Below are 902468 nucleotides of genomic sequence, written 5' to 3' on the forward strand. Positions count from 1 at the left end.
CGGTGACATTTGCGTCGTCCGGTAGGGGCGACACGCCGGGCCGGGTACGTCTCCGCTCCCCCACCCGGGCGACACCGGGTGACCGGAACCCCGAGGACGCACCCGTATGCCGCCTGGCAACCCTGGCCGTCTCGTCCGGAGTCTGGCCGCCCTGGTCCTGGTGTCCACCGCCGTACTCCCGGCCGCGCTGGAGCTGGCCGGCCCGTCGCCGTTCGGGGTGATCGGGCCGGGCGCCCCCGCGGACCGGGCCGCGCCGCCGCACCAGGCGCTGCGCGCCGACCTGCGGGCCCCGGCCGCCGCCCCCACCTTCGACATACGCCGCACCGGTGACCCGGCCAACCGGATCACCCTGGTCCTGCTCGGCGACGGCTACACCGCCGCCGACCAGGAGCTGTTCCGCCAGCAGGCCGACAAGGCCTGGCACGCCCTGATGGACATCGAGCCGTTCCGCACCTACCAGGGCTTCTTCAACATACGGCGGGTCGAAGTGGTCTCCGAGGCCTCCGGGATAGCCGAGACCGAGACCCGCGGGCGCAACCCGTCGACCCCGCTCGGCATGCACTTCTGGTGCGAGGGCACCGCCCGGCTGCTGTGCGCCGACGAGGGCGCCACCGCCCGCTACGCCGGGAACAGCGCCGGGCCGCAGTACCTGATCGCGCTCGCCAACTCCGCCGAGTACGGCGGCGCCGGCGGCACCGGGGTGACCACCCTGGCCGGCGGCAGCCCGGACGCCGGGCGGATCATCCAGCACGAGATCGGGCACACCGTGGGGGACCTGGGGGACGAGTACGACAGCGCCCCCGACGACGCCGACTACCCGAACCTCTCCACCCTCAACGCCGACGACATGCGCAAGAAGCAGACCAAGTGGTGGCGCTGGCTGGGCGCCGAGTCCCCGGACGGCGGCGGGACGATCGGGGCGTACCGCAGCGCCAACGGCCTCTACCGGCCCACCCAGGACTCGGTGATGCGCACCCTGGGCAGCGCCTACAACCTGCCCTCGCGCGAGGCGATCATCGAGGAGCTGTACCGCAAGGTCCGGCCGACCGATCCGCCGGCGCCCGCCCCCGGCGAGGTGGCCGGGCGGCCCCGGCTGGACGTCCGGCCGCTGCCGCTGACCGGCGCGCGGCAGCTCAGGGTGGAGTGGAAGCTGGACGGCGCGCCGGTGCCGCCGCAGGCCGTGGACGGCGGCCGGCTGGACACCGCGCTGCTGGACCTGGAACCGGGCCGGACGGCCACCGTGACCGCGACGGTGCGGGACACCACCGACTGGGTCCGGGACGAGGCCTTCCGGGACAAGTACATGACCCGTTCGGTCTCCTGGACGCTGACCGGTTGACGCCGGTCCGGCGGATCCCGGGCGCCCCCTCGCTGGGCGTCCCATCATGGGATGACTAGTCTGGACGGACTATGACCGTGGAGCCAGCCCGTTCAGTCCCGTCCCTGTCCGTCCCCGCTCCCCGATCCACCGCCGAGCCCCCGGCCGTCCCGGCGGCGCCCCCCGGTGGGCGCGCCGCCTGGCTGGCCTGGTCCATCGGCGTCAGCGTCTACGTCCTCGCCGTCATCCACCGCACCAGCCTCGGCGTGGCCGGCCTGGACGCCGCCGACCGCTTCGGCATCGGCGCCTCGGCGCTCTCCACCTTCTCCATCCTCCAGGTGCTGGTCTACGCGGCCATGCAGATACCGGTCGGCCTGCTCGTCGACCGGTACGGGCCCCGCAAGGTGCTGCTGCTCGGCGTCCTGCTGCTCAGCACCGGGCAGCTGGCCTTCGCCTTCAGCTCCTCCTTCGGCCCCGCGCTCGCCTCCCGGGCCGTGCTCGGCTGCGGCGACGCCATGACCTTCATCAGCGTGCTGCGGATCGCCGCCCGGTGGTTCCCGGCGGCGAAGAACCCCTTCGTCGCGCAGCTCACCGGCCTGGTCGGCATGGGCGGCAACCTGATCACCACCGTGGTCCTCGCCCAGGCCCTGCACAGCGAGGGCTGGACGCCCACCTTCACCGCCATCGCGCTGCTCGGCGTCGCGGTCTTCGCGCTGGTCGCGCTCTTCCTGCGGGAGGTGCCGGCGAGGGCGCCGTCAGTCGGGCGGACCGTCGAGGCGCCCGTCGAACGACCGAGGATCGGCCATCAGGTCCGCGCCTGCTGGCGGGAACCGGGCACCCGGCTGGGCCTGTGGATCCACTTCACCACCCAGTTCCCCGGCAACACCTTCGGCCTGCTCTGGGGCATGCCCTACCTGATCCAGGCCCAGGGCCTCTCCCGGGCCGAGGCCGGCGGGCTGCTCACCCTGCTCGTCCTCGCCAACATGACCTCCGGCTTCGTCTTCGGCCGCGTCCTCTCCCGCACCGCCCGCGCCCGGATGCCGATCGTGCTCACCGTCATCGGCGCCACCGCGCTCGGCTGGGCCCTGGCCCTGGCCTGGCCCGGCGGCCACCCGCCGATGTGGCTGCTGGTCGCGATCGTCGTGGTGATGGGCAGCAACGGCCCCGCCTCGCTCGTCGGCCTCGACTACGCCCGCGCCCGCAACCCGGTCGAACGCCTCGGCACCGCCTCCGGCATCGTCAACATGGGCGGGTTCATCGGCACGGTGATCACCCTGCTCGGCGTCGGTGTCCTGCTGGACGCCCTCACGCCGGAAGGCACCGCCGGGTATCCGGCCGATGCCTTCCGATGGGCGTTCTGCTGGCAGTACGTCCCGATGGTGGTGGGGACGCTGATGATCCTCCGGCTGCGCCGGAGGGTTATGGACTCGAAGCCGTAGGCATTCTGACCTGCGGAAACGCGATTAGCCTTCCTTTGAGGAAGGGTATTCCGCTAACCCTCCATCGAGTGGATGGTCAGCGCCTGTACTCCCTGATGAACTCGGCCATCTGCATGGCTGTTCCATAGACGCGGCTGATCTGGCCGACCTTCACTTCCGCGTACATGAGCCCGTGGCTCGGCATGGGCTCGGGGACGGGCGCGGGCCGGGCCTCGCGCCGCATGCGGATCAGGTCCACCAGCTTCAGCTTCGGGCAGCCCGGGACGATCCGGCTGCCCCGGATGCCGACCCGCTCCCCGCCCGGGCAGGCGAAGTACGCGCCGAAGGGCGGCCCGCTGTCCTCCTCCCGGGTCGGCAGGTGGAGGATCATCTCCCCGTGCCGGCAGTGGACCGTCCCGTCCGAGTGGACGGTCAGGCCGGGCCAGTCCTCGTGGTCGATCTCCGCGACGATCTGCACCTGCTGGCCGATCGCCTCGGCCAGGGTCTCCGCCATCCGCCGCTGCTGGGTGGGGATGTCGGTGTCCCCTCGGCGAACGGAGGGGAGCAGGTCGCGGGCGACCCACTCCTGGAACGGCTTGGCGTTGGACTTCTTCGACCTCATGACGAGGAGGTAGAGCCCCGCCTCGTTGATGAGGTTGAGGAATGGGTTTCCGCGTACGGGGCCATTCCCACCTGCGGAAACGCCGTATGCCTCACTTGAAGTGAGGCATACCGAGCGCATGTCGATGGTGCGCGTGTCCTTGGGATCCACGATCTTGCTGGCCCAGCTCGGGTTGCTCCGGGCCAGGATCGTGCAGACATCCATGGTCGCGAACCACGGCTCCCCGTCGATCATCACGACCCTGATCGGCTGCCCCGTGACCGGGAAGCTCGACCGGACCAACACCATCTCTGCCTGTTCGTCGTCCATGGGGACGTTCCTCCTTCTTCCGAGCGATGGCTGGACTGCCCGGAACAACGAGGTCGAACGGGTGATGTACCCGGTGCCTGGTTGACGTATGGATGCACGGGTCGTACCGACCCGGCGTGCGGTCGTGCGTGTACGCCGGGTGGTGCGCGCCCCGGCTCAGATGGTGACGGCGAAGTTGGCCAGGATGCGGTCGGCGAGCTCCTTGTCGCCGTCGACGGTGACCGGGCCGGGGCGGCCGCGGCCGCAGGCGAGGCGGAGGTACGTCTCCCAGTCCATGGTGAGCTGGACGTCCGGGGCCAGGCTGATGGACTCGTCGACGGTGCCGTGCCCGGCGGCGTCGACGCGGACGGTGCGCAGGAACTCGACCGGGCCGGTGACGTCCAGCACCACGGTGGTCCCGGCCGGGGCGCCGGCCTTGTCGGCGACGGCCTTCGGCAGCTGCGGCAGCAGGAAGTCCCGGGTGATCAGGGCGCCGGGGGAGTCGAGGTTGCCCGGGGTGTGGAGGGCGCGGCGCAGGTCCTGCTCGTGCACCCAGACGTCGAAGACCCGGATCCGCAGCAGCTGGTGGTACGGCACGTCTCTGGCGAGCGGGCCGAGCGGCAGCCGGACCAGGTCCTCGGGGCCCTGCTTGGCGTTGCGCAGCGCGCGGGCACGGCGGATGACCGTGTACTCCAGCTCGCTGGTCATCTCCAGCGCGGTGTGGCAGCGGCGCTTGTCCACCGGCAGTTCGACGTAGCGGGCGAAGTCGCTGGTGACGTGGCGCAGGTCGCGGGGCAGCGAGTGGATCGGGCGCGGGTCGCCGAGCAGTTCGGACTCGATGGCGATGATGTGCGCGACGATGTCCCGGACGGACCAGCCGGGGCATTCGGTGGGCCGGTTCCAGGAGCCCTCGGGGAGTGGGGCGACCAGCTCCGATATGGACTCGATGCTGTGCGTCCACGCCTCGATGTAAGCCTGCACGGTCTGGTTGTCCGTCACGGGAATTCTCCGGCCCTCCGTCAGCTTCCTCGCCACCTGCGCCCGGTCCGTACCCCGTCCGTGGGGTCGGCCGGGGATTGGTCCGGCTTCCGGGCGCACGCGCTAACCGCACGTTACGCTGCCGGGAGACAGCAAGGCAGCGCTTTCGGGTGACGATCGTAGGTCTCTTGTCGTGGACGGTGGTACTGTGCGCGCTTCATTGATCCAACTCGCGGTCTCCGCCGCCGAGCCGCCGGCCGAGCGGAGGGCCCGGGCGGCCACCCTGGTCCGGGCCCAGCAGGGCGCCGACCTGGTGGTCCTGCCGGAGCTGTGGCCGCTCGGCGGCTTCGCGTACGACCTCTGGTCGGAGGGGGCCGAGACGCTGGACGGGCCGACCTCGGACGCGATGGCGGCGGCGGCGCGGGCGGCCGGGGTGTGGCTGCACGCGGGTTCGATCGTCGAGCGCGATCCGGACGGGCCGATCTACAACACCTCGCTGGTGTTCGCCCCGGACGGCGAGCTGGTGCACACCTACCGCAAGATCCACCGCTTCGGGTTCGACAGCGGCGAGGCGGTGGTGATGGGCGCCGGGCAGGAGATCGTCACCGCGCCCACCGAGTTCGGCACGCTGGGCCTGGCCACCTGCTACGACCTGCGCTTCCCGGAGCTGTTCCGGGCGCTGCTGGACGCGGGCGCGCAGCTGCTGGTCGTCCCGGCGGCCTGGCCGGCCCGGCGGCGCGAGCACTGGACGCTGCTGGCCCGGGCCCGGGCGGTGGAGGAGCAGTGCTTCGTGCTGGCCTGCAACACGGCCGGGACGCACGGCGGGGTGGAGCAGGCCGGGCACAGCATCGTGGTGGACCCGTGGGGCCGGGTGCTGGCGGAGGCGGGGGCGGGGGAGCAGGTGCTGACCGTCGAGTTCGACCCGGCGGAGGTGGGCAAGGCGCGCGAGGAGTTCCCGGTGCTGCGGGACCGCCTGCTGGGGATCCCGGCGCCGGTCCAGCGGTAGGCGCGGGCCTGCCGGGGCTCGCCGGGGCTCGCCGGGGCCGGACCGGGGGCCGGACCGGGGGCCGGTTCGGGGGGTTGGTTCGTACCTGCCCGCTCCGGGTTTGAGAAGATGAGCATTCGTCGTGTTCTCCGCCGCTCCACGGCCGGTCCGCCGAGGGTCGGCCCGGTCGGCCCACCCGCGAGGAGGTCGCGCGCATGTCCGTCCACGGCGCAGGCGACACCCGCCCCGTCATCCACCGCAACAGCCTGCGCGAGCAGATCGCCGGCGCCCTGCGCGAGGAGATGATGGCCGGCCGACTGGCGGCCGGCCGCAACTTCACGGTCAAGGAGGTCGCCGAGATGTACGGGGTCTCGGCGACCCCGGCCCGGGAGGCGCTGGTCGACCTCGGCGCCCAGGGCCTGCTGCGGACCGAGCACCACCGCGGGTTCACCGTCCCCGAGCTGTGCTGGGACGACTTCCTGGAGATCTTCGAGTCCCGGGTGCTGATCACCGACAGCTTCCACCGGCAGTTCGCCACCGGCCGGGCGCTGCCCGACCTGTCCCGGCTGGAGCCGCTGCGCCGCCGGGCGGACGCGGCGGTGCGGGCCTCCCGGGCCGGGAACCTGGACGTGATGGTGGGCTGCGACCGCCGGTTCTGGCAGGAGGTCGCCGCCCTGCTCGGCAACCGCCGGATCGGCGAGTACCTGGACTGGCTGCGGGTGCAGTCCTGGATGTTCGCCGCGCGCTACCTGCGGGAGCTGCCGAGCCTGGCCGGGGTCTGCTGGGACGGCCACCCGGACCTGGTCGACGCGATCGAGGCCGGCGACCTCGTCGGCGCGCACCGGATCATCTGCGCCTACAACCTGGCCACCGTCCGGATGCTGGCCGAGCGGGCCGGGCGGCCGCTGGAGTCGGTGACGGTGCTGGGCCTGCTCGTCGAGCAGGTGGACGGCCCGGAGCAGGCGCCGCCGACCGCCCCGCCGGAGTCCGGGCCCGAGCCGCAAGCACCTCAGCCCGAGTTCCAGTCCGAGTCCCAGCCCGGGTCCCCGCCCGAGCCGGGCCGCTCCGGGCGGCGGTCGAGGGCCGGCGACGAGCTCGGCCGGGAGCTGGGCCGCGAGCTGGGCCTGGGCCTCGGCCTGGTCCCGCAGCCGCGCACGGTGCCGTACGGGCGGTTCGGCAGACGGCTGCCGGAGTCGCCCCCGGAGGCACCGCGGGGACGGCCCGGTCCGCACCGGACGCCGGGCCGGTAGGGTGGGCGGTCGTCGAACCGGGCGCCGCGCGAGGCGGTCGTCCGGGTACCGACCCGTCCCCGTCGTCGCCCCGCCCCGCGGGCGATCCCGCCGCCCGGAGAGGAACTGCCGGCCATGGCCTGCGACCTCTGGCTCGTCCCGCTGGTGGACGTGCTGAGCCACAGCCCCGACAACCCCTTCCGGGACGATCTCGCGCTCTACAACGCGGCGTTGGCCGCGCACGGGCTGCCCGAGGTGCCGGTCTACCAGTACGTCCCAGGGCTCAGCGGCGCGGTCGAGCCGATAGCCGCGTTCGACTACGACTCGCTGCACTTCCTGCGCCGCGCCTACCTGTTGGGTCTGACCGGCCTGGACATCACCCCGGTCGACTCGCTCGGCGGCGACTACGAGCAGCTGCTGGAGATGTTCGAGAGCACCGCCGAACAGTCGCACCTGGTCTGGCACTTCGACCACGCGGGCGCGTACGTGCCGATCGAGTTCGCGGTGCCGCTGGTGGACGACGCGCTGCTGGCCGGTGGCGGCCCGCTCGGCTCCAGCCACGGGCTGCTGCGCGAACTGCAGGCCGTGGCACCGGCCCTGGGCATAGACCCGGCCAGCCCGCCGGACCCGACCCGGCCGCTCGGCCCGACCGGCCTGGAGCAGCCGTTCGGGCCGCCGATCGACGACGTGCACCCCTTCGCCCGGGAGCGGCACGCCTGGTCGGGCCTGTACGCGGCGGCGATCCGCAGCGTCGCCCAGGGCTCGATGATCGTCTTCGCCTGAGCCCCCGAGCTCCGAGCCCCGAGCCCCCAGCCCTGAGCCCTTCCGGCACACCTACCGCAGCGGCCCCTCCGGCGGCCGCTGGCGCGGCATGGTGGGCCTGGTCCCCGGCGGCGGCAGCACCCGCACCTGGGCGCCGCCGCCGGTCTCGCTGCGCCCGCCCCAGGTCCCCGGGGCCTGGGTGGGCAGCTGGGTCATCGAGGCGCGGAACTCCAGCATCCACTCCGAGGTCTCGGTGCGGACCATGTCCGACACGTCCTCGCAGAACCGGCGCAGCACCCCGAGGCAGCGCTCGGCGGCCTCGCCCGCGGTGCCCTCGGTCGGGCCGAGCACCTCGCGCACGCACTCCGACGCCCAGTCGAACTGGAAGGCCTCCAGGCGGCGTTGCAGCGCCTGGGCGGTGGAGACGTCCCGCATCCAGCCGGAGGTCAGGCCGAAGCCCCGGTCGGTGCCGTAGCAGGCGGCGGCGAGCGCGAAGCCGACGTAGCCCCAGCTGGTGCCGTGCGCGAGGGTTCCGGTCAGGTCGATCAGCGGGGCGGTCGCCCCGCCGATCGCGAAGCCGGCCGTGCCGAACCGCAGCAGACGGGCCCAGCGGCGCTTCCACACCCGGTCGCGGCGGTACCAGTCGATCGCCTCGACCGCCCGCTCCTCGGACCAGCGGTACAGCTCCTCCAGCCGCTCGGCGGGCTCGCCCCAGTCCCCGAGCGGGAACTGGCGGGTGCTCAGATCGGTCCGGCGTCGGGTGGAGGCCCGGCGGGCGACGGCGGCGGCAGGCTGGTCCTCCTCGCCGATCTCCTTGGCCCAGGCACTCTCCTCGGGCTGCATTTCCGGCTGGCTCACCTGTGGGGCTCCCTGTGGCGGGCGGACTGCTGGGGGCTGGCGGCGCACCGGCTGACGTGGCGTCTGCCGGTGGTTGTCCAACAGCACTTCTTACCGCCAAATGGCTGACCGTGGGACGCTTCCCCGGTGATCGTTACCGGATTCCGCCACCGGAACCCGAGGTGAGCGGGTTGCGCGAGTCGGCGGGATTTCACCCGTCCGAGGGAGGCCCCGGTGACCCGCCGTCCTGACCCGGACACCCGCAGCTGACCGGGCCGGTCCCGGCTCGGAGGATCCTCCGACGTCGTGGGCGTACGGACCGCTTCCGACTGGAGGATCGGACGGGACCGGAGGACGGCCTGAACCGGCCACCGACTACTCTTGGCGAGCGTGAAGGTCCTCGTCATCGGCGGCGGCGCCCGCGAACACGCCCTGTGCCGCTCTCTGTCCCAAGATCCCGCCGTGACCGAGCTGCACTGTGCCCCGGGCAACGCCGGGATCGCGCAGGTGGCGACGGTCCACCCGGTCGACCAGCTGGACGGCGCGCAGGTCAGCGCGCTGGCCCGGCGGCTCGGCGCCGAACTGGTCGTGGTCGGCCCGGAGGCCCCGCTGGTGGCCGGCGTCGCCGACGCGGTGCGCGCGGCCGGCATCCCGGTGTTCGGCCCGTCCGCCGCGGCCGCCCAGCTGGAGGGCTCGAAGGCCTTCGCCAAGGACGTGATGGCCGGGGCCGGCGTCCCGACCGCCCGCTCCTACGTCTGCACCACCGCGGAGGAGGCCGCCGCCGCGCTGGACGCGTTCGGCGCGCCGTACGTGGTCAAGGACGACGGCCTGGCGGCCGGCAAGGGCGTCGTGGTCACCTCCGACCGCGCGGAGGCGCTGGCGCACGCCGCCTCCTGCGAGCGCGTGGTCATCGAGGAGTACCTGGACGGCCCCGAGGTCTCGCTGTTCGCGATCACCGACGGCACCACCGTGCTCCCGCTGCAGCCCGCGCAGGACTTCAAGCGCGCGCTGGACGGCGACGAGGGCCCCAACACCGGCGGCATGGGCGCCTACTCGCCGCTGCCCTGGGCCCCGGCCGGGCTGGTCCAGGAGGTCCTGGAGAGCGTCCTGCAGCCGACCGTCGACGAGCTGCGCCGCCGTGGCACCGAGTTCTCCGGCCTGCTGTACGCGGGCCTGGCGCTCACCTCGCGCGGCACCCGGGTGATCGAGTTCAACGCCCGCTTCGGGGACCCGGAGACCCAGGTCGTGCTGGCCCGGCTGCGCACCCCGCTGGCCGGCGTCCTGCTGGCCGCGGCCGAGGGCACCCTGGACCAGCTGGAGCCGCTGCGCTGGGACGAGGGCGCGGCCGTCACCGTGGTCGTCGCCTCCGAGGGCTACCCGGCCGCGCCGCGCACCGGCGACCCGATCGAGGGCCTGGCCGAGGCCGAGGCGGACGGCACCGCGTTCGTGCTGCACGCCGGTACCAGGGCGGGCGAGGACGGCCAGGTGCTGAGCGCCGGCGGCCGCGTCCTGTCGGTCACGGCGACCGGCGCGGACCTCGCCGAGGCGCGCGAGCGCGCCTACGCGGCGGTCGGCCGGATCTCCCTGAAGGGCGGGCAGCACCGCACCGACATCGCGCTGAAGGCCGCCACCGCGTAGGCGGCCGCGTCCGTCCGAGGGCGCTGCGTCCGTGGGGTCAACCCCCATGGACGCAGCGCCCTCGGCGTTTCCGGGGCGGGGGCGGCCACGGGCCTGTCTCTTGGACCCTTGCCGGGCGTGCGACGCCGGGGCACGCACCTCGCCGCGTTGTCGTCGGTCGCCAATGCTCCGCAGTGGCTCCCTCCTCCGCCTTGCGATGCACGCACCCCAACGCCGCACGCTGATCCGACAAAATCCAAGAGACAGGCCCACGGCGGGCGGCGCACCGTCCGGCGGCCGGATTCCAGCCCATCGGGTGACAGCGTCCGCATCCGGCTGACGCAACCGGCCGCCCGGCCTTATGGTGCGCCTGATCGCGTTGCGCGGGGTCCGTGCGCTGGGGCGCCGCCGGGTAGCGGCGCGCCCGCGGGGGGATGCTGGACGGCGTCCGGCCGGGTGCTCGCCCGGGTGCTTCGCACCGGACCGGTCGTCGGCTCCCCGGGTGACGGCGGCGGTGTTCGGGCGCCGTCACCGGGACGAGTGGAAACCGGGACCATCCGGAACGCCCGCCCGGGGCGGCGCGTCGAGAATGTCAGTAGCGCCACACAGCTTGTCCTGACGCAGCTCGTACTACCGGGATCGGACTCCTCCGCTCCCGGTCGGAACTGATCGTTTCGAGTCGGCTCGGGCCCCGTCGCCGGGCGCCCGAGGGCTCCGAAGGGGGTGCCGCACCGTATGGCCGCAGTCGACACCGCGCGCGCTCACGCCCAGGTGGTCCTGCGGGTCCGGGGCCTGGCCCTGGCCGCCGCCGCCCTGCCCGCCGCCGTCGCGGCCGTGCTGCTCGCCGGCCGGTTCACCGGCCGGATCGGCGCACCCGGCGCCGCGGACGCCGCCGGGTGGGACGCCGTCCGCTGGGTGGTCTGCGCGGTCGCCGCGCTGGCCCTCCTGGTGGCCGGCCTGACCGCCCGCGCCTACCGCAGGGCCGTCCCGCCGCGCATCCCGGCCGTCCCGCTGGAACGCGTCGAGGCCCCCGAGCTGTACCGGCTGATCGACGAGCTGGCCGACCGGCTGGAGGTGCCCGCCCCCTCCGCCATCGCGCTCACCCCGGACTGCGACAGCTGGCTGGAGGACGTCCCGCCCGCCGGCCGGCAGCACGAGCCGCCCGCGCCGGTGCTGGTGATCGGCTCGCCGTTCCTGTGGTGGATGCGGGCCGGCGAGCTGCGCGCCCTGCTGGCACCGGTGGTGGCCGGCACCGCCGCCTCCGCCGATCCGGAGATCGCCGCCGCCCGCCGCTTCCTGCGCAGCCTGGACGCCAGCCTCGACTCCGGCCGGGGCGGCGCCCCCGGCCTCGGCGGCGCCCCCGCCGTCGAACCCGCCGCTCCCCGGCGCGGCCCCGCCGCCCTCGCCGACCGGCTCACCCGGCCGATCACCCGCCGGCTGCTCGGCGCCTGCCGCGGCCACGCCGCCGAGCTGGAGCGGTCCGTCGCGGCCCGGGCCTCCGAGCAGGCCCGGGCGGTCGACTACGGCCTCCGGATAGCCGCCCAGGAGCAGGTCGGGCTGGCCTACGCCGGCTGGGACCGCCTGCTCACCCGGGTCGCGCTGCCCGCTTGGCGGCTCGGCCGCCACCCCGCGCACCTCAACGCCGGTGTGGCCGCCGCGCTCACCGAGCTGTCCCGCCGCGACCGGCTGGCGGACGGCTACGGCACCCGGCTCGGCGATCGCCCGGCCTGCGACCTGCTGGAGGAGCCCGGCGCCGTCGACCGCGCGGTCTCCCGGCTCGCGGCCGAACTGTTCTTCGGCCGCCCGCCGGCCGGCAGCTGGCACGAGCTGGAGTGGACCGACTACCCGGCCGACGTGGTGGACGCCGGCTGGCGGGCCGGCGCCGCCGCCCTGCAGACCGCCCTGGACCGGCTCGCCCCGCAGTCCCGCCCCGGCGCCCCCACCCTGACCCGGCTGCTGGTCCGGCTCGCCGAGGGCGACGGCGAACGGCTGGCCGCCGCGCTCGCCGCCCAGCTGGCCCGCACCACCGCCCCGGCCCCGCTGCTCGAACCCGACCGCACCGGCCGCGACCTGCTGGTCGACCACGTCACCGCGATGGTCTGCTGCGCCGCCGTGGACACCGCGGGCGGCGCCCCCGGCCTGGACTGGCTGGACGGCCCGGTGCTGCTGCTCGGCGGCGTCCGCCGCACCGACCTGGCCGGCCCGGTCGCCCAGGCCGTCGAACAGGGCCAGGACGGCCCGCTGCGCGCCTGGCTGGACGCCGCCGACGTCCGCCTGGAGAAGCCGGTCCGGCTGTAGTGCCGGCCGGCGGCAGGCACCGGCCCGGGCGGCGCTCGACGGATCCGTACGCGCCCCCGGGCGGTCCGGCGGGCGGGCGTCCGCGCAGGCCGGAGGCCCTGCCCGGGCGGGCCGCGAGATTCCCCGCACCAATTGCGACCGCGGGGTGACGCGGCGCCGACGCGGTGTGGTGTATTAGACCGCACGCACATCCGGGGGGCACGTGCCAACCGGGCCCCGGGAGCCGAAGCGCGCGCCGGTGTCGAACGCGACGTGCGGCGGGCGAGCGCCGGAGCGTGGGGGTGCCTCCCGGCCGCCGGGGCCGGGGGAGGGCGTCGGCACCGGATCAGGAGCGCCCGGGGGGCGAGCGAGGAATCACGGAAGTGCACCTGGGAGGGCGCGTGGGCTCGGAACTCAATCGCCGCTGGGAGTCCGGAACGCACGCCTACAGCGTCTCCGACCCCTTCGGGCAGGGCCCGCTGCCCTGGCTGCGCAGCCCCGAGGAGTACCTGGACGCCGAGGGCAGCGTGCCCTGGTACGTCTCGGTGGACGCCCCCGGCCAGCAGCCGCTGGCAGCCGGTGGCCGCCCCGTGCCGCCGGTCGGCACCCCGCGCAGCTCCAACGACGTGGACCAGCAGATCAAGGGCTTCGCCTCGGCCGGGGTGATCCGCCCCGGCGGCTCGGTGGACTTCCGGGTCACCGTCAACCCGCCCCGCGAGTTCTCCGTCGACGTCTACCGGATCGGCCACTACGGCGGCGACGGAGCACGCCATATGACGACCAGTCCGCTGATCTCCGGTCTGGTCCAGCCCGCCCCGCTGGTCGTCGAGCGGACCGTCTCCTGCCACCACTGGTGGCACTCCTGGCGGTTGCAGATCCCGACCCACTGGCAGCCCGGCGCGTACGTCGCGGTGCTGACCACCGCCGACATGCTGCACCGCAGTCACATCCCGTTCACCGTCCGGGACGTCGCCGAGCAGGAGCACGCCGCCGAACTCCTCCTGGTGCTCCCGGACGTGACCTGGCAGGCGTACAACCTGTTCCCCGAGGACGGCCGCAGCGGCGCCAGCCTCTACCACGCCTGGGACGGCCGGGGCGGGCTGGTCGGCGAGGCGGACGCGGCCGTCACGGTCTCCTTCGACCGCCCGCACGCCACCGCCGGGCTGCCGCTGCACGTCGGCCACGCCTACGACTTCATCCGCTGGGCCGAGCGCTACGGCTACGACCTCTCCTACGCCACCGCCACCGACCTGCACGCCGGCCTGGTCGACCCGGCCCGGCACCGGGCGCTGGTCTTCCCCGGCCACGACGAGTACTGGTCCGAGCCGATGCGCCGGGCCGCCGAGCGGGCCCGGGACGGCGGCACCTCGCTGGTGTTCCTGTCCGCCAACACCATGTACTGGCGGGTCGAGCTGACCCCGGCCGCCTCCGGCGAGCCCAACCGGCTGCTCAACTGCCGCAAACGGCAGAAGGCCGGGCCCGGCAGCCCGGCCGCGGGGGCCTCCGGCGCGGCCAGCGCGCTGTGGCGGGACGCCGGGGAGCCCGAGCAGCACCTGCTCGGCGTGCAGTACTCGGGCCGGGTCGCCGCACCCGTCCCGCTGGTCGCCCGGCACACCGCGCACTGGCTCTGGGACGGCACCGGGCTGCAGGAGGGCGACGAACTGCCCGGCCTGGTCGCGGGCGAGGCCGACCGGTACTACCCGAAGGTGGCGTTGCCCGAGCACACCGAACGGGTGCTGCTGGCGCACTCGCCGTACCAGGACCTCGCCGGCCGCACCCGCTTCCAGGAGACCTCGCTGTACCGGGCGCCCAGCGGCGCCTACGTCTTCGCGGCCGGCACCTTCGCCTGGTCGCCCGCGCTGGACCGCCCGGGACTGACCGACGAGCGGGTCCAGCGGGCCACCGCCAACCTGCTGGACCGGCTCTGCAAGAACTGACCGGCGGCGGGCGTGAAAGACTGCGGGGGCAGTGACCTCCCCTTTCGCGGTGCCCCACGCCCGTGAACGACCCCTGAGGACTGAGAACACCTTGAGCGGTTTTGTCACCAAGCCCGAGCCCGTCCAGGTCCCCGGCCTGGTCCACCTGCACACCGGGAAGGTGCGTGACCTCTACCGCACCGAGTCGGGCGAGCTGGTGATGGTCGCCAGCGACCGGATGTCCGCGCACGACTGGGTGCTGCCGAACGAGATCCCGGACAAGGGCCGCGTCCTCACCCAGCTCTCGCTGTGGTGGTTCGAGCGGATCGCCGACATCGTGCCCAACCACGTGATCTCCACCGAGGTCCCGGTCGGCGCCCCGGCCGACTGGAAGGGCCGCACGCTGATCTGCAAGAGCCTGGACATGATCCCGGTCGAGGCGGTCGCCCGCGGCTACCTGGCCGGCTCCGGCCTGACCGAGTACGAGGAGACCCGTACGGTCTGCGGCATCGCGCTGCCGGAGGGCCTGGTCAACAGCTCCGAGCTGCCCGCCCCGATCTACACCCCGGCGCTCAAGGCCGCGGTCGGCGAGCACGACGAGAACGTCCCCTACGAGGAGACCGCCCGCCGGATCGGCGCCGAGTTGGCCGCCCAGGTGCGCCGCACCACCCTGGACGTCTACGGCCGGGCCCGGGACATCGCCCGCGACCGGGGGATCATCCTGGCCGACACCAAGTTCGAGTACGGCCTGCTGGACGGCGAGCTGATCATCGGCGACGAGGTGCTCACCCCGGACTCCTCCCGCTACTGGCCGGCCGACGAGTACCAGCCGGGCCGCTCGCAGGCCTCCTTCGACAAGCAGCTGATCCGCGACTGGCTGGTCTCCCCGGCCTCCGGCTGGGACCGCTACAGCGAGCAGCCGCCGCCGGAGCTGCCGGTCGAGCTGGTCGAGCGGACCCGGGCCCGGTACATCGAGGTGTACGAGCGGCTGACCGGCACCAGCTGGGTCTGACCCGAACGCCCGCGGGCGCGGCCAGCCCTAGATCCAGCCGTGCTCGCGGGCGATCCGCACCGCCGCGTGGCGGTTCTCGGCGCCCAGCTTCCCCGCCGCCGAGGACAGGTAGTTGCGCACGGTGCCCTGGGAGAGCGAGGCCCGGTCGGCGATCTCCGCGATCGAGGTGCCGTCCGCGGCCAGCTCCAGGACGTCCGTCTCGCGCGGGGTCAGCGGGGTCTCGCCGGCGCTGATCGCGTCCGCCGCCAGCTCCGGGTCGACGTACCGGCCGCCGGAGCGCACGGTGCGGATGATGCCGGCTAGGTCGGCCGCCGAGACGGTCTTCGGCAGGAAGCCGCGCACGCCGACCTCCAGCGCCCGCTTCAGGTAGCCGGGGCGGCCGTGGCCCGTGACGATCATGCAGCGGCAGTCCGGCAGCAGCCGGCGCAGCTCGGCGGCGACCTCGATGCCGTCCAGGCCTGGCATCTGGAGGTCCAGCACCGCGACGTCGGGCCGGTGCGCCTGCGCCATGGCCAGCGCCTCCGGGCCGGAGCCGGCCTGCGCGACCACCTCCAGGTCGTCCTCCAGCGACAGCAGCGCGGCCAGCGCGCCGCGGATCAGGTGCTCGTCGTCGGCGAGCAGGACGCGGACGGGCGCGGGGTTCTCGGTCATCGGCGGGCCTTCCTCGGCGGCGGCAGGGGGCGGTCGGAGCGGGACGGTTCAGAGGAAGGTTCAGAGCGGGACGGTGGCGAGCATCCGGAAGGTGCCCGCCTCGGCGGCCGGGACGGTCAGCTCGCCGTCGTGGGCGGCGAGCCGCTCGCGCAGGCCGCGCAGCCCGGTGCCGGCGCCCTGGGACGGGAGCGGGACGGCGGGCACCCCGTCGTTCTCCAGCTCCAGCACCGCCCGTCCGCCCTCCTGCCGCAGCCGGATCAGGCAGCGGGCGGCCTCGCTGTGCCGCAGCACGTTGGTGGTGGCCTCGCGGATCACCCAGCCGAACACGGACTGCACCGGCGGCGGCAGCCGGTCGGCCTCCGCGCCGAGGTCGATCTCGCAGGCGACGTCGGCGGCGCGGAGCACCGCGCGGGCGCCGATCGCCTCGGCGTGCAGGTCGGCGGTGCGGTAGCCGCGCACGACGTCCCGGACCTCGCGCTGCGACTCCTGGGCGATCTTCTGCACCTCGGCCATCTGCTCGGCGGCCTCGGGGCGCCCGCGCCGGGCGAGCTGGACGGCGAGTTCGCTCTTCAGCGCGATGGTGGTGAGGTTGCGGCCCATCACGTCGTGCAGGTCGCGGGAGAAGCGCAGCCGCTCCTCGGCGACGGCCAGCCGGGACTGCGCCTCGCGGGCGGCGTCCAGTTCCCAGACGACGGCGCACAGCCAGGCGAAGCCGCGGCAGCTGGAGCCGATGAAGGCCGTGAAGAGCCCCTGGCCGACCAGGAACCCGGCGGTGGCGCCGACGCCGACCCCGGCCAGCAGCACGGCGGGGGTGACCGCCAGCAGCATGCCCAGCCCGGTGAGGGCGGCCGGTTTCGGGCGCAGCCCCACGCACACCGGTCCGAAGGTGGAGAGCAGCAGGTCCCCGGCGACGTACAGGGTGAACGGGATGTCACTCGGGTTCGCCGGGTCGGCCTTCGGGCCGAGCAGCAGGACCGTCCAGCAGCCGGCCACCGCGAGGCAGACGGAGACGGCGATCCAGCGGGTGTGGCCGGTGGGGCGGCGCAGGTAGTGGTCGATGGCCACCCGGTAGGTCCGCAGCAGGACCAGGGTGAGCGCGAGGGCGAGGAGCAGCGAGACCCGGACCACGGGCATCAGCGCGGGGTCGCCGTCGGCCCGCTCGAGGGCGAGGCCGGAGCTGGTCAGGACGGCGATCAGCAGGAGCAGCGCCATCAGGTAGAGCGACCAGCGCAGGTAGAGCTCGGTGCGCTGCGGCTTGCTCAGGCTCCGCCAGCTGCGCAGCGGTGACCGCATTCTCACTTCGTCCGCCCCCTGTCCGGCCACGATCATGCAGCTGCCTTCCTATCAGAGGCCGGACCAGGGGTTCACCTTCGGATCGCTGATCCGATCAGCGGCGCGGCTCCCAGCGGAAGTAGCGCACCGCGCCCCAGACCGCCAGGCCGAGCCAGATCCCACCGGTGATCAGGTGCGGGGCGGCGGTGCCCCAGCTGCCGAGGAAGCCGGTGGCGGCGGCCGAGCCGTCGGTGCCGAACCAGCCGACGCGGATCAGCTGGAAGGCGGGGGTGGTCGGCAGCAGGCGGCAGACGTCGGCCAACTGCGCGGGCATGACCTCCAGCGGGACGAACAGGCCGGAGCCGAACTGCATGACCAGCATCACCGGCAGGGTGGTGATGCCGGCGCTCTCCACGGTCCTGGTGAAGGCGCTGGACAGCGCGGCCAGGGCGATCATGGTGGCCAGGGCCAGCACCAGGCCGATCACCATCAGCAGCGGGTTGACCGGCACGGTCAGGTGCAGCCGGACGCTGCCGCCGATCCCGATCAGGGCGGCCATCAGCAGGCCGAGGGTGAGCGAGGGGACGGCCGTGCCGAGCAGGATCTCCAGGTCCCTGGCCTCGCCGGTGCGCATCCGCTTGAGGACCAGCTCGCCGCGCCGCGCGACGTACGCGGCGGTCAGGTTGTAGTAGACGACGAAGGCCAGGATCATCCCGACCGAGCCGTAGACCAGCAGCGAGTCGACGTCCAGCCCGGGGTTGTCCTCGGCCTGCTTCTTGAGCAGGCCGTGCAGGGAGCTGATCAGCACCACGGGCAGCACCAGCGCGGTGAACAGGGCGGTGCGGTTGCGCATCAGCAGGGTGGCCTCGGCCCGGCCGAGGGCGAGCAGGCGGCGGGCGGCCGTGCTCCGGGGGCCGGTGGCGGGGGCGGCAGGGGCGGCGGCGGTGGTCATCGGGCGGTTCCGATCAGGCGGCGGCGGGCGGGACGGGCGGGGGCGGCGGGCCCGGGAGGCGGTGGGGCCTGGTCGGCGGCCTCGGAGGCGATGGCGAGGAAGGCCTCCTCCAGCGAGGCGCTGCGGGCGTCCAGGGCGCCGAGCGCGATCTGGTGGTGCCGGGCCCAGCCGAGCAGGTCGGTGAGGGTGTCCTGGAGGGTCGTGGTGTGCACGGTGACCTTGCGGCCGTCGACGACGGTCTCGGCGCCGGTCAGGGCCGGCAGCGCGACGCCGTCGTACGCGGGCAGTTCGAAGCCGATCCGGGACGGCCGGCCGGCGATCACCTCGGCGACGGTGCCGCTGGTGACGACCCGGCCGCCGTGCATGATGGCCAGCCGGTCGGCCAGCTCCTCGGCCTCCTCCAGGTAGTGCGTGGTGAGCAGCACGGTGGTGCCCTGGGCGCGCAGTTCGCGCACCAGCCGCCAGACGGCGGCGCGCGCCTCCGGGTCGAGGCCGGTGCTGGGCTCGTCCAGGAACAGCACCTCGGGGCGGCCGAGCAGGGCCATCGCGAGGTCGAGCCGGCGCTTCTCGCCGCCGGACAGCTGCTTGACCCGGACGCCCGACCGGTGGCCGAGCCCGACCAGGTCCAGCGCCTCCGCCACCGGGCGGGCGCCGCTGGTCGTCCCGGCCCAGACGCGGCCGGTCTCGGCGCAGGTGAGGTCGCCGGGGAAGCCGCCCTCCTGGAGCATGATGCCGATCCGCGGGCGGACGGCGGCGCGCTCCCGGTGCGGGTCGTGGCCGAGGACCCGGACGCTGCCGCCGGTGGGGGCGGTCAGGCCCTCGATGACCTCCATGGTGGAGGTCTTGCCGGCGCCGTTGGTGCCGAGCAGGGCGAACAGTTCGCCGCGGCCGACGGTGAGGTCGACGCCGCGGACGGCGTGGTACCCGGTGGCGCCGCCGTAGCGGCGGTGCAGGTCGGTGACCTCGATCACGTGGTCGTCGGGGTGGGAGGGGCGGCTCGTTCGCATGACTCCAGCCTTCCGCCGGCCGGGCCGGGCGGGCAGTGCGCGGCGTCATGGAACGGTGGTGGCGATCCACGGGTCGGCGATGACGAATGTCATCGGTCCCCGCTGTCGCCGGCCTCCCGGGGAAACCCGGGGGCGGAATGCGGGACGGCCGGGGAATGCCGAAGGGCCCCCTCGATCGAGGGGGCCCTTCGTACCGGAGCGGACGACGAGATTCGAACTCGCGACCCTCACCTTGGCAAGGTGATGCTCTACCAACTGAGCCACGTCCGCAGGTCAAACTATTCTTTTGTGCTGTGCTCGCGCACTGCGAGCGGACGACGAGATTCGAACTCGCGACCCTCACCTTGGCAAGGTGATGCTCTACCAACTGAGCCACGTCCGCACGGTGCCTGGTGGGGCACCGGCCGCCTCTTCGGATCTCTCCGTTGCGGCGACGAGGAATACTCTACAGCATCTTTCGGGGTGGTCGCCCCACCCTTTCGGTCCAGGGTGCGGGCGGGGCGACCAGGGGTGCTGCCCCGGACGGGTCAGTTCGCGTCGGCGAACTGCTCGTACACGTGCTTGGGGATCCGGCCCCGGGCGGGCAGCTCCATGCCGCGGGAGAGGGCCCAGGCGCGCACGGCGGCCGGGTCCGGGGTGAGCGCGGTGCGGCGGAAGGACTTTCCGGTGCGGCTCTGGCGGCGGCCGGCCGCGACGAACGGGGCGAGGGCCTCCCGCAGCTTTTCGGCGTTGTCCACGGACAGGTCGATCTCGTACGACTTCCCGTCGACGCCGAAGTGGACGGTTTCCGCGGCGGCGCCGCCGTCCAGGTCGTCGGAGAGCGTGACAACTACACGCTGAGCCATGGGTGTCAATCCTCTCGGGCAATTCGGCCGCCGGTCCGCGGGATGCGCACGGAGGCCTGTTGTGCACCACTCGCGCAAGCGCGTACGGGCAGGCCCGATGGCCGGCCGGATACGCAGCACTTGCCGCGACAGGTGGCCCTATTCTGCACCCGAAGGGGGTCGAAATCGAAGAGTCCGGCATTCTTTTCCGGATATTCACGAATCTTCGCCGGGCTGTCGGATACCCCTGTGCGGGGACGGGAGGATCTGTCCCCAAGTGCCGTATTCGGGTGTTCTTCGGGCGTTCTCTCTCCCGACTCCGAATCCGTGGAAACCGGCCGTCCCCGGCGGGGGGTCGCGGAGCCGGATCCCTTGCGGCGTAAGGGTCTCGGGTCTACGCGCGTCGCTATCCCCGGCCAGCAATCCTGCCCGAAACCCCCGGTAGTCTGGAGTTCCCCCGCCTCACCGAAGACACCACCGGGAGTGCCAGTGGCACGCGTCGTAGTCGACGTCATGCTCAAGCCGGAGATCCTCGACCCCCAGGGACAGGCGGTGCAGCGTGCACTGCCCCGTCTCGGATTCACCGGGATCGCCGACGTCCGCCAGGGCAAGCGTTTCGAGCTGGAAGTGGAGGGCCCGGTCGACGACGCCGCGCTCGCCCGTATCCGTGAAGCCGCCGAGACGTTTCTCGCCAACACCGTGATCGAGGACTTCACCGTCCGCGTCGAGGAGGCGGCGAAGTGACCACCCGCGTCGGCGTCGTCACTTTCCCCGGCTCCCTCGACGACCGCGACGCCCAGCGTGCGGTCCGCCTGGCCGGCGCCGAGCCGGTCGCCCTGTGGCACCGTGACAAGGATCTCCACCAGGTCGACGCCGTCGTCCTGCCGGGCGGATTCAGTTACGGCGACTATCTGCGCTGCGGCGCGATCTCCCGCTTCTCGCCGGTGATGGAGACCGTCATCGAGCAGGCCAGGCTGGGAATGCCGGTGCTCGGTATCTGCAACGGCTTCCAGGTGCTCTGCGAATCGCACCTGCTGCCGGGTGCGCTCACCCGCAACGACTCGCTGCACTTCATCTGCCGCGACCAGAAGCTGCGCATCGAGAACGCGGAGACCGCCTGGACCCGGGATTACTCGGCCGGCCAGGAAATCGTCGTCCCGCTGAAGAACGGCGAGGGCCGCTTCGTCGCCGACGAGCGCGTCCTGGACGAACTGGAGGCGGAGGGCCGGGTGGTCGCCCGTTACCTCGCCCGCGGCGACGCCGCTGAGGGGTTCGGTAACCCGAACGGTTCGTACCGCGACATCGCCGGCATCACCAACGCCGCCGGCAATGTCGTCGGCCTGATGCCGCACCCGGAGCACGCGGTGGAGCCGCTCACCGGTCCGACCACCGAGGGCCTGGGCTTCTTCACGTCCGTACTGAAGCAGCTGGTGAACGCCTGATGAGCCTCGACACCGTCAAGAACGCCGAGCAGACCCCGGACGCCGCCCAGCCCTGGGCCGAACTCGGCCTCAAGGAGGACGAGTACGCGCGCATCCGGGAGATTCTCGGCCGCCGCCCGACCGGCGCCGAACTCGCGATGTACTCGGTCATGTGGTCCGAGCACTGTTCGTACAAGAGCAGCAAGGTCCACCTGAAGCAGTTCGGCGAGAAGAAGCCCGATTCGGACGCGATGCTCGTCGGCATCGGCGAGAACGCCGGCGTCGTCGACGTCGGCCAGGGCTACGCCGTCACCTTCAAGGTCGAGTCGCACAACCACCCGTCGTACATCGAGCCCTACCAGGGCGCGGCCACCGGCATCGGCGGCATCGTGCGCGACATCCTGGCGATGGGCGCCCGCCCGGTCGCCGTGATGGACCCGCTGCGCTTCGGCGCGGCCGACCACCCGGACACCCGGCGCGTGCTGCCCGGCATCGTCGCGGGCATCGGCGGCTACGGCAACTGCCTGGGCCTGCCGAACATCGGCGGCGAGGTCGTCTTCGACTCCTGCTACCAGGGCAACCCGCTGGTCAACGCGCTGTGCGTGGGCGTCATGAAGCACGAGGACATCCACCTCGCGCAGGCCTCCGGCGCCGGCAACAAGGTCATCCTGTACGGCGCCCGCACCGGCGGCGACGGCATCGGCGGCGTCTCGGTGCTGGCCTCCGAGACCTTCGACGACACCAAGCCGGCCAAGCGCCCGGCCGTCCAGGTCGGCGACCCGTTCCAGGAGAAGCTCCTCATCGAGTGCACCCTGGAGATCTTCCGCGAGAAGCTCGTCAAGGGCATCCAGGACCTCGGCGGCGCCGGCCTGTCCTGCGCCACCAGCGAGCTGGCCTCGGCCGGCTCCGGCGGCATGCGGATCGACCTCGACACCGTGCACCTGCGCGACCACACGCTCTCGCCGGAGGAGATCCTCATGAGCGAGTCGCAGGAGCGCATGTGCGCGATCGTCGAGCCCGACAAGGTCGACCGCTTCCTGGAGATCTGCGAGAAGTGGGACGTCATCGCCAACGTCATCGGTGAGGTGACCGACGGCGAGCGCCTGGAGATCTTCTGGCAGGGCGAGCTCGTGGTGGACGTGCCGCCGCGCACCGTCGCCCACGAGGGCCCGACCTACCAGCGCCCGTACGCCCGCCCGAGCTGGCAGGACGCGCTGCAGGCCGACGCCCCCACCGCCGAGCGGCTGGCCCGCCCGACCACCGGCGAGGGCCTCAAGGCCGACCTGCTGAAGGTCGCGAGCCACCCGAACCAGGCCTCCAAGTCCTGGATCACCGACCAGTACGACCGCTACGTGCTCGGCAACACCGTGCTCTCGCACGGCGAGGACTCGGGCATGATCCGGATCGACGACGAGACCAACCTCGGCGTCTCGGTCGCCACTGACGGCAACGGCCGCTTCGCCAAGCTGGACCCGTACACCGGCGCCCAGCTGGCCCTGGCCGAGGCGTACCGCAACGTCGCGGCCGGCGGCGCCAAGCCGCTCGCCGTCTCCGACTGCCTCAACTTCGGCTCCCCCGAGGACCCGGACGTCATGTGGCAGTTCGCCGAGGCGACCCGCGGCCTGGCCGACGCCTGCCTGGTGCTCGGCACCCCGGTCACCGGCGGCAACGTCTCGCTGTACAACCAGACCGGCGAGGTCGCCATCCACCCGACCCCCGTGGTCGCGGTGCTCGGCGTCATCGACGACGTCACCCGCCGCACCCCGGCCGCCTTCGCCGAGGAGGGGCAGCTACTCTACCTGCTCGGCGACACGGCGGACGAGCTCGGCGGCTCGGCCTGGTCGCAGGCCGTCCACGACCACCTCGGCGGCCTGCCGCCCAAGGTGGACCTGGAGCGCGAGCGGCTGCTCGGCGAGATCCTGATCGCCGCCTCGCGCGACGGCATGATCGACGCCGCGCACGACCTCTCGGACGGCGGCCTCGGCCAGGCGCTCGTGGAGAGCTGCCTCAAGGGCGGCCACGGCGCGCGGATCATCGTGCCCGAGGGCCAGGACCCGTTCGTGTTCCTGTTCTCCGAGTCGGCCGGCCGCGCCGTCGTGGCGGTGCCGCGCAGCGAGGAGCTCCGGTTCAACGACATGTGCACCGCGCGCGGCCTGCCGGCCACCCGGATCGGTGTCGTGGACGGCGAGAGCCTGGACGTCCAGGGGCAGTTCAGCGTCTCGCTGGCCGAGCTGAAGGACGCTCACACCGGCGTCATCGAGGCCCTGCTGGCCTGACGGCTCCGGCTCTTCGGGGGCGGGCGGTTCGTTTCGAACCGTCCGCCCCTCGGCGTATGTTGGGGGCCATGCCACCCAAGTCCCGTACGTACCAGCCGCCGAAGGTCCGCGCCGCGCTGGCCGCCCAGACCGAGGCGCTGCGCGCCGCCGTGCACGGCCTCACCGAGGAGCAGTTGGAGCTGCCCACCCGGCTCGGGACGTGGCGGGTGCGCGAGTTGGTCGCGCACCTGGGCATGGCCCTGGGCGCACTGCCCCAGCAGCTGGACGTGCCGGTTCCGGCCGGAGCCCCGCTGGGGGCGGCCGAGGCGATCGGCCTCACCCGGACGGTCGCCGACGCGGTCGACGAGGGCGCCCGCGCGCTCGCGGCCGCGGCGTACGCCGGCGGGCCGGAGGCGGTGGCCGAGGAGTTCGACCGGTCGGCGCTGGCGGTGCTCAAGGCCCTGGACGGGCCCGACGTCGCCGATCCCGACCGGCGGATCGCCACCCGGCTCGGCCGGCCGATACCGATGACGGACTACCTGCTGACCAGGCTGCTGGAGGCCGTCGTGCACGCCGACGACCTGGCCGACGCCCTCGGGCCGGACGCCCCCGCCTTCCCGCACGACCGGCAGGCCCTCGCCGCCGTGACCCGGCTGCTGGCCGACGCCTTCGCCGAACGGGCGCCCGGCGGGGCCGTCGAGCTACGGATCCCGCCGTACGCCGTGGTGCAGGCCGTCGAGGGGCCCAAGCACACCCGGGGCACCCCGCCGAACGTGGTCGAGACCGACCCGCTGACCTGGATCCGGCTGGCCACCGGCCGGCTCGACTGGGCGGCGGCGCAGGAGAGCGCCGCCCTCACGGCCTCCGGCGAGCGCAGCGACCTGCGGGAGCACCTGCCCGTGATGGGTTGAGCCGGTCAGCCCAGTTGCTTGACCAGGGCCTCGGCGGCCTTGCGCAGCGGCTCGCCGGCCAGGGCGGGGTTCTGCTCGGGGTCGCCGGAGTCCTGGGAGAGCACCATGATCAGGTCCCCCTCGCCGTTCACCGCGAGCCGGGAGACGGCACCGGTGATCCCGGCGGCGCCGGCGGCCTTCGCCAAGTCGAGGCCGAACGGGCAGGTGTCCGTCCTGTTCCTGACCGCGTCCAGGGCGACGGAGCGGACGCGGTCGTAGCTGAGCGCTCCGCCGCCCTGGGCGAGGTCGTCGGCGGAGGAGCAGGCGGCGGCGCCGAGGACGGTCCCGGCTGCGGCGAACGCGGCGGCGAGCCTCCGGAGTTGGGCAGCGGTCATGCCCGCACGATACGGCCCGGTCGTCCCGGCGGGTTGCCGATCGGGTCTCAACTCCGTCCCGCTACGGCACCGATGGCCCGCTCAGGTAGGTGCCGTCCGCGGTGTACGGCCAGGCGTTGGGCGTGCAGCCCTTGAGCCCGTAGATCTGCTGCATCATCGCGGGCGCGGGCTTGCCCGGGCCGGGGCAGGTCTCGTGGCCGTGGCCGATCCGGTGGCCGACCTCGTGGTTGACGATGAGCGCCCGGTACTCCTCTATCGGCCCGCTGAACTGCGGTGAACCGGTGTTCCAGCGCTTGGAGTTGACGAGCACCTGGTTGCCGACGTTGCAGTTGACCTCGCCGTGGGTGTCCAGGCCGGAGGCGCCGCAGATCTTGTCCACGGTGGCCGGGGAGGCGATCTTCACGGTGAAGTCGTAGGAGCCGCCGGCGACCAGCTGGAAGCCGTTCTTGCGGTCGTTGGTCCAGCCGCGGCGGTCGCCGAGGATGCCGTGGATCTGCGCGGCGGCGGAGGGGGCGTCGATGCCGATGCCGTCCTCGACCTCCACCCGGTAGCGGCGGATGTTGCCGCGGCCGACCGGCTTGGCGTCGGCGGGGGCGGTGGTGAAGGTGCCCGCGCCCTTGGTCGGGCCGGGGTCGGGCGCGGTGGCGGTGGGCTCCGGGGTCGGCGTCGCGGCCGGGGCCGGCGCGGGCGGGGCCGACGGGGTGGCGGCCGGGGTCGCCTCGGTGGGCGGGGCGATCCGGGCCTGGGTGGTGGGCGCGGCGGCGGGCGGGTCCGAGGGGCGGTTCAGCATGAAGGCCGCGGTGCCCAGCACCAGGACGGTCGCGACGATCGCCGCGAGCATGCCAGGCCCGATGCCGCGACGCTGCCGGCGGCGGCGACGGCCGCTCTGGGCGTTCCGGCGGGCCGGGGTGGGCCGGTTGCGCTGGGCGTTCTCCCGATCGCCCTGCGTGGTCCGGGCGTTGGGGGCCTTGCGGCTCGTCGGGGTGGCTCGCCTGCGGGCGGATCTGGCTGCGGGCACGAGCGACACCCTGGCATGCGAACGGGTGAATGTCTACATACCGGGTATGTGGGAGAACGCCGTCCGGCGGCCCGGAGGCCCAAGCGGCGGACCGGGCCGAGGAGTTCGCTCCGTCGCCGTCCCGTGCGCGAGCGGAACGGAACGGGGAGATCGCGAGGAGGGCGGTTGACCCCTGCGGCTCGGGTGGCAGACTTCAGGGCATGGCGATCCACAGGAATCTTCTCGACGGCCCCGACCCGACCCTCCTGCCGGAGGACGAGCAGCCCTACCGCATGCTGGCGGAGGAGTCGGCCTCGCCGACCCAGGTGGCCGCCGACTTCCCGTCCTTCTGCCTGGCCTGGGCCATGCTCGCCGACGACGCGTACGCGGCCGGCCGGTACGTCGAGTCGTACGCCTACGCCCGCACCGGCTACCACCGCGGCCTGGACGCGCTGCGCCGCAGCGGCTGGAAGGGCCACGGTCCGGTGCCGTGGGAGCACCGCGGCAACCGCGGCTTCCTGCGCTGCCTGGCCGCGCTCGCCCGGGCGGCCGGCGCGATCAAGGAGACCGAGGAGGAGGCCCGCTGCTGGCAGTTCCTGAAGGACAGCAGCGCGGAGGCGTACGCGGAGCTCAAGCAGTAGGACCCGTCCGGACGTGCGGGTGCCCCCGGCGGAGGACCGCCGGGGGCACCGTCGTGCCGGGCGCCTACTTCAGGCGCTTGCCGGCCGAGCGCAGCTGCTCGGCGGCCTCGACCACGCGGGCGGCCATGCCGGCCTCGGCCAGCTTGCCCCAGGTGCGCGGGTCGTAGGTGTTCTTCTTGCCGACCTCGCCGTCGACCTTCAGCACGCCGTCGTAGTTGGCGAACATGTGGCCGGCCACCGGGCGGGTGAAGGCGTACTGGGTGTCGGTGTCCAGGTTCATCTTCACGACGCCGTTCTCCAGCGCGGTGGCGATCTCCTCGGCGGTGGAGCCCGAGCCGCCGTGGAAGACGAAGTCGAACGGGTCGCTCTTGCCGTACTGCTTGCCGATCGCGTCCTGCAGCTCGCGCAGCAGCTCCGGCTTCAGCACGACGTTGCCCGGCTTGTACACGCCGTGCACGTTGCCGAACGAGGCGGCCAGCAGGTAGCGGCCCTTCTCGCCCAGGCCCAGCGCCTCGGCGGTGCGCACGGCGTCGTTGACGGTGGTGTACAGCTCGTCGTTGATCTCGTGGGTGACGCCGTCCTCCTCGCCACCGGTCGGGGTGATCTCGACCTCGAGGATGATCCTGGCGGCCGCGGCCTGGGCCAGCAGCTCCTGGGCGATGGCCAGGTTGTCCGACAGGGTCTCGGCCGAGCCGTCCCACATGTGCGACTGGAACAGCGGGTTCTGGCCCTTGGCCACGCGCTCGGCGGAGACCGCCAGCAGCGGGCGGACGTAGCCGTCCAGCTTGTCCTTCGGGCAGTGGTCGGTGTGCAGGGCGACGGTGATGTCGTACTTCGCGGCGACGATGTGCGCGAACTCGGCCAGGGCCACGGCGCCGGTCACCATGTCCTTGTTGTGCTGGCCGCCCAGGAACTCCGCACCACCGGTCGAGATCTGGATGATGCCGTCGCTCTCGGCCTCGGCGAAACCGCGCAGGGCGGCGTGCAGGGTCTGCGAGGAGGTGACGTTGATGGCCGGGTAGGCGAACTTGCCCGCCTTGGCCCGGTCGAGCATCTCGTTGTAGACCTCGGGAGTTGCGATGGGCATGCGATCCGCTCCTGTCGGGTTGCGGCGTACGGACGGGTGCTGTCCGACGCTGGGTACGCCTTCGTGACGACTCCGTGCCGGCCCGCCGACGCGCGGCGCTGCGGTGTGGCTCTCCGGCACCAAGGTTCGAGGCGGCCACCGCGGAACGGCCATGAGGGTGGAGACCGCCGCGGACCGGACGCCGGTGCCATCTTCCCAGACTCGTGCCCCCAGGTCAGCAGGAGCCCGCCTGTCGGGACTCCGGTGCGGTGGTGCGGCGGGGCCACCGGCCGGAGGTCCTCGGCAAGGTACGCCCGCTATCCTGCGCCCGTGGACTACAACCAGCTGGCCGTCAATCTGCTCGACGCCAAATCCCTGATCTCGTCCCTCGGCGCCATCGGGCTGATCGCGATCATCTTCGCGGAGACCGGCCTGCTGGTCGGCTTCTTCTTCCCGGGCGATTCGCTGCTGATCCTCGCGGGCGTCGCCGCCTCGAACGCCGCCTCCTCGGTGCTCGGCGACGGCGCCAAGCTGCCGATCGCCGTCCTGCTGGTCGGCTGCCCGATCGCGGCGGTCGCCGGTGCCCAGCTGGGGCACCTGATCGGGGTCAAGGTCGGGCCGAGGCTCTTCGACAAGCCCGACTCGAAGATCTTCCGCCGTGAGTACGTGGTGAAGGCGGAGGAGTACTTCAACAAGTTCGGCTCGGGCAAGGCCGTGGTGCTGGCCCGCTTCATGCCGATCATCCGGACGTTCCTCAACCCGGTCGCCGGCACCCTGGAGATGCCCGCTCGGACGTTCTTCGTGTGGAACGTGGTCGGCGGCGTGCTCTGGACCGAGTCCATGCTGCTGATCGGCTACTTCTTCGGCGACGCGCTCGCCCCGGTGATCGACAAGTACCTGATCCCGGCGGTGCTGCTGATCGTGCTGCTGTCGATCTCGCCGATCCTGGTCGAGGTCTTCCGGGAGCGCAAGAAGAAGAAGGCCGGCGCGGTCGACGCCGTCGACGGCGAGTCGGTGCAGAGCGGCAGCGGGCGGCACCGTCGCGGCTGAGCCGGCGGCGGGCGCGGGTACGCGAAGGGGCCGGGCGTTGTTCCACGTGGAACAACGCCCGGCCCCTTCCTCGCGTCGTGCGCGGACGTCCCGGGGTCAGAGGCCCAGGTCGGCCGCGGTGTAGGCGGTCACGTACGGCAGGCCCTGCGCCTCGACGGCGGCCTGGCCGCCGCGCTCCACGATCACCGCGACGCCGACCACCTCGGCGCCCGCCTCGCGCAGCGCCTCGACGGCCGTCAGCACCGAACCGCCGGTGGTCGAGGTGTCCTCGACCGCCAGCACCCGGCGGCCCTTGACGTCCGGGCCCTCGATCCGGCGCTGCAGGCCGTGCGCCTTGCCCGCCTTGCGGACCACGAAGGCGTCCAGCTCGCGGCCGCGGGCGGCGGCGGCGTGCAGCATGGCGGTGGCCACCGGGTCGGCGCCCAGGGTCAGGCCGCCGACGGCGTCGTACTCCAGGTGCGAGGTCGCGTCCAGCATCACCCGGCCGACCAGCGGGGCGGCCTGGCCGTCCAGCGTGATCCGGCGCAGGTCGACGTAGTAGTCGGCCTCCTTGCCGGAGGAAAGGGTGACCTTGCCGTGCACGACGGCCTTGTCCTTGATCTGTGCCAGCAGGGCGTCGCGGTCGTTGCTCATGAGCGTTCAGTCTAGGGCCTGCCGCCGTTCCCGGCGCCTGCGGTCAGCGCCGGCGCAGCGCCCTGGCCAGCACCACGGCGCCGCCCAGCAGGGCCACCGAGCCGCCGATCACCCACGGCAGCGGGCTGCGGCCGCCGGTCCCCGGCACCACGATCCCGCCGACCTCGCCGCCCCACCGGGACGCCGCCCGGGCCCGCGCGCTGCGGGCCGGCAGCGCCGGGGCGTAGCGGCCGCGCGGCGGGGCGTGGTCGACCTCCTCGGCCGAACGGCCCACGATGCTGCGGCGCACCGGGCCGCTGAGGACCGGCTCCTCCTCGTACGCGAACAGCGCCTCGGTGGACAGGCCCTCGGTGACCCCGGAGGGCTCGTCGACGTCGTCCGCCTCGGTGTCGTCGGCCTCCTGCGACTCCTCGGTGCCGTCCGTGCCGTCCGCGCCGTCCGTGTCGTCGTCGGTGGAGCCGGTGACCAGGCCGAACCGCTCGGCGTCGGCGTCGGAGAAGGCGATCAGGTCGGAGAGGTCGTCGTCGAGGTCGTCGCCGGGCTGGTCCTGGCGCTCCTCGATGTAGACCACGCCCGCGCCGGCCGTCGTCCCGCCGGCCTCCCCGGCCTCGGTGTCGTCCTCCTCGGCGCCCGCCTCGGTGTCGTCCTCCGCTGCGCCGTCCGGGGCGACCAGGGCGGCGGCGAACCGGTCCAGCAGGCGGTGGCCCGCCGCGTCCAGGGTCTCGTCGTCGAACTCGGCCAGCCGGCCGGTGGCGCTGAGGTCACTGGTGAAGCGGATCACGGCCGTGCCGTCCTCGGCGCCGTCCGTGACGCTCACCCGGACGGTCGCCGTCGCCTCGCCGCTGCCCCGGGCCTCCTCGCCCTCGGCGAGCACGGTCAGCACGCCCTCCCGGCCCTCGATCAGCGACAGCACGCCCTTGTACGTGATCGTGGAGCCGCCGATCCGCAGCTTGAGCCGCCCGCCGATCTCCTCGGCCGGCCCGCTGCCGACCGCGGCCGGCTCGGTGCTCAGCCCCGGCACGCTCCGGGCCAGCCGCGCCGGCTCCTGCAGGGCCTGCCGCACCAACCCGGCGGCCATCGGGACGACAACCTCATGCTCCATGCCACGGAGCCTACCGACCCGAGCCCGCCCGGTCCCCACCCACCACCGCCCGGATTTCCGGTCCGGGCGGCGCGCGCCCGGCAAGGACCCGCGGGACAGCCGTCAGCGCGGCCCGAGGAGGGTGAGCGGGGGCGGGGGGTGGAGCGGGCGGAGGGCGGTGAGGCGGGCGGCGGAGGCGCGCAGGGTGTCCGGGGTGAGGGCGCGCGGGGGCGGGGCGTCGGGGGCGAGGGTGAGGGCGGGCCGGTCGGCGGCGGCGAGCAGGTAGTCCTGCGCGGTGTCCGGCGGCCCGGGGCGGCAGGCGGCGGTGGCGTCGCCCGGCACCGCGTACGGGGCGGTGCGCAGTCCCGCGGCGCGCAGGCCGGACTCGATCTGCCAGAGCCCGCCCTCGTCGCCGCCGGCCCGGACGGCGATCCTCCCGCCGGGGGCGAGCAGCCGGGCGGCGAGGCCGTAGAACTCCTGGGAGTGGAAGGCGACCGGCCCGCCGTCCGCCGGTGCGGGCAGGTCGGCGAGGACCACGTCGTACCCGTCGCCGGGCCCGTCCTCGGGGGCGCCGCGGAGCCAGGCCAGCGGGTCGGCGGCGGTGACGGTGACCCGGGGGTCGTCCAGCGAGTGGTCGCCGAGCGCGGACAGCGCGGGGTCGGTGCGGGCCAGCCGGGGCAGGGCCGGGTCGGTGTCGACCAGCCGGACGGTGCGCACGCCCCGGTGCCGCAGCACCTCCCGCAGGGCGAGGCCGTCCCCGCCGCCGAGCAGCAGCACCCGGGTGTCGGGGCCGGCGGCCATCGCGGGGTGGACCAGCGCCTCGCTGCCCCGGTACTCGTCGGGCCCGCAGGCCGCGAGCCGTCCGCCCAGGTAGAGCCGCAGCGGGCCCTCGGCGGGACCGGTGAGCACGATCTCCTGGTAGCGGCTGCGGGTCGCGTAGCGGACGTCGCCGCCGTAGAGGGCGTGTCGGGCGGCGCGTTCGATGAGGTCCGAGCCGGCGGCGGCGGCCGCGAGCAGGCCGAGCACGAGCGCGCAGCCGGTCCAGAGCAGCCGTCGTATCCGGGGGGCGGGCTCCTCCCGGAACAGCCAGAGGACCACGGCGGCTCCGGCGACGGCGTTGACGGCGCCGGTGAGGAGCGCGCCGTCGCCGGGGCCGAGGGCGGGCAGGATGAGGAACGGGAAGGCGAGGCCGCCGATCAGCGCGCCCACGTAGTCGGCGGCGAAGAGGTCGGCGACGGCGCGCCCGGCGTCCTCGCGCCGGATCCGCTGGATGAGGGTCATCAGCAGGGGGATCTCGGCGCCGATGAGGATGCCGATCAGGCAGGTGAGGACGACCATCGCGGCCTGGTAGCGGCCGATCCAGGCCCAGCAGGAGTACAGGGCGAGGACGGAGAGGCCGCCGGTGAGCGCGAGGGCGCACTCGACCAGGGCGAAGGCGGTGGCGGGCCGCCGGGTGAGGCGCTTGGCCAGCAGGGAGCCGAGGCCCATCGCGAACACCATGACGGAGAGCACGACGGAGGTCTGGGTGACGGTGTCCCCGAGCAGGTAGTCGCCGAGCGCCACGAGTTCGAGCTCGTAGACCAGTCCGCAGGCCGCGCAGACGAACGCGGCCAGCAGGACGGTCAGGCGGGCGAGCCGGGGGTTCGATCGCAGCCGGGATCGACGGCGGGCGGGCAGGGGGACGAGCCCGCGCCCGGGCCGGGGAGGGGTGCCGTCGTCGAGGTCCACTCGTGACCGGGTGGGTGGACCGGCCGGATGGTTGATCACGAACAAACGCTAGGGGACGTGCGGGACGGATAGCTGCGCCCATTCGGCGGACAGTGCGAGCCGCCGGGTTGACGAATCGTTCCTGCGTGCGAGTGGCTGGCTGGTGCGGGGTGACTGGGGGCCGGGCCGGGGGCCGAGTACCGGCGCTCGCCGGTCATGCCGCCGCGATCACGAGCGAGGAGCGGGTGCAGACCAGCTGCCCCTCCTGGGGGTAGGCGTGCCAGGTGCGCCACAGCACCCGGCCCGCGTCACCCTGGGTGACCAGCGCGGTGAAGGCGCTCGGATCCCCCGGGAAGACCCCGGCGAGCCCGCGCGGATGCCCCTCGACCAAGGCCAGCAACTCCTGGGCGCGGGCCGCGAAGTCGTGCGGCGGCAGCGCCTCGATCCGGGCCGCGAACTCGTACTCCCAGCCGCCGATCTGCTTGGCGACCCGGGCCGGCAGCGGGGTGCGGCGGCCGGGCAGGCAGGCGACCGTCTCCAGGCACCGGCCGGGGTCGGCGTCGACGACCACCTGGTGCGAGGCGCCGAGCAGCCGCAGCTGGAGCGTTCCGGGCCGGCCGTCGCCGGCGAGTCTCAGGTCGCGCACCGCGAGAGCGGGCAGCGGTTCGCCGCCGAGGCACCAGGCCAGGTCACCGGCGCGGGTGTCCGTATAGGTGGTCTGCAGTGTGGTGAGCATGCTCGGCTCCGCGTTTCAGCTCCGTGCGCGCCCACCGAGCAGCAGCGAGTTGGCCTAGGCGATGGCGAGGCTGTTCGTGGCTGTTGCGGCCCTGGGCGCGGCCGGCCGTGGAAGGAAGGATTCCGGCTGGAGATTCAGCAGCAGAGAAGCACGAATACGCCGGGTCCGTCGGTGATTTACCCAACTTTGTCAAGCATTCACCGTTTCGAGCACATCCGCTTCCCCGCTCTGATCGACCCGGTGTGCGACTCTGCACAGCGCGCGCCCCTGCGACCCGCTCGTGCGCCGTGTGAGCGGGGTGCGCGCCGTCCATGCGCTTCATGCGCCGCCGCCCTCCACGCACGGGGCGTGAAGGGCGGGCGGATCGGCCGGAGCGGTCGGCGAATATGCCTCCAGGGCATTGAATCGGCAGATTCACCAAGGGAGTTGACTGTAAATCAGAACGCGTGTCGGGCCGCGCTCGTTCCCGTTCGAGGGGGCGCGCGGCACCCTCAGACGCGCTGCAGCCGCGCTACGGCCTCCTGAAGCACCTCGTCCTTTTTGCAGAACGTGAAGCGAACGAGTGTGCGACCGGCGTCCTGGTCGTCGTAGAAGACGGCGTTCGGGATGGCGACCACGCCGCAGCGCTCGGGCAGCGAGCGGCAGAACTCGACGCCGTCCTTCTCGCCGAGCGGGGTGATGTCGGTGGTGATGAAGTACGTGCCCTCGGGGGTGAAGGTGCGGAAGCCGGCGGCGGTGAGGCCGGCCCCGAGCAGGTCGCGCTTGCGGAGCAGGTCGGCGCGCAGGGTGTGGAAGTACGCGTCGGGCAGGCGCAGTGCCTCGGCGACGGCGTACTGGAACGGCCCGGCGCTGACGTAGGTGAGGTACTGCTTCGCGGTGCGGACGGCCGCGACCAGCGGCGGGGCGGCGGTGACCCAGCCGACCTTCCAGCCGGTGAAGGAGAAGGTCTTGCCGGCCGAGGAGATGGTGACGGTGCGTTCGCGCATGCCGGGCAGGGCCGCGAGGGGGTGGTGGACGGGGCCGAAGACGAGGTGTTCGTAGACCTCGTCGGTGACCACCAGGAGGTCGTGCTCGACGGCGAGTTCGGCGATGGCGGCCAGCTCGTCGGCGGTGAGCACGGTGCCGGTGGGGTTGTGCGGGGTGTTGATCAGCAGCAGGCGGGTGCGCGGGGTGATCAGCGCCCGGAGCTCGTCCAGGTCGGGGCGGAAGTCCGGGGCCCGGAGCGTGAGCGGGACGCGGACGGCGCCGGCCATCGCGATGCAGGCGGCGTAGGAGTCGTAGAACGGTTCGAGGGCGATCACCTCGTCGCCGGGTTCGAGCAGGGCGAGCAGCGCGGCGGCGATGGCCTCGGTGGCGCCGGCGGTGACCAGCACCTCGGTGTCCGGGTCGTAGGCCAGGCCGTGGAAGCGCTGCTGGTGCTCGGCGATCGCGGTGCGCAGCTCGGGGATGCCGGGGCCGGGCGGGTACTGGTTGCCGCGGCCCTCGCGCAGCGCCCGGACGGCCGCCTCGCGGATCTCCTCGGGCCCGTCGGTGTCCGGGAAGCCCTGGCCGAGGTTGATCGAGCCGGTGGCGGTGGCCAGGGCGGACATCTCGGCGAAGATCGTCGTTCCCATGCCGGCTAGTCGGCGGTTCAGCAGCGGCCTGGTACCCATCTCGGCTCCTCACGTGTCGTCGGTGGCGCCCATCCTCCGGATGCGCACCGGCAACGACAAGTCCGCCGATCCGGACGATTGCTAAGCGATCCCGTCCGGATCCTCATCGACCCGTCCCGGCCGTTCGACCAGGATCTGACGGGCCGTTGCTGAGAACCGGACGGGGAGGCCCGCCAGGAGCGCAGGCCTGCCCGGCCCACGACGACGAGGGATTCCTCAAGGAGGTCCACGCATGACCGGGAGCATCAACCCGCGCCGGGCGGACGACTCGGGCGACCTGAAGAACTACCTGCTGGACAGCACGGATCTGGAGAAGATACCGGGCCTGGTCCGCAGCGAGTCGGTCAGCCAGGAGGAGTGCTACCGCCTGATGGTGGAGGGCACCAAGGAGACCTACTCGCACGAGGAGGTCTTCGGGCAGTTCTGCTCGCTCGGCGAGTACATCGACGTCCCGTACGACGTCGTGTTCGAGTACGCCGCCAACGTCCACTCGATGGAGGAGTGGACGTTCAGCGTCCGCGACCTGCGCCACGTCGGCGGCGGGCTCTACCGGGGCACCGAGGCCATCCAGCCGAACACCGAGATCTTCATCCGCGCCGACGTGCTGAAGGGCCCCGAGCACGGCATCGTGTTCTACCCGTGCGCCTGGGACCAGGGCAAGGAGCTCTGGATGCGCTACTACTTCACCTTCATCGACGCCTCCAAGACGCTGCGCAAGCCCGGCACCGTCGTGCTGTGGACCAACTGCAAGCACCCGTACTACGACCGGAACGTCACCGACGTCCCGGACTACATCGCCGAGGGCCGGGCCCGCACCGACCGCTACTGGGTCGGCGACATCTGGCCCAACTTCGACGCCATCCACCGCATCGAGACGGCCAACCTGAAGCGCATCCTGGAGGCCCGCTTCGGCAGCGCCTCGGCGAACGGCTGACGCGATGGCCCTGGAACCGAACGGCCGCACCGGCCCGCAGGCGCAGCTGATCGACGTGGTGAGCTTCCTCCCGGAGCGCGTGGTCTCCAACGCGGCCCCGGAGGGCGCCGGCGACGAGCTCGGCGACCACGCGTTCTTCCGCGGCGTCGCCGAGCGCAGGTTCGCCTCGCCGGACCACACCTCGGCCGAACTGGGCGCCGCGGCCTGCGCCAAGCTGCTCGACCGCACCGGCCTGGCCGCCGACGAGGTCGACCTCATCATCTACAACTGCATCTTCAACGACACCTTCTGGCCGGGCATCGGCTCGGCGGTGCAGGAGGCGATCGGGGCCTCCCGCGCCACCATCATGCAGCTGGACACCAGTTGCTGCTCCTGGCTGTCGGGGCTGCGCACGGCGAAGGCGTTCGTGGAGTCCGGCATCCACCGCAACATCATCGTGCTGACGGTGACCAACTTCGTCTCCCGCCTGCCGGAGTTCCAACGCTCCAACCGTTCGCGGGTGTTGGGCGACGGCGCGACCGCCACGCTGGTGGCGCCCGGCCGGCCGAGCATCCTGTCCGCGTACGAGCGCTCGCACGGCGAGAACTACGGCCTGCTGCGCTTCGAACCGGAGCTGGTCGACGGCGCGTTCCGCAACTACTGGGAGCGCGGCTGCGGGCCGATCACGGTGAACTTCACCAAGGAGCGCCTGGAGGCCATCCGGGAGAACTCCATGAACCTGGTGCCCGAGGCGGTCGCCGCCAGCCTCACCGAGGCCGGGCTGACCTCCGACGACGTCTCGCTGCTGATCACGCACCAGCCGAACGAGGACTTCCTCGCCGAGTGGCGCAAGCGGTGCGGCATCGAGGAGGCGCGGACGCACGACACGCTGGCGAAGTACGGCAACCTCTTCGCCGGCTCGATCCCGGTGACCGTCGCCGACGCGCTGGACCACGGCCTGGTCCGGGACGGCGACGTGCTGGCGTTCGGCACCTTCGCCAACGGCGGCGACCTGGTGAGCGCGATGACCGTCCGCTGGCACGCGGGCCGATGACGGGAGGACGAGTGGAACGGGGGACGACGATGGGGACGGCGGCACCGGCCGCGGCCGGCGCGGCCACCCTGACGGTGGCCGACGCGCTGGTCACCGCGCTGCGCGACTGGGGCGTGCGGTACGTGTTCGGCGTGAGCGGCGCGAACATCGAGCACCTGCACGACGCGATCCACCGGCTCGGCCGCGGGCGGCTGGCCTCGGTGCTGGCCCGCCGCGAGGACGGCGCCGGCTTCATGGCGGACGGGCACGCCCGGGTGCACCGCACGCTCGGCGTGTGCTGCTCCACCTCGGGCGGCGCGCTGGTCAACCTGGCGGTCGGCCTGGCCGAGTCCTACGCGGAGTCCGTCCCGGTGCTCGCGCTGGTCGGGCAGCCGCCGCGGCCGCTGGCGGGCGCCGGCTCCTTCCAGGACGGCTCCGGCATCGGCCGGACGGTCGACGCCGAGCGGCTGCTCTCGACCGTCACCAAGCGCACCGTGACGCTGACCGACCCGGCCCGGCTCTGGGAGGAGCTGGCGGAGGCGGCCCGCACCGCGCTGTCCGGGCGGCCCGGACCGGTGGCGCTGCTGGTGCCCCGGGACGTCTTCGAGCTGACCGTGCCCGAGCGCCCGGCCGACTGGCCGGACGCGCTGGCCGGCCTGGTCCCGCCGCCCGAGGTGGACCCGGGCGAGCTGCGCGCGCTGTTCGACGCGCTGCGGGGGGCGCGCCGGCCGGTGGCGCTGCTGGGGCACGGGGTGCGCCGCAGCGCCGACCGCGAGGCGGTGCTGGAGTTCGTCCGCGCGGCGCGGATCCCGGTCGCGACCACGATGTCGGCGCGGGCCGAGTTCCCCAACTCCGACCCGCTGTACCTCGGTGTGGCCGGTGTGGTGGGCCACCCCTCGGTGCACGAGGTGCTGCGCGAGTCCGACCTGGTGGTCGCGTTCGGGGCCGGTCTCAACATGATGACCCGGGGCCCGCTCGGCGACCTGCGGGGCGACCGGGTCGCGGTGGTGAACATCGATCCGGGCGAGGCCGTCCGCGCGGTGGCGCCCGGCCTGGTGGTCCGGGCGGACGCCGGCGCGACCGCCCGCGGCCTGCTCGGCCTGCTGCGCCAGGAGCCGTTCCGGAGCCCGGAGTTGGCCGACTACCGGCGCACCCGGTTCCGGCCCCGGCTGGCGCCCGGGCTCGACCCGGAGCCGGCCGGCGGCGAGCTGCGGCAGAGCGAGGCGATCACCGCGCTGGCCGAGTGGCTGCCGACCGGGGGCCACCTGGTGCTGGACGCGGGCAACTGCGCGTCCGCGGCGATCCACCTGAGCGACGTGCCGGCCGGGGCCAGCTCCACCATCGCGCTCGGCGCGGGCGGCATGGGCTACAGCCTCGGCGCGGCGGTCGGGGCCCAGGTGGGCTCGCCCGAGGGCGCCCGCACCGTGGTGATCTGCGGGGACGGCGCGTTCCTGATGAACGGCCTGGAGGTGCACACCGCCGTCGACCTGCGGCTGCCGATCCTGTACGTGATCTTCAACAACGCCATGCACGGCATGTGCGTGACCAGGCAGCAGACGTTCTTCGACGCCCGGATCGAGTCCGTGCGCTACGCGCCGGTGGACATCGGCACGGTGGCCCGCGGCCTGGGCGGCCCGGACCGGCTCTGGGTGGCGGACGTCGACAGCCGCGAGCAGCTGGACAAGGCCCTCGCCGACTACACCGCCCGGGCCGCCGAGGCCCCGGCCGGGACCGGCCTGCCGGGGGTGCTGGAGCTGCGCCTCTCCCGCGAGGAGGTGCCGCCGTTCACCCCCTTCCTGCCGCTGGACGAGCCGACCGAGGTCGTCCGGGCAGGGGTGCCGGCCGCACGCGCGGAGGCGGTGCTGGGGCGGCGCTGAGCCGCGCGGCCCGGGGCCGGCCGACCGGCCCCGGGCGGCCGGCGGTGGGCCGGCCGGCGGTCGGGTCGGCCGGCCTCAGTCGAACAGGACCGGGGCGACCGCCCTCGGGCCGCCGCGGGAAGGGCTCCCGCGGCGGCCGGGGTGGGCGTCCCGGTACTCGCCCGGCGTCGTCCCGGTCCACTTGCGGAACGCCAGGTGGAACCCGACCGAACTGCGGTAGCCGACCGCCGCCGGGATGAGGGACAGCGCCAGGTCGGTCTCGCTGAGCAGCCTGGCCGCCTCCCGCATCCGGCGGGCGGTCAGGTGGCGGCCGGGGCTCTCGCCGACCAGCTGGCGGAAGACGGTGGTGAAGCCGGTCCGGGACATCAGGGCCTCGCGGGCCAGCAGGTCGACCGTCCACTGCTCGCTGTACCGGGCGTAGACGGCGGTGAGGGCGCGGCTGATGCCGGGGTGGCGCATGGCCCGCAGCGAGGGGTAGTCGTCGGTGAGCCGCTCGGCGGCCTCGCCGCGCAGGGCCAGCCGCAGGGCCAGCACCAGGGCGGTCTCGAAGCCGCGCAGCAGTTCGCCCTCCACCGGGTCGCCGGGGTGTTCGGCGGACAGCGCGGCCAGTGTGTGGTGGAGCAGCGGGTGCCGCCGGACGACCTCCCGGTGCAGCACCAGCATCGGCGGCAGCGCCCGGTACAGCGCGGACTCGCCCACCGAGTTGTAGGACAGGCCGGCGCACAGGATCGTGCTCTCCGGGCCGGGGCCGGGCAGTCGCACCGGCACCGTCGGCTGCCCGGGGGTGCGGTCGGGCAGGACCGCCGCCAGGGGTAAGGCCTCGCGCCCGGGGCGGTCGGCGAGCGTGTGCGGCGCGCCCCAGGGGAAGACCACCAGGTCGCCCGGGCGTAACCGGGCCTGGCGCAGGTGGCGCGCCGTGTCGGGCAGCCGGACCTCGTCGGTCAGCGTCGCCCAGCAGCCCCCTGCGACGACGTAGTGCAGCACCGCGCAGTTCTCGGCCGGTCCCTGGATGGCCCAGGGCGCCCGCACCCGCATGGTGCTCTGGAGAACGCCCCTCACCCGGAGTGCGGCGAGGAGCTCGCCGAGCACGTCATCCATGTGTCATCCCCCCTGGTCAGACTACGCTCCCGGGATTTCGCCCCGGCGTCCTTCCGGGGGAGAAGGGTCGACCGGGGACGAACGAGGTGCAGGTGACGGGTGTGGCGCACCCGGGGCGGGGGCCGGGAGCCCGGGAACGCGAACGGTCCGGCCGCCCGGATGTCGGGCGGCCGGACCGTTCGGCGCGTGCGGTGCGTTCGGCGGCGGGATCAGGCCTCGTCGGTGCCCTCGGGGGCGTCGCCCTCGCCGTCCTCGCCCTCGATCTCGTCCTGCAGGCCGAGGCGCTCGACCATCCACTGCTCGAAGCCGACCGAGGCCTGGGTCCAGTTGGCGGTGGTGGTGACGAAGTAGTCCAGGTTGACGCCGGTGCCGACGATCATCTGGACCTCGCCGATCAGGCGGACCACGCCGTCCTCGTGGGTGTGGGTGTAGACCTTGGGCCACAGGGTCTCGCGGTTCCACTCGTCGATCAGGTCGAGGATCTCGCCCTTCTTCTCCAGCGGGTACGCGCGGTCGTAGAAGGCGCGGACGGCGAAGAGCTCCTTGTTGTCGCCGCGGAACATGTAGTAGACCCGGAAGCCCTCCCAGGGGGCGGTGAGGTCGCCCTCCTCGTCCACGACGTGCTTGAGCTGCATCTGGTCGAGCAGCTGGGCGACCAGGTTCTGGTCCGGGACGACGATCGGCGGCGGGCCGGCCGGCCGCCCGCCCTGTCCACCGGGCTGGCCGCCCTGGGGCAGGCCGAAGGAGGGGATGGACGACGGGTCGATGCTCATGGGGGTCCTCTTCCTCAGTGCACGTGGTGGCCGGCAATGAGAGGCCGCCCTTTCCACCTCCCATCCTGCCTCATTCGGGGCCTGCCTCACAGGGGCACCCGGAGGTGCGTCGATCTTCGCGGAGGCGTGGGAACGGGCGCGTTCCGGGCGGATCCGGTCACCCGGGGTGGCGGCCGGTCGACCCTCGGGGGCGGGGTCCGGCGGTGCTCGGCGGGTGCCCGGCGAGGCGCCCGGGAGGCCCGCGGAGGTGCGTGAGCCACGTCACGTCCTCGGCTCTTCGGGTTCGGGCTGCCGGGCCCGCCGGATGCGGTTAGCGTGCGACGGAACTCGTCGCAAGTAACGCCCGTTTCGCTGGCGCGAGTTGATGGACAGTGAGACTCAAGGGGGAGATGAGATGGACAGTGCCCTGAGTAACGGGCCGATGCACGAAGGGTCATCACTGGGGGTGATGCTGCGCAGCATCCGGTTGGCCCGGGGGATGACGCAGGAACAGCTGGGCGAGGCCTCGGGGTTGAGCGTGCGCTCGATCCGCGACCTGGAGCGGGGAGTGTCCTGCCCGCGGGTCTCCACCCTGCGGCTGCTCGCGCAGACCTGGAACCTGCCGGAGTCACAGGGCGCCGAGCTGCACCGGCTGGCGCGCAGCTGGCGCGACAGCGTGCGGCGGCGCGAGCCGGACGGCCTGGCCAGCTGAACACGGCCGGCTGAACACGCGGGTCGAACACGGCGGGCCGGGCCGCCGCGCACGGGGCGCGGCGGCCCGGCCCGTACCCCTGGCCGTGACCGGTCGGGGCTACTTCTCCGGCTTCCCCCGGCCGCGGACGGTGAGGCGGTCGCCCTCCTCGTCCCGCTCGACCAGCACGGTGTCGCCGTCGTGCACCTGCCCGGAGAGGATCGCCCGGGCCAGCTGGTCGCCGATCGCGGACTGCACCAGCCGGCGCAGCGGCCGGGCGCCGTACGCCGGGTCGTACCCGGTGAGGGCCAGCCAGTCGCGGGCGGCGGCGGAGACCTCCAGGGTGAGCCGGTGCTCGCGCAGCCGCTCGCCGAGGCGGGCCACCTGCAGGTCGACGATCCGGCTCAGCTCGGCGGTGCCCAGCGGGTCGAAGACCACGATGTCGTCCAGCCGGTTGAGGAACTCCGGCTTGAACGCGGCCCGGACGGAGTCCAGCACCAGGGCCTTCTTCTTCTCCTCCGGGGTGGCCGGGTCGACCAGGTACTGGCTGCCCAGGTTGGAGGTGAGGATCAGGATCGCGTTGCGGAAGTCCACCGTGCGGCCCTGGCCGTCGGTGAGCCGGCCGTCGTCGAGCACCTGGAGCAGCACGTCGAAGACCTCCGGGTGGGCCTTCTCGACCTCGTCCAGCAGCACCACGCTGTACGGGCGGCGGCGGACGGCCTCGGTGAGCTGGCCGCCCTCCTCGTAGCCGACGTACCCGGGCGGGGCGCCGACCAGGCGGGAGACGGAGTGCTTCTCGCCGTACTCGCTCATGTCGATCCGGACCATCGCCCGCTCGTCGTCGAACAGGAAGTCGGCCAGCGCCTTGGCGAGTTCGGTCTTGCCGACGCCGGTCGGGCCGAGGAAGAGGAAGGAGCCGGTCGGGCGGTCCGGGTCGGCGATGCCGGAGCGGGTGCGGCGCACCGCGTCCGAGACGGCCCGTACGGCCTCGGCCTGGCCGATCAGGCGCCGGCCGAGCTCCTCCTCCATGCGCAGCAGCTTGGCGCTCTCGCCCTCCAGCAGCCGGCCGGCCGGGATGCCCGTCCAGGAGGCGACCACGTCGGCCACGTCGTCCGGGCCGACCTCCTCCTTGACCATCGAGGTGGAGGTGTCCTCGCCGGCCGCCCGCTCCTGGGCGTCGGCGAGCTCCTTCTCGGCGGCCGGGATCTCGGCGTACATCAGCTTGGACGCCCGCTCGAAGTCCCCGTCGCGCTGCGCCCGTTCGAGCGCGCCGTGCAGGTCGTCGAGCCGGCCCTTCAGCTCGCCGACCCGGTTGAGGCTCTTCTTCTCCTGCTCCCAGCGTGCCGTGAGCGCGCTCAACTGCTCGTTCTTGTCGGCGAGATCGCGGCGCAGCCGGGCCAGCCGGTCGACCGAGGCCGGGTCCGACTCCTTCTCCAGGGCCAGCTCCTCCATCCGCAACCGGTCGACGGCGCGCTGGAGTTCGTCGATCTCGACGGGGGAGGAGTCGATCTCCATCCGCAGCCGGGAGGCCGCCTCGTCGACCAGGTCGATCGCCTTGTCGGGCAGGAAGCGGGCGGTGATGTAGCGGTTGGACAGGGTGGCGGCGGCGACCAGGGCGGCGTCCGCGATCTGCACCTTGTGGTGCGCCTCGTAGCGGCCCTTGAGGCCGCGCAGGATGGCGATCGAGTCCTCGACGCTCGGCTCGCCGACCAGCACCTGCTGGAAGCGGCGCTCCAGGGCCGGGTCCTTCTCGATCCGCTCGCGGTACTCGTCCAGCGTGGTGGCGCCGACCATCCGCAGCTCGCCGCGGGCCAGCATCGGCTTGAGCATGTTGCCCGCGTCCATCGCGGAGTCGCCGCCGGCGCCCGCGCCGACCATGGTGTGCAGCTCGTCGATGAAGGTGACGACCTGGCCGTCCGAGGCCTTGATGTCGTTCAGGACGGCCTTCAGCCGCTCCTCGAACTCGCCGCGGTACTTGGCGCCCGCGACCATCGCGCCGAGGTCCAGCGCGACCAGCCGCTTGCCGCGCAGCGACTCCGGTACGTCGCCGGCCACGATGCGCTGGGCCAGGCCCTCGACCACGGCGGTCTTGCCGACGCCGGGCTCGCCGATCAGCACCGGGTTGTTCTTGGTGCGGCGGGACAGCACCTGGACCACCCGGCGGATCTCGTGGTCGCGGCCGATCACCGGGTCGAGCTTGCCGTCCCGGGCGGCCTGGGTGAGGTCGGTGCCGTACTTCTCCAGCGCCTTGTAGGTGCCCTCAGGGTCCGGCGAGGTGACCCGGCCGCTGCCGCGCACGTCCTTGAAGGCGGCCAGCAGGGCCTTGGGCGTGGCGCCCTGCCGCACCAGCAGCTCGGCGACCGGCCCGCCCTCGGCGGCCAGGCCGACGGTCAGGTGCTCGGTGGAGACGTACTGGTCGTCCAGGTCGTTCGCGCGCCGGCCGGCCTCGGTGAGCACCGCGAGGGTGTCCCGGGCGAGCTGCGGGGCGGCGACGGTGGAGCCCATCGCGCTGGGCAGGGCGGCCAGCTGGCGGCGGGCCTCGGCGTCGACCCCGGCGACGTCCGCCCCGACCGCCTCCAGCAGCGGCCTGGTGACGCCCTCGGGCTGCTCCAACAGGGCGATCAGGATGTGCACCGGCCTGACGTCCGGGTTGCCGTTCGCGCCGGCCTGCCGGATCGCGGCGGACAGGGCGTCCTGCGTCTTGGTGGTGAACTTGCTGGCGTCCACTGCTGGGGGTTCCTCCCTCGTCGTCCTTCACTGCTGCTACGTACAGCATGCACTATGTTGAGTCTATTCCACTCAACTTTCCGCTTCACGTGTTCCGGTCGGCCGTCCGCCGGGTCAGCCCCAGCAGCTCCCGGGCCGGGCCGCCCGGCCGCTGCCCGGCCGGCCACACCGCCCGCAGCGGGCGCCGCAGGTCCAGCTCCCCGGCCAGCGGCACCGCGACCAGCCGGCGGGTCGCCAGCTCCTCCCGCACCGCCAGCTCGCTCAGGCACACCGGCCCCGCCCCGGTCATCGCCGCCGCCTTCAGCGCGGTCGACGAGGCCAGCTCCAGCTGCGGCCGCACCGTGCCGCCGTACGGTTCCAGCGCCGCCTCCAGCACCTCCCGGGTGCCCGAGCCGGGCTCGCGCAGCACCAGCGGGGTGGCGGCCAGCTCCTGCCCGGTGAGCGGGGTGCGGCGGCGCGCCCACGGGTGGCCGGGCGCCACCACGACCACCAGCCGGTCCGCCGCCACCACCGCGCCGGCCAGGCCCGGCGGGGTGGACGGGCCCTCGACGAAGCCGAGGTCGGCGTCGCCGGCCAGCACGTGGCCGGCGACCTCCGCCGAATTCGCCGTCCGCAGCGTCACCGCCGTCCCCGGGCTCACCTCCGCCAGCGCCAGCAGCCAGCCCGGCATCAGGTACTCGGCCACGGTCAGGCTGGCCACCACCCGCAGCTTGGCGTCCCGCCGCTCGCGCAGCGCGTCGATCCCGGCGTCCAGCGCCTGCGCCGCCTCCACCACCTGCCGGGCCCACTCGACCACCAGCCGGCCCGCCTCGGTCGGCTTCGAGCCGCGCGGGGAGCGCTCCAGCAGCGGCACGCCGATCTGCCGCTCCATGCCCTTGATCCGGGCGCTGGCGGTCGGCTGGCTGACGCCGAGCTCGGCCGCCGCCCGCCCGACGCTGCCCAGCCGGGCCACCGCGAGCAGCAGTTCCAGGGCACCCAGTTCGGGGACGCGCGGAGAGAGGGTCATAGGTCCAGGCTATGTCCCCATAGAACGCGCGGCGCTACCGCGGGCGGGGCCCGGCGGCGACCGTGGAGGCATGTCCACCTTGGCCGATGTCCGCCCGCTCGCCCGTACCGCCCCCCGACCCTCGCTGGACCTCGCCCAGCTGAGCCCCAACTGGTACGCGGCGGTGATGGGCACCGCGATCCTGGCCAACGGCGCGGCCGTCCTGCCCGTCCGGCTGCCCGGACTGATCGGCTTCGGCGAGGCGGTGTGGGCGCTCTCGCTGGCCGCCCTGCTGGTGCTCGGCGCCGGCCGGCTGCGCCACCTCACCCGGCACCGCGCCGCCGCCCGCCGCCACCTGCTGGACGAACCCGCCACCGCCGTCTTCTACGGCTGCCCGCCGATGGCGATGCTCGCGGTCGGCCTCGGCACCCTGCTGCTCGGCTCCCGGGTGATCGGCACCGGCCCGGCCGTCGCCCTCGACGCCGTGCTGTGGAGCCTCGGCACGCTGTACGCGCTGGCCGTGGCCGGCGGCATCCCGTACCTGATGATCACCCGGCACCAGGTCTCCGCCCTGACCGCCAACCCGACCTGGCTGCTGCCCGTCGTCGCCCCGCTGGTCGCCTCCGCCTGCGGCCCCGCGCTCGTCCCGCACCTGCCCGCCGGCCTGCCGCAGCAGGCCATGCTGTACGGCTGCTGGGCGCTGTTCGGGATCGGGCTGCTGGCCACCCTGGTGCTGCTGCCGGTGGTGTTCACCGGGCTGCTCCACAGCAAGCTGCCCGCCCTCGTCCTGACCCCCACGCTGTTCCTGGTGCTCGGGCCGCTCGGCCAGTCCGTCACCGCCGTCCACCAGCTCGCCGACGCCGCCCGCCCGGTGCTGCCCGAACTGGCCCCCGCCATGCGGTCGCTGGCCGAGCTGTACGGCGTCGCGGTGATCGGCGTCGCGATGCTCTGGCTGGCGGTCGCGCTCACCGCCAACCTGCGCGCCCGCCGGGCCGGGATGCCGTTCGCGATGACCTGGTGGGCCTTCACCTTCCCGGTCGGCACCTGCGTCACCGGCGCCTCCGCGCTCGCCCGGCACACCGGCTTCGGCGGCTTCACCGCGCTCGCCGCCGGCCTCTACCTGCTGCTGGCCACCGCCTGGCTGCTCGCCGCCGGGGGCACGGCCGCCGGACTGGCCCGCGGCCGGCTGCTCGCCCGCTGAACCCCGGCCGTCGCCGGGCCCGCGCCGCCCCTGCAGGAACCCGCAGGTGCGGGAAGCCCGCAGCCGGGCGGCCGGCGGCACCCGCCCCGGGCGCCCGACACCCCCGCGCCGACCTCGGACTTCACCGGAATCCGACCCGCCGCCCGGCTCCCGCACCCGCCCCGCCGTGCAGGTAGCTGCAATTGCGCGAACATGCACTCGGGCGGCACTTGTTCACCGGGCGTCACGCCTGTGAAGGTGGAGACACGCCAAGTCCTCCGGGCAACCGCAGCCCGATGGTGGCGCTCGCTCTTCGATACTGACCGCCGGCACATCGTCCCGTGCCGGTGGAACGGGGGGGAAGAGCACCGGCCGGGAGCCATGTGTGGTGATGGCCCCCGGGACCGGACCCGTCGAGGCGTTGCTGCTCCGCCTCGACGGGAGCGCCCGCGGCCTGGCGTGGTGAAGGCGGCCCCCGGGGCGCCCGGTGTGCGACGGCACCCGGGCCCGGGGGTCCGCCGATCGCCCGGTACCGTGATCGAACCCGGCGGGACCGGCCCGGACGCGGCTGCGGCCGCCTCCGTGAACACCTCCCGCCGGCGGCATCGCCGCACCGAGGGGGACCGGGGCGGCAACGGGGGGAGAAGCTTGTCCGGCAGGGAGTGTGCGACGTGACGGCGGAACCGGCGGTCGCGCCGCAGCACCGGCCGGCGGCCGCCGGGGGTACGGGCCCGGCCCGGCCCGCGGGGCCCACGGGGACCGTCGGCGACGAACCCGACGAGGCCGCCCAGCGGCTCTACCTCGCCGTCGTCTCGGACGGCGGCCGCCTCGCCTTCGCCGCCGCCGAGGACACCGACCAGGCCGCGCTCCGGCAACTGCTCGACCTCGGCCTGCTCACACCCAACCCGCTGGGCCACTGCTACACCGCCGTCAGCCCGCGCGCGGTCAGCGACCGCCTCGGCGCCGAACTGCGCAGCGAGGCAACCCGGTTGCTCGTCCGCGCGGAGAGCCTGCCGGACGCCCTCGACGGCCTCACCCGCGCCTACGACACCCTGTCCCGGGCGTCCGCCCGCACCGTCGGCGAGGCCGTCTACGTCGAGGGCCACGTCCACATCCGCCGGCGGATCGCCCAACTCGTCACCGACTGCCGCACCGAGGTGCTCACCGCCCAACCCGGCCGCCGACCCGCCGAGAGCCTGCGGATCGCCCTCGCCCAGGACGTCCGGCTGCTCCAGAGCGGCCGCACGCTGCGCACCGTCTACCAACCCGCCGCCCTCGCCGACCCGGCCGCCCTCGCCTACGCCGAGGAGGTCATCCGGCACGGCTCGCAGATCCGGGTGCTCGACGAGCCCTTCCCCCGGTTGATCGTCGTCGACCGTGCCGTCGCCGTCATCCCCGCCGGCGACGACGACAACACCGCCGCCTTCATCACCGACCCGGCCGCGCTCTGCTTCCTGGTCGGCGCCTTCGAACGGGACTGGGCCCGCGCCGACTCCACCGAGGCCGCCGCCGTCCTCGGCCTCGGCCCCGCCCGGACCGTCCCCGAACGCGTCGGCCGACTGCTCGCCCGCGGCCTCACCCAACGGGCGATCGGCACCCGGCTCGGCCTCAGCGAACGCACCGTCGCCGCCCACATCTCCCGACTGCGCGACCGCCACGGCGCCCGGACCCTCTTCCAGCTCGGCTGGCTGATGCGCGGCAGCCGCGATGACCGGTGAACCGAGGAGGGACGCCCCCGATGGCCGATGAACCCGGCCCCGCCGAACGCGACCTCTACCTCACCGCCGTCCGCCTCGGCGGACGCCTGCGCCCCGACGACCTCGCCCCCGAGGACCGGCCCGCCCTGGCCGCCCTCGTCGCCCGCGGCCTGATCACGCCCACCGCCACCGGCTGGGCCGCCGCCAACCCGCGCTCCCTCGGCGACCGGCTCGGCGTCGAACTCCGCAGCCGCGCCGTCCGCCTGCTCCGGCACGCCGAACAGCTCCCCGACCGGCTCGCCCCGCTCGCCCGCGCCTACGACACCGTCCGCAGCCCGGTCGGCCGGCTCGGCCCCGGCCGCCCCGGCGACTCCGACCGCCCGGTCGGCCGGCTCCGCGAAACCGTGTCCTGCGCCGGTGGCGTCGCCGTCCGCCGGCGCATCGCCGAACTCCTCGCCGACTGCCGGGAGGAGTTCCTCAGCGCGCAGACCGGCCCGCGCCCGCTGGACGGGCTCCGGGCGGCCCTCCCCGAGGACCTCGCCGTGCTGCGCCGCGGCTGCGCCGTCCGCGCCCTCTACCAGCCGGTCGCCCTCGCGGATCGCCCGGTGCTGCGGCAGATCGAACTGCGCGTCCGGGGCGGCGCCCGGGCCCGGGTGCTCACCGAACCGTACGAGCGGCTGCTGGTCTTCGACCGGACGACCGCCGTCATCCCGGCCGTCGAGGAACGCGCCGGCGCCGTGTTCCTCGACGACCCGGCCACCGTCCGCTACCTGGTCGCCCGGTTCGAGCGCGACTGGGCCCGGGCCACCCCGCTCGACCGCCACCTCGGCCCCCCGCACCCCACCACCGCCCGGGTCGGCCGGCTGCTCGCCCAGGGCCTCACCCAACGGGCGATCGGCGCCCGCCTGGACCTCAGCGAACGCACCGTCGCCGCCCACATCGCCCGGCTCCGCGAGCGCCACGGCGCCCGGACGCTCTTCCACCTCGGCTGGCGGATGCGGGACGCCGACGATGCCTGAAGCCCCGACCGCCCAGCGCCCCAGCCACCGGGCGGACCACACCGCCCGGGCGCGCGAACAGTACGACGCCGAGCCGCACCCACGACCCGGCCGGCAGATGCGAGGTGAGCAGACATGACCGCCCCCGGCTTCAACCTGCCCGACGCCACCGCCCGGGACCTCTACCGGGAGATCCTGAGCGCCGGCGGCCGGATCCGGATCACGGACATCCGGCCCGAGGACACCGAGACCGTCCAGACGCTGCTCGACCTCGGGCTGCTCAAGCCGTACGTCATGGACGGCTCGCTCAGCGCCGTCAACCCGCGCTCCGTCACCGCCCGGATCGGCGCCGACCTGCGGGCGGCGGGCACCCGCCTGCTCCGCCAGGCCGACGAACTCCCCGACCTGCTCGGCGATCTGGCCGCCGCCTACGACGCCGCGCCCCGGCAGCACGACCGCACCGGCACCATCCGGATCGTCGAGGGCGACGAGAACGTCCGGCACCGGGTCTCCCAGCTGTCCGAGGAACTGCTCCACGAGGCGCTGTCCCTCCACCCGGGCGGCGCCCGCCCGGCCGACGCGGCCGGCGACATCCTCAACCACGCCCGGCGCTTCCTGAGCCTCGGCGGCGCGATCCGCACCGTCTACGAGACCGGCGCCCGCCTGGACGCGCCGACCGTCCGACTCGCCGCCCAGCTGACCGAACTCGGCTGCCACATCAGGGTCGCCCAGTTCGCGCTGCCCAAGATGATGATCTTCGACCGCACGGTGGCCGTCATCCCCGCCGGCGTCGGCGCCGCGGCCTTCGTCGAGGACCTGGCGACGGTCGCCTTCCTCGCCGAGGTCTTCGAGAACTACTGGCGCCTCGCCGAAGGCGTCAACTGGTCAGCCCTGGCCGCCGGTTCAGCCGATCCCGCCCCCCACGAACAGGTCGGCCGGCTGCTCGCCCAGGGCCTCACCCAGCGCGCCATCGCCTCCCGCCTGGGCCTGAGCGAACGCACGGTGGCGGGCCACATCGCCCGGCTGCGGGAGCTGTACGACGCCGAGACTCTCTTCCAACTCGGCTGGCAGATGCGGGGCAACCGCGACGCCTGATGGTGCGGGAGCCGCAGTCCGCCCGGAGAAATGGGGGCGGCGTCGTACGCGGGGGGTCGTACGACGCCGGGACGGTGGGCCGGTCGGGCCGGCGGGTGCGGGGCAGGTGCGGGAGCCCGGACCACGGGGGAGTCCGGGTGAGTGCCGCTCAGCCGGTGGCGGCGCTGGTCGGCCAGTAGCCGGGGTGCTGCCGGGGGACGGAGAACTGCTCACCGGGGGCCGTCCAGAAGCCCTCGCGCAGCGAGAGCGCCATGCCGGCCCAGTCCAGGGCGGTCTCCACGGTGTGGTGGAGGGCCTCCTGGGACCAGGTGTCGTCGAAGACCAGCGGCAGGACGGGGGCGACCTGCTCGATGGTGGCGATCAGCGGGTTGTGGGTGATGGCCTCGTCGACGAGCAGGACGATCGGCTTCCGCAGGGCGGACGCCCACCCCAGCTCCAGGCTCACCCCGGCCGAGAGCGGTGCGCCGACGTAGGCGAACACGAGGTCGGCGGACTGCAGGGCGCGGAAGTCGGACGGGACGCGGGGCTCCGGGGCCTGCCCGGAGACCGTCCAGGCGTCGCTGTGGTGCGCGCTGTACACGGCGGCACCGCTGCGCAGGAGAGTGGTGCGGAGCGTCGTCAGTCGCGTCCGGCTGGCGAGCGTCACCACACTGTCCGCCGGCCCGGTCAGCCGCATCAGCGGCGCGGCCAGGAACACACGTGCACGCCGGCCTTCGGTGGCCTGGCTGTCGCGGTGACGCAGGTAGGGCTCGGTCATGTCGACTCCGGGAGATTGCCGACCAAGGGGGGTGAGCGTCGGCGCAGTGTTGGATATGGGCTGCTCAGGTTGGTGATCCCGGTGGTGAACTGTCGCGTATTTGACGGTACATTGGCAGAGTGTGGCTCTCTGTTGGACCATCGGGAGCGAACTGATCGTCCATCGCGGGGGCGCGCCGCGTCCAGGGTTAGCCTGTGTCATCTGGATGACTGGCAGAGAGATGACGCACGCCCGTGCGGCCGGCGCAGGTGACAGCAACGAATCCGTGCGGCACTATGTGAGCCGAAGTTCTGTGGCGCCTAAGGTGGCGAAATCCCGAGGGAAGGAGTGGGAGCATGTCTTGCATGCGCCGTTTTGTCCGCAAGGTCATGCTTTCGCTGGCTATTGCCGCCGTGCTTGGTACGGGTTACCTCGCGGAGGTTCACGAATCCGACCGGGCGGCGACCACGGCGGCCCGCGCGGCCGTCGCCGATGACTTCAACTGGAACTGATCGGCCGTTGATCGGATGCCGGGCCCCGGGCTACCGGCCCGGTCCGCCGTCGCGGGGTCAGCGGTTCGTCACTCCGGAACTTCCCGGGACTTCCGGCCGAGTACGTAGCCGAGCTGGAACAGTGAGTCGACTCTGTATTCCTCGCGCATTTCGGCGATGTGCCGCGCGAGCGTGCGCTCGCTGATTCCCAGCCGGCGCGCGATGACGCGGTGGTTCGTCCCCTCCAGCATCTGTTCGATGATCGTCTGGCGCAGGCGGGACACCACCTGCTGCGGGATCGTCCGATCGCCTTCGAATTCGAGGGCACGGCTCCAGTACCGCTCGAATATCTCCTCCGCGAGGTAACCGATCACGCCGGGATCGTGGATGAACGCGGCGAGGTTCATTTCCGCGTCGATCGGGATCACGGCCACGCGCCGGTCGATGACGATGAGCCGCGTATAGGGCTCGTCGAGAGTCCGGTACTGGCCGCCCTCGTGGGCGAGGGCCGCGACGTAGTCTCTGGTCGGCTGGTGGTAACGCGTGCTGGCGTGGTAAATCGTCCGCATCTTGGTGCCGCTGCGGAGGGTGTCCAGGTCGCGTTCGAGCGTTCCGGCGAGGACTTCGGCCGGCCGGGGGCCGCCGGGTTGGAGGGCCAGCCCCTCTTCCATGCCGGAGGCTATGCACTGCTGTACTCGCTGGTGAATCAGCGCCTTTCCCCGGACGTATTCGATTGCCCCGCCGGCCTGCTTCGGGGCGTGGAACTCCTGGGCCAGCTCCTGGAGCTCCGAAGGGAGTGAAACGGCGCGCGACAGGAATTCCAGCGCTTGGCGCTGCCAGGAGTGGCTGAGGCTTTCCGAGAGTTGGGCGGGATCCGTCGCGAGGAACGTACCGGGATCTTCCGTGTCGGGAATCAGCAGGCCGATTCTGACCAACTCGTCCAGGGCCGCATCGGGAGGTTCGGGACTGGAACCCAGCGGAAGCTGGCCGTCCCCGCGAACGACGTCCAGATACAGCTTCCGAGCCTCCGCCGAGAGGACGGAAAGGCTGATGAGCTGCTCTCGTTCACTCACCTTCGGCTCCTTGCCGTTACCGTGACGCTTGCGTCCCATCAGCGCCGACGCTGAATCACGTTTCAGCATGCCAGACCGGCTGAGCCCGATGGAAAGGCCCAGTCTGACTGCACTCTCTCACCACACACCAGCCGCCGGCACCCCCCGAACAGGAGGGAACCGGCGGCTGGTGGTGCGGTCCGGGCCCCGGTCAGCGGCGGGGGCGCCAGACGACGAGGGCGCTGGACTGCGGGGTGGGCGGCTGGTACGGGACGAGGTCGCGGCGGTACGAGGCGTGGACGGCGGCCTCGCGCTGCTGGAGGGTGGCGGCGGCGCCCTCCAGGGAGTCGACGAGCTCGGTGACCCGCGCCTGCAGGGCGGCGACCTGGTTCTCCAGCTCGATGATCCGCTTGATGCCGGCCAGGTTGATGCCCTCGTCCTGGGACAGCCGCTGGACCTCGCGCAGCTGCTGGATGTCGCGCGCGGAGTAGCGCCGGCCGCGGCCCGCGGTGCGGTCGGGGCAGACCAGCCCGAGGCGGTCGTACTGGCGCAGCGTCTGCGGGTGCAGGCCGGACAGTTCGGCGGCGACGGAGATGACGTACACCGGGGTTTCCTCGGTGAGCACGTACTGCGGCGGGGCGGCGGCCCGCCGGGTGCGGCGCGGGGCGTCGCCGGGCAGGCCTTCGCCGAGGCCGGGGCCGATCGGGCTGTCGGGGGTCATCGGGGACATCTGGTGGTCACGCTCCCTTCGCCGCCCGGAAGATGGCGGCTCGCGGGTCGTCGGAGGCGGTGGCCTCGCGGTACTGCTCCAGGGCGTCCAGCGCGTCGCCGGTGACGTGCTGCGGCACCACGACCTCCACGGTGACGAGGAGGTCGCCGCGGGTGCCGTCCTTGCGGGTGGCGCCCTTGCCGCGGGCGCGCATGGTGAGGCCGTTGGCGCTGCCCGGGGGCAGCTTGAGCTTCACGGCGGGGCCGCCCAGCGTCGGCACCTCGATGGTGGCGCCGAGGGCCGCCTCGGGGAAGGTGACCGGGACGGTGACGGTCAGGTTGTCGCCCTTGCGCCCGAAGACGGGGTGCGGGTCGACGTGCACCGTGACGTAGAGGTCGCCGGGCTGGCCGCCGCGCTCGCCCTGGGCGCCCTTGCCCTTGAGCCGGATCCGCTGGTCGGCCTGGACGCCGGCCGGGATGCGGACCTGCATGGTGCGGGCGGAGCTGGCCCGGCCGCTGCCGTGGCAGTCGGGGCACGGGTCGTCGACGATCATGCCCCGGCCGCGGCAGTCCTTGCACGGCTCGGAGAGCGCGAAGGCGCCCTGGCCGCGGCTGACGGTGCCGGCGCCGACGCAGGTCGGGCAGACCCGCGGGGTGGTGCCGGACTTGGCGCCGGTGCCGTTGCACAGGCGGCAGGGGGCCTGGCTGGTCATCCGCAGCGGGACGGTCGCGCCGTCGACGGCCTCCTCGAAGGAGAGCGTCACCTCGGTCTCGACGTCGGCGCCGCGGCGGGGCTGGGCCTGCCGGCCGCCGGTGCGGTTGAACAGGCCGCCGAAGACGTCGCCGATGCCGCCGCCACCGCCGCCGCCCTGGCTGCCGCTGAAGAGGTCGCCGAAGTCGAAGCTGTAGCTGCCCGTGCCGGGGCCGCCGCCGGACCGGAAGCCGCCGTTGGCGAAGAGGCTGCGGGCCTCGTCGTACTCCTTGCGGCGCTTCTCGTCGGAGAGGACGTCGTACGCCTCGGAGATGTCCTTGAAGCGCTCTTCGGCCTTGGTGTCGCCCTTGTTGGCGTCGGGGTGGAACTCGCGCGCCAGCTTGCGGTAGGTCTTCTTGATCTCGGTGGCGGTGGCGTCCTTGGGCACGCCGAGGACCTTGTAGTAGTCCTTCTCGACAAAGTCCTTGCCGCTCATGGCTTCCGCCACCTCCCGAGTTCCATCGTCACTGTGCTGTCAACAGCGCTCAGTGGCAAGGCTGTTGACAGCGCGCTGCGGAGCCGGCCGCCAGACTGGCCGGCGTACGACTCCGCAGCGCACTGGTTGTCAGCTGTCACAGGTGGTCAGCTGTCCGAGCCACCGTCGGCCTTGTCCGCGTCGGCGGACTTCGCCTCGGCGTCCGGGCCGGACGCCGTCTGGGTGCCCGGCTGGGGCTCCGCCACGGCGACCATCGCGGGGCGGATGATCCGCTCACCGATCCGGTAGCCGGGCTGGAGGATCTGCACGCAGGTGTCCTCGGTGACGTCCGAGGAGTAGCTGTGCATCAGCGCCTCGTGCATGGTCGGGTCGAAGGGCTCGCCCTCCTTGCCGAACTGCTGCAGGCCCAGCTTGGCGACGACCGTCTCCAGCGACTCGGCGACGGACTTGAAGCCGCCCGTGACCTCGCCGTGCTCGCGGGCGCGGCCGATGTCGTCCAGCACCGGGATCAGGGACTCTAGGATGTTGGAGACCGCGATCTCGCGGACGGTCAGCCGGTCGCGCTCGACCCGCTTGCGGTAGTTCTGGTACTCGGCCTGGAGGCGCTGGAGGTCGGCGGTCCGCTCGGTGGCCTCGCGCTTGGCGGCGGCCAGCTCGTCGGCACCGGCCTCGGAACCGCCCGCGGCGGCTTCCTCGGCGGCCTTGATCACGGCCTCCTCGGCGGCGGAGTCGTCGCCGGGCTTACCACCCTGCGGCTTGTCCGTCATGCCGACGCACCGCCCTTGGGCTTCTCGTCGTCCACGATCTCGGCGTCGACGACGTCGTCCTCCTTGGCCTGGGCGGAGTCGCCGGCCGCGGCGGCACCGGCGGGGGCGTCGGCGTTGGCGTAGAGCGCCTGGCCGAGCTTCTGCGCGGTGGTGGAGACCTTCTCGGAGGCCTCGCGGATCTTCGCGATGTCCTCGCCCTTGAGGGCTTCCTTGAGCTCGCCGATGGCGGTCTCGACCTCGGTCTTGACGTCGGCCGGGAGCTTGTCGGTGTTGTCCGCGATGAACTTCTCGGTCGAGTAGACGAGCTGCTCGGCGGAGTTGCGGGTCTCGACGGCCTCGCGGCGCTTGTGGTCGTCCTCGGCGTACTGCTCGGCCTCGCGGCGCATCCGGTCGACCTCGTCCTTCGGCAGCGAGGAGCCGCCGGTGACGGTCATCTTCTGCTCCTTGCCGGTGCCGAGGTCCTTCGCGCCGACGTGCATGATGCCGTTGGCGTCGATGTCGAAGGTGACCTCGATCTGCGGCAGGCCGCGCGGCGCCGGCGGCAGGCCGGTCAGCTCGAACATGCCGAGCTTCTTGTTGTAGGCCGCGATCTCGCGCTCGCCCTGGTAGACCTGGATCTGCACGGACGGCTGGTTGTCCTCGGCCGTGGTGAAGATCTCGGAGCGCTTGGTCGGGATCGTGGTGTTGCGCTCGATGAGCTTGGTCATGATGCCGCCCTTGGTCTCGATGCCGAGGGACAGCGGGGTGACGTCCAGCAGGAGGACGTCCTTGACCTCGCCCTTCAGGACACCGGCCTGGAGCGCGGCGCCGATGGCGACGACCTCGTCCGGGTTGACGCCCTTGTTGGCGTCCTGGCCGCCGGTCAGCTCCTTGACGAGCTCGGCGACGGCCGGCATGCGGGTCGAGCCACCGACCAGGACGACGTGGTCGATCTCGGAGAGCGAGATGCCGGCGTCCTTGATCACGTTGTGGAACGGGACCTTGCAGCGCTCCAGCAGGTCCGCGGTCAGCTGCTGGAACTGGGCCCGGGTGAGCTTCTCGTCCAGGTGCAGCGGGCCCTCGGCGGAGGCGGTGATGTACGGCAGGTTGATCGAGGTCTCGGAGGACGAGGACAGCTCGATCTTGGCCTTCTCGGCGGCCTCGCGCAGACGCTGCAGGGCCATCTTGTCCTTGGACAGGTCGACGCCGTGGCCGGACTGGAAGACCTTCACCAGGTGGTCGACGACGCGCTGGTCCCAGTCGTCGCCGCCGAGGTGGTTGTCACCGTTGGTGGCCTTCACCTCGACGACCCCGTCGCCGATCTCCAGCAGGGAGACGTCGAAGGTGCCGCCGCCGAGGTCGAAGACCAGGATGGTCTGGTCGTCCTTGTCGAGGCCGTACGCGAGGGCGGCCGCGGTCGGCTCGTTGACGATGCGCAGGACGTTGAGGCCCGCGATCTCACCGGCCTCCTTGGTGGCCTGGCGCTCGGAGTCGTTGAAGTACGCCGGGACGGTGATGACGGCGTCGGTGACGGTCTCGCCCAGGTACGCCTCGGCGTCGCGCTTCAGCTTCTGCAGCACGAAGGCCGAGATCTGCTGGGGGTTGAAGTCCTTGCCGTCGATGTTGATCTTCCAGCCGGTGCCCATGTGGCGCTTGACCGACCGGATGGTGCGGTCGACGTTGGTGACCGCCTGGCGCTTGGCCACCTCGCCGACGAGGACCTCGCCGTTCTTGGCGAAGGCGACGACGGACGGCGTGGTCCGCGCACCCTCGGCGTTCGTGATGACGGTGGGCTCGCCACCCTCCAGAACGCTGACGACCGAGTTCGTCGTACCGAGGTCGATGCCGACCGCGCGTGCCATCGTAGATACCTCCACGGAAGAGTTGAGCTTTACGGACTCAAGGATGCACGAGGAGCACGAACGAGTCAACAGCCATGAGCCGGAGCGGCTCAACTTTGCTGCGGCCGGATGCCGCCCCTTTCGTCGGGTCCGGTTGCCCCGAACGGGCGATGGTGGCCCCACGTGACTGCCGCCATACCTTGAGCATCTTCTGGCTCGGTGCTAAGGGGCGATAGTGTCCGGCCGGTGGGAGATTAAGTTACCCACGAGTACACTTGACCGACCTTTATCCTCACCGCCGCTGGAGTACGGAGAAGCCGGATGCAGCTAGCAGCGATCCTCATCTCACTGGGCACAACCCTGGTCGGCGTGGCGCTGTTCGCTCGTGCCGTCGCGCAGATCTACAAGTTCGTCCGGCTCGGCCAGCCCGTCCCGAAGGGCGCCCGGATCAACAATCCGGTGGCCCGCACGGTGACCCTGATCCGGGAGTTCCTCGGCCACACCCGGATGAACAAGTGGGGCATCGTCGGCGTCGCCCACTGGGCCGTCGCGGTCGGCTTCTACGCGCTCATCCTCACCCTGGTCGGCGCGTTCGGCCAGCTCTTCGATCCGGACTACGAGGTCCCGATCATCGGTGACTGGACGCCGTACCTGCTGTTCCAGGAGCTCCTCGGCCTGGTGACCTTCCTCGGCATCGCGGCGCTGATCGTGATCCGGCAGCTGAGCCTGCCGAACCGGGCGGGCCGCAAGTCCCGCTTCGCCGGCTCCAACATGGGCTTCGCGTACTTCGTCGAGGCCGTCATCTTCATCATCGGCGCGGCCATCCTGACCCTGCGCGGCCTGGAGGGCGCGCAGCTGGGCGCCGACCACTACTCGCTCGACTACGTGGTCTCGTACCCGCTGGTGAAGCTGTTCTCCGGGCTGAGCGCCGGCACCCTGCACAACCTGCTCTGGGTGGTCGCGACGATCAAGATCTCGGTCTCCTTCATCTGGATGATCACGGTCTCGCTGAACACCAACATGGGTGTGGCCTGGCACCGCTTCCTGGGCTTCCCGAACATCTGGTTCAAGCGCAACGCGGACGGCGCCACGGCGCTCGGCGCGCTGCTGCCGATGACCTCCGGCGGCCAGCCGATCGACTTCGAGGACCCGGCCGACGACGCCGTCTTCGGCGTCTCCCAGGTCGAGCAGTTCTCCTGGAAGGGCATCCTCGACTTCTCCACCTGCACCGAGTGCGGCCGCTGCCAGTCGCAGTGCCCGGCCTGGAACACCGGCAAGCCGCTCTCGCCCAAGCTGCTGATCATGAGCCTGCGGGACCACGCCTACAACAAGGCGCCGTACCTGCTGGCCGGTGGCGGCAAGGACATGGAGGGCACCGAGCAGGCCACCGCCGAGCAGCTGCAGGGCGTTCCCGCCGCCGCGCTGGCCGAGGCCGAGCGCCCGCTGATCGGCACCGCCGAGGAGAACGGCGTCATCGACCCGGACGTCCTGTGGTCCTGCACCACCTGCGGCGCCTGCGTCGAGCAGTGCCCGGTGGACATCGAGCACATCGACCACATCGTCGACATGCGCCGCTACCAGGTCATGATCGAGAGCAACTTCCCGACCGAGGCCGGGACGATGCTCAAGAACCTGGAGAACAAGGGCAACCCGTGGGGCATGGCCACCAAGGCCCGCCTCGACTGGGTCAAGGAGCTCAAGAAGGAGACCGGCATCGAGGTGCCGGTGATCGGCGAGGACATCGAGCCCGCCGAGGTCGAGTACCTCTACTGGGTCGGCTGCGCCGGCGCCCTGGAGGACCGCGCCAAGAAGACCACCAAGGCCTTCGCCGAGCTGCTGCACACCGCGGGCGTCAAGTTCGCGATCCTCGGCAAGGAGGAGACCTGCACCGGTGACTCCCCGCGCCGCCTCGGCAACGAGTTCCTGTTCCAGATGCTCGGCGCGCAGAACGTCGAGACCCTGAACGCCGCGCTGGAGGACGCCCCGACCAAGCGGATCGTGGCCACCTGCCCGCACTGCTTCAACACCATCGCCAACGAGTACCCGCAGCTCGGCGGGCACTTCGAGGTGATCCACCACACCCAGCTGCTGCAGCACCTGATCGACGAGGGCAAGCTCGTCCCGGTCAACCCGGTCGAGGGCCTGATCACCTACCACGACCCGTGCTACCTGGGCCGCCACAACAAGGTCTACAGCCCGCCGCGCGAGATCATGGACAAGGTTCCCGGCCTGCGCCAGCAGGAGATGCACCGCCACAAGGAGCGCGGCTTCTGCTGCGGCGCCGGCGGCGCCCGGATGTGGATGGAGGAGCGCATCGGCAAGCGGATCAACACCGAGCGCGTGGACGAGGCGCTGTCGCTCAACCCCGACATCGTCTCCACCGCCTGCCCGTTCTGCCTGGTGATGCTGTCCGACTCGGTCAACGGCAAGAAGAACGAGGGCGCGGCCAAGGAGCACCTGAAGGTGGTCGACGTCGCCCAGCTGCTGCTCGAGTCGGTGAAGGCGACCCCGCCGGCCGAGACCGAGGAGCAGCCCGCGACGGTGGACGCGTAACGGTCCGCTGTTCGACGGTTCTGCAACAACTGCCCGGCCCGGTGGACGCCGCCAACGCGCCCGCCGGGCCGGGCTTTTCGGTGCCCCGGGGCGGCTCCGGGAGGCTCCGGGAGGTACGGCGGGGGTACGGGGAGTGACGTCTATCGCACAGCCGCCGGACGGGCATTCGGTTGGAAGCAAATACAGTAGGCGCCGGACCGGCTGCGAGCCGGTCGCCGCGTTCCGGACGGACGACCGTCCGGGCGCCCACCCGGACCGGGTGCACACCGGCCGGGCGCAAAACACGACGGAGGTACCGGCCCGCCGGGCCGGGCCGCGGAGAGCACAAGGGGAACAGCGCAGACCATGACCGAGGCGATCATGCTGGTCGGTGGTAAGGGCACGCGACTGCGCCCGCTGACCACCCACACCCCCAAGCCCATGCTGCCTGTCGCGGGCGTCCCGTTCATCGCGCACCAGCTGGCCCGCGCGGCCGCCGCCGGGGTCACCCGGGTCGTGCTGGCCACCTCGTACCTGGCCGAGGTGTTCGAGGACCACTTCCAGGACGGCACCCCGTACGGCATCGAGCTGGTCTACCTGACCGAGCGCGAGCCGCTGGGCACCGGCGGGGCGATCCGCAACGCCGCCTCCGGGCTGACCTGCGGCCCGGACGAGCCCGTCCTGGTCTTCAACGGCGACATCCTCTCCGGCGTCGACATCGCCGCCCTGCGCGACGGCCACGTGGCCGCCGGGGCCGACGTCACCCTGCACCTCACCCGGGTCGAGGACCCGCGCGCCTTCGGCCTCGTCCCGACCGACGAGGACGGGCGGGTGCTGGAGTTCCTGGAGAAGCCGGAGACGCCGGAGCAGATCGTCACCGACCAGATCAACGCCGGCTGCTACGTCTTCACCCGGTCCGTCATCGACCGCATCCCGGCCGGCCGCGAGGTGTCCGTCGAGCGCGAGACCTTCCCCGAGCTGCTGGCCACCGGCGCGCTGCTGCGCGGCGTCGTCGACACCTCGTACTGGCTGGACCTCGGCACCCCGGCCGCGTTCGTCCGCGGCTCCGCCGACCTGGTCCTCGGCAAGGTCGACTCCCCGGCCGTCCCCGGCCCGACCGGCGACGCCCTGCTGCTGCCCGGCGCCACCGTCCACCCCGGCGCCGTGCTCAGCGGCGGCACCGTGGTCTCCGCGGACGCGGTGGTCGAGGCCGGCGCGATCGTCGAGGGCAGCGTGATCCTGCCCGGCGCGGTGATCGGCCCGGACACCCTGGTGAAGGACTCCATCGTGGGCGCCTTCGCCGCCGTCGGCGAGCGCTCGGCGCTGGACGGCGCCGTCATCGGCGACGGCGCGATCGTCGAGTCCGACAACGAGCTGCCGAACGGCATCCGGATCGCCTGCGGCACCCTGCTGCCGGTCGGTGCCGTCCGCACCACCGCCGGCCCGGGCGGCTGCCCGGCCGGCACCACCGCGGCCGCGGCCGTGCACGGGCCGTCCGTCACCGCGCAGCGGTAGCCCTCCGGGGGGCCGCACCGCCCGTTCGTCCCAGACTCGCTGCAAACCGGCCCCGGCTCCGTCCGGGGCCCACGCGCACTGGGCCGGACGGGTACCTTCGGACCGTGGCTGGTAATCGATACGACAGCGGTCAGGGCGCCGACCCGAACGGCGGGTGGGCGCCCCCTCCGCCGCCGGCGGGGGGCCCCGGGGGGCAGGGGCGGCCGGAGGGGCCGGAGTACTTCACGGCGCCGCACCCGGGCGCGGGCGGCGGGTACGACCCGTACGGGGCCGACCGGCCCGGCAGCACCCGGGCGTTCCCGGCGGGCGACCCGTACGGCGGGCAGCCGTACCCGGGGGGCTATCCGGGGCAGGCCGGCTACCCGCGGCAGGACGGCTATCCGGGGCAGCCGGAGCCGGGCTACGGCCAGCACGGCCAGTACGGCGAGTACGGCCAGTACGGGCAGGAGCCGGGCCACCACGACGACGGCTACGGGCAGCAGCAGCCGCCGTACGGCCAGGACAACGTCACCGTCTACCGCGCCGGCGGCCAGTCCACCCCGCACGTCACCGGCCCCCGGCCGCGGTGGCGCGAGCTGCTCGTCGGCATCGTCCGCACCCCGAGCGCGATCTTCGACCGCACCCGCGACCACCAGGTCTGGCTGCCCGCCCTCACCGTCTCGCTGCTGTACGGCGCGCTCGCGGTGCTCGGCATCGGCCTGACCCACGACGACATCGTCAACTCGACCTTCAGCGTGGCGCTGACCGGCATCGCCGCCGCCGCGATCGGCTTCACGATCGCCGGCGCCGTCTTCGGCGGCGTCACCTACGCGCTGGCCCGCCAGCTCGGCGGCGACGGCCCGTGGCGCTCGACGGTCGGCCTGGCCGCGCTGATCGGCTGGCTGACCGACGCCCCCCGGCTGCTGCTGGACCTGGTGCTGCCCTCCGGCAGCGCCGTCGTCCAGGTCGTCGGCTGGGCCACCTGGATGTTCTGCGCCTACCTGCTGACCAGCATGGTCCGGCGGGTGCACGACCTGCCCTGGGGCAAGGCGGCGGCCGCCGCGGCCGTCCAGCTGCTCGCACTGCTGGTGCTGATCAAGCTGCCGACCCTGGGCTGAGCACCCCGCGGCCGCTGCGGCCCCCGGGCGGCCTGCGGGCAGAATGGGGGCGGGCCCCGGGCACGAGCCGGGCCCGCCCACCCCTCGCAGGCCGACACCCACCGGAGCCAGCCATGACCCTGCCCACCACCCACGTCAGCTTCCCGGCCGGGGCGGTGACCGGCGAGTCCCCGGTGCTCGCGGTGAGCCCGCTGGCGGACGGCCGGTACGCCGTCGTCACCGCGGCGACCCCGTTCCACCCGCTCGACCACACCTGGCCCGACCAGCCGGCCGACCACGGCACCCTCACCGTGGACGGCACCGAGCTGGCCGTCGTCGACTGCCTCACCGGCGCGGTCGGCCCGGACGGCGGCGAGCTGCTGGTCGGCGCCGACATCCCGGTGCGACGCGGCGACGAGGAGTGGTCCTGGCTGGTCCTGCACGTCCTGGACACCGACCCCGGCGAGATCGTCGGCCGCACCGCCGCCCTGGCCGTCGACGCCGAGCGCCGGGCCGCCCTCAGCGCCTCGCACAGCGGCTGCCACCTGCTCGCCCTCGCCCTCAACGCCGCGCTGGCCCCGCGCTGGCGCAAGGACCCGGGCCGCTCGGACGCCTTCGGCAACCCCGACTTCGACAGCCTGGCCATGGCGAGCTCGGTGATGGACACCGCGGCCAGCACCGACACCTACCGGCTCGGCAAGTCGCTCAAGAAGAAGGGCTTCACCGCGGACGCCACCGAGGACCTCCCCGCCCTCGCCGACGCCCTGCCCGCCCTCACCGAGGCCGTCAACGCGCACCTCGCCGCCTGGGTCGCCGCCGACGCCCCGGTCCGCATCGACGTCCCCGGCCCCGAGCTCACCGCCCGCCGCCAGTGGCACTGCGAGCTGCCCGAGGGCGGCGCGCAGATCTTCTGCGGCGGCACCCACCTGCACCACCTCGGCCAGCTCGCCGAGCTGCGCACCGAGCTGCGGCTCTCCGAGGACGGCACCGAGCTGGTCGCCGTCACCAGCCCGAAGCGGGCCTGAGAACGCCGCGGGCGGTCGCCCCTTCGGTGGAAGGGGCGACCGCCCGCCGTGCGTGCTCCGTGGGTCGTCAGACCTGGCTGCGGTGGAAGTTCAGGTACGAGCGGGACGGCGTCGGGCCGCGCTGGCCCTGGTAGCGCGAGCCGTAGCGCTCCGAGCCGTACGGGTGCTCCGAGGGCGAGGACAGTCGGAACAGGCACAGCTGCCCGATCTTCATCCCCGGGTACAGCTTGATCGGCAGCGTCGCGACGTTCGACAGCTCCAGCGTCACGTGACCGCTGAAGCCCGGGTCGATGAAGCCCGCCGTGGAGTGCGTCAGCAGGCCCAGCCGGCCCAGGCTCGACTTGCCCTCCAGCCGGGAGGCCACGTCCTCGGGCAGCGTGATGACCTCGTATGTCGAGGCCAGCACGAACTCGCCCGGGTGCAGGATGAACGCCTCGTCGCCCTCCGGCTCCACCAGCCGGGTCAGGTCCGGCTGCTCCTCGGAGGGGTCGATGTGCGGGTACTTGTGGTTCTCGAACACGCGGAAGAAGCGGTCGAGGCGCACGTCGATACTCGACGGCTGGATCATCGACGGGTCGAACGGGTCGATGACGACCCGACCCAGGTCGATTTCGGTCCGGATGTCCTTGTCAGAGAGCAGCACGCTTCGAGGTTACGTGCACGGCAGGGCCCCGGACGAATCCGTCCGGGGCCCGTTCCGCTCTCCGTCCGCCCTCAGGCCAGGAACTCCGCGGCCTCCAGCCGCATCGCCCGGGCCAGTTGCGCCCCCGACAGCTCCCGCACGTCGGCCAGCACCGAACTCCGCAGCCGTCCGCACTGCGGGCAGCGGATCAGCCGCCCGGGCCCGAGCCGCCCGGGCCCGAGGTTCTGCATCGGAAACGTGGTGGTGCTGAACAGGTGCCCCTCGGCACAACGAACGACGGCGCGCTGCTCCATCGATCCCCTTCCCATCCCTAACCCAGTACTCACCCGTACTCGTGCGCCCCGGCGACCGGCCCCGGGACAGCGTCACATTAGGGGATGTTCCGGACATTCCACACCGTGGCTCGCCGCCCCGAACCCCACCCGCCGGAGCACTCGCACGCGGCCCACACAGTACGCCCCGCACCCGCTCCCGACCGGCTCCGCCACGTCCCCGAACCACCCGTGCGACCACAGTCGCGGATGGGGTAAGGTGGCACCAGATCGAGGCGTCTCTGACGGCTCGTCAGGCGGGCGTAGTTTAATGGTAGAACATGAGCTTCCCAAGCTTAGAGCGCGAGTTCGATTCTCGTCGCCCGCTCCACTACCGAAAGCCGCAGGTCAGGTGACCTGCGGCTTTCGTGTTGTCCGGGCCCGGGCGGGCCCGGCCGGTCGGCGGTCGGGCGGGCCCGGGGCGGTGCGGGTGGTTATGCCGGTGGGGTGCTCCGGTGGCGGGCGAGGGCCTGGTCGAGGTGGCGGCGGAGGGCGCGGCCGAGGGGCTTCTCGACCACGCGGTGGATCAGCCAGGCCAGCAGGAGCATCGAGACGGTGGTGAGGGCGAGCCGGCCCCAGGGGCCGAGCCAGTGGGCGTGCGCGGTGAGTTCGGTGGCCATGGGCAGGCCGAGGCTCTGGTGGACCAGGTAGAAGGGGTAGGTGAGCGCACCGGCCGTCATGAGCCAGCGCCAGCGGATGCGGGCGAGGGGGCCGATGGTGGCCAGGAGCAGGAGGGCCAGGAAGGCGGTCAGCAGGGCGCCGGCGACGGTCCAGGAGCAGAGCGCCTTGGACCCCCAGTCCCGGTAGTGGCCGGCCAGCCGTCCGGGGAGCACGGCCAGTTCGTAGCACCAGGCGAAGCCGAGGAGGATCCAGAGCATGAGGTTCTGGCCGAAGCGGTACATGAGGTAGACCGCGATGCCGGCGACGAACAGGCCGGCGTACTGGGTGAGGACGAAGTCGTCCAGGAACGTGCTCTTCGTCTCCGAGGTGATGATCCCGGCGGCGAGCCAGATGACGCAGAAGCCCATGACCCGGTGGTAGGTGGTGCCGAAGGCCAGGAGGACGGCCATCAGGAGGTAGAAGTGGGCCTCGACGGCGAGGGTCCAGGCGACGCCGTCCAGGAGGCTCGCGTGCAGGGCGTCCGGGAACATGGTCAGGTTGGCCAGGACGACCCGGGGGTGGATCACCGCGCCGACGTCGTGGGTCTGCAGGGGGATCAGCGCGAACCTGGCCACGATCAGGACGATCGCGCACCAGTAGGCCGGGTAGAGCCGGGATATTCGCGAGACGGCGAACTGTCCTGCCGTGCGTCCCCAACAGCTCATGCAGATGACGAATCCGCTGATGAGGAAGAAGGCCTCGACACCGAGCCAGCCGTACATCGACGCGTGGTGCAGCGGGCCGGCGAACTCCTTGGCGGACGGCCCCCACAGGTCGGGCGGGATCGCGGCCAGGTAGTGGAATCCCGTGACGGCGAGCGCGGCGAGCAGGCGCATGCCGTCGACGACGGCCAGCCGGGGCCCGGCCTCGCTCCGGCCGCGGCCTTCGGCCGGGGCTTTCGCCCGTGCGAGACCGTTCCAGGCCTGTCTGCTGGAGGGCGGGGACGTGGGCGCGTGGAGCACTGGCTGGAGTCCGATCGGGTCGGCACGCCCGCTCTCGCCCGGGACCGCGGACGAAGGTCATAGGCGTGGGGGAACGGTGATGCCTCTCAGCCGTGGCGCGGGGGCGCACCACCCGCAGACTGATCAACCGAGCGATTATCTTATGTGCAGCCCATTCGAGTGAACGCGGGGCGCGAGTTCGATTCCCGTCGCCCGCTCCGCACCGGCAGCCGCAGGTCAGGTGACCTGCGGCTGTCGTGTTCTCCGGGGGCGGGCGGGGGTCAGGGGGTGACGCCGGCGAGGTGGCGGCCGCCGGGGCGGGCGGCCTCGGCGAGGAGGGCGGGGTCGTCGCCGACCGCGACCGGGTGCCCGACCGCGCGCAGGAGCGGGAGGTCGGTGGCGTGGTCGCCGTAGGCGGTGCACCGGGTGGGGTCGAGGCCGTGGGTGTGGGCCCAGCCGCGGGCCGCGACGGCCTTGGCGGGGCCGATCATCGGGTGGGTGACCTCGCCGGTGAGCCGTCCGGCGACGATCAGCTGCGGGGTGCCGAGGGCTTCGTGGGCGCCCAGGTGGCGGGCGATCGGGTCGAGGCAGGGGAAGAACGAGCCGGAGACGAGGACGACCCGGTCGCCGGCCGCGAGGTGGCGCTCCAGGGCGCGCAGGACGGGGCGGTGGAAGAAGCCGCCGCCCGCCAGCTGCTGCCGGAACCACTCCTCGCCCTGTCGGGTCAGGTCGGCCGCCTCGGCGCCCGCGTAGTGGCGGTAGTAGGCGCGGTTGACCTCCTCGCGGGAGAGCCCGTGGTCGGAGAGCAGGCGCAGCCCGGTGCGGGCCCGGTGGTAGACGGCCGGGGGGCGGCCGGTGGCGGCGAAGTGGAACTCCAGGAAGCTGAACATGGTCTTGGCGGTCACCAGCGTCTCGTCGACGTCGAAGAACGCGGCCGCGCCGGGCACCTCGGGCATGGCGGAGGGCTCCTGTCAGGACGAGGGGACGGACGAGGGGACGGACGATGGGACGGGCGAGGGGACGGGCGGGGGGAGGGACGGCGGGAGGAACAGGGCGATGGACTCGGCGACGCAGGCCGGCCGGTCCCGGCCCTCGACCTCGACGGTGACCCGGACCCGGGCCCGGAGGCCCTGCGGGGTGTCGACGGCCTCGACCAGTTCGGCGGTGCCGCGGATCCGGGAGCCGACCGGCACGGCGGCGGGGAAGCGGACCTTGTCCAGGCCGTAGTTCACCCCGGCCGCCGCGCCGTCGATCCGGTAGATCTCGGCGCAGAGCGCCGGGAGCAGCGAGAGCGTGAGGTGGCCGTGGGCGACGGTGGTGCCGAACGGCCCCCCGGCGGCCCGGGCCGGGTCGGTGTGGATCCACTGGCGGTCGTCGGTGGCGTCCGCGAAGGCGTCGACCCGCTGCTGGGTGACGGTCCGCCACCCGCTGCTGCCGAGGACGGACCCGCGGGCGGCGGCGAAGGCCTCCAGGGTGGGAAAGACGCGCATGTCGGTCTCCTCGGACGACTCAGATGGACGTGTAGCCGCCGTCGACCGGGACGGCGGTGCCGGTGACGTACGAGCTGGCGCGGCTCGCCAGGTAGAGCAGGGCGCCGTCCAGCTCGTCGAGGGTGCCCTCGCGGCCCATCGGGGTCCGCTGGGTGATCCACCGCCGGCCGGATTCGGTGTCGAGCATGTCCGCGGTCAGTTCCGAGCGGAACCAGCCGGGGCAGATCGCGTTGACCCGTACGCCGCGACGGGCCCACTGGGCGGCCAGTTCGCGGGTCAGGCTGACCACGCCGCCCTTGCTCGCGGCGTACGCGGCCTGCGGCAGCGTCCCGCTGGCGACCAGCCCGTAGATCGAGGCGATGTTGACGATCGTCCCGGAGCCCTGCGCGAGCATCCGCTCGCCGACCAGCCGGCTCAGCGCGAACACCGAGGTCAGGTTGACGTCGACGAGGCCCGCGAAGGCCTCCGGCCGCTCCTGCTCGGCGGGGACGACGCGGGACGAGCCGGCGTTGTTGACCAGGACGTCGATCCGGCCGAAGTGCTCGGCCACGGTGGCCACCAGCCGTTCCCGGTCCTCCGGCAGGGTGACGTCGCAGGGGACCGCGAGGCTGTCGGGGCAGTGCGCGGCGACCTCCTTCAGCTGCCCCTCCCGGCGGGCCGTCAGCGCGACCCGGGCGCCGGCCGCCGCGAGCACCCGGGCGAAGCGGGCGCCCAGCCCGCTGGACGCGCCGGTGACCAGGGCGACCTGGCCGTCCAGCCGGAAGAGCGCGGCCGGGTCGCCGACCGGCGGCGGCACGGGGGTGCTCACCGGGCCACCTCCACCACGGCGGAGGTCCAGGTGAAGCCGGCGCCGGCGCTGAGCAGGACGACCAGGTCCCCGGGGCCGAGGGTGCCGGCGGCCAGCAGGTCGGTCAGGTTGGCCATCGGGTCGCCGGCGCCCAAGTGGCCGGTGGCGCCGCCGAGTTCGACCACCGGCGCGGCGCAGACCTCGGCGAAGGCGGGCTGGTACGAGCCGGTCAGCACGTGGCCGGCGAGCCGGGGCAGTGCGGCGGCCCGCAGCCGGGGGTCGTCGCCGCGCAGGCCGGCGTCCTCCAGCGAGCGGCTGACCACGGTGGTGACGGCGGAGTGCGCGGTCTCGCCGAAGTCGACGCTCGGCCGCCCGGTCATGAACTCCTTCTTCGCCAGGCGCGGTTGAAGGGTCTTCAGGCCGCTCAGCGGGGCCGGGGTGAACGGGGCGTCGCCGCGGTGCATCGCCTCCAGCTCGGAGGCGGCGACGCTGGCGGTGGCCAGCAGCCGGACGGAGGGCCCCTGCGGCGCCCGGGTGAGCAGCACCGAGGTGGCGCCGTCGCCGTAGGCGATGCCGAGGTCTCCGCCCCAGCGGTCGAAGCCGGGCGGCGGGTAGCAGTCGGCGGTGGTGACCAGGGCGCTGTCGATCTTCGGGTCGACGATCATGTCCCGGGCGGCCTGGTCGATCGCCGACATCCCGCCGTTGCACATCTGCTGGACGCCGACCGGCAGGGCCTTGAAGGCGCCCAGGCGGTCCGCGAGGTAGTGCGCGGGGCACCAGAACTCGTGGCCCTGGTGGAAGGTCCAGGCGTGCAGCACCCGGCCGAGCTGCTCGCCGGCCACGCCGGCCGCCGCCAGCGTCCGCGCGGCCGAGCGCTCGGCGAGCTCCACCGGGGGCAACTCGCTGACGCTCAGGCCGGAGTAGCGGTAGCGCTCGGCGTTGTACTCGCTGATCAGGCCCTCCGCGACGGCTTCGGCGGCGGTCTGCAGGCGCTCGCCGAGGACGGTGGCCGGGGCGCTCAGGTAGAGCGGCAGATCAAAGCGCATCGCCGGCTCCACGGGTGTCCTGCGGCCAGCCGACGGTGAGGCCGAGACGGACCTGGATGCGGGCGACGGTGTGGTTGGACTGCAGGAACGAGACGGCGATCAGCCGGCCGCCGTCCGCCGCGGTGGCTGCCGCGGTGTCCGCCGTGCCGTCCGCCGCGCCGTCGTCCGGGACCAGGCAGGCCTGGACGAGCAGGTCGGAGTCCAGCTCGGCGAAGCGCAGGTAGGTGGCGGTGATCTGCTGCAGGAAGAGCTTCGCGGGGGCCTGCCCCAGCCGCTCGCCCAGCAGGAACACGGCGGCCTGGCGGGCGGCCTCCATCATCACCGGGCCGGGCACGTGGTCCTGCGGGTGGTCGAACATGCTGCGGTGGGCGACCGGCACGTGCAGCCGGGCGACCACGGTGTCCTCGGTGTCGCGGACGTCGCGCAGCACCACGTTCTCGGCGTGCTCGCGGCCCACCAGGTGCGGGCGCACGGGGGCGGCGGGGCCGTCGGCGGGGAGGGTGTCGGAGTACGGCGGCGGCGTGGTGCGGTGGCTCATGCGCAGCTCCTGGTAGACGTCGTCGGGGCGCAGCGCCGTGTCGACGGAGACGGTGCCGACGCTGCGGCCGCCGACCAGGACCTCGACGTCGTGCACGACCCGGGCGGTCACCCCGGCGAACATCTTCTCCAGCGAGACCTTGCCGAGCAGGGTCAGCTCGGGCACCCCGCCGTCGGCGAGCAGCGGGGCCGGGTCGGTGATCTCCATCCGGCACTCGGCGGTGATGGACTTGGTGTCCTGCGAGGCGCCGTGCTGCAGGTGCATCGCGCAGAGCAGCATCTGCCGGACGCTCTCGAACACCGCGAGCGGGTCGTGCAGTTCGGGCCGGCCGGTGTGGTCGCCGTAGTAGGAGTGCGCGGGGGGCAGCTGGGCCGCGGCCTCGAAGGTGGTCGAGTCGATCGTGCGGAAGTCGGTGAGGAAGACCTCGGCGATCGCGGCCCGGTGGACCAGGTGCCGGTCGATGGTGCGGCGGGTGGTGAGGTCGGCGGTCGGATCCGTACGGACGTCGAGCGTGGTCATCACTGCTCCAGGGGGTCGGGGGCGGCCGGCGAGGGCCTCGGTCCGGGGGGTGGGTGGGGCCACCCCGGCGGGGGCGGCCCCGGGACCCGTGAGGGGGTCCCGGGGCCGCGGGGCGGGGCTGGGAGGCCGGCGGCTCAGCTGTCGGCGATGAGCTTGCCGGCGGCGCTCCAGCTCTCCGCCGGGGTCTCCTGGATCCAGACCTGGACGGTCTCGGCCGGCAGCTCGTAGGCCTGCACGAAGGCGTCGGTGATGCGGGCGACCAGGTCGCGCTTCTTCTCGACGTCGCGCGGGCCCTGCAGAACGGTGACGACGGGCATGGCATTCTCCTTGGAAAGGAATTCCGGACGGGTTTTCGCTCGCCCGCCTTTTCGGGGCCGGCGGCGCAAGAACGACGTTATTCGCCCGGCCCGGCCCCGTTCAAGGGAAATGCTTCCTACGGGTGCGGTGATGTCTCTGAAGTGGCAGGGCGGGGTGGGGGAGAAAAGCCCGGCGACCCCGACACCTCAAGGGATGTCGGGGTCGCCGGGCAGTCTTCCGGTGAATCTCCGGATTTCTGTCAATGCCTGTCAATGCCTGTCGATGCCGGTCGTGAATGGCGGACGGGCGCCGGTGCGGGAATTCCTGGACGGTGGGGCGAAAAGCGGTGGAAAGGCGGGTTTCAGGCGGCGTTGCGGGTGCCGTCCGGGTCGAGCGGCGACCACCAGAGCGCGGAGGTGGCCGGGCCGTCGCCCAGGATCACGCCGCGGCCCTCGACGATCCGGCCGTCCCGCCAGCGCAGCACGTGCAGGGCCGTGACGTCGAGCAGGTGGTACGGGGAGGTGCTGTCCTCGGGGGCGCCGGCGCGCAGCGCCCGGTTCTTGTTGACGTCCACGGAGTAGCCGTCCTCGGCGTTGACCAGGACGGTGATGTTCTCCGCGAGGTACGTGCCGCCGGAGAGTTCGCCGACGGTCTTCAGGAACGCGAGGAAGCCGTCCAGCCCCTCGTGCCAGCCCGCGTGGGCGTGGTTGCCGGGGATCTCGAACCGCAGGTCCTCGTCCCAGTACTCGAGCATCTTCTGGCGGTCGCCGGTGCCGAGGGCGGCGAACGCGGCGCGGACCCGGTCGGGCGTCAGCTCTCTCATGGGGTCTCTGTCCTTTGCTGGCAGGGGAGTTGGAGGTGCGTCGCACTCAGACGGTGGCGGGCTCGTGCTCGGCGGCCGGCGCGGTGTCGACGGCCTCGGCCTCGGCGGGGGCCGCGGCGCCGGCCCGGGAGCGGGCGCCGACCACGGCCACCAGGACGGTGGCGGCGGCGCAGAACACGGCGGCGATCCAGAGCGCGGTGTGCAGGCCGCCGGTGTAGGCGGAGGTCGCGGTGTGGTGGAACGCGGCGCGCGCGGCCTCCGGCACCGTGCCCTCCGGGTCGGCCAGTTGACCCTGGTTCAGCGAGTCGGCGAGCGCGCCGGGGTTGTGCCCGTACGGGCCGCTGTAGGCGTCGAGCTGGTCGCCGAGCTCGCTGCGGGTGAAGCTGACCAGCAGCGATCCGACGACGGCGATGCCGATGGCCTCGCCCGCCAGCCGCATGGTGTTGAACATGCCCGCCGCCATGCCGGCCCGGGACGGGTCGACGCTGGAGACGGCGGCGCCGTCCATCACGCCGAAGGAGACGCCGATGCCGATGCCGATGACGGCGTACGGGCCGAGCGCGGCCCAGTTGCCGATGCCGGGGTGCAGCACCGTCAGCCAGCCGACGCCGATCGCGGTGAGGCCGACCGACGCGGTCACCATGTGCCGGATCGGGACCCAGCGCAGCAGGTAGCCGGCGATCAGCGGGAAGAACACGGTGGGCACGGTCAGCATCAGCATGTCGACGCCGGCGTGCAGCGTGGTCTCGCCGTTGACGGCGGTCAGGTAGCTCGGCAGGTACACCAGCAGCGGGGTGAAGGCGAGGACCAGCGCCACGACGCCCACGGACAGCGAGACGAACTGGGGCTGGCGGAACAGGCTCAGGTCGAACATCGGCCGGTCCTGCCGCTGCTCGACCACGATGAAGGCGGCGAGCAGCACCGCGCACGCCAGGTAGGCGGCGAGGTTGAACGGCGAGGTCCAGCCGATCTGCGCGCCCTCGATCAGGGCGGCGATGAGCGCGGCGAGCGCCCCGCTGAAGGTGACGGTGCCGGCCCAGTCCGTCCGGGTCGCCTGCGGGTCGCGGGACTCGGGCAGGACCACGGAGAGCGCGAGCACCACGGCGCCGGTGATCGCCGGCACCAGGAACACCGAGCGCCAGCCGAAGGTCGTGGACAGCGCGCCGGCGACGAACGGCCCGAAGGCCATGCCGGCGCCCACGGCGGTGCCGAAGACGCCGAACGCCTTGGCCCGGGCCTGGCCCTCGAAGGCGTGCGCCAGCATCGCGCTGCCGGAGGTCAGCATGGCCGCCGCGCCCACGCCGGCGACGGCGCGGGCGAGGTCGAGCAGCACGACGCCGTTCGACAGCGCGGACACCAGCGAGCAGATCGAGAACGCCAGGGTGCCGGTGATGAACACCCGGCGCCGGCCGAAGCGGTCGGCGAAGGAGCCGCTGGCCAGCATGAAGCTGGCGAAGGTGAGGTCGTAGCCGTTCACGATCCACTGCCCGGCGGCCAGGCTGTTGTGGAAGTCGGCGGCGACGCCCGGCATCGCGACCGAGGAGCCGGTCAGCGAGATCGGGAGCAGCAGCGACGCGAGCACCACGGTGACGAGCGTCGCCGTCGGATGCCGGGAGGTGGTCTGGGTCGGGTCCTTCGTGGTGGTGGTCATGGCCGTCCTTCTCCTTGGCTCCTTGGCACGGGGTCGGTGGCGGAGGCGAGGTGTTCCGCGGCGGACGAACGGTGCTCATCGGGCCCGGTTCGTCCCGCTCTTCCGGTCGGGGCTGATCCGCAGTCGCTTCCGCATTCCACGCTACGGGTGCACAGGGATTCGCAGAATTCCGCTTCGGGGTCACCCGGGATGTTTCTTTCGAGGCACGGCGGGTGTTTCCGATGGATTCGGGAGGGCCGCCCGAGGTGCGGCAGACCGGGCGGCCACGGGCCCGGCCGCGTGCGCAACATCCTTCGCCCGCAGCCTGGTTGAGATGGGAGTGCGGCGCTGGTCCGGTCGTTCCGGGCGTGCGGCGGACGGAATTCCCGGCCGGTGCGGACGGTGCTCGGAATTCGCCTCTCCGCAGTCTCCGAAACGAATCCGGTGCCCGAAGGTGCGGTTCTCGATTCCCCTTCCGGAGCGCCGTTCGAATCTTTGGGGGAATACGGCTGCCGCCGGCCGCGGCGCGGATCTAGCGTCGGTCCCAACCTTCGGAGAGGACGGAAACCATGGACAGTCCCGTCGTCGTGGTGGGCGCGGGCCCGATCGGCCTGGTACTCGCCTGCGAACTGCTCGGCCAGGGCGTGCCGGTGCGGGTGGTCGACGCGGAGCGCGAGCACTCGGCGCACTCGCGGGCCACCACGATCTGGCCCCGGCCGCTGGAGCTGCTCCGGCGGATCGGCGTGGCCGACCGCATCGTCGAGGAGGGCCACCGGATCCAGGGCGTCACCTACTACTCCGACCACCGCCCGCTGGCGACCGCCTGGTTGAACCGGCTCGGCGCGACGCCCTACCCGTTCGCGGTCGGCCTGCCCCAGGACCGCACCGAGGCGCTGCTGGTGGAGCGGCTGGAGGAGCTGGGCGGCAAGGTCGAGCGGGGCGTGCGGCTGGCCTCGCTGGACGCGGGCGGCCCGCGGGCCAGGCTGCGGCTGGCCCTGCCCGGCGGCGGGACCGAGGAGGTGGAGGCGCCCTGGGTGATCGGTGCGGACGGCGCCCACAGCACCGTGCGCAAGGAGCTCGGCATCGGCTTCGCCGGCGCCCAGCTGAAGATCAACTTCGCCATCACGGACGCCGAGCTCTCCGGTGACATCCCGTCCGACCTGGTCAGCTACTGCTACACCGCGCAGGGCGGCCTCGGCCTCGCGCCGATCTCGCCCACCGTGCACCGGGTGGCCGTCAGCGTCCCGCCCGAGCTGGCCGAGCGCACGCCGGACCGCGAGTTCTTCCAGCGCATCGTCGAGGAACGCGGCCCCGGGCGGGTGCGGCTGGGCGAGCTGCGCTTCAGCACCGTCTTCCGCGTCCACGTGCGCACCGCCGACCGCTTCCGCTCCGGCCGGGCCCTGCTGGTCGGCGACGCCGCCCACCTGATGAGCCCGGCCGGCGGCCAGGGCATGAACACCGGCCTCCAGGACGCCGCCAACCTGGGCTGGAAGCTGGCCGGCGTGCTGCGCGGCACGCTCGACGAGTCGCTGCTGGACAGCTACGACGACGAGCGCCGGCGGGCCGTTCACGCGGTGACCCGCTCCACCTCGATGCAGACCCGCTGGGGCGCCCTCACCAAGCCCTCCCAGCTGGCGCTGCGCGACACGCTCGTCCGCGCGGCGGGGCGCAGCGGCGTCCTGCAGTGGCGCCTCGCGCCCAAGATCGGCCAGCTCGACGCCACCTACCGGGACGGGGGCGCGCCGGCCGTCCGCCCGTGGGGGACCGCCGCCCCCGGCGACCGGCTGCCGGTGCTGCTCGGCGAGGGCGCGGCCCCGGCCGGTCCGTCCTGGGCCGGCATATCCGGCCGGGACCACGCGGTGATCCTGCACGCCGGGCGGACCCGCCCGGCCGACTGGCAGGGCGTCTGCGCGCGGATCCGGGCGGCGGTGGGCGAGCGGGCCGAGGTCCTGGACGCGCCGAGCGGCCCGCACGGCCCGCTGGCCGTCGCGCTGGGCCGCCGGCCCGCCGCCGCCGTGGTCCGCCCGGACGGGCACCTCTTCGAGCTGCTGACCGACCCCGCGCCCGGGGCCGTCCTCGCCGCCCTGGCCCGCGCCCGCGGCGAAGCGCTGCCGCGCTGAGCGTTCCGGCGTCGCCGTACCACCCGTCACCGCCATCCACCCGCCACCACTGAGGAGACGACCATGTCCGTGATCCCCGCCAGCCACCTGGACCTGCTGGAGCGCCCGCTCTTCGGCCACCTCGCCACCCTGCGCCCGGACGGCACCCCGCAGGTCAACCCGGTCTGGTACCGCTGGGACGGTGAACTGCTCTGGTTCACCACCACGACCACCCGGTTCGAGTACCGCAATCTCAAGGGGAACCCGAACGCCGCGCTGTCGGTGAACGACCCGGAGCGGCCCTACCGCTACCTGGAGGTCCGCGGCACGGTCGAGCGGATCGAGGAGGACCACGACGCCGTGGGGTTCGTCGCGCTCGCCCACCGCTACGACCCGGAGTTCCCGCCGCCCGGGGACGCGCCGGACCGCATGGTGGTCGGCATCCGCCCGCACCACACCAGCTGCCAGTAGTGCGACCAGAACTGACGCGGCGTCACGTCCGGTGCCCGTACCGCGCGGCGAGTCCGCCGCGGTACGGGCACCGGTCGCTGGCCGCGAACTCACCGACGGCCGCGCTCGGTGCCCGCGAGCCGCAGCCGGGCCTCGGCCAGCAGCGTCCCGCGCCGGCGGAACTCCACCCGGACGGGCAGGCCGTCCGCGGCCCCGGGCGGCTGCGCGAGGCGGGCCCGCACGGTGGTCTCCTCGTCCAGTTCGACGAACCGCCGGTGGTCAAGCTCGACGGCCAGCAGCACGGTGCGGGCCGGCGAGCGGCCGAACTCCTCGCCGACCAGCAGCAGTCCGGCCTGCCGGGCGGCCTCCAGCAGCACCGCGCCGGGCACGTGGTCCGGCCGCTGGTCGAAGAGGCTGCTGTGCCCCAGCGGAACCCGCAGCCCGGCCGCCAACTCCCCGGCGGCGAAGCGGGGTTCCAGCAGGACGACGTTCTCCGGCCGCTGCCGGCCGAGCAGGTAGGGCGGGACGGCGCCCGGGTGCTCCCGGACGGGCAGCTCGTCCGAGCGGGGCGGCAGGTCGGCGCGTTCGCGCAGCCGGAGCCGGCGGTAGGCCGCGGGCGGGCGCAGCGCGGTGTCGGTGGTGGCCGTGCCGAGCTGCCGGCCGTCGAGGACGAGGTCCACCCGGTGCACCACCCGGGTCAGCGCGCCCTTGCGGCACCAGGTCCGCGACTCGTGACCGCGCAGCTCCAGTTCGTCCAGGTCGGGGCCCGCGGCCAGGGCGTCCGGGGCGGTGATCCGCAGCCGCCGGCCGAGGGTGAACGCGACGGCCTCCGGCGGCGCGTCCGGGTGCGTCCCGGTCGCGCAGCGCACGGCCTGGCGCACGCTCTCCAGGAGCACCAACGGGTCGTGCAGCCGGGGGGCGTGGAGGTGGTCGTTGTAGTACGGGTGGGCGTGCGGCAGCCGGGCGCCCGCCAGGAAGCTGCGGTCGAACCTGGCCCGGAAGTCGGTGAGGAAGACCTCCTGGAGGCCGTCCCGCTGGACGAGCCGGCGGCTGATGGTCCGGTCGAAGCTGAGCCTGTCTCCGGCCGTTGCGAGGTGGGGGTCGGTGGAGCTGTCGAGCATGGTCATGATCCGTCTCCTGGGGTGTTCCGCCGGGTCGGTCAGGCCGGGACGGCGATGGCCTCGGTGTCGATGTGCTCGGTGTCGACGTCCTCGGTGTCGATGTCCTCGGCGCCGATGTCCTCGGTGTCGAGCAGCCGGCCGACTTCGGCGAGGGCCGAGGCGGTGTCGCGGAACGCGATCGTGCGCCAGCCCGCCGCGCGCGCCCGGGCACCCCGGACCTCCGACGCGTCGACCAGCACGCACCGGGCGGCGGACCGCCCCGCCGCGGCCTGCGCCGCGCGCAGCGGCAGCCCGGCGCCCGCGGCCGACGACCGGCGGACCACGGCGTCGAAGAGCAGCGGCGCGAGCAGCCGCAGCCAGCCGGGCTCCCGGCCGTCCGGCAGGTCGGTGAGCAGGCCGACGAAGACGCCCTCGGTCCGCAGCTGGGCCAGCCGGTCGATCCAGGCCCGGTTGGGGCGGCACAGGTCCAGCCAGATCTCCTGCGCCCGGGACAGGTCGCAGACCACGCCGTACTCGTGCTCCAGCACGGCCTCGACGGCCGCCGACCAGGCGGCGCCGGCGTCCGGCGGCAGCGTGCCGCCGCGCTCGCCGGAGACCTGCGCCATCGCCTCGCGCAGCGCGTGTCCGGGCGCGCCGACCCGGTCGGCGAAGGCCCGCAGGAGCTCGGCGGCGGGCTGGGTGAGCACTCCGGTGCAGTCCGTCCAGAGCGCGAACGGGGTGGGGCCGGAGTTCCGGTCGTCGGTCATCGGGTGACGTCCTTCCTGACTGTCTGAGCGGTGAGGGCGGTGAGGGTGTCGGGGCCCGCCGCGGCCTCCGGTGTGCGGACGGCCGCGGCGGGGCGGTGCTGGCTGTACGGCTGCGCAGGGCCGGGCGTCAGAGCTCGAACAGGAGCCCGCCGAAGTACCAGCCGGAGCCGACCGCGGTGGAGAGGATCCGGTCGCCCGGCTTCACCAGGCCCTGCTCCGCGAACTCGGAGAGCGCGATCGGGATGGAGGCGCAGCCGGTGTTGCCGCGCACGTCGAAGTTGGTGCGGAACTTCTCCGGCGGCAGTTCGAGGCCGGCCTTGACGCCCGCGTGGATGGCGTTGTTGCCCGGGTGCGGGATCAGCCAGTCGAGGTCGCCGACGCCGATGCCGGCCCGCCCCAGGAGCGTGTCGGCGACCTTCAGGCTGGAGCCGACGGCCAGCTCGATGAGCTCCGGGCGGGGCCGCAGCCAGCCGTCCCGGGCCGCGACGGCGTCCGCCCGCGCGGCGTCGCAGCTGAGCGTCGAGTACTGCAGCCCGGTGCCGTCCTCGGCACCCTTCTCCAGCACCACCGCGCCGGCCGCGTCGCCGAAGATCAGCTGGCCGCGGGTGCCCGGTCGGGCCCGGCGGGAGAAGCGGTCCGCGGCGACCACCACGGCCCGCTGCCAGCCCGGCTGCGCGGCGAGCATCGAGGCCGCCGTCTGCACGCCGTGCACGAAGCCGGTGCAGGCCCCGCAGACGTCGAAGGCGAGGGCCCGCTCGGCGCCGAGCCGGGCGGCCACCTGCGGGCCGATCTCGGGGATCCACTGCCGGTCGGTCCAGTTGGCGAGCACCACGACGTCCACCTCGTCGGGCTCGTGGCCGGCCCGGGCGAGCGCGGCCCGGGCGGCCTGCTCGGCCATGTACTCGACGGTCTCGTCCTCCGCGGCCTCGTGCCGGCTGCGCACGCCCAACTCCGCGGCCTCCTCGGGGGCGTAGGTCCGGCCGCCGATGGTGATGCCGTGCTCGTTGCTGACCAGCGTGCGGGGGTAGTAGTGGCCGAGACCGGTGAAGCGCAGTCCGGAGCCGGTCCAGGTCATCGTGTTCGGGTTCTCGACGGGCATGGTGGGGCAGGCCTTTCGGGCGTGGGAACGGGGAGTCGGGAGTGAGGTGCGGCGGGCCCGCTCAGCGGTAGCGGCCCTCGGGGTCGAGCGTGCGGAGCAGCCGGAGCTCCTCCGCCGTGACGGGCTTCTCGGCGCTGAGGCCGGCGACCGGTGCCGACCAGGCGGTGTACGCGGCGACGGCCTCGGCCGCCTCGCGTTCCAGCGCGCCCGGCCGGTCGGGCGCGAACTCCCGGACGGCGTCGGCGGGTTCGGCCCGCAGGCCGCCCTCGTCCGGTCCGAGCCAGGTGGCCAGCCGGAAGCCGGGGCCGTCCTCGCGGCGCCGGAACCGGCCGAACTGGCTGACCACCTCGCGCACCCGGTCGCCGCGGCTGGTCCGGTAGGAGACCTCGGGCACGTACCGCCGCCGGGAGGCGGTGGCGATCACCACGCAGTCCGCCGAGGCCGCGATGTCGTTGGCGCCGCCGGAGCCGGTGAGCCAGCGGCCGTCCGCGGTCATGCTGGTGTTGATGGTGCCGCTCTCGTCGATCTCGGCGGCGGCGAGCACACCGAGCGCGCGGGGGTTGGCCGCGACCATCCCGCCGAGGATCTCCGGGATGCCGCTCAGCTGTTCGGCCGTGCCCGCGTGGCGCAGGCTGAACAGGAAGACGTCGCCCTGCTGCGGGGTGAAGCCGTAGAGGCCGAGCTCGGCCACCACCCGGACGGCGTGGCCGCCCCGGCGCAGCTGCTCGGCGGCCAGCCAGGCCGCGAGGTGGGAGGAGCCGATGCCGGCCAGCAGGGTGTCGTAGCCGCCCTCGCGGACCCGCTCGACCACCGCCCGGGCGCCGAGCACGATCAGCCGCTCCATCCGGCTGGGCGGCGTCTCCTCGGCCGTCTCCTCCGCCGTCTCCGTCACCGGGGCAGCGGCGGCGGTGACGGCAGCGGCGGCGGTCGCCCGGCCGGCCTGCCAGGACGGCTCGCCCTCCTGCAGCCGCCGCCGGCGCTCCTCGCCCAGCCGGGCCAGGTACCCGGCGTGCGAGCCGGGTTCGAGCACCCACTCCCGGTACCAGTCGGCGCCCCGCTCCTCGGCGCGGCAGCGGTCGGCGATCTCCTCCAGGAAGGCGTAGTCGTCGAGGTAGCCGGGCACCCCGGCCAGCCCGGCGGTGCGCAGGGCCTGCGGGTGGGCGCCGAGCGGCGCCTCGCAGAGGCCGAGCACCCGTTGCCCCGGGATGACCACCCGGTCGGGGATCGCCCGCAGCTCCTCGGCGGAGACGATCCGCTCGACCGAGGCGAGCACGCCCCGCTTCGCGGCGTACGCGGCCCAGGCGCCCTCGCCGAGCGGCGGGACCATCGCGATGTTGCCGTCCTCGTCCGCGCAGACGCCGTGCACCAGGGTGAGGTCGGGGTGCATCGCCCGGACCAGGGTGAGCTGTTCGCCCGGCCGGTCGGGGTCGGGCACCAGCAGGACGTCGTCGCCCTTGCCGGTGAGCAGGTCGGTGCCGGACAGCGAACCGGTCGACGCGTACGGGGCGCCGGTCGCGGCGGCGATCAGCCGCTGGTTGTAGCTCAGCAGCGACCAGGGCTCGAAGGCGAACGGCACGCCCTCGGCCACCCGCTCGTACAGCGGGTTGGGGCGGGGCGAGGGGTAGGTGTCGCCGAGGAAGCCGGCCACCACCTTGGCGACGCCGCCGGCCAGGGTCAGCGCGTGGGCGCTGGAGTGGTAGCCGGTGGTGCTGACGGTGAACCGCGCGCGGTCGCCGAAGACCCGGCAGAGCGCGTAGCCGAGGGCGTTGGGCCGGGAGTGGGTGGCCGCCAGGTGCAGGTGGTCGTCGGGCCGGACGAACCGGCGGACCAGGTCGTCGACGTCCGCGGCGATCACCGGCCCGCTCACGAGGAGGCTCCGAGCGCGACCACGGCGGTCTGGCTGCCGAAGGCGAAGGAGAGCGACACGGCGAGGTCGAACGCGGTGTCCCGGGCGCCCTCGAAGACGTGGTCGTGGTCGCACTCCGGGTCCCGGCCGGACAGGTTGATGGTGGGGGCCAGGCGCTGGTGGTGGAGCATCAGGCTGGTGGCGGCGACGTTGATGATCCCGGCGATGCCGAAGGTGTGGCCGTAGATCGGCTTGTTGGAGCTGATCGGCGGCAGCTGGCCGAGGGTCCGCTCGGGGTAGAGGGCCTGCAGCGCCCGGCTCTCCGCGAGGTCGTTGTAGCGGGTGGCGGTGCCGTGGGCGCAGAAGTAGCCGACCTCGTCGGCGGTCCGGCCGGCGTCCGCCAGCAGGTCCTGGACGAAGGAGGCGGTGACCTTGCCGGTGAGGTCCATGCTGGTGGCGTGCGCGGCCTCGTTGAAGGTCCGGGCCTCCAGCACCTCGGCGTAGATCCGCGCGCCGCGCGCCCGGGCCACCGACTCGCGCTCCAGGCAGACCACCACCGAGCCCTCGCCGAGCGCGAAGCCCTCGCGGTCCGCGCTGTACGGGCGCACCGCGCGGCGCGGGTCGTCCCGCTCGGTGGACATCACGCCGCTGCCCATCGCCGCGTAGCACTTGGCGACCTCGGGCACGATCGGGAACTCGTGGCCGCCGACCAGCATCGCGTCGGCGGTGCCGGAGCGCAGTTCGCGCAGCGCCAGCCCGATCGCCTGGTGGCCGCCGACACAGGCGTTGCTCACGGTGCTGACCAGGCCCTGGGCGGAGGTGTAGATCGCCGCCAGCGAGGCGGGGCAGCCGGGCAGGCCGCGGAACATCGCGCCCTTGTCGCCGAACGCGCCCGGCTCCTCGTCGGCCAGCACCCGCTGCCACCAGGCGAACGGGCCGCGCGAGGAGGACATCAGCACGCCGATCCGGCGCGGGTCGTGGTAGCCGATCTCCAGGCCGGCGTCCTGCCGGGCCCGCTCGACCGCCGACATCGCGATCAGGATCTCGCGGGTGTACTTGGCGGCGTGGTTGTCGAGGAGTTCGGGCAGGAACGGCCGGTGGTCGAACGAGCTGATCTCGGCGGCCGCGTGGACCGGCAGGCCGTGTTCCGCGCCGTCGAAACGGGTGAGTCTGCCGACCTGGGAATGGCCGCCGGATATGTTTTCCCAGAACTGTTCCACGGTGGTCGTGTTCGGCAGCATGACACCGATGCCGGTGACCACGACCGCTTCCTTCGAACGGGGTTCTTCCCTGTGCATGGAGCGTCCTCCCGAGAGTGGATTTCGCGGATGCGCTTCGCAGCCGGCCATGCCAATCTATCGGCGTAGCAAGGGAGTTCATGAGGACGTGGGGTACTCGTTCGGCGGTGGGGGGAGTACTTCGGGTACCGGGCCGGCGGCATTCCCGGACATGCCGGAATCCCCGGTGGAACGGCGGTTTCCTCCGCCGTTCCACCGGGGATTCCCGGGCCTGCCAGTGCGTGTTTCCGTGTGATTCTCCGGACGCCGGGTCAGTGCGGCGCGCGGTAGGGCTTCAGCTCCCGCCGGACCAGCGAGCGCTTGTGCACCTCGTCCGGGCCGTCCGCGAGCCGCAGGGTCCGCGCGTGCGCCCAGAGCGCGGCCAGCGGGAAGTCCTGCGAGACGCCGCCGCCGCCGTGCGCCTGGATCGCCTTGTCGAGCACCCACTCGGCCAGCGCCGGCGTGACGACCTTGATGGCCTGGATCTCGGTGTGCGCGCCCTTGTTGCCCACGGTGTCCATCAGCCACGCGGTCTTCAGGACCAGCAGCCTGGCCTGCTCGATCCGCATCCGGGCCTCGGCGATCCAGTCCTGCACCACGCCCTGGTCCGCGATCGGGCCGCCGAAGGCGTGCCGGGCCGTCACCCGGGCGCAGAGCAGCTCGAAGGCCCGCTCGGCCATGCCGATCAGCCGCATCGCGTGGTGGATCCGCCCGGGGCCGAGCCGCGCCTGGGCGATCGCGAAGCCGTCCCCGGGCTCGCCGATCAGGTTCGCGGCGGGCACCCGCACCCGGTCGAAGACGATCTCGGCGTGGCCGCCGTGCGGGCCGTGGTCGTAGCCGAACAGCTCCATGCCGCGGACGAGCCGCACGCCCGGGGTGTCCTTGGGGACCAGGACCATGCTCTGCTGCCGGTGCCGGTCGGCGCCCGGATCGGTCTTGCCCATCACCACCAGGACCTTGCAGTGCGGGCTGAGCGCGCCGCTCGCCCACCACTTGCGGCCGGTGATCACGTACTCGTCGCCGTCCCGCTCGATCCGGGTGCAGATGTTCCCGGCGTCGGAGGAGGCCACCTCGGGCTCGGTCATGCAGAACGCCGAGCGGATGGTGCCGTCCAGCAGCGGTTCCAGCCACTCCTTGCGCTGCGCCTCGGTGCCGAACATGTCCAGCACCTCCATGTTCCCGGTGTCCGGCGCCGAGCAGTTGAGCGCCTCGGGGGCCAGGAAGGGGCTGCGGCCGGTGATCTCGGCGAGCGGGGCGTACTGCAGGTTGCTGAGGCCGGCGCCGGCCGCGGAGTGCGGCAGGAAGAGGTTCCACAGGCCCTGGGCGCGGGCCTTCGCCTTCAGCTCGTCGAGCACCGGCGGGCGGTCCCAGCGGCCGGCCGCGGCGGCCGTCTGCTCCTCCGCGACGCGCTCGGCGGGGTAGACGTGCTCGGCCATGAACTCCAGTAGCCGGGACCGCAGTTCCTCGGTCCTGGTGTCGTAAGCGAACTCCATCGCGGTACTCCTTCAGACAGGTCGACAGGGCTAAAGGCGGGGGCTGGGGCGTTTCACGGGCGGGTGAGCGCCCGCAGGCCGCGCCGCACCAGTTCGGGGACGGCCGCGGAGATCCCGTCGAAGCCGTCGCCGAGGGTCAGGCCGCGGGAGTGGCGGTAGTGGACGCCTTCGAGGATCACCGCGATCTTGAAGAAGCCGAACGCGACGTACCAGTCCAGGGTCTCCACCGGGACCCCGCTGGCCCGGGCGTACCGCTCGACCAGCTCGTCCCGGCCCGGCCAGCCCGGCAGGGCTCCGGGCGTCGGCGGGACGGCCTCGCCGAGGCCGGCCAGTCCGTCCCAGTAGACGCAGAAGACGCCCAGGTCGCAGAGCGGGTCGCCGAGCGCGGCCAGTTCCCAGTCCAGGACGGCGGCGATCCGGCCGGGCTCGGCGCGGTCGAAGACCACGTTGTCCAGGCGGTAGTCGCCGTGCACCAGGGCCGGGCGCGGGGACGCCGGGCGGGTCCGCGCGAGGCGCGCCGCCAGCTCCTCCACGCCGGGCAGCTCCCTGGTCCGGGAAGCAGCCAACTGCTTGGTCCAGCGGGCGAGTTGGCGTTCCATGAAGCCCTCGGGGCGGCCGAAGTCCGCCAGCCTGACCGCGGCCGGCGGCACCGAGTGCAGTGCCGCGAGGACGTCGACCAGCGCGTGGCCGAGCTCCCGGCCGGTCGCCGGGTCGAGCTCCGCCAGGTCGGCCGCCCGCCGGTGGATCGCGCCGTCCACCTTCTCCATCAGGTAGAACGGCGCGCCCAGCACCTCGGCGTCCGCGCAGTGCGCGACCGTCCGGGGCACCGGGACGGGCGTCGGCGCCAGGGCGCTCATCACCCGGTACTCGCGGCCCATGTCGTGCGCGGTGGCCAGCAGGTGGCCGAGCGGCGGCCGGCGCAGCACCAACGGCACCTCGCCGCCGTCGAGTTGGTAGGTGAGGTTGGAGCGTCCGCCGGCGATCAGGGTGAGCTCCGGCGCCTCGATCCGCAGCTCGGGCCGGGCCGCCGCGAGCCAGCCGCGCAGGGCCTCGCGGTCCACGCCCGCGACCTCCGCCGTCATCTGATCGGTCATCAGATGCCGCCGCCGGCCAGGATGATGCCGCCGTCCACCGCGATCGTCTGACCGGTGATCCAGGCGGCGTCGTCGGAGGCCAGGAAGGCGACGGCGGCCGCGATGTCCTCCGGGGTGCCGAGCCGGCCCAGCGCGTAGCCGGCGGCCAGTTCCGCCTCCCGGCCCTGGTACAGCTTCGCGGCGAAGCGCGTCCGCACCACGGCGGGCGCCACGGAGTTGACCCTGATCCGCGGGCCGATCTCCTGCGCGAGCTGCTCGGTGAGGTGGATCAGCGCGGCCTTGCTGGCCCCGTACACCCCGATGCCGTGCGCCGGGCGCAGGCCCGCGACCGCGCTGATGTTCACCACGGCGCCGCCGTGCTCGCCCTGCCAGGCCTGCCGGACCTCGCGCAGCCAGCCCAGCGGGGCGTTCACGTTGACGTCGAAGACCTTCCGTACGGCACCGGGCTCCAGGTCGAGCACCGGGCCGAACACCGGGTTGATGCCGGTGTTGTTGACCAGCACGTCGATCCGGCCGAAGGCCGCCATGGTGCGGGCGACGGCCTCGGCCCGGTGCTCGGGGTCGTCGGCGCGGCCGGCCACCGCGATGGCGTGCTCCGGACCGCCGAGCTCCTTGACCGCGAGCTCCAGCGACTCCTCGCCGCGGGCCGTCAGGCAGACCCGGGCGCCCTCCGCGACCAGCCGGGCCGCGCTCGCCAGGCCTATCCCTCGGCTGGCGCCGGTGACGAGCGCGACCCGGCCGTTGAACCTGTTCATCTGCACTCCTTGTCTGGGGGTGGTCCGCTCCGGCTGTGAGGGCGCGGTCGGTGCCGGCGGTACCGGGCGCGGTCGGCGTCCGGATCCGCGGTCGGCTCGTCACCCACGCTAGGAATCCCGGCGGCCGCCCGGTTAGGACGTGCGGTACTCGGCCGCCCCCGCCCCCGGTACCGCCGGTACCGCCGAGGTGTCCTCCGGTCTCGCCGGCGCCGCCGACCTGTCGCGAATTCCCTTGGGGGAAAAGCCTTTCGCGCGCATCCGCTCCGCGGACGAATCTCCCGCTCCCGTGCCGAATCCCCAGATGGAGACATCGGCCGACACCTCCAAAGAGACATTCGGAAGCAGTCCCTGGGGGCATCAAAGCGCTCGGGCCGCTGGGCTAGCCTCGAAGCCACGTCCCTCCCTGGCGGCCCGCTCGACACCCTCCTCCGTACCGCCCGCCGGCGACGGCGCGGTGCCATCCCTCACCGGGTGCCGCGCCTCCAGCAAGAGACCGAGGTCTGTGATGCACTTCAGCTACGACCCGCTGACCAAGGAACTTCGTTGGCGTCTCCTGGTCCTGATGGACCAGCACCTGTTCCCGGCCGAGGCCGAGTTCGCCGGCCGGGGCGGGTCGGGCGCCGAGCCGTGGGCCCGGCCGGACGGTCTCGGCAAGCTCCGGGAGCTGGCCCGCGAGCGCGGGCTGTGGAACCTCTTCCTCCCGCACCCGGCCTTCGGCCCGGGGCTGACCAACCTCCAGTACGCCCCGCTGGCGGAGATCTCCGGCCGCAGCCCCTTCGTGGCGCCCGACGCGATCAACGGCGCCGCCCCGGACACCGGGGTGATGAACGTGCTGGCCGAGTTCGGCACCCGCGCCCAGCAGGACCGCTGGCTGCGCCCCCTGCTCGCCGGCGACCTCCGGTCCGCCGTCTGCCTGCCCGCCCCCGGCGCCGTCGACCCGGGCGACCTGCGGATCGAGCCCCGGGGCAGCGGCTACGTGCTCGACGGCCACGGCGGCCTGTTCATGGCGGCCGCGGTGCCGGAGTGCGCCCTCCTGCTGGTCATGGCGCGCTCGGCCGGACGGTCGGCGGGCGACCGGTCGCCGGGCGCCCAGCGGTCGATCGCCCTGGTGCCGGTCGGCAGCCCGGGCGTCTCCCTCGGCTCCGGCCCCTGGAGCTCCGGCTACGACGACGGCGTGTACGGCGGCCGGACCACCGTCCGCTTCACCGGGGTGCGGCTGCCGGCCCACAGCATCGTCGGCGGCGAGGGCGACGGCGCGGTGATCGCGCACAGCCTGCTCGACCCGAACCGCCTGCACCACTGCATGCGCCTGATCGGGATGGCCGAACGCGGGCTCGACCTGATGTCCGGGGCGGCCGGGACGGCCGAGACCCGCGGGTGGGCCCGCCAGGCCCGGCTGCGGATCGAGCAGGCCCGGCTGCTGGCCCTGCGGACGGCCTGGCTGATGGACACCGAGGGCGGCCCGGCCGCCTGGGGCGGCATCGAGGACGTCAAGGCCGTCGTCCCGGGGATGACCGAGTGGGTGCTCGACCGGGCGATCCGGGCGCGCGGCGACGAGGAGTCGCCGGACGGGTTCCCGCTGGCGCGGCTGCGGGAGCACGCCCGCGTGCTCAAGTCAGCTGGCTGAGCCGGGAGTTCGGGGCCGGTCGCGGGGCGCGGCCGGCCTTCGCGCGTCCCCGTCCCCGGCCGCGCCCGAGGACGGCGCCGGTCAGCCCCGCCCGGCGATGTGGTGCGAGCCGATCAGCGAGGCGGCGACCGCCTTGTTGACGGCGTCGATCCGGGAGACCGCGCCCAGCTTGGTGAAGATGTTCCGCATGTGCCGCTTGACGGTGCCCTCGGTGATGCTCAGCCGGACGGCGATCTGACGGTTGCTCAGCGCGGCGGCCACCTGGGTCAGCACCTCCAACTCGCGGGCCGACAGCAGCTTTCCGTCGTCGCCGGAGGCCGCGAGGCTGTGCGAGGAGACCGAGATGGTCACCGTGCGGCGGTTGGCCTGCCGCAGGTTGCGGATCGCCGAGGCCAGCGACTCCCGGGTCACGCTCTTGTGCAGGTAGCCCCGGATGCCGAGCGCCAGCAACTCCTGGACGAGGTGCGGGTCGTCGTACATGCTGAGCACCACGACGTTGACCGCCGGATCCTGCTGCAGCAGGTCGCGGACGGTGTTCTGCGGGCGGTGGTTCGGCATCTCGATGTCGAGCAGCACCACGTGCGGGTGGTGCGCCGCGGCCAGCCGGACCGCGGACGGGCCGTCCTCGGCCCGGGCCACGACCTCGAAGTCGGGCTCGTTGTCCAGCATTTCGCAGAGCGCGTCGCGCAGGACGAGGTGGTCGTCGGCCACCAGGATGCGGATCCGGTCACTGTCCATGCGTCGTCGCGCCCTCTCGGATGGGTACCCAGCATCTCACCGTCGTGCCCTTCCCGGGCGCGGAGGAGAACGCGACGGTGCCGTCCAGGAGGGCCACCCGCTCCCTGATCCCGGTCAGGCCGTTGATGGTCTTGGGGCCGGGCCGCGCGCTCAGGTCGAAGCCGCGGCCGTTGTCGCCCACGAGTGCGTGGATCTCGTGCGGCGTGATGTCCACGTGGACCACGATCCGGGTGGCCCGCGCATGGGTGAACGAGTTGCGCAGGCACTCGCGGAGCAGCACGTACAGTTCGTCGAGCGTCTCCGAAGGGGCCCAGTTCTCGGAGCCGTTCACGTGGATCTGCGCCGTGGTCTCGGCGATGTCCATGGACTCGACGAAGTTGCGCAGGGCGGTCCTCAGCGGGGCGTCCCGGGCGTTGCGGCGCAGCCCGCTGACCATGTCGCGCGCCATCAGCAGCGAGTCGTGGACGGCCTGCCGGGTGGCCGCCAGGCGGGCGGCGACGCTCTCGTCGACCTCGCCCAACGCCATTTCGAACAGGTCGAGCTGACGCAGGGCCAGGCTCAGGCTGTTGCCCATCTGGTCGTGGATGTCCCGGGCGAGGCCGAGGTAGCCGCGCCGGTTGACCTCGTTGACGGCGTTCAGGAGGAAGGAGTCGTACGCGGCGGAGCCGACCTGGAGCCGCGTCCCGATCTCGCGCTGCACGGTGCCGATGGCCCGTTCCAGCAGGCGCACCGCGCCGGGCTCGTCGGTGAGTTCGCGCACCAGGACGTCCATGATGACCTCGAACAGGACGACCCCGGCCTCGGCCGAGTCGGAGATGCGCCGGCCCTGCTGCACGCGGTCGGCGGCGAGGTCCATCATCGAGGACAGCAGGGGGGCGGGTGACGGCGCGCTGCCCGCGCGCAGGCTTTCCACGCCGGCCGCCAGAATCCGCTGGGCCTGGAGCCGGCAGCCGTCCCAGACGTCCTCGTCGGCCGCGATGGGATTGTGCCGCTGCCGGAGCCCGGCCCGGTACCGGGTGAGGATCTCCTCCTCGCTCGCCGCGATCCGCGCCGCGGCCGCCGCCGCATCTCCCCCCGCCATGGTCACCGAACTCCCCCAAGTAGTGATGGCGCTTCAGGCGCAACCCACGGCGGAGAGTATCAACTACCCCCACGGACAGGAAGACACAAGCTTCGATCGTATCGGGCGGGCAATCCCGGGGGAAATTGCCGGCCCCGGCGAATTCAGGCCGGTATTCGATAGCCGGACGGCCGCGCTGCCGAATGCTAGTCCGTCTCATTTCGACGGGCCGGGCGGACGGGACCGCTCTCCCGGCCGGCGGCCGGTGGCGTGACGGGGGAGCGGAGCGCGCGTCCTCCGCTCGCGCGCTCCGCTCCCGGCCCGGTGGTCGGCTGCTCGGTGGTCAGCGCACCCCGGCGACCACGATGCCGAGCAGCGCCAGGTGGGCGGCGTACTGGGTGACCATGAAGGCCTGGTACGGCAGCCGGCTGCGGCCGCGCCGCTCGTCGGAGCGGGTGGTGAGGGAGAAGTGGGCGACCGCGAGGCCCCCGGCCAGGACGACCACGGCCGGCAGGGTGAGCACCGGCGCCAGGGTGCGGGCCGCCGCCAGGAACCCGACGCCGACCAGGACGGGATTGACCGCGCAGACCGTCCGGGCCAGCCGCTCGCCCCGGACGACCACGAAGGTGCGGCGGCCGGCGGCCTGGTCGCCCCGGACGTCCGACAGGTCCTTGACCAGGGCCCCGACCAGGCCCATCCACAGCGACATCGCGACGGCGAACACCACGACCGGCACCGCGCCGCGGTGCCCGCCGGCGGCCGCGCAGCCCGCCGCGTAGGTGAGCCCGCCGAGCAGCAGGACCGTCGCCACCGTGCTGTGGCTGTGCCGCGTCATGCGGAACGGCGGCGCCGAGTAGGCGAACCCGCAGAACAGGTAGGCCAGCAGCAGGCCGAGCACCGGCGGCGAGTCCAGGCTGAACAGGACGGCCAGGCCCGCGCACAGCCAGGCCGCCCGCAGCGCCGTCCCGGGCGTGAGCGCGCCCCGGGCGACCGGGCGGCCGGAGCCGTTCAAGCGGTCCTCGGCCACGTCCATGGCGCCGTTGAGCACATAGGCGAAAAGCGTTCCGAAGGCCCAGGCGACACCGTCCGAGAGCAGGTGCCCGGTTTTGATCCGGGAATTCCCGGTGGCCAGGAGGAAGGCTGTCGCGAAACGTATCGAGAACATGATCTGCACGGATATCCGGGCCTCTTCGAGACAGAGGGCCGCAGTGCGCAGAACATTCGCCCCGATGACACTTGTGGAAGGTATTTTTCCCGCAGTTGCCGTTGGACTCCCCATGGCGAAGAATGCTAGCCAGCCGGTGCCGGGTGAACATCCCTAGTGGGAGGCAGGTGACTGCCTCTTTGGAAACACCGCGACGTGCCCTCCGAGAGGCATCCCGCCCCGCCCCGCCCCCACCTTCGGCCGTACTGACCTGCACCGATCGGCCGCCCCCGGCTCGGCGGGTCGGCGGCCGAGGTCCGGGCCGCGCGCCGGGACCAGGGAGTGGAGCTCCCGGCGGGAGGACATCTCCAGCTTCTGCAGCACGCTGCTCACGTAGTTCTTGACGGTCTGTCGGGCCAGGCACAGCTCGCCCGCGATCTCGTCGTTGGAGTACCGGCGCAGCAGCAGCCCGAGCACCTCCTGCTCCCGGCCGGTCATGGCCCGCAGCAGCGCGCCGTCCACCGGGTCGGCCCCGGTCGGAGCCGGCCGGTCCTGCTCCCCGACGAACCACACCGGCCGGCCCTCGGCCAGTCCGCGCACGGCGGAGACCAGCTGTTCCGGCTCCGCCGAGCGGTGCACGAAGCCGTCCGCCGCGCCGCCGAGGCACTCCACGACGACCGAGGGGTCGGTGCTCCCCGAGTAGACCAGGACCCGGGGCGGGCTCGCCGACGCCTTGAGCCGGCGGCCGAGGAGCAGGCCCTCGCCGGGGGCCAGCAGGTCCGCGTCGGTGACCACCAGGTCGGGTCCGAGGGCGCGGCACAGCTCCCAGGCCTGCGCGCCGCCGCGGGCCGTCTCGACCGTCCGGGCGGCGCCGGTGTCCAGCAGCAGGGCCGCCACCGCGTCGCGGAGCAGCGGCCACGGGTCGACGACCACGGCGCGCCGGGCTGAACGGATCGCCACGCTCCGGTCGGTACGTTCGTCGGTACGTTCCATGAATTGCCCGATCCTCTCGAATCGCGGGTCGTCCGGCCCGGCTTTCGGGCCGGCGGACAACGAGCGGGAACCGGATTCCGGCGGCCCTTCACCGCAATGACCGGTGGGGCGGCCGACGTTAGTCAGCGGCCCGAGGTTCGGACAAATACCGGACGGGGTGCGGCTATGCGCACCGTCGATGGATGGCGCCCGAACGGGCCCGCGGTCATTCCTCGGAGGCACCCGGCCGGATCCGCCGCCACACGGGAGTGTCTCCTTCGAGGCAGCGGCCGGGACACCTTGGAGGACAGGGGCTTCAGTGCGCACCGGACGCCCGCCTAGGGTCGGCCGGGACGCCGGAACCGGCCGGCGCCGACCGGGACGACGGGCTGGGACCACCACAGGGGAAATCAGGGGGCCATCATGAACGAGTCGGTGTCATCCTCCGGCGCTCGTCCCGACGCGCCGGAGCGGCGGGACGTCGCGATCCGGCACCTGCGGGCCTTCCTCGCGGTCGCCGACACCCTGAACTTCACGCAGGCCGCCGAGTTGACCGGAACCACCCAGCCGAGCCTGACCCGGACCATCCGCCGGCTGGAGGAGGCGCTCGGCACCCGCCTGCTCCACCGGACCACCCGAACCGTCGCGCTCAGCCCGGCCGGTGACCGGCTGCGCGCCGAACTCCTCCACCTGTTGCCCCGGTTGGAGGACGCCCTGGCCGCCCGCCCGGCCGAGACCCGGCTGCGGCTGGGCTTCACCTGGATGCTGCCGGACGGCTGGATGCAGGACGCGCTCTCCTCCTTCGAGGAGCAGACCGGGGCCGGGGTCGAACTCGTGCGCCGGGACGAGCCGTTCGCGGGCGTCGACCGCGGCGTGGTCGACCTCGCGCTGCTGCGCGGCGACGCCCCCGCGAGCGGGATGCACACCGTCCTGCTCTGCACCGAGGCCCAGGTGGCCGCCGCCGCGCGCGGGACGGCGCTGGCCCGGCAGCAGTCGGTGCGCTGGATCGAACTCGCCGACCACCCGCTGGTGCGGAACGTGGTCAGCGGGACGGTCCGCCCCGAGCTCTGGCCCGCCGCCCGCCGCCCGCGCACCGCCGTCGCCTGCGGCAACTTCGACGAATGGCTGGAGGCGGTGGCGGCCGGCCGCGGCGTCGGCATCGTCCCCGAGTCGGCGGCCCGGCGCGGCCTGCACCCGAGCGTGCGCTTCCTGCGGATCCCGGACGCGCCGTCCGTCCCCATGCTGCTGGCCTACCCGACGCAGGGCGCGCACCCGCTGGCCGCCCGCTTCGCGGCCCTGGTCCAGGACTCGTTCGCGGCGACGGTCACCCGTACCGTCACCCGCCCGGTCGCCGGCCCGGCCACCCGTACCGTCGCCGACGCCGCGCGGCTCCACCCCCGGCCCGGCGCCCTGCCGGTCCGCTGAACCGGGACCGCCGCGGGCGCGCAGCCGGGCGCCGGGGACGGGCCTACGATGAGGCGATGGACACCCGCACGCAGCTCGCAGATGCCTCCCATGCGCATCAGCCCGCAGACGGCGAGCGGCTGGACGCCGCCGCCTCGATCCTGGCGCTGCTCGCGGACCGGACCAGGCTGGCCCTGATGGAGCGGCTCGGCCGGGGCGAGGCGGACGTGACCACACTGGTCGAGGCGACCGGCGCGGCCCGGCCCTCGGTCAGCCAGCACCTGGCCAAGCTGCGCCTGGCCGGGCTGGTCGCCACCCGCAAGGACGGCCGCCGGGTCGTGTACTCGCTGCGCCACGGCCACCTGCGCCGCCTCGTCGACGAGGCGCTGAACGTCGCCGACCACCAGGTCGGCTCGCTCCCGCCGCACGACTGACCGCTCCGGCGGGGCCGTCCGAACTGCCGCGGAGCCGTCTCGCAAATATGTGCATCCATGCGCACTCATTGATTACGATGGACGGGCAACGCCACTCCGATCCGGGGAGCGCGCCCATGCTGACCGTGCTGCGCAACCGCACCTACCGCCGCCTCCTCACCGCCCAGGTCGTCGCCCTGGTCGGCACCGGCCTCGCGACGGTGGCCCTGGCCCTGCTCGCGTACGACATCGCCGGAGCGAACGCGAGCGTCGTCCTGGGCACCGCCCTCGCGATCAAGATGGTCGCGTACGTGGCCGTCGCCCCGATCGCGGGCGCGCTCGCCGGGCGGATCTCCCGGCGGGCGCTGCTGGTGGCGACGGACCTCACCCGGGCCGGCGTCGCGCTCGCGCTCCCGTTCGTGGACCAGGTCTGGCAGATCTACCTGATGGTCCTCCTGCTGCAGGCCGCCTCCGCGGCGTTCACCCCGACCTTCCAGGCGACCATCCCGCACGTGCTGCCCGCCGAGCGCGACTACACCAACGCGCTGTCCATGTCCCGGCTCGCCTACGACCTGGAGTCCCTGTTCAGCCCCGCCCTCGCGGCCGTGCTGCTCACGCTGGTCTCCTACAACTGGCTGTTCGCCGGCACGAGCCTCGGCTTCCTCGCCTCCGCCGCCCTGGTGCTCTCCGCCGTCCTGCCCAAGGCCCCGGCCGCCGAACGCGCCGGCGGGGTCTACGCGAAGGCGCTGTCCGGCACCCGGATGTTCTGGGCCACCCCGCGGCTGCGGGCGCTGCTGGCGCTGGACCTCGCGGTCGCCGCCGCCGGGGCGATCGTCTTCGTCAACACCGTCGTGGTGGTCCGCGAGCACTTCCAGCGGCCCGCCGGAGCCGTCTCCCTCGCCCTCGGCGCGTACGGCGCCGGGTCCATGCTGACCGCACTGCTGCTGCCCCGGCTGCTCGCCCGGGTCAGCGACCGGGCCGTGATGCTGCCCGCCGCCCTCGCCCTGCCCGCCGTCCTCGGCGCCACCGCGGTGATCACCGCCGCGCCGCCCGGGACGGCGGCCTGGCTCGCGCTGCTGGCCGCCTGGGCGCTGATCGGCGCCGCGAGCTCCGCCGTCCTCACCCCCGGCGGGCGGGTGGTGCGCCGCTCCGCCGCGGACGCCGAACTGCCCGCCGCGTTCGCCGCCCAGTTCTCCCTCTCGCACGCGTGCTGGCTGCTCACCTACCCCCTGGCCGGCTGGCTCGCCGCGGGTGCCGGCCTGCCCGTCACCGCCCTCGTCCTCGGGGCCGTCGCCCTCACCGCGGCGCTCGGCGCCGTCCGGCTCTGGCCCCGGCGCGACCCCGACGCCCTCGACCACGTCCACACCGACCTGCCGGCCGACCACCCCCATCTCGCCGGGGCCCGCCCCGCCCCGGCCGGCGCCTGGAGCCACGGCCACCGCTATGTGATCGACCGGAACCACCGAAGCCGGCCCCGCCACGCCTGACGCCTGACGGCCCCGCCCACGGGACGGGGCCCCCTACCCGCAGCGTCGCAGCGTTGCGGCCGGGTCAGCGGCGGGCGGCGATGTCCTCGAGGGCGGGGACGAGCTCGGCGGGGGAGGGGAGCGCGGTGTTGGTCGCCCGGACGTCCTCGGCGGCGGCCCGTACGGCCGGGTCGTTGAGGAGCCGGTCGAGGACCGCGGCGTCGACCTCGGCGGAGCTGGAGCGCAGCCCGATGCCGGCCTCGACGAGGGCGTCGGCGACCATGAAGTTGTCGGCGCCCTGGGGGAGGACGAGCTGGGGCAGCCCGGCGTCCAGCGTGGTGAGGGTGGTGCCCGCGCCGCCGTGGTGGACCACGGCGTCGGAGTGCCGCACGAGCGCGGCGAGCGGGATCCACGGCACCGGGCGGACGTTGGCGGGCAGGGCGCCGAGCGCGGTGAGGTCGGCGTCGCCGACCGCGAGCAGGAACTCGGCGTCGACCTGGTCGGCGGCCTCGATCAGCCGGGAGACGCCGCCGACGCCGTTGATGCCGACGACCACCGAGCCGAGGGTGACCAGGACGCGCCGCCGCTCGGCCGGGCGCAGGAACTCGGCGGGGATCGACCCGGTGCCGTTGTACGGGATGTAGCGGGCGCGCAGCCCCTCCGGGTCGCCGCCGAGCGGGCCGAGGTTGAGCACGGTGGACTCGACGGGGCCGGCCACGCCGTGCTGCTCGTAGAGGTCGGCGAGCTTGGGGAGGAAGCGGGCGTTGGTGTCGCGCCCGGACGGGATGCCGTAGTTCTGCATCACCAGCGGGATCTTGAGCTTGGCCGCCACCAGCGGGGCGACGGCCTGGAAGGCGGCGTGCACCAGGAGGTCGGCGCCCCAGTCGGCGGCGGTGGCGAGCAGCCCGTCGAAGGAGGGACGGGCGGCGTGCGCGAAGGCGCCGGCGGCCATGTCCATCCGTTCGTCGTGGGTCATGGCGTCGCTGCCGTAGGTCATCGGCTGCCCGCCGCGGAAGTCGACGAACAGCTCGCGCATGTCCCGGCCGTCGCCGATCTCGACGGTCGGGAAGCCGGAGGTCAGCAGCGGGTCCATCGGGCGCTGCCCGGCGAACAGGACGTCGTGGCCGGCGGCGCGGAGCGCCTGGGCGAAGGGCACCAACGGGAACAGGTGGCCGGGCGAGGCCGGGCCGGTGAAGAGGATGCGCATGGTGGTGTTCTCCCTGCCGCGCCGGGGCGCGGGCTGCGTGGAGTGGTCAGGTCGTCGGATCGTCAGTGATCAGGGCAGTCTCACTTTCGAAAGTGATGCCAGGTCAATTCGATTCCGATCGGGATGGACGTGAATCGGCCATTCTGCGACGGTACTTGTCACCGGCAGTGGGCTCTGCTCCGCGGCCGGAGGTGAGGGGACGGTGTGGGGTGGAACTGCCTGTTCGCCCCCGCCGTCCAAGCAGTGACGGAATCCCTGCCCGGAGCGAACTCCGGGAGGAGACGGAGGGCCCTGTGCAGTCAGGTGGTGCCGAGCTGAACCTCGGGTTCCCGGGCGGTTGTTGCGGAAACGGGGCCGGCGGCGCGCCCGGCGGAGCGCTCGGGGGGGCGACGGGCCGGGCGTCCTGCGGCGCGTCGCCCGGGGCGGTGCCGGCGCCCTCCGGCGAGCCCTCGCCGGTGGCGGTGGTGACGGCCCAACTGGCCGCCGCCGAGCGGTGCGAGGCCTTGCTGGAGGACACCCTGGACGCCATCGAGCCCGCACCGGCCTGGCGGTCGAGCGCGCCCGTGGCGGGCGTGCGGCTGCCGCGGCCCGGGCGCGAGTCGGGGGCGTGCTGGTACGTCGGCCGCGGACGGGACCTGCTCACCGTGGTCTCGCTGCACCGGCGGGCGGAGCTGGTGGGCGTGGTGGAGCGGTACTGGCGGCGGCGCGGCTGGACGGTCACCTGGCGCAGCGCCGACCAGGACGCTCCCGGGGTCGCCGCGGCCACCCGGGACGGCTACCAACTGGCGTTCCGCTTCGGCGAGGTGGGGCAGGCGCGGTTGGCGGCCGGATCGGCGGGCGCGGCCTGCGCGGAGCGCGGCCCCGCGGTGCTGCCGGAGGCGCGCTGCTCGTACTGGAGCTCACTGGGCTGATCGGAGCGCCGGGCCGAACGGGCCCGCGCGGCGGTGAACCGGGGGAGGCGTGGAACGGACCCCCCGGTCCCGTTCCACGCCGCCTCGATGCGCGGCTTCGGCGCTGCCGCTCCCCCCGACCCCCCGGCAGCTGCGCCGATCCCCCCTGGCTTTTCACCCTCCGGCGAGAGTCGTCCGCACAGGCCTCGGCGAGCCCCTACCCCCCAGGGCGTCGTTGGTATCACGCTAACAAACCGCGTGGTTGGTTTGTCAATAGTGATGTCCACGAAACTTCCACAACTGGGAAGCCCCGCCCCGGCCGCCCCACCCGGGCGTCGGAGCAGGTGGGTGCGGGTGTCCCGGGCCCGGCCCGGATCGGCCGCGGCTCCCGCCCCCGTGTCCGCGTCCCGCCCGCGCCGCCACGGAATCCGACACTCCGAGCATCATCGCAGCACGCAGTGACACCGCGCGAGTGCTTAACGCGAGCGACCGCCCCCGGCGGGCGTGACCTTCGGCTCACCGCACCGGCCGGCGCTCCTTGGCCACCGCCACCGCGCCCGCCCGGGTGTCCACGCCCAACTGGTCGTAGATCCGCCCCAGGTGCGTCTTCACCGTGGCCTCGCTGATGAACAGCGCCCGCGCTGGCCCAGGCCCCGAACCTGAAGGACATCCCGGGCACGCTGTTCCTGGCCGGCGGCGCCCCGGTGCAGTCGAAGGGCGCCCCGGTCGCGGGCATCGGCGTCGCGGGCGCGCCGAGCGGCGACCTGGACGAGCAGTTCGCGCAGGCCGGCGTCGCCGCCCTGGCCAAGTGACGTACGGCCGGCCCGCTCCCCGTCCCCGGGGCGGGCCGGCCGGCGCCCGGTGGCGGACCGTCCGGCCCGCGGCCGCCGGACCCACTCGTTCGGGTGAACGCCGGAAGGGTCGCCGCAGAACAGCGGGTGACCCTTCGAAAAGCCGCTCCCGCTGTCAGTGCCGCGTGGCAGGCTTCCCGGTATGACGGCGTGGACCCTCAACGACATCGAACGTGCGATCCGCTCCTCCTGGGGCGTCGACACCTGTGCGCCCGAGGACCTGGCCCACTGGCGTCCCGACAATCCCGCCCGCGGCCAGTGCGGCGTGACGGCCATGGTCGTGCACGACCTGCTCGGCGGCGAGCTGATGATGGGCGAGGTGCACGTCGGTGGGGTCCGGACGGACCTCCACTGGTGGAACCGCTTCGCCACCGGCGTCGAGATCGACCTCACCCGCGAGCAGTTCGGGCCGGACGAGCTGGTCGGCCCCGGCCGTCCGGTCGCCCGCCCGGCCCGCCCCGGCCGGCTCCAGGCCCAGTACGAGCTGCTGCGCCACCGGGTGGTCACCGAGCTGGAGCGCGGCGCCGCCGCCGACCGCTCCTGGGCCCAGGCCCGCGCCTGCGCCTGACCTCACCTCGGGCCCGGTGCCCGCGTCCGACGCCCGGGCCGCCGACCGCACCTGACGTACAGTCGTCCACCAACGGACGGCTGCGGCGACCGTCCGGGCCGCGGGGCCCGGCCGGCCGCGAGGACGGGAGGGTGCGCGGATGACCGGGACGACGATCGGATTCGTGGGGCTGGGCGCGATGGGGCGCGGCATGGCCGGCAGCCTGCTGCGGGCCGGCCACGCCGTCCGGGTGTGGAACCGCTCGCCCGAGCCGGTGGCCGCCCTGGTGGCCGAGGGCGCCGAGCCGGCCGGGTCGCTCGCCGAGGTGTTCGCCGCCGACACGGTCGTCTCCATGCTCGCCGACGACACGGCGGTCGAGCGGCTGCTGCTCGACCCGGCCCTGCTGGCCGGCGCCCGGGCGAGCCTGCACGTCAACATGGCCACCGTCTCGCTCGCCCTCGCCGAGCGCGCCGAGGAGCTGCACGCCGAGCACGGCATCGGCTACGTCGCCGCGCCCGTCCTGGGCCGGCCCCCGGTCGCGGCCGCCGGGCAGCTGAACATCCTGGCCGCCGGCGACGGCGCCCTGCTGGCCCGCGCCGAGCCGCTGTTCGCGGCGATGGGGCAGCGCACCTGGCACTTCGGCGACCGGCCGAGCCAGGCCAACACCACCAAGATCAGCGTCAACTTCCTGCTGGCCTGCGCGATCGAGTCGATGGCCGAGGCGTGCGCCCTGGCGGAGGCCAACGGTGTCCGGCCGACCGACCTGATCGACCTGCTCACCGGCACCCTTTTCCCCGGGCCGGTGTACTCCGGCTACGGCGCGATGGTCGCCGAACGGCGCTACGAGCCGGCCGGGTTCCGGCTGCCGCTCGGCCTCAAGGACGTCGGCCTCGCCCTCGACGCGGGGGCCGCCGCCACCGTCCCGCTGCCGTTCGGCAGCGTGCTGCGCGACGCCTTCCTGGACGCGCTGGCGCACGGCGACGGGGAGAAGGACTGGGCCGCCGTCGCATCCGTCGCCCGCCGCCGGGCCGGGCTGCCCGAGTAACGGCCCCGGACAGCGGCCCCGCGTGGGGCGCAGGCGCGGAATAACCGGCGCGCGGCGGGTGCTCGCACCTCCGTTCGTCTCAGCACACCCGGGGGAAGCACGATGACCGACCAGCCGCACGCCACCGAACCCGCCCGCTCCTTCCTGTTCCTGGAGGCGAGCTCGCGCGGCGAGGGCAACACCGTGCAGCTCGCCCGGCTGGCCGCCGGGGCGAGCCTGCCCGCCGGGGCCGAGCAGCGCTGGCTGCGGCTGGAGGACCACCCGCTGCCGCCCTACCGGGACCTGCGGCACGCGGACGCCGAGCAGCCCGAGCCCGCCGGCCACCTGCGGACGCTGCTGGACGCCACCCTGGCCGCCACCGACCTGGTGTTCGTCGCGCCGCTGTACTGGTACACGCTGCCGACCAGCGCGAAGCTCTACCTCGACCACTGGACGGGCTGGCTGAAGGCCCCCGGGGTGGACTTCCGCGCCCGGATGAACGGGCGCACCCTGTGGGGCGTCACCGTCCTGGCCGACGGGCCGGAGAAGGCCGAGCCGATGATCGGCACCCTCCGGCTGACCGCCGACTACATGGGGATGCGCTGGGGCGGCGTGCTGCTCGGCAACGGCAGCCGCCCGGGGGACGTGCTGCGCGACGAGCGGGCCCTGATCGAGGCCAAGTCGTTCTTCGCGGGCTGAGCGACCGGGCTGAGCGACCGGGCCGCGCGACCGGGTCGATCGGGCGGACCGATCACTTCCGGCCACCGCCGGCCGTGCGGTACCGTCCTCCGGACGTGTACCCGTCACGTCCGGTGACATTCCGGTGAAGGGCAAAAGCCTTACGGAAGGACGGAGTTGGACGTATCGGGCACCCCTGCTCCCGGAGCGTGCCTCCACCGGCCCCCCGGCTTCCGAAGTGGCCGGATCGTTGGGTAATCTCCGTCGCACTTCAAGCTTCGCGGGGGGCGCAGCGCCCGTGGCCACCCTCCCGCGCCCGGGCCTCGCCCGGAATACTCCGTGAGGTCTCCTTGTCCATACGTCGCAGTCTCGCCCTGGCCGGCGCCTCCGTGCTCGCCTCCTCGCTCGTACTGGCCGGCGCCCAGGGCGCCATGGCGGTCGGCGCCACCAGCAGCCCGACCACCGCCGCGCCCCAGCCCGACAAGGCGTCGAACGCGAAGCTGGACCTCTCCGTGGACGGCGTTCCCGGCAGCTTCATCGCCGGTGGCGGCGGCCGCATGTTCACCTACGAGGCGCAGAACAACACCAAGCACGACTTCGTGCTCCTCCCGCTGCTGAAGTTCAAGAGCCGGGCGGGCGAGCTCCTGCCGAAGGACATCAAGGTCCAGTACCAGCTGCCCGACGAGGACTGGCGCACCGCGGTCGTCGCCCCCGACCAGAGCGGGGTGAAGAAGGACTCCGTCCTCATCCTGCTCGGCGCCCTCGGCACCGACGGCAACCCCGTCGCCGACGACCTGCTGGCCGTGAACAGCGGCCGGACCCTGAAGATCGACGTCAAGGTCTCCTTCGGCGACGACGCCCCGCTCGGCAAGGCCGGCGTCGTCCCGGTCGCCTACTCGGCCCAGCTCGCCGACGACACCCACCTGCCCGTCGACACCGGCCACCTGAGCTGCGAGGGCGGCTCGCGGTTCGTGATCAAGGCCGAGGGCGGCGGCAAGCCGACCCCGACCCCCACCCGCACCGGCAAGCCCACCCCGACCCCGACCACGACCGGCACGCCGACCCAGACCCCGACCGCCACCGCGACGCCGACCCCGACCGCGACCGCGACGGCCACGCCGACCCAGACCCCGACCCAGACCCCGACCGCCACCGCGACGCCGACCACCTCGGCCACGCCCACCACCCCGGCGACCACCCCGGCCCCGGTCACCAGCACCAGCGGCGACGCCGGCGGCCCGATCGACTTCCCGGTCGAGACCCCGGTGATCACCCCGCCGAAGCTGCCGGCCGACGCCGTCGCCAAGGCCAAGACCAAGGCCGACAACAGGGACAAGGCCCTGGCCCAGACCGGTGGCGGAGACCACACCACCGCGATCGCCGCGACCGGCGCCGCCGTCCTGGTCGCCGGTGCCGGCACCCTCGTGGTGCTGCGCCGCCGCAAGGCCGGCCAGCAGGCCTGATCCCGGAGCCCCTCGGCAAGCCCGCCGCACCGGCCGTGAACGCACGGTCCGCCCGCCCGCCCGTCCTCCGGGACGGGTGAGGCGGGCGGCACGGACCGTATTCCTCGGTCACATAGGATGTCCGGCCGGAGGGGGGCGGAACCGGCGGGGAGAGGTACAGGTGCGGGGAGCACGCACGCAACGGGCTACCACCGACTACGAGGCGGCGACCGGTCGCATCGCCGGACTGCCGCTCCGCAGACACCACGTGCTGCTGGTCGCGTGGACGGTGCTCTGGTTCTTCCTGGTCGAGCCCAGCGGCGGGTTCTCCTGGCACTACCTGCGCCAGGGCGAGCAGCTGCTCTTCTCCGGCCAGCCGGACGGCGGCCTCGCGCTCTACGCCCACCACCCGGAGCTGCAGATCGGCCCGGTGAGCCTGGCCGCGGCCCGCCTCACCGCCCCGTTCTCGCCGCACACCGGCCAGCTGCTGGCCGAGGCGGCCAGCGCCGCGCTCGGCCTGGTGATGCTGGTGCTGATCGGCCGCACCGCCGCCCTGTACTACCTGGGCACCGGCACCAACCACCGCCGGCTGCAGCAGCGCCTGCTGATAGCGGGGCTGGCGTTCATCCCGATGTGGGTCGAGGTCTCGGTCCGCTTCGCGCACCTGGACGACGTCCTGGCGCTGTTCTTCACCACCCTCGCCGCGCACGCCCTGGCCCGCGGCAAGCCCGTCCAGGTCGCGCTGTTCCTCGCCCTGGCGGTGGACTCCAAGCCCTGGGCGATCGCCTTCGCCCCGCTGATGCTCGCGCTGCCCCGGCGCACCTGGCTGCGCGCCGGGTTCTGGTTCTGCGTGCTGGTGGCGGTGGCCTGGCTGCCGTTCTACCTGGGCGACCTGGACACCATGGCGGCCGCCAAGTTCACCATCCCCAACCAGCCCGCCTCCGCGCTGCGCTGGTTCGGGGTGACCGACCCGGCCACCCCCTGGTGGGACCGCCCGACCCAGTTCGCGCTCGGCATCGGCCTGGGCTGCGTCGCCGTGTGGCGCGGCCGCTGGCCGGCCGTGGTGCTGCTCGGCGCGGACGCCCGCATCCTGCTCGACCCGAGCGTCTACACGTACTACACGGCCTCGATCCTGCTCGGCACGCTGCTCTGGGACGCGGTCGGGCAGAAGCGGCTCGTCCCGTGGTGGAGCTGGATCGCGCTGGCCGCGCTGTACGGTGGCACGCTGTTCCTGCCCTCCGACGCGGCCCGCGGCTTCGTCCGGCTCGCCTTCGTCGTGGTCTCCGCCGGCTACGTGCTGTTCTGGCCCACCCAGCGCACCCGCGGCCCGCGGCGCCCGCGGCGGGCGGACGGCACCGGGACGCGCCGGGGCGCCCGGCGGCGCGAGCGCGAGCTGGTGGGAGTGGGCGCCTGACGGCCTCCGCGGGAAGCGGCTTGACCCTCACGCGACGTGAGAGCGGAGAGTCGTGGTCAGCACCAGGGAGGAGTCGAGGGATGGACGAGGACGGCTACTCGGTCGGCGCCGTGGCGAAGATCGCCAAGGTGACCGTCCGCACCCTGCACCACTACGACGAGATCGGGCTGCTGTCCCCCGCGGGCCGCACCCGGGCCGGCTACCGCCGGTACGTGGACGCCGATCTCGACCGGCTGCAACAGGTCCTCTTCTACCGCGAACTCGGCTTCCCGCTGGAGGAGATCGCGGCGATCCTGGACGACGGATCGGTCAGCCCGACCGAGCACCTGCGCCGGCAGCACGAGCTGCTGACCGGCCGGATCCGGCACCTCCAGGACCTCGCCGCAGCCGTCGAACACGCCATGGAGGCACGCAGGATGGGCATTCAGCTGACCCCGGAGGAGAAGTTCGAGATCTTCGGCGAGGGCTACCGGGAGGAGTGGGAGCAGGAGGCCGAGCAGCGCTGGGGCGACACCGAGGCCTGGGCCGAGTCGCAGCGCCGCACCGGCGGCTACACCAAGGCCGACTGGCAGCGGATCCAGGCCGAGACGACCGCGCTCAACACCCGCCTGGCCGAGGCCCTGGCGGCCGGCGAGCCGGCCGACGGCACGGTCGCCACCGACCTCGCCGAGGAACACCGGCAGCACATCTGCCGGAACTTCTACGACTGCACGTACACCATCCACCGCGGCCTGGCCGGCCTGTACGTCTCGGACCCGCGGTGGACCACGTCCTACGAGGACATCGCCCCCGGCCTGGCGCAGTGGCTGCACGACGCCATGGTCGCCAACGCCGACCGGCGCGAGAAGGCGTGAGCGGCGCTCACGCCACCCCGCGCCCGAAGGAGCGCCGGTAGGCGGTCGGGGAGGTGCGCATCACCCGGCCGAAGTGGTGGCGGAACGTCGCGGCGCTCTCGAAGCCGACCGCCGCGGCGATCTCCTCCACCGTCCCGTCCGGGGCTTCCAGCAGCGGCAGGCTGGCCGCGATGCGCTGGGTGACCACCCAGCGCATCGGGCTGGTGCCGTTGCGGGCGGTGAAGTGCCGCAGGTACGAACGGTCCGACATGCGGGCGGCGCGGGCCAGCTGCGAGATGGTCAGCGGGGACGCCAGGTGGTCCAGCGCCCACTGCATGCTGCGGGCGACCCCGTCGTCCTCCGGCTCGACGGCGGGCACGGCCGCCTCGATGAACTGGGCCTGCCCGCCGTCCCGGTGCGGCGGCACCACGAACCGCCGGGCCACCGTGTTGGCCACCTTGGCGCCGTGGTCCCGCCGCACCAGGTGCAGGCACAGGTCGATCCCGGCGGCGCTGCCCGCGCTGGTCAGCACGTCGCCGTTGTCCACGTACAGCACGTCCGGGTTGACCCGCACCTTCGGGTGGCGCTGCTGGAGCAGGTCGGCGTACCGCCAGTGGGTGGTCGCGTCCTTGCCGTCCAGCAGCCCGGCGGCGGCCAGCGCGAAGGCGCCCGAGCAGATCGAGACGATCCGGGCGCCGCGCTCGTGCGCCGTCCGCAGTGCCGCGACCAGCCCGGGGGAGACCTCGCCGCCGAAGGCGTTGGGCACCCCGGGGACCACCACGGTGTCGGCCGCCGCGAGTTCGTCCAGCCCGTGCCGGGCGGTCAGCGCGAAGCCGCCCACCGCGTCCAGCGCCGTCCCGGGCCGGTCGGCGCACACCTTCAGCCCGTACCAGGGCGCCGCCAGCAGCCCGCTCAGCTCGGGCCGGGCCAGCCCGAACACCTCGACCACCACGCCGAGTTCGAACGGGGCCATGCCGTCGAAGGCGTACACCGCCACGTCGTGCACCGGCTCCGGCCGGCGCCCGATCCGCACGGCCACCGGTCGCGGCCCGGCGGCGCGGCCCCCGTCGACCGCTCCGGCGGTCGGTGCCTCGATCTGCTCGGCCATGCGAACCCCCTGGTCACGGTGCCGGATTGCCGGTGAGTGTAGCCGCCCGGGCCGCCCCGGAACTTCTCCCGAATCCCCCTGCAACCTCCGCGCCCCCCGCACGTCCATTGGTACGGGGGCGGAGGGAGCTCGGCGGAGCGCAGCTGCGAGCATCCCTCCGATCGCGATCTTGATCAGGTGACTGACGGTCCGGCGCCAGCCGTCACCGTCCCGGGGGAAAGCAGAAGCGCACATGTCCATGGCCATGGGGCCGATCGCCGCGCCAACGGGGTGGCGCGGCATCTCCGTCCGCGGAGTCCGCGGAGTTCGCAGCGCCCGCAGCGTCCGCGGCGCGGTCGCCGCGCTGTTCGGCGCGCAGGAGGCCGGCGAGCCGACCGTCGCCGTCGCCGCCGACCACGCCGCCGACCACGCCACCGAGCAGCAGGCGGCGCAGCGCCGCTCCGGCTTCCGGCTGCTGCGCGGCGGGCGCAAGCCCGTGGAGGACCGGCCCACCCTGACCGACCTGTACCACGCCCACCGGCTCGGCCTGGTCCGGATGGCCGTGCTGCTGGTCGACCACCAGGACCTCGCCGAGGACGTCGTGCAGGAGGCCTTCACCCAGCTCTACCAGCGCCACGGCGAGCAGCTGGACGACCTCGACAACGCGCTCGGCTACCTGCGGACCTCGGTGGTCAACGGCGCCCGCTCGATGCTGCGCCGCCGCAAGACCGCCCGCGAGTACGTGCCCCCGCACGAGGCCGACGCTCCCTCCGCCGAGGACCACGCGGTGCTCAACGACGAGCACCGGCGGGTGCTCGTCGCCCTGCAGGAGTTGACCCCCCGCCAGCGCGAGGTGCTGGTGCTGCGCTACTGGTCCGACCTGTCGGAGGCGCAGATGGCCGAGACCCTGGGCCTGTCCCGGGGTGCCGTGAAGTCCACCGCCAGCAGGGCCCTGGACGCCCTGGAGAAGCACCTGGAGAAGGTTCGATGACCGACAAGTCCGCTCCCCGGACGGGCGGTGACGACGGTTCGGCCGAGACCCCGACCGAACGGCTGCTGCGCGAGGCGATGAACGCCAGAACGTCCCTGATCACCGCCCACGACCTGCGCCCGGCCGCACCCCCGAGGAGCCGGATCCGCCGGCTGCGCCCGGTGTACGCCGTCACCGTGCCGCTGCTCGGCCTGGCCGCCGCCGCGGCGATCGGCGTGGTCACCCTGCACGGCAGCCCGGTCGCCGACCGCGAGACCCCGCCGCCCCCGGCCGCCACCCTGACGGCCTCGCCCAGCCCGACCGCCACGCCCACGGCCACCCCGACCCCGACCGCCACCGAAACGCCGACCGCCACCGAGACCCCGGCCGGGGAGCCCGAGACCGACACCCCGTCTGCCGACGTCACCCCGACCTCACCGGCGAAGTCGTACACCTTCCGGGGCGTCAAGCTGCGCGTCCCGGCCGGCTGGCGGGTCGCTCCCGCCGACCCGGCGAGCTTCCACGTCTGCATCCTGAGCCCCGGGGCTCCGCAGGGCGCCACCGCCGCCGACTGCCAGCCGTACGGGGTGGACCTGGCGGTCTTCGACACGGAGTCGCAGACCTGGCCGACGGTGAGCGACCTCGATTCGGACGGCGGCTGGGCCCACCAGGGCTTCTGCCCGGTCTGGGGCGACCCGCACACACCCGTCGCGGGTGAGGTCACCACCGCCGCCCCGACGAAGACCACGCCCACCGTCTCCGGCCGCCCGGCCCGCAAGTCGACGTGGCAGTCGGCCTGCGGCAAGTCGCCCTTCAAGGCACAGATCTGGGCCCTGCCGGAGGACCAGGTGTTCGTCTCGGCGATCGGCCTCAAGGCCGACTACCAGGACGACCTGCAGTCGATCGTCGACAGCCTGGACGTCAGCGGCCACGCCGCGCCGACGATCGTCAACGCCACCGTCTCCGTGTCGGGCATCAAGTCCGGCCAGCAGCTGCTGAACGACGGGTCGTCGACGGCGGAGTTCTCGGTCACCTTCAAGAACAACGGCACCAAGAGGCTGACCGGGTCGAAGGCCGTGGTCCACGGCACCAACTACCCGGGCGCACCGGCGGGGAAGCCGGTGAACGGCGTGCTGGCGTACCACCTCCCGGACAACTTCCTCTGGAGGCCGCTGGACCCCAACCGCATCGACACCCTCTCGGACCCGACGACCGGCGTACCGGTCGATCTGGACCCGGGCCAGAGCGTCACGGTGAGCTACCAGTTGAGGCTGGCGCCGCAGGACGGCCCGGGCCCCATGCCGTTGACCGTGGGCCTGTCCGTGCCCGGCAACCTCCCCGGCCCCGACCTCACCGTCATCAACCTCTCGGTCGTCTCCAAGTAGCACGCACGAAGGCCCGGCCCCCCGTGCGGGGAGCCGGGCCTTCGGCACGCGGAGGGTCAGGCCAGCGAGGCCATCCACGCCTCGACCTCGTCGGAGCGGCGCGGCAGCCCGGCCGAGAGGTTCTCGTTGCCGTCCGCCGTCACCAGGATGTCGTCCTCGATCCGGACGCCGATGCCGCGGTACTCCTTCGGCACGGTCAGGTCGTCCTGCTGGAAGTACAGGCCGGGCTCGACGGTGAGCACCATGCCGGGCACCAGCAGCGCGTCGACGTGCTCCTCGCGGCGCGAGTGGGCGCAGTCGTGGACGTCCAGGCCGAGCATGTGGCCGGTGCCGTGCAGGGTCCAGCGGCGCTGCAGGCCGAGCTCCAGGACCTTCTCGACGTCGTACGCCGAGGCGTCCAGCAGGCCCCAGGCGAGCAGCCGCTCGGCCAGCACGCGCTGCGAGGCCTCGTGGAAGTCGCGGAAGCGGGCGCCCGGCTTCACGGCGGCGATGCCGGCTTCCTGGGCGTCGTACACCGCGTCGTAGATCTTGCGCTGCAGCTCGTTGAAGCGGCCGTCGATCGGCAGGGTGCGGGTGACGTCGGCGGTGTAGAGGGTGTGGGTCTCCACGCCGGCGTCCAGCAGCAGCAGCTCGCCGGGGCGGACGTCGCCGTCGTTGCGGACCCAGTGCAGGGTGGTGGCGTGCGGGCCGGCCGCGGCGATGGTGCCGTAGCCGACGTCGTTGCCCTCGACGCGGGCGCGGCGCCAGAAGGTGCCCTCGATCCAGCGCTCGGAGGTGGCGACGGCCTGGCCGAGCTCGCGCACGACGTCGGTGAAGCCCTTGACGGTGGCGTCGCAGGCGGCGCGCAGCTCGCCGATCTCCCACGCGTCCTTGACCAGGCGCAGGCCGCTCAGGAACTCCTTGAGCTCGGCGTCCTTGTCGGCGTCCAGCACCCCGGCCAGCGCGGCCTCCAGGCCGGCGTCGTAGCCGCGGACGATCCGGGTCGGCACGGCGGAGTCCTGGGCCTTCGCGGCCAGCTCCTCGGCGGCCTTACGGACGTCGCGGGCGGCCAGGCCGAGCAGCTGCTCCTGCTCGGTCAGGCTGTGCCGGCGGCCGACCCACAGCTCGCCGTAGCCGTCGAGCCAGAACTCGCCGTTCTCGCGGTTCGAGCGGGGCAGCAGGTAGAGGGTGAACGCGTGGCCGGCGTCGCCGGTCGGCTCGGCGACGAGCACCGCGTCCTCGGTCTGGTCACCGGTGAGGTGCACGTACTCGCTGGCGGCGCGGAAGCTGTAGTCGGTGTCGTTCGCGCGCACCCGCAGGTTGCCGGCCGGGACGACCAGGCGCTCGCCGGGGTAGGCGGCGGACAGCGCGGCGCGGCGCTCGGCGGCGTACGGGGCCTGCGCGACCGGGGCGAGGCCGTGCAGCTCGGTGTCGGCCCAGCCGGACGCCATCGAGGCGGACAGCGCGTCGGAGATCTCGCCGTAGAGCCCGTTCTTGCGGCCCTTGAACTCCTGCGGCTCCTCGCCGCCCTCGGCCTCGGGGTTCTCGGCCACCGCGGGGGTGCGGTCCTCGGTCACGTGCAACGCCTCCTTGGGGGTGGTACCGCCGCCCTCGGGGGAGGTGTCGGGTCGCGACACGCGCGGGCGGCCGTCCGTCCATGGTACGGACGCCCGGCCGCCCACCGGTTCGGGGCTCGTACTGCTGCTCGGGCCGAGGGGCGGGCCCTACTCGAACCGGGCCGCCAGCAGCAGCAGGTCGTCGGTGGCCGGCGCGGTGTCCGGGCCGGGGCAGACGGCCAGCAGGTGGGCGCAGAGCCGGCCCGGGTCGATCCGCACGTCGCGCGGGGCGTCGGCGGCGGCCCGGCGCAGGTTGGCCTGCCCGGCGTGCAGGGTGGGGCCGCAGCGGCGGGCCAGGCCCTCGGTGTACAGCAGCAGGGTGTCGCCGCGCTCGGCGGTGAACTCGACCCCGGGCGCCTCCCAGCAGGCGAGCATCCCGAGCGGCGCGGAGAGCGAGGTCTCGACGAACTCGGCGCCGTGCCGCCCGACCAGGACCGGCGGGCAGTGCCCGGCGCCGGCCAGGGTGATCCGGCGCTCCTCGGGCTCGACCCAGGCGTAGACGGCGGTGGCGGTGCGGGTCGGCTCGGTGGTCTTGAGCAGCAGTTCCAGGTCGCCGAGGACGGAGACCGGGTCCTCGCCCTCCAGCACCGCGTACGCCCGCAGCGCGGCCCGGACCCGGCCCATCGCGGCGGCCGCGCCGGGGGCGGAGGCGGGGCCCGCGCCGGGGCCGTCGCCGGAGACCGAGCCCACGGTGAGGCCCATGGTGCCGTCCGGCAGCGGGATCGCGTCGTACCAGTCGCTGCCGCTGGAGCGCTCCAGCCCGGCCGGGACGAGCCGGGCGGCCAGCCGCAGGCCGGCGGTCTGCGGGAGGTGGTCGGGCAGCAGGCCGCGGCGCAGCGCCTCGGTGGTGCGCCGGGTGCGGTCGGCCTCCAGCTGCTTGGCGAGCAGCGGGGCGGCGATCTCGCAGTAGTGGCGGGCGAGTTCGCGCCGGCATTCGGTGGGCTCGGCGGGTTCGTCCCAGAACCAGACGACGGCGGCGAGCGGGCCGTCCTCCTCGGTGGCCAGCGGCAGGCCGTAGCAGCCGCCGAGGCCGAAGTGGCCGGCGAGTTCGCGCAGCCGCTCGCCGATGGCCGGGTCCGCGGTGAGGTCGGTGGAGTGCAGCCGGGCGGGCCGGTCCCGGTCGCGCAGCAGCCGGGCGAGCAGGCTCTGCTCGGGCGGCACGGTCTCCAGGGCGCCGAGGCTGGCCCGGTCGAGGCCGAGGCCGACCGGCTGGCCGGTGCCGCCGCCGGGCAGCCGGGTGACCAGGACGCCGCGGCGGGCGCCGAGCAGGGCGGCGCCGGAGGCGAGGACGGCGTCGAGGGTGGCGGCGAGGCCGCGGGCACGGGCGAGCCGTTCGGTGTGCTCGTGCAGGCTGGTGATATCGGACAGGCGTCCGGCCAAACGGTCCTGCAGCGCGGCGGAGTGCGCGGTGCGGTCGTCCGGCGCGCCCTCCGGCGTGTCGGCGGGGCCGGGGAGGCCGGGCGGGTCGAGGACGGTGAGCCCGCCGGCGCAGCCGGGTTCAGCGGGCTCGGAGGGTGTCGTCGACGGGTGGGACTCGGTCATGCCGCCACTCCTGACGCGGTGCTACGTGCCATGCGAAACCCCCAGATACGGCCCGATGTGGAGCGAGCACGGCCTTAGGCGCGTTTCGCCTCGATTCGCTACTACTCGTCATTGATCGACAGCAATGCCACCACTTCTACACAGGCCATTCGGGGCATGTCCAGATCCAGGACGACGCGGTGGCCGTTCCGGATCGGCCGCGGCGTCGTTCGCGCCCAGCTCCGGGGGCGTGCGCGGAACGCGGGCGCGCCGGTCGGGCCGCGGGGCACCGGAGGCATGGAGCGGGCCGGGAGCGGGCAGAACGGGGAGGACGGACCGGGCGGCCGTCCGGATCGTATGTCCGCGCCGCCCGCGCACCGGGTCGGCCGGAACTCTCTCACTCGTACGGTGGAACCAATCGCGCCCGGGCGGCGTCCATCCGGTCGCATACGGGATTCTCGTTCCAAGGGCTGTGCTGGTCCGCGGCCCTTCTCAAGTCGTGCCCCACCCGCGCCCCATCCCGTGCTCCACGTCGTGGCCGAGCCCCTCCGCAGTGCCGCCCGCCCCCGCAGTTCCGCGTCCGGGGCCGTGCCGCCCGCAGGTCCGCGTGGTGAGTTCCGAGGGGCCGTCCCGGTGGGCGAACCGAGCGGTCAGGGAAAGGAACGAGCGCCATGCGTGAGAATCCGAAGGCCCGGTCGGACGAGGACTCCGCCCGGCTGGCCGCGGCCCTGACGGCCGCCGTCGACCACCGCTGGCCCGTGGTGCCGGGCGCCGTGCTGTGCGGCGGCCGCTGCTCCTGCGGGGACCCGGACTGCACCGTCCCCGGCGCGCACCCGCACGACCCGTCCCTGCTGGCCGCCACCACGGACGCCCGGATGGTGCGCTGGTGGTGGGAGCGGCAGAGCCCGGCGGCGCCGGTGCTGGCGGCGACCGGCACCGCGGTCTCGGCGGTCAGCCTGCCGGCGGCGGCCGGCGCCCGGGCGCTGGTCTACCTGGGCGCGCTGCGGCTGCCGCTCGGCCCGGTGCTGGCCATGCCGGGCCGCTACGCGCTGTTGGTGGCCCCCTATTCGCTGGACTCGCTGGGCGAGATGCTCGCTCAACTCCCTTGGGTGCCGGGCTCGTTGCGCTACCACGGGCCGGGCGGCTTCCTGCCGCTGCCGCCCGGCGGCGGGGCCGGCCGGGTGCGCTGGGTGCTGGCGCCCCGCCCGGCGGCGGACGGCGGGGTCCGGCTGCCCCAGGTCGGGCCGCTGCTGGGCGAGTTGGTGGAGGCGACGGTCCGATTGGACAGCGGGCGCTCGGCGTACTGAGGGGTGCGCGGTCGCGCGCGGAGGTCCGGGGGCGTGCGGGGCGGCGTGCGCGAGGGCCCGATCCGGAAAACAAAAAGATCCGACCGCTGGCGACGGGGGATGCACCAGCGGCCGGACGCTTTAGACAGTAACAAGGATCGGCGCCCGCGCCAATTTCCAAGACGCCCTGTACGCCGGGAAATTGCGCTTCCCGGCGACAATGTGACGCGTATCACCCCGATCCTGCGAGGCTTTAGTTCAAGGTGACCTGACGGTTCACCAGGTTCGCGCGGGCGCGCCGCTCCTCGGCGGTGAGCGGGGTTCCGTCGGCGAGGGTGGCGGCGAGTCGCTCGGCGAACTCGGCGGCGGGCTTCTCGCAGTCGGCGGCGGTCATCGCGAGCGGCAGGTCCCACACCGGGACGGTCAGGCCGTGCGCGCGGAACGAGCCGACCAGCCGGGTGTCCGCGCCGAGCGAGGCCTCGCCGGCGGCGTTCAGCCGGGCCAGCGCGTCCAGCAGCTGCTCCTCGGGGACGGTCATCACCCAGCGCAGGTGGTTCTTGTCCGGGGTGCCGCACCAGTAGGCGGCGTCGACGCTGCCCAGCTTCTCGGTCGGGATGGCCGAGGCGTTGGCGCGCTCCAGCGAGGCGGCGACCTCGCCGGTGGCGGTCTCGGCGTCCTCCAGCCAGAACTCGAAGCCGGAGTGCACGGTGGGCGCGAACGCGGCGGAGGCGTCCAGCAGGTCCTGCAGGCGGCGCCCGCCCGGGACGGTCCGGCGCGCGGGGACGGGGCTGCCCGGCTCGGTGGCCAGGGCCAGCTCCAGGGCGTCCGCGAGGTCGCGGCTGAGGTCGCCGGAGGAGGACTGGGTCTGCAGGCCGAGCAGGATCGAGCCGTCCTGGCGGCGCAGCGCCGGCCAGGCCAGCGGCAGCACGGTGGCCAGCGTCACCGACGGGACGTCACCGGTGGCGCCCTCGGCCACCCCGGCGGCCAGCGTCAGCGGCACCGTGGCGGCGGGCACCAGCTCGCGCAGCGCGACCCAGTCGGCCTCGCCCGGCAGGCCCTCGAACGGGCGGTGCACCAGCTCCTGGACGGCGTGCGAGGCCTCCCGGCCGTGGCAGGCCTTGTAGCGGCGGCCCGAGCCGCAGGGGCAGGCCTCGCGGGCCCCCACCACGGGGACCTCGCCCGTGACGGCGGTGGTGGACTGGCGCTGCGGCGCCTTCTTGGCGGCCTTCTTGCCCATGGTGCGGCTCTCCCGGGGACGGTGGTCCTGTTGCTCCGGAGAGCCTACTGACGTTCCCCGGGCGGGCGGGAACGCGCCCGGGCGGGCCCGGCGCGTCCCGCCCCCGGCAAGGAGCCGGGAGCCGGGCCCTCAGGCCGTACGGGCGTCGCCGCCGGTGCGCCGGGCGTGCCGGGCGCGGGCGGGCAGCGCCGCCCAGACCGTCACCTCGCCGGGCGCGTCGCGCACGCCCCAGTCGCTGGCCAGCTGGTCGACGATGCTCAGGCCGCGGCCGCCGCGCGAGGTCAGCGAGGGGCTGGCGGGCAGCGGCCGGGTGGCCGCACCACCGTCGGTGACCTCCAGGGTCAGCACGCCGTCCGCGTGCATCTGCCAGCGGACGAGCACGCCGCCGTCCGGCTCGTCCCGGTCCTCCTCGCGGCCGTCGGGTCTGCTCCCGGCCCGGCCGTCCTCGTGCTCGGCGCCGCCCGGCGCGGGGTGCTTCCCCGAGGGGACGCCGACCAGCACCTGGTCGACCACCTCGGCCCGGGCGCCGCGGCCGAGGGCCGTCAGCGGGCCGAGCGGGCGGGCGTACCGGCAGGCGTTGCTCAACAGTTCGGAAAGGATCAGTACGGCATCATCGATGACCGGTTCGGGTACCTGCCGGTCACCCAGATCTCGACGCAGTCGGCGCCGTGCGACCCCGACACTCGCTGGGCCGTGCGGCACTGCCATGGTCGATGAAGTCGGCACTTCGCGCGCCACCATCAACGCCACCCCCGGACCTCCTTCAGCGTATGCCGAGGGAGAGATGCCCCTTGGTAATGCGTCGGAAACGACCGTCCGCCGATCCCGGCGACCCATTTCCGGCAGCACGACGGACAGTGGACGAGAGGTCATTCACCGCTCACCCTCCGTCGCGCGATCGCAAGAATTCCGGCAATAACGTGCCCGGAAGGTTTGCTTGCCGACCGAAACGTTCAGGCCGACCCGAGGGCGTCGTTCCCGACCCGGCGGATCCGCGCCCGCGCGGCCCGGCTCAGCGGCCGAGCTGCTTCAGCACCTCGGCCGGCTTGTTGGTGATGATCGCGGCCACCCCCAGCTCCAGGCACAGCTCGACGTCGGCCGGCTCGTCCACCGTCCACACGTGCACCTCGTGCCCCAGCTCGCGCAGCCGCGGCACCAGGTCCGGCTTGGCCCGGATCAGGTCGATGCCCGGCCCGGCGATCCGCGCCCCGCCCGGCAGCGGGCCGCCCTCGCGCAGCCGGCCCAGCAGCGGCAGCATCCGCTCGATCAGGAAGACCCGGCGGTAGTCCGGCGCGGCCGCGGCCACCCGGTTCAGCGCGATCGAGGAGAAACTCATGATCCGGGCGGACGGGCGGTCGCCCTCCCGCTCCGGGCCGATCTTGAACCGCTCCAGCATCGCCAGCAGCTCGGCCTCCACCCGGCCGCGGAAGCGCACCGGGTGCTTGGTCTCGATCGCCAGGTCCACCGGGCGGCCGCAGTCCACCACCAGCTCCAGCAGGCGCTCCAGCCGCAGCACGCCGCGCAGCTCCGGGTCGGTGCTGGGGCGGCCGGTCTTCCAGGCGCCGAAGTCGTACGCCTCCAGCTCGGCGAGGGTCATCGCGGAGACGGTGCCGCGGCCGTTGGAGACCCGGCCGATCCGGCGGTCGTGCACGCAGACCAGGTGGCCGTCCGCGGTGACCCGGACGTCGCACTCGACCGCGTCCGCGCCCTCGTCCAGGGCGCGCCGGTAGGCCGCCAGGGTGTGCTCGGGCAGGGCGTGGGAGGAACCGCGGTGGGCGATCACCTGGACGGGCGGCGCGGTGCGCGCCGCCGCCGGGGGCAGGTTGTTGCTGGTCACAGCGCCAACGATAGGCGGCGCAGGTGAAGCGGAGGCGAAGACGGTCCCAACCTGCGGGGCCGTCTTCGCTCCCACCGACTCAGTTCCGTGCGGCGCGGCGGGTGAGCGGGGTGAGCGCCCAGGTGGCCAGCGCGGGCACCAGGAAGGCGAACAGCGAGGCCGAGGTCCACTCCTGCGGAGTGAAGTGCAGCTTCTCCTGGGCCGAGGTCCAGAAGCCCGTCCACCAGTCCGCGACCTCGGTCGGCGCGAGGAACTGGTAGACCGCGAAGCCCAGCGCCCACGGCGGCAGCATCAGCCAGCGGGACGGCGCGTCGGCCGAGAGGTTCCAGCCGGACCGGCCCGCGCCGAAGAAGTAGTCCACCGCCAGCACGGCCAGCAGCGGCACGAAGACCGAGCCGATCAGGCCGAGGAAGTTGCTGTAGGTGTCGGTGAACCGGTCGATCCGCAGCGCCAGCACGGTGGTCAGCACGCCGATCGCGCCGCTGAGCACCCGGCGGTCCACCCGCGGCAGCAGGTTCTGCACCGACATCGCCGTCGAGTACACGTTGGCGAAGGACTGGTCGGTCTCGCGCAGCACCAGCACCAGCAGGAACAGCCAGCCGAACGACACCCCGAGGAAGGAGTCGAAGATCTTGTTCGGGTCGCCGTCCGACTGCAGCAGCGCCACCAGGCCGAGCACGTAGCACCAGACCTGGGCGACCGTGTAGCCGGAGAAGCTGCCCCAGAAGGCCGAACGCCCGGTGCGCGAGTGCCGGGTGTAGTCGGCGGCCAGCGGGACGAAGGAGATCGACACCGCGATCATCGTGTCGGTCGCGTGCAGGAAGCCCGTCCAGTTCCCGGCGCCCGGGTCCGGCACGCCCTGGCGGCCCAGCTGGACGGTGAAGTACACCATCGCCACGGCCACCGCCCCGGCCACGAAGCGGCGCAGCACCGCGATCGAGCCCAGCGGCCAGATGGTCAGCGCGGTGGTCAGCGCCCCCGCGAGCAGCACGAACAGCCAGCGGTAGCCGGTGGTGTGCGCGACGGTCTGCGCGCCGGCCGAGATGGTCAGCAGCTCGAAGACGCCCCAGCCGACGCACTGGACGATGTTCAGCACGGTCGGCAGGTACGACAGCCGGGTGCCGAACAGTCCGCGCAGGTTCGCCATCGCGGGGGCGCCGGTGCGGGCGCCGATCAGCGCGGCCACGGCGAGCATCGCGGTGCCGACCGCCGTCCCGGCCACGATCGCGGTCACCGCGGCGGCCAGCGACAGCTCGCCGCCCTTGTCGCCGAGCACGGTGGCGGCGGTGGAGAAGCCGATCAGGCTGACGCCGAGGTTCATCCAGAGCGCGAAGTGGTCCCGGAAGCGCAGCGTGCGCGGCGGCTCGGTGTCCAGGACGAGCGGCGCCTCGGCGCGCTCGGGGCGGGCCGGCCCGGCGGCCGGACCGGCGAGGTCCTGGGGCGCGGGCGCGCCCGCGGAAGAGGATGGCGAAGCAGGCGGCATGGCCGATACTCCCTACGCCGGCATTACCCGGACAGGTTCCGGCGGTCAGCGCCCCCTCGACGGTTCGCCGTCAGTCCTGTGGCGTACCGTCGACATGCGCACTCTCAGCCTGGTGGGTCCAAGCTCCCGCGTGTCAGTTTGGAGCGACAGGCTAACCGGCACCGGGGGGTGAACACCAAGGCCAGGGGGTGCGCGTTCCGCATCGCGGGACGTTCGGCGGGGTGGGGGAGCAGCCGGTCGTCAGCCGGTCGTCCGATGTCAGCGGGCCCGAACGTCGGTGGCGGCTAAGGATTCTTATGAGTTCTTCAGAGGGGTCCTTACGGCGATCGAATCGGCGGTGCGAAAAACTATGGTTCTTGGTTCTGTCAGCTATGGAGGTCGTCCGTGAGCACCGAGCGCGAGGTTGGGCCCACCGGGCCGCAGGGGGAGCAGCCCACGGGCGCCCAGGGAGCGGACGTTCCCGCTGCCGACGCCCCTGCTCAGGGCGGCGGGCACAAGCCGACCATGGCGTTCAGCCGGGTTCCGGACCCGGCGGCGAAGACCGAGCCGGAGCCGGCGGCCGAGGCGGCCGAGCCGGCCGAGGCCCCTTCGGCCGGGGCCGGGGCGGCTCCCGCTGACGGCGGGCACCAGCCGACCATGGCGTTCAGCCGGGTCCCCGACCCGGCGGCGAAGGCCGAGCCGGAGCCGGCCGAGGGCGGGCACAAGCCGACCGTCGCCTTCACCAAGGTCACCGCGCCGGAGGCCCCGGCGGCGCCCGCCGCCGAGCCCGTCGAGTCGACCGGGCCCGCCGAGCCCGCCGAGCCGACCGCGTCGGCCGAGCCCGCCGTCGACCCCGTCACCGGCTACCTCGACGCGCCGCCGCCGGTCCTGCCGCCCGCGCAGCCCGCCGCCGCGCCGGCCGCCCCCGTCCCGGCCGCGCTGCCGCAGGGCGGCAACCCGTACGCCACCCCGACCCACGGCGTCCCGGCCGCCGGCGGCCACGACCCGTACGGTGCCGCGCCCGCCCCCGCCGCGGACCCGTACGGCGCCGCGCCCGCCCCCGGTGCGCCGATGACCGGCGGTCCCGCCGCGCACGCCCACCACCCCTTCGGCGCCGGCCAGCCGCTCGGCGGCTGGGGCGCCCACGACGCCACCGCCGGCGGCCCCGGCCACCCCAACGGCCCGGCCGGCCCGCTCGGCTACCCGGCCGAGTACCCCGGCGGCCCGCAGGGCCCGTCCGGCCCGCGCAAGAAGCGCGGCGGCCTGGTCGCCCTGATCGCCGCCGTCGCGCTGGTCGCCGGGGTGGCCGGCGGCGCGATCGGCGTGACCGTCGCGAAGGACGGCGACAGCAACAGCTCCGCGAGCGACCACCGCAGCACCACCGTCCAGGCCAGCAACACCCAGAAGACCGAGCCCGCCCCCGGCTCGATCGCCGGCATCGCCCAGAAGGCGCTGCCCAGCGTCGTCACCATCAAGGCGCAGGGCAACGGCGAGTCCGGCACCGGCACCGGCTTCGTCTTCGACACCGAGGGCCACATCCTCACCAACAACCACGTGGTCGCGCCGACCCTCGGCGCCGGCGGCGGCAAGCTCACCGTCAAGTTCGCCGACGGCACCTCCTACAACGCCTCGGTGCTGGGCAACGCGTCCGGCTACGACGTCGCCGTGGTCAAGATCGAGAACCCGCCGAAGGACAAGCTGACGCCGCTCCCGCTGGCCGACTCCGACAAGGTCAACGTCGGCGACACCACCATCGCGATCGGTGCGCCGTACGGCCTGGAGTCCACCGTCACCAGCGGCATCGTCAGCGCCAAGGACCGCCCGGTCGCCTCCGGCGACGAGACCGGCTCGCAGGCCTCGTACATGAACGCCCTGCAGACCGACGCCTCGATCAACCCCGGCAACTCCGGCGGCCCGCTGCTCGACGCCAGCGGCGCGGTGATGGGCATCAACTCGGCGATCCAGTCCAACGCCTCCGCCAACGGCCGGGCCGGCAGCATCGGCCTGGGCTTCGCCATCCCGATCAACCAGGCGAAGTGGGTGGCCGACACCCTGATCAAGACCGGCAAGCCCGTCTACGCCAAGCTCGACGTGCTGCGCAACGACGACTACAAGGGCGACGGCGCGCAGATCCAGACCCGCGACATCCAGGGCCAGCCGCCCGTCACCCCCGGCGGCGCCGCCGACAAGGCCGGCCTCAAGCCGGGCGACGTCATCACCAAGCTCGGCGGCGCGCCGATCGAGAACGGCCCCGCCCTGGTCAGCCGGATCTGGACGCACAAGCCCGGCGAGACCGTCGACGTCGAGTACACCCGCAACGGCCAGTCCTTCTCCACCAAGGTCACCCTCGGCTCGCGCGAGGGCGACCAGTGACCTCGGACCGCCGACCCGACCGCCGGTGAAACCGTGTGCACCGAACCCCCGCGAACCCGTTAGGCTGACCTCCGCCTGGAGAGCTGCCCGAGCGGCCTAAGGGAACAGTCTTGAAAACTGTCGTGGCGTGACCCGTCACCGTGGGTTCGAATCCCACGCTCTCCGCCGGTAGGAGAACAACCTGCTCAGGGCGGGTGCCGAGACCTCTCGGCACCCGCCCTTCGCGTTCGGCCGACAGCTCGGCCGCGGGCGGGAGTTGACCCTGACACCGTGGCAGGCGGTGGAGTGGAGGCACCATGTTGACCATCGGAGACTTCGCCAGCCACGGCCGGGTATCGGTCCGGATGCTGCGCCACTACGACGCGATCGGACTGCTGCGGCCCGCCCGGGTGGACCCGGCCAGCGGCTACCGCTCGTACGAGGCGGCCCAACTCGCCCGGCTGAACCGGGTGATCGCGCTCAAGGAACTCGGCTTCACGCTGCAGCAGGTGAAGGCCGTGCTCGACGAGGAGGTGGGCGCCGCCGAACTGCGCGGGATGCTGCGGATGCGGCGGGCCCAGCTCGCCGAGGCGATCGCGGCGGACGAGCAGCGGCTGACCCGGGTGGAGGCGAGGCTCCGGACGATCGAGAGCGAGGGACAGATGTCCGAGCACGATGTCGTGGTGAAGCCGGTGCCGTCCGTCCGGGTGGCCCAACTGACCGCCGTGGTGCGGAGTTACCAGCCGGAGGACATCGGGCCGGTGATCGGCCCGCTGTTCGCCGAGCTGTGCCGCCGGGTCGCCGAGGCCGGGATCGAGGAGACCGGCCCGGCCGTCGCCTGCTACCAGAACGGGCCGGACTACGACGGCTCGATCCTGGTCCGGGCCGCCGTACCGGTCGCGTCCTCGGTGCGGGCCGGCCGCGGCGACTTCGAGGTCGTCGACCTGCCGCCGATCGAGGCGGCGGCGTCCGTCGTGCACCGCGGCTCGATGGACGACGCGGTGGGCAGCTTCCAGGCGCTCGCCCGCTTCATCGAGGAGAACGGCTACCAGTCGGCCGGCTACGCCCGGGAGCTCTACCTGGAGTGCCCCGAGGACCCGGCGCGGTGGGTGGTCGAGCTGCAGGAGCCGGTGGTCCGCCGGTAGGGGGCACCCGCCGGGCGGGGCTTGCCCTCGACCTGGTCGAGGGCCCTAGCGTCGCCCGGCGTGACCACCGCGACCGCTCCCGCCGGAGCCCCACCGCGCGCCGCGCTGCCCCGGTCGTACCTGCTCTGGCTGGTCGGCACCCAGGCCGGGCTGCTCGGCGACGCCGCGCTGTACTTCGCCCTCGGCTGGGCCGCCTCCGCGCACGGCGGCGGCGCGGCCGGGCTGGTGCTGACGGCGATCACCGTGCCGCGCACCGCGCTCGTCCTGCTGGGCGGTGCGGTCGCGGACCGGTTCGGCGCCCGGCGGGTGATGCTCGCCGGGGGCGCGGTGATGCTGTCCGCGACCGTCGTCCTGGCGGTCGCGGCCGGCGGCCGGGGCGGCGTGCCGCTGGGGCTGCTGGTCGCGGCGGCGGCCGTGACCGGGACGGTCGACGCGTTCCACCTCCCGGCGAGCGGGTCGATGCCGCGCCGGCTGGTGCCCGCCGAGCAGTTGCCCCGGGCGCTCGCGCTGCGGCAGGCCGGCGGGCAGAGCGCCGTGCTGCTCGGGGCGCCGCTGGGTGGCCTGCTGGTCGCGGCCGGCGGGCTGTCCGGCGCGGCGGCCGCGGACGCGGTCGGCTTCGGCGTCCTCCTGCTGGTCCTGCTGCGGATCCGGCCCCCGGCGCGCGCGGCGGGTACGGAACCGTCCGCCGGGCGCACCGGCGGCCTGCTGCGCGAGGCGGCCTCCGCCGTCCGGCTGGCCCGGCGCGACCCGCTGCTGCGGGCCGCGCTGCTGCTCACCGGCGCCGCCGCCGGGGCCGTCCTGCCGGTCCTGTCGCTGCTCGGGCCGCTGCTCGCCCGGTCGCACGGCTGGGCGGCGGGGACGGCCGGCCTGGTGACCGGCGGACAGGCGGCCGGGGTGCTCGCGGTCGCGGGCCTGGTCGCTTGGCGCGGCACGCTGCCCCGCACGGGGGTCGGGGCGGCGGCCGGGCTCTGCGCGGCGTCGGCGGGCATCGCGCTGCTGGCACTGGCCCCCGCCCCGGCCGTCGCGGTGGCGGGCGGCGCGGTGGCCGGCGCGGGCTCCGGGCTGTTCGCGAACCACCTCGGGCCGCTGGTGCTGGGCGGCGCCCCGTCGTCCCATCTCTCGCGCGTGCAGGCGCTGTTGACACTGGTGCAGAGCCTCGCGCTGGTGCTCGCCAACGGCCTGCTCGGCCTGCTCGCCGACCGCGCGGGCGTCACCCTGCCCATCCTCCTGTGCGCCCTCGCCACCGCCACCGCCGGCCTCACCGCCCTCGCCACCCCCACCCTCCGCCGCGCCTGAACCCGCGGGCACGGGCACCCGATATCCCCCGGCCCGCCGCCGGACGAGGCCCACTTGCCCGCCTCCGCCCCTGCGGGCAGAGTGCAGAAGCGGGGCGGCGCACGGTGAGCGGAGGCGGCGATGAGTGACCTGACGGACCGACTGGCGCAGGGGCTCCCGGCGGAGGCCGTGGTGGTGGATCCGGACGTGACCGCCGTGTACCGGCACGACATGGCGGGCTTCTGCGCCGCCGGCACGCCCGCCGTCGTCGTCTTCCCCGAGTCCGTCGAGCAGGTGCAGCACGTGCTGCGCACCGCCACCGACCTGCGCGTCCCGGTGGTGCCGCAGGGCGCCCGGACGGGGCTGTCCGGGGCCGCGAACGCCGTCGACGGCTGCATCGTGCTGTCCACGGTGAAGCTGGACCGGATCCTGGAGCTGGACCCGGTGAACCGGATCGCGGTGGTCGAGCCGGGCGTGGTGAACGCCGAACTGTCGCGCGCGGCCGCCGAGTTCGGCCTGGCCTACCCGCCGGACCCGTCCAGTTGGGAGTCCTGCACGATCGGCGGCAACATCGGCACCGGCGCGGGCGGGCTCTGCTGCGTGAAGTACGGCGTGACCAGCGAGTACGTCCTCGGCCTGGACGTGGTGCTGGCGGACGGGCGGCTGCTGTCCACCGGGCGCCGGACGGCCAAGGGCGTCGCCGGGTACGACCTGACCCGGCTGCTGGTGGGCTCGGAGGGGACGCTGGGCGTGGTGGTCCGGGCGGTGCTGGCGCTGCGTCCCGCGCCGGAGCCGCAGTTGGCGTTGGCCGCGGAGTTCCCGAGCGCGGACGCGGCCGGGGAGGCGGTCTGCGCGGTGATGGCGAGCGGCCTGACGCCGTCGTTGATGGAGCTGATGGACGCGGTCTCGGTGCGGGCCGTCAACGAGCTGGCGCGGATGGGCCTGCCGGAGTCGACGCAGGCGCTGCTGCTGGTGGCCTTCGACGGGCCGGACCGCGTCGCGGAGTCGGCCCGGGTCGCGGAGCTGTGCCGGGCGGCCGGGGCGACGGAGGTGGTGCCGGCCGAGGACCAGGCGGAGTCGGACCTGCTGCTGGAGGCCCGGCGGCTGGCGCTGCCCGCGATGGACCGGCTGGGCACGACGATGATCGACGACGTGGCGGTGCCGCGTTCCCGACTGGCCGAGATGCTGAACGGGGTCGCGGCGATCGCCGAGCGGCACGCGCTGACCATCGGGGTGGTCAGCCACGCCGGGGACGGCAACACCCACCCGATCGTGATCTTCGACGCCTCGGACGAGGACCAGGCGGTACGGGCGCAGCGTTCCTTCGACGAGATCATGGCGCTCGGCCTGGAGCTGGGCGGCACGATCACCGGGGAGCACGGGGTGGGGCTGCTGAAGCGGGAGTGGTTGGCGCGCGAGCTGGGGCCGGTGGCGCTGGGCCTGCAGCGGCAGCTGAAGGCGGTTTTCGACCCGCTGGGAATCCTCAACCCGGGCAAGATGGTCTGATGTTCAACGCCGCTCGACGCCTTTGTCGCACCCCCCTTCCGGTGTGACTTTCTGATCGTACAGAAATGGCCGGAAATATCGACATGGAAGGGTGATCGAACTTTTCGGGGGCGCATGCGCGGGCCGAGCGCGCCGGGGTGGTGCGCTCGGCGGCTCGTGCGACGGCGGCGCGCTGGTCGGCGAGCGTCCCCCACGGTCCACCGTCCGGGCGAAATCCCAGCTCGGTGGTGGTGTGTCGGCGCGCTGTCCGTTCCCGTGGCCGTTATTCACCGCCCCGGTGGATATCACGCGAACGGGCGAAAATCGTTCCGGGAACTCGCGCTTTGTCGATTTGTTGCGGAAGCCTGTCCCTCGGCGTCGCAGCCATGGGCGTTCGTCTGGCCGGCGAACTCCCACGCACCCTGCTCGACCATTGCATGATGAACAGCTTCTTGGAGGCTTTGATGGCTCGCATCCACACCCGCCGGGTGGCCGGATTCCTGCTCGCCGCCCCGCTCGCGGCGGGGCTGCTGCTGGCGGGCGCCGGTGCCGCCGCCGCCGACAACGGCGCGGGCGCCGCGGCCGGCTCCAACGCCGGCGTGGTGTCCAACGTCGGCACCGGCAACGTCTTCGGCGGGGTCGACGGCAACTACGTGTCCACCCAGCAGACCGCGACCGGCTCGGGCGCCTCGAACCAGAACAACACCCTCGCGGTGAAGGACAACGCGGGGAACGTCATGGGCGGCCAGGGCAACAAGAACATCAACGTCATCTTCGCCCCGGTCTTCCCCTGACGACGCCGGGCACCACCGAGGGCGGGGGCGCCCGAGGTGGCCGGCCGCGGGTGAGCTGACATCCGCGGCGGGGCCCGAAGCGGTCGCGCACGCGACGGAGGACGACAGCGGACGACAGCGAACGACGAAGAGACGACAAGCGCATGTCCGGCCGGCGGAAAGGGTCTCCGCGAACCGGTTCCGTGGGCGGTGCCGACACCGGCACCGCCCACACGCGCGTTCCGGTCCGCCCCACCCGCCCCCGCCTGCCCGGACGCGCCCAGCGAGGGCCCGGGCCCGGCGTCGTCGGCCCTCGGCGGTACCGTTGCGCTCCGACAGCGCACCACGCGCCCGGGCCCCCAGGACGGCCCGGCCGGGGTGGCGACCGCGGCGACCGGAGGGAAGGGGCACGCGATGGCTGAGGAGGAGGGCCTGACCGGCCCGCGCGCGGACCGGTCCGCACCGGAGCCGTACGCGCGACCGCTGCAGCCCGAGCGCACGCCCGGCCCGGGTTCCGTCCCCGAGCTGCTGCTCGGCCGCCCGCCGATGGCCCGCCCGCTGCCGAACTTCGACCACGAGGCCGCCCCCGCCGAGCCCGGCCCGCTGTTCGTGGAGTGGCTCGCCACCGCGCTGGACGCCGGGGTGCTCGACCCGCAGGCCTTCACCCTCTCCACCGTCGACGCGGACGGCATGCCCGACGCCCGGGTGCTGGTGCTGCGCGACGTCGACGCGGCCGGCACCGGCTGGAACTTCTCGGCCACCGCGGACAGCCCCAAGGGCCGCCAGCTCGCCGACCACCCGGCCGCCGCGCTGACCGTCTACTGGCCGCAGCTGGGCCGTCAGGTGCGCGTGCGCGGCACCGTCGAGCGGGCCGCCGACCTGGTCGCCGCCGCCGAGTTCGCCACCCGCTCGCCCGCCGCCCGGGCCGCCGCGATGGTCGGGCGGCAGAGCGAGCAGCTGGGCACGCTCGCCGAGTACGACGAGGCGATGGAGGTCGCCCAGCGCCGCCTGGAGGCCGCCCCGGACCTGGTCGCGCCGGGCCACGCGGTCTACACCCTGTGGGCGCACGAGGTGGAGTTCTGGCAGGGCGATGCCCGGCGCCGGCACGTCCGGCTGCGCTACACCCGTACCGGCCCGGTCCGCACCCCGGAGTGGTCCCGCGCCCTGCTCTGGCCGTAGCGCCCGTGACGCCCGTGACGCCCGTGACGCCCGTAACGCCCGTAGCGCCCGGGTGAAGACCGGCTGCTACCGCCGCCCGGTCAGCGTGGCGCCCACGCTGGCCGCGACCACGCAGCCGATCCCGGCCAGCTGCGGCACGCCCAGCAGCTGGCCGAGCACCACCAGCCCGACCAGCGCGCTGACCGCCGGCTCCAGGCTGACCAGCACGCTGAACACCCGCTGCGGCATCCGGCGCAGCGCCGTCATCTCCAGCGTGTAGGGGAGCACCGGCAGCAGCACCGCGACCCCGGCCACCGCGGCGAGCAGCAGCAGCGGCGAGGCGCCCGGGGCGGTCAGCCCGTCCCAGGCCTCGCCGAACCCGAACGGCGCCAGGGCGAGCGCGCCGACCGTCATCGACACCGCGAGCCCCTGGAAGCCCTCGAACACGGCGCCGACCCGGTCGGTGAACAGGATGTACGCCGAGTAGCAGGCGGCCGCCCCGAAGGCGTAGAGCAGGCCGACCGGGTCCAGCGAGCCGCCGTCGCCGCCCTCGCCGAGCAGGGTCAGCAGGACGACCCCGGCCGCCGCGAGCAGCGCCCAGAGCAGGTGGCTGGCCCGCCGCGCGAAGAACAGGGCGACGGCCAGCGGGCCGAGGAACTCGATCGTCGCGGCGGTGCCCATCGGCAGCCGGTCGATCGCCCCGGCGAACAGGTAGGTCATCCCCGCCGAGGCCACGCCGAGCAGCGCGGCCGCCGCGAGGTCGCGCGGCCGCTTGCCGCGCAGCCTGGGCCGGGTGACGGCGAGCAGGATGACGGCGGCGAAGCCGAGCCGCAGGAAGGTCGTGCCGCTGACCCCGAGCGGGCCGAACAGCGGCTTGGACAGCGCGATGCCGGTCTGCACCAGGAACATCGCGGCCAGACACAGCAGCGGCGCCGGGATCCTCTCCGGGCGCCGCAGGATCGTGCCGATCCGGCCGGTCGACCGGCCGGGGGCCACCCCGGGTGGTGCCGCGGAGCCGGGCTCCCCGGCTCGTCGCCAGCTGCCCCGCTCGCCGGCGGGCTCGCCCTTGGGGGCGGGCGGCATGGCCAGGGCCTCGGCGACGGCGGCGGCCGACGTCGGGGCAGCGGTTTCGCTGGGACGGGAGGTGGGCATGCTGACGAGTTTGCCGTAAGGAGTGAGGAGCGAGCAAGCTCGTTACAAAAATCGGGACGGAAGCGGACGGGTGCCCCCGAAAGGGTGGACTCGCGCGGGCCCTGCGGCGTGGTTGCGGCGTTCGTCCGATGGTCCGTCAGTATCAAGGCCGGGTGCGCTATCTCCGCCCCGCGGCCCTGCTCGCCGCCTCCCTCGTGCTCCTGCTGGCCGCCGGCGGGACGGGCGGGAGCGCCGAGGCCACCGCCCCGGCCGCCGCCGCCGTCCCGCGCATCCGGGCCGTCACCCTGCCCGACCGGATCGGCCCGCCCAAGGTCCGCGACACCTGGTCCGGCCCCGCCTTCGACGCCTGCTCCGCCCCCGCGCTCGACACCCTGCGGGCCTGGCGCGGCGCCTCCCCGTACGGGGCGCTCGGCATCTACGTCAGCGGCGGCCAGCGCGGCTGCGCCCAGCCCCGGCTCACCGCCGACTGGGTCCGCCAGGCGCGGGCGATGGGCTGGCGCTTCCTGCCGGTGCACGTCGGCCTGCAGGCGCCCTGCGCCGACCCGACCCACAAGCCCAAGCGGATCGACCCGGCGAACGCCGCCCGCCAGGGCCGGGAGGAGGCGGACGAGGCCGCGCACGCGCTCCGCTCGCTCGGCTTCGGCCGGGGCGCCCCGGTCTACCTGGACATCGAGTCCTACCCGATGCGCGACCCGGCCTGCGGCCAGGCCGTCGTCGAGTTCACCCTCGGCTGGACCGAGGCCCTGCACGCGGCCGGCTACCGCTCAGGCTTCTACTCCAGCCTGGACTCCGGCGTCGCCGACCTGGCCGCCGCCGCCCGGGCCGGCAGCTCCCCGCTGCCCGACGCGCTCTGGTACGCCCGCTGGGACGACCAGGCCGACACCGGCGGCTCCGGCCGGCTCGCCCCCGACCTCTGGGCCCCGCACCAGCGCGTCCACCAGTACCGGGGCAACGTCGAGGAGAGCTACGGCGGCGCCGCCCTCACCGTCGACCGCGACCAGGTGGACGGTCCGACCGCCGACTGACTCCCCGGCCGGTCCGCCCCCCGGATAGGGTTGCTCCCCACTCAGCGCAGACCGAAGGGGGACGGGCATGCCGAACGGCCAGCAGCCGGGCGGAGCCGAGGGGTACGGCGCCGCACCGCGGCACGACCCGTACGGGCAGCCGGTGCCGCCGCAGCCGGTGCCGAACAACCCGTACGCGCAGCCGTACGGCCAACAGCCGTACGTCCCGCCGCAGTTCGCCGCACCGCAGTTCGCCGCACCGCAGTTCGCCGCCCCGCCGGGCGCCGCCCAACCGCGGCCCCCGCACCCCGGCGGCCCGTCCGGCCCGGCCGGCCCGCTGCCACGCCGCAACCGCGCGCTCGTGCTGCTCCAGTTCGTCCTGCAGTGGATCTACGCCCCGCTCTGGATCCTCGGCCTGGTCCTGGTCTTCCTCCTCGTGATCGTCGCGGCCCTCGGCAACGCCAACATCGACGGCCCCAGTTCGGACGGCTGGCTCCGGGTCAACCGGAGCTTCATCCCGCCGCGGCGCCTGCGCGCCGAGCTCAGCGGCCGTCCGGAGGTCTGGGAGCGGTACGTCACGCCGATCCTGGCGCGCCGGATCGCCGCCGCCGAGGCGAAGTACGCGGCCGGCGACGGCACGGTGCTGCCCGACCACGGCCGGGAGGTGCGGATCGAGCTGGCGGCCCGGCTGTACCGGGGCCTCGGCGCAGTCGGCGTGGTCCGGCTCGCCGAGCGGTACGGCTGGCGCGGCGCCGACTCCGGGGCCGACCGGGAGCACGTCCGGCTCGCCCGCGCCTTCCCCGCCCCGGCGGCGGTCCCCGCGCCCTCCCCGCAGGACCCGCCGGCCGCCCCCGGCACCCCGTGGGGCCCGCAGCCGGTCCGCTTCGCGCCGCTGCTGCCGCTGATCGCGGTGGCGCAGCTCGTCTACGTCCCGGTGTTCGGCCTGCTGACCTGCTGGGTGAGCCACCCCGAGCCGGACTGGTGGGACCGCTGGGGCGCCCGCTGGACGGTCGGCCCGCGCGCCTTCCGGGCCGAGTTCACCAACAGCCCGGCCGCCTGGGAGCGCCACGTCCGCCGCATCCTCAAGCGCTACGCCAAGGCGCCGGCCCCGGCCGCCGGCACCGTCCCGAACCCGGGCACCCTGCAGCGGATCCGGCTCAACCGGGCCACCTACCGGGGCATCGGCGCCCAGCAGGCCCTGCGCATCGCCGCCGAACAGGGCTGGGCGGTCGATCCGGCCTACCTCCCCGACCCGGCCCACAGCCTTCGCCTCGCCCGCCCGCTGCCGGGCCAAAACGGGGCGAATCCGTGATGCTCGCAACCAGGCCGGAGGGCTGACAGCGTGCGGCCGGAGCGGCACAATCGGGCACGTCCGCGCGCATTACCGCCCAGTAGGTGCCCGCAGGCGCAGCCGCCAGAGCCGCCCGGTCAAGGAGGACCCGTGTTCAGCACGATGCAGGACGTCCCGCTCACCGTCGCCAGGATCCTGGAGCACGGGTCCACGATCCACGCCCGGTCGACCGTCACCACCTGGGACGGCACCGGCCCGGTCGTCCGGACGTACGCCGAGGTCGGCGCCCGCGCCGCCCAGCTCGCGTACGCGCTGCGCGACGAGCTCGGGGTGAGCGCCGACGACCGGGTCGCCACCCTGATGTGGAACAACGCCGAGCACCTGGAGGCGTACCTGGCCGTCCCCTCGATGGGGGCGGTGCTGCACACCCTCAACCTGCGGCTGCCCGGCCAGCAGCTGTCGTTCATCGTCAACCACGCCGCCGACCACGCGATCATCGTCAACGGCAGCGTCCTGCCGCTGCTCGCCGCCGTCCTGCCGGAGCTGGCGCCGACGCTCAAGCACATCGTGGTCAGCGGCCCCGGCGACCGCTCCCTGCTCGCGGGCTTCGCCGGCACCGTGCACGACTACGAGGAACTGATCGCGGGCCGGCCCACCAGCTACCCGTGGCGCACCGACATCGACGAGCGGCAGGCCGCCGCGCTCTGCTACACCTCCGGCACCACCGGGGACCCGAAGGGCGTGCTGTACAGCCACCGCTCGATCTACCTGCACTGCATGCAGGTCAACACCGGCGACAACTTCGCCTTCACCGCGCAGGACACCGCGCTGCCGGTGGTGCCGATGTTCCACGTGAACGCCTGGGGCATCCCGCACGCCGCCTTCATGTCCGGCGCCAACCTGCTGATGCCGGACCGCTTCCTGCAGCCCAAGCCGATGGCCGAGATGATCGCCGCCGTCCGACCCACCGTCAGCGCCGCCGTCCCCACCATCTGGAGCGGCCTGCTGGACGAGCTGGACGCGGGCGACTACGACACCTCCAGCCTGCGCATGGTGGTCATCGGCGGCAGCGCCTGCCCGCCCTCGCTGATGAAGGCCTTCGACGAGCGCCACGGCATCCGGGTGCTGCACGCCTGGGGCATGACCGAGACCTCCCCGCTGGGCTCCTTCGCCCAGCCGCCCGGCGGCCTCACCCCCGAGCAGGAGTGGCCGTACCGGATCACCCAGGGCCTCTTCCCGGCCTCCGTCGAGGCCCGGCTGATCGGCCCGGGCGGCGAGCGGATGCCGCACGACGGCGTCGCGGCCGGCGAGCTGGAGGTGCGCGGCCCGTGGATCGCGGCGGCGTACTACGGCGGCGCCGGGCAGGACCCGGTCCGCCCGGACGACAAGTTCTCCGAGGACGGCTGGCTGCGCACCGGCGACGTCGGCACCATCACCGCGGACGGCTACCTGACCCTCACCGACCGGGCCAAGGACGTGATCAAGTCGGGCGGGGAGTGGATCTCCTCGGTCGAGCTGGAGAACGCCCTGATGGCCCACCCCGAGGTGGCCGAGGCCGCCGTGGTCGCCGTCCCGGACGAGAAGTGGGGCGAGCGCCCGCTGGCCACCGTGGTGCTGCGCCCGGGCGCGACGGCCGGGCTGAAGGAGCTGCGGGCCTTCCTCGCCGAGCGGATCGCCTCCTGGCAGCTGCCGGAGCGCTGGGCGATCGTCGAGTCGGTGCCGAAGACCTCGGTCGGCAAGTTCGACAAGAAGGTGATCCGGGCCGGCTACGCGGCGGGCGAGCTGGACGTCACGGTCCTCGGCAAGGAGTAGGCGCCGACGGACGGAGGCCGGTTCCACGTGGAACCGGCCTCCTCGCGTTCCCGAGCACCGGGGCTAACCCGCGGCGGCGACGCCCGCCTCGCCCATCGTGCCGATCCGCCCGAGCAGGTCGACGATCCGGGACTGCACGTCCGCGCCGGTCGAGCGCTCGGCGAGGAACAGCACCGTCTCGCCGGTGCGCAGCCGGGGCAGCTCGCGCGGGTCGAGGTCCACCGAGGTGTAGACCACCAGCGGGGTGCGGTGCAGCCGGTCGTTGGCGCGCAGCCAGTCCAGCAGACCGACCCGGCGGCGGCGGATCTGCAGCAGGTCCATCACCACGAGGTTGGGCTGCACGCTGCTGGCCCGGGACACCGCGTCGTTCTCGTCCGCCGCGTGCTCGACGTGCATGCCGCGGCGCTCCAGGCTGCTGATCATGGCGGCGGCGATGTCCGGGTCGCTCTCGACCAGCAGCACCCGCGGGGCGTGGTGCTCGCCGTCGCGCGGGGCGAGGGCGCGCAGCAGCACGGCCGGGTCGGCGCCGTACGCGGCGTCCCGGGTGGCCTGGCCGAGGCCGGCGGTGACCAGCACCGGGATCCGCCGGTTGAGCGCGGCGGTGCGCAGCGACTGCAGCGCGGTGCGGGTGATCGGGCCGGTCAGCGGGTCGACGAAGAGCGCGGCCGGGTCGGCCGCGACCTGGGCGTCCACCTCCTCGCGGGAGCGGACGATCACCGGGTGGTAGCCGCGGGCCTGCAGCGCCTGCTGGGTGGCCGGGTCGGGCTCGGGCCAGACCAGCAGTCGGCGGACGTCGGCCGACTCCCCGGGCGCGGCGGCCGGCGGCCGCCCCTCGGCGGCGCGGTCCTGGGCGGGCGGCAGTTCGGCCATCGGACGCGCGGCGGCACGGGCCTCGGCCGGGACCGGCTGCTGCGCGGGCAGGGCCGGCAGCGCCGCGGGGCCGAGCGGGCGCGGCGGGGCGAGCTCGGCCAGGCCGGTGCCGACCGGGCGCGGGGCGGCCGGGGCCTCGGCGGCCGGCAGCGCGGGCCGGGCGGGCTCCAGCGCGGTGCCGGTGGCGGCGCCCCGGTCGGCCGGCTGCGGCTCCGGGCCGGGGCCGGGCGGGACGGCGAGGCGGCGTCGGCGGCCGGTGGGCGCGGCGGCCGGCTCGGGCAGCGCGGGCGGCGGACCGGCGGGCAGGGCGTGCTCCAGGCCGGGGTAGACCGGTGCGTCGGGCAGCCCGGGCAGGGCGAGGCCGCCGGAGGAGTCCTCGGCGGAGGGCAGGCCGCGGCGCCGGCGGGGCCTGGCCTCGCCGCCGTCGCCGACCGGGGCGCCGGGCTGCTCGGGGGCCGCCTCGGCGGGGGTCGGGCCGGGGCCGAGCGCGAGCGGTTCGCGGCCGCCGGGCCGGGCCTGCTGCGGGCGGCCGCCCTCGACGGGCACGGCGTAGGCGGGGCCGGAGCCCCCGTCGTCCTTGCCCCATGGGTCGTTCGGGGCGCCGTCCGGTCCGGGCAGGCCCTGGCGTCCGTACGCGGGGTCGTTGCCGGTGCCGTGCCACTGCTCGGGGACGTCCCGCTCGATCCGGGCGGGGGCGTTCGGCCACTGGTCGGCGGGCGCGGCGGGGGCCGGGGCCGCGGGGGTCTCGGCGGCGGGTCGGCCGCGCCGGCCGCGCCGCTCGGCGGGGGGCTCCTCGGCGGGTGCCTGCCGCGGCTCGCCCTCGGGGGCGTTCGCGGCCTCCGCGGTGTCCGTGCTGTTCGTGTTGTTCGTGCCGTTCACGGCGGGCTGGGCCGGATCGCCGCTGCTGGGCAGCTGCGGGATGCCGGGCAGCTCGGGCAGGACGGCGCTGTCGCTCTCCTTGGGCCGGTCCGAGCGGCCCTCGGCGGCGGCGCGTTCGGCGGCGGCCTTCGCGGCGACCGGGTCCAGCGGCAGCTCGACGACGTACGTGGTGCCGGCCTTGCCGGGCAGCTCGTGCGGCTGGAGGACGCCGCCGTGGCGCTCGACCACCGCGCGGGCTATCGGCAGGTGGACGGGGCTGCCGCCGCGGCCGGGGCCGCGGATCTCCACCCGGGCGACCTCGCCGCGCTGGGCGGCGGCCAGCACGACGGTCGGCGGGGCGGCGGCGGCCTGCACGGCGACCGGGCCGGGCAGCCCGGGGACGGCCAGACCGGGGGAGACGGGCGCGGGGGCGTCCAGCGCGGGGCCGACGCCGCTGACGTCGGCGACCAGGTGGGCCAGCGCCTGGGCCAGCCGCCGCTCGTCGGCGATCACCTCGACCGCGGCGGCGTGCACCGAGAACCGGACCCGGCCCGGGCCGGTCAGCTCGCCGGCCTCCTCGACGGCCCGCCGAACCACCAGGTCCAGGCCGACCGGGACGCGCTGCTCGGCCGGCTTCCGGCCGCCCTTGCCGTCCTTGTCCCCGCCCTCGGCCGGGCCGGCCTCGCCGGACTCGGCGCGCTGGTGGGCCAGCACGCCGTCGATCAGCTTCCCGTACCGGCGGCACTCGTCGGCGAGCCGGCGCAGCGTCCAGTTGGCCTCCGGCCAGAGCTGCCCGGCCGGGTCGGCGGCGAGCCGTTCCAGCCGCTGGTTCAACGCGGTCAGCGCGCTGCCGAGCTCGTCCTCCAGGACGGCGGTGAGGTGTTCGTTGCGGGCGACCAGAGCGAGCTCGCGGCTGCGGTCGGTGAACGTCATCACCGCGCCGACCAGCTGGTCGCCGTCCCGGACGGGGGCGGTGGTGAGGTCGACGGTGACCGGCCGGCCGTCCTTGCGCCACAGCACGGTGCCGCGCACCCGGTGCTTGCGCCCGGAGGCCAGGGTGTCCAGCAGCGCGGACTCCTCCAGCGCCAGCGGAGTGCCGTCCGGCCGGGAGTGCTGGATCAGCGGGTGCAGCTCGCGCCCGCCCAGCTCGCTCGCCCGGTACTCCAGGATGTGCGCGGCGGCCGGGTTGACCAGCACGCAGCGCCCTTCGAGGTCCACCCCGAGCACGCCCTCGGCGGCGGCCCGCAGGATCATCTCGGTCTGCTTGTGCTGGCGCCGCAGCTCGGCCTCGACGCCGAGCCGGCCGGAGAGGTCGCGGACCAGCAGCAGGAGCAGGTCCGAGGAGGAGGGGGAGCGCGAGCCCTCGCGGTACGGGTCGTACGGGACGAGCGGGGAGAGCGCGTAGCCGCGGCCTTCGCTGCCGTCGTCGGTGAAGTCGTTGCCGGAGACCTCGACCGGGAAGGTGACGCCGTCGGTGCGGTGGGCGGTCATCCGGACCGGGCGCTCGATCGGCTCGCCCTCGCGGGTGGCCGGGCGCATCGAGCCGGGGATGCGGCTCGGGTCGAACTCGGGCAGCAGGCCCAGCACGCCCATGCCGACCAGTGAGGTGCCCGGCGCCTGCAGCGCCTGGACGGCCGCGCTGTTGGCGTCCACGACGGTGCCGTTGCTGTTCACCAGCAGCAACGCGTCGGGCAGGGCGTCGAGTATGGCGGCGAGGCGAGCAGCGCCTCGGATCGGCCTGCTGCTCACGTCGACAGGTCTCCTCGGCTCAGGGCAGCTCCTCCGGAGACGGCAGTATCTCATTCTTCTTTGCGGCGGGGAGGACCCGCCTAGTAACGTGGGCGGTGGTTGGTGCCGAGCCCCCGGGTTGTGGCATCATCACTGACACACGGAACGGGCCCGCTCGCGCGGGTACGGTCCCTGTGGGGAGGCTTCGCCTAGTCCGGTCTATGGCGCCGCACTGCTAATGCGGTTTCGGGGTTATTCCTGATCGAGGGTTCAAATCCCTCAGCCTCCGCCAGCCGAGGAGCCCCGTCGACGATCTTGTCGGCGGGGCTCCTCGCATGTCCGGACCCGGTCGCGGCCCCGGGTCCGCGGGGCGGTCCTCCGGCCCCGGAGCAATCGATTTCGTCCCACGTCGCAGGTCATGTAATGTTGTCCTCGCACCGCCCCGGAGACAACGTTCACCAGGGCGAGCGCTCATAGCTCAACGGATAGAGCACTTGACTACGGATCAAGAGGTTGCAGGTTCGAATCCTGCTGAGCGCACCAAAACTCCGCAAGATCGGGTTCGCCCGTTCCTTGCGCTCATAGCTCAACGGATAGAGCACTTGACTACGGATCAAGAGGTTGCAGGTTCGAATCCTGCTGAGCGCACCAGCAAGAAGCCCCCGGCCATCGGCCGGGGGCTTCTTTCGTTCTCCGTTCCGTCCCGGGCCGTTTCGTTCCCGGGGCGTTCCCGGCCCGTTCCCCTCGGCCGTTCGAGCGGCGGTCGATTGCCGCCTAATGGATGAAATGCGGCTGTTTCGGGTACATCCCGTCCTGCCGCCCGGATCGCCGCCGAACGGGTGGGACCCGGGCAAAAGCGCAGGTGTCGCAGTATGACCGGCTCCGGATCGTGATTCCGTTTTGTCAGATCTTGTGCCCAGACTGCCCGGCACCCCGGCAGCCGACCGCGAAGGAGAGCCGGATGAGCCGACAGTTCCCCCGCACAGCTGCCGCCCTCGCCGTCCTCACGGCCGGGCTGCTGACCGGCTGGAACGCCCCGCTCTCGGTGGCCCAGCAGTCCCCCGACGCCTGGTCGGGGGAGCACCGGGCCGTCCTGCCCTCGGGCCTCGCCGTCCAACTCGACTTCACCGGCACCGCCGGCACCGCCGTCACCGCCTCGGCCGGGGAACTCGCCGACCGGCCCGGCGGGGGGCGCGCGGCCACGGCGTACGCGGACGGCATGCGCGCCGGAGATCCCGCGCAGGTCTTCGCCGTCGCCGCGGACGGCCCGCGGACGGACGGCTCCTGGCAGCAGGTCGGAACGCTCCGGGTGACCTTCTCCCGGCCGGTCCGCAACCCCCGGCTGCACCTCAGCGGGCTCGCCGCGCTCGCCACCGGGAAGTCCGGCACCACCAGCACCGCGGCCCGGCTGACCCTCACCGGCGGCTCGCCCGCCGCCCCCACCCTGATCGGCCGCACCGACTGGCCCGGCTGGAAGGTCGACGCCACCGGCCTCGCCCCCGCCGGGGCGGACGGCAGCGGCGACGCCACGGCCGGCACCGCCGCCGAGGGCACCCTCGAACTCGCCGGGACGGTCCGCACCGCGGAGTTCCGCGTCGAGCAGCGCTCCACCGCCCGGGCCGGCAGCACCACCGCCGCACCCGCGCTGCGCCAGGCCTACACCGTCACCGTCGACGAGGACCTCGGCACCGCCCCGCAGGACTACGGCAACGCCTCGCACGTGCTCACCGACCTGTTCCTCGGCCAGGACGCCGCCGGCTCCGCCCACCGCACCCGGGCCGCCTCCGCCGCCGGCGGGCCCGGGGACGAGCCGCTGGTCCAGCTCGACCACGGCGCCGCGCGGCGCAGCCCCTTCGACCGGCCCGTCGCCAGCCCGCCCCCGCCCCGGCTGCAGCCCGGCCGCGGCGAGTACCAGGGCGCCGACCCGTCCATCAGCTTCCCCGCCGAGGCCGCCATCGGCCGCTACTACCGGCTCACCGTCCCGGTGGCCGTGGGCGACCAGCCCGCGACCCTGGCCGGCTGGATCGACTTCGACCACACCGGCCACTTCGACCCCGCCGAGCGGGTCCAGACCGAGATCCCGGCCGGCGCCGACACCGCGACGTTGGAGTGGACCGTCCCGCCCGGCGCGGTCAGCGGCGAGACCTGGGCCCGGCTGCGGATCGCCCGCGACACCAGCCAACTCGTCCCCTCCGGCGGCTTCGCCGACTCCGGGGAGGTCACCGACCAGCGGGTCAAGCTCACCGTGGGCGCCGCCCGGCCCGAGATCGCCGAGCCCGTCGACGGCAGCACGCTCTCCGACGCCCGCCCGCAGATCCGCGGCGAGGGCGCCATCGCCGGCGCCACCGTCGAAGTCCGGGACGGCGACACGGCGGTGTGCAGGGCCCGGGTCGGGCGCGGCGGCGACTGGTCCTGCCGCCCCGACGCGGCGCTCGGCGCCGGGCCGCACGCCCTCAGCCCGGTCGAGACCACCAGCGGTGGCGTCGTGCTGCGCGGCGAGGCCGTCCGGGTGCGGGTCAAGACGGCGCCGCCGAGCGCGCCCGTGCTCAGCCTCCCCGAGTACACCAACGACCCGGGGCTCTCCCTCACCGGCACCGGCGAGGCCGGCAGCACCGTCTCCGTCGCCGACCAGAACGCCGGCGTCGACCTCTGCACCACCGGCGTGCGGGGGGACGGCCAGTGGTCCTGCCTCCCGGTCGAGAACCTGGCGGACGGGCGCCACCTGCTCACCCCGGTCGCGGTCGACGCCGCCGGGAACCACACCCCCGGGCAGACGGCGTCGCTGGTCGTCGACACCGTCCCGCCGGACAAGCCCGTCCTCACCTCCCCGGCCGCCGGCGAGACCGTCCGGACCAGTCGGCCCAAGCTCGCCGGGAAGGCCGAACCCGGAGCGAACGTGCTGGTCACCGCCCGGGCGGGCGGGTCGGACCCGACGCAGACGACGGTGCTGTGCGGGGCCGCGGCGGCGCTCGACGGCAGCTGGAGCTGCACCGCCAACCGGGATCTGACGGACGGGGAGCAGCGGCTCGTCGTCACGGCCACCGACCGGGCGGGGAACGCGAGCTCGGCGAACCCGGTGGCGATCCGCGTCGCCGCGGAGGGGCCGGGGGCGGCGACGCCTACGGCGTCGGCGTCCGCTTCGGCGTCCGCTTCGGCGTCCGCCGGGCCGGTGGCGCCGAGCCCCACGGCCACCGACACGCCCACTGCGACTGCCAGTGTCACGGCCTCGGCTTCGCCGAGCGCGTCGGCGAGTGCGGTGGCTGAGGTTCCGGTGCCGGGGGTGGTGCCGCCGGTGGCGGTGCCGATCGTGGTGCCGCCGGTGACGGTTCCTCCGGTGCCGGTGCCGACCGGTCCAGTGGCTTCGCCGAGTGCCACGGCCTCGGCGGTGGCGTCCGCGAGCGCGGTGGCCTCGCCGAGCGCGTCGGCGAGTGCGGTGGCCGAGGTTCCGGTGCCGGGGGTGGTGCCGCCGGGGGTGGTGCCGATCGTGGTGCCGCCGGTGACGGTTCCTCCGGTGCCGGTGCCGACCGGTCCAGTGGCTTCGCCGAGTGCCACGGCCTCGGCGGTGCCTTCGCCGAGTGCATCGGTGAGCGCGGTGGCTGAGGTGCCGGTGCCGGGGGTGGTGCCGATCGTGGTGCCGCCGGTGACGGTTCGTCCGGTACTGGTGGCAACGCCGAGCGGCACGGCGTCGGCGGCGATCGGTTCGAGTGCGAGTGCGGCGCGGACGGCGGCGGCCGTCGCGTCCGGGGTGGCGTCCGGGGCCGCGTCGGCGAGCCCGGTGGTCGCTCCGGCGGCGCCGAGCCCGACCGCCTCGACCGCCGCCCCGGCCTCGGCGGCTCGTTCGGGCTCCGGTGTCGCTTCGGCCGCTGCGCCGCAGCCGAGCGGTGGGCCGTCCCCGGCGGTGTCGGCGGCGCCCGTCCTCTCCGCTCCGCCGTCCCCGACTGCCTCGGCCCCGGCCGCCGGGCAGGCGGAGGAGGCGGGGGAGGACGAACCCGCCGGGGGAGCGGCGCGGCCGCAGGCGGCCCCGCCCGCCGATGAGCAGGCGGCCGCCGCGCCGCACCGGGAGTCCGGTTGGCGCGCCGCGCTCGCCGGGGTCCTGCTCGTGCTCGCCGGGATCGGGCAGATCACCCGCCGGGTGTTCGCCCGGGGACCCGGCAGCAGAAGGCGCTGACCAGCGCCGACTCGTCCGAACTGTCCCGACCATCCGTTCATGTGCCTGCGCGTCAGGTCCGGCTTTGGATGATTCGTCAGCAAATGTCGACACACCTCGGCTCAAATGTCGCATTTGATGACGTAGGAACTTAGCCTGACTCTGGCACTGCCCGTCAGATCCGGGCCGCCCGTTGCGCGACACACCGACCCTGAGGACCCGTGCATGGACGTCACCCGCGATTCTTCGCAGCGACCCGACCACCTGCCCAAGACGCTTCCGCCCGTACTGCCGGAACGTTCCGCCTCGGGCGCGAGCCCGCTGGCCAGAGCCGCGACCGCGAAGACCGGCAAGCCGGTCGGCCCGGTCGACGGCGGGCCGGCGACCACCCCGTTGGCGGTCGTGCCGGTCCCGTCCGCGGCGAGCCCGGTGGACCCGCGCGACCCGCTGGAGGCCGCCGCCCCGGAGACCGTCGAGCTGCCCGAGGTCGGTGCGGTCGGCGTGCCCGCCGCCACCTCGCGCCGCCCCCCGCGCGCGGACCAGGCGCTGCGCGAGCACCGCGCCACCGCGCTGCCCGGCTGGGTCGCCCTGCTGGCGGTGCTGCTCGGCGTGGCGGGCGTGCTGTACGTGCTGCTGCGCACCGGCGTGATCCCGTACTGGGACCGGCTGCCCGACCTGCGCACCGGTGCCGTGCGGGCCGCTGGGCGGGCCGAGGTGGACGCCGTGTCGGTCGCCGCGGTGAGCGCGGCCGGCCTGCTCGTGGTGGTCGTGCTCGCCGGCCTGCTGGCCAACGCGGGCGGCGAGACCCGGGTGCTGACCCGCTGGGGCCGCTACCGGGGCACCGTCCGCCGCACCGGCCTGGTCTGGGTCAACCCGCTGCTGCGCCGGCGCCGGGTGGACGTGCGGCTGCGGCACTGGCGCAGCGAGCCCGTGAAGGTGGTCGACCGGACCGGCACGCCGATCGTCGTGCGGCTGCTGGTCGTCTGGCGGGTCAAGGACACCGCGCGGGCGCTGCTGGCGATCGAGGACCACGAGGGCTACCTGCGCGAGCAGGTCCAGGCGGTGCTCACCCGCACCGCGTCCACCCTGCCGTGCGACAGCAACGCGGCCCCCGGGCCGGCGCTGCGCGACGGGCAGTGGTTCGCCGACGAGCTGACCCGGGCGCTGGCCGCCGAGGCGGCCCCGGCCGGGCTGGAGGTGTACTCGGCGCAGCCGCTCGCGCTGGACTACGCGCCCGAGGTCGCCGAGTCGATGCGCCGTCGCCGGCTGGCCGACCTGGACGCCGGGCTGCGGACGGTGCTCGTCGACGACGCGGTCGAGGCGGCCGCGCTGGCCGTGCGCCGGCTGGAGCGGGCCACCGCCCACGAACTGGACGAGGCTGCCCGCAGCGCACTGATGGAGCAGTTGCTGGTCGCCTTCGTCGCCCCGGCCGGAGTGGCCGCCTCGGTACCGCCCCCGGCCGCCCGGGCCGGGCGGAAGGAAGGACGACCCGCATGAGGATAGCCACCGGCGCGTACGCCGAGCCCGACGTCGAGGCCTGGGCCGGTTCCGGCCTGATCGGCTTCGAGGAGAGCTTCGGCAGCGTCCCCGCGATCGCCGGTTGCGGCTGCCCGAACTGCGCGGCCCGGCCGCGCACCGCCCGCCCCGCCGCGTCGGCCGGTGGCAGCCGAATACACCGGGTGGTGCGGGGCACCTGCCTGGCCACCACCGTGCTGGCCGGGGCCGGTGCGCTCGGGCTCACGGCCGGGGCCGGGGCCGCGCACGCCGCGGCCGGCAAGCAGGGCTGGGACGGGTCGAAGTACTGGTTCAAGAACGGTGCGGGGGAGTGGCGGTGGACCAGCCACCGCGACGTCTACCTGAGCCGCACCGGCGACTCCGGCGCCGCGCCGGTGTCCAACGGCTCGGCCTCCTCCTGGGGGCTGCGGCAGGGCTGGGACGGGTCGAAGTACTGGTTCAAGAACGGCTCGGGCGAGTGGCGGTGGACCAGTCACTACGACGTCTACCTGAACCGCACCGGGCAGTCCGGCGGCGGCCCGGCGCCGCAGGCCCCCCGGCCGGCCGAGGACCGCGCGTCCACCGGGAGCAACGAGGCGGCGATCGACTACGCGCTCGCCCAGCTGGGCAAGCCGTACGTCTGGGGCGGCAACGGCCCGTCCGGCTACGACTGTTCCGGGCTGGTCCAGCAGGCCTACCGGCGCAGCGGGATCAGCCTGCCGCGGGTGGCCGACGACCAGTACGCGGCCACCACGCCGATCAGCGCGGGGCAGCTGCGCCGCGGCGACCTGGTGTTCTGGTCGGACAGCGGCCGGGCCTCGGGGATCCACCACGTGGGGATCTACCTGGGCGGCGGCACGTTCGTCGAGGCGCCCCGGCCGGGCAGGACCGTCCGGATATCCACGCTCAACCCGGGCTACTACCCGACCCACTTCGGGCGGCCGTAGCGCGAGGGTGAACGGGTTCGGGCCGCTGGCAGGAACGTTTCTGCCGGCGGCCCGGCCGTCGTTCGGGAGGCCCTACGCGGAGGCGTCGTCCAGCAGGGCGGTCTGCGCCGGGGTGAGCTCCAGCGCGGCGGCGGCCAGCAGCGGGGGCAGCTGGTCGACGGTACGGGCGCTGGCGATCGGGGCGGCCACCGTCGGGCGGGCGGCGAGCCAGGCCAGGGCGACCGTGGCGACCTCGACGCCGTGCTCGGCGGCGACGGTGTCCAGCGCCTCCAGCACCTTGGGGCCGCGCGGCTCGGCCAGGTAGCGGGCGGCGCCCTCGGCGCGGGCGCTCGGGACCTCCGGGCCGCCCGGGCGGTACTTGCCGGTCAGGAAGCCGGAGGCCAGCGCGTAGTACGGGACGGTGGCCAGGCCGTGCTCGGCGACCACCTCGGCCAGCGGGCCCTCGAAGGTGGCGCGCGAGACCAGGTGGTAGTGCGGCTGGACGGCCACGTACGGGGCCAGGCCCTCGCGCTCGGCGAAGGCCAGCGCCTCGGCCAGGCGCTCGGCGCCGATGTTGGAGGCGGCGACGGCCCGGACCTTGCCCTCCCGGACGAGCTCGTCCAGCGCCGTCACGAACTCCTCGACCGGGGTCTCGTCGTCCCGGTGGGTGTAGTAGAGGTCGATGTGGTCGACGCCCAGGCGGCGCAGCGAACCCTCGGCCGAGGCCTTGATGGTGGCCGCGCTCAGGCCGCTCGCCTCGGGGTGCATGCCGACCTTGGTGGCGATCACCACGTCGTCGCGGTTGCCCCGGCTGCGCAGCCAGGCGCCGATGACGGTCTCGGACTCGCCGCCGGTGTTGCCCGGGGCCCAGGCCGAGTAGACGTCGGCGGTGTCGATGAAGTTGCCGCCGGCGGCCGTGTAGGCGTCCAGGACGGCGAAGGACTGCTGTTCGTCGGCCGTCCAGCCGAAGACGTTGCCGCCGAGGGAGAGCGGGAAGACGGACAGGTCGGAGGAGCCGAGGCGCACCCGGCTGGGAGTTCCGGTCATGCCCGCAGTCAACCGGATCACGGGACGGCGCATTCCTGCGGTCGCACGGATTTCACGAGCCCGTCGCACCACCGTCGCACCACCGGGTGGTGCGACGGCGCGGGGTGCGGCCCGGGGTGTGCCTGAGGTGGGCGGATTCGTTAGAGTCCGTGCCATGGCTGACAACGACTACGACCCCGCCGGCAGCACCCAGATGTTCCGGGCGTTCGTCGACGAGACCCCGGCGCCGCAGGCCCCGGGCTCCGTTTCCACCTACGGCCGCAGCAGCGGCAACCGCACCGGCGTGATCGCGCTGGTCGCCGTCCTCGCCGTGGCCGTCCTGGGCGCCGTCATCTGGCTGGCGGTCAAGTGACCTTCACGCCGTGCGGGTGACCCGGAGGAGGGTCACCCGCACGGCGGGAGTGGTCAGCAGGGCTTGCGCCAGGCGTTCAGGTCGAGCTGCTTGCGCATCGAACTGAAGCCGAGCGACTTGGTCTTGGCGCAGAACTGGTCGGTGTCGAGCTTGTACTCGACGTGGAACACGGCCTTGCCCGCCTTGATGAACGGCGAGACGCGGTCGCACTCGTCGAACTGCGAGCACTCCTCGTTGACCGCGAAGTCGAAGTCCGGCAGCAGCGCGGGGATCTGGTCCAGGTCGTTCTTCAGGCCGATGGCCAGGCCGCGCTCGTGCGCGAGTCCGGCGAGCATGCGGTTGTACGCGAGCTGGTCGTCCGGGGTGAGCGGGAAGCCGCTGTTCTGGTTGTAGGCCTCGATGGTGTCCGGCTCGATGGCGTCGAAGCCCTTGCTCTTGCACATGTCGAAGCGGGTGGCCATCAGCGGCTTCAACTGGTCCAACTTGCGGATGTCGAACCACTTTTCACCCTTCCAGCCGGTGTCCGAGCCCTGCAGGGCCTTGGCGAAGGCGTTGGCGTCGGGGCGGAAGTTCTCCCAGGAACCGGCGTTGATGTAGCAGATCACCTTGCGGCCCTTGGCGTGCAGCGCGGCCACCACCGAGGCGTCGTTCTCGAAGCCGTCGATGTCGTAGACCGGCACGTCCACCGACTGGTCGACGGCGCCACCGAGTTGCCACTGCCAGGCCAGGCCGGGGGTGGGCTGCCAGCGGGCGCCGGCCGGGGGCGGGGCGGTGCTGCCGGGCGTCGTGCCGGTGGTCGGCGGGGCGGTCGTGGCGCCCGGCGTGCCGGGGGTGGCGGGCGAGGTGCCGGGGGCGCCGGGAGTGGCCGGCGCGGTGGCCGCGGGCGGCGTGCTCGGCGAGTCGTCCGCCGAGTCGTGGTCGTCGTCCGAACCGGAGCTGCTGCACGAGGTGGCGAGCAGCGCGGTGGCGCAGGCGAGGGCGGTGGCGGCCGGCAGCAGCCGGGTACGGCGGTTCACGGTTGTCGAACTCCGGATCGGGTCAGGTCAGTTCAGCTGCGGTCAGACCGTACGGCAGGGTGCGCCAGGGGTTCTCCCCGGCACCCGGGACGGCGCAGCCGACGCCGGCCCGGCGGGCGGCGATCAGGGCGGCGGCGTCGGCGGCGTGTTCGGGCGGGACGTCGTAGACCAGGTGGCAGAAGCGGGAGGCCGCGTGCCGGCCGGTCCACAGCGGGAGCGTCATCGCGCGGTACGCGTCCCAGTCGCCCTCGAAGGTCACCAGCAGGTCGGCCAGGCCGACTTCGGCGTACCCCGGGTCCGGGTGGTCGCCGTGGCCGAACACCACGGTGCCGCAGCCGGCCGCCCGGGCGGCCGTGGCCAGCCGCCGGTAGTGCGCCAGCGCGCCCGGGTGGCCGGCGACCTGGTCGAGGTAGACGCCGGTGATGCCGTGCCGCTGGCGGTACGTCAGGATGTCGGCGACGACGGCCGCGTGCGGCCGGCGGCCGTAGTCGGTGTCCGCGTAGCCGACCAACGGCATTCCGGCGGCGCGGAGTTCTTCCGCGGCCTCGGCGAAGACGCCGTCCGGTGTCTCGCCCGGGCCGTCCGCGAGGTTGAGCACCACGGCGGCGATCCGGGCCGGGTCGGCGGCCGCGACCGCCTGCCAGGCCGCCCGGTCCACCGCGGGGTGGACGTAGAGCGGCACCAGCAGGCGGCCCTCGGGGGCGAGCCCGGCGGTCATGCGACCACCGGGGCGGGCTCGGCCGTGCTCAGCCACAGGTCGCGCAGGGTGGCGGCGAGTTCGGTCGTCGGCCGCCAGCCGAGCGCCCGGGCGGCGGCCGACACGTCGGCCTGCTGCCAGGAGACGGCGGCCGAACGCTCGGAGCCGGCCCCGCTCTCGTCGATCCGGCCGGTGAAGCCGGCCGCGTCGACCAGGCCGTCCGCGAGCGCCCGGACCTGCTGAGCCCGTCCGGAGGCGAGGTTGAGCACCCGGGGGAGCGGGCCCTCGGCGGCGACGGCCAGGCCGACCGCCTGGGCGACGTCCCGGGCGTCCACGAAGTCGCGGTAGGCGGAGAGGTCCCCGACCGTCACCACGCCTTCGGGCCCCTCGGGTGCGACCCGGCGCAGCTCGGCGGCCAGCCGGCCGGGCAGCGAGCCCGCCGGGGCGCCCGGGCCGACCGGGTTGAACACCCGCAGCACGACGGCGTCCAGCGGCGAGCCGGCCACCGCGAGGGAGCCGGCCAGCTTGGTCGCGCCGTAGACGCCGACCGGGCGGGCGTCGGCGTCCTCGGACAGCGATGCGCCCTCCGCGCAGACGCCGTACTCGCCGGCCGAACCGATGTGCACCAGGCGGGACTTCGGGGCGCCGAGCTGCAGCGCCTCGCAGAGCACCGCCGGGCCGCGGGCGTTCACCTCGGCGAGCTTGACCGCGCTGCCGGCCACCGCGCCGGCGAAGTTGACCACGGCGTCGGGTGCCAGTGCGGCGAGTTCCTCGCCGAGCGGGCCGGCCTGGGCGGTGGCCAGGTCCAGCCGGAGGTCGTGGGTGGGCCGCCGGCCCGCGGTCAGCACGGTGGCACCGGGCAGGGACCGCAGGACGGCGGTGGCGTGACGGCCCAGGAAGCCGTCGCCGCCGAGCAGCAGGATTCTCACGCGGCCCGTCCGTCGCTCTCGACGCCCGCCGTGGCCTCCGCCGCGGCCTGGGCGTCCGGGGCGGTGCGGACGGCCGGGACCGGCAGCTCCGCCACGCCCGGCGTGGCGCCGGCCGACTCGAAGGGCATCAGGATCGGGCGGATGGTGGAGAACTCGGCGTTGGCCCGGTCGTAGTCGTCCGGGCGGCCGATGTCCAGCCAGTAGCCGTCGAAGTCGTAGGAGGACGGCGGGGTCCTGGCGGCGAGCAGGTCGAGCACCAGCTCGTCGAAGCCCAGCGGCAGGCCGGGGGTGTACTTGGCGAGCGCCGAGCGCGAGACGCCGTACACGCCCATCGAGACGCGGTAGTCGATGCTGGGCTTCTCCTGGAAGCCGGTGATGCTGCCGGACTCGGTGGTCAGCACGCCGAAGTCGATCTTGACCTGGCGGGCGTAGGTGGCGATCGTCAGCGGGGCGCCGGACGCCTCGTGGTGCTTGAGCACCCCGGAGAAGTCCAGGTCGGTGAGGATGTCGCCGTTCATCACCAGGAAGTGCTCGGGCAGCCGGTCCTGCATGGTGAGCAGCGGGCCCATGGTGCCGAGCGGGCTGTCCTCGACGGCGTAGCCGACCCGCAGGCCCCACTGGGAGCCGTTGCCGACGTAGGCGCGGATGATGTGGCCGAGGTGGCCGATGGCCAGGGTGACGGTCTTGAAGCCCGCCGCGGCGAGCTGGCGCATCACGATCTCCAGGATCGCGTGCTGGTCGCCGATCGGGACGAGCGGCTTGGGAAGCGCGGTGGTGTAGGGGCGGAGGCGAACGCCCTTACCGCCGGCCAGGATCACTGCGTGCATGTTTCCCCCACGGAAAGGATGTGCAGGACACGAACCTTGGTAAGCAGGACGAGCATGATCGTTACGACGCTCAGACGTTGTAGATGTCGGTCTTGTAGCGCGCCAGGTTGGCCGGGTCGCGGAAGAACTCGATGGTCTGCTCCAGGCCCTGCTCCAGCGTGAACAGCGGCGCCCAGCCGGTGGCCGCGCGCAGCCGGGTGGCGTCCGCGACGAGCCGCATGACCTCGGAGTTGGTCGGACGGATGCGCTGCTCGTCCTCCTTCACCACCAGGTCGACGCCCATCAGCTTGCCGACCAGGGTGACCAGGTCGCCGACGGAGATCTCGCCGCCGGTGCCGGCGTTGAAGGTCCGGCCGACCACCGTCTCGGCGGGCGCGGTGCTCACGGTGCGGAAGGCGTTGGCGGTGTCCTTGACGAACATGAAGTCGCGGGTCGGGCGCAGGTCGCCGAGGGTGATCTCGGTCTGGCCGGCCGCGACCTGGGCGATCACGGTCGGGATGACGGCGCGCATCGACTGGCGCGGGCCGAAGGTGTTGAACGGGCGCAGCGTGACGACCGGGGTCTCGAAGCTGGCGTGGTAGCTGTCCGCCAGCCGGTCCCCGCCCGCCTTGGAGGCGGCGTACGGCGACTGGGTGTTGATCGGGTGGTCCTCGGTGATCGGCACGGTCTGCGCGGTGCCGTAGGTCTCGCTGGTGGAGGTGTGGACCAGACGCGGGATCTCCAGGTGGCGCACCGCCTCCAGCACGTTCAGGGTGCCGGTGACGTTGGTGTCCACGTACGAGTGGGGGGCTCGGTAGGAGTACGGGATCGCGATCAGGGCGGCCAGGTGGTAGACCGCCTCGGTGCCCTTGACCAGGCCGTTGACCGAGCCCGGGTCCCGGACGTCGCCGAGGATGATCTCGACCGAGTCCAGCACCTCCTGCGGCAGGGTCTCCAACCAGCCGAAGGAGGAGAAGGAGTTGTACTGCACCATCGCGCGGACGTGGTGCCCGTCGGCGACCAGGGTCTCGACGAGGTGGGAGCCGATGAAGCCTTCGGCTCCGGTGACCGCGACGCTGCTCATGCGGGATTCGCTTTCTCGATTGCGGGGGACGGCCGGGCCCGTGTGGTCGGCGGCCGCCGGTGATTCGTTCGGTGTGTGTCGGTGGCGGTGGATCAGCGGTGCTGGGTGGTACGGCCGAGCGCGGGCCCGGCGATGGCGGTGAGGACGAGCGCGGCCGCCCCGCAGCCGATCAGCTGCAGGACGATCGGGTCCGCACCGGTCAGCAGCCCGGCGCTCTCGGCGGTCGCGGCGGCCAGACAGATGAGGGCGGTGCTCCAGCTGAACCCGAAGGCGTTCAGCAGCAGCGCCAGCCAGAGCGAGCCGCCGAGGAGCAGCATCGCGCCGAGCTGCGGCACGCCGAGCGCGGGGGCGCCGGGCCACAGCACGGTCGCGGCGGCGTCCAGCGCGGCCACGGTGGTGAGGTAGATGAACAGGCAGCCGAGCAGGATGCCGCCGGTGCGGCGGCCGAACTGCCCGGTGGTGTGGCTGGTGCGCAGCGCGGCCACCGCCATCGCCCGGTAGCGGAAGAGCAGCCACTCGGCGAGGCCCAGGCTGAGCGTCAGCGCGATCATGGCGGGCCCGGTCAGCGCGGCCTTCGCCTCGTGCGCGGCGCCGTGGGCACCGTGGGCGCCGTGCGCGGGGTGTCCCCCGGCGTGGACGGCGGCGGTGTGGACGGCGTGGCCGCCGGCCTGCACGGCCTGGTGGATGGTCTCGCCGAGGCCGGCGATCAGCGTGAGCGCGCCGCAGGCCAGGCCGAACAGCAGGTGCGGCAGCTCCTGGCGCAGCGGCAGCTTCAGCTCGACGGCCTCCGGCTCGACGCCGCGGATGCAGCGCACCAGCTCCCGGCCGGCCAGGCCGACCGCCAGCAGCACCGAGGCGAGCAGCACCACCGTCCGTACCGCCTGCGGGACGTCGACGGCCAGCACCACGCCCGCGCCGACCGAGGCCGGCGCCAGCGCGAGCAGCAGGAACTTCTCCCGCCCGAGCACCAGCAGCACGGTGGCCGCGCCCAGGTAGGCGGACTGCCCGGCGGCGAAGGACAGCGCGCCGAGCGGCCCGCCCACCACGTACGCGGCGGTGGCCGCGACCAGCGCGCCCAGCGGCGCGCCCACGGCCAGGCAGCGCGCGGCGTCCCGGCGGCGCAGCCGGCCCAGCCAGCGGTACGCGCGGTGCGCCAGCGCCTGGTTGAAGCCCCAGCTGACCAGGGTGGCGACGGACAGCGCGAGCATGCCCGAGGGCAGGCCGAAGCGCATCCGGGCGGTCGCGAACAGGTTGGCGCCGAGCAGGTAGCCGAGCCCGGGCAGGGCGAACACCAGGCCGCGCACCACGCAGCGCCAGGGGTCGGCCCGCCACGGGTTGGCGAACTCGGAGCTCGGGCCGGGGTAGCGGCGCTGGACCTTCTCGAACAGCTCCTCGGCGACGGTGAACGCGTCGGGGCGGCCGTACAGCAGCGCGGCCTGCTCGTCCGAGAGGCCGTCCGACTCCAGGATGGCGGCGATCTCGTAGGGGTGGACGGCGTCGGCGCAGATGTCGTTCAGGCGCTCGGCGAGTTCGTCCAAGGGGTCGGCGGAGAGGCCGAGTTGCTCCTCGGGCTCCGGCTCGGGCCGGGCCGGGAGGGCGGGGCGGCGGCGCTTGAGCGGCAGGGTGCGCAGCTGCATCGTCCGCTCGGAGCCACCGTCCTCGGGGACGAGACGCAGCGGACCACTCATGCCCGCACCTCGCTGCGCTCGGTACCGGCGGCCAGCTGCGGCTCCCAGTCGGGGCTGGGCGCCTGGTCGGTGACGGCGACCATGCCGCCGGGCATCCAGCGGGCGGTGCCGAGCAGTTCGGTGTAGATGCCGCGGAAGCCGTCGATGTTCTGGCGGAGCGTGAACTGCTCGATCACCCGCAGCCGGGCCTGCTCGCCGAGGCGGGCGCGCCGTTCGGGGTCGCGCAGCAGCTCGATCGCGGCGGCGGCCATCGGTTCGGGTTCGCGCGGGGGGACGACCAGGCCGGTGTCGCCCACGGCCTCGCGCACGCCGCCGACGTCGGTGGAGACGGTCGCGCGGCCGCAGGACATGGCCTCGATCAGGGTGAACGGGAAGCCCTCGCTGATGCTGGAGAGCATGACCACGTTGCCCGCCGCGTACGCGTCGGTGATGTCGGCGACGCGGCCTTCGAAGGCCACCGAGTCGGCGATGCCGAGCTCGGCGGCCAGGGCTATGCAGCCGTCCCGGTACGCCTCGCCGCCCTTGGGGGTGCCGCCGAAGAGCCGCAGTCGCGCCTCGGGGATCTCGCGGTGGACGATGGCGAAGGCCCGGATCAGCGTCTCCAGGTCCTTGATCGGGTCGACCCGGCCGGCCCAGCTGAGGGTCGGCGTCCCGGGCTCGGGCCCGGCCGGCGGGAAGGCCGCCGGGTCCACCCCGTTGTAGACGGTGCGGATGTGGCTGGACGGCGTGCCGCCGCGCTCCTCCCAGCGCCGGTTGTACCGGTTGCCGGGGGTGACCAGGGCGGCCTGCCGGTAGCTCTCCTCGGCGAGCATCCGGTAGAAGCCGAGCAGCAGCGCCTTGACGGGCCAGCGGTAGGGGCCGGTGCGGTAGCCGAGGTAGCGCTCGCGCAGGTAGATGCCGTGCTCGGTGAGCAGAAACGGTACGCCGTACTGCTGGGCGGCGATCAGCCCCGGCAGGGTGGCGAGGCCACCGCTGGCCGCGTGCGCGACGCCCTCCTTCGGCGGTGCGACCGAGAGCGGCCGCAGGGCGTGCTCCAGCAGGTCGGTGGCGTTCAGCGCGTCGTGCAGGGTGGGCCGGGAGGCGGCGGTGGGCAGGTAGTCGCGGGTCCAGACGTGCTGGAGGGTGCGCAGGGCGCGCTCGCTGCGCAGGGCCGGGCTGAGCAGCCCGGCCCTGGCGAGGTCGGCGAAGCCGTACAGCTCGGTGCCGAAGTGGGTCGTGTAGACCGGGTCGAGGACGGAGTGGAGGAAGCGCTCGTAGGCGTTGAGGAAGCGGCGCATCTCCTTGCCGCGGGGCGGCCGGGCCTCGGAGGCCGGGCCCCACAGCGGCGCGGTGGTGACCGACCGCACGTTGGCGGGCAGCTCCCAGGCCAGGGGTTCGTGGCCGGTTCCGGTGACGGCGATGACGTCGAAGTCGACGTCCGGCATGCCCTGAACGAGCTGGTCGCACCAGACGCTCACGCCGCCGTGCTGGTGCGGGTACGTCCCCTCGGTGAGCAGGGTGACGCGCATTCCTGTCCCCCCTCCTGTTCCTGCGTCGGGTGTCCGGCCTGGATGGCCGGACGGGGGCCGTGGCGGGGCCGGGCCGGTCGAACGGCCCGGCCCCGTCATCGGGTGGTTCTGCCAGTGACTGTCCGGTCAGCGGGCGCCGGGGCGGCCGTTGGTGCCGCGGTGCGCCGGCTCCCCGGAGGGCTTGCCGTGCTGTCCGTCACCGGCGCCGTTGCCGGTGGTGCCGTTCTTGTCCACGGTGTCCTTGCTGGGCACCGGGGTGCCGCTGCCGGGGACGAGGGACGTGGCGGGCTTGCGGGTGGTGTCGCTCGGACCCACCGGGACGGGGGTGGCGACGCCCTGCGGGACGACCTTCTTGTCCGCGGGGGCCGGAGCCGGGACGGACTTGGCCGCGACGCTCGGCGCGACGGCGGCCGGGGCGGCCGGAGCCGCGCCCGAGGGGAGCTGCAGGGTGACGCTGCTCTGCAGGGCGCCCGGGGACACCCAGCCGGAGAGCGTACCGGCGTAGGCGGAACCGAAGGCGGTCGACCCGATGACCAGCTGCTGAGCAGTTCCGGTCGGCATGGTGGCCTGGACCTGAACGCCCGCCGGCGCCTTGACCGTGACGGTGTTCCCGACCCGGTAGGCGGTGACCTGGCCGGCGGCGACGGCGTTGCTCCAGGCCGCGCGCTTCTGGAACTCCTGGCCGATCTCCCGCTCGCTGAGGTTCACGATCGGGGCGTTGTCGGCGTGCAGCGAGCGGTAGGTGCCGAGGATCTTCTCCAGCACCGGGTACGCGATCCGGTCCTCGGAGAGGTTCGACTGGTGGATGAAGTGCGGCCGCGGGTCGTTGCTCAGCACGTGGCCGAGGTCGATCCGGGCCTCCAGCGGCACGATGTACGACTGGTAGCCGGTGGCGGTGTCCAGCGGCTTGGACAGGCAGGTGGAGTTGGGGTTGTTCTCGCAGACGCCGCTGCCGCCGTTGGCCTTGCTGGTGTAGATCCAGTTGTACTCGTCGGTCTCCTCGACGGCCGAGCCGGCGTTGTAGAAGACGTTCATCGGGTACCGCGGCACGGTCAGCGTGGACGAGCCCACGGGCCGCTGGGCGGCCTCGCGGGAGGCGTCGCTGCCGGTGAACCGGATGCCGTTGGCGGCCAGCGCCGGCGCCAGGTTCGGGTTGTCGCTGGTCTCCTGCGGGGCGGTCAGCAGGCCGGAGTGCTCACCGGTGACGAGCACCTGCGGGTCGACGTTCAGGCCGTTCTTGGTGGCCCAGTCGAAGTTGTTCTTGATCTGGCCGTAGATCGTGTTGTAGTCGACCCAGACGGTGTTGCCGGTGGCGTCCTTGGTGCAGCGCCACGGCACCACGGTGACGTCCTGGACGCAGCCCAGGTACGGGTGGCTGTAGGTGTGGTTGACCCAGCGGTAGCTGCTCTGGTCGGCGATCATCTGGCTGGCGGTCGGGTCCACCGTGGTCTGGTGGTCGGCCTTCCAGTCCTCGCTGCCGTTGCCGTTGAACAGCATGTCGAGGGTGAAGTTGTTGGTGGCTTCCCACTGCTTGGCGTACTGTGCGTCGGCCTGGGTCATCCGGATCGGGTTGCCGGTGTCCGGGGTGCCGGGCGGGCAGGTGACGTCGCCGGGGGTGCACTTGAGCGTCGTCGACCAGCGGTCGTCGGCCAGGAACACGTCGTCGATGTGGGTGGCGAAGTAGTTCCGGTCGTAGCCGAGGTGGACGCCCTGGGTGATCCAGTCGACCATGCCGCGGGCCAGCAGCCGGTACTGCTGCTGGTACTGGTTGTAGACGAACGTGACGACCAGTTCCTTGCGGCCGTCGTGGGCGTATTCGCCGACGAGGGAACCGCGGGTGGTCGCGTTGGGTATCGCGGCGTCGACCAGCGGCGTGAACGAGGCTCCGGCCGGGAGGTTGGCGAGCGGGGTCGCCAGGTAACCGTAACTCTCGCTGACGTTGGGGTCGTTGTCCTCGAACGGGACGCTGCCCTTGAGGTACCCGAACGGGCCCGAAGTTCCGGCGGCCGTGGTGGCCGCCTGGAATCCGTCGAGGGTGCCGACGTATCCCGGATTCGACGCGTAGTTCAGCCCGACCGCCGGGTTGGCCCACGTGTAGGCGTCGATCTGGCGGACGTTGAAAGCCGCTTCGTAGCTCGCGATCGCGGCCATCTCGGCGGTGTTGCTGAACGGGTTTTCGTTGGGCATGACGATGCCCTGGAACTTCCCGCGCGGCTGGCCGTTCACCGTGTCGCTCAGGAAAGCGGCGGTGATGGTGGGCCGGCTCGTGTCACTCAGACGCACGACCTGGTACGGGGTGCCCTGGCTCTTCAGCTCGGCGGTGATCGCCGCGACCGACGGCCCGCCGTCGTCGATGACCAGGATGGTGAGGTCGATCCTGGGCGGCGTGGTGTCGCCGAAAGCCAGGGTGGTCTGGAGGCCGCTGGCCAGCAGAACTGCCGCCGCGCAAGCGGCGACTCTTCGGGTCGCTCGACCCATGGTGATCCTCCCCTTGAGGCAGGCGCCGGGTGGTCCTCGCTCGCCTGCCCTGTAGCTGTTCGCGGGCAGCAGGCTGCCCGGCGCCCATCCTGGTCGAGGCGTGGCCGTGCGAGGGACCAATTGGGCGAGAGTGCAGCGAACCTGTTACCAACGTTCATGGCGAAGCCATGAAGGCGCTGATTGTGACCGGAACGGGACCGGTGATGCAAATAATGAATTGAAAATGAAAAACCGGAAGCCGAGTGCTACAGCTGGTTACCGACCGTAGATCGACGTGCCGTTCCCGGGGGTGTCGGAACCGAAGTCGTCGCGCGTCACACTCTCGCACAACTCTCCGCCCCAATGGGCAGGTTCATGCAATATCTGACACCTTGTGTCACGACGCAGTCCGAATATGCAATGCGGGCGCGGGTTCGTCCACCGCCCCGGCCGCGGACGGAATGCGGGCCGTCCGGAATGCGGCGCGCCGGGGCCCGGGAGCCCCGGCGGCTCAGCCCTCGTGGATCAGGCCCTCGCGCAGCTGCGCCAGGGTGCGGGTGAGCAGTCGCGAGACGTGCATCTGGGAGATCCCGATCTCCTCGCCGATCTGCGACTGGGTCAGGTTGCCGAAGAAGCGCAGCATGATGATCCGGCGCTCGCGCGGCGGCAGCTTGGCCAGCAGGGGCTTCAGCGACTCGCGGTACTCGACGCCCTCCAGCGCGAGGTCCTCGTAGCCGAGCCGCTCGGCGAGCGGGCCGTCGCCCTCCTCCTCGCCGGGGCTGGAGTCGAGCGAGCTGGCGGTGTAGGCGTTGCCCACCGCGAGGCCCTCGACCACGTCCTCCTCGCTGACCCCCAGGCAGGCGGCCAGCTCGGCCACGGTGGGGGAGCGGTCCAGCCGCTGGGACAACTCGTCGCCGGCCTTGGTGAGCGCCAGCCGCAGCTCCTGCAGCCGGCGCGGCACCCGCACCGACCAGCTGGTGTCCCGGAAGAAGCGCTTGATCTCGCCGACCACGGTGGGCATCGCGAAGGTGGGGAACTCCACCCCGCGCTCCGGATCGAACCGGTCGATCGCCTTGATCAGCCCGATGGTGCCGACCTGGACGATGTCCTCCATCGGCTCGTTGCGGCTGCGGAAGCGCGCCGAGGCGTACCGGACCAGCGGCAGGTTGAGCTCGATCAGGGTGTCGCGGACGTAGGCGTGCTCGGGGCTGCCGGGCTCCAGCGCGGCCAGCCGCAGGAACAGCGCGCGGGAGAGCGTCCGGGTGTCCAGCCCGGCGCCGGGCGGGGCCTCGTCCGGCGTGGCCCGCTGGTGCGGGACGGCGCCCTCGGCGACGGCCGCGGCCTCGGCCTGACCAGCGTGGATCTCCGCAGTGCCGAGCTCTCCGGACATGCGCCCACCCCCTCGTGACTGACGGTTGAACGGGGGCCGACGCAGGGAGGTTCCCGGCGGGGGCCCAACCCCCTCCATACCGGCACACCGGCCACGGCAAACCCGAACGTCGCGAAAAGTCACACCGGGGTGACGCGCTGCGATGTCACTCTTCCCAGGAGTTGCCGGTCCGAAGCCTCGTCAGGATCCGCGACAGCAGTCGCGAGACGTGCATCTGGGACATCCCCAGCTCGGTGCTGATCTGCGACTGGGTGAGGTTGGCGAAGAACCGCAGCATCACGATCCGTCGCTCCCGCTCGGGGAGCTGGACCAGCAGGTGGCGGACCATGTCGCGGTGCTCGACCTCGGCCAGCGCGGAGTCCTCGTAGCCCAGCCGGTCGAGCAGGGCGAGCCCGCCCTCGTGCTCCTGCGCCGCCTCCAGCGAGGCCGCGTTGTAGGCCCGCCCGGCGTCCAGGCAGGCCCGGACGTCCTCCTCGGGGATCCGCAGGCTGGCGGCGATCTCGGGCACCTTGGGCGCCCGCCCGTGCAGCACCGTCAGCTCCTCCATCGCGCCGCTGACCTGGACCCACAGCTCCTGGAGACGGCGCGGGACGTGCATGGTGCGGACGTTGTCCCGGAAGTAGCGCTTGATCTCGCCGAGGATGGTCGGCAGCGCGTAGGTGGGGAACTGCACGCCGCGGGTGGGGTCGAAGCGGTCGATCGCGTTGATCAGGCCGATGGTGCCGACCTGGACGACGTCCTCCATCGGCTCGCTGCGGCTGCGGAAGCGGGTGGCGGCGTAGCGCACCAGCGGGATGTTCACCTCGATCAGCGCGGCCCGGACCCGCTCCCGCTCGGGGGCGTCCGGGGGCAGCTCGGCGAGCCGCTCGAACAGCACCCGGGTCAGCGTCCGGACGTCCACGGCGGGTCGCCCGCCGGGGCCGCGCAGCCCGTCCGGGCGGAGTTCGCCGGCCGGGCTGATGATCTCTGCCAGCACATCGTCCACGGACACGTCACCCCTCCCAAAGTCGTCTACGGCGGGCCCTGCGGAGCGGGTGTCGCGGCGGGTTCCTCACCTCGCCATGTCCGGCAAAACCGGTCATAGCATCACAAGGTGGGCGTAGTTCGGGCAAGTACCCGGCGGAGGTGTGTTGGTGGGGTGTGCGACCTGCGCCGGGCCCCGCGGCGAGGCGCCGCAAGGATCGTTCCCGGACAGAGCAGGACGCCCCGCCCGGAGGCCGGGCGGGGCGGCGCGGGCCGTCCGGGGGACGGGCCGCGGGGGCGGGGCCCGTCGCCGGGCCCTGTCGCGGTGCCGGGATCAGACCTCGATGTCCGCGATCACCCAGGTGGCGAACTCGCGCCACAGGCCCGCCGCGGCCTGGTGCGCCGGGTGGGTCAGGTACGCCTGCAGGGCCTCGCGGTCCTCGACCAGGCTGTTGATCGCGTAGTCGTACGCGATGTCGCGCTCGGTGGTGTTCCAGGCGCACTCCCACTCGCGCAGCTCGGGGATCAGCGAGCCGAGCTCGGCGAAGGCCTTGGCGCCGGCGAGCGCGCGGTCGTCGTCCTTGGTGACGCCTTCGTTGAGCTTGAACAGGACCAGGTGGCGGATCACGATGCCGCTCCTCGCGGACGGGGACAGGAAGTGCCGCCCACGGTAGCCGGTGCGTCCGCGCCGCTCGCGGGCCGTCCGCCCCCGGGCCCGGCCGGGCCTACTTGATCAGCCCGGTCATGAAGGTGCCGACCGCCTTGGCGGCGTTCGAGATGCCCTCGAAGCCCAGCTGGACGAGCTCGGCGGACCGCGCCGGCGAGGTGATGATCGAGTAGAGGACGAAGACGAGCAGGAGCACGATGCCGATCTTCTTCGCCTGCGCCATCGGTGACCTTCCTCCCTGCTGTGGGCCGCCGTCATCGGCTCCCCGGGCGACCCTCAGGGGCAGCTTATCCACCGGACGGGCTATCAAGTGTGCGACGCGTTCGCCCGGCGGGACGAAGGTCCCCGCGAGTGGGGCCTTTCTCCGGGTGCCCGGCGGCGGCCCGGGCGGCAGGATGGACGACGTACCGAGGATCTGGCAGGAATCCCCGGTGCGTGGACCGGAGTTCCCCGCTGTGGGACCGGGCGCCGCGACTCTCCCCCGACGCGGACCCGGTGGTGGGAACTCCGCAGGGGGAGCGGTCAGTCCCCCCGAGCCGCTCCCCCCTCAGGCTCCGCACGGACCGGGCACCGGTGGTCATCGGCCCGGGGTGCGGAGCCCTTTTTCGCGTGTGAGGGTGCGCGGAAACGCCGAGGGCCCGTCCGGATCGGACGGGCCCTCGGGCTTTCGAGCGGTAGCGGTGGGATTCGAACCCACGGTGGAGTTGCCCCCACACACGCTTTCGAGGTCTGTGCGGCCGCGTCCGGTGGGGTTCACCGGGGTTCCGGCCCCTGGTCGGAGGCGGGTCGTTGGGGTGCAGTGAACCCCAGCGAACGGGGGTGAATGAGACCAGAACTGAGACCAGCGACCCGGTCGCTACCTGGGCGTTTGCGCCTTTGCCTCCGGCGCGTCGATTGTGGGCTCGGCAGTCAACGCATCCATGATCGCTTCCGTGCTCCAGGCGCCGGCCACGCCGGGGCGGGCGCTCAGGTACGCGGCCGTCTCCTCCGCGGACCAGCCGTGTGCCTCGTGCAGCCCGGACGCGAAGTTGCGAAGGTAGGCGGCAGACGGGCGGCTGACCTTGGCGTCCACACGTCGCCATGGGGCGGTGAACGTCAGCACGGGGTAGCCGTCGATCTGCCCGGGACACACCAGCGTCTCGTATCGGCCGGGACCGAGCCGGAAGCGCCCGAACTCCAGGGCCAGCGTGAGGTCGAGGTCTCGTCCGGGTGGCTCGTGCATCTCCTGTGCCGCGATGTCGGAGAACTGCTCGGGGGTGATCAGGTAGGCCCGCGCCGGCATCTCCCCGTCGTCCGTCTGGTCGTAGAAGCCCATGCCGCCCGTCCAGACCTTCGACTCCAGGGAGAAGTAGAGCTGTCCGGGCAGCAGCACGGGCAGCGCTGCACGGGGCGGCCGCCGGTCGCGGCACCCGGGGTAGGCGCGTGCGCCGCCCGGCGGACAGCCGCCTGCGATGTAGTACATCAGCCGGTCGAGGTGCATGTTCGAGCCGTAGGCGGCGTACCAGACCAGCTCTGGACTCGACTCGTGGCCGGTCAGGGGTTCCGGACGTCGTGCAGCGCTCAGAGGTGTCATGTCAGTCCGTCGAGACGTCGTAGCGAATGACGTGCCTGTCGCCGGGGAGCGTCGTGATCATCACCCGGAGGGGCTTCCCGTCCTTGTCGTAGCCGGTTCGCCGGTGGACCGCGACTGGAGTGGCCGCGGGAAGAACAAGCCGCTCGCTCTCCTCCCGGGTGGGCATCCGGACCGTGATCTCATCGCTGTACCGCACCTGGATCAGGCCGGCGCTGGCGAGGACACCGCCGGGGGCCGACACGTCCTCGGGGAGCATCAGTGGCGTGTTCCGGACCAGCTCTTCCGGGAAGTACGAGTCGGCGAGGGCGTACGGTTCGTGATCCACGTAGCGGATTCGCTCGCGGACGACCGTCAGCGCCGTTGCCGGGTCGAGCTGCAGCTGTAGCGCCACCTCCTCCGGGGGGCGCCTGATGGACACCCGGATCTCCTGACGCGGCTCGTGGCCATGGGCAGCTATCTGGCTGGCCCACTGGTCACCGGCGGTGTGATTCGCCTCATGGACCGACCGGGACTCCATGGTCGTCCAGTTCCACACGGCCGGCGCGTAGCGCTCCCGCACGAAGCTGCCGCGCCCCTGCGCGGACACCAGCAGTCCCTCCTCGGTCAGACGGCCGAGCGCGAGTCGCACCGTGTTCCGGCTGACGTTGTAGGCCGTGGTCAGTTCCTCCTCGGACGGAAGTTTCTGGCCGGGCGCCAACTGGCCCTTCTCGATCTGAAGTCGCAGGTCATCGGCGATGGCGTGGTAGCGCGGGATCGGTTTGGCCATGTCGGATCTCCCTGACTTGGATGCCTTATTCCAACAAGGTACCCGGAAGTGCTTGACGAAGCGAGCATCCGTGCCCCAAGCTCATGCCATCAGCTTGTTGGAACAAGGTATCCAACAAGACCAGGTGAGATTGCATGCCTGGTGGGGCCTTCTTTGGGCTGCTCTGAGCTGCACAAACGCACCCGTGAATGGCCGGCGACCGCCGCGCTCAGGGTGAAGGGGCCCGGGATAGATCGGGCCGAGGTACCCGGCGCCTGGGCAGTCCGGAGGGCAAGACCGAAAGGTCCGCCGTCCGCGCCTGAACGGGAGCGCGCTCCCCAAGAGGACGGCATCACGGGCCCTGCTCCGCTCCGGCGGGGTGGGGCCCGAGCTGTGAACGAGTGACTTTGGCCCGGCCCTTCCGCTCGCGGTTGGGCCGTGGCCATGGCTACTCGTGCACCACGAGTGGCTGGGCCCGAAATGAGTCGGGCCGCCGCGCTCCGGCCAAGGAACGCGCGGCGGCCCTCGGGCTCACTCACCAACGATGAAGAGGTGAACCCGTGAGGTTGATTGTTGCAGGTCAACGGGTCGTTTCGGCCCTGGAGTTCGCTGAGCTGGCGCTCGGCATCGACAGCGCGCCGTTCGACGCGCTGTTCGGTGGTGTGGTCGGCGAGAGCGTGACCGAGTACGCCGCCCGCACCGACGTGGCCCGTGAGGTGCTGGCGGAGCTGTGGGAGGCGGACCCGGAGTCGGCGGCGGTCGCGGCCGAGCTGCTGCGGTGCGCCCCCGTCCCGCTGCACCGCCAGCGCGCCGCCGGCCGCCGGCCGCGTTCGGGGGTGGCGGCGTGAACGGGCCCAGCTTCCGCACGGAGCGGCGCACGGACTGGCACTTCGATGCCTGGTCCGGGATGACCACCCGCAACCCCAAGCCGGAGCTGCCGCCGGGGACCTCCGTCACCGGGGCCCTGGACCTGCCGGTGGGCGAGCTGCGGCGGGCCCTGGCGACGCACGAAGCCGGCCACGTCGCGGCCATGCTCTACTTCGGGGCCCCGTTCGAGCGCGTCTACATCCGCGACGACCTCGGCGTGGCGCCCGACCACCCCGGTAGCGGCGGTGCGGTCGTCTTCGGGACCACCTGGTCGGCCCCGCTCCGCGACGGCCTCATCATGCTGGCCGCCGGCGAACGGGCGCAGGACCGGTGGCTGCGCGAGAACGGCCGATGGAACGCCCAGCGCGGATGGGTGACCGAACTCGCCGCCATCGGCGACCGCCGCGACATCTACGAGGCCGTGCAGGACGCCTTCGACGAGGACGTCACCTTCGCTGCCGGGGACGACCCGTGCCGGGACCTGGCCGCGCTGCACGACCACACGGACACCTTGCTCTTCATGCTCTGGGAGCAGGTCGGCCGGATCGCCGACGCGCTCGCCCGGCACGGGGCGCTGACCCGGGCGCAGGCCTCCCACGTGGCCGGCTTCGGTGCGAAGGGCGGCGGCCGGTGAGCGGGCTGAGTGAGTTCCGGGCGGAGCGGCGGGCCGACCAGCAGGCAGCACGGGCGGAGAACCGGGCGGACCTGCGGGAGGAACGCGCGCAGGCCCGCCTCGACGCCGAAGCCGACCGGCAGCGGCGCGAGGCCGACCGCCGGGCGGCCGAAGAGGCCCGAGACCGGCGCCGGGCGGCGCGGTCCGCGCGGCTGGGCAGGGTGTCCGGCTGGGTGACGGCGAATCCGGCGCGGGCGTTCGTGCGCTTCGTGCAGGCCTGCTCGATCGTGCCGGCCGTGGTCTCCCAGGTCGCGGCCCTCGACCACGCGAAGGTGTACCTGCTGCTGGCGGTGTTGCTGGCCGCGATGTTGGAGGGCGGCGCGTGGGCGCTGGTCGCCATGGGCGCGCAGGCCGAGGGCGAGCGCTCCACCCACACCTACCGGCTCGGCGCGTGGGCGGCCGGCCTGGTCGCCGGCGGGATCAACTTCGCGCACGGCTGGCAGCAGTACCCGCAGCACCGGTGGGTGGCGTTCGTGCTGGCTCTGTCCAGCATCGGCGCGGTCTGGCTGACCGACCTGCAGACCCACGGCGGCCGCGGGCCGACCACCGCCGAGAAGAAGCAGGCCAAGGAGCAGGCCGAGCATGCCCGCCGCCGGGCCGAGCACCACCCGGACGTGCGGGCCGTCGCGGACCGGTTGCTGTCCGCGGCCCCGTTCGGCGCGCTCAGCGCCGATGAGGCGTGGCGGATCGCGTGGGAGTACGTCCACGGCGTCACCGTCCCGGGGCTGACCGCCGAGCTGCTGGCCCGCCGGCTCAACGCCCGCGCGCGGGTGGCGGAGCTGAGCGCGCTCCCGGCGCCGGCCGACATGTGGCCGGGAATGCCCGACGACCCGTTCCCCACGCTCACTCTCCCGCTGCCCTCCGGGCCCTCGGACGGCGTCTACCTCGACGCCGTTCCCGAGGGTCTGCGGAACGCTTCCCCGATCACGACGGAAGCGCTCGAAGCCCTTTACGGAACCGGGTCGGACGTGTCCGCACCGAATGCCGAAGAGCCCGTGGACGGGCCCTCGGCGGGCGCGGGCGGGAACGCTTCCGGCGCGGCCGGGGAGCGCTCCCTCGACCCGGCCGATCTCGCCCGGGTGCGCGTGTACGCCGCCGATCTCGCCACCGCCGGCAAGGAGCTGTCGACCCGCGCGGTCCGCTCGCTGCTCGGCTGCCGCAACGACTACGCCGTCCGCCTGCGCGCCGCCGTCCTGGCCGAGCGCGACAACTCCGGCAAGGAGAACCCCCAGTGACCACCACCATTGAGACCGCCACCACGGCCGGCGCCCAGATCAACGCCGCCGGCGCCCTGCTGGCCATCCTCACCACCCACGCCGACCTGCCCAACCCGCAGATCGACCTGCGGGAGGTTCGCGTGTCGGCCGGCGTCTGGCCGATGGGTCTGCGCATCGCCCTGCACAACGACATCAGCGCGTTCGAGCAGTGGCGCACCGCCCTCGACCTGGACCCCGACACCGTCGACCACAAGCACAGCCTCGGCGGCACCCTGGCCTGGCTCATCGTCACCGGCACCACCCACAGCGTCCCGGTCGAGTTGGTCGGCTACTACGACCTGCCCGAACCCGCCACCACCTGGGGCTAGCCGTGTCCCGGCCCCGGTTCTGGGACCCGGAGGGCCGCCGGTTCGGGGGCATCCCCACCTACCCGTGGAGGATGGCCCCGGCCGGTCTGCTCACCCGCAGCCAGCTCCGTGCCCGCGGCCTGCGCCCCGGCGGGCAGGACGTCGCCGCCCAGCTCATGTGGCGCTCCCGCCGCTCCACCTCGGGCGTGCGGGTCGCCTACCTCTACCGCCTCACCCTCGCCAAGCCCGTCCGCCCCATGACCGCGGGGCGACGCCGGGCGCTGGCCGCGGCGAACACGGCCCGCCGCACCTGCCCCGACTGCGGCAGGGACGCCGGCTACGTCTTGCCCGCGCACCTGGGCACCTGTCTGCCCTGCGCGGACGGCCTGTCGATCGCGGCCTAGTCAAACCCAACTCCACTGCTGCACAACCGAGTTCGTTCCTTGGGAGGAACGCCATGTCCCAGCAGAACCGCGAGATCATCACCATCCCCGCCAGCCTGCGCGACTGGTCCGTGTCCTGGCCGGAGTACGCGCCTCAGGACGTGACGCCGGCGGAGCTGCTGCCGCAGGCTCTCGCGTCCGACGTGCCGAGCTGGGCGGAGGGCGCGGCCACCCCGACCGCCGTGACCGACTGGGACCAGCGCCGCGCCAACGCGCTCGTCCCCTACGACCTGGACGGCCGCGGCTGGCCGCTCAACCCCGCCGGCCGCACCGGCGCGTGCGGCCGCAACCTGGGCAAGTGGGGTGAGAACCAGGCGGCCGACCCGATCGTGATCGCGGGCACCGGCCAGGCCCGGCGGATCCTGCTGATCACCCGGGACGACATCCATCGGGAGGCGATCCCCGGCGGCATGGTCGACGCGGGCGAGACGGCCCCGCAGGCGCTCACGCGTGAGCTGCTGGAGGAGACCGGCGTGGACCTGCGCCACCACCAGCCGGTCATCCTGGGCCGGGACCTGGTCGATGACTGGCGCAACTCGGACCACGCCTGGGTGGCGTCCACCTCCGCCTTGTACGTCCTGCCCGCCACCGTCACCGCGACGGCCGCCGACGACGCCCTCGACGCCACCTGGTACCCGGCCTGCTCCATGAACGCCCTGGAGACCGCCGTGGTCGCCGCCGGGCGCACCCTGTACGCCGCCCACCGCCCGCTGATCACCCGGGCCCTCGCCTACCTCGACCAGCAGTAACCCACCGCCAACACCAGACGACCATCAAACAGCTGACGGAGACACCATGAGCGACATCGAGTACATCGCCGAGGTCCACATCCTCACCGCCGCCGGCGAGTGGCTGACCTACTACGGAAACACCGGTACGACCCCCGAGGAAGCGCTCCGGTCCGCCAAGGCCGAAGCCCGGGGCGAGAACCCCAACGGGCGGATCATGGGCCACCGGGTCCGCGGCTGGAAGAAGTAGCGAGCCCCCCGGGACGGCCGTGCTTGCTTGCCGGCGCGTCCGGCCGTCCCGGGGCCCCTTTCGCACCACCAACGGCAGTGAGGAAGGAACCCCAGTGAACCAGGTAAACAGCCCCGGCCCCATGCCCGCGGCGGGGGTGGTGGTGGATCTGGCCAAGGCCCGCGCCGCCCGCACCCCCGCCCCCGTGCCCGCGGATGTCGCCCCGGCGCCGTCCGACCCGATTGAGGGCGTCGTCATCCCCAGCTCGCCCACCGGGCCGGCGGCTCGTGTTCCGGCGTGGGTGCGCCGGGGCCGGTCGGTGCGGGTGGTGCTCACCCACGACCGCACGCGCACCGCCGCCCGGCTGGTCGTGCGCCACGGCGCCTACGTCGTCGCTGGTGCCGGTATCGCGGCCCGGCGGGCGTGGGAGGGGCGCACGCTGTCCCGCTACGAGCGGATGATGCGCACCGCCGAGGCCGCCGGGCAGCACGAAGTGGCCATGGAGTGGGAGGTGCGCGCCGCAGCCTTCCGCGCGGCCCGTCACCAGCGGCGCATGGACCTGCTGAAGGCCCCTCAGCAGCTTGCCAAGTCGGCGGCGTTCGCCCTCGGCACCGCGCAGGGCGCGCTGCTGGTGCTCGGCATCATCCTGGCGATCGCCGAGAAGGACATCTCCCGCATCGTCGCGCCGACGATGACCACGATCGACCTGATCCGCTGGGCGGCGGTGTTCATCGGCATCGTCTGGGGGCCGTTGACCGTGGTCGGCCCGTGGCTGGGCCTGCTGTCCCTGTGGGCGATCGGCCGCCACCGTCAGGCCGCCCCCGCGTGGACCCTGCCGGCCGCCGCGACGGCCACGGTCGGCGCGCCGATCACCCCCTCGGTCGTGGTCACCTCGCTGCGGGACCTGGGCATCGCCCCGCTCCGGGGCGCCATCAAGGAGATGGGCGACGCCGGGGCGGGGATGCTCGGCCCGATCCGCATCGCCGGATGCGGGGTCGAAGTGGATGTCACCCTGCCCTCCGGCGTGTCGACGGAGGAGGTCCAGAAGCGTCGCCGCAAGCTCGCCGAAAACCTCAGCAGGCACGAGCACGAGGTGTTCATCACGATCCCGCAGGCCGCCCGCACGGTGCGGCTGTGGATCGCCGACTCCGGCGCGCTGGACGAGCCGATCGGCCCGTCCCCGCTGGTCACCGACCCCGACACCAGCGCCGACCTCTACAACGGCCGCGCCCCCTGGGGCCAGGACCTGCGCGGTGACGCCGCCGCCCTGTCGCTGCTGCAGCGCCACCTGCTGATCACCGGCCTGTCCAACCAGGGCAAGACCGCCTCGCTGCGGGCGCTCGCCCTGTGGCTGGCCCAGGACACGAGCGTGGAGTTCCGCATCGCCGACCTCAAGGGCGTGGGCGACTGGCGCATGTTCGACGGCCTCGCCACCGTGCTCATCCAGGGGCCGACCGACCAGCACGTCATCGACGCGACCGAGATGCTGGAAGCCGGCGTCGCCGAGATGGAACGGCGTATCGAGCTGCTGGAGCAGTCCGGCGCCACGGACGGCGTCACCCGCGAGATGGCGCGCACCGACCCCCGGTTCCACCCGATCGTGCTGCTGGTCGACGAAGCGCAGGTCGCGTTCATGTGCCCCGCCAAGGGCGACGACGGCCGCCCGTTCGGCGGGACCAAGGCCACCAGCCGCTACTTCATGGCCGCCCGCAAGCTCCACAACCAGGGCCGCGCCGTGAACGTGACGCTGTGGCAGGGCACCCAGGACCCGACCAACGAGAACCTGCCCAAGCTGGTCCGCGAGGGCGCCCACGTTCGCGCCTCGCTGGTCCTCGGCACGGAGGAGCAGGCCCGCATGGCGCTGGGCGACAAGGCCGTCGACGGCGGCGCCGCCCCGCACAAGCTCCGCCAGGGCCTGGACAAGGGCACCGTGGTCGTCGCCGGCGACGGCGTCAAACTCGCCCCCGGCCAGTCGTCCATCACGATCCGCACGCACTTCATCTCCGGCGAGCAGGCCGGCGAGATCGCCGACCGTGCGAAGGCCCGCCGCACCGGGGTCACCACCCGCTCCGCCATCGAACGCGCCGAGGACGTCTACCCGCTCGCCGACATCGCCGCCGTCCTCGGCGACGAGAAGCGGATGCGCACCCAGGAAGTCCTCTCCGCCCTCGCCGCCCTCGACCCGGGCCGGTACCGGGAGTGGACCTTCGGCGACCTCAAGGCCGTGCTGGACGCGGTCGGCGCCGCCCCCTACAAGTCGGACGGGCAGATGGTCGTCTCCCGGGCCAAGGTCGAATCCGCCCTTCAGCTCCGCGCCGAAGACGCCGGAGCGTAACCAGCGGACTAGAGGGAGCCCGCAGGGAGCCAGGGAGTTCTCCCTGACCGCCTCCCTGAGCCTCCGCAACGCCCTGATCAGCCCTGATAGAAGCGCCAGGGAGGCAGGGAGGCGCCCCCCGACACCCCCCAGGAAGGCCCCCGGGCGGCATCCCCGGCCCGGGGGCTCCTCCCTCCCTGCCCACCCGCCATCACTCTCCGCATCCACCCCCCAAGGAAGGAGGGACCCCGCCGTGACCGTCCCCGCCGCGATCCGGCCGCTCGCCGCCGTCCACCTGCGCGAGGCCATGGACGCCGCCGCCGACCACCGGCCCGCCGCCGCCCTCGCCGCGCTCATGCACATCGACCCGCAGTCCTGGACCGCCATCACCCAGCGCGCCGACCTGCTCGGCGCCGACCTGATCGACCTGCTCGCCCACGCCGCCCGCACCGGAGGAACCCCGTGAGCACCACCACCAGCGCGATCACCGCCGCCGTCCTCTTCGGCCCCGGCGCCCTGCTCGGCGCCGCCACCCTCATCACCCAGCGCGGCGCCCGCACCGACTCCGCCGCCGTCCACCAGGTGCTCGCCGAGTCCGCCGCCGAACGCGCCGCCCGCGCCACCACGCCGGACACCGCCCCGCCGGACGGCGGCGAGGGCGCCCCCGCCCCGGCCACCGAGCAGCCCGCCCCGCTCGCCACCGTCCTCGCCTTCCCCGAGGGGCGGGTGCGGCGTGCGGCCTGACCTCTCCGTGCGAAACGACGGCGGGCTGAGGATCGCCTCGCTGTGCTCCGGCTACGGCGGCCTGGAGATGGCCGTCCTCGGCGCCCTCGACGGCCAGGTCGTCGTCGGCGCCGAGGCCGACCCCCACGCCTCCGCCGTCTTCACCCACCACCACCCCGGCGTGCCGAACCTCGGCGACATCACCGCCGCCGACTGGCTGCAGGTCCGTGACCGGCACCGGCCGGACGTCGTGATCGCCGGGTTCCCCTGCAAGGACATCTCCAACGCCGGCCCCAGGGAGGGAATCCGTGGCAAGCGCTCCGGGATCTGGACGAACGTCGCTGAGGCTGTTCGCGTCCTTCGACCGCGTCTCGTCTTCCTGGAGAACGTGGCGGCGCTCTGCTCGCGCGGGCTGGACGTCGTCGCCGCGGACCTGGCCCAGGTCGGGTATGACGCGCGGTGGACATGCGTACGCGCTGGTGACCCCGAAGTCGGCGCCCCGCACCAGCGCGACCGCTGGTTCGCCGTCGCCCATCCCGCTGATGCCCACCCCGACGAGTTCGGACGGAACTGGCGGACCGGGGATCTCACCGAAACGCAGGGGGGGCATGAACCTGCGCACGCTGGTGACCAGGCTCCCGCACCCCGAATCCTGAACCTCCTGCCGACGCCGGCCGCCCGGGATTGGAAGTCCGGTGCCTCCAACTTGTTCGGCCGCAACTCCCGGCCGTTGAACGAGTTCGCCGTCAACGTCCTCGCCCCGCTCGACGGCCGGTGGGTCACCCGCGACGGCATCGACTACGGGCCCGCGATCCGCCGATGGGAGGCCGTCCTCGGCCGCCAGGCCCCGCCCCCCACCATGCTCGGCCCCCGAGGCGGCGTGCGCCTGTCGCCCCGGTTCACCGAGTGGATGCAGGGCCTGCCAGACGGGCACGTCACCGGCCTCGGCCTCGGCCCCAAGCACGAGCTGACGATCCTCGGCAACGGCGTCATCCCCCGTCAGGCCCGATACGCCTACGGCCACCTTCTCGGCGCCCACCACGCCGCCCCCGCCACCACTCCACTCGCCGCCTGACCGAAAGGCAAGCCCATGTACGACGACGACCCCGACTTCGACGACTACGACGACTACGACTACGACGTGTACGGCACCGACAGCCCCGGCGACTGGCAGCCCGGCGAGTGCGACCACTGCACCGGCGGCGAGCCCGTCGAGACCCCGCTCGGGCCCATCTACTGCGCCTGCCAGATCGGCCAGGGCGCCGCCCCCGAACACTGCGCCTGCGGCCCCGACGACGACTGACCGGCCTGTGCCGACCGCCGTGCCGACCGCCCCTCGCCCCACGGCGTGGTGCGGGCGGTGCGGGGGACGGACAGTCCGCCCCACCGAAGCCCTGGAGGGCCACGTGGCCAAGCACACCTACCTCGACCCGCGCCAGATGGGCGCCGACAACCTGACCGACGCCGCCCGCCTCTTCCTGCTCGGCGTGCGCATCGTCCGCGCCGAGAACCGCGGCAAGTCCACCGCGCGCCTGGAGAAGAAGGCCGACCGCATCCAGGACGAGGCCTTCGCCCGCTGGGACGCCAAGTACGGCGCCCCCGAGGAGGACTGATCTCCCCGGAGCGGCCGGTGAATCCCGCCAAGGCTTCCGGCCGCTCCGGTCCCCTGCTCAACCCGAGAAGAGGAGACCACCCAGCATGACCCTTCGCACCACCAACCGCCACCACCGGCCCAAGCCCGCGTGGACGGCCGCCCGCGCGCTCGCGCTCGCCGCCGCCGAGCGCGGTCTGTCCGTCTTCCCCCTGTCCCCGAGCAAGCTCCCGGCCGTCGCCTCCGCCCACCGCGACCAGCCGAACTTGCGCTGCACCGGCCAGTGCGGCGCCCTCGGACACGGCGTCCACGACGCCACCACCAACCCCGCCCGCATCCGCGCCCTGTTCGCCGCCGCCCCCTGGGCCACCGGGTACGGCATCGCCTGCGGCCGCGCCCCGCACCACCTCATCGGCGTCGACCTGGACGTGAAAAACGGCCTGGACGGCATCGCCGCCCTCGCCGCCCTCGCCGAGAACCGCGGCTTCACCGTGCCGGACACGGTCACCGTGGCGACCCCGACCGGCGGCCGGCACCTGTGGTTGACCGCCCCCGCGAGCGCGCGGGTGCCGAACTCGGCGAGCAAGCACGCGCCCGGCGTGGACGTGCGCGGCTCCGGCGGGTACCTGGTCGGCCCCGGCTCCCTCGGCACCCGCGGCTACTACCGCTACGCCGCCGACACCGACCCCTCCCACATCGCCCCCGCCCCCACCGCCCTCCTCGCCGTCCTGACGCCCCCTCCGGCGCCGCCCGCACGCCGAGTGTCCACGCAGAGCCGAACGGGCGCCAACGGGGCCCTGGACGGCCTTGCGCGGTTCGTTTCGGACGCCGGGCCCGGTGAGACGAACAACCGACTGTTCTGGGCGGCCTGCCGGGCGTTCGAGAACCCGCGCATCGACCCGCTGCGGGCCGAACGCGTGCTGCTGGACGCGGCCGTGGCCAAGGGACACCCGGAGCGGGAAGCCGCTGGCACCATCGCCTCCGCCCGCCGCCGGTCGGGGGCCAGCCGGTGAGCGCCAAGGACAAGGATGGCAAGGGGCCCTCGCAGGCATCGCTGCTGGTCGAACTCGCCCGCTCCCGCTACGAGCTGGTCATGTCCGAGGACGGCCGCCCCTACGGCGTGCAGATCGGCGGCCCCGCCGTCGTCATGCCCCTGCGAGGCAAGGCCGGCCTGCGCTCCCGCCTGTCCCTGGAGTTCACCGACGCCAACGCCGGACAGGTACCCTCCCAGTCCGCACTCGCCGACGCGATGACCGTGCTCGAAGGCCTCGCGGGCAAGGTCGACCCGGTGCCCGTGCACCTGCGAGTGGCGGGAGGCCCCGGGCGGATCGTTCTCGACCTCGGTACGGCGGACGGCCGCTGTGTGCTGGTCACCCCGGATGGCTGGACCGTGGAAGCCCGCTCGCCGGTGCTGTTCCGCCGCTCCGGCACCATGGCCCCGATGCCCGAACCGGTGCGCGGTAAGGACGGGTTGGCCGAGCTGCGCGGCCTGCTGAACATGGACGACTCCGGGTTCCACCGGCTGGTCGCGTGGCTGGTCGCCGCGTGGATCCCGCACATCCCCCACCCGGTGCTGACGTTCAAGGGCGAGCAGGGCACCGGCAAGTCCAAGGCCGCACAGACCGTCATCAACCTGGTCGACCCCTCGCCCGCGACCAAGCGGAGTCAGCCGAGGGACGTGAAGGCGTGGGCCACGCAGGCGTTCAACTCCTGGGCCCTGTGCCTCGACAACGTCTCCGCGATCCAGCCATGGCTGTCCGACACGCTGTGCAAGGCCGTCACCGGGGACGGGATCATCGACCGCGCCCTCTACACCGACGACGACGTCGTCGTGCTGAGCTTCCGGCGGGTGCTGGCGATGACCACCATCGACGCCGGCGCGCTCGCCGGAGACCTCGCCGAGCGCATGTTCCTGCTCGACCTGCAGCTCATCAGCGAGGAACAGCGCCGCACTGAGGAGGAGCTGGACGCCACGTTCGGCGAGGCGCGGCCCGCCATCATCGGCTCGCTGCTCGACCTGCTGGTGAAGGTCCTCAAGGTGCTGCCCACGGTCAAGCTGGAACGCAAGCCCCGCATGGCCGACTTCGCCCGCGTACTGGCCGCCGTCGACCAGATCCAGGGCTGGACCACCCTCAAGGACTACACGTCCACCTCGGAGAACACCTACGCCGACGCCCTCGAAGGCGACCCCTTCGGCAGCGCCGTCGCCGAGTTCGCCGACCAGCAGGCATCGTGGTCCGGCACCGCCGGGCGCCTGCTCGAACTGTTGCCCCCGCCGGACGGCTTCCACCCGAAGTGGCCCAAGGACGCCACCCGCGTCTCCGGACAGCTCAAGCGCCTCGCCCCGATCCTGCGCTCGGTCGGCATCTCCTACGACGACAGCAAGCGGTCCAACGACCGCAAGCGCACCCGGCTGATCACCCTGACCAGAGATCCCGGGATTTCAGCGTCCGCACCGTCCGCAGCGTCCGCAACCCGCTTTGAGCAGGGAGAACTTGCGGACGCTGACCCCAACCCCAGCGTCCGCACAGCGTCCGGCCAGCGTCCGCAACCGCCCCGTGCGGACGCTGCGGACGCTCATGCGGACGCTGAGAACACCGCAGCGTCCGCAACCCGCACCCCGGCTGACCAGCGCCGCAACCCCAGTGCGGACGCTACGGACACTGCGGACGCTGTTTTGCAGGCAATCTCCGGCCAGCGCCCCCCGTGCACCACCTGCGGGCACCCCCTCGACCCCGTCCTCACGACCATCGGCGCCACCAAACACCCCACCTGCTGAACCCGGGAGGAGACCGGCGTGACCACGCTCGCAACCACCGCCGTTGAGTTCGACCTCACCTTGGTCGCCCTCACGGTTGAGGAGGCCGCCCGCCGCCTCAGCATCGGCCGCACCACCATGTACGCCCTCATCCGCGACGGCGAGATCGAGACCATCCCGATCGGGCGCGCCCGACGCGTGCCGGCGGAGGCCGTCGCGAACTACGTCCGCGCCCGCATGCAGAAGAACCCCACCCCCATCGCAGCCTGAGGAGGCAGCACCCTTGGCGACCCGTCAGCCGAACGGAGCATCCAGCATCTACCAGGACAAGGAGGGTAAGTGGCACGGCCGCGTGACGGTTGGCGTAAAAGACGACGGCACGCCGGACCGGCGGCACGTCCGCGGGAAGACCCGGGCGGAGGTGACCAAGAAGGTCCGGGAGCTGGAGAAGAAGCGGGACGACGGCAACGTCCCGAAGGCCGGGAAGAAGTGGACCGTGGCGACGTGGCTCACCCATTGGGTGGAGAACATCGCCGCGCTGCACGTCCGGCCGAACACCCTCTCCGGGTACCGGGTGGCGGTGAACGTCCACCTGATCCCCGGGGTGGGTGCCCACCGGCTGGAGAAGCTGGAGCCGGAGCACCTGGAACGGCTCTACAAGAAGATGCAGGACAACGGCAGCAAGCCGGCCACCGCGCACCAGGCGCACCGCACCATCCGGACGGCGCTCAACCAGGCGATCCGACGCGGGCACCTCACCCGCAACGTCGCTTCGCTGGCCGTCGCGCCCAAGGTGGAGGAAGAGGAGGTTGAGCCGTACGAGGTCGAGGAGGTGCAGGCGCTCCTCCTGGAGGCGGGCAAGAACCGGAACAGCGGCCGGTGGGCCATCGCGCTGGCGCTTGGCCTGCGACAGGGCGAAGCGCTCGGACTCCAGTGGCGGGACGTCGACCTGGAGGCGGGCACCCTGCGCGTCCGGCAGGCCCGGCAGCGGCCGAAGTACGCGCACGGCTGCTCGGAGCCGTGCGGGCGAAAGCACGCCGGCCGGTGCCCGGAGAGGGTCCGGACGAACGCGGACGCCGCACTCACGAAGTCCCGGGCGGGTAAGCGGCTGATCGGTCTTCCGGATCAGCTGGTCAAGCTGCTGAAGCTCCACAAGGAGGAGCAGGACCGGGAGCGGCTGGCCGCCCGTCAGGAGTGGGTGGAGGGCGGATGGGTCTTCGCGTCGGAGACCGGACACCCGCTCATCCCCCGAACGGACTGGGACCGGTGGAAGGAACTGCTCGCCGCCGCCGGCATCCGGGACGGGCGCCTGCATGACGCTCGTCACACCGCCGGGACGATCCTGCTCCTGCTCGGCGTGCCGGAGCGGGTCGTGATGCAGATCATGGGGTGGTCCAGCACCGCCATGACGCACCGGTACCAGCACGTGACGGCCCGGATCAGGCGGGACGTGGCGATGCAGATCGGCGGCCTCATCTGGGAGGTGGCCAAGGACTCCGGCGACAGCGAGCAGGGCGGGCCGGACGGCTCGGAGAAGGCGGCCTAACAGGGGAACTGAGACCAAAACTGAGACCGGCACGACGAAGGGCCCCGACCGTTCCCGGTCGGGGCCCTTCGTTTTTCCTGCTCATGGCGGTAGCGGTGGGATTCGAACCCACGGTGGAGTTGCCCCCACACACGCTTTCGAGGCGTGCTCCTTTGGCCGCTCGGACACGCTACCGAGGGGAACTCTACCGGACGGGTGGCGCGGTCACGAAATCCGTATCCGGAGCCGGCCCGCGGCCGGGGTCAGCGGTGGGTGTCGAAGAAGGCGCGCAGCTGCTCGCCGCACTCCTCGGCGAGGACGCCCCAGACCACTTCGGGGCGGTGGTTGAGCCGGCGGTCGCGCATCACGTCGAAGAGCGAGCCGGCCGCGCCGGCCTTCTCGTCGACGGCGCCGTAGACCACCCGGTCGATCCGGGAGAGCACGATGGCGCCGGCGCACATCGTGCACGGCTCCAGCGTGACGACCAGGGTGCAGCCGGAGAGCCGCCATTCCCCGAGCTTCGCCGCGGCCTGCCGGATGGCGACCACCTCGGCGTGCGCGGTCGGGTCGCCGACCGCCTCGCGCTCGTTGTGGCCGCGCCCGACGACCTCGCCGTCCGGGCCCAGGACGAGCGCCCCGACCGGGACGTCACCGGTGGCCGGCGCCAGGGCGGCCTCGGCGATGGCGAGGCGCATCGGCGCCGCCCAGCGGTCACGGACCGGGTCGGGGCGGACGGGAGCGGGCAGGGGGGCGATGCGGAGTGCGGTCTGCGCGGCGGATGCGGGCTGCATGGCATCCAGTGTCGGGCATCCGGCCCGGGTGCCGGTGCGGGGCACCGGCCGTTACCGGACCGCCTCCAGCACCTCGCCGCAGCCCAGGGCCTCGGCGATCTCCTCCAGGGCGTCGCCCGGCACCGCGCCCTCGCCGCTGAGGCCGAGCAGGTCCTCGGAGGCCAGGCCGAACTCGGTGAGCAGGTGGGAGTCGCCGAGCGGGCCGACCGGGACGCTGCCCCGGCCGTCCTCGTCCTCGTCGTCCTGGGCCTGGGTGTCCTCGCTCTCGTCCAGCAGGTGGTCGAGGTCGCCGAACTCGCTCTCGCCGGCCTGGTCGACCAGTTCGTCGGTGAGGACGGAGCCGTAGGAGCTGCGGGCGGCGGCGGCGCCGTCCGACACGAAGATCCGCGGGTCCTCCTCGCCGTCCACCCGGACGATGGCGAACCAGGCGTCCTCCTGTTCGATGAAGATCAGGACGCTGTCGTCGTCCTGGGCACTGTCGCGGGCCAGGTCGGCCAGGTCGGCCAGGGTTTCGACGTCGTCGAGCTCGGCCTCGCTCACATCCCACCCGTCCTCGGTGCGAGCAAGCACTGCAGCGAAGTACGCCACCAGGGACACTCCCAAGATCATCGGTCTCGGCTGTCGGCGCGTACGGGCGACGCGGAATCCTGGCCGCCCCCGCGCCAGAGGCGGTCCGCTTGTTCGGACCGTCCCATCGGAATCGTGACAGAAAGCCCGCCCTTGCGGGGGGTGTTCGGCAGCGCGTCTTCGCAGGTCGTGTCGGAAGGCCCGACCGGCGGGCGACGGCGTGCCACCGGTGCGGTGCGGAGCGTGTCGGAGCGCGCCCGGGCGTCCCGGAGGGCCCGGTCAGATCCGGAACGTTCGCATCCGCATCGCTTCGCGCATCCGCCGCTCCTTGGTCCGCCGGGGCTGGACCCGCTCGCGCAGTTCGCGCGCCTCCGCGAGCTCGCGCAGGAAGACGGCCCGCCGCTTGCGGCGCTCCGCCTCGGTCTCCGGAGGGTCCTGCGACGGGCCGGAGCGCCGGCCCGCCCCGATGACGGGCTCGTCCGCCGAGCCGTCCCCGGGTTTCGGGTTGCTCGTCATGCGTCGAGACATTCCCAGTTCGGCCCGGTTGATACCACGGGATCCGTTTCCGACCGGACATTCGCCGCGTGTCACGGCGTGTCACCGCGAGGTGACCCGTCCCGGTCAGCGGCCCTGGCACGGCGTGTCGTACGCGCGTCCGGGAGCGGGCTAACCTCGATGCATGCGTCTCCACGTCGTCGACCACCCCCTGGTGGCCCACAAGCTCTCCACCCTGCGCGACGAGCGCACCGACTCGCCGACCTTCCGTCGCCTGACCGACGAGCTGGTGACCCTCCTCGCCTACGAGGCCACCCGGGACGTCCGCACCGACGAGGTGGAGATCACCACGCCCGTGGCGGTCACCCTCGGCACCCGGCTCAGCTACCCGCGCCCGCTGGTCGTGCCGATCCTGCGGGCCGGCCTCGGCATGCTGGACGGGATGACCCGGCTGCTGCCCACCGCCGAGGTCGGTTTCCTCGGCATGGTGCGCAACGAGGAGACCCTGGAGGCCTCCACCTACGCCACCCGGATGCCGGACGACCTCTCCGGCCGCCAGGTCTACGTGCTCGACCCGATGCTGGCCACCGGCGGCACGCTGGTCGCCGCGATCAAGATGCTGATCGAGCGCGGCGCCACCGACGTCACCGCCGTGGTGCTGCTGGCCGCGCCGGAGGGCGTCGAGGTGATGCAGCGGGAGCTGGCCGGGCTGCCGGTCACCGTGGTCACCGCCGCGCTGGACGAGCGGCTGAACGAGAACGGCTACATCGTCCCCGGCCTCGGCGACGCGGGCGACCGCCTGTACGGCACCGCGGGCTGACCCCCACCCCGAACGGACGAGAGCCCCCCGACCGGAGTCGGGGGGCTCTCGTCCGTTCGGGGTCCGTCCGCCGGGGGGTCAGCAGCTGCCGGTGGCGGTCGGGGTGGGGGAGGGCTTGACGGCCAGGGCGAGGGCGGCGGCCGCCTGGTTCTCGTCCAGCAGGGCGTTGTAGCTGTCGCCGATCACGAAGTCGACGGTGGCGTCGGTGCGGGCGTCGGCGGTGACGGCGGCCCCGGCGATCTGCGAGCCGACCAGGGTGCCCGCGCCGGCGCCGGCCGGGCCGGCGATCACCTGGGCGGGGCCGGGCACCTTCTTGTCCAGCTCGGCCGGGGCGTTGCCGACCTTGCCGATGGTGAAGCCGCGCTTCTTCAGCTCCTCGGCGGTCCGCCCGGCCAGGCCGGCCTTGGTGGTGGCGTTGTAGACGTTCACCGTGACGGTGGCCGGCTTCGGGATCGCGTGCGGGTCGCCCTGGGCGGCGGCCGGGGTGCCGGCGGCGGGAGCGCCCGGGGCGCCCGGGGTGGCGCCCGGCGTCGGGGCGGCCAGCGCCTTGCCGGACGGGGTCGCGCAGGCCTGCGCCGAGGTGTTCTTGTTCCGGCCGGTGAAGATGTCGTACAGCTGCACGCCGCCGAGGGCGATCAGGGCCAGCGCGAGCAGGCCCGCGAGCGCCGCGATCACCTTGCGGCTCTTCTTCGGGGGCCGGCCCAGCCGCGGGTAGGCGTTGCCGGTGACGCGGTACTGCTTCCCCTTGAGGCCTTGGGGAGTCAACATGCTCACGGTTTGTCTCCCCCTCGTGCCGGGGCGGGGTCGGGATGACGGGTCGGCCGGTGCGGGTGTCCGCCGGGTGCGGCGGAATCCCAGGTCGTAGCCGTAGTCAGCAGCGTAGTGCCGTCCGGCTGCGAAGGTACTAAACGATCATCATCTGGAGTATCCCGGTACCCGAAAGGGGGTACCCGGCCGGGTGTCCGGGTACGCGCGGACCGCCCTCCGCGGGGTGGCGGTCGGGCGGTCCGGGATGCGGGTGAGGCGGCCGGGGACGGCCGTCACTCCATTTCGAGGACGCGGGCGTGCAGCACCTGGCGCTGCTGCAGCGCGGCCCGTACGGCCCGGTGCAGCCCGTCCTCCAGGTAGAGGTCGCCGTGCCACTTCACCACGTGGGCGAAGAGGTCCCCGTAGAAGGTCGAGTCCTCGGCCAGCAGGGTTTCCAGGTCGAGTTGGCCCTTGGTGGTCACCAGCTGGTCGAGCCGCACCGGACGCGGGGCGACGTCAGCCCACTGGCGGGTGCTCGTCCGGCCGTGATCCGGGTACGGCCGCCCATTGCCGATGCGCTTGAAGATCACACGGAAAGCCTACCGTTCGGACGGCGAATGGCGTAGCAGCCGCGGCGCCGCCACGCCCCCGGGTGTGAGCTGCGGGCGGGCGAATGCGGCTGTTTGATGGGAAATGTCGCGAAGTTCGGTCGCGGCCCGCCTTCCTCGCCACCAGCCGCCAGCCGTCCGTCGCTCAGGAGTGTGCGCCGATGTCCTCCGCCCTCACCCCGCCGTCCGTCCGCGAGATCGCCGACGGGTACGCCTTCACCGGGCCCGCGCTCGACCTCGGCGCGGTGCTGCTGGACGGCACCGCGTACCCCGACGCCCAGGTGCGCATCCCGCTCGGCGTGCTCAACCGGCACGGGCTGGTCGCCGGGGCCACCGGCACCGGCAAGACCAAGACCCTCCAGCTGATCGCCGAACAGCTCTCCGCCCAGGGCGTGCCGGTGTTCCTCGCCGACATCAAGGGCGACGTCTCCGGCGTCTGCGCGCCCGGTACGCCGAGCGAGCGCACCGCCGCCCGGGCCGCCGAGGTCGGGCAGCCGTGGACGCCGCAGGGCTGCCCGACCGAGTTCTACGCGCTCGGCGGTCAGGGCGCCGGCATCCCGGTCCGGGCCACCGTCACCAGCTTCGGGCCGCTGCTGCTCGCCAAGGTGCTGGACCTGAACGAGACCCAGGAGTCCTCGCTCAGCCTGGTGTTCCACTACGCCGACCGGAAGGGCCTGGAGCTCTACGACCTCAAGGACCTCACCGCCGTGATCGGCCACCTCACCTCGCCCGAGGGCAAGGAGGAGCTGAAGACCATCGGCGGCCTCTCCGCCGCCACCGCGGGCGTCATCCTGCGCGCGCTCACCGTGCTGGAGAACGAGGGCGCCGGGGCGTTCTTCGGCGAGCCCGAGTACGACACCGCCGAACTGCTGCGGACCGCCCCGGACGGCCGGGGCGTCGTCTCGGTGCTCGAACTGCCCGCCGTGCAGGACCGGCCGCGGCTGTTCTCCACCTTCCTGATGTGGCTGCTCGCCGACCTCTACCAGGAACTGCCCGAGGTCGGGGACCCGGACAAGCCCAAGCTGGTGTTCTTCTTCGACGAGGCGCACCTGCTGTTCAAGGGCGCCTCCAAGGCCTTCCTGGAGGCGATCACCCAGACCGTCCGGCTGATCCGCTCCAAGGGCGTCGGCATCTTCTTCGTCACCCAGACGCCGAAGGACGTGCCGGCCGACGTCCTGGCGCAGTTGGGCAACCGGGTGCAGCACGCGCTGCGCGCCTTCACCCCGGACGACGCCAAGGCGCTCAAGGCCACCGTCTCGACCTTCCCGCGCTCCTCCTACGACCTCAGCGCGGTGCTCACCTCGCTCGGCACCGGCGAGGCCGTGGTCACCGTCCTCTCCGAGAAGGGCGCGCCGACGCCCGTCGCGGCGACCAGGCTGCGCGCGCCGCAGTCGCTGATGGGGCCGGTCGAGGCGGCGGCGCTGCAGGCGGCCGTCGACGCCTCGCCGCTGACGGCGCGCTACCGGGACGCGATCGACCGGGAGTCGGCGTACGAGAAGCTGACGGCGCGGGCCGACGCCGCGCGGCCCGAGCCCGTCGAGCCGGCGCGGGAGCCCGAACGCGAGCCCGCGCCGCGGCGGGAGGGGCGGGAGGAGCGGGAGGAGGCGAAGGGCGCGGGCGGGCTGCTCGGCTCGCTGCTGAGCAACCCGACGGTGAAGTCCTTCGCCCGCTCGGCCGGGCGGCAGCTCGGGCAGGAGATCTCGCGCAGCCTGTTCGGGACGTCCCGGAAGCGGCGGTAGGTCAGCCGGAGAGGGCGGCGCCGATCCGGTCCAGGGAGGACAGCCGCATCAGGCCGTAGTGGTAGAACTCGACCTCGGGCACGCCGAGTTCGCGCAGGACGGCGATCTTGGCGGCGAGGTTCTCCGGGCCGTCGCAGTCGGCGGCCATCGGGCGCAGGATCACCGCCATGTCCTGCGGGCGGACGCCGTGCAGGGCGAAGGCGGCGAGCTTCTCCCGGACGGCCTCCGGGGTCCTCGCGTAGCCGAGCGTCTCGATCTGGTCGACGACCTCGGTGAGGGCGGGCAGGTCGATGCCGGCGAGCCAGCCCCGGCCGGGGCCGCCGCCGTCCATGAAGCTCAGCCGCATGCCGTGCCGGCGGGCCTGCTCGGTGAGGTCGGCGGCGAGCGAGGTGACGGTGGCGGCGGAGGCGTCCACGTACGCGGCGAAGGCGCCGTCCGTGAGGGCGCTCAGGTCGGCGGGCTCGGCGGCGGCCCGCTCGTCGGCCAGCCGGCGGCGCAGTTCCGTCCGGACCGCCGCGGCGACCTCGTCGGCCGGGACGCCCGCGCGGACGGCGGCGGCGCGGCAGTGCGGGCAGAAGCAGACGCCGAGCAGGGCCTCGGCGGTCGGGCCCAGCTCCTCGAAGTAGCGCTCGTGGTGGTAGCCGTGGCGCAGGCCGTGGAAGTGCGGGGACTCGGCGCGGACCGCGTCCACGCCGTACCGGGCGAGCTCGGCGACCAGGGTGAGGGCGTACTCCCGGACCTCCGGGTTGGCCGGGCAGAGCTCGGTGAGGTGGCGGTCGCCGAAGGCGTTGGCCGGGGAGCAGTCGGGGTGGGCGAAGCCGAGCCGGTCGTTGTGGCAGAACACCGTCCAGGCGTGCAGCTTCAGGCCGCGGCGGCCGGCCTGCGCGGCGGCCTCGGCGAAGGGGTCGTGCTCGCCGATCGCGGTGGACGGGACGGGCGCGAGGCGCCGGCCCCGCCAGGCGGCCGGGTCGGGGCGGAAGTACGCGGCGCCGGGCTCCAGGTAGCGGACCACCCGGCGGGGGTTGTGCGGGAAGACGTCGCGGGCCTCGTGGTAGACCGAGGCGAGGGTGACGCCGCCGACCCGGGCGCGGTCGGTGAGGTTGCCGAAGAAGGCGTCGGCGCCCTCGTCGAGCAGGTCGGTGGCGAAGGCGAGGACGGACGACTCCACGGTGCGGCTCCGGAGCGGGGGCGGGCTGGTGTGCCGCCCACGCTAGCCGCCGGGGTGGGAATGGTCTATACCTGACACCCGCTGGAGGATCTCAGAGGCCGAGGTCGTCGAGTTGCTTGAGCAGGTCGGCGTGGGGGCTGTTCGAGGCGGTGGGTGCGGTGGGTGCGGTGGACGCGGTGGACGCGGGGGCGGGCTTCGGCTTCGCCCCGTCGCGGAGCAGGGCGGCGGCGGCCAGTCCGCCGATCAGCCCGCCGAGGTGGCCCTGCCAGCTGACGCCGTGGGCGACCGGCAGCACGCCGATCAGGATCGTCCAGTAGGTGGCGGCGACGCCGAGGCCGACGACCGCGTCCAGCACGTTGCGGTCGAGGATCCCGCGCAGCACCACGTAGCCGAGGTAGCCGTAGACCATGCCGCTCGCCCCGGCCGTCACGGTGTTCGAGCCCGCCAGCAGCCAGACCGTGAGCCCGCCGGACACCGTGATCACCAGGCTGGCCAGCAGGAACTTCCGCATGCCCCGGTAGGCGGCCAGGAAGCCGAGCACGAACAGCGGCCAGGAGTTGGCCACGATGTGGCCCCAACTGAAGTGCAGGAACGGCATGGTGAACATCGCGGGCAGGTCGTCCACCCGCTCCGCGCGCAGGCCGTAGTCCCGGGACAGGTCGTAGTCGTCCAGCCAGTTCACCACCTGCACCGTCCAGATGACGGCCTGGATCCCGAGCATGGTCATCAGCGCGCGGCGGGAATCCGAGAGCAACTGGGCGAGTTTGGAGGCCATGACGTCGACTGTAGGGGCGGCCGAATCGGTCGTGCACCCCATTACAGTGATCCGTGTCGTCCGACCCCGAGAGGTGCACCCCATGAGTGTTCGTCCGCCGCTGCCGTACGAGTTCCTGCCGCAGGTGCCGTCCTTCCCGCTGAGCAGTGAGGACATCACCGAAGGCGCCACGCTGGCGCGGGAGTTCCTCCACGCCGGCGGCAACCTCTCGCCGCAGCTGGCCTGGTCGGGGCTGCCGGAGGGCACCCGGGGCATCGCCGTCACCTGCTACGACCCGGACGCGCCGACCGGCTCCGGCTGGTGGCACTGGCTGGCGCTCAACCTGCCCGCCGACACCACCGAACTGCCGCGCGGCGCCGGCTCCTCGGACGCGAGCCTGCCCGGCGACGCCTCCTTCCACGGCCGCAACGACTTCCCGGGGAACCAGTACGACGGCGCCGCCCCGCCGCCCGGCGCGCCGCACCGGTACGTCTTCGCGGTGCACGCGCTGGACGTGGCGAAGCTGGACGTCACCGCCGACACCCCGCCGGCGCAGGTCGGGTTCCACCTGACCTTCCACACGCTGGGCCGCGCGCTGCTGACCGCCGAGTACGGGGTCTGAGCACCGTGACCCCCGATCGTCCGGTCGAGGTCTGGCGGCTGCCCGAGGAGGAACTGACGGCCGGCCGCCGGGCCCGGGCCTGGACGGTCGGGCCGGACGGCGAGTTGGCCGTGCTGCTGGTGCCGGAGCAGTACACGGCGCCGGCCGGCTCGTGGCCGTCCGTGACGCTGCCGTACGACGGCGAGGTGGTGGTGCTCGGCCGGAAGGGCGAGTGGCGGGTGCCGCTCACCGGGGTCGAGGTCCTGCCGGACCACCTGGCGCTGCTGCCGGGCCGGCGGGTGCTGCTGGCCGACTACCGGGCCGACGAGGAGGACGACGGCTGGCTGCCCAACGGCGTCGTGTTCGGCCCGGACGGGACGCCGGAGGCGGAGCTCTCCCTCGGCGACGACATGCCCGTGCTGGTGACCGACCGGGACGGCCGGATCTGGATGGCCTACGGGGACGAGGGCATCTTCGGCGACCACCCGATGGCCGCCGCGGGGTTGCGGGCCGCCGACACGGCGGGCCGGGCGGTGTGGAGCCCGCGCGGCCTGCCCGGCGAACCGCTGGAGGGTCTGGCCGGTGCGACCGAGGGCGGGTGCGCGTGGCTGGCCTGGTACCCGAGCTCCTCGGGCAGCTACCTCACCCGGGTCGACCCGGTCGGCGGGGCGTCGACCACGACGCGCAGCCCGGTCCGGCTGCCGATCGGGTTCGCCGTCCGTGGCCGTGAGGGCGTCTTCCTCACCAAGGACGGCGAGTTGACCTGGCACCTGCTCGTCGGCAAGGAGTGGAAGCGGACCGCGAAGCGACGGGTGGGGCTGTCCGGCGAACTGGACCGGCAGCGCGCGCACGGCCGGGACGGCGTGCTGTGGTTCCGCGCGGGGAACGGCTGGTATCAGGTCTCGGCCTGACGCCCGGTCCCCGCCGCCCGGTCGGCGCGCTCGGCGAGCCCGCGCAGGTGGGCGCGCAGCTCCGGCGGCTCGTGCACCTCGAAGGCGCAGTCCAGCATCAGCAGCCGCATCGCCGTGTACTCCAGGGAGTCGGCGCGCGAGCGGAGGCGGCAGCTGTGCTCGTCGATCGGCTCGATCTCGGAGTCGTTCGGCTTGAAGCGGGCCCGGACGCTGCGCGCCGGGGCGTGCACGGTGGCGACCACCTCGACGGCGGCCGACGGGCGGCGCAGCTTGCTCGCCACGAACGCGGCGGCGTCCTCGGCGGGCAACGGGCGCGGGGTGAAGCGGGCGCCGGTGGCGAAGGGCTCGCTCAGCCGGTCGACGCGGAACAGCCGCCAGTCGTCGCGGTCGAGGTCGTAGCCGACCAGGTACCAGCGGCGGCCGGCCGAGACCAGCCGCTCGGGTTCGACGAGGCGCCGGGTCTCGGCGCCGTCGTAGGCGCGGTAGGCGAAGCGCAGCCGCTCCCGGTTGGCCACGGCGTTCGCGAGCACCGTCAGGTCCTCCGGGTCGACGGTCGGGCCGTCCCCGGGGAGCGGGAGGGTGGCGGTGTTCAGCGTGCCGACCCGGTGCCGCAGCCGGCTCGGCAGCACCTGGAGCAGCTTGCCGAGCGCCCGGACGGACGCCTCCTCGATGCCGACCACGGCGTGCCCGGCCGCCGCCCGGAGCCCGACCGCGATGGCCACCGCCTCCTCGTCGTCCAGCAGCAGCGGCGGCATCGCGGTGCCCGCGACCAGCCGGTAGCCGCCGACCGCGCCCAGCGTCGCCTGCACCGGGTAGCCGAGGTCGCGCAGCCGGTCGATGTCGCGCCGGATGGTGCGCGGGCTGACGCCGAGGCGTTCGGCGAGTTCGCTGCCGGGCCACTCGCGCGGGGTCTGCAGCAGGGACAGCAGGGTCAGCAGCCGGGCCGGGGTGTCGGTCATGCCTCCCAGCATGCCGGACGAACTGGGACAGGAACTGACCTAGATGCCGCCTACCGTCGTGGACGTGCAGCAGACGAGCGAGGCGGGCGAGGAGTACCGGATGAGTACGGCGGGCGGAGACCGGCGGAGGTGGATCGCGTTGGCGATCGTGATGGTCGCCTCCTTCATGGACCTGGTGGACGTGACCATCGTCAACATCGCGATCCCGAGCATCCAGGCGGACACCGGCGCCTCCTTCGGCGCCGTCCAGTGGGTCACCGGCGGGTACGCGCTGGCCTTCGCGATCGGGCTGATCACCGGCGGCCGGCTGGGCGACGTGCACGGGCGCCGGCGGCTGTTCCTGATCGGGATCGGCGGCTTCACCCTGGCCTCGGCGCTGTGCGGGCTGGCCTCCGGGCCGGAGATGCTGGTCGCGATGCGGGTGTTCCAGGGCGGGACGGCAGCGCTGATGGTGCCGCAGGTGCTGTCGATCATCCACGCCAGCTTCCCGGCGGAGGAGCGCGGCAAGGTGTTCGGCATGTTCGGGGCGGTGGTCGGGCTGGGCGCGGTCTCCGGCCCGATGATCGGCGCGCTGCTCACCGAGGGCGACCTGTTCGGCCTCGCCTGGCGGCCGATCTTCCTGATCAACCTGCCGGTCGGCATCGCCGGCCTGCTGCTCGGCCGCCGCTTCATCGACGAGTCCAAGGCCGACCGGGCCCTCAAGCTGGACCTGGTGGGCGTGCTGCTGGCGAGCCTCGCGCTGCTGATGCTGATCTACCCGCTGACGCACGGGCGGGAGGCCGGCTGGCCGCTGTGGGGGTACCTGTCGATGGCCGGCAGCCTGCCGGTGTTCGCGCTCTTCGTGGCGTACGAGAAGGTCAAGACCCGGCGGGACGGCTCGCCGCTGGTGGAGCTGTCGCTGTTCCGGGTGCGGTCCTTCGTGGCCGGCATCGCCGTGCAGACCGCCTTCAACGTCGCGCTCGGGATCTTCTTCCTGGTCTGGACGCTGTATATGCAGCTCGGCCTGGGCTGGAGCCCGCTCAAGGCCGGCGCCACCGGCATCCCGTTCTCGCTCGCCGTCTCCACCGCCGCCGGCCTGTCCGTGCAGAAGCTGGTGCCGCGGTTCGGCCGGCGGGTCCTGCAGGCCGGCGCGCTGCTGATGCTGGTCGGCGTGCTGCTCTACCTCGCGGCGGCGGACCGGTACGGGACGGCCATCGCGCCCTGGCAGATGGCGCTGCCGCTGATCGTGATGGGCCTCGGGATGGGGCTGGTGGTCGCGCCGATCACCGACGCCGTGCTGGCGCAGGTGCCGCGCGACCAAGCCGGATCGGCGTCCGGGCTGATCAACACCGTGCAGCAGGTGGGGAACGCGCTCGGGCTCGGGCTGGTGTCGGTCGCCTTCTTCGGGGCGATGGACGACCGGGTCGCGCCGGAGGCGGTCGGGACGGCCTTCGGCGGGGCCTTCGTGCACGCGATGTGGTGGGTCGCGGGGGTGCTGGCGGTGGTGTTCCTGCTGATGTTCGCGCTGCCGAAGCGGCGGGCGGGCGCGGCCGGGGTCGTCGCCGGGGGCGGGGTCGAGGGCGGGGTCGAGGGCGCTGCGGACCGGCGCGAGCCCGCCCTGGTCTGACGGAGGTCCCGCCCGCCGAGGGCCCCGGTCGCGATGCGCGGCCGGGGCCCTCGGCGCACACTGGGATGCCATGGACCGTACGGCGGTGGACTCCTCGGTGCTGCGCTCGGTCGGCTACGACCCGTCGGCGCGGCGGCTGGAGCTGGAGTTCGTCGGCGGCCGGGTGTACGCCTACGCGGACGTGCCGGCCCGCGTGCACCGGGAGTTGCTGGCGGCGGAGAGCCACGGGCGGTACTTCGTCCGGCGGGTGCGCGGGCGGTACGCCTACCGGCGGGTGCGGTGACGGTGCCGTGCGCGGGAGCGGGTCGCGCGGTGGTCCGCACGGCCGTCCCCGCCGCCGTCCGCGAGGCCATCCCCGGGGTCAGCGGAGCGCGGTGACGCCGGCGGTCGTGACCCGGGAGGTGGTGCGCGGCTTCGCGGCGGCCTTCGCCTCCTTCGCGGCGCGCTTCGCCTCCTGCTTGAACTCCCGTACCAGGGTGAGGGATTCGGGCCCGGTGATGTCGGCGACCGAGCGGTGCGCGCCCTCCTCGCCGTACGCGCCGGCGGCCTCGCGCCAGCCCTCCGGCCGTACGCCGTACTGCTTGCCGAGCAGGGCCAGGAAGATCTGCGACTTCTGCTTGCCGAAGCCGGGAAGGGCGTTGAGCCGGCTGAGCAGTTCCTTGCCGGTGCGGACGCCCTTCCAGAGGGCGTCGGCCTCGCCGTCGTACTGCGCGACGAGGAACTGGCAGAGCTGCTGCACCCGTTTGGCCATCGCGGCCGGGTAGCGGTGGACGGCGGGCTTGGCGGAGAGGAGCGCGACGAACTCCTCCGGGTTGTAGGTGGCGATCTCGTGCGCGTCCAGGTCGTCCCGGTCGAGACGCTGGGCGATGGTCAGCGGGCCGGTGAACGCCCATTCCATGGGCACCTGTTGGTCCAACAACATGCCGACGAGCACGGCGAGCGCGCTGCGTCCGAGCAGTTCGTCGGCCTCGGGCTGTTGGGCGAGCCGGACGGTGACGTTCATGCGCGTACCCTCCTCGGAGTTGACGTCGGGTCGGCGCCCAGTCTGGTGGACGCGGTGAGATCGGCTGCTGTCAACACGCCCGTATCTGGGGAACTCTTGGTGTTCTGTTCCCTTGCTGGAACTGCATGGTTCGTCGGCGGATTGGTTTTTCGGGGACTTCGGTCCGGGTGCGGAATACATTTTGCCCGGGCCAGCGAGTCATCTCATATGACTGTTTCGGTTGGGTCGTGCGGGGTGGTGGGGGCAGGTCATCCTTGCTGCAAACGACGCGTCCAGAAAGGCCTGCCCGCCGTGACCCAGCCGTTCGAACTGCCGTCCTTCTACGTGCCGCATCCGGCGCGGCTCAACCCGCACCTGGACGAGGCCCGGGCCCACTCCACCGTGTGGGCACGGGAGATGGGGATGCTGGAGGGCTCCGGGATCTGGGAGCAGGCCGATCTGGACGCCCACGACTACGGGCTGCTGTGCGCCTACACGCACCCCGACTGCTCGGCCGAGGCGCTGTCGCTGGTCACCGACTGGTACGTCTGGGTGTTCTTCTTCGACGACCACTTCCTCGACATGTACAAGCGCACCAACGACCGGGCGGCCGGAAAGGCGCACCTGGACCGGCTGCCGCTGTTCATGCCGGCCGACCCGGACGCGGAGCTGCCCGAGCCGGAGAACCCGGTCGAGGCCGGGCTGGCGGACCTGTGGCGGCGCACGGTGCCGGCGATGGGGGCGGACTGGCGGAAGCGGTTCGCCGAGAGCACCCGCAACCTGCTCGACGAGTCGCTGTGGGAGCTCGCCAACATCGACGCCGGCCGGATCGCCAACCCGGTGGAGTACATCGAGATGCGCCGCAAGGTCGGCGGCGCGCCGTGGTCGGCGCAGCTGGTCGAGTACGCGGCGAACGCCGAGGTGCCGCAGGAGGTTTCGGGTTCGCGGCCGCTGCGGGTGCTGATGGACGCCTTCGCGGACGGCGTGCACCTGCGCAACGACATCTTCTCGTACCAGCGCGAGGTCGAGGACGAGGGCGAACTCAGCAACGGCATCCTGGTGTTGGAGACCTTCCTGGAGTGCTCCACGCAGCAGGCCGCCGAGGCGGTCAACGACCTGCTCACCTCGCGGCTCCAGCAGTTCGAGAACACCGTGTTCACCGAACTGCCGGTGCTGTTCGCCGAGTCCGGGCTGGACGCGGCGGGCCGGGCGCGGGTGCTGGCGTACGTCAAGGGCCTGCAGGACTGGCAGGCGGGCGGCCACGAGTGGCACATGCGGTCCAGCCGCTACATGAACGGCGGTGGCACGGCGGCGGGTCCGGAGTCCGAGGTCGCGCCGGGCGCCGGTGGCGGGCTGCCCGGACTGCCGGGTACGGGCGCCGGCGGCGGCAACTGGTGGGACGCGTACGCGATCGGCGGGATCGGCACCTCGGCGCTGGACGTCCTGCGCGGCGGGGCGACGGGGGCCCCGGTGGCGGACGGTTCGCACGGGCGCTCGGGCGGACCGGCCCCGGCGGTGCGGCGGGCCCGCGCGCACAGCTACCTGCCGTACCGGCCGACCGGGCCGTCCCAACTGCCCGAGCTCGCACTGCCGTTCGAGCTGCGGATGAGTCCGCACCTGGACGGCGCGCGGGAACGCCTGGCGGAGTGGGCCGGGCGGATGGGCCTGCTGGGTGAGCAGCCGGGCCTGCCCGGACCGGGCCTCTGGGACGCCGAGTCGCTGGCCGACTACGACCTCCCGCTCTGCGCGGCCGGCATCCACCCGGAGGCCACCGCCGAGCAACTCGACGTCTCCTCCGCCTGGTTGGCCTGGGGCACCTGGGCCGACGACTACTACCCGGCGGTCTTCGGGCGCACCCGCGACCTGCCGGGGGCCAAGCTGGCCAACCAGCGGCTCGCGCTGTTCATGCCGCTGGACGAGACCCCCGTACCCGAGCCCGCCAACGCGCTGGAGCGCGGCCTCGCCGACCTCTGGGAGCGCACCGCCGGCCCGATGGGCGCCGAGGCCCGGGGCCGGCTGCGCGCGTCGGTCGAGTCGATGATCGCCAGCTGGGTCTGGGAGTTGGCCAACCACATCCAGAACCGCGTCCCGGACCCGGTGGACTACCTGGAGATGCGCCGCGCCACCTTCGGCTCCGACCTCACCGCCGCCCTGAGCCGGATCGGCCACGGCGAGGACGTGCCGCCGGAGGTCTACCGGCACGGCGCGATGCGCTCGCTGGAGAACTCCGCGATGGACTACGCGGCCCTGGTGAACGACCTGTTCTCGTACCGGAAGGAGATCGAGTACGAGGGCGAGCTGCACAACGCCGTCCTGGTCGTGCAGAACTTCTTCGACTGCGACCACCCGGCGGCCGTGCGGATCGTCGGCGACCTGATGCGCTCGCGCCTGGACCAGTTCCAGCACGTCGTGCGCAGCGAACTCCCGGTGATGTCCGAGGACTTCGGGCTGGACGCGGCGGCCGGGGCGGTCCTCGACCGGTACGTGCGGGAGCTGGAGGACTGGCTCGCCGGCATCCTGAACTGGCACGAGGGCTGCCGGCGGTACCGCGAGGAGGACCTGCGGCGGCACTTCGGCGAGGAGCGGGTGCTCGCGGCGCGCGGCGCCCAGGCGGCGCCGGCGCCGGCGGCGGCCGTGGGGGCGGTGCCGCTCGGCCCGACCGGCCTGGGCACGTCCTCGCTGCGCCCGCAGCCGGCCGGGGCGGCGCCGGTGAGGTAGCGGCGGGAGTCGGAAAGCACCCGCGCGGGCCCGATCCCGCGCGGGTCCGCCGCGCCGTGGCTAGGCTGGCGAGTCGGGGGCCGCGCACGCCCGCCGGCGTGCGCGCATCGCCGCACACGAGGGCAGGACCATGGCTGCGCTACCTGAGGGCACACCCTGTTGGGCCGACGCGATGTTCACCGACCTGGAGGGCGCGAAGTCCTTCTACGGCGACATCCTGGGCTGGACCTTCGGCGAGAGCTCGTCGGAGTACGGGAACTACACGCAGGCGTACTCGGACGGCAAGGCCGTCGCCGCGATCGTGCCGCCGATGCCCGGCCAGGAGGTGCAGTCCGCCTGGTGCCTGTACCTGGCCTCGCCGGACGCGGCCGCCACCGCCGAGCGGATCCGGGCGGCCGGCGGCGAGGTGGTGATGGGCCCGATGGCGGTCGGCGACTTCGGCACCATGGTGATCGCCAGGGACCCGGGCGGCGTGGTGTTCGGCGTCTGGCAGGGCGGGGTGCACGCGGGCTTCGAGAAGCAGGACGGGCCGGGCTCGTTCTGCTGGGCGGAGGTGATCACCCGCGAGCCGGCGAAGGCGGACGCCTTCTTCCCGGCGGTCTTCCCGTACGGCGAGCTGAAGATGGTCGGCGGTGACTTCGACTACCGGATGTTCAAGGTCGGCGACCGGCCGGTGCTGGGCCGGATGGCGGCGGTGGGCGACTTCCTGCCGCCCGAGGCGCCCTCGTACATCAGCGTCTACTTCGGGGTGAACGACACCGACGCGGCGATCGACCGGCTGACGGCGCGCGGCGGGAAGGTGTACTTCGGGCCGATGGACAGCCCGTTCGGCCGGTTCGCGGCGGTCGGCGACCCGCAGGGCGCGGCGTTCGGGATCATCGACCTCGGCCGCACGGTGGGGGAGCGGCCGGGCACCGAGGACGCCTGACCGCAGGCGTCGGAGCGCGCCGGTCCGCAGGCGTCCGAGCGCGCCGGTCCGGCGGGGGCGGCCGTTCGGCGGACCGCCCCCGCCCGTGGTCGGTCAGCCCTGCTGCTGCCGGGCCTTCAGCGCGGCCTCGACCCCGTCCAGGACCAGCCGGACGCCGGTGAGGAAGCCGCTGTCCCGGCCGTCCGCGACGTCCTGCTGCACGGCCGTGTGGTACAGCCGGTGCAGGCGCGGGTAGTCCTTGGTCGCCTCGATGACGGCGGGCAGCATCTCGTCCATGAACTCCTGCTCGTCGCGGCCGCTGCGCTTGAGCGCGCTGAGCCAGGCGGCCTCCACGCTGGCCGAGCCGATGGTGTAGCCGATGACGGCGCCCATCGCGTCGTTGGCCTCGCGGGGTTCGAAGCCGGCCGTCTCCATCAGGGCGAGCATCGCCTCGGAGACCCGCATCCAGCTGGGGCCGAAGTACACCATCCCGACGTCGCCCATCACGGAGACCATCCACGGGTGACGCAGCATGCACGCGCGCATGTCCTCGGCGCAGCCCTCGACGGCCGCGCGCCAGACCTCCGGCTGCTCGGCGCCCTCGGCCCGCGGCATCGGCAGCTCGCCGAAGACCTGGTCGACGACCAGCGCCAGCAGCTCGTCCTTGTTGGCGACGTGGGTGTACAGCGAGGTGGCGCCGGCGTTGAGGCGGGTGCCGAGCTTGCGCATGCTCAGGGCCTCGACGCCCTCGGCGTCCAGCAGGGCCAGCGCCTCCTGGACGATCTGCTCGCGGCTGAGCACCGGCTGTTCGCGCCGGGGGCGCTGCGGGCGGGCCCACGGGTTGGTGATGCCCGGGCCGGCGTCCTTGCCCTTCCTGGGCGCGGCGCTCCGCCGGGTGTCCGCTTCGTCCTCCGACTTGGCCGTCATCCGGCCCTCCTTCTGGCCTCGTTCCGCCGGCCCGGCTGCTGCGCCGGGCCCGTCGCCGTCCAGCATAGGCCGGATCGCCGAACGCCGTACGGCCGCGCGCACACTGTTCGGCTTCCGTTCGGTGTTCGCCGTTGCGCACACCGTTCGCTGTCCGTACAGTGTTCGGCGTAGCGCACACCGTTCCGATGGGACTGCGGACGGGGTGCTGACGACGGCTACCGCACGGCACGGCCGGTGCGGCGACTTCGAAGGGGGTGCGCGGTGGTACGGCAACCGCAGCGCTGGCTCATCCTGATCGTGCTCTGCCTCAGCAGCCTGGTGCTGGTGATCGACAACATGGTGCTCACGGTGTCCATCCCGCCGATCGCGGCGGACCTCAAGGCCGGGGCGCAGGACATCCAGTGGATCATCGACTCCTACATCCTGGTCTTCGCCGGCCTGCTGCTGACCTCCGGCAGCCTCTCCGACCGCTTCGGGCGCCGAAAGGTGATGATCATCGGACTGGTGCTGTTCGGCGCCGCCTCGCTCGTCGCGGCCGTCGCCTCCAGCCCGGGCCAGCTCATCGCCGGGCGGGTGCTGATGGGCGTCGGAGGCGCCCTGGTCATGCCGAGCACCCTGTCCATCCTGATCACCGTCTTCGACGAGGAGGAGCGCCCCAAGGCGATCGCCGCCTGGAGCGCGGTGGCCATGATCGGCCTGGTCGGCGGGCCGGTGCTGGGCGGTGCGCTGATCGCCCACTTCTGGTGGGGCGCCGTGTTCCTGCTCAACGTGCCGATCGCGGTCGTCGCGATCATCGCCGCCGTCGTCCTGATGCCCGAGTCCAAGGGCCCGTGGCGCAAGCCCGACGTGCCCGGCATGGTGCTCTCGATGGTCGGGATGACCGCCCTCGTCTGGTCCATCATCGTGCTGCCCCGCGACGGCTTCACCAGCGCCGGGACGCTCGCCGCGCTCGTCGTCGCCGTCGCCTCGCTGACCGCCTTCGGCATCCGCCAGGTCCGCACCGACTCGCCGATGGTCCCGATCAAGCTCTTCCGCAACCGGGTCTTCACCGGCGCCAGCTTCTCGCTCGTCCTGCTCACCTTCGCCACCGGCGGCCTGATGCTGGTGCTCACCCAGTACCTGCAGTTCGTGCTGGACTTCACGCCCACCGACACCGGCCTGGCCTTCATCCCGCTGGCCGTCGCCTCGCTCGTGTGCAACGGCCTCGGCGCCGCGCTCGGCAAGAGGGTCTCGCCGCGGGTGCTGACTGCGGTCGGCATGCTGATCATCGCCGGCGGCTTCGGCCTGCTCGCCACCCTGTCGGTCGGCGACGGCTTCACCAAGGTCGCCCTCGCCATGCTGGTGCTCGGCATCGGCTCCGGCCTCGGCATGCCGGCCGCCGCCAACGCCCTGATGGGCGCCATCCCCGGCGAGCACGCCGGCGTCGGCTCCGCGCTCAACGACACCATCCAGCAGTCCGGCGCCGCGCTCGGCGTCGCCATCCTCGGCACCGTGCTCTCCAGCACCTACACCGGCGAGATGCCCGCCGGCGCGCCGGCCCCGGCCCGGCACGCCGTCACCGACGCGCTCGCCCTCGCCGCCGAGCACGGGGACGGCGCGCTGGCCGGCGCCGCCCGGCAGGCCTTCAGCACCGCGACCTCCACCACCTTCACGGTGGGCGGGATCGCCGTCCTGGCGGCCGCGGCGCTCACCCTGGTGCTGATGCGGGGCGGGGCGAAGGGCCAGGCCGAGCAGGCTGAGCAGGCTGAGCAGGCGGAGCAGCAGACGGAGCAGCCGGTGGCCGAGCCGGTCGGGTGACGTTCCGCTGAACCCTGGTGCCGCAGACGGCCCCGGACCCGCCTCGGGCGGCCGGGGCCATCGGCGCGTCCGGCCGTCCGCGTGGCCTTCCGGCATGCCGCGATGCCCGCGATGCCCGCGATGCCCGCGATGCCCGCCGCCGACCACGCCGAGCGCCCGTCCCGGCTGGACACCGTGCCGGACACCTGGCCGGACGCCGGGTCCGGCGCGCCCGCTACCCTCGCTGTCATGCCCGCCGCGCCCGACCTCGACGAACCCGTCCACCTGGCCCCGTACGACCCGGCCTGGGCGGACGCCGGCCGTGCCCTCGTGGACCGGCTCGCGGCGGCGCTGCCGGTGCCGGCCGAGGTCGAGCACATCGGCTCGACCTCCGTCCCCGGGCTGGACGCCAAGCCGGTGCTCGACGTCCAGATCGGCTGCGCGCCGGGCGACACCGACGCGGTGGTCGCGGCCGTCCGCGGGCTCGGCTTCGAGCACCTGGGCGAGTCCGGCGTCCCCGGCCGGCAGTACCTGCGGTGGCGCGGCGAGCGGCCGGCGAACGTCCACGTCGTCGCGCTGGGCGGGCCGTTGTGGGCGGACAACCTGATGTTCCGGGACTACCTGCGGGCCCGCCCGCAGGCCGCCGCCCGGTACGCGGACGCCAAGTGGGAGGCCGTCCGGGCCGCCGGGCGGCTGCTCGCCTACTCCGACCGCAAGGCCGCGACCGTCGCCGAACTCATGGCGGAGGCCCGGGAGTTCGGCGGCTGACGGGAGCCGCGCGCGGGGCCCGGTCGGGCGTGCCGGCGCGCTTCGCCGTGAACGGGCTGACGTGTCAGGCGAGTTGATCGTCTTCAGTGGAACGGGGCCGGTCAGTCCTCGGCCGGCGCCGCGGTGTCCCGCAGCGGGAAGGCCATCAGGCTGAGCCCGAGCGGCGCCGTGCCCGGCGTGTGCGGGGGGCGGGCGGCCTCGTGGAGTTCGACGGCGATGTCGGCGAGCCGCCGGCGGACGTCCTGCCAGGTGCGGTCGTCGACCCACAGTTCGGCGTCGACGGTCACGCCCTCGGCGCCCTCCAGTCGCCGTCCGGCGCGTTCCCGGAGGGTGTGCGCCATGGTCTCGGCGAGCAGCGGCGCGCCCTGCTGCTGGTCGGACAGCGGGGTGCCGCGGACGGCGCGGTAGCGGCGCTCCTTGCCGCCGCGGCGGGTGCGTTCCTCGGCGAGTTCGACCAGGCCGACCGCGTCCAGCCGCCGCAGGTGCTGGCTGGCGAGCGCGTGCGAGACGCCGAGCTCGCGGGCGAGTTCGGCGGCCGACATCGGCCCGGGCCAGACGAGGCTGAGCATGCGCAGCCGCAGGGGGTGGGCGAGGGCGCGCAGGACGGGGTCGGTGTCGGTCACGCAGGCCAGTAAACCGCATCCGGCGGGGGCGGATCCCTACCGCCAATCATATGCTTGGGGGTAGGGTGGCGCCGGCCCGTCCCACCGACGGGCCGGGGTGGCGCACGCATCGAGGGGGACGGGAATGAGCTGGGGCACGGTCAAGGTCCTGCGGGACCGCAACGCGGGTCTCTACCTGGCGGGGGTGGTCGCCTCCGGCTTCGGCGACTCGGCGATGGCGCTCGCCGCCGGGATCTGGGTCAAGACCCTCACCGGCTCCGACGGCCTCGCCGCCCTGGTCGGCTTCTGCCTCTGGCTGCCCACCTTCGCGGGCCCGGTGATCGGCACGCTGGCCGACCGGGTGCGCCGCCGTCCGCTCCTGATCGGCACCAACCTGGCGCTGGCCGCCGTGATGACCGTGCCCGTCGCCGTGCACACGGCGGCGGACGTCTGGCTGCTGTTCGCCGTGCTGACCCTGGTGGGAGCGGGCATGGTGCTCACCGACGCGGCACAGACCGCGCTGGTGGCCGCCGCCGTTCCCGAGGAACTGCGCGGCGACTTCAACGGCCTGGTGTTCACCGCGATGGAGGGCATGAAGCTGCTCGCCCCGCTCGCCGGCGCCGGGCTGTTCACCGCGTGCGGGGGGCCGGCGGTGGCCGTGCTGGACGCGGTCACCTTCGTCCTGGCCGCCGTCGTCTTCCGGTTCGTCCGGGTCCGGGAGGACCGCCCGGCCGTCCGCGCCCGGCGGGACTGGCGGGCCGAGACGGCCGAGGGCGCGCGCCACCTGTGGCGGCACCCGGTGCTGCGGCCCCTGGTGCTCGCCGGCGGGGCGGCGATGGTGCTCTCCAGTCTGAGCAGCACGGCCACCTTCGCGATGCTCGACACCGGCCTGCACCGCTCGCCCGCGTTCGCCGGCGTGCTGACCCCGGTCCAGGGCCTCGGCTCGGTGGTCAGCGGCCTGGCGGCCGGTGCGCTGATGCGTCGGACCTCCGAACGGGCCTTCGCCGCCGCGGGGTTGGCGATCTTCGCGTTGGGCGTGCTGGCCCGGGCGACCCCGTGGCTGCCGGTCGTGCTCGGCGGCAGCCTGGCGATCGGCCTCGGCCTGCCGTGCGCGCTCATCGCGGCGATGACCGCCGTGCAGCGGGAGACCCCGAGCGAACTGCTGGGCCGGGTCGCGGGCACGGCCAACACCCTGATGTTCGCCCCCACCGGGCTCGCCCTGCTGCTCGGCACCGGCCTGGTGGCCGCGCTCGACTACCGGGTCCAGCTGCTTCTCGCCGGCGCCGCGGGCCTGGCCTGGGCGGCCGCCCTCGGCCTCGCCCGCCGCCCGGTCGCGGCCCCGGCCGAGGAGGGCGAACCGGCCGGGGAGGATGAACCGGCCTACCTCGTACGGTAGTTCGGCGGGTCGGCCGGTCAGTGGGTCGGCCGGCTGGCCGCGAGCAGGTCGTGCAACAGCGGTACCAGTTCCTCGGGCCCGGTCTTCGCGAGCTCGCCGAACGCCCCGCTGGAGCGGGCCAGGACGATCCCCGCGAAGGCCGCCGCCGCCAGCTCCGCCCGCAGCTGCGGCCGGTCCACCTGCTCGGTGACGAAGCGCTCGCGCAGCGGCTCGACCAGCCGTTCGTGCAGGTAGGCGCGGGCGGCCTGCTGCACCTCCGTGCTGTCCCCGGGCATGACCGCGGCCTGGAAGGACGGGCCGGGGCCGCGCCGGGACAGCCGTTCGACCAGGGTGCGCAGGCGCTCCTCCTCCAGTAGGTCGGCCGGGGTCGCGGTGCCCTGCTCCTCCCGGACGGTGGCCAGGTAGAGCTGGGTCTTGCCGCCGAAGTACCGGGCGATCAACGCCGGGTCCACACCGGCCCGTTCGCCGATCTCGCGGATGGTGGTGCGGTCGAAGCCGCGCTCCGCGAAGAGTTCCATCGCCGCCCGGATCAGCAGTTCGCGGCTGCGGGCGGCGTCCCGGCGCCGGGGGGCCGGCTCGGCGGGGGCCGCCCCCGTGGCTGCCCGCTCGGCGGCGGCCGGCTCGGTCACCGCTCGGCCCCGGCCCGCAGCACGGGCACGTCGCTCTCGCCGGCCACGCCGTCGGCGATGCTCTCTTCCACCATCAGCTCCTCGTCCACGCGCACGCCCCGCCGGGCGGCGGCCGCGGCGGTGAGCCGCGGCAGGACGATCGTAGCCAGCCCGATCACCACCCACACCGCGCAGCCGATCAGCGCGGCGTCCCGGTAGCCGCTGTCGGCGGGCAGCGCCCGCCCCGGCGCGGTGTGCGCCTGGAGGACGGCGCCGCACAGCGCGCTGCCGGTGGAGTAGCCGACGGTGCGCAGCAGTTGGTTGAAGCCGACCGCGCTGCCGACCTCGCCGGCGGGCACCGCGCCGACGATCAGCCCCGGCATCACGGCGAAGGTGCAGCCGACCCCGAGCCCGGCGATCGCCATGACCACCAGCAGCTCCCACAGGCTGCCGCGCGCGAACAGGAAGAAGAGCACCGAGCCCAGCGAGACCGCGCAGCCCACCGGCAGCACCGCGGCGGGGGAGGTGCGTCGGGCGAGGACCGGCACCACCTTGCTGGTCAGCAGGCTGAACACCGAGAACGGCAGCAGCGCGAGGCCGGCGACCACGACCGAGGCGCCCAGGCCGTAGCCCGTGCTGACCGGGGTCTGGACGTAGCGGATCACCAGCGACATCAGCAGGTACATCCCGACGCCGGCGACCAGCCCGGCCACGTCCGCCGTCAGCACGACGGGGTTGGCCAGGCTGCGCAGGTCCACCAGCGGGTGGGCGGTGCGCAGTTCGTGGCGGATCCAGCCGGCGAGCAGCAGCAGCGAGAGCGCCGACACCGTCCACAGCCGAGTGCTCGCCCAGCCCCAGCTCTCGCCCTCGCTGAGCACCATCAGCAGCCCGACCAGTGCCAGGCCGAGCAGCACCGCGCCCGGCGCGTCCAGCGGGCGGCGCTCGCGGCCCTCGGTCGAGGGCAGCACCAGGGCGGCCAGCACCAGGGCCACGGCGCTGATCGCGGCGCCGAACCAGAAGCCCGCGTGGAAGCCGAAGGACTGGGCGATCAGGCCGGTGATCGGATAGCCGAGGCCGACCCCGGCGACGGTGGTGATCGAGAGCAGTGCGACGGCCGAACGGGACCGCTCGGCGGGCAGGCTGTCCCGCGCGGTGGCGATGGTCAGCGAGGTCAGGCCGACCCCGACGCCCTGCAGGGCGCGTCCGGTGATCAGCCAGCCGAAGCCGAGCGGCAGCGCCGCCAGCACGCTGCCGAGCACCACGACGGCGGCGGCGGTGAGGGTGGCCGTCCGGCGGGACGGGCCGTCGCCCAGCCGCCCGAGGACCGGGGTGGCGACGGCGCCGACCAGCATCGTGACGGTCAGGGACCACTGCGCCTCCGACAGCGACACGTGGTCGACGGCGGCGATGGTCGGGATCATCGGCGCGCCGAGGCTGCTGATCACCGCCACCACGGCGGTGAGGAACACCAGCACGGGCACCAGGGCCCGTTCGCGTCGCGTCGGCCGGCCGGTCCGGGTGTCCATGGGCGCGTTCCCCCTTGTTGCCGTCGACATCGGCCGGGTTGTCATCGGTCGATGTCATCGAATGATGTCATCAGATGATGACATGCTCGGGCGGCCGTACGGAAGCCCGGGCGGGACTGGGGTCCTGCGGGTGGACGCGAGAAGGCCCGGACCGTTGTGCGGTCCGGGCCTTCGTTCGCCGGGGGCCTGTGTTCGCCGGGGGCCTGTGTTCGCCGGCGGCCGTCAGGGCCGGGCGGGTCCGCGGGCGGGCAGGGTCTGGCTGTAGACGATGCTCGTCGTGGTGCTGCCGAAGTCGGCCAGCTCGCCCATGAGCACCTCCAGGTGTGCCATGGAGGTCGCGGCCACCTTCAGCGTGTAGCAGTCGTCGCCGGTGGTGCGCAGGCACTCCAGGATCTCCCGGCGCTCGGCGAGCAGCCGGTGCAGCGGCTGGTGGCGGTTGCCCGGGTACTTCAGCCGGACGACGGCGAGCACGGGGTAGCCGACCCTGGTCAGGTCCACCACGGCGTGGTAGCCGGTGATGACGCCCAGCGACTCCAGGTTCCGCACCCGCTCGGTGGTGGCCGAGGCGCTGAGTCGCACCCGCCGGCCCAGTTCGCTGAGGGAGATCCGGGCCTCCTGCTGCAGCTGTTCGATGATCGCCCAGTCGATGTCGTCGAGATCCACGGCCATGGCGTGATGCTACCGGGAGAATCGCGGCAGAAGGCGCTGATCGCCGGGAGTTCTCCGTTCCGTCCGCCATGATCGCGGGGATAGTCTCGGGCCATGCAACTAGGCGTCAACGTACCGAACTTCGGGCCCGGGACGGACCCCGGCGTGCTGCGCGAATGGGCGCGGACCGTGGAGGGGCTCGGCTTCGACCTCCTCATGGTCTCCGACCACGTGGTGGTGACCCCCGACGTGGCCGAGCGGTACCCGGAGCCGTTCTACGAGCCGTTCACCACGCTGTCCTGGCTGGCCGGGATCACCACCGGCCTGCGGCTGGGCACGACCGTGCTCGTCCTGCCCTACCGGGACCCGCTGCTGGTGGCGCGCATGGCCGACACCCTCGACCGGCTCAACGGCGGCGGGTTCGTCCTCGGGGTCGGTGTCGGCTGGGCCCGTCAGGAGTTCGCCGCGCTCGGCGTGCCGTTCGGCGCGCGCGGCCGGCTCACCGACGAGTACCTGGGCCGGCTGCGGGACGCCCGGCACGCCGAGTGGGAGTCCGGGTCCGGGACCCGGGCGGTGCCCGTCTGGGTCGGCGGCCACAGCGCGGCGGCCATCCGGCGCACCGTCGAGTACGGCGACGCCTGGCACCCGCTGAAGCTCCCGGTGGACCGGATGCGCGCGATCCTGGCCGAGCAGCCGATGCCCGGGTTCGCGCCCCGCATCGCCCTGCGGCCGACCGCGGCCCCGGTCGACGACCCCGACCGCCCGGCCGGCGTGGGCACCGTCGAGCAGATCGTCGACGACCTCCACTGGCTCTGCCGGCTCGGCGCCGAGACCGTGGTGTTCGACCCGTACAACGGGGACCCCGAGGAGACCCGCCGGCCCGAGGCGGCCTGGCGGGCACTCACCGCCGTGACCACCGAGTGGAGAGCCGCAGCATGATCACCCCCGCCGACGAGACCCTCCTGCGCGCCGCCATCGGCATCGCGGCCCGCGCCGTCACCCTGGGCGACGCCCCGTACGGCTCGTTGCTGGCCGGCCCGGACGGCACGGTCCTCGCCGAGGCCCACAACACCGTGCGGCGCGACGACGACATCACCGCCCACCCCGAACTGAAGCTCGCCCGCTGGGCGGCCCGCGAACTCGCCCCGGACGTGGCCGCCCGCAGCACGCTCTACACCAGCTGCCAGCCCTGCGGCATGTGCGGCGGCGCCCTCGTCCGGTCCGGCATCGGCCGGGTCGTCTACGCCCTCTCCACCGAGCAGCTCGTCGAGCTCAACCCGGAATCGGGCGCCTGGCCGGTCCTCGACCAGGACGGCCCGGCCCTGTTCGCCGAGGCGCGCACGCCCATCGAGGAGTACTACCAGGGGAGTTGACCGCCGGCCGGGATGGCGGTCGGGCCGCTGTCGAGCCTGCTGCCGGGCTCCGGGCCGGGCCCGCTGCCGGATCTGCTGCCGGATCTGCTGCCGTCCCCGTCAGGCGAGGGCGACGACCAGCAGGACGAAGGCCGTGACGATGACGGCGACCCGCCCGTAGTGGAGGCGGTCCCAACGGCCGAGCTGCTCGCGCCAGTTCGCCGGGGCGTTCTCCGGAGTCCACCGCGCGGCCCGGGAGTTGATCGGGACCAGCAGGGCGACGGACATCAGCACGCTGAGGGCGAGCAGTCCGGCGGCGGTGGCGACCGGGCCGGCACCGCCGTCGCCCCAGGCCGTCGCGGACCAGGCCGCGCCGAGTGCCATCGAGCCGATGTACCAGAACGGCATCACCCGACCGAGCAGCCGGGCCCCCGCGCTGCGTGCCGCGAGACCGCCGTTGTGCGGCAGCCCGTCGACGATCGGGTTGACGAAGACCGCCACCGCGAACTCCACGCCCACCAGCAGGCCGACGACCACGACCGTGACCACGGCCAGTGCGTTCTGCATGTCCCCTCCCGGAGGATCGGCCGCGGCGACCCCTAGCGCCGCTAGCTTCTGACGCAATGCTAGATGTGTCGATGCTCGGATGTCTAGCGCCGCTAGGATCCGTGTCGGCCCTACCCGAGCGCCGGGCCGTGCCCGGTGGCGCCGCACCCGGCCGCACCCGGCCGCACCCGGCCGCACCCGGCCGCGCCGGGCCGTGGCCGCCTACACCCACCGCGCGGCGCGGTACCTGATCAACATCAACAGCCGCTGGGAGCAAGGCCGTTCGGAACCGCACATCGCCTGGGCCAGACGCTTCTGGGCCGAGCTGCACCCCTTCTCGGCGGGCGGCGTGTACGTCGACTTCCTCGGCCGGGAGGGCCGCGAGCGCGTCCTGGAGGCCTACGGCCCGGCCACGTACGAGCGGCTGACCGCCCTCAAGGGCCGCTACGACCCGGACAACTTCTTCCGCGTCAACCAGAACGTCCCGCCGAGCCCCCGACCGGTCAGGTGAGCGCCGCGAAGCCGGCGCAGAGCAGGTCGACGCTGCGCGTGAACTTCTCGTCCTGGTCGAGGCGGGGGACCGACCCGCCCATGAGCAGCGGGAACCGCTCGCACAGCTCGGCGTACAGCTCGGCGGTGACGGGCGGCGGCGCGGCGGGCTGGTTCTCCTCCTGGAGGACGAAGCCGGTGACGTGGCTGAGCAGGGTGTCGGCGGCGATGCCGCAGTGGTCGGCGGGCAGCCCGGCGTCGAGCAGGGTGCGCAGCAGGCGCTCCATCAGGGACAGGGCGCCGGTGCTGAGCGTGCCGGGGCTCTCGGCGAGGAGCTGGGCGCCGCCGGGGTGCTCCTTGATGCTCAGGCGCAGGGCGGCGGCCTGGGCGTGGACGCGGTCCTGCCAGGTGGCGGCCGGCGGCAGGGAGGCCAGGGCCGCGGTGCCGGCGTCGTACGCCCGGAGGCAGACCCGGTCGGCCATCAGGGCGAGCAGTTCGTCCTTGCCGCGCACGTGGTAGTAGAGGCTGCCCGCGTGGGCGTCGAGGCGGTCGGCGACCTGGCGCATGGACAGGTTCTGGTAGCCGGACTCGGCGAAGACGGCCATGCCCGCGTCGACGATGCGGTCCTTGGTGAGCTTCATGGATCTCACCGTACCGCGTTTTCCAACACCGTTCGAAAACTGTGCTAGCTTTGCGCCATCAGGTTTTCGAACGGTGTTGGAAAACGCCGTAGCCCGGGGGAGGAGCCAGTCATGGGGGCGATCGTCTTCAACGTGACCACGGCCGCGCTGATGGTCATGATGGTCAACTGCGGTCTCGGCGTGGTCGGCCGCGACACCCTGCGCGGGCGGCCGCTCCCGTGGGCGGCCGTCGCCCTGACCGGGCTCGCGGTCGGCGGCGTGCTGCTCCAGCTCGTCTGGTCCGGCGCCATGGACGCGCTCGACGCGGACCCGGCCAAGTCCGGCTGGTGGCGCGAGTTCACCTCGGTGTTCATGCAGAACGGCGGCCTCTTCGGCGGCCTGTGGAACCTCCTCACCCTCGCCGCCGTCGCCGCCCTCGCCCAGTGGTACTGGGGCGGCCCGCTCACCCTCGGCTTCTTCCTCGCCGGCATCCTGCTGCCCGGGCGCCTCGACAGCCTGCTCGGCCTCGGTGACGGCCCCAGCACCGACCCCCGCAACTTCGCGGGCAGCTCCGGAGCCACCTACTTCCTCGGCGCCACCCTCGCCCTCGCCTTCCTGACCCGCACCCGACTCCCCAAGGAACTCGCCCTGGCCGCCGGCGTCCCGGCGCTCGGCCTCGCGATGTGGCTCGCCCAGGAGAACGGCCACGGCCTGGTGTCCGTCTACGGCTTCGCCCTCGCGGCGGCGGCCTGGGCGATCCGCGCCCGCCTCCCCCGCTCGGGTGCCGCCCGGGCCGTCTGACCTGCTTGGCCCGCCCGACCGGGCGGAGTGCGACACGAGGGCCCGACCGGTACGCCGGTCGGGCCCTCGCGCGTGCTCCGGCGGGGGCGGGTCACCGGCCGCCGGGCTCCGCCACCTTGCGGGCGATCCCTTCGAGGGCGGCGAGGTCCTCGGCGGTGAGCCGGTCGACGAAGTGGTGGCGCACGGAGGCGACGTGCGCGGGGGCCGCGGTGGCGAGCGTGTCGAAGCCGTGCTCGGTGAGGACGAGGAGGCAGCCCCGGCCGTCCGCCGGGTCCGGCTCGCGCCGCAGCAGTCCGCGCTCCTCCATCCGGGTGGCGTGCCGGGACAGGCGGCTGCGCGACCAGTCCATCTTCGCGGCCTGTTCGTGGAGGGTGCTGGTGTGCCCGGGGCGCTCCGACAGCGTGCTCAGCACCTCGTAGTCGGGCTCGGAGAGTCCGATCGCGGCCAGGTCCCGCGCCGTGCCGGCCTGGACGGCGACCACCAGGCGGCGGAAGGCGCGCCACGCGCGCTCCTCGTCGGGGCTCAGCCAGCGGGGGGTCATCCGGTCCGGTGGGGTCCGGTCCGGAGGGGGCCCGACCGGTGGGGTCCGGTCCGGCGACGGTTTCGTTGACATGGAATCAATCTACCGGCTAATTTCATTTCCATGTCAACGAAAACCCTGCGCGTCCTCGTCCTCGTCTGCAGCAACCGCCCCGGCGCCCTCGGGCCCGCGGTGGGCGAGTGGCTGGTCGGAACGCTCGCGCCCCGGGCCGCCGAACTCGGCGTCGAGCTCGTCCCCCTCGCCCTCGGGGACCTCGACCTGCCGTTCCTCGACGAGGAGGAACACCCGGCGGCGGGCGCGTACCGGAACGAGCACACCCGGCGGTGGAGCGCGATCGCGGACGCCGCGGACGGGTTCCTCGTGGTGACCCCTGAGTACAACCACGGGATGCCCGCGACGCTGAAGAACGCGCTGGACTACCTCCACCGGGAGTGGGCCTGGAAGCCGATCGGCTTCGTCAGCTACGGCAACACCTCGGCCGGCACCCGGGCCGTCCAGCACGCCAAGCAGGTCGTGACCACGCTGCGCCTGGTCCCGTTGGCCGCCACGGTCGCGATCCGCCTCGGCGACGCGGTGGAGGCCGGGCAGGTCCGCCCCGCCACGGCCCTCGCCGGAGCCGCCCACGGGATGCTGGACGAACTGGTCCGGGTGGCCCACGCCCTGCGCCCCCTGCGCGAACGCGAACGCCCCGGAACCCTGCCCGGTCCGCTGGCCGGCTCGTACGTACGGCCGCTCACCCCCGACGACGCGGCCGAGGTCACCGTTCTGCAGCGCTGCTGCTGGGTGGACGAGGCCCTCGCGAACGACACCCTGGCCGTCCCCGCCCTGCACGAGTCGCCGCAGCAGATCCGCGACTGGCTCGCGACCTGGCACACCACCGGCCTCTGGCGCGACGGCCGCCTCCTGGGCATGGCCCGAGCCCGCCGCACCGGCCCCGACTGGCACCTGGGCCGCCTCTGCGTCGCCCCCGACCAGCGCGGCCGGGGCCTCGGCCGCTGGCTGCTCCGCGCCGCCGAAGCCGCCGCCGACCCGGCCTGCTCCCGGGCCGTCCTGTCCACCGGCGCCCGCAGCACCCGGAACATCGCCCTCTACGAGAGCGAGGGCTACCGGGCGGCCCCGCACCTCGGTAGGGACGGAACCGCGTGCCTCACCAAGCCCCTGTCCTGACTCAGCCGGCTTTCCCGCCGTTGCCGTTGCCGTCGTCACCGCCGTCGCAGTCGTCGCCGTCGTCGTCGTCACCGCCGTCGCAGTCGTCGCCGTCGTCGTCGCCGTCCCGCAGGAGTTCGACGACGATCTCGATGCCGAGCGCGTAGGCCGGCGTGCCCGACGTGATGAGCGCGGTCTCGGCGACTCCGATGAGATCGGCGATGCCGGCGCCCGCGTGGAGCGCTCCCCGGGCGTGGATCCGGGCCGGTTCCGTCCGGCCGAGAGCCAGCAACTGCCCGAAGTGGACCAGCTGTTGCACCCGCCCGCCGAGCGGGTTGTCGGCCAGCACGATGTGGCGCAGGGCCGTGAACGCCTCCTCCGTGGGGAGCCGGCCGTAGGCCTGCGCCACCCGCAGGCGGTCCTCCACGGCGGCCGGGACGCTCCCGACCGTCGTCCGGTAGCGGTCCCGCAGGGCCTCGGAACGCTCGGCGAAGCCGCGGTCGGTCATGCCGACACCCGAGCGATCGAGGCCCGGACGGCGTCCAGCGCGCCCGCGGGGAAGTCCACGGCCCCACCGATCGCCGCGGCGGCGATCTCGGCCTCGGCGCTCTCCTCGATCGCCACCACGAGGTGACCGGCCGCCGCCGCGTCCGGGCCGAACACCAGCAGCCCGTGGTTGGCCAGCAGGACCGCGGCCGTCGTCGGGCGCCGCTCCAGGACGTCGGCGATGCCCCGGACCGACACGTCCGAACCGCGCGGCCCCCACGGCACTACCGGCACCTCCTCGGGCTGCCCGAAGCGGAGCATCGGCTCGGTGCGGCACGGCAGCGGCCGGTGCGCCACCGCGAAGGCCGTCGCGGCCGGCGAGTGGGTGTGGATGATCGCGCCCACGTGCGGGCGGGCGCGGTAGACCACGCTGTGCATGGTGATGATCTCGGCGCTGACGGAGCGCAGTTCTCCCGCCAGGACCTGCCCGTCGACACTGACGGTCGCCAACTGGTCGGGCTCCAGGTCGCGGACGAACCCCGGGGTGAGCAGGAAGCGGTCGGCATCCAGCCGGACGCTCAGGTTGGCGTGCCCGGAGTGCGACATCACCCCCGCCACGAAGAGCTGCCGGGCAGCCTCGACGAGCTGCCGGGCCTCAGGTGCTTCTGTCATCTCTACGTCTCCCAAGTCCCTTTCGACGACGGCCGTTTCGCCGCCGCCGCACGTGTCGGCAACTCTGCGACTTGAACTAAGGTTCAAGTCAAGCGACAGGAGGGGCGGACCATGCGCATGACGATCGGCCAGCTCGCCGAGACCACCGGCGTCCCCGCGTCGGCCATCCGGTTCTGGGAGCGCCACGGCCTCCTCCCCGCTCCCGAACGCCAGAGCGGCCAGCGCCGCTACCCGCCCCAGGCCGCGGAGCGGATCGTGCTGCTGCGCAAGTTCCAGCAGGCCGGACTGACCCTGGCCGAGGTCCGGGAGTTCCAGCAGGACCAGCCGCGCCGCCAGGCGATGATCCGCGCCAAGATCGCAGAGATCGAACAGCGCATGATCGACCTCGACCACGCCCACCAACTCCTGACCCACGCCCTCCAGTGCGGCAAGACCGACATCGTCAGCTGCCCCACCTTCCGCGACCAGATGGCAACCTGGAACCAGCCCGCCTGACGCCGAAGGCGGAGAATGCGAGATTCGAATTCGCGAGGGTTCGTCCCCGCACGCTTTCCCCTTCCCCTCGGTTCATTCCGGCAGAGTTCACTGGTTCTGCCCGTGCCTGTCGAGGTCGTCGCGCAGCCGCACGCGGTACAGCAACCAGCGCGCGGCCGCGCCCACGGTCGCTCCGATGGCCGTGCTCACCACGAGCCCCGGCCGGTCGGAGAGGCCGCGGGAGGCCGCGGCGGACACGACGGACGCGAGCGCCACGGCGATGAGCTGAGCGGAACCGCCCCGCCGCCCCTGTCCCGGGTCGTCCACCGGGTCACCTCCCCTCTGTCCGGTCACGATGCCGCCCGCGGCGGTGGACCGGACGGGCGCAGCTGGTCGCGCGAACGCACGCCGAGCTCGGCTTCGGGCAGATGGCGGCGCGGCGGGAGAAGGTGTCGCGCTGGGAGTCCGGCCGGATCGTCCCGGAGCCGACCGCGCAGCTGGCCATGGCGCACATCCACCAGGTGCCCGAGGGCGCGGTACGGCACCTCGGCTGGCCGTGCTGGCTGCGTCTGGCCACCGGGGACGCGGACCTGCTGACCCAGCCGTGGACCGCGGAGGGCGCGGTCGCCGTTCTCAACGGCATCTCGCCCTCGACCGGGTCGGCCGCCTCAGGCCTCGTCGTCACCGGTCCCGTCCTCTCCGCGCAGATCCAGGACGCCCCCGCCGCCCTGGCGGACGGCCACCGGACGTCCGGCCAGGCCGCGGTCCCGCCCGTTCCGCAGACGCTCGGCTGGATCGGGACCCGGCTCGGCGCGCTGGAGGCCCTGGAAGCGGGAACACCAGTGCTCCCGGCCGCCCTCCAGACGGCCGCCCGCGCCGAGTACGAGCTGGTCGGCGGCCTGCTCGCCACGCACGGCCAGGACCGCGCACTCGGCGCCCGACTGCTCCTGCTCGCCGCCCGCGCCGCCGCGCTGCGCGCCTGGCTCTGCGGCGCCCAGGGCAACGAGAGCCAGGCCGAGCGGTACACCCTGGCCGCGATCCGCGCCGCCGGCGCGGCCGGGGCACCACGGCATGCTGCCGCATACCTCTCCCTGCTGGCGGTCAGACACCTTCGCTCCGGCGACCCCGACGATGCGCTGTCGCTGATAGCTGCCGCCCGGAGCGTCCTGCCCAGGCCGACCCCACGGTTGGCGGCCGCCTTCGCCACCCACGAATCGCGCGCCCTCGCCGACCTCGGCCAGGCCCGCGGGAGCCTGCGCGCACTCGACCGGGCCGCCACAGCCCTGCGGGGCGCCCCGCCGTGGCACGCCGCCGCGGACCCCTCCTGCGCCGCCGTCGACGAGGCGTACCTCGCCGTCTCCCGGGGGAACATCTGGCTGCGCCTCGGCCGTCCCGACCGGGCGATGTCCTCCTACGAGACCGTGCCGGGCGTCGGCCCGGCCACGCCGCACACGCTCTCCCCGCACCTCGGCGAACGGCTCCAGGGCGTCGTGGAGGCGCAACTCGCCCTCGGGGAGGCCGAAGCGGCAGCCGCCACCGTACGGCGAGCGGCCGTTCTCACCGGCCGCCTACCGGCCTGCCTCGCCGAGTGGTTCCAAGGGCGACTCGCCCCCCACTCCCATCACCCCACCGTTGCGGACCTGCTGGACAGCTTGTCCGGCCCGGGCCGCTCAAGGCCCGAGCAGGATCTCGGCTGAAGACGTCGCCCGAGGCCCAGAACCCTCGACTGAGACCACGAGACACGAAGAAGGCCCCGACCGGAAACCCGGTCGGGGCCTTCAACTGCCCTACCGGGCAGAGGCGGAGGATGCGAGATTCGAACTCGAACGAAACCCTCAGCGAGACCGGGCCTGCGCCCTATGGCCGGCGGCCGTCCATACGGTGAGGTCAGTGAGTGTGGCCCTGCGCGGTTGCCAGGGCCGTGCCGTCGCCCTGCCTCTTTGCGGTGAGCCCCAGGTGGTCCGTCGTCGGCGAGGATCCAGGGCAGGCCCCAAGGGAGGCTTGGCGGGCGGGCGTCACCAGCGCCCCGGTCCCGAACGCGATCGGCCCGAGGGCCGGGGGAACAAGTCCTGTCAGGTCGTGGCCTGGGCGACGACCGTCGACTGGACGTAGCCGCGAATCTGTCCGTACCGAGGCGAAGCCGGATCCTCGAGCGCAGCAGCCGTCCTCGAACCGCTGTCCTTGACGCCGCCCGCCAGGGAGAGGGTCGGCAGGCCGGTTCGTGCGTCAGTCGTCGCCTTGCCCACGGTGCCGTCCCAGATCTTGGGGTTGCGTGCCCACTCGACCTCCGACAGCAGCTCGATCAGAGCCTCGGGGCTGCGCCGCGGCTCAGGGCTCCACGGCATCGACCGGTGGGTGACGGCACCGAGTGCGGCGAGCATGGCGGGGGCGGCGATGACCGTCTCCGTCCGGCGCTCGAAGTGCTTGGCGAAGGAGCTGAAGATCAGCTCGGCGGCTGCTCCGATGTACTGCTTGGCGAGCTCGGGGGTGCAACCTTCGGGCAGGTCGGAGATAGGACCGCTGGTCTTGTCGAAGCCCGACCGGCCGAAGATCGCCGTCACCACGAACGCGCGGAACGAGGACAGCGTCATCCACTCGGTGTCCGTGGCCTTCAGCTGGCGAGGGCGAGCCGAGACCACCAGGCTGAGCGAGGTCTCCTTGTCTCCGGTCGAAGCCGGAAGGACGACGTTCTCCAGCAGCGCGAAGGTGATGTCCGTGGCGAGGTTGCTGGAGTCCGAGGCGAGAGCCACGTTCTTGTTGGGGATGACCCCGAGCAGGTTGCGGTCGTGGAAGATCTGGCGGGCACCACGCAGGCTGATCTGGTGGTAGATCTCCACACTGACCAGCCGCTGGGACACCTGACCTTTGGTCAGTCCGTAAGCCGCCGGGTCCTCTTGGAGCAGGATGTGCGCAAGGTGTTGGGTCTCGGCATCTACCAGGACTCCGGTGGCATCGAACGGCATGTAGGCCAGCAGATCGTCACCGAACGGGGTCCTGAAGCGGACGATGTCCATGTCGCCCGGTAGCCAGAGCGCGAACGGGGGCGTGGCCCAGCGCTCGCCGCGGGAGCCGCGCAGGCCCTCGGCGATGTACCGGGCGTAGTCCTTGGCGTTGGCCTTCTTCTTCGTCCCCTGGATCGTTCGCTGGATCTCGTTGCGGAGCTCGGCCTGCTCCCGCTGCGCGGCGGAGAGGTACTGCCTCATCCGGGGCATCTCGGCCTGGCGCGGGTCGGGCACGATGCTGTGCAGCTGACCCCACGGCATGATCGCCAAGTAGCGCTGGTCGGACACCTGTTGGAGCCGAACGGGCCGCCCGCGGGTGAGGTCCACCTGGTCGACGTACTCGGGCTCGCGTGGGTCGGTCATCGGGTGCCTCTCGGATCGGCTCGGATGCTGGGTGTGCGCACCAGATTGGGCCTGGGTGTCCGGAGGGCCTGTGCGCTGTCCCGAACTCTAGGTCGGCCATTTGTGTTCGGGCGGCAAGAACCACAAATCTCGGCCTTTTATATGAATGCTGCGGCTCTCATGCCCCATGAGAGCCGCAGCATCTTCTTAGCCGTTGCCAACACCCTGGTTGCTGTGGTCAGTTGGTCGCACCAACTCGGGGATCTCGCTCAGGGAGGCTTACGTGTGCACGCTTGGGTATCCCGATCGGCTGCAGGGTGGTTGCGGCACGCGCCGCCGGATCGGGGTCGGCAGGTGAGCACAGGCGGCTCCGGCATCCCCCGGCTCCAGGATCTGGCCTACATCGAGGTGGCAGCGCAGGCGGTTGCCGAGGGGCGCACCTTCGACGAGATCCGCTGCGCACTGGTGGGTCAGGCGGCAAAGGTCGCTCGCGAGAGCGACACTGACGGATCGTTCGACGAACGCAAGTGGGACCGGAGGCGGGCGGACGGAAAGCGTCACGTGCACAACACGGTCGACGTACTCAAGGAGCTGATGCGGCTCGGGTGGGTCGAGCGCCACATCCTTCCCTCGACGCCCAACTCGGCCTACGCCCACTCCGACGTGACGTTCAGGCTGACCGAGAACGGCGTCGAGTGGACCGCCCTTGTCAGGAGTGACCGGCTGGCGGCCTACAACGTCCTGATCGGTGTGCTGCTGGACGCACATCCGCAGTTCGAGGGCTTCCTGCGCCTGGTAGGAGCACGGCCGGACCGCCTCTCGACCCACTTCACGATCCCGTTGCTCAAGTTCGACAACCGTACGCACCACTCCCACCAGGACTTCCTCGGCGACTTCGTCGACTACGCGGTGGATGCGGCCACTCAGGGAAGTCTCGGCTGGAGCGCCGCACGTGAGGTGATCGACCACGGGGTGCGCGGGTACGTCGGTCGGGCCGAACAACGCTTGAGCGCCCGGGAGCGGGTCATGAGCCGCAAGCTCTTCATCACGACCTGCGAGGAGGCCATGGTGCGGGTGGCGTTCAGCGCCGCCGGCTGCAACCTCGACTACATCAGCCATGAACTGCTGCGCCGTTGGACCAGGTTCCTCGGGCTGACCAACTTCAGCTACTACGCGCCTGGGCCGCCCGCCCTTCGCTTCTGGGCGACGTCCGAGGTATCGGGTCGTGGCGGGGATGTGACCATCCGTCGATCGGTCGGCCGGGAGGCCCGTCAGGCCGCGTTGGAGGCGCTGCCGCAGATCTGGCTCCGCCAGCGCGGCGACGCTGCGAGCGACATGTACCTCCCGGTCTGGAGACTCCGAGCAGCGGTCTGCTGGCACCAGCGGATCAGCGACGACGAGTTCGACGCGGCCATCCTCGGCGCTCTCCGGGGGGACTATCCCGGCCTCGGTTTCCGGGTTCACCTGGATCAGGCCACCCACGGCGCGACGCCGCCCTCCACCAGGCCACTGGTGATGTCTGCTCAGGGTGGCATGCCTCGTGTCTTCAACATCATCCGCGTCGACCCGACGCATCAGAACGAGGAGGCCCACAACTGATGACCACACCTGCAACGTTGCCCGGTCCGGTATGGATGAAGAAGCGTTGGAGCCTGCGCAACAATCCGTTCCCGATCACCGGAATCGCCCGCCTGGGCGGCTCCGACCTCAGGGAGAACGGCCTGTTGTACGAACCGGACGTCAACGCCGAACAACTCCAGGAATCGATCAACAAGTTCGTCCTCGGTGCGGCGTACTCCGGGCTCAAGTTCGGCTACCTGTGGTCGACAGGCACCGCCCCGGGAGACTCGGACGCGCGAGGCTTCGGCAAGTCTGTGCTGATGCAGCACCTGACCGGGCTGCTCAACAAGGACTTCGGCAGGACCGCGTATCTCTCGACCGGGCTGGACGAGGAGGACGCCGCCGAGATCCCGATCTGCGGCCTGCTGACCAGCTTCGACACTGCGCAGATCCGTTCGCTCGGCGCGGCGTTGTTCACCGCAGTCGAGTACGCCACCGACTTCCGGATCGGCGACGAGCCGACCCTCGCCCAGCGGCTACGGCTGGAGCTGATAGCGCGGGCCGAGAGTGACGATCCCCGGGCGCTGCTCAAGGTGGTGGCCGACGTTCACCGGTCCCTGCGGGGCCGAACACTGGGGCCGCCCGACGACAAGCTGATCGTGGCTCTCTGCGACGAGGACCCGAACATCGCTGCCGAGTACCTCGACCGGATCAAGCCCGCCTCGCGCACGCGCAACGGTGCGGTCTACCTTGCTACCTTCCTTCTGTTCGCGGCAGCTGCGGGGATGAAGCACGTCCTGCTCTGTTGCGACCAACTGGAGGACCTGGCAAGCACCACGATGGCCAGGGCGAAGCGCGATCTGGAGACCGAGCGCTTCCGCGACGTGATTGTGGAGACCCTGCCGATGGCGGACATGCTCAGCGTGGTCGTCACCATGCACCCCAGGGCCGCGCTGACCATCGGGACCGCCTGGGAGCTGGCCGACCTCCCGAGCTTCGACACCACGGCGGCGAACCAGCGCAGCACGGTGACCCTGCCCGGCCTGCGGAACGTCGCGGAGGCGGGCAAGCTGCTGACCAGGTACCTCGACGCGGCTGTGAAGCCCGGCTCGGCGAGGACGCCTGGCGACCTCTATCCGTTGACCAAAGCGGCGGTCTCGGAGCTGTTCGGAAGGTCGAACCGCAAACCGCGTGACGTGCTCCGCAAAGCGCACGTTGTCCTCGAAGCGGCGGCGGCCGAGAACCTCGATGGCATCGACGTGGCCGACGTGCGCCGCTTCCTCGACACCCTCAGCTCCGCCGTATCCGATGACCCTGGGGCGGGATTCCCTGCTGGCCCGGTGGCGCTCGACTGGAGCCGTGGATGATGCGGGCCCCGAGGCGCCGGCGCGACCGCCCAGGAGAAGTGCGTTGAACGCGGCCGGCCCCGGAATGGATGACGAGGATCCCTGCGTCGACTGCGGATCAGCGCTGGGAGTCTGGGAACTCGGCCGCTGTGGCTGCCGTGGACCGATCGGACGGAGCCAGGCGGACATCCTGTATGCGGTGGCCTGCTCCGTTGCCGCACCCGTGCATGTGAGGGACTTGGTGCGTCTGGCCCAGCTCGACCACGGCCGCCGAATCGCGGAGGCGTCCGCGAAGGTGGCTGTGGCCGGTGACCGGCGGTTCTGCTGGGCCGGAGCCGGAGTGTACGGCCTCTACCGGCACGGACCGATGCCCGGCCCGCGGACCCTCGGAGACGCCGGCCGGCTGGTACTGGCCGCGTCCGATCGACCGCTGACCGCCACTGCGCTCGACTATTGCCTTAAAGGATTCAGCTACCGGTACAACGTGGCGTCGCTCCGCAACGCGCTGCGGCAGTCCTCCCGCATCGAGAGCCGGTCGGACGGTCAGTGGTGGACCCCGCGTGGGCCGACCGCCGAACAACTGCTGCTCGCCGAGGTCCCGGCCGTCCCGCGGCGCAGGGACGCGGACTGGGTACGCCTGCGGAACCGGCTGGCCACCCGGATAGCGGCGGCCTTGGCCGACCGGGATGAACGCCTCCGGGCCCTGGCTGGCTCCCGCCCGTACGGCCTGGACTGGGGTGAGCAGCTGGCATTCCAATGAGACCGCAATCGAGACCGGAGTGCCGAGCGCTCCTGCCTTGGGTCGTCGGCTACGAGGGCATCACCCCGTGGATGCGGGAGATGGTGAACACCCGCTCGTCGTTCCGCAGGTGGCACCAGGCGTGGAGATACGGGGCGTCCAGTTCGAGCCGGCTGAGCGTGCGGACGGTCGCGTTGCCCGAGGTGGCCACGTACTCGATCGTGATGGCCTGACCGTTGTCGACGGCGTGGGCCAGCTGGCGGACATCGGTGAAGGCGAGGTTGCGCGCGTGCCCGGCGATGATCTCCTCGGTGTCGCTGGCGTAGGGGCGGCCGTCGTACGGGTCGGGCTCCGGAACGTCCTGCGGGGCGCCCAGCAGGCGGGTGGCGAGGGCCGGGAGGTCGACGGCGGCTCCGACGTCTGCGGTGCGGTCGCCCGTCTGCTGTGGGCGGCGCCGGCTGCCGGGGAGGCGCGGGGGTGGGACGGGGCTTGCCGCGCGGGGCTGTTGGGCTCGCTCGATCCGGACGGACCCGTCTGGTTTCTCGGCGACCGGGGCGTAGCCCGCGTCGCGCAGTGCCGCGAGCGTCTTGTCCGGTGGAGTTCGGCTGATCAGCACTGTTGGTGCCAGCTGCCGCAGGCCGAGCCGGGAGAGCTTGCGGTGCGCGGCGAGTTCGGCCAGGAGGGCGGGCTCTTCACCGTGGATCACGCAGGCGGCGGAGGCGATGCGCACCCGGCCGTGGCCGCGAGCGGTGTCCTGGATCAGGTACGAGAGTGGTTGGGGAAGCGACTCGACGGCGACGGCGGCCAGGTCGGCCGTGAGGGCGTCGGGGGTGAGGCCGGTGTCGAGGGCCCGGCGGACGCTTCTCGGGCTGAACCGCCAGACGGACGCCGCACCGGCGGTCTCCCGGTCCGCGACGGAGTCCAGTAGCGCGAGGAGGGGTGCCGACGGCGTACCGGTCACCACGGCCGTGAGGTCGCTGCCGAAGCGGGCCGTCCCGCTGGCTGCGGGCAGCAGTCGCCGGCAGGCGTCGGTCAGGTCCTCGGCGTCGTCGGCGAGCAGGGCGGCCCCGATCGGGGACACGGCCCCGAGCGCGAGTGCGCCGAGCAGTTCCGCCTCCCGGATCAAGGTGGCGAACGGTGTGGCGTCCTGGGGGAGTTCGTCGGCGAGCGGGCGGAGCCACACGAGCAGCGCCCCCAGCTCCGCCGAGTTCACCGCCCCTTCGCCGACCGGGAGCTGCGCCGCGGCCGCGAGCAGCCCGTGCCGGGCCTGTACGCAGCCTCCGCAGGGCGGCGCCCCGGCGAGCGCTGGCAGAGCCTTGCCATCCTCGTCGCGGCTCCCGCCGGGGGTCAGCGGGAGCGCCCACCATGCCTGGAGCAGCACGGTGAGTTGGTCGGCCGGCTCCTGCTCGGCCCAGGTGTCGTACGCGGCGGTCGCCGCGACCCGGTTGCCGTCCCGGGCCAGCAGCCCGGCCGCGCTCGCCGCCTCCAGCGCCAGGCGCACCACGATCTCGTCGCACTGCGCCGCCTTGCCGATCCGGGACAGTTCGCGGGCGCCGACCCCGCCGGCCTTCAACCGAGCCGGGGGAGCGGCGGCGCACGCCCCCAGGACGGACACGGCATGGGCGGCGAACGCCATCGAGGCGGCTGTGGCTTCCCGTTCGACGTCCGGGGCGGTGACGGGCACCGACCGCACGTCGGGCGGGACGGGAGTGAACGCGGCGTGCCAGTCGGAGCCGCGCAGTGCGAGTGCCACCTCCGCGGGCATCCGGGCCGGCCCGGACCAGCGGCGGTCCCGGATCAGCAACCCCCGCTCCAGCGCCCACTGCTCGGCGGGCCTGGGGCCGGCTTGCGGAGTCCCGAACATGACGAACCCCGGTCGCTCCGGAGTCTCGTGCGCCCGTCGTTCGAGGAGTTTCCTGGTCGCTGCAGGCGCCGTGGCGACAAGCGCCGCGACCCGAGCCGGATCGCTGTGATGCTCGACCAGCGCCGCCAGCCGCGTCTCCTTCCTGTTGGCGGCCGGTTTGACGCCGAGTTTTGCCACCATGCGCGCCACCTCGTCGGAGTTCGAGCCCGCGAGCAGGTGCATGAGCGGTGCATCGAGTCCCAGGGGTGAATTCCATGCACTCCGTAGGGGCGCCGCCATGTGCAGCAGCCCGTTTTCGGTCGGCCACACCAAGGCGCGATCGGCCATCGCCGCCAGGACGGCATCCAACGCGTGGGCGCGGTCACCGTGCGTCGCGCCCAGGATGCCCGCCAGGCCGTCCCGTGACACGACCGTCAGCGCGGCGGCGGCCTCCGCCACCTGCAGACACGGCAGCGCGAGCCGGGGCAGGGCCAGTGCCACGGAGGCCGGCCGCTGGAGCCGGTCCGCCAGTTCACCGACCGACCGCGGCTCCGGAGCCGACACGGCGTCCGGGCGCGCCGCCAGGACCCGCTCCAACTCGGCCGCGTCCAGACCGCGCAGCCAGGTGGCCAGCACCGATCCGCTCTTCTTGCTGATGAGGCACCTCACCACGTAGGAGGACATCCGTGCCCTGCCGCAGTCGGCCGGGAGCACAGGCCGGGAGCACAAGGATGACGTACCAACGGGGGCGGGTACGACGAAGGCCCGGACCGTACGAGACGGTCCGGGCCTTCGTGAAGGCGGAGGATACGAGATTCGAACTCGTGAGGGGTTGCCCCCAACACGCTTTCCAAGCGTGCGCCCTAGGCCTCTAGGCGAATCCTCCGTGGGAGAGCTTAGTACATGTTTCGGGGTGCTCGCGACCAGCTATCCCGCAGGCGGGAGGGTGGGGGTGGCCTGTGGATCGTCGGGGCGGGAATCCGGTAGTGTGGGGGGCAGCCCCTCGTGTGGCGTCATCTCTCTGAACCCCCCCAGGGCCGGAAGGCAGCAAGGGTAGGAGGGCTCTGGCGGGTGCACGAGGGGTCTTTGCGTTTCCGGGGGCGGGTGGGCGGGACGAGGGGCGACGCGTTTGTCGGTCCGTCCCGATATCGTCGGGGGTGTGTCCCTAGCCCTGTACCGCCGCTACCGCCCCGAGACCTTCGCGGAGGTCATCGGGCAGGAGCACGTGACCGCTCCGCTCCAGCAGGCCCTGCGCAACAACAGGGTCAACCACGCGTACCTGTTCAGCGGGCCGCGCGGCTGTGGCAAGACGACGAGCGCGCGCATCCTGGCCCGCTGCCTGAACTGCGAGCAGGGGCCGACGCCCACGCCCTGCGGGGAGTGCCAGTCCTGTCGGGACCTGGCGACGGGCGGGCCCGGCTCGATCGACGTGATCGAGATCGACGCGGCCTCGCACGGTGGTGTGGACGACGCACGTGAGCTGCGCGAGCGGGCGTTCTTCGCGCCGGTGCACAGCCGGTACAAGATCTTCATCCTGGACGAGGCGCACATGGTGACCTCGGCCGGGTTCAACGCGCTGCTCAAGGTGGTGGAGGAGCCGCCGGAGCACCTCAAGTTCATCTTCGCGACCACCGAGCCGGAGAAGGTGATCGGGACGATTCGGTCCCGGACGCACCACTACCCGTTCCGGCTGGTCCCGCCCGGCACCCTGCGCGACTACCTGGCGGAGGTCTGCGGGCGGGAGGGCATCCAGGTCGAGGACCCGGTGTTCCCGCTGGTGGTGCGGGCCGGCGCGGGCTCGGTGCGTGACTCGATGTCGGTCATGGACCAGCTGCTGGCCGGCGCCGGGGACGAGGGCGTCACGTACCAGATGGCGACGGCGCTGCTCGGGTACACCGACTCCGCGCTGTTGGACGAGGTGGTGGACGCCTTCGCCGCGCAGGACGGGGCGACGGTGTTCCAGGTGATCGACCGGGTGGTCGAGGGCGGGCACGACCCGCGCCGCTTCGTCACCGACCTGCTGGAGCGGCTGCGCGACCTGGTGATCCTCGCCACCGTTCCGGAGGCGGGGGAGAAGGGGCTGATCGACGCCCCGGCGGACCGGATCGCCGTGATGCAGGCCCAGGCGGACGGCTTCGGCGCGGCCGAGCTGAGCCGGGCCGCCGACATCGTCAACACCGGGCTGACGGAGATGCGCGGCAACGCGGCGCCCCGGCTGCAGCTGGAGCTGATCTGCGCCCGGGTGATGCTGCCGGGCGCGTACAGCGACGAGCTGTCGCTGCAGGCCCGCCTGGACAAGCTGGAGCGGCGGGCGACGGCGGGTGGCTTCGCCGCGCCCGTGGCGGGGATGCCGGCCGCGGCCGTGCCGATGGCCGCCCCTGCCCCTGCCCCTGCCTTCGCCCCCGCCCCCGCCCCCGCGCCGATGCCCGCGCCGGTGGACATGCCGGCCGCGGCGCCCGCACCCATGCCCGCCCCCGCACCCATGCCCGCGCCGGAGGCCGCACCGCCCGCCGCCCCCGCCGGACCGGCGCCGGGCGCCTGGCCGATCCCGCGCAGCTTCCCGCCCGCCGGCGGCGCCCCGGCCGCGGCCCCCGCCGCGCCCCCGGCGCCCCAGCCGCAGCAGCCCGCCGCCGCCCAGACCCCGCCCCCCGCGCCGGCACCCGCCCCGGCGCCGGTCCCCGCCGCCCCCGGCGGCCAGCCCTCGGCCGCCGCGCAGCAGGGCGCCGCGCAGGTCCGCCAGCTGTGGCCGCAGATCCTGGAGGCGGTGAAGAACCGCCGCCGCTTCACCTGGATCCTGCTCAGCCAGAACGGCCAGGTGGCGGGCTTCGACGGCAGCGTGCTGCAGGTGTCGTTCATCAACGCGGGCGCCCGGGACAGCTTCGTCGGCAGCAACAGTGACGACGTGCTGCGCCAGGCGCTGACGGACGCGCTGGGCGTGGACTGGCGGATCGAGTGCATCGTCGACCCGTCCGGCGGCGCGGGCGCGGCCCCGAGCGCCGCCCCGGCCGGTGGTGGCGGCTGGGGGGCTCCGGCCCGTCCGGCGGCCGCCGCGCCGCCGATGGCCGCCCCGGCGCCGGTGCCCGCGCCGGCGCCCGTCCAGCCGCAGGCTCCCGCGGCCCCGGCGGCCCCGGTCCAGCCGGCGCCCCGGCCGCAGGCCCAGGCGCCCGCCCCGGTGCCGCACACGCCCCCGCCGCCGCCCGTCGCGGCGCCGCCGGCGGTGGCCCCGGAGGACGACATCCCGGAGGAGGACGACCCGGACCTCACCGAGGAGGCGTTCTCCGGCCAGGAGCTGATCATCCGCGAGCTGGGTGCCACCGTCCTGGAGGAGATCCACCACCGGGGCAACTGAGCCACTGGGGGAGCCGAGCCCCCGGGGGAGCCGAGCGGAAGCCGGAGCACCGACCGGGCGGGTCCGTGGGCGCGTACGAGCCCGTAGGCTCGGCGGTGACGACAGATCGACCGCGTGACAGCAAGGAGTGAGCCGTGTTCCCCGGTGGTGGTCAGCCCAACATGCAGCAGTTGATGAAGCAGGCGCAGAAGATGCAGCAGGCCCTCGCCCAGGCGCAGCAGGAGCTGGCCGAGGCGAAGGTGCAGGGTTCGGCGGGCGGCGGCCTGGTCGAGGCCACGGTCACCGGTGCCGGTGAGCTGGTGGCGCTGACCATCGCTCCGGCGGCCGTCGACCCGGAGGACACCGAGACCCTGGCCGACCTGGTCCTGGCGGCCGTTCGGGACGCCAACCAGGCCGCGCAGAAGATGCAGGCGGAGCGGATGGGCCCGCTGACCCAGGGCATGGGCGGCGGCATCCCCGGTCTGCCCTTCTGACCCAGTCTGGCCTTCTGACCCGGTCTGCCCTGCTGGCCCGGTCGGTTCCCGGCCGAGGCCGGGAGAGCGGGCCCAATGGTCTGATGTTCAGACGACGGACCCATGTGATTTATGTGGGAGTCGGGCGTCGGGCGGTGTGTCCGGCGCCCGATTCGTTGGATGATGGCACCGGAGCACACGGACCATCCGAGCACGAGGGAAGGCGCGACGTTGTACGAGGGCGTGGTTCAGGACCTGATCGACGAACTGGGCAGGCTGCCCGGCGTCGGGCCCAAGAGCGCCCAGCGGATCGCCTTCCACGTGCTGCAGGCCGACCCGACCGACGTGCGCCGCCTCGCGCACGCGCTGCTGGAGGTCAAGGACAAGGTCCGCTTCTGCGCGGTCTGCGGCAACGTCGCGGAGGCCGAGCAGTGCCGGGTCTGCCTGGACCCGCGCCGCGACCTCGGTGTCATCTGCGTGGTCGAGGAGCCCAAGGACGTCGTCGCCATCGAGCGCACCCGCGAGTTCCGCGGCCGCTACCACGTGCTGGGCGGCGCGATCAGCCCCATCGAGGGCGTCGGCCCGGACGACCTGCGCATCCGCGAACTGCTCGCGCGCCTCGCGGACGGCACGGTCACCGAGCTGATCCTGGCCACCGACCCCAACCTGGAGGGGGAGGCGACCGCCACCTACCTGGCCCGGCTCTGCAAGCCGATGGGCCTGAAGGTGACCCGTCTGGCGAGCGGTCTGCCCGTCGGCGGGGATCTGGAGTACGCGGACGAGGTCACCCTCGGCCGCGCCTTCGAAGGGAGACGACTGCTCGATGTCTGACCGGACCCCCCACCAGCAGCCCCACGCCCCGCACACCGAAGCGGCCCCGCACACCCACGGCCACGGCTCGGAGCCGGACGACTTCGCCGTCCAGATCGCCGACTCGGTGGAGAGCTTCGTGCTCGCCGTCACCGAGGTCGCCAAGGGCGACGAACCGGGCAGCGCGGTCTCGCTGCTGCTCCTGGAGGTCTCGCAGCTGCTGCTGGCGGGCGGTCGGCTGGGCGCCATCGAGGACGTCGTCCCGGACGACCGCTTCGAGCCCGACGCCGGGCCGGAGCCGGACGGCGAGCAGCTGCGCGAGCACCTGGCCGCGCTGCTGGCGCCGATCGACGTCTACCACGAGGTCTTCGACCCGTACGGCCCGCCGGAGAAGCCGAACGCCTTCCGGATCTCGGACGACCTGGCCGGCGTGGTCGGCGAGCTGCAGCACGGCCTGACGCACTACCGCGAGGGCCGGGTCAGCGAGGCGCTGTGGTGGTGGCAGTTCTCGTACCTGTCGAACTGGGGCACGACCTGCTCGGCGGTGCTGCGGGCGCTGCAGTCGCTGATCGCGCACGTCCGGTTGGACAGCCCGATCGGTGCGGTGCCGGACGGCGCGGACACCGACGACGACGGGCTCACCGACGAGCAGCTGGAGCAGCAGGCCGGCGACCTGATGGCGGCCGAGCTGGGCCTCGGGCGCTGAACGGGCGCTGAACGGGCGCTGAACGGACGCTCAACGGGCGTCCGCACAGAGCACCGAGCGGGCACCGAGCGGGCACCGAGCGGGCACCGAGCGGGTCCGAACGGGCGGACGTGTGACACACGCCTCAGCGCCCCGCCCGGGAGGGAAATCCGGCCGGATCGCCGTCCTCCCCTCCGCCGATTCTTCGGAGCGGCGCCGGATTCCCCGCAGACCTGCCGGTGCGGACCCGCGCACCGCCGCCCACGTGCTGAAACGCCCGTCTCATCATATGGAAAGCCCCGGTCGGGGCAGGACCGCTCGGTAGACTGACGCGGACCGCACACCCCCCTCCACCCGGTGGGGTGCGGGGGCCAGGCGCCCCCGGAAACGACCTAGTCGAGGAGCGCACGTGGGCCTTGTCGTGCAGAAGTACGGCGGCTCATCCGTTGCGGATGCCGAAGGCATCAAGCGCGTGGCCCGTCGAATCGTTGACGCCAAGAAGGCCGGCCATGAGGTCGTCGTCGTGGTGTCCGCGATGGGCGACACGACGGACGAGCTCATCGAACTCGCGGAGCAGGTGTCACCGCTCCCTGCCGGCCGTGAGTTCGACATGCTGCTGACCGCTGGAGAGCGCATCTCCATGGCGCTGCTGGCCATGGCGATCAAATCCCTGGGTCACGAGGCCCAGTCCTTCACGGGCAGCCAGGCCGGCGTCATCACGGACTCCGTCCACAACAAGGCGCGCATCATCGACGTGACGCCGGGCCGCATCCGCACCGCCCTCGACGAGGGCAACATCGCGATCGTGGCCGGCTTCCAGGGCGTGTCCCAGTCCAGCAAGGACATCACCACGCTGGGCCGCGGCGGCTCGGACACCACGGCGGTCGCGCTGGCCGCCGCGCTCAAGGCCGAGGTCTGCGAGATCTACACCGACGTGGACGGCGTGTTCACCGCCGATCCGCGCGTGGTGAAGAAGGCCCGCAAGATCGACTGGATCGCCTACGAGGACATGCTGGAGCTGGCCTCGTCGGGCTCCAAGGTGCTGCTCGATCGGTGTGTGGAGTACGCCCGTCGCTACAACATCCCGATTCACGTACGCTCGTCCTTCTCGGGTCTTCCCGGGACGATCGTCAGCAACGACAACCCGAACAAGCCCGAAGGGGGCGAGATGGAGCAGGCCATCATCTCCGGAGTCGCCCACGACACCTCCGAGGCGAAGGTCACCGTCGTCGGCGTGCCCGACAAGCCCGGTGAGGCGGCGCGCATCTTCCGCGCCATCGCCGACGCCGAGGTCAACATCGACATGGTGGTGCAGAACGTCTCCGCCGCGTCGACCGGTCTGACCGACATCTCCTTCACCCTGCCCAAGACCGAGGGCCAGAAGGCCATCGACGCGCTCGGCCGGGTCAAGGAGGGCATCGGCTACGAGTCGCTGCGCTACGACGACGCGATCGGCAAGATCTCGCTGGTCGGCGCGGGCATGCGCTCCAACCCGGGCGTCACCGCGACCTTCTTCGAGGCGCTGTCCGCCGCGGGCGTCAACATCGAGCTGATCTCCACCTCGGAGATCCGCATCTCGGTGGTCACCCGCGCCGAGGACGTGCCGGAGGCGGTCCGCGCCGTGCACAGCGCCTTCGGGCTGGACAGCGAGAGCGACGAGGCCGTCGTCTACGGCGGCACCGGCCGATGAGCCGCGGGCCGGCCGGGGGCGGCGGGCGATGACCCGGCGGCCGAACCTCGCCGTCGTCGGCGCCACCGGCGCGGTCGGCGAGGTGCTGCTCGACCTGCTCGCGCTCCGTCAGGACGTCTGGGGCGAGATCCGCCTGATCGCCTCTCCGCGCTCGGCCGGCCGTACGGCGGTCGTGCGCGGGGAGGCCGTCGAGGTCGTCCCGCTGGCGGAGGAGGCGTTCGCCGGGATCGACGTCGCCGTGTTCGCCGTGCCCGAACCGGTCTCCGCCCAGTGGGCGCCGATCGCGGCGGCCAAGGGCGTCGTGGTGGTCGACGACTCGGCCGTCTTCCGGACCGCCGAGGACGTGCCGCTGGTCGTCCCCGAGGTCAACGCCGCCGCGCTGCGGATCCGCCCGCGCGGCATCGTCGCCAGCCCGGCGAGCACCACCCTCGCGATGATCGCCGCCCTCTGGGCGCTGCACGCCGAGTACGGGCTGGCGCAGTTGGTCGTCGCCTCCTACCAGGCCGCCACCGGCGAGGGCCGGGCCGGCGAGACGGCGCTGCGCGGGCAGACCGCGCTGGTCACGGGCACGACGGCGGGCCGCAAGACCGGCGACCTGCGCGCGGTGATCGCCGACCACGGGCCGTTCGCGGCCCCGCTCGCGTACAACGCGGTGCCCTGGTCCGGGTCGCTGCGCGAGGGCGGCTGGTCCTCCGAGGAGCTCGGCATCCGGGACGAGTCGCGCAAGATCCTCAGCCTGCCCGCCCTGCGGGTCTCCGCGACCTGCGTGCGCGTGCCGGTCGTCCGCACCCACGCGCTGGCCGTGCACGCGCGGTTCGAACGCGAGGTCACCCAGGAGCACGCGCAGGAGATCCTGCGGGACGCCCCCGGCGTCGTGCTCTACGACGACCCGGCGGCCGGCGAGTTCCCCACTCCGAACGACGTGGTCGGGACGGATCCGGTGTGGGTCGGGCGGGTGCGCCGCGCCCTGGACGAGCCGGAGGCCCTCGACCTCTTCCTCTGCGGCGACAACCTGCGCAAGGGAGCCGCGCTCAACCTGCTCCAGATCGCCGAACTGGTGGCCCGCGAGCTGCAACCTGCCTAGCGTCCGTACGCTCTCCCCCCACAATCTGTCCGGAAACCCTCTCGAATTCCCTGGAGGGCACTTCCGCCGATGCGGAAGAATGTCCCTCGGGCTGGGCAACCATGACAGGGGATCGAGTGTCCAACGGGCGTGGCGAACGTGATGGTGGGGGCAGGGTCGGGCATCTCGGCGACAGCCGCGGTGACGTTCCCGTCGCGCGTCCAGTGGCCTGCGAGTAGGCCGGAAGAAAGTCAGATGACCGCGGTCGCACCCGGTGCGGCGGACTCCGGCGCCGGTACCGACGCGGGTACCAGCGAGGACCTGCTCACCGAGACCTACCAGGCGCACTACAGATCCCTGCTGCGCCTCGCCGCGCTGCTCCTGGACGACCTCTCGACCTGCGAGGACGTCGTGCAGGAGGCGTTCATCCGGGTGCACGCCGCCCGCCGCCGGGTGCGCGAGCCCGAGAAGACCCTGGCCTACCTGCGGCAGACCGTCGTCAACCTGTCCCGCTCCACGCTGCGCCGCCGGATCCTCGGGCTGCGGCTGCTGCCGAAGCCGATGCCTGACATGGCCAGTGCAGAAGAAGGAGCCTACGATGCGCTGGAGCGCGACCAGTTGAAGGCCGCGCTGCGTGGTCTGCAACGCCGTCAGCGGGAGGTTCTGGTGCTGCGTTACTTCGTGGACATGACGGAGGCGCAGGTCGCGGAGACGCTGGGCATCTCGCTCGGATCGGTGAAGGCCTACGGCTCGCGCGGGCTCGCCGCGCTGCGGGCCCAGATGGAGGCCGGCCATGGCTGACGGCGCGGAGCTGCCGGGCGCCGGGCTGCCGGTGGGCGGGCTGCCGGTGGACGAGCTGTCGGTCGGCGAGCTCTCCGGCGGGGGGCTGTCCGCGGAGGAGCGGGCCCTGCGCGCGCTGATGCACCACGCCGTCGCCGACATCCAACCCGGGCCCGGCGGGCTGCCCCGCATCCAGCGGGCCGTACCCCGGCGGCGGGCGGCCCGGTGCGGCGCCTGGACCGGCGCCGCCGCGCTCGCCCTGGCCGTCGCGGTGGCCCTGCCCGCGCTGCACGACGGCGAACACCTCGGGCTCTCCGGCGGCCCCGGGGACGCCGCCAAGGCCTCGGCCTCCGCCGCCACCGGCGCCACCGCCGGCTCCACCGGCGGCTCCACCGCGGAGCACGCGGGCCCGGACGGCCGGGGCTCCTCCGCCGCGGCGTCCGGCACCGCCGTCGCCTCGCCCAGCGCCGACGCCGGGACGGCCCGCCCGGACGGCTCCGCCCCGGCGCCGGCCGGGGCCAGCAACTCCGTCCTCGTCCCGCTGTGCTCCCGCGCCGACCTCGGCCAGGGCGCCGCACAGGTCGGCGCGGCCGACGCCGCGGGCCGGGTGTACGGCTCGTTCACCGTCTTCAACGTCTCCGCGAACGCGTGCCGCCTCGGCGGGCCCGGCGCGGTCTCCGTCACCGCCTTCTCCGGGGCCGACCGCAGCCGCTTCCGGACCGCCGACCACAGCCCCGGCGACCCGGCGGACGGCCTGCCCGCCATGGACGCCGAACCCCCCGTGCTGGCCCCGCAGGCCGGCTACCGGGTGCCGTTCGCCTGGATCCCCGACCAGACCTGCGGCCCCGCCGGGAACGGCGGCGGCTCGGGCACCGGCGGCGGGACCGGCTCCGGCACCGGCACCGGAAGCACCGGCGCCGCCGGGTCGGCCCGACCCAACCAGGCCGCCGGCGCCTCCCAGGACCAGGCACCCGCCGCCTCGGCCGCCCCGGCGGCCGGCGCCTCCGTCGCGCCCACCGCCAACCCGCAGCCGACCGGCACCCCGACCGCCGGCCCCACCGGCGCGCCCAGCCCCACCGCCACCCCGACCGCGGCCCCCACCGGCGGACCGGCCACCGTCACCCTCGCCCACACCCCGGCGCCCGGCAGCCCCGCGGCGGCCACGGCCACCGTCCCGCTCGGCTGTACGGCCGGCACCCTCTACCGGGGCGGCGTCCAGCCGGCGGGCACCGTCGCCCCGGCGCAGCCGGGCTCACCGGCGGCGGGCTGACCGCGGGCAGGCCGACCGGGGGCGGGCCCGGAGGCGGCCCGGCGGGACCCCTGTGGTCGGGGAGGGTGTGAAGAGTGGTTACCGTGGGGGGTGTGTACCGGTTCCTCCTCACTCCCCGCTGGCTGAGCGGCACCGCGCTGGCCGTGGCGGCCGTGGCGGTGTGCGTCTGGCTGGGCTCCTGGCAGCTCGGCCGGTTCGAGGACCGGGCCTCCGCGCACGAGAAGAACCAGCAGGCCGTCACCGCTTCGGGTGAGGCCAGGCCGATCGACGCGCTGCTCGGCCCGGCCACCCCGCAGGTGACCACCGAGACCGTGGGCAAGCCCGTCACGGTGGCCGGCAGCTTCGATGCGGAGCACCAACTCTTCGTCCCCAACCGGGTGTTGGACGGCAAGCAGGGCTACTACGTGCTGACCCCGCTGCGCACCGCGGACGGCCACGCCGTCGCCGTCGTGCGCGGCTGGGCCCCCGGGGAGCCCGCGGCCGGCGCCACCCCCGCCGCCCCGCCGAGCGGCCCGGTGACCGTGACCGGCCGGCTGCAGGCCAACGAGTCGGTCGGCAGCAACGGCGCCGTCGCGGGCGGGCTGCCGCCCGGCCGGCTCGGCATGATCAACCGGGCGTCGCTGCTCAACGTGCTGGAGTACGACGGCTGGTACGACGGCTGGGTCGCCGCCGACGAGGTACCCACCGGGCTGACCGCGGTGCCCACCGTCCAGCCGCAGGGCGGGGACGGGCTCACCCTGCGCGCGTTCCAGAACCTGGGCTACACCTTGGAGTGGTTCGTCTTCGCCGGGTTCGTCGTCTTCATGTGGTTCCGCCTGGTGCGCCGCGAGGCGGAGGCGGAGCAGGACCGGGCCCTCGGGTTGGACCCGGTCCTGAGCTGACCTCCGCCGACCGGCCTGTGCCGAGCCGGCCTGTGCTGAGCCGTGCCGAGCCGGCCTCCGCGCGTCCCTCCGGTCAGCGCGTGGGCCTGGCGGGTGCCGCCGGCACCGTCGCCGGACCACCGGGCGCGCCCGGCGGCGCGGGCCTGGTCGGAGTGGGGGTCAGGGGCGGCGCGGGTGCCGGTGCGGTCGGGCTGGTCGCCCCCGGCGCGGGGGTCGGCGGGACGGTGACCACCGGCTCGCTGTGGCAGTGGCCGCGGCCGCCGCCCTCGTCGTCCGAGTCGTAGTGGTCGATGTGGTGGTGGACCGTCCGCCCGGGCTTCGAGCCCTTCGATCCCTTCGAGCCGGAGCCGTGCGAGCCGGAGGAGCCCGAGGACCCGCCGGACCCCTTCGACCCGCCCTTGGCGAGCAGCGCCGTCCCGGCGGCCGCTTCCGGTTCGCCTTCCTCGTACCCGGCCGGCCGCACGACGCCCGCCCCGGCGGAGCCCGCGTTCGCGGGCGTGGCCGCGGCACCGGACTTCGCCGGCGCGGTTGCGGTCGGTGCGCCCGGTGCGCTCGGCGTGCTCGGCGTGCTCGGCGCGGGGCGGGTCGGAGTCGCGCCCGGCCCGGCCGACCCGACCGGCGCCGGCGGTGCGGTCGGCGGGGGCGGGCAGGCGGCCTCGGCCCCGTGCCGGCCCGCGCAGCCGGTGAGCACCAGGGCCCCGGCCACCGCCGCGCCGGCGAGGATCAGCCCCCGCCTCACACCGTCTCCCCGGTTCCGGCAGCGGTCCGGGCGCCGGCCTCGGGAGCGGTCGCGGCGGCGGTGCCGCCGTCCGCCGTGGCCAGGTGCCGCCGGACGAAGTCGATCTCCAGCCGCAGCTGCTTGATCCGCTCCTCCACCACCAGCGAGCCGTGCCCGGCGTCGTAGCGGTACACCTCGTGCGGCGTGCCGAGCTGCTCCAGCCGCTCGACGTAGTTCTCGATCTGCCGGATCGGGCAGCGCGGGTCGTTGACCCCCGCGCTGATGTACACCGGCACTCGCACCCGCTCGACGTACGTCAGCGGCGAGGAGGCCGAGAAGCGCTCCGGCACCTCCTCCGGCGTGCCGCCGAAGAGCGTGCGGTCCAGCGACTTGAGCGCCTCCATCTCGTCGGCGTAGGCGGTGTGGTAGTCGGCGACGGGCACGGCGGCGAGGCCGAGCGACCAGTTCTCCGGCTGCACGCCGAGGCCGAGCAGGGTCAGGTAGCCGCCCCAGCTGCCGCCGGAGAGCACCAGCCGCCCCGGGTCCGCGAGGCCGCTGTCCACCGCCCACGTGCGGACGGCGTCGATGTCCTCCAGCTCGATCAGGCCGACCCGCTCGCGCAGCGCGTCCGTCCAGGCCTGGCCGTAGCCGGTCGAGCCGCGGTAGTTGACCCGGACGACGGCGAAGCCGTGGTCCAGCCAGGCGGCCGGGCCGGCGGTGAAGGAGTCGCTGTCGTGGTGGGTCGGGCCGCCGTGGATCTCGAACACGGTCGGGTACGGGCCCGGGCCGTTCGCCGGCCGCTGCACCAGGGCGTGCACCCGCCCGCCGGGCCCGTCGACCCAGACGTCCTCGACCGGGACGGAGCCCGGCGGCACCGGGCCGGGCGCCCGCAGCACGACCGTCCCGGCGGTGGAGCGGACGGCGGACGGCTCGGCGGCCGAGGACCACAGGTACTCGACGGTCCCGTCCGGGCGCGGGGTGGCGCCGCCCACGGTGCCGCGCGGGGTGTCCAGGCGGGTCAGCCGGCCGTCCGCGAGCGCGTACGAGAACAGCTCGCTGCGCGCCTCGTACTCGTGCTCGACCAGCAGCTCCGCGGCGCCCGGCCGCCACTGCGCGGAGACGTCGCCGGGCAGTTCGCGGCCCTGCTCGTCGCGCAGCGGCAGCGCGGTCTCGGCGCCGGTGGCGACGTCCCAGATCATCGGCTCCCAGCGGCCGGTGCGCTGGTGCGCGACCAGCATCCGGGTGTCGCCCTCGACCGGGGCGAAGCCGAGGCAGGCGACGCCGCGCGGCTCGTCCCGGCCGGTGACCTCGTCCAGCTCGGCGACGGTCTCGACGCTGTCCGCGGTGAGCCGGTAGACCCGGATCGCGGAGTGCATGGCGTCGCCGTGCTCGGTGTGGTCGAGGGCGAGCAGGGTGCCGTCGTGGCTGAGGTCGGCGACCCCGCCGTACTCCTCGTGCCGGTAGATCTCGACCGGCTCGGTGGCGCCGGCGCGGCGCAGGTGCAGGGTGGTGCCGTCCTCGTCGGTGGAGCGGCCGACGACGACGGTGCCGTCGCGGCCGAGCGCCAGACCGGCCGAGTAGGAGGCGGCGAGGCCGGGCACGGCCTCCTCGTCGGGGCCGCCCGCGAACGGCTGCCGGCGCCACACGCCGAACTCGTCGCCGTCCTGGTCGTCGAACCACCAGATCCACCGGCCGTCCGGGGACAGCTCGGCGTCGGTGGTGCCGTTCGGCCGGTCGGTGACCCGGCGGTGGGCGTCGGTGGCGCGGTCCCAGGCGTAGACCTCGTAGGTGCCGGTCGCGTTGGACACGTACAGCGCCCGGTCGGGGGCGTCCTCCGCCCAGTCCGGCAGTGACACCCGCGCGGCCCTGAACCGCTGCTCCCACGCCGGTACGGCGCTCTTCTCCTCGCTCATCCGACCATCCAACCCGATCCGGGGGACGGAGGGGAACGGGCGGGTGTACTTCGGCGCCCCGCCCGTTCGTTCGTCCGCTGCCGGTCGGTGCTGCCGGTCGGTGCTGCCGGTCGGTGCTGCCGATCGGTGCTGCCGATCGGTGCTGCCGGTCAGTGCCGCCGGGGCGTCCGGTGACGGTGCGGCAGCCGCCACCGCTCCGTCAGAACCACCGCCACCAGCACCAGCTCCAGCGCCGCCAGCGCCAGCACGCTGTGCCCGAAGGCCGCGGTCGGGGCACCGGCGCCGTAGTAGACCAGCCCGATCAGCGCGACCCCGAGCGCCCCGCCAACCTGCTGCACGGTCGACACCACCCCCGCCGCCGAACCGGCCAGCAGCGGCTCGGCGGCCGCCAGCACCGTGGCGGTGACCGGGGCGATCACCAGGCCCATGCCGACGCCGTCCACGAACAGCCCGGGCGCCAGCCACCACACGCTCCCGGCCGGCACCCCGTACGCCGCGAGCGCGAGCAGCGCCAGCCCGGCGGCCATCAGCAGCCCGCCGGCGGCGATCGTCCGGGGGCCGCCGAACCGGGCGGTGACCCGGTGGGTGGCGTTGGAGGTCAGCAGGTAGCCGAGGCCGATCGCGGTGAACACCAGCCCGGCGCCGAGCGCGTCCAGGCCCCGGCCGAGCTGCAGGTGCAGGGCGAGCACCAGGAAGAACGAGCCCTGGCCGAGCACGAAGACGAACTGGGCCAGCAGGCCGGTGCCGAACGCCCGGCTCCGGAACAGCCGGGTGTCGACCAGCGGCGAGCCGCCGGCCCGGGTGGCGCGGTGCTGGTGGGCGGCGAAACCGGCCAGCAGGGCGAGCGAGCCGCCCAGGCAGCACCACGTCCACAGCGGCCAGCCCAGCGCCGGGCCCTGGATCAGCGGCAGCACCAGGCCGGTCAGCGCACCGGTCACCAGCAGCACGCCGACCGGGTCCAGCCCCGGCCGGTGCGGCGCGCGGGACTCCGGCAGGCAGCGGCGGACCAGTCCCAGGGCGGCCAGGCCGACCGGAAGGTTGATCAGGAAGCAGCTGCGCCAGCCCAGGCCGAGGACGTCCGCGCGGATCAGCAGCCCGCCGATCAGCTGGCCGAACACCGCGCCGAGCCCCATCGTCAGCCCGTACCGGGCGAACGCCCGCGCCTGCGCCGCGCCGCTGAACGCCGTCCGCAGCATCGCCAGCACCTGCGGGCCCATCAGCGCCGCCGCGAGGCCCTGCGCCACCCGGGCGCCGACCAGCGCCGCCGCGGTGGGGGCGAGGCCGCAGCCCGCGGAGGCGAGCGTGAACAGGGCCAGGCCGAGCCCGAACACCCGGCGGCGGCCGTACCGGTCGCCCAGGCGGCCGGCGGTGACCAGCCCGGCGGCCAGCGCCAGGCCGAAACCGGCGACCACCCACTGGACGGCAGCCGGGCCGGCGCCCAGGTCCGCCTGGACGGACGGGACGGCGACGTTGACGACGAAGACGTCGAGGGCGGTCATGAAGGTCGCGGTCAGGACCACCGGCAGCAGGCCCCGAGGGGCGGCGGCCGCGTCGTCCGTCCTGCCGCCCCGGGTGCTCCGGGTGCTCCGGGTGCTTCCGTCGAGGACGGTGCTCATCTCGGGCTCTCCTCCAGGGGGTTGTGGGGCCGGCCGGTGCGGGGCGGGCGCGGTGCTCGCGCCCGCCCCGCACCGGTACGGATCGCCGGCTCTCGGGGTCGCCGCTCAGGCGCCCGGGACGCGGTCCAGGAAGCCGTACACCGCGCCGATCCGGCCGTCCGGCGTGGCCGTCAGCACGTCGAAGCCGATCACCAGCGGCTCGGCGTCCGCCGGCGCGTCCGCGGGCCCGAGGTTCCAGGTGAACCGGGCGATGTCGTGGTGCGCGTCCACCGGCCCGAGGGTGAAGCGCATCCCCGGGAACTGCGCCTGGGCCGCGCCGATCAGGCCGTCGATCGCGTCCCGGCCGGCCACGGCGGCCAGCGGGTCGGTGTAGCGGCCGTCCTCGGCCCACACCTCGTCGACCAGCTTGCGGCGGGCGGCCGGGTCGGTCTCGTTCCAGACCGCGAGGTAGCGCTCGGCGAGCTGCTGGAGGGCGGTGGCGGTCAGCTCGGTCATGGTCGACTCCCTTGTCCTGGCGGGTGGTTGTCCGGGTCGCTCCCGGTGCTCACCACGTTAGGGACGGGCCGGTGCGGGCGAATCCGTCACGTATCCGTAGGGGGTGCGTACGTCGGTCCGTACGGGTGCGTAGGTCGGTCGGGGGCCGTCCTGGCACCCCGCCGCCGGGGCGGCCTGGGTAGGGTCGGGGCATGCTGTACGGGAGGGAAGACGAACAGGCCGCCGTGGACGGCCTGTTGGCGGCGGCTCGGGACGGGCGCAGCGGAGTGCTGCTGCTCCGGGGCGAGCCCGGCATCGGCAAGACCGCGCTGCTGGACGGTGCGGTCGCGCGGGCCGGGGACGGGTTCCGGGTGATCCGGGCGGCCGGCGTCGAGTACGAGGCCGAGCTGCCGTTCGCCGGGCTGAGCATGCTGCTCGCACCCGGTCTGGACCGGCTGGCGGCCCTCCCCGGGCCGCAACGGCGGGCGCTGGAGCGGGCGTTCGGACTGGCCGAGGAGTCCTCGTCGCCCGCCGACCGGCTCCTCGTCGGCCTCGCCACCCTCGGGCTGCTCGCCGAACTCGCCGCCGACCGGCCGCTGTTGTGCGTGGTCGACGACCTGCAGTGGGTGGACGGCGCCTCCCTGGACGCCCTGCTGCTCGCGGCCCGCCGCCTCCAGGCCGAGGGCGTCGTGCTGCTGCTGGCCGCCCGCACCACCGGCGGCGCGGCCGACCGGCCGCTCGGGCTGCCCGAACTGCACGTCGCCGCCCTGTCCGAGGCCGACGCCACCCGACTGCTGGCCGACCGGGCCGGCCCCGAGCTGCCCGCCGCCGTCCGGACCGGGCTGCTCGCCCAGGCCGCCGGGAACCCGCTCGCGCTCACCGAACTGCCGGTCACCGCAGAGGCGTTCACGGCCGGCCCGCAGCCGTCCGGCGGGGTCGGCGCGCTGCCGCTCACCAGCCGGCTGCTGATCGCCTTCCACGGCCAGGTCACCGGCCTGCCCGCGGCCACCCAGACCCTGCTGCTGGTCGCCGCCGTCGAGGAGAGCGGCGACCTGGCCGTCATCCTGCCCGCCGCCGCCACCCTCGGCGTCGACGCCGAACACCTCGCCCCCGCCGAGGAGTTCGGCCTCGTCACGGTCACCCCCGAGCGCCGGGCCGCCTTCCGGCACCCGCTGCTGCGCGCCGCCGTCCTCCAACGCGCCCCGCACCACCAGCGGCTGGCCGCGCACCGGGCCGTCGCCGGGGCCCTGCCGGACGGCGACCGCCGGACCTGGCACCTCGCCCTGGCCGCCACCGACCCCGACCCCGACCTGGCCGACGCCCTGGAGCGGGCCGCCGTCCACGCCGAACGCCGCGGCGGCCGCGGCGGCGCCGCCGCCTACGAGCGCGCCGCCCGGCTCACCCCCGACCGCGAGGGCGCCACCCGGCGCCTCGTCCTCGCCGCCGAAGCCGCCACCGAGGAAGGCGAGTTGGCCCGGGCCGAAGCGCTCGCCGACGAAGCCGCCGCCCGCACCGACAACGCGTTCGCGCACGCCCTGCTCGACCAGGTACGGGCCACCGCGCACTTCTGGCGCGGCTCCTACCCGACCGCCCACCGCCTGCTGCTCGACGCCGCCGCCGCGGACATCGACCCGGCGCACGCCGCCCGGATGCTGTTCCAGGCCTTCCACACCGCCTGGTACGCGGGGGAGCAGCCGGTCGCCGCCGTGCTGGACCGGCTCGCCGCCCTCCCGCTGCCCGAGGACGACCCGCTCGCCCCGCTGGCCCGCCACCTGCCCGCGGCCGTCCTCCCCGCCCTCGGACGGCCGGCCGGGCCCCTCCCGGCCGTCCGGGAGACCGCCGAGGCCGCCCGCAGGGCCGGCGCGGAGAGCCCCGTCGACCTCGTCCAGCTCTGCGGCGCCACCCTCGTCCTCGGCCGGGACGAGGAGACCGCCGAACTCGCCGCCGAACTCGTCGCCGAAGCGCGCGCCAAGGGCACCGTCGGCGTCCTGCCCACCCTGCAGTTCTTCCTCGCCGAGGCCGAGCTCTTCCACGGCCGCCACCAGGACGCCGAGGTCACCGCCACCGAGGCCCTCGCCCTCGCCCGCGACACCGGCCAGCACCAGTGGGTCAGCCAACTCACCGCCCTGCTCGCCTACCTGGCCGCCCTGGACGGCCGCACCGAGCCCTCCGCCGCGTCCCTGGCCGCCACCGCGCTGGCCACCACCGGCCCGCAGACCGCCGCCCCCGCCGCCGGCCACCCCTGGGCCCACTGGGCCCTCGCCCTGCACGACCTCGGCCAAGGCCGCGCCGGCGCCGCCGCCGACCGCCTGCACACCCTCACCACCGGGCCGCACCGCCACCACGTCAGCGCCACCCGGGCCGTCCCCGACCTGGTCGAGGCCGCCGTCCGCCTCGGCACCCCCGAACGCGCCGCCGAACCGTACGAACGCTTCGCCCGCTGGACCGCCGCCGCCGACCGCCCCTGGACCGCAGCCCTCCGCCTGCGCTGCCAGGCCCTCCTCGGCCCCGACGAACTCGCCGAAGCCGCCTACCGCGCCGCCCTCGACCTGCACGCCACCACCAACCGCCCCTTCGAGCAGGCCCGCACCGCCCTCCTCTACGGCGAATGGCTGCGCCGCACCCGCCGCCGCACCGACGCCCGCCCCCACCTCACCGCCGCCCTGGAGACCTTCGACCGCCTCGCGGCCCACCCCTGGTCCGCCCGCGCCCGCACCGAACTCGCCGCCACCGGCACCCCCACCACCGCCCCCACGACCACGTCCTCCCTGACCCCCCTCACCCCGCAGGAACGCCAGATCGCCCGCCTCGCCGCCCAGGGCCTCACCAACCGCGACATCGCCGCCCAGCTCTACCTGAGCCCCCGCACCGTCGCCCACCACCTCTACAAGGCCTACCCCAAACTCGGCATCACCTCCCGCACCGACCTCCCCGCCACCCTCTGACCCGCCCGACGCCCTCGCCGGCCGGCGGGGCACGGGCAGTGGGCCCGGTCGGCGGGCACGGGCGATGGGTGGGCTGCTCGGCCGGGGGCCTGAGGCGTAGTCACTCAGGCGGGCGCGCACAACGACAGAGGGCCTGCCGGATTTCTCCGGCAGGCCCTCTGCACTGGGTCGGGGTGGCGGGATTTGAACCCACGGCCTCTTCGTCCCGAACGAAGCGCGCTACCAAGCTGCGCCACACCCCGGTCTTTCTGTTTGTCGCTCCGTCTCCTTCGCGACGAGTAGAACTCTACCGGACGCTTGCCGAGACACGAAATCCGGTTTCGGACCGGCGCCCGGGAGGGGTTCAGCGGGGGGCGGCGGTGAGGGTGAGGAGGGTGGCTTCCGGGGGGCAGGCGAAGCGGATCGGGGTGTAGCGGTTGGTGCCGCAGCCGGCGGAGACGTGGAGGTAGGAGCGGCGGCCGCCGGCGGTGTGGGTGGAGAGGCCCTTGACCCGGTCGGTGTCGAGGTCGCAGTTGGTGACGAGGGCGCCGTAGAAGGGGATGCAGAGCTGGCCGCCGTGGGTGTGGCCGGCGAGGATCAGCGGGTAGCGGTCCGCGGTGAAGGCGTCGAGGACGCGCAGGTAGGGCGCGTGGACGACGGCGAGGGAGAGGTCGGCGTCGGCGGAGGGGCCGCCGGAGACGGCGCTGTAGCGGTCGCGCCGGATGTGCGGATCGTCGAGGCCGGTGAACTCGAGGTCGAGGCCGCCGATGGTGAGCCGGCCGCGGGCGTTGGTGAGGTCGAGCCAGCCGGCGGCGTCGAAGCCGTCGCGGAGCTTCTCCCAGGGGTTGTGGACGGCGCCGGTGACGCCGCGGTTGGCGGTGCCGTCCGGGTTGTTCATGCCGTGGACGCCGCTGCGCATGGCCTTGAGGTAGCGGGCCGGGTTCTTGGGGGCGGGGCCGTAGTAGTCGTTGGACCCGAAGACGTAGACGCCGGGGAAGTCCATCAGGGGCCCGAGGGCGTCGAGGGTGGCGGGGACGCCGAGCGGGTCGGAGAGGTTGTCGCCGGTGTTGACCACGAGGTCGGGGCGCAGTCCGGCGAGGCTCTGCAGCCAGCGCTGCTTCTTGCCCTGCCCGCTCACCATGTGGATGTCGGAGACCTGCAGGATCCGGATCGGCCGGGCGCCGTGCGGGAGGACGGGGACCTCGACCCGGCGGAGTCGGAAGGATCGGACCTCGTACCCGACGGAGTAGGCGAGGCAGGCGGCGCCGGCGGCGGCGACACCGAGGGGAACGGAGTACAGCGGTCGCATCGCTCCATGCTCTCAGACGGTGGATCAGCTGGTGAACGAGGGCGAGCCGGGTGCGGGCGCCGGTTCCGGCTCCCGCCGGGCGCGCAGGGCCCGGACCTTGTGCCGGTTGCCGCAGCGTTCCATGGAGCACCAGCGGCGCCGTCCGGGCCGGGAGGTGTCGACGAAGACCAGTTGGCAGTTGTGCGCCCCGCACTCCCGCACCCGGTCCGCGTACGGGCCGGTGAGCAGGGCGATGGCGTCCCGGGCGAGGGTAGAGGCGAGCTGCGCGCCATCGGCGGGCAGGGGGGCCGCCGGGGTGCCGTCCGGGGCGATCCTGGGGACGAGCGGGGGGTGTTCGGCGGCCCGGTTGAGCACGGCGTAGTCGGCCGGGTCGCCGGGGATGCCGTGGGCCCGGGCGGCGGCGAGCCGCCACAGGGCGTCGCGCAGGGTGCGGGCGGCGGCGAGCTGGTCGGCGGTGATCCGGACGGCGCCGGCGGGCAGTCGGAGGCGGGACCGGGGGAGCCAGGCGGCGAGGTCGGACGGCTGGTGCAGCACCTCGTAGCGGGCGTACTCGCCGGGGCCGCCGGTGGTGAGGAGTTCGAGGCAGAGCGCGCCGGGGTCGAAGTGGAAGCTGGTGCCGGCGGGGGTGGTGAGGAGCAGGCCTGCCGCGTCGGTCATGTAACCACGGTAAGCGGTTACCGGGTGCCCGTGACCAGGGCCTCCGGATCCGCTCCTCGCGATATTGCCGGGCGACCGGTCGCCGCAGGTGGGAGACTCGGGGCCATGACCACGCTCAAGGAGCAGCTGCAGGAGGACCTCACGGCTGCCATCAGGGACCGGGACGAGCTGCGCTCGTCCACCATCCGGCTCACGCTGGCCGCCGTCACGAGCGAGGAGGTGGCGGGCAAGTCGAAGCGCGAGCTGTCCGACGCCGACGTGCTCAAGGTGATCGGTCGCGAGGCGAAGAAGCGCCGGGAGGCGGCCGAGGCCTTCGGCTCCGCGGGCCGGGCCGAGCAGGCCGCCCGGGAGCTCGCGGAGGGCGAGGTGCTGGCGGGCTACCTGCCCAAGCAGCTCTCCGACGAGGAGCTGACCGCGATCGTCGCCGCCGCCGTGGCCGAGAGCGGGGCGACCGGCCCGCAGGGGATGGGCGCCGTGATGAAGCTGGTGAAGCCGAAGGTGGACGGGCTGGCCGAGGGCGGCCGGGTCGCCGCCGCGGTGAAGGCCGCCCTGGCGGGCTGATTCCGGCCCGGACGAGTGCCCGTGAGGGCGTGAACGCGAACGGAAGGGGCGCTTCCCGAGAGTCCACTCGGGAAGCGCCCCTTCACGTGCGCCCAGGGCTCAGGGCCCAGGGCCAGGGCTCAGGGCCCGCGGCCGCCGGCGTCAGCCGTTGCCGTTGCCGCCGCCGTGCTTGCCGCCGTTGCCGTTGCCGCCGCCGACGAGGCCCGGCGGGAGGGTGATCCCGCCGCCGATCATGCCGGGGTCGCCGTTCCCGTTGCCCGGGGCGGCGGGCGGCGGCGGGTTGCCGCCGGCCGGCTGGGCCGGGTCGCTCGGGGCGGTGGTCGGGTTGGGATCGGGCTTGGGCATGTCGGGGATGCTGGCGGTGGGCAGCTGCTGGATCGGGGAGCCCTTCAGGGCCTGGTTCATCGCCAGGCGCCAGATCGGGCCGGGGCCGGTGGCGCCGAAGACCTCGGTGAAGTTGGTCGGGCCGATCTTGATGTTCTTCATCGGCACGCCGCCGGCGGGGCCGCCGAGCCAGACCGAGGTGGCGAGCTGCGGGGTGTAGCCGCTGAACCAGGCGGCGCGCTTCTCGTCGGAGGTACCGGTCTTGCCGGCGATCGGCCGGCCGTCGTCCAGGCCGAGGTCCTTACCGGTGCCCTTCTCGGTCACGCCGCTGAGCACGGTGTTCATCGCGTCGGCGGTGCTCTCGGAGAAGGCCTGGGTGCAGGTCGACTGCGGGACGTTGACGTTCTTGCCGTCGACCGTGGTGATCTTGTTGATCGCGATCGGGCTGCAGTACTTGCCGTGCGCGGCGAAGGTCGCGTAGACGTTCGCCATGGTCAGCGGGGACATCTCCTGCACGCCGAGGCCCATCGACGGGACCTCCTCCAGCGGCTTGCCGCTGGCCTTGGCGGTGATGCCGAGCTTGTTGGCCATCTGCTTCACCGGGCAGAGGCCCATGTCGGCCTCCATCTCGACGAAGTAGGTGTTGACCGACATGGCCATGGCCGTCTTGAGGTCGTACGGGCCCTTCTCGTTCTCGTTCTCGTTGGGGACGGTCCGGGCCTTGCCCTTCTCCGTGTTCTTCCAGGTGCCCTCGCAGGTCTTCATCGTCGGCCACTCGATGCGGTTCTCCGACTTGTACTGCTGGGTGGGCGGGAGCCCGGACTCGAGCGCGGCGGCGGCCACGATCGGCTTGAAGGTCGATCCCGGCTGGAAGCCGTTGCCGCCGCCCATCGAGGCGTCGACGTTGAGGTTGACGACGGTCTGGTTCTTGTTCTGGTCCAGGCCGTACGGGCGGGTCTGGGCCATCGCGAGGATCTTGCCGGTGCCCGGCTCCATCATGGTCGCGGCGGCGGAGACCGGGTCGGTGACGTACACCAGCTTGGTGACGGCGTTCTGCGCGGCGGCCTGCTTGTCCGGGTCGAGCGTGGTGTAGATGTTCAGGCCGCCGGTGTCCCAGAGCTTCTTGCGCTCCTCGGCGCTCTTGCCGAAGGCCGGGTCCTGCTTGACCACGTGGCGCACGTAGTCGCAGAAGAAGCCCATGCCGGCCTGGGCGGTGATGCAGCCGTTCTGCGGGTCCTTGAACTTCAGGCCCAGCGGGGCGGCCTTCGCCTCCTTCGCCTGGTCGGCGGTGATGTGCTTGTTCTCCAGCATCTTGTCGATGACGACGTTGCGACGCTTGACCGTGTTGTCGGGGTAGCGGACCGGGTCGTAGGACGACGGGTTCTGCACTATCCCGGCGAGGGTGGCGGCCTCGGCGACGGTCAGGTCCTTGTTGCTCTTGCTGAAGTACCGCTGGGAGGCGGACTCGACCCCGTAGGCCTGGTGGCCGTAGAAGGTGATGTTGAGGTAGTTGGTGAGGATCTGATCCTTGGTCAGGTCCTCCTCCAGCTTGATCGCGACCTTGAGCTCCTGGATCTTGCGGCCCAGGGTCTTGCGCTGGGCCTCCAGGACGGCCGACTGGTCGTCGCCGGCCTTCTCGACGTTCACGTTCTTCACGTACTGCTGGGTGAGCGTCGAGGCGCCCTGCGAGTTGGTGCCGCTCTCGGCGTTCTTGCTGATCGCGCGCAGGATGCCCTTGAGGTCGACGGCGCCGTGCTCGTAGAAGCGGGCGTCCTCGATGTCGACCTGGGCGTGCCGCATGAACGGCGACATCTGGTCGGCCGTGATGACGGTGCGGTCGCGCTCGTAGACCTTGGCGATCAGGCCGCCCTTGGCGTCGAAGATCTGGGTGGCCTGGGTGAGCGGCGGGGTCTTGAAGTCGTCGGGGATGTTGTCGAAGCTCTCCGCCGTGTCCTTGGCGGTCAGCCCGATGGCGCCGACGGCGGGCAGGGCGAGGCCTGCCAGCAGGACTCCGGAGAGCACGCTGACGCCCAGGAACTTCACTCCGTGTCCGGCGAACTCGAGCGGTGATCCGCTGCGCTTGCCCTCCGGAGCTCCGGTGTTGCCTGGGGGCTGGGATGCCTGTGGGCGCTTCGGTGCCATGAGGAGAACCCTACGTCGCGGAATCCCGCACACGAGGGCAGGTGTTCGCCTAGGCTTGTCACAAGCTTGCGACAGCTTCGGTGCGTCAACATCATTCACTCTTGTGAGTGGGGAGACTTGCCCGAATTGCCCACTTTTCGATGGGTTTCGAGGCAGCTGTGGCCTGCTGTGCCCGTGTGAACCGTAGCGCTCCGTGACGACGCGCGTGGCGAGAGTTCGGGTGTCGAGCCTGGCAAGGCTTGCGACCTGCGATCACTCCAACGAGTGAGATGACCGATACCCATAGTCCGATCGGGTCATTCGAGATTGAGCCCGAAGGGGCTGTTGCGCGCTGTCGTTCTTCCGTAACGTCCTCAACTGGCAACGGTGAATATGCCGTTGCCGCCGTGGGGGAGCCTCGAATATCGGGAGAGGACGGCGCCGGCATGGGCTGGGTTGACGACTGGAGTGCGCAGGCCGCCTGCCGCACGAGTGATCCGGACGAACTGTTCGTCCAGGGGGCGGCGCAGAACCGCGCCAAGGCGGTGTGCAGCGGCTGCCCCGTCCGTACGGAATGCCTCGCGGACGCCCTGGACAACCGGGTCGAGTTCGGGGTGTGGGGCGGGATGACGGAGCGCGAGCGCCGGGCGCTGCTGCGCCGCCGCCCGACCGTCATGTCGTGGCGGCGGCTGCTGGAGACGGCCCGCACCGAGTACGAGGAGTCCCTCGCGACCGGCGTGATACTTACGGACTACGCCCAGGCGGGCTGAGCCCGAGCCTCCCGGCCGCGCCGCGTGGCGCCCGGGCTGCCCGAGCCGGACCGACCCGTCCGACCCCGTCCGACCCGCCCGGTCAGGACGGCGCCGAGCCGCCGAGCCGGTCCCCGATGTCCCGCAGCCCGTCCAGGTCGTGCACGTCGCCCGGCAGCGCGGCCACCTCGACGATCGGCACGTCCGGGTACACCGAGACGAACCGGTCCCGGGTACGGCGCTCCCGCCCCATGATCTGCATCCGCTCGGCGTGCAGCCGCAGCAGCCCGGCCGCGAGCAGCTCCGCCGCCGGCGAGGAGTGCTCCGAACCGTTCTCCTCCAGCGTCTCGGCGGCCGCCAGCGACCGTTCCGCGGTGAGCTGCGGCGCGCCCGTGTCGTGCACCCGGTTGAGCACCAGCCCGGCCAGCGGCATCCGGTCCGCGGCGAGCCGGTCGACGAAGTACGCCGCCTCGCGCAGCGCGTCCCGCTCCGGCACCGCCACCACCAGGAACGCCGTGCCCGGCGCCTTGAGCAGCCGGTACGTGCGGTCGGCGCGCTCCCGGAAGCCGCCGAACATCGAGTCCATCGCGGTGATGAAGGTCTGCACGTCGGTGAGCAGCTGGGCGCCGAAGATCTTGCCCAGCCCGCCGGTGAACAGACCCATCCCGGCGTTCAGGAACTTCAGCGCGCTGCGGCCGCCGACCTTGGCGGGGGCGGCCAGCAGGCGGATCACCCGGCCGTCCAGGAAGGAGCCGAGCCGGTTGGGCGCGTCCAGGAAGTCCAGCGCGGAGCGGGACGGCGGGGTGTCCACGACGATGAGGTCCCACTCGTCGGCGGAGCGCAGCTGGCCGAGCTTCTCCATCGCCATGTACTCCTGCGTGCCCGCGAAGCCGGCCGACAGGGACTGGTAGAACGGGTTCTCCATGATCATCCGGGCCCGTTCGGGCTCGGAGTGGGCGAGCACGACCTCGTCGAAGGTCCGCTTCATGTCGAGCATCATGGCCTGGAGCTCGCCCTCGCCGGTGACGCCCTTGACCACCCGGGGGGTGTTGTCCAGCTCGGTCAGGCCCATCGACTGGGCCAGCCGCCGGGCCGGGTCGATGGTGAGCACGACGGCCTTGCGGCCGCGCTCGGCGGCCCGCAGGCCGATCGCCGCGGCGGTGGTGGTCTTGCCGACGCCGCCGGAGCCGCAGCAGACGATGATCCTGGTCTTCGGGTCGTCGATCAGCGCGTCGACCGCGAGCCGCTTGCCGGTGCCCCGCATGCCGTTGCCGCCGCCGTTCGCCTTCGTGCCGCTGCCGGTCACGCCGCCCCCTGCCGCTTGAGTTCGCCCGCCAGCCGGTACAGCCCGCCGAGGTCCACGCCCTCGCCGAGCAGCGGCAGTTCGTAGGTGGGCAGCCGCAGCCGCTGCAGGTCGGCGCGCTGCGCGCGCTCCAGCTCGACCCGCTCGCTGTGCTCCCTGGCCTGCGCCAGCAGCGGGTCGAGCAACGGCTCCACCGCAGCCCGGACGGTCTCCGGGCTGCGCGAGCGGCCGCCGAGCCCGGCCTCGCCGAGGGCCACCGCGACCTCCTCGCGGTGGTCGCCGTGCACCGCGGCCACCGCCGCGGCGTCCAGCACCGGCGGCCGGACCATGTTGACCAGCACCCCGCCCACCGGGAGCTTCACCTCGCGCAGCTCGGCGAAGCCGTCGACGGTCTCCTGCACCGGCATCTCCTCCAGCAGGGTGACCAGGTGCACGGCCGTCTCCGGCGACTTCAGCACCCCCATCACGGCCTGCGCCTGCGTGTGTATCGGGCCGATCCGGGCCAGGCCGGCGACCTCGGCGTTGACGTTCAGGAACCGGGTGAGCCGCCCGGTCGGCGGGGCGTCCATCACGATCGCGTCGTAGCGCAGACGGCCGTCCGGGCCCTTGCGCCGGGCCGCCTCGCAGGCCTTGCCGGTGAGCAGGACGTCCCGGACGCCGGGCGCGATGGTGGTGGCGAAGTCGATGAAGCCCATCTTCTGCAGCGCCTTGCCGGCGCGGCCGAGCTTGTAGAACATCTCCAGGTACTCGAGCAGCGCCTGCTCGGTGTCGATCGCCAGCGCGAACACCTCGCCGGCGGCGCCGCCCGTACGCCCGCCGCCCGTACGCCCGCTGTCCGTACGCCCGCTGTCCGTACGCCCGCTGTCCGCGCCGTCGCCCGGCTCGGCCGGCAGGCCCAGCTGGGCGCGGGTGACCGAGGCGATCCTGCGCTCCTCGTACGGCAGCGCGGCGATCCCGAACAGTTCGGCGATGCCCTGGCGGCCCTCGACCTCGATCAGCAGCACCCGTCCGCCGTCCGCGGCGAGCGCGAGCGCCAGCGCCGCGGCCAGCGTGGTCTTCCCGGTGCCGCCCTTGCCGCTGACCACGTGCAGCCGGACGCCCTCCCAGTCGGGGTCGCGCCGGGCCGCCTGGCCGGGGGTGCGTGCCACGCTCCGTCTCCGTCCGTTCCGTCCTAGGGGCGCCCTTCCGCCGAGGTCGCCGCCATGTGAGTGCCCTCTCGCGAGGGTAATCCGGGAGCGTGCCGGATGTTCGGAGCTTCCGGGGTGCCGGGCCCAGATCATGCCTGCTTTGTGCCTCACCTCACACGCGGCCGCACCCGCCGCGGCACGCGCCGCCCCGTACGCCGCCTCCCGCGCGGCCCGGCGGCGGCGCCGATCGCCGGGCCCGCTCGTCTAGAGTCTGGCCATGACCAAGTGGGAATACATGACGGCGCCCCTGCTCGTGCACGCCACGAAGCAGATCCTGGACAACTTCGGCGAGGACGGCTGGGAGCTGGTCCAGGTCGTGCCCGGCCCGAACCCGGAGCAGCTGGTGGCCTACTTCAAGCGGGAGAAGAACGCATGAGCAAGGTCGAGTCGAAGCTCGCCGAGCTGGGTCTGAGCCTGCCGCCGGTGGCCGCCCCGGTCGCCGCGTACGTGCCGGCCGTGCGGGCGGGCGAGTTCGTGTTCACCTCCGGCCAGCTGCCGGTCGTCGGCGGCAAGCTGCCGAGCACCGGCAAGGTCGGTGCCGAGGTGTCCCCCGAGGAGGCCAAGGAGCTGGCGCAGACCTGTGCGCTGAACGCCCTGGCCGCCGTCAAGTCGGTGATCGGTGACCTGGACCTGGTCGAGCAGGTCGTGAAGGTGGTCGGCTTCGTCGCCTCCGCGCCCGACTTCACCGGCCAGCCGGCCGTGATCAACGGTGCCAGCGAGCTGCTCGGCAAGGTGCTGGGCGAGGCCGGGGTGCACGCCCGCAGCGCGGTCGGCGTCGCGGTGCTGCCGCTGGACGCCCCGGTCGAGGTCGAGCTCCAGGTGCGCGTCCGCACCGCCTGAGCGCGCGGACCGCTCGAGTGATCACGGAGGCGGGGCCAGGCCTGTCCAACCCCGCCTCCGTGCGCTTAGCATCCGGGCATGGACCATCGAGCGACGACGCTCCCGATGCCGCCCGGTTGGCCTGCCCGCATCCGGGCGGTCGACTCCGGCACGCTGACCCCGCCGGTGCCCCGGCCCGCCGCGACGGTCGTGCTGCTGCGCGACTCGGCGGACGGCCCGCAGGCGTACCTGCTGCGTCGGCGCACCTCGATGGCCTTCGCGGCCGGCATGTACGCCTACCCGGGCGGCGGGGTGGACCCGCGGGACGCCGAGGTCGAGACCGGCTGGGCCGGCCCGACGCCCGAGGAGTGGGCCCGGCGCCTCGGGGTGGACACCCGGACGGCGCGGGCGGTGGTCTGCGCCGCCGTCCGGGAGACCTTCGAGGAAGCCGGCGTGCTGCTCGCCGGCCCGGACGCCGACAGTGTTGCCGCGCCGCGCGACTGGACCGCCGAGCGGACCGCGCTGGAGGCGCACGAGCTGTCCTTCGCCGAGTTCCTCCGCGAGCACGGCCTGGTGCTGCGCAGCGACCTGCTGGGCGGCTGGGCCCGCTGGATCACCCCCGAGTTCGAGGAACGCCGGTACGACACCTGGTTCTTCGTCGCCGCGCTGCCGCCCGGCCAGGACGCGGCCCGCGAGGTCGGCGAGGCCGACCGGGTCGCCTGGCTGACGCCCACCGAGGCGGTGCTCGGCCACCGGGAGGGCCGGTTCGGCATGCTGCCGCCGACCGTGACCGTGCTGCGCGAGCTGTCGCCGGTGCGCACCGTCGCCGAGGCGCTGGCCGCGGCCGCCGACCGTCCGCTGGAGCCGGTGCTGGGGCGGGCCGAGGTGCGCGGGGACCGGATGACGGTGCGCTGGCCGGGGTACGACGAACTGACCATCGACGGGGAGTTCCCCGAGGACTCCTGACCGCCGCGCCCGTGCACCTTCGCCCCTGATGACACTGCTCCCGATGCCACCGCCCGTGATGAGCCCCGGAGAGGACGACGCCCGATGACCCACAACGACGTGGTGCGCCGGACGGCCCATGAGCTGCCCGCCCGCCGTGTGACCCCCCGTACCCCGGCCTGTGACGTGCCGGTCCCGTTCGTCGAGGTGGCGCAGCGCGCCCTCGTCCGGGCCCTGCCGCTGCGGGCCCTGCACCGACAAGGAGAGGGCGGCCGGTGAGCGAGCGAACCATCGAGGGCAGCGAGGCGGGCGCATGAGTGGACTCCTGCCGGGTGACCCCGCCGCGGTGATCGGCGGCGAGGCCACCCCTCGGGCCCTGTGCGTGCTGGCGCCGAACCCGTCGCCGATGACGCTGGACGGCACCAACACCTGGCTGCTCTCCGAGCCCGGCTCGGACCTCGCGGCGGTGATCGACCCGGGCCCGCTGCACGAGGGCCACCTGCGCCGGGTGATCGAGCTCGCCGAGGAGCGGGGCAAGCGGATCGCGCTGACCCTGCTCACCCACGGCCACGCCGACCACTCCGAGGGCGCGGCCCGCTTCGCCGAGCTGACGGGCACCGAGGTGCGCGCGCTGGACCCGGCGCACCGGCTGGGCTCCGAGGGGCTGGTCGGCGGCCAGCGCCTGGACGTCGGCGGCCTCGACCTGCGGGTGGTGGCCACCCCCGGCCACACCTCCGACTCGCTGACCTTCCACCTGCCGGACGACGGCGCGGTCCTCACCGGGGACACCGTGCTCGGCCGCGGCACCACGATGGTCGCTCACCCGGACGGCCGGCTCGGCGACTACCTGGACTCGCTGCGCCACCTGCACACGATGGCCTCCCAGCACGGCGTGCGGACGGTGCTGCCCGGCCACGGGCCGGTGCTGGCGGACGCGCTCGGCGCCGTCGACTACTACCTGGCCCACCGGGCCGCCCGGCTCGCCCAGGTGGAGACCGCCGTCGAGGCGGGCTGCCGGACGGTCGCCGAGGTGGTGGCCCGGGTCTACGCGGACGTGGACCGGACGCTCTGGCCGGCCGCCGAGCTGTCGGTGCGGGCCCAGCTGGACTACCTGCGGGAGCACGGGCTGATCCCGGAGCAGGACTGAACCCGGCCCCGACGCGCGAACGCCGAAGGGCCCGTCCGACGCGGACGGGCCCTTCGCGGTGTTCGGAGCGCCGGCGCTCAGGGCGTCAGCGCGAGCGGCGGGACAGCCGCTCGACGTCGAGCAGGACCACCGCGCGGGCCTCCAGCTTCAGCCAGCCGCGGCCGGCGAAGTCGGCGAGCGCCTTGTTGACCGTCTCGCGGGAGGCGCCGACCAGCTGGGCCAGCTCCTCCTGGGTGAGGTCGTGCGCGACGTGGATGCCCTCCTCGGACTGCACGCCGAAGCGGCGGGAGAGGTCCAGCAGGGCCTTGGCGACGCGGCCGGGCACGTCGGAGAAGACCAGATCGGACATCACGTCGTTGGTCCGGCGCAGGCGGCGGGCGATGGCCCGGAGCAGCGCGATGGAGACCTCGGGGCGGGCGTGCAGCCAGGGCTGCAGGTCGCCGTGGCCCAGGCCCAGCAGCTTGACCTCGGTCAGCGCGCTCGCGGTGGCGGTGCGCGGGCCCGGGTCGAACAGCGACAGCTCGCCGATCATCTCGCTGGGGCCGAGCACGGCGAGCATGTTCTCGCGGCCGTCCGGCGAGGCGCGGTGCAGCTTGACCTTGCCCTCGGCGACGACGTACAGGCGGTCGCCCGGGTCGCCCTCGTGGAACAGCGACTCCCCACGGGCGAGGGTGACCTCGGTCATGGAAGCGCGCAGCTCGCCGGCCTGTTCGTCGTCGAGTGCCGCGAAGAGTGCGGCGCGCCGCAGAACGTCGTCCACGTGCTTCCTCCTTCTCGGCCGTCCGGCGGGTGGGCCGTCCGGCGCAAGTTCCGTTCAGTGTTCTGCATCACCAAGCATGGCGCATGTCGCTCCGATCATATGAGGAGGGGGTGTGTCGAGGTGTGCTGCGCGGGGCCATTCGTACCGGCGGGTCACCGCGCGGGCGTCCGGCGACCTGCCGCGGCTCGCACGCCCGCTCGCTCCCGTCGAACGGCGGATCGTCCGCCGCCGTCCGGATCGTGCGCCCGCCGTCCGGGCAGGTCCGCCGCCGTACGGGCCGGTCGGCCGCCGTACGGGCCGGTCGGCCGCTGCCCGGGCCGGTCGGCCCCGGGGAGGGACGACCGGCCCGCGGGGGTCAGCCGGTGAAGCCCAGCCCGGCGAGCGCCTGGTCGATCTTGGCGCGGTGGGCGGCCTCCCAGTCGTCGAGCGTCTCGGCGGCCTCCTTGGCCAGCTTCGCCCGGGCCGCGGCCAGCGTCTCGGCCCGGCGGGCGGCGGGCACCACCACGACGCCCTCCTCGTCCGCGACCACGATGTCGCCGGCCGCCACCGCCACGCCGCCGCAGTTGGCGACGGCGCCGTGCGTGCCCAGGGCCTGCTTGGCGCCGGGGATCGGGATCACGCCGCGGGCGAAGACCGGGAAGCCCAGCTCGCGGACCTCGCCGAGGTCCCGGATCAGGCCGTCCGCCACGAAGGCGGCCACGCCGCGGCGCTGCGCCACGGCGCAGACGTTGCCGCCGGCCAGCGCGTAGTCGAGGTCCCCGGACTCGACGACGATCACCGAACCGGGCTCGGCCCGGTAGATGGCCGCGTGCAGCATCAGGTTGTCGCCGGGCGGGCACTGCACGGTGAAGGCCGGGCCGGCCAGCCGGGGCCCGCCCGCCCACAGCGGGCGGATGCCGATGTCCATCACCTGCGCGCGGCCCAGGACGTCGGCCAGGGTGGTGGTCGGAATGTCCTTGAAGTCCTCGTCCATGGCGGTGTGTTCCCCCTCTGATCGGATCAGGTCTGATCGCCTGATCGACTGCGAAGAGTAGGACACGTCAGGAGCAGGTCAGGAGCCGGTCCGGCGCATCCGGCCTTCCGGTGCTTCCCATGCTCGCTGCCCTCAGGCGAAGAACTTCAGCAGCTCCGGCGCGATCGCCTCGGCCGCCACTTCGTGGGTCTGGTCGGCGAGCGTCCGGTACTCGGCGCCCGGCACGGCCGCCGCGACCGCCCGGGCCGGCGCCCGCAGCAGCTCCGGGCTGGCCCCGCCGTCCAGCACCAGGGTCGGCACGGCGACCCCGGCCAGGAGCTCCACCGGGACGGCCGCACCGGCCTGCTCGCCCAGCGCCGCCGCGTCGTACGCGAGGGTCGGCGCGACCGCCTCGAAGGCCGGCCACACCGGGGAGTTGCGCATCCCGTCCAGCATCGGCCGGGGCAGTCCGACGAAGGTCATGAAGGCCGCGACGGCGTCCCCGCGCCGGCCTTCGGCGAGCGCCCCCGTCAGCTCGTCGACGTACCCGTCGAATCGCGCGCCCTGCCCGTCCTCGGTGCTGAACGGCGGCTCGTAGACGGCGAGCCGGTCGATCGCGACGCCCGCGGCGGCGGCCCGCAGGGCGAGCGCGGCACCGGACGAGAAGGCGACCACGCGGGCCGAACCGCCGGCCGCGGCGATCACGGCGGCCAGGTCCTCGATCTCGCGCGACACCGCGAACGGCGCGGTGTCGCCGCTGGCGCCGCGGCCGCGCCGGTCGTACGTCCACACGGTGTGGTGGGCCGCGAGCTGCTCGGCGATCGCCGCGCCCGGGCCGAAGTTCCGGTGGCAGAGCGCGCCGTCGACGAGGACGACCGCCGGGCCGGAGCCGGTGACGGTGCAGGCGAGGGTGGTGCCGTCGGCGGAGACCACGGTGTTCATGGGGGCGTTCCTTCTGTCGTGCGAGCCGGTCATGGGGGTAGACCGGGACTCGGCGCGGAACTCATCGGTCCCGCGCGAAATTTTTTCCGCAGACTCCAGGACTCCAGGACTCCAGGACCTCGGGACCTCGGGACTTCGCGGACTTTCGCGGACTACGGACGGCCCGCGGCGCCGGACGACCCCGCCTCCGGCGCCGGCCCGTCCACCGAAGCAGCGCGGCGGGCGGCATGCACGTGCAGGTCGGGCACATCCGTTCGAGGAGCCGTGAAACCGGTCACGTGCGGAGAGTCGATCGGCGTAGCCTTCGTGCATGGCAGAGAGCAAGGTCCGGAAGGCCGCGGCGCCGGGGCCGGCCGTGAAGAAGGCGGCGGTGAAGCCGAGGAAGCCGGAGTCCCACCTGGCGATGGTGCGGCGGGCCCGGCGGATCAACCGCGAGCTGGCCGAGCTGTACCCGTACGCGCACCCCGAGCTGGACTTCGAGAACCCGTTCCAACTGCTGGTGGCCACCGTGCTGTCGGCGCAGACCACCGACCTGCGGGTGAACCAGACCACCCCGGCGCTGTTCGCCAAGTACCCGACGCCGGAGGACATGGCGGCGGCCAACCCGGAGGAGCTGGAGGAGGTCATCCGGCCGACCGGGTTCTTCCGGAACAAGGCGAAGTCGCTGATCGGCCTGTCGATCGCGCTGCGCGACGAGTTCGGCGGCGAAGTCCCGGGCCGGCTGGCCGACTTGGTGACGCTGCCCGGCGTCGGCCGGAAGACCGCCAACGTCGTCCTCGGCAACGCCTTCGGCGTCCCCGGGATCACCGTGGACACCCACTTCGGGCGGCTGGCCCGCCGGTTCGGCTGGACGGCCGAGGACGATCCGGTGAAGGTCGAGGCGGCCGTCGCCGAGATCTTCCCGAAGTCCGAGTGGACGATGCTCTCGCACCGCGTGGTCTTCCACGGCCGCCGGATCTGCCACTCCCAGAAGCCCGCCTGCGGGGCCTGCCCGATCGCCCCGCTCTGCCCGGCCTACGGGGAGGGCGAGACCGATCCGGAGAAGGCCCGCAAGCTGCTCAAGTACGAGATGGGCGGCCAGCCGGGCCAGCGGCTGAAGCCGCCCGCGGACTTCCCCGGCGAGGCCGCCGCCCGGGCCGACGCGGTCGCCCACCGGGGGCGGGTCGCGGACCTGGCGGTGGAGGAGTGAGCGCGGTGGGCGGGAGAACGGTCGGGAGGCGTGCGTGCCGGTCGTCGGCAGCGGGGCGGAGCGAGGTGGGCGGATGACCGTGCGGGGTGTCGAGCGGGACGGCCTGCCGGGCTGGCTGGAGCCGGTCCGGGAGGCGGCGGAGCGGGTGCTGCCGGAGCAGCTGAGCCGCTTCCTGCCGCCGGCCGAGGGCGGCCGGGCGGCCGCGGTGCTGATGCTGTTCGGCGAGGGCCCGCAGGGGCCGGACCTGCTGCTGATCGAGCGGGCCCGTTCGCTGCGCTCGCACGCCGGGCAGCCGTCCTTCCCCGGCGGTGCGCTGGACCCGGAGGACGGCGATCCGGCCGGCCCGGGCCCGGTCGCGGCGGCGCTGCGCGAGGCCTGGGAGGAGACCGGGCTGGATCCGGCGGGGGTGCAGGTGTTCGCCGAGCTGCCCCGGCTGTACATCCCGGTGAGCGGCTTCGTGGTGACCCCGGTGCTGGGCTGGTGGCGCGAGGAGTCGCCGGTGCGGCCGGTGGACCTGGGGGAGACCGGCGCGGTGTTCCGGGTGCCGATCACGGACCTGGCGGACCCGGCGAACCGGGTGCGGCTGCGGCACCCGTCCGGGCACGTCGGGCCGGCCTTCGCGGTCGCCGGGCGGCTGGTGTGGGGCTTCACGGCCGGGGTGATCGACCGGGTGCTGCACCACAGCGGCCTGGAGCTGCCCTGGGACCGCTCCAGGGTCGTCGACCTCTCCGACGAGGCGCTGGCCCTGGTGCAGGGCGACCTCGACCACTCCCGCGCACTGCTGGGCGGCGACTCCGCCGGTTCGTGACCGGTGGGCGGCGCGGCGGGGGCGCCGGGCGTGGGAGGGTGTCGGAGTGAACGTCCTGGATGTGCTGCTGATCGCCGCTGCCGTGGGATTCGCCGTGTCCGGCTACCGGCAGGGCTTCGTCGTCGGGGTCCTGTCGCTGATCGGCTTCCTCGGCGGCGGCCTGCTGGCCGTCCAACTGCTGCCGCTGCTGCTCGACCACCTCAGCCCGGGCACCACCGCCTCGGTGGTGGCCGTCGTGGTGGTGATCGTCTTCGCCGCGGTCGGCCAGGCGATCACCGCGCACTACGGCTGGAAGCTGCGCGGCCACATCGAGCGCCGCCCGGCCCGGGTGCTGGACGCGACCGGCGGCGCCGCGGTGAACGTGCTCTCGATGCTGCTGGTGGCCTGGCTGATCGGGTCCGCCCTGGCCGGGACGTCACTGCCGACGGTCTCCAAGCAGGTCCGCTCCTCGAAGATCCTGGCGGGCGTCCAGGACGCGCTGCCGGGCGACGCCCCGAACTGGTTCTCGGACTTCTCCAAGGTGCTCGCCCGCAACGGCTTCCCGCAGGTCTTCAACCCCTTCGAGCACGAGCCGATCACCCAGGTCGACACCCCGGACCCGGCGCTGGCCGACAGCGCGGCGGTCGCGAAGGCCCGGCTGAGCCTGGTCAAGGTGGTCGGCACCGCGACCTCCTGCGGCAAGACGCTGGAGGGCAGCGGCTTCGTGTTCGCGCCGCACCGGGTGATGACCAACGCCCACGTGGTCGGCGGGGTCGACGAGCCGACCGTGCAGATCGGCGGCGTCGGCCAGCTGTACGACGCCACCGTGGTCCGCTACGACTGGCAGCGCGACATCGCCGTCCTGGACGTGCCCAAGCTGAACGCGCCGGCGCTGACCTTCGCGGGCGAGGCGAAGACCAACGACAGCGCGATCGTCGCGGGCTTCCCGGAGAACGGCGCGTTCAACGTCCAGCCCGCCCGCATCCGCGGCCGCATCCAGGCCAACGGCCCGGACATCTACCACCGGGGCCAGGTGGTGCGCGACGTCTACTCGGTGCGCTCGGTGGTCCGCCAGGGCAACAGCGGCGGCCCGCTGCTCACCCCGGACGGCCAGGTGTACGGCGTGGTGTTCGCCAAGTCGCTGGACAGCGCCGACACCGGGTACGTGCTGACCGCCGCCGAGGTGCGGGACGACGTCGAGAAGGGCGGCGGCGCGACCGCCCGGGTCGACACCCAGGGCTGCGCGCTCTGACCGCCCCTCGCGGCGTTCAGCAGGCGTTTCTGACGGCGCGGGATCCGTCGTGCCGTCAGTCCATCCTGATAGCCTCGGCCGCGCTCACCCGTTCGGCTCAACCGGGCGCCGTCCCGGAGTGAGTCGACGGGGAGGTCGTGGCAGTCCGATGATGGGTCACTCGCACGCGGTGAGCGGGGCGATGCTGTACGCGGCATCCGCGCCGTTCCTGCCCCCGCTGCTGCTGCACACCACGCTGCAGCCGGCGGACATACTGATGGGCACGGTGCTGTGCGCGGGCGCGGCCCTGCTGCCGGACCTCGACCACCACGACGGCTCGATCGCCAACTTCCTGGGCCCGGTCTCCAAGGCGCTCTGCCGCTTCGTGGCCTGGGCCTCCGGCGGGCACCGGCACGCCACCCACTCGCTGCTGTTCGTCGCGCTGATGGGCGGCGGCACCTGGGCCGGTGTCACCTACCTGGGGCGCAACTTCACCCTCGCGCTGACGTTCTTCCTGCTGGCCCTCGCGATCCGGGCGCTGCGGCTCTGCCCGCCGAGCAACGGCCCGGAGGCGTGGATCACCGTCATCGGCCTGTCCGCGCTCGGCACCTTCGGCATGAACACCTGGATGCCCAACTCGCCCGGCTGGCTGCCGTACGCGGTGGCGCTGGGCACGCTGGCGCACCTGCTGGGCGACTGCCTGACCAAGAAGGGCGCGCCGCTGCTGTGGCCGCACAAGGAGCGCTACGAGATCGTGCTGATCAAGCGCAGCGGCAACAACGTCGAGACCAAGGTGCTGGTGCCGATCATGTCGGTGGCGACCTTCGTCCTGCTGTGGTTCACGGCGCTGTCGCCGACGATCGTCAACTGACGGCTCGGCGTTCAGCCGAACGGAGATGCGGCGCGAGGCCTCAGGTCTCGCGCCGCAGTCGTGCGCCCACCCACCGGGCGCGCCGGCCCAGGATGCGCGGGATGCCGAGCTGCCGCCGCTCCGCGCGCTGACGGTGCTCGACGCCGTCGAAGCCGAGGTCCTCCGCCCGGTCGGGGCGGTGCGCGGAGCGCTGGGGACTGTTGTGGCGTCGGCCGCGCGGGGCGCCGCCGCGATCGGGCATCCAGGTCATACCGGAATGGATGCCCCTGGGCCGGTCGGGGTAACCGTGCGGGTGCCGTCGAGATTGGCCTATGCGGTTGTCATATGAGCACGGATTGACGGGAGTTGAGGGCGAAGGGCGCTCACGGGGCACGCCCTTCGCGGGTCACGCCTCGCGCGCGTCATGCCTTGCGCGGGCCGGTCCTCGCGGTGGGCCCGCGCGGTGGGTCCTCGCCGCTCACTCCTTGTGGCGGCCGACCCAGTCCAGCAGCTCGGCGGTGAACTGCTCCGGCACCTCCTCGTGCGGGAAGTGCCCGACCCCCGGCAGCAGCCGCCAGCGGTACGGCGCCGCGACGTACTCGCCGCCGCCGAGCGCGGTGTGCGAGAGCAGCACCGGGTCGGCGGCGCCCTGGACGTGCAGGGTCGGCGCGGTGATCGGCTTCTTCATCCGCCGGGCGAACTGGATGCCGTCCGGCCGCGCCATCGAGCGCATCAGCCAGCGGTAGGGCTCGATCGAGCAGTGCGCGGTGCTGGGGATCTGGATCGCCTGCCGGTACGCGTGCACGGCCGCCTCGTCCAGGCCGTTCGGACCGGTCCACTCCGCCAGGTAGCGGCCGACCAGCGCGGCGTCCTCGGCGACCAGCCGGCGTTCCGGTATCCACGGCCGCTGGAAGCCCAGCACGTGCTCGAAGGCGGCGAACTGGCGGCGGTCGGTCAGGAGCGCCCGGCGCAGGTCCCGGGGGTGCGCGGCGGAGACCACGGTGAGGCTCTGGATGACCGAGGGCCGCATCACCGCCGCCACCCAGGCCAGGGTGCCGCCGGAGGCGTGCCCGACCAGGTGTGCCCGGGGCTCGCCGAGCGAGCGGATCACCCCGGTGATGTCCAGGGCGAGGTTGCCGGGGTCGTACCCGCGCGGGGTGCGGTCGCTGCCGCCGATGCCCCGCAGGTCCAGCGCCACCGCGCGGTAGCCGGCCTCGGCGAGCGCGGTCAGCTGGTGGCGCCAGGCCCACCAGTACTCCGGCCAGCCGTGCACCAGCAGCACCAGGGGGCCGGAACCCAGCTCGGCGATGTGGAAGCGGGCACCGTTGGCGGCGAGGTCGCGGTGCGTCCACGGGCCGGGCTGACGGATGCTCCACGCCTCGGCGGCTCCGCCCTCGACAGAGCCGCCCTCGGCGGCTCCGCCCGCGCCACTGCTTCCGTCCTCGCCGCTGCTTCCGTCCCGGCCGGTTCCGTCTCCGGGGGCCTGGCGGAGCTCTGCGCCGGGCCGTGCGCCGGCCCCGGAGGCGGCCCCGGTCTCGGGGTCGGAGCCGGGGCCGGAATCGGCGGACGGGCGCGCGGGTACGGGCTTCTGGTCGAGCGGCATACCGAGAGCGTGTCACATCCGCGCGTCGCCGACGCGCCCGGCACTCGCTGTCGGCGGGTCCGGGTGCGCCCGCGCTTGACGGGATGCCCGACCGGGAGGCTTTACGGGATGCGGCCCAGGGCCCGGTCGATCTCCTCCTTGGTGGCCGGGCGCGGCCGGGCGGTCTTCAGCACCTCGGCGGTCTTCTGGACGCCCTCCATGGTGCGCTCCGGCTTCTGGATGCGCTTGAAGAAGCGCACGGCGACGATGCCGACCACGAGCGCGAGGATCAGGTGGAGGACACCCGAGAGCGCGAACGCCCCACCGAGCGGCACGCCCAGGAAGTGGATGAGGTAGGCGATCGCGATGCTGAACATCGGCACCGAGGCGAGTGCGATCACCCCGGCGACGGCGATGAAGAGGCCACCGGAGACGCCGCGCTTGACGTCCGCCCGGATCTCGGACTTGGCGAGCGCGATCTCGTCGTGGACCAGTGCGGACAGGTCGGCGGTGGCCGCGGCGAACAGCTGCCCCACCGAACGCTCGCCCTCGTGGGGCGCCCGGCCGTTGCTGGACGGGTCTGCGGTTCCTGCGGGCATCAGCGATTCTCCTCTGCGGCTGTGGGGCTCTGCGGCTGTGGCGTGACGCCGCCGGATGGTGCGGTTCCGGCGGGCCGGTGGGGGCCCCGGAGGCGTCTGTGGACTGTCGACAGCTCAGAATCATGCCTCCACCGGTCTGTCGGACACCACTCCGGGGCCCCGCCGGAGTGGTGCCCTCCGGCCTCCGGGGCCGCTGCGGGGGCGGCTTTCGAGGCCTCAGCCGGGCGTTCCCGGTCCCTCGTCGGCGGGGCGTGCCGCCGGGCCGTCGGCCGGCTGTGCCGCGAGCCGGGAGGCACGGGACCGCCAGGCCGGGTCGTCCGCCTGGTAGACGTCCGGGACGCCGTCGCCGTCCACGTCCCGGTCCTCCTCCTCGCAGAGTGCGCGGTAGTGCCGGTTGCGCAGCTTCAGCAGGGCGGTGGCGACCAGCGCGCAGAGCAGCGAGCCGACCAGCACGGCCGCCTTGGCGCGCTCGGCGAGCGTCGGATCGTTGGGGAAGGCCAGCTCGCTGATCAGCAGTGAGACGGTGAAGCCGATGCCCGCGAGCACCGAGACGGCGAACATGTCGGCCCACTTGAGCTGCGGGTTCAGCTCGGCCCGGGTGAAGCGCGCGGCCAGCCGGGTGCCGCCGAATATGCCGACCGTCTTGCCGACCAGCAGGCCGATCACGATGCCGAGCGGGGCGGCCTGGGTGAACACCTCGCGCAGCGCCGAGCCGGAGATCGTCACCCCGGCCGAGAACAGCGCGAACACCGGGACGGCCAGGCCGGCCGAGAGCGGACGGACCAGGTGCTCGATGTGCTCGCCGGGGGAGTGCTGCTCGTCGCCCTCCCGGTGGCAGCGCAGCATCAGGCCCATCGCGACGCCGGCCACCGTGGCGTGGATGCCGCTCTCGTGCATCAGCGCCCAGACCACGACGGCCAGCGGCACGAACAGGTACCAGCCGTGCACCCCGCGGCGGTGCAGGAACCAGAACAGCACCAGTCCGGCGAAGGCCAGGCCGAGCGCCCAGAACTTGATGCCGGAGCTGTAGAAGACCGCGATGATCAGGATCGCGATCAGGTCGTCCACGACGGCGAGGGTGAGCAGGAACGCGCGCAGCGGGGACGGCAGGTGGCTGCCGACCACGGCCAGCACGCCGAGTGCGAAGGCGATGTCGGTGGCGGTCGGGATCGCCCACCCGCCGGGGTGACCGCCGCTGCCGGAGTTGACCAGGGCGAACAGGATCGCGGGCATCGCGACCCCGCAGACGGCCGCGATCACGGGCAGCAACGCGGCACTCGGGGTGCGCAGCTCGCCCGCCACGAACTCGCGCTTGAGCTCGATCCCGGCGACGAAGAAGAAGATCGTCAGCAGCCCGTCCTTGGCCCAGGTGGCCAGGGAGAGGTCGAGGTGGAGCGGCGCGGACGGGCCGACGGTGTGGTTGAGCAGGCTCTCGTACGCGTGCGGCCAGACGTTGGCCCAGATCAGCGCGATCACGGCGGCGCCCAGCAGGAGCATGCCGCCGACCGTCTCGGTGCGCAGGGCGTCGGTGATGAAGGCGCGCTCGGGCAGGGACAGCCGGCCGAGCAACTGCCGGCGTCGGGGGGTCTGCTGGTGGGAGGGCGACTGGTCGGTCACGCGTGACCTCCTGAGGGGCTGGGAGCGGCAACGGTTGCACGGGTGGTGCAAGTGCCGACCAGACTTCCCGGCGCGCCCTGTGACGCCCGGATTCCTGCACGAGGATCTTGATGCGTCCTTAGCAGTCTACGGGACGTTCGGGTGATGACCGGATCGTCCTACTCAAGGACTTAAGCCCTGCCGGCCCTTTCTGCACTCCCGAGGAGCAGTCGCCCGGCACCCGAACGGACCAGGCCGAGTGCACTCGGGTGAACGCCTCCCTATCGTCGGTCGCAGGCGCCACCCGGTCCGGGCCGGCGCACATCCCCCCTTCGCTGTGCTGGAGGCACGACCATGCCCGGTGGTGGCACCGCCCTGCCCGAACCGCCCCTGTTACCCGGTGAGCCCGCGGAGCCACCCGGCTCGGGTGGTGCGTTCGGCGCGTCCGGTCCGTTCGTGGCCGGTCCGTTTGTGGTCGGTCCGTTCGTGGCGGGTCCCTTCGTGGCCGGTTCGAGTGCTGCGGATCCGGACGTTCCCGCCGACCTCGACCGGTTGCTCCGCCCGCTGTTCCGCGCCGCCGGACCGGACGGCGGCGTCGCCGTCGCGGTGATCCGCGGCGACGAGCGGACGGTCGCCTGTCGGGGGCGCGCCGACCGCTCCGGCGAGCGTCCGGTCCGCGCCGACACCCGGTTCGCGCTCGGCTCCGTCACCAGGACCTTCACCGGGCTGCTGCTCGCCGAGATGGCCGCCCGGGGTGAGGTCCGGTACGACGACCCGATCGACCGCTACCTCCCCGCCGGTGCCGTCCCCGGCTATCCGCACGAGCGGCCGATCACCCTGCTCCACCTGGCCACCCACACCTCCGGGCTGCCCCGGCTGCCGGTCGGCCTGCTGCCGGCGGCGGCCCCGCGCTGGTTCACCCGTCCGTACGCGACGTTCGGCCCCGCACACCTGCTCAGGGCGCTGCCCCGGACCCCGGTGCGGGGAACCCCGGGCACCCAGGTGCGCTACTCCAGCCTCGGCTGCGGACTGCTCGGCCTCCTGCTGGCCAACGCGGCCGGGCAGCGCTACGACGACCTGCTGGCCGCCCGGGTCTGCGGCCCGCTGGGCCTGCTGGACACCTCCTGCGGCCCCGGCCGGGAGGATGCCACCGGGTACCGGCGCGGCCGCTGGGTGCCGTCCTTCCGGCTGCCCGCGCTGCCTGGCGCGGCCGCGCTGCGTTCCACCGCCGACGACCTGCTCCGCTACCTGCAGGCACACCTGTCGCTGGACGCCGTGCCGCTCTCCTCACCGGCCGACGCGGCGGTCCTGCGGACGGCCCTCGGCGAGGTCAGCCACCCCAGGGCCGGGCGGCGCCGGACCGGCGGCACCCGGGTCTGCCTCGGGTGGAACCACCGCTCGCTGTGCGCGACGGAGGCGGAGCCGGCGGCGGTGCGGGAAGTCGCGGCAGGGGTAGCGACGGGGAAGGCGGCGGGGGAGGTCGACGGCCCGGGTGGCGAGCCCGGTCCGTCGGGTGTCGCCGAGGAGGGCGCCGAGCTGGTGTTCCACACCGGCTCCACCCGCGGCTCCGGCGCCTTCGTCGGGTTCAGCCCGCGGGCCCAGGTCGGCCTGGCGGTGCTGGCCGGCGCCCGCTCCCTGCGCAGCCGGGGCCTGGCTCGGAGCGCGTACGAGACGCTGCGCACCCTGGCCGCGGAACGCCTGGCGGAGCCGGCGGACTGACGGTGCGCCGGGTCGGCCGCGCGGTGGCCTGACGGCGGCGCGGGCGGACGCCGGTGCCCCGGGCGGTGGGAACCGCCCGGGGCACCGTCACCGGCCGCGCCGGCGTGTTCGGCAACCGTGCCGGGATGCTCAGCCGTTGCTGCCGGTCGGCGGCAGCTGGGCCTGGATCTGGCTCATCACCGTGCTGTCGGCGAGGGTGGTGGTGTCACCGACCTCGCGGCCCTCGGCGATGTCGCGCAGCAGGCGGCGCATGATCTTGCCCGAGCGGGTCTTCGGCAGCTCGCCGACGACCTTGATCTGCTTCGGCTTGGCGATCGGGCCGAGCGTGCGGCCGACGTGCGCCCGCAGCTCCTCGACCAGCTCCGGGCTCTCGGTCGCGCCGCCGCGCAGGATCACGAAGGCGACGATGGCCTGGCCGGTGGTCGCGTCGGTGGCGCCGACCACGGCGGACTCGGCCACCGAGGGGTGCCCGACCAGGGCCGACTCGACCTCGGTGGTGGAGATGTTGTGGCCCGAGACGAGCATGACGTCGTCGACCCGGCCGAGCAGCCAGATGTCGCCGTCCTCGTCCTTCTTGGCGCCGTCACCGGCGAAGTAGCGGCCCTCGAAGCGCGACCAGTAGGTCTCGATGTAGCGCTGGTCGTCGCCCCAGATGGTGCGCAGCATGGACGGCCACGGCTCGGTGAGCACCAGGTAGCCGCCGGAGCCGTTGGGGACCTCGACGGCGTTGTCGTCGACGACGGTGGCGGCGATGCCCGGCAGGGCGCGCTGGGCGGAGCCCGGCTTGGTCTCGGTGACGCCCGGCAGCGGGCTGATCATGATGGCGCCGGTCTCGGTCTGCCACCAGGTGTCCACGATCGGGGCCTTGCCGGCGCCGATGTGCTCCCGGTACCAGACCCAGGCCTCGGGGTTGATCGGCTCGCCGACGCTGCCCAGCACCCGCAGCGAGGACAGGTCGAACTTCGCGGGGATGTCGTCGCCCCACTTCATGAAGGTGCGGATCGCGGTCGGCGCGGTGTAGAGGATCGTCACGCCGTACTTCTGGACGATCTCCCAGAACCGGCCCTGGTGCGGGGTGTCCGGGGTGCCCTCGTAGATGACCTGGGTGGCACCGTTGGAGAGCGGGCCGTAGACGATGTACGAGTGGCCGGTGACCCAGCCGATGTCGGCGGTGCACCAGTAGACGTCCGACTCCGGCTTGAGGTCGAAGACGGCGTGGTGGGTGTAGCTGGCCTGGGTGAGGTAGCCGCCCGAGGTGTGCAGGATGCCCTTGGGCTTCCCGGTGGTGCCCGAGGTGTAGAGGATGAAGAGCGGGTGCTCGGCGTCGTGCGCCTCGGGGGTGTGCTCGGTCGACTGGCGGGCGGTGATCTCGTGCCACCAGACGTCGCGGCCCTCGGTCCAGGGGATGTCCTGCTCGGTGCGGCGGATCACCAGGACGTGCTCGACGCCGTCGACCTTGGTCAGGGCCTCGTCGATGGCCGGCTTGAGGGCGGAGGGCTTGCCGCGGCGGTAGCCGCCGTCCGCGGTGATGACCAGCTTGGCCTGGGCGTCCTGGATGCGGGAGGCGACGGCGTCGGCGGAGAAGCCGCCGAAGACCACCGAGTGGGTGGCGCCGATCCGGGCGCAGGCGAGCATCGCGACGACCGCCTCGGCGATCATCGGCAGGTAGACCGCGACCCGGTCGCCCTTGCGGACGCCGAGCTCCAGCAGCGCGTTGGCGGCCTGCGAGACCTCGTCCTTGAGCTGGGCGTAGGTGATCGAGCGGCCGTCACCGGGTTCGCCCTCGAAGTGGATCGCGACCCGGTCGCCGAGGCCGTTCTCGACGTGGCGGTCGACGCAGTTGTACGTCACGTTGAGCTTGCCGTCGGCGAACCACTTGGCGAAGGGCGGGTTGGACCAGTCGAGCGTCTCGGTCGGCTCGACGGCCCAGCTGAGGCGGCGGGCCTGCTCGGCCCAGAAGCCCAGACGGTCCTCGGAGGCCTGCCCGTACGCGGCCGCGGTGACGTTGGCGGTTGCGGCGAGCTCTGCCGGCGGGGCGAAGCGCCGCTCCTCCTTGAGCAGGTTGGCCAGGCTCTCGTTGCTCAACGCGCACTCCTCATCGAGTCATGATCGGGGACGATCCCGTGCGTGGGGATTGTCCCGTGTGTCCCAGCGCACAGCTCACCAGGCGAACGTGCCAGTTGACAAGAGGCTCCTGGGAATTGGTGTAGACCTTTGACCGATGGTCGAACGGTCGCCCGTCCTGTTCGCCACAGCGGGACATGCTAGACCGCTGCGGGGTGCACCGGGCTGCGTTCGGGTGCGTGGTAACCGTGTGGGGTGTGTCGGACCGTGATGGGGCGGGCCCGCGCCCGGGCCCGCCCGGCGGGGCGCGGGCCCGGCTCTCAGGCGGCCAGTTGCGGGTCCTCCTCGCTGTCCCGGGTCGGGGCCGGGCCGGACGGCCCCACCTGTTCGACCGAGGCCGTCTGCTGGTCGGGGCCGGCGGTGGCGGGTGCCCCGGTGTGCGCTCCGGCGCGCGGCTCCGGACGAGCTCCCGCGTCCGCCCCCGCGCGGGTCTCCGTACCGGCCTCGGTGCGGAACTCGTCGCGGGCCTCGGTGCGGGCGTCGGTGCGGGCGTCGGTGCGGGCCTCGACCGGGCTGAACGTCCCGGCGGCGCGGTCGAGGACGTACGCCTGCGCCGTAGCGAAGTCGAAGTACATCCCGACCAGCCGCAGGCTGCCCTCCTCGACCCGGCGCTCGACCGCCGGATTCGTCATCAGCTGGTCCAACTGCTGCACGACGTTGGTGATGCAGAGCTGCTCCACGAGGTCCACCACCGGCCGGTCGGAGAACTCGGCGGGGGCTCGGCGGAGCCGGTCCAGCGAGCCCCGGCCGTTGCGCAGCCAGCGGGTCAGCGGGCTGGGCGGCCCGGGGCGCTCGTGCACGCCGTCCAGCAGGGCCTTCATCGCGCCGCAGCCGGAGTGGCCGCAGACCGTGATCGAGCGCACCTCCAGGGATTCGACGGCGTACTGCACCGCCGCCGCGACCGAGTCGTCGGCCGCGCCCGGTTCGAAGGGAGCGGGCACCAGGTTGCCGACGTTGCGGACGGTGAACAGGTCGCCGGGGCCGCTGTTGGTGATCATGCTGGTGACCATCCGGGAGTCCGCACAGGTCAGGAAGAGCTGCGAGGGGGTCTGCCCTTCCCGGGCCAGCCGGGCGAGTTCGGGCCGGACCAGCGGGGCGGTGTGCTGTTGGAACACCCGGACGCCGTCCAGCAGCCGGCCGTGCGGGTCCTCCCGCTGCTCGATGCAGTGGTGACCGACCCAGGGCGTCCAGGCCCGGCAGCGGTGCGGGCCGGGCGAACTGCCCGCCCGTACCGTGCCGTCCGGGTCGAGCACCTCGTCGGCCTGGCGCCGCGTCACCATCGAGACCCGGCCGCCAGCGCCCTGGTGTCCCGTCCGCCAGCTGTGCAGCGTCTCGTACGCGGCGTGGTCCAGGAAGGAGCCGTCGTGGACCACGGTGACCTCGCTGCCGGCCGGGATGCCCGCCAGTGCCCGGCTCAGCCGCGGGACGGCGGCGAAGGTGAGCGGGCCGTGCGTCTGGACGGTGACCGATCCGCCCGGCCCGGTCTCGACGTCCACATGGGCGCGGGTCAGTCGGTACAGGGCGAGCAGGACGGCGGTGCCGGCGCCGAGCGCGACGCCGCCCAGCACGCCGAGGGCCACCACCCCGACCACGGTGATCAGGTACACCGGGAACTCGCGGTGTCGGTGCACGTTGCGGATGTGCGCGAAGCTCACCATCTGCAGCCCGACGACCAGCACCAGCGCGGCCAGCGCGGCCAAGGGGATGCGGCGCAGCCCGCCGGTCAGCGCCAGCGCGGCGGTGAGCACCCAGACGCCGTGCAGCACCGCGGACCACCGGCTCTGCCCGCCGGCCCGCACGTTGGCGGTGCTGCGGACGGCGCCACCGGCGATCGGCAGTCCGCCGACCACTCCGCTGACGATGTTGGCGAGTCCCTGCCCGCGCAGCTCGCGGTCGAGGTCGCTGGTGCGGTGGGACATCCGGTCGACCGCGACGGCGGACAGCAGCGACTCCACGCTGGCCACGGCGGTGACGGTGAGCACGGCGGCGAGCACCCCGGACAGGGGGCCGTGCGGCAGTGCGGGCAGCAGCGCGTGCGGTTCCCAGGCGGGCAGCTGGATGTGGGCGAGCGGCAGGTCGAGCGCCAGGGCGAGCGCGGTCGCGGCGGCGACGGCGGCCAGCGGGCCCGGCACCCAGCCCATTCGGGCGCCCAACTCGCCGGCCCGACCGGGCAGTCGGCCGAGCCGGGGCCAGCCCAGCAGGACGGTCGCGGTCACCGTGCCGACCAGCATCGCGGGCGGGTGCGGACCGGCCAACTGCCCCGGCAGGGCGAGGACGTTGGCGATCGCGGAGCCCTGCGGGGAGCCTCCGAGGACGACGTGCAGTTGCGCGATGGCGATGGTGAACCCGACTCCGGCCAGCATGCCGTGCACGATGGCGGGTGAGACGGCGAGTGCCGTCCGCGCCACCCGTCTGACGCCGAGCAGGAGTTGGAGCAGCCCGGCGGCCAGCGTGACGGCGCAGGTGGCCCGCCAGCCGTACTGGGTGATCAGCCCGGCGGTGATCACGGTCAGCGCGGCGGACGGTCCGCTGACCTGGAGCGGCGTGCCGCCGGCCAGGCCGACCACGATCCCGCCGACCGCCGCCGCGGCCAGGCCGGCGGTGAGCGGGGCGCCGGTGGCGAGGGCGATGCCGAGGGCGAACGGTACGGCGATCAGGGCGACGACCAGGGAGGCGGAGAGGTCCTGCGCCCAGCGGGCCCGGGGGCTGCCGCCCGGAGGCGCGTGGTCGGTGGTGTCGGAGGCGATGGGGGCACTGGAGATGTCGAGGGTCATGGTCTTCCCGTCTGTCCGGTGAACGAACGCAGTCAGGTCCGGTGGTGAGTCCGGAGTCGGGCTCCGGGGCGGATCGGCTGTCGTGGGTCGCGACGGTGTGGCGGGATGGCGTGGGCGCGGCGGGGAGTGCGGGTGTCACCGGCCGGCGTTGACCATCAGGGCCCGCCAGGGGCCTGGGCGAGGTGCGGGATGTCTCGCCGAGGACCGTCGGAACGGACCATCAAGACTCGGTAAACCGAGGGTAATGAAAGCTTTGCACAGCGTCGTTCGAGGAGGGAAGCGGAAAACCTTCGATTCACCCCATTGGGTGGTGGTCGAACGGTCGGGAATCTGCTGGTGGCGGTGGGTGGAGGGGGCGTGGCACGGCGAACGGGCCGCGGCCCGCCCCGGAACGGAGGGGAGGCCGCGGCCCGTTCGAGCGGAGCCGGGGATCGGTGCGGGTCAGGCGGGCGCGCCCGCCGCGGCCGGCTGCCCGTCGCCCGCGAACTCGCCCAGCACGAAGGCCTCGTCGACCTGGGTCGCGAGGTCGATGCCGACCTTGGCGTTGGCCCAGCTCTCGGCGTTGCGGCGGTGGAAGAGCACCGCCTGCGCGGTGTAGCGGTGCGCGTCGCGCAGCGCGTACGCCGCCTCGGCCTCGACCCGCAGCCGCTCCAGCACCGCCCGGTTGCCGGGCTCCAGGCTCTTCAGCGGGGGCTCGGCCCCCTGCTCCAGGCGGCGCACCCAGTCGGACTGGCCGAAGGTGGTGAGCAGGTCGGCGCCGACCTCGCGACGCAGGAACGCCAGGTCGTCCGGGCCCTGCACCTTGTTGCCGATCACCCGCAGCTGCACCCCGAAGTCGCGGGCGTAGTCCTTGTACTGGCGGTAGACGGAGACGCCCTTGCGGGTCGGCTCGGCGACCAGGAAGGTCAGGTCGAAGCGGGTGAACAGGCCGGAGGCGAAGGAGTCGGAGCCCGCGGTCATGTCGGTGACCAGGTACTCGTCCGGGCCGTCGAGCAGGTGGTTGAGCAGCAGTTCCACCGCGCCGACCTTGGAGTGGTAGCAGGCCACCCCGAGGTCCTCCTCGGTGAACGCGCCGGTGGCCAGCAGGCGGACGGAGCCCTCGTCCAGCGCGATCGGCCGGGCGCACGCGGCGTAGACCGGGTTCTCCTCGACGATCCGCAGCAGGCGCGAACCGCGCCCGGGCGGCGTGGTTTTGATCATCTCGTCGGCCGAGCGGATCAGCGGGTTGCTGCCGCGCAGGTACTCCTTGATCTCCGGCAGGTGGCCGCCGAGCGGCGGCAGCTCGGCGGCCTGGGCGTCCGTCAGGCCGAGGGCGGGGCCCAGGTGCTGGTTGATGTCGGCGTCGACGGCGATGACCGGTCGGCCGGTGGCGGCCAGGTGGCGGATGAACAGTGCGGACAGTGTGGTCTTCCCGCTGCCGCCCTTGCCGACGAAGGCGATCTTCATCTGGGACTCCGGCTCTCGCTCTGGGCCCCGCTCGGGGCCGCCTGCCCGGGAGCCGCGCGCGGCGGCGGCACCCCTAACTGGAAATCGTTATCGTCTCCGATAGTGGCCATGCTAGCCGGGGTTTGGGCCTCCTCGGGGGAGGGAAGTGAGGATTGCCTCGAACGGGTGATGCGGGGTTGCTGTTCCGGGAGGGGCGGCCCGTTCATTACTCTCGGGTAGGTGAGCACTGGAACTGATCCCCTCGCCCCGCTGGCCCAGCTCCCCGGAGTTCCCGACGCGGTCGCCGAGGTGCGCAAGGCCGTCGACCGGCTCTACGGCCACCGCGTGATGCGCCGCCGCGCGGCCGAGGTCACGTCCGAATCCGCCCTGCGCGGCGCCCGCGCGTCAGCGGCCCTGGCCGGTGCCGACTGGCCGCTGGAGGAGGTCCGGCGCCGCAGCGACTTCGGCGCCGACGCCGAGGCCCGGACGATCGGCGCCGCCCTGCGGGTCGCCGCCGAGGCCGGTCAGCTGCTCAGCGTCTGGCGGCACTCGCCGCTCCAGGTGCTGGCCCGGCTGCACCTGCTCGCGGTCGGCGACGCCGATCCCGCGGCCGGGCGGCCGCGCCGGGCGGGGGAGGACGCCGAGGAGCTGTTCCCGCTGGACCTCCCGGCGGCGGAGACCGTCGAGTCCGTCGGGGTCGACCCGGCGGCGCCGGTGCCCGTCCTGCCGCCCGCCCCGGGCGCGGACGAGGTCGCCGCGCGGCTCGACCAGCTCTCCCGGCTGCTGGTGGCCCGCGCCGAGGGCCAGGGCGTGGGCACGCCGGCCCTGGTGGTGGCCGCGGTGGTGCACGGCGAACTGCTCGCGCTGCGCCCGTTCGGCAGCCACAACGGGGTGATCGCGCGGGCCGCCCAGCGGATCGTGCTGATCGCCGAGGGGCTCGACCCGAAGTCGATCTGCCCGGCCGAGGTCGGCCTGGCGGAGCTCGGCACCGACGCCTACCGGAGGGCCCTGGCCGGCTACCTGGCCGGCACGCCCGAGGGGATGGCGGCCTGGATCGGCCACTGCGGCAGCGCGCTGCGGCTCGGCGTGCGGGAGAGCACCGCGGTCTGCGAGGCGATGCAGCGCGGGATGGTCTGACCGGCCCCTCTGGGCTGGTCTGTGCCCACGGAAATGCGGCGGCACCTGATCCTTCCGGGTGCCGCCGCTGGTGCAGATACCGGGTGACCAAGCATGCACCGGAAGTGCCGATCAGACGGGGATCTCCTGCCCGTTCGTCTGGTCCGGCGGCCCGACAGCGGGTCGGCTGCATGTGGGTGCTCGGCTATCTGTACACGCGGTCCGTGGGGCCTGAACTGCGTTGTCGGTTCGACCTCTTCGGGTCCTGACCGGGTCTCGCGGGCCGTGCTTCATTTGTATCGCGTTTCGGGCGAAAGGGGAACCCGAAAAGTGAACTGTGCGGTGATTGCCCGTTTTGCCCGCCCTGTCGAGAGGTGGACCTCAGGCGGACGGGCGGCGGCGCCGGGCCAGGTACCAGATCACCCCGGCGGTCGCGACGGCCGTCCCGACCGCCACCGCCGTCAGTACCGAAGGGCTGGGAGCGGAGAACTCCGGGAGCCGCCGCCGCAGTTCCACCGGGCGGTCGAAGACCAGCACCGGCCACTCCCGGGCCTGCGCCTCCTTGCGCAGCGCGCGGTCGGGGTTCACGGCGGACGGGTGGCCGACCGCCTCCAGCAGCGGCAGGTCGGTGGAGGAGTCGCTGTAGGCGTAGGACTCGGTCAGGTCGTAGCCCTCGGACGCGGCCAACTCCCGGATGGCGGCCGCCTTGTTCTCGGCGTACGCGTAGTACTCGATCTCGCCGGTGTAGCAGCCGCCCTCGACCTTGAGCCGGGTGGCGATCACGTGGTCCGCGCCGAGCAGCGCGCCGATCGGCTCGACCACCTCGGAGCCCGAGCTGCTGACGATCACCACGTCCCGGCCGGCCGCGTGGTGCTGCTCGATCAGCGAGGCGGCCTCGTCGTAGATGATCGGATCGATCAGGTTGTGCAGGGTCTCGGCGACGATCTCGCGGACCTGCTGGACGTTCCAGCCCCGGGTGAGCGAGGAGAGGTACTCGCGCATCCGCTCCATCTGGTCGTGGTCCGCGCCGCCGGCCAGGAAGACGAACTGGGCGTACGCGCTGCGCAGCACGGCCCGACGGTTGATCAGGCCGCCCTGGTAGAAGGGGCGGCTGAACGCGAGCGCGCTCGACTTGGCGATGATGGTCTTGTCGAGGTCGAAGAAGGCGGCCGTGCGAGAGCCGCCCGGCTTCGGGCGGACCGGCTGGCGGTGCTCCTCGGGCCCGGTGGTGTCGCCCGGGGACTCGTCGGCGTGATCGTCGGCGTTCTCGGTGGTGTCCACGGGAACCGAGGATAGAGGGAGCCACAAAACAGCCCGCCATTCGGCGTACTCGCGGGCGTGCGGGTTTGTGTTTCTGGCCGCTCGGGTACACCATGGAAGTCACGGATCGTTCGCGACCGTGCTAACCCGGTCCGGCTCCTCCCCCCCGAGTCGGGCCGTGGATAGACGACCCCCGCTCTCCCCCCCGGCGGGGGTCGTCGCACGTCCGGGGCCATTTTCAGGCCTTGAAGGGCACGGTGCCAGGCGGCGCTGCCGCTCGGTCGGCGGTGTACAGGGGGTGTCGGCGGCCCGGTCGGTCGCCCGGATTTCGTCACTCTGCGTTGCCGTTCGCATGGATTGGCCGCATGCCCGCCCGGCTGGTTCCCACCAGCGGTTCACCGCCTCCGCGCGTCTCGTCCGATGGTGCCCGAGGGATGTCCGGGGCCCGCGGGGTCGGGTCGGTATGGGGTGTCGGTTCATCTCCGTGATCCGCAATCGTCAATTCTTTGCCGATTAGCCCCCCGCCCGGGTGAACGCTTAGCCATTCGGCACATGAGTTATCCACAGGGAATCGGAACGCGACAGACGGAATCCGGATCTCCCCCCACCGTGGTCGTCGGCGGCGGTCGCCGGGCATGGCCTCACCCCTTCCTTGGAGGTCTGCCGGGCGGCTGTCCGCCGGAACCGTCCGACGTGCGCCGCCGGCCCCTGGCCCGCGGCGCGGAGGGGAGCCACCATGTCGACGCCGATCGCCGACCACGTCACCGCCGAGGGGCCCGGGAGTACCGGACCGCTCGTCGTCACCGAGGACGAGGCCCTGGCCGAGCACCTGCTGCGGCTGTGCGCCGCCGCGGGGGCCGAGCCCCGGCTGATCCGCGGCGCGCCGCCGACGCGCGAGCACTGGGACGCCGCCTCGCTGGTCCTGGTCGGGGACGACCAGGTCCAACGCTGCGCCGGGCTCGGCCGGCGGGCCGGCGTGCTGCTGCTCGGGCTGGACCTCGACGACCCCGGGGTCTGGGTCCGCGCCGTCCAACTCGGCGCCGAGCACGTGCTGTTCCTGCCCGACGCCGAGGCCTGGCTGCTCGACCGGATCGCCGACGCCGCCGAGGGCGCCGGTTCGCCGGCGGTCACCGTGGCCGTGCTCGGCGGCCGGGGCGGGGCCGGGGCATCCACCCTGGCCTGCGCCCTCGCGGTCACGGCCGCGCGGACCGGGCGGCGCACGATACTCATCGACGGCGATCCGCTGGGCGGCGGCCTCGACATCCTGCTCGGCGGCGAGACGGTCCGGGGGCTGCGCTGGCCCGACCTGGCCGGCTCCCGCGGGCGGGTCAGCGGGGCCGAGCTGGCCCGGGCGCTGCCGGCGCTCAAACGGCTCTCCGCGCTCTCCTGCCTGTCCTGGGACCGCGGCGACACGCTGACCGTGCCGCCGGAGGCCATGCGCAGCGTGCTGGCCGCCTCCCGGCGGCGCGGCGGGCTGGTGGTGGTCGACGTGCCCCGCCATCTCGACGCGGCCGCCGGGCAGGCGCTGGAGCAGTCCGACCTGGCGCTGCTGGTGGTGCCCGCCGAGCTGCGCGCGGTCGCGGCCGCCGACCGGGTGGCGGCGGCCGCCCGGATGCGGCTCGGCGACGTCCGGGCCGTGGTGCGGCGGGTGCGCATCTCCGGGCTCCCGGCGCGCCGGATCGCCCGGAGCCTGCGGCTGGAGCTGGTCGGGGAGTTGGAGCCCGAACCGGGCTTGGCCCAGGACGTCGACAAGGGCGTCCCGCCCGGGAGCCGGGAGACCGGCCCGCTCGCGCGCTTCTGCGCGACCTTCCTGAACGAAGTGCTGCCGCCGGTCCCGGCGGTCGGAGGAGGTGTGTACTGATGGTCCGTCTGCGCAGGACGACCCCGCGGGGCGGGGCAGCGGTCACGGGCGACGGTGCGCGGGAGCACCGGCCGCTCCGGAGCGTGCCGCCCCCCGGGCCCCCGCCCGAGGCCGACCACGGGCCCTGCCCGTACGGGCGCACGGCCCGCGAGGAGCGGACGGCGGAGCTGGTGGACGCCGTGCGGCTGCGACTGGCCGAGTCGGGGGCCGCTCCGACCGCGGGTTCGGTCGCGGCCGTGCTGCGGGCCACCAGGCCGCCGCTCGGCGGGGACGAGGTGCTGGACACCGTGCGCTCGCTGCGCGCCGAACTGGTGGGTGCGGGCCCGCTGGAGCGGCTGCTGGCGGCGCCCGACGTCACGGACGTGCTGGTGAACGGTCCGGACGAGGTGTGGGTCGACCGTGGCGGCGGCCTGCACCGAGCCTCCGGAGTCCGTTTCGCCGACGCCGAGGCGGTGCGGCGGCTGGCCCACCGGCTGGCCACCGCGGCCGGGCGGCGCCTGGACGACGCCCGGCCCTGGGTGGACGCCCGGCTGCCGGACGGCACCAGGCTGCACGCCGTGCTGCCGCCGATCGCGGCCGGCTGCACGCACATCTCCCTGCGGGTGTGCCGGCCCCGGCCGTTCACGCTCGACGAGTTGGTGGCGGGCGGGGCCCTGCCGCCGGAGGGGGCCGACCTGCTGGCCGGCATCCTGCGGGCCCGGCTGTCGTTGCTGGTGTCCGGCGGGACGGGCTCGGGCAAGACCACCCTGCTCGCGGCGCTGCTCGGCCTGGTCGGGCCGCAGGAGCGGCTCGTGGTGGTCGAGGACTCGGCCGAACTGCGCCCGGCCCACCCGCACGTGGTCCGGCTGCAGAGCAGGCCGCCGAACCAGGAGGGGCTGGGCGAACTCACCCTGCGGGACCTCGTCCGGCAGGCGCTGCGGATGCGTCCGGACCGGCTGGTGGTCGGCGAGGTGCGCGGGGCGGAGGTCTCGGACCTGCTGGCCGCGCTCAACACCGGGCACGAAGGCGGCTGCGGGACGGTCCACGCCAACACGGCCGCCGACGTGCCGGTCCGGCTGGAGGCCCTGGGCTCGCTCGCCGGGCTCGACCGGCCGGCCCTGCACAGCCAACTGCGCGCCGCGCTCGACGTGGTGGTGCACCTGGTCCGGGAGCCGGGCTCGGGGCGGCGCCGGGTGGCGGAGATCCACACCCTGGCGGGCGACCGCGGGGGCCTGGCCGTCACCACCGAAGCGGTGGCGTTCCCGGCGGCGGGCGGCATGGTCCCGGGAGCGGGCTGGGAGCGGCTGATCGGGCTGCTCGCGGCGCGCGGGGTGGCGATCGCTGCGGGGCCGACGTGACGGCGGCCGTGGCCGGGCTGGCGGGCCCGCAGGCGCGGGCGGTGGAACTCGCCTTCGCACTGCTGCTGATCGGGTGTGCGGCCGGGGCGGTGGCGCTGCTCGGGGCGTGGGGCCGGAGGGGTCGATGAACACGGAGGTGCATGACATGTCGCAGAGTCAGATCGCTCTCTTCTGGATGACGGCGCTGTGCCTGGCGGCCGTCCTCGGGTGGCGCGCGCTGCAGGAGCAGCTGCCGGGCGGTCGGCGCGCCAGACTCGTGCTGGCGGGCAGCAGCCCGCCGGTGTCGGCCGCGGGCCTGGAGCCGGGGACGGCGCGGGGTACGGGCACCCGTCCTGGCCCTGGTCCGGAGGCGTTCGCTCGGGCCCGGCTGCGGCTCGCGGCCGCCCTGGCGCCCGAACTGCTGCTCCTGCCCGCCGGGTTGGTCGCGTGGCGGGCCACTTCCTCCCCGGTGCCGGTGCTCGTCGCGGCCCTGGCCGTGCTGCCGACGCGGCGGTGGCGGCTGCGGCGGCGTCTGGCGGCGGAGGCCGGGCGGCGGGCCACGGCCGTGGTGGATCTGTGTGCCGCGCTGGCCGGGGAGTTGCGCAGCGGGGCGACACCCGAGCAGGCGCTGCACCTGGTCACCGCGCGCCTCTCCGCCGACCCGCAGGCGCTGCGCCGGCTCGGTGAGGAGCCGGTGGCGAGGCTGGCGGCCGGCCGCTACGGCGGGGACGTGCTCGGCGCGTTCCACCTGCTCGCCGAACTGCCGGGCGGCAGTGGGGCGGCGGCGATCGCAGCCTGTTGGCGGGTGGCCTCGGAGGGCGGGTCGGGGCTCGCCACCGCGCTGGACCGGGTCGCCGAGGCGCTGCGCGGCGAGCGGGCGCTGGCGGAGGAGATCGCCGGGGAACTGGCGGGCCCCCGGGCGACGATCGCCGTCCTGGCCGTGCTGCCGGCCGCCGGACTGCTCCTCGGTGCGGCGCTCGGGGCACGCCCGCTGGACGTCCTGCTGCACACGCCCGCCGGGCTGGTCTGTCTGGCGGCGGGCGCGGCCCTGGAGGGGCTGGGGGTGCTCTGGACGGCCCGCATCGTCCGGGCGGCGGCCCGGGGCGGGCTGGAGGTGCCCCGAAGGCCCGGCGGGCGTGGTGCGGGCCGGGTGTCGGCCCGGGTGAGGTCCTGGGGCGAGGGCTGCGGGATCTCGCGGGTGCGGGCGCGCGGGTGGGAGGTGCGGCCGGGGTGAGTCGGGCCATGGAGTGGGCGGCTCTCGGGAGTTCGGCGGCGCTGGCCGGCTGGGCGCTGGTGCCGCCGGTGCTGAGGCGGCGGGCGAGGCGGCGCCGGGCGCTCGCCCGGGAACGGGATCGGGAGGAGGTCCGGAAGGAGGCCCGGAAGGAGCTCCGGGAACGAGCGGGCCCGGCCGGGCCGGGTGGTGAGCGCGGACGGCGGGTGGCCATGGCGGTCGTGGCGGGGCTCGGTGCCGCGCTGCTGCTCGGCGGCGCTCCCGGGATCGGGGCCGGGGCGCTGCTGGCGGTGGGTGCCTACCGCTGGCTGGCCCGTGCGCGGTCGCCGACGCACCGGCGGGCGGTCCGCGAGGAGGAGTTGCTGACCAGGCAACTTCCCTTGGGAGCAGAGTTGTTGGCGGCCTGCCTGGGGTCGGCGGCCTCGCCCTCGGCGGCCGTGGCGGCGGTCGGGCGGAGCGTGGACGCCCCGCTGGGGCCACGGCTGGTCGCGATCGGGGCCGAACTGGCCCTGGGGGCGCCGCCGGAGCTGTGCTGGGACCGGCTGGGCGAGCAGCACCCGGTGCTGGCTCCGCTGGCCCGCTGCCTGCTCCGGACGACCCTCGGCGGGGCCCCGGCAGCGCTGCCGCTGGTCGAGCTCGCCCAGCGGCAGCGGACGGCGGCGGCCCGGGCGGCCCACGCCCGGGTCCGGCGGGCGGGGGTGTTCGCCACCGCGCCCCTCGGGCTCTGCTTCCTGCCGGCCTTCGTGCTGATCGGCGTGGTGCCGGTGGTCGTCGGGCTCACCAGCAGGTTCGCCCAGGCGATGTGACGGATGGTCGGCCGGCTGTGTGATCGGAAGGGGATTCGGAATCCAAGATCAGGAGGACTACATGACTGCGGTGATCGTGACGGGGCCCGGTTCCGGGCGCGAGCTCGGGCAGTTGCCCGGGCCCTGGCGGCGGAGGAGCCGCCGGGTGGCCTGCGGGGTGCGCCGGATGGCCCGGCGCCGGGGCCGGTCGGATGCCGGGATGACCACGGCTGAGTACGCCGTCGGGACGCTGGGGGCGTGCGCCCTCGCGGCCGGGCTCTACAAGGTGGTGACCAGTGCGTCGGTGACGGGGGCACTGACCGACCTACTGGAGCGGGCACTCCATGCGACCTAGTCGGCGGGCGGTGTGCGGCGGCCGGGCCTGGTCGCTGCGGCCGAGCCGCCGGGGTGACGCGGGCTTCGTCACCGCGGAGACGGCGGTGGCCCTGCCGGCGCTCGTCCTGCTCGCCGTGATGTTGATCTGGGGCGTGCTCGCGGCGTCCGCGCAGATCCGCTGCGTGGACGCCGCCCGGGTCGGCGCCCGGGCGGCCGCCCGCGGCGAGGCGGACGCGGCCGAACTCGCCCGCGCGGCGGGCCCGCCGGGGGTGCGGGTACGGGTGTCGCTCGCGGCCGACACGGTACGGGTCGAGGTGGAGGCGCCGTCCGCGGCGCCGGGCCGGTTGGGCGCGCTGCTCGCGGTGCGGGTCGGTGCGGCCGCCGTGGCCGCACGGGAGGACGTGCTGACCGGGATCGAGGAAGGAGGTGAGGGCCGTTGGCCGGCCTGACCGGGCGGTGCCCGGTGGCGGGGCGGTGGGCGCGCGCCCGTACCGCCCGGGCGGCCGCGACGGGCGGGTACGGGCCGGATGCCGGTTCGGCGACGGTCTGGTTGCTCGCACTGGCGATGCTGGGTACGGCGGTGTTCGCCGCGACGATCACGGTCGCAGCGGCGGTCGCCGCCCGGCACCGGGCCGAGTCGGCCGCCGATCTGGCGGCCCTCGCGGCGGCGGACCGGTTGCTGCTGGACCGGGACGGCGGGTGCGGGCGGGCCGTGGGGATCGCCTCGGCCCAGGGCGCCGCGGTGGTGTCCTGCACGGTGGACCGGTCGGCGGACGCGGTCGAGGTGGTGGCCGAGGTGCGGGTCGGTGGGCTGCCGGTGCGGCTGCCGATCGGCCCGGCCAGGGCGAGGGCCCGGGCCGGACCGGTGCGGGCCGCGGTCACCGCCGCCGAGGACGGCCTCGGCGCGGCCGGGGGCTCATGACTCCTTCGCCTCCCCCTCCACCGGGCCGGGGCTCGGCGGGCCCTCCGGGCGCGGGGCTCCGGCCAGCAGGACGTCCAGCAGCCGGACGGCGGCCGCCTTGTCCAGCGGGTCGTTCCCGTTGCCGCACTTGGGCGACTGGACGCAGGACGGGCAGCCGCGCTCGCACTCGCAGGCCGCGATCGCCTCGCGGGTGGCCGTCAGCCACTGGGCGGCCCGCCGGAAGCCGCGTTCGGCGAAGCCGGCCCCGCCCGGATGGCCGTCGTAGACGAACACGGTCGGCAGCCCGGTGTCGGGGTGCAGCGGGACGGAGACGCCGCCGATGTCCCACCGGTCGCAGGTGGCGAACAGCGGCAGCAGGCCGATCGAGGCGTGCTCGGCGGCGTGGGCCGCACCGGGCAGCTGGTCGAGCGGGATCTCCGCGTCGAGCAGCTGGTCCTCGGTGACGGACCACCAGACCGCGCGGGTGCGCAGGGTGCGGGGCGGTAGGTCGAGCTTGGTCTCGCCCATGATCTCCCCGGTGGAGATCCGCTTCCGGAGGTAGCCGACCACCTGGTTGACCACCTCCACGGAGCCGAAGCAGAGCCGGCCCTCGCCCCAGGGGACGGTGGTGTCGGTGTCGAGGACGGAGATGGAGGTGATGTCACGGGCGGCCGTGCTGTACGGCGGGTTGGCCGGTTCGACCAGGGCGACCGAGTTGTCCAGGTCCAACTCCCGGACCAGGTAGGTGCGGCCCTGGTGGAGGTGGACGGCTCCGGTGTGGACGGTGGTGTGGGAGGCCGCCGCATCGACCGTGCCGAGCAGTCGGCCGGTGTCCGCCTCGACGATCTGCACCGGGCTGCCGCCGCTGCCCCGCAGGTCGACGGCGTCGGCGGCGCGTTCGCGGCGGGTCCAGTACCAGGATCCGTCCCCGCGCCGGCGCAGCAGGCCGCGCCGTTCCAGGACGGGCAGCAGCGGCGCCGTGGAGGGCCCGAACAGCTCCAGGTCGGCGTCGGTCAGCGGGAGTTCGGCGGCGGCCGCGCACAGGTGCGGGGCGAGCACGTGCGGGTTGTCGGGGTCGAGCACGGTGGCCTCGACCGGGGCCGCGAACAGCGCCTCCGGGTGGTGCACCAGGTAGGTGTCCAGCGGGTCGTCCCGGGCGATCAGGACGGCCAGGGCGCCCTGGGCCTCGCGGCCGGCCCGGCCCGCCTGCTGCCAGAGCGAGGCCCGGGTGCCGGGGTAGCCGGCCATCAGGACGGCGTCGAGGCCGGAGACGTCGACGCCGAGTTCGAGGGCGGAGGTGGAGGCGAGGCCGAGCAGTCGGCCGGCGTGCAGTTCGCGCTCCAAGGCGCGTCGTTCGTCGGCGAGGTAGCCGCCGCGGTAGGCGGCCACCCGGTCGGCGAGCGGCCGGCCGAGCTGGTCCTGGGCCTGCAGGGCGACGAGTTCGGCGGCGCGGCGGGAGCGGACGAAGACGACCGTCCGGGTCTGCCGTTCGACCAGGTCGGTCAGCAGGTGCGCGGCCTCGGCGGTGGCGGTGCGGCGCACCGGGGCGCCGTGCTCGCCGACGTTCTCGGTCAGCGGCGGCTCCCAGAGCCCGAAGACCATCGGTCCGCGCGGCGAGGCGTCCTCGGTGACGGCGACGGCGGGCAGGCCGGTGAGGCGCCGGGCGGTGACGGCAGGGTCGGCGGTGGTGGCGGAAGCGAGCAGGAAGGTGGGTGAGGAACCGTAGCGGGCGCAGATGCGGCGCAGCCGACGCAGCACCTGGGCGACGTGCGAGCCGAACACGCCCCGGTAGCTGTGGCATTCGTCGATCACCACGTAGCGCAGCACCTTGAGGAAGGAGGCCCAGCGGGCGTGCGCGGGCAGGATGCCCCGGTGCAGCATGTCCGGATTGGTGAGCACGTAGGACGCGTACTGGCGTACCCACTCGCGTTCCTCGGTCGGGGTGTCGCCGTCGTAGAGGGCGGACCGGACCCTGGGCGGGGCGAGTTCGGCGGCCCGGCGGCGCTGGTCGGCGGCGAGGGCCTTGGTCGGCGCCAGGTAGAGGGCGGTGGCGCCGCGGCCGTTGCGGGCCTCGGTGCCGTCCAGCAGGTCGCTGAGCACCGGCGCCAGGTAGCCCAGCGACTTGCCCGAGGCGGTGCCTGTGGCGATCACCACAGTCTGGCCGGTTTTGGCCAGTTCCATCGCTTCTGCCTGGTGCGCCCAGGGCTGTTCCACGCCCACGGCGTGCGCGGCGGCGATGATCTCCGGTCGGATCGTGTCGGGCCACGGCGAATAACGCGCAGGTCGCGCGGGAAGGTGCTCCGTATGGGTGAGCCGATCGGACCGCCCCCGGCTGGTGGACAGGGTCGTGAGCAGTGCCTCGGGCAGGCTGTGTCGGGGCGGCATGGGGACCCAGTGTGTCACCGGCGTGACGGAGAATCGTCGTAAGCCATCGTGCGGGCATGGTCGCAGGTGGTTGAATGTGGCCGTGACGGCCGTATGGCCGTGGGTCGCAGCGCTGAGGCTTGCCACGCGTTGGCTGGGCGCGCCCGGGCTCGCGACCATGCGGTGGCGGCCGTCCGGCCGAGGATCGCACATGACGTAGCAAGGCAAGGTGCTGGAGGTTCCGTGGACCTGTCCCTGTCGACCCGCGCAGTCGGCGATCGTACGGTCGTCGAGGTTGGCGGCGAGATCGATGTGTACACCGCCCCGAAGCTGCGCGAGCAGCTGGTCGAGCTCGTCAACGACGGCAAGTACCACCTCGTCGTCGACATGGAAGGCGTGGACTTCCTCGACTCGACCGGTCTCGGTGTGCTGGTGGGCGGCCTGAAGCGGGTGCGTGCCCACGAGGGTTCGCTCCGCCTGGTGTGCAACCAGGAGCGCATCCTGAAGATCTTCCGCATCACCGGCCTGACCAAGGTCTTCCCGATCCACACCTCGGTGGACGACGCGGTCCAGGCGACCGACTGACACGGCCGGGCCGGTCCTCGCGGGCCGGCCCGCCCCGTTCCACGCGTCCGGGGTACCGGGGCCAAGCACGGTCCCGGCGTCCCCGGCCGCCCCGGGGCCGGTTCGACCGGCCCGCAGGGGCCGCACGCCCGGCCCCGGTCGGAGCACCCCGAGGGGGAGAGATGGCAACCGTCGAACTTCGATTCAGTGCGCTTCCCGAGCACGTGCGGACGGCCCGCCTGGTCGCCGCGGCCGTCGCCAGACGGGCCGGGGTCGACGAGTCGGTGCTCGACGAGGTACGGCTCGCGGTCGGCGAGGCCTGCTCCCGCGCGGTCGGCCTGCACCAGCGTGGCGGCATCGGCGGCACGGTGAGGGTCGCGCTGACCGATCAGGAGAAGCGTTTCCTCATCGAGGTCGAGGACGAGGCCGGCCCCGCCGCCGTCCCGGCCCCCGGTGCCGCCGGTGGCGGCGACCCGGACGAGGACACCCTGGGCCTCGCCGTGATCACCGGCTTGGTGGAGGACCTTGAGGTCACCAACGGCGCGGGCGGCGGGCTGATCCGGATGAGCTGGCCGGTCTCGGTCGCCTCCGTGGCGGTCTGAACCGGCCCTGAACCGGTTCTTCAGCCAGCCCTCAGCCGGCTCTGAACCGGACGTCGAGCAGGCTTCACGCCCCGGACCCGTTTCTCGTCCGGTCTCCGGGACGGCGTCGATGGTTCGTCGTTCCCCGCGGTTCGCCGCTTCCGGCGCGGCCTGGTCCGGTGACCGGTCACCCCGATCCGGTCGACCTCGCCGATCGCGTGAATCCCGCCGATCGGGCCCCTGCCGCGCAAGAGCCCGTTCCTTCGGATCCGCACCCTGATCCAGCCGCCACGCCGGCGGTCGCTTCGGCACGCCCACCCTGCCCGTGCGCCGTGCGCCGTGCGCCGTGCGCCGACTCGGACGGGCGTCGAGTGACGGCCGGGCGAGCCGACCCGGGCGGAGCCGGCCCGAGCGTCCGCCGGGGGCGGGGAACCGGGAGGGCGACGACGGCCGTGTAGGTTCGACGACCGAAGACGACCGAAGACGACCGATGACGACCGACGACGACCGAACCGAAAGGCCTCTCCCGGTGAACAAGCGACTGCTGGCCGTACCCGCCCTCGGCGTGCTGCTCGCGTTCGGCGCCGTCGCCTGCGGCGACGACAACAGCAAGCAGCTGGAGTCCTGGGCGACGAACGTCTGCGGCGCTGCCAAGGACCCGATCGCCCAGGCGCAGGCCGCGCTCGCCGACACCGGCCAGGTCAAGACCGGTGAGACCCCCGCCGACCTGAAGAAGCGGCTCTCGACGGACATCGGGCGCCTCGCCAAGACCAACCAGGACATCGGGGCCGCGATCGACGCGGCCGGGGCGCCCAAGGTGACGGACGGCGCGAACCTGCAGAAGGACGCCGTGGCCGAGCTGAAGAAGGCCTCGGACGGCTACCTGGACGTCCAGAAGAAGCTGGACGCGCTGGCCACCGACGACCAGTCGAAGTTCTCGGACGGGTTGCGCGGCATCTCCGACCAGCTGCAGCAGCTGGCCTCGCTGTCCACCGAGGCGCAGAGCAAGCTGCAGCGCGGTGACCTCGGTGCGGCCATGGCCAAGCAGGAGGGGTGCAAGCCCGCGCCGGCCGGCTCGTCCGCCACGCCGAGCGCCGGCGCGAGCGGTGGCGCCAGTGGCGCGCCGGCGACCCCGAGCGCCGGTGCGGCCGCCGGAACGCCCGCGCCCAGTGGTACGTCCGCGCCCAGCGGCACCCCCGCGCCCGGCGCGACGGGCAGTGCGGCTCCTGCGGCCGCACCCACCCCGAGCGCGACCGCTCCGGCCACCCCGGCCCCCAGCGCGAGCTGATCCAGGACGGGCCGCACGCCCGGCAGGGCGAGGGCGCGGGGCCGCCGGGGCCGCCGTGGCGAGTGGCCCCTGGCCCCTGGTGGGGGCGGGGCGGGGGACAATGGCGGGGTGACCAGTAGCCCCGTTCTCGACCCGACCCGCCTCGCCAAGCTGCGCGAGGCGCTGCTCGCCGCCTCCTTCACCGCCGATGGCTGCCTGGACCTGCTCGGGCCCACCGGCTACGCGGCGCTGGCCCGCAGCGAGACGGTGCCGGCCCTGCGCGCCACCCGTGGCGGCAGCCCGTTGGAGACCCTGGTGCGGCTGTTCCTGCTGCAGCAGCCGGTGCCGTACCGGGCGGCCGCCGCCGTGCTGCCGGTGGAGGACTGCCTGGCGGACGGCTGGCTGCGCCCGGACGGCGAGCTGGTGCGTGCCACCGTGGACGTCCGGCCGTACGCCAACGAGGTTGCCGGGATGCCCAGTTCGGATGCCTGGGTGGTCTCCGACCTGGGCTGCGCGGTGGGTGGCGCGGGCGGCATCGGCTCCGGCGTGACCGAGCACGGGGTGGCCCGCCAGGACCTGGTGCTCGGTGTCGGCGGCGCCTCGACCACGCTGGCCAACATCACCGTGCGCCGCCCCGTCCGGGCCGCGCTGGACCTCGGTTCGGGCTCCGGCGTGCAGGCGCTGCACGCGGCCCGGCACGCCCAGCAGGTCACCGCCACCGACCTCAACCCGCGCGCCCTGCGGTTCACCGAACTGACCCTGGCGCTCTCCGGCTTCGACCGGACCGAGGTGCTCGCGGGCAGCCTCTTCGAGCCGGTCGGGGAGCGGAAGTTCGACCTGATCGTCTCCAACCCGCCGTTCGTGATCTCGCCGGCCGGCCGGTTCACCTACCGCGACGGCGGCATGGCCGGCGACGACCTGTGCCGCAGCCTGGTGCGTTCGGCCGCCGCGCACCTGGAGCCGGGCGGCTACTGCCAGTTGCTCGCCAACTGGCAGCACGTCAAGGGCGAGGACTGGCACGAGCGGCTGGCCGGCTGGGTGGCGGGCACCGGGCTGGACGCCTGGGTGGTCCAGCGCGAGGTCCAGGACGTCTCCCAGTACGCCGAGTTGTGGCTGCGGGACGGCGGCGACCACCGCGGCCCGGGCGGTGACTACCAGGCCCGGTACGGCGAGTGGCTGGACGCCTTCGAGGCGGCCCGGGTCGAGGGCATCGGCATGGGCTGGATCACCCTGTCGGCGAGCGGTGCCGAGCGCCCGACCGTCCGGGTGGAGGAGTGGCCGCACCCGGTGGAGCAGCCGCTCGGCCCGCACATCGAGGAGTGGTTCGACCGGCAGGAGTTCCTGCGTTCGCACGACGACGCGGGCCTGCTCGCCGCCCGCTACGTGCTCGCGGACGAGGTGGTCCAGGAGCAGGTCGGCGCGCCGGGGGCGGAGGACCCGGAGCACGTGATCCTGCGTCACAACCGCGGCATGCGCCGGGCCACCAAGGTGGACACGGTGGGTGCCGGCTTCGTCGGGGTCTGCGACGGGACGCTGTCGGCGGGCGAGATCGTGGACGCCATCGCGCAGTTGCTCGGCGAGGATCGGGTCGTCCTGCGGGACCGGGTGCCGGAGTCGCTGCGGCTGCTGACCGAGCAGGGCTTCATCGCGCCGGCGCGGTAGGGCCTGTCGGTACGGGCCGGTTCACCTGCCCGTACCTCCTGGTTCGTCCGGCGGTCGCCCTGCGGCCCACCCTCGTTGGCCCCGTGCTGTGAGGCTCTGTCCACAGGCTGTGGACGGGGCTGGGGAGCCGGGGGCAGGGGTGGACACGACGACGGCGACGGTGGGCGGGCTGGTCCTCGCCCTCTTCGGTGGCGCGCTGCTGCTCTGGTGCGCCGCCGAAGCGCGCCTGCGCCACCGGGTGCGCCTGCGCGGGGTGCCGGCGGTGGCGACGGTCGTCGCCGAGGCCGACCCGCACGGCCAGCTCGACAGCGCTCCGCTGCTCTCCTTCGCCGTGCGGCCCCCGGCCGACGGCCCGGGCTCCGGCGGGGCCCTGCTCGCGGAGCTGGTGCTCACCCGCCCGCGCGGCCACACCCCGCTGCGCCGTCCGGACCGCTTCGCCCCCGGCACCTCGGTGCGGATCTGCTACGACCCGCGGCGCCCGTGCCGGGCGGTGCTGGCGGCGGGGGAGGCCGGCCGGGCGGCGGTCACCGACCTGCTGTGGAGCGCGCTCGGGGCGGCCTGCCTGCTGGCGGGATCCGGTCTGCTGGCCGCGGCCCACCGGTGACGTCGGCCCACCGGTGACGGCGGCCCACCCCTGACGGCGGCCCCACCCCGCGCGCCCTCGCACCCCCCGGTACCCCCTCGCACCTCCTCGCACGCCGTCGCCACCGCTCTGGTCGCGGGCCACCGGCGGCGGACGGTCCGTCGGATTTCCGTTGACAGATCTTGAAATTCGTCATTCCATCCTCCCGAACCCGCCGAAGCCCCCCTCCACGGGGCGGGAACCCGCGGCATCGGGTTACCGTTCGAGTGGCGTCGGTGAGCCCGGGAAGTGAAAAAGCGGTATCCGTCCGTTTGACAAGGGTGGCCGGGGTACGGTCACACTCCGCTGGTGGGGTCGTCGTGCAGCGGCTGCCCCGGGACGGTGGCGGGGTCGGGCGGAGCGCAGCCCGTGCTGTCGGCGCCGACCAGCCGTATAAAGGACCGGGAGAGAAGAGCGAAGGTGTCCCCGAGCAGCGAGACCGCGCACGGACAGCGACTCGTCATTGTCGAGTCGCCGGCCAAGGCGAAGACGATCAAGGGCTACCTCGGCCCCGGCTACATCGTCGAGGCGAGCGTCGGGCACATCCGCGACCTCCCCAGCACCGCGGCCGAGGTGCCGGACAAGTACACCGGCGAGGTGCGCCGCCTCGGGGTCGACGTCGACCATGACTTCGCGCCGATCTACGTGGTCAACGCGGACAAGAAGTCGCAGGTCAGCAAGCTTAAGTCGCTGCTCGCGGAGTCCGACGAGCTCTTCCTCGCCACCGATGAGGACCGCGAGGGCGAGGCCATCGCGTGGCACCTCCAGCAGGTGCTCAAGCCCAAGGTGCCGGTGCACCGCATGGTGTTCCACGAGATCACCAAGACGGCGATCCAGGAGGCGGTGGCCAACCCGCGCGAGCTCAACCAGCGCCTGGTCGACGCCCAGGAGACCCGCCGCATCCTCGACCGGCTGTACGGCTTCGAGGTCTCGCCGGTGCTGTGGAAGAAGGTCATGCCGAAGCTGTCGGCGGGCCGCGTGCAGTCCGTCGCGACCCGTCTGGTGGTCGAGCGCGAGCGCGAGCGCATCGCCTTCCGCACCGCCTCGTACTGGGACCTGGTCGGCACCTTCGGCACCGGCCGCACCCCGGCGGACTCCGCCGACCCGGAGACCTTCGGCGCCCGCCTGGCCAGCGTCGACGGCAAGCGGATCGCCACCGGCCGTGACTTCGGCTCGGACGGCCGGCTGAAGGCGGGCAGCACCAACACCCTGCACCTGGACGAGCAGGCCGCCCGGCAGCTGGCCGCCGCCCTGGCGCAGACCGCGTTCGGCGTCCGCAGCGTCGAGTCCAAGCCGTACCGCCGCTCGCCGTACGCGCCGTTCCGCACCACCACGCTCCAGCAGGAGGCCAGCCGCAAGCTGGGCTTCGGCGCCAAGCGGACCATGCAGGTGGCCCAGAAGCTGTACGAGAACGGCTTCATCACCTATATGCGCACCGACTCCACCACCCTGTCGGACACCGCGATCTCCGCGGCCCGCGCGCAGGTCACCCAGCTGTACGGCGCCGACTACCTGCCGGACGCGCCGCGCACCTACGCCAGCAAGGTCAAGAACGCGCAGGAGGCGCACGAGGCCGTCCGCCCCTCCGGCGACCGCTTCCGTACCCCGGCCGAGACCGGCCTGACCGGTGACGACTTCAAGCTGTACGAGCTGATCTGGATGCGCACCGTCGCCTCCCAGATGAAGGACGCGGTCGGCCAGTCCGTCACCGTCCGGGTCGGCGGCGCCGCCGCGGACGGCCGGGACGTCGAGTTCTCCGCCTCCGGCAAGATCATCACCTTCCACGGCTTCCTCAAGGCCTACGTCGAGGGCGCCGACGACCCGAACGCCGAGCTCGACGACCGCGAGCGCCGGCTGCCGCAGGTCGCCCAGGGCGACCCGCTGGCCGCCGAGCGGATCAGCCCGGAGGGCCACGCCACCAAGCCGCCGGCCCGCTACACCGAGGCCTCGCTGGTCAAGGAGCTGGAGGACCGGGAGATCGGCCGCCCCTCCACCTACGCGTCGATCATCGACACGATCATCCAGCGCCGGTACGTCTTCAAGAAGGGCACGGCGCTCGTCCCGTCGTTCCTCTCCTTCGCCGTGGTCAACCTGCTGGAGAAGCACTTCGGCCGGCTGGTCGACTACGACTTCACCGCGAAGATGGAGGACGACCTCGACCGGATCGCCGCCGGCGAGGCGCAGTCCGTGCCGTGGCTGAAGCGCTTCTACTTCGGCGAGGGCGAGGGCGCCGGCGGCGGTGCGGCCGAGGCCGGCAACGGCGACGGCGACCACCTGGGCGGCCTCAAGGAGCTGGTCACCGACCTCGGCGCGATCGACGCCCGGGAGATCAGCTCGTTCAAGGTCAGCGACGCCATCACCCTGCGGGTCGGCCGCTACGGCCCGTACGTCGAGCGCGCCTCCGAGGTCGAGGGCGAGCCCGGCCAGCGCGCCGACATCCCGGACGAGCTGCCGCCGGACGAGCTCACCGTCGAGCTGGCCGAGGAACTGCTGGCCAAGCCCAGCGGCGACTTCGAGCTCGGCCCGGACCCGGTCAGCGGCAACATGCTGGTCGCCAAGGACGGCCGCTACGGCCCGTACGTGACCGAGATCCTGCCCGAGGGCACGCCCAAGACCGGCAAGAACGCGGTCAAGGCGCGCACCGCCTCGCTGTTCAAGACGATGTCGTTGGACACCGTCACCCTGGAGGACGCGCTGCGGCTGCTCTCGCTGCCGCGCGTCGTCGGCACCGACGCCGAGGGCGTGGAGATCACCGCGCAGAACGGCCGCTACGGCCCGTACCTCAAGCGCGGCACCGACTCGCGCTCGCTCACCAGCGAGGACCAGCTCTTCACCGTCACCCTCGAAGAGGCGCTGGCGATCTACGCCCAGCCCAAGCAGCGCGGCCGGGCCGCCGCCGCCCCGCCGCTCAAGGAGCTGGGCACCGACCCGGTCAGCGAGCGCCCGGTGGTGGTCAAGGACGGCCGCTTCGGCCCGTACGTGACCGATGGCGAGACCAACGCCACGCTGCGCAAGGACGACGACGTCGAGACGATCACGCCGGAGCGCGGCTACGAGCTGCTCGCCGAGAAGCGGGCCCGCGGGCCGGTGAAGAAGACGGCGAAGAAGGCCCCGGCGAAGAAGGCGACCGCCACCAAGGCGGCCGCGAAGAAGACGACGGCGAAGAAGACCGCGGCCAAGAAGACGGCGGCCAAGACGACCACCGCGAAGACGACCACCGCGAAGAAGACGGCGGCCAAGAAGACCACCGCCACGGCGGCGGCGAAGAAGACCGCGGCCACCGAAGAGGACTGATCCTCCACCAGTGGCGTCGGGCCCGCGCTCCCGGAGAGGGACGCGGGCCCGAGGTCTGTGCGGGGATCGTCACAAGCCGGTGCTGAGCCGGATCCGGAACCCCGTTCGTCTCATTCCGGCCAACCCCCGCCCGCTACGCTGACCGTATGACGAGCGAGGAGCAGCCCACCCCCAGCGCCGCCCCGGCCGCCAGAGCCGCCGTGCCCGACCTGCCGGAGGTCGCGCCCGCCGGGACCCCGGTCGACCGGGCCCGGGCACTGCTGCGGACCCGCCCCTACCGGCGGCTGTGGACCACCCAGCTGATCGGCAGTGCCGCCGATCGGCTCGCCCTGCTGGTGCTGGCCGCGCTCACCGTGATCGCCGCCGCCCAGGGGGGCTCGTTCGGCGACCTGCCGCGCAGCCTCGCCTTCGCCCTCGCCGCGGTCTTCGCCGTGCGGGTGCTGGCGAACGGGCTGGTCGGCGTCGCGCTGCTCGGGCCGGTGCACCAACTCGTCGCGGGCAAGCTCGACCGGCGCTGGACGCTGTTCGGCGCCGACGCGCTGCGCGCCCTGCTGATCGGCCTCGCGCCCTGGTGGGCCGTCTGGCTGAGCTCCGGGCCGAAGCCCTCCGGCGCCGCCGTCTACGTGCTGCTCGCCACCGTCTTCGTCACCGGTGCCGCCGAGAGCGTCCGGGGGATCGCCCGGGCCGCCGCCGTCCCCGGCCTGCTGCCGCCCGCCGACCCCTACGCGCCGCGCGCCGAGCAGCGGCCCTCCGCCGCCAACCTCGACACCGTCCGGAGCATCGACCGCTTCACCGGCTGGGTCACCGTGCCGCTCGCGGCCCTCGGCCTGGTCGCGTTCACCCTCGTCAACAACATCGGCGCGGCGCTCGGCTCGGACTGGCTGCGCGCCCACCAGCTGACCTTCGCGGCCCTCGGCGCGGCCGGCCTGTCCGCCGCCGCGGCCACCCGGACGTACCTCCAGCAGCTGTCACTCGGCCCGGTCGCCGTCGCCCCGCACTCGCCGCTCACCGGCCTGCGCGCCCCCACCGACGCGACCCCCGGCCCCGCGCTCGGCAAGGGCCGCACCGGCAGCGCCCCGTACTTCACCTTCGCAGTCGCCGCCGCCTTCGCCTCGATGGCCGGCGTCGTCTCGCTCGCGCTGCTGACCGCCGCCGAGCACCGCGCCGGACCGATCGGCTACGGCCTGCTGGTGCTCGCCGCCGCCGGCGCGCCCGCCCTCGGGGCCCGGCTCACCCGGGCCGTGCTGCCCTCGCTCTCCCGCCGCCGGCTGCTCGCGCTCGCCCTGCTCACCGAGGGCGTGGCGCTGATCCTCGCCGGGCTGGTGCTGGACTTCGTGCTCGTCCTGCTGCTCACCGTGCTGGCCGCGCTGGCCGCCGGGATCGTGGTCTCGGCCGGGCGCGCCCTGCTCGCCCAGGAGGTCGAGGAGGCCCGGCTGCCGAAGGTCGCCGAGCACGTGGACGCCGTCCTGCGGGCCGTCGTCGGCGCCGCGCTGGTCGCCGTGCCGCTGATCGCCGCCGGCTACGGGGACGTCGAGTACGGCACCGTCGAACCCGGCTCCTTCACCTTCATCCACGGCGGCGCGGCCCTCGCCGTCGCCACCTCCGGGCTGCTCACGCTGGCGCTCGCCGCCGTCGTGCTGCTGCGCACCGACGACCGGCGCGGCACCGCGCCGTTCGGCCGCGACCTGGTCGACGCGCTGCGCGGCAGCAGCGGCCCGGCGCCGCACCGGGGCGCGGGCACCGGCTTCTTCATCGCCCTCGAAGGCGGCGACGGCGCCGGCAAGTCCACCCAGGCCCAGGCGCTCGCCGAGTGGATCCGCGGCAAGGGCCACGAGGTCGTGCTCACCCGCGAGCCCGGCGGCAGCCCGGTCGGGCAGCGGCTGCGCGGCCTCGTCCTGGACGTCGGCAACACCGGCCTGTCGCACCGCGCCGAGGCGCTGATCTACGCCGCCGACCGGGCCGAGCACGTCGAGAACGTCATCCGGCCGGCCCTCGCCCGCGGCGCCGTCGTCATCACCGACCGGTACATGGACTCCTCCATCGCCTACCAGGGCGCCGGCCGCGACCTGGCCGCCACCGAGGTCGCCCGGATCTCCCGCTGGGCCACCGGCGGGCTGGTGCCCGACCTGACCGTCGTCCTCGACGTCGACCCGACCAAGGCCCGGGAGCGCTTCACCGAGGCGCTCGACCGGCTCGAATCCGAGCCCACCGAATTCCACCAGCGGGTCCGGGCCGGCTTCCTCGCCCTCGCCGCCGCCGACCCCGCGCGCTACCTCGTCGTCGACGGCAGCCAGGCGCCCGGCTTCGTCACCACCGCCATCCGGCACCGGCTCGACCGCGAGCTGCCGCTCTCCGAGCAGGAGAAGGCCGCCCGCGCCGAACGGGAACGGCTGGCCCGGGAGGAGGCCGAGCGGCGCGCCGCCGAGGAGGCGCGGAAGAAGGCCGAGGAGGAGGCCGCAGAGCGCAAGCGGCAGGAAGTGCTCGCCCAGCTGCGTGCCAAGCAGGCCGAGACGGAACGGCTCGCCAAGGAGGAGGCCGAGCGGGCCGCCGCCGAGGCGCGGCGCAAGGCCGAGGAGGAGGCCCGCCGCCGCGCGGAGGAGGACGCACGCCGCCGGGCCGAGGAAGAGGCCGCGCGCCGGGCCGCCGAGGAGGCGCGGCTCGCGGCGGAGGCCGCCGAGCGCAAGCGGATCGCCGACGAGGCGGCCGCCCGGGCCGAGCTGCAGCGGCAGCGGGAGCTCGCCCGCGAGGAGCAGCGGCGTCGGGCGGAGGAGGCGCTGCAGCGGGCCGAGGAGGCCCGGCTGGCGCAGGCCGCGGCGCTCGCGGCAGCCGCTGCGGCTGCCGCGGCCGCGGAGACGGCAGCGAACCGGGCCGCGGAGCGGGCGGTGCCCGGGGAGGCGGTGACCACCGAGCTGCGGGCGGTCGGGGACGCGCCGCGGGGCGGTGCGTCGGACGGTGCGGCGGGTGGCTCGGCGGACGGTGCGTCGCAGGCTGTCGCGGGGGTCGGGGACGAGACGACGCGGGAGCTGTCGCTGCGCGACCGGCAGGCGGCCGCTCAGGCCGCTCCGGGGGTGGACGAGACGGCGGTGCTGCCGCGCGTTCCGGCCGTACCGGCTGTGCCGGCCGTCGACGAGACCGCGGTGCTGCCGAAGGTTCCCGCCGTCGACGAGACCGCGGTGCTGCCGAAGGTGCCGGCCGCCGACGAGACCGCCGTGCTGCCGCGGATCGAGCCGGGCCGTCCCGGCGAGCCGGCGGACAGCACCCGGGAGCTGCCGGTGGTCGACGCCCGGCAGCCGGTCGTCGGGCAGCCCGCCGATCGGCCCGCCGTGGAGCAGCCGACCGCCGAGCGGCCCCGGCCGGAGTGGGCCGAGGAGACCCCGCTGGACGACCTGCCGAGCCTGACCGACACCCTGCTCGGCTCGCGCGACGAGTGGGACCGCTGGGGTGAGCCCGGCCAGGGCGACGGCGCGCAGCAACGCGGCGCGGACGACTCCGGCGCGGTCGGCGGCAAGGGCGACGGCGAGGGCAAGGGCGACGGCAAGGGCAAGGGCCGGCGCTGGGGCCGCCGGGGCTGAGGCCCGGCGCCTTCGTGACGGGAGCGGGCGGCGTCGCCGGGGCAGTGGCCTCCGGCGGCGCCGTCCGTCGTTCGTCGTCCGTACCGGCCCCGACCCGGACCGGGGTGACCCGGACGGAGCAGTGGCTGTCGGAGCGGACACGTATGCTCGACGGCGGGGAAGAGGCGCCGGGAGCGCTGCCGTACGGAGCTTGGGAGCAGCAGTGGCCGTCTGGGACGACCTGGTGGGCCAGGAGCGGGTGGTCGAGCAGCTGACCGCCGCCGCCCGGGCGGCCGGGGCGACGGTCGAGGCCGGCCGCGGTGCCGCCCCCGGCCAGGGCGGGAACGCCTCCCTGATGACGCACGCCTGGCTGTTCACCGGCCCGCCCGGTGCCGGGCAGGTCACGGCCGCGCGCTCCTTCGCCGCCGCCCTCCAGTGCACCAGCCCCGACCTCGCGCTCGGCGGCACGCCCGGCTGCGGGTTCTGCGAGGGCTGCCACACCGTGCTGGCCGGCAGCCACGCCGACGTGAAGTACGTGCGGACCGACGGCCTGTCCATCGGGGTCGGCGACATGCGGGACCTGGTCCTGCGCGCCTCCAGCTACCCGACCGGCGGCCGCTGGTCGGTGATCCTGGTCGACGCCGCCCACCGGCTCACCGAGGCCGCCGCCAACGCGCTGCTCAAGGGCGTGGAGGAGCCCTCCCCGCGCACCGTCTGGCTGCTCTGCGCCCCTTCCGTGCAGGACGTGCTGCCCACCATCCGCTCGCGCTGCCGTCTGCTGGTGCTGCGCACGCCCGCCGCCGAGGCCGTCGCCGACACGCTGGTGCGGCGCGACGGCGTCGACCCGGCGACGGCCCGGCTCGCCGCGCTCGCCGGGCAGGGCGACATCGAGCGCTCGCGCCGCCTCGCCGTCGACGAGCAGGCCCGGACCAGGCGTGCCGAGGTGCTGCGGATCCCGCTGGAGGTCGCCGACCTGGGCGGCTGCCTGGCCGCCGCCCAGCGCCTGGTCGACACCGCCAAGGCCGACGCCGAAGCCCTCGCCGAGACCCAGGACGCCAAGGAGACCGACGACCTCAAGGCCGCCTACGGCGCCGCCGAGGGCGGCAAGGCGCCGCGCGGCATGGCCGGGGCCGTCAAGGAGCTGGAGAAGCGGCAGAAGAGCCGCGCCACCCGCACCCGCCGGGAGACGCTCGGCGTCGCCCTGCTCGACCTGCTCGGCTTCTACCGCGACGTGCTCGCCATCCAGCTCGGCTCCACCGGCGCGCTCGCCAACGAGGACCAGCGCCCGGCGCTGGACCGGGTCGCCCAGGCGGGCCCGGCGGAGGGCACCTTGCGCCGGATCGAGGCGGTGCTGGCCTGCCGCGTGGCGCTGGACCGCAACGTCGACCCGCTGCTCGCCGTCGAGGCGATGACGGTGGCGCTGCGCGCGGGCTGAGGCCCGGCGGGGCCCTCCGGTAGGCCTCCCGGCGCTGGCCCGACGTCCCACCTTCGAGTGAACGAGCCGTACGCGCCGGACGCACCCGCGTGTGACGCTGCGCCCGTTGTGCACGCTGGGGCGGACTGCGCCCCGCCCGGCCCCGCGCTCCCCAGCCCGGAAGGCCCGCCGCCGGGCCGCCGTCACCTCCCGTACGGTGCCGGGTCCGGTCCGGTGCCGGCCCTCCTCCCGAGGTGGTGCGTGCCATGGTTCGTCCGCTCCTCGTCATCCCCCTACTGGCGGCCGCTGTCGGCGGGATCTGGCTGGCGCGCGGCGCGCTCCAGCGCTGGCGCGACCTGCGTGCCGCCGAGACCTACGAACTGGCCGGGGACCGGTGGCCGATGCTGCTGCGGGCGGGCGGGGCGATGGTCTGCGGGGTGTGCGTCACCGCGTTGACGCTGCTCACCGCGCTCGGGGCGTTCGGCGGGCTCGGGCGGGGCGACCGGGAGGAGCCGGTGGGCGACTCGGTGGCGGGAGCGATGGCGGGAGTGGGAGCGGGAGCGGGGGCGGGACGGCAGCAGGCGGCGCCGCCCGCGGTCGCGCCTTCGGCTTCCGCTCCGGCCCCGGCTCCGGCCCCCGCTCCGGCTCCGGTGCCCGCCGTGGCCAGCCGCTTCGACAGCGTCGGGCACCCGGGCGGCGGGGAACTGCTGCAGTCCGCCGTTCTCGGCCCGGACGGGCGCCCGCGCAACGTCCGGGTGTGGCTGCCGCCGCAGTACGCGAAGGAGCCGAACGCGCACTTCCCGGTGGTCGTGATGCACGCCGCCACACCGAGCAGGACCGCCGACGCCGAGGTGCCCGACGTCTTCGAGGGCATCGGCTCGGCCCTGCAGACCGGCAAGGCCCGTCCGTTCATCCTCGTCGCCCCCGAGGCGCCGAACGGCACCGCGCACCCCTGCGAGCTCGTCGCCGCCGCGCCGGCCGCCGTCGCCGACGACGCCACGCTGCGCACCACCATCGCCGCCTCCTTCCGCACCCTGCCGCCCGGCCCGGCCTCCTGGGGCACCCTCGGGGTCGAGGGCGGTGCGCCCTGCGCCGCCGCAGCCGGGCTCGCCCGCCCCGACCTGTACGGCGCGGCCGCCGCGGTCTCCGGCCGGTACGACGCGGCGGCGCTCACCCAGACCGGTGCCGAGGCGCCGGCCGGCAGCTCCGCCAAGCTGCTGCTCGCCGCGGCCAAGGCCGACGCGGCCGGGCTGGACGCGGCCCGCAAGCTGCAGTCCTCGCTCAAGTCCGGCGCCGGCCCCGCCGCCAAGGCCGAGGTGCGGATCTCGGACAACGTGCAGGACTTCAGTGCCGACCGGGAGCGGCTGCGGCTGGTCCGGCAGGCGGCGCAGTACCTGGCCGAGACGCTGACCAAGGCGTCCTGAGCGGGCGTCGGACGGGGGTTACGCTGCCCGGTACCCGGGGTGGGTACCGGGCAGCGGCGCGTTGTGGGGGCGTAGGCGCGCTGGCGTGCGGCTGCGGGTGCGCGCGGGTTCGTCGTGGCAGGGGTCGAGGAGTGGAAGGGAGCCGGATGAGGGGCAACGGGCGGGTGGCGGTGGCGGCCGGGATGCTCGTGGCGGCGCTGCTGGCGGGCGGGTGCAGCTCGGGGCCGTCCGGGTCGGACGGCGCGCGGCCCTCCGGTGGGTCCGCGGCGGCCTCGTCGGACTCGACCGGGGCGGGTGGCGGCAGGGCCGCGTCCGGGGCGACGCCGCTGGAGCCGCTGCCCGCCGCCGTCCCGGCAGCGCTCGCGCCGTACTACGCGCAGCGGCTCGCCTGGCAGCCGTGCGACGGCGGGTTCGAGTGCACCACCTTCCGGGTGCCGCTGGACTACGAACGGCCCGGCGACGGCGACCTCACCCTGGCGGCGGCCCGGGCGGTGTCCGTGGCCTCCGGGGGCTCCGGGGCGGCCGGGGCCTCCGGAGCGTCCGGGGGCTCGGAGGAGGGGAGCGCGGGCGGTGGCGGTGCCCCGGCCCGGCTGGGCTCGCTGCTGCTGAACCCCGGCGGGCCCGGCGGCTCGGCGATCGAGTACCTGGAGACCGCCGCCCGTACCTACGACGGCGGGGTGCGCGCCCGGTACGACCTGGTCGGCCTCGACCCGCGCGGGGTGGGCCGCAGCAACCCGGTCACCTGCCTGAGCGGCGAGCGGATGGACGCCTACACCGCCGTCGACCTGACCCCCGCGGACCAGTCCGGCGTCGACGCGCTGGTGGCCGCCGACAAGGAGTTCGCCGAAGGCTGCCGCCGGCACACCGGGCCGGCCCTCGGCCACCTCAGCACCGTCGAGGCCGCCCGCGACATGGACGTGCTGCGCGCCCTGCTCGGCGACGAGAAGCTGAACTTCGTCGGCAAGTCCTACGGCACCTTCCTCGGCGCCACCTACGCCGGCCTCTACCCCGGCCGGGTCGGGCGGCTGGTGCTGGACGGCGCGATGGACCCGTCCCTCGACTCCGTCACCGGCAACCGCACCCAGGCCGGCGGCTTCGAGACCGCCTGGACGGCCTTCGCCAAGGACTGCGCCACCCGCGACGACTGCCCGCTCGGCCGCGCCGAGCAGCGGATCGGCGAACAGCTCAGCTCCCTGTTCGCCGCCGTCCACGCCCACCCGCTGCCCACCACCGACAACGGCCGCCGGCTCACCGAGGCGCAGGCCACCACCGGCGTCATCCAGGCCCTCTACGCCGACTTCCTCTGGCCCAAGCTGCGCACCGCGCTCTCCGACGCCCGGGCGGGCGACGGCACCGGCCTGCTGAAGCTCTCCGACTCCTACTACGGGCGGGAGAACGACGGCAGCTACCCCAACCTGATGTTCGCCAACACCGCCGTGAACTGCCTCGACCTGCCCGCGCCCTTCGGTGGGCCGGAGGACGTCCAGCGGGCCGTCCCGGACTTCGAACGGGTTTCGCCGCACTTCGGCCGCGACATGGCCTGGATGGCACTGGCCTGCACCTACTGGCCGGTCCGGGCCACCGGCGCGGCCCACACCATCCGCGCCGCCGGCGCCGCCCCGATCGTCGTCGTCGGCACCACCCGCGACCCGGCCACCCCGTACGCGTGGGCCCAGGCCCTGGCCGGCCAGCTGGAGTCCGGCCGCCTCCTCACCTACGACGGCGACGGCCACACCGCCTACGGCCGCCGCAGCGCCTGCGTGGACACCGCCGTCAACCGGTACCTCCTCACCGGCGAGGCCCCCGAGCCGGGCAAGCGCTGCGACCGGTAGCCGGCGGGCCGCCCGGTCCGGCAGGCTCAGGCGGAGGACACGGCCAGCTTGGCGGCGAACCCGGCGAACAGCACCGCGACCCCGCTGGTCAGCGTGGCGGACAGGCGCTTGCGGCGCCGGAACGCGCTCGCGAGGGTGGTGCCGGCGAAGATCAGGAGCGACAGGTAGAGCACGCTGAACGTCTGCAGGATGCCGCCGAGCAGGCCGAACGAGAGCGCGGGCTGCCCGTAGGACGGGTCCACGAACTGCGTGAAGAACGAGAGCAGGAACAAGATCGCCTTCGGGTTCAGCAGGCTGATCACCAGCGCACGGCGGAACGGCCGCTCGCCGGCCTCCGCCACCGGCTCGGCCGCCGGATCGGCCCCGTCCCCGGCCCGGCGCTCGCGCCACAGCTGCCGGGCGGCCCGGAGCATCCCGTACCCGATCCACAGCAGGTACGCGGCCCCGCCGAACTTCACCACCGCGAACACCGCCGGATTGGCCTCCAGCAGCGAGGCGGCCCCCAACGAGGTGAGGCTGATCAGCGTGAAGTCCCCGACGAACACCCCCGCCGCGGCCCGGTACCCCGTGCGGATCCCCTTGCGGGCGGCGACGGACAGCACGTACAGCGAGTTGGGGCCGGGCAGCAGGACGATGACGAGGGCGCCGAGAACATAGGTCGCCAGGTCGTTCACACCGAACACGGTGCACTCCGGGATGGGGGAAGAGCGGCAGGGGGGCGCTCATCGTAACGTCACACCGCAGACCGATTGAAGCGACAACCACCACCCCCTCGCCCACCCCGCCTCCGCCCCGGCTACGGATCACCACCGAACCTGTGTAGACTGGCCCGCGTTGCCGCCACACACGGCAACGGTGCCGCCTTAGCTCAGTTGGCCAGAGCAACGCACTCGTAATGCGTAGGTCGCGGGTTCGAATCCCGCAGGCGGCTCAGAAGCGGAAGGCCCGGTCAGATGTTCTGACCGGGCCTTTTGGCGTTCATCGGGCGCGGCGGTGGGGGTGGCGTGATCGATGATGGGGAGGGGCCGGGGAGCGGTTCCGCGGGTGGCGAGTGAGGGGTGGTGGGGCGGGTGGCTCGGGTGGTGGTGCGGGACGGGGGTGGGCGGGAGTGGGTGCTCGGGGGTGGGGCTCCCGTGGTGGTGGGGGCGGGGCGGGTGTTGGTGGTGGTGCCGTCCGGGGTCGGGGCGGTGCGGCTGGACGGGCGGGTGGAGCGCGTGACCGGGGGTTTGTTGCCGGTGGACCTGACGCGGTCGACCGGGTTCCACCGGCTGGTCGTGGAGGGGCGGGAGTACTGGTTCGGGACGGAGGACGCGAAGCTCGGGCTGGACGGGATCGAGCGGATGCTGAACCACCTGCGGACGGTGTACGCGGGGGCGGGCTGGCGCGGGCAGGTGCTGTTCTCGTCGGGGGAGGTGCTGCGGGACCCGCACGTGGTGTACGGGTGGCTGGACCGGCACGCGGACGTGGTCGTGGCGGTGGCGCGGGAGATCCTGGCGCAGCCGCGGTGGGGGAGCGAGGCCGGGCGGCGGATGAGCCGGGTGGGCGGGCCGGGGGTGGACGCGGCGGCGACGCACCGGCTGCTGCGGTCGGATCCGCGACGGCTGCTGGTGGAGGTCGAGGGCAACGGGTACCTGCCGCTGCGGGTGGTCCGGAAGGACCGGCGGGCGAGCGTGCGGACGGCGGCGAACCTGCGGCTGCTGGCCCTGCTGCGGGTGGTGGCCCGGCTGGCGGGGGAGGTGCGGGCGGCGACGGCCGAGGACGAGGAGGCGGCGGCGCGGTGCCTGCGCTGGCAGGAGGAGGTCGGCGGGCTGCTGCGGCTGGGCGTGCTGCGGGAGTTGGGACGGGACGGGGTGCCGGCGAACGCGCTGCACGCCGCGCGGACGGCCGACGAGCTGGCCGACCGGCGGTACCGGGCGATGTACGGCCAGGCCGATTCGCTGCGGCGCAACTTCGGCTGGCAGGCGACGCGGGAGCCGCTCAGCCGCTTCGCGTACGTGGACTACGCGGACCGGATCTACCAGTCGTTCGTGGCGGTGGCGCTGGCCGACGCGCTCGGTTGCGCGCCGGTGGACCCGGTACTGGGGCGGGCGGCCGGGGCGGCCTTCAGTGGACCGGAGTTCGACGTCCACGTCGACCGGACGCCACCGGAGGGCGTGTTGAGGTCCTGGCGGCTGGCGAGCAGCACGCCCGACCGGCTGCGGCCGGACGTCCTGGTGCACCGCCGGGAGGACGGGGCGGTGCTGCTGCTGGACGCGAAGTACCGGGCGCACGGGAACCGGGCGACGGAGGACTCGCGGAAGGAAGTGCTGGCGTACATGGCGAGTTACGGCCTGGAGACCGCTGTGATCGCGTACCCGCCGAGGAACGCGGCGTACGCGCAGGTGGCGGTCGTGGAGGGGGCCGGGCAGCGGCTGATCGAGCTGCCGGTGGCGCCCCGGGCCGGGTTGCGCGCGGAACTCGCGGCGGAGGTGCCGAAGTTGCTCGCGCACCTGGCTCCGGGGCGGTACTGAGCGCGGCGGCTCAGAGGAGCGGGAGGAGCTCCTCGGGGGCGCCGTCCTTCATCCGGTCCAGCAGGCGGCCGACGTGCTCGGCGCCGGTCAACCCGGCGACGGCGGCGGCCAGTTCGTCGGCGCGGGCGTGCGGGCCGCGCAGCTGCGGGACCAGCTTGTCGGCCACCGCGTCGACCAGGGCGCGGAGTTCGGACTCCTCGTCGCCGCGGTCCTCGTAGGCGATGGCCAGGGCGAGGTCGCGGAGCAGGCCCATGGTGAACCAGGACCGGCCCTCGGGGCTGCCGAGGATGGCGGCGCAGATCGTGGTCAGTGCGGAACGGGTCTGCGGGGAGAGGGAGTCCGAGGTCTCGACGGTGGCGAGCTGGGCGAGGCGGGCCCCGTCGAACATGCTGGCCAGGCCGGAGTCGACGCGCTGCTGGACGCGCCGGTGCTCGGTCCGGATCTGGTCGACGGCGAGGGAGACGATCTCCGCCTCGCGGTCGGACTCGTCCACGGCCTCGAAGCGGTCGGCCAGCACGTTGGGCATGGTGATGACGGTGGCGCGACGCTTGGCCGGGGCGCTGATCCTGGTCCGGGTCTCCGGCTCGTCCAGGTAGGAGTTACAGGTGGCCAGGATGAAGGCGTCGACGGGCAGGGCCCGGTGGGTGCCGTCCGGGAGGCGGATCCGGCGCTTGGGCTCCTGGGTCGCGATCAGGACGGAGGCGAGGTAGCTCTCGATCGTCGCGAGGTTGAACTCCTCCAGGATGACCACGCGGGCGTCCAAGGGGCGTTCGGTGTCGAGGATCTCGGTGGCGAACTCGCGCAGCTGGGGAGTTCCGTCGAGCTGCTGGTAGCCGATGAACTCGGCCTCGTCGAAGTCCGAGCGGATCGGGATCAGGACCGGGGCCGGGAGCTTGAGGTACTTGCTCATGGCCTCCGCCAGGTTGCTCGCGAAGGTCGTCTTGCCGGTACCGGGCTGGCCGATCAGCACGACCATGTCGCCGCGCAGCCAGGCGGTCAGGACGCGGCGGACGAGTCCGGTGGGGGCGGCGAAGCCGGACTTGGCTATCCGGGCGTCGAGTTCGGCGATGATGCCGTCGATCGGGCCGGGCAGCTGACCGGCCTGCTCGGTGCCGCCGAGGGCGGCGGTGAGTTCGGCGTCGGTGACCGGTTGGTCGGTGAGGGGGTAGTCCCAGTAGGCCGTGGGGATGCCGTTGTCGGGCAGGATCGTCCCGGGGAGATCCAGGACGTCGGGACGGAACTCCGCGCGGAACCAGGCTGCCAGCTCGTCGAGGTCGGCGACCTCGACGTTCCGGCCGAACCAGATCGCCAGGTCGATCAGGGGGGTCGGCTCGTAGCCCTGGTCGAGCATGTCCTGGCCGGCCGTCACGGTGAGAGCCCACTCGTCCCTCGGCCGGTTGGCCAGCGGGTTCTTCTTCTGCTGGCGCAGGACCTTGCCGCGTTCGTAGCAGCCCTTTCGGATCCGCTGGATGCTCGTCTCCGCGTAGCGCTCCTTCACCCACGGGCTCTCGCTCTTCCAGATCGCCCGGTACGGGGCGTCGGTGTCGGGCGCGCCGGGGAGGCGGAAATGCGCGTCGAGGAAGGCCTTCTCCTCGCTGCCGCCCCACGGGAGGCCGTCCAGCAGTTTCTTGGCCGCGCCCTCGGCGTCCGCGCTGTCCTTGGCGGCGGTCCGCAGCATGGCGGAGAGGGTGACGACGATCAGCGGGTGGGCCTCGGCCTGGAGCCGTTCGGCGGCCTTGAGGATCAGCGGCAGGGGAAGGTACGGCACGGTCGTACTGTACCGACCCGAGCTTCCGCTACGGGGCCAGGTCGGTGAGCCCGGGGAGGGTGGGGTGGAGGTCGAGCTCGTCCGGCTGCGGGGTGTCCTCGGGGCCGGCGGTCCGGGGGCGGGCGGCGGCGCCGGGCATGTGGCCGATGACGAGGTCGCAGAAGGCCGGGTTGAGCTCGATGCCGACCGAGGAGCGCCCCATCTCCAGGGACACGTCCATGGTGGTGCCGCCGCCGAGGAACGGGTCGAGGGTGACGCCGCCCTCCGGGCAGCCGGCGGCGATGCAGCGCCGGACCAGGTCGCGCGGGTAGGGGGCGTAGTGGGTGCCGCGGCCGAGGGACTTGCGGTCCGGCTCGATGGTCCAGACGTCCTCGGCGCCGTCCAGCCCGTCGCGGTTGAAGAAGTACCGGGGGCCCTTGGAGAACAGGAAGACGTGCTCGTACTGGCGGTGCGGGCGGTCCTTGGCGGTGGGCTCGGGGAGGCTGGTGCGGCGGGTCCAGATGATCGCGCTGCGGAGCGTCCAGCCGTCCTCCTGGAGGGCGAGGGCGACCCGCCAGGGGATGCCGATCAGGGACTTCCGGGGCAGGCCGAGGCCGGGGCCGTCGACGGCGCGCAGGCCGGGGAGGCGGCGGCTGCGGTGCTTGGCGTCGTTGCCGTGCGGCTTGCCCTTGGCGGAGTAGTAGGTGTCGCCCAGGTTGAGCCAGACCGTGCCGTCCTTGGACAGCACGTGGCGCAGGCCCTCGAAGGTCTCGCGCAGGTTGGTGACGAAGCCGTCGATGGTCGCCTCCATGCCGAACTGGCCGTCGACGCCGTAGTCGCGCTGCCAGTAGTACGGCGGGGAGGTGATCACGCAGTCGACGGACTCGGCCGGCAGGTCCTGGAGGATCTTGCGGTTGTCGCCCTCGTGGACGCGCCAGAAGGAGCCGTCCGGGGCGCTGCCCGCGCCGCGTGCCGCGGGGACGTTCTCGTCGGCCCAGATCTCGGCCTTGGGGCGTGGCTCGGCCTTCGACGTCTTCGTGCGCGCAGCCACGTGGTCCCTCATCCGGATTGTCCTGCAATGTACCGACCCATTATGGGCCAGTGAACACCAATGTAAGAGTAGTCCGACGGTGGTGGCAAGCCGCGGATGGATCTAGGCTGGCTGGTCGTGGACGCCAAGTATCTTGCGGGTGCGACCGAGATCGGCGAGGTGCTGGGCGCGGACGGCAACACCGTCAACCAGTGGAAGCGCCGCTACCCCGACTTCCCGGAGCCGGTGCTCGTGCTGTCCGGGCGCCCGCTCTGGGACATCCGGGAGGTCGTCGGCTGGGCCCGGCGCACCGGGCGGCCGGTGGCGAAGCCGGACTACGAGGCGCCGGTGCGGTCGGCGGGCGTGCGGTCGGCGGGGGGTCGGTCGGCGGGCGTCCGATCGACGGCGGCGGAGCGGTCAACGGTGCTGCCGGGCAAGGACGTTCGCGCACCCGAGGGGTGGACGAACGGTGTGGCAGAATCCCGGCTGTGACCCTTCGCCTACTGATCGCGGACGACCAGGAGATGGTCCGGCGCGGCATGCGGCGGATCCTGGAGAAGCAGCCGGACCTGGCGGTGGTCGGTGAGGCGGCGGACGGCGTCGCCGCGGTGGAGGAGGCCCGCCGGCTCCGGCCGGACGTCGCCCTGGTGGACATCCGGATGCCACGGATGGACGGCCTGGAGGTCGTCCGGCTGCTGGCCGGGCCCGGGGTGGCGGAGCCCGTCAAGGTGGTCGTCGTCACCACCTTCGACCTCGACGAGTACGTGTACCCGGCGCTGCGCAACGGCGCCTCCGGGTTCCTGCTCAAGCGCTCGGGGCCGGCGCTGCTGGTCGAGGCGGTCCGGGCGGCGGCGGTGGGGGACAGCCTGATCAGCCCGTCGATCACCGTCCGGCTGCTGCGGCACGTGACCGGCGGCGGGGGGTCGGATAAGGCGGGGGCGAGGGCTGGCGCGGGGGCGTCGAGGGCGGGCGGTGGCGGCCCGGCGCCGGTCGAGCGGCTCACCGGGCGGGAGGCGGAGATCGCCGGGAAGGTCGCGGAGGGCCTGACCAACGCGGACATCGCCGGGGAGCTGTTCATCTCGGCCGGCACGGTGAAGACCCACGTGGCCAGCATCCAGCGGAAGTTGGGCGTTCGGAACCGGGTCGGGATCGCCGTGCGGGCCTTCGAGCTGGGGTACGCGGACGGCCGGACGGTCGGCTGACCGGCCTGCCGCGCCGGGCAGTTGGGCCGTTCGGGGTCGCACCGCCGGGTCGGTGCCGCCTAGGCTCGGCGCATGCAGACCGACCCGGGGCCGCCGGACTCGCGCCGCCGCCGCACCCTCTGCGTCGTGGCCGGGGCGCTGGTCGCGGCGCCGGCGGCGTTCGCCCAGACGGCCAGTGCGTGGATCGTGGCGCTGGCCGCCGCCGCGGCGCTGGCGGTCGCGGTGCTGCGGCGGCCGTTCGGGGCCGGCTCCGCGGTCCGGGCGGCCGGGCTGGTCGCGGCGGTCTCGCTCGCGGTGGACGCCGGCTACCCCGGGCCGCGCGGCGTGGTGCTGCTGTGGCTGCCGTTCGAGTTCGCGGCGCTGCTGGTGCTGATCGCGCGGGTGGTGCGGCTGGCGCCGGCCCGGCAGGCGGCGCTGGTCGGCTCGGCGCTGACGCTCGCGGTGACGGTCCTGCCGCTGCGCTTCGCGCTGCAGCCGCCGGGGCCCGCCCTCGGGCCCGCGGTGGTCGGCGTCGCGACGGCCGTGTTCCCGGCCGCCGGGGCGGTCGGTGTCGGGCTGTACCTGCGGGCGCTGGACGACCGCCGGGCCCGGGCCGTCCGGCGGGCGCGGCGGGAGCAGCGGCTCGAAGTGGCCCGCGATCTGCACGACTTCGTCGCCCACGAGGTGACCGGGATCCTGCTGGAGGTGCAGGCCGCGCAGCTCGGGCCGTACGACGAGCGGGAGGTCGGGGAGCTGCTGGTGCGGCTGGAGGCGGCCGGGCTGCGGGCGCTGGACTCGATGGACCACACCCTGCGGACCTTGCGGGAGCCGGACGGCGGATCGGGTGGGGCGGGGGACGCGCCGGTGGACGTGCAGGTGGACACACAGGTGGACGTGCCGGGGGACGTGCCGGGGGTTGCCGTCGCCGAGCCGCCGCCGACCCGGACGCGCGGCCTCGCCGACCTGCCGGAGCTGCTGGAGCGCTTCCTGGCAGCCGGCCCGGTCGACGGCGGGCTCGACCTGGCGCCCGGGCTGGCCGGGACGGCGTCGCCCGCGATCGAGGACGCGGCCTACCGGATCGTCCTGGAGGCGCTGACCAACGTCCGGCGGCACGCCCCGGACACCGGGTGGTTGGCGGTCGAGGTGGTCCGCGGGGAGGGGCCCGCGCTGCGGGTCACCGTGACGGACGGTGGACGGCGGGCGGGCTCCGGACGGCTCGGTGGGCCGGGCCCGCGCCGTGACGGCGGGGGCGGCACCGGGCTGGCCGCGTTGGGCGAGCGGGTCGAGGCGCTCGGCGGGCGGTTGGAGGCCGGGCCGTACGGCGGGGGGTGGCGGGTGCGCGGCGAGCTGCCGTTGCGGCGGGGGCGGGGGCGGGGGCGGGGGCGGGGGCGGCAGCGGTCCGGGCGGGGCTGAGACGGCGGGGCCCGGCCCGGTCCGGCGGCCTCGCCCGGCCCTGCCTCGTGCCGGCCGGCCGTGCCCGGGGTGAGTGGGAGGGGCGCGTGACGCGGGTGCGCGCCCTGCCGAAAAGCACAGGTCAGGGGGCGAGAAAGTCCCCGGATATCTGCCGAACGGCAGATGGCAGCCGGGCGCGGATCGGGGAGGCTTCCGAGCGTGTCCAACGCCAACCCCCTGGAGTGCCCGGTGTTCACCCGCCGCCGAGTCGTACCCGCCCTGCTCGCCCTCGTCGTGGCCGTCCTCGTTCCGCTGACCGGCTGTGCCAACGCCGCCGGCGCCGAACCCGAGGACAAGACCTTCGAGTTCACCGGCAAGAGCCTGAACGTCAAGTCGCACGGCATCCCGACCGACCTGGTGCCCGCCGACCGCAAGGACGTGAAGGTCACCCGCTGGTTCGACAAGGACGGCCGGATCGGCGACACCCACGAGGTCTGGGAGTTACAGGGCGACGTCCTCGAACTCCGGGCCGGGTGCAACGGGGTGGCCAACTGCGACGCCAGGTTCCGGGTCGAGGTCCCCCAGGGGGTGGCGGTGCTGCGGGACGGCCGCGAGACGGACCTCAAGGGCTGAACCGACCGACTGCTGTTGCTGGGAAAGGAGGAGACGGTGCTCGAACTGATCGACGTCACCAAGGTCTACAAGGGCGGCAAGCGGGCCGTCGACGGCATGACGATGCAGCTCGCGCCGGGGATGCTGGGCCTGCTCGGCCCCAACGGCGCCGGGAAGTCGTCGTTGATGCGCATCGTGTCGACGGTGACCCGGCCCACCAGTGGCCAGGTCCGCTACCGGGGTGCCGACGTGGTCGCCGAACCCGACCGGTTGCGCACGGAACTCGGCTACCTGCCGCAGGACTTCGGGGTCTACCCGCACCTGACCTCGCGGGAGTTCCTGTCCTACCTGGCGGCCGCCAAGGGGCTCGGCGCCCGCTCCGCCCGGGCCCGGATCGACGAACTGCTCCACCTGGTCAACCTGACCGAGGCGGTGAAGCGTCCGCTCGGCACGTACTCGGGCGGCATGCTCCGCAGGGTCGGCATCGCCCAGGCCCTGCTGGCCGACCCCCGGGTCATCGTGGTCGACGAGCCGACCGCCGGGCTGGACCCGGAGGAGCGGGTGCGCTTCCGCAACCTGCTCAGTGAACTCGCGGCCGACCGGGTGGTGATGCTCTCCACCCACATCGTCTCCGACGTCGAGTCGGTCGCCGCCGACATCGCCGTGGTCGCGCGGGGGCGGCTGCTGCGGCGTGGCGCGCCCGAGGACCTGCTCCGGGAGGCGGACGGGCAGGTCTGGGAGGCCGTGGCCGCCCCGGCCGCCGTTCCGGCGGTGCAGGAGCGGTGCGTGGTCAGCCGGATGGTGCGGACGACGGACGGCGTGCGGCTTCGGCTGCTCGCGTCCGACCCGCCGACGCCCGACGCCGTCCCGGTGCCGCCCGACCTGGAGGATGCCTACCTGGGCGTCATCCACGGTGCCGACGCGCTGGGTTCGGGGACGAGGCCCGCGAATCCGGGGGTGGTGCGGCGATGACGGTGCGACTGCTCGCGGGCCTGGCGGCGGGCGACTTCCGGGACCGGGTGCGCCGCCCGGCGTACGCGGTGACCCTGCTGGCGGCGGTCGGCCTCGGCTACCTGGCGGTGCCGGACGCCGGCAGCCGGTGGGTGATCATGGACGTGGGCGGCCACCGGGGGGTCTACAACAGCCCGTACGTCGGCGTGGTCACCGCGCTGGCCGGCGCGCTCTGGCTCACCTTCGGTGGCTTCTACGTGGTGCGCAGCGGCATCGCCCGGGACGAGACCACGGGGGTCGGCCAGATCCTGGCCGCCACCCGGATACGCAGCTCCGGGTACCTGCTGTCCAAGTTCCTGAGCAACCTGCTGGTGCTCGCCTCGATGCTGGGTGTGCTGGCGGTGACCGCGCTGCTGATGCAGTTGGCCCGGGGCGAGGACCGCTCGGTCGACCCGGTGGCCCTGGTCGAGCCCTTCCTGGTGCTCGCGCTGCCGCTGATGGCGGTGACCGCGGCGGTGGCGATCCTGTTCGAGACGGTGCCGCTGCTGCGGGCGGGCCTCGGGAACGTGGTCTGGTTCGGGCTGGCGCTCGTCCTGTCGATCGGCGGGCAGTCCGCGTCCGCGCCGCTGGGCGGGCTGGGCGTGCAGGAGGTGTCGCGGTCGATGGGGGCGGCGCTGGAGGCCCAGCACCTGTCGGCCGGGGACGGCGGCTTCAGCCTGGGCCTGACCGAGGTCGCGGAGCCGTTGGGCACCTTCGGCTGGAACGGCTTCACCCCGTCCGGGGGGTTCCTGCTCGGTCGGGCGGTGCTGGTGCTGCTGGCCGTGACGGTGGCGATGCTGCCGGCGCTCTGGTTCGGTCGGTTCGATCCGGCGCGGGCGGCACGGAGAGCGGTACGGACGGCGGCGCGGACTGTGCGGGGCGCCAGGGCGGGACGGGCGTCCGGGGCGGAGCCGGGGCCGGGGCCGGAGCCGGAACTCGAGCCCGAGCCCGAGCCCGAGCCCGAGCCCGGGCCCGGGCCCCGGCCGAAACCGGCGCAGGCGCCGGGGCCGGAGTCCCCGTTCCTGCCGCGGACGGAGGTGCGTCGGGCCGGGGCGTTCGGCCGGCTGCTCGCGGGCGAGCTGAGGATCCTGGTGCAGGGCGTCTCGCGGTGGTGGTGGCTGGTGGCCGCCGGGCTGGCGGTGGCCGGGTTCGTGCTGCCGCTCGGGACGGTCACCGGGGCGCTGCTGCCCGTGGCGTGGCTGTGGCCGGTGCTGATCTGGTCCCGGCTGGGCAGCCAGCAGGTCGAGAACGGCCTGGAGGTGCTGCTCGGCGCCTACCCCTCGGCGCGACGCCGGCTGCTGGCCGAGTGGGCGTCCGGGGTGGTGCTGACCGCGGTGGTGGGTCTCGCGCCGCTGGCGCGGATGCTGGCGGCGGGGGACGGCGCGGGTGCGGCCTGCTGGTTCGGCGGGGCGGTGTTCATACCCTCGCTGGCCATGTTGCTGGGTGTGCTGAGCCGGACCCACCGGGTGTTCCAGGCGGTCTACCTGCCGATCTGGTACGTCCTGGTCAACCACGTGGCCGCGCTGGACTTCATGGGGGCGGTGCGTAGGAACGGCGGTCCGGCCGGGCCGAGCCCGCTGCTGGTCGCGGGCCTGGCGGCGGCGATGCTCGCGGTGGTGTTCCTGGTCGGCGCCGCCCGGCGGAACGTCAAGGAGTGACGGAACAAGGGGTGAGGAGGTGGGAGCGGTGGGAGGCTGAAGGCCCTGGCGGCCGTCGTCACTGGTCGAGGTAGGCGAGGACGGCGAGGACGCGGCGGTTGTCGGCGTCGGCGGGCAGCAGGCCGAGCTTGGTGAAGATGCTGCTGATGTGCTTGGCGACGGCCTTCTCGGTGATGAACAGCCCCTGGGCGATTCCGGCGTTGGAGCGTCCCTGGGCGACCCATTCGAGGACCTCGCGCTCCCGGGCGGAGAGGCTGCCGACGCTCTCGTCGCGCTCCTTGCGGACCAGCAGCTGCGAGATCACCTCCGGGTCCATCGCGGTGCCGCCCTCGGCGACCCGGCGGATCGAGTCGAGGAACTGCGAGCCGTTGGTGACCCGGTCCTTGAGCATGTAGCCGACTCCGCGCCCGCCGCTGGCCAGCAACTCCCGGGCGTAGAGGGGCTCGACGTACTGGGAGAGCAGCAGGACCGGCAGATCGGGCATGGTGCGGCGGGCGGAGAGGACGGCCCGCAGGCCCTCGTCGGTGAAGTTCGGCGGCAGCCGGACGTCGACGATGGCGACGTCCGGCCGCTCGGCGGTCAGCGCGGCGAGGAGGTCGGAGCCGTTGTCCACGGCGGCCACCACCTCGTGGCCGTAGGCCTGGAGCAGGCGGATCAGGCCGTCCCTCAGGAGGAAGTGGTCTTCGGCGAGGACAATGCGCACGGGAGCTCCATGGTCACCACGGTCGGGCCGTTGGCGGGGCTGTTGACGGCGACGACCCCGTCGAAGGTGGCGAGCCGTCGCTCGATGCCGCGCAGCCCGGTGCCCCGGGAGGCGTCGGCGCCGCCGCGGCCGCTGTCGGTCACGGCGATGCGCAGCACGCCGTGATCGTAGCGAATGTCGATCCGGGCCCGGTCGGCGTGCGAGTGCTTGGCGACGTTGGTCAGGATCTCCGAGACGGCGAAGTAGGCGGCCGACTCGACCGGCATCTCCGGGCGGCCGGGGAGGTCCACCTCGACCTCGGTCGGGACGGGGCAGACCATGGCCAACGCCCGTACCGCGTCGGCCAGTCCGCGGTCGGCGAGGACCGGCGGGTGGATGCCGCGGACCAGGTTGCGGATCTCCTCCAGCGCCTTGGAGGAGGACTGCCGGGCCTCGATCAGCAGCGCGCGGACGGCCTCCGGGTTGCTCTCCAGCAGGTGCTCGGCGGCGTCCAGGGTCATGCCCATCGCGACCAGCCGGGCCTGGGCGCCGTCGTGCAGGTCGCGCTCGATCCGGCGGATCTCGGCCATCTGGGTGTCGACCGCGCTGCTGCGGGTGGTGGTCAGGTGCTCGATCCGGCTGGCCATCAGCTCCTGCTCGCCGGGGGCGAGCATCGAGCGGGTGTACAGCGCGTGCCGGCGCACCGCGCGCGGGGCGACCCACAGCGCCAGCGGCAGCTGCGCCAGGCCGAGGACGCCGGCCAGGACGGCGGTGGCGGTGCCGTTGATCGGGACGAACTCGTACCAGAGGCCGTCCACCTCGGCGGAGAGCGGGACGCCGAAGAAGGCGAGGAAGATCCCCCAGAGGCCGCTGAGCAGCAGCGCGACCGGAACGAAGGCGAGGAAGGCGCCGACGAACGGGTCGGTGAAGACCCAGGCGAACTCCCGTCTGGTCTGCGGGTCGCCCGTGATCCAGCGGTAGCGGGCGATCATCCCGGAGGCGTCGGTCGGCACCGGCGGCAGCGGGGCGGGCGGGCCGGGGATCTGCACGCCGGACCAGCTCGCGGCCCGCTCGCGCTGCCGGTCGGCCAGGGCGCGCACCCGCGCCATGGCACGCGGCACCAGGCCGAGTCGCAGGCCCGGCAGGGAGATCGCGGTGGTGATCACGAGGGTGAGCCCGCAGGCCACGACGGACAGCCGGCACAGCTCCAGGGCCCGGCGCAGCCCGGTGAATCCGGCGGGGACGGAGAACCCCTTGATCTCGACCGCCGAGGGGCTTCCCCCGAGCTGCATCGTGCGGTCCATGGACGCGCTCCTTCCTGGTGCCTCGCGGCCTTGGCGGTGCTCCGGCCTGCGGTGGCCGTGCGTCCATTCTGGTGGTGCCGCGGGGGTGGCCGCGGTGGTAATAACTCCCCTCTTGCGGCCCGATGACGAATCGCCAGGCCGCCCAGGCCGCCCAGGCCGGCCTGGCCCGGCAGCGGGGCCCGGTGGTCACTGCGGGGCGCGCTGCCCACGTCCCGCCGTCACAGCGACGGGTCCTGCACCAGGATCGCCTGGTAGAGGTGGTGGAGGCGGCGGCTCGGCGCGAGCCCCAGCTCCTCGTCGAGCCAGCGGCGCGTCCGGTGGAAGGTGTCGACCGCCTCGGACGGCCGCCCGCACCGGTACAGCGCGATCATCAACTGCTCGCTGAACCGCTCCCGTTCGGGGTGCTGGGCGAGCAGTTGCTTGAGCTCCGGGACGACCGCGCCCGCCTCACCGGCCTGCAGCTGCGCCGCGATCAGGTCCTCGCGGGCGGTCCTGCGCTGCTCGTCCAGCCGCAGGGCGACCGCCCGGCACCAGGGGCCGTCGCTGGTGTCCAGCAGGGCCGGTCCGCGCCACATCGCGAGTGCCTCGCGGAGCGTGTCCATCGCCTCGTACGGCCGGTGCTCGACCAGCCCGGCGCCCCGCTCGGCGGTGCGCAGGAAGCGGTAGGCGTCGACGGCGCCCTCCGGGACGTCGAGCAGGTAGCCGTTGTCGACGGTGCGGACGAGTTCCCGGTCGTGTCTCTCCAGGCCGAGTTCGGCCAGGGACTTCCGCATCCGTTTCACCGTGGCCTGCAGGGCGTTCCGCGCGTTCTTGAGCGGCGCCTCCCCCCACAGCTCGTCGATCAGCTCGTCGAACGCGACCACCCGCCCGGCGTTCAGGGCCAGCATGGTGAGCATGACGCGGTTCTTCTTCGCCCGTAAGCGCACGGTCCGCTGATCGTCGCCGATCAGCAGCGGGCCGAGTATGGAGATGTCCACCGAATTCCCCGTCCCTGGCGGTGAACTCCGGCCGCGCCGTGCCCGGTCGACACGCGACGCGAACGGCGAACGTGTATGCGGCTCCACAACTCCCGTAACAAACCATCACATGGCAGTCGCCGTCAAACCCCTGATCCGCCGTGCGTGCGGGGGAGGGAGGCGCCGGGCAGCGCTGGGTCGGCGCGGCGGGACGGGCGTTCGCGGCGGCCAACTCGCCCGGGGCGCACAGCAGTCCGGGGTCGGCGAGGACATCCTCGCCGACCCCGGACGTCGTGCCGGTGCGGCCCGGCCGGTGGGTGCTAGTCGTCGTCCCCGAAGTCCCCGGCGTCGCTGCCGTCCGGGGTGCCGCTGATGGCGTAGCCCTGGCGGCGGGCCTCGTAGCAGGCCACCGTCGCGGCCGCCGAGACGTTCAGCGAGCCGACCCGGCCCAGCTGCGGCACGAAGACCACCTGGTCGCAGAGCGCCAGCGCCTCGGGGGTGATGCCGCGGTCCTCGTGCCCGAGCACGAAGGCCACCGCCGGGGTCAGCTCGGCGGCGAACATCGGCACCGCCTCGTCCGCGAGCTCCAGGCCGACCACCTTGAAGCCGTCCGCCTTCGCCGCGGCCACCGCCTCGGCGACGGTCGGGAAGTGCTCCACCTTGAGGTACTTGTCGGTGCCCATGGCGGCCTTCTGCGCGCCGGAGGAGCGCACCGAGGGAGTGTCCCCGGCCAGGTACAGCTTCTCGGCGCCCATCGCCGCCCCGGTCCGGACCACCGAGCCGACGTTGAACGGCGACTGCAGGTTCTCCAGGATCATCGCGAGCCGGAACTCGTTGCTGCGCCGCCACGAGCGGTGCAGTCGCTTCAGTTCGGTCCCGCGCAGCTGCTTCACGACGTCGTACCCCTGCCACTCTCGGTGCCCTCGCCCGCCTCCGGACGGGGCCGTGCTTCCAGAATCCGGAACCCGTTGACGGACGTGACCCGGGTCGTCGGGTAGCCCTGGTCGTTCAGCCACTTCTGCAGCGAGTCCGAGCCCAGGTGCTTCTGCACCACCAGGAAGGCCGAGCCGTCCGGGGTCAGTCGGCCGAGCCAGCGGGTCAGCAGCCGGCGCAGTTCCGCCTTGCCGATCCGGATCGGCGGGTTGGAGTAGATGGTGGCGAACCGGACGTCCTCCGGGACGTCGTCGGGCAGCGCGGCCTGGACGTTGCCCAGCCCCAGCGCCTGCGCGTTCAGCCGGACCAGCTCCAGCGCGCGCTCGTTCACGTCCACCGCCCACACCGGCAGTCGCTTGCGCCGGGTCGCCCAGGTCAGCGCGATCGGGCCGTAGCCGCAGCCGACGTCCAGGATCGGGCCGCGCACCCGCGGCGGCGGGGCGTGCTCCAGCAGGATCCGGGTGCCCGGGTCGAGCCGGTTGCGGGAGAACACGCCGGCGTCGGTGGTCAGTTCTAGGGTGACGTCCGGCAGGGAGACCGTGATCGGCCTGCGCTCGCTGGCGACCTCGGGTGCACCGCTGAAGTAGTGCGAGCCGGACATGCGTTCCCCGTCGTTCGTAAGGGCCTCGGGGCCACCGGGTGGGTGTGGGTAAGCCCTTGGTACGGCACCGATCGTACCCCGGTGGCCCCGGACGGCGTCCCGGACGGCGTCCCGGACGGCGTCCCGGCGGGCGGGGCGGACGGGGCGGACGGGGCGGGGTGGACGGGGCGGGCGGCGGCCCGGACGGGGGCCCGCCGCCCGGGCCGGGTCAGTGCGTGCCCGGGGTCTTGCGGGTCGCCACGTTGATCCGGTTCCAGGTGTTGATGGTGAAGCAGACCGAGATCAGCTGCGCCAGCTCCGCCTCGGCGAACTGCTCGGCGGCCCGGGCGTACACCGCGTCCGAGACCCCGCCCTCGATCCGGGCGATCTCCTCGGCCAGCGCCAGCGCGGCCCGCTCCCGCTCGTTGTACACGCCGGCGGGGGCCTCGTGCCAGACCGGCAGCAGGTAGATCCGCTCGTCGGTCTCGCCGGCCTTGCGGGCGTCCTTGGCGTGCATGTCCAGGCAGTACGCGCAGCCGTTCAGCTGCGAGGTGCGCATCTGGACCAGCTCGACCAGCGCCGGGTCCAGCCCCTCGCGGGCGGCGGCGTCCAGGGCGATCACCGCGCGGAAGACCTTCGGGGCGGTGCGGGCGTAGTCGAGGCGGGCGGGGGCGGTGGTGCTGTCCTTCGTCGTGGAGTTCGTCGTCATGGCTACGACCCTAGGCGTGGAATGCACCCGCTCCATGGGTCATTCCGCGGCCGGATTCCCGGGTCAATTTCCGGGGCCGATCCCGGGCCGGTTCCCGGGGCCGATCCCGGGCCGGTTCCGGAGCCGTTTCCCGACCGGTCCGGGCCCCGGTCGGCTCCGGCACGTCGCGCCCGGCGGCCCGGCGGCGGATACTGCCAGTACCGCCCTGTACCGCCCCGTAGCGCGCAGCACCGCCGCCCGGGCCCGTGGGAGCCTCCGAACAGCGAGGACGTACGCCATGCCGCAGAATCACGAGGACTACCTGATCGACGAGGCCGTCGAGACCGTCGAGCCGGACGAGGCGGAGCCCGAGGGCGACGAGTACGACGAGGTCGCCGAGCGCAGGGCCGTCGGCGCGGACCCGGCCACCGACATCGCGGACGCCGCCGAACAGAGCCGGACCGTCCAGCTCGACGAGGACGCGTACCGCGAGTAGCGCCGACCCGGAGCAGCTCCGTCCGCGAACAGCGCCTACCGCGAGCAGCGCCTACCCCGAGTAACGCCCAGCGCGCGCGGCCTCCCGCCGCCGGCGGCCGCCCGTCACAGCGCCTTGCGGCGCTGCAGCCAGGTCATCGCCGCCCAGCCCGGCAGCACCGGAAGGATCAGCGTCAGCAGCCGGAACAGCGCCACCGCCGCCAGCGCGCCGCCCTCCTCCATCGACGCGGTCTGCTCCAGCAGCCCGGTCAGCATCGTGTCCACCGCGCCGGCCCCGCCCGGGGTCGGCGCCATGCTGCCCACCGAGTTCCCGACCAGGAACACCACGGCCACCGAGGCGAACGACGGCTCCCGGCCGATCGCCCGGACACAGCAGTACAGGCAGGCGATCAGGCACAGCGACACCAGCAGCTGCCCGGCCACGCCGACCGCCAGCCGTCGGGGGTTGCGCAGCAGGTCCAGCATCCGCGGCAGCACCTCGGCGGTCAGCGGCCGCAGCCGTGCCGCCAGCCACCGCCGGGCCGCCGGGACCGCCCAGGCGACCGCCAGCAGCGCCGCCGCCACAGCCAGGCCGGTCACCACGATCGGCAGCGGGTCCGACTCGGCGTTGCCCGGCTCGAAGTCCAACAGGTAGGCGAACGCGCCCAGTTGCAGCATGTGCAGGGCCAGCCCGATCAGGTTCCCCACCCCGACGCTGGACAGCGCCTGCGCGGTCGGGATCCCGGCCTTCTGCAGCAGTCGGGTGTTCAGCGCGATCCCGCCGACGCCGCCGGGTGACACCAGCTTCACGAACGACCCGGCCACCTGCGCCAGCACCACGTTGCGGAAGTCCAGCCGCTCCGGCACGAACCCGACGAACCCCATCCCCGCCGCCACGTGGCTCGCCGCCGCCGCGGCCAGCGCCAGCACCAGCCACCACGGTTCGGCGTTCGCCACCGCCGAGATCGGATTGTCCTCCGCCGCGAACAGCTGCGGTATCAGCAGCCACCCGGCCACCACCCCGCCCACCACGGCCAGCAGCGTCCGGGGCCGCAGCCGCTCCAGCTTCACCGGCCGCTCCGGCGTCACCGCCCGCCCCCGCAGCACCTCCGCCCGGATCTCCTCCACCAGCCCGCCGACCGTGGCCGTTCCCCCGGCGGTGCCGCTCTCATGCTCCGGCCGCTGGGCCTGCTGCGACTCCGCCGCCTGCTCCGACTGGTCCGCCTGCTCCGCCTGCTCCGGCACCGGCTTGTGGTGCTTGAGGGCGTGGCGGGTGGTGCGGGCGAGGGCGATGGGCTGGAGGAGGGGGAGGGCGGCGACGACCGGGTCGGGGCCGAGGACGGCGATCGCGGTGGCGACGGCGCGGGCGGCGCCGGCGCGCAGGGCCAGGGTGGTGAGGAGCTGGACGAGGTCGCAGCGGAGGACGAGTTCGCTGGCCGCGATGTCGCCGTCCGCGAAGTCGACCAGGTGGACGGCGCCGGTCCCGTCGATCAGCAGGGAGGTGGGGACGAGCGCCCGGTGGGCGATCTCGCGGCGCTGCAGCAGGGCGAGCTGCCGCCAGGCGTCGGCGAGCAGTTCGTCGGTGATCTCCTCGTCGGCGAGCCGGTCGAGGGTGCGGCCGTCGAGGCGTTCGTAGGCGATGAGCGCGGTGTCCGGGCCGAGGCCGGCGGTGGCGGCGATGTGCCGGGTGCGGACGCCCGCGGCGAGGGCCGCGTAGGTGACCAGGGCCTCGTGTTCCAGGCCGGTGCGGGGCGAGCGCAGGGCGCGCGGGTGCGGCGCGGTGCGCAACCGCAGACGGCGCCAGGCGCGCTGGAGGGCGGCGGCGGTGACGGCCTGCCGGTCGAGGAGCTGGAGGTCGAGGTCGGGCCGGTCGTCGGCCTGCCGGACGTGGTAGCGGTCGGGCCCGGCGGGCTGGGCCTCGACGGGCCGCAGCCCGCTGTCCCGCAGGGTGCGCAGGATCTCGCCGGGGCGGGGCCGCGGGTCCGGGGTGCCGACCGCGTACAGGGTGCCGTGCGCGCCGGTCCAGCCGAGCAGCAGGCCGAGCAGCAGCGCGGTGGGGGTGGCGTAGCCGCCGGCCAGCCCGGCGAGGCCGTTGAGCGCGAGGAGGGCCCAGGGCAGCCGGCGTTCGCGGCTGCCGGAGGCGGTCATGAAGGCGAGGACGGGCGCGAGGTAGCCGTACACGGGCTCGGTGTGGCCGAGCGTGCCGGGTGTCGGCTGGGTGAGCGCGTCGAGCATCGAGGCGGGGGCGCGGGTTTCGCACCACAGGTTGAGGGCGAGGGTGGCGCCGTACGCGAGGACGGCGGCGAGCAGTCCGTCCGAGACCTGGTGGAGGGCGCGGCGCCGGTCGGGGCCGAGCAGGCGGCGGACGGCGAGGCCGACCGGGAGCAGCAGGACGGCGGCGGTGCTGAGGCCGCCGGCGAGCTGGGCCAGCGGGCGGGGGACCAGTGCGGCGACGCCGGCGACGTCGTCGGCGAAGCCGCCGGTGGTGGCCCGGGCGTACTCGGCGAGGAGGAGGGTGAGGGCGATCGCGGTCAGGCCGGTGAGCAGCCGGATGAGGGCGACGGGCTGCCGGACGCGGTCGGTGCCGGGCAGCACCCGGGCGGCCCGGTACCGCCCGGAGGCGGCCTGCCCGCTCCCGGCCGGTCCGTTCCCGGTCTGCCCGTTCTCGCCCTGCCCGCTCCCGGCGGGTCCGTCCCCGCCCTGCCCGGCTCGGCGCTGTTCGGGTATGCCGCCCGCGCCACCCGCCCCGGTGGGTGCGCTGCCGCCCCCGCCGTCGCCGCTCGTTCTCCCCGTCACGATCGTCACGGACGGCATGCTCCCACGCCGTCCGTGGACGAGGTGTCCGGGCGGTGGACGACCGCGCCCGCTCTCGGGGCCGGGCCGGCGCTGAGCGTGTCGCGGGCGGGCCCGACCGGGGCCGTCACTACCCTCGACGACCATGAGCGCCTGCGAAGACCTCGCCGCGGCCCCCCGGGAGATCGCGCCGCTTCCGCCCGTCGACGGCTGCGCCGACTGCCTGGCCGAGGGCCGCCGGGACTGGGTGCACCTGCGGATCTGCCTGGACTGCGGCCACATCGGCTGCTGCGACTTCTCGCCGCGGCGGCACGCCACCGCGCACTTCCACGATTCCTCGCACCCGGTGATCCGCTCGTTCGAGCCGGGGGAGGACTGGCGCTGGTGCTACGTCCACGAGGTCATGGGCTGAGTCACGGGCCGGGTGCCCCGGCCGGCCCGGCTCGGCTCGGCTCCCCGGTGGCACGGGCCCCCAGGCCGGATAAAATCCGGACATAACGCCCGTGCGGGCCCTCCGGCCGACATCCGTCCGGTCGGTGGCCGCCGAAGGGAGGCCGATGATGACCAAGCGATCACCGGGCAGCACCGCCAAGCTCCGCCAGGGCACCCAGGAGCTGCTGGAACGCCGGGGCATGGCGAGCGCGCCCACCCGGCTCGGACCGACGCCGCAGGCCGGATCCGTGTCCTCCGCCACCGCCGGGTACGGCGCCGGCGGCGCCTTCCGCCACGGCGGGCGCGACGCGGCGACGGCGGCGATGCACTCCGCCCCGGCGATGCACGCCGAGCTCAAGGGGCACCGGCACCGCGGCGCGGAGAAGCACTCGGCGCACTGAGCGCCGCGTCGTCCGGGGTTCCCTCTCGGGGCGGGCGCCGGAACCTCCGGGCCCGCCCCTGACGCGTGTTCAGGCGCCCGGGCCGGGCGGCCCCGAGGGACGGTCCGGGCGATTGTCGGAGGTGTCCGCTAGGTTCGTCGCGATCACCGGCACAGGGCCTGTTGATCAGCGCAGGGCACAGGGCACGGCAGGACGTTGGGGGCGCACCATGGCCGATGTGATCGCGGAGGAGCCGGTCGAGGTCCGGATCGAGCGGCACCGCACCGAGTTGACGGGCTACTGCTACCGCATGCTCGGCTCGGTCTTCGAGGCCGAGGACGCGGTGCAGGAGACGATGGTCCGCGCCTGGCGCGGCTACCAGGGCTTCGAGGGTCGGGCCGCGCTGCGCTCCTGGCTGTACCGGATCGCCACCAACGTCTGCCTGGACGCGTTGAACGGCCGCAACAACCGGGCCCGTCCGATGGACCTCGCCGGTCCGGTGACGGTGGCCACGGCGAGCGACACCCAGCTGCCCGAGGTCACCTGGATCGGTCCGGCGCCGGACGGCCGGGTGCTCCCCGAGACGGGGGACCCGGCCGAGGTGGCGGCGCAGCGCGAGTCGGTGAAGCTGGCCTTCGTCGCCGCGCTGCAGCGCCTGGCGCCCCGGCAGCGGGCGGTGCTGATCCTGCGCGAGGTGCTCGGCTGGAAGGCGGCCGAGGCGGCCGAACTGCTCGGCGTCACGGTGGCCTCGGTCAACAGCGCGCTGCAGCGGGCCCGGGCCGTACTGGCCGCCGACGACTCGGCCGCGCGGCCCCCGCAGCCGCTGGACGCCGACCACCGCGCCCTGCTGGACCGCTACGTCACGGCCTTCGAGGCCTACGACATGGACGGCCTGGCGGCGCTGCTGCACGAGGACGTCACGCTCAACATGCCGCCGTTCTCGATGTGGCTGCGCGGCCGGGGCGAGATCCGGGACTGGATGCTGGGCCCGGGCCACGGCTGCCGGGGCTCGCGACTGGTGCCGGTGACGGCCAACGGCGGCCCGGCGTTCGGCCAGTACCGGCCGAGCCCGGCGGGCGGGCACGAGCCGTGGGCGCTGATCGTGCCGGAGGTGTCAGGGGGCCGGATCACCGGGCTCACCAACTTCCTCGACACCGACGTGCTCTTCCCCCTGTTCGGCCTCCCGCCCCGGTTGGACGCGGAGTAGCCGGGTGTCGGGTCGCGGAACGTCGAGCATCCCCGCCAGCGCCGGCGGGTCGGCCGCGCCCGGCAGCAGCGCCGCGAGGCCGCTGAACGCGAGCAGTTCGCGCAGCGGCCCGTCCGCGTTCAGCAGCACCACGCCCACACCGTGCCGCCCGGCGGCCAGCCGCAGCCGGGCGAGCGCGTCGACGACGGCCAGGTCGGGGGCGGTGAGGGCGCCCAGGTCGCAGGTGAGCACGGGGGCGGTCGCGGTGTGGCGGTCGAGGTCCATGCGGTGTGGACCGTCCGCGCGGCCCGGGCTCATCGCTCCCGGCGGAATCGGCCTGATCCGGCCCGGGGGAACCGGTCGGAAAACACCTCGGCGGGCAGCGGAAAAAAATCGGCGCGGAGCGATGAGTTTCGACCGGGCACCCGGTCTACCCCTGTGAAAGCGCGCCACCGAGGGCGCCTCACCCGAGCGAGGACGGACGGACACCACATGACCGAGAACCTGGGCGAGCTGACCATCACCCGCGAGCTGCCGGCCGGCCCGGACGCGGTGTTCCGCGCCTACGTCGAGCCCGAGCAGTTCGTCCGCTTCTGGGGCCCGGTCGGCACCCACGTGGAGCTGGACACGGTGACCATCGAGCCGAAGGTGGGCGGCCGTTACGACAGCACGATGACCATCGACGCGACCGGCGACACCTTCCCGCTGCGCAGCACGATCACCGCGTTCGTCCCCGGCGAGCTGCTCGTGATCCGGGAGGAGGGCGTCGGCATGAGCTCCAGCCTGGCCTTCAAGGACCTCGGCGACGGCCGCACCGAGGTCGTCCTGCACCAGACCGACGTGCCCGAGATGTTCCGCGGGCCGGAGGCCGAGGCGGGCATGAACTCCAGCTTCGACCGCCTGGTCGAGCACCTGTCCGCCCAGCGCTGACCGGGCCGGACGGTGCCCCCGGGTGCGGCCGACCGGCCGTGCCCGGTGGCAGAGTTGGGGCCACCTGTACCCGCCCCGCCCCAGGAGGTCCGCCGTGACGGCCGAGCCCGAGCCCCTGAAGTCCCGTGAGGAATGGCTGGCGTCGCTGCCCCGGATCTACGCGGCGGCCGGCTGCCTGCTGCGGGACGCGTCCGGCCGGATCCTGATCGTGAAGGCCGGCTACCGCGAGCACTGGCAGTTCCCGGGCGGGACGATCGACCTCGGTGAGGGCCCGGTCGAGTGCGCCGTACGGGAGTTGGAGGAGGAGACCGGCATCGTCCAGGAGGCCGGCGAGCTGCTGGCGATCTCCTGGACCCACCCCTCGCCCGAACTGGACCACCCCGCCCAGCACTTCCTGTTCGCGTTCGGCACCGTCCCGGACGGCACCCCCGTGACCGTCCCGGCCGGTGAACTGGACGCGTACCGCTGGGCCGGCGTCGAGGAGGCGCTGGACCTGCTCGGCCCGGCCCGCTCGCTCCGGCTGCGCGCCGCGCTGGAGGCGGAGGCGGACGGCCGGGTGCGGATCTTCTCCACTCCGATCTCCGGCTTCTGAGCGGCGGCTGCGGCTGGCTGGGCGGCGCCCCAGCGGCGTGACCGGCCCCGGGCGGGATCCTTCGCCCGGGGCCGGCCGCCTCCGCTGCTACGACTGGTCGCCGCCCCGGGTGGCGGCGACGAGGGCGGCGACGGCCTCGGCGACGAAGGTCTCGGCCTCGGGCTTGTCGACCTTCAGCCCGGTCAGCACGCCGTCGCCGTTCTCCAGCTCCAGCAGCGCGAGCAGGATGTGCTCGGTGCCGATGTAGTTGTGCCCGAGCCGGAGCGCCTCGCGGAAGGTCAGCTCCAGCGCCTTCTTCCCCCGCGCGTCGTACGGGATGAGCGCCGGCACGGTCTCGACGGCGGCCGGCAGGGCCGCGGCGACGGCCGTCCGGACGGCCTCCGGGGTGACGCCCTGGGCGGCGAGGGCCTTGACGGCGATGCCCTCCGGTTCGGCGAGCAGCCCGACCAGCAGGTGCTCGGCGGTGATCTCGGCGTTGCCGGCGGCCCGGGCCTCCTCCTGGGAGGCCATGACGACGTTGCGGGCCCGGGGGGTGAACCGGCTGAAGCCCTGGCTGGGGTCCAGATCGTTCGGGGTGCCCGGGTCCTTGGGGACGAAGCGCTTCTGGGCGGCCTGCTTGGTGACGCCCATGCTGCGGCCGATGTCGGTCCAGGAGGCGCCGGAGCGCCGGGCCTGGTCGACGAAGTGGCCGATCAGGTGGTCGGCGAGTTCGCCGAGGTGGTCGGCGGCGATGACCGCGTCGGACAGCTGGTCGAGCGCGTCGGCGTGGACCTTCTTGATCGCGGCGATCAGGTCGTCGAGGCGCAGCGGGGTGGCGGAGGGAACGACGGGATTCTCCATGCGTCAACCGTAGGTTGTCGATCCGAGGGTCGTCAACCATCGGTTGACGTTACTGGGGGGTAGTCCCGCCGGACGTCCTGCTTGCCCCCGGCGTCCTACGCGTCCGGCAGCAGTCGCGCCCGGACGGCCGCGAGCTCGGCGGGCGTGTTCCCGGCGGCGAGCAGGTAGCGGGCCGGGTCGAAGCCGTCCAGGGCCGAGCCCAGGGCCGCCCCGGCGGTGGTGCCGGCCTCGGCGAGCGCCGCGTCGATCCGGCGGTACGGGTCCCGCAGGCCGAGCATCGTGTACAGCGGGCGGACGTTCGGCTCGCTCAGCAGGTAGTCCTCGACGATCGCGTCCCGGTCGACCCCGGCCAGGGCGAGCAGCAGTGCGGCGGCCAGGCCGGTGCGGTCGCGGCCGGCGCCGCAGTGCACCACCAGGCCGCCGGGGCGGGCCGCGGCGATCGCGGAGACCAGCGCGGCGGCGGCGTGCGGGCAGTGCTCCAGGTAGGGGCGGAAGACGAGCGGGGTGCCGTCCAGGTGGCCGTGCGCCTGCCACCAGGCGGGGCCGGCCAGCTCGTCCAGCGGGACGCGGATCAGCTCGACGTCCTCGGGGAGCGGCAGCAGCGGCTTGTGCTCGGCGGCGTCCCGCAGGTCGACGACGGTGCGGATGCCGTGGTCCAGCAGGGCCTCCCGGCCCTCGGCGGTGAGGCGGTCCAGGTTGTCCGCCCGGACGATCGCGCCCCGGGCGGTGGGTCGGCCGACGGTGGTGGGCAGTCCGCCCAGGTCCCGGACGTTCAGGCAGCCGTCCCAGACGAGGGTGCGGTCCTCGGTGGTGGTGGGCGTGCTCGTCCGAATCATGGGGTCCCCGTTTCCTCGACCGGGGGTCCCGTTACCCCCTTGTTATGAACGACTCCCGAGAGGGATGGATGGTTCCTGTGGTTCCATCCCGTTCGATCCGGCGGAACCGTCCGTTCACGGAACTCCGGGCCCGTCCGATGACGGGGAGGTCGGCCCGCCCCGCGACGGCGCGCTCGGGCCGTGCGCTCAGCGGGCGGTCGGGGCCTCGACCTCGTCGCGGACCAGCTTCTCGATCGGCTCGACGGCGATCTGGCCGAGCATCGAGCCGGCCACGATCGCGCCGACCAGGAACACGGTGGACAGCCAGGTCATGGTGGCCACCGGCAGGGTGAAGGCGCCGACCACCCGGGCCGCGCACTCGGCCAGCAGCGCGGTCCCCCAGATCCCGGCGAAGACCCGCTCGTGGCGGTGGAAGGCCCGGGAGCCGGCCGCGCGGCCCTCGACCAGCCGCTGCCACGCGGCGGCGCGGTCCCGCCGGCCCTTGGTCACGAAGGGCATCAGCATCGGGGTCATCACCGGGCGCCCGATCAGCGCCGAGACCAGGATCGCCAGCGCCACGGTGCCGCTCAGCAGGCCGTCCTTGGCGATCATCATCCGGGCGTCGCCGCTGACCAGGGTGAGGGCCAGACCGGCCAGGTTGACCGTCAGCATCAGCGACGACCACAGGTTGAGCCGGCGCTCCTGGAGCAGGCCGAGGACCGTCCGCCCGGCCGGGACGACGCTGCTCCAGGCCAGCGCGGCGAACTCGCTCAGGCCGCAGACCGAGTGCAGCAGGTAGTAGCCGGCCAGCGGCGCGGCGATGTCGAGGGCCAGCGGCCGCAGCCCGGCGGCGAGCGGGTTCGGCGCCCCGGCGCCCTGCGCGGGGGCGGTGGCGTGGGCGGCGGGAGCGGCGACGGCTGCGGTGGTGACGGTCTGGCTCACGGTGGGTTCCTCCCCGACTGGCTGCCGCGGGCCGCTGCCCGCGTCGTGCCTCCAGTCTTCTCGGCGACCCCCGGGCCGGAGCAGTGCCGTCCGTTGCCCGTTCCGCGTGACAGGTGTCATGGTGAGACCCGTGACACCGCCGCTGACCTGCGGTTTTCCTGGAGTGCGGGGAGGTGGCCGGGGTGCCCCGGCGCCGGGTGCGGCCCGCTGCCGCCGACCGGCCTCGCGACCGGGGCCGAGCTGTTCGCCCGGATGGCGCATCATGTGGCGGGTGCAGAGTGCAGAACTCCCAGGAGCGGGGGCCGGCGGCCCGCTCGGTCGGTCCGGACCGGTACCCCCCGAAGACCCGCCACCGGGCCGGGCCGCCACCGAAGCCGAGTTGACCGAGGCCGTCCTGGCCGCCCAGGCCGGGGACGAGGAGGCCTTCCGGCTGCTGTTCCGGACCGTCCAGCCGGGCCTGCTGCGCTACCTGCGGGTGCTGGTCGGCGGCCGCCCGGAGGACGCGCAGGACGCGGAGGACATCGCCTCCGAGACCTGGCTGCAGATCGCCCGCGACCTGAGCGGGTTCTCCGGCGACGGCGACGGCTTCCGCGGCTGGGCCGCCACCGTCGCCCGGCACCGCGCCCTGGACCACCTGCGGGCCCGGCGCCGCCGCCCGGTCGCGGACCTGCCCTTCGAGTACCTGTCCGAGCTGGCCGCCGGGGACGACACGGCGGGCAGCGCGCTGGCCTCGGTCGGCACCTCCGACGCACTGGCGCTGATCTCCCGGCTGCCGCAGGACCAGGCCGAGGCCGTCCTGCTGCGGGTGGTGATGGAGCTCGACGCCGAGAGCGCCGCCCGGGTGCTCGGCAAACGGGCGGGCACCGTCCGGATGGCCGCCCACCGGGGCCTGAAGCGGCTGGCCAAGCTGCTCGGCCAGACCGGCGTCGGGATCCCGGCCGCTCGGACGGGTACGGAGGACGCGCCGGATCCGGCCGCGGACCCCGCCCGGGACGGCTCCGGGACCTCCGCGCGGAAACCCGCGAGAAAAAAATCTCCGCAAGGTGTGACGGAACACCGGGCCGCGACGCTGAAGGACATGAGATGAGCACCAACCGACCCCGTCGGATCGACCGTGATACCGCCGAGCAGCTGCTCGGCGGTGCCGTGGGCGGCCCGTCGGCCGGGCAGGGCGCCTCGCTCACCGGACCGGACGGCGGTCCCGGGCAGCTCGCCCGGGTGCTGGCCGCGGCCGCCGCTCCCGCGACGGCCGGTGAACTGGCCGGGGAGGAGGCCGCGCTGGCCGCGTTCCGGGAGGCCCGTCTCGCGCCCCACCCCGTCACGACCACCGCACCCGTCCGGAGACGACCGATGGCGACCGCCACGCTGGCCAGGGCCTTCAGCACGAAGGCCGCTGCCGCCGTGCTCGGGGCCACTGCGCTGTGCGGGGTCGCGGTCGCCGCCGGGACGGGCAACCTGCCCGGGATCGGCGGCGGCACGCCCGAGCCGGCCCGCACCCTCGGGACGGACGGCGCCTCCGCCGCCGGTTCGGCCTCCTCACCCACCGGCGGCTCCGCCCACGGCGCGTCCGCACGTCCGCCCGGCACGTCCCCCTCGGCCGGAGCGCAGGCGCTCGTGCCGACCCCCGGCTCGCCCTCGGCGGACGGGCACGGCGCGGGCCACCCGGCCGCCGGCCCGCTCGCGGACCTCTGCCGGGGGTTCGTGGAGCGGACGGGCAAGGGCGAGCACCCGCTACGGGTGGCCGCCGACCCGCTGTTCGCGCAGCTGGTCACGGAGGCGGGCGGTGCCGACAAGGTGGCCGAGTACTGCGCCAAGGCGCCGGACCGGGCCGGCCAGGACGGCCACCAGGGTGCCACCGGCCAACCGCACGACCCGGGCCGGACCGGCTCGGGCTCCGGCGCCGGAAAGGGCGGCGACGGCCAGGGCGCCCAGAACGGCGGCAACGCGAACGGCGGGAACCAGAACGGCGGCGGCGCGAACGGCGGGAACCAGAACGGCGGCGCCGACAGCAAGCCGGGCGGCCACGGCGGCGCGACCGCACCGGCCCCACCGGGCGGGCCGACCGTCCGCCCGGGCAAATCGGACGATCCGAAGTCCGGAACGTCCTGAGACACCCCCCAGAACTCCGGATGGGCGGCGAGCGAATCCCCCCGGGCTCGCCGCCCATCCGGACCGCACCACCCGCAGTACCCGCACCACCCGCACCACCCGCACCACCCGCAGTACCTGCGCACCGCCCGTGCGCAGGACCACCCGAAGACTCCGGGTGGCCGGTCGGCTCCCCCGTGCCCGCCGTCCACCCGGCCGGCCCCGGCCGGACCGGCAGGCGCTCTCCCCGGACGCGCCGCCGGCCCGGCCGGCCCGGAAACGTGCGGCCCGCCCTCCCGCAGTCAGGGCGGGCCGCACACCCCCGTGCCGGCGGCCGGGGGACCGCTGCCCGGTCCCCCGACCGCCTCCCCTGCTCGCGGGGCGCCTCCCGGCGGGGCCGCTATCGTGCACAGGTGCACGAGGCGGCCCGAACCCCGGGCAGCGCACGTGAGGGGAGCTCCAGGTGATCGGTCGGGCGCTGAACGGGCGTTACGAACTCGTCGAGATACTCGGCGTCGGCGGCATGGCCACCGTCTGGCGCGGTGTCGACCGCGTGCTCGGCCGCCAGGTGGCCGTCAAGGTCCTCAACGGCGGCCTCGCCGACGACCCCCGCTTCGCCGAGCGGTTCAGCCGCGAGGCGCAGCACGCGGCCATGCTGGTGCACCCGAGGATCGTCATGGTCTTCGACTCGGGCGTGGACCAGGGCACCCCGTTCATCGTCATGGAGCTGGTCCACGGCCGTTCGCTGGCCGCGGTGCTGGTCGAGCAGCCGACCCTGCCGGTGGAGCGCGCCGTGGGCATCGCGGCGGCGGTCTGCGAGGCGCTGGCCGTCGCGCACGCGGCCGAGCTGGTGCACCGGGACATCAAGCCCGGCAACATCATGATCACCGACGACGGCGGGGTGAAGGTCGTCGACTTCGGCATCGCCCGGGCCGGCTCCTCCAACAACCTGACCCAGACCGCCAGCGTGCTCGGCACCGCCGCCTACCTCTCGCCCGAGCAGGCCACCGCCTCCGCCCTGGACGGCCGCACCGACCTGTACGCGGTCGGCTGCGTGCTGACCGAGATGCTCACCGGCGAGACCCCGTTCACCGCCGAGACGCCGGTCGCGATCGCCTTCAAGCACGTCAGCGAGCAGCCGGTGCCGCCGTCCTTCCGGCGCCCGGGCCTGCCGCCGGCGCTGGACGCCGCCGTGCTGCGGCTGCTCGCCAAGAACCCCGCCGGGCGCCCGGCCGACGCCACCGCGGCGCGCGCCGAACTCCTCGCCACCGTCCCCGGGTTGATGGTCGGTGACCCGACCGCCGAGCTGCTGTCGACCACCGCCGCGCCGACCCGGGTGCTCCCGCCGGTCGCTCCGCCGCAGTCCCCGTTCGGGCCGAACCCGGACCAGCAGCACACCACCCTGCTGCCGCCCCAGCCGCCGGCCGCCACCTCGGTGATGGCGCCGGTCCCGACCGCGCCGGCGGCCGTGCCCGTCCCGCCCGCGCGGCCCGCCCCGGCCGCGAGCAGCCGGCGCCGCAAGCCGCTGGTCATCGGGGCGCTGGGGGTGGTCGGGCTGGCCGGGGTCACCGCGCTGGCGGTCACCGCCTTCGACGAGCCGGCCGGGCACGCCGCCGCCACCCCGCCGCCCGCGAGCACCGCCGCCCGCACGCCCGGCCCGTCCGCGGCCGCGACCCCGGCCGCCACCGGGCCGTCCGCCACGCCGTCCGCCCCGGCGAGCGCGGCCCCCACCCAGGCCGTCCCGCGCAACCAGCCGGCGGCCCTGCAGCTCCAGTCCTTCCGTCAGGCCGTCGCGCAGACCCAGGTGGCCAAGGAACGGGACCGTCAGCTGGAGCTGCTGAAGGTCCTCGACGACACCGCCGCCGCCCTCAACGAGGGCAATCCGGACGACGCGGCCCAGAAGCTGAAGGGCGCCCAGAAGGTGATCAAGGACCTGGGCAAGAAGCACGCCATCGACGGCCCCACCTACGCCAACTGGAACGCCCGGCTGTCCGCCCTCTACGCGACGCTGCACACCGCTGGCGACTTCCAGGACGACTGACCCCGGCGGGCTCGGGTTGTCCACAGGCCTGTGGACAACCCGAGCCGTCCGGTGGACGGGTCGGGCCGGCCGCTCCGGGGCGTCCAGCGGAAAGGTGCGGCGGGAACGACGGAAGCCCCCGGCAGTGCCGGGGGCTTCCGAGGGGGCGTCGCGCGGACTCAGGCGGTCTCGGTGTGCTTCGCCTCGGTGGCCTTGGTCACGTTGGTCGGCGTGACGGCCGGGCGCTCGGCGGCCGGCTGCTGCGGCGCGGCCGTGCTCTGGGCGGTGCCGGCGTCGGCGGGGGGGTCGTCCTCGCGCATCGCCTTGGTCTCCGCCTTCAGGATGCGCATCGACTTGCCGAGCCCGCGGGCCATCTCCGGCAGCTTCTTCGAACCGAACAGCAGCACTACGACCGCCAGCACCACGAAGATGTGCCAGGGCTCAAGACCGTTCCGCAGCATCCCTGGCCACCGGTCCCTTCTTGTCTAGAGTCACGGGAGGGCTAGCGCCCGTGCTGGCCAGTATGCCTGTCCTTACCGACGAACGGATACACCGGCCGGGAAACGCTGGCTGAAAACCAGGTGCCGGGCGAATCGTCCCGGGGGCCGGGTCGGGCCCGGCCCGGCGGGCTCGTCGGCGCGTCGTCGCCGGTGTGATCAGTAGACGAACGGAACCAGTCGCTTCGACGCCCGCCGGTACTCCTCGTACTCCGCCCCGAAGGCCGCCAGCAGCAGCCGCTCCTCGGCGGCGATCCGCCAGCCGTACGCGGTGAGCAGCACCGCCAGCACCACCAGCGCCGCCGCCCAGCCGGCCGTGCCCAGCGCGTAGCCGGCCCAGACCAGCAGGCTGCCGCTGTAGCCCGGGTGCCGGACCAGCCGGTACGGGCCGGAGCGGACCACCCGCTGGGCGTCCACGGTGCGCAGGGTGCGGGTGTAGTACCGGCCCAGGGTGGTCATGCCCCAGGCCCGCAGCGCCAGCCCGGCGGCGATCAGCGCGACCCCGGACCAGCGCGTCCCCGTGGGCAGTTCGCCGATCGAGGCCCGGGCGCACACCACCACGGCCAGCACCGCCACGCCGTAGCCGGCCAGCAGCAGGCGGGTGGAGCCGCGGTCGCGCCCGTCGGCGCGCCAGCTGCCCGTGGCGGAGTCCTCCCGGTGGCGCAGCAGCAGCTCGTAGCCGGCCCAGCAGAGGACGCCGAGGACGGAGAACAGACTCGGCAGGGACATGGGGGGCTCCTGACGTCTCGGGGGAGCGGGTGCCCACCACGGTCCTCCCGCGCGGGCGCGGACACACGCACCCGGGGGTGGACCGGGAGGGGTCCACCCCGGGGTGGACGGCCGTCAGGCCGGGCGCCGGGCCAGCAGGTAGCCGCGCCGGGTCGGGGCCTCCTGCGGCAGCCCCTCCCGCTCCAGGCGGGCCTCCACGGCGAAGCCCGCGCCGGCGAGGAGGGCGGCCACCGCCCCGGTCTCCAGGTGGTGGAAGGCCACGTCCACCGGGTGGCCCCACCACTCCTCCAGCCGCTTCACCTCGGTGCCCAGGTGGAAGGAGACCAGCAGCACCCCGCCCGGCCGCAGCACCCGGTGCATCTCGGCGAAGGCGGGCGCCAGTTCGCCCGGTTCCAGGTGGATCACCGAGTACAGCGCCACCGCCGCCGCGAACTCCCCGTCCGCGGCGGGCAGCGCCAGCAGGTCGCCGGTGCGGAACCCGGCCTTCGGGTGCTCGCGCCGGGCCAGCTCGACCATCCGCGGCGACAGGTCGATCCCCACCACCTCGGCCCCCAGCCCGCTCAGCCACCCGGCCACGTGCCCCGGCCCGCACCCGAGGTCCGCCACCACCCCGCCGGCCGCCTCCTCCACCACGGCCGCCAACAGCGCCCGGTCCAGCGGCTTGTACGCCAGCTCACCCCCGATCCGCCCCAGGTACTCCTCCGCCACCGCGTCGTAACTCCCGCGCACCCGCCCGTGATTCGCCGTCATGCCCCCACCCTGGCACGCGGGGCGCGGCCCCGGCAGCCCCGGATCCGGCTCTTCCGGCCGTTTCGCAACTCCGCGTGCCCGCCGGTGGTTCGCGGCCGCACGCCCCCGACTCGGCGCGCTGGTCGAGGCCGCGGCGGGCGAGTGGCGATCGCCGCCCCTCGAACGGCCGCGCCCGGATCGCCGCCCCCGAACGGCCGCGCCCGGATCGCCGCCCCCCCGAACGGCACAGAGCCCCCGCCCGGGTGGGCGGGGGCTCTCGATGACTCGCGCGGATCGGTGTCGGTTGTTCGCCGACCGGGTCAGGCGGCGGCGGTCTCCGGCTCGGTCTCGGCGGTCTCGGCGGCCTCGGCGGCCGGGGCGGCGGGGAGGTGGCCGAGCAGGCGGTAGGCCAGCAGGCCGGCGCCGAGGGCGAAGACCAGGCCGACCACGGCGGCCACGTGCAGCCCATCGGTGAAGGCGCCGCGGGCGGTCTCCAGCAGGTCCGTGCCGAGCCGGCCGGGCAGCTGGGCCGCGGTGCTCACCGCGCCGCCGAGGGTGTCCTGGGCGGTGCGGGCGGCCTCGCCGCCGACACCCGCCGGGAGGCCGCCGTCGAGCTGGTGGCGGTAGACCGCCGCGCCGGCCGCGCCGAGCAGGGCGATGCCGAGCGAGCTGCCGAGCTCCACGGCGGTCTCGGAGGTGGCCGAGGCGGCGCCGGTCTGTTCGGCGGGGGCGGCGGAGACGACCATCTCGGCGGTCATCGTCATGGTGCCGACCGTCCCGGCGGCGAGCACGCCGGCCGCGGTGAGGATGAGCGCCAGCGGCGAGTGCGGGCCGACCTGGGTCATCATCGCGAAGCCCGTCGCGCCGATCAGGAAGCCGCAGCCCATCAGCACCGCCGGGCGGACCTTGCCGGCCAGCGCGGAGCTGATGCCGACCGACGCGCCGACGCCGACGCTCGGCACCAGGGACCAGAGCGAGGCGGTGAACGGGCTCATGCCCTTGACCAGCTGCAGGTACTGCGAGGTGAAGAGGGCGAAGCCCATCATCGCGAACATCGCCAGGGTGTTGACGCCGATCGCCCCGCTGAAGGTGCGGATGCGGAACAGGCTCAGGTCGATCAGCGGGTTCGCGGCGGTGCGCTGGCGCAGGTAGAAGGCACCGGCGAGGACCAGCCCGGCCGCGAGGGCGCCCGCGGGCAGCGGGTCCCAGCCGTCCACCGCGAGGGTCTTGATGCCGTAGACGGCCGGCAGGATCGCGGCGAACGAGAGCGCGGCGCCGAGCAGGTCGAAGCGGCCGATGGGGGTCCCCCCGGCCGAAGGCTGGGGGAGGGCGGGGCTGCGGTGCTCGGGGAGCAGGAAGGGCGCGCCGAGCAGCACCAGGGCCATCACGGGGACGGCGAGCAGGAACGCCGAGCCCCACCAGCAGTGGTCGAGCAGCAGGCCGCCGGCGACCGGCCCGAGGGTGGCGCCGCCGGTGAGCATGCCGCCCCAGGCACCGAGCGCGATCTGCCGCTGCTTGGGGTCGTCGAACATGGTGCGGATCAGCGCGAGCGTCGAGGGCATCACGGTGGCCCCGGCGGCGCCGAGCAGGGCCCGGGCGGCGATCAGCTGTTCCGCGCTGCCGGACCAGGCGGCCAGCAGCGAGGCGCCGATGAAGCCGGCGGCGCCGACCATCAGCAGTCGGCGGCGGCCGATCCGGTCGCCGAGGGCGCCCATGGTGATGAGCAGCCCGGCCAGCAGGAACGAGTACATGTCCATGATCCACAGCTGCTGGGTGCCGCTGGGGGCGAGCGTGGTGGAGATGTACGGGACGGCGAAGAACAGCACGCCCATGTCCATGGCGAGGACGAGGGTCGGGAGCAGGAGGACGGCGAGGCCGATCCATTCGCGGCGGCCGGCGCGGCCGGTGGTTGCGGTCATGAGGAAGACGGTACGCACGTGTCAGACGCTTGTCTAGTACGTACGTGTAAATCGATCGTGCAAGACGACCGTGCGAGACATGCGTCCGAGACAAGCGTCCAGGCGGGACGTAGGATCGGAGGCATGGGAAACCGCGAAGACCTGATGGCCGGCGCCAAGCGCTGCCTGTACGAGAAGGGCTACGGGCGCACCACCGCCCGCGACATCGCGACCGCCTCCGGTGTCAGCCTGGCCGCGATCGGCTACCACTTCGGCTCGAAGGACGCGCTGCTGAACGCCGCGATGATCGAGGCGATCGGCGAGATGGGGCAGTCCCTGGCCGCGGTGGTGATCGCCGCCAACCAGGTGTCCGACCGGCCGGACGAGCGGTTCGCCGCCGTCTGGGAGGGCCTCAAGGGCGTCTTCGTCGAACACCGCGGCCTGTGGGCGGCCCAGTTCGAGGCGCTGGCGCAGGCCGAGCACGCGCCGGAGCTGGCCGCCGCGCTGGCGGAGGTGCAGAAGGAGGGCCGGCTCGGCCTGGCAGCGCTGTTCCAGGGCCTGCCCGAGGTGGCGGACACCGAGGAGGAGCTGGCCCGCGGCGCCTTCTACCAGACGCTGCTGGCCGGTTACGTCGCGCAGTGGCTGGCCGCGCCCGAACAGGCGCCCAGCGGGCCGCAGTTCCTGCTCGGGCTGCGGCTGGTCAGCGCGAGTCTGCTGGAGCCGGCCGCGACCTGAGGCCGGTCGGGTGGCGGCGGCCGGGTGACGGCGGCCGGGCGGTGGCGGTCGGGCGGTGACGGCGCTCAGGTGGTGACGGCGGTCAGCAGCACCACCGAGTCGACGTGCGCCAGCAGCCCGTGCCGCTCCTGCGGGACGGGCTCGAGCCGCCCGGCGGGCAGCTCCAGCCGGTGCCCGGCGATGGTCAGCGAGACCCGGCCGCGCAGCACCTGGACGCTGCCCGCGGACGGCGGGTTGTGCTCGTCGAGCGCGGTGCCGGCGGTCAGCGCGATCACGGTCTGCCGCAACACGCCGTCGTGCAGCAGCAGATGGGCGCTGCGCCCGTGCGGGCTCTCGGCCGCGCGGGCGGCGTGCTCCACGGCGAGCTGTTCGAGATCCGGCATCGCGCCGCCTCCTCACCCACTCGGTGTGCCCAGGTTCGCGGACGGGCCGGTGCGGCGCACCTCGGCGACGGGCCCGAGGTGCGGCCCTCGCCGACTGCCCGCATCGTGGAGGCATGGCGACCAACGAGAGTGAATTCAGCGGGTTCCGGGTCAACCGCTCGCTGCTCGCCGGCGGCGCGGTGCTCACCGGCATCGGCTCGCTGCTCGGCGCGGCCGGGGCGACGATGGTGTGCGTGGCGCTGGCGATGGCCGGCCGCGACTGGATGCGCGGCCTGGAGAACCGGCCCACCGCCGTCGCCCAGCGGGCGCTGCACGAGGCGCGGGTGGCCTCCACGGCCGGCTGGGAGGCCTGGCGGGCCGAGCACGGTTCGCCCAACTGAGCGGCCGCACCCGGCACCCGCCGTCCGCGCGCAGGCGCCGTCCGCTTGCGGGCGGCGTCCGGCCCTACAGCCCCAGCGACTTGGCGATGATGCTCCGCATGACCTCGCTGGTGCCGCCGTAGATCCGGAACACCCGGTTGTCGGTGTAGAGCCGGGCGATCGGGTACTCCAGGATGTAGCCGTAACCGCCGTGCAGCTGGAGGCACTTGTCGATCACGGTGGACGCCGACTCGGTGCAGAACAGCTTCGCCGCCGCCGCGTCCGCCACGGTCAGCTCGCCGCGCTGGTACAGCTCCAGGGCGCGGTCCACCATCGACTGCTGCGCCACCACCTGGGCCTCGCAGTCGGCCAGGGTGAACTTGGTGTTCTGGAACTCGGCGACCGCCTTGCCGAACACCCGGCGGTCCTTGACGTACTGCAGCGCGAACCGCACCGCGGCCGCCGACGCCGCGTACGCGCTCACCGCGATCGCCAGCCGCTCCTGCACCAGGTTGTGGGTCAGGTAGGAGAAGGCCCGCCCCTCCTCGCCGAGCAGGTTCTCCACCGGCACCCGGACGTCGGCGAACGCCAGCTCGGCGGTGTCGGAGGTGCGCAGGCCGATCTTCTTCAGCTTGCGGCCGACCGTGTAGCCGGGCGACGTGGTGTCCACGCACAGGATGGACAGCCCGGCCCGGCGGTTCTCCGGGTCGTACGGCGAGGTGCGGCAGACCACCAGCACCAGGTCGGCCAGCACGCCGCCGGTGATGAAGGTCTTGGCGCCGTTCAGGACGTAGTGGGTGCCGTCCTCGGAGAGCCGCGCGGTGGTGGCGATGCCGGCCAGGTCGGAGCCCGTGCCCGGCTCGGTCATCGCGATCGCGGTCATCAGGTCGCCCGAGACGAAGCCCGGCAGCCAGCGCCGCTTCTGCTCCTCGTTCGCGTACTCCAGCAGGTAGGGCAGCACCAGCCCGGTGTGCACGCCGGAGGAACCGAAGGTCACGCCCGCCCGGGCGGTCTCCTCGGCGATCACCGCCTGGTACTTGAACCCGCTCTCGCCCGCGCCGCCGTACTCCTCCGGCACCTCGATGCCGTAGACGCCGAGCGCGCCGAGCTTCCGGTAGAAGTCGCGCGGCGGGTGGCCCTCGGTCTCCCAGCTCTCGTAGACCGGGACGACCTCGTTCGCGATGAAGTCCCGGATGGTCTCCCGGAAGGCCTCGTGGTCCTCGGTGAACACGGTGCGGCGCACGGCGGCGCTCCCTTCGGCGGAGCCGGCCGAGCGGGCCGGCGGGGGCGGAACGGGCCTGGTGATGGCCCCACAAGTTAATCCCGGGTAGCTTCCGCTGTCCAGGGTCGGCGGTCGGCCGTCCAGCCATGGCCGTCCAGCCGGGTGAATCCTTGCTAGCCTGCCGTCGACACCCGGTCGGACGGCAGGAAAGGGGGCTCGCCGTGGTGGTCCGACGCCCGCCCGGGCGACGCGCCGAGATCCTCGCCGTCGCCGCCGACCGCTTCCACCGCAGCGGCTACCACCAGGTCTCGATGAGCGAGGTCGCCGCCGGCGTCGGCATCACCGCGCCCGCGCTCTACCGGCACTTCCGCGGCAAGCCCGAACTCCTCGACCGCTCCCTCCGGGTGGGCCTGGACGCCCTCGCGGACGGGCTGCGCGGGGCCCGCACCACCGCCGACCTCGGCGCCGCGCTGGCCGCCGTCGCGGTCGCGCACCGGCCGCTCGGCACCCTGGTGCAACGCGACGCCCGGCTGCTGCCGCCGGCCCGGCGGGCCGCGCTGCGCCGCGAACTGCGGGGCGACGTCGCCCTGATGGCCGCCGTGCTGCGCGCCGAACGGCCCGAACTGGTCGCGGCGGACGCCGAGCTGCTCTGCTGGTCGGCGCTCTCGGCCTGCGCCGGGCTGTCCTACCAGTCGGCCGCGCCGCAGCCCCGGCGGGCCGAGGCCCTGCTGCGCGACCTGGTCGCGGCCGTCCTCGCGGTCTCCCTGGACGGGACCGCCGCCGAAGCCGTACCGGCGCTCCCCGAGGACGTGCCGCCCGGCCCCCGGCCCCGGGCCCGCCGCGAGGAACTGCTCGCGGCCGCCGTCCGGCTGTTCCACCAGCGCGGCTTCGACAACGTCAGCACCGACCAGCTCGGCGCCGCCGTGGGCATCTCCGGCCCGAGCGTGTACCGGCACTTCGACAGCAAGGCGCAGCTGCTCGCCGCCTCGCTGGTGCGCAGCCGCGAGCGGCTCTGGCACGAGGTGGACGGCGCGATCGCGGCCGCCGCCGGGCCCGAGCGGGCCCTGGCGGCGGGGCTGCGCGGGTACGTCGGCTTCGCGCTGCGCAACGGCGACTACCTGGGCGCGATGCTCAGCGAGACCGAGCGGCTGGCGCCGCCGGACCGCCGCGCCGCCGTCGACTTCCGGCGCGACTTCCTGCGCACCTGGGTCGGACTGCTGCGCGAGGTCCGCCCGGAGGACGACGCGGTGGCCGCCCGCATCCGGGTGCACGCGCTGTTCGCGCTGGTCAACGACGGCGTGCGGAACCGCCCGCACAGCGAACGGCCGGACCTCGGCGACTGCCTGCTGCGCCTGGGCCGCGCCGTGCTCGGACTGGGCTGAACACGCGAGGTCGGGCTGAACACACGAGGTCGGGCCGAACGCGGGAACGGGCCCGGCCGCTCCACCGGCGTGGAGCGGCCGGGCCCGAGGCAGCACCCGGGGGGCGTGGGCGCTGCCCGGCACGGGAGGGCCCGGGGCGGGCGCTAGTACAGGACGTGCGGGTAGTACACCCGGGCGTCGACGTTGCCGTTGCCCTGCAGGGCGCCGATGTTGCCGGAGTTCCCGGCCGCCGCGAGCCCGTTGTTCTGGTTGCTCGCGCCCGAACCGGTGGCGGTCTGCTGGGTGTTGACCAGGTTGCCGTTGACGGTGCCGAGGACGTTGCCGGAGCCGACGTTGCTGACCACGCTGCTGTTGGAGTGGTCGATCGCGCCGGCGCCGTTGTCGGCGTGCGCGGTGGCGGCGCCGACACCGACCAGGAGGAAGGCCCCGAGGGCGGTGACGGCGGCGGCTGCGCGGATACGGGACACGCTGGTCTCCCTGAAGTGGAGTGCGAAGGTGGCGCGATCCGGAGTGGCCGCTCCGTAGCGCCGTGGCCTGACGTCGCTCGTCCAGCATTCACCAGTGCCGTGGACGAACTCCACCGAACGGGTGGCATTTCCCCCGATGGTGGGGGGCCGGTCAATTCCCGATTGACCACGACCCGTCAGGAGCCCGGAACGACGGGAAGGAAAGAAATGGTCGCCGGATAGTCGCACTGGCACACTGAGGACCCATGTCTGAAGGTGCCCCGTCCGAGCCCGCCCGCGCCGACGATCTGCGCACGACCGAGGTCGACCTCGGCGGTCTGGTCAACGTCCTCGCCACCCACCTCTACTCCACCCCGCTGGTCGCCCTGCGCGAACTCGTCCAGAACGCGCACGATTCGCACACCCGCCGGTTCCTGGAGGACCCGGACGGCGCCCTCGCCGACGGGAGCCGCCCGGTGATCTGGGTGCGCGCGGACGGCGCCCGCCGGACGGTCTCCATCGAGGACACCGGCGCCGGCCTCACCGAGCCCGAGATCCACGCCTACCTCGCCACCGTCGGCACCGGCTACACCCGGATGCTGCGCGAACTGACCGGGAACCAGGAGCTGATCGGCGCCTTCGGCCTCGGCTTCCTGTCCGCCTTCTCGGTCGCCGACGAGGTCACTGTCACCACCACCTCGCACCGCGAGCCGCACCTCGGCCACCGGTACCGCAGCCGCGGCGGCGAGCAGTACCGGGTCGAGCCGGTGCCGGCCCGGCCGCGGCCGGGCACCGTCGTCGAGCTCGCCCTCAAGCCCGAGCACGGCCACCTCGCCGACGAGCACGCGCTGCGCGAGGTCCTCGGCCGGTACTGCGTGCTGCTGCCGATCCCGGTGCACGTCGGCGACGACGAGCAGCCCGTCAACGCCGTCCCGGTGCCCTGGCGGCAGTCCGCGCCGGGGGACCCGTACGAGGCCCGGATGGGCTTCGCCACCGCCTTCGGCCGCCGCTTCGAACCGCTCACCGCCTTCCCCGTCCACCCGGTCGAGGGTGCCACCGACGCGGTCGGCCTGCTCTGGGTCCAGGACGGCGGCACCTACGGCAGCAGCGACAACCGTGACCTCGCCGTCTACCTGCGCGGCATGCTGCTCGCCGAGGACGCCCGCGACCTGCTGCCCAGCTGGGCCGGGTTCATCGGCGGCGTGGTCGAGTCCAACCGGCTCACCCCCACCGCCAGCCGCGAGGACCTGCAGCGCGACGACCACTACCGCGCGCTCCAGCGCGCCCTCGCCGACGCCATCGTGGACGGCCTGTACGAGACGGCCCGGCTGCGGCCCGCCGCCTGGCGCCGCATCCTCGCCCGGCACGGCCAGGACCTGCTCGGCGCCGCGCTGTGCGACGAGCGGCTGTTCACCCTGCTCGCCGACGACGTCCCGGTGCCCACCTCGCAGGGCGACCTCACCGCGGGAGCCCTGCGGGCGGCCGGGGGAGGCGCGGTGCACGTCGCGCTCGGCAGCGGCGGTGGCTTCGAGGAGATGCTGTACCGCGCGATGCGGGTGCCGATCGCCCGCGGCGACCGCTACGCCGTCCTGCCGTTCCTGCGCCGCTACGCGCAGCTGCGCGGCTGCCGGCTCGTCGAGCTGGGCAGCGAGCACGGCGACCGCGCGCTGTTCCGCGACCCGGAGCGCCCGCTGCCGGCCGAGGAGGCGGCCTGGCTGGCGGGCGCCCTGGCCGACCGGGGCGAGCAGCTCGTCCCGGCCCGGTTCGACCCGCCCGGCCTGCCGCTGGTGCTGGTGCCGGACCGCGAGGCCGAGCTCAAGGCCCGGATCGAGGACGACCAGGCGGACGCCCGCATCCCGTCCGCCGCGCTGCGGCTGGCCCGCGCCTTCACCGCCCGCACCGACGGCGAGGTCAGGGCCCGGCTGTACCTCAACCTGGACTGCCCGGCGGTGCGCGACCTGCTCGCCGCCTACCGCGCCGGGCACACCGGCAGCGCGACGGCGGCCGGGCTGCTCCGCTCGCTGAAGGTGATCATGGCCGCCGCCGGGTCGGCCGGGTCGGCCGGGTCGGCCGGTTCGAGCGGCGGCGACCTCACCGCCGCGCTGGCCGGTGTCGGCACCGCGGTCTCGGCGCTCACCGCCGCCGTCCCGGCCGGTCTGCCGGACGTCCCGGAAAGCCCGGGCACGCTGCCGGACGGGCCGTGACGGGCGGCGCGGCCGCACCGCCCGGCGGGGCCGGCCCGGACGGATTGTCAGTGGGCCCTGGTAGACCACTCATCAGCACCACGCAGGGGGAGACGACATGACCACCGACATCTGGGCCTGGGTCCACGACACGCACCAGCAGCTCGCCGAGGCCGGCCACCACCGGCTGGCCGAGGCCATCTACGCGCTCCCCGGCCACGCCAACGAGGGCCGCGACGACCAGCTCGACGCGGTCTACCCGGAGGCGGTGGCCGCCGCCCGGGCGCTCGGCCTGCCCTGGGTCGAGGTCTACCTGCGGCACTGGCGGATGCAGAACCTGCTGAACAAGCGCCACCAGGGCGAGCAGGCCCTGCCCGAGGCGGTCGACCTGCTGGAGTTCGCGCACCGCGAGGAGACCGTCGGCTGCCCGCAGTCGGTCTGCGTGGTGCAGGACTTCGCGATCTGCCACGCCCGGGTGGACGGCCCGGGCTACGTGCCGCAGCGGCTGGAGGTGCTGGGCGAGACGCTGGCGCGGATCGAGCCCGGCCGGGCCTGCTTCGACTGCCTGTCCCGCGAGTACTCCGACGCGCTGGAGGACGACGGCCGCCCGGCCGACGCGCTCAGCCACCTCGACACCGCCGCCGCCCGCATCCAGGCCGCCGGCGAGCGGCTCTCGCTGCACTTCCACCACTCCCGGGCCGGCACGCTCCACCTGCTCGGCCGGCACCAGGAGGTGCTGGACCTGCTCGACACCGCCGAGCGGGCCGAGCGCGCCCGCGGCCACGAACCGGACGAGAGCGACGTCCGCTGGGGCGCCCTGCTGCGGGCCCGCGCGCTGGCCTCGCTCGGCCGCACCGAGGAGGCGCTGGCGCTGCTGCCCGAGCGGGCGGAGGCGGAGCGGCACGCCGACCTGCGGCAGGTCTGGACGTCCACGGTCGAGCTGCTGGTCGCGGCCGGCGCGCAGGAGAACGACGCCGAACTGGGCACGGTGCTGGCCGGCTGGGTCGGCTACCTGGACGGCACCGGTTCGCACCGCCCGTGCGTCGACCTGCTGCTGGCGGCCGGCCGGCTGGCCGTCGCCCGCGGGGCCCGCACGGTCGCGCTGACGCTGGCCGCGACCGGCGAGCGCAAGCTCGCCCAGCTGGTCCGCACCGAGGGCGTGGCCGAGGAGGTCGCCGCGCTGCGGGCGGCCGCCGAGGCGCTGCCGGTGCCGGAGCTGCCGGTGCCGGCCGACGAGCTGATGGCGCACCTGGCCGAGGCCGAGGTGCCCTACGAGACCGGCGCCGACCTGCTCTCCGTCGCCCTGGACCGGTACCAGGGCGTGCAGGCCGGCGCCTCCGAACTGGCCGGCGTGCTGGCCGTCGTGCTGGACGGCCTGGGCCACGCCCGGGCCGCCGCCGACGTGCTGTGGCAGCGGCTGGACGCCGACCCCGGCAACGAGCAGCTGACCGGCACGCTCGGCCAGGTCCTGATCGAGGCCGGGGACGCCGAGGGCCTGCGCCGGCTCGCCGACCGGCTGGCCGCGACCAGCCCGGCCGAGGCGCACTGGATACGCGCCCGCTGGGCCGCCGCCGAGGCCCGCTGGGCCGAGGTGCTGGAGCAGTGCGAAGCGATCCTGGCGCTGGACGGCAGCCGGATCAACACCCGCCGGCTGGCCGCCTCGGCCGCCACCGCGCTGGGCGACCACGCCACCGCGCAGCGGCTCTACCAGGAGCTGCTGGAGCACGCCCTGCCCGCCGAGGACGTCGAGGAGGGCGAGCGGCACCGCACCGTCCAGGAGCCCGACCTCTGGCACCTGATCACCGCGGCCACCGCCAACCGGGACTGGGCCGTGGTCCGCTCCACCGGCGCCCGGATCGGCATCGAGTTCGACGAGCCGGAAGGCCCGGTGGACGAGGAGTGGCAGCTGGTCACGGTCCGCGCCACCCGCACCAACGGCGCGACGGCCGACCTCCCGGCCCTGCGCACCGGCCCGGCCACCGCCCGGGTCCTGCCGGTGCTCGGCGACGACCTGACGCTCAACCACGGCGACGTGGTGGTGTTCGCCCCGGCGCTGCTGGAGCCGTACCCGGCCGAGGATGCCCCGGAGGAGGAGCGGGAGGGCTGGCGGCCGGTGTTCGAGGTGCTGACCCTGCTCGACCCGGCCGGCTTCACCACCTACTGGATCGACGGCGGCCGGCCCACCGAGGAGCAGTGGACCACCCTGCGCGAGGAGCTGCGCCGGGCGGGCTACGCGGTTTGGGCGTACAGCGGAGAGCAGTACCGGATCACCGACCCGGCGGACGAGGGCGGGACGCTGCCCGGCCTCTACGCGGCGCTCGGGGTCCCGCCGACCGCCTCGGCCGCCGAGGCCGACGCGCTGCTGCACCGGCTCACCGGCGACTGGCCGCACCCGCTCGCCTGGCTGGACCTGGCCGAGGCGGCCGGCGCGGACACCGCCCGGCACGAGGGGATCGTCGAGCGCTACGGGCTCTGAGCGAAGGTTCCCGGCCCCGGCCTCCGCCCCCACCCGGGGCCGGGAACCTTTCCGGCCACGCACGAGTCTTTGTCAATGCTTTACCTGTGCATTGCCGAGCCTCGACCTCCAGGAGCGTCCGTACCGTGACCAGCCTCGCCCTCGGCCCGTCCTGGCTCGATCCGACCCACCTGATCTCCACCTTCGGCCTGATCGGCATCCTGGTCGTCGTCTTCGCCGAGTCCGGCCTGCTGATCGGCTTCTTCCTGCCGGGGGACTCGCTGCTGTTCACCACCGGCCTGCTGGTGGCCGGCGGCAGCCACCTGCACCAGCCGCTCTGGCTGGTCTGCGCGCTGATCGTGGCCGCCGCCGTCGCCGGGGACCAGGTCGGCTACCTGTTCGGCCGCAAGGTCGGGCCGAGCCTGTTCCGCCGCCCCGACTCCCGGCTGTTCAAGCAGGAGAACGTCGAGAAGGCCGCCGCCTTCTTCGACCGGCACGGCCCGAAGGCGATCGTGCTGGCCCGCTTCGTGCCGATCGTGCGCACCTTCACCCCGATCGTCGCCGGGGTGAGCCGGATGAACTACCGGCTCTTCGTGGTCTACAACCTGGTCGGCGGGCTGCTCTGGGGCGCCGGCGTGACGGTGCTCGGCTACTTCCTCGGGCGGATCGCCTTCGTCCGGGACAACATCGAGGCCATCCTGATCGCCATCGTGCTGCTCTCGGTGGTCCCGGTGGCGGTCGAACTGCTGCGGGCCCGCCGTTCCGGCAGGTCGTCCACGGCCGCCGACGCCCACCACCACGCCGGGTAGGCACCCGCCGGGCCGGCCGCCCGACACCCCGGACATGTGCGTCGAGCAGTTCGATCAGGCAAGGTGTCATCAGCGATCGAACAGTGGCCGGGCGGCCACCAGGGGCGGCGAGGAGCGGAAGTGCCTAAGCGGGGCCGACCGGGTGCGGGCAAGCGGACGAGGGGAGGCCGGGCGGTCCGTCAGGCGCGGCAGGCGCCGCCGAAGCCGGTGACCCCCGCCGAGGCGCCGCCCACCGAGGGTCTGCTGGGCCACCCGGCGCCGGTCGTCGAGCCCACCGTCGTCATCCCGCTCGTCCCGCCCGTGCCCGAGACCAAGGGCCTGCTGGCCCCGGAGCCGGAGCCGGAGCCGGAGCCCGGGCCGCACCCCTCGCTGACCGTCGACCAGGCCGTGGACCGGCCCGCTGACCGGCCCGCCGGCCAGCCCGTCGACCGGCCAGCCGACCGGCCCGTCGACCGGGCCGCGGCGGACGCCGCCGCGGCCGCCGTCGGGGCCCGCCCGGCCCGGCGCCGCTCGGTCGCCGAGGACACCCTCACCCCCGAGGAGTGGCGGGCGGCCGGCTACACCCCGCCCACCGGCATCCCGATCCCGGACCTCACCGCCGGCGCCCCCGGCGAGGCGCCCTGGCCGGACCGGATGCGCACCCTGCTGCGCACCCCGATGTCCGAGCGCCCGTCCTTCGAGCGCACCGCCCGCGAACTGCACCCCTCGGCCGGCGTCACCCGCAACGTCCCCCGCATCCTCGACCTGACGCTGCGCATCGGCGAGCTGCTGCTGGCCAGCGGCGAGGCCGCCGAGGACGTCGAGGCGGCGATGCTCGGCATCGCCCACGCCTACCGGCTGGATCGCTGCGAGCCGCAGGTCACCTTCACCCTGATCGGCATCTCGCACCAGCCCTCGCTGGTCGAGCCGCCGGTCACCGCCGACCGCGTGGTGCGCCGCCGCACCTCCGACTACACCCGGCTGAACGCGGTGTACGAGCTGGTCGCGGACATCACCGCGGAGAAGGTGACGGTCAACGACGCCTACCGCCGGCTCGCCGAGATCCGCCGCAACCGGCACCCGTACCCGGCCTGGCTGCTCGCCCTGACCACCGGTCTGCTGGCCGGCGCCGCCACCTTCCTGGTCGGCGGGAAGGCCGACGACAAGGCCTGGCTGGTCTTCGCGAGCGCCTTCGTCGCGGCCGTGCTCGGCGACCGGCTGGCCTCCGTGCTGGCCCGCCGCCGGCTGCCGGAGTTCTACCAGTTCGTGGCGGCCGCGATGCCCGCCGCCGCCTCCGGGATCGTGCTCTCCTTCAACGACTGGGGCCTGCGCGGCTCGGTGGTGATCACCGGTGGCCTGTTCGCGCTGCTGCCCGGGCGCGCCCTGGTCGCCGCCGTCCAGGACGGCCTGACGGGCTTCTACATCACCGCCGCGGCCCGCCTGCTGGAGGTGATCTACCTGGTCGCGGGCATCGTGATCGGCGTGATGGTGATCCTCTACCTCGGCGTCGGCTTCGAGGCGAAGCTGCGCCCGGACGAGAGCCTGGTGGGGATCAGCTACCCGCCGGTCCAGATGGTCGCGGCGATGCTGCTGACCCTGGCCTTCGCGATGCTGCTGCAGACCGACCGACGCACGCTGCCGCTGGTCACGGTCAACAGCGGCATCGGCTGGGCCAGCTACGGCGCGCTGGTGTACAACGCGGGCGTCAACCCGATCGCCGCCACCGGCGTGGCGGCCGGTCTGGTCGGCCTCTTCGGCCAGCTGATGGCGCGTTCGCGCAACGGTTCGGCGCTGCCGTACGTGACCGCCGCGATCGGCCCGCTGATGCCCGGTTCGGCGCTCTACCTCGGGATGCTCGCCTTCGCCCAGGGGCACTCCGGCGCCGGCCTGGTGTCGGTCTTCCGGGCGGCGGCGATCGCGATGGCGCTGGCGATCGGGGTGAACCTCGGTGGGGAGATCGCCCGACTCTTCCTGAAGCTGCCGGTCGGCGCCGAGCTCCCGTCCCTCTACCCGGTGGTGCCGCGCCGCGCGGCCAAGCGCACCCGGGGGTTCTGACCGCGCGTTGAGCCCGGTGTTGGAGGCCTGTTGGGCTCCGGGCCATGTTCCCGCAGGCAGGACGCAGGACCAGGAACGAAGGTAAGAGGCATGACCACACTGCTGGACGGCTACCGCGAGCACATCGTCGCCGCGCACAAACAGCCGCTGTTCCTGCTGCTGGTCGGCTTCATCACGTCCTTCGTCTTCATCCGGTTCAGCGTGCGGATGATCCGCGCCCAGGTCCGCTGGTGGCCGGGCAACGTGACCCCCGGCGGCCTGCACATCCACCACATGGTGTTCGGCCTGGGCTTCCTGCTGCTCGGCGGCATCGGCGTGTTCGCCACCTACGGCGGGCACCCGTGGATCGACTGGTTCGGGCTGGCGTTCGGCATCGGCTGCGGCCTGGTGCTGGACGAGTTCGCGCTGATCCTGCACCTGGACGACGTGTACTGGAGCGAGCAGGGCCGCAAGTCGGTGGACGCGGTGATCTTCGGCATCCTGTTCACCGCCCTGCTGCTGGTCGGGTACGTGCCGCTCGGCGTGGTGCCCGGCGAGGAGACCAGGTGGGGGCTGGTCACGGTGATCTCGGTGAACGCGCTGGCCTCGGTGGTCACCCTGTTCAAGGGCAAGGTGTGGACGGGCCTGCTCGGCATCATGGTCCCCGGCCTGTCCTGGATCGGGGCGGTCCGGCTGGCCCGCCCGAGCAGCCCGTGGGCCCGCTGGCGGTACGCCGCGCGCCCCCGCCGCCGGGCGCGCGCGCTCCGGCGCGAACGCCTGCTGCACCGGCGCGCGGACCGGGCCCGCACCTGGCTTTTCGACCTGATCGCCGGCGCCCCCGACAAGGTCCCCGCCAACCACCCGGCGGCCCACCGGGTGGCCGAGCGGATGGCCGCCCGGGCCACCGCCCACCTCGACGCGCACGCCGCCCGGGCGCTGGCCCGCCGCCGCGCACGGCTCGCCGACCGCCGCTCGGCGGCCGCCACCGGGGCCGCCACGGGCGCCGCGCCCGCCCGCCCGGCCCCGGCCGAGGGGGCGGCGTACGGGGGTTCCGGCGGCGGTCCGGGCCGGTCCCGCCGGGCGCAGCAGCTCCGCCGGACCGTCCGGGCCGGGCGCAGCCGGACGTACGCCGTGCGTCCGACCGGGCTGGAGCGCCGGCCCGAGCGACACCCCCACCTGCGGACGCGAACCCGCCGGACGCGTCGGTAGTTCGTATACCCTGGGCGCCCGGCCGGAGTTGAGCCCTGGTCGGATCATCCGATGGTCACCCGGCCGGCCGAGCGCGTTCGAGGTGTGAAACGCGTCCGAATTGAGAACATGAGCGTCGTGTGACCGTTCTGTCACGTGATGGGATGATTCGTCGGATCCCCCGCTCCGCCGCTCGCCACCGCCGTTCCCCGCCGCCCCCAGCGGCTCCCGGCCGTTGCCCGCCGCGGTCCGCAGCCGTCCCCGCGCACGTGACCCGTGAGAAGGGATGTCGCGTGGCGCGCAGGCTCCTGCCGACCCTCCTGTTGTCCCTCACCGGGCTGCTCGGGCTGCTGCCCGCCGCCCAGGCCGCCCCGGCGGACCCCGAACCGGCGGCCGGCCCGGCCCGGGGCGAGACCCCGTACCCGAGCACCGACGACATCGACCGCGCCCGTGCCCGGGCCGATGGCAAGGCCGCCTCGGCCACCGCCCTGGAGGCCGCGCTCACCAGTGCCCGGGCCGACCTCGACCGGGCCGGCCGGAGCGCCGAACAGGCCGTCGAGGCCTACAACGGCGCCCAGCTCGCCCTTACCCGGGCCCGCACCGAGGAGACCGCCGCCGCCGGCCGCGCCGCCACCGCCGAAGCCGCCCGCGCGGCGGCCGTCGAGGACGCCGCGCAGCTGGCCGCCGAGACGTACCGCCAGGGCGGCGGCGCCGAACTCTCCGCGATCAACGCCCTGCTCGCCGCCCGCGGCCCGCGCGAGGCGGGCGACCGGGCCGCCGTCATCAGCGTGGTCAGCCGGCGCACCCGGCAGATCCTGGACGCCGCCACCGACACCGCCGCCGAGGCCGCCCGCGCCTCCGCCGCCGCCCGGGCCGCCACCGGGGCCGCCGAACGGGCCGCCACCGAGGTCGGCGCCGCGAAGGCCCGGGCGGAGCAGCGCCTCGCGGCGCAGCGGACCGAGGTCGCCGCGGCCGACCGGCGCCGCGAACAGCTGCTCGCCGAACTCGCCGCCGCCCGCGACACCACCGTGGAGCTCGAACGCCGCCGCCGCGAGGCTCTGGAGGAGATCGCCGCCCGTGAGGCCGCGGCCGCCGCCCGGGCCGCCGCCGAGCAGGCCGCCCGCGAGGCGGAGGCCGCCGCGGCCGCCGCCCGGCCCGCTGCCCAGCCGCCGCCCGCCCGTCCGTGGTCCGCGGAGGGCGCGGCCGCCGCCGTCGCCTTCGCCAAGTCCAAGATCGGCCTGCCCTACGTCTGGGGCGGCGAGGGCCCGGCCGGGTACGACTGCTCGGGCCTGACCATGATGGCCTGGCGCACCGGCGGCAAACAGCTCAACCACTTCGCCGCCGACCAGTACGCCCAGTCCACCCCGGTCACCTACCGCCAGCTCCGCCCCGGCGACCTGGTCTTCTGGACCGAGACCGGCCGCGCCGCCGACATCCACCACGTCGGTCTCTACATCGGCGACGACCAGATGGTCGAGGCCCCGCGCGCCGGCATGCCGATCAAGCAGGCCAGCCTCTGGATCATGGGGACCCCGGACTACTACGCCCGGCCCTGAGGCCCGGCCGGGGCCGGTCCCCGGTGCTACCGCTCGAACAGCGCCTCGAAGGGGGCGAGCGGGACGACGCCGCGGGCGGCGGCGGCGAGCGCGGGGTCGAGGGTGACCAGGGCGTCGGCCTGCAGCCGGGTCAGCGCGAGGTACTCGGCGCCGAGGGTGTCCGGCGCGTCCAGCCGCTCCGCGATCCGCCAGGCGGTGGACTGCAGCACCCGGTCGCCGAGCAGCCGCACGCGCAGCGCCCGCACCCGGTCGAGGGCCCGCTCGGCGTCCCCCGCGGTCAGCTCGCCCCGGCGGACGGCGCCGTAGAGCAGCGCCAGCAGCTGCGAGCGCAGCAGCGTCGGGGCCAGCAGCTGCCGCCCGTCCGGGAGCGGCGTGCCGTCCCGGACGAGCCGCAGGGCCACCTCCGGGGTGATCACGTACTTCGCCACGGGCCTCGGCCTCCTCGGTGCGCGGGACTTCGCGCACCAGTGAACCCCAGGGGGCGGGTCCTACGGCCGCAGCGCGTCCAGGTCCTCCTCCAGCTGCCGGATCCGGCGCACCGCCCGGGCGTACAGCCAGCAGACCGTCACCAGGGCGGTGATCAGGCCGGTCCGGATGACGACGGAGTTCTGCCGGGCGCAGTCGTCGTGGTAGCCGTTCCGGCCGCAGGTGTCGACGAAGGCGAGGTAGCACGTCCAGAGCCAGCCGGCCGAGACGACCAGCCACACGGCGGCGGTGCCGGCCCGGCTCGCCATGGCGCTCCTGCGCCGCGCCCGGGCGTCCTTCTCCGCCAGCAGTTCCGCGACTCCCATGGTTCCCCCGCTGTCCGCCGATCGACGATCATGACCGCCGTAGGCTACTCGCCCGCCGCCGCCTCGACGGCCGCCCGGCGGTCGCGCAGGGTGATCCCGAAGTGGATCCAGGCGCCGGCCAGCGGGAGCGTCAGCACGGTGACGGTCACCGCGTCGCGGGTGCGGCCGGCCACGTCCTGGTCGCAGGCCTCCCGCTGCCAGCGCAGGTCCGGCTTCTCGTACAGGGCCGGGGAGCCGCAGTCGACCTCGTCCCCGAGCGCGGAGGCGTGGGCCGGGACGAACAGCAGCCCGACCGCCCAGAGCCACCCGCCGACCGCCAGCGCGGCCAGGGCCCGTACCAGGTTGCGCCGGTGGTAGTAGGCCTCCAGGTGCTGGGCGTGCTGGTAGTTGTAGATGTCGTCGCCGTCCATGGCTCCCCCCGGAGACCGTTCACCGCCGTTCACCGCTCGACCGGGCCGAGCCTGCCAGACCGGCGCGCGGGCGCGCCAGGGTTTGTCGGTGGCGGCGGCTAGCGTGGTCCGTTCCGATCGATGGCGAGGAGGGCGCGGTGCGACTGCGGAATGTCGAGGCGGGGGACGTGGAGGTGTACGTCCGGATGCGGTGCGACGCGGAGATGATGGCCGAGTTGGGCGGTCCGCTCCCGAGGGAGGCGGTCGAGGCGCGGCTGCGCAAGGACGTCGAGGGCGTCGCGCGGGACACCCTCTGGGCGCGGATGATCGTCGACGACGACGGGCGGACGGCCGGCGGGGTCGTGCTGTGGTCCGCGACGGAGGACGGCGTCACCGTCTCCGAGATCGGCTGGGCGGTGCTGCCCGAGTTCCAGGGGAAGGGCCTGGCCAAGGCGGCCGTGCGGCAGCTGCTCGACGAGGCCGCCCGGGACGGCCGGTGGGGCGAGATCGAGGCCAACCCCGGCGTCACCAACGGTCCGTCCAACGGGATCTGTCGGTCCCTCGGCTTCCGGCTGGTCGGCGAGCGGGACCTGGACTTCGCCGACCGGTGGCTGCGGACCAACCGCTGGGTGGTCGTGGCCGGGGAGCACACCGGGGCGAGCGCCGAGTAGCCGGCCCGGCGCGACGCCCACGAAATAAATCGGGTGCCCCGCCCGTGGAGTCGCCCTACGGTGAGGCTCCATGGGCAACAGCATTGACGGGACGACCGTGGACGTCGTGAACGGGCTCACGGTCCGGGCGGTCGCCGAGGACGAAGTGGCAGCCTGGGAGCGGGCGTTGTTCCTGGGCTTCCACCGTCCGCACGCGCCGAGCGCGACCGAGCTGCGCCGCGCGGACTGGCGGCCGGGCCGCTGGCTGGCCGGCCTGGACGGCGAGCGGATGGTCGCCACCTTCCGCGGCTTCGACACGGAGCTGACCGTGCCGGGCGGCGGCACCGTCACGGCCGACGCGATCACCAACGTGTCCGTCCTCTCCACCCACCGCCGCCGCGGCCTGCTCGGCACCATGATGCGCCGGGAGTTGGCCGCCGCCGCCGAGCGCGGTTCGGCGGTCGCCATCCTGATCGCCGCCGAGTACCGCATCTACGGCCGGTACGGCTTCGGCCCGGCCACCCTCGGCCACGGCTGGAACATCGACCTGCAGCGCGCGCAGGGCCTGCGGGACGACCTGCCGACCGCCCCCGGCGGCCGGGTCGACTTCGTCACCATGGCGGAACTGGCCACGATCGGCCCGGAGTTGCACGACCGCTGGCGGCTCGTCCAGCCCGGTGCGATCACCCGCTCCGAGCAGTGGTGGAAGCGCCGCACCGGCGCGGTGGTGGACCCGGCCGAGGGCTTCTCGGAGCCGTTCGCGGCCGTCCACCGGGACGCCGAGGGCACCGTCACCGGCCTGGTGACCTACCGGGTCACCGACAGCTGGGACGGCAGCTACCCGAACTGCACGCTCAACGTCACCGATTTCCTCGCGCTCGACCTGGCGGCGGCCGCCGCGCTGTGGCGCCTGGTCCTCTCCGTCGACTGGGTGCGCAAGGTCTCGGTGTCCAACCTCGGCCCGGACGACCCGCTGCCGCTGCTGCTCAACGACCCGCGGGGGGCCACCCCGCACGCGGCCAACTCCGACTTCACCTGGGTCCGGGTGCTGGACGTCGAGGCGGCCTTCAACGCCCGGACGTACGGCGCTCCCGGCCGGGTGGTGCTGGCGGTCGAGGACCGGCTCGGCTACGCCGCGGGCCGGTGGGCGATCGAGGTGGGGGAGGGCGGCGTCGGCCGCTGCACCCGCACCACCGATGAGGCCGATCTCGCCCTGGGAGCGAGCGAGTTGGGCTCGTTCCACCTCGGGTCCGAGACGGCCGCGCGGCTGGTCGCGGCCGGTCTGGTGACGGAGCTGCGCCCGGGCGCGGCGGCCGCCGCCGACCTGCTGCTGCGCGCCCCGCTGCGGGCCTGGACGCCGGACATCTTCTGAGCCGGCGCACCCTTCGGGGCCCTTTGGGCCTCCGAGAGCTTCGGGACCTCCGGGACCTTCGAGACCGGATCGCCGGGTGGGCGGTCCGGTCTCCGGCCTGTCCGAGTCGCGTGCGGAGCGGGCTACTTGACGGCCGTCCGGCCGATGGTCGGCAGGATGAAGTCCTGGATGAGCCCCTTGGCGTCGCGCACGATCGGCCGGAACACCCGGTAGCGCGACAGGTTGATCACCCGCGCCGACATCGGCGTGGAGCGCCGGACGAACTCCCTGGTCCGCTCGGTGTCCGGGGTGCGGTCGAAGACCCAGTACAGCACCACGATCATCAGGTAGAGCCAGAGCACGTCGGGCAGCAGCTCGACCAGTTCGGCGTCCAGCTTCGGCGCCAGCTCGGAGCCCACCAGGACCTCGCGGAACAGCTCGACCGCGGTGGCCCGGGCCGGGTGGGACTCGTTCGAGAACGGGCTCAGCGAGCTGGTCGGGTCGGCGGCGGTGCGGAAGAACTGCGCGGAGAACTCGTGGTACGGCGCCGCGGTGTCGAGCCAGGAGGCCAGCGCGATCTCCAGCCGTTCGGTGAAGTCCCGGGTGTGCGCCATCCGGCGCCGGGCCTCGGCGGCGTGGTCGTGGGTCATCCGGTCGTAGAACCCCTGGATCAGGAACTCTTTCGCGGAGAAGTAGTAGTAGGCGTTGCCGACCGAGACGCCCGCCTCGGCGGCGATCGCGCGCATGGTGGTCTTCTCGTAGCCCCGCTCCTGGAACAGCCGCATGGCCGTCTCCAGGATCAGTGCCCTGGTCGCCTCGCTCTTGTCGGTCTTCGGCTGCGCCCGGCCGCCGGGCAGCGCGCCGGTCTCCGTGGCGGGCAGCGGCTCGCGCTCCGCGCGGGGGGCCGCCGGGGTGTCGGCGGGCCCGTGCTCGCCGTCCGTTCGGTTCGTCGCTGCCAGGTCGTCCACGGGGACGAGCCTAACCGGAGCCGGGGCCCTGGTGGTTGTCGGTGCGTGCGGCACCGGATGCCCCCTCCGCATCCGGTGCCGCACCTACCGCCCCCTGGTGTGGAACACGTCCGGAAGTTCGGTGACAGCACTCTAGGGGCATTACTTGAACGCGTTCAACTCCAATCCGTAGGAGTATCGTCACATGATCAGTTCTAAGAGTGGGCCGGCCGGGTCGGTCGTCGTCCGGAGCGGCGGCCCGGCGGACGCGCGCGCCGTCGCCGAACTGCACGCGCTCAGCTGGCGGACCGCCTACCGGGACTTCGTCCCCGCCGCGGCGCTCGGCGACGGGCTGGCCGAGGAGCGCGGCGAGCTGTGGGAGCTGCGGCTGACCGCCGACTACGGCGGCCCGGAGTCGACCCCCGAGCTGTTGATCGCCGAACGCGACGGCGAGCCGGTCGGGTTCGCCTACCTCGTCCCGGAGCCGGACGGCCGGGTGCTGCTCGACAACCTGCACGTACGGCCCGGCCTCACCGGCGGCGGCATCGGCCGCGCCCTGCTCGCCGCGGCCCGCGCGCACCTCGCCGAGCGGCACCCGGCGGCCGAGCTGTACCTGGAGGTGCTGCGCGCCAACACCCGGGCGATCGCCTTCTACGAGCGCGAGGGCGGGGTGCGCGCCGGCGAACAGGACGGCGTCTTCCCCGGCGGCTTCGTGCTGCCGGAGTACGTCTACGCGTGGCCGCCGGTTCAGTCCGCGTCGTAGACCGTCACCGGCACCCCGCGCGCCACCAGCCGGGCCGTCACCAGCGGTTCGACCCGCTCCCAGCGGCCGCCGGCCAGCCCGCAGCCGATCCTCGGCATGTGGACGGAGGCGCCGAGGTCGAGCACGTGGCCGGCCAGCGCCGCCAGCGCGGCGTCGATCGCCTCGTACCGCACCGGCACCCCGGTGGAGCGGCCGGTCCGGATGCCGCGCTGGCCCACCAGATTGGCCACCCAGACGTACTCCGCGACCCGCACCAGCTGCACCGCGCCCAGCCCGAAGTCGTTCCCCGCCCGCTCCCGGTGCCAGCGCCGGTACGCGGCCTCGGGCTCGGGCCAGCGTCTGGACAGGGCGAGGACGAAGCCCTTGCCCCACCCACCCAGGTCGTTGCAGACGTGGGCGATCACCTTCACGCCCTTGCCCCGGGGCGCGGTGGCGTCGCCCCGGACGTAGCTGATCCCCGTGGTGTCCCCCGTCATGCCCGAACGTTAGACCGGGGCGCTGACAGCCGGCGCGGGATTTTCCCGCCGGTCGCCGTCCAGCAGGCGCCGCCGCCCGGCCAGCCCGATCAGCAGGGCGAGGGCGGCCGCGCCGGCGGGCAGGGCGTACCCGGTGCCCGGGGCGGTGTGCTCGGCCACCGCCCCGGCGAGCGCGGCGCCGGCCGAGATGCCGACCACGATGCCGGACACCGCCACCGCCATCCCCTCGTTCAACTGCCGCTGCGGCAGCAGGTCCTGGATCAGCGTCATCCCGGTGACCATGGTCGGCGCGGTGGCCGTGCCGGCCGCGAACAGTGCCGCCCCGAGCGGCACCAGCCCGACCCCGCCCAGCCCGGCGGCGAGCGGCAGCAGCAGCACCCCGGCCATCGCGGCCACCCCGGCGAGGAACCGCACGCCCGGTGCCCGGCGCGGCGTCAGCAGCCCGAACAGCAGCCCCGCCACGCAGGATCCGCCCGCGACCAGCCCCAGCAGCAGCCCGGCGGCGGGCTTGTGGCCGAGCGCGTCGGCGTAGGCGACGGTGGTGATCTCGGTGGAGCCGAAGATCATGCCGGTGGCCAGGAAGGTCAGCGCCAGTACCCGCAGCCCGGGCACCCGCAGCGGTGAACCGGCATGGGGCCCGGTGCCCTCCGGCTCGGCGCCTTCCGGCTCGGCGAGGGGCGGTTCGGTGCGCCGCTGGGCGGCGAACAGCAGGGCGCCGGTGGTGCCCAGGGCCCAGGCGGTGAGCAGCCCGGCCTCGGGGACGAAGGTCGTGCAGAGCAGCATCCCGAGCACCGGCCCGGACATGAAGCAGAGCTCGTCCAGGGACTGTTCGAGCGAGTTGGCCAGGTGCCGGGCGGCCGGGTCGTCCCGGTACAGGTGCGCCCAGCGGGCCCGGGCCATGCCGCCGAGGTTGGGCGCGGCGGCGCCGGCGGCCCAGCAGAGCGGCAGCGTCCAGTTCGGTGCGCCGAGCCGGACGCACAGCAGCAGCGCGGCGAGCGGCACGGAGACGTACAGCGCGGCCGGAACGGCGACGCGCGCCTGCCCGTAGCGGTCCACCAGCCGTCCGAACAGCGGCAGCCCGACCGCGCCGGTGACCAGCCCGGCCGCCGCGACGGTGCCGGCCAGCGCGTACGAGCCGCGCCGCTCGGTGAGCAGCATGACCAGCGAGACGCCGCTCATCGACATCGCGAGCCGGCCGAGCAGACCGGCCAGGGTGAAGGCGACGGTGCCGGGGGCGGCGAACAGGCGGCGGTAGGAGGGGAGGAGGGCGCGCGGGGGCATGGGGCTCCTGGGCGGGGGAGGGGTGGGGATGCCCGTCAGCTTCGCGGGGGCGGCGGCCCGCGGTCCAACACCTGTTCCGCCGCATTCACAACAGGGTGTTGTCGATCGGTTCCGGGACCCGCTTCCGGATCCGCTCCGGGATCCGTTCCCGGATCCGCTCCGGTCGCCCATGATCCCTTCGGGGCGGCCCGGTTGTTAGTCTGCCGCCCATGCCCCGTGACCTGCACCCCCGTCTGCTGCGCGGTTTCGTCGCGACCGCCGAGACCCTGCACTTCGGCCGGGCGGCCGCGGGGCTGCACGTCGCGCAGCAGGCGCTCAGCCGCGACATCCGGGCGCTGGAGGGGCTGCTCGGCGACGCGCTGTTCAGCCGCACCACCCGCAGCGTCGAACTCACCCCGGCCGGGCGGCGGTTGCTGCCCCAGGCGCGTCGGCTGCTGGCGCTGCACGACGAGATCCTGGCCGGGGCGGCGGCCACCGCCCGGCCCCTGCTGCTCGACCTCAACAGCGACGTCGACGGCCCGGACCTGACCGCCGACCGGGTGCTCGAACGGGCCCGCGCCGCCTGGCCGGAGGGCGAGCTGCTGGCCCGCTTCCACGGCGGGCTGGCGGCCGCGGCCGCCGAGCTGCTGGCGCACCGGCTGGACGCCTCGTTCGGCCGCTTCGCCGGGCTGCCCGCCGAGGTGCGCGACCAACTCGCCCAGCTGCCGGTGCGGTTGGAGCGGATGTCGGTGATGATGGCGGCCACCCACCCGCTCGCCGACCGGTCCGCGCTGCGGCTCGCCGACCTCGCGGGGCACCCGGTCGACGTCTGCGCGGGCAACCCGGCCACCACCGAGTGGGCCGACCTCGGCACCCGGCTGCTGCGCGAGCACGGACTGACGGCGGCCGCCCCGTACGTGCCGCCGGTGGGAGTGGACGAGACCGCCCGCTACCTGGCCCGGCACGGCGACCCGATGCTGACCACGGTCGGCGGCCCGCGCATCCCGGGCGCGGTGAACGTGCCGCTGGTGGAGCCGGTGCCGCTGAGCCTGGTCAGCCTGGTGCACCGGCCCGGTGAGCGCCACCCGGGACTGCGGGCGCTGGCCGGCGCGGCCGCCGGGCTCGGGGCGGCCGAGGGCTGGTTGCGGCGCCCACCGGGCAGCTGGCTGCCCGCGCCGGACGCGGCGCTGCTCGGCTGAGCGCGCGGCCCTCGGGGCATGCGCCTGAAGCATGCGCCGGAAGCAAGCGCCTGAAGCAGGCGGCGCCTTCGGGGCGGGCGCCGGAAGCAGGACACCGCCCCTGCCGTCGGGGACCGGCAGGGACGGTGCGATCAGGGGGCGGCCGGGTCAGGCGGCGGCCTTGACGGCGGAGATGTCGAAGCTGAGCTTGACCTTCTCGCCGATCAGCACGCCGCCGGTCTCCAGGGCCGCGTTGTAGGTCAGGCCGAACTCGGTGCGGTCGACGACGGCCTTGCCCTCGAAGCCGACCCGCTCGGCGCCGTACGCGTCGGTGGCGCTGCCGGTGTACTCCAGGTCGAGGACGACCGGGCGGGTGGCGTCCTTGATGGTCAGGTCGCCGTGCATCCGGTAGGTGTCGCCGTTCAGCCGCTCGACGGAGGTGCTGCGGAAGCGGATCTCCGGGTAGCTGTCGGCGGCGAAGAAGTCGCCGGTGCGCAGGTGCTCGTCGCGCTGGGCCTGGTTGGTGTCGATGCTGGCGACCTTGATCACCAGCTCCGCCGAGGAGTTGGCCGGGGCGGCGCCGTCCAGGTGCAGCTTGCCGTCGTACTCGGTGAAGCGGCCCTTGACGTTGGTGACCATCGCGTGGCGGACCGAGAAGCCGACCTCGCTGTGCATGGCGTCGATCGCCCAGTCGCCGCTCAGGTGGGAGAGGTCCGGGCCGGCCGGGGTCTGGACGGCGGTGACGGTGGTGGTGGCGGTCTTGCTGCGGTTGAACAGGCCCATGGCTCCTCCTCGGGTCCGAAGCCATTTGTTTAGGCTTCAACTTGTTGACTCCACTGTAGCCCCGTCTCGTTCAAGTTTCAACCACTACGTCCGGAAGAGTGTCGGACCACCCGGTTAGGCTGCGAAAAGCCCCGCCGTCCGCCCCTGGGAGTCCCGATGTTCGTCCTGCACGCGCTGTGGCGGGCGGACGGCCGGCTGGCGCTCTGGGCCGAGGACGCCCGCGGCTACCCCGGCGCCCTGACCGGCGCCGCCCCCCGGGCCGACCGGCCCGCCCCGCACGCCCACCCGTACGCCTGTCCGGCCGGCGAGCTGGCCACCGTGCTCGGCGGCATCGGCCCCGGCCTCGGCTGGCTCGCCGCGCAGGCCCCCGAACGCTGGGCGGGCCTGCTGCTGCCCACGGTCGGCGCGCTGCCCGCCCCCTCGCCCGACCTGCCGGTCACCCCGCCGCGCGGCGGCGCCGTGCTCACCCCCTGGCGGGTGCCCGCCCTGCTCTTCGAGCCCGGGGCGGCCGCCCAGCTGCTCGGCGAGGTCTTCGACCCGCACTGGGCCGTCACCGACGCCGACCTGCCCGGCACCGGCCGGGTCGAGGTCGTCCACGGCCCCGCGCTGCGCTGGCTCACCGGCGTGCACGACCTCGCCTGGCGGGCGGTCGGGCACGGCCGGGTGCTGCCGCAGGCCGTCCCCGGCGACGGCCCGCAGGCCCGGTGGCGCCCCGACCTCGGCCCGGCCGGGCGCCGCGAGGCCGCCGCGCTGGCGGCGGGCTGCCCGCCCGTCCTGCTGGGGGAGTGGCCCGCCCGCCCCGCCCCCACCGGCGAGGCGCTGCTGGTGGAGGCGCTCGGTGCCCTGGTGGACGCCGAGGCCCGCGCGGCCCTGGCCGGGGCGCCCTTCCCGGCCGGCGCCACCACCCCCGAGCGCTGGCTGCACGCCCTCACCGGCCCCGTCGCCGAGGTCGCCGCCCCGCCCGAGGACGTCGCCGAACTGCGCGACCGGCTCGCCGCCTGGTACGCCGCCGCCGAACCCGCCGAGCCGGCGCTGCGGCTCTGCTTCCGCCTGGTCGAACCGCTCGGCCCCGACGCGGACGACCCCGAGGGTCACCCCTCCGACGACGCCTGGCGGCTGGAGTTCCTGCTCCAGGCCGTCGACGAGCCCTCCCTGCTGGTCCGCGCCGCCGACCTGCACGAGGGCGGCGCCGCCCGGGCCGCGCTCACCCGCGCGGCCGCCCGACCCGGGGGGCAGGACGTCGACCCGGCCGACGTCCTGGTCGCCGAACTCGCCCGCGCCGCCCACCGCTGGCCCGCCCTGGACGCGCTGCGCCACCGCTCCCGCCCGTCCGCCCTGCCGCTCGACCGGGCCGGCGCGCTGGACTTCCTGCGCACCGCCGCCCCCGCCCTCGCCGAGGCCGGCTTCGGCGTGCTGCTGCCCGCCTGGTGGCGCCGCCGCCCCCGGCTCGGCCTGGCCCTGCGCGCCGCCGCCCCGCCCGCGCCGGGCTCGCTCGCCGTCAGCAGTCAGGTCGACCACGACGCCGTGGTCGCCTTCCGCTGGCAGGCCGCGCTGGGCCCGGACGGCGCCCCGCTCACCGAGCGGGAACTGGCCGAACTCGCCGCCGCCAAACAGGAGCTGGTGCGCGTCCGGGGCACCTGGCTGGAGGCCGACCCGGCCCAGATCGCCGCCGCGCTGGCCTTCCTCGCCGAGCAGCGCGACGGTGTGCTGCCCACCGCCGACCTGCTGCGGCTCGCCCTCGACCCGGAGGCGACCGTCGCCGGGCTGCCGGTCACCTCCGTCCGGGTGGACGGCCCGCTCGGCGACCTGCTCGCCGGCCGTGCCGACGTCCCGGCCGGGCCTGAACGCGCCGACCCCCCACCGGACTTCCGGGCCGAGCTGCGACCGTACCAGCGGCGCGGGCTGGCCTGGCTGCGGACCATGTCCGACCTCGGGCTCGGCGCCGTCCTGGCCGACGACATGGGCCTCGGCAAGACCGTCCAGACCCTCGCCCTGCTGGCCGCGGAGAAGGCCGGGGGCGCCACCGGCCCGACCCTGCTGGTCTGTCCGATGTCGCTGGTCGGCAACTGGCAGCGCGAGGCGGAGCGCTTCGCCCCCGGCCTACGCCGGTACGTCCACCACGGCTCGGGCCGCCTCGGCCCCGACCGGCTCGCCGCCGCCGTCGAGGGTGTGGACCTGGTCGTCACCACCTACGGGCTGGTCCAGCGCGATCTCGCCGCGCTGCGCACGATCCGCTGGCGCCGGATCGTCGCCGACGAGGCGCAGCACGTCAAGAACGCCGGTACCGCGCAGGCACGGGCGATCCGCGTGCTGCCCGTCGCCCGGCACCGGATCGCCCTGACCGGCACCCCGGTGGAGAACCGGCTCTCCGAACTGCACGCCGTGCTGGACTTCGCCAACCCCGGCCTGCTCGGCCCGGCCGAGCGCTTCAAGGAGCGCTACGCGATTCCGGTCGAGCTGCACCGCAACCCCGAGCGCACCGCTGAACTCCGGCGCCGCACCGCCCCGTTCGTGCTGCGCAGGCTCAAGTCCGACCCGGCGGTGGCGGCCGAGCTGCCCGCCAAGCAGGAGATGACCGTCTGGTGCAACCTCACCGCCGAACAGGCCGGCCTCTACCAGGCGGTGGTGGCCGACCTGCTGCGGCGGGTCGAGGGCATCCGGGGCGTGGAGCGGCGCGGCACGGTGCTCGCGGCGATCGGCAAGCTCAAGCAGGTCTGCAACCACCCGGCCCAACTCCTGCACGACGGATCGCCGTTGGGCGAGCGTTCGGGCAAGGTCGCCCGGCTCGCCGAACTGCTGGAGGAGGCGCTGGCCGAGGGCGACCGGACGTTGGTCTTCACCCAGTACGCCGAGTTCGGCGCGATGCTCCGCCCGTACCTGGAGCGCCGGCTCGGCGAGGAGGTGCTGTACCTGCACGGCGGTGTCCCGCGCGCCCGCCGCGAGGAACTGGTCGAGCGCTTCCAATCGCCGGACGGGCCACGGGTGTTCCTGCTCTCGCTGCGGGCCGGCGGCACCGGCCTCAACCTGACCGCCGCCAACCAGGTGATCCACCTGGACCGTTGGTGGAACCCGGCGGTCGAGCAGCAGGCCACCGACCGCGCGTTCCGGATCGGCCAGCGCCGGGACGTCCAGGTCCGCCGACTGGTCTGCGTCGGTACCGTCGAGGAGCGGATCGACGAACTCCTGTCCGCCAAGCGCTCGTTGGCCGAAGCCGTGGTGGGGGAGGGGGAGCACCGGCTCACCGAACTGCCGCTCGACGAGCTGCGCGAACTGATCACCCTGACCCGCGAGGACGCCGTCGCCGAGGAGGACGCGTGAGCGAGCGCAGCGAGCCCGATGCCCCCATGGTCAACGTCGCCGCCTACTGGCGCGGCGACTTCACCCTGCGCCCGGAAGGCCGCGCCGAGGACGAGCCGGACGCGGACGCCCCCTCGCTCGCCCGCCTCGGCCGCTCCGGCATCACCGCGCACGGCCGCGACCTGGCCACGCTGCTCGCCCCCGCCTACGACGCGTTCCTCGGCTGAAGGCCGCCTGCCCGCCCGCGCCCGCCCGTGCCCGCCCGCCCGCGCCCGCCCGTGCCCGCCCGCCCGCGCCCGCCCGTGCCCGCCCGCCCGCGCCCGCCCGTGCCCGCCCGTGCCCGCCCGCCCGCGCCCGCCCGTGCCCGCCCGTGCCCGCCCGCCCGCTACCGTGCGGTAGCGTCCCGACCGTGACCGACACCACCGACGCCCGTCTGGCCGACTTCGAGCAGCACCGGCGCACGGTCTTCGGCATCGCCTACCGGATGCTCGGCAGCGTCGCGGACGCGGAGGACCTGGTCCAGGACACCTGGCTGCGCTGGAGCGCCGTGACCGGCCCGGTGGCGAGCCCCGGCGGCTACCTGGCCCGGACGGTCACCAACCTCGCCCTCAACCGGCTGTCCTCCGCCGCCGTCCGCCGCGAGTCCTACGTCGGCCCGTGGTTGCCCGAGCCGCTGGTCACCGAACCGGACGCGACCGAGGGCGTCGAGCGCGCCGAGTCCGTCTCCCTCGCCCTGCTGGTGGTGCTGGAGAGCCTGTCCCCGCTGGAGCGGGCGGTGTTCGTGCTCAAGGAGGCCTTCGGCTTCTCCTACCCGGAGATCGCCGAGGCGCTGGACCGCACCGAGGCCGCCTGCCGCCAGGTCGGCAGCCGGGCCAGGGCGCAGGTGCGGGCCCGCCGGCCGCGCTACGACGCCCCGCCGGAGCTGCGCCGCCGGGCCACCGAGGAGTTCCTGGCGGCCTGCGTCGGCGGCGACCTCAACCGGATGCTCGACCTGCTCGCCCCCGAGGTCACCACCTGGAGCGACGGCGGAGGTGTCGTCCGCGCCGCGCTGCGGCCGGTCACCGGCGCCGGGAACGTCGCCCGCTTCGTCCTCGGCGTGCTCGGACAGCTCGGCGAACGGGCCGCGGTCCGCCCGGTCCTGGTCAACGGCGAGCCCGGCCTGCTGGTCACCGTGGACGGCGCGGTCGACTCCGTCTCCGTGCTCGACTTCGCCGAGGGGCCGGACGGCGGCCCGCTGGTCTCCGCGATCCGCGCCGTCCGCAACCCGCACAAGCTCGCGCACCTTGCCCACCTCGCGCACCGCGCCGACCGGGCTTGACCCTCGACCAGGTCGAGCCCGCAGAGTCACCGCATGGAGAGCGAGCTGCACAGCATCGGCGCCCTGTCCCGCGCGAGCGGCCTGGGCGTCGGCACCCTGCGCTACTACGACAGCGCCCAGGTGCTCGCGCCCGCCTGGGTCGACCCGCAGACCGGCTACCGCTGGTACCGGCCCGACCAGCTCGCCGACGCCCGCCTGCTGGCCCGGCTCCGCCGGGTCGGCCTGCCGCTGGCCGGCATCCGCGCGGTGCTCGGCGCCGCGCCCGGCAGCGGCGCGGGCCACCAGGTGCTCGACGCGCACCTGCGCCGCCTGGAGGACGGCCTCGCCGACGCCCGCCGCGAGCTCTCCCTGATCCGCACGATGATCGACCAGAGGGAGCAACCGATGACCACCACGCCCGCAGGCCTCCGCCTCGCCGTCCCCGCCGGGGAGCTGGCCGCCGCCCTGGAGGCGGTCCGCTTCGCGGTCGGCAGCGACCCCGAGCAGCCCTCCCTCGCCGGGGTGCTGTTCGAGCCGGACGGCCCGGTGCTGCGACTGGTCGCCACCGACCGCTACCGGATGGCCTTCGCCGAGGTCCCGGCCACCGGGGCGCCCGAGCAGCCGACCGCGGGCACGATCGTCCCGACCCCGCTGGTGGACGCGCTGCGCGCGCTGCTCGCCGCCGGTCCGGCCGAGGCGGTGCTCACCCTCGGCGGCGGCCGGGTCCGGGCCGAGGCCGGCGGGCACCGGATCGAGGGCGCCGCCCTGGACTTCGACTACCCCGACCACCGGGCCGTCACCAGGCTCGAACCGCGGCACCGGATCACCCTCCCGGCGGACGAGCTGCGCACCGCCGTCGCCACCGGCGCCACCCGCACCCTCCCCTCCGGCCCGCACGGCGCCGACTGCGAGGTCAGCGTCCTCGTCCCCACCCCGGACGGCCGGCTCGCCGTCGCCGCCGGGCCGGCCGGCGGGCCCGGCATCGCCGTCAACCGCGACTACCTGCTCGACGCCCTCGCCGCCGGGCGCCCCGAGCAGCTGCTGCTCGAACTCGGCGGCCCGATCGCCCCGCTCGCCGTCCGCAGCCCCGGCCGGCCCGGCACCTTCTCCGTCCTGATGCCCGTCCGCCTCCCCGAGGCCTCCTGATCCGTTTGCTGGCGCTAGCGCCCTGCTTGCAAAAGCAAGCGGGGTGTTGCAGGCTGTCGGCATGGCCTCACTGAACGTCGGCTCGCTGGGCGAGTACATCCGGGAGCAGCGCCGGAACGCGCAGTACTCGCTGCGGCAGCTGGCGGAGGTCGCCGGCGTGTCCAACCCGTACCTCAGCCAGATCGAGCGAGGGTTGCGCAAGCCGAGCGCGGAGATCCTGCAGCAGATCGCCAAGGCGCTGCGGATCTCGGCGGAGACGCTGTACGTCCAGGCCGGGATCCTGGAGGAGCGGCGGGGCGAGGGCCACGAGCTGCGGGCCTCGATCCTGGCCGATCCGCTGATCAACGAGCGGCAGAAGCAGGCGCTGCTCGCGGTCTACGACGCCTTCCTGAAGGAGAACGCCGCCCCGGCCGCCTCCGACTCCGCCGCCGGCGCGACGACCGACGGCCCAGCCGCCCAGAACACCCACCGGGAGGACCGGTAACCATGCCGATCACGGACGAGATCAAGAAGACCCTCACCGACCCGACCCCGCTGTACGCCCTCGCCGGCGCCGGGGACCTGGCGTACGAGAAGCTGCGCGAGGTGCCGGGCCGGGTGGAGGCGCTGGCGTCGGACCCGAAGGGCGCCCAGGAGAAGGCGGCCGCCAGGTTCCAGGAGGCGCAGTCGCTGGTGGCCGGGGCGCAGGCCAAGGTCACCGAGGCGGTCACCGCCCTGCCGACCGACCTCAAGGGGCTGCAGGAGCGCGCCCAGGGTTTCGCCCTGCAGCAGGTGGCCCGCGCGGTCGAGCTGGCGGTGAAGGCCCGGGAGGCGTACGACGAGCTGGCCGAGCGCGGCAAGGTCGCGGTGGAGAAGGCCCGTCCGGGCGCCGCGACCGAGGCCGCCGAGGCCACCGAGCCCGCCGTCGAGCCGGTGGAGATCGAGGCCGCGGAGCCCGTCGAGCCCGCCGAGGCCGGGCCGAAGAAGACCGGCCGCGCCCGGAAGGCCGCGGACGACCGCTAGGCGTGGCCGCCGGGCAGGCGTGGAAAGCCGCCGAACGGGGCACATCCGGTGACTGCGGGACGTTGAGAGCAGAGCGGACAGCCACCCGTGCCAGGATGGGCGGCCGGGCGCCGCAGCACGGACGACGGAGGAGACCACGGTGGGTGGAGTGTTCCAGATCTTGGCCCTGGACTACCTGAACCCGTTCTGGTGGGTGGCGGTGGCGATCCTCGGCTTCAAGCTGTTCGTCCTGCTCGACGCGGCCTCCCGCCGCGAGGACGCCTACCGGGCGGCGGACAAGAAGACCAAGCAGTTCTGGCTGGTGATCCTGGGGATCGCGTTCGGCCTGGACCTGCTGTTCGGGGCGATGCCGCTCTCCAGCTTCCTCACCCTCGCCGGGCTGGTCGCGGCGATCGTCTACATGGTGGACGTCCGCCCGGCGATCCGGGCGCTGACCGGCGGGAGCGGCGGCCGGAGCAACTCCGGCCCGTACGGCCCCTGGTGAGCGGCCACTGAACGCGCCGTCCGCTGAACGCGCCGGCCACTGGACGCATCGGCCCGGCCGGGGATCCCCCGACCGGGCCGAGTCGTGTCCGCCGGGCGTCAGCCCAGGATCAGCTGCACCGGGTTGCGCTCCAGCAGCAGCACCGCGACGTCGTCCGTCAGCGCGCCGCCGTTCAGCTCCTCGACCTCGGCGATGGCACTGTCGACCAGCCGCCCCCTGGTCAGCCCGGCGCTCTGGTGGTCGGCGACCAGGTCCGCCAAGCCGTCCTGCCCGAGGCGCCGCGACCCGGCCCCGACCCGGCCCTCGATCAGGCCGTCGGTGTAGAGCAACAGCCGCCAGCCGGGCTGGAGTTCGACGTCGTGGGCGGGCCATGCGGCCTGCCCGTCGTGGCAGGGCAGCAGGCCGAGCGCGGGCCCGGCGAGGTCGGCGGGCAGGGTGACCGGGCGGTGGTCGCGGCCGAGCAGCAGCGGCGCGGGGTGTCCGGCGAGGTAGAGCCGGGCCCGCTCGCAGGCGCCGAGCGAGTCGAGGCCGGTGTCCGTGCGGCCGGGCTCGATCACGAGCATGCAGAGCGTCGCGAAGATCTCGTCGCTGCGCCGCTCGTGCTCCAGCACGTGCTGGAGGGTGGTGAGCAGGGCCTCGCCGGTGAGGCCGGCGAAGACCAGGGTGCGCCACGCTATCCGGAGCGCGACGCCGAGCGCGGCCTCGTCCGGACCGTGGCCGCAGACGTCGCCGATCACCACGTGGACGGTGCCGTCGTCGGTGCGGACGGCGTCGTAGAAGTCGCCGCCGAGCAGGGCGCGGCGCCGGCCGGGGCGGTAGCGGCGGGTGAAGGAGAGCCCGGCGCCGTCGAGCAGCGGGGTGGGCAGCAGGTGGCGCTGCAGGCGGGCGTTCTCCTGGCCGCGCAGCTCGGCCTCGACCAGGCGGCGCTGGGACTCGTCGGCGCGCTTGCGCTCGACGGCGTAGCGCAGCGCGCGGGCCAGCAGCGGGCCGTCCGTCTCGTGCTTGATCAGGAAGTCCTGGGCGCCGGCGGCGACGGCGGCCGCGCCGATCTCCGCCCCGGCGGCGTCGGTGAGCACCACGACGGGGGTGTGCGGGGCGCGGCGGAGCAGTTCGTGCAGCCCCTCCAGCCCGTCCGAGGCGTCGGACGGGTGCGGTAGGTCGGCGGGGGAGGCGAGGTCGAGCAGCACGCAGTCGAACTCGGGGCCGCGGGCGCCGCGCCCGCGCCGGGCGGAGGGGGCGGGCGGGGCCAGCAGTTCGGTGGCCTGGTCCAGCCCGCGGGCCCAGTGCAGGGCGATCGAGGTGCCGCTCTCGGCGGCCGCGGCCTTGATCAGCTGGGCGTCGGAGGCGTCGTCCTCGATGACCAGCAGCCGCAGCGGCGGGGCGCCGTCTGCCGGCGCGTCGCCCGGTGCCGGGCTGTCGCCGAGGTGGGAGGCGCGGGTGCGGGGGTGAGGTATCGGGGGAGCGGTCGCCGGGCCGGTGGTGGTGGGGTGGTTGCGGGCACGGCTGAGCCGGGCGCCGTCATGGGCGTCCGGCTGGTCCGCGGCACCAGGTGCCCGCCCGTCTCCCGTTGCGGGCATCGGTGGTTCCTCCCTTTCCCCGCATGCGTAACGGCCGGCGTCCGTCCGCAGTGCCCGGTCGGCACCGTGCGGCGGGGAACTTCTCGCGACCATCGCGACCATAACGTGATCTCCGGGGATTTCTCCGGCCGACCGGCGCCGTTGTGGCTCGTGCCACGCCGGTGGCAGGGTGGTCAGTGGTCCGGTGAACGGACTCGGATGGCGGACGGGGCCCGCACCCCGGGGGTGCGGGAGCGGGTCGGAACGGGGGCGAGGAATGGTGACGCGGATCACCCTGGTCGAGGGTGACATCACGGAACAGCAGGTGGACGCGGTCGTGAACGCCGCCAACTCGTCGCTGCTGGGCGGCGGCGGGGTGGACGGCGCGATCCACCGCCGGGGCGGGCCGGAGATCCTGGCGGACTGCCGCCGGCTGCGCGCCTCGCACTGGGGCAAGGGGCTGCCCACCGGACGGGCGGTGGCCACCACGGCCGGGCGGCTGCCCGCCCGCTGGGTGGTGCACACGGTCGGGCCGGTGTTCCTGGAGGGGGAGTACGAGGAGCGGGCGGGGCTGCTGGCCTCCTGCTATCGCGAGTCGCTGCGGACGGCGGCGGAGCTGGGCGCCCGCACGGTGGCGTTCCCGGCGGTGTCGGCCGGGATCTTCGGCTGGCCGCCGGCGGACGCGGCCCGGATCGCGCTCTCCACCGTCGCCGAGGTGCTGGCGGGCGGGGACGCGCGGGCGGGCGCGGAGCTGGCGGAGGTGCGGTTCGTGCTGTTCGGGGCGGAGATGTACGGGGTGTTCGAACAGGCCCGGGCGGAGCTGTTCGGGCGGGACGGCTGACGGCTGACGGCTGAGCGTTTGGGCGGCTGAGCGGCTGAGGGCACGGCGACCGCCGAGCGGTCCGCGGTGCCGCCGCTCGGCGGCCTCCATCGTGGCGCGGCGGGGCGTCAACACGCCAGAGATATTCGATAACTCGTTCGAGTGAATGCGGGGTGGCGCCCCGCCAAGGCGCTCCGACAAAGCACGGCGCCTCGGCACGGCGCCACGGCACGGCGCTACGGCGCGGCGCTACGGCGCGAGCGCCGTCCACGGCACCGTGACCTCGCCCTGCCGCCACCGCCCCCGCGCGTCCACCAGCGGCCAGCTGCCCGCCAGCGCCGTGCAGGCCGCCACCCAGCGCTGCCGCGCCCCGAACGCCCCGTACGGCGCGGCCGCCGCCCAGGCCCGGTCGAAGTCGGCCAGGAAGGCGTGCACCGGCCGGCCCGGAACGTTGTGGTGGATCAGCGCCTTCGGCAGCCGCTCGGCCAGGTCGGAGGGCTGCCCGAGGCCGCCCAGCCGGGCCGCGAAGGTCACCGTCCGGGGCCCCTCCGGGCCGAGCGCCACCCACACGTGCCGCCGCCCGATCTCGTCGCAGGTGCCCTCGACCAGCAGCCCGTCCGGCGCGAGCCGGGCGCACAGCCGCTCCCACACCTCGGCCACCGCCGACTCCTCGTACTGCCGCAGCACGTTGGCCGCCCGGATCAGCTGCGCCCGGGCGCCGCCGTCCAGCGGCACCTCGAAGCCGCCGCGCCGGAAGGTCAGCAGCGGCGGCACCGCGTACGGCTGCGCGGCGGCGACCCGCTCCGGCTCGATCTCGATCCCGACCACCCGGACGTCCGGCCGCACCGCGCGCAGCCGCCCGGCCAGCTCGACGGCCGTCCACGGCGCCGCGCCGTAGCCGAGGTCGACCGCCACCGGCGGCCGCTCGGCGGCGCGCAGCGCGCCGCCCAGGGTGTGCGCGATCCAGCGGTCCATCCGGCGCAGCCGGTTGGTGTTGGTGGTGCCCCGGGTGACCGTGCCCACCGGCCGGCCGGTCCGCCCCCGGGAGGGCGCGGCGGAGGCGGGGTCGAAGGTGGCGGCCATGCCGAGAAGGGTAGTCGGCGCCCGCGACCGGGATCGGTCGCACCTGCTCTGACCAGCGCGGCTGCCGCCGCGGCCGAGGAACTGGCCTGTCCCCGTCATCTCGCCGCCCGAACCGGGAATGCCCGGCCTCCGTCGCGTGGTTGGCACACTGGTGGTGATGTGTGCCCGGACGGGGCAGCGCACACCGGACAGCCGGCGGCCCGGACGCGGACCGCCGGGACGGGCCGCACACGAGGAGGCTTCAGCCAGGTGATCCAGCACCCCGTCCGTTCGGTACGCCGTGCCCAGCCCGCCGCGCCCGCGCGCGGCCGGCTCCAGTCGCTCGTCCCGGGCCGCCGCCGCCCGCGCCGGATAGCCATGCTGAGCGTGCACACCTCGCCGCTGCACCAGCCCGGCACCGGGGACGCGGGCGGGATGAACGTCTACATCGTCGAGCTGGCCAAGCGGCTGGCCGCGCTGAACATCGAGGTCGAGGTGTTCACCCGGGCGATCTGCTCGGACGACGCGCCCACCGTCGAGCTGGCCCCCGGCGTGCTGGTCCGGCACGTCACCGCCGGGCCGTACGAGGGCCTGGTCAAGGAGGACCTGCCGGCCCAGCTGTGCGCCTTCACCCACGGCGTGCTGCGCACCGAGGCCGGCCACCGCCCCGGCCACTACGACCTGGTGCACTCGCACTACTGGCTCTCCGGGCAGGTCGGCTGGCTGGCCGCGCAGCGCTGGGGGGTGCCGCTGGTGCACACCATGCACACCATGGCGAAGGTCAAGAACGCCGCGCTGGCCGAGGGCGACACGCCCGAGCCCGCGGCCCGGGTGATCGGCGAGACCCAGGTGGTCGAGGCGGCCGACCGGCTGATCGCCAACACCACGGAGGAGGCCGCCGAGCTGGCGCTGCACTACGCCGCCCGGCCCGACCAGCTGGCCGTCGTCCACCCCGGGGTCAACCTGGACGTCTTCCGCCCCGGCGCCCCCGGGGCCGGCGCGGACGCCCGGGCCCGGCTGGGCCTGCCGCAGGACGCCGCCGTGCTGCTGTTCGCCGGCCGGATCCAGCCCCTGAAGGCGCCGGACGTGCTGCTGCGGGCGGTCGCCGCACTGCTGGAGCGCCGCCCGGAGCTGCGCGAGCGGCTGGTCGTGCCGGTGGTCGGCGGGCCGTCCGGCACCGGGCTGGCCCGCCCGGAGAGCCTGCACAAGCTGGCCGCCCAGCTGGGCATCGGGGACGTGGTGCGCTTCCACCCGCCGGTCGGCCAGGCGCAGCTGGCGGACTGGTACCGGGCGGCGACGGCCCTGGTGATGCCCTCGTACAGCGAGTCCTTCGGGCTGGTCGCGCTGGAGGCGCAGGCCTGCGGCACCCCGGTGGTGGCGGCCGCGGTCGGCGGCCTGCCGGTGGCGGTGCGGGACGGCGAGTCCGGCACCCTGGTGCAGGGGCACGACCCGGTGGCGTGGGCGCACGCGCTGGAGCCGTACGTCACCGACCGGGAGCTGGTGGCCCGGCGCGGCGCGGCGGCGGCCCGGCACGCGGCCGGCTTCGGCTGGGACACCGCGGCGGCGACCACCGCCGAGGTGTACGCCGGCAGCCTGGCCCGCCCGGCCGGGCGGCTGGCCGTGGCCCGGCGCCGCCTGGTCTGAGCCCGTCCGGTCCGGGCCCGTCTGGCAGGGCCGGTCCGGTCCGGGCCCGTCTGGCCGGGCCGTCCCGCGCGCCATGCGGGTACCGACGAGTAACGTCACTCCCATGGCAATCCGCACCAAGGACGAGGCCCTGACCCTCCTGCGCACCGCCCTGGACGACGCCGGGGTGGCCTGGGAGCCGGCCGCCGCCGACCCGTACACCCTGGTGGCGACCCTCCCGGGCACCCGGAAGCTGAACACCGCCTGTGCCCTGCGGGTCGGCGATCACACCCTGTCGGTGAACGCCTTCGTGATCCGCCGCCCGGACGAGAACCACGAGGCCGTCTACCGCTGGCTGCTGGAGCGCAACACCCGGCTGTACGGCGTCGCCTACGCGATCGACGCGCTCGGCGACGTCTACCTGGCCGGCCGGCTCGCGCTGGAGGCGCTCACCCCGGACGCCGTGGACCGGCTGCTCGGGACGGTGCTGGAGAACGCCGACGAACCGTTCAACACCCTGCTGGAGCTGGGCTTCGCCACCGCGATCCGGCGCGAGTGGGAGTGGCGCACCAAGCGCGGGGAGTCCACCCGCAACCTGGCCGCCTTCGCCCATCTGGCCGCCGCCCCGCAGGCCGCAGGAGCCCCGGAGCCCCCGGCGGCCGGCTGACGAACGCCGTCAGGCGCCCGCCGGGGCCTTCTCCGGGGACTTCTCCGGAGCCGGGGCCTTCCCCGCCTCCGCGGCGGGCGCCGCCACCTCCGTCACGGAGTCCGTCCCGACCCGCTCGGCCCCGCCCGTCCGGCGGCCCAGCGCCACGTGCCCGAGCGCCGCGGCCGTGCCGCACAGCCCGCACACCAGCCAGAGCGTCCCCGGCCCGGACCGGTCGAGCAGGAGCCCGCCGGCCGCCGGCCCGAGGAACGAGGCGAGCGACCAGGAGAGCGAGTAGACGCCCTGGTAGCGGCCGCGCCCGTGGGTCGGTGCCAGCTCGGCGACCAGGCCCATCGTGGTCGGCGCGTTCAGGATCTCGCCGACCGTCCAGACCACCACCGAGAGCGCGAACAGCCACGCCGAGGACCCGGCCAGCGCCGCCAGGCCGAAGCCCCAGCCGGCGAACAGGCAGCTGGCGATCAGCAGCCCGGTGCGCGAGCGGCCCTCCATCCACCGGGTGAGCGGGATCTGCAGCACCACGATCAGCAGCCCGTTCAGGCCGATGACCAGCCCGTACTCGGTGGAGGTGATCCCCGAGGCGCCCATGTCGACGGCCAGCGTGGTGCTGCCCTGCTGGAAGACCAGCGCGAGCAGCAGGTTCAGCCCGACCACCGCCATGAACGGCGCGTCCCGGAACACCGTGAGCAGGCCGATCCGCGGCTCGGCGGCGTTCCGGTCCGCGCCGGGCTCGGCCTCCTGCGGCCTGGTCTCCGGGACGCGGATGAAGATCACCACCGCGCAGACCAGCGTGGTCAGCGCGTCCAGCACGAACAGTGTGAGGTAGCCGTGCACGGCGATCAGCCCGGCCACGGCGGCGGAGAGGCCGAAGCCGATGTTGATCGCCCAGTAGTTGAGCGAGTACGCCCGGACCCGGTCCTCGGCCGGGACGAGGTCGGCGATGATCGCCGAGGTGGGCGGCCGGGTGGCGTTGTTGCAGAGGCCGACCAGGAAGGCCACCACGGCGATCGCCACCTGGCCGTCCATGAAGCCGAGCACGGCGGTGGACACCGCGGTCCCCAGCTGGGCGGCGACCAGCGTCGGCCGGCGCCCGATCCGGTCCGCGAGCACGCCCGCGCCGAGCGCCGCGATCGCCGAGCCCAGCCCGAACAGCGAGGCCACCAGCCCCGCGTACGAGGCCGAGTACCCCCGGTCGGTGGTCAGGTAGAGCGCGAGGAAGGTCACCACGAAGGCGCCGAGCTTGTTCACCAGCGTGCTCACCCAGAGCCACCAGAACTCGCGCGGCAGCCCGCCCACCGTCTCCTTCACCAGTCTTCGGATCCGGGGATTGGCGACCAGGGCGACGAGCATGTGGGGGCTCCCGAGGGCAGGCGTGCGGGCGCGAGGACCGGGCGGCGCGGGCAGGCCCGACCGGCCGACGCATGTAAGTGGCAGGTACGCCGTGCACACATTACTCGTCAGCCCGGTGATCGGCCCAGGGGTTTTTCCGCCCTCCACTAAGCTGGGCCGCATGGCTGACACGACGTACCGACTCATCCTGCTCCGCCACGGCGAGAGCCAGTGGAACCAGAAGAACCTGTTCACCGGTTGGGTCGACGTCGACCTCAACGAGAAGGGTGAGAAGGAGGCCGCCCGCGGCGGCGAGCTCTTGGCCGCCGAGGGCCTGCTGCCCGACGTGGTGCACACCTCGCTGCTGCGCCGCGCCATCCGCACCTCGCAGATCGCGCTGGACAAGGCCGACCGCCACTGGATCCCGGTCTCCCGTAGCTGGCGCCTGAACGAGCGCCACTACGGCGCCCTCCAGGGCAAGGACAAGGCCCAGACCCTGGCCGAGTTCGGCGAGGAGCAGTTCCAGCTCTGGCGCCGCTCCTACGACACCCCGCCGCCGGTGCTGGCCGACGACAACGAGTACTCGCAGGCCGGTGACGCCCGCTACGCCGAGATCCCGAGCGAGCTGCGCCCGCGCACCGAGTGCCTCAAGGACGTCGTCGAGCGGATGCTCCCGTACTGGTACGACGCCATCGTCCCGGACCTCGCCGGCGGCCGGACCGTCCTGGTCACCGCCCACGGCAACAGCCTGCGCGCGCTGGTCAAGCACCTCGACGGCATCTCCGACGAGGCCATCGCCGGCCTCAACATCCCGACCGGCATCCCGCTCGTCTACGAGCTGGACGCCGACTTCAAGCCCGTCACCGCGGGCGGCCGCTACCTCGACCCGGACGCCGCCGCGGCCGCCATCGAGGCGGTCAAGAACCAGGGCAAGAAGTAGGGCCAGCATCAGGGCCCGCCATAGGCCCGACGCCTTCGGGGCCCCGCCGTCCGGTTCGCCGGGGGCGGGGCCCTCGTCGTTGTCGCGGTGTCGGCGGGTGGGCCAACCGGCCGGTGCGGTGGGCGAGTTGGGGTGGCCGGGCCGGGGTGCGGCCAAAATGGTTCAGACCATTGACGGCGGTGGGTGGGGCTCCTACCGTGAGGGCACCGGGCTGGCGCAAGCATGCCAAGGGTTCCCCTGCCCCGGGCCGCCGCACCCCCACGCGCGCGCGTCCGCCGCCCGGCGCACACTCCATCCACCCCCACGGAGGAGCACCATGCGCACACGTCATCTCGTCGGGGCGGCCGTCGCCTCGCTGGCCGTCCCGATCGCCCTCGCCTTTCCCGCGCAGGCCCACGGGTACATCACCACGCCGCCGAGCCGTGCCGCGCTCTGCGACGAGCACGTCAACGGCGTCCCCTGGGACTGCGGCGACATCCAGTGGGAGCCGCAGAGCGTCGAGGGCCCCAAGGGCTTCCCGAGCCTCGGGCCCGCGGACGGCACCATCTGCGCCGGCGGCAACGCGCGGTTCGCCGAGCTGGACGACCCGCACGGCGGCGACTGGCCGACCACGGCGGTGACGGCGGGCCAACGGCTCACCTTCACCTGGAACTTCACCGCCCGGCACGCCACCACGGACTTCAAGTACTACCTGACCAAGCAGGGCTACGACGCGAGCCGGCCGGTCACCCGGGCCGACCTGGACCTGACGCCGTTCCTGACCGTCCCGTACGGCGGCCGCCAGGTGCCCGGCACGCTCAGCCACACCGCGACCGTCCCGGGCGGGCGCACCGGCCACCAGGTGGTCGTCGCGGTCTGGACGATCGCCGACACCGGGAACGCCTTCTACTCCTGCAGCGACGTGCGGTTCTAGGGACGGGCGGTTCTAGCGACGTGCGGTTCCAGGGACGGGCGGCTCTGAGGCCCCGGCCCGGAAACGCGGGGTGCCCGGCCGTCTCCCAGGACGGCCGGGCAGCTTCGCGCGTACGCGGTCGGCGGCGGTCAGTGGCCGCCGCAGCAGCCGCCGTCCGCGCCGCCGCACTGGCAGGGCGCGCCGGACTGGCAGCCGCAGCCGCAGCCGGGGCCGCAGCCGCAGCCGGCGGCGAGAACGGGGAGCAGGTTCGGGACGGGCGGCTCGACGGTGTCGTGGGCCGGTGCGGTGCGGGTCGGGTGGGCCTTCATCGAGCTGTTCCCTCCTCATCACGGGCACACGTCGGTGCCTGCGGTTTCGAGTGAAGCCGCCGTTCGGAGGGAGCGTCAATGGGCGCGCAGTGGCGGGGCGTACGGATTTCGTGCGCCCACACCACCCCCGCCGCAGGTTTACTCACCCCTGGGGGTGAGCGGGGTGAGCGCCCCCACCTGCGGAGCGCCCACCCGTGGTCACCCGGCCGTTCATCCGGCCGTTCATCCGGCCGTTCATCCGGCCGTTCACTCGGCCGGTGCGACCTCCGCGGCCTCCGCCGAGGCGATGAACTCGGCCACGTGCTCACCGGTCACCAGGTACACCACGCGCTTGGCCACGGACACCGCGTGGTCCGCGAAGCGCTCGTAGTAGCGGCCGACCAGGGTGAGGTCGACGGCGGTCTCGATGCCGTGGTGCCAGCGGTCGTCGATCAGGTGCGACAGCAGCTCGCGGTGCAGGGCGTCGATCCGGTCGTCGTCCTGCTCCATCTCCAGCGCCTTGTCGACGTCCTTGGTCGCGATGACCAGGCCCGCCTTGGCCACCAGGCGCTGGGCGAGCTGGCCCATCTCCAGGACGGTGGAGTGCAGGTCACCGGGCACCGCCGTCTCGGGGTAGCGCATTCTGGCGACCTTGGCGACGTGCCGGGCGAGGTCGCCGCAGCGCTCCAGGTCGGCGCTCATCCGCAGCGAGGTGACGACGATGCGCAGGTCGGTGGCGACCGGCTGCTGGCGCGCGAGCAGGTCGATCGCGCGGTTCTCCAGCTCGTGGTGCAGGTCGTTGATCTTCTCGTCGGCGGCGATCACGCTCTCCGCCAGAGCCAGGTCCGCGTCGAGGAGTGCGGTGGTGGCCCGGCCCAGCGCCGAGCCGACCAGGCGGGTCATCTCGACCAGGCTGTCGCCGATCGCATCGAGTTCCTCGTGGTACGCGTCGCGCATGCTCTCTCCTCAGTAGCTGTGTCGGTGGCGGTGCCGACCGGTCAGCCCGTCCGACCATCGTTCCGGTGTCCGGGCAACCGCTGCTGGTGTGCGCGAATGGTACGCGCACCCCCGAGACGGTGCCCCCGGTTCGGCGCACCGATCTCACCCACACGGGCTGCATGGCCAACTGTCGGCCGCCCGGGCGAAGGAGCACGGCCGGTACGGTGAATCAGCGGCCACGTGAAGGTGAATTCTCGGCAACGCATGGCCGATGCCTTGATCAGGGTCCTGGGGAGTGCCCTGGCCGTGCGCTTACGCTGGCCACATGGACGTGAACGTGGCCGCCGCCGCTGCCTGCGCCATAGCCGGGCTCGGTGTCGGCCTCACCGCCTCCATCGCCTTCCGCTGGAGCGAGCGCGAACAAGCCCGGGGCAGGAACAGCGGCACCGGCGGCAAGCATTACGGCCGGCACCAGCCGCTGGCCACCGGGGCCGAGCCCCCGCTCCCGCCAGGTGTCGACACGGTGCTCTCCGTGCTCCGCTCCTGCGCGATCGTGCTGGGCGAGGCCGACGAGGTGGTCAAGGCCAGCTCGGCCGCGTACGCGATGGGCCTGGTGCGCGGCGGCGCGGTCGCCGTCGACCAGATGCTCGCGCTGGCCCGCGCCACCCGCCGGGACGGCGAGATCCGCCAGGTCGAGCTGGAGGTGCCCCGCCCCGGCGCGGCCCGCGCGGCCGAGCCGCTCGCGGTCTCCGTCCGGGTCGCCCCGCTGGGCTCGCGGCTGGTGCTGGTGCTGGTCGAGGACCAGACCGACCGCCGCCGGGTGGAGGCCGTCCGCCGGGACTTCGTGGCCAACGTCAGCCACGAGCTGAAGACCCCGGTGGGCGCCCTGTCGCTGCTCTCCGAGGCGGTCGCCGACGCGTCCGACGACCCGGAGGCGGTGCAGCGCTTCGCCGGCCGGATGCAGATCGAGGCGACCCGGCTGGCCAGCCTGGTGCAGGAGATCATCGACCTCTCCCGGGTCCAAGACGACCGGCTGATGGTCGACCCGGAGCCGGTCGCGGTGGACGAGCTGATCGCCGAGGCGATCGACCGCTGCCGCCAGCAGGCCGCCGCCAAGCAGATCCTGATCTCGGCCGGCGGCGTCGCCGGCCTCTACCTGCACGGCAACCGCGGCCAGCTGGCCGCCGCGCTCGGCAACCTGGTGGAGAACGCCGTCAACTACAGCCCCCCGCGCACCCGGGTGGCCATCGCCACCCGCCGGATCTCCAGCGCCGCGGCGCTCGGCGAGGCGGACGGCGAGCTGATCGAGATCTCGGTGACCGACCAGGGCATCGGCATCTCGGAGAAGGACCGCGAGCGGGTCTTCGAGCGCTTCTACCGGGTCGACCCGGCCCGCTCCCGGCAGACCGGCGGCACCGGCCTCGGCCTGTCCATCGTCAAGCACGTCGCCGCCTCGCACGGCGGCACGGTCTCGGTGTGGAGCGTCGAGGGCCAGGGGTCCACCTTCACCATCCGCCTGCCCGCCGGACAGGCGCCGGCAGCCGGCGACGACCTGGACGACGTCGAAGACCTGGACGACCTCGACGACCTCGACGACCTCGCCGACGAGCCCGACCACCTCGCCGTCCCCGCGGCCGGGACGGCCGAGCCGGCCGAGGCCCCCCGAACCCTCACCACGGACCGTTCGCACGGTACGGCCCGTTCGCTCCCCGCCGGGGAGCGGCCCCTGTCAGACACAACCCAGCTTGCCCCGGAGGCCTGATCGTGACCCGAGTACTGGTGGTCGAGGACGAGGAGTCGTTCAGCGACGCCCTCTCGTACATGCTCCGCAAGGAGGGCTTCGAGGTGGCCGTGGCCGCCACCGGCCCCGACGCGCTGGAGCAGTTCGAACGCAACGGTGCCGACCTCGTCCTGCTCGACCTGATGCTGCCGGGCCTGCCCGGCACCGAGGTCTGCCGCCAGCTCCGGGTGCGCTCCAACGTGCCGGTGATCATGGTGACCGCGAAGGACAGCGAGATCGACAAGGTCGTCGGGCTGGAGATAGGTGCGGACGACTACGTCACCAAGCCCTACTCGACCCGCGAGCTGGTCGCCCGCATCCGCGCGGTGCTGCGCCGCCGCGGCGAGGACGGCGGGGCCGGCGACAACGGCGGCGGCCCGGGCGCCCTGGAGGCGGGCCCGGTCCGGATGGACGTCGACCGCCACGTGGTGACGGTGGACGGCGCCAAGGTCGACCTGCCGCTCAAGGAGTTCGACCTGCTGGAGATGCTGCTGCGCAACGCGGGCCGGGTGCTCACCCGGATGCAGCTGATCGACCGGGTCTGGGGCGCGGACTACGTCGGCGACACCAAGACCCTTGACGTCCACGTGAAGCGCCTGCGGGCCAAGATCGAGCCGGACCCGGGCGCGCCGCGCTACCTGGTCACGGTCCGCGGCCTCGGCTACAAGTTCGAGCCGTAAACGGCCCTACGGCCCGTACAGCCCGTACAGCCCGTACAGCCCGTACAGCCCGTACGGCCGGTACCCGGTCATCTGCGAAAGGCCCCCGCCGACAGTCGGCGGGGGCCTTCCCCGTTGACCCCGGCGGGCCCGGAGCGGGCCCGCCGGGGTCGGCGTCAGTGCGCGGTCGGCGTGGTGCCGACCGGGGTGCCCGCGACGGTGGTGGCACCGGTGCCCGGGGTGGCGGTGGTGCCCGGCGCGGCCGGGGTGGTGGCGCCGGCGCCCGGGGTGGCCGGGGCGCTCGCGGACGGCGAGGCGGCCTTGGCGGGGGCCGTGGTGGACGGGGCGACGGTCGGGCCGTAGCCGTTGTAGATGTCCTTGTTCTTGACGTCCGAGTCCGAGCTCACGCCGGCGTCGGCGGTGACGGTCTGCGGGGCGCCGACCGCGTTGTTGTCCTTGTCGACCTCCTGCAGCGTGAAGGTGGTCTTGGCGAAGCCGCCGATCTTGACGGAGGCCGAGGCGAAGGTGGCGGCCGGGTTGCCCTGGCCGCCGATCGCCACCGCGCCGCCCGCGGGGACGGGGACGGAGGCCAGCGGGGCGCCCGCGGCGTCGGTGAAGGCCGCGGTGCCACCGTTGCCGACGGTGACGGACTTCAGCTGGACCGTGTTGCTGCCCGTGTTCGAGATGTTCACGACCACGTTGGCGGGGCCGGTGTAGTCACCCGCGGACTTCACCGGGGTGACGATCACGATGTTGTTCAGTCGGAGGCTCGTGCCGATCGTCGCAGCCGCGTTGTCCGGCTTGATCTGCAGCGTGTCCGGCGTGTTGCCGGCGGCGCAGGACGACAGGGAGGCGATGGCGATGGCGGCGATGGCGGCGATGCTGCCGCGTCGAAGGCTGCGGCTCACGGCGGCGGCTTCTCCTAAAGGTCACGTGTCGACAGGTCAGGTCTCAGATTATCGACCTCACTTATGCGCTCTTCACGGGGAGGTCCCCGTGTCGCACTCCCGGGGTCCGCAGGGGGCCGTCCGGCCGCATCCCGGGCGGGCCGCTCCGGCGTCGGTCCGCATCACGGGCAGGACACGCTTCGATGCAGATCGAATAACGGTGCGGATGCGACCCGAACGGCGACGAAAACTCAAGATCCAATCATGGTTCCGGGGGTGTTGCGCAAGGTTTCGTCGAGCACCGGAACCGCCTCCGACCTGCGGGAAGCCGTTCTCGAACACCGGTCGCAGCACGTCATGGGGGTCCTTGTCAAGCCCCGAGACCCGCCCTGACCTGCGAAAACGCCCTTCGGGCCGGGCCCGGGGCGTGTTATTCTGGAAAGCCACGGAAGGGGTCCTGTCACATGACGTTCAAGGTTGGCGACACGGTGGTCTACCCCCATCACGGGGCCGCGCTGATCGAGGCCATCGAAATTCGCCAGATCAAAGGTGTGGACAAGACCTACCTGGTGCTCAAGGTGCAGCAGGGAGACCTGACGCTCCGCGTGCCCGCCGAGAACGCGGAGTTCGTCGGCGTGCGCGATGTGGTCGGCCAGGAGGGTCTGGACCGGGTCTTCGAGGTGCTTCGCGCACCGTACACCGAAGAGCCGACCAACTGGTCCCGTCGCTACAAGGCGAACCTGGAGAAGCTCGCCTCGGGCGACGTCATCAAGGTCGCCGAGGTCGTGCGCGACCTGTGGCGCCGCGAGCGCGAGCGCGGCCTCTCGGCCGGCGAGAAGCGCATGCTCGCGAAGGCGCGCCAGATCCTCGTCAGCGAGCTCGCGCTGGCGGAGAACACCAACGAGGACAAGGCGGAGACGCTGCTCGACGAGGTGCTCGCCTCGTAGTGCGCGCGTAGCCGCAGTGCAGTCGGGCTGTCGCCCACACCGCTCACAGCGCCCGGTGCCGGCGCGCCGCTCCTCGGACGAACCGTCCGGGAGTGGTGCAGTGGCACTTCGGGCGCTGAGGCGTGTCCGGACGACGCCTCCCGCCCGGGCCGGTGCTGGCCCGCAGGACCGTTTCTGCGGAGCTGTGCGGCGGGCGGTTGGACCGTGGCTCTTCGGAAGGGGTCCGGCGCCCGCCGGGCACGCCAAGGCCATACCCACTTCGCCGAAGGAGTGAAACCTGAACGCCTCAGCAGCAGTCGCAGCAGCAGTGGTGCCGGCCGCGGGACGCGGTGAGCGGCTGGGGCCCGGCGCCCCGAAGGCCCTCCGGGAGCTCGGCGGCGTGCCGCTCCTGGTGCACGCCCTCCGGGCGCTGGCGCGCAGCCGGGCGGTCGGCCTGGTCGTGGTGGCCGCGCCCGCGGACGGGGTGGCCGAGGTGGTCGCCCTGCTGGACAGCCACGGGCTGGACGGCAAGGACATCCGGGTGGTGGCCGGCGGCGCGACCCGCCAGGAGTCCGTCCGGCTGGGCCTGGCCGCGATCCCCGAGGACGTCGAGATCGTCCTGGTGCACGACGCGGCCCGCCCGCTCGTCCCGGTCGAGGTGGTGGACGCCGTCGCGGCCGCCGTCCGGGCCGGGGCCGTCGCGGTGGTGCCGGCGGTGCCGCTGGCCGACACCGTGAAGCGGGTCGAGCCGAACCCGGGCCGCCCCGAGCCGGTGCTCGACACGCCCGAACGCGCCACCCTGCGCGCGGTGCAGACCCCGCAGGGCTTCGACCGGGCCGCCCTGGTCGAGGTGCACGCCAAGGCGCTGGCCGAGGAGGCCGCCGGCGCCGCCGACGCGCCGCCCGTCACGGACGACGCCGGCCTGGTGGAGCGCTACGGCGGCCAGGTCGTCGTGGTGCCCGGCCACGAGGAGGCGTTCAAGGTCACCCGCCCGCTGGACCTCGTGCTCGCCGAGGCCGTACTCGCCCGCCGGAGGGCCGCCGATGCCTACTGATCCGATCGTTCCCCGCGTGGGCATCGGCACCGACGTGCACGCCTTCGAGGCCGGCCGCCCGCTCCGGGTGGCCGGACTGGACTGGCCGGACGCCGAGTTCGGGCTCGCCGGGCACTCGGACGCCGACGTCGCCGCGCACGCCGCCTGCGACGCGCTGTTCTCGGCCGCCGGGATCGGCGACCTGGGCGCCCACTTCGGCACCGACCGGCCCGAGTGGGCCGGCGCCTCCGGGGTGACGCTGCTCGCCGAGGCGGCCCGGCTGGTCCGCGCGGCCGGCTTCGAGATCGGCAACGTCTCGGTCCAGGTGATCGGCGTCCGGCCGAAGATCGGCAAGCGGCGGGCCGAGGCGCAGGCCGCGCTGTCCGCGGCGGCCGGGGCGCCGGTGTCGGTCTCCGGCACCACCACCGACGGCCTGGGGCTGACCGGTCGGGCCGAGGGGCTGGCCGCGATCGCCACCGCCCTGGTGTACGAACGGCGTTGACGGCCGCCGCAGCGGGAGCCGGCGGGGGAACCGCCGGTGCCGGTGCCCGTCCCGCGGGAACAAACCCGCGGCACACGAGTGTTCACCTGAGGTGACGGACCCCGGGTCGGTAGTGTTCGGCCCGGGCCCGCGCGGAGCTCAGCCCGGGCCGTATCGCCGCCGACGAGAAGAGGTTCCCATGAGCGCCCAACTCTCCGACCGTGCCAAGGCGTTGATCGACGGCAAGAGCTTTGCCGTGGTCTCCACGATCCAGCCGGACGGCAGTCCGCAGTCCTCGGTGGTCTGGGTGAAGCGGGACGGCGAGGACATCCTGTTCTCGACCGTCGAGGGCCGCCGCAAGCACCTCAACATGGTGAAGGACCCGCGGATCACGCTGCTGGTCAACCCGGCGGACAGCCCGTACGAGTACCTGGAGGCGCGCGGCACGGTGACGCTGACCAGGGAGGGCGGCCGCGAGCTGATCGACGAGCTGGCCGCCAAGTACCGCGGCGTGGACACCTACACGTGGGACGGCCCGGACGACGTCCGGGTGGTGGTCCGGCTCACCCCGAGCAAGGTGGTCGGCGGCATCTGAGGGCCCGCGCCGATGCGCCGATTCCCCGGGGGCGCGGCCTGCCGTCCCCGGGGAAAGTGGCGGGGCACCCCCCGCCGCCCACTACGCTTGACGCTGTGAGCATTCGTCTGTACGACACCAGCACCCGCCAGGTACGCGACTTCGTCCCGCTTGTACCGGGTTGTGTCTCGATCTACCTGTGCGGCGCTACCGTTCAGTCGGCGCCTCACATCGGGCACATCCGGTCCGGGCTCAACTTCGACATCATGCAGCGGTGGTTCGCCTACCGCGGCTACCAGGTGACCTTCGTCCGGAACGTCACCGACATCGACGACAAGATCATCGCCAAGGAGCGCGAGCTCGGCACGCCGTGGTGGCAGGTCGGCTACGCGAACGAGCGCGCCTTCAACGACGGTTACGACGCGCTGGGCTGCCTGCCGCCGACCGTCGAGCCGCGCGCCACCGGGCACGTCCCCGAGATGATCGAGATGATGCGTGGGCTGATCGAGAAGGGCCACGCCTACGAGGCGGACGGCAACGTCTACTTCGACGTGAAGTCCTACCCCGACTACCTCGCGCTCTCCAACCAGAAGCTGGACGACCTGCGCCAGCCGAGCGGCGAGGGCGAGACCGGCAAGCGCGACCACCGCGACTTCGCGATGTGGAAGACCGCCAAGCCGGGCGAGCCGAGCTGGGAGACCCCGTGGGGCCGCGGCCGCCCGGGCTGGCACCTGGAGTGCTCGGCGATGGCCCACAAGTACCTGGGCAGCGCCTTCGACATCCACGGCGGCGGGCTGGACCTGATCTTCCCGCACCACGAGAACGAGATCGCCCAGTCCAAGGCCTACGGCGACGGCTTCGCCAACTTCTGGGCGCACAACGCCTGGGTCACCATGGCCGGCGAGAAGATGAGCAAGTCGCTGGGCAACTCGGTGCTGGTCTCCGAGATGGTCCGGCGCTGGCGCCCGATCGTGCTCCGCTACTACCTGGGCTCCCCGCACTACCGCTCGATGATCGAGTACAGCGAGGAGTCGCTGCGCGAGGCCGAGGCCGGCTTCGGCCGGATCGAGGGCTTCATCCAGCGCGCCGTCGAGCGCTGCGGCACGGTCGACGCGGCGCCCGAGGTGCCGCCGGCCTTCGCCGAGGCGATGGACGACGACTTCGGCGTCCCGCAGGCGCTGGCCGTCGTGCACACCGCCGTCCGCCAGGGCAACAGCGCCCTGAACGCGGACGACAAGGAGAGCGTGGTGGCGCGTCTGGCCGAGGTCCGTGCGATGCTCGGTGTACTGGGACTCGACCCGCTCGACCCGCACTGGGCCGGGACGGAGCGCGGCGAGGACCTCCACGGCGTGGTCGACTCGCTCGTCCGCCTGGTCCTGGACCAGCGGCAGGCGGCGCGCGAGCGCAAGGACTTCGCCACCGCGGACGCCATCCGCGACCAGCTCGGCCTGGCCGGGCTGGTGATCGAGGACACCCCGTCCGGCCCGCGCTGGACGATCAACAACCAGTAACCCCATCTGACGATCGGGGTGATGGGTGGGCCGTACCGGACCGGTGCGGCCCTCCCGCATGACGTAGCGCATGCCGTCGGCCGCCGCCAGAGAGAGCGGGGGCGGCCGGGCATGCCGAACAGACAGGAAGTACAGCCATGGCCGGCAACAGTGCACGCAGGAACCGCCGCAACCCCGGATCCAAGAAGGGTGCGTCTGTCGGTACCGGCGGGCACAGCCGGAAGGCGCTCCAGGGCAAGGGCCCGACCCCGCCCGGTGAGGAGCGCAAGGGCCACCCCAAGCAGCGCGCCGCCAACGCCGCGCTCAAGCGCGAGCGCGACGCCAAGTCGCGGGCCGGCATGCGCCGGGCCGGGGCCGGCGGCCGGGGCGGCCGCGGCGGCGCGGGCAGCGCCGAGCTGGTCTTCGGCCGCAACTCGGTGGTCGAGGCGCTGCAGGGCGACGTGCCGGCCAACGCGCTGTACGTCCAGCAGTTCATCGACACCGACGACCGGGTCCGCGACGCCTTCCAGGCCGCCAACGACCGCGGCATCCCGCTGATGGAGGCGCCCCGCGCCCAGCTGGACCAGATGACCGGCGGGATGAACCACCAGGGCCTGGTGCTGCAGGTGCCGCCGTACGAGTACGCGCACCCCGAGGACCTGCTGGCCGAGGCCGCCGACGCGGGCCAGGACCCGCTGATCATCGCCCTGGACGGCGTCACCGACTCGCGCAACCTGGGCGCCGTGGTCCGCTCCGCCGCCGCCTTCGGCGCGCACGGCGTGGTCATCCCCGAGCGCCGCGCGGCCGGGATGACCGCGGGCGCCTGGAAGACCTCCTCCGGCGCCGCGGCCCGGCTGCCCGTCGCCCGGGCCACGAACATGACCCGCACCCTGGAGGCCTACCAGAAGGCCGGCCTCATGGTGGTCGGCCTGGCGGCGGACGGCGAGGCCGAGCTGGGCGACCTGGAGCTGCTGACCGGCCCGGTCGTGATCGTCGCGGGCAGCGAGGGCAAGGGCCTGTCCCGGCTGGTGTCGGAGACCTGCGACATGCGGGTGAAGATCCCGATGTCCGGCCTGACCGAGTCGCTGAACGCCGGTGTCGCGGCGGGCATCGTGCTGTACGAGGCCGCGCGGCTGCGCGCCAAGCGTTGAGGCCGTCGAAGGGCGAGCACAGGTAGGTGCTCGCCCGCAGCCGGTCTGCTGAATTGCCCGTATTTCGGGTGAGAAGTGATCGGGCCCGACCGGGTCCGATCACTTTTTTCATGATCACTTCAAGTGTGCGCCGCACATCCACCCGGGAGAGTGTCCTAAGCGGCCGTCACCCGGTTAGACGGGCGTGGACACCAGAACACCTCGGCGCCCCCTGCTCGGCGGTGGCAGCACCGGGATAGACGCGGGCGCGGGCCCCGGCCTCAACACCGTCAAGGTGGACTCGGACCCCGCGCGCCTCAGCAGCACCCAGGCGAGCTTCCGGCTCCGGCTCGGCGCCCCCGTGGCGCCGATCATCGACGCCCCGGCCGGCCTGCTCTCCACCGGCGCCGCCTTCGGCGACCCGTACGCGAACCAGGGCCTGATCCGCCGTCCGCTGGTCACCCCGCAGGTCGTCGTCCCCGCCTCCGCCGTCCCGGCGCTCGCCGGGGCCGGGGTCGGCGGGTCGGGGGTCGGTGGGGCCGGGGTCGGTGGGGCTGGTGGGGCCGGGGTCGGCGGCGCACCGCGCCGCAAGGGCCGGGTCACCGCCGTCACCTGGACCGGTCAGGCGCCCCCCGGGGACCTCGCGGCCACCCAGCTGCTGGACGCCGTCCGGCTCAGCGGCCCCGGCACCCAGGACGAGGCGGACACCCAGGTGCTCCCCTCCCTGGCGGGTGCCCGGACCGTCCCGCGCCAGCCCCGCGCGGGCGCCGGCACCGCCACCGACGCCGGCGTCGGCCCGATCGGCGAACCGCACGGCTGGACCCCCAGCGGCGAACTGCCCGAGGTCTCCGCCGCCGACGCCGAGGGCAAGCAGCCCTGGTACCCCGGCCGCCGGGTCGACCTCGGCCTGGTGCTGCTGCCGCTGCGCGCCGTCCTCGGCTCGCTCTCCGTCTACGCCGGCTTCAGCAAGCTCTGCGACCCGGTGTACTTCGACGGCGGCGAGCGCGGCTCGATGATGCGCTGGCTCTCCTCGCTGCACCCGTGGAAGGTCGCCGAACCGCTGCTGGCCTTCGCCATGGCGCACCCGGTGGGCGCCGGCCTGGTGGTGTCGTTCACCGAGATCGTGGTCGGCGTGCTCACCATCCTCGGCCTCTGGCAGCGGCTCGCGGCCGGGGCGGCGATGCTGCTCTCCGCCGCGCTGCTGTTCACCGTCAGCTGGCGGGCCGTGCCCGTCTACGACACGCCCGACCTGATCTTCCTGGCGGCCTGGAGCCCGCTGCTCATCGCCGGCGCGCCGTTCGCCTCCCTGGACGGGCGGCTCAACCTGGAGGCCTGGCGGCGGTACGGCGCGGACGCGCCGGGCGCCCTGCGCCGCCGGGTGCTGCGCCGCGGCGCGGTGGTCACCACGGTGGTCGTCGGCCTGACCCTGCTGCTCGGCTCGATGCTCGGCGCGGCCGTCCGCACCGGTGCCCGGCCGCACCAGGCGCCGGCCCGGCCCGCCACCGACTTCGGCACCCCGGTGTGGCCGGCCGGCGGCCCCTCCGGCGCCCCCGGCCAGGGCCCGTCCACCTCGCCCTCGCCCGCCGCCCCGCGCCCGACCACCCCGGCGCCCAGCGCGACGGCGCCGTCCACCGCGCCGTCCGCCAAGCCCACCGGTGCCACGCCGAGCGGCAAGCACTCCGGCAAGCCGGACGGCGGCGCCGGCACCGCCCCGGCCCCGGCCGCGCCCGCCGGCGCCCCGGCCGGTTCCGCGCCCGCCCAGCAGCGCAGCACCCCGCCCCCCGGCGGCTCGGGGACGACGCCCAAGCAGAGCCCGAGCTCCGGGCCGGGGCTGCTCGGCGGGGTCCTCGGCAGCGGCCCGCTGGCCGAGCTGGCGGGCGGCGACCGGTCCTCCCACCCGGGGGCGCCGACCGCGACCTGACCCTCCCGTGACGGCGATCGGCCGGGTGCTCCGTGGGGGAGCACCCGGCCGATCGCTGTTCGCTGTTCGTGGGTCAGTGCCCGCTGTTCGCGGGTCAGTGCTCGCGGCTCACTGCGGGGCCCGGCCGGCGCCGGAGGCGAGCTCCTTGGCCGCCTCGGTGAGGTCCTTGGCGGTGTCGATCGCGCGCCAGTACACGCCCTGCGGCAGCTGGTAGCCCGCCAGCCGCTTGCTGCGGGCGAGTTGCGGGAAGGTGGTGCGCTCGTGGTCGCCGACGTCCGGCAGCAGCTCGGCGAACTCCGGGCTGAACACGTACAGGCCCGCGTTGATCAGGAACGGCGAGGGCGGCGCCTCGATGAAGTCCAGCACGTTGCCGAACTGGTCGGTCTCCACGGCGCCCCACGGGATCCGCGGCCGGGCCAGCGCGAGCGTCGCGACGGCGTCCCGCTCGTGGTGGAAGGCGGCCATGTCGCGCAGGCTGAAGCGGGTCCAGATGTCGCCGTTGGTGGCGTACCAGGGCTCGTCCGGGCGGGGCAGCGCCTTCGCCGCGTACTTCAGCCCGCCGCCGCGCCCGAGCGGCTCGGCCTCGATCACCGTGCGCACCCGCAGCGGGAGGTCCGCCTTGTCGAGCCACTCCTCCAGCACGTCGGCGAGGTGCCCGCAGGAGACCACGGCGTCGGTGACGCCCTCGGAGGCCAGCCAGGCCAGCTGGTGGCCCAGGATCGGCGTGCCCGTCCCCGGGATCTCGACCAGCGGCTTCGGGCGGTCGTCCGTGTAGGGCCGCAGCCGGGAGCCCTGGCCGCCGGCCAGGATCACGGCCTGGGTGACGGGCGTCGTGGTCGGCCGGGTCGGGTGCGGCGGCGCGGCCTGCGGGTGCGGCGGGGGCGCGGGAGCGGCGGTGGGGCCGGAGTCAGCGGTCATGGCTGAACGATAAGCCGCGCCGGGCGGGTGCGCGCCTCAACCGGCGCTGGGCGGCGCGGAGTTGCCGCGCTGCCGTGGTGCCGCGCTGCCGGGCCCGTGCCTCAGCCGACGACGCCGGCCGCGAACGCGCCGTCGCAGACCGGGCGCGCGAAGGAGCGGGCCCGCTGCACGTCGCCCTGGTACTTGCGCACCGCCGCCTTGCCCAACTCCGTGGCCAGCGAGGTGCAGTACGGCGTCAGCGCGGGCTGCTCGCGCATCGAGCGCTCCAGCAGGTCCAGCGCGGCGGACGGGTTCTTCGCACGGAGCTCGTCCAGCAGCGCCACCCGCAGCGACTCCTGCGGAGCGAGCCCGTCCGGGGACTTGGCGGTGGCCCCCGCGGAACGGCCGATCCCGGCGCCGTCGCCGCTGGACGCCGCCACGACCTGCTGATCGAGCCCGGTCGGCGGGGCCCACGGGACCCGGGTCACGGCGAGGGTGCCGGTGGTCACCAGGACGACCGGCAGGGTCAGGGCGACGGTCTGGCCGATTCGGCGCACAAGCTGCTTCACGCTCAGGAGCGTAGCGGTGGGTAGGAGCCGGTTCGCCCTCCGTTACACCAACGAGTGACACGGTGTCCGGTTTCGTCCCTGCACCGTGTTGACACGGGGGTGTACGGACGGAGCCCGCCCGACCGGGGAGGGTCGGGCGGGCTCCGTCGGAACCACCGTCGGGTCAGTCGCAGACGCTCAGGCGCTCGCCGGTGCTGGTGGCGAAGACGTGGGTCTCCTGCGCGATCGGCACGACGTGGACGGTCTCGCCACGGGCCGGGATCTGGCGGCCCGGCACGCGGACGACCAGCTCCTTGTCCTCGCCGCCGAGCTGCGTGGTGCCGTACACGAAGCCGTCCGAGCCGAGCTCCTCGACCACGTTCACGGTCACCGCGACGCCCTCGATGCCGCCGGCCGGCACGATCTGGAAGTGCTCCGGGCGGACACCGACGATCACCGTCTTGTCCGAGCCGGCGCCGGCCAGGTTCTCGCGCGAGATGTTGACCACCGAGCCGCCGAACTTCACGCCGCCGTCCACCAGCGGCACCTCGACCAGGTTCATCGCCGGCGAGCCGATGAAGCCGGCCACGAACACGTTGGCGGGCTTGTCGTACATGTTGCGCGGGGTGTCGACCTGCTGCAGCAGACCGTCCTTGAGCACCGCGACCCGGTCGCCCATGGTGAGCGCCTCGGTCTGGTCGTGGGTGACGTACACCGTGGTGATGCCCAGGCGGCGCTGCAGGCCGGCGATCTGGGTACGGGTCGAGACGCGGAGCTTGGCGTCCAGGTTCGACAGCGGCTCGTCCATCAGGAAGACCTGCGGCTCGCGGACGATCGCGCGGCCCATCGCGACGCGCTGGCGCTGACCGCCGGACAGCGCCTTCGGCTTGCGGTCCAGGTACTCGGTCAGGTTGAGGATCTTCGCAGCCTCCTCGACCTTGGTGCGGATGTCCGCCTTGTTCACGCCGGCGATCTTGAGCGCGAAGCCCATGTTCTCGGCGACGGTCATGTGCGGGTACAGCGCGTAGTTCTGGAACACCATCGCGATGTCCCGGTCCTTCGGCGGCAGGTGGGTGACGTCCCGGTCGCCGATGCGGATCGCGCCGCTGTTGACGTCCTCCAGACCGGCCAGCATCCGCAGGCTGGTCGACTTGCCGCAGCCGGACGGGCCGACCAGGACGAGGAACTCACCGTCCGCGATGTCCAGGTCCAGCGAGTCCACCGAGGGCTTGTCCGCCCCGGGGTAGACGCGGGTCGCCTTGTCGTACGTGACAGAAGCCATGGGTCGTTCTCTCCTTCACCGGCAGGAACGTGCCGGACGATCCGAGTAAAGGGGTGTCGTCTTTCGCCGCCGGCCCGCCAGTGGTCTGAACCACTACACGAACCAACTCCCCGCGACGCTACCCGCGCCCCCGCCGCTTGTCAGCCCCCCGCCCGCCCCGATTCCGCATCGGTTCCATCACACCCGCCCCGCCCCCACCCACCCCGCCAACCACCGGATATCCCCCCACCCCGACACCCCGGCCCGGTAGACTGCCCCCGGTGCCGCCGTGATCCATCGCGGACGGCCACCGTGCCTCCTTAGCTCAGCTGGCCAGAGCACCGCTCTTGTAAAGCGGGGGTCGTCGGTTCGAACCCGACAGGGGGCTCAGCTTCCGGCCCAGGTCGGAGGGTCGCAGAACGCAGAACGCCCCGGGCCATGATCGGCCCGGGGCGTTCTGACATCTCTGGATGACATCAGTCGGTCTTGCGGCGCCGCTTCAGCAGGCGGTCCATGTGCCTCATCGCCTCCCGCTGCTTCTCCTGCACCACGTGCGTGTAGACCTCCATCGTGATCGCGATCTGGCTGTGTCCGAGGATGGCCATCAAGTCCCGGGGTGCCACGCCGGCCGCGGACAGGAGCGTCGCGCAGCCGTGCCGGGTGTCGTGCAGCCGGATCAGCGGCAGGGCCTCGGCCTTGGAGACCCGGGTGAACGAGCGGGTGAGGTTCCGCGGCTCGATCGGCAGGCCGGTGGCCGTGGTGAAGACGGAGCCGGACTCCGGCCAGTCCTTCCCGGCCTCCAGCCGCTGGCGGCGCTGCTCGGCCTGGCGGAGTCGCTGCCAGCGAAGGGGAGCGATGCACATCATCGGCAGCGGGATGACCCGCTGGCGACGCGACTTCGGGCTGTCCTCGTACAACTCTCCGTCCCTGCGCTGGAGTTGGCGTCGCACGGTCAGCGTGCGGTTCTCCAGGTCGATGTCGGACCAGTGCAGCCCGAGGATTTCCCCCCGACGCAGGCCGAGCGCCACCGCGAGGACGAACGCGGCGTACAGCGGGTCCCGCCGGGCCCCCTCCAGGAAGATCAGCGTGTCGTCGAGACTCCAGGGCTTGGTCACTCGGTACTCCACTCGGGGGGCTTGAACGAGCTTGGCGACGTTGCGGGTGATCAGCTCCTCCCGCACGGCGGCGGAGAGGGCGGTGCGGAGCACCAGGTGCGACTCCTTGGCGGTCGCGGCCGACACCTTCTTGGTCACGGCGTTGATGAGCCGGCGGACGTCGGCGGTGCCGAGCTTCTCCAGGCTCTTCGAGCCGAGCGCCGGGACGAGGTGGAGCCGGATGTGCATCTCGTACTTGTCGTACGTTGTCCGCTTGCGCTCGGGCTTGATGAAGTGCTCCAGCCAGTACGGCAGCCACTCGGCGAGCTTGGCCGATCGGGTGGGCGTCGGGATGTTCTCCCGGTCGCGCCGGACCAGCTCCTGGCGCTTCTCGTCGCACTCCGTCCAGGTCTTGCCGTAGACGAACTTGCGGGCCCGGGTGCCGTCCGGCTGCGGGACGTAGACGGCGGCCTGGTACCGCCCGTCCTTGCGCTTGGTTACGGTGCCAGCGCCGTTGGGGTTGCGCTTCGCCATCAGGAGTTCTCCTCCTTCTTGTTGAGCAGGTAGTCGTGCAGGGCGGTGACGGGGATGCGACGAAGACGGCCTTCCGTGAAGCTGTCGAGCTTCTTCGAGCGGATGAGGTCGTAGACCTTGCTGCGGCTCATCCGCAGGGCCGTCATGACTTCGGGGACTTCCAGGACGAGGGGCGGGATGGTGGTCACGCGTGCTCCCTGGGCGGTGGGGCGGAGGCGGGGTGGCGCCGCAGAACCCGCAGAACCTGCAAAACCTCCCGATAGGGGCTCTGAGCTGCGGGTTTGTGGCTGATCTTGGTTTCCGCAAAACCTCCGGAAACTCCGCGAAACCTCGGCGGCAGGTCGGGGCGGTCCGGGGCGGGCGGGGTTTTGCTGGGGTTTCCGGAGGTTTTGCGGGATTGGCACGGGTCAGCGTTTTGGCTGGTCAGGTGGGGTGTTGGGAGGTTTTGCAGGTTCTGCGGGTTCTGCGGCGGGGGTGGGCGGGGTCAGGTGGTGAGCTGTCGGGCGGTGGGGTGGGTCTGGTAGCGGGGGGACGGGGGTCGTCCGCCGCGGCTGGTGCGCTTGGGCGGTTCGATCTGGCGGATCCAGCCGTGGTCTTCGAGCAGGGTGAGGGCGGGGTCGAGGTCGGCGACGGTGGGGAAGTCGGCGCGGGGCAGGGCGTTGAACAGCTCGCGGCGGCTGATGGACTCGCGGGGGTTGGCGACGAGCCAGGTGAGGGCGGTGCGGGCCTTGGCGAGGGCGGCGTCGCTGCCCATGGCGTCGAAGACGGCGAGGGCGTGGGCGGTGTAGTAGGCGCCGATGGTGGCGGCGTTGGTCATGGTCTCGCCGGAGATCGGGGTGGTGATGCCGGCGGCGGCGTGGGTGGCGAGGTGGAGCAGGCCGGCGATGCGGCAGACAGTGCCGTCCAGCTTGGGCGCCCACTTGTCGAGGTCCATGCCGGAGAGGGCGGCGCCGGGGCGCTGGGCTTTCTCGGTGCGGTCCTGGTGGGCGAGCAGGACGTCGTTGGCGTCGGGGCTGAGGGTGAGGACGGCCGGGTCTGTCCACTCGGCCATGGCGGTGACCAGGTCTTTCAGGTTCTCCGTGTAGGTGTCGGCGACCTTGTCGGGGATCAGGTCGGGCTTGATCTTGCGGTAGCCGACCATGGACTTGGGCAGGGCGTACAGGAAGCGGGCGAGCAGGCCGCGGTCGCTAAAGCCCTTGGACTTGGCGATGTCGCGGAACACGGACGGCTGCACGGCCAGGCCCATGGTCAGCGCGGGGGCTTCGAGGAACTGCGGGTCCCGACCCTGGCGGTTGACGCGCAGCAGGTCCGCGGCGTGGCCCTTGAGGAAGACTTCGAGGTTGGGGGTGCCGGAGTAGCGGCCGGCGATGATGTCGAAGATGCCGCCCTCGGCGGAGATGACGGCCATGCGCCCGCCCTGCTCGGCGAGCAGGCTGGCCAGGCCCTCGGGGGTGACGTCGTCGGCGATGAGCTGCGGGCGGGCCGGGATCTGCACGTTCTCCGCCGCCTGGGCGAGGTCGATGGCCTCGGCGGTGAGCTTGGCGCGCTCGTCGCCGCTGGCGCCCGCGGCTTTGGCGGCGGCCTTCTCGGCGGCGGTCTTGGCGAGTTTGGCCGTGGTTTCCGCCTCCGCGCGCACCTTGGCGTTGGTCTCGATCAGGGTCTTCTCGACGGCCAGCATGGGGCGGGTCATCTCGGCGACCACGGCGGACTTGCGGTTGCCCGGGGGCAGGGCGATGACGATGTAGAGGTTCACGGGCTCGCGCCAGCGCCCCCGTACGGCGATGACGGCGCGTCCGCCACAGGCGGTGGACAGGGCGGCCAGGCCCATGCCGCCGGCGAGGTCGGCGGGGGTCTGGGTCTCCTCGGCGACGGCGTCGACCATGGCGCCGAGCCAGCCGGGGAGGGCCTTGGTAGGGAAGGGCGGGAGGTTGTGGGCCTGACCGAGGGGGATCGGGCTGTCCCACACGTCGACCGGCTCGGAGGGCGGCTCGGTCTTCTCCCAGCCTTCGGGGAACAGCGGACTGACGTTGTCGTACGGCTCGTTGGGGCTCACACGGGGACTGCTCACGTGCTCTCCTTCGTGTCTTGGGGGTTCAGGCGGGGCCCGTGCGGCGCGGGCGAAGGGGTGGAGGCCGGGCGATACGGGGGCGGAGAAGCGCTTTTCCGCCCCCGCATCGGTACGGGGCCGCAGGTCAGGCAGCCCGCGCGGTGGTGGCTTTGGCGAAGCCGCTGCGGATGGTGCGCTCGCAGGTGCGCTGGTCCAGGCCGGTGGCCAGGCCCGCGTTCAGCAGCACCTCGAAGGCCAACGACTCCGTGACGGTTCCGTCGCCGACGAGACGGCCGATCGCGGCGGCGCTGGCCCACAGCCGGTTCTTGCGGCCTGGCCGGGTCTGGGCGCGGACCTTTGCGTCCTCGCCGTCCAGAACGGCCCGGACGTAGGCGCTCTGGTGGTGAACGCGCTCGCGCAGAGCCTCCGGCTGCGGGGCCGGGGCGACGGCGGCCTTGGCGGTGAGCAGGGCGAGCAGGCCCGAGGGCAGCTCGGCGATGACGTTCGGGTCGGCGCCGGGCGCGAAGGCGTAAAGGCCGGCCTGGGTGCGGGAGTAGGGGCCGACGAGGTAGCCCGCGCTTCCGCGCACGTCGATCCCGGCGGCCAGCATGCTCTGGGAGTTGAGGATCTGCGCCTGGGCCGGGGCAGTGAACCACAGGTGCAGCCCGCCGGAGGGGGTGAGCACGGTGGCGGTCGGCGGGATGTCGAATCCGTGCTCGGCGGCCAGGGCCTTGAAGTTGCCGGGGCCGTCGATGCCGTGCTTGACGTCCAGGTCGATGCCGACCAGGTGGTGAGGGGCCCGGCCACAGGCGATGCCGTAGGCGGTGGCCCAGGGAGCAGCCTTGAACAGATCGCGGGTCCATTCGGGGTCGTTGGCGGCGTCGTGGACGCCGTGCCCGAGCCGGCCGCACTCCCCCCGGCAGTTCCGGGAGGCGAGGTCGGCGTGGGGGCTGGGGATCGCGGGGCGCTTGCTGCGGGCCAGGGGGAAGACGAACAGGCCACGGCGGGCGGCGAACTGCGCGGCATTGAGGGCCTGGTGCCAGTCGCTCACGTTCACAATCTCCTTGAGAGACGCGGATGTTGGCGGGAAAAAGAGGAGTCGGGGCGTGGCGCCTGCGTGCGAGGCCAGCTCCGGTGCGATCTGGGTGGTGTGCTGCTCGGCGCAGACCTTGTGCACGGGCCTGCGCTCGTCGTCCCTGAGCGGGGTGGAGCGACCGCACCAGCGACACGGACGGTCGCCGGTGCGGTCGTAGTGGTGGGCGTTGCGCCAGTCGAGCAGGGCGCCCACGTGGGTCAGTTCCCGGTGGAGCCGGTGCGGTGGGTGCCGGCGAGCAGGTCGGCGAGGGGGCGGGTGGTGCCGTCTGCGTGGCGCCAGATCTCCCCGCCGGACGCGGAGGCGGTGCGGGAGTGGAAGCGCCATCCCTCCAGGACGAGCGGGGTGAGGCGCTTGGCGTGGTCGAGGCGGCTGCCGAGGTAGGCGAGGGCGGGCTCCAGCTCGCCCCGGGTGGACCAAGGGTAGAGGCGCCAAGCCATCCGGCCGAGACGGCCCTTGTCATCGGCCCGACCGGGGCGCTTGATCAGGAGGTAGCTGGCTCCGTCGTACGTGACCTCGTACGTTTCGGGGCCGGTGCGCTTCAAGGTGACCTCGGACATGTGGTCCTCCGGGGCGATCGGCGGGAGCGGGCTGTCCGTCCCCCGCACCGACCGCACCGCGCCGAGGGACGAGGGGCGGTCGGCACGGCGGTCGGCACAGGCCGGTCAGTCGTCGTCGGGGCCGCATGCGCAGTGTTCGGGGGCGGCACCCTGGCCGATCTGGCAGGCGCAGTAGATGGGCCCGAGCGGGGTCTCGACGGGCTCGCCGCCGGTGCAGTGGTCGCAATCGCCGGGCTGCCAGTCGCCGGGGCTGTCGGTGCCGTACTCATCGGAGTCGTAGTCGTCGTAATCGTCGAAGTCGGGGTCGTCGTCGTACACGGCCTTGGCCTTTCGTCAGGAGTCGTGGATGGCGGCGGTGATGAGGTGGTGGGCGAGGCGGGGTGGGACGGCGTTGCCGATCTGCTGGCCGATGTCGCGCCCTCGCCACGGGTGGTCGGCGGGGAAGGACTGCAGGGCGCCGGCTTCGGCCCAGGTGAAGCGGGATTCGGTGCCGTCGTCGGCGAGCACCCGGACGCGGCTGACCTTGCCGGTGACGGTGGCGGACGGTTCGTCGCTGCTGCGGCGCCCGCGGGCCTTGGGGTCGCCGCCGGTGCCGTAGTTGGAGACGACCGTGAACCGGCCGCGCTCGGGCAGGACGTCGCCCATGGCGGTCCAGGGCAGCAGGCCGGGGTCACCGGTGGTGCGGAGCGCGCCCTTGGCGTAGAGCCGGTGGGTGGGCGCGGGCAGGGCGGCCGTTCCGGTGCGGCGGGCGATGAGGACGGCGCGTTTGCGGGTCTGCGGGACGCCATACTGCTCGGCCCGCACGGTCCCGGTGGCGGCGCTGTAGCCCTCGGCCCGCAGGATCGCCGCATAGGTCTGCCAGACGGGCAGGACGGCCGGAACCTGCTCCAGCACGATCGCCTCGAAAGGCCGACCGGCGTCCAGGGCGTCGAGCGCCCAGCGCAGGGGTTCCAGTAGGAGCCTGATCAGGTCGTCCACCGGGGTGTGGCCGTGGCGGGCGACGGCCTGCCGGGCGGCGAGGCGCTGGGCGAGCGTGACGATGTCGCCGAGGGCCCGGCGTCCGGCGCCGTTGCCGGCGGCGCTGAACGGCTGGCAGGGCGGCCCGCCGAGCAGCAGGTCGGCGTCGGGGAAGTCGCCGGGCCCGTGGTGGCGCACGTCGCCCTGGATCGTGTCGAGCCCGGCGGCGCGGCGGGTGGCGCACGCGTCCGGGTTCTTCTCGATCCCGGTGACGTGGATGCCCAACTCGCGGGCGTGGAGGTCGAGTCCGCCGACACCGGCGAACAGGTCGACGGCCCGGTATCGGGTGGGTGGCGTGGTCTGCAAGGGAGAGGGCATGCTGATCCCGTCTCGTCGTTGGGACGCACGGCCCTGCACCGGTCGGCTCTCTGCCAAGATCAGGCGGCCGGTGTGGGGCTTCGTGCTGTTCGGGAGCTGACCGCCGGATGGGTTCAGCGGGTGGGGTTCATGCGGCGTCGGCGGTGTGGACGATGATCGTGCGGGCGGGGTTGTCAGGGTCAGCGCGCATGAGGAACCCCTCTCGGCCGACCCACTCTTCGGCGTTGTTGTGGTTGTTGTTGTTGCTCTGACCTGCGACAACAACGCCACCAGGGGCGCCCTCGGAGGGGGAGGGGAGCGGGGGCACGTCGTCGTGGTGGATGCCGGGCACGCTGACGCCGTCCACGCGCACCCCTCCCCGGACGTCCACGCGGGCCTCCTGAAGGAGCGCACGGACGGCCTTGTTGGACCGCTTCCAGAGGGGGTGTGCGGCGGCCAGGTGGGCGGTCACGGCGGTGAGGGCGACGTGGGTGCCGGCGGCCCCCAGAACAGCCACCGCGAGACGGGCGTCGGCAGGGGTCGGGAGGGTCGGCGCGGGCGGCTGGTTGGGGTCCTCCTCGGGCCCTTCCTCGGGCTCCTCGTCGGGCCCCTCGTCGAGCTGGTCGTCGTCGGCCTGGTCGTCGTCCTCGGTAGTGGGCTGACCGGCGATCAGCGCGGCGATCACCCACAGGGCGAGGCTCCCGCCGACGAGGGGCGGCACCCACTTGCCCATGATCGGCCAGAGGAGGATGAGCGCGCCGATCGTCCCGCCGACCCGCTTCGCCCACGTGACGAACGGGTGCTCGGCGTCCTCGGCCGGGGCCGCGGGCTGCTGCGGCGTGGGGTGGCTGGGGCAGTGCTCGGCGTGGTCGGGGTTCTTCTCGTGGTCCGGGTGCTTGCACGGGTCGGGTTCGGGCTTGGTGGTGCGGGCCTTGATGGCCTTGATGATCCGGCGGTTCCCGGCGGCGAACACGGGGAGGCTGACGCCTTCGAGCAGCTCGCGCATCAGGCACCGGCCCCGTGGAGCAGGGAGGCGAGGACGGTCACCGGGATGGCCAGCAGGCCGCCGGCGGCCGAGAGCGCGCCGGGCAGCGCGACGCCGACGATCAGGTCCTTGGCCATGGCGGGCTTGCTGCCGAAGCCGATCAGCAGCAGCAGTAGGGCGACCGCGCCGGCGCCGATCGGGCCGACGACGCCGGACTGCTGGCTGATCGTCTGGTTGATGGTCGTGGCCACGGTACTCAGCTGGGCCAGGGCCTGGCCGGCCCCGGCGGCGAGCAGGCCGAGGGCGGCGCCCCAGTAGATGACGTGGTGGTCCTTGACGGGCTTGAGCTTGCCGCCGCCCTTCTTGTGGAGGAACAGGGCGACGACGATCAGCAGGATGGCGCCGCCGGACCCGATGGCTCCGAACATGTCAGCAACTCCCTTGGTGTCAGTGGTGGTTGATCAGGCGGCCGGTGGCGGCCAGCAGCGGAGCGAGGTGGCAGGCGGCGGCCAGGGCGGAGGCGACCGGCACGCGGACCAGGACCAGGAGAGGCAGGCGGACGGCGCCGCGGACCTCGGAGACCCGGGTCAGGTGGCCGTGGGCGTCGCGCCGGATCCGCAGGTCGAGGGCCCATCCGGCGGCCAGCACGGCGTACGCGCCGATGCCCTGGGCGTCGGTCCACTGGACCAGGCCGACCGAGTACCCGGTGCCGGCCGACAGGGCGGTGAGGGTGATCCAGCGGCGGAACCGGCGGGCCCGCTCGCCGGAGTCCACTCGGTGCAGCATCGAGGCGCGGCGCTGGCGGGCGCGGTCCTCGGCCCGGTGCCGGGCGGCGCGCTGGCGGGGCGTCTCCCCCGCGGCCGCGTGGCGCTGGTCGTCCTCCTCGCGCAGGCGGCGGCGCCGGTCCTCGGGGGTCTCGGTGATGGTCCGGCTGAGGTGGTCGAGCGCCTTGACGGTGGCGCGGGCGGTGTCCTCGGCCGACGCGATCCGTCCGGGCGTCCACACGGTCGCGGAGGCCTGGTCCCACCAGGTGGTGTTTAGGCCGGCGGTGGGCGCGTAGTTCGGGGGCGGGGGCGGCGTGGTCACCGGTTCTCCTCCCGGCGGAGGAGCCACACGGCGACGCCGGCACCGACCGCGAGGATCGGGTAGATCAGGCTCAGGAGCCAGTCCATGGAGTTCTCCAGGTAGGGGGCCCGGCCGGAAAGACCGGGCCCGGGAGAGGTCAGGAGGAGCGCCACCAGGCGCGCGGCGCACGGACGGTGGGGCGGGCCAGCTCGTACTCGCGGCGGCGTCCGGCGTCCTCCCAGGCCTGGCCCGCGCGGTCGGCCCGGCGGACGTCGGCGGCCCTGCGCTGCTGGCGGGACTGGGGTTGGTCGGGCTGCTTCTTGCCGAGGCCGAACATCAGGCGCCCTCCCCGATCCGGCCGATGAGGACGAACGGCTCGCCGTTCAGTTCACAGATCGCGCGGAACTGGGCGGGGCGCCGGCCGTCGCTGGAGGCGTCGCAGACCTCCAGGCGGTGACACCACGACTGCCGGGCCAGGCCGCCGACCGCGTCGATCGTCAGCGGGTCGGCCAGACGGTAGGCGAGACCGCCGCCGTCGAGGCGGGCGATGCCCAGCCCGGGCACCTGCTTGTGCGTGTTCACCGGGCACCGCCCTTCGCGCCGACGAGACGGGCGAGCAGGCGAGCGGCGCCGCCGGCGGCGTGGGCGCGGTCCCCGCTGGTGATCGGGGGGATGAGGGGCGGAGTTCTGGTCAGGGTCATGTCAGGGGTTTCCTTGCTCGCGTGGCGGGAGAGCAGGCCAAGGGGTGGGTTCAGGCCGCGAGGTCGGTGCTGTCGGCGCAGGTCAGGCAGGTGCCGAGGTGCGCGGGGAGCACGTAGCCGGCGTCCCTGCCGCACAGCGGGCAGGTGCGGCGGGCCTGGTTGGCCTTGGTGAGGGCGGCGGTCTTCGCGGGGGTCATCGGCCGCACGGGCTTGGCCCGGTCGAGCCGGTAGAGGTAGGCGACCCGCACGCCGGTCTTGCTGCGGCGCGAGCGCCACATGATCTGGGCGACCACGTCCTGCCCACCGGGGCGAAGGCCCCGTTCGCGCAGCTGGTGGCGGGTGAAGAGGCCACCCGGCGCCATGCGCCACGGGTAGGTGGGCGTGCCGCCGTGGCGGGAGCCGTCCGGGTCCCAGTGACGGGGGCGGCTCACCGCTCGGCGTCCGAGCGGAGGTCGTAGTAGCCGTACAGCACGACCGGGGCGCCGCTGTGGGTGCCGGTGACGGTCAGCCACGCGGTCGTGCCGTGCTGCAGGTGCTCGACGCCGGCGGGGTCGAGGCCGAGGGCGGCCCGCCACTGCTCGAACTGGTCGAGACGGCTGTGGAGGGCGATGTTCAGCCCCCACGTCCAGTCGTGGGTGCCCGGCACCTTCATCGACGCCAGACGAACGTCGGGCGCGGGCAGGTTCGGGTGGGCGGTGAGGATGGCGAGCAGGGCGCCGGCCGCGTCGACCTGGGCGGTGGCGCTGTCGATGGTGGCGATGGTGGTCACGATGCCTGCTCCTCAAGGGAGTTGGGGATGTCGGTGGCGGTGTCGGCCGGACTGTCAGCGGCCGGGGCCGGGTCGGGCACGGCGTGCAAGGCGGGCCGCTCCGACTCGGCGACACCGGCCCGAGCAGCGCGCTCGGCGGTGAGGGTGTCGCGCAGGACCCGAGCACGCTCAGCGGAGGTGCGGACGGCGGCGCGGATCCGGTCGGCGGTCAGCTCGGCGTCCGGCCAGCTGGCCGTGACCGACCGCGCCTGCGCCAGCAACTCGGCGTCGGTGCGCTTGGGTCGGGTCGTCCGGGCCGACTGCGGGACGGCCCCGGTCGCCCGACGCGGCCGGGCCGCCACCGGGGCAGTCGGCTTCCGCGTCGGCTCGGCGGGCGCCTGCTCGGCCGGGGGCCCGGTCGGCTCGACCGGCGGGGCGGTCGGGTCCGGGGCGGGTCCCTGGTCGGCCGACCCGTACAGCGGCCAGTCCGGCTCCGCCGTCTCGGATTCGGGCAGGTCAGACCCCGACCGATTCATCATGGTCTGGTCTGTTTTGTCGGCCTTGGGCTTGGCGTGCAGCACCTTCGCCACCAGGTCCGACCCGAAGTAGATCGACCCGACCGGCAGCGACGACGCGAGCAGGACCAGGGCCCAGTGCGCAGGTGCCCACTCGGCCAGTCGGGTCCGACCGCCGCCATGCAGAGTCGGTACCAAGCCGTGCACGTAGTTGAGCACCAGCGACGCGGCCGTGTACCCAGCCAGAACCCGCAGGGCGAACTTGCGGTCCTTGTCGGTCAGCGCCAGCGCGACCACCAACGCCAGCGCCATCAGCCCGTCGACCACCAGCGGGTAGACGGTCGCGGCGGTCGGGTCGGCCCCGATCGCCGACGCGACGTCGCGCAGCGCGTTCCACGAGACGCGGAACGCCATCGCGGCCACGGCAAGCAGGCCCCCGATGAGCCACCCCTTCCCGGCGCGGCTCACCGTCCCCACCACCGCTTCGGCTTCTGACCATCGGTGGTGAACCCGGCCGCCTCGGCGGCCTGTGCTTCGGTCAACGCCCCGTGCCGGGTGAGCGCGTCAGCGATCCGGCCGACCTGTCCCCAGAGCGCGTTGAGCAGGGCGTCCGTGTGGTTGTGCAACGCGGCCAGGTCCCGGCAGGGGTCGTCTCCGGTGTTGAAGGTGACGTCCTCGTCGAAGGCGTCCTGCACGGCCTCGTAGATGTCGCGGCGGTCGCCAATGGCGGCGAGCTCCGTGACCCAGCCGCGCTTGGCGTTCCAGCGGCCGTTCTCGCGCAGCCACCGGTCCTGGGCCCGTTCGCCGGCGGCCAGCATGGTCAGGCCGTCGAGGAGCGGGGTCGACCAGGTGGTCCCGAGGACGACCGCGCCGCCGCTTCCAGCGTGGTCGGGCGCCACGCCGAGGTCGTCGCGGATGTAGACGCGCTCGAACGGGGCACCGAAGTGCAGCAGGACCACGGCGTGGCCGGCCTCGTGCGTCGCCAGGGCCCGCCGCAGCTCGTCCACCGGCAAGTCCAGGGCTCCGGTGACGGACACCCCCGGCGGCAGCTCCGGCATGGGGTTGCGAGTCGTCATCCCGGAGCGGACATCGAAGTGCCAGTCCGTGCGCCGTTCCGTGCGGAAGTTCAGCCCGCTCACGCCGCCACCCCCGAACGCGGCCGGCGGCCGGCAGCGCGCTGGCGGCGCAGCGGGACGGGGGCGGTCCGCAGCAGCTCGGCCGCGACCTTCGCCGACTCCGGGTCCGCCTCCCACAGCTCCGCCAGCACCTCACGGGCCACGTCGGTACGGGCGGCGTACTCGGTCGCGCTCTCACCGGCCACGCCACCGAACAACGCGTCGAACGGCGCGCTGTCGATGCCGAGCGCCAGCTCAGCGAACTCCAGGGCCGAACCGGCCCATTGACCTGCAACAATCGACTTCACGGGTTCACCTCTTCATCGTGGGTGAGTGAGCCCGAGGGCCGCCGCGCGTTCCTTGGCCGGGAGCGCGGCGGCCCGTTGCATTCGGGCTCGGCCACTCGTCACATCACGAGCAGCCATGACCCCCGACCCGCCACAGGTGGCGCGGATCGGGGACCAAAGACACTCGTTCTTGATCAGCACTCTGTTGAGTTCTCAAGGACCTGCGATCCACGCGGCTCGTAGGGCGTGCGGCTGGCCGCCTTCCCCCGACATCTGCGGGTCGCATCCGTGCAGGTCACGCCGTTTTGGGCGTGACCCATCACGTGCATCTTGTCCCTGTTGGGCCTCTGGCTCAACTGGTAGGTACAAGCTGCTGAACATGATGCTGCACTCACGGAGCGCGATCGTCAAGCCCATTGGTTCAACATGTAGGAACCAGTTGACTGGATGCGTCATGATTGAGGCATGAGCACCCAGCCGCTGTACCGTCGCGTGGCCGACATCCTCCGGAGCGAGATCAGCTCTGGAGCCTTCGCACCTGGTGCCCGCCTGCCGTCCGAGCGCGAGCTCTGTGACCGCTTCGACGCCTCCCGGAACACTGTCCGCAATGGCCTGAAGGTGCTCGTGTCCGAGGGCCTTGTCGCTCCCAGTCAAGGGCTGGGCTACGAGGTCAGGTCGCACGAGGTTTTCAGCCTGAACGCCTCGCGCTTCGAGAACCTGACCTTCCCCCAGAACGGAGACGCCTACAACACCGACGTCACGCAGGCCGGGCGCCGGCCGCACCAGGAATTTCGCGTCGAGATGCAGCCCGCATCCGCCGAGGTCGCTGAGCGGCTTCAGATCGCGGAGGGTGCGACGACGGTCCTGCGGTTCTGTCACCGCTATGTCGACGGAGTGCCGTGGTCGACCCAGGCCACGAACTACCCGATGTGGCTGGTCGAGAGGGCTCCGCGCTTGGCGGAGCCTGGCGACATCGACGAGGGGACGACTCGGTACCTGGCCGGAATCGAGGTCGAACAGGTGGGCTACTTCGATGCCATCTCGACCCGGATGCCCACGCCCGAGGAGAGCAGGTTGCTCCAGACCGGTGACGGCGTTCCGGTGCTCGTCTGGCGCCGCACCGGCTACTCGGTAGACAAGCCGATCCGCTTCACGGTCACGACGCTCCGTGGAGACCTGAACGAGATGAACTACGAGATCGGCGACCTGACTGCTCTGGGCGGCGAAAAGTGATCATCGAAACCGCCAAGCCTGCCGACCTTGAGTACCTGCTCGCCGCTCGCCGCGAGGCAGCTGCCTGGCTCCAGTCCCTCGGCAGCGACCAGTGGAGTCGCGACTACCCCGCCGACAAGTTGTTGGCCACGATCGACGCGGGCACAGTCTTCATGCTGCGAGACGGCGCGGAGACGGCCGGAACGATAACCGTCACGCCGGAGGCCGAGCCGGGGCTCTGGAACGACGACGAACTCGCCGAACCGTCCCGATTCGTCAACAAGCTGACCGTGTCGCGCGCCTACGCCGGCCGCGATGTCGGCGGACGCCTGTTGAACTGGGCAAGCGAGCGTGCCGCCACCGAGGGGGCCGTGTGGCTCCGGTTGGATGCCTGGACCACGAATGAACGTCTGCAGCAGTACTACCTGGACCACGGATTCACCCACGTACGCACGGTGCGAGAGGGCGGCGCCGTGAACGGCGGCCCGCGGGTGTCGGGCTGGCTGGCCCAGCGCGCCGCGGGCCCGGCGGAGCACGGATTCACCGACCAGACCCTGCGCGTCGCGGCCTGATCGGTGCGGGGGCCCGACAGCTTCGTGCTGCCGGGCCCCGGCCGTGCGGACGCCCAGCAGGGGGCTGCCCCCGGGAGACGCTGACATCACTCCCCGACATCAACACGCCCGGATGCCGACACACCCGCACGCCCCTGTGAACACGCTGATTCGGCGGCACGGATGTGTTCGGGCCGGTCCCCGAAGGCCGCGTTCGATCTTGTAAAGCGGGGGTCGTCGGTTCGAACCCGACAGGGGGCTCGCAGCGCCAAGGGCCAGCTCGCCGGGGTGATCCCGGTCGAACTGGCCCTTCGTCGTTGCTGGGGTCCTACTCGGGCCGTGCCACGGGCGTGCCAGAAGCGGCCGGCGGATCGTCGTCCTCGCTCCGTCGTTTTCGAGGTCACCACCGGGTGGACTTGACCTACTGTGACAGAGCTCCGGACGTGAAGACGGTTCCAGGCGGGGACGTCCTGAGGCGGTCGTCCGACTCCGCCGCCTACCTCTGGCATCAGGTGATGGAAGGGGTGCGGGCGGGTGAGCGTCGCCGGGGTTGCGTGCGTACCCATCGGTGGGGGTGCGTTCGAGAGAAAGGTGGCAGCGATGAGCATGCTGGCCAACCTGGTGCCGGCGATGCGGCATCCGCGGAAGCGGACCAAGACCGGCAAGGAGACCAGGACCTCGAAGACGGCCGACCGGCGTCGTCGCCGCGGCACGCATTCGCGGCACTGACGACGGACGGACCGGTCATGGTCCTTGGCCGGGACGAAGCACGTGTGGTCGCTGCGGCGGCCGACGGCCGTGGACACCGGTGACGGCGACGGCCGGGCGGACCCGGTCGTCGCGCCGGCCCCGGCCGTGCCGCTGCGGCGGACCTTCGGGCGGTTCTGGCCCTACACCCGTGGGGGACGGCGCTGGCTGGCTCTGCTGCTGGGGTTCGTCCTCCTCGGCCCGGTGGTCGACGCGGCCGCGATCTGGCTGTTCAAGGTCGTCGTCGACGAGGTGCTGGTGCCGCACCGGCTGGGGCTGTTCCTGCCGATCGCGCTCGGGTACGCCGGGCTGACGCTGGCCGCGGGAGGCCTGCGCTTCGCCGACGAGACGACCTCGGCCTGGGTCAGCGAACGCTTCCTGCTGGCCCTGCGGTCGGACGTGTTCCGGCACCTGCAGGGCCTCTCCCTGGGCTTCTTCGAGCGGCGGCGGCTCGGCGACGTACTGTCGCGGCTGACCGCGGACGTCGAGGCGGTCGAGACGTTCCTGCTCTCGGGCGTCCTGGACGCGGTCGCGTACGTCGCCGAGCTGGCCGTCTTCCTGGGGGTGCTGTTCTACCTGCGCTGGGACCTCGCCGCGACGGCCCTGCTGGTCGCGCCGCTGTTCTGGCTGACCGCGCGGCGCTTCTCGGCCCGGGTGCGCGCGGCGTCGCGGGAGCGGCGGCGGCGCAGCGGTTCGGTGAGCGCGCTCGCGGAGGAGACGCTGGGCAACATCGCGCTGGTGCAGGCGTACAACCGGCAGGGCTGGGAGCAGGAGAGGTTCGAACGGGAGAGCCTGGCGCGGTTCCGGGCGACGATGGCGGCGACCCGCCTTCGCGCGCTGTTCGCGCCGATCGTGGAGATGCTGGAGCTGGTCGGGGCGCTGGTCGTGCTGGGCCTGGGCGCCTGGGAGCTGGCCCGGGGCCGCCTCACGCTCGGCGAACTGCTGGTCTTCGTCGCCCTGTTGGGGCGCCTGTACGGCCCGATCCGGGGGATCTCGCGGCTCAGCAACGGCTTCTACTCGGCCGCCGCGGCCGCCGAGCGGATCATCGAACTGCTCGACCAGCGGCCGCAGGTGGCGGATCCGCCGGTGCCGCTGCGGCCGCCCCGGGGGCGGGGTGCGGTGGCCTTCGACGGGGTGTGGTTCCGCTACCCCGGCACGACCCGGGTGGCGCTGTACGACGTGTCCTTCCGCGCCGAGCCGGGGGAGACGGTGGCGCTGGTGGGGGAGAGCGGGGCGGGCAAGTCGACGGCCGCGAAGCTGCTGCTGCGCTTCTACGACCCGGAGCGCGGCGCCGTCCGGCTGGACGGCTTCGACCTGCGCGAGCTGGCCCTCACCGACCTGCGGGAGCGGATCGCGGTGCTGCTGCAGGAGACCCTGGTGATCCACGGCACCGTCCGGGAGAACATCGCGTACGGGCGGCCGGGCGCTACCGACGCGCAGATCGTGGCCGCGGCACAGGCGGCCGACGCGGACGAGTTCGTCCGGCGGCTCCCGCAGGGCTACGACACGGTGGTCGGGCAGCACGGGCGGCTGCTGTCCGGCGGGCAGCGCCAGCGGATCGCGATCGCCCGGGCGATGGTCCGGGACGCGCCGGTCCTGCTGCTCGACGAGCCGACCACCGGGCTGGACGCGGAGTCCGGGCGGCGGATCCTGGAGCCGCTGGGGCGGCTGATGAGCGGCCGTACGACGATCATCATCTCGCACAACCTGCTGACCGTACGGAACGCCGACCGGATCGTGCTGCTGCGCGACGGGTGCGTCGCCGCCTGCGGCACCCACGCCGAACTCCTCGCCCGCGACGACGGCTACGCCCGGCTGGTCCGGCTCGCCCAGGCCGATCCCGCGCCGGACGCGCCCCCGCCCGCGCCCCCGCGGCCGGCGCCCCCGCCCGCGCCCCTCCCGCAGTCGCAGGCCTCCCGATGAGCTCCCGGCAGCCCCTGCCCGCCGGAACGGCCGTCGCCCCCGGCTACCAGGTGCTGGCCCACCTGTGCCGCACCGGCTGGCTGGACGTCTACGACGCCTGGAGCGAGGAGCGCGACTGCCGCTGCGTGGTCAAGGTGCTCCGCCCCGACCGCCGCCGCGACCGCAAGCTGCGCGAGCGCCTGCTCCGGGAGGGCCGCTGGCTGACCGAGTTCACCCACCCGCACCTGGTGCGCGGCTACGGCACCGGCGAGCGCCCGCAGCCGTACGCCGTCCTGGAGACCCTCACCGGCGAGACCCTCGCCCACCTCCTGGACCGCCGCACGCGCCGCCCGGCCGCCACCGACCTGGCCCTGCTCGGACTGCACCTCTGCTCGGCGATGCGCTACCTGCACGGGAAGAACCTGCTGCACCTCGACCTCAAGCCCTCCAACATCGTGATCGACTGCCGCCTCGCCAAGGTGCTCGACCTGAGCATCGCCCGCCCGCCGGGCCCGGGCAGCCCGGGTGTCGGCACGGACGGCTACCTCGCGCCGGAGCAGGCGGACGGTGCCGAGCTCACGGCGGCGACGGACGTCTGGGGCATCGGCATCACCCTCTACGAGGCCGCCACCGGCGCGCTCCCCGCCGAGGACCGCCCGCCCGGCCCGATCCCTCCGGTCAGCACCGCCCGCCGCCTCCCGCCGCCGCTCGCCGAGGCGATCGACGGCTGCCTGCGCCTCGATCCCGCCACCCGCCCCGCCCTGCCCCAACTGGCCACCACCCTGGACGACTTGCTCCCGCAGAGCCGCCGCGCCGTCCCGCCGTGGGAGGCCTGAGCGCGGGGCCCGCCCGGCCCCGCCGCCGCCAGGCGGGCGCGCGGCGGCGGGCGGCCGTACGGTGGAGGGGCGGGGGCGTTCGGAGGAGGTCCGCCATGCCCGGTTCGCTCACCATCAGCCATCACGAGTCCGCGGTCGCCATGGAGCACCGGGACGCGGCGCGGCTCGCCACCGTGCTCGCGGAGCTGGCGTACCTGCTGGAGATCCCCGGCCCGAACCGGATCGGGGACGGGCAGCTGGCCGTCCTCTGCGAGGGGCGGGCGCCGGACCGGGCCGAACTGTCGCACTGGGCGCGGGCGGTCTCGGCGGAGCTGAAGGGGCGGCTCTGAGGCCGTCCCGCGGCCCGGCGACCGACCGCCCGACCCGCCGTACGATGGCGCGCGGAGCGGGCACCGCGCGCACGCTCCCCGGGCGTCCGGCCGGTGGCCGGCGGCCGGCCCGGCGGAGGGTGGGGGCCCGAACGTGTCGCAGTCCTGGTCGATGTCCTGGCTGACCGTGGAGACGCCGCTGCCGAGCGGCCCGATGCACATCGCGGTGACGCCGCAGGGCGTGGCGGCGGCCGGCTACGGCGGGCGGGCCGACGAGCTGCCGCCGTGCACCGACGCGTCGAAGGTGTCCCTCGTCACCGAGCGGATCACTGCCTATCTGGCGGGCCGCAGCCGGGAGTTGGGCCTGCCGATCGACTGGAGCCGCAGCTCCGGCCCGCACCGCGCGGTGCTGCAGACGCTCTGGCGCGAGGTGCCGTACGGCCGGACCGTCACGTACGGCGAACTGGCGGCCCGCAGCGGGGTGTTCGAGGACGTCACCGAGCCCGGGCTGGCGGCCCGGACGGTCGGGCAGATGATGGCGGCGAATCCGGTCGCGCTGCTGGTGCCGTGCCACCGGGTGGTGGCGGCGGACGGGATCGGCGGTTTCGGCGGCGGCCGGGTCGGGATCGAGGTGAAGCGCTGGCTGCTCACCCTGGAGGGGGTGCTGGAGCCGACGCTGGACTGGAACGGCCCGCTGTAGCAGGGGGCTTGTCGATCCGTCAGGACGGCGGCCCGATCTGTCAAGGGGAGGCGCGGGCGGGGGCGTCGATGGGGCAGGATGGGCGCTCGGGGGTCGCCCGGCACCCGGGGGATTTCGAATGAGTCATCGAATTCATTTCGATCGGGTGATCGAGTCATACTATTTGTTCGGTTATTCCGAACCACTCGAACGAGTGATTGCGGAGTGCCGCCGAACGGGCCCACCATGAAGCTGCAACATGAATGTGCAGGCGACGTTTCATCGGGTATGCGAAGGGCTCCCCCTATGTCGACCGAAACCAATGCCGGTAATCCTGCGCCCGGTGCGCAGCCGGATGCGCAGTCGGGAATCCGTCAGCAGCAGAGTCTGAGCACGGCGGGCGCGCGCAACCTCGCCACGACGACCAAGTCCGCGCCGCAGATGCAGGGCATCAGCCCGCGCTGGCTGCTCAGGAAGCTGCCCTGGGTGCAGGTGTCCGGCGGTACCTACCGGGTGAACCGCCGCCTGCGGCACTCGGTGGGTCGCGGCCGGGTGAGCTTCGCCAAGACCGGCTCCGAGGTGCGCGTCATCCCGGAGACGCTGGCCGAGGTGCCGGTGCTGCGCGGTTACGAGGACGAGGCGGTGCTCACGGAGCTGGCCGGGCGCTTCGTGCAGCGGCAGTTCAGCGCGGGCGACGTGCTGGTCTCGGCCGGCACGCCGATCAGCGAGGTCTTCCTCATCGCGCACGGCAAGCTGGACCGCCTCGGCACCGGCAAGTACGGCGAGGAGACGGTCGTCGGCACCCTCGCGGACGGCGACCACCTCGGCGACGAGGCGCTCCAGCAGGAGGACGGCTCCTGGCCGTACACCGTCCGGGCCGCGACGTCCGGCACCGTGATGGTGCTCGCCTGGCCGTCCTTCCAGGAACTGCACGACCGCTCCGAGTCGCTGCAGCTGCAGATCATGGAGTACCTGAACGGCTTCCAGCAGGCGCAGAACAAGCACGGCGAGGCGGCGATCGACCTCTCCGCCGGCCACGAGGGCGAGTACGAGCTGCCCGGCGCCTTCGTGGACTACGAGCTGAAGCCGCGCGAGTACGAGCTGAGCGTCGCGCAGACGATCCTCAAGGTGCACACCCGGGTCGCCGACCTCTACAACCAGCCGATGAACCAGACCGAGCACCAGCTCCGGCTGACCATCGAGGCGCTGCGCGAGCGCCAGGAGCACGAGCTGATCAACAACCCGGAGTTCGGCCTGCTGGAGAACGCCGACTACGACCAGCGCATCCAGACCCACTCCGGCCCGCCCACCCCGGACGACATGGACGAGCTGATCAGCCGCCGCCGCAGCACCAAGATGTTCCTCGCGCACCCCAAGGCCATCGCCGCCTTCGGCCGCGAGTGCAACCGGCGCGGCCTCTACCCGGACACGATCGAGGTCGACGGCAAGCACGTCAGCTCCTGGCGCGGGGTGCCGATCTTCCCGTGCAACAAGATTCCGGTGGTCGGCGGGCACACCACCTCGATCATCGCGATGCGGGTCGGCGAGGACAACCAGGGTGTCATCGGCCTGCACCAGGCCGGAATTCCGGACGAATACCAGCCGAGCCTTTCGGTGCGTTTCATGGGCATCGACGACAAGGCCATCATTTCCTACCTGGTCAGCCTGTACTACTCCGCCGCGATCCTCGTTCCGGACGCGGTCGGCGTACTGGAGAACGTGGACATCGCGCAGCGCTGACGGGCGCGCGGAATTCGCCGATACCCCCCCCGCGAGCCGGCCGGACGAGCGCCGCCCCGGTCGGCTCGCGGCCGCCCACGAAACGACAGCCGGCGCCGGGTCCCGACCGACCCGGCGCCGGCGTCCACGGGAGAAACCCATGACGAGTCCCACGCTGGAGCGAGAGCACAAAGAGGGGAGCGAGCACCGCGACGCCGCCGTCGCGGCGGACGTGATCGAACGCGCCCGCGGCCTGGTCGACCCGGTCCTGCGGGCCGCCGTCGACTCGCTGCCCGGCGCGATGCGCAAGGTCGCCGGCTACCACTTCGGCTGGTGGGAGGCGGACGGCTCGCCCGCCAGCGCGCCCTCCGGCAAGGCCATCCGGCCGGCCATGGTCCTCGCCGCCGCCCAGGCGCTCGGCGGCACTCCCGGCGACGCCGTCGCGGCTGCGGCGGCGGTGGAGCTGGTGCACAACTTCACCCTGCTGCACGACGACGTCATCGACCGGGACGACACCCGGCGCCACCGCCCCACCGCCTGGCGGGTGTTCGGCACCACCGAGGCCATCCTGGCCGGGGACGCCATGCACTCGCTGGCCCTGCGCCTGCTCGCCGAGGACGCCCACCCGGCCGCCCGCGGCTCGATCCGGTGGCTCACCGACTGCGTGGTCGAGCTGTGCGAGGGCCAGCAGATCGACTGCGCCTTCGAGCGGCGGGACGACGTCTCGCTGCCCGAGTGCCTGGCGATGGCGGAGGCCAAGACCGGCGCGCTGCTCGGCGCGGCCTGCGCGATGGGCGCCCTGTACGGGGGCGGATCCGAGGAGGCGGCGCAGGCGATGGACGGCTTCGGCCGCCAGATCGGCCTGGCGTTCCAGCTGATCGACGACCTGATCGGCATCTGGGGGGACCCTGCGGTGACCGGCAAGCCGGTCGGCGCGGACCTGGTGGCCCGCAAGAAGTCGCTGCCGGTGGTGGCGGCGCTGGGCTCCGACACCCCGCAGGGGCGGCGGCTCGCCGAGCTGTACGTCCTCGAACGCACGCTGAGCGCCGAGGAGTTGGCGCAGTGCGCGGCGGCCGTCGAAGGGGCCGGCGGGCGCGGCTGGGCGCAGGGCGAGTCCTGCGAGCGGATGGCCGCGGCGATGGCGCAGCTGGCCGTGGCCGTGCCGGAGCCGTCCGCGGCCGACGAACTGCTGGCGCTCGCCGAGCTGGTGACCCGCCGCACGCACTGAGCGCCGCGCTGGTGACCCGCCGCGCGCACTGAACGCCGCACGCACTGAACGCCGCACGCACTGAACGCCGCACGCACTGAGCTGCGTACGCGCCGATCGCACACCCTGAGCGCCGCCGGGGCCGGCCTCCCGCCCCGGCGGCGCGTCACCCGAGGGCGGCCAACAGCCGCTGCTCCTTGGCCGGTTCGATGCCCTGCCGGAACGCCGCGTCCGGCCGCCCCTTGCGGCCCTCCGCGTCCGTGTCGTCCACCGGCCCGCGCGTGCGCAGCCACTCCCAGGTGTCCCGCGCGGTCTCGGCGAACGGGCGGCAGCGCAGCCCGGCGGCCCGGGCGCGGCTGCTGTCGACCTGCCAGACGTGCGCCCAGTCCGGCAGGTCCGGTGCCCAGAAGGGGAGTTCGAGCCAGGGTGCGACCTGGTCCGGCCCCTCGGCGAGCAGCGCGGCGTCGTCCACCCAGGCGAGTTCGGTGTCCGGCGCGCCCGCGACCTGCCGGCAGGTCTCCAGCCACTGTCCGAAGGTGAGCAGTCCCGGCGGCGCCGTGGTGAGGAACCGGCCCGCCGCCCCGGCCGTCAGCCGGTCGAGCCCGAAGGCGGCGAAGTCCCGGACGTCGATCACCTGCATGGTCCGCCCCGGGTCGCCGGGGGCGAGCACCCGTCCGCCGCGTGCCATCCGCTCCAGCCACCAGGGCAGCCGTCCGCCGATCTCGTACGGCCCGACGAGCAGCCCGCTGCTGAGGACCAGCGTCCGCTCGGCGCCGAAGTGCCGCAGCACGGCGCGCTCGCAGCCGGCCTTCAGCTCGCGGCCGAACGGCTGGTCCGGCGGGGTGTCGGCGGGGCAGGGGAGCAGCGGCGAGTCCTCGGTGATCACCTGGACGGCCCAGTCGGCGTGGGCGTGCACGGAGGAGACGACGGTGTAGTGCGCGGCCCGGTCGCGCAGCAGCCGGGCGGAGAGCGCGGCCTGCGCGGGCTGCTGGGCGGAGGTGTCGACGACGGCGTCCCAGCTTCGGCCGTCGACCAGCCGGGCGAGGTCCTCGGCGCTGTCGCGGTCGCCCCGGACGGCGTCGACCCCGGGCAGGTCGCCGCCGCTGCGGCCGCGGTTGAAGGTGGTCACGTGGTGGCCGCGGGCGAGGGCCTCGGCGGCGTAGGCCCGGCCCAGGAAGGACGAGCCACCGAGCAGCAGGATCTTCATGCCGCCAGCCTGCCCCGCCGGACGGCGCCGCGAGCCCGGGTTAGCGCTGAGCAGATCCGGCCGCCGGCGGCGCGGGCGCTCGGCATGCCGCCCCACCCGGCCGCCCTTAGCATCCCACTTGTACCCGTTCGACTACTCGTACGACTGCTGGTGCGGCTACCCGAACGACCACTCGAACGACCGCCCGTACGACCCGGTTCGGGCGCCGTCCCGCCGTCCCGCCGATCCCCGTCCCTCCCGCGCGAAGGACCCCCGATGACCCAGCCCGAGCTGGAGGCCCTGGCCGCCGACGCGTACGTCTACGGCTATCCGCTGGTCGCCGGCCTCACCATGGTCGACCGCTTCACCCGGGGCGGTCTGGGCACCCTCCCGGCAGCGGGGTTCAACCACTTCAGCCACGCCACCCGGCTGGCCGGCCCGGGCGACCACTTCGTCTCGGTGAACAACGACACCATCTACTCGATCGCCCAACTCGACCTCTCCGAGGGTCCGTTGGTGCTGGACGTGGCGGACGCCGCGGGCGCCTACTACGTGCTGCAGTTCATCGACGCCTGGACGGCCAACACCGCCTACCTCGGCCGCCGCGCCACCGGCACCGGCGAGCAGACCTGGCTGATCGTGCCGCCCGACTGGCACGGCACCCCGCCGGACCCGGCCCGGGTGATCGAGCTGCCGACCACGGTCGGCACCATCGTCGGCCGCTTCGCCTGCGCCGGCCCGGAGGACCTGCCCCGGGTCCGGGCCCTCCAGGCGGGCCTCACCCTCCGCCCGCTGGAGCCCGGCGGCCTGGTGGCCGGCCTGCCCGAGCCGGACCCGGACGTCCCCGAGCGGCTGGCCTTCTTCGAACGCCTGCGGGTCTGGATGCGGGCCTTCCCGCCGTCCGCGCCGGACATCGAGTACCAGCGCCGGTTCGCCCCGCTCGGTCTGCTCGACGAGGGTGCCTCGCCGTACCGCGCGGCCGCCGAGCAGTGGACGTTCGCCCTGGTCAAGGGCCTGGCGGCGGGCCGCGAGCGGGTCGAGGACGCCACCCGCCCGGCCGAGGAGCACCCGCTCGGGGAGTGGCGCGGCGCGCTGCACCTCTTCGACTACAACTCCGACCACCTGGGCCCCGGCACCCTGGACGACCCCGAGTGGCGCATCCCGGACCGCCGCGCCGCCTACCTGAGCCGGGCCGCCGCCGCCCGGGCCGGCCTCTGGGGCAACCACGCCTACGAGGCCTCGTACGCGATGACCTACGACGACGCGGACGGCCGCCCGCTCAGCGGCGCGCACCGCTACACCCTCCACTTCGACCAGCCGCCGCCCGCCGAGGCGTTCTGGTCGGTCACCATGTACGCGCTGCCGGACTACTACCTGGTGGAGAACCCGATCGACCGCTACTCGATCGGCGACCGCACCCCCGGCCTGGTGTACGGCGCGGACGGCTCGCTCACCGTGACCCTCCAGCACGAGCAGCCCGAGGACGCGACGGCGGCGGCCAACTGGCTGCCCACCCCGGCGGGCGAGTTCCGCCCGATCATCCGGATCTACCAGCCCGAACCGGCCGTCCTGGACGGCAGCTACCAGGTGCCGCCGATCGTCCGCGTGGACTGACCACCACCGCCCCCCGCCGGGGCTGCCGCCGACGCCCGACGCCGCGCTACCGCCCCGCGGGCGAGGCCGCCGCCGTCCCGCCCGGGTGCGGCGAGGCCGTGGCCGCTCCCGAGGCGGGGGCCGAGGGCGTCGGCGCCCCGGACGGCGAGCCCGACCCGGCGGGCGTCGACGGCGCCCCCGTCGCCGGACCGCCGGACGGCGCGGGCGAGGGCGCGGCCGTGGCGCTCGCGGACGGTCCGGTCGTGGGAGCCCCCGGAGCGGGAGCCCCCGACGTGGGAGCACTCGTCCCCCCGCTGCCGCTCGGCCCGCCGGTCGGGGGCGCCGTCGCCGTGCCGGACGGCTCCGGCGGCGAGGAGGCCGAGCCGCCCCGGTTGTGCGGCCCGCCCTCCAGGGTGACCACCGCCTGCGAGGGCGGCAGCGCGATCCGGGCCGTCCAGTGCGTGTCGGGCGCCAGGTCCTCGTCCACGGTGACGATCACGGTGATCCGCTGGCCGGGGGCGAGCGTCCCGGAGTCGCGGCTGAGCCGGAGCCAGCCCGCGTCCGTCACGGCCCGCCAACGGATCTCCGTGGCACCGGAGTTGGTGAGGGTCAGGACGGTACGGCTGCCGTACTCGCCGGCCTCGACGGTGAGCAGCCCGCCCGCGGCCGGGTCGTCGGCCCCGCCGCCGGGCGCGGAGGCCTGCTGGGCGAGCGGGGCCGGCGCGGCGACCAGGGTGGGGCTGCCGAGCGGGGTGGCGCCCCGGGCGGGCACGGGGACGGCGGGGCCCTGAAAGCTCAGCCGCGGAAAACCGGGCAGCAACGTTTCTGCACCACCCACCCCGCCCCCGCCCGGCCCGGCCCCGGCCAACTCCAGCCCCGGCACCCCGGAGCCAGGCCGCCCCGCCCCGGCACCGCCCGCGTCGGCCGCCCCCGACTGCGGCCGCTGCCCGCCCGGCCGTCCGCCCTCGTCCACCCGCACCGCCGACACCGAGGCCGCCGCCCCCGCCCCGTCGCCGCCCCGGTGCCCGGCCCACAACGCGACCACCGGCGCCGCCAGGACGGCCGCGAGCACCCCGGTGGTCACCACCCGCCGCCGGACCGCCAGCCCCCGGCCGGCGTCCGGCGCCCGGTGCCGGGGGAAGCCGCCCTGGTCGAAGCGCAGCCCCGGCTCGACCCCCCGCGCCCCGGTCGCCGGGCCGCCCGCCACCGGCGGGAACGCGACCTCCGCCGCCGGCGCCGTCAGCAGCGCCAGGCCCGACAGTCCGGCCGGGCCCTCCGCCGCCTCCCCGGCCACCCGCTCCGCCGTCCCCCGGCAGGTCGGGCAGTCCACCACGTGCTGCACCAGCTCCCGCCGCAGCGCCGGCCCGAGCACCCAGTCCCGCCAGGACTCCGCCCCGGCCCCGCCGAGCCGGTCCAGCTCCGGGCAGCTGCCCACGCCGAGCACCAGCAGCGCCGACCTGGTCCGGGCCACCTCCGCCTCGGCGCCCGCGAGCAGCGCCCGGGCCCGCTCGAACGGCAGGCCCAGCACCGCCGCGACCTCCAGCGGGGTCAGCCGGTGCCGCACCGACAGCTCCAGCGCCTCCCGCTGCTCCGGGTCGGTGCCGGCCGCCTCCGGCCAGGCGAGCGAGGCCAGTTCGCGCCGCCGCCGGGCCGCCTCGGCCTCCGGCAGCTCCGGGTCGGGCTCCCGGCCGGCCCCGTCCGCGAGCCGCCGCAGGCAGCAGTACCGGGCCAGCGAGAACAGCCAGGCCCGGAGCAGTCCGGGCTCGGCGAGCCGGGTGCCGTGCCGCCGTGCCAGTGCGCGGACCTCGCGCAGGGCGTCGGCGGCGGCGTCGTGCTCGCACAGCACCGAGAGGCAGTAGGTGAACAGCCCGTCCACCTGCCGGTCGTACGCCGCGAGCACGGCCTCGGCCCGCGTCCCGGCGCCGGTCCGCACTCCGGCGGCGCCCGGCGTCCCTTCGATACGCGTCGTCACCCGTCCGAAGGTAGGTTCACCGGACACCCGGGCCCCGCCATTCGGCGCGTATGTACTTCTTTCGGGTAACAACATCGCCCATCTGTGTGGTTGCCCGGCGCGCCCTCTGGCGCCCGCCACCCTCCCGCGTCACCACCCTCCCGCACCACCGACCACCCCGCCGCTGTCGGACCCAGCCGCTACCGTGGGCCGCATGCCTCCGCGTTCCAAGACCACCGCCAAGCCGCGCCCGGCCTACCGCTGCACCGAGTGCGGCAACCAGCTGCCCAAGTGGGTCGGCCGCTGCCCGGAGTGCAACGCCTGGGGCACGGTCGAGGAGTACGGCGCGGTGCCGATCCGCACCACCGCCGCCGGCCCGGTCAGCGCGCCCGCCCGTCCGATCGCCCAGGTGGACGGCCAGGTCGCGACGGCCCGTTCGACGGGCGTGCCGGAGCTGGACCGGGTGCTCGGCGGCGGGCTGGTCCCCGGCGCGGTGGTGCTGCTGGCCGGCGAGCCCGGCGTCGGCAAGTCCACGCTGCTCCTGGACGTCGCCGCCAAGGCGGCCACCGCGCAGCACCGCACCCTCTACGTCACCGGCGAGGAGTCGGCCGGCCAGGTCCGGCTGCGCGCCGACCGGATCGACGCGCTCTCCGAGCACCTCTACCTCGCCGCCGAGCAGGACCTCGGCGCCGTGCTCGGCCACATCGAGGCGGTCAACCCCGGCCTGCTGATCCTGGACTCGGTGCAGACCATCGCCTCCGCCGAGCTGGACGGCGCCCCCGGCGGCCCGGCCCAGGTCCGCGAGGTGGCGGGCGCGCTGATCCGGGCGTCCAAGGAGCGCGGCATGGCCACCCTGCTGGTCGGCCACGTCACCAAGGACGGCCAGATCGCCGGCCCGCGCCTGCTGGAGCACCTGGTGGACGTGGTGCTGAGCTTCGAGGGCGACCGGCACGCCCGGCTGCGGCTGATCCGCGGGGTCAAGAACCGCTACGGCGCCACCGACGAGGTGGGCTGCTTCGAGCTGCACGACGAGGGCATCGTCGGCCTGGCCGATCCGTCCGGCCTCTTCCTGACCCGGCGTGACAAGCCCGTCCCGGGCACCTGCCTCACCGTCACCCTGGAGGGCAAGCGCCCGCTGGTGGCCGAGGTGCAGGCGCTGATGGTGGATTCGCAGATCCCCTCCCCGCGCCGCACCACCTCGGGCCTGGAGTCGCCCCGGATCGCGATGATCCTGGCCGTGGTCGAGCGGCACGGCGGCGTGAAGCTCGGCAAGCAGGACATCTACACCGCGACGGTCGGCGGGGTGAAGCTCTCCGAGCCGTCCGCCGACCTCGCGGTGGCGCTCGCGGTGGCCAGCTCCTCCACCGACACCCCGCTGCCCAGCAACCTGGTGGCGATCGGCGAGGTCGGCCTGGCGGGCGAGGTGCGGCGGGTGACGGGCGTGCAGCGCCGGCTCGCCGAGGCGCACCGGCTGGGCTTCACCCACGCCCTGGTGCCGCCGGACCCGGGCAAGGTGCCCCCGGGCATGAAGGTGGTGGAGGTGGCCGACATCGGCGAGGCGCTGCGGGCCATCCCGGGCCGCCGCCGCTCGGCCGCCAAGCCGCGCGGGGAAGCACGGGGTGAGGCCTCGTCGGCCCCTCCGGCCCCCCGCGCACCCCGGGTCGCGGCCTACCCCGACGAGCTGATGGACGGCTGGGAGCCGCTCGACTCCGACGAACTGCGCTGACCCAAGCCCTGCCGAAGCCGCACGCAGTTAGACTTTCCCCAGTCTCATTGGCCAGAAGGCAGTACCGAGCGGTACTGAGCGACAGAGCAACAGACCGCGGACCGGCGCACGGCGCGAGGCGCGCGGCACGGGGTCGACCGGAGGAGTCACGTGGCAGCCAGCGACCGGGGGGCGGACAAGGCCTCCCGCGAGGAGGCCCTGCTGCGGGCCTCCCTCACCGCCATCGCGCCCGGCACCGCCCTGCGTGACGGTCTGGAACGGGTCCTGCGGGCCAACACCGGTGGCCTGATCGTGCTGGGCTTCGACAAGACCGTCGAGTCCATCTGCACCGGCGGCTTCGTCCTGGACGTCGAGTTCACCGCGACCCGGCTGCGCGAGCTGTGCAAGCTGGACGGCGCGGTGGTGCTCGACAAGGACATCACCAAGATCGTCCGGGCCGGCGTCCACCTGATGCCGGACTCCACCATCCCCACCGACGAGACCGGCACCCGCCACCGCACCGCCGAGCGGGTCAACCGGCAGACCGGCTACCCGGTCGTCGCGGTCTCGCACTCGATGCGCCTGATCGCCATGTACGTCAACGGCACCCGCCGGGTCCTGGAGGACTCGACCACCGTGCTGTCCCGCGCCAACCAGGCGCTGGCCACCCTGGAGCGCTACAAGCTGCGCCTGGACGAGGTGGCCGGCACGCTCTCCGCGCTGGAGATCGAGGACCTGGTGACGGTCCGGGACGTCACGGCCGTCGCCCAGCGCCTGGAGATGGTCCGGCTGATCGCCACCGAGATCGCCGGCTACGTGCTGGAGCTCGGCATCGACGGCCGCCTCCTCTCGCTCCAGCTGGACGAGCTGATCGCGGGCGTCGAGCCGGAGCGCGAGCTGGTCGCCCGGGACTACTTCCCGGAGCGGGCCGCCAAGAAGGGCCGGACGGTCACCGAGGTGCTGGCCGACCTGGAGGCGCTCACCCACGCCGAGCTGCTGGACCTCCAGACGGTCGCCAAGGCGCTCGGCTACTCGGGCACGCCGGAGTCGCTGGACTCCGCCGTCTCGCCGCGCGGCTACCGGCTGCTGGCGAAGATCCCGCGTCTGCCCAACACGGTCATAGAGCGCCTGGTCGAGCACTTCGGCGGTCTGCAGAAGCTGCTCGCGGCCAGCATCGACGACCTGCAGACGGTCGAGGGCGTCGGCGAGACCCGGGCCCGCTCGGTCCGCGAGGGCCTGTCCCGCCTTGCCGAATCGTCCATCCTGGAGCGCTACGTCTGAGCCGCGCCCGGTCGGTGCCGACCGGACGCCCGGAACGCCGGAGCCCCCGACCGCCTCGCGGTCGGGGGCTCCGTTCGTCGGAGGGGGCGCTCAGCCCTCCAGCTTGATCTGCGCCCGGGCCACGACCTTCTCCCCGGAGATCCCGGTGAGCTCGGCGACCACCTGGTAGTTGCCGGCCGGCACCGGGGCGGCGTCGGGGCTGGCGCACTCGGGCTTGCTGCGGCTGCGGTCCCAGGTGAAGGTCTCGCCCTGGCTGCCGTTCGCCGGCACCTGCACCCACAGGTTGCCCTTCTCGGTCGGGCAGTCGGCGGAGGACCAGATGCGGTCGTTGGAGCTGACCGTGATCGCGGACGCGGTGCGGCCGAGGTCCACCCGGCAGGCGGCGCCGGAGTTCTTGACCGTCAGGACGAGCTGCTGCTTGTCCTTCGGCTGGTTCGGCTGCTGGTGGGGGGTCAGTTCGAGTGCCACCTGCGAGGAGAGGCAGACCGGGAGCTTCATGACGTCGCCCGTGTTCACCGGCGGATTGCCGCCGGTCCCGCCCGCCCCGCCGCCGGTGCCACCGCCGCCGGTGCCGCCGGAGCCCGGGTTGGCCCCCGTTCCCGTGCCGTTGATGCTCACGTCTCCGCCCGAGCCCCCGGAGCCCCCGGAGCTGCCGGAACCGCCCGCGCCGCCCGAGCCGCCGCCGGGCGGGGCCGCCGGGCCGGAGGAGGGGGCGCCGGGCGTGATGGCCTGGGCCGGGGACTGGTTCGGGGACTGGGACGGTACGGCCTGGGCGGCCTTGCTCGGTGAGCCGCCGTCACCGCCTCCCTGATCGGTCATCAGCCAGGCGATCAGGGCGACGACCGCCACCACGGCGGCGAGCACGACGACGCGCCGGCGCCAGTAGATCGAGGCCGGCAGAGGTCCCACGGGTTGACGCAGAGAGGGCACGCCCAAACTCTACGAGACTGTGTGTGCCGGTTGACTCACCAACACCGCACAGTCGCCCCTTCCTTCACATGATCCGCCATTTGAGCCGTTCGAGGGAGCCTCCGTCCCCGGAATTCCGGTGAATTCCCCGCATCATCCGGACTTCACTCCTCCACTTCGGCTCGCCCGCCGGGCATGGGAGGATCGAAGGGCCATGACTGCCATCACCGACGCCACCGCCGCCCCCGGGCTGCCGATGCCCCTCCCACTGCTGCACGAGACCGTCCTCGACTGGTACGAGGCCAGCAAGCGCGACCTGCCCTGGCGGGCCCCGGACGCCACGCCCTGGGGCGTCATGGTGAGCGAGTTCATGCTCCAGCAGACCCCGGTGAAGCGGGTGCTGCCCGCCTGGCAGGCCTGGATGGCCCGCTGGCCCACCCCGGCCGAGCTCGCGGCCGAGCCGGCCGGCGAGGCGGTCCGGGCGTGGGGCCGGCTCGGCTACCCGCGCCGCGCCCTGCGGCTGCACGCCGCCGCCGTGGCGATCACCGAGCACCACCTCGGCGCCGTCCCGGACGACCACGCGACGCTGCTCTCGCTGCCCGGGGTGGGGGAGTACACCGCCGCCGCGGTGGCCTCCTTCGCCTTCCGCCAGCGGCACGTGGTGCTGGACACCAACGTCCGCCGGGTCTTCGCCCGCGCGGTGACCGGCGTCGAGTACCCGGCCCAGGCCACCACCGCCGCGGAGCGCCGGACCGCGACCGCGCTGCTGCCGGCCGACGCCGAGACGGCGGCCACCTGGGCGGTCGGCGTGATGGAGCTGGGCGCGCTGGTCTGCACCGCCCGCGGCCCGGAGTGCGGGGACTGCCCGCTGTTCGCCCACTGCGCCTGGCAGCGGGCCGGCTGCCCGCCGTACGAGGGCCCGGCCCGGCGCGGCCAGACCTACGAGGGGACGGACCGCCAGGTGCGCGGCAAGCTGCTCGCGGTGCTGCGCGAGGCGCACGGCTCGGTCGAACAGGCCCGGCTGGACGCGGTCTGGCCGGACGCCGTGCAGCGCGCCCGGGCCCTGGACGGCCTGGTCGCGGACGGCCTGGTCGAACCGGTCGAACAGGGCGTCTACCGCCTGCCCCAGTGACGCGCCTGCCCCAGTGACGACGACGGCGCCCCGGGAGGAATCGTTCCTCCCGGGGCGCCGTCGTCGTCACGGGCCGGTCAGGCGGCGGCCGCCTCCAGCGAGGGCTCGGCCGGCTTGTCGGCGCCCGGGCCGGCGCCGCGCAGCGGCACCTCGCGGATGAACACCGCGGCGGCGAGCGCGATCACGGCCACGCCCGCACCCCACAGGAAGACGGTGTGCATGCCGTTGGACACCGCGTGGTGGTACGCGTCCTGCAGGAAGTCGGGCTGCTGGCGCAGGTCCGCCGGGCTCATCTGCCCCGGGTCCTTCAGGCCGCCGGGGGGCAGCTGCTTGCCGGCCAGCTGCTCCTTCATGGTGTCGGCGACCCGGTTGTTGAACAGCGCGCCGAACAGCGCGACGCCGAACGAGCCGCCGATGGTGCGGAACAGGGTGGCGGTGGAGCTGGCCACGCCCATGTCCTTGAGCTCCGCGCTGTTCTGCGCGAGCAGCATGGTGATCTGCATCAGGAAGCCCATGCCCGCGCCGAGCACGATCATCCAGCAGGCCGAGACGAAGCTGCTGGTGCCGGTGCCCATGGTGGAGAGCAGGATCATGCCGGCGGTCATCACGACGGTGCCGATGATCGGGAAGATCCGGTACTTGCCGGTCTTGGTGACGACCTGGCCGACCACCAGCGAGACGACCAGCATGCCGAACATCATCGGCATCAGCAGCAGGCCGGAGTTGGTGGCCGAGGCGCCCTGGACGATCTGCTGGTAGAGCGGCAGGAACACGGTCGAGCCGAACATCACGAAACCGACGATGAAGCCGATGATCGAGACCATCGTGAAGTTCCGGTTGCGGAACAGGCTCAGCGGCAGCATCGGCTCGTCGACCCGCTGCTCCACGTAGCAGAAGGCGATCAGCGCGGCGAGCGCGAGCACCGTCAGGCCGATGATGTGCTTGGAGCCCCAGGCGTACTGCTGGCCGCCCCAGGTGGTGATCAGGGTCAGCGAGACGATGCCGGTGGTGAGCAGCAGGGCGCCCAGGTAGTCGATCCGGGCGTTGTTGCGGACCTTCGGCAGCTTCAGGGTGACGGTGACGACGGCGAGCGCGATCACGCCGAGCGGCAGGTTGATGTAGAAGGTCCAGCGCCAGCTCAGGTGGTCGGTGATGAAGCCGCCGATCAGCGGGCCGCCCACGGTGGCCAGGGCCATCACCGCGGCGAACATGCCCTGGTACTTGCCGCGCTCGCGCGGCGGGACGAGCGCGCCCATGATCGACATGACGCCGACCATCAGGCCGCCGGCGCCCAGGCCCTGGAGGGCGCGGAAGCCGATCAGCTCGCTCATGTTCTGCGACAGGCCGGACAGCGCCGAGCCCACCAGGAAGATCACGATCGAGGTCAGGAAGGTGCCCTTGCGGCCGTAGAGGTCGCCGAGCTTGCCCCAGATCGGGGTGGAGGCGGCGGTGGCCAGGATGTACGAGGTGACCACCCAGGACAGGTGCTCGGCGCCGCCGAGCTCGCCGACGATCGTCGGCATCGCGGTGCCGACGATCAGGTTGTCGAGCATGGCCAGCAGCATGGTGACGACCAGGCCGATCATCACGAGGCGGATCTCGCGGGGCGACCGCGGCTGCTCCTCCTCGGTCGTCTTGCCCTCCGGTTCCGGGCCGGCGGTCTTGGACTGTGACATGAGGTGGGGTCTCCCGGAGGTCTCTCGGACGAGCTTCGCGGACGGGCGTCGCGCCGCGCTGCGGCGGCGAGAGGGGCTCACTTACTTGTCGCCCGGCTAGTTTATCGATCGTCGGCACGGTAGGTTGTTTCCTAGCCGGTCGTCAAGCCAGTTTCCCGAGCGGCCTCCCGGGCAGGGAGAATGTGCCCGGGGCGGACGTCCACCCGGGGTCCGCAGCAGTAGTCACCGACGCAGTCATGAGGCAGGCCATGGGCACACCGCACAGCCCCCGCAGCGACACCCGGGCTCGCATCATCGAGGTGTCCCTGGAGCTCTTCTCGGAGCGGGGCTACGAGCAGACCTCGCTGCGCGAGATCGCCGACCACCTGGGTGTCACCAAGGCCGCGCTCTACTACCACTTCAAGACCAAGGACGACATCGTCCTCGGCATCGTCGACCGGATGTCCGCGCCGATCGACGAGACCATCGAGTGGGGCCGGAAGCAGGACTGGAGCCCCGAGCTGCGCGACGAGCTGATCCGCCGCTTCGCGGACGGCATGGGCGCGCGGGCGCCGCTGCTGCGCTTCTTCCACGAGAACCAGCCGGCGATGCGGGAGTCCCCGGCGGGCCTGGCCTTCCGGGAGCGGATCGTCACCATGATGCAGCTGGTGCAAGGGCCGGGCGCGGACTTCCAGGACCGGCTGCGGGCCGCGATGTCGCTGTTCACCATCCACTCGGCGATGTTCCTGCTCCAGCAGGACAGCAAGGACAGCAAGGACAGCAAGGACAGCGAGGACGGCAAGCACGGCGACGCCCTGGACGGCCGCTGCGACCCGATCGAGGACGTGTGGGGCGAGCCGAAGCGGACGGCGACCATCGAGGAGGCCACCGAGGCCGCCCGGGCGGTCGCCCTGGAGATCGCCGGCCGGATCGCCGACCCGACCCGCCCCTGAGCCGCGCGGAAGAGGCGCCCGCCGGTCAGAACGCGGTGACGCCGTGTCCGGCGAGGTACGCGATCGGGTTGACCACCGCGCCGTAGCGGTTGCTGGTGCGGATCTCGAAGTGCAGGTGCGGCCCGGTCGAGTTGCCGGTGCTCCCGGACAGGCCGATCCGCTCGCCCGCCGACACGTGGTCGCCGGCCGCGACGGAGACCGCGGACAGGTGCGCGTACTGCGCGAAGTGCCCGTCCGCCAGCCGCAGGACGACCTCCTTGCCGTACGCGCCGTCCCAACCGGCCGACACCACGGTCGCGTTGCCGACCGCGAGCAGCGGCGTGCCCGGGGCGACCGCGAAGTCCACCCCGGTGTGGTACCCGGCCGCGTACTCGGAGTTGGCGACGCCGTACGGGTTGCTGGTCGGCGCGTCCGGCGCCGGCGCCGACCACTCGGGGGCGGGGGCGGGAGCCGGGTCGGGCGCGGGTTCGGGTTCCGGAGCCGCCGCGGGGGCGGCGGCGGGCGGCTCGGCCGGCAGCAGGTTGGCGGCCACCGCGACGAACTCCTGCGCCGAGTCCCCGTCACCCGGCAGCCGGTACGGGCTGGGCCCGGCCACCTGGACGATCCCGGGGCTGGGCACCGCGGCCTGCGGCGCGGTGAAGGCCGAGGCCCCCGGGGTGGTGGGCCGCACGGTCTGCGCCGCGGCACTGCCGGGCGTGGCCACCAGCAGCGCGCCGGCGAGCAGCACCACGGCCGCTCCGGCGGAGACCACCGCCTGGTCGCGCTCGGCCCGCTGCCGGCTGCCCGGCAGGGTGGTGTGCCGGGGTGCGGCGATCGAGCCCAGCGGCGCGGCGTGGGTGCGGACGGTGCGGAGGGTACGGCCGAGCCGGGGCTGCCAGGCCGCCGCCTGGGCCACCGCGCGGGCGGCGAGTCGGCGCAGGGCCGGCTGCACGGGCGGGACGTCGGACATCGGTTGCCGTACCTCACGGATCGTAGGAGGGCAGCACGAAGGGCCCGTTCCGGGCGTGTGCTGAGCGGGGGACCACTCAGGTGTAACCGTCACCGAGCCGACTCCCAAACGCGGTGACGTACTACGGCGTGTAGTCAGCGTGGCGCCGGAGATTCAAGCTGACGGAGTAATGATCATGAGATCGGATGGTCCTCACCTGGGCCGCCATCGCGGGCCGCCCCGCCGCCCGTGCTACTACCGCCGCTCGTACCGCTCCCGACCGCTGTGACGAGCCCCACCCGGCGCGGTGGTTCGAGCCCGCCGCGAACCCGCCGCGGGCGCCGCGAACGCGAAAGCGTCCGGCCCGCCCCCGCGTGGTGCGGGGACGGGCCGGACGGACGGCGGTCAGGGCCGCCTGGTCGGACTCCGCGGAGCCGGAGCTCCTACGGTTCGCTCGGTCAGATGTTGTCGACCGGGCGGACGCGGATCCAGGTCTCGAGGTAGTTCGAGGACTCGTTCTCGACCTCGATGCTGGTGCCGGTCTTCGGGACGTTCACGCCGCTGTACGGGTCGTCCTTCGACCACCAGTTCTTCAGGTCGTTGAACTCGTCGACGCCCTTGGACTTCGGGATGACCGTCTCGACACCGTTCTTGTGCAGCGTCAGCGAGCCGACGCGGCGCGAGCCGAAGGGCGAGTCGAAGCCCTGCATGCGCGGACGCATCAGGGAGCCGTCCGACCACTTCATCGACGTCGGGTGCGAGTCGATCGGCAGGATCAGGCCCTGGCCCGGGTGGGCGCTGACGTTGTTGTCGGTCTGCGACTCGTCCCAGTACCAGATCAGCAGACCGGGCTGGTAGGAGTAGTGCTCGACCCAGTTCGGCTTGGCGGCACCGAAGCCGAAGTTGTACGGGCCGGTCTTCAGCGTCTGGTCGAACGACACGTACTGCCGGTTCTCCGCGATGTAGTACTGCGCGTAGTCCTTGGTGTACGAGCCGCCGAAGCGGGTGAAGCCGTCCGCGGTCCAGCCGTTGACACCCTTCTCGACGTCGTCGCTGAACACGGTGGCGCCGTCGGCGGTCACCGAGATGTCGTCGACCGCGAGGCCGCGGTAGTGCAGGCCGCCGTCGGTGGTGTTGTGGTAGCGGAACTTGACGGCCTTGCCGGCGTACGCGTCCAGGTTGAACGACAGGTCGCCCCAGGCGGCGGTCAGGCCGCTGAGGGCCGGGCGGCCGTTCTCCTTGGGCAGCGCGGCGCCGTTCCAGGTGCCGTCCACGACGGTCCAGTTCTTGCCGCCGTCGGTGGAGACCTCGCCGAAGGCGTAGTCGAAGTCCGGCTCCAGCTCGTACCAGGCCTTGGCGTTGATGCTGGCCTTGGTCTTGCCGGTCAGGTCGATGTCGCGGGTCAGCGAGACGTTGAGGTTGTCGGCGCTGCCGCTCCACCACTCGGTGCTGCCGCCGAACGGCTTGTTGATGTCGGTGGTGATGCTCTTCTTCGGCAGGTCGACGATCAGCGCCTGCGGCAGCTTGGAGTTGTACTCCGCCGGGCCGATGTGGTGCGTCGACTCGGTGCCCGCCTTGGCGTGGTCGGCGTTCAGCCACCCGAGCTTGAACTTGCTCCAGGCGTCGAAGTCGTCCGGCATGTCGCCGATGCTGTTCTTGCCCTCACCGAGCCAGGAGCCGGAGGACATGATGGACCAGAAGCCGACCGAGTTGTCGATGCCCTTGCCGGCGGTGTCGTAGAGGTCCGGCAGACCGAGGTCGTGGCCGTACTCGTGGGCGAAGACGCCGAGGCCGCCGTTCTCCGGCTGCATCGTGTAGTCGCCGATCCAGAGGCCGGTGTCGCCGACCTGGACGCCGCCGAGCTTGTTGCCCGTGGGGCCCGCCTGGCCGGTCAGGTTGCCGTAGACGTAGCTGCGGTGCGCCCACAGGGCCTTGCTGCCCTGCTTGCCGCCACCGGCCGACTTGTCCTCGCCGGCGTGCACGATCTGGAAGTGGTCGATGTACCCGTCGGGCTGGTTGAAGTTCCCGTCGTGGTGCGAACCGTAGCGGTCCCACTGGTCGTACTGGGCCAGGGTCGCCTTGATCTGCTCCGGGGTCTGACCCTTCGCCACCTGGTCCTTGTACCAGATGTCGACGGCGTCACGGATCAGGTCCTGGGCGCTCTGGCAGACGTTGGAACCGCAGTAGTCCGAGCCGTACCGGGCCTCGTTCCACGGCACCCGCACCCAGTCCGAGACCACGCCGTCGACCGAGTAGCGGCCCGAGGACTGCTTCTCGTAGTAGGTCTTCAGCGAGGGCTTGTCCTTGGAGAAGTACAGGTCCTGGTAGTGCTGCTGGTTGTAGTCGGCCTGCCAGGCGGTCGAGTTGTTGGTGGCGCTGTCCGGCTTCTCGATCTCGTTGTGCTTCGGACCGGCCTCGCCGCCGTACTTGACCTTGCCGTCCGGCGTCTTGGTGGTGTTGTCCACCTGGTCGCCGAAGTCGACGAGGATCGTGAAGATCTTGTCGGTGCGCTCGCGCTTGAGCTCGACGTACTTGTCCTTGCCGAGCTTCACGCTGGTCGAGCCGTTGTGCTCCTCGACCTGGGCGGTGCCGTCGAGCAGCTGCTGGGTGGCGGCCTTCTGCTCGGCCTCCATCTTCGCGGTCAGCGGGCCCGGGATGTTGTGCTCGGTGTTGACGGCCTGGACGGCGTCGGCCGGGTCCCGCGGCAGCGGGGCCGAGTCGGCGGCGACGGCGCTGCCCGGGAACAGCCCGGCGCCGAGCGTGACTATGACCGCCGCGGCGGTGGTGACCGCCGCAGCTCTCCTGGTGGTCTTCAACGTTGTGACGTCCTCCCCGCCGGGGCCGACTCTTGGCCAAGGCCCGGTAAACCAATATGAAAGACAGGTGGACGACATTTGACCGAAGTGAGGTCGGAAAAGATAGACCTTGACCGTGACATGGCCACGGCGCTATGCTCGCCGACCTTCTGTCAGGTGACGAACCGTTCGAAAACCCCAGGCCCCGGGCCCTGCAAGGATGTTCGGTACGCAAAGAGCCCCCGGCGCGAACGCCGGGGGCTCTTTGCTGTGAAGTTGTCTGTTAAATGTTGGTTTACTTCGTCAGATCAGGACCGGACGAAGCGACCTCGGCGGGGGTGTCGGCGACGGCCGACTTCTCCTCGCCGCGGAAGGTGAACTTGGCTTCCTTGCCCTCGCCCTCGACGTCGACGACGACGATGTGGCCGGCCCGCAGCTCACCGAAGAGGATCTTCTCGGAGAGGTGGTCCTCGATCTCGCGCTGGATGGTGCGGCGCAGCGGACGGGCACCCAGGATCGGGTCGTAGCCGCGCTTGGCGAGCAGCTTCTTGGCCTCGACGCTGAGCTCCAGGCCCATGTCCTTGTCCTTGAGCCGCTCGTCCACCTTGGCGATCATCAGGTCGACGATCTGGATGATGTCGTCCTCGGACAGCTGGTGGAACACCACGATGTCGTCGACGCGGTTCAGGAACTCGGGGCGGAAGTGCTGCTTGAGCTCCTCGCCGACCTTCGCCTTCATCCGCTCGTACCCGGTCTGGGTGTCACCCGTGGCCGCGAAGCCCAGGTTGAAGCCCTTGGAGATGTCCCGGGTGCCGAGGTTGGTCGTCATGATGATGACGGTGTTCTTGAAGTCGACCACGCGGCCCTGGGAGTCGGTCAGGCGACCGTCCTCCAGGATCTGCAGCAGCGAGTTGAAGATGTCCGGGTGGGCCTTCTCGACCTCGTCGAAGAGGACGACCGAGAACGGCTTGCGGCGGACCTTCTCGGTCAGCTGGCCGCCCTCCTCGTAGCCCACGTAGCCGGGCGGGGAGCCGAACAGTCGGGAGACGGTGTGCTTCTCGGAGAACTCGGACATGTCGAGCGCGATCAGCGCGTCCTCGTCGCCGAACAGGAACTCCGCCAGCGTCTTGGACAGCTCGGTCTTACCGACGCCGGACGGGCCGGCGAAGATGAACGAACCGCCGGGGCGCTTCGGGTCCTTGAGGCCCGCACGGGTGCGCCGGATGGCCTGCGAGAGCGCCTTGATGGCGTCCTTCTGGCCGATGACGCGCTTGTGCAGCTCGTCCTCCATGCGCAGCAGGCGGGAGGTCTCCTCCTCGGTCAGCTTGAAGACCGGGATGCCGGTGGCGGTGGCCAGGACCTCGGCGATGAGCTCCTCGTTGACCTCCGCGACGACGTCCATGTCGCCGGCCTTCCACTCCTTCTCGCGCTTGGCCTTGGCCTGCAGGAGCTGCTTCTCGTCGTCGCGCAGGGACGCGGCCTTCTCGAAGTCCTGCGCGTCGATCGCGCTCTCCTTCTCGCGGCGCACGTCGGCGATCTTCTCGTCGAACTCGCGCAGGTCCGGCGGCGCGGTCATCCGGCGGATGCGCATCCGGGAGCCGGCCTCGTCGATCAGGTCGATCGCCTTGTCCGGCAGGAAGCGGTCCGAGATGTACCGGTCGGCCAGGGTGGCGGCGGCGACCAGGGCGGCGTCCGTGATGGAGACCCGGTGGTGGGCCTCGTAGCGGTCGCGCAGACCCTTGAGGATCTCGATGGTGTGGGGCAGCGAGGGCTCCGCGACCTGGATCGGCTGGAAGCGGCGCTCCAGCGCGGCGTCCTTCTCCAGGTGCTTGCGGTACTCGTCCAGGGTGGTGGCACCGATGGTCTGCAGCTCGCCGCGGGCCAGCATCGGCTTCAGGATGCTGGCGGCGTCGATGGCGCCCTCGGCGGCGCCCGCGCCGACCAGGGTGTGCAGCTCGTCGATGAACAGGATGATGTCGCCGCGGGTGCGGATCTCCTTGAGCACCTTCTTCAGGCGCTCCTCGAAGTCACCGCGGTAGCGCGAGCCGGCCACCAGCGCGCCCAGGTCCAGCGTGTAGAGCTGCTTGTCCTTGAGCGTCTCCGGGACCTCGCCCTTGACGATCGCCTGGGCCAGGCCCTCGACCACGGCGGTCTTGCCGACGCCGGGCTCACCGATCAGCACCGGGTTGTTCTTGGTGCGGCGGGACAGCACCTGCATGACCCGCTCGATCTCCTTCTCGCGCCCGATGACCGGGTCGAGCTTGGCCTCGCGGGCGGCCTGGGTGAGGTTGCGGCCGAACTGGTCCAGGACCAGCGAGGTCGACGGGGTGCCCTCGGCGGGCCCGCCGGCCGTGGCCGACTCCTTGCCGCCGCCGGCCTGGTAGCCGGAGAGCAGCTGGATGACCTGCTGGCGCACCCGGTTGAGGTCGGCGCCCAGCTTCACCAGGACCTGGGCGGCGACGCCCTCGCCCTCGCGGATCAGGCCGAGCAGGATGTGCTCGGTGCCGATGTAGTTGTGGCCGAGCTGCAGGGCCTCCCGGAGCGACAGCTCCAGGACCTTCTTCGCCCGGGGGGTGAAGGGAATGTGGCCGGACGGGGCCTGCTGGCCCTGGCCGATGATCTCCTCGACCTGCTGGCGAACGGCCTCAAGAGAAATCCCGAGGCTCTCCAGGGCCTTGGCGGCGACGCCCTCGCCCTCGTGGATCAGACCCAGGAGGATGTGCTCGGTGCCGATGTAGTTGTGGTTGAGCATCCGGGCTTCTTCCTGAGCCAGGACGACAACCCGCCGCGCGCGGTCGGTGAACCTCTCGAACATCGTTTATCGCTCCTCAGAGCGGTCGGGCAGTTCGGGGTCCGTCCCCGCCCTGTCCTTCCGCATGCTAGTCCCGCTCAGCGGCGCGGCCCACGGATTCACTCCCCGGTAGAGGAGCGAGATGCTGCGCGACCAGCCGACACCAATCCCAACCTGATGATGGGAAACGGTGTTCCCACAGGTGGGCCGGATGCACCGGAATCCGCTACGCCATCGGCGAACAAGAGCCGCCGGTGCGGAGTCGGACCGGCCGCGCCGGTCGCCCATACTGCCCCTGGACGGGTCGAAGAACCCGTCCACCTGCATTCATACCCGGTATCGGGGCGGTTCTCGCGCAGTTTCCGCGGTGGCGGTGTTCGCCTGGCGAGAAGTCGGGCCGCTGTGACGGCGGTTCAGCGCCGACCCGGCCGGCCGGTGCGCCGTTCCGGTGGTGTCCGCGTTACCGCTACGCCCCTACAGCGTTGCACAGCTCGTGATTGTTCCGCCGCCCGAGCCCGGCACCGGTTCCCCGGCGGGCCCGCGCGGGCGTGCCGCGGGGCGCGGAGGAGGCCCCTCCGCGCCCCGCGCGTGTGTCGTCGTCCCCGTGCGCGACGGCCGGGGCCCCGCACCCGCTCCGGCCTGCCGGCGGTGCCGGGGTCAGGCCACGTTGGCCTTGTCGTAGGCCTCGCGGACCAGGCTCGGCACCCGGCCGCGGTCGTTGACCTCCATGCCCTGCTCCTTGGCCCACGCGCGGATCTTCGCGGTGTCCGGAGCGCTGCCGCCGGCCGGGCGCTGCGCCGCGCCACGACCCGGGCGACGGGCGCCGGCGAGCCGACCGCTCTGCTTGCGACCCTTCTCGACGTAGGGCGCCAGCAGGCCGCGGAGCTTGTCCGCGTTGGCGCTCTTCAGATCGATCTCGTAGGCAACGCCGTCGAGCGCGAACGTCACCGTCTCGTCCGCCGACCCGCCGTCGAGATCGTCTTCAAGAATGACCTGCACCCTCTGTGCCACGGGCTTCCCTTTCCGCTAAACGACCCATTGCCTAAGGAAAGGAAAGCGCCTTTCTGCGGAAAACACAAACCCTTGACCGGCGCGGACCGCCTCAGAGGTGGAGCAGCATGCGCGAGTTGCCCAGAGTGTTGGGCTTCACCCGCTCCAGGTCGAGGAACTCCGCGACACCTTCATCGTACGAGCGGAGAAGTTCTTCATAGACGTCCGTGGCGATCGCCGCCGGGTCCGCCGTGGCGTCATCGGCTTCCTGAAGCTCACCGATCTCGACGAAACCGTGTTTCGCGAAGAACCCCACCTCGAACGTCAAGCAGAAAATCCGACGGACGCCGAGCCAGCGCGCCGTCTGCAACAGCTTCTCCAGCAACTGGTGCCCCACCCCGAAGCCCCGGCAGGACGGATCGACCGCGAGGGTGCGGACCTCGGCGAGGTCCTCCCACATCACGTGCAGTGCGCCGCAGGCCACCACCGTGCCGTTGTCGTCGCGTTCGGCGACCCAGAACTCCTGGACGGATTCGAACAGTGTGACCGTGGGCTTGTCCAGCAGAATGCCGTCGCGCGAGTAGGCGTCGATGAGGCCGCGCACGGCCCGCACGTCGGTGGTCCGCGCACGGCGGATGGTGACCTCCATGGGCGGGACGTTATCGCGTCGCGCCGGGCGCGGTCTCCCCGGTATCCGGTCCGGCCGCCGCGGAATCCGCCGGGGGCGGATCGGGCGGGAACAGCGCGGCGACCCGCAAGGCGTCCCGCAGCGCTTCGCGCTGCTCCGGCGACATCAGTCCGAAGAAGTGCACCAGGGCGGCCGCCGGATTGTCGCTGGTGGCCCACGCGTCGTTCATCAGGGCCGCGGTGTAGGCCTCTCGGGACGAGACCGGTTCATATCGATAGGCCCGGCCGGCCCGCTCCCGGCGCAGCCAGCCCTTTCTGTGCAGCTTGTCCAGGACGGTCATCACCGTGGTGTACGCGATTTCGCGTTCCGACTGCAGATCCAGGAGAACCTCGCGAACCGTGACCGGTCGGTTCCACCGCCACACCCGGGTCATGATGGCGTTCTCTAGTTCGCCGAGTTGCCGGACCATAGTGCGGCCAGGATAGGGAGTGAATGGGGCAAATCTTGTGAAGTGCGCCAAACCGGCGCGCCGCCACTCCCGCTGATCGGGAATGGCGGCGCGCCGGTGCTTCGAGCGGCTGACGGCGTCAGTCGAGGTCTTCCTTGGCCTTCTGGGCCCCGCCCTGGCTGCGGACGATGGCCCGCACCAGGAAGCCGAAGCCGATCGCCATGACCAGCGGCGGCACGATCGCGCTGACGTAGTCCATCAGGTCACTCCTCCTCGGTCTTCTCCGCCGTCGCGGCGGAAGCCTTCGGTTCCGGCTTCACCAGCGGGAAGAGCACGGTCTCCCGGATGTTCTTGCCGGTGAGCAGCATGATCAGGCGGTCCACGCCGAGGCCGAGGCCACCGGTCGGGGGCATCGCGTACTCCAGGGCGCGCAGGAAGTCCTCGTCCACCTGCATCGCCTCGACGTCGCCGCCGGCCGCCAGCAGCGACTGCGCGGTCAGGCGGGCGCGCTGCTCGACCGGGTCGACCAGCTCGGAGTAGGCGGTGCCGATCTCGGTGCCGAAGATCACCAGGTCCCACTTCTCGGCCACGCCCGCGATCGAGCGGTGCTGGCGGGTCAGCGGGGAGACCTCGGTCGGGTAGTCCTTGATGAAGGTCGGCCGGACGGCGTTCTCCTCCAGCAGGCGCTCGACCATCTCCAGCACGATCTGGCCGTGGCCCCACTCCTTCTCGAACGGGATGCCGTGCTCGGCGGCCAGCTTGCGCAGCTCCTCGACGGTGGTCGCCGGGGTGACCTCGACGCCCAGGTGCGCGGAGATGCCCGGGTAGACGCTGACCTCCTCCCACGGCTCGGCCAGGTCGATCTCGTGCTCCACGCCGTGCGCGTCCACGCCCTTGATCACCGTGGTGCCCAGGGCGTCCCGGGCGGCGTTGACGATCGTCTCGCGGATCAGCTCGGCCTGGGTGTCGTAGTCGCCGTAGGCCTCGTACGACTCCAGCGAGGTGAACTCCGGGTTGTGGGTGGAGTCCGCGCCCTCGTTGCGGAAGTTGCGGTTGATCTCGAAGACCTTCTCGGCGCCGCCGACCACCAGCCGCTTGAGGTACAGCTCGGGGGCGATGCGCATGTAGAGGTCGATGTCGTACGCGTTGATGTGCGTCTTGAACGGACGGGCGTTGGCGCCGCCGTGCACCGGCTGCAGCATCGGGGTCTCGACCTCGATGTAGCCGCGGTCCTCGTAGGTGCGGCGGATCGAGCGGACGACCTTGCTGCGCAGGTGCAGGATCTCGCGCGCCTCGGGGTTCACGATCAGGTCGACGTAGCGCTGGCGGACCCGGGCCTCCGGGTCGGTCAGGCCCTTGTGCTTGTCCGGCAGCGGCCGCAGGCACTTGGCGGTCAGCTCCCAGCGGTCCACCATCACCGACAGCTCGCCGCGCTTGGAGGTGATCACCTCGCCCTCGACGCCGACCTGGTCGCCCAGGTCGATGTCGGCCTTCCAGGCCGCCAGCCGCTCGGCGCCCAGCTTGTCCAGGGAGAGCATCACCTGGAGGTCGCCGGTGCCGTCGCGCAGGGTGGCGAAGCAGAGCTTGCCGCCGGTGCGGGACAGGATGACCCGGCCGGTGATGCCGGCCCGCTCGCCGGTGGCGGTGTCGGGCTCCAGGTCGGGGTGCTTGGCGCGGAGGTCCGCGATGGTGCTGGTGCGGGGGAAGCCGACCGGGTACGGGTCGACACCGGCCGCCCGGAGCCGGTCGAGCTTCTCGCGCCGGACGCGCATCTGCTCGGGAAGGTCGTCGGTCGCGGGAACAAGGCTCTGATCGCTCACCCCACAAGGGTAGCCAGCCGCACGCCGTGCTCCGCGACCGGATAACGACTGGGGGAGGGCGCCGCTCGGCGCCCTCCCCTCTTCGTGCCGCCGGCGGGCTCAGCCGGTGCCGGTGGCGAGTTCGACGTCCTCGGGCGCGGAGTCCGCCGGGGGTTCGGGGCGGGCGGGGGGCTTGGGCCGGCGGCCGAAGAGCTCGGCGGGGGTGGGCATCCGGTGCGGGCGGGGCGGGGCCGGCGGGGTGGCGGCGGGCTGCTCCGGGCGGGAGTCGCGGGAGTCGGTGCTGCTCATGGTGATCCGTCCTCCAACAGGGATGGGGAGACTGCTCGGCGGTGCGGCGGGGTTCGGTACGGCCACCAGGTGGCGGTGCTGCCCGGAGGTGAGGGCGAGCCGTTCGCGGACGGCGGCCTCGGCGAGCGCGTGGCAGCGGCCGGCCAGCCGGGAGCGGCGGGCCCGCTCGTGCTGCCCGCAGGGCTGGCGGGTGAGCCCGCGCAGCGCGGTGAGGTCCTCGGGCCCGGGCAGGTACCCGTCCGCCACGGCCTCCTCCAGCCGTTCCAGGTACCCGGTCGCGCCGCCGGGCAGGGCGGAGCGGTAGCGGCCGAGGTCGGCGAGCAGGAAGGCGCGCAGCCGGCCGCCCTCCTGGACGGCCTCGTCGATCGCCTCGGTCAGGTACAGCGCGTCCTGGACGTCCTCGGCCCACAGCTCGGCACCCGGGCCGGTGCAGGCGGTGCGGTCGGGCCCCTGGAGGTGGACGGGGACGGCGGGGTGCAGGGCGTGGGCGAGGGCGCGGCGCAGCACGCGGACTTCGTCGGCGCTGAAGGCCATGCCGCCGCGCGATCCGTGTGGCGTAGGCATGGGTTGACACTACGTGAGGAATATCCGATTTGTCGGTAACGTCGCGCCGAACAACCCACGATCGGCCGGACGGGAGGAACCGCCCGGACCCGATCGGCCCCGCGCCGGGGAGCGTCAGCTCGGCCGGTTGCGTTCGTAGACGAGCCGCAGGCCGATCAGGGTCAGCCAGGGCTCGTGGACGTCGATGGTGGTGGCCTCGCCGAGGACCAGCGTTGCCAGGCCGCCGGTGGCGATCACCTGGACGTCGTCCGGGTCCTTGGCCAGCTCCCGGGCCATCCGCTCGACCAGGCCGTCGACCTGCCCGGCGAAGCCGTACAGGATGCCGGACTGCATGCCCTCGACGGTGTTCTTGCCGATCACGTTGCGCGGGCGGGCCAGCTCGATCTTGCGCAGCTGGGCGCCGCGCATGCCGAGCGCCTCGACGGAGATCTCGATGCCGGGGGCGATCGCGCCGCCGACGTAGTCGCCGCGGGCGTTGACCGCGTCGAAGGTGGTCGCGGTGCCGAAGTCGACCACGATGCACGGCCCGCCGTACAGGTGGTTGGCGGCCAGCGCGTTGACGATCCGGTCGGCGCCGACCTCCTTGGGGTTGTCCATCAGGACGTGCACCCCGGTCTTCACGCCGGGCTCCACGATCACCGCGGGGACGTCGCCGTAGTAGCGGCGGGTCACCTCGCGGAGCTCGTGGAGCACGGCGGGAACGGACGAGCAGATCGCCAGCCCCTCCACCACGGCCTCCCGGACCGCGGCGTGGTTGCCCATCAACCCCTGCAGCAGCACCGCCAGTTCATCGGCCGTGCGGCGCGGATCGGTGGAGATCCGCCAGTGTTCCACCACGTCCTCGCCGTCGAACAGGCCGAGTGTGGTCTGGGTGTTGCCGACGTCGATGGTGAGGAGCACGGGGACGCTTTCTGCGAGTCGGGACGGGTCTGCGGTCGACTCCGGACGGTCAGGCGCGCAGGTCCAGGCCGATGTCCAGGACCGGCGAGGAGTGGGTGAGCGCGCCCACGGCCAGGAAGTCGACACCAGTCTGGGCGACCTCGCGCGCGGTGGCCAGGGTCAGCCCGCCGGAGGCCTCCAGCCTGGCCCGGCCCGCCACCAGCGCGACGGCCTCCTTCAGCTGCTCGACGGAGAAGTTGTCCAGCAGGATGAGGTCGGCCCCGGCGTCCAGCACCGGCGCGATCTGCTCCAGGGTGTCCACCTCGATCTCGACCGGCAGCTCCGGGTAGGCGGCCCGGACGGCCCGGAAGGCCTCGGCCACGCCGCCGGCCGCGACCACGTGGTTGTCCTTCACCAGCGCGGCGTCCGAGAGCGCCATCCGGTGGTTGGCGCCGCCGCCGCAGCGCACCGCGAACTTCTCCAGCGCGCGCAGGCCCGGGGTGGTCTTGCGGGTGTCCCGGACGACGGCGCCGGTGCCCTCCAGGGCGTCCGCCCAGGCCCGGGTCGCGGTGGCGATGCCGGACAGGTGGCAGAGCAGGTTGAGGGCGCTGCGCTCGGCGGTGAGCAGGTCGCGGGTGCGGGAGCGGATCGACAGCAGCACCTGGCCGGCCTCGACCCGGTCGCCGTCCTCGACGTGCCGCTCGACCTCGAACTCCTCCTCGCAGACCAGCGAGACGACGGCCTCGGCGATCCGCAGGCCGGCCACCACGCCGCCCTCGCGGGCGGTGAAGTCGGCGGTGGCGACGGCGTCGGCGGGCACGGTGGCCACCGAGGTGACGTCCTCGCCGCCGGCCAGGTCCTCGGCCAGCGCCAGGGTGGCGATGTCCTCGACCTCGACCGGGTCCAGCCCGGCGTTCTCCAGCAGCTCCGCCAACTGCGGGTCCAGGCCGGTCTCGTAGCCCTCGCCGTCCCCGCAGGCGCAGCCGTCGCCGCAGCCGCCCTGGTCGGCCAGGGGGAGTTCCTCGTGGGAGTGGGTCATGGTTCTACTGCTCCTCAGGGGTGCTGACAAGGTCGCCGGAGGCGGCGAGGGTGGTGATCAGGTGGCGCCGCCAGTGGGCGTCGTCGCGCTCGGGGAAGTCCTCGCGCCAGTGGCAGCCGCGGGTCTCCTCGCGCTGCGCGGCCGCCGCGACCAGGGCGGTGGCGACCGTCAGCAGGTTGGCGGCCTCCCAGGTCTCCACCCGGGGGTCGGCCGGCTTCTCCTCGGCCACGTGCGCGTACGCCTGCTCGGCGATCAGCGCGAGCCCGGCCGCGGCCTCGGCCATCGAGGCGGCCGAGCGCACCACGCCCGCGCCGCGCGACATCAGCCGCTGGATCTCGGCGCGCGCCTCGGAGGCCGGCAGCGGCACCGCGCGGGCGGCCTGCGCGGCGGCGACGTCCACGGTGCGCTCGGGCAGTTCGCCGGCCGCGTGCAGCTCGGCCAGGTCGGCGGCGATCCGCTCGGCGAAGACCAGGCCCTCCAGCAGGGAGTTGGAGGCCAGCCGGTTGGCGCCGTGCACCCCGGTGCAGGCGACCTCGCCGCAGGCGTACAGGCCGGGGACGGAGCTGCGGCCGTGCCGGTCGGTCCGGACGCCGCCGGAGGCGTGGTGCGAGGCCGGGGAGATCGGGATCGGCTCGGTGACCGGGTCGATGCCGTGGGCGCGGCAGGCGGCGAGGATGGTCGGGAAGCGGTGCTCCCACATCTCGGCGCCGAAGTGCCGCCCGTCCAGGTACATGTGGTCGGCGCCCTGCTCCTGCATGCGCCGGGTGATCGCCTTGGCGACGATGTCGCGCGGGGCCAGCTCGGCCAGCTCGTGCTGCCCGACCATGAAGCGCACGCCGTCCGCGTCCACCAGGTGGGCGCCCTCGCCGCGCACGGCCTCGGAGACCAGCGGCTGCTGGCCCTCGGCCTCCGGGCCGAGCCAGAGCACGGTCGGGTGGAACTGGACGAACTCCAGGTCGGTGACGGCGGCGCCGGCCCGCAGCGCCAGGGCCACGCCGTCGCCGGTGGAGACCGGCGGGTTGGTGGTGGCGGAGAAGACCTGGCCCATGCCGCCGGTGGCGAGCACCACCGCGCGGGCCCGGACGGCGCCGACGCCGTCGCGCGCGCCCTCGCCCATCACGTGCAGGGTCAGCCCGGCGGCGTGGCCCTCGGCGTCGGTCAGCAGGTCGAGGACGAGGGCGTGCTCGATCAGTTCGAGGTCCGGGTCCTCGCGGACGGCGGCGACCAGGGCGCGGGAGACCTCCGCGCCGGTGGCGTCCCCGCCCGCGTGCACGATCCGGCGGCGGTGGTGGCCGCCCTCGCGGGTGAGCAGGATCTCGCCGTCCTCGTCGCGGTCGAAGTCGGCGCCGACCGCGATCAGCCGGCGGACGGCGTCCGGGCCCTCGGTGACGAGGGTGCGCACGGCCTCCTCGTCGCAGATCCCGGCGCCGGCCACCAGGGTGTCGTCCAGGTGCTGCTCGGGGCTGTCCCCCTCACCCAGGGCGGCGGCTATGCCGCCCTGGGCCCAGCGGGTCGAGCCTTCGTCCAGCACCGCCTTGGTGACCACCATGGCCCGCAGGCCGGCCTTGCGGACGTTGAGCGCGACGGTGAGTCCGGCGACGCCGGAGCCGACCACGACCACGTCGGTGGTGGCGGTCCAGCCGGGGGCCGGGGCGGTGAGGCGATGCGTAACGGACATGGCTCAGTGGCTCCTTCAGTGCGTGGCCGAGGTGGCCGCGCCGTCCCCGTCACGGTACGCCGCGTCCCCGCGCAGCAGTCCGCTGCCCTCCGGGGCGTCCGCCGGGTCGCCGCCCATGCCGGTGATCCGGTTCCGCTCGTCCACGAAGACGACCTTCGGCTGGTAGCCCTTGGCCTCGGCCGTGTCCATCTGCCCGTAGGCGATGAGGATGACCAGGTCGCCGGGGTGGACCAGGCGGGCGGCCGCGCCGTTGATGCCGATCACGCCGGTGCCGCGCGGGCCGGCGATGGTGTACGTCTCCAGCCGGGCGCCGTTGTTGATGTCGACGATGTGGACCAGCTCGCCGGGGAGCAGGTCGGCGGCGTCGAGCAGGTCCTCGTCCACCGTGACGGAGCCGACGTAGTGCAGGTCGGCCTGGGTCACGGTGGCCCGGTGGATCTTGGACTTGAGCATGGTGCGGAGCATTGCGGGTCACGCCTCCTGTGAGTGCATGCCTGAGAGGGGAAGAGCTCTTCGTGAACTACCGGACGATGATGCGGACGTTGTCGATCAGGCGGGTCGAGCCCACCTTCGCGGCGACGGCCAGCACCGCCTCGCCCTGGAAGTCGTCCGCCGCCTCGGTGAAGTCGTGCGGGTCGATCAGGGCGAGGTAGTCGAGGTCGACACCCTCGGCGGTGTCGAGCGCGGCCGCGGCGGCTTCGCGCACGGCCTTCGGGCCCTGCGCGGCGACGTCCCGGCCGGCGAACAGGGCCTTGGAGAGGGCGAGGGCGCGGGTGCGCTCCTCCTCCGAGAGGTAGCGGTTGCGCGAGGAGCGGGCCAGCCCGTCCTCCTCGCGGACGGTCGGCACGCCGACGATCTCCACGTCGAAGTCCAGGTCGGCCACCATCCGCTGGATGATCGCCAGCTGCTGGGCGTCCTTCTCGCCGAAGAAGGCGTAGTCCGGGTCCGTGATGTGCAGCAGCTTGGCGACGACGGTGAGCACCCCGTCGAAGTGGCCCGGGCGGGTGGCGCCCTCGAAGCGCTCGCCCATCGGGCCGGCCGCCAGCCGCACCTGCGGCTCGCCGTTCGGGTAGACCTCGTCGACGGACGGGGCGAAGACCACGTCGGCGCCGTTCTCCTCGGCCAGCTTCACGTCGGCGTCGAGGGTGCGCGGGTAGCGGTCCAGGTCCTCGCCGGCGCCGAACTGCAGCGGGTTGACGAAGACCGTCACCGCGACCCGGCCCTCCGGGCCGACCTGCTTGCGGGCGGCGCGGACCAGCGCGGCGTGGCCCTCGTGCAGCGCGCCCATGGTCATCACGACGGCGTTGTCCACCGGCCGCTCGTCGGGCCAGAACGCGGCCTCGAAGTCGTCCACGGTGTTCGTGACGATCGCCCGGTGGACCTTGGGCGTCCGCTGGGCCTTGCTCGGCTGCTTACCGCGTGCCATCTAGCGCTTCTCCTCGTTCAGTACGTCCAGCAGCGCCGCCGCCGACGCTTCGTCGATCGTCCCGCCGGCGAGTGCCCGCTGCGCGGTGGCGCGGGCCATCGCCCGGTAGGCCGCCGGGATGTCCGGGGACACCGTACTGAGCTGCGCCAGGTGGCGCCGTACGGTGCCCGCGTCGCCCCGGGCGACCGGGCCGGTGAGGGCCGCGTCGCCGGAGCGCAGGCTGTTGTCCAGGGCCGCGCCGAGCAGCGGGCCGAGCATCCGGCCGGGCTCGGCGACGCCGGCCGTGCGCAGCAGCTCCATGGCCTGCGCGACCAGGGTGACCAGGTGGTTCGCGCCGTGCGCGAGGGCCGTGTGGTAGAGCGGGCGGACGTCCTCGGGCACCCACTCGGGCTCGCCGCCCATCTCCACCACCAGCGCCTCGGCGACCGGCCGCAGCTCCTCGGGGGCGGTCACCCCGAACGGGCAGCCGGCCAGCCGCGCCAGGTCGACGGAGGTGCCGGTGAAGGTCATCGCCGGGTGCAGCGCGAGCGGCAGCGCCCCGGCCCGGGTGGCGGGCTCCAGGACGGCGACGCCGTGCGCGCCGGAGGTGTGCACGAGCAGCTGGCCGGGGCGGACGGCCCCGGTCGCGGCCAGGCCGGCCACCAGGTCGGCCAGCGCGTCGTCCGGGACGGTCAGCAGGACGAGGTCGGCGGCGGCCAGCACCTGCGGCGGGGTGACGATCCGCACGCCCGGCAGCAGCGCCTCGGCGCGCCGGCGGGAGGTGGCGGACACCCCGGACGCGGCGACCACCGTGTGCCCCGCGAGCTGCAGCGCGGCGCCCAGCGCAGGGCCGACCCGCCCGGTGCCCACCACGCCCACGGCGAGGCGGGCCGGTCGGTTGCCGGGGTCGCTCGGATCGCCGAAGCCGTCGTCGAAGGTGTTCACGCGCCACCCTTGTCCTGAATGACCGTTCCGGTCCGCTGCGGGTACCGGACGTACCGCCCCAGTCTACGGGGGCGTCAGTCCGTCCACGGGGGTGTCAGTCCGTCGCCCCGGCCCGGATCAGCCCGGCCTCGTACGCCAGCACCACGGCCTGCACCCGGTCGCGCAGGCCGAGCTTGGCCAGGATGCGGCCGACGTGGGTCTTCACGGTGGCCTCGGAGAGCACCAGCCGGGCCGCGATCTCGCCGTTCGACAGCCCCTGGGCGACCAGCAGGAACACCTCCCGCTCGCGCTCGGTCAGCGGGGCGACGACGTCCGAGCCGGGCGTGCTCTGCGGGGTGGGCAGCACCTCGGCGAAGCGGTCGATCATCCGGCGGGTGGTGGTCGGGGCGACCACCGCGTCCCCGCCGTGCACCGCGCGGATCGCGGCCACCAGCTCGGTCGGCGGGACGTCCTTGAGCAGGAAGCCGCTGGCCCCGGCCTTGAGCGCGGCGAAGGCGTACTCGTCCAGGTCGAAGGTGGTGAGGATGAGCACCCGAGGGGCGCCCGGCAGCGGGCTGCCGTCCTCCGCCAGGCAGATCCGCCGGGTGGCCTGCACGCCGTCCAGGCGCGGCATCCGGACGTCCATCAGGATCACGTCCACCGACGTGTGCCGCAGCTTCTCCAGGGCCTGGACACCGTCGCCCGCCTCGGCGGCGATCTCGATGTCGCCCTGCGACTGCAGGATCATCCGGAAGCCGGTGCGCAGCAGTTCCTGGTCGTCGACGAGCATCACGCGGATGGTCAAGGGGGCTCTCCTCGGAGGGGTCAGTGTGCTGCCTTGAGCGGGAGGACGGCGCGGATCCGGAAGCCGCCGCCGGGGCGCGGGCCGACGTCCAGGCTGCCGCTGACCATGCCGACCCGCTCGCGCATGCCGATCAGGCCGTGGCCGGGGCCGTCGGTGCCGTGGGCGGTGAGCTGCTCGTCGGTGGTGCCGCGCCCGTCGTCCTCGACCAGGACGGCGAGTTCGCGCTCGCCGAAGTCGACGGCGACCCGGGCGTGGGCGTGCGGGCCGCCGTGCTTGCGGACGTTGGTGAGGGCTTCCTGGACGATCCGGTAGACGGTGAGCTCGACGCCGCGCGGGAGTTCGCGCGGCTGGCCCGAGGTGTCGTAGTCGACGTGCAGGCCGGCCGTGCGGACCTGTTCGAGCAGCTCCGGCAGCTCCTCGACGCCCGGCTGCGGCAGGTACTCCTCGGCCGAGGAGTCGGAGGTGCGCAGCACGCCCAGCAGGCGGCGCATCTCGGTGAGCGCCTGCCGGCCGGTGGTGGCGATGGTGCCGAGCGCCTGCTTGGCCTGCTGCGGGGAGTTGTCGAGCACGTACGCGGCGCCGTCCGCCTGGACGATCATCACCGAGACGTTGTGCGCGACCACGTCGTGCAGTTCGCGGGCGATCCGGGCGCGCTCGGCGGCGACGGCGACCTTCGCCTGGGCGTCCCGCTCGCGCTCCAGCCGGGCGGCGCGGTCCTCCAGCTCGGTCAGGTAGGCGCGGCGCACCCGGGTCAGCCGGCCCCACGCCCAGCACAGGATGAACGGCGTGCTCATCAGCAGCGTGATCAGCATCGCCTCGCCGATGCCGTACGGGTGCGTGTGCACCTCGCCGGCCTCCACCGTGGTCTTCATCGGGTTCATCCGCCAGAACACCAGCGGGCCGGCGGCCAGGCCGGCGGCCAGCGCCAGCCGGGAGGTCCACTTCTGGCCGAAGGCGGCGCCGGTGTAGGCGAAGACCAGGTAGGCGATGGAGGACCCGCCCGGTTCGACGTCGGCGACCACCTGGCCGACCGCGATGCCGGTGGCGGCGCCCACGGTGACGTCGGGGAAGCGGCGGCGGAAGACCATCAGCAGCGGCAGCAGCACCGCGACCAGGACCTGGGCGTCGAAGCGCCAGCCGCTGTCGGGGTAGTCGGCGTTCGGCAGCAGGCCGAGGAACAGCACGATCGCCGCCCAGGCGGCGTCGACCACCATGGGGTGACGGCGGAGCCAGGCGTTGAGTCGATGCACCTCTCCAGCGTAGGCAGTCGCGCACGGTGCCCAGGTCAGCCGGTAGGGCGATCCGCTCCTACTCCGTAGGTCGGAGACGTCCCGGTGCCGGTTCCGAGGGGCGGCCCGGAGCCCGGTAGCGTCCCCGTCCATGACGTGGATGCGGTGGGCGCCCGCCATGGAACAGGCGCTGTACGACCCGGCCGGCGGTTTCTACCACCGGCCGGAGGGCCCGGCCGGGCACTTCCGCACCTCGGTGCACGCCTCGCCCAGGTTCGCCCGCGCGGTGGCCCGGCTGCTGGTCGAGGTTGACGCGGCCCTCGGCCGGCCGGCGGAGCTGGCCCTGGTCGACGTCGGGGCCGGGCGCGGCGAACTGCTCACCGGGGTGCTGGCCGAACTGCCCGGCGAGGTGCTGGCGCGGCTGCGCCCGTACGGCGTGGAGATCGCCGGGCGCCCCGCCGCACTGCCGTCCACAGCCCTGTGGACGGACGAGCCGCCGCGCGGTGTCACCGGGCTGCTGTTCGCCAACGAGTGGCTGGACAACGTGCCGCTGGACGCCGGGGAAGTGGACGAGGACGGGGTGCTGCGCTACGTCGAGGTGGACACCGCCACCGGTGAGGAGCGCTCCGGCGAGCCGGTGTCGGCGGCCGACGCGGCCTGGGCCGAGCGCTGGTGGCCGGTCGAACACCCCGGGGACGTCGTGGAGTTCGGCGGCCCCCGGGACGCCGCCTGGGCGCGGGCCGTCGCCGGGCTGGAGCGCGGCCTGGCCGTCGCCGTCGACTACGGGCACACGGCGCGGCGGCGGCCGTTCGCCGGGACGTTCGCCGGCTTCCGGGACGGCCGCGAGGTGGCGCCGGTGCCGGACGGCTCCTGCGACGTGACGGCGCACGTCGCGCTGGACTCGATCGCCGTCCCCGGTCTCCACAGCCTGTGGACGACCCAGCGCGAGGCCCTGCGCGCCCTCGGCGTGAGCGGCGAACGCCCGCCGTTGGCCCTCGCCTCCACCGACCCCGCGGCCTACCTGCGGGCGCTCGGCGGCGCGGGGGAGGGGGCCGAACTCACCGACCCGGCCGGGCTGGGCGGCTTCGGGTGGGTCCTGCAGGCCGTCCGCATGCCGGTACCTCTGGCCCTGGAGGCCCTGCCGGGATGGCAGACTCTGGGGGCATGAGGGAGACCACGGTCGGCATCGGGGCGGGAGCCGAGAACGTCACGGGCGAGGCGGGCACCACCGACATGGTGCTCAACATCGGCCCGCAGCACCCCGCCACGCACGGCGTGCTGCGGCTGCGCCTGCTGCTGGACGGTGAGCGGATCGTCACCGCCGAGCCGGTGATCGGCTACATGCACCGCGGCGCGGAGAAGCTGTTCGAGGCCCGGGACTACCGGCAGATCATCATGCTGGCCAACCGGCACGACTGGCTCTCCGCCTTCTCCAACGAACTCGGCGTCGTGCTCGGCGTCGAGCGGATGCTCGGCATGGAGGTCCCCGAGCGGGCGGTGTGGCTGCGCACCCTGCTCGCCGAGCTGAACCGGGTGCTCAACCACCTGATGTTCCTCGGCTCCTACCCGCTGGAGCTCGGCGGGATCACCCCGATCTTCCACGCCTTCAACGGCCGCGAGGACCTCCAGCACGTGCTGGAGGAGGCCTCCGGCGGGCGGATGCACTACATGTTCAACCGGGTCGGCGGCCTCAAGGAGGACGTCCCGGCGGGCTGGCTCGGCCGGGTCCGCGCCGCCATGACCGCCGTCCGCGCGCAGCTGCCGGCCATCGAGGACCTCGTCCTCGGCAGCGAGATCTTCCGCGCCCGCACCGCCGGCGTCGGCGTCCTCACCCGGGCGCAGGCCGAGGCGTACGGCGTCAGCGGCCCGATCGCCCGGGCCAGCGGCCTCGACTTCGACCTGCGCCGCGACGAGCCCTACCTCGCGTACGGCTCCGAGGAGCTGCGGCAGGTGCTCACCGTGGTCACCCGCGAGGAGGGCGACTGCCTGGCCCGCTTCGAGTGCCTGCTGGAGCAGACCGTCAACTCGCTGGACCTCGCCGACGCCTGCCTCGACAAGCTCGCCACCCTGCCGCCCGGCCCGGTCAACCAGCGGCTGCCCAAGGTGCTCAAAGCGCCCGAGGGCAGCACCTACACCTGGACCGAGAACCCGCTCGGGATCAACGGCTACTACCTGGTCTCGCGCGGCGACAAGACGCCGTGGCGGCTCAAGCTGCGCTCGGCGTCGTTCAACAACGTCCAGGCGCTGACCGAACTGCTGCCGGGCACGCTGGTCGCGGACATGGTGGCGATCCTCGGGTCGATGTTCTTCGTGGTCGGGGACATCGACAAGTAGGCCGGCGCGGGGGCGCTACTTGTTGTTCTTCTTCCGGGCGGGGTCGGCCGGGTGCGGGGCCACCTTGCGGTCGCCCTTGGTGGCGATCCGCTCCTCGCACAGCCGCGCCAGCACGCCGTACGCCGCCTTGCCCATCAGCTCGGTGAGCTCCGGGCGGTAGCTGACGTACACCGGCTCGGCGCCCTGGTGCGCGGCCGGGGCGCCGGTGCACCACCAGTGCAGGTCGTGGCCGCCCGGCCCCCAGCCGCGGCGGTCGTACTCGCCGATCGAGACCTGCAGGTAGCGGGTGTCGTCCGGGCGGTCGATCCAGTCGTAGGTGCGGCGGATCGGCAGCTGCCAGCAGACGTCCGGCTTGAACTCCAGCGGCTCGTGGCCCTCCTTGAGGGCGAGCGCGTGCAGCGCGCAGCCGGCGCCGCCCGCGAAGTCGGGGCTGTTCACGAAGATGCAGGCGCCGTTGACCCGGCGGGTCTGGCGGTCGCCGTCCTCGTCCAGCATGGTGATGCCGCCGTCCGACTTCAGCCGGCCCTTGGCGTCGGTGCCCTCGGCGAAGTTCTCCCACAGCTCGGGCGTCAGCCGGGCCGCGTGCTTCAGGACGCGCTTCTCGTCGTCCTCGTCCGAGTAGTGCGCGCCCAGCGTGCAGCAGCCGTCCGAGGCGCCGCGGCCCTCGCGGATGCCGTGGCAGCCCTGGCCGAACACGCAGGACCAGCGGGAGGTCAGCCAGGTCAGGTCGCAGCGGAAGACCTGCTCCGAGTCGTCCGGGTCGGCGAACTCGACCCAGGCGCGGGGGAAGTCCAGCGGGACCTCGTCGCGCGGGATCTCGCGGCGCAGCGTCGGCATCGCGAGGTCGACGGGGGCCGGGGTGGAAGCGGGGGCGGAGGCGGCCTCGGGCTTCGCCTTGGCCTTCTTCTTGGACGTTTCTGCTGGTGCCACCCGGCAAGGGTAGAGCTTTCCCGGCGTACCGGGCGGAACGGGAGGGTGGCGTCCCGCCCGGCGTCGGGGTGAAGGGGGAGTGAAGAGGCGCCTCGCCGCCACCGGTACGCGGCGCCGGGGTGCCTAGGATGGCGGCCGGTCGAGCGGGAGGTACGGGGATGGCGAGCGGCGACAAGGCTTCCGGCGCACCGGAGTTCGTCCTCAAGCCGTGGGAACTGCACGGCGAGGGGCGGGAGTTCGAGAAGGTCGGGCGCGAGCTGGCGAAGGCCGTGGGCGCCCTGGAGCGGGGGCTCGCCGCTCTCGGTGCCCCCTGGGGAACGGACGGACCGGGCGGTGCCTTCGCCGCCGCCTGGGGCCCGGCGCACGGCGAACTCGCCGGTGGGCTGCGGGGGTTGTCCACCCGGCTCGGGCAGGTCGGGGCCGGGCTGCACGCGATGGCCGGGCGGACGGCGGACGCGGACACCTCGGCGGCGACCGGGTTCGGCGCGGGGGCGGCGGTTCCCCCGCGACCGGCAACCCCCGGGGCGGCGCCGACCGTCCCCACGGACATGTCGGTCTGACGGCACCGGCCCGAACGGGAGGACGCGCGTGTCCCGGAAACTGCCCGAGGAACTCGTCCCGGCCCTGGCGAGGACCGGCCGCCACTGGCCGCAGGCCGACGAGGACGGCCTGCGCAAGGCCGCCGCGCTGTGGCGGGAGTTCGCCGCCGAGGCGGAGGGGGCCGCCCGCCGCTGCGGCGAGTCCGTCCGGCGGGTGACCGCCGACAACTCCGGCCACGCCGTCGAGGCCTTCGCCGCGTACTGGCAGGCGTTCAGCGGCGGAGGCAAGGGCCACCTGGACGACGCGCACACGGCGGTCGGCCTGGTCGCCACCGCCTTCGACACGGCCGCCCGGGCGGTGGACGGCTGCAAGGCCGAGATCACCACGACCCTGCGGCAGCTCGCCGCGGAACTGAAGCAGGCCGAGGAAGCCGCGGCGACGGCCGAGGCCAAGCGCGAGACCGAGGGCGGGGCCAAGGCTGAGGCGGCGCCGGTCGCCACCGCCTCGGCCACCGGCAACGGCGTCGTCGTGGGCGGCGCGGTCGTGGGCGGCGAGAAGGGCCTCGGCGGCTTCGCCGGCCTCGCGGGCAAGGTCAGGACCGCCGCCACCGCGCAGGTCGCCGGGGCGGTGGAGGCCGTCGCCGTCGAGGCCGCCGGACTGAAGATCGACGGCCTGCTCACCGAACTCGGCCGCGCCATGAAGGACGCCATGGCCACCGCCCTCAAGGACCCGGCGGCCGTCCACCTGCTCCGGCTCGGCCCCGACACCGGCCACGGCCACGGCCACGGCACCCGGGTCACCGCCGCCTCGTACCGCGGCGGAGGCGTCGACCCGCTCGGCACCGGGCTCGTCCTGCTCACCGGCGAGGACGGCAGGCAGGTCGTCGGCGTGCCCGGGCTGAGCGTCGAGCTCGACGAGCACGGGCAGCCGGTGCTCGGCGCGGACGGCAGGCCGGTGATCCTGCGGGCGGACGGTACGCCGGTCGCCGACGCCGCCGGGCTGCAGGTCCTCACCGGGCCGGACGGCAAGCCCGTCGTCGGGGCGCAGGCCGTCGATCGCGCGGATGACGAGAGGGGCAGGCCGCCGGGCAGCCCGTTGGCAGTGGCCTCGGCCGTCGTGGCCGAGGCGGCGCCGGCCGCCGCCCGGGACGTCGCCGGGGAGGTCGCCGGGGAGGTCGCCGGGGACGTCGCTGACAGCGCGCCTGCCGCGCCCGCGGCCGTGCGCGGCGGGCACCGGGCCGTGACCGCCGCCGCCGACTGGTCGCCGCCGCCCGCGCGCGACGACGGACCGGCATGGGGCGACGGACACCAGCGGACCCCCGCCGCGCCCGCCGCGCCCGCCCACCCGAGCGGCGGCTCGGCGGGGTGGCCGGACGGGGACTACCCGCTGGCCGCACCGGCGTCCGGCGGGGGCGGCACGCCGGTCACCGTACGGACGGACTCGGTCGCCGCACCGCCCGCCGCACCGCCCGCCCCCGCGCCCGCCGCCGGGCCGTGGGTCGGCCCGGCGCCGGAGGCCCCGGCGGCTGTGCGGCAGGTCGGCATGCCCGCGCCGTTCGGGACGCCGGTGGCCGGCGGCTATCCGGTGCCCGGCGTCGTCCCGCCGGTCGGTCCCGGGCCGCTCGCGGGCGCCGGGCCCGCGCCCGCGGTGCCGCCAGGCGCGGCGCCCTTCGGCAGCGGCATCGGGGCCGGGCCCCCGACCGTCCGCACGCCCGCTGCCGGTGCCGTACCGCCCCAGGTGCTGCCGCCGATCATCGGGACGACTCCGGTGGTCGGGCGGCCAGAACCCCACCACCTCGACGGCCGCCGCCGCGAAGGCACCGGGCCGGCCACCGACCAGAGTCCCCTCTGGGGCGTCGTCCCCGTCACCACCGCGCACGCGACGGCCCTGCGACTCGCCCTGCGCGCCCGGCACGGCGCGGCCCCGGACGAGCTGGCGGCCCGGCCGCGCGCCATCGCCGACAGCCGCCCGTACGGGCTGCCCGGCGGCCTCGCGCCCGTCGACCCCCAGCACCAGGCCGAACTCGAACGCCGCGTGCCCCGGGACGAGAACGGACTGCCCGTCCCCCACCCCGACCCGGCCGCCGCCGGCGACTGGGCCGAGGCCGTCAACGCCGGCGGGTACCGCGAACCGGGGCGCGCCAACAACAGCCTGGAGATCGCACTCTCCGCCGTCGACACCTACGCCGGCCGCCCCACCTGCGCCGCCCCGCGCATCCCCACCGAGGGCGACGCGGGCGAACGCGGCGGCCGCGACCGCGCCGAACGCGAACTCGGCGCCCCCTTCCAGGACCTCGGCGACGGCGACCAGGCCTTCGACCGCCTCACCGGAGAACTGCGCCGCGCCGGCCACGGCTCCCAGGCACTCCTCCTCACCCTGGACGCCTTCGGCCGCCCGCACGCGTGGAACGCCGTCAACCACCAGGACACCGTCACCTACCTCGACCACCAACTCGCCCGCCGCGCCCCCACCCCCCTCCACCCCGCCACCCACGGCCTCTGGGCCATCACCCTCACCCCCGAAGGCCACCCCCTCGCCCTCACCCCGCCCCGCTGACCGAGCGAGCCGGTTGCCGCCGCACGAGAAGTCGACGGGACCGACTTCCGCTGCGGGCCTCGTCCTGCACGGGAAGCCACCCGGCCCGATGTCACGGGTGGGGCTGGCCGCTGCGCCAGAGGTCGGCCGGTTCGACTTCTCGTGCGGGTGAGGTGCCGGGCAGGGAAGGTGCCTCGGCCGGAGATCCCCTGCGGGCCGGTTGCTGCCGCGCCGGAAGTCGGCCCGGCCGACTTTTTGTGCGGGCCTCTGGGCCCGTGGCCCTCAGCTGCGCGGGGAGTGGCCCGGCCCGACGCCTCGCGTGGGGCTCGCCGCTGCGCCAAAAGTCGGCCGGTTCGACTTCTCGTGCGGGTGAGGTGCCGGGCAGGGAAGGTGCCTCGGCCGGAGATCCCCTGCGGGCCGGTTGCTGCCGCGCCGGAAGTCGGCCCGGCCGACTTCTCGTGCGGGCCTCGTCCTGCACGGGAAGCCACCCGGCCCGATGTCACGCGTGGGGCTCGCCGCTGCGCCAGAGGTCGGCCGGTTCGACTTCTCGTGCGGGTGAGCTGCGGGGCGGGGAGGGTGTCTCGGGCTGGGATCCCCTGTGGGCCGGTTGCTGCCGCGCCGGAAGTCGGCCCGGCCGACTTCTCGTGCGGGCCTTTGCGCCCGTGGCCCTCAGCTGCGCGGGGAGTGGCCCGGCCCGATGCCTCGCGTGGGCTCGCCTGCGCCAAAAGTCGGCCGGTTCGACTTCCTGTGCGGGTGAGTGCGGGTGAGTTGCCGTACGGGATACCGCTTGGTCTGGTTGCTTGCGTGGGTGGGTTGCTGCGGCGCGGGCCGGGTGGGCCGAGCTTCGCGCGGCCCCGTGGCCGCCGCGCGAGAAGTCGGTGGGGCCGACTTCTGGTGCAGGCGAGCTGCCGTGGGTGAGGTTGCTGGGCTGGACTTCCGGCGCGGGTTGGTCGCCGCCGCGCAGGAAGTCGGTGGGGTCGACTTTTGGTGCGGGCCTTTGGGCCTGTGGGTCTGTGCTGGGCGCGGAGCTGCCTGGCTGCCGCGCAGGAAGTCGGCCGGGCCGACTTCTCGTGCGGGCCTCGGGCTGGCCGGCGTTTCGGTGCTGGGGGTGTCCTCCGGTTGTGCGGGAAATCGCTGGGGCCGGTGGGGGCGTAGGGTCGCGGCGAGGGGTCGGGGCTGGGGGACGGGGGTGCGTGGGGTGATCTCGTGGGCGCAGGCGGTGGAGGTGGGGAACCGGTGGGTCAACAGGAGTTTGCCGCAGGGGGCCGGGCAGGGGCGTCGGGTCCGTACGTACGAGTTCGAGTGCGGCTGGGTGGTGTGGGCCGAGCCGGTGCCGGTGGTGGTCGATCCGCGGACGGGTGAGCGTCGGGCGCCCGAGGAGGTGGGGGCGGCCTGTGGGGTGGTGGACCGGCTGAGCGGGCGGTTCACGGTGTGGCCGTCCGTGCCGGTGGACGAAGTGGTCGCCCTCTACCGGGACTTCGTGGGCGCGGGCGGCTACGACCCGGCCCTCCCGCCGGTCACCGGCCGGGGCGCCCGGGCCGAGCTGCTCTACCGGGACGCCGCCGGTGAGCCGTGCTCGCTCGCGCTGCGCTCGGCGCCCGGCCGCCCGCATCCGGCGCTGCGCGGCTGGTGGTGGCTGCGCGAGCAGGGCGTGGCGCCCGAGGACGTGCTGGCCGTCCGGACCGACCTGCGGGTGGGCGCCCTGCCCGGCGGCTACTGGGCGTACGCGCTGGCTGCCGAACTCCCGCACGTCCGGCCGGAGTTCACCCTGCCGTACGGTCCGCGCTTCGACCACCGGGCCGCCGCCGTGCGGGCGCTGCCCGCGCCGGAGGACGGCGGCCCGGCCCGCAACCGGGTGCCGTTCCCGCGCGCCCCGATCGGTACGCGGCCCCCGGCGGAGCCGGACGCGGTGCTGGCGGCCCGGCTGGCCGAGCGGTTCGGCCCGGCCGGGGTGCGGCGTTTCGACCCGGCGGACGTGGCCGGCGCGGGGCTGCCCGGTGAGGCGGCCGCCCTGTTGCGGGCGGTGGGCGTGCCGGTCGCCGTCCCGGGCTTCTTCGCGCTGCACCACCCGGGGGTGCCCGCGATCGCGGACGGGTCCCGCCCGCCCGGCGCGTTGCCCGCCCTGGCCGCCCACCTGGCCGAGCTCGGGCGCGGCACCCGGGCGGCCGAGCGCGAGCGGGCGGCGCTCGACGGCCGGGTGGTGCTCGGGACGGACGGCTGGGCGCTGGTGACCCTGGACGCGGCGGACGGCGCCGTCCGCGCCGTGGACCCGGGCGACGCGACGGCCCGCCACTGCAACGCCGACCTGCGCTCCTTCCTCCGCTGCCTGGAGCTGTTCGCCGACCGGCTGCCCGGCCTGCGCGGGCTCGATCCGGCGGCCGCCGGAGTGGCGGTGGACGGGTTGCAGCGTGCTTTGGCGGCGCTGGACGGTACGGTCTTCGACGATCCGGAGAACTGGTGGGCCGTCATCGTCGAGCAATTGTGGGACGGGCTGCTCTGATCGATCCGGATCGCCGGCCCCGCCCGTTGTGCCTCAGGGAGCCGGACCCGGACGGACCGCCGGGGAACCGAACAGTGCCGTCGAGCGGTCAGACCAGTTCGACGAACCCGCCCGAGCAGGAGCTGGAGCCACCGAGCCGTGACCGCCTCGCCCCGCGCCGCCCAGACGGCCGCCCTCGCCGCGCTCGCGTTCCTGGTGGCCGGGTGCGCCGCCGCCCCCGTGGACGGCCCCGTGCTGCGCAACCGCGCGCAGGCCGCCCCGCCGGCCTGCGACAACCCGCTGGTGGTGGGCCACCGCGGCTCCCCGCGCAGCGCTCCCGAGAACACCATGGCCTCCTTCGAGGCGGCCCTCGACCAGGGCGCGGACTGGCTGGAGACGGACGTCCAGACCACCCGGGACGGCGTGCCGGTGCTGATGCACGACCCGACCGTGGACCGCACCACCAACGGCAAGGGCGCGGTCGCCGACCTGACCGCCGCCCAGATCGCCGCGCTGCGGGTGACGGTCGGCCCCGGCTCGCCCGAGCCGGTGCCCACCCTGGAACAGCTGCTCAAGCGCCTGAGCGGCAGCAACGCCACGCTGCTGATGGAGATCAAGTGGCAGCGCACCCCGGAGGACGTCACCCGGATCGCCCGGATCGCGGCCGCCAGCGGCGCCCACGTCATCCTGTACTCCTTCTCCGCCGACCACCTGCGCCGCGCCCACGCCACCGCCCCCAACCTGCCGGTGGTGCTGATCCAGGGCTCCGCGATCGCCGAGAACCCGGGCGACCTGCCGCTGCACGGCCTGGCGCTGGAGACCCCGCTGGCGAGCGCGGCCCGGATCGCCGCCGAGCACCGGGCCGGCCGGGAGGTGTACGTCTGGACGGTCGACGACGAGGAGTCCTGGCAGACCATGGCCGCCCGCGGCGCGGACGGCGTGATCACCGACACCCCCGGCAAGGCCCGCCACTGGTCGGACACGAACTGCCTGCCCGAGCGCCGGGTTTCCGCGCGCGGGCACTGACCGCCCGACGACAACGGGCGCCCGCCGCCACCGAACCGATCGGAACCCGCCCGGAGCCCGATCGGAATCCGCTCGGAACCCGTACCGGAACCGGTCCCGGACCAGCGCGAATACCGCCACAACCGATCTCCCGCCGCCCCCGATCGCGTAACTTGGAGAGTTATGCGACTCGGTGTGCTCGACGTAGGTTCCAACACGGTCCACTTCCTCGTGGTGGACGCCCATCCGGGCGCTGCCCCGCTGCCCGCGTACTCGCACAAGGCCGAGCTGCGCCTGGCCGAACTGCTCGACGAGGACGGCGCGATCAGCGAAACCGGCGTCGAGCGGCTGGTCGGCCACATCGCCTCCTCGCTGCGGGTGGCCGAGGACAAGGGCGTCGTCGACATCCTGCCGTTCGCCACCTCCGCCGTCCGCGAGGCCGCCAACGGCGAGGAGGTGCTGCGCCGGGTGGCCGCCGAGACCGGCATCGAGCTGCGGGTGCTGTCCGGCCAGGACGAGGCCCGGCTCACCTTCCTGGCCGTCCGCCGCTGGTTCGGCTGGTCCTCCGGCCGGCTGCTCAACCTGGACATCGGCGGCGGCTCGCTGGAGATCGCCACCGGCCTGGACGAGCAGCCGGACGTCGCCTGCTCGCTGCCGCTGGGCGCCGGGCGGCTGACCGCCCGCTGGCTGCCGGGGGACGTCGCCGACGCGGACGGGCTGCGCGAGCTGAGACGGCACGTCCGGGCCGAGATCGGCACGGTGGTCGGCGAGATCACCCGGCTGGGGCCGCCGCAGCACGCCGTCGCCACCTCCAAGACCTTCAAGCAGCTCGCCCGGATGACCGGCGCCGCCCCCGCCGACGCCGGCCCGTACGCGGACCGCCGGCTCACCCGGGTCGGGCTGTCCGCGTGGCTGCCCCGGCTGTCCGCGATGACCGTCGCCGAGCGGGCGCAGATCCCGGGCGTCTCGGAGGGCCGGGCCAAGCAGCTGCTGGCCGGCGCGATCGTCGCCGACGCCGCGATGGACCTGTTCGGCCTGGACGAGCTGGACGTCTGCCCGTGGGCGCTGCGCGAGGGCATCATCCTGCGTCGCCTGGACCACATGGACACCCCCGCCGACCGGCAGCCCCCGGCGCTCACCGGCTGAGCCCGAGCGGCGGACGGGCCGCGGGCGACCGGGCGGGCGGACCGCGGCCGCGGCGGCCGGTTCGCGGCCGTCCGCCGGCCACCGGCTCCCCGTTCGCAGCGCGGTCCGCATACGCTGTCTCCCGTGGTGCAACCAGCGGGCGAGGACGGGACGCAGGAGGGCCGCGCTCCCGGGGACGGGCAGCAGCGGCCGGACGGCCCGCGCCGCAAGCTCGGCAAGGCGGTCAAGGGCGCCACGGCGGCGCAGGCCGGGAAGGCCGCGAAGGCCGTCAAGGCGGCCCAGCGCACCGCGAAGAAGGCCGCGCCCAAGAAGGCAGCGGACAAGAAGGCGGCGGCCGCCAAGGCCCCGACCGCCAAAACGTCCGCCAAAACGTCCGCCGAGGACCCCCGCGACCCCCGCGAGACCCGCACCGCCCGGGCCGCCGGCGCCGCCAAGGCCGCCGTCCAGTCGGTGCGCTCGGTCAAGGCCGCCAAGCGCGAGGCCGCCCGCCCGCCGCTGCTGCGCACCACCGACCGCCTCGTCCTGCCGCAGCACCCGGCCCTGCACATCCCCGACACCAAGGTGGTCCTCTCCACCGCCTCGGTGTACCCGGCGAGCACCGCCGTCGCCTTCGAGCTGGCCGCCAAGCTCGGCTACGACGGGGTCGAGGTGATGGTCTGGAACGACCCGGTCAGCCAGGACGTCGACGCCCTGCGCCGGCTCTCCGACGCCCACCAGCTGCCGATCCTGGCCGTGCACGCGCCCTGCCTGCTGATCACCCAGCGGGTCTGGACGACCGACCCGTGGACCAAGCTGGTCCGGGCCCGGGCGGCGGCCGAGAAGCTCGGCGCGAGCGCCGTGGTCGTCCACCCGCCGTTCCGCTGGCAGCGCCAGTACGCCCGGGAGTTCGTGGCGGGCGTGAACCGGATGGCGGGCGAGACCGACGTCCGCTTCGCCGTCGAGAACATGTACCCGTGGCGCTACCGCGACCGCGAGGTGCTGGCCTACGCCCCCGGCTGGGACGTCACCGAGGAGGAGTACCGGCACTTCACCATCGACCTGTCGCACGTCGCCACCTCCCGGATCGACGCCTTCGGCATGGTCGAGCGGATGGGCGACCGGCTGGCGCACGTCCACCTCGCGGACGGCAGCGGCTCGGGCAAGGACGAGCACCTGATCCCCGGCCGCGGCAAGCAGCCCTGCGCCGAACTGCTGGAGCACCTGGCCCGCACCGGCTTCGACGGCCACGTCGTGCTGGAGGTCAACACCCGCCGCGCCGCCTCACCGGCCGAACGCGAGGCCGACCTGGCGGAGGCGCTCGCCTTCACCCGCTTGCACCTCGCCACCCCCTCGCACGTACGCTGACCGGTGGGCCCGGGCCGACGCGAACGGCCGGGCGGAGGGGGAGAGATGACGGACCATCGGGACTACCGCGAAGCCGCGGCGAGCTTCGGCGCGGTCGCCGCCGAGTACGACCGGGGCCGCCCCGGCTACCCCGGCGAGCTGTTCGACGAGGTCGAGCGGCTCTGGGGCCGGGGCCTCAAGGGCGCCAGGGTCCTGGACGTCGGCGCCGGCACCGGCATCGCCACCCGGCTGCTGGCCGCCCGGGGCGCGGAGGTCGTCGCGGTCGAGCCCAGCGGCGGCATGGCCGCCCAGTTCGCGGCCTCCTCGCCGACGCTGCCGCTGGTCCGCGGCACCGGCGACGACCTGCCCTTCCACGACGGCTCCGCCGACCTGATCGCCTACGCCCAGGCCTTCCACTGGACCTACCCCGAGCGCTCCGTCCCCGAGGCGGTCCGGGTCCTGCGGCCCGGCGGCGCCCTCGCCGCCTGGTGGAACGTGCACGACGAGACCGTGCCGTGGGTCCGGGCCCGGGACGAGCGGATGGCCGCCGTCCTGCCGGACCGGTACCGCGGCTACGGCGGGATCGGCGGCCACACCGGCCACTTCGCCCCGGCAGGCCTCCGGGTCGAACGCGTGGTGCTGCACTGGGTGCGGCAGGTCACCGTCGAGCACGTGCTCACCGACCTCACCTCCCGCTCCTACCTGGCCTCGCTCGGCCCCGGGGAGCGCGCCCCGATCCTCGCCGCCGAACGGGAGGCCATGCTCGCCGAGTTCCCGGACGGCGTCGTGGTCGAGCCGTTCGCCCTGGACCTCACCGTGGCCGTCAAACCGGGCTGACGCCGCCTGCCCGCATCGCGGACGGCCCGTCCGCCGGTCGGACGGCGGGCGTAGGCTCGGTACCTACAGCGGCCCCCGCACCCTCCCACCGGCGGGGCGCCGGCGAGAGCCCCGAAGGAGTGGAGCACAGTGCCCGAGCTGAGGTCCCGTACGGTCACCCACGGTCGCAACATGGCGGGCGCCCGCGCGCTCCTTCGGGCCGCCGGCGTAGCCCGCGAGGACTTCGGCAAGCCGATCATCGCGGTCGCCAACTCCTTCACCGAGTTCGTCCCCGGCCACACCCACCTGCAGCCGGTCGGCCGGATCGTCTCCGAGGCGATCAAGCGGGCGGGCGGCATCCCGCGCGAGTTCAACACCATCGCCGTCGACGACGGCATCGCGATGGGCCACGGCGGCATGCTCTACTCGCTGCCCTCGCGCGACCTGATCGCCGACTCCGTCGAGTACATGGTCAACGCGCACTGCGCCGACGCCCTGATCTGCATCTCCAACTGCGACAAGATCACCCCGGGCATGCTGATGGCCGCGCTGCGCCTGAACATCCCGACCGTCTTCGTCTCCGGCGGCCCGATGGAGGCCGGCAAGGCCACCCTGGTCGACGGCACCGTGCGCAAGCTCGACCTGGTCGACGCCATCTCGCAGGCCGTCAACGAGAACGTCTCCGACGAGGACATCGCGATCATCGAGGAGAACGCCTGCCCCACCTGCGGCTCGTGCTCCGGCATGTTCACCGCCAACTCGATGAACTGCCTCACCGAGGCGATCGGCCTCTCGCTGCCCGGCAACGGCTCCGTCCTCGCCACCCACACCGCCCGCAAGGCGCTGTACGAGAACGCCGGGCGGACGGTCGTCGAGATCGCGAACCGCTACTACGGCGGCGACGACGCCTCCGTGCTGCCCCGGGCGATCGCCACCCGGGCCGCCTTCGAGAACGCCATGGCCCTCGACATCGCCATGGGCGGCTCGACCAACACCATCCTGCACCTGCTCGCCGCCGCCCAGGAGGCCGAGCTGGACTTCGACCAGCGGGCCATCGACGCGATCTCCCGCAAGGTGCCCTGCCTGTCCAAGGTCGCGCCCAACGGCTCGTACTACATGGAGGACGTCCACCGGGCCGGCGGCATCCCCGCCATCCTCGGCGAGCTGTACCGCGGCGGGCTGCTCAACGAGGACGTCCACACGGTGCACGCCGACTCGCTCGCCGAGTGGCTCAAGACCTGGGACGTGCGCGGCGGTTCGGCCTCCGCCGAGGCCGTCGAACTGTGGCACGCCGCCCCCGGCTGCGTCCGCTCCGCCGAGGCCTTCTCCCAGTCCGAGCGCTGGGAGTCGCTGGACACCGATGCGGCCAGGGGCTGCATCCGCAGTGTCGAGCACGCCTACTCCGTCGAGGGCGGCCTCGCCGTGCTGTACGGCAACCTCGCCGAGGACGGCTGCATCGTGAAGACCGCCGGTGTCGACGAGTCGATCTGGACCTTCAGCGGCCCGGCCGTCGTGGTCGAGTCCCAGGAGGACGCGGTCGAGGCGATCCTCGCCAAGCGGGTCAAGGAGGGCGACGTCGTCGTCATCCGCTACGAGGGCCCCAAGGGCGGCCCGGGCATGCAGGAGATGCTCTACCCGACGTCCTTCCTCAAGGGCCGCGGCCTCGGCAAGGCCTGCGCGCTGGTCACCGACGGCCGCTTCTCCGGCGGCACCTCCGGCCTGTCCATCGGCCACGCCTCCCCGGAGGCCGCCTCCGGCGGCACCATCGCCCTGGTCGAGGACGGCGACACCATCGCCATCGACATCCCGGGCCGGACGATCTCCCTGGAGGTGCCGGACGACGTCCTCGCCGAGCGCCGCCGCGCGCTGGAGGCGGCGGGCGGCTACCGGCCGAGGAACCGCGACCGCCAGGTCAGCCAGGCGCTGCGCGCGTACGCGGCGATGGCCACCTCGGCCGACAAGGGCGCCGTCCGGGACGTCACCAAGCTCGGCTGAGCGGCCGAGTAGCAGCAGCAGCGGAGGGGCCGTCCGGCCGCCCGGGAAACCGGGTGGTCGGACGGCCCCTCCGGCGTTCCCGGGCACCCGGGTGATAATCGACGGTGTGAGCGAGCAGCCCCCCACCACCGCACCCGAGCCCGCCGGAGCCCCCGCGCCGGAGGCGATCCGCTTCTTCGGCACCACCTGGCTCGACCGGGACAACGGCTACTGGCTGCGCCGCGTCGGCGTGTCGGTCGGCTCGCTGGCCGCCGCGGCCGCCGCCGTGCTGGTGCTGCGCTTCGGCGTCGAGGGCGTCGCCCTCTCCGACAACGGCGGCTTCGTCAACGGGCTGCTGACCGCCGCCATCGTGGTCTGCTCGATGATGTGCGTGCGGCGCACCTGGAAGCTGCTCACCGAGGGCCGGGACCAGCTCACCGGCTGGATGGCCGAGGACAAGTCGCTCGGCGCGGTCTGGCTGATCGGCGGGGCCGGCAGCCTGCTCGCCTACTTCGCCCGCAGCCTGGTCGAGGCGCCCGGCGAGGCCGTCAAGCGCGCCGCCCACGAGCGGGCCGTCGCCCAGCACGTCAAGCGCCAGGCGGGCCGCAGCGGCCGGCCCGACGCCAAGGCGCCGGGCCGGGGCAAGCGGAAGAAGTAGTTCAGTACCGGCTGACGGTGCCGCACTCGCCGTCGCCGTTGCCGTCGCCGGGCTTCAGCTCCCGGCTGCGGTCGTACGGGTCCTCCTTCGGCCCGGTCGGACGGTCGCCGGGGGTGCGGTCGTCGAACTGGTCGAAGTGCGGGTGGTAGAAGCCGTCGTAGACGAAGCACTCCGCGTTGCCGAACTCGGACGTGCTGCCGTCCCCGAACGCCAGCTTCTTCGGGTTGACCTGGTAGCGGGCCGGGTCGTAGAAGCGGAAGTTCTCCACCCGGCGGATCACGGTCCGGGTGGTCCAGGTGTCACCGGAGACGTCGTCCACCGGCGTCACCAGGCCGACGGGCTTCGCCGTCGAGTCGCCGGGGGCGGCGGGCCCGCTCGGCTTGGGCTGGGCGGGTTGGGTGGGCTTGGAGGGCTTCGGCAGCTTGCCCGCCTCCTTGCCCGGGCGCAGCGCGTACACGTAGCTGTAGTCGGCGTGGACCAGGACGCCCTTGTCGCCGTCGCCCTCGAAGCTGATCCGGCCCTGGACCTTCACCACGTCGCCGACCGGGATCGCCTCGCGCGGGTCGAAGCGGCTGAACCAGTTGGTCGGGTCGTTCTCCTTGGACGGGCTGTCCAGCGCCGCCGCCGCGTGGTCGCGCTCCTCGCGGTCCAGCATGGCCAGGGCGGCCTCCGGCCGGCCGCCGGCGAGGGCCTTCGGGTCCAGGTTGGCGGCGATCAGGTAGTCCTTGACCAGCTGGAGCTGCGCGGCGACCTGGTCGGCGGAGAACACGCCGGTGGCCTTGGCCTCGGGCAGGACGAACGCCTCGGCGCCGTTCGGCCAGCCCTCGGCGGGGGAGCCGGCCCACGGGCGCGCCACGGTCGGCCGGTCCTCGGCGACCTTCGGCGGCGCGGTGGTCGGCTTGGCGGTCTCCGGCGCGACGGTCGGCACGGGGGCGGAGGTGTCCGGGGAACCTCCGTGGAACCAGTTGCGCAGCCCGTCCACGTTGAGCGCGGCGAGCAGCACGACGATCGTCAGCGCCACGAACAGCGGGGTCTGCCACCGCTGGGAGCGGACCGGCCTCGGGTTGCCCCACGCGTCGTAGGCCAGGGCCTTCGGCTTGCGGCCGAAGCGGCGCTTGGGCGCCGGGCCGTCGTTGACCGAGCGGCGGCCGCCCGGGTCGACCGGCGGGGTGTGCTTCCACCGGGCGGCGAGCATGCGGGTGCGCCCGGCCTGCTCCTTGACATTGGCGCCCTTGACGAACTCCTCGTCCAGGACGAGGTCTGCGAACGGGTCCTTCCCGCCCGCCTCGCGGCCCTCGTCGGGGCGCGGTTCCGGATCTTCGGCTATCGGCATCGCGCCAGTATGCCGACCGGGTGTGACGAACCGTCGACCGGGGCCGCACCGTGTGGTGAACCCGTGTGCGAGACGGTCGGATTCACCGGCCTTCGTCCGGAAACGCGACGTCAGGACCGGTGCCACACGCTCGGCCCGGGTCGCTCACCCCTTGCCGCGGGCCTGCTTCACCGACCCCACCACGCCGACCACGGCCAGCAGGACGGCGGCCGGCAGGAGCGACTCGAAGAACGCCCAGAGCAGACCCGCGTCGCTGAGGAGCCACTGCGCCAGGGCGTTCAGCACCAGCAGCCCGCCGGCCGCCGGGAGGCCCGCCTGCCACGGGTGCGCGTCCGCCCAGCGGCGCAGCCGCCGGTCGGCGGTGTCGCGGCGCAGCTGCCCGCCGAGCGTCCCGACCAGGAAGAAGAAGAACAGACCCCAGCCGGCCGGGCCGGCCAGGATGCTCAGCGACCAGTGCCCCGAGATCAGGTCGATCCCCAGGACGGTCGCCCCCACCACCGCACCGACTCCCGCGGCCGTCCGCCACGGGCCCACCGTCGCCGAGGCGACGGCGAGTTGCCGGTTCTCTCGTCGGGACATGTCGTCGTGTGCCATACCTCCACGGTGCGCCCGCCCGTTCCCCGGGGCCATAGGGGAAACCCCCGAGTTTCTCCCTAGGTGCACCGCTCGGTGGTTCACGGACCGGACGGTCCGGCGCGGGCCCCGGGCGCGGTGCGAGGATGGCCGCAGTACCGAGGCAAGGAGCGGACCATGGGCAGCAGCGCAGCACACGGGCAGAAGATCGCCTTCCTGGGCACCGGCAAGATCGGCGAGGCCCTGCTCTCCGGTCTGCTGCGGGCCGGCAAGGACCCGGCGGACGTGCTGGTGACCGCCCGCCGCCCGGAGCGGGCGGCCGAACTCGCCGCCCGGTACGGCGTGGTCGCCGTCCCCAACGCCGAGGCCGCCAAGCTCGCCGACACCCTGATCCTCGCGGTCAAGCCGCAGGACATGGGCACCCTGCTGGAGGAGCTGGCCCCGTACGTCAGCCCGGACCGACTGGTGATCTCGGCCGCGGCCGGCGTCCCGACCGCCTGGTTCGAGGCGCGGCTGGCGGCCGGCACCCCGGTGGTGCGGGTCATGCCCAACACGCCCGTCCTGGTGGACGAGGGGATGAGCGTGATCTCCGGCGGCTCGCACGCGACCGAGGAGCACCTGGTGCGGGCCGAGGAGATCTTCAGCTCGGTCGGCAAGGCGCTGCGGCTGCCCGAGTCCCAGCAGGACGCGGCCACCGCGCTGTCCGGCTCCGGCCCGGCCTACTTCTACTTCCTGGTCGAGGCGATGACGGACGCCGGCATCCTGCTCGGCCTGCCCCGGCAGGTGGCGCACGACCTGATCGTGCAGTCCGCGATCGGCGCCTCGGTGATGCTGCGCGACTCCGGCGAGCACCCGGTGAAACTGCGCGAGGCGGTCACCTCCCCGGCCGGCACCACCATCGCGGCCATCCGCGAGCTGGAGAACCACGGGGTGCGGGCCGCGCTGCTGGGCGCCCTGGAGGCGGCCCGGGACCGCTCCCGGGAGCTGGCCTCCGGCGGGAAGTGAGCGCTGCGCGACCCCTCCCGCAAACCCGGCGCACCCCCTACGCTCTCGGCCTACATCGTCGTACCGGCCAGTAGCGAGGTCCCGCATGAGTGCCGCGCCATCCGAGCAGCCCGTCCCCTCCTCGACGGCGCCCGGCCTGCGCGCCGGGCGGGCGGCGCTGGCCGTCGGCTTCGTGCTGCAGGGCACCGTCTTCGCCCTGCTGGTCACCAGCATCCCGGAGATCCAGCGCCGGTACGGGCTGAGCGACGGCCTGCTGCCGGCCTTCCTGGCGGCGGTGCCGATCCTGGCCGGGGCCGGCTCGCTGGCCTCCGAGCAGGTGGTGAAGCGGATCGGCGCCCGCGCGGTGCTGCGGGTGGTGCAGCCCGGCGTCTGCCTGAGCCTCGCGGCCGCCGGGCTCGGTGACGCGCTGTGGCAACTCGCGCTCGCCCTGGGCGCGTTCGGGCTGCTGGTGGGCGCCCTGGACGCCAGCATGAACATGCTCGGGGTGGGCCTGCAGCACCGCTACGGCCGCTCGATCATGATCGGCTTCCACGCCGCGTTCAGCCTGGGCGGCATCCTCGGAGCGGCGATCGCCGGCCTCGGCTCGCACGACGACGTCGGCCTGCCGGTGCTGTTCGGCACCGCCGCCGCGGTGGTCGCCCCGCTCGCGGTGCTGACCGGCAGGTACTTCGCCGGCCCGGCCGAGCTCGGCGACGCCGTCCGGGAGGCCGCCGAGGCCGCCGCCCGGTCCATCCCCTGGCGGCCGCTGCTGCCGCTGTGCCTGGCGATGGCCTTCGCGTACATCGCGGACGCCTCGGTCTCCAACTACAGCGTCAAGTACCTCACCGACGGCCTCGGCAGCCGCGACGACCTCGCCAAACTCTCCTACCTCGGCTACATGGTGGCGATGCTGCTCGGCCGGGCCCTGGGTGACCGCGCGGTGCAGCGCTTCGGCGCCGTGCCGGTGGTCCGGGCCGGCGCCGCGCTGGCCGCGCTCGGCTTCGCGCTGGCCGCCGTCGCGCCCGCGCCCTGGGCCGGCATCGCCGCCTTCACCGTGCTGGGCTTCGGCATCTGCGCGATCATCCCGCAGGTCTTCGCGGCCGGCGGCCGGCTCTTCCCGGCCGACTCGGACGCCGCGGTGGCCCGGCTCAACCTGTTCAACTACGTGGGTTTCCTGGTGGGTTCGCCGCTGGTCGGCGCGGTCGCGGACGCCAGCTCGTACCGCTGGGCGCTGCTCGCCCCGATGCTGCTGGTGCTCGCCGTCCTGCCGCTCGCCGACCGCTTCGCCCCGGCCCCCGCCACCGCGGCACTGGCGGAGGCCGGCTGACCGGCTGACCGGCGCCACCGCCCCCGCCGGCCGCGGCCCTGACAACCTGGCGGCCACCGCCACCCACTACGGTGGAGGCCATGCCCGAAGCCGAGCGTGACCTGCCCTGCGGCCTGCACCTGTTCTGGGACGAGGCCGTCACCGCCTACGACTTCGGCCCCGGCCACCCGATGGACCCGACCCGGCTGGCGCTCACCATGCGCCTGGTCGAGGACCTGGGGCTGACCGCCGGGCCCGGGGTGACGCTGCGCTCCGCGCCCGCCGCCGGGGACTCCACCCTGCGGCTGGTGCACACCCGCGCGTACGTCGAGGCGGTCCGGCACGCCGCCGCCCACCCCGAGGAGTCCGACCCCGCGCACGGGCTCGGCACCGACGACAACTGGTCGTTCCCGGCCGTCCATTCGTCCGCCGCGCTGATCGCCGGCCAGTCCGTGGCCGCGGCCGAGGCGGTCTGGCGCGGCGAGACCCCGCACGCCGTCAACTTCGCCGGCGGGCTGCACCACGCGATGCCCGGCAAGGCCTCCGGCTTCTGCGTCTACAACGACCCGGCCATCGCCATCGCCCGGCTGCTCGAACTCGGCGCCGAGCGCGTCGCCTACGTCGACGTGGACGTCCACCACGGCGACGGCGTCCAGGAGGCGTTCTGGAACGACCCCCGGGTGCTGACGGTCTCGCTGCACGAGCACCCGGCCACGCTGTTCCCGCAGACCGGCTGGCCCACCGAGACCGGCGGCCCGGACGCCCCCGGCTCCGCCGCCAACCTGCCGCTGCCCGCCGGCACCGGCGACGCCGGCTGGCTGCGCGCCTTCCACGCGCTGGTGCCCGAACTGATCGGCGCGTTCCGGCCGCAGGTCCTGGTCACCCAGCACGGCGCCGACACCCACCTGGAGGATCCGCTCGCCCACCTCGCCGTCACCGTGGACGCCCAGCGGCTGATCGCCGAGGAGCTGCACGGCCTCGCCCACGAGCACGCCGGCGGCCGCTGGGTGGCCACCGGCGGGGGCGGATACGCGGTGGTCGACGTCGTCCCGCGCACCTGGACCCACCTGGTCGCCACCGCCGCCGGCCGGCCCGTCGACCCGGCCACCGAGACCCCGGAGGCCTGGCGCGCCGAGGTCCACCGCCGCACCCGCCGCCCCGCCCCGCTGCGGATGACCGACGGCGCGCGCCCGGTCTGGCACGACTTCGAGGCGGGTTACGACCCCGCCGACCGACTCGATCAGGCCATCCTCGCGGCCCGCCGAGCGGTGTTCCCGCACCACGGACTGTTGGCCTGAATCCGGCGTTTCACCCGTCCCGGAGCGCTCCACGCCCCTGCCGCGGGCGGGCCGTGCGTACGCCGACCGGTGCCATCCGCCGAGCGGCTACGTACTGCAACGGTCCTATCTCTCACCGTACGAGGACTGCACCTCCCCTCTTCCCACTGGTACCACCCATAACTACTCTGGGGATACACGTGTGCCGGTGGAGTCACCGGAGGGGAAGCCGGTGCCTTGCACACGGGTAAGGGTCGGGTGATGGTCATGAGTTCCGTCGAGCGCCCCCTGCAGGAAGTCGTCTTCCTGACCGTGGCGGAGGTCGCCGCGGTCATGCGGGTGTCCAAGATGACGGTGTACCGGCTGGTGCACAGCGGAGAGCTGCCGGCCATCCGGGTCGGACGCTCCTTCCGGGTGCCGCAGCAGGCGGTGCACGAGTACCTGAAGGAGTCCTACGTGCGGCTCGAGAGCGCGTAGGGCCCGGGTGGTCGGGCTCGGGTCCACAGCGGTGGTCCCGGGCCCGTTCGCCGCTGATTTCCCACGAGTTTCCCGGTCCGGGGGAGTGCGATTACGGCCCGGGCGTCGTGGACGGTAGGCTAGGCCCTCACGTCAGTCGTATGGACTCCGTCTCTCACGGGCGAGAGTCTCAGTGAGCGAGGGTTGTTCCGTGGGCTCTGTCATCAAGAAGCGTCGCAAGCGTATGGCCAAGAAGAAGCACCGCAAGCTTCTGAAGAGGACCAGGGTCCAGCGTCGCAACAAGAAGTAACGCCTGAGCCTGCGCCTCCCCGCCTCTGCGGGGGTGATCCGCGCACACGCGTACAGCGGCGCAGGAAGAAATAGTGCCCCCGCCCTCGCGGGGTTCAGGCGTTTCACCGCCCGCCCAGGCCTTCGTGGCCTGGGCGGGCGGTGTCGTTTCACGGCCCGCCCCGGTGGCGCGGTACGGTGCACGCGGACCGCTCGGTCGAGTGAAATGGGGTGCAGCACCGTGGGTGTGGTCGTGCTCGTCACCGGTGTGGCACGCCATCTGGGTGCCCGCTTCGTCGCCGAGCTCCGCCGCCGTCCGGGCGTGGACCTGGTCGTCGGCGTGGACGTGCAGCCGCCGAAGCAGTCCGCCGAGGAGCCGGCCGGCCCGCTCGCCCCGTACCGCTTCCACCAGCTCGACCTGCGCCGCCCGGCCGTCGCCCGGGTGATCGCCGAGCACCGGGTCGACACCGTCGTCCACCTCAGCGTCAGCGCCACCGGCCTCGGCTCCACCCACCGCTCCGCGGTGAAGGAGTCCAACGTCATCGGCACCATGCAGCTGCTCGGCGCCTGCCAGAAGGCGCCCGGGGTGCGCCGGCTGGTCGTGAAGTCGACCACCGGGGTGTACGGCTCCGCGCCCCGCGACCCGGCGGTGTTCAGCGAGCGGATGCAGCCCAAGGACCAGCCCGGCAGCGGCTTCGCCAAGGACGCGTCCGAGGTCGAGGGCTACGTGCGCGGCTTCGCCCGGCGCCGTCCGGACGTCGCGGTGACGGTGCTGCGCTTCGCCAACATCGTCGGCCCGCAGGCCGACACCCCGCTCAGTGAGTACTTCGCGCTGCCCGTCCTGCCGACCGTCCTCGGCTACGACCCGCGGCTGCAGTTCGTGCACGAGGACGACGCCGTCGCCGTCCTCTGCCGCGCCGCCGCCGAGCCCGAGCCGGGCACCGCCAACACGGGGACGTTCAACGTGGCCGGCGAGGGCGTACTGCTGCTGTCCCAGTGCGCCCGCCGGCTCGGCCGCCCCACCCTGCCGCTGCTGCTGCCCGCCGTCAGCTGGATCGCCGGCCTGGCCCGGCAGACCCGGCTGGTGGACGTCTCCCCCGAGCAGCTGCGGCTGCTCACCCACGGGCGGGTGGTGGACACCACGCGGCTGCGGGAGACCTTCGGCTACCGCCCGGCGTTCAGCACCCCGGAGGCCTTCGCGGACTTCGCCGCCGCGCAGGGCCCCGGTCTGCTGCCGCCCGAGCGGCTGGCCGCCGCCACCGACCGGCTGGCCGGCCTGCTCGGCCCGGACCGGGCCGCCGTCACCCCCGCCGTACCGAACCGCCCCCGCCGCCCGAGGAGCTGAACCCGCGATGAGTGCCGCCGCCGAGAACGCGCCGGGCGAGGCCAAGGTCATCCCGATCGAGTCCGCGCCGAGCTGGAACGAGCCGGACGGCCCCACGCTGCCCGACCGGCTCGCCGGGGCGGTCGGCGGGGCGCTGTCCGGGCAGCTCGGCCCGGCGGCCACCAAGCTGTTCGGCAAGGGCTGGGAGGGCCGGGCCACCGAGCGGCTGGCGTTCCTGCGCCGCCGGCTCACCGGCGACTACGAGGTCGACGAGTTCGGCTTCGACCGGGAGCTGACCGAGGAGGTGCTGCTCTCGCTGCTGCGCCCGCTGGCCGAGAAGTACTTCCGGATCGACGTCCAGGGCGTCGAGAACATCCCGGCCGAGGGCGGCGCGCTGATCGTCGCCAACCACTCCGGCACGCTCCCGCTGGACGCCCTGATGACCCAGGTGGTCATCCACGACCACCACCCGCACCGCCGGCACCTGCGGATGCTCGCCGCCGACCTGGTCTTCGTGCTGCCGGGGGTCAACGAGCTGGCCCGCAAGGCCGGCCACACCCTGGCGTGCAACGAGGACGCCCAGGCGCTGCTGGAGCGCGGTGAGATCGTCGGGGTCTGGCCGGAGGGCTTCAAGGGCATCGGCAAGCCCTTCGCCGAGCGCTACAAGCTGCAGCGCTTCGGGCGCGGCGGCTTCGTCTCCTCGGCGCTGCGGGCGAAGGTGCCGATCGTGCCCTGCTCGATCGTCGGGGCGGAGGAGACGTACCCGATGATCGGGAACGTGAAGACGCTGGCCCGGCTGCTGGGCCTGCCGTACGTGCCGATCACGCCGACCTTCCCGTGGCTGGGGCCGCTCGGGGTGCTGCCGCTGCCGACCAAGTGGACGATCCGGTTCGGCGAGCCGATCGCCACCGACGGCTACCCGGCGGAGGCGGCGGACGATCCGATGCTGGTCTTCGACCTGGCCGACGAGGTCCGGGAGACCATCCAGCGCACCCTCTACGAGCTGCTGGTGCAGCGGCGTTCGGTGTTCTTCTGATCGGCGCTCTTCTGATCGGTGTTCCTCTGGTCGGGAACCTCGCGGGGCCCCGGCGGAACCAGCTCCGCCGGGGCCCCGCGAGGTGTCGCTCAGCTGCCGCCGAGGATGCGCAGCCCGGGCAGCAGCCCCGGGATCAGCGGCGGCACGTCGACGCCCTGCTGCGGGGCGCCGCCCGCCGCGCTGGGCGTGCCGGGGGCCTGCGGGGCCTGCGGCGGGGCGGCGTCGGCGCTCGGCGAGGGCTTGGCGGCGGTGAGCCCGCCGGTGAGGTCGCCGACCAGGCCGTTGACGGCGTCCGCGCCGTTGCTGGGCACGGCGCTCGGCAGGCCGCCGCCCTTGGCGCCGGTGCCGGGCAGGACGAGGCCGGAGCCGGCCGGGCTGCGGTCGGTGTCGCCGGGGCGGGCCGCCCCGCCCGTGCCGGTGCTGCCGCCCTGGGGCTGGTCGGCGCCGGGCGCGGTGCCGGTGCCGCCCGCCGGGGTGTCGCCGGGGGCACTGTCGGTGGCCTGGCCGGACTGTCCGCCGCCCGCTCCGGTGCCGGCCGGTGCGCCGCTCTTCGCGGCGGGCTGGGCCAGGCGCAGGGGCGCGACGTCCTCGCTTATGTCGTCGAAGAGCTGGTTCACCAGGTGGGCCTGCTGGGTGAGTTGGACGGGCAGCTTGCCCTCCAGCTCGGTCCAGCTGCCGTCCTCGTCCTGGGCGAAGCCGGCCAGCGCGCGCATCGGGTCGAGCGAGCCGTTGCTGCGGTAGACCGAGCGCAGCAGCTCGCGGCCCTTGAGGGCGTCGGCGTGCATGTCGTCCAGGGCGCGGCGGACCCGGTCGACGGTGCCCGGGCTGAGCGCGCCGGCCGGATCGGTGCGGCCGACCAGCGTCCTGGCCTCGCCGAGCCGGGTGGCGGCGTTGTCGAGCAGCAGCTGCCCGCGCTCGGAGTCGGAGTCCGCGAGGTCGAGCCGGAGCCCCTCCAGTCCGCGCTTCATGCCGTAGAGCGTGTCCCCCGGGAGGGCGTTGGAGCTGGCGGCGGCGGCGCCGGCCAGGCTGCCCACGGCGAGTCCGGCGACCAGTCCGCCGATCGCGAACCGGCGGCTCCAACGGCCGCGCGGCGCGGTGCGGATCGCCCGGTGGCGCCGCTGGCGGGGCACCGTGGCGCCCGGTCCACCGGCGAAGGCCTGCTCGAACGCGGCCATCAGCTGGGCGCGTTGGACCGTGCGGACCTCGCGGTCCAGCTCCGGCCCGGGCAGCGCTCCCAGCGCGTCGGCCACTGAGACCAGTTCGGCCACCGCGGTCGAGCCGGCGCCGGTGGCGGCGGTGTCGGCCGAGCCGGTGCCGTCCGCGTGGCGTTGCTCCGTCTGGTGGGCCTCCAGCGCCTCGGCGAAGGCCTTCGCCCGTCGGTGCTCCAGCACGTTTGCCGTCACGGGCCACACCTCCCTTCGTCGTTGTCGACACCCCGGCCTGCCGGACGGTTGCCTCGGCTGGCCAAAGCCACTCCATCGGGTGACAGGTCGCAATTCGGCTTGACCGTACGCCTGGTGGAGACTTGCACGCTGGCCAACGAGCGGTACGGGCGGTCGGTTACGCGTGGCTGATCATCGGATCGACCGTTCACCCGGACGTGTCGATCGGGCACGGATGGTGACGGCCGGCCCGCTCCCCGCGCGGCTATCGCGCCTTCGGGCACCGCGGCCTCACCGCGCGTCGGGCGGCAGCAGGCGGGCCAGGGTGCGCACGGCGCGGTACTGGAGGGTCTTGATGGCACCCTCGTTCTTGCCCATGATCCGCGCCGTCTCGGCCACCGAAAGCCCTTGCAGGAAGCGGAGGGTGACGCACTCCTGCTGCTGCGGGTTGAGCCGGCGCACCGCGTCCAGCAGGGCGGCGTTGGAGAGCGACTCCAGCACCGAGTCCTCGGGGCTGCGCTCGCACTCGTTGGAGTCGAGCATCTCGCCGGTGGTGACCTCCAGCCGGAAGCGGCTGGACTTGAAGTGGTCGGCGACGAGGTTGCGGGCGATGGTGACCAGCCAGGCGCCGAAGTCCCGGCCCTGCCAGGTGAAGGTGCCGATCCGGCGCAGCGCGCGCAGGAAGGTCTCGCTGGTGAGGTCCTCGGCGGTGGCCCGGCTGCCGACCCGGTAGTAGATGTACCGGTAGACGGTGTCCGCGTAGTGGTCGTAGAGCCGGCCGAAGGCCTCGCTCTCGCCGTTCTGGGCGCGCTCGACCAGCTCCATGATCGGGTTGTGCTCGGTCTCGTAGCCGGGGCTGGGCGCCGTGCGGGAGCGGCTGCGGCCGATGCCGGTGGTGCCGGTGCGGCCGCGCGAGCCGGTGCCGGTCGAGCCGGCCGCGGTGGTGCGCAGCAGCGTTCCGGGGCCGTGCTCGGGGCCGTACGGCTGGCCGAACGGCGCCCCGGCGGGCACGAGTTGGGGCGTGGCGGCGGCGAGCTGGCTGCGCAGCAGGTTGCGCAGCAGGTCCAGGCCGGTGGCGATCTGCCGCTCGGCCGGGCGGGCGCGGAGGCCGGTGCGGGGGCGCAGGGGCACGGACGACGGGCGGGAGGGTGCAGGCGCGTCGTTCCGGACGGGTGGGTACACGGGACTCCCAGAGGCAGAACTGTGGACGGATCACCTCCGCCTGCGCGGAGAGCACGCCGCGTGCCGCCCGTTCGAGCGGGGCGGGTGGGTGACGTGCATCCAGGAGAGAATAACGCTTTGTGCAATGACAGCTACACCGTGTGGTCGAAGTGGTCGTTTGAGATCCGTTTGATGTGCATATTCGGCTGACACTGACCGGAGATGTCAGCCTTCATCCGGCTCAACGTGACCGAATGGGCGCCCAGGGTGACCAATTCGAGGGCGTGGCGGGCGGTTTCCCAGCCTCGGCGGTCGGCAATCCCCGACTTTCCCGGCTCGACGAACGATCAGATCCGGTCACCGGCCGTCAGGTTCGCACAGCGCGGCGGGAAATGCCTGGTGGGAGCGGGAGTTCGCCCGTACGAGGGGGCGGATCGAGGCCCCGGTTGACGTCGGAATCACCCGCCAGGGGGAGCGGCGGGGAAGCGTCGGGGGAACGGTGGGTGAACGGCGGCCGGAGCGGGTCGCCGCCCCCGCGGCGGGAGTTCGGGCGTGGCGGGAGCTCAGGCGTGGCGGGGGTTCAGGCGCGGCGGTGCCGGCGCTGCAGCGCGACCGCGGCCGCCGTCGCCCCGGCGAGCACCCCGAGCGCGGCCGCCGCCGGCAGCCCGACCCGGGCCGCCTTGCGCCCGGTGCGGAAGTCCCGCACCCGCCAGCCCTGGGCCCGCGCGTGCCGGCGCAGCGCGCCGTCCGGGTTCACCACGTACGGGTGGCCGACCAGCGAGAGCATCGGGATGTCGTTGGCCGAGTCGCTGTACGCGGCGCAGCGGTCGAGGTCGAGGCGTTCGCGCCGGGCGAGCGCGCCGACCGCGGCCGCCTTGGCCGGGCCGTGCAGCAGGTCGCCGACCAGCCGGCCGGTGTAGTGGCCGTCCCGGGCCTCGGCGACGGTGCCGAGCGCGCCGGTCATGCCGAGGCGGCGGGCGATGATCCGGGCCACCTCCAGCGGGGCCGCGGTGACCAGCCAGACCCGCTGGCCGGCGTCCAGGTGCATCTGGACCAGGGCGCGGGTGCCGGGCCAGATCTTGTCGGCGACGACGTGCTCGAAGACCTCCTCGCAGATCGCCTCCAGGTCGGCGGTGCGCTTTCCGGCGACGATGCCGAGGGCGGTGTTGCGGGCGTCCGAGATGTGGTCCGGGTCCTCGGTGCCGTGCACCCGGAACACCGCCTGCTGCCAGGCGAAGCGGGCGATGTCGCGGCGGGTGAGGAAGCCGTGCCGGTAGAGGCCGACGCCGAGGTAGAAGATCGCGGCGCCGCGCAGGATGGTGTTGTCGCAGTCGAAGAAGGCGGCGGCGTGCGGGTCGTCCCGGTCCGGGGTGTGGTTGCCGGCGGGGGCCTTGGGCGTGCGGCCGGTGCCGGTCTTCCCGGTGGCGGGGGCGGCGGCGGGCTCCGGAGCGGCCCGCAGCGCGGCCTCCGCCGCCTCCGCGGCGGCTTCGCCCGCCAGGGCGCTCCGCTCGCTGCTGGAACGCTTTGCCTGGGTGAGCCTTCGGAGCACGGCCATGTCACCGAGCATAGCCAGCCGGGAGGGCGGAGACCGTGACGAAGGCGTGCCCTCGGGGTGAACGGCTCCCGGGTGGGGGCCGACCGGGCTCCGGGGCGCAGAATGTCCCGGTGAGCCCACTGCTGCGACGCAAGAGTCCGAAGCCCGCGGACCGTACCGTGACGATGCTCGGCAAGCCCGGCTGCCACCTGTGCGACGACGCGCGCGAGGTGCTGCTGCGGGTGACCGGCGAGCTGGGCGCGGCCTTCGAGGAGAAGGACGTCACCCAGGACGAGGAGCTGTTCCGGCGCTACGGCGAGCAGATCCCGGTCACCCTGATCGACGGCCGCCAGCACGACTTCTGGCGGGTCGACGAGGCCCGCCTGCGCAAGGCCCTCGGCGCCTGACGGAAGCCCGTACGGCCGCCGCCGCCCCCGCCGGTCGGCGGGGGCGGTTCGCCGAATCGTTGCCGAAGACACTCCGTTCGGGCTTGGTTCGGGGCGCCACGGTCGGCTTACGATCGAACGCGTTTGCGCCCGTGGGGGGCTGAGCACACGAGGAGTGCCGCCATGCTTCCCCGCCCGACCCCCGCGCCGCCCGAAGCCCCGTCCGCGGGCCGGGGTTTCGCCGTGGTGGACGTGGAGGCGACCGGCCGCAGCCCGTGGCGGCACCGGATGGTCGAGGTCGCGGTGGTGCTGCTGGACGAGCGGCTGTGCCCCGAGGGGGAGTTCGCCACCCTGCTGGACCCGCTCGGCCCGGTCGGCCCGACCCATGTGCACCGGATACGGCAGGCCGACGTCGAGGGCGCCCCGCGCTTCCGCGAGATCGCGCCCCGGCTGCTGGAGCTGCTGGCCGGCCGGGTGCTGGTGGGCCACCACGTGACCTGCGACCACGGCTTCCTGGAGCGCGAGTTCGCCCGGATCGGGGTGCCGCTGCCGCCCGTCCCGCTGCTGTGCACGATGGAGCTGGCCCGCGCCCACCTGCCGCAGGCCCGCAGCCACGGCCTGGCGGCCTGCGTGGAGGCGGCGGGTCTGGGCTGGTACCCGGCGCACACCGCGCTGGGGGACGCCCGGGTGACGGCGGAACTGCTGCGGCACTGCGTCGGCGCCCCGTCCTGCCCGCCGGACGACTGGGCGGGCCCGCTGCGCGAGGCGGCCGGGGTGCCCTGGCCCCGGCTGGGCCGGGCCCGCTCCCGCCCGTCCGGGGCGGCCGTGCCGCTGCTGCGCCGGGAGGCGCCGTACGGGCCGTGGCTGCCGGGTGCCCAGGCCCCGGCGGTGGTGCTGACGCAGTGCGGTGCTATGGGCTCCACGGCGTGATGCGTGTCACTGTGCGGGGACAAATCGGACACCATCTTTGTGCACACGTTCACAAACGCATAGCCTGGCTGCCAAAGCCCAGCTTCACCCACAGGAGCACCGTGGCAATCGGCCGATCACCACAGAGCAGTTCGCAGGCGCCCGACCAGGGTGCCGCGCGCCGACCCTCGCGTGCCCGGGGCATCCCGGAGGCGACCGTCGCGCGCCTGCCCCTCTACCTGCGGGCGCTCACCGCGCTCTCCGAGCGCTCGGTGCCGACCGTCTCCTCCGAGGAGCTGGCCGCCGCGGCCGGCGTGAACTCGGCCAAGCTGCGCAAGGACTTCTCCTACCTCGGCTCCTACGGCACCCGAGGCGTCGGCTACGACGTCGAGTACCTGGTCTACCAGATCTCCCGCGAGCTGGGCCTCACCCAGGACTGGCCGGTCGTCATCGTCGGCATCGGGAACCTCGGCCACGCGCTCGCCAACTACGGCGGCTTCGCCTCCCGCGGCTTCCGGGTCGCCGCCCTGTTGGACGCCGACCCGAACGTGGTCGGTTCCACCGCGGCCGGCCTTCCGGTGCGGCACATGGACGAGCTGGAGTCGATCGTCGAGAGCCAGCATGTCTCCATCGGCGTGATCACCACCCCGCCCGGCGCCGCCCAGCAGGTCTGCGACCGGCTGGTGGAGGCCGGCGTCACCAGCATCCTGAACTTCGCCCCGACCGTGCTGACCGTCCCGGACGGCGTGGACGTGCGCAAGGTGGACCTCTCCATCGAGCTGCAGATCCTCGCCTTCCACGAGCAGCGCAAGGCCGGCGAGGAGCCGGACCGCACCGAGTCGGTGCTGGACCGCGCCCCCGGCCCGGTCCGGGCGGCCGCCGCCAAGCTGCGCCGCGCGGCCGGCGGCAACGGCAAGGGCCGCGGCACCGCCGAGGCGGTGGCCAAGGACCAGGCCGAGCAGGGCAAGGGCAAGCCCGCCAAGGGCGGCGACGGGGACCTCTCCGCGGTGATGCCCGCATGAACACGAACACCTGTGGGGGGCGGGCATGAGTCTTCTCGTCGTCGGACTGAGCCACCGGACGGCACCGGTGGGCGTGCTGGAGCGCGCCGCGCTCACCGGTGAGGTGCCGACCCGGCTGCTGCACGACGCGGCCTCGACCGCGACCGTCGCCGAGGCGGCGCTGCTCAACACCTGCAACCGGATCGAGCTGTACGCGGACGTCGACAAGTTCCACGCCGGCGTCGCCGAGCTGTCGCTGCTGCTGGCCCACCACAGCGGGGTGGACCTGGAGGAGCTGACCTCCCACCTGTACGTGCACTACGAGGACCGCGCCGTCCACCACCTGTTCTCGGTGGCCTGCGGCCTGGACTCGATGGTCGTCGGCGAGGGCCAGATCCTCGGCCAGCTGCGCGACGCCCTGGCCAAGGCCCAGGAGGAGCACACCGCCGGGCGCGGCCTGAACGAGCTGTTCCAGCAGGCGCTGCGGGTCGGCAAGCGGGCGCACAGCGAGACCGGCATCGACAAGGCCGGCCAGTCGCTGGTCACCTTCGGCCTGGAGCAGGTCGCGGCCGGCGCGGGCCCGATCGCGGGCAAGCGTGCGCTCGTGGTCGGCGCCGGCTCGATGAGCTCGCTGGCCGCCGCCACCCTGGTCCGCTCCGGCGTCACCGACCTGCTGATCGCCAACCGGACGGCGGCCCGCGCCGAGCGCCTGGTGGAGATCCTCGGCCCGGACGTGGCCCGCACCCTCGACCTCGCCAAGGTGCCCGAGGCCCTGGCCGACGTCGACCTGGTGATCTCCTGCACCGGCGCGGCCGGCGTGGTGGTCAAGGCCGAGGACGTGGCCGCCGCCGTCGCCCTGCGGACCTCCCCCGAGCCGCTCGCCCTGCTCGACCTCGCCATGCCGCGCGACGTCGACCACGCGGTGCACGAGCTCGACGGCGCCCTGCTCGTCGACCTGGAGAGCCTGTCCCACGCGCACGCCGCCACCCCCGGCGCCGGCGACGTCGACCAGGTCACCCGGATCGTCGCCGACGAGGTGACCGCCTTCGGCGCCGCCCAGCGCGCCGCCCGGATCGCGCCGACCGTGGTCGCGCTGCGGGCGATGGCCTCCGACGTGGTCGCCGCCGAGCTGGGCCGCCTGGAGTCCCGGCTGCCCGACCTGGACGAGCGCTCCCGCGCCGAGATCGGCCAGACCGTGCGCCGCGTCGTCGACAAGCTGCTGCACGCCCCGACCGTCCGGGTGAAGCAGCTGGCCGCCGAGCCCGGCGGCGCCTCCTACGCGGACGCCCTGCGCGAACTGTTCGACCTCGACCCGGCGGCCGTGCACGCCGTGTCGGGCACGCCAGTCGGCGGCCGGCCCCAGCCTTCCGGCGGGGGCACCAGATGAACCGTCAGCCATCCCACGAGTACCACCGGGACGATCACCTCATGAATGGTCAACCGCTCACCGAGCAGGCCCCGGGAGCCCGCGCCCTGCGGCTCGGCACCCGGCGCAGCGCGCTCGCCATGGCCCAGTCGGGCATGGTCGCCCGCGAGGTGACCAGGCTCACCGGCCGCCCCGTCGAGCTGGTCGAGATCACGACCTACGGCGACACCTCCCGGGAGGCGCTGGCACAGATCGGCGGCACCGGGGTCTTCGTCTCCGCGCTGCGCGAGGCGCTGCTGGCGGGTCGGATCGACTTCGCCGTGCACTCCCTCAAGGACCTGCCCACCGCCGCCCCCGAGGGCCTGGTGCTGGCCGCCGTCCCCGAGCGCGAGGACGTCCGGGACGCCCTGGTCGCGGCCGAGGGCCTGACCCTGGACGAGCTGGTGGAGAAGCTGGCGGGCGCCGGCCGCCACGCCCGGATCGGCACCGGCTCCCCGCGCCGGATGGCCCAGCTGAACGCCTGGGCCGCCGCCCGCGGCGACCGCCTGGAGACCGTCGCGATCCGCGGCAACGTGGACACCCGGATCGGCTACGTGGCCTCCGGCGAGCTGGACGCGGTGGTGCTGGCCACGGCCGGCCTGAACCGGCTCGGCCGCAGCGCCGAGATCTCCCAGCACCTCGACCCCGAGCTGATGATCCCGGCCCCAGGCCAGGGTGCGCTCGCCATCGAGTGCACCGCGGCGAACACGGAGCTGGCCGCCGCGCTCGCGGCCCTGGACCACGCCCCCACCCGGGTCGCCGTGGCCGCCGAGCGCGCCCTGCTGGCCGCCCTGGAGGCCGGTTGTTCGGCCCCGGTGGCCGCGCTGGCCGGCTGGGGCCCGGAGAACGAACTGCGGCTGGACGGTGTGGTCGGCAACCCCGACGGATCCGCCCTGCTGAAGATGTCCGCCAACGGTCCGATCGTCCTCGACGAGACCGCCGAGCAGCAGGCGCGGGCCCTCGGTCGCGCGCTGGCTGACCGGCTGCTCGCCGGGGGCGCGGCCACCCTGATGGGGGAGCGAGCCCGATGAGCGAGCGAAGCGAGCGAATCATGAAAATGTGCGCGTTTCGCGAAGAGACCGCCGAGCGCAGCGAGGTGGCCGCATGAGCCCCGCCGCCGCCACCGACGCCCTCTTCCCGGCCGGGCAGCCCGCCACCGGGCGGTGCACCTTCCTGGGCGCGGGCCCCGGGGACCCGGGCCTGCTGACCCTGCGCGCCGTCGAGGTGCTGGCCACCGCCGACGTCCTGGTCGCCGACCCGCTGACCGCCGTCGCCGTGCGCAGCCACTGCCCGTCCGGCGTCCAGGTGCACCACCCGTCCGCCGAGGGCGTCGACTTCGACCTGGCCAAGCTGGTCGCCGAGGCCGTCCGGTCCGGCAAGCACGTGGTCCGCACCGTCGACGGCGACCCCGGCCTGGACGGCTGCGCCGCCGAGGAGATGTTGAACTGCGCGAGCGACGGGATCGCCTTCGAGGTCGTCCCGGGCGTCGCCCAGTCGGTCGGCGTCCCCGCCTACGCGGGCGTGCCGCTGCGCGGCGCGGCCGGTGCCGACGTCCGCTTCGTCGAGGCCGCCGCGCTGCTGGCCGGCGGTCCGGTGGACCTGGGCGCGCCGGAGACCACCCTGGTGGTCCGCACCACCCTGGGCCAGCTGCCCGCCACCGCCAACGCGCTGGTCGCGGGCGGCCGCGCGGCGCACTCGGCGCTGAGCGCCACGCTCTCCGGCACCACGACCCGCCAGCGCACCTTCACCTCCACGCTGGCCGCGATCGCCGCCGACCTGAAGGCCGCCCGGGTGCTGCCCTCGCCGGTCTCGGCCCCGGTCGACCCGGCCACCGCGGTGATAGCCGTGGTGGGCGAGCAGGTCGCCCACCGCGCCTCGCACTCGTGGTTCGAGACCAAGCCGCTGTTCGGCTGGAACGTCCTGGTGCCGCGCACCAAGGAGCAGGCCCACGGCCTGTCCGAGCAGCTGCGCTCGTACGGCGCGGTGCCGCAGGAGGTGCCGACCATCGCGGTCGAGCCGCCGCGCACCCCGCAGCAGATGGAGCGGGCCATCAAGGGCCTGGTCACCGGCCGCTACGAGTGGATCGCCTTCACCTCGGTGAACGCCGTCCGCGCCGTCCGGGAGAAGTTCGAGGAGTACGGGCTGGACGCCCGCGCCTTCGCCGGGATCAAGGTCGCGGCGGTCGGCGAGACCACCGCGCAGGCCCTGGTGGACTTCGGCGTGAAGCCCGACCTGGTGCCCTCCGGCGAGCAGTCCGCGGCCGGCCTGCTGGAGGACTGGCCGCCGTACGACCCGGTCTTCGACCCGATCGACCGGGTGCTGCTGCCGCGCGCCGACATCGCCACCGAGACCCTGGTGGCCGGCCTGGTCGAGCTGGGCTGGGAGGTCGACGACGTGACGGCGTACCGGACGGTGCGCGCCTCGCCGCCGCCGGCCGAGACCCGCGAGGCGATCAAGGGCGGCGGCTTCGACGCGGTCCTGTTCACCTCGTCCTCGACGGTGCGCAACCTCGTCGGCATCGCCGGCAAGCCGCACAACGTCACGGTCATCGCCTGCATCGGCCCGGCCACCGCCAAGACCGCCGAGGAGCACGGCCTGCGGGTCGACGTGATGGCCCCCGCGCCGTCCGCGGCCGCACTCGCCCAGGCCCTGGCGGACTTCGGCGCCAAGCGCCGCGACACCGCGACGGCCGCGGGCGAGCCGGTCTACCGGCCCAGCGAGCGCCGTCCGGGTTCGCGCCGCAAGGCCGCCCGCTGAGACAAGGCCGGGGGCGGCGCCCGCCGCCCCCGGCGCTGCACAACCGTTCGGAGAGAGAAGCCGTGTCCGCTGAATTCCCGTTCGTTCGCCCCCGCCGGCTGCGCCAGAGCCCGGCGATGCGCCGCCTGGTCGCCGAGACCCGGCTGCACCCGGCGGAGCTGATCCTGCCGCTGTTCGTCCGCGAGGGCGTCCGCGAGCCGGTGCCGGTCACCTCGATGCCCGGGGTCGTCCAGCACACCCGGGACACCCTGCGCAAGGCCGTGGTGGAGGCGGCCGAGGCCGGCGTGGGCGGCGTGATGCTGTTCGGCGTCCCGCAGGTGCAGGACGCGACCGGCAGCGAGGGCACCAACCCGGACGGCATCCTGCAGCAGGCGATCCGGGACGTGGTCGCCGAGGTCGGCGACTCCGTGGTGATCATGTCCGACCTCTGCCTGGACGAGTACACCGACCACGGCCACTGCGGCGTGCTGGCCGCGGACGGCAGCGTGGACAACGACGCCACCCTGGAGCGCTACGCCGAGATGGCCCGGGTGCAGGCCGACGCGGGCGTCCACCTGGTCGGCCCGTCCGGCATGATGGACGGCCAGATCGCCGTGATCCGCAAGGCGCTGGACGAGTCCGGGCACCAGGACACCGGCATCCTCGCCTACACCGCCAAGTACGCCTCGGCGTTCTTCGGCCCGTTCCGGGAGGCGGTCGGCTCCTCGCTCAAGGGCGACCGCAAGGCCTACCAGCAGGACCCGGCGAACGCCCGCGAGGCGCTGCGCGAGCTGGAGCAGGACCTGGCCGAGGGCGCGGACATGGTGATGGTCAAGCCGGCCATGGCCTACCTGGACATCGTGCGCCAGGTCGCCGACGCCTCCCCGGTGCCGGTCTCCGCGTACCAGGTGTCCGGCGAGTACGCGATGGTCGAGGCGGCCGCCGCGAACGGCTGGATCGACCGCGAGCGGATGATCATGGAGACGCTCACCTCGATCCGCCGGGCCGGCGCCGAGCAGATCCTGACGTACTGGGCGGTCGAGGCCGCGCGGATGCTCAAGTAGCGGTTGCTCGCCCGCTCGGGCGGGCAAGCGGAAGGCCGGGCCCCTCGCCAGCGCGAGGGGCCCGGCCTTCCGCCGTGCCGGAGGTGCCTGCGGCTACTTCCAGCCGTTGACGTGGGCGAAGCCCTCGCCGCCGCCGACCAGGTGCTCGTCGTCGGCCGCGAAGCCGCCCATGCCGCCGGCGGCGGTGTGGGAGGTGTGGGCGATGCCCCAGCCCTCGGCGGCCGCGAACGGCTCGTCGGCGGCGGCGACGAACTGGCCGCCGCCCGCCAGGCCGACGTGGGCGAACGCCGGAGTGGCGACACCGGCGAGCGCCAGCGCCGCGGTGGCGGTCAGCGCGGCCTTGGCCAGCATGCTCTTCATGGAACTGCCCTCTCTCTCGGAGCGCCCGCACGAGCGCTCTTGACACGTGATCACACCCGGTCGTCCGGCCCCGGCGCCCACGCGCCGGCCGGGCGGCCGGTCACCCGGCCGGACCGCGCCCGTTCGGCGGCCCGGCCGGACGCCTCGTCACAAGCCCGGAGGGCCCGGGGAGACAGGTCTCCCCGGGCCCTCCGTCCGTGCCATGCGCCTTGATCAGCCGATCAGGTGCGAGACACCCGCGTCGCCCGAGGACTGGGTGTTCTGGCCGACGTTGCAGATCTGCTTCGGGGTGCTGTTCAGGACGGGCACCTCGACCGGAACCGCGACGCCGACGACGGCGACGGCGATGTTGTGGACCTCCGGCAGGCAGATGTTCGCGTTGTCCAGGGTGTGGAAGTTCGGGCTGCCGTTGCCGTGGGTGCCGGTCTGGTTGGTGCCGCCGTTGCCCTGGACGGAGGTGGCGGCGCCGTCCGAGTCGATGATGGCGGAAGCCGAGCCGGCGGACATCGCGATGGCGGCGGCGGCCAGGCCGGCGGCGGCGAGGGACTTCTTGATCATTTCCGGTTTTCCTCTCGAGGGGTGAATCGGGGAGCGATTCGAAGGTGGTTCAGAAAGTTCGGTGCGGCTGGGGGAGCGTCAGCCGACCAGGTGGGACACGCCGGCGTCGCCGTGGCTCTGGGTGCCCTGGCCCTGGGTGCAGTACTGCTTGCCGCCGCTGTTGGCGATCGGGACCTCGACCGGGACGGCCACGCCGAGCACACCCACGGCGATGTTGTGGATCTCCGGGAGGCAGACGTTCGCGTTGTCCAGGAAGTGGAAGTTCGGGCTGTTGTTCCCGACCGTGCCGGTGAAGTTGGTACCGCCGTTGCCCTCGATCGAGGCGGCGGCACCGTCCGCGTCACCGATCGCCGAGGCGGGCGCGGCGGCGGCGGCCAGCGCGGCGACGGCCAGGCCGGCGGCGGCGAAGGACTTCTGGATCATGGGGAGATCCCTTTCTGAAATGCTCTCTGGCTTCCGTGCGTACAACGCGTAGAACGCTCAGACCCGGTCTGCAGTCACTGACGTCCAGATCAAAGAATGACGGCACGGAAGGTTACGGGGATTTTTGAAAAGAGTCCGGGAGGCGCGTCCGAGGGTGGTTTCCGATCGGATTATTAGGCCGAACCGGTTAACGCCCGCAATCCGAACTCCTGGTCACTCGTTGAGGCAGTTTGCGTTCCGACTACGTTCCCGCAGCCGGAATGACCGGATCTTCGGTATGAACAGCTCTCCAGTACGGACAGGCAGAACGGTGAAAAGCATGAAGTTCTCCAAGCGGGCCGGCGCGATGCTGCTGGCGGTCGGTGCGGGCATGCTCGCCTCCCAGGGATCGGCCTCCGCCGCCCCGATGAGCCCCGACCAGGTCGGAGCCCTGGAGGACAAGCTGGCCACCCAGCAGGTCCCGGCGGACGTGCCGCTGGCTCCGCTGGGCAGCCACCTCCAGGCGGGCATCCCGACCTCGCTGGTCATGCCGCCGGTGCCCGGCCGCACCACCAGCAACGAGCTGATCCCGGACCACCTGGTGCCGCAGCTGAGCAGCGGCAAGGTCGGCCCGAGCGCCAAGGCCGAGCTGCCGCTCCCGCTGGTCGACAAGAGCGCCGACCTGGGCGAGGTGCTGCTGGAGGCCCCGACCACGCCGCTGCACGCCACCGCCCCCGGCCTGGCGGTCGGCAAGCCGCTCGCCCTCGCCCAGGACGGCACCGGCCAGCTCGCCGACGGCCGGCTCAAGGTGGACGAGCTGGACCCGCGGCTGGTCACCGGCGCCGTGCAGGCCGTGCCGGGGGCCACCGCCAGCCTGGGCAGCGACAACGACCGGATCTCGGTCACCGACAAGGTGAACGACCTGACCGAGACCGCCACCGCGACCACGACCGGCGTGGTCCAGCAGTCCGGGCTGACCGACCTCACCCAGCTCTGAGCCCTGCCCCGGGTGCGCCGAGGGCCCGGCACCCCCGCCGTGCGGACGGGTGCCGGGCCCTCGGGCGTGCCCCGGCCCGGTGCCGGGCCCGCCCGGCCCTCAGCCCGGCAGGGCGCCGGTGAGCCCGCCGACCAGCGGGAGGTCCTTGACGCCGCCGCCCGCGCTCAGCGGACCGGTCAGCGCACCGGTGCCGACCGGGGCCAGGCCCTGGTCCGGCTGGACGGTCGCGCCGTTGTTGAGCACGTCCGCGGTGGAGTTCGCCCAGGGGTCCAGCCGCAGGCTCTTGATCGGCGCGATGCCGTAGCCGAGGCCGGAGGTCGTCCCGTTCAGGGCCTGGCCGACGTCCGTCTTCGCCAGCGCGGCGGGGCCGCCCGCCGGGGCCGGTCCGGTGCCGGCGGCGGCCTGCGCGGTGCCGGCACCGAGCAGCACCACGGCGCCCACGGCGGCGGCCAGGCCGGCCGTGCCCTTCGTCGAGATCTTCGGAACCATGCGGATCACCCTTCGGTGGATCGGGGGTGCGGACGGTTGACCGTCCGGGGACGCCGAACTGCCCCCCGGCCGGTCGGTCGGGGGGCAGTTCGGCCGGAACTCGTGCCGATCGGGGATCAGCAGTTGTCGGCGGGCGGCGGGGGCAGCTCGACGTTGGCGCAGCTGTTGCCGAAGGCCGGGTTCAGCAGGCCGATCACGTTGATGGAGTTGCCGCACAGGTTGATCGGGACGTGGATCGGAACCTGGACCTGGTTGCCGGAGGCGACACCGGGGGAGCCGGCCGCGACGCCCTCGGCGCCCGAGCTGGCGGCGGCGGAGCCGGCCGCGCCCAGGACCAGGCCGGCAGCGGCGGCGGAGAGGACGGCGGCCTTCTTCATGTTCTGCATGGGGGTTGATCTCCTCGATCACATACTGGTGGAGCGTGCGGTGCCCCACAGCGCGGGGCACCGCACGGGCTCGGGGGAATCAGCTGTCGCCGGTGCGGCGACGGCCGGTTCAGCCGATGTTGGCGCAGTGGTTGCCGAACGCCGGGTTCAGGATGCCGATGACGTCGATGGAGTTGCCGCAGACGTTGACCGGGATGTGCACCGGGATCTGGATCTGGTTGCCGGAGAGCACACCGGGGGAGCCCGCGGCCACGCCCTGGGCGCCGGAGCTGGCGAACGCGCCGCCGGCGGCACCGAGGACCAGGCCGGTGGCGGCCAGGGACAGGGCGGCGGCCTTCTTGAAGTTACGCATGTCTTTCCTCCGATTTCTGCCCGACGGATGCGAAGTGTCGGGAGCCGGGCGAGCAGGAATGCCCGCCCGAGGGCTTCATGGATTGCCGTGATGGTCACTCCGGCGGCGTACACCGGCGTGTGTTCCGCCCATGGCTCGGGCGTGACGCAGCCGCCGCGTCGTCCCAGGCGCCGCGTCCGATTCCCGCACGGCCGGGAATGGGGTTCGGGCGACGGCGCGACCGGGAATTCCCGGTCAGGCGTTCAGGCAGTGATTGCCGAACGCCGGGTTCAGGAGGCCCGCGACGTCGACCGAATTGCCGCACAGGTTCACCGGAACGTGCACGGGCACGTCCAGCAGCGTGTTGCCCGACACCACGCCGGCGGAGCCGGCCGCGACACCCTCGGCGGACGCGCCGTGCAGGTGGTGGGCGGACGCGACGCCGGCACCGGCGGCGAGCAGAGCGGCGGTGGCCGCGGTGCCGGCGACGCCGTGGGCGAGCTTGCGCATGGGCGGTTTCTCGATTCGTCCGTAGGGGCCTGATGGATCGTGTTCCGCCAGGGAGAACGAGGGAGCGGGGGAGGGGAAACGGTCCGATCCACCGATCACCCGAATGCCGGTCACCCCGTCGTCGTTGCTCCACACGGGTGACGCTGCGCGCACCGTCGCAACCGGCCCGGACGGGTCTCGTTCTAGATGTCGCACTCCCCGTGCATCTCTGTTGAACAGTCAGGAGGCTCGTATGAGCATCAAGAAGACCGCCGCCGTCGGCGCGGCCGTGGTGGGCATCGTGGCCGCCGGCGCCGGCACCGCGATGGCCAGCTCCGGCGCCGAGGGTGTCGCCGCCGGTTCCCCCGGTGTCATCTCGGGCAACCAGGTTCAGATCCCGGTGCACATCCCGGTCAACCTGTGCGGCAACACCATCGACGTCGTCGGCCTGCTGAACCCGGCGTTCGGCAACCACTGCGCCAACGTGGGCTGACGCAGCACCCGGTTCGGCCGGTGCGAGCCGCCGTTCCGCGCTTCCCTCCTGGGGCGCGGGGCGGCGGCTCCTCGCCGTTCCCGTGCGTCAGCCGGTGCTGTCACAAGCCTTGTTGCACTACTTGTCAGTACCTAATGTGAGACCTGCTCACCTTCTTGCACCTCCTGCTCCGAGCCGCCCGGCGCCCCCCGGCCGGGCGGCTTCCCCACCCCCCGCAAGGAGTCGCGTGTGATCAGGTTCCGATCCCCGGCGGCGCTGCTCGCCGCCGGCGCCCTCGTCGCCGCCCTCGGCCTGGCCGGCGCCCCCGCCGCCCTCGCCGACACCAACCCCGCCCCCGCGCCGGCCCCCGGCGCCCGTCCGGCCGCGATCGTCGCCCTCGGCGACAGCGCCATCTCCGGCGAGGGCGCCGGCACCGACACCGGTGACGGGTACTTCCCGGAGACCGACAGCCCGACCAACTACTGCCACCGCCACCCCAAGTCGGAGATCTTCGTCACCGACATCCCCGGGGTCACCCCGATCGACCTGGCCTGCTCCGGCGCCCAGACCGGCGACCTGGTCAGCGACCCCGAGCTCGCGAAGGTCACCGGGTCCGGCAGCGGCGACTACGGCGAGCCCAAGCAGGACGTCAAGCTCGCGCAGGTGGCGGGCAGTTACGACGTCAAGATGGTCGTCGTGACGATCGGTGCCAACGACGACTTCGACTTCTCCGGCATCATGATGCACTGCCTCGCGCAGTACTTCCCGATCCCCAAGGACCAGGGCTGCCGGGACACCATCGGCAGCGACGAGATCCGCCGGCGGGCCAAGGCCGTCCAGCCCAAGGTGATCGCCGCGCTGCAGAACGTCCGGCAGACCATGCGCAACGCGGGCTACCAGGACTCCTCGTACCAGCTGGTCTACCAGTCGTACTTCAATCCGATCACCCCGGACATCCGGCGCAACGACTACGTCGGCAAGATCGCGGACGGCTGCCCGGCCTTCCCCGAGGACCTCGCCTGGGGTCACAACCTGGTGGTCCAGGCGTTCAGCGACATGCTCCGCGGCGCGGCCGAACAGGTGCCCGGCGTACGGTACCTGGACCAGCGGCGGGTCGCCTTCGGGCACGAGGTCTGCGCCGAGTGGACCAGTTCCCCGTACGAGTACAGCAACGGGGACGTGGTGAACCTCTCCGAGTGGGCCCGCAACGGCTGCGACTCGCAGATCGGCATCCCCGGCCTGTGCATGAACATGGTCCGCCAGTCGTACCACCTGCGGGTGGCCGGCTACCGCGGTGAGGGCGTCTGCCTCGGCCAGTTCTTCGCCAAGCCGGACCTCACCCAGGCCTACTGCACGCTCAACCAGCAGAACACCACGTCGATCCAGCCGCTCAGCCCCGGGAAGCCGTTCGGCGACGGCCCCGAGGACGGCGCCTGGTACCAGCTCACCAACGCGGCCACCGGCAACGCGCTCGACCTCACCGGCGGCGGCACCTACGGCGACTCGACCAACGGCCGGGCCGCCATCAGCTACCCGGTCACCGGCGGGCTCAACCAGTCCTTCGTCCTGGAGGCCAAGGCCGGCGGCAGCTACGAGCTGGACTTCAGCGGCAACCGCGGCATGTGCCTGGACGCCGACGCCGCGGCCACCGCGCCCGGCACCCGCGTCCAGCAGTGGGGCTGCAACGGCGGCGCCAACCAGCACTGGGTGTTCAAGCCGGCGGGCGACGGCACGTACCGGATCGCCGACTCCGCCGACCAGACCAAGGTGCTCGCCGCCACCGCCACCCTCGACGCCAAGGGCAACCCGTACGTCCAACTCGCCACCGACACCGGCGCCCCCAACCAGCTCTGGCAGCTGACCAAGCTCGGCATCGTCTACCTCCACGGCTGACGGCGCCCCCGGCCTACACCCCCGCCGCCGCCCCCACCCGGGCGGCGGCACTCGCCCGCACCGGATACGGCCCCTCCACCGGCACCACCCCCGCATCCCGCCCCGCCCGGACCCGCTCGGCGAGCGCGGTGACGTCCGTGATCCGCCGGATCCACTCGTCCGCGTAGCGCCGCACCGCCTCGCCGCGCAGCCCGATCTGGATCGTCCGCCAGGCCAGCGGCTCCAGGTTGAGGCCGCGCTCCGGGTCCCACTGCACCCGCACCGGGCTCTGCCGCAGCTCCCGCTTCCACGCCGCCCGCGACTCGTGCACCCGGCCGGTGTAGGCGCTCAGCACCGCGCGCTCCAGCGCCCAGTCGAAGCCCTCACGGCTGATCTCCAGGGCGAGCACCCGCTCCTGGCCGGGGCTGCGGCCCCAGTCGCTGCGGTGCATCATCCAGAGGAAGGACGGTTTGATCCAGGTCATCCGGTCCCGGTCGAACGCCTCGGGGAACCGCCCCTCGGCCGCCGCCGGCTCGGCGATCTCGGGCCCGAAGGCCTGGTAGACGGTGACGGTGTCGGCGGTGTGGACGGCCCGGATCTGCTGCTTCGGCGGGGTGCCCGCCGCGGTGTCCGCGGTCTGCGCGGCGGTGGTCTCCATGGCGGCATGGTCGCGGCCGCGGGCCCGGGGCGCCAGGGGATTTCGGGGGCCGGTGGGGGCGGGGGCGGCGGGGGTGTGTCGTAGGCTCTGCGGAACGTCGCTGCGCCGAAGCCGCGCGGACCCATGAGCGGGGCGGGGAGTACCGAGAGCAGATGAGCACGGCATCGAGCACCGAGTCGGCCGGCGCCGAGTCCGACGTGCCCGCGCAGGCGTCGACGGCAGGGCCGGAGGCCGCCGTGCCCGGGCGCTTCGGGGCGCTGGTGGACCGCTTCGCGCCCGCGCTCGGCGCGTACGCGGTGGTCAAGGCGATCGGCCTGACGGTCTTCCTGCTGCTGCTCTCGCACACCGGGGACTACCTGAAGAAGGACCCGGGCCGCGGCGGCGGCGCCCAGCCGTGGGACGTGCTGGGCACCTGGGACGGCGTCTGGTACCAGCGGATCGCCGAGAACGGGTACAACCCGCAGCTGATCCCGCTGCACGGCTTCCCGCTCGCCAGCTACTACGAGAACTCCAGCGCCTTCTTCCCGCTCTACCCGTGGCTGATGCGGCTGGTCGGGGCCGTCACCGGGCTCGGCCCGTACGGCTCCGGGATCGTCGTCTCGGTGCTGGCCTCGCTGGTCGCGGCGGCCGGGATCTTCGCGATCGCCGAGCGGCTCGGCGGCTTCCGGGCGGGCGTGATCGCCGCGGTGGTCTGGGGCCTGTTCCCCGGCTCGGGCGTGGAGTGGGCGGTCTACTCGGACTCGCTGTTCGTGGCGCTGTCCGCCTGGGCCTGCTACTGCGTGATGACCCGCCGCTGGCTGTCCGCCGGCCTGCTGACGCTGGTGGCGGGCCTCAACCGGCCGACCGCCGCCGCGCTGATCGCCGCCGTCTCGATCGCCGCGCTGGTCGCGCTGGTCCGCCGCACGGACGGGGTGGCCCGCCCGCTGACCGCGATGCTGATCACCCCGTGGGGCCTGATCGGCTACGTCGCCTGGGTCGGCTGGCGGATGGGCGACTGGGGCGGCTACTTCAAGCTCCAGCGCGGCGCCTGGAACCGCTACTTCGACTTCGGCGCCTCCACCGTCCGCACGATCATGGACGTGGTCACCGGCCACTGGACGTTCTGGCAGTCCAACCCGGCGCCCGACCTCATCGCGATCGCCCTGCTGATGGCCCTGCCGGGCCTGCTGGTGCTGCTGTGGCAGGCCCGCCCGCCGCTGGTGCTGTGGATCTACACGGCGCTGACCATCGCGACCGCGCTGAGCAGCAACCAGATCTTCGACAACATCTCCCGCTACCTGCTGCCGGCCTTCCCGCTGTTCATCGGCCTGGCGGTGGCCCTGCGCCGGGTGCGCACCTCGACCCTGGTCGGGCTGTTCGCGATGCCGGTGCTGGCGGCGGGCTGGTACGCGGGCTATGCGCTGTTCGAGCTGGGCATCCCGTAACCCCGGCGTTGGTTGGCTACGGGATCATCCGGCAGCGGACGGGCCGTTGCTAATCTCGGACGTATGACGACGACCCCGCCCGTGCGCCAGATCCGCGACATCTCCGGCCTGCTGGACCACGCGAGCCACGTGCTGGCGACCCGGATGGCGGCCGCCTTCACCGAGGTCGGGATCACCCCCCGCGCGTACTGCGTGCTGTTCCACGCGCAGGAGGCCGAGCGCACCCAGATCCAGCTGGCCGAGCTGGCGGACCTGGACAAGACCACCATGGTGGTCACCGTCGACGAGCTGGAGAAGGCGGGCCTGGCCGAGCGCCGCCCGTCCGCCACCGACCGCCGGGCCCGGATCATCTCGGTCACCGAGGCGGGCGGGCGCGCCGTCGCCCGGGGCACGGAGGTCGCCGACCGGGTGCACCGCGAAGTGCTGGAGGCGCTGCCGCAGCACGAGCAGGAGGTCTTCGTCTCCGCCCTGAGCCGCCTGGTCGACGGGCACCTCGCGGAGCCGGTCGAGAGCGAACGGATCGTCCGCCGCGCCCGTCGCCCCCGCTACTGACCGCCAGGAGCCGACGGCCCGTCAACTCGCCCCGGCCGGGCGACCGTCAGGGCCAGACCAGGCAGTACAGCTGGTGCCCGGCGTCGTGCAGCCGGTTCGCGAAGTCCTGCCACTCGTGCAGCATCGTGTAGATGACGAAGGCGTCGCGCGGCCCGCGCCGGTCCGGGACGGTCGACCAGATGAAGGCGGCGGCGCCGAGCTCGGTCTCGTCCGCCTTGCGCAGCGGCTCGACCACGTTGTGCGGGAGCTGGACGACCGCGTAGTCGGGGTGCAGGACGACGAGCTCCAGCGGCGGCACCTGGTGCAGCGGCACGCCCTGGATGCCGGTGAGGACCATGGCGCTCATGGTCTCCGGTTTGATCTTGGTGGACAGGTGGCCGTTGGGGGAGCCACTGGTCTCCATCAGGTCGCCGAGCCGCCCGAGCGAGCCGAGCTCGCCCGCGTCCAGGCCGAGGCCGCCGGGGCCGAGCGCCGTTGGGACCCGCGCGGCGGTGGCGCGGTCCGGTGCGCCGAAGTACTTGTACGTCACCCCCACGCGTCCTTCACCCCGCCTCTCGCCGCCTCGGCGACCACGTCCCGTACCCGCTCCCGTACCCCCGCGTGCGGCTTCGGCCGGCCTGCGGGAGCCCCCCGCGGCCTCGTCGTAGCCGTCCTGCGCCTCGGACACTCGGACCATCCTCACCGGAATTCGCCGGAATCGACAGACCCCCGCACGTCCGGCGTCCCTCCGGACGTGCTCCTTACCCGTCATGCGCCGTCGCGCCCACTCGCGGGCCCTACCCACTCGCGGCGCACAGCAGTCCTCTTCCACACCCCTGCACACAACCGGAGCGCTCGCGCACTCTGTGTACACAGTCTGACTGGTCCGTGCTCCGGAGCAGTCGGCGGCCCCGGCAGTACGGACTGTAAGGGCAACCGTACCGACAACGGTGCCCGGATCATCGTTCCAGATGATCGGGTCCGACATGCAGAGGGCAAGGACACGATTTGAGACCATGTCTTGCGTGAGCTACCCCTACGAAGCCCCCCAGTCCCAGTCGCTGTTCGAGCGCGCCTCCGTGGTGACGCCGGGCGGCGTCAACTCCCCGGTGCGCGCCTTCCGCGCGGTCGGCGGCACGCCGCGCTTCATGGTGTCCGGCACCGGCCCCTACCTCACCGACGCCGACGGCCGCGAGTACGTCGACCTGGTGTGCTCGTGGGGTCCGATGATCCTCGGTCACGCGCACCCCGCGGTGATCGACGCCGTGCAGGCCGCGGTCACCCGCGGCACCTCCTTCGGCACGCCCGGCCAGGGCGAGGTCGAGCTGGCCGAGGAGATCGTCGCCCGGGTCGCCCCGGTCGAGCAGGTCCGGCTGGTCTCCTCCGGCACCGAGGCCACCATGTCCGCGATCCGGCTGGCCCGCGGCTTCACCGGCCGCGCGAAGGTGGTCAAGTTCGCCGGCTGCTACCACGGTCACGTGGACGCGCTGCTGGCCGCCGCCGGTTCCGGCGTCGCCACCTTCGGCCTGCCGGACACCCCGGGCGTCACCGGCGCCCAGGCCGGCGACACCATCGTGCTGCCGTACAACGACCTCGCCGCCGTCGAGCGGGCCTTCGCCGCGCACCCGGGCGAGATCGCCTGCGTGATCACCGAGGCCTCGCCCGGCAACATGGGCGTCGTCCCGCCGCTGCCCGGCTTCAACGCGGGCCTGGCCCGGCTCTGCCGGGACAACGGCGCGCTGTTCGTCTCCGACGAGGTGATGACCGGCTTCCGCGTCTCCAAGGCCGGCTGGTACGGCCTGGAGGCCGCGCACGAGGGCTGGGCGCCGGACCTGCTGACCTTCGGCAAGGTCATGGGCGGCGGCTTCCCGGCGGCGGCCTTCGGCGGCCGCGCCGACGTGATGGCCCACCTCGCCCCGGCCGGCCCGGTCTACCAGGCGGGCACCCTGTCCGGGAACCCGATCGCCACCGCGGCGGGCCTGGCCCAGCTGCGCGGCTGCACCGACGAGGTGTACGCGACGGTCGACAAGGTCTCCGCCGAGATCTCCGGCCTGGTCTCCGCGGCGCTCGCCAAGGAGGGCGTCGCGCACCGCCTGCAGACCGCCGGGAACATGTTCTCGGTGTTCTTCACCGAGGCCGCCGTCACCAACTACGACGAGGCGAAGACCCAGGAGGCGTACCGTTTCACCGCCTTCTTCCACGCGATGCTGGCCGAGGGCGTCTACCTGCCGCCGTCCGCCTTCGAGTCCTGGTTCGTCTCGGCGGCCCACGACGAGCGGGCGATCGAGCGGATCGCCGCCGCCCTCCCGGCGGCCGCCCGCGCCGCTGCCGCCGCCACGGCGTGACCCCCACGAGCCCGAGCCCCAGGAGCAGTCGAGAAGTGAGTGCCAAGGAGATCACCGTCGTCCACGTGATGCGGCACGGTGAGGTGCACAACCCGGAGGGCGTCCTGTACGGGCGGCTGCCCGGCTACCACCTGTCCGAGCTCGGCCGGAAGATGGCCGAGCGGGTCGCCGAGGACCTGGCCGACCGGGACGTCACCCACGTGGTGGCCTCCCCGCTGGAGCGGGCCCAGGAGACCGCCGCCCCGATCGCCGAGGCACACGGCCTGGAGGTCGCCGAGGACGGGCGGCTGATCGAGGCGGAGAACATCTTCGAGGGCAAGACCTTCGGCGTCGGCGACGGCTCGCTGCGCAACCCCTCCTACTGGAAGTACCTGGTCAACCCGCTCAAGCCGTCCTGGGGCGAGCCGTACCTCGACCAGGCGGTGCGGATGATGGGCGCGATCGGCGCCGCCCGGGACGCCGCGCGCGGGCACGAGGCGGTGTGCGTCAGCCACCAGCTGCCGATCTGGATCCTGCGCTCCTTCGTCGAGCGCCGGCGGCTCTGGCACGACCCGCGCCGCCGGCAGTGCTCGCTGGCCTCGCTGACCAGCTTCACCTTCGAGGGCGACCGGATCGTCTCGGTCGGCTACCGCGAGCCGGCCCGCGACCTGCTGCCGGCCCACCTGGTGGGCAAGGGCGGCAAGGGCGACAAGCCGGTGGGCAAGAGCTTCGGCGCCTGACCCCTCCGGCGGGGCCGCGTAAGCGGTGGGTAAGTATGACCTCGGGCCGTCCGGTGAACGCCGGACGGCCCGGTTCCGTCGCAGGTCAGGCCGGGTGCGACGCGCAAGGGAGGACCCCGGCGAACCCGCCCCGGGCTCCATGCGAAACTTTTCACATGTCTGCCATGACGCGCCCCCGTCCCCGTGTCGCCGCCGCAGCCGCCGCCACCGCCGCCGCCGCTGCGCTCGCCCTCACCGGCTGCTCCTCCACGGGCTCCTCGGGCAGCGGCGCGGACCAGGTGGGCTTCGTCACCGTCAAGGGCACCAACGTCTCCAAGGCCGAGCCCGGCCACCGCCAGGACGCCCCCGACATCTCCGGCGAGACGCTGGAGGGCGGCCAGGTGAAGCTCTCCGACTACCGGGGCAAGGTCGTGGTGCTGAACGTCTGGGGCTCCTGGTGCGGCCCGTGCCGGGGCGAGGCGGACGACCTGGAGCGCGTCTGGACCAAGTACAAGGACCAGGGCGTGCAGTTCCTCGGGATCAACACCCGGGACTCGGAGAAGACCAACGCCGTCCGCTTCGAGCAGGAGAAGGGCGTCACCTACCCGAGCATCTTCGACCCGGCCGGCACCCAGCTGCTCAAGTTCCCCAAGGGCAGCCTCAACCCGCAGTCCATCCCGACCACGCTGATCGTCGACCGGGACGGCAAGCTGGCCGCCCGCGCGGTCGGCGGCACGGTGGACGACGCGCTGGAGTCGATCCTGCAGCCGGTGGTCGCGGAGCCGAAGCAGTGAGCGCCGGAGCAGTGAGCGCCGAACCCGCCGCACTGCACCTCGCCGACACCTTCACCACCGTCCAGAGCGGGGCGCTGCTGGCCGCCGCCCCGATCGCGCTCGCGGCCGGGCTGCTGTCCTTCTTCTCGCCCTGCGTGCTGCCGCTGGTGCCCGGCTACCTGTCGTACGTGACCGGCTTCTCCGCCGCCGACCTCGCCGACGCGCGCGGCACCCGGCGCGGCCGGATGCTGCTCGGGGCGCTGCTGTTCGTCCTCGGCTTCACCGCGGTGTTCGTCTCCGGCGGTGCGCTGTTCGGCCAGTTCGGGGACACCCTGCAGGAGCACAAGCGGGTCATCTCGATCGTGCTCGGCGGGGTGACCGTCCTGATGGGCCTGGCCTTCATGGGCCTCGTCCCCGGCCTGAGCATGCGTGAGGTGCGCTCGCACCGCCGCCCGGCGGTCGGGCTGCTCGGCGCCCCGCTGCTGGGCGTGGTGTTCGGCGTCGGCTGGACGCCCTGCATCGGCCCGACCATGTCCGCCGTCCAGAGCCTGGCGCTGAACCAGGCCGATGCGGCGCGCGGCGCCCTGCTGATGACCTTCTACTGCCTGGGCCTCGGCGTACCGTTCATCGTGGCCGCGCTGGCCTTCCGCCGGGCGCTGGGCGCCTTCGGCTGGGTCAAGCGGCACTACCCGCTCGTCATGCGGATCGGCGGCGGCATGCTCGTCGTGGTCGGTCTGCTGCTCGTCACCGGGGAATGGGACGTGCTGGTGAGCGACCTGCAGTCCTGGACCGCCGACTTCCAGATCGGAATCTGACCGTGAGCAAGACCACGACCGGGACCGACCTGCCGCCGGCACCGGACGACGTCGACACCGAGGCCGGCCCCGAGGCCGACGCCGACTCCGCGGCGGAGCGGCTGAGCACCGCGCCGGTCGAGTCCGACGGGCCGACCGGTATCGGCGTGCTCGGCTGGGCGCGCTGGATGTGGCGTCAGCTGACCTCGATGCGGGTCGCCCTGATCCTGCTCTTCCTGCTGTCGCTGGCCGCGATCCCGGGCTCGCTGATCCCGCAGAACGGCCAGGGCAGCCAGAACGCGATGAAGGTCGTGTCCTGGAAGGCGCAGCACACCACGCTCGCGCCGGTCTACGAGAAGCTGCAGCTGTTCGACGTCTACAGCTCGGTCTGGTTCTCCGCGATCTACATCCTGCTGTTCGTCTCGCTGGCCGGCTGCATCGTCCCGCGCACCTGGCAGTTCGTCGGCGTGCTGCGCGCCCGGCCGCCGGCGGCGCCGAGCAACCTGACCCGGATGCCGGTGTACGCGGCCTGGCGCACCGACGCGGACGCCGACGCGGTGAACGCCGCCGCGCACCGGCTGCTGCGCAAGCGCGGCTTCCGGGCGCACCTGTCCGGCGGCTCGGTGGCGGCCGAGAAGGGCTACCTGCGCGAGGTCGGCAACCTGGCCTTCCACCTGTCGCTGTTCGCGCTGCTCGGCGGCTTCGCCTGGGCCAGCCTGGCCTCCGGGACGGCCGGCAAGCTGATGGTCGAGGGCGAGGGCTACTCCAACACGATCACCCAGCTCGACGACTTCAGCGGCACCCGGTTCTACACCACCGACGACCTCGACCCGTTCTACCTGAAGCTGGACAGCTTCACCGCGCGCTTCCAGTCCACCGGTGCGCAGGTCGGCGCGGCCCGGCAGTTCACCGCGAACGTCGAGTACTCCGCCGGCAGCGACCCGACGCAGACCAAGACGGCCAAGATCGAGGTCAACCACCCGCTGGAGATCGGCGGCAGCAAGATCTACCTGATCGGCCACGGCTTCGCGCCGGTGGTCACCGTCCGCAACGGCAAGGGCGAGGTCGTCTACCAGGGCGCCACGCCGTTCCTGCCGCAGGACGCCAACCAGACCTCCACCGGCGTGGTGAAGGTCTCCGACTACGGCATCGGCCCGGACGGCAAGAAGACCCAGCTCGGCTTCAGCGGCAGCTTCCTGCCGACCGCCCCGGACAGCTTCGCGGGCACCGGCCCGATCTCGCTCTTCCCGGACGACGCCGCGCCGATGCTGGTGCTCAACGTGTACGCGGGCGACCTCGGCAACAACTCCGGCCGGCCGCAGAACATCTACCAGCTGGACACCAAGAACATGACCCAGCTGCAGCAGGACGACAAGCCGGCCGCCGCCCGGCTCAAGCCCGGGCAGGTCTGGGAGCTGCCGAGCGGCTACGGCACCCTCACCTTCGACGGCTACAAGCGCTTCGCCAGCTTCAACGTCTCGCACCGCCCGGGCAACGAGATCGCCCTGGCCGGCGGCGTGCTGGCGATCCTCGGTCTGATCGGCTCGCTGTTCCTGCAGCGCCGCCGGATCTGGGTGCGCGCGGTCGCCCTGCCGGGCGGCGGCACCCAGGTGGAGCTGGCCGGCCTGGCCCGCAGCGAGTCGGCGAAGATCGCCGAGGAGCTGGCCGAACTCGCGGTGGACCTCCAGGACGACGCCCCGGCCGCCGACGAGCCCGACGAGTCCGACGCCACCGTAGAGCCCGACGACACCGTAGAGCCCGACGAGACCGATGATCCCGAGGCCCCGTCCGCGCCCTCGGACCCCACCCCCGCCGACCAGAACTCCAAGGAGTAGACGGTGCACCTCGCTTCGGCGGTCGACCCACAGCTGGCCGACCTTTCCAACAAGCTGATCTATTCGGCGATGGTGGTCTACACGCTCGCCATGTTCGCCCACATGATCGAGTGGACCTTCGGCAGCAAGGGCGCCGTCGCCGTCCGCTCGAAGGAGCAGGCGGGCAGCCTGGCCGACACCGTCGCCGCGGCCGGGCCGAAGGGCGTCAAGAAGGTCACCGTCACGGTGGCCGGGGCCGGCGGCGGGACCACCACGCTGACCCGCACCGCCGTGGCCGGCGAGGGCGCGACGGTGGTCACCAGCGGCCGCGGCGCGGACGAGGTGGACGGCCCGGGCGCGGCCGGCACCAGCGAGCGGGCCGACCTGGCCGGCCGGATCGCCGTCTCGCTCACGGTGCTGGGCCTGCTGCTGCACGGCGGCGGCATCGTCTCCCGCGGCCTGTCGGTGTCCCGCTGGCCGTGGGGCAACATGTACGAGTTCTCCTGCGCGTTCGCCTTCTCGATGACGGCCGCCTACCTGGTGCTGCTGGCGGCCCGGAAGAACGTGCGCTGGCTCGGCCTGCCGGTCGTCGTGGCCGTGCTGCTGACCCTGGGCATCGCCACCACCACGCTGTACACCGACTCCGACCAGCTCGTCCCGGCGCTGCACTCGCCGTGGCTGGCGATCCACGTCTCCACCGCGATCTTCTGCGGCGGCGCGTTCTACGCGGCGTTCATCGCGACCCTGCTGTACCTCGGCAAGGACTCCTTCGAGAAGCGGATCGCGGCCGGCCTGACCACCGGCCCGCTGGGCACCTCGGCGTCGATCTGGCGCCGCCTGCCCGCCGCGTCCACCTTCGACAAGCTGTCCTACCGGATCAACGCCCTGGTCTTCCCGCTGTGGACGTTCACCATCATCGCGGGCGCGATCTGGGCCGAGGCGGCCTGGGGCAAGTACTGGGAGTGGGACCCGAAGGAGACCTGGTCGTTCGTCACCTGGGTCGCCTACGCCTGCTACCTGCACGCCCGTGCGACGGCCGGCTGGAAGGGGCGCAAGGCGGCCTACCTGGCGCTGGCGGCCTTCGCCTGCTGGCTCTTCAACTACTACGGCGTGAACATCTTCGTCACCGGCAAGCACTCCTACGCGGGGATCTGACCGGGGCGCACACCCACCGGCCCGGCTCTCCGCACATGGTTGGCCGGGCCGACGTGCGACAGGGGTAGGTCGTGCCGGCCGCCAGGCCGGTACGGGAGGGAACTGAGGAGGAATCGCGCAATGGAGTGCGACGAGGTCATGCTGACCGTCCGAATCACCGCCGGCGAGCACCTGCTGCTCCGCCGGCTCGCCCAGGGGCACCGCAGCGACGTGTCCGAGGTGGTCGCGGACGCCCTGCTGGACATCATCCCCACGCTCAGCGCGCCGGGGGACGCCTACCGGTTGCTCGGCGCCCTCGCGACGCCCGCGCCGTGCGCGCTGACGGTGTGGCTGCCGACCGCGCTGGCCGACCTGCTGGCGCCGGGGGCGGCCCGGATCGCGCAGGTCACCGACGTCCGGGTCGAGTCGGCGAGCGCGGCGCTCGGCGCGGCGCTGCGGCTCTGGCTGGCCCAGGACCCGGTCCGGCTGGCCGCCAACCTCAGCGTGATGCACGCCGGCCGGTCCTCGGCGGCCGCGCTCGCGGCGGCGTGACCGGAAGGAGCGCGGCGGGCCTCAGCTCGCGAGCGGGAGACGGACGGCGGGCACGCCGCGGCCGGGGGCCGCGGCGACCGGCCCGCCGACCGGCTCGGTGAGCAGCCGGCACTCGGCCGCCGTCCGCCCGTCCTGCACCAGCCGGACCACCACCGGCGCCCGGCGCACCCCGCCCGGCGCCGGCTCCCGGACGGCCCGGACGAGGCAGGGCCGGTCCAGCTCGATGTAGTGCTCGAAGGCCGTGACCAGCTCCACCGGCGTCACCGGCTCGGGGTGGCGCAGCCGCTGGGCGGCCTGCCGGGCGGCCTCCAGCACCAGCATCCCGGGCACGTGGTCCAGTGCGGGGTCGGCGAGCACCGGGTGCGCGGGGTCGGTGCGCAGCAGCCAGGTGTCCGGCCGCGGGGTGGGGCTGAGCACCACGTCGGCGGGCTGGGTCCGGCCGACGAGTCCGGGCGGGGCGGGCGCCGGCGGCGGGGCCGGTTCGGCGGGGTGCCGGACGGGGCCGCGCAGCCGGGCGTACCCGGCGGGGGTGGCGGCGCGCAGGCGGACGGAGCCGTGGCCGACCGGGTGGCCGTCCCGGCTGATCTCGGCGCTCACCCGCAGGGAGTCGAGCCGGCCGTGCCGCGTCCGGACGTCCTCGCAGCGGGCGGCGAGCATCAGCGAGGCCGGTCCGGTGGTGACGGCGAGGCCGGTCAGGCCGGGCTCGCCGAGCGTGTAGGAGAGGTCGGTGAGGGCGAGGTGGTGGTCGTGCGGGACGCCGAATCCGGCGTGGCCGATCAGCAGTCCGGCCTGCCGGACGGTCTCGGCCATCAGCACCGGGTCGTGGTAGCGGTCGCCGGGCAGCCGGTAGAAGCCGTGCAGCCGGGGCCACTGGGCGCCGAGCAGGAACTCGTGCGGGCCGGTGGCCTGCCAGCCGGTGAGCAGGACCTCGGAGACGCAGGCGCGGTGGACGAGGTGCCGGGAGACGGTCCGCTCGTGGAAGTCGTACCCGGGGCGGGGGCGGCCGACGTGGGCGGCCGGGCCGGGGGCGGCCGGGAGGAGGGCGTAGGGGTCGAGGGCGTCCGGCCCTACGATCGGCGGCATGACGGGCCCCCCGCTTCAGGGTGTCGGTCGAGCGGCCGCTGCGGACGCCCCGGGCAGAACATACCTACCACCCGGTATGTCCCGGCGGGTCGGGGTGGCTTCCGTCGCCGGCCCCCGCCCCGGAGCTCACCCTAGGGCCTCTGGGCTGCGGAAACACCGGTTCGACGGGTGGTTCCGACCTTGGGCGGGGGTCCGTCCCCGCTGGACGGCGGGGTCGACGGGGGCGATAGATTAGATACCTACCATGCGGTTTCGGCGGTGGCCGTCCGCATGCGGGGCGTCGCTCGCCGCAGGGGAGGCGGGGCGTGCCGACAGCAACCCGGGTGGGGCGGGGGCCGCGCCCGGTCGAGCGGAGGGGGCCGGGGGCAGTGGTCAAGCAGATGCGCGCGGAACGGACCAGGAACGCCGTCCTGCTCGCCGCGGCGGACACCTTCGCCAGCGTCGGATTCGAGGCCGCCAGCCTGGTCGACATCAGCCGCCGGGCCGGCGTCAGCAAGGGCGCCCTCTACTTCCACTACGTGTCCAAGCAGGCCCTCGCGGACGGCGTGCGCGCCGCCGCCGGGCGGCAGATCGGCTCGGCCGCGCTGCGCGCCCTGCGCGCCGGGGGCGGGCCGCTGCAGGGGTTGATCGACCTCACCCACGAGCTGGCCCGGCTGCTGCGCGAGGACGTGGTGGTCCGGGCGGGCGTCCGGCTCGGCCGGCGGGCCGTCCGCCGCGACGGCCCGGACGCCCCACCCGGCACCGACGCCCGGCCCGGCACCGATGCCACCTGGCGCGGTCTGGCCGCCGTGGTCCACCGCCTGCTGGCCCGCGCCGAGGCCGCCGGGGAGCTGTGCCCCGGGCTGGACCGGCGGGCCGCCGCCGACCTGCTCACGGCGCTGGCGGCCGGCCAGGTGCTGCTGTCCGGGGGCACGCCGGACCGGCTCGCGCCGGAGGCCGTCCGCCGGCTGTGGACGGCCGCGCTGCCCGCCCTGGTTCCGGTGGAGCGCCGGGTCGCCTACCAGGTCTGACGGCCTCCGGGAGCGGTCAGGAGGTCCGGTCGGCGATGCTCAGCCGGGCCAGCGCCCGCGGCTCGACGAGCCCGGGCAGCAGCAGCGTCCACAGCTCGCCGATCCGCCGGACCAGGTCCCGCCGGTCGGTGAGCACCTGGGAGCTGAGCTGGATGCCGGTGACGGCCCCGGTGATCACCCCGGCGGCCGCGCCCGGGTCGACCCCGGGGCGCAGTTCGCCGGCCTCCCGGGCCTGCTCCAGCAGGCCGCGCACCAGGTCGATCCAGCCCTGGTAGGCCGCGATCTGCGGCTGGGTGAAGCTGCCGTGCTCGATGGTGAGCCGGATGCTGCCGCGCACCAGCGGGTCGTCCAGGAGGGCGTGCGCGAAGGCGTAGCCGAGGTCGATCAGGATCTGCACCGGGCTGTCCGTGGCGGGCTTCCAGGTGGCGATCCAGGCGCCCTGGCCCTCGATGACGGCGAGCGCGAGCTCTTCCTTGGAGTGGAAGTGGAAGTAGAGGGCGCCCTTGGTGACGCCGGCGCGGTCCAGGATCTCGGCCATGGTGGCGGCGGCGTAGCCGCGCTCGTCGAACACCTCGGCCGCCGCGACGAGCACCGCCTGGCGGGTCGCCAACGCCCGGGCCTGCCTGGCCATCGCAGCCTCCCTGGATAGTTCTGGCGCCCCGGTGGCGGCCTGTTCCACGAGGCCGGCGGGGCGGCGGGCCGCATACCGTCCGGTAGGTATCCTACCGAGCCGCGTCGGGCCCGACCGGTGCGGTCGGCACCCCTGCGGGGTTCCCGCGGGGGGTGTCCCGGGCACGCCGGACGGCCGGCCACCCGCGTGGGGTGACCGGCCGTCGGGAGCTGCGCGGTGCGTCAGGCGGCCTGCTGCCAGCTGACCGGCGAGTAGTACGCCGGGCGGCGCTCCAGGCGCTGCCAGCTGGCGATCGGCTCGATCGGCGCGGCGGCGGCCGCGGCCTGCTGGGCGGCCGTGGCGCGGGCCGCCAGGACGGCGGTCAGGGCGGCCAGCTCCTCGTCGCTGAGCGAGCCGCGGACGATCCGGATGAGGGGTTCGGCGGTAGCGGTCATGTTCTGGTTTCTCCCCCGGTGACTGTGGTGTGTGATGGCCCGGGTGTGCGGCCAGTGGACGCGAAGTACCGTGCTACATCGGCGGGTTGCCGTGCTTGCGGCTGGGCAGGTCGGCGTGCTTGGTGCGGAGCATGGCCAGCGCGGAGGCGATCACCTGGCGGGTCTCCGCCGGGTCGATGACGTCGTCCACGAGGCCGCGCTCGGCCGCGTAGTACGGGTGCATCAGCTCGTCCTTGTATTCCTTGATCTTCTGGGCCCGCATGGCGTCCGGGTCCTCGGCGCCGTTGATCTCGCGCCGGAAGATCACGTTGGCGGCGCCCTCGGCGCCCATCACGGCGATCTCGTTGGTCGGCCACGCGTAGGACAGGTCGGCGCCGATGGAGCGGGAGTCCATCACGATGTAGGCGCCGCCGTAGGCCTTGCGCAGGATCAGCGAGATGCGCGGCACGGTGGCGTTGCAGTACGCGTACAGCAGCTTGGCGCCGTGCCGGATGATGCCGCCGTGCTCCTGGTCGACGCCGGGCAGGAAGCCCGGCACGTCCAGCAGGGTGACGATCGGGATGTTGAAGGCGTCGCACATCTGGACGAAGCGCGCGGCCTTCTCGGAGGCGTTGATGTCGAGCACGCCGGCCAGCGACTGCGGCTGGTTGGCGATGATGCCGGTGACGTGGCCGTCGACCCGGGCCAGTACGCAGAGCACGTTGGTGGCCCAGCGCTCGTGGACCTCCAGGTACTCGCCGTGGTCGACGATCTCCTCGATCACCTTGCGCATGTCGTACGGGCGGTTGCCGTCCGCGGGCACCAGGTCGAGCAGGCTGTCGTTGCGGCGCTCGACCGGGTCCTCGGTGACGACCGAGGGCGGCATCTCGCGGTTGTTCTGCGGCAGCAGCGAGAGGAGGTAGCGGACCTCCTCGATGCAGGACTGCTCGTCGTCGTAGATGAAGTGCGAGACGCCGGAGACGCCGGCGTGCACGTCCGCGCCGCCGAGGCCGTTCTGGCTGATCTTCTCGCCGGTCACGGCCTGGACGACGTCCGGGCCGGTGATGAACATCTGCGAGGTCTCGCGGACCATGAACACGAAGTCGGTCAGCGCGGGGGAGTAGGCGGCGCCGCCGGCGCACGGGCCGAGCATCACCGAGATCTGCGGGATGACGCCGGAGGCCTTGGTGTTGCGCTGGAAGATGCCGCCGTAGCCGGCGAGGGCGGTGACGCCCTCCTGGATGCGGGCGCCGGCGCCGTCGTTGAGCGAGACGAGCGGGGCGCCGGCCGCGATGGCCATGTCCATGATCTTGTGGATCTTCTGCGCGTGGGCCTCGCCCAACGCGCCGCCGAAGATCCGGAAGTCGTGCGCGTAGGTGAAGACGGTGCGCCCGTGCACGGTGCCCCAGCCGACGATGACGCCGTCGGTGTGCGGCTTCTTGGCCTCCAGGCCGAAGCCCTGGGCGCGGTGCCGGCGCAGCGGCTCGACCTCGTGGAAGGAGCCCTCGTCCAGCAGCAGCTCGATGCGCTCGCGGGCGGTCAGCTTGCCCTTCGCGTGCTGGGCCTCGGTGGCCTTGTCGCTGGGGCCGCGGCGCACCTGCTCGCGCAGCGCGTGCAGCTCGGCGACCCGTCCGCGGGCGTCGGTCGGGGTCTCGGAGGCCTCGTCGCCGACCGGCGCCTCATGCACAACCGTCATCTCGAACCACTCCAATGGTGAGGGAACTGTCCGACAGCCAACGTCTGCTGTGCCCCCGGCTGCGAATCACTTTCTTCACTTATGACTGTACGAGGGGCCGTGCGTCGGTTTCGGCGTCGATTCCGTACAAGGTCGGGTTCGTTTAGCTGTCAGGGCTGGACAGAACCGGAGCGGATCAAGCCAGCGCGCTCGGTGTCCGTTCGAATACGGCGGGTCGTCGGGAGGGTGATGACCGGATGATCCGCACATGAAGAAAAGTGCAGGTCAGGGGTGCTGGTGAGGGGTTCTGAGGGGTCGTTCCGGGCCCGGTTCGGAGCCGGCTCGGATCCGTCGCCCGGTCGGCGCCGACCGGCCTCCGGAGGTGCCCAGTCGTAGGGAAGCGCCAAAAACGCCGAAGCCCACCCTGGGCCGTCCGGGTGGGCTGTCCGGGGGAGCCCCGCGGGCTGTCCGGAGCGGAGCGAACCGCTCCCCAGCTCAGCTCTTGCGGCCGTCGTCCGGCTCGTCCTTGCCGCGCAGGTCCTCCTCGCGGCGGCGCAGGTCCGCCTCCCAGCGCTTGAGCATCTCCTCGTGGTCCTTGTCGCTCTTCTTCAAGTCCTTGAGGGAGGCGAGGAACTCCGGGTCGTCGTCCGGCGCCAGCGGACGGCCGCCGCGCGCACCGCCGTACCCGGGCCCGGCGGTGTCGGCGCCCCCGGCCGCGGCGGCCCGGTGGAAGCCCCGCTGCTTGCCCGCGATCAGCCAGGCGATCGGGCCCAGCGGCGGGAAGAGCAGCACGATCAGCACCCACACCACCTTGGGCAGGTGCTTCACCTCGTCCTCGGGCGTGGTGAGGCAGTCGACGAACGCCCACACCCAGAGCGCGAGCGGAAGGATGATGGTCAGAAGAATCCGCGGCATGGCTGCGATCTCCCCCCGGCGACGGCGGTAGCGGCGGGCGCCTTCCCGGGGCCCTTGACCAAGCCAGGCTATCGGGTGGCGGATACTGACAGGCATGGCATACGACGATCTCCGCTCGTTCCTCCGGGCCCTCGACCGCGAAGGCGACCTCAAGCGCATCAAGGCGGAGGTGGACCCGCACCTGGAGATCGGCGAGATCGTCGACCGGGTGCAGAAGGCCAAGGGCCCGGCGCTGCTCTTCGAGAACGTCAAGGGCTCGTCGATGCCGCTGGCGATGAACGTCTTCGGGACGGAGCGCCGCCTCGCCAAGGCCCTCGGCCTCAAGGGCCCGGACGACATCTCCGAGAAGATCGCCGGTCTGCTCAAGCCCGAACTGCCGCAGGGCTTCACCGGCTTCCGCGACGCCTTCGGCAAGCTCGCCTCGATGACCCACGTCCCGCCGCGGCACGTCAAGGACGCGCCCGTGCAGGAGGTCGTGCTCACCGGCGACGACGTCGACCTCGACCGGCTCCCGGCCCTGTTCACCTGGCCGCTCGACGGCGGCTCCTTCTTCAACCTGGGCCTCACCCACACCAAGCACCCCGACACCGGCATCCGCAACCTCGGCCTCTACCGGCTCCAGCGGCACGACCGGCGCACCATCGGGATGCACTGGCAGATCCACAAGGACAGCCGCAACCACTACGCCGTCGCCGCGAAGCGCGGCGAGCGCCTGCCCGTCGCGATCGCCTTCGGCTGCCCGCCGGCCGTCACCTACGCGGCCACCGCGCCGCTGCCCGGCGACATCGACGAGTACCTCTTCGCCGGGTTCATCGCCGGCGAGCGGGTGCGGATGGTCGACTGCAAGACCGTGCCGCTGCAGGTCCCGGCCGACGCCGAGGTGGTGGTCGAGGGCTGGCTGGAGCCCGGCGAGATGCTCCCCGAGGGCCCGTTCGGCGACCACACCGGCTTCTACACCCCGCAGGAGCCGTTCCCCGCGCTGAAGATCGACTGCGTGACGATGCGGCGGCGGCCGATCCTGCAGTCCATCGTGGTCGGCCGCCCGCCGACCGAGGACGGCCCGCTGGGCAAGTTCACCGAGCGGTTCTTCCTGCCGCTGCTGAAGATCATCATCCCGGACATCGTCGACTACGACCTGCCCGAGGCCGGCGGCTTCCACAACTGCGTGATCGTCTCGATCGACAAGAAGTACCCCAAGCACGCCCAGAAGACGATGCACGCGATCTGGGGCGCGCACATGATGTCGCTCACCAAGCTGATCATCGTGGTCGACGCCGACTGCGACGTCCACGACTACCAGGAAGTCGCCTGGCGGGCCTTCGGCAACGTCGACTACAGCCGGGACCTGACCGTCGTCGAGGGCCCCGTCGACCACCTCGACCACGCCTCCTACCAGCAGTTCTGGGGCGGCAAGGCCGGCATCGACGCGACCCGCAAGCTGCCCGAGGAGGGCTACACCCGGGACGGCGGGTGGCCGGAGATGGTGGCCTCCGACCCGGCCACGGCCGCGCTGGTCTCCCGGCGCTGGAAGGAATACGGACTGTGAGCACGGCGGCGTTCGAAACCCCGGGGCGTACCAAGGCCTTCCTGCGCCTGGTGATGATCGAGCACTCGGTCTTCGCCCTGCCCTTCGCGTACATCGCCGCACTGACGGCCATGTTCCTCGCCGACGAACGGGTGCACTGGGGCGAGCTGTTCATCGTCACCGTGTGCATGGTCGGGCTGCGGACCTTCGCGATGGCGGCCAACCGGATCATCGACCGCGAGATCGACGCCCGCAACCCGCGCACCGCGGGGCGCGAACTCGTCACCGGCGCGGTCTCCTTGAAGACCGCGTACGTCGGCTCGGCGGTGGCGCTGGTGGTCTTCCTCGGCGCGGCGGCCATGCTCAACCCGCTCTGCCTGGCGCTCGCGCCGGTCGCCGTCGTGCCGATGGTGGTCTACCCGTACGGCAAGCGCTTCACGGACTTCCCGCAGGCGATCCTCGGCATCGCCCAGGCCATGGGCCCGGTGGGCGCCTGGCTCGCGGTGACCGGCCGGTGGTCCTGGGACGCCGTCGTGCTCGGCGCGGCGGTCGGCATCTGGATCGGCGGCTTCGACCTCATCTACGCCTGCCAGGACGTCGAGTCCGACCGCGAGAACGGCGTGCGCTCCGTCCCGGCCCGCTTCGGCGTCCCCGCCGCGATCCGCGGCGCACGGGCCTGCCACGTCGCGACCACGCTGCTGCTGGGCTGGTTCGCCGTCCTCACCCACGCCGGCGCGGCCTTCTGGATCGGCCTGGCCGTCGTCGCGGGCGCGTTCGTCTACGAGCACACCATCGTCAAGCCGAACGACCTCTCCAAGCTCAACCGGGCCTTCTTCCAGACGAACAGCTTCGTCGGCGTCTCCCTGTTCTTCTTCGCCCTGGCCGACCTCGTCATCCGCGGCCTCGGTATCTGACGATGCCGCTCGGGCCTCGCTCAACTTCGGCGTGTACGCCGCCGAGGGATCCCAGGTCGCGTACGCGCGCGTGGTCACCGACCTCGCTACCTTCGCCTGGCTGTGCGACGTCTACGTGGCCCCCGGCCACCGGGGCCACGGTCTCGGCACCTGGCTGGCCGTCGCGGTGCGCGACCACCTCGCCCCCTACCGGCTCAAGCGCGTGCTGCTCTCCACCCGCGACGCGCACGGCGTGTACGCGAAGGCCGGCTTCGTCCCCTTCCCCGATCCTGACCGCCTGATGATCCTCTGACGCCGCGGGCGGTCACCGCCGCAGGGATTCGGCGAGGGCGGTGCCGGTCAGGGCGGCCGCGAAACCCGCAGGTCACCGGCTGGGTGGGGGCGCTACGATCGCGGTCGGATTTCGTGCGGAGGGGGATGCAGGGTGGAGAGCGAGCAGGTCGACGAGCAGGCCGTCGAGAAGAACGCCGAGCCGGTCAAGGAGCGGGCGGGGATCAAGCTGGCCGCCGTGGTGGCGCTGGCCGGCGGGGTTCTGGCCGGGTTGTGGGGGATGGGGCTGATCGACGGCCGCTCGCAGGCGGCGGACGAGGACGAGGCCAAGCCGGTCGCGTGCCAGACCCCCCGGCCGACCGATTCGCAGGGCTATGCGGCCGTCTGCGCCGCGCTGAACCGGTCCGACCTGCCGGCGCTGCTGGGCACGCCGGACGACCGCATCCTGACCGCGCACCCGATGCCGATGGCGATCGGCACGGACCCGATGGTCGAGGTGCGCCTGCGGGACAGCGCGGTCGCCGTCATCGAGGGCACCACCTCGGTCGACGACATGCTCGGCATGCCGCAGTTCTTCGCCTCGAAGGCCACCGTCCTCGGCCACCCCGCCGCGATCTACTCGAGCAAGGCGGTGGTCTTCGGCCCCGCGGACGGGAAGGACGGGAAGAGCGGGCTCCAGAACGGGCCCGGCACCCGGAACCTCATCGTCGCGGAGGACGCCAAGGCCTCCGGCGGCCGGGCCGTCGAGATCGACGTCTTCCGGCGGGACGGCGGGGCCGTCGACGACGCGACGATGTACCGGCTCGCCGAGAAGCTGCTGCCGACCATGCCGGGCTGGGTCGCGGGGTCGTAGCAACCCTCAGCGTCCGTGGCCGGCGGGCCGGAGGTCGCCGGTGATGGCCGGGCGGACCTTGGTGAGCAGCAGGTCGAGGAACTGGTCCGGGTGGCGGAAGCCCGCGAAGTGGCTGGCGCCGCGGATCAGGGCGAAGTCCTTGACCGGCGCGGTGACGTCGTCGACGAGGCGGCGCGCGGGCTCGGGCGGGGTGAGGACGTCGCCGTCGCCCTGGAAGACGAAGAACGGGATCCGGAACTCCGTCCCCTCGGCCCGTTCGTCGATGGTCGCGGCCTGGGACTGCAGCGCCAGCGAGACGTGCATGGCCTTCATGGACGACCGCAGCCCGCGCAGCGTGTGCAGGGGCGAGAACCAGAGCGAGCGCACCACGACGGTCTTCATGGTGTCGTACGAGAGCGGGTCGGTGGTCAGGACCAGCTTGTTGTACTCGTCGACCTGCTCGGTGGTCCGGGCCCGCCGGTCGACGCCCATCGCCAGGACGGCGGCCAGCTGCTTCCGCTTCCCGGCTGCCCGCAGCCGCCGCACCAGCGCGTCGTACGCCGTGCGCTCCCGGCCGCCGTCGATGACGTTCTGGTCGGTGCCGACGTAGGCGGAGTACAGCTCGGGGTGGTTGCGGGCGAGCCGCAGGCCGAGGACGGTGCCGAAGGAGTTGGCGACGAGCAGCAGCCGGTCGACGCCGAGGCGCTCCCGGGCGTACCGGGTGACCTCCAGGGCGTCGCGCTGGAGCTGGTCGAGCGTCAGCGCGCCCTGGTTCTCAGGGCCGTTGGCGAAGGTGAAGCCCGCGCCGCGCATGTCCCAGCGGACGATCGTGAAGTGCCGCTCCCATCCGCGGGTGCGGGGGAGGAAGGGCAGGTTAGAGGCGCCGGGGCCACCGTGGATCTCCAGGATCACGGGGTTGCCGCGGTCCTCGCCGCGGATGGAGACCCACTGGTCGATCCCGCCGATCCGGACGAAGCCGGACTCGTCGATGCCCGCCGCACCGGTGATGCGCAGCCGTTCGGCGAGCGCGGCGCGCTTCAGCTGCCGGTAGCCGAGGAGACCGGCGACGGGAGCGGCGAGGGCGGCGGTGGAGGCGATGGCGATGGTGGCGAGCATGGTGTATCTCCCAAACTGTTTACTGCTTCAGCAGTTCCGACGTGTTTAAGGTATACACAGTTCCCGGGCGCGTCAACGGGCGCCGCCGGGACGACGAGGAAGACGACGAGGAAGGGGAGCCGGAGATGGCCAAGGAGAAGCCGCGCGACCTGCGCGCGGGCATCGCGCTGCTGTGGGGCGAGCAGGACCGGCCGACCCGCGGCCCCAAGCCGAGCCTGACCCCGCAGCGGATCGCCGCGAGCGCGGTGGCCGTCGCCGACGCCGAGGGGCTGGACGCGGTCTCGATGAGCAAGGTGGCCGCGGAGTTCGGGGTCTCCGCGATGGCGCTCTACCGCTACGTGCCGGGCAAGGCCGAACTGGTCGAGCTGATGGTCGAGTCGGTGCTCGCCGAGGTCCCGGACGTACGGACGGCGGGGGACGGCTGGCGGCCCCGGATCGCCGCGTGGGCCCGCCACTGCGAGCGGGTCAACCTCGCCCACCCCTGGCTGATCGCGGCCACCGCGATGCGCCGCCAGCTGATGGGTCCGCACCAGCTCGGCTGGCTCGACGCGGCGCTCACCGCCCTGGAGCCCACCGGGCTGAGCGCGGCCGAGCAGCACCGCGTCTTCGTCCTCGTCGCCGGCCTGGTGCGGACCCTCGTCCAGCAGCGGCTCGATTTCGACGAGGAGCACAGTCGCGAGTGGGGGCGCCTCACCGGCGAGGTGCTGGAGCGGCACGCCGACCGCTTCCCGGCGCTCACCCGTGCGATCGCCGGCGGCGCCTTCGCCCCGGACCCGGTCGACCCGTTGGAGTTCGGTCTCGCCCGCATCCTCGACGGGGTCCAACTCCTCATCGACAAGCCCTAGTCGAGCTTCGGCGCGTCCGGGTGGTACGCGCGCTGGCGCTCGACGGGCGCGGCCCGGAAGTCTCCGGCGCCGTTGACGACCTCGCCGACGCCGACCCGGATCCCGTGCGCCCGGCCGAAGCCCTTCAGCACCCCGCCCCGCCCGTCCGGGTCGGGGTGGGCGTGCGAGCCGCCGCCGGCCAGCTCGACGGCGCGGGCGGAGATCGGGCCGAGGACCTGGCTGCCGTCGCCGAGGCGGCAACTTCCGCTCAGCTCGGCGCCGTTGGCGATCCTGACGGCGTCGCCGAGTCTCATCCGGTCGGTGCCGGCGGCCTTGATCCGTGCGCCGCCCTCGCCGATCAGCGCGCCGCGCCCGATGGTGACCAGGGCGCCGCCGCTCGCGGTGATCCGGGCGCCGCCGTACAGGACGGTCCCGGGCTGGAGGACGCACCGGCTGCGGGCGTCGCACTCGACCGCCGCGCCGGGGTACAGCACGGTCTCCGGGCCGAGCCGCACCCACGTGGACACCAGCACCGAGAACGGGTCGAGCACCACGACCCCGCGCTCGGTGAGTGCCATCAGCTCGCCGGGCGTGAGCAGGCCGCGTGCCCGCCGGACGCCGTCCAGCCGCTGCCAGAACTCGCTCTCGATCATGATCGTCGGATCATACTCAGGGCCGCCCGCGGTGCGGCAGAATCGGGGTGCGACGAGCGCGAACGCCCCCGAGGAGAACCGTGATCGGCAAGCTGCAGTGCCTGGTGATCGACTGCCCCGAGCCGGCCGTGCTCGCCCGGTTCTACGCCGCCCTGCTCGGCGGCGAGGTCGACCGCCCGGACCGGCGCTGGTCGCTCGGCGAGCGCTGGTCCACCCTGCACCTCGACGACGGCGCGGTGCTCTGCTTCCAGGGCGTCGCCGACCACCGGCCGCCGCGCTGGCCGTCCGCCGAGCACCCCCAGCAGGCGCACCTGGACGTCGACGTCGCGGACCTCGACGGCGCCGAGCGCGAGGTGCTCGCCCGCGGCGCCGTCCGGTTGCACGACGCGGGCGGCTGGCGGGTCTACGCGGACCCGGCCGGCCACCCGTTCTGCCTCGTCCGGGGCTGACGCGGTCAGCCCCGGACGATCTCCATCTCGATCTCGCGGTGGGTGTCGTCGCCCGGGACGGGCCCCGACGCGCCGGTGGGCTTGAAGCCGGCCCGCGCGTACATCGCCGCGGCGCGGGCGTTGTCCTCGTGGACGTACAGCCGCAGCCGCCGCACCACGGGCTCGGTGAGCGACCAGGACCACTGCGCCGCCGCCCGGACGAGGTCGTCCGCCAGGCCGGTGCCGCGCGCCTCGGGCCGGACGAAGACGCCGACGAGGTGCGTCTGCGGGGCCTCGATGACATCGCCGTCCAGGGCACCCTTCCCGCCGGGCAGTTCGACCAGCACGGTCATCGAGCCGAGCCAGCGCCCGTCCTCGGCCACCGCGACGAGCTGGCACACCGAGTCGCCCTCGGCGGCGTTCGCGGTGCGCTCCTGCCAGAACTCGTCGGGCCGGGCGGCGGCCTGTTCGTGCGTCTCCAGGAAGGCGATGGCCGCGACCGGGTCGAGCAGGGCGTCCAGCCGCAGCTGCTTGACCTGCCGCCATTCCTCGCTGCGCACTCGTCTGATGGTGATGTTCATCCGACGATGATTCCATCGCCGCAGGTGGCGGCCGCAAGCGGATTTCCGGAGCGGGCGGCCGGGCCCCGGAGCGGGTCAGTCCAGGACGATCCGGTCGCCGAGCCGCAGCCGGCCCGGCGCGGCGACCTCGGCGAGGGCGTCCAGCCGGCCGTCGTGGGCGTGCACGATCGCCTTCAGGATCTCCGGGGCGTGCGGCAGCCCGGGCTGCGGGGCGCCCGTCATCACGCAGCGCTCGCTGGAGTCGACGAAGGCCAGCCGGGCGCTGCCGGGGGCCTCGCCGCGGGCCTGCCGGCCGAACCACTCGTCCTCGACGAACGGCGGGGTGCCGGGCGGGGTGCGCAGCACGATGTTCGGACGGAACCGGCGCTCGTCCACGACGGTCAGCGGGACGGCCTCGCGGACCCAGTCCAGGGTGGCGGTGGTGACCACGCTGACCGGCAGCCGGTCGACGTGCGAAACGGCGTCCTCGCGGGCGAGTTCGACGTCCTCGCGCAGCAGGTAGGCGCGCAGGAAGGCGGTCGGGTCGGCGACCGGGCGGCCGAGCGGGTCGAACAGCTCGGGGCCGTCGATCCGGCGGCCGAGCCGGGCGGAGAGCCGGAGCAGGCCGTCCATCCGGCGCAGGCGCCGGGTGTTCTTGCCGGAGCCGAGCCGGCCGGCCGCGTCGCGGACGGCGTAGAGGCGGTCGCCGGCCAGGCCGCGCCCGTCCACCTCGACGGAGTCGAGCCGCTCGCCGCCGGTGGATTTCACGGGGTAGCGCCAGAGTCGCTCGATCACTCCGATGATCTCAGCCATGGCCGGAAAGCGTAGCGGCGGCGCCCGGGGATGGTCTAGACCAAGTCCCGGGCGTCGGGCGGGCGGTGGCCCGGGGCGCGTCCTGGTTCAGCCCAGCCGGGCCACCGCCCGCACCGGCGCGCCGTCCGCCGCGACCAGCCGCAGCGGGAACAGCGAGACCTCCACCGGCCGCCCGGCCTCCTGCGCCTCCAGCAGCAGCCGAAGGTCCGTCAGGTTCTCGGCGATCACCCCGCCGCCGCTCGCCCCCAGCAGCACCCGGTGCGCGGCCAGCGTCGGCTCTTCGGCGGCCGCGCCCTGGTCGTGCTCGTCGGTCAGGTCGGCGAGCAGCGCGGCCACCGCCGGGTCGCCCGGGCCGGGGTCCGCGGTCGGGTCGACGCTGAGCGCGTCCACGCCGACCGTCCGCACCCCGGCGGCCACGATCGCCTCGGCGGCGGCCGGGGTCAGGCTGGGGTGGGCGAGGTACGCGTCGGTGCCCCAGTGCCGGGCCCAGCCGGTGGCCAGCAGCAGCACGTGGCCCGCGCCGCAGCGCTCCAGCGCGGGCGCCAGCAGGTCGGGAGTGACGGCCGCCCGGGGCGCCAGCCCGCGCAGGTCGGCCACCACGGCCGGGCCGGTGAACAGCTCCAGCGGCAGCCCGTCCAGGGTCGGCCAGGTGACGTCCACGTGGTAGGGCGCGTCCACGTGCGTCCCGGACTGCGAGCCCAGGTGCAGGGCCAGCACGTTCACCCCGGCGGTGGCGGTGGTGAGCGCGGGCTCCAGCAGGACGGACGGGTCGCCGGGGTAGACCGGCATCGCGGTGGTCACCTGGTGGGTGAGGTCGACGAGGGTCGCTGCCATGGCCCCATCCTCCCAGGGGTGACGGGATCGCGGACCCTCCCGGCGGCGCCCGGGCCGAACCGGCAGGTGGAGCCGGGATACAAATGCCCCATGGGAACTGCGAAGCGTCAACCGTGGGTGGTCGGGGTCTCGGGCGCGTCGGGGACGCCGTACGCCGCCTCCGTGATCCGGGCGCTGCTGGCCGCCGGCGAGGCGGTGGACCTGATCGTCAGCCGCGCCGCCCGGCTGACCATCCTCGACGAGACCGGCATCTCCTTCCGCGACGCCCACTGGCGCGCCGACCTGGCCGCCTGGTTGGACGTCGACGAGGACGCCCTCGCCGACGTCCGCTACTGGTCCGCCGGGGACTTCGCGGCCGGCCCGTCCAGCGGCTCCTACCCGGCCAAGGGCATGCTGGTGGTGCCGGCGACCACCGGCGCGGTGGCCGGGATCGCCCTCGGCCTGAGCAAGGACCTGCTGCAGCGGGTGGCCAGCGTCACCCTCAAGGAGCGCCGCCCGCTCGTCGTGTGCGTGCGCGAGACGCCACTCAACGGGGTGACGTTGAAGCACCTCGTGGAACTCGACGCGCAGGGCGCCGTGGTGCTCCCCGCCTCGCCCGGTTTCTACGCCGGCGGCTCCACCGTGCGCGAACTCGTCGATTTCGTGGCCGGCCGGGTGCTGGACGCCGTCGGCGTGCCGCATTCCCTGTACCTGCGCTGGGAAGGGGAGTTGGGGGCGGCGGCCCGTCAAACGGGCGGCGCGGGCGGCGCACCGGCTGAGGGGGAGTAAGACGACCGGGGGCGGGAGAGTATCTTCTCTGCGATATCCGGGTCGTTCAGCGCACAGCGCCTTCGAATCCGGATAATGATCTGTGGGTCTGGTGAGGTTCGGAAGGACGCGGACGGTATATGGACACGGTGGACAGACAGCTCATCCAGGCGCTCCGGGAGAACGGCCGCGCGTCCTACGCCGAGCTGGGCCGGCTGGTCGGCCTCTCCGGACCGAGCGTGACGGACCGCATCAACCGGCTGGAGCAGGCCGGTGTGATCACCGGCTACCGCGCGACGGTCAACCCGGCCTCGCTCGGCTTCGGCGTGACGGCCCTGATCGGCCTCCAGCTGACCGACGCCGCCGACCACGACGACGTCGGGTTCCGGCTGAAGGACCTCAACGAGGTCGAGGACTGCTGGTTCATCGCCGGCGACGACTCCTACATGCTCAAGGTCCGGGTGGCCGACGTGGCCGGCCTGGAGTCGGTGGTGAAGCGGATCTCCGGCACCAAGGGTGTGGCCCGTACCCGTACCACCGTCGTACTCTCCACCAAGTGGGAGAACCGGGTGAGTGAACTCCCCCCCGTAGGAGAGTGACGCGATGGCACTGGTCGGTCTGGAGGAGCTGCGCGCCGCCCGGCAGCGGATCGCGGGCGTGGTCGTCCGCACTCCGCTGGTCCCCGCCCCCTGGGCGGACGAGGGCGAGCGCCGGCTCTGGCTGAAGCCGGAGAACCTCCAGCCGACCGGCGCCTTCAAGACCCGCGGCGCGTACAACCGGCTGGCCGCGCTGACGGCGGACGAGCGTGCGCGCGGCGTGGTCGCCCAGTCCAGCGGCAACCACGCCCAGGCGGTGGCGTACGCGGCGCGGCTGCTCGGGGTGAAGGCCGTGATCGTGATGCCGGACACCTCGCCGGCCGTCAAGGTCGAGGCCACCCGCTCGTTCGGCGCCGAGGTGGTGCTGGTCGCGCCGGGGGAGCGGGACACCCTGCCCGCCGAGCTGGCCGAGCGGCACGGCTACGTCTGGGTGCCGCCGTACGACGACCCGTTCATCGTCGCGGGCCAGGGCACGGTCGGCCTGGAGATCGCCGAGGACGCCCCGGCCGAGCTGGACACCGTCCTGGTGCCGGTCAGCGGCGGCGGCCTGATCGGCGGCACGGCGGCCGCGCTCAAGCTCACCCGCCCGGGCATCCGGGTGATCGGCGTGGAGCCCGAGCTGGCCGCCGACGCCCGGGCGAGCCTGCGCGCCGGACGCCGGGTGGAGTGGCCGGTGGCCGACACCTACCGGACGATCGCGGACGGGCTGCGCACCCCCTCGGTCGGCGTGCTGCCGTACGAGCACATCACCACCTACGTGGACGACATCGTCACCGTCACCGAGGACGAGATCCGCGCCACCGTCGCCCTGCTGGCCCGGCGCGGCCGGCTGGTCGCCGAGCCCTCCGGCGCGGTCGCCCCGGCGGCCTACTTCCACCGGGCCGCCGAGACCGGCGGACAGGCCGTCGCCGCCGTCGTGAGCGGCGGCAACATCGACCCCGCCCTGCTCACCGAGCTGCTGTCCGTCTAGGCCCGGCTCTCAGCCGCATGCCCTCGCCGGGCCTCCGTGTGCATAGGCGTACGCTCGTCTCCGGCAAGGATTCGAAAGTCGGAGGAGGCGGGTCACCGCATGGACGCAGGGCTCAAGCGCGAGCTGGAGGCGAAGGTCTACGCGGGTGAGCGGCTGACCCGCGAGGACGGGATCGCGCTCTACGAGAGCGACGACCTGGCCTGGCTGGGCGGCCTGGCCCACCACGTGCGGACGCGGAAGAACGGCGACGTCGTCCACTTCAACGTCAACCGCCACCTCAACATGACCAACGTGTGCAGCGCGTCCTGCGCGTACTGCTCGTTCCAGCGCAAGCCGGGCGAGAAGGACGCCTACACGATGCGCATCGAGGAGGCCGTCCGCCTCGCCAAGGCGATGGAGAGCGAGTCCCTCACCGAGCTGCACATCGTCAACGGCCTGCACCCGACCCTGCCCTGGCGCTACTACCCGCGCTCGCTGCGCGAGCTGAAGGCCGCCCTGCCGAACGTCTCGCTGAAGGCCTTCACCGCCACCGAGATCCACTGGTTCGAGAAGATCAGCGGCCTGTCCGCCGACGAGATCCTGGACGAGCTGATCGACGCCGGCCTGGAGTCGCTGACCGGCGGCGGCGCGGAGATCTTCGACTGGGAGGTCCGCCAGCACATCGTCGACCACGACACCCACTGGGAGGACTGGTCGCGGATCCACCGCCTGGCGCACTCCAAGGGCCTCAAGACGCCCTGCACCATGCTGTACGGCCACATCGAGGAGCCCCGCCACCGGGTCGACCACGTGCTGCGGCTGCGCGAGCTGCAGGACGAGACCGGCGGCTTCCAGGTCTTCATCCCGCTGCGCTACCAGCACGACTTCCACGACTCCAAGGACGGCGTCGTGCGCAACAAGCTGATGGCCCGCACCGAGATGGCCACCGGCGCCGAGGCGCTGAAGACCTTCGCCGTCTCCCGGCTGCTGTTCGACAACGTCCCGCACGTCAAGGTCTTCTGGGTGATGCACGGCGTCGCCACCGCCCAGCTGGCGCTCAGCCACGGTGCGGACGACATGGACGGCTCGGTGGTCGAGTACAAGATCACCCACGACGCGGACAACTTCGGCACCCCGAACAAGCTCGGCCGCGACGACCTGCTCGGCCTGATCCGCGACGCCGGCTTCCGCCCGGTCGAGCGCAACACCCGCTACGAGACCATCCGCGAGTACGAGGGCCCGGACCCGCTGCGCCGCGAGTCCCCGCAGGCGATGCGCCTCTGACTCCGCCTCCTCCTCACCCGTCGCCCGGGCCGGCACTCGGCCCGGGCGACGGTGTCTTCACGGCCTCCGCACGCGACCCGGGTTTACCAACGGGTACGGCGTTTGGCAGGATCGAGGACATGTCCGGTTCCCATCGCGCCACCACGTACCCGCCGTACGAGCCGATACCGGAGCCGGTGTACGAGGTGCCGCAGCCGTCGTACGACAGCTACGACGGGTACCAGCAGCAGGGCTGGTACGACGGACAGCAGCAGTACCCGCAGGCCGCTGACGGCTACTACGAGGTGTACGAGCAGCCGTCACAGCAGTTCCAGCAGTTCCAGCCGTACGCCGACCTGGCCGAGCCGGAGTACCAGCCCGAGCCGTACGCCCACGCGTACCAGCCCGAGGCCGAGTACCAGCCCGAGGCCGAGTATCAGACCGAGCCCGAGTATCGGACCGCGCCCGAGTCGTACGCCTACGAGTACCGGCCCGAGCCGGAGCCCGTCGCCGAGCCCCTGCCCGAAGCGGCCGTCGCCGCCCCCGAGGGCTCCCGCTCCGCCGCCCGGGGCCGCCGCCGCAAGGCGAAGCCGAAGCGCCACGGCAAGGCCGTGATGGCCGGCACCGCGCTGCTCGTCGCGGCCGCCGCCGGCTGGTACACCGTCGGCCAGGACGACGCCCGCCCCGCGCTCACCGCCGCGGACGGCCCCGGCCCGGACGCCAGCCGCCCGGACCAGCCGGCCCCCACTGCAGCGCCCGCCGCCGTGCAGGCCGCCGCCGACCGGCAGGCCCAGCCCGCGGCCGCCACCCGGGGCGAGGCCCGGGCGGACGCCTCGGTGGCCGCGATACCCGGCCTCGGCCCGAGCTTCACCGCGAAGATCCCGGCCGAGACCACCCAGGTGCTGGTCGCCTCCGGCCAGGACAAGAACACCGACAAGAACACCGTCGTCCTGTGGACCCGCACCCCCGAGGGGCGCTGGCTGGCCGGGGAGACCTGGCAGGGCCACAACGGCAAGAACGGCTGGACGACCGACCACAACCAGGGCGACCTGCGCAGCCCGGTCGGCGTCTTCTCGCTCACCGACGCGGGCGGCCGCAAGGACAACCCGGGCAGCAAGCTCCCGTACGACAAGGACCCGAGCTTCGTGGTCTCCGGGACGGGCTTCTTCGGCGACCAGCTGGCCGGCTCCTTCGACTACGTGGTCGCGATCAACTACAACCGGGTCGCCGGCAGCTCCCCGCTCGACATGCGCCGCCCGATGGGTGCCGGGAAGGGCGGCGGCATCTGGCTGCACGTCGACCACGACGGCCCCACCCACGGCTGCGTGTCCATACCCGAGGACAAGATGGCCCAGCTCATCCGTACCCTGGACCCGGCCGCGCACCCGGTCGTGGTGATGGGCGACGCGGCCGCGCTGGCCGCCTGACCCGGCCGGACGGGCCGTCCGGGGGCGTCCGGGGGCGTTCGGGGAGGTCGGAAGGCCGTACGGGGCAAGACGCCTTGTCGGTCTCCTACAGATCGGGGCCGATGATCCTGTGCCGGTCACGCCCAGCTGACCAGCGGGTAACCGGGTTCCATGGCGTTATGAGCGGTTCTCGCATTGTGGCACTCGGGCACTACCAGCCCGCCAAGGTCCTCACCAACGACGATCTGGCGGCGCTCGTCGACACCGACGACGAATGGATCCGCACCCGGGTCGGGATCCGGTCCCGGCACATCGCCGAGGAAGAGACCCTGGTCGACCTCGCCACCGAGGCCGCGCAGAAGGCGCTCGCGCGCAGCGGCCGCACCGCCGAGGAGATCGACCTCGTCGTGGTCGCCACCTGCACCGCGATCGAGCGCAGCCCCAACACCGCCGCCGCCGTGGCCGCCCGGCTGGGCGTGCGCTCGCCCGCCGCGTACGACATCAACACCGTCTGCTCCGGCTTCTCCTACGCGCTGGCCACCGCCGACCACGCGATCCGGGCCGGTGCGGCGAGCCGCGCCCTGGTGATCGGTGCCGAGCGGATGTCCGACACGCTCGACTGGACCGACCGCTCCACCTGCGTGATCTTCGGCGACGGCGCCGGCGCCGCGGTGGTCGAGGCCCAGGAGGAGGGCGCCGAGCCCGGCATCGGGCCGGTGGTCTGGGGCTCCGAGCCGGAACGGGGCGACGCCGTGGTGATCACCGGCTGGGACCCGGTGATCAGTCAGCAGGGCCAGTCGGTGTTCCGCTGGGCCACCACCCAGCTCGCCCCGCTCGCCCGGCAGGCCTGCGAGCGGGCCGGGATCGAGCCGTCCGAGCTGAAGGCCTTCGTCCCGCACCAGGCCAACCTGCGGATCATCGACGCGATCGCCGGGAAGCTGGGCCTCGGCGACGGCGCCGTGGTGGCCCGGGACGTGGTCGACTCCGGCAACACCTCGGCGGCCTCCATCCCGCTCGCCTTCTCCAAGCTGGTCGAGCGCGGTGAGCTGGCCCCGGGCGACCCGGTGCTGCTCTTCGGCTTCGGCGGCGGCCTCGCCTACGCCGGCCAGGTCGTCCGCTGCCCGTAGGAAGACCGGTCGTCGCCCGGAACGCGACATGCCGGTGGGCGGGCACCCCGTGTGAAGGGTGCCCGCCCACCGGCATGTCTGGCGCGCGTGCGGTACGTCGGCGGACCTCCCCCGAGGACACGGCCGCCGTCCGTCGTTCCCCGGACAGGAGGCCGGGGCTGCGCGCGGAGCGGATGGTGGATCGAACGGATGGTCCTACTTGGGCGCCTTCTTGCCGGTGACGCCCAGGTACACCAGGGGAGCGAGATTGGGCTTGAGGTCCTTGACCTTGACGCCCCAGGAGGTGAAGGCCTTCTGGTGCTCGGCCGCCGAGGCGAGCAGCGAGACCAGGGCCCCGGCGACGGCGTTCGGGTCGAGCGACTTGTCGGCCTGACCCTTCGCCTGGAGTTCCTTGACGGCCTCCGCGAGCGGCTTGGCGACCGCGTTGAGGACGGTCATGCGGATCTTGAAGAACCGCTTGTCCCCTTCGGCTGCACCCAGCGTGACCACGCGGAGAATGGCGTCGTTCTTGCGCCAGAAGGCGAGGAATCCGTCGACCAGTTCTTCCGAAGTGGTCGGGCCGGACTTCCCTGCCCAGGACTTTCCGGCCACCAGCTCTTTGAGGGTGTCGGCGTCCTTGGCCATTTCCTCGGCGATTTCGAGGACTGCGCCCTCGACATCCGGGAAGTACTGGTAGAAGGTCGCGGGGGAGGTACCCGCCATACGGGCGACGTCGATGACCTTGACGTCCCGATAGGGCGACGTGCTGAGCATCTCGCGGAGGCAGTCGAGCAGCTTCTGCCGCGTCTCCTGTCCGCGTCGCCCGGCGACGCGACCGTCGACGGTGCGAACTTGTCCTGTCATGCCGTCAGCTTACCGTGGCACGATCTTGGCGCGATTCGGTGATGCGACTATTACTCCGCACGGGGGTTGCTATAGCGCCGTGAACCACTTCGGACGGATATTCACCGGACCTCGGCCGTTCTGTTGTAGCCCCCCCGTGTGCTGTTGATTCCATAGCGTGACGGCGAGTCCGCTGAGGGGTGGTCGTGTGACAGAGCGTGACGGAGTTGGCCGGGGTCTGCGGGGGTTTCGTGTGGACCGTCCGGGCCCGCGGGCGCAAGCGACTTACGGAGCGGGCGTCAGAATCCGGCCTTTCCGTCATCCCTGACCGGGGGGCGCCCGGCGGTGGCCGCCGGGCGGGGGAGGTTGGAGATGCGCCGGGCGGCATTGGAGAATCGGGTCCGGCACCACGCGGCGGGTGCGGACAACGGGGAGGTGGCAGCGGAGTGGACCAGCTGACGGCGCACGATCCGAGGCGGATCGGGCCCTTCGAGGTGCTGGGGCGGCTCGGCGCGGGCGGGATGGGGCTGGTCTACCTGGCGCGCTCCGCCGCGGGGCGGCGGGTGGCCATCAAGACCGTCCGGGGGGAACTGGCCGAGGACGAGTTGTTCCGGGTCCGCTTCGCGCGGGAGATCGCGGCGGCCAAGACGGTCGGCGGCTTCTACACCGCAGCCGTCGTGGACGCCGACGCGGACGCCCGGGTGCCCTGGCTGGCCACCGCCTACATCCCGGCGCCCTCACTGGAGGACCTGGTCGAGGAGTGCGGCCCGCTGCCGGCCGGGGCCACCCGCTGGCTGATCGCCGGCATCGCCGAGGCCCTGCAGTCCATCCACGCCGCCGGGCTGGTCCACCGCGACCTCAAGCCCTCCAACGTGCTGGTGGTCGAGGACGGCCCGAAGGTGATCGACTTCGGCATCGCGGCCGGGGTCTCCAGCACCCGGCTCACCATGACCAACGTCGCGGTCGGCACCCCCGCCTACATGTCCCCCGAGCAGGCCAGGGACAGCCGGGCGGTCCGCGGCGCCAGCGACGTCTTCTCGCTCGGCTCGCTGATGGTGTTCTGCGCCACCGGCCACCCGCCGTACCGGGGCTCCAACCCGGTCGAGACGGTGTTCCAGCTGCTGCGCGAGGAGCCGGACCTGTCCGGCATGCCGCCCGAGCTGATGGACCTGGTCCGCGCCTGCATGCGGCAGGCGCCCGAGCACCGGCCCACCCCGGAGCAGATCCAGGCCGAGCTGGCCCCGCACCTGTTCTCCCGGGACGACGCCTCCGGCGAGGCGGGGGACTGGCTGCCCCCGGACGCGCTGGCGCTGATCGAGCGCAAGCGCCGTCCGATCCGCCCGGCGGCGGGCCAGTCCGCCCCGACCGGCGGCCAGTCCGGCCTCTCCGTGCCGCCCCCGCCGCCCCAGCGGCCGCCGGTCTCCCAGGCCGGCGCCCCGCAGGCCGGGGTCTCGCAGGCGCCGGTCCGGCCGCCGCACGCCGGCCCGGAGGACCCGCGCACCCACGCGGGCGTGCGGCACGAGGCCCCGCCGGCCGGTCCGGTGCACACCGCGGCGCCGCCGGTCCGGGCCCCGGACCACGAGGCCGCGACCGCGAAGATCCCGTCCAAGAACAAGCACCGGGCGCCGACCGGCGCGGTGCCCGTCGAGGTGCGGCTGTCCGGCGCCTCCGTGCGGATAGGCCCGGGGCCGCGCGCCGAGCACGAGCAGGCCGCCCCGAGCACCGCGCCGGCCGAGACCGACTGGGTCCGCCGGACGCCGACCGCGCCTCCCGTCCCGCCGCAGCAGCCCGCCCCGGCCGTCCGCTGGCGCCCCTGGCGGTTCCGGATGTCCAACGACGTCTGGGGCACCCCGGTGGTCGCGGACGGCACGCTCTTCGTCTCCAGCTTCGAGGTGCACGCGCTGGACATCGCCTCCGGCGAGCGCCGCTACAAGACCCGGGACGTCGCCTGGGCGCTCGCGGTGGACGCCGGCCGGCTGCACGCCGCGGACGGCCCGCACCTGTACACCGTCGACGTTGCGGACGGTGCCGAGCGCTGGCGCACCTCGCTGGACGGGTGGGTCTACTCGCTCTCCGCCGCGGACGGCGTGCTGTGCTGCGGCGTGCGCGGGGGCGGCGTCCAGCTGCGCTCGGCCGCCAACGGCGCCGAGCTGTGGCGCGCCGACGACGCCCAGCAGGACTACGAGAGCCCGCAGTCCGGGCCCGTCCTGGTGGCCGGTGCCGCCTACTACCACGGGGGCGGACGGCTGCGCTGCGTCGACCCGCGCGGCGCCGGCCTGCGCTGGTCCTTCCCGGTCGGCGAGGACGTGCCCTCGCACCCGGTCGAGCGCGGCGGCGTGCTCTACGTGACCGCCGGCACCCGGGTGTACGCGCTGGACGCGGCCACCGGCGCCGAGCGCTGGCGCTTCGAGGCCCCGGTGGTGCTCTTCACCCCGCCGACGCTGGACGCGGACGCGCTCTACGTCGCCGACTACCTGGGCACCGTCTACGCGCTGGACGCGGCCACGGGCCTGGACCGCTGGCGCGGGGTCACCGGCAGCCGGCAGGGTGCCGAACCGGTGGTGGTCGGGGACGGCATGGTGCTGGTCGGCAGCGGCGAGGTGCTGTATGCCTTCGAGGCGGCCACCGGCCGGGAGCGCTGGCGCTACACGGCGCGCGGCGAGATCGTCGGCTCCCCGGCGCTCGCGGACGGCCTGGTGCACCTGGGCAGCCGGGACCACTCGCTGCACACCCTGGACCTGGCGAGCGGTCAGCTGCGCTGGGAGCTGGGCACCAAGGGCGAGCTGACCGGCTCGCCGGTGGCGGTCGGCGGGCGGGTCTTCGTCGGCTCCAAGGACCGCTGCGTGTACGCGCTGGACGCCTTCTACGGCACGGCGGTGCCGGCCCGGTAGGCCGGTCGGGCCCGGACGCCCCGAGCCCGGTGGGTCAGGCCTGCGCGGCCCGCCGGGCCTCCGGGTGGTGGTGGCACCAGGCCTCCCACGCGGAGGCGACCATCTCGGCGACGTCGTACCGGGCCCGCCAGCCCAGCTCGCGGCGGATCAGCTCGGCCGAGGCCACCACCCGGGCCGGGTCGCCGGGGCGGCGCGAGGTGATCTCGGGGGTGGTGTCCAGCCCGGTGACCTCGCCGATCAGGGCCAGCATCTCGCGGACGCTCAGGCCCTCGCCGCAGCCGATGTTGAGCACCAGGGCGGTCTCGCCGGGCCGGTCCTCGGTGAGCCGGCGGGCCGCCGCGACGTGGGCGGACGCCACGTCGGAGACGTGGATGTAGTCGCGCACGCAGGTGCCGTCCGGGGTCGGGTAGTCGTCGCCGAAGACCAGCGGCGCGCGGCCGGTGGTGATCCGCTCGAAGACCATCGGGACGAGGTTGAACACCCCGGGGTCGGCCAGCTCGGGCGTGCTGGCCCCGGCCACGTTGAAGTAGCGCAGCGAGATCGTCGAGATGCCGTGCGCCCGCCCGGCCGCGGCGACCAGCCACTCGCCGGCCAGCTTGGTCTCGCCGTACGGGTTCATCGGCGCGCACGGGGTCGTCTCGGTCACGAGGTCGACGTCCGGCATGCCGTAGACGGCGGCGGAGGAGGAGAACAGGAAGCGCCGCACGCCCTCCTCCGCGGCGGCCTCCAGCACGGTCTGCAGGCCGATCATGTTCTCGCGGTAGTAGAGGAACGGGTGCTCGACCGACTCGCCGACCTGCTTCTTGGCGGCGAAGTGCAGGATGCCGGTCACGCCGTGCTCGCGGATGACGGCGGACACCGCCGCGCGATCCAGGGTGGAGCCCTTGACCAGGGCGACCTCGGCGGGCAGCCGGGCCGGGTCGCCGGTGCTCAGGTCGTCGAGGACGACGATCCGCTCGCCCGCGTCGACCAGCTGGCGGGCCACGTGCCCGCCGATGTAACCCGCACCGCCTGTGATCAGCCACGTCATGCGCCGATCCTAGGCCGTCCGTCCTCCCGTCGACGTTTCGGGCGAGTCGGGCCCACGATTCGGGACAAAACGGTGAAATGCTGACAAAGATTTCTGTGCTCGCAGCGTGGTCACGAATCGGAGGCAGCCAGGTGAGCCGCAAGAAGGAACACAACCGCCCGCTGCCGGCCGGCCCCCGGCCGACCGGGCCCAAGGCCTTCCGGCGGCGGCTGCTCGCCCCGGTCGCGGTATCGGTGGCGGTCGCGCTGGCCCTGGCCGGGTGCAGCAGTTCCTCCTCGTCGTCCTCGTCCTCGCCGTCCTCCGCCCCACCCTCCGCCCAGTCCGCCGGGACCGGCAGCGGCAGCGGCACCGGGCAGGCCTCCTCGGCCCCGACCGCCCAGCCCGGCGGCCCCAACCAGCTGCAGGACGCGTACCAGCGGGTGATCGCCAACGTGCTGCCCTCGGTGGTGCAGATCACCACCGGCGAGAGCCTCGGCTCCGGGATCGTCTACGACGACAAGGGCGACATCGTCACCAACGCGCACGTGGTCGGCACCGCGACCACCTTCACCGTCACCCTGGCCAACAGCAGTACGCCGCTGGACGCCTCGCTGGTCGCCAGCTACCCCGACTCCGACCTCGCGGTGATCAGGCTCGGCAGCCCGCCGGGCGGCCTCAAGCCCGCCGTCTTCGGCGACTCGGGCAAGGTCCAGCTCGGCCAGATCACCCTCGCCATGGGCAGCCCGCTCGGGCTCTCCAGCTCCGTCACCCAGGGCATCGTCTCGGCGACCGGCCGGACGGTCTCCGAGCCCCAGGGCGGTGGCTCGCCCGGCGCCACCATCGGCAACATGGTCCAGACCTCGGCCGCGATCAACCCGGGCAACAGCGGCGGTGCGCTGGTCAACCTGGACAGCCAGGTGATCGGCATCAACACCCTCGCCGCGACCGAGCCGCAGAGCAACGGCGCGGCCGCCCCCGGCATCGGCTTCGCCATCCCGGCGTCCACCATCACCAGCATCGCCGACCAGCTGATCAAGCAGGGCAAGGTCACCAACTCCGGGCGGGCCGCGCTCGGCGTCGTCGCCCGCAGCAGCTTCAACCAGCAGTTCCAGCCGGCCGGCGCGGTCGTCGTCTCGGTCACCCCGGGCGGCGCGGCCGCCGCGGCGGGGCTGCAGGCCGGCGACGTCATCACCAAGCTCGGCGACACCCCGATCGACTCGCTGAACGCGCTCACCACCGCGCTGGCCTCGCTCACCCCGGGCAGCAAGGTGACCGTCACCTACACCCGGGACGGCAACAGCCGGACCGCCGACGTCACCCTCGGCACGCTCGCCACGCCGTAGCACGGGGCCGCAGCTCCGGTTCGACGCGCCGCCCGGCCCACCGTGCAAGGGTTCCGCCGGGCGGGCGCCGGACCGGAAGGGGCGCCGGGAGTTCCGTCACCGCTGCGACGGGCTCCCGGCGCCCCGTCGCGTCCGGGGGCGTCCGGGGGCCTCTCAGCGGTGCGCGGCGCGGGTGCGCCAGGGGAGCTCGACGGTGACCGTGGTCGGGCCGCCCGCCGGGCTCTCCACCAGGAACACGCCGTCCACCGCGCGGACCCGCTCGGCCAGGCCGGCCAGGCCGCTGCCCGGGTAGGGGGCCGCGCCGCCCCGGCCGTCGTCCCCGACCAGCAGCATCAGCTGGTCCTCGGAGCGCCAGACCTCCACCGAGGCGGTGCGGGCGCCGGCGTGCTTGGACACGTTGGTCAGCAGCTCGCTGACGGTGAAGTACGCGATGCCCTCGACGGCCGAGTCCGGGCGCTCCGGCCGGCCGTCCGGACCGGCCAGGTCGACGTTCACCCGGACCCCGCCGGGGACGGTGCAGCGGGCCGCGACCGCGGACAGCGCCGCGTCCAGGCCGCGGTCGGTGAGCACCGCCGGGTGGATGCCGCGGGCCAGGTCGCGCAGCTCCTGCAGGGCCAGCTTCACCTCGCCGTGGGCGTTCTCCACCATCTTCGTGGCGGCCGCGACGTCGTCCGGGGTCTCCACCTCGCGCATCCGCTCCTTGGCCATGCCGAGGTCCATGGCCAGCGCCACCAGCCGGGCCTGGGCGCCGTCGTGCAGGTCCCGCTCGATCCGGCGCAGGTCGGCGGCGGCGGTGTCGACCACGCTGCCGCGGTCGTCCTCCAGCTCGCGCACCCGCTCGGCCAGCGCGCCCGGGAAGAGCAGCGACTCGATCAGGATCCGGTCCACCGCGACCAGGGCGCGGACCACCCACGGCAGCAGCGGGAACAGCGCGAGGGTCGAGACCAGCGTGAGGGTGAAGCACAGGATGCCCCAGGGCAGCATCAGCACGTGGTAGAGCGCCGATCGCCAGCTCAGCAGGTCGGTGAGGTGAGCGGTGGTGAAGCCGGCCGCCCCCGGACGGCGCGGCCGCACCGGCTGCGGCTCCCCGATCGTGGAGCCGTACGCCGCCCGGGCCCGGTGGCGGCCGGTCCGGCCCAGGGCGCGGCAGCGGGAGAGGCCGAAGGCCAGCAGCGGCAGGCCGACCACGGTGACCGCCAGGCCGGTGCCGACCGACAGCGTGGTGATCGCGAGGACGAAGCCGGCGATGCCCAGCGGCAGGTTCAGCAGCAGCGTCCCGGCCTGCTTCCACATCCGCGCGCCGTACAGCGGGGGACGCTCCATCCGGGCGTCCTGCTCCCTGATCGCGTCCATGGCACGGCGGTGCGGAGGCTTCATCTGGGTCTACCGTCCCCTCACGGTCGGGCTGCTGGTCGGCCGCCGGTGCCGACCGCCGGACCCAAGCTTCCCGAACGACGGGTGCCGGATGCCATGGGGGTGATACATCTGTGCGAGCGGGGGTTATCCCTACCCCCTCCCGCCTCGCGCGTCACGCCCCGGTGTCCACCGGACGTCTTGCAGGGCGAGCAGGGTTCGGGCGGAGCTCAGGCGTCCCTCTAGACTCACGCATTGGTTGGGACCGTGTAAGCGATCGTCGCGGAACCGCCCCGAGGGGGCGGGCCGCGGCCGAGGTGGAGGGCGAAGGCATGGAGGGGCAGCACGCGGCTGCCGTCGCGGCCGACCCGGCGGTCGGCAGCGGCTACTTCGACGCGTACGCCGCGACGGGCCTGCTGGCCGTCGTCGGGGTGCTCTTCGTCGCCGTGGCGTTCACCGCCAACCGACTGCTGCGACCGGTCGTGTACTCGCCGGAGAAACTCCTCACCTACGAGTGCGGCGTGGACCCGGTGGGGGAGGACTGGGCGCACACCCAGATTCGTTACTACGTATATGCCTTCCTGTACGTGATCTTCGCGGTGGACGCGATCTACCTGTTCCCCTGGGCGACCGTGTTCGCGGCCGCCGGGTACGGCGCCGGAACGCTGATCGAGATGTTCCTCTTCATCGGCTTCCTCGCGGTCGGCCTGCTCTACGCCTGGAAGAAGGGCGTTCTGGAATGGACGTGACGCACAACCACTCGCACGGAGCCCAGGGCGGCCCCGTCCCGCTCGGCCTGCCGGACCCCTCGCACCCCGGCCCCGGCGCCGTCGAGCGGCGCCGGATCGGCCCGCTCGCCCGGCTCGCGCCCGACCCGGTCAAGGTCGTCCTGAACTGGGGCCGCCGCTACAGCCTCTGGTGCTTCAACTTCGGCCTGGCCTGCTGCGCGATCGAGTTCATCGCGTCGTCCATGGCCAAGCACGACTTCATCCGGATGGGTGTCATCCCGTTCGCGCCCGGCCCCCGGCAGGCCGACCTGATGATCGTCTCGGGGACCGTCACCGACAAGATGGCGCCCGCCGTCAAGCGCCTCTACGAGCAGATGCCCGAGCCGAAGTACGTCATCTCCTTCGGCGCCTGCTCCAACTCCGGCGGCCCGTACTGGGACTCGTACTCGGTCACCAAGGGCGTCGACCAGATCATCCCGGTCGACGTCTACGTGCCCGGCTGCCCGCCCCGGCCGGAGGCGCTGCTCCAGGGCATCCTCAAGCTGCAGGAGAAGATCGCCGCCGAGTCCCTGCCCGGCCGCTACACCGCTCCCGCGGCGGCGCTGCGCCGCCCGCCGGTGACCGGGCCCGCGTCGACCGAGGGAGTGGTCTCGTGACGTCCGCCGAGCAGTACGCGGCGTCGGTCGGGGAGTGGGCGACCGGCGCCGAGGCGTACGGGCTGATCACCGTCGACGTGCCGGCCGAGCGCTGGACCGAGGCGCTGACCAACGCCCGCGACGTGCTGGGCCTGGCCTTCTTCGACTGGCTGAGCGCCGTCGACGAGCTCGCCGAGGGCTTCGCCGTCGTCGCCCACCTGGCCGCCGCCGAGGCGCCCGGCGTGCGGCACCTCGCGCTGCGCACCCGGGTGCCGCGCGACGCGGCCGCGCTGCCGACCGCCGTCCCCGTCTACCCGGGCGCGGCCTGGCACGAGCGCGAGACGCACGAGATGTTCGGCATCGACTTCCCCGGGCACCCCTACCTGGCCACCCTGCTGCTGCCGGACGGCTTCGAGGGGCACCCGCTGCGCAAGGAGTTCGTGCTCGCGGCCCGGGTCGCCAAGGACTGGCCGGGCGCCAAGGAGCCCGGCGAGTCGGACCACGGCGGCGGGCCGGCCCGGCGCAAGATGCAGCCGGCCGGTGTGCCGGACCCGAACGAGTGGGGGCCCCTCAAGGGCACCCTGCCGCCGGTCGCCGAGCGGCCCGCGCGCGGTGCGCGGGCGGCGGGCGCGGCCGGGCGGACGCCCCGGGCGGGCGCGGCGGGTGCCGCCGGTGCTGCCAGGGCCGCCGGTGCAGCCGGGGCCGCCGAGGGCGGGCCCGCGGTGCGGGCCGACCGGCCGCGGCGCACGCGGTCGGTGTCGGAGGGGTCGGCGAGCCAGACGGCCGAGACCCCGGCCGCCGCCGAGGCCCCGGTGGTCGCGGAGACGCCGGCCGCCGCCGAGGGGACGCCCGCCGAGGGTGCGCCCGCGGTGCGGGCGGACCGGCCGCGGCGTACGCGGTCGGTGTCGGAGGGGTCGGTCAGCCAGGCCTCCGCCGCGGCCGAGCGGCCCGAGCGGCCGGCGCCCGCGCGGACCCGGTCCTCCGACGCGCCCTGGCACAACCCGGTGCCGGCGCACGACGAGGAGTCGGCGGGCGGCGAGGCGGCGGAGCAGAAGCCGGCCGTGGAGGAGCAGTCGGGTGACACCCCGGCCGCCCCGGCCGACCAGGACGGAGACGGCGCGTGAACCTGCTCGACACGGTGCTGCGCTGCGTCGCCACCCTCGTCGTCTTCCTGGTCCTCCCGCTGGTCATCGGCCAGACCGAGCACAAGGTGATGGCGCACATGCAGGGCCGGCTCGGCCCGATGTACGCGGGCGGCTTCCACGGCTGGGCGCAGCTCGTCGCGGACGGCGTGAAGTTCGCCCAGAAGGAGGACATCGTCCCGGCCGGGGCGGACCGCCGGGTCTTCCAGCTGGCGCCCGCCGTCTCGCTGCTGCCGTACCTGTTCGTGCTGCTGGCGATCCCGGTCGGCCCGGACGGCTTCGTCGGGCAGGCGATCGACGCCGGGCTGTTCTTCGTGCTGGCCGTGATGGGCGTGGCCGTGATCGGCAAGCTGATGGCCGGCTGGGCCTCGGCGAACAAGTTCTCGCTGCTCGGCGGCCTGCGGACGGCCGCGCAGCTGATGTCGTACGAACTGCCGATGGTGCTCGCGGCGGCCTCGGTCGCGATGGCCGCCGGCACGCTCTCGCTGCCGGGGATCCTGGACGCCTGGCAGTGGTACTGGCTGCCCTGGCAGATCATCGGCGGGTTCGTGTTCTTCACGGCCGGCCTGGCCGAGCTGCAGCGCCCGCCGTTCGACATGCCGATCGCCGACTCGGAGATCATCTTCGGCGCGTACACCGAGTACACCGGGCTGCGCTTCGCGTTCTTCCTGCTGTCCGAGTACGCCGGCATCCTCGTGGTGTCGGCGCTGACCGCCGTGCTCTTCCTCGGCGGCTGGCACGGGCCGATGGCGGACCAGCTCGGCTGGCTGTGGATGCTCCTCAAGACCTTCGCGCTGGCCTTCGTGGTGATCTGGCTGCGAGTGACCTACCCCCGGCTGCGCGAGGACCAGCTGATGCGCTTCGCGTGGGTCGCGCTCGTCCCGCTCGCCCTCGGCCAGCTGGCCCTGACCGGCATCATCAAGGTGGCGATCGCATGAGTTTTCCCGGTGTCGGCCTGGCGAAGGGCCTGGCCGTGACGCTGCGGACGATGACGAAGAAGAGCGTCACCGCGCAGTACCCCGACGCGCAGCCGGTGCTGCCGCCGCGCTCGCGCGGCGTCATCGCGCTGCTGGAGGAGAACTGCACGGTCTGCATGCTGTGCGCGCGCGAGTGCCCGGACTGGTGCATCTACATCGACTCCCACAAGGAGACGCTGCCCGCCGCCGAGCCGAACGCCCGGGCCCGCACCCGCAACGTGCTGGACCGCTTCGCCATCGACTTCTCGCTCTGCATGTACTGCGGGATCTGCATCGAGGTGTGCCCGTTCGACGCGCTGTTCTGGTCGCCCGAGTTCGAGTACGCGGAGACCGACATCCTCGAACTGACCCACGAGCGGGACAAGCTCCGCGAGTGGATGTGGACGGTGCCGGCGCCGCCGGCGCTGGACCCGGCGGCCGAGGAGCCCAAGGAGATCGCCACCGCGCGCAAGGCGGCGGACAAGCTGGCGGCCGCTGCCGCTGCCGCCGCGGAACCGCAGGAGAAGACCGTTTCGCATGAGGAGGGGGGCGACGCATGACCGCAGCTGCCACGCTTCTCGCGGCGACCGGCTCGCTGGAGCCGGCCGCCCGTTCGTTCCTCTCCCCGACCGGGCAGGAGATCGTCTTCCTGTTGGTCGGCGTCGCCGTGCTCGGCTCGGCCGTGGTCGCCGTCACCACCAGGCAGCTGGTGCACGCCGCGCTGTGGCTGGTCGTCGCGCTCGGCGGGCTGGCGGTGGAGTTCCTGCTGCTGACGGCCGAGTTCATCGCCTGGGTGCAGGTGTTGATCTACCTCGGCTCGGTGGTCGTGCTGGTGCTGTTCGGGCTGATGCTCACCAAGGCGCCGATCGGGCGCTCACCGGACGCCGACTCCAAGAACCGCTGGGTGGCCCTGGTGGTCGCGCTGGCCTCGGCCGGGACGCTGGTGACGCTGGTCGTCGACGCCTTCCGGACGGCCTGGATCGACCTCGGCGCCGGCGGCGGCTCGGCCTCCGTCACCGGGGCCAGCCTGTTCCGGCACTGGGTGCTGCCCTTCGAGGCGCTGTCCGTGCTGCTGCTGGCCGCGCTGGTCGGCGCGATCGTGCTGTCGCGCGGGGCCGCGCGGCGGGTGCCGCCGCCCCGGGCGGGCAAGCTGCGCGCCGGACGGCCGGTCGGCTCCAACGGGACCGTCGCCGCGACCACGCCGAAGCCGACCGCACCCGCTGCTCCCGGCTCGGAGGAGAGCTGATGCACCTCGCCTACCCCGCCGTCCTCGCCGCGCTGCTGTTCAGCGTCGGCGTGTACGGCGTGCTCGCCCGGCGCAACGCCGTCCTGGTGCTGATGTCCGTCGAGCTGATGCTCAACGCCGTCAACCTCAACCTGGTCGCCTTCGACGCCTGGCTGCGCGACTCGCTGCACGCCGGGCAGGCGCTCACCCTGTTCACCATCACCGTCGCCGCCGCCGAGATCGGGCTGGGCCTCGCCATCGTCCTGCTGCTGTTCCGGGCCCGGGGCACCGCGGACATCGACCGGGCCACCGCGCTCGGCGACCCGGCCGAGACGCTCGCGCCCGAGGAGGCGCCGGCCGGCGCCGAGGCGCTGAAGGGCGGGGCCGCCGCATGAACCTCGCCCTGCCCGCCCTCGTCCCCGCGCTGCCCGTGCTCGGCGCCGCCGCGACCCTGGCCGCCGGCAAGAAGGCGCCCGGGCTGGCCCGGCCGCTGGCCATCGTGCCGGTCGCCGCGTCGGCCGTGCTCGCCCTGGTCGTCGCCCTCCAGCTCGGCACCGGCCAGGCGCTCGACGCCGCCACCCGGCTCACCCCGACCGGCGGCCCGGACATCTCGCTCGCCGTCCACCTGGACGGCTTCAGCTCGCTGATCTCGGTGCTGGTCGGCGTGGTCGCTACCTGCGTCCAGGTCTACTCGACCGCGTACCTGGCGAAGGACCCGCGCTACCCCTCGTACGCGGCGCTGGTCTCACTGTTCACCGCGGCGATGTTCCTGGTCGTCTACTCGGGCGACCTGATCGTGCTGCTGGTCGGCTGGGAGGTCATGGGCGTCTGCTCGTACTTCCTGATCGGCCACCACTGGGAGACCGAGGACGCCCGCTCCGCCTCGCTGAAGGCCTTCCTGGTCACCAAGCTCGGCGACGTGCCGTTCCTGTTCGGGATCTTCCTGCTCGGCGCGGACGCCGGCAGCTTCCGGATCACCGAGGTGCTGGCCGCCGCGAGCGAGGGGCGGCTCGGCCACCCGACGCTCACCGCGCTGCTGCTGCTCGCCGGCGTGGCCGGCAAGAGCGCGCAGTTCCCGCTGCACACCTGGCTCCCGGACGCGATGGCCGGCCCGACGCCGGTCTCCGCGCTGATCCACGCCGCCACCATGGTCGCGGCCGGCATCTACCTCGTCGCCCGGCTGCTGCCGGTGTTCCTGCAGTCGGGCGCGGCGCTGGTCGTGCTCGCCGTGATGGCCGCCGTGACGATGATCGGCTCGGCGCTGTGCGCGCTCGCCCAGGACGACCTCAAGCGGGTGCTCGCCTACTCGACCGTCGGCCAGCTCGGCTACATGGCCGGCGCGCTGGCCAGCGGCGACCGCGAGGCCTCCGTCTTCCACCTGGTCAGCCACGGCGCGTTCAAGGCGCTGCTGTTCCTGGCCGCCGGTGTGGTCATCCACGCCGCGCACACCAACTCGCTCTCCGCGATGTCCCGCATCCCCGGGCTGCGCAAGCGGGTGCCGCACGCCTACCTGGCGATGGGCATCGGCCTGGTCGCCCTGGCCGGGCTGCCGCTGCCGGCGCCGTTCTCCGGCTTCTTCAGCAAGGAGGCGGTGCTGACCGCCGCCGAGCACGCCGCCAAGGGCGAGGCGCTGACCAACGGGGTCGGCCCGGCCTCGGCGGTGCCGCAGGCCGCCGGGTGGATCGTGCTGATCGCGGCGGCGCTCACCGCGCTGCTCACCGCCGCGTACGCGACCAGGCTGTTCCTGGTCGCGTTCCACAGCCCGGCCGGTGCCGCGGCCGTGGCGCCGGCGGTGCTGCCCGCCACCGACCCGGCCACCGTGGCGGCCGACCACGAGGCCGACGCGCCGTACTCGCCGGAGCTGGACGAGGCCGACCCGGCCACCGCCGAGCCGCGCGCGATGCGCTGGCCGCTCTGGGTGCTGGCCGTGCCGACCATGGGCCTCGGCGTCGCCGGACTGTTCCAGGACGGGCTGCCCGCGCTGCTGGACGGCGGCTCGCTGCGCCCGACCGGGGTCACCGCGGTGACCGGCTCGGGCCTCGCCGTGGTCGGCGTGCTCGCGGCGTACGGCGCCTGGCGCTCGGCCACCGCGCGGCTGGCCACCGGCGCTGCGAGCCGGGCCGCCGGGCTGCCGGCCGCCGCGGGCCGGGTGCCCGAGCAGGCCGGGGCGCCGGCCGCCGAGGTGCTCGTCGCCGACCCCGGGCGCACCCTGCTGGGCCCGCTGTTCGGCCCGGCCCGGCACGGCTTCGGCGTCGACCGGCTGTACCACGCGGTGTTCGTCCGCCCGGTCGTCGCGGCCGCCCGACTCGTCCGCTTCCTCGACCGCGAGGTCGTCGAGGGCTACGTGCAGGGCAGCGGGATCGGCGCCAACCTGCTCGGCCGGGCCGTCCGGCTGGCGCAGACCGGCAACGCGCAGACCTACCTGAGCGCCCTGCTCGCCGGCGTCGTCCTGCTGGCCGTCCTGGTGGCGGTGTAGCCGATGCCGTACCCCCTTCCGCCGGGCCCGAGCCCGACCCCGATCGCCGTCGTACCTAGGAGCCCCCGATGAACGCGGTCCTCATCGCCCTCCTGGGGGTGCCGCTGCTCGGCGCCGCGCTCACCCTGGCGCCGGTGTTCGGGCCGGACCGGGCCGCCGCCGACCGGCGGGCGCTGCGGCTGAACACCGTCGTCACCGGCGCGGTGCTCCTGCTCGCCGTCGCCCTCGCGGCCGGCTTCGACCACGACGCGCCCGCCCGGATGCAGGCCACCACCGACGTGTCCTGGATCCCGGCCCTGCACGTGCGCCTCCACCTCGGCGTGGACGGCGTCTCGCTGCCGCTGATCGTGCTGACCGCACTGCTCACCTTCCTCTGCGCGCTGTACTCGGAGAAGCGGCTGCCGGCCGGGGACGACGTGCCCTCGGCCCAGGCCTTCGTCGGGTTGTTCCTCCTCCTCGAGGTCGGCATGCTGGCCACCTTCGCGGTGCTGGACCTCCTGCTCTTCTTCCTGTCCTTCGAGATCGTGCTGATCCCGATGTACTTCCTGATCGCCCGCTGGGGGAGTGGCGCGAAGGCGCCCGCCGCCAACCGCTTCATCCTGTACACGCTGCTCGGCTCGGCCGTGATGCTGCTCGGCTTCCTGCTGATCGGCAGCAAGGCCGGCACCTTCGACATGCAGGCCCTGGCCGCCGCGCACGGCAGCGGCCTGAGCCACACCACCCAGGTGATCGCCGCGCTGGCGATCCTGGTCGGGCTCGCCGTCAAGGCCCCCGCCTGGCCGCTGCACAGCTGGCTCCCCGACGCGCACACCGCCGCCCCGACCGTGGGCTCGGTGCTGCTCGCTGGCGTGCTGCTGAAGATGGGCACCTACGGCCTGGTCCGCGTCCTCCTCCCGATCGTGCCGGACGGCACCGCCACCTTCGCCCCCTACCTGGGGGCCTTCGCGGCGGTCGGCATCGTCTACGGTTCGCTGGCCTGCCTGGCGCTCGCGCGCCCCGGGGCCAAGGGCGACCTCAAGCGCCTGATCGCCTACTCCTCGGTCGGCCACATGGGCTTCGTGCTGCTGGGCATCGCCTCCCTCACTCCGGTGGGCGTCAACGGCGCGCTGTTCGCCAACATCGCCCACGGTCTGATCACCGGTCTGCTGTTCTTCGTCGTCGGCGCGCTCAAGGACCGCTACGGCACGGCCGACCTCGACACGCTGTCCGGCGCCACCGGCGCCGCGCTGTACGGCCGCGCCCCGCGGATCGGCGTGCTGCTCGCCTTCGCCGCCGTGGCCAGCCTCGGCCTGCCCGGCCTGGCCGGCTTCTGGGGCGAGCTGCTCGCCATGCTCGGCGCGTTCGACCCCGCCGCGGGCCTGTCGCGCCCGGCCTTCGTCACCTACATGGCGCTGGCCGGTCTCGGCACCCTCCTCACCGCCGCCTACCTGCTGATCGTGGTCAAGCGCGTCTGCATGGGCGACCCCGAGCAGCCCGCACCGGTGCGCGAACTCGCCGACCTGCGCCCGTACGAGGCCGTCAGCTGGACGCCGCTGGCCGCCCTCACCCTGCTCGCCGGCCTCTGGCCCGCGCTCCTGCTCGGCCTCTCCGACCCCGCCGTCAAGCACCTCCTCGGGGGTGGCTGACCGTGCTCGGAGCCCAGACCGCCGCACTCGGACCTCACTCCACGGGGCAGCACACTGTGACCTCCCTCGCCGTAGCCAACCCGGGCAGCCTGATCCAGTCCGTGGACTGGGTGGCGATCGCGCCCCCGCTGATCGCCGCGGCGGCCGCCGTCGCCGTGCTGGTCACGGACCTGTTCCTGCCCGAGCGGCACAAGAAGTGGCTCGGCCGCCTCACCGCGGCCGGACTCGCCCTCGCCCTCATCGCACTCCTCCCCCTCACCGGAAAGTCACCCCGAGCGACCTTCTGCGTGCAGAACGTAGCAGGGGGCACTGACAACGGCGGCTGCTCCTACGTCGCCGACCACTTCGCCCTGGTGTTCCAGCTGCTCGCCCTCGGCGGCGCGCTGATCGCGGCCCTGCTGTCGACGCACACCGTGGACAACGAGAAGCTGCCGCGCGGCGAGTACTGGTTCCTGCTGCTCTCCAGCGCCACCGGCGCCGCCCTGCTGCCCGCCTCCCGGGACCTCGCCACCATGGTGGTCGCCCTGGAGGTCGCCTCCCTGCCGGCCTTCGCGCTGGTCGCGCTGCGCCGGGACGGCCGGGGCGCGGAGGCCGCGCTGAAGTTCTTCGTCTCCTCCGTCACCGCCACCGCGGTGATGCTGCTCGGCATCGGCTTCGTCTACGCGGCGAGCGGCAGCCTGCACCTCGGTGCCGTCGCCCAGGGCCTGGAGCACGCCCCCGCCCAGCTCAAGCCGCTGGCCGAGGCGGGCGCCGTGCTGACCCTGGTCGGCTTCGCCTTCAAGGTGGCCGCCGTCCCGTTCCACTTCTGGGTGCCCGACACCTACACCGGCGCCCCGCTGCCGGTGGCCGGCTACCTGTCGGTGGTCGGAAAGGCGGCCGGCCTGTCCGGGCTGGCGCTGGCCACCACGATCGCCTTCCGCCCGTACGCGCACACCTGGGGCCTGGTGCTCGCCGTGCTGGCCGCCGTCACCATGACGGTCGGCAACGCGGGCGCGCTGCGCCAGCGCTTCGACACCCGGTACAGCGCGGTGCGGCTGCTCGCCTGGTCCTCGGTGGGCCAGGCCGGCTACCTGCTGGTGCCGCTGGCCGCGGCCGGCTACGCGCCCACCGGCGCGGACCCGCTCGGCGCGACCGCCGCCTACGCGCTGATCTACGGCGTGGTGAACCTCGGCGCCTTCGGGGTGGTCGCCGCGGTCGGCCGCCGGGCCGGGGCCAGCGTGGACGACTTCCGCGGCCTGTTCGCCCGCCGCCGCTGGACGGCGCTGGCGCTGGCCTTCTTCCTGCTCTGCCTGGCCGGCCTGCCGCCGGGCGTGATCGGCCTGTTCGGCAAGGTCGTGGTGTTCCGCGCGGCCGTGGACGCCGGGCTGGGCTGGCTGGCCGTGGTGATGGCCGCCAACGTGGTCGTCGCGCTGTACTACTACCTGCTCTGGACGGCCCGGCTGTTCGCTCCGGTGGCGGAGGGCGCCGCGAGCGGCGAGGCTGTCGGGGACGCGGGCGGCGAGCGCCGGCTGCCGGTCGGCCTGACCGCCACGCTGGGGCTCACCGCCTCGGCCGCCGTCGTCCTCTCGGTCGCGCCCCAGCTGGTCCTCCAGGTGACCTCCGGCTCGCTGTTCTGAGCCCCCGTCCGGGCCCGCCCCGGGCCGTGGCGCCGGGTGCGGGCCGGGTGTCGGCCCGGTGCCGCGGCGGCGCCGGGGAGCTGTCGCGTCGGTCACAAGGGAACAAGGCCACCGATCCCGCCCGTTGACCGGTCAAGAGGGACGAGGCGACAAGGGCTTCCCCACCGGCACCACTGGAGGGCCTGACGTGCACCGGCAGCACAACGGACTGAGGACCGCCGTCCTGCTCGGTGGTCTCTCGGCGCTGATCCTGGTGATCGGCGGCTTCTTCGGCCGCACCGGCTTCGTGATCGCCCTGCTGATCGCGCTCGGGACCAACGCCTACGCGTACTGGAACAGCGACAAGCTGGCGCTGCGCGCGATGCGGGCCCGGCCGGTCAGCGAGTTCGAGGCGCCGGGGCTGTACCGGATCGTGCGCGAGCTCTCCACCTCGGCCCGCCAGCCGATGCCCCGCCTCTATATCTCCCCGACCACCGCGCCGAACGCCTTCGCCACCGGCCGCAACCCGCGCAACGCGGCGGTCTGCTGCACCGAGGGGATCCTGCGGATCCTCGACGAGCGCGAGCTGCGGGGCGTCCTCGGGCACGAGCTCAGCCACGTCTACAACCGGGACATCCTGATCTCCTCGGTCGCCGGGGCGCTCGCCTCGGTGGTGATGTTCCTGGTCAACTTCGCGTGGCTGATCCCGTTCGGCCGGGACGAGGACGACGACGGGCCGGGGCTGTTCGGGATGCTCGCGATCATGATCCTCGGTCCGATCGCGGCCGGGCTGATCCAGATGGCGGTCAGCCGCTCCCGCGAGTACCAGGCCGACGCGGACGGCGCCCGGATCACCGGGGACCCGCTCGCCCTCGCCAGCGCGCTGCGCAAGCTCGACGCCGGCACCCGGCAGCTGCCGCTGCCGCCGGAGCCGCAGCTGCAGACGGCCAGCCACATGATGATCGCCAGCCCGTTCCGCCCGGGCGAGGCCGGGGCGCGGCTGTTCTCCACCCACCCGCCGATGGCGGAGCGGATCGCCCGGCTGGAGCGGATGGCCGGCTACCGGGGCTGACCGGCCCGCCGGCCGGTCGGCTCGTCAGCCGGCCGGTCGGCCCCGCCGGCTCGTCGGCCGGCGGGCGCGAAGCCCGTCACCCCGTCACCCCGTCACCCCGTCAGCTCGCCGACCGCCAGCCCCAGCCGGTGGACGCCCTCCGCCACCTGCGCCGCGCTCTCGGCGGCCGCGTAGCTGAGCCGCAGGTGCGGGCCCGGCGGCTCGGCGGCGTGGTACGGCCGCCCGGGGCTGACCTGGACGCCGGCCCGCAGCGCGGCGGCGGCCAGGGCGTCGTCGTCGGTGCCGTCCGGCAGCCGCAGCCACAGGTGGTAGCCGCCGGGGCGGTGCTCGCCGAGCGCGCCGGGCAGTTCGCGGTGCAGGGCCGCGACGGCGGCGGTGCGGCGGTCCCGCAGTTCGGCGCCGAGCGCGCGCAGGTGGCGGGCCCAGCCCGGGTCGGCGACCAGCTCCAGCGTCGCCTCCTGGAGCGGCCGGGGCACGAAGAAGCTGTCCACCACCTGGGTGGCCCGCAGCCGGGCGAGGGCCGGCCCGCGCGCGGTCAGGGCGCCGACCCGCAGGTTGGGCGAGGCGGCCTTGGTGAGCGAGCGCACGTGCACCACCACGCCGTCCGGGTCGTCGGCGGCGAGCGGCCGGGGCAGCGCCGGGGCGTCGGCGTGGACGAGCAGCCGGGCGAAGTCGTCCTCGACCACGAAGGCCCCGGCGGCCCGGGCGATCCGCAGCACCTCCGCCCGCCGGGCGGGCGGGAGCACCGCGCCGGTCGGGTTCTGGAACAGCGGCTGGCAGACGAAGACCCGCGCCCGGGTGGCCTCGAAGGCCTCGGCCAGCAGCTCGGTGCGCACCCCGTCCGCGTCGACCGGGACGGGCACCGGCCGCAGTCCGGCGGCCCGGACGACCGCCAGGATGCCCGCGTACGTCGGCGACTCGACCAGGACGGCGGCGCCGGGCGCGGCCAGCGAGCGCAGCGCGACGCTGAGGCCGGTCTGCCCGCCGGAGGTGATCAGGACGTCCCCGGTGCCGATCGGCCCGCCGGTGCCGCCGATGTCGCGGGCGAACCAGCCGCGCAGCTCGGTCAGGCCGTCGGTGGGCGGGCGGTCCCAGGCGCCGGGGCGGCGGCCGGCCCGGGCGAGGGCGCCGGCGAGCAGCCGCTCGGGCAGCAGCGAGGCGTGCGGGTAGCCGCTGTTGAGGTCGATGACGTCCGGAGGCGGGATCCGGAGGGTGGCGAACACCGGGGCGGCCAGCAGGTCGCGCGGGCCGGCGCCGGCGCTCAGCGCGACCTCCTGCCAGGAGAGGTCGCCGGGACGGGCGGCGGGCGCGGCGGTCCGGGCGGGGCCGGCCGCGAAGGCGGCCGCCCGGAACACCCCGGCGCCCGGGCGGGAGACCACCAGCCCCTCGGCGACGAGCACGGCGATCGCCCGGGAGACCGTCACCGGACTGACCTGGTGGCGTTCGACCAGGGCCCGGCTGGAGGGCAGCTTGCGCCCCTCCGGATAGCGCTCGACCTCCCGCCGCAGGCTTTCGGCGAGTTCGGCCACGCTGCTACGCTCGTTCATGACGGCACAAGATAGCGCTACCCTCCCCGCGGCGATAGCGCCGCACCACTCGGTTCACCGTTTCGGGCCCGCCGCCTCCGGCACCGCCCTCGCCGGCCTCGGGGTGGCCCTCTTCTCGCTCAGCTTCCCCGCGACGGCCTGGTCCCTGACCGGCTTCGGCCCGTGGACCTCGACCGGACTGCGCGGCGTGCTGGCCGCCCTGCTCGCCGGGCTCTACCTGGCGGCCGTCCGCGCCCCGCTGCCGCGGCGGCGCCACCGGGCGGGGCTGCTGGTGGTCTCCGGTGGCTGCGTGCTGGGCTTCCCGCTGCTGACCACGCTGGCCCTGCGGACCTCCTCGACCGCCCACTCGGCGGTGGTCATCGGCGTGCTGCCGCTGGCCACGGCGGTGGTCGCGGCGCTGCGCACCGGCCGCCGGCCGTCCCGGGCGTTCTGGGCGGCCGCGCTGGCCGGGGCGGCGGCCGTGCTCGCCTTCACGCTGCTGCAGAGCCACGGCCGGCCGACCGTCGCGGACCTCTACCTGTTCGTCGGCCTGGTGGTGTGCGCGGCCGGGTACGCGGAGGGCGGGCGGCTCGCCCGGGACCTGCCGGGCGCGCAGGTGATCGCCTGGGCGGTGGTCGCCGCGCTGCCCGCGATGCTGCTGACCGCCGGGCTCGGGCTGGCCGCCGAGCCGGTGCACCTCGGGGCGAAGGCGCTGGCCGGGCTGGCGTACATCGCGGCGGTGTCGCAGTTCGGCGGGTTCGTGCTCTGGTACCGGGGGATGGCCCGGATCGGGGTGCCGAGGGCGAGCCAACTCCAGCTCGCCCAACCGCTGTTGACGCTGGTGTGGGCGGTGCTGCTGCTGGGCGAGGAGCTGCCGGCGGCCGCGCCGGTCACGGCGGCGGTGGTGCTGCTCTGCATCGCGGCCACCCAGCGGGCCCGGAGCTGACGCGCCGACATGCCCGGCCGTGGGCCTGCCGTCCGGGTGACGTGCCGCGCGCGCCCCGGGCGGCGGCCGCGGGCCACTGGTAGTGGTGGACGGTCATCGACCGGGCCGGTGCGGCCCCGAGGCCGGAAGGGGCGCGCCGCGTGACTCTGCTGCCGAACGACGAGGTGGACCAGTCCCTGCGGCCACCGCGCGCCCCCCGGCTGTACGGCCTGCTGCGCGCCGCGAGGCGCCGCCGGGGCCGGGCACTGGTCGGCTGGCTGACCACCACCGACCACAAGCGGATCGGCACCCTCTACCTGGTCACCTCCTTCCTGTTCTTCCTCGCCGGCGGCCTGATGGCGCTCCTGATGCGGGCCGAACTCGCCCGCCCGGGGCTTCAGTTGATGGACAACGAGCGGTTCAACCAGCTGTTCACCATGCACGGCACGATCATGCTGCTGATGTTCGCGACCCCGCTGTTCGCCGGTTTCGCGAACTGGATCATGCCGCTGCAGATCGGCGCCCCGGACGTCGCCTTCCCCCGGCTGAACGCGCTCGCCTACTGGCTCTACCTGTTCGGCTCGCTGATCGCGGTGTTCGGCTTCCTGACCCCGGAGGGCGCCGCCGACTTCGGCTGGTTCGCCTACGCGCCGCTGAACGGCGCCGTGCACAGCCCCGGCCTCGGCGCCGACCTGTGGATCATGGGCCTCGCGCTCTCCGGCTTCGGCACCATCCTGGGCTCGGTCAACTTCATCACCACGATCGTCTGCCTCCGGGCGCCCGGCATGACGCTGTTCCGGATGCCGATCTTCGTCTGGAACATCCTGCTGACGGCCGTCCTGGTGCTGTTCGCCTTCCCGGTGCTGGCCGCCGCGCTGCTCTGCCTGGAGTCGGACCGCAGGTTCGGCTCGCACGTCTTCGACGCCGCGAACGGCGGGGCGATGCTCTGGCAGCACCTGTTCTGGTTCTTCGGGCACCCGGAGGTGTACATCATCGCGCTGCCGTTCTTCGGCATCGTGACCGAGGTCATCCCGGTGTTCAGCCGCAAACCGGTCTTCGGCTACTCCGGCCTGATCGCCGCGACCATCGCCATCACCGGCCTGTCGGTCACGGTCTGGGCGCACCACATGTTCGTCACCGGGCAGGTGCTGCTGCCGTTCTTCTCGATCATGACGATGCTGATCGCGGTGCCCACCGGGGTGAAGTTCTTCAACTGGATCGGCACCATGTGGCGCGGCTCGCTCAGCTTCGAGACGCCGATGCTGTGGACGGTCGGCTTCCTGGTCACCTTCCTGTTCGGCGGCCTGACGGGCGTGCTGCTCGCCGCGCCGCCGGTGGACTTCCACGTCTCCGACTCGTACTTCGTCGTCGCGCACTTCCACTACGTGGTGTTCGGGACGGTGGTGTTCGCGATGTTCGCCGGGTTCCACTTCTGGTGGCCCAAGTTCACCGGCCGGATGCTGGACGAGCGGCTCGGGCGGATCCACTTCTGGACGCTGTTCACCGGCTTCCACAGCACCTTCCTGGTCCAGCACTGGCTCGGCGCCGAGGGCATGCCCCGCCGGTACGCCGACTACCTGGCCTCGGACGGCTTCACCGCGCTGAACACCGTCAGCAGCATCGGCGCGCTGCTGCTCGGCGCCTCGACGCTGCCGTTCCTCCACAACGTCTGGAGGACCGCCCGGTACGGCACGAAGGTCGCGACGGACGACCCGTGGGGCTACGGGCGCTCGCTGGAGTGGGCCACCTCCTGCCCGCCGCCCCGGCACAACTTCGCGGCGCTGCCCCGGATCCGCTCGGAGTACCCGGCCTTCGACCTGCACCACCCGGACATCGCCGAGCTGGACCGGAGGCAGAACGCCCGGGAACCGCTGGGCTGACCGCGCGCGGGAAGTGTCGTACGCCCGCGAACTCCCGCCCGGGGCCGGTCCCGGGCGGGAGTTCGCTCGTTAGGATGGGCGGGCGCCCGGTCGGTCCGGGCCGCCGCATCCGGAGGGAGTGGGCCGTCATGGCAGACGAGAGGCACGCCCCGGCGGCCGGGGACGCGCCCGCGCGCCGACGCGGCCAGGGCGAGCTGGAGGCGCAGGTGCTGGCGGTGCTCCAGCAGGCGCCCGGCCCGGCCACCGCCGGCTGGGTCCAGGAACGCCTGGAGGGCGACCTGGCGTACACCACGGTGATGACCATCCTCTCCCGCCTGCACGCCAAGGACGCCGTCTCCCGCAGCCGCTCCGGCCGCTCCTACCTCTGGCAGGCCTCCTCCGACGCCGCCGGGCTGGCCGCGCTGCGGATGCGCCGGATGCTCGACGGCGAGGCGGACCGGGACGCCGTCCTGGCCAGCTTCGTCACCGCGCTGCTCCCGCACGACGAGGAGCTGCTGCGCGCGCTGCTGGACGCCGCGTCCGCCGACCCGGCAGCGGCCGACCGCGAGAGCTGACCCGTGGGCTTCTTCGTCTTCCTCCCGCTCATCCTGCCGCTGACGGCGGTGCCGATCGCCCGGCTGACCGAGCAGCACCTGCACCCGCGCGGCGCGGCCAGGCTGCTGACGGTGATCAGCGCGGTGATGGCGGTCTGCAGCGTGCTCTGCCTCGGGCTGATCGGCGTGGTCGGCACCGCGCAGATCCCCGGCAACCCGCTGCCGGACAGCTGGTCCGACCCGGAGGTGCGGCACGCGCTGCCGTACCACGAGACGGTCGGCACGGCCGCGATGTGGCTGCTGGTGCTGGTCGGCTCCGCCTGCACCCGGACGGTCGTGCGGCACCTGAGGGTCCGCTCCCGGGCCCGGCGGGCACTGGCCGGCCTGCCGGTCGGACCGGAGGCGGCCGGGGACCTCGCGGTGCTGCCGGACCGCAGCCCGTACGCGTACGCGCTGCCCGGCTCGCCGGGCCGGGTGGTGGTGTCCACCGGGATGCTCGCCGGGCTGCCCGAGGACGAGCGCGAGGCGCTGCTCGCGCACGAGCGGGCCCACCTGCGCCACCGCCACCACCGGTACCTGCTGACCACCCAGCTGGCCGCCTGCGTCAACCCGTTCCTGCGGCCGCTGCAGTACGCGGTGGCGTACAGCGCCGAGCGGTGGGCGGACGAGGAGTCGGCCCAGGCGGTCGGCGACCGCCGGGTCACCGCGCGGGCGGTGGCCCGGGCGGCCCTGGTCTCGCACGCGGCCCCGGCGCCCGGCTTCGCGGCCTTCGCCGCGCCCACCGCGGCGCCCGGCCCGGTGCCGCGCCGGGTCGCCGCGCTGCTCGGCCCGGTGCCGACCTCCCGCAACTGGCCGCCGGCCAAGACCCCGGCGGGGCTGGCCGCGATGGTCGCGGCGGCCGGCACGGCGGCGTCGGCGCTGTGCGCGCTCAACGCCGCCGTGGCGCTGCTGGTGGTGCTGAAGGCGGTCACGCCGCTGTAGCGGGTGCAGCCGCTACAGCGTGGCGGCCAGCGCGTCCAGGGTGGCCTCGGCGTGGGCCAGGGACTCGACGGCGAGCGGCCGCAGGGCGTGCAGCGCCGGGACGTCCTCGGCCCGGGTGAGCTCGGCCGTCACCACGTGCAGGTGCTCCGGCGCGATGCCGAGCCCCTCGAAGTAGGCCCGCAGGTACGGGACCTGGAAGTCGCAGTGCTCGCGCGGGGTGCCCGGCCCGTAGCCGCCGCCGCGCACCGCGACCAGCACCACCCGGGTGCCCCGCAGCAGCGCCTCACCGGTGGCCGCGTCCCGGTAGACGCCGGGGAAGGTGACCCGGTCGATCCACGCCTTGAGGCCGGTCGAGACGGTGAAGTTGTACATCGGGGCGCCGAGCAGCAGGACATCGGCGGCCAGCAGCTGTTCGATCAGCGGACGGGCCAGCGCCCACTCGTGCTCCTCCTCGGGGGTCCGCGCCAGGAGGGCGATGTCGTCCAGCGGGAGCACCCCCTTGCGCTCGGTCCGGCGGCCGAGCGCGTCGAAGGCGGCGCGCACCGCGGGCACCGGGTCGCCGGCCAGGTCGAGGTGCCGGTGCCGGGCGGCGGCGCCGTGCCGGGCGCGCCAGACGGAGGCGAAACGGGCGGTCAGGGCGCGGCTCACCGAGCCGTCCGGGCTGATGCTGGAGTCGAGGTGGAGCAGCGTGGTGGAGGTCATGGTGGTCTCCTGTCACCTGGGGAGCGGGCGGATCGTCATACCGGTGACGGGCCCGGCCGAGGAAAGGTGACCGATGAGCGGGGACGGATTTCCGGACGGCTCCGGGGTGGAGCCGGCGGCGCGCTTCGAGGCCGAGCGCGGGCGGCTGCGGGCGATCGCCCAGCGGATGCTCGGCTCGACCGGCGAGGCCGAGGACGCCGTCCAGGAGGCCTGGCTGCGGCTCGTCCGGACGGACGCGGCGGAGATCGACAACCTGCCCGGCTGGCTGACCACGGTGGTCTCCCGGATCTGCCTGGACCTGCTGCGGGCGCGCGCGGCGCGCCGGGAGGAGCCGGCCGGCGAGGCGCTGCCGGAGGCGGTCAGCGAGGGCACGGACCCCGAGCGGGAGGCGGTGCTGGTCGACTCGGTGGGGCGCGCGCTGCTGGTGGTGCTGGACCGGCTGGGCCCGGCCGAGCGGGTCGCCTTCGTGCTGCACGACGGCTTCGCGGTGCCCTTCGAGCAGATCGCGCCGATCGTCGGCCGGACGCCGGTGGCCGCCAAGAAGCTGGCCAGCCGTGCCCGGCAGCGGGTGCGGGGCACGGCCGCGCTGCCGCCGGAGCCGCTGGCCGGGCACCGGCGGGTGGTGGAGGCCTTCCTGGCCGCGGCCCGGGGCGGCGACCTGGCCGAGCTGCTGGCCGTCCTCGCACCGGACGTGGTGCGCCGGGCCGACCCGGCGGCGCTGCCGCCCGGCCGCGCCCTGGTGGCCCGCGGAGCCCGGACCGTCGCCGGGGAGACCACGGTCTTCGGCCGCCGGGCCCGCTACGGCGCGGTGGCGCTGGTGGACGGGCTGCCCGGCATCCTGATCGCCCCGGACGGGCGGCTGCGGCTGGTGCTGCGGATGGCCGTGGCGGACGGCCGGGTGGCCGGCTACGAGGTGGTCGCCGACCCGGGCCGGCTGGCCGCGCTCGAGTTGGCGGTGCTGGAGCCGGCGGTGCTGGAGCCGGCGGGGCTGGGGTCGGGGGTGCTGGGGTCGGCGGTGCTGGGGTCGGGGGTGCTGGGTTCGGGGGTGCTGCCGCGGTGATCGTCGAGGCTCTCGCGCAGGGTGCGGAACTCCGCGGCCAGCGCGTCCAGCGTGTAGTGCGCGTTGAGTCCGCTCGGGTTGGGCAGCACCCAGACCTCGGTGTCGCCGATGCCCTCCGGCTGGCGCCCGATGGCGGCCCGCCGCTTGCCGAAGGCCGTCCGGTAGGCGCCGATGCCGAGCACGGCGAGGACGCGCGGGCGCAGCCGCAGCACCCGTTCGGTGAGGGCGGCGCCGCCCGCGCGCAGCTCCTCGGCGGTGAGTTCGTCGGCCTTGGCGGTGGCGCGCGGGGCGACGTTGGTGATGCCGAGGCCGAGCGCGGGCAACTCGCCCTGCTCGTCCGGGCGGAACTGGCGCGGGGTGAAACCGGAGCGGTGCAGGGCGGGCCAGAAGCGGTTGCCGGGGCGGGCGAAGTGGTGGCCGGTGGCGCCGGACCACAGGCCCGGGTTGATGCCGCAGAACAGCACCTTCAGCCCGGGGCCGGTGACGTCGGGGATGGTGGTGTCCTTGGCGGCCTGCAACTGCTCGGGAGTCGGCTTCACCCGGTCAAGTCTGCCGACCGGGGCCGAAGCGCGGCGCGGTGGGTGGTGCGGTGGGTGCCGCGACGGGCGGCGCGGCGGGTGCGCAGCCACCGCAGGCCGAACACCACGACGGCCGCGTACGCCCAGCCGGCGAACACGTCCACGATGAAGTGCTCGGCGCCGTACACCAGGGTGAAGGCCATCGCGAGCGGATAGGTGACCAGCAGGGCCCGCAGGCGGGGGCCGGCGGTCGGCCAGAAGAAGAACAGCAGCATCGCCGGGTAGGCGGAGTGCAGCGAGGGCATCGCGGCGACGTCGTTGGCGAACTGGCTGCCGTTCTCCAGCAGCGAGTCGGCCTGCGGCAGCCCGCTCACCGAGATCGTCTCCCAGACCACCCGGGTCAGCTGCGGCAGGTGGCCCTGCTGGGCGACCAGCCACGGCGGGTCGGCCGGGAAGAGCAGGTAGGTGGCGAAGCCGGCGAAGGTCAACGTCAGGTAGCAGGCGAGCAGTTGGCGGAAGCGGTGGTGGGCGCGCCGCCAGAGCACGGCGAGCAGGACGAAGACCACGAAGAAGTGCGACAGGTAGACGCCGACGGCGGCGTAGTCGTACCAGTGCGGCGAGCCGGGGGTGTAGAGCGCGTGCTGGAGCCGGACGGTCCAGGTGTCGCCGAGGCCGAGCACTTCGTCGGCCCGCAGCTGGGGCAGCCAGTGCGGGGCCCACGGGGTGTGCGCGCCGTAGCCGCGCAGCAGCGAGTAGGCCCACACCACGGCCATCACCGGCACCCAGTCGCGCAGGACGAGCAGGAAGCCCCGCGGGCCGTGTCCGCTGTGCACGGCGGCGGTGAGCAGCGCGCCGATCAGCCACAGGAACACCACGTCGTTGGCGAAGGCCAGGCCCTGGGTGCCGAGGAACCAGCCGAAGGCGGCCAGGTAGAGCGGCCAGGCCAGCCACCGCAGTCTCGACCAGCCGGTTGCTCGGCCAGCTGCCCGGGGGCGCTGGCGGAGCTGGGGCACCGGACGCGGGAGCCCGGCCCGCACCGGGGGCGGGGTGGCCGGGCTGAGCAGCTTGGTCATGCCCACCGAAACTAGCGGCGCAAGCTTGGAGGACTCTGGGGGAACCATGACCGGATCGTAAGAAAAGGACGGTCGGGGGGTCAGGACGCGACGGCCGGCTCGTACGGCGTGTTGGGGAAGCGGCGCCCGCCGCCCGCCGCCCGCCGCCCGCCGGCGGCCGTGACGGTGGCGACGTCCGCGATCCGCCGGGCGCCAGCGGGTGGTCTCCGGCTCCGGATCCGGCGCGATCCGGACCGGCCGCTCCTGCTGTGCAGCCAACTGGCCGATATCGTCGGCGAATTGGCCGAAGACGCGGTGGATGTGACCGCCCTCACCCTGCTCTACGGTCTCCGGTCGGGCACGGAATAGGGAAACCCCGGCCGAATGTCGGTGCCGTGGGCGACGATGTCCGGCATGTCCTATGAACTCCAGGCGCTGATAGGAACATTGGAGCTGCTGACGGTGGCAGCGGCGGAGGTCCCGGTGGCCCGGGTGGTGCCGCTCGCACAGGGGCTGGCGATGCTGCCGGTCACCTCCGCCGTCCTCGCCGCGCTCCAGGGGGACGGCGCCGCCGCCCGTACGTCCGTTGCCCGTACGTCCGTTGCTCATCCGCCCGCCGCCCACCCGTCCGCCGCCGGGTCCGGCTTCGGCCGGCACGCGGACGGCTTCGAACTGCGGCTCGCCGCCTGGTCCAAGGCCGGCCCGATCGCCTGCGTCGAGGCCGAGAGCTTCGGCGACGGCGGCATCCGGCGCGCGGCCGTCTGGTCGGACGGGCGGATCGTCCTCGGCCCGCTGGCCGAGGGGGAGTCGGTCGAGGGGGAGTCGACCGAAGGGGAGCCGGTCGCGGGGGAGTCGGTCGAGGGAGGAGGGGGCGATCCGATCTCCCGGGCCCTGCGGCTGCTCGGCGTCCGGGTCACGGCGGGCCGCGTCGACGAGTGCGACGCGGTCGGCCTGTCGGCCCACCGCAGCACCACCGGCTGGGCGGCGGCGGTCGGTTGAGCCGGCCGCACCGTTCGGCGTACCTGCGGTGGCTGTGTCCGGAGTGCTGCCCCACGGTGTGAAGCAGGCGATCTCGCCTGGTTCACAGTGAGAGGAAGCAGTACTCATGCGTGCCACCCGGATGGCCGCCGTGCTGACCGTGACCGCAGCGCTCGCGCTGACCCCGGTCACCACGGCGACCGCCACCGCCGTAGGCAACGAGGCCGCGGCTGCCCGTACCACCGTCTCCGACACCTCCGCCCGGGCCGTCCCGGTAGTCCCGGCCTTGCCTGGCTTGCCGGGCGCCGTCCCGGCGCTCCCGGCCGTCCCGACCCTGCCGGGCGCCCTCCCGGCCAACGCTCCGGCGCCCCCGGCGTCGCTCCCGGTGGCGGTCCCGGACCCGAGCGCCGCCCTCGGGGCGGTCGGCGACGTCGTCACCCTGGTCACCGGCCTGCTCTCGACGGTCACCTCCGCCGCCACCCCCGACCTCAGCGCCGTCCAGCAGCTCCTTGCCACCCTGCAGAGCACTCTGCAAGCACTGCTCGGCCAACTCCCGATCCCGCCGGTGACCCTCCCGTCCCCGCCGACGCTCCCCACCGGCGCCGGTGCTGCGGGTGCCGATGCCGGTGCCGGCCGGACGTCCCTGCCCGACCGGCTCGCCGCCCTGCGGGCCCAGGCCGAGGCCCTCACCGCCGCGACCCGCCACCACCCCGCCACCGGCTGACCCCGCCCGCCGGCAGCGCGGCGGCACGGCAGCACGGCAGCACGGCGGCCCCGCCCCCGGACCGGGGAGCGGGGCCACCGCCGTTCCCGGTCCCGGCCCCGGCCGGGGGCGGGTCAGCCGAGGGCGGCAGCGAGCCCCGGCTTCGTCGCGAGCCGCTGGTAGAGGACGGTGCGGGACCGGCGGGTGCGCCGCACGAGCCCGGCGCGGTGGAGGATCTGCAGGTGGTAGGAGACCGTCGCCGGGCTCAGGCTCAGCCGGGCGGCGAGCTCGCCGGTCGTGTGCGGCTGGGAGAGCTCGGCCAGCAGCTTCGCCCGGGTCGCGCCGAGCAGTTCGTCACCGCCCGAGCCCGGGAGACAGTCGTTCGGCGCGGCCGGGTAGACGATCAGCGGCGTGCGGGGGGCGGGCACGTCCGGGGGCTCGGCGGCGCAGACGACCGCCCGGCCCGAGAAGACGCTGGGGACGAGGATCACGGAGTCGGCGTCCAGGATCGGCTGGACCGCGTGCGAGGCGAGGAGGCGGATCCCGACGACGCCGTCCTCGTCCAGGCTCAGGTTGGGGGCCAGCTGGTTGACGGTGTGCGTGATCCCGTGCAGAACGATCGCGGAGGCGCGGGCGGCGATCTCGGCCTCCATGTGGGCCCGGATGCCGGGCCACCGGGGCGCGAGGGCGGCGTGCCAGAACTGCTCCAGCTCCGCCGCGACCCGCTGCGCCAGGTACTCCTCGCCCCGCTCCATCGCCGCCAGCAGCAGCCGGGGCGGCCGGTGGGCCCCGGTCCGGTCCCAGGCGTGGCCGTCGAGCGCCGACGACAGCTCGTACCGGACCCGCTCGGCGGGCGTGGTGGCGATCTGGTGCAGCGTGCTGTCCAACGACGCCTGGAACCCGGTGGGTTCGGGCCGCAGGAAGTCGGGGGAGTAGCCGAGCGGCCCGCCGCCGCCGACCACGGCCAGCAGTCCCAGGTTCCGTTCCGACAGGGCCTGGACGGCCTTCGCCCGCCACCGCGCGCCGAGCAGGTGCGGGTAGCGGCCGAGCGCGAAGAGCAGGTCGTTGGCGACGCCCACCTGCGACATGGCGAACCTGACCCGCCCCAGCCCCTGCGCCCCCAGGTCGAACCGGATCATGGGCAGCTCCCCCCAGCGCGCGATCGCCGTCGAGGGCATCGAATCACCGGACGGCCGACCCGGCACCCGGTTCCCCGGATCCCGCGCCCGACACAGCGGCTCCCCGGGCCGGGAGGCAGGTCCTCCCGGCCCGGGGAGCCGCTGTTCCCGCTGGACTAGCGGTAGTTCACGAACTGGATGGCGAAGTCCAGGTCCTTGCCCTTGAGCAGGGCCTGCACGGCCTGGAGGTCGTCGCGGCTCTTGGAGCTGACGCGCAGTTCGTCGCCCTGGACCTGGGCCTTGACGCCCTTCGGGCCCTCGTCACGGATGATCTTCGCGACCTTCTTGGCATCCTCCGTGGTGATGCCCTCCTTGATGTTCGCGAAGATCTTGTACTCCTTGCCGGACAGCTGCGGCTCGGCGGCGTCCAGGGCCTTGAGCGACAGGCCGCGCTTCACGAACTTGGTCTGCAGCACGTCGAGGATGGCCCGGACGCGCTCCTCGCCGTTGGCCTTCATCTCGATCTTCTCGCCGGACCGGCTGATCTCGCCGCCCACGCCCTTGAAGTCGAAGCGGGTGGCGATCTCGCGGGAGGTCTGGTTGATCGCGTTGTCGACCTCCTGCCACTCGACCTTCGAGACGATGTCGAAACTGGAGTCGGCCATGGGTGTCAATCTCCTCGATGCTGTGGCGTCACTGGCACGGCCCGCCCCACCGGGCGTCCGCCGCCACAGCCTATCCAGCGCCACCCCGCCGCCGCCTGCGACGACCACGCGCCGTCCCTTGATCGTCGCGTCCCCAATCGAGTGGCGAAGCACCCCCCCGGATCAGGTATGGTTTACCAAGTCGAACGGGGCGAACACCCCCGAACGGCGAACATCCTGGCTGGTTGCCCGAGCGGCCAAAGGGAGCAGACTGTAAATCTGTCGCGCAAGCTACGCAGGTTCGAACCCTGCACCAGCCACAGGATAGAGAAACGGCCCCCGATCTGCGGAAACGCGGATCGGGGGCTTTTTCGTGCGTTCGGGCGGGGTGCGGGTGTTATTGCGTATGGCTTGCAATTGCGTGCTGGGGGCAGCAGAGTGGGGGCCGGGGGTGGGAGTCCTTCGACCGAGCTGATCGTCTTCCCAACCGGCGCCCGCCGGGACAGCGGCTCATCCCACCCCCGCCAGACGGCGGAGGCCGGCCGGGAGGGGTGTCAAGGGCGCGTCAAAGGCGCTCGGGGCGGCGTCAGGAACGCGTAGGGGCCGCGGGCGCCGGGGGGCGCGGGCCGCAGGATCGGAGCACGTACCGACTGCGGAGGTTCCGTCCGATGTCCAGCGCCACCACCATCCCGGCCGTGACGGCCGAGCCCGAGCCGCCTGATACCGGGGCCGGCGACGAGCGGCACCGCCTGACGGCGTCGGGCGGGCTGGCGGCGCTGTCGCTGGACGCGATGGCATCGGTGGCGTACGGGCCGGAGTCGATCGTGCTGGTGCTGGCCGCGGCCGGCGGGTACGGGCTGGGCTTCACGCTGCCGGTCACCGCGGCGATCGCCGTCCTGCTCGCGGTGCTGGTGGCCTCCTACCGGCAGGTGATCGCGGCGTTCCCGGACGGCGGCGGCTCGTACGCGGTGGCCAAGGCGCACCTGGGCCGCCGGACGGCGCTGACCGCGGCCGCGTCGCTGGTGATCGACTACATCCTGAACGTCGCGGTCTCGGTGACCGCCGGCGTGGCCGCGCTGACCTCGGCCGTGCCCGGCCTGTACGGCGACCGGGTCTGGCTCTGCCTGGGGGTGCTCGCCCTGGTGACGGCGGTGAACCTGCGCGGGATAGCCGAGTCCGCCCGCTGGTTCATGGCGCCCACGGCCGTCTTCGTCCTCGCCGTCATGGCGATCATCGTGGTCGGCCTGTTCCGGGACGCCCCGGTGAGCACCGAGGCCGCCGCGGGCCACGCCTCCGTGCTGGCCGAGAACGCCACCGCGGTCGGGGCGCTGCTGCTGCTCAAGGCCTTCGCGGCCGGCTGCTCCGCGCTGACCGGCGTGGAGGCGGTGGCCAACGCCGTCCCGTCCTTCCGCACCCCGCGGGTGAAGCGCGCCCAGCACACCGAGGTCGCGCTGGGCGCGCTGCTCGGCGTGATGCTGATCGGCCTGGCCGTGCTGATCGGCCGCTTCCACCTCCAGCCGGTCGACGGCGTCACCGTGCTCGCCCAGCTCGCCGACGCCTCGCTCGGCCACGGCGTCGGCTTCTACGTCGTCCAGTTCGCGACCGTGGTCCTGCTCGGCCTGGCCGCCAACACCTCCTTCGGCGGCCTGCCGGTGCTGCTCGACCTGCTCGCCCGGGACAACCACCTGCCGCACGTGTTCGCGCTGCGCGCCGACCGCCAGGTGTACCGGTACGGCGTGCTGTTCCTCGCCGTGGTCTCGGCGGTGCTGCTGGCCGGCTCCGGCGGGGACGTCAACAGCCTGGTGCCGCTGTTCTCGATCGGCGTCTTCGTCGGCTTCACCATCTGCCAGGTCGGCATGGTCCGGCACTGGTTGCGCGGCCGGCCGGACGGCTGGCGGTGGAAGGCGGCGCTGAACGGCTTCGGCGCGCTCCTGACCGGTGTCGCCGCCCTGGTGGTCACCGGCACCAAGTTCACCGAGGGCGCCTGGGGCATCGTCGTCGCCCTGCCGCTGCTGGTCCTGCTGTTCGAGGCGATCCACCGCAGCTACGAGCGGATCGGGGAGCGGCTGGAGCTGGGCCGGGTGCCCGGCGCGGTGACCCGGCAGCGCAGCCTGGTCGTCGTCCCGGTGACGGCGATCACCCGGCTCACCCGGGACGGCCTGTCGGCGGCGCTCTCGCTCGGTGACGAGGTCCTGGCGGTGACCGTGGTGCACGAGGCCGCCCGGGCCGAAGCGCTGCGCCGGGACTGGGAGTTGTGGCAGCCCGGCGTGCCCCTGGTGGAGCTCGCGGACGACCACCGCCGGCTGGGCCGGCCGATCGCCGAGTTCGTCAACCGGCTCGGCACGGAGCACGTCTACGACCGGCTCACGGTGCTGATCCCCGAGGTGGAGCCGGCCCGCTGGTGGCAGCGGGCGCTGCAGAACCGGCGCGGCGCGGTGATCGACCGCGCGCTGCGGCGGCACACCGACGCGGTGGTGTGCCGGCTGCGGATGCGGATGTGACGGGCGCGGCGTGAGCGGCGAACGGCCTCGGACGGCACCTGTCGTCCGAGGCCGTTCGCCGTCCCCCCAACCGCCCCCCCAACCGCCCCCGCAACCGCCCACCGCCCGCCCGCCACTCGCCCACCGCCCGCACGCGTCAAGGTCGCGTCAACGCCGCGCTATCACCCGTATGGAGGGCGTCAGGGCTCCGGAACGCGCCCCCGGTGGCTGGTTTGCTCGCATCTGCCGGTCGTCCGCCGGCGCCGCGCGAGGCCTCCGGGCCGGTCCGCGGCAGTCTCCCGAACCACGCTGGTGGAGCCCATGTCCGATCTCATCTACGTCGGTGTCACGGTCGCCGTGTTCGCCGTCATCGCCCTGATCGCGCGGGGGGTGGAGAAGCTGTGAGCGCGGAGAACATCGCAGGTCTGGTCGTGGCCGTCGCGCTCGTCGGCTACCTCGTCGTCGCGCTGATCTTCCCGGAGAAGTTCTGACATGGGATCCACTCTCGCGGGCTGGATGCAGGCCCTCGCCCTCGTCGGGGCGCTGGCCCTCTGCTACCGCCCCCTTGGCGACTACATCGCCAAGCTCCTCACCACCTCGAAGCACCTCAGAGTCGAGCGCGGCATCTACAAGGTGATCGGCGTCGACGGTGACGCCGATCAGCGCTGGTCGGTGTACCTGCGCTCGGTGCTGGCCTTCTCGGCCGTCTCCGTGCTCTTCCTGTACGGCCTGATCCGCCTCCAGGGCTACCTGCTGCTGAACCTGGGCGTTCCGCAGATGGAGGGCCACCAGGCCTGGAACACCGCGATCTCCTTCGTCGCGAACACCAACTGGCAGTCCTACGCCGGTGAGTCCGCGATGGGCCACCTGGCGCAGATGGCCGGCCTGGCGGTGCAGAACTTCGTCTCCGCGGCCGTCGGCATCGCCGTCGTGGCCGCGCTGATCCGGGGCTTCACCCGGAACAGGACGGACCGGGTCGGCAACTTCTGGGTGGACCTCGTCCGGATCAACATCCGGCTGCTGCTGCCGCTCTCGATCGTCTTCGCCCTGGTCCTGGCCGCCTCCGGCGTGATCCAGAACTTCCACGGCTTCACCGAGGTGACCACCCTCTCGGGCGAGGTGCAGAAGATCCCCGGCGGCCCGGTGGCCTCGCAGGAGGTCATCAAGCTGCTCGGCACCAACGGCGGCGGCTTCTTCAACGCCAACTCGGCGCACCCGTTCGAGAACCCGACCGGCTTCTCCAACCTGGTCGAGATCTTCCTGATCCTGGTGATCCCGTTCGCGCTGCCGCGGGCCTTCGGCCGGATGGTCGGCGACAACCGCCAGGGCTACGCGATCCTCGCCGTGATGGGCCTGTTCTGGGTCGCCTCGACGGCCCTGCTGACCTGGGCCGAGGCCTCGCACCAGGGCAGCGCCCTGCAGGCCGCGGGGGCCGCGATGGAGGGCAAGGAGCAGCGTTTCGGCATCGCCGCCAGCACGCTGTTCGCCTCCTCGACCACGCTGACCTCGACCGGCGCGGTGAACTCCTTCCACGACTCGTACACGCCGTTCGGCGGCGGGCTGACGGTCTTCAACATGATGCTCGGCGAGATCGCGCCCGGCGGTGTGGGCTCCGGCCTGTACGGCATGCTGGTGCTGGCGATCGTCGCGGTGTTCGTCGCCGGCCTGATGGTCGGCCGGACCCCCGAGTACCTGGGCAAGAAGCTCGGCGGCCGGGAGATGAAGTTCGCCTCGCTGTACATCCTGACCACGCCGACCCTCGTGCTGGTCGGTACGGGTGTGGCGATGGCCCTGCCGGGCGAGCGGGCCGGGATGCTCAACTCGGGCGCCCACGGCTTCTCCGAGGTGCTGTACGCCTTCACCTCCGCCGCCAACAACAACGGCTCGGCCTTCGGCGGCATCACCGTCAACACCGACTGGTACGACACGGCGCTCGGCCTGGCGATGATCTTCGGCCGTCTCCTGCCGATCGTCTTCGTCCTGGCGCTGGCCGGCTCGCTCGCGCAGCAGCAGCCGGTCCCGGCCACTCCGGGCACCCTGCCCACCCACAAGCCGCTGTTCGTGGGCCTGCTGTCGGGCGTGATCCTGATCGTCGTCGGCCTCACCTACTTCCCGGCCCTGGCCCTCGGGCCGCTCGCGGAAGGTCTTTCCTGATGTCCACCCCCACCCTGAACCCCGCACCGGCCGACACGCCCGACCCGGCCGGCCACGCCGTCCCGCACAGAGTGCGGAGCGGTCTCCTCGACCCGAAGCTGATCGTCGCGTCCCTGCCGGACGCGGTGAGGAAGCTCGACCCCCGGGTGATGGTCAAGAACCCGGTGATGTTCGTGGTCGAGGTGGGCTCGGTGGTCACCACCGTCTCCGCGATCGCCAGCCCGTCCGTCTTCGCCTGGTCGATCACCGTCTGGCTCTGGCTCACCACGATCTTCGCCAACCTGGCGGAGGCCGTCGCCGAGGGCCGCGGCAAGGCCCAGGCCGACACCCTGCGCAAGACCAAGACCGAGTCCGTCGCCCGCCGGCTCACCAACTGGCCCGACAGCGACGCCGAGGAGGAGGTGCCCGGCACCGCGCTGCGGCTCGGCGACCACGTGGTGGTCGAGGCCGGGCAGGTCATCCCCGGCGACGGCGACGTCGTCGAGGGTGTGGCGAGCGTCGACGAGTCGGCGATCACCGGCGAGTCCGCGCCGGTCATCCGCGAGTCCGGCGGTGACCGCTCCGCCGTCACCGGCGGCACCAAGGTGCTGTCCGACCGGATCGTGGTGAAGATCGCCTCGGAGCCCGGCAAGTCCTTCATCGACCGGATGATCGCCCTGGTCGAGGGCGCCGCCCGGCAGAAGACGCCGAACGAGATCGCGCTCAACATCCTGCTGGCCTCGCTGACCATCGTCTTCCTGGTCGCGGTCGTCACGCTCCAGCCGATGGCCACCTTCGCGGGCGCCCCGCAGTCGATGATCGTCCTGGTCGCCCTGATCGTGGCGCTCATCCCGACCACCATCGGCGCGCTGCTCTCCGCGATCGGCATCGCCGGCATGGACCGCCTGGTCCAGCGCAACGTGCTGGCGATGTCCGGCCGCGCCGTCGAGGCCGCCGGCGACGTCAACACCCTGCTGCTCGACAAGACCGGCACCATCACCCTGGGCAACCGCCAGGCCGCCGAGTTCCTCTCGGTGACCGGTGTCTCGACGGACGAGCTCGCGAGTGCCGCGCAGCTGTCCTCGCTGGCGGACGAGACGCCCGAGGGCCGTTCGATCGTGGTCCTGGCCAAGAGCGAGTACGGCCTGCGGGCCCGCGCCCAGGGCGAGTTGACGCACGCCACCTGGGTCCCGTTCACCGCCCAGACCCGGATGTCGGGTGTGGACCTGGACGAGCCGGGAGGGGTGCACCAGGTCCGCAAGGGCGCGGCCGCCGCCGTGTCCAACTGGGTCACCGCCAACGGGGGCCGGGTCACCGACGAGGTCTCCACGCTCGTGGACGGGATCTCGGCCGCCGGCGGCACGCCCCTGGTCGTGGCCACGAAGATCGGCGACGCACCGGCCAAGGTCCTGGGTGTCATCCACCTCAAGGACGTGGTCAAGGAGGGCATGCGGGAGCGCTTCGACGAGCTCCGCCGGATGGGCATCAAGACCATCATGATCACGGGCGACAACCCGCTGACCGCCAAGGCGATCGCGGAGGAGGCCGGCGTGGACGACTTCCTCGCCGAGGCCACGCCCGAGGACAAGATGGCCCTGATCAAGAAGGAGCAGGAGGGCGGCAAGCTGGTCGCGATGACCGGCGACGGCACCAATGACGCCCCCGCGCTCGCCCAGGCCGACGTCGGCGTCGCGATGAACACCGGGACCATGGCGGCCAAGGAGGCCGGCAACATGGTCGACCTCGACTCCAACCCGACCAAGCTGATCGAGATCGTCGAGATCGGCAAGCAGCTGCTCATCACCCGCGGCGCCCTGACCACCTTCTCGATCGCCAACGACGTGGCCAAGTACTTCGCGATCATCCCCGCGATGTTCGCCGGGGTCTACCCGGGCCTGAGCCACCTCAACATCATGGGCCTGCACAGCCCCCAGTCCGCGATCACCTCGGCGATCATCTTCAACGCCCTGGTCATCATCGGCCTGATCCCGCTCGCCCTGCGCGGCGTGAAGTACCGTCCGTCCGACGCCAGTTCTTTGCTGCGCCGCAACATCGGGATCTACGGCTTCGGCGGCCTGGTGGTGCCGTTCGTCGGCATCAAGCTGATCGACCTGATCGTCCAGTTCATTCCCGGCCTCAGCTGAGAAAGGAGTCCCACCGCAATGTCCAAGCCCCTGCCCGCCATCGTGCGGACCCACTTCACCGCGCTGCGTGTGCTCCTGGTGCTCACGGTGATCCTCGGGGTCGCCTATCCGCTGCTGGTCACCGGCATCTCCCAGGTCGCGTTCAGCGACAAGGCCAACGGCTCGATCGTGAAGTCCGATGGCAAGGAGGTCGGTTCGAGCCTGTTGGGCCAGAACTACAACCTGCCCAAGAAGAACCCGGACGACAAGGAGGAGGTGGCGCTGCCGGACCCGAAGTGGTTCCAGCCCCGCCCCGCCGCGAACGGCTACGCCGGGGACAACTCCGGCGCCAGCAACCTCGGCCCGAACAGCGAGGACCTGCGGAAGAACGTCGACGACCGCCGCAAGGCCGTCGCCGCCTTCGACGGCGTCGACCCGGCGAGCGTCCCGGCCGACGCGCTGACCGCCTCCGGCTCCGGCCTCGACCCGCACATCTCCGTGGCCTACGCCAAGGAGCAGGTCAAGCGGGTCGCCGAGACGCGCAAGCTGTCGCAGGACACCGTCGCCAAGCTCGTCGAGAAGTACACCGAGGGCCGCTCGCTCGGCTTCCTCGGCCAGGAGGGCGTCAACGTCGTCCTCCTCAACAAGGCCCTGGACGCGCCGAAGTGACGTTACGTCGATGGAATGAATGACCGGGCCGGCCCGGGTGCGGGAGCACGTCTCCCGACCCCGGGCCGGCCGACCCGCGTCCGTCACCGTGCACGACCTCCCGAAGGAAGAGCAGCGCCCATGGCCCGCGACCTCACCCCCGGCACCGGCACCCGCCGTGGCCGGCTGAGGGTGTACCTCGGATCCGCCCCGGGGGTCGGCAAGACCTACCGGATGCTGGACGAGGCCCGGCGCAGACAGGAGCGCGGCGCCGACGTGCTGGTCGGCTACATCGAGTGCCACGGCCGCCGCCACACCGAGGCCATGATCGACGGCCTGGAGGTCCAGCCGCGCGTCCACCGCTCCTACCGCGACGCCGAGTTCGAGGAGATGGACCTGGACGGCGTGCTCGCCCGCCGGCCGTCCGTCGTGCTCGTGGACGAGCTGGCGCACACCAACATCCCCGGCGGCCGGCACGCCAAGCGCTGGCAGGACGTCGAGGAGGTCCTCGCCGCGGGGATCGACGTCATCACCACCGTCAACATCCAGCACCTGGAATCGCTGAACGACGTCGTCCAGAAGATCACCGGCATCCCGCAGCGCGAGACCGTCCCGGACGAGGTGGTCCGCCGGGCCGACCAGATCGAACTCGTCGACATGGCCCCCCAGGCGCTGCGCCGCCGGATGGCCCACGGCAACGTCTACAAGGCGGAGAAGGTGGACGCCGCGCTCTCCAACTACTTCCGGGTCGGCAACCTCACCGCGCTGCGCGAACTCGCCCTGCTCTGGGTCGCCGGCCGGGTCGACGAGGGCCTGCGCGACTACCGCGCCAGCCACAACATCGACCGGGTCTGGGAGACCCGCGAGCGCGTCGTGGTCGCCCTCACCGGCGGGCCCGAGGGCGAGACCCTGATCCGCCGCGCCGCCCGGATCGCCGACCGCACCGCCGGCGGCGACCTGCTGGCCGTCCACGTCTCCCGCAGCGACGGCCTGGCCGGCGCCTCCTCCGGCGCGCTCGCCCAGCAGCGGCTGCTGGTCGAGACCCTCGGCGGCAGCTACCACGTCGTCGTCGGGGACGACATCCCCACCGCACTGCTCGCCTTCGCCCGCGCCCACGACGCCACCCAGCTGGTGCTCGGCACCAGCCGCCGCGGCCGGATCACCCGCTTCCTCACCGGCCCCGGCATCGGCGAGACCACCGTGGACGCCTCCGAGGACATCGACGTCCACATGGTCACCCACGAGTTCACCGGCCGCGGCCGGCTGCCCTCGCTCGGCCGCCGCCACTCCCGCCGCCGCACCGTCGTCGGCTACCTCGCCGGCCTCGCGCTGCCCTGGCTGCTCACCGCCGTGCTCTCCCAGGCGCACGCCACCATCAACCTCACCACCGACGCGCTGATCTTCCAGCTGGGCGTGGTCATCGTCGCCCTGCTCGGCGGCGCGACCTCCGCCCTGCTGGCCGCGTTCATCGCCTCGGTGCTGCTGAACTACTACTTCATCCCGCCGGTCCACAGCCTGACCATCGGCGAGACCAACAACATCGTCGCCCTGGTGGTCTTCGCCGCCATCGCGCTCGCCGTCTCCACCGTCGTCGACCACGCCGGCAAGCTCACCACCCGCGCCGCCCGGGCCACCGCCGAGGCCGAGACCCTCTCCACCCTGGCCGGCAGCGTGCTGCGCGGCGCCGACGCGCTGCCCGCGCTGCTGGAGAAGTCCCGGACGGCCTTCGGCATGCGGACCGTCACCCTGCTCTCCCGTACGGGCGAGGTGCTCGCCCACTCCGAGGCCGACCACCCGGACGACGGTAGCGGGGAGCACGAGACCACCGAAGTCCCGGTCGGCGCCGACGCGTTGCTCGTCCTCACCGGCCGCCGGCTGCCCGCCGCCGACCAGCGGGTGCTCACCGCCTTCGCCGCCCACGTCGCCGCCGCGCTGGAACGCGACCGGCTGGCCGTGGTCGCCGCCGAGGTCGAACCGATCAAGGCCGCCGACCGGATGCGCACCGCCCTGCTCGCCGCCGTCAGCCACGACCTGCGCACCCCGCTGGCCGCGGCCCTCGCCTCGGTCGGCTCGCTGCGCAGCCCCGACGTCGAGTTCTCGCCCGAGGACCAGGCCGAACTCCTCGCCACCGCCGACGAATCGCTGGTCAAACTCACCCGTCTGGTGGACAACCTGCTCGACATGAGCCGCCTCCAGGCCGGCGCGCTCACCCTGCACCTGACCGAGACCCACCTCGACGAGATCCTGCCCCGGGCGCTCGACAGCCTCCCCGACCCGGACGCACCGGTCCAGCCGCTCGACCTCGACACCACCCCGCCGGTGCTCGCCGACCCGCCGCTGCTGGAACGCGTCCTCGCCAACGTGATCACCAACGCGCTGCGCCACAACGCCCCCGGCGCGCCCGTCCTGGTCACCGCCAGCCACCACGCCGACCTGGTCGAGATCCGGGTGATCGACCGCGGCCCCGGCATCGCCCCCGAGGACCGCGACCGGGTCTTCCTGCCCTTCCAGCGCCTCGGCGACACCGACAACACCACCGGCGTCGGCCTCGGCCTCGCCCTCTCCCGCGGCCTCGCCGAGGCGATGGGCGGCAGCCTGGAGGTCGAGGACACCCCCGGCGGCGGCACCACCATGCTGCTCACCCTGCCTGCCGCCACCACGACCGACTTCGGGGAGGAGCCGGCGCACCATGAGTGAACGACATGAGCGAAGTGAGCAACGTGAGCGAAGTGAGCGAAGTGAGCGAACCACCGGACACCGCGAGATCCTGATCGTCGACGACGAACCCGCCCTGCTCCGCACGCTGCGGATCAACCTCAGCGCCCGCCAGTACGCCGTCCGCACCGCCGCCACCGGCGGCGAGGCGCTGGACCGCGCCGCGCACAGCCTCCCGGACGCCGTCCTGCTCGACCTCGGCCTGCCCGACCTCGACGGCATGGACGTGCTGCGCGGCCTGCGCACCCGCAGCGCGATGCCGATCATCGTGCTCTCCGGCCGGGCCGACGCCGCCGACAAGGTGGGCGCCCTGGACGCCGGCGCCGACGACTACCTCACCAAGCCGTTCCTGATGGACGAGCTGCTGGCCCGGCTGCGGGCCGTGCTGCGCCGCCCGACCGGCGGGGCCCCGCCGGGCCGGCCGGTGCTGGGCGACCACACCGTGGACCTCGCGGCCACCACCGTCACCGGCCCGAACGGCGCGGTGCGGCTGACCCCGACCGAGTGGCGGATCCTCGCCCTGCTGCTGGCCAACCCGGGCCGGCTGGTGCCCGGCCGGCAGATCCTGCGCGAGGTGTGGGGCCCGGCCCAGGAGGCTCGCGGCAACTACCTGCGGGTCTACCTGGCCGGGCTGCGGCGGAAGCTGGAGCGCGACCCGGCCCGGCCCCGGCACCTGATCACCGAGCCGGGGATCGGCTACCGGTACGAGCCGTAGGCGCCGTCCGCCGCCGTCCGGCCGCCTCCGGCGTCAACGGGCCGTCAAGAGCCGGCCGGGGGGCGACAGGAGAGCGTCAAGGCCGGTCGGAGCCGGTGTTCCGTGGGCGTAGTGTCGGTCCCGAAGCCGAGCGGGACCTGCTCCAGTGGGGGAGGCCTGGGCCCGCTCCAGCTCGCCGTCGCAAGACGGCCAGCAGGTGGGGGAGGGGCGCGCGACATCCGTTGCGCGCCCCTTGGGCTTCCAAGCCCTCGGCCTCAGCCTTCGGTGCTCCCGGACTGCCGGGGCAGCGCCAGCGCCACGGTGTCGGCGAACTCCCGGACGGCGCTGGTCCGGCTGACCACCCGCCCGCTGTGCACCACCAGCCGGCTGTGCCCGCCGGTGAGCGCCCCGGCCAGGCTGTCCCCGCGCACCGCCAGCAGCTCCGCCGGGAAGCCGGCGTCCACCCGTACCGGCGGCAGCCCGAGCACCGCCCGGGCCTGGTTGGCCACCGCGTCGTACGCCGTCTCCAGGTCCAACTCCCCGCTCGCCGCGAGCAGGTAGGCCGTCCCCAGCGGATCCGCCCGGCCGACCGGGTTCGACGGGTCCCGCAGCGCTCCGCTGCCCGCCGCGAGCGGCACCCGGGCCTCTGCCAACTCCCGCAGCAGGCCCGGCCGCAGGCCGGTGGCCGGGCCCTCCAGCCCGGTGCAGCCGCCGGTCTGCGGCAGACAGACCACCCGCACCCCGCCGCTCGCCAGCGCGGTGGACGCACCCGGCGGCAGCGCCCCGCACGGGCCGAGCGTCACCCGCGGCCGCAGCGGCGCCAACGCGCTCGCCATCCGGGCCAGTTGGGGCGCCTCGGCGGCGGTGGTGTGCAGGTCCACCGGGCAGTCCGCCTCGCGGGCGGCCTCCAGCAGCAGCTGCACGTAGCCGGCCGGGTCCGGGTCCAGCTCCGGGCAGCCGCCGGCCGCGGTGGCGCCCAGCTTGAGCGCCTCGCGCAGCTGCGCCCGCCCGTCCGCGCCGGCCCGGCCGGTGAGCAGCCGGGGCATCGCGACGGCCTGCAGCTCGGCGAGCCCGCGCAGCGCCTGCCGGGCGGTGAGCACCGCCTCCAGCCGGCGCAGCCCGTGCACGTCGCCGATCCGGACGTGGGTGCGCTGGGCGGTGGCGCCGTAGCCGAGCGAGGTGAGCGCGGCCTCGGTGACCCGGCGGGTGAGGTCGGTCGCGGTCTCCGGGGGCGGGGCGGCCAGGGCGGCGGAGAAGGCGGCGTCGTAGTGGGCGTGCGGCTCGGCGGGGGCGGGCAGCAGCAGGTAGCCCCGCAGGTCGATCCGGGCGCCGGTGGTGACGGTGGGGGCGCCGGGCAGGGCCTGCAGCGGGCCGAGGCTGCCGACCGTGCCGACCGCCTGGATGCGGTCGCCGCTGATCCGGACGTCCACCACCCGGCCGTCCATCAGCCGGGCGCCGGTGAGCAGCAGGACCGGGCCGTGCCCGAGGGGGTTGGCCGCCGGGCCGGGCCCGGAGTGCGGCCCGTCCGCGGCTGCGCTGTCCATCCTCGGCTCCTTGTCGCGCCGCCCGGTCGGGTGCCAGGGCCGTTCCGGTCAATGAGCGTCGAGCCTATGGGGCCGGGCGGCGGGCGGCCGGGAGGCGGGCAATAGTCGTATCGGGTCGGGCCGCGGTCGGGCCGTGGTGAGCGCGGTCGGACGGGGCCGGTCGGTGGGGCCGGGCCATCGGGTTGGCGGGCCGCTCGAACTCCCGGCCTTGGATCGTCCGCCCGTCCACCGCGTCGACCTGCGGACTTCGCCGCGGGATACGGATTTCACCTCTGGGCGCGGAACGTGTAATCTCTTCCTCGTTCGCCCCTATAGCTCAGTCGGTAGAGCGTCTCCATGGTAAGGAGAAGGTCTGCGGTTCGATTCCGCATGGGGGCTCTGGTGAGAAGCAGTCAGTTTCGGCTGTGCTGCGGATCACTGTGGCGGTGTAGCTCAGTTGGTAGAGCAAGCGGCTCATAATCGCTGTGTCACCGGTTCAAGTCCGGTCACCGCTACCCCGCGTAGTCGGTCGGGAGATCGCACTCCCGGTCGGCTACTCTTGTTGTGTTCTTATTCGTTGTCCAAGGAAGGCACTCCCGTGGCTGCCACCGACGTCCGCCCGAAGATCACGCTGGCCTGCGTGGAGTGCAAGGAGCGGAACTACATCACCAAGAAGAACCGGCGTAACGACCCGGACCGTCTTGAGATGAAGAAGCACTGCCCCCGCTGCAACTCGCACACCGCGCACCGCGAGACCCGCTGACCCTTTCGCAGGGCTGTCGGGCCTGTGTGAATTCAGGTCTTCGACTCCGGGCCGCATCCCTCACGAGGGATGCGGCCCGGAGTCATTTGCGCATTCCGTTCGACCCTTGTCCATCCGTGTTCCGAGGAGCTGCCATGGCGCTCGACCCCTCCTTCATCGGGCGTAGTTACCCGCCCACCGAGCCGTACGAGGTCGGCCGGGAGAAGATCCGTGAGTTCGCGGTCGCGATCGGGGACGCCAATCCCGCGTACACCGACGCGGAGGCGGCGAAGGCGCTCGGCCACCCGGACGTGATCGCCCCGCCGACCTTCCCGTTCGCGATCACCTACCGCGCGGCCGGCCAGGTCGTCGAGGACCCGGAGCTGGGCCTGGACTACAGCCGGGTGGTGCACCGTGACCAGCAGTTCCGCTACACCCGCCCGGTGGTGGCCGGTGACCGGCTGGCCGTCGAGGTGACCATCGACGCCATCAAGACGCTGGCGGGCAACGACGTGCTCACCGTGCGCGGTGAGGTGACGGACGCCACCGGCGAGCACGTGGTGACGTCGGTCATGACGCTGGTGGCCCGGGCCGCCGACGAGACGGGGGAGTGAGCGGCATGGCGATCAGCTACGACGAGGTCGAGGTCGGCACCGAGCTGCCGGCGCAGTCCTTCCCGGTGACCCGCGCCACGCTGGTGCAGTACGCGGGCGCCTCCGGCGACTTCAACCCGATCCACTGGAACGAGAAGTTCGCGCGGGAGGTCGGCCTGCCGGACGTCATCGCGCACGGCATGTTCACCATGGCCGAGGCGGCCCGCGTGGTCACCGACTGGGTCGGCGACCCGGCCGCGGTGATCGAGTACGGCGTGCGCTTCACCCGGCCGGTGCCGGTGCCGAACGACGGGGTCGGCGCGGTGATCGAGGTCACCGCCAAGGTTGCCAAGAAGCTGGACGACCGCACGGTGCAGGTCGACCTGGTGGCCACCACGGGCGGGCAGAAGGTGCTCGGGATGTCCAAGGCGGTCGTCCGCCTGGCCTGAGGCCGAACGGGCGTGCGCGGCGGGCTCCGGGAAGCGGGTGCCCGCCGCGACGCGCGTCCTTGCCAAGGTAGTGATTGGCCACTAACTTGGGAGCCATGGCGAAGTCGAGCATCCGGATGACCGCGGAGGAGCGGCGCGAGAGCGTCGTCCGGGCCGCGATGATCGAGTTCGCCCGGGGCGGGTACCACGGCACCTCGACCGAGGCGATCGCCCGCCGGGTCGGCGTCTCGCAGCCGTACCTGTTCCGGCTGTTCCCGGGCAAGCAGGCGATCTTCTCGGCCGCCGCCGAACGCTGCATCGAGGAGACCTGGCGGGCCTTCGACGAGGCCTCGGCCGGGCTGTCCGGCGAGGAGGCCGCCGAGGCGATGGGTGGCGCCTACCTGGCGCTGGTCGAGGACCGCGAGCAGCTGATGATGCAGATGCAGCTCTACGTCTCGGTCTTCGCGGCCAGGGCGGCCGGCGAGGACGAGGTCGGGGAGACCGCCAGGCGGCTGTGGGAGAGCCTGTTCGAGCGGGTCAGGGTCCGGCTCGGCGGCGACCTGAAGAGCGCCACGGCGTTCTTCGGCCAGGGGATGCTGATCAACACGCTGGTGGCGCTCGGATTCCCCCAGGACCACCGGATCTGGGGCGGCTTCGACGAGTGCGGGCAGGGCGGCGAGGCCGAGTAGCGCGGCCGCACGGTGATCCGTGCGGCCGTTTTTCGGCCCCGCAAAGTTATTGAGCAATAACTACCTAGAGGAATCCGGGAGAAGTCATGACGGAGAGACCGGCCCTCGGCAGGGCCGCGACCTGGACCCTGGTGGTCGTCAGCGTGGCCGGCTTCATGGCGGCGCTGGACAACCTGGTCGTCACCACCGCACTGCCGTCGATCCGCGAGGAACTCGGCGGCGGCCTGTCCGACCTCGAATGGACGGTCAGCGCCTACACCCTGAGCTTCGCCGTCCTGCTGATGTTCGGCGCCGCGCTCGGCGAGCGCTTCGGCCGCCGCCGCGTCTTCCTGGTCGGCCTGGCGGTCTTCACGGCCGGTTCCGCCGCCGCCGCGCTCTCCCCGGGCATCGGCGAGCTGATCGCCGCCCGCGCCGTCCAGGGCGCCGGGGCCGCGGTGATGATGCCGCTCACCCTCACCCTGCTCACCGTCGCCGTGCCCGAGGCCAAGCGGGGACTGGCCTTCGGCATCTGGTCGGGCGTCAGCGGCCTCGCCGTCGCCGCCGGACCGCTGATCGGCGGCAGCCTGACCGAGCACTTCTCCTGGCAGTGGATCTTCTGGGTGAACGTCCCGGTCGGGCTGGTCCTGCTGCCGCTGGCCTTCCTCCGGCTCGGCGAGAGCCGGGGCGCCGACCGGGCCCTGGACGTGACCGGGACGGCGCTGGTCAGCCTGGGGATGTTCGGGATCGTCCTCGGCCTGATCCGCGGCAACCCGGACGGCTGGAGCAGCCCGCCGGTCCTCGGCTCTCTGATCGCCGGCGGTGTGCTGCTGGCCGCGTTCGTCGGGTACGAACAGTGGTTCGCCGCCCACCCGATGCTCCCGATGCGGCTGTTCCGCGGCCGGGCCTTCTCGGCCGTCAACGCGGCGAGTCTGCTGATGTACCTGGGGATGTTCGGCTCGATCTTCCTGATCAGCCAGTACCTCCAGGGCGTCGGCGGCTTCAGCCCGCAGGAGGCCGGCATCCGGATGCTGCCGTGGACCGCGATGCCGCTGCTGGTCTCGCCGGTCGCGGGCATCGTCTCCGACCGGATCGGCGGCCGGCCGATCGTGGTCACCGGGTTGGTGCTCCAGGCCGCCGGGCTGGCGCTGTTCGGCCTCGTCGCCGACGGCGGCACCGGGTTCGACTACGGGGCGCAGATCCCCGCCATCGTGCTCTGCGGGATCGGCATGTCGCTGTACTTCGGCCCGACCGCCCAGCTGGTGATGGCGAGCGTCCGGCCGCAGGAGCAGGGGATCGCCTCCGGCGCCAACAACTCCCTGCGCGAGGTCGGCGGGGCGCTCGGGATCGCCGTCCTCTCGGCGGTGTTCTCGGCGCAGGGCGGCTACCGGTCGGCGCAGGCCTTCACGGACGGGCTGGTGCCGGCGCTGTACGTCGGCGCGGCGGCGGTCGCGGCGGGGGCGGTCGCCGCCGCGCTCATCCCGCGGCGGCGCGCGGCCGTGGCGGTGGGGGAGCGGTCCGCGGAACCGGCCCGGCCCGCGCGCGTCTGAACCGGAGGCGGGTGGCAGGGGTGCCGGGGGGCACCCCTGCCACCCGTACGCTGGTGGGCGTGCTGGTAGAAAACGACGCCCCCCTCGCTCCGCTGACCACGCTGCGGCTCGGCGGCCCGGCCCGCCGCCTGGTGACCGCCCACACCGACGACGAGGTGATCGACGCCGTCCGCGAGGCCGACACGGCCGGCGAGCCGCTGCTCGTCCTCGGCGGCGGCTCCAACCTGGTGATCGGCGACGCCGGGTTCCGGGGCACCGTGCTGCGGATCGCCACCACCGGCTTCGCGCTGGACGGCACCGTGCTGGAGCTGGCGGCCGGCGAGGTCTGGTCGGAGGCGGTCACCCGCACCGTCCGCGAGCACGGCCTGGCCGGCATCGAGTTCCTGGCCGGCATCCCCGGCTCGGCCGGCGCCACCCCGGTGCAGAACGTCGGCGCGTACGGCCAGGAGGTCGCCCAGACGATCACCGAGGTGGTCGCGTACGACCGCACGGCCGGGGAGACGGTCGTGCTGACGAACGCCGAGTGCGCGTTCTCCTACCGCCACAGCCGCTTCAAGGCCGAGCCCGACCGCTACGTGGTGCTGCGGGTGCGGTTCGCCCTGGCCGACGAGGCCGGGCTGTCCACCCCGGTCAAGTACGCCGAGGTCGCCAAGCACTTCGGTGTCGAGCAGGGCGAGCGGGTGCCGCTGGTCCGGGCGTACGAGGCGGTGCTGGGGCTGCGCGCGGGCAAGGGCATGGTGCTGGACCCGGCGGACCACGACACCTGGTCGGCCGGCTCCTTCTTCACCAACCCGGTGCTCACGGCCGCGCAGTACGAGTCCTTCCGGACCCGCCCGGGCGCCGAGAACGCCCCCGCCTACCCGGCCCCGGAGGGCTGCACCAAGACCTCGGCGGCCTGGCTGATCGACCGCTCGGGCTTCGGCAAGGGCTACGGCAGCGGCCCGGCGACGCTCTCCACCAAGCACACCCTGGCGCTCACCAACCGCGGCTCCGCCACCGCCGAGGACCTGCTGGCGCTGGCCCGGGAGATCCGGGACGGCGTCCGCGAGGCCTTCGGGGTGGAGCTGGTGAACGAGCCGGTGATGATCGGCGTCGAGCTGTAGCGGAAGCCGGCCCTAGACCACCACCGGCACCCCCACCAGCCAGGCGTCGATCTCCGCCAGCAGCTCCTTGCGGACGGCCTCCGGCGCGCACGAGCCGCGCACCGACTGCCGTGCCAGCTCGGCGAGTTCGGTGTCCGAGAAGCCCAGTACGTCACGCGCGAGCTCGTACTGGGCGGCCAGCCGGGTGCCGAACAGCAGTGGGTCGTCCGCGCCGAGCGCCAGCGGCACCCCGGCGTCGAACAGTTTGCGCAGCGGGACGTCCTGCGGCCGCTCGTAGACCCCGAGCGAGACGTTGGAGGACGGGCAGACCTCGCAGGTGACCTGCCGGTCCGCGAGCCGTTCCATCAGCCGCCGGTCCTCGGCGGCCCGCACGCCGTGGCCGATCCGGCCGGCGCCCAGGTCGTCCAGGCAGTCCCGGACGGACTCGGGCCCGGCCAGCTCGCCGCCGTGCGGGGCGGCGAGCAGCCCGCCCTTGCGGGCGATCTCGAAGGCCCGGTCGAAGTCCCGGGCGAGGCCGCGGCGCTCGTCGTTGGAGAGGCCGAAGCCGACCACGCCGTGGTCGGCGTAGCGGACGGCCAGCCGGGCCAGCGTCCGGGCGTCCATCGGGGACTTCATCCGGTTCGCGGCGACCAGCACCCGGATGCCCACCCCGGTGGCCGCGGCGGCGTGCTCGACCGCGTCCAGGATCAGCTCCAGCGCGGGGATCAGTCCGCCCAGCCGGGGCGCGTAGGAGGTCGGGTCGACCTGGATCTCCAGCCAGCGGGAGCCGTCCAGCCGCTCGTCCTCGGCGGTCTCCAGGACCAGCCGGCGGATGTCCTCCTCGTCCCGCAGCACCGAGCGGGCGGTGTCGTACAGGCGTTGGAAGCGGAACCAGCCGCGCTCGTCGGTGGCCCGCAGCTTGGGCGGCTCGCCGGAGCTCAGCGCCTCCGGCAGCCGGACGCCGTGCTTGTCGGCCAGCTCCAGCAGGGTGGCGGGCCGCATCGAGCCGGTGAAGTGCAGGTGCAGGTGGGCCTTCGGGAGGCCCCTGACGTCTCGCGGATTCAACAGGCGTTCCATTGACGAATACTGCCGCATCGGGCCCCCGAACGGGAACCGCCCTCTTTCGATCCCCCGAAGGGGTGAAAGAGGGCGGTGTGCCGAGTGAGTCCCGCGCGCCGCGTTGACGGGGACGTCGGGCGGGGGACGTCAGTCGCGGGCCTCGCCGAGCAGCTTCTGGATCCGGCTGATGCCCTCGACCAGGTCCTCGTCGCCGAGCGCGTAGGAGAACCGCAGGTAGCCGGGGGTGCCGAAGGCCTCGCCCGGGACGGCGGCGACCTCGACCTCGTCCAGGATCAGGCTCGCCAGCTCCGCGGAGGTCTGCGGACGCTGCCCGCGGATCTCCTTGCCCAGCAGGCCCTTGACCGACGGGTAGGCGTAGAAGGCGCCCTCGGGCTCGGGGCAGACGACGCCGTCGATCTCGTTGAGCATCCGCACGATGGTCCGGCGGCGGCGGTCGAAGGCGGTGCGCATCTCGTGCACCGCGGACAGGTCGCCGGCGACGGCGGCGATCGCGGCGCGCTGCGCGACGTTGGAGACGTTCGAGGTGGCGTGCGACTGCAGGTTGGTCGCGGCCTTGATCACGTCCTTGGGGCCGATCACCCAGCCCACCCGCCAGCCGGTCATCGCGTAGGTCTTGGCCACACCGTTGACCACGATGCACTTGTCGGCCAGCTCGGGCAGCAGGGCCGGCAGCGAGGTGAACGTCGCGTCGCCGTAGACCAGGTGCTCGTAGATCTCGTCGGTGAGCACCCACAGGCCGTGCTCCAGCGCCCAGCGGCCGATCGCCTCGGCCTCGGCCTCGGTGTACACCGCGCCGGTCGGGTTGGACGGCGAGACGAACAGCACCACCTTGGTGTTCTCGGTGCGGGCGGCCTCCAGCTGCTCGACCGAGACCTTGTAGCCGGTGGTCTCATCGGCGACGACCTCCACCGGGACGCCGCCGGCCAGCTGGATCGACTCCGGGTAGGTGGTCCAGTACGGCGCCGGGACGATGACCTCGTCGCCCGGGTCGAGGATCGCGGCGAAGGCCTCGTAGATGGCCTGCTTGCCGCCGTTGGTGACCAGCACCTGGGAGGCGTCCACCCGGTAGCCGGAGTCGCGCAGCGTCTTGGCGGCGATCGCGTCCTTCAGCTCGGGCAGCCCGCCCGCCGGGGTGTAGCGGTGGTTCTTCGGGTCGCGGCAGGCGTCGACGGCCGCCTCGACGATGTAGTCCGGGGTCGGGAAGTCGGGCTCGCCGGCGCCGAAGCCGATCACCGGGCGGCCGGCCGCCTTGAGGGCCTTGGCCTTGGCGTCCACGGCGAGGGTCGCGGACTCGGCGATCGCGCCGATCCGGGCGGAGACCCGGCGGTCGGCGGGGCGGAGGGACTGGTTGGGCTGAGGGGTGGAAGCGCTCATGCCTGCATCGTCGCAGAACCGGGACGGACCGGGCATCGCGGTTCCAGTATCCGTACGGCTCCGTCCGGATCGCGGCGTCCGGAGATCCACCGGTGATCGCCGGGGGCGGCCGGACGATCGCCGCCGGAGCGGTGCTCCCGGAAGAAAGGGGTTCGACCAAACGCCCCTCGACCACGTACACTCGCTGCTCGACGGCCCACCGAAAAAGACCGGAGCCTTCACCGCCTGTACAGACAGCGGGGTTGGATGCGGTAGGTTGGTCGCCACGGAGCCGCGAGGCGCCGTAGGGCAATAGCTCAATTGGTAGAGCACCGGTCTCCAAAACCGGCGGTTGGGGGTTCGAGTCCCTCTTGCCCTGCTGCTTGACCTGCATCTCAGCCCGTTCGCTCCACTGGAGTGAGCGGGCTTGATGCGGAGAGGGCACCGATCAGCATCGTTTGGATCAGCACCGCTTACGCCGGCCGCTCGTGCCCCAACCGGGTGCGATGACGTCCGGCAGGACCCGGATTCAGGTGAGGACGAGTGACGGAGACCACGGGCTCCACCGCAACGCCTGAGAGCGGCAACCCCGAGGGGGCCGACGGCGCTGCCGAGACCACGCCTGTCGACGGCGAGGAGAAGGCGCTCTCGCGCCGCGACCGCAAGCGGGCCAACCGCTCCGGCGAGAAGAAGTCCGGCAAGCGGGCCAAGAAGGGCCTGTTCGCGCGCATGGGCCTGTTCTACCGCCAGATCATCGCCGAGCTGCGCAAGGTCGTCTGGCCGACCAAGGGCGACCTCACCAGCTACACCGCCGTCGTGGTGACCTTCGTCGTCGTCGTGATGGCCTTCGTGGCCGGCCTGGACTACGGCTTCTCCAAGCTGAGCCTCTGGATCTTCGGCTGACCCGAACGCACCGCCTTCGAAACGCTTCCCGACCCGGGCCGATCATCGGTCCGGGTCGAGCTGTCTGCGGCGGACGTACGCGCGGCTACCGTTGACTCGGTACTGTTGAAGTCTCCGAGACCTCACCCGGCGCCCGCGCGAGCGGTCGCGCGCCGGTGCGGATTCGGAGCGCGCCACCTTCACCATCTCCAGGAAAGAAGCAGCCACCGTGTCTGAGTCCCCCCTGTACGACGCCGACGAGACCGTCCGCGAGGCGGATGTCGCCGCCGAGCTGGACGCGGCCGAGCTGGCTGACGACACCGAGTCCGCCGAGCAGATCGTGGACGCCGTGGACGGCGACGAGGACGAGGTCGAGGCGTACGACGAGGCCGAGGCCGGCGAGCCCGCCGAGGAGGCCGCTCTGTCCGTGGAGGCCGCCGACGCGGAGGACGCCGCCGAGGAGGACACCGACGCGCAGGACGCCGCCGAGGTCGCCGAGGAGGAGGTCGAGGAGGCCGAGGAGGTCGACCCGGTCGCCAAGTTCCGCGAGGACCTGCGCTTCATGCCCGGCGAGTGGTACGTGATCCACACCTACGCCGGCTACGAGAACCGGGTGAAGCAGAACCTGGAGCAGCGCGCCGTCTCGCTGAACGTCGAGGAGTACATCTTCCAGGCCGAGGTGCCGCAGGAGGAGGTCGTCCAGATCAAGAACGGCGACCGCAAGACCATCCGCCAGAACAAGCTCCCCGGCTACGTCCTGGTGCGCATGGACCTCACCCCCGAGTCCTGGGGCGTCGTGCGCAACACCCCCGGTGTCACCGGCTTCGTCGGCAACGCCTACGACCCGTACCCGCTGACCCTGGACGAGGTCGTCAAGATGCTCGCCCCGGACGTCGAGCGCCAGGCCGCGAAGGAGGCCGGCAAGCCGTCGCCGGTCAAGCCGAGCGAGATCCAGGTGCTGGACTTCGAGGTCGGCGACTCGGTCACCGTCACGGACGGTCCGTTCGCCACCCTGCAGGCGACCATCAACGAGATCAACCCCGACTCGAAGAAGGTCAAGGGCCTGGTCGAGATCTTCGGCCGGGAGACCCCGGTCGAGCTGTCCTTCGACCAGATCCAGAAGAACTAGTCGTACGGTCTTCGGATTCGGGGCGGGGCCGACGGCCCCGCCCCGAATCCGTTTTGGTCCAGCGGCGCATCCGCGTTAGCCTGGTCCGATGTGTGTGCTGGCGGCCGGGTGTCGCCCCGGTCCCGCACGCACCAGCAATCACCTCTCGGAAGGACCCGGAGAGACATGCCTCCCAAGAAGAAGAAGGTCACGGGGCTTATCAAGCTCCAGATCAACGCCGGCGCGGCCAACCCGGCGCCGCCGGTCGGCCCCGCGCTGGGCCAGCACGGCGTCAACATCATGGAGTTCTGCAAGGCCTACAACGCTGCGACCGAGTCGCAGCGCGGCATGATCGTGCCGGTGGAGATCACGGTCTACGAGGACCGTTCCTTCACCTTCATCACGAAGACGCCGCCGGCCGCGCGCCTCATCCTGAAGGCCGCCGGTATCGAGAAGGGCTCCAGCGAGCCGCACAAGACCAAGGTCGCCAAGCTCACCAGCGCCCAGGTCCGCGACATCGCCACCACCAAGATGCCCGACCTGAACGCCAACGACCTGGACGCGGCGGAGAAGATCATCGCCGGCACCGCCCGGTCGATGGGCATCACCGTCGAGGGCTGATCTCCTCTCCCCGAGGGCAGATCCCCTTCTCGTCCCCCGTGGTAGGGCCTGCGCAGGCCCGATGACTACCACAACTCCAATCACCATTCAGGAGCAGCAGTGAAGCGCAGCAAGGCTCTGAAGGCCGCGGACGCTCAGGTCGACCGCGAGCGCCTTTACGCCCCCCTCGAGGCCGTCCGCCTCGCCAAGGCGACCAGCACCACCAAGTTCGACGGCACCGTCGAGGTCGCCATGCGTCTGGGCGTCGACCCGCGCAAGGCCGACCAGATGGTCCGCAGCACCGTGATCCTCCCGCACGGCACCGGTAAGACCGCTCGGGTCCTGGTCTTCGCGACCGGCGACCGTGCCGAGGCCGCGCGTGCTGCCGGCGCCGACATCGTCGGCTCCGACGAGCTCATCGACGAGGTCGCCAAGGGCCGTCTGGACTTCGACGCCGTCGTCGCCACCCCGGACCTCATGGGCAAGGTCGGCCGCCTGGGCCGCGTGCTCGGTCCCCGTGGTCTGATGCCGAACCCGAAGACCGGCACCGTGACCCCGGACGTCGCCAAGGCTGTCAACGACATCAAGGGCGGCAAGATCGAGTTCCGCGTCGACAAGCACTCGAACCTGCACTTCATCATCGGTAAGGCCTCCTTCACCGACGAGCAGCTGGTCGAGAACTACGCCGCCGCGCTGGACGAGGTGCTCCGCGCCAAGCCGTCCGCCGCCAAGGGCCGCTACATCAAGAAGACCGCGTTCTCGACCACCATGGGCCCCGGCATCCAGGTGGACCCGAACCGCACCCGCAACCTCCTCGTCGAGGAGGACCCGGCCGCGGTCTGAGCCCCAGTGCTCTGAAGCAGTCCGCACGGCGGGCCCGTACCCCTTCGGGGGTGCGGGCCCGCCGTCGTTCCCGGGGGCGGGCGGGCGGTCGGGCCGGGCAGTCGGGACCGGGGGTGCGGCGGACATGGTTGCGGAACCGGGACCTGCGGGGATGGGAACGGTCGGTCGAGTCGTCGTACGCTCTGCCGGTCAGATCATGTGGAGAACCCGTGACCGCCGGAGTGAGTCGTGCCGCCCGCCCTTCGCCCCGCCGCCCCCGCCCGGGCGGCGGCCCTGCTGCTGCTCGGCGCCACCACCGGATGCAGCCTGCTGGCCGCCCCCGCCACCGGCACCCCCGGGCAGCCCGCGCCGGTGCCGCCGAAGCAGGTGGTGCTCACCGCCGCCCAGGCGCTGGACGACTCCGGCACCGCCCGGATCGACGTCGTCCAGGAGGGCCCGGCCGGCCGGCGCACCGCGAGCGGCACGCTCACCTGGGGAGCCCGGGACGAGGCCGCGCTGACCGTCACCGATGAACTCGGAGCCGGGCGGCTGACCGTCCGGGACGGCGCGGTCGACCTCGCGTACCAGGACGGCCGGGCCAAGCACGCGGACCGCGCCACGGCCGAGTCGCTCGACCCCGCCGCGGGGGCCGCCGGCGGCTGGGCGGGCGGCTGGACGACGGCGCTGATCACCAACCCGGGCAGCCGCGCGTACGCCGTCGCCCAGGCCGGCACGCTCGGCTCGCTCGGTGGCGAGGACGTCGCCGGGACGACCGCGGCGCACTACCGGGGCTCCACGCCGGTGGCCGAATACTTCGGCGCGGAAGGGGAGTTGGGGCCGGACCGGCTGGCCGCGGTGCTCGACTGGTACCAGCGGCACGGGGTGAAGACGATCGACTGGGACCTCTGGGTCGGGCCCGGCTCCCGGCTGCTGAGACTGCGCGAGACCGTCACCGGCGACACCGGGACCACCGTCACCACGACCGAGGTCTCGGGCGCCGCTTCCGCGGACCCGACCGCTGCCGCGACGGGGTGACGAGCGCCGAATTCCGGTGTCCCGGGCGGCGGTTGATCGCATAGAGTCCGCACAAGGAGCACCACCGGCTCACCGGGGGAGGGGAGTCGGGAATCCTCAGTGGGGGGAATTATGGGAATTCGTAGCAAGTCCGCCGTCGTCGTCGTGCTCGCCGCCCTGGCGCTGACCACGACGGCCTGCGACGACGAGAAGAAGGACGGCGGCAAGGCCGCGGCACCGGTCGCCCCGGCCGCGACGGCCGCGGCGACCGCCGAGGACACGCCGTCCGCACCGCCGGCCAAGGTGACTCCGGCGATCTTCCTGGAGAAGGTCACGGAGAAGACCGGGGCGGCGAAGTCCGCGAAGATCGACGAGTCGATCACGATCGGCGCGACCACCATCAAGGGCAAGGGCGCGGCCTCCTGGGCCCACGGCCTCCAGGCCGACATCACCATGGACGTGTCGGGATCGCCGCTGGCCAAGACGCTCGAACCCGTGACCGGCGGCCCGAGCGTGCACTACCTGTACACCGACATCGGTATGTACATGAAGCTGGGCCCGGACGCGTCCGCCGAGCTCGGCGGACACCGCTGGCTGCGGTACACGAAGGAGGACCTGGCCAAGGCCACCGGCGCGCAGACCACCCAGTTCACCAGCATGGACCCGGTCCAGGGCGTGCGGGCGCTGATCGCCGGCGGCAAGGTGACCGAGGTCGGCCAGGACACGGTGAACGGCAAGGCCGCCACCCACTACACCGGTGAGCTCGACCTGGCTGACATGATCAAGGTGACCGGCTCCAGCGTGACCCAGGAGCAGATCGAGAAGATCAAGCAGGGCCTGACGGCCAACGGCGTCACCCACGAGACGCTCGACGTCTGGGTCGACGCCGACATGCTGGTGGTCAAGCGGGTCGAGCAGGCCGACACCAAGGCCGGGGCGCTCAACGTCACCGTGGGCTACTCCGACTACGGCACCCCGGTCCTCGCGGCCGAGCCGTACGACTACGTCGACATGAGGGAACTGCAGAAGCATTCCGAGGGGGCCACCGCGTCCTGAGGCCGGGGTGGATGGCAAGGTGGCCCGGGTGAGAGAGGAACGGACGATGGTGGGACGGCAGCGGCGGGCGGGAGTGGCCGCCGTCGCGCTGCTGGCGGTCGGGCTCACCGGGTGCGGCGGGGGCGAGGACCGGGCGGCCGTGCCGTCCGGCAGTCCGAGCGCGACCAGTGCCCCGGCCACCGTGGCCACCCCGACCGGGCCGGCCAAGCCCACCGACCGCTCGCCGCACGGCGTCCTGCTCTCCGCCGAGCTGGCCATGCAGACCGCCCGCCGGGCCAAGGTCAGCTACCGGCTGGGCGCGGACGCCGGCGCCGGCCCGCTGTTCTGGGCGCCGAAGACGGCGCTGCAGGTCAAGCGCTCGACCGCGGGCGGCCCGGAGCAGCTGATCGTCGTGGACACCGTCGCCTACCAGGGCGGCGACGCGGCCACCGCGACCCGCCAGGGCGGCCGGCACTGGGAGCGCTTCACCGTCCCGCCGGACCCGGACGGCCGCAAGGAGGTCCCGTACGCCGGGCTGATCGACTCGCTGAACCCGGTGGAGGCGCTGGCCGCCGCCACCGCGGACGGGGTGGTGCCCGCCTTCCTCGGCGAGGAGAAGCTGGAGGACTCGACCGTCGAGCACTACCGGGTCACCACCACCGCGGAGAAGTACGCCGCCGCCCAGGCCCAGCTGACCCAGGCCCGCCGGGACGGCCTGCGGGCCGCCCTGGCCCCCGGCGGCTCGCACTCGCTGACCCTGGACCTCTGGCTCAACGACAAGGACCAGCTGGTCAAGCTGCAGCGCACCGGGAGCGGCGACGGCGGCGGCCGGGCGGACGACCTGGTGCTCTACTCGGACTTCGCCGGGGCGCTGCTCTCGGCCCAGGCCCCGGCCGAGCCGGACACCGTGGACACCGGCGTCCGGACGGTCTCCCCGCTGGCCCGCTGAGCCGCGCCGGGCCTGCCGGGCTGCTCCGTCCGAGGGCGATTTGCGTCGTACGGGTGCGTCCGTCTAATCTGGCGGAAGCCAAAGACCGCTGGTTGTCGCCGTGCCCGTCAGGGAGCAGGCGGCCGAAGGATCTGTGATTCGTCGCAGGCAGCCCGCGCAGGTGTGTCTGGAGCTTTCGATTTCCGGGTGCCGCGTCCGCGCGGAGCCCGTCGAGGTCACTGCGAGCCCCGTGCGCCCTGCGCATCGGGGCTCATTGCTTTTGCAGGAGCTTTCCTTCCGCCCTGGTGGTCCGAGGTGTGAATGGTCGACTTTCGCGGTCGGCCGGACTTCGACATCACGGAAGGAGGCGTAAGCCTATGGCCAGGCCCGACAAGGCTGCTGCCGTCGCTGAGATCACGGACAAGTTCCGTGGTTCCTCCGCGGCGCTGCTGACCGAGTACCGCGGTCTCTCGGTGAAGCAGGTCAAGACCCTGCGTCGCTCGCTCGGCGACAACGCCGAGTACGCCGTGGTGAAGAACACGCTGACCAAGATCGCGGCCAACGAGGTCGGGATCACGGAGCTGGACGACCTGTTCAACGGTCCGACGGCTGTCGCCTTCGTCACCGGTGACCCGGTGGAGTCGGCGAAGGCTCTGCGTGACTTCGCCAAGGAGAACCCCGCTCTCATCATCAAGGGCGGTGTCCTTGACGGTAAGGCGCTGTCCGCCGATGAGATCAAGAAGCTCGCGGACCTCGAGTCCCGCGAGGTGCTGCTCGCCAAGCTGGCGGGTGCCCTGAAGGCCAAGCAGTCCCAGGCTGCCGCGCTCTTCCAGGCCCTGCCGTCGAAGCTCGTCCGCACCGTGGACGCGCTGCGCGACAAGGTCGAGCAGGGCGGTGCCGGTACGCCGGCTCCCGCCGCCGAGGACGCCGCCGCCGAGTAATCGGCAGGCTCACGCCTCGCTGCGGGCCCGTACGCCCGCCAACCCGTACATCCGGCACCACCTGCCGATTTAGTGGAAGGACGCCATCATGGCGAAGCTGACCCAGGACGAGCTGCTCGCGCAGTTCGAGGAGCTCACCCTCATCGAGCTCGCCGCCTTCGTGAAGGCCTTCGAGGAGAAGTTCGACGTCACCGCTGCCGCCCCGGCCGCTGCCGTCGTCGTTGCCGGCGGTGCCGCCGGTGGCGCCGAGGCCGTTGAGGAGCAGGACGAGTTCGACGTCATCCTCGACGCCGCCGGCGACAAGAAGATCCAGGTCATCAAGGAGGTGCGCACCCTGACCTCCCTCGGCCTGAAGGAGGCCAAGGACCTCGTTGACACCGCTGGTGCCAAGGTCCTGGAGAAGGTTGCCAAGGACGTTGCCGAGAAGGCCAAGGCCGCCCTCGAGGGTGCCGGCGCCAAGGTCACCGTCAAGTGACTTCTCGCCCCCTCTGAGGGGGCCTGAGGCCGGGCCGATCACCCTTGCGGGTGGTCGGCCCGGCTTTTTCGCGTTCCGGGGGCAGGGCGCCGGACCCGGGGGACGCCCGCCGCCCGGCCGGTCCGGACCACCGGTGTGGCCGATCGCTCACTCGGCACTGTCGGTCGCGAGGAGTAAGGTGATCACGGTCATCGACGGTGGCCCCCACCACGGCTTCTGTAACGCCGGAGGGGTCACGGGCGATGGAGAGGGCGAGGTCCGCCCCGCCGGCGGGCCCTTGACGAACCCGACGCGGCGCGCGATTCTCAAGGCGCGAGTCCGCCGGGTTGGTCCACTGCTGGATGCATAACCAGTGGCTCCGGCGGGAAATGACTCGACGTGAGTTAGAGCAGTACCCGGTGGGCGTCCGCGCTCGCCGGCTACCGGGAGGAGTCTCCGATTCGGTTTCCGAATCAGAGCTGGACAGCAGTGTGGCCTTTGGCTACACTGTCCCTTTGCGCTGCCTGTTAGCTTCTCCGTGACTCGTCGCCCGGAGTTTGCGTTGCCCTGAAGGGGTCTGGCATCGCCTCCGCAAAGCGGCTCTGACCTCGGGTTTCGACCCCGGCAGAGGCCAGTGGCGAGGGAGGCGGGACCAAGGCTCAAGCAGGCCCGGCTGGTACGCGCGTAGTGAGCTCCGAGCCCTCGGAAGGACCCCCCTCTTGGCCGCGCCGCGCAACGCCTCGAACAATTCCGCCGCATCCACCGCCCCGCTCCGCGTCTCGTTCGCGAAGATCAAGGAGCCCCTCGAGGTCCCGAACCTCCTGGCCCTGCAGACCGAGAGCTTTGACTGGCTGCTCGGCAACGCGGCCTGGAAGGCCCGGGTCGAGGAGGCGCTGGAGTCCGGTCAGGACGTCCCCACCAAGTCCGGTCTGGAGGAGATCTTCGAGGAGATCTCCCCGATCGAGGACTTCAGCGGGTCGATGTCGCTGACCTTCCGCGACCACCGTTTCGAGCCGCCGAAGAACTCCATTGACGAGTGCAAGGACCGCGACTTCACGTACGCGGCCCCGCTCTTCGTCACGGCCGAGTTCACCAACAACGAGACCGGTGAGATCAAGTCTCAGACGGTCTTCATGGGCGACTTCCCGCTCATGACCCACAAGGGCACGTTCGTGATCAACGGCACCGAGCGTGTCGTCGTGTCGCAGCTCGTCCGCTCCCCGGGTGTGTACTTCGACTCCACCCTGGACAAGGTGTCCGACAAGGACATCTACTCCTGCAAGGTCATCCCCTCGCGTGGTGCCTGGCTGGAGATGGAGATCGACAAGCGCGACATGGTCGGCGTCCGCATCGACCGCAAGCGCAAGCAGTCCGTCACCGTGCTGCTGAAGGCTCTCGGCTGGACCAACGAGATGATTCTCGAGGAGTTCGGCGAGTACGAGTCGATGCGCAACACCCTGGAGAAGGACCACACCCAGGGCCAGGACGACGCGCTGCTCGACATCTACCGCAAGCTGCGTCCGGGCGAGCCGCCGACGCGTGAGGCCGCGCAGACGCTGTTGGAGAACCTGTACTTCAACCCGAAGCGCTACGACCTCGCGAAGGTCGGCCGCTACAAGCTCAACCGCAAGCTGGGCAACGCCGAGTCGCTGGACTCCGGCGTGCTCACCGAGCCCGACATCATCGGTGCGATCAAGTACCTGGTGAAGCTGCACGCCGGTGAGACCGAGTGGCGTGACGAGACCGGCCGCGACATCGTGGTCGAGGTCGACGACATCGACCACTTCGGCAACCGCCGCCTGCGCAACGTCGGCGAGCTCATCCAGAACCAGGTCCGTACGGGTCTCGCCCGCATGGAGCGCGTCGTGCGCGAGCGCATGACCACCCAGGACGTCGAGGCGATCACGCCGCAGACCCTGATCAACATCCGGCCGGTCGTCGCCTCCATCAAGGAGTTCTTCGGCACCAGCCAGCTGTCGCAGTTCATGGACCAGACGAACCCGCTGTCGGGCCTGACCCACAAGCGCCGTCTGTCCGCCCTCGGCCCCGGTGGTCTGTCCCGTGAGCGGGCCGGCTTCGAGGTCCGAGACGTGCACCCCTCGCACTACGGCCGCATGTGTCCGATCGAGACCCCGGAAGGCCCGAACATCGGTCTGATCGGGTCGCTGGCCTCGTACGGCCGGGTCAACGCCTTCGGCTTCATCGAGACCCCGTACCGCAAGGTCGTCGACGGTGTCGTCACCGAGCAGGTGGACTACCTCACCGCCGACGAGGAGGACCGCTACGTCATCGCCCAGGCGAACGCCCCGCTGACCGCGGACCTGCACTTCGCCGAGCCGCGCGTCCTGGTCCGCCGCCGTGGCGGCGAGATCGACTACATCCCGGGCTCCGAGATCGACTACATGGACGTCTCGCCGCGCCAGATGGTGTCGGTCGCGACCGCCATGATCCCGTTCCTCGAGCACGACGACGCCAACCGCGCGCTCATGGGCTCGAACATGATGCGCCAGGCGGTGCCGCTGCTGAAGAGCGAGGCTCCGCTGGTCGGTACCGGCATGGAGTACCGCTGCGCCGTCGACGCCGCGGACGTCATCACCGCCGAGAAGTCCGGTGTCGTCCAGGAGGTCTCGGCCGACTACGTCACCGTGGCCAACGACGACGGCACGTACACCACGTACCGCGCCGCCAAGTTCACCCGCTCCAACCAGGGCACCGCCTTCAACCAGAAGGTGCTCGTGGACGAGGGCGCCCGGGTCGAGGTCAACCAGGTGCTGGCCGACGGCCCCTGCACCGACGAGGGCGAGATGGCCCTCGGCAAGAACCTGCTCGTGGCGTTCATGTCGTGGGAGGGTCACAACTACGAGGACGCGATCATCCTGTCGCAGCGCCTCGTGCAGGACGACGTCCTCTCCTCGATCCACATCGAGGAGCACGAGGTCGACGCCCGTGACACCAAGCTCGGCCCCGAGGAGATCACCCGGGACATCCCGAACGTCTCCGAGGAGGTCCTGGCCGACCTCGACGAGCGCGGCATCATCCGGATCGGCGCCGACGTCGTCACCGGTGACATCCTCGTCGGCAAGGTCACCCCGAAGGGTGAGACCGAGCTGACCCCCGAGGAGCGCCTGCTCCGCGCGATCTTCGGCGAGAAGGCCCGTGAGGTCCGCGACACCTCGCTGAAGGTGCCGCACGGTGAGTCCGGCAAGGTCATCGGCGTCCGCGTCTTCGACCGCGAAGAGGGCGACGAGCTGCCCCCGGGCGTCAACCAGCTGGTCCGCGTCTACGTGGCCCAGAAGCGCAAGATCACCAACGGTGACAAGCTCGCCGGCCGCCACGGCAACAAGGGTGTCATCTCCAAGATCCTGCCGGTCGAGGACATGCCCTTCCTGGAGGACGGCACCCCGGTCGACATCATCCTCAACCCGCTGGGTGTCCCGTCCCGAATGAACCCGGGACAGGTCCTGGAGATCCACCTCGGGTGGCTCGCCAAGCAGGGTTGGGACGTCTCCGGCCTCGCCGACGAGTGGGCCCAGCGCCTGCAGGCGATCGGCGCCGACCAGGTCGAGGGTGGCACCAACCTCGCCACCCCGGTCTTCGACGGCGCCCGCGAGGACGAGATCACCGGCCTGCTGGACAACACCACCCTCACCCGTGACGGTGAGCGCCTGGTGAACTCCACCGGCAAGGCCCGGCTGTTCGACGGCCGCTCCGGCGAGCCGTTCCCGATGCCGGTCTCGGTCGGCTACATGTACATCCTCAAGCTGCACCACCTGGTCGACGACAAGCTGCACGCCCGTTCGACCGGTCCGTACTCGATGATCACCCAGCAGCCGCTCGGTGGTAAGGCGCAGTTCGGTGGTCAGCGCTTCGGTGAGATGGAGGTGTGGGCCCTCGAGGCGTACGGCGCTGCGTACGCGCTGCAGGAGCTGCTCACCATCAAGTCCGACGACGTCCTGGGCCGCGTGAAGGTCTACGAGGCGATCGTCAAGGGCGAGAACATCCCCGAGCCCGGCATTCCCGAGTCCTTCAAGGTGCTCATCAAGGAAATGCAGTCGCTCTGCCTCAACGTGGAGGTGCTGTCCTCGGACGGCCAGTCCATCGAGATGCGGGACTCCGACGAGGACGTGTTCCGCGCCGCCGAGGAGCTCGGCATCGACCTGTCCCGGCGCGAGCCGAGCAGCGTCGAAGAGGTCTGACGGAGGCCGGGCCGGCTGCCCCGCGCAGCCGGCCCGTCCCCCAGGCCCCCCTCAGACCACAGACAAACTCTCGAATCACGAAAGAGGGCTTGACGACCAGTGCTTGACGTCAACTTCTTCGACGAGCTCCGCATCGGCCTGGCCACCGCCGACGACATCCGCCAGTGGTCGCACGGCGAGGTCAAGAAGCCGGAGACCATCAACTACCGCACCCTGAAGCCCGAAAAGGACGGACTCTTCTGCGAGAAGATCTTCGGCCCCACCCGGGACTGGGAGTGCTACTGCGGTAAGTACAAGCGCGTCCGCTTCAAGGGCATCATCTGCGAGCGCTGCGGCGTCGAGGTGACCCGCGCCAAGGTGCGTCGCGAGCGGATGGGCCACATCGAGCTGGCCGCCCCGGTCACGCACATCTGGTACTTCAAGGGCGTGCCGTCCCGCCTGGGCTACCTGCTCGACCTGGCGCCGAAGGACCTCGAGAAGGTCATCTACTTCGCCGCCTACATGATCACCTGGGTCGACGACGAGCGCCGCCAGCGCGACCTGCCGTCCCTGGAGGCGCACGTCTCGGTCGAGCGCCAGCAGATCGAGAACCGCCGCGACTCCGACCTCGAGGCCCGCGCCAAGAAGGCCGAGACCGACCTGGCCGAGCTGGAGGCCGAGGGCGCCAAGGCCGACGTGCGCCGCAAGGTGCGCGAGGGTGCCGAGCGCGAGATGAAGCAGCTGCGCGACCGCGCGCAGCGCGAGCTGGACCGCCTCGACGAGGTGTGGGCCCGCTTCAAGAACCTCAAGGTCCAGGACCTCGAGGGCGACGAGCTGCTCTACCGCGAGCTGCGCGACCGCTTCGGCACCTACTTCTCCGGCTCGATGGGCGCCGCGGCCCTCAAGGACCGCCTGGAGACCTTCGACCTGGCGGCCGAGGCCGAGCGCCTGCGCGAGATCATCCGCACCGGCAAGGGCCAGAAGAAGACCCGTGCGCTCAAGCGCCTCAAGGTCGTCTCCGCCTTCCTGCAGACCAGCAACAAGCCCAACGGCATGGTGCTGGACTGCGTCCCGGTCATCCCGCCGGACCTGCGTCCGATGGTGCAGCTGGACGGTGGCCGCTTCGCGACCTCCGACCTGAACGACCTGTACCGCCGCGTCATCAACCGCAACAACCGCCTGAAGCGCCTGCTCGACCTCGGTGCCCCCGAGATCATCGTGAACAACGAGAAGCGCATGCTCCAGGAGGCCGTCGACGCGCTGTTCGACAACGGCCGCCGCGGCCGTCCGGTCACCGGCCCGGGCAACCGCCCGCTGAAGTCCCTCAGCGACATGCTGAAGGGCAAGCAGGGTCGTTTCCGCCAGAACCTGCTCGGCAAGCGAGTCGACTACTCGGCCCGTTCGGTCATCGTCGTCGGTCCGCAGCTCAAGCTGCACCAGTGCGGTCTGCCGAAGGCCATGGCGCTGGAGCTCTTCAAGCCGTTCGTGATGAAGCGCCTGGTCGACCTGAACCACGCGCAGAACATCAAGTCGGCCAAGCGCATGGTCGAGCGCGCCCGCCCGGTCGTGTGGGACGTGCTCGAAGAGGTCATCGCCGAGCACCCGGTCCTGCTGAACCGTGCGCCCACCCTGCACCGCCTCGGCATCCAGGCCTTCGAGCCGCAGCTGGTCGAGGGCAAGGCCATCCAGATCCACCCGCTCGTCTGCACCGCGTTCAACGCGGACTTCGACGGTGACCAGATGGCCGTCCACCTGCCGCTCTCCGCGGAGGCGCAGGCCGAGGCCCGCATCCTGATGCTGTCCTCGAACAACATCCTGAAGCCGGCAGACGGTCGCCCCGTCACCATGCCGACCCAGGACATGGTGCTCGGTCTGTTCTTCCTGACCTCGGACCGCGAGAACGTGAAGGGCGCCGGCCGCACCTTCTCGTCGACCGCCGAGGCGATCATGGCCTTCGACGCCCGCGAGCTGGACGTCCAGGCCCCGATCGAGCTGCGCCTCGGCGCCGGCACCGTCCCGCCGCGCGGCTGGACCGCCCCGGTGGACGAGGACGGCCAGCCGACCTGGTTCGACGGCGAGCCCTTCCGCCTGAGCACCACCCTGGGCCGCGCGCTCTTCAACGAGCTGCTGCCCGAGGACTACCCGTTCGTCGACTACGAGGTGGGCAAGAAGCAGCTCTCCGCGATCGTCAACGACCTGGCGGAGCGCTACCCCAAGGTCGTCGTCGCGGCGACCCTGGACAACCTGAAGGCGGCCGGCTTCCACTGGTCGACCCGTTCCGGTGTCACCGTCTCGATCTCGGACGTCATCGTCCCGCCGAGCAAGCCCCAGATCCTGGAGGGCTTCGAGGCGAAGGCGGAGAAGGTCCAGAAGCAGTACGAGCGCGGTCTGATCACCAACGACGAGCGCAAGCAGGAGCTCGTCGGCATCTGGACCCAGGCGACCAACGAGGTCGCGGACGCCATGGCGGCGAACTTCCCGAAGACCAACCCGATCTTCATGATGGTCGACTCGGGCGCCCGAGGGAACATGATGCAGATGCGCCAGATCGCCGGTATGCGTGGTCTGGTGTCGAACGCCAAGAACGAGACCATCCCGCGACCCATCAAGGCGTCGTTCCGTGAGGGTCTCACCGTGCTGGAGTACTTCATCTCCACCCACGGTGCCCGTAAGGGTCTGGCCGACACCGCCCTCCGTACCGCCGACTCCGGCTACCTCACCCGTCGTCTGGTCGACGTCTCCCAGGACGTCATCATTCGCGAGGAGGACTGCGGCACCGAGCGCGGCCTGAAGCTGTCGATCGGCTCCGTGGGCGCCGACGGCGTGCTGCGCAAGGCCGACGACGTCGAGACCAGCGTGTACGCCCGCATGCTCGCCGAGGACATCACCGTCGACGGCAAGCTGCTGGCCACCGCCAACACGGACCTCGGCGACGTCCTGATGGACGAGCTGATCCGCCACGGCGTGTCCGAGGTCAAGGTCCGCTCGATCCTGACCTGTGAGTCCGCGGTCGGCACCTGCGCCATGTGCTACGGCCGTTCGCTGGCCACCGGCAAGCTGGTCGACATCGGTGAGGCGGTCGGCATCATCGCCGCCCAGTCCATCGGTGAGCCCGGCACCCAGCTGACCATGCGTACCTTCCACACCGGTGGTGTGGCCGGTGACGACATCACCCAGGGTCTGCCGCGTGTCGTCGAGCTCTTCGAGGCCCGTACCCCCAAGGGTGTGGCCCCGATCTCCGAGGCCACCGGCCGCGCGCGGATCGAGGACACCGAGAAGACCCGCAAGATCGTCATCACGCCGGACGACGGCAGCGACGAGATCGCCTACCCGGTCTCGAAGCGCGTGAAGCTGCTCGTCAGCGAGGGCGAGGCGGTCGAGGTCGGCCAGAAGCTGACCATGGGTGCCACCAACCCGCACGACGTCCTGCGCATCATGGGCCAGCGTGCCGTCCAGATCCACCTGGTCGCCGAGGTCCAGAAGGTCTACAACTCGCAGGGTGTGTCGATCCACGACAAGCACATCGAGATCATCATCCGGCAGATGCTCCGCCGCGTGACGATCATCGAGTCGGGCGACGCCGAGCTGCTCCCGGGCGAGCTCGTCGAGCGCGGCCGCTTCGAGCAGGAGAACCGTCGCGTGGTCTCCGAGGGCGGTCACCCCGCCTCCGGCCGTCCGCAGCTGATGGGTATCACCAAGGCCTCGCTGGCCACCGAGTCCTGGCTGTCGGCCGCCTCCTTCCAGGAGACGACCCGGGTCCTCACCGACGCGGCGATCCACGCCAAGTCGGACCCGCTGCTGGGCCTCAAGGAGAACGTCATCCTCGGTAAGCTCATCCCGGCCGGTACGGGCCTGCCCCGCTACCGCAACATCCGGGTCGAGCCGACCGAGGAGGCCAAGGCCGCCATGTACTCGGCCGTCGGCTACGACGACTACGACCTGTCGCCCTTCGGCGCCGGCTCCGGCCAGGCCGTCCCGCTGGACGACTACGACTACGGCCCGTACACCGGCTGAGTCGCGCGTCACTGATCGCTCGCAGGGCGGTCACCCCTCACGGGGTGGCCGCCCTGCGGCGTTTCCGGGCCCTCCTCCGTCGTGCGGGGGAGGGGGTGGAACCGCTCGGCGGAGGGAGGTGGGGGAGGGGGCCGGTGCGGGAGGCTTCTCGGTGTCGGGACGACGGGGCTGGCGAAGGGGGCCGGGGATGAAGCGGGTGCTGGGCGTGGTGGCGATCACCGCGGGGATCGTGCTGGGGATGCAGGGGTGCCTGCCGTTCGGGGACGACAAGGAGCACCGGACGGTGGACTACGGGGTGTCGGAGCCGGTGAAGGAGCTGGTGGTCGAGGGGCACACCGGCGGGGTCGTGGTGACCGGTGGCGGCGACACGGTGCACGTCACGGAGAAGCAGGACTACGAGGACGCGCCGCCGAACACCACGCACGAGGTGAAGGACGGCGTGCTGCGGCTGACGTACGACTGCGGCGGCTGCGGCGTCGGGTACACCGTGCGGGTGCCGGCCGGGACGAAGGTGCGGATCAAGGAGGAGACCGGCGGGGTGCGGCTGAGCGGGCTGGCCGCCGAGGTGGAGGCCGAGGTGGACACCGGCGGGGTCGAGGCCACCGGGCTGACCTCGCAGCAGGTGCGGCTGAGCGCCCGGACCGGCGGGGTGCGGGCCGAGTTCGCGGCCGCGCCGGTGAAGGTGGAGGCGAAGACCGAAACCGGCGGGGTCCGGGTGAAGGTGCCGGCCGACGAGGCGTACGCGGTGGACGCGAACGCCGGGACGGGCGGCGTGGACGTCGGCATCCCCTCGCAGGCGGGGGCGGCGCGCCGGATCACCGCGCGGACGGACACCGGCGGGGTGACGGTCAGCGGTGTCTGACCGGGCCGTTCCGGAGGTACTGCCGGTAGGGCATGATCTCCTCCGCGGGGGCGGCGTCCCCGGCTACGGGGGAGGTACGGCGGTGGAGCGCGTGATGCGCTGGCGGACCTGGACGGGCGGGCTCAGCCCGTACGTCCTGGACACCTTCCTTGCGGTCTGCTCGGCGGTGGTGTCGCTCTGGGCGGTCTACAACGACGACGTCGACTGGCCGTGGTGGGTCTACCTGCTGGCGGCGTCCACCGCGCTGTACCTGCCCTGGCGGCGGGTCGCCCCGCTGCCGGTGCTGCTGGCCCTGAGCGTGCCGGTCTCGCTGCTGCTGTCGGCGGTCGCGCACTCGGCCGACCCGCAGGTGCCGTTGTACGCCGTGATCGGGATGTACACGGTGGCGGAGCGCTTCCCGGACCGGCAGCGCTGGCCGATGCTGGTGGTGGCGGTGGCCGCCAACGTGCTGGGTACCCACTCGCCGAACGGCGCGCTGTTCAGCGTGCTCACCTCGGTCGGCGGCTTCGTCTTCGGCTCGCTGGTCCGCTCCCAGCGGCGGCTGGCCCACCTGGAGGCCGAGCGGGCCCGCGAGGCCGGGGAACGGGCGGCCAGCGAGGCGGCCCGTGCGGTGGCGCAGGAGCGGGCCAGGATCGCGCGGGAGATGCACGACATCCTGGCGCACGCCGTCTCCCTGATGGTGATCCAGGCCGAGGCCGGGCCGCTGGTGGTGCACGGCGACCCGGACCGGGCGGTCCGGGTCTTCGACACCATCGCCGACTCCGGCCGTGACGCGATGGTCCAACTCCGGCGTGTCCTGGGAGTGTTGAAGGAGGAGGGCGCCGGCCCGGAGCTCGCGCCGCAGCCCCGGCTGGCCGAACTCGCCGAGGTGGCCGAGCGGGTGCGTGGCGCGGGGCTGTCGATGGACCTCGAACTGCCGGACGGGACGGGTTCGTTGCCCGCGGACGTGCAGGCCTCGGCGTACCGGATCGTGCAGGAGGCGCTGACCAACACCGTCAAGCACTCCGGCGCCACGCGCGCCTCGGTGCGGGTGGTCCGCACCGGCGACGTGCTGGAGGTGGTGGTCGCCGACAACGGGCGCGGGGTGGCGGCGGCGGCCGACCGCGCGGTGGCGGGCTGGTCCGGCGGCCGCGGACTGGTCGGCATCCGGGAGCGGGCGGCGGCCTGCGGCGGGCGGGCCGAGGCCGGCCCCGGCCCGGAGGGCAAGGGTTTCCTGGTGACCGCCCGGCTTCCGCTGGGGGCGGCGGGGGTGAGGGAGGGAGTGGGCGGATGACGCCGATTCGGGTGGTCGTCGCGGACGACCAGGAGCTGGTGCGGGCCGGGTTCGGGATGATCCTGGACGCGCAGCCGGACATCGAGGTGGTGGCCGAGGCCCGCGACGGCGCCGAGGCCGTCGAGGCGGTGCGGGAGCACGGTCCGGACGTGCTGCTGCTGGACGTCCGGATGCCGGTGATGGACGGACTGGAGGCGGCCCGCCGGGTGTGCGCCGAGTTCCCCTCCACCAAGGTGATCATGCTGACCACCTTCGACGTCGACGACTACGTCTTCGACGCGCTGTACGCGGGCGCCAGCGGCTTCCTGCTCAAGGACGTCCGGCGGGACGACCTGGCGCACGGGGTGCGGATGGTGGCCTCCGGCGAGGCGCTGCTCGCCCCCTCGGTGACCAGGCGGCTGATCGGCGAGTTCGCCGCCCGCCGCCCGGGCGCGCCGGACCGGGCGGTGCGCCCGCCGTCCCGGCTGCTGGAGCAGCTGACGCTGCGCGAGCACGAGACGCTGAAGCTGATCGCCCGCGGGCTGTCCAACGCGGAGATCGCGGCCGAACTGGTGGTCAGCGAGCACACCGTGAAGACGCACGTCAGCAACGTGCTCGGCAAGCTCGGGCTGCGCGACCGGGTGCACGCGGTGGTGTTCGCGTACGAGGCCGGCGCGGTGGTGGCGGGGGAGAGCTGAGGCGCGGCTTCGGGGGAGAGCCGAGGCGCGTCTGCGGGGGAGGGCCGCCGGGACGCGGTTTTTCGGTGGCCCCGGCCGGCTCCGGGGCCGTACCGTCCCGGGTATGAACGCGAAGCGTCCGCTGATCGCCGTGCTGACCGGCGCGGGTGTCTCGACCGACTCCGGCATCCCCGACTACCGCGGCCCGCAGGGGCTTTGGCGCAAGGACCCGAGCGCCGAGGAACTGGTCACCATCGGGCCGTACCGGGACGACCCCCGGGTGCGCGCGCGGGCCTGGCGGATGCGGCTGGAGACCGGCGCGCTGGCCGCCGGGCCGAACGCCGGGCACCGGGCGCTGGTGGACCTGGAGCGCTCCGGGCTGCCGGTGCGGGTGCTCACCCAGAACATCGACGGGCTGCACCAGGAGGCCGGGCTGCCCGCCCGCAAGGTGCTCGAACTGCACGGCAACACGCGGGAGACCCAGTGCCTGCGCTGCCGGGTGGTCGGGTCGATGGCCGAGGCGCTGGCGCGGGTCGAGGCGGGCAAGCCGGACCCGGACTGCCGGGCCTGCGGCGGCATCCTGAAGCCGCGGATCGTGATGTTCGGCGAGAACCTGGACCCGGAGGTGCTCGGGCAGGCCGACGCGATCGCCCGCGCCTGCGACCTGTTCATCGCGATCGGCACCAGCCTGCAGGTGTTCCCGGTGGCCGGGCTGCCGTACACCGCGGTGAAGAGCGGCGCGAAGCTGATCATCGTGAACGCCGAGGAGACGCCGTACGACGTGGCCGCGTCCGAGGTGATCCGGGAGCCGATCTCCACCTCACTGCCGAAGCTGGTCCGGCGGCTGGTCGTGGAACGGGCGTGAGGACCCTTTACGGACGTACCGCATGCATACGATGATCTTCCCGGCTTCCCCCCACGGCCTGGAGTGATCGAGCGATGACGACGACGGCGAAGTTCGACCCCTGGTCGGCCGCGTTCGTGGCCCACCCGTACGACGCGTACGCCGAACTGCGCGCGCAGGCGCCGGTGACGTACTTCGAGCCGACGAACCAGTGGCTCGTCCCGCGCCACGAGGACGTCAGCGCGCTGCTGCGCGACCGGCGGCTCGGCCGCACCTACACCCACCGGTTCACCCACCAGGAGTTCGGCCGCCCCGAGCCCGACCCGGCGCACGAGCCCTTCCACACCCTCAACGACCACGGGCTGCTCGACCTGGAGGCGCCCGACCACACCCGGATCCGCCGGCTCGTCTCCAAGGCCTTCACCCCGCGCATGGTCGAGGGCCTGCGCCCGACCGTCCGGCGCCTCGCCGGCGAACTGGTCGACGGGCTGCTCGCGGACGGCGGCGGCGACCTCATCGCCGCCGTCGCCGAGCCGCTGCCCGTCGCCGTGATCGCCGAGATGCTCGGCGTCCCGGAGGGCGACCGGCACCTGCTGCGGCCCTGGTCCGCCGACATCACCGGCATGTTCGAGCTCAACCCGAGCGAGGAGACCGCCCGCCGGGCCGTCACCGCCAGCACCGAGTTCTCCGACTACCTGCGCGCCCTGATCCGCGACCGCCGGGCGAACCCGGGCACCGACCTGGTCAGCGCGCTGATCCAGGCCCAGGAGGGCTCCGACGCGCTCAGCGAGCAGGAGATGGTCTCCACCTGCGTGCTGCTGCTCAACGCCGGGCACGAGGCCACCGTCAACACCACCGGCAACGGCTGGTGGGCGCTGTTCCGCCACCCCGAGGAGCTGGCCCGGCTGCGCGGCGCCGTCGACGAGCTGCTGCCCACCGCGATCGAGGAACTGATGCGCTGGGACACCCCGCTGCAGATGTTCGAACGGTGGGTCCTGGAGGACGTCGAGATCGGCGGCGTCACCGTCCCGCGCGGCGCCGAGATCGCCCTGCTCTTCGGCTCCGCCAACCGCGACCCGGCCCGCTTCGCCGACCCGGACCGGCTCGACCTCGGCCGCACCGACAACCCGCACGTCACCTTCGGCGCCGGAATCCACTTCTGCCTGGGCGCCCCGCTTGCCAGACTGGAGCTCACCGAGTCCTACGGCACCCTGCTGCGCCGGGCCCCGGGCCTGCGGCTGGTCCGCGAGCCCGAGTGGAACCCCGGCTACGTGATCCGCGGGCTCAAGGAACTGCTGGTCGAGGCGTAGGACGGGAAGAGGGGGGGCGGCCGTGGGCAAGGCGACGGGGGCACTGCTGGGGCTGGCGATCGGGGACGCGCTCGGCCGGGAGACCGAGTTCCAGGCCGTCGAGGAGATCACCGCCCGCCACCCGGACTGGCGGCGGCTCCCGCTGCCGAAGAAGGCCCTGGTCACCGACGACACCCAGATGACGCTCGCCCTCGCCCGCGGCCTGCGCACCGCCCTGGCGCGCGGGCCGCTGACGCCGCTGCGGCTGGAGCGGCCGGTCCGCGAGGAGTTCGTCGACTGGTGGCGCTCCCCGCAGAACAACCGCGCCCCCGGAATGACCTGCCTGCGCTCCTGCCAGCGGCTCAGCCGCCCCGAGTACCGCTGGCAGCAGGCCAGCGACGTCGGCTCCAAGGGCTGCGGCGCCAACATGCGGGTCGCCCCGGTCGGGCTGATCCGCGAGCTGGACGCCCGCGGGCTCTCCGGCGCCGCCCAGCTGCAGTCCGCGCTCACCCACGGCCACCCGACCGCGCTCGCCGCCAGCGACCTCACCGCGTACGCCGTCCGCCGGCTCGCCGAGGGCATCGCGCCGGCCGCGCTGCCCGCCGCGCTGCGCTCCTACGCGCTGGCCGGCCGCCACCGGTACGACGGGTTCTGGCTCGGCGACCTCGCCGACCGGTGGTACGGCCCCTCGCCGCAGGACGTCATCGCCCGCGGCTGGGACGACTGCCTCGAGGTGCTCGACCGGCTGGAGGCCGCGCTCGCCTCGCCGGACGTCGAGGCCGACCCCTGCCTGGCCACCGGCGGGGGCTGGGTCGCCGAGGAGGCCTTCGGCACCGGCCTGCTCTGCTTCCTGCTGCTGCCCGACGACCCGGCGGCCGCCGTCCGCCGGGCCGCCGTCTCCAGCGGCGACTCCGACTCCCTGGCCTGCCTGACCGGCGCCTTCGCGGGCGCCCACCACGGGGAGTCGGCCTGGCCGGCCGACTGGGTCGAGCGGATCGAGCACCGGGACGAACTGCTGGAGTTCGGGGCGCTCTGGGACTGAGCCGGAACCCGGAGGCGGGGTGCCGCGTCGAAGGGCCATGACGAACAGCAGCACCGGAACCCGTCGCCGCACCGTCCGCGCCGCCCGCCGCCCGGCGACGGTGCTCCTCGCCGCCGCGCTCGCCGCGCCCCTGGTCGCCGGCTGCGGCAGCACCGGGGCCGCGACCGGCACCGAGGTGAAGGCCTCCGCGCCGGCCACCCGCCCCGCCGTCGACCCGGCCCGGCTGGCCGCCACCGCGAAGGCCACCGACGCCTTCGGGCTGGACCTCCTGCACGCCCTCACCGCGACGCCGGACGGCGCCGGGCGCAACACCGTGGTCTCGCCCGCCGGGCTGGCCACCGCGCTCGCGATGCTGCTGCCCGGGGCGCGCGGTGCGACCGCCCAGGAGCTGGCCAAGGCCCTGCACACCGACCTCGACCCGAAGCAGTACGCCCTCGCCGTCGGCGCCCTCGACCAGCGGGCGGACGGCGGGGACAAGGCCACCCTGCGCCAGAGCGACGAGGTCTGGACGCAGCAGGGCCTCCCGGTGGAGCCCGACTACCTGGCCACCCTCGCCGCGGCCTTCGACGCCGGAGTGCACACCACCGACTTCAAGAAGGACCCGGAAGGCAGCCGCAAGGCCGTCAACGCGGCCGTGGAGAAGGCCACCGAAGGGCGGATCAAGGACCTCTTCGCCCCGAACACGATCGACCCGAACACCCGGCTGGTCCTCACCGACGCGCTCTACCTCAAGGCGAAGTGGGCCTCCGAGTTCAAGCCCGGACACACCGCCGACCGCCCCTTCCACAAGCTCGACGGCTCCACCCCGAACGTCTCCACGATGAGCCGGACCGACGACCTCAAGTACGCGGACGGCTCCGGCGGGATCGCCGGCGAGCCCTGGCAGGCCGTCGAACTCCCCTATGCGGACGGCACGTTGGCGATGGACCTGATCGTCCCCGCGCAGGGCGGCTTCGCCGCCTTCACCAAGGGGCTGGACCAGCCCGAGCTGGACCGGATCCTCGGCGCCCTCAGCGCGCAGCCCGTCGACCTGCAGCTGCCGCGCTTCCACTTCGACACGTCCAACGAGCTCACCCCCGCGCTGCGCTCGCTCGGCGTCCACTCGGCCTTCGACGACGCCGACCTCACCGGCATCGCCGAGCAGCCGCCGCTCGCCGTCAGCACGGTGGTGCAGAAGGCCACCGTCCAGGTCGACGAGGAGGGCACCGTCGCGGCGGCCGGCAGCGGCGTCGGGGTCGGCGTCGCGGCCGCGCCCGCCCCGCAGCGGGCCGCCCAGCTGCACATCGACCGGCCGTTCCTGTTCCTGATCCGGGACACCTCGAACGGGCGGCCGCTGTTCCTCGGCCAGGTCACCGACCCGCAGGCGAAGTAGCCGCCGGGCGGGGGCGGGGGCTACCAGGCCGGGTAGCGCCCGCCGAGCGCCGGGTGGCGCGGGTCGCGGCTGCCGAACAGCACCAGCAGGTCGTCCGCGACCGTCAGCAGCTCGGCCCGGCCCTCGACCGCCCCGGCCCAGTCGGCGGGCAGCGCCGAGGCGCCGTACGCGGCCCCGACCAGGTTGCCGCAGACCGCGCCGGTGGAGTCGCTGTCCCCGGAGTGGTTCACCGACAGCAGCAGCGCGGTGCGCACCGGGTCGGGGTCGAGGGTGGCCGCCAGCAGCGAGTACACCGCGATCGCCAGGCACTCCTCGGCGATCCAGCCGAGCCCGACCCGCTCCACCGCCTCCGCCGCGGGCTCGGACTCCTGGGCGATCCGCACCGCCCGGGCCAGCGCCTGGACGGTCTCCTTCGAACTCGGCAGCTCCCGGATCTGGTCCACCGTCTCGCCGACCGCCGCCCACGGCTCGGTGCCCTGGGCCAGCCGCTCGACCAGCGCCGCGAAGGCGCCCGCCGCGAGGTAGCCGGTCGGGTGACCGTGGGTCAACTGGGCGCACTGCACCGCCAGCCCGAAGGACTGCTCGGCCCCGAGCCGGGCCAGCCCGAACGGCGCCGAGCGCATCACCGTGCCGCAGCCCTTGGACCCGGGGTTGACCGGCCCCGGCCACCCGATCGCGGACGGCGCCTGGAACTCCGGGTGCTCCGACACCCCGCTCAGGCACGCGTTGCCCGGCGCCCGCCGCGCGTACAGGAACGGCTGGCGCAGCAGCCAGCCGTCGTACGGGCGCGGCTGCGGCTCGGCGTCCGGCCGCGGCTGGTACTGCGTCTGCAGCCAGCGCCGGTAGGCGCCGTGGACGGCCTCCGGCACCGAGCCGCCACCGCCCGTCCAGCCGCGGACGAAGCCGCGGATCAGGCCCTCGGCGGTGAACAGCGTCATCTGGGTGTCGTCGGTGACCTCCACCGGACCGGGCCCGGCGGGCAGCGCCGTCACCCCGTCCGGCCCGAACCGGTCCTGGATCTGGTGCAGTTGCAGGAACTCCACCGGCCAGCCCAGCGCGTCGCCGATCGCCCCGCCGAGGAGCGCCCCGCGCACCCGGTCCCGGTACCCCGACTCCGCCGTCGGCTCCGTCACGTCGAATCCCCCTTCGTTCGTGGCGGTGTACGTTCTACCAGGTTCGGAGACGGGCCCTAATCCCGGATCTCCCCGGCGCGCCCGTGCAGCGCGGCGCGGTCCGCGGCCGCCCGCCCGGCCGCCCAGCCCTCGCCGTCACTGACCCGCACCCGCTGCGAGACCAGCTTCGGGAACAGCCGGCCGACCTCGTCGTCCACCGCCGCCGAGCGGGCCGCGAGCGCGGGCAGCAGCCGTGCGTCCGGCAGCAGCTGCTCCTCGGTGCCGTCCTCGCGCAGGTGCCGCCCGGCCGCCGCGTCGCTGGTGGCCCGCTCGGTGGCGGCGGTCAGCCGCTCGCGGATCCGCGCCGCGTAGGCGACCAGGAACGACTGCCGGAACGCCTTGCTGCGCGAGTCCTTCCCGGAGCCCGCCTTGTTGAGCGCGTGGGTGGCCTGCACCAGCAGCGAGGTGTAGAGCAGCTCGACGCCGTCCAGGTCGCCGTCGAAGCCGATCACGGTGCAGAAGCCGAACTCCTTCGCCCACACCACCCGGCAGCGGTTCGCCGCCGCCACCGCGTCCAGCAGCATCGTCTTCGGGCCCTCGTACGGGTTGTCCACGCCGATCCGCACCGCCGCCGGGGTGTCCCGGTCGGCGCCGGCCGCCGCCAGCAGCGCCTCGTCGATGCTGTGCTGGGCCATCAGCTGCTGCGCCTTGGCGGTCAGCGCCTCGGCCTCCTCCGGGTACTCGGTGGACTCGGCCTTCGCCAGCAGCGCCCGGATCCGGGCCAGCATCCGCGGCTCGCCGGTCGCCGGGCCGGCCGGGTGCTCGGCCCGTACGGACCGGCCGGCGGCCCGGCCGCTGTGGCCCGGCGCCGGGCCGACCGGGGCGATCGGGGGCAGCCGGCCCCAGCTGCGCAGCAGCTCCAGGGCGGCGGTGGCGAGGGCGAAGCGGTCCAGCCGGTGCCGGTGGGCGAAGGCGCCGAGGAACTGCTCGTCGTCCGGCCACCACGCCTCGGCGTCCAGCTCGCGCAGCTGCTCCCGCCAGCGCCGGTCCGGGCCCGTCGCCGGGTGCCGGCGGTTCTCGGCGGCGATCAGGTCCACGGCGAGCGCCAGGTGGACGGGCTTCAGTTCGCGCCGTACCACCCGCACCAGGTCCGCCGGGCGCCACCCGGCGGACCAGCAGCGGCCCACGGCGGTGTCCGCGTACCCGAGCAGCGCGCGGCTGACCGCCGGCCACTGCCCGGCCGAGGCGGCCAGCAGCGAGGCGCCGGTGTCCAGTGCCAGGTCCAGCGTGTCGTCCGGCGCCGTGAGCACCGACCGCACCGCCTGCTCCAGCAGCGCCCCGGCGTCCCCGCCCTGCTGCGCGCGCTTGCCCACGGTGTGTCCCTGCTCTCCTCGACGGTTCCGGCCCTCCCGCCCATGATGCCGGAGGCGCGCAGGGCGCCCCGGCGGCCGGGGGAACGGGGGAGCGGGGGAACGGGGGAGCGGGGGAGCGGGGTGGCTCAGCGCTCGATGGCCTTGGCCAGGATCTCCGGCAGGCGCTCCAGCAGCCGGTCGGCCGCCAGCCGGATGCCGAGCGCGGCGATCAGCGCGCCGTACGCCGGCCCGGGTGGCAGACGGCCCCCGGCTGTGGTAGAGCGGGTGAAGGGTGGCCCGACACCGGCAGGTCGTGCGCGGGACACCCCCGCGACATCCGGCCGGGGGTCACGACCTGCGGCGTTGCATTTGTTTTGACCGCGCCCCATGCGCTAGGTACGCTCTGACCTTGTGCCTGGGGTGTCCCCGGGTCCTTGTGCGTGCATGCACACCGGTCGCCGCGCCGAGCCGGAGCGCCTTCCAGCGCCCCGCGCGTTGAGCGCCGTCGCTGTACATCAGCTCACGGGATTCCGTGCCGGAAAAAACCCAACACACCCGACCGCGTGGGTCGACCACGGGGCCGAGTGCGAGGGATCACCACAGGTTAGTTCCACCAAGCCTTGGCACACAGAAAACGGAGAAACGGTGCCTACGATCCAGCAGCTGGTCCGAAAGGGCCGGCAGGACAAGGTCGAGAAGAACAAGACTCCCGCGCTGAAGGGCTCCCCGCAGCGCCGTGGGGTCTGCACGCGTGTGTACACGACCACCCCGAAGAAGCCGAACTCGGCTCTCCGCAAGGTCGCCCGTGTGCGCCTCACCAGCGGGATCGAGGTCACCGCTTACATCCCGGGCGAGGGCCACAACCTGCAGGAGCACTCCATCGTGCTGGTTCGCGGTGGTCGTGTGAAGGACCTTCCTGGTGTCCGCTACAAGATCATCCGCGGTTCGCTCGACACCCAGGGTGTCAAGAACCGCAAGCAGGCTCGCAGCCGCTACGGCGCCAAGAAGGAGAAGTAAGAATGCCTCGTAAGGGCCCCGCCCCGAAGCGCCCGGTCATCATCGACCCGGTCTACGGCTCCCCGGTCGTCACCCAGCTGGTCAACAAGATCCTGCTGCACGGCAAGCGCTCCACCGCCGAGCGGATCGTCTACGGCGCCCTCGAGGGCGTCCGTGAGAAGACCGGCTCGGACCCGGTCGTCACGCTGAAGCGTGCGCTGGAGAACGTCAAGCCGGCCCTCGAGGTCAAGTCCCGCCGTGTCGGTGGCGCGACCTACCAGGTTCCGGTCGAGGTCCGTCCGGGCCGCGCCAGCACCCTGGCGCTGCGCTGGATGGTCGGTTACTCCCGCGCCCGTCGCGAGAAGACCATGACCGAGCGTCTGATGAACGAGATCCTCGACGCCAGCAACGGCCTGGGCGCTTCCGTGAAGCGTCGCGAGGACACCCACAAGATGGCCGAGTCCAACAAGGCCTTCGCGCACTACCGCTGGTAGTCCGTACCCCGTCACTAGACAGAGAGAGAACGAGCCACCATGGCTGCAACCTCCCTTGACCTCGCCAAGGTCCGCAACATCGGGATCATGGCGCACATCGACGCGGGCAAGACGACCACCACCGAGCGGATCCTGTTCTACACCGGTGTGTCGTACAAGATCGGTGAGGTCCACGATGGCGCTGCCACCATGGACTGGATGGAGCAGGAGCAGGAGCGCGGCATCACGATCACGTCGGCCGCGACGACCTGTCACTGGACGGTCGACGATGCCGACCACACCATCAACATCATCGACACCCCGGGTCACGTCGACTTCACCGTCGAGGTGGAGCGTTCGCTGCGCGTCCTCGACGGTGCCGTGACGGTGTTCGACGGTGTCGCCGGTGTCGAGCCCCAGTCCGAGACCGTGTGGCGGCAGGCTGACCGCTACGGCGTCCCGCGCATCTGCTTCATCAACAAGCTGGACCGCACGGGCGCGAACTTCTTCTTCTGCGTCGACACCATCGTGGAGCGCCTCGGCGCCACCCCGCTGGTGATGCAGCTCCCGATCGGTGCCGAGGCGGACTTCAAGGGCGTTGTCGACCTTGTCCGCATGAAGGCCCTCGTGTGGTCGGCCGAGGCCGCCAAGGGCGAGATGTACGACGTCGTCGACATCCCGGCCGAGCTGCAGGAGCAGGCGGACGAGTACCGCGAGCAGCTGATCGACACCGTCTCGACCATCAGCGACGAGATCGCCGAGCTCTTCCTCGAGGGCGAGGAGATCCCGGTCGAGCTGCTGCAGGACGTCATCCGCAAGGGCACCCTGAACTCGGACTTCACCCCGATCTTCTGCGGTACCGCCTTCAAGAACAAGGGCGTTCAGCCCCTGCTCGACGCGGTCGTCAAGTACCTGCCGTCGCCGCTGGACATCGAGTCCATCGAGGGCACCAAGCCGAACGACCCGGAGACCAAGATCTCCCGTAAGGCTTCGGACGACGAGCCGCTGGCTGCGCTGGCGTTCAAGATCATGTCCGACCCGCACCTGGGCAAGCTCACCTTCGTCCGGATCTACTCCGGCCGCCTGGAGTCCGGCACCTCGGTGCTGAACGCCGTCAAGGGCAAGAAGGAGCGCATCGGCAAGATCTACCGCATGCACGCGAACAAGCGTGAGGAGATCGAGTCGGTGGGCGCCGGCGACATCGTCGCCGTCATGGGCCTGAAGCAGACCACCACCGGTGAGACGCTGGCCGACGAGAAGAACCCGGTCATCCTGGAGTCCATGGACTTCCCGGCCCCGGTCATCCGCGTCGCCATCGAGCCCAAGTCCAAGGGTGACCAGGAGAAGCTGGGTGTCGCCATCCAGCGTCTCGCCGAGGAGGACCCGTCCTTCCAGGTCAACACGGACGAGGAGACCGGCCAGACCATCATCGCGGGTATGGGCGAGCTGCACCTCGAGGTGCTGGTCGACCGTATGAAGCGTGAGTTCAAGGTCGAGGCCAACGTCGGCAAGCCGCAGGTCGCGTACCGCGAGACGATCCGTCAGGCCGTCGAGCGCATCGACTACACCCACAAGAAGCAGACCGGTGGTTCCGGTCAGTTCGCCAAGGTGCAGATCGCGATCGAGCCGCTCGAGCAGGCCGAGGGCTACGAGTTCGTCAACCTGGTCACCGGTGGCCGCGTTCCGCGCGAGTACATCCCGTCGGTCGACGCCGGTTGCCAGGAGGCCATGGAGTTCGGTGTCCTCGCCGGCTACCCGCTCCAGGGCGTCCGCGTGAAGCTCCTCGACGGTCAGTCGCACGACGTCGACTCCTCCGAGCTCGCGTTCAAGATCGCCGGTTCGATGGCCTTCAAGGAAGGCGCCAGGAAGGCCAAGCCGGTCCTTCTTGAGCCGATGATGGCCGTCGAGGTCACCACGCCCGAGGACTACATGGGCGACGTGATCGGTGACATCAACTCTCGTCGTGGCCAGATCCGGTCCATGGACGAGCGCCACGGTGCCCGCGTCGTCACGGCGCTGGTGCCCCTCTCCGAGATGTTCGGCTACGTCGGTGACCTGCGCAGCAAGACCTCTGGTCGCGCGAGCTACTCGATGCAGTTCGACTCGTACGCCGAGGTCCCCAAGGCCGTGGCTGAGGAGATCATCGCCAAGTCCAAGGGTGAGTGACGTCCCGACTTCCGGGATGATTCCGACCCTTTAGGCTATTAGGAGGCGACCTGGGAGGATCCGGACGGATTCTCCCAGGGCCTCCGGCCCCCACCCATGGGACGGTACGAGGTGCTTCCGGCACCCGGACCAAGCCCGATCAAAGACCAACTGACGTCAGCACGGCGTACAGGAACTGTCCTCAGGAGGACTCAGTGGCCAAGGCGAAGTTCGAGCGGACGAAGCCCCACGTCAACATCGGCACCATCGGTCACATCGACCACGGCAAGACCACGCTGACCGCGGCCATCACCAAGGTGCTGCACGACGCGTACCCGGACCTGAACCCCTTCACGCCGTTCGACCAGATCGACAAGGCCCCGGAGGAGCGTCAGCGCGGTATCACCATCTCGATCGCGCACGTCGAGTACCAGACCGAGGCGCGTCACTACGCCCACGTCGACTGCCCGGGTCACGCTGACTACATCAAGAACATGATCACCGGTGCCGCCCAGATGGACGGCGCCATCCTGGTGGTCGCCGCCACCGACGGCCCGATGCCGCAGACCAAGGAGCACGTCCTCCTGGCCCGCCAGGTCGGCGTTCCGTACATCGTCGTCGCCCTGAACAAGGCCGACATGGTGGACGACGAGGAGATCCTGGAGCTCGTCGAGCTCGAGGTCCGCGAGCTGCTCTCCGAGTACGAGTTCCCGGGCGACGACCTGCCGGTCGTCCGCGTCTCCGCGCTGAAGGCCCTCGAGGGCGACAAGGAGTGGGGCGAGAAGCTCGTCGGCCTGATGCACGCCGTCGACGAGAACATCCCCACCCCGGCCCGCGCCGTGGACCAGCCGTTCCTGATGCCGATCGAGGACGTCTTCACGATCACCGGTCGTGGCACCGTCGTCACCGGCCGCATCGAGCGCGGCATCCTCAAGGTCAACGAGACCGTCGACATCATCGGCATCAAGGAAGCCAAGACCACCACCACGGTCACCGGCATCGAGATGTTCCGCAAGCTGCTCGACGAGGGCCAGGCCGGTGAGAACGTCGGTCTGCTGCTCCGTGGCATCAAGCGCGAGGACGTCGAGCGCGGCCAGGTCATCATCAAGCCGGGTTCGGTCACCCCGCACACCGACTTCGAGGCCCAGGCCTACATCCTGTCGAAGGACGAGGGTGGCCGCCACACCCCGTTCTTCAACAACTACCGCCCGCAGTTCTACTTCCGTACCACGGACGTGACCGGCGTCGTGACCCTCCCCGAGGGCACCGAGATGGTCATGCCGGGCGACAACACCGCCATGACGGTCGCGCTGATCCAGCCGATCGCCATGGAGGAGGGCCTGAAGTTCGCCATCCGTGAGGGTGGCCGCACCGTGGGCGCCGGCCAGGTCACCAAGATCCTCAAGTAATCGAGGCTCTGACCTGCCCGCCTCGTAGAGGCTGAGCCGAAGGGCCCCGCACACCTCCGGGTGTGCGGGGCCCTTCGGTGTGTCAGCTGTGGTGCTCCCGTCTGCTTCTGGTAACGGCCTGTTGAAGGTTTGTCCAGAACCGACTGCTATCCTGGCGGCTCATTGGGCTCTCCCGCGTTGTCGTCCGCAGCTTCCAGGGCGTTGGGAGAGGCTCCGGTCGGTGTCGTCTCCCGGCGGAGCACCTTCTCGATCGCACTCGATACATGGGGACGGGCAAGCACGATGTTCAACGAAGCATCCGGGAACGGCCCGGCCGGGGGGCCCGCGCCGCTGTTGTCGGTCGTCATGCCGATCTACAACGAGCAGGAGGCGCTGCCTCTGACCGTCCAGCGGCTGCGTCCGATCCTCGACGGCCTCGGCATCAGCTACGAGGTCGTCGGCATCGACGACGGCAGCACGGACGCGACTCCCGCGCTCATGCAGAAGATCCACCAGGACTGGCCGGAGTTCCGGATCGTCCGCTTCGCCCGCAACTCCGGGCACCAGGCCGCGCTGACCGCCGGCATCCACCGGGCCTTCGGCGACTACGTCGTGTCGATCGACGCCGACCTGCAGGACCCGCCGGAGAAGATCCCCGAGATGCTCGCGCTGGCCCGCGAGCAGAACCTCGACATCGTCTACGGCGTGCGCGGCGACCGCGGCACCGACACCGTCTTCAAGCGGCGCACGGCCGGCGCCTACTACTGGCTGATGCGCAAGCTCGTCGGCAAGAAGATGCCCAACCAGGCCGGTGACTTCCGCCTGCTCAGCCGGGCCGCCGTCGAGGCGCTGAAGGCGCTGCCCGAGCACCAGCCGGTCTACCGCCTGCTGGTGCCGTGGCTGGGCTTCCCCAGCGGCGAGGTCGTCTACGTGCGCGAGGAGCGCGTGGCCGGCAGCACCCACTACCCGCTGTCGAAGATGCTCCGGCTGGCCGTCGACAGCATCACCAACTTCTCCGCCGCCCCGCTGCGGCTGGCGACCTGGCTGGGCGTGCTGAGCTTCGTGCTCTGCTTCGCGCTGGGGATCTACACCACCGTCGAGTACGCGCTCGGCAAGACCGTGCCCGGCTGGTCCTCGCTGTTCATCGGCATGCTCTTCCTCGGTGCCGTCCAGCTGATCTGCATCGGCCTGCTCGGCGAGTACGTCGGCCGGATCTACTCGGCGTCCCAGGCCCGCCCGGCGTACTTCGTCGGCTACGACTCGGCCGAGGACAACGACCGCACGACCCGCCGGACCGTCACCTACGCCGGCTGAGCAACGCCGCCGTCCGCGGCCGGGGCCGAGCGCCCCGGCCGCGGACGGCGGCCGTCCCACGGCGCCGCCGGCGCGAGGGGCCAGACCAACGGAATGGACAGCATGGGGAGCACCGACAGCACCGGGACCTCGTCGGGGCCGGGCGACGTGCGCCTGCGGGACGCGCCGTCCCGCGCCACGGCGGTGACGGCCGGCGGGCCCCGGGAAACGGTGCTCCGCCGGCTGCTGCGTTTCGCCCCCGCCGCTGCCGCCTACCTGCTGCTGGTCGCCCTGCTGCTGGCCGCGGACACCCGGCCCGGCGACATCGCCCGCTACACCTTTTATGCGGCCTGGGCCGTGCTGCTGCCCGGCACCCTGGTGTTCCGGTCGCTGCGGCGCCGCCCGTACACGTTGGTCGAGGACCTGGCGCTCGGCGCCGCCACCGGCCTGGTGCTGGAGCTGGCGGCCTGGGCGGTGCTGATGCCGCTCGGGCTGCAGAAGGCGGCGATCGCCTGGCCGCTGCTGGTGGTCGTGCCGTTCCTGGCGGTGCCCGGGCTGCGCCGGCACTGGCGGCCGCGCGGCTACCGGCGGCAGTCGGCGGGCTGGTCCTGGTCGGTGGCCGGGGTCGTCGCGCTGACCTCGGTGTACTACTACGAGGTCTTCCTCTCCCGCTTCCCGATCCTGCCGGACAGCGACACCACCCGGCAGTACGGCGACCTGCCGTACCTGCTGTCGCTCGCGGGCAACGCCAAGCACGACTTCCCGCCCACCCTGCCGCAGGCGGCGGGGGAGCCGCTGCACTACCACTGGTTCACCTTCGTCCACATGGCGATGGGCGACCTGGTCGGGCACATCGACCTGACCGTGATCGAGATGCGGCTGATGGTCCCGGCGCTGGCCGCGCTGGGCATCTTGGTGACGGCGGTGGTCGCCCAGCGGCTGAGCGGCCGGGCCTGGGCCGCCCCGGTGGCGGCGGTGCTGGTCTTCGCGGTGGGCGAGTTCACCGCGGCCTACCCGAACAACGTCAGCAGCTGGACCTTCGGCGCGCCCGAGGTCCGGCTGATGTCCTTCGTCAGCCTGTCGCTCACCTACAGCCAGCCGCTGCTGATCGCGCTGATCGGCGTGGTCGGCGACGTGCTGCGGCGCGGCCGGGCGGACGGCGGGCCCCTGGACGACGACGGGCGGGCGGACGACGGGCGGGCGCCGGCGCTGGGCCGCGGCGCCTTCGTGCTCACCGCCCTCTTCGCGCTCGCCTCCAGCGCCGCCAAGGCGAGCTCGCTGCCGGTGACCCTGGCCGGCCTGGCCTTCGCCGGGCTGATGGTGCTGATCGGCACCCGGCGCATCCCCTGGCCGATCGTCGGCCTCGGCGCGGTGATCGGCGCCGCGCAGCTGTTCGCGACGGCCGTCATCTTCGACTTCGAGAGCTACGGCCTGGAGGTCATCCCGTTCGGCAACGTCCAGCAGTACTGGGCCGATCCGCAGCACAGCCGGACGGCGGCGGTGCAGGCCGTGGTGGTCGCCGCGACCCTGGGCGCCTTCCTGCTGAACCACCAGCTGAAGGTGGTCGGCGCGCTGCCGCTGATGTGGCGCCGGCGGTTCCGGCTGGAGCCGGTGCAGTGGTTCCTGCTCGGCGGCGCGATCGCCGGGCCGGCCGCCTACCTGGCCGTGAACGGCTTCAACTCCAGCTACTTCACCATCGCCGGCCTGCCGTTCGGCGCGCTGCTGTCGGCCTGGGGCTACTGCGAGGCCGTCGAGCGGGCCGCGCTGCCGCGCCGGGCCGTGGCGGCGCTCCTGGCCGGCGCGCTCGCGCTCGCGGGCGGCCTGACGTACCTGATGTACCGGTACTCCGCGGACTGGGCGACGTGGGCGGTCGGGCTGTTCGGCCACGAGAAGGCCTGGCACTCGTACGACCCGCTGCTGCCCGCGCTGGTCGCCGCCGGCGTGCTGGCCGCGATCGCCGCCGTCTGCGGGCTGCTGTGGTGGGCGGCGGCCCGGGCGGTGCCGGCCCTGCGGCGGCGCGGCGGCGTGGTACTGCTGACGGCCACCCTGGCGATCGGCCTGCCCGGCCTCGGGCTGGACGTCCTGCAGGCCCGGCACGTGGTCTGGGAGGGCTCCTGGATCCTGCCGAAGACGCAGATCGACGGTGCCCGCTGGGTGCGCGCGCACAGCGACCCGAAGGACGTCCTGGCGACCAACGGCCACTGCTGGGAGTTCGAGGACTACAAGAACGGCCCGACCTGCACCAACTACCGTTCGCACTGGCTGGGGGCGTACTCGGAGCGGTCCGTCCTGATCGAGGGCTGGGCGTACGCGCCGCGGCTGATGGCGACCTCCGGCGGCGCCGCGGCGACCACCGCGCCGTTCTGGGACGCGGCGCTGCTCAAGCTCAACGAGGACGCCTTCTACCACCCGACCGCCGACATCCTGCGCCGGCTGCACGACGACCACCGCGTCCGCTACCTGGTCGTCCAGCGCAAGGCGGGCCAGGAGTCGCCGCTGCTGGCGAGGCTCGCCCCGAAGGTGTTCGACAACGGCCGGGTGGCCGTGTACGAGCTGTCCTGACCACCGACCCGACCCGACGACGAAGCATGGGCACAGACATGGTCTCCACCGACAAGCGGGCCGTAGGAGCCTCGACCGACGAGCCGGGGGCCGCGGAGCGGTCCGGCTCCACGGCCAAGCGACAGCTCCCGTCCTTCGCGATCATCGGGGTGCTGAGCACGCTCTTCTACCTCGGCCTCTACGTGGCGGCGCGGCAGGTGGTCGACCCGCAGGCCGCCAACCTGATCGCGCTCGCGGTCAGTGCCGTCGCCAACACCGCGGCCAACCGCCGCTTCACCTTCGGCATCACCGGCTCGGAGGGGGCGCTCAAGCACCAGCTGCAGGGCGCGGTGGCCTTCGTGATCGGGCTGGCCCTGAGCGCCGGCGTGCTGGCGCTGCTGCACTACGCGGCGCCGCACGCCTCCAAGGTGGTCGAGGTCGGCGGCCTGATCGTGGCCAACGGCCTGGCCACCGTGGTCCGCTTCCTGCTGATGAAGGTCTGGGTCTTCAAGGACTGAGCCCCGCGGGACACGGCAGAACACCGGAACGGCGGAGCGCCCGGTGCCTCGGGCACCGGGCGCTCCGCCGTTCGTCGTGCGGTCGTCGCTACGCGGAGACGGTGGGCGGCCGGACGGCCTCCGCCTCGCGGCGCTCGGTCGGTGCCCCAGCGGTGTCCTGCGCGGTGTCCTGGGCGGCCGCCGGGGCGGCCTTGCGGGCCTTGAGCCGGCGGATCGGCCCGGGCGTCCAGTCCTTCAGCTTCATCACCGGCGACTCGATCAGGTGCCACGACAGCGCGGCCAGCACGACCGTCCCGGCCAGCGCGCAGGCGAGGAAGCCGAGCTTGCCGTACTTGGCGTAGCCGAGCATCGCCAGCGCCTGCTCGACGGTGAAGCCGTAGATGTAGATGCCGTACGAGTAGTCCCGCTTGCGCCCGATCCGCTGGAACGGGCCGGGCAGCCGGATCGCCAGCCACAGCAGCAGGTAGGCGAAGGCCGGGTAGCCGATCACGAAGACGCCGCCCCAGCGCAGCGTGGCCAGGAAGGCCACCGCGGACGCCAGTGCCAGGGCGTCGTTGATCGGGATGCGCTCGCGGTAGAGCTGGAAGGTCGCGCCGATCAGGAAGACGAAGCCCAGGTGGACGATGAAGTGGATGCTCAGTGAGCCCAGGCCCGGGAGGTTGATGCCGGAGCCCATGTCGCCGGGGATGCCGCGCCAGCCGGGCGCCTCGATCCAGTCGTTGAGGATCAGCACCCACAGCGCGACCGCGGCCAGCGGGACGAAGCGGCGGGCCCGCAGCAGCACCCCGCCGGCGGCCAGCAGGCCGACGACGATGTAGCAGAGGATCTCGTACTTGAGCGACCAGAGCGCGCCGTTGACGCTGCCGTCGAAGTTGGTGCCGCGCCGGATGCCCTCGTGGATCACGCCGGAGACGTCCCAGCCGCCGGTCAGCGAGGTGTTCCAGGTGCCGAGCAGGTAGGTCTTCGGGCCGTTCGGGTCGTTCCAGAAGCCGTTCAGGGTGTGGTGCTGCCAGCGGTACAGCAGCGGCATGATCACCAGGGTGGAGATCACCAGCGAGCCCCAGAGACCGGGGAGGATGCGCAGCGCCCGGTGCCAGGAGTAGCGGCCGATGGTGCTGCGCCGGCCGCTGCCCGTGATCATGAACCCGGAGAGCACGAAGAAGCCGATCACGGCCATCTTCCCGATGTCGGTCTGCTGGCCGCTCTTCTCCCACAGCGGGTCCAGGTGGCCCCAGGCGAGCGGGTAGACGTGCGAGACCACCACGGAGGAGGCCAGCAGCAGGCGCAGCAGGCCGAAGCTGTTGGCACGGCCGGAGAACAACTCGGCCAGGGTGCCCCGGGATCGGAGCAGACTGCGCGGTCTCATGGGGGTTCCTCAGGGGCTGGTGGGTGCTGCCGCGATGGCGGAGGCGCCGGACGGGTGGGTGCGTCCGGCGCCGGTGCTGCTCTGTCGGGCGCGGCCCTACGCGGCCGGGTCGGCGGTCTGGGCGAGCCAGAGCTCGCGGACGGCCTCGCGCAGGGTGCGGCGGGGGGTCCAGCCGAGGCTCTCCCGGGCGACGGTGACGTCGAGCTGCTGCCACTCGGTCTCGGGGCCGGTGCCGTCCGGCGCCGGGACCTCGGTGATCTCGGTCGGCACGCCGCTCTCCTCGATCAGCAGCTCGACCAGCTGCCGGGCGGTGGAGGCGGAGCCGGTGCCGACGTTGACGACGGCCGGTGCCGAGCGGTCGGCGGCGGCCAGCAGGACGGCGTCGAGGGTGTCGGTGAGGTCGACGAAGTCGCGCAGGGCGGTGAGCGGCTGGAGCGACAGCTGGGCGGTCTCGCCGGCCCGGCGGGCGGCGTCGAGCTTGCCGGCCATCACGCCGAGCAGGCTGTGGCCGGGCTGGCCGGCGCCGACGACGTTGCCGAGGCGCAGCACGACGCCGCTGATCCGGCCGGCCTCGACGGCGCGCACGACGGCCTCGGTGGCGGCCAGCTTGAGCTTGCCGTACTCCATCACCGGGGCGGCCGGGTCGCTCTCGCGCTGGCTGGTGCCGACCGGGGCCATGCCGTACTCGTGCACGGTGCCGAGGTGGACGAGCCGGGCCGGGGCGGCCATCGCGGCGACGGCCTCGACCAGCCGCTCGGTGAGGACGACGTTGGCCTGGTACATCTGCTCGTCATTCAGGCCCCACATGCCGCCGGCCGCGTTGACGACGGTGTCGATCTCCTCGCGCTCCAGCAGCGCGGTGAGCTCGGCCGGGTCGCCGGTGGAGAGGTCGAAGGCGAGGAAGCGGCCGGGGGCCGGCTCGGCCGGGGCCTTGCGGGCGAGGCTGACCACCTCGGCGCCGCGCTCCAGCAGGCGGGCGCCGAGCACCCGGCCGATGAAGCCGGTGCCGCCGAGGACGGCCACCCGGGCCGGTGCCGTGTGCGGTGCGCTCATTGCGGAGGACTCCAAGGGGAGGACGAAGGGTCAGCGGGGCCGGCGGGCCGTGCTGGTGGCGTTGCGCAGCAGGGTCTTCGCGCCCTGCCACTGGCCGGCGCGCATCGCGCCCGGGACGAGGGTGAGGGCGTGGATGCGGGCGGACAGGTGGAGCCGGGAGGCGCGCGCCGCCCGCGGCCAGCCCTGGGCGTCGAGGCGGTCGGCGGCGTCCAGGAAGTAGCGCCTGGCCTCGGTGAAGCGGGTGCCGCTGAACGCGGACGAGGAGGAGATGCTGACGGCGTGCCGGCGGTACTGGAAGACCCGCTCGTCGTCGACGACCATCTGCTCGCCGGCCTGCAGCAGGTCGATGACCAGGGCGAGGTCCTGGATGATCTCCAGGTTGTCGCGGAAGCCGGTGGTCTTCACGGCCTCGGTGCGCCAGCAGATCGAGGGGAAGTACAGCCAGTTGCCCTTGAGCAGGCTGACCGCGAGGTCCTCGCCGCCCATCAGCACCCGGCCGCGCTGCTTGGGCGCGTAGATGCGGCGCTTGGACTCGTCGGCGAGCGAGGTGCTGGGCCGGCCGTCGCTGCCGATGACCTGGACGCCGGGCTGGATCATCGCGACGCCGGGGTACTGGGTGAGGATCGAGCGGACGGTGGCGACGTAGCCGGGCAGCATGACGTCGTCGGTGCCCATGAACACCAGGTGCTCGTACTCGGCCAGGCCGAGGCACTTGCGGTAGTTGCCGGTGACGCCGAGGTTCTGCTCGTTGCGGAAGTACCGCACCCGGGAGTCGCCCAGCTCGGCGAACCACTCGGGGACCCCGGGCTCCTTCCCGTCGTCCACGACGGTGAGCCGCCAGTCCGGGTCGGTCTGGGCCAGCACGCTGCGGACGGCTTCCTGCATCAGTGCGACGTCGCCGTAGTACGGCAGCAGGATTTCCAGGGTGGTCATGGTGGAGGCACATCCGGAGGTCGGTTCGGGCCGGCGGGCGGGGCGGGGCCCCGCGGCGGGCCCATCATACTGAGCCGCGAGCGGGCCCCCACCGACGGTGATGCCCGGACCACCGGCCCTGCGGGCGGCGGTCCGGGCATCGGTCGGGCTCAGGCCGTGCGCAGGCTCTCGGTGTAGGCGCGGCACTTCTCGTAGTCCGGCAGCAGGCCGCTCGCGATCGCCTCGGCGAGCGAGGGCGCGGCGGCGTCGCGGGCGGACAGCTGCGGGGCGTCGGTGGGCCACTCGATGCCGAGGTCCGGGTCGAGCGGGTGCACCGCGTGCTCGCCGGTCGGGTTGTAGGTCTCGGAGCAGACGTACGACAGGGTGGCGTCGTCGGTCAGGGCGCAGAACCCGTGGCCGAGGCCCTCGGCGATGTAGACCGCCTTGCGCTCGACGTCGTCGAGCCGGACGAACTCCCACGTCCCGAAGGTGGGGGAGCCCACCCGCAGGTCGACGATCACGTCCAGGACGGCGCCGCGCACGCAGCTGACGTACTTGGCCTGGCCGGGCGGGACGTCGGCGAAGTGGATGCCGCGCACCACGTCCTTGGCGGACACCGACAGGTTGCCCTGGGCCAGCCGCAGCGGGTGGCCGACGACCTCCTGGAGGTGGTCGAAGCGGTACCACTCCATGAACAGGCCGCGGGGGTCGCCGTGCAGCTGCGGGGTGACCTCGACGGCGCCCTCGATGGACAGCTCGCGGAACTTCACTTGGCCGCCTCCTCGTCGAGCAGCGCGATCAGGTACTGGCCGTAGCCGCTCTTGCACAGCGGCTCGGCCAGCTCGCGCAGCTGCGCGTCGTCGATCAGGCCGGCCCGCCAGGCGGCCTCCTCGATGCAGCCGATCTTGAAGCCCTGGCGCTCCTCGATGACCCGGACGAACTCCGAGGCCTGGACCATCGAGACGAAGGTGCCGGTGTCCAGCCAGGCGGTGCCGCGGTCGAGCACGGTGACGTGCAGCTCGCCGAGCTTGAGGTACTCCTCGTTGACGGCGGTGATCTCCAGCTCGCCGCGGGCGCTCGGCGTCAGGTCGCGGGCGATCTCCACCACGCGGTTGTCGTAGAAGTACAGGCCGGGCACCGCGTAGCGGGACTTGGGCGCGGTCGGCTTCTCCTCGATGGAGATGACCTGGCCGGCCTCGTCGAACTCGACGACGCCGTAGGCGGTCGGGTCGGCGACGGGGTAGGCGAACACCATGCCGCCCTGCGGGGAGGTGCGCTCGGCGAGCCGGGTGCCCAGGCCGCTGCCGTGGAAGATGTTGTCGCCGAGGATCAGTGCGACGGGCTCGTCGCCGATGAAGTCGGCGCCGAGGACGAAGGCCTGGGCGATGCCCTCGGGCTTCTCCTGGACGGCGTACTCCAGCTTCAGCCCGAACTGGGAGCCGTCGCCGAGCAGGCGCTGGAACTGGTCCTGGTCCTGGGGGGTCGTGATGATGAGGATCTCGCTGATCCCGGCCATCACCAGGGTCGACAGCGGGTAGTAGATCATCGGCTTGTCGAAGACCGGGAGGAGCTGCTTCGAGACAGCCCGGGTCAGCGGCCAGAGTCGGGAGCCGGTGCCGCCGGCCAAGAGGATTCCACGCATGCCCCGCAGCTTATGTGAGGTCCGCGGGCCCCTGCCGGGGCGGGGCGGAGGGTTCTCCGCGCCCCGGTAGACTTCCCGCACTATGCGCATCCTCGTCACCGGCGGCGCCGGCTTCATCGGTTCAGAGTTCGTCCGCCAGCTGCTCGGCGCCGGCGCCACGGACCGGATCACCGTCTTCGACAAGCTCACCTACTCCGGTGTCGAGGCCAACCTGGCCCCGGTCGCCGACCACAGCGGCTACACCTTCGTCCGCGGCGACATCTGCGACGCCGAGGCCGTCGACCAGGTGATGCCCGGGCACGACGTGGTCGTGCACTTCGCGGCCGAGTCGCACGTCGACCGCTCGATCGAGGGCGCCGGCCCGTTCGTGGTGACCAACGTCCTCGGCACCCAGGTGCTGCTGGACGCGGCCCGCAAGCACGGCGTCGGCCGCTTCGTCCACGTCTCCACCGACGAGGTGTACGGCTCGATCTCCGAGGGCTCCTGGACGGAGGAGTGGCCGCTCGTGCCGAACTCCCCGTACTCCGCCTCCAAGGCCGGCTCCGACCTGCTGGCGCTGGCCTACCACCGCACCCACGGCATGGACGTCGTGGTGACCCGCTGCTCCAACAACTACGGGCACTACCAGTTCCCGGAGAAGGTCATCCCGCTGTTCACCACGAACCTGCTGGACGGCAAGAAGGTGCCGCTGTACGGCACCGGCGGCAACATCCGCGACTGGCTGCACGTCTCCGACCACTGCCGCGGCATCGACCTCGCGATGCGCAAGGGCCGGGCCGGCGAGGTCTACAACATCGGCGGCGGCACCGAGCTGACCAACAAGGAGCTGACCGAGCTGCTGCTGCAGGCCGCCGGCGCCGACTGGTCGATGGTCGAGCCGGTCGCCGACCGCAAGGGCCACGACCTGCGCTACTCGCTCGACATCACCAAGATCGGCGAGGAGCTGGGCTACGCCCCGCAGGTGCGCTTCGAGGACGGCCTCGCGGCCACCATCGCCTGGTACCGCGAGAACCGCGCCTGGTGGGAGCCGCTGAAGGCCAAGGCCGCCCTGCGATGACGAACCCGGTGGCCAAGCTGCTGGGGGCGCTGCCCCCCGGTGTGCGGCTCGTCGCGGGGGGCACCGTCGTGCTCGGTGCCTCCTCGTACATCTTCCTGGCGCTCGCCGGGCACGGCTTGGACACCACGCAGGTGGCCGGGGTCTCGATGCTGTGGACCCTGGTCATGTCGGTCGGGTACGGCCTGTTCTCGCCGGTCGAGCTGGAGCTGAACCGGCTGGTGGCCGCCCGTGACGTGGCCGGCCAGGGCCCCGGGCCGGCCATCCGGCGGGTGCTGCTGGCCACCGTCGTGGTGCTCACCGTGGTGCTGGCCGGCGTCGCGGCCGCGGCCCGTCCGATCGCCGACCGGTTCTTCTCCGGCGACCTCGGCCTGGTGGTCGGCATGGGCGGCGCCCTGGTCGGCCTGGCGGTCAGCTCGGTGGCCCGCGGCGCGCTGGCCGGCCTCGGCCGGTTCGGCTCGTACGGCCTGCAGCTGGGCGTCGACGGCGGTCTGCGGATCGGTCTGGCCGCGCTGATCCCGCTGTTCGGCGTGCACTCGGCGTTCGCGTTCAGCCTGATCCTGGTGATCTCGCCGCTCGCCGCCTCGGCGATCGGGATGCGCTCGGTGCTCGCCGACCGGCGCGGCGGCCCGGCGCCGGCCTGGCGCGACGTCGTCACCGGCCTCGGCCTGCTGACCGGCTCGACGCTGCTGGCGCAGCTGATGGTCAACGCTGCGGTGGTGAGCGTCGGCGTGCTCTCGCCGTCCTCCAAGGCGCTGATCGCGGCGCTGCTCAACGCGGTGGTGCTGGCCCGCGTGCCGCTCTTCGCGTACGCCGCCATCCAGGCCTCGCTGGTCTCCTCGCTGTCCGGCGCCGCAGCGGCCGGCAACCACGGGGAGTTCCGCAAGGTGCTGCTGCGCACCGGCGGCATCGTGGTGCTGATGTGCACCGCCGCCGGGCTGCCGACCGTGCTGCTCGGCCCGTGGGCCATCCGCGTGTTCTTCAAGGCGCAGGACGTGCTCGGCCCGGCCGACTTCCTGTGGCTCTCGCTCGGCACGCTCTGCTACATGCTCGCGACGGTCTTCGGCCAGGCGCTGCTCTCGCTCGGCCGCCACCAGCGGCAGTTGGCCTCCTGGCTCGCCGGCACCGTGGTCCTGGTCACGGTCACCCTGGTGCCCGGTGCGATCGCCACCCGGGTCGAACTCGCCTACCTGGCTGGTGCCGCCGTCAGCGCGGCTGCCATGCTATGGGCGCTGAACCGCTCCCTGGCCGCTCCGGCCGGGTCCGTGACGGATCAGCGGGCAACCGCGGCGGCCTCCCGGTCGTCCCAGGTCTGAGACCCCGGTCGACCCGGGGTTACCACAACCGGCGGCGGCAGGCACGTCACGCCACGCCTTTTACACTGTGATCTCTTGGCCACGCCACTGTCGCTGAAAGGCGCTCTCAGTCGTGCATCTCACCGTCATCACCTCGATCACCGGCGTGCTGGTGCTCGTCTACATCCTGGAACTGCTGCGTCGCCAGCAGCTCCGGGAGAAGTACGCGGCGATCTGGCTCGCGATCGGCGTCGTCGTCGCGCCGCTCGGCTTCTTCCCGACGATCCTGGACTCGACCGCCCGGAAGCTCGGCATCGCCTCCGGCGTCAGCCTGGTCCTGTTCGCGGGCTTCGTCCTGCTGCTGCTGGTCTCGCTGCACCTGAGCTGGGAGGCCTCCCGGCTGGAGGCCGAGACCCGCACGCTGGCCGAGGACGTCGCGATGATGCGCGCGTACCTGGCCGAGCACCACGACTACCCGATCGCGCGCAGCAACAACGACGCCGCCAAGGCGACCGACCCCGGGGTGACGGCATGATCGACGGCAAGCGGGTACTGATCATCCTCCCGGCCTGGAACGAGGCCGAGGGACTGCCCAAGATCCTCCGCGAGATCCAGCAGAAGCTGCCGGGCGTGGACACCCTGGTCGTCGACGACGGCTCGGTGGACGACACCGCGGCCGTCGCCGCGGCGCACGGCTCCAAGGTCGCGCAGCTGCCGTACAACCTGGGCGTCGGCGGCGCCATGCGCTTCGGCTACCGCTACGCGCACCTGCACGACTACGACATCGCGCTGCAGTGCGACGCGGACGGCCAGCACGACCCCTCGTACGTGCCGTCGCTGATCGCCAAGCTCGACGAGGCCGACCTGGTCATCGGCGCCCGCTTCGCCGGCGAGGGCGAGTACCGGGTGCGCGGCCCGCGCTCCTGGGCGATGAAGCTGCTCTCGGTGGTGCTCTCCCGGATCGCCCGCACCCGGCTGACCGACACCACCTCGGGCTTCAAGGCCTGCAACAAGCCGATGATCGAGTTCTTCTCGCAGTGGTACCCGGTCGAGTACCTGGGCGACACGATCGAGAGCATGGTCGGCGCGGCCCGCTGCGGCTTCGTCATCCGCCAGGTCCCGGTCGCGATGCGCGAGCGGACCACCGGCACGCCCAGTGCCTCCCCGATCAAGGCGACCATCTACCTCGCCCGGGCCGGCCTGGTCCTGCTGCTCGCGATGATCCGCAGGATGCCCAAGCACATCAAGGCGATCCAGCCCGCCACCAAGAAGGCGGCGGCTCCCGCTCGGCAGTTCGCCGGGCGGAGCTGAACCGGGCCGGGTACCCGGGGCGTCAGGAGGATGGGGGAGGTTGGACAGCCCGCGTTCGTGCACGGGTTCTGTGCAACTTGTTAGCGTGAGCTCCACGAACGGCCGTCTCCGTCGGCGCCTCCGGGCGGCCGCGCGGCCGCGATCGGGGCCGAACGGCCTGCCGGGTTTCTCGTAGACCGGACCATCCAGGGGAAGAGTCGGACTTCAGTGCAGACAACAGCAGACACCGTCGGCGAGCGCCGCGGCGCCCAGGAGAGCAGACGACCCGAGCCGGGGGACGGGCGGACGGACCGCCTGGTGCGGCGGTTCGACGAGATCCGGACCTGCCGGTGGTTCTGGCCGGTGGCGCTGGTCGTCGGCTACGCGTTGGAGGTCGCCTTCCGCCTCGTGCTCGTGCGGGGCCTGGACTTCCCCTCGGTCCACCCGGACGAGGACACCTACCTCGTGCTGTCCCGGGTCCTGGCCGGCCGCTCGGCCACCGAGGTCCCGGTCGGCGTGGTCATCCCGGGCGGCTACCCGCTGCTGATCTCCCCGGCGATGCGGCTCTCCTCCGACCCGACCACGGTCTACCACCTGATCCTCGGCATCAACGCGCTGCTCAACGCGCTGGTGTTCCCGCTGGCCTACCTGGCGCTGCGCCGCCTGGGCGTGCGCCGGCTGCTCGCCTACGTGTTCGGCGGCGTCACCGCGCTGCTGCCGCCGGTGATCTTCTACTCGCAGTTCGCGATGGCGGACACCGTCCTGCCGGTGCTGATCCTGGCCTGGCTGCTGTGCATGCACGGCTGGCTGACCGAGGGCACGGTCAAGCGGCGCGCCTGGTACGCGGTCGGCATGGGCCTCGCGGCCGGCTACTCGATGGCCACCCACGACCGCGGCGGCGTCGTGGTCGCGGTGACCGGCGTGGTCCTGGTCGGCGTGCTCGTGCTGCGCTGGGCGCCCTGGCGCACCACGCTGGCCGGGCTCGGCGCGCTCGGCGTCGGCGCGGGCGCCGCGAAGGCGCTCGCCTGGTGGCTGGAGCGGCAGTTCACGGTGCCGCCGAGCCAGGTCGGCACCTTCCTGATGGACGGCCTGAAGGACTTCAGCATCCTCCGGCGCACCCTGACCCGTACGGTCGGCCAGGTCTGGTACTTCATCGTCTCCACCTGGGGCATCGGCGGGCTGGCCATCGTGGTCTGCGTCGTCGCGGTGTTCAGCAGCCGCTTCCGGCGGCCGGACCGGATCGTCGGCGGCGTCATGGTGGCGCTGCTCTTCGGCACCGCGCTGGCCTCCGCCGCGGCGCTGCCGGACGACGCCCGGATCGACGACTGGGTGTACGCCCGGTACACCTCGTACCTGATCCCGGCCGCCTTCGTGGCGGGCACCGCGCTCCTCGCCCGGCTCCCGCGCCGGCGCCTGGGGTACGCGGCGGTCGCCACCGCCGCCTTCACGCTGCTGCTGGCGCAGGGCGTCATCTGGTCGGCCGGCTCGAAGCTGCGCACCCAGGTGTTCGTGCTGTGGGGCATGCCGGACGTGGCGTTCCTGAGCGCGGACTGGACGAAGCTCAACATGATGCGGGCGACGGCCGCCGCGTTCGTGGTCCTGGCGGGCGTCGTGCTGCTGCTGCTCGCGGGCGGCCGCAAGGTGATGTGGGCGATCGGCATCACGCTGGCGTTCTTCGCCTGCTTCTCGATCTCGACGATCACCGAGCACGTCTCCAAGCCGTTCTCGCATTGGCGCAAGTCCGCCGCCACCGGGTTCACCAAGACCGCCGGGATCAAGCCCAAGGACAACCTGGTGATCGCCTGGGACGTGGACTGGGGCCTGCGGGCCACCCAGACCTACGAGGTCTACCCGGGCCGGGTCTGGTACCGGGACCCGCGCTGGCAGCCCGTCCCGGAGGGCGCGACGGCCGTCCTGACGCCGCTGCCGTCCGACCCGAAGGCCGCGCCCGAGTCCTACTGGCCGACCCACCCGGCGAACTGGTACGTGGACCGGACGGACAAGCAGGGCGGCTGGGTCATCTGGCGCCAGCGCTGACCGCCTGAACGGCGCGAGGGCCACCCGATCGGGGCCGGTGAGGAGCACCTCACCGGCCCCGATTGGCATCCGGGCTGCTCCATGTGGCAGTATGTCCAAGTTGCTCGGTTGAGTGCCGATGCTGCGCGCCTCCCGCCGGGAGGACCGGAAGCGAGTCCCATGTACTCGTCGTTCCCGTGATGGCCGTCAAGCGTGAGTTCTACGCCACGGCAGCTGCGGGGCGGACGTACGGGAATCTTCCGGGAAGCGTGTGCGGGGCCTCGGCCCGGCGCCCCCCTCCCCGAAAGTTCGAAACCGACGAAGTGCTTCGCCGGTTTTTTGCAAGCGCGAAGGCGACACGCCCGAGCGCGGGGGTCGGAGGGGGAGTCGTGAAGTGACTAAGGACAAAGGACTACTGAGTAGCCATGGCGGGACAGAAGATCCGCATCCGGCTCAAGGCCTACGACCACGAGGTCATCGACTCCTCGGCGAAGAAGATCGTCGAGACGGTGATCCGTACTGGTGCGCAGGTCGCGGGCCCGGTGCCGCTGCCCACTGAGAAGAACGTGTACTGCGTCATCCGCTCGCCGCACAAGTACAAGGACTCGCGCGAGCACTTCGAGATGCGTACTCACAAGCGTCTGATCGACATCCTCGACCCCACGCCGAAGACGGTTGACTCGCTCATGCGTCTCGACCTGCCGGCGGGCGTCGACATCGAGATCAAGCTCTGAGAGGCGCACCGAAGATGGCTAAGCAGATTAAGGGCATCCTGGGCGAGAAGCTCGGCATGACCCAGGTCTGGGACGAGAACAACCGGGTCGTTCCGGTGACCGTCGTCAAGGCTGGGCCGAATGTCGTGACCCAGGTCCACACCGCCGACAGCCCGGCCGGCTACGACGCCGTCCAGATCGGCTTCGGCGAGATCGACCCCCGCAAGGTGAACAAGCCCCTCGCGGGCCACTTCGCCAAGGCCGGTGTCACCCCGCGCCGCCACCTGGTCGAGCTCCGTACCTCGGACGCCTCCGAGTACACCCTGGGCCAGGAGATCACCGCCGAGCTGTTCGAGGCGGGTGTCAAGGTCGACGTGACCGGCACCTCCAAGGGCAAGGGCTTCGCCGGTGTCATGAAGCGTCACAACTTCAAGGGTCTCGGCGCCGGTCACGGCACCCAGCGCAAGCACCGCTCGCCCGGTTCCATCGGTGGCTGCGCCACCCCGGGCCGCGTGTTCAAGGGCCTGCGCATGGCCGGTCGGATGGGCCACGAGCGTGTGACCACCCAGAACCTGACCGTGCACGCGGTCGACGCGGAGAAGGGTCTGCTGCTCATCAAGGGCGCCGTCCCGGGCCCGAACGGCGGCCTCGTCCTCGTCCGCACCGCGGCGAAGGGGCTGTGAAGGATATGAGCACCATTGACATCCTGTCGCCGGCTGGCGACAAGACCGGCAGCATCGAGCTGCCGGCCGAGATCTTCGACGCGAAGGTCAGCGTTCCGCTGATGCACCAGGTCGTCGTGGCGCAGCTCGCTGCGGCCCGTCAGGGCACCCACAAGACCAAGACTCGTGGCGAGGTCCGCGGTGGCGGCAAGAAGCCGTACCGCCAGAAGGGCACCGGCCGCGCCCGTCAGGGCTCGACCCGTGCACCGCAGTTCGCCGGCGGTGGCGTCGTGCACGGTCCCGTGCCGCGTGACTACTCGCAGCGGACCCCGAAGAAGATGATCGCCGCCGCCCTGCGCGGTGCGCTCACCGACCGGGCCCGCCACAACCGCATTCACGTCATCACCGACGTGACCGCGACCGAGGCGCCGTCGACCAAGGCCGCCAAGAGCCTGTTCGGCAAGATCACCGAGCGCAAGAACGTCCTCCTGGTCGTCGAGCGCGAGGACGAGCTGGGCCTGAAGTCCGCTCGCAACCTGCCGAACGTGCACATCCTGGACGCCGGTCAGCTGAACACCTACGACGTGCTCGTCTCCGACGATGTGGTCTTCACCCAGGCCGCCTTCGAGCGTTTCGTGGCCGGTCCGGCCGCGTCCGCCAAGGCCGTTGCCGCTGAGGGCGAGCTCGAAGGGAGCGCCGCCTGATGAGCGACGTTACGAGCAAGACGTTCACGGACCCCCGTGACGTCCTGGTGAAGCCGGTCATCTCCGAGAAGAGCTACAGCCTTCTCGACGAGAACAAGTACACGTTCATCGTGTCGCCGGGCGCCAACAAGACCCAGATCAAGCAGGCCGTCGAGGCGGTCTTCTCGGTCAAGGTCGAGGCTGTCAACACGATCAACCGTCAGGGCAAGCGCAAGCGCTCCAAGACGGGCTTTGGCAAGCGCAAGGACACCAAGCGCGCCATCGTGACGCTGGCCGAGGGCAACCGCATCGACATCTTCGGTGGTCCGGTCTCCTGAATCAGGGGATCGTGATCGTCGATTAGGACGAGGACGAGAGAGCCAAATGGGCATCCGCAAGTACAAGCCGACTACGCCGGGCCGTCGCGGCTCCAGCGTGGCCGACTTCGTAGAAATCACGCGGTCCACTCCGGAGAAGTCGCTGGTTCGCCCGCTGCACAGCAAGGGCGGCCGTAACAACGCCGGTCGTGTCACCGCTCGCCACCAGGGTGGCGGTCACAAGCGCGCCTACCGCGTGATCGACTTCCGTCGTCACGACAAGGACGGCGTGCCGGCCAAGGTCGCGCACATCGAGTACGACCCGAACCGCACCGCGCGCATCGCGCTCCTGCACTACGCGGACGGCGAGAAGCGCTACATCATCGCGCCGCGCGGCATCGCGCAGGGTGACCGGATCGAGAACGGCGCTGGCGCCGACATCAAGCCGGGCAACAACCTGCCGCTGCGCAACATCCCGGTCGGTACCACCATCCACGCGGTGGAGCTGCGTCCCGGCGGCGGTGCCAAGCTGGCCCGCTCGGCCGGCTCCGGCATCCAGCTGCTGGCGCGTGAGGGCAAGATGGCGCACCTGCGCATGCCCTCCGGTGAGATCCGCCTGGTCGACGCCCGCTGCCGCGCCACCGTCGGCGAGGTCGGCAACGCCGAGCAGTCGAACATCAACTGGGGCAAGGCCGGCCGCATGCGCTGGAAGGGCGTCCGCCCGACCGTGCGTGGTGTCGCCATGAACCCGATCGACCACCCGCACGGTGGTGGTGAGGGTAAGACCTCCGGTGGTCGCCACCCGGTCTCGCCGTGGGGTAAGCCCGAGGGCCGTACCCGTCGCCCGAACAAGGCGTCGGACAAGCTCATCGTGCGCCGCCGCAAGACCAACAAGAAGCGCTAGGAGCAGGTCAGATGCCGCGCAGTCTCAAGAAGGGCCCCTTCATCGACGGCCACCTCATCAAGAAGGTGGACGCTCAGAACGAGGCGGGTACTCAGAACGTCATCAAGACCTGGTCCCGTCGTTCCGTGATCTCGCCGAGCATGCTCGGTCACACGATCGCGGTCCACGATGGCCGCAAGCACGTCCCGGTGTTCGTCACCGAGTCGATGGTCGGCCACAAGCTCGGCGAGTTCGCTCCGACCCGCACCTTCCGTGGCCACGTGAAGGAAGACCGGAAGTCGAAGCGTCGCTAGGTGTCCCTTCTGCGGCTCCGCCGCAGAGGCACTGAGCTTTAGCGCCAGAACGACTCAATGACTTACTCCATTAAGGGGACAACCATGGAAGCCAGGGCACAGGCGCGGTACATCCGCGTGACGCCCATGAAGGCCCGCCGCGTGGTGGACCTCATCCGTGGCATGAATGCCACGGAGGCCCAGGCCGTCCTGCGTTTCGCTCCGCAGGCCGCCACCGTGCCGGTCGGCAAGGTGCTCGACAGCGCCATTGCCAACGCCGCGCACAACTACAACCACTCCAACGTGGACGACCTCTACATCTCCGAGGCGTACGTTGACGAGGGCCCGACCCTGAAGCGGTTCCGTCCGCGTGCCCAGGGCCGCGCCTACCGGATCCGCAAGCGGACCAGCCACATCACCGTGGTCGTCAGCAGCAAGGAAGGGACCCGGTAATGGGCCAGAAGGTTAACCCGCACGGGTTCCGCCTCGGCATCAGCACGGACTTCAAGTCCCGCTGGTACGCCGACAAGCTGTACAAGGACTACGTCAAGGAAGACGTCGCGATCCGTCGTCTCATGACGAAGGGCATGGAGCGCGCCGGCATCTCGAAGGTTGAGATCGAGCGCACCCGTGACCGCGTCCGCGTGGACATCCACACCGCCCGTCCGGGCATCGTGATCGGCCGCCGCGGCGCGGAGGCCGACAAGATCCGGGGCAACCTGGAGAAGCTGACCGGCAAGCAGGTCCAGCTGAACATCCTCGAGGTCAAGAACCCCGAGCTGGACGCCCAGCTCGTGGCTCAGGGCGTCGCGGAGCAGCTGTCCTCGCGCGTCTCCTTCCGTCGTGCCATGCGCAAGTCGATGCAGGGCACCATGAAGTCCGGCGCCAAGGGCATCAAGGTCCAGTGCTCCGGTCGTCTCGGCGGCGCCGAGATGAGCCGTTCGGAGTTCTACCGCGAGGGCCGTGTGCCGCTGCACACCCTGCGCGCGAACGTCGACTACGGCTTCTTCGAGGCCAAGACCACCTTCGGCCGCATCGGCGTGAAGGTCTGGATCTACAAGGGCGACGTCAAGAACATCGCCGAGGTCCGCGCTGAGAACGCCGCTGCCCGCTCGGGCAACCGCCCGGCCCGTCCCGAGGGTGGTCGTCCCGCCCGCGGTGGCGAGCGCCGTGGTGGCGAGCGCGGTGGCCGCGGCCGTCGTCCCGCCGCTGCCGAGGCTCAGGCCCCGGCTGCCGTCGAGGCTCCGGCTGCCGAGAACACCGGAACGGAGGCCTGACCCCAATGCTGATCCCCCGTAGGGTCAAGCACCGCAAGCAGCACCACCCGAAGCGCCGCGGCGCTTCGAAGGGTGGCACCGAGCTGGCGTTCGGCCAGTACGGCATCCAGGCCGTGACCCCGGCCTACGTGACGAACCGTCAGATCGAGTCCGCTCGTATCGCGATCACCCGTCACATCCGTCGTGGCGGCAAGGTCTGGATCAACATCTACCCGGACCGCCCGCTCACCAAGAAGCCGGCCGAGACCCGCATGGGTTCCGGTAAGGGTTCGCCGGAGTGGTGGATCGCGAACGTGCACCCGGGTCGGGTCATGTTCGAGCTGTCGTACCCGAACGAGAAGACTGCGCGCGAGGCGCTCACCCGTGCCGCGCACAAGCTTCCGATGAAGTGCCGGATCGTCCGGCGCGAGGACGGTGAAAGCTGATGTCGGCCGCTACCAAGGCTGCTGAGCTTCGTCAGCTGGACAACGAGGCCCTCGTTGCCAAGCTCCGCGAGGCCAAGGAGGAGCTGTTCAACCTCCGCTTCCAGGCGGCGACCGGGCAGCTCGACAACCACGGCCGGCTCAAGCTGGTCCGTAAGGACATCGCGCGGATCTACACCCTGATGCGCGAGCGCGAGCTGGGCATCGAGACGGTGGAGAACGCCTGATGACTGAGAACACCAACGAGACGCGCGGTTTCCGCAAGACCCGTGAGGGTCTCGTCGTCAGCGACAAGATGGACAAGACCGTCGTCGTCGCCGTCGAGGACCGCGTCAAGCACGCGCTGTACGGCAAGGTCATTCGCCGTACCAACAAGCTGAAGGCGCACGACGAGCAGAACGCGTGCGGTGTCGGCGACCGTGTCCTCCTGATGGAGACCCGGCCGCTGTCCGCGACGAAGCGCTGGCGCGTCGTCGAGATCCTCGAGAAGGCCAAGTAACGAAGCCGATGTGGTACGGCCGTATGTGCAGCGGGTCCCCCCGGGACGCCGGTGTGAGCAGCGGCCGGCCCGTCGACTCTCGTTGACGATCAGGAGAAAGCTGTGATCCAGCAGGAGTCGCGACTGCGTGTTGCCGACAACACTGGTGCCAAGGAGATCCTTTGCATCCGTGTTCTCGGTGGCTCCGGTCGCCGCTACGCCGGAATCGGGGACGTCATCGTCGCGACCGTCAAGGACGCGATCCCCGGTGGTTCGGTCAAGAAGGGTGACGTCGTCAAGTGCGTCGTCGTCCGCACCGTCAAGGAGCGTCGTCGTCCGGATGGCTCGTACATCCGCTTCGACGAGAACGCCGCTGTCGTGCTGAAGAACACCGAGGGTGACCCCCGTGGTACCCGCATCTTCGGCCCGGTGGGCCGCGAGCTGCGCGACAAGAAGTTCATGAAGATCATCTCGCTGGCGCCGGAGGTGCTCTAACCCATGGCGAACAGCATGAAGATCAAGAAGGGTGACCTGGTCCAGGTCATCACCGGCAAGGACAAGGGCAAGCAGGGCAAGGTCATCCAGGCCATGCCGGCTGAGAACAAGGTCCTGGTCGAGGGTGTCAACCGGGTCAAGAAGCACACCAAGCCGGGTCCGGGTACCCAGGGTGGCATCGTGACCGTCGAGGCCCCGGTGCACGTCTCCAACGTCCAGCTGGTCGTGGAGAAGGACGGCAAGAAGGTCGTCACCCGCGTCGGCTACCGCTTCGACGACCAGGGCAACAAGATCCGCGTTGCCAAGCGGACCGGTGAGGACATCTGATGTCTGAGACGACTGTTGAGAAGGTGGCCCCCCGCCTCAAGGAGCGTTACAACTCCGAGATCAAGGGCCAGCTGCAGGAGCAGTTCTCGTACGAGAACGTCATGCTGATCCCCGGCCTGGTCAAGGTCGTGGTCAACATGGGTGTCGGCGAGGCCGCCCGTGACAGCAAGCTGATCGAGGGCGCGATCCGCGACCTGACCGCGATCACCGGTCAGAAGCCGGCCGTGACCAAGGCTCGCAAGTCCATCGCGCAGTTCAAGCTGCGCGAGGGCCAGCCGATCGGCACCCACGTCACCCTCCGTGGTGACCGCATGTGGGAGTTCCTGGACCGTCTGGTGTCGCTGGCTCTGCCGCGTATCCGCGACTTCCGTGGCCTCTCCCCGAAGCAGTTCGACGGCCGTGGCAACTACACCTTCGGTCTGACCGAGCAGGTTATGTTCCACGAGATCGACCAGGACAAGGTCGACCGTCAGCGCGGTATGGACATCACCGTCGTGACCACCGCTCAGACCGACGACGAGGGCCGGGCGCTCCTGCGCGCTCTGGGCTTCCCGTTCAAGGAGGCGTGAGCCAATGGCGAAGAAGTCCCTCATCGCGAAGTCCGAGCGCAAGCCGAAGTTCGGCGTCCGGGCCTACACCCGGTGCCAGCGCTGCGGCCGTCCGCACTCGGTGTACCGCAAGTTCGGCCTGTGCCGTGTCTGCCTCCGTGAGATGGCGCACCGCGGCGAGCTGCCGGGCGTGACCAAGAGCTCCTGGTAATCAACCCAGCGCTCTAGGCACAGCCAGCGAAGCAGAGGTGCCCGATCCCACATCGGCCCGTTTTGGGCCTGCCGTACGGATTCCCGTAAGGTAGTGGGGTCGGGCCCCCTGCCACGGCTTCCCCATGGATGTCCGTGGCCCTCTTGGGGAGGGCTCGCACCCAGTCTTACTACGTCGTAGGTCCCCTGCGCTTGTGCCCTTTCCGCACTCTCCGGAGTGCGGCGAGGGGACCTGGTGCGGAGAAACCACGGCGAGAGAGGCCTGAGGCCATCATGACCATGACCGACCCCATCGCAGACATGCTCACGCGTCTGCGTAACGCCAACTCGGCGTACCACGACTCCGTGGCGATGCCGTCGAGCAAGATCAAGGCGCACGTCGCCGAGATCCTGCAGCAGGAGGGTTACATCTCCTCCTACAAGGTTGAGGACCTGGAGGAGGTGGTCGGCAAGACGCTGACCATCGAGCTCAAGTTCGGCCCCAACCGTGAGCGCTCCATCGCCGGCATCAAGCGCATCAGCAAGCCGGGTCTGCGTGTTTACGCAAAGTCCACCAACCTGCCGAAGGTTCTCGGCGGCCTGGGCGTGGCGATCATCTCCACGTCCTCCGGCCTCCTGACCGACAAGCAGGCCGCCAAGAAGGGCGTAGGCGGAGAAGTTCTCGCCTACGTCTGGTAATTCGGGAAACGGAGGTACAGCAATGTCGCGCATTGGACGGCTGCCCATCCAGGTCCCCGCTGGCGTGGACGTCACCATCGATGGCCAGACGGTCTCGGTGAAGGGCCCCAAGGGCTCGCTCACCCACGTCGTCGCTGAGCCGATCGAGATCGGCAAGGGCGAGGACGGCACCGTGCTCGTCACCCGCCCGAACGACGAGCGTCGCTCGAAGGCCCTGCACGGCCTGACCCGCACGCTGGTGGCGAACATGATCACCGGTGTGACCGCGGGCTACCGCAAGTCGCTGGAGATCAGCGGTGTCGGCTACCGCGTCAACGCGAAGGGCTCCGACATGGAGTTCGCGCTTGGCTACAGCCACCCGATCCTGGTCACCGCGCCCGAGGGCATCTCCTTCGTCGTCGAGTCCCCCACCAAGTTCCACGTGGACGGCATCGACAAGCAGAAGGTCGGCGAGGTCGCCGCGAACATCCGCAAGCTGCGCAAGCCCGACCCGTACAAGGCCAAGGGCGTCAAGTACGCGGGCGAGGTCATCCGCCGCAAGGTCGGAAAGAGTGGTAAGTAAGCGATGAGTGTCTCTGTCAAGATCGGCAAGGGCAACGCCTACAAGAGCGCCGCTCGCAAGCGCCGCGCGATCCGCGTTCGCAAGCGCGTCGTCGGCACCGAGGTGCGTCCGCGTCTCGTCGTGACGCGCTCGAACCGTCACATGGTCGCCCAGGTCATCGACGACGCGAAGGGTCACACCCTGGCGTCGGCGTCCACCCTCGACGTGTCCATCAAGGGCGCCGAGGGCGACAAGACCGAGCTGGCCAAGAAGGTCGGGAGCCTGGTCGCCGAGCGCGCCAAGGCCGCCGGCATCGAGTCGGTCGTCTTCGACCGCGCGGGCAACCGGTACGCCGGCCGCATCGCCGCCCTGGCGGACGCGGCTCGCGAGGCCGGGCTCGACTTCTAAGCCGCTCGTCGACTCTGTCGACGGACGTAAACGAGAGAGGTAATTCCAATGGCTGGACCCCAGCGCCGCGAAGGCGGCGCCGGTCGCGGCACGGGTGGCGAGCGGCGCGACCGTAAGCGTGACGGTCAGGGCAACGCCCAGGCCGTCGAGAAGACCGCTTACGTCGAGCGCGTCGTCGCGATCAACCGTGTCGCCAAGGTTGTCAAGGGTGGCCGTCGCTTCAGCTTCACCGCGCTCGTCGTGGTGGGCGATGGCGAGGGCACCGTGGGTGTCGGTTACGGCAAGGCGAAGGAGGTTCCGGCCGCCATCGCGAAGGGTGTCGAGGAGGCCAAGAAGAACTTCTTCAAGGTCCCCCGTATCCAGGGCACCATCCCGCACCCCATCCAGGGTGAGAAGGCCGCCGGCGTCGTGCTGCTGAAGCCCGCCGCCCCCGGTACCGGTGTTATCGCCGGTGGTCCGGTGCGCGCCGTCCTGGAGTGCGCCGGCATCCACGACATCCTGTCGAAGTCGCTCGGCTCGGACAACGCGATCAACATCGTGCACGCCACCGTGGTGGCTCTGAAGGGCCTCGTCCGCCCCGAGGAGATCGCCGCCCGTCGTGGCCTGCCGCTGGAGGACGTGGCTCCCGCCGCCCTGCTGCGGGCTCGTGCTGCTGGGGTGAGCGCCTGATGGCTCGCCTGAAGATCACGCAGACCAAGTCGTACATCGGCAGCAAGCAGAACCACCGTGACACCCTGCGTTCGCTTGGTCTCAAGCGCATGCACGACGTCGTGGTGAAGGAGGACCGTCCCGAGATCCGCGGGATGGCCCACACGGTCCGTCACCTGGTGACGGTTGAGGAGGTGGACTGATCATGGGCGACAACCCGATCAAGATCCACAACCTGCGTCCCGCCCCGGGTGCCAAGACCGACAAGATCCGCGTGGGTCGTGGTGAGGGTTCCAAGGGTAAGACCGCTGGTCGTGGTACCAAGGGCACCAAGGCCCGCTACCAGGTTCCGCAGCGCTTCGAGGGTGGCCAGATGCCGCTCCACATGCGCCTGCCGAAGCTGAAGGGCTTCAAGAACCCGTTCAAGATCACGTTCCAGGTCGTGAACCTGGACAAGCTGGCCGAGCTCTACCCGCAGGGTGGCGAGGTCACGGTCGAGGACCTGGTCGCCAAGGGCGCGGTTCGCAAGAACTCCCTCGTCAAGGTGCTCGGCACCGGCGAGGTCTCGGTCGCGCTGCAGGTGACGGTGGACGCCGTCTCCGGCTCCGCCGCCGAGAAGATCAAGGCCGCCGGCGGTACGGTCACCGAGCTCGTCTGAGCTCCCTGACCCCGCCGACCACCGGCTTCGAGCCCCGCACCTCCTCCGGGAGGTGCGGGGCTCGTGCTTTTACCCGGGCTTTCACCGCGGGGCCGAAATCAGCCGGTGCCGACCCTCGTTCTTTTGTGTGGCAAACCCGGGCATCCCGTACCCCGTGAGTGGGGGAGTCGCGGCTCACGCTTCTTCGGAGTGGCCGCGCACTGTTAGAGTCCGTGGAGTTCCCTTGTAGGCTGCGCGTAGGCTCGCCTGTGCCGTCTGTACGGGAGCCCGAACCGCAAACTCCCCCAATCAGGACCGACCCTCCCGCCGACGACGCGCGGGAGGCGCAGGAGGCACCGTGCTCAGTGCGTTCGCGCGGGCGTTCCAGACGCCCGACCTGCGCAAGAAGCTGCTGTTCACGCTGGGCATCATGGTGCTGTTCCGGCTGGGCTCGCACATCCCGATCCCGGGAGTCAACTTCCAGGCGGTCAACGTCTGTGTGAGCGACAGCAAGAGGAACGGCCTGTTCGGGCTGGTCAACCTCTTCAGCGGTGGCGCGCTGCTGCAGCTGACGATCTTCGCGCTCGGCATCATGCCGTACATCACGGCGAGCATCATCCTCCAGCTCCTCACGGTCGTGATCCCGCGACTGGAGATGCTGAAGAAGGAGGGTCAGGCCGGCCAGGCGAAGATCACCCAGTACACCCGCTACCTGACCATCGCGCTCGCCGTGCTCCAGGGCACCGGCATCGTCGCGACGGCCTCCAGCGGCGCGCTGTTCTCGGGCTGCCCGGTGGCCAACGAGATCGTTCCGGACACCGGCGTGTTCCGGATCGCCGTCATGGTCATCACCATGACCGCCGGCACCACCGTGATCATGTGGCTCGGTGAGCTGATCACCGACCGCGGCATCGGCAACGGCATGTCGCTGCTGATCTTCACCTCGATCGCCGCGCAGTTCCCGTCGCAGCTGTGGAACATCAAGCAGTCGGGCACCATCGGCGGCGGCTGGGTCGAGTTCCTGTCCGTGATCGCGGTCGGCATCATCGTTGTGATGCTGGTCATCTTCGTCGAGCAGGCCCAGCGCCGGATCCCGGTGCAGTACGCGAAGCGCATGATCGGCCGCCGGTCCTTCGGCGGGACCTCGACGTACATCCCGCTCAAGGTGAACCAGGCCGGTGTCATCCCGGTCATCTTCGCCTCGTCGCTGCTGTACATCCCGGCCCTGGTGGTCCAGCTGACCAACAGCCAGGCGGGTTGGGCGGTGTGGATCAACCGGCACTTCGTCAAGGGTGACCACCCGATCTACATGGCCACCTACTTCCTGCTGATCGTCTTCTTCGCCTTCTTCTACGTCGCCATCTCCTTCAACCCCGAAGAAGTTGCCGACAATATGAAGAAGTATGGTGGGTTCATCCCGGGCATCCGGGCCGGCCGCCCGACGGCCGAGTACCTGAACTACGTGCTGACCCGAATCACGTGGCCGGGTTCCCTCTACCTGGGCCTGATCGCGTTGATTCCGATGATCGCCCTGGTCGCCTTCGGACAGCAGTCCAGCTTCCCGTTCGGCGGTACCAGCGTGCTCATCATCGTCGGCGTCGGACTCGAAACTGTGAAGCAGATCGAGAGCCAGCTCCAGCAGCGCAATTACGAAGGGTTCCTCCGCTGATGCGTATCGTCCTCGTTGGTCCTCCCGGGGCCGGGAAGGGTACTCAGGCGCACCTGCTCGCCAAGACCCTGTCCATTCCCCACATCTCGACCGGAGACCTGTTCCGCGCCAACATCGGTCAGGGCACCCCGCTGGGGCTCGAGGCCAAGAGCTACATGGACGCGGGTCGCCTGGTTCCGGACGAGGTCACCATCGGGATGGCCAAGGACCGCATGCTCCAGCCGGACGCCGCCAACGGCTTCCTGCTCGACGGCTTCCCCCGCAACCTGGGCCAGGCCAAGGCGCTGGACGAGTTCCTCGCCGAGCAGGGCATCAAGCTCGACGGCGTGCTGGACCTGGAGGTCCCCGAGGACGAGGTCGTCCGCCGGATCGCCGGCCGCCGGCTGTGCCGCAACGACGGCGGCCACGTCTTCCACGTGGACTACAACCCGCCGAAGGTCGAGGGCGTCTGCGACGAGTGCGGCGGCGAGCTGTACCAGCGCTCGGACGACACCGAGGACAAGGTGCGCACCCGGCTGGAGGTCTACCACACGGAGACCGAGCCGATCATCGACTACTACGTCCAGCAGGACCTGGTGGCGACGATCTCCGCCCTCGGCAAGGTGGACGAGGTCACCCAGCGCGCGATCGAGGCGCTGAAGCAGAACGGCTGAGGTTCCTCAGCGAGTACGCACGTACGGCCGGGTCGCCCGTGGAGCGGGCGGCCCGGCCGTTTTCGGCGTCGTACGGTGGTAGGCAGTGGTAATCCGGACTTGGAAGGCGTGACCTGATGGTGGAGATCAAGACCCCCGAGCAGATCGCCAAGATGCGAGCGGCCGGCCTGGTCGTCGCCGAGGCGCTGAAGGCCTGCCGCGAGGCGGTCGCTCCCGGGGTGACCACCCAGGAGCTCAACGACATCGCGGACAAGGTGATCACCGACCACGGCGCCACCTCGAACTTCCGCGCCCACCACGGCGGCCTGTGGTTCCCGGGCGTGATCTGCGCCTCGGTGAACAACGAGGTCGTGCACGGCATCCCGGGCGACCGGGTGCTGCAGGAGGGCGACCTGATCTCGATCGACTGCGGCGCCATCCTGGACGGCTGGCACGGCGACTCGGCGATCACCGTGGCGGTCGGCGAGGTCCGTCCCGAGGTCGAGATGCTGAGCCGGGTCACCGAGGGCTCGATGTGGGCCGGCATCGCCCAGATGAAGAAGAACAACCGCCTGGTCGACGTCTCGAAGGCGATCGAGGGCTTCATCCGCCGCCAGCCGCTGCCGCCCAAGGGCAAGTGGGGCATCACCGAGGGCTACGGCGGCCACGGCATCGGCACCGCGATGCACATGGAGCCGCACGTGCTGAACTACGTCGAGCGCGGCCGCGGCAAGGGCCCGAAGCTGGTCCCCGGCACGGTGCTGGCGATCGAGCCGATGGTCTCGCTGGGCACCCCGCACACCACCGTGCTGGAGGACGACTGGACGGTCGTCACCAACGACGGCACCTGGGCCTCGCACTGGGAGCACTCGGTGGCCGTCACCGAGCAGGGCCCGCTGGTGCTGACCGCCTTCGACGGCGGCAAGGCCGAGCTGGCCAAGCTGGGGATCACCGCCGCTCCGGACCCGCTCGCGTAGTGGCGGAGGCGGCCAACTGCCGCGCCTGACAAGGGATCAGAGCCCTGGAGGTTTGGACCTCCAGGGCTTTTGTCCTATTTTTAACGGCTGGCAGAGGCAGTTCGAGCTTCCGAGCGTTCAGGAGAGAGCACGTGCTCAAGGGATTCCGCGACTTCATGATGCGCGGCAACGTCGTCGACATGGCGGTCGGTGTCGTCATCGGTGCCGCGTTCACCGCGGTGGTGACCGGCTTCGTGTCCGCCTTCCTCACCCCGCTGGTCGGTGTGGTGGTCGGCGCGGCCGGCGACTTCAGCTCGTACACGGCGACGATCGCCGGGGTGAAGTTCCCGTACGGCCAGTTCCTGAACGTGCTGATCGCGTTCGTGATGACCGCGGCGGTGCTGTACTTCTGCATCGTGCTGCCGATCGGCAAGGCCACCGCGCGCTACCTGCCGAAGAAGCCCAAGACCCCGATGCGCCCCTGCCCCGAGTGCCTGACCGAGATCCCCGAGGCCGCCCGCCGCTGCTCGGCCTGCACCGCCCACGTCGAGCCCCTGGTCGCCCCCACCGCGTACTGACCGTCCGGGTGTGACGGTGGTCGCCTTCCGGGGCCCCGGTTTTGGTCCACCCGAATCGCTGACGTAGGATGGACCGTCGGCTCACTCGTAGCGTGCTTCGGCACGCCCTCTTCCCTTCGGGGCTGGGGTGAATCCAGGTTCGCACGAGCGTTCCGCATACGGTAGCCGGTCCCGGAAGGTGGATCTCGCAGTTCATGGCTAAGAAGCAAGGCGCCATTGAGATCGAGGGCACCGTGATCGAGTCTCTTCCGAACGCGATGTTCAAGGTCGAGCTGCAGAACGGTCACAAGGTCCTCGCGCACATCAGCGGCAAGATGCGCATGCACTACATCCGCATCCTGCCGGACGACCGGGTCGTCGTGGAGCTCAGCCCCTACGACCTCACGCGCGGCCGGATCGTCTACCGCTACAAGTAAAGTCACATCATCGCCTCGCGGCGGTGGCGTCAGATCTAGACCCGGAGAACCTGAACATGAAGGTCAAGCCGAGCGTCAAGAAGATCTGCGACAAGTGCAAGGTGATCCGCCGCCACGGCCGGGTCATGGTGATCTGCGACAACCTGCGCCACAAGCAGCGCCAGGGCTGATCTCTCCCCAGCATTTCTCGTAGTACTTCGCGCGACGCGAAAACGTCATACGCGGGCTGCCCGATCCGTCCCCACGGGGCCGGACTGCCACCCCCGGTCAGAGGCCGGGGCTCCCTCATCGAGAGATGACGGAGTAGGCGGCACGCCAGACCTCTGAAGAACCACAGGAGCCATGAATGGCACGCCTCGCCGGCGTTGATCTCCCCCGTGAGAAGCGGATCGAGATCGCCCTCACCTACGTGTACGGCATCGGCCGTACCCGCGCCCAGCAGACCCTCGCCGAGACCGGCGTCAACCCGGATGTCCGCGTTCGCGACATCACCGAGGAAGACCTGGTCAAGCTGAGCCAGTACATCGACGCCAACTACACGGTCGAGGGTGACCTCCGCCGTGAGGTGGCCGCCGACATCCGCCGCAAGGTCGAGATCGGCTGCTACGAGGGTCTGCGTCACCGCCGTGGCCTGCCGGTCCGCGGCCAGCGCACCCACACCAACGCGCGTACCCGCAAGGGCCCGCGTCGCGCGATCGCCGGCAAGAAGAAGCCGGGCAAGAAGTAGTCCGTCCCGTAACCGGACATCCCTCCGGCCCGCGGGTCAGCGGACCGACCACCTCAGTAGGAGAACAGACTTATGCCCCCCAAGGGTCGTCAGGCTGCCGGCGCGAAGAAGATCCGCCGCAAGGAAAAGAAGAACGTCGCTCACGGCCACGCGCACATCAAGAGCACGTTCAACAACACCATCGTTTCGATCACCGACCCCGCGGGCAACGTGATCTCCTGGGCCTCTGCCGGCCACGTCGGCTTCAAGGGCTCGCGCAAGTCCACCCCGTTCGCCGCGCAGATGGCCGCCGAGGCCGCTGCCCGTCGCGCGCAGGAGCACGGCATGCGCAAGGTTGACGTCTTCGTGAAGGGTCCGGGCTCCGGCCGCGAGACCGCGATCCGTTCGCTCCAGGCCACCGGCCTGGAGGTCGGCTCGATCCAGGACGTCACCCCCACCCCGCACAACGGCTGCCGTCCGCCGAAGCGCCGCCGCGTCTGACCCGATCGTCCCTTCGGGGACGACCCGGGCACGCTGGGTTCTGCTGTAAACCTCGTACGGGCTCCCGTTTCTTGCGGGAGCCCGTACGCTTGGTCCTGTCGGCATCAAATAGTGGGTGCCGAAGACAACTGGAGGATTCACCCCCATGCTTATCGCTCAGCGTCCGTCGCTGACCGAAGAGGTCGTCGACGAGTTCCGCTCGCGGTTCGTGATCGAGCCGCTGGAGCCGGGCTTCGGCTACACCCTCGGCAACTCCCTGCGCCGCACGCTCCTGTCGTCGATCCCGGGTGCCGCTGTCACCAGCATCCGCATCGACGGCGTCCTGCACGAGTTCACCACCGTGCCGGGCGTCAAGGAGGACGTGACCGACCTCATCCTCAACATCAAGCAGCTGGTCGTCTCCTCGGAGCACGACGAGCCGGTCGTGATGTACCTGCGCAAGCAGGGCCCGGGCGTCGTGACCGCCGCCGACATCGCCCCGCCGGCGGGTGTCGAGGTGCACAACCCGGAGCTGGTCCTCGCCACGCTGAACGGCAAGGGCAAGCTGGAGATGGAGCTGACCGTCGAGCGCGGTCGCGGCTACGTCTCCGCCGTCCAGAACAAGGCCTCCGGCCAGGAGATCGGCCGCATCCCGGTCGACTCGATCTACAGCCCCGTGCTGAAGGTCACCTACAAGGTCGAGGCCACCCGTGTCGAGCAGCGGACCGACTTCGACAAGCTGATCGTCGACGTCGAGACCAAGCCCGCCATGCGTCCGCGCGACGCCATGGCCTCGGCCGGCAAGACCCTGGTGGAGCTGTTCGGCCTCGCCCGCGAGCTGAACATCGACGCCGAGGGCATCGACATGGGCCCGTCCCCGACGGACGCCGCCCTGGCCGCCGACCTGGCGCTGCCGATCGAGGAGCTGGAGCTCACCGTCCGCTCCTACAACTGCCTCAAGCGCGAGGGCATCCACACCGTGGGTGAGCTCGTCGCCCGCTCCGAGGCCGACCTGCTCGACATCCGCAACTTCGGTGCGAAGTCGATCGACGAGGTCAAGGCGAAGCTGGCCGGCATGGGCCTGGCCCTCAAGGACAGCCCGCCCGGGTTCGACCCGACCGCCGCCGCCGACGCCTTCGGCGCCGACGACCTGGACGACGCGGGTTACGCGGAGACCGAGCAGTACTGAGAGACTTGACCGCGGGGGCGGTTCTGGAAGGAACCGCCTCCGCTGTCGTGAAAGTCGTGCGGGCACAGTGCCCGTACGCCCGTTGCGGTACCTGGTACGGCCGCAGTCGGAGATTCGAGGAGTAATTCCATGCCGCGTCCCACCAAGGGTGCCCGCCTCGGCGGCGGCCCGCACCACGAGCCGCTGCTGCTCGCCGGTCTGTGCCGGGAGCTGTTCCAGCACGGCCGCATCACCACGACCGAGGCCAAGGCCCGTCGGATGCGCCCGCTGGCGGAGAAGCTGATCACCAAGGCCAAGAAGGGCGACCTGCACAACCGTCGCCTGGTGCGCAAGACCATCACCGACGTGTCGGTCCTGCACACCCTCTTCACCGAGATCGCGCCGCGCTACGAGAACCGCCCGGGTGGTTACACCCGTATCACCAAGATCGGTCCCCGTCGTGGCGACAACGCCCCGATGGCCGTGATCGAGCTGGTCGAGGCGCTCACCGTCGCGCAGACCGCCGTCGGCGAGGCCGAGGCCGCCACCAAGCGTGCCGTCAAGGAGGCCGACGCCAAGGTCGAGGCCACCGAGACCGCCGAGGTCGAGGCTGCCGAGCAGGCCTGACACCGCTAGGTGTTCGCGGGCCCGCTTCCCCAGTGATGGGGGAGCGGGCCCGTTCCGCATCCATGGAGATTGGGAAGCAGTGCTCAACGATTGCGCCGAGCAGCCGCCGGTGAAGGACGGCCCCGCGCAGGGGTACGTCCGGGTCCGGCTCGACCTCGCCTACCACGGCGCCGAGTTCTCCGGCTGGGCCCGCCAGAAGGGCGGCCGCCGCACCGTGCAGGAGGAGATCGAGAGCGCGCTGCAGGTGGTCACCCGCAGCGCGGAGCTGTTCCCGCTGACCGTGGCCGGCCGCACCGACGCCGGGGTGCACGCGCGCGGCCAGGTCGCGCACGTCGACCTGCCGGCCGAGCTGTGGGAGGCGCACCGGGAGAAGCTGCTGCGCCGGCTGGCCGGGCGGCTGCCCGGGGACGTCCGGATCTACCGGGTCGGCGAGGCGCCCGCCGGGTTCGACGCCCGCTTCTCGGCGATCTGGCGCCGGTACGCCTACCGGGTCGCCGACCACCCCGGCGGCGTCGACCCGCTGCTGCGCGGGCACGTGCTCTGGCACGACCGGCCGCTGGACGTCGAGAAGATGAACGCCGCCGCGAAGCTGCTGCTCGGTGAGCACGACTTCGCCGCGTACTGCAAGAAGCGCGAGGGCGCCACCACCATCCGCACCCTGCTGGAGCTGCACTGGGACCGCGTCCCGGTGGACACCTACGCGGCGCAGGAGGGCACCCTCGCGGTCGCCACCGTCCGGGCCGACGCCTTCTGCCACAACATGGTCCGGGCGCTGGTCGGCGCGATGCTGCTGGTCGGCGACGGGCACCGGCCGGTGGAGTTCCCCGGCGAGGTGCTGGCGGGCGGCGTGCGCAACTCGGCCGTCAACGTGATCCGGCCGTACGGGCTCACGCTGGAGGAGGTCGGCTACCCGCCGGACGACCAGCTGGCCGAGCGCAACCGCCAGGCCCGGCGGCTGCGCACCCTGCCGGGGCAGCCCGCCGTGGTTGGTTAATCGGTTTTGGCTCGGCGTGTCCGCTTGGGACAATCGTCCGCATGGGACACGTCGAGATTTCGCACCTTGAGTACTACCTGCCGGACGGGCGGGTGCTGTTCGACGACGCGTCCTTCCGGGTCGGCGAGGGCGCCGCGGTCGCCCTGGTCGGCGCCAACGGGGCCGGCAAGACCACCCTGCTGCGCATGATCGCGGGCGACCTCCAGCCGCACGGCGGCTCGGTGACGATCAGCGGAGGGCTCGGCGTGATGCGCCAGTTCGTCGGCACCACCGGCCGCGAGGACCAGCAGAACACCCCGGGCGCGCTGCCCGCCGACGCCTCGGTGCGCGACCTGCTGGTGTCGGTCGCCCCCGAGCGGATCGCCGTCGCCGCCCGCGCGGTGGACGCGGCCGAGCTGGCCATGATCGCCCAGGACGACGAGAAGACGCAGATGGCGTACGCCCAGGCGCTCTCCGACTGGGCCGACGTGGGCGGCTACGACTACGAGACCGACTGGGACGTCTGCACCACGGCGGCCCTCGGCATGCCCTTCGACAAGGCCCAGTGGCGCGGCCTGAGCACCCTCTCCGGCGGCGAGCAGAAGCGGCTCGTGCTGGAGGCGCTGCTGCGCGGCCCGGAGGAGGTGCTCCTCCTCGACGAGCCCGACAACTACCTGGACGTCCCGGCCAAGCGCTGGCTGGAGGAGGCCATCAAGGCCACCTCGAAGACCGTCCTGTTCATCTCGCACGACCGCGAGCTGCTGTCGAAGACCGCCGACAAGATCATCTCGGTCGAGTCCGGCGCGGCGGGCAGCAGCGTCTGGGTGCACGGCGGCGGCTTCGACTCCTTCCACGAGGCCCGCAAGGACCGCTTCGCGCGCTTCGAGGAGCTCGGCCGGCGCTGGGACGAGGAGCACGCCAAGCTCAAGAAGCTGGTCGTCACCCTGCGCCAGGCCGCGGCCGTCAGCCACGCCCTGGCCACCCGCTACGCGGCCGCCCAGACCCGGCTGAAGAAGTTCGAGGAGGCCGGCCGGCCGGAGGAGCCGCCGCGCGAGCAGAACATCACCATGCGGCTCAAGGGCGGGCGCACCGGCGTGCGCGCCTTCACCATGGAGCGGCTGGAGCTCACCGGCCTGATGCAGCCCTTCGACCTGGAGGTCTTCTACGGCGAGCGGGTCGCCGTGCTCGGCGCCAACGGCGCCGGCAAGTCGCACCTGCTGCGGCTGCTGGCCGGCGACGGGACGGTCGCCCACAGCGGCGACTGGAAGCTCGGCGCCCGGGTCGTCCCCGGCCACTTCCGGCAGACCCACGCCCACCCGGAGCTGTTCGGCCGGACCGTCCGCTCGATCATCGAGGAGGAGCACGCGCTCAGCCGCGGCGCCGCGATGGGCGCGCTGCGCCGCTACGAGCTGGACCGCCAGGAGGAGCAGAAGTTCGAGTCGCTGTCCGGCGGACAGCAGGCCCGGCTGATGATCCTCAAGCTCGAACTCGACGGCGTGACGGCCCTGTTGCTGGACGAGCCGACCGACAACCTGGACCTGGAGAGCGCCGAGGCGCTGCAGGCGGGGCTGGAGGCCTTCGAGGGCACCGTGCTGTGCGTCACGCACGACCGCTGGTTCGCCCGGACCTTCGACCGCTTCCTGGTGTTCGGCGCGGACGGTCGGGTCTTCGAGTCGCCCGAGCCGGTCTGGGACGTCACCCGGGTCGAGCGCGAACGCTGAGTGACGGGATGCGGGCCGGGAGGGGATTTTTGACCCCTCCCGGCCCGCCCGGTAACCTGGACGCTTGATGTGCGTATTGGCTCGCTCTATCTCACGTGAGAGGTCGGTACGCCGGAGACATCAGGTCGACGACCAGCGGTCCCCCTTGAATTGCGTCCAAGGGTGGCCAGGCTGCTCTTCCGTCCGGGTGCTCCTGTCAGGACTCACTCACTGAAAAGCGAAGGCTACGACCGTGCGTACGTACAGCCCCAAGCCCGGCGACGTCCAGCGTCAGTGGCACGTCATCGACGCGACCGACGTCGTGCTGGGCCGCCTGGCCTCCCAGGCCGCCAACCTCCTCCGGGGCAAGCACAAGGCGATCTACGCGCCGCACGTTGACACTGGTGACTTCGTCATCATCATCAACGCCGACAAGGTGCACCTGTCCGGTAACAAGAAGACCCAGAAGCTGGCCTACCGCCACTCGGGCTTCCCGGGCGGTCTGCGCTCGGTGCGCTACGACGACCTGCTGGCGAACAACCCCGAGAAGGCCGTCGAGAAGGCCATCAAGGGCATGATCCCCAAGAACAGCCTGGGCCGTCAGATGCTCTCGAAGCTGAAGGTCTACTCGGGCCCGGTGCACCCGCACACGGCCCAGCAGCCGGTTCCGTTCGAGATCACCCAGGTCGCCCAGTAATTCCGGCCACCAAGCCCCCCATCACTGAAAAGAGCTGAGGAACACCGTGGCCGAGACCACTGAAACCCTTGAGGTCGACTTCGACGAGACCGTCGTCGAGGGCGAGTACACCTCCGAGGAGAGCTACACCTCCGAGTCCCTGGCCGGCCGCTTCGGCGAGGCCGTCCCCGGCGCCGGCCTGGGCCGCCGCAAGGAGGCGATCGCCCGCGTGCGCATCGTCCCCGGCACCGGCCAGTGGAAGATCAACGGTCGCACCCTCGAGGGCTACTTCCCCAACAAGGTGCACCAGCAGACCGTGAACGAGCCCTTCAAGCTCCTGGAGCTGGACGGCCGTTACGACGTCATCGCCCGCATCAGCGGCGGCGGCGTGTCCGGCCAGGCCTACGCGCTGCGCCTCGGCGTGGCCCGTGCCCTGAACGAGGCCGACGTGGACAACAACCGCGGCGCGCTGAAGAAGGCCGGCTTCCTGACCCGTGACGCCCGCGCCGTCGAGCGCAAGAAGGCCGGTCTGAAGAAGGCCCGCAAGGCGCCGCAGTACAGCAAGCGCTAATCGCGTCCCCGGGGGGTGCGGACCGCCCTGGCGGCGTCGCCCCCCTGGTCGCGCGAAACCGTCGCCCCGGAGTACCCCGTGTACTCCGGGGCGACGTGTTCCCCGGCTATCGTGCGGCGGCCGGGTCATCGGTGGGGTTCCGAGCATGGTGATGGAGGACGGGACAGTGGGACGACTCTTCGGTACGGACGGCGTTCGCGGCGTGGCCAACGAGGGCCTGACGGCCGAGCTGGCGCTCGGGCTGTCGGTCGCGGCCGCGCACGTGCTCGGCGAGGCCGGCGCCTTCGACGGCCACCGGCCGGTCGCGGTGGTCGGCCGGGACCCGCGCGCCTCGGGCGAGTTCCTGGAGGCCGCGGTCATCGCCGGCCTGGCCAGCGCCGGCGTCGACGTCCTGCGGGTCGGCGTGCTGCCCACCCCGGCCGTCGCGTACCTCACCGGCGCGCTCGGCGCCGACTTCGGCGTGATGCTGTCCGCCAGCCACAACGCCATGCCGGACAACGGCATCAAGTTCCTCGCCCGCGGCGGCCACAAGCTGGACGACCGGATCGAGGACGCGATCGAGGCCCACTACCGCACCCACACGCTCGGCGACGAGGACTGGAAGCGCCCGACCGGCGCGGCGGTCGGCCGGGTGCGCGAGTACACCGAGGGCTTCGACAAGTACGTCGCCCACCTGATCGGCGTGCTGCCCAACCGCCTGGACGGCATCAAGGTCGTCATCGACGGCGCCCACGGCGCGGCCGCCTACGTCGCCCCCGAGGCCTTCGCCCGGGCCGGCGCCGAGGTCGTCCACACCCTGGGGGCCGAGCCCACCGGCCTCAACATCAACGACGGCGTCGGCTCCACCCACCTGGACCGGCTGCGCGCCGCGATGAAGGAGTACAAGGCCGACCTCGGCATCGCCCTGGACGGCGACGCCGACCGCTGCCTGGCCGCCGACGCGGACGGCAACGAGGTCGACGGCGACCAGATCATCGCGATCCTCGCCGTCGCCATGAAGGAGGCCGGCACGCTGCGCCGCAACACCGCGGTGGCCACCGTGATGTCCAACCTCGGCTTCAAGCTGGCGATGCGCCGCGAGGGCATCGAGCTGGTGGAGACGGCGGTCGGCGACCGGTACGTGCTGGAGGCGATGAAGGAGCACGGCTTCGCGCTGGGCGGCGAGCAGTCCGGCCACGTCATCCTGCTCGACCACGCGACCACCGGCGACGGCACCCTGACCGGCCTGATGCTGGGCGCCCGGCTGGCCGCCACCAAGCAGCCGCTGGCCGACCTGGCCGCCGTGATGACCCGGCTGCCGCAGGTGCTGATCAACGTCAAGGGCGTCGACAAGGCGCGGGTGCGGACCAGCGAGGAGCTGGCCGCCGCCGTCGCCGCCGCCGAGGCCGAACTGGGCGACACCGGCCGGGTGCTGCTGCGCCCGTCCGGCACCGAGCCGCTGGTGCGGGTCATGGTCGAGGCCGCGGACGCGGCGCAGTCCGAGGCCGTCGCGCAGCGGCTCGCCGAGGCCGTCCGCACCCACCTGGGCTGACCCCCGCCGCTCTACGCACGAGAAGGGCCCCGCTCGGTGCGGGGCCCTTCTCGTGCGCTGCGCTCAGAGCTTGCGCAGCAGCGCCCGGCGGACCTTGTGGTCCTGGCCCTTCTGCAGGACCAGGGTGGCCCGGCCGCGGGTGGGCAGCACGTTCTCCAGCAGGTTCGGCTTGTTGATGGTGCGCCAGACCTGCCGGCCGTACTCCATCGCCTCCTCCTCCGGCACCTCGGTGAAGCGGCGGAAGTAGGAGTTCGGGTCCTGGAAGGCGGTCTGCCGCAGCTTGCGGAAGCGGTCCAGGTACCAGTGCTCGATGTCGTCGGTGCGGGCGTCGACGTAGATCGAGAAGTCGAAGTAGTCGGCCACCGCGAGCCGGGTGCGGCCGTCGTTGCCGGGCAGCGCCGGCTGCAGCACGTTCAGGCCCTCGACGATCAGGATGTCGGGGCGCTCCACCGTCAGCACCTCGTCCGGCACGATGTCGTACACCAGGTGCGAGTACACCGGCGCGGTGACCCGCTCCCTGCCCGCCTTCACGTCCGCGACGAAGCGCATCAGCGCCCGGCGGTCGTACGACTCGGGGAAGCCCTTGCGGGCCATCAGGCCGCGGCGGCGCAGCTCGGCGTTGGGCAGCAGGAAGCCGTCCGTGGTGACCAGCTCGACCCGGGGGTGCTCGGGCCAGCGGGCGAGCAGGGCCTGCAGCAGGCGCGCGGTGGTCGACTTGCCGACCGCCACCGAGCCGGCCACGCCGATGATGAACGGCGTCCGGGTGCGCTCGGTGTCCGGGGTGTCCAGGAAGGTGCCCAGCGCGCCGCGCAGCTCGTGCGTGGCGTGGATGTACAGGTTCAGCAGCCGGGACAGCGGCAGGTAGACGTCGCGGACCTCGTCCAGGTCGAGGGCGGTGCCGAGGCCGCGCAGTCGCTCGACCTCCTCGGCGGTCAACGGCAGCGGCGTTCGCTCGCGCAGCGCGCTCCACTCGGCCCTGCTGAGGTCCACGTAGGGGGACGGCGAGGGGCCGGGCGCGGGGGCGCCCCGCGTACAGAGTTCGGTCAGCACATGCTCCATTGTGAGCCGTCGCCCCGTTCACGGTGGTTGTGGTGTCGGTCACCCAACGTTCCGGAGAGCCGGGAAAAGCGGCGCGAAACCGCCCTTATGCTGGCACGCATGTGCGGAATTGTTGGATATGTGGGCGCTCAGTCCGCCCTCGACGTCGTCATCGCTGGCTTGCAGCGACTGGAGTACCGGGGCTACGACTCGGCCGGAGTAGCGGTACAGACGCAGGACCCCGATGGGCAGTGGGTCCTGGTCACCGACAAGCGGGCGGGCAAGCTCGCCAACCTGGAGAAGTCGCTCGCCGAGACCCCTCTTCCCGGCGGCACCACGGGCATCGGCCACACCCGTTGGGCCACCCACGGCGGCCCGACGGACGCCAACGCCCACCCCCACCTCGACGACCACCTCAAGGTCGCCGTGGTGCACAACGGCATCATCGAGAACTTCGCGCAGCTGCGCGCCGAGATCGCCGAGCGCGGCCACACCCTGCGCTCCGAGACCGACACCGAGGTCGTCGCCCACCTGCTCGGCGAGGCCTACCAGGGCGACCTCGCCGAGGCCATGCGGGTCGTCTGCCGCCGGCTGGACGGCGCCTTCACCCTCGTGGCCGTCCACGCCGACGCGCCCGACGTGGTGGTCGGCGCCCGCCGCAACTCGCCGCTGGTCGTCGGGCGCGGCGAGGGCGAGAACTTCCTCGCCTCGGACGTCGCCGCGTTCATCGCGCACACCCGCGAGGCGATCGAGCTGGGCCAGGACCAGGTCGTCGAGCTGCGCCGCGACGCCGTCACGGTGACCAACTTCGACGGCACCCCGGCCGACGTGCGCGAGTACCACGTCGACTGGGACGCCTCCGCCGCCGAGAAGGGCGGCTACGACTACTTCATGCTCAAGGAGATCGCCGAGCAGCCGAAGGCCGTCGCCGACACCCTCCTCGGCCGGATCGGCACCGACGGCCGGCTCACCCTCGACGAGCTGCGGATCTCGGACGCCGAGCTGCGCTCCGTCGACAAGGTCGTCATCGTCGCCTGCGGCACCGCGTTCCACGCCGGCATGATCGCCAAGTACGCGATCGAGCACTGGACCCGCATCCCCTGCGAGGTCGAGGTCGCCTCGGAGTTCCGCTACCGCGACCCGATCATGGGCCCCGGCACGCTGGTCATCGCCATCTCGCAGTCCGGCGAGACCATGGACACCCTGATGGCGCTGCGGCACGCGCGCGAGCAGGGCGCCAAGGTGCTGGCGATCTGCAACACCAACGGCTCGACCATCCCGCGCGAGTCGGACGCGGTGCTGTACACCCACGCCGGGCCGGAGGTCGCGGTCGCGTCCACCAAGGCGTTCCTCACCCAGCTGGTGGCCTGCTACCTGGTCGCCCTGTACCTGGGCCAGGTGCGCGGCACCAAGTGGGGCGACGAGATCTTCGCCGTCATCCGCGAGCTCGGCGACGCGCCCAAGCAGGTCGAGCAGGTGCTGGAGACCATGGAGCCGGTGCGCGAGCTGGCCCGCTCCCTGGCCGACGCCCGCTCGGTGCTGTTCCTCGGCCGCCACGTCGGCTTCCCGGTGGCCCTGGAGGGCGCGCTCAAGCTCAAGGAGCTGGCGTACATGCACGCCGAGGGCTTCGCGGCGGGCGAGCTCAAGCACGGCCCGATCGCGCTGATCGAGGAGGGGCTGCCGGTCGTGGTGGTCGTGCCCTCGCCGCGCGGGCGGTCGATCCTGCACGACAAGATCGTCTCCAACATCCAGGAGATCCGGGCCCGCGGCGCCCGCACGATCGTGATCGCCGAGGAGGGCGACGAGGCCGTCGTCCCGTACGCGGACCACCTGATCCGCATCCCGGTCACCCCGACCCTGCTGCAGCCGCTGGTCTCCACCGTCCCGCTCCAGGTCTTCGCCTGCGAGCTGGCCACGGCCAAGGGCCACGAGGTCGACCAGCCGCGCAACCTGGCGAAGTCGGTCACGGTCGAGTAGTGACGGCGCCGGCGCCCCTGCGGTGGCTGTGCCCTACCGCAGGGGCGCCGTGTCGAGCGTTGACTTCCAGAACGAGCGCGATGCCGGCCGGCAGTGACCACGGCTCCTGCCCCCGGAAGGTGCGGTCACGATGATCTCCTCCCAGGGTCGGAAGAGTTCGATCGTGAATCCCTGGGGCACGTGCAGCCTCAGGAACGCCTGAAGGAGATCCACGAGTGCCAACGTAGGCGTACCGTCCGGTGCCGACAGGGGATCGGTGGAGAGGCCACTCGAAGGGGTGCCGCGATCCGGCGTCGGCCGACTGCTGAAGGAGCTCCCGCATGCGTCATGCACACCCTGTGGAAACCGTTCGGTCCGCCGAGGCCGAGCTGATGGCGCGGCTGCCGGAGGGCGCGCTGATGCAGCGGGCGGCCGCCGGGCTGGCCGCCACGTGTGCCCGTTTGCTGGGCCGGGTGTACGGCAGCCGGGTGACGGTGCTCGTGGGCAGCGGGGACAACGGAGGTGACGCCCTGTACGCCGGGGCGGCGCTGGCCCGGCGCGGGGCGCGGGTGACGGCGGTGCTGCTGGCGCCCGGGAAGGCGCATGCGGGCGGGCTGGCCGCGCTGCGGGCGGCGCGCGGGCGGGTGACGGCGGAGCAGGAAGTCGGCCTGGCCGACTTCTCGTGCGCGGACCTCGTCCTGGACGGCATCGTCGGCATCGGCGGCCGGGGCGGGCTGCGCCCCGGGGCCGTCCCGTACGCCGAGGCCCGGCGGCGCGGGGTGGTGGTGGCGGTGGACCTGCCCAGCGGGGTGGACGCGGACACCGGCGAGGTGCCGGGCGCGGCGCTGCGGGCGGACGTCACGGTCTGCTTCGGCACGTACAAGCCCGGGCTGCTGATCGACCCCGGGGCCTCGTACGCGGGTGCCGTGCAGCTGGTGGACATCGGGCTGACGCTGCCGCAGCCGGAGCTGACGGCCCTGCAGCACGCGGACGTGGCTGCGCTGTTGCCGCTGCCCGGCGCGGAGAGCGACAAGTACCGGCGCGGCGTGGTCGGGGTGGCGGCCGGCTCGGCGACCTACCCGGGCGCGGCGCTGCTGGCCGTGGCCGGGGCGCTGCGGGGCGGCGCGGGCGCCGTCCGGTACGTCGGAGCGGCGGCGGAGGAAGTGGTGCGGCGCTTTCCCGAGACGCTGGTGACCGAGGGCGGGCCCGCCGGGGCCGGGCGGGTGCAGGCCTGGGTGGTCGGGCCCGGCGGCGGTGAGGGGGCCCGGCAGGCGCTGGCCGAGGCTCTCGCGAGCGACGTCCCGGTGCTCGTCGACGCGGACGGGCTCACCGAGCTCGGCCGGATCGGCCCGTCCGCCCTGGCCGGCCGGACCGCACCCACCCTGCTCACCCCGCACACCGGCGAGGCCGCCCGGCTGCTCGCCGGCGCGGACGGCGGCGCGCCCGCGGCCGCCGACGACCTGGCCGCGCGCCGCCTCGCCACCGCCCGTCGGCTCGCCGCCGCCTACCGGGCGACCGTGCTGCTCAAGGGCTCCACCACGGTGATCGCCGACCCGGGCGGCGCCGTCCGGGTCAACCCCACCGGCACCTCCTGGCTCGCCACCGCGGGCAGCGGCGACGTCCTGGCCGGCCTGGCCGGCTCCCTGCTGGCCGCGGGCCTGCCCCCACTGGACGCGGCCTCGGTCGCGGCCTACCTGCACGGCCTGGCGGGCCGCGAGGCGGCGGGCGCCCCGGGCGCGCCGGTGACGGCCCTGGCCGTGGCGGAGGCCCTCCCGGCGGTCTGGCGCGCCGTCCGGCAGGCCTGACCGGCGGGGGCCGGGCATGCGGCTGCGGGGACCGCCGGGAGCCGGTGGTGGTGCCCGGCAGCCGCGCCCGGCTCCGCTGATCGGTGGGCCGCCGCTGCGGCTCGGTGGGCGGGTCGGGTGGTGTGGCGCGGGGGTTCGGGCCGGTCGTGCGGCTGCGTCCGGGGCCCGCGATGGTGGTGGCGGTGCCCGTGAGGTGGTGGCGGTACCAGGCAGCCGCTTCCGGCTCCGCCGACTGTTGGCCCGCCGGTGCGTCTCGGCGGGTGGGCCGGTCGTGCGGCTGTGGTCTGCGTGCGGGTTCGGCGCCGCGGGGTTGGCCGGTGGCGCTTCGGTTCTCTGGTGCCGGTGGGCCCGCGCTGGCGGCTGGGGCTTCGGGGATGGCTGCGAGGTGCAGGCGGTGCCCGGCGGCCGTGCCTGGCTCCGCGGACCGGTGGCCCGCCCCGGGGCGCCGCCACGATGCAGTCCGGTCGGGCAGCCTGGCCCAGTCGGCTTGGTCTTCCCGGGCCGGGCCCGCCGGTGCGGCTCGGCGGGTGAGCCGGGCGGTGTGGCCCCGCCGGTCCGGCAGGCCTCACCGCCGGGGCGGGCCTTCGGCTGTGGTCGTGGGGGGCGGCCGGGAGGTGGTGGTGCCCGGCAGCCGCGCCCGGCTCCGCTGATCGGTGGCCCGCCGCCATGGCGTGGGCTGCGGTCCGCGTGAGGGTTCGGCTCGGCAGGTCGGCCGGGTCGGCCGAGGCTGCCCATCGGGTCGTAACCGGCTCCCGCCGGAGTGGCGGGGCGGAACCGGAGCGTCCGGGCGTGGCGTCCTCAGCTGGGCGGACGGGCGGTTCGCCGCAGGTCGGCGCGGTGCCGGCCGGTCGTCGTCGGCCGCCGCGCCGATGGGCCGTTCGGCGAGGACTCCGGGACGTCTGGGAGACTGACCCTGATGACAACAGCGAACACGACCGGCACAGTCCCCCTCACCGACGGCGTACGGGCCGAGGCGACCATCGACCTGGGCGCCCTGCGCGGCAACCTCGCCGCCCTGCGGGAGCGCGTCGGGAACACGGCGGTGATGCTCGCGGTCAAGGCGGACGCCTATGGCCACGGGGCGGTCGCGTGTGCCCGGGAGGCGGTGGCGAACGGGGTCGGCTGGCTCGGTTGCGCGATGCCGGAGGAGGCGCTGGCGCTGCGGGCGGCGGGGATCCGCCCGGAGCAGGCCCGGGTGCTGTGCTGGCTGTGGACGCCGGGCGGCCCGTGGCGGGAGGCGCTGCGCGCTGACCTGGACATCTCGGTGAGCGGCCGGTGGGCGCTGGACGAGCTGCTGCCCGCCGTCCGGGAGACCGGCATCCCGGCCCGGGTGCACCTGAAGGCCGACACCGGCCTGGGCCGCAACGGCTGCCAGCCGCACGACTGGCCGGAGCTGGTGGCCGCGGCCCGCCGCGCCGAGGCGGAGGGGCTGCTGAGGGTCGTCGGCATCTGGTCGCACTTCGCGGCGGCCGACGAGCCTGGTCACCCGTCGATCCGGGCCCAGCTGGACTCGTACCGCACCGCGCTGGACGTGGCCGAGGCGGCCGGGCTGCGCCCGGAGGTGCGGCACCTGGCGAACTCGCCGGCCACGCTGCTGCTGCCCGAGTCGCACTTCGACCTGGTCCGCACCGGCCTGGCCGCGTACGGGCTCTCGCCGGTGCCCGAGGTGGGCTCGCCGGCCGACTTCGGGCTGCGCCCGGTGATGGCGCTGAGTGCCCGGCTGGCGCTGGTCAAGCACGTTCCCGGCGGTCACGGCGTGAGCTACGGCCACCACTACACGACGCCCGGGCCGACCACCCTCGGCCTCGTCCCGGTCGGCTACGGCGACGGCATCCCGCGGCACGCGAGCGGCTCCGGCCCGGTGCAGGTCGCCGGCAAGTGGCGTGCGGTGGCGGGCCGGGTGGCGATGGACCAGTTCGTGGTGGACCTGGGCGGCGACACCCCCGCGATCGGCGAGGAGGTGCTGCTGTTCGGCAACGGCGAGCGCGGCGAGCCGACCGCCGAGGACTGGGCCCGGGCCGCCGGCACCATCTCGTACGAGATCGTCACCCGGATCGGCGGCCGGGTGCCGCGCCGCTACGTGGGCGGCAGCGGCGCCGAGGGCCTGTCGGCATGACGGACGCACCGGCCGAGGGCGGCGCGGCCGCGGCGGTGGCGAAGGCCGCCGAGGCGGTCGACGCGGTCAGGGCGGCGGCCGGTGCGGCTTCCGGCGCCTCCGGGACGCCCGGGGTGTCCCGGGCCGGTGTGATCGGGATCTCGGTCGGTGTGCTGGCGGCCGGTGCGGCCGCCGGGGTGGCGATAGAACGGCTGACGGTCGGCCGGGCGATGCGCCGCCGGGTCCGGGACGAGCTGGACGCCAGCGCCCCGTACGGCTCGCTGCGCGGCCGCCCGCTGACGGTTCCGGCGCCGGACGGCACCGAGCTGTACGTGGAGCTGGACGGCACCGGCTGGGCCGAGCCGGACGGCGACGGTGCCGGCGGCGACGGCCCCGAGCCGCTGACCGTGGTGTTCTGCCACGGCTACTGCCTCAACCAGGACAGCTGGCACTTCCAGCGGGCCGCGCTGCGCGAGGGCGTGCGGATGGTCTTCTGGGACCAGCGCAGCCACGGCCGCTCCGAGCGCTCCCGCTCGTACCTGACGGGCGAGCCGGCCGGCATCGACCAGCTGGGCGGGGACCTCAAGGCGGTGCTCGACGCCGTCGCGCCGACCGGGCCGCTGGTGCTGGTGGGGCACTCGATGGGTGGCATGACGGTGATGGCGCTGGCCGACCAGCACCCGGAGCTGTTCCGGGAGCGGGTGGCCGGGGTGGCGCTGATCGGCACCCTGGCGGGGGACTGGAACGAGGTGAGCCTGGGCCTGCCCAAGGCCGGCGCGAAGCTGTTCAAGAAGGTCGCGCCGGGCGTGGTGAAGCTGCTGGGCCGCCAGGTCGAGCTGGTGGAGGCGACCAGGCGGCTGGGCTCGGACGTGACGGGCGTCTTCTACCGGCGGTTCTCGTTCGGCGGCAAGGACGTCGACCCGGGCGTGGTGCGCTTCGCCGAGCAGTTGCTGGACGCGACGCCGATCGACGTGGTCGCGGAGTTCTACCCGGTGTTCGGCGCGCACGACAAGTACGAGGCGCTGGCCGGGCTGCGCGGCCTGCCGACGCTGGTGCTGGCCGGGACGAAGGACCTGCTGACGCCCTCGGCGCACAGCGAGACGATGGCCGAGCGGCTGCCGGGCGCGGAGCTGGTGCTGGTGGAGGGCGCCGGGCACCTGGTGATGCTGGAGCGCCCGGAGCTGGTCGACCGCGAGCTGGCCGCGCTGCTCAGGCGCGCCGCGGAGTTCCGCGGGGCGGCCGAGCCGCCGGGCCCCGCGCTCGACCCCGCGTGAACGCCGGGGCCCGGCACCCCGGGTGAGGGGTGCCGGGCCGGGGCGTCCGGATCAGGCGCTCGCGCCGGCCTTGCGGCGACGCAGGAACACCAGGGTGCCGGCGCCGACGGCGAGCACGGCGCCACCGGTCAGGGCGATCGCGGTGGTGTTGCTGCCGCCACCGGTCTCGGCCAGGTTGGCGCCACCGCGGCTGGCGGCCTTCGACTTGGCCTTGGCGACCGTGTCGGCGGACGGCTTGGCCTTGCCCGCCTCGCCCTGCTTCCGGGCGTTGGCGTCCGGCAGGGTGACCGGGGTGCTGCCGCCGCCCGCGCCGGTGCCGTTGGCGGCGGCGATGGTGAAGCTGGAGACCGGGCTCACCGGGAAGCCCGGGCCCTCGTTGTGGTCGCGCGTCAGGTCGAAGTAGAGCCCGGCCAGCTCGACGGCGGCGTAGTCCGCCTCGGTGTCGGCGGTGAAGGCCAGCTTGAGCTGGATCGTCAGCTTCTCGTCCTTGGCCAGGTAGAACGGCTCGTCGCCGAGGTCCTGGATCTGGGCCAGCAGACCGTTGTTGTCCGGCGTGCCGTTCTTCCAGGCCTTGGTGTTGGGGTCCTGGTACTGGAGCTTGACCTGGGCGGCGGTCAGCTTGTTGTGGGCCGTCCCGATGACCAGGTACGGCCAGAACAGCGACTCGTGGCCGGAGGTGTTGGCGATCTCGGCGCTGAACTCGACGGCCGGGGCGCCCGCGACGACGTTGGTCGGGAAGCCCTTGGTCGTGATCTTGGGGAGGACCATCAGGCCGGTGGGGTCCTGGCTGCTGGTCGCGGTGGGCGTGGGAGTCGCGGTCGCGGTGGGCGCCGCGGTCGGCGTGCCGGTGGCCGTGGCCGTGGGCGCGGCGGTGGCCGGGGCGGTCGCGGTCGCGGTGGGCGTCGCGGTGCCGGTGGCGGTGGGCGCGGCAGTCGGCGTCGCGGTGGGCGTCGGCACCGGCGTGGCGGCGGCGAGCGGCGCGGCGGCGAGCACGGCGGCCGAGGCGAGGACGGCGGCGGTCGGAATCGCGAAACCGCGGCGGAGCTTCATGGATCGGACCTCTGGGAAGCCGGCCGGGACCGTTGGGGCCCCGGGGCGAACGGGACCGGACGGGCGGGAGCCGGGCTCGCACACACGTCCGGAAGGACAGGTTGGGAGGACCGTAGAATCGGATGAGAGCGGGGGGCCGTTCGTCTGCGTCGCGCATCCGGCAAAGTCGATCACAACCGGGCGAAACGACGCCCGGAGCACGTTCGGGCGGGGATGTGGCACGGTAGCGGTGGCGTTCGGTGGGCGGGCGCCGGTACGGACCGAAGGGCAAGACACGCGCATGGGCTCGCACGCCACTCTCACCGTCGCCACCCCGGAGCGGATGGGCCGGCTCGGCCGTGAGCTCGCCGCGCTGCTGCGCCCGGGGGACCTGGTGCTGCTCTCCGGCGAGCTGGGGGCCGGGAAGACTACGCTGACCCGCGGCCTGGGGGAGGGGCTGGGGGTGCGCGGCGCGGTGACCTCGCCGACCTTCGTGATCGCCCGGGTGCACCCCTCGCTGGTCGGCGGCCCGGCGCTGGTGCACGTGGACGCGTACCGGCTCGGCGGGGACCTGGACGAGATGGAGGACCTCGACCTGGACGTCTCGCTGCCGGAGTCGGTGGTCGTGGTCGAGTGGGGCGAGGGCAAGGTCGAGCGGCTCTCCGAGGACCGGCTGGAGGTGCGGATCGAGCGGGCGATCGGTGACGACGCCGGGGAGGACCACGATCCGCGCCGGGTGGTGCTGACCGGGATCGGCCGGCGCTGGGACGACGTCCAGCTGGGGGCGCTCGCCTGAGCCGTGCGCCGTGCGTCGCCCGCCGGGGGCGCTCGCGCCGGCGCGTACGCCGTTTTGCCGACAGGCTGTCGGCAAGGTGTTGCGGGCGGGGTGCCGGGCGTGGTGGGATGGGTGCTGCGGTTAGGTCTGCCTAACTAGGGAGGCGCCATGTCGAGCCCCACCCCCGCCCCCGAGCGGGCCGTGCGCCCCGCCGGGGCCGGAGAGCCCGCCCGCCGCGCTCCGGGCGAGCCGATGCGGGCCCTGTTGGCCGCCTGCGCGGCCGCCGAGGCGGTGTCCACCCCGCCCGAGCCCGAGCCCCGGCACGCCGAGGAGCCCGAGGCGAGGACGCCCCGGGCTGCCTGAGGCCGCTCTCAGGCGACCACGACCACCTTGGTGCCGTTCGGCGCGAAGTCCCAGAGCAGCTGGCCGTTCGGACGGCTGCTGCGGATGCCGCCGGTCTTGCTCTTCGGATCGGCGCTCGCGGTGGAGCCGTCCACGGTCGCGCTGAAACCGAACACCACGCCGCTCTGCTGCGCGAAGCGCACCACGTGCTCGATCTGCTTCTGGTCCGTCCCGGTGCCGCTCGGGGTCCGGCTGTACACCGAGTAGCTGCCCGGGTTCGGCTCGACGGAGCCGGGCGTGACCGGGAAGGCGGCCGTGACCTGCGGGTTCTTCTTCGGGTCGATCAGCCAGACGTAGTGGCCGCTCACCGAGTAGACGACCCGGGTGCCGCTGCCCGAGGAGGCCGGCAGCGCCGGGGCGGTCGGGGTGGCCGACGCGCTCGGCGCCGCCGAGGTCGGCCCGCCGGTGGAGGAGGAGGTGCTGGCGACGGGCTTGGCGCCGCCGGCCCGGTCCTGCGCGCCGTTGGCCTGGAAGGCCAGCAGGCTGACCGCCGCCAGGGCCCCCAGGGTCAGCCCGGTGACCACCACTCCCGGACCCATCTTCGCCACGTGCCGCTCCCGCCGCCGTCCTCTGTACGTAACGCCCCTTATCGTGCCAGGTCCGTCCGGCCGGTTCGCAGCGCCCGGCACGTGTGTTCCGGATGGGTACACCAGCTCGATCGGCCGGTCGGACCAACGTCGGTCTAACCTTGACCCCGTGCTGCTGCTCGCGTTCGACACCGCCACCCCCGCCGTCACCGCCGCCGTCCACGACGGCACGGCCGTCCTCGCCGAGACCCACCAGGTCGACGCCAGACGGCACGGCGAACTGCTGCTGCCCGCCATCGACCAGGTGCTGCGGGCCGCCGGCGTGGACAAACACGGACTGACCGGCATCGCGGTGGGCGTCGGTCCCGGCCCGTACACCGGCCTGCGGGTCGGCCTGGTGACCGCCGCCGCGCTCGGCCACGCGCTGGACCTGCCGGTGCACGGCGTCTGCACCCTGGACGCGATCGCCTTCCAGGCCCGCGCCGAGGGCCTGGCCGGGCAGCCGTTCACGGTGGCGACCGACGCGCGCCGCAAGGAGGTCTACTGGGCCTCGTACGACGCCGAGGGCCGCCGCACCGAGGGCCCCGGCGTGGACCGCCCGGCCGAGCTGACGCCCGCGGCCCGCTCGGTCGGCGCCGGCGCGCTGCTCTACCCCGACGCCTTCCCGGGCGCGCACGGCCCCGAGCACGTCTCGGCCGGCGCGCTGGCCGGCTTCGCCGCCGCCGAACTGGCCGCCGGGCGCGAGCTGCTGCCGAACGTCCCGCTGTACCTGCGCCGTCCGGACGCCCAGGTGCCGGCCGGCTACAAGGCGGTGCTCCCGGCGTGAGGCACCGCACCACCCTGCGCCCGATGCGCTGGTGGGACATCGAGCCGGTGATGGAGCTGGAGCTGAAGCTCTTCCCCGAGGACGCCTGGTCCCACGGGATGTACTGGTCCGAGCTCGCCGAGACCCACCCCGGCGGCTCCCGCCACTACACCGTCGCCACCACCGAGGACGGCACCATCGTCGGCTACGCGGGCCTGATGGCGATCTCCGGCGAGGGCGACGTCCAGACCATCGCCGTCGACGGGGCCCACCAGGGCGCCGGCCTCGGCGCGGCCCTGCTCACCGACCTGATCCGGGAGGCCGCCCACCGCGGCTGCGCCGAGCTGCTGCTGGAGGTCCGGGTGGACAACCCGCGCGCCCAGCGGCTGTACGAGCGCTACGGCTTCCAGCCGGTGGGCATCCGGCGCGGCTACTACCAGCCCGCCAACGTCGACGCGCTGGTGATGCGCCTCGACCACCCGAGCACCGAACCGAAGGACATTGAGGACACCCACCATGGCTGACGAACCGCTCGTCCTCGGCATCGAGACCTCCTGCGACGAGACCGGCGTCGGCATCGTGCGCGGCACCACGCTGCTGGCCGACGCGGTCGCCTCCAGCGTCAACGACCACGCCCGCTTCGGCGGCGTCGTCCCGGAGATCGCCAGCCGCGCCCACCTGGAGGCGATGGTCCCGACCATCCAGCGCGCCCTGGACACCGCCGGGATCAAGGCGAGCGACCTGGACGGCATCGCCGTCACCGCCGGGCCCGGCCTGGCCGGCGCGCTGCTGGTCGGCGTCAGCGCGGCGAAGGCGTACGCCTGGGCGCTGGACAAGCCGCTGTACGGGGTCAACCACCTCGCCTCGCACATCTGCGTCGACCAGCTGGAGCACGGCCGGCTGCCCTCGCCGACGATGGCCCTACTGGTCTCCGGCGGGCACTCCTCGCTGCTGCTCAGCGAGGACATCACCAGCGACGTCCGCCCGCTCGGCGCGACCATCGACGACGCCGCCGGCGAGGCCTTCGACAAGGTCGCCCGGGTGCTCGGCCTGGGCTTCCCCGGCGGCCCGGTCGTCGACCGGACGGCCCGCGAGGGCGACCGCAAGGCGATCCACTTCCCGCGCGGCCTGACCGGCAAGAACGACCCCGAGTACGACTTCTCCTTCTCCGGCCTGAAGACCGCCGTCGCCCGCTGGGTGGAGGCCAAGCGCCGGGCCGGCGAGGAGGTGCCGATCGCCGACGTCGCGGCCTCCTTCCAGGAGGCGGTCACCGACGTGCTCACCCGCAAGGCCGTCAAGGCGTGCAAGGACAACGGCGTCGACCACCTGATGATCGGCGGCGGCGTGGCGGCCAACTCCCGGCTGCGCGAGATGGCCCAGCAGCGCTGCGACCGGGCCGGCATCCGACTGCGGGTGCCCCGGCCGGGCCTGTGCACCGACAACGGCGCGATGGTGGCGGCGCTGGGCGCCGAGATGGTGTGGCGCGACCGCGCGCCGTCCGCCTTCGACCTGTCGGCGGACTCCTCGCTGCCCGTCACCGAGGTGCACGTGCCGCACACCCACTTCCACGACCAGGCCTACGACGCCCTCGGCGGCGGCGCCGCGTGACCGTCGCCGAGATGTGGGAGGCCCGGGCGGCGGCCGGGCGCGGGCCCGAACTCGCCGCCTGGGTGCGGGAGTTCGCGCTGCCCGCGGTGCGCGGCGCGGCCGGGCTGGAGCGCCTGGAGCTGCTCTCCGCCACCGGTGAGCGGGTCCTGCTGATCACCTGGTGGACCGGCGAGCCGGTGCCCGTCGCCGAGCCGCCGGCCGACCTGCTCGGCCGCCCGGTGCACCGCTGGTCCTTCACCAGCGAGCACGTCGAGTAACGGCGTTCCGGGAACCGCCGCCGCGGCCGCTACCGTGCTAGCTGGGAAAGAGCTGGACGGAAGCCGGGAGCGCGCTGCGGTGAACAGGGACGGGCTGAGCAGGACCAGGACGTACGCGGCGGGGGCGCTGGCCCTGCTGGCCTTCGCCACCGCGTGCGGCGACAACGGGGACGGCGGCGCCAAGCCGGCCGCGACCACGGCCGCGTCGGCCGCGCCCCAGCCCGCGGGCGCCGCCGCCGCGCCGACCGCCGCGGCCACCGCGCCCGGCGCGGCCCCGGCCGGTGCCGATGCGGCGGCCTGGGCGAAGTGGAAGCTGACGCCGCTCGCCCCGGCCCCGGCGCCGCCCGCGGACAAGCCGATCAAGCTGGCGAAGACCGGCACCGTCCCGGTGTTCAGCGACGTGAAGACGAGCGACAAGGTCGTCTTCATCACCATCGACGACGGCGCCGAGAAGGACCCGAAGTTCGTCGAGATGCTGACCGACCTCAAGGTGCCGATCTCGATGTTCCTGACCAAGGACATCGTCAAGAACGACTACGGCTACTTCAAGCCGCTCCAGGCGCTCGGCAACCACATCCAGAACCACACCGTCACCCACCCGGTGATGAGCAAGCTCTCGGCCGACAAGCAGAAGTCCGAGATCTGCGACGACCAGTCCGCGCTCACCCAGCAGTACGGCACCGCCCCGCTGCTGTTCCGGCCGCCGTTCGGCGACGGCGCCAACACCGCGATGCTCAACACCTCGGTGCAGGAGTGCGGCCCGCGCGCGATCGTGCTGTGGCGCGAGTCGATGCAGATCCACGACATGCAGTACCAGGCGGCGGACAAGAAGCTGAAGCCCGGCGACATCATCCTGGCGCACTTCCGCGGCCCCAAGGAGCTCAAGGGCGCCACCATGACCGAGATGTTCGGCGACCTGCTGGCCCGGATCCAGGAGCAGGGCTTCTCGGTGGCCCGGCTGGAGGACTACGTCCAGGCGCCCGCCGGCTAGGCCCCTTAAGCCCGGACCGGCTGACCCAGCATCATCAGCGGCCCGTGGTCGGTGCGGCTGAGGACCACCGTGACGGTGTTCGGCCCGGAGGGCTTGAGCTGGCGCCGCAGCTCCTCCGGGGTGATCGCCATCCCGCGCTTCTTGATCACCACCGTGCCGACCCCGCGCTCGCGCAGCAGCGCCTTCAGCTTCTTGATGTGGAACGGCATGACGTCGGTGAGCTCGAAGGCGTGCGCGTACGGGGTGGCGACCAGGTCGTCCGAGGTCAGGTAGGCGATCTTGGGGTCGATCAGGCGCCCGCGCACCTGCTCGGCGACCTCGGCCACCAGGTGGGCCCGGATCACCGCGCCGTCCGGCTCGTACAGGTACCGCCCGACCGGGCCGGCCGGCGGGTCGGGCAGGTCGCCGCCGGCGAGGCTGGCGCCCTGCGGCAGCAGGGTGGCGCGGTGCGGGCGGGCGGCCCCGGTGCCGAACCAGAGCACGGCCTCCTTGACGTCCCCGTGGTCGGAGACCCACTCGGCCTCGGCGTCCGCCGGTACGGCCTCGTGCGGGATGCCCGGGGCCACCTTCAGCGCGCCGATCGGGGTCCGCCGGCCGGCCTCGATCGCCCAGGAGAGCGGCGGGGCGTACGCCTCCGGATCGAACACCCGGCCGCGCGCGGTGCGCCGGGCCGGGTCGGTGAACACCGCGTCGTAGCCGGTGACGTCCACGTCGGCGACGTCCGCGCAGCGCACCTCGACCAGCTCGGCCAGGCCCAGCGCGGCGGCGTTCGCGGCGGTCGCGGCGCAGGCCGCCGGGTCCTTGTCGACGGCCAGCACCTCGATGCCGGCCCGGGCCAGCGCCAGCACGTCCCCGCCGATGCCGCAGCACAGGTCCGCGAGGCGCCGGACGCCCAGCTCGGCGAACCGCCGGGCCCGCCACTCGGCCACGCTGCGCCGGGTGGACTGCTCGACGCCGTTGGGCGTGAAGTACATCAGGTCGGCGTCCGCGCCGAACTTCGCCCGCGCCCGCTGCCGCAGCCGGGCCTGCCCGAACGCCGCCGAGACCAGCTCCGCCGGGTGCTCCCGCCGCAGCCGGGTGGCCAGCGCCAGCTCCTCCTCGGGCGCGAACTCGCGCAGCTCGGCGAGCAGGGCCTGGCCCTGGGGGGTCAGCAGCGGCTGGAGGTTCTCGGTGTCCACGGGGCCATTCTCGCCGGTCAGTGGTGACGGCTCAGGACGAACCAGAGCGGCAGGACGAACGGCGCCAGCCCGGCGACGACCGGGAGGACCCGGTAGCCCTTGCGCCAGGTGCGGAAGGCCACCGCGCCGGGCACCCCGAGGACGAGCGCCGTGTCGACGAACAGGGCGACCGTCAGGACCAGTTCCTGGGCGTGGCCGGGCACGTTCATGACGAGCGCGATCGTGAGCGAGAGGGCGACGAGCGGGAGGACCGCCAGCAGGGGCAGGAGCAGCAGGGCCGGAACCAGGTCGTCCGACAGCGCCGGGTCCACGCGCGTGGGCTTCTGGGGCATGGCCCGAGTGTCGGCCGCCGGGCCGCTGTCGCACATGAGTACGGCTACTCAATCGTCGCGCCGGGCTCCGGGGCGCGTCGTTGGCACTCTGGTTGACTGAGTGCTAACACCGGCCTATGGTCGTCCTTGGCACTCCCCACTGGGGGAGTGCTAACGCGAAGGCGCGTGTCTGACCCCCGCGACGGCAGGCCCGCAGGTTTCGCCCCTACCCGTTAGAAAACCCCGTAATCTCCGAAGGGGAGCTCGGACGTGACCACCAGCAGCAAGGTTGCCATCAAGCCGCTCGAGGACCGCATCGTGGTCCAGCCGCTCGACGCCGAGACCACCACGGCCTCCGGCCTGGTTATCCCGGACACCGCCAAGGAGAAGCCCCAGGAGGGCGTCGTCCTGGCTGTCGGCCCGGGCCGCTTCGAGGACGGCCAGCGTCTGCCGCTCGACGTCGCCGTGGGTGACATCGTCCTGTACTCGAAGTACGGCGGCACCGAGGTGAAGTACCAGGGCGAGGAGTACCTGGTCCTCTCGGCCCGCGACGTTCTCGCGATCATCGAGAAGTAAGTCGTTCCGACCCGCCCCGGATCCGTGTCCCAAGTGACAGGGGCCCGGGGCGTGGTTGTTGGTTCACGTAGTTCGGCGGCCGGTGGGCCGGCCGCAGCCCCGAGGGAATAGGGAACATGGCGAAGATCCTGCAGTTCGACGAGGACGCCCGCCGCTCGCTGGAGCGCGGTGTCAACAAGCTGGCCGACACCGTCAAGGTGACCATCGGCCCCAAGGGCCGCAACGTCGTCATCGACAAGAAGTTCGGCGCCCCGACCATCACCAACGACGGTGTCACCATCGCCCGTGAGGTCGAGCTGGACGACCCGTACGAGAACCTTGGCGCGCAGCTCGTCAAGGAGGTCGCCACCAAGACCAACGACGTCGCGGGCGACGGCACCACCACCGCCACCGTGCTGGCCCAGGCCCTGGTCAACGAGGGTCTGCGCAACGTCGCCGCCGGCGCCGGCCCGGCCGCCCTGAAGAAGGGCATCGACAAGGCCGTCGCCGCCGTCTCCGAGCACCTGCTGTCCGTGGCCCGCGAGATCGAGGGCAAGGACGACGTCGCCGCCGTCGCGTCCCTCTCCGCCCAGGACGCCCAGGTCGGCGAGCTGATCGCCGAGGCGATCGACAAGGTCGGCAAGGACGGTGTCATCACCGTCGAGGAGTCGAACACCTTCGGCGTGGAGCTGGACTTCACCGAGGGCATGCAGTTCGACAAGGGCTACCTGTCGCCGTACTTCGTCACCGACGCGGAGCGCCAGGAAGCGGTCCTGGAGGACCCGTACATCCTGATCAACCAGGGCAAGATCTCCTCCATCCAGGAGCTGCTGCCGCTGCTGGAGAAGATCCTGCAGAGCGGTGCCTCGAAGCCGCTGCTGATCATCGCCGAGGACGTCGACGGCGAGGCGCTGTCGACCCTGGTCGTGAACAAGATCCGCGGCACCTTCAACGCCGTCGCCGTCAAGGCCCCGGGCTTCGGCGACCGCCGCAAGGCGATCCTCGGCGACCTGGCCGTCCTGACCGGCGGCACGGTCATCTCCGAGGAGGTCGGCCTCAAGCTCGACCAGGCCGGTCTGGACGTGCTGGGCACCGCCCGCCGCGTGACCATCACCAAGGACGAGACCACCATCGTCGACGGCGCCGGTGACACCGAGGCCGTGGCCGGCCGCGTCGCCCAGATCAAGGGTGAGATCGCCGCCACCGACTCCGACTGGGACCGCGAGAAGCTGCAGGAGCGCCTGGCCAAGCTGGCCGGCGGCGTCTGCGTCATCAAGGTCGGCGCCGCCACCGAGGTGGAGCTGAAGGAGCGCAAGCACCGCCTGGAGGACGCCATCTCGGCGACCCGCGCCGCGGTCGAGGAGGGCATCGTCGCCGGTGGTGGCGCCTCCCTGGTCCACGCCGCCAAGGTGCTGAACGACGGCCTGGGCCTGTCGGGCGACGAGGCCACCGGTGTCGCCGTGGTCCGCAAGGCGCTGCACGAGCCGCTGCGCTGGATCGCCCAGAACGCCGGCCTGGAGGGCTACGTCATCACCTCCAAGGTCGCCGACCTGGAGATCGGCCAGGGCTACAACGCGGCCACCGGCGAGTACGGCGACCTGGTGAAGGCCGGCGTCATCGACCCGGTCAAGGTCACCCGCTCCGCCCTGGAGAACGCCGCCTCGATCGCCTCCCTGCTGCTCACCACCGAGACCCTCGTGGTGGAGAAGAAGGAGGAGGAGGCCGACGCCGGTCACTCGCACGGCGGTCACGGCCACTCCCACTGAGGCCCGCGCCTGACGGCCTGAACGGCTGACCGGAGGCCCGGTCCGCGCCCCTCGGGGCGGCGGGCCGGGCCTCCGGCGTCGGCGGCGGCAGCCGCCCTCCGAGCGGCGGCTCCGGTACGATCCGCTTGAAGACTCAACTATCAGAAGAATTTTGCTCCTGGCAAAGATTGCCTTATAACTGAGGCATGATCGAGGCCCGCCATCTGCGCGTCCTGCGTGCCGTCGCCCGCACCGGCTCCTTCTCCGCGGCCGCCCGCGAGCTGGGCTGTACGCAGCCCGCCATCAGCCAGCAGATGAAGGCCCTGGAGAAGTCCGTGGACACCCCGCTGGTGGTCCGCTCGGGCCGGGGCATGCAGCTCAGCGAGGCCGGGAAGGTCCTGCTCAAGCACGCCACCGGGATCCTGGCCGGGCTGTCCGCCGCCGAGGAGGAGGTGGCCGCGATCGCCGGGCTGCGGGCCGGGCGGGTGCGGCTGGTGTCCTTCCCGACCGCCAGCTCCACCCTGGTGCCGCCGGCCGTCGCCCGGCTGCGGGACGGCCATCCGGGGGTGCGCGTGTCGCTGGTCGAGGCGGAGCCGCCGGAGTCGCTGGCGATGCTGCGCGGCGGCGAGTGCGAGATCGCGCTGGCCTTCCGCTACCCGCAGTCGGGCGGCGGTGCGCCGGCGGCGCCCGCGCACGGGACGGCGCGCGAGGCGCGCGCCGAGGCCAACCTGGAGGCGCAGCAGCTGAGCGCCGGCGCCGACTGGTCCGACCTGGTGGCCACCCCGCTGCTGGACGACCCGCTGGTGGGCCTGCTGCCCGCCGCGCACCCGCTGGCCGGGCGCGGCGGGCCGGTGGAGCTGGCTCAGCTGGCGGGGGAGCAGTGGATCGCCGGCTGCCCCCAGTGCCGGGGCCACCTGGTGGAGCTGTGCGCGGCGGCGGGCTTCGAGCCCCGGATCGACTTCGCGACCGACGACTACCCGGCGGTGGTCGGCCTGGTGGCGGCCGGGCTGGGGGTGGCGGTGCTGCCCCGGCTGGCGCTGCAGTCGGTGCGTCCTGACGGCGTGTCGACGGTGCCGGTGCGGACGGCCGCCGGGGCGCCGGCGGTGCGTCAGGTGGTGGCGCTCACCCTGCCGGACCTCGCCGAGGTGCCGGCGGTGGCGCTGATGCTGGAGCGGCTGGCGGGGGCGGCTGCCGACCGCTGACGGCCGGTGGGCCCGGTCCGCGAGGCCCGGTCCGCCGGATCGGGGGTGCCGGGTCGGTGGCGCCGGGTCGGTGGCGCCGCGAAGAAACGTTTCTCCACGGCGCGTCGTGGCGGCCGGGGCTAACGCTGCGCGATCGCCGGCGGGGTCAGCGGGACCTCCACCAGCCGGTGCCGCGAGCGGCCCAGCATCTCCTCGCGCTCGTCCTCGGTCATCCCGCCCCAGACGCCGTACGGCTCCCGGACCGCCAGCGCGTGCGCCGCGCACTCGGCGATCACCGGGCAGCGCATGCACACCTCCTTGGCGCTGGTCTCGCGCGAGCTGCGTGCCGCGCCGCGTTCGCCCTCGGGGTGGAAGAAGAGCGAGCTGTCCACGCCACGGCAGGCCGCGGAGAGCTGCCAGTCCCAGAGGTCCGCGTTGGGGCCCGGGAGGCGGGAGAAATCTGCCATGGCTCATTCCCTTCAGAGGCTCGTCTGCCGTGGGCCGGACGCTCGGCGGGCTGCTGCCGGGCGTTGCGGCGGGGCGTCGATGCACCGGTGTGGACACCTGGAAATATGACTTAAGGCAACTCCATGGACAAGTCACCCACAGACTGGCACAACAGTCAATGACCATACGAAAGCTATAAAAACGGGCAAAGGGGGCAAGGGATTTGGGCGGGCGCGGACGTGGCAATCGGGTGTCCGGCGGGCGCGCGACGCTCCGCACCGGTGTGCGGGTCGCGCGCCCACCGCGCGCGAGCTGCGGAAAAGTGCGGCGTGTGCACCGCGATGCGGCTGATCGGTAACGGGTTGGCCACGTACAGTGGTGGAGATGGCCCTGAAGGCCGTAACTCATTCGAGTGACGGTCGTTGGAAGTGCGGAGGCGGTTAGCGGGCGCCGGACGTCGGGAACGATCGCGGACGAGTTGGGGCGATCAGCACGGAGTCTGTCGCCGATCGGCCGTGTCGGAGAGGTTCGTACCAGCCAGGAGGCTCAACGTGACGCGGATCAGCTGCGGAGGACGACGGTCATGACTTCCGTTCTCGTTTGCGACGATTCCCCGCTCGCCCGCGAGGCGCTTCGCCGCGCGGTCGCGACCGTACCCGGTGTGGACCGGGTCACCACCGCGACGAACGGGGAGGAGGTCCTGCGCCGCTGGGTGGCCGACCGCTCCGATCTCGTCCTGATGGACGTCCGGATGCCCGGCCTCGGCGGGGTGGAGACGGTCCGGCGGCTGCTGTCCGCCGACCCGGGCGCGCGGATCATCATGCTCACCGTCGCCGAGGACCTCGACGGTGTCGCGCTCGCGGTGGCCGCCGGCGCCCGCGGGTACCTGCACAAGGACGCCTCGCGCGCCGAGCTGCGGGCCACCGTCACCCAGGCCCTCGCCGACCCGACCTGGCGGCTCGCCCCGCGCCGGCTGCGCAGCCCGGACATGGGCGCGGCGCCGACCCTGACGGCGCGTGAGATCCAGGTGCTCGAAGGCATGAGCCACGGCCGCAGCAACGCCGAGATCGGCCGTGAGCTGTTCCTCTCCGAGGACACCGTCAAGACCCACGCCCGACGGCTGTTCAAGAAGCTCGGGGCCTCCGACCGTGCGCACGCGGTGGCGCTGGGCTTCCGCTGGGGCCTGGTCCGCTGACCGCCGGCGGCGCCGTCGGCTGCGGCGCGCCGCCGTCGAATCCGGAGGCGGACACCGCACGGGCGTGTGACGTCGCGGCCCCGAGGTTGCACCATGGAGGAGTGGAGCACCTCGGGGACCAGCGGACAGGCACTGCGGCGAACCACGCAGCCGCAGGACACTCGGCACACTCGGCGGACGGCGCGACGGACGGGACCGCCGACCACGGCGGGGCGGGAGGCGGCACGGTGCAGGAGGGGCCGGTGGTGCCCGGCGGCACGCCGTACGGTGTCGCAGCGCATAACGTTCCGGTGCACAACTCCGGACGCGGTGCCGCGTTTTCCCGGTCGACCAGGCACCATGGACCGATGCGTGACGACGTCGCCGGTGCGGCCGGCCAGGCGGACCCGGTGGAGGCCGAGCCCTCCGCGCCGGGTCTCGATCCGTCGTACACCGACTCCGGCGCCGCCGGCGAACCCGGCGGGCCGATGAGGCCCAGCCGTCCGCCGGTGCTCGGCACGGGCGGTTCGCCGCTGGTCGGCGAGCTGGTCGGGGACGCCGTCCGGGGCGAGGGGCCGGCCATCGAAGCGCTGCTCGCCTACGTCCACCCGCTCGCGCTGCGGTACTGCCGGGCCAAGCTGGCCCGACTGCCCGGCGGCGCCCGGCACCACGTGGACGACGTCGCGCAGGAGGTCTGCGTCGCGGTGCTGTGCGCGCTGCCCCGGTACAAGGACCAGGGGCGGCCGTTCGAGGCCTTCGTCTACGGGATCGCCGCGCACAAGATCGCCGATCTGCAGCGGGCCGCGATGCGCGGGCCCGGCTCGACCGTGGTGCCGCAGGACGACCTGCCGGAGGTGCCGGACGAGGCGCTCGGCCCGGAGGAGCAGGCGCTGCTGAGCAGCGACGCGGCCTGGGCCAAGGAACTGCTCTCCAACCTGCCGGCCCGCCAGCGCGAGCTGGTGCTGCTGCGGGTGGCCGCCGGGCTGTCGGCGGAGGAGACCGGCGAGGTGCTGGGGATGTCGCCGGGCGCCGTCCGGGTCGCGCAGCACCGGGCGCTCAGCCGGCTGCGGGCGCTCGCGGAGGAGTCGTCCTGAACCCGGGGCCGGAATGGCCCACGGGGGGTGGTTGTTGTCAAGGGCACACGAGGACACATTCGCGGTGCCAGTACCATGGGGTATCGGCGCCTGGGCGGGTCGCCAAAGTTTCGCGGGTGAACGCGGGGTTCCTTTGGAGGTTCCTCCATAGCCACCCGGCTTTCGGCGGTCCGGACGAGTGAGCGATGTATGCGCCCCCACCCTCAGGGCGCGAGCGGATCAAGCCGGCCACGGAAGGTACCCCCGAAATGTCTTACAACGCCGCAGGCGTACCCGAGAAGTTCGCGATGCTCGGGCTCACGTTCGACGACGTCCTGCTGCTGCCCGGGGCTTCCGCGGTGCTGCCGAACCAGGTGGACACCTCCTCCCGGGTCTCGCGCAACGTCCGCGTCAACATCCCGCTGCTGTCCGCGGCGATGGACAAGGTCACCGAGGCGCGGATGGCCATCGCGATGGCCCGCCAGGGCGGCGTCGGCGTCCTGCACCGCAACCTGTCGGTCGAGGACCAGGCCAACCAGGTCGACCTGGTGAAGCGCTCCGAGTCCGGCATGGTCACCGACCCGATCACGGTCGGCCCGGACACCACGCTGGCCGAGGCGGACGCGCTGTGCGCCAAGTTCCGCATCTCCGGCGTGCCGATCGCGGACGCGGCCGGCAAGCTGCTCGGCATCGTCACCAACCGCGACATGGCCTTCGAGTCGGACCGCAGCCGCCAGGTCCGCGAGATCATGACCCCGATGCCGCTGATCACCGGCAAGGTCGGCATCTCCGGCGAGGACGCGATGGCGCTGCTGCGCCGCCACAAGATCGAGAAGCTGCCGCTGGTCGACGACGAGGGCCGGATCAAGGGCCTCATCACCGTCAAGGACTTCGTCAAGGCCGAGCAGTACCCGAACGCCGCCAAGGACGCCGAGGGCCGGCTGCTGGTCGGTGCCGCGGTGGGCGCCAGCGCCGAGGCCTTCGACCGGGCCCAGGCCCTGGTCGAGGCGGGCGTGGACTTCCTGGTCGTCGACACCTCGCACGGCCACAGCCACAACGCGCTGGCCTGGATCGAGAAGATCAAGTCGGCCGTCAAGGTCGACGTGGTCGGCGGCAACGTCGCCACCCGGGACGGCGCCCAGGCGCTGATCGACGCCGGCGTGGACGGCGTCAAGGTCGGCGTCGGCCCCGGCTCCATCTGCACCACCCGCGTGGTCGCCGGCATCGGCGTCCCGCAGATCACCGCCATCTACGAGGCCGCCCAGGCCTGCCAGGCGGCCGGCGTGCCGGTCATCGGCGACGGCGGCCTGCAGTACTCGGGCGACATCGGCAAGGCGCTGGCCGCCGGTGCCGACACCGTGATGCTCGGCTCGCTGCTGGCCGGCTGCGAGGAGTCCCCGGGCGAGCTGCTGTTCATCAACGGCAAGCAGTTCAAGTCCTACCGCGGCATGGGCTCGCTGGGCGCCATGCAGTCGCGCGGCCAGGGCCGCTCGTACTCCAAGGACCGCTACTTCCAGGCCGAGGTGGCCTCGGACGACAAGCTCGTCCCCGAGGGCATCGAGGGCCAGGTGCAGTATCGCGGCCCGCTGTCGGCCGTGCTGCACCAGCTGGTCGGCGGCCTGCGCCAGACCATGGGCTACGTGGGCGCCGCCACCATCGCCGAGATGGAGAGCAAGGGCCGCTTCGTCCGGATCACCGCGGCGGGCCTCAAGGAGAGCCACCCGCACGACATCCAGATGACCGTCGAGGCGCCGAACTACTCGGCCCGCTGACGCGCTGACCCGGGAAGGGCCCGCTCCGGCGGGCCCTTCCGCGTGTCCGGGGGCCGGGCCGTCCGGGCGGCGGCCCCTCCCGCGGCCTTCGGCTCGGAGGCGAGCGCGCGAGCCGCGGTACGGGATACTGGAGGGCGGCCGGGGTGACCCGGCGGGCATGAGCAACAAACCAGAAGGGCTCGAAGTGACTGAGATCGAGATCGGGCGAGGCAAGCGCGGCCGCCGGGCGTACTCCTTCGACGACATCGCCGTCGTCCCCAGCCGTCGCACCCGGGACCCGAAGGAGGTCTCGATCGCCTGGCAGATCGACGCCTACCGCTTCGAGCTGCCCTTCCTGGCGGCCCCGATGGACAGCGTGGTCTCGCCGCAGCAGGCCATCGCCATCGGCCGGCTCGGCGGCCTCGGCGTGCTGAACCTCGAAGGCCTCTGGACCCGCTACGAGGACCCGCAGCCGCTGCTCGACGAGATCGCCTCGATCACCGACGAGGCCGCCGCGACCCGCCGCCTGCAGGAGGTCTACGCCGCGCCGATCCGCGCCGAGCTGATCAAGCAGCGCATCCAGGAGGTCCGCGACTCCGGCGTGGTCACCGCCGCCGCGCTCTCGCCGCAGCGCACCGCCGAGTTCTCCAAGGCCGTCGTGGACGCGGGCGTCGACGTCTTCGTCATCCGCGGCACCACCGTCTCGGCCGAGCACGTCTCCAGCGCCGCCGAGCCGCTGAACCTCAAGCAGTTCATCTACGAGCTCGACGTCCCGGTGATCGTCGGCGGCTGCGCCACCTACACCGCCGCGCTGCACCTGATGCGGACCGGCGCGGCCGGTGTGCTGGTCGGCTTCGGCGGCGGCGCCGCCCACACCACCCGGAACGTGCTGGGCATCCAGGTGCCGATGGCCACCGCCGTCGCCGACGTGGCCGCCGCCCGTCGCGACTACATGGACGAGTCCGGCGGCCGCTACGTGCACGTGATCGCGGACGGCGGCGTCGGCTACAGCGGCGACATCCCGAAGGCCGTCGCCTGCGGCGCCGACGCGGTGATGATCGGTGCCGCGCTGGCCCGGGCCACCGATGCGCCCGGCAAGGGCTTCCACTGGGGCATGGAGGCCGTCCACGAGGAGCTGCCGCGCGGCAAGCGGGTCAACCTCGGCACCGTCGGCACCACCGAGGAGATCCTGACCGGTCCCTCGCACACCCCGGACGGCACGATGAACCTGTTCGGCGCGCTGCGGCGGGCGATGGCCACCACCGGCTACACGGAGCTCAAGGAGTTCCAGCGGGTCGAGGTGACGGTCAACCCGGCGCTCAACCACCGCTGAGTCCGCTGACGAAGGCCCTCGCCGGCCCCCGGAGACCGGGGGCGGGCGAGGGCCTAGGTGCGGGTGGCGGCGCGGCGGGTGAGCAGGTAGCCGCCGATCAGCGCGATGGCGTAGAAGGCGAGGTCGAGCGGCCGGAGGTCGGCGCGCCAGCCGGCCAGCGCGTCGTGCGGCAGGCCGTCCGGCCCGGGGCCGTCGGCGCGGACCTGGCGCAGGTGTTGGGTGAGCTGGCCGAGTAACAGGGCGGCCGCCGCGAGCAGGGCGCCGAGGGGCGGGAGCAGGCGGCTCGGGCCGCCGAGCCGGCCGAGCGGGAGTGCGATCAGGCCGGCCTGGGCGATGGCCAGCCAGCCGAGGCTGTCGGCCGCCCGCAGCGGGGCGCAGCCGTACGCCAGGGCGCCGAGCAGCGCGGCGAGCAGGGCGAGGGCGATCGCCGGGGCGGTGCGGCGGCGCGGGGCCGCCCGGTGGGTGGGGGCGACGGGCTCGTACCCCGTGACCGGGGCGCCGGGCATGCCGGGGGCGACGTACCCCTCGGGCGCGGCCGGGAGCGGTGCGACCGTGTAGTGCTGCGCGGTGGGCGGGCGGACCGACTGGCCGTCAGCGTCCGGTGCGGGTGCGGTCATGGGCGTCGAGTCCCCCCGGAAAGACGATGAAGCTGCCGAACGGTAGCAGCGTTTCGGACGGATCTCGGCGAGTTTTCGATCACAGATCGGGCACGGAGCGCCGCGAGCGTTCCGGTTCGTCCGGGCTCGGGGCAGGGGGTGGGTGGTCGTGGGCCCGCGGGACAGGGGATGATGGAGGCTTGGCCGTCCGGGCCCGGCAGGGCCGACGCGCCGTCACCACGACCGCCGGCAGCACATGGGGGAACGTTCCGAATGACCGAGGCGCAGGGCTCCACCGGCCGCCTGCTGGCCGGCCGCTACCGGCTGACCGCGGTGCTCGGGCGCGGCGGCATGGGCACCGTCTGGCGCGCCGAGGACGAGATGCTGGACCGGACCGTCGCGGTCAAGGAACTGCGGATGAACGCCAGCGTCGAGGAGGAGGAGAAGCACCGGCTGATCGTCCGGACGCTGCGCGAGGCCAAGGCGACCGCGCGGATCCGGCACAACTCGGCGGTGACCGTCTTCGACGTGGTCGAGGAGGACGACCGGCCGTGGATCGTCATGGAGCTGGTCGAGTCCCGCTCGCTGGCCGACGTCGTCCGCGAGGACGGGCCGTTGGAGCCCGCCCGGGCGGCCGAGATCGCGCTGGACGTGCTGGGCGTGCTGATGTCCGCGCACGCGCTGGGCATCCTGCACCGTGACGTGAAGCCGTCCAACGTGCTGATCGGCGAGGACGGCCGGGTGGTGCTGACCGACTTCGGCATCGCCAGCGTGGAGGGCGACGCCTCCGTCACCTCCACCGGCATGCTGGTCGGCGCGCCCTCGTACATATCCCCGGAGCGGGCGCGCGGGCAGAAGCCCGGCCCGCCCGCCGACCTGTGGTCGCTCGGCGGCACGCTGTACGCGATGGTGGAGGGCCGGCCGCCGTACGACCGGGGCTCGGCGCTGGCCACGCTGACCGCGGTGATGACCGAGGACCTGACCGTGCCGGCGAACGCCGGGCCGCTGCTGCCGGTGATCGAGGGGCTGCTGGAGAAGGACCCGGCGAAGCGGCTGGACGCCTCGCAGACCCGGTCGATGCTGAAGCGGGTGGTCGCCGAGGCCACCGCGAAGGCGGAGTCGACCACCGAGCACGCGGTGCCGCTGAAGCCCGCCGCCGAGGAGGCGAAGGGCGAGCCGGCGGAGACCGAGCCGGCGCAGGCCGATCCGCTGCAGGCCGAGCCGGCGCGGGCCGAGCCGGAGCGTCGACGGACCGTCGGCGGGCTGCTCGGGACCGTCCGGGTCGGCAGCCGGGCGCGGGACGAGGAGCCGGCGGCCGCCGTGGAGCCGGCGGCCGAGCCGGCCGCTGCCGCCGCGGCCGGGGCCGCCTCCGCGCCGGAGCCCGAGCCGATCCGGCCGGTGACCAGCGAGTGGACCAGGGGCGCCACGCAGGCGGCCGGCGCCGACCCGCGCAAGGGCCGGCGGCGGCTGGCCGTGGTCACCGTGGTGCTGGTGCTGCTGCTGATCGCCGGGGTGGTCGCGGTGGTCCGGGCGGTCGGCGGGGACGACGGCGCGACCGGCGGGACCGCGCACGGCGCCGGCTCCGCCGCGCCCGTCGTGGCGAGCACCGAGGCGACCCCGAGCCAGAGCGCGTCCGCGCCCACCGAGCCCGCCCCCACCACGCCGGCGCCCACCGAGCCGCCGGCCACCGGCGCGAGCTCGGCCGCCGCGCCGCCCCCGCCCGCCGCCACCACGCCCGCGGCGCAGCCCCCGGCGCCCGCCCCGAGCACGACGCAGGCCGCGCCGGGCGCTCCGGTGCCCGCCGGGTTCCACGAGTACAAGGACCCGAGCGGCTTCTCCGTCACCCTGCCGGACTGGCTGCAGCCGGCCGGCTCGGACGGCAACCGGCGGATCTTCAAGAACGCCGCGGACGGCAGCCAGCTGCGGATCGAGTGGACCACCTCGCCGGGCGCGAGCGCCCTCGCCGACTGGCAGGACTCCGAGCCCAACGTGCGCGGGCAGGTGACCAACTACCAGCGGCTGAACCTGGCGGCGATCAGCTACCGGCAGTGGAGCAACGCGGCGGACTGGGAGTGGACCAACGGCACCCCCAAGACCCACTCGCTCAACCGCGGCTTCGTGACCGGCAGTCCGGCCAAGTACGGCTACTCGATCTACTGGATCGTCCCGGACGCGCAGTGGGCCGCGCAGGCCCAGGCCCGGGACGTCGTGTTCGGCAGCTTCCAGCCGGCGCCGTAGCGCCGGCCGGGCGCGGGGCTCAGCCGAGCAGGCGCTGCTTGGCCCGGCCGAACTCCTCGTCGGTGAGCGCCCCGGAGGCGTGCAGGGCGGCCAACCGCTCCAGCTGGCCGAGGAGCCGCTCGCCCGCGTCGAGCTCGGCCGGGGCGGCGTCGGCGGGCGGCAGGGCGGCGGGCGGCGCGGCGACGACGGCCGGTGCGGTGTCGTGGGCCGGTGCGGCGCCGGCGGGCGGGGCGGTGCGGGCGCGCCGGGCGGCCTCCCGGATCTGCTCGGCGAAGACCTCGCCCTTGATCACGTCCTCGAAGCGGTGCGCACCGGTCAGCGCGACGACCGTCAGCACCTCGCCGTTGAACTTGGTCCGGACCACGGAGGCGTCGGTGACGGCGGCGAGCGGAACCGGGACCGGCGGCTTCCCGTCCTTCAGGAAGAGCAGCCGATGGGTGGTCAGCACCAGTGCGCCCCGGCGGAAGTGGTCGGGGTGGCGCCCGGCGGTGGAGGCGACGGGCGACTCGCCCGCGAGCACGGTGGCCTCGACCGTGCGCAGGGCCGCGGCCTGGTTGGCTTGGTTGCTGTTGCCCGCCACCTTGAAGGCGGTGTCGATCAGTTCGGTCCAGTCCATGGGATCGAGCGTATAAGGAGCCGCTCAGTAGGCTGCTCGGTGAGCGAGAGGAACTGGCATGCGAGGCGGCCCCGGGCAGTTGCTGGCAGGGCGGTACCGGCTGACGGACCGTCCCGAACCCTTGCGCGCCCGGGCGGTGGACGAGCAGAACGGCGAATCGGTGCTGCTCCGCGGGCTGGAGCTGCCCGCGCTGCTGACCGCCGGTCAGGGCTTGGACGACCCGCTGCCCGCGCAGGCGGACCGGCTGGTGCGCCGGGTGGCGGCGGCCGGTGCCGCGGCGCCGACCTGGCACCCCCGGCTGCTGCGCGGTGTCGGGGCCTTCGCCGAGGGCGAGCTGCTGTGGACGGTCGAGGAGCGGCCGGCCGGCTGCTCGCTGGCCGAACTGCTCGCCGCGGGGCCGGTGCCGCCGTACCGGGCGGCCGAGTTGGCGGCGGACCTGGCCGGCGCGCTGCGCGCGCTGCACGGCGCCGGGCTCGCGCACGGGAACGTCACGGCCGAGTCGGTGCTGGTCTGCGAGGACGGCGCGGCGATGCTCGGCGGGCTGCTCTCCGGGGTCGCCGAGGAGGCGCTGGCCGAGGACCTCGGCGGGCCGGGCGGGCGCAGACGGTACGACGTCCGGGCCACCCTGGTCGGCCCGGTCGCCGAGCGCTGGCCGCTGGACGGCGGCCCGGCGGGGGACTGCTGGGCGCTCGGCGCGCTGCTGCAGCGGATGGTCACCGGCCGCTCGCCGTTCCCGGAGGGCGGTGTGCCGGAGCTGGTGACGGCCGTCCGGGACGGGCGGCGCGAACCCAGCGTGGTGTGCGGGCCGTTGGCGCCGCTGGCCGAGCGGCTGCTGCAGCCCGACCCGTCGCTGCGGCCGAGCGCCGAGGACGTCCGGCGGGAGCTGGCGGCGCTGCTGGCGGGCGCGCCGGAGCCGGTCGACGAGGAGCGGGCGGCGCGCGAGGCGGTGGCGCGGGAGGTGGCCCTGAAGCCGGCGGCGCCGCTGGTGCCGCAGCGGCCGCGCCGGCGTCCGGCCCGGGCCGCGGGGACGGAGCGGACGGCGGACGACCGGGCGAGGCCGCCCCGGATACCCCCGGCCCTGCTCGGTCCGCTGCTGGTGGGGGGCGTGTTCGTGCTGCTGGCGCTGGCGCTGGCCGCCGTGGTGCTGTTCGCAGGCTGACGGCCCGGCTGCGCGCCGTGCGGGCGACCCGGCCCGTGGACGTGATTACCGGGCCCGGCGGGGTGCGCCTAATCTGTGCGTGGAATCAGTTCGAACAGTGGTCTGGACAGGCCCTCCTCCGTCGCGGTGACGGCAGGCGGATGAGCGGGGGAGCGGTCGCCGATGGGCGGGCAGGACCGGCCGGAGGCGGCCGAGGTGGAGCGGCTGCTGGCCGGGCGGTACGAGCTGGGCGAGCGGCTCGGCCGCGGTGGGATGGGTACGGTCTGGCGGGCCTGGGACCGCATGCTGGACCGCGAGGTCGCGGTCAAGGAGCTGACCGTCAACCACCTCCCCGAGGAGGACCTGCAGATCCTGCACGCCCGGATGAAGCGCGAGGCCAGTGCGGCCGCGCGGATCAAGCACCCCGGCGTGATCACCGTGCACGACGTGCTGGAGCAGGACGGCCGGCCGTGGATCGTGATGGAGCTGGTCGACGGCCGCTCGCTGGCCGACGTGATCAGCCAGGACGGCACCCTGCAGCCGCGCGCCGCCGCCGAGGTCGGCAGCCAGGTGCTGGCGGCGCTGCACCGCGGCCACCAGCTGGGCGTGCTGCACCGGGACGTCAAGCCGGCCAACGTGCTGCTGGAGCGCGGCACCGGGCGGGTGGTGCTGCTGGACTTCGGCATCGCCAAGTACGAGGGCTCGACCGAGCTGACCCGGCCGGGGGACCTGGTCGGCTCGCCGGACTACCTGGCGCCGGAGCGCGCCCAGGGCGAGCGGCCCGGGCCGGCCTCCGACCTGTGGGGCCTCGGCGCGACGCTGTGGGCGGCCGTCGAGGGCCGGTCGCCGTTCCGCCGGGACTCGCCGATCACCACGCTGGCCGCGGTGGTCGACGAGCCGCTGCCGGAGTCCCGCCGGGCCGGGCCGCTCGGGCCGGTGCTGGCCGCGCTGATGGCCAAGGACCCGGCCGACCGGCCGACCGCGGACGAGGCGGCCCGGATGCTGGCCGAGGTGCGGTCCGGGCACACGATGGGCCTGAAGTCCGTGCCCTCGACGCGCACGCCCACCCAGTCCGTCCCGGTGGTGGACCGCAGCGACCACCCGGAGGAGGCGCCGCCGGCCGGGGACGCCCCGGAAGGGTCGGAGGGGCCGACCGAGCCGCGCCAGTCGGCCGTCGCGGTGGACACCGCCGGGGGCGCACTCGCCCAGTCGCACGCGCCCACCACGGCCGTCGCGCCGGTCGCGCACGCCAACGCGCCGGTCGCGGATCCCGGTGCGCGCCCGGTCGCGCACTCCGTCACGCCCGCGCGCGGTCCGGCCCGGCGCCGCAACCTGCTGAAGCTCGCCGCGATCGGGCTGGCCGTGGGCGTGCTGGCCGCCGGGGCGACCTTCTTCGCCACCCGGCACATGGTCGGCCCGTCGACCGCCGACCCCACGACCACCAGCACCCCGGCCGACCCGGACCCGACCAACCCGCCCGGCCCCGGCCCGGCCGCGCCCGCCGGCTACCACTGGGTGGACGACCCGGCCGGTTTCCGCTTCCCCCTGCCCAACGGCACTCCGGCCTGGCAGCGGGTGATCTCCGGGGACGCCAACCAGATCTTCTACACGCCCGACAACAAGACGCACTACCTGCAGTTCGCCGTCACCGTGGGCCAGTCGGTCAAGCCGCTGGACCACATGCGGCAGATGGAGGGCAGCGTCTCCAAGTCGCTGAAGGACTACAAGCAGCACCAGCTGACCGGCGCCGCGGTGAACAGCCACGAGGCGGCCGTCTGGGAGTTCAGCTACCTCGCCAAGGAGGGCGGCCGGCGGCGGGCGATCGAGGCCGAGTTCATCGACGAGGACGGCACCGGGTACGCGATCTACTCCTCCAGCCCGGACCGGGGCACCGAGTGGACCGAGGCCGAGCAGCGGTTCCGAACGGTGCTCAACGCCTTCACCCCGACCCGCTGACGGCGGGGTCCGCCGCGTTCGTCCGACACCGGCAGATTCTTGTTACCCATGGGTACCGGACCGGCCGCCGAGCGCCTAGGCTGCGCCGTATGTCGGACCTCACAGCAGGCGCAGCGGCCCTCGACCACCCCGACGCCGGCCCGGCCGGCGGCAACCCGGCCGCCCCCGGCGGCGGTCGGACGGTCTCCTCGGCCGTCCCGCCGTCCCTGGTCGGCCGGCTCGCGGCGGGCGTCACCGCCACCGGTGAGCCCAGCCTGGTGGAGACCGTCGCCCCGCTGACCGGCGAGCGGCTGGCCGCCCTGCCGCAGTCCACCCCCGCGGACGTCGAGGTCGCGTTCCAGCTGGCCCGCCGCGCCCAGCCCGCCTGGGCCGCGCTGCCGGTGCGCCACCGCGCCGCCGTCCTGCTGCGCTTCCACGACCTGCTGCTGAAGCGGCAGGACGAGGTGCTCGACCTCGTCCAGGCCGAGACCGGCAAGGCCCGGCTGCACGCCTTCGAGGAGGTGCTGGCCGTCGCCATGGCCGCCCGGCACTACGGGCGCGCCGCCCAGGGCTACCTGCGGGACAAGCGGCGCGGCGGCGCGCTGCCGGTGCTCACCCACGCGGTCGAGGCCCGCCGCCCCAAGGGCGTGGTCGGCCACATCTCGCCCTGGAACTACCCGCTGGAGCTGTCCGTCGGGGACGCCCTGCCCGCCTTCGTGGCCGGGAACGCGGTGGTCAACAAGCCCGACACGCAGACCGCGCTGACCGCCCTGTGGGCCCGCGAGCTGCTGATCGAGGCCGGGCTGCCGGCCGACCTGTGGCAGATCGTGATCGGCGACGGGCCGGTGATCGGCCCCGCCGTGGTGGAGCACGCCGACTACGTCTCCTTCACCGGCTCCACCCGCACCGGCCGCGACGTGGCCCAGCGCGCCGCCGCCCGGCTGGTCGGCGCCTCTCTCGAACTCGGCGGCAAGAACGCCATGCTGGTGCTCTCCGACGCCGACCTCGACGCCGCCGCCGCGGGCGCCGTCCGGGCCTGCTTCTCCTCCGCCGGGCAGCTGTGCATCTCGATCGAGCGGCTGCTGGTGCACCGCTCGGTGGCCGACGAGTTCCTGGAGCGCTTCGCCGCCCGCACCCGGGCGCTGCGCCTCGGCGGCGGGCTCGCGTACGGCGCCGACATGGGATCGCTGGTCTCCGTCCGGCAGTTGGAGACCACCACCCGGCACGTCGAGGAGGCCGTCAAGGCGGGCGCCACGGTGGTGGCCGGCGGCCGCGCCCGGCCGGACCTCGGCCCGTACTTCTACGAGCCGACCATCCTCGACGGGGTGACCCCGGAGATGGCGGTCTGCGCCGAGGAGACCTTCGGCCCGGTCGTCTCGGTGTACCGCTTCGACACCGAGGACGAGGCGGTGGCCGCCGCCAACTCCACGCCGTACGGCCTGAACTCCAGCGTCTGGACCAGGGACCACCGGCGCGGACGGGCGGTCGCGGCCCGGCTGCGCACCGGCACCGTCAACGTCAACGAGGCCTACGCGGCCACCTACGGCTCGGTCGCCTCCCCGATGGGCGGCATGGGCGACTCCGGGCTGGGCCGCCGGCACGGCTCCGAGGGCATCCTGCGCTTCACCGAGGCGCAGACCATCGCGACCCAGCGGCTGATGCCGATCGCGCCCGCCTTCGGCCTGGACGACCGGAAGTTCGCCGCCGTGATGACCGGCGGGCTGCGGGTGCTGAAGGCCCTGCGCTTCAAGTAACCCCGAACTGCTTTCCCCCACAACAGGTTCGATCCCCGAAGGAGCGGTGCAGATGGTGGAGTCCGGCGATGCGGCGGAGTTCGACTACGACGTGGTCGTGGTCGGCTCCGGCTTCGGCGGTTCGGTCGCCGCGCTGCGGCTGACCGAGAAGGGCTACCGGGTCGCCGTCCTGGAGGCCGGGCGCCGCTTCGAGCGGGACGAACTGCCCCGCAACTCCTGGGACCTGGCGAACTACCTGTGGGCGCCGCAGCTCGGCCTGTACGGGATCCAGCGCATCCACCTGCTGGCCAACGTGCTGATCCTGGCCGGCGCCGGGGTCGGCGGCGGCTCGCTGAACTACGCCAACACCCTCTACGTGCCGCCGAAGGCCTTCTTCGAGGACCGCCAGTGGCGGCACATCACCGACTGGCAGGAGGAGCTGGCGCCGTTCTACGACCAGGCGCAGCGGATGCTCGGGGTCCGGCTCAACCCGACCGTCACGCCCTCCGACGTCCACCTCAAGGCGGCCGCCGAGCGGATGGGCGTCGGCGACACCTTCCACATGGCGCCGGTCGGGGTGTTCTTCGGCGACGGCAAGGACACCGACGGCACCGCCAAGGCGGCGCCCGGCGAGGAGGTCGCCGACCCGTACTTCGGCGGCGCCGGCCCGGCCCGCAAGGCCTGCGTGGAGTGCGGCGAGTGCATGACCGGCTGCCGGCACGGCGCCAAGAACACGCTCACCGAGAACTACCTGTACCTGGCGGAGCGCGGCGGCGCCGAGATCCACCCGCTCACCACGGTGGCCCGGATCCGGGAGTGCGGTGAAGGATTCGCCGTGGACGTGCGCCGCACCGACTCGCGGTCGAGGACCGACCGGGTCAAGGCCGGCGCGCGGACCATCACCGCCGCGCAGGTGGTGGTGGCGGCCGGCACCTACGGCACCCAGTCGCTGCTGCACCGGATGCGCGACGGCGGGCACCTGCCCCGGATCTCGGCGCGGCTCGGCGAGCTGACCCGCACCAACTCCGAGGCGATCGTCGGCGCGCAGACCACCGACCGGCGCTACGGTGCCAAGGCGGACTTCACCAAGGGCGTCGCGATCACCTCCTCGGTCCACCCCGACGAGAACACCCACATCGAGCCGGTCCGCTACGGCAAGGGCTCCAACGCGATGGGCGCGCTGTCGATCGCCCAGGTCAAGGGCGGCGGGAGGACCCCGCGCTGGCTGCGCTACCTGGGCAACTCGGTGCTGCACCCGGTGACCTTCGCGCGCTCGATGAACCAGCACCGCTGGTCCGAGAAGACGATCATCGGGCTGGTGATGCAGTCCCTGGACAACTCGATCACCGTCTCGCTGAAGAAGGGCCCGCTCGGCAAGCCCCGGCTCACCTCCACCCAGGGCCACGGCGAACCCAACCCGACCTGGATCCCGGCCGCCCAGCAGGGCGCCCAGGCGCTCGCCGAGGAGATCAACGGCTTCGCGGGCAGCACCGTCGGCGAGATCTTCGACATCCCGCTGACCGCCCACTTCCTCGGCGGCTGCCCGATCGGCGACGCCCCCGAGACCGGCGTGGTCGACCCGTACCACCGGCTGTACGGGCACCCCGGGATCAGCGTGGTGGACGGCGCGGCCGTCTCCGCCAACCTCGGGGTCAACCCCTCGCTCACCATCACCGCGCAGGCCGAGCGGGCCCTGTCGATGTGGCCGAACAAGGGCGAGCCCGACCCGCGCCCGGCCCCGGGCGAGGCCTACCGGCCGGTCACCGCGGTGGCGCCGGTGCGGCCGGCGGTGCCGGCCGGGGCCTTCGGCGCGCTGCGGCCGCCGGTGCTGCTGCCCGTCCCGGAAGTGCCCGGCCAGCAGGCCTGACGCCGCCGTTCGGAGGGCGAACCCGCCGGTGCGGTTCCCGGTTGACACCAGTTCGGGTCCGGTGGGATAAACGGGCTCCCTGGGGGGACCAGGAATTCGTCGAGCGGGGGTAAGCGGTCCATGACCAACTGCGCATGGTGCGGCGCGACTTGGACGGGAGGAGCGTCGGTCTGCGCGTCGTGCGGACGGCCGGCCGCTCCGCCGCCGACCGCCGTCGGGACACCTGCGGTGTCGCCGGTCGACGCGGCGCCCGCGATCTCGCCGGTCGACGCCGTGCCCTCGGCCCCGCCGCCGTACGGGCCGCCGCCCGGTGCGCCCGGCTTCCCGCCGCCGCCCGGTATGCCCGGTGCGCCCGGCTTCCCGCCGCCGCCCGGGGCTCCCGGCGCGCCCGGCTTCGTGCCGGGACCGGGCGCCGGGTACCCCGCCCCCGGCGCGCCCTCGCTGGGCAACTGGGGCGCCGGACGGCCGGTCCAGCCGCGCGTCGGACAGCCGCCGCTGCTGCGCTGGCTGACCGGCTCGGACTGGCGCCCGGCGCTCGTCTCGGCGATCGCGCCGACCGTGGTGCTGCTGGTGGCCGCGCTGGCCGTGGCCGCCCCGGCCGACTACCGGCCGGACGGCGTGGGCTCGACGCCGGGCTTCGGCGACGTCTTCGGCGCGACCCTCGGAGCGGCCCTGGGCGCGCTCGGCGCGCCGCTGCGGATCGGCTACCACGGCAACACGGGCTTCGGCACCGGCATGGACTACGAGATCCGCGCCCTGCCGCTGACCGTCACCCTCCTCTGGATCCTCGCGCTCTGGCTCGGCCTGCGGGCCGGACTGCGGCGGAGCAAGGCCAAGGGCGTCCAGCTGACCCGGGGGCAGGCGGCCGGCGAGGCGCTGCGCTCAGCCCTCGTGATGGGGGCGGTGACCCTGCTGCTCGGGCTGGTCGCCGGGACGACCTGGAAGCCCGACCAACGCGGTCGCGGCGGCTTCTCCGGATACGACTACGGCGACTACGGGGACTACGGCTCCGGCCCGGGCTCCGGCGGCAAGCGGGACGCCGGAATGTCCTTCTTCGCGAACACCGGCTGGGCGGAGGCGCTCGGCTGGACGGTGCTGCTCGCCTTCCTGGTGGCCTTCGCGGTCTACGGCACGGACGCGCTGCGCTGGGCCGCCTGGCGCAGCCCGGCGGTGCGCGGCTGGGCGGTGTCCGCGCTGACGGCGGGCCAGGCGCTCGCCCTGACCTGGGGCCTCGCCTCGGTGGCCGGCTTCGTGATCGCCGCGGCGAACAGCGACAACGGCTGGGAGGTCGGCGCCGCGTTCGCCTTCATGCCCAACCTCGGCCTCGCCCTGCTCGGCTTCGGCTCGGGGGCGAGCCTCCAGGGCGACTCCGTCCGGGGCGGCTACGACTCCTCGATGCGGGGCTCGGGCCCCGACAGCACGGACGTGTCCTTCTTCGACCTGCACGAGCTCGGCGGCGAGTGGCGCCTGGCCGGCCTGCTGGCGCTCGTCTCGGCGGCGGTGCTCGCCGGGGTCGCGGTCCGGCGGCGGCTGGGGTCGGCCGACCGGCTGCGGCTGGCGGCCGTGTACGCGGCGGCGCTCGTCCTGCTGTCGACGGTGGGCGGCGCGATCGTCACCATGTCGATCACCATGGCCGGCTGGTCCTCGGCTTCGCGCTCGACCATGTCCCAGGAGATGTCGATCGGCCTGAGCTTCCCGAGCGTGCTGCTGGCGAGCATCGTCTGGGCGGCGGTCGGCGCGCTGGTCGTCCCGGCGCTGCTGACGGGCTTCCGCCGGGGCGGTGCCCAGCCGTACCCGGCCCCGCCGTACTACGCGGGCGCTCCTGGCTACCCGGGCGGGCCCGGCTACCCGGGCGGGCCGGGCTTCGCCGGTGCCCCCGTGCCGCCGCAGCCGCCGTACCCGGGCGGGCCGGACCTCCTGGGCGCGCCGGGCTTCGCGGGCGCGCCGGTGCCGCCGCAGCCGCCGTACCCGGGCGCGCCGGCGTACGGCGCCCCGGTGCCGCCGCCCGCGCAGGCGCCCGCGCCGTACGGGGTGCCGCACCCGGCCGCCGCGCCGGACCCGCACGCGCCCTCGGCGCCGCCGGTCGCCGCGCCGGCCGCGCCCGCGGGCGGGGTGGGCGAGGTACTGGGCTCGCACGAGCCGGCGCCCGCGCCCGCGACTCCGCCGTCCGGTGAGGCGCCGGTCGACCCGAGTGTCTGGCGCGACCACCCGTAGGTCGTCCGTGGTGGGAATCCCCGCCGTCCCGCCCGTCCTTCGGGTGGGCGGCGGGGATTTTCGCGTCCGGGCGCGGCCCGGAGGCGACCCGAGGCGACCCGGGCGAGGCCCGGAACAGGTCCGGACAGGGCAAAGGGCCCCGCGGGGGAACGGGGCCCTTTGTCGCTCAGCACTCGGCGTCAGGGCCGCGCCGGGTGCTGTGGTGACGGCGCCGGGGGAGGAGCGCCGTCGTGTCGGTTGGCATCGGGCCGCCGACGCGGTCCCGGCACGGGCGGCCGGGGCGCGGGGCGGGCGCGTCCGTGTCGCGACGGGGTCGGCGCGCGGGTTCGCGCCTGGCCTTCGCTCACGGAGCGTGAGGTGTTCACCGCTGCCGCTTCCCTGTGCGGCGGCATCGGTCCGGCCTCCCACCGGGCTGTCCGGCTGTCGGGAGAACCGCTTACACGCAGCATCGTGCTGGACGAAGGGCTTGCTATGCAACCGATTCGGCACAGTTCGCTTGAGTCTGTTTCACGACTGACGAGTAATCTCAGGCGCGGCCCGAGCCGGTCCGGCCGGTCGCGGGTCCGTGTCGACCGGCGGCGCGGATGATCACGGTGAGTAGCTGGTCGGTCGATCGGGGCGCACGAGGACGCGCGTAGCGGTACGGGACGGGAACGGGGTGCGCCCGGGCGCACCCGGGGTCGTACCGGATCGTGCGGGGCCGTACCGGGCCGTACCGGGGTGCGACGGCCGGTTCGGGCGTCCCCGAAGGCCGGCCGCCCCACCTCTGGTGACCCAGTCGCGGCCGGGGTCGCTGTCCCCTGCTGGCCGGCCGCGACACCCGCGCACGGTCCCACGGTGCCGCGCTCCCCGGCGGGCCGGGGCGGCGGCGCCACATGCGCCGGTGGACTGGGGTGGAGCTCCACGCGTGGTCCTGCTGCCCGTGCGGCGTGCCCCCGGCCGGGGGCGGAGGCGGCGCGTCTGGCGGACGCGGCGCGGCCGTACGGTCGTAGGAAGCAACGAACCGGAGGCCCGTACGGTCACGGTCGTTCGGACGGGCAGACGAGTGAAACCGGACAGCCCGGTAGAATCGGTGTCCAGACACCCCACACCCGTCCGCCGCCGCCGCCCCCGCCGGGAAGGCGGTCCGGCGAGACACCCTCGATACCGCTGCCGGAAGGCCGTCCGTGTCCTCTGCAATTCCCGTCCAGCCCGTACCGGACAACGACACCGTCCTGGTCGTCGACTTCGGTGCCCAGTACGCCCAGCTCATCGCCCGTCGGGTGCGTGAGGCGCGGGTCTACAGCGAGATCGTGCCGAGCAGCATGCCGGTCGCCGAGATGCTCGCCAAGAACCCGAAGGCGATCATCCTCTCCGGCGGTCCGTCGTCGGTCTACGAAGAGGGCGCGCCGCAGCTCGACCGCGCGATCTTCGAGGCCGGTGTCCCGGTCTTCGGCATGTGCTACGGCTTCCAGCTGATGGCCAAGACCCTCGGCGGCACCGTCGACAACAACGGGGCCCGCGAGTACGGCCGCACCCCGCTGACCGTCTCCCGCACCGGCTCCACCCTGTTCGAGGGCGTCCCGGCGCAGCACTCGGTGTGGATGTCGCACGGCGACGCCTGCTCGGCGGCCCCGGAGGGCTTCACCGTCACGGCCTCCACCGACCTCGTCCCGGTCGCGGCCTTCGAGAACGACGAGGCCCGCCTGTACGGCGTCCAGTACCACCCCGAGGTGCTGCACTCCGACCACGGCCAGCAGATCCTGGAGCACTTCCTCTACCGCGGCGCCGGCATCGCCCCGACCTGGACCACCGGCAGCGTGGTCGAGGAGCAGATCGCCCTGATCCGCGAGCAGGTCGGCGACAAGCGCGCGATCTGCGGCCTGTCCGGCGGCGTGGACTCCGCGGTCGCCGCCGCCCTGGTCAACAAGGCCATCGGCGACCGGCTGACCTGCGTGTACGTCGACCACGGCCTGATGCGCAAGGGCGAGACCGAGCAGGTCGAGAAGGACTTCGTGGCCGCCACCGGCGTGCAGCTGAAGGTCGTCGACGCCTCCGAGCGCTTCCTGGACGCGCTGAAGGGGGTCACCGACCCCGAGGAGAAGCGCAAGATCATCGGCCGCGAGTTCATCCGCGTCTTCGAGCAGGCCCAGGCCGAGATCGTGGCCGAGGCCGGCGAGCACGGCGAGTCGGTGGACTTCCTGGTCCAGGGCACCCTGTACCCGGACGTGGTGGAGTCCGGCGGCGGTACCGGCACCGCCAACATCAAGTCCCACCACAACGTCGGCGGCCTGCCCGAGGACCTGCAGTTCCAGCTGGTCGAGCCGCTGCGCAAGCTGTTCAAGGACGAGGTCCGGATGGTCGGCCAGGAGCTGGGCCTGCCGGAGGAGATCGTCCAGCGCCAGCCGTTCCCGGGCCCGGGCCTGGGCATCCGGATCGTCGGCGAGGTCACCAAGGAGCGGCTGGACCTGCTCCGCGACGCCGACGCGATCGCCCGCGAGGAGCTGACCGCGGCCGGTCTGGACCGCGAGATCTGGCAGTGCCCGGTCGTGCTGCTCGCCGACGTCCGCAGCGTGGGCGTGCAGGGCGACGGCCGCACCTACGGTCACCCGATCGTGCTGCGTCCGGTCTCGTCCGAGGACGCCATGACGGCCGACTGGTCGCGCCTGCCGTACGACGTGCTGGCGAAGATCTCCACCCGGATCACCAACGAGGTCCGCGACGTGAACCGCGTCGTCGTCGACGTCACCAGCAAGCCGCCGGGCACCATCGAGTGGGAGTGAGCACTCCCGCCGGTCGCTGACCCGACCGGAGCCCGAACGGCCGCGCCGTCGTTCCCGTACCCGAGGGAGCGGCGGCGCGGCCGTTCCGCGTCCCGGGGGAGGGGCACCCCACGGGGGGACGTCCCACCGAAAGCGTTCAGGAGCGGGCAGAATGCGGGGCGGACCTGTCAGGCAGTGGCAGGCCGCGAGGGAAGGTGTGAGGGATGTCGGAGGCCAGCAACTCCGTGCCGGTCGACGGGGGAGCGGCCGGCCGGGCCGACCGGGCGGCGCAGCGACGGGCGTTCGCGTCCAGGTACGCGCTGCTGCCCCTGCGGCTCTTCCTCGGTGTCACCCTCGTCTACGCCGCGCTCGACAAGCTCTCCGACGCGCACTTCCTGGCCGGCGCGGGCGACCCGGCCTCGTTCGTCTCGCAGACCCGGGCGGCCAAGGCGGGCGGCAGCCCGATCGCCTTCCTGCTCGGCCCGGCCCTCGACCACTCGACCCTGTTCGCGCTGGCCATCGCCTTCGGCGAGCTGGCGGTCGGCCTCGGCACCCTGCTCGGCCTCTGGGGCCGGATGGCGGCGCTCGGCGGCGTGCTGATCAGCCTCAGCCTCTGGCTGACCGTCAGCTGGAACGTCTCGCCGTACTACCTCGGCAACGACCTCGCCTACCTGATGGCCTGGACGCCGCTGCTGCTGGCCGGCACGCCGTACCTGTCGGTGGACGGCTACCTGGCCCGGCGGGCCGGGCGGGACCGCGCGCGGGGGCTGACCGAGGAGCACGTCAGGCGCCGGGCGGTGATGGACGGCGGGATCGCGGCGGTCGCGCTCGGCGGCGCCGGACTGCTCACCGGCTCGCTGACCCGCACCTTCGGCCGGGACGAGGCGGCCGCGCCCAAGCAGTCCGCGGCCCCGGTCTCCACCGCCCCGGTCTCCACCGCCCCGGGGCCGGCCCCCGCGGTGGCCGCGGCGAGCGTGCCGGTCGGCGGCTCGGCCCAGGTCAAGGACCCGGCCACCGGGGACGCCGTCTACATCGTGCAGCCGAAGGCGGGCCAGTACTGCGGCCTGTCCGCGGTGTGCACCCACTCCGGCTGCGCGGTGGACGCCCCGAAGAACGGCCAGCTGTACTGCCCGTGCCACGGTTCGCGCTTCGACGCCGCCACCGGCGCGGTGGTCAACGGGCCGGCGACCAAGCCGCTGCCGAAGTACACCGTGACGAAGAACGGCGACCAGCTGAAGCTCGGCCCGCTGCAGAGCTGAGCCGGACGGCTACTCGCGCTCGCCGCGGCCGCGCCGGGCCACCGCCACCACCGCGCCGATCAGGCCGCCGGTCCCGAGCACGATGAAGGCGGTCGGGATGACGACCCGTCCGTTGACCGACTGGTCGTTGACCGCCGCGACCAGGTAGACGACGGCGATCACGGTGAACAGCGCGCCCGCGATCAGCGAGAACACGTCGAGCCGGTGCTTCCTCACTGCTGGACCACCTTGATGTCGCCCAGCCCGATCCCGAGCTGGAGGTTGAGAGTGCCCTTCGCGGCCCGGCCGTTCGCCGGGGACAGCTGGTAGGTGTGCCGCCCGGTGCCCTCCTCGTGGCCGTCCGGGAGGGCGATGTTGCCGAGGCCCACCCGGGCCACCACGGTCACGTCGACGTCCGGCGGCAGGACGACGGTCACCTCGCCGACGCCCAGGTCGACCTTGGTGGCGAGGGCGGCGCCGGCCGGGTCGAGCCGGGAGAGGTCGAGCCTGATCTCGCCGGCCCCGAGGTTGTAGCGGTCCCGCAGGTCGCTCGCGGTGGCGACGGTCCAGTCGCGGTCGCCGACGGCGTTCTGCATCGAGTGCGGCGAGCGGCCGACGGCGGCCAGCGCCAGGGTGGCCAGCAGGCCGATCACGGCGAGCTTGCGGGCCTTGCCGAACTTCGCGGCGAGCAGCAGGGTCAGGCCCACCACCAGCAGCCCGCCGGCCAGCGCGACCTGGCTGAGCTTGGTGACGTCGGTGTGCCCGTAGTTCGCCGACCAGATCGCGGCGCCCACGCCGATCGCCAGCACGAAGCCGAAGAAGCCGAGCGGCGAGCGCTCCTTGGGGTGGCGGACCGCGGCCGGCTCGCGGCGGCGCGGCGGGCCGTCCTTGCGCAGCGGGTCGCCCGCCGGCAGGTCGGGCCGCTGCCACCAGGGCCGGGGCGCGCCGACCGGCGGCGTCGGCGGGCTGTACGGCGGGGCGGGCGTCACGCCGGCGCCGTACGGGTTGCGCTCGGGGTGGCGCGGGTCCCACAGGTAGCCGCTCGGGCCCGGGGCCGGGGTGTCGGCCGGGACGGTCCCGGCGGCCTGCTCGGCGGCGTGCCGGGCCCGGGCCGCCTCGTCCTCGGCCGACCGCGGCCAGGCGTCCCCGCCGGCCTCGGGGTACAGCCGGTCGTACGGGCCGCCGCGACGGCGCCCGCGCCGCCGGCCGCGGCGCCGCTCCGGGTCGTAGCGCACCGCGAGGAACACCAGCCCGGCGAGCAGCAGCAGCGGGAACATCTGGTCGCCGTCGCCCATCGAGGAGAAGAAGACGCCGGTGCCGATCACGGTCAGCAGCACCGCGCCGATCGACTGGCCGTCCACCCGGCCGGTGAGCACCCGCTGGAGCTCGGTGCGCCCGCCCCGGCCGGTGGCGTCGGTGCTGCCCTCGGTCGGGACGACCAGCCAGGCCAGGCCGTACAGGAACAGCCCGAGGCCGCCGGAGAGGCAGAGCACCACGGTGACCACCCGGAAGACCACCGGGTCGATGTCCAGGTGCCGTCCGAGGCCGCCGCAGACGCCGGCCACCACGCGGTGGTGTTCGGCCCGGGTCAGCGGGGGGCGGTCCGGCTCCGGCGGGGCGGCGGGCCCGGCCTCCTCGATGCGGTGGTCCTCGGTCATGGGGACCATCCTTCCGGCTGGTCCCGGCCGCGCCCAACCGGGAGCAGCCCTGCCCGTACCCTGACTTGTCCCTGATAACGGGTAGGGAAGCACCCTGATGCGCCCGCGCCCGCCCGCGTGGAACCATCGGTGCCGTGGCAGCACCCGGTACCGATCCCCGCCCCCTCGCCCCCGACAGCAGCTCGGCCGGCGCCGACCCCGGCGCGCCCGGCGACCGCCCGCCGTACCGGCGGCTCTACCGCAGCCCGCACGGGCGGATGATGGGCGGCGTCGCGCACGGCCTGGCGGTGCACCTCGGGCTGCCGGTGCGGTGGGTGCGGCTGGCGTTCGTGCTGCTGTTCTTCGCGCAGGGGATCGGCGCGCTGCTGTACGCCGCGTTCTGGTTCGTGGTGCCGATCGGCATCGGCGAGCCCGCGCGGCGCGGCGCCGCGCAGTGGGTGTACGTCAACGGCGGCTTCGTCCCGGCCGGGGGCGGGCAGCAGGGCGGCCCGCTGACCAAGGGCCGCAGCGGCGGCCGGCTCGGCCGGCTGCGCGAACTGCTGCAGCACACGCTGCAGGGCGAGCCGCTCGCGCCGGTGCCCCCGGGCGCCGCCCCGGCCGGGGAGGAGGCCGCCGCGCCCGCCGGCCGCGGCGGGCAGGGCGGCCTCGGCCAGCTCGCCGCCCTGGTCCTGCTGGTGATCGGCCTGATCGCGCTGCTCAACGTGCTCGGCTGGCAGCCCGCCAAGCCGTACACCTGGCCGCTGCTGGCGATCGGCGTCGGCGTGGCGCTGGTCTGGCGGCAGGCCGACGACTCGCGCTGGCAGCGCTGGTTCGGCCTGGAGGAGGGCGAGAAGCGGCGCGGCGCCTACACCCGGGTCGGCGGCGGCGTGCTGCTCGTGGTCGCCGGCACCATCGCGCTGCTCGCCGTGCAGAGCAGCGGCTCGACCCTCGGCTCGGTGGTCCAGGCCTCGCTCGCGGTGCTCGCCGGCGTGCTGGTGCTGCTCGGCCCGTACGGCCTGCGGCTGTGGCAGGACCTCGGCGCCGAGCGCACCGCCCGCATCCGCGCCCAGGAGCGCGCGGAGATCGCCGCGCACATCCACGACTCGGTGCTGCACACCCTGACCCTGATCCAGCGCCGCGCCGAGGACCCCAAGGAGGTGCAGCGGCTGGCCCGCTCGCAGGAGCGCGAGCTGCGGCTGTGGCTGTACCGCCCGGAGGCCGCCGCCGAGGCCGCGCCGGACACCATGGCGGAGAGCCTGCGGGCGGCCGTCGCCGAGGTCGAGGACCGGCACGGCGTCCCGGTCGAGCTGGTCATCGTCGGCGACTGCCCGATGGACGAGAAGATCGCGGCACAGATGCAGGCCGCGAGGGAGGCGACCGTCAACGCGGCCAAGTACGGTGGCGGGGGACCGGTCCAGGTCTACGCCGAGGTGGAGGGGCGGAAGGTGTCGGTGTTCGTGCGCGACCACGGCCCCGGCTTCGATCCCGACACGGTGCCCGAGGACCGGATGGGCGTACGGGAGTCGATCATCGGCCGGATGAAGCGCCACGGCGGCACCGCCCGGGTGCGGCCGGCGGCGGGCGGCGGTACCGAGGTCGAGCTGGAGATGGAGAGAACGAATGACTGAGGCAGCTCCGGAGCGTGCGGCACGGGTCGTCCTGGTGGACGACCACCGGATGTTCCGGACGGGGGTCAGGGCCGAGATCGGCCGTACCGAGGTGACCGGCATCGACGTGGTCGGCGAGGCCGACGACGTCGACTCCGCGGTCCGCGTCGTCGCCGAGACCAGGCCGGACGTGGTGCTGCTCGACGTCCACCTGCCCGGCGGCGGCGGCGTCGAGGTGCTGCGCCGCTCGGCGGGCCTGATGGGGGAGCAGGGGGGAGTCAAGTTCCTGGCGCTGTCCGTCTCGGACGCCGCCGAGGACGTCATCGGCGTGATCCGCGGCGGCGCCCGCGGCTACGTCACCAAGACCATCACCGGCACCGACCTGGTCGACGCGATCTTCCGGATCGCGGACGGCGACGCGGTGTTCTCGCCCCGGCTGGCGGGCTTCGTGCTGGACGCCTTCGCCGCCACCGACACCCCGCCGGTGGACGAGGACCTCGACCGGCTCACCCAGCGCGAGCGCGAGGTGCTGCGGCTGATCGCCCGCGGCTACGCCTACAAGGAGATCGCCAAGCAGCTGTTCATCTCGGTGAAGACGGTCGAGAGCCACGTCTCCGCCGTCCTGCGCAAGCTCCAGCTCAGCAACCGGCACGAACTGACCCGCTGGGCCACCGCCCGCCGCCTGGTCTGAGTTCCGGCCCGTCGAGCCCGCCCGCCCGGATCCGTCGGGACGGGCGGGCTTGTCGGTGGGTGGCCATAGACTCGGCAGTGCCATGAATAGCCTCTTTGACGACCTCCCGCTCCCCGGTTTCGAGGCTCCTGCCGCCGGGTCGAAGCAGCCCGCCGCGCCGATCGACGCCATCGGCGAGGAGCCCCCGCCGTACGAGGACGACGTCCCGTACGACGCCTTCGAGGAGGCCATCCCGGAGGGGCTGTTCCACACCGACCACGCGGCCGAGGCCGAGCGGGACGCCTGGTACCGCAACGGCGCCGCCCGGACGGTCGTGGACCCGGCGCAGCTGCTGGAGGGCATGAACGACCCGCAGCGCGAGGCCGTGCTGCACGCGGGCTCGCCGCTGCTGATCGTGGCCGGCGCGGGCTCCGGCAAGACCCGGGTGCTGACCCACCGGATCGCCCACCTGCTGGGCGCGCGCGGCGTGCAGCCGGGCGAGATCCTGGCGATCACCTTCACCAACAAGGCCGCGGGCGAGATGCGCGAGCGCGTGGAGGCGCTGGTCGGCCCGCGCGCCCGGGCGATGTGGGTGTCCACCTTCCACAGCGCCTGCGTGCGGATCCTGCGCCGCGAGTCGAAGCAGCTGGGCTTCACCTCCAGCTTCTCGATCTACGACTCGGCCGACTCGCAGCGGCTGATGGCGCTGGTCTGCCGCGACCTCGACCTGGACCCGAAGCAGTTCCCGCCGAAGTCCTTCACGGCGAAGATCAGCAACCTGAAGAACGAGCTGATCGACGAGGAGACCTTCGCCGACCAGGCCGCCAACCCAATGGAGAAGAAGCTCGCCGAGGCGTACGCGCTGTACCAGCGGCGGCTGCGCGAGGCCAACGCGCTGGACTTCGACGACATCATCATGACGACGGTGAACCTGCTGCAGGCCTTCCCCGACGTCGCCGAGCACTACCGGCGCCGGTTCCGGCACATCCTGGTCGACGAGTACCAGGACACCAACCACGCCCAGTACATGCTGGTCCGCGAGCTGAGCGGGGGCTCCGTCGCCGCCGCGCCCAAGCGCACCGCGGACGGGGACTTCGTGAACCCGGCCGCCGCGCAGCTGGCCGAGGTGCCGCCCGCCGAGCTGTGCGTGGTCGGTGACGCGGACCAGTCGATCTACGCCTTCCGCGGCGCGACCATCCGCAACATCCTCCAGTTCGAGGAGGACTACCCGAACGCGACCACGATCCTGCTGGAGCAGAACTACCGCTCCACGCAGACCATCCTGAGCGCCGCCAACGCCGTCATCGAGCGCAACGCCAACCGGCGCGAGAAGAAGCTGTGGACGGCCGGCGACCACGGCGAGAAGGTCATCGGCTACGTCGCGGACGACGAGCACGGCGAGGCCCAGTTCATCGCCGACGAGATCGACCGGCTCACCGACAAGGGCGAGGCCAAGCCCGGCGACGTCGCGATCTTCTACCGGACCAACGCGCAGTCCCGCGTGTTCGAGGAGGTGTTCATCCGGGTCGGCCTGCCGTACAAGGTGGTCGGCGGGGTGCGCTTCTACGAGCGCAAGGAGGTCCGGGACGTCCTGGCGTACCTGCGGGTGCTCTCCAACCCGGAGGACACCGTGCCGCTGCGCCGGATCCTCAACGTGCCCAAGCGCGGCATCGGCGAGCGCGCCGAGGCGATGATCGACGCGCTGGCCGCGCGGGAGCGGATCTCCTTCGCCCAGGCGCTGGTGCGGGTCGACGAGGCGTACGGGATGGCCGCGCGCTCGGCCAACGCGGTGAAGAAGTTCAACGTGCTGATGGCCGGGCTGCGCCAGGTCGTCGAGTCGGGCGCGGGCCCGGCGGCGGTGCTGGAGGCCGTCCTGGAGGAGACCGGCTACCTGGCCGAGCTGCAGTCCTCCACCGACCCGCAGGACGAGACCCGGGTGGAGAACCTGCAGGAGCTCGCCTCGGTCGCGTTGGAGTACGAGCAGGACCCGGGCGAGCGGCCGGACGCCGGCGAGGAGGGCACGCCGCCGGTCGGCTCGCTGGCCGACTTCCTGGAGCGGGTCGCGCTGGTCGCCGACTCCGACCAGATCCCGGACGAGGACGAGGAGGGGCAGGGCGTCATCACGATGATGACCCTGCACACCGCCAAGGGCCTGGAGTTCCCGGTCGTCTTCCTGACCGGCATGGAGGACGGGATCTTCCCGCACATGCGGGCGCTCAACCAGGTCAAGGAGCTGGAGGAGGAGCGCCGGCTCGCGTACGTCGGGCTCACCCGGGCGCGCGAGCGGCTGTACCTGACCCGCTCGGTGCTGCGCAGCGCCTGGGGGCAGCCGGCCTACAACCCGGCCTCGCGGTTCCTGGAGGAGATCCCGGAGACGCTGGTCGAGTGGAAGCGGAAGGGGGCCGCGCAGGCGCCCGTCCAGCGGGGCTTCTCCTCGGGCTCCTCGGGCTCCTCGTGGGGCAAGTCCTCGTCCGGGGGCGGCGGTTCGCGGTCCTCCTCGGCGGCTCCCGCTTCGCCGAAGGCGGGTTGGGGGCAGTCGGCGCGGCGCGGCGGCCAGGTCGTGGAGCGCGACGCGGTCTCGCTCGCGGTCGGCGACCGGGTCACCCACGACAGCTTCGGGCTGGGCACGGTGGTGGCCGTCACCGGCGTCGGCGACCGGGCGCAGGCCACGGTCGACTTCGGCACCGAGGGGCGCAAGCAGCTGCTGCTGCGCTACGCGCCCGTCGAGAAGCTGTGAACCGGGGTCTGTGGCCCTAGCGGGGGTCCAGACCGTTCTGGAGGAACCACGGCAGCGGGTCGACCGGCCCGCTGCCGTCCGCCGGGCGGATCTCGAAGTGCAGGTGCGGCCCGGTGCTGTTGCCGCTGCTGCCGACGAAGGCGATCACGTCGCCCTGCTTCACCGGCCCCTTGCGGACCTTGTACTTCTGCAGGTGGCACATCCAGGCTTCGGTGCCGTCCGGCATCTTGAGTATCGACATGTAGCCGTAGAACGGGTTCCACTGGGTGCGGATCGTGCCGTCGGTGACGGCGTAGACCTCCGAGCCACCGTCCACCGGGAAGTCGATGCCGGTGTGGCGGCGCATCCAGTGGGTGCCGGAGGCGCCGAACAGTTCGCCGAGGCCGTGCTTGGCGACCGGCATGACCACCTTGGGCGCGGCCGGCTGGGCGGCGGCCGCGGCCTGGTCGGCCTGCGCGGTGGCGTCGGTCGCGGGCTGGGCGCCGGCCAGCGGCTGCCTGGCGTCGCCGCGCGAGGCCTGGGCGGGGCCGTCGGCCGCGACGGCCTGCCGGGCGGCCTCGGCGGCGGCGGTGTGGTCCGGGGCGTCGGCGGCCGTGGCCTGCGCCGGCACCCGTCCGTCCTCCTGCTGCACCACCGTGATCGCCGCGGCGCCCGCCACACCGAGCGCGGCCACCGAGGGGACGGCGACGCGGAACAGGGCGGCCCGGGTGGCGGCCTTGGCGGCGCCGCGCCGCTGGGCGCGGGACTGCTCGCGGGCGGCGAGGCGCAGCTCCGCACGGGTCGGGCGGGCGGCTGCGTCGGGAGCCATCGGGGGCTGCCTCCTCGGTGGGCCTCGGGCACGTCGTCGGGCGAGGGGAAAACAGCCGTGACTGTAGCCGCAAGGTCGACACCCCCGAAAACCCTCCGCTTGTCAAGAGGTCGCCCGGGGGGCGGTGTTGGGCCCGGAAACGGAGTTACCCGCTGGTAGCAAGGGTTTGGGCTGTGACTTTGCCCTCCTCTTGGGAGGCGGCTCGGCCAACCGGGCCGGGTGGCGCTACCCTCCCCTCAGGTTGGTTATTGACCGTTAACCGCGCCGATGGCCCACGAGGTCCGGTCGGAATGTGGACGACGAGGTCCAGGAGGCAGTGATGAGTGTGTCGGGGCCGATCCGTGTGGTGGTCGCCAAGCCGGGGCTCGACGGTCACGACCGTGGCGCCAAGGTCATCGCGCGTGCCCTGCGCGACGCCGGTATGGAGGTCATCTACACCGGGCTGCACCAGACCCCCGAGCAGGTCGTCGACACCGCGATCCAGGAGGACGCGGACGGCATCGGGCTGTCGATCCTGTCCGGCGCACACATGACGCTGTGCGCCCGGGTGCTGGAGCTGCTGAAGGAGCGCGACGCGGCCGACATCAAGGTCTTCTGCGGCGGGATCATCCCGGACGAGGACATCGCCGAGCTGAAGGCGATGGGCGTCGCGGACATCTTCACCCCGGGCACGCCCACCCGGGACGTGGTCGCCTGGGTCGAGGCCAACCTGCGCGCGGCGGTCTGACCGCGGGAACGTCGACGGCGGGCCGGCCCCTCACCGTGGGGGCCGGCCCGCCGTTTCGTCGGCCGTCGAGCTCAGCCGCTGAGCTCCGCCGTTGAGCCCAGCTGTCGAGCCAGCTGTCGAGTTCAGCCGTCGAGCTCGGCCGTTCGGTCGTCGAGCTCGGCGAGCATCGCCGCCCGGAAGCGCAGGGTGCCGGCCAGCCGGCCGAAGGTCTCCGACCAGGCCGAGTCCGGTGCCGCCTCGGCCGCCAACTCCTCGACCGCGGCCGCCGTTTCGGGCGCCAGCGCGCGCTCCGTCATCCCGAGTACCCCGCTGTGGCTCCACGGGTACGCGCCGGAGGAGGCGGCCCGGGCCAGCGCCGTCACCACGGCCGTGGACAGCGGCGGCGTCCACGGCGCCGCGCAGGCGCCGAGCAGCTGGAAGGCCTCGCCCAGGCCGTGCACCTCGATGAACGCGGCCGTCCAGGCGGCGCGCTCCTCGGGCGGCAGGACGGCCAGCAGCTTCGCCGGGGCGCCGGTGGCGCGCGGCGCCCGGGCCCGTCCGGCGCCGCGCGCGGGCCTGGCCGGGGCCGGGCCGAGCAGTGCCCGGGCCCAGTCGGCGTCGTGCTGGCGGACGGCGGCGCGCGCCCAGGCCTCCCGCAGGTCGTCGGCCCAGCTGCTGCTGGTCTCGTCGATGCTGTCGCCGACCCGCAGCGCGAGCAGCTGCTCGGGCGTCAGCCCGGTGCTCCGCGGCCAGGTCGACAGCGGCGCGGCGGCCACCACCTCGCCGAACCACCAGGCCCGTTCGCCGCGCCCGGTCGGCGACTTGGGCGTGATGCCGTCCCGCTGCATCGCCGCGTCGCACTCGGCGGGCGGGGTGACCAGCAGGTGGGTGCCGGACGCGGAGAGCCGGACGGCGGCCAGGGCCCGCTCGGACATCCGGTGCGCCAGGGCCGAACCGGGCAGGGTGGAGAGCAGCTCGGCGGCGGTGGCCCGGACGTTCTTGCTGCGGTCGCCGAGCGCGGCCTCCAGGAAGGGCTCGTCGGCGGGGGAGAGGCCGTCCTGCAGGGCGTCCAGGAACAGCAGCCGGTCCTCGGCGCGCTCGGTGGACCAGGTGCTGCGCAGCAGCTCCAGCCCGGCGGCCGGATCGCTGCGGCGCAGCAGCGTCAGGTGGGTGACCCGCTCGGCGAACAGGCCCTCGTGCCACAGCTGGTGGGCGTTCCGGGCGTTCTCGGCGTCCGCGTCGTCCTGGCCGACCGGCCGCGCCGCCGGCCGGTCGGTGGCGGTGCGCAGCACGAACCGCCAGTCCGGGTTCTGCTCGGCCAGCCAGCGGCCCAGCGGGCCGGCCAGCGCAACGGCGTCGGCGCGCAGTTCGCTGCGGGCCCGGGCGGCGTCGAGCAGGCCGGGTATCAGCGCGGCGGGCGCCCGCAGGCCCCGGACGCGGGCGGTCCCGAGCCACTGCGGCAGCAGTTCGGCCAGGTTGGCCAGGCCGGCGCCGCTGACGGCGCCGGAGCGGCCGGCGAGCAGGACGGCCAGCCGGCGGGCGGCCGCCGCGGACAGTTCGGGGCGGGGGTCCTCGGGCGCGGGCGGCCCGGGCGGCTCGGCGGCGGGGACGGGCAGGGCACCGGCCCGGCGGCGGACGGCGGCGAGCGCGGCCAGCTCCAGCAGGGCGGCGGCCGGGTCGGTGCGGTCCACGGCGTCGGCGAGCGGCAGGGCGGCGGCCGGGAGCGGACGGCGGTCGGTGCCGAGCAGGGCGGTGGTGTGCAGGGTCTCCCACGGGTCCTGGGTGATCGTCATGCCGGGTGCTCCTAGTTGTGGGTGAGGCCGACCGGGCGCTGGTCGGCGGACCAGGCCGTGACCGGGGCGAAGCCCTGGTGGCCGTACTCGCCGAAGACGGTCAGCGGGCGGCCGGTGGAGACCGCGGTGAGCCGCCACAGCGCCGCCTCCGGCACGGCCGAGGGACGTACGGGCACGGTGTGGTGGCCGTCCGTCAGGTGCCAGCCGTCCGGGGTGCGGACCGGCACGACGCCGGCCAGGACGGTCGGCCAGCTGTCCAGCCACGGGTCGTCCGCCACCGCCGTGCCGTACCCGGCGACGGCCTCGGCGACGGTGAGCCCGTCCGGCGGGGCCTGCGGGCCGGGCTCGGGCGCGCCGTACCGGGTGCCGAGGACGGCGCGCAGCGGCCGGGCGCCGGGGTGGAAGGCCAGCTCGGCCTCCAGCAGCCGGCCGGTGGGCAGGGCGAGGTCGGGGGCCTGGCCGGGGCGGCCGAAGGCGAGCAGCAGGGCGTACCGGCCGGTCTTGGCGCCGCGCACCCAGACCCGGCGGGTGGTGAGCCGTTCGTCGGAGGTGTCCCTGGAGCCGAGGACCAGCCAGCGGTCCCGGACGGTCGGCCCGGACAGCACCTCGGCCGCGTCCTGGGTGTAGCCGACCCGGCTGCGGACGGTGGCGGCCAGCTCGGGCGGCAGCTCGTCGACCCGGGTGGCGGCGGTGGCCAGCAGGTGCAGCAGCGCGTACTCCTCCAGCAGCCGCTCCTGCGGCAGGGCGTCCAGCTCCCGCACCTTGGTGGCCAGGCCGGGGGCCTGCGCGTCGACCATCCGGGCGGCGACCTCCTCCCAGGGGCCGGCCGTGGACTGGTCGGCCAGGCCGTGCCGGACCCGGTCGGCGAGCCGCAGCCGCAGCTCGGCCGCCCCGGCCGCGACCCGGGCGCCGCGCTTCTCGGCCCGGCGGCGGACGGCCTCCGGATCGGCGGCGGGCTTCTCGGCGCGCTTCTCCGCGGCCTTCTCCGCGGCCTTCTCGGCGCGCGCCTGCCGGGCCTCGATCCAGTCGGCGGCCCAGTCGGCCGGTTCGGCGGCCGGGACGGCCTCGGGGGTGCCGCTCCAGAGCAGGAGGAGTCCGAGCGCGTGCTTGCACGGGAACTTCCGGCTGGGGCAGCTGCACTGGTAGGCGGGCGTGGCGAGTTCGATCACCGTGCGGTACGGCGTGCTGCCGCTGCCCCTGCACTCGCCCCAGAGCGCGGTGCCGTCGGTGCCCGCGCCGGACCACGGCGCGGGTGCGGAGAGCTTGCCCGCCGCCTTCTGCGACGCGGCGTCAGGGGCCAGGGACAGGACGTGTTCGGTGCTCCAGCGTTCCTCCATGCGACCGACCGTAGGCGGCGGCACTGACAACGGCTGACGGCCCGTCGCGTCCGCCCGCCGGCGTTGTCAGTGGCGCGTTGCAGGGTTGGTTCCACAGGCCGGGACGCCGACCTGGCTCCCCCCGATCACCCTGCCGCCGGGCCACCCGTGCGCCCGGCGGCCGACCCGAAGGAGCCCGACATGACCGACGTTCTGCGGCAGCACGCCGAGGACGCCTTCGCCGGTGAACTGGCCGCCCTGGCCGCCCAGGACGACCGCCCGCGCCCCGAGCGCTGGAAGCTGTCGCCGTGGGCCGTCGCGACCTACCTGCTCGGCGGTGAGCTGCCGGACGGCACCGCGATCACCCCCAAGTACATCGGCCCGCGCCGGGTGGTGGAGGTCGCCGTCACCACCCTGGCGACGGACCGCGCGCTGCTGCTGCTCGGCGTGCCCGGCACCGCGAAGACCTGGGTGTCCGAGCACCTGGCCGCCGCGATCAGCGGCGACTCGACGATGCTGGTGCAGGGCACCGCCGGCACCCCCGAGGAGGCCGTCCGGTACGGCTGGAACTACGCCCAGCTGCTCACCAACGGGCCGAGCCGGGACGCCCTGGTGCCCTCGCCGCTGATGCGGGCGATGGCGGAGGGCCGGATCGCCCGGGTCGAGGAGCTGACCCGCATCCCGGCCGACGTGCAGGACAGCCTGATCACCATCCTGTCCGAGAAGACGCTCCCGATCCCGGAGTTGGGCGCCGAGACGCAGGCCGTGCGCGGCTTCAACGTGATCGCCACCGCCAACGACCGCGACCGCGGCGTCAACGAGCTGTCCAGCGCGCTGCGCCGCCGCTTCAACACCGTGGTGCTGCCGCTGCCGGGCTCGCTGGACGAGGAGGTCGACATCGTCACCCGCCGGGTCAACCAGCTCGGCCGCTCCCTCGACCTGCCCGAACTGCCCGGCGGCGCCGAGGAGATCAGGCGCGTGGTGACCGTCTTCCGCGAGCTGCGGGCCGGCCTCACCACGGACGGCCGGACGAAGGTGAAGACCCCGAGCGGCACCCTCTCCACCGCGGAGGCGATCTCCGTCGTCACCAACGGCCTCGCGCTCGCCACCCACTTCGGCGACGGCGTGCTGCGCGCCGGGGACGTCACGGCCGGCATCCTCGGCGCCGTCGTCCGCGACCCGGTGGCCGACCGGGCGGTGTGGCGCGAGTACGTCGAAGGGGTGGTGCGCGAGCGCGACGGCTGGAAGGACTTCTACCGGGCCGCCCGCGAGGTGACCGTATGACCGTGTCCGAGGTCGCCCTGCTCGGCGTCCGGCACCACGGCCCCGGCTCGGCGCGGGCGGTGGCCGCCGCGCTGGCGCGCTGGCGGCCGGACGCGGTGCTGATCGAGGGCCCGCCGGAGGCCGACGCGATCGTCCACCTCGCCGCCGAGAAGGACCTGGTGCCGCCGGTGGCCCTGCTCGCCCACGCGGTGGACGACCCGGCGAAGGCCGCCTTCTGGCCGTACGCCGAGTTCTCCCCGGAGTGGGTGGCGATCCGGTACGGCGTGGACCACGACCTGCCGGTCCGCTTCATCGACCTGCCCGCCGGGTACGGCTTCGCGCCGTTCACCGACGAGGACACCGACGAGTCGCCCGCCGACCCGCTGGCGCTGCTCGCCGAGGCCGCAGGCCACGACGACGCGGAGCGCTGGTGGGAGGACGTGGTCGAGCACCGCGCCCCCGCCTCCGGTTCCGATGCCGATGCCGATGCCGACGTCGAGGCCGCGCTCGCGCCGTTCGCCGCCGTCGCCGAGGCGATGGGCGCGCTGCGCGCCGAGGGCCTCGGCGAGTCCCGCCGCGACCTGCTGCGCGAGGCGCACATGCGCCAGCAGGTCCGTGCCGCCCGCCGCGCCGGGCACCGGCGGATCGCCGTGGTCTGCGGCGCCTTCCACGTCCCCGCGCTGGCGACGATGCCCACCGTCGCCCACGACCGGGCGCTGCTCGCCGAGCTGCCGAGGAAGGTGAAGGCGGACGTCACCTGGATCCCGTGGACGCACCGCCGGCTCTCTCAGGCCACCGGCTACGGCGCGGGGGTCCAGTCGCCCGGCTGGTACCACCACCTGTTCACCACCGAGGGCGATCCGGTGCCGCGCTGGCTCACCCGGGCCGCCGACCTGCTGCGCGCCCAGGACCACCCGGTGTCCTCCGCGCACGTCATCGAGGCGGTCCGGCTCGCCGAGACGCTGGCTGTGCTGCGCGGCCGCCCGCTCGCCGGGCTGACCGAGACCATGGACGCCGTCCGCGCGGTGCTCTGCGAGGGCTCGGACGTCGCCCTGGAGCTCGTCCGGGACGGCCTGGTGGTCGGCGACGCGCTCGGTGAAGTCCCGGGCGCCGCACCGGCGGTGCCGCTGCAGCGCGACCTGGCCCGGCTGCAGCGCTCGCTGCGGCTCAAGCCCGCGGCCGAGGCGAAGGAACTCGACCTCGACCTGCGCAAGGACACCGACGCGGCCCGCTCCCGGCTGCTGCACCGGTTGCGGCTGCTGGGCGTCGAGTGGGGAGTGCCGGCCCGCTCCTCGGTCAACTCGACCGGGACGTTCCGGGAGAGCTGGCGGCTGCACTGGCAGCCCGAGTTCGCCGTGCGGATCGCCGAGGCCGCCCAGTGGGGCACCACGGTCGAGGAGGCGGCCGTCAACAAGGCGGTCGGCACCGCCCGCGCGGCCGGCGAACTCGCCGAGCTGACCGGCCTGGTGGAGACCTGCCTGCTGGCCGGGCTGTCCGGCGCGCTGCCCGCCGTGATGCGGGTGCTCGCCGACTGCGCCGCGCTGGACACCGACGTCGCGCACCTGGCCGGCGCGCTGCCCGCGCTCGTCCGGGCGCTGCGCTACGGCGACGTCCGCGGCACCGACCACGGCGCGCTCGCCGAGGCCGCGGTGGGCCTGGCCGACCGGGTCTGCGTCGGACTGCCGCCCGCCTGCGTCGGATTGGACGCCGACAGTGCCACCGCGATGCGCGCCCGGCTCGACGAGGTGCACGGCGCGATCGGGCTGCTCGGCCCCGACCCGGACCGAGCCGGGGACGGCGACGGCGGCGGCCTCGCCGAGCGCTGGGCCGCCGCCCTGCGGTCGCTCGCCCGCCGCGAACCCACCGCCGGCCCGACCACCGGCGCCCCGGGCCTGCTGCGCGGCCGGGCCGTCCGGCTGCTGCTGGACGACGGCCGGCTCGACTCCGCGGCCGCCGCCCGGCGCCTGCGGCTCGTCCTGTCCGCCGCCAACTCCCCGGCGGACGCGGCGGGTTGGGTGGAGGGCTTCCTCACGGGCGGCGGCGCCCTGCTGCTGCACGACCCCCGGCTGCTCGCCCTGCTCGACGAGTGGCTGACCGGCGTCGGCGCCGAGGTCTTCACCGACGTCCTGCCGCTGCTGCGCCGCACCTTCGCCGGCCTGGAGGCGGGCGTGCGCACCACCATCGGCAGCCGGGTCGCGGCCGGCCCGCTGGGCGGGGCCCCGGCCGCGGACACCCCGGGCGGCGAACTCGACGCCGCCCGCGCCGACGCCGCCGTCCCGGTGCTGGCCCTGCTGCTGGGCGGCCGTCCGAACAACCCCGGGCCGAAGATCCCCGGGCCGAAGATCCCCCGCCAGGCCGCCGGCCGCAACACCTGACACCCACCCGAGGAGGACCCGATGGCGACCACCACCGACGAACGGCTGCGCCGCTGGCGACTGGTGCTCGGCGGCGAGGCGGACGGCACCGGCTGCGCCCTGCGCGGCCGCGACGCCGCGATGGACGGCGCCCTCGCCGCGCTCTACCGGCGCGCCCCCGAGGAGGGGGCCCGCTCGGGGCGCGGCGGCCGGCGCGCCGCCGGGCTCGGCGGTTCGGCCCCGCAGGTCGCCCGCTGGCTGGGCGACATCCGCGAGTACTTCCCGTCGACCGTCGTCCAGCTGATGCAGCAGGACGCGATCACCCGGCTCGGCCTGGACCGCCTGCTGCTGGAGCCGGAGATGCTGGAGGCCGTCGAACCGGACGTCCACCTGGTCGGCACCCTGCTGTCGCTCAAGCACGCGCTGCCGGAGACCACCCGGGAGAGCGCCCGGGCCGTGGTCGGCAAGGTGGTCGCCGACCTGGAGCGCCGGCTCGCCGACCGCACCCGCTCCACGCTGAGCGGCGCGCTCGACCGCAGCGCCCGGCTCAACCGCCCGCGCCACCGCGACATCGACTGGGACCGCACGATCCGGGCCAACCTGAAGAACTACCTGCCCGAGCACGGCACCGTCGTCCCCGAGCGGCTGGTCGGCTACGCCCGCGCCCAGCGCGCGGTGAAGAAGGACGTCATCCTCTGCATCGACCAGTCCGGCTCGATGGCGCCCTCGGTCGTCCACTCGGCGGTGTTCGGCGCGGTGCTCGCCTCGATGCGCACGCTGGACACCCGGCTGGTCGTCTTCGACACCTCGGTGGTCGACCTCACCGAGCAGCTGACCGACCCGGTGGACGTGCTGTTCGCGACCCAGCTCGGCGGCGGCACCGACATCAACCGCGCGCTCGCCTACTGCCAGTCGAAGATCACCCGCCCGTCCGAGACGATCGTGGTGCTGATCAGCGACCTGTACGAGGGCGGGATCCGGGACGGCATGCTCCGGCGGGTCGCCGCGATGAAGGCGGCCGGCGTCCAGTTCATCGCGCTGCTCGCGCTCTCCGACGAGGGCGCCCCGGCCTACGACCACGCGCACGCCGCCGCCCTGGCCTCGCTCGGCGCGCCGGCCTTCGCCTGCACCCCGGACGCCTTCCCGGAGATCATGGCGGCGGCGATCGAGAAGCGCCCGATCCCGCTGCCCGACCAGGGGCGGTGATCGTTCACCCGTACGCGCTAACTCACCCGATCGACGGATCACGCGGCCGCCACGGGCTTCCGGCCAGGCTGTGACGGTTATCACCCACTATGGGCAGGCCCCGGGCGGAACACGCCCGTCCGACGGGGATAACCTGCCAGACGGACGTGACCCGCGTGTTGATTGACGTGTGCGCCCGTGGCTGTGTGGGCCGCAAGGCCGTACCTCTGCGTACCCGCAGCAGCCTCGACGACCCGCAGCGAAGATCCTGCCGTGGCACGCTCGTAGAGACACAATCCGCGACCACGAACAAGGACAAACACGTGGACCTGTTCGAGTACCAGGCGAGGGACCTCTTCGCCAAGCACGGCGTGCCCGTGCTTGACGGCGATGTCATCGAGACCGCCGCAGACGCTGCCGCCATCGCGGAGCGCTTCGGCGGCCGCGCCGTCGTCAAGGCTCAGGTGAAGGTGGGCGGCCGCGGCAAGGCCGGTGGCGTCAAGCTCGCCGCCGACCCGGCCGACGCCGTCGCCAAGGCCGAGGCGATCCTCGGTATGGACATCAAGGGCCACACCGTTCACAAGGTGATGCTGGCCCAGACCGCGGACATCAAGGACGAGTACTACGTCTCGTTCCTGCTGGACCGCACCAACCGCACCTTCCTGGCCATGGCCAGCGTCGAGGGCGGCGTGGAGATCGAGGTCGTCGCCGAGGAGAACCCCGACGCGCTCGCCAAGATCCCGGTCGACGCCAACGAGGGCTGCACCCCGGAGAAGGCCGCCGAGATCGTCGCCGCGGCGAAGTTCCCGGCCGAGGTCGCCGACCAGGTCGCCGAGGTCCTGCAGAAGCTGTGGACCGTCTTCATCAAGGAGGACGCCCTCCTCGTCGAGGTCAACCCGCTGATCAAGTCCGGCGACGGCAAGATCATCGCGCTCGACGGCAAGGTCTCCCTGGACGAGAACGCCGAGTTCCGTCAGCCGGAGCACGAGGCGCTCGAGGACAAGGCCGCGGCCAACCCGCTCGAGGCGGCCGCCAAGGCCAAGGGCCTGAACTACGTCAAGCTCGACGGCCAGGTCGGCATCATCGGCAACGGCGCGGGCCTCGTCATGAGCACCCTCGACGTGGTCGCCTACGCCGGTGAGAAGCACGGCGGCGTCAAGCCCGCCAACTTCCTCGACATCGGCGGCGGCGCGTCCGCCGAGGTCATGGCGAACGGCCTGGAGATCATCCTGGGCGACCCCGACGTCAAGTCGGTCTTCGTCAACGTCTTCGGCGGCATCACCGCGTGCGACGCGGTCGCCAACGGCATCGTGCAGGCCCTGGAGCTCCTCGCCGGCAAGGGCGAGAACGTCTCCAAGCCGCTGGTCGTCCGCCTGGACGGCAACAACGCCGAGCTGGGTCGCAAGATCCTCGACGACGCCAACCACCCGCTGGTCCAGCGCGTGGACACCATGGACGGCGCCGCTGACCGCGCCGCCGAGCTGGCCAACAAGTAAGGAAGGGGACTTAACACCATGGCTATCTTCCTTACCAAGGACAGCAAGGTCATCGTCCAGGGCATGACCGGCGCCGAGGGCATGAAGCACACCCGCCGCATGCTCGCCTCCGGCACCCAGATCGTCGGCGGCGTGAACCCGCGCAAGGCCGGCACCACGGTCGACGTCGACGGCACCGAGATCCCGGTCTTCGGCACCGTCGCCGAGGCGATGGAGAAGACGGGCGCCGACGTCTCCGTCCTCTTCGTCCCGCCGGCCTTCACCAAGGCCGCCGTCGTCGAGGCCGTCGACGCCGAGATCCCGCTGGCGATCGTCATCACCGAGGGCGTCCCGGTGCACGACACCGCCGCCTTCTGGGCCTACGCCGGTTCCAAGGGCAACAAGACCCGGATCATCGGCCCGAACTGCCCCGGCCTGATCAGCCCCGGACAGTCGAACGCCGGCATCATCCCGGCCGACATCACCAAGGCCGGCAAGATCGGCCTGGTCTCGAAGTCCGGCACCCTGACCTACCAGCTCATGTACGAGCTGCGCGACATCGGCTTCTCCTCGGCCGTGGGCATCGGCGGTGACCCGATCATCGGCACCACCCACATCGACGCCCTCAAGGCGTTCCAGGAGGACCCGGACACCGAGATCATCGTGATGATCGGTGAGATCGGCGGCGACGCCGAGGAGCGTGCCGCGGCCTACATCGCCGAGCACGTCACCAAGCCGGTCGTCGGCTACGTCGCGGGCTTCACCGCCCCCGAGGGCAAGACCATGGGCCACGCCGGCGCCATCGTCTCCGGCTCCTCGGGCACCGCCCAGGCGAAGAAGGAGGCCCTCGAGGCCGCCGGTGTCAAGGTCGGCAAGACGCCGTCCGAGACCGCCCGCCTGGCGCGCGAGATCATCGCCGGCTGACCCTTCCCCGGCCGCGCGACGAGCGCCCCCCGCCCTTCCCGGGCGGGGGGCGCTCGCCGTTCTCCGGGCAGCCGGTTCTCCGGGCGCCTACCGGAGGACGGGCCCGCGCGCGCAGGGGTGCGTCGTCAGCGGCGGGCAGGCCACCGGCCCCTGCGGCGGCGGGGCCGCCGCGCCCCGGCCGTCCTGCGGGGTCAGCATCCACCGGGCGGCCGCCTGCGCCTGCGACTCCGGCTCCACCAGTACCGCCTCCAGCCCGGGTGCCGGGCTGCACCACAGGCTGCTGACCACGTTCGGGGAACCGCCGGGCAGCAGCGGCACACCCGGCTCCACCGGCGCGTCCGGGGCCGGCACGCACAGCGCCGGGGCCGGCGGTTCGGGCGGCCGCGTCAGCACCGCCGGGCGCACCCCCGCCAGGGTCGCCAGGGCAGCCCCGCCCACCGCCACCGTCAGCAGCGCCGCCGCGCCCGTGCGGCTCGCCGTCCACAACCGGTAGCGGGCCCGCAGCACCGGCACCGGCGGCCGGTGCGGAGCGGGCGCGCCGCGCACCGCGGCCCGGTGCAGCAGCCGGCTCAGCCCGTCCGCGAAGTCCGGCGCCGCCGGATCCGGCCCGACCAGGTCCGGCACCCACCCGGCCAGCGCCGTCCGGGCCGCCCACACCCGGGCCTCCGCCGCCGTCCGGGACGACTCCACCTCCACCGCGACCGCCGCCGCCGGCAGCCCCAGCCCGTCGTGCAGCACCAGGGCCCGCCGCTGCGGCCGGGACAGCCGCTTCAGCGCCTTCAGCAGCGCCCGGTCCCGGTCGGTCAGCCGGTCGTGGTCCGGCAGCACGGCCTGCGACTCGTCCGCCGGACGCACCTTGATCCGCCGGTGCGGCAGCTGCCACGCGTGCGCCCGCCGCGGGCCGCCCCGGTGCCACGGCGACAGCGCCAGCTCACTCGCCCGCGCCCGCACCCACCCCTCCGGGTCCCCGGTCGCCGCGACCCGCCCCCAGCGGCGCCGCGCGTCCCCGAACGCCAGCCGTACGCAGTGCACCGCCCGGTGCCGGCACGCCGTCAGCAGGAACACCTGCTGCACGAGGCGGGTGTGCGCCGCCTCGTACAGCTCCTCGAAGCTCCCCGCCGCCGGCCGGGCCCGCCCGGCGGCCGGCTCCCCGGCGGCGCGCCCCTTCGGGACGGCCGTGGGCCGCGCGTCGGCGGCGCCGTCCGGCGCGGTGCTCTGCTTCGCCATGGCCTCGGCCCGTTCGTCGGTGTCGGCGGCGGTGGTGCGGTCGCTGCGGGTGGTGCTGTGTGCCGCGTCGGTCTCGGTGTCGCCGGGGGCGTGGGGCTCTGACGCGGCTTCGGTCCGCCCGCTGCGCGCGTCGTCGGCGGTGGTCCGTCCGCTGCGGGTGCCGGCGTCGGCCCTGGTGGCGGCGGGGGCGTGCTGCTCCGTCGCCGGGGCTGCGGCACGCGCCTTGCGGTTCGCCGGTGCGGTCCCGGAATCGGCCGCACGCCGCTCCGCCGCGCCGCCGGGCGTCGCGGCATCGGCGGTTCCGGGCCGCCCGGCCGCGGCCGCCGCGTTCGCCCGGCGCTTGGGCGCGGCCTCCGCCGGTGTGCCGCCTCGGGCCGGGCCGCTGCCGGCGGTTCCGGTTCTCGCGCTGGGCCGAGCAGCCGCCTTTGCCCGCGAGGGCCCGGCGCCGGCGCCGGATGCCCCTGACGCGTCGTCCTCGCCGGCGGGCTTCGTGCCACCGCCGAGGACCGGCGTCCGCCGCGGCCGGTCCGCGACGGCAGGATCCGGCCCGCTCGCGCTGTGAGCAGGGCCGGAGGCCTTGCCGGGTGCCGCCGTCAGGTCGCTCGGTCGGCCAGGCGTCGGGCCGCCGCCGCCGACGACCGCGGGCCGCTGTCGCCCGTCCGTGTCGGGGGCCTTCTGCTCGGTGCCGAGGGCGACGGCCTCGGCCTCGGTGGTGACGCCCAGTTTGCGCATGGCGCGGTGGAGGTGGCCGCGGGCGGTGGCCGGGGTGATGCCGAGGGCGGCGGCGGTGCGGGTGAGGTCGTGGCCGGCGGCGAGGTGGGCGAGGGTCTGGGCCTCACGGGGGGTCAGTTTCCGCAGCAGGCGGGCGGCGTCCTGGGCGGCGGCGTTCGGTGCGGCCGTACGGGGGTGCCGCTCGGGGGTGGGGGAGTCGGCGGTGGGTGGCGTGGTCATCAGACGCTCCGGGCCGGGGCGCCGGCGGCTTGGGGGCAGGGTCTGAAAAAGCGCATAAGCCAATAATCTGGGACACGGCGGCGGTTTGCCGCTTCACCGAGCATGGCGAGTCGCCTTGGCACCATGAGGCGCATGACGCAGCTGATGGGCCGTCCGATCCTGGAAGTGTCGGGCGAACTGGGCGGACGCCCGGTGCTGGCGGACCTGTTGGCCGGGGTGCGGACCGCGCTGGTCGGCCTCGCGGTGATCGTGGTGCCCGTCCTCGGGCTGTGGGTGGTGACGCCGAACGCGGACGACGGCGCGACCGGTGCCACCCGTCTGGCGGCGGCGCTCTGGCTGCTGGGGCACGGCGCGCCGGTGCTGCGCGGTCGGGCGGACGCCCCGCTGTCGGTCACTCCGCTGCTGCTCGGCGCGCTGGCGGTGGTGCGGCTGTACCGGGCGGGCGCGGGCCTGGAACGGCGGCGCGGGCTGCGCTCCCGGTGGGGCGGCCCGGTGGCGCTGTGGTCGGGGTACTGCGCGGTGGCGGTCGCGGTGGCGGTGCACTGCGCGGGGGCCGGGCTGTTCCGCAGCCGGGTGCTGCTGGACGTGCTGGTGGTGGCCGTGGTCGCCGGGCTGGCGACGGCCGCCGGCGTCCGGGCGGTGGGTCCGCCGCTGGTGGACGGCCGCCCGGCCCGCTCGCTGCTCGACCGCCTGCCGTCGCCGTGCCGGCCGTCCGGCGGTGCGGCGGCGGTGCGGGGCGCGGCGCTGGCGGCCGGGGCGGGGCTGGTGGCGGCGGGCGGGGTGCTGGTGGCGGGGGCGGCGGTGTCGGCCGCGGTGGCCGGGGGCGGCCGCGGGGCGGCGGTGCTCGGTGCCGGGCCGGCTGCGGTGGCGGGGCTGCTGCTGCTCGCCGTGGTGCTGCTGCCGAACGCGGTGCTGTGGGGCGCGGCGTACGCGCTGGGGCCGGGGTTCGCGGTGGGCGTGGGGACGGCGGTGTGGCCGGGGGGCGCGGTGCTGGGCCCGCTGCCGGAGTTCCCGCTGTTCGCCCTGCTGCCGGCCGAGGGCGCGGGCGGCTGGCGGTGGGCGGCGCTGCTGCTGCCGGTGCTGGCCGGGGTGGTGCCGGCCGTCCTGCTCGGCCGGGCGGCGGCGGCCGGCGGTGGCACCCCCGCCCCGGCCCCCGTCGATCCCGCCGCCGATCCCGCGACCGACCCAGCGGCCGACCACCCCGGCCCCTGGCCGTCCGCCGCGACGGCGGTGGCGGCCCTTGCGGCGGCGCTGCTGACCGGGGCGGGCGCGGCGGCGCTGGGTTGGCTCTCCGGCGGCGCGCTGGCGGCGGAGCGGATGGCCCGGCTGGGCCCGGTGCCGTGGTGGACGGGCCTGGCGGCGGCCGGCTGGGTCGCGCTGGTGGCCGTCCCGGGCGCGCTGCTGGTCCGGTACCGGGCCCTGACGGCGGCGCCCGGCGGACACTGGCGCTCGGCGCTCACCGGTCGCGCGCGCCGGAGCGTGCTGCTGGTGCGCGCCCGCGCGTACGCCGCCGTGCTGCGCCTGGCCGGCGGCTGAGCGACCCCCTCGGGCGCCCCGCGTCTCCGCTGCCCCGGTGCCGTGCCTACTCGGCGTCGCCGGTGAAGTCCACGTACCACTGCGGCGCGTAGCGGTCGCAGTTCTCGGCGCCGACCGAGGTCAGCGAGTCCTGCACGCAGGTGACGTAGTCGTGGTAGTAGACCCCGAGGCCGATCACCGAGGTCGCGACCAGGACGGTCATCGCGCCGGTGAGGATGCCGGCCAGTGCGGCCGGGGTGAGCGGGTTGGGCACCGGAGCCCCGGGCACCGTCCCGGCGGGTGCCCCGGCGGGTGCCCCGGCGGGTGCCCCGGCGGTGGCCCCGGCACCCGTCGCGGCCGGCTTGGGTGCGCGCAGCGCGCTGACGCCCCACACGATCCCCAGCACCCCGACGAGCAGCGCGACCCAGTGGAAGCCCGCGAACAGGCTGACCAGCGCGATCGGCCCGGCGAGCGCGGCGTTGCGCGCCCGGCGGTGGGCCGGGTCGGTGGGGTCGAGCCGCGGCGGCTGCGGGGCCGGCGGCCGCTGGCCGGTGCGGCCGTCGCCGAGGCCGGCGCCCCACGGCGGCGGGGACGGCGGGCGCTCGCCGTTCCCCTGGCCGCCGCCGTCCGGGCCCTCGCCGGGCCAGGGGCCGCGCGGCTGCCACGGCTGGTCCGGGGCGTCCGGCGGCGGCGGTGCGAAGGGGTTGCGCTCGCCGGTGTCGTCACCGCTGCTCATGGTTCGGCCATTCCTTCTCGGTCGGTGGCTCGGGCGGAGGTCTCGCTCCAGCGCCCCCTATGATCCCGCAGCCGTTCGTCGGCCCACCGGCGGCCTGCCCCGCAGGCCTGCGGGCCACCCGGTGCGGCCGTCCGCAACTCCCGTACGGAGCGCGCGGGGAGGTCGTGGGGAGATCCCGGTCTCAACTACGCGCGTAGCGCCGCCCGGAGGGTTCGGAGGCCGTCCGACCAGCCGTTATCGTGGTGACGGTCAGCAGCTCGGACAGGTTTCCCCGGGGCCCGCGTCGCGGCGGGTTCTCCTGGTGTTCCCCTTCGCTCGACCTGCCGTTCGTAGTGGCCCCACCGCCGGTGGACGTACCAGCGGACGGCGCCCGACCTACGGAGAATCGCGCAGTGGCCGCCGCCCCCGCTCAGCTCTTCCCGCCCCGCACGCCCGGACCGGCCCGACTGGTGGTGCTGGTCTCCGGCTCCGGCACCAACCTGCAGGCGCTGCTCGACGCCGTCGCCGACCCGGCCTACGGCGCCGAGATCCTCGCCGTGGGCGCCGACCGGGACGGCATCGCCGGCCTGGAGCGCGCCGAGAAGGCGGGCCTGCCGACCTTCGTCCACCGGGTGAAGGACTTCCCGGACCGGGCCGACTGGGACGGCGCGCTGACCGCCTCCGTCGCCGCGTACCAGCCGGACCTGGTGGTCACGGCCGGCTTCATGAAGATCCTCGGCCCCGCGTTCGTCGCGGCCTTCGCCGGGCGGATCGTCAACACCCACCCCGCACTGCTGCCCGCCTTCCCCGGCGCCCACGGCGTCACCGACGCGCTCGCGTACGGCGTGAAGGTCACCGGCTGCACCGTCCACCTGGTCGACGCCGGGGTGGACACCGGGCCGATCATCGCGCAGGGCGTCGTCGAGGTCGTCGACGCCGACCACGCCGATGGCGGCGAAGCGCTGCACGAGCGCATCAAGACTGTCGAGCGCAAGCTGCTCGTCGACGTCGTGGGCCGGCTGGCCCGCGAAGGTCACCGCATCGAGGACCGAAAGGTATGGATTCCGGCATGAGCGCCGCCTCCACCACGCCCCCTGTCTCCGAGAACGTCCGGCCGATCCGCCGCGCCCTGATCAGCGTGTACGACAAGACCGGTCTGGAGGAGCTGGCCCAGGGCCTGCACGCCGCCGGGGTCGCCATCGTCTCCACCGGCTCCACCGCCGGCCGGATCGCCGCCGCCGGCGTCCCGGTGACCGAGGTCTCCGAGCTGACCGGCTTCCCGGAGTGCCTGGACGGGCGCGTGAAGACGCTGCACCCCCGCGTGCACGCCGGCGTGCTCGCCGACCTGCGGCTGGAGTCGCACCGCGCGCAGCTGGCCGAGCTGGGCGTCGAGCCCTTCGACCTGGTGGTGGTGAACCTCTACCCGTTCAAGGCCACCGTCGCCTCCGGCGCCACCCCGGACGAGTGCGTCGAGCAGATCGACATCGGCGGCCCGAGCATGGTCCGCGCCGCCGCCAAGAACCACCCCTCGGTGGCCGTGGTGGTCGACCCGGCCCGCTACGAGGACGTGCTGACGGCCGTGCGCGAGGGCGGGTTCGACCTGGCCACCCGCAAGCGCCTGGCCGGTGCCGCGTTCGCCCACACCGCCGCCTACGACGTGGCCGTCGCCTCCTGGTTCGAGGCCGGCTACGCGCCGAGCGACGAGCGATTCCCGGAGTTCCTGGGCTCGACCTGGGAGCGCCAGAACGTGCTGCGCTACGGCGAGAACCCGCACCAGGGCGCCGCGCTGTACAGCGACGGCACAGGCGGCCTGGCCGGCGCGCAGCAGCTGCACGGCAAGGAGATGTCGTACAACAACTACGTCGACACCGACGCCGCCCGCCGCGCCGCCTACGACCACGCCGAGCCGGCCGTCGCGATCATCAAGCACGCCAACCCGTGCGGCATCGGGACCGGCGCCGACGTCGCCGAGGCGCACCGCAAGGCGCACGAGTGCGACCCGGTCTCCGCGTACGGCGGCGTCATCGCGGTGAACCGCCCGGTCACCGTCGAGCTGGCCGAGCAGATCGCCCCGATCTTCACCGAGGTCGTGGTGGCCCCCGGTTACGAGGACGGCGCCCTGGAGGTGCTGACCCGCAAGAAGAACCTGCGCGTGCTGCTCGCCCCCGAGGCCCCGGCCAACCGCCAGGAGGTGCGCCCGATCTCCGGCGGCGTGCTGTTGCAGGACGCCGACCGGGTGCACGCCGAGGGCGACGACCCGGCGAACTGGACCCTGGCCACCGGCGAGGCGCTGTCCGCGGCCGAGCTGGCCGAGCTGGCCTTCGCCTGGCGGGCCTGCCGGGCCGTCAAGTCCAACGCGATCCTGCTGGCCAAGGACGGCGCCTCGGTCGGCGTCGGCATGGGCCAGGTCAACCGGGTCGACTCCTGCAAGCTCGCGGTCGAGCGGGCCGGCGAGCGGGCCAAGGGCTCGTACGCGGCCTCGGACGCCTTCTTCCCGTTCCCGGACGGCCCGGAGATCCTGATCGCCGCCGGCGTGAAGGCGATCGTCCAGCCCGGCGGTTCGATCCGTGACGAGGAGGTCGTCGAGGCGGCCGCCAAGGCCGGCGTGACGATGTACTTCACCGGCGCGCGGCACTTCTTCCACTGATGAAGTGACGGGACGGCAGAGCGGCCCGGCCCCCTCCTCGGAGGGGGCCGGGCCGCTCTGCCGTGCCGCTACGGGCCGTCAGTAGCGCGGCCGGTCGAACCAGGCCACGCCGTCCCGGGTGCTCATCGAGACGATCCAGGTGACGCAGATCGCGATCCACAGCCCGGCGAAGACCTGGAAGAACACGGCGGCCTCGTCGAGCTCGCTGCGCTCGACGATCGAGAAGACCATGATGCCCGCGCCGAGCAGCAGGGCGATCGAGCCGTACACCAGGGTGGTGATCCGGGTGGCCGGGCCGCCGCGGCCGAGCTTCACCCCGAGCGTCATGGAGAGCACCGAGGCGAGCAGGAAGACGATCCCGAGGACGAGCGCGATGCTCGACGCCATGTTGTTGATGATCGCGACGTCGCTGGTCTCGCTGTGCCTGTTGGCGTTGCTCTTGGCGCCCAGGGCGCCGAGCAGGAAGAGCGCCGTCAGGAGGATCTGCGAGCTGCCCACGATGAACAGCAGCACCCGGGTGGTGATCACCATGCCCGGCATGGACATCTTCGGCGCGGCCGGCGGGAAGGCGTAGCCCGGCGCGGCCTGCGGGTAGCCGTACCCCGCCGGCGCCGCCTGCTGCGGGTAGCCGTACCCGGCCGGCTGCGCCTGCGGAGGCTGCTGCGGGTACCCGTAGCCCGGGGCCTCCTGCGGCGGGCCGTACGGGTTGTTCGGGGTGGGCGGGTAACTCATGGATGCCTCCGGGCAGTTGCGGGGACGCGGGGACAGGACGGCGGAGGTCCCGGGTGCGGCCCGGCGGCGGTGACGGGCGGCGGCCGCGGTTCAGTGGTTCAGCGGCGAGGTGAGCGGGTGGCGGGCCCGGTCGTCGGCAGGCGCACGGCGGACGGGCCGGCGCCCCGGCGATCGCGCTGCGCGGTGTGCTGTGGTCGGCTCACTTCTTCCCCCGGGTACGCCCCGCCGCGGAGTCCGGCGGCCCGTCACGGGGCCGGTCGCGGCAGGGAATGCCCGCTTATCGTCATCCGGACGGTACGGCCGTGTCCAGCCGGTTCGCCGGGCCCGGCCGAGACTGTGGCGCAACCGCAACGTGGTCCGGACCGGACAGGTGCCGGGTGGCCTGCGCGATCCGGGAGAATGGGGTCATGACTGCCCAGATTCTCGATGGCAAGGCCACCGCTGCCGCGATCAAGTCCGAACTCGCCGTCCGCGTGGCGGCCCTCAAGGCGAAGGGCGTCACGCCCGGCCTCGGCACCGTCCTGGTCGGCGACGACCCGGGCAGCCGCTGGTACGTCAACGGGAAGCACAAGGACTGCGCGGAGATCGGCCTCGCCTCGATCCAGCGCGAACTGCCCGCCACCGCCACCCAGGAGGACGTCGAGAACGTCGTCCGCGAGCTCAACGCCGACCCGGCCTGCACCGGCTACATCGTCCAGCTGCCGCTGCCCAAGGGCCTGGACCAGAACCCGGTGCTGGAGCTGATGGACCCGGACAAGGACGCGGACGGCCTGCACCCGACCTCGCTCGGCCGGCTCGCCCTGGGCATCGAGGGCCCGCTGCCCTGCACCCCGCTCGGCATCGTCGAGCTGCTGCGCCGCCACGACGTCGAGATCGACGGCGCCGAGGTGGTCGTGGTCGGCCGCGGCATCACCGTCGGCCGCTCGATCGGCCTGCTGCTGACCCGCCGCAGCGAGAACGCCACCGTCACCCTGTGCCACACCGGCACCCGGGACCTCTCCGCCCACCTGCGCAAGGCCGACATCATCGTGGCCGCCGCCGGCGTGCCGCACCTGGTCAAGCCGGAGGACGTCAAGCCGGGCGCGGCGGTGCTCGACGTGGGCGTCAGCCGCAGCGAGGGCAAGATCGTCGGCGACGTCCACCCGGGCGTGGCCGAGGTGGCCGGCTGGATCTCCCCGAACCCGGGCGGCGTGGGCCCGATGACCCGCGCGATGCTGCTCAACAACATCGTCGAGGCGGCCGAGCGCCGCGCCGGCGTCTGACACCACCACGAGGGACGGCGACCATGACGGAACCGCGGCCGGCGCGGACCCGGCGCAGGCCGGTCAAGACCACCGGCACCCTGCCGCCCGAGGGCTCGCGCGCGGCCCTCGGCGGCGAGCACGCCCTGCCGGTGCGGCAGTGGCCGATAACGCTGGTCCTCTCGGTGGTCGGGGCCGGTCTCGCGGTCACCTGGTTCGCCGACTTCAAGGACGGCTTCAAGTACGGGCTGCTGATCCTCGGCTGCGGCGTGCTGCTGGGGGCCGTGCTGCGCCTGGTGCTGCCCGAGGTCGGCATGCTGGCGGTGCGCAGCCGGTTCACCGACGTGATCGTGCTGACCTTCCTGGGCGCCTCGATCGTGCTGCTGACCCTGGTCGCGCAGCCGAACCCGTGGCTGGAGTTCCCGCTGCTCGACAACATCGGCCAGCTCATCGGCAGGCCCAAGCACTGATCCGCAGGCCCGTGACGGCCCCCGCCTAGGAACCACTGGGCGGGGGTCGGCTTTTTTCTGTGACGTATCAGCCACGCCCGGACACCAGGCGTACGCTTCCCTTTGCGATAACCTGACGCCGGTTTCTCGACGTCGAGAGATCATCCTGGCTCCAGCGCCGGTGTGCCTGGGGCGCCTGGCGATTTGCTGGAGAAGGTAGAAATGACTCGCACCCCCGTCAACGTCACCATCACCGGCGCGGCCGGCCAGATCGGCTACGCGCTGCTCTTCCGCATCGCCTCGGGCCACCTGCTCGGTGCCGACGTGCCGGTGAACCTGCGCCTCCTGGAGATCCCGCAGGGCCTCAAGGCCGCCGAGGGCACCGCCATGGAGCTCGTCGACTGCGCATTCCCGCTGCTGCGCGACATCACCATCACCGACAACCCGAACCAGGCCTTCGACGGCGCCAACGTCGCCCTGCTGGTCGGCGCCCGCCCGCGCACCGCCGGCATGGAGCGCGGCGACCTGCTGCAGGCCAACGGCGGCATCTTCGGCCCGCAGGGCAAGGCCATCAACGACAACGCCGCGGACGACATCAAGGTCCTGGTCGTCGGCAACCCGGCCAACACCAACGCCCTGATCGCCCAGCGCAACGCCCCGGACGTCCCGGCCGAGCGCTTCACCGCGATGACCCGCCTGGACCACAACCGCGCGGTCGGCCAGCTCTCCGCCAAGACCGGCGCCCTGGTCTCCGACGTCAAGCGCGTCACCATCTGGGGCAACCACTCCGCGACCCAGTACCCGGACATCTTCCACGCCGAGGTCGCCGGCAAGCCGGCCTTCGAGGCCGTGGGCAGCGACCAGGCCTGGCTGGAGAACGACTTCATCCCGACCGTCGCCAAGCGCGGCGCCGCCATCATCGAGGCCCGCGGCGCCTCCTCGGCCGCCTCGGCCGCCAACGCCGCCCTCGACCACGTCTACACCTGGGTCAACGGCACCGCCGAGGGCGACTGGACCTCGATGGGCGTCGTCTCGGACGGCTCCTACGGCGTCCCGGCCGGCCTGATCTCCTCCTTCCCGGTCACCACCAAGGACGGCAAGTTCGAGATCGTCCAGGGCCTGGAGATCTCCGACTTCTCGCGCGCCCGCATCGACGCCTCGGTCAACGAGCTGGTCGAGGAGCGCGACGCGGTCCAGGAGCTGGGCCTCATCTGAGCCCCCCGCGACCGGACGACGGCCCGCCGCCCCACCGAGGGGCGGCGGGCCGTCGCCGTCGGGCGGCCGCCCCGCACCGGCCGTCCTACACTGGCCCGCTGTGAACGAAACCCTCGGGGACGCCGCGCTCGTCCTCGTCTTCATCCTGCTGGGCGGACTGTTCAACGTCGCCGAGATCTCGCTGATCTCGCTGCGCGAGGGCCAGATCCGGACGCTGGAGGCGCGCGGCACCCGGCGCTCGGCCCGGGCCGCGCACCTGGCCGCCGACCCCAACCGCTTCCTGGCCGCCGTGCAGGTCGGGGTGACCTGCATGGGCTTCCTGTCCGCGGCCTTCGGCGCCGACACCCTGTCCGGCAAGGTCGCGCCGCTGTTCGTCCGGGCCGGGCTCGCCGAGGGCGTCGCGGACGCCCTCGCCCTGGTCGGCCTGACCCTGGTGATCAGCTACGTCTCGCTGGTGCTCGGCGAGCTCACCCCGAAGCGGATCGGCCTGCAGCGCGCCGAGTCCATCGCGGTGGCCGCGGCGCCGGTGGTGGACGTGATGTCGGTGGTGCTGCGCCCGGTGATCTGGCTGCTCGGCCACTCCACCAACCTGATGGTGCGCCTGCTCGGCGGCGACCCGGCCGCCGGCCGCGGCTCGATGAGCTCCGAGGAGCTCCGCGGCCTGGTCGCCGCCAACACCGAACTGGGCAGCGACGAGCGGGCGTTGATCGCGGACGTGTTCTCCGCCGGGGAGCGCCAGCTGCGCGAGGTGATGGTCCCGCGCACCGAGGTGACCTTCCTGGACGCCGAGCGCCCGCTGGCCGCCGTCCGGCAGCAGGCCGAGACCTCGCCGCACTCGCGCTACCCGGTGGTCGAGGGCAGCGCCGACGCGGTGGTCGGCTTCGTCCACGTCCGCGACCTCTACGGCGCGCGCGGCGAGCAGGCCGTCAAGGTCCGCGACCTGGCCCGCCCGGTGAAGCTGCTGCCCGGCACCAAGCTGGTGCTGGAGGCGATGGGCGAGATGCGCCGCGAGGGCCACCACCTGGCCATCGTGGTGGACGAGTACGGCGGCACCGCCGGCATCGTCACGCTGGAGGACCTGGTCGAGGAGGTGATCGGCGAGATCCGGGACGAGTACGACCGCCCGGAGACCGCCACCACCCGCCGGCTGGCCGGCGGCGGCGTGGAGCTGGACGGCCTGCTCAACCTCGCCGACTTCGCCGAGGAGACCGGCGTCAGCCTGCCCGAGGGCCCGTACGAGACGGTGGCCGGCTGCCTGGTCGCCTCGCTCGGCCGGCTGCCCCGGCAGGGCGACCAGGTGCGGATCACCACCGAGGGGGACGCCGGGGTGCTGCTGACGGTCGCGAAGCTGGAGGGGCGTCGGATCGCCCGGGTCGGGGTGAGTGCGGTCACACTGGCCGAGGCGGCGGGGCCGGAGGTTTCCTGACCGCGCGGGAGAACTGGAACAATGGCCCGCATGGTCAACGCAGCGGTCGTCACTGGTCCGGTCAAGGACCGTCCCCGGGTGCTCTCCGGCATCCAGCCCACCTCCGGCTCGTTCCACCTCGGCAACTACCTGGGCGCGGTGCGCCAGTGGGTCGACCTGCAGAAGGACAACGACGCCTTCTACATGGTCGTCGACCTGCACGCCATCACGGTGCCGCAGGACCCGGCGACGCTGCGCGAGAACACCCGGATCTCCGCCGCCCAGCTGCTCGGCGCGGGCCTCGACCCGGAGCACTGCACGCTGTTCGTCCAGTCGCACGTGCCCGAGCACGCGCAGCTCGCCTGGGTGATGAACTGCCTCACCGGCTTCGGCGAGGCCTCCCGGATGACCCAGTTCAAGGACAAGTCCTCCCGGTACGGCGCCGAGAGCACCACGGTCGGCCTGTTCACCTACCCGATCCTGCAGATCGCCGACATCCTGCTGTACCAGGCGGACGCCGTCCCGGTCGGCGAGGACCAGCGCCAGCACGTGGAGATCACCCGCGACATCGCGGAGCGCTTCAACACCCGCTACACCCCGACCTTCACCGTGCCGAAGCCGTACATCCTCAAGGAGACGGCGAAGATCATGGATCTCCAGGACCCGGGGATCAAGATGAGCAAGTCGGCCTCCTCGGCCAAGGGCCTGGTCAGCCTGCTGGACGAGGCGAAGGCCAGCGCCAAGAAGATCAAGAGCGCCGTCACCGACACCGGCACCGTGGTCTCCTACGACGAGGAGCAGAAGCCGGGCGTCTCCAACCTGCTGCGCATCCACTCCGCGCTCAGCGGCCGGTCGGTGGAGCAGCTGGTCGAGCACTTCGAGGGCAAGATGTACGGCGCCCTGAAGACCGAGCTGGCCGAGCTGTTCACCGAGTGGGTCACCCCCTTCCAGGAGCGCACCCGCACCTTCCTGGACGACCCGGCCGAGCTGGACCGGGTGCTGGCGATCGGCGCCGAGAAGGCCCGCGCGGTGGCCTCCGAGACGCTGGCGACGGTCTACGACCGGATCGGCTTCCTCCCGGCCGCCAAGCGGTGACTCCCCTCACACAGCTGCCCGATGGTGAGGGCAGTGACTCGCCCTTCGCCTCCGAGCGCTCGGACCCGGGGCCGACGTTCGTCGCTCCGGCGCTCCCTCCTTCGTCGGTCGCTGGTCGCTCCTCGCTTTCGGCACCGGCGCGCTCTTCGGCTCAGGGCGGGGAGCTCGTCACCATCGGCGTGTCCGTGAGCGTCCCGGACCCGTACGGCGCGCAGATCCAGGACGCCCGGGCCGGGCACGGCGATCCGCAGGCCCGGTCGATACCGACCCACGTCACCCTGCTGCCGCCGACCGAGGTGCCGGCCGAGGCCCTGCCGAAGATCGAGGAGCACCTGGCGCAGGTGGCGGCCGCGCACCGGCCGTTCCGGATGCTGCTGTGCGGCGGCGGCACCTTCCGCCCGGTCTCCCCGGTGGTGTTCGTCCGGGTCGAGGAGGGTGCGCAGGAGTGCCGGCTGCTGGAGGCGGACGTCCGCTCCGGCCCGCTGGCCCGCGAGCTGGCGTTCCCGTACCACCCGCACGTGACGGTCGCGCACGGCCTGCCGGACGACGTGCTGGACCAGGCGTACGAGCAGGCGCGCGGCTACCGGGCGGCCTTCCCGGTGCCCGGCTTCTCGCTGTCCCGGTTCGACGCGGACGAGGTCTGGCGGCCCTGGCGGGACTACCCGTTCGGGTGAGCCCGAGCGGGGGTCCCGCCCGGGCCGCCTCGTGAACTACCGCTCCTGGCGGCCGAGTTCGAGCATCCGGTCGACCACCCGGGCGGAGGCCCCGCCGTCGTCCAGCGCGCAGTGCTCGGCCCGGAAGCGGCGGTAGCGCTCGGCGTACCCCGGTGGCAGCGCCGCGCCGCTGTCGGCGAGTTCGCGCAGCGCGCCGAGCAGTTCGGCCGAGGTCGGCACCAGCGGGCCGGGGGCGTTCGGCTCGAAGTCGAAGGAGAAGCCGCGCAGGGTGTCGCGGTAGTGCTCCAGGTCGTAGGTGAAGAAGTACATCGGGCGGCCGGTGATCGCGAAGTCGAACATGATCGACGAGTAGTCCGTCACCAGGACGTCCGCGACCAGCAGCAGCTCCTGCGGGTCGGGGTAGTCCCCGCAGTCGTACAGGAAGCCGTCGCCGGCCGAGGGCAGCGGGTCGCGCACGTGCGCGTGCGGGCGGATCAGCAGCACGTGGTCCTCGCCGAGCAGGCGCCGGGCGTGCTCCACGTCCAGCTTCAGGTCGAGCCGGAAGCCGTCGCCGTCGCCGCGCTGCTGGTCCTCCCGCCAGGTCGGCGCGTACAGCACGATCCGCTTGCCGTCCGGGATGCCGAGCTTGCGGCGGACGGCCGCGATGGTGGCCCGGTCGGCCCGGGCGAGCACGTCGCCGCGGGGGTAACCGGACTCCAGCACCTCGCCGCCGTAGTGGAAGGCGCGCTGGAGCAGGGGGGTGGCGAAGGGGCTGGGGGAGAGCAGCAGGCTCCAGTGCGGGGTCTCCCGGTCGAGCGCCTCCAGGTAGCCGTGGTCGGCCAGCCAGGGGTTGTCGACGTCGTGGGCGATCCGCTTCAGCAGCGAGCCGTGCCAGGTCTGCACGACGACCTGGCCGGGGCGGCGCTCCAGGAAGTCCGGGAAGTGGGTGTTGCCGACCAGGTACCGGCAGGTGGCCAGCGCGCGGTACCACTCCGGGCTCCATATCCGCACCGGGGTGACCCCGGGCGGCAGCTCGGCCTGGGCGTCGTCGACCACCCACAGGTGCTCCAACGGCTCGCCGCGGCGGGCGAGTTCGGCGTGCACCGCGCGCGGTGAGTCGGCGTAGCCGCGGCCGCCGAACACGTCGTACAGCACCGCCTCGCGGACGGGCTCGCGGCGGGCCGCCGGGTAGTGCTCGGTGCGCTGCCGGTGCTGGTTCCAGGCGCTGCGCTCGGCGGCGTCGAGCACCGGGGTGGAGTCCACCAGCAGGGTGTCGTGCCAGCGGCGCTGCAGCACGATCCGCTTGCCGCCCGCGGTGGTGGCGGCGGGCAGCGCGGACAGCGCGGCGGGGGCGGCGAGCAGCGGCCGGGCGGGGCCGCGGCGGTCGGCCGGTTCCAGCGAGGCGTCCCAGACGCCCTTGCGCAGCGGCAGCGCGACGCCGTCCGCGCCGGTGCGGGTGGCGGGTACCCGGGCCAGGAAGCGGCCGTCGCCGGAGGTCTCGATCGGGGTGCGGACCTCGCCGGCCTGCGAGCCGTGCCGCAGCACGAGCTCCAGCCGGTCGGCGGCCGCGCCCGGGCAGTGGCCGGCGAGTTCGAAGCCGCCGGCCCGGGGGGTGATCCGGTCGACGTAGCCGGCCGCGGGCTGGACGCACACCTGGAGCCGGCCGTCCGCGAGGTGCTTGAGGTAGAGCACGCGGTCGGGGGCGTCGGGCAGCGGGTGCTGGCCGGCCACCGGGCCGCCGCGCTCGTCCAGGCAGAGCTGTTCGGTGCCGCCGTCCGGGCGCGCCAGTTCGACGTCCCAGTGCTCCAGTTCGCCGGTGCCGCGGCCGTCCTCGGTGAACGGCCGGTACGGCAGGTGGACGGCGAAGGTGTTGCCGGTGCGGGTGACCGGGTGCTCGACCACGGCCTCGCTCTGCCGGTGCCGCAGTCGCAGCACGGTGCCGGCCGGGCAGGCCTCGGCGGTGCCGCTCAGGTCGAGGCCGTCGCCGGCCGGGGCGGCGTGGTCGAGCCGGGCGTTCGGGCGCTCCAGCCGCAGGCCCAGCCGGCCGTCCTCGAAGTACGGCTGCAGGCGGACGTCGCGGTCCACCCAGCGGGCCGGCGGGTACTCGCCGGAGCCGCACCAGTGCGGGGCGAGCGCGCCGTACTGGCGGCGCAGCCGGGTGGGGCGGGGGCGGGTGAAGAGGGTGGTCTCGATCCGCCAGTCGCCGAGCAGCCAGTGGCCTTCGTGGCGCAGTCGGGCGGGCTCGATGACGGCGGTGAAGCCGGACCAGTCGTGGTTGAACTCGGGCTGGGCGCTGTCGTCGGTGACCTCGGGCATCCGGCGGGGTCTGGAGCGCAGGTGCACGGGCGGGCGCTCGTCGTCCTCGTGGCGCAGGGTCAGCCAGGTCCAGGCCGAGCCGGGGCGGCCGGTGTCCTGGTGCTGCGGGCGGGCGAAGCCGGTGAGCTCCAGGCCGCGGGCGTGCCAGCGGGCGCGCAGCAGGCCGAAGGCGACGTCCTCGTCGACGGCGGGCCGGTCGGTGCTCACACGGGGGGAGGCGTGCGGGAGGACGAACCGTGTGAGCACAGGCATGTCGGGAAGACCCTTCGAGCAAACAGGATTCCCGGGCGTGGCGGTGAACCGGGAGCGCCGCCGATCCGTTCGTGTCCGGTCCGGGGCCGACTTCACATCCCATACCGGGGCGATGCCCGGGGTCAACCGTACGGATCTGCGAATTTCCTCAGAAATTCGTCCGGCGCGGCCGGTCCGAGCGACGTGTTCGCGCCGCTCCGAGGGAATAGCACACGTAAAGGACGGAAGTCCGTGCGGGAATTCCTCTTCGGGCATTTCGGCACGGGCGCCGGGGGTGTCCGACACGCCCGTGTCGGACACCCCCGGCGACGGCGGCTACTCCTTGCGGAGCATCGCGTCGACCACCCGGGCCGAGGCCTTGCCGTCGTCCAGGTCGCAGTAGGCCTCGCGGAACGCGGCCGCCTTGTCGGCGTACTCGGCCGCGACCTGCTCCACCCGGCCCAGCGCCGAGACCAGTTCCTCGGAGGTGGCCAGCAGCGGGCCGGGCGCCTCGGCCTCGAAGTCCAGGCTGAACCCGCGCAGGTTGTCGCGGTAGTGCTCCAGGTCGTAGGTGAAGAACAGCATCGGCTTGCCGGTCGACGCGAAGTCGAACACGGAGGCCGAGTAGTCGGTCACCAGGACGTCGGCGATCAGCAGCAGCTCGGCCATGTCGGGGTAGCTGCCGACGTCCCACACGTAGCCGTTGCCGGCGTCCGGGATCTGGCCGCACATCAGGGGGTGCCGGCGCACCAGCAGCACCTGGTCGTCGCCGAGCGCGGCCCGGGCCGCCGCGAGGTCGAGCCGCAGGTCGATCTGGTAGCCGCCGTTCGGCCGCCGCCGGTCCTCGCGCCAGGTCGGCGCGTAGAGCACGACCTTCTTGCCCTCGGGCAGGCCGAGCCGCTCGCGGACCTGCTCGGCGGTCTTCTCCCGGTCGGCCGCGAACAGCAGGTCGTTGCGCGGCGAACCGCTCTCCAGGATCTCGCCCTGGTAGTCGAAGGCGCGCCGCAGCACCGGGGCCGACCAGCTGCTGCCCGCCACCAGCAGGTTCCAGTTCGGGACTTCCCGGGCCAGCGTCTTCAGGTAGTTCGAGTCGGTGAACCAGACCTTCTCGAAGTCGAAGCCGACCTGCTTCAGCGGGCTGCCCTGCCAGGTCTGCACGACCACCTGGCCGGGGCGGCGGACGAAGAAGTCGGGCAGGTGGGTGCTGGTCACGACGTACTTGGCGGTGGCCAGCGCCTCGAACCACTCCGGGCTGTACAGCCGGACGGCGCGGGCCGTGCTCGGCAGGTCCGCCTGCATGTCGTCGGAGCCCCACAGGTGCTCCAGCGGCAGGCCGCGGCGGACCAGCTCCTCGTGGATCGCCCGCGGCGAGTCGCCGTACTGGCTGCCGCCGGCCACGTTGTACAGCACGGCGTCGCGCACCGGCTTGCGCCGGGCGGCCGGGTAGTCGACGGACCGCTGCTGGCGCTGGCGGTAGCCGGAGCGCTCCTCGGGCAGCAGCGCCGCGTGCGACTCCAGCGACAGCCCGTCGTAGTGGCGGCGCTCCAGCACGATCCGCTTGCCGCGCGACTCCACCTCCAGCGGCAGCACGCCGAAGCAGTCCGGGCTGATCAGCGCGGCGGAGACCGGCAGGTCCTCGATCGGCGCGCCGACCGGGCGGAAGAAGACGTTCCAGGTGCCGTGGGCGAGCGGCACCTGCCCGGCGAAGGAGGCGGTCGGCACGGTCGGCAGCGCGGTGCGGAACCGGCCGTCCGCGATCTCCACCGGGTAGACGTGCTCCTCCTCGCGCCAGTGGTGGCGGACCACCAGCTCCCAGCGGTGCGCGCCGGGCAGCGGGAACGAGCCGCTGAGCAGGAAGCCGTCCGCGCCGCGGGAGGTGATCTCGTCCACCACCGGCTGCAGCACCTGGTCGGAGAACTGCAGGTAGCCGCCGGGGGAGGGCTTGGCGTAGAGCACCCGGCGCCGGTCGGCCGGGGCGTCCGGGTTCAGCGGCAGGTGCAGCTGCTCGGGCGCGTTGCGCTCGTCCCAGGCCACCGGGACGGTGCTGCCGTCCGCCAGCAGCAGCACGGTGTCCCAGCGGTCGCGGCTGCGCGCGGCGGCCACCGGGTCCAGCTCGGCCCAGGCCTCGCGGACGGCGGTCAGCTCGGCCACCGGGAAGGAGGTGGCGAACGGCTGCAGCGTGCCGACCGGCGCGCCCAGCTCCAGCGGGAAGGACACCGAGCGGTCCGACTCGACGTGGGTCATCCGCAGCCGGGCCCCGGCGAAGCTCGGGCCGGAGCGGGCCGCGCCGGAGACCTCGACCCGGTCGCCGTGGCCGGTCAGGCCGGTCACCCGGGCCTTGACGGTCTCCACCCGGAGGTAGACGAAGTTGTCGCGGACCCACGGCACGATCCGCACGTCCGGCTCGACCCAGGACGACGGGATGTACTGCGCGGTGTCGCTCCAGCCGGCCGAGATCCGGCCCTTGTAGACGCCGCCCTTGCCCGCGCCGGCCACCAGGACGCGCCAGTTGCCGTCCTTCCACTGCCCGCGGTTGCGCAGCTTCCGTGGGTCGACGGAGACGGTGAAGCCCGACCAGTCGCAGCTGTACAGGTCGTGGTTGCAGCTGGCGGTGGCCTCGGGGCTGTACGTGGTCTTCATCGGCACCGCGACGACGCGGCGGCCCTTGGCCTCGCGCAGCACCAGGGTGCGGACCATGTCGTGCTTGCCGGCCGCGCCCAGCTGCTCCGGGAACGCGTGCCCGGCCAGCTGCAGCTTCCCGCCGACCCAGCCGCTGCTGTAGAGCCGGCTGCGCATGACCAGCGAGTTGTCGAGCTTGAGCACCCCGGCCGGCACGCTCTTGCGCCCGCCGCGCAGGAACGGGTAGTCGGCGTACGGGCGCAGCACGCCGCGCGCCTGGACGCCGCCGCCGCTCTCGCCCTCGTACTTGATCTGCTCGACCAGCTCGTCGATCCGGCCCTGCAGGGTCAGGTGGTACTTGAGCCGCAGCGGCGCGCGCAGCTTGCGGACCAGGTCCGGGCCGATCGAGCGGAGCAGCCGGCTGACGTGCTGCTGGTAGGCGGCGCGGTACTCCTGGTCGCCGTCCACGACGGACCAGAAGAACATCGGGATCTCCTCGACGAGGGTGTTCTCGTCGTAGGAGCGCAGGTACTCGGCGAAGCGCGGCTCGGTCTGCTTCTTCAGCCAGCCGCGGACCAGCTCGACCGAGGCGACCCGGTCGACCAGACCCTTCGGGTTGGTGCGCATCTGCGTGATCGACATCTCGCCGACCTCGCGCTCGCGCCAGTGGTAGATCGGCTCGGCGAGCACGTCGACGCTGGCCGCCAGGTAGTGGTGCGGGACGCTGACCGGCGCGTCCTCGTACAGGATGCCCTCGGGGTAGAGCAGGCCGGCCGCGTCGAAGAACGAGCGGCGGTACACCTTGTTCCACGCGGTGCGGTCGGTGACCAGCGCCGGGATCTCGGTGATGTGGGTCTTGAGCCTGGTCTCCTTGAACGGCTTCACGTGCCCGCCGGACTGGTAGTAGCCCACCGCGCGGAACCGCAGCACGTTGCCGGTGCAGAAGTCCGAGCCGGTCTCGTCCAGCGTGTTGATCATCAGCTCGTACGCGCTCGGCGGCATCGAGTCGTCGCTGTCGACGAAGCACAGGAACTCGGAGTCCGGGTCGATGTGCCGGATGCCGGTGTTGCGGGCCGCGCCGAGGCCCTTGTTCACCTGCCGGACCAGCCGGAACCGCGGGTCCTGGACCGCGTACGCCTCGGCGAGGGCCGCGCTGCCGTCCTTCGAACCGTCGTCGACCATGACGCACTCGAAGTCCGTGAAGGTCTGGGCGGCGATCGAGTCGAGGCACTCGACGAGGTACCGCTCGACGTTGTAGATCGGGACGACGATGGAGAGGCGGGGAGCCATCGGCTACGCAGGCCTTTCTCGGGAGGAGCGTGGCCACCCGGGGGGACGGGCCTGGCGCCACTTTGATTCGGTGCGTACGTGCTCCCCGATCCTACCTCCGGGGTTTCGCGCCCTCCGGGCCCACTACTCTGGGGCCCGTGCCCCGCTTCAGCGTGATCGTTCCCGTGTACCAGGTCCAGGACTACCTCGCCGAGTGCCTCGACTCGGTGCTCGGCCAGGGCGGCCCGGACCTCGAACTCATCGCGGTGGACGACCGCTCCCCGGACGGCTGCGGCGCGATGCTGGACGCGGCGGCCGCCGCCGACCCCCGCGTCACCGTGCTGCACCTGCCGGAGAACGTCGGCCTCGGCCGCGCCCGCAACGCCGGCCTGGAGGTCGCCACCGGCGACTACGTGGTCTTCCTCGACAGCGACGACACGCTCACCCCCGGCCTGCTCGAGGCCGTCGACCGGCGGCTCGCCGCCACCGGCGACCCGGACGTCCTGGTCTACGACTACGCCCGCACCTACGCGGACGGCCGGATCACCCGGGCCGCCTCCGCCCACGTCTTCGGCGCCGCCTCCCCGGACGTCTTCGACCTCGCCGCCCGCCCCGACCTGCTCGACCTCCTCCAGGTCGTCTGGAACAAGGCCTACCGCCGCGACTTCGTCACCGGGCAGCGGCTGGTCTTCCCGGCCGGCTACTACGAGGACACCCCCTGGACGTACCCGGCGCTGCTCGCCGCCGAGCGGATCACCCTGCTCGACGAGGTCGGCGTGCACTACCGCCAGCGCCAGGAGGGCGGCAACATCCTGGCCACCGCCAGCCGCAAGCACTTCGACGTCTTCGCCCAGTACGACCTGGTGTTCGCCTTCCTCGACCGCCGCCCCGACCTCGACCGCTGGCGCCCGGTGGTCTACGGCAAGATGCTGCACCACCTCAACACCGTGGTCGCCAAGCCCGGCCGCGTCCCGGCCGGCGACCGCCGCGAGTACTTCCGCCGCGCCGCCGCGCACTGCGCCCGGCTGCGCCCGGCCGGCTACCGCCCGCCCGCCGGCGTGGACGGCATCCGCCTCGAACTGCTCAGCCACGGCCGCTACGGCGCCTACCAGGCCGTCCGCGCCCTCGCCAAGGCCCGTCGCCTGGTGCGTGGCTGACGGCCGTTCGGGGGAGCGACCGGTATAACCGGTCGGGTGGAATTCCTGACCCGACTCCCGGTCCTCGGCCCGCTCGTCGCCCGGGTGCTGCGCAGCCGCCCGTACCGGGTGTACGAGTACTTCACCGCCGCCCGCGGCAACCGGCTGGCCGGGGCCGTCACCTTCTTCGGCTTCCTCGCCCTGTTCCCGCTGCTCACGGTCGGCCTGGCGATCGCCGTCGCGACGCTCAGCGACAGCCGGGTCGCCGACCTGCAGCACCGCATCTCGGACCAGCTGCCGGGCATCTCGGACGCGCTCGACCTGCCCTCGCTGGTGGCCAACGCGGGCGCCGTCGGGCTGGTCGGCGGGGCGCTGCTGCTGCTCTCCGGCCTCGGCTGGGTGGACACCATGCGCAGCTCGATCCGGGACATCTGGCAGCTGCCCGACGAGGACGGCAACCCGATCCTCGCCAAGGCCTGGGACTGCGTGGTGCTGGCCGGCCTCGGCCTGGTCTCGCTGGCGTCGATGGGCGCCTCGACGGTCGGCACCACGCTGGCCGGGCGGGTCGCCGACGAGATCGGCCTGCACAACGGCTACCTGCTCACCGGCATCGGCCTGGTCATAGCGGCCGCCTGCGACACGCTGCTGTTCGCCTACCTGCTGGGGCCCTTCCCCGGGATCACCGGCCAGCACCGCCGGGACCTGCTGCACGGCGCGCTGATCGGCGCGGTCGGCTTCGAGCTGCTGAAGCTGCTGCTGGCCTCCTACCTCGGCTCGGTCGCCGGGCGGAGCCTGTACGGCGCCTTCGCCACGCCGGTGGCGCTGCTGCTGTGGATCAACTTCGTCAGCCGGCTGCTGATGTACTGCGTGGCCTGGACGGCGACCGCCGACCCGGAGGCCGCCCGGGAGCGCACCCGCGCGCACGGCCGGGCCCTGCTGGCGGCGGCCGACGAGTCCGAGGCGGCGGCCCGGGCCCGGGTCTGAGCCCCGGACCCGTCGGCGACCAGGGGCTCAGTCGGTCCGCGCCGCCCGGCGCCGCCGCAGCACCAGCACGCCGTACCCGGCCGCGCCGCCCGCCGCCGCGACGGCCAGCCAGCCGCCGACGCCCGGGCCGTCGCCGCCCCCGCCCGCCGGGGCCGTCGCGGCGGCCGGCCGGGTGCTGGGGGAGGGGTGCGGCGGCGGCGCGGGCACGCCGTCGGCGCCGCCGGCCTGGCCGGTGGGCGCGGCGCCCGGCGGCAGCTCGTCGACCAGCTTGCCGACCGGTCGGACCTTGTCCGCCGCGGCGAAGCCCCAGTCCAGCAGCGCGGCCGTCTCGTCGTACACCTTCTGGTAGCTGGCCGGGTGCATCACCGTCACCAGCAGGGTGCGGCCGCCGCGCTCGGCGGCGCCGACGAAGGTCGAGCCGGCGTTCGTGGTGGTGCCGTTCTTGACCCCGATCAGGCCGGGGTACTTGCCCAGCAGCCGGTCGGTGTTGGCGATCCCGAAGCTGCCGCGCTGGCCGGTGTTCTTGTCGACGGCGCCGGGGAACTGCGCGTCCCGGGTCGCGCAGTACGCCCGGAAGTCGGGGTTGCGCAGGCCGGAGCGGGCGAACAGCGACAGGTCGTACGCCGAGGACAGCTGGCCGTCCATGTCGTAGCCGTCCGGGGAGATCACCTTGGTGTCCCTCGCCTGCAGGGCGTCCGCACGGGCCTGCATCTCGGCGACGGTCTGCGGGACGCCGCCGTTCATGTGCGCCAGGACGTGCACGGCGTCGTTGCCGGAGCTCAGGAACACCCCGCGCCACAGGTCCTCGACCCGGTACTCCAGGTTCTCCTTGATGCCGACCAGGCTGCTGCCGGCGCCGAGCCCGGTGATCTCCTCGTCGGTGACCTTGTGCACGGTGTTGCGGTCGAACTTGGGCAGCACGGTGTCGGCGAAGAGGATCTTCAGGGTGCTGGCCGGGGGCAGCCTGAGATGCGGGTTGTAGGCCGCGAGCACGTCCCCCGTGGTCGCGTCCGAGACTATCCAGGACTGCCCGGTGAGGTCGGCCGGCAGCGCCGGGGCGCCCGCCAGCGGGTCGACCTGGGCCCCGGGCCGGCCGAGCCGGTCGCCGCCGACCACGGCGGCCGGCGGGGGCGGCTCGTGCGGGGCCGCGACGGCCGCCGGAGCGGTGAGCAGGACCGGGAGGGCCGCGGTGACCGCGGCGCACAGGTGCGCGAATGACTGACGGCGTGTTGACACCCGCAGACCGTACCCAGTCGGGGCCCCCGCCGTCCGCCCCCCGGGGCCGGTCCTCCGCAGGAGGGGCCCGCCGTACGCCGATCGGAGCCCCCCGCATACTGGGGACGCACACCCCCTTCACACACCCCCCGCCGAGGACCGCCCCATGAAGCTCAGCCGCCGCGCCTCCTGGTTCCTGACCGCCTTCGGGGTCTGGTCGATGATCATCTGGACCACCTTCGTCAAGAACCTCTGGAAGGACTCCGGCGGCCAGGCCTTCACCAACGGCGACCACTCCCAGCCCACTGCCTTCTTCTGGATCCACCTCCTCCTCGCCGTCACCTCCTTCCTCCTCGGCATCGCCGTCGGCACCCTGGGCCTGCGCGGCCTCCGCGCCACCCGCCGCACCCCGGCCACCGACTGAGAATCACCGTTGCCGCTGTCGGGCCCTCCTGGCAGGATCCTCACCGCTCTCACGCGCGTACTGGACGCGCTGATCACAAGGGGTGGGGAATCTCCATGACACTTTCGCGTGCCCGCGGACTCGGTGCGGTCACCGTGGTCGCGATCGCCGCCGGGCTGCTCACCGCGCCCGCGGCCTCGGCCGTTCCGGGAACGGCTGTCACCGACCCGAAGGCGCTGCCCGCCCCGGGCTTCGCCGCCACGGGCCTGCACACCGACGCCTGCGACGACTCCACCGCCCCCGGCTGGTTGGGCGTCGCCAACCCCGTCCTGGCGGTCGCCGCCACCTCCCCGCAGGTGCGCTTCAAGCTCTGGGACGACTCGACCCCGGCGCACGACAAGATCGTCGACAGCACCGCCGACGTGACCGCCGGCGCCGCGAAGCTCGCCACCAGCGCTCTCGCGGACGGCCACAGCTACACCTGGCAGGCCTGGCCCGAGTACTCCCCGGGCAGCGGCAAGCCCGCTCCGGCCTGCCACTTCAAGGTCGACCTCACCGCGCCCGCACTGTCCGTCTCCTCGACCGACTTCCCGGCGAGCGGCTCCGGCGCCACGCCCGCCAAGTACGCGGGCGAGAACGGCGTCTTCACCCTCACCGGCACCGATGCCGCCTCCGGGGTGGCCTGCTACCAGTACACGCTGAACGGCACGCTCGGCGTCGGCTGGGACTGCGGGTCCGGACACACCGTCAAGGCGGGCGCGGACGGCACCGCCCAGCTCACCCTCAAGCCCAAGGACTGGGGCACCAACGTCCTGACCGTGCAGGCCATGGACAACGCCGGCAACGTCGGCCAGCCGGCCACGTACACCTTCTACGCGCCCTGGGACTCGCGCCCCAAGCCGGCCGTCGCGGGCGATGTGGACGGCGACGGCGTGCCGGACATCCTCGTGCCGGACGCCCAGGGCAACCTGCAGGTCATCAGCGCCAACGCGTCCGACACCACCCCGAGCTCGACCGTCCCGGCCGTGCTCGCGCCGCTGCACGCCGGCTGGCAGGACGACCAGGTGGTGCACCGCGGCTGGGCTCCGGTCCACGCCCCCGGGGACGACCTGCTGGTGCACCCCAAGGGCAACCCGCGCGCCCTGTACGCCTACGCCAACGGGCACCAGGGCGACTTCGGCAACGGGTACCCCACCCTGATCGACAAGCCGTCCCAGTGCGCAGACGCCGGCGGAACGTGGATCGACTGCCCCCAGGGCTACGCGGCGGACTGGTCAGCGTCCACCCAGCTGGTCGCCCTCGGCAACGACGAGCCGCACGAATGGCCGTTCCTGGTCTCCGTCGAGAACGGTGACCTCTGGCTGTACTCGGCGGCCCTGCGGGACTACGGCCTCGCCCAGCAGCTCACCACCGGCGGGGCCTGGGCCGGCTACGACCTGATCGCCCCCGGCAAGGACGCCTCCGGCGCGTTCCAGCTGTGGGCGCGCGAGCGGGCCACCGGCGCGCTGCACGCCTACCGGATCCCGAAGGCAGTCGGCGGCCCGTTCGACTTCTCCGCCCTCGCCGACCCCTCGGCGAACGTGGTCGCCACCGGCTTCACCACCGCCGCCTACCCGACCCTGGGCAGCTCGGGCGACGGTGACGGGGACGGCAAGCCCGACCTGTGGGCCGTCACCGCCAACCGCCACCTGGTGACCTTCAGCGGCTGGACCGCCCCGAAGGACCTCGGCGCCCTGCACTGAGCCAGGTACGAACGAGGCCCCGCCCGATCGGTGATCGGGCGGGGCCTCGGTGCGTCAGGCGGGGGTCAGAAGCGGCGGGTGACCAGGGCCCGCTTCACTTCCTGGATCGCCTTGGTGACCTCGATGCCGCGCGGGCAGGCCTCGGAGCAGTTGAAGGTGGTGCGGCAGCGCCACACGCCCTCGCGGTCGTTGAGGATCTCCAGGCGCTGCTCGGCGCCCTCGTCGCGCGAGTCGAAGATGAAGCGGTGCGCGTTGACGATGGCGGCCGGGCCGAAGTACTGGCCGTCGTTCCAGAACACCGGGCACGACGACGTGCACGCGGCGCACAGGATGCACTTGGTGGTGTCGTCGAAGCGCTCGCGGTCCTCGGCGGACTGCAGGCGCTCGCGCGTCGGGTCGTTCCCCTTGGTGATGAGGAACGGCATGACGTCCTTGTACGCCTGGAAGAACGGGTCCATGTCCACGACCAGGTCCTTGAGGACCGTCAGGCCCTTGATGGCCTCGATCGTGATCGGCTTCTCCGGGTTGACGTCCTTGATCAGGGTCTTGCACGCCAGCCGGTTGCGGCCGTTGATCCGCATCGCGTCGGAGCCGCAGATGCCGTGCGCGCAGGAACGGCGGTAGGTGAGGGTGCCGTCCTGCTCCCACTTGATCTTGTTGAGCGCGTCCAGGACGCGCTCCTTCGGGTCCATGACCAGCTGGTAGTCGACCCACACCGGCTCCGGGTGCTCCTCCGGGTTGAACCGGCGGATCCGGAAGGTGACGGTGATCAGCTGGGTGCCACCGGCCTCGACCGCGTCCAGAGCGGCCGAGTGCTCCACAGTCGGAGTGCTCATCAGTACTTACGCTCCATCGGCTGGTAGCGGGTCGTGACGACCGGCTTGTAGTCGAGGCGGATGGAGGTGCTGCCGTCGGCGGCGACCTCCTGGTACGCCATGGTGTGCTGCATGAACTTCACGTCGTCACGGGTCGGGAAGTCCTCGCGGTAGTGACCGCCGCGGGACTCCTCGCGGGCCAGCGCGGAGACGGCCAGCACCTCGGCCAGGTCGAGCAGGTTGCCCAGCTCGACGGCCTCCAGCAGGTCCGTGTTGTAGCGGAAGCCCTTGTCCTGGATGGAGACGTTCTTGTAGCGCTCCTTCAGCGCGGCGATGTCCTCGACCGCCTGCTTCAGGGTGGCGCCGGTGCGGTACACCATGGCGTTGGCGTCCATGGTCTCCTGCAGCTCCTTGCGGATCTGCCCCACGGACTCGGTGCCGGTGGACTCGCGCAGGCCGTCGACCAGCGCCTGCACCTTCTCCTCCGGGTTCTCCGGCAGCTCGACGAACTCGTTCGCGTTGGCGAAGTCGGCGGCGGCGATGCCCGCGCGACGGCCGAACACGTTGATGTCGAGCAGCGAGTTGGTGCCCAGGCGGTTGGCGCCGTGCACGGACACGCAGGCGACCTCGCCGGCCGCGTACAGGCCCGGGACGACCTCCGTGTTGTTGCGCAGGACCTCACCCTCGACGTTGGTCGGGATGCCGCCCATGGCGTAGTGCGCGGTGGGCTGGATCGGGATCGGGTCCGTGTAGGGCTCGATGCCGAGGTAGGTGCGCGCGAACTCGGTGATGTCCGGGAGCTTGGCGTCCAGCTGCTCCGGCGGCAGGTGGGTGAGGTCCAGGTAGACGTGGTCGCCGTCCGGACCGCAGCCGCGGCCTTCGCGGATCTCGGTGTAGATCGCGCGGGAGCAGACGTCACGGGACGCGAGGTCCTTCATGACGGGGGCGTAGCGCTCCATGAAGCGCTCGCCGTCCTTGTTGCGCAGGATGCCGCCCTCGCCGCGGGCGCCCTCGGTGAGGAGGATGCCCATGCGCCAGATGCCGGTCGGGTGGAACTGGAAGAACTCCATGTCCTCCAGCGGCAGGCCGCGGCGGTAGACCAGGGCCTGGCCGTCACCGGTGAGGGTGTGGGCGTTGGAGGAGACCTTGAAGAACTTGCCGGTGCCGCCGGAGGCGAACACGACGGACTTGGCCTGGAAGACGTGGATCTCGCCGGTGGCCAGCTCGTAGGCGACGACGCCGGCCGTCTTGCCCTCGTTGAGCAGCAGGTCGAGGACGTAGAACTCGTTGAAGAACTCGACGCCGTGCTTGACGCAGTTCTGGAACAGCGTCTGGAGGATCATGTGGCCGGTGCGGTCGGCCGCGTAGCACGAGCGGCGGACCGGGGCCTCGCCGTGGTTGCGGGAGTGGCCGCCGAAGCGGCGCTGGTCGATCCGGCCCTGCTCGGTGCGGGAGAAGGGCAGGCCCATCTTCTCCAGGTCGAGGACGGCGTCGATGGCCTCCTTGCACATGATCTCGGCGGCGTCCTGGTCGACCAGGTAGTCACCACCCTTGACCGTGTCGAAGGTGTGCCACTCCCAGTTGTCCTCCTCGACGTTGGCGAGGGCGGCGCACATGCCGCCCTGGGCCGCGCCGGTGTGGGACCGGGTGGGGTAGAGCTTGGTCAGGACGGCGGTGCGGCTGCGCTGCGTGGACTCGATGGCCGCGCGCATGCCGGCGCCGCCGGCGCCGACGATGACGGTGTCGTACTGGTGAATCTGCATGGGGGGTTAACTCGCCTCTGGCCTCTGCCGATGGTCGATGGTGCTCGCGGCTCAGATGTTGGGGTCGAAGGTGAAGATCACCAGGGTGCCGAGCAGCACGGTGAAGACCGTGGCGGTACCCATGAGCCCCTTGAGCCAGAGCCGGGTCGAGTCCTTCTCGGCGTAGTCGTTGATGACCTGACGCATGCCGTTGGCGCCGTGCAGCATGGCGAGCCAGAGCATCAGGAGGTCCCAGCCCTGCCAGAACGGGGAGGCCCAGCGGCCGGCCACGAAGGCGAAGCCGATCTTGGACACGCCGCCGTCGAGCACCAGCATGATGATCAGGTGGCCGAGGATCAGCGCGGTCAGGACGACACCGGACAGGCGCATGAAGAGCCAGGCCAGCATCTCGAAGTTGGTGCGGGTGCGGCGCGGGGTCTTCGCGGTGCGCTTGCGCGGCGGCTCGATGACGAACGCGTCGGCCGGGTTGCCGGTGCCGAGGCCCTTGCCGGTGTGCGCCTGCTTGGAGGGGACGACGAGCGCGTCGGAGATTTCCGTGGACATGTGGCTCACTCCCCGAACCAAGAGATCAGCGTGTGCTGCAGGATCGGGTAGAAGGCGCCGGCCATCAGGACGACCCAGACCCCGACGACGGTCCAGAGCATCTGCTTCTGGTACTTCGGGCCCTTCGACCAGAAGTCCACGGCGACGACGCGCAGGCCGTTGAGGGCGTGGAACAGGATGGCGGCGGTGAGGCCGTACTCCAGCAAGTTCACGAGGGGAGTCTTGTACGTCTTGATGACGGTGTCGTAGGACTCCGGCGACACTCGCACCAGGGCGGTGTCCAGGACGTGGGCGAACAGGAAGAAGAAGATGAGGACGCCGGTGACTCGATGAGCCACCCAGCTCCACATGCCTTCCCGGCCGCGGTACAGCGTTCCAGCCGGCACGGAAAAACCCTCCGGAAGCGATTGGGGGCTCGGCCGGCTTCGGTGTCGGTCAGCCCGGCCGGGTACGGTCCACCGGCCGCGAGCATCCTATCGGCGCGTTCTCGCCACCCGCCTCCGGGGGCCTCCGGTGTGATCAAACCGCCACTTCTGGCCTAGTCGGGCGGGAACCATCCCCGGATTCGCGACGCAGGGTGACCGTTCGGGTGCGCTACGGTGGCCGCCCGCCAGCCGCCGACACCCTGCCGAGGCCCCCGTGCCACTGCGCCGCGTCCGACCGTCCGCCGCCGCCCTGCTCCTGTTCCCGCTGCTCAGCTGCGGCTGCGCCACGGTCGGCGGCTCCCCGTCCGCGGACCGCGCCGCGCCGGGCCGGGAACTGTCCGCGTCCGAACTGAGGGCGGCCGCGGTGGCCGATAACGATCTGGGGACCGGGTACGCGGTGACGGTCATGACGGCCGGGCACGGCGACACCGGGGCGGGCGCCGGGCGGGAGGCCGCGGACGTCCCGGCCTGTCAGCCGCTGCTGGACGTGGTGGCCCCGGGCGCCTCGGTCGGCACCGCCCCCGGGACGGCCTCGACCTCGCCGGGCGTGGACCGCCCGTACGCGGAGACGGACCTGAGCGTGGCCCGGGCGGCCGACCCCAAGGGCGGGGTGTACGGCGGGCTGATCGGGTACCGGGCGGGGCGGGCGGCCGTGCTGCAGGGGGAGCTGGAGCAGCTGTTCGGCCCGTGCGCGTCCTTCGGTTCGGCGGCTCCGGCGCCGCCCGCCGAGAAGCCGGGGAAGAAGGCGCCGATCCGCACCCGGCACCGGCTGAACCGGGAGGACACGCCCACGCCGGAGGGAGCGGACGCGGCGATCGGATTCACCCTCACGAATGAATCGGGCGGTGCGGTGCTCACCCAGCGCGCCGTCCTGGCCCGGGTCGGGACGGCGCTGGCGGTGTTCACCACCTTCGGCGTGGCCGCGGAGCCGGCCGCCGTGCCGGACGAGCGGATCGTCCGGCAGCAGGTGGCCAAGCTCCGCGCCGCGCAAGCGGCGAAGGGCTGACGCGGCGAAGGGCCGGCGCAGGGAAGGGCCGGCGCAGGGAAGGGCCGGAGCCGGGAAGGGCTAACGCGCCCCGGCCTCCGAGTGGGTGGCGACCAGGTGCTCCAGCCGGGTGAGCGCGATCCGGCGCAGTTCGTCCGCCGAGATCAGCCGCTCCTCGTCCGGGTCGTTGGCGAGCCGGGTGCGGATCGACGAGAGCACGGCGTCGAGCATCTCCTCCGGCTCGACGCCGTCCAGGCAGACCACGAAGACGTGGCCGAACCGCGCCTCGTACGCGGCGTGCGCCGCCCGCAGCGCGGTGTGCGCGGCCTGGCTGCCGGGCGCCCGCATGCCGAGCAGGGGCTGCGGCATCCAGCTCTCGTCGGCGAGCGCCTCGGCCAGGTCGGCCGGGCGCAGGTCGTAGGAGGCCTCGCTGGCGGCGGCGAGCAGGGACTCTATGTCGGGGTACGGCCGGTGCGCGGTGAGCCGCAGGGCCCAGCGGTGGCTGCCGCAGCAGGCCAGCAGGGCCTCCTCGGCCGCGCCGGCGTCGGCTTCGTTGAAGCGGTGCAGCCCGAGGAGGGTCGGCTCGGACGTGGGATCGAGCCGCTGTGACGGGATCTCGCTGGGCAGCGGGTCCTCCTCGTGAGGGCGGGAAGGTACCGGTGGTGTGGGGTGGTGGGACAGCTGAAGTATGGGGGGCCGCGGGCAGCGGTCGACGCCGGTCGGGCAGCTCCTCCAAGGTAGTTGAGCGGTCATCAGTTGGGGAGGGCGCGCGCCGAATTCATCCGGACGAGCTATCAAGTCGTGACGTTGACACCGTTTCGTCAGCGCCCTCCCCGTTGTCGCCCGCTACTCGCAGCGGGTCCCCGCGGCCGGCACCGTGCCCTCGGTGAGGTAGGCCGCCATGGCCTTGTCGATGCAGGCGTTGCCCTTGCCGAAGGCGCCGTGGCCCTCGCCGACCCGGGTGAGCAGGGTGGCGTTGGCGAAGCCCTTGGCCAGCGCCTCGGCCGAGGCGTACGGGGTGGCCGGGTCGCCGGTGCTGCCGACCACCAGGATCGGCGCGGAGCCCTCGGCCCGGATGGTGTGCGGCTTCTCCTGGGTCTTGAACGGCCAGTGGGCGCAGCCCGGCTCGGTGTAGTCGTCCACCGTGACGCCCTTGGACAGCAGCGGCGCCTGGGCGAGCAGCCGGTCGACGGCGGCCTTGGCGTGCTCGGGGGTGGGCGCGGGGCGGGCGGCGTCGGCGCAGGAGATCGCGGTGTGGGCCTCGTCCAGCGGGCTGTAGTGGCCCTGCTCGTCGCGGCCGTTGTAGTCGTCGGCGAAGGCCATCAGGAAGTCGCCCTTGTCGCGGACCATCGCCCAGCCGAGGGAGGCCCGCAGGTACTTCCAGGAGGTCTTCTCGTCGCCGTACAGCATCGAGATGACGCCGGTCCACGCCTGGTCGCGGCCGAGCTTGCGGCCGTCCTTGACGGTCAGCGGGTGGTCGTGCAGGCCGTCCAGGAAGTCGGCGGCCTTCTTGGCGGCCTGGTCCTTGTCCTTGCCGAGCGGGCACTCGTCGGCGTGGTTCTCCACGCAGTCGGCGGCGAAGCGCTCGAAGGACTTCTCGAAGCCGACCTGCTGGTCGACGCCGTGGTCCAGGGTGTCCTCGGCCGGGTCGACGGCGCCGTCGAGGATCAGCCGGCCGGTGTTCTTCGGGAACTCCTCGGCGTAGAGGGCGCCGAGGTAGGTGCCGTAGGAGATGCCGAGGTAGTTGAGCTTCTTGTCGCCGACGACGGCGCGCAGCACGTCCAGGTCGCGGGCGGTGTTGCGGGTGCCGACGAAGGGCAGCAGCTTGCCGGACTTGGCCTGGCAGGCGGCGGCGTGGTCGGTGCTCTGCTTGACCCGGGCGGCCTTGCGCTCGGCCGGGTCGACCGGCTCGTCCTCCTGGTTGAGGGCGTCGTGCTGCTGGTCGTCGTAGCAGACGACCGGCGCGCTGGCGCCGGTGCCGCGCGGGTCGAAGCCGATCACGTCGAAGCGGTCGTGCAGGGTGCCCTCGAAGTCCTTGGCGCCGAACTCGACCATCTCGACGCCGGAGGCGCCGGGGCCGCCGGGGTTGACCATCAGCGAGCCGACCCGCTGGTCCGGCTTGGCGGCCGGGTGCTTGATCAGGGCGAGGTCGATGGCGTCGGCGGCCGGGTGGGCGTAGTCCAGCGGGACGTGCAGCTTGCCGCACTTCATGCCGGTGGTGTCGACCTTGGCCTTCTCGGCCTTGGGGTCGGGCGGGCAGTCCGCCCAGACGATCTGCTGGCCGTAGAAGGGCTTGAGGGCCGGGTCGGCCTCGCCGGTGGGCGTCGCGGTCGGCGTCGGGGTGGCCGTGGGGCTCGCGGCGCCGGTGGCCGCGGGGGCGGCGGCCTTGTCCTGGGACGACGCGTGGTCGTCGGTGCACGCGGTGGCGAGGAGGAGCGTGCCCGCCGCCACGGCGGTCAGCAGGACGCGTGGGCGGGCGGCCCGAAAGGTTTTCATCGCACGTGTGTACCACTGGTGGGTGACGTGTTCGATCATGACCCCCCGGGCCGCCCGGCTCGGCCCGGCTCAGCCTGGCTCAGGCCGGCTCAGCCGCGGTGGACCTTGTGGTTGGCGGCCTGCGCCCGGGGCCGGACCACCAGCAGGTCGATGTTGACGTGCGCCGGCCGGGTGACCGCCCAGGCGACGGTGTCCGCGACGTCCTCCGAGGTCAGCGGCTCGGCCACACCCGCGTACACGGCCGCGGCCTTGTCCTCGTCGCCCCGGAACCGGGTGATCGCGAAGCCCTCGGACTTCACCATGCCGGGGGCGATCTCGATCACCCGGATCGGCTCCCCGCACAGCTCCAGCCGCAGCGTCGCCGCGATGGTGTGCGCGGCGTGCTTGGCGGCGACGTACCCGCCGCCGCCCTCGTACGCGGCCAGCGCGGCGGTGGAGGAGAGCACCAGCACCGTGCCGTCGCCGGTCGCGCGCAGGGCGGGCAGCAGCGCCTGCGTCACGTGCAGCACGCCGAGCACGTTCACCTCGTACATGGCCCGCCAGTCGGCCGGGTCGCCGTGCTCGACCGTCTCGGCGCCGATCGCCCCGCCGGCGTTGTTCACCAGCACGTCGACCCGGCCCACCTCGGCCGCGAAGGCGTCCACGGCGGCGCGGTCGGTCACGTCCAGCGTGTGGGCCCGCCCCCCGATCTCCTTGGCCAGCGCCTCGATCCGGTCCGTGCGGCGCGCGGTCAGCACCACCTCGAAGCCTTCGGCGGCCAGCCGGCGGGCGGTCGCCGCGCCGATTCCACTGCTGGCACCGGTGACCACGGCCACCTTCTGCTCGGTCATCGCCACTCCCTGGGGCTCGTCGGTCGTTCACCCGATCATCTCAACCGCGTCTGCGCCCGCGCCGCCCGGTGGCGTTCTACATTGCGAGGACCGCCCCCCGTGCCGTCCTCGCTGGAGGAACCCATGGCAGTCGAACCGCGCCGCGCCGAGTCGGGCTTCGAGATCGCGCCGGTGTACGGCCCCGAGGCGTCGGCCGGCCGCGATCCGGCCGAGCGGCTGGGCCGGCCGGGGGAGTACCCGTACACCCGGGGCGTCCACCCGACCATGTACACCGGACGCCCGTGGACGATGCGCCAGTACGCGGGCTTCGGCACCGCCGCCGAGTCCAACGCCCGCTACCGGCAGCTGATCGCGGGCGGCGGCACCGGGCTCTCGGTGGCCTTCGACCTGCCCACCCAGATGGGCTACGACTCGGACGCGCCGGTGGCCGCCGGGGAGGTCGGCAAGGTGGGCGTGGCCGTGGACAGCGTCGAGGACATGGCGGTGCTGTTCGACGGCATCCCGCTCGGCGGCGTCTCCACCTCGATGACCATCAACGCGCCCGCCGCGCTGCTCCTGCTGCTCTACCAGCTGGTCGGCGAGGCCCAGGGGGTCGCGCCCGCGGCGCTCACCGGCACGGTGCAGAACGACGTGCTGAAGGAGTACATCGCCCGCGGGACGTACATCTTCCCGCCGAAGCCCTCGCTGCGGCTGGTCGCGGACGTGTTCAAGTACTGCCGGGCCGAGATCCCGCGCTGGAACACCATCTCCATCTCCGGCTACCACATGGCCGAGGCCGGGGCCGATCCGGCGCAGGAGATCGCCTTCACCCTGGCCAACGCCGTCGCCTACGTCCGCACCGCGCTGGCCGCCGGGATGGCGGTGGACGACTTCGCCCCCCGGCTCTCCTTCTTCTTCGTGGCCCGCACCACCCTGCTGGAGGAGGTGGCCAAGTTCCGGGCCGCCCGCCGGATCTGGGCCAGGATCATGCGCGAGGAGTTCGGCGCGCGGGACCCGCGCTCGCAGAAGCTGCGCTTCCACACCCAGACCGCCGGGGTGCAGCTCACCGCCCAGCAGCCCGAGGTGAACCTGGCCCGGGTCACCGTGCAGGCGCTCGCCGCGGTGTTCGGCGGCACCCAGTCGCTGCACACCAACAGCTTCGACGAGGCGATCGCGCTGCCCACCGAGAAGGCGGCCCGGCTCGCCCTGCGCACCCAGCAGGTGCTCGCCCACGAGACCGACGTGACCGCCACCGTCGACCCGTTCGCCGGCTCCTACGCCGTCGAGTCGATGACGGACGCCGTGGAGGAGGCCGCGCTGGCGCTGATGGCCAGGGTCGAGGAGCGCGGCGGCGCGGTGGCCGCGATCCAGCAGGGCTTCCAGAAGGCCGAGATCGAGCGCACCGCCTACCGGATCCAGCAGGAGACCGACGCGGGGACGCGGACGGTGGTCGGCGTCAACCGCTACCGGCTGGACGCCGAGGAGCCCTACCGGCCGCTGCGGGTGGACCCGGCGATCGAGCGGCTGCAGGCCGAACGGCTGGCCCGGCTGCGGGCGGAGCGCTCCCGGGCCGCCGTCACCCGGGGGCTGGACGCGCTGCGCCGCACCGCGGCGGGGCCGGAGAACGTGCTGCCCCCGATGAAGGAGGCGCTGGCCGCCCGGGCCACCGTCGGCGAGGTCTGCGACGCGCTGCGCGAGGTGTGGGGCACGTACGCTCCGGTGGACCGCTTCTGAGTTGATGCGCCTGAGGGGGTTGGTGCGCCTGAGTCACCGTCAATCACCCGAGAACGTCAAGAGCGGGGCGTCCGTGACCACCGGCCCGGGTGATCGTTGCACAGGGCAGGCAACCCGGAAAGGCGGCTGAAACGAGATGTCATACCCACCTGTCCGGCCGGTATGCGCCCATCCGGGGAAGAATTTTCCGGAAGTCGGGCCAAATCCCCCCGACAGGCCTACGCTTGGGGAGATGAACCGTCCTGAGCCCGCTCAGTCGGGCGCCACTCTCGCCGTCGCACGCCCCGCCGCCGACCTGCGCGCCCGAGTAGGCGCGCTGGAGCCGGAACTGATCGCCTTCCGCCGTGATCTGCACCGGCACCCGGAGCTGGGGCGCCAGGAGTTCCGCACCACCGGGCTGCTCCGCGACCGGCTGGTGGCCGCGGGCCTGACCCCCCGGGTGCTGCCCGGCGGCACCGGCCTGCTGGTCGACATCGTCCCGCCCGGCACCGCCCCCGGCACCGAACTGCTGGCCTTCCGGGCCGACATCGACGCGCTGCCCATCGACGACGCCAAGACCGACGTCCCGTACCGCTCCACCGTCCCCGGCCGGGCCCACGCCTGCGGCCACGACGTGCACACCTCCGTCGTCCTCGGCACCGGCCTGGTGCTGGCCGAGGCCGCCCGCACCGGCGAACTGCGCCGGCCCGTCCGACTGGTGTTCCAGCCGGCCGAGGAGGTCATGCCGGGCGGCGCGCTGGACGTGATCAAGGCCGGCGGGATGGACGGCGTGGGCCGGATCTTCGCGGTGCACTGCGACCCGAAGGTGGAGGTCGGCCGGATCGCCCTGCGGGTCGGCGCGATCACCTCGGCCTGCGACCGCCTGGTGCTGCACCTGGACGGCCCCGGCGGGCACACCGCCCGCCCGCACCTGACCACCGACCTGGTGACCGCCGTCGCCCGGATGGCCGCGGACCTGCCGGGCGCGCTGGCCCGCCGGATGGACCCGCGCTGGGGCGTCAGCCTGGTCTTCGGCCGGATCGCCGCCGGCTCCGCGCCCAACGTCATCCCGCAGCACGCCGAACTGGAGGGCACCGTCCGCTGCCTGGAGCTGGACGGCTGGCGCGAGGCGCCGGACCTGCTGCACGAGCTGATCGCCAAGCTCGCCGAGACCTACCGGGCCAAGTGGACGCTGGACTACCACCGCGGGGTGCCGCCGGTGGTGAACGAGGCGGTCTCCGTCACCCGCCTGGACGAGGTGATGCACGATCGTTTCGGGCGCGGCGGCGCCCAGGTGGTGGAGGGCACCGAACAGAGCCTGGGCGGCGAGGACTTCTCCTGGTACCTGGAGCACGCCCCGGGCGCGCTGGCCCGGCTGGGCGTCCGCGCCCCCGGCGACACCGCCGTCCGGGACCTGCACCAGGGGCGGTTCGACGTGGACGAACGGGCGATCGGCATCGGGGTCGAACTCTTCGCGGCGCTGGCCCTGGAGGACGACCGGAACTGATCATCCTTCGATCGTTCTCCGATCGTTCTCCACGGATGTGTGACCGACACGTGGTCGGGACGTCGAGATCCGGGGTCCGGTCCGGTTCCGTAAACTGGGCCGGACCAGTCTCGGATCACCGTCCGCGCACGGGGAAAGAGCCTCGGGTCGGCCTTCAGACCACGGTTTGATAACAACCCGAATGCTCTGGCAGCCCGTAACACAACCGTGTTCTACGCGCGTTACGGTGGCGTCCGACCACGCTAAACGGGTGCGTGTGAGAAGGAGAAACTCCCTTGCGCCGTTCAATGAAGCTCGCCGCGGTTGTGCTCTCGGGTTCCCTGGGCATGGCCTCGCTCGCCGCTTGCGGCGCAAAGAGCAATGACAACTCCAGCTCCTCGGGCTCGGCCGCCGCCTCCGGTGGCGCCGGCGGTCTCAAGGTCGGTATGGCCTACGACATCGGCGGCCGTGGTGACCAGTCCTTCAACGACTCCGCCGCGCGCGGCCTGGACAAGGCCAAGGCCGACCTGGGCGTCCAGGTCACCGAGGCCGAGGCCAAGCAGGGCGAGGCCGAGGCCGACAAGGAGACCCGCCTCAAGAACCTGGTCGACGGCGGCTACAAGACGATCGTCGCGGTCGGCTTCGTCTACCAGCAGGCGGTCAACAAGGTCGCGAAGGACAACCCGGACGTCAAGTTCGCGATCATCGACTCGAACGACAAGGACCAGCCGTCCAACGTCACCTCGCTGCTCTTCGCCGAGCAGGAGGGTTCGTACCTGGCCGGTGTCGCCGCGGCGAACAAGTCGAAGGCCCACCACATCGGCTTCATCGGTGGTGTGCAGTCCGAGCTGATCAAGAAGTTCGAGGCCGGTTACAAGGCGGGCGCCAAGTCCGTCGACCCGAACATCGTGATCGAGACCACCTACCTCACCACCCCGCCGGACTTCACCGGCTTCGCCTCGCCCGACAAGGGCAAGGAAGCCGCGCAGGGCCAGCTCGACAAGGGTGCGGACGTCATCTACTCCGCCGCCGGCTCCTCCGGCAACGGCGCCATCGAGGCCGTCGCCAACGCGAAGAAGCTCGCCATCGGTGTCGACTCCGACCAGGCCAGCCAGCCGGCCCTGGCGAAGTACAAGGACGCCATCCTGACCTCGATGGTCAAGAACGTCGACAACGCGGTGTACTCGTACATCCAGTCGGTCAAGCAGGGCCAGAGCCCGACCGGCATCAAGCTGTTCGACCTCAAGGCCGACGGTGTCTCGCTCGCCACCACCGGTGGCAAGATCGACGACATCCAGGACAAGCTGAAGGCCGCCGCCGACGCCATCAAGAGCGGCGCCACCACCATCCCGACCGCCCCGGCCCAGTAAGGCCCGCGCGTCTCGGACGTCACAGCGCCTGCCGCCTGCCCGGCAGCGCGATGATCGACACAGTTCACGGGAGGGGCCCGGCAGGGTGCGCTCAACGCGTACCCCCGGGCCCCGTTCCGTCTCCCCCCGTTTCCCCCCTTGGCCCTCCGAGCGCAACGACGCGCCTCCAGACCACCAGGAGATCGCCATCACCGCATCAGACCCCGTCCCCCTGCGCAAGGACGGCACCCCCAGCGCGGGGACGGCGACAGCGGCCGTCGAACTGCGCGGCATCACCAAGCGCTTCCCCGGCGTCGTGGCCAACCACGACATCAACCTCACCGTCCGCACCGGCACCGTGCACGCCCTGATGGGCGAGAACGGCGCCGGCAAGTCGACGCTGATGAAGATCCTCTACGGCATGCAGAAGCCGGACGAGGGCACCATCGCGATCAACGGCGAGCAGTGCGAGTTCAACACCCCCGGCGACGCCATCGCCCGCGGCATCGGCATGGTGCACCAGCACTTCATGCTCGCCGACAACCTCACGGTGCTGGAGAACGTCGTCCTCGGCGGCGAGAAGCTGTACGGCATCGGCGCCAGGGCGAAGGCGAAGATCAAGGAGATCTCCGACCAGTACGGCCTGGGCGTGCGCCCGGACGCCCTGGTCGAGGACCTCGGCGTCGCCGACCGCCAGCGCGTCGAGATCCTCAAGGTGCTGTACCGCGGCGCCAAGATCCTGATCCTCGACGAGCCCACGGCCGTCCTCGTCCCGCAGGAGGTCGACGCGCTGTTCGACAACCTGCGCGAGCTCAAGTCCGAGGGCGTCACCGTCATCTTCATCTCGCACAAGCTGCACGAGGTGCTGGCGGTCGCCGACGCGATCAGCGTCATCCGCCGCGGCACCACGGTCGGCGACGCCGACCCGAAGGCCGTCACCGCCCGCCAGCTCGCCGAGCTGATGGTCGGCGCCGAGCTGCCCTCCCCGGAGAGCCGCGAGTCGACCGTCACCGAGACCGAGATGCTCACGGTCGAGGGCCTGCGGATCGCCAAGACCGATGCCGAGGGCATCGAGCGCGTCGTCCTCGACGACATCTCGCTGCGCATCCGCAAGGGCGAGATCCTGGGCATCGCCGGCGTCGAGGGCAACGGCCAGGCCGAGCTCGTCGAGGCCATCATGGGCATGCTGCCGCTGGACGGCGGCGCCGTCACCCTGGACGGCAAGGACCTCTCCGGCACCCAGACCCGGGCCCGCCGCGAGGCCGGCATCGGCTACATCCCCGAGGACCGCCACCGGCACGGCCTGCTGCTGGAGGCCCCGCTCTGGGAGAACCGCATCCTCGGCCACGTCACCGAGGAGCCCAACTCCAAGGGCATCCTGCTCGACCCGACCGCGGCCCGGGCGGACACCTGGCGGATCGTCGAGGAGTACGACGTCCGCACCCCCGGCATCGAGGTCACCGCGGCCTCGCTCTCCGGCGGCAACCAGCAGAAGCTGATCATCGGCCGCGAGATGAGCCACCAGCCCAAGCTGCTGATCGCGGCCCACCCGACCCGCGGCGTGGACGTCGGCGCGCAGGCGCAGATCTGGGAGCACATCCGGGTCGCCCAGCGGGCCGGCCTGGCCGTGCTGCTGATCTCGGCCGACCTGGACGAGCTGATCGGCCTCTCCGACACCATCCGGGTCATCTACCGCGGCCGCCTGGTCGCCGACGCCGACCCGGCCACCGTCACCGCCGAGGACCTCGGCACCGCGATGACCGGTGCCGCGAGCGGCCACCTGGAGTCCGAGCCGGAGGCCGTCGAGCAGTTCCACGAGACCCTCGTGGAGGGCACCGAGGCCGCGGGCGACGGCCCGTCCGACGCCGCGCCGTCCGACGCCAACCCGTCCGACACCGCCGACGACCCGAAGGCGGGGGAGTAACCACATGACCAGTCCCAACCCCCCGGCGGCCGCCAAGCCGAGCCTGGCGCAGCGGATCAGCGGCGAGCGGATCGTGCTCGCCCTGGCGGCGCCGGTGCTCGCGATCCTGCTCTCGGTCGCGATCTGCTCCGTGCTGCTGGCCACCTCGGGCAAGAACCCGTTCGACGCGTGGAACGTGATGATCACGTTCGTCAGCGGGTCGGACCACCAGGTGCTGATCCTCAACCGGACCACCACCTACTACCTGGCCGCCGCGGCCGCCGCGTTCGGGTTCCGGATGAACCTGTTCAACATCGGCGTCGAGGGCCAGTACAAGGTCGCGGCGCTGTTCGCGGCCTTCGTCGGCACCCAGGTCGACCTGCCGTCCTTCCTCCAGATCCCGCTGCTGCTGATCACCGCCATGCTGGTCGGTGGCCTGTACGCGAGCATCGCCGGTCTGCTGAAGGTCTACCGCGGCGTCAGCGAGGTCATCTCGACCATCATGCTGAACTCGATCGCGACCGCGATCGTCGGTGTGCTGCTCGTCCCGGGCATCTTCGCGCCCAAGGTCAGCGGCACCAGCAACTCGATCCAGACCAGCCCGGTCTCGGAGTCCAGCCACTTCTTCTCGTTCACCACGAACGGTGGCCAGCTCTGGGGCTTCCTGGTGATCGCCATCGCGGTCGGCGTGATCTTCCAGCTCACGCTGACCCGCACCCGCTTCGGCTTCGACCTGCGCGCCACCGGCCGCTCGGAGACCGCCGCGACCGCCTCCGGCGTGAACGTCAAGAAGATGATCGTCATCTCGATGGTGGTCTCCGGTGCGATCGCCGGTCTGATCGGCCTGCCCGAGCTGCTGCAGAACTCGTTCTACTACGGCCAGACCTTCCAGCAGAACCTGGGCTTCCTGGGCATCTCGATCGCCCTGCTCGGCCGGAACAGCCCGATCGGCATCGCCTTCGCGGCGCTGCTGTTCGCCTTCCTGGACGCGGCCGGCTCGGTCCTGCCGCTGCCCGCGAACGGCGAGTTCCCGTTCGAGATCGTCGACGTCATGAAGGGCACCATCGTCATCTGCGTCGTCGTCGCCTACGAGCTGGTGCGTCGCTACGGCCTGGTGCGCCAGCAGAAGCGGGTCGGCGCCCAGCTCGCCGCCCAGGCCGCCGCGGCCACTGAGACCAAGGAGGTCTCCGCGTGAGCACCGCCACCGCCGCCCGCCCGAAGGCGCCGGGCGCGCCCGCGAAGAAGCGCAAGCTGTCCTGGCCGGTCGTCCTGCTCCTGATCGCGGGCGCCCTGGTCCTGTTCGCCGCCGTGGGCATGGCCACCGGCAACCACTCGCTGACCTCCTCCGGGCAGGTCACCGCCGCGCTCGGCGCCGCCGTGCCGATCGGCATGGCCGGTCTGGGCGGTCTCTGGTCCGAGCGGGCCGGCGTGGTCAACATCGGCCTCGAAGGCATGATGGTCGCCGGCACCTTCTGCGGTGCCTGGGCGGGCTACCTGGTCAACCCGTGGGTCGGCCTGCTGGCCGGCATGGCCGGCGGCGCGGCCGGCGGCCTGCTGCACGCGATCGTCACCGTCACCTTCGGCGTGGACCACATCGTCTCCGGCGTCGGCATCAACCTGCTGATCCCCGGCATCTGCGCGTACGTCAACCGGATCTACTACAAGGACTACGTCGCCTTCGGCGCCGGGCAGAACCAGTCCCCGCCGGCCGATCCGCTGCCGTACATCACCGTCCCCGGGCTGTCATCCGGCCTGAAGGACATCGAGGCCCACCACTGGTTCTTCGTCTCGGACGTGGCCGGCGTGCTCGGCGGCCTGGTCACCAACCTCTCGGTGGTCGTGGTGCTGGCGGCCGTGCTGCTCGTGGCCAGCTACTTCGCGCTCTGGCGCACGGTGTTCGGCCTGCGGCTGCGCTCCTGCGGTGAGAACCCGACCGCGGCCGAGTCGCTGGGCGTCAACGTCTACAAGTACAAGTACATCGCGGTCATCGCCTCCGGCGCCTTCGCCGGCCTCGGCGGTGCGTACCTCTCGCTGGTCGCCGCGCACTTCTACAAGGACGGCCAGACGGTCGGCCGAGGCTTCATCGGCCTCGCCGCGATGATCTTCGGCAACTGGATGCCCGGCGGCCTCGCCATGGGCGCCGGCCTGTTCGGCTTCACCGACAGCCTCCAGCTGCGCGACCCGGACTCGGTGCACGGGCTGATCCTGATCGTCGGCATCGCGATGGCCCTGCTCGCGCTCTGGCAGCTGTACCGCCGCAAGTACACCGCGACGGCGATCACCGCCGTGGCCGCGGTCGGCCTGATCTGCTGGTACGCCTTCACCGACCAGGTGCAGCGCCCGCTGATCGTCGCGACGCCGTACGTGATCACCCTGGTGGTGCTCGCGCTGGCCTCGCAGCGACTGCGGATGCCGAAGGCCGACGGCCAGATCTACCGCAAGGGCCAGGGCAAGTGACCGCCCGGGCGGCCGCCGCGGTCGACTGGGAGCGGCTGCGCGAGGCGGCGCGCGAGGCGATGGGCCACGCGTACGCCCCGTACAGCAAGTTCCCGGTCGGCGCGGCGGCGCTGGTCGACGACGGCCGGCTGGTCAGCGGCTGCAACGTCGAGAACGCCTCGTACGGGCTCGGGCTGTGCGCCGAGTGCGGGCTGGTGTCCGCGCTGCACGCCTCCGGCGGCGGCCGGCTGGTCGCCTTCACCTGCGTCGACGGCGCGGGCGACCTGCTGATGCCCTGCGGGCGCTGCCGCCAGCTGCTCTACGAGCACGGCGGGCCCGAGCTGCTGGTCGACCTGGCCTCCGGCGTGAAGCCGATGCGCGAGGTTCTGCCCGACGCGTTCGGGCCGGAGCGGCTGTAAGGGCCCATCGGGTGACTCGGGCCGGGCGCGCCGATCCACCCGATGGGCCCTAGCCTCTGTTTCTGTTACGCGCGTAGAGTGTCGCGAGTGGGCCGGTACCCGGTCATCTCGCGGCACTCTTCGCATTTGATGCCTTTCTGAACCCCTCTTGGAGCACGCATGGACGCCATCTCCGTCATCCGGACCAAGCGCGACCGCGGCGAGCTGAGCGACGCTCAGATCGACTGGGTCATCGACGCCTACACCCGCGGCGAGGTCGCCGACGAGCAGATGTCCGCGCTGGCCATGGCGATCCTGCTGAACGGCATGAACCCGCGCGAGATCAGCCGCTGGACGAACGCGATGATCCGCTCCGGCGTCCGCATGGACTTCTCCTCGCTGCCGCTGCCCACCAGCGACAAGCACTCCACCGGCGGCGTCGGCGACAAGATCACCCTCCCGCTCGCCCCGCTCGTCGCCGCCTGCGGCGCCGCCGTCCCGCAGCTCTCCGGCCGCGGTCTCGGCCACACCGGTGGCACCCTCGACAAGCTGGAGTCCATCCCCGGCTGGCGCGCCCTGCTCTCCAACGAGGAGATGATGGACGTGCTGCGCGGCGCGGGCGCCGTCATCTGCGCGGCCGGCGACGGCCTCGCGCCCGCCGACAAGAAGCTGTACGCCCTGCGCGACGTCACCGGCACCGTCGAGGCGATCCCGCTGATCGCCTCCTCGATCATGTCCAAGAAGATCGCCGAGGGCACCGGCGCGCTCGTCCTGGACGTCAAGGTCGGCTCCGGCGCCTTCATGAAGAACCTCGACGACGCCCGCGAGCTCGCCCGCACCATGGTCGGCCTCGGCACCACCGCCGGCGTCAACACCGTCGCCCTGCTCACCGACATGTCCACCCCGCTCGGCCTCACCGCGGGCAACGCGCTGGAGGTCCGCGAGTCCGTCGAGGTGCTGGCCGGCGGCGGCCCCGCCGACGTCGTCGAGCTCACCCTCGCGCTCGCCCGCGAGATGCTCGCCGCGGCCGGTGTGCACGGCAAGGACCCGGCCGACGCGCTGCGCGACGGCTCCGCGATGGACCACTGGCGCCGCATGATCGCCGCCCAGGGCGGCGACGTCGACGCCCCGCTGCCGGTCGCCCGCGAGCAGCACGTCATCCCCGCGCCCGCCTCCGGTGTGCTCACCAGGCTGGACGCCTACGCCGTCGGCGTCTGTGCCTGGCGCCTCGGCGCCGGCCGCGCCCGCAAGGAGGACCCGGTCCAGGCCGGCGCCGGCGTCGAGATGCACGCCAAGCCCGGTGACACCGTGGTGGCCGGCCAGCCCCTGCTGACCCTGCACACCGACACCCCGGAGCGCTACGACTACGCCATCGCGGCCCTGGAGGGCGGCATCGAGGTCGCCCCGGCCGGCACGGCGTTCACCCCGAACCCGATCGTGCTCGACCGCATCGCCTGACGGTCGTCGTGAAACGAGCCGCCCGCCGGTACCCCACCGGCGGGCGGCTCGGCGTCTTCACCGGTCCTGTGACTCATACGCCAGCACGGCGCTTGATCTCCCACAGGTCCAGGCCGGCCTCGTCGGCGAGCGACCGAAGGAAGGCCTCCCCGTCCTGGAGCACCTTGCCGCGCTCGCCTGCAGCGATCGCTTCATCGACGTCCTGTTCGTGCCAGGCGCCCGACTCAGGCATAGGTCTGCAGGACGCTGGTGTCGAGCGTCCACGGGCCGATCATGATGGTGTCGCCGAAGGCGAACTTCTCGCGTGACGCGTAGCCGGGCTCCGAGTGCGCGATGCCGGTGCCCGTCCGGGGGTCGATGATCAGATAGAGCGGGATGCCCATGGCGGCGTAGTCGCGGACCTTGTCCTGGTAGTCGTTCTCCGGGTTGGACTTCGAGACGATCTCGACCACCAGCAGGACCTCGTGCGGCAGGAGGGCGGCGTCCTCCTCCTCGAGCGACTTCTCGGCGAACACCATGAGGTCCGGGCGCCGGAGCCTCCCCAGGCCGGCGTCCTCCAGGTCGGCGCCCGGGTGCGCGATGTGGCCGGGGTGGGTGGTCGGCAGTTGGGCGTTGAGCTGTCGGGCGATCCTGACGACGGCCAATTCGTGCCGCTTGACCGGGGACATCATCATGACGATCTCGCCGTCGGCGATCTCGACCTTCCCTATCCCCGGCACCTGCGGCAGCTGATCCGCGATCTGACGCAACCGGGCGTACACAGCAGGATCGACGCTCATGGTCCGGAGTGTATCGGCGGCGGCTGTCAAGCGTCCGCGACCGCCCGCCTCGCCGCGTGGGCCTGGTGGGTGGCGTAGAGGGTGACGGCGGCGGCGAGGGTCGTGGCGGTGAGGCCCACGGTGGCGGAGCCGGGCCAGCCGGTGGCGTGGTAGGCGTCGGCGCCGAGGGTGCCGCCGAGGCTGTTGCCCAGGTAGTAGGCGATCAGGTAGAGGGCGGAGGCCTGGGCGCGGCCCTCGGTGGCGGTGCGGCCGACCGCGGCCGAGGCGGTGGCGTGGCCGGCGAAGAAGCCGGCGGTGATCAGGACCAGGCCGAGCAGGGCGCAGAGCAGGTCGTCGGCGAGGGAGAGCAGCAGGCCGGCGGTGGTGACGCCGATGGCGACGTAGAGGGCGCCGCGGCGGCCGAGGCGGGCGGAGAGCCGGCCGGCCGCGGCGGAGGTGCCGGTGCCGACGAGGTAGACCACGAAGATCGAGGCGGCGACCGTCTCCGGCAGGTGGAAGGGGGCGGCGATCAGCCGGTAGCCGGCGGTGTTGTAGACCGCGCCGAAGACGGCCATGAAGAGCAGGCCGAGCGCGTACAGCCGCACCAGCAGCGGGTTGCGCAGGTGCCGGCCGACCGTACGGGCGAGCGCGCGGGCGTCCACCGGGGCCGGGGTGAAGTGCCGGGCGGCGGGGATCAGCAGCCGGAAGGCGAGGGCGGCGAGCAGGGCGAGGGCGGCGGAGGCGGCGAGGCCCCAGCGCCAGCCGAGGGCGGCGGCCGTCCAGCCGGAGAGGAGCCGGCCGCCCATCCCGCCGATGCTGTTGCCGGCCACGTACAGGCCCATCGCGGAGGCGAGGGCGCCGGGGTGGATCTCCTCGGCGAGGTAGGCCATGGCGGTGGCCGGCAGGCCGGCGAGGGCGGCGCCCTGCAGGGCGCGCAGCGCGACGAGGGTGGTGAGGTCGGGCGCGAAGGGCAGGGCGAGGGCGAGGGCGGAGGCGGCGAGGGTGGAGGCGGTCATCACCGCGGTGCGGCCGTACCGGTCGGACAGCGCGCTGGCGGGGAGCAGTCCGAGGGCGAGTCCGAGGGTGGCCGCGGAGGCCGTCCAGCTGGCCTGGCCGGGGGTGAGGTCGAGGTCGGCGGAGAGGACGGGCAGCAGGCCCTGGGTGGAGTAGAGCAGGACGAAGGTGGCGATCCCGGCGGCGAACAGGGCGAGGTTGGCGCGGCGGAAGGCGGGCCGGCCGGGGCGGAGGCGGTCGTCGTGCGGGACGGGGGCGGCGGAGGCATCCGGGGCGGTCACGGATGCCCTGGTATCGGCGGGCTGCATGGCCTCGACGGTAGGACCGTGGCGGTTGATGCGTCCAATGCATCAAGCGGCGATGATCGATGCACTGGTGCATGAGGCGAGGTGGTGGCGGGGATGGCGGCGGAAGCGGTGGACGGCACGGAGCCGCGGGGCCGGGTGGCCGAGTTGGGGCCGGGTGAGCCGGCGCTGCTGCTGGCGCCCCGGCTGGCCCAATTCGCGGCGGTGGCGCGGCTGGAGCACGTGACGCGGGCGGCGGCGCTGCTCGGGGTGCCGCAGCCGACGCTGTCGCGCGCGGTGGCCCGGCTGGAGGAGGAACTGGGGGTGGACCTGCTGGCCCGTCAGGGCCGGACGGTCCGGCTGACCAGGGCCGGCCGGCTGCTGCTGGCCTCGGTGGAGCGGGCGCTGGCGGAGGTGGAGCGGGGCGCCGAGGCGGCCCGGGCGGAGGCGGATCCGGCGGCCGGGCGGGTGGCGTTCGGCTTCCTGCACACGATGGGGCCGGACGCGGTGCCGGCGCTGCTGCGCGGCTTCCGGGCGGAGCATCCGCAGGTGCGGTTCCAGCTGGTGCAGGACTACGGCGCGGCGATGCTGGAGCGGCTGCGGGCGGGCGAGTTGGACCTCTGCCTGGTCTCGCCGCTGCCGGACGACCCGGCGTTCACCGGCCGCCCGCTGGACGAGCAGCGGCTGCACCTGGTCGTCCCGGCGGACCACCGGCTGGCGGGCCGGCGGCGGATCCGGCTGGCGGAGGTGGCCGAGGAGCCGTTCGTCGGGCTGGAGCAGGGGTACGGGCTGCGGGTGATCTCGGACGACTTCTGCGCGCAGGCCGGGTTCGTGCCCCGGCTGGCGTTCGAGGGGGAGGAGGCCGAGACGCTGCGCGGGCTGGTGGCGGCCGGGCTGGGGGTGGCGCTGCTGCCGCCGGCGCTGGTGCCCCGGCCGGGGGTGGTGGAGCTGGAGGTGACGGCGCCGCGGGCGCGGCGGGCGATCGGGCTGGCCTGGGCGGCGGGCCGGCCGCTGACGCCGCCGGTGGCGGCGTTCCGGGACTTCGTGCTGTCCCGGCGGGGCCGGCTGCTGGAGCACGACTGATCCGGAGGAGCCGCCGGAGAACCTTTGGCGGATCGTATGGACCGACCGGTGGAATTCGGGGTGGAGTTTGGACCATCCGGCGGTGCGGCCGGTGGTGGGTCTACGCGCGTAGGGGCTATATTTCCGCAATGGAGAAGCAGATCCCCGTCACCACCGCGGGCACCGGCCCGCGCATCCCCACCCCCGAGCAGATCCGCCGCGCGCCCAAGGTCCTGCTGCACGACCACCTGGACGGCGGGCTGCGCCCGGAGACCGTCGTCGAGCTGGCCGCCGCCACCGGCTACGAAGGCCTGCCGACCACCGACGTCAAGGAACTCGGCGAGTGGTTCCGCGAGGCCGCCGACTCCGGCTCGCTGGTCCGCTACCTGGAGACCTTCGCGCACACCTGCGCCGTCATGCAGACCCGCGAGGCCCTGATCAAGGTCGCCGCCGACTGCGCCGAGGACCTGGCCGCGGACGGCGTCGTGTACGCCGAGGTCCGGTACGCCCCCGAGCAGCACCTGGAGGGCGGCCTGACCCTGGACGAGGTCGTCGAGGCCGTCCAGGAGGGCTTCCGGCTCGGCGAGGCCAACGCCCGCGCGGCCGGCAACCGGATCCGCATCGGCACCCTGATCACCGCGATGCGGCACGCCGCCCGTTCGCAGGAGATCGCCGAGCTGGCCAACCGCCACCGGGACGCGGGCGTCGTCGGCTTCGACATCGCGGGCGCCGAGGCCGGCTACCCCCCCACCCGCCACCAGGCCGCCTTCGACTACCTCAAGGGCGAGAACAACCACTTCACCATCCACGCGGGCGAGGCCTTCGGCCTGCCGTCGATCTGGGAGGCCCTGCAGTGCTGCGGCGCCGACCGGCTCGGCCACGGCGTGCGGATCGTCGACGACATCACGGTCAACGAGGACGGCGGCGTCGAGCTCGGCCGGCTGGCCGCGTACGTGCGCGACAAGCGCATCCCGCTGGAGATGTGCCCCACGTCCAACCTGCAGACGGCGGCGGCCACTTCGTACGCCGAGCACCCCATCGGTCTGCTCAGCCGGCTGAAGTTCCGGGTCACCGTGAACACCGACAACCGGCTGATGAGCGGCACCAGCATGAGCCAGGAGTTCGGGCACCTGGTGGAGGCCTTCGGCTACACGCTGGGGGACATGGAGTGGTTCACGGTGAACGCGATGAAGTCGGCGTTCCTGCCGTTCGACGAGCGGCTGGCGATGATCAACGACGTGATCAAGCCGGGCTACGCCGAGCTCAAGGCGGAGTGGCTGTTCAGTGCGGGCACCGGCGGCAACTGAGCCGTTTCGTTCACGCCCTCGGTCGGGTGAACGCCCTTTCTTCACAAGAAAGTTGGCGTTCATCTGACTAATCGCTCGGGTGAGTGAACGCCCTTTGGTCCCGGCGCGAACCTCTCACTACGGTGTGCCAGTCATGCCGAAGACGGCGGTGGCGGCGGTCCTTCCCGACCGCCGGCCCCGCCCGACGCCGGCCACCGACGAGGACCCAAGGGGACGAACCATGAAGCAGGCTCTCAAGGCCGCCGGTACCGCGGCGCTCGGCATCGCCATCGCGGCGGTCGGCACCGGGGTGGCCTCCGCGGCCGACGGCCAGGCGGCCGGCGGTCTCGGGCTGCCCACCGGCGCCGTGACGAACCCCGCGGTGACCGGCGCCGTCACCGACACCGCCAGCAAGCTGCCCGGTGGCGACAAGGTCACCGGCGCGCTCGGCACCCTCGCCCCGACCGCGGGCCACGCCGCGGCCGCCCCGGCTCCGGCCGGTGCCCCGGCCGCGCCGGTCGCCGGCGTCACCCAGACGCGCGGCGCCGTCCCGACCATCCCGGGTGTCGACAAGACCCCGATCGGCGGGCTCACCGGCGCCCTGCCGCTGCCGGGCCTGACCGGCTGATCCGAGCCGCCGGCGCGACGACGGGCCGCTCACCCCGGTGACCCCGGGGCGGGCGGCCCGTCGTCGTGCGTCCCCCGCCGGTGCTCACGGCTCCTGGGGGAGCAGCACCCACAGCGCGAGGTAGACCAGGCACTGCGGGCCGGGCAGCAGACAGGACAGCAGGAAGATCAGCCGGACGGTCCACGGGGTGAGGCCGAAGCGCTCGCCGATCCCGGCGCAGACTCCGGCGATGACGCGGTTGTGACGGGGACGGGCGAGACGTGCGCTCATGACGGCTCCCTGGAGTGGTGGCCCGGTCGGCCGGTCCGGCGGGCGTGATTCCATCCTCGGTGCGGACGGGCCCGGATTCCTCCGCCCGCCAGCCGATTCCTCCCCCCGGCCGGTCACCGAGGAGAGGGACTCCATTCTCGGGGTCCGCCTCAGGGTCCACCCCGAGGGCGGAGGTCCCGTGGCGGCGGGGCGAAAGGCCCCGGCCGCGGCCGGGCCGCGGGCGCGGGAACCCCGTGCCGAAATGGTCGGACCGGCTGGATATGATTTCGCGCGTCGCCGATGTCGGGGGGCTGAACCGGCGGCGCCTATCTCGGGCTCAAAAGCCCCCTCACGTCTGCGATTTCGCACCTTTCTCGGGCCCCGCCCGTAATCTCCCGTGAGGTTCCATTGCGCAACCAGCACCGCAGATTCCTCGCCGTCGCCGCCGCTGCCACGCTGGTCTCCGGCGTCGCCCTGGCGTCGGCCCCGGCCGCCCTCGCGGCCGGCCCGGCCACCCCGGCCCCGGGGCCCACCGCGCCCGGCCCGCAGGGCCAGGCCTCGCCGGTCCTGGCCACCACGAGCGGCTTCCCCACCACGGTCAAGGCGGGCAGCGCGGTCGAGTTCACGACGACCCTGCGGAACACCGCCGACCACCAGGTGGACGTGACGACCGGCTTCACCGTCGCGTCCTCCACCCTCAAGCAGGGGCAGCTCAAGCTGGAGTTCCAGCGGCCCGGCGGCACGCAGTGGCAGGACGCCAAGGTGAACGGCGCGTCCACCGGCGGCGTCTGGGAGCTGGACCGGTTCGCCACCCAGCTGAACCTGGCGGCCGGGGCCGAGGCCACCTACCGGCTGCGGCTGACCTTCGCCGCCGACGCCACCCCCGGCCCGGCCTCCGCGGCGCTCGAAGCGGTGGTCACGGACCCGACCCTGCCCCCGGGGCAGGCCCCCACCCAGGCCTGGGGCGGCACGCCGAACTTCACCGTCGAGGGCGACGGCCCGACCCCCGCGCCGTCCCCGGTCGGGCTGCCGGACGTGACGGTCGAGGACGTACCGGCCGCCTTCACCGCCGGCGGCGAGGCGAAGGCGTTCAAGGTGGTCTACAGCAACCGCACCGGTACGGACCTCCGGGTCGTTCCGGCGATCGTGTTCCAGGGCGAGGGCATGCTCCGCGCGGACATGGTCAGGATCGAGTACCAGACTCAGGCGGGCGCCTGGATCGCCGGCACGCCGGAGTGGCACGACCTCCCCGGAACGCAGCTGGGCGTGCAGCTGCTGAGCGGCTGGAAGGACGGCGACGTCATCGCGCTGCCGAACGGTGAGACCCGTACGGTCAACCTCCGGCTCGCCTGGACCAAGGACGCGCCGGCGGCGGCCGAGTCGGTCTTCGCCAACGGCTACAGCCTGGGCGGCCCGGGCCGGCCCGAGCGGGGCACCTCCAGCTCCCCGGTCGGCTTCCGGATCGAGGCCGCCGGCGCGACCGGCACCCCGACCCCCTCGGCCACCAGCGCGGCGCCGGCCCCCGCGGTCACTGCCGAGGCGCCGTCCGCGCCGGCCACCACGGTCGCGCCGGCCCCGGTCGCCGTCACCACCGTGGTGGCCGCCGCGGCCCCGGCCGTCGCCGACACCCGGCTGGCCTCCACCGGCGGCGGCTCCTCGGCCGCCCCGATGGCGATCACCGGCGCGACCGCGATCGCCCTCGGCCTGGGCATCCTGGTCGTGGCCCGCCGCCGCAAGGGCGCGCCGGGCGCCGGGAACTGACCCGGGCTCCCGAACACGGCGGAAGGCCCGCCCGGCACCACGGTGAGGTGGTGCCGGGCGGGCCTTCCGGTGTCCGTACGGGCGCGGCTCAGGCGACCGGCGGCTGCGGCTGGCCGGGCTGGGCCGGCGGCACGGGCTGCGCGTAGGGGTTGTCCGCGACCGGCTGCGGCGGGACGTTCGGGTTGAACGGCGCCTGCGGGGCGTTGGGGTTGTACGGCGCCTGCGGGGCGTTCGGGTTGAACGGCGCCATCCGCTGGGCCGTCTCCTTCTCCTTGGCCTTGGCGTTGCCGCGCTCCACGATGGCCTTCACCATGTAGACGATCAGCAGGACCGGCAGGACGAACAGCTTGTAGTAGAGGGTGTAGGTGCCGCCCTCGAAGACGTACGCCATGTAGTAGGCGTAGTACAGGAGCCCGATGCCCGCCGCGATGGCGAGGATGCGCGGGAGGAACTTCACGCCGAAGGCGAATGCCCCGAGGCCCAGCAGGAGGATTCCGCTGGCGGCGAGTGCCACGACGTACCAGGAGAACAGCGGTTCGGCGCTGAAGTCGAGATTGTTCAAGGGGGGCTTCCTGTGACAGGAGTGAAAAAACGGCAGCGCCGTTCGGGGACGAGAGCGCACAGTACTGGAGGTGGCTGACATTCGTCGTCGCCTTTTCATCACGGTGTCGTTTCGCTCTGCCGGAACGGCCATTGACGAGGTGGGAAATGGTCGACTATGAGGTGCTGCGGGTCTTTTGCGGACCTGACGGCCGGTACGGGAACGCGCTCGGCGTCGTGCGCGCGGGTGCCGCGCTGCCGCGGCGCGCGGACCGCCAGGCGATGGCGCGTGAACTCGGCTTCAGCGAGACGGTGTTCGTCGACGACCCGGCCGCCGGCGCGATCGACATCTACACCCCCGCGGTGCGCCTGCCCTTCGCCGGCCACCCCTGCGTGGGCGCGGCCTGGCTGCTCGGCGTGGACCGGCTGGTCACCGAGGCCGGGGTGGTGGGCGTCCGGCGCGCGGACGGGCTGACGCTGATCGAGGCCCGGCCGGAGTGGGCGCCGGGGCGGACGCTGCGCCGGTACGGGTCGGTGGCGGAGGTGGAGGCGCTGGAGGTGCCGCCGCCGGGGGAGTGGGTCTACGCCTGGGCCTGGCAGGACGAGGCGGCCGGGACGGTCCGGGCGCGGGCCTTCCCGGGGCGGGGCGACGGGATCGACGAGGACGAGGCGACCGGCGCGGCCGCCCTGGTGCTGACCGCGCACCTCGGCCGGGCGCTGACGATCACCCAGGGCCGGGGGTCGCGGCTGCTGACCGGGCCGCGCCCGGGCGGACTGATCGAGGTCGGCGGCCGGGTGGTGCCCGCCGCCCAGGACGCAGGCTGGGACGCGGGCTAGGACGCGGGGGGCGTCGCGCCGGCCGCGACGGTCGCCACGGTCGCCACCGGGGCGACGGCCACCGGGGAGACGACGGCGGGAGCGACCACCGTCATCGGCGGGCCGGCCAGCACGGCCGTCCGGTCCGTCCGGTCCGTCCGCGCGGGCCGCGCCGCCAGGGCTCCCGGCCGCCGTTCCCGCAGCAGCCGCCGCAGGCCGGGCACCAGCGCGAGGTGGGTGACGGCGACGCCGATCACCGCGAGCAGGATGTGGTCGACGTTGAGCACGTGCCCGGGCGTCCAGGAGGAGAGGAACTCCAGGCCGGTCGCCAGCAGGGCGGAGACGCCGGTGGTGCGCAGGAAGGACGGCAGCCAGGGCGCCCGCACCCGCCCGCCGGCCAGCGGGAGCAGGACACCGAGCGGGGCCAGCAGCAGCAGCTCGCCGACCACCTGCCAGCCCGTGGAGGACCGGAGCGAGGCCAGCGGCGTCAGGTTGGCGTCGTACACCCAGGCCACCGGGAGGGGCCGGAGGACGACCAGCCAGAGCACCACCGTCAGATGGCAGACCAGCCCCGCCAGCCCGGTCCGGCGGAGGGATCGGTGGACGACCGCCGCCGGCCTGGTTTCGGTCCGTGCGCCGGAACGCTCCTCGCGGTTCCTGGTGCCATCTCGCTGCACGGGGGGAACGACGCGAGCCGGCGGCGCGGTGGTTCCACGCCGGGCGCGAACATTCCGGAACGCGCCCCGGGTGTCTTCGTAGGACGTCAAGAGAGGGCCTAGCGGCAGCCCGCGGTCGGCAGCGCGCTGAACACGTTGTCCGGCGGCGGGCTGCCGGGCGGCACCGGCGTGGGCGACGGGCTCGGCGTGCCCTTGGCGGCCCCGCGGGCCGGGGTGGCGGCCGGTGCCGGGCCGGTCGGGGTGGCCAGCGCGGGCGGCACGTGCGGGGTGGTCGGGCAGGCCGTGCGGCTGGCCGGGGCGCCGGCGTCGACCGGCACGGCGGTCGGCCGGATGCCGCAGCCGGAGGCCAGCGCGAGCAGCAGCAGGACGCCCGCGGCGCGGCGCGCGGTGGTGCGGTCGGGGGAGGTCACGTGGCGTCCTTGGGCTCGTCGGCGTCGCGGGGCGAGCCGTCTGCGGATCCGGCCGGGGAGCCGTCCGCGGGCGGCGCGGTCGGCGGGGCCGGCGGCCGGTTCACCGGCAGGGTGAGGGTGAACACCGCGCCGGTCTCCCCGTTCGCCGCCGTGATCGTCCCCCCGTGGATCTGCGCGTTGGCCATCGCGATCGACAGCCCCAGGCCGCTGCCCTCCGAGCGGGCCCGCCCCCGGTCGGCCTTGTAGAAGCGGTCGAAGACGTGCGGCAGCACGTCCTCCGGGATGCCGGGGCCGCTGTCCGAGACCTCGACCACGACCGTGTCCGCGCTCTGCCGGACCTTCACCCGCACCGGCGAGCCGCCGTGCTTGAGCGCGTTGCCGATCAGGTTGGCGAAGACCACGTCCAGGCGGCGCGGGTCGACGACGGCCAGGATGCCGCGCGGGGCGTCCAGTTCGACCGCGTCGTACCAGGCCCGGCCGTCGATGCAGGACATGATCAGGTCGGAGATGTCCATCTCGTCGGCGACCAGCTTGGCGGTGCCGGCGTCGAAGCGGGTCACCTCCATCAGGTTCTCCACCAGGTCGGACAGCCGCCGGGTCTCGCTGACCACGAGCCGGACGGCCGGCTCGATCATCGGGTCCAGCGACTCGGCCTCGTCCTCCAGGATGTCGGTGACGGCGGTCATCGCGGTCAGCGGGGTGCGCAGCTCGTGCGACATGTCGGCGACGAACCGCCGGCTCTGCGCCTCGCGTGCGCTCAGCTCCTCGACGCGGTCGTGCAGCGCCTCCGCGGTCCGGTTGAACGTCCGGGCCAGGTCGGCGAGTTCGTCGGCGCCGTCGACTTCGAGCCGGGTGTCCAGCTGCCCCTCGCCGAGCTTGCGGGCGGCGTCGCCGAGGCGCTTGACCGGCCGCAGCACGGTGGCCGAGGCCGCCTGGGCGAGCAGGGCCGAGCCGATCAGCGCGAGCAGGGTGGCGATGGACAGCGACCAGCCCAGGGTGTTGAGGTCCGCCCGCTCGTTCTCCAGCGACTTGAACATGTACGCGGTCGGGCCGTTCGACACCACCTTGGTGCCGCCGATCAGGTACGGCCGGCCCTCCAGGTTCTGCCGCTGCCAGTACAGGTGGTACCGGTACGGGTTGGTCTCGGTGATCTCGCGCGGCTTGGCGACGGTGGACTGCAGCGGGGCCGGGACGTCGGCCAGCGTGAAGTGCGTCGGGTCGGAGGAGGCCGAGCAACCCGGGTCGTCCGGGGAGACCACCACCACGTCGTAACTCAGCCCGGAGCTGGCCACGTTGGTGGCGAGCTGGGTGAGGTCGCCGCAACTCGGCCGCAGCGGGAGGTCGGAGACGTTGCGGCTGAGCGAGACCCGGAAGTCGTTCAGCGCCGTGTCCTGGGCGCGCTTGAGCACCGCGTCGCGGTTCAGCCAGTACGCGATGCCGGAGGCCGAGACGGCGGCGAGCAGGGCGACCGCCGCGAACACCGCGATCAGGCGCACCCGCAGCGAGCGCAGCTGGCGCCACGAAACGGCCGGGATGCGCCGGGCTGTCGTCTGATGGTCAGTCACAGGAGCCTGTCGTCGTACGGGAGTTCAGGAAGCGGGCGGCCGGGCCGGGCCGCGGGCGGTCGGCCCGGTGGCCGGTCAGCCCGTGGGCGGGTCCAGCCGGTAGCCCACGCCGCGCACGGTGCGGATCAGCGTCGGCGCGGACGGCACGTCCTCGACCTTGGCCCGCAGCCGCTGCACGCAGGCGTCCACCAGCCGGGAGTCGCCGAGGTAGTCGTGCTCCCAGACCAGCCGCAGCAGCTGCTGGCGGGAGAGCGCCTGCCCGGGCCGGCGGCTCAGCTCCAGCAGCAGCCGCAGCTCGGTCGGGGTGAGCTGGAGGTCCTGCCCGTCCTTGGTGACGGTCATCGCCGCGCGGTCGATGACCACGCTGCCGTACGCGGAGGAGTCCGAGCTCTCCCGCTCGCCGCGGCGCAGCACGGCCCGGATCCGCGCGTCCAGGACGCGCGGCTGCACGGGCTTCACCACGTAGTCGTCCGCGCCGGACTCCAGGCCGACCACCACGTCGATGTCGTCGGAGCGCGCGGTCAGCAGGATGATCGGCAGCTGGTCGGTGCGGCGGATCCGGCGGCACACCTCGAAGCCGTCGATTCCGGGCAGCATCACGTCCAGCACGATCAGGTCGGGCCGCTGCTCCTTGAAGAGCCTCAGACCGTCCTCGCCGGAGGCGGCGGTGGCCACGCGGTGGCCCTGGCGGGTGAGGGCGAGTTCGAGGCCGGTCCGGATGGCGTCGTCGTCCTCGATCAGTAGGAGGAAAGGCACGGCCCCATTTTGGCCCACCCGCAGCGCCGAATCACCCCCCGGACCGGTCACCGCCCGTACGGGAACCGGAACGACGGCTACCGGCGTCCGGTACGGAGGGAGGCGGAGCAGGACCTTCGGCCCGCCCCTGTGACACCCCTGTGACAGTCGGCGGACAGCGCCATCACAACCGCCGGGCAGGATTTTCCATGTCGCCGCAGGACAGCGGGCCGGAAAACCGGCCGGCCGGAGGGCGGCAACCGGAACCGCTCGAACCGAACCAAGGGGGCGCACGATGACCGCCATGCTTCAGACCCGGACCAACCCGGCTGTCCGCACCGCGCGTCCGTCAGCCGCCCACCGGACCCGGTACGAGATCAGGACCGACGAGAACTCCGGTGCCGTGACCGTACGGGGGTGCGCGCACAGCACCGGGAACACTGTCGCCCGCCGGGTGAGCGGCGGCGGCAGGACGGGGGAGCAGTACGGGATCGGCCGGATGGGGAGTGCGGCCGACTCCGCCACCACCCTCACGCTGCGGGGGATCCTCCCCGTCCGCGTCGAGGGCAAGGACGCCCTGGGGGGCGCTCGGGGGGACGGGGGGAACGGCCTGCGGGCGGTCGGCTCGGGGGAGCCGACCGGTCGCGAGGCCGCCGGTGCGACGCTGCTGCGGCTGAACCCCGCGGCGGCCCGCACCACCGAGGCGGGACAGGGGGACGCGCGGGGGGAGCACCGCGGCGTCGCGGAGGACCACATCACGGAGTTCACCGCGTACGTGCGCGAGCGCCGCGCCTCCCTGTACGCCACGGCGTACCACCTCACCGGTGACCGGTACGAGGCCGAGGACCTGCTGCAGAGCGCGCTCTTCAGCACCTACCGGGCCTGGGGCCGGATCACCGACAAGGCCGCGGTCGGCGGGTACCTGCGCCGCACCATGACCAACCTGCACATCTCCGCCTGGCGGCGCCGCAAGGTCAACGAGTACCCGACCGAGGAGCTGCCGGAGACGGCCGGCGACACCGACGCGATGGGCGGCACCGAGCTGCGCGCCGTGCTCTGGCAGGCGCTGGCGAAGCTGCCGGAGAACCAGCGGACCATGCTGGTGCTGCGGTACTACGAGGGCAAGACGGACCCGGAGATCGCCGACGTGCTGCAGATCAGCGTCGGCACGGTCAAGAGCAGCATCTGGCGCGCGCTGCGCCGACTGCGCGAGGACGAGCACCTGAACAAGTCGGGCGACACCGTCCGGGCGTTCGGCGAGCTGGTCGCGTAGCGCACGAGAACTCCCGTCGGGGGACGGGAAACGGACGGTCACGGTCCGGGGGCAGGACTCGGGGGAGTTGCCCGTGGGGGAGCCGAGGACCGTTCGGCACGGCGGAGGGCCCGGTGCGGGGGAGACGCACCGGGCCCTCCGTCGTGTCGTCGTACGGTGTCGTCGTACGGGGCGTTCGGGAGCGGGTCAGACCGCCGAGAGCTCCCGCCGCGCGGCCACCGCGCGGATCCGCCGCTCCGCCTCCGGCCCGGCGCACGGGGACGAACCGAGCGAGACCTGCCGCCCGACGATCGACCGCTCGGCGCGCATCAGCCGCAGGCCCCGGCGCAGCAGCACCGGCAGCGACTTGCGGCCCTCCCGGACGTCCCGGCGCAGCCGGCGCCAGGCCGTGGTGAGCGCGCCGTTGCGCAGGCACAGCGCGTCGCCGAGCAGGCCCTGTTCGGCGCACTCGGCGACGATCTCGGCGGCGAATATCCCCTCGGCGATGAACGCGCCCGCGCCGTCCAGCTCCAGGGCGCGGGTGGCGATCCGGCCGTTGTCCGGGATCGAGTAGACCGGCACCTCGGCGCGCGCGTGCTCGTGCAGGGCGCGGATGGCGGCCACCGCCTGGTCGCGGTGCCAGGCCAGCGGGGAGTCCCAGTCCACGGCGCCGTCCGGCAGCCGCGGGAGCGTCGGGTCGTCCCCGTCCTTGTAGAAGTCGTCGAGCTGGAGCACCGGCAGTCCGCTGCGCTCGGCGAGCGAGGACTTCCCCGATCCGGACGGGCCGGAGAGCAGGATCACCCGGGCGTGCGCGGCCGGTGCGGGGTTCATGGGGGAGTCACTCACGGGACACCAGTCTGACGCATCCCGGCCGGTTGCCGAAACCGGTGTGCTCACACCTTCTCGGGGACCTCCCCGTCGCGCGGGGCGCCGAGGGCGGCGTGGAGCAGCGGCAGGTAGCGGCTGTCGGCCTGGAGGTAGACGGGGTGGCCGCCGCCGGGCGGCCGGTAGGCGGTGGCGGCCCAGTCCTGGCTGTGCCAGGTGTCCGGCTCGGGCTGCTGGAAGGTGCCGCCGGTGGGCAGGTCGAGCCGGCCGAGCCCGCGGGAGCCGAAGGTCACGGTGGGCAGGCCCGGGGTGATGCCCAGCGTGCCGTTGACGTAGGCGCGCTGCCAGCCCGGCCGGTCGGAGCGGGCCGAGCAGGGCACCCGCACCGGCTTGCCCGCGGCCAGTCGGCGGCCGGTCCGGGCGACGTGCCACCTGCGGAGGAAGCCGTCCGCGAACAGTGCCGCCAGCTCGCCGATCAACTCTCCCACGTGCCCCCCAGTGTCCGTGCCGGTACGGACGATTCTGGTCCGGCCGGGGGCGGCGGGGGATCGCCGAAAGTCGGTGCGCGCGGTGACGAAAGTCGACGGACCCGCACCTGGGGGGGAGAGGTGCGGGTCCGTCCAATGACCGTCCGGGCCCTGGGGGGGAGAGGGCACTGGGGACGGCCAGCTTGTGGAGTTGTTCACCCGGCGGAGAGCCGGAGGGTCAGATCCCCATCGGGTGCCAGACCGTCTTCGTCTCCAGGAACGAGAGTAGCCGGTCCGTACCGGGCGCATTGGTCCAGTCCTGGGCGAACGGGTCCAGCTCCGGACGGACCACCCGCTTCAGGGTATCCGCGGCGGCGGCTTCCAGTGCGGGCGCCGCGCCGGGGCCGTCGGTGGCGATGGCACCGGTGAGGTCCAGCGCGTTGACGTCCTGGTGCGAGGCCAGGGTCGGGGCGATGTCCGCGGTCCGGCCCGAGATGATGTTGACCACGCCGCCGGGGACGTCCGAGGTGGCCAGCACCTCGCCCAGGGACAGCGCGGGCAGCGGGGCGTCCGCGGCGGCCGCGACGACCACGGTGTTGCCGGTGGCGATGGCGGGGGCGATCACCGAGACCAGGCCGAGCAGCGAGTGCCCGTACCCGGCCTGCGGGGCGACGATCCCGACCACGCCGGTCGGCTCCGGGGTCGACAGGTTGAAGTACGGCCCGGCGACGGGGTTGGCGCCGCCCGCGATCTGGGCGACCTTGTCCGTCCAGCCCGCGTACCAGACCCAGCGGTCGATCGCGGCGTCCACCAGCGCGGCGGCCTTCTTCGGGCCGATGCCCTCGGAGACGGCCACCTCGGCGGCGAACTGCTCGCGCCGGCCCTGCAGCATCTCGGCGACCCGGTACAGCACCTGGCCGCGGTTGTACGCGGTGGTGCCGGCCCAGCCCTTGACGGCCGCGCGGGCGGCCAGGACGGCGTCGCGGGCGTCCTTGCGGGTGCCCAGCGGGGCGTTGGCGAGCCACTCGCCCTTTGCGTCGGTCACCTCGTACACCCGCCCGCTCTCGGAGCGCGGGAACTTCCCGCCGACGTACAGCTTGTAGGTCTTGAGGACGTCAAGACGCGCGAAGGTCGTGTCAGACATCGAGGTAGGCCTCCAGACCGTGGCGGCCACCCTCGCGGCCGTAGCCCGACTCCTTGTAGCCGCCGAACGGCGAGGTCGGGTCGAACTTGTTGAAGGTGTTGGCCCAGACCACGCCGGCCTTGAGCTTGTTGGCCATCCAGAGGATGCGCGAGCCCTTCTCCGTCCAGATGCCCGCGGAGAGGCCGTACGGGGTGTTGTTGGCCTTCGCGACCGCCTCCTCGGGCGTGCGGAAGGTCAGCACCGACAGGACCGGGCCGAAGATCTCCTCCTGGGCGATCCGGTGGGCCTGGCTGACGCCGGTGAACAGGGTCGGCTTGAACCAGAAGCCGGTGCCCGGGAGTTCGCAGGCCGGCGACCAGCGCTCGGCGCCCTCGGCCTCGCCGGCGTCGGTGAGCGCGGTGATCCGGGCCAGCTGCTCGGCGGAGTTGATGGCGCCGATGTCGGTGTTCTTGTCCAGCGGGTCGCCGACCCGCAGGGTGGCCATCCGGCGCTTCAGGGCGTCCAGCAGCTCGTCCTGGACGGACTCCTGGACCAGCAGGCGCGAGCCCGCGCAGCAGACGTGGCCCTGGTTGAAGAAGATGCCGTTGACGATGCCCTCGACGGCCTGGTCGATCGGCGCGTCGTCGAAGACGATGTTCGCGGCCTTGCCGCCCAGCTCCAGCGACAGCTTCTTGCGGGTGCCGGCCAGCTGCTTGGCGATCGCCCGGCCGACCGGGGTGGAGCCGGTGAAGGCGACCTTGTTGACGTCCGGGTGCGCGGTGAGCGCGGCGCCGGTGCGGCCGTCGCCGGTGACGATGTTGACGACGCCCTTCGGCAGACCGGCCTGGCGGCAGATCTCGGCGAAGCGCAGCGCCGTCAGCGGGGTGGTCTCGGCCGGCTTCAGGACGACCGTGTTGCCGGTCGCCAGGGCGGGCGCGATCTTCCACGCCAGCATCAGCAGCGGGAAGTTCCACGGGATGACCTGGCCGGCCACGCCCAGCGGCTTCGGGTTCGGCCCGTAGCCGGCGTGGTCGAGCTTGTCGGCCCAGCCCGCGTAGTAGAAGAAGTGCGCGGCGACCAGCGGCAGGTCGACGTCACGGGTCTCGCGGATCGGCTTGCCGTTGTCGATCGACTCCAGCACGGCCAGCTCGCGGCTGCGCTCCTGGACGATCCGGGCGATCCGGAACAGGTACTTGGCGCGCTCGCTGCCCGGCAGCGCCGACCAGTCGACGAAGGCCTTGCGGGCGGCGGCGACGGCGCGGTCCACGTCCTCGTCGGTGCCCTGGGCGAACTCGGCGAGCACCTGCTCGGTGGCCGGGTTGACCGTCTTCAGGGCCTCGCTGCCGGAGGAGTCGACGAACTCGCCGCCGATGAAGTGGCCGTAGGAGGTGGCGATGTCACCCGCGGCGGCGGGGGACTCGGGGGCCGGGGCGTACTCGAAGAGGCCGGCCTTGCGCACGGGCTCCTCGATGGTCTTCTTCTTGGCCATGGTGATCAGTCCACCGTCACGTAGTCGGGGCCGGAGTAGCGTCCGGTGGTGAGCTTCTGGCGCTGCATCAGCAGGTCGTTGAGCAGGCTGGAGGCGCCGAAGCGGAACCAGTGCGGGGTCAGCCAGTCGTCACCGAGGGTCTCGTTGACCATCACCAGGTACTTCATGGCGTCCTTGGTGGTCTTGATGCCGCCGGCGGGCTTCACGCCGACCTGGACGCCGGTGGCCGCGCGGAAGTCGCGGACGGCCTCCAGCATCAGCAGGGTGACCGGCGGGGTCGCGTTGACGGCGACCTTGCCGGTGGAGGTCTTGATGAAGTCGGCGCCGGCCAGCATCGCCAGCCAGGAGACCCGGCGGACGTTGTCGTAGGTCTGCAGCTCGCCGGTCTCGAAGATCACCTTGAGGTGGGCGTAGCTGCCGTCGGCGCGCTTGCACGCCTCCTTGACGGCGACGATCTCCTGGAAGATGTCGAAGTAGCGGCCGGAGAGGAAGGCGCCGCGGTCGATCACCATGTCGATCTCGTCGGCGCCCGCGGCCACCGCGTCGGCGGTGTCGGCGAGCTTGACCGGCAGTGCGGCGCGCCCGGCCGGGAAGGCGGTGGCGACGGACGCGACCTGGATGTCGGTGCCCTTCAGGGCGTCCTTCGCGGTGGCGACCATGTCCGGGTAGACACAGATGGCGGCGACGCGCGGAGTGGTCGGATCGGTCGGGTCGGGGGTCCTGCCCTTGGCGCAGAGCGCGCGCACCTTGCCGACCGTGTCCGCGCCCTCCAGCGTGGTCAGGTCGATCATGGAGATCGCCAGGTCGATGGCGTACGCCTTCGCCGTGGTCTTGATCGAGCGGGTCCCGAGGGTGGCGGCACGCGCCTCCAGGCCGACCTGGTCGACGCCGGGCAGGCCGTGCAGGAAGCGGCGGAGCGAGGCCTCGGACGCCGCAACGTCCGCGAGGCCGCTGCCCGCAACACCGGGGGCATTGGCTGCAACAGTGGACATAGTCACCAGACCAGCATATCTACGCGCGTAGTAGTCCGCTAGGGAGCCCACCTTTCGTGGCCGGACCGAGACCTCCGCAGGTGGGGGGCATGGGGCAGAATCGACGCCATGACCGAATCCGACGGCAAGCCCCACCCGGGCGCGGCCGGCCCAGACGGGGAGCCCGAGTACGCGGACCGCGTGTACCGGTCCGTCCCCGGTGTGATCTCCGGCGTGTTCCTGCTGGCCGTCGCCGCCTGGCTGATCGGCGACGCGGTGGTGACCGGCACGGGCAGGACCCCGTGGGTCGCGCTCGCAGCCCTGCCGGTGTTCGCCTTCCCGGTGATCGCCTACACCCTGCGCCCGGTGGTCCGGGCGAACGCGAGCGAGCTGGTGGTGCGCAACCCGTGGCGGACCATCACCGCCCCCTGGGCCTCGGTGGACGCGCTGCGCGCCGGGTACTCGGTCGAGCTGCTGGCCGGCGAGAAGAAGTACCAGGTGTGGGCGGTGCCGGTGTCGCTGCGGCAGCGCAAGCGGGCGACCCGGGCCCAGCAGCTCGGCCCCGCGGAGCACGCCTCCCGGATGGGGATGGTCTTCGGGCGGCAGACCAACCCGGTCGTGCCGGGCTCGGCCGACCCCACCCGCGCCTGGTCCGACCAGGTGACGAACGTCCTGCAGGAGATGGCCGAGCGCTACGCCCGCCGTCCGGAGGCGGCCGGCCCGCTGGTTGTCCGGTGGTGCTGGTGGATCATCGCGCCCACCCTGGTCGGGCTGGTCGCCCTGATCACGGCCATCCTGGTCTGACGCACGTCCCCAGCCATGCCGAAGGGCCCGCCGGTCGGAACCGGCGGGCCCTTCCACGTCCACGGGCCGCGGGTCAGATGCCGGCGGCCGCGGCCAGGTCGCGCTTGATCGCGCCGAGGAGCTCGGCGGCGCGCTCGCGGGCGGCGGCGAGGTCGGCGGCGCTCGCCACCGGGAGGACGACCTCCAGGTAGCACTTGAGCTTGGGCTCGGTGCCGGAGGGGCGGACCACGATGCGGGCGGAGCGGACGGCCTCGCCGGCCAGGTAGTAGCGCAGGCCGTCGGTGGGCGGCAGCTCGGCGGAGCCCGCCGCGAGGTCGTCCGCGCGGGTGACGGTCAGGCCGGCCAGGGCGGTCGGCGGCTGCTCGCGCAGGCGGCGCATGGCGTCGGCGATCAGCGAGAGGTCCTGCACCCGGACGGACAGCTGGTCGGTGGCGTGCAGGCCGTGCTCCAGCGCCAGGTCGTCCAGCAGGTCGCTCAGGGTGCGGCCGGACTTCTTGAGGGTGGCGGCGAGCTCGGCGACCAGCAGGGCGGCGGTGATGCCGTCCTTGTCCCGGACGCCCTGCGGGTCGACGCAGTAGCCGAGCGCCTCCTCGTAGCCGTAGCGCAGGCCCTCGGCGCGGGAGATCCACTTGAAGCCGGTCAGCGTCTCGGCGTAGCCCAGGCCCGCGGCCTCGGCGATCCGGCCGAGCAGGGTGGCCGAGACGATGGTGGTGGCGAAGGTGCCCTCGGCCTTCTTGGCGACCAGGGCGGAGCCGAGCAGCGCGCCGACCTCGTCGCCGCGCAGCATCCGCCAGCCGGAGCCGCCGTTGCCGCTGCCGGCGGCGTTGCCGTGGACCGGTACCGCCACCGCGCAGCGGTCGGCGTCCGGGTCGTTGGCGATCACGATGTCCGGGCCCGCCGAGGCGGCGGTGCGGAAGGCGAGGTCCATCGCCCCCGGCTCCTCCGGGTTGGGGAAGGCGACGGTCGGGAAGTCCGGGTCGGGCTCGGCCTGTTCGGCGACCACGGTGGGCGCGGCGAAGCCGGCCCGGCGGAACGCGGCGACCAGGGTGTCGCGGCCGACGCCGTGCATCGGGGTGTAGACCACGTCGAGCTCGCGCGGGCTGTGCTCGTCGACGATCGACACGGCCCGGTCCAGGTAGGCCTCGATCACGTCCTCGCCGAGCACCTCCCAGCCCTCCTCGGCGCGCGGGACGTCGTCCAGCGAGTCGATCGCGTCGATCTCGGCGGCGATCCCGGCGTCGGCCGGCGGGACGATCTGCGAGCCGTCGCCCAGGTAGACCTTGTAGCCGTTGTCCTGCGGCGGGTTGTGGCTGGCCGTGACGGTGACGCCGGCGGCCGCGCCGAGGTGGCGCACGGCGAAGGCGAGCACCGGGGTCGGCAGCGGGCGGGGCAGCAGCGCGGCGCGCAGGCCGGCCGCGACCACCACGGCGGCGGTGTCGCGGGCGAAGTCGTAGGACTTGTACCGGGCGTCGTAGCCGATGACGACCAGGTCGCCCAGGCCCTCCTTCTTGACGTACGCGACCAGGCCGGCGGCGGCCCGGATCACCACGGCGCGGTTCATCCGCATCGGGCCGGCGCCGAGTTCGCCGCGCAGGCCGGCGGTGCCGAACTGGAGGCGGTCGGCGAAGCGCTCGGTGAGCTCGGCCCAGGCGCGGGTGCTGTCCTCCTCGGCCTCCGGGCCCTCGGCCCGGGCCAGCAGGGCGGTCAGCTCCTCGCGGGTCTGCGGGTCGGGGTCCTCGGCCAGCCAGGCCCGGGCCCGGGCGAGGAGGTCGGGGTTAAGTGCCTGCGTCATGTCGACAGCTCCATCGGGAAGTGCGTCGGGTGGGTCGGCCGGAGGGGTCCGCGCGGAGGAGGAGGAAGGGTGGGCGCATGCGGACGGGGCCCGCGGGAGGGCGTGATCAGCGGATCACGCCGCCCGAGGGCCCCGTCGCTCATGATTCTGCGCCCGGTGGGCGTCAGATCCGCTCAAGGACCTTCGCCAGCAGCTCGCCCATGCGCTCGGCCGAGGCCTTGCCGGCCTCCAGGACCTCTTCGTGGTTGAGCGGCTCGCCGGTCATGCCGGCGGCCAGGTTGGTGACCAGGGAGATGCCGAGCACCTCGGCGCCGGCCTCGCGGGCGGCGATGGCCTCCAGGGTGGTGGACATGCCGACCAGCTCGCCGCCGATCACCCGGGCCATGTTGACCTCGGCCGGGGTCTCGTAGTGCGGGCCGCGGAACTGGACGTAGACGGCCTCGTCCAGCGACGGGTCGACCTCGTGGCACAGCGTGCGCAGGCGCTTGGAGTACAGGTCGGTGAGGTCGACGAAGTTGGCGCCGACGATCGGGGAGTCCCCGGTCAGGTTGATGTGGTCGCTGATCAGGACCGGCTGGCCCGGGGTCCAGCCCTGGCGCAGGCCGCCGCAGCCGTTGGTCAGCACGATGACGCCGCAGCCGGCCGCGGCGGCGGTGCGCACGCCGTGGACGACCGTGGCGACGCCGTGGCCCTCGTAGTAGTGGTTGCGGCCGAGGAAGATCAGGGCGCGCTTGTCGCCGATCTTCACCGACCGGATCTTGCCGGCGTGGCCGGCGACGGCGGGCGCGGGGAAGCCGGGCAGGTCGGTGACCGGGAACTCGGCCACGGTCTCGCCCAGGGCGTCGGCGGCCGGCACCCAGCCGGAGCCCATCACCAGGGCGACGTCGTGCCGCTCGGCACCGGTCAGCTCGCGCAGGCGCTCGGCGGCGGCCTGGGCGGCGGCGTAGGGGTCGGTGGAGACGACCGACTGAGGAGTTGCGTTCACGCGTCAGAGGATAGACGGGATTTGGCTACGCGCGTAGAAAATCCGGGCGCGGCGTGCCGGATCGTTACCCGGATGACCCGAAAACACAGCTCGGTGGCGCTTTTCGGGTGACGGCGCTGTCGGGACGTACAGGAAGGTGCGTACGGGAAGGTGCGTACAGGAAGGTGCGTGCCGGAAGTGCCGGGCGGCTAGCACGGCCGCCGGCGCAGGTCCAGGACGTAGTCGTCGGGGGCGCCCGCGCTCTCGGCGGCGTCGGCGATCAGGCCGAGGTAGCGGGCCGCGGGGAGGCCGCCCTCGTAGTCGTTGAGCACGTACGTCCAGACCGGGATGTCGCCGTCCAGGGTGTGCGCCCGCAGCTTGGTCTTGCGGTAGATGCCGAGCTGGACGCCCTCCCAGCGGTCCAGGCCCTCCTCGTCCATCGGCGCGATGTCGTACAGCGCGACGAAGACCTGGTGCTTCTCGTCCTCCACCACGGTGGCCAACGAGCCCTCCCAGCCGAGCTGTTCGCCGCCGAAGGTGAGCCGCCAGCCGTCCAGCCAGCCGGTGCCGCGCAGCGGGGAGTGCGGGGCTCGGCGGGTCATCTGCCGGGCATCGAGGTTGGTGGCATACGCGGCGTAGAGGGGCATGGGGGTCAGACTAGCCCGGCGGGCGGGCGGGGTGGAGGCCCGGCGAGCAGGTCCGCAGGCCGGACCCCGGCGTGGCGGCACTCCCGGCGTGCGGGACAATGGTGTCGTGACTCGGATCGTGATCATCGGTGGCGGACCCGGCGGCTACGAGGCGGCGCTGGTGGCCGCTCAGCTCGGCGCGGAGGTGACCGTCGTCGACCGCGACGGTCTGGGCGGATCGGCGGTGCTCACGGACTGCGTGCCGTCGAAGACCCTGATCGCGACCGCGGAGGTGATGACCACCTTCGACAGCTCGTACGAGGAGCTGGGCATCACCGTCGCCCCGGACGGGGCGGGCCGCGAGGGCGGCGAGAAGGTCGTCGGCGTGGACCTGGGCAAGGTCAACCGCCGTGTGAAGCGCCTGGCGATCGCGCAGTCCCACGACATCACCCAGTCCGTCACCCGCGCCGGTGTCACCGTGCTGCGCGGCCGCGGCCGGCTCGGCGCCGGCGGGCAGGCCGTGGACGGCTCCCGCGAGGTGCTGGTGGACGGGCCGGACGGCGGCGTGCAGTCGCTGCGCGCCGACGCCGTGCTGATCGCCACCGGCGCCCACCCGCGCGAGGTGCCGGACGCCAAGCCGGACGGCGAGCGGATCCTCACCTGGACCCAGGTGTACGACCTGGAGGAGCTGCCGCGCGAGCTGATCGTGGTCGGCTCCGGTGTGACCGGCGCCGAGTTCGCCGGCGCGTACCAGGCGCTCGGTTCGAAGGTCACCCTGGTCTCCAGCCGCGACCGGGTGCTGCCGGGCGAGGACCCGGACGCCGCCGAGGTGCTGGAGGACGTCTTCCGCCGCCGCGGCATGAACGTGATGAGCCGCTCGCGGGCCGAGAGCGCCAAGCGGATCGGCGACCGGGTCGAGGTGACCCTCTCGGACGGCAAGGTGATCGAGGGCACCCACTGCCTGATGGCGGTCGGCTCGATCCCGAACACCTCCGAGATGGGCCTGGAGGAGGCCGGGGTCAAGCTCAACGACTGGGGCCAGATCCAGGTCGACCGGGTCTCCCGCACCAGCGCTCCGGGCGTGTACGCGGCCGGCGACTGCACGGGCGTCTTCATGCTCGCCTCGGTCGCCGCCATGCAGGGCCGGATCGCGATGTACCACGCGCTGGGCGACGCGGTGCAGCCGCTGAACCTGAAGACCGTGGCCTCCAACGTCTTCACCGACCCGGAGATCGCCACCGTCGGCTACACCGCCGCCGACGTGCAGTGCGGCAAGATGGACGCCGTCGTGGTCAAGCTGCCGCTGCGCGGCAACCCGCGGGCGAAGATGCAGGGCATCCGGGACGGCTTCGTGAAGCTGTTCTGCCGCCCGGGCACCGGCATCGTGGTCGGCGGCGTGGTCGTCGCCCCGCGGGCCAGCGAGCTGATCCACCCGATCTCGCTCGCGGTGGACGCCAATCTGACGGTCGAACAGGTGGCCAGCGCCTTCACCGTCTACCCGTCCGTCTCCGGCTCGACCGCCGAGGCCGCCCGGCAGCTGCACATCCGCAAGCGGGCCGACGGCGAATCCTGAGCTCAGGCGCACACTCGAGGGGCGGCTGCCGATCGGCGGCCGCCCCTCGGGCATGCCGGAGCGTCACCCGGACGGCGGGCGCAGCCCCCGGATTGCTGACGGCGCGTATTGTACGGTCACGCGCCGCTCGTGCGTGAGCATTTCCCGCTACCAGCTGCAAACGCCTGAAAGCAGACGGTCACGCGGGTTACCGTCAGTTCTGTGTTTGCAGCAGAACGTCGCCAGTTGATCCTCGAAATGGTGCGCGCCAACGGAGCCGTCTCGCTCCGGGAGTTGGCCCGCGTCGTCCAGACCTCCGAAGTGACCGTGCGTCGTGACGTACGGGCGCTGGAGGCAGAAGGGCTCCTCGACCGCCGGCACGGCGGCGCGGTGCTCCCCGGCGGCTTCAGCCGCGAACCCGGCTACCCGCAGAAGACCCACCTGTCCGCGGCGGAGAAGAGCGCCATCGCGGACCTCGCCGCCTCCCTGGTGGAGGAGGGCGACGCGGTGGTGGTCGGCGCCGGCACCACCACCCAGGAGCTGGCCCGCCGGCTGGCCCGGGTGCCCGGGCTGACCGTCGTCACCAACTCGCTGCTGGTCGCCCAGGCGTTGGCGCACGCCAACCGCGTCGAGGTGGTGATGACCGGCGGCACCCTGCGCGGCTCCAACTACGCGCTGGTCGGCAGCGGCGCGGAACAGGCGCTGCAGGGGCTGCGGGTCGCCAAGGCCTTCATCTCCGGCAGCGGCCTGACCGCCGAACGCGGGCTGTCGACCGCCAACATGCTGTCCGCGAGCGTGGACCGGGCACTGGTGCAGTCGGCCGCCGAGGTCATCGTCCTCGCCGACCACACCAAGCTCGGCACGGACAGCATGTTCCCGACCGTCGAGTCCGAGGCCATCACCCGGCTGGTCACCGACGAGCAGGCCGGCGCGGACGACACCACCGCCCGCGAACTGGACGCGCTGGCCGACCGCGGCGTGCAGATCGACCTGGCGCCGATCGGCGGCTCCCCGGGCGGCAGCGACGCCCCGGTGCACGGCACCGGCAGCGGGCCCGTCCACCAGACCCAGCCCGGCCCGCTGGCCCGCCGCCCCTCGCCGCCGCCCGGTGGCGCCCCGCTGCCCGGGCAGCGCCGTCCGGGCGCCCACGGCGGTCCGGTCGGCCCCGGCGGAATGCCCGTCCGGCTGGCCGAGTTGGGGCTGCCGCGCGGCCGGTGACGGGACCCCCGAACCGGTGAAAAACCGCGACCGGTCCGCACTCCCCGAAGGGCGTACGGACCGGTCGTCGGATTGACGGGCGGGGCATCGGCCCCGGATCCGGGTCAGTCCTCGATCTCGCTCAGTCCTTGATCTCGCAGAGCGCGGCGCCGCTGCTGACGCTGGCGCCCACCTCGGCCTTGAGGCCGACGACGGTGCCCGCCTTGTGGGCGTTCAGCGGCTGCTCCATCTTCATCGCCTCCAGGACCACGATCAGCTCGCCCTCGGCGACGACCTGGCCCTCCTCCACGGCGACCTTGACGATGGTGCCCTGCATCGGCGAGGCCAGGGTGTCGCCGCCGACGGCCGAGCCGGCCTTCTTGGCGCCCACCCGGCGCTTGGCCTTCGCGGCCCCCGCACCGGCCGCCGGGGCCGACGCGACGCCGAGCGAGGAGGGCAGCGAGACCTCGATCCGCTTGCCGCCGACCTCGACCACCACGGTCTCCCGGGTCTCGGCCTCGTCGCCCTCGGCGCCCGCGCCGGCGAACGCCGGGATGGTGTTCTCGAACTCGGTCTCGATCCAGCGGGTGAAGACCTTGAACGGCCCGTCCTCGCCGTGCACCTCGGGCGCGAACGCCGGGTCCGTGACGACCGCCTGGTGGAACGGGATGGCGGTGGCCATGCCCTCGACCTTGAACTCGGCCAGCGCGCGCCTGGCCCGCTCCAGGGCCTGCTTGCGGTCCCGGCCGGTGATGACCAGCTTGGCCAGCAGGGAGTCCCAGGCCGGGCCGATGACCGAGCCGGTCTCGACGCCCGAGTCCAGGCGCACGCCCGGGCCGGACGGCGGGGCGAACAGCGTGACGGTGCCGGGCGCGGGCAGGAAGTTGCGGCCCGGGTCCTCGCCGTTGATGCGGAACTCGAAGGAGTGGCCGCGGATCTCGGGGTCGCCGTAGCCCAGCTCCTCGCCGTCTGCGATCCGGAACATCTCGCGGACCAGGTCGAGGCCGGTGACCTCCTCGGTGACCGGGTGCTCCACCTGCAGACGGGTGTTGACCTCCAGGAAGGAGATCGTGCCGTCCAGCGCCACCAGGAACTCGCAGGTCCCGGCGCCGACGTAGCCGGCCTCCTTCAGGATGGCCTTGGACGCGCGGTACAGCTCGGCGTTCTGCTCGGCGGTCAGGAACGGCGCGGGCGCCTCCTCGACCAGCTTCTGGTGCCGGCGCTGCAGCGAGCAGTCACGGGTGGACACGACGACCACGTTGCCGTGCTGGTCGGCGAGGCACTGGGTCTCGACGTGGCGCGGGTTGTCCAGGTAGCGCTCGACGAAGCACTCGCCGCGGCCGAAGGCGGCGACCGCCTCGCGCACCGCGGACTCGAACAGCTCCGGGATCTCCTCCAGCGTGCGGGCGACCTTCAGGCCGCGGCCGCCGCCGCCGAACGCCGCCTTGATGGCGACCGGCAGGCCGTGCTCGCGGGCGAAGGCGACGACCTCGTCGGCGCCCGCGACCGGGTCCGGCGTGCCGGCGACCAGCGGGGCACCGGCGCGCTGCGCCACGTGCCGGGCGGTGACCTTGTCGCCGAGGTCGCGGATGGCCTGCGGCGGCGGGCCGATCCAGATCAGACCGGCGTCGAGGACGGCCTGGGCGAACTCGGCGTTCTCCGACAGGAACCCGTAACCGGGGTGGACGGCGTCGGCACCGGAGTCGGCGGCGGCCTTGAGGACCTTCGCGATGTCCAGGTAACTGGTGGCCGGGGTGTCACCGCCCAGCGCGTAAGCCTCGTCGGCCGCGCGGACGTGCAGCGCATCCCGGTCCGGCTCGGCGTAGACGGCGACGCTGGCGATACCGGCGTCCGAGCAGGCACGGGCGACGCGGACGGCGATTTCCCCGCGGTTGGCGATGAGCACCTTGCGCACTGTGGCTCCCTTCTTGAACCTCGTTGAGTTTATGGATTCCTGGGCGGTACCGGCGAGTAGCCCCAGGTTGTGAACTATCCCACACGCTCGGTGATGGAATTCGTCACGTTGTCTACGGTCCGTGAGATGACCGCGCAGGTCACCGCCGGTGCCGTCGCGGCGGCGCGGGCGTCGGCCCGCGGCCGGGCCGCGGCGTGGCGGCACGTGGCATGCGACACAGTTTCACGGACCCGGTCAGGAGGCCGCGGCGGGGGTGGTGGGCCGCCGCAGTGCCTCGGTCGTCACGTCGGCGGCCAGCTCCACCATGTCCGGCCCGTACGCCTCCGGGTTGACCACCCGCAGGACCAGCGCGAAGGTGCCGTTCCGGCCGTACCGGCGGGCGAGTTCGCGGTGGTGCGCGACCAGGTAGCGCACGCCGGCCTGGTTGGCGGTGCCGGTCTGGCCGGAGACCAGGAAGACCGGGCGGCCGCCGTCCGGGGTGGCGATCCGGGCCAGCAGGGTGTGCGCCCGCTCCTGGTCGGCGGTGAAGTCGCGGTCGCCCACCACGATGACGTTGCTGCCCGGGCCGGGGCCGGAGGTGACCAGGGCGCCCGGTAGGCCCCAGGCGAGGTGGGCGGCGGTCCGCTCGTTGCTGACCGGACCGCCCAGGCACAGCTCGGTCTTGGCGCCCAGCCCCCGGTGCGCGGAGTCGTGCGCGACCAGTTCGGACCGCGCCCCGCACTCCTCGACCAGCCCGGCCAGCCACATCAGGGCGTAGGCGTCCCGGCGGGTCACGGTGTGCGCGTGCGAGCCCTCACCGACGCTGCGGGGCACCACGATCAGGCACTCGCCGCCGGCCGGCAGCCCGAGGAACTCCCGCACCCGCTCGATCCTCCGGCGGCGGCGCAGGGCCTGGGCGAGCCAGCCGAGGCCGGCGCTGATGGCGCTGGCGACCAGGCCGAGCACCACGTTGAGCACGTTGTCGTTCATCGCCGAGCTTTCCCCCCGTCCGGACGCCGGCCAGCTTAGGGCCACAACTGCCCGGTGCGGCAGTTCACTTGGTCCACAGATCAGTGATGCGCAGGTCGAGGTCGGCGAGCAGGCGGCGCAGCAGGGGCAGCGAGAGGCCGATGACGTTGCCCGGGTCGCCGTCGATGCCGTCGACGAACGGCGCCGAGCGGCCGTCCAGGGTGAACGCGCCGGCCACGTGCAGGGGTTCGCCGGAGGCCACGTAGTCGGCGATCTCGGCGTCGTCCGGGGTGCCGAAGCGGACGGTGGTGGAAGCGGTGGCCGAGGCCCGGCGGCCGGTCGCGGTGTCGATCACGCAGTGGCCGGTGCGCAGCACCCCGGCGCGGCCGCGCATCGCGTGCCAGCGGGCGGTCGCCTCGGCGGCGTCGGCGGGCTTGCCGAGGGCCTGGCCGTCCAGTTCGAGGACGGAGTCGCAGCCGATCACCAGCTCGCCGCCGGTGAGTTCGGCGGCGACGGCCCCGGCCTTGGCCTCGGCCAGCACGAGGGCGAGCTCGGCGGGGGTGGCGGCGCTCAGCGCGTCCTCGTCGACGCCGCTGACCACCACGCGCGGGTCGAGGCCCGCCTGGCGCAGCAGGCCGAGGCGGGCGGGGGAGGCGGACGCGAGGACGAGGGTGCGCTGGTCGGTCATGGCCACCAGGGTAGGGGCTGCCGGTGCCCGCCGTTCAGGTGAACGGGCGGGTGAGCATGAACAGGACGGCACCCACCAGCACCAGGGCGGCGAGCACCTTGCCGGCCCGGTGCATCCGTTCCTGCATGCGGCGCGCCTCCTGGGAGGGCTCGTCGCGGGGGTCTGACCAGAGCACCCGTCCAGGGTGCGCCGCGCCGGGCGCCCGGCGCCTGAGTATCCGTACTCAGGTTCCGGGCCGACCGGTGGACCGGTCGGCCCGGGGAGCGGCCGGTGCGACGACGAACCGGCCGGAAACGCCGTACGGGAGCGGGAAGTCGGCCGGTCCGACTTCCCGCTCCCGTACGGGGTGGATCAGCGCGCCCAGCCGGCGGTGCGCCAGGCGTTCACGCCGGGGTGGAGCGTGGGGCGGAGCAGCCGGGCGCGGTCGTTCCAGGGGGAGGCCGGGCCGACACCGGCCAGGCGCGCCGCGTCGGCGGCGGCCTGTGCGGCGGCGGCCCGGGCCTGGACCACCGCCAGGACGGTGGCAAGCTCCTCGGGGGTCGGCTGCCCGTGCAGCACGTGGATCGGGGCCATGGTTCGATTCTCTCCCGTACGGGCCTACAGGGGGATGTTGCCGTGCTTCTTCGGCGGCAGCACCTCGCGCTTGCCGCGCAGCGCCCGCAGGCCCCGGACGATGTGCCGGCGGGTCTCGCTGGGCGCGATGACCGCGTCCACGTAGCCGCGCTCGGCCGCCAGGTACGGGTTCAGCAGGGTGTCCTCGTACGAGGCGATCAGCTCGGCGCGCTTCTCCTCGACGGTGCCGGCGGCCTCGGCCTCGGCGATCTCCCGGCGGTGCAGGATGTTGACCGCGCCCTGGGCGCCCATCACCGCGATCTGCGCGGTCGGCCAGGCCAGGTTGAGGTCGGCGCCCAGGTGCTTGGAGCCCATGACGTCGTACGCGCCGCCGAAGGCCTTGCGGGTGATCACGGTGATCAGCGGGACGGTGGCCTCGGCGTAGGCGTAGATCAGCTTGGCGCCGCGGCGGATGATGCCGTCCCACTCCTGCTCGGTGCCGGGCAGGAAGCCGGGCACGTCGACGAAGGTCAGCACCGGGATGTTGAAGGAGTCGCAGGTGCGGATGAAGCGGGCGGCCTTCTCGCTGGCGTTGATGTCCAGGCAGCCGGCCAGGTCCATCGGCTGGCTGCCGACGATGCCGACCGAGTGGCCCTCGACCCGGCCGAAGCCGGTGATGATGTTGCCCGCGAACAGCGGCTGGGTCTCCAGGAACTCGCCGTCGTCGACGATGTGCTCGATCACCGTGCGCATGTCGTACGGCTGGTTCGCCGAGTCCGGCACGACGGTGTCGAGTTCGAGGTCCTCGTCGGTGATGGAGAGGTCGGCCTGCTCGGGGTAGGTCGGCGGGTCCGAGAGGTTGTTGGAGGGCAGGTACGAGAGCAGGCTCTTGACGTACTCGATCGCCTCCTTCTCGTCCGCGGCCAGGTAGTGCGCGTTGCCGGACTTGGTGTTGTGGGTGCGCGCGCCGCCCAGCTCCTCCATGCCGACGTCCTCGCCGGTGACGGTCTTGATCACGTCCGGGCCGGTGATGAACATGTGCGAGGTCTGGTCGGCCATCACCACGAAGTCGGTGATCGCGGGGGAGTACACCGCGCCGCCGGCGCAGGGGCCCATGATCAGCGAGATCTGCGGGATGACGCCGGAGGCGTGCACGTTGCGGCGGAAGATCTCGCCGTACAGGCCGAGCGAGACCACGCCCTCCTGGATGCGGGCGCCGCCGGAGTCGTTGATGCCGATGACCGGGCAGCCGGTCTTCAGCGCGAAGTCCATGACCTTGACGATCTTCTCGCCGAACACCTCGCCCAGCGAACCGCCGAAGACGGTGAAGTCCTGGGCGAACACGGCGACCTGGCGGCCGTCCACGGTGCCGTAGCCGGTCACCACGCCGTCGCCGTACGGCCGGTTCTTCTCCTGGCCGAAGTTGGTCGAGCGGTGCCGGGCGAACTCGTCGAACTCGACGAAGGAGTCCTCGTCCAGCAGCTCCACGACGCGCTCGCGGGCCGTCAGCTTGCCCTTGGCGTGCTGCTTCTCGACGGCCTTGGCGGAGCCGGAGTGCACCGCCTCGTCGAGCCTGCGGCGCAGGTCGGCGAGCTTGCCGGCGGTGGTGTGGGGGTCGTACGGCGCCTCGGTCATTTCCGGTGGCTCTCCCTGATCATCGGCCGCCGCGACCTGTTCCGAGTGCGCGCGGACCGGAGTGGGGCCCGCGCAGGAGGGCAGGGCGGCGCTGCGAACTACCGTTAAGTAGCGTAGCCAGCGCGCGGCTCCCGACGTAACGTCCTGCGGTTATGGCCAGCGACACAGTGTGTCCGTCCGCGTTCTGAGGGACGATAGGGCGGCCTACGGCCGCAGGCCGTGCCCGGTGGCAAGGCCTAGTGTGCTTCTCATGACCGCACCCGACACCCCCCGCCGCAGCGGGCTGCGCGGCTTCGCCGCCTCCGCCGGACCGTCGCCCTGGACCGACCTGGACCGGCCGCCGCTCGACGCGGCGGCGCTGCGCCGCGACCTGGTCGCCCCGGGCGGGCTGTGGACCGCGCTGGACGTCGTCGCCGAGACCGGCTCCACCAACAGCGACCTCGCCGAGCGGGCCCGGGCCGGCGCCCCGCAGGGCGCGGTGCTGGTCGCCGAGGCGCAGCGCGCCGGGCGCGGCCGGCTGGAGCGGCAGTGGACGGCCCCGGCCCGCTCCGGGCTGTTCCTGTCCGTGCTGCTGCGCCCGGAGCAGGTGCCCGTGGAGCGGTACGGCTGGCTGCCGATCCTGGTCGGGGTGTCCGCGGCGAGCACGCTGGGCCGGATCGCCGGGGTCGAGGTCGGGCTGAAGTGGCCCAACGACCTGCAGGTGGAGATCGACGGCACGGAGCGCAAGGTCGGCGGCATCCTCACCGAGCTGGGCGGCGGCGCGGTGGTGGCCGGCCTCGGCCTGAACGTCTCGCTGCGCGCGGACGAGCTGCCCGTCCCCACCGCCGGCTCGCTGGCGCTGGCAGGCGCCGCCGTCACCGACCGGTCGATCCTGCTGCGCGCCCTGCTGCGCGAGTTCGCCGAGCTGTACGGCGAGTGGACGGAGGCGGCCGGCGACCCGCACGCGAGCGAGCTGCTGCGCGCCTACGTGGACCGCTGCACGACGCTCGGCCGGCAGGTGAAGGTCCACCTGCCCGGCGACCGCGAGCTGGTCGGCGAGGCGGTGGCGATCGACGGCGACGGCCGGCTGGTGGTCCGCACCGCGGACGGCGCGCGCCGGGCGGTCGGCGCCGGGGACGTGGTGCACGTGCGCCCCGAGCCCCGCTGACGCCACCGGGCCCTGCTGACGCCGTGCCCCCCTGGGCCCCGGTGACGCGCTGAGCCCCGCTGAGCGGTCGCCGGTGCCCCGGCCACCGGGCGTCCGGGTCGTCATGTCCCCGCTTACCTCCCCTTGACCCGGGCGGATGCCCCGGATGACGGGATTCCGTGCGAATATTCCACCTGGCAGCGGTGTGAGGCGCGCCACTGCCCCGAGGGGTGGCCAAACGCGCCCGGACAGGCAGCGCGCCCGGACAGGCAGGACACGAGGCAAGTGCGGCGACCGCACGGGGACGGACCGGTGGCAGAGGACGGCAGCAGCGACGCGGCGGCGGACGACCACGGCCAGACGGTCGCGCTCGAACTGGAACGGCTGATCCTGGACGCGCCGCGCCACTACACCCCGTACCAGGCCGCGCGCGCCGCCGACGTCCCGATGGAGCTGGCCACCCGCTTCTGGCGGGCGATGGGCTTCCCCGACATCGGCCAGTCCCGGGCGCTCACCGACGGTGACGTGATCGCGCTGCGCCGGCTCGCCGGCCTGGTGGAGTCCGGGCTGCTGAGCGAGTCGATGGCGATCCAGGTGGCCCGCTCCACCGGGCAGACCACCGCGCGGCTGGCCGGCTGGCAGATGGACACCTTCCTGGAGAACCTCACCCAGTCCGTCGAGCCCGGGCTGACCCGCGCCGAGGTCGCGTACCCGCTGGTCGAGCTGCTGCTGCCGGAGCTGGAGCAGTTCCTGGTGTACGTCTGGCGGCGCCAGCTGGCCGCGGTGACCGGCCGGGTGGTGCAGGCCGCCGAGGACCACGAGATCACCAGCGGCCGGCTCGCGGTGGGCTTCGCCGACCTGGTCGGCTTCACCCGGCTGTCGCGGCGGCTGGAGGAGGAGGACCTCGGCGAGCTGGTCGAGACCTTCGAGAACACCTGCTCCGACCTGATCGCCGGCCAGGGCGGCCGGGTGATCAAGACCCTCGGTGACGAGATCCTGTTCGTCTCCGAGGACCCGGCCACCGCCGCCGAGATCGCGCTCGGCCTGATCGAGGCGCTGGCCGGGGACGACACCATCCCGGCGCTGCGGGTCGGCATGGCCTTCGGCACGGTCACCTCGCGGATGGGCGACGTCTTCGGCACCACCGTCAACCTGGCCAGCCGGCTCACCTCGATCGCGCCCAAGGACGCGGTGCTGATCGACGGCGAGTTCGCCGCCGCGCTGGAGCAGAACGGCGCCGTCGCGCCGGCCGACGCGGAGGGCCCGGGCCTGGCCGAGGCGCTGTCCGTGGCGGCCGGGATGCCGGCCTCCGGGCTGCCCGTCCCGGCGCCGGAGCCCGGCGGGCGCTTCCACCTGCAGCCGATGTGGCGCCGGCCGGTGCGCGGGCTCGGGCTGGTCGAGCCGTGGCTGCTGTCGCGCTGGCTCAAGGCGGAGTAGCGGCCGGCGGCCCGCGGGGCGCTCGGGCCGGGAGGGCCTACCCGGCTGCCGAACGGTTGAAGCTCGTACCGGTTTGTCGTCAGCCGACCGGGGCAAACGGGGCATAACCGAATGAAACCGCCATAGTCTTGGTGCAAGCGGCCGGACTGGCCTTGGAGGGGTCTGGCGCGACCGAGCACAGGGAGCGAGGCGAGCCGGTGAGCAGTGAGGCGATCATGACGGACCGCGGCTGCGACTGCGACGGTCCCCGGCGGCCGGACCCGCTGCCCGACCTGCGGCTGCAGTCCGTGGTCGAGCTGGCCCAGGACATGGCCGGCGCGCTCACTCCGCTGGAAGCCGTCCGGGCCGCCGCCGCCCGGGCCACCGAGGCGCTCGGCGCCACCATGGCCGCCGTCTCGGTGTGGGACCGCGAGTCCGGCCGGCTGCGCGTCCTGGTCAACCACGGCGAGCTCGCGCCCGGCGAGGAGGAGCTCCCCGAGGACGAGTCCTACCCCGTCGCCGACTTCCCCGAGATCGTCACGTACCTGGACGAGCGCTGGACCACCGGGCGGCTGCCGCGCGCCTGGGTGCAGACCGCCGAGAGCGTCGAACCGCACGCCGGGCACGCACACCCCACCGCCGGCGCGTACTGCCAGGAACGCGCCGCCGCACTGCGCCGGCGCGGGCGCGCCTGCTGCGTGGTCGCGCCGATCGTGCTGCACGGGCAGGCCTGGGGCGAGCTGTACCTCGCCCGCTCGCTCGGGATGCCCGGGTTCACCGACGCCGACGCCGACTACGCCACCCTGCTCGCCGCCCAGGTCTCGGCCGGCCTCGCGCAGACCGAACGCCTGGCCGACCTGCGCCGGCTCGCCTTCTCCGACCCGCTCACCGGCCTCGCCAACCGGCGCGCGGTGGACGAGCGGCTGGAGAGCGCGCTGGCCGCGCACAACCGGGACGACACCGTCGTCTCGCTGGTCGTCTGCGACGTCAACGGGCTGAAGCGGGTCAACGACCAGCTCGGCCACGAGATGGGCGACCGGCTGCTCGAACGCTTCGCCCACCAGCTCTCGCTGGCCGCCGCCAAACTCCCCGGCAGCCTCGCCGCCCGGCTCGGCGGCGACGAGTTCTGCCTGCTCGTGGAGGGGCAGAAGGCGGACGAGGTGGTCGCCGTCGCCGAGGAGCTGTGCGCCCGGGCGCTGGCGCTGGCCGAGGGCGAGGGCGTCGCCTGCGGGGTCGCCTCCACCGGGGACTCGATCGGGCCGGTCACCACGCCCGACCGGCTGTTCCGGCTCGCCGACGCCGCCCAGTACCGCGCCAAGGCCGCCCGCGCCGCGCACCCCGTCGTCGCCGGGCGCAGCCACGGCCCCGGCTTCTCGCCCGACCCGACCGTGCTGCTCGCCGACGCCGCCGACCCGCACCGCCGCGCGGACGGCCGGCGCGGGCCCACCGGGCGGGCCGGCGCGGGCGACCGGCGGCGGTTCCGCGGCGCCGCCCACAGCGCCGACCCGGGCCAGCTGCTCACCGCCGTCCTCTCCGCGCTCGACCGGGCCGCGGCCGCCAAGGCCGTCCACCCCGCCGACACCCTCGGCAAGCTCGTGGTCGTCGCCGAGACCTCCGCCCGGCTGCTGGACGCGGTCGGCTGGTGGGTCTCGTACGTGCCGCCCGGCTCGCAGCTGATGCGCACCGCGCAGCACGCCGTCTACCGGATGACCAGCGGGCCCAGCAGCTCGCGGGCCGAGACCGCGCGCGCCCAGATCGAGGCGCCGGACGCCGTCTTCGACCTGCGGCACTACCCGATGACCCGGCGGGCGGTGCGCGGCGGGGCCTTCGCGCTGCGCGCGGGCGCGGCGGGCAACGATCCGGCGGAGGAGGCCATGCTGGTGGTCTCCGGCTACCGGGGCATGGTCGCGGCGGGCGGGCGGAACCCGGCCGGCGGCTGGCTGGTCGAGCTGTTCGCCGACGACGCCACCCTGCCGCTCGGGCAGGCGGCGAGCGCGATGCGCGCGCTGGTCGCGGTCGGGTTGGCGGGCCCGGCCTCGCCGCCGGTGGTCTGACGGCGGTGCTCTGACGGCGGCGGGCCGGACGGCGGTGGGTCTGACGGCGGTGGTCCGACGGCCGGGCCCCGGGGGCGCGCGGGTGGGGCGGTGTGCGCGGGGGCGTGCGCGCCGGGGTGGTGCGGGTCGGTCGCGGGGGGAGTGCGGTAACGATCCGGACAAGCGCGGTCGCACGCCCGGATCTGCTTCGTACCCTGGCCGGTGCCTGCAGGCCAGTCGCCCCTGAAGACGTGTCAGAAAGCGCGGTCAGTGCGCCATTTGGCGTAGAAGCGCGCTCCCGGGTGGCGTACCAATGGGGTACGGGCCGACGCCGATCCGGGAGGGCGGAATGACACTGGCGGCCGTGCACCACTGGATCGTGGTGCTCGACATCGAGGCGTTCAGCACGCGGCCGGACCCCGTCCAGCGGTCGCTGCGGGACGCGATGTACCAGGTGCTCCGGGAGGCCGTCGCGCAGGCCGGCCTGCCGGCCGACGCCGTCGCCACCGAGGACCGCGGGGACGGCGTGCTGATCCTCGTGCAGCCGCAGGTCTCGCCGGTGCTGCTGGCCGGCGCGCTGATCCGGGCGCTGGACGACGGCCTCGCCGAGAAGGCGCGGATGTTCAGTCCGGCGCACGCCCTGCGCCTGCGGGTCGCGCTGCACCAGGGGCTGGTCAGCCGGGACGCCGACGGCTGGTCGGGGGACGCGGTGAACTGGACCTTCCGGCTGGTCGACGCCGCGCCGCTGCGCGCGGTGCTGGCCCGGGCCCGGCGGGCCAACCTGGCGTTCATCGTCTCGGACGAGGTCTACCGGGGCGTCGTGCGGCACGAGTACCGCACGGTCGACCCGGCGGCGTACCTGCCGGCCGACTTCGAGGTCAAGCACGGGCTCCCCGCCCGCGGCTGGATCACCGTGCCCGGCTACCCGGCGCCGCCCGGGCTCGACGCCGGGCCGGAAAGCAGCCAGGCGGACGAGCCTGCCGGTGAGCCGCAGCCCGCCGCCCCGGCGGCGCGGGTGGTATTCGAGATCCACGGGGACGTGCGGGGCGACGCGGTGGCCGGCGACAAGAACGTCCACCAGGCACCGAACTCCCCGGGCCGTCGATGACGACGCCCGGGGACGCGGGGCCGGCGGTAACGGGGGTTCCGCCGGCCGAGGGGGGAGCGGGCCCGGCGTCCGGCCCGGCGGCACCGCCCGCCGCCGGGCCGGACGGGCCCGCCCCGGACGGCCCGCCCGCCGGCGACGGCGCCGGCGGCGGGTCGTCCGGCGACCCCGGTGGCTCCGGCAGCCCCGGCGGCGAGCGCGCAGCCGGGGACCCGGCTCACGATGCGGACCGGGATCGTGCCAGGGCCACCCGGTTCGCCCAGGGCATGCTGCGCCACGACACCGTGCGGCACGCTTTCGCCAGCATCGACGGCGACCTGGTCGCCGGGGACAAGAACGTCTTCCTGGTCGGTGGTGGCCGGGCCCCGCTGCGGCTGGTCTCCCCGCTCGTCCTGGAGCAGGTGCGCAAGGCCTTCGCGGAGCCGGCCGGCTGGCCCGAGGTGCGGGCCGCGTTCGGCCGGCGCCCGCTGGCGATCCTGCGCGGCCCGGCCGGCTCCGGCAAGACCACGGCCGCGCTGCGGCTGCTGCTCGGCTGCTCCGTCGACCGGACGTACCACCTGGACCGCACCACCGACCTCGGCGCGCTCGCCGCGCGGCTGGAGGCCGACGCCGAGGAGGGGCCCGGCGAGCCGGTCGGCTACCTGGTGGACCAACCGGAGGACCGCGCGACCCTGGACGGCCCGCTGGTCCGGGCGCTCGACGGCGCCCTGCACCGCGCCGGGGCCCGGCTGGTGTTGACCGTCGACCAGGAGAGCGGGCTGGTCGATCCCGAGCTCCTCGGCCACGTCATCGACCTGCCCGACCCGCCCGAGCCCGCCGCGATCGTCCGCAGGCACCTGGACTGGCGGCTCGGCGAGGCCGTCGCCACCCTGCTGCTCAGCCGCCGGGGCGTGGCGGAGCTGATCAACGAGCAGCTGGCCGCGGACGGTGCCTGCCGGGCGGCGGCCGAGCTCGCGGCCGCGCTGGCCGACGCCGCCGAGGCCACCGCTAGCGGCGCGCCCGACCTCGACCTGGTCCGCGAGAAGCTGGCCCGGCGCGGTGAGGAGGACTTCGAGATCTGGGTCGAGAACCTGGACGACCCCTTCCTGCGCTGCTACGCCGTCGCCCTCGCGGTGCTCAACGGCCTCCCGCAGGAGGACGTGGCCGCCGCCGCCCGCGGGCTGTACCGCAGGCTCGGCGTCGAGGACTATGCCGTGCTGGCCACCGCGGACGGCCACCTGCCGCGGGTGCGCGAGCCGTACCAGGTGCCGCGCCGCCGGCGGCTGGCCCGGCTGCGCGCCCAGGCGGTGCCGGTCCGGCTCTACAGCCCCCACGGGCGGGTGCCCGCAGAGGGCCTGCGGTTCAAGGACCCGGGCTATCCGCGCCGGCTGATCCAGCACGCGTGGACCGAGTTCCCGCTGCACAGCGTGCTGCTGGACTGGCTCGACGAGCTGGTCGAGAACCCCTCCGAGCATGTCCGCACGCACGCCGGGGTCGCGCTCGGGGTGCTGGCCGACCGGTCCTTCCAGTACCTGCTGGACCACAAGCTCTTCGGCTGGGCGGGCGCCCCCGAGGCGGTTCGCCGCACCGCCGTCGCGCACGCCCTGAAGGTGTGCGTCCAGAACCCCGAACTGCGGGGCCGGGTGCGGAACCTGGCGGCCGGTTGGCTCGCGGAGGCGTCCAACCCGCTGCGGCAGGCCACCGCGGCCCGGGTGTACGCGGTGAGCCTCGGCGGTGGCGAGCCGCTGGTCGCGATCGACGCGCTGGCCCGGCTCTGCGTGGTGGACGAGGACCTCGACATCGCCTTCGCGGTCGGCGACAGCCTGAGCGACATCCTCACCGAGGACGGCCGGCTCGCCGCCGTGGTGCTCGGTCGGCTGCACACCGCACTCGCCGACCACCGGGCCCGCTACGCCGTCCTGCTGGCGTTCATGTCGGTCAACGAGCAGTTCGTGGTCGAGACCGAAACTCTGGCCGAGGCGGCCGTGATGCCGAACTGGCCCGGCCTGCTGGTCCAAGCCGACCGGGAGCCGGCGTTGCGCGCCCCGTTCGTCGCACTCTGGCGAGCGGCGTTGAACGAGGCCCACCCCGTCCACCGTGCGGTCGCCGAGGTCGTGCTGCAGCTGTGGGCCCGGTTGACCGAGGTCGACCCGCCGCTGCGGGAGGTCTTCGTCCGGTTGGTCGGTGCGCTGGCGGACGGTGACCGGCGCACCGCGACCATCCTGCGCCGCCAGGCCGTCGACTGGTCCGGTCCGCACAGCATCACCCCGTTCAACCGGACCACCGCCGCCGTCACCGCCGAACTGGACCGACAGGAGAGCGCGAGATGACCCCCACCCTGCCGCTGATCCTCAGCGAGGAGCCGGTGCCCCGGGGCCTGTCCGGCCCGGTGAAGGCGCTGAAACCGAGCGCCGCCGCCGTGTACGCCTCCTACGACGGCCAGTTGGCGTGGTTCCAGGGCCGGCCGCTCAGCTGGTCGCAGCAGTTCATGAGCAAGTACCGGACCAGGTACGAGGTCGACCTCAGCGACCACCGGCGCAAGGCGCACCTGAAGAGCTGGCCGCTGCCCTCCCAGGACCAGGCGCACTGCTTCGACGCCGTGGTGGATGTCGGCTTCCGGGTGCACGACCCGGTGGAGGTGGTGCGGCGCAACGTCACCGACGCGCTGGTCGTGGTCTACGGGCACATCGCCGCCGTCCTGCGGGTGATCGCCCGCGGCTACTCGATCCACCAGGCCGACCTCGCCGAACTGCGGATGAACCACGAGTGCGCCCGCGAGATGATGCTGCCGGAGGGCATCACCATCTACCGCTGCGTGGTCGACCTGCGCCTGGACGAGGCCGCCCGCACGTACATCGAGAACCTGACCAAGGCCGACCGGGACCGGCAACTGGCCGAGGCGGCGCAGCGGTTCGCCGAGGGCGCGGCCCACGGCAAGCAGGTGATCGACGGGATCGAGCTGGAGGGCCGGCTCGCCCGCGAACGGCGTGAACAGGCCGTCCGGCTGGAGCTGCAGGAGGAGCGGCGCCGGCTGCTGGGCGAGGGCGACCTCGACGTCAACCGGCTGATCACGCTGTTCATGCTGGAACACCCGGACCGGGCCGATGAAGCCGTCGAGATGCGCACCAAGTGGGAGGCGGCGCTCACCGCGCGGCAGGAGCAGTTCGACGAACGGTCCGTCGAGGTCTTCCGGTTCATGGTCCAGAGCAAGCTGATCCAGCCGGCCGACGTCGAGGTGATCCGGCAGCAGGCGCTCAACCGGGTGCAGGGCGCGACGCTGCCGGGCGGGACGGGCTCGGCGCTGCCGCCCGTCCGGTGGGGCGGGCCGGCCGCGTCCTCGGGCCGGACCGCCGTGCCGCCGCCCGTCATCGGGCCCGCGCCCGGGGCCGTCCCGCCGGGCGCCGCGCAGTCGGGGGCGGGCGTCCACTCGCCGCTGGTGGGGACGGTGGTCACGAACGGGCCGGGCGACCTCGCGTCCGGCGGCGGCCCGGTCACCGGGGTGCTGCCGATCTACCTGCTGATCGACGAGTCGGCGGCCGTCGCCGGCTGCCTCCCCGGGCTCAACAACGCGCTGCGCGGCCTGCACTCGGCCCTGCTCACCCCGCCGGAGTCGGCCGCCGGGCTGCGGCTCGCGGTGCTCGGCGCGGCCGGGGAGACCGTGCTGCACCTGCCGCTGGCCGCGGTCGAGTGGACCACCGTGATGCCGGAGTTGACGGTGCGCGCCGGCGCCCGGCACGACCTCGCCCTCGAACGGCTGCGGGCCCTCGTCGCGCAGGACCTGGCCCGGTTGAAGACCGAGCACCCGGTGGTGCACCGCCCGGTGCTCTTCGTGCTGTTCGGCGGGCCCTGCGAGGAGGACCCCGCCCGGTGGCGCGAGGCGCTGCGGGCGCTGACCGATCCGGTGGCCAACCCGGGCCACCCGACGATCATCGCGGTGGGCATAGGGCGGGCCGACGAGACGGAGATCCGGACCGTCGCCCACCTGCCCGAGCTCGCCTTCCTCGCCGAGCCCGGGCTCGACCTGCCCACCGCCGCCGAACGGTTCGCCTCGCTGCTGCGCGACTCCGTGCTGTACCTGGGCCGCGGCCTGGCCGGCGGTCGCCTCGACCTGTTCATCGAGTGCCCGCCCGGCCTGCGCCGGCTCGGCGGCGCCCGCTGAGCCGTACCGACCCCCCGACCCCCCTGACCCATCCGAACGGGCGCCCCGGGCGCCCGGAACCGAGAGGCAGTCCCTGACCATGGCGGACAACCGCGGCAACCTGATCCCGATGTACGTGGTCGCCGACGAATCCGGATCGATGACACCCGTCCTCGGCGAACTCAACTCCGGCCTGGCCTCCCTGCACCGCGCGCTGATGGCCGAGCCGATGGCGGCGGCGAAGATCAGATTCTCCGTGCTCGGCTTCTCCAACGGGATCGAGGTGCGGATGAGCCTCGCCGACCTGCGGGAGGAGGACGAGCTGCCGGTGCTCTCCAGTTACGGCGGCGGCACCAGCTACCGGGCGGTGTTCGACGACCTGCTGACCCGGATCCCCCAGGACGTCCGGGAGTTGAAGCGGGCCGGGTACACCGTCTACCGGCCCGCGGTGTTCTTCCTGAGCGACGGCCAGCCCAACAGCAACGAGGACTGGGTGAGCGTGCACCGCAAGCTGACCGACCGGCGCAGCCTGCCCGAGTCGCCGAACATCGCCGCCTTCGGCATCGGCGCCGCGGACGCCGCCACCATCCTGAACGTCGCCACCGACCGCAACTACGCCTTCGTCCAGATCCCCGGCGCCGACATCGGCGCGGCCATCACCAAGTTCTGCGCGGCCCTGACCACCAGCATCGTCGCCTCCGGCATGTCGCTGGCCGCGGGCAGCGCGGAGCTGGTGGTGGACCGGCCGGAGGGCTTCCGCATGGCGATCGACGTGGTGTGACGGTGAGCCCGGATCCTCGTGCGGGCGGGCCGGAGCACCGGGCCGCGCCGCCACCGCCGTCCGTGCCGCCGTCCGTGCCGCAGTCGGCGGCGAACCCGGGCGGGCCGGACGCCGCCGGGTTCCTGCCCGTGCCCGTCCGGACGGTCCGGCCGCCGGCGGTCGCCCGGGCGGGCGGCGACTCGGTGTACCGGCCGTTCTGGGGGCCGATCGAACTCGACCGGCCGGTGGAGCGGTTCGAGCCCAGGCCGCCGTCCGGCTCCTCGTACCGGCCGGACACCGTCTTCGACGGCTGGTCCAGCGAGCACCTGCGGATCCGGCTGGCCTCCGTGCGCGGCTACGCGCACCGGGCCAACGGACGGCTCCGGGAGGACGACGCCGCGGTCGCGCTGCACGACTCCGGGGTGCTGGTCTTCGCCGTCGCGGACGGCGTCTCCGGCGCCGAGCAGTCGCACCTGGGCGCCACCCTGGCCTGCCGGACGGCGGTGGACACCGTCACCCGGCAGCTGGGCGACGGCCGTGGCCCGGAACGGCTGGACTGGGCCGAGGTGCTGCACCACGCCGCCTACCAGCTGGTCGCGCAGACCAGGAAGATCCTCGAACTGCCCCGGGACGACACGGCGGCCGCGCAGCGCCTGATGGCCACCACCCTGGTGACGGGCGTGGCGGTGCCCAGCCCGCTCGGGCTGGACATCCAGCTGGTGTGCGCCGGGGACTCCGGGGCCTGGGTGCTGTCGCAGGGCGGCCGGTTCCTCCGGATCACCCCCGGCCGGTGCGGGGGCGGCGGTCGCGGGGTGGCCTCCTCGGCGGTGGAGGCGCTGCCCCGGAAGGTGACCGACCCGCGGGTGCACCGCACCACGGTGCTCGGCGCCGACCGGCTGTTGGTCGGCACGGACGGCTTCGGCGACCCGCTCGGCGACGGCACCGGCCCGGTCGGCCGGCTCTTCGCCGAGCACCTGGCGCCCACGCTGGAACCGCGCGGACTCGCCCACCTGCTCGACTTCTCCCGGGAGACCTTCGACGACGACCGCACCCTGCTCGTGGTGTGGCCCGCCTCGGCCGTGGAGGCGGCGCCGTGACCGCGATCCGGGTCGAGCGGCTGACCAGGGGCGACAAGCTCGGCCAGGGCGGCCAGGGCACCGTCTGGGACCTGCCCGGCCGGCTGATCAACGGCGAGTGGCCGATGGCGTACAAGGAGTACTCCGCCGCCTGCCGGGGCGAGTTGGACGGCCCGGCGCTGGACGCGATGGTCGAGTTCGTGCCCGGGCTGGCCGACGCCGCCGGGCGCTGGCTGTGCGAGCGGCTGGCCTGGCCGGCCGCCGTGGTGCTGGACGACCGGGGCCGCTGCGGCATCCTGATGCGGCTCGTCCCGGACGACTTCTTCCTCACCTCGCCGCACACCGGCCGGACCCTCGCCGGCTTCCAGTTCCTGCTGAACAACGAGGGGTACCTGAACCGGGTGGGGATCGCGATCAGCGACGAGCAGCGGCTCCAGCTGCTGCTCGACCTCTCCCGGACCCTGGCCGGCCTGCACCGGCTCGGCGTCGTGGTGGGCGACCTCTCGCCGAAGAACGTGCTGTTCCGGCTCGGCGCGGAGCCCGGCTGCTTCCTGATCGACTGCGACGCGATGCGGGTGCGGGGCCGGGACGCGCTCAAGCAGGCGGAGACTCCGGACTGGAGCCTGCCCGAGGGCGAACCGCAGGCCACCGAGCGCGGGGACGCGTACAAGTTCGGTCTGCTGGTGGTCCGGCTGCTCGCCGGGGAGCAGGACGGTCGGGACACCGGGGTGGTCGCCGCGCTCTCGCCGGACCTCGGCCGGCTCGCCGACGCCGCGCTCGGGAGCGATCCCGCCGGGCGGCCCGAACCCGCGGCGTGGGAAGGGCCGTTGCTGCGGGCCATCAGGGACCTTCGGACGCCTCCGGCCGGGCCGGACGGGCCGGACTGGACGATCGCGCCACCGAGTCCGCCGGGCGCGTCGGGACAGTCCGGCACGCCGGGGCCGTCGACGCCGGACAGCCCGCCGGGGCCGGGCAAGGTGCTGGCCGGGCTGCTGTTGGCCGTCGTGCTCGTCTGGGGTGGCGTCCAGGGGGTTTCGGCGCTCAAGGACCACGCCGACGCCGACCGCTCGACCCCCTCGTCCCGGACGCCCTACTCCACGCCCTACGCCACGCCGTACCGGCCTCCGACCGGCGGCACCGGCGGTGGCGGTACGACGGGCGGCGGCGTCGTTCCGCCCGACCCCGGGGCCCAGGCGAGGGCGCTCGACGTCCTGCTGGGCAGTAGCAGCAGCACCCGAACGGCCATCTCCGGCGCGGTCGACGACGTCGGCTCGTGCGGGAACGTCAGCTATGACGCGCAGGTGCTCCGCGGGGCGGCGGGGGACCGGAACGCCCTGGTCACCCGTCTGCAGAATCTCGACACCTCGGCCCTGCCGGCGGTGCTGTCCGCCCAGCTCCAGCAGGCCTGGAAGTCCTCGGCGCTGGCCGACCAGGCGTTCGCGCGCTGGGCGGACACCCAGGTCGGATGCACCGGAACGGCGAATCCCGACACTCCGGAACACGACGAGGCGTCCCGGCAGAGCGACGCGGCGACCGCCGCCAAGAAGGCCTTCGTCAACGCCTGGAACCCGATCGCCGCCCGGTACGGGCTGGCGCAGCGCGAGGAGACGGGCATCTGACGCACGGACCCTACGGTGCCCCCTCGCCGCGGGCCAGCCGCGCCAGCGCCTCCGGCCGGTGCAGCTCGATGACCAGGCGGCCGGTCCGCAGCCAGCCGGCCTCCCGCCACTCCTCCAGCAGCCGGTTGACGGTCCGCCGGGAGCTGAGCACGAGCCCGGCGAGGTCGTCCTGGGAGAGCGGCAGCGCGATCCGCACCTCGCCGGTGGGGGCCCGGGTGCCGTAGCGGTCGGCGAGTTCGAGCAGCAGCGCGGCCAGTCGGGGGCGGGCGACCGCCGAGCCGGTGGCCGCGCGCTGCTGGTCGGCCTCCCGCAGCCGGCCGGAGAGCACCTGCTGGAGGGCGTGCGCGACGGCCGGGTCGGCCTGTTTGACGGCGCCGAACCGGCTGAGCGGGATGTGCAGCGCGGTGACGTCGGTGAGGGCGTGCAGGGTGGCCGAGCGGGAGCCGCCGTCGAGGCCGGCCTGTTCGCCGAGCAGGTCGCCGGGGCCCCGGATGGCGAGGATCGCGCGGTAGCCGCCGCCGGATTCGACCAGGACCTTCACGCAGCCGCGCTCGATCACCAGCAGGTGGTCGGAGCGTTCGTGCTGCTGGAGGAGGGCGGCGCCCGCCGGGTAGTCGACCGGGCGGGCGGAGGCGCGCAGCCGTTGCCGGGCCCCGGCGTCGAGGAGCTGCCAGAACGGCGGACGGCCGCCCGGGGCCCGTCCGGCGGTGGTCATCCCAGCAGTCCGGCCAGGGCGACCAGGCCGCAGCCCACCACGGCGAGCAGCAGGGACTGCCGGACCCGGCGGTCCTTGACCCAGATGATCCGGCTCATCTCGACGAGTTGCCGGCTGAGCACGGGCAGCAGGTCGGTGTCCCGCAGTTCGTCGGCGAGCCGGTCGGGCGTCCAGTGCCGGAGCTGGCCGTAGTAGACGTAGTTCGGCGGGTCGCTGGGCCGTTTGCCCTCGCCGCGCGGCACGACGACCGAGACGGCGGCGACGGCGGCCAGGGCGAGGACGGCGACGCCGAGCCAGAAGGCCGTCGCGGGGAGTCCGCCGGAGGTACGGCCGAGGGTGGTGCCGGTGCCGGACAGGGCGACGATGGCGCCCAGTGCGGCGGACTCGATGGTGAGCGCGAAGGAGGCCTTGGAGTCGACCCTGCCGGTCACCTCGGTCAGCGCACCATGGATCTGCCAGGCGGTCTTGACCGCTTCTTCGTTCGACACGGGCCCCCCGGACGACCGTTGTGTTGGTTCCCCCGGGTTCTGCCGGGATCGGCACCCGGGCCCCACCGCTCCAGGATAGCCCCGGGCGGCCCGCCGGGCACGGGTCTCGCCGGGGTCGGGAGGTGAACTTCTCGCAGCGCCGGGGAGGTTGGCCGTCAGTGGCCCGAACGGCCGTTCGCGGTGGGTGGGTTGAGGGCGTGCAGGGCGGCGTCGACCAGCCGGTCCGCGTGCTCGTGGGTGAGCGGGCCGAGTTGGTGCAGCCAGCGGTAGTGGATCGGGCCGTAGACGAGTTCGACGGCGAGGTCGAGGTCGGTGTCGGGGGCGATCTGGCCGGCGTCGCGGGCGCTGCGGAGGCGGTCGCGGGTGACGGCGAGCAGCGGGTCGAGCAGCCGGGTGCGGTATTCGGCGCGCAGGGCGGGGTCGTTGAGGATCTCGGCGGTGATCGCGCGGTAGGTGAGGTCGGCGGCCGGGTCGGCGAGTTCGTCGCTGGTGGGGCGCAGGACGGCGCGCAGGTCGGCGGCGAGGTCGCCGGTGTCGGGGAGGGCGAGGCTGCCGCCGCTCTCGTTGGCGGCGAGGAAGGCGTCGAAGACGACGGCGCCCTTGGAGGGCCACCACCGGTAGATGGTCTGTTTGCCGACGCCGGCCCGGGCGGCGATCGCCTCGATGGTGAGCTTGCCGTAGCCGACTTCGGCGACGAGCTCGGTGGCGGCGGCGAGGACGGCGGCGCGGGCGCGTTCGCTGCGGCGGGCGGGGTCGGGGGCGGATCTGGTGGCCATGGGAAAAGTCTATGCGGATCGGTGAGACGAGACGTATCGTCTTGTCGTGACCCGGCGAGACGCGACGTCTCGTCTCATTCGCTCTCCCCGGAGGTGCCCGTGAACCGCCCCGCACACATCCTGATGGTCTCCGTCCCGGCCCACGGGCACGTCAACCCCAGCCTCGCGGTGATCGCCGAGCTGGTCGCCCGCGGCCACCGGGTCAGCTACGTCAACGACCCGTCCTTCCGGGAGGTCGTCGAGTCCACCGGCGCGGCCTTCGTCCCGTACCGGACCAGGCTGCCGCTCGCCGACGACCCGGCCGGCTGGCCGGAGGAGCCGGTGGCGATCCAGGACGTGTTCCTGGACGACACGCTGTCGATGTGGTCCGCCCTGCTGGCGGCCTTCGAGGACGACCGACCCGACCTGGTGCTCTACGACATCGCGGGCTTCGCCGGCCGGGCGCTCGGCGAGCGGCTGGGCGTGCCGGTGGTGCAGCTGTCCTCCAGCTTCGTCGGCTGGGAGGGCATCGAGGAGGACCTGGCCGCGGTCTTCGAGGCGATCCGCACCGGCCCCGGCGGCCCCGAGCACTACCGCCGGTTCGCCGACTGGCTGGCCCGGGCCGGCGCGGTGGAGCGCGACGTGGAGGCCTTCAAGAACCGGCCCGAGCGGTGCATCGCGCTCGTCCCGCGCGCCCTGCAGCCCCACGCCGACCGGGTCGACGGGCGGCGCGTCAGCTTCGTCGGGCCCTGCTTCGGCGACCGCGCCCACCAGGGGCGGTGGGAGCGCCCGGCGGACGCCGAGAAGGTGCTCCTGGTCTCGCTCGGCTCGGCCTTCACCCACCGGCCCGCCTTCTACCGGGCCTGCGTGGAGGCCTTCGGCGACCTGCCGGGCTGGCGCGTCGTGCTCCAGATCGGCAAGCACACCGACCCGGCCGAGCTCGGCGAGGTGCCGGACAGCGTCGAGGTGCACCGGTGGGTGCCGCAGCTGTCGGTGCTCTCCCAAGCGGACGCCTTCGTCACCCACGCGGGCATGGGCGGCTCCAGCGAGGGGCTGTTCCACGCCGTGCCGATGATCGCGGTGCCGCAGGCGGCCGACCAGTTCGCCAACGCGGACGCCCTGGTGGGCCTCGGCGTCGCCCGCCGGCTGGACACCGAGCAGGCCACCGCGCAGGCGCTGCGCGCGGCGCTGCTGGAGCTGGTCGGCGACCCGGCGGTGCCCGGACGGCTGGCGGAGCTGTCCGCCGCGGGCCGGGCCGAGGGCGGCACCCGGCGGGCCGCGGACCTGATCGAGGCCGAGCTGAGGGGGTAGCCGGGGCCGGTGGCGGCGGCCGGGGGTGCGGCGCGGGCCGCGGGGTCGGAGAATCCGAATGACGAACACCTGTTGTCATATCTTCATTCACCTGATGTGATGATGCATATGGATATGCACAGTGCTGTGGCCCCCGACGCTCCGCTGGTCCTGGTCGGCAAGGCCGACGTCGCCGCGGAGGACGTGCTGGCCGTCGCCCGGGGCAACGCCCGGGTCGAGATCGGTCCCGACGCGCTCGCCGAGATGGCGGCCGCCCGCGCGCGGATCGACGCCCTCGCGGCCGAGCCGCGCCCCGTCTACGGCGTCTCCACCGGCTTCGGCGCGCTCGCCGTCCGGCACATCAGCCCCGAGCTGCGCGCCCAGCTGCAGCGCTCGCTGGTCCGCTCGCACGCGGCCGGGATGGGCCCGGCGGTCGAGCGCGAGGTGGTTCGCGCGCTCATGTTCCTGCGGATGAAGACGCTCGCCTCCGGCCGTACCGGCGTACGGCCGCTGGTCGCGCAGACCATGGCCGCCGTGCTCAACGCCGGCATCACCCCGGTCGTCCGCGAGTTCGGCTCCCTCGGCTGCTCCGGCGACCTGGCGCCGCTGTCGCACTGCGCGCTCGTCCTCATGGGCGAGGGCACCGCCACCGGCCCGGACGGCGTGGAGAAGCCCGTCGCCGAGCTGCTCGCCGCAGCGGGGATCGAGCCGGTCGAGCTGCTGGAGAAGGAGGGCCTGGCCCTCATCAACGGCACCGACGGCATGCTCGGCATGCTGGTGATGGCCATCGCCGACCTGCAGCGGCTGTTCACCACCGCCGACATCACCGCCGCGATGAGCCTGGAGGCGCTGCTCGGCACCGACAAGGTGCTCGCCCCCGAGCTGCACGCCCCGATCCGCCCGCACCCGGGCCAGGCGCTCAGCGCCGCCAACATGCTGGCCGTGCTCAAGGGCTCCGGCCTCACCGGCCACCACCAGGACGACGCGCCGCGCGTCCAGGACGCGTACTCGATCCGCTGCGCCCCGCAGGTCGCCGGCGCGGGCCGCGACACCCTCGCCCACGCCGCCCTGGTCGCCTCGCGCGAGCTGGCCGCCTCGGTGGACAACCCGGTGGTCCTGCCGGACGGCCGGGTGGAGTCCAACGGCAACTTCCACGGCGCCCCGGTCGCCTACGTGCTGGACTTCCTCGCCATCGCCGCCGCCGACCTCGGCTCGATCTCCGAGCGCCGCACCGACCGGCTGCTCGACAAGGCCCGCTCGCACGGCCTGCCGGCCTTCCTGGCCGACGACCCGGGCGTGGACTCCGGCCTGATGATCGCCCAGTACACCCAGGCCGCGCTGGTCAGCGAGAACAAGCGGCTCGCCGTCCCGGCCTCGGTCGACTCGATCCCCTCCTCGGCGATGCAGGAGGACCACGTGTCGATGGGCTGGTCGGCGGCCCGCAAGCTGCGCCAGGCGGTCGACAACCTGGCCCGCATCCTCGCCGTCGAGCTCACCGCCGCGGCCCGCGCGCTGGAGATCCGCCAGCAGGCGGACGGCACCGGCCGGCCGGCCCCGGCGACGGCGGCCGCGGTCGACGCCGCACGGGAGGCCGGGGTCGGCGGCGCCGGCCGCGACCGCTTCCTCTCGCCGGACCTGGAGGCCGCCGCGGCGCTGGTCGCCTCCGGCGCCCTGGTGCGCGCGGTGGAGCAGGTCACCGGCCCGCTGGCCTGACGGCGAGCCGGCCGCGGGGGACCGGGCTCAGTCCCAGTCGCTCCGCGGCCGGCGCTCCTCGCGGTTCAGCCGGTTGCCCAGCGCGGCGGCGAAGTTGACCCCGACGATGCCCGCCCAGCAGACCAGCAGCCCCGCGAAGCCACCGCTCTCGGGGCTGCCCGCGATCGCGCTCAGCGGGATGCCGAGGGCCAGCGAGACCACCGCGAGCCGGTTCCCGGACCGGCCCTGGCCCCAGCCGCCGCGGCGCGGGCGGTCGTGGTGGCGCCGGTACGAGGGGCCGATGTCGTCCATCCGGTCGGCGACCGCGTTCTCGACCCGGGCGTCCAGTCGGGAGTCGAGGCGCTTCATGAAGGAATCGACCAGCTCGTCCTCGTACTCCTTGCCCAGCTCCTTGCGGGCCTGGAGGGTGGCGTCGAGGTCGCGCCGCAGTTCGTCCTGGCGAGTGTCCATGCCCACCAGCGTGGCGCCGCCGCCGGGCCCGGTCCATCCGTTCGCGGGGGGAATCCGGGCGGGATCAGGGAGAAATCAGGGTCACCCCGAGAGGCGGTGCGGGAGCGTGCGGGCGTGTACGGTCCGGTCCTCGGGGCGTCCCGCCGGACGTCCCGTCGTACGAGACGTTTTTGCCACCGGGGACGTGCTGCTGCACAGTCGTCGTCCGAACCGCTGCATCCGGAGGTACCGCTGATGACCGCCACCGACGAGGCCGGCACCGTCGGCCCCTCCGCCCGGCTGCTCCAGCTGTTCGAGGGCCGTCGGCTGACGCCGACCCAGCGCCGGATCGCGCACTCGCTGGTCCGGCACGCCACCGAGGCGCCGTTCCTGTCCAGCGTCGAGGTCGCCGAGCTCGCCGGGGTGAGCCAGCCGTCCGTCACCCGCTTCGCGGTCGCGCTCGGGTACGACGGCTACCCGGCGCTGCGCCGGCAGCTGCGCGAACTCGGCGCGGGCGAGCCGGCCGCGCCGGAGACCCCGGTCGACGCGGTGCGCAACGAGCACCAGCAGGCCGTGCTCGCCGAGATCGAGCACCTGCGCCACCTCGCCGAGCTGCTCGCCGACCCCGAACCGATCATCCGGGCCGCCCGGCTGCTGGCCGCCTCCCGCCCGCTGCCCGTGCTCGGCCTGCGGGCCGCCTCGGCGCAGGCGCGCGGCTTCGCGTACTTCGCCGCCAAGGTGCACCCGGACATCCGGCTGCTCGACGAGGGCGGCAGCATGCTCGCCGACCGGCTGGAACAGGCCGCCGCGGCCGGGGCGAGCGCGCTGCTCTGCTTCGCGCTGCCGCGCTACCCGCGGGAGTTGATGGACGCGCTGGCGGTGGCCCGGGAGTGCGGGCTGACCGTGCTGACCGTGGCCGACAGCGTCTTCTCGCCGGTCGCCAAGCTCTCCGACCTGATGCTGCCGGCCGCCGTGGGCACCGGCCTGGTCTTCGACACCGCCTGCGCGCCGATGATGCTCGGCCGGGTGCTGCTGCAGACCATGTGCGACGAACTCCCGGGGGCCGAGGCCCGGTTGGAGGCGATCGAGCAGTCGGCGGCGGCGCGCGGGCTCTTCCTGGAGTGAACGAAGCAGGGGTTAAACGCGGTTCACGCCGGTTCGGCCGGGAATAGCCGTCCCGCGCCCCGGGCATCCCCTACTGCAGGGGGTGCCGCCCATGCGCGTGATCCACGAGATGAAGTTCGTCGCCCGTCTGGTCTCGGGTGTCGACGAATGGTCCTGCCCCACCTGCGGACGCCGCGTCACCCTGCGGCGCCTGCCCGAGCCCGAACTGATCGTCCTCGACCCGGGCGACGAGTCCGCCGTGCACGTCGGCGTGATCGAGCCCGATTCCCGTGCCGCCGCGGCCGCCGAGAGGTACGGCCTCGGCCCCGTCCAGAACATCCCCCGCCCGCCGTCCCCGCCCGCGCCGGACGCCGCCGACCGCCGGTGGCTCGCCGAGATCGGCATCGACTGGGACGGCGACGCCGCCGCCTGAGCGGCGTCGACGGCCCGCCCGGGCCCGTTCAGCCCGCTCCGGCCCCCTCCGCCGGGCGGGCTCTCCGGCGTGCCTGGGCGCGGGTTCCGGCCAACGCTGATCCGATGGATTCCAGGTCTGGCCGAGGGCTGAATGTTTGGATATATTCAGCCGAGTCGAGCTTGAATGAATTCATCCGCAAGGAGGCCGGGACATGGCGCAGCAGCAGACGAGCGGTCCGCGAGAGGTACGGGCGGCCCGCGGGACTGGGCTCACGACGCAGGGCTGGCAGCAGGAGGCCGCCCTGCGGATGCTGATGAACAACCTCGACCCCGAGGTGGCCGAGCACCCGTCGAAGCTGGTCGTCTACGGCGGCACCGGCAAGGCGGCCCGCGACTGGCGCTCCTTCGACGCCATGGTGAAGACCCTGCAGGGCCTGAAGCAGGACGAGACCATGCTGGTCCAGTCCGGCCGCCCGGTCGGCGTCATGCAGACCCACGAGTGGGCGCCGCGCGTGCTCATCGCCAACTCCAACCTGGTCGGCGACTGGGCCAACTGGGAGGAGTTCCGCCGCCTGGAGAGCCTCGGGCTCACCATGTACGGCCAGATGACCGCCGGCTCCTGGATCTACATCGGCACCCAGGGCATCCTCCAGGGCACCTACGAGACCTTCGCGGCCGTCGCCAACAAGCGCTTCAACGGCACGCTGGAGGGCACCATCACCCTCACCGCCGGCCTCGGCGGGATGGGCGGCGCCCAGCCGCTGGCCGTCACCATGAACGGCGGCGTGGCGATCTGCATCGACTGCGACCCGTCCCGGATCGCCCGCCGGATCGAGCACCGCTACCTGGACGTCGAGGCCAAGGACCTCAGCCACGCGCTGGAGCTCGCCACCGCCGCCCGCGACAAGAAGCAGCCGCTGTCCATCGGCGTGCTGGGCAACGCCGCCGAGCTGGTCCCGCAGCTGCTCGCGATGGACGCGCCGATCGACATCGTCACCGACCAGACCAGCGCCCACGACCCGCTGGCCTACCTGCCGGTCGGTGTGGCCTTCGACGACATGGCGACCTACGCCGCCGAGAAGCCCGCCGAGTTCACCCAGCGCTCGCGCGAGTCGATGGCCAAGCACGTCGAGGCCATGGTCGGCTTCCAGGACCGCGGCGCCGAGGTCTTCGACTACGGCAACTCGATCCGCGGCGAGGCCCAGCTGGCCGGCTACGACCGCGCCTTCGCCTTCCCCGGCTTCGTCCCCGCCTACATCCGCCCGCTGTTCTGCGAGGGCAAGGGCCCGTTCCGCTGGGCCGCGCTGTCCGGCGACCCGCAGGACATCCACAAGACCGACAAGGCCGTCCTCGACCTCTTCCCGGAGAACGAGTCGCTGGCCCGCTGGATCAAGATGGCCCAGGAGAAGGTGCACTTCCAGGGCCTGCCCGCGCGCATCTGCTGGCTGGGCTACGGCGAGCGCGACAAGGCCGGCGAGCGCTTCAACGACATGGTCGCCTCCGGCGAGCTGTCCGCCCCGATCGTGATCGGCCGCGACCACCTGGACTGCGGTTCGGTCGCCTCCCCGTACCGCGAGACCGAGGCGATGCTGGACGGCTCGGACGCGATCGCCGACTGGCCGCTGCTCAACGCCATGGTCAACGTGGCCTCCGGCGCCTCCTGGGTGTCCATCCACCACGGCGGCGGCGTCGGCATCGGCCGCTCGATCCACGCCGGCCAGGTCACCGTCGCGGACGGCACCGCGCTGGCCGGGGAGAAGATCCGCCGGGTGCTCACCAACGACCCGGGCATGGGCGTCATCCGGCACGTGGACGCCGGCTACGACCGCGCCGACGAGGTCGCCGCCGAGCGTGGCGTCCGCGTCCCGATGGGTGAGCTGTGACCTCCGGCTTCGAAGAGATGTGGGCGGAGCTGCTCCCCGTGGGCCGCTCCGCCTCCTCCGGCGGCTACCGCCGCTTCGCCTGGAACTCCGCCGACGCCGAGTGCCGCGCCTGGTTCGAGCAGCAGGCCCGCGACCGCGGCCTGGCGTACGAGCTGGACCGCAACGGCAACCAGTGGGCCTGGCTGGGCGACCCTCATGGTCAGGGCGCGATCGTCACCGGCTCGCACCTGGACTCCGTCCCGGACGGCGGCGCCTTCGACGGCCCGCTCGGCGTCGTCTCCTCCTTCGCCGCGCTGGACGAACTGCGCGACCGGGGAGCCGAGTTCGGCCGTCCGCTGGCGATCGTCAACTTCGGCGACGAGGAGGGCGCCCGGTTCGGCGTGGCCTGCATCGGCTCCCGGCTCAGCGCCGGGGTGCTCTCCCAGGAGGCCGCGTACGAGCTGCGCGACGCGGACGGCGTGCGGCTGCCCGACGCGATGGAGCGGGCCGGCTACGACCCGACCGCGATCGGCGCGGACGACGACCGGCTGGCCCGGATCGGCGCCTTCGTCGAACTCCACGTCGAGCAGGGCCGCTACCTCACCGAGGAGCGGCCGGTCGGCGTGGCCAGCGCGATCTGGCCGCACGGCCGCTGGCGGTTCGACTTCCACGGCGAGGCCAACCACGCCGGCACCACCCGGATCGAGGACCGCCGCGACCCGATGCTGACCTACGCCAACACCGTGCTCGCCGCCCGCAAGAAGGCCAAGCAGGCGGGCGCGCTGGCCACCTTCGGCAAGGTCGCCGTCGAGCCGAACGGCACCAACGCGATCGCCTCGCTGGTGCGCGGCTGGCTGGACTCCCGGGCCGCCGACGAGCGCACCCTCACCGCGCTGGTCGCCGAGATCGAGCAGGCCGCCGCCGAGCGCGGCGGGCGCGACGGCGTCCGGGTCGAGCTGACCCGCGAGTCCTACACCCCGGTGGTGGACTTCGACGGGCCGCTGCGCGACCGGCTGGCCAAGCTGCTGGACGCGCCGGTGCTGCCCACCGGCGCGGGACACGACGCCGGCATCCTGGCGTCGGCCGTCCCGACCGCCATGCTGTTCGTGCGCAACCCCACCGGCGTCTCGCACTCCCCGGCCGAGCACGCCGAACGGGCGGACTGCCTGGCCGGGGTGAGCGCCCTCGCCGACGTACTGGAGGACCTGGCGTGTCAGTGAGCCCAATGACCTCGGGGGCCGAGCCCGCCACGTACTGGGCGCAGTACGCCTGGCTGCCGCACCCCAACGGGCCGGTGGTCGAGCGCGACGTGCTGATCGCCACCGGCAACGGGGGCCGGATCGTCGCCGTCACACCGGACAGCGGGCCCTGCCCGCCCGGGGCCGTCCGGCTGGAGGGTCTGGCGGTGCCCGGCCAGGCGAACGCCCACTCGCACGCCTTCCACCGGGCGCTGCGCGGGCACGTCCAGGTCGGCTCCGGCACCTTCTGGACCTGGCGCGACACCATGTACCGGTTCGCCGGCGCGCTCGACCCGGACAGCTACCTGGAGCTCGCCACCGCCGTCTACGCCGAGATGGCGCTCGCCGGGATCACCGCGGTCGGCGAGTTCCACTACCTGCACCACGCGCCCGGCGGCGCCCGCTACACCGACCCGAACGCGATGGGCGAGGCGCTGATCGAGGCCGCCGCCCGGGCCGGCATCCGGATCACCCTGCTGGACACCTGCTACCTGTCCTCCGGCTTCGGCGCCGAGCCGACCAAGCCGCAGCAGCGGTTCAGCGACGGCGACGCCGAGGCCTGGGCGGTGCGGGCGGAGGCGCTCAAGCCGCGCGAGCACGCCCGGATCGGCGCCGCCATCCACTCCGTCCGGGCCGTCCCGGCCGAGCAGCTGGGCACCGTCGCGCACTGGGCGGCGATGCGCAAGGCGCCGCTGCACGTCCACCTGTCCGAGCAGACCGCCGAGAACGACGCCTGCCTCGCCGCGCACGGCGTCACCCCGACCAGGCTGCTCGCCGACCACGGCGCGCTCGGCCCGCGCACCTCGGCCGTGCACGCCACCCACCTCACCGACGAGGACGTGCGGCTGCTCTCGGACAGCTCCACCACCATCTGCATGTGCCCCACCACCGAGCGGGACCTCGCGGACGGCATCGGCCCGGCCCGCGCGCTCGCCTCGGCGGGCTGCCCGGTCACCCTGGGCAGCGACAGCCACGCGGTGATCGACCCGTTCGAGGAGGCCCGCGCGCTGGAGCTGGACGAGCGGCTGCGGACCAGGACCCGGGGCCACTGGACGGCCAACGCGCTGCTGCGGGCCGGTACTGAGGACGGGCACGCCTCGCTCGGCTGGCCCGAGGCCGGGCGGATCGAGACCGGGGCGCTCGCCGACTTCACGGTGATCGCGCTGGATTCCGTGCGGACGGCCGGCCCGCCGCCCCGGCTCGGCGCCGAGATCGCGGTCTTCGCGGCCTCGGCGGCGGACGTCCGGCACGTGGTGGTCGGCGGCCGGCAGGTCGTCCGGGACGGCGTGCACCGGCTGGTGGCCGACGTACCGGGGGCGCTGCGCTCGGCGATCGCCGCGCTGGACTACTGACCCCTCTACGACTCTCTTCGGAAGGCGTTGTCTTGAGCACCAGGACCACCTTGATCACGGGCATCGGCAGCCTGGTCACCAACGACCCCGGGCAGGGCGCCGGGCCGCTCGGCCTGCTGACCGACGCGGCCGTGGTGCTCGACGGCGACACCGTCGCGTGGGTCGGCCCGGCGGCCCAGGCCCCGGCGGCGGACGAGCGCTTCGACGCCGAGGGTCGGGCGCTGCTGCCCGGCTTCGTCGACTCGCACGCCCACCTGGTGTTCGCGGGCGACCGCACCGCCGAGTTCAACGCCCGGATGTCCGGGCAGTCGTACTCGGCGGGCGGGATCCGGACGACGGTGGCGGCGACCCGGGCGGCGAGTGATGCCGAACTGGAGGCGAACCTGGCCGGGTTCGTCCGGGAGGCGCTGCGCCAGGGCACCACCACGATCGAGTGCAAGTCCGGCTACGGGCTGACGGTCGAGGACGAGGCGCGGGCGCTGCGGATCGCGGCTCAGTACACGCCGGAGACGACGTACCTGGGCGCGCACATCGTGGCCCCCGAGTACGCCGAGGACCCGGCGGGGTACGTGGATCTGGTGACCGGCGAGATGCTGGACGCCTGCGCGCCGCACGCCCGGTGGGTGGACGTGTTCTGCGAGAAGGGCGCCTTCGACGGCGACCAGGCGCGGGCTGTTTTGACGGCGGGCATCGAGCGCGGCCTCACCCCCCGGGTGCACGCCAACCAGCTCACGTACGGGCCGGGCGTGCAGCTCGCGGTGGAGCTGGGAGCTGCGTCGGCGGACCACTGCACGCACCTGACGGACGAGGACGTGGCAGCGCTGGCGGGATCGGCGACGGTCGCGACGCTGCTGCCGGGCGCGGAGTTCTCCACCCGGGCCGAGTACCCGAGCGGGCGCCGGCTGCTGGACGCGGGCGCGCTGGTGGCGCTCTCGACGGACTGCAACCCCGGCTCCAGCTTCACCAGCTCGATGGCGTTCTGCATCGCGGTGGCCGTACGGGAAATGGGCATGACCCCCGACGAGGCGGTGTGGTCCGCGACGGCGGGTGGCGCCCACGCCCTCCGCCGCACCGACGTCGGGACGATCACAGTCGGCGCCCGCGCCGACCTGCTCCTGCTCGACGCCCCCTCCCACGTCCACCTGGCGTACCGCCCGGGCGTCCCGCTGACGGCGGCGGTCTGGCGCGCAGGCGTCCGAGAGGTCTGAGCCCTTGATCAACGTCGCCCCGTCGAGCCGGTGCTCGACGGGGCGACGTGCTGTTCAGGCGTTGGTCGTGAGGTGGTCGAACTCGCCGGCCTTGGCGCCCTGGAGGAAGTCGGCGAGGTTGAGGCGGGTGGTCCGGACGATGACGTCGCCCTCGTCGGACTCGCGGAGTTCGATCAACCCGTCGGCGGTCCGCACCTCGACACAGTCGGAGTTAGAGCCGGAGTAACTGGACTTCTGCCAGGCAGAGTTAGACATGTGTGCTTTCCATATCCTTCTTGATGGATCGAATGAACTCTCGGGAGTCGTCTTCGGATAGAGCCGCTGAATCGAGCCGGGCGAGCATGGAGCGAAACCTGGCGATGTGAGCCGGCGCATCGAAGAGTACGTTGCCGACAGCGGAGTCCACCTGCACGGTGTCGAGCTCCTGAACCGGGCCTGCGACATACGTGAAGTTCTCGTAGTTGAGCGGAAGCGTATCTACATCGAACATCACGACTCGGATCGAAACCTTTGGGCGCCCGGAGTCCTCGATGAGGCTGCAGAGCTGTTCGGCTTGGACCTGCGGTCCGCTGAACTGCATCCGCAAGGCAGCCTCATGGATATAGGCGGAGTACGGTGTCGCACCGGATAGAAGAAGCTCTCGTCGTCGGACGCGGAATGTAGTTCTCAGGTCGACCTCGTGGCGCGGAAGAGGCGTCAAGGCTCGATCGAAGACGGCAGACGTGTATCCACTGGTCTGGAGCAGCCCGGGGATGAAGGCCATCGTGTAGGTCGAGAGCCCGCTTGCATGGCCTTCGATCTCGGCGACCTCAAGGAAGTCGCTCGAGAGGGTCCCGCGGTAGTCCTCCCACCAGCCGCCCTTCTCGCGATCCGTGATGATAGCTGCCAACGCCTCGATCAGAGGCTCGTTGACGCACATGCACAATGCCGCAATCGTGCGCAGGCGTTCGACGCTGATGCCGGTCCTGCCATTCTCCATCTGCGTCACATGGGCAGGGTTGATGCCCAACGCGCGGGCGAGTTGGCTCCCGCCGAGGCCCGCCTGCTCCCGCATCCGGCGTAGCTCGGCACCCAGGCGCAGTTGACGGAGAGTTGGATTCGAGCGAAGCGCCATGGAGTCCTCCCTGCAAGTCGTGGGACCAGTCTGCCCGAGAGGGGCTGCCACGTTAGAGGGAACTTCTTCTGCTTCGCCACAAATCTGTGGCGCTCCGCGCTATCGTCATCCTCAGCTCGATCCAACGGATCGTCAGTAATGCCTGCATCCAAGGCAGTAGGCGCCTGCTGCCCGCGCACCGAAGAGCATCCGTATCCCGGCCTGGCTCACGGCGACGACCGTCATCACCTCTCCCACACCACAGCCTCACGGAGGTTCCCGTGTGCATCCGTAACACCCCCTCGCTCACCCTCTCCCGACAGGCCCTGCGCGACGCCATGATCCGCAGCGGCTGGGACGCCGAGACCATCTTCAACGCCGAACTCGCCCTGATGGAGCTGATCACCAACGCCTGGCGCCACGGCGACACCCCCGCGCCCGTCGTCTGGTTCTCCATCCTCGACCGCACCCTCCGGGTCACCGTCTCCGACGAGAGCGACGCCCTCCCGCAGCCGCGCACCCCCACCGACCTCGCCGAGACCGGCCGGGGCCTCCAGCTCGTCGCCGGCCTCACCCACCGCTGGGGCGTCGACCCGCAGAAGCGCGGCAAGACCACCTGGTACGAGCTGGACCTCCTCGCGTGACCCGGGACCCCGTCGCGCCGGACGACCCCGGATGCGCGACTACACCGAGGCCCACATCACGTCGCTCCTCGGCGAGTTGAACCGGCGCGGCATGCCGTACGGGCTCCTCTGGGGCTCCGCCTCGCCCGGCGAGACGACCCTCGACGGCCGCATCCTGGTCGACTTCGGCAACGCGCCGATCAGCACGCTCCTCAACCTCCTCCACCTGCTCCGCGACCTGGAGCGGAACGAGGCGTGGCACCGGTGAACTTCTTCGTCGGCGCGGCCCTTGTCGCGCTACTCGCGCTCGCGATCGCCACCGTGGCCCTCGGCGTCCTCGCGACCCTCCGGATGCCCCGCCCCGAGGACCGCGACGAGCAGCACTGAAACACGCGAAGGCCCTCGCCCACCCAGGGCGAGGGCCTCGCGGGATTCCCCAACTGGTGTGCTCAGCTACTTCAACCGCTCCAGGAGCTCCGGGACGCCGTCGACCTGGTGGTAGGGCTTGAAGGCCGGAGCTAGGCCGCGGACCAGGGCAACGCACCTCGGGGCGCCGATGCGGGTGGCCAGGTCGAGCGACTCGCTGCTGACGGCGAGCGCTTGCTCGACGTCGTTGGCCTGGAGGTAGCCCTTGGCTTGGTAGGTCAGGAAGATGCCGCGTGTCTTGTCCCTGGAGCGGGGCAGCAGGGTCATGCCCTCGGCGATCCGGGCGTGGGCCTCGTCGGTTCGGCCAAGGTCTAGGAGGCACTGGCCGGAGTCCACGGCGAGGTCGGCCGGGCTCATCCACGCGCACCAGCTGGGTGCGGGGTCGACGGCCTCGACGGCGAGAGCGGATTCGGCCTCGGACAGGTCGCGGTAGCAGGCGGAGCGATCGCCAAGCGCGGCATGGGCCCTGGCCCGGCGGAGGAACAGCAGGGACCGAGCGGCGGGGTGTTCGATGCCGGACAGGGCGTATCCGAGCTGGTCCACGGAGACCTTCGGTTCGCCGAGCCAGTTCGACTGGTAGGCGAAGTCCGAGAGCACCCCGGCGCCGTGGTCGCGGTCGCCGGCGGCGTGCGCGGACTGCAGCGCCGCACCCCACAGCTTCCCGGCCGCCCAGTGCTGACCGTGGTCGAAGCGGTGCCATCCGCAGGTGGTGGCGAGCGAGGCCGCCAGCAGGTGCAGCCTGCGGCCGGTGTTCTCGCTGTAGCGGCCGTCCCCGATCAGCTCGGTCACCGTGGCAAGGTGGGCGTCCATCAGGCGGATCGTGTGCTGGCGCTGTTCGGTGGGCAGGGCCGTCAGCTTCGTGCTGGTGTCCTCCAGCCAGTCCACGAGTTCGGTGTCCACCTGCTTGCCCTCGAGGGGTGAGGTGAGGCGTTCGGGTTCGATCGTGGCCCACTGGGCGGCGAGGCCAGCCAGCGAGATGGCGCTGTAGGTCATGAAGCTGCGTCGGTCCATGGAAGCTCTCTGTGCATCGTGGAGTGCTTGAACGGTGTAGCCGGACCCCAGCGGCAGCGGTTCGTCGCGTCCGGGCAGCCAGTAGGGCCAGCCGTACGCCTCCATCTCTGAAGCCTGGACGCCGAAAGCTTCGGCGATCAGGAGCTGGGAGTCGAGGTTCGGCGTCTTGCGCCAGTTCTCCCACCGGCTGACGGCCGCCTTGTCAGCACCGGAGAGGAGCCCGTGGCGGCGGGCAGCCCGGTCGAGGTGGGCGACAAGGTCGCCCTGGGACCAGCCGCGCAGCACGCGTGCGTAGGCGAGGGGGTGCCGGATCGGGTCGTCCACGGGCCAATCCCATCATCGACAGTGACCGCGAGCCTACTGCCAGCGAAGACGGGACAACCCCGGGACTACAGACAATGCCTGTTCGGTGACGGCGAGTTGGGCTGTACTCGACGCACACCGAAGGAGAAGCAGTCGCCGAAGGAGTCGGACGGCCAGTGGACCAAGTCCGTCACCAACCCGCCGAAGAAGAAGTGAGCCCGAACTGATGGACCAGTACGCGCAGTTGCTCGCGGACCTCACCGAGGCCGGCGCGCTGGGCGAGGAGTGGCGGGGCGCGTTCGAGCGCGCCCCGCGCTCTGCCTTCATTCCGGACACCGTGTGGACCCCGGACGAGGACGCTCCGACCGGCTACCGGCGGATCACCAAGGCCGACGAACCGGACGCCTGGTGGGCGTTGGTGAACGCAGACGGCGTGGTCGTCACGCAGGTCGACGACGGAGACGAGGACGGGCCCGGCGTCGCCACGTCGTCCGCGTCCATGCCGTCCCTGGTCGCGTCCATGCTCCGCCACCTGGACGTGGCAGACGGAAACACGGTGCTCGACATCGGCACCGGAACCGGCTGGACAAGTGCCCTGCTGTGCAATCGACTTGGCGACGGGGCCGTGACGACGATCGAGGTCGACCCGGAGGTGGCCGCCGCAGCCGGGGAGCGCTTGGCAGAGATCGGGTTGAAGCCCGGCCGGATCGTCGGCGACGGCCTTCTCGGCTACCCGGCCGGTGGCCCGTACGACCGCATCCACTCGACTGCGGCCGTTCAGCGAGTGCCCCTCGCGTGGATCGAGCAGACCCGCCCCGGCGGCATCATCGTGACCCCCTGGGGCACCCCGTACGCGAACGCCGGGTTGCTCCGGCTGGAGGTCGGTGAGTCGGGCAAGCCGACTCACGGCCGCTTCGTCGATGACGTCTCGTTCATGTGGATGCGGGCACAACGCCCGCACGCCGTGAGCGAACCGGCTGGCGTGCCGGAGCATCGGGGCCCTTCCGCGATGGACCCGGAGTTGGCGCTGGAGGACGTGAACGCCGCATTCGCCATCGGCCTGCGGGTGCCGGGCGTCCGGTACGAACACGTCTGGGACGAGGCCGACCCGAGTGCCACCTTTCGCATGCGGCTCTCGGACGGCGCGGGCTCCCGGGCGTCCGTCCGCTACGCCGGGTGGGACGCCGAGGATGCCGTTCACCAGTCCGGGGCTCGTCGGCTGTGGGACGAGGTGGCCGGCGCCCGCCTGTGGTGGCTGGAGGAGGGCAAGCCGGACCTTCGCCGGTTCGGCGTGACCATCGCCCCGGACGGCGCACAGTCCGTCTGGCTGGACGCCCCCGGCAAAGTCCTGCCCTGACCCCAGACCCGCGAGACCTCGGGCCCTTCGACTACGAGTACAGCCGCGGCGGCACCACCCGCCAGTTCAACTTCGCCGTCACCGTGGAGAAGACCGAGCCGATCGTCCTGACCGAGCACGACGCCCGCCAGGGGGCCCGGCCCAGCGCCCTGCCCGACGTCAGCGACGCGGTCCGCAACCTGATCACCTCCTGAATCAGAACGGCCCGCTCCTCGAACATCGAGGAGCGGGCCGGGTCCACCCGGGAAAACGACCGGGGCCGCCGCGGATCTCAGGAATCCGCGGCGGCCCCGGGGCCGTGTCAGGCCGACGTCAGTGCACGTCGCCCATCAGTGCGACCACGCGCTTGCGGTACAGCCACAGGGCGACACCGGCGACCACGGCCAGGGCGCCCTGGACCGCGAAGTACCCGGTGCTGCCGACCACGTCGTCGCCGAGGACGAGCTGCAGGATCGCCGAGACGCAGTTGCCCGCGGTGACGGCGAGGAACCAGACGCCCATCATCTGGCTGGCGTACTTCGCCGGGGCCAGCTTGGTGGTGACCGAGAGGCCGACCGGGGAGACGGTGAGCTCGCCGACGGTCTGGATCAGGTAGACCATGGCCAGCCACAGCGGGGTGACCTTGGCGCCGCCGTGGGCGGCGGCCATCGCCATCATCATCACCAGGAAGGAGGCGCCGACCATGACCAGGCCGAAGGCGAACTTCACGGTGGTGCTGGGGTTCTTGGCCCGGCGGGACAGCGCGACCCACAGCCAGGCGAAGACCGGGGCCAGCGCCATGATGTAGAGCGGGTTCAGCGACTGGAACCAGCTGGACGGGAAGTCGAAGCCGAACAGCGTGGACGCGGTGTTCTTCTTGGCGAAGAGGCTCAGCGTCGAGCCGGACTGCTCGTAGATCATCCAGAAGATGGCGGCGGCGACGAAGAACCAGATGTAGCCGCTCATCTTGGAGCGCTCGGCGGCGGTGAGGTCCTTGTCGCGCTTCACCTTGGTGAAGACGAAGGCCGGCAGCAGGATGCCCAGGATGGACAGCGGCCAGACGGCCCAGTCGACGGTGAAGTGGCCGGTGCCGGCGACGACGCCGTAGAAGAGGACCGCGGCGGCCAGCCAGAGGCCGGCCAGCTTGAAGACCTTGCTCTTCTCCTCGGCGCTGATCGGCGAGGTGACCACGTCGCTCTTCGGGCTCAGGTGGCGGGTGCCGAGCAGGAACTGGGCGAGGCCGAGGGCCATGCCGACGCCGGCCAGGGCGAAGCCCAGGTGCCAGCTGACGTCCTGGCCGATGGTGCCGATGACCAGCGGGGCCAGGAAGGCACCGAGGTTCACGCCCATGTAGAAGATGGTGAAGCCACCGTCACGGCGCGGGTCGTTCGGGCCGTCGTAGAGGTGGCCGACCATCGTCGAGATGTTGGCCTTGAGCAGGCCCGAGCCGATCGCGACGAAGGCGAGGCCGGCGAAGAACGACGCCTTGAACGGCACCGCCAGCAGGAAGTGGCCGATCATGATGATCGACCCGCCGAGCGCGACGGTCTTGCGGGCGCCCAGGAAGCGGTCGGCGATCCAGCCGCCGGGGAGGGCCAGCAGGTAGACCATGGCGGTGTACACGCTGTAGATGGCTGCCGCCACGGCCATCTTCATGCCCAGGCCGCCGTCCGTGATGGCGGTGGACATGTAGAGCACCAGCAGGGCGCGCATGCCGTAGTAGCTGAAGCGCTCCCACATCTCGCTCATGAAGAGCGTGGCGAGCCCCCGGGGGTGCCCGAGGAAGGTCTTGCCGACGGGAGAGGCCGACGTGGTGCCGGCTTCAAGGGTCGTAGACGCCATGAGTAGTGGTTCCTTGCCTGACAGCGTCCGCCTAGGGGGGTGCGGCGGACGAACTCAAACCACTCTACGTGGCGACATTTGGCGTTATCAGATGACAAACGCCACGAATCATGTGCGTGAATAACGAAGTTGGAAGCGGAGCTTTCCGATCGATCCATGGTAAGTGGGCGTGTCTTCCTTCGGATTCAAGATCCAGGGGGCGATTCTTCGCCGAACGGCCGGTCGGCAACGCCGCGTTGACCCGCGCAGAGCCCCTGTATAACGATCACGCTCTGTGAACTACCTCACAGGGCGTACGGGCATACCCCGGCGGACTACCATCACCACATGACCTGTGTGCTGCTCGCCGAGGACGATCCGGCGATCTCCGAACCCCTCGCCCGGGCCCTGCGACGCGAGGGCTATGAGGTGCTCGTCCGCGAGGACGGTCCGACCGCACTGGCCGCCGGCCTCACCGAGGAGGTCGACCTCGTCGTCCTCGACCTCGGCCTGCCCGAGATGGACGGCCTGGAGGTCTGCCGCCGCCTGCGCGCGGACGGCAAGAGCTGCCCGGTGCTGGTGCTGACCGCGCGCGCGGACGAGGTCGACACGGTGGTCGGCCTGGACGCCGGCGCCGACGACTACGTCACCAAGCCCTTCCGCCTGGCCGAACTGCTCGCCCGCGTCCGGGCCCTGCTCCGGCGCGGCAACGTCGACCAGCTGACCACCGGCGCGCACGGCGTGAAGATCGACATCGAGTCGCACCGCGCCTGGCTCGGCGAGGAGGAGCTGACGCTCTCCGCCAAGGAGTTCGAGCTGCTGCGCGTGCTCGTCCGGGACGCCGGCCGGGTGGTCACCCGCGAGGAGATCATGCGGCAGGTCTGGGACACCACCTGGTGGACCTCCACCAAGACCCTCGACATGCACATCTCCTGGCTCCGCAAGAAGCTCGGCGACGACGCGGCGAACCCGCGCTACATCGCCACCGTGCGCGGGGTGGGCTTCCGGTTCGAGAAGAATTAGCCCCCGAGCGGGACACCACGGCCGGGCACCGGCCGACACAGCGGAACACTCGGGGAGCGGCAGCGTGAAACGCCGGATGATCAACTCGCTGCTGGGCGTCGTCCTGGTGGTGGTCGTGGTGTTCTGCGTACCGCTCGCCCTGGTCGAGAAGCGCACCATCGTCAACGCCGCCCGGGACCGGGTCGACGCGACCGCCGTCCGGGTGCTCGACCTGGTCGAGGGCCGGATCGGCGCCAAGGAGCCGGTGAACAGCCGCTCCTTCGAGAGCCAGGTGACCGGGGGCAGCTACGTCGAGGTGCAGCTCCCGGGCCTGGACGTGGTCTCGGCCGGGGAGCGCCCGGCCGGGGACCACCTGCTGAAGGCCGTCGAGCGCGGCAGCAGCAGCGGCGTGATCGTCACCGTCGAGCAGTCCCGCGAGGACGTCGACCACGAGATCGCCAACATGCTGCTGCTGCTCGGCGTGGTCGCCCTGCTGGCCGTCCAGGCCGCCGTGGCGCTCGCCGTCTGGCAGGCCAAGCGGCTCGCCCGCCCGCTCACCGACCTCGCCGAGATCGCCGAACGGCTCGGCTCCGGCGACCCCCGCCCGCGCGACCGCCGCTACGGCGTGCCCGAACTCGACCGGGTCGCCGAGGTGCTGGACACCAGCGCCGAGCGGATCGCCCGGATGCTCACCGCCGAGCGCCGGCTCGCCGCCGACGCCTCGCACCAGCTGCGCACCCCGCTCACCGCGCTCTCCATGCGGCTGGAGGAGATCACCGCGCTCGCCGAGGACCCGGAGACCGTCCGGGAGGAGGCGACCATCGCCCTCCAGCAGGTCGAGCGGCTCACCGACGTCGTCCAGCGGCTGCTCACCACCCAGCGCGACCCGCGCAGCCCCACCGCCGTCGCCTTCGACCTGGACGACGTCATCAAGCAGCAGGTGGAGGAGTGGGGCCCGACGCTGCGCGAGCGCGGCCGGGTGCTCTCGCTGGAGGGCCTGCGCGGGATCACCGCGGTCGGCACCCCGGGGACGGTCGCCCAGGTGCTGGCGACCCTGATCGAGAACTCGCTGATGCACGGCGCCGGGACGATCACCGTGCGGGTCCGGCCCTCCGGCACCTCGGCGGTCGTCGAGGTGCAGGACCAGGGCCCGGGCGTGCCGGCCGACCTCGGCAACCGGGTGTTCGAGCGCGCGGTCAGCGGCCGCAACTCCACCGGGATCGGCCTGGCCGTCGCCCGCGACCTCGCGGAGGCGGACGGCGGCCGGCTGGAACTGCTCTCGCTGCGGCCGCCGGTCTTCGCGCTCTTCCTCGGCCGCAGCCACGAGGACTGAGCCGCGGCCACGCGGACTGACCCGCGGCCATGAGGACTGAGCGGCGGCCACGAGGACCGAGCCGAGGTCATACGGACCGAACAGGCGCCCGGGGCCGTCACTCGGCCTTGGCGTACCGGATCTGCTCGGCGGCCAGCATCAGCTCGGCCTGGGCGGCCAGCTCGTGGCCGGTTCCGGCGGCCTGCGCGGGCACCTCGACGGGTTCGGGCAGCGCCTTGAAGACCCAGGTGCGGTAGGAGAAGAAGCGGAACAGGGTGCCGAGGCCGGTGCCGAACGCCTTGGAGACGTTGTAGGCGAGCGTGCCGTGCAGGCCGAGAGTGTAGGTCGCGAACCAGACGGTGCCGTTCTCGATGAGCATCCCGACACCACTGAAGATCAGGAAGAGCGTGATCTCACGTCGGCGCGAGGCCGCGTCGCTGTCGCGGTAGACCCAGTAGCGGTACCCGAGGTAGTTGGCGGCGATGGCCACGGCCGTCCCGATCACCGAGCAGCGCACGGGCGCCCAGCCGGTCAGGTGCAGGACGGCGTTGGACACGCCGAAGTTCACGAAGACGCCGACCAGGCCGACGATGCCGAACTTCACCACCTCGCCCGACAGCCCGCGCAGCTTCTGCACGAGCGTGGGCTTCGAAGCTTCGGTCGTCGCCATACCGGGCTGCCTCCATGTACCTGCGGGACGAAAGGGTGTCCCATCGGGCCGGAGCCACCCCTTGAGTCCTGCGTGCACGCACATGATCAGATCGCGGTGACGAGGACCTAGCCGTCCAGGCTACCCGCTTCCATCGAACAGCTCAGCCGTCCGGAGCGGGGGTTGACATCTACGCGCGTCCAGTACTCACGGCCCGCAGGCGGCTCCACCACCTCCCACCGGCCCGGATATCCTGGGCCGCGTGACTTCCCCGGGCAATGTGAATTTTCCAGTGGTGGGCATGATCGGCGGCGGGCAGTTGGCCCGCATGGCACACCAGGCGGGCATCCCGCTGGGGGTCAGGTTCAAACTCCTCGCCGACACTCCCCAGGACTCCGCCGCGCAGGTCGTCTCCGAGGTCGTCCTCGGTGACTACCGCGACCTCGACACCCTGCGCGCCTTCGCCGCCGGCTGCGACGTGATCACCTTCGACCACGAGCACGTGCCGACCGAGCACCTGCGCGCCCTGGAGGCGGACGGCATCGCCGTGCGCCCCGGCCCGGAGGCCCTGGTCAACGCCCAGGACAAGGGCGTGATGCGGGCCAAGCTGGACTCCATCGACGTGCCCTGCCCCCGGCACCGGCTGGTCGCCGACCCCGCCGACGTGACCGCTTTCGCGAACGAGGGCGCCGGCTACCCCGTCGTCCTGAAGACCGTCCGCGGCGGCTACGACGGCAAGGGCGTCTGGGTCGTCGACGACGAGCAGCAGGCGCACGCGCCGTTCCTCGCCGGCGTCCCGGTGCTGGCCGAGGAGAAGGTCGACTTCGTCCGCGAGCTCGCCGCCAACGTCGTCCGCTCGCCCAGCGGCCAGGCCGTCGCCTACCCGGTCGTCGAGAGCGTCCAGGAGAACGGCGTCTGCGCCGAGGTCACCGCCCCCGCGCCGGACCTCGACCCGGCCCTCTCCGACGAGGCCCAGCAGCTCGCCCTGCGGATCGCCGGCGAGCTCGGCATCGTCGGCCACCTCGCCGTCGAGCTGTTCCAGACCCGGGACGGCCGCATCCTCGTCAACGAGCTCGCCATGCGCCCGCACAACTCCGGGCACTGGACCCAGGACGGCGCGGTCACCTCGCAGTTCGAGAACCACCTGCGGGCCGTCCTCGACCTCCCGCTCGGCGACCCCCGGCCGCGCGCCAAGTGGACCGTCATGGTCAACGTCCTCGGCGGCGACTACCCGGACATGTACCACGCCTTCCTGCACTGCATGGCCCGCGACCCGGGCCTGCGCATCCACATGTACGGGAAGGACGTGAAGCCCGGCCGCAAGGTCGGCCACGTCAACGTCTTCGGGGACGACCTCGACGACGTCCGCGAGCGCGCCCGCCATGCGGCCGCCTACCTGCGAGGAACGATCACCGAATGACTTCCCCTGTCGTTGGCATCGTGATGGGCTCGGACTCCGACTGGCCCGTCATGGAGGCCGCCGCCCAGGCCCTCGACGAGTTCGAGATCCCCTACGAGGTGGACGTCGTCTCCGCGCACCGGATGCCGCGCGAGATGGTCGAGTACGGCGAGAACGCCCACCGGCGCGGCCTGAAGGCGATCATCGCCGGCGCCGGCGGCGCCGCCCACCTGCCGGGCATGCTGGCCTCCGTCACTCCGCTGCCGGTCATCGGCGTGCCGGTGCCGCTGCGCTACCTGGACGGCATGGACAGCCTGCTCTCGATCGTCCAGATGCCGGCCGGCGTCCCGGTGGCGACCGTCTCGGTGGCCGGCGCGCGCAACGCGGGCCTGCTCGCGGTGCGCATGCTCGCCGCGTTCGACCCCGAGCTCACCGAGCGGATGACCGACTTCCAGGCCGAGCTGAACAGCCAGGCCACCGAGAAGGGCAAGAAGCTGCGCGCCAAGGTGGCCGGTTCCGGCTCCTTCGGCTTCGGCAAGTAACCCCGCGGGCGGGGTTGGGGTAGAACAGCTCGCATGACCTCTGAGCTGGACTCCCCGACCCCGCTGGACCGGGCCCGCGCCCTGCTGCGCACCGCCCCCGTGGTGGACGGCCACAACGACCTCCCGTGGGCGATGCGCGAGCACGCCGGGTACGACCTCGGCGCGGTCGACCTCGCCGCCGACCAGAGCGACCGCCTGCACACCGACCTCGCCCGCCTCGCGGAGGGCGGGGTCGGCGCGCAGTTCTGGTCCGTCTACGTGCCCGCCTCGCTGGCCGGCGACCACGCCGTCAGCGCCACCCTGGAGCAGGTCGACTTCGTCCACGCCCTGGTCGAGCGCTACCCCGACCGCCTCCGCCTGGCCCGTACCGCCGCGGACGTCGAGGCCGCCCGCGCCGAGGGCCGGATCGCCTCGCTGATGGGCGCCGAGGGCGGCCACTCCATCGACTGCTCGCTCGCCACCCTGCGGGCCCTGTACGAGCTCGGCGTGCGCTACCTGACGCTCACCCACAACGACAACGTGCCGTGGGCCGACTCCGCGACCGACAAGCCGGCGGCCGGCGGCCTGACCCGGTTCGGCGAGGAGGTCGTCCGGGAGATGAACCGGCTCGGCATGCTGGTCGACCTCTCGCACGTCTCCGCCGACACCATGCGCGACGCCCTGCGGGTCACCGAGGCGCCCGTGGTCTTCTCGCACTCCTCCGCCCGCGCCGTCTGCGACCACCCGCGCAACATCCCGGACGACGTGCTCGCCCAGCTGCCGGCCAACGGCGGCGTGGCGATGGCCACCTTCGTGCCGAAGTTCATCCTGCCCGCCGCCATCGAGTGGACGCTGGCCGCCGACGAGAACATGCGCGCCCACGGCTTCCACCCGCTGGACACCACCCCGCCCGCCATGGCGTGCCAGCGCGCCTTCGAGGCCGCCCACCCGCGCCCGATCGCCACCCCGGCCACCGTCGCCGACCACCTCGACCACATGCGCGAGGTCGCCGGCATCGACCACATCGGCATCGGCGGCGACTTCGACGGCACCGCCTTCCTGCCGGACGGCCTCGACTCGGTGGCCGGCTACCCCAACCTGGTCGCCGAACTCCTCGGCCGGCACTGGTCGGAGGCCGACCTGGCCAAGCTCACCTGGCACAACGCCGTCCGCGTCCTGCGCGACGCCGAGTCGGTGGCGGCTTCCCTGCGCGCCACCCGCCGCCCGTCCATCGCCACCATCGGCCGGCTGGACGGCGGCGCCGACTCCTAGTCCAGCAGCGGGATCTCGATGGCCGGGCACTTGTCCATCACCATGGCGAGCCCGGCCGCCCGCGTCCGCCCGTACGCGGCCTCGTCCACCACGCCCAGCTGGAACCAGACCGCCTTCGCCCCCACCGCCACCGCCTGGTCGGCCACCTCGCCGGCCAGCGCGCTGTTCACGAAGACGTCCACCACGTCGACCGGGAACGGGATCTCGGCGAGCGAGGCGTACCCCTGCTCCCCGAGGACCGTCTCGGCCTTCGGGTGCACCGGCACGATCCGCTTGCCGTACTTCTGCAGCACCCGCGCCACCCCGTACGCGGCCCGGGCCGTGTTGGTGGACAGGCCCACCACCGCCCAGGTGTCGCCACTGCCGGTCAGGATCTCGCGGACCGCCGCCTCGTCGCCGTAGCTCGTCATACCGGTGACAACGGCATACCCCCGAGGGGGATTCCCGCCCCCGGAGGGCCGGTGGGGGTCAGCTGGGGCGGCCGAGGGCGCGGTAGGTCCAGCCGGCGGCGCGCCAGGCGTCGGCGTCGAGGACGTTGCGGCCGTCGAGGAGGCGGCGTTCGGCGACGACGGCGCCGAGCTCGGCCGGGTCCAGCTCGCGGAACTCGGCCCACTCGGTGAGGTGGAGGACGACGTGGGCGCCCTCGGCGGCTTCCAGGGCGGAGTCCGCGTAGGTGAGCGAGGGGAACATCTTGCGCGCGTTGTCCACGGCCTTCGGGTCGTAGACGGTGACCTGGGCGCCCTGGAGCTGGATCTGGGCGGCCACGTTGAGCGCGGGGGAGTCCCGGATGTCGTCCGAGTTGGGCTTGAACGCGGCGCCGAGCACGGCGACCCGGCGGCCCAGGAAGCCGCCGCCGCACTGCTCGCGGGCCAGCTCGACCATCCGGGAGCGGCGCCGCATGTTGATCGAGTCGACCTCGCGCAGGAAGGTCAGCGCCTGGTCGGCCCCCAGCTCGCCGGCCCGGGCCATGAACGCCCGGATGTCCTTGGGCAGGCAGCCGCCGCCGAAGCCGAGGCCGGAGTTGAGGAACTTGCGGCCGATCCGCTCGTCGTGCCCGAGGGCGGTGGAGAGCATCGTGACGTCGGCGCCGGCCGCCTCGCAGACCTCGGCCATCGCGTTGATGAAGGAGATCTTGGTGGCCAGGAAGGAGTTCGCGGCGGCCTTCACCAGCTCGGAGGTCGCGTAGTCGGTGACCAGGAACGGCACCCCGGCGGCGATCGGCTCGGCGTACACCTCGCGCAGCAGCTGCTCGGCCCGCTCGCTCCGCGCGCCGACCACGATCCGGTCCGGCCGCAGGGTGTCCTGGACGGCGAACCCCTCGCGCAGGAACTCCGGGTTCCAGGCCAGCTCGGCGCCCTCGCCGACCGGCGCCAGCGCGGCCAGCCGCTCGGCCAGCCGGGCCGCCGAACCGACCGGCACGGTGGACTTGCCGACCACCAGGACGGGCCGGGTCAGGTGCGGCGCCAGGCCCTCGATCGCGGCGTCCACGTAGGACATGTCGGCCGCGAACTCGCCCTTGCGCTGCGGGGTGTTGACGCAGACGAAGTGCACGTCGGCGAACTCCGCGACCTCCTCGACGGAGGTGGTGAAGCGCAGCCGCCCGGTCGAACCCCGGTGCCCGGCCACGTGCTTGACCAGCAGCTCGGACAGCCCCGGCTCGTACATCGGGACGCGGCCGGCGGTCAGTGTGGCGATCTTGTCCGGGTCGATGTCCAGGCCCAGCACCTCGAAGCCGAACTCGGCCATCGCGGCGGCATGCGTGGCGCCGAGGTAGCCGGTGCCGATCACGGAGATGCGGAGGGTCACGGGGTCCCCTTTGGTACGGGTTCGACCAGGACAGGTGCCCCCAGATGCTATCCGCCCCGGCGGCCGCTCCCGGGGGCCGCCCGCTCGCCCGGACCTCCTAGGCAGCCGCAGGTCGGAGCCCTAGGATCGGTACTGAACGGTAGTTAACCGCAGAATCGACGCCGGTCGGGCTCCGACCGGCACGGTCACTGGACGACGAGGCAGGCATCATGGCGGGCAGCGCGGGCGCGGCGGACTTCGACCTCTTCCGGATCTCCGAGGAGCACCAGATGCTTCGCGAGGCGGTGCGTTCGCTGGCCGAGGCGAAGATCGCTCCGTATGCGGCGGAGGTGGACGAGCAGGGTCGGTTCCCGCAGGAGGCGTTGGACGCGCTGACGGCGAACGATCTGCACGCGGTGCACGTGCCGGAGGAGTTCGGTGGTGCGGGGGCGGACGCGTTGGCGACGGTGATCGTGATCGAGGAGGTCGCGCGGGTGTGCGTGTCCTCGTCGTTGATTCCGGCGGTGAACAAGCTGGGGTCGTTGCCGGTGCAGTTGTCGGGTTCGCCGGAGTTGAAGGCGAAGTACCTGGGTGCGCTGGCGCGGGGTGAGGGGATGTTCTCGTACTGCCTGTCGGAGCCGGAGGCGGGTTCGGACGCGGCGGGGATGTCGACGCGGGCGGTGCGGGACGGTGACTTCTGGGTGCTGAACGGTGTGAAGCGCTGGATCACCAATGCGGGGGTGTCGGAGTTCTACACGGTGATGGCGGTGACGGACCCGGAGAAGCGTTCGAAGGGGATCTCGGCGTTCGTGGTGGAGAAGGGCGACGCGGGGGTGTCGTTCGGGGCTCCGGAGAAGAAGTTGGGGATCAAGGGGTCGCCGACGCGTGAGGTGTACTTCGACAACGTGCGGATTCCGGCGGATCGGATGATCGGTGCGGAGGGGACGGGGTTCGCGACGGCGATGCGGACGTTGGACCACACGCGGGTGACGATCGCGGCGCAGGCGGTGGGTGTGGCGCAGGGTGCGCTGGACTACGCGAAGAACTACGTGCGGGAGCGCAAGCAGTTCGGGAAGCCGATCGGTGACTTCCAGGGGATCCAGTTCATGTTGGCGGACATGGCGATGAAGCTGGAGGCGGCGCGGCAGATGACGTACGTGGCGGCGGCGAAGTCGCAGCGGCAGGACGGTGATCTGACGTTCTTCGGTGCGGCGGCGAAGTGCTTCGCGTCGGACGTGGCGATGGAGGTGACCACGGACGCGGTGCAGCTGCTGGGTGGGTACGGGTACACCCGGGACTACCCGTTGGAGCGGATGATGCGGGACGCGAAGATCACGCAGATCTACGAGGGCACCAACCAGGTCCAGCGCATCGTGATGGCCCGCAACCTGCCGTAACGCCCCCGCGAACCGACGCCCCGGAGCCCCCGGCCGATTCCCCCACGGCCGGGGGCTCCGGCGTTCCCGGACGCGGCCGTTCGGCGCCGATCGGCCTGGTGTATGAATGATCGTCAACTTCCCTGTGGTTCAGCAGAGTACGGAGGAACACGATGACCGAGCAGCAGGAGACCGCCGGCCGGGTGTGGCTGATCACCGGCGCCAACTCCGGTTTCGGCCAGGCCGTCGCCGAGGCCGCGCTGGCCGCCGGCGACACCGTGGTCGCCGCCGCCCGCCGCCCCGAGACGCTGTCCGGGCTGGCGGCCGCCCACCCCGGCCGGGTCGTCCCGGTCCGCCTCGACGTCACCGACCAGGCGCAGATCGCCGCCGCCGTCGACGAGACGCTCGCGCGCTTCGGCCGGGTCGACGTCCTGGTCAACAACGCCGGGCGCGGCCTGATCGGCGCCGTCGAGGAGTCCACCGACCGCGAGCTGCGGGACCTCATGGAGCTGCACTTCTTCGGCCCGGCCGCGCTGACCCGGGCCGTGCTGCCGCACATGCGGGCCCGGGGCTCGGGCGCGGTGGTGCAGATGAGCAGCATGGGCGGCCGCTTCTCCTTCCCCGGCGTGGGCGCCTACTCGGCGACCAAGTTCGCCCTGGAGGGGCTGTCCGAGGCGCTGGCCAAGGAGGTGGCCGGCTTCGGGATCAAGGTGCTGATCGTCGAGCCCGGCGCCTTCCGGACCGGCTTCGCGGGCGGCGGCGCGCTCGCCCACTCCGCCCCGATCGGGGCGTACGACCCGATCGTCGGCCCGGTCCGCACCGGGCTGCCGGACAGCGACGGCAAGCAGCCCGGCGACCCGGTGAAGGCCGCCGAGGCGATCCTGGCGGCCCTGGCCGCCGAGCCGACCCCGCTGCGGCTCGCGCTCGGCAGCGACGCCGTGGACGGCGTCCTCGCCAACCTCGACGGCGCCCGCGAGGAGCTCGGGGCCTGGGAGGCTGTCGGCCGCGGCACCGACTTCCCGGCCGGCGCCTGACCGAAATCCCGGTGCCTGACCGAAATCCCGGTGACGGCGGGCGGCCCCGCTCTCTAGGCTGCCCGCCGTGTCCACCCATGCGCTGCGCCTCGCCGAACTCACCCCCGCCACCATCGACGCCGCCCTCGCCCTGCGGGTGCGTCCCGACCAGGAGCACCTGGTCGCGCCGGTGGCCACGTCCCTGGCGGAGGCGTACGTGCACGGCGACACCGCCTGGCCCCGGCTGATCCTGGACGGCGAGCGGCCGGTCGGCTTCGTGATGGCCTTCTTCGACGTCCGCTTCGACCCCGAGCGGCCGGACGACCGCCCCCGCTCGGGCCTGTGGCGGCTGCTGATCGACGCCGGGCAGCAGCGCGGCGGCTACGGCCGCTTCGCCGTCGAGCAGGTCTGCGCCGAGGTCCGCCGCCGCGGCGGCACCCGCGCCACCGTCACCTACCACCCCGGGCCGGACGGCCCCGAGGCCTTCTACGCCGGCCTGGGCTTCCGCCCGACCGGCGAGCTCAGCGGCGACCAGGCCGTCGCCGAGCGGGAGTTGGAGCCCCTGGAGTAGGGTCCCGGTCCGTGACCAGCGAACCGGAGTTCCTCACCGAGACCAGGGCGTTCTACGACGCCGTCGCCGTCGAGTACACCGACATGTTCGGGGGCCTGATGGCCTCCTCCCCGATGGACCGGGCGGTGCTCGCGCTCTTCGCCGAGCTGGTGCGCGCCGAGCGGCCGGACGGCAAGGTGGCCGAACTCGGCTGCGGCTCGGGCCGGGTGACCGGCCACCTGCACGGGCTCGGCCTCGACGTCTCCGGTGTGGACCTCTCGCCGGGGATGATCGAGCTGGCCCGGCGGGACCACCCGCAGGTGCCGTTCCGGGTCGGCTCGCTGTTCGACCTCCCGTACGGCGACGGTGAGTTGACCGGCGCGCTGGCCTGGTACTCGATCATCCACACCCCGGCCGAGCGGCTGCCGCCGGTCTTCACCGAGTTCGCCCGGGTGCTGGCCCCCGGCGGCCACCTGGTGCTGGCCTTCCAGGTCGGCGACGAACCGTCCCGCCAGGACCGCCCGTTCGGCCACCCGGTGTCGCTGGACTTCCGCCGGCTGCGGCCGGAGCGGGTGGAGGAGCTGCTCCGGGAGGCCGGCCTGCGGGTCACCTCCCGTACGGTCCGCGAGGCGAGCACCGGCGAGAAGACCCCGCAGGCCTACCTGCTGGCCCGCAAGCCCGCGGCCTAGGAAGAACTAGGCGGCGGGATCCGCGGTGGCCCCGGCGATCACCTCGTCCAGCACGTCCCGCGAGCGCAGCAGGTCGGTGATCATCCGGTCGATCCGGGCCCGCTCCGCGACGAGTTCGTCGACGAGCAGCGGGGTCGCGATCGCGCTGGGGCCGCCGTCGGCGTCCCGCATGCAGGGGAGGAGCTTGAAGATGGTGCGGCTGTGCAGCCCGGCCGCGAAGAGCTCCTGGATGTGGACCACCCGGTCCACCGCCATCTCCGGGTACTCCCGGTGGCCGCCCCGGGTGCGCCGGGCGACCAGCAGGCCCTGCTGCTCGTAGTAGCGCAGCGAGCGCTCGCTCACGCCGGTCCGCCGGGCCAGTTCACCGATCCGCATGCCGCCCACCCCGCCCGTCCGATCGAAGGCTTGAACCCGCCATGGATCGTAGCCCCGCCGGATAACACGCCGCCCTGACCTCGGGCCCCGAGGGGGTGGCGCGCGTGGCCCGGCCGGTCGTGCCATGATCCCTGCATGGCTTCCAACGTTTTCTTCGACATCGAGATCGACGGCGTGCCGTCGGGCCGCATCGTCTTCAAGCTGTACGACGACGTCGTCCCGAAGACCGCCCAGAACTTCCGCGAGCTGGCCACCGGCCAGAACGGCTTCGGCTACGAGGGCTCCGGCTTCCACCGCGTGATCCCCGCCTTCATGCTGCAGGGCGGTGACTTCACCAACCACAACGGCACCGGCGGCAAGAGCATCTACGGCGAGAAGTTCGCGGACGAGAACTTCCAGCTCAAGCACAGCAAGCCGGGCCTGCTGTCGATGGCCAACGCCGGCCGCAACACCAACGGCTCGCAGTTCTTCATCACCACCATCGTGACCGACTGGCTGGACGGCAAGCACGTCGTCTTCGGCGAGGTCGTCGAGGGCATGGACGTGGTCAAGCTGATCGAGTCCAAGGGCTCGCAGAGCGGCCGCACCTCGGCCAAGGTCACCATCGCCAAGTCGGGCGTGGTCGAGTAATCACCGCCCCCACGGGAGCGGATGACGCGTACCGCCCCGGAGTGGGAAGTCGGCAGGTCCGACTTCCCACTCCGGGGCGGTGGCGTTTCGGCGGTGGCCCTTCTCAGGGCGCGCGGACGGCCTGGGCGGGCACCCAGTCCTCCCGCACGCCGACCTTCCGGGCCGGCACCCCGGCCCAGACCTCGCCGGGCCCGGTCGAGCGGGTGAGCACCGCGTTGGCGCCGACGACGGTGCCCGCGCCCACGGTCAGCACGCCCTCCTTGCACACCACCTTGGCGCCCGCGCACAGCACCGCGCCGTCCTCGACCACCACCCGCCGCATCGGGCTGAGCTCCTGCGGCACCCACGGGTCGGCCCGGCCGATGGTGACGCCGTTGTAGAGCGTCACGCCGGCGCCGAGCGTGGTGTACGGATGCAGCACGGTACCGAAGCCGCGGTGGAAGACGGTCAGCCCGGGCCCGATCTCGCAGGCGGCGGGCACCTCCATGCCGTAGAGCGCGAGCGCCTCCTGGACCAGGCGGCCCAGGAGGCGGTGGCGACGGCGGTAGACGAGTGCGGAGACGAGTGACATCCACACATTGTGACGTCACGGGTACTTCACGTCACCGTTACTTGAAGTCCGGCACGGCGGTGTCGTTCTTGAAGGCGTCGAAGACCTGCTTGGACTTGGCGGCGTCCCACTGCACGGCGGACTCGCCGGTCTTGGTCCGGAAGTCCGGGTTGCCGATCGGCACGGTGAGGCTCTTGCCGCTGCCGCCGTTGACGTCCTTCATGGCGAGGAACATCGAGCCGAGGTCGGTCAGCCCGCAGTCCTCGTCGACGATCAGGGTGCCGAGCGCCGAGTCGACCAGCGGGTAGAAGGTGAACGGGTTCAGCAGGTTGCCGGGGGAGGCGGCCTGGTGGGCCAGCGCCCCGAGGAACTTCTGCTGGTTGCGCATCCGGCCGAGGTCCTGGTCGGCCATCTGGTGGCGCTGGCGGACGAAGGCGAGCGCCTGCTTGCCGTTCAGGGTCTGGTCGCCGGCCTTGAGGTCCAGGCCGGAGTCCTTGTCCTTGATGTCCTGGTCGATGTGCATCTCGACGCCGCCGATCGAGTCGACGATGCCCGCGAAGCCGGCGAAGCCGATCTCCGCGTAGTGGTCGATGCGCAGGCCGGTGTTCTGCTCGACGGTCTGCACCAGCAGGCGGCCGCCGCCGTTGTTGAACGCCGAGTTGATCTTCGAGGTGGTGGCCTTGACGGTCTTGCCGTTGCCGCCCTGGTGCTCCGGGATCGGCACCCAGGAGTCGCGCGGGATGCTCATCAGGGTGTTCCCGCCGTCCCCGATGTGCAGGACCATCATCGAGTCGCTGCGCTTGCCCTCGACGTCGTGGCCGGTGTGCATGTCCTCCATCTGGGCGTCGGTGAGGCCCTCGCGGCTGTCCGAGCCGACGATCAGCCAGTTGGTGCCCTTCCCGGCCGCCGGGCGCCCCGGGTAGTCGGCCAGCACGTTCTCGTGGTTGAGCTTGGAGTCGGCCCAGAAATAGGTGGAGACGGCGGTCACCATGACGGCGATCAGCACGCCGAACACCGACCACTTGACGATCCGCCGCCGCGGCCAGCGCCGGGCCGGCGCACCGGCCGGCCGCGCCCCGCCGGGCCCGCCCGGACGCCCGGGGCCACCCGGGCCACCCGGACCGCCGGGCCCGCCCGGGTACCCCGCGCCGGGCCGCGCGTCCGGAGCACCCGTCCCCTGCGCCGGGACGCCGCCGACCGGCCGGGGCGGCTCCGGCCGCCGCGGTGCGGGCGCCCCCGCTCCGCGCGGGTTCAGCGAGGCCGGCAGCGGCGGCTCGGCCGCGCCGCCTCCGCCGTTGCCGCCGTACGGGTTCCCGCCGCCCCCCGGGCGGCCCTCCTGCCAGGTGTTCATGCCGACGAGGATGCCCGACCCCGCCCGCGGTGACTCCCCTCGGGGTGCCCTCCAGGCCTCTTGTAGCAGTTTTGATGCACGTACCGGATCGTTCCGCCGCAACGTCCGGACACCCGCCGTTCCGGCTGCTGAAACGATTCTTGACCGGCTCGAACACCGCGTGTTTGCATCGTCGGCATGGTTCAGCGTTGGGCACTCACGCGTCGGCGGCACGTCGACCTGCGCCGTGGTGTGGCCAGCTCGCTCTGTCGCGGCTGAGGCGCCCGCCCAGCACGCCGCCCCCGAGCAGCCCCGAGCACCCGCCGCTTCCACCCGTCAGAGGTGAACCATGGCCACCGTCCTGTCCGTGTCCGGCTCCCCGTCCGCGACCTCCCGCACCACCCGCCTGCTGCGCCACGTCGACGCGCAGCTCGCCGACCGCGGCCACCACGTCGTCCCGTTCGAGGCCCGCAGCCTGCCCGCGCACGCCCTGCTGTCCGGCGACTTCGACCACCCCGAGATCGTCGCCGTCACCGAGCTGTTCGCCCGGGCGGACGGCGTCGTCGTCGGCACCCCCGTCTACAAGGCCGCCTACTCGGGCCTGCTGAAGGCCCTGCTGGACGTGCTCCCGCAGTACGCCCTGGCCGGCAAGGCCGTCCTGCCGCTGGCCACCGGCGGCTCGCCCGCGCACGTCCTCGCCGTCGACTACGCGCTGCGCCCGGTGCTCAGCTCGATGGGCGCCGGCCACATCACCCAGGGCTGGTTCGTGCTCGACCGCCACATCACCGCCGGGGAGGACGGCTCCACCCGGGTCGAGCGCGAGTCGGACGCGCTGCTGGCCCCGGTCGTGGCCGGCTTCGCGACGGCCCTGGAGCGGCTCTCCGTACCCGCACTGACCTGCGGCTGAGCCCCGTACGGGGCGTCCCCGAGACGGGCGGCGGCGACCCCTAGGGGGAGGGGCGCCGCACCCCGTAGAACCATGGTTGAAGCGCTTCATTCCGGCGGAGGACGAGCGCCCCGCCGTCCGCTCCTAACGTGGTTCCTACATCCCCACCCGCCAGGAACCGGCCCGATCCGGTCGGGTCCGGCAGCCCGGTCCACCGGGAGGGTGGGGACAACTCCCGGTCGAGGACTACCGCCAGCGCCATGTCGCGGGACGGTCGAGCCGTACGAGGCTGGGGGCCAACGGGTGAGCGCATCTTCCATAGGAGACTCCAGTGACGACGGCAACAGCCGTGTTCGACCCCCAGCTTCCCGGCGGAGAGTCCGCCGTCGCCGCCTCCGCCCGCCAGGTCACCAAGGCGTACGGCTCGGGCGAGACCAAGGTCACCGCGCTCGACGCGGTGGACGTCGACATCCAGCGCGGCCGGTTCACCGCGATCATGGGCCCCTCGGGCTCCGGCAAGTCGACCCTGATGCACTGCCTGGCCGGCCTCGACACGGTCACAGCCGGGCGGATCTGGATCGGTGACACCGAGATCACCGGCCTCAAGGACAAGCAGCTGACCAGACTGCGCCGCGACAAGATCGGCTTCATCTTCCAGGCGTTCAACCTGCTCCCGACCCTGAACGCGCTGGAGAACATCACGCTGCCGATGGACATCGCCGGCCGCAAGCCGGACCAGGCCTGGCTCGACCAGGTCGTCGAGACGGTCGGCCTGGCCGGCCGGCTCAAGCACCGCCCGACCCAGCTCTCCGGCGGCCAGCAGCAGCGCGTCGCGGTGGCCCGGGCGCTGGCCGCCCGCCCCGAGATCATCTTCGGCGACGAGCCCACCGGGAACCTCGACTCCCGGGCCGGCGCCGAGGTGCTGACCTTCCTGCGCCGCTCGGTCGACGAACTGGGCCAGACCATCGTCATGGTCACCCACGACCCGGTCGCCGCCGGCTACGCGGACCGCGTGCTCTTCCTCGCCGACGGCGTGATCGTCGACGAGATGCACGCGCCCACCGCCGACTCCGTCCTCGAACGCATGCGCCGTTTCGACGGCAAGCGCACCAGCTGAGCGGGCGGGACGACGCGAACATGCTGCTCAAGACCTCACTGCGGAGCTTCTTCGCCCACAAGGGCCGGATGGCGCTCTCACTCATCGCCGTCGTGCTGTCGGTGGCCTTCGTCTCCGGCACCCTGGTGTTCTCCAACACCGCGACCAGCACCTTCGACAAGCTCTTCGCCGCGACCGCCTCCGACGTCTCCGTCCAGCCGCCCAAGCCGGACGACGACGAGGAGCAGCAGGCCGCCGCCAAGCCGCCGACCGTCCCGGTCGCGCTGGCCCAGCAGATCGCCGGGCTGCCCGGGGTGAAGACCGCCGTCGGCCAGGTCATGGTCCACAACGCGATCCTGGTCGACCCGGCCACCAACAAGCTGGTCGGCCCGACCCAGGGCGCGCCCACGCTGCTCGGCAACTGGACCGACACCCCGCGCAACGCGCTGCACATCACCTCCGGCCACGCCCCGCAGGGGCCGGGCGAGCTGGTGCTGGACGCGGACACCGCGAAGAAGGCCAAGCTCGGCCTCGGCGACCACGTCCGGGTGGACAACTCCGGCGGCAAGCACGACTTCACCATCGCCGGCATCGCCACCTTCACCACCACCAACCCCGGTGCGGCGCTGGCCTTCCTGGACACCGACACCGCCCAGCGGGTGCTGCTCGGCGAGCAGGCGTACACCTCGGTGGAGGCCTTCGGCGACGGCAGCCGCGGCAACGACCAGCTCAAGGCCGACGCGGTCGCCAAGGTCGGCGCCGGCTACCAGGTGAAGACCGCCGCCGAGCAGAAGGACGAGAACACCAAGCAGGTCGGCAGCGGCCTCGACTTCATGAAGTACGCGATGCTCGGCTTCGCGTTCGTCTCGGCCATCGTCGGCGCCTTCCTGATCGTCAACACCTTCTCGATGCTGGTCGCCCAGCGCACCCGGGAGATCGGCCTGCTGCGCGCCATCGGCGGCAGCCGCCGGCAGGTCAACCGTTCGGTGCTGGTCGAGGCGCTGATCCTGGGCGTGCTCGGCTCGACGATCGGGGTCGGGGCCGGCCTGGGCGTCGCGGTCGGCCTGATCAAGCTGATGAACGCCATCGGCATGGACCTGAACGCGGCCGACCTGCAGATCGGGCCGGACGTGTTCGTCGCCGGCTACTCGCTGGGCATCGTGGTCACCCTGGTCGCGGCCTTCTTCCCGGCCCGCCGGGCGAGCCGGATCTCGCCGATGGCCGCGCTGCGCGACCACGGCACCCCGGCCGAGGGCCGCGCCAACGTGATCCGTACGGTCGTCGGCCTGCTGCTGACGGCGGGCGGCGCGGCGCTCCTGGTGCTCGGCGCCGGCGCCGACAAGGCGGCCACCGGCGGGCAGTACCTGGGGCTGGGCGTGGTGCTGACCCTGGTCGGCTTCGTGGTGATCGGCCCGCTGCTGGCCTCCGCGCTGATCCGGGTGCTCGGCGCGGTGCTGCCGGCCCTGTTCGGGCCGTCCGGCAAGCTCGCCCAGCGCAACGCGATGCGCAACCCGCGCCGCACCGGCGCCACCGCCGCCGCGCTGATGATCGGCCTGGCGCTGGTGATCGCCTCCTCGGTGTTCAGCTCCTCGGCCGTCACCTCGGCCAGCGCGCAGATCGACCGGTCGGTGGGCGTGGACTTCATCATCCAGGGCGGCCGCACCGAGGTCACCCCGGAGATGCAGGACATCGTGCGCCGCACCCCGGGCATCGACCACGTCACCACCCAGAAGTTCTTCACCGCGAAGCTCCAGCTGCCGGACGGCGGGAAGGCGAAGAACGACCTGACCGCCGTGCCGCCGACCTTCTTCGGCAGCGACTTCCACCCGAGCCTCGACGCCGGCTCGGTGGACTCGATCGAGCGCGGCTCGCTCGGGATCGGCGCGGCCTTCGCCAAGGACCACAACCTCAAGGTCGGCGACCAGGTGGGCGTCGACTACGGCAAGGGCCGCACCCAGACCCTGCCGGTGGGCGCGGTCTTCAAGAAGGGCGAGCTGTTCGGCGACGGCTCCTTCGTCGCCATGGACACCATGGCCAAGGTCGTCCCGGCCGCCGAGCAGCCGCCGGTGTGGACCTTCTTCGCCAAGGCCTCGGCCGGCACCGACGTCGCGAAGACGCTGACCGCGCTGGAGGACGGGCTCAAGCAGTTCCCGCAGCTGAGCATCAAGGACCAGGCCGGCTACAAGGAGATGGTCCAGTCCCAGATCGACACGCTGCTCTACCTGATCTACGGGCTGGTCGCGCTCTCCATCACCGTCGCGGTGCTCGGCGTCGTCAACACCCTGGCGCTGTCGGTGGTCGAGCGGACCAGGGAGATCGGCCTGCTGCGGGCGATCGGGCTCTCCCGCCGCCAGCTGCGCCGGATGATCCGGCTGGAGTCCGTGGTGATCGCGCTGTTCGGCGCCGTCCTGGGCACCGGGCTAGGCCTGGCCTGGGGCGTCACCGCCCAGCGGGTGCTGCGGGACCAGGGCCTCGGGACGCTCTCCGTCCCGGCCGGCACGATCGGCGTCACGCTGGCCGCCTCGGTGGTGATCGGCCTGTTCGCCGCCCTGATCCCGGCCTTCCGGGCCGGGCGCATGAACGTCCTCGCGGCGATCGCGACGGACTGACCCGGGGTCACGGGGGAGCCCGGGTACGGGGGAAACGGGGGAAACGGGGGAAACGGGGGAAACGGGGGGTACGGGGGAGCGGGGGCCGGGCGCGCGCAGCGCCCGGCCCCCGTGCCGTTCCCGCCCCCGGACCGCCTGAGATGATCGTCCGATGTACACCCCGGACGCCCCGTCGCTGCCCAGCGCCGCGCCCCTGACCGCCGCCGCCGCCGCGCGCTGGCGCGCCGCCCGTACGGCCTGGCGGCTGGACAGCCGGTGGCTGGCGGTGGTGCCGCTCGGGTTCCTGATCCTGGCCGCCGCCGTCGAGCCGGACACCGGCGGGGTCTGCAACGCCCAGGGCATCTGCCGGGACAGCTGGGGCGAGAGCCTGGCCATCTGGACGGTGCTGGCCGAGACCGTCCTGCTGCTCGCCCGGCCCCGCATCCGGCCGCTCGTCCCGATCGCCGCGCTGGCGCTGTTCTGGTACGTCCCGAACGGTCTGGTCACCCCGGTCGCCCGCTGGTCGGCGGTGTTGCTGCACGTGCTGCTCGCCGCCGTCCTGATCGGCGCCGACCTCGGCCGCCGCAAGGCCCGCCAGCAGCTCGACGAGCTGATGGCCCCGCCCGTCGCCTTCCCGTGGACGGCCGCCGGCGCGCCCTCGCCCGTCCGGCCGGACGGCGTGCCGGTCGGCCGGCGGGTGCTCGGCTGCCTGCTGCTGGTGGTCGCCGCGACGCTGCCGCTGTACGGCCTGTGGGAGCAGCAGCGGCAGGAGGAGCGGGACGCGGCCGCCGTCCGGGTCACCGGCACCGCCGGGGAGTTCGACCAGGACGGCCTGCTGACCGTCCACTACCAGGCGCCGAGCGCCCGCGACGTGCTGAAGGCCGCACCGGCCGGCAGCCCGACCGGGCCGACCGCCACGCTGGACGTGTGGTGGGCCGAGCGCCCGAAGCCCGGCCAGTCGATCCCGCTGCTGCTGGACGGCGACCAGGTCCGCGCCGAGGGCGACGACTACGACCCCTCCGGGCAGCTGGTCTTCGGCGGCCTGATCGCCCTGCCCGGCCTGCTGCTGCTCGGCTCGGCCCTCGCCCACGACGCCCGCCGCCGCCGGCCCGGCTTCGTCGGCGCCGCCCCCGCGCTCGCGGTGCGGGTCCGCGCCGACGCCCGGGGCGACCTGCTGGTGCTCCCGGTGGACGGCCCGCCGGACGGCCCCGCGCTGTGGCGGCTGAAGGAGTGGGAGCGCTACTACTGGGCCCGGGACGGCCACCCGGACCTGCCGGAGCACCCGGGCCCGGGCTGGCTGCCCGAACACCCCGATCTGGAGGGGAACGAGGAGGACTACCCCGAGCCGGTGCTGCGGCAGGACCCGGACGAGGACGAGGAGGAGTACGGCGAGCTCGTCGAGCGCGCCACCCCCGAGCAGGCCGCCGCCTGGTCCGCCCGCGCGGCGCGCAGCGTCCCGGCCGTGCTGTACCGCGGCCCGGACGGCCCGGACCAGCAACTCCTGTTCCGCCCGGCCCTGTTGGACGGCGATCCGCACTGGGTCGCGGCCGTGGTCGCCCCCGCCGCGCGGTCCCCCCGGCTGACCCGGCAGGGCGAGCACTACCGCGAGCGCGAACTCGCGGTCCGCGCACTCAGCGCCAGGACGCTGGCCGACGCCCCCGCCGCCGGCCCCGACACCGAGCGGCTGCCCGCGCTGCGCTGGGAACTGCCGCTGCCCGTACGGGCGCTGACCGGGCCGCTCGCGGCGGTGCTGATCGCGACCGCCGTGGTCCTGCTCGGCGACAGCGGCTGGTGGAGCGGGCTGGTGCGCCCGCTGTGGATCGGCTCGATGGCGGTGTTCCTGATCGGCGGCGCGGCGTCCTGGCAGCTGGTGGCCGACCGGGACGGCCTGCGGGTCGCCTCCGCCTTCCGGGTCCGGCAGATCCAGTGGCGGCAGATCGGCGCCGCCGCCGTCCACCGGGGCCGGCTGACCATCCGGCTGCACTCCGGGGAGGAGATCGCCATCAGCACCTGGCTGATGGCCGCCCTGGCCGGCCACTTCGGCGAGCGCTACGACCCGGCGCGGCTGGCCCGGACGGTCGCGCTGGCCGCCCACCGGCCCGACCTGCGCCCGGCGCAGGCCCGGCAGGACCGGCTCGGCAGCCCGCAGCACCTGCTCAACCGGCTGTCGGTGGCCGGCTACGCGGTGTTCACCGTCGCCCACTACCTGCTGTGAACCGGCACCGCGTCCGCACCGCGTCCGCACCCCGTCCGCACCGCCCGTACCCTGTGCGTTCAGCGGCCCCGACCGGATGCGACGCGGTGCCTTCCGCACCGGTACGGTTGCCCCGATGAACACCAAGGCTGCTGAGGAGCTGCCGGCGGTCTCCGTGATCATGCCGGTGCTCAACGAGGAACGACACCTGCGCACGGCCGTCCGGCGGATCCTGGACCAGGACTACCCCGGCGAGCTGGAGGTGGTGATCGCCCTCGGCCCCTCCACCGACCGCACCGCCGAGATCGCGGCCGAGCTGGTGGCCGAGGACCCGCGGGTGAAGACGGTGGACAACCCCACCGGCCGCACCCCCGCCGGGCTGAACGCCGCGATCCGCGGCTCGCGCCACCCGATAGTGGTGCGCGTGGACGGCCACGGGCTGCTCACCCCCGGCTACATCGCCACCGCCGTCCGGCTGCTCACCGAGATGGAGGCGGCCAACGTCGGCGGCATCATGCACGCCGAGGGCGAGACCGAGTGGGAGAACGCCGTCGCCGCCGCGATGACGTCCAAGATCGGCGTCGGCAACGCGGCCTTCCACACCGGCGGCCTGGCCGGCCCGGCGGACACCGTCTACCTCGGCGTCTTCCGCCGCGAGGTGCTGGAGAAGCTGGGCGGCTACAACGAGGAGTTCATCCGCGCCCAGGACTGGGAGCTGAACTACCGGATCCGCCAGGACGGCGGGCTGGTCTGGTTCACCCCGCAGCTCAAGGTGACCTACCGCCCCCGGCCCTCGGTGCGGGCGCTCGCCAAGCAGTACAAGGACTACGGCCGTTGGCGCCGGGTGGTCACCCGCTACCACCGCGGCTCGGTCAACCTGCGCTACCTGGCCCCGCCGGCCGCCTTCCTGGGCGTCACCCTCGGCCTGGTGCTCGGCGCGGCCGTCCACCCGGTGTTCCTGGCCGCGCCGGGCGCGTACCTGCTCGGCATCCTCGGCGGCTCGGTGGTCGAGGGCCGCGGCCTGTCCGGCCGGGCGAAGGCGTGGCTCCCGGTGGCCCTCGCCACCATGCACATGAGCTGGGGCTTCGGCTTCCTCACCTCGCCCCGCTCGCTCGCCCGCAAGGTGATCGCCAGCACCGCGCCCACCGCGAAGGACGTGCTCTCGCAGGCCCGTTGACGCACCTGACCGAGGGTCCTTCCCCTATCGTCGGTGCGCATGGGAGCAGTTGCGGGCGGGCCCGGCGCGGCCCGGATCGAGCCGAGCGCGGACGTCGACGAGCGGGCCGTGCTCGGCGCCGGGACGACGGTCTGGCACCTCGCCCAGGTCCGTGAGCACGCGGTGGTCGGCGCGGACTGCGTGATCGGGCGCGGCGCGTACGTCGGCCCGGGCGTGCGGATCGGGAGCCGGGTCAAGGTGCAGAACCACGCGCTGGTGTACGAGCCGGCCGTGGTCGAGGACGGGGTGTTCATCGGCCCGGCCGCCGTCCTCACCAATGACCGTCACCCCCGCGCGGTCACCCCGGACGGCCGCCTCAAGGGTGAACTCGACTGGCGCGCCGATGGCGTGACGCTTCGTCAGGGCTGCTCGATCGGCGGCCGGGCGGTGCTGGTGGCCGGGGTGACGGTCGGCCGCTGGGCCCTGGTCGCGGCCGGCGCGGTGGTGCACCGGGACGTCCCGGACTTCGCCCTGGTCGCCGGGGTGCCGGCCCGCCGGATCGGCTGGGTCGGCCGGGCCGGCGAGCGGCTGCGGCCCGCGGGCGAGGGCCGCTGGGAGTGCCCCCGGACCGGCGAGCGCTACCGCGAGACGGACGGAATCCTCCTGCCGGGCAAGCCCTAGCTACTTGGCGCACACGTCGGTGTCGTCCGCCTGCACCCGCTGGAGGTCCTTCGGGGCCTCGGTCGGCGGCTGCTGCGGGCCGCCCGTCGCGCCGAGCGCGTCCTTGCCGAGCACCAGCAGCAGCGGGCCCCTGGGGTCCGCCTTCGGGTCAGCCTCGGCGGCGTCGGCGGGCAGCCCGAGGGCGGCGGCCAGGGCGGCGGCCTCGGCCTCCTGGCCGGGCGCGTGGGTGATCGTGGTGGTCGCGGCGGCCGGCGCGTCGGAGGCCACCGCGGCCTTGGCGAAGCCCTTGGCCTTCAGCTTCTCCACGGTCGGCCCGGACTGCCCGCGGGTGCCGCTGCCGTTGCGCACCGTGACCCGGACGTCCTTCGGGTCCACCGGTGCGGCGGTCGCGGTCGGCGCGGTGGTGGCCGGTGCGGCGGCGGCCGGGGTGTCGGCGGGGGCGGCCGGCGCGGGCGTGTCCGTCAGCGAGCGGTCGTTCGCGATCATCGAGAACAGCTGCCCGGCGTCCGGCTGCTTGAGGATCAGCCGGTCCTTGTCCTTGGGGTCGTCGAGGACCGGCACGGTGGCGAAGGTGATGTTCTTGGTGTCCACCTTGCTGATGTCCGTCGCCAGGTCCTTGAGCTTGTCGACGCTGCCGATCCCGGAGTCCACGGTGAGCGCCTTGGTGGCCGCGTCCGCCAGCTTGTAGAGCTTGGTCGGGCTGGTCAGGGTGTCGCCGCTCTTGATCTTGCGGATCATCGAGCTGATGAACTGCTGCTGCAGCGGGATGCGGGTGAGGTCCCCGCCGAAGCCGACCGCGTGCCGGGTGCGGACGAAGGCCAGCGCCTCGTCGCCCTGGACCACGTGGCGGCCCTTGGACATCTTCAGGTGCGAGTCCTTGTCGTCGATGTCCTTGGCCGCGCACACCTCGACGCCGCCGACCGCGGTGGACAGCGTCTTCACCGCCTCGAAGTTGACCTCGACGAAGTGGTCGACCCGGATGCCGGTGACCTTCTCGACGGTCTTCCAGGTGCAGCCCGGGTCCCGGCCGGACTGGCCCAGGCTGTTGTTGAACATGTCCCGCGCGGTGCCCGGGATCCTCGTCTTCCCGTCCGCCGACTGGCAGTCGGGTATCGGCACCATCAGGTCGCGCGGGATGCTGATCACCGTCGCGTTGGAGCGGTCCTTGGCGAGGTGGAACAGCAGCGTGGTGTCGGCGTGCCCGGTGCTGCCCTCGTCGCCGTACTCGCGGCCGAGGCCCTGGCGGCTGTCGGTGCCCAGCACCAGGATGTTGAGCGCGTCCCCGGCGGCCTTGGGCCGCTCCTCCTCGCTGCCCACGTCGACCTTGACCGAGGTCAGGTTGTTGTTGAAGTGCTGGTACAGGTAGTACGCCCCGCCGCAGCCCGCGACCATCACCAGGGCGCCCGTCCCGGCCGTCCACTTGAGCACCCGGCGGCGCCGGGCCCGCTTGGCGGCCGCGGCCCGGCGCTTCGCCTCCCGGCGCCCCTCGCCACGGCACTCGCCGGTTTTCGGATTGTCCTGCTGCACGGAGTTTCCCTACGTCCGGCCGGTCACGGTGGCCGGCCTGTCAAGGCGGCAGGCCGATCCGGACACACTAGACGAGCCGAACGGGGGAATGGTTCCGGTATGAAATCCGTCACGTACGGGCAATGCGCGGGTAAAGGCGATCAGTGCTGGGCGCAGGCGTCCACGTCGGCCGTGCGCCCCTCGAAGGTGGGCGAGGCGCCCGCCGAGGGTGTCGCCGCCTCGCCCGACCCGGCCTCGGGGCCCGGCGTCGGGCTCGGGCCCGCGGTCGGCGTGCCCGGCGGGGCGGGGGCGCGGACGGTGATCGGCCGGTCCTCCCGCAGCGCCGTGAACAGCTGCCCGGTCTGCGGCTGCACGAACTCGTCCCGGTCCGAGTCGTAGCGGTACGGGCGGCGCGGCGCCGTCAGGAACACCACGTTCGCCGAGGGCACCCCGCGCAGGTCCTGGGTGAGGTCGTACAGCGCGCCGAGCGAGGACAGCCCGCCGTCCGCCCGCACCGAGGAGGTGGCCGCGTCCAGCACCGGCCACAGCTTCGCCGGGTTGAGCAGCACCCCCTGCGACTGCACCTTGCGCAGCAGCGAGGCCAGGAACTGCTGCTGACGGCCCATCCGCTGGGTGTCGCTGCCGTCCCCCAGGCTCTCCCGGGCCCGGACGTACCCGAGCGCCTGCTCACCGTGCAGCACCTGCCGCCCGGCGGGCAGGTCCAGCTTGGCGTCCTTGTCGTGGATCGGCTGCGGCACGCACACCTCGACCCCGCCGATCGCGTCCACCATCGTCCTGAAGCCGCTGAAGTCCAGGATCAGGTAGTGGTCGATCCGGATCCCGCTCAGCTGCTCGACGGTCCGGATCGCGCAGGCCGGGCCGCCCAGCTCGAAGGCCCAGTTGAACTGCATGGTCGCCGGCCGGCTGCGGGTGCCGTCCGGCTTGTCGCAGGCCGGGACGGCCACCATCACGTCGCGCGGGACGGACACCGCCGTCGCGTGCCGGTGGTCCGCCGACAGGTGCAGCAGGATCGTGGTGTCCGAGCGCTCGGTGCCCGCCTCGCCGCCGTAGGAGCCGTTCGAGCCGTCGCGGGAGTCGCTGCCGATCAGCAGGATGTTCTCGGCGCCCGGAGCGCCCGCCGTACGGCTCGGCCGCTCGGCCTCCAGCTTGGCCAGCAGCCGGTCGGTGGCCGTGTCGGTGCGGATGTTGCCGTCCAGCTTGCGGTAGGCGACCCAGGCCAGCACCCCGGTGGCCACCAGCAGGAACGCGACGACGCCGGCGGTGATCCACAGCCACCGCCGGCGCCGTCGCGGGCGTCGCTCGCCGTCCGGGGGACCGCTCCTCGGGGGGACGGCGGTCGGGGGGTGCTCGGTGTCGTCCTCGGCCATGGCAGCGATGCCTACCCAGCCGGGCCCGGGCCGGGGGTTACCCGAGGCGCAGTGTCACCCGTTCGGATTCGGTCCGCTTCTCCCACTGCGAGGCGTCCAGCCCCTGCGAGTTGCGGCACAGCACCACCGAGGCGCCGGCCGCCAGCGGCGCCAGCAGGCCGGCCTCCAGGCCCGCCCAGTCGTCGTAGGAGTGGGTGGACAGCACGCGGTCGCCGGGCTTCAGACCCAGCCGGACGGCCCCCTCGCGGGCCAGCGCGACGGTCTGCTCGCCGGTCAGCTTCAGCGGCAGCCCGTCCACGCTGGTCTCCAGCGCGGGCGCGTCCGGGGTGACGGGCGAGTACGGCGCGAAGCGGTCGCCCTGGCCGGGCACCTCGGCGGCGTAGTCCAGGAAGCCGTCCGGGCGCTGCGGGAAGCGGCCGCCCAGCGGGCGCAGCGCGAGCGCCACCCGCTCGCCCTCGCAGGCCTGGGCGGCGGCCAGGCCGTCCGGGCCGCTCACCACCAGCTCGGCGGCGGCCGGGTCGCCGCCCGGCACCGCGGCCACCCCGACCGACCAGCAGGCCAGCAGCCAGACGGCGCTCTGCCAGTGGGCGGGCAGCAGCAGTGCGGCGCGGTCGCCCGGGCCGGCGTTCAGTTCGTCCTGCAACAGGTTGGCCGTCTTGGCCACCCAGTTGTCGAAGGTCCGGGCGGACAGCTCCACCCGTTCGCCGGTGGCGTCGTCGTAGAAGGTGACCAGCGGGGCCGCGGGATCGACCGAAGGGGTGCCACCTCGCAGATATGCGTGCAGCAGCTCGACGGGGGTGCGGGCATCGGCAGCAAAAGGCGCAGTCATGGTGCGCCCCAGCCTACGGCCTTCGGGTGGCGGGCCGGGAGGGGTGGCCGGACCGCCGCGGGGCGGCGTGGCGAGTCGGCCGTTTTGCGGCCACCATCCGGTTTATGCCCCTTTCACTCCCGGCCGCGCTGCTCGCCGGCTGCACCGCCGCGCTGCTCCTCCAGCCCGCCTCCGCCGCCTCCCCGGGGGAGCGCCGGACCTCGGCGGGCGGCGGCACGGTCACCTCGCTGCCGCTGGCCGGCGGCCCCGGGCTCGCCCCGCGCGGCACCCGTCCGTTCGAACTCCTCGGCGTCGGCTGGGACGGCCCGGCGGACGCGCTCGCCGGCGGCAGCGTCCGGGTCCGCACCCGGAACGCGGACACCGGCGACTGGAGCGACTGGCACGCCCTGGAGGCCGACACCGAGGACGGCCCCGACCGCGCCCCGCACGGCACCCCGCGCGGTGCCACCGCCCCGCTGTGGACCGGCCGCAGCGACGGCGTCGCCGTCGAGGTCCGCCCCGGCCCGGCCGGGCCGCCGCCCGGCCTGCGGCTCGAACTCGTCGACCCCGGCCGCGGCGCCGCCGCCGCACCCGCCGCCCGCAGCCTGCCCGCCGGGCCGGCCGACGGCGGGCAGGCCCCGCGCCCCGCCATCGTCACCCGGGCCGGCTGGGGCGCCGACGAGTCCCTGCGCGACCAGACCTTCGAGTACACCGGCCCGGTCCGCGAGGTCTTCGTCCACCACACCGCGACCGCCACCGACTACGCCTGCGCCGACGCCCCCCGGGTGATCCGGGCGATCTACCAGTACCACGTACAGAGCAACGGCTGGCGGGACATCGGCTACAACTTCCTGGTCGACCGCTGCGGAACCGTCTACGAGGGCCGCGCCGGCGGCGTCGACCAGCCCGTCCACGGCGCCCACACCCTCGGCTTCAACACCGACTCCGCCGGCGCGGCCGCCATCGGCACCTACCTCACCGACTCCCCGCCGCAGCCCCTCCTCGACGGCCTCGCCGCCATCGCCGCCTGGAAACTCGGCCTCACCGCCCAACCCGCGGACGGCCACACCAAACTCACCTCCGCCTCCGACGCCAGCCGCTACCCCAAGGGCACGGTCGTCGACTTCGACGCGATCTCCGGCCACCGCGACGCCTTCACCACCGAATGCCCCGGCACCGCCCTCTACGCCCAGCTCCCCGCCCTCCGCGCCGCCGCGACGAAGCTCCAGACCCCGCAACCGCCCCCCACCTGACGGCCCCGGTCCCCGGGGGGAACTGCGCCCGCCTCCCCACTCCCTCCCCCGCGTATCCTTCCTCCGGCGGAGGAGGTGCAGGTGACAGGCGAGTCGGTACGGCGCTGGAGCCCGGGTTACCCCCTGGACGTCGCCCGGACCCTGCTGCCCCTGCGCCGCGGCCCCGCCGACCCCTCCTACCGCACCACCGGCGACGGCGCGGTCTGGCGCGCCTCCCGCACCCCGGCCGGCGTCGGCACCCTCCGGGTGCTCCCGCACCCGGCCGCGGGCGAGGTGGAGGCGACGGCCTGGGGCCCGGGCGCCGACTGGCTGCTCGACCGCCTGCCCGCCCTGCTCGGCGCCGAGGACCGCCCGGAGGGCCTGGTGCTGCCCCCGGGCCCGCTGCGCGACGCCCAGCGCCGTACGGCGGCCGTCCGACTGTCCCGCACCGGCCTGGTCCTGGAGTCCCTGGTGCCGGCGATCCTGGAGCAGAAGGTCACCACCGACGAGGCCTACCGCGCCTTCCGCACCCTGCTGCGGGACTTCGGCACCCCGGCGCCCGGCCCGGCCGAGGGCATGCGGGTGGCGCCTTCGGCGCGCGAGTGGGCGATGATCCCGAGCTGGGAGTGGCACCGGGCGGGGGTGGACCCGAAGCGCTCGGCGACGGTGATGCGGGCGGTGCGCCTGGCCCCGCGCCTGGAGGAGGCCTCGGTGATGGGCCACGAGGAGGCGTTCGCCCGGCTCACGGCCGTCCCGGGGGTGGGGGTCTGGACGGCGGCGGAGACCCTGCAGCGCAGCAACGGCGACCCGGACGCGGTCTCGGTCGGCGACTTCCACCTCCCGAACCTGGTCGGCTGGGCACTGGCCGGCCGCCCCCGCAGCGACGACGCCCAGATGCTCGCCCTGCTGGAGCCCTACCGCCCGCACCGCTACCGCGTCTGCCGCCTCCTGACGACCACCGGCGCCCACGCCCCCCGCTACGGCCCCCGCCTCACCCCCAACGACCACCGCAGCCGCTGAGCCGAACGCACCGGCGGTGTACACCCGCGTGTGTACGCTTGAGTCATGACTGACGCACTGAGCATCCGGGAACTGCGCGCGCGCCTTGCCGAGGTGGTCACCCAGGCCGAGGCCGGCGAGATCACCGTGATCACGCGCAAGGGCGAGCGCGTCGGAGCGGTCGTGCCGATCGAGATCCTCGATGCCATAGAGGACGCGGAGGACGAGCTCCTGGCCCGTGAGGCGCGGAAGCACCTGGACGAGCCGACCGTCACCATGGCCGAGGTACTGGCGGACCTCTTCGGTCCGCCTGCGGACTCCGCCGGGAGCGCTGCGTGAAGTACGCCTTCCGCTTCACCTCGCATGCCCGGCGTCAGCTGCGCGGGATCGGCCAGCTCGAGGCGATGCGTGTCCTCACCGCCCTCACCGCGCTGGGGGACGACCCGTTCGCGGACGGACCCGACGTCAAGAAGCTGGCCGGCAGCGACGCCCTGTACCGACTCCGGGTCGGCGACTTCCGGGTGGTCTACCAGGTGCGTGGCGAGGTGCTGGTGATCCTCGTCGTCCACGTCGGCCACCGCCGTGAGGTCTACCGCGGCCTCTGAGCCCTACCGCACGGCAATGAACGGCTCCGCGCCGCGCTCCGCCCGGGCCCGCGGGGCCTCGGCCGGGCGGCCGACCGCCACCGCGCCCATCGGGTCCCAGCCGTCCGGCAGGTCCAGCGCCTGCCGCACGGTGTCGCGGCAGAACATCGTCGACGACACCCACGCGGAGCCGTAGCCCTCACCCGTCAGCGCGACCAGCAGGTTCTGCACGGCCGCGCCGACCGCCACCGTGAACATCTCCCGTTCGGCGGCGGCCCGCCGCGCGTCCGGGTAGTCGTGCGAGCCGTCCATCACGAGGCAGGGCACGACCAGGTACGGGGCGTCCCGCAGCACGTCGCCGCGGGCGGTGCGGCGGGCGATCCGGGCGTCGTCCCAGCCGTCGAGCTCGCGCAGGTCGCGCTGCCAGGCGGCGAGCATCGCGTCGAGCAGGCGCACCCGGGTCTCGGCGGACTCCAGCAGCACGAACCGCCACGGCGTGGTGTGGTGCGGGGCGGGCGCGGTGACGGCGGCGGCGACGGCGCGCCGGACGGCGCCCGGGTCGACGGGCTCGTCGGTGAAGGAGCGGACGGTGCGCCGCAGGGTGACGGCCTGCCGCAGCGCCTCGGAGGTGCCGATCCGGAACATGTCCTGGTCGGCGGGCCGCACCAGCGGCCGGGTGCCGGCGCCGTCCTCGGCGGTGACGAGGTGCCCGAGCCCGCGCACGATCGCGACCGGCACCCCGGTGGCCTTGCCCTTCACCAGGTCGGCGGCACCGGCGAGTTCGTCGGCGGTGGCGGTGACGGTGAGGGCGAGCTCGTTGCCGTGGCTGTCGGTGCGCCCCCGGTGGTCCTCCAGGACGGACAGCCCGGCGGCGCCGATGGCGACGTCGGTCAGGCCGCTGCGCCAGGGCCGTCCGAAGGTGTCGGTGACGATGACGGCGAGCCGGCGGCCGGTGAGCTGCTGGAGCCGGGCCCGCAGCGCGCGCGCCGAGGCGTCCGGGTCCTCGGGCAGCAGCAGGACGGTGCCGGGCGCGGTGTTGGAGGCGTCGACTCCGGCGGCGGCCATGACGAAGCCGTTGCGGTTCTCGACGATGCGGGCCCGCCCGCGCCGGGCGACGACCCGGACGGTCTCCGCGTCGATCGCGGCCTCGCGGTCGGCGGCGTGCTGCAGCCGGCCCTCCGCCTTGCTGACGATCTTCGAGGTGACGAGCAGGATGTCGCCGTCCTGGTAGCTGCCCGCCTTGGCGAGCAGGCCGGCCAGGTCGGCGCCCGCGTCGATCTCGGGGATGCCCTCGACGCCCAGGATCCGCACGGTCATCGGCGGACCTGCTCGGCCAGTGCGAGCGCGGCCCGGGCCATCTCGGCGGTGGCGTCGACGTCGGTCATCAGCAGCGGGACGGCCCGGCAGGCGATGCCGCCGGCCTCGACGGCGGCGACCGCCGCCTCGTCCGCGGTGTCGACCAGCCAGCCGTCGATCAGGTCCGCGCCGTAGTGGAGCGCGACCGCCTCCGCCGTCGCCTCGACGCCGACCGCGGCGAGCACCTTGTCGGCCATGCCCCGCACCGGCGCCCCGCCGATGATGGGGGAGAGGCCGACGACGGGCGCGGGCGCGGCGGCGACGGCCTCCCGGATGCCGAGGACGGCGAGGATGGTGCCGATCGAGACGACCGGGTTGGACGGCGGAAACAGGATGACGTCGGCTTCGGCGATGGCGTCCAGCACGCCGGGCGCGGGCTTGGCGGTGTCCGCGCCGACCGGGATGATCGCCTCGGCGTCGACGGCGGCGTGCAGCCTGACCCAGTACTCCTGGAAGTGGATCGCCCGGGTGCCCTGCTCGTCGGTGATCCGCACGTGGGTCTCGACCCGGTCGTCGCTCATCGGCAGCAGCCGCACGCCGGGCTGCCAGCGCACGCACAGCGCCTCGGTGACCTGGCTGAGGCTGTACCCGGCGGCGAGCATCTGGCTGCGGACGAGGTGGGTGGCGAAGTCGCGGTCGCCGAGCCCGAACCACTCGGGGCCGACGCCGTACTCCTTCATCTCGGCCTTGATGGACCAGGTCTCGTCGGTCCGGCCCCACCCCTGCTCCTCGTGGATGCCGCCGCCGAGGGTGTACATCACGGTGTCGAGGTCGGGGCAGACCTTGAGGCCGTAGAGGTGGATGTCGTCGCCGGTGTTGCCGATGACGGTGATCTCGTCCTGCGGCCCGATCGCCGCGCGGAGCCCGCGCAGGAAGCGCGCCCCGCCGATTCCGCCTGCCAGTGCCACGATGCGCATGGGGTCATCCTGCCACGGCCGGACTGTTCGTCAGTCCGCGTTCAACGGGGCCTGGGCGTGCTGTTCGGGGACGGCGTGGGCGGTGCCGTACTGGTTCATCGCGGTGAGGCCCGGGGTGTAGAGGTGGATGGAGACGGCGGGTTCGAGCGCGCCGTTGACCACCTCGTGCAGGTACCCGGGGGAGAACACCCGCTGCCCGCCCGGCCGCAGCGCCCGGGCGCCCTCGCCCGCGTGCGTGAGCGAGCGTTCGACCAGTTCCCCCTCCACGACGGTCATCACGCCGGAGGAGTCGCCGTGGTCGTGGAATCCGCTGCTCTGGCCGGGCAGCCAGCTGAGCAGCCAGACCTCGTAGCCGGGGCCGGTCTCCAGCCGGGCGTACCAGCGGGTGAGGGCGTCGTAGCGGACCAGCGGCTCCCAGCGGGCGCGGTCGGCGGCGATCTCGCGGACCAGCCGGGCGTAATCGGCGACGGTGGTCGGGTGCTCCGGCAGGTCGGTGCGGGCCAGGTGCGGGAAGGCGAGCGGGTCCCCGGCGATGGAGACGTCGCTCAGCCCGTCCCCCCAACGATGGGCGGTACGGGCGGGGGCCAGGCCCAGGCGGGCGAGCTTGTTGCGGTCGCGGTTCCGCTTGCGGATGCGGATCATGCGCACGGGGTCGTCCTCGGAGGTCGCGGCTGGTTCGGCGGGGAGCAGCCGCTGCCGGGATGTCCTGGGGACGGGAATCGCGGGCGGCCTCTGTGCTTCCTGGGGGCGGCGCGCGGTGGGACGCGGGCGCCTAGATACAGCAGGAACAGAGGCGACAACAGGTGTTCACGGCACGGCGGAGGGTGGAACCGCTCCGGGGGCTGGTGAACTCTGACATGGGGGAAAGGAGACCGCATCCGCGGGCCGGTGTCAAACGGGGGGACTGCGGCATTCGAGCGGATTCGGTCCGGATGTCTCCGGATGGGGTGATTCATCACCCTCTATGTTTCGATGGGAAGATCGCCGGGAAGGCAGGCCGATGACCGGCCTGCGATCGTGACTGTGCGTCACGCGGTGGCGGGATGTTGACGGTTCGATCCCGTCCGAGGCTTTCGGGCTGAAGGTCCGTTGTGTCCGAATATGTACACTATTCGTAACGGCTTGGTGCCGGGGAGTGAATCCTGGCCCCAATACCAGAGCTCGGCTTGACTGAGCCAGAGTGACGCAACTGTAATTTCACTCGTGTCGTCGAGCCGCACCAGGCCACGGCACCTACGGGGACGCCAAGGTAGGGGCAGAGGAGGCGCGCCACATGAGCGAGCTCTTTGAGCTGTTGATCGGTGACGGCATCACGGAGGAGGAAGAGGAACTCGGTTGGCAGGAGCGCGCGTTGTGCGCCCAGACCGACCCCGAGTCCTTCTTCCCCGAGAAGGGCGGCTCCACCCGCGAGGCGAAGAAGGTCTGCCTCGCCTGCGAGGTCCGCTCCGAGTGCCTGGAGTACGCGCTCGCCAATGACGAGCGGTTCGGCATCTGGGGCGGCCTCTCCGAGCGCGAGCGCCGACGGCTCAAGAAGAGCGCGGTCTGACCGGGCCGAGCCCGACCGCCGCCGGTGACCCCGGCGGCGAGCGACGACCGGACCGCTGTACGAGCGCCTCACCGTGACGGTGGGGCGCTTTCGTGCGTCCGGGCCTCCTGCCGGTCGCCCCCGCACCGGCACCGCGCACGAGGCGGCCACCCGGAGCCGTTAGTGTGGTGCGCCATCCGGTTGCCGTTCACCGGCTGTGTCCACCGAGAACTGGGGCCCGCGCACTCGATGACCGTCTACAGCCACCAGAGCGGCTTCACCGCTTCCCGGCCGCCCGCCTACCCGCGCCACCTGGTCACCGCCGTGATCGTCTCGCACGACGGCGCCCGCTGGCTCCCGCAGGCCCTGGCCGGTCTGCTCGGCCAGGACCGCCAGGTCCAGCGGATCCTCGCGGTCGACACCGGATCCACCGACAACTCCCCGCAGTTGCTCGCGGACACCCTCGCCGACTGGCTGCCGGAGAGCGGCCCGACCGTCCTCGGCCGCCGGGCCGGGTTCGGCACCGCCGTCGCCGAGGCCGTGTTCAACAGCCCGCCGCTGCGCCCGGAGGACCTCCCGTACCGGCTCGACCCCTCCGGCTACGACCCGGTCACCGGCGGCTGGGACGACTTCGGCGACCCGCTCGCCCAGGAGGACGTCCTCGGCCGCGGCGGCCCGCGCGAGACCGAGCCGGTCGAATGGCTCTGGCTGCTGCACGACGACTGCGAGCCGCAGACCGACGCGCTGCGCCGCCTGCTCCAGGTCGCCGACTCCACCCCCAGCGCCGCCGTGGTCGGCCCCAAGCTGCGCAGCTGGTACGACCGGCGCCAGCTGCTGGAGGTCGGCGTCACCATCGCCCGCTCCGGCCGGCGCTGGACCGGCCTCGACCGCCGCGAGCAGGACCAGGGCCAGCACGACCAGGTCCGCCCGGTGCTCGCCGTCTCCACCGCCGGCATGCTGGTGCGCCGGGACGTCTTCGAAGAACTCGGCGGCTTCGACAAGGCGCTCCCGCTGATGCGGGACGACACCGACTTCTGCTGGCGGGTCAACGCTGCCGGCCACCGCGTCGTGGTCGCCCCCGACGCCGTGCTCCGGCACGCCGAGGCGGCCAGCCGCGAGCGCCGCGCCGTCGACTGCGGCCCCGCCCACCCGCACCGGGTGGACAAGGCCGGCGCCGTCTACACCCTGCTCGCCAACTGCCGCGGCGTGCTGTTCCCGTACGTCCTGCTGCGGCTGGTGCTCGGCACCCTGCTGCGGGCCGTCACCAACCTGCTCGGCAAGGACCCGCGCCAGGCGGTCGACGAGCTCGCCGGCCTCGGCCACGAACTCATCCGCTTCCCAAGGCTGTTGGCCGCGCGCAAACGCCGTGCCCGAACCAGGGCGGCGGACGCCCTGGACGACCGCACGCTCTTCCCCGCGCCCGGCGCCACCACCCGGCTGGCCGTCGAAGGCGTCGTCGGCTCGCTCGGGATCGGCGGCGGCGACGACACCGGCAGCCGGCACGGCTCCGTCGAGGCCGGCGGCGACGAGGACTCCGAGGACCTGGTCGTCGAGCAGTTCGCGCTGATCAAGAAGCTCGCCCGGCGCCCGGCGCCGGTGCTGTTCGCCGCGCTCCTGGTGTTCGCCCTGGTCGCCTGCCGCGGCCTGCTCGGCGGCGGCGAACTCTTCGGCGGCGCCCTGCTGCCCGCCGCGGACGGCGCGGGCGGCCTGTGGTCGATGTACGCCGACGCCTGGCACCCGGTCGGCACCGGCTCCACCGCCGCCGCCCCGCCGTACCTCGGCGTGCTCGCGGTGCTCTCCTGGGGCCTGTTCGGCCACGCCGACCTCGCGCTCACCCTGCTCGTCCTGCTCACCGTCCCGCTCGCCGCGGTCAGCGCCTACCTGGTGTCCCGGCCGCTGCTGGACTCCAAGGTGGTCCGCGCCTGGGCCAGCGCCACCTACGCGCTGCTGCCCGCCGCCACCGGCGCGCTCGCCCAGGGCCGGATCGGCACCGCCGTCCTCGCCGTGCTGCTGCCGCCGCTGGCCCGCGCCGCGGCGATCGCGGCCGGCCTCGGCATCCGCCAGGAGAGCGCCGCCAAGGGCGCCCGCCCCGGCTGGCGGCCGGTCTGGATGACCGTCCTGCTGCTCACCCTGGCCACCGCCTTCGTGCCGCTGACCTGGGCGCTCGCCGTGCCGCTGTGCCTGGCCATGCTGCTGGTCGCGGTGCTGCGCGGCGGCGCCCTCGGCTCCGGCGGGACGGCGCTGCGGCTGCTCGGCCTGCGCGTCCTGGTGATCCTCGCGGCGCCGGTCGCCGTCCTCGCGCCGTGGTCGCTCAAGGTGCTGTCGCACCCCACGTCGCTGCTGCTGGAGGCCGGGCTGCCCGGCCTGCACGGCGCCGGCGCGAGCGCGGGCGGCCTGCTCCTGGTCAACCCGGGCGGCGCCGGGGTGCCGCCGGTGTGGCTGTCGGCCGGCGTGGTCCTCGCCGCGCTCGCCGCCCTGCTGCGCGCCGACCGCCGCCGCGCGGTGCTCGCCGCCTGGGGCGCGGCCGGCGCCGGCCTGGTCTTCGCGGTCGCGGTGGCGGGCACCTCCGTCACCCCGGCCTCCGGCGGCCCGGCGGTGCCCGCCTGGGCCGGCCCGGCCACCCTGATCGCCGGGATCGCCCTGCTCGCCGCCGCCGCGATCGGCGCGGACGGCGCCAACGCCCGCGTCGCCGGGATCGCCTTCGGCTGGCGCCAGCCGGTCGCCGCCCTGGTGGTGGCCGCCGCCGTGCTGGCCCCGCTGGGCACCGGCCTGTGGTGGGCGGTCACCGGCGCCGGCGGCCCGCTGCACCGCGGCCCGAGCAGCCAGGTGCCGGCCTTCATCGCCGAGGAGGCGGGCACCAGCGACCGGGCCCGCACCCTGGTCGTCACCGGCGACCGGGGCGGCGGCGCCGTCCGCTACACCGTGCTGCGCGGCGCCGGCCTGACCCTCGGCCAGGCCGAGTCCACCGTCGACCCGGCCACCGGCACCCAGGACGGCCTGAACACGATGGTAGGCAGCCTGCTGGCCGGCTCCGGCGCCGACCAGGCGAAGGCCCTCGCCGGCTACGGCATCGCCTACGTGCTGGTCCAGCAGCCGGTGATCGACACCTACAAGGACGTCCTCGACACCACCCCCGGCCTGGTCAAGGCCAACCAGGACGGCGACTCCGCGCTCTGGCAGGTCAACGGCGCCGCCGCCGTCCGCGCGGTGATCACCGCGCCGGGCGCCCTCCCGGTGGTCGTCCCGTCCGGGGCCCGCGACCTCACCGGCACCGTCCCGGCCGGCCCGGACGGTCGGGTGCTGCGCCTGGCCGAGTCCGCCGCCCCCGAGTGGAAGGCCACCGTGGACGGCACCGCCCTGGAGCCGACCACCGTCGACGGCTGGGCGCAGGGCTTCAAGCTCCCGGCGGCCGGCGGCAAGCTCTCCGTCACCCGGGAGGGCAGCCTCGCCCACACCGGCTGGATCTGGGCGCAGGTGCTGCTCGGGCTCACGATCCTGGTGCTGGCCCTGCCCGGCCGCCGCAGCCACAAGGACGACGACCTGCCCGAGGACGTCCTCGCCGCCGCGGCGCTGGCCGCCGCCGCCGAGAAGCAGACCCCCGCCCCCGGCAGCCGCCGGGCCCGCCGGATGGCCGAGCGCGGCGAGGGCGGGGAGGGCGGCGAAGGCGGCACCGAGGAGCCCGGGGTGTACGAGGGCCGGCCGGCGCCGGCCACCGCGCAGCCCGTCGGCGAGCCGGTCTCCGAGGCCGTCGAGGCGGCGGCCGCCGCCCAGGTCGCCGAGCCGTACGCGGATCCGTACCAGACGTACCAGCAGGCCGACCCGTACAGCTACGACCAGTACGCCGCCCAGCAGCCGGCGGTCGCGCCGTACGACGGGCAGGGCTACGACCCCTACCAGCAGCACAGCCAGCAGCAGGCGTACCCGCAGCAGGGCTACGACCCCTACCAGCAGCAGGACCAGCAGTACGGCTACGACCAGTACCAGCAGCACGGCCAGCAGCCGTGGCTGCCGGGGCAGCAGCAGGCCGATCCCTACTACGACCCGAACGACCCGAGCGGCACCGGCCACTCGCCTGCGAACTACCGGCCGCACCAGCACGGATCGGGGAGCTGACCCGCGATGAAGAAGCCCGCATTCCGGAAGAAGTCCGGGCCCGCCGCCGACCGGGCGCGCCAGCCGGCCGAGGAGGCGTACGAGCCCGCCGCCGCCTCGCCCACCTCGCCCGCGCCCGCCCGGGACGGCCGGTTCGCCGGCCGCACCGGCGGGACGAGGACCACGCCGTCCCTGCTGGCCGCGGCCGTGGTGCTCGCGGCCGTGTTCGGGATCGCCGAGGTGCGCCCGCCGGCCGCCCCGGCCAAGGCGGCCGGCACCGCCCCCGCCACCGCGCAGGTCGAGCGGACGGCGGCGGTCTGCCCGCAGCCGCTCCAGGGCCTGACCGGCTCCACCAGCCTCACCGCCTACACCCCGCCCGGCACCGGCTCCGCCACCGGCGGCGCCGGCTGGCTCTCCGACGCCGCCGCGCCCGCCACCCCGCCGGCCGCCCCGACCGCCGGCGCCTCCGCCCCGGCCAACCCGGCGCCGACCGCGACCCCGGCCCCGACCGGCTCGGCCGCCCCGGCCGCCGCCCCGGACAAGGCGCCCGCCGACGCCAAGCTGACCCTGGCCAAGCCCGGCACCCCGGTCACCGGCCCGGCCACCAACGGCGACGCCGCGCCCGGCACCGGGGCCGTCGCCACCGGCGCCCTCGCCCCCGGCTTCACCGTCACCCAGACCACCGTGGTCACCGAGCAGCGCGGCCAGGGCCTGTCCGGCCTCACCTGCACCCCGGCCGGCACCAGCTTCTGGTTCGCCGGGGCCAGCACGGCCGGCGACCGGGTCGACTACCTCAGCCTGGTCAACACCGAGGCCACCGGCGCCGTCGTCGACATCAAGCTGTACGGCGACAAGGGCCCGATCGAGAACGACGCCTCCAACGGCATCGCCGTCGCCCCCGGCAGCTCGCAGTCCGTCCTGCTGCCGACCATCAGCAAGGGCGCGGTCACCGACCTCACCGTGCACGTGGTGGTCCGCTCCGGCCGGATCGGCGCCGCGCTGCACGCCGCGGACGGCAACAAGGGCGCCGACTGGATCCCCGCCTCGACCGAGCCCGCGCCCACCCAGGTGCTGCCCGGCCTGCCCGCCGACACCTCCGCCGCCCGCCTGGTGGTCTGGGCCCCGCCGGAGGACGACGCCGACCTGAAGATCCAGCTCTCCGGCAAGAACGGCTGGTTCACCCCGGCGGGCAACGAGACCATCCACGTCAAGGCCGGCCAGGTGGCCGCCGTCGACCTCGGCAAGATCACCCGCGAGGAGGTCGCCGGGCTGCGGCTGTCGCCCAGCGACGACAAGCACGCCACCCCGGTCGTGGCCGGCCTGCGGGTCGACCGCACCGGCTCCAACGGCAAGAGCGACGCGGCCTGGCTGACCGGCAGCGCGCCGGTCGGCGCCCGCGCCACCGTCGCCGACAACCGGGCCGGCGCCTCCACCCTGTTCCTGACCTCCAGCGGCGACGCCGCCACCGTCAAGGTCACCGCCTCGGCCGGCAGCGGCGGCGGCACCCCGGCGACCAAGGAGGTCCAGATCCCGGCCGGCGGCACCGTCGCCCTCCCGGCGCCCGAGCCCGCCGGACTGAACGGCAGCTTCGCACTCACCGTGGAGACCACCTCCGGCGGCCCGGTCGTCGCCGCCCGGATGCTCGCCATCCCCACCAAGGACGTGCCGATGTTCACCGTCCAGGCACTGCGCGACGACCACAGCACCGTCAAGGTCCCGCAGGCCGCCCAGGACCCGGGCGTCGTCCTGCGCTGACCGCGGGCACACCGAAGGGCGGCACCGGCGCGGTGCCGCCCTTCGGCATGGTGGTCAGTCCTCGTCGTAGCGCGGGTCGATCGCGTCCGGCGACAGCCCCAGCAGCTCGGCGACCTGCTCGATCAGGATCTCGTGCACCAGCGCCGCGCGGTCCTCCCGGGTCTTCGCCCGGATCTCCACCGGCCGCCGGTACACCACGATCTGGCTCTTGCGCCCCTGCCCGCCCGGCGACACCCGCCCCAGCGGCACGCCGTCCTCGGCCTCGGCGCCGTCCGGCTCGTGCAGCGGCACCTCCTGCACGGCGAACTCGACCTCGATCAGCTGCGGCCAACGCCGCTCCAGCCGCTCCACCGACTCGCGCACGTAGTCGTCGAACAGTTCGGAGCGGGTGAGCGAGATCGGCACCTGGGGCGGCGCGAGGGGGCCGCGCAGCCCCCTGCCGTGCCGGTCGCGGTGCCGCGGGCGGCGCGAGGGCCCTGTCGATGACTGCGGTGCGGAGCTGTCCATATCACTGCCGAGCGTAGTCCTTGGACGGACGGAAGTGGACCGTTCCGAACGGGAATCGCCGGGTGCGGCGGCGCATCCGCCGGCGCGCGGACGACGACACGGCACACCCTCCGGACAGGCGGTCTTCGCGCCCCGGCGGGGAGTGCGGTACCGTCCACCCTCGTGAGCTCTGTACGTCGTTGTTCGCGGACCGCATGCGGCCGACCGGCCGTCGCGACGCTGACGTACGTCTACGCGGACTCCACCGCCGTGCTGGGCCCGCTCGCCACCTACGCCGAGCCGCACTGCTACGACCTGTGCGCCGAGCACGCCGAGCGCCTCACCGCCCCGCGCGGCTGGGAGGTCGTCCGGCTCGCCGCCGAGGCCGGCCCGCTGCGCCGCAGCAGCGACGACCTCGAAGCCCTCGCCAACGCCGTCCGCGAGGCCGCCCGCCCGCAGACCCCCCGTCAGGGCCGCGCCCCCGAGGGCGAGTCCACCGAGGCCGGCCGCCGCGGCCACCTCCGGGTGCTGCGCTCGCCCGACAACTGACCTCTCTCCCGGGGCTCTCCCGGCACGGAGGGTTCGCCCGGCCCGGGTACGCTGCCGGTCTACCGCCACCTCGGCCCGTCCACCGGACGGGTGGTGGCCCGACGTGACCGACCAGTACAGAGACCAGGTGGAGCCGCAGTGCGCGACCTCAAGCAGCTCGTGAAGGCGTACGACGTGCGAGGCGTCGTCCCGGACCAGTGGGACGAGAGCCTGTCCCGGGCCTTCGGTGCCGCGTTCGTGCAGGTCACCGGCGCGACCGCGATCGTGGTCGGCCACGACATGCGCCCCTCCTCCCCGGCGCTGACCCGGGCCTTCGCCGAGGGCGCGGCGGCCTACGGCGCCGACGTCGTGCAGATCGGGCTCTGCTCCACCGACCAGCTCTACTACGCCAGCGGCAAGCTCGACCTGCCCGGCGCGATGTTCACCGCCAGCCACAACCCGGCCCAGTACAACGGCATCAAGCTCTGCCGGGCCGGCGCCGCCCCGGTCGGCCAGGACACCGGCCTGGCCGAGATCCGCGAGCTGGTCGAGTCCTGGACGGGCGAGGACGACACCGTCACCGTCCCGGCCAAGGACGTCAAGGCCGGCACGCTCTCCGAGCAGGAGACCCTGCGCGGCTACGCCGACCACCTGCTGGGCCTGGTCGACCTCACCGCGATCCGCCCGCTCAAGGTCGCCGTCGACGCCGGCAACGGCATGGGCGGCCACACCGTGCCGACCGTCTTCGACGGCCTGCCGATCGAGCTCGTCCCGATGTACTTCGAGCTGGACGGCACCTTCCCCAACCACGAGGCCAACCCGCTCGACCCGAAGAACCTCGTCGACCTGCAGGCCAAGGTCCGCGAGGTCGGCGCCGACCTCGGCCTCGCCTTCGACGGCGACGCCGACCGCTGCTTCGTCGTCGACGAGCGCGGCGAGCCGGTCTCCCCGTCCGCGATCACCGCCCTGGTCGCCGCCCGCGAGATCGCCCGCGCCCAGGCCGCCGGCGAGGCCGAGCCGACGATCATCCACAACCTGATCACCTCCTGGACCGTCCCCGAGGTGGTCCGCGAGCTCGGCGCCACCCCGGTGCGCACCCGGGTCGGCCACTCCTTCATCAAGCAGGAGATGGCCGTCACCGACGCCGTCTTCGGCGGCGAGCACTCCGCGCACTACTACTTCCGCGACTTCTGGCGCGCCGACACCGGCATGCTGGCCGCCCTGCACGTGCTGGCCGCGCTCGGCGGCCAGGAGGGCACGCTCTCCGAGCTGACCGCCGAGTACGACCGCTACGCCGCCTCCGGCGAGATCAACAGCACCGTCGCCGACCAGGCCGCGAGCACCGCCGCCGTCCGCGCCGCCTACGCCGGCCTGGAGGGCACCTCCGTCGACGAGCTGGACGGCCTCACCGTGGCCGGCCCGGACTGGTGGTTCAACCTGCGCGCCTCCAACACCGAGCCGCTGCTGCGCCTCAACGTCGAGGCCAAGGACCCGGCGAAGATGGCCGAGCTGCGCGACGGCGTGCTCGCCGTCGTCCGCGGCTGACATCGGGCTCCCCGTGCCCCGGCCGGTAGGGTTGCCTATCGGCCGGGGCACCTCCGTGCCACCCCCCGAACCGTGGAGAGCCCCATGAAGCTCGAATCCTTCCTGCTGGAGATCCTGGTCTGCCCGCAGTGCCGCGCCGCGCTCACCGAGGGCGGCACCGAGGAGCAGCCCGAGCTGCTCTGCACCGGCGCCGACTGCGGCCTCGCGTACCCGATCCGGGACGGCATTCCGGTCCTGCTGGTGGACGAGGCCCGCCGCCGCGCCTGATCCTTAGGCGCGAGACCGCGGGGCCGACGCCCCGACCCGCCAGCCCAGCGCTCCCAGGACAGCAGCCGGAGGACCGCCGCATGCTCGACGACACCCTGCTCGACGACCCGGCCGCCCTCCAGCGCGCCGACCACGACCGCGCCCTGCTGGCCCTGGCCGGCGCCGGCGCCCGGGTCCGCACCGCGCTGCGCGAGGCCGACGCGGCCGGACTGGACCGGCTGCGCCCGGACGGCCGCCCGCGCGCCGTGCTGGTCGCCGGGCACGGCAGCGCCCTGGCCGCCGGCGAGATGCTGGCCGTCCTGGCCGGCACCGGCAGCCTCGTCCTGCCGCTGCCGCCCTCCGAGGCCGCGGCCCCGCGCACCGACCGGGCCGGCGCCCCGCCCGCCTTCACCGCCGGCCTCGGCTGGCAGCTGCCCGGTTGGGCGGGCCCGCTCGACCTGCTGGTGGTCAGCTCCGCGGCCGGTGGCGAGCAGGGCCTGATCGCCCTCGCCGAGCAGGCGTACGCGCGCGGCTGCGCCATCGTCGTCACCGCCCCGGCCGGCAGCCCGCTGGCCGAGGCCGCGCTCCAGGTGCGCGCGCTGCCGCTGCCGTACGTGGCGTCGGCACTGCCGGACGAGGCCCCGCCGGCCGCACCGGCCGCCGAGCCGGACCTCCCGGCCGAGGACCCGGCCGCGCTGTGGTCCCACCTCACGCCGCTGCTGGCGCTCGCCCAGAAGGTCGGGCTCACCCAGTTGCCGTACGACGCGCTGCCCGGCCTCGCCGACCTGCTGGACGCCGCCGCCGTGCGCTGCCGTCCGGACGCCGCCGCGTACACCAACCCGGCGAAGGGCCTGGCCGCGCGGCTGGCCGGGACCGTCCCGCTGCTCTGGGCCGAGGGCCCGATCGCCGGGGCCGCCGCCGCCCGGTTCGCCGCGCAGCTGGCCGAGCGGGCCGGCCGTCCGGCGCTGGCCGGGCCGCTGCCGCAGGTGCTCACCGCCCACCGGGGCATGTTCACCGGCCAGTTGGGGGCGGGCGCGGACCCGGACGACTTCTTCCGGGACCGGGTCGAGGAGCCCGACCCGCTGCACCTGCAGGTCCTGCTGCTGCGGCACCTGCCGAGCACCGGGGCGGCCGCGGCGGAGGACGCGGACGGCCCGGTCGAGCTGCCGGAGGACGACGAGCGCCCGCGCAGCTTCGGCGTCAGCCGGGCGCACCGGCTGGCCGCCGCCCACGACGTCCGGCTGACCGAGTACGGGAGCACCCGGCCGGACCAGCTGCACGCGCTGGCCGACCTGGTCGCGCTGACCGACTTCGCCGCCGTCTACCTCGGGCTCGCCGCCGCGCACTCCTGAGCCGGGCGCGGACGCGGTCTAGGGTGTCCGCATGAGCACTGAGGGCGGGACGAAGGCACTGGTGGCGGCGCTGTCCGCGAATCTGGCGATCGCGGCGGCGAAGTTCACCGCCTTCGGCTTCACCGGGTCCTCCTCGATGCTGGCCGAGGGCGTGCACTCGGTGGCCGACTCCGGCAACCAGGTGCTGCTGCTGGTCGGCGGCAAGCGGGCGCGCCGGGCGGCGGACGAGGAGCACCCGTTCGGGTACGGCCGCGAGCGCTACGTGTACGGCTTCCTGGTGGCGATCGTGCTGTTCAGCGTCGGTGGCCTGTTCGCGGTCTACGAGGGCTGGCACAAGGTCCAGCACCCCGAGGCGCTGGACTCCTGGGGCTGGGCGGTCGGCGTGCTGGTCTTCGCCATCGTGATGGAGGGCTGGTCCTTCCGCACCGCGGTGCGGGAATCGGCGAAGCTCAAGGGCACCCGCAGCTGGGCGCAGTTCGTCCGCACCGCCAAGGCGCCCGAGCTGCCGGTGGTGCTGCTGGAGGACACCGGCGCGCTGATCGGCCTGGTGCTGGCGCTGTTCGGCGTCGGGCTCACGGTGATCACCGGGAACGGCGTCTGGGACGGCGTCGGCACGCTGTGCATCGGCGTCCTGCTGGTGCTGATCGCCGTGGTGCTCGCGCTGGAGACCAAGTCGCTGCTGCTCGGCGAGTCCGCCGACCGCGAGTCGGTGCGGCGGATCCGGACGGCCCTGGTCGACGGGGAGACCGTCACCGGGGTGATCCACATGCGCACCCTGCACCTGGGCCCGGAGGAGCTGCTGGTCGCCGCCAAGATCGCGGTCAACGCCGAGGACAGCGCCGCCCGGGTGGCGGCCGCCATCGACGCGGCCGAGGAGCGGGTCCGGGCGGCCGTGCCGATCGCCCGGGCGATCTACCTGGAGCCCGACGTCTACAGCGCCGAGAAGGCCGCCGCGGGCGAGGACCCGGCCGCCACCCCGGGCGGCCCCGGGCCCGCGCCGGTCCCCTCCTGAGCACGGCCCGAGCGCGATTCGGGCACGCCTGCACGATGATCGTTCCGGGACGGAAATCGCTCATCGGCGGCCCTCCGCCGGGGCTGCCGGTGTAGATTCGTCACCAGAGCCAGAACGTCGCTGCTGATGGCGGTCGATCGCTGCCGCGTGCCCGTAGGGTGTGCGCCGGTCGAGGGAGAGAGGTCCTCCGACGGTTTGTGCCGCACAGTGGGGAGCCGACCCGATTCCGGGCCCGGCCCTCCCGGCACGCCCGTGCACCCGCACGGCATAGCCGCGCTGCGTGGCACACCGGACCTTGGCCGTGCCCCACCCCCATCAGCGAGGAGCAGACGCATGTCGACCGACATCACCGGTGACTTCAAGGTCGCCGACCTTTCCCTGGCGCCGTTCGGCCGCAAGGAGATCCAGCTGGCCGAGCACGAGATGCCCGGCCTGATGGCGATCCGCAAGGAGTACGCCGCGTCGCAGCCGCTGGCCGGCGCGCGCATCACCGGCTCGCTGCACATGACCATCCAGACCGCGGTCCTGATCGAGACCCTGACGGCGCTCGGCGCCGAGGTCCGCTGGTGCTCCTGCAACATCTTCTCCACCCAGGACCACGCGGCCGCCGCCATCGCGGTCGGCCCGGAGGGCACCCCGGAGAACCCGCAGGGCGTGCCGGTCTTCGCCTGGAAGGGCGAGACCCTGGAGGAGTACTGGTGGTGCACCGAGCAGGCGCTGACCTGGCCTGACGGCAAGACCCCGAACATGATCCTGGACGACGGCGGCGACGCCACCCTGCTGATCCACAAGGGCGTCGAGTTCGAGAAGGACGGTGCCGCGCCGGACCCGTCCACCGCGGACAACGACGAGTTCCGGATCATCCTGGAGCTGCTGAACCGCACCCTCAAGGACACCCCGACCAAGTGGACCGAGGTCGCCGCCACCATCAAGGGCGTGACCGAGGAGACCACCACCGGTGTCCACCGCCTGTACGAGATGCACCGTGACGGCACGCTGCTGTTCCCGGCCATCAACGTCAACGACTCGGTCACCAAGTCGAAGTTCGACAACAAGTACGGCTGCCGCCACTCGCTCGTCGACGGCATCAACCGCGCCACCGACGTCCTGATCGGCGGCAAGGTCGCGGTCATCTGCGGCTACGGCGACGTCGGCAAGGGCAGCGCCGAGTCGCTGCGCGGCCAGGGCGCCCGCGTCATCGTCACCGAGATCGACCCGATCTGCGCGCTGCAGGCCGCGATGGACGGCTACCAGGTCGCCACCCTCGACGACGTCGTCGAGATCGCCGACATCTTCATCACCACCACCGGCAACAAGGACATCATCCTGGCCTCCCACATGGAGCGGATGAAGCACCAGGCCATCGTCGGCAACATCGGCCACTTCGACAACGAGATCGACATGGCCGGCCTGGCCAAGCTCCCCGGTGTCGTGAAGACCGAGATCAAGCCGCAGGTCCACGAGTGGCGCAAGGCCGACGGCCGCACCATCATCGTCCTCTCCGAGGGCCGCCTGCTGAACCTGGGCAACGCGACCGGCCACCCGTCCTTCGTGATGTCCAACTCCTTCGCGAACCAGACGATCGCCCAGATCGAGCTGTTCACGAAGACCGAGCAGTACCCGATCGGCGTCTACGTGCTGCCGAAGCACCTGGACGAGAAGGTCGCCCGCCTGCACCTGGACGCGCTCGGCGTGAAGCTGACCGTCCTGAGCCAGGACCAGGCCGACTACATCGGCGTCCCGGTCGAGGGCCCGTACAAGGCGGAGCACTACCGCTACTGATGCGGTGACGTTCTGACGCCGGTGGCCGGCACCCCTGGGCGGGGTGCCGGCCACCGGCGCGTCCGGGCCCGAAGCCCGTCCCGTCAGCGCAGGCCCTCGTTCGTCCAGGCGCCCTCGTCGGCGTCCGTGAGGTGCACCAGGTCCAGCAGGCCGACCAGACCCCCGTGCCGGTCGACCGTGGGGACGCTGTCGGGAAGGGCCGACGCGCAGAGCTGGCGGCCCCGCTCGTGCCGGCACTCGATGACGGGCAGCCGGTACTGCGGGGGCGCGCCGTCCGGGGCCACCTGGATCTCGACCTTCCGGTCCTCGACCGAGACGCCGACCGTGGCGGTCCAGCCGAGCGGGCCGGCGGGCCGGTCCAGCCGGGCCTTGTCCAGCCGCACCCCCGCCGGGAGCGGGCCCAGCCGGATCGGCAGCGGGATGCCCCGGGTCTCGTAGACGACGGTGGACGCGATCCGCAGCAGGTCGGCGTCCGGGATCGCGGCCTCGGCGTAGTGCGAGGCGTCGAGCTGCGCCCACCGGCCGCTGGCGGTCAGCCAGCGCAGGACGCGGCGGCTGGTGTCGTAGCGGGTGTTGGTCGGGTGCTCCACCCAGTACGCCGTCCGGCCGTCGACCGGGGGCGCCGGGACCTTCGCCTCCGCCGGGCCGTTCGGCTCGCCCGGCAGGGAGCCGACCAGAGCCGGCTCGGGGCCGGGAGCGCGCAGGAAGACCTGGACGTTCCGGCCGCTCGTCCCGGTGTCGGCGGCGGTGATCGAGGAGGCGTCCGGGCCCGACGCGAAGCTGATGCCGAGTTCGCGGTTCGCCCAGTCGGGCAGCCAGCCGAACCGCAGCTCGGACCGCAGCAGGTCGTCGGCGTCCGGTCGGGGCACGGCCGGAGCCGTCGTCGGGGAGGCCGGGGCGGTGGCGGCGGTCGGCGGCAGGGCCGGGGAGGCACCGCCGTCCGGCTGCAGCAGGGCCGTGAAGCCGACGGTGAGCGCCGTCGCGACGGCCACCGCGCCGATCGAGGCCCGCCGGCGGCGGCGCAGCCGGGCCTGTCCGGTGGCGACGGCCGCGGCGACGTCGAAGTCGGCCGGCGGCGCGAACTCCTCGGTCAGGGCCGTCAGTCGGGTGGTCAGATCGTTGTGGTCGATGTCGGTCATGACGTCCTCCCTGCCACAGCGGGTCGCGCGACGAGGTTGTTGCGCAGTGCTTCCAGGCCGCGGGAGCTCTGGCTCTTCACGTTGCCGGAGGAGCAGCCCAGGGCCTCGGCGGCCTGGTCGATCGACAGGTCGCAGTAGTAGCGGAGCACCACGGCCGCCCGTTGGCGGGGCGGGAGCTCGGCCAGTGCCCGGCGCAGGTCGAGGGAGCCCTCCAGGTCGAGGTTCGCCGTCGCGACCTCCGGCTCCACCCCGGTGCGGACCGTCCGGCGCCACCAGGGCGTGCGCTGCTCGGCGAGGAAGGTGTTGACCAGCATCCGCCGGGTGTAGCCGTCGAGGTTGGTGGCCCGGCTCGCCTTCGCCCAGTGCACGTACAGCTTGGTGACCGTCTCCTGGACCAGGTCGTCGGCCCGGTGCCAGTCCCCGCACAGCAGATACGCGACCTTCCGCAGCCAGCCGCTCCGGGAGGTCACGTACTCCGTGAACTCCGCGTCGCGCGTCTGCTTCGCCATCCGCACCCCCTCTCGTCGTGGCTCTCGCCGCGGCGCCCTCCCGACGCCGTCCACCCCCCTGATGCGTGCACCGCGGCGGAACGTTGCACCGGGACGCGCACGTAGGCTTCGGGCATGCCCAACGGCCGGTACTCGCTCCACGACCCGCACGACCACGCCCCGCTCGGTGAGGAGCGCTTCAGCTGCGCGCCCGGCGCGGCCGGCTGGCGGTACGTGTCCAAGACCTACGCCCCGGACGGCCGGGTGCTCGGCGGCCTCGACCTCACGCTGGACTCGCGGGCCCGGCCGCTGCGGATGGAACTGCGGGCGGGCGGCTGGCAGGTGCGCGGCGGCGCCGTGGACGGGGTCGCCTGGGTCCGTGCCGACGCGGCCGACCCGGCCGGCGAACAGGCGGTGGAGGGGCACGACCGGGCGCACGCCTTCACCGGGCGCTCGCCCGCCTTCCTGGTCGCCACCGCCCGGCTGCTGCGGCTGACGGAGGGGGCGAGCGCGCGGGTGCGGCTGGTCGGGTTCAGTGAGCCGGTGCTGGCGCCGCGCACGCTCGACCAGGGGTGGCTGCTGGAGGGCGTCGACCGGCACGAGACGGACTCGGGGCCGCTGCTGGTCGAGCGCTACCAGGTCGCGGACCTGGAGACGGGCGAGCAGCAGGTCGTGCACTTGGCGGGGGACGTGGTGCTGGCGGCGGCGGGGATCGAGCTGGAGGAGCTGGAGTCGCCGCCGAACGCCTGGCCGGTGGACTCCGGGGAGTAGGCCGGGCGGGGAGCGTCCGTCAGGACGGCGGCGCGAAACCGGCCTCGGGGGCCGGGGTGGCGGTCTTCTCCAGGGACGTCGGGGCTGCGGCTGCGGCTGCGGCTGCGGCGGCCGGTGCGGGGGTGGGCGGGGCGCTCGGCGCGGGCGGGGCGACGGGGGTCGGGGCCCAGGCTTCGGCCGGGACCGGGACCGGGACCGGAGCCGGGGCGGCCGGGGCCGGGGGGAGGCCGAGGACGCGCACCGGGCGGTCGTCCGCCGTGGCCTGCGGCTGGGCGGGGTGGTGGGGAGCACCGGGCACCGGCGCCGCCGTCCGCGGCTGCGGCTGCGTCTGGTGCATGTGCTGCATCTTCTGCATCGCGGCCTGGGCGGCGAGCTGGTGCTGCTCCTGGACCCGGGTCCACTCCCGGCGCTGGCGCTCGGTGAGGACCGCGCCCAGGTACGCCGCCGGGTGCACCCCGGGAGGTATCGGGAGGCTGGTCCGCTCGGCCAGCTCCTCGGCCAGCTCGATGGACATCCGCTGCATCACCGCCTGGTCCAGCTCGCCGATCCGGCCGAGCAGTTGGCGGATGGACAGCCAGAGCGGCTCGGGCACCGGGGAGAGGTCCATGGCGACCAGGTCGCGGCCCATGGAGTGCAGCAGGTGGGGGTGCACCGGCGGCAGCGGCGAGGTCGCGCCGCCCCCGTCCGGGGTGCGGTCGCGGATGACCACCGTCCCGGCGAAGACGTCGCCCAGCCGGTTGCCGTCCGCCCGGACCGCGGAGGTGATCATGGCCGGGCAACCGGTGAAGGCGATCAGCTCGAAGAAGCCGACCAGCCCGCGCACCAGCGAGTGCCGGAACCGGACCGGACCGCCGTCGACGCGCACCACCCGCAGCCCGAGCGCGGCCTTGCCGAGCGACCGTCCGTTGCTGAGGGTCTCGACCATCACCGGCACGCCGACCAGGAAGAACACCATCAGGCCGAGTCCGACGGCCGCGAGCGCGGCCCGGTCGAGGCCGACCAGGGCGACGCTCAGCACGAGCGTGACCAGCAGCAGGGCGGCGAACTCCACGAGCAGGTCGAGCACGATCGCCAGCGCCCTGCTCGGAAGCTTCGCCGTCTGCAGGTCGAGGACGACGGCCTCACCCGTCACCAGGTCGCTCAAGACACCCGTCCGTTCACGTTCATGGAGCTGTACGGCCCACTCATGGAGATCGCCGGGGGCGGCAACGCGGTCACGGGGTGGGACGACGGCCGGATCGGCCCCCACGACCCGCTCTCCGCGTTCCCTCCGCCCCGCCGCATTCTGATCCGCAGCCGCAAACATACGGGGCCCGACGTCCGCACGGGAAGTGAGATCCCGGCGACTGCGGCACCGGCCGTGCCTGGCATGCTGGGCCGCACGTGCCCGTACGTACCCGCCTGCCCACCTGCCTCGCGCGTGCGCGCCCGCGCGCACCGCCGACCATGGAGTCGCCGAATGGACCTGGACGTCTTCGTCGCCACCCACCAGGGGGAGTGGGCCAGGCTGGACGCCCTCGCCGGCCGGTACCGGCTCAGCGGGGAGGAGGCGGACGAACTCGTCACCCTCTACCAGCGCGCCACCGGCCACCTCGCCAAGGTCCAGGCCACCGCACCCGACCCGGCCCTGATCGGCCAGCTGACCGGTCTGGTCTCCCGCGCCCGCAGCGCGGTGACCGGCGCCCGCACCAACGCCTGGCAGGACGTCGCCCGCTACTACACGGTGAGCTTCCCGGCCGCGCTGTACCGGTCCCGCCGCTGGTGGGTGCCGATCGCGGTGATCTCGCTGATCGGCACCGTGCTGATCGCCTGGTGGGTGGGGACCCACCCCGAGGTCCGCAACAGCCTCATCGCCCCCGACGCGCTGCGGGAGATGACCCGCCCCGGCGGAAAGTACGAGGCCTACTACTCGGACCGGCCGGCCAGCTCCTTCGCCGCCCAGGTCTGGACGAACAACGCCTGGGTCGCCGTGCAGTGCCTGCTGTACGGCATCGCGCTCGTCCCGGTGATCGTGGTGCTGTGGGGCAACGTGTTCAACCTCGGCCTCGGTATCGGGCTGATGGCCTCCGCCGGCCGACTCGACATCTTCCTCGGCCTGCTCATTCCGCACGGCCTGCTGGAACTGACCGCCGTGTTCGTGTCCGGCGGCCTCGGTCTGCGCCTCGGCTGGACCATCATCGACCCGGGCCCGCGCACCCGAGGAGTGGCGCTGGCGGAACAGGGCCGCGCGATCATCGGCATGGCGATCGGCCTGGCGACCGTCCTGGCCGTCTCTGGAATCCTCGAAGCCTTCGTGACACCGTCCGGACTTCCCACCTGGGCCCGCATCTCGATCGGCGCGCTGGCGGAGGTGGCATTCCTCCTCTACGCGCTGGTGCTGGGCCGAAAGGCCGCCGCCGGCGGAGAAGTCGGCGACCTGGCCGAGGCCGACCGGGCGGACCTGCAGCCGGTCGCGGCCTGAGCCGATGTGATCAACAGGCCGCTGACCTGCTACTCTTCTCGCATCCCGACCAAACCATTGACGTGGTGAGGGTGGGCTAGTAGGTTTGAACGGTTGGGAGCGACTGGACAACGGTCGATCCCGGGCGTTAGTGTCTACGACACCGCCGAATCGAGGCGAGCGCGTTTCACGAAATGCGCGCCCTCCGACGAAGCAAATCCCGCGGACTGAGCACACCGAAAGCTTTGATAAGCTTCGGAGCGAAGTTCGAAGGAAATCCCCCCAGCGGGAATTCAGAAAAACGAAGCCGGTAAGAACGGCGGCGAGGATCTGATAAGCTGGAAACACGAAAGAACGAAGCCCGGAGGGCCCGCTGGAAGGCGGCTCGAAGGAAGCGTCCGTTCCTTGAGAACTCAACAGCGTGCCAAAAGTCAACGCCAGATATGTTGACATCCCCGGCCTCAGGTTTCCTGGGGTTGGAGATTCCTTTTGAAATAAACACTAGCGAGGACGCAGTGCGCGGGGCCGCCCTATTCCGGTGGTTGCCGTGCCGCTCAACGCGGGTGTGGACCGGACATCCGGTAAACATTCACGGAGAGTTTGATCCTGGCTCAGGACGAACGCTGGCGGCGTGCTTAACACATGCAAGTCGAACGGTGAAGCCCTTCGGGGTGGATCAGTGGCGAACGGGTGAGTAACACGTGGGCAATCTGCCCTGCACTCTGGGACAAGCCCTGGAAACGGGGTCTAATACCGGATATGACCTGGGAGTGCATGCTCCTGGGTGTAAAGCTCCGGCGGTGCAGGATGAGCCCGCGGCCTATCAGCTTGTTGGTGGGGTAACGGCCCACCAAGGCGACGACGGGTAGCCGGCCTGAGAGGGCGACCGGCCACACTGGGACTGAGACACGGCCCAGACTCCTACGGGAGGCAGCAGTGGGGAATATTGCACAATGGGCGAAAGCCTGATGCAGCGACGCCGCGTGAGGGATGACGGCCTTCGGGTTGTAAACCTCTTTCAGCAGGGAAGAAGCGCAAGTGACGGTACCTGCAGAAGAAGCACCGGCTAACTACGTGCCAGCAGCCGCGGTAATACGTAGGGTGCGAGCGTTGTCCGGAATTATTGGGCGTAAAGAGCTCGTAGGCGGCCTGTCGCGTCGGATGTGAAAGCCCGGGGCTTAACCCCGGGTCTGCATTCGATACGGGCAGGCTGGAGTGTGGTAGGGGAGATCGGAATTCCTGGTGTAGCGGTGAAATGCGCAGATATCAGGAGGAACACCGGTGGCGAAGGCGGATCTCTGGGCCATTACTGACGCTGAGGAGCGAAAGCGTGGGGAGCGAACAGGATTAGATACCCTGGTAGTCCACGCCGTAAACGTTGGGAACTAGGTGTTGGCGACATTCCACGTCGTCGGTGCCGCAGCTAACGCATTAAGTTCCCCGCCTGGGGAGTACGGCCGCAAGGCTAAAACTCAAAGGAATTGACGGGGGCCCGCACAAGCAGCGGAGCATGTGGCTTAATTCGACGCAACGCGAAGAACCTTACCAAGGCTTGACATATGCCGGAAACATCCAGAGATGGGTGCCCCCTTGTGGTCGGTATACAGGTGGTGCATGGTTGTCGTCAGCTCGTGTCGTGAGATGTTGGGTTAAGTCCCGCAACGAGCGCAACCCTTGTTCTGTGTTGCCAGCATGCCTTTCGGGGTGATGGGGACTCACAGGAGACTGCCGGGGTCAACTCGGAGGAAGGTGGGGACGACGTCAAATCATCATGCCCCTTATGTCTTGGGCTGCACACGTGCTACAATGGTCGGTACAAAGGGCTGCGATGCCGTGAGGCGGAGCGAATCCCAAAAAGCCGGCCTCAGTTCGGATTGGGGTCTGCAACTCGACCCCATGAAGTTGGAGTTGCTAGTAATCGCAGATCAGCATGCTGCGGTGAATACGTTCCCGGGCCTTGTACACACCGCCCGTCACGTCACGAAAGTCGGTAACACCCGAAGCCGGTGGCCTAACCCGTAAGGGGAGGAGCCGTCGAAGGTGGGACCAGCGATTGGGACGAAGTCGTAACAAGGTAGCCGTACCGGAAGGTGCGGCTGGATCACCTCCTTTCTAAGGAGCACATAGCAGCTTCGGGCGAATGTCCCGGAGTGCTCGCTCATGGGTGGAACGTTGACTATTCGGCACAGGAAGAGATCGGATCGTTAGTACTGCCTTCGGGCGTGGAACGTGGTCGGGGATTGACTGTGTCGGGCACGTTGTTGGGTCCTGAGGGAACGGAAACGTTGTCTCAGTGGTTGCCGGTCCCATGCTTGTTGAGGTGGGTGACTGGTCGTTGTTTGAGAACTGCACAGTGGACGCGAGCATCTGTGGCCAAGTTTTTAAGGGCGCACGGTGGATGCCTTGGCACTAGGAACCGATGAAGGACGTGGGAGGCCGCGATAGGCCCCGGGGAGCTGTCAACCGAGCTTTGATCCGGGGGTGTCCGAATGGGGAAACCCGGCAGTCGTCATGGGCTGTCACCCGCTGCTGAACACATAGGCAGTGTGGAGGGAACGCGGGGAAGTGAAACATCTCAGTACCCGCAGGAAGAGAAAACAACCGTGATTCCGGGAGTAGTGGCGAGCGAAACTGGATGAGGCTAAACCGTTTGCGTGTGAGACCCGGCAGGGGTTGCCAATACGGGGTCGTGGGAATGAGCTTGATCGGTCTGCCGGCCGGTCGGCGAGTCAGAAACCGTATGGGTAGTCGAAGGACATGCGAAAGGTCCGGCGTAGAGGGTAAGACCCCCGTAGACGAAATCTGTACGGCTTGCTTGCTCATCTCCCAAGTAGCACGGGGCCCGAGAAATCCCGTGTGAATCTGGCGGGACCACCCGCTAAGCCTAAATATTCCCTAGTGACCGATAGCGGATAGTACCGTGAGGGAATGGTGAAAAGTACCGCGGGAGCGGAGTGAAATAGTACCTGAAACCGTGTGCCTACAAGCCGTGGGAGCGTCGTCAGTCAGCTTGCCGGCTGGCCGTGACTGCGTGCCTTTTGAAGAATGAGCCTGCGAGTTTGCGGTGTGTAGCGAGGTTAACCCGTGTGGGGTAGCCGTAGCGAAAGCGAGTCCGAATAGGGCGACTGAGTTGCATGCCCAAGACCCGAAGCGGAGTGATCTAGCCATGGGCAGGTTGAAGCGCGGGTAAGACCGTGTGGAGGACCGAACCCACCAGGGTTGAAAACCTGGGGGATGACCTGTGGTTAGGGGTGAAAGGCCAATCAAACTCCGTGATAGCTGGTTCTCCCCGAAATGCATTTAGGTGCAGCGTCACGTGTTTCTTGCCGGAGGTAGAGCACTGGATAGGCGATGGGCCTCACCGGGTTACTGACCTTAGCCAAACTCCGAATGCCGGTAAGTGAGAGCGTGGCAGTGAGACTGTGGGGGATAAGCTCCATGGTCGAGAGGGAAACAGCCCAGAACACCGACTAAGGTCCCTAAGCGTGTGCTAAGTGGGAAAGGATGTGGAGTCGCAGAGACAACCAGGAGGTTGGCTTAGAAGCAGCCACCCTTGAAAGAGTGCGTAATAGCTCACTGGTCAAGTGATTCCGCGCCGACAATGTAGCGGGGCTCAAGCACATCACCGAAGTCGTGTCATTGCAGCGTGAAGGCCTAACGCTTGTTGTGATGGGTAGGGGAGCGTCGTGTGCCGGGTGAAGCGGCGGTGGAAACCAGTCGTGGACGGTATACGAGTGAGAATGCAGGCATGAGTAGCGATACAAGAGTGGGAAACTCTTGCGCCGATTGACCAAGGGTTCCTGGGTCAAGCTGATCTGCCCAGGGTAAGTCGGGACCTAAGGCGAGGCCGACAGGCGTAGTCGATGGACAACGGGTTGATATTCCCGTACCCGCTTTGAAGCGCCAACGCTGAACCTTCTGATGCTAAGCCCGTGAAGCCGTCCCGGAGCCTTCGGGCAAAGGGAAGTGGTGGAGCCGGTGACCCAACGGGGTAGTAGGTGAGCGATGGGGTGACGCAGGAAGGTAGTCCAGCCCGGGCGGTGGTTGTCCCGGGGTAAGGGTGTAGGCCGAGTGATAGGCAAATCCGTCACTCATTAGGCTGAGACCTGATGCCGAGCCGATTGTGGTGAAGTGGATGATCCTATGCTGTCGAGAAAAGCCTCTAGCGAGTTTCATGGCGGCCCGTACCCCAAACCGACTCAGGTGGTCAGGTAGAGAATACCGAGGCGTTCGGGTGAACTATGGTTAAGGAACTCGGCAAAATGCCCCCGTAACTTCGGGAGAAGGGGGGCCATTCCTGGTGACGAGTCTTGCACTCTGAGCTGGGGGTGGCCGCAGAGACCAGCGAGAAGCGACTGTTTACTAAAAACACAGGTCCGTGCGAAGCCGTAAGGCGATGTATACGGACTGACGCCTGCCCGGTGCTGGAACGTTAAGGGGACCGGTTAGCTTTGATTCGTCGAGGCGAAGCTGAGAACTTAAGCGCCAGTAAACGGCGGTGGTAACTATAACCATCCTAAGGTAGCGAAATTCCTTGTCGGGTAAGTTCCGACCTGCACGAATGGCGTAACGACTTCTCGACTGTCTCAACCATAGGCCCGGTGAAATTGCATTACGAGTAAAGATGCTCGTTTCGCGCAGCAGGACGGAAAGACCCCGGGACCTTTACTATAGCTTGATATTGGTGTTCGGTTCGGCTTGTGTAGGATAGGTGGGAGACTGTGAAAGCCCAACGCCAGTTGGGTGGGAGTCGTCGTTGAAATACCACTCTGGTCGTGCTGGATGTCTAACCTGGGTCCGTGATCCGGATCAGGGACAGTGTCTGGTGGGTAGTTTAACTGGGGCGGTTGCCTCCTAAAGGGTAACGGAGGCGCCCAAAGGTTCCCTCAGCCTGGTTGGCAATCAGGTGTTGAGTGTAAGTGCACAAGGGAGCTTGACTGTGAGACTGACGGGTCGAGCAGGTACGAAAGTAGGGACTAGTGATCCGGCGGTGGCTTGTGGAAGCGCCGTCGCTCAACGGATAAAAGGTACCCCGGGGATAACAGGCTGATCTTCCCCAAGAGTCCATATCGACGGGATGGTTTGGCACCTCGATGTCGGCTCGTCGCATCCTGGGGCTGGAGTAGGTCCCAAGGGTTGGGCTGTTCGCCCATTAAAGCGGTACGCGAGCTGGGTTTAGAACGTCGTGAGACAGTTCGGTCCCTATCCGCTGTGCGCGTAGGAGTGTTGAGAAGGGCTGTCCCTAGTACGAGAGGACCGGGACGGACGAACCTCTGGTGTGCCAGTTGTTCTGCCAAGGGCATGGCTGGTTGGCTACGTTCGGGAGGGATAACCGCTGAAAGCATCTAAGCGGGAAGCCTGCTTCGAGATGAGCACTCCCACCTCCTTGAGAGGGTAAGGCTCCCAGTAGACGACTGGGTTGATAGGCCGGGTATGGAAGCCCTGTGAGGGGTGGAGTTGACCGGTACTAATAGGCCGAGGGCTTGTCCTCAGTTGCTCGCGTCCACTGTGTTGTTCTGAAACAACGACCGCCTTGCCGGCGGGTCGACAGTTTCATAGTGTTTCGGTGGTCATAGCGTGAGGGAAACGCCCGGTTACATTCCGAACCCGGAAGCTAAGCCTCACAGCGCCGATGGTACTGCAGGGGGGACCCTGTGGGAGAGTAGGACGCCGCCGAACAATTCTTCAGAAAAGGCCCACCCGGGTTCCCGGGTGGGCCTTTTCGCGTTTTCTGGGCGGGTCAGGACCCTTCCGTCAGGAATTCGGCCAGGCGGTCGGCGAACACCGTCAGCAGGTCCAGCTGCGGTCCGTTCCGGGCGACCCGGAAGCCGTGGCGGCGGCCCCAGAAGGCGGCCTGCACCGCGTGGAACTGGGACCAGCGCCGTACCCGCTCGCGGTCGAGTTCCGCCGCCTCGGCGAAGACGTCGAGGACGCGTCGGACGGCCCTGTGCGGATCGTCCGTCCCGATGAGCGTCAGTGCGCGGGACTTGAGCAGGGTGCCGGCGTCGTAGGCCGGGTCGCCGACGTAGCCCTTCGGGTCGACGGCGAGCCAGGGCTCGCGGTCGGCGCGCAGGATGTTGCGGGCGTGCAGGTCCCCGTGGACGAGGGTGTCCGGTTGGCCGGGGCCGAGCTCGCGGACGGTGGCGACGGCGGCCGCCACCACGCTGGCGGGCATGGTGTGCGCCAGCTCGGCCGCGTCCCGGCGCAGCTCGCGTTCCCAGGTGTCGGTCCGCTCGCTCAGCCGGGGCAGCTCGGGCGGTGCGGGGACGGCGAGCCGGTGGTTGAGTCGGCCGGCGACCGTCACCAGCTGGTCGGCGTCGGGCAGTTCGGCCAGCGTCGCGGGGTGGGCGCGTTCCAGCAGCATCGCGAAGCGGGGGTCGTCGCGCTCGTGCAGGCGGACGGCGCCGCGGCCGCACCAGGCCGCGAAGGCGTCCGGCTCGTGGACGTTGCCGGGGTGCGGGAACGACACCTTCAGGACGGCGGGGCCGGTCGCGGGCCGCCGGACCGGGACGATGAGCCCGACGCCCCCGTGGGTCACCTCGCCGTCCGGTGAGCAGCCCCAGCGCTCCAGCAACTCGTCGACGATCCGGGGAAGTTCGGCAACCCATGCCGCCCCCGGTTCTCCCTCGCGCGCGACCGTGGCCCGCCCGAACGCCTCCGGAATCCCGATCATCCGGGCACCCTACAGCGGGAGCGGCACCCCCGCCGGGGGTTGTCAGAGGCGGCCGGCGGCCTTCAGCGCGAGGTAGGTGTCGGCGAGGGCCGGGGCGATCTGCGCGGGCGGGGCGTCGAGGACGGTGACGTTGTTCCGGCTGAGGCGGTCGGCGGTGGCGCGGCGGTCGGCGCGGGTCTGTTCGGCGGCGGCGGCGCCGTAGACGGCCTCCAGGGCGCCGCGCCCGGCAGCGAGTTCGTCCAGCCGGGGATCGGCGACGGACGCCAGCACGACCTCGTGGCGCTTGGTGAGCAGCGGCAGCAGCGGCCGCAGGCCGTCCTCGACGGGCGCCGCGTCGAGGCCGGTGAGCAGGACGATCAGCGAGCGGTGCGGGGCCATCTTCAGCGCGGTGGAGACCAGCGAGCGCATGTCGGTCTCGTTGAGGGCGGGTTCGAGCCCGGCCATGGCGTCGGTGAAGGCGGGCAGGATCTCGCGGGGCGAACTGCCGACGACCGCGCCGCGCTTGCGGGTGTCGTGGGCGAGCAGGTCGACGCGGTCGCCGGCCCGGGTGGCCAGGGCGGTGAGCAGCAGGGCGGCGTCGAGGGCGGCGTCCAGGCGGGGGGCGTCGCCGACCCGGCCGGCGGAGGTGCGGCCGGTGTCGAGGACGATCAGGATGTGCCGGTCGCGCTCGGGGCGCCAGGTGCGGACGGCGACGGTGTGCCGGCGGGCGCTGGCGCGCCAGTCGATGGAGCGGACGTCGTCGCCGGGCAGGTACTCGCGCAGGGAGTCGAACTCGGTGCCCTGCCCGCGGGTCAACAGCGAGGTGCGGCCGTCGAGTTCGCGCAGTCGGGCGAGCCGGGAGGGCAGGTGCTTGCGGCTGGTGAACGGGGGCAGCGCGCGGACCGTCCAGGGCAGCAGGTGGGAGCCCTGGCGGGCGGCCATGCCGAGCGGGCCGAGCGAGCGGATCGTCACCTTGTGGGCGTGGTGGTCGCCGCGGCGGGTCGGGGTGAGGACGGTGACCGCGCGGCGCCGTTCGCCGCCGGGGACGGCGAGGGTGTGCCGGGAGGCGGCATGGGCGGTGCCGGGCCGCCAGGCGGAGGGGGCCCAGGCGTCGCGGATCAGCGCCCGCAGCGGCCGCCCGGACGGGTTGGTGACGGTCAGTTCGACGGAGGCGGGCTCGCCGAGCCGGACGCGGGTGTCGCCGCCCCGCCCCAGCCGCAGGCTGCGGACGGGTGCGGCGAGCACGAGGTCGACCACGACGGCGAGCAGCACCGTGCCGGTGACGAGGGCGATCCCGGTCCAGGACGGCAGCAGCAGGCCCACGACGAGCGCGCCGAGCGCGGCGAGCAGGGCGGTTCGCCCGGTGAGGGCCATGCGGTGGCACTCCTTCGAGGGGTGGTGAGCCGGTGGGGCCGGGAAGGGGTCGGACGGCTGGTCAGCGGGGCGCGGGCGTCTGGGCGAGCACGGCCTGGATGACGGAGTCGGCGGTGACGCCCTCCATCTCGGCCTCGGCGCGCAGCGCGACCCGGTGCCGCAGGGTGGGCAGGGCGAGCGCCTTGACGTCGTCCGGGGTGACGTAGTCGCGGCCGGCGAGCCAGGCCCAGGCGCGGGCGGCGGCGAGCAGGGCGGTGGCGCCGCGCGGGGAGACGCCGATGGACAGCGACGAGGACTGCCGGGTGGCCCGGCAGAGGTCGACGATGTAGGCGAGGACCTCGGGGGAGACGGTCAGCTCGGCGACCTGTGCGCGGGCGGCGGCGAGGTGCTCGGGCCCGGCGACCGGGCGCACGCCGGCGGCGGCGAGGTCGCGGGGGTCGAAGCCGGAGGCGTGCCGGGCGAGGACCTGGAACTCCTGGTCGCGGTCGGGCAGCGGCAGGACCAGCTTGAGCAGGAAGCGGTCCAGCTGGGCCTCGGGCAGCGGGTAGGTGCCCTCGTACTCGACCGGGTTCTGGGTGGCGGCGACCATGAAGGGGACGGGCAGCGGGCGCGGTTCGCCGTCGACGGTGACCTGGCGCTCCTCCATGGCCTCCAGCAGGGCGGCCTGGGTCTTCGGCGGGGTGCGGTTGATCTCGTCGGCGAGCAGCAGGTTGGTGAAGACCGGGCCGGGCTGGAAGGAGAACTCGGCGGTGCGGGCGTCGTAGACGAGCGAGCCGGTGACGTCGCCGGGCATCAGGTCGGGGGTGAACTGGACGCGCTTGGTCTCCAGGCTGAGCGCGGTGGAGAGGGTGCGGATCAGCAGCGTCTTCGCCACGCCGGGGACGCCTTCGAGCAGCACGTGGCCGCCGCAGAGCAGCGCCACGACGAGGCCGGTGACGGCGGCGTCCTGGCCGACCACGGCCTTGCCGATCTCGGCGCGCAGCGCGGTGAGCGCGGCACGCGGGTCGATGGCGGCGGGGGCGGTGGCGGCAGCGGCGGGGGTGCCGGTGGTGCCGGTGGTGTCGGAGTCCGTGCCGGGGACGGAGCGGAGCTGGGCGGTTGCCTGGTCGGTCACGGGTTCCGTACCTGCCTTTCGAGGGCGTCGAGGTCGTCGGCGAGCCGGAGCAGTGCGGCGTCGTCGGTCGGGGGCGGGCCGTACAGCAGGGCCCGTACGTCCCCGGCGGACTGCTCGGGGTGGCGGTCGGCCAGGGCCGCGCAGAGGGCGTCGGGGTCGGGTGCGCCGGCCCGGAGCGGGACGCCCAGGGCGGGGGCGAGGCGGTGGGCGGCGGCGCGGCGCAGCGCCTGGGCGGCGCGGCCGTGGGCCTTGGCGCGCCGGTAGAGCCGGGCGCGGCCTTCGGTGGTCTCGCTGGCGCGGACCACGACGGGCAGGTTCTCGCTGACCACCGGGCCGAGTCGGCGGCCGCGCCAGAGGGCGGCGAGCACGGCGGCGACGGCGAGTTGGCGCAGGGCCCAGTGCCAGCCGTCCGGGACGAAGTCGCCGAAGGTCTTGGGGTGGGCGGCCTTGGGCAGCGGGACGCTGTAGTCGGGCAGGTGCCAGGTGAGGGCGGGCTGCGAGCCGAGCAGGCCGAGGGCGAGCGAGGCGTTGCCGGCGACGGTGAGTTCGCCGTTCTGCAGGAAGACGCCGCTGCCGAGCACGACGACGTCGCGGGTGCCGTCGTCGAGCGGGGTGCGGACGAGTGCGTAGCCGTGGCCGCGCGGGTAGCAGCCCTCGCCGCGGCTGCCGCTGGTGTACAGCATGCCGCCGGTCTCGGCGTCGCCGGCCCGGACGGCCTCGGGCAGGGAGCAGCCGGCGTTCGCGGGGCGGACGGGGGCGTAGGGGAGGCCGCCGTCCTCCTCGGAGCTGCGGATGCCGGGGGCGAGCGCGCTGAGGGCGGTGGGGCCGGGGGCGATGAGCACCAGCCGGGTGTGCCGGGCCGCGGCGATCGCGCGCAGCTGGTCGGGGGTGAGCAGGTCCGGTTCGGGCAGCACGAGGGTGTCGGGGCCGGCCGGGTGGGCGGTGGGGTCGGTGGTGAGCCGGGTGGCCAGGCCCTGCTGTTCGAGCAGCGCGTACGCGGCGTGGGCGCCGTCGCGGTCGTACGAGCGCGGGTCGATCGTCGGGTACTCGCGGTCGCGGCCGAGGGCGACGACGGTGACGGCGCCGATCAGCAGGACGGCGAGGAACGCCAGGTACCAGCGGGCCCGGCGGAGCAGTCCGCGCCCGGTGGGGGCGAGGCTGGTCGGGGCGGTGCGGGTCGGCTGTTCGGCCGCGGGCGGGGCGGGGGCGGGAACGGTGCTGGTCATGCCGCCCCTCCTGCGGTCGCGGTGGTGGCCGGGGTGGCGGCGTGGACCGGTCGGGTGCGTTCCAGCGTCCGGTCGAGGTCGTGCAGCAGCTGGTAGGCGGCCTGGTCGGCGGTGCGCTCGCCGAAGGCGATGTCGTCGAAGGTGCGGGCGGCGGCGGCCAGCGCGGCGGCGTGCTCGGGCAGGGCGCGGCCGGCTTCGGCGGCGGCCTCGTCGGCGGTGCGGCCGGGGCGGGTGTCGAGCAGGGTGCGCTCCTCCAGGGCCCTGACCAGGGCGCGCATCTGCTCGCGGACGGCCTCCTCCCAGCGTCCGGCGGCGGCGTGTGCGGCGGCGTCGGCGCGGTACCGGTCGGCGCTGCGCGGGCCCTCGACGCCGTACACGTCGAGGACGGTGTGGGCGGCGCGCTTGGGCGCGCCGAGGCGCCACCAGAGCGCGGCGGCGATCAGCAGGGCGACGACGATGAAGAACAGCAGGCCGGTGGTGCCGCTGGTGCCGTCACCGGAGATGCCGTTGAGCGAGCTGGTGATGTGGTCGTTGATCCAGTCCATGGCCCGTTCCAGGACGGACGGATCGTGCTTGTGGTACCCGGCCTTGAGCAGTTCGTCGCGGGCGGCCTCGCGCGCCGGGTCCCGCGGAACGGTGACCGGTGCGCCGTCGGCCGGCAGCGGCATGTCCCCCCAGTTCGGCATCCGGTTCAGCGCCCCGCGGGGGCGGGCCGGTCGGCCGGGGCGGCGTCCTGCTCGGGCAGGGCGGCGGCGCGGGCGAGTTCGATGTCCAGGGCCTCGCGGCGGATGCGCTGGTCGATGTAGACCAGGACGCCGACGACGGCCAGGAACGGGATGGTGAGGGTGGAGGCGAGCAGCCCGGCGACCGCGTCGGTGATCAGCATCGCGGTGGACTCGTTGAGGGTGCCGTCGAACGAGGCCTGGCGGTTCAGGTCGGCGAAGCCGAGGAGGAAGCCGAGGATGCGGAACGGCATGGCGATGACCATGGTGGCGACCAGCGCGAACAGCCGGGCGACCATGGAGATGCCGAGGACGCGCCACCAGGCGCCGCCCACCAGGCGGCGGGAGCGCGAGAGCGCGGTCAGCACGCCCTGCTTCTCCAGCATCAGGGCGGGGGCGGCCAGGCTGAACCGGATCCACAGCCAGAAGCCGACCGGGAGGGTCATCAGGCCGACCAGGAACAGCAGGGCGGCGGTGCCGAAGGAGACGCTGCCGCCGCGGTCGTAGAGGTACCAGGGGGTGAACCCGAGCAGCATCACCCCGGCGGACAGCAGGGCGGTGAGCGTGGTCAGCCCGAGCAGCTGCAGCAGCCGGGGGCGGGCCTCGCGCCAGGCCTCGCCGGCGGTCACCGGGCGGCCGAGGACGGCGCGGCTGACGACCACGGTGAGCAGCGCCGCGGCGAGCGCGCCGAGCAGCAGGGTCAGCGGCAGGGTGGCGAAGGTGGTCGTGAACTGGGTGTTGTCGCCGGTCTTGCCCTTGGCCAGGGCCAGTTCGACGGCGACCACGCCGGCCTGCTGGAGGACGGCGAAGCCGAGCGAGAGGGTCAGGACGGTCCGCCAGTAGCGGCGGACGGTGGTGACGGCGCCGTCGAGCAGTTCGCCGATGCCGAGCGGGCGCAGCGGGATGACGCCGGGCCGGGGGCCGCGCGGGGCGCTCCAGGCGGACGGGCCGCGGCCGCCGGGCCGGGCCGGGCCGTACTGGCTGCCCCGGACGGGTGCCTGCGGGGTGGTCTGCGGTGGTGCCGACGGGCCGGGCACGGCGGCGGGCGCGTCGGCCGGGGGCCGGGCGCCGTCGCGGGACGGCTCGGACGAGCCGGGCGAGGCCCAGCCCGGAGTGTCGGTCATCACTGCTCCTCGGAGGGGCGTCACGGGCGCGGCTCCGGGCGATCTTTCGCCCGCGCGCAGCGCCCATCGTGCCATGGGGCCAGGACCGGCCCCAGGGGGATCCGGCCGCGGATCGGAAACGGGGGTCCGCGGGGCGCCGCGGGCGGGTCCGGGGGCCGTCCGTAGGTGCTCCGACCAGGGCTGTTCGCCCGTTTTGGCCGGAATTCGCCGGTGTCGGAGTTGGCCGTTGTGGAGCATTGGCACTGCTGTGCGGCAGGTCACAATCCGGTAATGAGAAGATGGACCCATGAAGGGACGCGTCCTCGTCGTTGATGACGACTCCGCACTGGCCGAGATGCTCGGCATTGTGCTGCGTGGTGAGGGTTTCGAGCCGTTTTTCGTCGCGGATGGGGACAGGGCGCTAGCCGCGTTCCGGGAGACCAAGCCCGACCTGGTCCTGCTCGACCTGATGCTGCCCGGCCGGGACGGCATCGACGTCTGCCGGCAGATCAGGGCGGAGTCGGGGATCCCGATCGTCATGCTGACCGCGAAGACCGACACGGTCGACGTCGTGGTGGGCCTGGAGTCGGGTGCCGACGACTACGTCACCAAGCCGTTCAAGCCCAAGGAGCTGGTGGCCCGGGTGCGTGCGCGGCTGCGCCGTGCCGAGGAGCCGACGCCCGAGCAGCTGACCATCGGCGACCTGGTGATCGACGTGGCCGGCCACTCGGTGAAGCGGGACGGCCGGGGCATCCCGCTGACTCCGCTGGAGTTCGACCTGCTGGTCGCGCTGGCCCGCAAGCCCTGGCAGGTGTTCACCCGCGAGGTGCTGCTGGAGCAGGTCTGGGGCTACCGGCACGCGGCGGACACCCGGCTGGTCAACGTCCACGTCCAGCGCCTGCGTTCGAAGATCGAGAAGGACCCGGAGCGTCCGGAGATCGTGGTGACGGTCCGCGGCGTGGGTTACAAGGCCGGGCCCAGCTGACGTGACGGACCAGGCTGGCGACACCCCGTCGGGTTCCGCGACCGACGGGGCCGGTGCCGTGCGCGGGGACGTGCTCAGTTCGACCACCTCGACCGCCCGCCGCCGGCGCGGCCCGCGCGGGGTGTTCGGGCTGTTCACCCGTCAGCTGCGCCGACCGGTGGGCCGGGCGGCGGTGCTGTACCGCCGGTCGATCCAGGTGCGCGTGGTCGCGGTGTCCCTGCTGCTGTCGATCGCGGTCGTCCTGGTGCTCGGCGTGGTCGTGGTGGCGCAGGTGCGCACCGGTCTGCTGGACACCAAGATGGGCGCCGCGCGCGAGCAGGCCAGGATCGGGTTCCAGGCCGAGCTGAAGAAGATCGACGAGGCCAAGGACCAGCGGCTGCGGGGCACCGCCGACTCGACCAGCGAGGACACCGGCACCTGGCTGCTGCGCCGGGTCAACGACCTGGCGGCGAGCGGGCAGACGGTGTACTCGGTGATCGCGATGGCGCCGGGCACCGGGGCCGTCGTCCCCGACACCGGCTTCGCGCCGCGCTACACCGGCGACATCCTGCCCACCAGCGTCCCGGACAGCCTGCGCGACAAGGTGCACGTCGAGCCCGGCCAGATGTTCGACCAGCCGACCCGGATCCACCGGGCGGACGGCCGCTCCGAGCCCGGGCTGGCCCTGGGCATGCAGTTCGTCGGCCCGTCCGGCACCAGCTACCAGCTGTTCTACGTGTTCTCCTTCGGCCAGGAGACCGACACCCTCAACCTGATCACCGGCACCCTGGCGACCGCCGGCGTGTTCGTGGTGATCCTCATGGGCGCCATCGCCTGGGTCGTGGTGCGCCAGGTGGTCACCCCGGTCCGGATGGCCGCCGGCATCTCCGAGCGCCTCGCGGACGGGCACCTGGAGGAGCGGATGAAGGTGACCGGGACGGACGACATCGCCCGCCTCGGCGAGTCCTTCAACCGGATGGCCAACGCCCTGCAGGCGCAGATCCGCCAGCTGGAGGAGCTGTCCCGGGTGCAGCGCCGGTTCGTCTCGGACGTGTCGCACGAGCTGCGCACCCCGCTGACCACCGTCCGGATGGCCGCCGACCTGATCTACGACAGCCGCGAGGACCTGGACCCGATGGCGGCCCGCTCGGCGGAGCTGCTGCAGGGCCAGCTGGACCGCTTCGAATCGCTGCTCGCCGACCTGCTGGAGATCAGCCGCTTCGACGCCGGCGCGGCGATCCTGGACGCCGAGCCCGTCGACCTGCGCGAGATCGTCACCCGGGTCGTCGAGGCCGCCGAACCGCTCGCCGAGGCCAAGGGCAGCGCCGTGGTGATCCGCGGCGACGGCGAGCCGGTGCTGGCCGAGGTGGACTCCCGCCGGATCGAGCGCATCCTGCGCAACCTGGTGGTCAACGCGCTGGAGCACGGCGAGGGCCGCGACGTGGTGGTCCGGCTGGGCTCGGCGGACGGCGCCGTCGCGGTCGGCGTGCGCGACTACGGCATCGGACTCAAGCCGGGCGAGGCCTCCCGGGTCTTCCACCGCTTCTGGCGGGCCGACCCGTCCCGGGTGCGGACCACCGGCGGCACCGGCCTCGGCCTGTCCATCGCGGTCGAGGACGCCCACCTGCACGGTGGCTGGCTGCAGGCCTGGGGCGAGCCCGGCGGCGGCTCGCACTTCCGGCTCACCCTGCCGCGCACCCGCGGCGGGGAGATCAGCCGGGCGCCGTTCCGGCTGGAGCCGGAGGACTCCCGCAACAACCGCGGCCTCGGCACCTACGGGATGCCGTACCGGCGGGCGATCGCCCCGGCGGGCGCGACGGCGCTGAGCGCCGCCGAGGAGCCGGCCGAGACGCCGGAGGGCGTCGGCAGCGGGCTCGGCAGCGGGCTGGGCGGGGTGCTCAACATCGACCTGGGCCGGCAGCGGCTGCCCGAGGGCCCGCGCTCGGACCCCTCGGACGTGCGGACGGCGGGGGCCGGGTACGGTGCCACCGGCGCCCAGGTCATGGTGGACCCGACGCCCGGGCGGCCGTCGGTGGCAGCGCGGACGGCGGAGCCGGGCGTGACGGGCGGGACGGACCTGGAGGGGTCGCAGCGTGCGAAGGACGAGCGGGACTGAGTCGCGGGTCGCGGCGGTGGCCGGCGCGGCGCTGCTCGCCCTGGTGGCGAGCGGCTGCGCCGCCATGCCGGACTCCGGCGGCATCTCCAGGGTGGAGCTGTCCCAGGGCGCGGCCGACAAGAACCTGCAGGCCCGGGTGTACCCGCTGGGCCCCGCCAAGGGCGCCGGGCCGCGCGAGCTGCTGACCGGCTTCCTCGACGCCGTCACCGCCGACGAGGGCTTCGACGTCGCCCGGCAGTACCTCACCGAGAACGCCGCAGCGCACTGGAACCCGGAGGCCGGGATCCAGGTGCTCTCCGACAACATGGTCAAGCGGACCGTCCAGGCCGCCACCACCGAGGCGGACACCACGGCGCAGTTCACCGTGAGCGGGTCGATGGTCGCCTCCGTCGACACCAAGCACTCGTACCTGCTCGCGGACGGCCCGAGCGCCTCCGACTTCACGTTCGTCCGGGAGAAGGGCGGCGAGTGGCGGATCGACAAGCTGCCGCCCGGCGTGATCATGAACGAGACGAACTTCCGCAACACCTACCGCCAGGTCGACCGGTACTTCTACACCGCCCCCGACCCGTCCGCGTTCATCGCCGGCAGCTCCCCCCAGGAGGTGCTGATCGCCGACCCGATCTACCTGCGCCGCCGGATGGACCCGCTGATGGCGGCCGCCAAGGCGGTGGTCGCCGGGCCCTCGGACTGGCTGAACCCCGTCGCCCGGACGGCCTTCCCGCCCGGGGCCGGCGTCGACCGGGTGACGGTGGACGACAACCGCGCCGCCCACGTGCAGCTCCTCGGCGTGGACGTGAGCGACCCGGCCACCTGCCGACGGATGGCGAACCAGCTCTTCTACACCCTCGCCGACCAGGTCAAGGGCCAGGTCGAGCGGCTCGAACTGAAGGGCCAGCGCGGCACCTGCACGGCCAGCCGCACCGACGCGCCGAACACCGGCCCCGGCGCCCTGGCCGGGCCCCCGCCCGCGATCCAGTACTACCAGCGCGCCGACAACGGCGTGCTGATGACCGCCGACGACCAGCACGGCGGCCAGGCCGTGAACGGCGCCCTCGGCAAGCCGCAGCCGAACGGCACCGCGCCGCTCGGCACCATCGCCGTCGCCCGGGACGGCTCCCGGGCCGCCGCGATCAGCGGCGACGGCCACCAGCTGTTCTCGGTGCCGCTCTCCGCCAACTCCGTGTCGATGCCCGAGCCGGTGCTCACCTCACCGGTCAAGGCCGCCGACCGGAGCGACGGACTGGCCTCGCCCAGCTGGGACGGCCGCGGCGACCTCTGGGTGGCGGACCGCAACCCGCAGGGCCCCCGGGTGGTGATGGTCCGCGGCAACAAGACCTACCCGGTGCCGGTCGAGGGGCTGGACGGGCAGACCGTGCAGGCGCTCAAGATCTCCTCGGACGGCGCGCGGATCGCCCTCGTGGTCAAGAACCAGGGCTCGGGCACCCGGTCGCTGCTGTTCGGCCTGGTGGTGCACGGCGGGACGCCGCAGGAGCCGACCGCGAAGATCGTCGGACTGCGCCGGGTGGCGCCGCTGCTCACCGACGTCGCCTCGGTCGCCTGGGCGGAGGCCGACCAACTGCTGGTGCTCGGCAAGGAGGGCGACCGGATCCAGCAGCTGTACTACATCAGCACGGACGGCTCGCAGAGCAGCGACAGCCCGCTGCAGAGCGGCCCGGGCTGGCTGACCATCTCGGCCTCCGAGTCCCGCAGCAACGTGCTGGCCGCGGCGCCGCCGGTGCTCGCGGTGGCCGAGGGCAAGGTGTACCGGCTGATCAACGCCCAGTGGCGGGAGCTGCAGATGCAGGACAAGGCCGGCGCCTACTTCTACGCCGGCTGACCCCCGCTCCGGCCCGCCGGGTCGGTGCCGTCCGTGCGGCCCGTCCGGCCCGTCCGGTGGTCGGTGGCCGCGACGGTGGCGGCGGCCCGGGCCGGCAGGCCGGAGGCGGCCAGCGCCCGGGCGGCCTCGGCGAGGCTGGCCCCGGTGGTCACCAGGTCGTCCACCAGCACCGGCTGACGCCCCACCAGCGCGCGGTTCGCGCGCGGCAGCACGGTGAGCGCGCCGTGCAGGTTGCGCCGCCGCTCGGCCGCGCCCAGCCCGGCCTGGTCGGCGACCGGGCGGGTGTGCCGCAGCAGCGGTGCCGTCCGGGCGTCCAGGCCGGCCCGGCGCAGCGAACGGGCGGCGGCGCCGGCCAGCCGCAGCGTCGGGTCGTGGCCCCGGGCCCGCACGGCCGCCCGGGCCGAGGGCATCGGGACCAGCAGCAGGGGCGCCCGTTCGGCGCGCGGGCCCAGCGCCGAGCGCACCGCCCGGCCGAGCGCCTCGCCGAGCGGGCCGGCCAGCCGCAGCGCGCCCCGCTCCTTGTGCGCCAGCAGCAGCTGCCGGACCGGGTCGGTGTACGGCGCGGCGGCGTGCGCCCAGGGCAGCAGGGTGGGACCGGGCCGGGCGGCGGCCAGCGCGTGCCGGCAGTCGGGGCAGAGCGGGGTGCGGAAGGCGCCGCAGCCCGCGCAGTCGGCGGGGAGCAGGACGTCCAGCAGCCCGGCCAGGGCGTGGCCGAGCGGTCCCCGGTCGGACGGGGGAGGGGCGGGGGTGGAGGGCACGGCTGCTCCTGGCGGCGGCACGGAGAGTGAGCAAAGGATGCGCCGTACGGGGGGTGTTGTCCAGGTATTCACCCATGCTTCACTCGCAAGAGGGTAGACAGGGTGCGACAGCTTGACCGGCCGTCCGCGGTGTCGGGTCGTGCCCGCGTCACCCGTCGATGCCTCGGCTGGGGAGGCGAAAACCCCGTGTGAGGTGTTCGATAAGGCTCCAGGGGGTTTCAACCGGCCCTGGTGGGGAGGAAGTGAGGTGAGGGCCAGTCGTTTCCACCGTCCGCGGTGGAACGGGGGGCCGGCAGTGGATGGGCTGGTCCAGCTGGGTCTCAGCCCGATCCGGTAGCACCCGGATCGGCGTCAGCACGAGGGATCGGAGTTCTGCGTGGACATCGTCGTCAAGGGCCGCAAGACCGAGGTGCCCAAGAGGTTCCGCGAGCACGTGGCCGAGAAGCTGGAGAAGGTCCAGAAGTTCGACGGCAAGGTGATCAGCCTCGACGTCGAGGTGTCCAAGGAGCACAACCCGCGGCAGGCCGACCGGTCCGACCGGGTGGAGATCACTCTCCGTACCCGTGGCCCGGTGATCCGGGCCGAAGCCGCCGCCGCCGACCCGTACGCGGCGCTCGACCTGGCCTCCGCGAAGCTCGACGCGCAGCTGCGCAAGTCCGCCGACCGGCGCCGGGTCCACAAGGGCGGCGCGAACGGCCGCACCCCCATCAGCGTCGCCGAGGCGACCGCGGCCCTGGCCGCGCTGCCGGAGACGACGACGGAGAGCGCGACCAACGGGGCCGTCCGCAAGACCATGATGGGATCGCTGGAAGTGGAGGGCGAGGGCCCGCTGGTGGTCCGCGAGAAGACCCACTCGGCCGCTCCGATGGCGCTGGACCAGGCGCTGTACGAGATGGAGCTGGTCGGCCACGACTTCTACCTGTTCGTGGAGAAGGACAGCGGCCTGCCGAGCGTCGTCTACCGCCGGCGCGGTTACGACTACGGCGTCATCCACGTCCAGCCCGACATGGCGGCCGGAGTGGCCAGCGGTGCGGGTGGTGCGATCGGTCGGTCCGACGACGAGGACTGACCGTCCGAGCAGTCTCGATGAAGGGGTGACCCCGGTGGCCGCGGCCGCCGGGGTCACCGGCGTTCCGGGCCGCGGAGCCCGGCGGCCGGGGCCGGTTCGCGCGGGGACCGGACCGGGCGGGTTCGAACGGTTCCCGGGCGCCCCCCGGCCGGGGGGTCACCCGATGCGGGGGAATCGGCGCCGGAGGGTGACCGGGGCCACGGGCGGGCGTGGAATGATTGGCGCACGACGACCCGCGAAGGGGGAGGAGCGGATGGGGGATCACTTCGGGCTGGGGCCCGCAGGGGGGCCGGTCGCCGGGCTGCCGCCGAGGCCGGAGGAGGAGCCCGCGTACGCGCCGCACCGGGGTGAGCCGATCCGCGTGCTGGTCGTGGACGACCACGCGCTGTTCCGCCGGGGGCTGGAGATCGTCCTCGCGGAGGAGCCGGACATCAAGGTAGTCGGCGAGGCGGGGGACGGTGCCGAGGCCGTGCTGAAGGCGGCCGACCTGCTGCCCGACATCATCCTGATGGACGTCCGGATGCCGCGCCGCAGCGGGATCGAGGCCTGCACGGCGATCAAGGACGTGGCGCCCAGCACCAAGATCATCATGCTGACGATAAGCGACGAGGAGGCCGACCTCTACGAGGCGATCAAGGCGGGCGCCACCGGCTACCTGCTCAAGGAGATCTCCACCGACGAGGTCGCCACCGCGATCCGCGCGGTCGCGGACGGGCAGTCGCAGATCAGCCCCTCGATGGCGTCCAAGCTGCTCACCGAGTTCAAGTCGATGATCCAGCGCCGCTCCGACGACCGGGACCTGGTGCCCGCGCCCCGGCTCACCGACCGGGAGCTGGAGGTGCTGAAGCTGGTGGCGACCGGGATGAACAACCGGGAGATCGCCAAGGAGCTGTTCATCAGCGAGAACACCGTGAAGAACCACGTGCGCAACATCCTGGAGAAGCTCCAGCTGCACTCCCGGATGGAGGCCGTGGTGTACGCGATGCGGGAGAAGATCCTCGAAATAGGGTGAGCCGGGCTGCTCCCGGCTACGCCGTGAGCAGCTTCTCCAGGGTCGGGCGCAGCCGTTCGTCGTGCAGCGCCTCCACCCGCACCGCCTCGCAGCCGACCCAGGCGGCCGCCTCGCGCAGGGCCGCGGCCAGCGCCTCGACGTGCCGGGCGCCGGTTCCCCGGGGCCCCGGGGCGTCGGTCAGCGAGATCTGACGGGCGACCAGGGTGCGCCCCTCCCGGGCCGGGTCGACCCGGCCGACCAGCCGGCCGCCGGCCAGCAGGGGCATCGCGAAGTAGCCGTGCACCCGCTTGTGCTTGGGCGTGTAGGCCTCCAGCCGGTGCGTCATGCCGAAGATCCGTTCGGTGCGGGCGCGGTCCCAGACCAGCGAGTCGAACGGCGAGAGCAGTGTGGTGCGGTGGCGCCCGCGCGGGGCCGAGGCCAGTGCCGCCGGGTCGGCCCAGGCCGGGGCCGGGGCGCCGTCCGGGCCCCAGCCGGCCACCTCGACCGGGACGAGTCCGCAGTCGGCCAGCACCGGGTCCAACTCCTCGGCGCGCAGCCGGTGGTAGTCCAGCAGGTCGGCCCGGGTGGCGACGCCGAGCGCGGCGCCGGCCTGCGCGACCAGGGTGCGCACGCACGTTTCGTCCTCGGGCTCCTGCCCGAACAGGGCGGCCGGGACGGCCTGTTCGGCCAGGGCGTAGACGCGCTTCCAGCTGCGGCGCTCGGTGCACACCACGTCGCCGAAGGCCAGCGCGCGTTCGACCGCGATCTTGGTGTCGGACCAGTCCCACCACTGCGCGGTCTTCTTGGCGCCGCCCAATTCGGTCGAGGTGAGCGGCCCTTCGGCGCGCAGCTGGTCCAGCACGTGCCGGTAGGTCTCGGGCGCGACCTGGTGGCCCCAGAGGTGGCCGCGGTCGCGGTAGCGGCGGCGCCGGAAGGCGAACAGCGGCCACTCCTCGATCGGCAGTACGCACGCCGCGTGCGACCAGTACTCGAAGCTGGTGCCCGCGCCCCAGTACGCCGCCTCGACGGCCGGGCGGCCGACCGCGCCGAGGCGGGCGTAGGGGACGAGCTCGTGCGAGCGGGCCAGCACCGAGATGGTGTCCAGCTGCACGGCGCCCAGGTGTCGCAGCACTCCGCGCACCCCGGCCCGGCGGTCGGGCGCGCCGAGCAGGCCCTGGGCGCGAAGGGCGATCCGGCGGGCCTCGTCGGCGGACAGGACGGCGGTGGCGCGGTGGCCGGGGGCGCGATCGGCAGCGGCGGCGGTCATGCCGGCGAGCGTAGCCGGGGCCACTGACACCCGGGCCGGCCGGCGGCCGGGGCCGGAGCGGCCGCGGCCGTGGCGGTGACGGCGGGTGCCGCCGCGGCCGCGGTCAGTCCAGGTCGGACGCGAGCAGCGAGCCGAGCCAGGCGTCGTGGAAGACGCCGCGCTGCTCGGCGAAGGAGCGCAGCGTGCCCTCCATGCGGTAGCCGGACTTCTCCGCGACCGCGCGCGAGCCCCCGTTGCCGACGTAGGCCACCCACTCCAGCCGGCGCAGGCCGAGTTCGCGCAGGCCGTAGTGGGAGACCGCGCGGGCGGCCTCGGTGGTGTAGCCGCGGCCGCGGAACTCCTTCACGGCCCACCAGCCGATCTCGGCGCAGCCCGGGTCGTTGTCGCGCAGGACGAGCCCCTGGCTGCCGACCAGGGCGCCGGACTCGCGCTCGAACACGCACCAGATCCGGTTCGCGCCGGTGCGCCAGCCCTCGATGGCGAGGTCGCGCACGAAGAACTCCGCGTCCTCGCGCCGGTACGGGGAGGGGACGATCGTCCAGCGCTGGATCTCCGGGTCCTGGCAGGCGGCGAAGACGGCGTCGATGTCGGATTCCCGCGGGGCGCGCAGGACGAGGCGCTCGGTGGTGAGGGTGACGGGTTCGCTGTGCTGTTCTTCCATGTCGGGATTATTCCGTGGGAGGGCGAACGGGAGCATCCGGATATGGGGCCAACTCCTCGACCCGCTGACCGGTTTGTCACGTTCGACGGCGCTATCGATCCATGTGCCCGCGCGGGTGACACGGGAATAGCGTGCTGACGCACCTCCCGGGGCATTGGACTCCTCGCATACGATGGCCCGTGCGGTGGGGTGGACCCGCCGTGCAGTCGTCCAGTGCCAATACAGGCAAGGAGCCCGCCCAAGTGTCCGTCTTCGACAAGATCCTGCGCGCCGGCGAAGGCAAGATCCTTCGCAAGCTGCAGCGGATTGCTGCCCAGGTCAACTCCATCGAAGAGGACTTCGTCAACCTCACCGACGCCGAGCTGCGCGCGCTGACCGACGAATACAAGCAGCGGCTCGAGGACGGCGAGACGCTGGACGACATCCTCCCCGAGGCCTTCGCCACCGTCCGCGAGGCCGCCAAGCGCGTGCTCGGCCAGCGCCACTACGACGTTCAGCTCATGGGCGGCGCCGCCCTGCACCACGGCTACGTCGCCGAGATGCGCACCGGCGAGGGCAAGACCCTGGTCGGCACCCTGCCCGCGTACCTGAACGCGCTCACCGGCAAGGGCGTCCACCTGATCACCGTCAACGACTACCTCGCCGAGCGCGACTCGGAGTGGATGGGCCGGGTGCACCGCTTCCTCGGCCTCGAAGTCGGCGTGATCCTCGCCAACATGACGCCCGCCGAGCGCAAGCGCCAGTACGCGATGGACATCACGTACGGCACCAACAACGAGTTCGGCTTCGACTACCTGCGCGACAACATGGCCTGGTCGAAGGACGAACTCGTCCAGCGCGGCCACAACTTCGCGATCGTCGACGAGGTCGACTCGATCCTCATCGACGAGGCCCGCACCCCGCTGATCATCTCCGGCCCGGCCGACCAGGCGACCAAGTGGTACGCCGACTTCGCCAAGCTGGTGCTGCGCCTGAAGATCGACCGCGACTACGAGGTCGACGAGAAGAAGCGCACCGTCGGCATCCTGGAGGAGGGCGTCACCCGGGTCGAGGACTACCTCGGCATCGACAACCTCTACGAGTCGGTGAACACCCCGCTGGTCGGCTTCCTGAACAACGCCATCAAGGCGAAGGAGCTGTACAAGCGGGACAAGGACTACGTCGTGATGAACGGCGAGGTCATGATCGTCGACGAGCACACCGGCCGCATCCTGGCCGGCCGCCGCTACAACGAGGGCATGCACCAGGCGATCGAGGCGAAGGAGGGGGTGGAGGTCCAGAACGAGAACCAGACGCTGGCCACCATCACCCTGCAGAACTTCTTCCGTCTGTACGACAAGCTCTCCGGCATGACCGGTACCGGCACCACCGAGGCCGCCGAGTTCCACCAGATCTACAAGCTCGGCGTGGTGCCGATCCCGACCAACAAGACGCCGCTGCGCATCGACCAGCCCGACCTGATCTACAAGTCGGAGCCGGCCAAGTTCGCCGCCGTGGTCGAGGACATCGCCGAGAAGCACGAGAAGGGCCAGCCGGTGCTGGTCGGCACCGTGTCGGTCGAGAAGTCCGAGTACCTGTCGCAGGAGCTGCGCAAGCGCGGCATCCCGCACGAGGTGCTGAACGCCAAGCACCACGAGCGCGAGGCGCAGATCGTCGCGCAGGCCGGCCGCAAGGGCGCCGTCACCGTCGCCACCAACATGGCCGGCCGCGGCACCGACATCATGCTCGGCGGCAACCCGGACCACCTGGCCACCGCCGAGCTGGCGCAGCGCGGGCTGACCCAGGCGGAGAACCCGGAGGAGTTCGAGGCGGCCTTCCCCGAGGCGCTGGAGAAGGCCAAGGCCGCGGTCAAGGCCGAGCAGGAGGAGGTCCGCGAGGCCGGCGGCCTCTACGTCCTCGGCACCGAGCGGCACGAGTCCCGCCGGATCGACAACCAGCTGCGCGGCCGCTCCGGCCGTCAGGGCGATCCGGGCGAGTCCCGCTTCTACCTGTCGCTCGGCGACGACCTGATGCGCCTGTTCAAGGCCGGCATGGTCGAGCGCGTGCTCTCGATGGCGAACGTGCCCGAGGACGTGCCGATCGAGTCCAAGATGGTCACCCGCGCGATCGCCTCCGCGCAGACCCAGGTCGAGCAGCAGAACTTCGAGATCCGCAAGAACGTCCTGAAGTACGACGAGGTGCTGAACCGCCAGCGCGAGGTCATCTACGGCGAGCGCCGCCGCGTCCTGGAGGGCGAGGACCTGCAGGAGCAGGTCGGCCACTTCATGGACGACACCGTCGAGGCCTACGTCAAGGTGGCCACCGGCGAGGGCTTCGAGGACGACTGGGACCTCGACAAGCTCTGGACCGCGCTCAAGCTGCTCTACCCGATCACCCTGGACCTGGCCGAGCTGGAGGAGGAGGTCGGCGGCCCGTCCGGCCTGACCCCCGAGTTCCTGATCAAGGCCATCCAGGAGGACATCCAGGCGCAGTACGGCGCCCGCGAGGACCAGCTCGGCGAGGAGGTCATGCGCGAGGTCGAGCGCCGGGTCGTGCTGACCGTGCTGGACCGCCGCTGGCGCGAGCACCTGTACGAGATGGACTACCTCCAGGAGGGCATCGGCCTGCGGGCCATGGCGCAGCGCGACCCGCTGGTCGAGTACCAGCGCGAGGGCTTCGACATGTTCACCGCGATGATGGAGGGCATCAAGGAGGAGTCCGTCGCGTACCTGTTCAACCTGGAGTTCCAGGTCGAGCAGCAGACGGAGGAGGTCCCGGTCGAGGACGCCGAGGTGGTCCTCGACAAGCTGGAGAAGGACGCGGCGGCCGCCCGCCCGGAGATCAAGGCCAAGGGCCTGGAGGCCCCGAAGCCGAAGCGGCTGCACTACACGGCCCCCTCGGAGGAGGTCGGCGGCGGGGTGATCGAGGGCGACTTCGACGACCTGGCGCCGGAGGACGAGGGCGACGGGCTGACCCGCGCCGAGCGCCGCAAGGCCGCCAAGTCGGCCAAGGGCCGCCGCCGCAAGGCCTGAGCCCGCCCGGGCGGCCGAGGCCGGCCGGCCACCAGGACGCCACGCAGGACGCCACGCAGGGCGCCGTTCCCACCGGGGAGCGGCGCCCTGCGCCGTCCCGGGCCCGTCGTGCCGCGGGTGCTGCCGCGGTACGACGTTGATCGGGCTCATCGGGCCTCCACGGCGGTGCACTGCCACTGCCCGGCGGGGCCGCGCTGTTCCAGCCGGAAGGCCACCATGTGGTGCCGCCGGCCGAGGTCGACCCGCACGCAGGCCTCGACCGCGTCGGCCGAGGGCGAGCGGTCGTGCACCGGGCCGAGCCGGGGCCGGTCGGCGGGGCCGCCGCGGCGCAGCGCCCCGATCCGGACGAGCGAGGCGAGCTGCCCGTAGCCGTGCAGGCTGGTGTGCCGCATCAGCTGGCCGGACGGACGGGCGCCGGTGAGCACCTCGACCAGCTGGTGGGCGAAGCGGGCGGCCAGCGCCCGCGGATCGTGCCCGCCGTCGCGGCCCGGGACGGCGCCAGCGGCGGTGGCGGTGGCCGAGGCGGCGGTGGCGCAGGCGGTGCGGGGGTGGCGGGGCCGGCGCCCGGCCGGGTCGCAGTCGGCGGCGCGCGGACGGCGGTGCGGTGCGGCGGCGAGGCGGTTGAGGCGGGCGGTCACGGCGGCTCCCCGGTCGGGTGGTGCGGGTACGGACGGGATCAGGCTGGCGGGCCCGCGTGCGGGGCGGCAACGCGTTTTCGAGCCCTCGGGAACCCGGGGCAGGTTCACCTATCCGGGCGAATTGACACCTGCGGCGGCTGGCCCGGAGCCCGGCCCGCAGGCGCCCGGTTGACGCGCGCGCACGGGCCGTCCGACCCGGAAAGGGGACGCCCGGGCGTCCCGGACGGGCGTCCCGCGCGCCGGTCGCCCCCGCTGCGCCGGCGCTCGCCCGACAGGTGATCACGGGCGGCCCGGCGGAGCTTATTCTTGGGCCCTGTAGCTGTGCCGCTGGACGAAACCGGAGAGTGCCACCGATGCGCGTGTACGTGCCCACCACCCTGACCGGCCTGGCGGCGGCGCACGAGGGCGGCGCCCTGGAGCAGTCCGCGGCCTACGCCGTGACCCCCGCGCTGCGCGAGTGGTACGTCAGCGACGACCTGGAGGAGCTGGAGTACGCGGCGCTGAACCGGGCCGCGCAGTCCTCGCTGCGGCTGCTGGCCGCCGACCCGGGGGCCCCGCGCCGCCGGGTCGTGGTGGCGCTGGACGTGGCCGACTCGGCGGTGCGGCCGTTCCCCGGCGACGAGTACCAGGACCAGGCCTCGCTCGGCCGGGTGGTGCTGGCCGGCCCGGTGAAGCTGGCGAAGGCGGCCTCGGTGCACGCGGACGTCGCCGACGCCGAGGTGGTCGAGGACGTCGCGGCGGCGGTCGCGGCGGTGGCCGCGGCGGACGGCGGCGACCAGGACGCCCAGTTCGCCGTGGACGGCGCCGAGGACCACGACCTGCTCTGGTTCGCGACCCAGGAGATCCCCGCGCTGCTGGCGTGACTCCCGTCCTACCGGCGGGTCGGTGGCCGGCGTTACCGTTGGCCCCCGTGCGCACTCACATCGTTTGGGACTGGAACGGCACCCTCTTCCACGACATGGACGCCGTCCTCGGCGCCAGCAACGCCGCGTTCGCGACCATCGGCATCGACCCGATGACGCTGCAGGAGTACCGGGAGCAGTACGAGGTCCCGATCCCGCGGTTCTACCAGCGGCTGCTCGGCCGGGTGCCCTCCCAGGAGGAGTGGCTGCGGCTCGACGACGCCTTCCACGACCGCTACCTGGAGCTCAGCCCCGCCTGCGGGCTCACCGAGGGCGTGCGCGAGCTGCTGGCGGACTGGCAGGCGGCCGGGCACAGCCAGTCGCTGCTGTCGATGTACGAGCACGACAAGCTGGTGCCGCTGGTCGACGCCTTCGGGCTGGCCGACCGCTTCCTGCGGGTGGACGGCCGCAGCGGCCCGTCCGGCGGGAAGAAGGCGGAGCAGCTGACCCGGCACCTCGCCGAGCTCGGCGAGCGGGTCGACCCGGCCCGGACGGTGCTGATCGGCGACGCCGCGGACGACGCCCTGGCGGCGTTGCACGCGGGTGCCCGCGCGGTGCTGTACACCGGCGGCTCGCACACCCGGGAGAAGCTGGAGCCGGTCGGCGTCCCGGTGGTGGACACCCTGGCCGAGGCCGTCGAGCTGGCCGGGCGGCTCACGGGCTGAGCGAGCGGGCGAGCGGTCGCGCGGACGGCCGGCCCGGGACGGCCCGCGCGCCGGCCGGAGTGGCGGGCGCCACGTCCGCCGTCCGCGTGTCTGAACGGGCGGAACCCGCCGCGGCTGGTCAGGCTGGACTGCGTCCCCACCCGCCGCAAGGACGGAGCCGCCATGCCCATCGACGCAGTCACCGAGGTGCCGACCCCGGTCAACGAGCCGGTGCGGAGCTACCCGCCCGGCAGCCCGGAGCGGGCGCGGCTGGTCCGGCGGCTGGACGAGCTCGCGGCCGAGCAGGTCCCGCTGCCGATGACCATCGGCGGCGAGCAGCGCTTCGGCGGCGGCGAGCGGATCGACGTCGTCCAGCCGCACCACCACGCGGCCAAGCTGGGCGTGCTCGGCAACGCGACGCGGGAGGACGCCCGGGCGGCGGTGGACGCGGCGCTGGCCGCCGGGCGGCAGTGGCGCTCGCTGTCCTTCGACGACCGCGCGGCGGTCTTCCTGCGCGCCGCCGACCTGCTGGCCGGGCCCTGGCGGGACACCCTCAACGCGGCCACCATGCTCGGCCAGTCGAAGACCGTGCAGCAGGCCGAGATCGACTCCGCCTGCGAGCTGATCGACTTCTGGCGGTTCAACGTCGGTTTCGCCCGGCAGGTCCTGGCCGACCAGCCGATCTCCTCGCCGGGGGTGTGGAACCGGGTCGACCACCGTCCGCTGGAAGGTTTCGTCTACGCGATCACTCCGTTCAACTTCACCGCGATCGCCGGGAACCTGCCCACCGCCCCCGCGCTGATGGGCAACACCGTGGTCTGGAAGCCCGCGCCGACCCAGACCCTGGCCGCGTACCACCTGATGCGGCTGCTGGAGGCGGCCGGCCTGCCGCCCGGGGTGATCAACCTGGTCACCGGCGACGGCCTGCAGGTCTCCCCGGTGGCGCTGGCCGACCCGGCGCTCGCCGGGCTGCACTTCACCGGCTCCACCGCCACCTTCCAGTCGCTCTGGCAGACCATCGGCGCGAACATCGGCGGCTACCGCACGTACCCGAGGATCGTCGGCGAGACCGGCGGCAAGGACTTCCTGCTGGCCCACCGCTCGGCCGATCCGGACATCCTGAGGACGGCGCTGATCCGCGGCGCCTTCGAGTACCAGGGCCAGAAGTGCTCGGCGCTCTCCCGCGCCTACCTGCCGCGCAGCCTCTGGCAGAAGATCAAGGACGACTTCCTGACCGAGGTGGACGCGCTCGCCGTGGGCGACGTCACCGACCTGTCCAACTTCATGGGCGCCCTGATCGACCGGCGCGCCTTCGAGCGGAACCGCGACGCGATCGACCGGGCGAAGGCCGACCCGACGATCGAGCTGGCCGCCGGCGGGCAGTACGACGACGCGATCGGCTGGTTCGTCCGCCCGACCGTCCTGGTCTCCTCCGACCACCGGGGCGAGATCTTCCGCACCGAGTACTTCGGCCCGATCCTCGCGATCCACGTCTACGAGGACTCCCGCTGGGACGACGTGCTCGGCCGGGTCGACGCCGGCGCGCCGTACGGCCTGACCGGCGCGGTGATCGCACAGGACCGTTACGTCATCGCCCAGGCCGTGGAGGAACTGCGCTTCACCGCCGGAAACTTCTACATCAACGACAAACCCACCGGAGCGGTCGTCGGACAGCAGCCCTTCGGCGGCTCCCGGGCCTCCGGGACCAACGACAAGGCCGGTGCCGCCCAGAACCTGCTGCGCTGGACCTCGGCCCGGTCGATCAAGGAGACCTTCGTCCCGCCCACCCAGCACGGTTACCCGCATATGGGCTGAAAGCGAACATCCGGCTCCGGATTGGACATGCTGTCCAGGACGGCCCGGACTTCCTACGGGATTGCGCCTACCTGTCCCTGTGCACCTTCGATTGATCCGGTTAGGCTGACTGGCGTCGTCGGGTGGCTTCGCAGGACGAACGAGTCGTCCTACCCGCTGGCAGGGCGTTTCATGCGTGCCATGAGCCCCTTTCAGTCGGACGGTGCGGCAGGATTGCGGGAGACCCGGCGGTGTACATCCACACACCACCGAGTCACGCAACGGCGCGCGACAGGAGCCAAGAAGTCATGCAGACCAAGCTGGACGCAGCCAAGGCCGAACTGCTCAAGAAGGCAGCCGCAGCCGCTGAGAACAGCCAGGTAGGGGGAGCGGCGCCGGGAGAGGGTCTGAGCAACGGCGCTCTGACCGCGTACCTGCACCACTACTACCTCCACACCGCGCCCGAGGACCTGGTCGACCACGACCCGGTCGACGTCTACGGCGCGGCCGCCTCCCACTACCGCCTGGGCCTCAAGCGCCCGCAGGGCACCGCCGAGGTGCGGGTGCACACCCCCTCGGTCGAGGAGAACGGCTGGTCCTGCGGCCACACCGTGGTCGAGGTCGTCACCGACGACATGCCGTTCCTGGTCGACTCCGTCACCAACGAGCTGTCCCGCCAGGACCGCGCGATCCACCTCGTGATCCACCCCCAGCTGGTCGTCCGCCGTGACATCACCGGCAAGCTGCTGGAGATCCTGGACGTCGACGCCTGCGCCCGCAGCCAGGCCGCCGGCACCGAGTGGCCCGCCGACGCGACCGTCGAGTCGTGGATGCACATCGAGATCGACCGCGAGACCGACCGCGACGACCTGCGCACCATCGAGACCAACCTGCGCCGCGTGCTCGGCGACGTCCGCGAGGTCGTCGAGGACTGGGGCAAGATGCGCGACAGCGCGCTGCGCCTGGCCGACGAGCTGGCCGAGGAGCCCCCGGCCGGCCTGCCCGAGCAGGAGGTCGGCGAGGCCTGGGAGCTGATGCGCTGGCTCGCCGACGACCACTTCACCTTCCTCGGCTACCGCGAGTACGACCTGGTCGAGCACGAGGGCGAGGAGGTCCTCAAGGCCGTCGCCGGGACGGGCCTGGGCATCCTGCGCTCCGACCCGCACAGCCACGACGACCGCCACCACTCCGTCAGTGAGGCCTTCGGCCGGCTCTCCGCGCCGGTGCGTGCCAAGGCCCACGAGAAGAAGCTGCTCGTCCTCACCAAGGCCAACAGCCGCGCCACCGTGCACCGCCCGGCCTACCTCGACTACGTCGGCGTGAAGAAGTTCAACGCCGCCGGCGAGCCGATCGGCGAGCGCCGCTTCCTCGGCCTGTTCTCCTCCGCCGCGTACACCGAGTCGGTCACCCGCATCCCGGTCGTGCGCCGCAAGGTCCAGGCCGTGCTGGACGGCTCCGGCTTCTCCAGCGAGAGCCACGACGGCCGCGACCTGCTGCAGATCATGGAGACCTTCCCCCGGGACGAGATCTTCCAGACCCCGGCCTCCGAGCTGCTCTCGATCGCCACCAGCGTGCTCTACCTGCAGGAGCGCCGTAAGCTGCGCCTCTTCCTGCGCCAGGACGAGTACGGGCGCTACTTCTCGGCCTTCGTCTACCTGCCGCGCGACCGCTACACCACGCGCATCCGGCTGCTGCTCACCGACATCCTCAAGGAGGAGCTGAACGGCGCCACCATCGACTACACGGTGTACGCCACCGAGTCGGTGCTGACCCGTCTGCACTTCGTCGTCCGGGTCGCCCCCGGCACCGAGCTGCCGCAGCTGACCGACACCGACATCGAGCGGATCGAGAACCGGCTCGCCGACGCCGCCCGCTTCTGGATGGATGGCTTCCACGACCAGCTGCACACCGAACTGGGCGAGGAGAAGGCCGCCGAGCTCGGCCACAAGTACGCCAACGCCTTCCCGGACGGCTACCGCGCCGACTTCCCGCCGCGCACCGCCGTCTCCGACATCAAGCAGATCGAGTCGCTGCACGGCGCGGGCGACTTCCGCCTGAACCTGTACCAGCCGGTCGGCGCGGGCGACGACGAGCGCCGCTTCAAGATCTACCGGGTCGGCGGCCCGATCTCGCTCACCGAGGTCCTGCCGGTGCTCCAGCGCCTGGGCGTCGAGGTGCTGGACGAGCACCCGTACGCGCTGCGCCGCTCGGACGGCACCACCGCGTGGGTGTACGACTTCGGCCTGAAGCTGCGCGAGGCCACCGAGCTGACCGACGAGGCCCGCGAGCGCTTCCAGGAGACCTTCGCCGCCACCTGGACCGGCAAGGCCGAGAACGACGGCTTCAACGAGCTGGTCCTGACCGCCGGGCTCACCTGGCGCCAGGCGACGGTGCTGCGCGCGTACGCCAAGTACCTGCGCCAGGCGGGTTCCACGTTCTCCCAGGACTACATGGAGGACGCGCTCCGCAACAACACCCACACCACCCGGCTGCTGGTCAACCTGTTCGAGGCGCGGCTGAGCCCGGGCCACCAGCAGGGCGCCGCCGAGCTGACCGAGGGCATCCTGGAGGAGCTGTCCGGCGCGCTCGACGAGGTCGTGTCGCTGGACGAGGACCGCATCCTGCGCTCCTTCCTGCACCTCATCAAGGCCACCCTGCGGACCAACTTCTTCCAGCACGACGGCTCCGGCGCGTGGCACTCCTACGTGTCGATGAAGTTCGACCCGAAGGCCATCCCGGACCTGCCGGCCCCGCGCCCGGCGTTCGAGATCTGGGTGTACTCGCCGCAGGTCGAGGGCGTGCACCTGCGCTTCGGCAAGGTCGCCCGCGGCGGTCTGCGCTGGTCCGACCGGCGCGAGGACTTCCGCACCGAGATCCTCGGCCTGGTCAAGGCCCAGATGGTCAAGAACACCGTCATCGTGCCGGTCGGCGCCAAGGGCGGCTTCGTCGCCAAGCAGCTGCCGGACCCGTCGGTGGACCGCGACGCCTGGCTGGCCGAGGGCATCTCCTCGTACAAGACCTTCATCTCGGCGCTGCTGGACATCACCGACAACCTGGTGGCCGGCGAGGTCGTCCACCCGGCCGACGTGGTCCGCCACGACGAGGACGACACCTACCTGGTCGTCGCCGCCGACAAGGGCACCGCGACCTTCTCCGACATCGCCAACGGCGTCGCGGAGTCGTACGGCTTCTGGCTGGGCGACGCCTTCGCCTCCGGCGGCTCGGCCGGCTACGACCACAAGGGCATGGGCATCACCGCCCGCGGCGCCTGGGAGTCGGTCAAGCGCAACTTCCGCGAGCTCGGCGTCGACACCCAGACCGAGGACTTCACCGTCATCGGCATCGGCGACATGTCCGGCGACGTCTTCGGCAACGGCATGCTGCTCAGCGAGCACATCCGCCTGGTCGCCGCCTTCGACCACCGCCACATCTTCCTCGACCCGAACCCGGACGCGGCCGCCTCGTACGCCGAGCGCCGCCGCCTGTTCGACCTGCCGCGCAGCTCCTGGGACGACTACGACAAGTCGCTGATCTCGGCCGGCGGCGGGGTCTTCCCCCGCAGCGCCAAGTCGATCCAGCTCAGCGCGCAGGTCCGGGCCGCGCTCGGCGTCCAGGAGACCCGCCTCACCCCGGCCGAGCTGATGAAGGCCGTCCTGCAGGCGCCCGTCGACCTGTTCTGGAACGGCGGCATCGGCACCTACGTCAAGGCCTCCAGCGAGACCAACGCCGAGGTCGGCGACAAGGCCAACGACGCCATCCGCGTCAACGGCGAGCAGGTCCGGGCCCGGGTCATCGGCGAGGGCGGCAACCTCGGTTGCACCCAGCTCGGCCGCATCGAGTACGCGGCCTCCGGCGGCCCCGAGGGCGCCGGCGGCTGGATCAACACCGACGCGATCGACAACTCGGCCGGTGTGGACACCTCGGACCACGAGGTCAACATCAAGATCCTGCTCAACCAGGTCGTCGCCGAGGGCGACATGACCGTCAAGCAGCGCAACGCGCTGCTCGCCGAGATGACCGACGAGGTCGGCCACCTGGTGCTGCGCAACAACTACGCGCAGAACGTGGTGCTGGCCAACGCCGTCTCCCAGGCGCACAGCATGGTCAACGTCCACGCCCGGATGATCAACCGCTTCGAGGCGGCCGGCCAGCTCGACCGGGGCCTGGAGTTCCTGCCCACCGAGCGCCAGATCCGAGAGCGCCAGCAGAACGGCCGCGGGCTCTCCCAGCCCGAGATGTCCGTCCTGCTCGCCTACACCAAGATCATCCTGGCCGAGGAGCTGCTGGCCACCGACCTGCCGGACGACCCGTACTTCCGCACCGCGCTGCACGAGTACTTCCCGAGCGCGCTGCGGGCGAGGTTCGCCGACGCGATCGACAGCCACGCGCTGCGCCGCGAGATCATCACCACCCTGATCGTGAACGACACGATCAACCGCGGCGGTTGCACCTTCGCCTTCCGGCTGAAGGAGGAGACCGGCGCGACCTACGAGGAGATCGCCCGGACCCACACCGCCGCGCGGGCCGTCTTCGGCCTGGAGGAGGCCTGGGCCGAGATCGAGGGCCTGGACAACCAGGTCGCGGCCCGCGTCCAGACCAAGATGCGGTTGCACTCGCGCCGCCTGGTCGAGCGCGCCACCCGGTGGATGCTCAACAACCGCCGCCAGCCGCTCGACATCGCCGGCACCATCGAGTTCTTCCACGACCGGGTCAACCAGGTCTGGGGCTCGCTGCCCAAGCCGCTGCGCGGCGAGGACCTGGCCTGGTTCGAGTCGATCTACAACGAGCTCGCCGGGGCCGGCGTGCCGGAGGACCTGGCCACCCGGATCGCCGGGCTGTCCTCGGTCTTCCCGACCCTGGACATCACCGAGGTCGCGGACCGCTCCGGCAAGGACGTCGCCGAGGTCGCCGAGCTGTACTACGACCTGGGCGACCGCCTGCAGATCTCGCACCTGCTGGACCGCATCATCGACCTGCCCCGCACCGACCGCTGGTCGTCGATGGCCCGGGCCGCGATCCGCGAGGACCTCTTCGCGGCGCACGCGGCGCTGACCGCCGACATCCTGGCCTGCGGCCCCGAGGGCGCCACCCCGGAGGAGCGCTACACCGCCTGGGCGGAGCTCAACGGGACCCTGCTGAACCGGGCCAAGAGCACCCTCGACGACATAAGGGGTTCGGACAACTACGAGCTGTCCAGCCTCTCCGTCGCGATGCGGGTCATCCGCACGCTCCTGCGCACCGGCACGATGCGCTGACGGTCGGCTGACGGCCCTCGTGGGGCCCGCGTCCTCGGACGCGGGCCCCACCGCCGTTTCCGGGGCGACCGGGTACGGAGTGCCTGGGAATCCGGTTGAGGAGCGCCCTCGCGCCCTCGATAGAGTGATCCACAATCGATCAGGGGGGTCATGACATGAGGACGCATCGCGGGCCGATCCGCGCGGTGGGCGCGGGGATCTCGGTGGCGCTGCTCGTCGCCGGGGCGGCGGCGTGTTCCGACGACAAGAAGGACGGGGCGAAGGCCGACTCCGCCGCCACCGCCTCGGCGGCGCCCAGCAGCAAGGGGCCGGAGGCCTTCTCGGCGGCCGGCTACCGCGGCCTGAAGCCGGGCGTCACCAAGGACGCGGCCCTGGCCGGCGGCGCCCTGGAGGCCGCCCCGGTGTCGCTGCTCGACGGCTGCACCGACTTCGCGTACAAGGGCGGCCCGGCGCCCGACAAGACCCGGATGGACGCCGAGGCGGCCACCGAGGCCCGCTACAAGGACCTCAACGCCAAGGCCGACGCGGCCGCCGGCAAGGCCCCGGCCCCGGCCGGGACGCTGCCGCCCGGCGCCTCCGCCAAGGACGCCGCGGCCGCGGCCGCGAACTCGGCCGACGCGGCCCAGCAGTCCGCCGCCAGTGCCAAGCTGATGGCCGACGCGGCCCAGTCCAGCGTCGACATGCTGCTCGCCCGCGAGGCCCGGGACAAGGCCTTCCTCACCGCCGGCCGCGCCTCCTTCGCCGCCTCCGGCCTGCGCGAACTCGTCGCCCCGGCCGAGGCGAGGACCGCCGAGGGCATCGGCGCCGGCTCCACCCTGGACGCCCTCCAGCAGGCCTACGGCGCCAAGGGCCTGCAGAAGAACAAGGCCGGCGCGTACGAGCTGCCGGTGGACGGCCAGCAGGGCTGGCAGTACGAGTTCACCGTGGACGGCGCCAAGGTCACCGGCATGGCCCTGGTCAACCGCACCGTCAAGTGCACCGCCTGACGCGCTGATCCGCCGCCGTGAGGGCGGGGCCGGAGCCCTCGGACTCCGGCCCCGCCCTCACGCGTTCCGCGCGGGAAGCCGGTGCGGCCGACCTCGGCTCAGCGCGAGGCGGCGCGCTGGAGGGCGCTGGCCAGCAGGGCCAGGTCGGTCGGGCCGTTGCCGAGCTCGCGGACGGGCCGGCGGGCGGGCGGGGCGCCGAGCTGGAGCGGGTCGATGGCGACGACGGTCGGGCGCAGCGTCGCGGTGCGGGGGATGCGGCCGCTGATCCGGGCGGTCTGGAAGGCCGTGACGCCGCCGTCCGGCAGGCGGAGGTAGCCGCGGCCGGGGGTGTCCTCGGGGAGGGCGGCGGCGTCGCCGAGGTGGATCAGCAGGTCGGAGTCGGCCGGGTCCTCGGTGCGCAGCGCGATGCGCAGCAGGGCGGCCTCGTCGACCTCGGTGCCGGCGCTCTCCTCCGGGCGGCCGGTGGCGACGGCCAGGTGGACGCCGAGCGGGCCGCCGCGGCGGGCGACGGCGGCGAGGGCGCGGGCGAGCGGCCGGCCGACCGGGGAGGTGGGGGAGAGCAGCGCGTCGTAGTCGTCGACGACGACGACCAGCCGGGCCGGGGCGGGGCCGGGGGGTGGGACGGGCGCGGCCGGCAGGGGCGAGTCGGGGCCGCGCGGCGGGACGATCCGGGGCGCCGGCGCGGTCCGGGCGCCGACCGCGGCGGGCACCGGGACCTGCGGGGCGGCGGCGCCCTGCCCGTCCAGGCCCGCGCTCGTGTCCAGCCCGTGCCCGTCCAGGCCGTGCCCGTCCAGGATGCGCGCGGCGTGCCAGGAGGCGAAGTCCAGCCCGTCGAACAGCCGCTCCCGCAGGGTGAGTTCGTCCTCCAGGGCCTCCGCGGCGAGCAGTGCGGCGCGCGGGTCGTCGGCGGCGTTGACCCGCCCGGTGACGTGCGGAAGCTCGGTGCAGCCGTCCAGTCCGTCCTGGCCGTCCGCGACGCTGCGGCCCTCGACGAGGGTGACGGCGAGGCGCTCGGGCCGTTCGGAGACGGCGAGCGAGGCGATCAGGGTGCGCAGCAGCTCCGTCTTGCCGGAGCCTCTGGCGCCGCCGATGAGCAGGTGCGGGCCGCCCGGGTCGGGGGAGGGGAGGGCGAGGTCGGGGTCGGCGAGGTCCAGGGTGCAGAGCTCGTCCCGGGTGGTGCCGAGCAGCGCGGTGGCGGCGCCGATGCCGCTGGCGTGCGCGGCCCAGCGGGCGGAGAGCTTGGCCGGGGTGACGGTGTCGAGCTGCAGCAGGTCGAGCAGGCGCAGCGCGTCGGGCAGCGGTCCCCGGGCGGAGGGGGTGGCCTCGCGCAGCGGGGCGAGGACCCGGGCGAGGCGCTCGGCCCAGGCGTCGGAGACGGCGTCGAGCGAGATCTCGTGCAGGGTCTCGCGGCCGCGTGCGACCGGGCGGTCGAGCGAGAGGTGGGTGCCGACCTCGCCGGTGACGAGGGCGGTGGCGCCGAGGCCGCGGGGGAGCAGCTCGGGCTGCTCGGCGAGGCAGATCGGGAAGATGCCGACCGCCGGGCCCTGGCGCAGCAGCAGGTCGAGGGCCTGCCGGGCGGCCTCGGTGGCCGGGCGGCCGTCGACCACGACGACGGTGGCGGGGTGGCCGCCGAGGCCGGTCGGGCCGCTGAGCCGGGCGGTGAGCTCGGTGAGCCGCGCGGTGGCCTGCTCGTCGTCGAGGCCGAGCAGCAGCCGGCAGTCCTGGCCGTCGACCGGGCGCAGGTGCGGCAGCCACAGGGCCCAGGCCCAGGTGTCGGCGCGGTCCTCGGGGGTGCGGGCCGGGTCGGCGTCGACCACGACGAGGCTGAGGCCGGTGGGCGGGTGCAGGGCGGCGAGCTGGGCGACGACGGCGCGGGTGAGCGCGTCGAGCCGCTCGCGCGGGCCGCTGAGGCCGAGGCTGCCGGCGGTCTGCAGGTCGAGGGTGACGGGGACGGCGGGCAGCAGGGTGCCGGGCGTGGTGCCGGGGCCGCCGGGCCGGTCGGCGGTGCCCAGGCGCAGGGTGAGCGCGTCGGGGTGGCCGGGGCCGCGCTCCCACAGCCGCGGGCCGGGGCCGACGGCATTGAGCAGCAGGGTCGCGGGGTCGGGGAAGCGTTCGCGCTGGGCGGCGGTCTGGCGCAGCCGGACGGCCGCGTGGTGGCGCTCGGCGCTCTCCTGGCCGGGCGGTTCGGCGGCGCGGCCGGGCAGCAGCGAGAACAGGCCGCGGCCCCGGCCGGGGGCCGGTTCCGGGGCGGCGGGCGGTTCGACGACCGGGGGCGCGGGCCGGGTCGGGCCGGGGGCGGCGAGCTGGAGGTGGCCGTGGCCGTCCGGCAGGGCGGCGCGGGCGGGGCCGGTCTCGGCCGGGTCGGGCACGACCAGCTGCAGGGTGGACTCGCCGATCCGCAGCAGCGCGCCGGGTTCCAGCGGGACGGCCTCCTCGGTGGGGCCGGGCGGGACGATCCGGCCGTCGAGGGTGGTGCCGTTGGTGGAGCCGAGGTCCCGGACGGTGACCCGGCCGTCCTCGGCGAGGTGGAGGGCGAGGTGCAGCCGGGAGACGTCGGGGTCGTCGAGCGGGACGTCGGCCTCGCCGGAGCGGCCGATCCGGATCTCCCGGCCGTGCAGCCGGTGCACGCCGCCGGCGTCGGGCCCGCCGACGACGCGCAGTTCGGCGGTGGCGGGGGTGTCGTCGGGGTCGTCGGCGGTCGGGTCGGGCTCGTTGAGGCTGAGGACGGCGCCGTCGAGCAGCGGGGGGTGGCCGAGCAGGGTGTGCTCGTCCACCCGGTGCGCCCCGGCGTACAGGTGCACGTGGGTGGCGGCCCGCGGCCCGCGCACGCCCACGGCGCCCGCGAGCGCCCCCGCGAGGGCGCCGAGCGCGGTGCCGACGGGGGCGGTGACCAGCACGTCCACGTAGGGGATGGCGGAGCCGGCGGCGGCCGGGCCGCTGCGCGGTCGGAGGACGGTCAGCCGGATCTGCATCTCGCCCGCGGGTCCCTTCTGCTGGGGTGAAGCCTGGTACCGCTGCCGGGTGTGGTCGCGGCCGCGCCGGGCGGCTGCGGCGACCCGTTGGGCCACACGAGTGGCGAGTGTCCATCCTGCCATCCGTCACGGACGGTCCGCGCACGGTACCGGATTTGACGATCTTGCGATCATCGCCATGGTGGAGGCGACGGAGGGTCAGGTCAACCGCCTCCGGACCGGCCCTCCCGGCCCGCCTCGGGGGCTCCCCTAGGGGATCTCCCCCAACCCCGCTCGGATGGCCCGCAGGACACCCCGAAAACCCGAACGGGCACCGTTAGAGTGGCCGCAGACACGGCCCGGCACGCTCACCGCACGGGCGCAGGAGCGCCCCGCGCGGGCGGCACGGCGAGGAGTGCGACAAGGTGCGGCCAGTCGGCAGCAAGTATCTGCTCGATGAGACCCTCGGACGGGGTGCCACCGGCACCGTCTGGCGCGGCGTGGTGCGCGCGGACGTCCAGGTGCCGGGCAGCGAGCCCGGGCAGCGGGTGGCGATCAAGGTGCTGCGCGAGGAGCTGGCGGCCGACCCGGACGTCGTGATGCGCTTCCTGCGCGAGCGCTCGCTGCTGCTGCGGCTGACCCACCCCAACATCGTCCGGGTCCGCGACCTGGTGGTGGAGGGCGAGCTGCTGGCCCTGGTCATGGACCTCGTCGAGGGCCCCGACCTGGCCCGCTACCTGCGCGCCAACGGCCCCTTCAGCCCGATCGCGGCAGCCCTGCTGATGGCCCAGGTGGCGGACGCGCTGGCGGCCAGCCACGCGGACGGGATCGTCCACCGCGACCTCAAGCCGGCCAACGTGCTGCTCGCCTCCGTCCTGGTGGACGGCACCGAGCAGATGCACCCGATGCTGACCGACTTCGGCATCGCCCGGCTCGCCGACTCCCCGGGCATCACCCGCACCCACGAGTTCGTCGGCACCCCCGCGTACGTCGCGCCGGAGTCCGCCGAGGGCCGCCCGCAGACCTCCGCGGTGGACGTGTACGGCGCCGGGATCATGCTGTACGAGCTGGTCACCGGCCGGCAGCCGTTCCAGGGCGACGGCGCCCTGGCCGTCCTCCAGGCCCACCTGGCGCAGGAGCCGCAGCGGCCCAGCACCATGCCCGAGCCGCTGTGGACGGTGATCGAGCGCTGCCTGCGCAAGGACCCGGCCCAGCGGCCGGGTGCCACCTCGCTGGCCCAGGCGCTGCGCGTGGTCGCGGCCGGCGTCGGCGTGCACGCCTCCCCGGCGGCGGTGGACGAGGCGCTGGCGGTCGGCGCCCTGCTGCTGCCGGACCCGCAGCCGACCGCCGTCCCCGGCAGCGTGCCGGCCGTCCCGCCGGGCGTGCCCGGCGCCGACGACCGCACCCAGGTGCTGCCCTCCGCCCCGCCGGCCTCCCACTACGACCCGGCCGCGGCGACCCGGGTGATGGGCACCCAGCCGCCGCCCGCGCCCCCGTACGGCGCCCAGGACCGCACCCAGGTGATGCCGCCCACCGCCGTCCCGCCGCCCCCGCCCGCCGGGCCGCCCGGGCCGCAGGAGGAGGCGCCGCACCCGTGGCAGACCCAGCTGCGCGCGGCCCGCGACCGCAACCAGCAGACCCAGGTCGGCTACTTCGGCCCGGAGGACTTCGACGAGCCGCAGGTCGCGCCGGCGCCCTACCAGGCGCCGCAGGGCGGCCAGCCGTACCCGGGCGCGGGCCGGCCGCAGCCCCCGGGCGCCCCGGGCGGCTACCACCCCGACCAGCGCCGCCAGGGCCCGCCGCCGCCCGGCTACGCCCAGCGCCCGCCCGTCGCCCCGCCGCCCTACCAGGTCAACCAGGGCGGCCAGGGCCCGCAGGGGGCCGGCCGGCCGCAGCCGCCCGGCGGCTACCGGCAGGCCCCGGCCGGGCACGGGCAGCCGCAGGGCGGCTACCCGCCGCCGCCCGCGCCCACCCCGGTGCCGCGCCGGGCCGAGCCGCCGGCGCCGCCGCGCCGGGAGGAGCCGTACGAGCCGCCCCGCCGGGAGAGCGCCCCGCCGCGCGAGCGGCGCCCGCGCAGCCGCAACCGGATGTACATCCCGGGGCTGGGCTGCCTCAAGGGCTGCCTGATGGTGCTGCTGGTGCTCGCCGTGGCCGCGCTGGCGCTGTGGAACTTCACGCCGCTGCCGCACTACTGGGACAACGTGGTGAGCTGGTTCGACACCGCGCGGGACTGGGTCGGCGACATCTTCGGCAGTTCGAACAAATAAGCGATCGGACCAGGGGGGTACGGGGCATGGGTGCACGGGACAAGGGAGCGCTGGACGTGGGCGCGCTGGGGAGGCGCGCCGGCGCCGCGCTGATGGGCGCGGTGCTCGCGGCGGCCGGGCTGCTGCTGCCGGCCGGCCCGGCCGCGGCGGCGGAGGTCGCGCACTGCCTGCAGTACGAGACCGTCCCGGTCGCGGGCGGCCGGTACGTGGTGGACAACAACAACTACGGCGGGGCCGCGCAGTGCCTCGGTACGGACGGCCGGGCCGGGTTCACCGTCCTGGACTCCCGGGCGAACGCGAGCCCGCCGGCCGGCCCGGCCGCGTACCCGGAGATCTTCGACGGCTGCCACTGGGGCACCTGCACCCCGGGCAGCGCGCTGCCGGTCAAGGCCTCCGAGCTGGGCCGGGCCACCAGCAGCTGGTCCACCACGCTGCCCGCCCGGGGCGACTTCAACGTGGCGTACGACCTCTGGTTCAACACGACCCCGGCGACCCCCGCCGCCAACGGCCAGCCGGACGGCGCCGAGCTGATGATCTGGCTGAACCGGACCCCGGCCTCGGCGAGCCCCGCCGGCAGCACCGCCAACATCGGCGGGGTCGGCTACACCAGCTGGCAGCTCACCATCCCCGCCAACGGCAAGCAGTGGCCGATGGTCGCCTACCAGGCGCAGACCCCGGTCACCTCGGTCACCGACCTCGACCTGCGGGCCTTCGTCCGGGACGCGGTGGCGCGCGGGGTGGTGAAGCCGGACTGGTACCTGATCTCGGTGGAGGCCGGCTTCGAGGTCTGGAGCGGGGGCACCGGCCTGCGCACCGAGTCCTTCGCCACCGACGTGCGCCCCGGCCGCCCGGTGGGCCCGATCGGCGCCCCCGGCGGCCGCTGCCTGGCCTACGCGCCGGACGGCAGCCCGGCGGACGGCCCGGAGCCGGTGGCGCTCCTGGACTGCGACGGCTCGCCGGCCCAGCAGTGGAGCGTGGAGATCGACGGCACGGTCCGGCAGAACGGCAAGTGTCTGGGCACCGACGGCAACCGGGCCTCGCTCAACCCCTGCAACGGTTCGCCGTACCACGTGTGGCTGGTGGGCCTGGCCGGCGCGCTGTGGAACCAGGGCGCCCAGGGGTGCCTGCGGGACCCGTCCGGTGGCACCGCGCCGGGCGGCAGCGCCGACCTGGCCGGCTGCGACGGCTCGCCCGGGCAGCGGTGGACGCTGCCGACCTCGGTGCGCTGACGCCCCGCCGCGGGGTTCCGTCCCGGAGCCCCGTGTCCCGGCCTGGCAATGAGATTGACGCTTTGTCGACAATTCACGAGATTTCCCGCCCGAGAGTGCCGCCCGAGCCCCCTCAGGCGCCCCGCACAGGGGCTCGGGGCGCGTAGGTTGGTCGCTGTTGTCCCGCCCCACCGAGCGTTCCGGCCCGCCGGAGCGCTCCCGCGCCGCCCACGGAGCAGCATTGGCACGCAAGATCGGCAGCCGGTACACCGTCCACCAGGTGATCGGCCGGGGTTCCGCCGGGACGGTCTGGCTCGGTGAGGGGCCGGACGGCCCGGTGGCGGTCAAGCTGCTGCGCGAGGACCTCGCCGCCGACCAGGTGCTGGTCGGCCGCTTCGTCCAGGAGCGCGCCGCGCTGACCAGCCTCGACCACCCCCGGGTGGTCGGCGTGCGCGACATGGTGGTGGACGGCAGCGACCTCGCCCTGGTGATGGAGCTGGTGCAGGGCACCGACCTGCGCTCCCGGCTGGAGCGCGACGGCGCACTGCCCCCGCAGACCGCCGCCTCGGTGATCGCCGACGTCGCGGACGGCCTGGCGGCCGCGCACGCCGCCGGGATCGTCCACCGCGACGTCAAGCCGGAGAACGTCCTGCTCGACCTGGCCGCCGCCCCCGGCCCCGGCGGCGCCCCGCGCGCCAAGCTCACCGACTTCGGCGTCGCCCGCCTGGTCGACGCCCCGCGCCGCACCCGGGCCACCCGGATCATCGGCACCCCCGACTACCTCGCCCCCGAGATCATCGAGGGCCTGGAGCCGCGCGCCGCCGTCGACATCTACGCCCTCGCCACCGTGCTCTACGAGCTGCTGGCCGGCTTCACCCCGTTCGGCGGCGGCCACACCGGCGCGGTGCTGCGCCGGCACGTCACCGAGCAGGTGCCGCCGATCCCCGGCCTGCCGGACGGGCTGTGGCGGATCATCTCCGAGTGCCTGGCCAAGGCCCCCGCCTCCCGGCTGCGGGCCGCCGAGCTGGCCGCCCGGCTGCGCGAGCAGCTGCCCTCGCTGGCCGGCCTGCCGGTGCTGGCCGTGCCCGGCCAGGGCCGCGCCCCGGCCGAGGAGCAGCTGACCCCCGGCGAGGCCGTCTACGCCGAGGTGGACGCCGGCCCGGGCGTCCACAAGCGCCGCCGCGGCCCGGCCGTCCCGCTGGTGCCCGGGGTCGCCCCGGACTCCACCCGGGACACCCACACCAGCCTGCGCCGCCCGTCCGCCGAGGAGCTGGCCGCGTACGCCGCCGAGTCCCGGGCCCAGCGCGCCGCCCCCGGCCAGCGCCGGGACCGCCAGGCCCTGCTGCGCCGCCGCCGGCTGCTGGCCGTCCTGCTGGCCACCGTGCTGCTGCTGGCGGGCGCCGCCGCGGCCTGGACGGCCTTCGCGGCCACCGCCCCGGACGCCGGCCACCCGGCCCGCCCGGCGGTGCACGGCACGGCCCCGCGGGCGCCGTAGCCGGGCCGCGGGACCGGTGGTGCCGGGGGTGTCGTCATGAGCACCCTCGGAACCATTACCCTGGGGGCGTGGCAGCCGTCGATCCTTCCGAAGAGCTCAAGAACCTCGATACGACCATGGGGTCGATCGAGGCCGTCCTCGACCTGGACAAGATCCGGGCCGACATCGCGGTCCTGGAGGAGGAGGCAGCCGCCCCCACCCTGTGGGACGACGTCGCGAACGCGCAGAAGGTGACCAGCCGGCTCTCCTTCCTCCAGGGCGAACTGCGCCGCGTCGAGGGCCTGCGCGGCCGCATCGACGACCTGGGCGTGCTGTTCGAGCTGGCCGAGGCCGAGGACGACGCGGACACCCGCGCCGAGGCCGAGGCCGAGCTCAGTGCCGTCCAGAAGGCGGTCGAGGAGCTGGAGGTCCGCACCCTCCTGTCGGGCGAGTACGACGCCCGCGAGGCGCTGATCAACATCCGCGCCGAGGCCGGTGGCGTCGACGCCGCCGACTTCGCCGAGCAGCTGATGCGCATGTACCTGCGCTGGGCCGAGCGGCACGGGTACCCCACCGAGGTGTACGACACCTCGTACGCCGAAGAGGCCGGCATCAAGTCCGCGACCTTCACGGTCAAGGCGCCGTACGCCTACGGCACCCTCTCCGTCGAGCAGGGCACCCACCGCCTGGTCCGCATCTCGCCGTTCGACAACCAGGGCCGCCGGCAGACCTCCTTCGCCGGTGTCGAGGTGCTCCCGGTCGTCGAGCAGTCCGACCACGTCGACATCGACGAGGGCGAGCTGCGGGTGGACGTGTACCGCGCCTCCGGCCCCGGCGGCCAGGGCGTCAACACCACCGACTCGGCGGTGCGCATCACGCACATCCCGACCGGCATCGTGGTCTCCTGCCAGAACGAGCGCTCGCAGATCCAGAACAAGGCGTCCGCGATGAACGTCCTCCAGGCGAAGCTGCTCGAGCGGCGCCGCCAGGAGGAGAAGGCGGCGATGGACGCCCTCAAGGACAGCGGCAGCTCCTGGGGCAACCAGATGCGCTCCTACGTGCTGCACCCGTACCAGATGGTCAAGGACGTCCGCACGGCGTTCGAGGCGGGCAACCCGCAGGCCGTCCTGGACGGCGACATCGACGGCTTCATCGAGGCCGGGATCCGCTGGCGCAAGCAGCGCGAGACCGCCGAGCAGTAGGCGACGTACCGAAAGGGCCCCGACCACGGCTGGTGGTCGGGGCCCTTTCGGTACGTCGGGGTTCTCAGGCCAGCGCCTGCCGCGCGATCAGCGCCACCGCGAGCAGCCCGGCCAGCAGGACCAGCAGCATCGCGGGGGAGAGCGCGGCGAACGGCCCCTGCTGCTCCTGCAGCCGGGCCCGGTTGGCGCGGCACACCGGGCAACGGCCGTCGCTCACGCGGCCGTTGCAGTTGGCGCACACCAGATGGTCGCAGGTCATGCGATCTCCTCCTCGCTGCTACTGCCAACGCACCGGACGGGGCTTTGGTTCCTGGTCGTGCCCTGTGCGGGGGATCGGCCGGATGAGGCCGCCACCTCCAACTCTGCCAGGTTCTGACCGTTCCGGCTCCCGGGCTGTGAGATGCCCCGGAATTTTCGGTGCATAACCGGACATTGCCTACCAGATTCCCGGCCGGACCCCCGGCCGTCCCTGCGGGCCGGCCGCCGATTCGCGTATGGTCCCAGACCGGGAGCGGCCTCCTGCGCTCCTTTCGCCCGCCCCCGGACCGGGCCTCCGGGGTGGACCGACCGAGGACTGGCGCCGCCATAGGATGGCCTCCGTGATGCAGCCGTGATCAGATTCGACAACGTCTCCAAGACCTATCCCAAGCAGAATCGTCCCGCCCTGGACAACGTCTCGCTGGAGATCGAGAAGGGTGAGTTCGTCTTCCTGGTCGGCTCGTCCGGCTCGGGCAAGTCCACCTTCCTGCGCCTGTGCCTGCGCGAGGAGCGCCCCTCAACCGGGGCCGTGCACGTGATGGGCAAGGACCTCGGCAAGCTGTCCAACTGGAAGGTGCCGCACATGCGCCGCCAGCTGGGCACCGTCTTCCAGGACTTCCGCCTGCTGCCCAACAAGACGGTCGCGCAGAACGTCGCCTTCGCCCTGGAGGTCATCGGCAAGCCCAAGAGCGCCATCAACAAGGTGGTGCCCGAGGTGCTGGAGCTGGTCGGCCTCGGCGGCAAGGAGGACCGCATGCCCGGCGAGCTGTCCGGTGGTGAGCAGCAGCGCGTGGCCATCGCCCGCGCCTTCGTGAACCGCCCGATGCTGCTGATCGCGGACGAGCCCACCGGCAACCTCGACCCGCAGAACTCGGTCGGCATCATGAAGCTGCTCGACCGCATCAACCGCACCGGCACCACGGTGCTGATGGCCACCCACGACCAGGCGATCGTCGACCAGATGCGCAAGCGCGTCATCGAGCTCGACAAGGGGCTGCTCGTCCGCGACCAGGCTCGCGGCGTCTACGGGTACCAGCACTGACCGACCAGCGCTGACCCGCAGGGCCGCCGGCCCGGATCGCCCGACCCCGCAGTACCGACCCTGGAGTTGTTTCCCGCATGCGTGCCCAGTTCGTCCTGTCGGAGATCGGTGTGGGTCTCCGCCGCAATCTGACCATGACCATCGCGGTCGTGGTCAGTGTCGCGCTCTCCCTCGCCCTCGCCGGTTCCTCGCTCCTGGTCCGCGACCAGGTGAACTCCATGAAGGGGTACTGGTACGACAAGGTCGAGGTGAGCATCTACTTCTGCACCAAGGCGGACGCCCGCAACTCGCCCCAGTGCGACAAGGGCGCGGCCACCGACCAGCAGGTCCAGGACATCAAGGGCCAGCTGGACAAGATGGACTCGGTGGTCCAGTCCTCCACCTACGAGAGCTCCGCCGAGGCGTACAAGCACTGGAAGGAGATGAACCCGGACAACCCGCTCATCTCCGTCCTGGGCCCGGACGCCATGCCGCAGTCCTGGCGGGTCAAGCTCAACGACCCGACCAAGTACGACGTCATCCAGAGCGCCTTCGCCGGGAAGCCCGGCGTCAAGTCGGTCGAGGACCAGCGGAAGATCCTGGAGAACCTGTTCGGCCTGCTGAACGGCCTGCAGACGGCGTCCTGGGTGATCATGGTGCTGATGCTCTTCGTCGCCCTGCTGCTGATCGTCAACACCGTCCGGGTGTCCGCGTTCAGCAGGCGGCGCGAGACCGGCATCATGCGCCTGGTCGGCGCCTCGAACTTCTACGTGCAGATGCCGTTCATCGCGGAGGCCGCGTTCTCCGCGCTGCTCGGCGCGGTGATGGCCTCCGGCCTGCTGCTCGGCGGCCACTTCTTCGTCCAGCACTGGCTGGCCGACCGGGTGCAGTTCATCCACTTCATCGGCCTGAGCTCGGTGCTCGCGGTCATCCCGCTGCTGGTCGTGGTGGGTATGGGCATGGCCGGCATCGCGGCGTTCATCACGCTGCGCAAGTACCTCAAGGTCTGATCCCGAGCGGTTCCTTCGGCCCCGGACGGCACTGCGCCGTCCGGGGCCGTCGCCGTTCCGCGGTCCGCCGTTCCGGCCCGGCGCGCGCGACGCGGTGTCTACACTCCGATGCCATGCTGCAAACTCCGCGCAGGGCACGGCAGGTGGCCACCCTCAGCCTGGTGTTCGGCGCCCTGCTGCTGGCCGGGGCCGCCACCGGCGCCTGGGGCGACCCGAGCCGGCCGCCGAGCCGCCCGTCCGCCGACACGGCCCCGGTCGCGGTCGGTCCAGGCCCGGACCCGGCCGGCGCCGCGCTGTCCGAGCAGCAGGCCGAGCACCTGCTCGCGGCCGGCGGCGACCGCTGGGGGGCGTACTACAACGCCCAGGAGTACGCCGAGTTCAGCCAGGGCCTGGACGGCCGGTACCTGGGCGTCGGCCTCTCGGTCGGCCGTGGCGAGGACGGCGTCACCGCCGTCTCCCGGGTCACCCCGGCCGGGCCGGCCGCCGAGGCCGGGATCGCCCCCGGCGACCGGCTGCTGCGGATCGACCGGGACCAGGCCGACCGGCTGCCGGTCACCGAGGTGGTGGCCCGGCTGCGCGGGCAGGGCGACGAGCGCAAGGTCGGCTCGGAGGTCACCCTGGCCGTCCAGCACGGCGGCGAGGTGCGCGAACTGCGGCTGCGGCGGGCGCTGCTGGACAGCCAGCAGGTCACCGCCGAGCGGCTGGACCGGGGCGCGCTGCGGATCACCGTCCGGGCCTTCACCACCGGGGTGGCCGACCAGGTGCGCGCCGCGTTGCGCGCCCCGCACTCCGGCGTGGTGCTCGATCTGCGCGGCAACTCCGGCGGGTTGCTGGACGAGGCGGTCGGCACCGCCGGGATCTTCCTGGACGGCGGCCCGGTCGGCTCGTACGAGGAGCGCGGCGAGAAGCGGGAGTTGACCGCCCCGCCCGGCGGCGACCAGCGCACCCCGCTGGTGGTGCTGGTGGACGGCGGCACGATGAGCGCCGCCGAACTCCTGGCCGGCGCGCTGCAGGACCGCAGCCGCGCCCTGGTGGTCGGCGCCCGGACCTTCGGCAAGGGCACCGTCCAGCAGCCCAGCCGGCTCGCCGACGGCGCCGTGCTGGAGCTGACCGTGGGCCGCTACCACACCCCGGCCGGGCGCTCGCCGGACGGCACCGGCCTCGCCCCGGACGTCCCGGCCGCGGCCGGGGAGGACGCCGACGCGCTGGCCCTGCGGGTGCTCGCCGGGATCGGCACCCGTGCCTAAAGGAGCTGCCCGGAACGGCGTGGAAGTGCGAGAATGACCGCGCTATGGCAAAGGAAACCGGACAGAAGCTGATCGCGCAGAACAAGAAGGCGCGACACGAGTACACGATCCTCGACACCTACGAGTGCGGCCTCGTACTCACCGGCACCGAGGTGAAGTCACTGCGCGAGGGGCGGGCCAACCTGGTCGACGGCTACGCCTACATCCAGAACCACGAGGCGTGGATCGACAACGTCTTCATCCCCGAGTACACCCAGGGGACGTGGACCAACCACGCGGCCCGGCGCAAGCGCAAGCTGCTGCTGCACAAGCTGGAGATCCGCAAGATCGAGACCAAGGTCCGCGACGCCGGCCACACGCTCGTCCCGCTGTCGCTGTACTTCAAGGACGGCCGGGTCAAGCTGGAACTCGCGCTCGCGGTCGGCAAGAAGTTGTACGACAAGCGCCAGACGCTGCGCGAGAAGCAGGACACCCGCGAGACGGCCCGCGCCGTGGCGGCGGCCCGGCGGCGCCAGGGCTGACCGGCGGCGGCCTGTCAAGACGGCGGGGTTAATCCGCTGGACCCCCGCCCGTCGCCTCGCGTACTATGGCGCAAGCAACACGGACGGTCACCGTCCGAGCTGTTTCTCAACAAAACATGGGGATGATCGGTTTCGACAGGGGATGTTGAAACAGGGGAAGCGAGCCGAGGAACGCGGCAATGATCTCGTTAACCACGTGTCGCAAAAAAATAATCGCCAACTCTAAGCGCGATTCCCAGCAGTTCGCTCTCGCTGCCTAATAAGCACCGATAGCGCTTGGGTGTCAGCCCGGGGAGTTCCCGACCCGGACCCTGGCATAATCTAGGGAACTCAACCGTCCGCCCGGGCTGCGGGGGCGGAGGGGAAATCAAACAGCAGCTGGGCCTGTTGGCGGCTTGTCCGTGTGACCGCCAGGGCCGAGAAAAGCACAGCGGACTGCGCTCGGAGAAGCCCTGAATTAACTCCACTGGACCCGGGTTCGATTCCCGGCATCTCCACCACCCCATGTTCACAGTGAAGGCCGTCCACCGCTCAGCGGGGGGCGGCCTTCGCATTTCCTCCGTCCCGGGCCGGAGGTGGGCGGGCGAGCGGGCGGGTCACGATCCCGGGTGAGGCGCCCGCGCCCGGCCGGGCGTAGGATCATCCGTCCGCTCGTTTTCCGGAGCCGGATTCAGCCGCGACCACCGAGGGCCATGCAGAGCAACACGGATACCACCTCCGCCCCCGACCACGAGACCGTCCGCGAGCGCGAGATCGCCGGTGAGCAGCGACACCTCGACACCGTCTACCACCGGCTGGAGGAGAAGCTCGCCGAGGCCGAGTACATCCTGGAGGACGCCGCCAAGCGGGTCCACGTCGGCACCCCCGGCGCCCTCGCCGAGCGCGACGCCCAGGTCTACCGGGCGGGCGCCCACCTCCACCGGCTCAACAGCGAGTTCGAGGACTTCCTGTTCGGCCGGATCGACCTCCAGCGGGCGGACGCCCCGGAGGAGCACGGCATCCCGTCGAACACCCCGCTCGACCCGGCCGACCCGGCCGTCGCCGAGACCCTCCACATCGGCCGCCTCGGCGTGCTGGACGCCGAGTACGGCCCGCTGGTGATCGACTGGCGGGCCCCCGCCGCCGCGCCCTTCTACCGCGCCACCCCGGTCGAGCCCGGCCGGGTGATCCGCCGCCGGGTCATCCGCTCCAAGGGCCGCCGGGTGATCGGCGTCGAGGACGACCTGCTGCGCCCCGACCTGACCCCCACCCTGGACGGCGAGGAGCTGGCCGTGGTCGGCGACGGCGCGCTGATGGCCTCGCTCGGCCGCGCCCGCAGCCACTCGATGCGCGACATCGTCTCCTCGATCCAGAAGGAGCAGGACGAGGTGATCCGCGCCGCCGCGGCCGGCGCCACCCTCGTCACCGGCGGCCCCGGCACCGGCAAGACCGCCGTCGCCCTGCACCGCGCCGCCTACCTGCTCTACCAGGACCGCCGCCGCTACGCCGGCGGCATCCTGGTGGTCTCGCCGACCCCGCTGCTGGTCTCCTACACCGAGGGCGTGCTGCCCTCGCTCGGCGAGGAGGGCCAGGTCGCCATCCGCGCGGTCGGCTCGCTGGTGGACGGCATCGAGGCCGGCACCTACGACAGCCCGGAGGCGGCCCGGATCAAGGGCTCGGCCCGGATGGTGCAGCTGCTGCGCCGGGCCGCCCGGGCGGCGCTGGAGCAGGGCGCCCCGCAGGAGCTGAAGGTGGTCGCCCGCGGCGAGGTGCTGAAGCTGGACGCGGCCCGGCTGAAGGCCGTGCGGGGCAACGTGGTGGGCTCCGGCGGCACCCCGCTGAACCTGCTGCGCCCGCGCGCCCGCCGGCTGCTGCTGGACGCCCTGTGGCAGGAGGCCACCCGGCACCTGCCCAAGCCCACCGACCACTACGCCCGCGAGCAGCGCCAGGAGGAGAAGGAGGCCTTCGACGAGTACGTCTCGGACGAGGCGCCGTTCCTGGACTTCCTGGACGCCTGGTGGCCGGCCCTGACCCCGCGCCGGGTGCTGGGCACCCTCAAGCAGTACCGCCACACCAACCGGATCGCCCGCCGCGCCGTCACCCCGGACGAGGCGAAGCGGCTGGCCGCGTCCTGGCGGCACCTGTCCCCGGCGGGCGAGGGCGCGCTGTCCGCGCACGACGTCGCCCTGGTGGACGAGCTGCAGGTGCTGCTCGGCGAGCCGGCCCGGCCGAAGGTCCGCGAGGTGGACGCGATGGACCTGCTGACCGGCCTGGACGAGGTGACCACCTTCGCCGACCGCAACTCCCGCCAGCGCGAGCGTCAGCCGGTGGAGCGCAAGGAGTACGCGCACGTCATCGTGGACGAGGCCCAGGACCTCACCCCGATGCAGTGGCGGATGATCGGCCGCCGCTCCCGGATGGCCACCTGGACCATCGTCGGCGACCCGGCGCAGTCCTCCTGGCCGTTCCCGCAGGAGGCGCAGGCCGCGCTGGACGAGGTGCTGTCCGGCAAGCCGCGCCGCCGCTTCACGCTGACCGTGAACTACCGCAACCCGGCCGAGATCGCCGAGGTCGCGGCCAAGGTGCTGGCGCTGGCCGCGCCGGGCACCCCGTCGCCGAGCGCGGTGCGCGAGGTCGGCGTGGAGCCGCGCTTCGCCGCCGTCGCCGACCCGTCGCCGGAGGCCTTCGGCCGGGCCGCCCGGGCGGAGCTGGAGCGGCTGCTGGGCGAGGTGGACGGCACCGTGGCGATCGTGGTGCCGATGGACCGCCGGGCGGAGGCGGCCGGGTGGGCCGAGGGCCTGGGCGAGCGCGTGGTGGCGCTCGGCAGCCTGGAGGCCAAGGGCCTGGAGTACGACGCGACGGTGGTCGCCGACCCGACCGGCATCGCCGGCGAGTCGGAGGCCGGCCTGCGGGTGCTGTACGTGGCGCTGACCCGGGCGACCCAGCGGCTGACCGTGCTCTCCGGCCCGGACGACCTGCCGGACGCGGCCGGCGTGCCCGCCCTGCTTCGCGGCTGACCGGCGCCGGGGCCGACGAGCCCCGGCAGCACGAAGGCCCCTCACCGATGGTGAGGGGCCTTCAGACGTTTGAACACCGACCCGCCATGCTCGCCTCGCGGCAAGTGGTCCCTCGAAGGGACGAAGGTTGGGCCCGGGGGCTTGGATCGAGCCGGTGCCTGTCCAATGTAACGCATCGGCCCGCAGAGGCAAGGAGTCCGGCGCGTGACGCGCCCCGAGCCGGAGGGTGCGTTGTGGGATCCGCACACTCAATGAACGTTATTTCTGGCTACCCCTTGGAAGGTGCGACGATCGAGGTCTAGCATGCGCGCAGGCGATGCCTTCAACAAAATGTTGAATCTCGACGATGTTGAGCCTGCGGGACGGACGGAAGAAGGAAGCGTCGATGGCGACGGTGCCCAGTGTCTCGAACTCGATCACGGTACGGCTGGAGGTCCCGGCCCGGGGCAACGCCGTCAGTGCGATCACCACGGCCGTGGAGTCCTCCGGCGGTTCGGTGACCGGCCTCGACGTCACCGCCTCCGGCCTGGAGGCCCTGCGGATCGACGTCACGGTGGCGGCCTCCTCCGTCGCGCACGGCGAGGAGATCGTCGAGAAGCTCCGCGCGATCGACGGCGTGGCCATCGGGAAGGTCTCGGACCGCACCTTCCTGATGCACCTCGGCGGCAAGATCGAGATGTCCTCCAAGCTGCCGATCCGCAACCGCGACGACCTGTCCATGATCTACACCCCGGGCGTCGCCCGGGTCTGCATGGCGATCGCCGAGAACCCCGAGGACGCCCGCCGCCTCACCATCAAGCGCAACAGCGTCGCCGTGGTCACCGACGGCTCGGCCGTGCTGGGCCTGGGCAACATCGGCCCGGCGGCCGCGCTGCCGGTGATGGAGGGCAAGGCGGCCCTGTTCAAGCGCTTCGCCGGGATCGACGCCTGGCCGATCTGCCTGGACACCCAGGACACCGACGAGATCGTGGCCATCGTCAAGGCGATCGCCCCCGGCTTCGCGGGCATCAACCTGGAGGACATCTCCGCGCCGCGCTGCTTCGAGATCGAGGCCCGGCTGCGCGAGGCCCTGGACATCCCGGTCTTCCACGACGACCAGCACGGCACCGCGATCGTGGTGCTGGCCGCCCTCACCAACGCGCTGAAGGTGGTCGGCAAGGAGATCGGCGACATCCGGGTGGTCATGTCGGGCGCCGGCGCCGCCGGTACCGCGATCCTCAAGCTGCTGCTGGCCGCCGGCGTCGAGCACGCCACCGTGGCGGACGTGCGCGGCGTGGTCCACCAGGGCCGGGACGACCTCAACGACAGCCTGCGCTGGATCGCCGAGCACACCAACCGCTCCGGCCGCACCGGCAGCCTCAAGGAGGCCGTGGAGGGCGCCGACGTCTTCATCGGCGTCTCCGCCCCGAACGTGCTGGACGGCGACGACCTGGCCACCATGGCCGAGAACGCGATCGTCTTCGCGCTGGCCAACCCGGACCCGGAGGTCGACCCGGCCGTCGCCCGGCAGACCGCCGCCGTGGTCGCCACCGGCCGCAGCGACTTCCCGAACCAGATCAACAACGTGCTGGTCTTCCCGGGTGTCTTCCGCGGCCTGCTGGACGCCCAGAGCCGCACCGTCAACACCGAGATGATGATCGCCGCCGCCCGGGCGCTGGCCACCACCGTCGCCGACGACGAGCTGAACGCGAACTACATCATCCCGAGCGTCTTCCACAAGGACGTCGCCAAGACCGTCGCCTCCGCCGTCCGCGAGGCCGCCCTGGCCGGCGCCCAGGAGGCGCCGGTGCCCTCCCGCCCGACCCCGGGCATCGTCGGCACCCTCGACACGTCGGCCTTTCCCGTCGTCAAGCTGTGAGGGCCGTCGTCGAGCCGTGACGGCCGCCGTCAAGCTCTGACGCGCCCTCCCGGCGACGTGTCGCGGATCGGTCAAATGTCCGATTGGCGCCATACCCGCCCAAGCCCGCCCCGAACCCTTGCGACACAAGGGCGAGGGGCGTGTTTGGGCTTGTCAGTCCTAGGGCGTACGGTAGCCCTGCACGGGGCAGGCGTGTCCGACAAGTACGGAACGTCCCCCTGGTCTTCCGGCGTGTCGTCCCGACCGCCGCCCGCTCCCGGTCCGCCGGAGCCGACGGAGCGTCACACCTCCAACGGGCGGGCGATGTTCGGGTGGCTCGGCCGGGGCCCGATTGGCTTTCTCGGGGCCGGTCGGGGCAGGATTCGTTCCCAGGCAGGCGGGCGGGCCTTTCGACGGCACCGGCGCGCGGCGTACGGGTACGGACCCGGCCTGCGACCACGCATTGCCTGCATGAGCACAGTGTGCGGACCTGCGGCCCATCCGGGTGCCCCCCGGTGGGAGCACCGATGGGCCCCCGCACACCGCAAGCGAACAGACCACAGGAGTACACATGAACCGCAGTGAGCTGGTGGCCGCGCTGTCCGAGCGCGCCGAGGTGACCCGCAAGGACGCCGACGCCGTTCTGGCCGCCTTCGCCGAGATCGTCGGCGAGGTCGTCGCCAAGGGCGACGAGAAGGTCACCATCCCCGGTTTCCTGACCTTCGAGCGCACCCACCGCGCTGCCCGCACCGCCCGCAACCCGCAGACCGGCGAGCCGATCCAGATCCCCGAGGGCTACAGCGCCAAGGTCAGCGCCGGCTCCAAGCTGAAGGAAGCCGCCAAGGGCGCCTGAACCGCACCTTGAACGCCCGAGAGGCCGGGCTCCCCGCGGGGAGCCCGGCCTCTCGCCGTGTCACCGGGCGCTGATCAGGCGTCGACCAGCTGCTCGCTGGGCAGCTCGACGTGCGCGCCCAGGTCGCGCAGCTTGTCCATGAAGTTCTCGTAGCCGCGGTTGATCAGGTCGATGCCGTGCACGGTCGAGGTGCCCTCGGCCGCCAGCGCCGCGATCAGGTACGAGAAGCCGCCGCGCAGGTCCGGGATGACCAGCTCGGCGCCCATCAGCTTGGACGGGCCGGAGACGACCGCCGAGTGCAGGAAGTTGCGGGCGCCGAAGCGGCACGGGGTCGCGCCCAGGCACTCGCGGTAGAGCTGGATGTGCGCGCCCATCTGGTTCAGCGCGCCGGTGAAGCCGAGCCGCGACTCGTACACCGTCTCGTGGACGATGGACAGGCCGGTGGCCTGGGTCAGCGCGACCACCAGCGGCTGCTGCCAGTCGGTCTGGAAGCCCGGGTGCACGTCGGTCTCCAGGGCGATCGCCTTGAGCTCGCCGCCCGGGTGCCAGAAGCGGATGCCCTCGTCGTCGACCTCGAAGGCGCCGCCGACCTTCCGGAAGGTGTTGAGGAAGGTCATCATCTCCAGCTGGCGGGCGCCGCGGACGTAGATGTCGCCCTTGGTCGCCAGCGCCGCGCAGGCCCAGGAGGCCGCCTCCAGGCGGTCCGGCAGCGCCCGGTGGGTGTAGCCGTTCAGCTCGTCCACACCGGTGATCAGGATGGTGCGGTCGGTGCCCAGGGTGATGATCGCGCCCATCTTCTGCAGCACGCAGATCAGGTCGACGATCTCCGGCTCGATGGCCGCGTTGCGCAGCTCGGTGACGCCCTCCGCGAGGACGGCGGTGAGCAGCACCTGCTCGGTCGCGCCGACCGAGGGGTAGGGCAGCTCGATCTTGGTGCCGCGCAGCCGCTGCGGGGCGACCAGGTAGGTGCCCTGCGGGTGCTTCTCGATGGTGGCGCCGAACTGGCGCAGCACCTCGAAGTGGAAGTCGACCGGGCGGCCGCCGATGTCGCAGCCGCCCAGGCCCGGGATGAAGGCGTGGCCGAGGCGGTGCAGCAGCGGGCCGCAGAACAGGATCGGGATCCGCGAGGAGCCGGCGTGCGCGTCGATGTCGGCGACGTTGGCGCTCTCGACGTGCGAGGGGTCGAGGATCAGCTCGCCGTCCTCGTCACCGGTGCGCACGGTCACGCCGTGCAGCTGGAGCAGTCCGCGGACCACCTTGACGTCGCGGATGTCCGGGACGTTGCGCAGTCTGCTGGGGCCCTGCCCGAGGAGGGCGGCGACCATGGCCTTGGGGACCAGGTTCTTCGCACCGCGGACGCGGATCTCGCCTTCGAGCGGGTTTCCGCCGTGGACCAGCAGGACGTCGTCGGTCATCGTTCTCGCAATCCGGGGTGCCAGAGGAGTGGGACGGGCTCTGGAGCAGAGCCGCTGGTGGACCGGTGGTACGGCCGTACGGGCGCGTTCGGGCCCCCGGCGAAACCGAGTCGGCACCGTAGAAGGGCGTCCACCATCCGTAGATGGTAGTAGGCGTCTGGACGGTTCCCGTGAGCCTCTCCCGTGATGGTGCTCTCTCCGGGGCTCCTCCCGCCCGCCGGTACGGCCGTACGGGTGTTCGTTCGGCGTGGCGCGGTTTCGACCGTTTCGGTGTCCGACCGGCGCCGTTCTGCGGGATCATGTGTGGCATGACGGCGGCCCATTCGCACGCAGGCCGGTCACACACCGGCCGTCTGCTCGTCGCGACGCCCGTGCTCACCGATCCGAACTTCGCGCGGTCGGTGGTGCTGCTCCTCGACCACGACGTCGAGGGGGCGCTCGGTGTGGTCCTCAACCGGCCGACACCGGTCGAGGTCGGCAGTGTGCTGGACGGCTGGGGCAGACTCGTCGGCCGGCCCGCCGTGGTGTTCCAGGGCGGGCCGGTGGCGCTGGACTCGGCCCTCGGCCTCGCGGTGGCGCCGGGGGAGCCGGGCACCGGCGAGCCGCTCGGCTGGCGGCGGGTGCACGGGGCGATCGGCCTGGTCGACCTGGAGGCGCCGCCCGAGGTGCTGGCCGGGGAGCTGGGGGCGCTGCGGATCTTCGCCGGGTACGCCGGCTGGTCGCCCGGCCAGCTGGAGGCGGAGCTGGAGAGCGGCGCCTGGTACCTGGTGGACTGCGAGCCCGGGGACATCTCCAGCCCCGAGCCGGAGCGGCTGTGGCGCGCGGTGCTGCGCCGCCAGCGCGGCCCGCTGGCACTGTTCGCGACCTACCCGGACGACCCGACGCTGAACTGAACCCACGCCCCGGAGGCGAGTGGGCGGGGCGCGGTCGCGCGACACTGGCCGGGTTTCCGGGGGCGCCCATAGACTTGGCACCTATGAGCACTCTTGAGCCCGAGCGCGGCCTCGGCACCGGCACCCTGGTCGAGCCCGTCCCGCAGGTGTCCCACGGGGACGGCGACCACGAGCGCTTCGCGCACTACGTCCAGAAGGACAAGATCATGGAGAGCGCGCTCTCCGGATCGCCCGTGGTGGCGCTCTGCGGCAAGGTGTGGGTGCCCGGGCGCGACCCGAAGAAGTACCCGGTCTGCCCGATGTGCAAGGAGATCTACGACGGCATCGGCAAGCCGCAGGGCGGCGACGGCGAGGGCGGCGGCAAGTAGTCCGCGCGCGCCGGAACGGCGTTTTGCATAGCACCGCGTTTCCGCGGTGGTCTATGCCACTCGCGCCGGGCGTGGGCAGGATGACGGGATGGACCTCATCCCCGCACCGTCGAGTGCCGTCCGCCGTCCGGGCGAGGACTTCCCGCTGGACGCCGCCACCACGCTGACCGCGCCGCCCGGGCTGGCCGACGCCGAGCGGTGGCTGCGCGGCACGCTCGGCGCCGCCACCGGGCTGCCGCTCGGCCCGGGCCGGCCGGGCACGGGCATCGAGCTGGTCGAGGACGACGCGCTGGCCGCCGAGGCGTACCGGATCACGGTGCGCCCCGGCCACGCGCTGCTCGCCGCGGGCGGCCCGGCCGGCGCGCTGTGGGGCGCGCAGACCCTGCGGCGGCTGCTCGGCCCGGACGCCCACCGGCGCTCCCCGCTGCGCCGCGAGGGCTGGGTGCTGCCCGGCGTCGACCTCGCGGACGCCCCCCGGTTCGGCTGGCGCGGCGTGCTGCTCGACGTCGCCCGGCACTTCCTGCCCACGTCCGACGTGCTGCGCTTCGTCGACCTGCTGGCCGTGCACAAGCTCAACGTGCTGCACCTGCACCTGACCGACGACCAGGGCTGGCGGGTGGAGATCAAGCGCTACCCGAGGCTGACCGGGCGCGGCGCCTGGCGGGAGCGCTCGATGGTCGGCTACCGGGCCGGCGGGCGCCGCGACGACCGCCCGCACGGCGGCTACTACACCCAGGACGACCTGCGCGAGATCGTCGCCTACGCGGCCGCGCGCGGGATCACCGTCGTCCCGGAGATCGACCTGCCCGGCCACACCCAGGCCGCCGTCGCCGCCTACCCCGAGCTGGGCAACACCGACGTGGTGGACACCGCGGCGCTCGGCGTCTGGACGGACTGGGGGGTGAGCCACCACGTCCTCAACGCCTCCGAGGAGACCCTGCGCTTCTTCGAGGGGGTGCTGGAGGAGGTGCTGGAGCTGTTCCCGTCCGAGTTCATCCACCTGGGCGGCGACGAGTGCCCCAAGGAGCAGTGGAAGGACAGCCCCGCCGCCCAGGCGCGCATCCGCGAGCTCGGCCTGGCCAACGAGGACGAGCTGCAGAGCCACCTGATCCGGCACTTCGACCGCTGGCTGGCCGCGCGCGGCCGCCGGCTGATCGGCTGGGACGAGATCCTGGAAGGCGGCCTGGCCCCCGGCGCGGCGGTGTCGTCCTGGCGCGGGTTCGGCGGCGGGATCGCGGCCGCGAGGGCCGGGCACGACGTGGTGATGTGCCCCGAGCAGCACGTCTACCTCGACCACCGGCAGGCGGACGGGCCGGACGAGCCGATCCCGGTCGGCTTCGTGCGCACGCTGGAGGACGTCTACCGCTTCGAGCCGGTGCCGCGGGAGCTGGACGAGGCCGCCGCCCGGCACGTCATCGGCACCCAGGCGAACCTGTGGAGCGAGTTCATGGACAGCGCCCGGGACGTCGACTACCGGGCCTTCCCCCGGCTGGTCGCCTTCGCCGAGGTCGCCTGGTCCGCCCTGCCCGCCGAGCCGGCCGAGCGCGACTTCGCCGATTTCGAGCGGCGGCTGCGGGGGCACCTGGAGGTGCTGGACGCGCTCGGCGTCGAGTACCGCCCGGCGGACGGCCCGCATCCCTGGCAGCGGTGGCCGGGAGTGGCCGGCCGGCCGATCGAGGGGCTGCCGCCGCAGCGGTGATCACACGGTTCGGGAACTAATGAGCGATCATCTGACGTCAAGAACAGATGAACATCTGCCCTGGCCCGGTCCGGGTCGGGGCAGATACCGCCCGGTATCCGTCCCAATCGGGCAGTCCCGTTCACCCGCCCCGAAATGATCATCGAGCATTGTGTGCCAGAGTTGCCCAACCCGGCCCGATCGCCCGTACCCTACGGGCCAGGCCGGGCTGCTGACGCGGACAGTGCGGCCCCGGCCGCGGGCGGCAGGCGATCGATGAGCAAGTGGAGCACGGTGGGACCCAGGTGAACCGGACGATCATGCTGCCGGCCTCCCTCGACGAGGCCGTCGACGCGCTGGCCGCCGCCCCGGCCGCGGTACCGGTGGCCGGAGCCACCGACCTGATGGAGGCCGTCAACGCCGGACGGCTGCGCCCCGCCGCCCTGCTCGGCCTCGGCCGGATCACCGAACTGCGCGGCTGGCGCTACGAGGACGGCGGCACCGCCGTCCTCGGCGCCGGACTCACCCACGCCCGGATGGACCGCCCCGACTTCGCCGCGCTCATCCCCGCGCTCGCCGACGCCGCCCGCACCGCCGGACCGCCGCAGGTCCGCAACGTCGGCACCCTCGGCGGCAACATCGTCACCGCCGCCCCGGCCGGCGACACCCTCCCGGTGCTCTCCGCGCTGGAGGCCACCGTCACCCTCGCCCGGGCCGGCGCCACCCGCGAGGTGCCGGTCGGCCACCTGCTCACCGGCCTCGACCCGGTGCGCCCCGGCGAACTGCTCACCTGGGTGCGCGTCCCGCTGCTCCACGCGCCGCAGGTCTTCCTCAAGGCCACCGGCCGCAGCGGCCCGGCCCGCGCCGCCGCCTCCGTCGCGCTGGTCCTCGACCCGGCCCGGCGCGCCGTGCGCTGCGCGGTCGGCGCCGTCGCCCCGGTGCCGCTGCGCCCGCTGGAGGCCGAGGCCTGGGTGGCCGGCTGCATCGACTGGGACGGCAGCCGGGAGATCGACCCGGCCGCCACCGCCGCGTTCGGCGAGTACGTGGCCGCCGCCTGCGTCCCCGAGGACTACGGCGCCGAGGGTGCCTGGGAGGCCGTCACCGAGGGGCCGACCGCGGCGGCCGTTCGACTGCGGCGTACCGTAGCGGTGCTGGCCCGCCGGGCACTGGGAAGGGCGCTGAAGTGAGCACAGACCCCATCGAGAGCCTCGACGCCGACCCGCTCGGCCTCGCCGCCCCGCAGGTCAGCCGCGAGCTGCGCCCGTGCACCTCGTACACGCTCCGGGTCAACGGCTTCGAACGGCCCGTCACCGACGCCTGGATCGGCGAGAGCCTGCTCTACGTGCTGCGCGAGCGGCTCGGCCTGGCCGGCGCCAAGGACGGCTGCGAGCAGGGCGAGTGCGGCGCCTGCTCGGTGCAGGTGGACGGCCAGCTGGTGGCCGGCTGCCTGGTGCCCGCCGCGCTCGCCGCCGACTGCGAGATCAACACCGTCGAGGGCCTGTCGGCCGGCGGCAGCGCGAGCGACGTCCAGCAGGCGCTGGCCGCCTCCGGCGCCGTCCAGTGCGGCTACTGCGCGCCCGGCATGGCGATGGCCGTGCACGACCTGCTGCAGCGCAACCACCGGCCCACCGAGGTCGAGGCCCGGCAGGCGCTGTGCGGCAACCTCTGCCGCTGCACCGGCTACCGCGGCGTGCTGGCCGCCGTCCAGACCGTCGCGGACGCCCGCGCCCTGGAGGCGGAGGAGGCGGAGGCCGCCGCCCTCGCCGAGGAGGAGGCCGCCGCCGCTGCCGCCTCCGGTGCGCAGCCCGTGGAACCGCAGGCCGTCGAACCGCAGGCCGTCGAACCGGGGCCGGCCGCCGAGGCCGCCGCCGTCGAGCCGCCGGTCTACGCCGACGCCGAGGCCTGGATCGAGCACGTCCCCCACCCGGCCGTCGAGCAGCCGCCGGTCGAGCACGGCGCCGGCGCCGGGTACGCCGACCCCTCGGGCGGCTACGACACCGGCGTCTACGACACCTCCGTCCTGACGGGCGCCCAGCCCGGCATCCCCGCCCAGGCCGCCGACGACCAGGTCTACCACCAGCCGCAGGGCTACCCCGGGCAGCACTACCAGACCACCCCCGCCCACGGCACCTACGTGCCGGCCGGCTACCCGGACGGCTACCCGCAGCCCGGCGGCTACGACGCCGGGTACGACGCCCCGGTCTACGAGCCCACCCCCGCGCACGGCACCCCGCTGCCGAACGCCGCCTTCGACGGCACGCCCCCGCACGGCACCCCGTACCCGGACCCGCACCCGCACGGCATCCCGGCCGCCGGCGCCACCGCGGACGGCCTCCCGTACGGCGCCACCCCCGCCCACGGCATCCGGCTCCCCGAGGACGACCACGCATCATGACGTCGCCTACCGACATCGGCGCAGCACTCCAGCAGGACGGCGGCGCGGGCGGCACGCCGGAGCCCGTCGGCCTGGGCAGCTCCCCGCTGCGCAGCGACGCGCTGCCCAAGGCGCTCGGCATCTACCCGTACGCGGCCGACCTGTGGGCCGAGGGGCTGCTGTGGGGCGCCGTGCTGCGCTCGCCGCACCCGCACGCCCGGATCCGCGGCATCGACACCTCGGCCGCGCTGGCGCTGCCCGGCGTGCACGCCGTGGTCACCGCCGCCGACCTGCCGCCCGGCCCGGACGGCACCCCGGACGGCGCGCCGTCCGGCCCGATCGTCGCCGACCGGCCGGTCCTGGCGGTCGGCGTGGTGCGCCACCACGGCGAGCCGGTCGCGGCGGTGGCCGCCGACCACCCGGACACCGCCCGGCTGGCGGTCGGCCTGATCACGGTCGACTACGAGCCGCTGGAGGCCGTCACCGACCCGGAGCAGGCCTTCACCGCCCCGGCGCTGCACCCGGACGGCAACCTGTTCCGCCACCTGCCGCTGCGCACCGGGGACCCGGACGCGGTCGGCGAGGTCGTCGTCGAGGGCCTGTACCAGGTCGGCCGGCAGGACCCGGCGCCGCTCGGCGCCGAGGCCGGGCTGGCCGTTCCCCGCCCGGACGGCGGCGTCGAGCTGCACCTGTCCTCCACCGACCCGCACGGCGACCGCGACCGCACCGCCGCCTGCCTCGGGCTGGAGCCGGACCGGGTCCGGCTGGTGGCCACCGGCGTGCCCGGTGCCACCACCGACCGCGAGGACCTGTCCTTCCAGGTCACCCTGGCGCTGCTGGCGCTGCGCACCGGCCGCCCGGTGAAGATGACCCTCACCCGCGAGGAGTCCTTCCACACCCACACCTCGCGCCACCCCGCGCTGCTGCGCTACCGCCACCACGCCGACGCCGAGGGCGTGCTGGTGAAGGTCGAGGCGCAGATCCTGCTGGACGGCGGCGCCTACGCGGACGTCTCCGCCGAGGCGCTGGCCTCCGCGACGGCCTTCTCGGTCGGCCCGTACAACTGCCCGAACGTCTTCGTGGACGCCTGGGCGGTGCGCACCAACAACCCGCCGGCCGGGCGGATGCGCGGCGAGGGCGCGCTGCAGGCCTGCTTCGCGTACGAGGCGCAGCTGGACCAGCTGGCGGCCAGGGTCGGCGTGGACCCGGTGGAGATCCGCCGGCGCAACGCGATGGCCACCGGCGACCCGCTGCCCACCGGGCAGGCCGTCACCTGCCCGGCGCCGGTGAAGGCGCTGCTGGACGCGGTGGCGGCCGAGCCGCTGCCGGCCCTGCCGGTGGACGATCCGGACGCCGAGTGGCTGCTGCCCGGCGGGCCCGGCGGCGCCGGGGACCCGGCGGCGGTGCGGCGCGGCATCGGCTACGCGGTCGGCATGGTGCACATGCTCGGCGCCGAGGGCGAGGACGAGGTGTCCACCGCCACGGTGCGGGTCAGCGGCGACCACGCCACGGTGATCTGCGCGGCGGTCGACGCGGGGCAGGGCTTCGCCACGCTGGCCCGGCAGATCGTGCAGACCGTGCTGGGCGTCAGCGAGGTCTACATCGCACCGGCCGACAGCGACCAGTCGGTCGCCGGCCCGTCCGGCCGGGGCCGGCACACCTGGGTCTCCGGCGGGGCGATCGAGCGGGCCGCGCTGATGGTCCGCCACCAGCTGCTGCAGCCGATCGCGGCCAACTTCGGGATGTCGGTGGAGCTGCTGCAGATCGCCGACGGCAAGATCACCTCCTACGACGGGGTGCTCGGCATGCCGGTCGCCGAGGCGCTGGAGGGCAAGGAGCTGTGGGCCACCGCGCAGTGCCGCCCGCACCCGACCGAGCCGCTGGACGACGCCGGGCAGGGCGACGCCTTCGTGTCCATCTCGTTCTGCGCGATGCGCGCGGTGGTGGACGTGGACATCGAGCTGGGCGCCGTCCGGGTGGTCGAGATGGCCGTGGCCCAGGACGTCGGCCGGGCGTTGAACCCCCGGCAGATCGAGGACCGGATCGAGGCGGGCGTGGCGCAGGGCGTGGGCCTGGCGCTGCTGGAGGACCTGCGGACGGCGGGCGGCGTGCTGCTGAACCCCTCGCTGACGGGGTACCGGCTGCCGACCGCGCTGGACACCCCGGAGGTGCGGATCGCCGCGCTGCTGGAGGAGCGGGACGTGGTGGCCACCTTCGGCGCCAAGGCGGTCAGCGCGGTGCCCGCGGTGGTCGCGCCGGCGGCCGTCGCCGCCGCCGTCCGGGCCGCCACCGGGCTGCCGGTCGGCCGGCTGCCGATCCGGCCGGAGGACGCCGTCACGGCCTGACGGGAAGAGCGGGAAGAGCGGGAAGAGCGGGAAAACGGAATTCGCCGGTCGGCTGGGAAAGCCGACCGGCGAATTCCTTTTGCGAGGCCATGGCGGGAATCGAACCCGCGTGCACCGCTTTGCAGGCGGTCCCCTCAACCACTCGGGCACACGGCCAGTGCATTAAGAATGGCGCACCGCCGGAACGGGGTCAATGACCCTCTGTGAATTCCGTATTGCGCTGTGTGAATTCCTTTCGAGGCGATGTGCTACGGTCGGGGACAGGTGGCCGACTCCCCTTGGCGGGCCGGCCGCCCCGGACGAGCGCGTCGTACCCGGTGACGACAAGACGGCGCAGTTCAGCGGCAATCCGGCCGCTGTGGACTGCGGAGGTACGGCTCGTCATGGCCTGGCTCGTTCTGATCGTCTCGGGTCTCCTGGAGACCGTCTGGGCGGTGGCCCTGGAATCGTCCAAGGGCTTCTCCCGCCTCGTTCCCAGCGCCGTCTTCGGCGTCGCCCTGCTGCTGAGCATGGGCGGGCTGGCGTACGCGATGCGCACCATTCCGATCGGCACCGGATACGCGGTCTGGGTGGGCATCGGCGCGGTCGGCACCGCGCTCTACGGGATGGCCGTCCTGGGGGACGCGGTGACCGCGGCCCGGATCGGCTGCCTGCTGCTGATCGTCTCCGGCGTGGTGGGGCTCAAGGTGCTGCACTGAGCCCCGGCCCGGGTCCTACGCCCAGGGACCTAGGAGATCACCGACTCCGGTCAGGAGTCATCGGCGTGATCGGCTCTTACCATGGCATCCATGACCACTGCCTCCCCCACCTCGGTCGACTCCGCCCCGACAGCCTCCGCGACCGACCCCGGCGGCGGGGTGCTCAGCGGGCGCTACCGGGCGCTGACACTGGGGATCGTCTCGGTCGTCCTGGTGATCGCCTTCGAGGCGACCGCCGTCAACACCGCGATGCCGATCGCGGCCCGGCAGCTGGACGGCCTCGGGCTGTACGCCTTCGCCTTCTCCGGCTACTTCACCACCACGCTGTTCGCGCTGGTCGTCTCCGGCCAGTGGTGCGACCGGCGCGGGCCGCTGCAGCCGCTGTTGACCGGCATCACGGTGTTCGGCGCGGGCCTGGTGGTGGCCGGGACGGCGCCCGGCATGTGGGTGTTCGTGGCCGGGCGGGCGATCCAGGGCCTGGGCGGCGGGCTGGTGATCGTCGCGCTGTACGTGGTGGTCGGCCGGGCCTACCCGGAGCGGCTGCGCCCGGCCGTCTTCGCGGCCTTCTCCTCGGCCTGGGTGCTGCCCTCGATCGTCGGCCCGCTGGTCGCCGGCGCCGTCACCCAGCACCTGGGCTGGCGCTGGGTGTTCCTGGCGGTGCCGGCGCTGATCCTGCTGCCGCTGGCCGTCATGGGCCCGGCGCTGGCCCGTTCGGAGCGCGAGCACCCGGTGCTCAAGGGCGCGGACTTCGACCGCCGACGCACCCTGCTGGCCGCGATGGCGGCGCTCGGCGCCGGCCTGCTGCAGTACGCGGGCCAGCGGCTCGACCCGATCGGGCTGGTCCCGGGCCTGGCCGGGGTGGCGCTGCTGGCGCCGGCCGTCCTGGGGCTGCTGCCGAAGCGGACGCTGCGGGCCGGGCGCGGGCTGCCCGCGGTGATCCTGCTGCGCGGGGTGGCGGCCGGGGCGTTCTTCGCGGCCGAGGCGTTCATCCCGCTGATGATGGTCACCCAGCGGGGCCTGTCGCCGACGCTGGCCGGGCTCACCCTGACCAGCGGCGGGCTCTCCTGGGCGCTGGGCTCCTGGCTGCAGGGGCGGCCGGGGGCCGAGCGGTACCGGACCGTGATGATCCGGGGCGGCTTCCTGGCGACCGGGGTGGCGATAGCCGGCGCCGCCCTGGTGCTCGTCCCGGCGGTGCCGGCCTGGGCGGCCGCGGTGGCGTGGGGCGTCGGCGGGATCGGGATGGGGCTGACGGTGGCGAGCGTCAGCGTGCTGATGATGAAGCTCTCCGCGCCGGAGGACGCCGGGGCCAACTCGGCCGCGCTGCAGATGAGCGACGCGCTGGGCAACGTGCTGCTGACCGGCCTCGCCGGGGTGCTGTTCGCGGCGCTGGGCGGGGGTTCGCTCGCGGCCGGCCAGGAGGGCGCCGAAGCCGCCGGCTCGGCCGGCGCCTTCGCGGTGATCCTGCTGACCATGTCCGGGGTCGCGCTGATCGGGGCCCTGCTCTCCGGCCGGGTCCGGGCGCGGACCTGACGGCCGGGCCCGGCCGTCAGCCGGCGGTGGCGCTCGCGGTGGCCGCCGGTGCCGCCGCCGGGGTGCCGAGGAAGGCCTCCCAGCCGCCGGTCGGGGACTGGCCGGGGGCGAGGCCCTGCAGCTTGCGCAGCACCGCCGGGTCCTGGGCGTCCAGCCAGTCCACCAGCTGGCGGAAGGAGACCAGCCGGACCTCGGGCTTGCCCGCGATCGCCTTGATCACGTCCTCGACGGCGTTCATGTAGATGCCGCCGTTCCACTCCTCGAAGTGGTTGCCGATGACGTAGGGCGCCCGGTTGCTGTTGTAGGTGCGGTCGAAGCCCATCAGGTAGGAGTCCCGG

813 protein-coding genes, 18 tRNA genes, 3 rRNA genes, 2 other RNA genes, 10 pseudogenes and 2 riboswitches (1 of these 848 cut by a window edge) are annotated in these 902468 nt (G+C 73.4%); of the genes and pseudogenes, 514 read left to right on the forward strand and 332 right to left on the reverse strand.

The window, feature by feature from the left end:
* The first annotated feature begins 106 nt into the window (after positions 1–106).
* Positions 107–1339 (forward strand): M64 family metallopeptidase, encoded by a 1233-nt coding sequence (locus AB2U05_RS16625; RefSeq protein ID WP_369183593.1) that lies wholly within the window; start codon positions 107–109, stop codon positions 1337–1339.
* A 71-nt stretch (positions 1340–1410) separates the two neighbouring features.
* On the forward strand, positions 1411–2757 hold the full coding sequence (locus AB2U05_RS16630; RefSeq protein ID WP_369183594.1) for a nitrate/nitrite transporter: 1347 nt from the start codon (positions 1411–1413) through the stop codon (positions 2755–2757).
* A 76-nt stretch (positions 2758–2833) separates the two neighbouring features.
* On the opposite strand, the gene AB2U05_RS16635 is transcribed toward AB2U05_RS16630, so the two are convergent.
* A complete protein-coding gene (locus AB2U05_RS16635; protein ID WP_369183595.1) occupies positions 2834–3667 on the reverse strand; it encodes a Bro-N domain-containing protein in 834 nt (277 codons plus the stop codon).
* A 156-nt stretch (positions 3668–3823) separates the two neighbouring features.
* A complete protein-coding gene (locus tag AB2U05_RS16640) occupies positions 3824–4645 on the reverse strand; it encodes a maleylpyruvate isomerase family mycothiol-dependent enzyme (RefSeq protein ID WP_369183596.1) in 822 nt (273 codons plus the stop codon).
* A gap of 187 nt (positions 4646–4832) precedes the next feature.
* Between AB2U05_RS16640 and AB2U05_RS16645 the strand changes: the two genes are divergently transcribed.
* From AB2U05_RS16645 to AB2U05_RS16655, 3 genes are all read left to right on the forward strand, one after another.
* Entirely contained in the window at positions 4833–5630 is a 798-nt protein-coding gene (locus AB2U05_RS16645; protein ID WP_045692686.1) for a carbon-nitrogen family hydrolase, read from the forward strand.
* 194 nt (positions 5631–5824) lie between these two features.
* Positions 5825–6859, forward strand: a complete 1035-nt coding sequence (locus AB2U05_RS16650) for a GntR family transcriptional regulator (protein WP_063773449.1) — start codon at positions 5825–5827, stop codon at positions 6857–6859.
* A 114-nt stretch (positions 6860–6973) separates the two neighbouring features.
* Entirely contained in the window at positions 6974–7621 is a 648-nt protein-coding gene (locus AB2U05_RS16655; protein ID WP_045692685.1) for a hypothetical protein, read from the forward strand.
* A gap of 51 nt (positions 7622–7672) precedes the next feature.
* Here AB2U05_RS16655 and AB2U05_RS16660 read toward each other — a convergent pair whose 3' ends face one another.
* Positions 7673–8443 carry an SLATT domain-containing protein gene (locus tag AB2U05_RS16660; protein ID WP_063773448.1) on the reverse strand — a complete coding sequence of 257 codons (771 nt, stop codon included), beginning with the start codon at positions 8441–8443 and terminating at the stop codon, positions 7673–7675.
* 384 nt (positions 8444–8827) lie between these two features.
* On the opposite strand from AB2U05_RS16660, the gene purD reads away from it, so the two are divergent.
* The 4 genes from purD (at position 8828) to AB2U05_RS16680 (ending at position 15259) form a co-directional block, all read left to right on the forward strand.
* Positions 8828–10075 (forward strand): phosphoribosylamine--glycine ligase, encoded by a 1248-nt coding sequence (gene purD, locus AB2U05_RS16665; RefSeq protein WP_045709347.1) that lies wholly within the window; start codon positions 8828–8830, stop codon positions 10073–10075.
* Between the two features lie 714 nt (positions 10076–10789).
* A complete protein-coding gene (locus AB2U05_RS16670) occupies positions 10790–12352 on the forward strand; it encodes a hypothetical protein (protein ID WP_045692682.1) in 1563 nt (520 codons plus the stop codon).
* A 380-nt stretch (positions 12353–12732) separates the two neighbouring features.
* Positions 12733–14268, forward strand: coding sequence for a N,N-dimethylformamidase beta subunit family domain-containing protein (locus AB2U05_RS16675; RefSeq protein ID WP_045709187.1), 1536 nt, complete (start codon positions 12733–12735; stop codon positions 14266–14268).
* A gap of 91 nt (positions 14269–14359) precedes the next feature.
* Positions 14360–15259 carry a phosphoribosylaminoimidazolesuccinocarboxamide synthase gene (locus tag AB2U05_RS16680; protein ID WP_369183597.1) on the forward strand — a complete coding sequence of 300 codons (900 nt, stop codon included), beginning with the start codon at positions 14360–14362 and terminating at the stop codon, positions 15257–15259.
* A gap of 27 nt (positions 15260–15286) precedes the next feature.
* Here the strand turns inward: AB2U05_RS16680 and AB2U05_RS16685 are convergent, their stop codons facing one another.
* The 7 genes from AB2U05_RS16685 to AB2U05_RS16715 all read right to left on the reverse strand — a co-directional run bounded on the left by AB2U05_RS16685 (position 15287) and on the right by AB2U05_RS16715 (position 19986).
* The gene (locus AB2U05_RS16685) at positions 15287–15910 is read right to left on the reverse strand and encodes a response regulator (protein WP_369183598.1); all 624 of its coding nucleotides are present in this window, start codon (positions 15908–15910) and stop codon (positions 15287–15289) included.
* A gap of 60 nt (positions 15911–15970) precedes the next feature.
* Positions 15971–17239, reverse strand: a complete 1269-nt coding sequence (locus tag AB2U05_RS16690) for a sensor histidine kinase (protein WP_369183599.1) — start codon at positions 17237–17239, stop codon at positions 15971–15973.
* 58 nt (positions 17240–17297) lie between these two features.
* Complete coding sequence (locus AB2U05_RS16695) at positions 17298–18134, reverse strand: ABC transporter permease (RefSeq protein ID WP_369183600.1); 837 nt, start codon at positions 18132–18134, stop codon at positions 17298–17300.
* Positions 18131–19141, reverse strand: a complete 1011-nt coding sequence (locus AB2U05_RS16700; protein ID WP_369183601.1) for an ABC transporter ATP-binding protein — start codon at positions 19139–19141, stop codon at positions 18131–18133. The genes AB2U05_RS16695 and AB2U05_RS16700 overlap by 4 nt, the downstream gene beginning before the upstream one ends.
* A 197-nt stretch (positions 19142–19338) precedes the next feature.
* Positions 19339–19411: transfer RNA gene (locus AB2U05_RS16705), tRNA-Gly, on the reverse strand.
* A 39-nt stretch (positions 19412–19450) separates the two neighbouring features.
* Positions 19451–19523 (reverse strand) — tRNA-Gly (locus AB2U05_RS16710).
* 145 nt (positions 19524–19668) lie between these two features.
* The gene (locus AB2U05_RS16715; protein ID WP_045692677.1) at positions 19669–19986 is read right to left on the reverse strand and encodes an Lsr2 family protein; all 318 of its coding nucleotides are present in this window, start codon (positions 19984–19986) and stop codon (positions 19669–19671) included.
* 468 nt (positions 19987–20454) lie between these two features.
* Here AB2U05_RS16715 and purS point away from each other — a divergent pair, with 468 nt between their 5' ends.
* The 4 genes from purS to AB2U05_RS16735 all read left to right on the forward strand — a co-directional run bounded on the left by purS (position 20455) and on the right by AB2U05_RS16735 (position 24552).
* On the forward strand, positions 20455–20709 hold the full coding sequence (gene purS / locus AB2U05_RS16720; protein ID WP_045692676.1) for a phosphoribosylformylglycinamidine synthase subunit PurS: 255 nt from the start codon (positions 20455–20457) through the stop codon (positions 20707–20709).
* A complete protein-coding gene (gene purQ, locus AB2U05_RS16725; protein WP_045692675.1) occupies positions 20706–21407 on the forward strand; it encodes a phosphoribosylformylglycinamidine synthase subunit PurQ in 702 nt (233 codons plus the stop codon). Before purS ends, purQ begins: the two co-directional genes overlap by 4 nt.
* Positions 21407–23662: a phosphoribosylformylglycinamidine synthase subunit PurL gene (purL, locus tag AB2U05_RS16730; protein ID WP_045709183.1), complete on the forward strand. Its 2256-nt coding sequence runs from the start codon at positions 21407–21409 to the stop codon at positions 23660–23662. The genes purQ and purL overlap by 1 nt, the downstream gene beginning before the upstream one ends.
* A 68-nt stretch (positions 23663–23730) precedes the next feature.
* The gene (locus tag AB2U05_RS16735) at positions 23731–24552 is read left to right on the forward strand and encodes a sterol carrier family protein (protein ID WP_369183602.1); all 822 of its coding nucleotides are present in this window, start codon (positions 23731–23733) and stop codon (positions 24550–24552) included.
* 5 nt (positions 24553–24557) lie between these two features.
* Here AB2U05_RS16735 and AB2U05_RS16740 read toward each other — a convergent pair whose 3' ends face one another.
* Together AB2U05_RS16740 and AB2U05_RS16745 are read right to left on the reverse strand one after the other, a co-directional pair.
* Positions 24558–24926 carry a hypothetical protein gene (locus tag AB2U05_RS16740; RefSeq protein ID WP_369183603.1) on the reverse strand — a complete coding sequence of 123 codons (369 nt, stop codon included), beginning with the start codon at positions 24924–24926 and terminating at the stop codon, positions 24558–24560.
* 61 nt (positions 24927–24987) lie between these two features.
* Positions 24988–25944: a DUF3152 domain-containing protein gene (locus tag AB2U05_RS16745; protein ID WP_369183604.1), complete on the reverse strand. Its 957-nt coding sequence runs from the start codon at positions 25942–25944 to the stop codon at positions 24988–24990.
* A gap of 200 nt (positions 25945–26144) precedes the next feature.
* On the opposite strand from AB2U05_RS16745, the gene AB2U05_RS16750 reads away from it, so the two are divergent.
* On the forward strand, positions 26145–26564 hold the full coding sequence (locus AB2U05_RS16750; protein ID WP_045692671.1) for a DUF3151 domain-containing protein: 420 nt from the start codon (positions 26145–26147) through the stop codon (positions 26562–26564).
* Between the two features lie 64 nt (positions 26565–26628).
* Here AB2U05_RS16750 and fbaA read toward each other — a convergent pair whose 3' ends face one another.
* Positions 26629–27651: a class II fructose-bisphosphate aldolase gene (gene fbaA / locus AB2U05_RS16755; RefSeq protein ID WP_045692670.1), complete on the reverse strand. Its 1023-nt coding sequence runs from the start codon at positions 27649–27651 to the stop codon at positions 26629–26631.
* A 309-nt stretch (positions 27652–27960) separates the two neighbouring features.
* On the opposite strand from fbaA, the gene AB2U05_RS16760 reads away from it, so the two are divergent.
* Entirely contained in the window at positions 27961–28680 is a 720-nt protein-coding gene (locus tag AB2U05_RS16760; protein ID WP_045692669.1) for a DedA family protein, read from the forward strand.
* Between the two features lie 96 nt (positions 28681–28776).
* Here the strand turns inward: AB2U05_RS16760 and pyrE are convergent, their stop codons facing one another.
* The 5 genes from pyrE to AB2U05_RS16785 all read right to left on the reverse strand — a co-directional run bounded on the left by pyrE (position 28777) and on the right by AB2U05_RS16785 (position 34489).
* A complete protein-coding gene (pyrE, locus tag AB2U05_RS16765) occupies positions 28777–29313 on the reverse strand; it encodes an orotate phosphoribosyltransferase (protein ID WP_369183605.1) in 537 nt (178 codons plus the stop codon).
* A 43-nt stretch (positions 29314–29356) separates the two neighbouring features.
* Positions 29357–30415 (reverse strand): hypothetical protein, encoded by a 1059-nt coding sequence (locus AB2U05_RS16770; protein ID WP_369183606.1) that lies wholly within the window; start codon positions 30413–30415, stop codon positions 29357–29359.
* A 102-nt stretch (positions 30416–30517) separates the two neighbouring features.
* Positions 30518–32047 (reverse strand): polyamine aminopropyltransferase, encoded by a 1530-nt coding sequence (locus AB2U05_RS16775; protein WP_369185961.1) that lies wholly within the window; start codon positions 32045–32047, stop codon positions 30518–30520.
* Between the two features lie 268 nt (positions 32048–32315).
* Positions 32316–32837: a DUF2617 family protein gene (locus tag AB2U05_RS16780; protein ID WP_369183607.1), complete on the reverse strand. Its 522-nt coding sequence runs from the start codon at positions 32835–32837 to the stop codon at positions 32316–32318.
* Between the two features lie 491 nt (positions 32838–33328).
* On the reverse strand, positions 33329–34489 hold the full coding sequence (locus tag AB2U05_RS16785) for a pyridoxal phosphate-dependent aminotransferase (RefSeq protein WP_369183608.1): 1161 nt from the start codon (positions 34487–34489) through the stop codon (positions 33329–33331).
* A 232-nt stretch (positions 34490–34721) separates the two neighbouring features.
* Between AB2U05_RS16785 and AB2U05_RS16790 the strand changes: the two genes are divergently transcribed.
* From AB2U05_RS16790 to AB2U05_RS16800, 3 genes are read left to right on the forward strand one after another with little or no spacing between them, the layout of a single operon-like run.
* Positions 34722–35423, forward strand: coding sequence for a hypothetical protein (locus AB2U05_RS16790; RefSeq protein ID WP_045692665.1), 702 nt, complete (start codon positions 34722–34724; stop codon positions 35421–35423).
* Between the two features lie 4 nt (positions 35424–35427).
* Positions 35428–36456 carry a 3-oxoacyl-ACP synthase III family protein gene (locus AB2U05_RS16795; RefSeq protein WP_369183609.1) on the forward strand — a complete coding sequence of 343 codons (1029 nt, stop codon included), beginning with the start codon at positions 35428–35430 and terminating at the stop codon, positions 36454–36456.
* Positions 36457–36467: 11 nt separating this feature from the next.
* Positions 36468–38312 carry a thiamine pyrophosphate-binding protein gene (locus tag AB2U05_RS16800; RefSeq protein WP_045692663.1) on the forward strand — a complete coding sequence of 615 codons (1845 nt, stop codon included), beginning with the start codon at positions 36468–36470 and terminating at the stop codon, positions 38310–38312.
* A 75-nt stretch (positions 38313–38387) separates the two neighbouring features.
* Here the strand turns inward: AB2U05_RS16800 and AB2U05_RS16805 are convergent, their stop codons facing one another.
* Both AB2U05_RS16805 and AB2U05_RS16810 read right to left on the reverse strand, forming a co-directional pair.
* Complete coding sequence (locus AB2U05_RS16805) at positions 38388–39410, reverse strand: AraC family transcriptional regulator (protein ID WP_045692662.1); 1023 nt, start codon at positions 39408–39410, stop codon at positions 38388–38390.
* Between the two features lie 209 nt (positions 39411–39619).
* The gene (locus AB2U05_RS16810) at positions 39620–40183 is read right to left on the reverse strand and encodes a YbjN domain-containing protein (RefSeq protein WP_045692661.1); all 564 of its coding nucleotides are present in this window, start codon (positions 40181–40183) and stop codon (positions 39620–39622) included.
* Between the two features lie 394 nt (positions 40184–40577).
* On the opposite strand from AB2U05_RS16810, the gene AB2U05_RS16815 reads away from it, so the two are divergent.
* Positions 40578–40874 (forward strand): helix-turn-helix domain-containing protein, encoded by a 297-nt coding sequence (locus tag AB2U05_RS16815; protein ID WP_369183610.1) that lies wholly within the window; start codon positions 40578–40580, stop codon positions 40872–40874.
* A gap of 99 nt (positions 40875–40973) precedes the next feature.
* Here the strand turns inward: AB2U05_RS16815 and clpB are convergent, their stop codons facing one another.
* Together clpB and AB2U05_RS16825 are read right to left on the reverse strand one after the other, a co-directional pair.
* Entirely contained in the window at positions 40974–43580 is a 2607-nt protein-coding gene (gene clpB / locus AB2U05_RS16820) for an ATP-dependent chaperone ClpB (protein ID WP_369183611.1), read from the reverse strand.
* Between the two features lie 85 nt (positions 43581–43665).
* Positions 43666–44586, reverse strand: coding sequence for a LysR family transcriptional regulator (locus tag AB2U05_RS16825; protein ID WP_369183612.1), 921 nt, complete (start codon positions 44584–44586; stop codon positions 43666–43668).
* Positions 44587–44656: 70 nt separating this feature from the next.
* On the opposite strand from AB2U05_RS16825, the gene AB2U05_RS16830 reads away from it, so the two are divergent.
* The 4 genes from AB2U05_RS16830 (at position 44657) to AB2U05_RS16845 (ending at position 49535) form a co-directional block, all read left to right on the forward strand.
* The gene (locus AB2U05_RS16830; RefSeq protein ID WP_045692657.1) at positions 44657–45766 is read left to right on the forward strand and encodes a TDT family transporter; all 1110 of its coding nucleotides are present in this window, start codon (positions 44657–44659) and stop codon (positions 45764–45766) included.
* A gap of 650 nt (positions 45767–46416) precedes the next feature.
* Positions 46417–47463, forward strand: coding sequence for a LuxR C-terminal-related transcriptional regulator (locus tag AB2U05_RS16835; RefSeq protein ID WP_369183613.1), 1047 nt, complete (start codon positions 46417–46419; stop codon positions 47461–47463).
* A gap of 20 nt (positions 47464–47483) precedes the next feature.
* The gene (locus tag AB2U05_RS16840) at positions 47484–48461 is read left to right on the forward strand and encodes a LuxR C-terminal-related transcriptional regulator (RefSeq protein WP_369183614.1); all 978 of its coding nucleotides are present in this window, start codon (positions 47484–47486) and stop codon (positions 48459–48461) included.
* Between the two features lie 114 nt (positions 48462–48575).
* The gene (locus AB2U05_RS16845; RefSeq protein WP_045709173.1) at positions 48576–49535 is read left to right on the forward strand and encodes a LuxR C-terminal-related transcriptional regulator; all 960 of its coding nucleotides are present in this window, start codon (positions 48576–48578) and stop codon (positions 49533–49535) included.
* A gap of 148 nt (positions 49536–49683) precedes the next feature.
* Here the strand turns inward: AB2U05_RS16845 and AB2U05_RS16850 are convergent, their stop codons facing one another.
* Complete coding sequence (locus AB2U05_RS16850; RefSeq protein ID WP_052706358.1) at positions 49684–50292, reverse strand: hypothetical protein; 609 nt, start codon at positions 50290–50292, stop codon at positions 49684–49686.
* Positions 50293–50627: 335 nt separating this feature from the next.
* On the opposite strand from AB2U05_RS16850, the gene AB2U05_RS16855 reads away from it, so the two are divergent.
* Positions 50628–50783, forward strand: a complete 156-nt coding sequence (locus tag AB2U05_RS16855) for a hypothetical protein (RefSeq protein ID WP_157881990.1) — start codon at positions 50628–50630, stop codon at positions 50781–50783.
* 68 nt (positions 50784–50851) lie between these two features.
* Here AB2U05_RS16855 and AB2U05_RS16860 read toward each other — a convergent pair whose 3' ends face one another.
* The 5 genes from AB2U05_RS16860 to dnaK form a co-directional block, all read right to left on the reverse strand.
* Complete coding sequence (locus tag AB2U05_RS16860) at positions 50852–51904, reverse strand: helix-turn-helix domain-containing protein (protein ID WP_157881989.1); 1053 nt, start codon at positions 51902–51904, stop codon at positions 50852–50854.
* A gap of 121 nt (positions 51905–52025) precedes the next feature.
* Positions 52026–52544, reverse strand: coding sequence for a helix-turn-helix transcriptional regulator (locus tag AB2U05_RS16865; protein WP_369183615.1), 519 nt, complete (start codon positions 52542–52544; stop codon positions 52026–52028).
* A 7-nt stretch (positions 52545–52551) separates the two neighbouring features.
* Positions 52552–53709, reverse strand: coding sequence for a molecular chaperone DnaJ (dnaJ, locus tag AB2U05_RS16870; protein WP_045692653.1), 1158 nt, complete (start codon positions 53707–53709; stop codon positions 52552–52554).
* A gap of 146 nt (positions 53710–53855) precedes the next feature.
* Complete coding sequence (gene grpE, locus AB2U05_RS16875; protein ID WP_045692652.1) at positions 53856–54476, reverse strand: nucleotide exchange factor GrpE; 621 nt, start codon at positions 54474–54476, stop codon at positions 53856–53858.
* Positions 54473–56317: a molecular chaperone DnaK gene (gene dnaK, locus AB2U05_RS16880; RefSeq protein ID WP_045692651.1), complete on the reverse strand. Its 1845-nt coding sequence runs from the start codon at positions 56315–56317 to the stop codon at positions 54473–54475. Before dnaK ends, grpE begins: the two co-directional genes overlap by 4 nt.
* A gap of 300 nt (positions 56318–56617) precedes the next feature.
* On the opposite strand from dnaK, the gene AB2U05_RS16885 reads away from it, so the two are divergent.
* The 4 genes and pseudogenes from AB2U05_RS16885 to AB2U05_RS16900 all read left to right on the forward strand — a co-directional run bounded on the left by AB2U05_RS16885 (position 56618) and on the right by AB2U05_RS16900 (position 62444).
* A complete protein-coding gene (locus tag AB2U05_RS16885; protein WP_045692650.1) occupies positions 56618–58849 on the forward strand; it encodes a (Fe-S)-binding protein in 2232 nt (743 codons plus the stop codon).
* A 345-nt stretch (positions 58850–59194) separates the two neighbouring features.
* Positions 59195–60268 (forward strand): annotated as a pseudogene (locus AB2U05_RS16890) (sugar phosphate nucleotidyltransferase); the annotation flags it as partial.
* A 179-nt stretch (positions 60269–60447) separates the two neighbouring features.
* Positions 60448–61440, forward strand: coding sequence for a YIP1 family protein (locus AB2U05_RS16895; protein ID WP_369183616.1), 993 nt, complete (start codon positions 60448–60450; stop codon positions 61438–61440).
* A 113-nt stretch (positions 61441–61553) separates the two neighbouring features.
* Positions 61554–62444, forward strand: coding sequence for a metal-dependent hydrolase (locus AB2U05_RS16900; protein ID WP_369183617.1), 891 nt, complete (start codon positions 61554–61556; stop codon positions 62442–62444).
* Between the two features lie 67 nt (positions 62445–62511).
* Here AB2U05_RS16900 and dcd read toward each other — a convergent pair whose 3' ends face one another.
* Both dcd and AB2U05_RS16910 read right to left on the reverse strand, forming a co-directional pair.
* Positions 62512–63087 (reverse strand): dCTP deaminase, encoded by a 576-nt coding sequence (dcd, locus tag AB2U05_RS16905; protein WP_045692647.1) that lies wholly within the window; start codon positions 63085–63087, stop codon positions 62512–62514.
* A gap of 71 nt (positions 63088–63158) precedes the next feature.
* Entirely contained in the window at positions 63159–63380 is a 222-nt protein-coding gene (locus AB2U05_RS16910) for a hypothetical protein (protein ID WP_078859593.1), read from the reverse strand.
* Between the two features lie 275 nt (positions 63381–63655).
* Between AB2U05_RS16910 and AB2U05_RS16915 the strand changes: the two genes are divergently transcribed.
* A tRNA-Gly gene (locus AB2U05_RS16915) sits at positions 63656–63729 on the forward strand.
* A gap of 103 nt (positions 63730–63832) precedes the next feature.
* Here AB2U05_RS16915 and AB2U05_RS16920 read toward each other — a convergent pair.
* The 9 genes from AB2U05_RS16920 to AB2U05_RS16960 all read right to left on the reverse strand — a co-directional run bounded on the left by AB2U05_RS16920 (position 63833) and on the right by AB2U05_RS16960 (position 72150).
* Positions 63833–64894: an acyltransferase gene (locus AB2U05_RS16920; protein WP_045692645.1), complete on the reverse strand. Its 1062-nt coding sequence runs from the start codon at positions 64892–64894 to the stop codon at positions 63833–63835.
* A 386-nt stretch (positions 64895–65280) separates the two neighbouring features.
* Positions 65281–65955 carry an HAD family phosphatase gene (locus AB2U05_RS16925; RefSeq protein WP_045709169.1) on the reverse strand — a complete coding sequence of 225 codons (675 nt, stop codon included), beginning with the start codon at positions 65953–65955 and terminating at the stop codon, positions 65281–65283.
* Positions 65956–65970: 15 nt separating this feature from the next.
* On the reverse strand, positions 65971–66489 hold the full coding sequence (locus AB2U05_RS16930) for a MaoC family dehydratase (protein ID WP_369183618.1): 519 nt from the start codon (positions 66487–66489) through the stop codon (positions 65971–65973).
* A 19-nt stretch (positions 66490–66508) separates the two neighbouring features.
* Positions 66509–67297, reverse strand: coding sequence for an SDR family NAD(P)-dependent oxidoreductase (locus AB2U05_RS16935; RefSeq protein ID WP_244178625.1), 789 nt, complete (start codon positions 67295–67297; stop codon positions 66509–66511).
* Positions 67294–68322: a ketoacyl-ACP synthase III family protein gene (locus AB2U05_RS16940; RefSeq protein ID WP_045692730.1), complete on the reverse strand. Its 1029-nt coding sequence runs from the start codon at positions 68320–68322 to the stop codon at positions 67294–67296. Before AB2U05_RS16940 ends, AB2U05_RS16935 begins: the two co-directional genes overlap by 4 nt.
* Positions 68312–69379 (reverse strand): AfsA-related hotdog domain-containing protein, encoded by a 1068-nt coding sequence (locus AB2U05_RS16945; RefSeq protein ID WP_052706354.1) that lies wholly within the window; start codon positions 69377–69379, stop codon positions 68312–68314. The genes AB2U05_RS16940 and AB2U05_RS16945 overlap by 11 nt, the downstream gene beginning before the upstream one ends.
* A 134-nt stretch (positions 69380–69513) precedes the next feature.
* Positions 69514–69696, reverse strand: coding sequence for a 4-oxalocrotonate tautomerase DmpI (gene dmpI, locus AB2U05_RS16950; protein WP_045692643.1), 183 nt, complete (start codon positions 69694–69696; stop codon positions 69514–69516).
* 341 nt (positions 69697–70037) lie between these two features.
* A complete protein-coding gene (locus AB2U05_RS16955) occupies positions 70038–70499 on the reverse strand; it encodes a nuclear transport factor 2 family protein (protein WP_045692642.1) in 462 nt (153 codons plus the stop codon).
* Positions 70500–70545: 46 nt separating this feature from the next.
* Positions 70546–72150, reverse strand: a complete 1605-nt coding sequence (locus AB2U05_RS16960) for an MFS transporter (RefSeq protein WP_052707134.1) — start codon at positions 72148–72150, stop codon at positions 70546–70548.
* 548 nt (positions 72151–72698) lie between these two features.
* Here AB2U05_RS16960 and AB2U05_RS16965 point away from each other — a divergent pair.
* Both AB2U05_RS16965 and AB2U05_RS16970 read left to right on the forward strand, forming a co-directional pair.
* Complete coding sequence (locus AB2U05_RS16965; protein WP_369183619.1) at positions 72699–74249, forward strand: FAD-dependent monooxygenase; 1551 nt, start codon at positions 72699–72701, stop codon at positions 74247–74249.
* Positions 74250–74312: 63 nt separating this feature from the next.
* A complete protein-coding gene (locus AB2U05_RS16970) occupies positions 74313–74699 on the forward strand; it encodes a PPOX class F420-dependent oxidoreductase (protein ID WP_369183620.1) in 387 nt (128 codons plus the stop codon).
* A gap of 89 nt (positions 74700–74788) precedes the next feature.
* Here the strand turns inward: AB2U05_RS16970 and AB2U05_RS16975 are convergent, their stop codons facing one another.
* From AB2U05_RS16975 to AB2U05_RS17010, 8 genes are all read right to left on the reverse strand, one after another.
* Entirely contained in the window at positions 74789–75805 is a 1017-nt protein-coding gene (locus tag AB2U05_RS16975; RefSeq protein WP_052707133.1) for an AfsA-related hotdog domain-containing protein, read from the reverse strand.
* Positions 75806–75837: 32 nt separating this feature from the next.
* Positions 75838–76545: a hypothetical protein gene (locus AB2U05_RS16980; RefSeq protein ID WP_369183621.1), complete on the reverse strand. Its 708-nt coding sequence runs from the start codon at positions 76543–76545 to the stop codon at positions 75838–75840.
* 127 nt (positions 76546–76672) lie between these two features.
* Positions 76673–77644 carry a ketoacyl-ACP synthase III gene (locus tag AB2U05_RS16985; RefSeq protein ID WP_369183622.1) on the reverse strand — a complete coding sequence of 324 codons (972 nt, stop codon included), beginning with the start codon at positions 77642–77644 and terminating at the stop codon, positions 76673–76675.
* A 61-nt stretch (positions 77645–77705) separates the two neighbouring features.
* A complete protein-coding gene (locus tag AB2U05_RS16990; RefSeq protein ID WP_369183623.1) occupies positions 77706–79511 on the reverse strand; it encodes a CoA-transferase in 1806 nt (601 codons plus the stop codon).
* The gene (locus AB2U05_RS16995) at positions 79508–80752 is read right to left on the reverse strand and encodes a beta-ketoacyl synthase (protein ID WP_244178623.1); all 1245 of its coding nucleotides are present in this window, start codon (positions 80750–80752) and stop codon (positions 79508–79510) included. Before AB2U05_RS16995 ends, AB2U05_RS16990 begins: the two co-directional genes overlap by 4 nt.
* A gap of 287 nt (positions 80753–81039) precedes the next feature.
* Positions 81040–82260 (reverse strand): acyl-CoA dehydrogenase family protein, encoded by a 1221-nt coding sequence (locus AB2U05_RS17000; protein WP_369183624.1) that lies wholly within the window; start codon positions 82258–82260, stop codon positions 81040–81042.
* 53 nt (positions 82261–82313) lie between these two features.
* Positions 82314–83354: a phosphotransferase family protein gene (locus AB2U05_RS17005; protein WP_369183625.1), complete on the reverse strand. Its 1041-nt coding sequence runs from the start codon at positions 83352–83354 to the stop codon at positions 82314–82316.
* Positions 83354–84109 (reverse strand): SDR family oxidoreductase, encoded by a 756-nt coding sequence (locus AB2U05_RS17010; protein ID WP_369183626.1) that lies wholly within the window; start codon positions 84107–84109, stop codon positions 83354–83356. Before AB2U05_RS17010 ends, AB2U05_RS17005 begins: the two co-directional genes overlap by 1 nt.
* Before the next feature lie 505 nt (positions 84110–84614).
* On the opposite strand from AB2U05_RS17010, the gene AB2U05_RS17015 reads away from it, so the two are divergent.
* Positions 84615–85736, forward strand: coding sequence for an acyl-CoA dehydrogenase family protein (locus AB2U05_RS17015; protein WP_045692633.1), 1122 nt, complete (start codon positions 84615–84617; stop codon positions 85734–85736).
* 81 nt (positions 85737–85817) lie between these two features.
* Here the strand turns inward: AB2U05_RS17015 and AB2U05_RS17020 are convergent, their stop codons facing one another.
* The 4 genes from AB2U05_RS17020 to AB2U05_RS17035 form a co-directional block, all read right to left on the reverse strand.
* A complete protein-coding gene (locus AB2U05_RS17020; protein WP_045692632.1) occupies positions 85818–86474 on the reverse strand; it encodes a response regulator transcription factor in 657 nt (218 codons plus the stop codon).
* Positions 86464–87555 (reverse strand): sensor histidine kinase, encoded by a 1092-nt coding sequence (locus AB2U05_RS17025; RefSeq protein WP_045692631.1) that lies wholly within the window; start codon positions 87553–87555, stop codon positions 86464–86466. Before AB2U05_RS17025 ends, AB2U05_RS17020 begins: the two co-directional genes overlap by 11 nt.
* 322 nt (positions 87556–87877) lie before the next feature.
* A complete protein-coding gene (locus AB2U05_RS17030) occupies positions 87878–88699 on the reverse strand; it encodes a UbiA family prenyltransferase (protein WP_369183627.1) in 822 nt (273 codons plus the stop codon).
* A gap of 153 nt (positions 88700–88852) precedes the next feature.
* Complete coding sequence (locus tag AB2U05_RS17035) at positions 88853–89638, reverse strand: response regulator (protein WP_369183628.1); 786 nt, start codon at positions 89636–89638, stop codon at positions 88853–88855.
* 435 nt (positions 89639–90073) lie between these two features.
* Between AB2U05_RS17035 and AB2U05_RS17040 the strand changes: the two genes are divergently transcribed.
* The 3 genes from AB2U05_RS17040 (at position 90074) to AB2U05_RS17050 (ending at position 92954) form a co-directional block, all read left to right on the forward strand.
* Positions 90074–91075, forward strand: a complete 1002-nt coding sequence (locus AB2U05_RS17040; RefSeq protein WP_063889727.1) for a LysR family transcriptional regulator — start codon at positions 90074–90076, stop codon at positions 91073–91075.
* A 56-nt stretch (positions 91076–91131) separates the two neighbouring features.
* Positions 91132–91488: a metalloregulator ArsR/SmtB family transcription factor gene (locus tag AB2U05_RS17045; RefSeq protein ID WP_045692629.1), complete on the forward strand. Its 357-nt coding sequence runs from the start codon at positions 91132–91134 to the stop codon at positions 91486–91488.
* A gap of 116 nt (positions 91489–91604) precedes the next feature.
* Entirely contained in the window at positions 91605–92954 is a 1350-nt protein-coding gene (locus tag AB2U05_RS17050) for an MFS transporter (protein ID WP_369183629.1), read from the forward strand.
* A gap of 64 nt (positions 92955–93018) precedes the next feature.
* Here AB2U05_RS17050 and AB2U05_RS17055 read toward each other — a convergent pair whose 3' ends face one another.
* Positions 93019–94140, reverse strand: a complete 1122-nt coding sequence (locus tag AB2U05_RS17055; RefSeq protein ID WP_045692627.1) for a glycosyltransferase — start codon at positions 94138–94140, stop codon at positions 93019–93021.
* 425 nt (positions 94141–94565) lie between these two features.
* Here AB2U05_RS17055 and AB2U05_RS17060 point away from each other — a divergent pair, with 425 nt between their 5' ends.
* Positions 94566–95051 (forward strand): hypothetical protein, encoded by a 486-nt coding sequence (locus AB2U05_RS17060; protein WP_157881988.1) that lies wholly within the window; start codon positions 94566–94568, stop codon positions 95049–95051.
* Between the two features lie 495 nt (positions 95052–95546).
* On the opposite strand, the pseudogene AB2U05_RS17065 reads toward AB2U05_RS17060, so the two are convergent.
* Positions 95547–95672 (reverse strand): annotated as a pseudogene (locus AB2U05_RS17065) (LuxR C-terminal-related transcriptional regulator); the annotation flags it as partial.
* 5 nt (positions 95673–95677) lie between these two features.
* Between AB2U05_RS17065 and AB2U05_RS17070 the strand changes: the two are divergent.
* The 7 genes and pseudogenes from AB2U05_RS17070 to AB2U05_RS17100 all read left to right on the forward strand — a co-directional run.
* Positions 95678–95842 (forward strand): annotated as a pseudogene (locus AB2U05_RS17070) (heme-binding protein); the annotation flags it as partial.
* 181 nt (positions 95843–96023) lie between these two features.
* Positions 96024–96449, forward strand: coding sequence for a hypothetical protein (locus AB2U05_RS17075; RefSeq protein WP_045692626.1), 426 nt, complete (start codon positions 96024–96026; stop codon positions 96447–96449).
* A gap of 121 nt (positions 96450–96570) precedes the next feature.
* Positions 96571–97473: pseudogene (locus AB2U05_RS17080) on the forward strand (NAD(P)-dependent oxidoreductase); the annotation flags it as partial.
* A 102-nt stretch (positions 97474–97575) separates the two neighbouring features.
* Entirely contained in the window at positions 97576–98151 is a 576-nt protein-coding gene (locus tag AB2U05_RS17085; RefSeq protein ID WP_369183630.1) for a flavodoxin family protein, read from the forward strand.
* Between the two features lie 329 nt (positions 98152–98480).
* Entirely contained in the window at positions 98481–99593 is a 1113-nt protein-coding gene (locus AB2U05_RS17090; protein ID WP_369183631.1) for an LPXTG cell wall anchor domain-containing protein, read from the forward strand.
* Positions 99594–99819: 226 nt separating this feature from the next.
* The gene (locus AB2U05_RS17095; protein ID WP_369185962.1) at positions 99820–100986 is read left to right on the forward strand and encodes a hypothetical protein; all 1167 of its coding nucleotides are present in this window, start codon (positions 99820–99822) and stop codon (positions 100984–100986) included.
* An 80-nt stretch (positions 100987–101066) separates the two neighbouring features.
* A complete protein-coding gene (locus tag AB2U05_RS17100; RefSeq protein ID WP_045692622.1) occupies positions 101067–101840 on the forward strand; it encodes a MerR family transcriptional regulator in 774 nt (257 codons plus the stop codon).
* A gap of 7 nt (positions 101841–101847) precedes the next feature.
* On the opposite strand, the gene AB2U05_RS17105 is transcribed toward AB2U05_RS17100, so the two are convergent.
* A complete protein-coding gene (locus tag AB2U05_RS17105; RefSeq protein WP_078859591.1) occupies positions 101848–102927 on the reverse strand; it encodes a helix-turn-helix domain-containing protein in 1080 nt (359 codons plus the stop codon).
* Between the two features lie 232 nt (positions 102928–103159).
* Between AB2U05_RS17105 and AB2U05_RS17110 the strand changes: the two genes are divergently transcribed.
* Both AB2U05_RS17110 and AB2U05_RS17115 read left to right on the forward strand, forming a co-directional pair.
* On the forward strand, positions 103160–103897 hold the full coding sequence (locus AB2U05_RS17110; protein WP_369183632.1) for an RNA polymerase sigma factor: 738 nt from the start codon (positions 103160–103162) through the stop codon (positions 103895–103897).
* Positions 103894–105261: a hypothetical protein gene (locus AB2U05_RS17115; protein ID WP_369183633.1), complete on the forward strand. Its 1368-nt coding sequence runs from the start codon at positions 103894–103896 to the stop codon at positions 105259–105261. The genes AB2U05_RS17110 and AB2U05_RS17115 overlap by 4 nt, the downstream gene beginning before the upstream one ends.
* A gap of 56 nt (positions 105262–105317) precedes the next feature.
* Here the strand turns inward: AB2U05_RS17115 and AB2U05_RS17120 are convergent, their stop codons facing one another.
* On the reverse strand, positions 105318–106793 hold the full coding sequence (locus AB2U05_RS17120) for an aminopeptidase P family protein (RefSeq protein WP_369185963.1): 1476 nt from the start codon (positions 106791–106793) through the stop codon (positions 105318–105320).
* A 171-nt stretch (positions 106794–106964) separates the two neighbouring features.
* Complete coding sequence (locus tag AB2U05_RS17125) at positions 106965–108398, reverse strand: PP2C family protein-serine/threonine phosphatase (RefSeq protein WP_078859589.1); 1434 nt, start codon at positions 108396–108398, stop codon at positions 106965–106967.
* A 650-nt stretch (positions 108399–109048) separates the two neighbouring features.
* Here AB2U05_RS17125 and AB2U05_RS17130 point away from each other — a divergent pair.
* Positions 109049–109684, forward strand: coding sequence for a bifunctional DNA primase/polymerase (locus AB2U05_RS17130; RefSeq protein ID WP_045692620.1), 636 nt, complete (start codon positions 109049–109051; stop codon positions 109682–109684).
* Positions 109685–109916: 232 nt separating this feature from the next.
* On the opposite strand, the gene AB2U05_RS17135 is transcribed toward AB2U05_RS17130, so the two are convergent.
* From AB2U05_RS17135 to AB2U05_RS17150, 4 genes are all read right to left on the reverse strand, one after another.
* The gene (locus tag AB2U05_RS17135) at positions 109917–110900 is read right to left on the reverse strand and encodes a DUF5926 family protein (protein ID WP_045692619.1); all 984 of its coding nucleotides are present in this window, start codon (positions 110898–110900) and stop codon (positions 109917–109919) included.
* A gap of 129 nt (positions 110901–111029) precedes the next feature.
* Positions 111030–111485, reverse strand: coding sequence for an ATP-binding protein (locus AB2U05_RS17140; RefSeq protein WP_341845988.1), 456 nt, complete (start codon positions 111483–111485; stop codon positions 111030–111032).
* A gap of 427 nt (positions 111486–111912) precedes the next feature.
* Positions 111913–112737 carry a glycerophosphodiester phosphodiesterase family protein gene (locus AB2U05_RS17145; protein ID WP_244178620.1) on the reverse strand — a complete coding sequence of 275 codons (825 nt, stop codon included), beginning with the start codon at positions 112735–112737 and terminating at the stop codon, positions 111913–111915.
* A gap of 79 nt (positions 112738–112816) precedes the next feature.
* A complete protein-coding gene (locus AB2U05_RS17150) occupies positions 112817–114220 on the reverse strand; it encodes a cytosine permease (RefSeq protein ID WP_369183634.1) in 1404 nt (467 codons plus the stop codon).
* A riboswitch (TPP riboswitch) is annotated at positions 114213–114360 on the reverse strand. Its footprint overlaps the gene before it by 8 nt.
* A 244-nt stretch (positions 114361–114604) precedes the next feature.
* Here AB2U05_RS17150 and AB2U05_RS17155 point away from each other — a divergent pair.
* The 7 genes from AB2U05_RS17155 (at position 114605) to AB2U05_RS17185 (ending at position 122408) form a co-directional block, all read left to right on the forward strand.
* Entirely contained in the window at positions 114605–116572 is a 1968-nt protein-coding gene (locus AB2U05_RS17155) for a S1C family serine protease (protein ID WP_369183635.1), read from the forward strand.
* Positions 116573–116649: 77 nt separating this feature from the next.
* Positions 116650–116737, forward strand: a tRNA-Ser gene (locus AB2U05_RS17160).
* A gap of 131 nt (positions 116738–116868) precedes the next feature.
* On the forward strand, positions 116869–117696 hold the full coding sequence (locus tag AB2U05_RS17165; RefSeq protein ID WP_045692617.1) for a MerR family transcriptional regulator: 828 nt from the start codon (positions 116869–116871) through the stop codon (positions 117694–117696).
* A 60-nt stretch (positions 117697–117756) separates the two neighbouring features.
* A complete protein-coding gene (locus AB2U05_RS17170; protein ID WP_369183636.1) occupies positions 117757–118992 on the forward strand; it encodes an MFS transporter in 1236 nt (411 codons plus the stop codon).
* A gap of 120 nt (positions 118993–119112) precedes the next feature.
* Positions 119113–120477, forward strand: a complete 1365-nt coding sequence (locus tag AB2U05_RS17175; RefSeq protein WP_369183637.1) for an FAD-binding oxidoreductase — start codon at positions 119113–119115, stop codon at positions 120475–120477.
* A gap of 443 nt (positions 120478–120920) precedes the next feature.
* Positions 120921–121250: a hypothetical protein gene (locus tag AB2U05_RS17180; RefSeq protein ID WP_045692614.1), complete on the forward strand. Its 330-nt coding sequence runs from the start codon at positions 120921–120923 to the stop codon at positions 121248–121250.
* Positions 121251–121643: 393 nt separating this feature from the next.
* Entirely contained in the window at positions 121644–122408 is a 765-nt protein-coding gene (locus tag AB2U05_RS17185) for a pyridoxal 5'-phosphate synthase (RefSeq protein ID WP_244178619.1), read from the forward strand.
* Positions 122409–122474: 66 nt separating this feature from the next.
* Here AB2U05_RS17185 and AB2U05_RS17190 read toward each other — a convergent pair whose 3' ends face one another.
* A complete protein-coding gene (locus AB2U05_RS17190; protein WP_208615399.1) occupies positions 122475–123539 on the reverse strand; it encodes a DMT family transporter in 1065 nt (354 codons plus the stop codon).
* A gap of 152 nt (positions 123540–123691) precedes the next feature.
* On the opposite strand from AB2U05_RS17190, the gene AB2U05_RS17195 reads away from it, so the two are divergent.
* The 3 genes from AB2U05_RS17195 to AB2U05_RS17205 all read left to right on the forward strand — a co-directional run bounded on the left by AB2U05_RS17195 (position 123692) and on the right by AB2U05_RS17205 (position 127646).
* Positions 123692–124564, forward strand: a complete 873-nt coding sequence (locus tag AB2U05_RS17195) for a DUF1906 domain-containing protein (protein WP_369183638.1) — start codon at positions 123692–123694, stop codon at positions 124562–124564.
* 67 nt (positions 124565–124631) lie between these two features.
* Positions 124632–125855 carry a hypothetical protein gene (locus AB2U05_RS17200; protein ID WP_369183639.1) on the forward strand — a complete coding sequence of 408 codons (1224 nt, stop codon included), beginning with the start codon at positions 124632–124634 and terminating at the stop codon, positions 125853–125855.
* 129 nt (positions 125856–125984) lie between these two features.
* The gene (locus AB2U05_RS17205; RefSeq protein WP_045692611.1) at positions 125985–127646 is read left to right on the forward strand and encodes a long-chain fatty acid--CoA ligase; all 1662 of its coding nucleotides are present in this window, start codon (positions 125985–125987) and stop codon (positions 127644–127646) included.
* A 63-nt stretch (positions 127647–127709) separates the two neighbouring features.
* Here AB2U05_RS17205 and AB2U05_RS17210 read toward each other — a convergent pair whose 3' ends face one another.
* Positions 127710–131123 carry a PAS domain-containing protein gene (locus tag AB2U05_RS17210; protein WP_369183640.1) on the reverse strand — a complete coding sequence of 1138 codons (3414 nt, stop codon included), beginning with the start codon at positions 131121–131123 and terminating at the stop codon, positions 127710–127712.
* A 177-nt stretch (positions 131124–131300) separates the two neighbouring features.
* Between AB2U05_RS17210 and AB2U05_RS17215 the strand changes: the two genes are divergently transcribed.
* The 6 genes from AB2U05_RS17215 to AB2U05_RS17240 all read left to right on the forward strand — a co-directional run bounded on the left by AB2U05_RS17215 (position 131301) and on the right by AB2U05_RS17240 (position 137690).
* A tRNA-Ser gene (locus tag AB2U05_RS17215) sits at positions 131301–131394 on the forward strand.
* Positions 131395–131569: 175 nt separating this feature from the next.
* Positions 131570–131645, forward strand: a tRNA-Arg gene (locus AB2U05_RS17220).
* Positions 131646–131677: 32 nt separating this feature from the next.
* Positions 131678–131753, forward strand: a tRNA-Arg gene (locus tag AB2U05_RS17225).
* Positions 131754–132063: 310 nt separating this feature from the next.
* Positions 132064–135270, forward strand: a complete 3207-nt coding sequence (locus tag AB2U05_RS17230; protein ID WP_369183641.1) for an Ig-like domain-containing protein — start codon at positions 132064–132066, stop codon at positions 135268–135270.
* Between the two features lie 204 nt (positions 135271–135474).
* On the forward strand, positions 135475–136746 hold the full coding sequence (locus tag AB2U05_RS17235; protein ID WP_369183642.1) for an SPFH domain-containing protein: 1272 nt from the start codon (positions 135475–135477) through the stop codon (positions 136744–136746).
* Complete coding sequence (locus AB2U05_RS17240) at positions 136743–137690, forward strand: C40 family peptidase (RefSeq protein WP_052707449.1); 948 nt, start codon at positions 136743–136745, stop codon at positions 137688–137690. Before AB2U05_RS17235 ends, AB2U05_RS17240 begins: the two co-directional genes overlap by 4 nt.
* A 72-nt stretch (positions 137691–137762) precedes the next feature.
* Here the strand turns inward: AB2U05_RS17240 and AB2U05_RS17245 are convergent, their stop codons facing one another.
* Positions 137763–138716, reverse strand: a complete 954-nt coding sequence (locus AB2U05_RS17245; RefSeq protein WP_369183643.1) for an aldo/keto reductase — start codon at positions 138714–138716, stop codon at positions 137763–137765.
* Positions 138717–138870: 154 nt separating this feature from the next.
* Here AB2U05_RS17245 and AB2U05_RS17250 point away from each other — a divergent pair, with 154 nt between their 5' ends.
* Positions 138871–139068 carry a hypothetical protein gene (locus AB2U05_RS17250; protein ID WP_369183644.1) on the forward strand — a complete coding sequence of 66 codons (198 nt, stop codon included), beginning with the start codon at positions 138871–138873 and terminating at the stop codon, positions 139066–139068.
* Positions 139069–139121: 53 nt separating this feature from the next.
* Here the strand turns inward: AB2U05_RS17250 and AB2U05_RS17255 are convergent, their stop codons facing one another.
* The 15 genes and pseudogenes from AB2U05_RS17255 to AB2U05_RS17325 form a co-directional block, all read right to left on the reverse strand.
* Positions 139122–140084, reverse strand: a complete 963-nt coding sequence (locus AB2U05_RS17255; RefSeq protein ID WP_369183645.1) for an endo alpha-1,4 polygalactosaminidase — start codon at positions 140082–140084, stop codon at positions 139122–139124.
* Between the two features lie 22 nt (positions 140085–140106).
* Positions 140107–140802, reverse strand: a complete 696-nt coding sequence (locus tag AB2U05_RS17260; RefSeq protein WP_369183646.1) for a spherulation-specific family 4 protein — start codon at positions 140800–140802, stop codon at positions 140107–140109.
* The gene (locus AB2U05_RS17265) at positions 140799–141710 is read right to left on the reverse strand and encodes an NAD(P)-dependent oxidoreductase (RefSeq protein WP_045698557.1); all 912 of its coding nucleotides are present in this window, start codon (positions 141708–141710) and stop codon (positions 140799–140801) included. The genes AB2U05_RS17260 and AB2U05_RS17265 overlap by 4 nt, the downstream gene beginning before the upstream one ends.
* 125 nt (positions 141711–141835) lie before the next feature.
* Positions 141836–142537 (reverse strand): annotated as a pseudogene (locus AB2U05_RS17270) (NDP-sugar synthase); the annotation flags it as partial.
* A 70-nt stretch (positions 142538–142607) separates the two neighbouring features.
* Positions 142608–143600 carry an SDR family NAD(P)-dependent oxidoreductase gene (locus tag AB2U05_RS17275; RefSeq protein ID WP_369183647.1) on the reverse strand — a complete coding sequence of 331 codons (993 nt, stop codon included), beginning with the start codon at positions 143598–143600 and terminating at the stop codon, positions 142608–142610.
* 92 nt (positions 143601–143692) lie between these two features.
* On the reverse strand, positions 143693–145288 hold the full coding sequence (locus tag AB2U05_RS17280) for a hypothetical protein (RefSeq protein ID WP_045709641.1): 1596 nt from the start codon (positions 145286–145288) through the stop codon (positions 143693–143695).
* Positions 145285–146796, reverse strand: a complete 1512-nt coding sequence (pelF, locus tag AB2U05_RS17285) for a GT4 family glycosyltransferase PelF (RefSeq protein ID WP_078860176.1) — start codon at positions 146794–146796, stop codon at positions 145285–145287. The genes AB2U05_RS17280 and pelF overlap by 4 nt, the downstream gene beginning before the upstream one ends.
* Before the next feature lie 126 nt (positions 146797–146922).
* On the reverse strand, positions 146923–149274 hold the full coding sequence (locus tag AB2U05_RS17290) for a hypothetical protein (protein ID WP_063773525.1): 2352 nt from the start codon (positions 149272–149274) through the stop codon (positions 146923–146925).
* Between the two features lie 490 nt (positions 149275–149764).
* The gene (locus AB2U05_RS17295; RefSeq protein ID WP_045698551.1) at positions 149765–150643 is read right to left on the reverse strand and encodes an RNA polymerase sigma factor SigF; all 879 of its coding nucleotides are present in this window, start codon (positions 150641–150643) and stop codon (positions 149765–149767) included.
* A gap of 145 nt (positions 150644–150788) precedes the next feature.
* A complete protein-coding gene (locus AB2U05_RS17300) occupies positions 150789–151571 on the reverse strand; it encodes an RNA polymerase sigma factor SigF (protein WP_244178852.1) in 783 nt (260 codons plus the stop codon).
* A 369-nt stretch (positions 151572–151940) separates the two neighbouring features.
* Positions 151941–152234, reverse strand: a complete 294-nt coding sequence (locus tag AB2U05_RS17305; protein ID WP_369183648.1) for a Dabb family protein — start codon at positions 152232–152234, stop codon at positions 151941–151943.
* A 97-nt stretch (positions 152235–152331) separates the two neighbouring features.
* Complete coding sequence (locus AB2U05_RS17310) at positions 152332–152496, reverse strand: hypothetical protein (protein WP_167352939.1); 165 nt, start codon at positions 152494–152496, stop codon at positions 152332–152334.
* A gap of 449 nt (positions 152497–152945) precedes the next feature.
* A tRNA-Ser gene (locus AB2U05_RS17315) sits at positions 152946–153031 on the reverse strand.
* Between the two features lie 98 nt (positions 153032–153129).
* On the reverse strand, positions 153130–153753 hold the full coding sequence (locus tag AB2U05_RS17320; RefSeq protein ID WP_369183649.1) for a histone deacetylase: 624 nt from the start codon (positions 153751–153753) through the stop codon (positions 153130–153132).
* A 94-nt stretch (positions 153754–153847) separates the two neighbouring features.
* On the reverse strand, positions 153848–154612 hold the full coding sequence (locus tag AB2U05_RS17325; protein WP_369183650.1) for a GntR family transcriptional regulator: 765 nt from the start codon (positions 154610–154612) through the stop codon (positions 153848–153850).
* Between the two features lie 539 nt (positions 154613–155151).
* Between AB2U05_RS17325 and AB2U05_RS17330 the strand changes: the two genes are divergently transcribed.
* The 17 genes from AB2U05_RS17330 (at position 155152) to AB2U05_RS17410 (ending at position 168027) form a co-directional block, all read left to right on the forward strand.
* Positions 155152–155439, forward strand: a complete 288-nt coding sequence (locus AB2U05_RS17330) for a hypothetical protein (protein ID WP_369183651.1) — start codon at positions 155152–155154, stop codon at positions 155437–155439.
* Positions 155436–156092, forward strand: a complete 657-nt coding sequence (locus AB2U05_RS17335) for a hypothetical protein (protein WP_369183652.1) — start codon at positions 155436–155438, stop codon at positions 156090–156092. The genes AB2U05_RS17330 and AB2U05_RS17335 overlap by 4 nt, the downstream gene beginning before the upstream one ends.
* Positions 156089–157366 carry a hypothetical protein gene (locus AB2U05_RS17340; RefSeq protein WP_369183653.1) on the forward strand — a complete coding sequence of 426 codons (1278 nt, stop codon included), beginning with the start codon at positions 156089–156091 and terminating at the stop codon, positions 157364–157366. Before AB2U05_RS17335 ends, AB2U05_RS17340 begins: the two co-directional genes overlap by 4 nt.
* On the forward strand, positions 157363–157716 hold the full coding sequence (locus tag AB2U05_RS17345) for a hypothetical protein (RefSeq protein WP_369183654.1): 354 nt from the start codon (positions 157363–157365) through the stop codon (positions 157714–157716). Before AB2U05_RS17340 ends, AB2U05_RS17345 begins: the two co-directional genes overlap by 4 nt.
* A 2-nt stretch (positions 157717–157718) precedes the next feature.
* Positions 157719–158099 carry an RRQRL motif-containing zinc-binding protein gene (locus tag AB2U05_RS17350; protein WP_369183655.1) on the forward strand — a complete coding sequence of 127 codons (381 nt, stop codon included), beginning with the start codon at positions 157719–157721 and terminating at the stop codon, positions 158097–158099.
* Positions 158100–158152: 53 nt separating this feature from the next.
* Positions 158153–158887, forward strand: coding sequence for an NUDIX domain-containing protein (locus AB2U05_RS17355; protein WP_369183656.1), 735 nt, complete (start codon positions 158153–158155; stop codon positions 158885–158887).
* Positions 158888–158933: 46 nt separating this feature from the next.
* Positions 158934–159116 (forward strand): hypothetical protein, encoded by a 183-nt coding sequence (locus AB2U05_RS17360; RefSeq protein ID WP_369183657.1) that lies wholly within the window; start codon positions 158934–158936, stop codon positions 159114–159116.
* 94 nt (positions 159117–159210) lie between these two features.
* Entirely contained in the window at positions 159211–161430 is a 2220-nt protein-coding gene (locus AB2U05_RS17365; protein WP_369183658.1) for an FtsK/SpoIIIE domain-containing protein, read from the forward strand.
* Positions 161431–161662: 232 nt separating this feature from the next.
* Positions 161663–161875, forward strand: a complete 213-nt coding sequence (locus tag AB2U05_RS17370; protein WP_369183659.1) for a hypothetical protein — start codon at positions 161663–161665, stop codon at positions 161873–161875.
* On the forward strand, positions 161872–162153 hold the full coding sequence (locus AB2U05_RS17375; RefSeq protein ID WP_369183660.1) for a hypothetical protein: 282 nt from the start codon (positions 161872–161874) through the stop codon (positions 162151–162153). The genes AB2U05_RS17370 and AB2U05_RS17375 overlap by 4 nt, the downstream gene beginning before the upstream one ends.
* 7 nt (positions 162154–162160) lie before the next feature.
* Entirely contained in the window at positions 162161–163207 is a 1047-nt protein-coding gene (locus AB2U05_RS17380; RefSeq protein WP_369183661.1) for a DNA cytosine methyltransferase, read from the forward strand.
* Between the two features lie 15 nt (positions 163208–163222).
* Positions 163223–163435 (forward strand): hypothetical protein, encoded by a 213-nt coding sequence (locus AB2U05_RS17385; RefSeq protein ID WP_369183662.1) that lies wholly within the window; start codon positions 163223–163225, stop codon positions 163433–163435.
* Positions 163436–163538: 103 nt separating this feature from the next.
* The gene (locus AB2U05_RS17390) at positions 163539–163745 is read left to right on the forward strand and encodes a hypothetical protein (RefSeq protein WP_369183663.1); all 207 of its coding nucleotides are present in this window, start codon (positions 163539–163541) and stop codon (positions 163743–163745) included.
* An 85-nt stretch (positions 163746–163830) separates the two neighbouring features.
* Entirely contained in the window at positions 163831–164736 is a 906-nt protein-coding gene (locus AB2U05_RS17395) for a bifunctional DNA primase/polymerase (protein WP_369183664.1), read from the forward strand.
* Positions 164733–166502, forward strand: a complete 1770-nt coding sequence (locus AB2U05_RS17400) for an ATP-binding protein (protein WP_369183665.1) — start codon at positions 164733–164735, stop codon at positions 166500–166502. The genes AB2U05_RS17395 and AB2U05_RS17400 overlap by 4 nt, the downstream gene beginning before the upstream one ends.
* Before the next feature lie 18 nt (positions 166503–166520).
* Complete coding sequence (locus AB2U05_RS17405) at positions 166521–166751, forward strand: helix-turn-helix domain-containing protein (RefSeq protein WP_369183666.1); 231 nt, start codon at positions 166521–166523, stop codon at positions 166749–166751.
* Positions 166752–166764: 13 nt separating this feature from the next.
* On the forward strand, positions 166765–168027 hold the full coding sequence (locus AB2U05_RS17410; RefSeq protein ID WP_369183667.1) for a tyrosine-type recombinase/integrase: 1263 nt from the start codon (positions 166765–166767) through the stop codon (positions 168025–168027).
* 84 nt (positions 168028–168111) lie between these two features.
* Here AB2U05_RS17410 and AB2U05_RS17415 read toward each other — a convergent pair.
* The 4 genes from AB2U05_RS17415 to AB2U05_RS17430 all read right to left on the reverse strand — a co-directional run bounded on the left by AB2U05_RS17415 (position 168112) and on the right by AB2U05_RS17430 (position 169880).
* Positions 168112–168201, reverse strand: a tRNA-Ser gene (locus AB2U05_RS17415).
* Between the two features lie 68 nt (positions 168202–168269).
* A complete protein-coding gene (gene tadA / locus AB2U05_RS17420) occupies positions 168270–168797 on the reverse strand; it encodes a tRNA adenosine(34) deaminase TadA (protein ID WP_052706456.1) in 528 nt (175 codons plus the stop codon).
* Positions 168798–168848: 51 nt separating this feature from the next.
* Positions 168849–169406 carry a tRNA adenosine deaminase-associated protein gene (locus AB2U05_RS17425; RefSeq protein WP_045698547.1) on the reverse strand — a complete coding sequence of 186 codons (558 nt, stop codon included), beginning with the start codon at positions 169404–169406 and terminating at the stop codon, positions 168849–168851.
* Between the two features lie 237 nt (positions 169407–169643).
* On the reverse strand, positions 169644–169880 hold the full coding sequence (locus AB2U05_RS17430) for a hypothetical protein (RefSeq protein WP_244178849.1): 237 nt from the start codon (positions 169878–169880) through the stop codon (positions 169644–169646).
* Positions 169881–170043: 163 nt separating this feature from the next.
* On the opposite strand from AB2U05_RS17430, the gene upp reads away from it, so the two are divergent.
* Positions 170044–170679 (forward strand): uracil phosphoribosyltransferase, encoded by a 636-nt coding sequence (gene upp, locus AB2U05_RS17435; RefSeq protein ID WP_045698544.1) that lies wholly within the window; start codon positions 170044–170046, stop codon positions 170677–170679.
* A gap of 78 nt (positions 170680–170757) precedes the next feature.
* Here upp and AB2U05_RS17440 read toward each other — a convergent pair whose 3' ends face one another.
* Entirely contained in the window at positions 170758–171447 is a 690-nt protein-coding gene (locus AB2U05_RS17440) for a LytR C-terminal domain-containing protein (protein ID WP_052706454.1), read from the reverse strand.
* Positions 171448–171719: 272 nt separating this feature from the next.
* Positions 171720–172016, reverse strand: coding sequence for a type II toxin-antitoxin system VapB family antitoxin (locus AB2U05_RS17445; protein ID WP_030061387.1), 297 nt, complete (start codon positions 172014–172016; stop codon positions 171720–171722).
* Between the two features lie 179 nt (positions 172017–172195).
* On the opposite strand from AB2U05_RS17445, the gene AB2U05_RS17450 reads away from it, so the two are divergent.
* On the forward strand, positions 172196–173773 hold the full coding sequence (locus tag AB2U05_RS17450; protein WP_045709639.1) for a helicase HerA-like domain-containing protein: 1578 nt from the start codon (positions 172196–172198) through the stop codon (positions 173771–173773).
* Position 173774: 1 nt separating this feature from the next.
* Here AB2U05_RS17450 and AB2U05_RS17455 read toward each other — a convergent pair whose 3' ends face one another.
* Together AB2U05_RS17455 and AB2U05_RS17460 are read right to left on the reverse strand one after the other, a co-directional pair.
* Positions 173775–174941 (reverse strand): hypothetical protein, encoded by a 1167-nt coding sequence (locus tag AB2U05_RS17455; RefSeq protein ID WP_369183668.1) that lies wholly within the window; start codon positions 174939–174941, stop codon positions 173775–173777.
* Positions 174942–175032: 91 nt separating this feature from the next.
* Complete coding sequence (locus AB2U05_RS17460) at positions 175033–175716, reverse strand: rhomboid family intramembrane serine protease (protein ID WP_369183669.1); 684 nt, start codon at positions 175714–175716, stop codon at positions 175033–175035.
* 82 nt (positions 175717–175798) lie between these two features.
* On the opposite strand from AB2U05_RS17460, the gene AB2U05_RS17465 reads away from it, so the two are divergent.
* Positions 175799–176317, forward strand: a complete 519-nt coding sequence (locus AB2U05_RS17465; protein WP_369183670.1) for a YbhB/YbcL family Raf kinase inhibitor-like protein — start codon at positions 175799–175801, stop codon at positions 176315–176317.
* A gap of 5 nt (positions 176318–176322) precedes the next feature.
* Positions 176323–177207, forward strand: coding sequence for a hypothetical protein (locus AB2U05_RS17470; RefSeq protein WP_369183671.1), 885 nt, complete (start codon positions 176323–176325; stop codon positions 177205–177207).
* Here the strand turns inward: AB2U05_RS17470 and AB2U05_RS17475 are convergent.
* Positions 177192–178166, reverse strand: coding sequence for a YafY family protein (locus AB2U05_RS17475; protein WP_045698522.1), 975 nt, complete (start codon positions 178164–178166; stop codon positions 177192–177194). The two genes, AB2U05_RS17470 and AB2U05_RS17475, sit on opposite strands and share 16 nt — an antisense overlap.
* A gap of 100 nt (positions 178167–178266) precedes the next feature.
* Here AB2U05_RS17475 and AB2U05_RS17480 point away from each other — a divergent pair, with 100 nt between their 5' ends.
* A complete protein-coding gene (locus AB2U05_RS17480; protein WP_369185964.1) occupies positions 178267–179772 on the forward strand; it encodes an MFS transporter in 1506 nt (501 codons plus the stop codon).
* A gap of 70 nt (positions 179773–179842) precedes the next feature.
* Positions 179843–180055, forward strand: a complete 213-nt coding sequence (locus AB2U05_RS17485) for a KTSC domain-containing protein (RefSeq protein ID WP_045709633.1) — start codon at positions 179843–179845, stop codon at positions 180053–180055.
* Between the two features lie 78 nt (positions 180056–180133).
* Here the strand turns inward: AB2U05_RS17485 and AB2U05_RS17490 are convergent, their stop codons facing one another.
* Positions 180134–180775, reverse strand: coding sequence for an HhH-GPD-type base excision DNA repair protein (locus AB2U05_RS17490; protein WP_045698515.1), 642 nt, complete (start codon positions 180773–180775; stop codon positions 180134–180136).
* Positions 180776–181066: 291 nt separating this feature from the next.
* Between AB2U05_RS17490 and AB2U05_RS17495 the strand changes: the two genes are divergently transcribed.
* Together AB2U05_RS17495 and AB2U05_RS17500 are read left to right on the forward strand one after the other, a co-directional pair.
* Complete coding sequence (locus tag AB2U05_RS17495) at positions 181067–183472, forward strand: germacradienol/geosmin synthase (RefSeq protein WP_369183672.1); 2406 nt, start codon at positions 181067–181069, stop codon at positions 183470–183472.
* A 130-nt stretch (positions 183473–183602) separates the two neighbouring features.
* Positions 183603–184400, forward strand: a complete 798-nt coding sequence (locus tag AB2U05_RS17500) for a VOC family protein (protein WP_369183673.1) — start codon at positions 183603–183605, stop codon at positions 184398–184400.
* A 93-nt stretch (positions 184401–184493) separates the two neighbouring features.
* On the opposite strand, the gene AB2U05_RS17505 is transcribed toward AB2U05_RS17500, so the two are convergent.
* Positions 184494–185306 (reverse strand): TetR/AcrR family transcriptional regulator C-terminal domain-containing protein, encoded by an 813-nt coding sequence (locus AB2U05_RS17505; protein ID WP_078860172.1) that lies wholly within the window; start codon positions 185304–185306, stop codon positions 184494–184496.
* Positions 185307–185567: 261 nt separating this feature from the next.
* On the opposite strand from AB2U05_RS17505, the gene AB2U05_RS17510 reads away from it, so the two are divergent.
* Together AB2U05_RS17510 and AB2U05_RS17515 are read left to right on the forward strand one after the other, a co-directional pair.
* Entirely contained in the window at positions 185568–187103 is a 1536-nt protein-coding gene (locus AB2U05_RS17510) for an MFS transporter (RefSeq protein ID WP_369183674.1), read from the forward strand.
* Between the two features lie 102 nt (positions 187104–187205).
* Entirely contained in the window at positions 187206–187850 is a 645-nt protein-coding gene (locus AB2U05_RS17515) for a GrpB family protein (protein ID WP_369183675.1), read from the forward strand.
* Positions 187851–187951: 101 nt separating this feature from the next.
* Here the strand turns inward: AB2U05_RS17515 and AB2U05_RS17520 are convergent, their stop codons facing one another.
* A complete protein-coding gene (locus AB2U05_RS17520; protein ID WP_369183676.1) occupies positions 187952–188473 on the reverse strand; it encodes an ArsR/SmtB family transcription factor in 522 nt (173 codons plus the stop codon).
* A 124-nt stretch (positions 188474–188597) separates the two neighbouring features.
* On the opposite strand from AB2U05_RS17520, the gene AB2U05_RS17525 reads away from it, so the two are divergent.
* Complete coding sequence (locus tag AB2U05_RS17525) at positions 188598–189848, forward strand: MFS transporter (protein WP_369183677.1); 1251 nt, start codon at positions 188598–188600, stop codon at positions 189846–189848.
* A gap of 17 nt (positions 189849–189865) precedes the next feature.
* Here the strand turns inward: AB2U05_RS17525 and AB2U05_RS17530 are convergent, their stop codons facing one another.
* The 3 genes from AB2U05_RS17530 to AB2U05_RS17540 form a co-directional block, all read right to left on the reverse strand.
* The gene (locus AB2U05_RS17530) at positions 189866–190477 is read right to left on the reverse strand and encodes a TetR/AcrR family transcriptional regulator (protein ID WP_052706447.1); all 612 of its coding nucleotides are present in this window, start codon (positions 190475–190477) and stop codon (positions 189866–189868) included.
* On the reverse strand, positions 190474–191982 hold the full coding sequence (locus AB2U05_RS17535; protein ID WP_369183678.1) for an MFS transporter: 1509 nt from the start codon (positions 191980–191982) through the stop codon (positions 190474–190476). The genes AB2U05_RS17530 and AB2U05_RS17535 overlap by 4 nt, the downstream gene beginning before the upstream one ends.
* A 222-nt stretch (positions 191983–192204) precedes the next feature.
* Positions 192205–192651, reverse strand: a complete 447-nt coding sequence (locus AB2U05_RS17540) for an Lrp/AsnC family transcriptional regulator (protein WP_045709628.1) — start codon at positions 192649–192651, stop codon at positions 192205–192207.
* Between the two features lie 93 nt (positions 192652–192744).
* Between AB2U05_RS17540 and AB2U05_RS17545 the strand changes: the two genes are divergently transcribed.
* Together AB2U05_RS17545 and AB2U05_RS17550 are read left to right on the forward strand one after the other, a co-directional pair.
* Positions 192745–193569: an LLM class flavin-dependent oxidoreductase gene (locus AB2U05_RS17545; RefSeq protein ID WP_045698503.1), complete on the forward strand. Its 825-nt coding sequence runs from the start codon at positions 192745–192747 to the stop codon at positions 193567–193569.
* Positions 193566–194003: a nucleoside deaminase gene (locus tag AB2U05_RS17550; protein ID WP_045709627.1), complete on the forward strand. Its 438-nt coding sequence runs from the start codon at positions 193566–193568 to the stop codon at positions 194001–194003. Before AB2U05_RS17545 ends, AB2U05_RS17550 begins: the two co-directional genes overlap by 4 nt.
* Positions 194004–194102: 99 nt before the next feature.
* On the opposite strand, the gene AB2U05_RS17555 is transcribed toward AB2U05_RS17550, so the two are convergent.
* On the reverse strand, positions 194103–194549 hold the full coding sequence (locus AB2U05_RS17555) for a DUF1772 domain-containing protein (RefSeq protein WP_369183679.1): 447 nt from the start codon (positions 194547–194549) through the stop codon (positions 194103–194105).
* A 193-nt stretch (positions 194550–194742) separates the two neighbouring features.
* Here AB2U05_RS17555 and AB2U05_RS17560 point away from each other — a divergent pair, with 193 nt between their 5' ends.
* Positions 194743–195039: a BBE domain-containing protein gene (locus AB2U05_RS17560; protein ID WP_369183680.1), complete on the forward strand. Its 297-nt coding sequence runs from the start codon at positions 194743–194745 to the stop codon at positions 195037–195039.
* Here AB2U05_RS17560 and AB2U05_RS17565 read toward each other — a convergent pair.
* Positions 195032–195658, reverse strand: coding sequence for a TetR/AcrR family transcriptional regulator (locus tag AB2U05_RS17565; RefSeq protein ID WP_369183681.1), 627 nt, complete (start codon positions 195656–195658; stop codon positions 195032–195034). The genes AB2U05_RS17560 and AB2U05_RS17565 overlap by 8 nt on opposite strands.
* Positions 195659–195769: 111 nt before the next feature.
* On the opposite strand from AB2U05_RS17565, the gene AB2U05_RS17570 reads away from it, so the two are divergent.
* Entirely contained in the window at positions 195770–196438 is a 669-nt protein-coding gene (locus AB2U05_RS17570) for a hypothetical protein (protein WP_045709624.1), read from the forward strand.
* A gap of 91 nt (positions 196439–196529) precedes the next feature.
* Here the strand turns inward: AB2U05_RS17570 and AB2U05_RS17575 are convergent, their stop codons facing one another.
* A complete protein-coding gene (locus AB2U05_RS17575) occupies positions 196530–196979 on the reverse strand; it encodes a MarR family winged helix-turn-helix transcriptional regulator (RefSeq protein ID WP_369183682.1) in 450 nt (149 codons plus the stop codon).
* Between the two features lie 102 nt (positions 196980–197081).
* Between AB2U05_RS17575 and AB2U05_RS17580 the strand changes: the two genes are divergently transcribed.
* Positions 197082–198146, forward strand: a complete 1065-nt coding sequence (locus AB2U05_RS17580; protein ID WP_369183683.1) for a GNAT family N-acetyltransferase — start codon at positions 197082–197084, stop codon at positions 198144–198146.
* 1 nt (position 198147) lies between these two features.
* Here the strand turns inward: AB2U05_RS17580 and AB2U05_RS17585 are convergent, their stop codons facing one another.
* Both AB2U05_RS17585 and AB2U05_RS17590 read right to left on the reverse strand, forming a co-directional pair.
* Positions 198148–198633 (reverse strand): carboxymuconolactone decarboxylase family protein, encoded by a 486-nt coding sequence (locus AB2U05_RS17585; RefSeq protein ID WP_369183684.1) that lies wholly within the window; start codon positions 198631–198633, stop codon positions 198148–198150.
* Positions 198630–199283 carry a class II aldolase/adducin family protein gene (locus tag AB2U05_RS17590; RefSeq protein WP_045709622.1) on the reverse strand — a complete coding sequence of 218 codons (654 nt, stop codon included), beginning with the start codon at positions 199281–199283 and terminating at the stop codon, positions 198630–198632. The genes AB2U05_RS17585 and AB2U05_RS17590 overlap by 4 nt, the downstream gene beginning before the upstream one ends.
* Before the next feature lie 111 nt (positions 199284–199394).
* Between AB2U05_RS17590 and AB2U05_RS17595 the strand changes: the two genes are divergently transcribed.
* Positions 199395–199778, forward strand: a complete 384-nt coding sequence (locus AB2U05_RS17595) for a MerR family transcriptional regulator (protein WP_045698488.1) — start codon at positions 199395–199397, stop codon at positions 199776–199778.
* Between the two features lie 87 nt (positions 199779–199865).
* Here the strand turns inward: AB2U05_RS17595 and AB2U05_RS17600 are convergent, their stop codons facing one another.
* Complete coding sequence (locus tag AB2U05_RS17600) at positions 199866–200084, reverse strand: hypothetical protein (RefSeq protein ID WP_369183685.1); 219 nt, start codon at positions 200082–200084, stop codon at positions 199866–199868.
* A 101-nt stretch (positions 200085–200185) separates the two neighbouring features.
* Between AB2U05_RS17600 and AB2U05_RS17605 the strand changes: the two genes are divergently transcribed.
* Positions 200186–201454, forward strand: a complete 1269-nt coding sequence (locus AB2U05_RS17605; RefSeq protein WP_369183686.1) for a hypothetical protein — start codon at positions 200186–200188, stop codon at positions 201452–201454.
* A 375-nt stretch (positions 201455–201829) separates the two neighbouring features.
* Here the strand turns inward: AB2U05_RS17605 and AB2U05_RS17610 are convergent, their stop codons facing one another.
* Positions 201830–203122, reverse strand: coding sequence for a DNA sulfur modification protein DndB (locus tag AB2U05_RS17610; protein WP_045709620.1), 1293 nt, complete (start codon positions 203120–203122; stop codon positions 201830–201832).
* Positions 203123–203455: 333 nt separating this feature from the next.
* Here AB2U05_RS17610 and AB2U05_RS17615 point away from each other — a divergent pair, with 333 nt between their 5' ends.
* The 3 genes from AB2U05_RS17615 to AB2U05_RS17625 are packed head-to-tail and all read left to right on the forward strand — an operon-like array spanning position 203456 to position 206767.
* Positions 203456–204700, forward strand: coding sequence for a hypothetical protein (locus AB2U05_RS17615; RefSeq protein WP_369183687.1), 1245 nt, complete (start codon positions 203456–203458; stop codon positions 204698–204700).
* On the forward strand, positions 204700–206028 hold the full coding sequence (locus AB2U05_RS17620) for a hypothetical protein (protein ID WP_369183688.1): 1329 nt from the start codon (positions 204700–204702) through the stop codon (positions 206026–206028). Before AB2U05_RS17615 ends, AB2U05_RS17620 begins: the two co-directional genes overlap by 1 nt.
* Before the next feature lie 43 nt (positions 206029–206071).
* On the forward strand, positions 206072–206767 hold the full coding sequence (locus AB2U05_RS17625; protein ID WP_369183689.1) for a hypothetical protein: 696 nt from the start codon (positions 206072–206074) through the stop codon (positions 206765–206767).
* Positions 206768–206816: 49 nt separating this feature from the next.
* Here AB2U05_RS17625 and AB2U05_RS17630 read toward each other — a convergent pair whose 3' ends face one another.
* Positions 206817–209273, reverse strand: coding sequence for a helicase C-terminal domain-containing protein (locus AB2U05_RS17630; protein ID WP_369183690.1), 2457 nt, complete (start codon positions 209271–209273; stop codon positions 206817–206819).
* 117 nt (positions 209274–209390) lie between these two features.
* Positions 209391–209475, reverse strand: a tRNA-Ser gene (locus AB2U05_RS17635).
* Positions 209476–209583: 108 nt separating this feature from the next.
* Here AB2U05_RS17635 and ffs point away from each other — a divergent pair.
* The 10 genes from ffs (at position 209584) to AB2U05_RS17685 (ending at position 219569) form a co-directional block, all read left to right on the forward strand.
* Positions 209584–209680, forward strand: an RNA gene (ffs, locus tag AB2U05_RS17640) — signal recognition particle sRNA small type.
* Between the two features lie 68 nt (positions 209681–209748).
* Complete coding sequence (locus tag AB2U05_RS17645) at positions 209749–211938, forward strand: DNA polymerase III subunit gamma and tau (protein ID WP_369183691.1); 2190 nt, start codon at positions 209749–209751, stop codon at positions 211936–211938.
* Between the two features lie 134 nt (positions 211939–212072).
* Positions 212073–212411, forward strand: coding sequence for a YbaB/EbfC family nucleoid-associated protein (locus AB2U05_RS17650; RefSeq protein WP_078860109.1), 339 nt, complete (start codon positions 212073–212075; stop codon positions 212409–212411).
* 210 nt (positions 212412–212621) lie between these two features.
* On the forward strand, positions 212622–213221 hold the full coding sequence (recR, locus tag AB2U05_RS17655) for a recombination mediator RecR (protein WP_045698199.1): 600 nt from the start codon (positions 212622–212624) through the stop codon (positions 213219–213221).
* Positions 213214–213906 carry a DUF5063 domain-containing protein gene (locus AB2U05_RS17660; RefSeq protein ID WP_078860111.1) on the forward strand — a complete coding sequence of 231 codons (693 nt, stop codon included), beginning with the start codon at positions 213214–213216 and terminating at the stop codon, positions 213904–213906. The genes recR and AB2U05_RS17660 overlap by 8 nt, the downstream gene beginning before the upstream one ends.
* Positions 213907–214294: 388 nt before the next feature.
* A complete protein-coding gene (locus AB2U05_RS17665; RefSeq protein ID WP_045698202.1) occupies positions 214295–215575 on the forward strand; it encodes an aspartate kinase in 1281 nt (426 codons plus the stop codon).
* Between the two features lie 28 nt (positions 215576–215603).
* Positions 215604–216659: an aspartate-semialdehyde dehydrogenase gene (locus AB2U05_RS17670; protein WP_045709595.1), complete on the forward strand. Its 1056-nt coding sequence runs from the start codon at positions 215604–215606 to the stop codon at positions 216657–216659.
* A gap of 234 nt (positions 216660–216893) precedes the next feature.
* On the forward strand, positions 216894–217439 hold the full coding sequence (locus AB2U05_RS17675) for a SigE family RNA polymerase sigma factor (protein WP_045698207.1): 546 nt from the start codon (positions 216894–216896) through the stop codon (positions 217437–217439).
* Positions 217432–218688: a hypothetical protein gene (locus AB2U05_RS17680; RefSeq protein ID WP_052707437.1), complete on the forward strand. Its 1257-nt coding sequence runs from the start codon at positions 217432–217434 to the stop codon at positions 218686–218688. The genes AB2U05_RS17675 and AB2U05_RS17680 overlap by 8 nt, the downstream gene beginning before the upstream one ends.
* Before the next feature lie 92 nt (positions 218689–218780).
* Positions 218781–219569, forward strand: a complete 789-nt coding sequence (locus AB2U05_RS17685; protein WP_045698209.1) for an SURF1 family protein — start codon at positions 218781–218783, stop codon at positions 219567–219569.
* A 73-nt stretch (positions 219570–219642) separates the two neighbouring features.
* On the opposite strand, the gene AB2U05_RS17690 is transcribed toward AB2U05_RS17685, so the two are convergent.
* From AB2U05_RS17690 to AB2U05_RS17705, 4 genes are all read right to left on the reverse strand, one after another.
* Positions 219643–220308, reverse strand: a complete 666-nt coding sequence (locus AB2U05_RS17690) for a hypothetical protein (protein ID WP_369183692.1) — start codon at positions 220306–220308, stop codon at positions 219643–219645.
* On the reverse strand, positions 220305–222200 hold the full coding sequence (locus AB2U05_RS17695; protein ID WP_369183693.1) for a prolyl oligopeptidase family serine peptidase: 1896 nt from the start codon (positions 222198–222200) through the stop codon (positions 220305–220307). The genes AB2U05_RS17690 and AB2U05_RS17695 overlap by 4 nt, the downstream gene beginning before the upstream one ends.
* A gap of 149 nt (positions 222201–222349) precedes the next feature.
* Positions 222350–223816, reverse strand: coding sequence for an MFS transporter (locus AB2U05_RS17700; protein ID WP_369183694.1), 1467 nt, complete (start codon positions 223814–223816; stop codon positions 222350–222352).
* A gap of 105 nt (positions 223817–223921) precedes the next feature.
* Positions 223922–224311, reverse strand: coding sequence for a nuclear transport factor 2 family protein (locus tag AB2U05_RS17705; RefSeq protein WP_045709599.1), 390 nt, complete (start codon positions 224309–224311; stop codon positions 223922–223924).
* Between the two features lie 191 nt (positions 224312–224502).
* On the opposite strand from AB2U05_RS17705, the gene AB2U05_RS17710 reads away from it, so the two are divergent.
* On the forward strand, positions 224503–227235 hold the full coding sequence (locus AB2U05_RS17710; RefSeq protein WP_369183695.1) for an AAA family ATPase: 2733 nt from the start codon (positions 224503–224505) through the stop codon (positions 227233–227235).
* Between the two features lie 168 nt (positions 227236–227403).
* On the opposite strand, the gene AB2U05_RS17715 is transcribed toward AB2U05_RS17710, so the two are convergent.
* The 3 genes from AB2U05_RS17715 to AB2U05_RS17725 form a co-directional block, all read right to left on the reverse strand.
* Positions 227404–227477 (reverse strand) — tRNA-Pro (locus AB2U05_RS17715).
* Positions 227478–227578: 101 nt separating this feature from the next.
* Positions 227579–228523, reverse strand: a complete 945-nt coding sequence (locus tag AB2U05_RS17720) for a metallophosphoesterase (RefSeq protein ID WP_045698217.1) — start codon at positions 228521–228523, stop codon at positions 227579–227581.
* A 24-nt stretch (positions 228524–228547) separates the two neighbouring features.
* Positions 228548–229180 (reverse strand): ABATE domain-containing protein, encoded by a 633-nt coding sequence (locus AB2U05_RS17725; RefSeq protein WP_045698219.1) that lies wholly within the window; start codon positions 229178–229180, stop codon positions 228548–228550.
* 105 nt (positions 229181–229285) lie between these two features.
* On the opposite strand from AB2U05_RS17725, the gene AB2U05_RS17730 reads away from it, so the two are divergent.
* Positions 229286–229741: a GatB/YqeY domain-containing protein gene (locus AB2U05_RS17730; RefSeq protein WP_045709603.1), complete on the forward strand. Its 456-nt coding sequence runs from the start codon at positions 229286–229288 to the stop codon at positions 229739–229741.
* A 141-nt stretch (positions 229742–229882) separates the two neighbouring features.
* Here the strand turns inward: AB2U05_RS17730 and AB2U05_RS17735 are convergent, their stop codons facing one another.
* Positions 229883–232108 (reverse strand): transglycosylase domain-containing protein, encoded by a 2226-nt coding sequence (locus AB2U05_RS17735; RefSeq protein ID WP_045709604.1) that lies wholly within the window; start codon positions 232106–232108, stop codon positions 229883–229885.
* Positions 232109–232632: 524 nt separating this feature from the next.
* Here AB2U05_RS17735 and AB2U05_RS17740 point away from each other — a divergent pair.
* Positions 232633–232956 carry a WhiB family transcriptional regulator gene (locus tag AB2U05_RS17740; RefSeq protein WP_033333275.1) on the forward strand — a complete coding sequence of 108 codons (324 nt, stop codon included), beginning with the start codon at positions 232633–232635 and terminating at the stop codon, positions 232954–232956.
* Between the two features lie 82 nt (positions 232957–233038).
* Here AB2U05_RS17740 and AB2U05_RS17745 read toward each other — a convergent pair whose 3' ends face one another.
* Both AB2U05_RS17745 and AB2U05_RS17750 read right to left on the reverse strand, forming a co-directional pair.
* The gene (locus AB2U05_RS17745) at positions 233039–234199 is read right to left on the reverse strand and encodes an ArsA family ATPase (protein ID WP_045698306.1); all 1161 of its coding nucleotides are present in this window, start codon (positions 234197–234199) and stop codon (positions 233039–233041) included.
* A gap of 38 nt (positions 234200–234237) precedes the next feature.
* Entirely contained in the window at positions 234238–235386 is a 1149-nt protein-coding gene (locus tag AB2U05_RS17750; protein WP_369183696.1) for an ArsA-related P-loop ATPase, read from the reverse strand.
* 256 nt (positions 235387–235642) lie between these two features.
* On the opposite strand from AB2U05_RS17750, the gene AB2U05_RS17755 reads away from it, so the two are divergent.
* From AB2U05_RS17755 to AB2U05_RS17775, 5 genes are all read left to right on the forward strand, one after another.
* Positions 235643–235801: a DUF4177 domain-containing protein gene (locus tag AB2U05_RS17755; RefSeq protein WP_094743074.1), complete on the forward strand. Its 159-nt coding sequence runs from the start codon at positions 235643–235645 to the stop codon at positions 235799–235801.
* The gene (locus tag AB2U05_RS17760; protein WP_045698235.1) at positions 235798–236265 is read left to right on the forward strand and encodes a RidA family protein; all 468 of its coding nucleotides are present in this window, start codon (positions 235798–235800) and stop codon (positions 236263–236265) included. Before AB2U05_RS17755 ends, AB2U05_RS17760 begins: the two co-directional genes overlap by 4 nt.
* Positions 236266–236343: 78 nt before the next feature.
* A complete protein-coding gene (locus AB2U05_RS17765) occupies positions 236344–237210 on the forward strand; it encodes an NUDIX hydrolase (protein ID WP_369183697.1) in 867 nt (288 codons plus the stop codon).
* An 84-nt stretch (positions 237211–237294) separates the two neighbouring features.
* Positions 237295–237468, forward strand: coding sequence for a hypothetical protein (locus tag AB2U05_RS17770; protein WP_157882143.1), 174 nt, complete (start codon positions 237295–237297; stop codon positions 237466–237468).
* A gap of 34 nt (positions 237469–237502) precedes the next feature.
* A complete protein-coding gene (locus tag AB2U05_RS17775; protein WP_045698239.1) occupies positions 237503–238336 on the forward strand; it encodes an MBL fold metallo-hydrolase in 834 nt (277 codons plus the stop codon).
* Between the two features lie 85 nt (positions 238337–238421).
* Here the strand turns inward: AB2U05_RS17775 and AB2U05_RS17780 are convergent, their stop codons facing one another.
* The 3 genes from AB2U05_RS17780 to AB2U05_RS17790 all read right to left on the reverse strand — a co-directional run bounded on the left by AB2U05_RS17780 (position 238422) and on the right by AB2U05_RS17790 (position 240990).
* Positions 238422–239096 carry a Crp/Fnr family transcriptional regulator gene (locus AB2U05_RS17780; RefSeq protein WP_030288117.1) on the reverse strand — a complete coding sequence of 225 codons (675 nt, stop codon included), beginning with the start codon at positions 239094–239096 and terminating at the stop codon, positions 238422–238424.
* 355 nt (positions 239097–239451) lie between these two features.
* Positions 239452–240069 (reverse strand): RraA family protein, encoded by a 618-nt coding sequence (locus AB2U05_RS17785; RefSeq protein WP_369183698.1) that lies wholly within the window; start codon positions 240067–240069, stop codon positions 239452–239454.
* 132 nt (positions 240070–240201) lie between these two features.
* On the reverse strand, positions 240202–240990 hold the full coding sequence (locus tag AB2U05_RS17790) for an alpha/beta fold hydrolase (RefSeq protein WP_369183699.1): 789 nt from the start codon (positions 240988–240990) through the stop codon (positions 240202–240204).
* Between the two features lie 310 nt (positions 240991–241300).
* Here AB2U05_RS17790 and nth point away from each other — a divergent pair, with 310 nt between their 5' ends.
* From nth to AB2U05_RS17810, 4 genes are all read left to right on the forward strand, one after another.
* Positions 241301–242179, forward strand: coding sequence for an endonuclease III (gene nth, locus AB2U05_RS17795; RefSeq protein WP_045698252.1), 879 nt, complete (start codon positions 241301–241303; stop codon positions 242177–242179).
* Between the two features lie 73 nt (positions 242180–242252).
* Positions 242253–242987, forward strand: coding sequence for a CoA pyrophosphatase (locus AB2U05_RS17800; RefSeq protein WP_045698254.1), 735 nt, complete (start codon positions 242253–242255; stop codon positions 242985–242987).
* 46 nt (positions 242988–243033) lie between these two features.
* Positions 243034–244218, forward strand: coding sequence for a MarP family serine protease (locus AB2U05_RS17805; protein ID WP_045698256.1), 1185 nt, complete (start codon positions 243034–243036; stop codon positions 244216–244218).
* A gap of 151 nt (positions 244219–244369) precedes the next feature.
* Positions 244370–245068 carry a metal-dependent hydrolase gene (locus AB2U05_RS17810; RefSeq protein ID WP_078860138.1) on the forward strand — a complete coding sequence of 233 codons (699 nt, stop codon included), beginning with the start codon at positions 244370–244372 and terminating at the stop codon, positions 245066–245068.
* Positions 245069–245108: 40 nt separating this feature from the next.
* On the opposite strand, the gene AB2U05_RS17815 is transcribed toward AB2U05_RS17810, so the two are convergent.
* The 4 genes from AB2U05_RS17815 to nhaA all read right to left on the reverse strand — a co-directional run bounded on the left by AB2U05_RS17815 (position 245109) and on the right by nhaA (position 248845).
* Positions 245109–245318, reverse strand: coding sequence for a hypothetical protein (locus AB2U05_RS17815; RefSeq protein WP_045698261.1), 210 nt, complete (start codon positions 245316–245318; stop codon positions 245109–245111).
* Positions 245319–245525: 207 nt separating this feature from the next.
* On the reverse strand, positions 245526–246650 hold the full coding sequence (locus AB2U05_RS17820; RefSeq protein WP_244178839.1) for an alpha/beta fold hydrolase: 1125 nt from the start codon (positions 246648–246650) through the stop codon (positions 245526–245528).
* Positions 246651–246751: 101 nt separating this feature from the next.
* Positions 246752–247228: a phage holin family protein gene (locus tag AB2U05_RS17825; protein ID WP_045698263.1), complete on the reverse strand. Its 477-nt coding sequence runs from the start codon at positions 247226–247228 to the stop codon at positions 246752–246754.
* A 216-nt stretch (positions 247229–247444) separates the two neighbouring features.
* Entirely contained in the window at positions 247445–248845 is a 1401-nt protein-coding gene (gene nhaA / locus AB2U05_RS17830; RefSeq protein ID WP_369183700.1) for a Na+/H+ antiporter NhaA, read from the reverse strand.
* A gap of 465 nt (positions 248846–249310) precedes the next feature.
* On the opposite strand from nhaA, the gene AB2U05_RS17835 reads away from it, so the two are divergent.
* On the forward strand, positions 249311–250543 hold the full coding sequence (locus AB2U05_RS17835; protein WP_244178840.1) for a serine hydrolase: 1233 nt from the start codon (positions 249311–249313) through the stop codon (positions 250541–250543).
* A 129-nt stretch (positions 250544–250672) separates the two neighbouring features.
* Here AB2U05_RS17835 and acs read toward each other — a convergent pair whose 3' ends face one another.
* The 3 genes from acs to AB2U05_RS17850 form a co-directional block, all read right to left on the reverse strand.
* Positions 250673–252628 carry an acetate--CoA ligase gene (gene acs / locus AB2U05_RS17840; protein WP_369183701.1) on the reverse strand — a complete coding sequence of 652 codons (1956 nt, stop codon included), beginning with the start codon at positions 252626–252628 and terminating at the stop codon, positions 250673–250675.
* Positions 252629–252927: 299 nt separating this feature from the next.
* Entirely contained in the window at positions 252928–255441 is a 2514-nt protein-coding gene (locus tag AB2U05_RS17845; protein WP_369183702.1) for a SulP family inorganic anion transporter, read from the reverse strand.
* Positions 255442–255882: 441 nt separating this feature from the next.
* The gene (locus AB2U05_RS17850) at positions 255883–256887 is read right to left on the reverse strand and encodes an ATP-binding protein (protein ID WP_045698271.1); all 1005 of its coding nucleotides are present in this window, start codon (positions 256885–256887) and stop codon (positions 255883–255885) included.
* 219 nt (positions 256888–257106) lie between these two features.
* Between AB2U05_RS17850 and AB2U05_RS17855 the strand changes: the two genes are divergently transcribed.
* On the forward strand, positions 257107–258003 hold the full coding sequence (locus AB2U05_RS17855) for an oxidoreductase (protein ID WP_369183703.1): 897 nt from the start codon (positions 257107–257109) through the stop codon (positions 258001–258003).
* Between the two features lie 360 nt (positions 258004–258363).
* On the opposite strand, the gene AB2U05_RS17860 is transcribed toward AB2U05_RS17855, so the two are convergent.
* A complete protein-coding gene (locus AB2U05_RS17860) occupies positions 258364–259263 on the reverse strand; it encodes an HAD family hydrolase (protein WP_369183704.1) in 900 nt (299 codons plus the stop codon).
* A gap of 715 nt (positions 259264–259978) precedes the next feature.
* Between AB2U05_RS17860 and ssd the strand changes: the two genes are divergently transcribed.
* From ssd to AB2U05_RS17900, 8 genes are all read left to right on the forward strand, one after another.
* A complete protein-coding gene (ssd, locus tag AB2U05_RS17865) occupies positions 259979–261103 on the forward strand; it encodes a septum site-determining protein Ssd (protein WP_045698274.1) in 1125 nt (374 codons plus the stop codon).
* Positions 261104–261270: 167 nt separating this feature from the next.
* The gene (locus tag AB2U05_RS17870; RefSeq protein WP_369185965.1) at positions 261271–262440 is read left to right on the forward strand and encodes a TadA family conjugal transfer-associated ATPase; all 1170 of its coding nucleotides are present in this window, start codon (positions 261271–261273) and stop codon (positions 262438–262440) included.
* A complete protein-coding gene (locus AB2U05_RS17875; RefSeq protein ID WP_369183705.1) occupies positions 262437–262568 on the forward strand; it encodes a hypothetical protein in 132 nt (43 codons plus the stop codon). The genes AB2U05_RS17870 and AB2U05_RS17875 overlap by 4 nt, the downstream gene beginning before the upstream one ends.
* A 17-nt stretch (positions 262569–262585) precedes the next feature.
* Positions 262586–263653: a type II secretion system F family protein gene (locus tag AB2U05_RS17880; protein WP_369183706.1), complete on the forward strand. Its 1068-nt coding sequence runs from the start codon at positions 262586–262588 to the stop codon at positions 263651–263653.
* A gap of 8 nt (positions 263654–263661) precedes the next feature.
* Complete coding sequence (locus tag AB2U05_RS17885) at positions 263662–264456, forward strand: type II secretion system F family protein (protein WP_369183707.1); 795 nt, start codon at positions 263662–263664, stop codon at positions 264454–264456.
* Between the two features lie 166 nt (positions 264457–264622).
* On the forward strand, positions 264623–264790 hold the full coding sequence (locus AB2U05_RS17890) for a DUF4244 domain-containing protein (RefSeq protein ID WP_107073008.1): 168 nt from the start codon (positions 264623–264625) through the stop codon (positions 264788–264790).
* The gene (locus AB2U05_RS17895) at positions 264780–265220 is read left to right on the forward strand and encodes a TadE family type IV pilus minor pilin (RefSeq protein ID WP_045698278.1); all 441 of its coding nucleotides are present in this window, start codon (positions 264780–264782) and stop codon (positions 265218–265220) included. The genes AB2U05_RS17890 and AB2U05_RS17895 overlap by 11 nt, the downstream gene beginning before the upstream one ends.
* Positions 265208–265693: an Rv3654c family TadE-like protein gene (locus tag AB2U05_RS17900; protein ID WP_369183708.1), complete on the forward strand. Its 486-nt coding sequence runs from the start codon at positions 265208–265210 to the stop codon at positions 265691–265693. The genes AB2U05_RS17895 and AB2U05_RS17900 overlap by 13 nt, the downstream gene beginning before the upstream one ends.
* On the opposite strand, the gene AB2U05_RS17905 is transcribed toward AB2U05_RS17900, so the two are convergent.
* A complete protein-coding gene (locus AB2U05_RS17905) occupies positions 265688–268057 on the reverse strand; it encodes a DEAD/DEAH box helicase (RefSeq protein WP_369183709.1) in 2370 nt (789 codons plus the stop codon). The genes AB2U05_RS17900 and AB2U05_RS17905 overlap by 6 nt on opposite strands.
* A 222-nt stretch (positions 268058–268279) precedes the next feature.
* On the opposite strand from AB2U05_RS17905, the gene bldG reads away from it, so the two are divergent.
* From bldG to AB2U05_RS17955, 10 genes are all read left to right on the forward strand, one after another.
* A complete protein-coding gene (gene bldG, locus AB2U05_RS17910; RefSeq protein WP_045698282.1) occupies positions 268280–268621 on the forward strand; it encodes an anti-sigma factor antagonist BldG in 342 nt (113 codons plus the stop codon).
* A 161-nt stretch (positions 268622–268782) separates the two neighbouring features.
* Complete coding sequence (locus AB2U05_RS17915) at positions 268783–269202, forward strand: ATP-binding protein (RefSeq protein ID WP_045698284.1); 420 nt, start codon at positions 268783–268785, stop codon at positions 269200–269202.
* A gap of 508 nt (positions 269203–269710) precedes the next feature.
* Positions 269711–270469 carry a hypothetical protein gene (locus AB2U05_RS17920; RefSeq protein WP_369183710.1) on the forward strand — a complete coding sequence of 253 codons (759 nt, stop codon included), beginning with the start codon at positions 269711–269713 and terminating at the stop codon, positions 270467–270469.
* 108 nt (positions 270470–270577) lie between these two features.
* Positions 270578–272110 (forward strand): methyltransferase, encoded by a 1533-nt coding sequence (locus tag AB2U05_RS17925; protein ID WP_369183711.1) that lies wholly within the window; start codon positions 270578–270580, stop codon positions 272108–272110.
* Between the two features lie 139 nt (positions 272111–272249).
* Positions 272250–272714, forward strand: a complete 465-nt coding sequence (locus tag AB2U05_RS17930; RefSeq protein WP_045711204.1) for a DUF3592 domain-containing protein — start codon at positions 272250–272252, stop codon at positions 272712–272714.
* Between the two features lie 438 nt (positions 272715–273152).
* Positions 273153–276026: a type I DNA topoisomerase gene (gene topA / locus AB2U05_RS17935; protein ID WP_369183712.1), complete on the forward strand. Its 2874-nt coding sequence runs from the start codon at positions 273153–273155 to the stop codon at positions 276024–276026.
* 146 nt (positions 276027–276172) lie between these two features.
* A complete protein-coding gene (gene tmk, locus AB2U05_RS17940) occupies positions 276173–279598 on the forward strand; it encodes a dTMP kinase (protein WP_369183713.1) in 3426 nt (1141 codons plus the stop codon).
* A 202-nt stretch (positions 279599–279800) separates the two neighbouring features.
* Positions 279801–281012, forward strand: a complete 1212-nt coding sequence (locus AB2U05_RS17945) for a DNA polymerase III subunit delta' (RefSeq protein WP_045698291.1) — start codon at positions 279801–279803, stop codon at positions 281010–281012.
* A 245-nt stretch (positions 281013–281257) separates the two neighbouring features.
* Positions 281258–282415 (forward strand): hypothetical protein, encoded by a 1158-nt coding sequence (locus tag AB2U05_RS17950; protein ID WP_369183714.1) that lies wholly within the window; start codon positions 281258–281260, stop codon positions 282413–282415.
* Positions 282416–282561: 146 nt separating this feature from the next.
* Entirely contained in the window at positions 282562–284247 is a 1686-nt protein-coding gene (locus AB2U05_RS17955) for an alpha/beta hydrolase (RefSeq protein ID WP_045711207.1), read from the forward strand.
* A gap of 26 nt (positions 284248–284273) precedes the next feature.
* On the opposite strand, the gene leuE is transcribed toward AB2U05_RS17955, so the two are convergent.
* The gene (gene leuE, locus AB2U05_RS17960; protein ID WP_369183715.1) at positions 284274–284930 is read right to left on the reverse strand and encodes a leucine efflux protein LeuE; all 657 of its coding nucleotides are present in this window, start codon (positions 284928–284930) and stop codon (positions 284274–284276) included.
* Between the two features lie 174 nt (positions 284931–285104).
* Between leuE and AB2U05_RS17965 the strand changes: the two genes are divergently transcribed.
* A tRNA-Thr gene (locus tag AB2U05_RS17965) sits at positions 285105–285178 on the forward strand.
* 304 nt (positions 285179–285482) lie between these two features.
* Positions 285483–286757 carry a hypothetical protein gene (locus tag AB2U05_RS17970; RefSeq protein WP_369183716.1) on the forward strand — a complete coding sequence of 425 codons (1275 nt, stop codon included), beginning with the start codon at positions 285483–285485 and terminating at the stop codon, positions 286755–286757.
* A gap of 10 nt (positions 286758–286767) precedes the next feature.
* Here AB2U05_RS17970 and AB2U05_RS17975 read toward each other — a convergent pair whose 3' ends face one another.
* Positions 286768–288525, reverse strand: coding sequence for an AAA family ATPase (locus AB2U05_RS17975; RefSeq protein WP_369183717.1), 1758 nt, complete (start codon positions 288523–288525; stop codon positions 286768–286770).
* A 28-nt stretch (positions 288526–288553) separates the two neighbouring features.
* Positions 288554–289555 carry a site-specific DNA-methyltransferase gene (locus tag AB2U05_RS17980; protein WP_369183718.1) on the reverse strand — a complete coding sequence of 334 codons (1002 nt, stop codon included), beginning with the start codon at positions 289553–289555 and terminating at the stop codon, positions 288554–288556.
* A 96-nt stretch (positions 289556–289651) separates the two neighbouring features.
* On the opposite strand from AB2U05_RS17980, the gene AB2U05_RS17985 reads away from it, so the two are divergent.
* The 6 genes from AB2U05_RS17985 (at position 289652) to AB2U05_RS18010 (ending at position 295367) form a co-directional block, all read left to right on the forward strand.
* Entirely contained in the window at positions 289652–290026 is a 375-nt protein-coding gene (locus AB2U05_RS17985; protein ID WP_369183719.1) for a hypothetical protein, read from the forward strand.
* On the forward strand, positions 290023–290736 hold the full coding sequence (locus AB2U05_RS17990) for a response regulator (protein WP_369183720.1): 714 nt from the start codon (positions 290023–290025) through the stop codon (positions 290734–290736). Before AB2U05_RS17985 ends, AB2U05_RS17990 begins: the two co-directional genes overlap by 4 nt.
* A gap of 72 nt (positions 290737–290808) precedes the next feature.
* Positions 290809–292128, forward strand: coding sequence for a sensor histidine kinase (locus AB2U05_RS17995; RefSeq protein WP_369183721.1), 1320 nt, complete (start codon positions 290809–290811; stop codon positions 292126–292128).
* A 198-nt stretch (positions 292129–292326) separates the two neighbouring features.
* Positions 292327–292740 carry a hypothetical protein gene (locus AB2U05_RS18000; protein ID WP_369183722.1) on the forward strand — a complete coding sequence of 138 codons (414 nt, stop codon included), beginning with the start codon at positions 292327–292329 and terminating at the stop codon, positions 292738–292740.
* Positions 292741–292776: 36 nt separating this feature from the next.
* Positions 292777–293691 (forward strand): ABC transporter ATP-binding protein, encoded by a 915-nt coding sequence (locus tag AB2U05_RS18005; RefSeq protein WP_369183723.1) that lies wholly within the window; start codon positions 292777–292779, stop codon positions 293689–293691.
* Positions 293688–295367 carry a hypothetical protein gene (locus AB2U05_RS18010; RefSeq protein ID WP_369183724.1) on the forward strand — a complete coding sequence of 560 codons (1680 nt, stop codon included), beginning with the start codon at positions 293688–293690 and terminating at the stop codon, positions 295365–295367. The genes AB2U05_RS18005 and AB2U05_RS18010 overlap by 4 nt, the downstream gene beginning before the upstream one ends.
* A 58-nt stretch (positions 295368–295425) precedes the next feature.
* On the opposite strand, the gene AB2U05_RS18015 is transcribed toward AB2U05_RS18010, so the two are convergent.
* The 6 genes from AB2U05_RS18015 to AB2U05_RS18040 all read right to left on the reverse strand — a co-directional run bounded on the left by AB2U05_RS18015 (position 295426) and on the right by AB2U05_RS18040 (position 300531).
* Entirely contained in the window at positions 295426–296070 is a 645-nt protein-coding gene (locus tag AB2U05_RS18015; RefSeq protein ID WP_045697127.1) for a response regulator transcription factor, read from the reverse strand.
* Positions 296034–297353 carry a sensor histidine kinase gene (locus tag AB2U05_RS18020; protein ID WP_369183725.1) on the reverse strand — a complete coding sequence of 440 codons (1320 nt, stop codon included), beginning with the start codon at positions 297351–297353 and terminating at the stop codon, positions 296034–296036. Before AB2U05_RS18020 ends, AB2U05_RS18015 begins: the two co-directional genes overlap by 37 nt.
* 218 nt (positions 297354–297571) lie before the next feature.
* Positions 297572–298330 carry a BTAD domain-containing putative transcriptional regulator gene (locus AB2U05_RS18025; RefSeq protein WP_369183726.1) on the reverse strand — a complete coding sequence of 253 codons (759 nt, stop codon included), beginning with the start codon at positions 298328–298330 and terminating at the stop codon, positions 297572–297574.
* A 299-nt stretch (positions 298331–298629) separates the two neighbouring features.
* Positions 298630–299202 (reverse strand): TrmH family RNA methyltransferase, encoded by a 573-nt coding sequence (locus AB2U05_RS18030; protein WP_045697131.1) that lies wholly within the window; start codon positions 299200–299202, stop codon positions 298630–298632.
* Positions 299199–299843, reverse strand: a complete 645-nt coding sequence (locus tag AB2U05_RS18035; RefSeq protein ID WP_045708767.1) for a class I SAM-dependent methyltransferase — start codon at positions 299841–299843, stop codon at positions 299199–299201. Before AB2U05_RS18035 ends, AB2U05_RS18030 begins: the two co-directional genes overlap by 4 nt.
* Before the next feature lie 208 nt (positions 299844–300051).
* A complete protein-coding gene (locus AB2U05_RS18040; protein WP_045697135.1) occupies positions 300052–300531 on the reverse strand; it encodes a carboxymuconolactone decarboxylase family protein in 480 nt (159 codons plus the stop codon).
* A 277-nt stretch (positions 300532–300808) separates the two neighbouring features.
* On the opposite strand from AB2U05_RS18040, the gene AB2U05_RS18045 reads away from it, so the two are divergent.
* Positions 300809–301006: a hypothetical protein gene (locus AB2U05_RS18045; protein WP_045697137.1), complete on the forward strand. Its 198-nt coding sequence runs from the start codon at positions 300809–300811 to the stop codon at positions 301004–301006.
* A gap of 104 nt (positions 301007–301110) precedes the next feature.
* Here the strand turns inward: AB2U05_RS18045 and AB2U05_RS18050 are convergent, their stop codons facing one another.
* Complete coding sequence (locus AB2U05_RS18050; protein WP_369183727.1) at positions 301111–303789, reverse strand: lysylphosphatidylglycerol synthase domain-containing protein; 2679 nt, start codon at positions 303787–303789, stop codon at positions 301111–301113.
* Positions 303790–303922: 133 nt separating this feature from the next.
* Here AB2U05_RS18050 and AB2U05_RS18055 point away from each other — a divergent pair, with 133 nt between their 5' ends.
* The 3 genes from AB2U05_RS18055 to AB2U05_RS18065 all read left to right on the forward strand — a co-directional run bounded on the left by AB2U05_RS18055 (position 303923) and on the right by AB2U05_RS18065 (position 305796).
* A complete protein-coding gene (locus AB2U05_RS18055) occupies positions 303923–304189 on the forward strand; it encodes a UBP-type zinc finger domain-containing protein (protein ID WP_045697139.1) in 267 nt (88 codons plus the stop codon).
* A gap of 148 nt (positions 304190–304337) precedes the next feature.
* Entirely contained in the window at positions 304338–304610 is a 273-nt protein-coding gene (locus AB2U05_RS18060; RefSeq protein WP_369183728.1) for a hypothetical protein, read from the forward strand.
* 208 nt (positions 304611–304818) lie between these two features.
* Positions 304819–305796: a sigma-70 family RNA polymerase sigma factor gene (locus AB2U05_RS18065; protein WP_045697144.1), complete on the forward strand. Its 978-nt coding sequence runs from the start codon at positions 304819–304821 to the stop codon at positions 305794–305796.
* On the opposite strand, the gene AB2U05_RS18070 is transcribed toward AB2U05_RS18065, so the two are convergent.
* Complete coding sequence (locus AB2U05_RS18070) at positions 305704–306060, reverse strand: STAS domain-containing protein (protein WP_369183729.1); 357 nt, start codon at positions 306058–306060, stop codon at positions 305704–305706. The genes AB2U05_RS18065 and AB2U05_RS18070 overlap by 93 nt on opposite strands.
* A gap of 207 nt (positions 306061–306267) precedes the next feature.
* On the opposite strand from AB2U05_RS18070, the gene AB2U05_RS18075 reads away from it, so the two are divergent.
* Both AB2U05_RS18075 and AB2U05_RS18080 read left to right on the forward strand, forming a co-directional pair.
* On the forward strand, positions 306268–306705 hold the full coding sequence (locus AB2U05_RS18075; protein WP_045697149.1) for an SRPBCC domain-containing protein: 438 nt from the start codon (positions 306268–306270) through the stop codon (positions 306703–306705).
* Positions 306706–306799: 94 nt separating this feature from the next.
* Entirely contained in the window at positions 306800–307297 is a 498-nt protein-coding gene (locus tag AB2U05_RS18080) for an NUDIX hydrolase (protein WP_052706264.1), read from the forward strand.
* Between the two features lie 87 nt (positions 307298–307384).
* Here AB2U05_RS18080 and AB2U05_RS18085 read toward each other — a convergent pair whose 3' ends face one another.
* From AB2U05_RS18085 to AB2U05_RS18095, 3 genes are all read right to left on the reverse strand, one after another.
* The gene (locus tag AB2U05_RS18085; protein ID WP_045697151.1) at positions 307385–308137 is read right to left on the reverse strand and encodes a Clp protease N-terminal domain-containing protein; all 753 of its coding nucleotides are present in this window, start codon (positions 308135–308137) and stop codon (positions 307385–307387) included.
* Positions 308138–308232: 95 nt separating this feature from the next.
* Positions 308233–308973 carry a tyrosine-protein phosphatase gene (locus tag AB2U05_RS18090; RefSeq protein ID WP_369183730.1) on the reverse strand — a complete coding sequence of 247 codons (741 nt, stop codon included), beginning with the start codon at positions 308971–308973 and terminating at the stop codon, positions 308233–308235.
* A 186-nt stretch (positions 308974–309159) separates the two neighbouring features.
* Positions 309160–309894, reverse strand: a complete 735-nt coding sequence (locus tag AB2U05_RS18095) for a VC0807 family protein (protein WP_244178798.1) — start codon at positions 309892–309894, stop codon at positions 309160–309162.
* A 379-nt stretch (positions 309895–310273) separates the two neighbouring features.
* On the opposite strand from AB2U05_RS18095, the gene AB2U05_RS18100 reads away from it, so the two are divergent.
* The 3 genes from AB2U05_RS18100 to AB2U05_RS18110 all read left to right on the forward strand — a co-directional run bounded on the left by AB2U05_RS18100 (position 310274) and on the right by AB2U05_RS18110 (position 314023).
* A complete protein-coding gene (locus AB2U05_RS18100) occupies positions 310274–310981 on the forward strand; it encodes an RNA polymerase sigma factor (protein ID WP_045708762.1) in 708 nt (235 codons plus the stop codon).
* Complete coding sequence (locus AB2U05_RS18105; protein ID WP_369183731.1) at positions 310978–312003, forward strand: hypothetical protein; 1026 nt, start codon at positions 310978–310980, stop codon at positions 312001–312003. Before AB2U05_RS18100 ends, AB2U05_RS18105 begins: the two co-directional genes overlap by 4 nt.
* Before the next feature lie 442 nt (positions 312004–312445).
* Positions 312446–314023 (forward strand): protein kinase, encoded by a 1578-nt coding sequence (locus AB2U05_RS18110; protein WP_369183732.1) that lies wholly within the window; start codon positions 312446–312448, stop codon positions 314021–314023.
* A 158-nt stretch (positions 314024–314181) separates the two neighbouring features.
* Here AB2U05_RS18110 and tatA read toward each other — a convergent pair whose 3' ends face one another.
* The 4 genes from tatA to AB2U05_RS18130 form a co-directional block, all read right to left on the reverse strand.
* A complete protein-coding gene (gene tatA / locus AB2U05_RS18115) occupies positions 314182–314463 on the reverse strand; it encodes a Sec-independent protein translocase subunit TatA (RefSeq protein WP_045697158.1) in 282 nt (93 codons plus the stop codon).
* Positions 314464–314658: 195 nt separating this feature from the next.
* The gene (locus AB2U05_RS18120) at positions 314659–315228 is read right to left on the reverse strand and encodes an isoprenylcysteine carboxylmethyltransferase family protein (RefSeq protein ID WP_369183733.1); all 570 of its coding nucleotides are present in this window, start codon (positions 315226–315228) and stop codon (positions 314659–314661) included.
* A 114-nt stretch (positions 315229–315342) separates the two neighbouring features.
* A complete protein-coding gene (locus AB2U05_RS18125; RefSeq protein ID WP_045697163.1) occupies positions 315343–315978 on the reverse strand; it encodes a class I SAM-dependent methyltransferase in 636 nt (211 codons plus the stop codon).
* Between the two features lie 299 nt (positions 315979–316277).
* Positions 316278–317876, reverse strand: a complete 1599-nt coding sequence (locus AB2U05_RS18130; RefSeq protein WP_369183734.1) for an MFS transporter — start codon at positions 317874–317876, stop codon at positions 316278–316280.
* Positions 317877–317999: 123 nt separating this feature from the next.
* Between AB2U05_RS18130 and AB2U05_RS18135 the strand changes: the two genes are divergently transcribed.
* Positions 318000–318590: a TetR/AcrR family transcriptional regulator gene (locus AB2U05_RS18135; RefSeq protein ID WP_045697168.1), complete on the forward strand. Its 591-nt coding sequence runs from the start codon at positions 318000–318002 to the stop codon at positions 318588–318590.
* Positions 318591–318655: 65 nt separating this feature from the next.
* On the opposite strand, the gene AB2U05_RS18140 is transcribed toward AB2U05_RS18135, so the two are convergent.
* Entirely contained in the window at positions 318656–318973 is a 318-nt protein-coding gene (locus AB2U05_RS18140) for a hypothetical protein (protein ID WP_045697170.1), read from the reverse strand.
* Positions 318974–319086: 113 nt separating this feature from the next.
* Between AB2U05_RS18140 and AB2U05_RS18145 the strand changes: the two genes are divergently transcribed.
* Positions 319087–319353 (forward strand): hypothetical protein, encoded by a 267-nt coding sequence (locus tag AB2U05_RS18145; protein WP_045697172.1) that lies wholly within the window; start codon positions 319087–319089, stop codon positions 319351–319353.
* A 64-nt stretch (positions 319354–319417) separates the two neighbouring features.
* Here the strand turns inward: AB2U05_RS18145 and AB2U05_RS18150 are convergent, their stop codons facing one another.
* Positions 319418–320575, reverse strand: coding sequence for an acyl-CoA dehydrogenase family protein (locus AB2U05_RS18150; RefSeq protein ID WP_045697174.1), 1158 nt, complete (start codon positions 320573–320575; stop codon positions 319418–319420).
* Between the two features lie 200 nt (positions 320576–320775).
* Between AB2U05_RS18150 and AB2U05_RS18155 the strand changes: the two genes are divergently transcribed.
* A complete protein-coding gene (locus tag AB2U05_RS18155; RefSeq protein WP_369183735.1) occupies positions 320776–321936 on the forward strand; it encodes a TetR/AcrR family transcriptional regulator in 1161 nt (386 codons plus the stop codon).
* Between the two features lie 143 nt (positions 321937–322079).
* On the opposite strand, the gene AB2U05_RS18160 is transcribed toward AB2U05_RS18155, so the two are convergent.
* Positions 322080–322403 carry a hypothetical protein gene (locus AB2U05_RS18160; protein WP_369183736.1) on the reverse strand — a complete coding sequence of 108 codons (324 nt, stop codon included), beginning with the start codon at positions 322401–322403 and terminating at the stop codon, positions 322080–322082.
* Between the two features lie 245 nt (positions 322404–322648).
* Between AB2U05_RS18160 and AB2U05_RS18165 the strand changes: the two genes are divergently transcribed.
* The 6 genes from AB2U05_RS18165 to AB2U05_RS18190 all read left to right on the forward strand — a co-directional run bounded on the left by AB2U05_RS18165 (position 322649) and on the right by AB2U05_RS18190 (position 332586).
* Entirely contained in the window at positions 322649–324586 is a 1938-nt protein-coding gene (locus AB2U05_RS18165; RefSeq protein WP_369183737.1) for an ATP-binding protein, read from the forward strand.
* Positions 324587–324683: 97 nt separating this feature from the next.
* The gene (locus AB2U05_RS18170) at positions 324684–327041 is read left to right on the forward strand and encodes a hypothetical protein (RefSeq protein ID WP_369183738.1); all 2358 of its coding nucleotides are present in this window, start codon (positions 324684–324686) and stop codon (positions 327039–327041) included.
* Positions 327042–327166: 125 nt separating this feature from the next.
* Positions 327167–327829 (forward strand): DedA family protein, encoded by a 663-nt coding sequence (locus AB2U05_RS18175; protein WP_045697186.1) that lies wholly within the window; start codon positions 327167–327169, stop codon positions 327827–327829.
* Positions 327830–328036: 207 nt separating this feature from the next.
* Positions 328037–329863 carry a threonine/serine exporter ThrE family protein gene (locus AB2U05_RS18180; protein ID WP_369183739.1) on the forward strand — a complete coding sequence of 609 codons (1827 nt, stop codon included), beginning with the start codon at positions 328037–328039 and terminating at the stop codon, positions 329861–329863.
* A 90-nt stretch (positions 329864–329953) separates the two neighbouring features.
* A complete protein-coding gene (locus AB2U05_RS18185; protein WP_369183740.1) occupies positions 329954–331051 on the forward strand; it encodes a hypothetical protein in 1098 nt (365 codons plus the stop codon).
* A 272-nt stretch (positions 331052–331323) separates the two neighbouring features.
* The gene (locus tag AB2U05_RS18190; RefSeq protein WP_369183741.1) at positions 331324–332586 is read left to right on the forward strand and encodes a C40 family peptidase; all 1263 of its coding nucleotides are present in this window, start codon (positions 331324–331326) and stop codon (positions 332584–332586) included.
* A gap of 26 nt (positions 332587–332612) precedes the next feature.
* Here AB2U05_RS18190 and AB2U05_RS18195 read toward each other — a convergent pair whose 3' ends face one another.
* From AB2U05_RS18195 to AB2U05_RS18205, 3 genes are read right to left on the reverse strand one after another with little or no spacing between them, the layout of a single operon-like run.
* Positions 332613–333014 carry a type II toxin-antitoxin system VapC family toxin gene (locus AB2U05_RS18195; RefSeq protein WP_369183742.1) on the reverse strand — a complete coding sequence of 134 codons (402 nt, stop codon included), beginning with the start codon at positions 333012–333014 and terminating at the stop codon, positions 332613–332615.
* Positions 333015–333074: 60 nt separating this feature from the next.
* The gene (locus tag AB2U05_RS18200) at positions 333075–333377 is read right to left on the reverse strand and encodes a hypothetical protein (RefSeq protein WP_369183743.1); all 303 of its coding nucleotides are present in this window, start codon (positions 333375–333377) and stop codon (positions 333075–333077) included.
* Between the two features lie 44 nt (positions 333378–333421).
* Positions 333422–333787 carry a hypothetical protein gene (locus AB2U05_RS18205; RefSeq protein ID WP_369183744.1) on the reverse strand — a complete coding sequence of 122 codons (366 nt, stop codon included), beginning with the start codon at positions 333785–333787 and terminating at the stop codon, positions 333422–333424.
* Positions 333788–333924: 137 nt separating this feature from the next.
* On the opposite strand from AB2U05_RS18205, the gene AB2U05_RS18210 reads away from it, so the two are divergent.
* Positions 333925–334437 carry a GNAT family N-acetyltransferase gene (locus AB2U05_RS18210; RefSeq protein ID WP_369183745.1) on the forward strand — a complete coding sequence of 171 codons (513 nt, stop codon included), beginning with the start codon at positions 333925–333927 and terminating at the stop codon, positions 334435–334437.
* 70 nt (positions 334438–334507) lie between these two features.
* The gene (locus tag AB2U05_RS18215) at positions 334508–335788 is read left to right on the forward strand and encodes a GNAT family N-acetyltransferase (protein ID WP_369183746.1); all 1281 of its coding nucleotides are present in this window, start codon (positions 334508–334510) and stop codon (positions 335786–335788) included.
* 122 nt (positions 335789–335910) lie between these two features.
* Here AB2U05_RS18215 and AB2U05_RS18220 read toward each other — a convergent pair whose 3' ends face one another.
* Complete coding sequence (locus AB2U05_RS18220) at positions 335911–336735, reverse strand: TetR family transcriptional regulator (protein ID WP_369183747.1); 825 nt, start codon at positions 336733–336735, stop codon at positions 335911–335913.
* A 184-nt stretch (positions 336736–336919) separates the two neighbouring features.
* On the opposite strand from AB2U05_RS18220, the gene AB2U05_RS18225 reads away from it, so the two are divergent.
* Entirely contained in the window at positions 336920–337477 is a 558-nt protein-coding gene (locus tag AB2U05_RS18225; protein ID WP_045697201.1) for a GNAT family N-acetyltransferase, read from the forward strand.
* Here the strand turns inward: AB2U05_RS18225 and AB2U05_RS18230 are convergent.
* Both AB2U05_RS18230 and AB2U05_RS18235 read right to left on the reverse strand, forming a co-directional pair.
* A complete protein-coding gene (locus AB2U05_RS18230; protein ID WP_045708750.1) occupies positions 337462–337953 on the reverse strand; it encodes a macro domain-containing protein in 492 nt (163 codons plus the stop codon). The two genes, AB2U05_RS18225 and AB2U05_RS18230, sit on opposite strands and share 16 nt — an antisense overlap.
* A 9-nt stretch (positions 337954–337962) precedes the next feature.
* The gene (locus AB2U05_RS18235) at positions 337963–339234 is read right to left on the reverse strand and encodes an MFS transporter (RefSeq protein ID WP_369183748.1); all 1272 of its coding nucleotides are present in this window, start codon (positions 339232–339234) and stop codon (positions 337963–337965) included.
* A gap of 209 nt (positions 339235–339443) precedes the next feature.
* Here AB2U05_RS18235 and AB2U05_RS18240 point away from each other — a divergent pair, with 209 nt between their 5' ends.
* Positions 339444–340412 carry a LysR family transcriptional regulator gene (locus tag AB2U05_RS18240; RefSeq protein WP_045697208.1) on the forward strand — a complete coding sequence of 323 codons (969 nt, stop codon included), beginning with the start codon at positions 339444–339446 and terminating at the stop codon, positions 340410–340412.
* A gap of 147 nt (positions 340413–340559) precedes the next feature.
* Here AB2U05_RS18240 and AB2U05_RS18245 read toward each other — a convergent pair whose 3' ends face one another.
* The gene (locus AB2U05_RS18245) at positions 340560–341174 is read right to left on the reverse strand and encodes a YceI family protein (RefSeq protein ID WP_369183749.1); all 615 of its coding nucleotides are present in this window, start codon (positions 341172–341174) and stop codon (positions 340560–340562) included.
* A gap of 156 nt (positions 341175–341330) precedes the next feature.
* Between AB2U05_RS18245 and AB2U05_RS18250 the strand changes: the two genes are divergently transcribed.
* The 7 genes from AB2U05_RS18250 to AB2U05_RS18280 all read left to right on the forward strand — a co-directional run bounded on the left by AB2U05_RS18250 (position 341331) and on the right by AB2U05_RS18280 (position 348400).
* Positions 341331–344492 (forward strand): SNF2-related protein, encoded by a 3162-nt coding sequence (locus tag AB2U05_RS18250; protein ID WP_369183750.1) that lies wholly within the window; start codon positions 341331–341333, stop codon positions 344490–344492.
* Positions 344489–344698, forward strand: a complete 210-nt coding sequence (locus tag AB2U05_RS18255; RefSeq protein ID WP_369183751.1) for a hypothetical protein — start codon at positions 344489–344491, stop codon at positions 344696–344698. The genes AB2U05_RS18250 and AB2U05_RS18255 overlap by 4 nt, the downstream gene beginning before the upstream one ends.
* Before the next feature lie 257 nt (positions 344699–344955).
* Positions 344956–345789: an RNA polymerase sigma factor SigJ gene (sigJ, locus tag AB2U05_RS18260; RefSeq protein WP_369185966.1), complete on the forward strand. Its 834-nt coding sequence runs from the start codon at positions 344956–344958 to the stop codon at positions 345787–345789.
* Positions 345790–345822: 33 nt separating this feature from the next.
* Complete coding sequence (locus tag AB2U05_RS18265; RefSeq protein ID WP_369183752.1) at positions 345823–346914, forward strand: MerR family transcriptional regulator; 1092 nt, start codon at positions 345823–345825, stop codon at positions 346912–346914.
* 61 nt (positions 346915–346975) lie between these two features.
* Complete coding sequence (locus AB2U05_RS18270; RefSeq protein WP_045697218.1) at positions 346976–347398, forward strand: helix-turn-helix domain-containing protein; 423 nt, start codon at positions 346976–346978, stop codon at positions 347396–347398.
* A 2-nt stretch (positions 347399–347400) separates the two neighbouring features.
* Positions 347401–347916 carry a hypothetical protein gene (locus tag AB2U05_RS18275; protein ID WP_045708744.1) on the forward strand — a complete coding sequence of 172 codons (516 nt, stop codon included), beginning with the start codon at positions 347401–347403 and terminating at the stop codon, positions 347914–347916.
* 148 nt (positions 347917–348064) lie between these two features.
* A complete protein-coding gene (locus AB2U05_RS18280) occupies positions 348065–348400 on the forward strand; it encodes a DUF2516 family protein (RefSeq protein ID WP_244178800.1) in 336 nt (111 codons plus the stop codon).
* 98 nt (positions 348401–348498) lie between these two features.
* Here the strand turns inward: AB2U05_RS18280 and AB2U05_RS18285 are convergent, their stop codons facing one another.
* Positions 348499–349977, reverse strand: coding sequence for a PP2C family protein-serine/threonine phosphatase (locus tag AB2U05_RS18285; RefSeq protein ID WP_369183753.1), 1479 nt, complete (start codon positions 349975–349977; stop codon positions 348499–348501).
* A 259-nt stretch (positions 349978–350236) separates the two neighbouring features.
* Between AB2U05_RS18285 and AB2U05_RS18290 the strand changes: the two genes are divergently transcribed.
* A complete protein-coding gene (locus tag AB2U05_RS18290) occupies positions 350237–350797 on the forward strand; it encodes an O-acetyl-ADP-ribose deacetylase (protein WP_208615468.1) in 561 nt (186 codons plus the stop codon).
* Positions 350798–351025: 228 nt separating this feature from the next.
* Here the strand turns inward: AB2U05_RS18290 and AB2U05_RS18295 are convergent, their stop codons facing one another.
* A complete protein-coding gene (locus AB2U05_RS18295) occupies positions 351026–351859 on the reverse strand; it encodes a methylase (protein WP_045708742.1) in 834 nt (277 codons plus the stop codon).
* A gap of 249 nt (positions 351860–352108) precedes the next feature.
* On the opposite strand from AB2U05_RS18295, the gene mshA reads away from it, so the two are divergent.
* The gene (gene mshA / locus AB2U05_RS18300) at positions 352109–353482 is read left to right on the forward strand and encodes a D-inositol-3-phosphate glycosyltransferase (protein WP_045697230.1); all 1374 of its coding nucleotides are present in this window, start codon (positions 352109–352111) and stop codon (positions 353480–353482) included.
* A gap of 103 nt (positions 353483–353585) precedes the next feature.
* On the forward strand, positions 353586–354128 hold the full coding sequence (locus tag AB2U05_RS18305) for a YbjN domain-containing protein (RefSeq protein ID WP_045697233.1): 543 nt from the start codon (positions 353586–353588) through the stop codon (positions 354126–354128).
* A 9-nt stretch (positions 354129–354137) separates the two neighbouring features.
* Here AB2U05_RS18305 and AB2U05_RS18310 read toward each other — a convergent pair whose 3' ends face one another.
* Positions 354138–355475: an MDR family MFS transporter gene (locus AB2U05_RS18310; protein WP_369183754.1), complete on the reverse strand. Its 1338-nt coding sequence runs from the start codon at positions 355473–355475 to the stop codon at positions 354138–354140.
* Positions 355476–355635: 160 nt separating this feature from the next.
* Between AB2U05_RS18310 and AB2U05_RS18315 the strand changes: the two genes are divergently transcribed.
* Positions 355636–356394 (forward strand): phosphoglyceromutase, encoded by a 759-nt coding sequence (locus tag AB2U05_RS18315; protein ID WP_045697235.1) that lies wholly within the window; start codon positions 355636–355638, stop codon positions 356392–356394.
* Between the two features lie 316 nt (positions 356395–356710).
* Entirely contained in the window at positions 356711–357307 is a 597-nt protein-coding gene (locus AB2U05_RS18320; protein ID WP_369183755.1) for a lytic polysaccharide monooxygenase, read from the forward strand.
* Between the two features lie 128 nt (positions 357308–357435).
* Here the strand turns inward: AB2U05_RS18320 and AB2U05_RS18325 are convergent, their stop codons facing one another.
* Complete coding sequence (locus tag AB2U05_RS18325) at positions 357436–357615, reverse strand: hypothetical protein (protein ID WP_045697239.1); 180 nt, start codon at positions 357613–357615, stop codon at positions 357436–357438.
* A 246-nt stretch (positions 357616–357861) separates the two neighbouring features.
* Positions 357862–358551, reverse strand: a complete 690-nt coding sequence (phoU, locus tag AB2U05_RS18330; RefSeq protein ID WP_369183756.1) for a phosphate signaling complex protein PhoU — start codon at positions 358549–358551, stop codon at positions 357862–357864.
* 307 nt (positions 358552–358858) lie between these two features.
* Between phoU and AB2U05_RS18335 the strand changes: the two genes are divergently transcribed.
* A complete protein-coding gene (locus AB2U05_RS18335; RefSeq protein ID WP_369183757.1) occupies positions 358859–360295 on the forward strand; it encodes a sensor histidine kinase in 1437 nt (478 codons plus the stop codon).
* A 2-nt stretch (positions 360296–360297) separates the two neighbouring features.
* Positions 360298–360993, forward strand: a complete 696-nt coding sequence (locus AB2U05_RS18340) for a response regulator transcription factor (RefSeq protein WP_031069385.1) — start codon at positions 360298–360300, stop codon at positions 360991–360993.
* Between the two features lie 155 nt (positions 360994–361148).
* On the opposite strand, the gene AB2U05_RS18345 is transcribed toward AB2U05_RS18340, so the two are convergent.
* The gene (locus tag AB2U05_RS18345; protein WP_369183758.1) at positions 361149–361880 is read right to left on the reverse strand and encodes a hypothetical protein; all 732 of its coding nucleotides are present in this window, start codon (positions 361878–361880) and stop codon (positions 361149–361151) included.
* 443 nt (positions 361881–362323) lie between these two features.
* Between AB2U05_RS18345 and AB2U05_RS18350 the strand changes: the two genes are divergently transcribed.
* The 7 genes from AB2U05_RS18350 (at position 362324) to AB2U05_RS18380 (ending at position 369414) form a co-directional block, all read left to right on the forward strand.
* Positions 362324–362806: a CarD family transcriptional regulator gene (locus AB2U05_RS18350; RefSeq protein WP_030244332.1), complete on the forward strand. Its 483-nt coding sequence runs from the start codon at positions 362324–362326 to the stop codon at positions 362804–362806.
* A gap of 307 nt (positions 362807–363113) precedes the next feature.
* Positions 363114–363839, forward strand: coding sequence for a 2-C-methyl-D-erythritol 4-phosphate cytidylyltransferase (ispD, locus tag AB2U05_RS18355; RefSeq protein WP_369183759.1), 726 nt, complete (start codon positions 363114–363116; stop codon positions 363837–363839).
* Positions 363829–364320: a 2-C-methyl-D-erythritol 2,4-cyclodiphosphate synthase gene (gene ispF, locus AB2U05_RS18360; RefSeq protein WP_045697253.1), complete on the forward strand. Its 492-nt coding sequence runs from the start codon at positions 363829–363831 to the stop codon at positions 364318–364320. The genes ispD and ispF overlap by 11 nt, the downstream gene beginning before the upstream one ends.
* Before the next feature lie 178 nt (positions 364321–364498).
* Positions 364499–364894, forward strand: a complete 396-nt coding sequence (locus AB2U05_RS18365) for a PPOX class F420-dependent oxidoreductase (protein ID WP_369183760.1) — start codon at positions 364499–364501, stop codon at positions 364892–364894.
* A 95-nt stretch (positions 364895–364989) separates the two neighbouring features.
* On the forward strand, positions 364990–366384 hold the full coding sequence (cysS, locus tag AB2U05_RS18370; RefSeq protein ID WP_045697258.1) for a cysteine--tRNA ligase: 1395 nt from the start codon (positions 364990–364992) through the stop codon (positions 366382–366384).
* 137 nt (positions 366385–366521) lie between these two features.
* Entirely contained in the window at positions 366522–367514 is a 993-nt protein-coding gene (gene rlmB, locus AB2U05_RS18375) for a 23S rRNA (guanosine(2251)-2'-O)-methyltransferase RlmB (RefSeq protein ID WP_045697260.1), read from the forward strand.
* Positions 367515–367698: 184 nt separating this feature from the next.
* Positions 367699–369414 carry a DoxX family membrane protein gene (locus tag AB2U05_RS18380; protein ID WP_052707401.1) on the forward strand — a complete coding sequence of 572 codons (1716 nt, stop codon included), beginning with the start codon at positions 367699–367701 and terminating at the stop codon, positions 369412–369414.
* Between the two features lie 108 nt (positions 369415–369522).
* Here the strand turns inward: AB2U05_RS18380 and AB2U05_RS18385 are convergent, their stop codons facing one another.
* The 3 genes from AB2U05_RS18385 to AB2U05_RS18395 form a co-directional block, all read right to left on the reverse strand.
* A complete protein-coding gene (locus AB2U05_RS18385; protein ID WP_078859994.1) occupies positions 369523–370332 on the reverse strand; it encodes a nucleotidyltransferase family protein in 810 nt (269 codons plus the stop codon).
* Between the two features lie 101 nt (positions 370333–370433).
* Positions 370434–370880, reverse strand: a complete 447-nt coding sequence (locus tag AB2U05_RS18390) for a hypothetical protein (protein WP_045697262.1) — start codon at positions 370878–370880, stop codon at positions 370434–370436.
* 163 nt (positions 370881–371043) lie between these two features.
* Positions 371044–372141 (reverse strand): ABC transporter ATP-binding protein, encoded by a 1098-nt coding sequence (locus AB2U05_RS18395; protein ID WP_045697264.1) that lies wholly within the window; start codon positions 372139–372141, stop codon positions 371044–371046.
* A gap of 293 nt (positions 372142–372434) precedes the next feature.
* Between AB2U05_RS18395 and AB2U05_RS18400 the strand changes: the two genes are divergently transcribed.
* A tRNA-Thr gene (locus AB2U05_RS18400) sits at positions 372435–372508 on the forward strand.
* 88 nt (positions 372509–372596) lie between these two features.
* Here AB2U05_RS18400 and xerC read toward each other — a convergent pair.
* From xerC to AB2U05_RS18490, 18 genes are all read right to left on the reverse strand, one after another.
* Entirely contained in the window at positions 372597–373748 is a 1152-nt protein-coding gene (gene xerC / locus AB2U05_RS18405) for a tyrosine recombinase XerC (protein WP_369183761.1), read from the reverse strand.
* The gene (locus AB2U05_RS18410; protein ID WP_369183762.1) at positions 373748–373936 is read right to left on the reverse strand and encodes a helix-turn-helix domain-containing protein; all 189 of its coding nucleotides are present in this window, start codon (positions 373934–373936) and stop codon (positions 373748–373750) included. The genes xerC and AB2U05_RS18410 overlap by 1 nt, the downstream gene beginning before the upstream one ends.
* Before the next feature lie 296 nt (positions 373937–374232).
* Positions 374233–375816: a YfjI family protein gene (locus AB2U05_RS18415; protein ID WP_369183763.1), complete on the reverse strand. Its 1584-nt coding sequence runs from the start codon at positions 375814–375816 to the stop codon at positions 374233–374235.
* A 124-nt stretch (positions 375817–375940) separates the two neighbouring features.
* On the reverse strand, positions 375941–376846 hold the full coding sequence (locus AB2U05_RS18420) for a bifunctional DNA primase/polymerase (RefSeq protein ID WP_369183764.1): 906 nt from the start codon (positions 376844–376846) through the stop codon (positions 375941–375943).
* Between the two features lie 242 nt (positions 376847–377088).
* Positions 377089–377448, reverse strand: a complete 360-nt coding sequence (locus AB2U05_RS18425; RefSeq protein ID WP_369183765.1) for a hypothetical protein — start codon at positions 377446–377448, stop codon at positions 377089–377091.
* Positions 377449–377553: 105 nt separating this feature from the next.
* Positions 377554–377766, reverse strand: a complete 213-nt coding sequence (locus AB2U05_RS18430) for a hypothetical protein (RefSeq protein ID WP_369183766.1) — start codon at positions 377764–377766, stop codon at positions 377554–377556.
* Between the two features lie 15 nt (positions 377767–377781).
* Positions 377782–378783 carry a DNA cytosine methyltransferase gene (locus AB2U05_RS18435; protein WP_369183767.1) on the reverse strand — a complete coding sequence of 334 codons (1002 nt, stop codon included), beginning with the start codon at positions 378781–378783 and terminating at the stop codon, positions 377782–377784.
* A 127-nt stretch (positions 378784–378910) separates the two neighbouring features.
* Positions 378911–379768 carry a hypothetical protein gene (locus AB2U05_RS18440; protein ID WP_369183768.1) on the reverse strand — a complete coding sequence of 286 codons (858 nt, stop codon included), beginning with the start codon at positions 379766–379768 and terminating at the stop codon, positions 378911–378913.
* A complete protein-coding gene (locus AB2U05_RS18445) occupies positions 379768–380175 on the reverse strand; it encodes a hypothetical protein (RefSeq protein ID WP_369183769.1) in 408 nt (135 codons plus the stop codon). Before AB2U05_RS18445 ends, AB2U05_RS18440 begins: the two co-directional genes overlap by 1 nt.
* A gap of 19 nt (positions 380176–380194) precedes the next feature.
* Positions 380195–380833 carry a hypothetical protein gene (locus AB2U05_RS18450; RefSeq protein ID WP_369183770.1) on the reverse strand — a complete coding sequence of 213 codons (639 nt, stop codon included), beginning with the start codon at positions 380831–380833 and terminating at the stop codon, positions 380195–380197.
* Between the two features lie 136 nt (positions 380834–380969).
* The gene (locus AB2U05_RS18455) at positions 380970–381149 is read right to left on the reverse strand and encodes a hypothetical protein (RefSeq protein ID WP_369183771.1); all 180 of its coding nucleotides are present in this window, start codon (positions 381147–381149) and stop codon (positions 380970–380972) included.
* Entirely contained in the window at positions 381149–381394 is a 246-nt protein-coding gene (locus AB2U05_RS18460) for a hypothetical protein (RefSeq protein WP_369183772.1), read from the reverse strand. The genes AB2U05_RS18455 and AB2U05_RS18460 overlap by 1 nt, the downstream gene beginning before the upstream one ends.
* Positions 381391–381513, reverse strand: a complete 123-nt coding sequence (locus AB2U05_RS18465) for a hypothetical protein (protein ID WP_369183773.1) — start codon at positions 381511–381513, stop codon at positions 381391–381393. Before AB2U05_RS18465 ends, AB2U05_RS18460 begins: the two co-directional genes overlap by 4 nt.
* A 50-nt stretch (positions 381514–381563) precedes the next feature.
* Positions 381564–381944 (reverse strand): RRQRL motif-containing zinc-binding protein, encoded by a 381-nt coding sequence (locus AB2U05_RS18470; protein ID WP_369183774.1) that lies wholly within the window; start codon positions 381942–381944, stop codon positions 381564–381566.
* A complete protein-coding gene (locus tag AB2U05_RS18475) occupies positions 381941–382282 on the reverse strand; it encodes a hypothetical protein (protein ID WP_369183775.1) in 342 nt (113 codons plus the stop codon). Before AB2U05_RS18475 ends, AB2U05_RS18470 begins: the two co-directional genes overlap by 4 nt.
* Positions 382279–383244, reverse strand: coding sequence for a DUF2637 domain-containing protein (locus AB2U05_RS18480; RefSeq protein ID WP_369183776.1), 966 nt, complete (start codon positions 383242–383244; stop codon positions 382279–382281). The genes AB2U05_RS18475 and AB2U05_RS18480 overlap by 4 nt, the downstream gene beginning before the upstream one ends.
* A complete protein-coding gene (locus AB2U05_RS18485) occupies positions 383241–383915 on the reverse strand; it encodes a hypothetical protein (RefSeq protein WP_369183777.1) in 675 nt (224 codons plus the stop codon). The genes AB2U05_RS18480 and AB2U05_RS18485 overlap by 4 nt, the downstream gene beginning before the upstream one ends.
* Complete coding sequence (locus AB2U05_RS18490; RefSeq protein ID WP_369183778.1) at positions 383912–384199, reverse strand: hypothetical protein; 288 nt, start codon at positions 384197–384199, stop codon at positions 383912–383914. Before AB2U05_RS18490 ends, AB2U05_RS18485 begins: the two co-directional genes overlap by 4 nt.
* A gap of 444 nt (positions 384200–384643) precedes the next feature.
* Between AB2U05_RS18490 and AB2U05_RS18495 the strand changes: the two genes are divergently transcribed.
* From AB2U05_RS18495 to AB2U05_RS18535, 9 genes are all read left to right on the forward strand, one after another.
* Positions 384644–385411 carry a GntR family transcriptional regulator gene (locus AB2U05_RS18495; RefSeq protein ID WP_369183779.1) on the forward strand — a complete coding sequence of 256 codons (768 nt, stop codon included), beginning with the start codon at positions 384644–384646 and terminating at the stop codon, positions 385409–385411.
* Complete coding sequence (locus AB2U05_RS18500) at positions 385408–385962, forward strand: GNAT family N-acetyltransferase (RefSeq protein ID WP_369183780.1); 555 nt, start codon at positions 385408–385410, stop codon at positions 385960–385962. The genes AB2U05_RS18495 and AB2U05_RS18500 overlap by 4 nt, the downstream gene beginning before the upstream one ends.
* Before the next feature lie 579 nt (positions 385963–386541).
* Positions 386542–386670, forward strand: coding sequence for a hypothetical protein (locus AB2U05_RS18505; protein ID WP_369183781.1), 129 nt, complete (start codon positions 386542–386544; stop codon positions 386668–386670).
* A 24-nt stretch (positions 386671–386694) separates the two neighbouring features.
* Positions 386695–388611 carry an ABC transporter ATP-binding protein gene (locus tag AB2U05_RS18510; RefSeq protein ID WP_369183782.1) on the forward strand — a complete coding sequence of 639 codons (1917 nt, stop codon included), beginning with the start codon at positions 386695–386697 and terminating at the stop codon, positions 388609–388611.
* Positions 388608–389426 (forward strand): serine/threonine-protein kinase, encoded by an 819-nt coding sequence (locus AB2U05_RS18515; protein ID WP_369183783.1) that lies wholly within the window; start codon positions 388608–388610, stop codon positions 389424–389426. The genes AB2U05_RS18510 and AB2U05_RS18515 overlap by 4 nt, the downstream gene beginning before the upstream one ends.
* A gap of 95 nt (positions 389427–389521) precedes the next feature.
* The gene (locus AB2U05_RS18520; RefSeq protein ID WP_045703983.1) at positions 389522–389755 is read left to right on the forward strand and encodes a hypothetical protein; all 234 of its coding nucleotides are present in this window, start codon (positions 389522–389524) and stop codon (positions 389753–389755) included.
* Positions 389756–389888: 133 nt separating this feature from the next.
* Positions 389889–390434 (forward strand): methylated-DNA--[protein]-cysteine S-methyltransferase, encoded by a 546-nt coding sequence (locus tag AB2U05_RS18525; RefSeq protein WP_369183784.1) that lies wholly within the window; start codon positions 389889–389891, stop codon positions 390432–390434.
* A 285-nt stretch (positions 390435–390719) separates the two neighbouring features.
* Positions 390720–392153, forward strand: coding sequence for a family 2B encapsulin nanocompartment shell protein (locus AB2U05_RS18530; RefSeq protein ID WP_369183785.1), 1434 nt, complete (start codon positions 390720–390722; stop codon positions 392151–392153).
* Positions 392154–392292: 139 nt separating this feature from the next.
* Entirely contained in the window at positions 392293–393360 is a 1068-nt protein-coding gene (locus AB2U05_RS18535) for a family 2 encapsulin nanocompartment cargo protein polyprenyl transferase (protein ID WP_045705506.1), read from the forward strand.
* Positions 393361–393505: 145 nt separating this feature from the next.
* Here AB2U05_RS18535 and AB2U05_RS18540 read toward each other — a convergent pair whose 3' ends face one another.
* Positions 393506–394546: an NAD-dependent epimerase/dehydratase family protein gene (locus AB2U05_RS18540; protein ID WP_369183786.1), complete on the reverse strand. Its 1041-nt coding sequence runs from the start codon at positions 394544–394546 to the stop codon at positions 393506–393508.
* Positions 394547–394801: 255 nt separating this feature from the next.
* On the opposite strand from AB2U05_RS18540, the gene AB2U05_RS18545 reads away from it, so the two are divergent.
* Complete coding sequence (locus AB2U05_RS18545) at positions 394802–396139, forward strand: DUF1254 domain-containing protein (RefSeq protein WP_045705501.1); 1338 nt, start codon at positions 394802–394804, stop codon at positions 396137–396139.
* Between the two features lie 46 nt (positions 396140–396185).
* Here AB2U05_RS18545 and AB2U05_RS18550 read toward each other — a convergent pair whose 3' ends face one another.
* Positions 396186–398090: a hypothetical protein gene (locus AB2U05_RS18550; protein ID WP_369183787.1), complete on the reverse strand. Its 1905-nt coding sequence runs from the start codon at positions 398088–398090 to the stop codon at positions 396186–396188.
* A gap of 193 nt (positions 398091–398283) precedes the next feature.
* Here AB2U05_RS18550 and radA point away from each other — a divergent pair, with 193 nt between their 5' ends.
* Both radA and disA read left to right on the forward strand, forming a co-directional pair.
* Positions 398284–399795 (forward strand): DNA repair protein RadA, encoded by a 1512-nt coding sequence (gene radA, locus AB2U05_RS18555; RefSeq protein WP_369183788.1) that lies wholly within the window; start codon positions 398284–398286, stop codon positions 399793–399795.
* A gap of 201 nt (positions 399796–399996) precedes the next feature.
* Positions 399997–401055 (forward strand): DNA integrity scanning diadenylate cyclase DisA, encoded by a 1059-nt coding sequence (disA, locus tag AB2U05_RS18560; protein WP_045704365.1) that lies wholly within the window; start codon positions 399997–399999, stop codon positions 401053–401055.
* Between the two features lie 90 nt (positions 401056–401145).
* Here the strand turns inward: disA and AB2U05_RS18565 are convergent, their stop codons facing one another.
* The gene (locus AB2U05_RS18565) at positions 401146–401964 is read right to left on the reverse strand and encodes a hypothetical protein (RefSeq protein WP_369183789.1); all 819 of its coding nucleotides are present in this window, start codon (positions 401962–401964) and stop codon (positions 401146–401148) included.
* A 214-nt stretch (positions 401965–402178) separates the two neighbouring features.
* Between AB2U05_RS18565 and AB2U05_RS18570 the strand changes: the two genes are divergently transcribed.
* Positions 402179–403096, forward strand: a complete 918-nt coding sequence (locus AB2U05_RS18570; protein ID WP_045704356.1) for an A/G-specific adenine glycosylase — start codon at positions 402179–402181, stop codon at positions 403094–403096.
* A gap of 77 nt (positions 403097–403173) precedes the next feature.
* Here AB2U05_RS18570 and AB2U05_RS18575 read toward each other — a convergent pair whose 3' ends face one another.
* Positions 403174–404772, reverse strand: a complete 1599-nt coding sequence (locus tag AB2U05_RS18575; RefSeq protein WP_045704354.1) for an MDR family MFS transporter — start codon at positions 404770–404772, stop codon at positions 403174–403176.
* A gap of 248 nt (positions 404773–405020) precedes the next feature.
* Here AB2U05_RS18575 and AB2U05_RS18580 point away from each other — a divergent pair, with 248 nt between their 5' ends.
* Positions 405021–405704 carry a TetR/AcrR family transcriptional regulator gene (locus AB2U05_RS18580; RefSeq protein ID WP_052706580.1) on the forward strand — a complete coding sequence of 228 codons (684 nt, stop codon included), beginning with the start codon at positions 405021–405023 and terminating at the stop codon, positions 405702–405704.
* Positions 405705–405729: 25 nt separating this feature from the next.
* Here the strand turns inward: AB2U05_RS18580 and AB2U05_RS18585 are convergent, their stop codons facing one another.
* From AB2U05_RS18585 to AB2U05_RS18660, 16 genes and pseudogenes are all read right to left on the reverse strand, one after another.
* Positions 405730–406653 carry a M23 family metallopeptidase gene (locus AB2U05_RS18585; RefSeq protein ID WP_369183790.1) on the reverse strand — a complete coding sequence of 308 codons (924 nt, stop codon included), beginning with the start codon at positions 406651–406653 and terminating at the stop codon, positions 405730–405732.
* 437 nt (positions 406654–407090) lie between these two features.
* On the reverse strand, positions 407091–409448 hold the full coding sequence (locus AB2U05_RS18590; protein ID WP_369183791.1) for an immune inhibitor A domain-containing protein: 2358 nt from the start codon (positions 409446–409448) through the stop codon (positions 407091–407093).
* 274 nt (positions 409449–409722) lie between these two features.
* Positions 409723–412242 carry an ATP-dependent Clp protease ATP-binding subunit gene (locus AB2U05_RS18595; RefSeq protein WP_045704349.1) on the reverse strand — a complete coding sequence of 840 codons (2520 nt, stop codon included), beginning with the start codon at positions 412240–412242 and terminating at the stop codon, positions 409723–409725.
* Between the two features lie 633 nt (positions 412243–412875).
* Positions 412876–413229: an Lsr2 family protein gene (locus AB2U05_RS18600; RefSeq protein WP_045704347.1), complete on the reverse strand. Its 354-nt coding sequence runs from the start codon at positions 413227–413229 to the stop codon at positions 412876–412878.
* Positions 413230–413320: 91 nt separating this feature from the next.
* Positions 413321–413857: an amino-acid N-acetyltransferase gene (locus tag AB2U05_RS18605; RefSeq protein ID WP_045704344.1), complete on the reverse strand. Its 537-nt coding sequence runs from the start codon at positions 413855–413857 to the stop codon at positions 413321–413323.
* A gap of 10 nt (positions 413858–413867) precedes the next feature.
* Complete coding sequence (locus AB2U05_RS18610) at positions 413868–414305, reverse strand: BlaI/MecI/CopY family transcriptional regulator (protein WP_045704342.1); 438 nt, start codon at positions 414303–414305, stop codon at positions 413868–413870.
* Positions 414306–414547: 242 nt separating this feature from the next.
* Positions 414548–416104, reverse strand: a pseudogene (lysX, locus tag AB2U05_RS18615) (bifunctional lysylphosphatidylglycerol synthetase/lysine--tRNA ligase LysX); the annotation flags it as partial.
* Positions 416105–416203: 99 nt separating this feature from the next.
* Positions 416204–416956: a hypothetical protein gene (locus AB2U05_RS18620; protein ID WP_369183792.1), complete on the reverse strand. Its 753-nt coding sequence runs from the start codon at positions 416954–416956 to the stop codon at positions 416204–416206.
* 114 nt (positions 416957–417070) lie between these two features.
* The gene (locus AB2U05_RS18625; protein WP_045699238.1) at positions 417071–417856 is read right to left on the reverse strand and encodes a type III pantothenate kinase; all 786 of its coding nucleotides are present in this window, start codon (positions 417854–417856) and stop codon (positions 417071–417073) included.
* Between the two features lie 49 nt (positions 417857–417905).
* On the reverse strand, positions 417906–418874 hold the full coding sequence (nadC, locus tag AB2U05_RS18630; RefSeq protein ID WP_045699236.1) for a carboxylating nicotinate-nucleotide diphosphorylase: 969 nt from the start codon (positions 418872–418874) through the stop codon (positions 417906–417908).
* 4 nt (positions 418875–418878) lie between these two features.
* The gene (locus AB2U05_RS18635; RefSeq protein WP_369183793.1) at positions 418879–420552 is read right to left on the reverse strand and encodes an L-aspartate oxidase; all 1674 of its coding nucleotides are present in this window, start codon (positions 420550–420552) and stop codon (positions 418879–418881) included.
* Positions 420553–420567: 15 nt separating this feature from the next.
* Positions 420568–421017, reverse strand: a complete 450-nt coding sequence (panD, locus tag AB2U05_RS18640; RefSeq protein ID WP_045699232.1) for an aspartate 1-decarboxylase — start codon at positions 421015–421017, stop codon at positions 420568–420570.
* Between the two features lie 55 nt (positions 421018–421072).
* On the reverse strand, positions 421073–421978 hold the full coding sequence (panC, locus tag AB2U05_RS18645; RefSeq protein ID WP_078860286.1) for a pantoate--beta-alanine ligase: 906 nt from the start codon (positions 421976–421978) through the stop codon (positions 421073–421075).
* Positions 421979–422902: a Rossmann-like and DUF2520 domain-containing protein gene (locus AB2U05_RS18650; protein ID WP_045699229.1), complete on the reverse strand. Its 924-nt coding sequence runs from the start codon at positions 422900–422902 to the stop codon at positions 421979–421981.
* Between the two features lie 94 nt (positions 422903–422996).
* Positions 422997–423686 (reverse strand): response regulator transcription factor, encoded by a 690-nt coding sequence (locus AB2U05_RS18655; protein WP_045699227.1) that lies wholly within the window; start codon positions 423684–423686, stop codon positions 422997–422999.
* 20 nt (positions 423687–423706) lie between these two features.
* The gene (locus tag AB2U05_RS18660) at positions 423707–424936 is read right to left on the reverse strand and encodes a sensor histidine kinase (protein WP_045699225.1); all 1230 of its coding nucleotides are present in this window, start codon (positions 424934–424936) and stop codon (positions 423707–423709) included.
* Between the two features lie 130 nt (positions 424937–425066).
* Here AB2U05_RS18660 and AB2U05_RS18665 point away from each other — a divergent pair, with 130 nt between their 5' ends.
* Both AB2U05_RS18665 and AB2U05_RS18670 read left to right on the forward strand, forming a co-directional pair.
* Positions 425067–426083: an SAM-dependent methyltransferase gene (locus AB2U05_RS18665; RefSeq protein ID WP_369183794.1), complete on the forward strand. Its 1017-nt coding sequence runs from the start codon at positions 425067–425069 to the stop codon at positions 426081–426083.
* Entirely contained in the window at positions 426080–427249 is a 1170-nt protein-coding gene (locus AB2U05_RS18670) for an NADH-quinone oxidoreductase subunit D (RefSeq protein ID WP_045710175.1), read from the forward strand. Before AB2U05_RS18665 ends, AB2U05_RS18670 begins: the two co-directional genes overlap by 4 nt.
* 15 nt (positions 427250–427264) lie before the next feature.
* Here AB2U05_RS18670 and AB2U05_RS18675 read toward each other — a convergent pair whose 3' ends face one another.
* Positions 427265–428086 carry a hypothetical protein gene (locus AB2U05_RS18675; RefSeq protein WP_369185967.1) on the reverse strand — a complete coding sequence of 274 codons (822 nt, stop codon included), beginning with the start codon at positions 428084–428086 and terminating at the stop codon, positions 427265–427267.
* 251 nt (positions 428087–428337) lie between these two features.
* Between AB2U05_RS18675 and AB2U05_RS18680 the strand changes: the two genes are divergently transcribed.
* From AB2U05_RS18680 to AB2U05_RS18720, 9 genes are all read left to right on the forward strand, one after another.
* Positions 428338–428739, forward strand: a complete 402-nt coding sequence (locus tag AB2U05_RS18680) for a hypothetical protein (protein ID WP_369183795.1) — start codon at positions 428338–428340, stop codon at positions 428737–428739.
* A gap of 28 nt (positions 428740–428767) precedes the next feature.
* Positions 428768–431275, forward strand: a complete 2508-nt coding sequence (locus tag AB2U05_RS18685) for a toxin glutamine deamidase domain-containing protein (protein ID WP_369183796.1) — start codon at positions 428768–428770, stop codon at positions 431273–431275.
* A 1177-nt stretch (positions 431276–432452) separates the two neighbouring features.
* On the forward strand, positions 432453–433754 hold the full coding sequence (locus AB2U05_RS18690) for an SUKH-4 family immunity protein (protein WP_369183797.1): 1302 nt from the start codon (positions 432453–432455) through the stop codon (positions 433752–433754).
* A gap of 138 nt (positions 433755–433892) precedes the next feature.
* On the forward strand, positions 433893–434759 hold the full coding sequence (locus tag AB2U05_RS18695; protein ID WP_052706495.1) for a glycerophosphodiester phosphodiesterase: 867 nt from the start codon (positions 433893–433895) through the stop codon (positions 434757–434759).
* A gap of 162 nt (positions 434760–434921) precedes the next feature.
* On the forward strand, positions 434922–435884 hold the full coding sequence (locus tag AB2U05_RS18700) for a Ppx/GppA phosphatase family protein (protein ID WP_045699213.1): 963 nt from the start codon (positions 434922–434924) through the stop codon (positions 435882–435884).
* Positions 435885–436424: 540 nt separating this feature from the next.
* Positions 436425–437228: a sugar phosphate isomerase/epimerase gene (locus AB2U05_RS18705; RefSeq protein WP_107073034.1), complete on the forward strand. Its 804-nt coding sequence runs from the start codon at positions 436425–436427 to the stop codon at positions 437226–437228.
* Positions 437229–437273: 45 nt separating this feature from the next.
* Positions 437274–438044: a class I SAM-dependent methyltransferase gene (locus tag AB2U05_RS18710; protein ID WP_369183798.1), complete on the forward strand. Its 771-nt coding sequence runs from the start codon at positions 437274–437276 to the stop codon at positions 438042–438044.
* Between the two features lie 129 nt (positions 438045–438173).
* Positions 438174–440018, forward strand: coding sequence for a dihydroxy-acid dehydratase (gene ilvD / locus AB2U05_RS18715; RefSeq protein WP_045699209.1), 1845 nt, complete (start codon positions 438174–438176; stop codon positions 440016–440018).
* Positions 440019–440124: 106 nt separating this feature from the next.
* Positions 440125–440655, forward strand: a complete 531-nt coding sequence (locus tag AB2U05_RS18720) for a hypothetical protein (RefSeq protein ID WP_369183799.1) — start codon at positions 440125–440127, stop codon at positions 440653–440655.
* A gap of 1 nt (position 440656) precedes the next feature.
* On the opposite strand, the gene AB2U05_RS18725 is transcribed toward AB2U05_RS18720, so the two are convergent.
* The gene (locus AB2U05_RS18725; protein ID WP_369183800.1) at positions 440657–441988 is read right to left on the reverse strand and encodes a hypothetical protein; all 1332 of its coding nucleotides are present in this window, start codon (positions 441986–441988) and stop codon (positions 440657–440659) included.
* 144 nt (positions 441989–442132) lie between these two features.
* On the reverse strand, positions 442133–442582 hold the full coding sequence (locus AB2U05_RS18730; RefSeq protein ID WP_157882159.1) for a hypothetical protein: 450 nt from the start codon (positions 442580–442582) through the stop codon (positions 442133–442135).
* A gap of 156 nt (positions 442583–442738) precedes the next feature.
* Here AB2U05_RS18730 and proC point away from each other — a divergent pair, with 156 nt between their 5' ends.
* From proC to AB2U05_RS18765, 7 genes are all read left to right on the forward strand, one after another.
* Complete coding sequence (gene proC / locus AB2U05_RS18735) at positions 442739–443566, forward strand: pyrroline-5-carboxylate reductase (RefSeq protein WP_045699206.1); 828 nt, start codon at positions 442739–442741, stop codon at positions 443564–443566.
* An 85-nt stretch (positions 443567–443651) separates the two neighbouring features.
* Positions 443652–444872 (forward strand): MFS transporter, encoded by a 1221-nt coding sequence (locus AB2U05_RS18740; RefSeq protein WP_369183801.1) that lies wholly within the window; start codon positions 443652–443654, stop codon positions 444870–444872.
* 80 nt (positions 444873–444952) lie between these two features.
* Positions 444953–446149, forward strand: a complete 1197-nt coding sequence (locus AB2U05_RS18745; RefSeq protein WP_045709786.1) for an acetoin utilization protein AcuC — start codon at positions 444953–444955, stop codon at positions 446147–446149.
* A gap of 246 nt (positions 446150–446395) precedes the next feature.
* Positions 446396–446605, forward strand: a complete 210-nt coding sequence (locus AB2U05_RS18750) for a helix-turn-helix domain-containing protein (RefSeq protein WP_045699258.1) — start codon at positions 446396–446398, stop codon at positions 446603–446605.
* A gap of 190 nt (positions 446606–446795) precedes the next feature.
* Positions 446796–446894, forward strand: coding sequence for an AURKAIP1/COX24 domain-containing protein (locus AB2U05_RS18755; RefSeq protein WP_003948845.1), 99 nt, complete (start codon positions 446796–446798; stop codon positions 446892–446894).
* Positions 446895–447113: 219 nt separating this feature from the next.
* Positions 447114–448217: an NAD-dependent epimerase/dehydratase family protein gene (locus AB2U05_RS18760; protein ID WP_369183802.1), complete on the forward strand. Its 1104-nt coding sequence runs from the start codon at positions 447114–447116 to the stop codon at positions 448215–448217.
* Positions 448218–448224: 7 nt separating this feature from the next.
* Entirely contained in the window at positions 448225–449232 is a 1008-nt protein-coding gene (locus tag AB2U05_RS18765) for a lysophospholipid acyltransferase family protein (protein WP_045699203.1), read from the forward strand.
* Between the two features lie 89 nt (positions 449233–449321).
* Here the strand turns inward: AB2U05_RS18765 and AB2U05_RS18770 are convergent, their stop codons facing one another.
* From AB2U05_RS18770 to AB2U05_RS18780, 3 genes are all read right to left on the reverse strand, one after another.
* A complete protein-coding gene (locus AB2U05_RS18770; RefSeq protein ID WP_045699201.1) occupies positions 449322–450635 on the reverse strand; it encodes a DUF5667 domain-containing protein in 1314 nt (437 codons plus the stop codon).
* A gap of 270 nt (positions 450636–450905) precedes the next feature.
* Positions 450906–451745, reverse strand: a complete 840-nt coding sequence (locus tag AB2U05_RS18775; protein WP_244178871.1) for an ECF subfamily RNA polymerase sigma factor, BldN family — start codon at positions 451743–451745, stop codon at positions 450906–450908.
* Positions 451746–452355: 610 nt separating this feature from the next.
* Positions 452356–453330, reverse strand: coding sequence for an HAD family phosphatase (locus AB2U05_RS18780; RefSeq protein ID WP_045699198.1), 975 nt, complete (start codon positions 453328–453330; stop codon positions 452356–452358).
* Positions 453331–453440: 110 nt separating this feature from the next.
* Between AB2U05_RS18780 and AB2U05_RS18785 the strand changes: the two genes are divergently transcribed.
* From AB2U05_RS18785 to hemB, 7 genes are all read left to right on the forward strand, one after another.
* On the forward strand, positions 453441–453716 hold the full coding sequence (locus AB2U05_RS18785) for a glutaredoxin family protein (protein WP_045699196.1): 276 nt from the start codon (positions 453441–453443) through the stop codon (positions 453714–453716).
* A gap of 162 nt (positions 453717–453878) precedes the next feature.
* A complete protein-coding gene (locus AB2U05_RS18790) occupies positions 453879–454625 on the forward strand; it encodes a 3'-5' exonuclease (protein ID WP_045699193.1) in 747 nt (248 codons plus the stop codon).
* Positions 454626–454726: 101 nt separating this feature from the next.
* Entirely contained in the window at positions 454727–455626 is a 900-nt protein-coding gene (locus AB2U05_RS18795) for a redox-sensing transcriptional repressor Rex (protein ID WP_208615499.1), read from the forward strand.
* Between the two features lie 25 nt (positions 455627–455651).
* Positions 455652–456992, forward strand: coding sequence for a glutamyl-tRNA reductase (locus tag AB2U05_RS18800; protein WP_045699191.1), 1341 nt, complete (start codon positions 455652–455654; stop codon positions 456990–456992).
* A 41-nt stretch (positions 456993–457033) separates the two neighbouring features.
* Positions 457034–458041 carry a hydroxymethylbilane synthase gene (hemC, locus tag AB2U05_RS18805; RefSeq protein ID WP_045699189.1) on the forward strand — a complete coding sequence of 336 codons (1008 nt, stop codon included), beginning with the start codon at positions 457034–457036 and terminating at the stop codon, positions 458039–458041.
* 73 nt (positions 458042–458114) lie between these two features.
* Entirely contained in the window at positions 458115–459767 is a 1653-nt protein-coding gene (locus AB2U05_RS18810) for a uroporphyrinogen-III synthase (RefSeq protein ID WP_045699186.1), read from the forward strand.
* Positions 459768–459829: 62 nt separating this feature from the next.
* Entirely contained in the window at positions 459830–460810 is a 981-nt protein-coding gene (gene hemB / locus AB2U05_RS18815) for a porphobilinogen synthase (protein WP_045709787.1), read from the forward strand.
* A 93-nt stretch (positions 460811–460903) separates the two neighbouring features.
* Here the strand turns inward: hemB and AB2U05_RS18820 are convergent, their stop codons facing one another.
* The 3 genes from AB2U05_RS18820 to AB2U05_RS18830 all read right to left on the reverse strand — a co-directional run bounded on the left by AB2U05_RS18820 (position 460904) and on the right by AB2U05_RS18830 (position 462151).
* Positions 460904–461170 (reverse strand): hypothetical protein, encoded by a 267-nt coding sequence (locus tag AB2U05_RS18820; protein ID WP_045699176.1) that lies wholly within the window; start codon positions 461168–461170, stop codon positions 460904–460906.
* A 213-nt stretch (positions 461171–461383) separates the two neighbouring features.
* Entirely contained in the window at positions 461384–461728 is a 345-nt protein-coding gene (locus tag AB2U05_RS18825) for a hypothetical protein (RefSeq protein ID WP_031063479.1), read from the reverse strand.
* Positions 461729–461806: 78 nt separating this feature from the next.
* The gene (locus AB2U05_RS18830) at positions 461807–462151 is read right to left on the reverse strand and encodes a hypothetical protein (protein WP_031063477.1); all 345 of its coding nucleotides are present in this window, start codon (positions 462149–462151) and stop codon (positions 461807–461809) included.
* A gap of 319 nt (positions 462152–462470) precedes the next feature.
* Between AB2U05_RS18830 and AB2U05_RS18835 the strand changes: the two genes are divergently transcribed.
* Complete coding sequence (locus tag AB2U05_RS18835) at positions 462471–463127, forward strand: hypothetical protein (protein ID WP_045699175.1); 657 nt, start codon at positions 462471–462473, stop codon at positions 463125–463127.
* Positions 463128–463226: 99 nt separating this feature from the next.
* On the opposite strand, the gene AB2U05_RS18840 is transcribed toward AB2U05_RS18835, so the two are convergent.
* From AB2U05_RS18840 to AB2U05_RS18855, 4 genes are all read right to left on the reverse strand, one after another.
* Complete coding sequence (locus AB2U05_RS18840) at positions 463227–463616, reverse strand: hypothetical protein (RefSeq protein ID WP_052706500.1); 390 nt, start codon at positions 463614–463616, stop codon at positions 463227–463229.
* A gap of 116 nt (positions 463617–463732) precedes the next feature.
* Positions 463733–464002, reverse strand: a complete 270-nt coding sequence (locus tag AB2U05_RS18845; RefSeq protein WP_078860280.1) for a chaplin — start codon at positions 464000–464002, stop codon at positions 463733–463735.
* Positions 464003–464111: 109 nt separating this feature from the next.
* Positions 464112–464354, reverse strand: a complete 243-nt coding sequence (locus AB2U05_RS18850; protein WP_045699173.1) for a chaplin — start codon at positions 464352–464354, stop codon at positions 464112–464114.
* A gap of 234 nt (positions 464355–464588) precedes the next feature.
* The gene (locus tag AB2U05_RS18855) at positions 464589–464843 is read right to left on the reverse strand and encodes a chaplin (protein WP_045699171.1); all 255 of its coding nucleotides are present in this window, start codon (positions 464841–464843) and stop codon (positions 464589–464591) included.
* A 232-nt stretch (positions 464844–465075) separates the two neighbouring features.
* Between AB2U05_RS18855 and AB2U05_RS18860 the strand changes: the two genes are divergently transcribed.
* Positions 465076–465315 (forward strand): chaplin, encoded by a 240-nt coding sequence (locus tag AB2U05_RS18860; RefSeq protein WP_045709789.1) that lies wholly within the window; start codon positions 465076–465078, stop codon positions 465313–465315.
* Positions 465316–465543: 228 nt separating this feature from the next.
* Positions 465544–467187, forward strand: coding sequence for an RICIN domain-containing protein (locus AB2U05_RS18865; RefSeq protein ID WP_369183803.1), 1644 nt, complete (start codon positions 465544–465546; stop codon positions 467185–467187).
* Between the two features lie 13 nt (positions 467188–467200).
* On the opposite strand, the gene AB2U05_RS18870 is transcribed toward AB2U05_RS18865, so the two are convergent.
* Positions 467201–467824, reverse strand: a complete 624-nt coding sequence (locus AB2U05_RS18870) for a DUF4291 domain-containing protein (protein ID WP_045709790.1) — start codon at positions 467822–467824, stop codon at positions 467201–467203.
* A gap of 152 nt (positions 467825–467976) precedes the next feature.
* On the opposite strand from AB2U05_RS18870, the gene AB2U05_RS18875 reads away from it, so the two are divergent.
* Entirely contained in the window at positions 467977–469248 is a 1272-nt protein-coding gene (locus tag AB2U05_RS18875) for a membrane protein (protein WP_045699164.1), read from the forward strand.
* Positions 469249–469311: 63 nt separating this feature from the next.
* Complete coding sequence (locus AB2U05_RS18880) at positions 469312–469800, forward strand: MarR family winged helix-turn-helix transcriptional regulator (RefSeq protein ID WP_369183804.1); 489 nt, start codon at positions 469312–469314, stop codon at positions 469798–469800.
* 46 nt (positions 469801–469846) lie between these two features.
* Here the strand turns inward: AB2U05_RS18880 and AB2U05_RS18885 are convergent, their stop codons facing one another.
* Positions 469847–470329 (reverse strand): hypothetical protein, encoded by a 483-nt coding sequence (locus AB2U05_RS18885; protein WP_078860278.1) that lies wholly within the window; start codon positions 470327–470329, stop codon positions 469847–469849.
* Between the two features lie 466 nt (positions 470330–470795).
* Here AB2U05_RS18885 and hemL point away from each other — a divergent pair, with 466 nt between their 5' ends.
* The 7 genes from hemL (at position 470796) to AB2U05_RS18920 (ending at position 477889) form a co-directional block, all read left to right on the forward strand.
* Complete coding sequence (hemL, locus tag AB2U05_RS18890; protein WP_045699158.1) at positions 470796–472124, forward strand: glutamate-1-semialdehyde 2,1-aminomutase; 1329 nt, start codon at positions 470796–470798, stop codon at positions 472122–472124.
* Between the two features lie 68 nt (positions 472125–472192).
* On the forward strand, positions 472193–472843 hold the full coding sequence (locus AB2U05_RS18895; protein WP_045699244.1) for a histidine phosphatase family protein: 651 nt from the start codon (positions 472193–472195) through the stop codon (positions 472841–472843).
* A 164-nt stretch (positions 472844–473007) separates the two neighbouring features.
* The gene (locus AB2U05_RS18900) at positions 473008–473616 is read left to right on the forward strand and encodes a TlpA disulfide reductase family protein (RefSeq protein WP_078860276.1); all 609 of its coding nucleotides are present in this window, start codon (positions 473008–473010) and stop codon (positions 473614–473616) included.
* Positions 473613–474410, forward strand: a complete 798-nt coding sequence (locus AB2U05_RS18905) for a cytochrome c biogenesis CcdA family protein (protein ID WP_078860274.1) — start codon at positions 473613–473615, stop codon at positions 474408–474410. Before AB2U05_RS18900 ends, AB2U05_RS18905 begins: the two co-directional genes overlap by 4 nt.
* A gap of 2 nt (positions 474411–474412) precedes the next feature.
* On the forward strand, positions 474413–476224 hold the full coding sequence (locus AB2U05_RS18910) for a cytochrome c biogenesis protein ResB (RefSeq protein ID WP_369183805.1): 1812 nt from the start codon (positions 474413–474415) through the stop codon (positions 476222–476224).
* A 3-nt stretch (positions 476225–476227) separates the two neighbouring features.
* Positions 476228–477358, forward strand: coding sequence for a c-type cytochrome biogenesis protein CcsB (gene ccsB / locus AB2U05_RS18915; protein WP_369183806.1), 1131 nt, complete (start codon positions 476228–476230; stop codon positions 477356–477358).
* 120 nt (positions 477359–477478) lie between these two features.
* Positions 477479–477889 carry a hypothetical protein gene (locus AB2U05_RS18920; RefSeq protein ID WP_369183807.1) on the forward strand — a complete coding sequence of 137 codons (411 nt, stop codon included), beginning with the start codon at positions 477479–477481 and terminating at the stop codon, positions 477887–477889.
* 21 nt (positions 477890–477910) lie between these two features.
* Here AB2U05_RS18920 and AB2U05_RS18925 read toward each other — a convergent pair whose 3' ends face one another.
* Positions 477911–478972, reverse strand: coding sequence for a ScbA/BarX family gamma-butyrolactone biosynthesis protein (locus AB2U05_RS18925; protein WP_369183808.1), 1062 nt, complete (start codon positions 478970–478972; stop codon positions 477911–477913).
* A gap of 368 nt (positions 478973–479340) precedes the next feature.
* Between AB2U05_RS18925 and AB2U05_RS18930 the strand changes: the two genes are divergently transcribed.
* Positions 479341–479982: a ScbR family autoregulator-binding transcription factor gene (locus tag AB2U05_RS18930; RefSeq protein WP_369183809.1), complete on the forward strand. Its 642-nt coding sequence runs from the start codon at positions 479341–479343 to the stop codon at positions 479980–479982.
* Between the two features lie 16 nt (positions 479983–479998).
* On the opposite strand, the gene AB2U05_RS18935 is transcribed toward AB2U05_RS18930, so the two are convergent.
* The 4 genes from AB2U05_RS18935 to AB2U05_RS18950 all read right to left on the reverse strand — a co-directional run bounded on the left by AB2U05_RS18935 (position 479999) and on the right by AB2U05_RS18950 (position 483616).
* Entirely contained in the window at positions 479999–480613 is a 615-nt protein-coding gene (locus AB2U05_RS18935) for a ScbR family autoregulator-binding transcription factor (protein ID WP_045699147.1), read from the reverse strand.
* Positions 480614–480834: 221 nt separating this feature from the next.
* Positions 480835–481047: an acyl-CoA carboxylase epsilon subunit gene (locus AB2U05_RS18940; protein WP_045699145.1), complete on the reverse strand. Its 213-nt coding sequence runs from the start codon at positions 481045–481047 to the stop codon at positions 480835–480837.
* A 73-nt stretch (positions 481048–481120) separates the two neighbouring features.
* Complete coding sequence (locus AB2U05_RS18945) at positions 481121–482722, reverse strand: acyl-CoA carboxylase subunit beta (protein ID WP_369183810.1); 1602 nt, start codon at positions 482720–482722, stop codon at positions 481121–481123.
* Positions 482723–483196: 474 nt separating this feature from the next.
* A complete protein-coding gene (locus AB2U05_RS18950; protein WP_045701375.1) occupies positions 483197–483616 on the reverse strand; it encodes a PLD nuclease N-terminal domain-containing protein in 420 nt (139 codons plus the stop codon).
* A 94-nt stretch (positions 483617–483710) separates the two neighbouring features.
* Here AB2U05_RS18950 and AB2U05_RS18955 point away from each other — a divergent pair, with 94 nt between their 5' ends.
* The 4 genes and pseudogenes from AB2U05_RS18955 to AB2U05_RS18970 all read left to right on the forward strand — a co-directional run bounded on the left by AB2U05_RS18955 (position 483711) and on the right by AB2U05_RS18970 (position 487178).
* Positions 483711–485162, forward strand: a complete 1452-nt coding sequence (locus tag AB2U05_RS18955) for a menaquinone biosynthesis decarboxylase (protein ID WP_369183811.1) — start codon at positions 483711–483713, stop codon at positions 485160–485162.
* A complete protein-coding gene (mqnP, locus tag AB2U05_RS18960) occupies positions 485150–486055 on the forward strand; it encodes a menaquinone biosynthesis prenyltransferase MqnP (RefSeq protein ID WP_045701448.1) in 906 nt (301 codons plus the stop codon). Before AB2U05_RS18955 ends, mqnP begins: the two co-directional genes overlap by 13 nt.
* A pseudogene (locus tag AB2U05_RS18965) lies at positions 486048–486347 on the forward strand (GNAT family N-acetyltransferase); the annotation flags it as partial. The gene mqnP and the pseudogene AB2U05_RS18965, both read left to right, overlap by 8 nt.
* 132 nt (positions 486348–486479) lie before the next feature.
* Positions 486480–487178 (forward strand): DUF6215 domain-containing protein, encoded by a 699-nt coding sequence (locus tag AB2U05_RS18970; RefSeq protein WP_045701382.1) that lies wholly within the window; start codon positions 486480–486482, stop codon positions 487176–487178.
* A 6-nt stretch (positions 487179–487184) separates the two neighbouring features.
* Here AB2U05_RS18970 and AB2U05_RS18975 read toward each other — a convergent pair whose 3' ends face one another.
* A complete protein-coding gene (locus AB2U05_RS18975) occupies positions 487185–488273 on the reverse strand; it encodes an alpha/beta fold hydrolase (RefSeq protein ID WP_045701384.1) in 1089 nt (362 codons plus the stop codon).
* A gap of 125 nt (positions 488274–488398) precedes the next feature.
* On the opposite strand from AB2U05_RS18975, the gene AB2U05_RS18980 reads away from it, so the two are divergent.
* Entirely contained in the window at positions 488399–489118 is a 720-nt protein-coding gene (locus tag AB2U05_RS18980) for a TetR/AcrR family transcriptional regulator (protein WP_045701386.1), read from the forward strand.
* Here AB2U05_RS18980 and AB2U05_RS18985 read toward each other — a convergent pair.
* On the reverse strand, positions 489115–489750 hold the full coding sequence (locus tag AB2U05_RS18985) for a hypothetical protein (RefSeq protein ID WP_369183812.1): 636 nt from the start codon (positions 489748–489750) through the stop codon (positions 489115–489117). The genes AB2U05_RS18980 and AB2U05_RS18985 overlap by 4 nt on opposite strands.
* An 80-nt stretch (positions 489751–489830) precedes the next feature.
* Here AB2U05_RS18985 and AB2U05_RS18990 point away from each other — a divergent pair, with 80 nt between their 5' ends.
* Entirely contained in the window at positions 489831–490199 is a 369-nt protein-coding gene (locus AB2U05_RS18990) for a VOC family protein (RefSeq protein ID WP_045701390.1), read from the forward strand.
* 5 nt (positions 490200–490204) lie between these two features.
* Here AB2U05_RS18990 and AB2U05_RS18995 read toward each other — a convergent pair whose 3' ends face one another.
* The 3 genes from AB2U05_RS18995 to AB2U05_RS19005 form a co-directional block, all read right to left on the reverse strand.
* On the reverse strand, positions 490205–490759 hold the full coding sequence (locus tag AB2U05_RS18995; protein WP_369183813.1) for a GNAT family N-acetyltransferase: 555 nt from the start codon (positions 490757–490759) through the stop codon (positions 490205–490207).
* Positions 490760–490834: 75 nt separating this feature from the next.
* Complete coding sequence (locus AB2U05_RS19000; protein ID WP_369183814.1) at positions 490835–491551, reverse strand: MOSC domain-containing protein; 717 nt, start codon at positions 491549–491551, stop codon at positions 490835–490837.
* Positions 491552–491638: 87 nt separating this feature from the next.
* The gene (locus tag AB2U05_RS19005; RefSeq protein WP_369183815.1) at positions 491639–492385 is read right to left on the reverse strand and encodes a cyclase family protein; all 747 of its coding nucleotides are present in this window, start codon (positions 492383–492385) and stop codon (positions 491639–491641) included.
* A gap of 90 nt (positions 492386–492475) precedes the next feature.
* Between AB2U05_RS19005 and AB2U05_RS19010 the strand changes: the two genes are divergently transcribed.
* The 6 genes from AB2U05_RS19010 (at position 492476) to AB2U05_RS19035 (ending at position 498473) form a co-directional block, all read left to right on the forward strand.
* Positions 492476–493153, forward strand: a complete 678-nt coding sequence (locus tag AB2U05_RS19010; protein ID WP_045701398.1) for a UbiX family flavin prenyltransferase — start codon at positions 492476–492478, stop codon at positions 493151–493153.
* Positions 493154–493272: 119 nt separating this feature from the next.
* Complete coding sequence (locus AB2U05_RS19015; protein WP_045701400.1) at positions 493273–493731, forward strand: Lrp/AsnC family transcriptional regulator; 459 nt, start codon at positions 493273–493275, stop codon at positions 493729–493731.
* Positions 493732–493735: 4 nt separating this feature from the next.
* Complete coding sequence (locus AB2U05_RS19020) at positions 493736–494698, forward strand: threonine/serine dehydratase (RefSeq protein WP_045701402.1); 963 nt, start codon at positions 493736–493738, stop codon at positions 494696–494698.
* A 99-nt stretch (positions 494699–494797) separates the two neighbouring features.
* On the forward strand, positions 494798–495961 hold the full coding sequence (mqnE, locus tag AB2U05_RS19025; protein ID WP_045709146.1) for an aminofutalosine synthase MqnE: 1164 nt from the start codon (positions 494798–494800) through the stop codon (positions 495959–495961).
* Between the two features lie 119 nt (positions 495962–496080).
* Complete coding sequence (locus tag AB2U05_RS19030; protein WP_369183816.1) at positions 496081–497367, forward strand: L,D-transpeptidase family protein; 1287 nt, start codon at positions 496081–496083, stop codon at positions 497365–497367.
* Positions 497368–497525: 158 nt separating this feature from the next.
* Positions 497526–498473 carry a beta-ketoacyl-ACP synthase III gene (locus tag AB2U05_RS19035; protein WP_045701406.1) on the forward strand — a complete coding sequence of 316 codons (948 nt, stop codon included), beginning with the start codon at positions 497526–497528 and terminating at the stop codon, positions 498471–498473.
* A 195-nt stretch (positions 498474–498668) separates the two neighbouring features.
* On the opposite strand, the gene AB2U05_RS19040 is transcribed toward AB2U05_RS19035, so the two are convergent.
* On the reverse strand, positions 498669–499316 hold the full coding sequence (locus AB2U05_RS19040; RefSeq protein WP_031063307.1) for a TetR family transcriptional regulator: 648 nt from the start codon (positions 499314–499316) through the stop codon (positions 498669–498671).
* A gap of 425 nt (positions 499317–499741) precedes the next feature.
* Between AB2U05_RS19040 and AB2U05_RS19045 the strand changes: the two genes are divergently transcribed.
* Positions 499742–502186, forward strand: coding sequence for a PQQ-binding-like beta-propeller repeat protein (locus AB2U05_RS19045; RefSeq protein ID WP_369183817.1), 2445 nt, complete (start codon positions 499742–499744; stop codon positions 502184–502186).
* Positions 502187–502220: 34 nt separating this feature from the next.
* Here the strand turns inward: AB2U05_RS19045 and galE are convergent, their stop codons facing one another.
* The gene (gene galE, locus AB2U05_RS19050; protein WP_045701410.1) at positions 502221–503216 is read right to left on the reverse strand and encodes a UDP-glucose 4-epimerase GalE; all 996 of its coding nucleotides are present in this window, start codon (positions 503214–503216) and stop codon (positions 502221–502223) included.
* Positions 503217–503347: 131 nt separating this feature from the next.
* Between galE and AB2U05_RS19055 the strand changes: the two genes are divergently transcribed.
* The gene (locus AB2U05_RS19055; RefSeq protein ID WP_369183818.1) at positions 503348–504538 is read left to right on the forward strand and encodes a S1C family serine protease; all 1191 of its coding nucleotides are present in this window, start codon (positions 503348–503350) and stop codon (positions 504536–504538) included.
* 153 nt (positions 504539–504691) lie between these two features.
* On the opposite strand, the gene AB2U05_RS19060 is transcribed toward AB2U05_RS19055, so the two are convergent.
* Positions 504692–505861: a sensor histidine kinase gene (locus AB2U05_RS19060; RefSeq protein ID WP_045709163.1), complete on the reverse strand. Its 1170-nt coding sequence runs from the start codon at positions 505859–505861 to the stop codon at positions 504692–504694.
* Positions 505862–506223: 362 nt separating this feature from the next.
* On the opposite strand from AB2U05_RS19060, the gene AB2U05_RS19065 reads away from it, so the two are divergent.
* The 11 genes from AB2U05_RS19065 to htpX all read left to right on the forward strand — a co-directional run bounded on the left by AB2U05_RS19065 (position 506224) and on the right by htpX (position 517345).
* Positions 506224–506640, forward strand: coding sequence for an NADH-quinone oxidoreductase subunit A (locus tag AB2U05_RS19065; protein ID WP_045701414.1), 417 nt, complete (start codon positions 506224–506226; stop codon positions 506638–506640).
* Complete coding sequence (locus AB2U05_RS19070; RefSeq protein WP_045701416.1) at positions 506631–507275, forward strand: NADH-quinone oxidoreductase subunit B; 645 nt, start codon at positions 506631–506633, stop codon at positions 507273–507275. Before AB2U05_RS19065 ends, AB2U05_RS19070 begins: the two co-directional genes overlap by 10 nt.
* Complete coding sequence (locus AB2U05_RS19075; protein ID WP_369183819.1) at positions 507272–508378, forward strand: NADH-quinone oxidoreductase subunit C; 1107 nt, start codon at positions 507272–507274, stop codon at positions 508376–508378. Before AB2U05_RS19070 ends, AB2U05_RS19075 begins: the two co-directional genes overlap by 4 nt.
* Positions 508379–508380: 2 nt before the next feature.
* Positions 508381–509334: a complex I subunit 1 family protein gene (locus tag AB2U05_RS19080; RefSeq protein ID WP_045701453.1), complete on the forward strand. Its 954-nt coding sequence runs from the start codon at positions 508381–508383 to the stop codon at positions 509332–509334.
* Positions 509331–509912, forward strand: a complete 582-nt coding sequence (locus AB2U05_RS19085) for an NADH-quinone oxidoreductase subunit I (protein ID WP_045709142.1) — start codon at positions 509331–509333, stop codon at positions 509910–509912. The genes AB2U05_RS19080 and AB2U05_RS19085 overlap by 4 nt, the downstream gene beginning before the upstream one ends.
* Positions 509909–510598 carry an NADH-quinone oxidoreductase subunit J gene (locus tag AB2U05_RS19090; RefSeq protein ID WP_045701420.1) on the forward strand — a complete coding sequence of 230 codons (690 nt, stop codon included), beginning with the start codon at positions 509909–509911 and terminating at the stop codon, positions 510596–510598. The genes AB2U05_RS19085 and AB2U05_RS19090 overlap by 4 nt, the downstream gene beginning before the upstream one ends.
* Positions 510598–510972: an NADH-quinone oxidoreductase subunit NuoK gene (gene nuoK / locus AB2U05_RS19095; protein ID WP_045701423.1), complete on the forward strand. Its 375-nt coding sequence runs from the start codon at positions 510598–510600 to the stop codon at positions 510970–510972. The genes AB2U05_RS19090 and nuoK overlap by 1 nt, the downstream gene beginning before the upstream one ends.
* Positions 510969–513053: an NADH-quinone oxidoreductase subunit L gene (locus AB2U05_RS19100; protein WP_045709140.1), complete on the forward strand. Its 2085-nt coding sequence runs from the start codon at positions 510969–510971 to the stop codon at positions 513051–513053. Before nuoK ends, AB2U05_RS19100 begins: the two co-directional genes overlap by 4 nt.
* Positions 513054–513121: 68 nt before the next feature.
* The gene (locus AB2U05_RS19105; protein ID WP_045701428.1) at positions 513122–514678 is read left to right on the forward strand and encodes a NuoM family protein; all 1557 of its coding nucleotides are present in this window, start codon (positions 513122–513124) and stop codon (positions 514676–514678) included.
* Between the two features lie 56 nt (positions 514679–514734).
* Positions 514735–516294: an NADH-quinone oxidoreductase subunit N gene (locus tag AB2U05_RS19110; RefSeq protein ID WP_369183820.1), complete on the forward strand. Its 1560-nt coding sequence runs from the start codon at positions 514735–514737 to the stop codon at positions 516292–516294.
* A gap of 187 nt (positions 516295–516481) precedes the next feature.
* Positions 516482–517345 carry a zinc metalloprotease HtpX gene (gene htpX / locus AB2U05_RS19115; RefSeq protein WP_045701433.1) on the forward strand — a complete coding sequence of 288 codons (864 nt, stop codon included), beginning with the start codon at positions 516482–516484 and terminating at the stop codon, positions 517343–517345.
* A 92-nt stretch (positions 517346–517437) separates the two neighbouring features.
* On the opposite strand, the gene AB2U05_RS19120 is transcribed toward htpX, so the two are convergent.
* Entirely contained in the window at positions 517438–518892 is a 1455-nt protein-coding gene (locus AB2U05_RS19120) for a PLP-dependent aminotransferase family protein (protein WP_369183821.1), read from the reverse strand.
* Between AB2U05_RS19120 and AB2U05_RS19125 the strand changes: the two genes are divergently transcribed.
* The 4 genes from AB2U05_RS19125 to AB2U05_RS19140 all read left to right on the forward strand — a co-directional run bounded on the left by AB2U05_RS19125 (position 518891) and on the right by AB2U05_RS19140 (position 523190).
* Positions 518891–519817, forward strand: coding sequence for a DMT family transporter (locus tag AB2U05_RS19125; protein WP_369183822.1), 927 nt, complete (start codon positions 518891–518893; stop codon positions 519815–519817). The two genes, AB2U05_RS19120 and AB2U05_RS19125, sit on opposite strands and share 2 nt — an antisense overlap.
* 200 nt (positions 519818–520017) lie before the next feature.
* On the forward strand, positions 520018–521676 hold the full coding sequence (gene ctaD, locus AB2U05_RS19130; protein WP_369185968.1) for a cytochrome c oxidase subunit I: 1659 nt from the start codon (positions 520018–520020) through the stop codon (positions 521674–521676).
* Between the two features lie 128 nt (positions 521677–521804).
* On the forward strand, positions 521805–522230 hold the full coding sequence (locus AB2U05_RS19135; RefSeq protein WP_045701439.1) for a BlaI/MecI/CopY family transcriptional regulator: 426 nt from the start codon (positions 521805–521807) through the stop codon (positions 522228–522230).
* 3 nt (positions 522231–522233) lie between these two features.
* A complete protein-coding gene (locus AB2U05_RS19140) occupies positions 522234–523190 on the forward strand; it encodes a M48 family metalloprotease (protein WP_045701441.1) in 957 nt (318 codons plus the stop codon).
* Between the two features lie 12 nt (positions 523191–523202).
* On the opposite strand, the gene AB2U05_RS19145 is transcribed toward AB2U05_RS19140, so the two are convergent.
* Complete coding sequence (locus AB2U05_RS19145; protein ID WP_369183823.1) at positions 523203–523892, reverse strand: FMN-dependent NADH-azoreductase; 690 nt, start codon at positions 523890–523892, stop codon at positions 523203–523205.
* Between the two features lie 73 nt (positions 523893–523965).
* On the opposite strand from AB2U05_RS19145, the gene AB2U05_RS19150 reads away from it, so the two are divergent.
* Positions 523966–524952: a sigma-70 family RNA polymerase sigma factor gene (locus AB2U05_RS19150; RefSeq protein ID WP_369183824.1), complete on the forward strand. Its 987-nt coding sequence runs from the start codon at positions 523966–523968 to the stop codon at positions 524950–524952.
* Here the strand turns inward: AB2U05_RS19150 and mug are convergent.
* Positions 524952–525491, reverse strand: a pseudogene (gene mug / locus AB2U05_RS19155) (G/U mismatch-specific DNA glycosylase); the annotation flags it as partial. The gene AB2U05_RS19150 and the pseudogene mug sit on opposite strands and share 1 nt — an antisense overlap.
* On the reverse strand, positions 525488–526543 hold the full coding sequence (locus AB2U05_RS19160; protein ID WP_369183825.1) for a phosphatase PAP2 family protein: 1056 nt from the start codon (positions 526541–526543) through the stop codon (positions 525488–525490). The gene AB2U05_RS19160 and the pseudogene mug, both read right to left, overlap by 4 nt.
* A 393-nt stretch (positions 526544–526936) precedes the next feature.
* Between AB2U05_RS19160 and AB2U05_RS19165 the strand changes: the two genes are divergently transcribed.
* Both AB2U05_RS19165 and AB2U05_RS19170 read left to right on the forward strand, forming a co-directional pair.
* Entirely contained in the window at positions 526937–527521 is a 585-nt protein-coding gene (locus tag AB2U05_RS19165; protein ID WP_369183826.1) for a hypothetical protein, read from the forward strand.
* Positions 527522–527627: 106 nt separating this feature from the next.
* Positions 527628–528224 (forward strand): hypothetical protein, encoded by a 597-nt coding sequence (locus tag AB2U05_RS19170; RefSeq protein WP_369183827.1) that lies wholly within the window; start codon positions 527628–527630, stop codon positions 528222–528224.
* 113 nt (positions 528225–528337) lie between these two features.
* Here the strand turns inward: AB2U05_RS19170 and AB2U05_RS19175 are convergent, their stop codons facing one another.
* The gene (locus tag AB2U05_RS19175) at positions 528338–529342 is read right to left on the reverse strand and encodes an ArsR/SmtB family transcription factor (protein WP_369183828.1); all 1005 of its coding nucleotides are present in this window, start codon (positions 529340–529342) and stop codon (positions 528338–528340) included.
* Positions 529343–529497: 155 nt separating this feature from the next.
* On the reverse strand, positions 529498–529986 hold the full coding sequence (locus AB2U05_RS19180) for a YajQ family cyclic di-GMP-binding protein (protein ID WP_045693084.1): 489 nt from the start codon (positions 529984–529986) through the stop codon (positions 529498–529500).
* A 218-nt stretch (positions 529987–530204) separates the two neighbouring features.
* On the opposite strand from AB2U05_RS19180, the gene AB2U05_RS19185 reads away from it, so the two are divergent.
* The 8 genes from AB2U05_RS19185 to AB2U05_RS19220 all read left to right on the forward strand — a co-directional run bounded on the left by AB2U05_RS19185 (position 530205) and on the right by AB2U05_RS19220 (position 540779).
* Positions 530205–530285: transfer RNA gene (locus AB2U05_RS19185), tRNA-Tyr, on the forward strand.
* A 348-nt stretch (positions 530286–530633) separates the two neighbouring features.
* Positions 530634–532466 (forward strand): APC family permease, encoded by a 1833-nt coding sequence (locus AB2U05_RS19190; RefSeq protein ID WP_369183829.1) that lies wholly within the window; start codon positions 530634–530636, stop codon positions 532464–532466.
* A gap of 380 nt (positions 532467–532846) precedes the next feature.
* Positions 532847–532936, forward strand: coding sequence for a K(+)-transporting ATPase subunit F (gene kdpF / locus AB2U05_RS19195; RefSeq protein WP_045693083.1), 90 nt, complete (start codon positions 532847–532849; stop codon positions 532934–532936).
* A 1-nt stretch (position 532937) separates the two neighbouring features.
* Complete coding sequence (kdpA, locus tag AB2U05_RS19200; protein ID WP_045693082.1) at positions 532938–534599, forward strand: potassium-transporting ATPase subunit KdpA; 1662 nt, start codon at positions 532938–532940, stop codon at positions 534597–534599.
* Complete coding sequence (gene kdpB, locus AB2U05_RS19205; protein WP_045693081.1) at positions 534599–536722, forward strand: potassium-transporting ATPase subunit KdpB; 2124 nt, start codon at positions 534599–534601, stop codon at positions 536720–536722. Before kdpA ends, kdpB begins: the two co-directional genes overlap by 1 nt.
* Positions 536723–536740: 18 nt before the next feature.
* Positions 536741–537370, forward strand: a complete 630-nt coding sequence (kdpC, locus tag AB2U05_RS19210; RefSeq protein ID WP_045693080.1) for a K(+)-transporting ATPase subunit C — start codon at positions 536741–536743, stop codon at positions 537368–537370.
* 120 nt (positions 537371–537490) lie between these two features.
* Complete coding sequence (locus AB2U05_RS19215; RefSeq protein WP_369183830.1) at positions 537491–540046, forward strand: ATP-binding protein; 2556 nt, start codon at positions 537491–537493, stop codon at positions 540044–540046.
* The gene (locus AB2U05_RS19220; RefSeq protein WP_369183831.1) at positions 540039–540779 is read left to right on the forward strand and encodes a response regulator; all 741 of its coding nucleotides are present in this window, start codon (positions 540039–540041) and stop codon (positions 540777–540779) included. Before AB2U05_RS19215 ends, AB2U05_RS19220 begins: the two co-directional genes overlap by 8 nt.
* A 254-nt stretch (positions 540780–541033) precedes the next feature.
* On the opposite strand, the gene AB2U05_RS19225 is transcribed toward AB2U05_RS19220, so the two are convergent.
* Entirely contained in the window at positions 541034–542302 is a 1269-nt protein-coding gene (locus tag AB2U05_RS19225; protein ID WP_045693078.1) for a hydrolase, read from the reverse strand.
* 305 nt (positions 542303–542607) lie between these two features.
* Here AB2U05_RS19225 and AB2U05_RS19230 point away from each other — a divergent pair.
* The 8 genes from AB2U05_RS19230 (at position 542608) to AB2U05_RS19265 (ending at position 547362) form a co-directional block, all read left to right on the forward strand.
* A tRNA-Thr gene (locus tag AB2U05_RS19230) sits at positions 542608–542680 on the forward strand.
* A gap of 43 nt (positions 542681–542723) precedes the next feature.
* Positions 542724–542796 (forward strand) — tRNA-Met (locus AB2U05_RS19235).
* Between the two features lie 83 nt (positions 542797–542879).
* Positions 542880–543044 carry a 50S ribosomal protein L33 gene (rpmG, locus tag AB2U05_RS19240; protein ID WP_006604855.1) on the forward strand — a complete coding sequence of 55 codons (165 nt, stop codon included), beginning with the start codon at positions 542880–542882 and terminating at the stop codon, positions 543042–543044.
* A 134-nt stretch (positions 543045–543178) separates the two neighbouring features.
* The gene (locus AB2U05_RS19245) at positions 543179–543637 is read left to right on the forward strand and encodes a MaoC family dehydratase N-terminal domain-containing protein (RefSeq protein ID WP_045693077.1); all 459 of its coding nucleotides are present in this window, start codon (positions 543179–543181) and stop codon (positions 543635–543637) included.
* Positions 543638–543642: 5 nt separating this feature from the next.
* Positions 543643–544065, forward strand: a complete 423-nt coding sequence (locus tag AB2U05_RS19250; protein WP_045709391.1) for a MaoC family dehydratase — start codon at positions 543643–543645, stop codon at positions 544063–544065.
* Between the two features lie 95 nt (positions 544066–544160).
* The gene (locus AB2U05_RS19255) at positions 544161–544733 is read left to right on the forward strand and encodes a TetR/AcrR family transcriptional regulator (protein WP_369183832.1); all 573 of its coding nucleotides are present in this window, start codon (positions 544161–544163) and stop codon (positions 544731–544733) included.
* 86 nt (positions 544734–544819) lie between these two features.
* On the forward strand, positions 544820–546259 hold the full coding sequence (locus AB2U05_RS19260; RefSeq protein WP_045693076.1) for an MFS transporter: 1440 nt from the start codon (positions 544820–544822) through the stop codon (positions 546257–546259).
* A gap of 20 nt (positions 546260–546279) precedes the next feature.
* Complete coding sequence (locus AB2U05_RS19265) at positions 546280–547362, forward strand: UDP-N-acetylmuramate dehydrogenase (protein ID WP_369185969.1); 1083 nt, start codon at positions 546280–546282, stop codon at positions 547360–547362.
* Between the two features lie 12 nt (positions 547363–547374).
* Here the strand turns inward: AB2U05_RS19265 and AB2U05_RS19270 are convergent, their stop codons facing one another.
* Together AB2U05_RS19270 and AB2U05_RS19275 are read right to left on the reverse strand one after the other, a co-directional pair.
* A complete protein-coding gene (locus AB2U05_RS19270) occupies positions 547375–548418 on the reverse strand; it encodes an adenosine deaminase (protein WP_369183833.1) in 1044 nt (347 codons plus the stop codon).
* Positions 548419–548547: 129 nt separating this feature from the next.
* The gene (locus AB2U05_RS19275; protein ID WP_369183834.1) at positions 548548–549795 is read right to left on the reverse strand and encodes a pyridoxal phosphate-dependent aminotransferase; all 1248 of its coding nucleotides are present in this window, start codon (positions 549793–549795) and stop codon (positions 548548–548550) included.
* A gap of 285 nt (positions 549796–550080) precedes the next feature.
* Between AB2U05_RS19275 and AB2U05_RS19280 the strand changes: the two genes are divergently transcribed.
* From AB2U05_RS19280 to AB2U05_RS19370, 19 genes are all read left to right on the forward strand, one after another.
* A tRNA-Trp gene (locus AB2U05_RS19280) sits at positions 550081–550153 on the forward strand.
* A 164-nt stretch (positions 550154–550317) separates the two neighbouring features.
* Positions 550318–550677, forward strand: a complete 360-nt coding sequence (gene secE, locus AB2U05_RS19285) for a preprotein translocase subunit SecE (protein WP_045693073.1) — start codon at positions 550318–550320, stop codon at positions 550675–550677.
* Positions 550678–551005: 328 nt separating this feature from the next.
* Entirely contained in the window at positions 551006–551785 is a 780-nt protein-coding gene (nusG, locus tag AB2U05_RS19290; RefSeq protein WP_369185970.1) for a transcription termination/antitermination protein NusG, read from the forward strand.
* A gap of 165 nt (positions 551786–551950) precedes the next feature.
* Positions 551951–552385 (forward strand): 50S ribosomal protein L11, encoded by a 435-nt coding sequence (gene rplK / locus AB2U05_RS19295; RefSeq protein ID WP_030232334.1) that lies wholly within the window; start codon positions 551951–551953, stop codon positions 552383–552385.
* Between the two features lie 99 nt (positions 552386–552484).
* A complete protein-coding gene (rplA, locus tag AB2U05_RS19300) occupies positions 552485–553207 on the forward strand; it encodes a 50S ribosomal protein L1 (RefSeq protein WP_045693072.1) in 723 nt (240 codons plus the stop codon).
* A gap of 228 nt (positions 553208–553435) precedes the next feature.
* Positions 553436–554221, forward strand: coding sequence for a hypothetical protein (locus AB2U05_RS19305; protein WP_369183835.1), 786 nt, complete (start codon positions 553436–553438; stop codon positions 554219–554221).
* A gap of 111 nt (positions 554222–554332) precedes the next feature.
* On the forward strand, positions 554333–555256 hold the full coding sequence (locus tag AB2U05_RS19310; protein WP_369183836.1) for a hypothetical protein: 924 nt from the start codon (positions 554333–554335) through the stop codon (positions 555254–555256).
* 46 nt (positions 555257–555302) lie between these two features.
* A complete protein-coding gene (locus tag AB2U05_RS19315) occupies positions 555303–556184 on the forward strand; it encodes a hypothetical protein (protein ID WP_369183837.1) in 882 nt (293 codons plus the stop codon).
* Positions 556185–556540: 356 nt separating this feature from the next.
* The gene (gene rplJ / locus AB2U05_RS19320) at positions 556541–557104 is read left to right on the forward strand and encodes a 50S ribosomal protein L10 (RefSeq protein WP_045693068.1); all 564 of its coding nucleotides are present in this window, start codon (positions 556541–556543) and stop codon (positions 557102–557104) included.
* A gap of 88 nt (positions 557105–557192) precedes the next feature.
* Positions 557193–557579: a 50S ribosomal protein L7/L12 gene (rplL, locus tag AB2U05_RS19325; protein ID WP_045693067.1), complete on the forward strand. Its 387-nt coding sequence runs from the start codon at positions 557193–557195 to the stop codon at positions 557577–557579.
* A gap of 698 nt (positions 557580–558277) precedes the next feature.
* Positions 558278–561754, forward strand: coding sequence for a DNA-directed RNA polymerase subunit beta (rpoB, locus tag AB2U05_RS19330; protein WP_045693066.1), 3477 nt, complete (start codon positions 558278–558280; stop codon positions 561752–561754).
* A 99-nt stretch (positions 561755–561853) separates the two neighbouring features.
* Complete coding sequence (locus AB2U05_RS19335) at positions 561854–565747, forward strand: DNA-directed RNA polymerase subunit beta' (protein WP_045693065.1); 3894 nt, start codon at positions 561854–561856, stop codon at positions 565745–565747.
* A gap of 187 nt (positions 565748–565934) precedes the next feature.
* The gene (locus AB2U05_RS19340; RefSeq protein ID WP_045693064.1) at positions 565935–566609 is read left to right on the forward strand and encodes a DUF4097 family beta strand repeat-containing protein; all 675 of its coding nucleotides are present in this window, start codon (positions 565935–565937) and stop codon (positions 566607–566609) included.
* A gap of 82 nt (positions 566610–566691) precedes the next feature.
* Complete coding sequence (locus AB2U05_RS19345) at positions 566692–567882, forward strand: sensor histidine kinase (RefSeq protein ID WP_369183838.1); 1191 nt, start codon at positions 566692–566694, stop codon at positions 567880–567882.
* On the forward strand, positions 567879–568559 hold the full coding sequence (locus tag AB2U05_RS19350) for a response regulator transcription factor (RefSeq protein WP_045693063.1): 681 nt from the start codon (positions 567879–567881) through the stop codon (positions 568557–568559). Before AB2U05_RS19345 ends, AB2U05_RS19350 begins: the two co-directional genes overlap by 4 nt.
* A gap of 103 nt (positions 568560–568662) precedes the next feature.
* Positions 568663–569403: an NAD-dependent deacetylase gene (locus AB2U05_RS19355; RefSeq protein ID WP_369183839.1), complete on the forward strand. Its 741-nt coding sequence runs from the start codon at positions 568663–568665 to the stop codon at positions 569401–569403.
* Positions 569404–569477: 74 nt separating this feature from the next.
* Complete coding sequence (locus AB2U05_RS19360; RefSeq protein WP_045693061.1) at positions 569478–570692, forward strand: cytochrome P450; 1215 nt, start codon at positions 569478–569480, stop codon at positions 570690–570692.
* A gap of 22 nt (positions 570693–570714) precedes the next feature.
* Entirely contained in the window at positions 570715–571713 is a 999-nt protein-coding gene (locus tag AB2U05_RS19365) for an ADP-ribosylglycohydrolase family protein (protein ID WP_369183840.1), read from the forward strand.
* A gap of 37 nt (positions 571714–571750) precedes the next feature.
* Positions 571751–573085: a serpin family protein gene (locus tag AB2U05_RS19370; RefSeq protein ID WP_369183841.1), complete on the forward strand. Its 1335-nt coding sequence runs from the start codon at positions 571751–571753 to the stop codon at positions 573083–573085.
* A 20-nt stretch (positions 573086–573105) separates the two neighbouring features.
* On the opposite strand, the gene AB2U05_RS19375 is transcribed toward AB2U05_RS19370, so the two are convergent.
* The 3 genes from AB2U05_RS19375 to AB2U05_RS19385 form a co-directional block, all read right to left on the reverse strand.
* Positions 573106–574218, reverse strand: a complete 1113-nt coding sequence (locus tag AB2U05_RS19375) for an ADP-ribosylglycohydrolase family protein (RefSeq protein ID WP_045709384.1) — start codon at positions 574216–574218, stop codon at positions 573106–573108.
* 56 nt (positions 574219–574274) lie between these two features.
* Positions 574275–575570, reverse strand: coding sequence for a DUF2786 domain-containing protein (locus AB2U05_RS19380; protein ID WP_369183842.1), 1296 nt, complete (start codon positions 575568–575570; stop codon positions 574275–574277).
* Between the two features lie 125 nt (positions 575571–575695).
* Positions 575696–575875 (reverse strand): hypothetical protein, encoded by a 180-nt coding sequence (locus tag AB2U05_RS19385; RefSeq protein ID WP_369183843.1) that lies wholly within the window; start codon positions 575873–575875, stop codon positions 575696–575698.
* A gap of 319 nt (positions 575876–576194) precedes the next feature.
* Between AB2U05_RS19385 and rpsL the strand changes: the two genes are divergently transcribed.
* From rpsL to AB2U05_RS19420, 7 genes are all read left to right on the forward strand, one after another.
* Positions 576195–576566 carry a 30S ribosomal protein S12 gene (gene rpsL / locus AB2U05_RS19390; RefSeq protein WP_014144289.1) on the forward strand — a complete coding sequence of 124 codons (372 nt, stop codon included), beginning with the start codon at positions 576195–576197 and terminating at the stop codon, positions 576564–576566.
* 2 nt (positions 576567–576568) lie between these two features.
* Positions 576569–577039 (forward strand): 30S ribosomal protein S7, encoded by a 471-nt coding sequence (rpsG, locus tag AB2U05_RS19395; protein ID WP_030055803.1) that lies wholly within the window; start codon positions 576569–576571, stop codon positions 577037–577039.
* A 39-nt stretch (positions 577040–577078) separates the two neighbouring features.
* Entirely contained in the window at positions 577079–579184 is a 2106-nt protein-coding gene (gene fusA / locus AB2U05_RS19400) for an elongation factor G (RefSeq protein ID WP_045693058.1), read from the forward strand.
* Positions 579185–579378: 194 nt separating this feature from the next.
* Entirely contained in the window at positions 579379–580572 is a 1194-nt protein-coding gene (tuf, locus tag AB2U05_RS19405) for an elongation factor Tu (protein WP_045693057.1), read from the forward strand.
* Positions 580573–580854: 282 nt separating this feature from the next.
* The gene (locus AB2U05_RS19410) at positions 580855–581865 is read left to right on the forward strand and encodes a glycosyltransferase family 2 protein (RefSeq protein ID WP_045693056.1); all 1011 of its coding nucleotides are present in this window, start codon (positions 580855–580857) and stop codon (positions 581863–581865) included.
* 102 nt (positions 581866–581967) lie between these two features.
* Positions 581968–584406: a hypothetical protein gene (locus AB2U05_RS19415; RefSeq protein WP_369183844.1), complete on the forward strand. Its 2439-nt coding sequence runs from the start codon at positions 581968–581970 to the stop codon at positions 584404–584406.
* A gap of 26 nt (positions 584407–584432) precedes the next feature.
* The gene (locus AB2U05_RS19420; RefSeq protein WP_078859641.1) at positions 584433–584903 is read left to right on the forward strand and encodes a GtrA family protein; all 471 of its coding nucleotides are present in this window, start codon (positions 584433–584435) and stop codon (positions 584901–584903) included.
* Positions 584904–584991: 88 nt separating this feature from the next.
* Here AB2U05_RS19420 and AB2U05_RS19425 read toward each other — a convergent pair whose 3' ends face one another.
* From AB2U05_RS19425 to rfbA, 5 genes are all read right to left on the reverse strand, one after another.
* Positions 584992–586269 carry an acyltransferase family protein gene (locus AB2U05_RS19425; protein ID WP_369183845.1) on the reverse strand — a complete coding sequence of 426 codons (1278 nt, stop codon included), beginning with the start codon at positions 586267–586269 and terminating at the stop codon, positions 584992–584994.
* Between the two features lie 96 nt (positions 586270–586365).
* A complete protein-coding gene (locus tag AB2U05_RS19430) occupies positions 586366–587322 on the reverse strand; it encodes an NAD(P)-dependent oxidoreductase (RefSeq protein ID WP_045709382.1) in 957 nt (318 codons plus the stop codon).
* 30 nt (positions 587323–587352) lie between these two features.
* Positions 587353–588255 (reverse strand): glycosyltransferase family A protein, encoded by a 903-nt coding sequence (locus AB2U05_RS19435; RefSeq protein WP_045693052.1) that lies wholly within the window; start codon positions 588253–588255, stop codon positions 587353–587355.
* Between the two features lie 149 nt (positions 588256–588404).
* Positions 588405–589004 carry a dTDP-4-dehydrorhamnose 3,5-epimerase family protein gene (locus tag AB2U05_RS19440; RefSeq protein ID WP_045709381.1) on the reverse strand — a complete coding sequence of 200 codons (600 nt, stop codon included), beginning with the start codon at positions 589002–589004 and terminating at the stop codon, positions 588405–588407.
* Complete coding sequence (gene rfbA, locus AB2U05_RS19445) at positions 589001–589876, reverse strand: glucose-1-phosphate thymidylyltransferase RfbA (protein WP_045693050.1); 876 nt, start codon at positions 589874–589876, stop codon at positions 589001–589003. Before rfbA ends, AB2U05_RS19440 begins: the two co-directional genes overlap by 4 nt.
* An 82-nt stretch (positions 589877–589958) precedes the next feature.
* Here rfbA and rfbB point away from each other — a divergent pair, with 82 nt between their 5' ends.
* From rfbB to glmM, 41 genes are all read left to right on the forward strand, one after another.
* A complete protein-coding gene (rfbB, locus tag AB2U05_RS19450; RefSeq protein ID WP_045693049.1) occupies positions 589959–590933 on the forward strand; it encodes a dTDP-glucose 4,6-dehydratase in 975 nt (324 codons plus the stop codon).
* Positions 590930–592246, forward strand: a complete 1317-nt coding sequence (locus AB2U05_RS19455; protein ID WP_369183846.1) for a hypothetical protein — start codon at positions 590930–590932, stop codon at positions 592244–592246. Before rfbB ends, AB2U05_RS19455 begins: the two co-directional genes overlap by 4 nt.
* A gap of 112 nt (positions 592247–592358) precedes the next feature.
* Positions 592359–592760: a DUF2304 domain-containing protein gene (locus AB2U05_RS19460; RefSeq protein WP_063773458.1), complete on the forward strand. Its 402-nt coding sequence runs from the start codon at positions 592359–592361 to the stop codon at positions 592758–592760.
* Positions 592757–593536, forward strand: a complete 780-nt coding sequence (locus AB2U05_RS19465; protein ID WP_045693048.1) for a glycosyltransferase family 2 protein — start codon at positions 592757–592759, stop codon at positions 593534–593536. The genes AB2U05_RS19460 and AB2U05_RS19465 overlap by 4 nt, the downstream gene beginning before the upstream one ends.
* Positions 593537–593743: 207 nt before the next feature.
* Entirely contained in the window at positions 593744–595552 is a 1809-nt protein-coding gene (locus AB2U05_RS19470) for a phospholipid carrier-dependent glycosyltransferase (protein WP_369183847.1), read from the forward strand.
* 404 nt (positions 595553–595956) lie between these two features.
* Positions 595957–596265, forward strand: a complete 309-nt coding sequence (gene rpsJ / locus AB2U05_RS19475) for a 30S ribosomal protein S10 (protein ID WP_012785157.1) — start codon at positions 595957–595959, stop codon at positions 596263–596265.
* 14 nt (positions 596266–596279) lie between these two features.
* Positions 596280–596927 carry a 50S ribosomal protein L3 gene (gene rplC / locus AB2U05_RS19480; protein ID WP_031063055.1) on the forward strand — a complete coding sequence of 216 codons (648 nt, stop codon included), beginning with the start codon at positions 596280–596282 and terminating at the stop codon, positions 596925–596927.
* A gap of 5 nt (positions 596928–596932) precedes the next feature.
* Positions 596933–597610: a 50S ribosomal protein L4 gene (rplD, locus tag AB2U05_RS19485; RefSeq protein ID WP_045693046.1), complete on the forward strand. Its 678-nt coding sequence runs from the start codon at positions 596933–596935 to the stop codon at positions 597608–597610.
* On the forward strand, positions 597610–597927 hold the full coding sequence (rplW, locus tag AB2U05_RS19490) for a 50S ribosomal protein L23 (RefSeq protein WP_030280768.1): 318 nt from the start codon (positions 597610–597612) through the stop codon (positions 597925–597927). Before rplD ends, rplW begins: the two co-directional genes overlap by 1 nt.
* Before the next feature lie 46 nt (positions 597928–597973).
* Positions 597974–598810, forward strand: coding sequence for a 50S ribosomal protein L2 (rplB, locus tag AB2U05_RS19495; protein ID WP_030232466.1), 837 nt, complete (start codon positions 597974–597976; stop codon positions 598808–598810).
* A gap of 11 nt (positions 598811–598821) precedes the next feature.
* Entirely contained in the window at positions 598822–599103 is a 282-nt protein-coding gene (rpsS, locus tag AB2U05_RS19500) for a 30S ribosomal protein S19 (RefSeq protein ID WP_030280772.1), read from the forward strand.
* A gap of 84 nt (positions 599104–599187) precedes the next feature.
* Positions 599188–599535, forward strand: a complete 348-nt coding sequence (rplV, locus tag AB2U05_RS19505) for a 50S ribosomal protein L22 (protein ID WP_030280773.1) — start codon at positions 599188–599190, stop codon at positions 599533–599535.
* A complete protein-coding gene (gene rpsC, locus AB2U05_RS19510) occupies positions 599535–600359 on the forward strand; it encodes a 30S ribosomal protein S3 (protein WP_045693045.1) in 825 nt (274 codons plus the stop codon). Before rplV ends, rpsC begins: the two co-directional genes overlap by 1 nt.
* Before the next feature lie 5 nt (positions 600360–600364).
* A complete protein-coding gene (gene rplP, locus AB2U05_RS19515) occupies positions 600365–600784 on the forward strand; it encodes a 50S ribosomal protein L16 (protein WP_045693044.1) in 420 nt (139 codons plus the stop codon).
* Positions 600784–601008, forward strand: a complete 225-nt coding sequence (gene rpmC, locus AB2U05_RS19520) for a 50S ribosomal protein L29 (protein WP_031063040.1) — start codon at positions 600784–600786, stop codon at positions 601006–601008. Before rplP ends, rpmC begins: the two co-directional genes overlap by 1 nt.
* Positions 601008–601280 (forward strand): 30S ribosomal protein S17, encoded by a 273-nt coding sequence (gene rpsQ / locus AB2U05_RS19525; protein ID WP_014136278.1) that lies wholly within the window; start codon positions 601008–601010, stop codon positions 601278–601280. The genes rpmC and rpsQ overlap by 1 nt, the downstream gene beginning before the upstream one ends.
* 102 nt (positions 601281–601382) lie before the next feature.
* Positions 601383–601754 (forward strand): 50S ribosomal protein L14, encoded by a 372-nt coding sequence (rplN, locus tag AB2U05_RS19530; protein ID WP_030232481.1) that lies wholly within the window; start codon positions 601383–601385, stop codon positions 601752–601754.
* 15 nt (positions 601755–601769) lie between these two features.
* Positions 601770–602081, forward strand: a complete 312-nt coding sequence (gene rplX / locus AB2U05_RS19535) for a 50S ribosomal protein L24 (RefSeq protein ID WP_030263484.1) — start codon at positions 601770–601772, stop codon at positions 602079–602081.
* Positions 602081–602650, forward strand: a complete 570-nt coding sequence (gene rplE / locus AB2U05_RS19540; protein ID WP_030280779.1) for a 50S ribosomal protein L5 — start codon at positions 602081–602083, stop codon at positions 602648–602650. Before rplX ends, rplE begins: the two co-directional genes overlap by 1 nt.
* A 4-nt stretch (positions 602651–602654) precedes the next feature.
* Positions 602655–602840 carry a type Z 30S ribosomal protein S14 gene (locus AB2U05_RS19545; protein ID WP_030055830.1) on the forward strand — a complete coding sequence of 62 codons (186 nt, stop codon included), beginning with the start codon at positions 602655–602657 and terminating at the stop codon, positions 602838–602840.
* 272 nt (positions 602841–603112) lie between these two features.
* Positions 603113–603517 carry a 30S ribosomal protein S8 gene (gene rpsH, locus AB2U05_RS19550; protein ID WP_045693043.1) on the forward strand — a complete coding sequence of 135 codons (405 nt, stop codon included), beginning with the start codon at positions 603113–603115 and terminating at the stop codon, positions 603515–603517.
* Between the two features lie 22 nt (positions 603518–603539).
* Positions 603540–604079, forward strand: coding sequence for a 50S ribosomal protein L6 (gene rplF / locus AB2U05_RS19555; protein WP_045693042.1), 540 nt, complete (start codon positions 603540–603542; stop codon positions 604077–604079).
* A gap of 3 nt (positions 604080–604082) precedes the next feature.
* Entirely contained in the window at positions 604083–604466 is a 384-nt protein-coding gene (gene rplR / locus AB2U05_RS19560; protein WP_030280785.1) for a 50S ribosomal protein L18, read from the forward strand.
* A gap of 48 nt (positions 604467–604514) precedes the next feature.
* On the forward strand, positions 604515–605135 hold the full coding sequence (gene rpsE, locus AB2U05_RS19565; protein ID WP_045693041.1) for a 30S ribosomal protein S5: 621 nt from the start codon (positions 604515–604517) through the stop codon (positions 605133–605135).
* Complete coding sequence (rpmD, locus tag AB2U05_RS19570) at positions 605135–605317, forward strand: 50S ribosomal protein L30 (RefSeq protein WP_030055835.1); 183 nt, start codon at positions 605135–605137, stop codon at positions 605315–605317. The genes rpsE and rpmD overlap by 1 nt, the downstream gene beginning before the upstream one ends.
* Entirely contained in the window at positions 605317–605772 is a 456-nt protein-coding gene (gene rplO, locus AB2U05_RS19575; protein WP_094742972.1) for a 50S ribosomal protein L15, read from the forward strand. Before rpmD ends, rplO begins: the two co-directional genes overlap by 1 nt.
* Before the next feature lie 337 nt (positions 605773–606109).
* Positions 606110–607420, forward strand: coding sequence for a preprotein translocase subunit SecY (gene secY, locus AB2U05_RS19580; protein WP_045693040.1), 1311 nt, complete (start codon positions 606110–606112; stop codon positions 607418–607420).
* Complete coding sequence (locus tag AB2U05_RS19585; RefSeq protein ID WP_045693039.1) at positions 607420–608073, forward strand: adenylate kinase; 654 nt, start codon at positions 607420–607422, stop codon at positions 608071–608073. The genes secY and AB2U05_RS19585 overlap by 1 nt, the downstream gene beginning before the upstream one ends.
* Positions 608074–608189: 116 nt before the next feature.
* Positions 608190–609029 carry a type I methionyl aminopeptidase gene (gene map, locus AB2U05_RS19590; protein ID WP_045693038.1) on the forward strand — a complete coding sequence of 280 codons (840 nt, stop codon included), beginning with the start codon at positions 608190–608192 and terminating at the stop codon, positions 609027–609029.
* A gap of 131 nt (positions 609030–609160) precedes the next feature.
* On the forward strand, positions 609161–609586 hold the full coding sequence (gene mscL / locus AB2U05_RS19595) for a large conductance mechanosensitive channel protein MscL (RefSeq protein WP_045693037.1): 426 nt from the start codon (positions 609161–609163) through the stop codon (positions 609584–609586).
* Positions 609587–609780: 194 nt separating this feature from the next.
* A complete protein-coding gene (gene infA / locus AB2U05_RS19600) occupies positions 609781–610002 on the forward strand; it encodes a translation initiation factor IF-1 (protein ID WP_003956442.1) in 222 nt (73 codons plus the stop codon).
* Between the two features lie 56 nt (positions 610003–610058).
* Positions 610059–610172 (forward strand): 50S ribosomal protein L36, encoded by a 114-nt coding sequence (gene rpmJ / locus AB2U05_RS19605; RefSeq protein ID WP_003956441.1) that lies wholly within the window; start codon positions 610059–610061, stop codon positions 610170–610172.
* 176 nt (positions 610173–610348) lie between these two features.
* Complete coding sequence (rpsM, locus tag AB2U05_RS19610; protein ID WP_030259703.1) at positions 610349–610729, forward strand: 30S ribosomal protein S13; 381 nt, start codon at positions 610349–610351, stop codon at positions 610727–610729.
* Positions 610730–610801: 72 nt separating this feature from the next.
* Complete coding sequence (gene rpsK / locus AB2U05_RS19615) at positions 610802–611209, forward strand: 30S ribosomal protein S11 (protein WP_030232513.1); 408 nt, start codon at positions 610802–610804, stop codon at positions 611207–611209.
* Between the two features lie 145 nt (positions 611210–611354).
* Entirely contained in the window at positions 611355–612377 is a 1023-nt protein-coding gene (locus AB2U05_RS19620; RefSeq protein ID WP_030055844.1) for a DNA-directed RNA polymerase subunit alpha, read from the forward strand.
* A 129-nt stretch (positions 612378–612506) separates the two neighbouring features.
* Positions 612507–612983: a 50S ribosomal protein L17 gene (gene rplQ / locus AB2U05_RS19625; RefSeq protein ID WP_045693036.1), complete on the forward strand. Its 477-nt coding sequence runs from the start codon at positions 612507–612509 to the stop codon at positions 612981–612983.
* 79 nt (positions 612984–613062) lie between these two features.
* Positions 613063–613977: a tRNA pseudouridine(38-40) synthase TruA gene (gene truA / locus AB2U05_RS19630; protein WP_045693035.1), complete on the forward strand. Its 915-nt coding sequence runs from the start codon at positions 613063–613065 to the stop codon at positions 613975–613977.
* A gap of 41 nt (positions 613978–614018) precedes the next feature.
* Entirely contained in the window at positions 614019–615677 is a 1659-nt protein-coding gene (locus AB2U05_RS19635) for an ABC-F family ATP-binding cassette domain-containing protein (protein ID WP_045693034.1), read from the forward strand.
* Between the two features lie 232 nt (positions 615678–615909).
* On the forward strand, positions 615910–616353 hold the full coding sequence (gene rplM / locus AB2U05_RS19640) for a 50S ribosomal protein L13 (protein ID WP_045693033.1): 444 nt from the start codon (positions 615910–615912) through the stop codon (positions 616351–616353).
* 46 nt (positions 616354–616399) lie between these two features.
* Positions 616400–616903, forward strand: a complete 504-nt coding sequence (gene rpsI, locus AB2U05_RS19645) for a 30S ribosomal protein S9 (protein ID WP_045693032.1) — start codon at positions 616400–616402, stop codon at positions 616901–616903.
* Positions 616904–617069: 166 nt separating this feature from the next.
* On the forward strand, positions 617070–618434 hold the full coding sequence (gene glmM, locus AB2U05_RS19650) for a phosphoglucosamine mutase (protein ID WP_045693031.1): 1365 nt from the start codon (positions 617070–617072) through the stop codon (positions 618432–618434).
* A 63-nt stretch (positions 618435–618497) separates the two neighbouring features.
* Here glmM and coaA read toward each other — a convergent pair whose 3' ends face one another.
* Positions 618498–619493 (reverse strand): type I pantothenate kinase, encoded by a 996-nt coding sequence (coaA, locus tag AB2U05_RS19655; protein WP_045708448.1) that lies wholly within the window; start codon positions 619491–619493, stop codon positions 618498–618500.
* Positions 619494–619592: 99 nt separating this feature from the next.
* On the opposite strand from coaA, the gene glmS reads away from it, so the two are divergent.
* From glmS to AB2U05_RS19675, 4 genes are all read left to right on the forward strand, one after another.
* Positions 619593–621449: a glutamine--fructose-6-phosphate transaminase (isomerizing) gene (gene glmS, locus AB2U05_RS19660; protein ID WP_078859640.1), complete on the forward strand. Its 1857-nt coding sequence runs from the start codon at positions 619593–619595 to the stop codon at positions 621447–621449.
* A 320-nt stretch (positions 621450–621769) separates the two neighbouring features.
* Entirely contained in the window at positions 621770–623233 is a 1464-nt protein-coding gene (locus AB2U05_RS19665) for an NAD(P)H-hydrate dehydratase (RefSeq protein ID WP_369183848.1), read from the forward strand.
* 916 nt (positions 623234–624149) lie between these two features.
* Positions 624150–625349 (forward strand): alanine racemase, encoded by a 1200-nt coding sequence (alr, locus tag AB2U05_RS19670; protein WP_045693026.1) that lies wholly within the window; start codon positions 624150–624152, stop codon positions 625347–625349.
* The gene (locus AB2U05_RS19675) at positions 625346–626602 is read left to right on the forward strand and encodes an alpha/beta fold hydrolase (RefSeq protein WP_078859634.1); all 1257 of its coding nucleotides are present in this window, start codon (positions 625346–625348) and stop codon (positions 626600–626602) included. Before alr ends, AB2U05_RS19675 begins: the two co-directional genes overlap by 4 nt.
* 51 nt (positions 626603–626653) lie before the next feature.
* On the opposite strand, the gene AB2U05_RS19680 is transcribed toward AB2U05_RS19675, so the two are convergent.
* Positions 626654–627652 (reverse strand): LAETG motif-containing sortase-dependent surface protein, encoded by a 999-nt coding sequence (locus tag AB2U05_RS19680; protein WP_369183849.1) that lies wholly within the window; start codon positions 627650–627652, stop codon positions 626654–626656.
* A gap of 280 nt (positions 627653–627932) precedes the next feature.
* Here AB2U05_RS19680 and tsaE point away from each other — a divergent pair, with 280 nt between their 5' ends.
* Together tsaE and AB2U05_RS19690 are read left to right on the forward strand one after the other, a co-directional pair.
* Positions 627933–628427, forward strand: coding sequence for a tRNA (adenosine(37)-N6)-threonylcarbamoyltransferase complex ATPase subunit type 1 TsaE (tsaE, locus tag AB2U05_RS19685; protein ID WP_045693025.1), 495 nt, complete (start codon positions 627933–627935; stop codon positions 628425–628427).
* Between the two features lie 147 nt (positions 628428–628574).
* Positions 628575–628769: a hypothetical protein gene (locus AB2U05_RS19690; protein ID WP_045693024.1), complete on the forward strand. Its 195-nt coding sequence runs from the start codon at positions 628575–628577 to the stop codon at positions 628767–628769.
* An 8-nt stretch (positions 628770–628777) separates the two neighbouring features.
* Here the strand turns inward: AB2U05_RS19690 and AB2U05_RS19695 are convergent, their stop codons facing one another.
* Positions 628778–629347 carry a hypothetical protein gene (locus tag AB2U05_RS19695; protein ID WP_052706152.1) on the reverse strand — a complete coding sequence of 190 codons (570 nt, stop codon included), beginning with the start codon at positions 629345–629347 and terminating at the stop codon, positions 628778–628780.
* Positions 629348–629504: 157 nt separating this feature from the next.
* On the opposite strand from AB2U05_RS19695, the gene tsaB reads away from it, so the two are divergent.
* The 5 genes from tsaB (at position 629505) to AB2U05_RS19720 (ending at position 632996) form a co-directional block, all read left to right on the forward strand.
* Positions 629505–630161, forward strand: a complete 657-nt coding sequence (gene tsaB, locus AB2U05_RS19700; RefSeq protein ID WP_045693022.1) for a tRNA (adenosine(37)-N6)-threonylcarbamoyltransferase complex dimerization subunit type 1 TsaB — start codon at positions 629505–629507, stop codon at positions 630159–630161.
* On the forward strand, positions 630158–630664 hold the full coding sequence (rimI, locus tag AB2U05_RS19705; RefSeq protein ID WP_341845991.1) for a ribosomal protein S18-alanine N-acetyltransferase: 507 nt from the start codon (positions 630158–630160) through the stop codon (positions 630662–630664). Before tsaB ends, rimI begins: the two co-directional genes overlap by 4 nt.
* Positions 630657–631748, forward strand: a complete 1092-nt coding sequence (gene tsaD, locus AB2U05_RS19710; RefSeq protein WP_045693021.1) for a tRNA (adenosine(37)-N6)-threonylcarbamoyltransferase complex transferase subunit TsaD — start codon at positions 630657–630659, stop codon at positions 631746–631748. The genes rimI and tsaD overlap by 8 nt, the downstream gene beginning before the upstream one ends.
* Positions 631745–632005, forward strand: a complete 261-nt coding sequence (locus AB2U05_RS19715) for a hypothetical protein (RefSeq protein WP_369183850.1) — start codon at positions 631745–631747, stop codon at positions 632003–632005. Before tsaD ends, AB2U05_RS19715 begins: the two co-directional genes overlap by 4 nt.
* 79 nt (positions 632006–632084) lie before the next feature.
* On the forward strand, positions 632085–632996 hold the full coding sequence (locus AB2U05_RS19720; protein WP_045708446.1) for a polysaccharide deacetylase family protein: 912 nt from the start codon (positions 632085–632087) through the stop codon (positions 632994–632996).
* Positions 632997–633001: 5 nt separating this feature from the next.
* Here the strand turns inward: AB2U05_RS19720 and AB2U05_RS19725 are convergent, their stop codons facing one another.
* Positions 633002–634174 carry a class I SAM-dependent methyltransferase gene (locus tag AB2U05_RS19725; RefSeq protein WP_045693018.1) on the reverse strand — a complete coding sequence of 391 codons (1173 nt, stop codon included), beginning with the start codon at positions 634172–634174 and terminating at the stop codon, positions 633002–633004.
* Between the two features lie 17 nt (positions 634175–634191).
* Positions 634192–634506: a hypothetical protein gene (locus AB2U05_RS19730; protein ID WP_157882000.1), complete on the reverse strand. Its 315-nt coding sequence runs from the start codon at positions 634504–634506 to the stop codon at positions 634192–634194.
* A gap of 249 nt (positions 634507–634755) precedes the next feature.
* Here AB2U05_RS19730 and groES point away from each other — a divergent pair, with 249 nt between their 5' ends.
* The 3 genes from groES (at position 634756) to AB2U05_RS19745 (ending at position 637987) form a co-directional block, all read left to right on the forward strand.
* Complete coding sequence (groES, locus tag AB2U05_RS19735; protein WP_014136232.1) at positions 634756–635061, forward strand: co-chaperone GroES; 306 nt, start codon at positions 634756–634758, stop codon at positions 635059–635061.
* 116 nt (positions 635062–635177) lie between these two features.
* Positions 635178–636806: a chaperonin GroEL gene (gene groL, locus AB2U05_RS19740; RefSeq protein ID WP_045693016.1), complete on the forward strand. Its 1629-nt coding sequence runs from the start codon at positions 635178–635180 to the stop codon at positions 636804–636806.
* 185 nt (positions 636807–636991) lie between these two features.
* The gene (locus AB2U05_RS19745; protein ID WP_369183851.1) at positions 636992–637987 is read left to right on the forward strand and encodes a LysR substrate-binding domain-containing protein; all 996 of its coding nucleotides are present in this window, start codon (positions 636992–636994) and stop codon (positions 637985–637987) included.
* A gap of 119 nt (positions 637988–638106) precedes the next feature.
* Here the strand turns inward: AB2U05_RS19745 and AB2U05_RS19750 are convergent, their stop codons facing one another.
* Entirely contained in the window at positions 638107–638433 is a 327-nt protein-coding gene (locus tag AB2U05_RS19750; RefSeq protein WP_031062931.1) for a WhiB family transcriptional regulator, read from the reverse strand.
* Between the two features lie 563 nt (positions 638434–638996).
* On the opposite strand from AB2U05_RS19750, the gene AB2U05_RS19755 reads away from it, so the two are divergent.
* The 4 genes from AB2U05_RS19755 to AB2U05_RS19770 all read left to right on the forward strand — a co-directional run bounded on the left by AB2U05_RS19755 (position 638997) and on the right by AB2U05_RS19770 (position 643744).
* On the forward strand, positions 638997–639608 hold the full coding sequence (locus tag AB2U05_RS19755; RefSeq protein ID WP_014136228.1) for a response regulator transcription factor: 612 nt from the start codon (positions 638997–638999) through the stop codon (positions 639606–639608).
* 467 nt (positions 639609–640075) lie between these two features.
* Entirely contained in the window at positions 640076–640681 is a 606-nt protein-coding gene (shbA, locus tag AB2U05_RS19760; RefSeq protein ID WP_045693092.1) for an RNA polymerase sigma factor ShbA, read from the forward strand.
* A gap of 248 nt (positions 640682–640929) precedes the next feature.
* On the forward strand, positions 640930–642432 hold the full coding sequence (guaB, locus tag AB2U05_RS19765; protein ID WP_045693014.1) for an IMP dehydrogenase: 1503 nt from the start codon (positions 640930–640932) through the stop codon (positions 642430–642432).
* A gap of 184 nt (positions 642433–642616) precedes the next feature.
* A complete protein-coding gene (locus AB2U05_RS19770; protein WP_045693013.1) occupies positions 642617–643744 on the forward strand; it encodes a GuaB3 family IMP dehydrogenase-related protein in 1128 nt (375 codons plus the stop codon).
* Between the two features lie 53 nt (positions 643745–643797).
* Here the strand turns inward: AB2U05_RS19770 and AB2U05_RS19775 are convergent, their stop codons facing one another.
* Complete coding sequence (locus AB2U05_RS19775) at positions 643798–644361, reverse strand: hypothetical protein (protein ID WP_369183852.1); 564 nt, start codon at positions 644359–644361, stop codon at positions 643798–643800.
* A 252-nt stretch (positions 644362–644613) separates the two neighbouring features.
* Here AB2U05_RS19775 and AB2U05_RS19780 point away from each other — a divergent pair, with 252 nt between their 5' ends.
* Positions 644614–646578, forward strand: a complete 1965-nt coding sequence (locus AB2U05_RS19780; RefSeq protein WP_369183853.1) for a serine/threonine-protein kinase — start codon at positions 644614–644616, stop codon at positions 646576–646578.
* A 19-nt stretch (positions 646579–646597) separates the two neighbouring features.
* On the opposite strand, the gene AB2U05_RS19785 is transcribed toward AB2U05_RS19780, so the two are convergent.
* Complete coding sequence (locus tag AB2U05_RS19785) at positions 646598–647194, reverse strand: SHOCT domain-containing protein (protein WP_052706143.1); 597 nt, start codon at positions 647192–647194, stop codon at positions 646598–646600.
* A gap of 58 nt (positions 647195–647252) precedes the next feature.
* Between AB2U05_RS19785 and AB2U05_RS19790 the strand changes: the two genes are divergently transcribed.
* The 7 genes from AB2U05_RS19790 (at position 647253) to AB2U05_RS19820 (ending at position 660081) form a co-directional block, all read left to right on the forward strand.
* Positions 647253–648353, forward strand: a complete 1101-nt coding sequence (locus AB2U05_RS19790) for a protein kinase (protein WP_369183854.1) — start codon at positions 647253–647255, stop codon at positions 648351–648353.
* A gap of 162 nt (positions 648354–648515) precedes the next feature.
* On the forward strand, positions 648516–650288 hold the full coding sequence (locus AB2U05_RS19795) for a serine/threonine-protein kinase (RefSeq protein WP_045693009.1): 1773 nt from the start codon (positions 648516–648518) through the stop codon (positions 650286–650288).
* A gap of 89 nt (positions 650289–650377) precedes the next feature.
* Positions 650378–652021, forward strand: a complete 1644-nt coding sequence (locus tag AB2U05_RS19800) for a succinic semialdehyde dehydrogenase (protein WP_045708441.1) — start codon at positions 650378–650380, stop codon at positions 652019–652021.
* Positions 652022–652073: 52 nt separating this feature from the next.
* Positions 652074–653867, forward strand: coding sequence for a GMC oxidoreductase (locus tag AB2U05_RS19805; RefSeq protein ID WP_369183855.1), 1794 nt, complete (start codon positions 652074–652076; stop codon positions 653865–653867).
* 228 nt (positions 653868–654095) lie between these two features.
* Positions 654096–656081 carry a hypothetical protein gene (locus AB2U05_RS19810; RefSeq protein ID WP_369183856.1) on the forward strand — a complete coding sequence of 662 codons (1986 nt, stop codon included), beginning with the start codon at positions 654096–654098 and terminating at the stop codon, positions 656079–656081.
* A gap of 1166 nt (positions 656082–657247) precedes the next feature.
* On the forward strand, positions 657248–658843 hold the full coding sequence (guaA, locus tag AB2U05_RS19815) for a glutamine-hydrolyzing GMP synthase (RefSeq protein ID WP_045693006.1): 1596 nt from the start codon (positions 657248–657250) through the stop codon (positions 658841–658843).
* Between the two features lie 203 nt (positions 658844–659046).
* Positions 659047–660081: a Rieske (2Fe-2S) protein gene (locus AB2U05_RS19820; protein ID WP_063773457.1), complete on the forward strand. Its 1035-nt coding sequence runs from the start codon at positions 659047–659049 to the stop codon at positions 660079–660081.
* A gap of 9 nt (positions 660082–660090) precedes the next feature.
* Here the strand turns inward: AB2U05_RS19820 and AB2U05_RS19825 are convergent, their stop codons facing one another.
* On the reverse strand, positions 660091–660297 hold the full coding sequence (locus AB2U05_RS19825) for a hypothetical protein (RefSeq protein ID WP_045693005.1): 207 nt from the start codon (positions 660295–660297) through the stop codon (positions 660091–660093).
* Positions 660294–661718 (reverse strand): PspC domain-containing protein, encoded by a 1425-nt coding sequence (locus AB2U05_RS19830; RefSeq protein WP_045708439.1) that lies wholly within the window; start codon positions 661716–661718, stop codon positions 660294–660296. The genes AB2U05_RS19825 and AB2U05_RS19830 overlap by 4 nt, the downstream gene beginning before the upstream one ends.
* Before the next feature lie 134 nt (positions 661719–661852).
* Here AB2U05_RS19830 and AB2U05_RS19835 point away from each other — a divergent pair, with 134 nt between their 5' ends.
* The 3 genes from AB2U05_RS19835 to pcrA all read left to right on the forward strand — a co-directional run bounded on the left by AB2U05_RS19835 (position 661853) and on the right by pcrA (position 666711).
* The gene (locus tag AB2U05_RS19835; RefSeq protein ID WP_063773456.1) at positions 661853–663325 is read left to right on the forward strand and encodes an ATP-binding protein; all 1473 of its coding nucleotides are present in this window, start codon (positions 661853–661855) and stop codon (positions 663323–663325) included.
* Positions 663318–663995, forward strand: a complete 678-nt coding sequence (locus tag AB2U05_RS19840) for a response regulator transcription factor (RefSeq protein WP_045693003.1) — start codon at positions 663318–663320, stop codon at positions 663993–663995. Before AB2U05_RS19835 ends, AB2U05_RS19840 begins: the two co-directional genes overlap by 8 nt.
* Positions 663996–664077: 82 nt before the next feature.
* Positions 664078–666711 (forward strand): DNA helicase PcrA, encoded by a 2634-nt coding sequence (pcrA, locus tag AB2U05_RS19845; protein WP_369183857.1) that lies wholly within the window; start codon positions 664078–664080, stop codon positions 666709–666711.
* Between the two features lie 16 nt (positions 666712–666727).
* Here pcrA and AB2U05_RS19850 read toward each other — a convergent pair whose 3' ends face one another.
* A complete protein-coding gene (locus AB2U05_RS19850; RefSeq protein ID WP_052707209.1) occupies positions 666728–667519 on the reverse strand; it encodes a M23 family metallopeptidase in 792 nt (263 codons plus the stop codon).
* Between the two features lie 319 nt (positions 667520–667838).
* Here AB2U05_RS19850 and AB2U05_RS19855 point away from each other — a divergent pair, with 319 nt between their 5' ends.
* On the forward strand, positions 667839–668246 hold the full coding sequence (locus AB2U05_RS19855) for a cobalamin B12-binding domain-containing protein (protein ID WP_063773467.1): 408 nt from the start codon (positions 667839–667841) through the stop codon (positions 668244–668246).
* A gap of 122 nt (positions 668247–668368) precedes the next feature.
* Here AB2U05_RS19855 and AB2U05_RS19860 read toward each other — a convergent pair whose 3' ends face one another.
* Positions 668369–670018 (reverse strand): DUF5691 domain-containing protein, encoded by a 1650-nt coding sequence (locus AB2U05_RS19860; protein ID WP_369183858.1) that lies wholly within the window; start codon positions 670016–670018, stop codon positions 668369–668371.
* Between the two features lie 11 nt (positions 670019–670029).
* The gene (locus AB2U05_RS19865) at positions 670030–671355 is read right to left on the reverse strand and encodes an SWIM zinc finger family protein (RefSeq protein WP_369183859.1); all 1326 of its coding nucleotides are present in this window, start codon (positions 671353–671355) and stop codon (positions 670030–670032) included.
* Positions 671356–671535: 180 nt separating this feature from the next.
* Between AB2U05_RS19865 and AB2U05_RS19870 the strand changes: the two genes are divergently transcribed.
* From AB2U05_RS19870 to sucD, 5 genes are all read left to right on the forward strand, one after another.
* Entirely contained in the window at positions 671536–672618 is a 1083-nt protein-coding gene (locus AB2U05_RS19870; protein ID WP_107072883.1) for an AAA family ATPase, read from the forward strand.
* A complete protein-coding gene (locus AB2U05_RS19875; protein WP_369183860.1) occupies positions 672615–674972 on the forward strand; it encodes a DUF5682 family protein in 2358 nt (785 codons plus the stop codon). The genes AB2U05_RS19870 and AB2U05_RS19875 overlap by 4 nt, the downstream gene beginning before the upstream one ends.
* 21 nt (positions 674973–674993) lie before the next feature.
* Positions 674994–676157, forward strand: coding sequence for a VWA domain-containing protein (locus AB2U05_RS19880; protein WP_369183861.1), 1164 nt, complete (start codon positions 674994–674996; stop codon positions 676155–676157).
* A 302-nt stretch (positions 676158–676459) separates the two neighbouring features.
* Positions 676460–677632, forward strand: a complete 1173-nt coding sequence (sucC, locus tag AB2U05_RS19885; RefSeq protein ID WP_045693539.1) for an ADP-forming succinate--CoA ligase subunit beta — start codon at positions 676460–676462, stop codon at positions 677630–677632.
* 18 nt (positions 677633–677650) lie between these two features.
* On the forward strand, positions 677651–678535 hold the full coding sequence (gene sucD / locus AB2U05_RS19890; RefSeq protein WP_045693537.1) for a succinate--CoA ligase subunit alpha: 885 nt from the start codon (positions 677651–677653) through the stop codon (positions 678533–678535).
* Between the two features lie 87 nt (positions 678536–678622).
* Here sucD and AB2U05_RS19895 read toward each other — a convergent pair whose 3' ends face one another.
* Positions 678623–680713 carry a LuxR C-terminal-related transcriptional regulator gene (locus AB2U05_RS19895; RefSeq protein WP_369183862.1) on the reverse strand — a complete coding sequence of 697 codons (2091 nt, stop codon included), beginning with the start codon at positions 680711–680713 and terminating at the stop codon, positions 678623–678625.
* Positions 680714–680845: 132 nt separating this feature from the next.
* Between AB2U05_RS19895 and AB2U05_RS19900 the strand changes: the two genes are divergently transcribed.
* A complete protein-coding gene (locus AB2U05_RS19900) occupies positions 680846–682249 on the forward strand; it encodes a DUF6350 family protein (protein WP_369183863.1) in 1404 nt (467 codons plus the stop codon).
* A 46-nt stretch (positions 682250–682295) separates the two neighbouring features.
* Here the strand turns inward: AB2U05_RS19900 and AB2U05_RS19905 are convergent, their stop codons facing one another.
* Positions 682296–682964, reverse strand: a complete 669-nt coding sequence (locus tag AB2U05_RS19905) for a hypothetical protein (protein ID WP_369183864.1) — start codon at positions 682962–682964, stop codon at positions 682296–682298.
* Positions 682965–683356: 392 nt separating this feature from the next.
* Between AB2U05_RS19905 and purN the strand changes: the two genes are divergently transcribed.
* Together purN and purH are read left to right on the forward strand one after the other, a co-directional pair.
* Entirely contained in the window at positions 683357–684016 is a 660-nt protein-coding gene (purN, locus tag AB2U05_RS19910) for a phosphoribosylglycinamide formyltransferase (protein WP_045693534.1), read from the forward strand.
* Entirely contained in the window at positions 684013–685590 is a 1578-nt protein-coding gene (gene purH, locus AB2U05_RS19915; RefSeq protein ID WP_369183865.1) for a bifunctional phosphoribosylaminoimidazolecarboxamide formyltransferase/IMP cyclohydrolase, read from the forward strand. The genes purN and purH overlap by 4 nt, the downstream gene beginning before the upstream one ends.
* Before the next feature lie 78 nt (positions 685591–685668).
* Here purH and AB2U05_RS19920 read toward each other — a convergent pair whose 3' ends face one another.
* Positions 685669–686322, reverse strand: a complete 654-nt coding sequence (locus AB2U05_RS19920; protein ID WP_045693529.1) for a hypothetical protein — start codon at positions 686320–686322, stop codon at positions 685669–685671.
* 407 nt (positions 686323–686729) lie between these two features.
* Between AB2U05_RS19920 and AB2U05_RS19925 the strand changes: the two genes are divergently transcribed.
* The 6 genes from AB2U05_RS19925 to AB2U05_RS19950 all read left to right on the forward strand — a co-directional run bounded on the left by AB2U05_RS19925 (position 686730) and on the right by AB2U05_RS19950 (position 692401).
* On the forward strand, positions 686730–687584 hold the full coding sequence (locus AB2U05_RS19925; RefSeq protein ID WP_045693527.1) for a bifunctional methylenetetrahydrofolate dehydrogenase/methenyltetrahydrofolate cyclohydrolase: 855 nt from the start codon (positions 686730–686732) through the stop codon (positions 687582–687584).
* A 23-nt stretch (positions 687585–687607) separates the two neighbouring features.
* Positions 687608–688033 (forward strand): DUF3017 domain-containing protein, encoded by a 426-nt coding sequence (locus AB2U05_RS19930; RefSeq protein WP_045693525.1) that lies wholly within the window; start codon positions 687608–687610, stop codon positions 688031–688033.
* 201 nt (positions 688034–688234) lie between these two features.
* On the forward strand, positions 688235–689227 hold the full coding sequence (locus tag AB2U05_RS19935) for a malate dehydrogenase (RefSeq protein WP_045693523.1): 993 nt from the start codon (positions 688235–688237) through the stop codon (positions 689225–689227).
* 100 nt (positions 689228–689327) lie between these two features.
* Positions 689328–690653, forward strand: coding sequence for a hemolysin family protein (locus AB2U05_RS19940; RefSeq protein ID WP_045693521.1), 1326 nt, complete (start codon positions 689328–689330; stop codon positions 690651–690653).
* Between the two features lie 78 nt (positions 690654–690731).
* Positions 690732–691727, forward strand: a complete 996-nt coding sequence (trpS, locus tag AB2U05_RS19945; RefSeq protein ID WP_045693594.1) for a tryptophan--tRNA ligase — start codon at positions 690732–690734, stop codon at positions 691725–691727.
* A gap of 185 nt (positions 691728–691912) precedes the next feature.
* Positions 691913–692401 carry a 2'-5' RNA ligase family protein gene (locus AB2U05_RS19950; protein ID WP_341845994.1) on the forward strand — a complete coding sequence of 163 codons (489 nt, stop codon included), beginning with the start codon at positions 691913–691915 and terminating at the stop codon, positions 692399–692401.
* Positions 692402–692437: 36 nt separating this feature from the next.
* On the opposite strand, the gene AB2U05_RS19955 is transcribed toward AB2U05_RS19950, so the two are convergent.
* Positions 692438–694948: a CDP-glycerol glycerophosphotransferase family protein gene (locus AB2U05_RS19955; RefSeq protein ID WP_369183866.1), complete on the reverse strand. Its 2511-nt coding sequence runs from the start codon at positions 694946–694948 to the stop codon at positions 692438–692440.
* Between the two features lie 315 nt (positions 694949–695263).
* The gene (locus AB2U05_RS19960; protein WP_369183867.1) at positions 695264–698836 is read right to left on the reverse strand and encodes a CDP-glycerol glycerophosphotransferase family protein; all 3573 of its coding nucleotides are present in this window, start codon (positions 698834–698836) and stop codon (positions 695264–695266) included.
* Between the two features lie 137 nt (positions 698837–698973).
* On the opposite strand from AB2U05_RS19960, the gene AB2U05_RS19965 reads away from it, so the two are divergent.
* Entirely contained in the window at positions 698974–699972 is a 999-nt protein-coding gene (locus AB2U05_RS19965) for a glycosyltransferase family 2 protein (protein ID WP_369183868.1), read from the forward strand.
* A 36-nt stretch (positions 699973–700008) separates the two neighbouring features.
* The gene (locus AB2U05_RS19970; RefSeq protein WP_078859699.1) at positions 700009–700935 is read left to right on the forward strand and encodes a YihY/virulence factor BrkB family protein; all 927 of its coding nucleotides are present in this window, start codon (positions 700009–700011) and stop codon (positions 700933–700935) included.
* Positions 700936–700962: 27 nt separating this feature from the next.
* Here the strand turns inward: AB2U05_RS19970 and AB2U05_RS19975 are convergent, their stop codons facing one another.
* Positions 700963–702108 carry a D-alanyl-D-alanine carboxypeptidase family protein gene (locus AB2U05_RS19975; protein WP_045708452.1) on the reverse strand — a complete coding sequence of 382 codons (1146 nt, stop codon included), beginning with the start codon at positions 702106–702108 and terminating at the stop codon, positions 700963–700965.
* A 208-nt stretch (positions 702109–702316) separates the two neighbouring features.
* On the opposite strand from AB2U05_RS19975, the gene AB2U05_RS19980 reads away from it, so the two are divergent.
* Together AB2U05_RS19980 and AB2U05_RS19985 are read left to right on the forward strand one after the other, a co-directional pair.
* Entirely contained in the window at positions 702317–702574 is a 258-nt protein-coding gene (locus AB2U05_RS19980; RefSeq protein ID WP_045693514.1) for an SCO4848 family membrane protein, read from the forward strand.
* A 95-nt stretch (positions 702575–702669) separates the two neighbouring features.
* Positions 702670–704295 (forward strand): hypothetical protein, encoded by a 1626-nt coding sequence (locus AB2U05_RS19985; protein WP_157882012.1) that lies wholly within the window; start codon positions 702670–702672, stop codon positions 704293–704295.
* Between the two features lie 65 nt (positions 704296–704360).
* Here the strand turns inward: AB2U05_RS19985 and AB2U05_RS19990 are convergent, their stop codons facing one another.
* The 4 genes from AB2U05_RS19990 to sdhC are packed head-to-tail and all read right to left on the reverse strand — an operon-like array spanning position 704361 to position 707802.
* Complete coding sequence (locus AB2U05_RS19990; RefSeq protein WP_045693510.1) at positions 704361–705131, reverse strand: succinate dehydrogenase iron-sulfur subunit; 771 nt, start codon at positions 705129–705131, stop codon at positions 704361–704363.
* The gene (gene sdhA, locus AB2U05_RS19995) at positions 705131–706873 is read right to left on the reverse strand and encodes a succinate dehydrogenase flavoprotein subunit (protein ID WP_045708426.1); all 1743 of its coding nucleotides are present in this window, start codon (positions 706871–706873) and stop codon (positions 705131–705133) included. Before sdhA ends, AB2U05_RS19990 begins: the two co-directional genes overlap by 1 nt.
* A gap of 51 nt (positions 706874–706924) precedes the next feature.
* Positions 706925–707416 (reverse strand): succinate dehydrogenase, hydrophobic membrane anchor protein, encoded by a 492-nt coding sequence (gene sdhD, locus AB2U05_RS20000; RefSeq protein ID WP_045693506.1) that lies wholly within the window; start codon positions 707414–707416, stop codon positions 706925–706927.
* A gap of 5 nt (positions 707417–707421) precedes the next feature.
* Complete coding sequence (gene sdhC / locus AB2U05_RS20005; protein WP_078859697.1) at positions 707422–707802, reverse strand: succinate dehydrogenase, cytochrome b556 subunit; 381 nt, start codon at positions 707800–707802, stop codon at positions 707422–707424.
* Between the two features lie 253 nt (positions 707803–708055).
* Between sdhC and AB2U05_RS20010 the strand changes: the two genes are divergently transcribed.
* The gene (locus AB2U05_RS20010; protein WP_369183869.1) at positions 708056–708847 is read left to right on the forward strand and encodes a hypothetical protein; all 792 of its coding nucleotides are present in this window, start codon (positions 708056–708058) and stop codon (positions 708845–708847) included.
* A 60-nt stretch (positions 708848–708907) separates the two neighbouring features.
* Here the strand turns inward: AB2U05_RS20010 and AB2U05_RS20015 are convergent, their stop codons facing one another.
* From AB2U05_RS20015 to AB2U05_RS20025, 3 genes are all read right to left on the reverse strand, one after another.
* Positions 708908–709393: a 2-oxo-4-hydroxy-4-carboxy-5-ureidoimidazoline decarboxylase gene (locus tag AB2U05_RS20015; protein WP_052706149.1), complete on the reverse strand. Its 486-nt coding sequence runs from the start codon at positions 709391–709393 to the stop codon at positions 708908–708910.
* Positions 709394–709672: 279 nt separating this feature from the next.
* Positions 709673–711322, reverse strand: a complete 1650-nt coding sequence (locus tag AB2U05_RS20020) for an alpha/beta hydrolase (RefSeq protein WP_369183870.1) — start codon at positions 711320–711322, stop codon at positions 709673–709675.
* Between the two features lie 89 nt (positions 711323–711411).
* Complete coding sequence (locus AB2U05_RS20025) at positions 711412–712152, reverse strand: SDR family oxidoreductase (protein WP_045693500.1); 741 nt, start codon at positions 712150–712152, stop codon at positions 711412–711414.
* Positions 712153–712275: 123 nt separating this feature from the next.
* On the opposite strand from AB2U05_RS20025, the gene AB2U05_RS20030 reads away from it, so the two are divergent.
* From AB2U05_RS20030 to AB2U05_RS20065, 8 genes are all read left to right on the forward strand, one after another.
* Positions 712276–713865 carry a methylmalonyl-CoA mutase gene (locus AB2U05_RS20030; protein WP_045693498.1) on the forward strand — a complete coding sequence of 530 codons (1590 nt, stop codon included), beginning with the start codon at positions 712276–712278 and terminating at the stop codon, positions 713863–713865.
* Between the two features lie 232 nt (positions 713866–714097).
* Positions 714098–715351, forward strand: coding sequence for an amidohydrolase (locus AB2U05_RS20035; RefSeq protein WP_052706130.1), 1254 nt, complete (start codon positions 714098–714100; stop codon positions 715349–715351).
* A 275-nt stretch (positions 715352–715626) separates the two neighbouring features.
* Positions 715627–716700 carry a BMP family protein gene (locus tag AB2U05_RS20040; protein WP_045693496.1) on the forward strand — a complete coding sequence of 358 codons (1074 nt, stop codon included), beginning with the start codon at positions 715627–715629 and terminating at the stop codon, positions 716698–716700.
* Positions 716701–716911: 211 nt separating this feature from the next.
* On the forward strand, positions 716912–718603 hold the full coding sequence (locus AB2U05_RS20045) for an ABC transporter ATP-binding protein (protein WP_279616819.1): 1692 nt from the start codon (positions 716912–716914) through the stop codon (positions 718601–718603).
* 4 nt (positions 718604–718607) lie between these two features.
* Positions 718608–719777, forward strand: a complete 1170-nt coding sequence (locus AB2U05_RS20050; protein WP_045693495.1) for an ABC transporter permease — start codon at positions 718608–718610, stop codon at positions 719775–719777.
* Positions 719774–721039 (forward strand): ABC transporter permease, encoded by a 1266-nt coding sequence (locus AB2U05_RS20055; protein ID WP_045693494.1) that lies wholly within the window; start codon positions 719774–719776, stop codon positions 721037–721039. Before AB2U05_RS20050 ends, AB2U05_RS20055 begins: the two co-directional genes overlap by 4 nt.
* Positions 721036–721437, forward strand: a complete 402-nt coding sequence (locus tag AB2U05_RS20060) for a cytidine deaminase (protein WP_045693492.1) — start codon at positions 721036–721038, stop codon at positions 721435–721437. Before AB2U05_RS20055 ends, AB2U05_RS20060 begins: the two co-directional genes overlap by 4 nt.
* A 159-nt stretch (positions 721438–721596) precedes the next feature.
* Entirely contained in the window at positions 721597–722874 is a 1278-nt protein-coding gene (locus AB2U05_RS20065; RefSeq protein ID WP_045693490.1) for a thymidine phosphorylase, read from the forward strand.
* Between the two features lie 73 nt (positions 722875–722947).
* Here AB2U05_RS20065 and AB2U05_RS20070 read toward each other — a convergent pair whose 3' ends face one another.
* Genes AB2U05_RS20070 through AB2U05_RS20080 form a run of 3 tightly spaced genes read right to left on the reverse strand, consistent with a single transcriptional unit; the run spans position 722948 to position 724954 of the window.
* Complete coding sequence (locus AB2U05_RS20070) at positions 722948–723106, reverse strand: hypothetical protein (RefSeq protein ID WP_157882011.1); 159 nt, start codon at positions 723104–723106, stop codon at positions 722948–722950.
* Positions 723099–723653: a Uma2 family endonuclease gene (locus tag AB2U05_RS20075; RefSeq protein WP_045693488.1), complete on the reverse strand. Its 555-nt coding sequence runs from the start codon at positions 723651–723653 to the stop codon at positions 723099–723101. Before AB2U05_RS20075 ends, AB2U05_RS20070 begins: the two co-directional genes overlap by 8 nt.
* Before the next feature lie 26 nt (positions 723654–723679).
* Complete coding sequence (locus tag AB2U05_RS20080) at positions 723680–724954, reverse strand: MFS transporter (protein ID WP_369183871.1); 1275 nt, start codon at positions 724952–724954, stop codon at positions 723680–723682.
* A gap of 93 nt (positions 724955–725047) precedes the next feature.
* Here AB2U05_RS20080 and AB2U05_RS20085 point away from each other — a divergent pair, with 93 nt between their 5' ends.
* The 3 genes from AB2U05_RS20085 (at position 725048) to AB2U05_RS20095 (ending at position 727906) form a co-directional block, all read left to right on the forward strand.
* Positions 725048–726013 carry a LysR family transcriptional regulator gene (locus tag AB2U05_RS20085; protein WP_078859696.1) on the forward strand — a complete coding sequence of 322 codons (966 nt, stop codon included), beginning with the start codon at positions 725048–725050 and terminating at the stop codon, positions 726011–726013.
* A 128-nt stretch (positions 726014–726141) separates the two neighbouring features.
* Positions 726142–727299, forward strand: coding sequence for an adenosine deaminase (locus AB2U05_RS20090; protein ID WP_045693484.1), 1158 nt, complete (start codon positions 726142–726144; stop codon positions 727297–727299).
* Positions 727300–727519: 220 nt separating this feature from the next.
* Positions 727520–727906, forward strand: coding sequence for an ATP-binding protein (locus AB2U05_RS20095; protein ID WP_369183872.1), 387 nt, complete (start codon positions 727520–727522; stop codon positions 727904–727906).
* Positions 727907–727990: 84 nt separating this feature from the next.
* Here the strand turns inward: AB2U05_RS20095 and AB2U05_RS20100 are convergent, their stop codons facing one another.
* Positions 727991–728176, reverse strand: a complete 186-nt coding sequence (locus tag AB2U05_RS20100) for a PspC domain-containing protein (RefSeq protein WP_045693480.1) — start codon at positions 728174–728176, stop codon at positions 727991–727993.
* Between the two features lie 387 nt (positions 728177–728563).
* Between AB2U05_RS20100 and AB2U05_RS20105 the strand changes: the two genes are divergently transcribed.
* A complete protein-coding gene (locus AB2U05_RS20105) occupies positions 728564–729916 on the forward strand; it encodes a hypothetical protein (RefSeq protein ID WP_369183873.1) in 1353 nt (450 codons plus the stop codon).
* 88 nt (positions 729917–730004) lie between these two features.
* Here AB2U05_RS20105 and AB2U05_RS20110 read toward each other — a convergent pair whose 3' ends face one another.
* Positions 730005–730478: a hypothetical protein gene (locus tag AB2U05_RS20110; RefSeq protein ID WP_369183874.1), complete on the reverse strand. Its 474-nt coding sequence runs from the start codon at positions 730476–730478 to the stop codon at positions 730005–730007.
* A gap of 146 nt (positions 730479–730624) precedes the next feature.
* On the opposite strand from AB2U05_RS20110, the gene AB2U05_RS20115 reads away from it, so the two are divergent.
* Positions 730625–731293: a PhzF family phenazine biosynthesis protein gene (locus AB2U05_RS20115; RefSeq protein WP_045693474.1), complete on the forward strand. Its 669-nt coding sequence runs from the start codon at positions 730625–730627 to the stop codon at positions 731291–731293.
* On the opposite strand, the gene AB2U05_RS20120 is transcribed toward AB2U05_RS20115, so the two are convergent.
* The 4 genes from AB2U05_RS20120 to AB2U05_RS20135 all read right to left on the reverse strand — a co-directional run bounded on the left by AB2U05_RS20120 (position 731290) and on the right by AB2U05_RS20135 (position 734680).
* A complete protein-coding gene (locus AB2U05_RS20120) occupies positions 731290–731823 on the reverse strand; it encodes a VanZ family protein (RefSeq protein WP_369183875.1) in 534 nt (177 codons plus the stop codon). The two genes, AB2U05_RS20115 and AB2U05_RS20120, sit on opposite strands and share 4 nt — an antisense overlap.
* A gap of 224 nt (positions 731824–732047) precedes the next feature.
* Positions 732048–732359 carry a hypothetical protein gene (locus AB2U05_RS20125; RefSeq protein ID WP_045693471.1) on the reverse strand — a complete coding sequence of 104 codons (312 nt, stop codon included), beginning with the start codon at positions 732357–732359 and terminating at the stop codon, positions 732048–732050.
* Positions 732356–733924 (reverse strand): cell wall metabolism sensor histidine kinase WalK, encoded by a 1569-nt coding sequence (locus AB2U05_RS20130; protein ID WP_078859694.1) that lies wholly within the window; start codon positions 733922–733924, stop codon positions 732356–732358. Before AB2U05_RS20130 ends, AB2U05_RS20125 begins: the two co-directional genes overlap by 4 nt.
* Before the next feature lie 75 nt (positions 733925–733999).
* A complete protein-coding gene (locus AB2U05_RS20135; RefSeq protein WP_045693468.1) occupies positions 734000–734680 on the reverse strand; it encodes a response regulator transcription factor in 681 nt (226 codons plus the stop codon).
* 478 nt (positions 734681–735158) lie between these two features.
* Here AB2U05_RS20135 and AB2U05_RS20140 point away from each other — a divergent pair, with 478 nt between their 5' ends.
* Positions 735159–735932 carry a SigE family RNA polymerase sigma factor gene (locus AB2U05_RS20140; protein WP_369185971.1) on the forward strand — a complete coding sequence of 258 codons (774 nt, stop codon included), beginning with the start codon at positions 735159–735161 and terminating at the stop codon, positions 735930–735932.
* 186 nt (positions 735933–736118) lie between these two features.
* Here the strand turns inward: AB2U05_RS20140 and AB2U05_RS20145 are convergent, their stop codons facing one another.
* From AB2U05_RS20145 to deoC, 5 genes are all read right to left on the reverse strand, one after another.
* On the reverse strand, positions 736119–736742 hold the full coding sequence (locus AB2U05_RS20145; protein ID WP_045693466.1) for an ATP-binding protein: 624 nt from the start codon (positions 736740–736742) through the stop codon (positions 736119–736121).
* A 62-nt stretch (positions 736743–736804) separates the two neighbouring features.
* Positions 736805–737224 carry a hypothetical protein gene (locus AB2U05_RS20150; protein ID WP_157882010.1) on the reverse strand — a complete coding sequence of 140 codons (420 nt, stop codon included), beginning with the start codon at positions 737222–737224 and terminating at the stop codon, positions 736805–736807.
* Positions 737225–737441: 217 nt separating this feature from the next.
* Positions 737442–738347, reverse strand: a complete 906-nt coding sequence (locus tag AB2U05_RS20155; RefSeq protein ID WP_045709536.1) for an aldehyde dehydrogenase family protein — start codon at positions 738345–738347, stop codon at positions 737442–737444.
* Positions 738340–739815: an aldehyde dehydrogenase family protein gene (locus tag AB2U05_RS20160; RefSeq protein WP_045709535.1), complete on the reverse strand. Its 1476-nt coding sequence runs from the start codon at positions 739813–739815 to the stop codon at positions 738340–738342. The genes AB2U05_RS20155 and AB2U05_RS20160 overlap by 8 nt, the downstream gene beginning before the upstream one ends.
* 5 nt (positions 739816–739820) lie before the next feature.
* Positions 739821–740807, reverse strand: coding sequence for a deoxyribose-phosphate aldolase (gene deoC, locus AB2U05_RS20165; protein WP_369183876.1), 987 nt, complete (start codon positions 740805–740807; stop codon positions 739821–739823).
* Positions 740808–740915: 108 nt separating this feature from the next.
* Between deoC and AB2U05_RS20170 the strand changes: the two genes are divergently transcribed.
* The gene (locus AB2U05_RS20170; RefSeq protein ID WP_045693457.1) at positions 740916–741590 is read left to right on the forward strand and encodes a PH domain-containing protein; all 675 of its coding nucleotides are present in this window, start codon (positions 740916–740918) and stop codon (positions 741588–741590) included.
* 73 nt (positions 741591–741663) lie between these two features.
* Here the strand turns inward: AB2U05_RS20170 and AB2U05_RS20175 are convergent, their stop codons facing one another.
* The 3 genes from AB2U05_RS20175 to AB2U05_RS20185 form a co-directional block, all read right to left on the reverse strand.
* Complete coding sequence (locus AB2U05_RS20175) at positions 741664–743382, reverse strand: phospho-sugar mutase (RefSeq protein ID WP_369183877.1); 1719 nt, start codon at positions 743380–743382, stop codon at positions 741664–741666.
* A 163-nt stretch (positions 743383–743545) separates the two neighbouring features.
* Entirely contained in the window at positions 743546–744367 is an 822-nt protein-coding gene (locus AB2U05_RS20180) for a purine-nucleoside phosphorylase (protein ID WP_045693453.1), read from the reverse strand.
* A 188-nt stretch (positions 744368–744555) separates the two neighbouring features.
* Complete coding sequence (locus AB2U05_RS20185) at positions 744556–744993, reverse strand: gamma-glutamylcyclotransferase (protein WP_045693451.1); 438 nt, start codon at positions 744991–744993, stop codon at positions 744556–744558.
* A 106-nt stretch (positions 744994–745099) separates the two neighbouring features.
* Here AB2U05_RS20185 and AB2U05_RS20190 point away from each other — a divergent pair, with 106 nt between their 5' ends.
* Together AB2U05_RS20190 and AB2U05_RS20195 are read left to right on the forward strand one after the other, a co-directional pair.
* Positions 745100–746545, forward strand: coding sequence for an NAD(P)H-quinone dehydrogenase (locus tag AB2U05_RS20190; RefSeq protein WP_045709532.1), 1446 nt, complete (start codon positions 745100–745102; stop codon positions 746543–746545).
* Between the two features lie 201 nt (positions 746546–746746).
* Positions 746747–747742 (forward strand): DeoR/GlpR family DNA-binding transcription regulator, encoded by a 996-nt coding sequence (locus AB2U05_RS20195; protein ID WP_078859689.1) that lies wholly within the window; start codon positions 746747–746749, stop codon positions 747740–747742.
* Positions 747743–747863: 121 nt separating this feature from the next.
* On the opposite strand, the gene AB2U05_RS20200 is transcribed toward AB2U05_RS20195, so the two are convergent.
* The 6 genes from AB2U05_RS20200 to AB2U05_RS20225 all read right to left on the reverse strand — a co-directional run bounded on the left by AB2U05_RS20200 (position 747864) and on the right by AB2U05_RS20225 (position 753459).
* Positions 747864–749636 carry a biotin carboxylase N-terminal domain-containing protein gene (locus tag AB2U05_RS20200; RefSeq protein WP_369183878.1) on the reverse strand — a complete coding sequence of 591 codons (1773 nt, stop codon included), beginning with the start codon at positions 749634–749636 and terminating at the stop codon, positions 747864–747866.
* A gap of 234 nt (positions 749637–749870) precedes the next feature.
* Positions 749871–750605 carry a hypothetical protein gene (locus tag AB2U05_RS20205; protein ID WP_045693443.1) on the reverse strand — a complete coding sequence of 245 codons (735 nt, stop codon included), beginning with the start codon at positions 750603–750605 and terminating at the stop codon, positions 749871–749873.
* Between the two features lie 64 nt (positions 750606–750669).
* Positions 750670–751272, reverse strand: a complete 603-nt coding sequence (locus tag AB2U05_RS20210; protein WP_045693441.1) for a nucleoside triphosphate pyrophosphatase — start codon at positions 751270–751272, stop codon at positions 750670–750672.
* A gap of 34 nt (positions 751273–751306) precedes the next feature.
* Complete coding sequence (gene mmpB / locus AB2U05_RS20215) at positions 751307–751447, reverse strand: morphogenic membrane protein MmpB (protein WP_167352903.1); 141 nt, start codon at positions 751445–751447, stop codon at positions 751307–751309.
* Between the two features lie 176 nt (positions 751448–751623).
* Positions 751624–751845, reverse strand: coding sequence for an acyl-CoA carboxylase epsilon subunit (locus AB2U05_RS20220; protein WP_045693440.1), 222 nt, complete (start codon positions 751843–751845; stop codon positions 751624–751626).
* Between the two features lie 24 nt (positions 751846–751869).
* Entirely contained in the window at positions 751870–753459 is a 1590-nt protein-coding gene (locus tag AB2U05_RS20225) for an acyl-CoA carboxylase subunit beta (protein ID WP_045693438.1), read from the reverse strand.
* 250 nt (positions 753460–753709) lie between these two features.
* Between AB2U05_RS20225 and AB2U05_RS20230 the strand changes: the two genes are divergently transcribed.
* The 9 genes and pseudogenes from AB2U05_RS20230 (at position 753710) to AB2U05_RS20270 (ending at position 766711) form a co-directional block, all read left to right on the forward strand.
* Positions 753710–754606: a biotin--[acetyl-CoA-carboxylase] ligase gene (locus AB2U05_RS20230; protein ID WP_078859688.1), complete on the forward strand. Its 897-nt coding sequence runs from the start codon at positions 753710–753712 to the stop codon at positions 754604–754606.
* 291 nt (positions 754607–754897) lie between these two features.
* Positions 754898–756022 carry an adenylate/guanylate cyclase domain-containing protein gene (locus tag AB2U05_RS20235; RefSeq protein ID WP_052706424.1) on the forward strand — a complete coding sequence of 375 codons (1125 nt, stop codon included), beginning with the start codon at positions 754898–754900 and terminating at the stop codon, positions 756020–756022.
* 308 nt (positions 756023–756330) lie between these two features.
* Positions 756331–757464, forward strand: a pseudogene (locus AB2U05_RS20240) (diguanylate cyclase); the annotation flags it as partial.
* A 919-nt stretch (positions 757465–758383) separates the two neighbouring features.
* The gene (locus AB2U05_RS20245) at positions 758384–759142 is read left to right on the forward strand and encodes a hypothetical protein (protein ID WP_369183879.1); all 759 of its coding nucleotides are present in this window, start codon (positions 758384–758386) and stop codon (positions 759140–759142) included.
* 263 nt (positions 759143–759405) lie between these two features.
* Entirely contained in the window at positions 759406–761448 is a 2043-nt protein-coding gene (locus AB2U05_RS20250) for a hypothetical protein (RefSeq protein ID WP_045709529.1), read from the forward strand.
* Complete coding sequence (locus tag AB2U05_RS20255) at positions 761445–763277, forward strand: hypothetical protein (protein WP_369183880.1); 1833 nt, start codon at positions 761445–761447, stop codon at positions 763275–763277. The genes AB2U05_RS20250 and AB2U05_RS20255 overlap by 4 nt, the downstream gene beginning before the upstream one ends.
* 79 nt (positions 763278–763356) lie before the next feature.
* On the forward strand, positions 763357–764037 hold the full coding sequence (locus AB2U05_RS20260; protein WP_045693429.1) for a VWA domain-containing protein: 681 nt from the start codon (positions 763357–763359) through the stop codon (positions 764035–764037).
* A 2-nt stretch (positions 764038–764039) separates the two neighbouring features.
* Positions 764040–765113, forward strand: a complete 1074-nt coding sequence (locus AB2U05_RS20265) for a protein phosphatase 2C domain-containing protein (RefSeq protein ID WP_369183881.1) — start codon at positions 764040–764042, stop codon at positions 765111–765113.
* Positions 765110–766711 (forward strand): hypothetical protein, encoded by a 1602-nt coding sequence (locus AB2U05_RS20270; protein ID WP_369183882.1) that lies wholly within the window; start codon positions 765110–765112, stop codon positions 766709–766711. The genes AB2U05_RS20265 and AB2U05_RS20270 overlap by 4 nt, the downstream gene beginning before the upstream one ends.
* 10 nt (positions 766712–766721) lie before the next feature.
* Here AB2U05_RS20270 and AB2U05_RS20275 read toward each other — a convergent pair whose 3' ends face one another.
* The 3 genes from AB2U05_RS20275 to AB2U05_RS20285 form a co-directional block, all read right to left on the reverse strand.
* Positions 766722–767426, reverse strand: coding sequence for a Crp/Fnr family transcriptional regulator (locus AB2U05_RS20275; protein ID WP_045693425.1), 705 nt, complete (start codon positions 767424–767426; stop codon positions 766722–766724).
* Positions 767423–767914: a Pycsar system effector family protein gene (locus tag AB2U05_RS20280; RefSeq protein ID WP_052707200.1), complete on the reverse strand. Its 492-nt coding sequence runs from the start codon at positions 767912–767914 to the stop codon at positions 767423–767425. The genes AB2U05_RS20275 and AB2U05_RS20280 overlap by 4 nt, the downstream gene beginning before the upstream one ends.
* 155 nt (positions 767915–768069) lie before the next feature.
* Positions 768070–768690, reverse strand: a complete 621-nt coding sequence (locus AB2U05_RS20285; RefSeq protein ID WP_369183883.1) for a TetR/AcrR family transcriptional regulator — start codon at positions 768688–768690, stop codon at positions 768070–768072.
* A gap of 93 nt (positions 768691–768783) precedes the next feature.
* On the opposite strand from AB2U05_RS20285, the gene AB2U05_RS20290 reads away from it, so the two are divergent.
* Complete coding sequence (locus AB2U05_RS20290) at positions 768784–769980, forward strand: macrolide family glycosyltransferase (protein WP_369183884.1); 1197 nt, start codon at positions 768784–768786, stop codon at positions 769978–769980.
* 114 nt (positions 769981–770094) lie between these two features.
* Positions 770095–771672 carry a histidine ammonia-lyase gene (hutH, locus tag AB2U05_RS20295; RefSeq protein ID WP_369183885.1) on the forward strand — a complete coding sequence of 526 codons (1578 nt, stop codon included), beginning with the start codon at positions 770095–770097 and terminating at the stop codon, positions 771670–771672.
* Positions 771673–771699: 27 nt separating this feature from the next.
* Here the strand turns inward: hutH and AB2U05_RS20300 are convergent, their stop codons facing one another.
* Positions 771700–772122 carry a hypothetical protein gene (locus tag AB2U05_RS20300; RefSeq protein ID WP_045693418.1) on the reverse strand — a complete coding sequence of 141 codons (423 nt, stop codon included), beginning with the start codon at positions 772120–772122 and terminating at the stop codon, positions 771700–771702.
* 234 nt (positions 772123–772356) lie between these two features.
* Between AB2U05_RS20300 and AB2U05_RS20305 the strand changes: the two genes are divergently transcribed.
* The 6 genes from AB2U05_RS20305 (at position 772357) to hutI (ending at position 779279) form a co-directional block, all read left to right on the forward strand.
* On the forward strand, positions 772357–773226 hold the full coding sequence (locus AB2U05_RS20305) for a MurR/RpiR family transcriptional regulator (protein WP_045693416.1): 870 nt from the start codon (positions 772357–772359) through the stop codon (positions 773224–773226).
* 91 nt (positions 773227–773317) lie between these two features.
* Entirely contained in the window at positions 773318–773638 is a 321-nt protein-coding gene (locus AB2U05_RS20310) for a hypothetical protein (RefSeq protein WP_045693414.1), read from the forward strand.
* A gap of 193 nt (positions 773639–773831) precedes the next feature.
* On the forward strand, positions 773832–775502 hold the full coding sequence (gene hutU / locus AB2U05_RS20315; protein ID WP_045693413.1) for a urocanate hydratase: 1671 nt from the start codon (positions 773832–773834) through the stop codon (positions 775500–775502).
* A 17-nt stretch (positions 775503–775519) separates the two neighbouring features.
* Entirely contained in the window at positions 775520–776701 is a 1182-nt protein-coding gene (locus AB2U05_RS20320) for an allantoate amidohydrolase (protein ID WP_369185972.1), read from the forward strand.
* 5 nt (positions 776702–776706) lie between these two features.
* A complete protein-coding gene (locus tag AB2U05_RS20325; protein WP_045709522.1) occupies positions 776707–778071 on the forward strand; it encodes a formimidoylglutamate deiminase in 1365 nt (454 codons plus the stop codon).
* 32 nt (positions 778072–778103) lie between these two features.
* On the forward strand, positions 778104–779279 hold the full coding sequence (gene hutI, locus AB2U05_RS20330; protein WP_369183886.1) for an imidazolonepropionase: 1176 nt from the start codon (positions 778104–778106) through the stop codon (positions 779277–779279).
* A 54-nt stretch (positions 779280–779333) separates the two neighbouring features.
* On the opposite strand, the gene AB2U05_RS20335 is transcribed toward hutI, so the two are convergent.
* Both AB2U05_RS20335 and AB2U05_RS20340 read right to left on the reverse strand, forming a co-directional pair.
* A complete protein-coding gene (locus tag AB2U05_RS20335; RefSeq protein ID WP_369183887.1) occupies positions 779334–779534 on the reverse strand; it encodes a DUF397 domain-containing protein in 201 nt (66 codons plus the stop codon).
* On the reverse strand, positions 779527–780393 hold the full coding sequence (locus tag AB2U05_RS20340) for a helix-turn-helix domain-containing protein (protein WP_369183888.1): 867 nt from the start codon (positions 780391–780393) through the stop codon (positions 779527–779529). The genes AB2U05_RS20335 and AB2U05_RS20340 overlap by 8 nt, the downstream gene beginning before the upstream one ends.
* Before the next feature lie 260 nt (positions 780394–780653).
* Between AB2U05_RS20340 and AB2U05_RS20345 the strand changes: the two genes are divergently transcribed.
* Genes AB2U05_RS20345 through AB2U05_RS20355 form a run of 3 tightly spaced genes read left to right on the forward strand, consistent with a single transcriptional unit; the run spans position 780654 to position 781382 of the window.
* Complete coding sequence (locus AB2U05_RS20345) at positions 780654–781016, forward strand: ATP-binding protein (protein WP_369183889.1); 363 nt, start codon at positions 780654–780656, stop codon at positions 781014–781016.
* Positions 781017–781047: 31 nt separating this feature from the next.
* Complete coding sequence (locus AB2U05_RS20350; protein ID WP_369183890.1) at positions 781048–781263, forward strand: hypothetical protein; 216 nt, start codon at positions 781048–781050, stop codon at positions 781261–781263.
* Complete coding sequence (locus tag AB2U05_RS20355) at positions 781251–781382, forward strand: hypothetical protein (protein ID WP_279616818.1); 132 nt, start codon at positions 781251–781253, stop codon at positions 781380–781382. Before AB2U05_RS20350 ends, AB2U05_RS20355 begins: the two co-directional genes overlap by 13 nt.
* A 66-nt stretch (positions 781383–781448) precedes the next feature.
* On the opposite strand, the gene AB2U05_RS20360 is transcribed toward AB2U05_RS20355, so the two are convergent.
* A complete protein-coding gene (locus AB2U05_RS20360) occupies positions 781449–782756 on the reverse strand; it encodes a helix-turn-helix transcriptional regulator (RefSeq protein ID WP_369183891.1) in 1308 nt (435 codons plus the stop codon).
* Between the two features lie 205 nt (positions 782757–782961).
* Between AB2U05_RS20360 and AB2U05_RS20365 the strand changes: the two genes are divergently transcribed.
* Complete coding sequence (locus AB2U05_RS20365; protein ID WP_045709517.1) at positions 782962–784092, forward strand: methyltransferase domain-containing protein; 1131 nt, start codon at positions 782962–782964, stop codon at positions 784090–784092.
* Between the two features lie 312 nt (positions 784093–784404).
* Here AB2U05_RS20365 and AB2U05_RS20370 read toward each other — a convergent pair whose 3' ends face one another.
* The gene (locus tag AB2U05_RS20370) at positions 784405–785913 is read right to left on the reverse strand and encodes a peptide MFS transporter (protein ID WP_045693393.1); all 1509 of its coding nucleotides are present in this window, start codon (positions 785911–785913) and stop codon (positions 784405–784407) included.
* A 327-nt stretch (positions 785914–786240) separates the two neighbouring features.
* On the opposite strand from AB2U05_RS20370, the gene AB2U05_RS20375 reads away from it, so the two are divergent.
* Positions 786241–786915 (forward strand): response regulator transcription factor, encoded by a 675-nt coding sequence (locus AB2U05_RS20375; protein WP_030290974.1) that lies wholly within the window; start codon positions 786241–786243, stop codon positions 786913–786915.
* Between the two features lie 64 nt (positions 786916–786979).
* Entirely contained in the window at positions 786980–788227 is a 1248-nt protein-coding gene (locus AB2U05_RS20380; protein WP_045693385.1) for an ATP-binding protein, read from the forward strand.
* Between the two features lie 97 nt (positions 788228–788324).
* On the opposite strand, the gene AB2U05_RS20385 is transcribed toward AB2U05_RS20380, so the two are convergent.
* On the reverse strand, positions 788325–788876 hold the full coding sequence (locus AB2U05_RS20385) for a GtrA family protein (RefSeq protein WP_052706420.1): 552 nt from the start codon (positions 788874–788876) through the stop codon (positions 788325–788327).
* Positions 788877–789135: 259 nt separating this feature from the next.
* On the opposite strand from AB2U05_RS20385, the gene AB2U05_RS20390 reads away from it, so the two are divergent.
* Genes AB2U05_RS20390 through AB2U05_RS20400 form a run of 3 tightly spaced genes read left to right on the forward strand, consistent with a single transcriptional unit; the run spans position 789136 to position 792047 of the window.
* A complete protein-coding gene (locus AB2U05_RS20390) occupies positions 789136–790275 on the forward strand; it encodes a 5-(carboxyamino)imidazole ribonucleotide synthase (protein WP_045693383.1) in 1140 nt (379 codons plus the stop codon).
* Positions 790272–790796 (forward strand): 5-(carboxyamino)imidazole ribonucleotide mutase, encoded by a 525-nt coding sequence (gene purE / locus AB2U05_RS20395; protein WP_045709515.1) that lies wholly within the window; start codon positions 790272–790274, stop codon positions 790794–790796. Before AB2U05_RS20390 ends, purE begins: the two co-directional genes overlap by 4 nt.
* A 33-nt stretch (positions 790797–790829) precedes the next feature.
* A complete protein-coding gene (locus AB2U05_RS20400) occupies positions 790830–792047 on the forward strand; it encodes a dipeptidase (protein ID WP_045693379.1) in 1218 nt (405 codons plus the stop codon).
* On the opposite strand, the gene AB2U05_RS20405 is transcribed toward AB2U05_RS20400, so the two are convergent.
* Together AB2U05_RS20405 and AB2U05_RS20410 are read right to left on the reverse strand one after the other, a co-directional pair.
* On the reverse strand, positions 792044–792457 hold the full coding sequence (locus AB2U05_RS20405; RefSeq protein ID WP_045693377.1) for a CoA-binding protein: 414 nt from the start codon (positions 792455–792457) through the stop codon (positions 792044–792046). The genes AB2U05_RS20400 and AB2U05_RS20405 overlap by 4 nt on opposite strands.
* A gap of 58 nt (positions 792458–792515) precedes the next feature.
* Positions 792516–793853, reverse strand: coding sequence for a UDP-glucose/GDP-mannose dehydrogenase family protein (locus tag AB2U05_RS20410; RefSeq protein WP_045693374.1), 1338 nt, complete (start codon positions 793851–793853; stop codon positions 792516–792518).
* 209 nt (positions 793854–794062) lie between these two features.
* Here AB2U05_RS20410 and AB2U05_RS20415 point away from each other — a divergent pair, with 209 nt between their 5' ends.
* From AB2U05_RS20415 to AB2U05_RS20430, 4 genes are all read left to right on the forward strand, one after another.
* Positions 794063–795229 carry an acyl-CoA dehydrogenase family protein gene (locus AB2U05_RS20415; protein WP_369183892.1) on the forward strand — a complete coding sequence of 389 codons (1167 nt, stop codon included), beginning with the start codon at positions 794063–794065 and terminating at the stop codon, positions 795227–795229.
* Between the two features lie 152 nt (positions 795230–795381).
* A complete protein-coding gene (locus tag AB2U05_RS20420; RefSeq protein ID WP_045711935.1) occupies positions 795382–796242 on the forward strand; it encodes an oxidoreductase in 861 nt (286 codons plus the stop codon).
* Positions 796243–796309: 67 nt separating this feature from the next.
* Complete coding sequence (locus AB2U05_RS20425) at positions 796310–796792, forward strand: GNAT family N-acetyltransferase (protein ID WP_369183893.1); 483 nt, start codon at positions 796310–796312, stop codon at positions 796790–796792.
* An 11-nt stretch (positions 796793–796803) separates the two neighbouring features.
* A complete protein-coding gene (locus tag AB2U05_RS20430; protein WP_369183894.1) occupies positions 796804–797460 on the forward strand; it encodes a class I SAM-dependent methyltransferase in 657 nt (218 codons plus the stop codon).
* 6 nt (positions 797461–797466) lie between these two features.
* Here the strand turns inward: AB2U05_RS20430 and AB2U05_RS20435 are convergent, their stop codons facing one another.
* Entirely contained in the window at positions 797467–797835 is a 369-nt protein-coding gene (locus tag AB2U05_RS20435; RefSeq protein ID WP_045702192.1) for a MerR family transcriptional regulator, read from the reverse strand.
* Between the two features lie 135 nt (positions 797836–797970).
* Between AB2U05_RS20435 and AB2U05_RS20440 the strand changes: the two genes are divergently transcribed.
* A complete protein-coding gene (locus AB2U05_RS20440; protein WP_045702170.1) occupies positions 797971–798465 on the forward strand; it encodes a peptidylprolyl isomerase in 495 nt (164 codons plus the stop codon).
* 103 nt (positions 798466–798568) lie between these two features.
* On the opposite strand, the gene AB2U05_RS20445 is transcribed toward AB2U05_RS20440, so the two are convergent.
* Positions 798569–799036 (reverse strand): hypothetical protein, encoded by a 468-nt coding sequence (locus tag AB2U05_RS20445; RefSeq protein WP_052706594.1) that lies wholly within the window; start codon positions 799034–799036, stop codon positions 798569–798571.
* Between the two features lie 37 nt (positions 799037–799073).
* Positions 799074–800366, reverse strand: coding sequence for an LCP family protein (locus AB2U05_RS20450; RefSeq protein ID WP_045702168.1), 1293 nt, complete (start codon positions 800364–800366; stop codon positions 799074–799076).
* Positions 800367–800694: 328 nt separating this feature from the next.
* Here AB2U05_RS20450 and ssuE point away from each other — a divergent pair, with 328 nt between their 5' ends.
* From ssuE to AB2U05_RS20480, 6 genes are all read left to right on the forward strand, one after another.
* Entirely contained in the window at positions 800695–801252 is a 558-nt protein-coding gene (ssuE, locus tag AB2U05_RS20455; protein WP_369183895.1) for an NADPH-dependent FMN reductase, read from the forward strand.
* Positions 801253–801562: 310 nt separating this feature from the next.
* Complete coding sequence (locus AB2U05_RS20460) at positions 801563–802348, forward strand: ABC transporter ATP-binding protein (protein ID WP_045702163.1); 786 nt, start codon at positions 801563–801565, stop codon at positions 802346–802348.
* 20 nt (positions 802349–802368) lie between these two features.
* Positions 802369–804936, forward strand: coding sequence for an ABC transporter permease (locus AB2U05_RS20465; protein ID WP_045702162.1), 2568 nt, complete (start codon positions 802369–802371; stop codon positions 804934–804936).
* Positions 804937–805087: 151 nt separating this feature from the next.
* Positions 805088–807130 carry a hypothetical protein gene (locus tag AB2U05_RS20470; protein WP_045710246.1) on the forward strand — a complete coding sequence of 681 codons (2043 nt, stop codon included), beginning with the start codon at positions 805088–805090 and terminating at the stop codon, positions 807128–807130.
* A gap of 115 nt (positions 807131–807245) precedes the next feature.
* On the forward strand, positions 807246–808286 hold the full coding sequence (locus AB2U05_RS20475) for a glycosyltransferase family 2 protein (RefSeq protein ID WP_045710245.1): 1041 nt from the start codon (positions 807246–807248) through the stop codon (positions 808284–808286).
* Between the two features lie 39 nt (positions 808287–808325).
* Positions 808326–808946 carry an acyltransferase gene (locus AB2U05_RS20480; protein WP_369183896.1) on the forward strand — a complete coding sequence of 207 codons (621 nt, stop codon included), beginning with the start codon at positions 808326–808328 and terminating at the stop codon, positions 808944–808946.
* Here the strand turns inward: AB2U05_RS20480 and AB2U05_RS20485 are convergent, their stop codons facing one another.
* The 3 genes from AB2U05_RS20485 to AB2U05_RS20495 form a co-directional block, all read right to left on the reverse strand.
* The gene (locus AB2U05_RS20485) at positions 808947–810473 is read right to left on the reverse strand and encodes an LCP family protein (protein ID WP_369183897.1); all 1527 of its coding nucleotides are present in this window, start codon (positions 810471–810473) and stop codon (positions 808947–808949) included.
* Between the two features lie 140 nt (positions 810474–810613).
* Positions 810614–811840 carry an LCP family protein gene (locus AB2U05_RS20490; RefSeq protein WP_369183898.1) on the reverse strand — a complete coding sequence of 409 codons (1227 nt, stop codon included), beginning with the start codon at positions 811838–811840 and terminating at the stop codon, positions 810614–810616.
* Between the two features lie 37 nt (positions 811841–811877).
* Positions 811878–812669, reverse strand: a complete 792-nt coding sequence (locus AB2U05_RS20495) for a TIGR03089 family protein (protein ID WP_369183899.1) — start codon at positions 812667–812669, stop codon at positions 811878–811880.
* 104 nt (positions 812670–812773) lie between these two features.
* On the opposite strand from AB2U05_RS20495, the gene AB2U05_RS20500 reads away from it, so the two are divergent.
* The 4 genes from AB2U05_RS20500 (at position 812774) to AB2U05_RS20515 (ending at position 815484) form a co-directional block, all read left to right on the forward strand.
* On the forward strand, positions 812774–813901 hold the full coding sequence (locus AB2U05_RS20500; protein WP_369183900.1) for a peptidoglycan recognition protein: 1128 nt from the start codon (positions 812774–812776) through the stop codon (positions 813899–813901).
* An 81-nt stretch (positions 813902–813982) separates the two neighbouring features.
* Positions 813983–814900: a DNA-3-methyladenine glycosylase gene (locus AB2U05_RS20505; protein ID WP_369183901.1), complete on the forward strand. Its 918-nt coding sequence runs from the start codon at positions 813983–813985 to the stop codon at positions 814898–814900.
* A 45-nt stretch (positions 814901–814945) separates the two neighbouring features.
* Positions 814946–815218 carry a type II toxin-antitoxin system Phd/YefM family antitoxin gene (locus AB2U05_RS20510; RefSeq protein ID WP_045702150.1) on the forward strand — a complete coding sequence of 91 codons (273 nt, stop codon included), beginning with the start codon at positions 814946–814948 and terminating at the stop codon, positions 815216–815218.
* Positions 815215–815484, forward strand: a complete 270-nt coding sequence (locus AB2U05_RS20515; RefSeq protein ID WP_369183902.1) for a type II toxin-antitoxin system RelE/ParE family toxin — start codon at positions 815215–815217, stop codon at positions 815482–815484. The genes AB2U05_RS20510 and AB2U05_RS20515 overlap by 4 nt, the downstream gene beginning before the upstream one ends.
* Positions 815485–815487: 3 nt before the next feature.
* On the opposite strand, the gene AB2U05_RS20520 is transcribed toward AB2U05_RS20515, so the two are convergent.
* The 3 genes from AB2U05_RS20520 to AB2U05_RS20530 are packed head-to-tail and all read right to left on the reverse strand — an operon-like array spanning position 815488 to position 818384.
* On the reverse strand, positions 815488–816780 hold the full coding sequence (locus tag AB2U05_RS20520; RefSeq protein ID WP_045702145.1) for a coenzyme F420-0:L-glutamate ligase: 1293 nt from the start codon (positions 816778–816780) through the stop codon (positions 815488–815490).
* On the reverse strand, positions 816777–817736 hold the full coding sequence (cofD, locus tag AB2U05_RS20525) for a 2-phospho-L-lactate transferase (RefSeq protein ID WP_369183903.1): 960 nt from the start codon (positions 817734–817736) through the stop codon (positions 816777–816779). Before cofD ends, AB2U05_RS20520 begins: the two co-directional genes overlap by 4 nt.
* Positions 817737–817766: 30 nt before the next feature.
* Entirely contained in the window at positions 817767–818384 is a 618-nt protein-coding gene (locus AB2U05_RS20530) for a cysteine dioxygenase family protein (RefSeq protein ID WP_369183904.1), read from the reverse strand.
* A 625-nt stretch (positions 818385–819009) separates the two neighbouring features.
* Here AB2U05_RS20530 and AB2U05_RS20535 point away from each other — a divergent pair.
* From AB2U05_RS20535 to AB2U05_RS20545, 3 genes are all read left to right on the forward strand, one after another.
* Positions 819010–819282: a WhiB family transcriptional regulator gene (locus tag AB2U05_RS20535; RefSeq protein WP_045702141.1), complete on the forward strand. Its 273-nt coding sequence runs from the start codon at positions 819010–819012 to the stop codon at positions 819280–819282.
* Positions 819283–819510: 228 nt separating this feature from the next.
* Entirely contained in the window at positions 819511–823374 is a 3864-nt protein-coding gene (locus AB2U05_RS20540) for a glycosyltransferase family 2 protein (protein WP_369183905.1), read from the forward strand.
* 6 nt (positions 823375–823380) lie between these two features.
* The gene (locus AB2U05_RS20545) at positions 823381–825108 is read left to right on the forward strand and encodes a DUF5719 family protein (RefSeq protein ID WP_369183906.1); all 1728 of its coding nucleotides are present in this window, start codon (positions 823381–823383) and stop codon (positions 825106–825108) included.
* 54 nt (positions 825109–825162) lie between these two features.
* Here the strand turns inward: AB2U05_RS20545 and AB2U05_RS20550 are convergent, their stop codons facing one another.
* Complete coding sequence (locus AB2U05_RS20550) at positions 825163–825615, reverse strand: metallopeptidase family protein (protein WP_045710240.1); 453 nt, start codon at positions 825613–825615, stop codon at positions 825163–825165.
* Positions 825616–825777: 162 nt separating this feature from the next.
* Between AB2U05_RS20550 and AB2U05_RS20555 the strand changes: the two genes are divergently transcribed.
* The 6 genes from AB2U05_RS20555 to ahcY all read left to right on the forward strand — a co-directional run bounded on the left by AB2U05_RS20555 (position 825778) and on the right by ahcY (position 832059).
* On the forward strand, positions 825778–826143 hold the full coding sequence (locus AB2U05_RS20555) for a DUF3499 domain-containing protein (protein WP_030245497.1): 366 nt from the start codon (positions 825778–825780) through the stop codon (positions 826141–826143).
* Positions 826144–826281: 138 nt separating this feature from the next.
* Positions 826282–827667, forward strand: coding sequence for a phosphomannomutase/phosphoglucomutase (locus AB2U05_RS20560; protein WP_369183907.1), 1386 nt, complete (start codon positions 826282–826284; stop codon positions 827665–827667).
* A gap of 84 nt (positions 827668–827751) precedes the next feature.
* Positions 827752–827934, forward strand: a complete 183-nt coding sequence (locus tag AB2U05_RS20565; protein WP_045702134.1) for a Trm112 family protein — start codon at positions 827752–827754, stop codon at positions 827932–827934.
* Between the two features lie 80 nt (positions 827935–828014).
* Positions 828015–829265, forward strand: coding sequence for an SIS domain-containing protein (locus tag AB2U05_RS20570; RefSeq protein ID WP_369183908.1), 1251 nt, complete (start codon positions 828015–828017; stop codon positions 829263–829265).
* A gap of 31 nt (positions 829266–829296) precedes the next feature.
* Positions 829297–830277, forward strand: a complete 981-nt coding sequence (locus AB2U05_RS20575; protein WP_045702130.1) for a cation diffusion facilitator family transporter — start codon at positions 829297–829299, stop codon at positions 830275–830277.
* Positions 830278–830610: 333 nt separating this feature from the next.
* Complete coding sequence (ahcY, locus tag AB2U05_RS20580) at positions 830611–832059, forward strand: adenosylhomocysteinase (protein ID WP_369183909.1); 1449 nt, start codon at positions 830611–830613, stop codon at positions 832057–832059.
* Between the two features lie 83 nt (positions 832060–832142).
* Here the strand turns inward: ahcY and AB2U05_RS20585 are convergent, their stop codons facing one another.
* Both AB2U05_RS20585 and AB2U05_RS20590 read right to left on the reverse strand, forming a co-directional pair.
* The gene (locus AB2U05_RS20585; protein WP_369183910.1) at positions 832143–833198 is read right to left on the reverse strand and encodes a hypothetical protein; all 1056 of its coding nucleotides are present in this window, start codon (positions 833196–833198) and stop codon (positions 832143–832145) included.
* Positions 833195–833707, reverse strand: a complete 513-nt coding sequence (locus tag AB2U05_RS20590; RefSeq protein ID WP_045702124.1) for a SigE family RNA polymerase sigma factor — start codon at positions 833705–833707, stop codon at positions 833195–833197. The genes AB2U05_RS20585 and AB2U05_RS20590 overlap by 4 nt, the downstream gene beginning before the upstream one ends.
* 114 nt (positions 833708–833821) lie before the next feature.
* On the opposite strand from AB2U05_RS20590, the gene AB2U05_RS20595 reads away from it, so the two are divergent.
* Positions 833822–834457, forward strand: coding sequence for a hypothetical protein (locus AB2U05_RS20595; protein ID WP_369183911.1), 636 nt, complete (start codon positions 833822–833824; stop codon positions 834455–834457).
* A 19-nt stretch (positions 834458–834476) separates the two neighbouring features.
* Here AB2U05_RS20595 and AB2U05_RS20600 read toward each other — a convergent pair whose 3' ends face one another.
* On the reverse strand, positions 834477–835601 hold the full coding sequence (locus AB2U05_RS20600; RefSeq protein ID WP_369183912.1) for an RDD family protein: 1125 nt from the start codon (positions 835599–835601) through the stop codon (positions 834477–834479).
* A 315-nt stretch (positions 835602–835916) separates the two neighbouring features.
* Between AB2U05_RS20600 and AB2U05_RS20605 the strand changes: the two genes are divergently transcribed.
* The 4 genes from AB2U05_RS20605 (at position 835917) to rrf (ending at position 842576) form a co-directional block, all read left to right on the forward strand.
* Complete coding sequence (locus AB2U05_RS20605; RefSeq protein WP_369183913.1) at positions 835917–836918, forward strand: stage II sporulation protein M; 1002 nt, start codon at positions 835917–835919, stop codon at positions 836916–836918.
* Positions 836919–837485: 567 nt separating this feature from the next.
* A 16S ribosomal RNA gene (locus AB2U05_RS20610) occupies positions 837486–839009 on the forward strand.
* 259 nt (positions 839010–839268) lie between these two features.
* Positions 839269–842388 (forward strand): 23S ribosomal RNA (locus AB2U05_RS20615).
* A 71-nt stretch (positions 842389–842459) separates the two neighbouring features.
* Positions 842460–842576, forward strand: a 5S ribosomal RNA gene (rrf, locus tag AB2U05_RS20620).
* The 16S, 23S and 5S rRNA genes sit together here, the layout of an rRNA operon.
* A gap of 61 nt (positions 842577–842637) precedes the next feature.
* On the opposite strand, the gene AB2U05_RS20625 is transcribed toward rrf, so the two are convergent.
* From AB2U05_RS20625 to AB2U05_RS20650, 6 genes are all read right to left on the reverse strand, one after another.
* Positions 842638–843570 carry an aminoglycoside phosphotransferase family protein gene (locus tag AB2U05_RS20625; RefSeq protein WP_369183914.1) on the reverse strand — a complete coding sequence of 311 codons (933 nt, stop codon included), beginning with the start codon at positions 843568–843570 and terminating at the stop codon, positions 842638–842640.
* 42 nt (positions 843571–843612) lie between these two features.
* Entirely contained in the window at positions 843613–844923 is a 1311-nt protein-coding gene (locus tag AB2U05_RS20630; protein ID WP_369183915.1) for a DUF58 domain-containing protein, read from the reverse strand.
* Between the two features lie 61 nt (positions 844924–844984).
* Positions 844985–845932 (reverse strand): MoxR family ATPase, encoded by a 948-nt coding sequence (locus tag AB2U05_RS20635; RefSeq protein ID WP_045695869.1) that lies wholly within the window; start codon positions 845930–845932, stop codon positions 844985–844987.
* A gap of 101 nt (positions 845933–846033) precedes the next feature.
* Positions 846034–847263 (reverse strand): DUF4350 domain-containing protein, encoded by a 1230-nt coding sequence (locus AB2U05_RS20640; protein ID WP_045695722.1) that lies wholly within the window; start codon positions 847261–847263, stop codon positions 846034–846036.
* Complete coding sequence (locus AB2U05_RS20645) at positions 847260–847949, reverse strand: DUF4129 domain-containing protein (RefSeq protein ID WP_369183916.1); 690 nt, start codon at positions 847947–847949, stop codon at positions 847260–847262. The genes AB2U05_RS20640 and AB2U05_RS20645 overlap by 4 nt, the downstream gene beginning before the upstream one ends.
* A 5-nt stretch (positions 847950–847954) precedes the next feature.
* Positions 847955–849109 carry a hypothetical protein gene (locus AB2U05_RS20650; RefSeq protein WP_369183917.1) on the reverse strand — a complete coding sequence of 385 codons (1155 nt, stop codon included), beginning with the start codon at positions 849107–849109 and terminating at the stop codon, positions 847955–847957.
* 286 nt (positions 849110–849395) lie between these two features.
* On the opposite strand from AB2U05_RS20650, the gene mtrA reads away from it, so the two are divergent.
* From mtrA to AB2U05_RS20665, 3 genes are all read left to right on the forward strand, one after another.
* On the forward strand, positions 849396–850073 hold the full coding sequence (gene mtrA / locus AB2U05_RS20655; protein WP_030247322.1) for an MtrAB system response regulator MtrA: 678 nt from the start codon (positions 849396–849398) through the stop codon (positions 850071–850073).
* A gap of 70 nt (positions 850074–850143) precedes the next feature.
* Complete coding sequence (mtrB, locus tag AB2U05_RS20660; RefSeq protein WP_208615446.1) at positions 850144–852168, forward strand: MtrAB system histidine kinase MtrB; 2025 nt, start codon at positions 850144–850146, stop codon at positions 852166–852168.
* Entirely contained in the window at positions 852146–854008 is a 1863-nt protein-coding gene (locus tag AB2U05_RS20665) for an LpqB family beta-propeller domain-containing protein (RefSeq protein WP_369183918.1), read from the forward strand. Before mtrB ends, AB2U05_RS20665 begins: the two co-directional genes overlap by 23 nt.
* Here AB2U05_RS20665 and AB2U05_RS20670 read toward each other — a convergent pair.
* Positions 853996–854691, reverse strand: coding sequence for a ComF family protein (locus AB2U05_RS20670; RefSeq protein WP_369185973.1), 696 nt, complete (start codon positions 854689–854691; stop codon positions 853996–853998). The two genes, AB2U05_RS20665 and AB2U05_RS20670, sit on opposite strands and share 13 nt — an antisense overlap.
* Positions 854692–855142: 451 nt before the next feature.
* On the opposite strand from AB2U05_RS20670, the gene raiA reads away from it, so the two are divergent.
* Together raiA and AB2U05_RS20680 are read left to right on the forward strand one after the other, a co-directional pair.
* Positions 855143–855835 (forward strand): ribosome-associated translation inhibitor RaiA, encoded by a 693-nt coding sequence (raiA, locus tag AB2U05_RS20675; protein WP_045695740.1) that lies wholly within the window; start codon positions 855143–855145, stop codon positions 855833–855835.
* 253 nt (positions 855836–856088) lie between these two features.
* The gene (locus AB2U05_RS20680) at positions 856089–856847 is read left to right on the forward strand and encodes a response regulator transcription factor (protein WP_244178747.1); all 759 of its coding nucleotides are present in this window, start codon (positions 856089–856091) and stop codon (positions 856845–856847) included.
* A 16-nt stretch (positions 856848–856863) separates the two neighbouring features.
* Here AB2U05_RS20680 and AB2U05_RS20685 read toward each other — a convergent pair whose 3' ends face one another.
* Together AB2U05_RS20685 and AB2U05_RS20690 are read right to left on the reverse strand one after the other, a co-directional pair.
* On the reverse strand, positions 856864–858093 hold the full coding sequence (locus AB2U05_RS20685; RefSeq protein WP_045710165.1) for a winged helix-turn-helix domain-containing protein: 1230 nt from the start codon (positions 858091–858093) through the stop codon (positions 856864–856866).
* Between the two features lie 103 nt (positions 858094–858196).
* Positions 858197–858754 carry a GNAT family N-acetyltransferase gene (locus AB2U05_RS20690; RefSeq protein ID WP_045695748.1) on the reverse strand — a complete coding sequence of 186 codons (558 nt, stop codon included), beginning with the start codon at positions 858752–858754 and terminating at the stop codon, positions 858197–858199.
* Positions 858755–858996: 242 nt separating this feature from the next.
* On the opposite strand from AB2U05_RS20690, the gene secA reads away from it, so the two are divergent.
* Entirely contained in the window at positions 858997–861765 is a 2769-nt protein-coding gene (gene secA, locus AB2U05_RS20695; RefSeq protein ID WP_045695750.1) for a preprotein translocase subunit SecA, read from the forward strand.
* Positions 861766–861911: 146 nt separating this feature from the next.
* On the opposite strand, the gene AB2U05_RS20700 is transcribed toward secA, so the two are convergent.
* Positions 861912–862403, reverse strand: a complete 492-nt coding sequence (locus AB2U05_RS20700; RefSeq protein ID WP_052706576.1) for an Rv3235 family protein — start codon at positions 862401–862403, stop codon at positions 861912–861914.
* Positions 862404–862756: 353 nt separating this feature from the next.
* Between AB2U05_RS20700 and AB2U05_RS20705 the strand changes: the two genes are divergently transcribed.
* The 5 genes from AB2U05_RS20705 to AB2U05_RS20725 all read left to right on the forward strand — a co-directional run bounded on the left by AB2U05_RS20705 (position 862757) and on the right by AB2U05_RS20725 (position 871984).
* A complete protein-coding gene (locus AB2U05_RS20705) occupies positions 862757–863266 on the forward strand; it encodes a hypothetical protein (protein WP_045695751.1) in 510 nt (169 codons plus the stop codon).
* Between the two features lie 47 nt (positions 863267–863313).
* On the forward strand, positions 863314–863970 hold the full coding sequence (locus AB2U05_RS20710) for an HAD family hydrolase (RefSeq protein ID WP_369183919.1): 657 nt from the start codon (positions 863314–863316) through the stop codon (positions 863968–863970).
* A 168-nt stretch (positions 863971–864138) separates the two neighbouring features.
* Positions 864139–865764: an L-glutamate gamma-semialdehyde dehydrogenase gene (pruA, locus tag AB2U05_RS20715; protein ID WP_369185974.1), complete on the forward strand. Its 1626-nt coding sequence runs from the start codon at positions 864139–864141 to the stop codon at positions 865762–865764.
* 287 nt (positions 865765–866051) lie between these two features.
* Positions 866052–870998, forward strand: a complete 4947-nt coding sequence (locus AB2U05_RS20720; RefSeq protein ID WP_045695756.1) for an NAD-glutamate dehydrogenase — start codon at positions 866052–866054, stop codon at positions 870996–870998.
* A 155-nt stretch (positions 870999–871153) separates the two neighbouring features.
* Positions 871154–871984: a hypothetical protein gene (locus AB2U05_RS20725; protein ID WP_157882086.1), complete on the forward strand. Its 831-nt coding sequence runs from the start codon at positions 871154–871156 to the stop codon at positions 871982–871984.
* 98 nt (positions 871985–872082) lie between these two features.
* Here the strand turns inward: AB2U05_RS20725 and AB2U05_RS20730 are convergent, their stop codons facing one another.
* Positions 872083–874956, reverse strand: coding sequence for an FHA domain-containing protein (locus AB2U05_RS20730; RefSeq protein ID WP_045695886.1), 2874 nt, complete (start codon positions 874954–874956; stop codon positions 872083–872085).
* Positions 874957–875360: 404 nt separating this feature from the next.
* Between AB2U05_RS20730 and AB2U05_RS20735 the strand changes: the two genes are divergently transcribed.
* The 4 genes from AB2U05_RS20735 to prfB all read left to right on the forward strand — a co-directional run bounded on the left by AB2U05_RS20735 (position 875361) and on the right by prfB (position 881086).
* Positions 875361–877202, forward strand: coding sequence for a protein kinase (locus AB2U05_RS20735; RefSeq protein ID WP_369183920.1), 1842 nt, complete (start codon positions 875361–875363; stop codon positions 877200–877202).
* A gap of 26 nt (positions 877203–877228) precedes the next feature.
* A complete protein-coding gene (locus tag AB2U05_RS20740; RefSeq protein ID WP_369183921.1) occupies positions 877229–878431 on the forward strand; it encodes a ricin-type beta-trefoil lectin domain protein in 1203 nt (400 codons plus the stop codon).
* Positions 878432–878651: 220 nt separating this feature from the next.
* On the forward strand, positions 878652–879905 hold the full coding sequence (locus AB2U05_RS20745) for a serine/threonine-protein kinase (RefSeq protein WP_045710169.1): 1254 nt from the start codon (positions 878652–878654) through the stop codon (positions 879903–879905).
* 68 nt (positions 879906–879973) lie between these two features.
* The gene (gene prfB / locus AB2U05_RS20750; RefSeq protein ID WP_045695764.1) at positions 879974–881086 is read left to right on the forward strand and encodes a peptide chain release factor 2; all 1113 of its coding nucleotides are present in this window, start codon (positions 879974–879976) and stop codon (positions 881084–881086) included.
* A 64-nt stretch (positions 881087–881150) separates the two neighbouring features.
* On the opposite strand, the gene AB2U05_RS20755 is transcribed toward prfB, so the two are convergent.
* Complete coding sequence (locus tag AB2U05_RS20755) at positions 881151–881345, reverse strand: hypothetical protein (protein WP_045695767.1); 195 nt, start codon at positions 881343–881345, stop codon at positions 881151–881153.
* A 351-nt stretch (positions 881346–881696) separates the two neighbouring features.
* Here AB2U05_RS20755 and ftsE point away from each other — a divergent pair, with 351 nt between their 5' ends.
* The 8 genes from ftsE (at position 881697) to AB2U05_RS20795 (ending at position 890829) form a co-directional block, all read left to right on the forward strand.
* Positions 881697–882386 (forward strand): cell division ATP-binding protein FtsE, encoded by a 690-nt coding sequence (gene ftsE / locus AB2U05_RS20760; RefSeq protein WP_045695770.1) that lies wholly within the window; start codon positions 881697–881699, stop codon positions 882384–882386.
* Between the two features lie 77 nt (positions 882387–882463).
* Positions 882464–883375 (forward strand): permease-like cell division protein FtsX, encoded by a 912-nt coding sequence (gene ftsX, locus AB2U05_RS20765; RefSeq protein WP_045695772.1) that lies wholly within the window; start codon positions 882464–882466, stop codon positions 883373–883375.
* 113 nt (positions 883376–883488) lie between these two features.
* Positions 883489–884622, forward strand: coding sequence for a S41 family peptidase (locus tag AB2U05_RS20770; RefSeq protein WP_045695774.1), 1134 nt, complete (start codon positions 883489–883491; stop codon positions 884620–884622).
* A gap of 44 nt (positions 884623–884666) precedes the next feature.
* Positions 884667–885143, forward strand: a complete 477-nt coding sequence (gene smpB / locus AB2U05_RS20775; protein WP_045695776.1) for an SsrA-binding protein SmpB — start codon at positions 884667–884669, stop codon at positions 885141–885143.
* A gap of 118 nt (positions 885144–885261) precedes the next feature.
* Positions 885262–885643, forward strand: a transfer-messenger RNA (tmRNA) gene (ssrA, locus tag AB2U05_RS20780).
* A 192-nt stretch (positions 885644–885835) separates the two neighbouring features.
* Positions 885836–888139 carry a UvrD-helicase domain-containing protein gene (locus AB2U05_RS20785; RefSeq protein ID WP_045709064.1) on the forward strand — a complete coding sequence of 768 codons (2304 nt, stop codon included), beginning with the start codon at positions 885836–885838 and terminating at the stop codon, positions 888137–888139.
* A gap of 385 nt (positions 888140–888524) precedes the next feature.
* A complete protein-coding gene (locus AB2U05_RS20790) occupies positions 888525–889997 on the forward strand; it encodes an NAD-dependent malic enzyme (protein WP_045695781.1) in 1473 nt (490 codons plus the stop codon).
* Positions 889998–890547: 550 nt separating this feature from the next.
* Positions 890548–890829 (forward strand): HU family DNA-binding protein, encoded by a 282-nt coding sequence (locus AB2U05_RS20795; RefSeq protein ID WP_030308200.1) that lies wholly within the window; start codon positions 890548–890550, stop codon positions 890827–890829.
* A gap of 74 nt (positions 890830–890903) precedes the next feature.
* Here the strand turns inward: AB2U05_RS20795 and murA are convergent, their stop codons facing one another.
* Positions 890904–892244 (reverse strand): UDP-N-acetylglucosamine 1-carboxyvinyltransferase, encoded by a 1341-nt coding sequence (gene murA / locus AB2U05_RS20800; RefSeq protein WP_045695783.1) that lies wholly within the window; start codon positions 892242–892244, stop codon positions 890904–890906.
* A 308-nt stretch (positions 892245–892552) separates the two neighbouring features.
* Between murA and AB2U05_RS20805 the strand changes: the two genes are divergently transcribed.
* The 6 genes and pseudogenes from AB2U05_RS20805 (at position 892553) to AB2U05_RS20830 (ending at position 899902) form a co-directional block, all read left to right on the forward strand.
* A complete protein-coding gene (locus tag AB2U05_RS20805) occupies positions 892553–893137 on the forward strand; it encodes a YqgE/AlgH family protein (protein WP_107072945.1) in 585 nt (194 codons plus the stop codon).
* An 83-nt stretch (positions 893138–893220) separates the two neighbouring features.
* Positions 893221–893505, forward strand: coding sequence for a DUF3039 domain-containing protein (locus AB2U05_RS20810; protein WP_045695785.1), 285 nt, complete (start codon positions 893221–893223; stop codon positions 893503–893505).
* 88 nt (positions 893506–893593) lie between these two features.
* Positions 893594–895204 (forward strand): beta-N-acetylhexosaminidase, encoded by a 1611-nt coding sequence (locus AB2U05_RS20815; protein ID WP_369183922.1) that lies wholly within the window; start codon positions 893594–893596, stop codon positions 895202–895204.
* Positions 895205–895503: 299 nt separating this feature from the next.
* The gene (locus AB2U05_RS20820; RefSeq protein WP_045709074.1) at positions 895504–896370 is read left to right on the forward strand and encodes an FAD binding domain-containing protein; all 867 of its coding nucleotides are present in this window, start codon (positions 895504–895506) and stop codon (positions 896368–896370) included.
* Positions 896371–896453: 83 nt separating this feature from the next.
* Positions 896454–896897: pseudogene (locus AB2U05_RS20825) on the forward strand ((2Fe-2S)-binding protein); the annotation flags it as partial.
* 677 nt (positions 896898–897574) lie between these two features.
* Positions 897575–899902, forward strand: coding sequence for a xanthine dehydrogenase family protein molybdopterin-binding subunit (locus tag AB2U05_RS20830; protein WP_045695788.1), 2328 nt, complete (start codon positions 897575–897577; stop codon positions 899900–899902).
* Between the two features lie 84 nt (positions 899903–899986).
* Here the strand turns inward: AB2U05_RS20830 and AB2U05_RS20835 are convergent.
* Positions 899987–900058: transfer RNA gene (locus AB2U05_RS20835), tRNA-Cys, on the reverse strand.
* A gap of 119 nt (positions 900059–900177) precedes the next feature.
* Positions 900178–900240: riboswitch (guanidine-III (ykkC-III) riboswitch) on the forward strand.
* Between the two features lie 45 nt (positions 900241–900285).
* On the opposite strand from AB2U05_RS20835, the gene AB2U05_RS20840 reads away from it, so the two are divergent.
* Positions 900286–900600, forward strand: coding sequence for a multidrug efflux SMR transporter (locus AB2U05_RS20840; RefSeq protein WP_045695790.1), 315 nt, complete (start codon positions 900286–900288; stop codon positions 900598–900600).
* Between the two features lie 90 nt (positions 900601–900690).
* Positions 900691–902130 (forward strand): MFS transporter, encoded by a 1440-nt coding sequence (locus AB2U05_RS20845; protein WP_369183923.1) that lies wholly within the window; start codon positions 900691–900693, stop codon positions 902128–902130.
* Positions 902131–902146: 16 nt separating this feature from the next.
* On the opposite strand, the gene AB2U05_RS20850 is transcribed toward AB2U05_RS20845, so the two are convergent.
* Positions 902147–902468, reverse strand: partial view of a lipoprotein gene (locus tag AB2U05_RS20850; protein ID WP_045695793.1) — the 3' portion only. It continues 974 nt past the right edge of the window; only the last 322 of its 1296 coding nucleotides appear in the window; its start codon lies beyond the right edge, outside the window; it ends in the stop codon at positions 902147–902149.

It is taken from the genome of Streptomyces sp. Y1, assembly GCF_041053115.1.
In the GTDB taxonomy this organism is placed as follows: Bacteria; Actinomycetota; Actinomycetes; order Streptomycetales; family Streptomycetaceae; genus Kitasatospora; species Kitasatospora rubellomurina.

Coding starts and splice junctions, on each gene's coding strand:
- AB2U05_RS20730 (WP_045695886.1), bottom strand. CDS start 874,956: ATGCAGATCCGGCTGACCGTCCTCCGACCGCGCAGCGGCCCGGCCGCC.
- AB2U05_RS20170 (WP_045693457.1), top strand. CDS start 740,916: ATGACCGAATCCGACGGCAAGCCCCACCCGGGCGCGGCCGGCCCAGAC.
- AB2U05_RS16825 (WP_369183612.1), bottom strand. CDS start 44,586: ATGACCCTCTCTCCGCGCGTCCCCGAACTGGGTGCCCTGGAACTGCTG.
- AB2U05_RS19125 (WP_369183822.1), top strand. CDS start 518,891: ATGACGGCACAAGATAGCGCTACCCTCCCCGCGGCGATAGCGCCGCAC.
- AB2U05_RS16780 (WP_369183607.1), bottom strand. CDS start 32,837: ATGCTCACCACACTGCAGACCACCTATACGGACACCCGCGCCGGTGAC.
- AB2U05_RS17115 (WP_369183633.1), top strand. CDS start 103,894: ATGACCGACAAGTCCGCTCCCCGGACGGGCGGTGACGACGGTTCGGCC.
- AB2U05_RS18145 (WP_045697172.1), top strand. CDS start 319,087: ATGGCGACCAACGAGAGTGAATTCAGCGGGTTCCGGGTCAACCGCTCG.
- AB2U05_RS20810 (WP_045695785.1), top strand. CDS start 893,221: ATGAGCACTCTTGAGCCCGAGCGCGGCCTCGGCACCGGCACCCTGGTC.
- AB2U05_RS16960 (WP_052707134.1), bottom strand. CDS start 72,150: ATGACCACCACCACGAAGGACCCGACCCAGACCACCTCCCGGCATCCG.
- AB2U05_RS17110 (WP_369183632.1), top strand. CDS start 103,160: ATGTCCATGGCCATGGGGCCGATCGCCGCGCCAACGGGGTGGCGCGGC.
- AB2U05_RS18425 (WP_369183765.1), bottom strand. CDS start 377,448: ATGTCCGAGGTCACCTTGAAGCGCACCGGCCCCGAAACGTACGAGGTC.
- AB2U05_RS19430 (WP_045709382.1), bottom strand. CDS start 587,322: ATGAGCGCACCGCACACGGCACCGGCCCGGGTGGCCGTCCTCGGCGGC.
- purE (WP_045709515.1), top strand. CDS start 790,272: ATGACTTCCCCTGTCGTTGGCATCGTGATGGGCTCGGACTCCGACTGG.
- AB2U05_RS17545 (WP_045698503.1), top strand. CDS start 192,745: ATGCAACTAGGCGTCAACGTACCGAACTTCGGGCCCGGGACGGACCCC.
- xerC (WP_369183761.1), bottom strand. CDS start 373,748: ATGGCGAAGCGCAACCCCAACGGCGCTGGCACCGTAACCAAGCGCAAG.
- AB2U05_RS19035 (WP_045701406.1), top strand. CDS start 497,526: ATGAGCGGTTCTCGCATTGTGGCACTCGGGCACTACCAGCCCGCCAAG.
- dnaK (WP_045692651.1), bottom strand. CDS start 56,317: ATGGCACGCGCGGTCGGCATCGACCTCGGTACGACGAACTCGGTCGTC.
- AB2U05_RS20755 (WP_045695767.1), bottom strand. CDS start 881,345: ATGACCTGCGACCATCTGGTGTGCGCCAACTGCAACGGCCGCGTGAGC.
- AB2U05_RS18305 (WP_045697233.1), top strand. CDS start 353,586: ATGGCAATCCGCACCAAGGACGAGGCCCTGACCCTCCTGCGCACCGCC.
- AB2U05_RS16695 (WP_369183600.1), bottom strand. CDS start 18,134: ATGACCACCGCCGCCGCCCCTGCCGCCCCCGCCACCGGCCCCCGGAGC.
- AB2U05_RS19030 (WP_369183816.1), top strand. CDS start 496,081: ATGTCCGGTTCCCATCGCGCCACCACGTACCCGCCGTACGAGCCGATA.
- AB2U05_RS16630 (WP_369183594.1), top strand. CDS start 1,411: ATGACCGTGGAGCCAGCCCGTTCAGTCCCGTCCCTGTCCGTCCCCGCT.
- AB2U05_RS18245 (WP_369183749.1), bottom strand. CDS start 341,174: ATGGGCCTGTTCAACCGCAGCAAGACCGCCACCACCACCGTCACCGCC.
- AB2U05_RS17245 (WP_369183643.1), bottom strand. CDS start 138,716: ATGACCGGAACTCCCAGCCGGGTGCGCCTCGGCTCCTCCGACCTGTCC.
- AB2U05_RS17135 (WP_045692619.1), bottom strand. CDS start 110,900: ATGGGCAAGAAGGCCGCCAAGAAGGCGCCGCAGCGCCAGTCCACCACC.
- AB2U05_RS18850 (WP_045699173.1), bottom strand. CDS start 464,354: ATGCGTAACTTCAAGAAGGCCGCCGCCCTGTCCCTGGCCGCCACCGGC.
- AB2U05_RS19680 (WP_369183849.1), bottom strand. CDS start 627,652: ATGAAGCTCCGCCGCGGTTTCGCGATTCCGACCGCCGCCGTCCTCGCC.
- AB2U05_RS18880 (WP_369183804.1), top strand. CDS start 469,312: ATGACGACGACCCCGCCCGTGCGCCAGATCCGCGACATCTCCGGCCTG.
- AB2U05_RS17480 (WP_369185964.1), top strand. CDS start 178,267: ATGAGTACGGCGGGCGGAGACCGGCGGAGGTGGATCGCGTTGGCGATC.
- AB2U05_RS19790 (WP_369183854.1), top strand. CDS start 647,253: ATGCGAGGCGGCCCCGGGCAGTTGCTGGCAGGGCGGTACCGGCTGACG.
- AB2U05_RS19635 (WP_045693034.1), top strand. CDS start 614,019: ATGGGACACGTCGAGATTTCGCACCTTGAGTACTACCTGCCGGACGGG.
- AB2U05_RS19855 (WP_063773467.1), top strand. CDS start 667,839: ATGAGTGTGTCGGGGCCGATCCGTGTGGTGGTCGCCAAGCCGGGGCTC.
- AB2U05_RS17055 (WP_045692627.1), bottom strand. CDS start 94,140: ATGCGCATCCTCTTCACCGGCCCGGCCTCGCCCGGCCACCTGTTCCCG.
- AB2U05_RS19795 (WP_045693009.1), top strand. CDS start 648,516: ATGGGCGGGCAGGACCGGCCGGAGGCGGCCGAGGTGGAGCGGCTGCTG.
- AB2U05_RS19015 (WP_045701400.1), top strand. CDS start 493,273: ATGGACACGGTGGACAGACAGCTCATCCAGGCGCTCCGGGAGAACGGC.
- AB2U05_RS19260 (WP_045693076.1), top strand. CDS start 544,820: ATGACGGAGAGACCGGCCCTCGGCAGGGCCGCGACCTGGACCCTGGTG.
- AB2U05_RS20140 (WP_369185971.1), top strand. CDS start 735,159: ATGGGGAGTGCGGCCGACTCCGCCACCACCCTCACGCTGCGGGGGATC.
- AB2U05_RS20340 (WP_369183888.1), bottom strand. CDS start 780,393: ATGGCGCTTCGCTCGAATCCAACTCTCCGTCAACTGCGCCTGGGTGCC.
- AB2U05_RS20470 (WP_045710246.1), top strand. CDS start 805,088: ATGTACACCCCGGACGCCCCGTCGCTGCCCAGCGCCGCGCCCCTGACC.
- alr (WP_045693026.1), top strand. CDS start 624,150: ATGACAACAGCGAACACGACCGGCACAGTCCCCCTCACCGACGGCGTA.
- ssuE (WP_369183895.1), top strand. CDS start 800,695: ATGGCCACCGTCCTGTCCGTGTCCGGCTCCCCGTCCGCGACCTCCCGC.
- hutH (WP_369183885.1), top strand. CDS start 770,095: ATGCACAGTGCTGTGGCCCCCGACGCTCCGCTGGTCCTGGTCGGCAAG.
- AB2U05_RS16625 (WP_369183593.1), top strand. CDS start 107: ATGCCGCCTGGCAACCCTGGCCGTCTCGTCCGGAGTCTGGCCGCCCTG.
- AB2U05_RS18845 (WP_078860280.1), bottom strand. CDS start 464,002: ATGCAGAACATGAAGAAGGCCGCCGTCCTCTCCGCCGCCGCTGCCGGC.
- AB2U05_RS20100 (WP_045693480.1), bottom strand. CDS start 728,176: ATGAGCGCACGTCTCGCCCGTCCCCGTCACAACCGCGTCATCGCCGGA.
- AB2U05_RS19145 (WP_369183823.1), bottom strand. CDS start 523,892: ATGACCTCCACCACGCTGCTCCACCTCGACTCCAGCATCAGCCCGGAC.
- AB2U05_RS20605 (WP_369183913.1), top strand. CDS start 835,917: ATGGACCTGGACGTCTTCGTCGCCACCCACCAGGGGGAGTGGGCCAGG.
- AB2U05_RS17360 (WP_369183657.1), top strand. CDS start 158,934: ATGAGCGACATCGAGTACATCGCCGAGGTCCACATCCTCACCGCCGCC.
- hutU (WP_045693413.1), top strand. CDS start 773,832: ATGGCGCAGCAGCAGACGAGCGGTCCGCGAGAGGTACGGGCGGCCCGC.
- AB2U05_RS19900 (WP_369183863.1), top strand. CDS start 680,846: ATGACGCAGCTGATGGGCCGTCCGATCCTGGAAGTGTCGGGCGAACTG.
- AB2U05_RS16810 (WP_045692661.1), bottom strand. CDS start 40,183: ATGAGCATCGACCCGTCGTCCATCCCCTCCTTCGGCCTGCCCCAGGGC.
- AB2U05_RS19585 (WP_045693039.1), top strand. CDS start 607,420: ATGCGTATCGTCCTCGTTGGTCCTCCCGGGGCCGGGAAGGGTACTCAG.
- AB2U05_RS18980 (WP_045701386.1), top strand. CDS start 488,399: ATGGCCAAGGAGAAGCCGCGCGACCTGCGCGCGGGCATCGCGCTGCTG.
- AB2U05_RS17105 (WP_078859591.1), bottom strand. CDS start 102,927: ATGGCCGAGCAGATCGAGGCACCGACCGCCGGAGCGGTCGACGGGGGC.
- AB2U05_RS18225 (WP_045697201.1), top strand. CDS start 336,920: ATGATCAGTTCTAAGAGTGGGCCGGCCGGGTCGGTCGTCGTCCGGAGC.
- AB2U05_RS17995 (WP_369183721.1), top strand. CDS start 290,809: ATGCAGACCGACCCGGGGCCGCCGGACTCGCGCCGCCGCCGCACCCTC.
- AB2U05_RS17425 (WP_045698547.1), bottom strand. CDS start 169,406: ATGATCTTGGGAGTGTCCCTGGTGGCGTACTTCGCTGCAGTGCTTGCT.
- AB2U05_RS19020 (WP_045701402.1), top strand. CDS start 493,736: ATGGCACTGGTCGGTCTGGAGGAGCTGCGCGCCGCCCGGCAGCGGATC.
- AB2U05_RS17395 (WP_369183664.1), top strand. CDS start 163,831: ATGACCCTTCGCACCACCAACCGCCACCACCGGCCCAAGCCCGCGTGG.
- AB2U05_RS18665 (WP_369183794.1), top strand. CDS start 425,067: ATGACGTGGATGCGGTGGGCGCCCGCCATGGAACAGGCGCTGTACGAC.
- smpB (WP_045695776.1), top strand. CDS start 884,667: ATGGCAAAGGAAACCGGACAGAAGCTGATCGCGCAGAACAAGAAGGCG.
- AB2U05_RS19420 (WP_078859641.1), top strand. CDS start 584,433: ATGGGCACAGACATGGTCTCCACCGACAAGCGGGCCGTAGGAGCCTCG.
- rplC (WP_031063055.1), top strand. CDS start 596,280: ATGGCTAAGCAGATTAAGGGCATCCTGGGCGAGAAGCTCGGCATGACC.
- AB2U05_RS17015 (WP_045692633.1), top strand. CDS start 84,615: ATGCACTTCAGCTACGACCCGCTGACCAAGGAACTTCGTTGGCGTCTC.
- AB2U05_RS16670 (WP_045692682.1), top strand. CDS start 10,790: ATGGCCGCAGTCGACACCGCGCGCGCTCACGCCCAGGTGGTCCTGCGG.
- AB2U05_RS18825 (WP_031063479.1), bottom strand. CDS start 461,728: ATGATCAAGAAGTCCCTCGCCGCCGCCGGCCTGGCCGCCGCCGCCATC.
- AB2U05_RS20480 (WP_369183896.1), top strand. CDS start 808,326: ATGGGAGCAGTTGCGGGCGGGCCCGGCGCGGCCCGGATCGAGCCGAGC.
- AB2U05_RS20275 (WP_045693425.1), bottom strand. CDS start 767,426: ATGACCACCGCCGGACGGGCCCCGGGCGGCCGTCCGCCGTTCTGGCAG.
- AB2U05_RS17500 (WP_369183673.1), top strand. CDS start 183,603: ATGGCTGCGCTACCTGAGGGCACACCCTGTTGGGCCGACGCGATGTTC.
- ssd (WP_045698274.1), top strand. CDS start 259,979: ATGTCGACGCCGATCGCCGACCACGTCACCGCCGAGGGGCCCGGGAGT.
- AB2U05_RS17165 (WP_045692617.1), top strand. CDS start 116,869: ATGTTGACCATCGGAGACTTCGCCAGCCACGGCCGGGTATCGGTCCGG.
- rplP (WP_045693044.1), top strand. CDS start 600,365: ATGCTGATCCCCCGTAGGGTCAAGCACCGCAAGCAGCACCACCCGAAG.
- AB2U05_RS17580 (WP_369183683.1), top strand. CDS start 197,082: ATGTCAACGAAAACCCTGCGCGTCCTCGTCCTCGTCTGCAGCAACCGC.
- AB2U05_RS18870 (WP_045709790.1), bottom strand. CDS start 467,824: ATGGAGACCACCGCCGCGCAGACCGCGGACACCGCGGCGGGCACCCCG.
- radA (WP_369183788.1), top strand. CDS start 398,284: ATGCCTCCGCGTTCCAAGACCACCGCCAAGCCGCGCCCGGCCTACCGC.
- AB2U05_RS17175 (WP_369183637.1), top strand. CDS start 119,113: ATGAGTGACCTGACGGACCGACTGGCGCAGGGGCTCCCGGCGGAGGCC.
- AB2U05_RS20830 (WP_045695788.1), top strand. CDS start 897,575: ATGACGTCGCCTACCGACATCGGCGCAGCACTCCAGCAGGACGGCGGC.
- AB2U05_RS20225 (WP_045693438.1), bottom strand. CDS start 753,459: ATGACCGAGGCGCCGTACGACCCCCACACCACCGCCGGCAAGCTCGCC.
- sucD (WP_045693537.1), top strand. CDS start 677,651: ATGGCTATCTTCCTTACCAAGGACAGCAAGGTCATCGTCCAGGGCATG.
- AB2U05_RS20065 (WP_045693490.1), top strand. CDS start 721,597: ATGGACGCCATCTCCGTCATCCGGACCAAGCGCGACCGCGGCGAGCTG.
- AB2U05_RS19005 (WP_369183815.1), bottom strand. CDS start 492,385: ATGGCAGCGACCCTCGTCGACCTCACCCACCAGGTGACCACCGCGATG.
- AB2U05_RS19665 (WP_369183848.1), top strand. CDS start 621,770: ATGCGTCATGCACACCCTGTGGAAACCGTTCGGTCCGCCGAGGCCGAG.
- AB2U05_RS20680 (WP_244178747.1), top strand. CDS start 856,089: ATGGGGGATCACTTCGGGCTGGGGCCCGCAGGGGGGCCGGTCGCCGGG.
- guaB (WP_045693014.1), top strand. CDS start 640,930: ATGTCTTACAACGCCGCAGGCGTACCCGAGAAGTTCGCGATGCTCGGG.
- AB2U05_RS16865 (WP_369183615.1), bottom strand. CDS start 52,544: ATGTCCCCGATGACCCCCGACAGCCCGATCGGCCCCGGCCTCGGCGAA.
- AB2U05_RS18185 (WP_369183740.1), top strand. CDS start 329,954: ATGACCACACTGCTGGACGGCTACCGCGAGCACATCGTCGCCGCGCAC.
- rpmJ (WP_003956441.1), top strand. CDS start 610,059: ATGAAGGTCAAGCCGAGCGTCAAGAAGATCTGCGACAAGTGCAAGGTG.
- AB2U05_RS18835 (WP_045699175.1), top strand. CDS start 462,471: ATGAAGTTCTCCAAGCGGGCCGGCGCGATGCTGCTGGCGGTCGGTGCG.
- AB2U05_RS19925 (WP_045693527.1), top strand. CDS start 686,730: ATGACTGCCCAGATTCTCGATGGCAAGGCCACCGCTGCCGCGATCAAG.
- AB2U05_RS19370 (WP_369183841.1), top strand. CDS start 571,751: ATGACGAACAGCAGCACCGGAACCCGTCGCCGCACCGTCCGCGCCGCC.
- upp (WP_045698544.1), top strand. CDS start 170,044: ATGCGTCTCCACGTCGTCGACCACCCCCTGGTGGCCCACAAGCTCTCC.
- hemC (WP_045699189.1), top strand. CDS start 457,034: ATGAATGGTCAACCGCTCACCGAGCAGGCCCCGGGAGCCCGCGCCCTG.
- AB2U05_RS20845 (WP_369183923.1), top strand. CDS start 900,691: ATGACCACTGCCTCCCCCACCTCGGTCGACTCCGCCCCGACAGCCTCC.
- AB2U05_RS18065 (WP_045697144.1), top strand. CDS start 304,819: ATGGCCGATGTGATCGCGGAGGAGCCGGTCGAGGTCCGGATCGAGCGG.
- AB2U05_RS19060 (WP_045709163.1), bottom strand. CDS start 505,861: ATGGAGCGTCCCCCGCTGTACGGCGCGCGGATGTGGAAGCAGGCCGGG.
- AB2U05_RS20785 (WP_045709064.1), top strand. CDS start 885,836: ATGCAGAGCAACACGGATACCACCTCCGCCCCCGACCACGAGACCGTC.
- AB2U05_RS19415 (WP_369183844.1), top strand. CDS start 581,968: ATGGGGAGCACCGACAGCACCGGGACCTCGTCGGGGCCGGGCGACGTG.
- AB2U05_RS17550 (WP_045709627.1), top strand. CDS start 193,566: ATGATCACCCCCGCCGACGAGACCCTCCTGCGCGCCGCCATCGGCATC.
- AB2U05_RS20770 (WP_045695774.1), top strand. CDS start 883,489: ATGCTGCAAACTCCGCGCAGGGCACGGCAGGTGGCCACCCTCAGCCTG.
- AB2U05_RS17760 (WP_045698235.1), top strand. CDS start 235,798: ATGAGCAAGGTCGAGTCGAAGCTCGCCGAGCTGGGTCTGAGCCTGCCG.
- glmS (WP_078859640.1), top strand. CDS start 619,593: ATGTGCGGAATTGTTGGATATGTGGGCGCTCAGTCCGCCCTCGACGTC.
- AB2U05_RS16930 (WP_369183618.1), bottom strand. CDS start 66,489: ATGCGCGTCTTTCCCACCCTGGAGGCCTTCGCCGCCGCCCGCGGGTCC.
- AB2U05_RS20160 (WP_045709535.1), bottom strand. CDS start 739,815: ATGGCCAAGAAGAAGACCATCGAGGAGCCCGTGCGCAAGGCCGGCCTC.
- infA (WP_003956442.1), top strand. CDS start 609,781: ATGGCTAAGAAGCAAGGCGCCATTGAGATCGAGGGCACCGTGATCGAG.
- rpsK (WP_030232513.1), top strand. CDS start 610,802: ATGCCCCCCAAGGGTCGTCAGGCTGCCGGCGCGAAGAAGATCCGCCGC.
- rplD (WP_045693046.1), top strand. CDS start 596,933: ATGAGCACCATTGACATCCTGTCGCCGGCTGGCGACAAGACCGGCAGC.
- AB2U05_RS17475 (WP_045698522.1), bottom strand. CDS start 178,166: ATGACCGACACCCCGGCCCGGCTGCTGACCCTGCTGTCCCTGCTGCAG.
- AB2U05_RS17895 (WP_045698278.1), top strand. CDS start 264,780: ATGCGACCTAGTCGGCGGGCGGTGTGCGGCGGCCGGGCCTGGTCGCTG.
- AB2U05_RS20305 (WP_045693416.1), top strand. CDS start 772,357: ATGACCGCCACCGACGAGGCCGGCACCGTCGGCCCCTCCGCCCGGCTG.
- AB2U05_RS17240 (WP_052707449.1), top strand. CDS start 136,743: ATGAGGATAGCCACCGGCGCGTACGCCGAGCCCGACGTCGAGGCCTGG.
- AB2U05_RS20510 (WP_045702150.1), top strand. CDS start 814,946: ATGACTGACGCACTGAGCATCCGGGAACTGCGCGCGCGCCTTGCCGAG.
- AB2U05_RS17915 (WP_045698284.1), top strand. CDS start 268,783: ATGGCAACCGTCGAACTTCGATTCAGTGCGCTTCCCGAGCACGTGCGG.
- AB2U05_RS17820 (WP_244178839.1), bottom strand. CDS start 246,650: ATGCCGCTCGACCAGAAGCCCGTACCCGCGCGCCCGTCCGCCGATTCC.
- AB2U05_RS20540 (WP_369183905.1), top strand. CDS start 819,511: ATGACCGTCTACAGCCACCAGAGCGGCTTCACCGCTTCCCGGCCGCCC.
- AB2U05_RS19905 (WP_369183864.1), bottom strand. CDS start 682,964: ATGAGCAGCGGTGACGACACCGGCGAGCGCAACCCCTTCGCACCGCCG.
- AB2U05_RS19180 (WP_045693084.1), bottom strand. CDS start 529,986: ATGGCCGACTCCAGTTTCGACATCGTCTCGAAGGTCGAGTGGCAGGAG.
- AB2U05_RS18165 (WP_369183737.1), top strand. CDS start 322,649: ATGTCTGAAGGTGCCCCGTCCGAGCCCGCCCGCGCCGACGATCTGCGC.
- AB2U05_RS20405 (WP_045693377.1), bottom strand. CDS start 792,457: ATGACGAGCTACGGCGACGAGGCGGCGGTCCGCGAGATCCTGACCGGC.
- AB2U05_RS16690 (WP_369183599.1), bottom strand. CDS start 17,239: ATGATCGTGGCCGGACAGGGGGCGGACGAAGTGAGAATGCGGTCACCG.
- AB2U05_RS20590 (WP_045702124.1), bottom strand. CDS start 833,707: ATGGCGAAGCAGACGCGCGACGCGGAGTTCACGGAGTACGTGACCTCC.
- AB2U05_RS19040 (WP_031063307.1), bottom strand. CDS start 499,316: ATGACAGGACAAGTTCGCACCGTCGACGGTCGCGTCGCCGGGCGACGC.
- AB2U05_RS19245 (WP_045693077.1), top strand. CDS start 543,179: ATGGCGCTCGACCCCTCCTTCATCGGGCGTAGTTACCCGCCCACCGAG.
- AB2U05_RS19455 (WP_369183846.1), top strand. CDS start 590,930: ATGACGAACCCGGTGGCCAAGCTGCTGGGGGCGCTGCCCCCCGGTGTG.
- AB2U05_RS17585 (WP_369183684.1), bottom strand. CDS start 198,633: ATGACCGACCGCGGCTTCGCCGAGCGTTCCGAGGCCCTGCGGGACCGC.
- AB2U05_RS20350 (WP_369183890.1), top strand. CDS start 781,048: ATGCGCGACTACACCGAGGCCCACATCACGTCGCTCCTCGGCGAGTTG.
- fbaA (WP_045692670.1), bottom strand. CDS start 27,651: ATGCCCATCGCAACTCCCGAGGTCTACAACGAGATGCTCGACCGGGCC.
- AB2U05_RS17705 (WP_045709599.1), bottom strand. CDS start 224,311: ATGACCGAGCTGACCGCCACCGCCCTCCAGCAGCTCGCCGAGCGCTAC.
- AB2U05_RS19065 (WP_045701414.1), top strand. CDS start 506,224: ATGGAGGGGCAGCACGCGGCTGCCGTCGCGGCCGACCCGGCGGTCGGC.
- AB2U05_RS16740 (WP_369183603.1), bottom strand. CDS start 24,926: ATGACCGCTGCCCAACTCCGGAGGCTCGCCGCCGCGTTCGCCGCAGCC.
- AB2U05_RS19135 (WP_045701439.1), top strand. CDS start 521,805: ATGGCAGACGAGAGGCACGCCCCGGCGGCCGGGGACGCGCCCGCGCGC.
- kdpA (WP_045693082.1), top strand. CDS start 532,938: ATGGGATCCACTCTCGCGGGCTGGATGCAGGCCCTCGCCCTCGTCGGG.
- AB2U05_RS17785 (WP_369183698.1), bottom strand. CDS start 240,069: ATGGACGAGGACTTCAAGGACATTCCGACCACCACCCTGGCCGACGTC.
- AB2U05_RS20815 (WP_369183922.1), top strand. CDS start 893,594: ATGGACCTCATCCCCGCACCGTCGAGTGCCGTCCGCCGTCCGGGCGAG.
- rfbB (WP_045693049.1), top strand. CDS start 589,959: ATGCGCATCCTCGTCACCGGCGGCGCCGGCTTCATCGGTTCAGAGTTC.
- AB2U05_RS20475 (WP_045710245.1), top strand. CDS start 807,246: ATGAACACCAAGGCTGCTGAGGAGCTGCCGGCGGTCTCCGTGATCATG.
- AB2U05_RS17950 (WP_369183714.1), top strand. CDS start 281,258: ATGGTTCGTCCGCTCCTCGTCATCCCCCTACTGGCGGCCGCTGTCGGC.
- AB2U05_RS18985 (WP_369183812.1), bottom strand. CDS start 489,750: ATGATCGAGAGCGAGTTCTGGCAGCGGCTGGACGGCGTCCGGCGGGCA.
- AB2U05_RS20630 (WP_369183915.1), bottom strand. CDS start 844,923: ATGGCCCTCACCGGGCGAACCGCCCTGCTCGCCGCGCTCGGCGCGCTC.
- AB2U05_RS19875 (WP_369183860.1), top strand. CDS start 672,615: ATGACCGTGTCCGAGGTCGCCCTGCTCGGCGTCCGGCACCACGGCCCC.
- AB2U05_RS16980 (WP_369183621.1), bottom strand. CDS start 76,545: ATGACCGACGACCGGAACTCCGGCCCCACCCCGTTCGCGCTCTGGACG.
- AB2U05_RS18790 (WP_045699193.1), top strand. CDS start 453,879: ATGCTTCCCCGCCCGACCCCCGCGCCGCCCGAAGCCCCGTCCGCGGGC.
- AB2U05_RS18955 (WP_369183811.1), top strand. CDS start 483,711: ATGGCATACGACGATCTCCGCTCGTTCCTCCGGGCCCTCGACCGCGAA.
- AB2U05_RS18295 (WP_045708742.1), bottom strand. CDS start 351,859: ATGGCCGCCACCTTCGACCCCGCCTCCGCCGCGCCCTCCCGGGGGCGG.
- AB2U05_RS17310 (WP_167352939.1), bottom strand. CDS start 152,496: ATGGCGCAGGCGAAGAAGATCGGCATCGTGCTCCTGCTCGTCTTCGTC.
- AB2U05_RS18670 (WP_045710175.1), top strand. CDS start 426,080: ATGAGGGAGACCACGGTCGGCATCGGGGCGGGAGCCGAGAACGTCACG.
- AB2U05_RS17565 (WP_369183681.1), bottom strand. CDS start 195,658: ATGAAGCTCACCAAGGACCGCATCGTCGACGCGGGCATGGCCGTCTTC.
- AB2U05_RS20300 (WP_045693418.1), bottom strand. CDS start 772,122: ATGGACACTCGCCAGGACGAACTGCGGCGCGACCTCGACGCCACCCTC.
- AB2U05_RS16845 (WP_045709173.1), top strand. CDS start 48,576: ATGACCGCCCCCGGCTTCAACCTGCCCGACGCCACCGCCCGGGACCTC.
- AB2U05_RS16830 (WP_045692657.1), top strand. CDS start 44,657: ATGTCCACCTTGGCCGATGTCCGCCCGCTCGCCCGTACCGCCCCCCGA.
- nadC (WP_045699236.1), bottom strand. CDS start 418,874: ATGACCCACTCCCACGAGGAACTCCCCCTGGCCGACCAGGGCGGCTGC.
- AB2U05_RS19545 (WP_030055830.1), top strand. CDS start 602,655: ATGGCGAAGAAGTCCCTCATCGCGAAGTCCGAGCGCAAGCCGAAGTTC.
- AB2U05_RS19220 (WP_369183831.1), top strand. CDS start 540,039: ATGAGTGAACGACATGAGCGAAGTGAGCAACGTGAGCGAAGTGAGCGA.
- AB2U05_RS18125 (WP_045697163.1), bottom strand. CDS start 315,978: ATGACGGCGAATCACGGGCGGGTGCGCGGGAGTTACGACGCGGTGGCG.
- AB2U05_RS18860 (WP_045709789.1), top strand. CDS start 465,076: ATGAGCATCAAGAAGACCGCCGCCGTCGGCGCGGCCGTGGTGGGCATC.
- AB2U05_RS18215 (WP_369183746.1), top strand. CDS start 334,508: ATGGGCAACAGCATTGACGGGACGACCGTGGACGTCGTGAACGGGCTC.
- AB2U05_RS18920 (WP_369183807.1), top strand. CDS start 477,479: ATGGAGTGCGACGAGGTCATGCTGACCGTCCGAATCACCGCCGGCGAG.
- AB2U05_RS18635 (WP_369183793.1), bottom strand. CDS start 420,552: ATGTCCGTTACGCATCGCCTCACCGCCCCGGCCCCCGGCTGGACCGCC.
- AB2U05_RS18710 (WP_369183798.1), top strand. CDS start 437,274: ATGACGGACCATCGGGACTACCGCGAAGCCGCGGCGAGCTTCGGCGCG.
- AB2U05_RS17040 (WP_063889727.1), top strand. CDS start 90,074: ATGAACGAGTCGGTGTCATCCTCCGGCGCTCGTCCCGACGCGCCGGAG.
- AB2U05_RS18975 (WP_045701384.1), bottom strand. CDS start 488,273: ATGCTCGCCACCATCGCCATCGCCTCCACCGCCGCCCTCGCCGCTCCC.
- AB2U05_RS20050 (WP_045693495.1), top strand. CDS start 718,608: ATGACCAGTCCCAACCCCCCGGCGGCCGCCAAGCCGAGCCTGGCGCAG.
- AB2U05_RS18925 (WP_369183808.1), bottom strand. CDS start 478,972: ATGCCGCCGATCGTAGGGCCGGACGCCCTCGACCCCTACGCCCTCCTC.
- AB2U05_RS18840 (WP_052706500.1), bottom strand. CDS start 463,616: ATGGTTCCGAAGATCTCGACGAAGGGCACGGCCGGCCTGGCCGCCGCC.
- AB2U05_RS19425 (WP_369183845.1), bottom strand. CDS start 586,269: ATGAGACCGCGCAGTCTGCTCCGATCCCGGGGCACCCTGGCCGAGTTG.
- AB2U05_RS17515 (WP_369183675.1), top strand. CDS start 187,206: ATGCCCGCGATGCCCGCGATGCCCGCGATGCCCGCCGCCGACCACGCC.
- AB2U05_RS18120 (WP_369183733.1), bottom strand. CDS start 315,228: ATGTCCCTGCCGAGTCTGTTCTCCGTCCTCGGCGTCCTCTGCTGGGCC.
- ahcY (WP_369183909.1), top strand. CDS start 830,611: ATGTCGACCGACATCACCGGTGACTTCAAGGTCGCCGACCTTTCCCTG.
- AB2U05_RS17020 (WP_045692632.1), bottom strand. CDS start 86,474: ATGGACAGTGACCGGATCCGCATCCTGGTGGCCGACGACCACCTCGTC.
- AB2U05_RS19880 (WP_369183861.1), top strand. CDS start 674,994: ATGGCGACCACCACCGACGAACGGCTGCGCCGCTGGCGACTGGTGCTC.
- AB2U05_RS18350 (WP_030244332.1), top strand. CDS start 362,324: ATGACGTTCAAGGTTGGCGACACGGTGGTCTACCCCCATCACGGGGCC.
- AB2U05_RS19870 (WP_107072883.1), top strand. CDS start 671,536: ATGACCGACGTTCTGCGGCAGCACGCCGAGGACGCCTTCGCCGGTGAA.
- rpsE (WP_045693041.1), top strand. CDS start 604,515: ATGGCTGGACCCCAGCGCCGCGAAGGCGGCGCCGGTCGCGGCACGGGT.
- rplF (WP_045693042.1), top strand. CDS start 603,540: ATGTCGCGCATTGGACGGCTGCCCATCCAGGTCCCCGCTGGCGTGGAC.
- AB2U05_RS20415 (WP_369183892.1), top strand. CDS start 794,063: ATGGCGGGCAGCGCGGGCGCGGCGGACTTCGACCTCTTCCGGATCTCC.
- AB2U05_RS18570 (WP_045704356.1), top strand. CDS start 402,179: ATGACTGCCATCACCGACGCCACCGCCGCCCCCGGGCTGCCGATGCCC.
- AB2U05_RS20260 (WP_045693429.1), top strand. CDS start 763,357: ATGGCGGACAACCGCGGCAACCTGATCCCGATGTACGTGGTCGCCGAC.
- AB2U05_RS19215 (WP_369183830.1), top strand. CDS start 537,491: ATGGCCCGCGACCTCACCCCCGGCACCGGCACCCGCCGTGGCCGGCTG.
- AB2U05_RS20725 (WP_157882086.1), top strand. CDS start 871,154: ATGAGGACGCATCGCGGGCCGATCCGCGCGGTGGGCGCGGGGATCTCG.
- AB2U05_RS17675 (WP_045698207.1), top strand. CDS start 216,894: ATGACCGCGGTCGCACCCGGTGCGGCGGACTCCGGCGCCGGTACCGAC.
- AB2U05_RS20840 (WP_045695790.1), top strand. CDS start 900,286: ATGGCCTGGCTCGTTCTGATCGTCTCGGGTCTCCTGGAGACCGTCTGG.
- rplV (WP_030280773.1), top strand. CDS start 599,188: ATGGAAGCCAGGGCACAGGCGCGGTACATCCGCGTGACGCCCATGAAG.
- AB2U05_RS20020 (WP_369183870.1), bottom strand. CDS start 711,322: ATGAAAACCTTTCGGGCCGCCCGCCCACGCGTCCTGCTGACCGCCGTG.
- AB2U05_RS17905 (WP_369183709.1), bottom strand. CDS start 268,057: ATGCCGCCCCGACACAGCCTGCCCGAGGCACTGCTCACGACCCTGTCC.
- AB2U05_RS18935 (WP_045699147.1), bottom strand. CDS start 480,613: ATGGCCAGGCAGGCCCGGGCGTTGGCGACCCGCCAGGCGGTGCTCGTC.
- AB2U05_RS19805 (WP_369183855.1), top strand. CDS start 652,074: ATGGTGGAGTCCGGCGATGCGGCGGAGTTCGACTACGACGTGGTCGTG.
- AB2U05_RS20090 (WP_045693484.1), top strand. CDS start 726,142: ATGGAGAAGCAGATCCCCGTCACCACCGCGGGCACCGGCCCGCGCATC.
- AB2U05_RS18895 (WP_045699244.1), top strand. CDS start 472,193: ATGCGGCACGGTGAGGTGCACAACCCGGAGGGCGTCCTGTACGGGCGG.
- AB2U05_RS17045 (WP_045692629.1), top strand. CDS start 91,132: ATGGACACCCGCACGCAGCTCGCAGATGCCTCCCATGCGCATCAGCCC.
- AB2U05_RS19935 (WP_045693523.1), top strand. CDS start 688,235: ATGACTCGCACCCCCGTCAACGTCACCATCACCGGCGCGGCCGGCCAG.
- AB2U05_RS18700 (WP_045699213.1), top strand. CDS start 434,922: ATGCGACTCGGTGTGCTCGACGTAGGTTCCAACACGGTCCACTTCCTC.
- AB2U05_RS19695 (WP_052706152.1), bottom strand. CDS start 629,347: ATGGGTCCGGGAGTGGTGGTCACCGGGCTGACCCTGGGGGCCCTGGCG.
- AB2U05_RS18365 (WP_369183760.1), top strand. CDS start 364,499: ATGAGCGCCCAACTCTCCGACCGTGCCAAGGCGTTGATCGACGGCAAG.
- AB2U05_RS18090 (WP_369183730.1), bottom strand. CDS start 308,973: ATGATTCGGACGAGCACGCCCACCACCACCGAGGACCGCACCCTCGTC.
- AB2U05_RS20365 (WP_045709517.1), top strand. CDS start 782,962: ATGGACCAGTACGCGCAGTTGCTCGCGGACCTCACCGAGGCCGGCGCG.
- AB2U05_RS17695 (WP_369183693.1), bottom strand. CDS start 222,200: ATGAGCGAGGAGAAGAGCGCCGTACCGGCGTGGGAGCAGCGGTTCAGG.
- murA (WP_045695783.1), bottom strand. CDS start 892,244: ATGACCGACGACGTCCTGCTGGTCCACGGCGGAAACCCGCTCGAAGGC.
- AB2U05_RS17075 (WP_045692626.1), top strand. CDS start 96,024: ATGACGGCGTGGACCCTCAACGACATCGAACGTGCGATCCGCTCCTCC.
- AB2U05_RS17595 (WP_045698488.1), top strand. CDS start 199,395: ATGCGCATGACGATCGGCCAGCTCGCCGAGACCACCGGCGTCCCCGCG.
- AB2U05_RS20250 (WP_045709529.1), top strand. CDS start 759,406: ATGCTGCGCCACGACACCGTGCGGCACGCTTTCGCCAGCATCGACGGC.
- rlmB (WP_045697260.1), top strand. CDS start 366,522: ATGGCCGGCAACAGTGCACGCAGGAACCGCCGCAACCCCGGATCCAAG.
- AB2U05_RS19175 (WP_369183828.1), bottom strand. CDS start 529,342: ATGATCCGGTTCGACCTGGGGGCGCAGGGGCTGGGGCGGGTCAGGTTC.
- AB2U05_RS18495 (WP_369183779.1), top strand. CDS start 384,644: ATGAGCACCCAGCCGCTGTACCGTCGCGTGGCCGACATCCTCCGGAGC.
- AB2U05_RS20520 (WP_045702145.1), bottom strand. CDS start 816,780: ATGACCGTGCGGATCCTGGGCGTCGAGGGCATCCCCGAGATCGACGCG.
- AB2U05_RS16715 (WP_045692677.1), bottom strand. CDS start 19,986: ATGGCTCAGCGTGTAGTTGTCACGCTCTCCGACGACCTGGACGGCGGC.
- AB2U05_RS19675 (WP_078859634.1), top strand. CDS start 625,346: ATGACGGACGCACCGGCCGAGGGCGGCGCGGCCGCGGCGGTGGCGAAG.
- AB2U05_RS17590 (WP_045709622.1), bottom strand. CDS start 199,283: ATGACAGAAGCACCTGAGGCCCGGCAGCTCGTCGAGGCTGCCCGGCAG.
- AB2U05_RS20550 (WP_045710240.1), bottom strand. CDS start 825,615: ATGGACAGCTCCGCACCGCAGTCATCGACAGGGCCCTCGCGCCGCCCG.
- AB2U05_RS20320 (WP_369185972.1), top strand. CDS start 775,520: ATGTGGGCGGAGCTGCTCCCCGTGGGCCGCTCCGCCTCCTCCGGCGGC.
- AB2U05_RS18200 (WP_369183743.1), bottom strand. CDS start 333,377: ATGGGAGTCGCGGAACTGCTGGCGGAGAAGGACGCCCGGGCGCGGCGC.
- AB2U05_RS18395 (WP_045697264.1), bottom strand. CDS start 372,141: ATGGCTTCTGTCACGTACGACAAGGCGACCCGCGTCTACCCCGGGGCG.
- AB2U05_RS17740 (WP_033333275.1), top strand. CDS start 232,633: ATGGGCTGGGTTGACGACTGGAGTGCGCAGGCCGCCTGCCGCACGAGT.
- rplW (WP_030280768.1), top strand. CDS start 597,610: ATGAGCGACGTTACGAGCAAGACGTTCACGGACCCCCGTGACGTCCTG.
- coaA (WP_045708448.1), bottom strand. CDS start 619,493: ATGGAGCATGTGCTGACCGAACTCTGTACGCGGGGCGCCCCCGCGCCC.
- AB2U05_RS19255 (WP_369183832.1), top strand. CDS start 544,161: ATGGCGAAGTCGAGCATCCGGATGACCGCGGAGGAGCGGCGCGAGAGC.
- AB2U05_RS16940 (WP_045692730.1), bottom strand. CDS start 68,322: ATGCGCTTTGATCTGCCGCTCTACCTGAGCGCCCCGGCCACCGTCCTC.
- AB2U05_RS20820 (WP_045709074.1), top strand. CDS start 895,504: ATGCTGCCGGCCTCCCTCGACGAGGCCGTCGACGCGCTGGCCGCCGCC.
- AB2U05_RS20805 (WP_107072945.1), top strand. CDS start 892,553: ATGACGGCGGCCCATTCGCACGCAGGCCGGTCACACACCGGCCGTCTG.
- AB2U05_RS18875 (WP_045699164.1), top strand. CDS start 467,977: ATGAGCACGGCATCGAGCACCGAGTCGGCCGGCGCCGAGTCCGACGTG.
- sigJ (WP_369185966.1), top strand. CDS start 344,956: ATGCTCGGCAGCGTCGCGGACGCGGAGGACCTGGTCCAGGACACCTGG.
- tatA (WP_045697158.1), bottom strand. CDS start 314,463: ATGCTGCGGAACGGTCTTGAGCCCTGGCACATCTTCGTGGTGCTGGCG.
- AB2U05_RS20575 (WP_045702130.1), top strand. CDS start 829,297: ATGAGCACTGAGGGCGGGACGAAGGCACTGGTGGCGGCGCTGTCCGCG.
- AB2U05_RS19090 (WP_045701420.1), top strand. CDS start 509,909: ATGACCGCAGCTGCCACGCTTCTCGCGGCGACCGGCTCGCTGGAGCCG.
- AB2U05_RS19410 (WP_045693056.1), top strand. CDS start 580,855: ATGTTCAACGAAGCATCCGGGAACGGCCCGGCCGGGGGGCCCGCGCCG.
- shbA (WP_045693092.1), top strand. CDS start 640,076: ATGAGGCCCAGCCGTCCGCCGGTGCTCGGCACGGGCGGTTCGCCGCTG.
- AB2U05_RS17150 (WP_369183634.1), bottom strand. CDS start 114,220: ATGCCGCCTGCTTCGCCATCCTCTTCCGCGGGCGCGCCCGCGCCCCAG.
- AB2U05_RS20370 (WP_045693393.1), bottom strand. CDS start 785,913: ATGGCGTCTACGACCCTTGAAGCCGGCACCACGTCGGCCTCTCCCGTC.
- AB2U05_RS18800 (WP_045699191.1), top strand. CDS start 455,652: ATGAGTCTTCTCGTCGTCGGACTGAGCCACCGGACGGCACCGGTGGGC.
- AB2U05_RS19435 (WP_045693052.1), bottom strand. CDS start 588,255: ATGACCACCCTGGAAATCCTGCTGCCGTACTACGGCGACGTCGCACTG.
- AB2U05_RS19980 (WP_045693514.1), top strand. CDS start 702,317: ATGAAGCTCAGCCGCCGCGCCTCCTGGTTCCTGACCGCCTTCGGGGTC.
- AB2U05_RS20435 (WP_045702192.1), bottom strand. CDS start 797,835: ATGCGGATCGGTGAACTGGCCCGGCGGACCGGCGTGAGCGAGCGCTCG.
- AB2U05_RS16985 (WP_369183622.1), bottom strand. CDS start 77,644: ATGCCCGTCGAGAACCCGAACACGATGACCTGGACCGGCTCCGGACTG.
- AB2U05_RS18995 (WP_369183813.1), bottom strand. CDS start 490,759: ATGAACATCACCATCAGACGAGTGCGCAGCGAGGAATGGCGGCAGGTC.
- deoC (WP_369183876.1), bottom strand. CDS start 740,807: ATGTCCACTGTTGCAGCCAATGCCCCCGGTGTTGCGGGCAGCGGCCTC.
- AB2U05_RS20720 (WP_045695756.1), top strand. CDS start 866,052: ATGCAGACCAAGCTGGACGCAGCCAAGGCCGAACTGCTCAAGAAGGCA.
- AB2U05_RS18455 (WP_369183771.1), bottom strand. CDS start 381,149: ATGTTCGGCCTCGGCAAGAAGCAGCCCGACCAACCCCAGTCCCGCCAG.
- tmk (WP_369183713.1), top strand. CDS start 276,173: ATGACGAGCGAGGAGCAGCCCACCCCCAGCGCCGCCCCGGCCGCCAGA.
- AB2U05_RS20450 (WP_045702168.1), bottom strand. CDS start 800,366: ATGAACACCTGGCAGGAGGGCCGCCCGGGGGGCGGCGGGAACCCGTAC.
- AB2U05_RS18060 (WP_369183728.1), top strand. CDS start 304,338: ATGACCAAGCGATCACCGGGCAGCACCGCCAAGCTCCGCCAGGGCACC.
- AB2U05_RS17230 (WP_369183641.1), top strand. CDS start 132,064: ATGAGCCGACAGTTCCCCCGCACAGCTGCCGCCCTCGCCGTCCTCACG.
- AB2U05_RS17450 (WP_045709639.1), top strand. CDS start 172,196: ATGTCCTCCGCCCTCACCCCGCCGTCCGTCCGCGAGATCGCCGACGGG.
- AB2U05_RS17100 (WP_045692622.1), top strand. CDS start 101,067: ATGGACGAGGACGGCTACTCGGTCGGCGCCGTGGCGAAGATCGCCAAG.
- AB2U05_RS17630 (WP_369183690.1), bottom strand. CDS start 209,273: ATGTCCTCCTACGTGGTGAGGTGCCTCATCAGCAAGAAGAGCGGATCG.
- AB2U05_RS20445 (WP_052706594.1), bottom strand. CDS start 799,036: ATGTCACTCGTCTCCGCACTCGTCTACCGCCGTCGCCACCGCCTCCTG.
- AB2U05_RS17790 (WP_369183699.1), bottom strand. CDS start 240,990: ATGAACACCGTGGTCTCCGCCGACGGCACCACCCTCGCCTGCACCGTC.
- AB2U05_RS20255 (WP_369183880.1), top strand. CDS start 761,445: ATGACCCCCACCCTGCCGCTGATCCTCAGCGAGGAGCCGGTGCCCCGG.
- AB2U05_RS17430 (WP_244178849.1), bottom strand. CDS start 169,880: ATGACGAGCAACCCGAAACCCGGGGACGGCTCGGCGGACGAGCCCGTC.
- AB2U05_RS20185 (WP_045693451.1), bottom strand. CDS start 744,993: ATGCCCCTCTACGCCGCGTATGCCACCAACCTCGATGCCCGGCAGATG.
- AB2U05_RS18020 (WP_369183725.1), bottom strand. CDS start 297,353: ATGGACCGCACGATGCAGCTCGGGGGAAGCCCCTCGGCGGTCGAGATC.
- AB2U05_RS19955 (WP_369183866.1), bottom strand. CDS start 694,948: ATGCCTGTGCTCACACGGTTCGTCCTCCCGCACGCCTCCCCCCGTGTG.
- AB2U05_RS17190 (WP_208615399.1), bottom strand. CDS start 123,539: ATGCCCACCTCCCGTCCCAGCGAAACCGCTGCCCCGACGTCGGCCGCC.
- AB2U05_RS17985 (WP_369183719.1), top strand. CDS start 289,652: ATGGATCTAGGCTGGCTGGTCGTGGACGCCAAGTATCTTGCGGGTGCG.
- AB2U05_RS19785 (WP_052706143.1), bottom strand. CDS start 647,194: ATGGACTGGACCGAACTGATCGACACCGCCTTCAAGGTGGCGGGCAAC.
- AB2U05_RS16975 (WP_052707133.1), bottom strand. CDS start 75,805: ATGACCATGCTCGACAGCTCCACCGACCCCCACCTCGCAACGGCCGGA.
- AB2U05_RS18605 (WP_045704344.1), bottom strand. CDS start 413,857: ATGGAGGTCACCATCCGCCGTGCGCGGACCACCGACGTGCGGGCCGTG.
- grpE (WP_045692652.1), bottom strand. CDS start 54,476: ATGACGGACAAGCCGCAGGGTGGTAAGCCCGGCGACGACTCCGCCGCC.
- AB2U05_RS18545 (WP_045705501.1), top strand. CDS start 394,802: ATGACCCAGCCCGAGCTGGAGGCCCTGGCCGCCGACGCGTACGTCTAC.
- kdpC (WP_045693080.1), top strand. CDS start 536,741: ATGTCCAAGCCCCTGCCCGCCATCGTGCGGACCCACTTCACCGCGCTG.
- AB2U05_RS18310 (WP_369183754.1), bottom strand. CDS start 355,475: ATGCTCGTCGCCCTGGTCGCCAATCCCCGGATCCGAAGACTGGTGAAG.
- AB2U05_RS20205 (WP_045693443.1), bottom strand. CDS start 750,605: ATGAACGACAACGTGCTCAACGTGGTGCTCGGCCTGGTCGCCAGCGCC.
- AB2U05_RS16685 (WP_369183598.1), bottom strand. CDS start 15,910: ATGACCGAGAACCCCGCGCCCGTCCGCGTCCTGCTCGCCGACGACGAG.
- AB2U05_RS18085 (WP_045697151.1), bottom strand. CDS start 308,137: ATGGAGAATCCCGTCGTTCCCTCCGCCACCCCGCTGCGCCTCGACGAC.
- AB2U05_RS18730 (WP_157882159.1), bottom strand. CDS start 442,582: ATGGCACACGACGACATGTCCCGACGAGAGAACCGGCAACTCGCCGTC.
- AB2U05_RS19190 (WP_369183829.1), top strand. CDS start 530,634: ATGTCCAGCGCCACCACCATCCCGGCCGTGACGGCCGAGCCCGAGCCG.
- AB2U05_RS19830 (WP_045708439.1), bottom strand. CDS start 661,718: ATGACCGAGGACCACCGCATCGAGGAGGCCGGGCCCGCCGCCCCGCCG.
- rpsG (WP_030055803.1), top strand. CDS start 576,569: ATGCCTCGTAAGGGCCCCGCCCCGAAGCGCCCGGTCATCATCGACCCG.
- AB2U05_RS18070 (WP_369183729.1), bottom strand. CDS start 306,060: ATGGACCTCGACCGCCACACCGCGACCGCCCCCGTGCTCACCTGCGAC.
- AB2U05_RS17355 (WP_369183656.1), top strand. CDS start 158,153: ATGTCCCAGCAGAACCGCGAGATCATCACCATCCCCGCCAGCCTGCGC.
- AB2U05_RS18010 (WP_369183724.1), top strand. CDS start 293,688: ATGACGGTGCGACTGCTCGCGGGCCTGGCGGCGGGCGACTTCCGGGAC.
- AB2U05_RS17540 (WP_045709628.1), bottom strand. CDS start 192,651: ATGGCCGTGGATCTCGACGACATCGACTGGGCGATCATCGAACAGCTG.
- AB2U05_RS17200 (WP_369183639.1), top strand. CDS start 124,632: ATGCCGAACGGCCAGCAGCCGGGCGGAGCCGAGGGGTACGGCGCCGCA.
- AB2U05_RS17180 (WP_045692614.1), top strand. CDS start 120,921: ATGGCTCGCATCCACACCCGCCGGGTGGCCGGATTCCTGCTCGCCGCC.
- AB2U05_RS20420 (WP_045711935.1), top strand. CDS start 795,382: ATGACCGAGCAGCAGGAGACCGCCGGCCGGGTGTGGCTGATCACCGGC.
- AB2U05_RS20570 (WP_369183908.1), top strand. CDS start 828,015: ATGCTCGACGACACCCTGCTCGACGACCCGGCCGCCCTCCAGCGCGCC.
- tsaD (WP_045693021.1), top strand. CDS start 630,657: ATGGCTGACGAACCGCTCGTCCTCGGCATCGAGACCTCCTGCGACGAG.
- AB2U05_RS20230 (WP_078859688.1), top strand. CDS start 753,710: ATGACCGCACCCGACACCCCCCGCCGCAGCGGGCTGCGCGGCTTCGCC.
- AB2U05_RS19010 (WP_045701398.1), top strand. CDS start 492,476: ATGGGAACTGCGAAGCGTCAACCGTGGGTGGTCGGGGTCTCGGGCGCG.
- AB2U05_RS18610 (WP_045704342.1), bottom strand. CDS start 414,305: ATGGTCCGGCAACTCGGCGAACTAGAGAACGCCATCATGACCCGGGTG.
- AB2U05_RS16945 (WP_052706354.1), bottom strand. CDS start 69,379: ATGACCACGCTCGACGTCCGTACGGATCCGACCGCCGACCTCACCACC.
- AB2U05_RS18440 (WP_369183768.1), bottom strand. CDS start 379,768: ATGCGCGAGCTGCTCGAAGGCGTCAGCCTCCCCGTGTTCGCCGCCGGG.
- pcrA (WP_369183857.1), top strand. CDS start 664,078: ATGAATAGCCTCTTTGACGACCTCCCGCTCCCCGGTTTCGAGGCTCCT.
- AB2U05_RS19960 (WP_369183867.1), bottom strand. CDS start 698,836: ATGGCTCCCCGCCTCTCCATCGTCGTCCCGATCTACAACGTCGAGCGG.
- AB2U05_RS20245 (WP_369183879.1), top strand. CDS start 758,384: ATGACACTGGCGGCCGTGCACCACTGGATCGTGGTGCTCGACATCGAG.
- AB2U05_RS18535 (WP_045705506.1), top strand. CDS start 392,293: ATGACGAGTCCCACGCTGGAGCGAGAGCACAAAGAGGGGAGCGAGCAC.
- AB2U05_RS17485 (WP_045709633.1), top strand. CDS start 179,843: ATGGACCGTACGGCGGTGGACTCCTCGGTGCTGCGCTCGGTCGGCTAC.
- AB2U05_RS19750 (WP_031062931.1), bottom strand. CDS start 638,433: ATGGCAGATTTCTCCCGCCTCCCGGGCCCCAACGCGGACCTCTGGGAC.
- AB2U05_RS17260 (WP_369183646.1), bottom strand. CDS start 140,802: ATGACCGCCGGGCTCGCCCCCGAGGGCCGCCTGCTGGTGCCGCTCTAC.
- AB2U05_RS20220 (WP_045693440.1), bottom strand. CDS start 751,845: ATGGCCCCGATCCACGTGCTGCACGGGCAGCCGACCCCCGAGGAGCTT.
- AB2U05_RS20690 (WP_045695748.1), bottom strand. CDS start 858,754: ATGGAAGAACAGCACAGCGAACCCGTCACCCTCACCACCGAGCGCCTC.
- AB2U05_RS16795 (WP_369183609.1), top strand. CDS start 35,428: ATGGCCCTGGAACCGAACGGCCGCACCGGCCCGCAGGCGCAGCTGATC.
- AB2U05_RS20595 (WP_369183911.1), top strand. CDS start 833,822: ATGCCCAACGGCCGGTACTCGCTCCACGACCCGCACGACCACGCCCCG.
- AB2U05_RS20545 (WP_369183906.1), top strand. CDS start 823,381: ATGAAGAAGCCCGCATTCCGGAAGAAGTCCGGGCCCGCCGCCGACCGG.
- AB2U05_RS16660 (WP_063773448.1), bottom strand. CDS start 8,443: ATGCAGCCCGAGGAGAGTGCCTGGGCCAAGGAGATCGGCGAGGAGGAC.
- AB2U05_RS20535 (WP_045702141.1), top strand. CDS start 819,010: ATGAGCGAGCTCTTTGAGCTGTTGATCGGTGACGGCATCACGGAGGAG.
- AB2U05_RS20795 (WP_030308200.1), top strand. CDS start 890,548: ATGAACCGCAGTGAGCTGGTGGCCGCGCTGTCCGAGCGCGCCGAGGTG.
- rpsJ (WP_012785157.1), top strand. CDS start 595,957: ATGGCGGGACAGAAGATCCGCATCCGGCTCAAGGCCTACGACCACGAG.
- ftsX (WP_045695772.1), top strand. CDS start 882,464: ATGCGTGCCCAGTTCGTCCTGTCGGAGATCGGTGTGGGTCTCCGCCGC.
- AB2U05_RS17525 (WP_369183677.1), top strand. CDS start 188,598: ATGAGCTGGGGCACGGTCAAGGTCCTGCGGGACCGCAACGCGGGTCTC.
- AB2U05_RS20440 (WP_045702170.1), top strand. CDS start 797,971: ATGGCTTCCAACGTTTTCTTCGACATCGAGATCGACGGCGTGCCGTCG.
- AB2U05_RS18950 (WP_045701375.1), bottom strand. CDS start 483,616: ATGCCGCGGATTCTTCTGACCATCATCCTTCCGCTCGCGCTCTGGGTG.
- AB2U05_RS19275 (WP_369183834.1), bottom strand. CDS start 549,795: ATGAGCGCTTCCACCCCTCAGCCCAACCAGTCCCTCCGCCCCGCCGAC.
- AB2U05_RS18540 (WP_369183786.1), bottom strand. CDS start 394,546: ATGAAGATCCTGCTGCTCGGTGGCTCGTCCTTCCTGGGCCGGGCCTAC.
- rplQ (WP_045693036.1), top strand. CDS start 612,507: ATGCCGCGTCCCACCAAGGGTGCCCGCCTCGGCGGCGGCCCGCACCAC.
- AB2U05_RS18040 (WP_045697135.1), bottom strand. CDS start 300,531: ATGACGACGAACTCCACGACGAAGGACAGCACCACCGCCCCCGCCCGC.
- rpmD (WP_030055835.1), top strand. CDS start 605,135: ATGGCTCGCCTGAAGATCACGCAGACCAAGTCGTACATCGGCAGCAAG.
- purL (WP_045709183.1), top strand. CDS start 21,407: ATGAGCCTCGACACCGTCAAGAACGCCGAGCAGACCCCGGACGCCGCC.
- AB2U05_RS18830 (WP_031063477.1), bottom strand. CDS start 462,151: ATGATCCAGAAGTCCTTCGCCGCCGCCGGCCTGGCCGTCGCCGCGCTG.
- AB2U05_RS19315 (WP_369183837.1), top strand. CDS start 555,303: ATGGTGGGACGGCAGCGGCGGGCGGGAGTGGCCGCCGTCGCGCTGCTG.
- AB2U05_RS18235 (WP_369183748.1), bottom strand. CDS start 339,234: ATGCCCCCGCGCGCCCTCCTCCCCTCCTACCGCCGCCTGTTCGCCGCC.
- AB2U05_RS16770 (WP_369183606.1), bottom strand. CDS start 30,415: ATGGAGCATGAGGTTGTCGTCCCGATGGCCGCCGGGTTGGTGCGGCAG.
- AB2U05_RS17465 (WP_369183670.1), top strand. CDS start 175,799: ATGAGTGTTCGTCCGCCGCTGCCGTACGAGTTCCTGCCGCAGGTGCCG.
- AB2U05_RS17670 (WP_045709595.1), top strand. CDS start 215,604: ATGACCCGGCGGCCGAACCTCGCCGTCGTCGGCGCCACCGGCGCGGTC.
- AB2U05_RS17535 (WP_369183678.1), bottom strand. CDS start 191,982: ATGGACACCCGGACCGGCCGGCCGACGCGACGCGAACGGGCCCTGGTG.
- rpsM (WP_030259703.1), top strand. CDS start 610,349: ATGGCACGCCTCGCCGGCGTTGATCTCCCCCGTGAGAAGCGGATCGAG.
- AB2U05_RS18465 (WP_369183773.1), bottom strand. CDS start 381,513: ATGACCCTGACCAGAACTCCGCCCCTCATCCCCCCGATCACCAGCGGG.
- AB2U05_RS16920 (WP_045692645.1), bottom strand. CDS start 64,894: ATGCGCCTGCTCGCCGCGCTCGCCGTCACGGGATTCCACTACCTGGCC.
- map (WP_045693038.1), top strand. CDS start 608,190: ATGGTGGAGATCAAGACCCCCGAGCAGATCGCCAAGATGCGAGCGGCC.
- AB2U05_RS19690 (WP_045693024.1), top strand. CDS start 628,575: ATGTCGAGCCCCACCCCCGCCCCCGAGCGGGCCGTGCGCCCCGCCGGG.
- AB2U05_RS20030 (WP_045693498.1), top strand. CDS start 712,276: ATGGCAGTCGAACCGCGCCGCGCCGAGTCGGGCTTCGAGATCGCGCCG.
- AB2U05_RS17010 (WP_369183626.1), bottom strand. CDS start 84,109: ATGAACAGGTTCAACGGCCGGGTCGCGCTCGTCACCGGCGCCAGCCGA.
- AB2U05_RS20565 (WP_045702134.1), top strand. CDS start 827,752: ATGAAGCTCGAATCCTTCCTGCTGGAGATCCTGGTCTGCCCGCAGTGC.
- AB2U05_RS17610 (WP_045709620.1), bottom strand. CDS start 203,122: ATGACCGACCCACGCGAGCCCGAGTACGTCGACCAGGTGGACCTCACC.
- AB2U05_RS20325 (WP_045709522.1), top strand. CDS start 776,707: ATGACCTCGGGGGCCGAGCCCGCCACGTACTGGGCGCAGTACGCCTGG.
- AB2U05_RS20495 (WP_369183899.1), bottom strand. CDS start 812,669: ATGACTGCGCCTTTTGCTGCCGATGCCCGCACCCCCGTCGAGCTGCTG.
- AB2U05_RS18435 (WP_369183767.1), bottom strand. CDS start 378,783: ATGCCCTCTCCCTTGCAGACCACGCCACCCACCCGATACCGGGCCGTC.
- AB2U05_RS19350 (WP_045693063.1), top strand. CDS start 567,879: ATGACGCCGATTCGGGTGGTCGTCGCGGACGACCAGGAGCTGGTGCGG.
- AB2U05_RS17125 (WP_078859589.1), bottom strand. CDS start 108,398: ATGACCGAGTCCCACCCGTCGACGACACCCTCCGAGCCCGCTGAACCC.
- AB2U05_RS17025 (WP_045692631.1), bottom strand. CDS start 87,555: ATGGCGGGGGGAGATGCGGCGGCGGCCGCGGCGCGGATCGCGGCGAGC.
- AB2U05_RS19755 (WP_014136228.1), top strand. CDS start 638,997: ATGACTTCCGTTCTCGTTTGCGACGATTCCCCGCTCGCCCGCGAGGCG.
- groL (WP_045693016.1), top strand. CDS start 635,178: ATGGCGAAGATCCTGCAGTTCGACGAGGACGCCCGCCGCTCGCTGGAG.
- kdpB (WP_045693081.1), top strand. CDS start 534,599: ATGTCCACCCCCACCCTGAACCCCGCACCGGCCGACACGCCCGACCCG.
- AB2U05_RS20025 (WP_045693500.1), bottom strand. CDS start 712,152: ATGACCGAGCAGAAGGTGGCCGTGGTCACCGGTGCCAGCAGTGGAATC.
- AB2U05_RS17710 (WP_369183695.1), top strand. CDS start 224,503: ATGCTGTACGGGAGGGAAGACGAACAGGCCGCCGTGGACGGCCTGTTG.
- AB2U05_RS18205 (WP_369183744.1), bottom strand. CDS start 333,787: ATGGACGGCGACGACATCTACAACTACCAGCACGCCCAGCACCTGGAG.
- AB2U05_RS20075 (WP_045693488.1), bottom strand. CDS start 723,653: ATGAGCGTCGATCCTGCTGTGTACGCCCGGTTGCGTCAGATCGCGGAT.
- AB2U05_RS20740 (WP_369183921.1), top strand. CDS start 877,229: ATGGGTGCACGGGACAAGGGAGCGCTGGACGTGGGCGCGCTGGGGAGG.
- AB2U05_RS20335 (WP_369183887.1), bottom strand. CDS start 779,534: ATGTCTAACTCTGCCTGGCAGAAGTCCAGTTACTCCGGCTCTAACTCC.
- tadA (WP_052706456.1), bottom strand. CDS start 168,797: ATGCAGCCCGCATCCGCCGCGCAGACCGCACTCCGCATCGCCCCCCTG.
- AB2U05_RS18855 (WP_045699171.1), bottom strand. CDS start 464,843: ATGCGCAAGCTCGCCCACGGCGTCGCCGGCACCGCGGCCACCGCCGCT.
- AB2U05_RS18315 (WP_045697235.1), top strand. CDS start 355,636: ATGGCTGACACGACGTACCGACTCATCCTGCTCCGCCACGGCGAGAGC.
- ispF (WP_045697253.1), top strand. CDS start 363,829: ATGCCTACTGATCCGATCGTTCCCCGCGTGGGCATCGGCACCGACGTG.
- AB2U05_RS18270 (WP_045697218.1), top strand. CDS start 346,976: ATGGCCTCACTGAACGTCGGCTCGCTGGGCGAGTACATCCGGGAGCAG.
- AB2U05_RS20285 (WP_369183883.1), bottom strand. CDS start 768,690: ATGGCCACCAGATCCGCCCCCGACCCCGCCCGCCGCAGCGAACGCGCC.
- AB2U05_RS20685 (WP_045710165.1), bottom strand. CDS start 858,093: ATGACCGCCGCCGCTGCCGATCGCGCCCCCGGCCACCGCGCCACCGCC.
- AB2U05_RS16790 (WP_045692665.1), top strand. CDS start 34,722: ATGACCGGGAGCATCAACCCGCGCCGGGCGGACGACTCGGGCGACCTG.
- AB2U05_RS16700 (WP_369183601.1), bottom strand. CDS start 19,141: ATGCGAACGAGCCGCCCCTCCCACCCCGACGACCACGTGATCGAGGTC.
- AB2U05_RS18445 (WP_369183769.1), bottom strand. CDS start 380,175: ATGTTCGGAGCCATCGGGTCCGGCGGCGCCATCCTGCTGATCGTCGTC.
- AB2U05_RS19150 (WP_369183824.1), top strand. CDS start 523,966: ATGAGCGGGGACGGATTTCCGGACGGCTCCGGGGTGGAGCCGGCGGCG.
- rplE (WP_030280779.1), top strand. CDS start 602,081: ATGTCTGAGACGACTGTTGAGAAGGTGGCCCCCCGCCTCAAGGAGCGT.
- AB2U05_RS19775 (WP_369183852.1), bottom strand. CDS start 644,361: ATGACCGCACCCGCACCGGACGCTGACGGCCAGTCGGTCCGCCCGCCC.
- AB2U05_RS17575 (WP_369183682.1), bottom strand. CDS start 196,979: ATGACCCCCCGCTGGCTGAGCCCCGACGAGGAGCGCGCGTGGCGCGCC.
- AB2U05_RS16735 (WP_369183602.1), top strand. CDS start 23,731: ATGCCACCCAAGTCCCGTACGTACCAGCCGCCGAAGGTCCGCGCCGCG.
- AB2U05_RS17620 (WP_369183688.1), top strand. CDS start 204,700: ATGACCACACCTGCAACGTTGCCCGGTCCGGTATGGATGAAGAAGCGT.
- AB2U05_RS19745 (WP_369183851.1), top strand. CDS start 636,992: ATGATCGAGGCCCGCCATCTGCGCGTCCTGCGTGCCGTCGCCCGCACC.
- AB2U05_RS18230 (WP_045708750.1), bottom strand. CDS start 337,953: ATGACGGGGGACACCACGGGGATCAGCTACGTCCGGGGCGACGCCACC.
- rpsC (WP_045693045.1), top strand. CDS start 599,535: ATGGGCCAGAAGGTTAACCCGCACGGGTTCCGCCTCGGCATCAGCACG.
- purH (WP_369183865.1), top strand. CDS start 684,013: ATGAGCGCCGCCTCCACCACGCCCCCTGTCTCCGAGAACGTCCGGCCG.
- AB2U05_RS17850 (WP_045698271.1), bottom strand. CDS start 256,887: ATGAAGATCGCCTTCGTCGGCAAGGGCGGCAGCGGGAAGACCACACTG.
- AB2U05_RS18740 (WP_369183801.1), top strand. CDS start 443,652: ATGAGTGCCGCGCCATCCGAGCAGCCCGTCCCCTCCTCGACGGCGCCC.
- AB2U05_RS20375 (WP_030290974.1), top strand. CDS start 786,241: ATGACCTGTGTGCTGCTCGCCGAGGACGATCCGGCGATCTCCGAACCC.
- mtrA (WP_030247322.1), top strand. CDS start 849,396: ATGAAGGGACGCGTCCTCGTCGTTGATGACGACTCCGCACTGGCCGAG.
- dnaJ (WP_045692653.1), bottom strand. CDS start 53,709: ATGAGCGGCAAGGACTTTGTCGAGAAGGACTACTACAAGGTCCTCGGC.
- AB2U05_RS17700 (WP_369183694.1), bottom strand. CDS start 223,816: ATGAGCACCGTCCTCGACGGAAGCACCCGGAGCACCCGGAGCACCCGG.
- AB2U05_RS17775 (WP_045698239.1), top strand. CDS start 237,503: ATGAGTGGACTCCTGCCGGGTGACCCCGCCGCGGTGATCGGCGGCGAG.
- AB2U05_RS18285 (WP_369183753.1), bottom strand. CDS start 349,977: ATGCCCGCAACGGGAGACGGGCGGGCACCTGGTGCCGCGGACCAGCCG.
- AB2U05_RS16970 (WP_369183620.1), top strand. CDS start 74,313: ATGTCCGTGATCCCCGCCAGCCACCTGGACCTGCTGGAGCGCCCGCTC.
- AB2U05_RS16840 (WP_369183614.1), top strand. CDS start 47,484: ATGGCCGATGAACCCGGCCCCGCCGAACGCGACCTCTACCTCACCGCC.
- rplB (WP_030232466.1), top strand. CDS start 597,974: ATGGGCATCCGCAAGTACAAGCCGACTACGCCGGGCCGTCGCGGCTCC.
- AB2U05_RS19865 (WP_369183859.1), bottom strand. CDS start 671,355: ATGGAGGAACGCTGGAGCACCGAACACGTCCTGTCCCTGGCCCCTGAC.
- AB2U05_RS16900 (WP_369183617.1), top strand. CDS start 61,554: ATGACCCTGCCCACCACCCACGTCAGCTTCCCGGCCGGGGCGGTGACC.
- AB2U05_RS17005 (WP_369183625.1), bottom strand. CDS start 83,354: ATGACCGATCAGATGACGGCGGAGGTCGCGGGCGTGGACCGCGAGGCC.
- AB2U05_RS19860 (WP_369183858.1), bottom strand. CDS start 670,018: ATGACGATCACCCAGGACCCGTGGGAGACCCTGCACACCACCGCCCTG.
- AB2U05_RS18135 (WP_045697168.1), top strand. CDS start 318,000: ATGGGAAACCGCGAAGACCTGATGGCCGGCGCCAAGCGCTGCCTGTAC.
- AB2U05_RS17050 (WP_369183629.1), top strand. CDS start 91,605: ATGCTGACCGTGCTGCGCAACCGCACCTACCGCCGCCTCCTCACCGCC.
- AB2U05_RS18265 (WP_369183752.1), top strand. CDS start 345,823: ATGGAGAGCGAGCTGCACAGCATCGGCGCCCTGTCCCGCGCGAGCGGC.
- AB2U05_RS16925 (WP_045709169.1), bottom strand. CDS start 65,955: ATGCCCGAGGTGCCCGGCGCGGCCGCGTTCTTCGACGTCGACGAGACG.
- AB2U05_RS20210 (WP_045693441.1), bottom strand. CDS start 751,272: ATGACCGACCAGCGCACCCTCGTCCTCGCGTCCGCCTCCCCCGCCCGC.
- AB2U05_RS18725 (WP_369183800.1), bottom strand. CDS start 441,988: ATGCCGATAGCCGAAGATCCGGAACCGCGCCCCGACGAGGGCCGCGAG.
- AB2U05_RS18745 (WP_045709786.1), top strand. CDS start 444,953: ATGCCCGAAGCCGAGCGTGACCTGCCCTGCGGCCTGCACCTGTTCTGG.
- AB2U05_RS17845 (WP_369183702.1), bottom strand. CDS start 255,441: ATGACCCTCGACATCTCCAGTGCCCCCATCGCCTCCGACACCACCGAC.
- AB2U05_RS18170 (WP_369183738.1), top strand. CDS start 324,684: ATGACCACCGACATCTGGGCCTGGGTCCACGACACGCACCAGCAGCTC.
- panC (WP_078860286.1), bottom strand. CDS start 421,978: ATGGCACGCGGTAAGCAGCCGAGCAAGGCCCAGCGGACGCCCAAGGTC.
- AB2U05_RS17660 (WP_078860111.1), top strand. CDS start 213,214: ATGTCTGACCGGACCCCCCACCAGCAGCCCCACGCCCCGCACACCGAA.
- sdhD (WP_045693506.1), bottom strand. CDS start 707,416: ATGTCCACGGAAATCTCCGACGCGCTCGTCGTCCCCTCCAAGCAGGCG.
- rplJ (WP_045693068.1), top strand. CDS start 556,541: ATGGCCAGGCCCGACAAGGCTGCTGCCGTCGCTGAGATCACGGACAAG.
- AB2U05_RS16955 (WP_045692642.1), bottom strand. CDS start 70,499: ATGAGAGAGCTGACGCCCGACCGGGTCCGCGCCGCGTTCGCCGCCCTC.
- AB2U05_RS18520 (WP_045703983.1), top strand. CDS start 389,522: ATGCCCGGTTCGCTCACCATCAGCCATCACGAGTCCGCGGTCGCCATG.
- AB2U05_RS17440 (WP_052706454.1), bottom strand. CDS start 171,447: ATGTTGACTCCCCAAGGCCTCAAGGGGAAGCAGTACCGCGTCACCGGC.
- AB2U05_RS19820 (WP_063773457.1), top strand. CDS start 659,047: ATGTCGGAGGCCAGCAACTCCGTGCCGGTCGACGGGGGAGCGGCCGGC.
- rpsS (WP_030280772.1), top strand. CDS start 598,822: ATGCCGCGCAGTCTCAAGAAGGGCCCCTTCATCGACGGCCACCTCATC.
- AB2U05_RS18900 (WP_078860276.1), top strand. CDS start 473,008: ATGACGCGCCCCCGTCCCCGTGTCGCCGCCGCAGCCGCCGCCACCGCC.
- AB2U05_RS18595 (WP_045704349.1), bottom strand. CDS start 412,242: ATGTTCGAGAGGTTCACCGACCGCGCGCGGCGGGTTGTCGTCCTGGCT.
- AB2U05_RS17890 (WP_107073008.1), top strand. CDS start 264,623: ATGGCCCGGCGCCGGGGCCGGTCGGATGCCGGGATGACCACGGCTGAG.
- nuoK (WP_045701423.1), top strand. CDS start 510,598: ATGCACCTCGCCTACCCCGCCGTCCTCGCCGCGCTGCTGTTCAGCGTC.
- AB2U05_RS16850 (WP_052706358.1), bottom strand. CDS start 50,292: ATGACCGAGCCCTACCTGCGTCACCGCGACAGCCAGGCCACCGAAGGC.
- AB2U05_RS17295 (WP_045698551.1), bottom strand. CDS start 150,643: ATGTCCGGAGAGCTCGGCACTGCGGAGATCCACGCTGGTCAGGCCGAG.
- galE (WP_045701410.1), bottom strand. CDS start 503,216: ATGACGTGGCTGATCACAGGCGGTGCGGGTTACATCGGCGGGCACGTG.
- AB2U05_RS19895 (WP_369183862.1), bottom strand. CDS start 680,713: ATGACCACGCCACCCACCGCCGACTCCCCCACCCCCGAGCGGCACCCC.
- proC (WP_045699206.1), top strand. CDS start 442,739: ATGGGCAGCAGCGCAGCACACGGGCAGAAGATCGCCTTCCTGGGCACC.
- AB2U05_RS16750 (WP_045692671.1), top strand. CDS start 26,145: ATGGCGATCCACAGGAATCTTCTCGACGGCCCCGACCCGACCCTCCTG.
- AB2U05_RS17755 (WP_094743074.1), top strand. CDS start 235,643: ATGACCAAGTGGGAATACATGACGGCGCCCCTGCTCGTGCACGCCACG.
- AB2U05_RS16785 (WP_369183608.1), bottom strand. CDS start 34,489: ATGGGTACCAGGCCGCTGCTGAACCGCCGACTAGCCGGCATGGGAACG.
- AB2U05_RS18945 (WP_369183810.1), bottom strand. CDS start 482,722: ATGACGGTTGTGCATGAGGCGCCGGTCGGCGACGAGGCCTCCGAGACC.
- AB2U05_RS17325 (WP_369183650.1), bottom strand. CDS start 154,612: ATGGCCAAACCGATCCCGCGCTACCACGCCATCGCCGATGACCTGCGA.
- AB2U05_RS19780 (WP_369183853.1), top strand. CDS start 644,614: ATGACCGAGGCGCAGGGCTCCACCGGCCGCCTGCTGGCCGGCCGCTAC.
- AB2U05_RS18325 (WP_045697239.1), bottom strand. CDS start 357,615: ATGAAGGCCCACCCGACCCGCACCGCACCGGCCCACGACACCGTCGAG.
- AB2U05_RS20175 (WP_369183877.1), bottom strand. CDS start 743,382: ATGACGCAGGCACTTAACCCCGACCTCCTCGCCCGGGCCCGGGCCTGG.
- AB2U05_RS19310 (WP_369183836.1), top strand. CDS start 554,333: ATGGGAATTCGTAGCAAGTCCGCCGTCGTCGTCGTGCTCGCCGCCCTG.
- AB2U05_RS18105 (WP_369183731.1), top strand. CDS start 310,978: ATGAGCACCAACCGACCCCGTCGGATCGACCGTGATACCGCCGAGCAG.
- AB2U05_RS17725 (WP_045698219.1), bottom strand. CDS start 229,180: ATGACCGACGCGGCAGGCCTGCTCCTCACCACCCCCGCCGGCACCAGC.
- AB2U05_RS19270 (WP_369183833.1), bottom strand. CDS start 548,418: ATGGAACGCCTGTTGAATCCGCGAGACGTCAGGGGCCTCCCGAAGGCC.
- AB2U05_RS18940 (WP_045699145.1), bottom strand. CDS start 481,047: ATGACCGCTACCGCCGAACCCCTCATCCGGATCGTCCGCGGCTCGCTC.
- AB2U05_RS19850 (WP_052707209.1), bottom strand. CDS start 667,519: ATGGCTCCCGACGCAGCCGCCCGCCCGACCCGTGCGGAGCTGCGCCTC.
- AB2U05_RS19340 (WP_045693064.1), top strand. CDS start 565,935: ATGAAGCGGGTGCTGGGCGTGGTGGCGATCACCGCGGGGATCGTGCTG.
- AB2U05_RS20310 (WP_045693414.1), top strand. CDS start 773,318: ATGCGCGTGATCCACGAGATGAAGTTCGTCGCCCGTCTGGTCTCGGGT.
- AB2U05_RS20070 (WP_157882011.1), bottom strand. CDS start 723,106: ATGCCTGAGTCGGGCGCCTGGCACGAACAGGACGTCGATGAAGCGATC.
- AB2U05_RS18620 (WP_369183792.1), bottom strand. CDS start 416,956: ATGCCTACGCCACACGGATCGCGCGGCGGCATGGCCTTCAGCGCCGAC.
- AB2U05_RS20400 (WP_045693379.1), top strand. CDS start 790,830: ATGACCTCTGAGCTGGACTCCCCGACCCCGCTGGACCGGGCCCGCGCC.
- AB2U05_RS17955 (WP_045711207.1), top strand. CDS start 282,562: ATGAGGGGCAACGGGCGGGTGGCGGTGGCGGCCGGGATGCTCGTGGCG.
- AB2U05_RS17030 (WP_369183627.1), bottom strand. CDS start 88,699: ATGTTCTCGATACGTTTCGCGACAGCCTTCCTCCTGGCCACCGGGAAT.
- AB2U05_RS17460 (WP_369183669.1), bottom strand. CDS start 175,716: ATGGCCTCCAAACTCGCCCAGTTGCTCTCGGATTCCCGCCGCGCGCTG.
- AB2U05_RS17290 (WP_063773525.1), bottom strand. CDS start 149,274: ATGGGTCGAGCGACCCGAAGAGTCGCCGCTTGCGCGGCGGCAGTTCTG.
- AB2U05_RS20080 (WP_369183871.1), bottom strand. CDS start 724,954: ATGCAGCCCGCCGATACCAGGGCATCCGTGACCGCCCCGGATGCCTCC.
- AB2U05_RS20645 (WP_369183916.1), bottom strand. CDS start 847,949: ATGCCGAACTGGGGGGACATGCCGCTGCCGGCCGACGGCGCACCGGTC.
- AB2U05_RS19170 (WP_369183827.1), top strand. CDS start 527,628: ATGCGTGCCACCCGGATGGCCGCCGTGCTGACCGTGACCGCAGCGCTC.
- AB2U05_RS19070 (WP_045701416.1), top strand. CDS start 506,631: ATGGACGTGACGCACAACCACTCGCACGGAGCCCAGGGCGGCCCCGTC.
- AB2U05_RS18035 (WP_045708767.1), bottom strand. CDS start 299,843: ATGTCCGGCTCGCACTACTTCAGCGGTGCACCCGAGGTCGCCAGCGAG.
- AB2U05_RS18075 (WP_045697149.1), top strand. CDS start 306,268: ATGACCGAGAACCTGGGCGAGCTGACCATCACCCGCGAGCTGCCGGCC.
- AB2U05_RS19985 (WP_157882012.1), top strand. CDS start 702,670: ATGACACTTTCGCGTGCCCGCGGACTCGGTGCGGTCACCGTGGTCGCG.
- AB2U05_RS20490 (WP_369183898.1), bottom strand. CDS start 811,840: ATGGCCGAGGACGACACCGAGCACCCCCCGACCGCCGTCCCCCCGAGG.
- AB2U05_RS17280 (WP_045709641.1), bottom strand. CDS start 145,288: ATGAGTGGTCCGCTGCGTCTCGTCCCCGAGGACGGTGGCTCCGAGCGG.
- AB2U05_RS18580 (WP_052706580.1), top strand. CDS start 405,021: ATGGGCACACCGCACAGCCCCCGCAGCGACACCCGGGCTCGCATCATC.
- AB2U05_RS18505 (WP_369183781.1), top strand. CDS start 386,542: ATGAGCATGCTGGCCAACCTGGTGCCGGCGATGCGGCATCCGCGGAAG.
- AB2U05_RS17505 (WP_078860172.1), bottom strand. CDS start 185,306: ATGACGGCCAAGTCGGAGGACGAAGCGGACACCCGGCGGAGCGCCGCG.
- AB2U05_RS17235 (WP_369183642.1), top strand. CDS start 135,475: ATGGACGTCACCCGCGATTCTTCGCAGCGACCCGACCACCTGCCCAAG.
- AB2U05_RS19990 (WP_045693510.1), bottom strand. CDS start 705,131: ATGAGCACTCCGACTGTGGAGCACTCGGCCGCTCTGGACGCGGTCGAG.
- pyrE (WP_369183605.1), bottom strand. CDS start 29,313: ATGAGCAACGACCGCGACGCCCTGCTGGCACAGATCAAGGACAAGGCC.
- AB2U05_RS19160 (WP_369183825.1), bottom strand. CDS start 526,543: ATGACCAAGCTGCTCAGCCCGGCCACCCCGCCCCCGGTGCGGGCCGGG.
- AB2U05_RS17570 (WP_045709624.1), top strand. CDS start 195,770: ATGGGGGCGATCGTCTTCAACGTGACCACGGCCGCGCTGATGGTCATG.
- nth (WP_045698252.1), top strand. CDS start 241,301: ATGGCAGAGAGCAAGGTCCGGAAGGCCGCGGCGCCGGGGCCGGCCGTG.
- AB2U05_RS20790 (WP_045695781.1), top strand. CDS start 888,525: ATGGCGACGGTGCCCAGTGTCTCGAACTCGATCACGGTACGGCTGGAG.
- AB2U05_RS19105 (WP_045701428.1), top strand. CDS start 513,122: ATGAACGCGGTCCTCATCGCCCTCCTGGGGGTGCCGCTGCTCGGCGCC.
- AB2U05_RS17320 (WP_369183649.1), bottom strand. CDS start 153,753: ATGCACCTCGACCGGCTGATGTACTACATCGCAGGCGGCTGTCCGCCG.
- AB2U05_RS16635 (WP_369183595.1), bottom strand. CDS start 3,667: ATGGACGACGAACAGGCAGAGATGGTGTTGGTCCGGTCGAGCTTCCCG.
- AB2U05_RS18780 (WP_045699198.1), bottom strand. CDS start 453,330: ATGGCCGTGCTCCGAAGGCTCACCCAGGCAAAGCGTTCCAGCAGCGAG.
- AB2U05_RS18240 (WP_045697208.1), top strand. CDS start 339,444: ATGCCCCGTGACCTGCACCCCCGTCTGCTGCGCGGTTTCGTCGCGACC.
- rpmC (WP_031063040.1), top strand. CDS start 600,784: ATGTCGGCCGCTACCAAGGCTGCTGAGCTTCGTCAGCTGGACAACGAG.
- AB2U05_RS19165 (WP_369183826.1), top strand. CDS start 526,937: ATGTCCTATGAACTCCAGGCGCTGATAGGAACATTGGAGCTGCTGACG.
- AB2U05_RS20705 (WP_045695751.1), top strand. CDS start 862,757: ATGCGCGTGTACGTGCCCACCACCCTGACCGGCCTGGCGGCGGCGCAC.
- AB2U05_RS19840 (WP_045693003.1), top strand. CDS start 663,318: ATGACTGAGGCAGCTCCGGAGCGTGCGGCACGGGTCGTCCTGGTGGAC.
- AB2U05_RS17385 (WP_369183662.1), top strand. CDS start 163,223: ATGTACGACGACGACCCCGACTTCGACGACTACGACGACTACGACTAC.
- AB2U05_RS19730 (WP_157882000.1), bottom strand. CDS start 634,506: ATGCCCCAGAAGCCCACGCGCGTGGACCCGGCGCTGTCGGACGACCTG.
- panD (WP_045699232.1), bottom strand. CDS start 421,017: ATGCTCCGCACCATGCTCAAGTCCAAGATCCACCGGGCCACCGTGACC.
- hemL (WP_045699158.1), top strand. CDS start 470,796: ATGTCTTGCGTGAGCTACCCCTACGAAGCCCCCCAGTCCCAGTCGCTG.
- rplX (WP_030263484.1), top strand. CDS start 601,770: ATGAAGATCAAGAAGGGTGACCTGGTCCAGGTCATCACCGGCAAGGAC.
- AB2U05_RS19465 (WP_045693048.1), top strand. CDS start 592,757: ATGATCGACGGCAAGCGGGTACTGATCATCCTCCCGGCCTGGAACGAG.
- AB2U05_RS18250 (WP_369183750.1), top strand. CDS start 341,331: ATGTTCGTCCTGCACGCGCTGTGGCGGGCGGACGGCCGGCTGGCGCTC.
- AB2U05_RS18585 (WP_369183790.1), bottom strand. CDS start 406,653: ATGTCCGACGTCCCGCCCGTGCAGCCGGCCCTGCGCCGACTCGCCGCC.
- AB2U05_RS17185 (WP_244178619.1), top strand. CDS start 121,644: ATGGCTGAGGAGGAGGGCCTGACCGGCCCGCGCGCGGACCGGTCCGCA.
- AB2U05_RS17815 (WP_045698261.1), bottom strand. CDS start 245,318: ATGACCTGGATGCCCGATCGCGGCGGCGCCCCGCGCGGCCGACGCCAC.
- AB2U05_RS20500 (WP_369183900.1), top strand. CDS start 812,774: ATGCCCCTTTCACTCCCGGCCGCGCTGCTCGCCGGCTGCACCGCCGCG.
- AB2U05_RS17880 (WP_369183706.1), top strand. CDS start 262,586: ATGTCGCAGAGTCAGATCGCTCTCTTCTGGATGACGGCGCTGTGCCTG.
- AB2U05_RS18140 (WP_045697170.1), bottom strand. CDS start 318,973: ATGCCGGATCTCGAACAGCTCGCCGTGGAGCACGCCGCCCGCGCGGCC.
- AB2U05_RS18530 (WP_369183785.1), top strand. CDS start 390,720: ATGTCGACCGAAACCAATGCCGGTAATCCTGCGCCCGGTGCGCAGCCG.
- AB2U05_RS19100 (WP_045709140.1), top strand. CDS start 510,969: ATGAACCTCGCCCTGCCCGCCCTCGTCCCCGCGCTGCCCGTGCTCGGC.
- AB2U05_RS18675 (WP_369185967.1), bottom strand. CDS start 428,086: ATGCCGACGCTGCGCCGCGAGATCCCGCGCGACGAGGTCCCGCTGGAC.
- sdhA (WP_045708426.1), bottom strand. CDS start 706,873: ATGCAGATTCACCAGTACGACACCGTCATCGTCGGCGCCGGCGGCGCC.
- AB2U05_RS20640 (WP_045695722.1), bottom strand. CDS start 847,263: ATGACCAGCACCGTTCCCGCCCCCGCCCCGCCCGCGGCCGAACAGCCG.
- AB2U05_RS18750 (WP_045699258.1), top strand. CDS start 446,396: ATGAGTTCCGTCGAGCGCCCCCTGCAGGAAGTCGTCTTCCTGACCGTG.
- dmpI (WP_045692643.1), bottom strand. CDS start 69,696: ATGCCCGTCGTCACCGTTCTGCAGGGCCCGCGCGACGTCGAGAAGAAG.
- rplL (WP_045693067.1), top strand. CDS start 557,193: ATGGCGAAGCTGACCCAGGACGAGCTGCTCGCGCAGTTCGAGGAGCTC.
- AB2U05_RS16860 (WP_157881989.1), bottom strand. CDS start 51,904: ATGCTGAAACGTGATTCAGCGTCGGCGCTGATGGGACGCAAGCGTCAC.
- AB2U05_RS20625 (WP_369183914.1), bottom strand. CDS start 843,570: ATGATCGGGATTCCGGAGGCGTTCGGGCGGGCCACGGTCGCGCGCGAG.
- AB2U05_RS19930 (WP_045693525.1), top strand. CDS start 687,608: ATGACGGAACCGCGGCCGGCGCGGACCCGGCGCAGGCCGGTCAAGACC.
- AB2U05_RS20115 (WP_045693474.1), top strand. CDS start 730,625: ATGGTCGACTATGAGGTGCTGCGGGTCTTTTGCGGACCTGACGGCCGG.
- AB2U05_RS17000 (WP_369183624.1), bottom strand. CDS start 82,260: ATGGAGTTCGCTTACGACACCAGGACCGAGGAACTGCGGTCCCGGCTA.
- mqnE (WP_045709146.1), top strand. CDS start 494,798: ATGGACGCAGGGCTCAAGCGCGAGCTGGAGGCGAAGGTCTACGCGGGT.
- AB2U05_RS16965 (WP_369183619.1), top strand. CDS start 72,699: ATGGACAGTCCCGTCGTCGTGGTGGGCGCGGGCCCGATCGGCCTGGTA.
- AB2U05_RS19920 (WP_045693529.1), bottom strand. CDS start 686,322: ATGAGTTACCCGCCCACCCCGAACAACCCGTACGGCCCGCCGCAGGAG.
- AB2U05_RS17885 (WP_369183707.1), top strand. CDS start 263,662: ATGGAGTGGGCGGCTCTCGGGAGTTCGGCGGCGCTGGCCGGCTGGGCG.
- AB2U05_RS20465 (WP_045702162.1), top strand. CDS start 802,369: ATGCTGCTCAAGACCTCACTGCGGAGCTTCTTCGCCCACAAGGGCCGG.
- AB2U05_RS17825 (WP_045698263.1), bottom strand. CDS start 247,228: ATGCCCGCAGGAACCGCAGACCCGTCCAGCAACGGCCGGGCGCCCCAC.
- AB2U05_RS16855 (WP_157881990.1), top strand. CDS start 50,628: ATGTCTTGCATGCGCCGTTTTGTCCGCAAGGTCATGCTTTCGCTGGCT.
- AB2U05_RS17275 (WP_369183647.1), bottom strand. CDS start 143,600: ATGAGCAGCGTCGCGGTCACCGGAGCCGAAGGCTTCATCGGCTCCCAC.
- AB2U05_RS16805 (WP_045692662.1), bottom strand. CDS start 39,410: ATGGATGACGTGCTCGGCGAGCTCCTCGCCGCACTCCGGGTGAGGGGC.
- AB2U05_RS19250 (WP_045709391.1), top strand. CDS start 543,643: ATGGCGATCAGCTACGACGAGGTCGAGGTCGGCACCGAGCTGCCGGCG.
- AB2U05_RS17730 (WP_045709603.1), top strand. CDS start 229,286: ATGACCACGCTCAAGGAGCAGCTGCAGGAGGACCTCACGGCTGCCATC.
- AB2U05_RS17605 (WP_369183686.1), top strand. CDS start 200,186: ATGGCGGCGCGGCGGGAGAAGGTGTCGCGCTGGGAGTCCGGCCGGATC.
- pelF (WP_078860176.1), bottom strand. CDS start 146,796: ATGCGCGTCACCCTGCTCACCGAGGGGACGTACCCGCACCAGCACGGC.
- AB2U05_RS17250 (WP_369183644.1), top strand. CDS start 138,871: ATGGCTGACAACGACTACGACCCCGCCGGCAGCACCCAGATGTTCCGG.
- AB2U05_RS18045 (WP_045697137.1), top strand. CDS start 300,809: ATGCCGCAGAATCACGAGGACTACCTGATCGACGAGGCCGTCGAGACC.
- AB2U05_RS20585 (WP_369183910.1), bottom strand. CDS start 833,198: ATGACCGACATCGACCACAACGATCTGACCACCCGACTGACGGCCCTG.
- AB2U05_RS18575 (WP_045704354.1), bottom strand. CDS start 404,772: ATGTCACAGTCCAAGACCGCCGGCCCGGAACCGGAGGGCAAGACGACC.
- AB2U05_RS18385 (WP_078859994.1), bottom strand. CDS start 370,332: ATGACCGCTGACTCCGGCCCCACCGCCGCTCCCGCGCCCCCGCCGCAC.
- AB2U05_RS19085 (WP_045709142.1), top strand. CDS start 509,331: ATGAGTTTTCCCGGTGTCGGCCTGGCGAAGGGCCTGGCCGTGACGCTG.
- AB2U05_RS20095 (WP_369183872.1), top strand. CDS start 727,520: ATGAAGCAGGCTCTCAAGGCCGCCGGTACCGCGGCGCTCGGCATCGCC.
- AB2U05_RS17680 (WP_052707437.1), top strand. CDS start 217,432: ATGGCTGACGGCGCGGAGCTGCCGGGCGCCGGGCTGCCGGTGGGCGGG.
- rpsQ (WP_014136278.1), top strand. CDS start 601,008: ATGACTGAGAACACCAACGAGACGCGCGGTTTCCGCAAGACCCGTGAG.
- AB2U05_RS17745 (WP_045698306.1), bottom strand. CDS start 234,199: ATGCGGGGCACCGGCAAGCGGCTCGCGGTCGACGCGCTGATCGACGAC.
- cofD (WP_369183903.1), bottom strand. CDS start 817,736: ATGCGCATCGTGGCACTGGCAGGCGGAATCGGCGGGGCGCGCTTCCTG.
- AB2U05_RS20155 (WP_045709536.1), bottom strand. CDS start 738,347: ATGTCTGACACGACCTTCGCGCGTCTTGACGTCCTCAAGACCTACAAG.
- AB2U05_RS16815 (WP_369183610.1), top strand. CDS start 40,578: ATGGACAGTGCCCTGAGTAACGGGCCGATGCACGAAGGGTCATCACTG.
- fusA (WP_045693058.1), top strand. CDS start 577,079: ATGGCTGCAACCTCCCTTGACCTCGCCAAGGTCCGCAACATCGGGATC.
- AB2U05_RS20145 (WP_045693466.1), bottom strand. CDS start 736,742: ATGAACCCCGCACCGGCCGCGCACGCCCGGGTGATCCTGCTCTCCGGC.
- rplK (WP_030232334.1), top strand. CDS start 551,951: ATGCCTCCCAAGAAGAAGAAGGTCACGGGGCTTATCAAGCTCCAGATC.
- rpsH (WP_045693043.1), top strand. CDS start 603,113: ATGACCATGACCGACCCCATCGCAGACATGCTCACGCGTCTGCGTAAC.
- AB2U05_RS17770 (WP_157882143.1), top strand. CDS start 237,295: ATGACCCACAACGACGTGGTGCGCCGGACGGCCCATGAGCTGCCCGCC.
- AB2U05_RS18810 (WP_045699186.1), top strand. CDS start 458,115: ATGAGCCCCGCCGCCGCCACCGACGCCCTCTTCCCGGCCGGGCAGCCC.
- AB2U05_RS17810 (WP_078860138.1), top strand. CDS start 244,370: ATGGGTCACTCGCACGCGGTGAGCGGGGCGATGCTGTACGCGGCATCC.
- AB2U05_RS19120 (WP_369183821.1), bottom strand. CDS start 518,892: ATGAACGAGCGTAGCAGCGTGGCCGAACTCGCCGAAAGCCTGCGGCGG.
- AB2U05_RS19360 (WP_045693061.1), top strand. CDS start 569,478: ATGACGACGACGGCGAAGTTCGACCCCTGGTCGGCCGCGTTCGTGGCC.
- AB2U05_RS17765 (WP_369183697.1), top strand. CDS start 236,344: ATGGACCATCGAGCGACGACGCTCCCGATGCCGCCCGGTTGGCCTGCC.
- AB2U05_RS19355 (WP_369183839.1), top strand. CDS start 568,663: ATGAACGCGAAGCGTCCGCTGATCGCCGTGCTGACCGGCGCGGGTGTC.
- AB2U05_RS19225 (WP_045693078.1), bottom strand. CDS start 542,302: ATGGACAGCGCAGCCGCGGACGGGCCGCACTCCGGGCCCGGCCCGGCG.
- AB2U05_RS16910 (WP_078859593.1), bottom strand. CDS start 63,380: ATGGAGCAGCGCGCCGTCGTTCGTTGTGCCGAGGGGCACCTGTTCAGC.
- AB2U05_RS17555 (WP_369183679.1), bottom strand. CDS start 194,549: ATGCAGAACGCACTGGCCGTGGTCACGGTCGTGGTCGTCGGCCTGCTG.
- AB2U05_RS17130 (WP_045692620.1), top strand. CDS start 109,049: ATGCGTGAGAATCCGAAGGCCCGGTCGGACGAGGACTCCGCCCGGCTG.
- AB2U05_RS16885 (WP_045692650.1), top strand. CDS start 56,618: ATGCAGCTAGCAGCGATCCTCATCTCACTGGGCACAACCCTGGTCGGC.
- AB2U05_RS18320 (WP_369183755.1), top strand. CDS start 356,711: ATGCGCACACGTCATCTCGTCGGGGCGGCCGTCGCCTCGCTGGCCGTC.
- AB2U05_RS17085 (WP_369183630.1), top strand. CDS start 97,576: ATGACCGACCAGCCGCACGCCACCGAACCCGCCCGCTCCTTCCTGTTC.
- AB2U05_RS20650 (WP_369183917.1), bottom strand. CDS start 849,109: ATGACCGACACTCCGGGCTGGGCCTCGCCCGGCTCGTCCGAGCCGTCC.
- tsaE (WP_045693025.1), top strand. CDS start 627,933: ATGGGCTCGCACGCCACTCTCACCGTCGCCACCCCGGAGCGGATGGGC.
- AB2U05_RS16655 (WP_045692685.1), top strand. CDS start 6,974: ATGGCCTGCGACCTCTGGCTCGTCCCGCTGGTGGACGTGCTGAGCCAC.
- AB2U05_RS16650 (WP_063773449.1), top strand. CDS start 5,825: ATGTCCGTCCACGGCGCAGGCGACACCCGCCCCGTCATCCACCGCAAC.
- AB2U05_RS19800 (WP_045708441.1), top strand. CDS start 650,378: ATGTCGGACCTCACAGCAGGCGCAGCGGCCCTCGACCACCCCGACGCC.
- AB2U05_RS18275 (WP_045708744.1), top strand. CDS start 347,401: ATGCCGATCACGGACGAGATCAAGAAGACCCTCACCGACCCGACCCCG.
- rfbA (WP_045693050.1), bottom strand. CDS start 589,876: ATGCGTGGAATCCTCTTGGCCGGCGGCACCGGCTCCCGACTCTGGCCG.
- AB2U05_RS18130 (WP_369183734.1), bottom strand. CDS start 317,876: ATGACCGCAACCACCGGCCGCGCCGGCCGCCGCGAATGGATCGGCCTC.
- AB2U05_RS18515 (WP_369183783.1), top strand. CDS start 388,608: ATGAGCTCCCGGCAGCCCCTGCCCGCCGGAACGGCCGTCGCCCCCGGC.
- AB2U05_RS17490 (WP_045698515.1), bottom strand. CDS start 180,775: ATGAACGTCACCGTCCGGCTCGCCCAACAGCCCGAGGCCGACGAACTG.
- AB2U05_RS19000 (WP_369183814.1), bottom strand. CDS start 491,551: ATGGCTGAGATCATCGGAGTGATCGAGCGACTCTGGCGCTACCCCGTG.
- AB2U05_RS18680 (WP_369183795.1), top strand. CDS start 428,338: ATGGCGAGCGGCGACAAGGCTTCCGGCGCACCGGAGTTCGTCCTCAAG.
- AB2U05_RS18765 (WP_045699203.1), top strand. CDS start 448,225: ATGAGTGCCGCCGCCGAGAACGCGCCGGGCGAGGCCAAGGTCATCCCG.
- AB2U05_RS20035 (WP_052706130.1), top strand. CDS start 714,098: ATGAACCGTCCTGAGCCCGCTCAGTCGGGCGCCACTCTCGCCGTCGCA.
- AB2U05_RS18335 (WP_369183757.1), top strand. CDS start 358,859: ATGGACGTGAACGTGGCCGCCGCCGCTGCCTGCGCCATAGCCGGGCTC.
- AB2U05_RS20385 (WP_052706420.1), bottom strand. CDS start 788,876: ATGGCGACGACCGAAGCTTCGAAGCCCACGCTCGTGCAGAAGCTGCGC.
- AB2U05_RS17720 (WP_045698217.1), bottom strand. CDS start 228,523: ATGCGACCGCTGTACTCCGTTCCCCTCGGTGTCGCCGCCGCCGGCGCC.
- AB2U05_RS17800 (WP_045698254.1), top strand. CDS start 242,253: ATGACCGTGCGGGGTGTCGAGCGGGACGGCCTGCCGGGCTGGCTGGAG.
- AB2U05_RS18055 (WP_045697139.1), top strand. CDS start 303,923: ATGAGCGCCTGCGAAGACCTCGCCGCGGCCCCCCGGGAGATCGCGCCG.
- AB2U05_RS19620 (WP_030055844.1), top strand. CDS start 611,355: ATGCTTATCGCTCAGCGTCCGTCGCTGACCGAAGAGGTCGTCGACGAG.
- phoU (WP_369183756.1), bottom strand. CDS start 358,551: ATGCGCGACGCGTACCACGAGGAACTCGATGCGATCGGCGACAGCCTG.
- AB2U05_RS20085 (WP_078859696.1), top strand. CDS start 725,048: ATGGCGGCGGAAGCGGTGGACGGCACGGAGCCGCGGGGCCGGGTGGCC.
- AB2U05_RS18820 (WP_045699176.1), bottom strand. CDS start 461,170: ATGAAGAGCATGCTGGCCAAGGCCGCGCTGACCGCCACCGCGGCGCTG.
- rplR (WP_030280785.1), top strand. CDS start 604,083: ATGAGTGTCTCTGTCAAGATCGGCAAGGGCAACGCCTACAAGAGCGCC.